At 61.0% G+C, this 920,630-nt stretch carries 811 protein-coding genes, 16 tRNA genes, 9 pseudogenes and 3 riboswitches (1 of these 839 running past the window's edge); of the genes and pseudogenes, 369 read left to right on the top strand and 467 right to left on the bottom strand.

Annotated features, from left to right (window positions below; translation table 11 throughout):
- Positions 1-9 precede the first annotated feature (9 nt).
- The 3 genes from C4J92_RS14310 to C4J92_RS14325 all read right to left on the bottom strand — a co-directional run bounded on the left by C4J92_RS14310 (position 10) and on the right by C4J92_RS14325 (position 2,917).
- On the bottom strand, positions 10-927 hold the full coding sequence (locus tag C4J92_RS14310; protein WP_124404316.1) for an ADP-ribosylglycohydrolase family protein: 918 nt from the start codon (positions 925-927) through the stop codon (positions 10-12).
- Positions 928-960: 33 nt separating this feature from the next.
- A complete protein-coding gene (locus tag C4J92_RS14315) occupies positions 961-1,944 on the bottom strand; it encodes a GlxA family transcriptional regulator (RefSeq protein ID WP_124405809.1) in 984 nt (327 codons plus the stop codon).
- A gap of 364 nt (positions 1,945-2,308) precedes the next feature.
- Entirely contained in the window at positions 2,309-2,917 is a 609-nt protein-coding gene (locus C4J92_RS14325) for a LysE family translocator (RefSeq protein WP_124367178.1), read from the bottom strand.
- Between the two features lie 155 nt (positions 2,918-3,072).
- Between C4J92_RS14325 and C4J92_RS14330 the strand changes: the two genes are divergently transcribed.
- Positions 3,073-3,390 (top strand): hypothetical protein, encoded by a 318-nt coding sequence (locus C4J92_RS14330; RefSeq protein WP_372238348.1) that lies wholly within the window; start codon positions 3,073-3,075, stop codon positions 3,388-3,390.
- Positions 3,391-3,430: 40 nt separating this feature from the next.
- Here the strand turns inward: C4J92_RS14330 and C4J92_RS14335 are convergent, their stop codons facing one another.
- The 7 genes from C4J92_RS14335 to C4J92_RS14365 all read right to left on the bottom strand — a co-directional run bounded on the left by C4J92_RS14335 (position 3,431) and on the right by C4J92_RS14365 (position 10,313).
- The gene (locus C4J92_RS14335) at positions 3,431-3,628 is read right to left on the bottom strand and encodes a hypothetical protein (protein ID WP_124363016.1); all 198 of its coding nucleotides are present in this window, start codon (positions 3,626-3,628) and stop codon (positions 3,431-3,433) included.
- Between the two features lie 130 nt (positions 3,629-3,758).
- Complete coding sequence (gene mug / locus C4J92_RS14340; RefSeq protein WP_124404318.1) at positions 3,759-4,268, bottom strand: G/U mismatch-specific DNA glycosylase; 510 nt, start codon at positions 4,266-4,268, stop codon at positions 3,759-3,761.
- A 44-nt stretch (positions 4,269-4,312) separates the two neighbouring features.
- Positions 4,313-5,434 (bottom strand): SMP-30/gluconolactonase/LRE family protein, encoded by a 1,122-nt coding sequence (locus C4J92_RS14345; RefSeq protein ID WP_124404319.1) that lies wholly within the window; start codon positions 5,432-5,434, stop codon positions 4,313-4,315.
- 171 nt (positions 5,435-5,605) lie between these two features.
- Positions 5,606-6,175, bottom strand: a complete 570-nt coding sequence (locus tag C4J92_RS14350) for a DJ-1/PfpI family protein (protein ID WP_124404320.1) — start codon at positions 6,173-6,175, stop codon at positions 5,606-5,608.
- Positions 6,176-6,349: 174 nt separating this feature from the next.
- The gene (locus C4J92_RS14355; protein WP_124404321.1) at positions 6,350-7,102 is read right to left on the bottom strand and encodes a hypothetical protein; all 753 of its coding nucleotides are present in this window, start codon (positions 7,100-7,102) and stop codon (positions 6,350-6,352) included.
- A gap of 278 nt (positions 7,103-7,380) precedes the next feature.
- Complete coding sequence (locus C4J92_RS14360) at positions 7,381-8,655, bottom strand: PD-(D/E)XK nuclease family protein (protein ID WP_124404322.1); 1,275 nt, start codon at positions 8,653-8,655, stop codon at positions 7,381-7,383.
- A 449-nt stretch (positions 8,656-9,104) separates the two neighbouring features.
- Positions 9,105-10,313: a hypothetical protein gene (locus tag C4J92_RS14365; protein ID WP_124404323.1), complete on the bottom strand. Its 1,209-nt coding sequence runs from the start codon at positions 10,311-10,313 to the stop codon at positions 9,105-9,107.
- A gap of 716 nt (positions 10,314-11,029) precedes the next feature.
- Between C4J92_RS14365 and C4J92_RS14370 the strand changes: the two genes are divergently transcribed.
- Both C4J92_RS14370 and C4J92_RS14375 read left to right on the top strand, forming a co-directional pair.
- On the top strand, positions 11,030-11,479 hold the full coding sequence (locus C4J92_RS14370) for a hypothetical protein (RefSeq protein ID WP_124404324.1): 450 nt from the start codon (positions 11,030-11,032) through the stop codon (positions 11,477-11,479).
- Positions 11,480-11,546: 67 nt separating this feature from the next.
- Positions 11,547-12,362: a hypothetical protein gene (locus tag C4J92_RS14375; protein ID WP_124404325.1), complete on the top strand. Its 816-nt coding sequence runs from the start codon at positions 11,547-11,549 to the stop codon at positions 12,360-12,362.
- A gap of 275 nt (positions 12,363-12,637) precedes the next feature.
- Here the strand turns inward: C4J92_RS14375 and C4J92_RS14380 are convergent.
- Both C4J92_RS14380 and C4J92_RS14385 read right to left on the bottom strand, forming a co-directional pair.
- Positions 12,638-12,711 (bottom strand) — tRNA-Cys (locus C4J92_RS14380).
- Between the two features lie 213 nt (positions 12,712-12,924).
- Complete coding sequence (locus C4J92_RS14385) at positions 12,925-15,204, bottom strand: acylase (protein WP_124404326.1); 2,280 nt, start codon at positions 15,202-15,204, stop codon at positions 12,925-12,927.
- A gap of 236 nt (positions 15,205-15,440) precedes the next feature.
- On the opposite strand from C4J92_RS14385, the gene C4J92_RS14390 reads away from it, so the two are divergent.
- The gene (locus tag C4J92_RS14390) at positions 15,441-15,821 is read left to right on the top strand and encodes a fe2+ zn2+ uptake regulation protein (protein ID WP_124404327.1); all 381 of its coding nucleotides are present in this window, start codon (positions 15,441-15,443) and stop codon (positions 15,819-15,821) included.
- A 13-nt stretch (positions 15,822-15,834) separates the two neighbouring features.
- Here C4J92_RS14390 and C4J92_RS14395 read toward each other — a convergent pair whose 3' ends face one another.
- Complete coding sequence (locus C4J92_RS14395; RefSeq protein WP_124363023.1) at positions 15,835-16,029, bottom strand: hypothetical protein; 195 nt, start codon at positions 16,027-16,029, stop codon at positions 15,835-15,837.
- A gap of 173 nt (positions 16,030-16,202) precedes the next feature.
- Between C4J92_RS14395 and C4J92_RS27230 the strand changes: the two genes are divergently transcribed.
- Entirely contained in the window at positions 16,203-16,337 is a 135-nt protein-coding gene (locus tag C4J92_RS27230; protein WP_256657411.1) for a hypothetical protein, read from the top strand.
- Between the two features lie 48 nt (positions 16,338-16,385).
- Here C4J92_RS27230 and C4J92_RS14400 read toward each other — a convergent pair whose 3' ends face one another.
- Genes C4J92_RS14400 through C4J92_RS14420 form a run of 5 tightly spaced genes read right to left on the bottom strand, consistent with a single transcriptional unit; the run spans position 16,386 to position 20,801 of the window.
- Positions 16,386-17,156, bottom strand: coding sequence for an ABC transporter permease (locus C4J92_RS14400; RefSeq protein WP_124404328.1), 771 nt, complete (start codon positions 17,154-17,156; stop codon positions 16,386-16,388).
- Positions 17,153-18,352, bottom strand: a complete 1,200-nt coding sequence (locus C4J92_RS14405) for an ABC transporter substrate-binding protein (RefSeq protein WP_124404329.1) — start codon at positions 18,350-18,352, stop codon at positions 17,153-17,155. Before C4J92_RS14405 ends, C4J92_RS14400 begins: the two co-directional genes overlap by 4 nt.
- Positions 18,339-19,142, bottom strand: coding sequence for an ABC transporter ATP-binding protein (locus C4J92_RS14410; protein ID WP_124404330.1), 804 nt, complete (start codon positions 19,140-19,142; stop codon positions 18,339-18,341). Before C4J92_RS14410 ends, C4J92_RS14405 begins: the two co-directional genes overlap by 14 nt.
- Positions 19,139-20,200 (bottom strand): acyl-CoA dehydrogenase family protein, encoded by a 1,062-nt coding sequence (locus C4J92_RS14415; protein WP_124370846.1) that lies wholly within the window; start codon positions 20,198-20,200, stop codon positions 19,139-19,141. The genes C4J92_RS14410 and C4J92_RS14415 overlap by 4 nt, the downstream gene beginning before the upstream one ends.
- Before the next feature lie 40 nt (positions 20,201-20,240).
- Positions 20,241-20,801, bottom strand: a complete 561-nt coding sequence (locus tag C4J92_RS14420) for a carboxymuconolactone decarboxylase family protein (RefSeq protein ID WP_124367191.1) — start codon at positions 20,799-20,801, stop codon at positions 20,241-20,243.
- Positions 20,802-20,903: 102 nt separating this feature from the next.
- Here C4J92_RS14420 and C4J92_RS14425 point away from each other — a divergent pair, with 102 nt between their 5' ends.
- From C4J92_RS14425 to C4J92_RS14535, 22 genes are all read left to right on the top strand, one after another.
- Entirely contained in the window at positions 20,904-21,806 is a 903-nt protein-coding gene (locus C4J92_RS14425) for an AraC family transcriptional regulator (RefSeq protein WP_124404331.1), read from the top strand.
- 1,036 nt (positions 21,807-22,842) lie between these two features.
- Positions 22,843-24,837, top strand: a complete 1,995-nt coding sequence (locus tag C4J92_RS14430; protein ID WP_124367195.1) for a methyl-accepting chemotaxis protein — start codon at positions 22,843-22,845, stop codon at positions 24,835-24,837.
- Between the two features lie 88 nt (positions 24,838-24,925).
- Positions 24,926-25,390, top strand: a complete 465-nt coding sequence (locus C4J92_RS14435) for an SRPBCC family protein (RefSeq protein ID WP_124404332.1) — start codon at positions 24,926-24,928, stop codon at positions 25,388-25,390.
- A 78-nt stretch (positions 25,391-25,468) separates the two neighbouring features.
- A complete protein-coding gene (locus C4J92_RS14440) occupies positions 25,469-26,470 on the top strand; it encodes an alpha/beta fold hydrolase (RefSeq protein ID WP_124404333.1) in 1,002 nt (333 codons plus the stop codon).
- Between the two features lie 20 nt (positions 26,471-26,490).
- On the top strand, positions 26,491-27,444 hold the full coding sequence (locus C4J92_RS14445) for a D-2-hydroxyacid dehydrogenase family protein (protein WP_124404334.1): 954 nt from the start codon (positions 26,491-26,493) through the stop codon (positions 27,442-27,444).
- A 467-nt stretch (positions 27,445-27,911) separates the two neighbouring features.
- Complete coding sequence (glgA, locus tag C4J92_RS14455) at positions 27,912-29,468, top strand: glycogen synthase GlgA (RefSeq protein WP_124404335.1); 1,557 nt, start codon at positions 27,912-27,914, stop codon at positions 29,466-29,468.
- Between the two features lie 19 nt (positions 29,469-29,487).
- The gene (gene treZ / locus C4J92_RS14460) at positions 29,488-31,233 is read left to right on the top strand and encodes a malto-oligosyltrehalose trehalohydrolase (protein WP_124404336.1); all 1,746 of its coding nucleotides are present in this window, start codon (positions 29,488-29,490) and stop codon (positions 31,231-31,233) included.
- On the top strand, positions 31,230-33,314 hold the full coding sequence (gene malQ, locus C4J92_RS14465) for a 4-alpha-glucanotransferase (protein ID WP_124404337.1): 2,085 nt from the start codon (positions 31,230-31,232) through the stop codon (positions 33,312-33,314). The genes treZ and malQ overlap by 4 nt, the downstream gene beginning before the upstream one ends.
- Positions 33,311-36,061 carry a malto-oligosyltrehalose synthase gene (locus C4J92_RS14470; RefSeq protein ID WP_124404338.1) on the top strand — a complete coding sequence of 917 codons (2,751 nt, stop codon included), beginning with the start codon at positions 33,311-33,313 and terminating at the stop codon, positions 36,059-36,061. The genes malQ and C4J92_RS14470 overlap by 4 nt, the downstream gene beginning before the upstream one ends.
- Before the next feature lie 23 nt (positions 36,062-36,084).
- Positions 36,085-36,354 carry a DUF2934 domain-containing protein gene (locus tag C4J92_RS14475; protein WP_124363040.1) on the top strand — a complete coding sequence of 90 codons (270 nt, stop codon included), beginning with the start codon at positions 36,085-36,087 and terminating at the stop codon, positions 36,352-36,354.
- A gap of 122 nt (positions 36,355-36,476) precedes the next feature.
- Complete coding sequence (gene glgX, locus C4J92_RS14480) at positions 36,477-38,636, top strand: glycogen debranching protein GlgX (protein WP_124404339.1); 2,160 nt, start codon at positions 36,477-36,479, stop codon at positions 38,634-38,636.
- A 1-nt stretch (position 38,637) separates the two neighbouring features.
- The gene (locus tag C4J92_RS14485) at positions 38,638-39,636 is read left to right on the top strand and encodes an acyl-CoA dehydrogenase family protein (RefSeq protein ID WP_124404340.1); all 999 of its coding nucleotides are present in this window, start codon (positions 38,638-38,640) and stop codon (positions 39,634-39,636) included.
- Positions 39,633-40,391, top strand: a complete 759-nt coding sequence (locus C4J92_RS14490) for a PIG-L deacetylase family protein (RefSeq protein WP_124404341.1) — start codon at positions 39,633-39,635, stop codon at positions 40,389-40,391. The genes C4J92_RS14485 and C4J92_RS14490 overlap by 4 nt, the downstream gene beginning before the upstream one ends.
- Positions 40,388-40,987, top strand: a complete 600-nt coding sequence (locus tag C4J92_RS14495) for an SAM-dependent methyltransferase (RefSeq protein WP_124404342.1) — start codon at positions 40,388-40,390, stop codon at positions 40,985-40,987. The genes C4J92_RS14490 and C4J92_RS14495 overlap by 4 nt, the downstream gene beginning before the upstream one ends.
- Complete coding sequence (locus C4J92_RS14500; RefSeq protein ID WP_124404343.1) at positions 40,984-41,643, top strand: glycosyltransferase family 2 protein; 660 nt, start codon at positions 40,984-40,986, stop codon at positions 41,641-41,643. Before C4J92_RS14495 ends, C4J92_RS14500 begins: the two co-directional genes overlap by 4 nt.
- A gap of 127 nt (positions 41,644-41,770) precedes the next feature.
- Positions 41,771-42,532 carry a PIG-L deacetylase family protein gene (locus tag C4J92_RS14505; RefSeq protein WP_124404344.1) on the top strand — a complete coding sequence of 254 codons (762 nt, stop codon included), beginning with the start codon at positions 41,771-41,773 and terminating at the stop codon, positions 42,530-42,532.
- A gap of 158 nt (positions 42,533-42,690) precedes the next feature.
- Entirely contained in the window at positions 42,691-44,847 is a 2,157-nt protein-coding gene (locus tag C4J92_RS14510) for a TonB-dependent siderophore receptor (RefSeq protein ID WP_124404345.1), read from the top strand.
- Positions 44,848-45,819: 972 nt separating this feature from the next.
- A complete protein-coding gene (locus tag C4J92_RS27530; RefSeq protein WP_256657503.1) occupies positions 45,820-46,512 on the top strand; it encodes a methyl-accepting chemotaxis protein in 693 nt (230 codons plus the stop codon).
- Between the two features lie 395 nt (positions 46,513-46,907).
- A complete protein-coding gene (locus C4J92_RS14520) occupies positions 46,908-47,147 on the top strand; it encodes a hypothetical protein (protein WP_124363049.1) in 240 nt (79 codons plus the stop codon).
- 160 nt (positions 47,148-47,307) lie between these two features.
- Positions 47,308-48,453, top strand: a complete 1,146-nt coding sequence (locus C4J92_RS14525) for a sensor histidine kinase (protein ID WP_124404347.1) — start codon at positions 47,308-47,310, stop codon at positions 48,451-48,453.
- Positions 48,454-48,490: 37 nt separating this feature from the next.
- Positions 48,491-48,721 carry a DUF6429 family protein gene (locus tag C4J92_RS14530; RefSeq protein ID WP_124404348.1) on the top strand — a complete coding sequence of 77 codons (231 nt, stop codon included), beginning with the start codon at positions 48,491-48,493 and terminating at the stop codon, positions 48,719-48,721.
- 106 nt (positions 48,722-48,827) lie between these two features.
- A complete protein-coding gene (locus tag C4J92_RS14535) occupies positions 48,828-49,448 on the top strand; it encodes a LysE family translocator (protein ID WP_124404349.1) in 621 nt (206 codons plus the stop codon).
- 36 nt (positions 49,449-49,484) lie between these two features.
- Here C4J92_RS14535 and C4J92_RS14540 read toward each other — a convergent pair whose 3' ends face one another.
- The 5 genes from C4J92_RS14540 to C4J92_RS14565 all read right to left on the bottom strand — a co-directional run bounded on the left by C4J92_RS14540 (position 49,485) and on the right by C4J92_RS14565 (position 53,550).
- Entirely contained in the window at positions 49,485-50,699 is a 1,215-nt protein-coding gene (locus C4J92_RS14540) for an aldose 1-epimerase family protein (protein ID WP_124404350.1), read from the bottom strand.
- A gap of 367 nt (positions 50,700-51,066) precedes the next feature.
- Positions 51,067-51,504, bottom strand: a complete 438-nt coding sequence (locus C4J92_RS14550) for a GNAT family N-acetyltransferase (protein ID WP_372238349.1) — start codon at positions 51,502-51,504, stop codon at positions 51,067-51,069.
- A 167-nt stretch (positions 51,505-51,671) separates the two neighbouring features.
- Positions 51,672-52,202 carry a hypothetical protein gene (locus C4J92_RS14555; RefSeq protein ID WP_124404352.1) on the bottom strand — a complete coding sequence of 177 codons (531 nt, stop codon included), beginning with the start codon at positions 52,200-52,202 and terminating at the stop codon, positions 51,672-51,674.
- Positions 52,203-52,490: 288 nt separating this feature from the next.
- The gene (locus C4J92_RS14560) at positions 52,491-53,012 is read right to left on the bottom strand and encodes a DUF2846 domain-containing protein (RefSeq protein WP_124404353.1); all 522 of its coding nucleotides are present in this window, start codon (positions 53,010-53,012) and stop codon (positions 52,491-52,493) included.
- Between the two features lie 64 nt (positions 53,013-53,076).
- Entirely contained in the window at positions 53,077-53,550 is a 474-nt protein-coding gene (locus C4J92_RS14565) for a hypothetical protein (protein WP_256657412.1), read from the bottom strand.
- A gap of 724 nt (positions 53,551-54,274) precedes the next feature.
- Here C4J92_RS14565 and C4J92_RS14570 point away from each other — a divergent pair.
- Positions 54,275-54,508, top strand: coding sequence for a DUF6124 family protein (locus C4J92_RS14570; RefSeq protein ID WP_124363059.1), 234 nt, complete (start codon positions 54,275-54,277; stop codon positions 54,506-54,508).
- Between the two features lie 163 nt (positions 54,509-54,671).
- Here the strand turns inward: C4J92_RS14570 and C4J92_RS14575 are convergent, their stop codons facing one another.
- Complete coding sequence (locus tag C4J92_RS14575) at positions 54,672-55,472, bottom strand: GNAT family N-acetyltransferase (RefSeq protein ID WP_124404355.1); 801 nt, start codon at positions 55,470-55,472, stop codon at positions 54,672-54,674.
- 312 nt (positions 55,473-55,784) lie between these two features.
- Positions 55,785-56,993 (bottom strand): MFS transporter, encoded by a 1,209-nt coding sequence (locus tag C4J92_RS14580; RefSeq protein ID WP_124404356.1) that lies wholly within the window; start codon positions 56,991-56,993, stop codon positions 55,785-55,787.
- 134 nt (positions 56,994-57,127) lie between these two features.
- Here C4J92_RS14580 and C4J92_RS14585 point away from each other — a divergent pair, with 134 nt between their 5' ends.
- A complete protein-coding gene (locus C4J92_RS14585) occupies positions 57,128-57,709 on the top strand; it encodes a TetR/AcrR family transcriptional regulator (RefSeq protein ID WP_124370878.1) in 582 nt (193 codons plus the stop codon).
- A gap of 430 nt (positions 57,710-58,139) precedes the next feature.
- On the top strand, positions 58,140-58,478 hold the full coding sequence (locus tag C4J92_RS14595; protein ID WP_124404357.1) for a hypothetical protein: 339 nt from the start codon (positions 58,140-58,142) through the stop codon (positions 58,476-58,478).
- A 51-nt stretch (positions 58,479-58,529) separates the two neighbouring features.
- Here the strand turns inward: C4J92_RS14595 and C4J92_RS14600 are convergent, their stop codons facing one another.
- Entirely contained in the window at positions 58,530-59,423 is an 894-nt protein-coding gene (locus C4J92_RS14600; protein WP_124404358.1) for a LysR substrate-binding domain-containing protein, read from the bottom strand.
- A 95-nt stretch (positions 59,424-59,518) separates the two neighbouring features.
- Between C4J92_RS14600 and C4J92_RS14605 the strand changes: the two genes are divergently transcribed.
- The 4 genes from C4J92_RS14605 (at position 59,519) to C4J92_RS14620 (ending at position 64,061) form a co-directional block, all read left to right on the top strand.
- Entirely contained in the window at positions 59,519-60,697 is a 1,179-nt protein-coding gene (locus C4J92_RS14605) for an MFS transporter (protein ID WP_124404359.1), read from the top strand.
- A 44-nt stretch (positions 60,698-60,741) separates the two neighbouring features.
- Positions 60,742-61,224: a VOC family protein gene (locus C4J92_RS14610; RefSeq protein WP_124404360.1), complete on the top strand. Its 483-nt coding sequence runs from the start codon at positions 60,742-60,744 to the stop codon at positions 61,222-61,224.
- 297 nt (positions 61,225-61,521) lie between these two features.
- Positions 61,522-62,898 carry a cystathionine beta-synthase gene (locus C4J92_RS14615; RefSeq protein ID WP_124404361.1) on the top strand — a complete coding sequence of 459 codons (1,377 nt, stop codon included), beginning with the start codon at positions 61,522-61,524 and terminating at the stop codon, positions 62,896-62,898.
- Positions 62,895-64,061, top strand: coding sequence for a cystathionine gamma-synthase (locus C4J92_RS14620; RefSeq protein ID WP_124404362.1), 1,167 nt, complete (start codon positions 62,895-62,897; stop codon positions 64,059-64,061). The genes C4J92_RS14615 and C4J92_RS14620 overlap by 4 nt, the downstream gene beginning before the upstream one ends.
- Before the next feature lie 315 nt (positions 64,062-64,376).
- Here C4J92_RS14620 and C4J92_RS14625 read toward each other — a convergent pair whose 3' ends face one another.
- Positions 64,377-66,578, bottom strand: coding sequence for an OsmC domain/YcaO domain-containing protein (locus C4J92_RS14625; protein WP_124404363.1), 2,202 nt, complete (start codon positions 66,576-66,578; stop codon positions 64,377-64,379).
- 145 nt (positions 66,579-66,723) lie between these two features.
- A complete protein-coding gene (locus tag C4J92_RS14630; RefSeq protein WP_124404364.1) occupies positions 66,724-70,227 on the bottom strand; it encodes an AAA domain-containing protein in 3,504 nt (1,167 codons plus the stop codon).
- Positions 70,228-70,420: 193 nt separating this feature from the next.
- Here C4J92_RS14630 and C4J92_RS14635 point away from each other — a divergent pair, with 193 nt between their 5' ends.
- Complete coding sequence (locus C4J92_RS14635; RefSeq protein ID WP_124404365.1) at positions 70,421-70,975, top strand: cysteine hydrolase family protein; 555 nt, start codon at positions 70,421-70,423, stop codon at positions 70,973-70,975.
- A gap of 168 nt (positions 70,976-71,143) precedes the next feature.
- Here C4J92_RS14635 and C4J92_RS14640 read toward each other — a convergent pair whose 3' ends face one another.
- From C4J92_RS14640 to uvsE, 3 genes are read right to left on the bottom strand one after another with little or no spacing between them, the layout of a single operon-like run.
- Positions 71,144-71,509: a hypothetical protein gene (locus C4J92_RS14640; RefSeq protein ID WP_124404366.1), complete on the bottom strand. Its 366-nt coding sequence runs from the start codon at positions 71,507-71,509 to the stop codon at positions 71,144-71,146.
- Positions 71,506-71,985 (bottom strand): ATP-binding protein, encoded by a 480-nt coding sequence (locus C4J92_RS14645; RefSeq protein WP_124404367.1) that lies wholly within the window; start codon positions 71,983-71,985, stop codon positions 71,506-71,508. Before C4J92_RS14645 ends, C4J92_RS14640 begins: the two co-directional genes overlap by 4 nt.
- 39 nt (positions 71,986-72,024) lie before the next feature.
- Positions 72,025-73,053 carry a UV DNA damage repair endonuclease UvsE gene (uvsE, locus tag C4J92_RS14650; protein ID WP_124404368.1) on the bottom strand — a complete coding sequence of 343 codons (1,029 nt, stop codon included), beginning with the start codon at positions 73,051-73,053 and terminating at the stop codon, positions 72,025-72,027.
- A 204-nt stretch (positions 73,054-73,257) separates the two neighbouring features.
- Here uvsE and C4J92_RS14655 point away from each other — a divergent pair, with 204 nt between their 5' ends.
- Both C4J92_RS14655 and C4J92_RS14660 read left to right on the top strand, forming a co-directional pair.
- Positions 73,258-73,680 carry a DUF2231 domain-containing protein gene (locus C4J92_RS14655; RefSeq protein ID WP_124404369.1) on the top strand — a complete coding sequence of 141 codons (423 nt, stop codon included), beginning with the start codon at positions 73,258-73,260 and terminating at the stop codon, positions 73,678-73,680.
- Positions 73,677-74,969: a sorbosone dehydrogenase family protein gene (locus C4J92_RS14660; protein WP_124404370.1), complete on the top strand. Its 1,293-nt coding sequence runs from the start codon at positions 73,677-73,679 to the stop codon at positions 74,967-74,969. The genes C4J92_RS14655 and C4J92_RS14660 overlap by 4 nt, the downstream gene beginning before the upstream one ends.
- A gap of 42 nt (positions 74,970-75,011) precedes the next feature.
- On the opposite strand, the gene C4J92_RS14665 is transcribed toward C4J92_RS14660, so the two are convergent.
- From C4J92_RS14665 to C4J92_RS14675, 3 genes are all read right to left on the bottom strand, one after another.
- Positions 75,012-76,415: an MFS transporter gene (locus C4J92_RS14665; protein WP_124404371.1), complete on the bottom strand. Its 1,404-nt coding sequence runs from the start codon at positions 76,413-76,415 to the stop codon at positions 75,012-75,014.
- Between the two features lie 142 nt (positions 76,416-76,557).
- Positions 76,558-77,088 (bottom strand): GNAT family N-acetyltransferase, encoded by a 531-nt coding sequence (locus C4J92_RS14670; RefSeq protein ID WP_124404372.1) that lies wholly within the window; start codon positions 77,086-77,088, stop codon positions 76,558-76,560.
- 594 nt (positions 77,089-77,682) lie between these two features.
- The gene (locus tag C4J92_RS14675; RefSeq protein ID WP_124404373.1) at positions 77,683-78,984 is read right to left on the bottom strand and encodes an IS4 family transposase; all 1,302 of its coding nucleotides are present in this window, start codon (positions 78,982-78,984) and stop codon (positions 77,683-77,685) included.
- A 560-nt stretch (positions 78,985-79,544) separates the two neighbouring features.
- Between C4J92_RS14675 and proP the strand changes: the two genes are divergently transcribed.
- Together proP and C4J92_RS14685 are read left to right on the top strand one after the other, a co-directional pair.
- The gene (gene proP / locus C4J92_RS14680) at positions 79,545-81,047 is read left to right on the top strand and encodes a glycine betaine/L-proline transporter ProP (RefSeq protein WP_124367236.1); all 1,503 of its coding nucleotides are present in this window, start codon (positions 79,545-79,547) and stop codon (positions 81,045-81,047) included.
- Between the two features lie 51 nt (positions 81,048-81,098).
- Positions 81,099-81,605: a GAF domain-containing protein gene (locus C4J92_RS14685; protein WP_124404374.1), complete on the top strand. Its 507-nt coding sequence runs from the start codon at positions 81,099-81,101 to the stop codon at positions 81,603-81,605.
- On the opposite strand, the gene C4J92_RS14690 is transcribed toward C4J92_RS14685, so the two are convergent.
- Positions 81,580-82,503: an AraC family transcriptional regulator gene (locus tag C4J92_RS14690; RefSeq protein ID WP_124404375.1), complete on the bottom strand. Its 924-nt coding sequence runs from the start codon at positions 82,501-82,503 to the stop codon at positions 81,580-81,582. The genes C4J92_RS14685 and C4J92_RS14690 overlap by 26 nt on opposite strands.
- A 175-nt stretch (positions 82,504-82,678) precedes the next feature.
- On the opposite strand from C4J92_RS14690, the gene C4J92_RS14695 reads away from it, so the two are divergent.
- Both C4J92_RS14695 and C4J92_RS14700 read left to right on the top strand, forming a co-directional pair.
- Positions 82,679-83,701 (top strand): alpha/beta hydrolase, encoded by a 1,023-nt coding sequence (locus C4J92_RS14695; protein ID WP_124404376.1) that lies wholly within the window; start codon positions 82,679-82,681, stop codon positions 83,699-83,701.
- Positions 83,701-84,888, top strand: a complete 1,188-nt coding sequence (locus C4J92_RS14700; RefSeq protein ID WP_124404377.1) for an MFS transporter — start codon at positions 83,701-83,703, stop codon at positions 84,886-84,888. Before C4J92_RS14695 ends, C4J92_RS14700 begins: the two co-directional genes overlap by 1 nt.
- Here C4J92_RS14700 and C4J92_RS14705 read toward each other — a convergent pair.
- Positions 84,881-85,702: a helix-turn-helix domain-containing protein gene (locus C4J92_RS14705; RefSeq protein ID WP_124363083.1), complete on the bottom strand. Its 822-nt coding sequence runs from the start codon at positions 85,700-85,702 to the stop codon at positions 84,881-84,883. The genes C4J92_RS14700 and C4J92_RS14705 overlap by 8 nt on opposite strands.
- A 97-nt stretch (positions 85,703-85,799) precedes the next feature.
- On the opposite strand from C4J92_RS14705, the gene C4J92_RS14710 reads away from it, so the two are divergent.
- On the top strand, positions 85,800-87,011 hold the full coding sequence (locus C4J92_RS14710; RefSeq protein WP_124404378.1) for an MFS transporter: 1,212 nt from the start codon (positions 85,800-85,802) through the stop codon (positions 87,009-87,011).
- A gap of 138 nt (positions 87,012-87,149) precedes the next feature.
- Here the strand turns inward: C4J92_RS14710 and C4J92_RS14715 are convergent, their stop codons facing one another.
- Positions 87,150-87,458, bottom strand: coding sequence for a DUF2834 domain-containing protein (locus tag C4J92_RS14715; RefSeq protein ID WP_124404379.1), 309 nt, complete (start codon positions 87,456-87,458; stop codon positions 87,150-87,152).
- Between the two features lie 121 nt (positions 87,459-87,579).
- Between C4J92_RS14715 and C4J92_RS14720 the strand changes: the two genes are divergently transcribed.
- From C4J92_RS14720 to C4J92_RS14725, 3 genes and pseudogenes are all read left to right on the top strand, one after another.
- Positions 87,580-89,289, top strand: a complete 1,710-nt coding sequence (locus tag C4J92_RS14720; RefSeq protein WP_124404380.1) for an amidase — start codon at positions 87,580-87,582, stop codon at positions 89,287-89,289.
- Between the two features lie 71 nt (positions 89,290-89,360).
- Positions 89,361-89,456: pseudogene (locus C4J92_RS27535) on the top strand (N-acetyltransferase); the annotation flags it as partial.
- A 187-nt stretch (positions 89,457-89,643) separates the two neighbouring features.
- The gene (locus C4J92_RS14725) at positions 89,644-90,075 is read left to right on the top strand and encodes a nuclear transport factor 2 family protein (protein WP_124367244.1); all 432 of its coding nucleotides are present in this window, start codon (positions 89,644-89,646) and stop codon (positions 90,073-90,075) included.
- A 29-nt stretch (positions 90,076-90,104) separates the two neighbouring features.
- Here the strand turns inward: C4J92_RS14725 and C4J92_RS14730 are convergent, their stop codons facing one another.
- Positions 90,105-91,430 (bottom strand): PLP-dependent aminotransferase family protein, encoded by a 1,326-nt coding sequence (locus C4J92_RS14730; RefSeq protein ID WP_124404381.1) that lies wholly within the window; start codon positions 91,428-91,430, stop codon positions 90,105-90,107.
- Positions 91,431-91,520: 90 nt separating this feature from the next.
- Between C4J92_RS14730 and C4J92_RS14735 the strand changes: the two genes are divergently transcribed.
- Positions 91,521-92,411, top strand: a complete 891-nt coding sequence (locus C4J92_RS14735; protein ID WP_124404382.1) for a DMT family transporter — start codon at positions 91,521-91,523, stop codon at positions 92,409-92,411.
- Positions 92,412-92,517: 106 nt separating this feature from the next.
- Positions 92,518-93,405, top strand: coding sequence for a YghX family hydrolase (gene yghX, locus C4J92_RS14740; protein ID WP_124404383.1), 888 nt, complete (start codon positions 92,518-92,520; stop codon positions 93,403-93,405).
- Positions 93,406-93,568: 163 nt separating this feature from the next.
- On the opposite strand, the gene C4J92_RS14745 is transcribed toward yghX, so the two are convergent.
- Entirely contained in the window at positions 93,569-94,441 is an 873-nt protein-coding gene (locus C4J92_RS14745; RefSeq protein WP_124404384.1) for a LysR family transcriptional regulator, read from the bottom strand.
- Positions 94,442-94,573: 132 nt separating this feature from the next.
- On the opposite strand from C4J92_RS14745, the gene ampC reads away from it, so the two are divergent.
- Positions 94,574-95,728, top strand: a complete 1,155-nt coding sequence (gene ampC, locus C4J92_RS14750) for a class C beta-lactamase (protein ID WP_124404385.1) — start codon at positions 94,574-94,576, stop codon at positions 95,726-95,728.
- A 130-nt stretch (positions 95,729-95,858) separates the two neighbouring features.
- Entirely contained in the window at positions 95,859-97,682 is a 1,824-nt protein-coding gene (locus C4J92_RS14755; RefSeq protein WP_124404386.1) for a serine hydrolase, read from the top strand.
- A gap of 205 nt (positions 97,683-97,887) precedes the next feature.
- On the opposite strand, the gene C4J92_RS14760 is transcribed toward C4J92_RS14755, so the two are convergent.
- Together C4J92_RS14760 and C4J92_RS14765 are read right to left on the bottom strand one after the other, a co-directional pair.
- Positions 97,888-99,165: an ATP-binding protein gene (locus tag C4J92_RS14760; RefSeq protein ID WP_124404387.1), complete on the bottom strand. Its 1,278-nt coding sequence runs from the start codon at positions 99,163-99,165 to the stop codon at positions 97,888-97,890.
- A complete protein-coding gene (locus tag C4J92_RS14765; RefSeq protein ID WP_124404388.1) occupies positions 99,166-99,873 on the bottom strand; it encodes a response regulator in 708 nt (235 codons plus the stop codon).
- Between the two features lie 156 nt (positions 99,874-100,029).
- Here C4J92_RS14765 and C4J92_RS14770 point away from each other — a divergent pair, with 156 nt between their 5' ends.
- Positions 100,030-101,232 (top strand): MFS transporter, encoded by a 1,203-nt coding sequence (locus C4J92_RS14770; protein ID WP_124404389.1) that lies wholly within the window; start codon positions 100,030-100,032, stop codon positions 101,230-101,232.
- On the opposite strand, the gene C4J92_RS14775 is transcribed toward C4J92_RS14770, so the two are convergent.
- A complete protein-coding gene (locus tag C4J92_RS14775) occupies positions 101,188-101,790 on the bottom strand; it encodes a tRNA-(ms[2]io[6]A)-hydroxylase (RefSeq protein ID WP_124404390.1) in 603 nt (200 codons plus the stop codon). The two genes, C4J92_RS14770 and C4J92_RS14775, sit on opposite strands and share 45 nt — an antisense overlap.
- A gap of 146 nt (positions 101,791-101,936) precedes the next feature.
- Here C4J92_RS14775 and C4J92_RS14780 point away from each other — a divergent pair, with 146 nt between their 5' ends.
- On the top strand, positions 101,937-102,800 hold the full coding sequence (locus C4J92_RS14780) for a universal stress protein (protein ID WP_124404391.1): 864 nt from the start codon (positions 101,937-101,939) through the stop codon (positions 102,798-102,800).
- A gap of 160 nt (positions 102,801-102,960) precedes the next feature.
- Here the strand turns inward: C4J92_RS14780 and C4J92_RS14785 are convergent, their stop codons facing one another.
- On the bottom strand, positions 102,961-103,431 hold the full coding sequence (locus C4J92_RS14785) for a DUF1289 domain-containing protein (protein WP_124404392.1): 471 nt from the start codon (positions 103,429-103,431) through the stop codon (positions 102,961-102,963).
- A gap of 396 nt (positions 103,432-103,827) precedes the next feature.
- Between C4J92_RS14785 and acnB the strand changes: the two genes are divergently transcribed.
- Entirely contained in the window at positions 103,828-106,437 is a 2,610-nt protein-coding gene (acnB, locus tag C4J92_RS14790) for a bifunctional aconitate hydratase 2/2-methylisocitrate dehydratase (RefSeq protein ID WP_124372434.1), read from the top strand.
- Positions 106,438-107,264: 827 nt separating this feature from the next.
- On the opposite strand, the gene C4J92_RS14795 is transcribed toward acnB, so the two are convergent.
- On the bottom strand, positions 107,265-108,542 hold the full coding sequence (locus tag C4J92_RS14795; protein WP_124363099.1) for a serine/threonine transporter: 1,278 nt from the start codon (positions 108,540-108,542) through the stop codon (positions 107,265-107,267).
- Positions 108,543-108,809: 267 nt separating this feature from the next.
- Here C4J92_RS14795 and C4J92_RS14800 point away from each other — a divergent pair, with 267 nt between their 5' ends.
- The 5 genes from C4J92_RS14800 to C4J92_RS14820 all read left to right on the top strand — a co-directional run bounded on the left by C4J92_RS14800 (position 108,810) and on the right by C4J92_RS14820 (position 113,783).
- Positions 108,810-109,763, top strand: a complete 954-nt coding sequence (locus tag C4J92_RS14800; protein ID WP_124370916.1) for a 2-hydroxyacid dehydrogenase — start codon at positions 108,810-108,812, stop codon at positions 109,761-109,763.
- A gap of 171 nt (positions 109,764-109,934) precedes the next feature.
- Positions 109,935-111,002 (top strand): phosphotransferase family protein, encoded by a 1,068-nt coding sequence (locus C4J92_RS14805; RefSeq protein ID WP_124404393.1) that lies wholly within the window; start codon positions 109,935-109,937, stop codon positions 111,000-111,002.
- 22 nt (positions 111,003-111,024) lie between these two features.
- Positions 111,025-111,792 carry an SDR family oxidoreductase gene (locus tag C4J92_RS14810; RefSeq protein WP_124404394.1) on the top strand — a complete coding sequence of 256 codons (768 nt, stop codon included), beginning with the start codon at positions 111,025-111,027 and terminating at the stop codon, positions 111,790-111,792.
- 69 nt (positions 111,793-111,861) lie between these two features.
- On the top strand, positions 111,862-113,295 hold the full coding sequence (locus C4J92_RS14815; protein WP_124404395.1) for a PLP-dependent aminotransferase family protein: 1,434 nt from the start codon (positions 111,862-111,864) through the stop codon (positions 113,293-113,295).
- 83 nt (positions 113,296-113,378) lie between these two features.
- Positions 113,379-113,783: a cupin domain-containing protein gene (locus tag C4J92_RS14820; RefSeq protein ID WP_124404396.1), complete on the top strand. Its 405-nt coding sequence runs from the start codon at positions 113,379-113,381 to the stop codon at positions 113,781-113,783.
- A gap of 141 nt (positions 113,784-113,924) precedes the next feature.
- Here the strand turns inward: C4J92_RS14820 and pepN are convergent, their stop codons facing one another.
- The 6 genes from pepN to C4J92_RS14850 are packed head-to-tail and all read right to left on the bottom strand — an operon-like array spanning position 113,925 to position 120,425.
- Entirely contained in the window at positions 113,925-116,582 is a 2,658-nt protein-coding gene (gene pepN, locus C4J92_RS14825; RefSeq protein WP_124404397.1) for an aminopeptidase N, read from the bottom strand.
- A 13-nt stretch (positions 116,583-116,595) separates the two neighbouring features.
- Positions 116,596-117,426 carry a DUF2797 domain-containing protein gene (locus tag C4J92_RS14830; RefSeq protein WP_164487563.1) on the bottom strand — a complete coding sequence of 277 codons (831 nt, stop codon included), beginning with the start codon at positions 117,424-117,426 and terminating at the stop codon, positions 116,596-116,598.
- A complete protein-coding gene (locus C4J92_RS14835) occupies positions 117,423-117,683 on the bottom strand; it encodes a YeaC family protein (protein ID WP_124367263.1) in 261 nt (86 codons plus the stop codon). The genes C4J92_RS14830 and C4J92_RS14835 overlap by 4 nt, the downstream gene beginning before the upstream one ends.
- 14 nt (positions 117,684-117,697) lie before the next feature.
- Positions 117,698-118,567, bottom strand: coding sequence for a rhomboid family intramembrane serine protease (locus tag C4J92_RS14840; RefSeq protein ID WP_124404399.1), 870 nt, complete (start codon positions 118,565-118,567; stop codon positions 117,698-117,700).
- Complete coding sequence (locus C4J92_RS14845; protein ID WP_164487564.1) at positions 118,564-119,538, bottom strand: metallophosphoesterase; 975 nt, start codon at positions 119,536-119,538, stop codon at positions 118,564-118,566. The genes C4J92_RS14840 and C4J92_RS14845 overlap by 4 nt, the downstream gene beginning before the upstream one ends.
- On the bottom strand, positions 119,535-120,425 hold the full coding sequence (locus C4J92_RS14850; RefSeq protein ID WP_057725186.1) for an NAD(+) kinase: 891 nt from the start codon (positions 120,423-120,425) through the stop codon (positions 119,535-119,537). Before C4J92_RS14850 ends, C4J92_RS14845 begins: the two co-directional genes overlap by 4 nt.
- Before the next feature lie 167 nt (positions 120,426-120,592).
- Here C4J92_RS14850 and C4J92_RS14855 point away from each other — a divergent pair, with 167 nt between their 5' ends.
- Complete coding sequence (locus C4J92_RS14855; protein ID WP_124404401.1) at positions 120,593-121,540, top strand: DUF1853 family protein; 948 nt, start codon at positions 120,593-120,595, stop codon at positions 121,538-121,540.
- Positions 121,541-121,654: 114 nt separating this feature from the next.
- On the opposite strand, the gene C4J92_RS14860 is transcribed toward C4J92_RS14855, so the two are convergent.
- The 4 genes from C4J92_RS14860 to cobW are packed head-to-tail and all read right to left on the bottom strand — an operon-like array spanning position 121,655 to position 128,135.
- Positions 121,655-122,257, bottom strand: a complete 603-nt coding sequence (locus C4J92_RS14860; protein WP_124405811.1) for a VWA domain-containing protein — start codon at positions 122,255-122,257, stop codon at positions 121,655-121,657.
- A 53-nt stretch (positions 122,258-122,310) separates the two neighbouring features.
- Positions 122,311-123,309, bottom strand: a complete 999-nt coding sequence (locus C4J92_RS14865) for an ATP-binding protein (protein ID WP_124404402.1) — start codon at positions 123,307-123,309, stop codon at positions 122,311-122,313.
- Positions 123,309-127,070 (bottom strand): cobaltochelatase subunit CobN, encoded by a 3,762-nt coding sequence (gene cobN, locus C4J92_RS14870; protein WP_124404403.1) that lies wholly within the window; start codon positions 127,068-127,070, stop codon positions 123,309-123,311. Before cobN ends, C4J92_RS14865 begins: the two co-directional genes overlap by 1 nt.
- A 3-nt stretch (positions 127,071-127,073) precedes the next feature.
- Positions 127,074-128,135, bottom strand: a complete 1,062-nt coding sequence (gene cobW, locus C4J92_RS14875; RefSeq protein WP_124404404.1) for a cobalamin biosynthesis protein CobW — start codon at positions 128,133-128,135, stop codon at positions 127,074-127,076.
- Positions 128,136-128,227: 92 nt separating this feature from the next.
- A riboswitch (cobalamin riboswitch) is annotated at positions 128,228-128,428 on the bottom strand.
- Between the two features lie 42 nt (positions 128,429-128,470).
- A riboswitch (cobalamin riboswitch) is annotated at positions 128,471-128,686 on the top strand.
- 96 nt (positions 128,687-128,782) lie between these two features.
- Here cobW and C4J92_RS14880 point away from each other — a divergent pair.
- The 4 genes from C4J92_RS14880 to cobM all read left to right on the top strand — a co-directional run bounded on the left by C4J92_RS14880 (position 128,783) and on the right by cobM (position 130,896).
- Entirely contained in the window at positions 128,783-128,971 is a 189-nt protein-coding gene (locus tag C4J92_RS14880) for a CbtB-domain containing protein (RefSeq protein WP_027606475.1), read from the top strand.
- Between the two features lie 11 nt (positions 128,972-128,982).
- Positions 128,983-129,687, top strand: a complete 705-nt coding sequence (locus tag C4J92_RS14885; protein ID WP_124404405.1) for a CbtA family protein — start codon at positions 128,983-128,985, stop codon at positions 129,685-129,687.
- Positions 129,684-130,076, top strand: coding sequence for a cobalamin biosynthesis protein (locus tag C4J92_RS14890; RefSeq protein ID WP_124404406.1), 393 nt, complete (start codon positions 129,684-129,686; stop codon positions 130,074-130,076). Before C4J92_RS14885 ends, C4J92_RS14890 begins: the two co-directional genes overlap by 4 nt.
- A 70-nt stretch (positions 130,077-130,146) precedes the next feature.
- Positions 130,147-130,896, top strand: coding sequence for a precorrin-4 C(11)-methyltransferase (gene cobM, locus C4J92_RS14895; protein WP_124404407.1), 750 nt, complete (start codon positions 130,147-130,149; stop codon positions 130,894-130,896).
- Positions 130,897-131,804: 908 nt separating this feature from the next.
- On the opposite strand, the gene nfuA is transcribed toward cobM, so the two are convergent.
- Positions 131,805-132,389, bottom strand: coding sequence for a Fe-S biogenesis protein NfuA (nfuA, locus tag C4J92_RS14900; RefSeq protein WP_017528557.1), 585 nt, complete (start codon positions 132,387-132,389; stop codon positions 131,805-131,807).
- Between the two features lie 59 nt (positions 132,390-132,448).
- Positions 132,449-132,643 carry a hypothetical protein gene (locus C4J92_RS14905; protein WP_124404408.1) on the bottom strand — a complete coding sequence of 65 codons (195 nt, stop codon included), beginning with the start codon at positions 132,641-132,643 and terminating at the stop codon, positions 132,449-132,451.
- A 93-nt stretch (positions 132,644-132,736) separates the two neighbouring features.
- Between C4J92_RS14905 and metH the strand changes: the two genes are divergently transcribed.
- The 4 genes from metH (at position 132,737) to C4J92_RS14925 (ending at position 139,369) form a co-directional block, all read left to right on the top strand.
- Positions 132,737-136,447 carry a methionine synthase gene (metH, locus tag C4J92_RS14910; protein WP_124404409.1) on the top strand — a complete coding sequence of 1,237 codons (3,711 nt, stop codon included), beginning with the start codon at positions 132,737-132,739 and terminating at the stop codon, positions 136,445-136,447.
- 181 nt (positions 136,448-136,628) lie between these two features.
- Positions 136,629-136,844, top strand: coding sequence for a DUF2970 domain-containing protein (locus C4J92_RS14915; protein WP_124367274.1), 216 nt, complete (start codon positions 136,629-136,631; stop codon positions 136,842-136,844).
- A gap of 388 nt (positions 136,845-137,232) precedes the next feature.
- Positions 137,233-138,891, top strand: a complete 1,659-nt coding sequence (locus C4J92_RS14920; protein WP_124404410.1) for a nitrite/sulfite reductase — start codon at positions 137,233-137,235, stop codon at positions 138,889-138,891.
- Positions 138,875-139,369 (top strand): DUF934 domain-containing protein, encoded by a 495-nt coding sequence (locus C4J92_RS14925; RefSeq protein ID WP_124370931.1) that lies wholly within the window; start codon positions 138,875-138,877, stop codon positions 139,367-139,369. The genes C4J92_RS14920 and C4J92_RS14925 overlap by 17 nt, the downstream gene beginning before the upstream one ends.
- Positions 139,370-139,665: 296 nt before the next feature.
- Here C4J92_RS14925 and C4J92_RS14930 read toward each other — a convergent pair whose 3' ends face one another.
- A complete protein-coding gene (locus C4J92_RS14930; RefSeq protein WP_124404411.1) occupies positions 139,666-140,070 on the bottom strand; it encodes a MerR family transcriptional regulator in 405 nt (134 codons plus the stop codon).
- Positions 140,071-140,141: 71 nt separating this feature from the next.
- On the opposite strand from C4J92_RS14930, the gene C4J92_RS14935 reads away from it, so the two are divergent.
- Together C4J92_RS14935 and poxB are read left to right on the top strand one after the other, a co-directional pair.
- Entirely contained in the window at positions 140,142-141,374 is a 1,233-nt protein-coding gene (locus tag C4J92_RS14935) for an NADH:flavin oxidoreductase/NADH oxidase family protein (RefSeq protein WP_124363124.1), read from the top strand.
- Between the two features lie 77 nt (positions 141,375-141,451).
- The gene (gene poxB, locus C4J92_RS14940) at positions 141,452-143,176 is read left to right on the top strand and encodes a ubiquinone-dependent pyruvate dehydrogenase (RefSeq protein WP_124363125.1); all 1,725 of its coding nucleotides are present in this window, start codon (positions 141,452-141,454) and stop codon (positions 143,174-143,176) included.
- A 51-nt stretch (positions 143,177-143,227) separates the two neighbouring features.
- Here the strand turns inward: poxB and C4J92_RS14945 are convergent, their stop codons facing one another.
- A complete protein-coding gene (locus C4J92_RS14945; protein WP_124404412.1) occupies positions 143,228-143,785 on the bottom strand; it encodes an NADPH-dependent FMN reductase in 558 nt (185 codons plus the stop codon).
- A 225-nt stretch (positions 143,786-144,010) separates the two neighbouring features.
- On the opposite strand from C4J92_RS14945, the gene C4J92_RS14950 reads away from it, so the two are divergent.
- Positions 144,011-144,247 (top strand): hypothetical protein, encoded by a 237-nt coding sequence (locus tag C4J92_RS14950; protein WP_124370935.1) that lies wholly within the window; start codon positions 144,011-144,013, stop codon positions 144,245-144,247.
- A 49-nt stretch (positions 144,248-144,296) separates the two neighbouring features.
- Here C4J92_RS14950 and C4J92_RS14955 read toward each other — a convergent pair whose 3' ends face one another.
- Positions 144,297-144,635 carry a hypothetical protein gene (locus C4J92_RS14955; protein ID WP_124404413.1) on the bottom strand — a complete coding sequence of 113 codons (339 nt, stop codon included), beginning with the start codon at positions 144,633-144,635 and terminating at the stop codon, positions 144,297-144,299.
- Between the two features lie 183 nt (positions 144,636-144,818).
- Here C4J92_RS14955 and C4J92_RS14960 point away from each other — a divergent pair, with 183 nt between their 5' ends.
- On the top strand, positions 144,819-145,727 hold the full coding sequence (locus C4J92_RS14960; RefSeq protein ID WP_124404414.1) for a LysR substrate-binding domain-containing protein: 909 nt from the start codon (positions 144,819-144,821) through the stop codon (positions 145,725-145,727).
- Positions 145,728-145,752: 25 nt separating this feature from the next.
- On the opposite strand, the gene C4J92_RS14965 is transcribed toward C4J92_RS14960, so the two are convergent.
- A complete protein-coding gene (locus C4J92_RS14965; RefSeq protein WP_124404415.1) occupies positions 145,753-146,334 on the bottom strand; it encodes a GNAT family N-acetyltransferase in 582 nt (193 codons plus the stop codon).
- A gap of 8 nt (positions 146,335-146,342) precedes the next feature.
- A complete protein-coding gene (locus C4J92_RS14970; RefSeq protein ID WP_124404416.1) occupies positions 146,343-148,598 on the bottom strand; it encodes an Orn/Lys/Arg decarboxylase N-terminal domain-containing protein in 2,256 nt (751 codons plus the stop codon).
- Between the two features lie 197 nt (positions 148,599-148,795).
- Here C4J92_RS14970 and pnuC point away from each other — a divergent pair, with 197 nt between their 5' ends.
- The gene (gene pnuC, locus C4J92_RS14975; RefSeq protein WP_124404417.1) at positions 148,796-149,359 is read left to right on the top strand and encodes a nicotinamide riboside transporter PnuC; all 564 of its coding nucleotides are present in this window, start codon (positions 148,796-148,798) and stop codon (positions 149,357-149,359) included.
- Positions 149,356-149,892, top strand: coding sequence for an AAA family ATPase (locus tag C4J92_RS14980; RefSeq protein ID WP_124405812.1), 537 nt, complete (start codon positions 149,356-149,358; stop codon positions 149,890-149,892). Before pnuC ends, C4J92_RS14980 begins: the two co-directional genes overlap by 4 nt.
- On the opposite strand, the gene xth is transcribed toward C4J92_RS14980, so the two are convergent.
- The 11 genes from xth to C4J92_RS15035 form a co-directional block, all read right to left on the bottom strand.
- Entirely contained in the window at positions 149,889-150,683 is a 795-nt protein-coding gene (gene xth / locus C4J92_RS14985; protein WP_124404418.1) for an exodeoxyribonuclease III, read from the bottom strand. The genes C4J92_RS14980 and xth overlap by 4 nt on opposite strands.
- A gap of 76 nt (positions 150,684-150,759) precedes the next feature.
- Positions 150,760-152,484 carry a gamma-glutamyltransferase gene (ggt, locus tag C4J92_RS14990; protein ID WP_124404419.1) on the bottom strand — a complete coding sequence of 575 codons (1,725 nt, stop codon included), beginning with the start codon at positions 152,482-152,484 and terminating at the stop codon, positions 150,760-150,762.
- Positions 152,485-152,590: 106 nt separating this feature from the next.
- Positions 152,591-155,314, bottom strand: coding sequence for a cystathionine beta-lyase (gene metC, locus C4J92_RS14995; RefSeq protein ID WP_124404420.1), 2,724 nt, complete (start codon positions 155,312-155,314; stop codon positions 152,591-152,593).
- 57 nt (positions 155,315-155,371) lie between these two features.
- Positions 155,372-155,965, bottom strand: coding sequence for a cysteine dioxygenase (locus C4J92_RS15000; protein ID WP_124404421.1), 594 nt, complete (start codon positions 155,963-155,965; stop codon positions 155,372-155,374).
- 16 nt (positions 155,966-155,981) lie between these two features.
- Positions 155,982-156,806: an amino acid ABC transporter ATP-binding protein gene (locus C4J92_RS15005; RefSeq protein WP_124404422.1), complete on the bottom strand. Its 825-nt coding sequence runs from the start codon at positions 156,804-156,806 to the stop codon at positions 155,982-155,984.
- Positions 156,793-157,476 carry an amino acid ABC transporter permease gene (locus tag C4J92_RS15010; protein WP_124363138.1) on the bottom strand — a complete coding sequence of 228 codons (684 nt, stop codon included), beginning with the start codon at positions 157,474-157,476 and terminating at the stop codon, positions 156,793-156,795. Before C4J92_RS15010 ends, C4J92_RS15005 begins: the two co-directional genes overlap by 14 nt.
- Positions 157,466-158,191, bottom strand: coding sequence for an amino acid ABC transporter permease (locus tag C4J92_RS15015; RefSeq protein WP_124404423.1), 726 nt, complete (start codon positions 158,189-158,191; stop codon positions 157,466-157,468). The genes C4J92_RS15010 and C4J92_RS15015 overlap by 11 nt, the downstream gene beginning before the upstream one ends.
- Positions 158,188-159,390, bottom strand: a complete 1,203-nt coding sequence (locus C4J92_RS15020) for an aminotransferase class I/II-fold pyridoxal phosphate-dependent enzyme (RefSeq protein ID WP_124404424.1) — start codon at positions 159,388-159,390, stop codon at positions 158,188-158,190. Before C4J92_RS15020 ends, C4J92_RS15015 begins: the two co-directional genes overlap by 4 nt.
- A complete protein-coding gene (locus C4J92_RS15025) occupies positions 159,387-160,808 on the bottom strand; it encodes an FAD-binding oxidoreductase (protein WP_124404425.1) in 1,422 nt (473 codons plus the stop codon). Before C4J92_RS15025 ends, C4J92_RS15020 begins: the two co-directional genes overlap by 4 nt.
- A complete protein-coding gene (locus C4J92_RS15030; RefSeq protein WP_124404426.1) occupies positions 160,801-161,607 on the bottom strand; it encodes a transporter substrate-binding domain-containing protein in 807 nt (268 codons plus the stop codon). Before C4J92_RS15030 ends, C4J92_RS15025 begins: the two co-directional genes overlap by 8 nt.
- Before the next feature lies 1 nt (position 161,608).
- Positions 161,609-162,430, bottom strand: coding sequence for a transporter substrate-binding domain-containing protein (locus tag C4J92_RS15035; protein ID WP_124404427.1), 822 nt, complete (start codon positions 162,428-162,430; stop codon positions 161,609-161,611).
- Positions 162,431-162,673: 243 nt separating this feature from the next.
- Between C4J92_RS15035 and C4J92_RS15040 the strand changes: the two genes are divergently transcribed.
- From C4J92_RS15040 to C4J92_RS15050, 3 genes are all read left to right on the top strand, one after another.
- Complete coding sequence (locus tag C4J92_RS15040; protein ID WP_124363144.1) at positions 162,674-163,525, top strand: LysR substrate-binding domain-containing protein; 852 nt, start codon at positions 162,674-162,676, stop codon at positions 163,523-163,525.
- A gap of 78 nt (positions 163,526-163,603) precedes the next feature.
- On the top strand, positions 163,604-164,749 hold the full coding sequence (locus C4J92_RS15045; RefSeq protein ID WP_124404428.1) for a MalY/PatB family protein: 1,146 nt from the start codon (positions 163,604-163,606) through the stop codon (positions 164,747-164,749).
- 295 nt (positions 164,750-165,044) lie between these two features.
- Positions 165,045-165,518 (top strand): hypothetical protein, encoded by a 474-nt coding sequence (locus C4J92_RS15050; RefSeq protein WP_124404429.1) that lies wholly within the window; start codon positions 165,045-165,047, stop codon positions 165,516-165,518.
- Positions 165,519-165,538: 20 nt separating this feature from the next.
- Here C4J92_RS15050 and C4J92_RS15055 read toward each other — a convergent pair whose 3' ends face one another.
- Positions 165,539-165,754 (bottom strand): molybdopterin-binding protein, encoded by a 216-nt coding sequence (locus tag C4J92_RS15055; protein WP_003173733.1) that lies wholly within the window; start codon positions 165,752-165,754, stop codon positions 165,539-165,541.
- A gap of 315 nt (positions 165,755-166,069) precedes the next feature.
- On the opposite strand from C4J92_RS15055, the gene C4J92_RS15060 reads away from it, so the two are divergent.
- The 8 genes from C4J92_RS15060 to C4J92_RS15095 all read left to right on the top strand — a co-directional run bounded on the left by C4J92_RS15060 (position 166,070) and on the right by C4J92_RS15095 (position 173,459).
- On the top strand, positions 166,070-167,026 hold the full coding sequence (locus C4J92_RS15060) for an aliphatic sulfonate ABC transporter substrate-binding protein (protein WP_124404430.1): 957 nt from the start codon (positions 166,070-166,072) through the stop codon (positions 167,024-167,026).
- A gap of 10 nt (positions 167,027-167,036) precedes the next feature.
- Positions 167,037-167,858, top strand: a complete 822-nt coding sequence (locus C4J92_RS15065; protein ID WP_124404431.1) for an ABC transporter permease — start codon at positions 167,037-167,039, stop codon at positions 167,856-167,858.
- Positions 167,855-168,571 carry an ABC transporter ATP-binding protein gene (locus tag C4J92_RS15070; protein ID WP_124404432.1) on the top strand — a complete coding sequence of 239 codons (717 nt, stop codon included), beginning with the start codon at positions 167,855-167,857 and terminating at the stop codon, positions 168,569-168,571. The genes C4J92_RS15065 and C4J92_RS15070 overlap by 4 nt, the downstream gene beginning before the upstream one ends.
- Before the next feature lie 225 nt (positions 168,572-168,796).
- Positions 168,797-170,047, top strand: a complete 1,251-nt coding sequence (locus C4J92_RS15075) for a ribonucleotide-diphosphate reductase subunit beta (RefSeq protein ID WP_124367292.1) — start codon at positions 168,797-168,799, stop codon at positions 170,045-170,047.
- 131 nt (positions 170,048-170,178) lie between these two features.
- Entirely contained in the window at positions 170,179-170,667 is a 489-nt protein-coding gene (locus C4J92_RS15080; protein ID WP_124404433.1) for a DUF1289 domain-containing protein, read from the top strand.
- A gap of 49 nt (positions 170,668-170,716) precedes the next feature.
- Positions 170,717-171,637 carry a class I SAM-dependent methyltransferase gene (locus C4J92_RS15085; protein WP_124404434.1) on the top strand — a complete coding sequence of 307 codons (921 nt, stop codon included), beginning with the start codon at positions 170,717-170,719 and terminating at the stop codon, positions 171,635-171,637.
- A gap of 148 nt (positions 171,638-171,785) precedes the next feature.
- On the top strand, positions 171,786-172,502 hold the full coding sequence (pcsA, locus tag C4J92_RS15090; protein WP_124363153.1) for a phosphatidylcholine synthase: 717 nt from the start codon (positions 171,786-171,788) through the stop codon (positions 172,500-172,502).
- A gap of 177 nt (positions 172,503-172,679) precedes the next feature.
- A complete protein-coding gene (locus C4J92_RS15095) occupies positions 172,680-173,459 on the top strand; it encodes a TSUP family transporter (RefSeq protein WP_124404435.1) in 780 nt (259 codons plus the stop codon).
- Here the strand turns inward: C4J92_RS15095 and nudC are convergent.
- On the bottom strand, positions 173,427-174,260 hold the full coding sequence (gene nudC / locus C4J92_RS15100; RefSeq protein ID WP_124370951.1) for an NAD(+) diphosphatase: 834 nt from the start codon (positions 174,258-174,260) through the stop codon (positions 173,427-173,429). The genes C4J92_RS15095 and nudC overlap by 33 nt on opposite strands.
- Before the next feature lie 5 nt (positions 174,261-174,265).
- Positions 174,266-175,078, bottom strand: a complete 813-nt coding sequence (locus tag C4J92_RS15105) for a crotonase/enoyl-CoA hydratase family protein (RefSeq protein WP_124404436.1) — start codon at positions 175,076-175,078, stop codon at positions 174,266-174,268.
- Between the two features lie 159 nt (positions 175,079-175,237).
- Between C4J92_RS15105 and C4J92_RS15110 the strand changes: the two genes are divergently transcribed.
- The 3 genes from C4J92_RS15110 to C4J92_RS15120 all read left to right on the top strand — a co-directional run bounded on the left by C4J92_RS15110 (position 175,238) and on the right by C4J92_RS15120 (position 177,562).
- Positions 175,238-175,792: a UPF0149 family protein gene (locus tag C4J92_RS15110; protein WP_124404437.1), complete on the top strand. Its 555-nt coding sequence runs from the start codon at positions 175,238-175,240 to the stop codon at positions 175,790-175,792.
- 91 nt (positions 175,793-175,883) lie between these two features.
- The gene (locus C4J92_RS15115; RefSeq protein ID WP_124404438.1) at positions 175,884-177,140 is read left to right on the top strand and encodes a 3-phosphoshikimate 1-carboxyvinyltransferase; all 1,257 of its coding nucleotides are present in this window, start codon (positions 175,884-175,886) and stop codon (positions 177,138-177,140) included.
- Positions 177,141-177,172: 32 nt separating this feature from the next.
- Positions 177,173-177,562: a hypothetical protein gene (locus tag C4J92_RS15120; protein WP_124404439.1), complete on the top strand. Its 390-nt coding sequence runs from the start codon at positions 177,173-177,175 to the stop codon at positions 177,560-177,562.
- A 1-nt stretch (position 177,563) separates the two neighbouring features.
- Here the strand turns inward: C4J92_RS15120 and C4J92_RS15125 are convergent, their stop codons facing one another.
- Complete coding sequence (locus C4J92_RS15125) at positions 177,564-178,163, bottom strand: NAD(P)H-dependent oxidoreductase (RefSeq protein WP_124404440.1); 600 nt, start codon at positions 178,161-178,163, stop codon at positions 177,564-177,566.
- Positions 178,164-178,235: 72 nt separating this feature from the next.
- Here C4J92_RS15125 and C4J92_RS15130 point away from each other — a divergent pair, with 72 nt between their 5' ends.
- Positions 178,236-178,856 (top strand): TetR/AcrR family transcriptional regulator, encoded by a 621-nt coding sequence (locus C4J92_RS15130; protein ID WP_124404441.1) that lies wholly within the window; start codon positions 178,236-178,238, stop codon positions 178,854-178,856.
- A 118-nt stretch (positions 178,857-178,974) separates the two neighbouring features.
- Here the strand turns inward: C4J92_RS15130 and C4J92_RS15135 are convergent, their stop codons facing one another.
- Positions 178,975-179,646 (bottom strand): GNAT family N-acetyltransferase, encoded by a 672-nt coding sequence (locus C4J92_RS15135; RefSeq protein ID WP_124404442.1) that lies wholly within the window; start codon positions 179,644-179,646, stop codon positions 178,975-178,977.
- 176 nt (positions 179,647-179,822) lie between these two features.
- On the opposite strand from C4J92_RS15135, the gene C4J92_RS15140 reads away from it, so the two are divergent.
- The gene (locus tag C4J92_RS15140) at positions 179,823-180,674 is read left to right on the top strand and encodes a CAP domain-containing protein (RefSeq protein ID WP_124404443.1); all 852 of its coding nucleotides are present in this window, start codon (positions 179,823-179,825) and stop codon (positions 180,672-180,674) included.
- A gap of 172 nt (positions 180,675-180,846) precedes the next feature.
- Positions 180,847-183,051: a GAF domain-containing protein gene (locus tag C4J92_RS15145; RefSeq protein WP_124404444.1), complete on the top strand. Its 2,205-nt coding sequence runs from the start codon at positions 180,847-180,849 to the stop codon at positions 183,049-183,051.
- Here C4J92_RS15145 and C4J92_RS15150 read toward each other — a convergent pair.
- From C4J92_RS15150 to C4J92_RS15165, 4 genes and pseudogenes are all read right to left on the bottom strand, one after another.
- Positions 183,030-184,156 (bottom strand): annotated as a pseudogene (locus C4J92_RS15150) (diguanylate cyclase). The gene C4J92_RS15145 and the pseudogene C4J92_RS15150 overlap by 22 nt on opposite strands.
- 90 nt (positions 184,157-184,246) lie before the next feature.
- Positions 184,247-186,484 carry a 1,4-alpha-glucan branching protein GlgB gene (glgB, locus tag C4J92_RS15155; RefSeq protein WP_124404445.1) on the bottom strand — a complete coding sequence of 746 codons (2,238 nt, stop codon included), beginning with the start codon at positions 186,482-186,484 and terminating at the stop codon, positions 184,247-184,249.
- Complete coding sequence (gene treS / locus C4J92_RS15160) at positions 186,481-189,828, bottom strand: maltose alpha-D-glucosyltransferase (protein WP_124404446.1); 3,348 nt, start codon at positions 189,826-189,828, stop codon at positions 186,481-186,483. The genes glgB and treS overlap by 4 nt, the downstream gene beginning before the upstream one ends.
- A gap of 157 nt (positions 189,829-189,985) precedes the next feature.
- Positions 189,986-191,974 carry an alpha-1,4-glucan--maltose-1-phosphate maltosyltransferase gene (locus C4J92_RS15165; protein WP_124404447.1) on the bottom strand — a complete coding sequence of 663 codons (1,989 nt, stop codon included), beginning with the start codon at positions 191,972-191,974 and terminating at the stop codon, positions 189,986-189,988.
- Positions 191,975-192,179: 205 nt separating this feature from the next.
- Here C4J92_RS15165 and C4J92_RS26990 point away from each other — a divergent pair, with 205 nt between their 5' ends.
- On the top strand, positions 192,180-192,356 hold the full coding sequence (locus tag C4J92_RS26990; protein ID WP_164487537.1) for a hypothetical protein: 177 nt from the start codon (positions 192,180-192,182) through the stop codon (positions 192,354-192,356).
- Here C4J92_RS26990 and C4J92_RS15170 read toward each other — a convergent pair.
- Complete coding sequence (locus tag C4J92_RS15170) at positions 192,334-192,825, bottom strand: MgtC/SapB family protein (protein WP_124404448.1); 492 nt, start codon at positions 192,823-192,825, stop codon at positions 192,334-192,336. The genes C4J92_RS26990 and C4J92_RS15170 overlap by 23 nt on opposite strands.
- A gap of 123 nt (positions 192,826-192,948) precedes the next feature.
- Here C4J92_RS15170 and C4J92_RS15175 point away from each other — a divergent pair, with 123 nt between their 5' ends.
- Positions 192,949-193,188, top strand: a complete 240-nt coding sequence (locus tag C4J92_RS15175) for a DUF3203 family protein (protein ID WP_124404449.1) — start codon at positions 192,949-192,951, stop codon at positions 193,186-193,188.
- A gap of 242 nt (positions 193,189-193,430) precedes the next feature.
- The gene (gene mapR, locus C4J92_RS15180) at positions 193,431-194,840 is read left to right on the top strand and encodes a GntR family transcriptional regulator MpaR (RefSeq protein WP_124404450.1); all 1,410 of its coding nucleotides are present in this window, start codon (positions 193,431-193,433) and stop codon (positions 194,838-194,840) included.
- A gap of 26 nt (positions 194,841-194,866) precedes the next feature.
- Here mapR and C4J92_RS15185 read toward each other — a convergent pair whose 3' ends face one another.
- Together C4J92_RS15185 and glsB are read right to left on the bottom strand one after the other, a co-directional pair.
- Positions 194,867-195,613: an SDR family oxidoreductase gene (locus C4J92_RS15185; protein WP_124363173.1), complete on the bottom strand. Its 747-nt coding sequence runs from the start codon at positions 195,611-195,613 to the stop codon at positions 194,867-194,869.
- 120 nt (positions 195,614-195,733) lie between these two features.
- Positions 195,734-196,642: a glutaminase B gene (gene glsB / locus C4J92_RS15190; RefSeq protein WP_124365164.1), complete on the bottom strand. Its 909-nt coding sequence runs from the start codon at positions 196,640-196,642 to the stop codon at positions 195,734-195,736.
- A 331-nt stretch (positions 196,643-196,973) separates the two neighbouring features.
- On the opposite strand from glsB, the gene C4J92_RS15195 reads away from it, so the two are divergent.
- Positions 196,974-198,056, top strand: coding sequence for an LLM class flavin-dependent oxidoreductase (locus C4J92_RS15195; protein ID WP_124404451.1), 1,083 nt, complete (start codon positions 196,974-196,976; stop codon positions 198,054-198,056).
- A gap of 54 nt (positions 198,057-198,110) precedes the next feature.
- Here C4J92_RS15195 and uvrA read toward each other — a convergent pair whose 3' ends face one another.
- The 7 genes from uvrA to C4J92_RS15230 all read right to left on the bottom strand — a co-directional run bounded on the left by uvrA (position 198,111) and on the right by C4J92_RS15230 (position 209,774).
- Entirely contained in the window at positions 198,111-200,636 is a 2,526-nt protein-coding gene (gene uvrA / locus C4J92_RS15200; RefSeq protein ID WP_124404452.1) for an excinuclease ABC subunit UvrA, read from the bottom strand.
- Positions 200,633-202,345, bottom strand: a complete 1,713-nt coding sequence (locus C4J92_RS15205) for an ATP-binding protein (protein ID WP_124404453.1) — start codon at positions 202,343-202,345, stop codon at positions 200,633-200,635. The genes uvrA and C4J92_RS15205 overlap by 4 nt, the downstream gene beginning before the upstream one ends.
- Before the next feature lie 100 nt (positions 202,346-202,445).
- Positions 202,446-205,517, bottom strand: coding sequence for an error-prone DNA polymerase (locus tag C4J92_RS15210; RefSeq protein ID WP_124404454.1), 3,072 nt, complete (start codon positions 205,515-205,517; stop codon positions 202,446-202,448).
- Between the two features lie 136 nt (positions 205,518-205,653).
- A complete protein-coding gene (locus C4J92_RS15215) occupies positions 205,654-207,069 on the bottom strand; it encodes a DNA polymerase Y family protein (RefSeq protein WP_124404455.1) in 1,416 nt (471 codons plus the stop codon).
- A gap of 7 nt (positions 207,070-207,076) precedes the next feature.
- Entirely contained in the window at positions 207,077-207,691 is a 615-nt protein-coding gene (gene imuA, locus C4J92_RS15220) for a translesion DNA synthesis-associated protein ImuA (protein WP_124404456.1), read from the bottom strand.
- Complete coding sequence (gene lexA, locus C4J92_RS15225) at positions 207,691-208,308, bottom strand: transcriptional repressor LexA (RefSeq protein WP_124370974.1); 618 nt, start codon at positions 208,306-208,308, stop codon at positions 207,691-207,693. Before lexA ends, imuA begins: the two co-directional genes overlap by 1 nt.
- Positions 208,309-209,186: 878 nt before the next feature.
- Positions 209,187-209,774: an NUDIX domain-containing protein gene (locus C4J92_RS15230; protein WP_124367319.1), complete on the bottom strand. Its 588-nt coding sequence runs from the start codon at positions 209,772-209,774 to the stop codon at positions 209,187-209,189.
- 183 nt (positions 209,775-209,957) lie between these two features.
- Between C4J92_RS15230 and C4J92_RS15235 the strand changes: the two genes are divergently transcribed.
- Positions 209,958-210,884: an alpha/beta hydrolase gene (locus C4J92_RS15235; protein ID WP_124404457.1), complete on the top strand. Its 927-nt coding sequence runs from the start codon at positions 209,958-209,960 to the stop codon at positions 210,882-210,884.
- 195 nt (positions 210,885-211,079) lie between these two features.
- Here the strand turns inward: C4J92_RS15235 and C4J92_RS15240 are convergent, their stop codons facing one another.
- The 4 genes from C4J92_RS15240 to C4J92_RS15255 all read right to left on the bottom strand — a co-directional run bounded on the left by C4J92_RS15240 (position 211,080) and on the right by C4J92_RS15255 (position 213,699).
- Positions 211,080-212,237 (bottom strand): alpha-hydroxy acid oxidase, encoded by a 1,158-nt coding sequence (locus tag C4J92_RS15240; RefSeq protein WP_124404458.1) that lies wholly within the window; start codon positions 212,235-212,237, stop codon positions 211,080-211,082.
- Between the two features lie 84 nt (positions 212,238-212,321).
- Positions 212,322-213,059 (bottom strand): DUF72 domain-containing protein, encoded by a 738-nt coding sequence (locus C4J92_RS15245; protein WP_124404459.1) that lies wholly within the window; start codon positions 213,057-213,059, stop codon positions 212,322-212,324.
- Positions 213,056-213,487 (bottom strand): DNA methylase, encoded by a 432-nt coding sequence (locus C4J92_RS15250; protein ID WP_124370978.1) that lies wholly within the window; start codon positions 213,485-213,487, stop codon positions 213,056-213,058. Before C4J92_RS15250 ends, C4J92_RS15245 begins: the two co-directional genes overlap by 4 nt.
- A 2-nt stretch (positions 213,488-213,489) precedes the next feature.
- Positions 213,490-213,699: a hypothetical protein gene (locus tag C4J92_RS15255; protein WP_124404460.1), complete on the bottom strand. Its 210-nt coding sequence runs from the start codon at positions 213,697-213,699 to the stop codon at positions 213,490-213,492.
- Between the two features lie 194 nt (positions 213,700-213,893).
- Between C4J92_RS15255 and C4J92_RS15260 the strand changes: the two genes are divergently transcribed.
- Together C4J92_RS15260 and C4J92_RS15265 are read left to right on the top strand one after the other, a co-directional pair.
- On the top strand, positions 213,894-214,397 hold the full coding sequence (locus tag C4J92_RS15260; RefSeq protein ID WP_124363187.1) for a DUF4142 domain-containing protein: 504 nt from the start codon (positions 213,894-213,896) through the stop codon (positions 214,395-214,397).
- A 30-nt stretch (positions 214,398-214,427) separates the two neighbouring features.
- Positions 214,428-214,988, top strand: a complete 561-nt coding sequence (locus tag C4J92_RS15265; RefSeq protein ID WP_124404461.1) for a type 1 glutamine amidotransferase domain-containing protein — start codon at positions 214,428-214,430, stop codon at positions 214,986-214,988.
- Positions 214,989-215,051: 63 nt separating this feature from the next.
- Here the strand turns inward: C4J92_RS15265 and C4J92_RS15270 are convergent, their stop codons facing one another.
- A complete protein-coding gene (locus tag C4J92_RS15270; RefSeq protein WP_124363189.1) occupies positions 215,052-215,258 on the bottom strand; it encodes a hypothetical protein in 207 nt (68 codons plus the stop codon).
- Between the two features lie 279 nt (positions 215,259-215,537).
- Here C4J92_RS15270 and C4J92_RS15275 point away from each other — a divergent pair, with 279 nt between their 5' ends.
- On the top strand, positions 215,538-216,014 hold the full coding sequence (locus tag C4J92_RS15275; RefSeq protein WP_124370981.1) for a hemerythrin domain-containing protein: 477 nt from the start codon (positions 215,538-215,540) through the stop codon (positions 216,012-216,014).
- Between the two features lie 82 nt (positions 216,015-216,096).
- Here the strand turns inward: C4J92_RS15275 and C4J92_RS27540 are convergent.
- A pseudogene (locus C4J92_RS27540) lies at positions 216,097-216,186 on the bottom strand (DUF2946 domain-containing protein); the annotation flags it as partial.
- Between the two features lie 209 nt (positions 216,187-216,395).
- On the opposite strand from C4J92_RS27540, the gene C4J92_RS15285 reads away from it, so the two are divergent.
- From C4J92_RS15285 to C4J92_RS15295, 3 genes are all read left to right on the top strand, one after another.
- Positions 216,396-217,004 carry an SCO family protein gene (locus tag C4J92_RS15285; RefSeq protein ID WP_124370982.1) on the top strand — a complete coding sequence of 203 codons (609 nt, stop codon included), beginning with the start codon at positions 216,396-216,398 and terminating at the stop codon, positions 217,002-217,004.
- On the top strand, positions 217,004-217,486 hold the full coding sequence (locus tag C4J92_RS15290) for a copper chaperone PCu(A)C (protein WP_124363192.1): 483 nt from the start codon (positions 217,004-217,006) through the stop codon (positions 217,484-217,486). Before C4J92_RS15285 ends, C4J92_RS15290 begins: the two co-directional genes overlap by 1 nt.
- A 197-nt stretch (positions 217,487-217,683) precedes the next feature.
- Entirely contained in the window at positions 217,684-218,202 is a 519-nt protein-coding gene (locus tag C4J92_RS15295) for an HIT family protein (protein ID WP_124404462.1), read from the top strand.
- 113 nt (positions 218,203-218,315) lie between these two features.
- Here the strand turns inward: C4J92_RS15295 and C4J92_RS15300 are convergent, their stop codons facing one another.
- Entirely contained in the window at positions 218,316-218,828 is a 513-nt protein-coding gene (locus C4J92_RS15300) for a GNAT family N-acetyltransferase (RefSeq protein ID WP_124404463.1), read from the bottom strand.
- 175 nt (positions 218,829-219,003) lie between these two features.
- Between C4J92_RS15300 and C4J92_RS15305 the strand changes: the two genes are divergently transcribed.
- Positions 219,004-219,339 carry a hypothetical protein gene (locus C4J92_RS15305; RefSeq protein WP_124404464.1) on the top strand — a complete coding sequence of 112 codons (336 nt, stop codon included), beginning with the start codon at positions 219,004-219,006 and terminating at the stop codon, positions 219,337-219,339.
- Here C4J92_RS15305 and C4J92_RS15310 read toward each other — a convergent pair.
- Entirely contained in the window at positions 219,329-220,942 is a 1,614-nt protein-coding gene (locus C4J92_RS15310) for a hybrid sensor histidine kinase/response regulator (protein WP_124404465.1), read from the bottom strand. The two genes, C4J92_RS15305 and C4J92_RS15310, sit on opposite strands and share 11 nt — an antisense overlap.
- Positions 220,943-221,026: 84 nt before the next feature.
- On the opposite strand from C4J92_RS15310, the gene C4J92_RS15315 reads away from it, so the two are divergent.
- From C4J92_RS15315 to argE, 5 genes are all read left to right on the top strand, one after another.
- Entirely contained in the window at positions 221,027-221,629 is a 603-nt protein-coding gene (locus tag C4J92_RS15315) for a response regulator transcription factor (RefSeq protein WP_124404466.1), read from the top strand.
- Between the two features lie 121 nt (positions 221,630-221,750).
- The gene (locus tag C4J92_RS15320; RefSeq protein WP_124404467.1) at positions 221,751-223,040 is read left to right on the top strand and encodes an NAD(P)/FAD-dependent oxidoreductase; all 1,290 of its coding nucleotides are present in this window, start codon (positions 221,751-221,753) and stop codon (positions 223,038-223,040) included.
- A 22-nt stretch (positions 223,041-223,062) separates the two neighbouring features.
- On the top strand, positions 223,063-223,473 hold the full coding sequence (locus C4J92_RS15325) for a RidA family protein (protein WP_124404468.1): 411 nt from the start codon (positions 223,063-223,065) through the stop codon (positions 223,471-223,473).
- A gap of 11 nt (positions 223,474-223,484) precedes the next feature.
- Positions 223,485-224,162 (top strand): DUF1028 domain-containing protein, encoded by a 678-nt coding sequence (locus C4J92_RS15330; RefSeq protein WP_124404469.1) that lies wholly within the window; start codon positions 223,485-223,487, stop codon positions 224,160-224,162.
- Complete coding sequence (argE, locus tag C4J92_RS15335) at positions 224,159-225,304, top strand: acetylornithine deacetylase (RefSeq protein ID WP_124404470.1); 1,146 nt, start codon at positions 224,159-224,161, stop codon at positions 225,302-225,304. The genes C4J92_RS15330 and argE overlap by 4 nt, the downstream gene beginning before the upstream one ends.
- A 120-nt stretch (positions 225,305-225,424) precedes the next feature.
- Here the strand turns inward: argE and C4J92_RS15340 are convergent, their stop codons facing one another.
- A complete protein-coding gene (locus C4J92_RS15340) occupies positions 225,425-226,336 on the bottom strand; it encodes a LysR substrate-binding domain-containing protein (RefSeq protein WP_124404471.1) in 912 nt (303 codons plus the stop codon).
- A 250-nt stretch (positions 226,337-226,586) separates the two neighbouring features.
- On the opposite strand from C4J92_RS15340, the gene C4J92_RS15345 reads away from it, so the two are divergent.
- Entirely contained in the window at positions 226,587-228,002 is a 1,416-nt protein-coding gene (locus C4J92_RS15345) for a cytosine permease (RefSeq protein WP_124404472.1), read from the top strand.
- 196 nt (positions 228,003-228,198) lie between these two features.
- Here the strand turns inward: C4J92_RS15345 and C4J92_RS15350 are convergent, their stop codons facing one another.
- On the bottom strand, positions 228,199-229,410 hold the full coding sequence (locus C4J92_RS15350; RefSeq protein WP_124404473.1) for a YgcG family protein: 1,212 nt from the start codon (positions 229,408-229,410) through the stop codon (positions 228,199-228,201).
- Between the two features lie 131 nt (positions 229,411-229,541).
- On the opposite strand from C4J92_RS15350, the gene C4J92_RS15355 reads away from it, so the two are divergent.
- Both C4J92_RS15355 and C4J92_RS15360 read left to right on the top strand, forming a co-directional pair.
- Positions 229,542-230,357, top strand: a complete 816-nt coding sequence (locus C4J92_RS15355; RefSeq protein WP_124404474.1) for an alpha/beta fold hydrolase — start codon at positions 229,542-229,544, stop codon at positions 230,355-230,357.
- The gene (locus C4J92_RS15360; protein ID WP_124405813.1) at positions 230,347-231,507 is read left to right on the top strand and encodes a PAS domain-containing sensor histidine kinase; all 1,161 of its coding nucleotides are present in this window, start codon (positions 230,347-230,349) and stop codon (positions 231,505-231,507) included. Before C4J92_RS15355 ends, C4J92_RS15360 begins: the two co-directional genes overlap by 11 nt.
- On the opposite strand, the gene dapF is transcribed toward C4J92_RS15360, so the two are convergent.
- Complete coding sequence (dapF, locus tag C4J92_RS15365) at positions 231,467-232,282, bottom strand: diaminopimelate epimerase (protein ID WP_124404475.1); 816 nt, start codon at positions 232,280-232,282, stop codon at positions 231,467-231,469. The genes C4J92_RS15360 and dapF overlap by 41 nt on opposite strands.
- Positions 232,283-232,348: 66 nt before the next feature.
- Here dapF and C4J92_RS15370 point away from each other — a divergent pair, with 66 nt between their 5' ends.
- Positions 232,349-232,957 (top strand): AAA family ATPase, encoded by a 609-nt coding sequence (locus tag C4J92_RS15370; protein WP_124404476.1) that lies wholly within the window; start codon positions 232,349-232,351, stop codon positions 232,955-232,957.
- A 13-nt stretch (positions 232,958-232,970) separates the two neighbouring features.
- On the opposite strand, the gene C4J92_RS15375 is transcribed toward C4J92_RS15370, so the two are convergent.
- The 3 genes from C4J92_RS15375 to C4J92_RS15385 are packed head-to-tail and all read right to left on the bottom strand — an operon-like array spanning position 232,971 to position 235,231.
- Positions 232,971-233,387, bottom strand: a complete 417-nt coding sequence (locus C4J92_RS15375) for an SRPBCC family protein (protein WP_124404477.1) — start codon at positions 233,385-233,387, stop codon at positions 232,971-232,973.
- Positions 233,388-233,412: 25 nt separating this feature from the next.
- The gene (locus C4J92_RS15380; RefSeq protein WP_124404478.1) at positions 233,413-234,210 is read right to left on the bottom strand and encodes an SDR family NAD(P)-dependent oxidoreductase; all 798 of its coding nucleotides are present in this window, start codon (positions 234,208-234,210) and stop codon (positions 233,413-233,415) included.
- Positions 234,211-234,226: 16 nt separating this feature from the next.
- Positions 234,227-235,231 carry an aldo/keto reductase gene (locus C4J92_RS15385; RefSeq protein WP_124404479.1) on the bottom strand — a complete coding sequence of 335 codons (1,005 nt, stop codon included), beginning with the start codon at positions 235,229-235,231 and terminating at the stop codon, positions 234,227-234,229.
- A 112-nt stretch (positions 235,232-235,343) separates the two neighbouring features.
- On the opposite strand from C4J92_RS15385, the gene C4J92_RS15390 reads away from it, so the two are divergent.
- Positions 235,344-236,237, top strand: a complete 894-nt coding sequence (locus C4J92_RS15390; protein ID WP_124404480.1) for a LysR substrate-binding domain-containing protein — start codon at positions 235,344-235,346, stop codon at positions 236,235-236,237.
- A 192-nt stretch (positions 236,238-236,429) separates the two neighbouring features.
- Complete coding sequence (locus C4J92_RS15395) at positions 236,430-238,592, top strand: TonB-dependent siderophore receptor (RefSeq protein WP_124404481.1); 2,163 nt, start codon at positions 236,430-236,432, stop codon at positions 238,590-238,592.
- Between the two features lie 3 nt (positions 238,593-238,595).
- Here the strand turns inward: C4J92_RS15395 and C4J92_RS15400 are convergent, their stop codons facing one another.
- The 4 genes and pseudogenes from C4J92_RS15400 to C4J92_RS15420 all read right to left on the bottom strand — a co-directional run bounded on the left by C4J92_RS15400 (position 238,596) and on the right by C4J92_RS15420 (position 242,936).
- The gene (locus tag C4J92_RS15400) at positions 238,596-239,033 is read right to left on the bottom strand and encodes a carboxymuconolactone decarboxylase family protein (protein ID WP_124363208.1); all 438 of its coding nucleotides are present in this window, start codon (positions 239,031-239,033) and stop codon (positions 238,596-238,598) included.
- 94 nt (positions 239,034-239,127) lie between these two features.
- Positions 239,128-240,573 carry a mechanosensitive ion channel family protein gene (locus tag C4J92_RS15405; RefSeq protein ID WP_124404482.1) on the bottom strand — a complete coding sequence of 482 codons (1,446 nt, stop codon included), beginning with the start codon at positions 240,571-240,573 and terminating at the stop codon, positions 239,128-239,130.
- A 215-nt stretch (positions 240,574-240,788) separates the two neighbouring features.
- Positions 240,789-241,655: a pirin family protein gene (locus C4J92_RS15415; protein WP_124404484.1), complete on the bottom strand. Its 867-nt coding sequence runs from the start codon at positions 241,653-241,655 to the stop codon at positions 240,789-240,791.
- Between the two features lie 76 nt (positions 241,656-241,731).
- Positions 241,732-242,936: pseudogene (locus tag C4J92_RS15420) on the bottom strand (multidrug effflux MFS transporter).
- A 100-nt stretch (positions 242,937-243,036) separates the two neighbouring features.
- On the opposite strand from C4J92_RS15420, the gene C4J92_RS15425 reads away from it, so the two are divergent.
- The 5 genes from C4J92_RS15425 (at position 243,037) to C4J92_RS15445 (ending at position 253,168) form a co-directional block, all read left to right on the top strand.
- Positions 243,037-244,143, top strand: a complete 1,107-nt coding sequence (locus tag C4J92_RS15425; RefSeq protein ID WP_124404485.1) for an efflux RND transporter periplasmic adaptor subunit — start codon at positions 243,037-243,039, stop codon at positions 244,141-244,143.
- Between the two features lie 2 nt (positions 244,144-244,145).
- Entirely contained in the window at positions 244,146-247,220 is a 3,075-nt protein-coding gene (locus C4J92_RS15430; RefSeq protein ID WP_124404486.1) for an efflux RND transporter permease subunit, read from the top strand.
- Positions 247,221-247,366: 146 nt separating this feature from the next.
- Positions 247,367-252,181: an RHS repeat-associated core domain-containing protein gene (locus C4J92_RS15435; protein ID WP_124405814.1), complete on the top strand. Its 4,815-nt coding sequence runs from the start codon at positions 247,367-247,369 to the stop codon at positions 252,179-252,181.
- Positions 252,181-252,597, top strand: a complete 417-nt coding sequence (locus tag C4J92_RS15440) for a hypothetical protein (RefSeq protein WP_164487538.1) — start codon at positions 252,181-252,183, stop codon at positions 252,595-252,597. The genes C4J92_RS15435 and C4J92_RS15440 overlap by 1 nt, the downstream gene beginning before the upstream one ends.
- A 151-nt stretch (positions 252,598-252,748) precedes the next feature.
- Positions 252,749-253,168 carry a hypothetical protein gene (locus C4J92_RS15445; RefSeq protein WP_124404488.1) on the top strand — a complete coding sequence of 140 codons (420 nt, stop codon included), beginning with the start codon at positions 252,749-252,751 and terminating at the stop codon, positions 253,166-253,168.
- An 87-nt stretch (positions 253,169-253,255) separates the two neighbouring features.
- Here C4J92_RS15445 and C4J92_RS15450 read toward each other — a convergent pair whose 3' ends face one another.
- Entirely contained in the window at positions 253,256-253,912 is a 657-nt protein-coding gene (locus C4J92_RS15450) for a hypothetical protein (RefSeq protein ID WP_124404489.1), read from the bottom strand.
- A gap of 406 nt (positions 253,913-254,318) precedes the next feature.
- Between C4J92_RS15450 and C4J92_RS15455 the strand changes: the two genes are divergently transcribed.
- A complete protein-coding gene (locus C4J92_RS15455; RefSeq protein WP_124404490.1) occupies positions 254,319-254,735 on the top strand; it encodes a hypothetical protein in 417 nt (138 codons plus the stop codon).
- A gap of 179 nt (positions 254,736-254,914) precedes the next feature.
- On the opposite strand, the gene C4J92_RS15460 is transcribed toward C4J92_RS15455, so the two are convergent.
- From C4J92_RS15460 to C4J92_RS15470, 3 genes are all read right to left on the bottom strand, one after another.
- Positions 254,915-256,144 (bottom strand): M20/M25/M40 family metallo-hydrolase, encoded by a 1,230-nt coding sequence (locus tag C4J92_RS15460; RefSeq protein WP_124404491.1) that lies wholly within the window; start codon positions 256,142-256,144, stop codon positions 254,915-254,917.
- A gap of 48 nt (positions 256,145-256,192) precedes the next feature.
- Positions 256,193-257,251, bottom strand: a complete 1,059-nt coding sequence (locus tag C4J92_RS15465) for a diguanylate cyclase (protein ID WP_124404492.1) — start codon at positions 257,249-257,251, stop codon at positions 256,193-256,195.
- A gap of 80 nt (positions 257,252-257,331) precedes the next feature.
- A complete protein-coding gene (locus C4J92_RS15470; protein WP_124404493.1) occupies positions 257,332-257,964 on the bottom strand; it encodes a LysE family translocator in 633 nt (210 codons plus the stop codon).
- A 156-nt stretch (positions 257,965-258,120) separates the two neighbouring features.
- Between C4J92_RS15470 and C4J92_RS15475 the strand changes: the two genes are divergently transcribed.
- The gene (locus C4J92_RS15475) at positions 258,121-259,533 is read left to right on the top strand and encodes a PLP-dependent aminotransferase family protein (protein ID WP_124404494.1); all 1,413 of its coding nucleotides are present in this window, start codon (positions 258,121-258,123) and stop codon (positions 259,531-259,533) included.
- A gap of 12 nt (positions 259,534-259,545) precedes the next feature.
- Here the strand turns inward: C4J92_RS15475 and C4J92_RS15480 are convergent, their stop codons facing one another.
- Positions 259,546-260,016, bottom strand: a complete 471-nt coding sequence (locus C4J92_RS15480) for an Lrp/AsnC family transcriptional regulator (RefSeq protein ID WP_124367355.1) — start codon at positions 260,014-260,016, stop codon at positions 259,546-259,548.
- Positions 260,017-260,139: 123 nt separating this feature from the next.
- Here C4J92_RS15480 and C4J92_RS15485 point away from each other — a divergent pair, with 123 nt between their 5' ends.
- Positions 260,140-261,381, top strand: a complete 1,242-nt coding sequence (locus C4J92_RS15485) for a methionine gamma-lyase (RefSeq protein ID WP_124404495.1) — start codon at positions 260,140-260,142, stop codon at positions 261,379-261,381.
- Positions 261,382-261,423: 42 nt separating this feature from the next.
- Here C4J92_RS15485 and aqpZ read toward each other — a convergent pair whose 3' ends face one another.
- The 13 genes from aqpZ to C4J92_RS15550 all read right to left on the bottom strand — a co-directional run bounded on the left by aqpZ (position 261,424) and on the right by C4J92_RS15550 (position 277,851).
- The gene (gene aqpZ / locus C4J92_RS15490) at positions 261,424-262,128 is read right to left on the bottom strand and encodes an aquaporin Z (protein WP_124404496.1); all 705 of its coding nucleotides are present in this window, start codon (positions 262,126-262,128) and stop codon (positions 261,424-261,426) included.
- Between the two features lie 308 nt (positions 262,129-262,436).
- Positions 262,437-263,621: a sugar transporter gene (locus C4J92_RS15495; RefSeq protein ID WP_124371024.1), complete on the bottom strand. Its 1,185-nt coding sequence runs from the start codon at positions 263,619-263,621 to the stop codon at positions 262,437-262,439.
- Positions 263,622-263,743: 122 nt separating this feature from the next.
- A complete protein-coding gene (locus C4J92_RS15500) occupies positions 263,744-264,037 on the bottom strand; it encodes a type 1 fimbrial protein (RefSeq protein WP_305955136.1) in 294 nt (97 codons plus the stop codon).
- Between the two features lie 134 nt (positions 264,038-264,171).
- The gene (locus tag C4J92_RS15505; protein ID WP_124404498.1) at positions 264,172-264,573 is read right to left on the bottom strand and encodes a response regulator; all 402 of its coding nucleotides are present in this window, start codon (positions 264,571-264,573) and stop codon (positions 264,172-264,174) included.
- Entirely contained in the window at positions 264,570-265,787 is a 1,218-nt protein-coding gene (locus C4J92_RS15510) for an EAL domain-containing protein (RefSeq protein ID WP_164487539.1), read from the bottom strand. Before C4J92_RS15510 ends, C4J92_RS15505 begins: the two co-directional genes overlap by 4 nt.
- A gap of 9 nt (positions 265,788-265,796) precedes the next feature.
- Positions 265,797-266,897, bottom strand: coding sequence for a fimbrial protein (locus C4J92_RS15515; RefSeq protein ID WP_124404499.1), 1,101 nt, complete (start codon positions 266,895-266,897; stop codon positions 265,797-265,799).
- Positions 266,897-269,494, bottom strand: coding sequence for a fimbria/pilus outer membrane usher protein (locus C4J92_RS15520; RefSeq protein WP_256657414.1), 2,598 nt, complete (start codon positions 269,492-269,494; stop codon positions 266,897-266,899). Before C4J92_RS15520 ends, C4J92_RS15515 begins: the two co-directional genes overlap by 1 nt.
- A 34-nt stretch (positions 269,495-269,528) precedes the next feature.
- Positions 269,529-270,269, bottom strand: coding sequence for a fimbria/pilus periplasmic chaperone (locus C4J92_RS15525; protein ID WP_124404500.1), 741 nt, complete (start codon positions 270,267-270,269; stop codon positions 269,529-269,531).
- A gap of 61 nt (positions 270,270-270,330) precedes the next feature.
- Positions 270,331-270,876 (bottom strand): fimbrial protein, encoded by a 546-nt coding sequence (locus C4J92_RS15530; RefSeq protein ID WP_124404501.1) that lies wholly within the window; start codon positions 270,874-270,876, stop codon positions 270,331-270,333.
- 255 nt (positions 270,877-271,131) lie between these two features.
- Positions 271,132-274,767, bottom strand: coding sequence for a transporter substrate-binding domain-containing protein (locus C4J92_RS15535; protein ID WP_124404502.1), 3,636 nt, complete (start codon positions 274,765-274,767; stop codon positions 271,132-271,134).
- Entirely contained in the window at positions 274,767-275,393 is a 627-nt protein-coding gene (locus C4J92_RS15540; RefSeq protein ID WP_124404503.1) for a response regulator transcription factor, read from the bottom strand. Before C4J92_RS15540 ends, C4J92_RS15535 begins: the two co-directional genes overlap by 1 nt.
- Before the next feature lie 130 nt (positions 275,394-275,523).
- The gene (locus tag C4J92_RS15545) at positions 275,524-276,732 is read right to left on the bottom strand and encodes an EAL domain-containing protein (RefSeq protein ID WP_124404504.1); all 1,209 of its coding nucleotides are present in this window, start codon (positions 276,730-276,732) and stop codon (positions 275,524-275,526) included.
- 120 nt (positions 276,733-276,852) lie between these two features.
- Positions 276,853-277,851 carry a bile acid:sodium symporter family protein gene (locus tag C4J92_RS15550; RefSeq protein ID WP_124371025.1) on the bottom strand — a complete coding sequence of 333 codons (999 nt, stop codon included), beginning with the start codon at positions 277,849-277,851 and terminating at the stop codon, positions 276,853-276,855.
- An 85-nt stretch (positions 277,852-277,936) separates the two neighbouring features.
- Between C4J92_RS15550 and C4J92_RS15555 the strand changes: the two genes are divergently transcribed.
- Positions 277,937-278,725 carry a helix-turn-helix domain-containing protein gene (locus C4J92_RS15555; protein WP_124367360.1) on the top strand — a complete coding sequence of 263 codons (789 nt, stop codon included), beginning with the start codon at positions 277,937-277,939 and terminating at the stop codon, positions 278,723-278,725.
- A 109-nt stretch (positions 278,726-278,834) separates the two neighbouring features.
- Positions 278,835-279,266 carry a hypothetical protein gene (locus tag C4J92_RS15560; RefSeq protein ID WP_124404505.1) on the top strand — a complete coding sequence of 144 codons (432 nt, stop codon included), beginning with the start codon at positions 278,835-278,837 and terminating at the stop codon, positions 279,264-279,266.
- Positions 279,267-279,387: 121 nt separating this feature from the next.
- On the opposite strand, the gene C4J92_RS15565 is transcribed toward C4J92_RS15560, so the two are convergent.
- The 12 genes from C4J92_RS15565 to C4J92_RS15620 all read right to left on the bottom strand — a co-directional run bounded on the left by C4J92_RS15565 (position 279,388) and on the right by C4J92_RS15620 (position 291,157).
- Positions 279,388-280,632, bottom strand: a complete 1,245-nt coding sequence (locus C4J92_RS15565; RefSeq protein WP_124404506.1) for a zinc-dependent alcohol dehydrogenase — start codon at positions 280,630-280,632, stop codon at positions 279,388-279,390.
- 60 nt (positions 280,633-280,692) lie between these two features.
- Positions 280,693-281,832, bottom strand: coding sequence for a carboxylate-amine ligase (locus C4J92_RS15570; RefSeq protein ID WP_124404507.1), 1,140 nt, complete (start codon positions 281,830-281,832; stop codon positions 280,693-280,695).
- A 6-nt stretch (positions 281,833-281,838) separates the two neighbouring features.
- Positions 281,839-282,783 carry a class I SAM-dependent methyltransferase gene (locus tag C4J92_RS15575; protein WP_124404508.1) on the bottom strand — a complete coding sequence of 315 codons (945 nt, stop codon included), beginning with the start codon at positions 282,781-282,783 and terminating at the stop codon, positions 281,839-281,841.
- 10 nt (positions 282,784-282,793) lie between these two features.
- Positions 282,794-284,173, bottom strand: coding sequence for an iron-containing redox enzyme family protein (locus C4J92_RS15580; protein WP_124404509.1), 1,380 nt, complete (start codon positions 284,171-284,173; stop codon positions 282,794-282,796).
- A gap of 202 nt (positions 284,174-284,375) precedes the next feature.
- Positions 284,376-284,651, bottom strand: coding sequence for a type II toxin-antitoxin system RelE/ParE family toxin (locus C4J92_RS15585; RefSeq protein WP_124404510.1), 276 nt, complete (start codon positions 284,649-284,651; stop codon positions 284,376-284,378).
- Positions 284,651-284,845, bottom strand: coding sequence for a stability determinant (locus C4J92_RS15590; protein WP_124404511.1), 195 nt, complete (start codon positions 284,843-284,845; stop codon positions 284,651-284,653). Before C4J92_RS15590 ends, C4J92_RS15585 begins: the two co-directional genes overlap by 1 nt.
- 259 nt (positions 284,846-285,104) lie before the next feature.
- Positions 285,105-286,847, bottom strand: coding sequence for an ABC transporter substrate-binding protein (locus C4J92_RS15595; RefSeq protein ID WP_124363236.1), 1,743 nt, complete (start codon positions 286,845-286,847; stop codon positions 285,105-285,107).
- A gap of 160 nt (positions 286,848-287,007) precedes the next feature.
- Positions 287,008-287,280, bottom strand: coding sequence for a DUF2160 domain-containing protein (locus C4J92_RS15600; protein ID WP_124363237.1), 273 nt, complete (start codon positions 287,278-287,280; stop codon positions 287,008-287,010).
- An 11-nt stretch (positions 287,281-287,291) separates the two neighbouring features.
- The gene (locus tag C4J92_RS15605; RefSeq protein WP_003232361.1) at positions 287,292-288,092 is read right to left on the bottom strand and encodes a carbohydrate ABC transporter permease; all 801 of its coding nucleotides are present in this window, start codon (positions 288,090-288,092) and stop codon (positions 287,292-287,294) included.
- A 10-nt stretch (positions 288,093-288,102) separates the two neighbouring features.
- Positions 288,103-288,969 carry a carbohydrate ABC transporter permease gene (locus tag C4J92_RS15610; RefSeq protein ID WP_124363238.1) on the bottom strand — a complete coding sequence of 289 codons (867 nt, stop codon included), beginning with the start codon at positions 288,967-288,969 and terminating at the stop codon, positions 288,103-288,105.
- Positions 288,966-290,063, bottom strand: a complete 1,098-nt coding sequence (locus C4J92_RS15615; RefSeq protein WP_124404512.1) for an ABC transporter ATP-binding protein — start codon at positions 290,061-290,063, stop codon at positions 288,966-288,968. Before C4J92_RS15615 ends, C4J92_RS15610 begins: the two co-directional genes overlap by 4 nt.
- On the bottom strand, positions 290,063-291,157 hold the full coding sequence (locus C4J92_RS15620; RefSeq protein ID WP_124404513.1) for an ABC transporter ATP-binding protein: 1,095 nt from the start codon (positions 291,155-291,157) through the stop codon (positions 290,063-290,065). Before C4J92_RS15620 ends, C4J92_RS15615 begins: the two co-directional genes overlap by 1 nt.
- Positions 291,158-291,494: 337 nt before the next feature.
- Between C4J92_RS15620 and C4J92_RS15625 the strand changes: the two genes are divergently transcribed.
- A complete protein-coding gene (locus tag C4J92_RS15625) occupies positions 291,495-293,312 on the top strand; it encodes a sigma-54-dependent Fis family transcriptional regulator (protein WP_124404514.1) in 1,818 nt (605 codons plus the stop codon).
- Between the two features lie 29 nt (positions 293,313-293,341).
- Here the strand turns inward: C4J92_RS15625 and C4J92_RS15630 are convergent, their stop codons facing one another.
- The 3 genes from C4J92_RS15630 to C4J92_RS15640 all read right to left on the bottom strand — a co-directional run bounded on the left by C4J92_RS15630 (position 293,342) and on the right by C4J92_RS15640 (position 296,687).
- Positions 293,342-295,459 carry a TonB-dependent receptor domain-containing protein gene (locus C4J92_RS15630; RefSeq protein WP_124404515.1) on the bottom strand — a complete coding sequence of 706 codons (2,118 nt, stop codon included), beginning with the start codon at positions 295,457-295,459 and terminating at the stop codon, positions 293,342-293,344.
- 82 nt (positions 295,460-295,541) lie between these two features.
- Positions 295,542-295,823 carry a hypothetical protein gene (locus C4J92_RS15635; protein ID WP_124404516.1) on the bottom strand — a complete coding sequence of 94 codons (282 nt, stop codon included), beginning with the start codon at positions 295,821-295,823 and terminating at the stop codon, positions 295,542-295,544.
- A gap of 123 nt (positions 295,824-295,946) precedes the next feature.
- Positions 295,947-296,687, bottom strand: a complete 741-nt coding sequence (locus C4J92_RS15640; RefSeq protein ID WP_124371034.1) for a hypothetical protein — start codon at positions 296,685-296,687, stop codon at positions 295,947-295,949.
- A 215-nt stretch (positions 296,688-296,902) separates the two neighbouring features.
- Between C4J92_RS15640 and C4J92_RS27240 the strand changes: the two genes are divergently transcribed.
- Positions 296,903-297,037 (top strand): hypothetical protein, encoded by a 135-nt coding sequence (locus C4J92_RS27240; RefSeq protein WP_256657416.1) that lies wholly within the window; start codon positions 296,903-296,905, stop codon positions 297,035-297,037.
- Positions 297,038-297,045: 8 nt separating this feature from the next.
- Here C4J92_RS27240 and C4J92_RS15645 read toward each other — a convergent pair whose 3' ends face one another.
- Entirely contained in the window at positions 297,046-297,966 is a 921-nt protein-coding gene (locus C4J92_RS15645) for a LysR family transcriptional regulator (RefSeq protein ID WP_124404517.1), read from the bottom strand.
- Positions 297,967-298,050: 84 nt separating this feature from the next.
- Between C4J92_RS15645 and C4J92_RS15650 the strand changes: the two genes are divergently transcribed.
- From C4J92_RS15650 to C4J92_RS15680, 6 genes are all read left to right on the top strand, one after another.
- Positions 298,051-298,854, top strand: a complete 804-nt coding sequence (locus C4J92_RS15650) for an NAD(P)H-dependent oxidoreductase (RefSeq protein ID WP_124404518.1) — start codon at positions 298,051-298,053, stop codon at positions 298,852-298,854.
- 899 nt (positions 298,855-299,753) lie between these two features.
- The gene (locus C4J92_RS15660) at positions 299,754-301,469 is read left to right on the top strand and encodes a carbamoyltransferase N-terminal domain-containing protein (protein ID WP_124404519.1); all 1,716 of its coding nucleotides are present in this window, start codon (positions 299,754-299,756) and stop codon (positions 301,467-301,469) included.
- A gap of 75 nt (positions 301,470-301,544) precedes the next feature.
- The gene (locus C4J92_RS15665; RefSeq protein WP_124404520.1) at positions 301,545-302,720 is read left to right on the top strand and encodes an MFS transporter; all 1,176 of its coding nucleotides are present in this window, start codon (positions 301,545-301,547) and stop codon (positions 302,718-302,720) included.
- Positions 302,686-303,393 carry an HAD family phosphatase gene (locus tag C4J92_RS15670; RefSeq protein WP_256657417.1) on the top strand — a complete coding sequence of 236 codons (708 nt, stop codon included), beginning with the start codon at positions 302,686-302,688 and terminating at the stop codon, positions 303,391-303,393. The genes C4J92_RS15665 and C4J92_RS15670 overlap by 35 nt, the downstream gene beginning before the upstream one ends.
- Positions 303,393-304,022 carry a YdcF family protein gene (locus C4J92_RS15675; RefSeq protein WP_124404521.1) on the top strand — a complete coding sequence of 210 codons (630 nt, stop codon included), beginning with the start codon at positions 303,393-303,395 and terminating at the stop codon, positions 304,020-304,022. Before C4J92_RS15670 ends, C4J92_RS15675 begins: the two co-directional genes overlap by 1 nt.
- Before the next feature lie 25 nt (positions 304,023-304,047).
- On the top strand, positions 304,048-304,335 hold the full coding sequence (locus C4J92_RS15680; protein WP_164487540.1) for a hypothetical protein: 288 nt from the start codon (positions 304,048-304,050) through the stop codon (positions 304,333-304,335).
- Positions 304,336-304,339: 4 nt separating this feature from the next.
- Here C4J92_RS15680 and C4J92_RS15685 read toward each other — a convergent pair.
- Positions 304,340-304,430, bottom strand: a tRNA-Ser gene (locus tag C4J92_RS15685).
- A gap of 152 nt (positions 304,431-304,582) precedes the next feature.
- On the opposite strand from C4J92_RS15685, the gene C4J92_RS15690 reads away from it, so the two are divergent.
- Positions 304,583-305,254 carry a Bax inhibitor-1/YccA family protein gene (locus C4J92_RS15690; protein ID WP_053256786.1) on the top strand — a complete coding sequence of 224 codons (672 nt, stop codon included), beginning with the start codon at positions 304,583-304,585 and terminating at the stop codon, positions 305,252-305,254.
- A gap of 71 nt (positions 305,255-305,325) precedes the next feature.
- On the opposite strand, the gene murB is transcribed toward C4J92_RS15690, so the two are convergent.
- From murB to C4J92_RS15730, 8 genes are all read right to left on the bottom strand, one after another.
- Positions 305,326-306,345: a UDP-N-acetylmuramate dehydrogenase gene (gene murB / locus C4J92_RS15695; RefSeq protein ID WP_124404522.1), complete on the bottom strand. Its 1,020-nt coding sequence runs from the start codon at positions 306,343-306,345 to the stop codon at positions 305,326-305,328.
- Positions 306,342-306,806: a low molecular weight protein-tyrosine-phosphatase gene (locus tag C4J92_RS15700; protein WP_124404523.1), complete on the bottom strand. Its 465-nt coding sequence runs from the start codon at positions 306,804-306,806 to the stop codon at positions 306,342-306,344. Before C4J92_RS15700 ends, murB begins: the two co-directional genes overlap by 4 nt.
- On the bottom strand, positions 306,806-307,570 hold the full coding sequence (kdsB, locus tag C4J92_RS15705; RefSeq protein WP_124404524.1) for a 3-deoxy-manno-octulosonate cytidylyltransferase: 765 nt from the start codon (positions 307,568-307,570) through the stop codon (positions 306,806-306,808). The genes C4J92_RS15700 and kdsB overlap by 1 nt, the downstream gene beginning before the upstream one ends.
- Positions 307,567-307,752, bottom strand: a complete 186-nt coding sequence (locus tag C4J92_RS15710) for a Trm112 family protein (protein ID WP_003174668.1) — start codon at positions 307,750-307,752, stop codon at positions 307,567-307,569. Before C4J92_RS15710 ends, kdsB begins: the two co-directional genes overlap by 4 nt.
- 23 nt (positions 307,753-307,775) lie before the next feature.
- Positions 307,776-308,786: a tetraacyldisaccharide 4'-kinase gene (lpxK, locus tag C4J92_RS15715; protein ID WP_124404525.1), complete on the bottom strand. Its 1,011-nt coding sequence runs from the start codon at positions 308,784-308,786 to the stop codon at positions 307,776-307,778.
- A complete protein-coding gene (locus tag C4J92_RS15720; protein WP_124404526.1) occupies positions 308,786-309,214 on the bottom strand; it encodes a biopolymer transporter ExbD in 429 nt (142 codons plus the stop codon). Before C4J92_RS15720 ends, lpxK begins: the two co-directional genes overlap by 1 nt.
- A complete protein-coding gene (locus C4J92_RS15725; RefSeq protein ID WP_122676958.1) occupies positions 309,211-309,846 on the bottom strand; it encodes a MotA/TolQ/ExbB proton channel family protein in 636 nt (211 codons plus the stop codon). Before C4J92_RS15725 ends, C4J92_RS15720 begins: the two co-directional genes overlap by 4 nt.
- A 109-nt stretch (positions 309,847-309,955) precedes the next feature.
- Positions 309,956-312,181: a DNA internalization-related competence protein ComEC/Rec2 gene (locus C4J92_RS15730; RefSeq protein WP_124404527.1), complete on the bottom strand. Its 2,226-nt coding sequence runs from the start codon at positions 312,179-312,181 to the stop codon at positions 309,956-309,958.
- 135 nt (positions 312,182-312,316) lie between these two features.
- Here C4J92_RS15730 and C4J92_RS15735 point away from each other — a divergent pair, with 135 nt between their 5' ends.
- Positions 312,317-312,832 (top strand): DUF2062 domain-containing protein, encoded by a 516-nt coding sequence (locus C4J92_RS15735; RefSeq protein ID WP_124363258.1) that lies wholly within the window; start codon positions 312,317-312,319, stop codon positions 312,830-312,832.
- 3 nt (positions 312,833-312,835) lie between these two features.
- Here C4J92_RS15735 and C4J92_RS15740 read toward each other — a convergent pair whose 3' ends face one another.
- Together C4J92_RS15740 and C4J92_RS15745 are read right to left on the bottom strand one after the other, a co-directional pair.
- The gene (locus C4J92_RS15740) at positions 312,836-314,194 is read right to left on the bottom strand and encodes a sensor histidine kinase (RefSeq protein WP_124404528.1); all 1,359 of its coding nucleotides are present in this window, start codon (positions 314,192-314,194) and stop codon (positions 312,836-312,838) included.
- Positions 314,181-314,909: a response regulator transcription factor gene (locus C4J92_RS15745; RefSeq protein ID WP_124404529.1), complete on the bottom strand. Its 729-nt coding sequence runs from the start codon at positions 314,907-314,909 to the stop codon at positions 314,181-314,183. Before C4J92_RS15745 ends, C4J92_RS15740 begins: the two co-directional genes overlap by 14 nt.
- A gap of 205 nt (positions 314,910-315,114) precedes the next feature.
- Here C4J92_RS15745 and C4J92_RS15750 point away from each other — a divergent pair, with 205 nt between their 5' ends.
- From C4J92_RS15750 to C4J92_RS15765, 4 genes are all read left to right on the top strand, one after another.
- Entirely contained in the window at positions 315,115-317,868 is a 2,754-nt protein-coding gene (locus C4J92_RS15750) for a response regulator (RefSeq protein ID WP_124371047.1), read from the top strand.
- 159 nt (positions 317,869-318,027) lie between these two features.
- The gene (locus C4J92_RS15755; RefSeq protein ID WP_124404530.1) at positions 318,028-319,017 is read left to right on the top strand and encodes a 2-hydroxyacid dehydrogenase; all 990 of its coding nucleotides are present in this window, start codon (positions 318,028-318,030) and stop codon (positions 319,015-319,017) included.
- A gap of 71 nt (positions 319,018-319,088) precedes the next feature.
- On the top strand, positions 319,089-319,529 hold the full coding sequence (locus tag C4J92_RS15760) for a hypothetical protein (RefSeq protein ID WP_124371049.1): 441 nt from the start codon (positions 319,089-319,091) through the stop codon (positions 319,527-319,529).
- Positions 319,526-319,930 (top strand): META domain-containing protein, encoded by a 405-nt coding sequence (locus tag C4J92_RS15765; RefSeq protein ID WP_124404531.1) that lies wholly within the window; start codon positions 319,526-319,528, stop codon positions 319,928-319,930. The genes C4J92_RS15760 and C4J92_RS15765 overlap by 4 nt, the downstream gene beginning before the upstream one ends.
- Before the next feature lie 140 nt (positions 319,931-320,070).
- Here C4J92_RS15765 and C4J92_RS15770 read toward each other — a convergent pair whose 3' ends face one another.
- The gene (locus tag C4J92_RS15770) at positions 320,071-320,532 is read right to left on the bottom strand and encodes a TlpA disulfide reductase family protein (protein WP_124363264.1); all 462 of its coding nucleotides are present in this window, start codon (positions 320,530-320,532) and stop codon (positions 320,071-320,073) included.
- Positions 320,533-320,647: 115 nt separating this feature from the next.
- On the opposite strand from C4J92_RS15770, the gene arsC reads away from it, so the two are divergent.
- The 3 genes from arsC to C4J92_RS15785 are packed head-to-tail and all read left to right on the top strand — an operon-like array spanning position 320,648 to position 322,003.
- Positions 320,648-321,001 (top strand): arsenate reductase (glutaredoxin), encoded by a 354-nt coding sequence (gene arsC / locus C4J92_RS15775; RefSeq protein WP_124404532.1) that lies wholly within the window; start codon positions 320,648-320,650, stop codon positions 320,999-321,001.
- Positions 320,998-321,612, top strand: coding sequence for an NAD(P)H:quinone oxidoreductase (gene wrbA, locus C4J92_RS15780; protein ID WP_124367392.1), 615 nt, complete (start codon positions 320,998-321,000; stop codon positions 321,610-321,612). The genes arsC and wrbA overlap by 4 nt, the downstream gene beginning before the upstream one ends.
- Entirely contained in the window at positions 321,596-322,003 is a 408-nt protein-coding gene (locus C4J92_RS15785) for a DUF2069 domain-containing protein (RefSeq protein ID WP_124367393.1), read from the top strand. The genes wrbA and C4J92_RS15785 overlap by 17 nt, the downstream gene beginning before the upstream one ends.
- A gap of 62 nt (positions 322,004-322,065) precedes the next feature.
- Here C4J92_RS15785 and C4J92_RS15790 read toward each other — a convergent pair whose 3' ends face one another.
- Positions 322,066-322,737, bottom strand: a complete 672-nt coding sequence (locus tag C4J92_RS15790; protein ID WP_124363268.1) for a DNA-3-methyladenine glycosylase I — start codon at positions 322,735-322,737, stop codon at positions 322,066-322,068.
- Between the two features lie 67 nt (positions 322,738-322,804).
- Positions 322,805-323,629, bottom strand: a complete 825-nt coding sequence (ttcA, locus tag C4J92_RS15795; RefSeq protein ID WP_124363269.1) for a tRNA 2-thiocytidine(32) synthetase TtcA — start codon at positions 323,627-323,629, stop codon at positions 322,805-322,807.
- 295 nt (positions 323,630-323,924) lie between these two features.
- On the opposite strand from ttcA, the gene C4J92_RS15800 reads away from it, so the two are divergent.
- Entirely contained in the window at positions 323,925-324,527 is a 603-nt protein-coding gene (locus C4J92_RS15800; protein ID WP_124371051.1) for a Yip1 family protein, read from the top strand.
- Between the two features lie 128 nt (positions 324,528-324,655).
- Positions 324,656-325,150, top strand: a complete 495-nt coding sequence (locus tag C4J92_RS15805; RefSeq protein ID WP_124363271.1) for a SprT family zinc-dependent metalloprotease — start codon at positions 324,656-324,658, stop codon at positions 325,148-325,150.
- Between the two features lie 93 nt (positions 325,151-325,243).
- Here C4J92_RS15805 and C4J92_RS15810 read toward each other — a convergent pair whose 3' ends face one another.
- Positions 325,244-326,419 carry a CaiB/BaiF CoA-transferase family protein gene (locus C4J92_RS15810; RefSeq protein ID WP_124404533.1) on the bottom strand — a complete coding sequence of 392 codons (1,176 nt, stop codon included), beginning with the start codon at positions 326,417-326,419 and terminating at the stop codon, positions 325,244-325,246.
- Between the two features lie 159 nt (positions 326,420-326,578).
- On the opposite strand from C4J92_RS15810, the gene tusD reads away from it, so the two are divergent.
- The 6 genes from tusD (at position 326,579) to C4J92_RS15840 (ending at position 330,015) form a co-directional block, all read left to right on the top strand.
- Positions 326,579-326,971, top strand: a complete 393-nt coding sequence (gene tusD, locus C4J92_RS15815) for a sulfurtransferase complex subunit TusD (RefSeq protein ID WP_124404534.1) — start codon at positions 326,579-326,581, stop codon at positions 326,969-326,971.
- 1 nt (position 326,972) lies between these two features.
- A complete protein-coding gene (tusC, locus tag C4J92_RS15820) occupies positions 326,973-327,323 on the top strand; it encodes a sulfurtransferase complex subunit TusC (protein ID WP_124404535.1) in 351 nt (116 codons plus the stop codon).
- Positions 327,323-327,601 carry a sulfurtransferase complex subunit TusB gene (tusB, locus tag C4J92_RS15825; protein WP_124363275.1) on the top strand — a complete coding sequence of 93 codons (279 nt, stop codon included), beginning with the start codon at positions 327,323-327,325 and terminating at the stop codon, positions 327,599-327,601. The genes tusC and tusB overlap by 1 nt, the downstream gene beginning before the upstream one ends.
- On the top strand, positions 327,598-327,933 hold the full coding sequence (locus C4J92_RS15830; RefSeq protein WP_124404536.1) for a TusE/DsrC/DsvC family sulfur relay protein: 336 nt from the start codon (positions 327,598-327,600) through the stop codon (positions 327,931-327,933). The genes tusB and C4J92_RS15830 overlap by 4 nt, the downstream gene beginning before the upstream one ends.
- Positions 327,930-328,931: a glycosyl transferase family protein gene (locus C4J92_RS15835; protein WP_124404537.1), complete on the top strand. Its 1,002-nt coding sequence runs from the start codon at positions 327,930-327,932 to the stop codon at positions 328,929-328,931. The genes C4J92_RS15830 and C4J92_RS15835 overlap by 4 nt, the downstream gene beginning before the upstream one ends.
- 88 nt (positions 328,932-329,019) lie before the next feature.
- Complete coding sequence (locus C4J92_RS15840) at positions 329,020-330,015, top strand: glutathione S-transferase family protein (protein WP_124404538.1); 996 nt, start codon at positions 329,020-329,022, stop codon at positions 330,013-330,015.
- Between the two features lie 114 nt (positions 330,016-330,129).
- Here C4J92_RS15840 and cysG read toward each other — a convergent pair whose 3' ends face one another.
- The 6 genes from cysG to C4J92_RS15870 are packed head-to-tail and all read right to left on the bottom strand — an operon-like array spanning position 330,130 to position 337,632.
- Positions 330,130-331,524: a siroheme synthase CysG gene (gene cysG / locus C4J92_RS15845; protein WP_124404539.1), complete on the bottom strand. Its 1,395-nt coding sequence runs from the start codon at positions 331,522-331,524 to the stop codon at positions 330,130-330,132.
- A complete protein-coding gene (gene serS, locus C4J92_RS15850) occupies positions 331,525-332,805 on the bottom strand; it encodes a serine--tRNA ligase (RefSeq protein ID WP_124363280.1) in 1,281 nt (426 codons plus the stop codon).
- 16 nt (positions 332,806-332,821) lie between these two features.
- Positions 332,822-333,196, bottom strand: coding sequence for a fluoride efflux transporter CrcB (crcB, locus tag C4J92_RS15855; RefSeq protein ID WP_124363281.1), 375 nt, complete (start codon positions 333,194-333,196; stop codon positions 332,822-332,824).
- Positions 333,193-334,518, bottom strand: coding sequence for a replication-associated recombination protein A (locus tag C4J92_RS15860; RefSeq protein ID WP_124404540.1), 1,326 nt, complete (start codon positions 334,516-334,518; stop codon positions 333,193-333,195). Before C4J92_RS15860 ends, crcB begins: the two co-directional genes overlap by 4 nt.
- Before the next feature lie 27 nt (positions 334,519-334,545).
- On the bottom strand, positions 334,546-335,169 hold the full coding sequence (lolA, locus tag C4J92_RS15865; RefSeq protein ID WP_124363283.1) for an outer membrane lipoprotein chaperone LolA: 624 nt from the start codon (positions 335,167-335,169) through the stop codon (positions 334,546-334,548).
- Positions 335,170-335,223: 54 nt separating this feature from the next.
- Positions 335,224-337,632 (bottom strand): DNA translocase FtsK, encoded by a 2,409-nt coding sequence (locus tag C4J92_RS15870; protein ID WP_124363284.1) that lies wholly within the window; start codon positions 337,630-337,632, stop codon positions 335,224-335,226.
- A 498-nt stretch (positions 337,633-338,130) separates the two neighbouring features.
- Here C4J92_RS15870 and aat point away from each other — a divergent pair, with 498 nt between their 5' ends.
- From aat to infA, 3 genes are all read left to right on the top strand, one after another.
- Positions 338,131-338,811: a leucyl/phenylalanyl-tRNA--protein transferase gene (gene aat, locus C4J92_RS15875; protein WP_124404541.1), complete on the top strand. Its 681-nt coding sequence runs from the start codon at positions 338,131-338,133 to the stop codon at positions 338,809-338,811.
- Positions 338,812-338,867: 56 nt separating this feature from the next.
- On the top strand, positions 338,868-339,575 hold the full coding sequence (locus C4J92_RS15880) for an arginyltransferase (RefSeq protein WP_124404542.1): 708 nt from the start codon (positions 338,868-338,870) through the stop codon (positions 339,573-339,575).
- 100 nt (positions 339,576-339,675) lie between these two features.
- Entirely contained in the window at positions 339,676-339,894 is a 219-nt protein-coding gene (gene infA / locus C4J92_RS15885; protein WP_002553999.1) for a translation initiation factor IF-1, read from the top strand.
- Positions 339,895-340,135: 241 nt separating this feature from the next.
- Here infA and clpA read toward each other — a convergent pair whose 3' ends face one another.
- Complete coding sequence (gene clpA, locus C4J92_RS15890; protein ID WP_124367408.1) at positions 340,136-342,406, bottom strand: ATP-dependent Clp protease ATP-binding subunit ClpA; 2,271 nt, start codon at positions 342,404-342,406, stop codon at positions 340,136-340,138.
- Between the two features lie 29 nt (positions 342,407-342,435).
- Positions 342,436-342,804 carry an ATP-dependent Clp protease adapter ClpS gene (gene clpS, locus C4J92_RS15895; protein ID WP_005789091.1) on the bottom strand — a complete coding sequence of 123 codons (369 nt, stop codon included), beginning with the start codon at positions 342,802-342,804 and terminating at the stop codon, positions 342,436-342,438.
- A 224-nt stretch (positions 342,805-343,028) separates the two neighbouring features.
- Between clpS and cspD the strand changes: the two genes are divergently transcribed.
- Positions 343,029-343,310: a cold shock domain-containing protein CspD gene (cspD, locus tag C4J92_RS15900; RefSeq protein ID WP_124404543.1), complete on the top strand. Its 282-nt coding sequence runs from the start codon at positions 343,029-343,031 to the stop codon at positions 343,308-343,310.
- A gap of 70 nt (positions 343,311-343,380) precedes the next feature.
- Here cspD and icd read toward each other — a convergent pair whose 3' ends face one another.
- On the bottom strand, positions 343,381-344,637 hold the full coding sequence (gene icd / locus C4J92_RS15905; protein WP_124363290.1) for an NADP-dependent isocitrate dehydrogenase: 1,257 nt from the start codon (positions 344,635-344,637) through the stop codon (positions 343,381-343,383).
- A gap of 494 nt (positions 344,638-345,131) precedes the next feature.
- Here icd and C4J92_RS15910 point away from each other — a divergent pair, with 494 nt between their 5' ends.
- From C4J92_RS15910 to nuoN, 22 genes are all read left to right on the top strand, one after another.
- A complete protein-coding gene (locus tag C4J92_RS15910) occupies positions 345,132-347,357 on the top strand; it encodes an NADP-dependent isocitrate dehydrogenase (RefSeq protein WP_124371065.1) in 2,226 nt (741 codons plus the stop codon).
- Between the two features lie 222 nt (positions 347,358-347,579).
- The gene (locus tag C4J92_RS15915) at positions 347,580-348,026 is read left to right on the top strand and encodes an NUDIX hydrolase (RefSeq protein ID WP_124363292.1); all 447 of its coding nucleotides are present in this window, start codon (positions 347,580-347,582) and stop codon (positions 348,024-348,026) included.
- 59 nt (positions 348,027-348,085) lie between these two features.
- Positions 348,086-349,210 carry a tRNA 2-thiouridine(34) synthase MnmA gene (mnmA, locus tag C4J92_RS15920; RefSeq protein WP_124404544.1) on the top strand — a complete coding sequence of 375 codons (1,125 nt, stop codon included), beginning with the start codon at positions 348,086-348,088 and terminating at the stop codon, positions 349,208-349,210.
- The gene (gene hflD, locus C4J92_RS15925; RefSeq protein ID WP_017137510.1) at positions 349,207-349,830 is read left to right on the top strand and encodes a high frequency lysogenization protein HflD; all 624 of its coding nucleotides are present in this window, start codon (positions 349,207-349,209) and stop codon (positions 349,828-349,830) included. The genes mnmA and hflD overlap by 4 nt, the downstream gene beginning before the upstream one ends.
- Positions 349,831-349,955: 125 nt before the next feature.
- Entirely contained in the window at positions 349,956-351,326 is a 1,371-nt protein-coding gene (purB, locus tag C4J92_RS15930) for an adenylosuccinate lyase (protein ID WP_124363294.1), read from the top strand.
- A gap of 84 nt (positions 351,327-351,410) precedes the next feature.
- On the top strand, positions 351,411-352,577 hold the full coding sequence (locus C4J92_RS15935) for a cupin domain-containing protein (RefSeq protein ID WP_124404545.1): 1,167 nt from the start codon (positions 351,411-351,413) through the stop codon (positions 352,575-352,577).
- Entirely contained in the window at positions 352,570-352,992 is a 423-nt protein-coding gene (locus C4J92_RS15940; RefSeq protein WP_124363296.1) for a GNAT family N-acetyltransferase, read from the top strand. Before C4J92_RS15935 ends, C4J92_RS15940 begins: the two co-directional genes overlap by 8 nt.
- Before the next feature lie 218 nt (positions 352,993-353,210).
- Complete coding sequence (locus C4J92_RS15945) at positions 353,211-353,948, top strand: secretin N-terminal domain-containing protein (protein ID WP_124404546.1); 738 nt, start codon at positions 353,211-353,213, stop codon at positions 353,946-353,948.
- Positions 353,949-354,125: 177 nt separating this feature from the next.
- The gene (gene aceA / locus C4J92_RS15950) at positions 354,126-355,451 is read left to right on the top strand and encodes an isocitrate lyase (protein ID WP_124404547.1); all 1,326 of its coding nucleotides are present in this window, start codon (positions 354,126-354,128) and stop codon (positions 355,449-355,451) included.
- 1,109 nt (positions 355,452-356,560) lie between these two features.
- Entirely contained in the window at positions 356,561-356,974 is a 414-nt protein-coding gene (locus tag C4J92_RS15960; RefSeq protein WP_003192109.1) for an NADH-quinone oxidoreductase subunit A, read from the top strand.
- Positions 356,975-356,984: 10 nt separating this feature from the next.
- Positions 356,985-357,659, top strand: a complete 675-nt coding sequence (locus tag C4J92_RS15965; RefSeq protein ID WP_124367418.1) for an NADH-quinone oxidoreductase subunit B family protein — start codon at positions 356,985-356,987, stop codon at positions 357,657-357,659.
- Positions 357,660-357,730: 71 nt separating this feature from the next.
- Entirely contained in the window at positions 357,731-359,515 is a 1,785-nt protein-coding gene (gene nuoC / locus C4J92_RS15970; RefSeq protein ID WP_124367419.1) for an NADH-quinone oxidoreductase subunit C/D, read from the top strand.
- Positions 359,516-359,517: 2 nt separating this feature from the next.
- Positions 359,518-360,015, top strand: coding sequence for an NADH-quinone oxidoreductase subunit NuoE (gene nuoE, locus C4J92_RS15975; RefSeq protein WP_124404548.1), 498 nt, complete (start codon positions 359,518-359,520; stop codon positions 360,013-360,015).
- Positions 360,012-361,370, top strand: coding sequence for an NADH-quinone oxidoreductase subunit NuoF (gene nuoF, locus C4J92_RS15980; protein WP_057024316.1), 1,359 nt, complete (start codon positions 360,012-360,014; stop codon positions 361,368-361,370). The genes nuoE and nuoF overlap by 4 nt, the downstream gene beginning before the upstream one ends.
- A gap of 136 nt (positions 361,371-361,506) precedes the next feature.
- Positions 361,507-364,221, top strand: a complete 2,715-nt coding sequence (nuoG, locus tag C4J92_RS15985; protein WP_124371076.1) for an NADH-quinone oxidoreductase subunit NuoG — start codon at positions 361,507-361,509, stop codon at positions 364,219-364,221.
- Positions 364,218-365,225 (top strand): NADH-quinone oxidoreductase subunit NuoH, encoded by a 1,008-nt coding sequence (gene nuoH, locus C4J92_RS15990; RefSeq protein ID WP_003174724.1) that lies wholly within the window; start codon positions 364,218-364,220, stop codon positions 365,223-365,225. Before nuoG ends, nuoH begins: the two co-directional genes overlap by 4 nt.
- An 11-nt stretch (positions 365,226-365,236) precedes the next feature.
- Positions 365,237-365,785, top strand: coding sequence for an NADH-quinone oxidoreductase subunit NuoI (gene nuoI, locus C4J92_RS15995; RefSeq protein WP_003174725.1), 549 nt, complete (start codon positions 365,237-365,239; stop codon positions 365,783-365,785).
- 9 nt (positions 365,786-365,794) lie between these two features.
- Positions 365,795-366,298, top strand: coding sequence for an NADH-quinone oxidoreductase subunit J (gene nuoJ, locus C4J92_RS16000; protein ID WP_065884950.1), 504 nt, complete (start codon positions 365,795-365,797; stop codon positions 366,296-366,298).
- Between the two features lie 2 nt (positions 366,299-366,300).
- Positions 366,301-366,609, top strand: a complete 309-nt coding sequence (nuoK, locus tag C4J92_RS16005) for an NADH-quinone oxidoreductase subunit NuoK (RefSeq protein WP_003174727.1) — start codon at positions 366,301-366,303, stop codon at positions 366,607-366,609.
- The gene (gene nuoL / locus C4J92_RS16010; protein WP_124404549.1) at positions 366,606-368,459 is read left to right on the top strand and encodes an NADH-quinone oxidoreductase subunit L; all 1,854 of its coding nucleotides are present in this window, start codon (positions 366,606-366,608) and stop codon (positions 368,457-368,459) included. The genes nuoK and nuoL overlap by 4 nt, the downstream gene beginning before the upstream one ends.
- Positions 368,460-368,514: 55 nt before the next feature.
- A complete protein-coding gene (gene nuoM, locus C4J92_RS16015) occupies positions 368,515-370,047 on the top strand; it encodes an NADH-quinone oxidoreductase subunit M (RefSeq protein WP_025858974.1) in 1,533 nt (510 codons plus the stop codon).
- A gap of 7 nt (positions 370,048-370,054) precedes the next feature.
- Positions 370,055-371,518, top strand: a complete 1,464-nt coding sequence (nuoN, locus tag C4J92_RS16020) for an NADH-quinone oxidoreductase subunit NuoN (protein ID WP_124367423.1) — start codon at positions 370,055-370,057, stop codon at positions 371,516-371,518.
- Positions 371,519-371,964: 446 nt separating this feature from the next.
- Here nuoN and C4J92_RS16025 read toward each other — a convergent pair whose 3' ends face one another.
- On the bottom strand, positions 371,965-372,717 hold the full coding sequence (locus tag C4J92_RS16025) for an outer membrane beta-barrel protein (protein ID WP_124405819.1): 753 nt from the start codon (positions 372,715-372,717) through the stop codon (positions 371,965-371,967).
- A 252-nt stretch (positions 372,718-372,969) separates the two neighbouring features.
- Between C4J92_RS16025 and C4J92_RS16030 the strand changes: the two genes are divergently transcribed.
- Positions 372,970-373,206: a DUF6555 family protein gene (locus C4J92_RS16030; protein ID WP_124363304.1), complete on the top strand. Its 237-nt coding sequence runs from the start codon at positions 372,970-372,972 to the stop codon at positions 373,204-373,206.
- Positions 373,207-373,248: 42 nt separating this feature from the next.
- Here C4J92_RS16030 and C4J92_RS16035 read toward each other — a convergent pair whose 3' ends face one another.
- Together C4J92_RS16035 and C4J92_RS16040 are read right to left on the bottom strand one after the other, a co-directional pair.
- The gene (locus tag C4J92_RS16035) at positions 373,249-373,446 is read right to left on the bottom strand and encodes a DUF6021 family protein (RefSeq protein ID WP_124367427.1); all 198 of its coding nucleotides are present in this window, start codon (positions 373,444-373,446) and stop codon (positions 373,249-373,251) included.
- Positions 373,447-373,460: 14 nt separating this feature from the next.
- Positions 373,461-373,640 carry a hypothetical protein gene (locus tag C4J92_RS16040; protein ID WP_124404550.1) on the bottom strand — a complete coding sequence of 60 codons (180 nt, stop codon included), beginning with the start codon at positions 373,638-373,640 and terminating at the stop codon, positions 373,461-373,463.
- A 113-nt stretch (positions 373,641-373,753) separates the two neighbouring features.
- Here C4J92_RS16040 and C4J92_RS16045 point away from each other — a divergent pair, with 113 nt between their 5' ends.
- The gene (locus C4J92_RS16045; protein WP_124404551.1) at positions 373,754-374,263 is read left to right on the top strand and encodes a DUF3087 family protein; all 510 of its coding nucleotides are present in this window, start codon (positions 373,754-373,756) and stop codon (positions 374,261-374,263) included.
- Here C4J92_RS16045 and C4J92_RS16050 read toward each other — a convergent pair.
- The 3 genes from C4J92_RS16050 to C4J92_RS16060 form a co-directional block, all read right to left on the bottom strand.
- Complete coding sequence (locus tag C4J92_RS16050) at positions 374,258-375,631, bottom strand: MFS transporter (RefSeq protein WP_124363308.1); 1,374 nt, start codon at positions 375,629-375,631, stop codon at positions 374,258-374,260. The two genes, C4J92_RS16045 and C4J92_RS16050, sit on opposite strands and share 6 nt — an antisense overlap.
- Positions 375,632-375,748: 117 nt before the next feature.
- Complete coding sequence (locus C4J92_RS16055; protein ID WP_124404552.1) at positions 375,749-376,138, bottom strand: hypothetical protein; 390 nt, start codon at positions 376,136-376,138, stop codon at positions 375,749-375,751.
- Positions 376,139-376,224: 86 nt separating this feature from the next.
- Positions 376,225-377,106, bottom strand: a complete 882-nt coding sequence (locus C4J92_RS16060; RefSeq protein WP_124404553.1) for a Dyp-type peroxidase — start codon at positions 377,104-377,106, stop codon at positions 376,225-376,227.
- A gap of 138 nt (positions 377,107-377,244) precedes the next feature.
- On the opposite strand from C4J92_RS16060, the gene C4J92_RS16065 reads away from it, so the two are divergent.
- The gene (locus tag C4J92_RS16065; RefSeq protein ID WP_124404554.1) at positions 377,245-378,861 is read left to right on the top strand and encodes an NADP-dependent glyceraldehyde-3-phosphate dehydrogenase; all 1,617 of its coding nucleotides are present in this window, start codon (positions 377,245-377,247) and stop codon (positions 378,859-378,861) included.
- Positions 378,862-379,014: 153 nt separating this feature from the next.
- The gene (locus C4J92_RS16070; protein WP_124363311.1) at positions 379,015-380,076 is read left to right on the top strand and encodes an FUSC family protein; all 1,062 of its coding nucleotides are present in this window, start codon (positions 379,015-379,017) and stop codon (positions 380,074-380,076) included.
- A 166-nt stretch (positions 380,077-380,242) separates the two neighbouring features.
- Here C4J92_RS16070 and C4J92_RS16075 read toward each other — a convergent pair whose 3' ends face one another.
- Complete coding sequence (locus C4J92_RS16075; protein ID WP_124367434.1) at positions 380,243-380,995, bottom strand: TetR/AcrR family transcriptional regulator; 753 nt, start codon at positions 380,993-380,995, stop codon at positions 380,243-380,245.
- 352 nt (positions 380,996-381,347) lie between these two features.
- Between C4J92_RS16075 and C4J92_RS16080 the strand changes: the two genes are divergently transcribed.
- From C4J92_RS16080 to C4J92_RS16095, 4 genes are read left to right on the top strand one after another with little or no spacing between them, the layout of a single operon-like run.
- Entirely contained in the window at positions 381,348-382,055 is a 708-nt protein-coding gene (locus C4J92_RS16080) for an ABC transporter ATP-binding protein (protein WP_124367435.1), read from the top strand.
- Positions 382,052-383,251 (top strand): ABC transporter permease, encoded by a 1,200-nt coding sequence (locus tag C4J92_RS16085; RefSeq protein ID WP_124404555.1) that lies wholly within the window; start codon positions 382,052-382,054, stop codon positions 383,249-383,251. The genes C4J92_RS16080 and C4J92_RS16085 overlap by 4 nt, the downstream gene beginning before the upstream one ends.
- The gene (locus C4J92_RS16090) at positions 383,244-384,722 is read left to right on the top strand and encodes a TolC family protein (protein ID WP_124404556.1); all 1,479 of its coding nucleotides are present in this window, start codon (positions 383,244-383,246) and stop codon (positions 384,720-384,722) included. Before C4J92_RS16085 ends, C4J92_RS16090 begins: the two co-directional genes overlap by 8 nt.
- Complete coding sequence (locus C4J92_RS16095) at positions 384,712-385,956, top strand: efflux RND transporter periplasmic adaptor subunit (protein ID WP_124404557.1); 1,245 nt, start codon at positions 384,712-384,714, stop codon at positions 385,954-385,956. The genes C4J92_RS16090 and C4J92_RS16095 overlap by 11 nt, the downstream gene beginning before the upstream one ends.
- A gap of 392 nt (positions 385,957-386,348) precedes the next feature.
- Here C4J92_RS16095 and C4J92_RS16100 read toward each other — a convergent pair whose 3' ends face one another.
- From C4J92_RS16100 to C4J92_RS16155, 12 genes are all read right to left on the bottom strand, one after another.
- Entirely contained in the window at positions 386,349-387,743 is a 1,395-nt protein-coding gene (locus tag C4J92_RS16100; protein ID WP_124404558.1) for an FAD/NAD(P)-binding protein, read from the bottom strand.
- Positions 387,744-387,755: 12 nt separating this feature from the next.
- A complete protein-coding gene (locus tag C4J92_RS16105; protein WP_124404559.1) occupies positions 387,756-388,523 on the bottom strand; it encodes an ABC transporter ATP-binding protein in 768 nt (255 codons plus the stop codon).
- A gap of 3 nt (positions 388,524-388,526) precedes the next feature.
- Positions 388,527-389,867, bottom strand: a complete 1,341-nt coding sequence (locus C4J92_RS16110) for an ABC transporter substrate-binding protein (RefSeq protein WP_124404560.1) — start codon at positions 389,865-389,867, stop codon at positions 388,527-388,529.
- Between the two features lie 21 nt (positions 389,868-389,888).
- A complete protein-coding gene (locus C4J92_RS16115) occupies positions 389,889-390,938 on the bottom strand; it encodes a branched-chain amino acid ABC transporter permease (protein ID WP_124404561.1) in 1,050 nt (349 codons plus the stop codon).
- Between the two features lie 4 nt (positions 390,939-390,942).
- Positions 390,943-391,824: a branched-chain amino acid ABC transporter permease gene (locus C4J92_RS16120; RefSeq protein ID WP_124404562.1), complete on the bottom strand. Its 882-nt coding sequence runs from the start codon at positions 391,822-391,824 to the stop codon at positions 390,943-390,945.
- Entirely contained in the window at positions 391,824-392,594 is a 771-nt protein-coding gene (locus tag C4J92_RS16125; protein ID WP_124371091.1) for an ABC transporter ATP-binding protein, read from the bottom strand. Before C4J92_RS16125 ends, C4J92_RS16120 begins: the two co-directional genes overlap by 1 nt.
- Entirely contained in the window at positions 392,591-393,439 is an 849-nt protein-coding gene (locus tag C4J92_RS16130) for an AMP-binding protein (protein ID WP_177413185.1), read from the bottom strand. Before C4J92_RS16130 ends, C4J92_RS16125 begins: the two co-directional genes overlap by 4 nt.
- 107 nt (positions 393,440-393,546) lie before the next feature.
- Positions 393,547-394,983 (bottom strand): LLM class flavin-dependent oxidoreductase, encoded by a 1,437-nt coding sequence (locus C4J92_RS16135; protein ID WP_124404564.1) that lies wholly within the window; start codon positions 394,981-394,983, stop codon positions 393,547-393,549.
- Entirely contained in the window at positions 394,983-395,309 is a 327-nt protein-coding gene (locus tag C4J92_RS16140) for an acyl-CoA dehydrogenase (protein ID WP_124367447.1), read from the bottom strand. The genes C4J92_RS16135 and C4J92_RS16140 overlap by 1 nt, the downstream gene beginning before the upstream one ends.
- A 12-nt stretch (positions 395,310-395,321) precedes the next feature.
- The gene (locus C4J92_RS16145; protein ID WP_124404565.1) at positions 395,322-396,518 is read right to left on the bottom strand and encodes an SfnB family sulfur acquisition oxidoreductase; all 1,197 of its coding nucleotides are present in this window, start codon (positions 396,516-396,518) and stop codon (positions 395,322-395,324) included.
- A gap of 299 nt (positions 396,519-396,817) precedes the next feature.
- Complete coding sequence (locus tag C4J92_RS16150) at positions 396,818-397,168, bottom strand: hypothetical protein (RefSeq protein ID WP_124404566.1); 351 nt, start codon at positions 397,166-397,168, stop codon at positions 396,818-396,820.
- A gap of 186 nt (positions 397,169-397,354) precedes the next feature.
- Positions 397,355-397,918, bottom strand: a complete 564-nt coding sequence (locus tag C4J92_RS16155; RefSeq protein ID WP_124404567.1) for a helix-turn-helix domain-containing protein — start codon at positions 397,916-397,918, stop codon at positions 397,355-397,357.
- Between the two features lie 92 nt (positions 397,919-398,010).
- Between C4J92_RS16155 and C4J92_RS16160 the strand changes: the two genes are divergently transcribed.
- The 7 genes from C4J92_RS16160 (at position 398,011) to C4J92_RS16190 (ending at position 405,223) form a co-directional block, all read left to right on the top strand.
- Positions 398,011-398,940 carry a DMT family transporter gene (locus tag C4J92_RS16160; RefSeq protein WP_124404568.1) on the top strand — a complete coding sequence of 310 codons (930 nt, stop codon included), beginning with the start codon at positions 398,011-398,013 and terminating at the stop codon, positions 398,938-398,940.
- 240 nt (positions 398,941-399,180) lie between these two features.
- Positions 399,181-402,105, top strand: coding sequence for a monovalent cation/H+ antiporter subunit A (locus C4J92_RS16165; RefSeq protein WP_124371099.1), 2,925 nt, complete (start codon positions 399,181-399,183; stop codon positions 402,103-402,105).
- Positions 402,105-402,449, top strand: a complete 345-nt coding sequence (locus tag C4J92_RS16170; protein WP_124363330.1) for a Na+/H+ antiporter subunit C — start codon at positions 402,105-402,107, stop codon at positions 402,447-402,449. The genes C4J92_RS16165 and C4J92_RS16170 overlap by 1 nt, the downstream gene beginning before the upstream one ends.
- Positions 402,446-404,128 carry a monovalent cation/H+ antiporter subunit D gene (locus tag C4J92_RS16175; RefSeq protein WP_124404569.1) on the top strand — a complete coding sequence of 561 codons (1,683 nt, stop codon included), beginning with the start codon at positions 402,446-402,448 and terminating at the stop codon, positions 404,126-404,128. Before C4J92_RS16170 ends, C4J92_RS16175 begins: the two co-directional genes overlap by 4 nt.
- Positions 404,125-404,613 (top strand): Na+/H+ antiporter subunit E, encoded by a 489-nt coding sequence (locus C4J92_RS16180; protein ID WP_124367454.1) that lies wholly within the window; start codon positions 404,125-404,127, stop codon positions 404,611-404,613. The genes C4J92_RS16175 and C4J92_RS16180 overlap by 4 nt, the downstream gene beginning before the upstream one ends.
- Positions 404,610-404,888 carry a K+/H+ antiporter subunit F gene (locus tag C4J92_RS16185; RefSeq protein ID WP_005789171.1) on the top strand — a complete coding sequence of 93 codons (279 nt, stop codon included), beginning with the start codon at positions 404,610-404,612 and terminating at the stop codon, positions 404,886-404,888. Before C4J92_RS16180 ends, C4J92_RS16185 begins: the two co-directional genes overlap by 4 nt.
- Positions 404,885-405,223, top strand: a complete 339-nt coding sequence (locus C4J92_RS16190; RefSeq protein WP_124363333.1) for a Na+/H+ antiporter subunit G — start codon at positions 404,885-404,887, stop codon at positions 405,221-405,223. Before C4J92_RS16185 ends, C4J92_RS16190 begins: the two co-directional genes overlap by 4 nt.
- 77 nt (positions 405,224-405,300) lie before the next feature.
- On the opposite strand, the gene C4J92_RS16195 is transcribed toward C4J92_RS16190, so the two are convergent.
- Together C4J92_RS16195 and C4J92_RS16200 are read right to left on the bottom strand one after the other, a co-directional pair.
- Positions 405,301-406,419 (bottom strand): acyl-CoA dehydrogenase family protein, encoded by a 1,119-nt coding sequence (locus C4J92_RS16195; protein ID WP_124404570.1) that lies wholly within the window; start codon positions 406,417-406,419, stop codon positions 405,301-405,303.
- Between the two features lie 63 nt (positions 406,420-406,482).
- On the bottom strand, positions 406,483-407,244 hold the full coding sequence (locus C4J92_RS16200) for a GNAT family N-acetyltransferase (RefSeq protein WP_124404571.1): 762 nt from the start codon (positions 407,242-407,244) through the stop codon (positions 406,483-406,485).
- Positions 407,245-407,609: 365 nt separating this feature from the next.
- On the opposite strand from C4J92_RS16200, the gene C4J92_RS16205 reads away from it, so the two are divergent.
- On the top strand, positions 407,610-407,939 hold the full coding sequence (locus tag C4J92_RS16205; protein WP_124367459.1) for a helix-turn-helix domain-containing protein: 330 nt from the start codon (positions 407,610-407,612) through the stop codon (positions 407,937-407,939).
- Between the two features lie 79 nt (positions 407,940-408,018).
- On the opposite strand, the gene C4J92_RS16210 is transcribed toward C4J92_RS16205, so the two are convergent.
- From C4J92_RS16210 to C4J92_RS16220, 3 genes are all read right to left on the bottom strand, one after another.
- Positions 408,019-408,345 carry a nuclear transport factor 2 family protein gene (locus C4J92_RS16210; protein ID WP_124404572.1) on the bottom strand — a complete coding sequence of 109 codons (327 nt, stop codon included), beginning with the start codon at positions 408,343-408,345 and terminating at the stop codon, positions 408,019-408,021.
- Between the two features lie 292 nt (positions 408,346-408,637).
- Complete coding sequence (cysS, locus tag C4J92_RS16215; protein ID WP_124404573.1) at positions 408,638-410,026, bottom strand: cysteine--tRNA ligase; 1,389 nt, start codon at positions 410,024-410,026, stop codon at positions 408,638-408,640.
- A gap of 18 nt (positions 410,027-410,044) precedes the next feature.
- Positions 410,045-411,745 (bottom strand): glutamine--tRNA ligase/YqeY domain fusion protein, encoded by a 1,701-nt coding sequence (locus tag C4J92_RS16220; RefSeq protein WP_124404574.1) that lies wholly within the window; start codon positions 411,743-411,745, stop codon positions 410,045-410,047.
- Between the two features lie 248 nt (positions 411,746-411,993).
- On the opposite strand from C4J92_RS16220, the gene C4J92_RS16225 reads away from it, so the two are divergent.
- Positions 411,994-412,500: a peptidylprolyl isomerase gene (locus tag C4J92_RS16225; RefSeq protein WP_065877469.1), complete on the top strand. Its 507-nt coding sequence runs from the start codon at positions 411,994-411,996 to the stop codon at positions 412,498-412,500.
- Positions 412,497-413,246: a UDP-2,3-diacylglucosamine diphosphatase gene (gene lpxH / locus C4J92_RS16230; RefSeq protein WP_124404575.1), complete on the top strand. Its 750-nt coding sequence runs from the start codon at positions 412,497-412,499 to the stop codon at positions 413,244-413,246. The genes C4J92_RS16225 and lpxH overlap by 4 nt, the downstream gene beginning before the upstream one ends.
- A gap of 154 nt (positions 413,247-413,400) precedes the next feature.
- On the opposite strand, the gene C4J92_RS16235 is transcribed toward lpxH, so the two are convergent.
- The 7 genes from C4J92_RS16235 to C4J92_RS16265 all read right to left on the bottom strand — a co-directional run bounded on the left by C4J92_RS16235 (position 413,401) and on the right by C4J92_RS16265 (position 424,431).
- Positions 413,401-414,930: a DHA2 family efflux MFS transporter permease subunit gene (locus C4J92_RS16235; RefSeq protein ID WP_124404576.1), complete on the bottom strand. Its 1,530-nt coding sequence runs from the start codon at positions 414,928-414,930 to the stop codon at positions 413,401-413,403.
- Entirely contained in the window at positions 414,930-416,129 is a 1,200-nt protein-coding gene (locus tag C4J92_RS16240; protein ID WP_124404577.1) for an efflux RND transporter periplasmic adaptor subunit, read from the bottom strand. The genes C4J92_RS16235 and C4J92_RS16240 overlap by 1 nt, the downstream gene beginning before the upstream one ends.
- Before the next feature lie 15 nt (positions 416,130-416,144).
- Positions 416,145-417,596, bottom strand: coding sequence for an efflux transporter outer membrane subunit (locus C4J92_RS16245; RefSeq protein ID WP_124404578.1), 1,452 nt, complete (start codon positions 417,594-417,596; stop codon positions 416,145-416,147).
- A complete protein-coding gene (locus C4J92_RS16250; RefSeq protein ID WP_124371113.1) occupies positions 417,596-418,066 on the bottom strand; it encodes a MarR family winged helix-turn-helix transcriptional regulator in 471 nt (156 codons plus the stop codon). Before C4J92_RS16250 ends, C4J92_RS16245 begins: the two co-directional genes overlap by 1 nt.
- Before the next feature lie 236 nt (positions 418,067-418,302).
- Positions 418,303-421,989: a translocation/assembly module TamB domain-containing protein gene (locus C4J92_RS16255; protein WP_124404579.1), complete on the bottom strand. Its 3,687-nt coding sequence runs from the start codon at positions 421,987-421,989 to the stop codon at positions 418,303-418,305.
- Positions 421,989-423,716, bottom strand: coding sequence for an autotransporter assembly complex family protein (locus tag C4J92_RS16260; RefSeq protein WP_124404580.1), 1,728 nt, complete (start codon positions 423,714-423,716; stop codon positions 421,989-421,991). Before C4J92_RS16260 ends, C4J92_RS16255 begins: the two co-directional genes overlap by 1 nt.
- 64 nt (positions 423,717-423,780) lie before the next feature.
- Positions 423,781-424,431 carry an N-acetyltransferase gene (locus C4J92_RS16265; RefSeq protein WP_124404581.1) on the bottom strand — a complete coding sequence of 217 codons (651 nt, stop codon included), beginning with the start codon at positions 424,429-424,431 and terminating at the stop codon, positions 423,781-423,783.
- A gap of 169 nt (positions 424,432-424,600) precedes the next feature.
- On the opposite strand from C4J92_RS16265, the gene xthA reads away from it, so the two are divergent.
- Together xthA and C4J92_RS16275 are read left to right on the top strand one after the other, a co-directional pair.
- Positions 424,601-425,413: an exodeoxyribonuclease III gene (xthA, locus tag C4J92_RS16270; RefSeq protein WP_124363347.1), complete on the top strand. Its 813-nt coding sequence runs from the start codon at positions 424,601-424,603 to the stop codon at positions 425,411-425,413.
- Between the two features lie 487 nt (positions 425,414-425,900).
- Positions 425,901-427,232 (top strand): substrate-binding domain-containing protein, encoded by a 1,332-nt coding sequence (locus C4J92_RS16275; RefSeq protein ID WP_124404582.1) that lies wholly within the window; start codon positions 425,901-425,903, stop codon positions 427,230-427,232.
- Positions 427,233-427,355: 123 nt separating this feature from the next.
- On the opposite strand, the gene C4J92_RS16280 is transcribed toward C4J92_RS16275, so the two are convergent.
- Entirely contained in the window at positions 427,356-428,585 is a 1,230-nt protein-coding gene (locus tag C4J92_RS16280; protein WP_124404583.1) for an acyl-CoA dehydrogenase, read from the bottom strand.
- A 151-nt stretch (positions 428,586-428,736) separates the two neighbouring features.
- Between C4J92_RS16280 and C4J92_RS16285 the strand changes: the two genes are divergently transcribed.
- The 3 genes from C4J92_RS16285 to C4J92_RS16295 all read left to right on the top strand — a co-directional run bounded on the left by C4J92_RS16285 (position 428,737) and on the right by C4J92_RS16295 (position 431,094).
- Positions 428,737-429,672, top strand: a complete 936-nt coding sequence (locus C4J92_RS16285; protein ID WP_124404584.1) for a LysR family transcriptional regulator — start codon at positions 428,737-428,739, stop codon at positions 429,670-429,672.
- A gap of 113 nt (positions 429,673-429,785) precedes the next feature.
- Positions 429,786-430,178 (top strand): MerR family DNA-binding transcriptional regulator, encoded by a 393-nt coding sequence (locus C4J92_RS16290; RefSeq protein WP_124363351.1) that lies wholly within the window; start codon positions 429,786-429,788, stop codon positions 430,176-430,178.
- Between the two features lie 16 nt (positions 430,179-430,194).
- Positions 430,195-431,094, top strand: a complete 900-nt coding sequence (locus C4J92_RS16295; RefSeq protein WP_124404585.1) for a hydroxymethylglutaryl-CoA lyase — start codon at positions 430,195-430,197, stop codon at positions 431,092-431,094.
- Between the two features lie 675 nt (positions 431,095-431,769).
- On the opposite strand, the gene C4J92_RS16300 is transcribed toward C4J92_RS16295, so the two are convergent.
- Positions 431,770-433,401: an AMP-binding protein gene (locus tag C4J92_RS16300; RefSeq protein ID WP_124404586.1), complete on the bottom strand. Its 1,632-nt coding sequence runs from the start codon at positions 433,399-433,401 to the stop codon at positions 431,770-431,772.
- 150 nt (positions 433,402-433,551) lie between these two features.
- Here C4J92_RS16300 and C4J92_RS16305 point away from each other — a divergent pair, with 150 nt between their 5' ends.
- The 4 genes from C4J92_RS16305 (at position 433,552) to C4J92_RS16320 (ending at position 439,287) form a co-directional block, all read left to right on the top strand.
- Positions 433,552-434,715 carry an isovaleryl-CoA dehydrogenase gene (locus tag C4J92_RS16305; RefSeq protein ID WP_124404587.1) on the top strand — a complete coding sequence of 388 codons (1,164 nt, stop codon included), beginning with the start codon at positions 433,552-433,554 and terminating at the stop codon, positions 434,713-434,715.
- A gap of 105 nt (positions 434,716-434,820) precedes the next feature.
- Positions 434,821-436,425, top strand: a complete 1,605-nt coding sequence (locus C4J92_RS16310; protein ID WP_124404588.1) for a carboxyl transferase domain-containing protein — start codon at positions 434,821-434,823, stop codon at positions 436,423-436,425.
- A 133-nt stretch (positions 436,426-436,558) separates the two neighbouring features.
- Positions 436,559-437,365, top strand: coding sequence for a gamma-carboxygeranoyl-CoA hydratase (locus tag C4J92_RS16315; protein ID WP_124371123.1), 807 nt, complete (start codon positions 436,559-436,561; stop codon positions 437,363-437,365).
- Positions 437,362-439,287, top strand: coding sequence for an acetyl/propionyl/methylcrotonyl-CoA carboxylase subunit alpha (locus C4J92_RS16320; protein ID WP_124404589.1), 1,926 nt, complete (start codon positions 437,362-437,364; stop codon positions 439,285-439,287). Before C4J92_RS16315 ends, C4J92_RS16320 begins: the two co-directional genes overlap by 4 nt.
- Here C4J92_RS16320 and C4J92_RS16325 read toward each other — a convergent pair.
- On the bottom strand, positions 439,284-439,919 hold the full coding sequence (locus C4J92_RS16325) for a LexA family transcriptional regulator (protein WP_124368983.1): 636 nt from the start codon (positions 439,917-439,919) through the stop codon (positions 439,284-439,286). The two genes, C4J92_RS16320 and C4J92_RS16325, sit on opposite strands and share 4 nt — an antisense overlap.
- Before the next feature lie 129 nt (positions 439,920-440,048).
- On the opposite strand from C4J92_RS16325, the gene C4J92_RS16330 reads away from it, so the two are divergent.
- The gene (locus C4J92_RS16330; protein WP_124404590.1) at positions 440,049-440,399 is read left to right on the top strand and encodes a DUF6124 family protein; all 351 of its coding nucleotides are present in this window, start codon (positions 440,049-440,051) and stop codon (positions 440,397-440,399) included.
- Positions 440,400-440,863: 464 nt separating this feature from the next.
- On the top strand, positions 440,864-442,015 hold the full coding sequence (locus C4J92_RS16335) for a M14-type cytosolic carboxypeptidase (protein ID WP_124404591.1): 1,152 nt from the start codon (positions 440,864-440,866) through the stop codon (positions 442,013-442,015).
- Between the two features lie 7 nt (positions 442,016-442,022).
- On the opposite strand, the gene C4J92_RS16340 is transcribed toward C4J92_RS16335, so the two are convergent.
- Together C4J92_RS16340 and C4J92_RS16345 are read right to left on the bottom strand one after the other, a co-directional pair.
- Entirely contained in the window at positions 442,023-442,562 is a 540-nt protein-coding gene (locus tag C4J92_RS16340) for a cytochrome b (RefSeq protein ID WP_124404592.1), read from the bottom strand.
- On the bottom strand, positions 442,559-443,641 hold the full coding sequence (locus C4J92_RS16345; RefSeq protein WP_124404593.1) for a catalase family peroxidase: 1,083 nt from the start codon (positions 443,639-443,641) through the stop codon (positions 442,559-442,561). Before C4J92_RS16345 ends, C4J92_RS16340 begins: the two co-directional genes overlap by 4 nt.
- Before the next feature lie 168 nt (positions 443,642-443,809).
- Here C4J92_RS16345 and C4J92_RS16350 point away from each other — a divergent pair, with 168 nt between their 5' ends.
- From C4J92_RS16350 to C4J92_RS16365, 4 genes are all read left to right on the top strand, one after another.
- Positions 443,810-444,316: an RNA polymerase sigma factor gene (locus tag C4J92_RS16350; protein WP_124404594.1), complete on the top strand. Its 507-nt coding sequence runs from the start codon at positions 443,810-443,812 to the stop codon at positions 444,314-444,316.
- Positions 444,313-445,050 (top strand): anti-sigma factor, encoded by a 738-nt coding sequence (locus C4J92_RS16355; protein ID WP_124404595.1) that lies wholly within the window; start codon positions 444,313-444,315, stop codon positions 445,048-445,050. The genes C4J92_RS16350 and C4J92_RS16355 overlap by 4 nt, the downstream gene beginning before the upstream one ends.
- A 98-nt stretch (positions 445,051-445,148) precedes the next feature.
- Positions 445,149-446,243, top strand: a complete 1,095-nt coding sequence (gene zapE, locus C4J92_RS16360; RefSeq protein WP_124404596.1) for a cell division protein ZapE — start codon at positions 445,149-445,151, stop codon at positions 446,241-446,243.
- 40 nt (positions 446,244-446,283) lie between these two features.
- Positions 446,284-447,585 carry a protein kinase gene (locus C4J92_RS16365; RefSeq protein ID WP_124405820.1) on the top strand — a complete coding sequence of 434 codons (1,302 nt, stop codon included), beginning with the start codon at positions 446,284-446,286 and terminating at the stop codon, positions 447,583-447,585.
- Between the two features lie 136 nt (positions 447,586-447,721).
- On the opposite strand, the gene C4J92_RS16370 is transcribed toward C4J92_RS16365, so the two are convergent.
- Together C4J92_RS16370 and C4J92_RS16375 are read right to left on the bottom strand one after the other, a co-directional pair.
- On the bottom strand, positions 447,722-448,429 hold the full coding sequence (locus tag C4J92_RS16370) for a YebC/PmpR family DNA-binding transcriptional regulator (RefSeq protein ID WP_124367488.1): 708 nt from the start codon (positions 448,427-448,429) through the stop codon (positions 447,722-447,724).
- Positions 448,430-448,528: 99 nt separating this feature from the next.
- On the bottom strand, positions 448,529-449,386 hold the full coding sequence (locus C4J92_RS16375) for a LysR substrate-binding domain-containing protein (protein WP_124404597.1): 858 nt from the start codon (positions 449,384-449,386) through the stop codon (positions 448,529-448,531).
- 111 nt (positions 449,387-449,497) lie between these two features.
- Between C4J92_RS16375 and C4J92_RS16380 the strand changes: the two genes are divergently transcribed.
- The 3 genes from C4J92_RS16380 (at position 449,498) to C4J92_RS16390 (ending at position 452,129) form a co-directional block, all read left to right on the top strand.
- On the top strand, positions 449,498-450,607 hold the full coding sequence (locus C4J92_RS16380; protein WP_124404598.1) for a 2-aminoethylphosphonate--pyruvate transaminase: 1,110 nt from the start codon (positions 449,498-449,500) through the stop codon (positions 450,605-450,607).
- 28 nt (positions 450,608-450,635) lie between these two features.
- Positions 450,636-451,463: a phosphonoacetaldehyde hydrolase gene (gene phnX / locus C4J92_RS16385; protein WP_124404599.1), complete on the top strand. Its 828-nt coding sequence runs from the start codon at positions 450,636-450,638 to the stop codon at positions 451,461-451,463.
- 111 nt (positions 451,464-451,574) lie between these two features.
- A complete protein-coding gene (locus tag C4J92_RS16390) occupies positions 451,575-452,129 on the top strand; it encodes a cytochrome b (RefSeq protein WP_124371133.1) in 555 nt (184 codons plus the stop codon).
- A gap of 1 nt (position 452,130) precedes the next feature.
- Here the strand turns inward: C4J92_RS16390 and C4J92_RS16395 are convergent, their stop codons facing one another.
- Positions 452,131-453,021, bottom strand: coding sequence for a 1-aminocyclopropane-1-carboxylate deaminase/D-cysteine desulfhydrase (locus C4J92_RS16395; protein ID WP_124404600.1), 891 nt, complete (start codon positions 453,019-453,021; stop codon positions 452,131-452,133).
- A 68-nt stretch (positions 453,022-453,089) separates the two neighbouring features.
- On the bottom strand, positions 453,090-455,129 hold the full coding sequence (locus C4J92_RS16400) for an NADPH-dependent 2,4-dienoyl-CoA reductase (RefSeq protein WP_124404601.1): 2,040 nt from the start codon (positions 455,127-455,129) through the stop codon (positions 453,090-453,092).
- Positions 455,130-455,340: 211 nt separating this feature from the next.
- Between C4J92_RS16400 and C4J92_RS16405 the strand changes: the two genes are divergently transcribed.
- From C4J92_RS16405 to C4J92_RS16415, 3 genes are all read left to right on the top strand, one after another.
- Positions 455,341-456,471 carry a carbon-nitrogen hydrolase family protein gene (locus tag C4J92_RS16405; protein ID WP_124404602.1) on the top strand — a complete coding sequence of 377 codons (1,131 nt, stop codon included), beginning with the start codon at positions 455,341-455,343 and terminating at the stop codon, positions 456,469-456,471.
- Between the two features lie 4 nt (positions 456,472-456,475).
- On the top strand, positions 456,476-457,510 hold the full coding sequence (locus tag C4J92_RS16410) for an AraC family transcriptional regulator (RefSeq protein ID WP_124404603.1): 1,035 nt from the start codon (positions 456,476-456,478) through the stop codon (positions 457,508-457,510).
- 332 nt (positions 457,511-457,842) lie between these two features.
- A complete protein-coding gene (locus tag C4J92_RS16415; protein WP_124404604.1) occupies positions 457,843-458,850 on the top strand; it encodes a pyruvate dehydrogenase in 1,008 nt (335 codons plus the stop codon).
- Positions 458,851-458,879: 29 nt separating this feature from the next.
- Here the strand turns inward: C4J92_RS16415 and C4J92_RS16420 are convergent, their stop codons facing one another.
- A complete protein-coding gene (locus C4J92_RS16420) occupies positions 458,880-459,350 on the bottom strand; it encodes a MarR family winged helix-turn-helix transcriptional regulator (RefSeq protein ID WP_124404605.1) in 471 nt (156 codons plus the stop codon).
- 145 nt (positions 459,351-459,495) lie between these two features.
- On the opposite strand from C4J92_RS16420, the gene aceE reads away from it, so the two are divergent.
- Positions 459,496-462,156, top strand: coding sequence for a pyruvate dehydrogenase (acetyl-transferring), homodimeric type (aceE, locus tag C4J92_RS16425; protein WP_124404606.1), 2,661 nt, complete (start codon positions 459,496-459,498; stop codon positions 462,154-462,156).
- Position 462,157: 1 nt separating this feature from the next.
- Here the strand turns inward: aceE and C4J92_RS16430 are convergent, their stop codons facing one another.
- Positions 462,158-462,982, bottom strand: a complete 825-nt coding sequence (locus C4J92_RS16430; protein WP_124404607.1) for a DUF2242 domain-containing protein — start codon at positions 462,980-462,982, stop codon at positions 462,158-462,160.
- Positions 462,983-463,215: 233 nt separating this feature from the next.
- On the opposite strand from C4J92_RS16430, the gene nhaA reads away from it, so the two are divergent.
- A complete protein-coding gene (gene nhaA / locus C4J92_RS16435) occupies positions 463,216-464,559 on the top strand; it encodes a Na+/H+ antiporter NhaA (RefSeq protein ID WP_124404608.1) in 1,344 nt (447 codons plus the stop codon).
- An 81-nt stretch (positions 464,560-464,640) separates the two neighbouring features.
- Here the strand turns inward: nhaA and C4J92_RS16440 are convergent, their stop codons facing one another.
- The 10 genes from C4J92_RS16440 to C4J92_RS16485 all read right to left on the bottom strand — a co-directional run bounded on the left by C4J92_RS16440 (position 464,641) and on the right by C4J92_RS16485 (position 474,067).
- Entirely contained in the window at positions 464,641-466,515 is a 1,875-nt protein-coding gene (locus C4J92_RS16440) for a SurA N-terminal domain-containing protein (protein ID WP_124404609.1), read from the bottom strand.
- 231 nt (positions 466,516-466,746) lie between these two features.
- Positions 466,747-467,019 carry an HU family DNA-binding protein gene (locus C4J92_RS16445; RefSeq protein WP_003174819.1) on the bottom strand — a complete coding sequence of 91 codons (273 nt, stop codon included), beginning with the start codon at positions 467,017-467,019 and terminating at the stop codon, positions 466,747-466,749.
- A 149-nt stretch (positions 467,020-467,168) separates the two neighbouring features.
- On the bottom strand, positions 467,169-469,565 hold the full coding sequence (lon, locus tag C4J92_RS16450; protein ID WP_124363385.1) for an endopeptidase La: 2,397 nt from the start codon (positions 469,563-469,565) through the stop codon (positions 467,169-467,171).
- 190 nt (positions 469,566-469,755) lie between these two features.
- The gene (gene clpX, locus C4J92_RS16455) at positions 469,756-471,039 is read right to left on the bottom strand and encodes an ATP-dependent Clp protease ATP-binding subunit ClpX (protein ID WP_010209414.1); all 1,284 of its coding nucleotides are present in this window, start codon (positions 471,037-471,039) and stop codon (positions 469,756-469,758) included.
- Positions 471,040-471,151: 112 nt separating this feature from the next.
- A complete protein-coding gene (gene clpP, locus C4J92_RS16460; RefSeq protein WP_003174822.1) occupies positions 471,152-471,787 on the bottom strand; it encodes an ATP-dependent Clp endopeptidase proteolytic subunit ClpP in 636 nt (211 codons plus the stop codon).
- Between the two features lie 91 nt (positions 471,788-471,878).
- Entirely contained in the window at positions 471,879-473,189 is a 1,311-nt protein-coding gene (tig, locus tag C4J92_RS16465) for a trigger factor (protein ID WP_124363387.1), read from the bottom strand.
- 400 nt (positions 473,190-473,589) lie between these two features.
- Positions 473,590-473,665: transfer RNA gene (locus C4J92_RS16470), tRNA-His, on the bottom strand.
- 77 nt (positions 473,666-473,742) lie between these two features.
- Positions 473,743-473,827, bottom strand: a tRNA-Leu gene (locus C4J92_RS16475).
- A 55-nt stretch (positions 473,828-473,882) separates the two neighbouring features.
- A tRNA-His gene (locus tag C4J92_RS16480) sits at positions 473,883-473,958 on the bottom strand.
- 32 nt (positions 473,959-473,990) lie between these two features.
- A tRNA-Arg gene (locus C4J92_RS16485) sits at positions 473,991-474,067 on the bottom strand.
- 274 nt (positions 474,068-474,341) lie between these two features.
- On the opposite strand from C4J92_RS16485, the gene folD reads away from it, so the two are divergent.
- Together folD and pbpG are read left to right on the top strand one after the other, a co-directional pair.
- Positions 474,342-475,196: a bifunctional methylenetetrahydrofolate dehydrogenase/methenyltetrahydrofolate cyclohydrolase FolD gene (folD, locus tag C4J92_RS16490; protein ID WP_124371143.1), complete on the top strand. Its 855-nt coding sequence runs from the start codon at positions 474,342-474,344 to the stop codon at positions 475,194-475,196.
- 207 nt (positions 475,197-475,403) lie between these two features.
- Entirely contained in the window at positions 475,404-476,327 is a 924-nt protein-coding gene (gene pbpG / locus C4J92_RS16495; protein ID WP_124363392.1) for a D-alanyl-D-alanine endopeptidase, read from the top strand.
- 127 nt (positions 476,328-476,454) lie between these two features.
- Here the strand turns inward: pbpG and C4J92_RS16500 are convergent, their stop codons facing one another.
- Positions 476,455-477,117, bottom strand: coding sequence for a peptidase C39 family protein (locus tag C4J92_RS16500; protein ID WP_124404610.1), 663 nt, complete (start codon positions 477,115-477,117; stop codon positions 476,455-476,457).
- 213 nt (positions 477,118-477,330) lie between these two features.
- Here C4J92_RS16500 and C4J92_RS26995 point away from each other — a divergent pair, with 213 nt between their 5' ends.
- Positions 477,331-477,492 carry a hypothetical protein gene (locus tag C4J92_RS26995; RefSeq protein ID WP_164487541.1) on the top strand — a complete coding sequence of 54 codons (162 nt, stop codon included), beginning with the start codon at positions 477,331-477,333 and terminating at the stop codon, positions 477,490-477,492.
- On the opposite strand, the gene C4J92_RS16505 is transcribed toward C4J92_RS26995, so the two are convergent.
- Complete coding sequence (locus C4J92_RS16505) at positions 477,489-477,899, bottom strand: hypothetical protein (RefSeq protein WP_124371145.1); 411 nt, start codon at positions 477,897-477,899, stop codon at positions 477,489-477,491. The two genes, C4J92_RS26995 and C4J92_RS16505, sit on opposite strands and share 4 nt — an antisense overlap.
- Positions 477,900-478,105: 206 nt before the next feature.
- Between C4J92_RS16505 and C4J92_RS16510 the strand changes: the two genes are divergently transcribed.
- The 4 genes from C4J92_RS16510 (at position 478,106) to C4J92_RS16525 (ending at position 484,562) form a co-directional block, all read left to right on the top strand.
- Positions 478,106-481,327 carry an efflux RND transporter permease subunit gene (locus tag C4J92_RS16510; RefSeq protein WP_124404611.1) on the top strand — a complete coding sequence of 1,074 codons (3,222 nt, stop codon included), beginning with the start codon at positions 478,106-478,108 and terminating at the stop codon, positions 481,325-481,327.
- Positions 481,317-482,486, top strand: a complete 1,170-nt coding sequence (locus C4J92_RS16515) for an efflux RND transporter periplasmic adaptor subunit (RefSeq protein ID WP_124404612.1) — start codon at positions 481,317-481,319, stop codon at positions 482,484-482,486. The genes C4J92_RS16510 and C4J92_RS16515 overlap by 11 nt, the downstream gene beginning before the upstream one ends.
- Positions 482,470-483,888, top strand: coding sequence for an efflux transporter outer membrane subunit (locus C4J92_RS16520; RefSeq protein ID WP_124404613.1), 1,419 nt, complete (start codon positions 482,470-482,472; stop codon positions 483,886-483,888). Before C4J92_RS16515 ends, C4J92_RS16520 begins: the two co-directional genes overlap by 17 nt.
- Before the next feature lie 215 nt (positions 483,889-484,103).
- Entirely contained in the window at positions 484,104-484,562 is a 459-nt protein-coding gene (locus C4J92_RS16525) for a transposase (RefSeq protein ID WP_124404614.1), read from the top strand.
- 130 nt (positions 484,563-484,692) lie between these two features.
- On the opposite strand, the gene C4J92_RS16530 is transcribed toward C4J92_RS16525, so the two are convergent.
- Complete coding sequence (locus C4J92_RS16530) at positions 484,693-485,961, bottom strand: Zn-dependent hydrolase (RefSeq protein WP_124404615.1); 1,269 nt, start codon at positions 485,959-485,961, stop codon at positions 484,693-484,695.
- A 165-nt stretch (positions 485,962-486,126) separates the two neighbouring features.
- Positions 486,127-487,614, bottom strand: coding sequence for an NCS1 family nucleobase:cation symporter-1 (locus tag C4J92_RS16535; protein WP_124404616.1), 1,488 nt, complete (start codon positions 487,612-487,614; stop codon positions 486,127-486,129).
- Between the two features lie 602 nt (positions 487,615-488,216).
- Here C4J92_RS16535 and hydA point away from each other — a divergent pair.
- From hydA to preA, 3 genes are all read left to right on the top strand, one after another.
- On the top strand, positions 488,217-489,656 hold the full coding sequence (hydA, locus tag C4J92_RS16540; RefSeq protein WP_124404617.1) for a dihydropyrimidinase: 1,440 nt from the start codon (positions 488,217-488,219) through the stop codon (positions 489,654-489,656).
- Positions 489,657-489,804: 148 nt separating this feature from the next.
- The gene (locus tag C4J92_RS16545) at positions 489,805-491,172 is read left to right on the top strand and encodes an NAD(P)-dependent oxidoreductase (RefSeq protein ID WP_124404618.1); all 1,368 of its coding nucleotides are present in this window, start codon (positions 489,805-489,807) and stop codon (positions 491,170-491,172) included.
- Positions 491,172-492,446: an NAD-dependent dihydropyrimidine dehydrogenase subunit PreA gene (preA, locus tag C4J92_RS16550; RefSeq protein WP_124404619.1), complete on the top strand. Its 1,275-nt coding sequence runs from the start codon at positions 491,172-491,174 to the stop codon at positions 492,444-492,446. The genes C4J92_RS16545 and preA overlap by 1 nt, the downstream gene beginning before the upstream one ends.
- Before the next feature lie 111 nt (positions 492,447-492,557).
- Here the strand turns inward: preA and C4J92_RS16555 are convergent, their stop codons facing one another.
- Positions 492,558-493,178: a TetR/AcrR family transcriptional regulator gene (locus tag C4J92_RS16555; protein ID WP_124367514.1), complete on the bottom strand. Its 621-nt coding sequence runs from the start codon at positions 493,176-493,178 to the stop codon at positions 492,558-492,560.
- 116 nt (positions 493,179-493,294) lie between these two features.
- Between C4J92_RS16555 and copC the strand changes: the two genes are divergently transcribed.
- The 9 genes from copC (at position 493,295) to C4J92_RS16600 (ending at position 501,961) form a co-directional block, all read left to right on the top strand.
- Complete coding sequence (gene copC, locus C4J92_RS16560; RefSeq protein ID WP_124404620.1) at positions 493,295-493,660, top strand: copper homeostasis periplasmic binding protein CopC; 366 nt, start codon at positions 493,295-493,297, stop codon at positions 493,658-493,660.
- A gap of 3 nt (positions 493,661-493,663) precedes the next feature.
- A complete protein-coding gene (copD, locus tag C4J92_RS16565; RefSeq protein WP_124404621.1) occupies positions 493,664-494,521 on the top strand; it encodes a copper homeostasis membrane protein CopD in 858 nt (285 codons plus the stop codon).
- 273 nt (positions 494,522-494,794) lie between these two features.
- Positions 494,795-496,057, top strand: a complete 1,263-nt coding sequence (locus C4J92_RS16570; protein WP_124404622.1) for an OprD family porin — start codon at positions 494,795-494,797, stop codon at positions 496,055-496,057.
- Between the two features lie 226 nt (positions 496,058-496,283).
- Positions 496,284-497,099, top strand: coding sequence for an NAD(P)-dependent oxidoreductase (locus tag C4J92_RS16575; RefSeq protein ID WP_124404623.1), 816 nt, complete (start codon positions 496,284-496,286; stop codon positions 497,097-497,099).
- Between the two features lie 30 nt (positions 497,100-497,129).
- Entirely contained in the window at positions 497,130-498,005 is an 876-nt protein-coding gene (locus C4J92_RS16580) for an SMP-30/gluconolactonase/LRE family protein (RefSeq protein WP_124404624.1), read from the top strand.
- Positions 498,006-498,056: 51 nt separating this feature from the next.
- Entirely contained in the window at positions 498,057-499,019 is a 963-nt protein-coding gene (locus C4J92_RS16585) for a TRAP transporter substrate-binding protein (protein ID WP_124404625.1), read from the top strand.
- A gap of 75 nt (positions 499,020-499,094) precedes the next feature.
- Entirely contained in the window at positions 499,095-499,622 is a 528-nt protein-coding gene (locus C4J92_RS16590; protein ID WP_124367519.1) for a TRAP transporter small permease, read from the top strand.
- Position 499,623: 1 nt separating this feature from the next.
- Entirely contained in the window at positions 499,624-500,904 is a 1,281-nt protein-coding gene (locus tag C4J92_RS16595; protein ID WP_124363412.1) for a TRAP transporter large permease, read from the top strand.
- Positions 500,905-501,067: 163 nt separating this feature from the next.
- Positions 501,068-501,961, top strand: a complete 894-nt coding sequence (locus C4J92_RS16600) for an aldose 1-epimerase (RefSeq protein ID WP_124404626.1) — start codon at positions 501,068-501,070, stop codon at positions 501,959-501,961.
- 62 nt (positions 501,962-502,023) lie between these two features.
- Here the strand turns inward: C4J92_RS16600 and C4J92_RS16605 are convergent, their stop codons facing one another.
- From C4J92_RS16605 to C4J92_RS16625, 5 genes are all read right to left on the bottom strand, one after another.
- Positions 502,024-503,169 carry an HlyD family secretion protein gene (locus C4J92_RS16605; protein ID WP_124404627.1) on the bottom strand — a complete coding sequence of 382 codons (1,146 nt, stop codon included), beginning with the start codon at positions 503,167-503,169 and terminating at the stop codon, positions 502,024-502,026.
- On the bottom strand, positions 503,166-504,812 hold the full coding sequence (locus C4J92_RS16610; protein WP_124404628.1) for an MFS transporter: 1,647 nt from the start codon (positions 504,810-504,812) through the stop codon (positions 503,166-503,168). The genes C4J92_RS16605 and C4J92_RS16610 overlap by 4 nt, the downstream gene beginning before the upstream one ends.
- Before the next feature lie 109 nt (positions 504,813-504,921).
- Positions 504,922-505,725: a sulfite exporter TauE/SafE family protein gene (locus tag C4J92_RS16615; protein ID WP_124404629.1), complete on the bottom strand. Its 804-nt coding sequence runs from the start codon at positions 505,723-505,725 to the stop codon at positions 504,922-504,924.
- Complete coding sequence (locus tag C4J92_RS16620; protein WP_124404630.1) at positions 505,726-506,970, bottom strand: FAD/NAD(P)-binding oxidoreductase; 1,245 nt, start codon at positions 506,968-506,970, stop codon at positions 505,726-505,728.
- Between the two features lie 51 nt (positions 506,971-507,021).
- Entirely contained in the window at positions 507,022-507,357 is a 336-nt protein-coding gene (locus C4J92_RS16625) for a helix-turn-helix transcriptional regulator (protein WP_005789341.1), read from the bottom strand.
- A gap of 94 nt (positions 507,358-507,451) precedes the next feature.
- On the opposite strand from C4J92_RS16625, the gene C4J92_RS16630 reads away from it, so the two are divergent.
- Positions 507,452-508,315 (top strand): MBL fold metallo-hydrolase, encoded by an 864-nt coding sequence (locus tag C4J92_RS16630; RefSeq protein WP_124404631.1) that lies wholly within the window; start codon positions 507,452-507,454, stop codon positions 508,313-508,315.
- Positions 508,316-508,435: 120 nt separating this feature from the next.
- Here C4J92_RS16630 and bkdR read toward each other — a convergent pair whose 3' ends face one another.
- Complete coding sequence (gene bkdR / locus C4J92_RS16635; RefSeq protein ID WP_124371169.1) at positions 508,436-508,924, bottom strand: Bkd operon transcriptional regulator BkdR; 489 nt, start codon at positions 508,922-508,924, stop codon at positions 508,436-508,438.
- A gap of 194 nt (positions 508,925-509,118) precedes the next feature.
- Between bkdR and C4J92_RS16640 the strand changes: the two genes are divergently transcribed.
- From C4J92_RS16640 to C4J92_RS16660, 5 genes are all read left to right on the top strand, one after another.
- Complete coding sequence (locus C4J92_RS16640; RefSeq protein ID WP_124367525.1) at positions 509,119-510,354, top strand: 3-methyl-2-oxobutanoate dehydrogenase (2-methylpropanoyl-transferring) subunit alpha; 1,236 nt, start codon at positions 509,119-509,121, stop codon at positions 510,352-510,354.
- A 1-nt stretch (position 510,355) separates the two neighbouring features.
- Positions 510,356-511,414, top strand: coding sequence for an alpha-ketoacid dehydrogenase subunit beta (locus C4J92_RS16645; protein WP_124363420.1), 1,059 nt, complete (start codon positions 510,356-510,358; stop codon positions 511,412-511,414).
- Complete coding sequence (locus tag C4J92_RS16650) at positions 511,415-512,686, top strand: dihydrolipoamide acetyltransferase family protein (RefSeq protein WP_124404632.1); 1,272 nt, start codon at positions 511,415-511,417, stop codon at positions 512,684-512,686.
- A gap of 4 nt (positions 512,687-512,690) precedes the next feature.
- A complete protein-coding gene (lpdA, locus tag C4J92_RS16655) occupies positions 512,691-514,070 on the top strand; it encodes a dihydrolipoyl dehydrogenase (protein ID WP_124404633.1) in 1,380 nt (459 codons plus the stop codon).
- A gap of 201 nt (positions 514,071-514,271) precedes the next feature.
- A complete protein-coding gene (locus tag C4J92_RS16660; RefSeq protein ID WP_124404634.1) occupies positions 514,272-515,291 on the top strand; it encodes a branched-chain amino acid aminotransferase in 1,020 nt (339 codons plus the stop codon).
- Between the two features lie 129 nt (positions 515,292-515,420).
- On the opposite strand, the gene C4J92_RS16665 is transcribed toward C4J92_RS16660, so the two are convergent.
- The 5 genes from C4J92_RS16665 to C4J92_RS16690 all read right to left on the bottom strand — a co-directional run bounded on the left by C4J92_RS16665 (position 515,421) and on the right by C4J92_RS16690 (position 521,167).
- The gene (locus tag C4J92_RS16665) at positions 515,421-516,311 is read right to left on the bottom strand and encodes a GNAT family acetyltransferase (protein WP_124404635.1); all 891 of its coding nucleotides are present in this window, start codon (positions 516,309-516,311) and stop codon (positions 515,421-515,423) included.
- A gap of 692 nt (positions 516,312-517,003) precedes the next feature.
- Positions 517,004-517,837 (bottom strand): TIGR03915 family putative DNA repair protein, encoded by an 834-nt coding sequence (locus C4J92_RS16675; protein WP_124404636.1) that lies wholly within the window; start codon positions 517,835-517,837, stop codon positions 517,004-517,006.
- The gene (locus C4J92_RS16680) at positions 517,834-519,054 is read right to left on the bottom strand and encodes a putative DNA modification/repair radical SAM protein (RefSeq protein ID WP_124371175.1); all 1,221 of its coding nucleotides are present in this window, start codon (positions 519,052-519,054) and stop codon (positions 517,834-517,836) included. The genes C4J92_RS16675 and C4J92_RS16680 overlap by 4 nt, the downstream gene beginning before the upstream one ends.
- Before the next feature lie 172 nt (positions 519,055-519,226).
- Positions 519,227-520,564 carry a lysine N(6)-hydroxylase/L-ornithine N(5)-oxygenase family protein gene (locus tag C4J92_RS16685; RefSeq protein ID WP_124404637.1) on the bottom strand — a complete coding sequence of 446 codons (1,338 nt, stop codon included), beginning with the start codon at positions 520,562-520,564 and terminating at the stop codon, positions 519,227-519,229.
- A gap of 120 nt (positions 520,565-520,684) precedes the next feature.
- On the bottom strand, positions 520,685-521,167 hold the full coding sequence (locus tag C4J92_RS16690) for a sigma-70 family RNA polymerase sigma factor (RefSeq protein WP_124363428.1): 483 nt from the start codon (positions 521,165-521,167) through the stop codon (positions 520,685-520,687).
- Positions 521,168-521,423: 256 nt separating this feature from the next.
- Here C4J92_RS16690 and C4J92_RS16695 point away from each other — a divergent pair, with 256 nt between their 5' ends.
- From C4J92_RS16695 to C4J92_RS16760, 14 genes and pseudogenes are all read left to right on the top strand, one after another.
- Positions 521,424-522,593 carry an efflux RND transporter periplasmic adaptor subunit gene (locus C4J92_RS16695; protein WP_124404638.1) on the top strand — a complete coding sequence of 390 codons (1,170 nt, stop codon included), beginning with the start codon at positions 521,424-521,426 and terminating at the stop codon, positions 522,591-522,593.
- Position 522,594: 1 nt separating this feature from the next.
- Positions 522,595-524,567 (top strand): annotated as a pseudogene (locus C4J92_RS16700) (MacB family efflux pump subunit).
- Positions 524,560-525,972, top strand: a complete 1,413-nt coding sequence (locus C4J92_RS16705) for an efflux transporter outer membrane subunit (RefSeq protein WP_124404639.1) — start codon at positions 524,560-524,562, stop codon at positions 525,970-525,972. The pseudogene C4J92_RS16700 and the gene C4J92_RS16705 overlap by 8 nt, the downstream one beginning before the upstream one ends.
- Positions 525,973-526,080: 108 nt before the next feature.
- The gene (locus C4J92_RS16710; protein ID WP_124404640.1) at positions 526,081-526,836 is read left to right on the top strand and encodes an alpha/beta fold hydrolase; all 756 of its coding nucleotides are present in this window, start codon (positions 526,081-526,083) and stop codon (positions 526,834-526,836) included.
- Positions 526,837-526,944: 108 nt separating this feature from the next.
- Positions 526,945-527,712 carry a FadR/GntR family transcriptional regulator gene (locus tag C4J92_RS16715; RefSeq protein ID WP_124367538.1) on the top strand — a complete coding sequence of 256 codons (768 nt, stop codon included), beginning with the start codon at positions 526,945-526,947 and terminating at the stop codon, positions 527,710-527,712.
- A gap of 228 nt (positions 527,713-527,940) precedes the next feature.
- Positions 527,941-529,143 (top strand): ABC transporter substrate-binding protein, encoded by a 1,203-nt coding sequence (locus tag C4J92_RS16720; protein ID WP_124404641.1) that lies wholly within the window; start codon positions 527,941-527,943, stop codon positions 529,141-529,143.
- Between the two features lie 41 nt (positions 529,144-529,184).
- On the top strand, positions 529,185-530,045 hold the full coding sequence (locus C4J92_RS16725) for a branched-chain amino acid ABC transporter permease (protein WP_124404642.1): 861 nt from the start codon (positions 529,185-529,187) through the stop codon (positions 530,043-530,045).
- Between the two features lies 1 nt (position 530,046).
- Positions 530,047-531,057, top strand: coding sequence for a branched-chain amino acid ABC transporter permease (locus tag C4J92_RS16730; protein ID WP_124404643.1), 1,011 nt, complete (start codon positions 530,047-530,049; stop codon positions 531,055-531,057).
- A complete protein-coding gene (locus C4J92_RS16735; RefSeq protein ID WP_124404644.1) occupies positions 531,054-531,803 on the top strand; it encodes an ABC transporter ATP-binding protein in 750 nt (249 codons plus the stop codon). The genes C4J92_RS16730 and C4J92_RS16735 overlap by 4 nt, the downstream gene beginning before the upstream one ends.
- Positions 531,803-532,498 (top strand): ABC transporter ATP-binding protein, encoded by a 696-nt coding sequence (locus tag C4J92_RS16740; protein ID WP_124404645.1) that lies wholly within the window; start codon positions 531,803-531,805, stop codon positions 532,496-532,498. Before C4J92_RS16735 ends, C4J92_RS16740 begins: the two co-directional genes overlap by 1 nt.
- A 13-nt stretch (positions 532,499-532,511) precedes the next feature.
- Positions 532,512-533,780, top strand: a complete 1,269-nt coding sequence (locus C4J92_RS16745; RefSeq protein ID WP_124363439.1) for a Zn-dependent hydrolase — start codon at positions 532,512-532,514, stop codon at positions 533,778-533,780.
- Complete coding sequence (locus tag C4J92_RS16750; RefSeq protein WP_124404646.1) at positions 533,777-535,183, top strand: amidase; 1,407 nt, start codon at positions 533,777-533,779, stop codon at positions 535,181-535,183. Before C4J92_RS16745 ends, C4J92_RS16750 begins: the two co-directional genes overlap by 4 nt.
- A 156-nt stretch (positions 535,184-535,339) precedes the next feature.
- The gene (locus C4J92_RS16755) at positions 535,340-536,203 is read left to right on the top strand and encodes a LysR family transcriptional regulator (protein ID WP_124404647.1); all 864 of its coding nucleotides are present in this window, start codon (positions 535,340-535,342) and stop codon (positions 536,201-536,203) included.
- A 58-nt stretch (positions 536,204-536,261) separates the two neighbouring features.
- Positions 536,262-537,266 carry a LacI family DNA-binding transcriptional regulator gene (locus C4J92_RS16760; RefSeq protein WP_124404648.1) on the top strand — a complete coding sequence of 335 codons (1,005 nt, stop codon included), beginning with the start codon at positions 536,262-536,264 and terminating at the stop codon, positions 537,264-537,266.
- Here the strand turns inward: C4J92_RS16760 and C4J92_RS16765 are convergent.
- From C4J92_RS16765 to C4J92_RS16810, 10 genes are all read right to left on the bottom strand, one after another.
- Positions 537,263-537,988 (bottom strand): SDR family oxidoreductase, encoded by a 726-nt coding sequence (locus C4J92_RS16765; protein WP_124404649.1) that lies wholly within the window; start codon positions 537,986-537,988, stop codon positions 537,263-537,265. The genes C4J92_RS16760 and C4J92_RS16765 overlap by 4 nt on opposite strands.
- Positions 537,989-538,295: 307 nt before the next feature.
- Positions 538,296-539,828: an FGGY-family carbohydrate kinase gene (locus tag C4J92_RS16770; protein ID WP_124404650.1), complete on the bottom strand. Its 1,533-nt coding sequence runs from the start codon at positions 539,826-539,828 to the stop codon at positions 538,296-538,298.
- A 2-nt stretch (positions 539,829-539,830) separates the two neighbouring features.
- Complete coding sequence (locus tag C4J92_RS16775) at positions 539,831-540,910, bottom strand: alcohol dehydrogenase catalytic domain-containing protein (RefSeq protein WP_124404651.1); 1,080 nt, start codon at positions 540,908-540,910, stop codon at positions 539,831-539,833.
- A gap of 26 nt (positions 540,911-540,936) precedes the next feature.
- Positions 540,937-541,929, bottom strand: coding sequence for an ABC transporter permease (locus tag C4J92_RS16780; RefSeq protein WP_124363446.1), 993 nt, complete (start codon positions 541,927-541,929; stop codon positions 540,937-540,939).
- Positions 541,895-543,403 (bottom strand): sugar ABC transporter ATP-binding protein, encoded by a 1,509-nt coding sequence (locus C4J92_RS16785; protein ID WP_124404652.1) that lies wholly within the window; start codon positions 543,401-543,403, stop codon positions 541,895-541,897. Before C4J92_RS16785 ends, C4J92_RS16780 begins: the two co-directional genes overlap by 35 nt.
- Before the next feature lie 63 nt (positions 543,404-543,466).
- The gene (locus tag C4J92_RS16790) at positions 543,467-544,390 is read right to left on the bottom strand and encodes a substrate-binding domain-containing protein (protein WP_124404653.1); all 924 of its coding nucleotides are present in this window, start codon (positions 544,388-544,390) and stop codon (positions 543,467-543,469) included.
- Between the two features lie 333 nt (positions 544,391-544,723).
- A complete protein-coding gene (locus tag C4J92_RS16795; RefSeq protein WP_124404654.1) occupies positions 544,724-546,166 on the bottom strand; it encodes a hypothetical protein in 1,443 nt (480 codons plus the stop codon).
- 149 nt (positions 546,167-546,315) lie between these two features.
- Positions 546,316-547,380, bottom strand: coding sequence for a lipocalin-like domain-containing protein (locus tag C4J92_RS16800; protein WP_124404655.1), 1,065 nt, complete (start codon positions 547,378-547,380; stop codon positions 546,316-546,318).
- Positions 547,370-549,832 carry an ABC transporter permease gene (locus tag C4J92_RS16805; RefSeq protein ID WP_124404656.1) on the bottom strand — a complete coding sequence of 821 codons (2,463 nt, stop codon included), beginning with the start codon at positions 549,830-549,832 and terminating at the stop codon, positions 547,370-547,372. Before C4J92_RS16805 ends, C4J92_RS16800 begins: the two co-directional genes overlap by 11 nt.
- Before the next feature lies 1 nt (position 549,833).
- Positions 549,834-550,502: an ABC transporter ATP-binding protein gene (locus C4J92_RS16810; RefSeq protein WP_124404657.1), complete on the bottom strand. Its 669-nt coding sequence runs from the start codon at positions 550,500-550,502 to the stop codon at positions 549,834-549,836.
- 280 nt (positions 550,503-550,782) lie between these two features.
- Between C4J92_RS16810 and C4J92_RS16815 the strand changes: the two genes are divergently transcribed.
- From C4J92_RS16815 to C4J92_RS16835, 5 genes are all read left to right on the top strand, one after another.
- A complete protein-coding gene (locus C4J92_RS16815) occupies positions 550,783-551,460 on the top strand; it encodes a histidine phosphatase family protein (RefSeq protein WP_177413202.1) in 678 nt (225 codons plus the stop codon).
- A 187-nt stretch (positions 551,461-551,647) separates the two neighbouring features.
- Complete coding sequence (gene arnT / locus C4J92_RS16820; RefSeq protein ID WP_124404659.1) at positions 551,648-553,303, top strand: lipid IV(A) 4-amino-4-deoxy-L-arabinosyltransferase; 1,656 nt, start codon at positions 551,648-551,650, stop codon at positions 553,301-553,303.
- A 21-nt stretch (positions 553,304-553,324) separates the two neighbouring features.
- On the top strand, positions 553,325-554,842 hold the full coding sequence (locus C4J92_RS16825; RefSeq protein WP_124404660.1) for a glycosyltransferase family 39 protein: 1,518 nt from the start codon (positions 553,325-553,327) through the stop codon (positions 554,840-554,842).
- 599 nt (positions 554,843-555,441) lie between these two features.
- Entirely contained in the window at positions 555,442-555,747 is a 306-nt protein-coding gene (locus C4J92_RS16830; RefSeq protein ID WP_124371198.1) for a DUF6124 family protein, read from the top strand.
- Between the two features lie 707 nt (positions 555,748-556,454).
- The gene (locus C4J92_RS16835; RefSeq protein ID WP_124371199.1) at positions 556,455-556,763 is read left to right on the top strand and encodes a DUF6124 family protein; all 309 of its coding nucleotides are present in this window, start codon (positions 556,455-556,457) and stop codon (positions 556,761-556,763) included.
- Positions 556,764-556,915: 152 nt separating this feature from the next.
- Here the strand turns inward: C4J92_RS16835 and C4J92_RS16840 are convergent, their stop codons facing one another.
- The 10 genes from C4J92_RS16840 to C4J92_RS16885 form a co-directional block, all read right to left on the bottom strand.
- The gene (locus tag C4J92_RS16840) at positions 556,916-557,830 is read right to left on the bottom strand and encodes a hypothetical protein (RefSeq protein WP_256657418.1); all 915 of its coding nucleotides are present in this window, start codon (positions 557,828-557,830) and stop codon (positions 556,916-556,918) included.
- A gap of 78 nt (positions 557,831-557,908) precedes the next feature.
- Positions 557,909-558,856: a type III secretion protein gene (locus C4J92_RS16845; protein WP_177413186.1), complete on the bottom strand. Its 948-nt coding sequence runs from the start codon at positions 558,854-558,856 to the stop codon at positions 557,909-557,911.
- A 555-nt stretch (positions 558,857-559,411) separates the two neighbouring features.
- On the bottom strand, positions 559,412-560,344 hold the full coding sequence (locus C4J92_RS16850) for a pyridoxamine 5'-phosphate oxidase family protein (protein ID WP_124404661.1): 933 nt from the start codon (positions 560,342-560,344) through the stop codon (positions 559,412-559,414).
- A gap of 80 nt (positions 560,345-560,424) precedes the next feature.
- The gene (locus C4J92_RS16855) at positions 560,425-561,309 is read right to left on the bottom strand and encodes a LysR substrate-binding domain-containing protein (protein ID WP_124404662.1); all 885 of its coding nucleotides are present in this window, start codon (positions 561,307-561,309) and stop codon (positions 560,425-560,427) included.
- The gene (locus C4J92_RS16860; protein WP_124404663.1) at positions 561,309-562,229 is read right to left on the bottom strand and encodes a LysR family transcriptional regulator; all 921 of its coding nucleotides are present in this window, start codon (positions 562,227-562,229) and stop codon (positions 561,309-561,311) included. Before C4J92_RS16860 ends, C4J92_RS16855 begins: the two co-directional genes overlap by 1 nt.
- A 16-nt stretch (positions 562,230-562,245) precedes the next feature.
- The gene (locus C4J92_RS16865) at positions 562,246-562,872 is read right to left on the bottom strand and encodes a glutathione S-transferase family protein (protein ID WP_124404664.1); all 627 of its coding nucleotides are present in this window, start codon (positions 562,870-562,872) and stop codon (positions 562,246-562,248) included.
- Between the two features lie 141 nt (positions 562,873-563,013).
- Positions 563,014-564,261 (bottom strand): ATP-grasp domain-containing protein, encoded by a 1,248-nt coding sequence (locus C4J92_RS16870; RefSeq protein WP_124371205.1) that lies wholly within the window; start codon positions 564,259-564,261, stop codon positions 563,014-563,016.
- Entirely contained in the window at positions 564,258-565,175 is a 918-nt protein-coding gene (locus C4J92_RS16875; protein WP_164487542.1) for a DMT family transporter, read from the bottom strand. Before C4J92_RS16875 ends, C4J92_RS16870 begins: the two co-directional genes overlap by 4 nt.
- A 19-nt stretch (positions 565,176-565,194) precedes the next feature.
- Positions 565,195-565,755 (bottom strand): phosphoribosyltransferase family protein, encoded by a 561-nt coding sequence (locus C4J92_RS16880; RefSeq protein ID WP_124404665.1) that lies wholly within the window; start codon positions 565,753-565,755, stop codon positions 565,195-565,197.
- A complete protein-coding gene (locus C4J92_RS16885) occupies positions 565,733-566,704 on the bottom strand; it encodes a cysteine synthase family protein (protein ID WP_124404666.1) in 972 nt (323 codons plus the stop codon). The genes C4J92_RS16880 and C4J92_RS16885 overlap by 23 nt, the downstream gene beginning before the upstream one ends.
- 489 nt (positions 566,705-567,193) lie before the next feature.
- On the opposite strand from C4J92_RS16885, the gene C4J92_RS16890 reads away from it, so the two are divergent.
- The 4 genes and pseudogenes from C4J92_RS16890 to C4J92_RS27245 all read left to right on the top strand — a co-directional run.
- A complete protein-coding gene (locus C4J92_RS16890) occupies positions 567,194-568,270 on the top strand; it encodes an aldo/keto reductase (RefSeq protein WP_124371208.1) in 1,077 nt (358 codons plus the stop codon).
- 70 nt (positions 568,271-568,340) lie between these two features.
- On the top strand, positions 568,341-568,577 hold the full coding sequence (locus C4J92_RS16895) for a hypothetical protein (protein ID WP_124363466.1): 237 nt from the start codon (positions 568,341-568,343) through the stop codon (positions 568,575-568,577).
- Between the two features lie 39 nt (positions 568,578-568,616).
- Positions 568,617-569,447, top strand: coding sequence for a 5'-nucleotidase, lipoprotein e(P4) family (locus tag C4J92_RS16900; RefSeq protein ID WP_124404667.1), 831 nt, complete (start codon positions 568,617-568,619; stop codon positions 569,445-569,447).
- Between the two features lie 156 nt (positions 569,448-569,603).
- A pseudogene (locus C4J92_RS27245) lies at positions 569,604-569,717 on the top strand (NAD synthetase); the annotation flags it as partial.
- Positions 569,718-569,920: 203 nt separating this feature from the next.
- On the opposite strand, the gene C4J92_RS16910 reads toward C4J92_RS27245, so the two are convergent.
- A complete protein-coding gene (locus C4J92_RS16910) occupies positions 569,921-570,211 on the bottom strand; it encodes a hypothetical protein (RefSeq protein WP_124404668.1) in 291 nt (96 codons plus the stop codon).
- A 315-nt stretch (positions 570,212-570,526) separates the two neighbouring features.
- On the opposite strand from C4J92_RS16910, the gene C4J92_RS16915 reads away from it, so the two are divergent.
- Both C4J92_RS16915 and C4J92_RS16920 read left to right on the top strand, forming a co-directional pair.
- A complete protein-coding gene (locus C4J92_RS16915; protein ID WP_124404669.1) occupies positions 570,527-571,084 on the top strand; it encodes a helix-turn-helix domain-containing protein in 558 nt (185 codons plus the stop codon).
- A gap of 85 nt (positions 571,085-571,169) precedes the next feature.
- Positions 571,170-571,742 carry an HD family hydrolase gene (locus C4J92_RS16920; protein ID WP_124404670.1) on the top strand — a complete coding sequence of 191 codons (573 nt, stop codon included), beginning with the start codon at positions 571,170-571,172 and terminating at the stop codon, positions 571,740-571,742.
- Between the two features lie 6 nt (positions 571,743-571,748).
- Here C4J92_RS16920 and C4J92_RS16925 read toward each other — a convergent pair whose 3' ends face one another.
- The 17 genes from C4J92_RS16925 to C4J92_RS17005 form a co-directional block, all read right to left on the bottom strand.
- The gene (locus C4J92_RS16925; protein WP_124404671.1) at positions 571,749-572,171 is read right to left on the bottom strand and encodes a RidA family protein; all 423 of its coding nucleotides are present in this window, start codon (positions 572,169-572,171) and stop codon (positions 571,749-571,751) included.
- Positions 572,172-572,182: 11 nt separating this feature from the next.
- Complete coding sequence (locus C4J92_RS16930; RefSeq protein WP_124404672.1) at positions 572,183-573,766, bottom strand: FAD-dependent oxidoreductase; 1,584 nt, start codon at positions 573,764-573,766, stop codon at positions 572,183-572,185.
- Positions 573,767-573,777: 11 nt separating this feature from the next.
- Positions 573,778-574,701, bottom strand: coding sequence for an ABC transporter substrate-binding protein (locus C4J92_RS16935; protein ID WP_124404673.1), 924 nt, complete (start codon positions 574,699-574,701; stop codon positions 573,778-573,780).
- Between the two features lie 18 nt (positions 574,702-574,719).
- The gene (locus tag C4J92_RS16940) at positions 574,720-575,493 is read right to left on the bottom strand and encodes an amino acid ABC transporter ATP-binding protein (protein WP_124404674.1); all 774 of its coding nucleotides are present in this window, start codon (positions 575,491-575,493) and stop codon (positions 574,720-574,722) included.
- Positions 575,486-576,457 (bottom strand): amino acid ABC transporter permease, encoded by a 972-nt coding sequence (locus tag C4J92_RS16945; RefSeq protein WP_124404675.1) that lies wholly within the window; start codon positions 576,455-576,457, stop codon positions 575,486-575,488. The genes C4J92_RS16940 and C4J92_RS16945 overlap by 8 nt, the downstream gene beginning before the upstream one ends.
- Before the next feature lie 19 nt (positions 576,458-576,476).
- Entirely contained in the window at positions 576,477-578,870 is a 2,394-nt protein-coding gene (locus C4J92_RS16950; protein WP_124404676.1) for a TonB-dependent siderophore receptor, read from the bottom strand.
- Positions 578,871-579,342: 472 nt separating this feature from the next.
- Positions 579,343-581,469: a type II secretion system secretin GspD gene (gene gspD, locus C4J92_RS16955; protein ID WP_124405824.1), complete on the bottom strand. Its 2,127-nt coding sequence runs from the start codon at positions 581,467-581,469 to the stop codon at positions 579,343-579,345.
- A 5-nt stretch (positions 581,470-581,474) separates the two neighbouring features.
- Positions 581,475-581,975, bottom strand: coding sequence for a general secretion pathway protein GspN (locus tag C4J92_RS16960; RefSeq protein ID WP_124404677.1), 501 nt, complete (start codon positions 581,973-581,975; stop codon positions 581,475-581,477).
- Entirely contained in the window at positions 581,972-582,574 is a 603-nt protein-coding gene (gspM, locus tag C4J92_RS16965; protein WP_124404678.1) for a type II secretion system protein GspM, read from the bottom strand. The genes C4J92_RS16960 and gspM overlap by 4 nt, the downstream gene beginning before the upstream one ends.
- Positions 582,549-583,541, bottom strand: a complete 993-nt coding sequence (locus C4J92_RS16970) for a type II secretion system protein GspL (protein WP_124404679.1) — start codon at positions 583,539-583,541, stop codon at positions 582,549-582,551. The genes gspM and C4J92_RS16970 overlap by 26 nt, the downstream gene beginning before the upstream one ends.
- A complete protein-coding gene (locus tag C4J92_RS16975) occupies positions 583,538-584,239 on the bottom strand; it encodes a general secretion pathway protein GspK (protein WP_124404680.1) in 702 nt (233 codons plus the stop codon). The genes C4J92_RS16970 and C4J92_RS16975 overlap by 4 nt, the downstream gene beginning before the upstream one ends.
- Entirely contained in the window at positions 584,236-584,844 is a 609-nt protein-coding gene (locus tag C4J92_RS16980) for a prepilin-type N-terminal cleavage/methylation domain-containing protein (protein ID WP_124367578.1), read from the bottom strand. Before C4J92_RS16980 ends, C4J92_RS16975 begins: the two co-directional genes overlap by 4 nt.
- The gene (locus C4J92_RS16985; RefSeq protein ID WP_124363481.1) at positions 584,841-585,173 is read right to left on the bottom strand and encodes a type II secretion system protein; all 333 of its coding nucleotides are present in this window, start codon (positions 585,171-585,173) and stop codon (positions 584,841-584,843) included. The genes C4J92_RS16980 and C4J92_RS16985 overlap by 4 nt, the downstream gene beginning before the upstream one ends.
- Positions 585,170-585,595 carry a GspH/FimT family pseudopilin gene (locus tag C4J92_RS16990; protein WP_124404681.1) on the bottom strand — a complete coding sequence of 142 codons (426 nt, stop codon included), beginning with the start codon at positions 585,593-585,595 and terminating at the stop codon, positions 585,170-585,172. The genes C4J92_RS16985 and C4J92_RS16990 overlap by 4 nt, the downstream gene beginning before the upstream one ends.
- Before the next feature lie 7 nt (positions 585,596-585,602).
- Positions 585,603-586,013 (bottom strand): type II secretion system major pseudopilin GspG, encoded by a 411-nt coding sequence (gspG, locus tag C4J92_RS16995; RefSeq protein ID WP_124404682.1) that lies wholly within the window; start codon positions 586,011-586,013, stop codon positions 585,603-585,605.
- A gap of 19 nt (positions 586,014-586,032) precedes the next feature.
- Complete coding sequence (gspF, locus tag C4J92_RS17000; RefSeq protein WP_124404683.1) at positions 586,033-587,229, bottom strand: type II secretion system inner membrane protein GspF; 1,197 nt, start codon at positions 587,227-587,229, stop codon at positions 586,033-586,035.
- Positions 587,226-588,893: a GspE/PulE family protein gene (locus C4J92_RS17005; protein ID WP_124404684.1), complete on the bottom strand. Its 1,668-nt coding sequence runs from the start codon at positions 588,891-588,893 to the stop codon at positions 587,226-587,228. Before C4J92_RS17005 ends, gspF begins: the two co-directional genes overlap by 4 nt.
- A 663-nt stretch (positions 588,894-589,556) precedes the next feature.
- Here C4J92_RS17005 and C4J92_RS17010 point away from each other — a divergent pair.
- From C4J92_RS17010 to C4J92_RS17050, 9 genes are all read left to right on the top strand, one after another.
- Complete coding sequence (locus C4J92_RS17010; protein ID WP_124404685.1) at positions 589,557-589,892, top strand: hypothetical protein; 336 nt, start codon at positions 589,557-589,559, stop codon at positions 589,890-589,892.
- A 178-nt stretch (positions 589,893-590,070) separates the two neighbouring features.
- Entirely contained in the window at positions 590,071-590,928 is an 858-nt protein-coding gene (locus C4J92_RS17015) for a hypothetical protein (RefSeq protein WP_124404686.1), read from the top strand.
- Positions 590,929-590,930: 2 nt separating this feature from the next.
- A complete protein-coding gene (locus C4J92_RS17020) occupies positions 590,931-594,506 on the top strand; it encodes a hypothetical protein (protein ID WP_124404687.1) in 3,576 nt (1,191 codons plus the stop codon).
- Positions 594,503-595,861, top strand: a complete 1,359-nt coding sequence (locus C4J92_RS17025; RefSeq protein ID WP_124404688.1) for a hypothetical protein — start codon at positions 594,503-594,505, stop codon at positions 595,859-595,861. The genes C4J92_RS17020 and C4J92_RS17025 overlap by 4 nt, the downstream gene beginning before the upstream one ends.
- A gap of 16 nt (positions 595,862-595,877) precedes the next feature.
- A complete protein-coding gene (locus C4J92_RS17030; RefSeq protein ID WP_124404689.1) occupies positions 595,878-602,081 on the top strand; it encodes a hypothetical protein in 6,204 nt (2,067 codons plus the stop codon).
- Positions 602,075-606,289 carry a hypothetical protein gene (locus C4J92_RS17035; protein WP_124404690.1) on the top strand — a complete coding sequence of 1,405 codons (4,215 nt, stop codon included), beginning with the start codon at positions 602,075-602,077 and terminating at the stop codon, positions 606,287-606,289. The genes C4J92_RS17030 and C4J92_RS17035 overlap by 7 nt, the downstream gene beginning before the upstream one ends.
- 69 nt (positions 606,290-606,358) lie before the next feature.
- Positions 606,359-606,790, top strand: a complete 432-nt coding sequence (locus C4J92_RS17040) for a hypothetical protein (protein ID WP_256657419.1) — start codon at positions 606,359-606,361, stop codon at positions 606,788-606,790.
- A complete protein-coding gene (locus C4J92_RS17045) occupies positions 606,766-607,779 on the top strand; it encodes a DegT/DnrJ/EryC1/StrS family aminotransferase (RefSeq protein ID WP_256657420.1) in 1,014 nt (337 codons plus the stop codon). The genes C4J92_RS17040 and C4J92_RS17045 overlap by 25 nt, the downstream gene beginning before the upstream one ends.
- Complete coding sequence (locus tag C4J92_RS17050; protein ID WP_124404691.1) at positions 607,776-608,999, top strand: hypothetical protein; 1,224 nt, start codon at positions 607,776-607,778, stop codon at positions 608,997-608,999. The genes C4J92_RS17045 and C4J92_RS17050 overlap by 4 nt, the downstream gene beginning before the upstream one ends.
- Positions 609,000-609,562: 563 nt before the next feature.
- Here the strand turns inward: C4J92_RS17050 and C4J92_RS17060 are convergent.
- From C4J92_RS17060 to thrS, 9 genes are all read right to left on the bottom strand, one after another.
- Positions 609,563-609,639 (bottom strand) — tRNA-Pro (locus tag C4J92_RS17060).
- Positions 609,640-609,729: 90 nt separating this feature from the next.
- Complete coding sequence (locus C4J92_RS17065; protein WP_003219935.1) at positions 609,730-610,086, bottom strand: MerR family transcriptional regulator; 357 nt, start codon at positions 610,084-610,086, stop codon at positions 609,730-609,732.
- Positions 610,067-610,369, bottom strand: a complete 303-nt coding sequence (gene ihfA / locus C4J92_RS17070) for an integration host factor subunit alpha (protein WP_002553164.1) — start codon at positions 610,367-610,369, stop codon at positions 610,067-610,069. The genes C4J92_RS17065 and ihfA overlap by 20 nt, the downstream gene beginning before the upstream one ends.
- Positions 610,370-610,372: 3 nt before the next feature.
- On the bottom strand, positions 610,373-612,751 hold the full coding sequence (gene pheT, locus C4J92_RS17075) for a phenylalanine--tRNA ligase subunit beta (RefSeq protein ID WP_124404692.1): 2,379 nt from the start codon (positions 612,749-612,751) through the stop codon (positions 610,373-610,375).
- Positions 612,752-612,777: 26 nt separating this feature from the next.
- Positions 612,778-613,794 (bottom strand): phenylalanine--tRNA ligase subunit alpha, encoded by a 1,017-nt coding sequence (gene pheS, locus C4J92_RS17080; protein ID WP_034099107.1) that lies wholly within the window; start codon positions 613,792-613,794, stop codon positions 612,778-612,780.
- A 109-nt stretch (positions 613,795-613,903) separates the two neighbouring features.
- Entirely contained in the window at positions 613,904-614,260 is a 357-nt protein-coding gene (gene rplT / locus C4J92_RS17085; protein ID WP_005789679.1) for a 50S ribosomal protein L20, read from the bottom strand.
- 29 nt (positions 614,261-614,289) lie between these two features.
- The gene (rpmI, locus tag C4J92_RS17090; RefSeq protein ID WP_002553160.1) at positions 614,290-614,484 is read right to left on the bottom strand and encodes a 50S ribosomal protein L35; all 195 of its coding nucleotides are present in this window, start codon (positions 614,482-614,484) and stop codon (positions 614,290-614,292) included.
- A 60-nt stretch (positions 614,485-614,544) separates the two neighbouring features.
- A complete protein-coding gene (gene infC / locus C4J92_RS17095; protein WP_015884933.1) occupies positions 614,545-615,096 on the bottom strand; it encodes a translation initiation factor IF-3 in 552 nt (183 codons plus the stop codon).
- Entirely contained in the window at positions 615,096-617,018 is a 1,923-nt protein-coding gene (thrS, locus tag C4J92_RS17100; RefSeq protein WP_124367643.1) for a threonine--tRNA ligase, read from the bottom strand. Before thrS ends, infC begins: the two co-directional genes overlap by 1 nt.
- A 365-nt stretch (positions 617,019-617,383) precedes the next feature.
- On the opposite strand from thrS, the gene C4J92_RS17105 reads away from it, so the two are divergent.
- Both C4J92_RS17105 and C4J92_RS17110 read left to right on the top strand, forming a co-directional pair.
- The gene (locus C4J92_RS17105; RefSeq protein WP_124367644.1) at positions 617,384-617,698 is read left to right on the top strand and encodes a hypothetical protein; all 315 of its coding nucleotides are present in this window, start codon (positions 617,384-617,386) and stop codon (positions 617,696-617,698) included.
- Between the two features lie 289 nt (positions 617,699-617,987).
- Positions 617,988-618,200 (top strand): cold-shock protein, encoded by a 213-nt coding sequence (locus C4J92_RS17110; protein WP_003234260.1) that lies wholly within the window; start codon positions 617,988-617,990, stop codon positions 618,198-618,200.
- 72 nt (positions 618,201-618,272) lie between these two features.
- Here C4J92_RS17110 and C4J92_RS17115 read toward each other — a convergent pair whose 3' ends face one another.
- The gene (locus tag C4J92_RS17115) at positions 618,273-618,593 is read right to left on the bottom strand and encodes an I78 family peptidase inhibitor (RefSeq protein WP_124363571.1); all 321 of its coding nucleotides are present in this window, start codon (positions 618,591-618,593) and stop codon (positions 618,273-618,275) included.
- 144 nt (positions 618,594-618,737) lie between these two features.
- Positions 618,738-619,043: a hypothetical protein gene (locus tag C4J92_RS17120; protein ID WP_124404693.1), complete on the bottom strand. Its 306-nt coding sequence runs from the start codon at positions 619,041-619,043 to the stop codon at positions 618,738-618,740.
- Positions 619,044-619,199: 156 nt separating this feature from the next.
- Between C4J92_RS17120 and C4J92_RS17125 the strand changes: the two genes are divergently transcribed.
- Positions 619,200-619,406: a hypothetical protein gene (locus C4J92_RS17125; protein WP_124363573.1), complete on the top strand. Its 207-nt coding sequence runs from the start codon at positions 619,200-619,202 to the stop codon at positions 619,404-619,406.
- Between the two features lie 33 nt (positions 619,407-619,439).
- Here C4J92_RS17125 and C4J92_RS17130 read toward each other — a convergent pair whose 3' ends face one another.
- From C4J92_RS17130 to C4J92_RS17160, 7 genes are read right to left on the bottom strand one after another with little or no spacing between them, the layout of a single operon-like run.
- Positions 619,440-620,468: a nucleoside hydrolase gene (locus C4J92_RS17130; protein ID WP_124367647.1), complete on the bottom strand. Its 1,029-nt coding sequence runs from the start codon at positions 620,466-620,468 to the stop codon at positions 619,440-619,442.
- A 26-nt stretch (positions 620,469-620,494) separates the two neighbouring features.
- The gene (rbsD, locus tag C4J92_RS17135) at positions 620,495-620,899 is read right to left on the bottom strand and encodes a D-ribose pyranase (protein ID WP_124363575.1); all 405 of its coding nucleotides are present in this window, start codon (positions 620,897-620,899) and stop codon (positions 620,495-620,497) included.
- Entirely contained in the window at positions 620,896-621,813 is a 918-nt protein-coding gene (rbsK, locus tag C4J92_RS17140; RefSeq protein WP_124404694.1) for a ribokinase, read from the bottom strand. The genes rbsD and rbsK overlap by 4 nt, the downstream gene beginning before the upstream one ends.
- 24 nt (positions 621,814-621,837) lie before the next feature.
- Positions 621,838-622,860, bottom strand: coding sequence for a LacI family DNA-binding transcriptional regulator (locus tag C4J92_RS17145; RefSeq protein WP_124404695.1), 1,023 nt, complete (start codon positions 622,858-622,860; stop codon positions 621,838-621,840).
- A 3-nt stretch (positions 622,861-622,863) separates the two neighbouring features.
- The gene (locus C4J92_RS17150; protein ID WP_003174987.1) at positions 622,864-623,841 is read right to left on the bottom strand and encodes an ABC transporter permease; all 978 of its coding nucleotides are present in this window, start codon (positions 623,839-623,841) and stop codon (positions 622,864-622,866) included.
- On the bottom strand, positions 623,838-625,391 hold the full coding sequence (locus C4J92_RS17155) for a sugar ABC transporter ATP-binding protein (RefSeq protein ID WP_124404696.1): 1,554 nt from the start codon (positions 625,389-625,391) through the stop codon (positions 623,838-623,840). Before C4J92_RS17155 ends, C4J92_RS17150 begins: the two co-directional genes overlap by 4 nt.
- A 57-nt stretch (positions 625,392-625,448) precedes the next feature.
- Complete coding sequence (locus tag C4J92_RS17160; protein ID WP_124404697.1) at positions 625,449-626,408, bottom strand: sugar ABC transporter substrate-binding protein; 960 nt, start codon at positions 626,406-626,408, stop codon at positions 625,449-625,451.
- 450 nt (positions 626,409-626,858) lie between these two features.
- Here C4J92_RS17160 and C4J92_RS17165 point away from each other — a divergent pair, with 450 nt between their 5' ends.
- The 3 genes from C4J92_RS17165 to C4J92_RS17175 all read left to right on the top strand — a co-directional run bounded on the left by C4J92_RS17165 (position 626,859) and on the right by C4J92_RS17175 (position 629,058).
- Complete coding sequence (locus C4J92_RS17165; RefSeq protein ID WP_124404698.1) at positions 626,859-627,947, top strand: asparaginase; 1,089 nt, start codon at positions 626,859-626,861, stop codon at positions 627,945-627,947.
- 165 nt (positions 627,948-628,112) lie between these two features.
- Complete coding sequence (locus tag C4J92_RS17170; protein ID WP_124404699.1) at positions 628,113-628,364, top strand: DUF1654 domain-containing protein; 252 nt, start codon at positions 628,113-628,115, stop codon at positions 628,362-628,364.
- A 4-nt stretch (positions 628,365-628,368) separates the two neighbouring features.
- Positions 628,369-629,058 carry an endonuclease gene (locus C4J92_RS17175; RefSeq protein WP_124404700.1) on the top strand — a complete coding sequence of 230 codons (690 nt, stop codon included), beginning with the start codon at positions 628,369-628,371 and terminating at the stop codon, positions 629,056-629,058.
- A gap of 30 nt (positions 629,059-629,088) precedes the next feature.
- On the opposite strand, the gene C4J92_RS17180 is transcribed toward C4J92_RS17175, so the two are convergent.
- The gene (locus tag C4J92_RS17180; RefSeq protein ID WP_124368997.1) at positions 629,089-629,454 is read right to left on the bottom strand and encodes an SPOR domain-containing protein; all 366 of its coding nucleotides are present in this window, start codon (positions 629,452-629,454) and stop codon (positions 629,089-629,091) included.
- A gap of 260 nt (positions 629,455-629,714) precedes the next feature.
- Between C4J92_RS17180 and csrA (C4J92_RS17185) the strand changes: the two genes are divergently transcribed.
- Together csrA (C4J92_RS17185) and C4J92_RS17190 are read left to right on the top strand one after the other, a co-directional pair.
- Positions 629,715-629,909: a carbon storage regulator CsrA gene (gene csrA / locus C4J92_RS17185; RefSeq protein WP_003192511.1), complete on the top strand. Its 195-nt coding sequence runs from the start codon at positions 629,715-629,717 to the stop codon at positions 629,907-629,909.
- A gap of 207 nt (positions 629,910-630,116) precedes the next feature.
- Positions 630,117-630,380: a hypothetical protein gene (locus C4J92_RS17190; RefSeq protein WP_124404701.1), complete on the top strand. Its 264-nt coding sequence runs from the start codon at positions 630,117-630,119 to the stop codon at positions 630,378-630,380.
- Here the strand turns inward: C4J92_RS17190 and C4J92_RS17195 are convergent.
- Positions 630,362-631,057 (bottom strand): HAD family hydrolase, encoded by a 696-nt coding sequence (locus C4J92_RS17195; protein ID WP_124405826.1) that lies wholly within the window; start codon positions 631,055-631,057, stop codon positions 630,362-630,364. The two genes, C4J92_RS17190 and C4J92_RS17195, sit on opposite strands and share 19 nt — an antisense overlap.
- 201 nt (positions 631,058-631,258) lie before the next feature.
- Here C4J92_RS17195 and C4J92_RS17200 point away from each other — a divergent pair, with 201 nt between their 5' ends.
- Genes C4J92_RS17200 through C4J92_RS17210 form a run of 3 tightly spaced genes read left to right on the top strand, consistent with a single transcriptional unit; the run spans position 631,259 to position 633,630 of the window.
- A complete protein-coding gene (locus tag C4J92_RS17200; protein WP_124367656.1) occupies positions 631,259-631,519 on the top strand; it encodes a DUF2790 domain-containing protein in 261 nt (86 codons plus the stop codon).
- 42 nt (positions 631,520-631,561) lie between these two features.
- On the top strand, positions 631,562-632,233 hold the full coding sequence (locus C4J92_RS17205) for a heavy metal response regulator transcription factor (protein WP_124367657.1): 672 nt from the start codon (positions 631,562-631,564) through the stop codon (positions 632,231-632,233).
- The gene (locus tag C4J92_RS17210) at positions 632,230-633,630 is read left to right on the top strand and encodes a heavy metal sensor histidine kinase (RefSeq protein WP_124404702.1); all 1,401 of its coding nucleotides are present in this window, start codon (positions 632,230-632,232) and stop codon (positions 633,628-633,630) included. Before C4J92_RS17205 ends, C4J92_RS17210 begins: the two co-directional genes overlap by 4 nt.
- A gap of 12 nt (positions 633,631-633,642) precedes the next feature.
- On the opposite strand, the gene C4J92_RS17215 is transcribed toward C4J92_RS17210, so the two are convergent.
- The 4 genes from C4J92_RS17215 to C4J92_RS17230 all read right to left on the bottom strand — a co-directional run bounded on the left by C4J92_RS17215 (position 633,643) and on the right by C4J92_RS17230 (position 636,454).
- Complete coding sequence (locus tag C4J92_RS17215; RefSeq protein ID WP_124404703.1) at positions 633,643-634,089, bottom strand: anti-virulence regulator CigR family protein; 447 nt, start codon at positions 634,087-634,089, stop codon at positions 633,643-633,645.
- Between the two features lie 64 nt (positions 634,090-634,153).
- The gene (gene pcp, locus C4J92_RS17220; protein WP_124404704.1) at positions 634,154-634,783 is read right to left on the bottom strand and encodes a pyroglutamyl-peptidase I; all 630 of its coding nucleotides are present in this window, start codon (positions 634,781-634,783) and stop codon (positions 634,154-634,156) included.
- Between the two features lie 7 nt (positions 634,784-634,790).
- Positions 634,791-635,741 carry a DUF979 domain-containing protein gene (locus tag C4J92_RS17225; protein ID WP_124404705.1) on the bottom strand — a complete coding sequence of 317 codons (951 nt, stop codon included), beginning with the start codon at positions 635,739-635,741 and terminating at the stop codon, positions 634,791-634,793.
- On the bottom strand, positions 635,738-636,454 hold the full coding sequence (locus tag C4J92_RS17230; RefSeq protein ID WP_124404706.1) for a DUF969 domain-containing protein: 717 nt from the start codon (positions 636,452-636,454) through the stop codon (positions 635,738-635,740). Before C4J92_RS17230 ends, C4J92_RS17225 begins: the two co-directional genes overlap by 4 nt.
- A 574-nt stretch (positions 636,455-637,028) precedes the next feature.
- Here C4J92_RS17230 and C4J92_RS17235 point away from each other — a divergent pair.
- From C4J92_RS17235 to C4J92_RS17255, 5 genes are all read left to right on the top strand, one after another.
- Entirely contained in the window at positions 637,029-637,316 is a 288-nt protein-coding gene (locus C4J92_RS17235; RefSeq protein WP_124367663.1) for a type II toxin-antitoxin system Phd/YefM family antitoxin, read from the top strand.
- Positions 637,306-637,593 carry a type II toxin-antitoxin system RelE/ParE family toxin gene (locus C4J92_RS17240; protein ID WP_124404707.1) on the top strand — a complete coding sequence of 96 codons (288 nt, stop codon included), beginning with the start codon at positions 637,306-637,308 and terminating at the stop codon, positions 637,591-637,593. Before C4J92_RS17235 ends, C4J92_RS17240 begins: the two co-directional genes overlap by 11 nt.
- Before the next feature lie 237 nt (positions 637,594-637,830).
- Positions 637,831-638,787 (top strand): site-specific integrase, encoded by a 957-nt coding sequence (locus C4J92_RS17245; protein WP_124404708.1) that lies wholly within the window; start codon positions 637,831-637,833, stop codon positions 638,785-638,787.
- Positions 638,788-639,376: 589 nt separating this feature from the next.
- Positions 639,377-640,087, top strand: a complete 711-nt coding sequence (locus C4J92_RS17250; protein ID WP_124404709.1) for a hypothetical protein — start codon at positions 639,377-639,379, stop codon at positions 640,085-640,087.
- Between the two features lie 96 nt (positions 640,088-640,183).
- Positions 640,184-640,858, top strand: a complete 675-nt coding sequence (locus C4J92_RS17255; protein WP_124404710.1) for a hypothetical protein — start codon at positions 640,184-640,186, stop codon at positions 640,856-640,858.
- A 486-nt stretch (positions 640,859-641,344) separates the two neighbouring features.
- On the opposite strand, the gene C4J92_RS17260 is transcribed toward C4J92_RS17255, so the two are convergent.
- On the bottom strand, positions 641,345-641,653 hold the full coding sequence (locus C4J92_RS17260) for a hypothetical protein (protein ID WP_124404711.1): 309 nt from the start codon (positions 641,651-641,653) through the stop codon (positions 641,345-641,347).
- Positions 641,654-641,710: 57 nt separating this feature from the next.
- A complete protein-coding gene (locus C4J92_RS17265; RefSeq protein WP_122683193.1) occupies positions 641,711-642,031 on the bottom strand; it encodes a hypothetical protein in 321 nt (106 codons plus the stop codon).
- Between the two features lie 131 nt (positions 642,032-642,162).
- On the opposite strand from C4J92_RS17265, the gene C4J92_RS17270 reads away from it, so the two are divergent.
- The 4 genes from C4J92_RS17270 (at position 642,163) to C4J92_RS17285 (ending at position 644,450) form a co-directional block, all read left to right on the top strand.
- Positions 642,163-642,363: a helix-turn-helix domain-containing protein gene (locus C4J92_RS17270; RefSeq protein ID WP_241088507.1), complete on the top strand. Its 201-nt coding sequence runs from the start codon at positions 642,163-642,165 to the stop codon at positions 642,361-642,363.
- 49 nt (positions 642,364-642,412) lie between these two features.
- Positions 642,413-642,628: a hypothetical protein gene (locus C4J92_RS17275; RefSeq protein ID WP_122683194.1), complete on the top strand. Its 216-nt coding sequence runs from the start codon at positions 642,413-642,415 to the stop codon at positions 642,626-642,628.
- 133 nt (positions 642,629-642,761) lie between these two features.
- Entirely contained in the window at positions 642,762-643,388 is a 627-nt protein-coding gene (locus tag C4J92_RS17280) for a recombinase family protein (protein ID WP_124404712.1), read from the top strand.
- Between the two features lie 102 nt (positions 643,389-643,490).
- Entirely contained in the window at positions 643,491-644,450 is a 960-nt protein-coding gene (locus C4J92_RS17285) for a hypothetical protein (RefSeq protein ID WP_124404713.1), read from the top strand.
- A gap of 106 nt (positions 644,451-644,556) precedes the next feature.
- On the opposite strand, the gene C4J92_RS17290 is transcribed toward C4J92_RS17285, so the two are convergent.
- Complete coding sequence (locus C4J92_RS17290; protein ID WP_124404714.1) at positions 644,557-644,994, bottom strand: hypothetical protein; 438 nt, start codon at positions 644,992-644,994, stop codon at positions 644,557-644,559.
- 105 nt (positions 644,995-645,099) lie between these two features.
- Between C4J92_RS17290 and C4J92_RS17295 the strand changes: the two genes are divergently transcribed.
- Positions 645,100-645,789: a hypothetical protein gene (locus C4J92_RS17295; protein WP_124404715.1), complete on the top strand. Its 690-nt coding sequence runs from the start codon at positions 645,100-645,102 to the stop codon at positions 645,787-645,789.
- Positions 645,790-645,926: 137 nt separating this feature from the next.
- Positions 645,927-646,412 carry a hypothetical protein gene (locus tag C4J92_RS17300; RefSeq protein WP_124404716.1) on the top strand — a complete coding sequence of 162 codons (486 nt, stop codon included), beginning with the start codon at positions 645,927-645,929 and terminating at the stop codon, positions 646,410-646,412.
- A 339-nt stretch (positions 646,413-646,751) separates the two neighbouring features.
- Here the strand turns inward: C4J92_RS17300 and C4J92_RS17305 are convergent, their stop codons facing one another.
- Both C4J92_RS17305 and C4J92_RS17310 read right to left on the bottom strand, forming a co-directional pair.
- The gene (locus C4J92_RS17305; RefSeq protein ID WP_124404717.1) at positions 646,752-647,531 is read right to left on the bottom strand and encodes a hypothetical protein; all 780 of its coding nucleotides are present in this window, start codon (positions 647,529-647,531) and stop codon (positions 646,752-646,754) included.
- Between the two features lie 265 nt (positions 647,532-647,796).
- Positions 647,797-647,873, bottom strand: a tRNA-Val gene (locus tag C4J92_RS17310).
- Between the two features lie 184 nt (positions 647,874-648,057).
- Between C4J92_RS17310 and C4J92_RS17315 the strand changes: the two are divergent.
- Positions 648,058-649,340, top strand: a pseudogene (locus C4J92_RS17315) (NAD(P)/FAD-dependent oxidoreductase).
- A 158-nt stretch (positions 649,341-649,498) separates the two neighbouring features.
- Here C4J92_RS17315 and C4J92_RS17320 read toward each other — a convergent pair.
- The 19 genes from C4J92_RS17320 to leuC all read right to left on the bottom strand — a co-directional run bounded on the left by C4J92_RS17320 (position 649,499) and on the right by leuC (position 668,419).
- A tRNA-Asp gene (locus C4J92_RS17320) sits at positions 649,499-649,575 on the bottom strand.
- A gap of 106 nt (positions 649,576-649,681) precedes the next feature.
- Positions 649,682-649,758 (bottom strand) — tRNA-Asp (locus tag C4J92_RS17325).
- A gap of 56 nt (positions 649,759-649,814) precedes the next feature.
- Positions 649,815-649,890: transfer RNA gene (locus C4J92_RS17330), tRNA-Val, on the bottom strand.
- Between the two features lie 100 nt (positions 649,891-649,990).
- A complete protein-coding gene (locus tag C4J92_RS17335; RefSeq protein WP_124367667.1) occupies positions 649,991-650,755 on the bottom strand; it encodes an SDR family oxidoreductase in 765 nt (254 codons plus the stop codon).
- An 11-nt stretch (positions 650,756-650,766) separates the two neighbouring features.
- Positions 650,767-651,978 (bottom strand): O-succinylhomoserine sulfhydrylase, encoded by a 1,212-nt coding sequence (locus tag C4J92_RS17340; RefSeq protein WP_124363593.1) that lies wholly within the window; start codon positions 651,976-651,978, stop codon positions 650,767-650,769.
- Positions 651,979-652,044: 66 nt separating this feature from the next.
- Positions 652,045-653,550 (bottom strand): amidophosphoribosyltransferase, encoded by a 1,506-nt coding sequence (gene purF, locus C4J92_RS17345; protein WP_124363594.1) that lies wholly within the window; start codon positions 653,548-653,550, stop codon positions 652,045-652,047.
- Positions 653,551-653,590: 40 nt separating this feature from the next.
- A complete protein-coding gene (locus C4J92_RS17350) occupies positions 653,591-654,148 on the bottom strand; it encodes a CvpA family protein (RefSeq protein ID WP_003192538.1) in 558 nt (185 codons plus the stop codon).
- 248 nt (positions 654,149-654,396) lie between these two features.
- Positions 654,397-655,056: an SPOR domain-containing protein gene (locus C4J92_RS17355; protein WP_124404718.1), complete on the bottom strand. Its 660-nt coding sequence runs from the start codon at positions 655,054-655,056 to the stop codon at positions 654,397-654,399.
- Complete coding sequence (gene folC / locus C4J92_RS17360) at positions 655,040-656,347, bottom strand: bifunctional tetrahydrofolate synthase/dihydrofolate synthase (protein WP_124404719.1); 1,308 nt, start codon at positions 656,345-656,347, stop codon at positions 655,040-655,042. The genes C4J92_RS17355 and folC overlap by 17 nt, the downstream gene beginning before the upstream one ends.
- Positions 656,344-657,264 (bottom strand): acetyl-CoA carboxylase, carboxyltransferase subunit beta, encoded by a 921-nt coding sequence (gene accD / locus C4J92_RS17365; RefSeq protein ID WP_005789754.1) that lies wholly within the window; start codon positions 657,262-657,264, stop codon positions 656,344-656,346. The genes folC and accD overlap by 4 nt, the downstream gene beginning before the upstream one ends.
- 245 nt (positions 657,265-657,509) lie before the next feature.
- Positions 657,510-658,142 (bottom strand): phosphoribosylanthranilate isomerase, encoded by a 633-nt coding sequence (locus tag C4J92_RS17370; RefSeq protein WP_124404720.1) that lies wholly within the window; start codon positions 658,140-658,142, stop codon positions 657,510-657,512.
- A 64-nt stretch (positions 658,143-658,206) separates the two neighbouring features.
- A complete protein-coding gene (gene truA, locus C4J92_RS17375) occupies positions 658,207-659,031 on the bottom strand; it encodes a tRNA pseudouridine(38-40) synthase TruA (RefSeq protein WP_124405827.1) in 825 nt (274 codons plus the stop codon).
- Between the two features lie 166 nt (positions 659,032-659,197).
- Entirely contained in the window at positions 659,198-661,723 is a 2,526-nt protein-coding gene (locus C4J92_RS17380; protein ID WP_124404721.1) for a FimV/HubP family polar landmark protein, read from the bottom strand.
- A 161-nt stretch (positions 661,724-661,884) separates the two neighbouring features.
- Positions 661,885-662,895: an aspartate-semialdehyde dehydrogenase gene (locus C4J92_RS17385; protein ID WP_124404722.1), complete on the bottom strand. Its 1,011-nt coding sequence runs from the start codon at positions 662,893-662,895 to the stop codon at positions 661,885-661,887.
- Positions 662,896-663,138: 243 nt separating this feature from the next.
- Positions 663,139-664,251: an aspartate-semialdehyde dehydrogenase gene (gene asd, locus C4J92_RS17390; protein ID WP_124363600.1), complete on the bottom strand. Its 1,113-nt coding sequence runs from the start codon at positions 664,249-664,251 to the stop codon at positions 663,139-663,141.
- 64 nt (positions 664,252-664,315) lie between these two features.
- Positions 664,316-665,398: a 3-isopropylmalate dehydrogenase gene (leuB, locus tag C4J92_RS17395; RefSeq protein WP_124404723.1), complete on the bottom strand. Its 1,083-nt coding sequence runs from the start codon at positions 665,396-665,398 to the stop codon at positions 664,316-664,318.
- A gap of 53 nt (positions 665,399-665,451) precedes the next feature.
- Positions 665,452-666,216, bottom strand: coding sequence for a class I SAM-dependent methyltransferase (locus C4J92_RS17400; RefSeq protein ID WP_124404724.1), 765 nt, complete (start codon positions 666,214-666,216; stop codon positions 665,452-665,454).
- Between the two features lie 131 nt (positions 666,217-666,347).
- The gene (leuD, locus tag C4J92_RS17405; RefSeq protein ID WP_124371258.1) at positions 666,348-666,989 is read right to left on the bottom strand and encodes a 3-isopropylmalate dehydratase small subunit; all 642 of its coding nucleotides are present in this window, start codon (positions 666,987-666,989) and stop codon (positions 666,348-666,350) included.
- A gap of 11 nt (positions 666,990-667,000) precedes the next feature.
- Positions 667,001-668,419, bottom strand: coding sequence for a 3-isopropylmalate dehydratase large subunit (gene leuC, locus C4J92_RS17410; RefSeq protein ID WP_124404725.1), 1,419 nt, complete (start codon positions 668,417-668,419; stop codon positions 667,001-667,003).
- A 140-nt stretch (positions 668,420-668,559) separates the two neighbouring features.
- Between leuC and C4J92_RS17415 the strand changes: the two genes are divergently transcribed.
- A complete protein-coding gene (locus C4J92_RS17415) occupies positions 668,560-669,450 on the top strand; it encodes a LysR family transcriptional regulator (RefSeq protein ID WP_124404726.1) in 891 nt (296 codons plus the stop codon).
- Between the two features lie 67 nt (positions 669,451-669,517).
- On the top strand, positions 669,518-672,796 hold the full coding sequence (locus tag C4J92_RS17420; RefSeq protein WP_124404727.1) for a PAS domain S-box protein: 3,279 nt from the start codon (positions 669,518-669,520) through the stop codon (positions 672,794-672,796).
- A 65-nt stretch (positions 672,797-672,861) separates the two neighbouring features.
- Here C4J92_RS17420 and C4J92_RS27000 read toward each other — a convergent pair whose 3' ends face one another.
- The 12 genes from C4J92_RS27000 to uvrB all read right to left on the bottom strand — a co-directional run bounded on the left by C4J92_RS27000 (position 672,862) and on the right by uvrB (position 682,740).
- Positions 672,862-673,608, bottom strand: coding sequence for a hypothetical protein (locus C4J92_RS27000; RefSeq protein ID WP_372238398.1), 747 nt, complete (start codon positions 673,606-673,608; stop codon positions 672,862-672,864).
- A 292-nt stretch (positions 673,609-673,900) separates the two neighbouring features.
- Entirely contained in the window at positions 673,901-674,956 is a 1,056-nt protein-coding gene (locus C4J92_RS17430; protein ID WP_124404728.1) for a hypothetical protein, read from the bottom strand.
- Positions 674,957-675,340: 384 nt separating this feature from the next.
- Complete coding sequence (locus C4J92_RS17435; protein ID WP_124363608.1) at positions 675,341-676,300, bottom strand: tRNA-dihydrouridine synthase; 960 nt, start codon at positions 676,298-676,300, stop codon at positions 675,341-675,343.
- 55 nt (positions 676,301-676,355) lie between these two features.
- Positions 676,356-676,790, bottom strand: coding sequence for a thioesterase family protein (locus C4J92_RS17440; RefSeq protein WP_124363609.1), 435 nt, complete (start codon positions 676,788-676,790; stop codon positions 676,356-676,358).
- A 39-nt stretch (positions 676,791-676,829) separates the two neighbouring features.
- A complete protein-coding gene (locus C4J92_RS17445; protein WP_124404729.1) occupies positions 676,830-677,663 on the bottom strand; it encodes an alpha/beta hydrolase in 834 nt (277 codons plus the stop codon).
- A 14-nt stretch (positions 677,664-677,677) separates the two neighbouring features.
- Positions 677,678-678,217 carry a TetR/AcrR family transcriptional regulator gene (locus C4J92_RS17450; protein WP_124404730.1) on the bottom strand — a complete coding sequence of 180 codons (540 nt, stop codon included), beginning with the start codon at positions 678,215-678,217 and terminating at the stop codon, positions 677,678-677,680.
- Between the two features lie 182 nt (positions 678,218-678,399).
- Positions 678,400-678,475, bottom strand: a tRNA-Glu gene (locus tag C4J92_RS17455).
- A gap of 78 nt (positions 678,476-678,553) precedes the next feature.
- Positions 678,554-678,629 (bottom strand) — tRNA-Ala (locus C4J92_RS17460).
- 49 nt (positions 678,630-678,678) lie between these two features.
- Positions 678,679-678,754 (bottom strand) — tRNA-Glu (locus tag C4J92_RS17465).
- 78 nt (positions 678,755-678,832) lie between these two features.
- Positions 678,833-678,908, bottom strand: a tRNA-Ala gene (locus tag C4J92_RS17470).
- Between the two features lie 147 nt (positions 678,909-679,055).
- A complete protein-coding gene (gltX, locus tag C4J92_RS17475; protein WP_124404731.1) occupies positions 679,056-680,537 on the bottom strand; it encodes a glutamate--tRNA ligase in 1,482 nt (493 codons plus the stop codon).
- 187 nt (positions 680,538-680,724) lie between these two features.
- Positions 680,725-682,740 carry an excinuclease ABC subunit UvrB gene (uvrB, locus tag C4J92_RS17480; protein ID WP_124371268.1) on the bottom strand — a complete coding sequence of 672 codons (2,016 nt, stop codon included), beginning with the start codon at positions 682,738-682,740 and terminating at the stop codon, positions 680,725-680,727.
- A gap of 342 nt (positions 682,741-683,082) precedes the next feature.
- Here uvrB and C4J92_RS17485 point away from each other — a divergent pair, with 342 nt between their 5' ends.
- Positions 683,083-684,279, top strand: coding sequence for an amino acid aminotransferase (locus C4J92_RS17485; RefSeq protein WP_124404732.1), 1,197 nt, complete (start codon positions 683,083-683,085; stop codon positions 684,277-684,279).
- Positions 684,280-684,381: 102 nt separating this feature from the next.
- Positions 684,382-684,591 (top strand): hypothetical protein, encoded by a 210-nt coding sequence (locus tag C4J92_RS17490; protein ID WP_124404733.1) that lies wholly within the window; start codon positions 684,382-684,384, stop codon positions 684,589-684,591.
- Between the two features lie 169 nt (positions 684,592-684,760).
- Here the strand turns inward: C4J92_RS17490 and C4J92_RS17495 are convergent, their stop codons facing one another.
- Positions 684,761-685,633, bottom strand: coding sequence for a LysR family transcriptional regulator (locus C4J92_RS17495; RefSeq protein WP_124404734.1), 873 nt, complete (start codon positions 685,631-685,633; stop codon positions 684,761-684,763).
- A 105-nt stretch (positions 685,634-685,738) separates the two neighbouring features.
- Between C4J92_RS17495 and C4J92_RS17500 the strand changes: the two genes are divergently transcribed.
- A complete protein-coding gene (locus C4J92_RS17500; RefSeq protein WP_124404735.1) occupies positions 685,739-687,130 on the top strand; it encodes an aldehyde dehydrogenase family protein in 1,392 nt (463 codons plus the stop codon).
- A 548-nt stretch (positions 687,131-687,678) separates the two neighbouring features.
- On the opposite strand, the gene C4J92_RS17505 is transcribed toward C4J92_RS17500, so the two are convergent.
- Both C4J92_RS17505 and C4J92_RS17510 read right to left on the bottom strand, forming a co-directional pair.
- Positions 687,679-687,981, bottom strand: coding sequence for a protealysin inhibitor emfourin (locus C4J92_RS17505; protein ID WP_124371273.1), 303 nt, complete (start codon positions 687,979-687,981; stop codon positions 687,679-687,681).
- A gap of 28 nt (positions 687,982-688,009) precedes the next feature.
- Positions 688,010-689,071: a M4 family metallopeptidase gene (locus C4J92_RS17510; RefSeq protein ID WP_124404736.1), complete on the bottom strand. Its 1,062-nt coding sequence runs from the start codon at positions 689,069-689,071 to the stop codon at positions 688,010-688,012.
- A gap of 135 nt (positions 689,072-689,206) precedes the next feature.
- Here C4J92_RS17510 and C4J92_RS17515 point away from each other — a divergent pair, with 135 nt between their 5' ends.
- The 4 genes from C4J92_RS17515 to C4J92_RS17530 all read left to right on the top strand — a co-directional run bounded on the left by C4J92_RS17515 (position 689,207) and on the right by C4J92_RS17530 (position 693,252).
- Positions 689,207-690,133, top strand: a complete 927-nt coding sequence (locus C4J92_RS17515) for a DNA/RNA non-specific endonuclease (RefSeq protein ID WP_124404737.1) — start codon at positions 689,207-689,209, stop codon at positions 690,131-690,133.
- A 37-nt stretch (positions 690,134-690,170) separates the two neighbouring features.
- Positions 690,171-690,365, top strand: a riboswitch (cobalamin riboswitch).
- A 114-nt stretch (positions 690,366-690,479) separates the two neighbouring features.
- On the top strand, positions 690,480-691,490 hold the full coding sequence (locus tag C4J92_RS17520; RefSeq protein ID WP_124404738.1) for an ABC transporter substrate-binding protein: 1,011 nt from the start codon (positions 690,480-690,482) through the stop codon (positions 691,488-691,490).
- On the top strand, positions 691,487-692,491 hold the full coding sequence (locus tag C4J92_RS17525) for an iron ABC transporter permease (RefSeq protein WP_124367693.1): 1,005 nt from the start codon (positions 691,487-691,489) through the stop codon (positions 692,489-692,491). The genes C4J92_RS17520 and C4J92_RS17525 overlap by 4 nt, the downstream gene beginning before the upstream one ends.
- Positions 692,488-693,252 (top strand): ABC transporter ATP-binding protein, encoded by a 765-nt coding sequence (locus tag C4J92_RS17530; RefSeq protein ID WP_124404739.1) that lies wholly within the window; start codon positions 692,488-692,490, stop codon positions 693,250-693,252. Before C4J92_RS17525 ends, C4J92_RS17530 begins: the two co-directional genes overlap by 4 nt.
- On the opposite strand, the gene C4J92_RS17535 is transcribed toward C4J92_RS17530, so the two are convergent.
- The 3 genes from C4J92_RS17535 to C4J92_RS17545 form a co-directional block, all read right to left on the bottom strand.
- A complete protein-coding gene (locus C4J92_RS17535; protein ID WP_256657504.1) occupies positions 693,244-697,083 on the bottom strand; it encodes a response regulator in 3,840 nt (1,279 codons plus the stop codon). The two genes, C4J92_RS17530 and C4J92_RS17535, sit on opposite strands and share 9 nt — an antisense overlap.
- 93 nt (positions 697,084-697,176) lie before the next feature.
- Positions 697,177-698,142: an alpha/beta hydrolase fold domain-containing protein gene (locus C4J92_RS17540; RefSeq protein ID WP_124404741.1), complete on the bottom strand. Its 966-nt coding sequence runs from the start codon at positions 698,140-698,142 to the stop codon at positions 697,177-697,179.
- Positions 698,142-698,582, bottom strand: a complete 441-nt coding sequence (locus tag C4J92_RS17545; RefSeq protein ID WP_124404742.1) for a TspO/MBR family protein — start codon at positions 698,580-698,582, stop codon at positions 698,142-698,144. Before C4J92_RS17545 ends, C4J92_RS17540 begins: the two co-directional genes overlap by 1 nt.
- A 196-nt stretch (positions 698,583-698,778) precedes the next feature.
- Between C4J92_RS17545 and chrA the strand changes: the two genes are divergently transcribed.
- Positions 698,779-699,978 (top strand): chromate efflux transporter, encoded by a 1,200-nt coding sequence (gene chrA / locus C4J92_RS17550; RefSeq protein ID WP_124404743.1) that lies wholly within the window; start codon positions 698,779-698,781, stop codon positions 699,976-699,978.
- Here the strand turns inward: chrA and C4J92_RS17555 are convergent.
- Positions 699,967-700,539, bottom strand: a complete 573-nt coding sequence (locus C4J92_RS17555) for a nucleotidyltransferase family protein (protein ID WP_124404744.1) — start codon at positions 700,537-700,539, stop codon at positions 699,967-699,969. The two genes, chrA and C4J92_RS17555, sit on opposite strands and share 12 nt — an antisense overlap.
- A 419-nt stretch (positions 700,540-700,958) precedes the next feature.
- On the opposite strand from C4J92_RS17555, the gene C4J92_RS17560 reads away from it, so the two are divergent.
- Complete coding sequence (locus C4J92_RS17560) at positions 700,959-701,189, top strand: DUF6124 family protein (RefSeq protein ID WP_124404745.1); 231 nt, start codon at positions 700,959-700,961, stop codon at positions 701,187-701,189.
- A 487-nt stretch (positions 701,190-701,676) separates the two neighbouring features.
- A complete protein-coding gene (locus tag C4J92_RS17565; protein ID WP_124404746.1) occupies positions 701,677-702,738 on the top strand; it encodes a hypothetical protein in 1,062 nt (353 codons plus the stop codon).
- Between the two features lie 249 nt (positions 702,739-702,987).
- Here C4J92_RS17565 and C4J92_RS17570 read toward each other — a convergent pair whose 3' ends face one another.
- Genes C4J92_RS17570 through C4J92_RS17580 form a run of 3 tightly spaced genes read right to left on the bottom strand, consistent with a single transcriptional unit; the run spans position 702,988 to position 706,468 of the window.
- Positions 702,988-704,817, bottom strand: coding sequence for a DUF3732 domain-containing protein (locus tag C4J92_RS17570; protein ID WP_124404747.1), 1,830 nt, complete (start codon positions 704,815-704,817; stop codon positions 702,988-702,990).
- On the bottom strand, positions 704,814-705,269 hold the full coding sequence (locus C4J92_RS17575) for a three component ABC system middle component (RefSeq protein WP_124404748.1): 456 nt from the start codon (positions 705,267-705,269) through the stop codon (positions 704,814-704,816). Before C4J92_RS17575 ends, C4J92_RS17570 begins: the two co-directional genes overlap by 4 nt.
- A complete protein-coding gene (locus C4J92_RS17580; RefSeq protein WP_124404749.1) occupies positions 705,266-706,468 on the bottom strand; it encodes a hypothetical protein in 1,203 nt (400 codons plus the stop codon). The genes C4J92_RS17575 and C4J92_RS17580 overlap by 4 nt, the downstream gene beginning before the upstream one ends.
- Positions 706,469-707,203: 735 nt before the next feature.
- Between C4J92_RS17580 and C4J92_RS17585 the strand changes: the two genes are divergently transcribed.
- Positions 707,204-707,641 (top strand): VOC family protein, encoded by a 438-nt coding sequence (locus C4J92_RS17585; protein WP_124404750.1) that lies wholly within the window; start codon positions 707,204-707,206, stop codon positions 707,639-707,641.
- Between the two features lie 81 nt (positions 707,642-707,722).
- Here the strand turns inward: C4J92_RS17585 and C4J92_RS17590 are convergent, their stop codons facing one another.
- Positions 707,723-708,637 carry a LysR family transcriptional regulator gene (locus C4J92_RS17590; RefSeq protein WP_124404751.1) on the bottom strand — a complete coding sequence of 305 codons (915 nt, stop codon included), beginning with the start codon at positions 708,635-708,637 and terminating at the stop codon, positions 707,723-707,725.
- Between the two features lie 140 nt (positions 708,638-708,777).
- Here C4J92_RS17590 and C4J92_RS17595 point away from each other — a divergent pair, with 140 nt between their 5' ends.
- Both C4J92_RS17595 and C4J92_RS17600 read left to right on the top strand, forming a co-directional pair.
- Positions 708,778-709,173 (top strand): RidA family protein, encoded by a 396-nt coding sequence (locus tag C4J92_RS17595; protein ID WP_124404752.1) that lies wholly within the window; start codon positions 708,778-708,780, stop codon positions 709,171-709,173.
- A 124-nt stretch (positions 709,174-709,297) separates the two neighbouring features.
- Positions 709,298-710,221: an alpha/beta fold hydrolase gene (locus C4J92_RS17600; RefSeq protein ID WP_124404753.1), complete on the top strand. Its 924-nt coding sequence runs from the start codon at positions 709,298-709,300 to the stop codon at positions 710,219-710,221.
- A 242-nt stretch (positions 710,222-710,463) separates the two neighbouring features.
- On the opposite strand, the gene C4J92_RS17605 is transcribed toward C4J92_RS17600, so the two are convergent.
- Positions 710,464-711,507: a DUF4062 domain-containing protein gene (locus C4J92_RS17605; RefSeq protein WP_124404754.1), complete on the bottom strand. Its 1,044-nt coding sequence runs from the start codon at positions 711,505-711,507 to the stop codon at positions 710,464-710,466.
- Between the two features lie 331 nt (positions 711,508-711,838).
- On the opposite strand from C4J92_RS17605, the gene C4J92_RS17610 reads away from it, so the two are divergent.
- Complete coding sequence (locus tag C4J92_RS17610) at positions 711,839-713,056, top strand: hypothetical protein (protein ID WP_124404755.1); 1,218 nt, start codon at positions 711,839-711,841, stop codon at positions 713,054-713,056.
- 528 nt (positions 713,057-713,584) lie between these two features.
- Here the strand turns inward: C4J92_RS17610 and C4J92_RS17615 are convergent.
- Positions 713,585-714,391 (bottom strand): DUF6602 domain-containing protein, encoded by an 807-nt coding sequence (locus C4J92_RS17615; RefSeq protein WP_124404756.1) that lies wholly within the window; start codon positions 714,389-714,391, stop codon positions 713,585-713,587.
- A 194-nt stretch (positions 714,392-714,585) separates the two neighbouring features.
- Between C4J92_RS17615 and C4J92_RS17620 the strand changes: the two genes are divergently transcribed.
- Positions 714,586-715,341, top strand: a complete 756-nt coding sequence (locus C4J92_RS17620; protein WP_124404757.1) for a hypothetical protein — start codon at positions 714,586-714,588, stop codon at positions 715,339-715,341.
- Between the two features lie 209 nt (positions 715,342-715,550).
- Here the strand turns inward: C4J92_RS17620 and C4J92_RS17625 are convergent, their stop codons facing one another.
- Positions 715,551-716,660 carry a hypothetical protein gene (locus tag C4J92_RS17625; protein WP_124404758.1) on the bottom strand — a complete coding sequence of 370 codons (1,110 nt, stop codon included), beginning with the start codon at positions 716,658-716,660 and terminating at the stop codon, positions 715,551-715,553.
- A gap of 401 nt (positions 716,661-717,061) precedes the next feature.
- Positions 717,062-717,313, bottom strand: coding sequence for a DUF2513 domain-containing protein (locus C4J92_RS17630; protein WP_256657505.1), 252 nt, complete (start codon positions 717,311-717,313; stop codon positions 717,062-717,064).
- Between the two features lie 1,008 nt (positions 717,314-718,321).
- Between C4J92_RS17630 and C4J92_RS17635 the strand changes: the two genes are divergently transcribed.
- Complete coding sequence (locus tag C4J92_RS17635; RefSeq protein WP_124404759.1) at positions 718,322-718,621, top strand: hypothetical protein; 300 nt, start codon at positions 718,322-718,324, stop codon at positions 718,619-718,621.
- Here C4J92_RS17635 and C4J92_RS17640 read toward each other — a convergent pair.
- From C4J92_RS17640 to C4J92_RS17660, 5 genes are all read right to left on the bottom strand, one after another.
- Positions 718,615-718,980 carry a hypothetical protein gene (locus C4J92_RS17640; RefSeq protein ID WP_124404760.1) on the bottom strand — a complete coding sequence of 122 codons (366 nt, stop codon included), beginning with the start codon at positions 718,978-718,980 and terminating at the stop codon, positions 718,615-718,617. The genes C4J92_RS17635 and C4J92_RS17640 overlap by 7 nt on opposite strands.
- A 528-nt stretch (positions 718,981-719,508) precedes the next feature.
- Positions 719,509-719,964, bottom strand: coding sequence for a thiol-disulfide oxidoreductase DCC family protein (locus tag C4J92_RS17645; RefSeq protein ID WP_124404761.1), 456 nt, complete (start codon positions 719,962-719,964; stop codon positions 719,509-719,511).
- 24 nt (positions 719,965-719,988) lie between these two features.
- A complete protein-coding gene (locus C4J92_RS17650) occupies positions 719,989-720,660 on the bottom strand; it encodes an aspartate/glutamate racemase family protein (RefSeq protein ID WP_124404762.1) in 672 nt (223 codons plus the stop codon).
- A gap of 264 nt (positions 720,661-720,924) precedes the next feature.
- Complete coding sequence (locus C4J92_RS27250) at positions 720,925-721,227, bottom strand: hypothetical protein (protein WP_256657422.1); 303 nt, start codon at positions 721,225-721,227, stop codon at positions 720,925-720,927.
- A 515-nt stretch (positions 721,228-721,742) separates the two neighbouring features.
- Positions 721,743-722,570 (bottom strand): pentapeptide repeat-containing protein, encoded by an 828-nt coding sequence (locus C4J92_RS17660; protein ID WP_124404763.1) that lies wholly within the window; start codon positions 722,568-722,570, stop codon positions 721,743-721,745.
- A 300-nt stretch (positions 722,571-722,870) separates the two neighbouring features.
- Here C4J92_RS17660 and C4J92_RS17665 point away from each other — a divergent pair, with 300 nt between their 5' ends.
- From C4J92_RS17665 to C4J92_RS17685, 4 genes are all read left to right on the top strand, one after another.
- On the top strand, positions 722,871-724,001 hold the full coding sequence (locus C4J92_RS17665; protein WP_124404764.1) for an XRE family transcriptional regulator: 1,131 nt from the start codon (positions 722,871-722,873) through the stop codon (positions 723,999-724,001).
- Positions 723,991-724,599, top strand: coding sequence for a hypothetical protein (locus C4J92_RS17670; protein WP_124404765.1), 609 nt, complete (start codon positions 723,991-723,993; stop codon positions 724,597-724,599). Before C4J92_RS17665 ends, C4J92_RS17670 begins: the two co-directional genes overlap by 11 nt.
- Positions 724,600-725,212: 613 nt before the next feature.
- A complete protein-coding gene (locus C4J92_RS17680; RefSeq protein ID WP_124404766.1) occupies positions 725,213-725,878 on the top strand; it encodes a hypothetical protein in 666 nt (221 codons plus the stop codon).
- Between the two features lie 231 nt (positions 725,879-726,109).
- Positions 726,110-726,832, top strand: a complete 723-nt coding sequence (locus C4J92_RS17685) for a hypothetical protein (RefSeq protein ID WP_124404767.1) — start codon at positions 726,110-726,112, stop codon at positions 726,830-726,832.
- Positions 726,833-726,893: 61 nt separating this feature from the next.
- On the opposite strand, the gene C4J92_RS17690 is transcribed toward C4J92_RS17685, so the two are convergent.
- The 3 genes from C4J92_RS17690 to C4J92_RS17700 form a co-directional block, all read right to left on the bottom strand.
- Positions 726,894-727,127: a hypothetical protein gene (locus C4J92_RS17690; RefSeq protein ID WP_124367724.1), complete on the bottom strand. Its 234-nt coding sequence runs from the start codon at positions 727,125-727,127 to the stop codon at positions 726,894-726,896.
- A gap of 148 nt (positions 727,128-727,275) precedes the next feature.
- Positions 727,276-727,992: a hypothetical protein gene (locus tag C4J92_RS17695; protein ID WP_124404768.1), complete on the bottom strand. Its 717-nt coding sequence runs from the start codon at positions 727,990-727,992 to the stop codon at positions 727,276-727,278.
- 135 nt (positions 727,993-728,127) lie between these two features.
- Positions 728,128-729,582, bottom strand: coding sequence for an MFS transporter (locus C4J92_RS17700; RefSeq protein ID WP_124404769.1), 1,455 nt, complete (start codon positions 729,580-729,582; stop codon positions 728,128-728,130).
- 133 nt (positions 729,583-729,715) lie between these two features.
- On the opposite strand from C4J92_RS17700, the gene C4J92_RS17705 reads away from it, so the two are divergent.
- A complete protein-coding gene (locus C4J92_RS17705; protein ID WP_124404770.1) occupies positions 729,716-731,482 on the top strand; it encodes a S8/S53 family peptidase in 1,767 nt (588 codons plus the stop codon).
- 79 nt (positions 731,483-731,561) lie between these two features.
- Here the strand turns inward: C4J92_RS17705 and C4J92_RS17710 are convergent, their stop codons facing one another.
- From C4J92_RS17710 to C4J92_RS17745, 8 genes and pseudogenes are all read right to left on the bottom strand, one after another.
- Positions 731,562-732,968 (bottom strand): amino acid permease, encoded by a 1,407-nt coding sequence (locus tag C4J92_RS17710; RefSeq protein ID WP_124367728.1) that lies wholly within the window; start codon positions 732,966-732,968, stop codon positions 731,562-731,564.
- Positions 732,969-733,148: 180 nt separating this feature from the next.
- On the bottom strand, positions 733,149-735,743 hold the full coding sequence (locus C4J92_RS17715) for a hypothetical protein (RefSeq protein WP_124404771.1): 2,595 nt from the start codon (positions 735,741-735,743) through the stop codon (positions 733,149-733,151).
- Between the two features lie 44 nt (positions 735,744-735,787).
- A complete protein-coding gene (locus tag C4J92_RS17720; RefSeq protein WP_124404772.1) occupies positions 735,788-736,189 on the bottom strand; it encodes a hypothetical protein in 402 nt (133 codons plus the stop codon).
- A 160-nt stretch (positions 736,190-736,349) separates the two neighbouring features.
- Positions 736,350-738,084 (bottom strand): annotated as a pseudogene (locus C4J92_RS17725) (OPT family oligopeptide transporter).
- A gap of 84 nt (positions 738,085-738,168) precedes the next feature.
- Positions 738,169-738,795: a glutathione S-transferase family protein gene (locus C4J92_RS17730; protein ID WP_124404773.1), complete on the bottom strand. Its 627-nt coding sequence runs from the start codon at positions 738,793-738,795 to the stop codon at positions 738,169-738,171.
- A gap of 67 nt (positions 738,796-738,862) precedes the next feature.
- A complete protein-coding gene (locus tag C4J92_RS17735) occupies positions 738,863-740,920 on the bottom strand; it encodes a methyl-accepting chemotaxis protein (RefSeq protein WP_124404774.1) in 2,058 nt (685 codons plus the stop codon).
- Between the two features lie 240 nt (positions 740,921-741,160).
- The gene (locus tag C4J92_RS17740) at positions 741,161-741,856 is read right to left on the bottom strand and encodes a tRNA (adenine(22)-N(1))-methyltransferase TrmK (RefSeq protein WP_124404775.1); all 696 of its coding nucleotides are present in this window, start codon (positions 741,854-741,856) and stop codon (positions 741,161-741,163) included.
- A gap of 13 nt (positions 741,857-741,869) precedes the next feature.
- Entirely contained in the window at positions 741,870-742,580 is a 711-nt protein-coding gene (locus C4J92_RS17745; protein ID WP_124367735.1) for a FadR/GntR family transcriptional regulator, read from the bottom strand.
- A 336-nt stretch (positions 742,581-742,916) separates the two neighbouring features.
- On the opposite strand from C4J92_RS17745, the gene C4J92_RS17750 reads away from it, so the two are divergent.
- The 4 genes from C4J92_RS17750 to C4J92_RS17765 all read left to right on the top strand — a co-directional run bounded on the left by C4J92_RS17750 (position 742,917) and on the right by C4J92_RS17765 (position 747,232).
- Positions 742,917-744,278, top strand: a complete 1,362-nt coding sequence (locus C4J92_RS17750) for an MFS transporter (RefSeq protein WP_124404776.1) — start codon at positions 742,917-742,919, stop codon at positions 744,276-744,278.
- Between the two features lie 18 nt (positions 744,279-744,296).
- Positions 744,297-745,622, top strand: coding sequence for a glucarate dehydratase (gudD, locus tag C4J92_RS17755; protein ID WP_124404777.1), 1,326 nt, complete (start codon positions 744,297-744,299; stop codon positions 745,620-745,622).
- Positions 745,623-745,900: 278 nt separating this feature from the next.
- Positions 745,901-746,929, top strand: coding sequence for an alpha/beta fold hydrolase (locus C4J92_RS17760; protein WP_124404778.1), 1,029 nt, complete (start codon positions 745,901-745,903; stop codon positions 746,927-746,929).
- Between the two features lie 132 nt (positions 746,930-747,061).
- Positions 747,062-747,232, top strand: a complete 171-nt coding sequence (locus C4J92_RS17765; protein ID WP_124404779.1) for a DUF2986 domain-containing protein — start codon at positions 747,062-747,064, stop codon at positions 747,230-747,232.
- On the opposite strand, the gene C4J92_RS17770 is transcribed toward C4J92_RS17765, so the two are convergent.
- The 5 genes from C4J92_RS17770 to C4J92_RS17790 form a co-directional block, all read right to left on the bottom strand.
- Positions 747,204-748,199 (bottom strand): GlxA family transcriptional regulator, encoded by a 996-nt coding sequence (locus C4J92_RS17770; RefSeq protein WP_124404780.1) that lies wholly within the window; start codon positions 748,197-748,199, stop codon positions 747,204-747,206. The genes C4J92_RS17765 and C4J92_RS17770 overlap by 29 nt on opposite strands.
- Before the next feature lie 4 nt (positions 748,200-748,203).
- Complete coding sequence (locus C4J92_RS17775) at positions 748,204-748,746, bottom strand: cysteine hydrolase family protein (RefSeq protein WP_124404781.1); 543 nt, start codon at positions 748,744-748,746, stop codon at positions 748,204-748,206.
- Positions 748,747-748,909: 163 nt separating this feature from the next.
- On the bottom strand, positions 748,910-750,121 hold the full coding sequence (locus C4J92_RS17780; protein WP_124404782.1) for a YeeE/YedE family protein: 1,212 nt from the start codon (positions 750,119-750,121) through the stop codon (positions 748,910-748,912).
- A gap of 138 nt (positions 750,122-750,259) precedes the next feature.
- Positions 750,260-750,335: transfer RNA gene (locus tag C4J92_RS17785), tRNA-Asn, on the bottom strand.
- Between the two features lie 54 nt (positions 750,336-750,389).
- Entirely contained in the window at positions 750,390-751,292 is a 903-nt protein-coding gene (locus C4J92_RS17790) for a LysR family transcriptional regulator (RefSeq protein WP_124404783.1), read from the bottom strand.
- Between the two features lie 98 nt (positions 751,293-751,390).
- Between C4J92_RS17790 and lldD the strand changes: the two genes are divergently transcribed.
- Entirely contained in the window at positions 751,391-752,545 is a 1,155-nt protein-coding gene (gene lldD / locus C4J92_RS17795; RefSeq protein ID WP_124367756.1) for an FMN-dependent L-lactate dehydrogenase LldD, read from the top strand.
- A 286-nt stretch (positions 752,546-752,831) separates the two neighbouring features.
- Entirely contained in the window at positions 752,832-753,758 is a 927-nt protein-coding gene (locus C4J92_RS17800; RefSeq protein WP_124404784.1) for a GGDEF domain-containing protein, read from the top strand.
- A gap of 21 nt (positions 753,759-753,779) precedes the next feature.
- Here C4J92_RS17800 and C4J92_RS17805 read toward each other — a convergent pair whose 3' ends face one another.
- The 6 genes from C4J92_RS17805 to C4J92_RS17830 form a co-directional block, all read right to left on the bottom strand.
- Positions 753,780-754,553, bottom strand: coding sequence for a TenA family transcriptional regulator (locus C4J92_RS17805; RefSeq protein WP_372238399.1), 774 nt, complete (start codon positions 754,551-754,553; stop codon positions 753,780-753,782).
- A 76-nt stretch (positions 754,554-754,629) separates the two neighbouring features.
- Positions 754,630-757,092, bottom strand: coding sequence for an EAL domain-containing protein (locus tag C4J92_RS17810; RefSeq protein WP_124404785.1), 2,463 nt, complete (start codon positions 757,090-757,092; stop codon positions 754,630-754,632).
- A gap of 71 nt (positions 757,093-757,163) precedes the next feature.
- On the bottom strand, positions 757,164-758,981 hold the full coding sequence (locus tag C4J92_RS17815) for an ABC transporter ATP-binding protein (RefSeq protein WP_124404786.1): 1,818 nt from the start codon (positions 758,979-758,981) through the stop codon (positions 757,164-757,166).
- Positions 758,974-759,576: a DsbA family protein gene (locus C4J92_RS17820; RefSeq protein ID WP_177413203.1), complete on the bottom strand. Its 603-nt coding sequence runs from the start codon at positions 759,574-759,576 to the stop codon at positions 758,974-758,976. Before C4J92_RS17820 ends, C4J92_RS17815 begins: the two co-directional genes overlap by 8 nt.
- Positions 759,577-759,612: 36 nt before the next feature.
- The gene (locus C4J92_RS17825) at positions 759,613-760,554 is read right to left on the bottom strand and encodes a rhodanese-related sulfurtransferase (protein ID WP_124367761.1); all 942 of its coding nucleotides are present in this window, start codon (positions 760,552-760,554) and stop codon (positions 759,613-759,615) included.
- A 155-nt stretch (positions 760,555-760,709) separates the two neighbouring features.
- Complete coding sequence (locus tag C4J92_RS17830) at positions 760,710-763,616, bottom strand: RHS repeat-associated core domain-containing protein (RefSeq protein WP_124404788.1); 2,907 nt, start codon at positions 763,614-763,616, stop codon at positions 760,710-760,712.
- Positions 763,617-763,809: 193 nt separating this feature from the next.
- On the opposite strand from C4J92_RS17830, the gene C4J92_RS17835 reads away from it, so the two are divergent.
- The 3 genes from C4J92_RS17835 to C4J92_RS17845 are packed head-to-tail and all read left to right on the top strand — an operon-like array spanning position 763,810 to position 776,032.
- Positions 763,810-766,638, top strand: coding sequence for a Tc toxin subunit A (locus C4J92_RS17835; protein ID WP_124404789.1), 2,829 nt, complete (start codon positions 763,810-763,812; stop codon positions 766,636-766,638).
- A 2-nt stretch (positions 766,639-766,640) separates the two neighbouring features.
- Complete coding sequence (locus C4J92_RS17840) at positions 766,641-771,452, top strand: neuraminidase-like domain-containing protein (protein ID WP_124404790.1); 4,812 nt, start codon at positions 766,641-766,643, stop codon at positions 771,450-771,452.
- On the top strand, positions 771,449-776,032 hold the full coding sequence (locus C4J92_RS17845) for a SpvB/TcaC N-terminal domain-containing protein (RefSeq protein WP_124404791.1): 4,584 nt from the start codon (positions 771,449-771,451) through the stop codon (positions 776,030-776,032). Before C4J92_RS17840 ends, C4J92_RS17845 begins: the two co-directional genes overlap by 4 nt.
- 73 nt (positions 776,033-776,105) lie before the next feature.
- Here the strand turns inward: C4J92_RS17845 and C4J92_RS17850 are convergent, their stop codons facing one another.
- The 3 genes from C4J92_RS17850 to C4J92_RS17860 all read right to left on the bottom strand — a co-directional run bounded on the left by C4J92_RS17850 (position 776,106) and on the right by C4J92_RS17860 (position 780,050).
- Positions 776,106-779,093: an RHS repeat-associated core domain-containing protein gene (locus C4J92_RS17850; protein ID WP_124404792.1), complete on the bottom strand. Its 2,988-nt coding sequence runs from the start codon at positions 779,091-779,093 to the stop codon at positions 776,106-776,108.
- Between the two features lie 138 nt (positions 779,094-779,231).
- Entirely contained in the window at positions 779,232-779,525 is a 294-nt protein-coding gene (locus tag C4J92_RS17855) for a BolA family transcriptional regulator (RefSeq protein ID WP_124404793.1), read from the bottom strand.
- 6 nt (positions 779,526-779,531) lie between these two features.
- Positions 779,532-780,050, bottom strand: a complete 519-nt coding sequence (locus C4J92_RS17860) for a DUF2059 domain-containing protein (protein ID WP_003236690.1) — start codon at positions 780,048-780,050, stop codon at positions 779,532-779,534.
- 192 nt (positions 780,051-780,242) lie between these two features.
- Here C4J92_RS17860 and C4J92_RS17865 point away from each other — a divergent pair, with 192 nt between their 5' ends.
- On the top strand, positions 780,243-781,631 hold the full coding sequence (locus C4J92_RS17865) for a class II fumarate hydratase (RefSeq protein ID WP_124404794.1): 1,389 nt from the start codon (positions 780,243-780,245) through the stop codon (positions 781,629-781,631).
- Between the two features lie 114 nt (positions 781,632-781,745).
- Here the strand turns inward: C4J92_RS17865 and C4J92_RS17870 are convergent, their stop codons facing one another.
- From C4J92_RS17870 to pap, 14 genes and pseudogenes are all read right to left on the bottom strand, one after another.
- Complete coding sequence (locus C4J92_RS17870) at positions 781,746-782,702, bottom strand: DMT family transporter (protein ID WP_124404795.1); 957 nt, start codon at positions 782,700-782,702, stop codon at positions 781,746-781,748.
- A 75-nt stretch (positions 782,703-782,777) separates the two neighbouring features.
- Positions 782,778-783,734, bottom strand: coding sequence for a fimbrial protein (locus C4J92_RS17875; RefSeq protein WP_124404796.1), 957 nt, complete (start codon positions 783,732-783,734; stop codon positions 782,778-782,780).
- Between the two features lie 168 nt (positions 783,735-783,902).
- Positions 783,903-784,871: a fimbrial protein gene (locus tag C4J92_RS17880; RefSeq protein ID WP_124404797.1), complete on the bottom strand. Its 969-nt coding sequence runs from the start codon at positions 784,869-784,871 to the stop codon at positions 783,903-783,905.
- 38 nt (positions 784,872-784,909) lie between these two features.
- The gene (locus C4J92_RS17885) at positions 784,910-785,446 is read right to left on the bottom strand and encodes a fimbrial protein (protein ID WP_124404798.1); all 537 of its coding nucleotides are present in this window, start codon (positions 785,444-785,446) and stop codon (positions 784,910-784,912) included.
- An 11-nt stretch (positions 785,447-785,457) separates the two neighbouring features.
- A complete protein-coding gene (locus C4J92_RS17890) occupies positions 785,458-785,937 on the bottom strand; it encodes a fimbrial protein (protein ID WP_124367773.1) in 480 nt (159 codons plus the stop codon).
- Between the two features lie 43 nt (positions 785,938-785,980).
- A complete protein-coding gene (locus tag C4J92_RS17895; protein ID WP_124404799.1) occupies positions 785,981-786,463 on the bottom strand; it encodes a fimbrial protein in 483 nt (160 codons plus the stop codon).
- A 10-nt stretch (positions 786,464-786,473) separates the two neighbouring features.
- Complete coding sequence (locus tag C4J92_RS17900) at positions 786,474-787,055, bottom strand: fimbrial protein (protein WP_124371352.1); 582 nt, start codon at positions 787,053-787,055, stop codon at positions 786,474-786,476.
- 17 nt (positions 787,056-787,072) lie between these two features.
- Complete coding sequence (locus C4J92_RS17905; protein ID WP_124404800.1) at positions 787,073-787,834, bottom strand: fimbria/pilus periplasmic chaperone; 762 nt, start codon at positions 787,832-787,834, stop codon at positions 787,073-787,075.
- Complete coding sequence (locus tag C4J92_RS17910) at positions 787,831-790,434, bottom strand: outer membrane usher protein (protein WP_164487544.1); 2,604 nt, start codon at positions 790,432-790,434, stop codon at positions 787,831-787,833. Before C4J92_RS17910 ends, C4J92_RS17905 begins: the two co-directional genes overlap by 4 nt.
- A gap of 20 nt (positions 790,435-790,454) precedes the next feature.
- A complete protein-coding gene (locus C4J92_RS17915; protein ID WP_124404801.1) occupies positions 790,455-791,015 on the bottom strand; it encodes a fimbrial protein in 561 nt (186 codons plus the stop codon).
- A gap of 51 nt (positions 791,016-791,066) precedes the next feature.
- The gene (locus tag C4J92_RS17920) at positions 791,067-791,588 is read right to left on the bottom strand and encodes a fimbrial protein (RefSeq protein WP_124367778.1); all 522 of its coding nucleotides are present in this window, start codon (positions 791,586-791,588) and stop codon (positions 791,067-791,069) included.
- A gap of 443 nt (positions 791,589-792,031) precedes the next feature.
- Positions 792,032-792,307 (bottom strand): annotated as a pseudogene (locus tag C4J92_RS17925) (TSUP family transporter); the annotation flags it as partial.
- Between the two features lie 319 nt (positions 792,308-792,626).
- Positions 792,627-793,811 (bottom strand): thiolase family protein, encoded by a 1,185-nt coding sequence (locus C4J92_RS17930; RefSeq protein ID WP_124404802.1) that lies wholly within the window; start codon positions 793,809-793,811, stop codon positions 792,627-792,629.
- 434 nt (positions 793,812-794,245) lie between these two features.
- Positions 794,246-795,760, bottom strand: a complete 1,515-nt coding sequence (gene pap, locus C4J92_RS17935; protein WP_124363694.1) for a polyphosphate:AMP phosphotransferase — start codon at positions 795,758-795,760, stop codon at positions 794,246-794,248.
- Between the two features lie 166 nt (positions 795,761-795,926).
- Here pap and mnmC point away from each other — a divergent pair, with 166 nt between their 5' ends.
- From mnmC to C4J92_RS17960, 5 genes are all read left to right on the top strand, one after another.
- Complete coding sequence (gene mnmC / locus C4J92_RS17940) at positions 795,927-797,918, top strand: bifunctional tRNA (5-methylaminomethyl-2-thiouridine)(34)-methyltransferase MnmD/FAD-dependent 5-carboxymethylaminomethyl-2-thiouridine(34) oxidoreductase MnmC (RefSeq protein WP_124404803.1); 1,992 nt, start codon at positions 795,927-795,929, stop codon at positions 797,916-797,918.
- A gap of 161 nt (positions 797,919-798,079) precedes the next feature.
- Positions 798,080-799,852, top strand: a complete 1,773-nt coding sequence (locus C4J92_RS17945) for an N-acetylglutaminylglutamine amidotransferase (protein WP_124404804.1) — start codon at positions 798,080-798,082, stop codon at positions 799,850-799,852.
- Positions 799,853-799,855: 3 nt separating this feature from the next.
- Positions 799,856-801,601: an N-acetylglutaminylglutamine synthetase gene (gene ngg / locus C4J92_RS17950; protein ID WP_124404805.1), complete on the top strand. Its 1,746-nt coding sequence runs from the start codon at positions 799,856-799,858 to the stop codon at positions 801,599-801,601.
- A gap of 136 nt (positions 801,602-801,737) precedes the next feature.
- A complete protein-coding gene (locus tag C4J92_RS17955) occupies positions 801,738-802,937 on the top strand; it encodes an osmoprotectant NAGGN system M42 family peptidase (protein ID WP_124404806.1) in 1,200 nt (399 codons plus the stop codon).
- A 59-nt stretch (positions 802,938-802,996) separates the two neighbouring features.
- The gene (locus C4J92_RS17960; RefSeq protein ID WP_003236706.1) at positions 802,997-803,224 is read left to right on the top strand and encodes a YheU family protein; all 228 of its coding nucleotides are present in this window, start codon (positions 802,997-802,999) and stop codon (positions 803,222-803,224) included.
- A gap of 8 nt (positions 803,225-803,232) precedes the next feature.
- Here C4J92_RS17960 and csrA (C4J92_RS17965) read toward each other — a convergent pair whose 3' ends face one another.
- Both csrA (C4J92_RS17965) and C4J92_RS17970 read right to left on the bottom strand, forming a co-directional pair.
- Positions 803,233-803,436 (bottom strand): carbon storage regulator CsrA, encoded by a 204-nt coding sequence (gene csrA / locus C4J92_RS17965; RefSeq protein ID WP_124404807.1) that lies wholly within the window; start codon positions 803,434-803,436, stop codon positions 803,233-803,235.
- A 127-nt stretch (positions 803,437-803,563) separates the two neighbouring features.
- Positions 803,564-804,379, bottom strand: coding sequence for an SDR family oxidoreductase (locus C4J92_RS17970; RefSeq protein WP_124404808.1), 816 nt, complete (start codon positions 804,377-804,379; stop codon positions 803,564-803,566).
- A gap of 329 nt (positions 804,380-804,708) precedes the next feature.
- Between C4J92_RS17970 and C4J92_RS17975 the strand changes: the two genes are divergently transcribed.
- Positions 804,709-804,861 (top strand): DUF3309 family protein, encoded by a 153-nt coding sequence (locus tag C4J92_RS17975; protein ID WP_003192767.1) that lies wholly within the window; start codon positions 804,709-804,711, stop codon positions 804,859-804,861.
- A gap of 61 nt (positions 804,862-804,922) precedes the next feature.
- Here the strand turns inward: C4J92_RS17975 and C4J92_RS17980 are convergent, their stop codons facing one another.
- The 4 genes from C4J92_RS17980 to C4J92_RS17995 all read right to left on the bottom strand — a co-directional run bounded on the left by C4J92_RS17980 (position 804,923) and on the right by C4J92_RS17995 (position 808,766).
- Positions 804,923-807,010 (bottom strand): LTA synthase family protein, encoded by a 2,088-nt coding sequence (locus C4J92_RS17980; protein ID WP_124404809.1) that lies wholly within the window; start codon positions 807,008-807,010, stop codon positions 804,923-804,925.
- Positions 807,011-807,419: 409 nt separating this feature from the next.
- Positions 807,420-807,611, bottom strand: a complete 192-nt coding sequence (locus tag C4J92_RS17985; RefSeq protein ID WP_003172956.1) for a PLDc N-terminal domain-containing protein — start codon at positions 807,609-807,611, stop codon at positions 807,420-807,422.
- A gap of 67 nt (positions 807,612-807,678) precedes the next feature.
- Positions 807,679-808,209 carry a hypothetical protein gene (locus C4J92_RS17990; protein WP_124404810.1) on the bottom strand — a complete coding sequence of 177 codons (531 nt, stop codon included), beginning with the start codon at positions 808,207-808,209 and terminating at the stop codon, positions 807,679-807,681.
- A gap of 41 nt (positions 808,210-808,250) precedes the next feature.
- Positions 808,251-808,766 carry an ankyrin repeat domain-containing protein gene (locus C4J92_RS17995; protein ID WP_124404811.1) on the bottom strand — a complete coding sequence of 172 codons (516 nt, stop codon included), beginning with the start codon at positions 808,764-808,766 and terminating at the stop codon, positions 808,251-808,253.
- A gap of 429 nt (positions 808,767-809,195) precedes the next feature.
- On the opposite strand from C4J92_RS17995, the gene C4J92_RS18000 reads away from it, so the two are divergent.
- Positions 809,196-809,474 (top strand): DUF3509 domain-containing protein, encoded by a 279-nt coding sequence (locus C4J92_RS18000; RefSeq protein WP_003172952.1) that lies wholly within the window; start codon positions 809,196-809,198, stop codon positions 809,472-809,474.
- A 60-nt stretch (positions 809,475-809,534) separates the two neighbouring features.
- Here the strand turns inward: C4J92_RS18000 and C4J92_RS18005 are convergent, their stop codons facing one another.
- The 4 genes from C4J92_RS18005 to aroC form a co-directional block, all read right to left on the bottom strand.
- Positions 809,535-809,804, bottom strand: a complete 270-nt coding sequence (locus tag C4J92_RS18005) for a response regulator transcription factor (RefSeq protein ID WP_124404812.1) — start codon at positions 809,802-809,804, stop codon at positions 809,535-809,537.
- Positions 809,805-810,014: 210 nt separating this feature from the next.
- A complete protein-coding gene (locus tag C4J92_RS18010) occupies positions 810,015-810,545 on the bottom strand; it encodes an acireductone dioxygenase (protein WP_124404813.1) in 531 nt (176 codons plus the stop codon).
- Positions 810,542-811,702 carry an MFS transporter gene (locus tag C4J92_RS18015; protein ID WP_124404814.1) on the bottom strand — a complete coding sequence of 387 codons (1,161 nt, stop codon included), beginning with the start codon at positions 811,700-811,702 and terminating at the stop codon, positions 810,542-810,544. The genes C4J92_RS18010 and C4J92_RS18015 overlap by 4 nt, the downstream gene beginning before the upstream one ends.
- 10 nt (positions 811,703-811,712) lie before the next feature.
- Positions 811,713-812,804 carry a chorismate synthase gene (gene aroC / locus C4J92_RS18020; RefSeq protein WP_124404815.1) on the bottom strand — a complete coding sequence of 364 codons (1,092 nt, stop codon included), beginning with the start codon at positions 812,802-812,804 and terminating at the stop codon, positions 811,713-811,715.
- Between the two features lie 143 nt (positions 812,805-812,947).
- On the opposite strand from aroC, the gene C4J92_RS18025 reads away from it, so the two are divergent.
- Both C4J92_RS18025 and C4J92_RS18030 read left to right on the top strand, forming a co-directional pair.
- A complete protein-coding gene (locus C4J92_RS18025) occupies positions 812,948-813,910 on the top strand; it encodes an alpha/beta hydrolase (RefSeq protein ID WP_124404816.1) in 963 nt (320 codons plus the stop codon).
- Between the two features lie 99 nt (positions 813,911-814,009).
- Positions 814,010-814,813 (top strand): hypothetical protein, encoded by an 804-nt coding sequence (locus C4J92_RS18030; RefSeq protein WP_124404817.1) that lies wholly within the window; start codon positions 814,010-814,012, stop codon positions 814,811-814,813.
- Between the two features lie 471 nt (positions 814,814-815,284).
- Here the strand turns inward: C4J92_RS18030 and prmB are convergent, their stop codons facing one another.
- Complete coding sequence (prmB, locus tag C4J92_RS18035; protein WP_124404818.1) at positions 815,285-816,193, bottom strand: 50S ribosomal protein L3 N(5)-glutamine methyltransferase; 909 nt, start codon at positions 816,191-816,193, stop codon at positions 815,285-815,287.
- A gap of 239 nt (positions 816,194-816,432) precedes the next feature.
- Between prmB and C4J92_RS18040 the strand changes: the two genes are divergently transcribed.
- From C4J92_RS18040 to C4J92_RS18060, 5 genes are all read left to right on the top strand, one after another.
- The gene (locus tag C4J92_RS18040) at positions 816,433-817,023 is read left to right on the top strand and encodes a cysteine hydrolase family protein (protein WP_124363712.1); all 591 of its coding nucleotides are present in this window, start codon (positions 816,433-816,435) and stop codon (positions 817,021-817,023) included.
- A gap of 141 nt (positions 817,024-817,164) precedes the next feature.
- On the top strand, positions 817,165-817,485 hold the full coding sequence (locus C4J92_RS18045; RefSeq protein ID WP_124404819.1) for a hypothetical protein: 321 nt from the start codon (positions 817,165-817,167) through the stop codon (positions 817,483-817,485).
- A gap of 75 nt (positions 817,486-817,560) precedes the next feature.
- The gene (locus C4J92_RS18050) at positions 817,561-818,118 is read left to right on the top strand and encodes a Smr/MutS family protein (protein WP_003175227.1); all 558 of its coding nucleotides are present in this window, start codon (positions 817,561-817,563) and stop codon (positions 818,116-818,118) included.
- Between the two features lie 78 nt (positions 818,119-818,196).
- Positions 818,197-818,742: a GTP cyclohydrolase I FolE gene (gene folE, locus C4J92_RS18055; protein ID WP_124363714.1), complete on the top strand. Its 546-nt coding sequence runs from the start codon at positions 818,197-818,199 to the stop codon at positions 818,740-818,742.
- Positions 818,743-818,843: 101 nt separating this feature from the next.
- Entirely contained in the window at positions 818,844-819,215 is a 372-nt protein-coding gene (locus tag C4J92_RS18060) for a glutathione S-transferase N-terminal domain-containing protein (RefSeq protein ID WP_124363715.1), read from the top strand.
- 465 nt (positions 819,216-819,680) lie between these two features.
- On the opposite strand, the gene C4J92_RS18065 is transcribed toward C4J92_RS18060, so the two are convergent.
- Genes C4J92_RS18065 through C4J92_RS18075 form a run of 3 tightly spaced genes read right to left on the bottom strand, consistent with a single transcriptional unit; the run spans position 819,681 to position 822,617 of the window.
- Complete coding sequence (locus C4J92_RS18065; RefSeq protein ID WP_124404820.1) at positions 819,681-820,001, bottom strand: hypothetical protein; 321 nt, start codon at positions 819,999-820,001, stop codon at positions 819,681-819,683.
- Positions 819,998-821,323, bottom strand: a complete 1,326-nt coding sequence (locus C4J92_RS18070) for an acyclic terpene utilization AtuA family protein (protein WP_124404821.1) — start codon at positions 821,321-821,323, stop codon at positions 819,998-820,000. The genes C4J92_RS18065 and C4J92_RS18070 overlap by 4 nt, the downstream gene beginning before the upstream one ends.
- A gap of 1 nt (position 821,324) precedes the next feature.
- Positions 821,325-822,617, bottom strand: coding sequence for a CitMHS family transporter (locus C4J92_RS18075; RefSeq protein ID WP_124404822.1), 1,293 nt, complete (start codon positions 822,615-822,617; stop codon positions 821,325-821,327).
- Positions 822,618-822,743: 126 nt separating this feature from the next.
- Between C4J92_RS18075 and C4J92_RS18080 the strand changes: the two genes are divergently transcribed.
- Positions 822,744-823,640 (top strand): LysR family transcriptional regulator, encoded by an 897-nt coding sequence (locus tag C4J92_RS18080; protein WP_124404823.1) that lies wholly within the window; start codon positions 822,744-822,746, stop codon positions 823,638-823,640.
- Positions 823,641-823,806: 166 nt separating this feature from the next.
- Here C4J92_RS18080 and C4J92_RS18085 read toward each other — a convergent pair whose 3' ends face one another.
- Positions 823,807-824,409, bottom strand: a complete 603-nt coding sequence (locus C4J92_RS18085; RefSeq protein ID WP_124363720.1) for a glutathione S-transferase family protein — start codon at positions 824,407-824,409, stop codon at positions 823,807-823,809.
- 335 nt (positions 824,410-824,744) lie between these two features.
- On the opposite strand from C4J92_RS18085, the gene C4J92_RS18090 reads away from it, so the two are divergent.
- Both C4J92_RS18090 and C4J92_RS18095 read left to right on the top strand, forming a co-directional pair.
- A complete protein-coding gene (locus C4J92_RS18090) occupies positions 824,745-826,064 on the top strand; it encodes an NCS2 family permease (RefSeq protein ID WP_256657506.1) in 1,320 nt (439 codons plus the stop codon).
- Between the two features lie 64 nt (positions 826,065-826,128).
- Positions 826,129-826,770, top strand: a complete 642-nt coding sequence (locus C4J92_RS18095) for a LysE family translocator (protein WP_124404825.1) — start codon at positions 826,129-826,131, stop codon at positions 826,768-826,770.
- An 80-nt stretch (positions 826,771-826,850) separates the two neighbouring features.
- Here the strand turns inward: C4J92_RS18095 and uraH are convergent, their stop codons facing one another.
- Positions 826,851-827,204 (bottom strand): hydroxyisourate hydrolase, encoded by a 354-nt coding sequence (gene uraH, locus C4J92_RS18100; RefSeq protein ID WP_124404826.1) that lies wholly within the window; start codon positions 827,202-827,204, stop codon positions 826,851-826,853.
- A gap of 439 nt (positions 827,205-827,643) precedes the next feature.
- Here uraH and puuE point away from each other — a divergent pair, with 439 nt between their 5' ends.
- The 7 genes from puuE to C4J92_RS18140 all read left to right on the top strand — a co-directional run bounded on the left by puuE (position 827,644) and on the right by C4J92_RS18140 (position 834,578).
- Positions 827,644-828,570, top strand: coding sequence for an allantoinase PuuE (puuE, locus tag C4J92_RS18110; protein ID WP_124404827.1), 927 nt, complete (start codon positions 827,644-827,646; stop codon positions 828,568-828,570).
- Entirely contained in the window at positions 828,567-829,082 is a 516-nt protein-coding gene (gene uraD / locus C4J92_RS18115; RefSeq protein ID WP_124404828.1) for a 2-oxo-4-hydroxy-4-carboxy-5-ureidoimidazoline decarboxylase, read from the top strand. The genes puuE and uraD overlap by 4 nt, the downstream gene beginning before the upstream one ends.
- 41 nt (positions 829,083-829,123) lie before the next feature.
- Entirely contained in the window at positions 829,124-830,119 is a 996-nt protein-coding gene (alc, locus tag C4J92_RS18120) for an allantoicase (RefSeq protein ID WP_124363726.1), read from the top strand.
- 83 nt (positions 830,120-830,202) lie between these two features.
- The gene (locus tag C4J92_RS18125; RefSeq protein WP_124363727.1) at positions 830,203-830,706 is read left to right on the top strand and encodes an ureidoglycolate lyase; all 504 of its coding nucleotides are present in this window, start codon (positions 830,203-830,205) and stop codon (positions 830,704-830,706) included.
- A gap of 51 nt (positions 830,707-830,757) precedes the next feature.
- Positions 830,758-832,041: a urate hydroxylase PuuD gene (locus C4J92_RS18130; RefSeq protein WP_124404829.1), complete on the top strand. Its 1,284-nt coding sequence runs from the start codon at positions 830,758-830,760 to the stop codon at positions 832,039-832,041.
- A 175-nt stretch (positions 832,042-832,216) separates the two neighbouring features.
- Positions 832,217-833,563: a nucleobase:cation symporter-2 family protein gene (locus C4J92_RS18135; protein WP_124404830.1), complete on the top strand. Its 1,347-nt coding sequence runs from the start codon at positions 832,217-832,219 to the stop codon at positions 833,561-833,563.
- Positions 833,564-833,792: 229 nt separating this feature from the next.
- Positions 833,793-834,578 carry an outer membrane protein OmpK gene (locus tag C4J92_RS18140; RefSeq protein WP_124404831.1) on the top strand — a complete coding sequence of 262 codons (786 nt, stop codon included), beginning with the start codon at positions 833,793-833,795 and terminating at the stop codon, positions 834,576-834,578.
- Between the two features lie 109 nt (positions 834,579-834,687).
- On the opposite strand, the gene C4J92_RS18145 is transcribed toward C4J92_RS18140, so the two are convergent.
- Together C4J92_RS18145 and C4J92_RS18150 are read right to left on the bottom strand one after the other, a co-directional pair.
- Positions 834,688-835,818, bottom strand: a complete 1,131-nt coding sequence (locus C4J92_RS18145; protein WP_124371385.1) for a patatin-like phospholipase family protein — start codon at positions 835,816-835,818, stop codon at positions 834,688-834,690.
- Between the two features lie 29 nt (positions 835,819-835,847).
- The gene (locus C4J92_RS18150) at positions 835,848-836,783 is read right to left on the bottom strand and encodes a lipid A biosynthesis lauroyl acyltransferase (protein ID WP_124371386.1); all 936 of its coding nucleotides are present in this window, start codon (positions 836,781-836,783) and stop codon (positions 835,848-835,850) included.
- A gap of 118 nt (positions 836,784-836,901) precedes the next feature.
- Here C4J92_RS18150 and minC point away from each other — a divergent pair, with 118 nt between their 5' ends.
- The 7 genes from minC to C4J92_RS18180 all read left to right on the top strand — a co-directional run bounded on the left by minC (position 836,902) and on the right by C4J92_RS18180 (position 843,846).
- Complete coding sequence (gene minC, locus C4J92_RS18155; protein WP_124363733.1) at positions 836,902-837,639, top strand: septum site-determining protein MinC; 738 nt, start codon at positions 836,902-836,904, stop codon at positions 837,637-837,639.
- Positions 837,640-837,838: 199 nt separating this feature from the next.
- The gene (gene minD / locus C4J92_RS18160; protein WP_124363734.1) at positions 837,839-838,651 is read left to right on the top strand and encodes a septum site-determining protein MinD; all 813 of its coding nucleotides are present in this window, start codon (positions 837,839-837,841) and stop codon (positions 838,649-838,651) included.
- Positions 838,652-838,654: 3 nt separating this feature from the next.
- Positions 838,655-838,909 (top strand): cell division topological specificity factor MinE, encoded by a 255-nt coding sequence (gene minE, locus C4J92_RS18165; protein ID WP_003175252.1) that lies wholly within the window; start codon positions 838,655-838,657, stop codon positions 838,907-838,909.
- Between the two features lie 201 nt (positions 838,910-839,110).
- Positions 839,111-839,746, top strand: coding sequence for an RluA family pseudouridine synthase (locus tag C4J92_RS18170; protein WP_124367815.1), 636 nt, complete (start codon positions 839,111-839,113; stop codon positions 839,744-839,746).
- Between the two features lie 181 nt (positions 839,747-839,927).
- A complete protein-coding gene (locus C4J92_RS18175; RefSeq protein ID WP_124404832.1) occupies positions 839,928-841,217 on the top strand; it encodes a M18 family aminopeptidase in 1,290 nt (429 codons plus the stop codon).
- A 217-nt stretch (positions 841,218-841,434) separates the two neighbouring features.
- A complete protein-coding gene (locus C4J92_RS27005) occupies positions 841,435-841,602 on the top strand; it encodes a hypothetical protein (RefSeq protein ID WP_164485221.1) in 168 nt (55 codons plus the stop codon).
- Positions 841,603-841,674: 72 nt separating this feature from the next.
- Positions 841,675-843,846 carry a mechanosensitive ion channel family protein gene (locus C4J92_RS18180; RefSeq protein WP_124371388.1) on the top strand — a complete coding sequence of 724 codons (2,172 nt, stop codon included), beginning with the start codon at positions 841,675-841,677 and terminating at the stop codon, positions 843,844-843,846.
- 106 nt (positions 843,847-843,952) lie between these two features.
- On the opposite strand, the gene C4J92_RS18185 is transcribed toward C4J92_RS18180, so the two are convergent.
- The 5 genes from C4J92_RS18185 to C4J92_RS18205 form a co-directional block, all read right to left on the bottom strand.
- Positions 843,953-844,174 carry an MbtH family protein gene (locus C4J92_RS18185; protein WP_057721389.1) on the bottom strand — a complete coding sequence of 74 codons (222 nt, stop codon included), beginning with the start codon at positions 844,172-844,174 and terminating at the stop codon, positions 843,953-843,955.
- A gap of 82 nt (positions 844,175-844,256) precedes the next feature.
- On the bottom strand, positions 844,257-845,657 hold the full coding sequence (locus C4J92_RS18190; RefSeq protein ID WP_124404833.1) for an aspartate aminotransferase family protein: 1,401 nt from the start codon (positions 845,655-845,657) through the stop codon (positions 844,257-844,259).
- Positions 845,658-845,901: 244 nt separating this feature from the next.
- Complete coding sequence (locus C4J92_RS18195; protein ID WP_124404834.1) at positions 845,902-846,669, bottom strand: N-acetylmuramoyl-L-alanine amidase; 768 nt, start codon at positions 846,667-846,669, stop codon at positions 845,902-845,904.
- A gap of 120 nt (positions 846,670-846,789) precedes the next feature.
- On the bottom strand, positions 846,790-848,109 hold the full coding sequence (locus C4J92_RS18200; RefSeq protein WP_124371391.1) for an ATP-binding protein: 1,320 nt from the start codon (positions 848,107-848,109) through the stop codon (positions 846,790-846,792).
- Complete coding sequence (locus C4J92_RS18205; RefSeq protein WP_124404835.1) at positions 848,109-848,789, bottom strand: response regulator; 681 nt, start codon at positions 848,787-848,789, stop codon at positions 848,109-848,111. The genes C4J92_RS18200 and C4J92_RS18205 overlap by 1 nt, the downstream gene beginning before the upstream one ends.
- 176 nt (positions 848,790-848,965) lie before the next feature.
- Here C4J92_RS18205 and dsbD point away from each other — a divergent pair, with 176 nt between their 5' ends.
- The 3 genes from dsbD to dsbG are packed head-to-tail and all read left to right on the top strand — an operon-like array spanning position 848,966 to position 852,275.
- Entirely contained in the window at positions 848,966-850,693 is a 1,728-nt protein-coding gene (gene dsbD / locus C4J92_RS18210; RefSeq protein ID WP_124404836.1) for a protein-disulfide reductase DsbD, read from the top strand.
- Complete coding sequence (locus C4J92_RS18215) at positions 850,693-851,538, top strand: TlpA disulfide reductase family protein (protein ID WP_124371394.1); 846 nt, start codon at positions 850,693-850,695, stop codon at positions 851,536-851,538. The genes dsbD and C4J92_RS18215 overlap by 1 nt, the downstream gene beginning before the upstream one ends.
- Positions 851,514-852,275: a thiol:disulfide interchange protein DsbG gene (gene dsbG / locus C4J92_RS18220; protein ID WP_124367825.1), complete on the top strand. Its 762-nt coding sequence runs from the start codon at positions 851,514-851,516 to the stop codon at positions 852,273-852,275. The genes C4J92_RS18215 and dsbG overlap by 25 nt, the downstream gene beginning before the upstream one ends.
- A 66-nt stretch (positions 852,276-852,341) precedes the next feature.
- On the opposite strand, the gene C4J92_RS18225 is transcribed toward dsbG, so the two are convergent.
- The 4 genes from C4J92_RS18225 to C4J92_RS18245 all read right to left on the bottom strand — a co-directional run bounded on the left by C4J92_RS18225 (position 852,342) and on the right by C4J92_RS18245 (position 871,860).
- Positions 852,342-855,056 (bottom strand): hypothetical protein, encoded by a 2,715-nt coding sequence (locus tag C4J92_RS18225; protein WP_124404837.1) that lies wholly within the window; start codon positions 855,054-855,056, stop codon positions 852,342-852,344.
- 376 nt (positions 855,057-855,432) lie between these two features.
- On the bottom strand, positions 855,433-858,006 hold the full coding sequence (locus C4J92_RS18235; protein ID WP_124404838.1) for a hypothetical protein: 2,574 nt from the start codon (positions 858,004-858,006) through the stop codon (positions 855,433-855,435).
- 153 nt (positions 858,007-858,159) lie between these two features.
- On the bottom strand, positions 858,160-871,056 hold the full coding sequence (locus C4J92_RS18240; protein WP_124404839.1) for a non-ribosomal peptide synthetase: 12,897 nt from the start codon (positions 871,054-871,056) through the stop codon (positions 858,160-858,162).
- A gap of 51 nt (positions 871,057-871,107) precedes the next feature.
- Complete coding sequence (locus C4J92_RS18245) at positions 871,108-871,860, bottom strand: thioesterase II family protein (protein ID WP_124404840.1); 753 nt, start codon at positions 871,858-871,860, stop codon at positions 871,108-871,110.
- Positions 871,861-872,161: 301 nt separating this feature from the next.
- On the opposite strand from C4J92_RS18245, the gene C4J92_RS18250 reads away from it, so the two are divergent.
- Positions 872,162-872,713: an RNA polymerase factor sigma-70 gene (locus C4J92_RS18250; protein ID WP_124363749.1), complete on the top strand. Its 552-nt coding sequence runs from the start codon at positions 872,162-872,164 to the stop codon at positions 872,711-872,713.
- Positions 872,714-873,327: 614 nt separating this feature from the next.
- Here C4J92_RS18250 and C4J92_RS18260 read toward each other — a convergent pair.
- Together C4J92_RS18260 and C4J92_RS18265 are read right to left on the bottom strand one after the other, a co-directional pair.
- A complete protein-coding gene (locus C4J92_RS18260) occupies positions 873,328-874,116 on the bottom strand; it encodes an ABC transporter substrate-binding protein (RefSeq protein WP_124404841.1) in 789 nt (262 codons plus the stop codon).
- A 90-nt stretch (positions 874,117-874,206) separates the two neighbouring features.
- Complete coding sequence (locus C4J92_RS18265) at positions 874,207-874,830, bottom strand: TetR/AcrR family transcriptional regulator (protein ID WP_124404842.1); 624 nt, start codon at positions 874,828-874,830, stop codon at positions 874,207-874,209.
- A 186-nt stretch (positions 874,831-875,016) separates the two neighbouring features.
- On the opposite strand from C4J92_RS18265, the gene C4J92_RS18270 reads away from it, so the two are divergent.
- Both C4J92_RS18270 and C4J92_RS18275 read left to right on the top strand, forming a co-directional pair.
- Complete coding sequence (locus C4J92_RS18270) at positions 875,017-875,559, top strand: exonuclease domain-containing protein (RefSeq protein WP_057700884.1); 543 nt, start codon at positions 875,017-875,019, stop codon at positions 875,557-875,559.
- Between the two features lie 200 nt (positions 875,560-875,759).
- Positions 875,760-876,041: a pyrimidine/purine nucleoside phosphorylase gene (locus C4J92_RS18275; protein ID WP_124404843.1), complete on the top strand. Its 282-nt coding sequence runs from the start codon at positions 875,760-875,762 to the stop codon at positions 876,039-876,041.
- Between the two features lie 49 nt (positions 876,042-876,090).
- Here the strand turns inward: C4J92_RS18275 and C4J92_RS18280 are convergent, their stop codons facing one another.
- On the bottom strand, positions 876,091-876,894 hold the full coding sequence (locus tag C4J92_RS18280) for an MOSC domain-containing protein (protein ID WP_124404844.1): 804 nt from the start codon (positions 876,892-876,894) through the stop codon (positions 876,091-876,093).
- A gap of 40 nt (positions 876,895-876,934) precedes the next feature.
- Positions 876,935-877,870, bottom strand: coding sequence for a chemotaxis protein CheV (locus C4J92_RS18285; protein ID WP_124367833.1), 936 nt, complete (start codon positions 877,868-877,870; stop codon positions 876,935-876,937).
- A gap of 549 nt (positions 877,871-878,419) precedes the next feature.
- Between C4J92_RS18285 and C4J92_RS18290 the strand changes: the two genes are divergently transcribed.
- The 3 genes from C4J92_RS18290 to C4J92_RS18300 all read left to right on the top strand — a co-directional run bounded on the left by C4J92_RS18290 (position 878,420) and on the right by C4J92_RS18300 (position 880,742).
- Complete coding sequence (locus C4J92_RS18290) at positions 878,420-878,869, top strand: hypothetical protein (RefSeq protein ID WP_177413187.1); 450 nt, start codon at positions 878,420-878,422, stop codon at positions 878,867-878,869.
- Positions 878,870-879,192: 323 nt separating this feature from the next.
- Positions 879,193-880,086 carry a sensor histidine kinase gene (locus C4J92_RS18295; protein WP_124405830.1) on the top strand — a complete coding sequence of 298 codons (894 nt, stop codon included), beginning with the start codon at positions 879,193-879,195 and terminating at the stop codon, positions 880,084-880,086.
- Positions 880,083-880,742, top strand: a complete 660-nt coding sequence (locus C4J92_RS18300; protein ID WP_124404846.1) for a response regulator transcription factor — start codon at positions 880,083-880,085, stop codon at positions 880,740-880,742. The genes C4J92_RS18295 and C4J92_RS18300 overlap by 4 nt, the downstream gene beginning before the upstream one ends.
- On the opposite strand, the gene yegS is transcribed toward C4J92_RS18300, so the two are convergent.
- The 44 genes from yegS to fliS all read right to left on the bottom strand — a co-directional run.
- Positions 880,701-881,621: a lipid kinase YegS gene (gene yegS, locus C4J92_RS18305; RefSeq protein ID WP_124404847.1), complete on the bottom strand. Its 921-nt coding sequence runs from the start codon at positions 881,619-881,621 to the stop codon at positions 880,701-880,703. The two genes, C4J92_RS18300 and yegS, sit on opposite strands and share 42 nt — an antisense overlap.
- A gap of 226 nt (positions 881,622-881,847) precedes the next feature.
- On the bottom strand, positions 881,848-883,179 hold the full coding sequence (locus C4J92_RS18310; protein ID WP_124403898.1) for an IS110 family transposase: 1,332 nt from the start codon (positions 883,177-883,179) through the stop codon (positions 881,848-881,850).
- 278 nt (positions 883,180-883,457) lie between these two features.
- On the bottom strand, positions 883,458-883,850 hold the full coding sequence (locus C4J92_RS18315) for a DUF2802 domain-containing protein (RefSeq protein WP_124363758.1): 393 nt from the start codon (positions 883,848-883,850) through the stop codon (positions 883,458-883,460).
- Positions 883,851-884,333, bottom strand: a complete 483-nt coding sequence (locus tag C4J92_RS18320) for a chemotaxis protein CheW (protein ID WP_124363759.1) — start codon at positions 884,331-884,333, stop codon at positions 883,851-883,853.
- A 79-nt stretch (positions 884,334-884,412) separates the two neighbouring features.
- Positions 884,413-885,204, bottom strand: a complete 792-nt coding sequence (locus C4J92_RS18325) for a CheW domain-containing protein (protein ID WP_124371405.1) — start codon at positions 885,202-885,204, stop codon at positions 884,413-884,415.
- Complete coding sequence (locus C4J92_RS18330) at positions 885,204-885,992, bottom strand: ParA family protein (protein ID WP_124371406.1); 789 nt, start codon at positions 885,990-885,992, stop codon at positions 885,204-885,206. Before C4J92_RS18330 ends, C4J92_RS18325 begins: the two co-directional genes overlap by 1 nt.
- Before the next feature lie 50 nt (positions 885,993-886,042).
- Positions 886,043-886,930: a flagellar motor protein MotD gene (motD, locus tag C4J92_RS18335; protein ID WP_124363762.1), complete on the bottom strand. Its 888-nt coding sequence runs from the start codon at positions 886,928-886,930 to the stop codon at positions 886,043-886,045.
- 187 nt (positions 886,931-887,117) lie between these two features.
- Positions 887,118-887,858, bottom strand: coding sequence for a flagellar motor protein (locus tag C4J92_RS18340; protein WP_124363763.1), 741 nt, complete (start codon positions 887,856-887,858; stop codon positions 887,118-887,120).
- Positions 887,858-888,985 carry a chemotaxis response regulator protein-glutamate methylesterase gene (locus C4J92_RS18345; RefSeq protein ID WP_124404848.1) on the bottom strand — a complete coding sequence of 376 codons (1,128 nt, stop codon included), beginning with the start codon at positions 888,983-888,985 and terminating at the stop codon, positions 887,858-887,860. Before C4J92_RS18345 ends, C4J92_RS18340 begins: the two co-directional genes overlap by 1 nt.
- Positions 888,986-889,033: 48 nt before the next feature.
- Positions 889,034-891,253, bottom strand: coding sequence for a chemotaxis protein CheA (locus tag C4J92_RS18350; protein ID WP_124404849.1), 2,220 nt, complete (start codon positions 891,251-891,253; stop codon positions 889,034-889,036).
- A gap of 11 nt (positions 891,254-891,264) precedes the next feature.
- A complete protein-coding gene (locus tag C4J92_RS18355) occupies positions 891,265-892,053 on the bottom strand; it encodes a protein phosphatase CheZ (protein WP_124363766.1) in 789 nt (262 codons plus the stop codon).
- Positions 892,054-892,071: 18 nt separating this feature from the next.
- Positions 892,072-892,446, bottom strand: a complete 375-nt coding sequence (locus C4J92_RS18360) for a chemotaxis response regulator CheY (RefSeq protein WP_005790040.1) — start codon at positions 892,444-892,446, stop codon at positions 892,072-892,074.
- Positions 892,447-892,613: 167 nt separating this feature from the next.
- Positions 892,614-893,354, bottom strand: coding sequence for an RNA polymerase sigma factor FliA (gene fliA, locus C4J92_RS18365; protein ID WP_124359259.1), 741 nt, complete (start codon positions 893,352-893,354; stop codon positions 892,614-892,616).
- On the bottom strand, positions 893,351-894,184 hold the full coding sequence (gene fleN / locus C4J92_RS18370) for a flagellar synthesis regulator FleN (protein WP_003192912.1): 834 nt from the start codon (positions 894,182-894,184) through the stop codon (positions 893,351-893,353). Before fleN ends, fliA begins: the two co-directional genes overlap by 4 nt.
- A 105-nt stretch (positions 894,185-894,289) precedes the next feature.
- Positions 894,290-895,606 carry a flagellar biosynthesis protein FlhF gene (flhF, locus tag C4J92_RS18375; protein ID WP_124363767.1) on the bottom strand — a complete coding sequence of 439 codons (1,317 nt, stop codon included), beginning with the start codon at positions 895,604-895,606 and terminating at the stop codon, positions 894,290-894,292.
- Positions 895,607-895,618: 12 nt separating this feature from the next.
- Complete coding sequence (gene flhA / locus C4J92_RS18380) at positions 895,619-897,733, bottom strand: flagellar biosynthesis protein FlhA (RefSeq protein ID WP_124405831.1); 2,115 nt, start codon at positions 897,731-897,733, stop codon at positions 895,619-895,621.
- 542 nt (positions 897,734-898,275) lie between these two features.
- Positions 898,276-898,521, bottom strand: coding sequence for a cold-shock protein (locus C4J92_RS18385; protein ID WP_124404850.1), 246 nt, complete (start codon positions 898,519-898,521; stop codon positions 898,276-898,278).
- Between the two features lie 228 nt (positions 898,522-898,749).
- Positions 898,750-898,953, bottom strand: coding sequence for a cold-shock protein (locus tag C4J92_RS18390; RefSeq protein WP_124404851.1), 204 nt, complete (start codon positions 898,951-898,953; stop codon positions 898,750-898,752).
- A 17-nt stretch (positions 898,954-898,970) separates the two neighbouring features.
- Positions 898,971-899,183 (bottom strand): hypothetical protein, encoded by a 213-nt coding sequence (locus C4J92_RS18395; protein WP_256657507.1) that lies wholly within the window; start codon positions 899,181-899,183, stop codon positions 898,971-898,973.
- 217 nt (positions 899,184-899,400) lie between these two features.
- Positions 899,401-899,745: an FKBP-type peptidyl-prolyl cis-trans isomerase gene (locus tag C4J92_RS18400; protein ID WP_124404852.1), complete on the bottom strand. Its 345-nt coding sequence runs from the start codon at positions 899,743-899,745 to the stop codon at positions 899,401-899,403.
- Between the two features lie 88 nt (positions 899,746-899,833).
- Positions 899,834-900,043, bottom strand: coding sequence for a cold shock domain-containing protein (locus C4J92_RS18405; protein ID WP_124404853.1), 210 nt, complete (start codon positions 900,041-900,043; stop codon positions 899,834-899,836).
- Positions 900,044-900,236: 193 nt separating this feature from the next.
- Positions 900,237-901,373 (bottom strand): flagellar biosynthesis protein FlhB, encoded by a 1,137-nt coding sequence (flhB, locus tag C4J92_RS18410; RefSeq protein ID WP_124363769.1) that lies wholly within the window; start codon positions 901,371-901,373, stop codon positions 900,237-900,239.
- Positions 901,374-901,376: 3 nt separating this feature from the next.
- The gene (gene fliR / locus C4J92_RS18415; RefSeq protein WP_124363770.1) at positions 901,377-902,162 is read right to left on the bottom strand and encodes a flagellar biosynthetic protein FliR; all 786 of its coding nucleotides are present in this window, start codon (positions 902,160-902,162) and stop codon (positions 901,377-901,379) included.
- A 4-nt stretch (positions 902,163-902,166) separates the two neighbouring features.
- Complete coding sequence (fliQ, locus tag C4J92_RS18420) at positions 902,167-902,436, bottom strand: flagellar biosynthesis protein FliQ (RefSeq protein WP_057721355.1); 270 nt, start codon at positions 902,434-902,436, stop codon at positions 902,167-902,169.
- Between the two features lie 4 nt (positions 902,437-902,440).
- The gene (gene fliP / locus C4J92_RS18425; RefSeq protein ID WP_124363771.1) at positions 902,441-903,184 is read right to left on the bottom strand and encodes a flagellar type III secretion system pore protein FliP; all 744 of its coding nucleotides are present in this window, start codon (positions 903,182-903,184) and stop codon (positions 902,441-902,443) included.
- Complete coding sequence (gene fliO / locus C4J92_RS18430; RefSeq protein ID WP_124367841.1) at positions 903,184-903,618, bottom strand: flagellar biosynthetic protein FliO; 435 nt, start codon at positions 903,616-903,618, stop codon at positions 903,184-903,186. The genes fliP and fliO overlap by 1 nt, the downstream gene beginning before the upstream one ends.
- A gap of 1 nt (position 903,619) precedes the next feature.
- A complete protein-coding gene (gene fliN, locus C4J92_RS18435; protein ID WP_124371416.1) occupies positions 903,620-904,087 on the bottom strand; it encodes a flagellar motor switch protein FliN in 468 nt (155 codons plus the stop codon).
- A gap of 43 nt (positions 904,088-904,130) precedes the next feature.
- Positions 904,131-905,099 carry a flagellar motor switch protein FliM gene (gene fliM / locus C4J92_RS18440; protein WP_124363773.1) on the bottom strand — a complete coding sequence of 323 codons (969 nt, stop codon included), beginning with the start codon at positions 905,097-905,099 and terminating at the stop codon, positions 904,131-904,133.
- A 9-nt stretch (positions 905,100-905,108) separates the two neighbouring features.
- Entirely contained in the window at positions 905,109-905,609 is a 501-nt protein-coding gene (gene fliL / locus C4J92_RS18445) for a flagellar basal body-associated protein FliL (protein ID WP_124363774.1), read from the bottom strand.
- A 211-nt stretch (positions 905,610-905,820) separates the two neighbouring features.
- The gene (locus tag C4J92_RS18450) at positions 905,821-907,107 is read right to left on the bottom strand and encodes a flagellar hook-length control protein FliK (protein ID WP_124404854.1); all 1,287 of its coding nucleotides are present in this window, start codon (positions 907,105-907,107) and stop codon (positions 905,821-905,823) included.
- Positions 907,108-907,211: 104 nt separating this feature from the next.
- Positions 907,212-907,556, bottom strand: coding sequence for an Hpt domain-containing protein (locus tag C4J92_RS18455; protein ID WP_124367843.1), 345 nt, complete (start codon positions 907,554-907,556; stop codon positions 907,212-907,214).
- 30 nt (positions 907,557-907,586) lie between these two features.
- On the bottom strand, positions 907,587-909,305 hold the full coding sequence (locus C4J92_RS18460; protein WP_124404855.1) for a fused response regulator/phosphatase: 1,719 nt from the start codon (positions 909,303-909,305) through the stop codon (positions 907,587-907,589).
- Complete coding sequence (locus C4J92_RS18465) at positions 909,302-909,607, bottom strand: STAS domain-containing protein (RefSeq protein WP_124404856.1); 306 nt, start codon at positions 909,605-909,607, stop codon at positions 909,302-909,304. The genes C4J92_RS18460 and C4J92_RS18465 overlap by 4 nt, the downstream gene beginning before the upstream one ends.
- A gap of 108 nt (positions 909,608-909,715) precedes the next feature.
- Positions 909,716-910,165 carry a flagellar export protein FliJ gene (gene fliJ, locus C4J92_RS18470; RefSeq protein WP_124363779.1) on the bottom strand — a complete coding sequence of 150 codons (450 nt, stop codon included), beginning with the start codon at positions 910,163-910,165 and terminating at the stop codon, positions 909,716-909,718.
- Between the two features lie 3 nt (positions 910,166-910,168).
- Positions 910,169-911,527, bottom strand: coding sequence for a flagellar protein export ATPase FliI (gene fliI, locus C4J92_RS18475; RefSeq protein WP_124363780.1), 1,359 nt, complete (start codon positions 911,525-911,527; stop codon positions 910,169-910,171).
- Entirely contained in the window at positions 911,517-912,281 is a 765-nt protein-coding gene (fliH, locus tag C4J92_RS18480; RefSeq protein ID WP_124404857.1) for a flagellar assembly protein FliH, read from the bottom strand. Before fliH ends, fliI begins: the two co-directional genes overlap by 11 nt.
- Positions 912,282-912,291: 10 nt before the next feature.
- A complete protein-coding gene (gene fliG / locus C4J92_RS18485; protein ID WP_057721344.1) occupies positions 912,292-913,308 on the bottom strand; it encodes a flagellar motor switch protein FliG in 1,017 nt (338 codons plus the stop codon).
- Positions 913,301-915,076: a flagellar basal-body MS-ring/collar protein FliF gene (gene fliF, locus C4J92_RS18490; RefSeq protein ID WP_124404858.1), complete on the bottom strand. Its 1,776-nt coding sequence runs from the start codon at positions 915,074-915,076 to the stop codon at positions 913,301-913,303. Before fliF ends, fliG begins: the two co-directional genes overlap by 8 nt.
- Before the next feature lie 16 nt (positions 915,077-915,092).
- Entirely contained in the window at positions 915,093-915,422 is a 330-nt protein-coding gene (gene fliE / locus C4J92_RS18495) for a flagellar hook-basal body complex protein FliE (RefSeq protein ID WP_017134937.1), read from the bottom strand.
- A 130-nt stretch (positions 915,423-915,552) separates the two neighbouring features.
- Complete coding sequence (locus C4J92_RS18500) at positions 915,553-916,929, bottom strand: sigma-54 dependent transcriptional regulator (RefSeq protein ID WP_124404859.1); 1,377 nt, start codon at positions 916,927-916,929, stop codon at positions 915,553-915,555.
- Between the two features lie 7 nt (positions 916,930-916,936).
- A complete protein-coding gene (locus C4J92_RS18505; protein WP_124369003.1) occupies positions 916,937-918,148 on the bottom strand; it encodes a PAS domain-containing sensor histidine kinase in 1,212 nt (403 codons plus the stop codon).
- A 110-nt stretch (positions 918,149-918,258) separates the two neighbouring features.
- A complete protein-coding gene (locus C4J92_RS18510) occupies positions 918,259-919,734 on the bottom strand; it encodes a sigma-54 dependent transcriptional regulator (protein ID WP_124404860.1) in 1,476 nt (491 codons plus the stop codon).
- Positions 919,735-919,904: 170 nt separating this feature from the next.
- The gene (gene fliT / locus C4J92_RS18515; protein WP_124367849.1) at positions 919,905-920,201 is read right to left on the bottom strand and encodes a flagellar protein FliT; all 297 of its coding nucleotides are present in this window, start codon (positions 920,199-920,201) and stop codon (positions 919,905-919,907) included.
- A gap of 25 nt (positions 920,202-920,226) precedes the next feature.
- On the bottom strand, positions 920,227-920,630 hold the 3' portion of the coding sequence (gene fliS, locus C4J92_RS18520) for a flagellar export chaperone FliS (protein WP_124367850.1). 1 nt of this gene lie beyond the right edge of the window; only the last 404 of its 405 coding nucleotides appear in the window; its start codon straddles the right edge of the window (only 2 of its three bases are visible, at positions 920,629-920,630); its stop codon occupies positions 920,227-920,229.

A 920,630-nucleotide genomic window follows, 5' to 3' on the forward strand; every position in this document is an offset into this window, starting at 1 on the left:
TCTGTGGTTTTAAAACGATCGATTAGGAGAGGCAGCAAATAAGCCATCGGCGATCTCTTGGATGTCGTCGCGCAGGTAGAGCTTATTCAGCCAGCCGATTGGGATAGCCTGGACGCCATAATACGCACCGGCCAACTGCCCCACGATGGCGCCGGTGGTATCGGCGTCGTCCCCCAGGTTTGCCGCTGCGAGCACCGCTTCGGCGAAACTCGCGGTGTGGTCGAAACACCAGAAAGCCGCTTCTAGCGAGGCGACTGCGTAACCGGACCCCACGATGTATGCTTTTGCCTTATCGCGATAATCACCCCGAGCGATTCCCATGACCTTGGGTGCAGTCAATCCGGTGCCTGCGAGACGCAACACCTCGTTCTTCGACACACCACTCAAGGCATTGCCGATGGCCTCAGCGAGCAACAGGCTGCAGTCGATCGCCTCTTGGGCTGCGTGAGTGGTACGCGAACTGAGCGCGCTGAATCGACGGATGTCCGCCCGGTCTGGAAAGTAAAACAGCACTATGGGCGCGAGTCGCATCATCGAACCATTGCCGGCCGAATACGGGTCCGTAGACCCGGCGAAAGCCTCGCCATCGGCCTCAAATAAGGCCAGCGCTTCGCGAACGGTCATGCCGATGTCGAAGCATTCACCGGTCGCGCTCAAGTAGCCCCACTTCCACCAGTTCAGATAACGCCCCATTTGATCCGCCGCATCAAAACCGCCCTTGCGCAGCAAGCTTTCCGCCAGGCAAAGCGCCATGGAGGTGTCGTCAGTCCACTGGCCGGGCTGGAGGTTGAAAGGTCCGCCGCCTACCATATCGGTGACGGGCGAAAAGGTACCGCGAGGCATGAACTCAACCGAGGTGCCCACTGCGTCGCCACAGGCCAATCCAAGCAAGCTGCCGCGATAACGATCCAAAAGCGTGATGTCCATGACACTCCTTGAGAGAACCTTGCAACGCCCATGCTACTTGACCAGCCGCTTCTCCTTGGAGGGGCGATATCCGAAATACGCGCTGTAACACTTGCTGAAATGACTCGGCGACACGAACCCGCACGCCACCAGCACATCGACTTGCGACAGCTCGGTGTGCTGCAACAGGCGCCGCGCTTCGGTGACGCGCAATTCCATGTAATAGCGTTGCGGCGTGGTGCCCAGTTGTTCCTTGAACAGGCGCTCCAGCTGGCGGCGCGAGCGGCCGGCGTAAACGGCGAGCTGGTCGAGTTCCAGGGGTTCTTCGAGGTTGGCGTCCATCAACTTGACCACTTCGCGCAGCGGTGCGCTGACGCAGACGTTTTCGGTCGGTTTGATACGCCGGTAGCGCGACTCTTCGAAGGCGAGGATGTCTTCGATGCCTTCGACCAGCGCCTTGCCGTGCAGGCTCTTGATCCAGTCCAGGGCCATATGGAAGGCGCCCGACGGGCTGGAAGCGGTCAGGCGGTCGCGGTCGATCACATAGGGTTCGCTGGTCACCTGCGCCGCCTTGGACACCTCCGCGAGTGCCGGGCGATGCTCCGGGTGGATGGCGCAGCGGTAGCCCTGTAACAATCCGGCGCGGCCGAGGAACCACGAACCGTTCCACAAACCGGCAAGCCCGATGCCGTGTTCGGCGGCGGCGCGCAGGATCTGAATGAAGTCTTCACTGGCCTTGAGTTCGGTGCGAAACCCGCCACAGATCACCAGCAGGTCCAGCTCCGCCAGCACGGCCTGTTCCAGGCGCGCATCGGGGCGGATGACCAGCCCAAGGTCGCTGATAACCTCACGCTCGTCCCAACCGAACGTGCGCGTCGCGAACAGCTCGGGGCGCAGCAGGTTGGCGGTGACCAGGGTGTCGAGGGTTTGGGTGAAGGCAGGCAGGGAGAAGTGTTCGAGCAACAAAAAGCCGATGCGGGTGACCGCAGCCGGCTGCCGGGGGTTGTCATTGAGGTAGCGCAGGTTCTTGCCCTTCATGCCACCGCTGAACTGGCGTCTTTCCATCGAGGGTTGGCCCACTCTTCTTGTTGATGCAATGGGCGCTATCTTAGGGGCAAATGGGGTACCTGTCTCAATCCATGCCGCTGATCTTTAAAAACCGTGGGGCTTTCAAACCCCCCGGTTCAGCCGCTGCGACGCAATCTGATACGGTTTTTTGCGCGCCATCTGGGTCTGTATCGAAAACCGTCCGAGGCGGACAATGGCGCCACCCCGACATTCCTGTCGCCCCCCCTTCCCTTCGGAGGCCTTATGACCAAGATGGCTATTTTCCTGTTCGGTTTTCTGGTGCTGACCATCGGCATCGGCTTGCTGGCGACCATCTCGCCGGTCTAGTGCGCTGTCACCCGACAACGAGCATCGGATACAACGACAGCACCAACAGACCCGCCATCGTCCAATTGAACACCTTCAACCAGCGCGGTTCGCGCAATACGCTGCGCAAGCCGCTGCCGCAGCCGACCCACACACACACACTGGGCAAGTTGACCACGGCAAACACCAGCGCAATCACCAGCACATTGGTCACGTAACCCTCGGCCGGTGTGTAGGTAGTGATCGCGCCCAGCGCCATGATCCACGCTTTGGGGTTGACCCACTGGAAGGCCGCCGCGCCGAGAAAAGTCATCGGCTTGCCCTGTTCGTCAGTGCTGTCCGCCATACCGCCAGCGTTGGCGATCTTCCAGGCCAGGTACAGCAGATAAGCAGCACCGACATAGCGCAACAGCGTGTACGCCCAGGGGAACAGCTTGAACACTTCGCCCAGGCCCAACCCCACGCAAATCACCAGCACCATGAAGCCAATACTGATACCCAGTGCATGAGGCATCGAACGCCGGAAGCCGAAATTCACGCCGGAGGCCAGCAACATGGTGTTGTTGGGGCCCGGCGTGATCGAGGAGACGAAGGCGAACAGCACAAAGGCTGACAGAAGGCTGGTAGACATGAACATGGCGCGGCATCCAAGCGGGTTGATGTCCTGCGACAGTAGAGGGTTGCGCAGTTTATCGCCCCATACAGCTGGTGTTGGATCGAGGAATACACTTTGATGACATGGGTTTCACAAAGCTTTCACAGACGCAGGCCTAAGGTTAACCCAGCTCCTACATGAACACCCTTTTAGCCCGCTCCCCCATCGCGGGCTTTTCTTTGCCTACGAATAATGCGGTGGACACGGTGATAGAGAATCTGGACGGCCCCCGGACCGCGCAGCAGGAATTGTTCTACGACCTTGAAGATGCCAGCGCTGTCATCGGCTGGTCGGTGGTTGAGCTGACGGCCCTGGCAGCCGCCGACAACGCCCGTGATCAGGCGCCAATGCTTAAGAAGGTATGCGCGCTGTTAGCCGTCCAGCAGCAACGTATTGAAGCCTACGCACAGGAAGTCAAAGCGCAGCGGATCAGCAGAGCCGAAGCGGCTGGTTGAGGCCAGCCGCCAGTCCGGGTTCAGAAACTTAAATCAACCGCTAGTTATCCGGATGTTCACTCGCCACCGAATCGGCCGCATCTACATCGGACATATCCTCCTCCAGAGGCGCCTCGTCGTCCGGCGGCAACGGAATGCCATCTTCGTCGCGCTTCGGATCGTGCCCGGTTTCGTTGTCCGTGCTGCGGGTCACTGCCTGCTGGGAAAGGTTTCCTGGGGCATTTTCATTGATGTGCATGCTGGCTCTCCGTTCAAAAACGCTCGGGATATCCGCGCTTAATATTCAGAGACGGGATGGCAGGCAGAGTGCCGGCTGTTAGACGAATGGTGGTCGGCTCAGCATTCCGGGAGTAGGCGCAAACACGTCCTTAGCTGCATGCGACCTGCCTGAGCTGCCGGTAGGCAACCACCAGTTGCTCCAGGCTGAACGCCAGGTTTCTCCCACTGGGATTGGGCAAGACCCATACGGCGGCATTGCCGAACGTCCTGCTCTGCAGCCCCCACTCCACCTGGCGCTGCCCGGATAACGCCGCATACGCCGCCTTGCCGAGAAACGCCACATAGCGCGGTGCATAACGAGCGATCTTCTGTTCGAAAGCCACGGCCGCTGCGATGAACTCCTGCCTGGACAATTGATCGGCGCGTGCCGTTGGCCGTTCGACCACGGCGGTCAGTCCGCACTGGTACTGAAGCAGGGTGCGATCACTTTGCGCAGGCACTTGCCCAGGCGTAAACCCGGCCAGATGCAGCGTGCGCCAGAAGCGATTGCCTCGGCCCGCAAAGTGATGGCCTTGGGCGGCAGCGGTCATGCCGGGGTTGATTCCGCAAAACACCACCGCCAACTGCTCGGCCAATATGTCTTCCAGGCCTTCATTCACCGCAATGACCCTTATTCGGAGCTATCGCCAGACGACCATCGAGTTTACAGCGCAAACGTAGCCCCGCGAGTATTCACAAACAGCGAGTAGATCGAGTGACTACTGGCCATGAACAGCCGATTCCCCTCACGTCCCCCAAAGCACACATTCGGGCAGCGCTCTGGCAGCGAAATGTGCCCGATGGCCTTGCCCTGCGGGTTGAACACGCGCACGCCATCGAGCTTTTCCAGGTCAGCCTTGGGATCCCCATTGCCTCCCCAGCCGCACCACAGATTGCCCGCCTCATCGCATTTGATGCCGTCGATTGCGGCATAGTCCAGCCCCTCGATGTGCTTGCGGCGTTCGCCCAGTGTGCCGTCTTCCTTCACGGCAATCGCCCAGATCAGGCGATTAGGCTTGGCGCGACCCTCGACGACGTACAGGGTTTTTTCATCGGGAGAAAAGCACAGGCCGTTGGGGCCATTGAGGTCGTCTATCACCCGCGTGACGGCTTGGCTCTCGCCATCGATGCGGTACACGGCGTGGGGTTGGGTCGGGGTGATTTTGTGCCCTTCGTAGTTGTTGCCGGTCTGGAATGGCGGGTCAGTGAACCAGATCGAGCCGTCACTCTTGCAGACGATGTCGTTGGGCGAATTGAAGCGCTTGCCGTCGAAGCTGTCGGCCAGCACGGTGATCGTGCCATTGTATTCGGTGCGCGTAATGCGGCGGCCTTCGCTGGTGGTGGTCGAGCCTTCGCAGACGATCAGACGCCCCTGGCGATCCCGGCACATGCCATTGGAGAAATTCGAATGTTCGCGGTACACAGTGAAGGTGTCGCTGATTTCGTCCCAGCGCATGATGCGATTATTGGGAATGTCGCTGACCAACAAATAGCGGCCATCACCGACCCACACCGGCCCTTCGGCCCAGCGCATACCGGTGGCGAGCTTTTCAACACTGGCGTTGAATACGCGTAGCTCGAGAAAACTGTCGTCGAGGATGTGAACCAGTGGATCAGGGTAACGCTGACTTAAGGGTTCGGCGGCCTCGGAGAATCGGCTCAGCGCGGCGCCGCCGACGGTGGCGAGCGTGGCGGAAACAGCGAGGGATTTTTTCAGAAAGCTGCGGCGGGTATTGCCTTTTGCTCCGGTAAGGGTTTCAGGCGTGGCGGACAAGGTTGAGTCCATGAGTGGTCTCCGTCGTTTTATTTTTGTTGGAGACTAAGTAATACCTTGTGGTAGGACATCGTACAAGTGATTGTTGCTTGAGCGCTGACGTAGGCGGGTTTACCTTGAGCTTAACGCGCAAGCGTTATATATCCTGCCCTCGCTGCGGATGGAGGGACACGCCTGACGCAGTCATCGATGTTCCGCTGCCAACATTGATCTGAATTGAGAGATGATCTCGGAAGAGAGCCCGGCAGCTTCGAACACTGCGCAAGTGAAGCTAACGGGTGCAGGGCCTGGAGCAGTTATGATGCAGTCTGCAACCACCGCCGCTGGACTGCTTCGATAGAGCGCGCGCCCCTCGTAACCTACGGCATTCTGTTGCAAAAAGTCAGCGCTGTTCGAGGTATGAGGAACGGTGTCGAGAAGGCCGGCCCTGGCAAGTGCCAGCGTTCCTCCACAGATACCGGCAATTATCGCTCCACTTGAACGACTAGCATGGAGAAACTCTCGAATATCAGGTGCTTCTGCACCTTCCCAAATCGTTCCTCCAATCACGACAACAACGTCCGGTTTCCAATCCAGACAGTGCTGCAAACTGCCATCGACCGTTACAGCCAATCCACCCTGCGAGCGAAACTGCCCCATAGCAGAAGCGAAAAACCTGACATCGATCCCGTAAAATGGAGACGCGGTTCCCGCGATGAAAGCGTATTCCCAGTCCGCAAAACCGGGCGTCAGTATCAATCCCACACGTGCCATCAGTTAGAATCCTCCATGAATGCCGATAACATACGGCGACCACATACATACATCAAGGGGTGCTCTCGGCCAGAAGCCGCCCCTCGTAGTAGCCGAAAATCGGCGAAAAGAGAACGGTCTCACAGTCAATGGAAGACCGTCTTAGGACTTGGTAGTCTCTGCGAAACTGAGGCCCTATTTACTTCCAGAATCCGAGATCAAAGCGCAGTAGATTTCGCTTTTGCTGAAAATGAAAACGTGGGGAAAATTGCCCAACGATGGCTCAAAATCACGAAGCACTGCTTCGTAATCTGATTTTTTATCAATCTGAGGCGGTTGTAATCCAAAATAAAACTGACGAAATCGGTCCTCGTCGGTATAAACAAGTAAAGCGGTTTTGTCTGGATAAGCAATTTTTGCTTTTTTCTTCAGAATTATTTTTAGCTGCTCAATCTTTCTATCATGCTTCTCCTGGGCTGTCTCGCTGACCATAATTGCAACGCCAGGATTCCTCGAAAGTTCTTTAAGTTGGTCAGCATCTTCTTTACCCTGAAGCGTAGTCACTTCGAGATAACATATATCCGACTGATTTGATCCCTCTCCCGTGTATTTAACTGTTGCATCGTGCTGCTGATTACCGTCGATCCACTGGATGACGACATTTTTTGGAGATGTGAAGTACAGTTTCGCGAAGTGAGCGATGGGGTACAGCTCATCGTGTACGTCTCGCAGCAGACCTATCCTCTGTGGGTGTTGCGGCTGCGCTGACGTGTCCCAAGTGAGTGTATCGAACAGCGCCTGAATTGCGGCCGCATGATTATAGTACCCATCAGCCGTCGTAGGCTGTCCCGCGGCTTTTTCGATAATCAATCTGTCCTCATTCCAATCAAGCGACAAAGGCTCGTGGACCGTTACTAACAATGATTGTGGATCGCTCGGTTCTTTCATATAGCTCTTAACTCCCTGTTTGATTGATTGCGTACCCATTTCGGAACAGCTGTGACGTCGCGCTAGCATGATTATGCACGTGCCCCCAGATAAACGTTACAGTGGCACACTGAACTGCCACGTGCTAGCCGAGGCGGTTGCCTGTGTATGGACCCGATGCTGACCCTACCCTTTGATCTCACAGGGTAGGCATCTGCCTAGTCTGAGAAGGCGCGATGGGGCGAACGCCATCAGCCACGAAAGACTGCTTTCGACCCATAGCTGCCGTTGGCTAAGGGTCAGATGTCCTTGAGCAAGCCGCGTAGGACTTGGAGTTGTGCAGAGGCGTCTTCAACAGCTTTGACGCGCGGGAGGCTTGCGCCCTTTCGGATCGTGATATTCCCATCGTCTCGCCGAGGTTGGCGAATGTAATTTCGAGCACGCTCCAGCTTGGCTATATTCAGCAGCTGAGTTCGATATTCTGCTTTCACACAGCTTAACGATAAGAACGTTGTGACACGAAAGTGCTCACCGTCTTGTCGGACGCTGATCGCGGCAGCCCAAAAAGTGCCTAGATCTGGGTCTAGTAAGCGCTCGAACTCCTTGAGGCTGAAATATGTAACTACTCGACGAGGGTCGGCAGTTAGATGACTAAACTGGGCACGCAAGACATGATAGAACTTGGCGAACTTGCGTTCTTTGAGACATCTGTCCCAGACCTGAGGGCGCCGACTATAAAGTTGAAACAGCCGGATATTTGCTTTGGCATCGTTCCCCGAGCTCACTCCATTGAGGAGTGCGGCTAGGTCCTTAGCTCGGGATCGGGGTGCATTGGGCGTCAGGATCTCGTGCAGCGCGTCCAAAACTTCTCCATGCCGGCTCGCTACCGTTGTCACGATAGTACCTACGGCGGTGCCCTCGGCTAGGTCATCTTCCTCCTGAACCGCAGAACGAAACTGCGCCATGGTAGCTTTGACATGTGGTGCGACCCAAGTCAGCTGCTCAACCTGCGTTATAAACTCCGTCAGCCAAGTGTAATTAACCGGCACCCAATGACCATCCTCTGGCTCATGGTCATTACTGTCTAAATAAAGATGGATCCCACGAAAGCTCGGGAATAGTTTGCGAAGCGCTTTGTAATAAGTTTTGGTTTGGTCCTTGCTTTCGAAATGGCCAAATTTGTTTTCGATGGCGACATACAACTTTGCAGCTGGGTCGACCGCTAGGACGTCTACGTACCGCCTCTCTCCAGGTAATCCTAGCTCGGCTTCCGTAATGACGACGATGGATGAAAATGCCAAGGTATGAATATTCGCCGCAGCAAGAAACCGCCGGTCATTAAGACTAAGGTTCACCTTCTCGGCAGACAAGCCGGCCCGGGTCAGCATCGATTTGATCGCTTGGTCTCCTAACCCGTGACCTTGCGTTGGGTCAATCAGCCAAGCCAAAAATCGGGAGATGTTCACTTCTTTTGGGTAACAAATTTGAAGTGGTTCGCTGTGTGTAGAGAGTGCGAGCATGCGCTGCACATCGGAATCGGCGAAGAGGGCATCAACAAGGGAATCCAAGGACATGGCGTTTCTTTAGACGGTAAAATGGGGCCTTGCAGCGTACACGCCATGGTGCTGATTGGTAAGCGGCTGTGCCCGCTGTCGGTGTAGCCACGTACCTCCATTCTTTTCGGTGCTGTCGGCGCGATTGATGTACTGGTCGGCTCAGGCAGCTAACGCCCTACGGCAGCCCCAGATAAAATGTCGACCGTTAGCGTCAGCTATCGGCCAATGGTGTTGAAAAAACCGGTCATCCAAAACTGCATGATCATTGACCGGTGAAAACGCCATTTTTACACGCTGCTACGTGAAATCTGCGACTGGAAACCTCTGCTAAAAATAAAGATTTCAATCTCGGACGCATACTTTTCTGCTACGGAAACCATGGCCGACTTTTTCAACAAAATCGGCCAAAAACAGACGCTTACGAGCGTCCATTTTCGACCCAAACCTGGCCCATATGCTTCTCAGCCCTACAGAGAAACGCGCTTACCCATGTACGTCAGACCTTCTGGCGAGCCGACAACTTTGAGTGCATTTTTGTAGCCATAGAACTGGCCTGGCTGCTTTCCATCAGGAATCCCGTCAAGACCATTAACTACTGCGGTGTTGCCACCGAACGACAAGAATCGGGGGGCATAAGGCGATGCCCCGTCTGATACATAAAGTATCGGACTTGGAATTTCGCGAGGTTGGCACCAAGAATAATATGAGTGAACAACGCCAGCTAGTACCTCACTGGCTGGGTCGTTCCTTGAGAAGAGGACAACGTACGGGCGCCAACTGCTCTCATGTTCACAAGAAACACCAAGTGAGAAGTTACGCTCTGCTAGCTCGCCAATTAGATGTAGCAAAACTTTCGCTGTATGCTCATCCAGCTTTTCTGGGAAGGAAGCCATTTTAGCATTGTCGTCTATCCATAAAGGCCACCCGCAACCATAGACCAGTTGATATGCCGCCTCTTTTACCGAGTAGAACGGAATGGCATCAAAGTTCTTTGATTGGGTTACCTGTCTGCGCGACTTGGCATTTTCAAAAGCGCTCGTTTCTAGAGATATTGCCCAGTCAGACCGTTGCAGCTCTGACTGAATCTCGAGGTCAAAAGCATTCAGAATTGCCGAAACCCAGCATCTGGACTCTGTGCATAGCGATACAGGAAGATTTCTTTCTCGCAAATCCAGTGAGCGGAACCCTTCAAAGATTTCGTCTAACCCTAGCGCCTTAACCCCGTCGTAAACCAGGGTTTCCTGAACTGATTCTGCCTGTGTTTCTACCAAGATCAGGCCCGGCAACTTTCGTGTACTCATTTCCTCAAACAGTAATGTAAGGGCTGGAACTATAGAGTGTCGTTGATTGCCAGTGAACACCACAGGGCCGTTCTCTGAGTACTCAAGGCCAAGCTGGTACAGAGCACTCAATGCTGCTTGATGGTTATCGCTTCGCCCAAGAATCGACCAGAACGGTGCGTTCTTTTCCAGTCCCAACCGTCGAGAGATATTTTCAACATCGGTAAGTGAGCGAAATCCGCGAGATACCGCCACGGCGTGCTGGCATACCTTGAGTGGATACTCAGTACCAAAAACCAGCTGGGAGTTTTTTTGGAGACGCTTGGCGTCACGCTTCAATGCCGAGACGTTACGAACAACGGACGCAGTAAGACTGCGAATTAGAGAAAACGCCATTTTTTAGCCTTTGATGCCTACTTGGGCACCTTACGGTCAGAAAAATCGGCCCGCATAGAAATGGGAATTTCATACAGGGGCCATTAGTACAAAAGTGCGTCCCTCTCAGGTTTCAATGCGCCGCACCAGCGCAGTCGTGACGGTAGCTCAAAACTTTCTCAATTTGCAAGGTAAAGCCATGCGTGAGAGTCACCTTCGGATTTTGACGGCTTTTGGTGACCGCTCTTGGCCGATTTCTGCCTTTCGCCGCCGTCAGCTTTGGGTCCAGACCGCTGGCCTACCCGACTGGCCTCTTCTCACTCTCACATTGGAAATGTGTTATTAGGCACGTCAGCGCTGGTGGGAGACCGAAGACATGGAAATCATTTGCTGAATCGTGCCAGCAACCTCTGCGCATCGACAGGCGGTCATCTTTCTACCGAAACGAGCCGGGCATAGTGGTGCCGACGGGCAATGGCGAAAAAATTGGTAACTCAACCTATGCACTATGACTATGGTGATAGCCGGTAGCGGCCCCCAGGACCACTGCGCAAGCTATTGAAATTTAAGGGTTGCAGGCTGGATATGTGTTAGTTCCTGTAGGTTGTGAAATCTTTATTCATCCGACGTATTAAAAACAGCAACCCTTGGCTTAAAGAATTCTGGTTACCTGCCGCTATAAAGGTTGAGTCTTGCTGTTTTTCTATACAAGACGACGCGGAAGGACAAGAGTTATAGTGACTATCAAAATTAAAGGGATATTTATGAGATTCGCTAAACTGTTCGGGACAGCAACTTTATTCGCCTCTATGATTGCATCTGCCCAAGCAGGCACAATCGTCACCGTGAAGGTGAAGAACTCTACGACCGGTCCAGCCGCGTACACTTTCGAGTACTTCTCTGGGAGTGTAGCGCCCGCCCCAAGTACGATTCTGCCTTCTGCAACGACGACATTTGCCCTGACCAGTGTCGCGGATACGGTTTCAGGAATGCGATTCGTCTATACTTCAGGTAATAAGAAATGTCGTTTTGCAGCAAGCCACCAGGTCAATCCAACGACTAAAGCCCCTAGCTGGACTAAAATGGGCAGTAGCACTGGTTCCGATAACGCTACTTGCAACGCCAATATCACAGCAATTCAATCGGCGCCTCCCTATAACTACACTGTCGAATTTGAAATCAAATAATCCGACATTTGTATAGGCACCCTAGCTGAAGATAGCTCTCGAGCTCTTCAGCACATGGAGTATTACCATGGATATTTCGATCAAATCGTATCAAGCAAGTACACAGGCAAAGGCTTCTACACAAGAGAAGCTTCCTTCTTCCAACCCTGTAAATTTACCTTCAGGGTATGCCGCCCCCAAAACGACCGAGACCGTCACAATCTCCGATTCTGCACGGGCACTGTACGCATTAAGTAACGCTGATGACAAACAAGCCTCTATGTCCAATAGGGATTTAAAAGGACAATATGCAAAAGGTCAGAGCGATATGTACAATTTCGGGCAGCGGATTGCTGGTGGGAATCTTAATAATGAGGATCTACTTCCCAAAACAGACGACCCTGTCCGTTTGGCGTTAGGTCAGCAGTCACTGGATTACGCAGTTGGACTGTCTAAGCTCCCCCCAGAAAGACTTCCAAACCCATTTGAAGGTATGGCCCGAAACGGGCTAAGCAATATAGTTTATGATGATTCAGGAACCTATACGGATGCAGAACGATATGCCGCTTATGGGGAGCTTAGTAAGCAGGATGAAACATATTTTTCCAAGTTGTACGCCAATATAACGAACGGCGGTGACAACAGTGAAATCTTCAAAGGCATCATGGACTATTTCGATGATCTTCCAGGGGTCGAGAAAGCGGCATACCCTGATGGCTTTAGGGACAGTATAAAAAATCTTTACCAAGAGCAGTTAGGACAATCGGGGCCGCTCGCCCTGCTCAGGCAATCGACTGAAAACGACTCTGATAAATTGTCCCCGAGCTTCTTCAACAAGGAACAATCACCGGAGCAGATGTTACGAGCCGTCTTAGAAAAAGCGATTGCTCGTTCGACGGTCTGACCCGTCCAAAGCAACCAATGTGTCGTTGCACGGATCAATGACGGAGCGTTTTTACACACTCTGGGTCGAAAGCCGTCTTTCGTAAATGTCGGCTAATGGCCGCTTTTGGCCGAAAGCTACCTTCGCCACAGACCTCTCGATCACCGCCCCCACTCAGTTCGTGACGGTGATCGTCGCAGCCCTTCTCCTGCCCAGCACTACCTTTCAGCGGATAGATAACCAAATCCCACCCAATAAAAAACCCCGTAGACGTTAATCTACGGGGTTTCCAAGAGTGGAGGCCGAGGTCGGAATCGAACCGGCGTAGGCGGATTTGCAATCCGCTGCATAACCATTTTGCTACTCGGCCTCAAACGATCAATGCCTGTGTTGCCGGCATTCATCGCATACAAACTTGAGTGGGCTATGTGAAGCGCGCCTCTACTCTAACTCATTGAATACATTGAAGTTTTTAATGCTTCATTGCGTTCGATGGGCGCCATTATGTACTCATTTGCTTTTGCCTGCAACCCCTTGATTTCAAAAATATTTCGCATTGGCATCAAGGGGTTGCGTGCCTGCCCTACTCCTGGATGCGTTGCTCCTGGTAGTGCGGGTCGGCCTTGATCTGGGCGTCGGTGAATGGCAGTGGGCGCAGGGTTTTCTCGGAGAATGCCTGGGTCTGGTCCTTGGAGTAGTTTGACTCGGGATTGCTGGACTCGGAGAACGCCAGTACGCCTACCGCCTGGGGCCCTTTGTCGTCGAAGGTGACGATTTGCAGATAGCTGGTGCCGCTGACGACTTCGCGTTTGCCGTCGGCGCGGGGTACGGTTTGCATGGCGTTGTAGATGCCCAACTCCTGCGGGCCACCGTGGATCGGGGTTTGGCCGGAGACTTGGATGTCACCCCAACGGCTCAGACCGAGTTTGCCGACTGCGGTGCTTGAGGCCAGCATGGCTTCGCGCAGGGCTTTGGCCACGGGCGCGCGGTCAATGGCCAGGCCGCTGGGGGTGGTCAGCGGGTGGGCCGGGTCGAAGGCGACACGCCAGGCATCGGGTATTTGCTGCAGGTGTTCCACCAGGTTGATGAAGTGCACCAGGCCCAGGCCACTGTCGAGGTTGGCGCGTTGGTCCCAGGTTTTCAGGCTGGTGCACAGCGGCTGCAGCGCGACGGCATCGTTGCCCAGCTGTTTGGCGCAGAACTGCAGCAGGTCAGGCATGACTTGCCCGGCAAGGTACACCTCGTTGTCCATGACCATGTTTTGCAGGGCGCTGACGGTGATGGGTTGTTTCTCCAGGGATTGCAGGCGCTGCAGGGCGAATCGGGCGCGGGGGCCGAGGCCGATGTTGTCCTGGCTGATCACCGGGGAGAAGCCGGTAAGCGGCGCCTTGGGGTTGACCATCCACGCAGAATCGTTGGAATGCTGCACATAGTCCGTGCGTTGCAGTTGCGGCAATTGGGCTGCGGCGAAAATGCCGGCCTGGGCGGCCTGTGGGTCGATGTCCCAGGCGCAGGCGCTGCGGCTGCCGTCGAGCATGATCATTTGCAGGCCGGCGCGCGGGTCGCTGCATTGCGCCAGTTTGGCCGCGCTGACGTTGGGCACCACCGACAGGTTCATGTACAGGCTCTGGCCCTGATCATCGGCGGCCAGGGTGTTGACCCAGGGGATGCCTTGCAGGGTGTGCACCGAAGTTTGCAGTTCTGCGAGGCTACCGGCGCGGTTCATGGCGTACCACTGCTGCAGCACGCGGTCGTTGCCGAGGTTGGCGTCGCGCAGGCTGAAGGCGTAATGGTTGTCCCAATCCAGCTTGCCGGGCCACTGCACCACCGGGCCGAACTGCGAGCTGTAGACCGTATGGGTGACGTCCTTGACGCTGCCATCGGCCTGCTTGACCTGCAGCGTCAGCGTGGTTTTATCCAGGGGCACGGACTTGCCATCGAGCAGGTAGCGGGTGGCGTCCTTGGGGTCGAGCGTCAGGCGATACAGGGTGAAATGCTTGGAGGTGTCCACCGTATGGGTCCAGGCCACGTGCTGGTTGAAGCCAATGTTCACCACCGGCAACCCTGGCAGCGCTGCGCCCATCACATCCAGTTGGCCGGGGATCGTCAGGTGCATCTCGTAAAAACGCATGCCGCCCACCCACGGGAAATGCGGGTTGGCCAGTAACATGCCACGCCCATTGAAGGAGCGATCGCGGCCCACCGCCACGGCGTTACTGCCCCGGTCGAGGGTGAAGCGCTGTTGATTGGCAGCGGCCACTTCGAACGCCTTGGCGTCGGGCTGCACGGCGGCGGTGGCCTGGGGTGGCGTCGCGCCCACCAAGGCTTCGGCGAATTGGCCGACACCGCCTTCTACCAGCAGCCTACGGGTCAACTTGATCAGGTCTTCCTTGACCAGCGGACGCACCCACGCCGCCTGACACTGCGCCGGCGCGCCCTGCTCTTTCAGATAACGGTTGTAACCGGCCACATAGCCTTCGATACGCTGGCGGATCTGCGGCGTTTGCGCCTTCCAGAACGCCTCCACCGCGTCCGGTGTGTTGAGCCAGGTAAAGAACACATCGCTGGCGAGGTTGTTGCGTTCCTCCAAGGTTGCCTGCTCGGGGCCGAAGAACCGGGCGCGCTGGCCATTCACCGTGATCACTTCATTGGCCAGCAGGCACAGGTTGTCCTGGGCATACGCATAGCCGATGCCGAAACCCAGGCCGCGCTCATCATTGGCGCGGATATGCGGCACGCCGTAGGTGGTACGCCGAATCTCTGTGGACGCCTGCGCCACCGGCTCCCGCGCCGATGCCGCCAGGCTCATTCCCAGCAACAGCCCTGCCACGCATACCCTGGACAACCCGTTGAAAATAATCACGCCGACTCCACAGTCAAATTGAACACCCTCGGTAGGGACAACTCCCCCACCGTAAGGACGCAGCCAACCGAAAATAATTTAATGGCGTGGGCGGTTTATTCCGGGCGCTCGCACTGTGACAAACCCGATATCGACAAAATTTCTACATCCTGCACTTCATGATTTTGCGCGTTCGTTCGTCTTAATGAATAAGAGCACCATCATTTTCCTGATCAGGCTCTGATAAGGAGTTTTGCATGTACAACCCGCAAGTGCCCACGGATGGACATTCATCGACCGCCGAGGCCAATGTCGGCAACCCCCCCCCTGGGTTCGGCAAAACGCCCGAACAGCAGGGCAACCAGCGTATTCGCCATTTGCTCAAATGCTTCGGTCTGCGCACCAGCCTGATCCGGCTGAAGGTCATCGACGCCCTGCTCACCGCTGCCGGCAACCAGCGCACCCTCGGCGTGCGCGGCGTGCACAGCCATTTGCTGGAGCTGGGCATCCCGTTGTCATTTCTCAGTGTGCGCGAGGTGCTCAAGCGCTTGTGCAGCGAGGGCGTGATCACCCTCAATGCCGACAAGAGCTACAGCCTCCACGAAGAGGCCGCCAAAGTGCTCGAGGGACGCGCCTGAAATCACGCGCGCATCAGAAGTGTGGCTTGACCTTGCGACGCATGATGCCGTTGATCACGACCACCACCACGGCAATCGCAATGGCCAGGTACTGGAAGGTTTTTTCGCTGATGGCGCCAATGTTCTGCAGGTAGGACAGGCCGAACATCGAGGCCAGCACGGCCAGGGCAATCAGAATCGAGTATTTCAAGCGTTGTTTCTGGGTCATGACGAGTTCCTGAACCTTAAAGAATGTATCCACTGTGTATCGCCGCAGATGCCAAGCACATACCCGAAAACGGGGATGGACGCAGGGCGGCAAGGTCTCATGTTACAGGCGATGAAAAGCTTTGGCTCGTTCCGCGCCCGATTGACCTTGTGAGCCCCTGGAGGATTGCCCAAATGCTGCGTCGCATCACCCTGCTGATTCCCTTGCTGATCATGTTGACCCTGAGCGGCTGTTTCTTTTTCCCACGAGGTGGCGGCGGCTGGCATGACCATCGCTACGGCGGCGGCCCAGGCTACGAGCACCGCTGAATGAACGAGCGTCTCGCTGCCGGCGAGACGCTCACCCTGGAAAAACCGCTACCCGCCATGCACCCAGCGCTGATGCAGCCACCGCGCCAACGCATCCAGCGCAAACCCCAGCAGCCCGATCAGCAACACCATCGCCATCAGTTCCGAATACGCCAGCCGGTCACGGGTATCGAGGATGTAATACCCCAGCCCCGCACTGACCCCAAGCATCTCGCACGGCACCAGCACAATCCACAGAATGCCGATGGCCAGGCGCACGCCCGTCAACACATGCCCCACCACGCCCGGAATGACCACCCGGCGCAAAGTCTCCCAGCGCGTCGCGCTCAAGCTCTTGCTCAATTGCAGCCAGCGCGGGTCGAGCTGGCGCACCCCCGCCGCCGTGTTGAGCATGATCGGCCACACGGCGGCGAACGCCAGCAGGAAATAGATCGGTTGGTCCCCCACCCCCATCAGCATCACCACGATCGGCATCCACGATAAAGGCGAGATCATCCGCAAAAACTGGAAGGCCGGCGTGGTCGCCGCCTCCAGCTTGCGCGAACTGCCTACCAATAAGCCCAGCGGCACTCCCACCAGCAAGGCCAGGAACAGCCCGACGAAGATGCGCTTGAGGCTCACCGCGATGTGCACATACACCTCACCGCGGCCGAGCAATTCCCACAGGCTGCTGAAGGTCGCCGCCAGGGAAAAGCGCGCCGACAGCCCGTCCGCCACGCCAAACAGTTTTACCCCCAGCCACCACAACACCAACAATCCGGCCAGGCCGCCGAACCCGAGCACCCAGCCCGGCCACGCGCCGGTTTTTCCGTTGTTCAAACGCCAATCTCCTCATGCCGCGCGTAACCGTCGGGCAAGCCGAAGGTCTGCATGCCGCCGACGGCCTCGATGGCGTTGCGCACAAAGCGGTCGTCCACCAGGTCCTTGGCAACGAACGCCGGGTCGAGGTCGGCGAGGAATCGCTTGTCGCCTTCGATCAAGGTGTCTTTGAGGCGGCGCACCAGTTCTTCGGTGTAGCTGGGGAATGGGTAAGGTTGGAAGTCGATGCGGTGTTCGTCCCAGTTGGCGTGCTGGATCGCGCCATCGGCCAGGTACCCGGCGCGATCGGCGGCGGCAGGCGCGAGCACCTTGCTCAATACCGGTTCGGCATGCGGCGTGTAGCGGTTCGGGCCGTCCTTGGACAGCAGCTTCACCGCCTCTTCGCGATGGTCACGGGTCCAGACCTGGGCCTTAACGATGGCGTTCACCACTTTCTGCGACCATTCAGGACGGTTGGTCAGGTCATGTTCGTGCATGAACACCACGCAGCAGGCATGGTTGCGCCATATGTCGCCGGTAAAGCGCTGCACCCGGCCGACCTTGAGGTTCTCGGCCAGGGCGTTGAACGGCTCGGCGACGATGTAACCGTCGATGCGCTTGCTGGCCAATGCCGGCGGCATGTCCGACGGCGGCAGCACGATCAGGTTGACTTCATTGGCGCCAATCGCACCGCCCGCCGCGCGTGCCACCGGCGTCAGCCCGTTATCGCGGAACAACTGCTGCACCACCACGTTATGAATCGAATACCAGAACGGAATCGCCACCGACTTGCCGCCCAGCTGCTTCACGTCGGTGATCCCCGGCGCCACGGTCAGGCCAGACCCGCCGACGTGGTTCCATGCCACCACTTTGGCTGGCACCTTGCTGGCATAGCGCGCCCACACGGTCATGGGCGACAACAGGTGAATCACGTTGACCTGCCCCGAGATGAACGCTTCGATCACCTGGGCCCAGCTGCGCAGCAACACCGGGCGTTCAGCCTTGATGCCTTCGGCTTCGAACAGCCCATTATTGTGCGCGACCAACAGTGGCGTGGCGTCGGTGATCGGCAGGTAGCCGATGCGCACCGGCGCGTCGGGCTCACTGGCGGCGCGCGCCTGCAGGCTGCTCAGCAGCGGCAAGGCACCGGCAGCGCTGAGCACCGCCGAGAGTTTGAGAAAGTCGCGACGCGAGTGGGTCAGGTCATCCAGACACATGGCTAAGCTCCAGCAGATCAAGGGGGTTGGGTTGAGGGCGGCTCGCCTGCCGCAGGGTTTTAAGAATGTCGATGCGCAGCGCGCCAATGGCTTCGACCTGGTCCTCACGCGGTTGCGGCAAGTCGATTTGCCACTCGCCCAACGTGCGCGCGGGGCGGTTCCCCAGCAGCAGGATGCGGTCAGACAACAGCAAGGCTTCGTCGATGTCGTGGGTGATCAGCACAGCCGCCGAGCCCTGTTCGCGATTGACCTTGAGCAACAGGTGCTGCATGTCCGCGCGGGTCACTTCATCGAGGGCGCCGAAGGGCTCGTCGAGCAGCAACACCTGTGGCTGGCGGGCCAGGCAGCGGGCCAATGCGGTGCGCTGGGCCATGCCGCCGGACAGCTGCGCGGGAAATTGGTGACGGGCGTGTTCCAGGCCGACAGCGGCAATCGCATGCTCCACACGCTGGCGGCGCTGTTCATTGCCCAGGTGCGGTTGCCGGGCGAAATCCAGGCCGAAGGCGACGTTCTTTTCCAGGTTCAGCCACGGCAGCAGGCTCGGGTCCTGAAACGCCACCGCCACCCGAGGATGCGGGCCATTCAAAGGCTCCCCCAGTACGTGTACGCTGCCGCCCTGGGGCGCCTGCAAACCGGCCAGCACACGTAACAGACTGGACTTGCCCACCCCGCTGGGGCCGAGGATCGACACCACTTCGCCGGGCTGCAACTGCAGGTCGAAGCCTTCCAACACCAGGCCACTGGCATACCCTAAACAAACGCCCTGCGCCGTCAATACCGCCGGGCTCATAGGTTGGCCTGGCGGTGCAATTCGGTGCGCAATTGCACCAAGCTGGGCGTGACGATGGGCACAAACGCCGATTCCCGCCAGCGCCGGGCAAAGCCGCTGCCATGGGCGGTGAGATAGGCCTTGCCGCCGCTGGCCTGCAATTCCAGCTGCACAGCGCTGGCGGCGGTTTCCGCCAGGGCGATGCGCAGCTTGAACAACGGCACCGGTTCAGCGGCGAACCGCCCGGCCAGCAGGCCGTTCTTGAGTTCGTTGACCAGGTGATCGAGGGTCACGCGCAGCGCTTCGAGTTCTTCGCGCAATACGGTGCGCGAAGCGCCCAAATGATGAGCCACCTCCGCCAGGGAGCGGCGCGCCAGCCCGATCGACAGGCCGCATTGCAAACCCAGGAACGCCGGGCGCACGGCGGGCAGGAACTGGCGCGCGTCCTCATGCAATAACCAGTCGCGGCTCAGCTCCACGCCTTCCAGGCCGAGGGCGGCGGTATTGCTCGACTGCAGCCCGAGCAACTCCAGGTCGCGGGAGCGCTGCAAGCCGGCCACCGAATCTGGAATCGCCAGGATAAACGGCGCGCCGCCAGCCGCGTGTTCAACGGCCGCAGCGGCGACGAAGCCGCTCTTGCGCAGGTTGGTCACCCAATGCAGGCGACCGTTGAGGGTCCAGCCGTGGTCGTTGGGTTCGGCGCTGATCTGCAGCGTCTCGATGCCGGACAGGAACTTCATCGCATTCGACAGCCCGGTGGCACCGGCCAGCTTGCCGCTGAGCAAGTCCGGCAGCAGTTGCTCGCGCAGCGGCGCGTTAGGGCTCTGCAGCAGGTATTCGATAAACGAGCGTTGGCCCCAGCAGACGAACGCGGCCGCCAGGGAATGGCTGGCGATATTGGCGATGGCCTCCACGGCCCCGGCCACGTCGCCGCCGAGGCCACCCAAGGCTTTGGGCACGCCGACGCGCAACACATTGGCCTCTGCCAGCCGTGGCAGCACTTCCTGTGGATCGCAACTGCCCACATCCAGGGCCTGCGCTTGAACATCGAGCCAACGGCTCAAGATTGGGTCAAGCATGTACGTTTCTCCTTGTTCCTACAGGTGGACCATCGCCGGTTCAGCTTGCCGGTTTTTCCCAACGGTATTGCGCCAGCTCCGGGTTCAGCGGCGTGCGCGCAAACACATTAGCGAAATTGCACAGCGTCGCCAGGCTGACGCCCAGGATCACTTCCAGCGCATGCCCGTCGCTGTAGCCGGCGGCGCGGAACGCGTCATAGCCTGCATCGCTGACATCGCCACGGGTAGCGATCACTTCACGGGTGAACGCAGCGAGTGTCTCATAGCGCGCATTGGGCAACTCACCGCGCTGGCGCAGCGCGTCAATCACGTCTTCGGGCAGCTTGGCTTTGTTACGCGCGACGGCGGTGTGCCCGGCCACACAAAAATCGCAACCGTGCTGGGTGGCAGCGATCAGTTGCACCACTTCGCGGTCAGCCAGGCTCAGTTCCGACTTGGCATTCAGGCCGGAAACGGTGATGTAGGTTTCCAACGCGGCCGGAGCATTGGCCAGCACGGCGAGCAGATTGGGAATGAACCCCGAGCCTTTCAGCGCGTTTTCCAGAAAGGGCCTGGCGGCTTGCGGCGCGGTTTCAGGGGTGAGCAGCGGTACGCGGGACATGGAGTGGTCTCCTCATGGGTGAATGACTCCAGTCTGTTGGTTATAAAAAAACCGCTCAATAGGCTAAAGTAGCGATTACTTGCTCTAGAGTCTTTTCATTAGATGAATTCGTCCAGCGCACTCGTCGATTGGTTATTAGACAGCCTCGAACTCAACACTAGCCTGTTCCACGTCGGCCGCTACTGCGGCGACTGGCACGCGAGCACCCATGGGCTGGCCAGGGCGAGTTTTCATCTGATTGTGCAAGGCGAATGCTGGCTGCACATCCACGGCCAGCCGGCGCAGTACCTGAACAACGGCGATGCGGTATTCCTGCTGCGCGACCTGGAATATCGGCTGTCCGGTGCAGACACTGCGCAGGGCGCGCAGGAATGCCCGCGCCGCCCGATGCTGGCGCTCGACCGCCACGCCACGGACGGGGTGGGCCTGGTCTGCGGCTTCTTTCATTTCCAGTCCGGGCTGTCGGCGATGATCGTCGACAACCTGCCCGCCTGGATCATCCTGCGCGCTGGCGACCCGTCGTTGACTGCCGCGCGCAATCTGTTCGAACTGATCCTGCAAGAGTGCGAGCGCCAACCGGCGCCCTCCTCGGCCTTGCTCGAACGCCTATGTCATTTGCTGTTTCTGTATGTGCTGCGTCAACAAGTGCTCGACAACACCGAATTGGGCGGGCTGGCGGCACTCGCTCGGCACCCGGCATTTTCCAATTTGTTGGAACAGCTGATTGCACGTCCGGCCGAAAACTGGACGCTGGAAAGCATGGCCGCCTGCACCGGGCTGTCACGCTCGGCGTTTTTCAAACGTTTCAATGAACTGTGCGGACAATCGCCGGGCCAAGTGTTGTTGATGATGCGCATGCGCCACGCCTGCCAGTTGTTCAAGGCAGACCAGACCGTGGCGGATGTATCGCTGGCGGTGGGCTATCAATCGGTGGCGGCGTTTACCCGCGCCTTTCATAAAGTCACCGGGCAACAACCGGGCGCCTACCGCCGCGCGCAAAGCTAGCGCCGCAATCCATTACCCGGCGCGGCGCACAGACGCCATGGTCGGCCTCCACCTGCCTGAGTGGATGAGGTCAAACTGTGGGAGGGGGCTTGCTCCCGATGGCGGCCTGACAGCCGACCAGGATGCTGGATCAAAGCGAGTACATATCCGTTGCTGCGGTAACGGCGGCTTAGGGTTCCGCCCTTACGGCGGGTCACTTTGGAAAAGAGCCCCAAAGTAACCAAAGGGCTCTTGCCCCACCACTCGGCACCTCGCCTAGGCTCGGTGTGCCCGTAATCCGACAGTGATTTGGGGCGCCTAGATCAAGAGCAAGATCAAGGGCGGCTCGCTCCGCATCGTGGTTACCGTTGGCTGCTACAAAGTTGTGTAGATACCTATGGCTATCGGGGGCAAGCCCTAATGCCCGTCAGTTAAGCGTACACCACCGTCTGTAGGAGCGAGCTTGCTCGCGAAAAACGTCAACGATAACGCGTGCTTCCTGAATAAACGCGGTGCCTGTGAGTTTTTCGCGAGCAAGGGCTAGCCGCCCGCCTCGCTCCTACATAAAGCCTTAACTGACTGGCATTAGAGCAAGCCCCCTCTTATCAAACTTAAAATAACTCGCTGATTTTAAAGGATTAATTTTTCAGTTAAAAACTGAAATTTCACATTCAAAGATCGTTCCCACGCTCCTGCGTGGGATTGCATCCCGTGACGCTCCGCGTCACCTGTGCGCAATCGCCGAAACTTGCAGCGCTTGGCGGGACGCGGAGCGTCCCAGGAGGCATTCCCACGCAGAGCGCGGGAACGATCACCTCAGCGCCAAGAATATTTGTAGGCGCCCCCAGTTTGCTGCGCGACAGCGCTACGTCGAAGAGGTAGTGGGGCCTCCCACATTTGAGTGATGGCCATGCTCCAGATCTGACCTGGCGGCGCCGCTCGACGACGTCGGCACTTTCTTGCACACACCTACCTAAAGCTCCTACCGTCCAAGCCGATAGCCATACGAAGCTCTAACAAAGCCGCGCCGACAATAACGCTTCGTAAGGACGATCCCATGCCCCCACTGCGCTCCATTCAAGCTCGCTATACCCTGTTCCTGGTGCTGTTCGTCCTGGTGTTATTGGTGTTGACTGTCGTGGGTATCGGCCAGTTGGTCGCACCCAAGCTGCAATACACCGAAGAACAGGTGGTACTCAATCGCATCGGCGAAGTGGCCGAACAGATCCAGGGCGAACTGAACAAGGTTCAGGCCCAGCAGCGCACCATCACTCAAACGATTCCGCTGCTCGACAGCGACGCCATCGACAAGGTCCTGCCCGGCCTGGTGGATCAATACGGCGAGCTGAAAGTATTCGGCGGCGGTATCTGGCCGCTGCCCAACCAGCGCACGCCTGGGCGCAACAAACACAGCACGTTCTGGCACCGTGACGCGTCGGGCAAGTTGGCGGTCAACACCTTCTGGAACAGTGACCCCGCGCCCAACTATTACGACCAGAGCTGGTACAAGGGCGGCCTCGCCTCGCCCCGTGGCCAATGCGCCTGGGCCGCCGCCTACAAGGACGACGCCAGCCAGGAGCCGCGCACCAACTGCGCCATGGCGATCCAGCGTGACGGCGCCGCCTATGGCGTGGCGACCATCGACGTGACCCTGGGCTTCTTCAATGACCTGGTGGCCAGCAAGGAAAAAGACATCGGCGGGCAAATGCTGATCGTCGAAGGCGACGGCAAGATCATCAGCAACAGCTCGCGCATCAGCAGCCCGGTGGTGTTGAAGAACATCAGCGAACTGACCGGCACCTCGGCCTTTGCCGCCCAGGTCAGCAAAGCCCTGGCCCATCGTGACCAAGCCTTGCAACGCAGCGAGTTCGACAACCAGGGCGTGGCCAGCACGTTCTACATGCGTCCGATCGAGGGCACCCCGTGGTTCCTGGCGACCGCCCTGCCCACCTCGCTGATCACCGCCCAGCGCAATGACGTGCTCGGCAGCCTGGCGTTGCTGCAAATCCCGATGGTGATCCTGCTGGTGCTGCTCGCGGCGTATGCCATTCGCCAGCTGGTACAGCGCATGAAAGCGCTCAAGGGCAATATCGACGCGCTGTCCGCTGGCGACGCCGACCTCACGCGACGCATCACCATCCGCGCCGAAGACGAACTGGGCGCCATCGGTCACTCGGTGAACCACTTTATCGTCTACCTGCAAAACATGATCGGCGAAGTGACCCAAGCCACCGGCGCCATGGCCTCGGGTCTTGCGCAGCTGCAGCAGACCTCGGCTCACACCAACCAGATCCTGGTGCGCCACGCTTCAGAAACCGACCAGACGGTGACCGCCATCACCGAAATGAGCTCCACCGCCGACACCGTCGCGCAAAACGCCGCTGAAACCGCAGCGTTCACCCAGCGCGCCAACGAACACGCCGACCGTTCCCGGGTGGTGGTGGGCGAAGCGTCCACCAGTGTCAGCGCCTTGATCGGTGAGGTCGCCAGCGCGACCCACACCGTTGAGAACATGCGCCAGGACGCCGCACGCATCACCGAAACCCTCGGCGTGATCGGCGCCATCGCCGGCCAGACCAACCTGCTGGCGCTCAACGCCGCGATTGAAGCGGCGCGGGCCGGCGAACAAGGCCGCGGTTTTGCCGTAGTGGCCGATGAAGTACGCGCACTCGCCGCACGCACCCAGGCCAGCACCTCGCAGATCAACGAGATGCTGGCGCGCTTGACCACCGGAGTAAGCTCATCGGTTACCGCCATGGAAAACACCCAGGCCAGTTGCCAGTCGGCGGCGGATGCCACCGCGCGGGTGAACAGCGGGCTCGATGAAATGGCCGGTTCGGTCAGCCATATCAACAACCTCAGCACCCAGATCGCGACGGCCGCCGAGCAACAGAGCGCCGTGACCGAAGAGATCAACCGCAGCATGGTACAGATCCGACATATGGTAGAAGAGCTGGTCGAAAGCGGCCATGCCACTGAAACCAATACCCACAGCCTGCTGGAAGCGAATGGCCGGGTGATTGCCTTGATGGGGCGCTTCAAAGTGCGTTGATCCACGCCTGAATACTCCCGTGCAAAGCGCGGGAGTCGGACTATTCTCACAGCTCCTGGTTTAAAACCCGCCACACAGGAGGTGTGTCATGCACGCTATCGAGCATCCGATCCGCGTGGAGCGAATCAGCCAGGAACGGTTCATCCACGCCCCTGTCGAGGCCGTCTACGACTACGTGACCCAACCGGACCACTGGCACGAATGGCACCCCTCCTCCCTCAGCGCCGACACCGGCACCCACGGCTCCCTGCCGACCGGTACGCGGTTTACCGAAATCATCGACCTGCTGGGCATCCGCGTGCCGCTGAGCTACCGCGTACACATCGCCCGCTGCCCGTACGAGTTCATGACCGTGTTCACCTCAGTGGTGGTCGACGGTTCCCTGCATTATTGCCTGCAAGCACAGCCTGGCGGCACGTTGTTCACGCGTGTGCTGACCTATGAGACCGAACTGCGACTGGTGACCTTGCATGAGCGCATGATCGAGCTCTCGCGTATCGCGCTGGACCGGCTCAAGCATCGGTTGGAACACGTCAGCGGCTTGGCGCAGTAACCCTGCAGCGGGTGTGTTAATCCCCCGTTAATCTCTCCCAAACAGCATCCGGAGCATCTTTTCCCGGAGTTGATGCCCATGCCTTCCATCCGTGACTTATGCGTCGCCGGCCTGCTTACCGCCAGCGCCGCACCTGTGTTCGCCGCCACCTACGGCCCTGAACTCCAGGGCTTCCAGTACCCCTACCCGGTTGAACGCTTCAACTTCGAGTCCCAAGGTAAAAGCCTGCAGATGGGCTATATGGACGTCCCGGCCAAAGGTAAAGCCAACGGCCGCAGCGTGGTGCTGATGCACGGCAAGAACTTCTGCGGCGCCACCTGGGAAGACTCGATCAAAGCCTTGAGCGACGCGGGTTACCGGGTGATCGCGCCGGACCAGATCGGCTTTTGCACCTCCAGCAAGCCCGAACATTACCAATACAGCTTCCAGCAACTGGCGCTCAACACCCACCAGTTACTGGAAAAGCTCGGCATTCAAAAAGCCACGCTGCTCGGCCACTCCACCGGCGGTATGCTTGCCACGCGCTATGCCTTGATATACCCCGAACAAACCGAACAACTGGCACTGGTCAACCCCATCGGCCTGGAAGACTGGAAGGCCTTGGGCGTGCCGCACCAAAGCGTTGACCAGTGGTATCAGCGCGAGTTGAAACTGAACGCAGACGGCGTGCGCAAGTACGAGCGCGACACCTATTACGTGGGCCGCTGGAAGCCCGAATACGAGCGCTGGGTGGACATGCTCGTCGGCCTCAACCAAGGACCGGGGCATACCTTGGTGGCCTGGAACTCGGCGTTGATTTACGACATGATCTTCACCCAACCGGTGTACTACGAGTTCAAGAACGTGCAAGCGCCGACCCTGCTGTTGATCGGCACCAGCGACACCACCGCCATCGGCAAAGACCTGGCGCCACCGGACGTGAAAGCCAAGGTCGGCAACTACCAGGTGCTGGGCAAGCAGGTGGCCAAGCTGATTCCCCATGCGACCCTGGTGGAGTTCGAAGGCTTGGGCCATGCGCCGCAGATGGAAGAACCGGCGCGGTTTCATCAAGCGCTGTTGCAGGGTTTGAAGGCCCTTTAACCTGAGTGAGGCACGCGTGCATGTCGCTACAGATCGCAGTCATTGATGATTGGCAGCAAGTGGCTAGCAGCGTGGTGGATTGGTCGGTGCTGGATCCCTTGGGCCAGGTGCATTTTCTCCATGACTACCCCGCCGATACGGCCACGATGGTCGAGCGTCTGCTGACGTTCGACGTCATCTGCGTGATGCGCGAGCGCTCCCCCTTCGACCAGGCCTTACTGCAAGGGCTGCCCAGGCTCAAATTGCTGGTGACCGGTGGCATGCGCAACGCCGCCATCGACATCGCCGCCGCCAAGGCATTGGGTATCCAGGTGTGCGGCACCGACAGCTATAAGCAGGCCGCGCCGGAGCTGACCTGGGCGCTGATCATGGCCTCGACACGCAACCTGCTGGCCGAAGCCAATTCCCTGCGCGCAGGCGGTTGGCAAGTCGGCCTGGGCGGCGACCTGTATGGCAAGACCTTGGGCATCCTCGGGCTGGGCAGCATCGGGCAAAAAGTCGCACAGTTCGCCCAGGTCTTCGGCATGCGCGTGATCGCCTGGAGCGAAAACCTCACGCCGCAACGGGCAGCCGAGTCCGGCGTGACCTGGGTGAGCAAGCGCGAGCTGTTCGAACAGGCTGACATTCTGACCATTCACTTGGTACTCAGCGAACGCAGTCGCGGTCTGGTCGATGCGCAGGCGTTGAGCTGGATGAAACCCAGTGCCCGGCTGGTCAACACGGCACGCGGGCCGATTGTGGATGAACAGGCGCTGGTTGAGGCATTGAGCAGCGGGCGACTGGCCGGCGCGGCGCTGGACGTATATAGCCAGGAGCCACTACCGTTTGAACATCCCTTCCGCTCGCTGCCAAACGTGCTGGCAACGCCCCATGTCGGTTACGTGAGCGAACAGAACTACCATCAGTTCTATCAGCAGATGATCGAAGACATCCAGGCCTGGACGAACGGCGCACCCATTCGGGTGCTCGGCTGACGCACCATTTCAGTGCGGGCGCCCACTTGTGGCGAGGGAGCTTGCTCCCGCTGGGGCGCGCAGCGCCCCCAAAATAAGGGAGCGCTGCGCACTCCAGCGGGAGCAAGCTCCCTCGCCACACTGTTTAAGCCTGCTTAACCTTATAAGTTTTTGTCCTACAATTTCCCCGAATAAACCCTATGGATGCTGGAATCTGTCCTAGACTGATGACCGATGGGTCCGTTCCAAAACAAAAACCCCGCAAAAAATCGAAACTTTCGAACTCTGCCGCAGGTCCAGTTTTAGGTAAGGCGAACGTATCCGGTTCAGGCCGCATGCCCGCCCATCCAAACTTTTTTAGCTAACCGTGCAACTGGCATACGCCTTGCCAGTTTGTATTGCGCTTGTGCGCCTGGCCGCAGGATGCGGTCACTCGGAGCCAATGGCAGCGGGCCATTAGCCGACCAACGAAACAAGGGGAGTGCATTATGATCAGTGCCGCAGTAGTAACTCAGGGAGAGCGTTTTAGTCAGCCGGCAGGGGGGCCTACATCGTTGGCCGACCTGCCCAACACTGTGCGGCCGATCGTGAGTAAGAATCCGAATCGAAAGAAAGTGCTGTTTGTCACCTCCGAGTTTGCCGACCTGGTGAAGACCGGTGGCCTGGGCGACGTCTCCGCCGCCCTGCCCCGCGCCATGGCGCACCTGCACGATGTGCGGGTACTGATTCCCGGTTACCCGCAGGTGATGGAGAGCGACAACCCGATCCATATCGTCGGTGAGCTGGGCGGCCACGCGGCGCTGCCACCATGCAAGATCGGGCGCATGGACCTCAAGGATGGCCTGGTCATCTATGTACTGATCTGCCCTGAGCTGTACGAGCGCGAAGGCACGCCCTACGGCGCCAACAATGGCCGCGACTGGCCGGACAACCACATCCGCTTCGCCCGCCTGGGCCTGGCCGCCGCCGACATGGCCGCCAACCTGGCGCAGATTCACTGGTGCCCGGACCTGGTGCACGCCCACGACTGGCCCGCTGGCCTGGCCCCGGCGTATATGCACTGGCGTGGTTCACGCACACCGACCCTGTTCACCATTCATAACCTCGCCTACCAGGGCGTGGTGAGCCTGGGCTGCACCCCCGAACTGGGCATTCCACCGCACGCCCTGCAACAGGAAGGCATGGAGTTCTACGGCAAGATGTCGTTCCTCAAGGCCGGCATGGCCTACTCCAGCCACATCACCACGGTCAGCGCCACCTATGCCGAGGAAATCACCACGCCGGAATTCGGCTGTGGCCTCGATGGCTTCCTGGCCAGCAAAACCCAGCAAGGCCTGCTCAGCGGGATTCCCAACGGCATCGACGAAAGCTGGGAAACGTCGACCGACCCCCATCTGACCCATAACTTCAATATTGGTGACTGGGAAGGCAAGGCCATCAACGCCGCCCAAGTGCGCGAGCTGTTCGGCCTGCACGACTCCACCGGCCCGTTGTTCGCCGTGGTGTCGCGCCTGGTCTACCAGAAAGGCCTGGACCTTACCGAAGCGGTCGCCAGCTTCATCGTTGAAAACGGTGGCCAGATCGCAATCATCGGGCGTGGCGAGCCGGAAGAAGAACAGGCCATGCGTGAGCTGGCGCTGCGCTTCCCAGGCCAGGTTGGCGTGCGCATCGGCTTCAACGAGACCGACGCCCGCCGCATGTTCGCCGGCAGCGACTTCCTGCTGATGCCATCGCGCTATGAGCCCTGCGGCCTGAGCCAGATGTATGCCCAGCGTTTCGGCTCTTTGCCGGTAGCGCGCAACACTGGCGGCCTGGCCGACACCATTGAAGACGGCGTCACCGGATTCCTGTTCAACGAATCCACCGTCGGCAGCTACAAAGCAGCCTTGGAGCGCGCGTTTAAAGTGTTTTCTTTCCCAGGCCTGCTCAACGCCATGCGCAGCCGCGCCATGACCCAACCCTTTAACTGGTCACAGGCGGTGGAACCCTACGCCGAGCTGTACGAACAACTGGTGGTTAAAGCACTGGGGAAATCGACTAAATAATCAAGAGAGGTCTTCATAGATGCCGTTACGGACTCTGGAAACCTGGCCCCACGGCGCACTGATGCTGGACGCGCAACATACGCGTTTTGCCTTGTGGGCGCCAGACGCGTTTTATGTCAGCGTTGAATTGCAGGACGGGAAATCCATCGCCATGCTGCCCCAGGCAGATGGCTGGTTCGAAGTAGAAGTGGCCTGCCCTGCCGGAACGCTTTACCGCTTCAATATCGACGGCGAACGGGATGTTCCCGACCCTGCCTCCAGGGCCCAGGCGCTGGATGTGCACGGTTGGAGCCGCGTCGTCGACCCGCTCGCGTATGAGTGGCGGCACAGCCACTGGCAAGGCCGCCCCTGGCACGAAGCAGTCATCTACGAACTGCACGTCGGCGCAATGGGCGGTTACGCCGAAGTCGAGAAGCAGCTGCCGCGCCTGGCCGAGCTGGGTGTAACCGCCATCGAACTGATGCCCCTGGCGCAATTCCCCGGTGAGCGCAACTGGGGCTACGACGGCGTACTGCCTTACGCACCCCACTCTACCTATGGCACACCCGAACAACTCAAGCACTTGATCGACAGTGCCCACGGGCATGGCCTGGCGGTGATCCTCGACGTGGTCTACAACCACTTCGGCCCGGATGGCAATTACCTGGGCCAGTACGCCAAGGGCTTCTTCCAGGAAGACGTGCACACCCCATGGGGTGCGGGGATTGATTTCGAGCGCCGTGAAGTACGGGATTTCTTCCTCGATAACGCATTGATGTGGCTGCTTGAATACCGCTTCGACGGCCTGCGCCTGGATGCGGTACACGCCATCGACAACCCCGGGTTCCTGCTGGAACTGGCGCAACGGGTGCGCCAGCAGGTCGACACCGGCCGCCACGTGTGGCTGATGCTGGAAAACGAGCTGAACCAGGCCAGCTTGCTCAAACAGGATTTCGACGCGCAATGGAACGATGACTTCCATAACGTGCTGCACGTACTGCTCACCGGCGAAACCGATGCCTATTACAGCGACTTCGCCGAGCAGCCCACCGCCAAACTGGCACGCTGCCTGGGTGAAGGCTTTATCTACCAGGGCCAGCCCACCCGCCACGGCCATGCACGCGGCGAACCCAGCGCGGGGCTGCCGCCGACCGCCTTCGTGGCGTTCCTGCAGAACCACGACCAGATTGGCAACCGCGCCCTGGGCGAACGCTTGCACCAACTGTGCCCGCCCCAGGCGTTGAAGGCGGCGACCGCGCTGTTGCTGCTGTCGCCGATGATCCCGCTGATGTTCATGGGCGATGAAGTCAATGCCGCGCAGCCGTTCCTGTTCTTCACCGATCATCACGGTGAGCTGGCGCAGGCCGTCCGTGAGGGCCGACGTAACGAGTTCGCCGATTTCGCCGCGTTTCATGACCCCGAGCAGCGCGAACGGATTCCCGATCCCAACGCAGTGACGACCTTCCTGCAATCGAAGCCGTCCCTGGTCGAAAACGAGCATGCCCAGCTCTATCGCCACTTGCTGGGCCTGCGCCATCAATATGTGGTGCCCCATCTGCCCGGCAGTGTGGCCATGGGTGCGCAGGTGCTGGCGGACAGCGCCGTGACTGCGCGCTGGCGCCTGGGCGATGGCAGCGTGTTGCAAATCGACCTGAACCTGAGCGCCGAGCCTATCGACCAGCCCGCCTCGCCACATGTGATCTTTCAAACGCCTGTCGAGCCCGTGGCGCACCTGCCGCCCCTCAGCGCACGCGTGTCCTTATTCCCCGTCGGAGAAGAGTTTTGAGCGAAGCGAACCTGGAACTACTCGCCAGCCGCGCGGGCCTGGCCGTCGATTGGATCGATGCCAACGGTCGCCCGCAACATGTGCAGCCCGACGCCCTGCGCGCCGTGCTCAAAGGGCTGGGGCACCCGGCCGATACCGAGGCCGAGATCGACGCCAGCCTGCGAGAACTGGAGCAGGCCCAGCAGGACAAGCATCTGCCGCCGCTGCTGACCGTCGACAGCGGTGAAGGCCTGGACCTGGCGCGCTTCTTTGCACCCGACACGCCGTGCCGCGTCCATCTGGAAAACGGTGAAACCCTGGAGCTGCGTCTGGACGGTGATGCCGTGCTGCCTGGCGTCATCGCCGTGGGCTACCACCTAGCGCATATCGACGGCCAGACGTTTACCCTCGCGGTTGCACCCGCCCGATGCTATAGCGTGGCCGAAGCGGTCGACACCAACCCCGCCCGCGCCTGGGGCCTGAGCGCCCAGCTCTACTCGTTGCGCCGCCTGGGCGACGGCGGTTTTGGCGACACCCTGGCCCTGGAGCACCTGGCCCGCTCAGCCGCCGAGCGCGGGGCCGACGCCCTGGCGATCAGCCCGATGCATGCCATGTTCAGCGCCGACGCCGAGCGCTACAGCCCCTATTCGCCTTCCAGCCGGCTGTTTCTCAACAGCCTGTATGCCTCGCCGGCCTGCATTTTGGGCGAACGTGAAGTGCGTAATGCCATCGAAACCGCAGGCCTCGCCGAGGAGCTGCATGAGCTGGAACAGCTCACGCTGATCGACTGGCCCGCCGCCGCCAAGGCCAAGCAACGTCTGCTGCGCGCCCTGTATGAAGATTTCCGCCACGGTCACCATCCGCAACACGCCGATTTCCAGAGCTTCCGACAGACTGGCGGCGAAGCCCTGGAAAACCACTGCCGTTTCGAAGCGGTACAAGCGTTGCGCGCCGCCGCCGGCGAAGAACTCGATTGGCGCCACTGGCCGCAAGACTGGCGTACACCGCAGAGCCCGGCGCTGGTGCAGTTCGCCGAGGAGCACCGCGAGGAGATCGGCTATTTCGCCTTCACCCAATGGCTGATCGCGCGCAGCCTGCAACGTGCGCAACAGGCGGCGCGTGGCAGCGGCATGGGTATCGGCCTGATCGCCGACCTGGCGGTGGGCGCGGACGGTGCCGGCAGCCAGGCCTGGAGTCGCCAGGACGAATTGCTCGCCGACCTGACCGTCGGCGCGCCACCGGACATTCTCAACCGTGCGGGCCAGGGCTGGGGCATTTCTGCGTTTTCCCCCGAGGGCCTCAAACGCAACGGTTTCCGCGCTTTCATTGAAATGCTGCGGGCCAATTTCGCCCATGCAGGCGGCCTGCGTATCGACCATGTGATGGGCCTGCAACGCCTGTGGGTCATCCCGAACGGCGCATCGCCGCGCGAAGGCGCCTACCTTTATTACCCGGTGGACGACATGCTGCGCCTGTTGGCCCTGGAATCCCATCGTCACCAGGCCATTGTGCTCGGTGAAGACCTGGGCACCGTGCCCGACGGCCTGCGCGAAAAACTCAGCAGCCGGGCGATCCTCGGCATGCGCGTGTTGTTGTTCGAGCAAAACCACGAAGGCCAGTTCAGGCCTATCCTCGACTGGCCCGACAACGCCCTGGCCACCACCAGCACCCACGACTTGCCGACCCTCAACGGCTGGTGGCACAGCCGCGACATCGAATGGAATATCCAGCTGGGCCTGATCGACGCGCCAACCGTAGACCAGTGGAGCGAACACCGCCTGCGCGAACGGCAGGCCCTGCGTCAGGCCTTGAGCCAGGACCCGCAGAACTTCGTCGATGAAATCCGCAACGACACCGACCACATGATCGATGCCAGCGTGCGCTACCTCGGCCACACCCGTGCACCGCTGGTGTTGCTGCCGCTGGAGGATGCGCTGGGCATGGAGGAACAACCCAACCTGCCCGGCACCACCGACACCCACCCCAATTGGCGCCGCCGCCTGCCAGGCGAAGCGTCCAGCCTGCTCGACAATGCCGGCGCCGCGCGCCGCCTCGAGCTGCTGGCCGTCGCGCGCAACCAAGCTTATGAGCGTGACCGATGAAAGCACTGCCCTTGCGCGCTACCCAGCGCCTGCAATTTCATAAAGGCTTCACCCTGGATGACGCGGTGCCATTGGTGCCGTATTTTGCCCGACTGGGCATCAGCCACCTGTATGCCTCGCCCCTGCTCAAAGCCCGTGCCGGTTCGATGCACGGCTACGACGTGGTCGACCCTACCCGCGTCAACCCGGAACTGGGCGGCGAGGCGGCGTTGCAGCGCCTGGTGGCCGCGTTGCGCGAACACGATATGGGCCTGATCCTCGACATCGTCTCCAACCATATGGCCGTCGGTGGCGCCGACAACCCCTGGTGGCTGGACCTGCTGGAATGGGGGCGCTTGAGCCCCTACAGCGAATTCTTCGATATTCAATGGCACTCCCCGGACCCGCTGCTCAAGGGCCAATTGCTGATGCCGTTCCTTGGCAGCGATTACGGCGAAGCGTTGCAGAGCGGCAGCCTGGTGCTGAAGTTTGACGCGGCGCAGGGTGCGTTTTACGTCGAGCACTACGAACACCGTTTCCCGATCTGCCCACGGGATTACGCCCTGGTGCTTGGCGGCGACGAGGGGCTCAAGCCCTTGGCCGATCGCTTCGCCACCCTGGCTTATCAGGATGACGCCTACGCCGAAGCCGCCCTGCTCAAACAGGCCTTGGCCGAGCGCGCCAGCGAACTGCTGCCCGCCATCGAACAGCGCCTCGCCGCGTTCGACGGGCGTACACCGGAAGGCTTTGCGCGCCTGCATCAACTGCTGGAACAACAAAGCTACCGCCTGGCCAGTTGGCGCACGGCGGCGGACGACATCAACTGGCGCCGTTTCTTCGATGTGAACGAGCTGGGCGGCCTGCGCGTGGAGCGCACGGCGGTGTTCGAGGCCACCCACGGCAAGATTTTCGAGTTGATCAGCGCAGGCTTGATCGATGGCCTGCGCATCGACCACATCGACGGGCTGGCCGACCCACGCGGTTACTGCCGCAAGCTGCGGCGCCGGGTGGATGCACTGTCGCCACAGCGGCATTTGCCGATCTTCGTGGAGAAGATCCTCGGCGAAGGCGAGACCCTGCGCGAAGACTGGCAAGTGGACGGCACCACCGGCTACGAATTCATGAACCAACTGTCGTTGCTGCAACACCATCCGGACGGTTTCACGCCGCTGGCCGAGTTGTGGTCACGCCACAGCGAACGGCCTTCGGCATTTATCGAAGAAGCCCGGCTGGCGCGCCAGCAGATTCTCAATGGCTCGTTGGGCGGCGATTTCGAAAGCGTGGCCCAGGCGCTGCTGCAAGTGGCGCGTGACGACGTAATGACCCGCGACCTGACCCTGGGCGCGATCCGTCGCGCCTTGCAGGAACTGATCGTGCACTTCCCGGTGTACCGCACCTATATCAGCGCACGCGGGCGCAGCGCGGCTGACGACAAGGTGTTCCAGCAGGCCATGGACGGCGCGCGCAGCACCCTGAGCGAAGGTGACTGGCCGGTGCTCGATCACCTGGAAAAATGGCTGGGTGGGCAACCCTGGCGCAATCGCCCGCTGGGCCGCGAGCGCAAGATGCTCAAGCATGCCTGCGTGCGCTTCCAGCAACTGACCTCGCCCGCCGCCGCCAAGGCCGTGGAAGACACGGCGTTCTACCGTTCGGCGGTGCTGTTGTCGCGTAACGATGTGGGCTTCAGCACCGAGCAGTTCAGCGCGCCGTTGGCCGATTTTCACGCGGTCAACCAGCAGCGGCTGCAGTGCTTCCCGCACAACCTGCTGGCCACCGCCACCCACGACCATAAACGCGGCGAAGATACCCGCGCCCGTCTGGCGGTGCTGAGCGAGTGCGCTTCCTGGTATGCCGAGCAGGTCGAACACTGGCGCAGCCTGGCCGCACCGCTGCGCGACAGCGCCGACAGCCCCTCGGCAGGCGATGAACTGATTCTGTATCAGGTGCTGCTCGGCAGCTGGCCGCTGGAGCCGAACCCCGACCTCGAGGCCTATCAGCAACGCCTGTGGCAATGGCAACAGAAAGCCCTGCGCGAAGCCAAGCTGCAGAGCAGTTGGAGCGCGCCCAACGAGGCCTACGAACAGGGCGTCGAAGCGTTCCTGAAGCGCGTTTTGCTCAGTGAGGCCGGCGCCCCGCTGCGCAGCGCCCTTACCGCTGCGGCCGAGGCGATTGCACCCGCTGGTGCCTTGAACGGGCTGGCGCAGTCTTTGCTTCACCTGAGCGTGCCGGGCGTGCCGGACGTCTATCAAGGCGATGAGTTCTGGGACTTCAGCCTGGTAGACCCGGACAACCGCCGCCCGGTGGACTTCCAGGCGCGGCAACGCGCGTTGGAGGCGCCAGTGGACACCGTTGAACTGTTGGCCAACTGGCGCGACGGGCGTATCAAACAGGCGTTGATCGCGCAGGTACTGACCTTGCGCAAGGCTAACCTCGAGCTGTTCAGCGACGGTGCTTACACCGCCCTGGAGGTGGTTGGGCAACAGGCCGAGCACGTCGTCGCCTTCTGCCGCGAACACCAAGGCAACCATGTGCTGGTGGTGGTGCCACGCTGGCCCCGGCGCCTGCTCGAAAATGCGCTGCAGCCGTTGATTCCTGCGCAGGTTTGGGGCGATACGCGGGTGAAATTACCGTTCGCCGCCGCAACGCAAAACTGGAAGGGACTTTTTCAGACGAGCGTAGTCACACCAGACAAGGAGCTGTTGATCAGCGCTGCCCTGGGGGATTTCCCGGTCAATGTCTTTATCAATTCCGATAGTCAAGAAAGCTGAACATTTTCTCTGAGGAGTGTGTGATGAGTAATGAAGACAAACGCATCCGCGAACTAGCGCATCAGATCTGGGAGTCCGAAGGCAAGCCTCACGGTGAAGATGCCCGTCACTGGGAGATGGCGCGCAAGCTGGCCGAAGCCGAGGCGCTGACGCCAAGCAAGCCCAAGCCGGCCGCCAAGCCGAAGACTGCCCCGAAGGCAGCGGCCAAAGCCAAGCCGGCTGAGCCTGCCGCCGCCAAACCGGCGCCAAAAAAGCCCGCTGCGCCGAAAAAGCCCAAACCTCCCGCTCATTGATCGCCGCGCCCCCTGACTGCATTGCCGTCAGGGGAGCCTTTATCTCTTTACGTCATGCGCTGAATAACTGTCAGTACGGCCGCGTTCGGCCCGAAAAAAAGAACCCCTGCAGGAGCAACACCATGAGCAAGCCCGAAAAAGCCTCAACGACGCCGGACCACGAGCCGTCGCGGATTCGTGAAGGTTTGCCCTTCCCTCTTGGCGCCACCTGGGACGGCCTGGGCGTTAACTTCGCGCTGTTTTCGGCCAACGCCACCAAGGTCGAACTGTGCCTGTTCGATGATGCTGGCGAGGTGGAACTGGAGCGCATCGAACTGCCCGAATACACCGACGAGATCTTCCACGGCTACCTGCCCGACGCCCACCCCGGGCTGATCTACGGCTACCGTGTGTATGGTCCCTACGACCCGGCAAACGGCCATCGTTTCAACCACAACAAATTGCTGATCGACCCCTACGCCAAGCAACTGGTGGGCGAACTCAAATGGTCTGAAGCGCTGTTCGGCTACACCATCGGCCACCCCGACGACGACCTCAGCTTCGACGAGCGCGACAGTGCGCCCTTCGTGCCTAAATGCAAGGTCATCGACCCGGCGCACACCTGGGGCAATGACCAGCCGGTGCGCGTGCCGTGGGACCGCACCATTATTTACGAGACCCACCTGCGCGGCATCAGCATGCGCCACCCTTCGGTCGGCGAATCCGTGCGCGGTACCTGCGCCGGGCTGATGGAAGATGACGTGCTCAAGCACATCCGCCAGTTGGGGGTTTCTTCGGTCGAGCTGTTGCCGGTCCACGCCTTCGTCAACGACCAGCATTTGCTGGAAAAAGGCATGACCAACTACTGGGGCTACAACAGCATCGCGTTTTTTGCGCCCGACCCGCGCTATCTGGCCAGCGGCAAGATCGCCGAGTTCAAGGAAATGGTCGCGCACCTGCATGAGCAGAAGCTCGAAGTGATCCTCGATGTGGTTTACAACCACACCGCCGAAGGCAACGAGCGCGGCCCTACCCTGTCGATGCGCGGCATCGACAATGCTTCGTACTACCGGTTGATGCCCGATGACAAGCGCTTCTACATCAATGATTCCGGCACCGGCAACACCCTGGACCTGAGTCACCCCTGCGTGCTGCAGATGGTCACCGACTCCTTGCGTTACTGGGCCACCGAGATGCACGTCGACGGCTTCCGCTTCGACCTTGCGACGATTCTGGGGCGCTACCGCGACGGCTTTGACGAACGTCACAGCTTCCTCGTGGCATGCCGCCAGGACCCGATCCTGCGCCAGCTCAAATTGATCGCCGAACCCTGGGACTGCGGGCCCGGCGGCTATCAAGTGGGCAATTTCCCACCTGGCTGGGCAGAATGGAACGACCGTTTCCGCGACACCGTGCGTGCGTTCTGGAAAGGCGACGACGGCCAGCTGGCGGACTTCGCCGGGCGCATGACGGCCTCGGGCGAGATGTTCAACCACCGTGGGCGCCGGCCTTACAGCTCGGTAAACTTCATCACCGCCCACGACGGGTTCACCCTGCACGACCTGGTGTCGTACAACGACAAGCACAACGAAGCCAACGACGAAAACAACCAGGACGGCAGCAACAACAACCTGTCGTGGAACCATGGCGTCGAAGGCCCTACCGACGATCCGGAAATCAACGAACTGCGCCTGCGCCAGATGCGCAACTTCTTCGCCACCCTGCTGCTGGCACAAGGCACGCCGATGATTGTGGCCGGTGATGAATTCGCCCGCACCCAGCACGGCAACAACAATGCCTACTGCCAGGACAGCGAAATCGGTTGGGTCAACTGGGATCTGGACGACGACGGCAAGGCGCTGCTCAAGTTCGTCAAACGCCTGATCAAGTTGCGCCTGGCGTACCCGATCCTGCGTCGTGGGCGCTTCCTGGTCGGCGACTACAACGAAGACATCGGCGTCAAAGACGTCACCTGGCTGGCGCCGGATGGCAATGAAATGACCACTGAGCAGTGGGAAGACAGCAACGGTCGTTGCCTCGGCATGCTGATGGATGGCCGCGCCCAGGAGACCGGGATTCGTCGTGCCGGCGCCGATGCCACTCTGTTGCTGGTGGTGAATGCCCATCACGATATGGTCAATTTCCGCCTGCCACCGGTGCCCCAGGGCGAGTTCTGGAATTGCCTGCTCGATACCAACGACCCTGCGGTGCGTGGCCAGGAGCGCTTTGACTTCGAACACGAGTACGCCGCGACCGGCCGCTCGCTGCTACTGTTTGAGCTTCACCACGACGACGAGGTGTGAGATGGCGTTGCACGGATTCCTTTCCGGCTACCGGGGCTATGCGGACACGCAAGCCCTGGGTAAGGCCTTGAAGGACCTTCAGGAAGAAGGCCTGGACCAACTGCCGTTGCCCGGCAGCGGCCAGACGCTTACGCGCTACAGCGGGCTGGCGCAAGTCGCCGGCCATGACCTGCGCCTGTGCAAGCTGTTCGAAGGCCACACCGATGCGCTGGCGATCATTGCTGAACTCGACAGCCCGCTGCCGCCCTTGGGCAGCACCTGGGGGATGTGGGCCGCCGAGCCGCCGAGCGCCAAGGTGCGCGTGCGGCGCGACGGCCAGCGCTTGATCGTCGACGGGCGTAAAGCCTGGTGTTCAGGCGCGTCCGTGGTTTCGCACGGGTTGTTGACCGCGTGGGACGAGGAGGATCGTCAGCAACTGGTGGCCGTGGAAATGGATCAGCCGGGCGTTACGGTAACGGATGAAGGTTGGGATGCGGTGGGCATGGCCGCCACCGGAAGTGTCGAGATCGTCTTCAGCGAGGCCAGGGGCCTCGCAGTCGGCGGGCCGGGCGACTATCTGGCGCGCCCGGGGTTCTGGCACGGCGGCATTGGCATTGCGGCGTGCTGGTATGGCGCGGCGCAGCGCCTGGCCGAAGTGCTGCGCGAGCAGTGCAGCAAGCACCCTGAGCCGCATGCCCTGGCCCACCTCGGCGCGGTGGACAGTGCATTGAACAGCGCAGCCTGCGTGCTGCGCGCCAGTGCCGAGCAGATCGACCGGGCACCGACCGCCGATGCCCGGTTGCTGGCCCAGCAAGTGCGCGCGTGCGTCGAGGAAACCGTCGAGCAGGTGATCCAGCATGTCGGCCGTGGCGTAGGCGCGGGGCCTTACTGCAAGGACCCGCACTTCGCCCAATTGATGGCGGACTTGCCGGTGTATGTGCGCCAAAGCCACGCCGAACGCGACTTGGCCGCCCTGGGCATGCAGGTCGCCGGCGAACCTTCAGGGAGGTGGCAGTTATGAAACCCAACCCGATTGTCGGCCAAGGCACCTCCCTGCATTACTGGCAAACCTCGTCGCGCCTGGCTGAACTGCCGCACATCAGCGTTGAGCAACTGGTACCGGAGGGGCACCGTGCCGTCATCATTGCCCCGCACCCGGACGATGAAGTGCTCGGCTGCGGCGGTTTGCTGCAAGGCCTGGCCGACCTGGGCCGGCCCATTCAGTTGATCTCGGTCACCGACGGCAGCGCCAGTCATCCAGGCTCGCAACGCTGGCCGGTGCAACGCCTGAGCGTGGTGCGCCCCCAGGAGTCGGCCCAGGCCCTGCATCGCCTGGGCTTGCCGATGCACAGTCTGAAGTGGCTGCGCGCCGGGTTCACCGACAGCAAAGTTGCCGAGCGCGAGGAAGAACTGGCCGTATTCATCCAGCGCTACCTCAAACCCGACGACGTGGTATTCGCCACCTGGCGCGAAGACGGTCATTGCGACCATGAGGCTGTCGGCCGCGCCAGTGCGAAAGCCGCCCAGGCCGTGGGCGCCACCTTGTACGAACTGCCCGTGTGGACCTGGCACTGGGCGACCGCCGAAGACGGCATGGTGCCGTGGCACCGTGCGCGCAAGATCCCTTTGACGCCCGAGAGGGTGGCGCGCAAACGCCATGCCATCCACGCCTTCGCCAGCCAGCTGGAGGGCGACCCCCAGATCGGCCTGCCCCCCGTGCTGGCGCCCTATGTGGTGGAGCGCTTGCTGCAACCTTTTGAAGTGGTGTTCGTTTGAGTGTGACAACCCCCTATTTCGACCAGATGTTCGCCGGCAACGACGACCCCTGGGCATTTCGCCAACGTTGGTACGAACGGCGCAAGCGCGCCATGACCCTGGCGGTACTGACCCGCGCGCGCTATGCCTCGATCTTCGAACCCGGCTGTGCGAACGGCGAGTTGAGTGCCGAGCTGGCGGCGCGCTGTGATCGCTTGCTGTGCTGTGACACGGCGAGCGCTGCGGTGACGCTGGCCAAGAAGCGGCTCGCAGGGTTTTCCAACGTACAGGTGGAGCAGTGCCGGTTGCCCGAACAGTGGCCATCGGGGCAATTCGAGCTGATCGTGCTAAGTGAGCTGTGTTACTACCTTGACGCCGCTGATCTCGAGCGCCTGATTGACCGCTGCCTCGACACCTTGACGGATGACGGCCAGCTGCTGGCGTGCCATTGGCGCCCGCCCATTGAAGGCTGCCCGCAAACTGCCGAACAGGTCCACGCCTTGCTCCAGCAGCGGCTGGGCCTGCATTCGGTCGTGCGTCACCATGAAGAAGATTTCCTGCTCGACCTGTGGGGTCGCGACGGCGCCTCGGTCGCCAGCCTTGAGGGCCTGCGATGATCGGCATTCTGATTCCAGTGCATAACGAAGAAGCGTTGCTGGGCGAGTGCCTGAGGGCTGCACAAATAGCCGCGCGTCATTCGGATCTGCACGGCGAAGCGGTACAGATCCTGGTGGTGCTCGATAGCTGCAGCGACGGCAGTGAAGCCATTGCCCGCGCGCACGGGGTGCACAGCCTGGCGGTGCAGGCACGGAATGTCGGGCATGCCCGAGGGGTTGGCGCGCAACATCTGCTGAGCCTGGGCGCGCGCTGGATCGCCTGCACCGACGCCGACAGCCTCGTGGCTCCGGACTGGCTGGTGGCGCAACTGGCGCTGGGCTGCGACGCCGTGTGCGGCACCGTGACCGTGGACGCCTGGAGTGCAGACTTCGACGCAGCGGCGCAGATTCGCTACCACCAGGCTTACCAGGCCCGCGACGGGCATCGGCATATCCACGGCGCCAACCTGGGGGTAAGCGCCAGCGCCTATCTGCAGGCAGGTGGTTTTGAACCCCTGGCATGCCATGAAGATGTGCAGTTGGTGCGCAACCTGGAACGTTGCGGTGCTTCCATCGCCTGGAGCCACAGCCCGCAAGTGATCACCAGCGCACGCCTGGAGTGTCGCGCCCAGGGTGGTTTCGGTGACTATTTGAAGAGCCTGATGCAGGTTTCGTAAAAAGAACCCCATTTCTTGTCTATGCTTATAACCCATCGCACAGCGCTCCAGGATCGGAGCGCCGCGCACTCACCGCAGCGGAGCCTGGGGTGAACACACGCTTGAACCGACAAGGATGTGACACCCCATGAAAACCGCCTCGTTAAGCGAGGGCCGTCGCGGCCCCGCGCAAATCTGGAACAGCGCGCCGCAGTTGGCGCATATCCCCGCTATCTCGCTGACCAGCCTGGTACCGCCCGGCGCCCGGGTGGTGGTGATTGCCCCTCACCCCGGCGATGAAGTGCTCGCCTGCGGGGGCCTGCTGCAGCTGCTCAGCACCCGCGCGCACCCGTTGAAATTAATTTCCATCACCGATGGCAGCGCCAGCCACCCTGGCTCCCAGATCTGGTCGGCCAACCGCCTTAGCGCGGTGCGCCCCCAGGAAAGCGCCGAGGCCCTGCGCCGCTTGGGCGTGCCACTGCACAGCCTGAAATGGATTCGTGGCGGCTTTCGCGATAACGCCCTGGCCAGCCATGAACAGCCGATCAGCCAGTTCATCGCCCGCTACCTGCAGCCAGGTGATGTGGTGTTCACCACCTGGCGCCATGATGGCAACGATGACCACGAAGCCGTCGGCCGTGCCAGCGCCGAGGCGTGCAAACTGGTGGGCGCGCAACTCTATGAATTGCCGATGTGGGCCTGGCATTGGCCGGCACGCGAAGGCTCGGTGATCCCTTGGCAGCGCGCGCGCAAGTTGTGCCTCGACACTTGGAGCGTGGCGCACAAGCTGCACGCCGTGCACGCCTACGCCAGCCAGCTGATGGGCGACCCCGCGATCGGCCTTGCGCCAATGCTTGCCCAGGTGCTGCTGGAGCGCATGCGCGAGCCCTACGAAATTGTGTTCATCTAGGCAAAGGTGGCAAAACGCCGGTGCCCAGCGCATGAAAATTTCGTTAACTGATTCATCTCGTAGGCTTTTTCCCACAGGCTCAATCTGCCACACTGATGCGAATAATTATCAACAGATTTATTATTCGCTAAGGATGGCGTTCCGGGAGAGCTACATTCATGTCTGTGCGACACCACGGCGGCAAAGGGTTTTCACCGAGTTCGATAGCAATTGCTATCTGCCTGACCACCACCCAGGCGACCTTCGCGGCCGAAGCCGACGCCCCGCCCACTACCATTGAGCTCGGCGCTACCGAGGTTTCGGGGCACCAACTTGGCGAAACCACTGAAGGCAGCGAGTCGTACACCACCGGTTCAATGAAAACCGCAACCAAACTACCCCTGACCCTGCGTGAAACCCCACAGGCCGTCACCGTGATTACCCGTCAGCGCATGGATGACCAGGCGATGACCAGCATCAATGATGTGGTCAACGCCACGCCAGGACTGTTCCTCAACTACTCCAGCGGCCCCGGCCGGCAGGGCTACACCGCGCGTGGTTTCAACGTCGACAACCTCATGTACGACGGCATTCCCAGTGGTTATGACGGCGTTAACGTCGGTGCCCAGCCGAACCTGGCGATGTTCGATCGCGTCGAGGTGGTTCGCGGTGCCACTGGCCTGGTTACCGGCGCCGGTAACCCCTCGGCGGCGATCAACCTGATTCGCAAGCGGCCCCTGGCCGAGCAGAAGGTCACCTTGACTGGCGCCGCTGGCAGTTGGGACGACTACCGCGGCGAACTCGACGCTTCCAGCCCGCTCAATGACAGCGGCACCTGGCGTGGCCGAGTGGTCACCTCTTATCGCGACGCCAACAGTTTCATCGACAAGGCCGAGCAGGATCACGGCTTGTTCTACGCCGTGACCGAAGCCGACCTGAGCGAAGACACCCGCCTGACCCTCGGCTACTCCAACCAGAAAGACAAGACCAACTACTTCTGGGGCTCGTCGATGATCGGCCTGGATGGCCATCACCTCGACCTGTCGCGTTCGTACAATCCCGGCACCGACTGGGAGAACAAAGACCAGGAAATCAACACCGTCTTCGTCGAACTGCGCCAGCAACTGGCCAATGATTGGGCACTGCACGTCAACGCCAACTACGCCGTACAAGACGCATTGTTCTCCGGTTCCTACCAGTCGCGCTGGACCGACAATACCCTGGCCCGCACCGTGTACCAGTCCGCCGCCGATGAAAAGCAGGCCGGGTTCGACGCCTTTGCCAGCGGCCCGTTCCAGGCGTTCGGGCGCACCCATGAGCTGGTCGTGGGCACCAGCAAGCGCATCTACGACCTGACCACCCGCAACTACAGCCCGTACGATCTGAATTGGCCGATCAACGCCGGCAAACCGAACTTTACCCACACCAACAACCAGCGCGATGTCACCACTCAGGACGGTGTGTACGTCACCACCCGCCTGAGCCTGGCCGACCCGCTCAAGCTGATCCTCGGCGGGCGCCTGGACTGGTACGACTACGACAACCGTGATGGCGACGGCGACTATAAAGTCACCCGTAACCTCACCCGCTACGCGGGCCTGATCTACGATCTGGACGACCAGCACTCGGTGTATGCCAGCTACAGCGACATCTTCACGCCGCAACGTGAAAAAAGCACCGGCGCCACCCCGCTCAAGCCCATCGTCGGCAAAAACTATGAGGTCGGCATCAAGGGCGAATACCTGGGCGGCGCGCTGAATGCCAGCGTGGCGCTGTTCCGTGTCGACCAGGAAAACCGCGCCGTGCAGATCGTCGTGCCGGACTGCCCGCAGGCCTCCTGCTACCAGGCCTCGGGCGAGATTCGCAGCCAGGGTATCGACTTCGAACTGCAGGGCGCCTTGACCGAGAACTGGCAGGTCGGCGGTGGCTACACCTATGCGCGCACCCACACCATCAAGGACGCCGCCAACCCGCAGAAGGTCAACAAGCAGTTCGACACCGACACCCCGGAGCACCTGTTCAAGGTCACCACCCGCTACAACTTCCAGGGCCCGCTGGAAAAACTCCGCGTGGGCGGCAACATCTCCTGGCAGAGCCGCATGTACAACGACATCCAGCTGGCGGACGGCAGCACCTATCGGCTCAAACAAGGCGGCTACGCCGTCACCGACCTGATGGCCGGCTACCGGGTCAACCAGAATCTGGACCTGCAGCTCAACGCCAACAATATCTTTGATCGTCACTACTACCAGTCCATCTCCGAAGCCGTTACCTACGGCGGCGATTCCTACGGCAGCCCCCGCAACATGATGCTGACGGCCAAGTACAGCTTCTGATCGTCATCCGCGGCTGCCCGCTCGGGCGGCCGTGCTTAAAGTCCCCCAACGGCCTGCCGATAACCGTCTGTCGGATCTTGTCCGGCCCCCTTCGCCACACCTGCTTTTCCTGCGGCCAGCGTGGCACGCCGCATGCTTGGTTCCTGGCCAAACCACATGGAGTACACGTGAATGCTCAACCGCACACGCTTTATGGAGCACTACCGCAAGGCCGACCGCATCATGCTGGCGTTGATCTGGCTGATGTTCCTGTTCTCCTTGGGCCTGGCGTTCTGGCATGACACCTTCACCCAGGCGCTGATCGTCGGGGGCGGCACCGGCGTGGTGCTGACCGCGCTCTACCGCGCCATTGGCGGCACCCGTGTGATGCGGTGTGTGCTCGGTGCCGGCCTGATGGTGATGGCAGCCTTGCACATCAATCAGGCGCAGGGGGTGATCGAAGCGCACTTCGGTATTTTCGCGCTGCTGGCGGTGCTGACGTTCTACCGTGACTGGCTGCCGATCCTGGTGGCGGCGCTGACCATCGCCGTGCATCACCTGGTATTCCATGCCCTGCAGCATCAAGGCCTGCCCGTGTTTGTGATGGCGCATCACGGCGGCTGGACAATGATTTTCGTGCACGCGTTCTACGTGGTGATGGAAACGGTCGCCCTGCTCTACCTCGCCGTGCACAGCCACGCCGAGGCGGTCGAAAGCCAGGAAATGCTCGAAAAAATGCTCGCTGTCACCTCGCAATTCGAAGCCGACACCGCCAGGGGTGAAGACAAGGTGCGGGTGTCCCTCGCCAAGCGCTTCGACCACTTCCTGCAGCAACTCACCCACCTGATCGACGGCGTCGCACGCGACTCCCATGGCCTCGGCCAACTCGGCCAGGAACTGGCCACGGCCAGCGGCACCCTGGAAACGGGCGCGCGGCATCAACTGGCACAGATCAATGAGATGACCGGCTCGATGCAGCGCATGGAAGACTCCATGGGCCACATCACCCTGCACGTCGAACAAGCCGTGGAACACGCCGGCCAAGCCAGCCGGCAGATCGTGCGCGGCCAGGAAAGCGTCGGCCGCGCCCAGCATGAAATCACCCAACTGGCCTCGCGCATCAATGGCACGCAATCCACCGTACAGTCGTTGGCGGTGCAGGCTGAGCAAATCGGTTCGGTGCTGGAGGTGATCAGCAGCATCGCCAACCAGACCAACCTGCTCGCCCTCAATGCCGCCATCGAAGCCGCCCGCGCTGGCGAGCAAGGCCGCGGCTTTGCGGTGGTCGCCGACGAAGTGCGCAGCCTGGCCCAACGCACCGCCCTCTCCACCCAGGAAATCAAGACCATCATCGAAGGCCTGCAGCAAGGCAGCCGCCAGGCCGTCGAGGCCATGCACGACAGCCGCCAGGGTGTGGAGCGGTGCGTGGAAGACAGCCAGATGGCCGTCGACATGCTGCGCGCCGTGGGCGAAGACATCGCGCATATCGACCAACTCAACGGCCGCATCGTCACCACCACCCGCGAACAGACCTCGGCGAACCTGGAAATTGTCGAACGCCTGCAATCGGTGCAGCACATCGCGCAAAACACCGCCGACGACGTGGAAACCCTGGCCCGCAGCAGCGAACGCCTGCCACCAATCGCCGTGCGCCTGGATGCGCTGGGGCGCAGGTTTCATCCGTGATTCATGCCACCGCGGCAGCAGCCGAAGCCTCTCTATCTGATGCCCCCGCGACCTAAATGTGGGAGGGGCTTGCTCTAATGCCCGCCAGTTAAGGCTTTTTGTAGGAGCGAGCTTGCTCGCGAAGAACTCAGTAGCACCACGTTTATCCAGTATGAACGCGTTGCCTGGAAGTTTTTCGCGAGCAAGCTCGCTCCTACAGTGAACCACTTTTGCGATTAGGCTTGCCCCCGATGGCGGCCTGCGCTAGGGCGAACAACGGTACCTGTGGAACTGCAAGTCATCGCCTCCCGCTCGCGCACTACGAAACTCCTGAACCTTCCGCCGGTCGATGCTTTCAAGAGGCCGACAGTGCCTCGGGTGCTTTGTGTGTGTAGTGAATGCCTGCGGAGACGGCCATGAAAGAAGCCATTAGCGATTTGCCCGGCCCTATAAAACGACAGGCTGACCGAATTTTGCGTGAGATCGAACTGGCAGGGTCGATGATCCTGGCTGTCAAAAGCGGTGCCAAAGCCCAGGGGTTCGTGCTGGGCATCACCTGCTGTGAAGGGCTGACGTCGGAGCGCTGCGAGCAGTTGGCGAGCCATTTCGACAGCGTGGTGGAACAGAGGCTGAGGGCCCTGACATTGGGGCTGTAGGGTCAGGCGCATGAGCGCTGTGCGCGCGTAGATTGGATCCATGGCAGCCCCGGCACCGGCCGCGCTTTAAAAGCGGCGAACAACCTCCTACACTGCCGGGAATTTCCCTTCATCTGCGCAGCCTCGCTCTTCTGCCCGACTCGCATCAGGATTTACAGACATGCGCCTGCCCGATTTCATCCTGGAAAACCTCGAGCCAATCCTGCAAGCCTGGGAAGATTTCGCCAGAACCATCGAGACACCGGGCGAGGAACTCGACAGTGTCGGGCTGCGCGACCATGCCGAGCAGATGTTGCGGGCCATCGTCAGCGACCTGCGAACCAAGCAGACCCGCCAGGAACAAATAGCCAAGGCTCAGGGCCAGGCGCCGACGGACGACCAGGAAACCGCGGCGGAAACCCATGCCATGACGCGGCTGATGGCGGGTTTCACCATCGATCAGATGGTCTCGGAATACCGCGCGCTGCGCACCAGCGTCGTCAGCCAGTGGATGCGCCAGATCAAGGACGGCACCCCGATCAATGTCGACGACATGACCCGCTTCCACGAAGCCATCGATCAGGCCCTGGCCGAGTCCGTCGCCAGCTACTCCCGCGCGGTCGAGGCGTCACGCAATATGTTCCTGGGCATCCTTGGCCACGACTTGCGCACCCCGCTCGGCGCGATCCTGCTGGGGTCCGACGTGCTACGCCGCTCACAGGACGCCGGCGCCCGCGCGACCAAAATCGCCAACCAGATCTACACCAGCGTACGCCGCGCGAGCCAGATCGTCGGCGACCTGCTCGACCTGACCCGCTGCCAGATGGGGCCGGGCATCCCGGTCAAAACCGCCGATATCGACCTTTCACCGCTGTGCCAACGCGTCATAGAAGAAATCCGCACCTTTCATCCTGAAGCTATCGTGATGTTCGACGCCAAAACGCCGGTTGCTGGGCAATTCGACGGCCCGCGCATGGAGCAGGTCTTCTCGAACATCGTCAGCAACGCGGTGCAGCATGGGGACACCACCCGGCCGATCCAAGTCGAGCTGGGCATACGCGAGGACTTCGCGGTCTTCACCGTGCACAACAGCGGTGAAGCGATCCCCGAGGACGTCCTCCCGTTCATCTTCAACCCCATGGGCCGCTTCTCCCAGCGTACCGCGATCAATCACGGCCCCACGGAGGGGTTGGGTTTGGGCCTGTTCATTGCCTCGGAAATCGTGGCGTCTCATGGTGGGGCGATTGAGGTGAGTTCTGATACGGAACAGGGGACGGTGTTTAGCGTGCGAGTGCCGATTGATAAGCCAGAGAACAGCGTTGCTTGAAACGAGCCGCGCCCGATTCACGAGAGAGATAACCACTATGGAATACGACGAAAAGCTGATAGAGGAAGCCGTGCTGGCCCTGCTGACAGTCTTCAGCACCGATGACGGAAACTCCTGGAAGGGGCATGATTTCCAGATAATGAACCGATTACATGAACAGGGTTTTATCGAAAACCCGGTAAACAAGAACAAATCGGTCTGGTTGACGACACAAGGGCTGGAGCGCGGTCGGGAGCTGGCTGATCGGCTGTTTGGGACGAGGGCTTAGGTCAAGGACAGCCTGTACCTTAGTCGACATAACTCGGCCGTGATTGCCGCACCGCCCCCACTCCCCTTATCCTCGACGCTCCCGTCCGACCGAATCCGGAGCCGCCATGGACCTCGCCACCCTCGCCCTCTTCCTGCCCGCCTGCTTCGCCCTGAACATGGCTCCCGGCCCCAATAACCTGCTGTCGGTGAGCAACGCCACCCGCTACGGCTACCGCACCTCCTGCCTCGCCGGTCTCGGCCGCTTGCTGGCCTTCGCCGGCATGATCGCCCTCGCCTCCGCCGGGCTGGCGGTGGTGCTGCAAACCTCGGAGTTGTTGTTCTATGGGATCAAGCTGCTTGGTGCGGCGTATCTGTTTTACCTGGCCTACCAACTGTGGCGCGCCGACCCGCACACGGAGGCGCAAACTGCCACGAACAACGTGGGCTTATGGGCCTTGGCGCGTCAGGAGTTTCTGGTGGCGGCGGGCAATCCGAAAGCCATCCTGATCTTTACCGCCTTCCTCCCGCAGTTCGTGGTGCCCGGCCAACCCGTCACTGCGCAATTCGCCCTGCTGGGCGCGATGTTCCTCGCGCTGGAATGGATCGCCATCAGCGCCTACGCCTATATGGGCCTGCATATGCGCCGCTGGTTTGCCGAGCCGAGGGGTAAGCGGATCTTCAATCGGTGCTGCGCGGGATTGTTGTCGGCGGCCGCAACGGTGTTGTTGACGGCACGCCGGGCGTAACTCCCGCGCCGGCCTGTGGAAGCGGTGGAGGCGCCCTTACTGCTTGGTCAAATCAACCAACGGCGTCTGCCGCACCTCAGTCTCGCGCCCGGCCTGAATCTCGCTGACCTGCTTCAAGGCCTTGTCCACAGCTGCCTTATCCGCCAACAAGCTGTAGCTGATGCGGAACTGCTTGTGTTCCTTGGGCCCAATGGTGGGTACCAGGTTCAGTGGCCGCTGATAACGGCGGTTGTAGGAAAAACTCGTCCCCGGCTCCAGCCCCGTGACATAGCCCTGCCCTTGAGTATCGGTGTTCTTCCACAGGGAAAACACCGGCAGCGTCTGCGTATTGAAACCGACTGACACGCCCAGGCTGCCAGCTTTGTTATGCAGCACGGTCAAAATATCGCCCTTGGCATCGGCATAGGGCACCACGTTGTAAACCGTTTCGTCGTAGTCCTTGGTGGGCGCGCGGTAGGTTTGCCAGTCGGCCAATTCGCCCTTGGCCTTGTCGTTAAACGGCGACACCTGCTTCACCGGTGCGGCAAAACGCGCGCCCTGCTCCAGGAACGGGGTGCTGAAGTTACTGTGATACAGCGCCTGGTATTCCTTCGGATAGTCGCCGTTGTTGGTCAGGGTGTCGTTGAGAGCAAACACTACACTGCCGGGCTCGGTGACCAGTTCGGTCGCCACGGAAAAATCGACCTTCTTGAACGCTTGCTCTTTCAGTTCGCCGCGCAGGGTGATGGCGTACGGCGGCTTTTCATCGATGTGCAGGGTGACTTTGTTCGCAGGGATATTCGCGGCCCTGCCATGCAGCGTCAGCAATTCGCCGTTGTCGATGCCAGGGTGACCGACCCATTCATAGCCGCAACGGGTGACCAGCTCATTGAAACCTTCCAACCAGCCCAGCCCGCCGCGACCATTGAGCTCGATGAAGGAAGGATTGACCACCTCCTTGACCGGCGAATCCCACCCCATGCGCACATCGCCGACCGAAGCCTGCAACACGTTCATACCGCGAGTCGGCACCACCGAAAGCTTCATCGTGCCGTTATCGATATCGACAATGCTCACCCCCTCCTGCCGACCGCCGTGCAGAGTGCGCAGGGTAACGCTGAAGGGTTTGTCGGTTTGCACACCGAGTTGCTGGCTGGTGACCTGCCAGTTCTGCGCGGCTTTGTCGGTGTCGAGGAGCACATAGTCCCAGGCCATGGCGTGGGAGGCGGCGGAGAGTGCGGTGAGGGCGACAGCGAATCTGAGTGGGGTCATGGCGGTAGCCTTTCTTGGAGTTGTGGCATTTTTATAGACTCGATTAAACGTTTCAGCAAGCATAAAAGGCGGTATTACGTGGGCAAGTGCCAAAAACGGGTTGCGGGAAGTTGGAAAATCGACTCGGTGCCAGCGCAGGCAGATGCGATCGAAGAATGGTGGTGAAATCGTTCTGGATTATGTCGATCACAACGAGGCTGGGATAGCGTTCAAAAACCTGCTTTACATGATTAATGAGCCACCGCTCATTGTTTCTGAAGAATGCACAAAGATATTGGCCCGAATCGCGAAGACCCTGGAGATGCCGTTTACCGGGGACGAAAGCAGCCGCCTATGAGGGGCAGCTATCGGCCGATACCCGACAAATTCAAAGGTTTGTGATCTGCACGAAATGGCTCGCATGAGTGTCTTCCGTTCGAATAAAGCCGCAGCTCAGGTAAAAAATGTCCCCCTCGATAGTGTCGGTATAGAGGCGCACACGTTCAAAATGCAATGCGGCGTGAGCAAGCAATGCGCTAACCAATCTGCGGCCGACCTGTTGCCCGCGTGACGCAGGCGCCACGTACATGCGTCGCAGCCTTCCTGTACGGTCATAGGTGAACGGATCAACAGATAGACCTCCAATGCCTACAAGCTGCTGGTTCAGATACGCTGCCATAAGGCATTCGCCAGGCGCATCGAAGCGATTGGTGCCTGACTCCCAGTCTGTAGTCAGTCGGGTGAGAAACCTGAAGCCTTCTGCAACTGCCGCTTTTTCCAGGTCGAGGATTTGGGGCGGCAGATGGGTGATCCGTTGAATCTCCATTGAGGTCAATCCTCTCTGATCGGGGGCGAGCCCGGCTTTTCACCAAGCCCCTAGGCGCGGTTGCCGATTTTCCTTTACACCCTAATGAGGAACTCATACACCCTAAACGGCCGCTGCAGCATGTGTCCAACTGTCCGTCGTATTCCTTCAACTCGATCAAGGGCTAATTAGTAAGTGCAAACCTTAGCTTCGCGGCCTCCAACAGCTGTGCGGCTTATTTCTCCAGAATCTTCATTTTTGGTGATTTTTTCAATTGTGATGTAACACAGCCCTGAGTTAGATTCATAGTCAGCGCCGGCCTCAGGTAAAAAGTGCACACTTGTAAAACATTGATACCTCCCGCTTGCTGGTGTACCTGCATACACTAGAGTTATCGGCTTGCCCGGCTCAATATATACTTCTGAGCTATTCTTAATCCCGTCACTACCCGGTATTCCCAGCATGCGATCATTGAACGTCCGATCATTTGCAATAGCAAATGATCTTGAGTTCACCATTCCAACGCCGGGAAGTTCCCAGTCGACACAGGTGCTACCTGGAACCAGGCGTACAGTTTGATTGGTGATAACTCTGAGCCTGCTTGATGTAGGACTAGGCGGCTCAATATATGCAGTCGTAAAAGATTTTAGGTTATCTATCGTAGAACAACCTGACAACATTAAAACGGGTACAAATATTAAGTATTTTAAATATTTCATACTTTAAATTCTCCATAAGCTCTGCGTGATTTTTAGAGACTTCAACTCTTGCACAATATGCAGTTAAGAGACCTTCCTATCTGGTCTGCTCAGACGCCTTCTTGCTCTTGAAAATCGGTTACACAAGGCGGCCCTATACGCCCTTTCGGATCGCAGCTTTAAGGCTCACGAGCGCTTGAAGTGGGTAGTCTATCCATACTGGTTTCCCTGCTCGCCCTCATACTGGATTAGCCCAACGTTGACGGCTGGGCTTGTGATGGACTTGGCCGGGGCATGAGGTACGCGTGGTTACGGTGCAGTCGCCGGCAACTCCTGGCACCATTTGATAGAACGCAGCGCTTCCTCAGCAGGCACAAGCGCATAGCGTGAGTAAAACATTGTTCCACCGAAACGACCCTCGTCGATTTCGCCCAAGGTCTGTCCGTCCTTGTAAGCAGATGTGCTGAGTTGGTCTGCGATGTAATACACCTTTCCATTCTCGACGGTGATATCGAAACGCTTGTTAACCATACCGCTTATTATGGGTGGCGAGGTGGAGGCGACGCTGTGCTTGCCGGCAGGAATGTCGGCTTTGAAAAAACTACCGGAGGGCAAGCTGCCAATAGCGCGACCATCGACCAGAATGGTCGGAGCGACCCCGTTACCGATGCTGGCGGAAGTGCGATAGAAGTAAACCGTGGCCTCGTCCGGACGGGGTTGTGCCGGTGATGTGAAGAATGGCTGGCCCGTCAGGTCTGGACCGCTGATGCAGCCGGTCAGTGAGGCCAGGCCTACGAACAGGCTGGCCCAGAGTAGCGTAGAGCGCTTCATAGCATGAAACTCCTTGAACTGGGATCAATGGGCGCGGGTTCGATGACTGTCACCGTTACCGGATTCAGATCGTGCACAGCCCTTTACCGAAGTCAGTGGCATCAGAACTCGGCCAAGGCGCAAAACCGCTCTTTGCCGTCACATTCAAGATGTTCCGATCCTTGAGCATCGGGTACTTGCGCTTCAGCTCCTGCACAGTGCTCTCGGCATTGTTCACGTTGGCTAGGCAAAAGCGCAGGGCATCGGCGCGCAGATCGCCGATATAGAGGGTTTCCCCGGCCTTCACCGAGAAAACCGCAGGCACAGGACGCGGCATCGATCGGCCCGCGTAATACACGTAATGCCACTGCGTGTACTCATACTCACCAGGCGGCACTTCATACATGAAGTAGTGGCCCAGCACATGGGGTGATGGCTGATCATCTTCATTGCCTAGCGTCGTCAGCCGTAATGCAGTGCCGGGTGCCCCCTGTTGGTTGATCTCAACCACCAGCCCATGCGGCTGCATCATCACATAGCTCTCACCAATCGAACCCACGATGATTGCCTTACTCGGGTCCGGTGCGTGCTTGCCGTCGTAGCGTGACGTAGCGCACCCGGACAGAAGGGTCACGCAAAGTGCGACTGCGGCCCAGACAAGATGTTTACTGCTGACTTTCCCTAGCATTGGTCTTTTTCCGATCAGTAATCTTGCAGTTCGTAGATCCCAGCCGAGCGAACTAAAAGTTCGCACACCTGGTGCCTCGTTGCCGGCTCGGCTGGACCTATTGTCCAGCTACCCGCACCTTGATAACAACCCGCTGTTGACCAATCACCCAAGTTATGGGGCCATTGTCTTCGACCCGCATTCGCCGCAGGGCTTGTATTAAAGGGGCTGCAATGGGTCAGGCGTGGTGTTGAGCACCGCATCTTTCGCCGCAATTCGCAGCGCCTGAAGGCAAAATCCGATTCCCTCGTCGCGGCTTGCTCCATTGCCTACGCGTGCGTCAGAATCCGCCGGCTTGTGCGCTAGAGAGGCTGTCTCTAAGGTGGCTCGGTCGCTGAATTGTTCAGTGATCGGGTTTAGTAGCCTGAGGGTTTATCCAAACAATGTGCACAAGCTTCATCGATCAGACATTGCGTCTGTGTTTGATGGTGGCTGTGCGCAGGGCACCTTCGGGTGCGCCGGCTTTGTTTGGATTCCCCGGTCTACTAACCTGCGCATAGCCGCCACCCTTATGTTTAGTAGCTAAAGGATGGTGGCCCTAAACAGGAATTCAAACATGCTCAAATCAGATTCAAGTGCCCTCTTCGATGTTGACCCCAACGCCAGCAACGAAAGCCTCATCACCAACAGCTACGAAACCTTCACAAGCGTCAGCACCCTGCTGCTCGATCTGTCCGAAGACCTCAACGGCAAACACCGCGACGTCGCCTTGGCCATCCACCAACTGAGCGAAATGGGCGTACTCCTCACCGCCAGACTCCTTGACCGCGAAGTGCCCTGCCCTGGCTGATGATCAGCTTCTCAACTCATTAGACCGATGACTCGCCGCGTCGTCGCAAGCTACATACAACGACTCGGCGATTTGGCTTTTGATGGCCTTGGTGGATTCCAGCCTCGGCACAACCCCCTCTGCGATGACGAGAGCGGCGCCTGCTTTCGGCCAAGAACAGACTTCAGCTATCTACCAGGCGATATAGCGCTTGAGCGTGGGATGTCGCTAGCCCTGTACGCTGCAAATTTCGGCGACTTTGCGAGCTGGGAAGCGCGGTTGCGGCGATCACAAGACTGCCGTGTTTTTTTGCTTGCTCTATCCGATGAGATATCAGGGCTCCATGGTAGCCCTGGCCTCTTGCATTTTTTCGGGTGGCAGCCGTCCCAAGGTAGGCAACTCCATTGCAGGCCAGGTACATCAACGCTCCTGCCACGACCTTTCCATCAGCTTTAAGGACGTAGATTTTCAGACGTTCATTTGACATCAGTCCTGCGAACGAAGCCTGGCTCAACTGAAGATGCTCTGGCTTGGTATGAAATCCACTCGCATGCACCGCTGCGAACTCAGGAAACGTTTGTGAGGTGGCTTCTTCGATTTCGAATGAGTGGTGATTCAAGACCACATTTTCGATGGTGCACGCGAGTTGCAGATGCGTCCACCCCCTCAGACGCTCCAGCTGCTTCTCACCCATCAAAGCGTACTGTTCCAAAGTCGGGGCCTTCCCGATAAGAGGCGTTACTGTCGAATACTCTGCTGATTCCTTGAGCAAGCTCAATAGTGACTTGGGGCTGTCGGTACTATCGCCGTAGATGCGATTGAGCATCGGGCTAGGTGATGCCTTCACCTGAAAGCATGGAAAAGCTTCGTTGAAAAACACACGAGCACCAAAAGGGTTTCCACTTATCCGAGACAAACTCTCGACGCGGGCACACAAATACTCGCTTTCTGCGGCCTCAATCGCATGAGCCATTCCGACATTCATGTGCATAGTCCTTATTGCGCGATATCCCAGAAGGGTAACGGCAAATTCAACAATACACACCTCCAAACACACTGCTGGTAGATAACCTGCTCCGGTGTCCCTTGGGGATCGATAACTGGCTGTCGCGAAGGGCAGCTATCGGCCAAAAGCGGTCATCCAAAATGCTAATACACAGAAAGCAGCGACTCTAACTCCGCGCAGCGTTCAAGCTGCAAGAGCCGACTCTTCGCTCTGAGTTAACGAAAAGCCACTCTCACAAGTGGCTTTTCTTTCTGCAGATTACTCTGAGCAGGGCGCGTCACAGCAGGGACTTCATACCGAGTACGATGCCGCAAGCGACTGCTCTCGCATCCGTCGATACCCCCAAATAGTTACTAGCAATACAGCGGCTCCGGCTGCCAGAGCAACGCTAAACCCATACCGAGCACCTTCCATATCCACGAGTTGGCCCGACGCCGCAGCACCCATCGCCACCCCAACATTCAAGCCTGCCAGTAGCCAGGTCATGCCTTCGGTCAATTGTCGTTCCGGCACAGTTCGCTCAACCAAGGACATTGCCACAATCATGGTGGGCGCAAAGAATAACCCGGCCACCAACACTGCTCCCGAGAGGCTGGCAATGTTACCAGCCATCAACAAGGGCAGTGTCGTTGCGGCAGTTGCAAGGCCACCCAACAGCAGGAGTTTGTGCAACGGCGTTTTCAGTTTTAGCGCACCGAACAACAAGCCCGCGGCGCACGAGCCGATGGCGTAACAGGACAACACGATACTGGCCGCCGCCGGACTGCCCATTTGTTCAGCGAACGCGACACTCACGATATCGACCGTTCCAACGATGACGCCCATCGCGACCATCAGCAATGTTAATAGCCGGACGTCCGCCAGACGAAAAATCGAGGTTGTTCGCGTGCTCTTTTCTTCAGCGGATTCTACTGGCGGTTCGGTGGATACTTGTGCTGCCAAAGCAAGTGCGCCAATCGCCAGCAGTACAACTGCCGCTAACGGTCCTGCCTGGGGGAAGACGGCCACACTCAAACCAACAGAAATCGGGGGGCCTGCAATAAATGTCACTTCGTCCAGCACGGTTTCGAATGAATAAGCTGTTTGCAGGTGCGGCTTGCCCCTGTAGATCGCAGTCCAGCGAGCGCGGACCATGGCCGACATGCTCGGCATGAAGCCTGCTAACACAGCGGCCACGACCAAAGTCCAATCGGGCGTATGCCAGTAAGTACAGGCAAGCATTAAAAGAATACCCAAAACGCTGATACCAGCAGACAAGGGCAGTACCCTGCGCTGACCGTATCGATCCACCATGCGTGAAACTTGCGGTGACATCAATGCATACGTCAGGACGAAGGTGGCAGAAACCGCGCCTGCCAGTGCGTAGCTGCCCCGCAACTGCGAAAGCATGGTGATGATGCCGATACCTGTCATGGGGAGCGGTAAACGGGCGAGGAGGCCTGCCAGGGAGAATCCCTTGGTGCCGGGGGCTTGGAACAGTATTCGGTACGGATTGGCCATGCTCGATACTCCTTATCGAATGAGTTCAGCTTGTCGGGGCGTCGCTGAACTGGGAATATACATTCATTACGTATGATTAAAATCCTATAATCATACGCAGTGAATGTAAATAGCTTGTTGGTCTGGGAGATATCATGGTTCGACGTACACGCGCTGGTATGGAAGAAACACGTGCCACGTTGCTGAAGACCGCGCGCCAGGTTTTCAGCGAACATGGCTATGCCGAAACGTCCATGGATGATTTGACAGCGCTGGCTGGCCTGACGAGGGGCGCGCTTTACCATCATTTCGGCGACAAGAAAGGTTTACTCACGGCCGTGGTCGCTCAAATTGATGCGGAGATGGACACGCGGCTACAAGTGATTTCGGACAGTACGGACAACGCATGGGAGGCTTTCAGGGACCGCTGTCGCATGTACCTGGAAATGGCACAGGAGCCTGAAATACAGCGCATCGTATTGCGGGATGCGCGCGCTGTTCTGGGTAGCTCCCCACCAGAAGCGCATCAGCACTGTGCAGCCTCCCTACAAAAGATGCTTGAGCAACTGATGCTGCAAGAGACGGTTGTACAAACCGATCCCGAAGCATTGGCAATGCTGATCCATGGTGCCTTGTGCGAAGCAGCATTCTGGATCGCAGAAGCTGAGCCAGGTTCAGGCAGGCTGTTGCAGGCCCTGGGGGCACTTGAGCTTCTGCTTAAGGGCGTCCGTAGCTGAAATCAGGAGCATAGGGGGGCGGAGCCAGTGTGGCTAATACAGTGCGGTTGATAATGGGGCGCTCTTCCCAGACGACGAATTCTTCATGGAGTTTTCGTGGTGGAGCAAAAAGAAGGGCGTAATCATTGCATCAGCATCACACCGAAGTGGCCTAACACCGATACTATCTACAGATCTGCCGAGAAGCTGGCTCGGCTTGCCAAAGTTTTCGAAATGCCCTTGAGCTGGAGGGCATGAGGTCTGATCGGAGAGTAGAACAGGACGCGCCATTGTCGGAGCGGATGTCAAACCGCTGACCATTCTGTGCCTCTCGGCGCCGCAAGCCCTGCGTGGCCGACTAATACATGCAGCAACTGCGACCTCTTATCATGCAAATGCATTCCTGAAATGGCCTGAAAACCCGCCGCACTGGAATGGTGGTCATACAAGTATGAAGCAGGCCAAGACCATGAGCGAAGCGTGGTCCCGCTGGCCAGTGCTTGCTACCTCATTGAATCGAATGGCAGAACAAACCTTTAATGAGGCGACAAGCGACTTTCGGAATCAGCATGAGCATGGCCATCCTCGCTCAATCGCGTTAGGACACATCAATGTGGTCAGGCGAATCGAAATCAACGGGCGGGTCGGCTGGTCGTTCGGGCAACAGGAGCCAATGCAACTGAGTGAGCTACTGCCTATTTTTGAACAGGAACATGGCTACGCCATGGCCGCGTTCATAGCGTATCTGGAGATGGTCAAGGAGCAACACACTGCCTATGATTTGCTTTAATGCAGATGATGACTGACCGCTCCTTGCCGAAACCCGCCAGTCACTCCCCCCTCACACCCAACCCCACCCCACCAAAAAATCCACAAACGCCCTAACCCTCGCCGGCATCGCCGCCCCACCCACAAACACCGCATGAATCGGTTCCACATCGCCCGGGTTATACGCTTCCAGCAACGGCACCAACTCCCCCCGCTCCAGATCCTGCGCCACACTAAACGCCCCCACCCGCGCAATCCCCGCGCCCAACTTAGCCAACTGCGCCAACGCCTCTCCACTGTTCCCCTCAATCGTCCCCGTCACTTTCAACGAAAAATCCCGGCCATCCATCCGAAACGGCCAGTCCGGCGCCGCTCTGCGGAAGTTGAAGCGCAGGCAGTTGTGCTCAAGTAAATCCTGCGGCGTCACCGGGGTGCCGTGGCGGGCCAGGTAGTCGGGTGAGGCGACGATGACCTGGCCGGTGGAGCCGATATGACGGGCGGTCAGGGGGCTGTCGGCCAGGTGGCCGAAGCGGATGGCGACGTCGGCCTGGCCGGCGAGGATATCCACGAGTTCATCGCCGAGCATCAGGTCGACCACGATGGCGGGATAGCGGGCGCTGAAGGCGGCGATCAGCGGCACGACGGTCAGGCGGCCGTGGGCCAGGGCTGCGCTGACTCTGAGGCGTCCGCGGGGGGCGCCCTGGTCGGTGATGGCGTCTTCGACTTCGGCCATGTCGGCCAGGATCCGCCGGGCGCCGCGCAGGTAGGCTTCGCCTTCGGCGGTGAAGGTGATGGCGCGGGTGGTGCGCAGCAATAGCCGCGTGCCGATGCGCCGCTCGGTGCGGGTGATGATGCGGCTGATGGACGACGGCGTCAGCCCCAGGGCGCGCGCGGCGCCGGACAGGCTGCCGTGCTCGGCGACCATGACGAACACTTCCATCTCTCCCGAGCGGCCGCCGATGTCCATTTGTGCCTCCTGCGCAAAGGTGTAGTTCCCAACCAAGGGCTACTACTGCAAAAGGCTGGATTGTAGCATTCGGCACACAGATGAGGAGTCACTCCATGCGTATCAATCCACCCCTTGTAGCCTTGTCCATCGGTGCCTTTGGCATCGGGGTCACGGAGTTTGCCCCCATGGGCATGTTGCCCGGTATTGCCGCCGACCTTGGCGTATCCATCCCCGCCGCCGGGCTGTTGGTGAGTGCCTATGCCATCGGCGTGCTGATCGGCGCGCCGATCATGACGCTCGCGACGGCCAGGGTACCGCGCCGGTATCTGTTGATCGGGCTGATGGCGATTTTCACCTTGGGTAATCTGCTGTCGGCGCTGGCAACCAATTACCACACCTTGATGATCGCCAGGCTGGTGACGTCGCTGAACCACGGGGCGTTTTTCGGTATCGGTTCGATTGTGGCGGCCAGTGTGGTCGCGCCGGAGAAGCGCGCGGGGGCAGTTGCCGCGATGTTTTTGGGGCTGACATTGGCGACCATTGGCGGCGTGCCATTGGCCACCTGGTTTGGCGAGAACTTTGGTTGGCGCACGGCGTTCTGGGGCATCAGCGGGCTGGGCGCGGTAGTGATGGCCGCGCTGTGGTGGGCACTGCCGAATGCACCCGCGCCGAAGGGTGGCAGCCTGATGGCGGAAATCCGCGTACTCGGTCGCGGGCCGGTGCTGGCAGCCTTGGCGCTGACCGTGGTGGGCTCCAGTGCAATGTTTACGGTTTTCACTTACATCGCGCCGATTTTGCGCGATGTCACCCATGCGTCGACCAACTTCGTCACCGGCATGCTGGTGCTGTTCGGTATCGGGCTGACCCTGGGCAACGTGTGGGGTGGCAAGTCGGCGGACCGTTCAGTAGACCGTACGTTGATTACCTCGCTGGTGGTGTTGATCGCCGTGCTGCTGGCCTTCTCGGTGCTGATGCAATGGCCGCTGCCCGCCGCGCTGTCGATCCTGCTGTGGGGCGCCGCGAGTTTTGCCCTGGTACCGCCGTTGCAGATGCGCGTGATGGAAGCCGCCAAAGATGCGCCTAACCTGGCCTCGGCGATGAACATCGGCGCGTTCAATTTCGGTAATGCCATCGGCGCGGTGCTGGGCGGTGCGGTGATCAATGCCGGGTTGGGCTACCCCGCCGTTTCCCTGGCAGGCGCACTGATGGCTGGCCTGGGTTTGTTGATGGTGCTGGGGTTGGGCTGGCGTTCGCGGCGTGCGGGTGCTTGTGGTAAAGACGCCCTGGCGTAGCGATCGTCTAGACTCCAGGCACCTTTCAACCCGAGGAGCCTGCAATGAACAACAAAAATACCATCTGCCTCTGGTACAACGGCGATGCGCTGGAGGCGGCGACCTTCTACGCCCAGACGTTTCCGGATAGCGAAGTGAAGGCGGTGCACTACGCGCCTGGCGACTACCCGGCCGGTAAGCAGGGCGCTGAATTGACCGTGGAATTCAGCGTGCTGGGCATCCCGTGTCTGGGCCTGAATGGCGGCCCCATGTTCAAGCACAGTGAAGCGTTTTCCTTCCAGGTGGCGACCGATGACCAGGAGGAAACTGACCGGTTGTGGAACGCCATTGTCGGCAATGGCGGCCAGGAAAGCGCTTGTGGCTGGTGCAAGGACAAATGGGGCCTGTCGTGGCAGATCTCGCCACGGGTGTTGGTGGATGCGGTGACCAGCAAGGACCCGGCGCTCGCCAAGCGAGCCTTTGACGCGATGATGACCATGCGCAAAATTGACATTGCCACTATCGAAGCCGCCATTGCCGGGCGCTGATGGGGTGTGTGAATGTGGGAGCGCACGAGCTTAGCGAGGCCGCGATAGCGCTGGGTCAGGTGGTTTATAGGCCAGCAGTACCGCCGTCTTCGTAGCCTCGCTGGGGCTCGACAACTCCCACATTTGATCTGTGTTGCCTGCGGGTGCTGTGCCCGCCATCCCCCCCCTCACCCTCCATGCGCCAAAAAAAGTCATGCATCGGACCGCCTGGTTGCGAGCCTGGCGATAGCGGCCTATGTTTCAAGCCATGCTGTTGCTGTCCCCCACCCTACGCCCATTCCGTAACCAGGTGACGACATGCCCACCCTATCCCGCCCCGCCGTACTTGAACTGATCGGTAACACGCCGCTGGTCAAGGTCAGCCGCTTCGACACTGGCCCTTGCACCCTGTTTCTCAAGCTTGAATCGCAAAACCCCGGCGGTTCCATCAAGGACCGCATCGGCCTGGCGATGATCGACGCCGCCGAGCGCGACGGCCGCCTGCGCCCTGGTGGCACGATTATCGAGGCCACCGCCGGCAACACTGGCCTGGGCCTGGCACTGGTTGGCCGGGCCAAAGGCTACCGGGTGGTGCTGGTGGTACCGGACAAGATGTCCACGGAAAAAGTGCTGCACCTCAAGGCCATGGGCGCTGAGGTGCACATCACTCGCTCCGATGTGGGCAAGGGCCATCCCGAGTATTACCAGGACGTGGCCGCGCGCCTGGCCAAGGACATTCCGGGTTCGTTCTTCGCTGACCAATTCAACAACCCGGCCAACCCCTTGGCCCATGAAACCAGCACCGCGCCGGAGATCTGGGCGCAAACCCAGCATGATGTCGATGCGATTGTGGTGGGCGTCGGCTCGGCCGGCACCCTCACCGGCTTGACCCGTTTCTTCAAGCGCGTGCAGCCCGAACTGGCCATGGTGCTGGCCGATCCGGTGGGTTCGGTGATGGCCGAGTACAGCCGCAGCGGTCGGCTTGAAACCCCTGGTTCCTGGGCCGTGGAAGGCATCGGCGAGGACTTCATTCCGTCGATTGCCGACCTGTCCAGCGTGCGCCACGCCTACTCCATCAGCGATGAAGAAAGCTTCGACCATGCCCGCCAACTGCTCAAGGCCGAAGGCATTCTTGGCGGCTCGTCCACCGGCACCCTGCTCGCCGCCGCGCTGCGCTATTGCCGCGAGCAGACCGAGCCCAAACGCGTGGTCACCTTCGTGTGCGACACCGGCACGCGCTACCTGTCCAAGGTCTACAACGACCAATGGATGAACGACGCCGGTCTGTTGCAGTACAAGCACTACGGCGACCTGCGCGACCTGATCGCCCGTCGCTTCGAAGATGGCCGGGTAATCAGCGTGAGCCCCGACGACACCCTGCTCACTGCTTTCCAGCGCATGCGCCTGGCGGATGTCTCGCAACTGCCGGTGCTGGTGGACGGCAAGCAACTGGCGGGCGTCATCGATGAGTCCGACCTGCTGCTGGGCCTGCACCAGGACGCCACGCATTTTTCCATGAGTGTGGCCAGCGCCATGACCCGCACCCCGCACACCCTGGCCCCCAGCGCCAGCCTGGCTGAACTGCAGGCGGAGCTGGATCGCGGCCTGGTCGCCATCATTGCCGACGCCTCGGGCTTCCATGGCCTGATCACCCGCGTCGATCTGCTCAACCACCTACGGAGATCCCTTGCATGAGCCAGCCCGATAAAAGCGCGTTCGCCACCCGTGTGATCCACGCCGGACAGTCCCCCGACCCAACCACGGGCGCGCTGATGCCGCCGATCTACGCCAACTCCACCTACCTGCAAGACAGCCCCGGCGTGCACAAGGGCTTTGACTACGGCCGCTCCCATAACCCCACGCGCTTTGCCCTGGAACGTTGCGTTGCCGACCTTGAAGGCGGCACTCAGGCCTTCGCGTTTGCCTCGGGGCTGGCGGCGATTTCCACGGTGCTCGAATTGCTCGATGCCGGCGCGCATATCGTTTCCGGCAACGACCTGTACGGCGGCACCTTCCGCCTGTTCGACAAGGTGCGTCAGCGCAGCGCCGGGCATACGTTCAGCTATGTAGACCTGAGTGATCTATCGGCGTTTGAAGCGGCGCTGCGGGACGACACGCGCATGGTCTGGGTCGAAACGCCCAGCAACCCGTTGCTGAGCCTGACCGACCTCAGCGCCATCGCCCGCCTCTGCCGCGACCGCGGCATTCTCTGCGTGGCCGACAACACCTTCGCCAGCCCGTGGATCCAGCGCCCGTTGGAGCTGGGGTGCGACATCGTGGTGCACTCCACCACCAAGTACCTGAACGGCCACTCGGACGTGATCGGCGGCATCGCCATCGTCGGCGACAACCCTGAACTGGCCGAGCGACTGGGTTTCCTGCAGAACTCGGTGGGCGCCATCGCCGGCCCCTTCGACGCTTTCCTGACCCTGCGCGGTGTGAAAACCCTGGCCCTGCGCATGGAGCGCCATTGCCGCAACGCGCTGGAACTGGCGACCTGGCTGGAGCAGCAACCGCAGGTGTCGCGGGTGTATTACCCGGGCCTGAAATCCCACCCACAGCACGAACTGGCCCAACGGCAGATGCGCGGATTTGGCGGGATGATTTCAGTGGACTTGAATAGCGACCTGGCAGGCGCCACGCGCTTCCTGGAAAGCGTGAAGATCTTCGCCCTGGCCGAGAGCCTGGGTGGCGTGGAGAGTCTGATCGAACACCCGGCGATCATGACCCACGCCAGCATCCCGGCAGCAACGCGGGCGCAGCTGGGGATTGGGGATGGGTTGGTGCGGTTGTCGGTGGGCGTTGAAGATGTGGAGGACTTGCGCGCGGATCTGGCCCAAGCCCTGGCCCGCATCTAAAGTCAGAAATCGATCAAATGTGGGAGGGGGCTTGCTCCCGATGGCAGTCTGTCAGTCACTGGATTAGGTGACTGAACCACCGCCATCGGGGGCAAGCCCTAATGCCAGTCAGTTAAGGCTTTTTGTAGGAGCGAGGCGGGCGGCTAACCCTTGCTCGCGAAAAACTCACAGGCACCGCGTTTATTCAGGAAGCACGCGTTATCGTTGACGTTTTTCGCGAGCAAGCTCGCTCCTACAGGCGGTGGTGTACGCTTAACTGACTGGCATTAGGGCAAGCCCCCTCCCACATTTTGCTCCTCATACATCAGATAGCTATCAATGTGCCGAGGCAGCGTTTGCCCTTGCCGCGTGCAACTTCTTATAGCTCTCGATCAAGCGCAAATGCCGGTCCAGCCCTTCGAGCTTCATGCTGGTCGGCGTCAGCCCATAAAACCGCACGCTGCCGTTGACCGAGCCAATCACCGCGTCCATGCGTTCGTTACCGAACATGCGGCGGAAGTTGGCTTCGTAGTCGGCCAGCTCCAGATCTTCGTCCAGTTCCATCTCCAGCACCGCATTCACCGCCTGGTAGAACAACCCGCGTTCGACGGTGTTGTCGTTGTACTGCAGGAACATTTCCACGCACTCCTTGGCTTCCTCATGCTGCTGCAACGCGAGGAAGATCAGCAGCTTCAGCTCCAGAATGGTCAGTTGGCCCCACGCGGTATTGTCGTCGAACTCGATGCCGATCAGCGTGGTGATGTCGGTGTAGTCGTCCAGCTCGCTTTCGATTAAACGTTCGACCAGCGCGTGCAACTGCGCTTCGTCCAGGCGGTGCAGGTTGAGGATGTCTTCACGGAAAAACAGCGCCTTGTTGGTGTTGTCCCAGATCAGGTCGTCCACCGGGTAGATTTCCGAGTAGTCCGGCACCAGGATGCGGCAGGCGGTGGCGCCCAGGTGCTCATAAACCGCCATGTACGACTCTTTGCCCATGCCTTCCAGAATACCGAACAACGTCGCGGCTTCCTGGGCGTTGGAGTCTTCGCCGTGGCCGGAGAAGTCCCATTCGACGAATTCATAATCGGACTGGGCGCTGAAGAAGCGCCACGACACCACGCCGCTGGAGTCGATAAAGTGCTCGACGAAGTTGTTCGGCTCGGTCACCGCCTGGGCTTCGAAGGTCGGCTGCGGCAGGTCGTTCAAGCCTTCGAAGCTGCGGCCTTGCAGCAGTTCGGTGAGGCTGCGCTCCAGCGCCACTTCCATGCTTGGGTGCGCGCCGAACGAGGCGAATACGCCGCCGGTGCGCGGGTTCATCAGGGTCACGCACATCACCGGGAATTCACCGCCCAGGGACGCATCCTTGACCAGCACCGGGAAGCCCTGGGCTTCCAGGCCTTCGATACCGGCCACAATGCTGGGGTATTTGGCCAGCACCTCGGCCGGTACATCCGGCAGCGCAAATTCGCCTTCAATGATCTCGCGCTTCACCGCCCGCTCGAAAATCTCCGACAGGCACTGCACCTGGGCTTCGGCCAGGGTGTTGCCGGCGCTCATGCCGTTGCTCAGGTAGAGGTTTTCGATCAGGTTGGAGGGGAAATACACCACCTCGCCATCGGACTGGCGCACGAACGGCAGCGAGACGATGCCCCGCGCTTCGTTGCCCGAGTTGGTGTCGAACAGGTGCGAACCGCGCAGCTCGCCGTCGCGGTTGTAGACCTTCAGGCAGTAGGCGTCGAGGATTTCACGCGGCAACTCATCGTCCGGGCCCGGCTGGAACCAGCGCTCATCCGGATAATGCACAAAGGGCGCGTTGGCCAGTTCCTCACCCCAGAACTGGTCGTTGTAGAAGAAGTTGCAGTTGAGCCGCTCGATGAACTCGCCCAACGCCGACGCCAGCGCGCCTTCCTTGGTCGCGCCCTTGCCGTTGGTAAAACACATCGGCGAGTGGGCATCGCGGATATGCAGCGACCAGACGTTGGGCACGATATTGCGCCACGAGGCGATCTCGATCTTCATGCCCAGGCCCGCCAGGATCGCGGACATGTTGGCGATGGTCTGCTCCAGCGGCAGGTCCTTGCCGGCGATGTAGGTGCCTGCTTCCGAAGTCGAGTTGGGCATCAACAGCGCCTGGGCGTCGGCGTCGAGATTGTCCACCTCCTCGATTACGAACTCGGGCCCGGCCTGCACCACTTTCTTTACGGTGCAACGGTCGATGGAGCGCAGGATGCCCTGACGGTCCTTGTCCGAGATATCCGCCGGCAGTTCGACCTGGATCTTGAAGATCTGGTTGTAGCGGTTTTCCGGGTCGACGATGTTGTTCTGCGACAGGCGAATATTCTCCGTGGGAATATTGCGCGTGGCGCAGTACAACTTCACAAAGTACGCCGCACACAACGCCGACGAAGCCAGGAAGTAATCGAATGGCCCCGGCGCCGAACCGTCACCTTTGTAGCGAATCGGCTGGTCGGCAATCACCGTGAAATCATCGAACTTGGCTTCAAGCCGAAGGTTGTCGAGAAAGTTGACCTTAATTTCCATGCGGGCACACCAGAATAACGGGCTAAACAAAATGGCCGCCATTATGAAGATTTTCGTCGGGAAGTCTCAGGGTTTTGCGTGTGGGCTGCTGATCGGTATCGCTATGCCAGCAGCGCTTGAGCCGCTGGCATAACGTGATGGCCGGTCAGAGTTCGCGCGAAATCAGGCGTTGCGCCAGGCTGGTTCGATTGATCGCCAACTCGCTGCTGACGTCCGGCCCGCGATAGACCATGGACGTTTCATGGCGCACATAATCGCCCGAACGCGCCGCGCTCAGCCAATTGAACGAGCCCACGCACAACAGCGCTTCATCGGCCATCACCAGCTTGCTGTGCACCTTGTTGACCACACGCACCTGCACGGCGTGGTTCTTCAAAGTGGCCAGCGCATCCTTGAATTCGGCGACTTTGCCGGGGTCACCGTCGGACTTGCTGCGACCGATGCCAGTGTTGAAGTGCAAATCGGTATACACCGTGACCGGCACCCCGCGCTGCACGGTGCCGCACATGGCCTCAAGGGCGCCGCTTTCGCGCATCCCCCTCAGGCGCACCCAGGGCGTCACGATCTGCACCTGCTGCTGCGCCGTCTCCAGGGTCTGCAACAGGAACTGATCATGTTCGGCAAACTCATGCAGGTGGCTCAACCCGGTGCGCGCCGTCAGCAAATCCGCCCGAGGTTGGAAGTCAAACGTGAGCGCATTGTCCGCGCTGTTCAACAAGTACTGCGCCAGCCTGCCACGCGGCTTGCTGGCGGGGATCTGGCTGAACAGGTCCATATCGCCGAACACCAGAAAACTGTCTTTGGCGCGGGAAACCGCCACGTTCAACATGCTGTCCCTACGGTCGATAAACGCACCGTCGGCATGCTTGGAATACACCGCAGAAAAAATCACCACCGGTCGTTCGGCGCCCTGGAAAGAGTGCACGGTGCCAACGGTCATTTCACCGTCGCCTTTGCCGGTACGGATACCCAGGGCGGTGCATGCCTCGGTAATGGCCTGGGTCTGCGCGCCAAAGGGGGTGATCACCCCGAGGATTTCCCAGAGCTCCTTGTCATAGCGCTGGGTCAGCTGCTGTTCATTGGCCTTGATCCAGGCAGCGATGGTCTGAGCTTCGAGCAGGTTATGGCGGCTGCCGCCCTGCTTCTGCTGGCCCAATCCGTCGATATGCAGGTAACCCAGGCCCGGCAGGCCACCCTGCGGTTTGGCGCCGCGTCGCGGTTGCAGCTTGCCTTTGTAGCAGAGCGCATTGCAGTAATCGATGATCGAGTCATAGCAACGGCGGTGTTCATACAGATAAAGGCCGCGGGCCAGGTCGCGGTCGTAGTGGTAGCGGCTGGTGGACTGCGCAATCGCCATGACGCTGCCACTGGCGGCACTGCGCCCGCTCTCACAGAAGGCTTCATACTCATCGTCCACACGGCTGCGTGACAGCAGGCCGGCAGCGAGCAGGTTGCCGATATCCACCGACGGCGGCACCGACCAAATGGGTTCGATTTGTTGCGTGTCGCCAATCACCAACGCTTGCCGCGCCAGGGCGAACGACGGCGCCGCCACTTCAGGCAGCACCTGGCCCGCCTCGTCTACGATCAGCAGGTCGATGAAATTCAACGCGTAATCGGCGACATAACCATTGCCGTCATGGCGACTGCACGACAGCTCGGCCGGCAAGCGGTAGAACGTCGCCACCACGCAAGGCGTGAGCTTCATCCAGCGGCGCCAGTTTTTTTCCAGGGTCTTGCGGCCGTTTTTTTTGCGGCTTTTAAGGATCAGTGGCAGCTCATCGGCGACTTCCAACAGCCAGCGGCCCTCCCAATAATGCGTGGTCAGCAGGAACGTCTCGAAGCGCAGCGAGGTGTCAGCCCAACGGTCGCAGTCCTCCAGCGTCACCTCGGCGGCGGGCTTGCCGACGGCATTGGGTAACCGACCAATCACCGCCTGCCAGTTCAACAGCTCACGTTGCTCATTGCGCCGCAAGTGCTCCACACGCTCACGCTGGGTTTCAAGGATTTTCAGGCTTTGAGCGGTGTGCGCCACGGCGGCCGTCAGCAGGCGCTCTATCTCATGCACATCGTTGGCGCTCTGCAGCTGTGCATCAGTTTCATCGATGTGCAGTTTGGCCAAGCGCAGGCGCTTGGCGGCAATCGGGCCGAACCAGCCGAACAGCGTGTAAATCAATGACTCATGGGCCAGGTAGTGCTTGAAATCTTTCAGGCGTGCCTTGGCGTTTGCCAACTGATCGGACTGCGCCCGACATTGCCCTTCAAGCGCCGCAATTGCCGTGTATGGATTATCGCCGAGCAAGGCCTTCATCGCGTCGCGCGCGGCGTTCAATCTTGCCCAGCCCTTCTCGATATCGCCCAGTTGCTGCTGGCGCAGTTGAATCAGAGCCTGCAGCTTGTCGACGGTGCCCTTGAGCGTGGGCTGCGACGGCCCGGGAAAGGCGATGGCGGCATGCTCCAGATAAGCCTGCTGCGCTTTATCCAGATAGGCCTGCGTCTCCAGCTCCAGGTAAAAGCTTTTGGTCTGATAGGTGCGGGCCATCTCCGCTTCCGCAGCGGCCTTTGGAAAGTAAGCGCCAAAGCTGTTGATATCCGGAAGCCAGCGCCCAGCAAAGGGGCCGGTGCCTGCCGAGAAGTCCTTGCCAAATGCCTTGATGATGTTGGTGACCGCCTGATTGTTCGTAGAACTGGCGACAATTACCGGCGGCTCGCCGCCCTCGGCAGCGGCCTTGGCCCAAAGCGAGGCGACGACCGACAAGAGCAACGTGGTCTTACCGGTACCCGGCGGCCCGTTGACCGCCAGGATATCCCCGGCGTTACCCGCCAGCAGGTGCGCGAGGCTGTCGCGTTGGGCAGGCGCCAGCGCGTATTCGTCGCCGGCATGCCCTCCTCGCCCGGCGAACAGGCTGTTGGCGGCCAGGCACGGCTCATCGGGCATGCGCTCGCGTTGTGCGAACCGCTCGAACAACGGCGCATCCGGTTTGCCAAGGCGCAAATGATCGTACAGCGCCACGATATTGCGGCTGAAACCTTCGGCTTTCTGTTCCTTGAACACATAGCAATAGTTGACCGGATCAAAACCGTCGTCCACGCCGTTCCAGGCGTTGCAGACCGTCTGGAACATCGTCTTGCAATAGCGCAGGTAGGTGATCCACTGCTCGCGGTAGTGCTCCGGCTGCACCTCTGTGCCGGCGGGTGGCGGCTCGAACTGCGGCGCATCTTGTGCGGTTAGAAACGTATCCAGGTCATGCTGGGCGCCGATGGTGAAGTTGTCACGATCCAACGGCTCCAGAATATCGCGCGGCACCAGCGTAGGCCCGGTCGGATAGATCAGCCCGTCGCGGGTGACCGACACACGGCAAATGATCGGCGTGATGAACGCCGGCAGCCCGTTGCGCGCCTGGCGGTGCTCCTGGCGTGAGGCGTACACGAACGGGCGTAGCGTGACCTCCACCTGGAGCAGTTGTGCCGGTTCGTCGGCGAATAGGCTCTCCACTTGCTCAACCGGCAAACAACCGGCGGCTAATGCAGCCAGGGGCACGGCAGCGTAGGTTTTGACGTGGTTCGGGGATAACGCACCATTGCCGTTTTCCGCGTCGGCCAGCGAGGTGCGCCAGTAGTTGGCGAGTTTCAGAGAATAATCGTTCATCGTCCTGATTCAATGCAGACCGTGACTCACTGTTACGGTCGGTGGGTGGGGATGTGGACCGAGGGTAACGGTTCAGGGAGCAGGTGGGCAATCACCTGGGTTTAAAAGCAAACGGCGCAGGCTTTGATGAATTGCTGTTTGAATACAGGCTCTGGCTGCTATGTTTCACGCCTAACACGCAAAAGGACAGCTCATGGAACCGTTAGCGATAAATGCGACGCTGGTGATCATCGACATGCAAAAAGGCATGGGCGACCCTACTCTTGGTCGACGCAACAACCCAGACGCCGAACTGCGCGTCCAGCAGCTTCTTACCGCGTGGCGACAGGCGCAACGTCCAATTATTCATATGCGGCATATCTCTCGTTCCCCTGGCTCGGTGTTCTGGCCTGGTCAACCCGGCTGCGAATTCCAGGACGCGCTGCAGCCCCTCGCCCATGAACAAGTGATGGAAAAAAACGTCCCGGATGCGTTCACCGCTACGGGGCTTGAGCGCTGGCTGCATACGCGCTCGATCAGGCAAGTGGTGATCGTTGGCGTCATTACCAACAACTCCGTCGAGGCAACGGCCCGCTCGGCTGGCAATCTGGGCTTTGACGTGATCGTGGTCGCGGACGCCTGCTTCACCTTCGACCAGACTGATCTGTCGGGCCGGCTATGGCCTGCGGAAGACGTGCATGCGCTGTCGTTGAGTAACCTGGCGATGGACTATGCCAGGGTAGTTGAGACCCAAGCACTGCTGGGCTGAGCGCTTGTTCGGACGCGCATTTGATTGATTCCTTTCCGATCACAACGGTCACTGTGGCGAGGGAGCTTGCTCCCGCTGGACTGCGCAGCAGGCCCATTCTTTTAAAGCGAAGAGCTGGGCCGCTTCGCGCCCCAGCGGGAGCAAGCTCCCTCGCCACAGGTTATGGGTTTATTGCCGCTGCGAGGCCATCCAGTCAAGGAATGCATCAAGACGCAGCAGGAACGCTTCACCCTCGGCGCTTGGGTTTCTGGCCTCAAACAGGAAGTAGGCGATTTGGGTAATCATGGTCGGATAACGCTGCCGGAACAGTGCTACATGCTCCTCCAGTGTCTGCGGCCACATCGTGGCTTCTGCTGACCGCAGCGTATGCGTGGAGCGGATCAACTTGCTCGCAGCTTCGCCCTGCAAACACAGGCGCTGCGAGGTGTTCTCGGCTTGCGCAATGTCTGTTCGATAGTGGTTCAGCACATCCATCAGTAAAGGCTCGAAGTTAGACTGCGCAGGCGCGGCGCCCACAGGTGGTTCAGCACTCATAAACTATGCACCTCGATCACCAGGCCTTCCTCTTCGCTCGGCACACGAAAGTGGCGGGTAATCAGGTCGAATTCGGCATCGGTGGCGGCGAAATCATGCTCGCCGCTGGCGTTGCGTGCGTGCAGTCGAGTCCGGCAGGTGGCGTCATCCAGCTCCAGGTAATGCAGGCAATGCGGTGCCTGGGCGGCCTGCGCCAGGGTGAGCAGCCATTCGCGATTGGCCAGGGTGTTGGCCGGAAAATCCAGCACCACATTGACGCCCGACTTCAGCAGATCGATCACCAGCGGCTCCACGACACCGCGGATCTGCCGGGCACAGGCCAGGTAATCGGCGATGGTCTTGATCTGACCGGGATACAGCGTGGCGAGCCAATGGTCTTCGCTGAGCAAGATGGCAGCGTGATCGCTGGCAAGACTGCTGGCGAGCGTAGACTTGCCGGACGCAATCTTGCCGCAGAGCAGATGCAGGGTAGCCATGGGACGGTTCCTTTGTGGGGCCGCAAAGCATGCCATGTTTCAGGCGGATCGGTGCTGCCAATACGTATAGAACGCCAGGGCGGCGATGTTCTTGTCCTTGGCTTCGAGCATGATGTCGAAGCGATCCAGAAACTGCAGGGCATAGTCGTTGGTCCAGCGGTTCCACATCTGCGCGCTGTGGGCGTAGAGGTCGCGCTTGGACACCACCTTCAGCAAGGCCGCCATTTCCAGTTTGTGCTCGGCGTCAAAACCCAGTGCCTGCAGGCTTTCCGGGGGCTGGGAGTAATGCATCGTGGGCCGCACGCCGCGCCAGCTGTCGATGACTTGGGCGACGCGCGGGGAATCGGGGTCGATGTAGTGGTCTTCGTTGATCCAGCAATGGTGAATGTCCAGTACCACCGGCGCCAGGTCGGCGACTTGCAGGCAATGGTCCAGGCCGTAGGTTTTCTCGTCATTCTCGAAGGTGATGCAGTTGCGCGCCACTTCGGACAGGCGCGGCCACACCGCCCGCGTGCCCTCGACACCCAGGCGCCCGGCGATATGCACGTTGCACTTGAGGTCCTGGAAGCGCCGGCCGTAACCCATCATGCGGATCATGTCGGCGTGGTATTCGAATTCGGCCAGGCTGTTCTCCACCACGCCGGGGTTTTCCGAGGCCAGCACACAGTACTGGCCGGGATGAAACGACAGGCGGATATTCGACGCCCGCGCCAGCTCGCCGATGGCGGCAAACCCTTCCTGCAATTGGCGCTGGATCGCCGGGTCCTGATACACAGCGGCAACGTCGGGGTGGCTGTAGAACGGCAACAGGTCACTGCTCAGGCGCAGCATGCGCAGGGTCGGCGGCAACTCGGCGACGTACGCCAGCAGGCGCAATTGGGCGGCGAGGTTGTGGGTGACTACCTCGACCAGTTTATCCCGCGCCACCTTGGGCTCGACGCTGTTCATCCAGCGCAACGTGGTGGTACGCGGGTTGAACGGGCCTTCGATCAGCTTCAAGGCACTGGCCGAAGGCAGTCGTTCGGGATGCTTGTACTGGCATGCAAAGCCGATGCGCGGGTGGGTCATGGGAACGCCTGTAATAAGCAATGAAGGTTAGAGGCTTAGGTGAATCCGGCGGCCAAGGGTTCGAAAAACATCCGGACACGAACCTTCGGTGAACTTTCTCACAAACAGCGCGTTCCTTTCCTATGCAAAGCCTATGTGCAAAACCTATGCAAAGTCATCGCACGCCTAGCCAGGCGTGCCGAACGATAAGGAGCTGCATCCCCCATGACTACCCTTCCCGCCTACCGCTGCACGCCAGGCCCGCTGCATGCGACCTTGCTCGCCGGCAGCGTGCCGCTGTTCCTCGGCGCCACGCTCAGTGACATTGCCTACGGCCAGACCTACCAGATTCAGTGGGCCAATTTCGCCTCCTGGCTGATCGCCGGTGCGTTGGTGTTCAGTGGGTTTGCCCTGTTATTCGCCCTGGTCAATCTGCTGCGCGCCGAACGCAAGGCCGGGCGCCCTGCCGCTTACTTTCTGGTGTTGTTGGCCGCTTGGATGTTGGGGCTGATCAACGCCTTCCAGCATGCCAAGGATGCCTACGCCATGATGCCGACCGGCCTGGTGCTGTCAGTGATCGTCACGCTGCTGGCGATGGTGGCGACGTGGATCGGCCTGACTAACCTGCGTTCGGGAGCTGCCCAATGAAAACCACCCACACCTTGACCCTGTTAAGCGCAGCGTTGCTGCTGGCCGCGTGCGGCGGCGAAGGCGACAAGACTCAGGTCCACGGCCCCGACCCCAAGTTACCGGCCCAACAAAGCAGCCTGCTGCCGAGCATGAAGATCGCCGAGCCCGTCGCCTGGGGCGACCAGAAACCCAAGGTACCCGAGGGCTACAGCATCACGGCGATCGCCACCGACCTCGCCATCCCGCGCCAGACCCTGGTCCTGCCCAACGGCGATATCCTCGTCGCCGAAGGCCGTGGCGGCAGCGCGGCCAAGCTCAAGCCCAAGGACGTGATCGCCAGCCTGATCAAGGCCGAGGGCAATACCAAGGTCAAGAGCGGCAACCGCATCACGCTGTTGCGCGATGCCGATGGTGACGGCACTTATGAACTCAAGACCGTGTTCGCCGACAACCTCAACGCGCCCTATGGCCTGGCTTACGCCGATGGGAAAGTCTACGTGGCCAACCAGGACGCGCTGGTGCGCTTCGACTATGCCGACGGCCAGACCAAAGCCAGCGGCGCCCCGACCAAGGTCACCGACCTGCCGGCGCAGATCAATCACCACTGGACCAAATCCCTGGCGGTGAGCGAGGACGGGCGCCAGCTCTATGTCGGGATCGGCTCCAACAGCAACATCACCGAGCGCGGCATGGAAGTGGAAATCGACCGGGCGATGGTCTGGCAGATCGATGCCGCGACCGGTGCGCACAAGCCCTACGCCACCGGCCTGCGCAACCCCACGGCGCTGACTATCCAACCGGGTTCGGGGCAGTTGTGGACGGTGGTCAACGAGCGTGATGAACTGGGCCCGGACCTGGTGCCGGATTACCTCAGCTCGGTGCGTGAAGGCGCCTTCTACGGCTGGCCTTATAGCTACTGGGGCCAGAACGTCGACCCGCGTGCGCAACCGCAGAACCCGGCCAAAGTGGCTGCGGCGATCAAGCCGGATTACAGCCTGGGCTCGCACGTTGCGGCACTCGGTGTGGATTTCTCCATCCCGGCCATGGGCGAAAAATTCGCCGACGGCGTGTTCGTTGGCGAACACGGCAGTTGGAACCGCGATAATCCGGTGGGCTACAAGGTGATCTTCGTACCGTTCAGCAACGGCAAACCGGCTGGCGAGCCTGTGGACTTCGCCACCGGTTTTCGCGGAGAGGATGGCAAGACCCGTGGTCGCCCGGTCGGTGTGACGGTGGACCCGAAAGGTGCGCTGATCATTGCCGATGACTTGGCCAACACGGTATGGCGGGTAACGCGTAATCGATAAACCGACACGGCCGGAGCGGCTTGCCCGCTCCGGCACCCTCACTCAGAGGTCGGTGATTTCCTTATGGCGCGGCACCAGCGTCTTCATCACGCTCCACGCCACCAGGTACGCCAGGGCACAGATCGCAAACATGATCATGTAGCCGGTGTGGATGTCGTTGATGGACTTGTAGTAATCGAACACCCAGCCGCCGATCTTGGTCATCACCACCCCGCCCAGGCCCCCGGCCATGCCGCCGATACCGACCACCGAAGCGACGGTTTTCTGCGGGAACATGTCGGAGACCGTGGTGAAGATATTGCACGACCACGCCTGGTGTGCCGAGGCGCCCACGCCGATCAGCAATACCGGGACCCAAAAGCTGATGTAGCCCAACGGCTGCGCGAGCAGCACCACCAGCGGGAACAGCGCGATCACCAGCATGGCTTTCATGCGGCCATCGTAGGGCGCGTCGCCCCGTGCCATGAAGTAACTGGGAAACCAGCCACCCCCGATACTGCCGACCATGGTCATGCTGTACAGCACGGCCAGCGGCATCACGATATCAGCGCCCTTCATGCCGTATTGCGCCGACAGGTAAGTCGGCAGCCAGAACAGGAAGAACCACCAGACGCCGTCCGTCATGAACTTGCCGAAAGCGAAGGCCCAGGTCTGGCGATAAGTCAGCAACTTGAACCACGAGACTTTCTTCGGCGTTGCGCCCGCAGCCAGTGGCGTGAAGGGTTGTACGGTCTGGTCGCTGCGGATGTAGGCCAGTTCTTCGGCCGACAGACGTTTTTGCTGCTCAGGTTTTTCGTACACGGCGGCCCACACGGCCACCCACACGAAGCCCAGCATGCCGATGACCATGAAAGCCGCTTCCCAGCCCCACATCCCGGCGATCAATGGCACACAGATGGGCGCCAATATCGCGCCTACGTTGGCGCCCGAATTGAAGATCCCGGTGGCGAAGGAACGCTCTTTCTTGGGGAAGTACTCGGCCGTGGCCTTGATCGCGATGGGAAAGTTGCCCGCCTCGCCAATCGCCAGCACCGCGCGTGACAGCATGAAACCGGCAATCGACACCGGAATCACCGCCAGCCCGACGGCAGTGCTGAGCGCCGCAAGGCCCTCGCCCATCTGCACCGAGAAGGCATGCATGATCGCGCCGGTGGACCAGATGCCAATCGCCACGACGTAGGCGGCCTTGGTGCCGATCTTGTCGACAAACCGCCCGGCAAACAGCATGGAAATCGCATAGACGAACTGGAACACCGCCGCGATGTTGGCGTAATCGGTGTTGCTCCAGCCAAATTGCGTGGACAACTGCGGCGCCAGCAGGCTGAGCACCTGGCGGTCGAGGTAGTTGACGGTAGTGGCGAAAAACAGCATCGCGCAGATCGTCCAGCGATAGCTGCCGACCGCCTGGCCGACACGATGGGCACTGATGGGCTCGTTCAGATTCATGGCATCACTTTTTATTTTTGTTAGGTAGGACATATGTAACGTCATATGTCGTCGTACAACTGTGGCTTTTATATCGGGCTGCCTGGGCAGTGTCAATCTGAAAGATTGCTATGAACGAGGATTTACAGGGGTGTGAAAACTGTCAGGCTGATGCGGTTGTAGGATGACAAACGCGCATTACCCGGCTGGGTGCTTGGCCGGGCACATCATCGAGCAGGCCGAATGGCTGCATGCCGATCTTCTCCAACACGCGGATCGACGCGGCATGCTCCGGTCGTACCAACCCGAAAACCTCCGGCAAGCCCAATGTTTCGAATGCCAGCACCAAGGCATCGCGCCCCACCTCGGTGGCATAGCCCTGCCCCCAGGCTTCGACGGCGAAGCGATAGCCGAGGTTGATGCGCGGCACTGTCAGGTAGTTGAGCGGCGCAATGCCGCCAAAGCCGATGACGTGTTCGGGGGCCTCACGCCGCGCAATCGCCCACCAGCCGTAGCCCAGGGCAGACCATTGGTCGAGCCAGCGCTCCAGCAGGCGCTGCGCATCATCAACACTGGCCATGGGGCCGGCAGGGTTGAACAGGTTGGTCTGGGGGTCGCTGTAGATGGCGAATAATCGCCGCACGTCAGCAGGCTGTGGTTGGCGGTAGATGAGGCGTGAATGGATGTTTGGCATACAGATGGCGTCCCTAATGGCGGCATAACGCTGCGAGCCCAGTTTAACCAACAGATAGTGCGCTGAAATGCCAACAATGTGGGAGGGGGCTTGCCCTAATGCCAGTCAGTTAAGGTTTTTTGTAGGAGCGAGGCGGGCGGCTAGCCCTTGCTCGCGAAGAACTCAGGGCCTCCGCGTTTATTCAGAATGAACGCGTTGCCTGGGCGTTTTTCGCGAGCAAGCTCGCTCCTACAGTGGACCACTTTCGCTTAACTGACTGGCATTAGGGCTTGCCCCCGATAGCCATAGGTATCTACACAACTTTGTAGCAGCCTACGCTAACCACGATGCGAAGCGAGTCGCTCTTGATCTTGCTTTTGATCTAGGCGCCCCGTTAAACCACGCTGGCCGGAATTCGACAGTGATTTGGGGGGTAAACCGGCAGGGATGCCGGTTTAGCCGCCCCGCGCCATGGATGGCGCGTGGCGGCGGCCCCCCAAATCAATGTCGGATTGCGGGCACACCGAGCCTAGGCGAGGTGCCGAGTGGTGGGGCAAGAGCGTTTTGCTTACTTTTGCGCTTTTCAAAAGTGAGACGCCGTAAGGGCCAGCCCTTTCAAGGTCTTTTGATTTTAGCGGCTTTGAGCACCCGATCCGTCGACACATGGGCATTCGCGGCTTTGCCTTCCAGCCATTCCTTGGGTTTAGGCACCTTCGGCCCCCGTTTGCTCTTGACGACCGCTTTGGGCTGGATATTTCGAGCAAGGGCAAGCAGGTATTGAGCCAGCCCCGCTGCGGGGATAGGGATGGATAAATATTCTGGCAAGGCTATTTGCATCCCCTCGTAACCGCTGCGTACCTGCACCGTCAGGTGAAAAATCGATGCTTCCCAGTCGTCGGGCAGAGTTTGGCGATGAGCTTGTTCGACGCTGCGTTTGAGCACGGCCAGAACGTTGTAAGCCAACACGGCCGATGCAAATCCCAACAGGGCTGCCTTAGGATTGCCCAAGGTTTCGATTTCACTGTCCAACACCGCTTCCAGGCGCTGGAACATCCCTTCGATGCTCCAGCGACGGCGGTACAAATCGGCGATTTGCTCAGCACTGATAGAGTCGGGCAAGTTGCTCCAGAACAGCAGCGTAGCGTCGCCGGATTCGGTGGGGTTTTGCAGGTTCAGTTCGACTCGCCGCCACTGTCGTCCACCTTTTACTTCGATGATTTGCTCGCGCACGCTGCCTGCCGCGACCGCAACAGGCAGCTGCCAGTCGCTTTCCTTAAGCAGGCGTGGATGTTTGCTCTGTTCGCGAATGATGAACGAGGCCCCGGTATCTTCGCAGGCCTGCATGACCGGGAGCGTGCAGTAGAGTCGATCAGCCATCCACAGTTGCCCCGCGCTGGCCTTTTCCAGCAACGGCAGCACGCTGACGCGTTCGCTGGCATAGGCATCTTCACAAGGCTGAAGATCAACGACCTGGTCCAGATCGGGGTCGTAAACCACAACGGAAAAACCAGGCCGGGCGGCGCCTCGTTCACGGCGCAAAGCGCCCAGACGCTTTTCGCTGGAAGGCAGGTGGTTACCGTCAACGACCCGTAGTTGCCAACCAGGCAAAATGGCTGTGTGCCCCAGTTCTTTTATCGTCGGTGCCAAACGCTCTGCGCTACCGGTGACCAGGGCGCGCAGTAGCGCAGGCTCTGTACGACTGACCTTGTCATACAGCGCCGCCAAGCTGACAGGAAGATCTTCCATCTGTCGCGCGGCGGCATGCAGCGAAGGTCGCAAACCCAATGAAACAAGGGACATCAGTTCAACGATGGTTGAAAACAAAAGCTCTCGTGGGTACTGCCGCTGACGGTGCTCTTCGAACACCTGGTCGACCCATTCAGCAGGAACAGCCTGCTCCAATATCACTCTGGTCATGACACTGGCCGGTGCTTTTTCTCAAACCGCGCTAGAACCTCTGCCCACATCGCTTTCGTCACCCTGATCGGAGTTTTGCGGGATTTTATCAAAGACCTTGAAAGGGCTGGCCGTAAGGGCGGAACCCTAAGCCGCCGTTACCGCAGCAACGGATATGTACTCGCCTTGATCCAACATCCTGGTCGGCTGTCAGGCCGCCATCGGGGGCAAGTCGAATAGTCGCACCGCCCCTCCCACATTTGGATCGCGCGGCATCAGTCAGATAGCTATAGGCCGCCAGGTCGCCACGGGAGCAAGCTCCCTCGCCACAGGTTCAAGGCTACGCCAGAGCTGTGTAGATACCTATGCCCGATAGCGGTGGGCCAGTCAGCAAATTCGCAGCTGAACCACCGCTATCGGGAGCAAGCCCCCTCCCACAGACCTCACACCAACGATATTTCCGCTAATGCGAGAAAAAATGCCCCAATGGGTGAATTATTTAGTGTCCGCTTGTATCTGAAGTGACAGAGCGGTGCCATCGCTGCGATGGCACCTCCTGTTCAGCTTCTAGAGTGGCCCGCATGAAATTACGTAAGAAACGCGTCAAACCCATCGGTTTGAACGACATCACCATTGTCGACGACAACAAGATGCGCAAGGCGATCACCGCCGCCGCACTGGGCAACGCCATGGAATGGTTCGACTTTGGCGTCTATGGGTTTGTCGCTTATGTGCTGGGCAAGGTGTTCTTCCCTGACGCGTCCCCCAGCGTACAAATGATCGCGGCGCTGGCCACCTTCTCGGTGCCCTTCCTGATTCGTCCACTGGGCGGTCTGTTCTTCGGCGCCCTGGGTGACAAGTACGGACGACAGAAAGTCCTCGCCGCCACCATCGTGATCATGTCCCTGAGCACCTTCGCCATCGGCCTGATTCCGGGGTACGCGTCCATTGGCATCTGGGCACCGATCCTGTTGCTGTTGTGCAAAATGGCCCAGGGTTTCTCGGTGGGCGGCGAGTACACCGGCGCGTCGATTTTCGTCGCCGAATACGCCCCGGACCGCAAGCGCGGGTTCCTCGGCAGTTGGTTGGACTTCGGCTCGATTGCCGGCTTCGTGCTGGGCGCCGGCGTGGTGGTATTGATTTCCACCGTGCTCGGCGAGGCGGATTTCGAGGCCTGGGGCTGGCGCTTGCCGTTTTTCCTGGCCCTGCCCCTGGGCATCATCGGCCTGTACCTGCGCCACGCGCTGGAAGAGACTCCGGCGTTCCAGCAACACGTCGAAAAACTCGAACAGGGTGACCGCGAAGGCCTCAGCCATGGCCCCAAGGTGTCCTTCAAAGAGATCGCCACCAAGCATTGGCGGAGCCTGCTGACCTGCATTGGTATCGTCGCGGCCACCAACGTGACCTACTACATGCTGCTCACCTACATGCCCAGCTACCTGTCGCACAACCTGCATTACGCCGAAAACAGCGGTGTGCTGATCATCATCGCGATCATGGTCGGCATGCTGTTCGTGCAGCCGTTCATTGGCTTCGTCAGCGACAAGATCGGCCGCAAGCCCTTCATCATTGCCGGCAGCATCGGCTTGCTGTTCCTGTCGATCCCGGCGTTCATGCTGATTACCAGCGGCAAGACCGGGCTGATCTTCAGCGGCCTGCTGATTCTGGCAATTGTGCTTAACTTCTTTATCGGCGTGATGGCATCAACGCTGCCGGCGATGTTCCCCACTCACCTGCGCTACAGCGCCCTGGCCAGTGCCTTCAACGTCTCGGTATTGATCGCCGGTATCACGCCAACAGCAGTGGCCTGGCTGGTAGAAAGCACCAATGACCTGTACATGCCGGCTTACTACCTGATGGTGTTCGCCGTGGTCGGTCTGGTCACGGGCCTGACCATGAAGGAAACTGCCAATAAACCACTGCGAGGGGCGGCCCCGGCGGCCTCCGACATGGAAGAAGCCAAGGAACTGTTGCAGGAGCACCATGACAATATCGAGCAGAAGATCGAAGACATCGATGCTGAGATTGCGGCGCTCCAAGCCAAGCGCGAAAACCTGGTGCAACAGCATCCACGGATCAATTAGAACCTGGCTGTGCGTGGTCGCTGCTTGCGGCCACGCCATTGGAGCGTTCACATGATTCCAAGCGTCACCTCTGCCCAATCGCTGCTGAGCGCCGACGAACGCGCGGCCATCGCAGAAATCGAAGCGACCACCAACATCCTTAAACTGGTTACCCGCCTGACCGGCATGCGCTTCGCCGGCATCGCCAAATTCACCGACCTGGAGTGGGTGGTCTGCTCGGCCTACGACCCCATGCAGATGGGCATCCATGTCGACGACGTGCTCGACCTGGAAACCACCCTGTGCAGTGAGTTTTGCGTCGATCCCCAAGCCTTGTTCGTCCCGCAGATCAGCCTCGACGGCCGCTTTGCCGCACGCCCGGTGGTCAAGCAATACGCCATCGAGAGCTATGCCGGCGCGCCGATCTTCCTGCCCGACGGGCGCCTGTTCGGCGCACTGTGCGCGCTGGATTCGCGCGCCATGCTGTTCGACGACCCCAACCTGCCGGAAACCCTGAGCCTGTTCGCACGACTGATCGGGTGCATCTTCTACGCTAACTTGACTCCGTCAGATCAGTAACACCTGCCCTGCCCCGCAGCGCGGCCATGTCGCGCTTGGGCGGTACGCCGAACAGGCGGCTGTACTCACGGCTGAACTGCGACGGGCTTTCATAACCGACTTTGAACGCGGCACTGGACACGTCCTGGTGCTCGTTCAACATCAAGCGCCTGGCCTCGTTCAAGCGCAGCCATTTCTGATACTGCAACGGACTCATCGAGGTCAGTTGGCGGAAGTGATGGTGAAAGGTTGCCGCGCTCATTTGCACGCGTGCGGCCAACTCTTCCACGCGCAGAGCGCTGTCGAAATTCAATTTCAGCCAATCGATGGCCTTGGCGATCCGATACCCCTGCCCGTCCACTGAACAGATCTGGCGCAGTCGGCCGGCCTGGTCGCTCTTCAATAACCGGTAGTGAATCTCGCGCTGGATCAACGGCGCCAGCACCGGGATTGCGTCAGGTTCATCCAGCAATGCCACCAGGCGCGCGAATGCTGCCAGCATGCCATCCGTCACCCGGCCGATGCCAACCCCCTTCATCATCGCGCGCTCACGGGTTGGCGGCAGGCCGCCCTGGGCGATCAGCTCGGCCAGCATGCGCAGGTCCAGCTTGAACATCAGCCCCAGGCACGGTTGCTCGGGGCTGGCGACCAGCACTTCGGAGTTGGCCGGAATATCCAGCGAGGTCACCAGAAATCGCGAGGTGTCGTAGGGATAGCCCTCACCGCCGACCCACAACCGCTTCTCGCCCTGTACCACCAGCACGATGCTCGGTTCGACCATACACACCACCGGCGCGGCCGGCTGTTCACGCCGATAGAACCCCAGGCCCGGGATCGGCATGGGGAAGTCGCCGGGCGCCGGGACGCGCGAGCCGATGGCCTGGATCAGCGCGTCCAGCGGCGATTGATGGATCGTCATAGGGCCCTTCCACTGCTTCACTGAATGTCTTGGCAGGACTTTACCCGCGCCAGCCCCAGGCGTCGCCGCCAAACCGTGAAACTCAGAGAATTGGGCAAGTAATCCACTCAAATGCACTACAGAAGCCCGGCCGCCATTGGGAAAATGCTCGGACACTTCGCAAGGAACATCCCCTATGAAACGCCTCTTGCTCGCGCTGGGTTTGCTGGTGACCTCCCTTTCTTCATTAGGAGCCGACATGTCCAACGGTGCTGATAACTTCTACACAAGCGACACGGTGACGGCTGAGAACGTAACCTTCAACAATCAGTACGGCATGCCGGTCGCGGGCACGCTGTTCATGCCGAAAAAGCTGGCCGCAGGTGCCAGGAACGCGGCCATTGTGGTCGGTCACCCCATGGGCGCCGTCAGGCAACAAAGCGCCAACCTCTATGCCACCAAAATGGCCGAACAGGGCTTCGTCACGCTGTCCCTGGATCTGTCGTTCTGGGGCGAAAGCGCCGGCACGCCGCGCAACGCGGTGCTGCCCGACCTCTACACCGAAGACTTCAGCGCCGCCGTGGACTTCCTCGGCACCCGCCCCCAGGTCGATCGTGAACGCATCGGTGCCATCGGCGTGTGTGGCAGCGGCAGTTTCGTGATCAGCGCGGCGAAGATCGATCCGCGCATCAAGGCGATAGCGACCGTCAGCATGTACGACATGGGCGCTGCCAACCGCAACGGCCTCAAGCACGGCGTGACGCTGCAACAGCGCCAGCAGGTGTTGCGCCAGGCAGCCAACCAGCGCTATGTCGAGTTCCAGGGCGGCGAGACCGTCTACACCGGCGGCACGCCCCAGACCCTCACCGGCGACGCGGTGGGCGATGAGTTCTACGATTTCTACCGCACCCCGCGCGGCGAAGTCACCCCGCCAGGCGCTTCCAAGCTGACCACCACCCGGCCGACGTTGACCAGCAACGTGAAGTTCATGAACTTCTATCCGTTCAACGACATCGAGACGATCTCCCCACGCCCGCTGCTGCTGATTGCCGGGGCCGACGCGCACTCCCGTGAATTCAGCGAAGACGCCTTCCAGCGCGCCGCCGAGCCCAAGCAATTGCTGATCATCCCGAACGCGGGGCACGTCGATCTCTACGACCGGGTCAACCTGATCCCGTTCGCCAAACTCACCACCTTCTTCCAGAGCTATTTGAAGTGATGTCTGCTACATCCCAACCCCAACGCTGGGGCGCCGTGCTGGCGATGTCGCTGGCGGCGTTCGCGCTGGTCGCTTCCGAATTCATGCCGGTGAGCCTGCTGACACCCCTGGCCGCCGACCTGCACATCACTGAAGGCCAGGCTGGCCAGGGCATTTCGGTGTCCGGGGTGTTTGCCCTGCTCACCAGCCTGGTGATCGCCGCGATCGCCGCGCGGGTGGATCGCAAGCGCCTGCTGATAGCGCTGACACTGCTGATGATCGTCTCCGGCAGCGTGGTGGCGTTCGCCCCGAACTACCTGGTGTTCATGCTCGGTCGTGCATTGATCGGCGTGGCGATTGGCGGCTTCTGGTCACTGTCGGCGGCCACGGCGATGCGTCTGGTGCCGCAGGCCCAGGTGCCGCGTGCCCTGGCCATCGTCAACGGTGGCAACGCACTGGCGACGGTGATTGCGGCGCCGCTGGGCAGCTTTCTGGGCGGCATCATCGGCTGGCGTGGCGCGTTTTTCTGTGTGGTGCCGGTGGCCGTGATTGCACTGGTGTGGCTGCTGGTGAGCCTGCCTGCGCTGAAGAACAAGGCCGAGGCGAAAGCCGACAATGTCCTGAGCCTGATGAAAAACCCCACCGTAGCCCTGGGGATGGTGGCCGTCAGCGTGTTCTTCATGGGCCAGTTCATGCTGTTCACCTACCTGCGGCCGTTCCTGGAAAGCGTGACCCGGGTTGACGTCTCCACGCTGTCGTTGATGCTGCTGGTGCTCGGCCTGGCGGGCCTGGCCGGGACGTTCCTAATTGAACGCTTCCTGAAGCACCACCTGTACCCGACGCTGATTGCCATCCCGCTGATCATGGCAGGCATCGCCCTTGCACTGGTGGCGTTCGGCAGTTCCACCCTCATGACCAGCGTGTTGCTGGGCAGCTGGGGCTTGGTGGCGACCGCCGCGCCGGTGGGCTGGTGGACGTGGTTATCGAGAACCACACCTGACAACGCCGAGGCCGGCGGTGGCTTGATGGTCGCCATCATTCAATTGGCGATTGCCGCAGGCGCCACGGTCGGCGGCGTGGCGTTCGACCTGAGCGGTTACCAGGCGACCTTCGAACTGAGCGCGGCCTTGCTGGTGGTCGCCACCGTGCTGGCCTACGTGGCGTCACGCCGCCCGCGGCCTGCCCGCGTTATCAGCAGCGCTAGCTGAAAAACTGACTCGGCGTCTTGCCGAACTGTTTCTTGAACATGCTGGTAAAGGCGCTGGGGCTTTCGTAACCCAACTCAAGGGCCACATCGATAATTTTCTCGCCCACCGCGATACGCTCCAGCGCCAACAGCAAACGGGCCTGTTGGCGCCACTGGCCGAAGGTCATGCCGGTTTCGCGGCGGAACAGGCGTTGAATGGTTTTTTGATCCAGGTCCAGGCGCTGGCTCCAATCGGCGACGGTGGACGCATCGCCCGGGTCTTGCTGCAGCGTCAGGCAGATGTGATTGATGCGCGGGTCGGCGGGCTGAGGAAGCGACAACGGCAGCGCGGGCAAGATAGCCAGCTCATCGAGGATCAGGCGCATGATCCTGGCGTCGCGCGAATCCTCGGCAAAGGGCGGTTTCAAGCTGACCGAGACTTTGATCAATTCACTCAGCAGCGGCGAGACCGTCACCGTCTTCGGCTCGGTCGGCAGGTCCGGAAAGCTGTCCGGGCGCACGAATACGCTGCGCATTTTCAAGGTGCCCACGCAACGCAGCGCATGCACCTGGCCACAGGGCATCCAGAACCCGCGATTGGGCGGCACGGTCCACTGGTTCAACGCCGAATACACCACCATCACGCCGCCAATGGCGTAGAGCAGTTGATGCTTGTTGTGGCTGTGCTCGGGAATCACCCAGTTTTCCGGGTAGTCAGTGGCCGAGCTGATGACGGCCCAATCGCCTTCATCGATCTCTTGGAGGAATTTGTCGAGGGATTTGATGATTTCGCCCTTTTTGCGATGAATTACGCCCGAATTGCGCGAGACAGGCATTTGCGTCGACTCTAGCATGGCTCCCGAAATAATTAGAAATGGGCCGCCCGCTCAAGTAGTGTCGGCCCCTGTTCGCTGCCTTGTATGGAATGCCTGCATGTCGACCCTCACCGCGACACCCGCCGCTGCCACCGCGACGCCCCAGGTCAGCCCTTTGGTCATGCGCGTGCTCGGCGCCTGCGCCCTGGCGCATCTGATCAACGACCTGATCCAGGCCGTGCTGCCGTCGATCTACCCAATGCTCAAGGCCAACTACGGCCTGACGTTTACCCAGGTCGGTCTGATCACCCTGACTTTCCAACTCACCGCATCGCTGCTGCAGCCCTGGATCGGCTACCACACCGACCGTCATCCCAAGCCATGGCTGCTGCCGGCGGGCATGGTCTGCACCTTGATCGGTATTCTGATGCTGGCGTTTGTCGGCAGCTTCCCGCTGATTTTGCTGGCGGCGGGGCTGGTGGGTGTCGGCTCGTCGACGTTCCACCCGGAAACGTCCCGCGTGGCACGCCTGGCCTCGGGCGGCCGCTATGGCCTGGCGCAATCGACGTTCCAGGTCGGCGGTAACACCGGCAGCGCCTTCGGCCCACTGCTGGCAGCGGCTATCATCATTCCCTACGGCCAGAGCCATATCGCCTGGTTCGGCCTGTTCGCGGTGTTCGCGATCCTGGTGCTGTACGGCTTGAGCCGCTGGTATCGCCACCACCTCAACCTGTTCAAGCTCAAGCAAGGCAGCAAGCCGACCCACGGTTTGTCCAAAGGCCGGGTGACCTTTGCCCTGGTGGTGCTGGCGCTGCTGGTGTTCTCCAAATATTGGTACATGACCAGCCTGACCAGCTACTTCACGTTCTACCTGATCGAAAAATTCCAGCTGTCGGTCGCCAGCTCCCAGATGTACCTGTTCCTGTTCCTCGGCGCGGTGGCCGTGGGCACCTTCGCCGGCGGGCCGATCGGCGACAAGATCGGGCGCAAGACAGTCATCTGGTTTTCGATTCTCGGCGCCGCCCCGTTCACCCTCGCCCTGCCCTATGTCGACCTGTTCTGGACCGCCGTACTCAGCGTGGTCATTGGTTTCATCATCGCCTCGGCGTTCTCGGCCATCGTGGTGTTCGCCCAGGAACTGGTGCCGGGCAATGTCGGCATGATCGCCGGGATCTTCTTCGGCCTGATGTTCGGCTTCAGCGGGATCGGCGCAGCACTGCTGGGCTTGCTCGCCGATAGCCACGGCATCGAATACGTCTACAAGATCTGCTCGTTCCTGCCGTTGGCGGGCATCCTGACGATATTGTTGCCGTCGACCAAAGGGGTGTGAGGCTGCCGCTGTCCAGGCGGGAGACGCTTAAACAATGTGGGAGGGGGCTTGCTCCCGATAGCGGTATGTCAGTTATAGAGGATGTGACTGAACCACCGCCATCGGGGGCAAGCCCCCTCCCACATTGGTATTTTGTCGTCAGGTGCGTCGCGTGAACCCATTGACGACGATATACAGCAGCGGCCCTATCGACACGAACACCGCCGTCAGCAGGAAATAGGGGATCAACGACGCCACAGAGCGCCCCCGCCCCCGCGCATCCCGGTACATCCACACACACGCCAGTATCGCCATCAGGTACAGGTCAATCACCACCTGCGCCGTATCTGGCCGTGACAACAATTGCTGCCCAAACGCAATGAGCGATTGCTCGGCCGTCAACAGGGTCGCCACGGTATACAGCGAAAACCCGAGCAAACCGGCCAGGGCGATATAGGGTCTGGGCATGTTCTCCTCCTTGGAGTGCAATATGGATCATCAAGCCGCTTACCTTAGCAGCAAGCTGGCACTGGGAAATATCTGTACGTAGACTGCCGCCATACCCCCACTTGAAGGCGGCGAAAAAAACCTGATGCAAGTTACCGAAGTCTCCATTGCCCAATTGCGCGCTGCGCTTGAATCCGGCCAGACCAGCGCCGTTGAACTGGTGCAGGCCTACCTGGCGCGGATCGACGCCTATGACGGCCCGCAGACCGCCACCGCGCTGAATTCGGTGGTGGTGCGCAACCCCGACGCCTTGCAAGAAGCCCAAGCGTCGGATGCGCGCCGGGCAAAAGGCCAGACCCTGGGGCCGCTGGATGGCATTCCCTATACCGCCAAGGACAGTTACCTGGTCAAGGGCCTCACCGCCGCGTCCGGCAGCCCGGCGTTCGCCAAGCTGGTGGCCCAGCGGGATGCCTTCACCATCGAGCGTTTGCGCGCTGGCGGGGCCATCTGCCTGGGCAAGACCAACATGCCGCCCATGGCCAACGGTGGCATGCAACGCGGCGTCTATGGCCGCGCTGAAAGCCCGTACAACGCCGATTACCTCACCGCACCGTTCGCCTCGGGTTCGTCCAACGGCGCCGGCACGGCCACGGCGGCAAGTTTTGCCGCGTTTGGCCTGGCCGAAGAAACCTGGTCGAGCGGTCGCGGCCCGGCCTCCAACAACGGTTTGTGTGCGTACACGCCGTCGCGTGGGGTGATTTCGGTACGCGGCAACTGGCCGCTGACGCCGACCATGGACGTGGTGGTGCCCTTTGCGCGCACCATGGCCGACCTGCTGGAAGTGCTCGACGTGGTGGTCGCCGAAGACCCGCACACCCGTGGCGACCTGTGGCGCCTGCAACCCTGGGTGCCGATCCCCTGCGTCAGTTCGGTGCGCCCGGCGTCCTACGCCGAACTGGCGGTGGGCAGCGCGGCCCTGGCCGGCAAACGCTTCGGCGTGCCGCGCATGTACATCAACGCCGACCCTGAGGCCGGCACCAGTGAGAAACCCGGGATTGGCGGACCGACCGGGCAGAAAATCCACACCCGCGCCTCAGTGATCGAGCTGTGGCAAGCCGCACGTCACGCCCTGGAAGCCACAGGCGCCGAGGTCATCGAAGTGGATTTCCCACTGGTGTCCAATTGCGAAGGCGACCGCCCCGGCGCGCCCACAGTGTTCAACCGTGGCCTGGTGTCCCGGCAATTCCTCCACGATGAGCTGTGGGAACTGTCGGCCTGGGCGTTCGATGACTTTTTGCGCGCCAACGGCGACCCGGCGTTGAACCGCCTGGCCGATGTCGATGGGCCGAAGATCTTCCCCCACGACCCCGGCACCCTGCCCAACCGCGAAGACGACCTGGCCGCCGGCATGGACGAATACGTGCGCATGGCCCAGCGCGGCATCACGCCGTGGAACGAGATCAGCAGCTTGCCCGACGGCTTGCGCGGCCTCGAGCAAACCCGCCGGCTGGACCTGGAAGACTGGATGGACCGCCTGGGGCTCGACGCGGTGCTGTTCCCCACCGTGGCCGACGTGGGCCCGGCCGATGCCGATGTCAACGAGACCTCCGCCGATATCGCCTGGAGCAATGGCGTGTGGGTGGCCAACGGCAACCTCGCCATTCGCCACCTTGGCGTGCCTACGGTCACCGTGCCGATGGGCGTGATGGCCGATATCGGCATGCCGGTCGGGCTGACATTTGCCGGGCGGGCGTATGACGATTCGGCTCTGTTGCGCTTGGCGTCAGCGTACGAAGCCACCGGCAGCAAACGCATGATTCCACCGCGCACGCCACCGTTGTCAGCCGGCTGATCACCGCCCCATGTGGGTGTGGACTTGCCCTAATGCTGGTCACTTAAGAAGTAGCAAGAGCGAGAACTAACTTGTGGCGAGGGAGCTTGCTCCCGCTGGGGCGCGAAGCGGCCCCAAACAATGGGACTGCTGCGCAGTCCAGCGGGAGCAAGCTCCCTCGCCACAGGTTCGGTGTCGCCTTAACTGACTGGCATTAGGGCTTGCCTCCTCCTACAGGTTCAGCCGAGTTCCACATCGGTAGACAAGTAATTTCAGAATATTTCAAGAACCCCCTTTCCTTCCCCTGCCAATTTATTGCATGGTTGTACGACGACATACCTCATCGTCGATCCCCAACAACAATAAGGAATCCCCATGCAAAATCTCAAAGTGCTGATCGCTTTCCTGTGCCTGTTCTCCGGCTACGTCGCGGCCGCACCGGCGCCCGCCGAGAAGGAAGTAGCCCAGGCGGTCGACCAACTGACCCAGGCTATGTTGCACCTGGACCTCAAGCAACTGCATGCGCTGACCGCAGACACCCTCACCTACGGCCATTCCAGCGGCAAGGTGCAGAACAAGGCGCAGTTCATCGAAGACCTGGAAACTCACAAGAGCGCGTTCAAGACCCTGGAAATGCAAAACCAGAGCATCACCCTCAATGGCGATACCGCTCTGGTGCGCAACCACTTTCACGCCCTGGCGGTGAACAGTGGCGTCGAAGTGCCGACCGATATCGATAACTTCCAGGTCTGGCAGAAACAGAAAGGCCAATGGCTGTTGATCGGTCGCCAGGCCTACAAATACTGACCCTTGCCGGTGAGCCGCTCAGCCACGGCTCACCATTGCACTACTTTGCGCACCTTGAGCAACGCCTCACGCAGCGCCGTCATCGACACCGACCCCAACGCCAGGCGCAGCGCATGGGGCACATGGGCCGAGACGGCAAACGGCTCGGCGGTAGAAACGCCAATACCCTCGCGCTGCAAGGTCATGGCCACCTGATCGGCGCGGGCATCTTCGGCCAGCGGCAGCCACAAAAAATACGATGATGGATGGCTGATATAGCTCAGCCCCGCCAGCACTTGCGCAGCCAAACCTTGCCGCGCCTGGGCATCTGCGCGTTTTTGCGCCTCCAACTGCGCGACGGTGCCATCTTCGATCCAGGCCACGGCGATCGCACTCATCACCCCCGGCACGTTCCAGGTGGTGGCCATGACGGTGCGCTCCAATACCTTGACCCAAGCCAGGGGCGCCGCGATAAAACCGACGCGCAAGCCGGTGGCGACACTTTTGGAAAACCCACCCACGTAGACAGTGCATTCAGGCGCCAGGGTCGCCAGCGGCGGCGGCGCCTGTTCGGCCAGGAAGGCGTAGGCGGCGTCCTCGATGATCATCAAGTGGTGCTCTCGCGCTATCGCCACCAAGCGCTCACGCTGCGCCAGGCTCATCACCCAGCCCAGCGGGTTATGCAGGGTGGGCATGCTGTAGACCGCGCGCACCGGCCGCTTGCGGCACAGGGCCTGCAGGTGATCGAGGTCCGGGCCGGTGGCGCTGGCCGGGATCGCGACGATTTCCAGGTGCAGGGTCTCGGCCAATACCTTGAAGCCCGAATAGGTCAATGCGTCGACGGCGATCACATCGCCAGGTTTGAGCAGCGCCATCAGGGTTACCGCCAGGCCGTGCTGGGCACCGCTGACCAGCAATACCTGTTCGGCCTGCACCGCCAGCCCGCGCTGCAACAGGTGCTGCGCGACCGCCGCGCGTTCATGCAAGCGGCCGGCATGGGGCTGGTAACGCAACAGCGCTTCCAAGTCGCCGGATAACGCCAACTGGCGCAATGCGCCACGCAAAAGCTCGGCCTGGCCGGGCAATGACGGGTAGTTGAAATTCAAATCGAGCATGCCTGCCGCAACGGGCATCTGCCCACTGCCCTGGCCCGGCGGTAACGCCAGTTCGCGCACAAAAGTGCCACGCCCGGTTTCACCACTGACCAGCCCCATCGCCTCCAACTCGGCGTACACGCGGCTCGCGGTGACCAGCGCCAGGCCATGCTCGGCGGCGAGTTGGCGGTGCGTGGGCAGGCGCGTGCCGGGCGGCATTTTGCCCGCACGGATGGCCTCGGCGAAGGTATCGACCAGCGATTTGTAGCGGGCGCGCGGCATTGGCGATGTATCCATGACAATTTTTTGATTGCATCAATCTTCAGCCCTAGGATGCCGGGTACGCAACTTCCCTTTTTCGGACATACCCCTATGGAACGCACCTCGGCTTTCGGCACCCTGGACAGCAGCACCCAAGGCTGGATCAACGGTTTTATTGGCGTGGTGATCTTCAGCGGTTCGTTGCCGGCCACGCGCCTGGCGGTGATGGAATTCGACCCGGTGTTCTTGACCATGATCCGCGCGACGCTCGCGGCCATCCTGGGGCTGTGCCTGTTGCGGTGGTTCCGCGAAAAACGCCCCACCCGCCCGCAATGGGCGCCCTTGGCTATCGTCGCGTTCGGCGTGGTGATCGGTTTCCCGCTGCTCACGGCGCTGGCGCTGCAATACGTGACCTCCGCGCACTCCATTGTGTTTATCGGCCTGCTGCCGCTGGCGACGGCGATCTTCGGCGTACTGCGCGGCGGCGAGCGGCCGCGACCGGTGTTCTGGTTGTTTTCGGGGCTGGGCAGTGCGCTGGTGATGGCTTACGCGTTCGCCCAGGGCCTGAGCGCCGCGCCCGCCGGGGACCTGCTGATGCTGTTGGCGGTGCTGGTCTGCGGCCTGGGCTATGCCGAAGGCGCCAAGCTGTCGCGCAGCCTGGGCGGCTGGCAGGTGATTTGCTGGGCCCTGGTAATGTCGCTGCCCGTCGTCGCGCCGTTGAGCTGGCTGCTGGCGCCCACGTCGTTCACCGGCATCAGCCTGCCGGCCTGGCTGAGCCTGGGTTACGTCGCAGTGTTCAGCATGTTGATCGGCTTTGTGTTCTGGTATCGCGGCCTGGCCCAGGGTGGCATCGCTGCGGTCGGCCAGTTGCAGTTGCTGCAACCGTTCTTTGGTTTGGCGCTGGCGGCGGGCCTGCTGCATGAGCAGGTCAGCCTGGGCATGCTGCTGGTCACGGTGGCGGTGATCGGCTGCGTGGCTGGCGCGAAGCGCTTCGCGCGCTAGCGCTAGGGACCAGGGGCTGCTAAACAGAAATGGCGTCCGCGCCCGTGGCCGCACGGGTTGATCCTGGTCTACATTTGACGGCAACCGCTAATCGAGGACTGCACCGATGACTCGTCTCACCGCCAAAGACTTCGCTCCCGAACTGCTGGAACTCTACGATGGCTACGCCCACGGCACGCTGAACCGCCGCGAATTTCTCGACCGCGCCGCGCTGTTTACTTTCGGCGGCCTGACCGCCTCGGCCCTGCTCGCCGCCCTGAGCCCCAACTACGCACTCGCCGAACAGGTGAAATTCACCGACCCCGCTATCGTTGCCGACTACGTCACTTACCCGTCACCCAAGGGTAACGGCACGGTGCGTGGCTACCTGGTGCGCCCGGCCAAGGCCGCCGGCAAACTGCCTGCGGTGGTGGTCGTGCATGAGAACCGTGGCCTCAACCCGTATATCGAAGACGTGGCGCGGCGCCTGGCCAAAGCCGGCTTTATCGCCCTGGCGCCCGATGGCCTGACCTCGGTGGGCGGCTACCCCGGCAACGATGAAAAAGGCGTGGCCCTGCAGCAGACCGTCGACCCCACCAAGCTGATGAACGACTTTTTCGCGGCCATTGAGTGGCTGATGCACCACGACAGCAGCACCGGCAAAGTCGGCATCACCGGTTTCTGCTATGGCGGCGGCGTAACCAATGCGGCGGCGGTGGCCTACCCGGAACTGGCGGCGGCAGTATCGTTCTACGGGCGTCAACCCGAGGCCAAGGACGTACCCCGCATCAAGGCACCGATCATGCTGCATTACGGAAAGCTGGATGCGCGCATCAACGAAGGTTGGCCGGCCTACGAGCAGGCGCTGAAAGCCGCCGGTACAACGTATGAGGCATTTATCTACCCGGGAGCCAACCACGGCTTTCACAACGATTCGACGCCGCGTTATGACGAGGCAGCAGCGAACCTGGCGTGGGAGCGCACCCTGGGATGGTTCCGCAAATACCTTGCTTAGACACAAGCAAGCCCTAAGGCTTTGTGTAGGAGCGAGCTTGCTCGCGAAGAATTCAGGGCCTGCGCGTTCATCCAGAATGAACGCGTTGCCCGGGCGTTTTTCGCGAGCAAGCTCGCTCCTACAATCAACCCCTTTCGCTTAGTTGATTGGTATTAGGCCAACATCAGCCAGCACTCGCCTGCAACCACCCCTTGAACGCCAGCATCGCTGGCGTCTCGGCCCGCGACTGCAAGCGCGTCAGCCAGTAACTGCCGGTGGTTATCCCCACCGCGAACGGCTGGCGAATCACGTCACTCTCCAATTGCCGCGAAAACATCATCGCCGGCGCCAGTGCCACGCCGACGCCCTGCAGCGCCGCCTCCATCATCGCCAGCGACGAATCGAACACGATGCTGCGCGGTACCAGGGTGTCGGCCGGCAGCCCGGCGGCCTGGAACCACAGGCTCCATTCATCGGCGCGGTAAGAGCGCAGCAAGGTGTGTTTCAACAGGTCGGCCGGCGTGTGCAGCTGTTCGGCCAGGTGCGGCACGCAGAGCACGCTGAGCGGGGCTTCCAGCAGTTGGCAGGCCTCGGTGCCGTGCCAGGCGCCGGCACCAAAACGGATCGCGTAATCCAGGCCTTCGGCGGCTACATCGACGCGGTTGTTGTGAGTGGACAGGCGCAGGTCGATAAACGGGTAGCGGCTCTGGAAGTCCGCCAGGCGCGGCAGCAGCCAGCCCACGGCAAAGGTACCCACCGCGCCTACCGTCAGCACTTCGCGGTAATGCCCGGCCTCGAACTGGCCGAGGGTCAGGGCAATCCGGTCGAACGACTCGCGCAGCACCGGCAACAGGGTTTCGCCCTCTCGGGTGAGCATCAACCCGCGTGGCAGGCGTTTGAACAGTGTGACATTGAGTTGCGCCTCCAGGCTTTTTACCTGATGGCTGACCGCCGCCTGAGTCACGCATAACTCGATGGCCGCGCGGGTGAAGCTCAGGTGCCGGGCGGAAGCCTCGAAGGCGCGCAGGGCATTGAGGGGCAGATGGGAACGCAGCATGCTTGACCCTAGATTTACTAATGGCTCGTGCAAGATATCATCGTTTGTATCGGCGACTATTAACGCCTAGATTGGCGGCGCCCGCGCAGGCCCTCAGCCTTAGTCAATCCGTTACAGGGAAGCGAAAATAACATGCAAGAAAAATCCTGTTTTAGCCTACGAATCCTAATGATTTCAGCGTCTCTGCTGGTTGCTACTCCGTGCCTGGCTGCGCTCGACCTGCGCGAAGTGGTGGACAGTCACGTCAAGCCACTGATGCAGCAACAGGGCATCGTCGGGCTGTCGGTAGCCGTGGTGAAGGATGGTCAGGCGCAATACTTTAACTACGGCGTGGCGTCCAGGGAAGGCAAGCAGCCCGTCACGCAAGACACCCTTTTCGAAGTCGGCTCAGTGTCCAAGACCTTCACTTCAACCCTCGGGGGCTATGCCCAGGCCAGCGGCAAGTTGAAGCTGTCGGACCGCGCCAGCCAGCACTGGGCCGAACTGGCCGGCAGCGCATTCGATCACATCAGCCTGTTGCAACTGGCGACCTACACCGCAGGCGGCCTGCCGCTGCAGTTCCCAGGTGCGGCCGACAGCGCCGCGACCATGCTCGATTACTACAGGCATTGGCAACCCACCGACACCCCCGGTACGCGACGCCTCTACTCCAACCCGAGCATCGGCCTGTTCGGCTACCTCGCGGCGAAAAGCCTGGGCCAGCCGTTCAATGTCGCCATGGAGCAGACCTTGCTGCCGGCGCTGGGCTTGAAGAACACCTACCTCAACGTGCCCGCCGACAAGCTGGGCCGCTACGCCCAAGGCTACGATAAGCAGGACAAACCCGTGCGCGTGGGCCCAGGCGCACTCGACAGCGAAGCCTACGGCATCAAGACCAGCACCCAGGACCTGGCGCGCTACGTGATGCTCAACCTGCACCCCGAAACCTTGAGCGCGCCGCTGCAACAGGCGATCGCCACCACACACAGCGGTTACTACAGCGTCGACGGCATGACCCAGGGCCTGGGTTGGGAATACTACCCCTACCCCATCACCCAGCAGGCCTTGATAGAGGGCAACTCAACGCCGATGGCGATGGAGCCGCACGCGGTCAGTTGGTTGAAACCGGCGCAGGCGCAACCGAGCAACGTGCTCTACAACAAAACCGGCTCGACCAATGGTTTCGGCGCCTACGTGGCGTATGTACCCAGCAGGGATATTGGCGTGGTGATCCTGGCCAACAGGAACTACCCGAATGCCGAACGGGTGAAAGTGGCGCATGCGATCTTGAGTGCCCTGGATAACTGACTTGACACATAACCCTATGGTCGAGGCCGGCGTTAACAGTCTTTGACAGTTTCCCGACAAAGCACTCAAAGATTGCGTGCCGCCACGGCCCTAGCATTCGAGCATCCAAACCACCATCCGGGTGCTCTTCATGTTTCGCACGTTACGCGGTATCCCGCTGCTCGGTTGCCTGTTGGGCACGCTCGGTTGCCAGGGGCAACCGCCCGCCCCGCCGTCGATTCAAAAAGGCGATTACGGCGCGATCATCCGCTACCTGCAAAGCCGTATACCCCGTGAGATGGCCCGGGACAATGTGGCGGGCTTGTCGATTGCCCTGGTCAGTGGCCAGGAACTGATCTGGGCCCGTGGCTTCGGCCTGGCAGACAAGGCCCGAGGGGTGCCGGTCACCCCTAACACGGCATTTCGCGCCGGGGGCATCTCCACGTTGCTCACCGCCACGGCGGCCTTGCAACTGGTGGAACAACAGCGCCTGGCGCTGGATGCGCCGCTTCAGCAAACCTTGCGCGAGTTCCACGTACGCTCGCGGTTTCACAGCGATCAGGCCGAGGCGGACCAAGCGATTACCTTGCGCCGCTTGCTCAGCCATCAATCCGGCTTGCCCAGCGAGCATTTGCGCGACCTGCGCAGTAACTACGCCATGGGCCAGATGCCGCAACGCGTTTCGGGCGTGTGGCTGAGCAGCCCACCGGGCTCCCAGGTGGCGTACTCCAATCTGAGCTACGCCCTGGTGGGGGCGGCCATCGAGCGCAGCACCGGCAAAAGCTTCGAGGCCCAACTGCAAGGCAGTCTGCTCAAACCCCTGGAGATGAACCAGTCAAGCTTCATCGGCACCGGCACGCAATTGAGCTACCGCGCCCGCGGCTACGAAGAGGGCAAGGCCAGCAACGACGCGCAAGTCCGCGACCTCGCCGCCGCCAGCCTGTGGGCCAGCCCCAGAGACCTCAGCCATTACGTACACATGCTGTTCGCCAAAGGCGTCTATAAAGGCAATCGTATACTGGACAGCGCTTCGATCGATGAGATGTTCACCCAGCAGAACACCGGCAATGCCCTGGACTTCGATTGCCAGATGGGCCTCGGCTGGTTTCTGGCGCCGTGCGGGGATGATCCGGTTGGCCCCGGCATCCGGGCCTATCAGCACAGCGGCGGCGGCGATGATTTCGCCGCGCAGTTGAGCATCCTCCCGGATCAGCAGTTGGCCGTGATCATCATGGCCAATGACAGCAATGCCGAACAGCTGGTGGTGACGTTGTCCACCGACACCCTGCGCCTGATGCTCCAGGCGCAGACCGGCAAGGCGGTCTGTGCCGACGACTGCCAGGCCCCGAGCCACGGCCTCAAGCTGCGCCAGGTGCCAGCTGCGGTCGACCGCAAGCGTCTGGCCGGGTTCTACGCGACCTCATGGGGCGTGTTCCGTCTTAAGGATGATCACGGGCGCTTATCCGGCGAACTGGCCGGGTGCGATTTCGAGCTGATGCGCGACGATCAAGGCTGGCTGCGCGCGCAGAAAAGAATCCTCGGCTTCTGGCTGAAAGACCTTGGCGAACTGGGCCGCGTGCAATTGGACGTGGTAAGGGTACAGGGCCGGCAGATCCTCACCGCCCGCAGCCACGGCCAGCGCGTTGCCGTGGGCGAACGCATCGAGCCGCCGCCACTGCCCCTGGCGTGGGCAGACACCGTCGGCACTTACCAGGTGCTCAATACCCACGAGCCCGATGCGCCATTGAGCGGCGTCAGCGTGCGCCTGGAGCAAGGCTTCCTGGTGATTCGCGGCCAACTGCACGATGAACCGCTGACCGACTACATCCTGCTGCCCGTCGATAACGCCCACGCGGTCGTGGCCGGCAGTGGCTATGGCCTGGGCGATACCGTTAGCCGCCAGGTCAATGGCCTGAGCGCTTCGGGCTACGCCTTTAAACGTCTGCACTCGCCCCTCGACACGTTGAATTTTTAACCTGGGCGAGCAATCCGGGCTCACTGTAGGAGCGAGCTTGCTCGCGAAAAACGCCCAGGCAACGCGTTCATTCTGGATAAACGCGGGGGGCCTGAATGCTTCGCGAGCAAGGGCTAGCCGCCCGCCTCGCTCCTACAAAAAGCCCTAACTGACAGGCATTAGGGCAAGCCCTCTCCCACATTGGCTTGTCGTTGTTTACGGATACTTACTCGGCATACGCCCACGTCATCCGAAACGACGCCCCACCCCACTCCGAGTCCAGCACCTGCACCTGTCCGCCATGCCATTGGCTGACCCGCTGGACCAGCGCCAAGCCCAGGCCGAAGCCGCCGGTACGGCGGTCGCGGCTTGAATCCAGGCGCATGAAGGGTTCAAAGATTTTGGCGCGGCCCTCCACCGGAATACCGGGACCATCGTCGCTGACCTGCAGTTCGTAACCGCTGCCGAACGTGATCAACGACACTTCAACCCGCCGGTCGGCATAACGAATGGCGTTGCGCAGCAGGTTGATCACCGCGCGCGCCATGAATCGTGGCTCGATGCGAATCACATCGACCTCACAGGTACGCAGCGACAACTGCACACCTGCGGCCTCGGCCTCCAGCGCCACGCTGCCGATCACGCTGTCCAGCCAGCTGTGGGCCTCGATACTTTCGCGGGTGACCTGGGTCGCGCCGCGCTCCAGGCTGGCGTAGGTCAACAGCTCGGAGACCATTTCTTCCAGCTCGCCAAGGTCGGCGTACATATCGGCGATCAGTTCGCGGCTTTGGCGCGGATCGGCCTGCTGCTTGAGTTGATCAAGCTCGAAGGACAAGCGCGCAATAGGCGTGCGCAGCTCGTGGGATACCGCGTTGGTCAGTTCGCGCTGGTTGGCGATCAGGCTTTCGATGCGCTCGGCCATCTGGTTGAAGTGCCCGGCCAGCGCACGCACGGTGGAGCGACGCGGCAACAGGATGCGCGAGCCGAGGTCGTTGTCGCCAAAGCGCTGCGCCGCCAGGCGGATGTGCTCCAGGTCGCGCCAGTGCGGGCGCACCCAGAAGTACAACACGATGGCCAGGCTCACGCCCAGGAGCCCGTAGGCCCACAGGTACAACCATTTCGGTTCTTCCGGCAATTGGATTTCGAGCAACTGTGGGCCGTCGTCGATGGGCGCGAGGAACTTCATGAAGTCCTCGCGCACCACTACTTGGCCGGCCGCCAGCAGTGCCTGTTCGCGCGCGCTCAGGTGCTGGCTGTCGCGCTGCACCAGTTGCAGGCGCAGCCCGTAATGCGGTTGCAGCTGATCCAGACGCGCCTGGCGCGCCTCGCCCTGCACTGGCCGCAGTTGTTCCACCAGGGCCCACGCCGGACCGCGCAGGGCCTCGCGATTATAGGTTTCATTGGACTCGGGCATGTACGCGTCCAGGCCATAGTTGACCAACCAGATCGCACCGGCCAAGCCAAGCGCGAGGATCAGGTACAAGCGCAGATACAGGCGCAGCATCTACAGCTCCCAGGCGAACGGATTGAACAGGTAGCCCTTGCCCCAGATGGTCTTGATGCACACCGGCTCGCGCGGGTTGTCATTGAGCTTGCCGCGCAGTTTGCTGATGTACACATCGACGCTGCGGTTCAGGCCATCGAATGCAATGCCGCGCATGCGATTGAGGATGTCGTCGCGCGAAAGGATGGTTCCCGAGCTGCTCGCCAGCAACCAGAGCAATTCGAACTCCATGGTGGTGAGGTCGATTTTTTCATCGCCCAGGCTGACCACCCGGCAACTGCGGTCGATCGACAACCGGCCGAATTCCAGGTAATCGCGTACCGTCGTCTCGGGTACTTGCCGACGTTGCAGTGCACGCAGGCGCGCCAGCAACACCGGCGGCTTGATGGGTTTGATCACATAGTCATCGGCACCGGACTCCAGGCCCAGGATATGGTCCAGGTCATCTTCCTTGGCGGTGAGGATCACAATCGGTGTGTCGGACACCGCGCGAATCTCGCGACACACATGCAGGCCGCTCTGGCCCGGCAACATCAAGTCGAGCACGACCATTTTCGGTTTGAACGCCAGGAAGGCCGCCAAGGCTAAATCGCCCCGGTGCACCGCTTGCACCTCGAAACCATGTTGCGACAGAAAATGCGCGATCAGCCCTGCCAGCTTCTCATCGTCCTCGACGAGCAGGACTTTGCCCAGACCCAGGTTTTCCATAAGTTCTCAGTGTAGGAACGCCGATTGAAAGGCTGGCAGTATAGGTGGCAAGCTGCCCAACGGGAGCCGCCGCACGCAGGGTGCCAGCAAGCTTCATGTTTTTAAGAGTTTTTAACAAATAGCCTGCACTCTTTTACGCCATTCACAGGGAGTTATATGCGCAAGGATTACCTGGCGTTCTTCGTTTCACTGTTCCTGTCGCGGCTGGCGGACCAGATTCTGCTGTTCATCGTGCCGCTGATCGTGTTCCAGACCACCCAGAGTGTGTCTTGGGCGGGCCTGGCGTTCTTTGTCGAGTCACTGCCGCGCTACCTGGCCTTTCCGGTGTGCGGCGCGTTGTGCGACAGGTTTTCACCCGTACGCATCCTGCATGTCAGCCAAGTGTATCGGGCGTTGGCCTGCGTGGTAGCGGTGGCGCTGTACGGGCTGTTCGATGGTATCCAATGGCTGGTGATCCTGTCGGCGTTGTGCGGGGTATTGACCACCCAGGGCATCATGGCGCGGGAAGTGCTGATGCCGCATATTTTCCAGCATTACACCTACACCAAGACGTTGTCTTATTCGCAGATCGCCGACCAGAGCGGCCTGGTACTCGGGCCATTGGTGGCGGCGCTGATGCTGGAAATCTGGGCGTGGCCTTGGGTGGTGCTGGGCATCGCCGCACTGTTTGTGCTGGCGGACCTGGCGATGTTGACATGGCAGCGCAACACCCGCGTGAACCTGCAGCCCCATGCGCCGCAGCACCCGGGCCTCTGGCTGCAGCCGCTGCGCACCGCTTTGGGCCACATCCGCAACCGGGTGGAGTTGAAGCGCATCATTACCCTGGCCATTGGTGTGAACCTGATCGTCGGCGTGACGCTGGCCACGTCGGCGGCCCTGGTCACCGGGCAATACGCGGCGGACAAGGACGCCTACGCCCTGCTGCAAGCCGCTGGCGCGGTGGTCACCCTGGTAATTCTGTTTTACCTCGCGCGCTCGACCCTGGCGCTGAAGGTGCTCGGCGGGCTGTCGTATTCGATGATTGCCGTGGGCGCACTGATCACCGCCCTCAGCCCCGGCGTGTGGGTGTACGCCGTGGGCTTCCTGCTGGTGAGCGGTTTCGACAAGATGTTCAACGTGTACATGCGCAGCACCCGTCAGCGGGTGATTCCGGTGCAGGATTTCGGCAAAACGGTGGGAGTGATCACCCTGCTCAACAACCTCGCCCAGCCCTTGGCGGGCTTGCTGATTGCGGTGCTGGCAGCGCCGCTTGGCACGCAAACGGTGATCCTGCTGCTGACCGGGATCAGCGCCGTGATCGGCGTAGCCGTGGCCTCAGGCTGGCACGCCACTGTGAAAGCGGAACTCGACGTCGGCTGACTCGATCAACGCCTGCTCGGCCGCCCTCACCCGCTCGATCACCTGGGCGATGTCCTTGGCGTCACCGTACTGGTAGGCCAGTTTCAAATAACCCTGGAAGTGCCGCGCTTCGCTTTTGAGCAAACCGAAGTAGAACTTGCCGAGTTCTTCGTCCAAATGCGGCACCAGCGCCTCGAAACGCTCGCAACTGCGCGCTTCGATAAAGGCCCCCACCACCAGGGTATCCACCAGTTTGACCGGCTCATGGTTGCGCACCACCTTGCGCAAACCCGAGGCGTAGCGGCCGGCGGACAATTGGCGCAGTTCAACCTTGCGCTTTTTCATCAGGCGCATGACCTGCTCGTGGTGCACCAGCTCTTCACGGGCCAGGCGCGACATCATATTGATCAGGTCGATGTGGCCGTGATACTTGGCGATCAGGCTCAGGGCGGTGCTGGCGGCTTTGAATTCGCAGTTCTTGTGGTCGATCAGCAGGGTGTCCTGGTCGGCCAGCGCGGCCTGGACCCAGGCGTCGGGGGTGCGGCAACCGAGGAATTCGTGGATTTCGGGCAGGATCATCGGGCTCACGGGCAAAGGATCACAAAAGGGCGCCGATTATACCGACCACGCCGCAGACCACCAGCCATGGGCCTTGATGTACATCAAGATGACGGCACGCGTGCAGCAACTATAGTTGTTGCAGGCCCACTCCTGGAGAACCGACCATGCAAGCCATCCGCAGCATCCTGGTGGTCATCGAGCCCGAGCATCCCGAAAGCCTGGCCCTCAAGCGCGCGAAGCTGATCGCCGGGGTCACCGGCGCGCACCTGCATTTGCTCGTCTGTGATAGAAAGCATGAGCATTCGGCGCTGCTGAGCCTGCTCAAATCCGGCCTGCAGGAGGACGGGTACAGCGTCACGACCGAACAGGCGTGGAACGACAGCCTGCATGAAACCATCGTCGACGTGCAGCAGGCCGAGGGCTGCGGCCTGGTGATCAAGCAGCACTTTGCCGACAGCCCGCTGAAAAAAGCCCTGCTGACCCCGGCAGACTGGAAACTGTTGCGCTATTGCCCGACGCCCGTGCTGCTGGTCAAGACCGCCACGCCCTGGGCCGGCGGCGTGATTCTGGCGGCCGTCGACGTGGGCAATACCGACAGCGAACACCGCTCGCTGCATAACTCCATCATCGACCACGGTTTTGATATCGCCAGTTTGGCCAAGGCGCAGTTGCATGTGATCAGCGCGCATCCCTCGCCGATGCTCTCCGCTGCGGACCCGACGTTTCAACTGCGGGAAACCATCGAGGCGCGTTATCGCGAGCAGTGCCAGGCCTTCCAGGCCGAATTCGATGTGGATGATGCACACCTGCATATCAAGGAAGGCCCGGCGGATGTGCTGATTCCCCATATTGCCCACCAGTTGCAGGCGGCGCTGACGATTATCGGCACCGTGGCGCGCACTGGAATTTCCGGGGCGTTGATCGGCAATACGGCGGAGGTGGTGCTGGATGCGGTGGAAAGCGATGTGCTGGTGCTCAAGCCGCAGACGCTGATGGACCATTTGGAAGAACTCGCCACCCAAGCCTGAAGCAATGAAGATCAAATGTGGGAGGGGGCTTGCCTCAAGGCTTTTCTGTAGGAGCGAGCTTGCTCGCGAAGAACTCAGGCCCCCCGCGTTTATTCAGAATAAATGCGTTGCCTGGGCGTTTTTCGCGAGCAAGCTCGCTCCTACAGGGGCTCCTGTACCGTCAGGTAGATAGCGCATCCTTCAGGAAACCCGGTGCGATATAGCGCTGGTAATGCGCCTCGGACAAGATAAAGAATTCCCGATCAATCGCATCGCGCAGGTCTGGCAAGGGCCAGTCGCGAAACTCCGGCAGCAGCACCATGCCGTAGGCCTCCAGGTTATTGATCACCCGCGCCCCACGCGCAATCAACTGATAGGCCCAGCAATACTCGGACTGGTGCGGCACGAAGCGAATCTTGCGCTGTTCCAACTGCCCGCGCAGGGTCTTGGGGTCGAAAACCTCGACTTTGCCGGCCATTACCTGCACCAGCAATTGCTCGAGCCTGAGCCAGACCGCACGCTTTTCTTCTTCGTTATAGCCATTCCACTGGATCACTTCGTGGTGAAAGCGCTTGCAGCCGCGACACACGAGATCGCCGTAGACCGTGGAGCACAGGCCGACGCAGGGGGTCTTGATGGTTTGGTTGGACATGGGCGAAAACACGCAGATCAGCGAAACAGTGCGCCATGTTAGCCCTTTGTCTAAGGTTGATCACCCTGCAAACTTGGTGACGCAACTTACCTTTAGATTTTTTTTGCCGTAGAATCACCCGGCCTTGTAAGGCGCCAATAATCCGCTGGAAGCTGTTTTCAAAGCGTCACGAGCACAGTCGTTCCTTCAGAACGGTGTTGGCGCAGGTTTGACCCCGGTAGGTCAACACTTGCGCCGACCCTCATCAGCTCCGTTCTGCAGGCGTAAAACTTTGAAAGCAGCTTCTGTAAGGACGGTCGGCAGCGCTGGCTTTGCGGCCCAAAAAGCCCCCGAGCGCACGCGTGCCGGTCATTCCTGGATGAGCGTCCCGTGGGACCACTGATGAGGGTAATAACTGTGCTTGAAGCCTACCGCAAACATATCGAAGAGCGTGCCGCCCTGGGTATCGTGCCCCAGCCGCTTAACGCCGAACAAACCGCAGGCCTGGTCGAGCTGCTGAAAAATCCTCCGGCTGGCGAAGAAGAATTCCTCGTTGACCTGATCACCAACCGCATTCCACCAGGCGTTGACGAAGCTGCCTACGTCAAGGCCGGCTTCCTGTCCGCGTTGGCCAAGGGCGAAGCCACCTCCCCCCTGATCGACAAGAAGCGCGCTGTTGAACTGCTTGGCACCATGCAAGGCGGCTACAACATCGTGACGTTGGTCGAGCTGCTGGACGACGCCACGCTGGCGCCTGTCGCGGCCGCCCAACTCAAGCACACCCTGCTGATGTTCGATGCGTTCCACGACGTGGCGGAAAAAGCCCGCAACGGCAACGAGCACGCCAAAGGCGTGATCCAGTCCTGGGCCGACGGCGAATGGTTCCGCAACCGTCCGACCCTGGCCGACAAGATCAGCCTGCGCGTGTTCAAGGTCACCGGCGAAACCAACACCGACGACCTGTCCCCTGCCCCGGACGCCTGGTCGCGCCCTGACATCCCGCTGCACGCCCTGGCCATGCTGAAAATGGCCCGTGAAGGCATCGTGCCGGACGAGCAAGGCAAGACCGGCCCGATGAAGCAGATCGAAGAAATGCGCGGCCAAGGCTTCCCGATCGCCTACGTCGGCGACGTGGTCGGCACCGGCTCGTCGCGTAAATCGGCAACCAACTCCGTGCTGTGGTTCTTCGGCGACGACGTTCCCTTTGTTCCGAACAAGCGCGCCGGCGGTTTCTGCTTCGGCAGCAAAATCGCTCCGATCTTCTACAACACCATGGAAGATGCGGGCGCACTGCCGATCGAGTTCGACGTCACCAACATGCACATGGGCGACGTGATCGACCTGTACCCGCATGCTGGCAAAGTCTGCAAACACGGCACCGATGAAGTCATCACCACCTTCGAAATGAAGACTCCGGTGCTGTTGGACGAAGTACGCGCCGGCGGCCGTATTCCGCTGATCATCGGTCGCGGCCTGACCGACAAGGCCCGTGCCGAACTGGGCCTGGGCCCTACCGACCTGTTCAAGCTGCCTGAAGCGCCTGTCGACACCGGCAAGGGCTTCACCCTGGCGCAGAAAATGGTCGGCAAGGCGTGCGGCCTGCCGGAAGGCAAAGGCGTGCGCCCTGGCACCTACTGCGAACCGAAGATGACCACCGTCGGTTCCCAGGACACCACCGGTCCAATGACCCGTGATGAACTCAAAGACCTGGCGTGCCTGGGCTTCTCGACCGACCTGGTGATGCAGTCGTTCTGCCACACCGCGGCCTATCCAAAGCCGATCGACGTGACCACCCACCACACCCTGCCTGACTTCATCATGACCCGTGGCGGTGTATCGCTGCGTCCAGGCGACGGCATCATCCACAGCTGGCTGAACCGCATGCTGCTGCCGGACACCGTCGGTACCGGTGGTGACTCCCACACCCGCTTCCCGATGGGCATCTCGTTCCCGGCCGGCTCCGGTCTGGTCGCGTTCGCCGCTGCCACCGGCGTGATGCCGCTGGACATGCCGGAATCGATCCTGGTGCGCTTCAAAGGCAAGATGAAGCCTGGCATCACCCTGCGTGACCTGGTGCATGCCATTCCTTACTACGCGATCCAGGCTGGCCTGCTGACCGTAGAGAAGAAAGGCAAGAAAAACGCCTTCTCCGGCCGCATCCTGGAAATCGAAGGCCTGAACGACCTGACGCTGGAACAGGCTTTCGAGCTGTCCGACGCCTCGGCTGAACGTTCGGCTGCCGGTTGCACCATCAAGCTGTCCAAGGACTCCGTCACCGAGTACCTGAACTCCAACATCACCTTGCTGCGCTGGATGATCGGCGAAGGCTACGGCGATCCACGCACCCTGGAACGTCGTGCCCAAGCGATGGAAGCCTGGGTTGCCAACCCGGAGCTGATGGAAGCCGATGCCGACGCCGAATACGCCGAAATCATCGAGATCGACCTGTCGGAAATCAACGAGCCGATCCTCTGCGCACCGAACGACCCGGACGATGCCCGTCTGCTGTCGAGCGTTGCCGGTGAAAAGATCGACGAAGTGTTCATCGGTTCGTGCATGACCAACATCGGTCACTTCCGCGCTGCCGGTAAGCTGCTGGAGCAGGTCAAGGGCCAGTTGCCGACCCGTCTGTGGCTGTCGCCGCCGACCAAGATGGACGCCCACCAGCTGACCGAAGAAGGCTACTACGGCATCTACGGCAAGGCTGGCGCGCGCATGGAAATGCCGGGCTGCTCGCTGTGCATGGGTAACCAGGCACGTGTAGAGCCGAATTCGACCGTCGTGTCGACCTCGACCCGTAACTTCCCGAACCGTCTGGGCGACGGCGCCAACGTCTACCTGGCTTCGGCCGAGCTGGCGGCAGTTGCCTCTACCCTGGGTCGCCTGCCGACCGTCGAGGAGTACATGGGTTACGCGGCGAAACTGGACACCATGGCCAGTGACGTCTACCGCTACCTGAACTTCGACCAGATCGCCGAGTTCCGCAAGATCGCGGCAAGCGCCAACATCCCGGTGATTCAAGCTTAACGGTGTGTTGATGTGACAGGCGCCGCGTATCGCAAGGTACGCGGCGTTTTTTATGCCTGGAATACAAACAAATGTGGGAGGGGGCTTGCTCCCGATAGCGGTGGTTCAGTCAATTCATAGGTGACTGACATACCGCCATCGGGGGCAAGCCCCCTCCCACATTTGGTTCTGGGACAGCCTTGGAGATTGTGTCAGACCTTAAGCCATCAGCGAGTCAACCAGAGCAGAGATCGCCACCTGGAGATACGCGGCGTTCTTATGCCTGGAATACAATCCCAACACCACCACCAAACACATGTGGGAGGCCCCACTACCTCTTCGACGTAGCGCTGTCGCGCAGCAAACTGGGGGGCGCCTACAAATATTCTTGGCGCTGAGGTGATCGTTCCCGCGCTCTGCGTGGGAATGCCTCCTGGGACGCTCCGCGTCCCGCCAAGCGCTGCAAGTTTCGGCGGTTGCGCACAGGTGACGCGGAGCGTCACGGGCTGCAATCCCACGCAGGAGCGTGGGAACGATCTTTGAAACTGGACACCATGGCCAGTGACGTCTACCGCTACCTGAACTTCGACCAGATCGCCGAGTTCCGCAAGATCGCGGCAAGCGCCAACATTCCGGTGATTCAAGCTTAACGGTGTGTTGATGTGATAGGCGCCGCGTATCGCAAGGTACGCGGCGTTTTTTATGCCTGGAATACAAACAAATGTGGGAGGGGGCTTGCTCCCGATAGCAGTGGTTCAGTCAATTCATAGGTGACTGATATACCGCCATCGGGAGCAAGCCCCCTCCCACATTTGGTTCTGGGACAGCCTTGGAGATTGTGTCAGACCTTAAGCCATCAGCGAATACACCAACGCAGTAATCGCCACCAACCCCACCGCCGTGACAAACACATTCGACGCCTGCCCCCGGTACTTGGCCATGGCCGGCACTTTGCGGATGGCGTACATCGGCATCAGGAACAGGATCGATGCAATGACCGGCCCACCCAGGGTCTCGATCATGCCGAGGATGCTTGGGTTAAGCGTGGCGACGACCCAGCACACCACCAGCATGAAGGCGGCGGTCATGCGGTCCAGAGATTTGGCTGCCGGGCGGCGGCCGGTCTTCAGCACCAGGCCCTTGAGACCCTCGCTGGCACCGATGTAGTGGCCCAGGAACGACTTGGCAATCGCCACGAATGCAATCAACGGCGCGGCGAAGGCAATGGTCGGGTTGTCAAAGTGGTTGGCCAGGTACGACAGGATCGACAGGTTCTGCGCTTTCGCCTCGGCCAACTGCGCCGGTGACAGGGTCAGTACGCAGCTGAACACGAAGAACAGCACCATCACCACCATCAACAGGTGCGCGCGGGACAGGATCTGCGAGCTGCGCTCGTCGGCGTGTGCCCCATACTGACGTTTCTGATCTACCGCGAAGGCCGAGATGATCGGCGAGTGGTTGAACGAGAACACCATCACCGGAATCGCCAGCCACAAGGTGTTGAGCAAGGCCGACGGCGCCGGAATCTCACGGGCGGTACTCAGGATGCCGCCCGTCCAATGCGGCACCAGGTACACGGCGAGGAACAGCAAGGCAACGATAAACGGATATACCATCAGGCTCATGGCCTTGACGATCACCTTTTCGCCGCAACGCACCACCGCCAGCAAGCCCAGAATCAGCACAAACGCCAGGACCGCCCGAGGCGGCGGCATGATGTGCAGTTGGTGTTCCATGAAGCTGCTGACGGTGTTGGTCAAGGCCACGCTGTAGATCAACAGGATCGGGAAGATCGCAAAGAAGTACAGCAAGGTGATCAACGCGCCGGCTTTAATGCCGAAATGCTCTTCGACCACATCGGTAATGTCGGAGCCTTCCCGGCCGGAGAGTACGAAACGCGTCAGCCCACGGTGGGCAAAGAACGTCATTGGAAAGGCCAGCAGCGCCAGGATCACCAGCGGCCAGAAGCCCCCCAGGCCCGCGTTGATCGGCAAGAACAAAGTACCGGCGCCGATGGCGGTGCCGAACAGCCCAAGCATCCAGGTGGTGTCCTGGCGGCTCCAGCTTGTAAGCGTTGCAGGTGTCGTTGCATAGCGTTCGTCGACGCTATTGGCCTGATCATTCATCCGGTCGGATCTCCGCATTCACACGGCCGGGACGAGTCAGAAAAACCTGACAGGCAGCGCCCCGACCTCAACAGGGGCGCGATTGTCCGGGATTCTCGTGCATAAGCAAAGACTTAGCTGAGGAATGGTCAGGCGGTGCAGGCCGCCGCCCGGTGATACACAGCGCTCCCGGCTTCTTCGCAAGCAAGCTCGCTCCTACAGTGACCTACGTTCCGTCTTACAAATCCCGCATACTCATGCGCTCAAGCACTTCAGGAAGAACCTTGCATGACTACCACTGTTCTGGTCCTGGTTGAGACCATCAACGAATACCTGCAAATCATCGAGAGCAATGATTTCCATGTGATCCTGGCGCCGACGCCTGTCGAGCGCGCCCAGGCGATCAAGGCCCACGGCGGGCAGATCAAGGCCGTGCTCACCCGTGGCCCGCTGGGGCTGTATGCCGAGGAAATCGCCGCGCTGCCGCTGCTGGAGATCATCTGCGTGATCGGTGCCGGCTACGAGCATGTAGACCTGCAGGCCGCCGCCAACCGTGGGATTGTGGTGACTAACGGCGCCGGGGTGAATGCGCCGTCGGTGGCTGACCATGCCATGGCCTTGCTGCTGTCGCTGGTGCGCGGTATCCCCCAGACTGACGCCGCCGTGCGCCGCAGTGAATGGCCGAAGGTGATGCGCCCTTCTCTGGGCGGCAAACAATTGGGGATTCTCGGGCTGGGCGCCGTAGGCCTGGAGATCGCCAAGCGCGCGTCCCTGGGGTTTGGCATGGAGGTCAGCTACCACAACCGCCAACCCCGCGATGACGTGGATTACACCTACTGCTCAACCGCCGTGGAATTGGCGCGCACCTCGGATTTCCTGATCCTGGCCACGCCCGGTGGCGCCGGCACTCGCCACCTGATCGATCGCCACGCCCTCGACGCCCTGGGGCCGAACGGCTATCTGGTCAATATCGGTCGTGGCAGCGTGGTGGTCACCGCCGACCTGGTGGCTGCGCTGGAACAACGACGTATCGGCGGCGCCGCGCTGGACGTCTTCGACGACGAACCCAAGGTGCCCGACGCGCTCAAGCGCCTGAACAATACCGTGCTGACCTCCCATGTAGCCGGCCTGTCGCCCGAAGCCACCCACGACACCGTGCAACGGGTCGCCGACAACCTAGTGGAATATTTTGCCGGTCGCCCTGTACTGACCCCCGTGACGCTCCCGTCGCGCAACCCGTAGCGAATACCCGCGGCGGGGCCCGTGCCGCCCTGGTGATTTGCGTGGATCAGGCCCGCTGATCATTCCCCAACACGCTAACCTATTAAGCCGCCCCGACCTTGTCGCTGGGCGGTGACGCGCATTAGATTAGCCAATAGTCCAAGGCCTTTAAAATAAGCAGAAGGGATAAGCATGGCGCTTAACGACCAATCGACCCAGATTCGCCCCGGCGAAGAACTTGATGCCGGCCTGATCGATCCCTACCTCAAGGCCCATATTCCCGGCCTGCACGGCACGCTCAAGATCAGCCAGTTTCCCGGCGGCGCCTCCAACCTGACCTACCTGCTGGAATACCCGGACCGGGAATTTGTGTTGCGTCGCCCGCCATTCGGCCACAAGGCCAAGTCCGCCCACGACATGGGGCGTGAATACCGCATTCTCAACCAGCTCAAGGATGGCTTTCCGTATTGCCCCAAGGCCTACGTGCATTGCACCGATGAAACGGTGATCGGCGCTGAGTTCTATGTCATGGAACGGGTCAATGGGATTATTTTGCGCTCCGATCTGCCGGCCGAACTGGGCCTGGACGCGAGCCGAACCGAAGCGTTGTGCAAAAGCTTTATCGACAAATTCGTCGAACTGCATCAGGTCGACTACACCGCCTGCGGCCTGGCCGACCTGGGCAAGCCCCAAGGCTACGTGGAACGCCAGATCCGCGGCTGGAGCGAGCGCTACGAAAAAGCCCTGACCCCCGATGCCCCGCGCTGGGAAACCGTGCGCGCCTGGCTCAACGATAAAATGCCGGCCGACCACCCGACCTCCAGCATCGTGCACAACGACTATCGCTTCGACAACGTGATTCTCGACCCGCGCAACCCGATGCAGATCATCGGCGTGCTCGACTGGGAGCTGACCACCCTCGGCGACCCGTTGATGGACCTGGGCAACACCCTCGCCTACTGGATCGAAGCGGCAGACCCGGCGCCCGTGCAACTGATGCGTCGCCAGCCAAGCAATGCGCCCGGCATGCTCACCCGCCGCGAGTTCGTCGACTACTACGCCGAACGCTCGGGCATCCAGATCGACAATTTCGACTTCTACTACACCTACGGCCTGTTCCGCCTGGCCGGCATCGTGCAGCAGATCTACTACCGCTTCTTCCATGGCCAGACTCAGGACAAACGTTTTGCCCAGTTCATCCACATGAACAAGCTGCTGGAACAGATGAGCCTGGCGGTCATCGGCAAATCCGCCCTCTGATAACAATCATAAGGAACCCTTCATGTCCAAGACCCACCTGTTCGACCTCGACGGCAAGATCGCTTTCGTTTCCGGCGCCAGCCGTGGCATCGGCGAGGCCATCGCCAAGCTGCTGGCCCAGCAAGGCGCCCATGTGATTGTCTCCAGCCGCAAACTCGAAGGCTGCCAGCACGTTGCCGACGCGATCATCGCCGACGGCGGCAAGGCCACTGCGGTGGCCTGCCATATCGGTGAAATGGAGCAGATCACCCAAGTGTTCGCCAGTATCCGTGAACAGTTCGGCCGCCTGGACATCCTGGTCAACAACGCCGCGACCAACCCACAGTTCTGCAACGTGCTGGACACTGACCTCGGCGCGTTCCAGAAGACCGTCGACGTGAACATCCGTGGCTACTTCTTCATGTCGGTGGAAGCCGGCAAGCTGATGCGCGACAACGGCGGTGGCAGCATCATCAACGTCGCCTCGATCAACGGCATTTCCCCAGGTGTATTCCAGGGCATTTATTCGGTGACCAAGGCCGCCGTGATCAACATGACCAAAGTTTTCGCCAAGGAATGCGCCGAATTCGGCATTCGTTGCAACGCGCTGCTGCCAGGCTTGACCGACACCAAGTTCGCCTCGGCGCTGGTCAAGAACGACGCGATCCTGAAGATGGCCCTGGCGCAGATCCCGCTCAAGCGCGTGGCCGACCCAAGCGAAATGGCCGGCGCGGTGCTGTTCCTGGCCAGCGATGCGTCGAGCTACACCACCGGTGTGTCGTTGAATGTGGACGGTGGTTTCCTGTCCTGAGGCCGCCGGGTTTCTTCCGATCGATTTGCGCGTAACCTTGGCGCAGATCGATCTGTCCCAGGATGAAACATGGAACTGCACCTCGTCATCAATGGCCGCAAGGACCTGGCGGCCCAGCTTTACCAGCAACTGCGTGAGGCCATCGCCACCGGGCGGCTGGCAGCCGGCGCGCAATTGCCGCCCAGCCGGCTGCTCGCCGAGCAATTGGGCGTATCACGCAAAACGGTCTCGGATACCTACGCCACCTTGACGTATGAAGGCCTGCTGGTCGGCAGGATTGGCCGAGGCACCTTCGTCAACGCCTGGGCCCCGCAGCCCGACCGTGTACAGACCGCCACCGACCTGGCCTGCGCCGCCAACCTGGGCAAATGGGCGGCGCTGCCCTCGCCTATGCACCACCCCGCCAGCGGCGACATCCTGCGCTACGAATTCATCGGCGGGGCAACCACGCGCAGTCAGTTCCCCCAGGAAGAATGGCGGCGCTGCACCCAGGATGCGTTACGCCGTATCGCCAAGAACAGCGGTTTCTATAGCCAACCGGAGGGCTTACCGGCACTGCGCGAGGCCATCGCCGGGCATATCGCGTTTTCACGCGGGGTGAAATGCCGCGCCAGTGACATCGTGGTCACCAATGGCGCGCAACAGGCGCTGGACCTGATCGCCCGCGTGGTCCTCGAGCCAGGCAGCATCGTCGCCATGGAAGACCCTGGCTACAGCCCGGCGCGCCAGTTGTTCGTGGCGATGGGGGCGAAGGTCGCCAGCGTTCCGGTCGATGCACAGGGCATTCAGGTTGACCAGATCCCCGAGGGCACGCGGCTCGTCTACGTGACGCCGTCCCACCAGTTTCCCCTCGGCATGCCCATGAGCCTGGCGCGGCGCAAAGCCTTGCTGGACCGCGCGATCGAACTTGGCGCGATCATCATCGAAGACGACTACGACAGTGAGTTCCGCTACCAGGGCCGCCCCACCGACTCCCTGCAAAGCCTGGACACGCGAGGCGTGGTGACCTACGTCGGGACCTTTTCGAAAACCCTGCTACCCGAGTTGCGCCTGGGCTACGCGGTGCTGCCGCCGGCGATCCATGGCGCGGTCCTCAAGGCCAAGCAATTGACCGACCAGCACAGCTCCACCCTGCCGCAATGGGCGCTGGCCAAGTTCATCAGCGAAGGCTATCTGCTCAAGCATATCCGCCGCTGCCACAGCGTGTATGCGGGGCGACGCGAACGGATCCTGCAACGCCTGGCGGGCGACCTGTCGCCCTGGTTCGAAGCGGTGCCGACGGTGGCCGGGTTCCACTTGGCGGCACTGTGCAAGGTGGCGGTGGACATCCCGCTGTTGATGCAGCTGGCGCGTAAGGTGGAGGTGGGTTTGTACCCCCTGGATGGTTTTTTCCACGACGTTGCGCCACGCGCGGGGCTGATTCTCGGCTTCGGTGCCATCGAAACCCTCGATATCGACCCGGCGCTGGATAGGGTGCGCGACATCCTGTTGCGGATTGGCTAGGGGGTTTTCCGGCGGATTGGTCATTGGTCGACCCTGCCCCCGGGCGTAGGGTGAACAGGTCTCCAACCCCGTGGAACCCCATCATGAAACGACTGCTCGCCACCGCTGCCATACTTGCCTCGCTCACGGCCTACGGCCACGAGCCGGTGTACAACCAGGAAACCCTCAAGGTGCTGCAAGCGCACGCCTTGACCAACGTACCCGGCAAAAAAACCATCATGCTCACCGTCGATTACGCCCCCGGCCAGGCCACCGTGCCCCACAGCCACACCGGCACTGCCGTGGCTTATGTGCTGGAAGGCGCAATCACTTCACGGGTCAACGATGAGAAAGCCGTGACCTACAAGGCCGGCGAGTCGTTCTACGAGCCCGCCGGTTCACGGCACTTCGAATCGAGCAACGCCAGCCAGACCCAGCCTGCCAAGCTGCTGGTGGTGATGGTGCTGGACGACAAGGCCGAGGTGCTGACGCCGCTGGCCCCAATGTAGGAGCGAGCTTGCTCGCGAAGAACTCAGGGCCCCCGCGTTTATTCAGAATGAACGCGTTGCCTGGGCGTTTTTCGCGAGCAAGCTCGCTCCTACAGGGGACCACTTTCGAATAGTGTGATTCAGTAAGACAGCCTTTGCGCGTCAGGCAAGGCTCTTGCTGACGACCTCGAACACATCGCTGGACAGCTCGCCCGAGCCCAGGATGCGTTCCAGTTCCGCCTTCATCAGCGCTTGCCGTGCGGCGTCGTATTTACGCCAGCGCGTCAACGGTGCCAACTGGCGCGACGCAATCTGTGGGTTCAGCGTGTTGAGCTGGATCACCAGGTCCGCCAGGAAGCGGTAGCCCGAACCATCCGCCGCGTGGAAGTTGATCAGGTTCTGCCCGGCAAATGCGCCAATGAGGGCGCGCACTTTGTTCGGGTTCTTGATGGTGAACGCCGGGTGTTCCATCAACGCCTTGACCCGCGCCAGCCCGCCCGGCAGGGTGCTGCCGGCCTGTACGCTGAACCATTGGTCCATGACCAGCGGGTTGTCCTTGAAGTTCTCGGCAAACACCGCCAGCGCCTGGGCCTTTTCCGCTTCGAATGGCGAGTTCACCAACACGGCCAGGGCCGTCAGGCGCTCGGTCATGTTGTCGCTGGTGTCGAATTGGTCCAGGGTCGCGGCCAGCACTTCTGGCTTGCCGCTGAGCATCAGGTAGGACAGCGCGATGTTTTGCAGGGCGCGCCGGGCAAAGTGCTCGGCCTCTGCCACGTAGGGCGTTTTCCGGGACAGGTCACGGTTGGCCTGATAGCGCAGCCACAGCCCTTCGAACAGGTTGTCGGCCAGTTGCTTACGGGCAAATTCGCGGGCGGCGTGGATCGCATCGACATCCGCCACTTCACTGATTTCGGCCAGGTAGGCTTCGCTCGGCAACGAGAGCATTTCGGCGACCATGGCCTGGTCCAGGCGTTCGTCGCTCAATACCGTGCGCAACGCGTCGATCAGGCGTTGATCGAGCTTCAGCGGCTGCCCCGCCTGATGCTGGCCGATCAGTTCCTGCAACACCTGCACCGACAACTGCTGGCCGGCGTCCCAGCGGTTGAAGCCGTCGCTGTCGTGCTGCATCAGGAACATCAATTGGTCGCGGTCATACGGGAAGCTCAGTTTCACCGGTGCCGAGAAGCCACGCAGCAGTGAAGGCAACGGTTTTTGCGCAACATCAACGAAGGTGAAGGTCTGCTCGGCTTCGGTGACCGAGATCACGCGGGAGGTAGCGCCGGCCGTGGCTTCACCGTCCAGACGCAAGGCGATAGCGGCGCCGTTGCCGTCCAGCAGGCCCAGCTCGACCGGGATCACGAACGGCAGTTTTTCCACCTTGTCCGGGGTTGGCGGGCAGCTCTGGCGGAAGGTCAGGCTGTAGGTCTTGGCCGCCGCGTCAAAGGACTCGCTCACCGCCAGGCGCGGCGTGCCGGCCTGGCTGTACCAGCGCTTGAACTGGCTGAGGTCGACGCCGTTGGCATCTTCCATGGCCTTGATGAAGTCGTCACAGGTCACGGCTTGGCCATCGTGGCGCTCGAAATACAGGTCGCTGCCTTTGCGAAAGCCTTCGGCGCCGAGCAAGGTGTGGAGCATGCCGACTACTTCCGAACCCTTTTCGTACACGGTCAGGGTGTAGAAATTGGAGATCTCGATAAAGCTGTCCGGGCGCACCGCGTGGGCCATGGGGCCGGCGTCTTCGGCGAACTGGTGGGTACGCAGGTACGCCACATCCTGGATGCGTTTGACCGTGGCCGAGTTCATGTCGGCGGAAAAGCCCGAGTCACGGAACACGGTGAAGCCTTCCTTGAGCGACAGCTGGAACCAGTCGCGGCAGGTCACGCGGTTGCCCGACCAGTTGTGGAAGTATTCGTGGGCGACGATGGCTTCGACACGCTGGTGGGCGGCATCGGTAGCGGTTTCGGCACGGGCCAGCACGGCGCTGGAGTTGAAGATATTGAGGCCCTTGTTCTCCATGGCGCCCATGTTGAAGTCGTTGACCGCCACGATCATGAAGATGTCGAGGTCGTACTCGCGGCCGTAGGTCTGTTCATCCCAGCGCATGGATTTTTTCAGGCTGGTCATGGCGTGCTGGCACTTGTCGATGTTTTCCGGCTCGACGTAGATGCGCAGCGCAACTTCGCGCTGGGTCATGGTGGTGAAGCTGTCTTCGACACACCACAGGTCACCGGCCACCAGGGCAAACAGGTAGGCCGGCTTCTTGAACGGGTCTTCCCAGGTTGCCCAGTGCCGCCCGTCTTCGCCGGGGCCGCTGGCAATCGGGTTGCCGTTGGACAGCAGCACCGGGTAGCGATGCTGCTCGGCGATCACCGTGGTGGTGAACACGCTCATCACGTCCGGACGGTCGAGGTAGTACGTGATCTTGCGGAAGCCTTCGGCCTCGCACTGGGTGCAGAACATGCCACCGGATTTGTACAGGCCTTCGAGGGCGGTGTTGGTTTCCGGATGAATCTTGACCGTGGTGTCGAGGGTGAAGGTTTCGCTCGTTGGCTGCAGCGTCAGGTGGCTGTCGGTCAACTGGTAGTCAGCAGCCGTCAGCGCCTGATCGGCCAGGTTGACGTTCAGCAGCTCCAGTTGCTGGCCGTCCAGCACCAACGGCGGCAGCCCGGCGCCGCGCTCGGGGTTGCGGCGCATCACCAGCTGCGCGTGGACCAGGCTGTGGTCCTCGAACAACTCGAAGGTCAGGTGCGTCTCGTCGATCAGGTAGTCCGGCGCCTGATAGTCCTTCAGGTAGATCATCTTCGGTTGTTCGGTGCGCATGGGTGGCATCCTTCTACTGATGCACGGCGAGCTGGTAGGCCGTGTATTTACGAATATTGATCACGCCGGTATCGAAGATCAGGTATTGGCCCTTGATCCCCAGCAGCGTGCCTTCGGCAATCGGATTCTTGTCCAGGTTGAAACTGACGATCTTGGCCGGGTACTGCTGCACCGGGTAACGGATCTCGATCGGCTCGATGTCGGCAATGGTTTGGATGGCCTGTAGGCCAAAGCGTTCCTGCAACCCCAGCAAGCCTTCGGCGCAGGAGGCGAACAATTCATCGCGTACCTGCCTGAGGTCCACCGATTGCGCATCGCCCTTGAGCAGCGCGCGCCAGTTGGTTTTGTCGGCCACCTGGCTGCGAAACAGATCTTCGACAAAGCCCGATTGCTGGCGGGTGGCCACGCGCATGATCGGCAGCGCCTGGCTGGCGCCCTGGTCGAGCCAGCGGGTCGGCAACTGCGTGGCGCGGGTGATGCCGACCTTGATCCCCGACGAGTTGGCCAGGTAGACCACGTGGTCGGTCATGCAGAAGGTTTCACCCCAACTCGGATCGCGGCAGGTGCCAGCGTCGTAATGGCAACGCTCGGGACTCATGATGCACAGGTCACACTGGGCCAGCTTGGTCATGCATGGGTAGCAATAACCCTGGCTGAAGCTGTTTTTGGTCTTGCGCCCGCAATGGCTGCAATGAATGGCACCAAGGTATTCCAGGCGAATATAGGTGCCGATCAACGGGTTGACCGCAACCTCGGTGTCGCCAAGACGAAACGCGTATTGAACGGTCGGCTCACCGAGTTTCGCCGACATTTTGCTGACTGCACCGCGACCGATTTCAATCAATGGATCGCATCCGACTTGAACAGGATGTTCGGCACCGGTGCCGATTTCGACGCGCACTCCTGCGGGCCCATATAGCCGGTGCGCTGGTCTTCAGGCAGGTTCTGCAGTTCCCAGGCAATCACCGCTTGCAGCGACAGCTCGCGCTGTTCGGCGGTGAGCTTGCGGCCGTCGGACCACTTGCCGATTTCCACGGCGAGCTTGAGGCTCTCGTAGATGTCCGGGGTGATGTTTTCGATCATTTCAGCAAAAGAGGACATAAGGCTCTTCCTTATCAAATAGACGATTTGCGACGGTTGTACAGCCCGCCCAGCAAACCGGTCAGGCAACCGATAACCAAGCCGCCCACATGGGCCGCGTTGGCGATTTCGCCGAAGCCGATCATCGAGACCAGCCCCGACAGGCAGAGCACCAGCCACACCAGCATCATCACCAGCACCCCACGGGGCAGGCGATACGCCGGGTTGGGCGAGAGTAGTTGAAAGATCCAGCAATGTCCCAGCAGGCCATACAACACGCCGGACAAACCGCCAAACAGGCCCGGGCCGCCGTACGCATACTGCGCGTAATTGGAGACCAGGCTGAACAACAGGGTCAGGCCCAGGAGGTTGATGCTGCCCTGGCGCGCTTCGATGCGCCGGCCCAGCTCCCAGTACCACATGCCATTCATGGCCAGGTGCAGGATGCCGAAGTGAATCAGCATTGGCGTGACCAACCGCCACCACTGCCCGGAGACCAGGCTGTCGGCCAGCGGTGTGAACTGGATGTATTCGCCCAGCACCCGGAACGGCAGAAAGGTCAGCCAGGCCATGGTCTGCAGGTTTTCGCCAAGCAGCGTCACCGCACCCACGATGAGGCTGGCCAGCAGCACCAACGCCGTGACCGGGCTATGGCGGACCTGCTGGACAAAACTTGGCCGCGCCACAGGCGCCTGTTCGGGAATGTCCAGTTGCTGGTCCGGGTCACCGGCGGGAAAGCGTTGGTACAACACGCGCACATCGTCGCTGATGCTCTCGGGCACCCACAGCACTTGTTCGCCGGCTTCCTCGCTGACGCGATGAGGCACCTGCATGCGTTGCAGCAACTTGACGAAACCGCCCAGGTCGACGCTCAGGGGCAGGCGCAATACAGCCACGGTACTCATTGACTAACCTCAGGTCGCTCAACCTCGACCCAGACGAATTTATGCGGATCCAGTTGGGTTTCCTGGTCCAGGCGATACGCCACCAGCTTGCCGTACAGCACCGCGCTGTAGTCCAGGCAGGCCAGGTTCGGGCGGATCGGTGCCGGTTTGCCGCTGCGCCAGTAATGGCCGACGAACAACAGCGGCTCGTCGACGCCATAGCGCAGCAGGGAATTTTTTTCAGTGGAGGACAATGGCGTGCGCGCCACCGGCTCGGGCAGGGCATCGGGCTGGAACACGATGTCGCCGTAGGTTTTCGGGTCGTCTTCCCAGAATTTGGTACGAAAGAACGAGCGCGTCAGGCCATCGCCACCGGTCAGGGTGAGCCCGTGGGGCAAGCGCATGTCGGTGCCGCGCAACAGGCGATCGAACGCGTTGCAGGCGAAACTGCCCGGTACGGCGGCGGCCTGCAGGAAGTGCTGATCGATGCAGCCATCCGGGAACGTGGCGCGCAGCGGCTGGATGAACCCCTCATCCCAGCACGCATGCACCACCCGGAAACGCCCGGCGTCGACAAACAGCGGCATGTCGTAGAACCAGCCGAGGAAGTCGTGCCAGTCGGCCGGGTGCTGTTCGAACTGGGTCAGGGTTTCCTGGATCAGCCGCGCATGGCGCGGGGTGTGCTCGCGCACGAACTGCTTGCCACTGCCGGGCGGTGCCGGCGTGGTCCAACCCAGCGCGTTGAACTCATGGTTGCCCATGATGCACAGCGCCTGGCCGGCCTCGGTCATGTCGTGGACGATATGCAGCGCTTCGCGGATGCGCGGGCCACGGTCGATGATATCGCCGAGAAACACCGCCATGCGCGACGGATGGCGCCAGGTGCCGCCCTGCTTGTGGTAGCCCATCTGGTCGAGCAAGTGCTCCAGCGTGTGGGCGCAACCGTGCACGTCACCAATCAGGTCGTAGCTACGCGCGGGATCGAGCATCAGTCGCCTCCGCCCCCCAAGCGGCTGCCCCAGCCCAACTTGGTGCGGCACACTTCGTAGTAGTTGTGGTCCAGCGGGTGGATCAAGCGCAACTTCTGTGCCTTCTTGCTCACGGTAATGGTGTCGCCGGGAGCGCAAGTGAAATGGTTCTGCCCGTCACAGGACACTTGTGGGTAGATTTGCATATCTTTGGACACCACGATCTTCAGCTCACTGTTGCCATCGACCACAATCGGCCGACTCGACAACATATGGGGGTACATCGGCACGATCACAATGGCATCGAGCTTGGGGTGCATGATCGGGCCACCGGCCGACAGCGCGTACGCGGTCGAGCCGGTCGGCGTGGCGACGATCAGGCCGTCGGCCTTCTGGCTGCATACGAACTGGCCGTCGATATACAGCTCGAACTCGATCATCCGCGTGGATTTGCCCGGATGCAGCACCACGTCATTGAGCGCATCGCCCTGGCCAATGGCTTCGCCGTGGCGGCGTACTTCGGCCTGCAGCAGGAAGCGGTTTTCCACCAGGTAATGGCCGTCGAGCACCTTGGCCACTTCGACTTCCAGCTCATCCGGACGGATATCGGTGAGAAATCCCAGGCTGCCACGGTTGATCCCCAGCACCGGCACGTTATGCCGCGCCAGCGCCCGGGCTGCACCAAGCAGGCTGCCGTCGCCGCCGACCACAATGACCATGTCGCACACTTCGCCGAGCATTTTGCGCGAAGAAGTCTGCAGGCCGTGGCCCGGCAGGATTTCGCCGATGGTGTCTTCGAGGATCACATGCAGGTGGCGTTCCAGCAGGAATTTTTTCAGCCGGCGGACGGTGTCCAACACCTGGGTACTGCCCAGGCGACCGATAATGCCGATATTGCGAAATTGCTCCATGGGGCTCCTGCGGGCATAGGGGTGTGGCAAAAAGAAAGGATTATGGGCGAAAGGCCGGCTCAGGCAAAATCCTTTGTCGCCGCCGCGCCTTGATGACAATGGTTCTCAGGCGGTTCCCAGGCGGTTCTCAGCCACATGCACGCAACGTAAGAGGCTATGCTCGCACCATGACTCTGTTCCCCGACTTGCACGCCCTGCCCCGCCAACTGCGACACCCCGAAGTGCGCGACCTGGCGTGGGTGATGCTGGCGCCACCGATGCTCGCACACACGCCATGGCCGCAGCGCCATCCGCTGGCGGGCAGTGACTGGGTACAGGCGCCGCAGTTGCTCGAAGCCTGGTTGCGTGCGCTCGATCAGGACAGCAGCGCGCTGCAGCATTGGCTGAGCCTGGCGCGCACCCGGCGTCTGGGCCTTTATTACGAGCGCCTGTGGCAGTTCGCCGTGCAACATGCGCCGGGCGTGGAGCTGCTGGCGGCCAACCTGCCGATCCGCCGCGCCGGGCACACCCTGGGCGAGTTGGACATGCTGCTGCGCGACCGCGATGGCGTGCATCACCTGGAATTGGCGATCAAGCTGTATCTGGGCCCGCAGGCTGGCAACGGCCGCGACACCGCGCAGTGGCTGGGCCCGGGCTGCCATGACCGGCTCGACCGCAAACTGGCGCACCTGGCCCAGCATCAACTGCCGATTTCGGCGCGCCCGGAGAGCCGCGAAGCCCTGGCGGCGCTGGATATCCAGCAGTTCGATGCGCACCTGTGGCTGGGCGGGTATCTGCTGTATCCGTGGCCGGGCCAGGCCGAATCACCCCATGGCGCCCATCCGCAGCACTTGCGTGGACGGTGGTTGCATCAGCGGGATTGGCCGGACTTTGTCAGCGCGAGCGCGGCAGGCCGCTGGCGACCCTTGCCTCGGCATGCCTGGCTGGCGCCGGCGCATTACCTGGCAAGCGAGGTGTGGAGCGAGGAACAGATGCAGGGTTGGCTGGCAGACCTGGACCCGATGGCGCCGGCGCAGTTGTTGGTGCGGCTGGTGCAAAATGGTGAGGATTGGGAGGAAGCCGAGCGGCTGTTTCTGGTGGCGGATCTTTGGCCGAATGTGCCGGGGGCTGGCTGATAGAGCGTGGGGGTCTGCGAGTGCCTCATCGGGGGCAAGCCCCCTCCCACACTTGAACTGTGAACACAGTCAAATGTGGGAGGGGGCTTGCCCCCGATAGCGGCGGTGCCGGCACTACAGTTCATCGATATGCCGATAATCCAGTTGCAACCCGGCAGCCAACTCCTGCGCCCGCCCCAGCCTGATCGGCCCGCGCTCGATGTCCACCAGTAACCCCGGACACGCCAACTGCGCCAACCCATCGATCGCCTTGAGCCGCCCATCCGTCATCACCAGCACCCGCTGCTGCTCCGCCGGGTAACGCTTACGCCGCGCCACCAACCAATGGGCCGCCTCGCTCAAGGCTGCCAGCAACGGCGTACCACCACCGGCGCCTAGCTGTTCCAGCCAATCCGCCAAGCCTTTCGAGGCCTTCAAGCCCTGCACCTGCCACTGCGGCGACTGCCCGCTGGCGGTCAACAACGCCAGGCGCGCCCGTTGCCGGTAGGCGTCATCGAACAGCTGCGCCAACAGGCCCTTGGCATCGCTCAATGCCCGATGCCGTCGGGTGGAGGCTGAGGCGTCGACAATCACCAGCCACAGCTCATGGGCCGAACGGTTGCGCACCTGCCAGCGCACATCTTCACGGCGTTGCGGCCTGCCACCGAGCAAGGTGCCCGGCCAATCGATCTGGCCCTGCCCTGCGCTGCGCGCCTTGCCCTGCTTGCCATTGTCCAGTCGCCCCGCCTTGGGCCGGGCATCCGCCCCCGCGTCAGGTCGGGGGCGAATGCCTAGGGCTTTTTTGGCCAGGTGGGCACATCGCGACGGGAACCGGTGGCCAGGGCCGGCGCAGGCATGTCGCCCCATTGGCCTTGGCCCGGCGAGGTGTCCGAGGGTTGCGGCGACTGCCCTGGATTCGGCGGGCTGGCCGGTGGCGACTGTTCCTGGCGCCGGTGACGCAAGGCAAATTCCGCGACCGCTTCAATGTCTTCTTCGGCAATCCTGTCAGCGCCCCGCCACGCGGCATGGGCGCGGGCGCCCCGCAGCCAGACCAGGTCGGCGCGCAAACCGTCGACGCCTGCGGCAAAGCAACGTTCGGTAATCTGCGCCAAGGCGTGATCATCCAGCTCAATACCGTCCAGCCGCGCCCGCGCCTGGGTGCAGCGCTCGCGCAGCGCCGCCTGCGGCTCATGCCACTGCTGACAGAACGCAGCGGGATCACGGTCGAAATCCAGGCGACGACGAATAATCTGCCCACGCTCGGTGGGCAGCGTTTGCCCGCTCAACGCCACGTTGAAACCAAAGCGGTCGAGTAGTTGTGGACGCAACTCACCCTCCTCCGGGTTCATCGTGCCGATCAGCACAAACCGCGCCGAGTGCCGATGGGAGATGCCATCACGCTCGATCAGATTGGTGCCGCTGGCGGCCACGTCCAGCAACAGATCGACCAGGTGATCGGGCAACAGATTGACTTCATCGACATACAACACGCCGCCATCGGCCTTGGCCAGCACGCCGGGGGAAAACTGTGCGCGGCCCTCGCCGAGCGCGGCGTCCAGGTCCAGGGTGCCCACCAGGCGCTCCTCGGTAGCGCCCAGGGGCAAGGTGACAAACTGCCCACTGGCGAGCAGGTCCGCCAGGCCACGGGCCAGGGTGGACTTGGCCATGCCGCGCGGGCCTTCGATCAGCACACCGCCGATTTGAGGATCGATCGCGGTCAGGCACAGCGCCAGTTTCAGCGCGTCGGCACCGACCACGGCGGCCAGCGGGAAATGGGGAATATCGGTCATCAGTGGTCTTCTTCTATATCCAGCAACAGGTTTTCCAACGCTTCGCGGTAGGCGCCCGGCGCTTGCCACAGGCCGCGCTGCTGGGCTTCGAGCAGGCGCTCGGCCATGTCGCGCAGGGCGTCGGGGTTGTGTTGTTGCACAAAGGCGCGGGTATCGGGGTCGAGCAGATAGGCGTCGGCGAGCAACGCGTACTGGTGGTCGTCGATCAGCGCCGTGGTGGCGTCGAAGGCGAACAGGTTGTCCACGGTCGCGGCCATTTCAAATGCACCTTTGTAGCCGTGACGCTTCACGCCTTCGATCCACTTGGGGTTGGCCGCGCGGGAGCGAATGACTCGGTTGAGCTCTTCCTTCAAGGTGCGGATCTTCGGCAGGTCCGGCTGGCTGTGGTCGCCATGGTAGCTGGCGGCCTTGGCGCCGCTCAGGGTTTCCACAGCGGCGAGCATGCCGCCCTGGAATTGATAGTAATCGTTGGAGTCGAGCACATCGTGTTCGCGGTTGTCCTGGTTCTGCAACACCGCCTGCACCTGCCCCAAGCGCTGGGCGAACTGCTCACGGGCAGCGGTGCCTTCGTCAGCACCGCCATAGGCGTAGCCGCCCCAGTTCAGGTAGACCTCGGCCAAGTCTTCGCGACTTTGCCACAGGCGGCCGTCGATCGCGCCCTGCACGCCCGCACCATAAGCCCCCGGCTTGGCGCCGAAAATGCGCCAACCGGCCTGTTTCGCCGCAGCCTCTTCATCCAGGCCCGATTCGCGCAGCGCCTCGCGCTCACTGCGCACCTTGGCAGCCAGCGGGTTCATGTCGTCCGGCTCGTCCAGGGCAGCGACCGCTTGCACCGCCGCATCGAACAGGCGGATCAGGTTGGCGAACGCATCGCGAAAAAAGCCGGACACGCGCAACGTCACGTCGACGCGGGGACGATCCAACAGGCTGATCGGCAGGATCTCGAAGTCATCCACACGCTGGCTGCCGGTGGCCCACACCGGCCGCACGCCCATCAGCGCCATGGCCTGGGCGATATCGTCGCCGCCGGTGCGCATGGTGGCCGTGCCCCACACCGACAGGCCCAGCTGGCGCAGATGGTCGCCGTGGTCCTGCAGATGCCGCTCGAGCAGCAGGTTGGCCGACTGGAAACCGATGCGCCAGGCCGTGGTGGTCGGCAGGTTGCGCACGTCCACCGTGAAGAAATTGCGCCCCGTGGGCAGCACATCCAGGCGCCCGCGACTCGGCGCGCCGCTGGGGCCGGCCGGCACGAAGCGACCGCTCAAGGCGTCCAGCAGGCCGCGCATTTCTGCCGGACCGCAGGCGTCCAGACGCGGCGCCACGACCACGCGCAGGCTTTCGACAACGGCCTTCACGTCCTCCCAGCCAGGTTTCTCCAACTCTTCCAGCGGCCCTTCCAGCGCCTGCTCGATCAAGCGCGCCGCGTACAGCTCCAGACGCTCGCGGGTGTCGCCGGCGGTGCGCCACACCTGCGCGTCGAGGTTGCGCAACACCTCGGGCCGACGCCCGGTCCACGGCTCGGCGAGCGCGCAGTCCAGGGGGTCGAAGCCCAGGTCGAACGCCTTGGCCAGCACCCGCAGCAGGCTCGATTGCGCGCCACGGCCATCGCCCCGAGGGATGCGCAACAAGGCCAGCAAGGTATCGATGCGCAAGCGCCCCGCCGGCGACTCGCCAAAGATATGCAGGCCGTCGCGAATCTGCGATTCCTTCAAGTCACACAGGTAGGTGTCCAGGCGCGGTAACCAACTGTCGGCATCCGCATTGCAGTCCAGCTCAAGCTCCTGGTCGATATGGGTTTCGCGCACCAGCTTGAGAATGTCTTTCTGCAGTTCCAGCGCGCGTCGTGGGTCGAGCAACTGCGCTTCATAATATTCGTCGGCCAGCAGCTCCAGGTTGCGCAGCGGGCCGTAGGTTTCGGCGCGGGTCAGGGGCGGCATCAAATGGTCGATGATCACCGCCTGGGTGCGACGCTTGGCCTGGGCGCCCTCGCCGGGGTCGTTGACGATAAACGGGTAGATATTCGGCAGTGGGCCGAGCAGCACGTCCGGCCAGCAGTTCTCCGACAGGCCCACGCCCTTGCCCGGCAGCCATTCGAGGTTGCCGTGCTTGCCCACGTGAATCAGCGCATGGGCGCCGTAGGTATGGCGCAGCCAGAAATAGAACGCCAGATAGCCGTGGGGCGGCACCAGGTCGGGGTCGTGATACACCGCACTCGGGTCGACCTGGTAACCGCGCGCCGGCTGGATGCCCACAAAGGTTTGATCCAGGCGCAGGCCGGCGATCATCAGGCGACCGTCGCGGCACATCGGGTCCTGATGGGGCGCGCCCCAGCGTTCCAGCACCGCCTCGCGATTGGCTTCGGGCAGGCGTTGAAACATCGCCGCGTAGTCGTCCAGCGCAAGGCTCTGATGACACGGGCGCAGGTCGAGGCTGTCGAGGTCGTTGGTGACGCCGCCCAGCAACGCATGGATCAAGGCCGTGCCGCTGTCCGGCAAGGTGGCAGGCACCGGATACCCTTCGGCGTGCAGCGCGCGCAGGATATTCAGCGCCGCCGCCGGCGTATCCAGGCCCACGCCATTGCCGATACGGCCGTCGCGGGTTGGATAATTGGCCAGGATCAAGGCTACGCGCTTGTGCTCATTCGGCACCCGCGCCAGCTCGATCCAGCGGCGCGCCAGTTCGGCGACAAAGTCCATGCGTTCAGGCGCGGCGCGGTAGCACACCACGTCCGACTGGCTGCGCTCACTGCGCCAGGCCAGGTCCTTGAAGCTGATCGGCCGGCTGATGATGCGCCCGTCCAGCTCCGGCAAGGCGATGTGCATCGCCAGGTCGCGAGGGCCCAGGCCTTGTTCGCTGGCCTGCCAGCCGGGCTGGTTGTCCTGGGCGCAGATCGCCTGGATCACCGGGATATTGCGGCGAAACGGGCGCAGATGCGGCGCTTCGGGGCTCGATTGAGCAAAGCCGGTGGTGTTGAGGATTACCGCCGCCTGCACCTCATCCAACAGGTCTTCGACCACCGCCAGGCAACCGGGCTCTTTCAGACTGGCCACTGCGATCGGTAAGGGGTTAAGGCCCGCCGCCTGCAGGCGCTGGCAGAACACATCGATAAACCCGGTATTGGCGGCCTGCAAGTGCGAGCGGTAGAACAGCACCGCCGCCACCGGAAAACCAGCCTGCCACTGCGCCTGCCAATCGGCCAGGTGGGCGTTGGCGGTATGCGGGTGGTAGATCGAGGTGCGCGGCAAGCTCTGCGGCTCAGCCCAGGCATAGTCGCGCCCCAGATAGCCGGTGGCCAGGCAGCGAAAAAAATCCAGCGCGTTACCCAGGCCCCCCTGGCGCAGGAACTGCCACAGCCGGTCACGCTCGGGCGCCTCCACGGTGCTCAAGCCGCTGAGTTCCGGGTCTGGGCGATCATCCCCCGGTACCAGGATCAGCGTGACGCCACGCTCCGCCAACGCCACCAGCCGCTCGACGCCATAGCGCCAGTAACCGATGCCGCCATGCAGCGAAATCAGGATGACCTTGGCGTGGCGCAGCACTTCATCGACGTACAGGTCGACCGAGGCATGGTTCTGCACCTGCATCGGGTTGGCCAGGCGCAGGCTGGGGTAATCCTCGGGCAACTGCCGGGCCGCCTCGGCAAGCAGCGCCAGGCTGGAATCGCCGCTGCACAGGATCACCAACTCGGCAGGGGTTTGGCCAAGATCGGCGATGTTGTCGTCCGCGACGAAGCCACCGGGCTGGGTCCTGAGCAGGTGCATGGGTCAGGCGCTGAGGGCGGCGCGCAGTTGCGCGTCAAGGCCTGCCGCGTCAAGCGCCTGGCCGATCAGCACCAGGCGTGTGGTGCGTGCCTCATCGGCGCCCCAGGCACGGTCGAAATGCTTGTCGAAACGTGTGCCCACGCCCTGGATCAGCAGGCGCATCGGTTTGTTCGGAATGGCGGCGAAGCCCTTGACGCGCAGGATGCCGTGCTGCACCACCAATTGGGTCAGGGCGTCGAGCAGCAGGGCTTCGTCGGCTGGCGGCAGGTCAATGGAGATGGAGTCGAACGCATCGTGGTCGTGATCGTCCTCACCGTCATGATGATGGTCGTGATGGCTATGGCGCGCGTCGATATGTTCCTCGGAGCCGGCACCCAGACCGATCAACACGTCCAGTGGTACGCGACCGCTGCTGGCTTCGATGACTTTCACCGCCGGCGGCAACTCCTCGGCCACTTCCAGGCGCACGCGGGCCAGGTCTTCGGCGCTGATCAGGTCGGCCTTGTTGAGGATCACCAGGTCGGCGCTGGCCAGTTGGTCGGCGAACAGCTCGTGCAGGGGCGATTCGTGGTCCAGGTTTGGGTCGAGCTTGCGCTGGGCGTCGACCTGGTCCGGGAACGCGGCGAAGGTGCCGGCGGCCACGGCCGGGCTGTCGACCACGGTGATCACCGCGTCCACGGTGCAGGCATTGCGGATTTCCGGCCATTGGAAGGCCTGGACCAGCGGCTTGGGCAGGGCCAGGCCCGAGGTTTCGATGAGGATATGGTCGAGGTCGCCACGCCGGGCCACCAGTTCGCGCATCACCGGGAAGAACTCCTCCTGCACGGTGCAGCACAGGCAGCCATTGGCCAGCTCGTACACGCGGCCGTTGGCTTCTTCTTCGGTGCAACCGATGGAGCACTGCTTGAGGATGTCCCCGTCAATGCCCAGCTCGCCGAATTCATTGACGATCACCGCAATGCGACGGCCCTGGGCGTTGTCGAGCATATGGCGCAGCAGCGTGGTTTTGCCCGAGCCGAGGAAACCGGTAACGATGGTGACGGGGAGTTTGGCCAGTGTTTTCATCGGATGCCCTTTGGGGCGGGCATACGGGACGAGAAGCCCTGCGACGGCGCGCAGCAGCGGATTTCGTCACCGGATCACCCCGCCCGGTTGAATTGAAAAATCGGTTGCGAGGCAGGTCTCCTGGCTTGGGGCTTGCGGGTCTTGCGACCGGCGCTGACTGCGCCTTCCCGCCGGATCGGCAGTGGCGTGGCAGTCAGTAGAACCCTTCACAGTTGCGGGGGCAGCCGCGGCTTGAACCGCGTTCCCTTCTTAGCTTCGGCCTGGGCCGAAGAACCTCGAAGGTGCAAGGCTACAGGGGCTCGCAGCATTTGACTACCGTCCCCGGCCCATGCTCTCCTACCCACCTTGTTTCGGGTGCCCTTCACAGGGTGAAACGGGAAACCGGTGCGCCATAGAGCTATGGCAAGTCCGGTGCTGCCCCCGCAACGGTAAGCGAGCGAAGCGTCAAATCCACTGTGCCGACAAGCATGGGAAGGTGATGCTTTCAGACTGACTCTTTCAAGAGCCATCCCTCGCAAGCCCGGAGACCGGCCCGAAAAAATCAGATAACAAACCCGCGGTGGGCGGGCGCTGTTCGAAACCCTGTGTGCCTGGCTCGCGGGGTTTTCATGCGCTCGTTTCACCCTGACACCCAGAAGGGACGCGCCATGTCGATCATCAGCAGCACCTCGCACACCGCCAGCAGCTCCGCCACCCTGAGCCAACGCCTGACCGCCGCCATCGGCGCGTCGATCCTCGGCGCGTGCCTGGTGTATTTCGCCGGTTTCTCGCACATCGAAGCCGTGCACAACGCGGCTCACGATACCCGCCACAGCGCCGCGTTCCCGTGCCACTGAGACCTGCAGACATGATCAAGCGTATTGCCCAAACCGCAGGTTTTACAGGCCTGCTGGCCGCCCTGCTGCTGACCCTGCTGCAAAGCTTCTGGGTCGCCCCGCTGATTCTGCAGGCGGAAACCTTTGAAAACGCCCCGGCAGCCACCGAACCGGCGCATGAACATGCCGCAGGCGCCGCCGCCCACACCCACGATGCCGAAGCCTGGGAGCCGGAAGACGGCTGGCAGCGCGTGCTGTCCACCACCGGTGGCAACCTGGTAGTTGCCGTCGGGTTCGCCCTGATGCTGGCCGGCCTCTACACGCTGCGCGCACCGACCCGCACGGCCCAAGGCCTGCTGTGGGGTCTGGCCGGTTACGCGACCTTCGTGCTGGCGCCGACCCTGGGCCTGCCGCCAGAGCTGCCGGGCACCGCTGCCGCTGACCTGGCCCAACGCCAGATCTGGTGGGTCGGTACTGCCGCCTCTACCGCCACCGGTATTGCGCTGATCGTGTTCGGCCGCAACTGGCTGCTCAAAGTGCTGGGCGTGGCGATCCTGGCCGTGCCGCATGTGGTCGGTGCGCCGCAACCGCAAGTGCATTCGATGCTCGCGCCAGAAGCCCTGGAGGCCCAGTTCAAGATCGCGTCGCAGCTGACCAACGTGGCGTTCTGGCTGGCACTGGGCCTGATCAGCGCCTGGCTGTTCCGCCGCAACCGCGACGATCAATACTCGGCATGACCCTGGTGGTCGGCCTGGGCTGCCAGCGCGGTTGTGATCTTCACACTCTGCTGAGCCTCTTTGACACCGCCCTCGCCGAGGGCGGGATTGAACGCCAAAGCATTACCGCACTGGCAAGTATCGACCTCAAGCGCGAGGAACCGGGGCTGCTCGCCCTGTCCAGATTGCTGGGCTTGCCGTTGCAGTGTTTCAGCGCTGAACAACTGGCCGTCTATGAAGATCGGCTGAGCCATAAATCGGTCGTTGCCTTTACGCATACCGGCTGCCATGGGGTCGCCGAAAGCGCTGCCCTGGCCCTCGCCGAACATCTTGCCAACGCCCCCGCCCGCCTGCTGATCACCCGCCAAAAAAACGCCCAGGCCACCTTTGCATTGGCCTGCACCGGCTAAAACCTCGATAATCGTCCGTTCCGATCATGAGCAATCTTCATGCTCGCCCGTTTTTCGACAGGAATCCCCCATGACCGTCTACTTCATCGGCGCCGGCCCCGGCGATCCGGAACTGATTACCGTCAAAGGCCAGCGGCTGATTCGCAGTTGCCCGGTGATCATTTACGCGGGCTCGCTGGTGCCAACGGCGGTGCTGGAAGGTCATAACGCTGAACACGTGGTCAACAGCGCTGAACTGCACCTGGAGCAGATCATCGATTTGATCAAGGTCGCCCATGCAAATGGCCAGGATGTGGCACGCGTGCACTCCGGCGATCCGAGCCTGTACGGCGCGATTGGCGAGCAGATTCGTTACTTGCGCGAGCTGGGCATACCGTTCCAGATCATTCCTGGCGTCACCGCAGTAGCGGCGTGTGCAGCGCTGCTTGAGACCGAGCTGACCCTGCCGGACATCGCCCAAAGCGTAATCCTGACGCGCTACGCCGATAAAACCAGCATGCCGGCGGGCGAAGACTTCGACAGCATGGCGCGACACGGCACGACCATGGCGATTCACCTGGGGGTCAACCACCTGGAAAAGATCGTCGCGGAACTGTTGCCGCATTACGGCGCGGACTGCCCGATTGCCGTGGTGCATCGGGCGACGTGGCCGGATCAGGATTGGGCAGTTGGCACGCTTGAGGATATTGTGGCCAAGGTTGAGGTAAAAGGTTTCCGGCGTACCGCGCTGATCCTGGTGGGCCGCGTGCTAACCAATGACAGCTTCAGCGAGTCATCGCTTTACCGTGCCGGCCATGCCCATCTCTATCGCCCCGGATAAACACCGCAAACACTGTGGGAGGGGGCTTGCTCCCGATAGCGCCGATTCAGTCAATGAGGTGTCAACTGACCCACCGCTATCGGGGCATAGGTATCTACACAACTTTGTAGCAGCCAACAGTAACCACGATGCGAAGCGAGCCGCTCTTGATCTTGCTCTTGATCTTAAGCGCCCCGTTAAACCACGCTGGCCGGAATTCGACAGTGACTTGGGGGGTAAACCGGCAGGGATGCCGGTTTAGCCGCCCCGCGCCATGGATGGCGCGTGGCGGCGGCCCCCCAAATCACTGTCGGATTACGGGCACACCGAGCCTAAGCGAGGTGCCGAGTGGTGGGGCAAGAGCGTTTTGCTTACTTTTGCGCTTTTCAAAAGTGAGACGCCGTAAGGGCGGAACCCATAGCAGCCGTTACCGCAGCAACGGATATGTACTCGCCCTGATCCAGCATCCTGGTCGGCTGTCAGGCCGCCATCGGGAGCAAGCCCCCTCCCACATTTGGATCGCGCGGCATCAGTCAGATAGCTATAGGCCTCCAGGTCGCCACGGGAGCAAGCTCCCTCGCCACAGGTTCAGGGCTACGCCAAAGTTGTGTAGATACCTATGGCTATCGGGGGCAAGCCCTAATGCCAGTCAGTTAAGGCTTTTTGTAGGAGCGAGGCGGGCGGCTAGCCCTTGCTCGCGAAAAACTCACAGGCACCGCGTTTATTCAGGAAGCACGCGTTATCGTTGACGTTTTTCGCGAGCAAGCTCGCTCCTACAGACGGCGTGTACGCTTAACTGACTGGCATTAGGGCAAGCCCACTCCTACAGTTAATGTTCTGCGCCAGCAATGTCGCGCAACTCGTTGAAAAAGGAAATAAAAAACGGCGCTCACGGGGCGCCGTTTTTATGCTCGCAGTGAACACCTTACTCAGTAGTAGGCGTTTTCTTTCTGCGTGTGGTCGGTCACGTCGCGTACGCCCTTGAGCTCTGGAATACGCTCCAGCAGGGTGCGCTCGATGCCTTCGCGCAGGGTCACATCCGCTTGGCCACAACCCTGGCAGCCGCCGCCGAATTTCAATACGGCGATGCCGTCCTCAACCACATCGATCAAGCTGACCTGACCGCCGTGGCTGGCCAGCCCCGGGTTGATCTCGGTCTGCAGGTAATAGTTGATGCGCTCGTTGACCGGGCTGTCGGCGTTGACGTTCGGCACCTTGGCGTTCGGCGCCTTGATGGTCAACTGGCCGCCCATACGGTCGGTGGCGTAGTCGACTACGGCGTCGTCGAGGAAAGCTTCGCTGAAGCTGTCGATATACGCGGTGAAGCTTTTCAGCCCCAGGGCGGTGTCTTCAGGTTTCTCTTCCCCAGGCTTGCAGTAGGCAATGCATGTCTCGGCGTACTGGGTGCCGGGCTGGGTGATAAAGACGCGGATGCCGATGCCTGGGGTGTTCTGCTTGGACAGCAGGTCAGCCAGGTAATCGTGGGCGGCGTCGGTAATGGTTATGGCAGTCATGGAAACTCCTCACAGGCTTGCCGGCAGTTTACGCCAAATCATTACAGAGGTACAAAGTCCTAGTATTTTTGTCGGGATAAAGTTAACCGTTGGTCGCCATCGAACCAGCCTTTGAGCAGGCGGTTGCCTTCGAAAAACCGCTCCAGCGCCATGCCCCCCATCACCAGCACCGCGCGCCCGTACCGAAAATCAACATCGCCCGCCCCCCCTCCCAGTACATTCACATAAAGCTGGGACCTTCGTGGACGCAACATGAGCGATATTCATGCAAAACCCGGGCATGCTCCAAAAGCGCACAGGTTTGCTATGATCCACGCCCTCCGTAATGCCTGACTTAGAGTAGTCCCATGTCCGATCGTAGCGCTCGTCTGCAAGCCCTCCACCAAGCCCTCAAGGAACGCATCCTGATCCTTGACGGTGGCATGGGCACGATGATCCAGAGCTATAAGCTTGAGGAACAGGACTACCGTGGCAAACGCTTCGCCGACTGGCCAAGCGATGTCAAGGGCAATAATGACTTGCTGGTGCTCACCCGCCCTGACGTGATTGGCGGAATTGAAAAGGCCTACCTGGATGCCGGTGCCGACATCCTTGAAACCAACACCTTCAACGCCACGCGCATTTCCATGGCCGACTACGGCATGGAAGAGCTGGCTTACGAGTTAAACGTGGAAGGCGCGCGCCTGGCGCGTAAAGTGGCCGACGCCAAGACCCTCGAGAACCCGGCCAAGCCGCGCTTCGTCGCCGGCGTTCTCGGCCCCACCAGCCGCACCTGCTCGCTGTCGCCGGACGTGAACAACCCCGGCTACCGCAACGTGACCTTCGATCAATTGGTGGAAAACTACACCGAGGCCACCAAGGGCCTGATCGAAGGCGGCGCCGACCTGATCCTGATCGAAACGATCTTCGACACCCTCAACGCCAAAGCCGCGATCTTCGCGGTGCAAGGGGTGTTCGAGGAACTGGGCGTAGAGCTGCCGATCATGATTTCCGGCACCATCACCGATGCCTCCGGGCGCACCTTGTCCGGCCAGACTACCGAAGCATTCTGGAACTCCGTGGCCCACGCCAAGCCCATCTCGGTCGGCCTGAACTGCGCGCTCGGCGCCAGCGAACTGCGGCCGTACCTGGAAGAATTGTCGAACAAGGCCAATACCCACGTTTCCGCGCACCCTAACGCCGGCCTGCCCAACGAGTTCGGCGAGTACGACGAACTGCCCTCGGAAACGGCCAAGGTCATCGAAGAGTTCGCCCAGAGCGGCTTTCTCAACATCGTCGGCGGCTGCTGCGGCACCACGCCGGGGCATATCGAAGCCATTGCCAAGGCCGTGGCCGGTTATGCGCCGCGCTCGATCCCGGACATTCCCAAGGCCTGCCGCCTGTCCGGCCTGGAGCCGTTCACCATCGATCGCAGCTCGTTGTTCGTCAACGTCGGCGAGCGCACCAACATCACCGGTTCCGCCAAGTTCGCCCGGCTGATCCGTGAAGACAACTACACCGAAGCCCTGGAAGTCGCCCTGCAGCAGGTGGAAGCCGGCGCCCAGGTGATCGACATCAACATGGACGAGGGCATGCTCGATTCGAAGAAGGCCATGGTGACCTTCCTCAATCTGATCGCCGGCGAACCGGACATCTCCCGCGTGCCGATCATGATCGACTCCTCCAAGTGGGAAGTGATCGAAGCCGGCCTCAAGTGCATCCAGGGCAAGGGCATCGTCAACTCCATCAGCATGAAGGAAGGCGTGGAGCAGTTCATTCACCACGCCAAGCTGTGCAAGCGCTATGGCGCAGCCGTGGTGGTGATGGCGTTCGACGAAGCCGGCCAGGCCGACACCGAAGCGCGCAAGAAGGAAATCTGCAAGCGCTCCTATGACATCCTGGTCAATGAAGTGGGCTTCCCGCCGGAAGACATCATCTTCGACCCGAACATCTTCGCGGTCGCCACCGGCATCGAAGAGCACAACAACTACGCCGTCGACTTCATCAATGCTTGCGCCTACATCCGCGACGAGTTGCCCTACGCGCTGACCTCCGGTGGCGTGTCCAACGTGTCGTTTTCGTTCCGTGGCAACAACCCGGTGCGCGAGGCGATCCACTCGGTGTTCCTGCTGTATGCAATCCGCAACGGGCTGACCATGGGTATCGTCAACGCCGGCCAACTGGAGATCTACGACCAGATCCCGGCCGAGCTGCGCGATGCGGTGGAAGACGTGGTGCTCAACCGCACCCCGGACGGCACCGACGCCCTGCTCGCCATCGCCGACAAGTACAAGGGCGACGGCAGCGTCAAGGAAGCCGAGACCGAAGAGTGGCGTGGCTGGCCGGTGAACAAGCGCCTGGAACACGCGCTGGTCAAGGGCATTACCACGCACATTGTCGAAGACACCGAAGAGTCGCGACTGTCGTTCGCGCGCCCGATCGAGGTGATCGAAGGCCCGCTGATGTCCGGGATGAACATCGTCGGTGACCTGTTCGGCGCCGGCAAAATGTTCCTGCCCCAAGTGGTCAAATCCGCCCGTGTGATGAAGCAGGCCGTGGCCCATCTGATTCCCTTTATCGAGCTGGAAAAGGGCGACAAGCCCGAGGCCAAGGGCAAGATCCTGATGGCCACGGTCAAAGGCGACGTGCACGACATCGGCAAGAACATCGTCGGCGTGGTGCTGGGGTGCAACGGCTATGACATCGTCGACCTCGGCGTGATGGTCCCGGCGGAAAAGATCCTGCAGGTGGCCAAGGAACAGAAGTGCGACATCATCGGCCTGTCCGGCTTGATCACCCCGTCCCTGGACGAGATGGTGCATGTGGCCCGCGAGATGCAGCGCCAGGACTTCCACCTGCCGCTGATGATCGGTGGCGCAACTACCTCCAAGGCGCACACGGCGGTGAAGATCGAGCCCAAGTACAGCAATGACGCGGTGATCTACGTGACCGACGCCTCGCGTGCCGTGGGCGTGGCCACGCAGTTACTGTCCAAGGAATTGAAAGCCGGTTTCGTCGAGAAAACCCGCCTGGAATACATCGACGTACGCGAGCGCACCGCCAACCGCAGCGCCCGCACCGAACGCCTGAGCTACCCGGCGGCGATTGCCAAGAAGCCGCAGTTCGACTGGAGCACCTACACCCCGGTCAAGCCGACTTTTACCGGCACCAGGGTGCTGGAGGATATAGACCTCAACGTGCTGGCCGAGTACATCGACTGGACGCCGTTCTTCATTTCCTGGGACCTGGCCGGCAAATTCCCACGCATCCTCACCGATGAAGTGGTGGGTGAAGCGGCCACCGCGCTGTATGCCGATGCCCGGGAAATGCTCAGGAAGTTGATCGATGAAAAACTCATCAGCGCCCGCGCGGTGTTCGGCTTCTGGCCGACCAACCAGGTGCAGGACGATGACCTGGAAGTCTATGGCGAAGACGGCCAGCCGATCGCGCGGCTGCACCACCTGCGCCAGCAGATCATCAAGACCGACGGCAAGCCGAATTTCTCCCTGGCCGACTTTGTCGCGCCCAAGGACAGCGGCGTGACCGACTACATCGGTGGCTTCATCACCACCGCCGGCATCGGCGCCGAAGAGGTCGCCAAGGCCTATCAGGACGCCGGCGACGACTACAACTCGATCATGGTCAAGGCCCTCGCCGACCGCCTGGCCGAAGCCTGCGCCGAGTGGCTGCACCAGCAAGTGCGTAAAGAACACTGGGGCTACGCCAAGGACGAACAGCTGGACAACGATGCGCTGATCAAGGAGCAATACAGCGGCATCCGCCCTGCCCCAGGCTACCCGGCGTGCCCGGACCACACCGAGAAAGCCCAGTTGTTCCAACTGCTCGACCCCGAGGCCCGGGAAATGCAGGCCGGCCGCAGCGGTGTGTTCCTTACCGAGCACTATGCGATGTTCCCGGCGGCAGCCGTCAGCGGCTGGTACTTCGCCCACCCGCAGGCGCAGTACTTTGCTGTGGGTAAGATCGACAAGGACCAGGTGCTGAGCTACACCGCGCGCAAGGGCCAGGACCTGAGCGTGACCGAGCGCTGGCTGGCGCCGAACCTGGGCTACGACAACTGATAGGCTCTTGCACCCGTGCAGGGGCTTGTCGAGCCCCTGCACGGGCGTTTCGGTCTACAACCCAAACGGGTAAGCACCGGTAATCGTGTAGGTGGTAGTTAGCTATATGAGCCGCCATGGCGCGGGGGCTCGGCTATGCTTTGTCGTACCTCACTCAGTCGCACCTCATTGCGAGGAATCCATGGACGACCCACAGCACAAACCGCCCACGTTCTGGCAGATGCTCCACAGCGTCATGGCCGCCGCCTTTGGCGTGCAAAGCGGCAAGAACCGCGCCCGCGACTTCACTCACGGCAAGCCGAGCCACTTCGTGATAATGGGTATTGTATTCACGGCAGTGTTTGCGCTGACGCTGTTTGGCATTGTCAAGCTGGTGCTGCACCTGGCCGGGGTATGAAGCCGGCCGAGGCGGCAAGGACTGCAAGCTGAAGGGATGACTTACTGGTGGCTGACCCAGAACACAGCGGTGCCCACCACAAGGATGATCAGGAACAGAATCGCCCAGGCATCCACGGTGCTGTCGGGTTTACGTATCTTTGTCGAATTGCTCATCGCATCGCCTCTTGTCGGTTTTATAGGTGATTGCCCTAAGACTCGACACCAGTAAAGACCAGACTTGCCCCTATGACAAATGTGGATATCGCAATAACTCTTCCCATTAGTCATTTTGGTTATGTGCATATACTCAAACATCACTTTTGCGCATAAACGCAAACTGGTATCGTGCGCCGGCTCCGTTGGGAGTGCGCGGCCGTGCGCGCAGATTTGCCGAGAACAGGACCTATATGTACGTATACGACGAATACGACCAGCGCATCATCGAGGACCGCGTCAAGCAGTTCCGTGATCAGACCCGACGCTACTTAGCAGGTGAACTGAGCGAAGAAGAGTTCCGCCCTCTGCGCCTGCAAAATGGCCTTTATGTTCAGCGCTTTGCGCCGATGCTGCGGGTGGCTGTGCCCTATGGCCAGCTGACCTCGCGCCAGACGCGCATGATGGCCAAGATCGCCCGCGACTTCGACAAAGGCTACGCCCACATCAGTACCCGCCAGAACGTGCAGTTCAACTGGCCGGCCCTGGAGGACGTGCCGGACATCCTCGCTGAACTGGCGACCGTGCAGATGCACGCCATTCAGACCAGCGGTAACTGCCTGCGTAACGTGACCACCGACCAATTCGCCGGCGTCGCCTTCGATGAAGTGATCGATCCGCGTCCCTGGTGTGAAATCGTGCGTCAATGGACCACCTTCCATCCCGAATTTGCCTACCTGCCGCGCAAGTTCAAGATCGCCATCAATGGCTCGACGTCGGACCGCGCCGCCATCGAAGTCCACGACATCGGCCTGGAGCCGGTGCACAACGCCGCCGGCGAGCTGGGTTTCCGGGTGTTGGTGGGTGGCGGCCTGGGGCGTACCCCGGTGGTCGGCGCCTTTATCAACGAGTTCCTGCCGTGGCAGGACCTGCTGAGCTACCTCGACGCGATCCTGCGGGTTTACAACCGTTATGGTCGCCGCGACAACAAGTACAAGGCCCGGATCAAGATCCTGGTCAAGGCGCTGACCCCTGAGGTGTTCGCGCAGAAAGTCGACGCCGAAATGGAACACCTGCGCGGCGGCCAGACGACCTTGACCGAAGCCGAAGTGCAGCGCGTGGCCAAGCACTTCGTTGATCCCGAGTACAAGGCCCTGACAAATCAGGACGCCGAGCTCGCGGCATTCGACCAGCAGCATCCGGGCTTCGCCCGCTGGCGCACGCGCAATACCCTGGCGCATAAACAACCGGGCTATGTGGCGGTGACCCTGTCGCTCAAACCCACCGGCGTGGCACCGGGCGACATCACCGACAAGCAGCTGGACGCCGTCGCCGACCTGGCCGACCGCTACAGCTTCGGCCAGCTGCGCACCTCCCACGAGCAGAACATCATTCTCGCGGACGTCGAGCAGAGCCAACTGTTCACCCTGTGGGGCGAACTGCGCGAAGGCGGTTTTGCCACGCCGAACATCGGCCTGTTGACCGACATTATCTGCTGCCCGGGCGGCGACTTCTGCTCCCTGGCCAACGCCAAGTCGATCCCGATCGCCGAATCGATCCAGCGCCGTTTCGATGACCTGGACTACCTGTTCGACATCGGCGAGCTGGACCTGAACATCTCCGGGTGCATGAACGCCTGCGGCCACCACCACGTCGGCCACATCGGCATCCTGGGCGTGGACAAGAAAGGCGAAGAATTCTACCAAGTGTCCCTGGGTGGCAGCGCCAGCCGCGAGGCGAGCCTGGGCAAGATCCTCGGCCCGTCCTTCGCCCAGGAAGCCATGCCCGAGGTGATCGGCAAGCTGATCGACGTGTACATCGAACAGCGCACCGAAGATGAGCGTTTCATCGACACCTACCAGCGCATCGGCATTGACCTGTTCAAGGAGCGCGTCTATGCAGCGAATCATTAAGCACAACGAAGTCGTCGACGAAACCTGGCACCTGCTGCCCAAGGATGCGAGCTTCGACGGCATTTCCAACTGCGACGACCTGATCGTCCCATTGGCGCTGTGGCGCGAACACGGCCACGCCCTGAAGGCCCGCGACGGCGGCCTGGGCGTGTGGCTGGACGCCGATGAAGAAGCCGAAGAGATCGGTGATGACGTGGAGCATTTCCAGGTCATCGCCCTGAACTTCCCGGCCTTCACCGACGGACGCAACTACTCCAACGCCCGCCTGCTGCGTGAGCGCTATGGCTACAAGGGCGAACTGCGGGCGATTGGCGACGTGCTGCGCGACCAACTGTTCTACCTGCGCCGCTGCGGCTTCGATGCCTTCGCCTTGCGCCCCGACAAAGACCCGTACGAAGCGCTGGAAAGCCTTAAAGACTTTTCGGTGACGTACCAGGCTGCAACGGATGAGCCGCTACCGCTATTCCGGCGCCGCTGAGTAAAAAATGTGGGAGGGGGTTTGCTCCTGATTGCGGTGGGTCAGCCAGCTTAGGTGGGACTGACACACCGCGATCGGGAGCAAGCCCCCTCCCACATTTGGATCTGCGTACATCCGGCAGATTTTGCGGCGGGCGCACAACGTCGGAATAGATAGCAACCCACATATAGCCAGGCGAACACGGTAAAACATGTGGGAGGGGGCTCGCTCCCGATGGCGGTGGGTCAGCCAACTCAGGGGTACTGACACACCGCCATCGGGAGCAAGCCCCCTCCCACATCGGCTATTCAGCGACTTCAAGATTGCAGTTTAATCGACGCCAGCACTTGCTTCTGCCCCATGGAGCACGGCACATCGTCTGGCTGCGCTCGCACCGCATCAATCACGCCTAATAATTGCGCCCTGCTGTGAGCCAACTGCGCCTGCATCACCTCGATCTGGGCCACTTTGCGCTCCAACGCCTCGATCAACTCATCGCGCTTGTGCTCCCCCGGCGCCGGCATCAACGCCTTGAGCTCCTGCAGGGTAAACCCGGCCTGTTGCGCGCTCTGGATCAATTGCAGCGTCTGCAGCGCCTCGGGTGCATAACGCCGATACCCATTGGCTTGGCGTCCCACCTGGCTGATCAAGCCTTCGGCCTCGTAAAAGCGGATACGCGACGCCGCCAACCCGCTCTGTTTTGCCAGCTCACCAATATTCATCAAAACGCCCGCTTGACATTAAAGTTAACTTTAAGCTTAGCCTGAGGCCTCCCCCGCTCAGGAGTCAATCCATGTCACCCTTTGAAGCCTTGCAACTGCCCAACGGCCAGGTTATTTCCAACCGCATTGCCAAAGCGGCGATGGAAGAAAACATGGCCGATTTCAATCAGGCGCCCTCCCGTGAATTGAAGCAGCTGTACACGACCTGGGCCGAGGGTGAACCCGGCTTGCTGCTCACCGGCAACGTCATGATCGACCGCCGTGCCCTCACCGGCCCAGGCGGTGTTGCCCTGGAAGACGAGCAGCACCTGGACAGCTTTCGCGAGTGGGCCGATGTGGCACGGAGCAAGGCTGTGCACTTCTGGATGCAGCTCAGCCACCCAGGACGCCAGACCATGGCCAACCTGGGCCAGCAAGCGCTGGCACCCTCGGCCATCGCCTTGGACCTCGGCGGCTTTTCGAAGCTGTTCGCCCAACCCAGGGCCATGACCGAAGACGACATTCAAGACGTAATCAAACGCTTCGCCACCAGTGCCCGCCTGGCCGAGAAAGCAGGATTTACCGGTGTGCAGGTCCATGGCGCCCATGGCTACTTGCTCAGCCAATTCCTGTCGCCCTTGACCAACCAACGCACCGACCGTTGGGGCGGCCCACTGGAAAACCGCGCGCGCCTGCTGCTGGAAGTGATCCGCGCCGTGCGCGCCAGCGTCAGCCCGGCATTTTGCGTGGCGGTCAAACTCAATTCGGCCGACTTCCAGCGCGGCGGCTTCGATGAGGCCGATGCGCGTGCGGTGGTCGAGATGCTCAACGCATTGCCGATCGACTTGCTCGAATTATCCGGCGGCAGCTACGAGGCACCCGCAATGCAAGGCGACGCTCGCGATGGCCGCACACTGGCCCGCGAAGCCTACTTCCTGGAATTCGCCAAAGACCTGGCAACCATCGCCCGGATGCCGGTAATGGTCACCGGCGGCATCCGTCGCCTGGCCATCGTGCAGCACGTACTGGACAGCGGCATCGCCATGGCCGGCATCGCCACCGCCCTGACCCTGGAACCGCAACTGATCAAACACTGGCGCGACGGTCGCGAGCTCAATCCGCAGCTCAAACCGATCACTTGGCAGCGCAAGACACTGGCGGCCCTTGCGCTGGTGGCCGTGGTGCGCCACCAGATGCGCCGCCTGAGCCGCGGCCGCCTGCCCAGCCTCAACGTCATTCCCTGGTGGGCGCTGGTGCGTGACCAATGGTTCCTCGCCCGCCGCACCCGCCAATACCGCGCGGCCATGACGCAATCTTCACATTAGAGGCGGAGCATTCGCCGTGATCGAACTGTCCTCTACTGATCAGCAGTTATTCACCTCACTGACGATTGGAGTTCTTCATGGCGAAAATCAACCTGGCCCAGCAGTTGGCAACCACCCTTGAACAGGCGGGTATCAAGCGCATCTGGGGCCTGACCGGCGACAGCCTCAATGGCCTCACCGACGCCTTGCGCAGCATGGACAGCATCGAGTGGATGCATGTGCGCCACGAAGAAGTGGCCGCGTTCGCCGCCGGTGCCGAAGCCGCTGCCACCGGTGAGCTGACGGTGTGCGCCGGCAGTTGCGGGCCGGGTAACCTGCACTTGATCAATGGGCTGTTCGATTGCCATCGCAACCATGTGCCGGTACTGGCGATTGCCGCGCAAATTCCGTCCTCGGAGATCGGCCTGAACTACTTCCAGGAAACCCATCCCCAGGAGCTGTTCAAGGAGTGCAGCCATTTCATCGAACTGGTGAGCAACCCCGAGCAGATGCCCCAGGTGCTGCATCGCGCCATGCGTTCGGCGATCCTCAATCGCGGCGTGGCGGTGGTGGTGATCCCCGGGGATGTCTCGCTGCTGGAAGTGGAGGACAAGCTCAAGCCCTGGCCGGCACTGCATGCACCGCGCACCTTGCCGGCAGAGGCCGATCTGCAGCGGCTGAGCGAGATCCTCCAACGCAGTGAAAAAGTCACCCTGCTGTGCGGCAGCGGTTGCGCCGGCGCCCATGACCAAGTGGTCGCGCTGGCCGATGCCCTCGGCGCGCCGGTGGTGCACGCGCTGCGCGGCAAGGAGCATGTGGAGTGGGACAACCCGTTCGACGTCGGCATGACCGGCCTGATCGGGTTCAGCTCCGGTTACCACGCCATGCTCGATTGCGACACCCTGATCATGCTCGGCACCGACTTCCCCTACCGCCAGTTCTACCCGACCGACGCGACGATCGTTCAGGTCGACCGCGACCCCCAGGCCCTGGGACGACGCACGACCCTGGACCTGGGCATCGCCGCCGATGTCAGTGAAACCCTCGATGCGTTGCTGCCACGCCTGACCCGCAAGACGGATCGCAGCTTTCTCGAAACCTCGTTGAAGCATTACGAAAAAGCCCGTCAGGGTCTGGATGACCTGGCGCAACCGTCCAAGGCGGATCGGCCGATCCACCCTCAATACGTCGCACGTTTGCTCAGCGAGCTGGCCGATGACGACGCGATCTTCACCGCCGATGTCGGCTCACCGACCGTATGGGCCGCGCGCTATTTGAAAATGAACGGCAAGCGCCGGCTGATCGGCTCGTTCAACCACGGTTCGATGGCCAACGCCATGCCCCAGGCCATCGGCGCACAGGCGGCATTCCCTGGGCGCCAGGTGATCTCGATGTCTGGCGACGGCGGTTTCACCATGTTGATGGGGGATTTCATTTCTCTGGCGCAATTGAACCTGCCAGTGAAACTGATCGTGTTCAATAACGCGTCACTGGGTTTCGTCGCGATGGAGATGAAGGCCGCAGGCTACCTGGACACAGGAACCGAGCTGAAAAACCCGGACTTCGCGGCCATGTCCAACGCCATGGGCATCCTGGGGATCCGTGTGGAGCAATCCGAAGACCTGGAACCGGCCCTGCGCCGCGCCCTGGCCCACGACGGCCCGGTGCTGGTGGATGTGGTCACCGCGACTCAAGAGCTGGTGATGCCGCCAAGCATCAAGCTGGAACAGGCCAAGGGGTTCAGCCTGTATATGCTCAAGGCCGTGATGAGCGGGCGTGGCGATGAAGTGATCGAGCTGGCACGCACCAACTGGCTGCGATGATGCCCTGTGGGAGGGAGCTTGCTCCCTCCCACATCAGCACGCCTTGTCAATTCAGCCCTTTTGTTTTTCGACCCACTGGCCGAACGCATCGATAAATGCCTGCAGGAACGGCCTGGTCTTCTCCGACAGCTTGCCCGCCTCGTCGAACACACTGCCCGCGCCGCCCAGGTAGGCTTCCGGCGTTTGCATGCACCACACATCCAGAAACACCAAAGACTGACGCAGGTGATGGTTGGCCCCAAAGCCACCCATGGCGCCCGGCGACACGCTGATGATCGCCCCTGGCTTGCCGCCCCAGGCGCTTTGCCCATAAGGGCGAGAGCCTACGTCAATGGCATTCTTCAACGGCGCGGGCACGGAACGGTTGTATTCCGGGGTCACGAACAGCACTGCGTCGGATGAACTCACCTGTTTGCGGAAAGTACTGTAGGCTTCCGGCGCTGCCGCACCTTCAATGTCCTCGTTGTAGAGCGGCAGATCGCCGATCTCGACAATATTCAACCTGAGGTTGGCGGGGGCCAGTTCGGCCAATGCCAGGGCGACCTTGCGGTTGATCGACTCTTTTCTCAGGCTGCCAACCAGGACGGCAATCGTGTAGACCTTGCTCATTGAGGTTTCCCGACGTGTGACTAAAGGAGCGAGTAGTTATAAAGGCTTCGCGGCGCGTGCACCAGAGTGTTTTACGAATGCCAAGAAGTCGCCACGCACGCGCCCGCGTAGGAAACATCTGAAACTTTAAACGAATAGTATTTTTTTCTTATAGGTAAACTACCCCGCTCACTGACGGTCTACAGAACCGCAAATCGAGTGTTTATCTCCAGAGGTTCTAAACAGATGGCAGCAGTATTAGTCGGACAGTTTCATGCCAGAGACGCGGAAGGCCGCGTCTATTCAGTGCATGAGTTCCAGGAATCCAACCCGGCGCACGGCGACCTGGCTGGCTCGGCGTCTACCACCTCCTACAAGCTGGCCATTGGCGACCGTGTAGAAAAACTGGAAGGTGATGAGTTCAAATTGATCCAGTCGGGCACGATTATCGTGCGCGAATCCAAAACCACCAGCGTGTCATAAGATTTCGCCCTGTCCACCTGCCCAGTCCCGGCGACTGGGCTGGGGATGCTTACGGACTGCGGATTTCCGTTACTTCAATGCCCTGCTCGCCTTGCTTGAGCGTCACCAGCAACTGCCCCCTCTCCCCCTCCACCGCATACATCGAACGCTTGTAGCCCGACCGATCGTAAGCGGGATACGCCTCCACCTGCCTGATCAACGTCATACCGAGCACCGCGCCCACCTGCTCGCCCACCTGTTCCTGGGAACGGATAAACGCTTCGAGTGCGAGGTTTTCCGGCGCGTATTCATCGTGATTATTGAAGAAGTAAGCCGCCAGGCACCCCACGGTCACCAGGACCAGGAGTTGCTTGGCCGTTACCCCGAAAAGCGTCGAGGGTAGAGGCATTTTGAGACCAGACCTGTTTTTGTTGTAAGTACCGGGTACCCGGCATTGGTCGTTGCTGATCAGACGCCTCATTCTAGTGAGGTCCTGGCTTAACGCCATAGGCAGGGGCGACCCGTGCAGTCTTTTTTGCGCACGGGGACCTGCGCCATTGAATCCCCACCCCACTGCACATAGACTCCGGCCATGCGTTTACGTCATATCGAAGTGATTCAGGCCATCTTGCAGACCGGACACCTCGGCACGGCCGCCGAGTGGTTGCAACTCTCCGTGGGCGAGGTAGACGCCACGCTCAAGGATGCCGAACTGCAACTGGGCTTCATGCTGTTTGCCAGTGTTCGCGGGCGCCTGCAAGCCACCCGCGAAACCCTGGAACTGCAAGCGCAAATCGCCCCCCTGTACGACGCGCTTGAGCCAATACAGCGCCTGGCCAGCCGCTTGAAACACCATCACGCGCCGACCTTGCGCGTGCTGTGCACCCCGCCGCTGGCCAACCAATTACTGCCCCAGAGCATCGCCCTGCTGCGCCGACGGTTCCAGGATACGCCGTGCGACCTGTCGAGCCAGCCGACCCGGGAGATCGTCAGGCGCCTGTTGCTGCATGAGACCGATGTGGGCCTGAGCCTGCATGACCCGGAACACCCACACATTCAGAGTCGCGTGCTGGCCCAAGGCAAACTCCAATTGCTCGCCCCCCATGGCTGGCTGAAACCCAAGCAGAAGTACATTGCGCTGCAGGATCTGGCGGGACAGTCGATGATTGGTTTGGAAGGCCACGACCCGCTGAGTCGTCTGCTGGACGCCAAGCTGCAAGCCCTGCGCCCGCTGCCCGTGGTGCAGACGCGGGTACAGACGTACCAGATGATGCGCAGCATGGTCGAGGCGGGAGAAGGCCTGGCGGTGGTCGACCCGTTCACCGCCTTTGGTGCGCGGGACGCGGGGCTGGATGTGTGCCCGATATCACCCCCGATCAGCGTCAACCTGTATGCATTGGCCCTGCAGGACGGGGCCGCTTCACCGGCCCTGAATGCACTGCTGGAGATCGTCATGCAAAAGGCCGAGAACCTGCTGTCCAACGATACCAAGCCCCTGTAGACGCGAGCTGACGTGCTACACCGTCTCAGATCGATTCGACTTCGCTCTTGAACAGCCGATACCAGAAAATCGCCACTTCGCGGGTTTGCGGGTCGATGCCGCGATAGCGCAGTTGATCGATACCCCCCATCACGTACCCGCTACGTTCATACAGGCGACAGGCACCGAGGTTGTTGTTCTGGGTTTCCAGCATCATGCCCGGCAGGTTCTTCTTGCGTGCCCAGAACTGCGCCACGTCCAACAGCGCCTTGGCGACACCGTGACGCCGCGCAGGCAGCGCCACCGCCAACTCGTCGACATGGGCAAAACCGTTCCAGTTGGTACTGATCACGACGTGGCCCACCGCGCGATCATCCAGATAGGCCATGAAGACCGCGCTGTCGGCCGCATTGCGAAAGCTGGCGAATTCTTCAGGGTCGATGCCGTAACACTTGCGGTACGGCAGGATGCGCTCCACCGGCCATTGATCGACCCGCTTGCCCATCTGCGGCACACCATAGGCGCCGACCTCAAAACTGAAGTCATTGCCCCATACATAAGCGTCGAAGCCTTCGTCGGCGACTCGCACACTGAGCCCTGGATACTTCGGGTTCATGACAGCTTGCATAACGTTCCTTAACCTTTGATGCAATCGACGGTGTAACAACGACCACTGCCGTCATCTTCGTGTTGCAACCCATGCACATCGGCGACAAAACCGGGAAAACTGCTATCGAACGTCCGGGCAAACGCCAGATAGTCGATGATCGAACGGGTTGACTCGGTAAAGCGCTCGCCCGGCATGATCAGCGGGATACCCGGCGGATACGGCACCAGCATCACGGCTGCGATGCGTCCTGGCAAGGCGTCGATGGATACCGCTTCCACTTCGCCCCTGACCAACTGGTCGTAGGCATCGGCCGGCTTCATCGCAATCTCCGGCAACACCGTATACATGCGCTTCAGATGCCTGGCCGTCGCGTTGCTGCGATAACAACTGTGCAACTGGTCGCACAGGTCGCGCAACCCCAAGCCCTGATAACGTATCGGCCCCTGGGCATATACCGAGGGCAGGCAACTGGCCAGGCTGGTATTGGCATCATAGCTGCGTTTGAATTCCAGCAACTCGGTGAGCAAGGTACTCCATTTGCCTTTGGTGATGCCCATGGAAAACAGCACGAGGAAAGAATACAGCCCGGTCTTTTCCACCACCAGGCCGCGCTCCCAGAGAAACTTGCTGACCACGGCGGCGGGAATCCCGCGATCGCTCAAGGCGCCGCCGGCGGTGAGGCCGGGCATTACCAGGGTGACTTTGATCGGGTCCAGCAGCACATAATCTTCAGCCACGTCGCCAAAACCATGCCAGTCATCCTGAGGGTGCAGCAGCCAGTCCGCAGTGACGACCCGGTCGATGCCGGCCACCGAGGGCGGCTGCCAGATCGAAAACCACCAGTCATCAGCGGCGATATGCTGACGCAGGTTGGCCAGCGCACGGCGGAAACTCAGGGCCTCATCGAACATTTCCTGCAACAGCGAGCGACCCGCCGGGCCTTCCATCATCGCCGACGCCACGTCCAGGGAGGCGATGATGCTGTATTGCGGCGAGGTGGAAATATGCATCATGAACGCTTCGTTGAAGCGGTCACGGTCCAGTTGCCGCGCTCCGCCGTCCTGTACGTGAATCATCGATGCCTGGCTGAAGGCCGCCAGCAGCTTGTGGGTAGAGTGCGTGGTAAACACCAGCGGGCTGTCCGGCGTGCGCGAGGTACCCATGCCGTAGCGCCCGGCGAAAAACTCGTGGAACGCCGCGTAGGCATACCAGGCCTCATCGAAGTGCAGCACCTCGACGCTGTTACCCAGTTGCTGCTTGATCAGCTCGGCGTTGTAGCACAGGCCGTCGTAGGTGGAATTGGTGACCACCGCCAGCTTTACCTTCGCCGGGCGTCCATGGGTCAGCGGGCTGGCGTCGATCTTGGCGCGGATCGAGTCGGCGCTGAATTCGCTCAAGGGGATGGGGCCGATGATCCCCAGCTCGTTGCGCTCCGGGCACAGGTACAAGGGGATCGCGCCGGTCATGATGATCGAATGCAGTACCGACTTGTGGCAATTGCGGTCGACCAGGACCAGGTCATCACGACCGACCATCGAGTGCCAGACGATCTTGTTGGCGGTAGAGGTGCCGTTGATCACGAAAAACGTGTGGTCAGCGCCAAAATTGCGCGCCGCGCGGGCTTCGGCTTCCGCCAGCGGCCCGGTGTGATCGAGCAGCGAACCCAGCTCGGGGACCGAGACAGACAAGTCCGAACGTAACGTATTTTCCCCGAAGAACTGATGAAACGCCTGCCCCACCGGGCTTTTGCGATACGCCACGCCACCGCCGTGGCCGGGGGTGTGCCAGGAGTAATTGGAGTCGGCGGTGTGTTGCACCAGGGCCTTGAAGAACGGCGGCAACAAACCATCGAGGTAGGCGCGCGCCGCACGCGCGACCTGGCGCGCGAGAAACGGTACGGTGTCTTCGAACAGATACAGGATGCCGCGCAACTGGTTGAGTTCGCTCATGGCATCCGCCGGGGCGTTTTCCAGGGTGACTTGCTCGCCCAGCGCGAAGATCGGCAGGTTGGGCGCCCTCACCCGCGCCAGGCGGATCAGCTCGACCATGTTTTGCAGCAAATGGGTATTTTCCCCGGCGCCCTCGGCGGCGATCAGCATGCAGGCAAGGCCGTGGTGGGTAGCCGCCACCAGTCGCCCTTCGGCGTAGTCCACGGCGGAAAAGATACTGAAGCCCTCCTGCTCCAACTCCCTGGCGATGCCTCGAACCCGATCACCGGCAACGGTGTCGGCCTTGATGTCGCGGTGCACGATAAGGACGGGAAACTTCAGGTCTTTGTACATGGGCGCTCCTACTCCTGAGGGCTTGCACTCAGGGTAGAAGCTGGAAGCGAAAGTGGCGAATGAAGATTTTCACAGACAATGAAGATCAATTGGGGGAGAGGGGTTGCCGCCCATTGCCACATTTGCCCTCTGCTGTTTGAGGATGGATGACCTGTAGGTACAATCAGCGCCCTCTTCCACTCTCCCAAGGAACCGCCATGTCCGGGCTTGAACTGTTCGCCGCCGTCCTGGGGGTGATCGCTGTGTGGCTGACGGTCAAGCAAAACCCCTGGTGCTGGCCTATCGGCCTGGTGATGGTGTTGCTCTACACCTGGGTGTTCTTTGACGTGAAGCTGTATTCCGACATGCTGCTGCAGGGGGTCTACGCCGTGCTGCAAGTCTACGGCTGGTGGCAATGGACCCGTGCCGGCGCGGTCAAGCAAGGCCGTCAGGTCAGCAGCCTGGGCTGGCCGGCCATCTTGACTGCCCTGGCCGTCGGCGCGGTGTTCAGCCTGTTGCTCGGCGCCGCCATGGCCCACTGGACCGACGCCGCCCAACCCTGGCTCGACGCGGCCCTGACGGGTTTCAGCCTGGTAGCGCAGTTGTGGATGGCGCAAAAACGCGTGCAGTGCTGGCCGCTGTGGATCGTGGTGGATGTGATTTTCGTCGGGCTATTCCTCTACAAAGGTCTCTACCTCACCGCCGCGCTCTACGCGCTGTTCACCGTAATCGCCGTGCAGGGCTGGCGTGAATGGCGCGCCGACCCGGCGTTGCACGCATGAAAGTGGTGGTGCTGGCGGGCCCTGAATCCAGCGGCAAAAGTTGGCTGGCGGCTGAGCTGCACGCGCACTTCGGCGGGCTGATGGTGGGTGAATACGTGCGTTATTTCATCGACCATCACCAGCGCGATACCTGCCTGGCGGATATCCCGGCGATCGCCCAGGGCCAGTTGGCCTGGGAAGACGCTGCCCGCGCAGCACAGCCTGATTTGCTGATCCTCGACACCCACCTGCTGACCAACACACTCTGGAGCCAGACCCTGTTCGGCGACTGCCCCAGCTGGCTCGACAGCGAACTGCTGGCCCGTCACTACGACCTGCATCTGCTGTTGTCGCCCGAAGACGTGGAATGGAGCGCCGACGGCCAGCGCTGCCAACCCGACCTGGCCGACCGCCGAGCGTTCTTCCAGGCCGGCCTGGACTGGCTGCACGCGCACCACCAGCCTGTGGTGGTGATCCGGGGAGACTGGCAAGCGCGCCGGAACGCCGCGTTTGCCGCGGTCGAGCGCTTGCTCGGGGCGATAACGGTCGGTTAACGCTTTTTGCGCGTGCCGAGCTGAATCCAGGTCGGCGCGTGGTCGCTGGCATGCGCCTCGTTACGCACCCAGGCATCGACGCCCGCGTCCTTGAGGTAGGGCTTGAGCGCCGGGTTGAGCAACAGGTGGTCGATGCGCAGGCCGGAATTTTTCTGCCAGTGCTGGCGGAAATAGTCCCAGAACGTATACACCCGCTCTTCGGGGTACAAATGACGCACTGAGTCGGTCCAGCCCTGGTCAAGCAGGCGTTGATAGCAGGCGCGGCTCTCGGGTTGCAACAGCGCATCCTTGAGCCAGGAGCGCGGGTTATAGATATCCAGGTCAGTGGGCACCACATTGAAATCCCCGGCCAGCACCACCGGGTGATCACTGGCTTGCAACGCCTGGGCATAGTCGATCAGGCGTTCGAACCAGGCCAGCTTGTAGTCGAATTTAGGCCCGGGTTGCGGGTTGCCGTTGGGCAGGTACAAACAGCCGACCAACACGCCGTGCACGGCCGCCTCGATATAGCGGCTTTGCTGGTCGCCCTCGTCACCGGGCAGGCCCCGCCGGCTTTCCAGCGGCTGCGCGTCCTTGGCCAGAATCGCCACACCGTTCCATGAGGCCTGGCCCAGGCAGATCGCGCCGTAGCCAGCCGCTTCGAAATCAGCATAGGGAAACAGGCTTTCCGGCGCCTTGAGTTCTTGCAGGCAGACGATGTCCGGCTGCTCGCGGTCCAGCCATTGCAGCAGGTTGGGCAGACGGGCACGAATACCGTTGATGTTGAAGGTGGCGATTTTCAGCGCTTTCATGGGGTGGGGTCCTTTCGGGGCTCTTGGGATAGAGCCCCGAAATGCCGCAGATGTTCCATGCGCGAGCGAGTCGGCGTCAGTAACCCAACGACAGGCCGGTGTTGCGACGCGGGTCATTCGCGCCATAGAAGCGGTTGTTGCCCACCGGCTTGCCACCCAGCGCCGGCGCGCCCACCAGGATCGCTGCCAGGTGGTTGGCGTCCTGGGGACCGGCGAATTTATGCCCCCAGCTCTCGAGGATCTTCTGGGTGTCCGGGCTGACCGCGAAGGTTTCAAGGTTGGTGGTCTGCGGCATCCACTGCTGGTGGAAGCGCGGCGCATCCACGGCCTCCTGGATGTTCATCTTATAGTCGATGACATTGAGGATGGTCAGCAAGGTCGCGGTAATAATGCGGCTGCCGCCTGGCGTGCCCACCACCATCACCGTCTTGCCATCCTTGGTCACGATAGTCGGGCTCATCGACGACAGCGGCGCCTTGCCCGGCGCAATGGCGTTGGCTTCACCCTGGACCAGGCCGTACATGTTCGGCACGCCGACCTTGACGGTGAAGTCGTCCATTTCATCGTTGAGGATCACCCCGGTCTTGCTCGCCATCACGCCCGCGCCAAACCAGTCATTGAGGGTGTAGGTGACGGAAACGGCGTTGCCCCAAGTGTCGACGATGGAATAGTGAGTGGTGTTGTTGCCTTCATGGGGCGACACGCCCGGCTTGATCGCCTGGGAGTCCCCGGCCTTGTGTGGCTCGATCGCGTCGCGCAGTTTCGCCGCGTAATTTTTATCCAGCAGATGCGCAATCGGGTTCTTCACGAAATCCGGGTCGCCGAGGTAGCTGTTGCGGTCTACATAGGCGTGGCGCATCGCTTCGATCTGGTAGTGCAAGCCCTGCGCCGAGTGGTACCCCAGGTCTGCCATCGGGTAGCCTTCGAGGATGTTCATGATCTGGCAGATCACCACGCCGCCGGAGCTCGGCGGCGGCGCCGAGACCACATGGTAGCCACGATAATCGCACTCGATAGGCGCCAATTCGCGAGTCTTGTAGGTATCCAGGTCAGCCTGGGTGATCAGGCCCTTGCCGGCCTGGCTGGAATCCACCACTGCCTTGGCGACCCAGCCTTTGTAGAAGCCATCGCTGCCCTTGGCGGAAATTTCCTTGAGGGTCCTGGCCAGGTCCTTCTGCACCAGTTTTTGACCGACCTGCATCGGTTGGCCGTTATGCAGGAAGATCCCGCGCAGGTCCTGGTCTTTCTCGAACTCGGCGGTGGCGGTGTGCAGCAGGTCGACATCGCCCTGCTCCAGGGCAAAGCCGTTCTCCGCCAGTTTGATCGCCGGCGCGATCACCTGGGCGCGCTTGAGGGTGCCGTACTTGCTCAGCGCCAACTCCATGCCCGAGACAGTGCCAGGTACACCGACGGCCAGGTGGCCCTTGGCGCTCAGGCCTTCGACGACATTGCCGTCTTTGTCCAGGTACATATCGGCCGTGGCCGCCAGCGGGGCTTTTTCGCGAAAGTCGAGAAAGGTCTTGCGCCCGTCCGCCAGCTGCACGGTCATGAAACCGCCGCCGCCCAGGTTGCCCGCCGCCGGGTACACCACCGCCAGCGCATAACCCACGGCCACCGCCGCATCCACCGCGTTACCGCCGGCCTTGAGCACCTCCACGCCGACCTGAGTGGCCAGATGCTGGGCGGTGACCACCATGCCATTTTCACCGGCCACCGGGGCCTGGGAAGCGGCGTGCACGCCACTGACCGTCAACACCAGGGCAGTGGCAATCACGGTGCGGCTGAAGGGTTGGTATTTCATCCATGGCTACTCTATTTATTGAGATGCACCAAAATAGCCCTTCCCTTATTCAATCCCCAGCGCGATGGCGTTTTTGTTACAGAAGCTGTCGGTGATGGAACGCACGTCAAGCCGGTGAGCCTTCAAGCCGTTCACCGGCCCGTGCAAAGCCGCGCTGCAGATCTTCAAGCAATGCCGCGACATCTTCCAAGCCGATATGCAGCCGCACCACCGGGTTCAACCCACGGTCGGTGGCACTGTCGCGGTCCTGGGTGTCGGCCACGGTGACCAGGCTTTCATAGCCGCCCCACGAGGCGCCCAGGCCAAACAGCTGCAAGCCATCGATAAAACGTTCGAGGTAGCCGATGTCAGCCTTCGCCAGCTCAAACGATAACAAGCCGTTATTGCCGGTGAAGTCCCGGCGCCACAAGGCGTGCCCAGGATGGGTGGGGAGCGCCGGATGGAACACCCGCTTGACCTGCGGTTGCGCCTGCAACCACTGGGCAATGTGCAAGGCCTGGCGTTCATGCACATCCAGGCGCGACGCCAGGGTGCGCGCGCCGCGCAGGATCAGGTAGGCATCGTCGGCGCTCACCGCATTGCCGAAGGTATCGCTCATCCTGCCCAGCGCCGGCCAGGCGGCGGCGGTGGTGCACACGCTGCCCATCATCACGTCGCTGTGGCCGCCGAGGTATTTGGTCAGGGCCATGATGGAAATATCCGCGCCAAGTGCCAGGGGCCGGTACAGGTAGCCCGAGCCCCAGGTATTGTCGACCGCCAGCAGAATCCCGCGTGGCTTGCACAGCGCGGCAATCGCCGGCAGATCGCACAGCTCATACAACAGCGAACCCGGCACTTCGGCGTAGACCAGCCGGGTGTTGGCCTGCAGCTGGTGTTCCAGGCCCTGGCCATCGGCGGGAAAATAGCTCACCTCAATGCCGAACGGCTGGAGAAATTCACGGGCCAGCTTGCGCACCGGTGAATACACCGCGTCGGTGATCAACACATGGTCGCCGGGGCGCAGGTAGGCCAGAAACACCTGGGCCGCCGCTGCCAGGCCGGTGCCATACAGCCGGGTGCGATAGCCGCCTTCCAGCTCGGTGACCAGGTCTTCCAGGGCATGGGCCGTCGGGTTGCCCCGCGCGCCGTAACTCAGCACCCGCTCGCTGTCCCGCCGGGCCCGGGCGTCGCGCATCTGCGCCAGGTTGTCGAACAGCACCGTACTCAGGCGCGTGATCGGCACATTGACCGCGCGGCCGCCGTGGCCCCTTTCAGTCCGAGCGGCGTGAATCAACCGCGTACGCACCCGCGACACCGGCGCCAACGGCTTGAGGCTGGCGATCTCCGCCGCGCTCATCTGCGCCAGCAGGCCGATTTCCCAGGCCAGGTACTGGCGCGCCGCGTCCTTGTTACCGCTGTGACGGTCATGGGTGAAGAACAGAAAGTCGATGCACTGCGCGTCGGGCGGCGAGTGCGGGTCTGCATCCACCGGCAGGCCGGCCGCGACCCAGGCCGCGAAACCACCCTCGAGCAGGCGTACCGCGCGCCCCTGCGCGGCAAAGGCCGCCAATGCGGGATCGTCCGCCACCAGCACCTGGGGCCGATGCCCCGCCGTGAGTCGCGGACGAATCGACCAGCGCGAGCCGGCGATATGCCCCTTGCGATACGCCATGCTGGGGCGCAGGTCGACCAGGTCCACCTCGTTCAATTCCAGCGCCAGGGCTGCGGCGCTGATCAACGGCAGCGGTTCGTACGCCACCGGCTGCACTGTCGGCAACGCCAGGCCACTGTCGATGCCGCCGCTCAACACGTAGGCTTGATGCCCCATCTGGCGCAGCCAACTGGCGACGATCGGCGCGCGTACGTCCTCGCTGTCCAGCACGACCACCCGCGCCTGACGCACGCCGATGTAGAGGTCGGTGGCCTGGATCAACTGCCCGCCCGGGGTATGTTGCGCACCCGGCAGGCTGCCGGCGGCGAATTCTTCGAAGGTACGCACATCACACAGGAACAGGCTGCGCTGGCTGTCGTCGGCCCACTGGCGCACCTGATCCGCCGAAACCTGTTCCACACCTGCCCGCTCAGCCAGCTGCCATGCGGCCTGGCGCTGGCGATCCAGCTGCGGGCTGGCGGGATCGGCATAGCGTCGCGTGCTGCCGTGCTCCAGCGGCAAGTCTTCCAGGTGCCAGCCCTGGGTGCCGTTTTCCAGGGCGTAGATCGGATTCTTCAAGCCGAGGTTGATCAGGGTCTGCGCGCCGATAATGCTGCGGGTGCGACCGGCGCAGTTAATGACGATGGGGGTGGTGTCGTCCGGCACCAGGTCATGCACGCGATAGCCCAGCTCGCCGTTGGGGCAGCAGATGGAACCGGGAATCGTCATCTTGCGGTACTCCTCGAACGGTCGCCCGTCCAGCAGCACCAGCGGTTCGCCCCGCGCCTGCCACTCGGCCAATTGCCGCGCGGTGATGTGGGGCGTATGGCTGGCCGCTTCGACCAATTCGCCGAAGGCCTTGGACGGTACATGCACCCCGGCAAACAACTGCAAGCCCGCCGCCTGCCAGCCGTCCGCCCCGCGCTCCAGCACATTCACACGGCTGTAGCCCAGCGCCTGCAACCGCGTGGCCACGGCTGCCGCGACCTCACCGCCGTCCTGGTCGTAGATCACCAGGCGCACCTGGGGGTTGGGCGCCAGGCGGCGTACTTCCAGCTCCAGGCGGCTATAGGGCAGGTTCACCCCGTGAAACAGGTGGGCCTCGCCGTATTGCCCGAGTTCGCGCACGTCGAATACCGCAATTTCCTGCCCGTCGAACAGCCACTGCTGCAGTTGATGCGGGGTGATGGTCTGGCTCATGGAAGTCCCAACAATTAAAAGAAAAGTGACTGCGACGCCCCTCCCACAGGGGAACGATCAGTAGGCGCGAATCGACGGTGCCATCTGCGAGGCGTTGTAGTTGAGGATGCGGCCGTCCGCTTCCACGCCGTAACGGCCGTTCAACGATTCCAAGGGCAGGCCGTAGAGGTGGAAATGCAACGTCGCCTGTTCGCCTTCAACCTTTATGCCGTGCAGGTCTTCGCCGAGGAACGAGATCGAGGTGCCTGGCTGCACGATCACTTCCTGTTCCAGGGTCAGGGTGGTGAAGCCCGGTTCGCGGCCCGCGTCGCTGCGCCTATAGACGTAGTTGATTTCCTGGCCTTCAATCGCGGTGATGATCGCCCACGTCTCGTGGTTGTGCGGGATCGTGCTTTTGCCCGGCAACAGCGAGTTGAGGTACAGCGTCGGGGTGTCGCCGTCATCGTTGAGGCGATAACGGAACGCCGTGCTGCCCTGCCCCGGCACCGGTGCGGGGAATTGGTCGAAGTTGAACAGGTCGCGACGTTCGGCCAGGCGTTCCAGCAGGCCAACGATCTGCACCAGCGCTGCGCGGTCTACGCCACGCTGGTTGATCACACGGACCTGTTGCAAAAACGCTTTGATGACGGCGGCACGGTTTTCGGTACTCATGACGAATTTCCTCAGGTCAGACAGACAGGCTGTAGCGGCTCAAATTGGCCAGCAGGTACGGGTCGTGGGCAATCGGGCCACGGCGCCCCGCGTCGCCCAGGGCATGGCGCAGGAACGTCTGGGTGCGCTCGTTGGCCGGGTTCTGGAAGATGTGTGCGGCGCTGCCATGCTCGACAATCATCCCGTGTTCGGTGAAGTACACGACATCGCTGATCTCTTCGGCGAAGCGCATTTCGTGGGTGACCAGCACGCACGTCATGCCCTCTTCGGTGAGTTCGCGGATCACCGTCAGCACTTCGCCGACGGTTTCCGGGTCGAGCGCCGAGGTCACTTCATCGAACAGGATCAGCTCCGGGCGCATCGCCAGGGCGCGCGCAATCGCCACGCGCTGTTGCTGGCCGCCGGACAATTGGCCGGGGTAGGCATCGGCCTTGTGCTCCATGCGCACTTTGGCCAGCAGCGCCCGCGCGTCTTTTTCCGCCTCGGCGCGGTTGCGCCCGAGCACCTTGCGCGGCGCGATCACCAGGTTTTCCAGCACCGACAGGTGCGGAAACAGGTTGTACTGCTGGAACACAAAGCCGACGCGCTTGCGCAGCTCGATGCGCTGGGCTTCCTGGGCCAGGGTGTCGACCTGGGTCTGGCCCACGCGGATGCTGCCGCGCTGGGGCTGCAGCAGCCCGGTGATGCAGCGCAGGATCGTGGACTTGCCCGAGCCCGACGGGCCGATGATCGACACCGCCTGGCCGCGCAGCACCTCAAGATCGATGCCCTTGAGCACCGGGTTGGCGCCGAACGACAGGTGCACATCCCGCAGGCTCACCAAGGGTTCAATAGAAGGCATAACGGCGCTCCAGGTGTTGGGTGAGACGGGAGATCGGGTAGCAATAGGCGAAGAACAGCACCAACAGGCTCAGGTAGATCACCACCGTGAAGCCGGTCATGTTCACCGTGTTGCTGGCGATCTGCGCGGTATCGATCACGTCATGCACGCCCACCAGCGAGGCCAGCGCGGTGCCCATGGTGACCACGGCATAAAGGTTCATCCAGGGCGGCAACATGCGCTTGAAGCACTGCGGCAGGATGATCGAGCGGAACAACTGGCCACGGGTGAAGGCCAGCGAGCGCGCAGCTTCCCACTGGGTGCTGGGGATCGAACCGATGGCGCCGCGAAAGATCTCCGCCACGTTGGCGCTGGCCGGCAGCGCCAGGCCGAGGGTGACCTTGACCCAATCGGGGAACGACACGTAGCTGTTGCCAATGTGGATTTCGAACGGAAACACGTAGGTGGTGAAATAGATCAGCACCAGCCACGGCGCATTGCGAAACACCTGCACCCACAGCCGTGCGACAAACCCCAGGGGCGACAGCGCCAGTGCGCCAATCAACAGGCCCAGCACCGAGCCGATGGCAATCGCCAGCAGGCTGATCAGAATGTTCTGGCCGAAACCGGCCAGCAGCGCCGGCGACCATTGCAGCAAGGCCGACAGCACCGCAAATGAATCAGTGGCCATAGCCGGGCATCCTCAGGCGCGCTTCGAGCCAGCGCCCCACACAATTGACGATAAAGCTCAGCAGGCCGAAAAAGCCGAGGATCAGGATCATCAGCTCCAGCACGTTGTCGCTCTGGGTCCAGATCATGATCGCCGCGTAGGTGATGTCGCCCACCGCGATGGCCGAGGCCACGGCAGTCATCTTCACCAGGTCGATCAGGTTGTTGATCAGCGACGGCAAGGCAAAGCGCAGCGCCAGCGGCAGTTGCACATTCCACAGCAGTTGGCGGCGGCTGAAGGCCAGGGAACTGGCGGCCTCCAGCGTCACCGCGGGCACCGCCTCGATGCCGGCGCGCAAGGCCTCGGCATGGAACGCGCCCTTGTGCAGGGAAATCACGATCACCACCCAGGCGAACGGCGTCAGCGGGTTGGCCGCGCCGACCGCCTGGGTCAGCAGCATGTTCAGCACCAGGAACGCGCAGTACAGCTGCACCAGGGTGGGCGTATTGCGTGTGACTTCGATAAATACCCGCGCAGGCCTGGCCAACCACGGGTTGCCCGAGGTGAGCATCGCCGCCAGGCCGATGCCCGCCAGCAGACTGCCGATGACCGTGAACAGGCACAGCAAACCCGTGGTCAACGCCCCCTGGACCAGGGAGCCGCGCTGGTAGGCATCGAGCAGAAAGCTGTAGTTCAGGCCAATACCGGCGGCCCAGTGCACGAACACTTCCATCATCGCAACTGCTCGCAGGCGTTGGCGATACGCCGTCCGGCCTCGACAACGCTGTCGGTCGCCGTGGCAATGGACAGGCGAAACCACGGCGACAGGCCATAGGCGCTGCCCGCCACCGCCGCCACGCCCTGTTCCAGCAGCCAGGCGACCACATCAGCGTCGTCGTCCAGGCGCAGGCCATCCGGGCGCAAGCGTCCCAGCAGCCCGGCGCAGCGCACAAACACGAAGAAACCGCCTTGGGGCTCGAGCACGTCAAGGCCGTCGACCTGCCTCAACGCCTGGACCAGCCTGTCCCGACGCACTTGATAAGTGGCGACCTGTTCCGCGAGAAAATCCAGTCCGCCGGAATACGCCGCCAACGCGGCGGCCTGGCCCACCGATGACGCACCGGAGGTGGATTGCGACTGCACCACCGTCATGGCGTCGGTGAGCGTTTGCGGTCCGGCGCCGAAGCCGATACGCCAGCCAGTCATGGCGTAGGTCTTGGACACGCCGCCCACCAGCAGGCAACGCGTCTGCAGGTCCGGGGCGACATTCAACAGGCTCTGCGCCGGGCGGCCGTCGAAACGAATATGTTCATACAGTTCATCCAGCAGGATCAGCACTTGGGGATGGCGGCGCAACACCTCGGCCAGCGCCGTCAGCTCGGCCTGGCTGTACACCGCGCCACTGGGGTTGCCCGGACTGTTGAGAATCAACCAGCGCGTGCGCGGGGTGAGATGCTGTTCCAGTTGGGCCGGCAGCAACTTGCAGCCTTGCTCCAGGCCGCATTCGATCAACACCGGCTCGCCGCCGTTGAAACGCACGCTGTCCGGGAACGACGGCCAGTAAGGCGTCGGCACCAGCACCTCGTCGCCATCATCCAGCGTGGCGGCGAAGGCATTGAAGATGATCTGCTTGGCGCCATTGGCGATCACGATGCCGGCCAGCGGGTAGTCCAGGCGGTTTTCAGCAGCGAGCTTGCGCTGTACCGCCAGCCGCAACGCCTTCACCCCCGGCGTCGGCGTGTACTTGGTCGCGCCGGCGGCGATGGCGGCATAGGCGGCCTGCTTGACCGGCTCCGGGGTGTCGAAATCCGGCTCGCCGGTGGTGAGATCGAGAATGTCGCGCCCAGCCTCGCGCAACTCGGTGGCGCGGGATTTGGCGGCGGCGTTGGCGGACAGCGACACCCGCTGCACGCGCCGAGACAGGCGTACGCTCATGGCTGCACCTCGAGAACTTTTCCGGGATTGAGCAGGTTGTGCGGGTCGAGCGCCTGCTTGATGCGGCGCATCAGGTCCAGCTCTACCGCGCTTTTGTAGCGCCCCAGCAAGCCGACCTTACGCTGGCCGATGCCATGCTCGGCGCTGATCGAGCCGCCGTGGGCGTGGGCGCTGTCGTGCACCAGGGCGCTCAATTGCGCGTAGTGCGCCATGTGCGCCTCCACCGTCGAACCCAGCGGATGCGCCACGTTGTAATGCAGGTTGCCGTCGCCCAGATGGCCGAAGGTGAAGTGGCGCACGCCGGGAAAGTGCTGCTGCAACAAGGCATCGGTCTGGGCCACGAACGCCACCACCTGGGAAATCGGCACCGAGATATCGTGCTTCATGTTGCGCCCGGCGCGTTTCTGCGCCTCGCTCATGTTTTCGCGCAGCAACCATAGGGCCTGGCTCTGCGCCAGGCTCTCGGCGATCAGCGCATCACTGATCAATCGCTGTTCGAAGGCCTCCCCCAAGACGTGTTCGAAGGCTTCGCGGGCATGGCTTTCGCCGTGGTTGTCGGACAGTTCGATCAGGGCGAACCAGGGTTGGCGCGCGCTCTTGAACGGCTGCGGGCCTTGGGGGAACTGCTCGCGCAGCAGCGCTAGGCAATCGGCAGAGAGCAATTCGAAGGCAGTCAGGTTCGCGCCGAAGCCGGCACGGGCATGGGACAGGAAGGCGACGGCCTGGGCCAGTTCATCGAACGCCAGCAGCGCCGTGGCCTGGGCCAAGGGCTGCGGGAACAGCTTCAAGGTGGCGGCGGTGATAATGCCAAGGGTGCCCTCGCTGCCGATGTAGAGGTCGCGCAGGTCGTAGCCGGTGTTGTCCTTGCGCAAACCGCGCAGGCCATGCCAGATCTCGCCTTCGGCCGTCACCACTTCCAGCCCCAGGGTCAGCTCGCGGGTATTGCCGTAGCGCAGCACCGCCGTGCCACCGGCATTGGTGCCGAGGTTGCCACCGAGGGTGCAACTGCCTTCGGCGCCCAGGCTCAGGGGAAACAGGCGGCCGGCCGCACGCGCCGTGGCCTGGACGTCGTGCAGGATGCAGCCGGCTTCCACGGTCAGGGTGTCGTTGTCGGTATCGACATCGCGCACGCGGTTCATCCGGTCCAGCAACAGCAATACCGAGCGCCCGCTGGCATCCGGCGTGGCGCCGGCCATCAGCCCTGTGTTACCGCCCTGCACCACAATCGGCGCCTTCAATGCCACGCAGGCACGCACCACCGCCGCCACTTCTTCAGTGTTGGCCGGGTGCACCGCCGCGACGACCTGGCCGGTGTAGCGCCCCTGCTTGTCGGTCAGGTACTGCGCCGCCTGCGCGCTGCTCTGCACATGGGCGTTGCCGAGCAGTTGCTGCAGGGTGGCGAACAGCGCATCACTCATGGCTGTACTGCTCGTGCAAATCGCGCAGGGCCTGGGACGGCGCCATGCCGGTGCGCTCGCCCAGGGCAATCAGGAAGCCGCTTTTATGCCAGCCCTTCACGATGGCATCGAGCCGGGCCTGGGTGTCGTGCTCGCCCTTGCGAATCCAGATCACCGAGTTGGAGGGAATCAGGTCACCCGGCAGCGGTATCTCATAACCGGCCCACTCGGCGTCGCCGAGCAAGGCGTGCATGGTCGGGCTGACGTGCACTGCCGCCACGCACCCATTGCCGCGCAACGACAGCAGCGATTCGGACTGGCTGCGGAACGCCTTGATCTGCGCGCCGTAGGTGTCTTGCAACGGCTTGATGAAGTTGCTGCCCTGGGACACGCACACAGGCTTGTCCTTGAGGTCGGCCCACTGCTTGATGCCCGCACCTTTGCGAATCAACGCCGCGCCGCCGACTTCTTCGTACGGCGTGGGCACGTAGTCGAGGATCTCGGCGCGCTCTTCGGTGAACTGCATATTGGCGATCAGAATGTCGACCTTGCCCTGCTGCAGGAACTGCACACGATTGGGCGCCAGCACCGAAACGGTCTTGGCCTCGACGCCCAGCGCCTGGCCGACGGCCTTGGCCAGTTCGACGTTGTAACCCAGGTGCTCGCCGGTCTTGGGGTCGAGGGTGCCGAACGGCGGGCCGCTGAGGATCACCCCGACGCTGATGGCGTGGCGCTGGCCGATCTTGTCGAGGGTGGCGTCGGCATGGGCCACGCCTGCGCACAGGGCCAGGCCGAGCGCGAGGAGGCTTTTGAACGGCATGTCAGGCCCCCTTGAACTGTTGCTGCAACTCCACCAGCGCCGGCGAGGCCGGGCTGATGCGGTTGCGGGTCTGGGCTTCAATCAGCCAGCCGATGCCGTGCAGTCGCTTGATGATCGGGTCGAGCCTGGCCTGGGTGTCGCTTTCGCCGCGACGGGTCCAGATCACCGATGGCGCCGGGTTGAGTTCCGGGCCGATGACGCGGTAGTCCTGCCATTCGGCGCTGTCGTTGATCAGCGGGTTGATCAGGGTGGCGTCATGCACCGCCGCGACGCAGTTGTTACCGCGCAGGGCCAGCAGCGATTCGGAGGAGCTTTTGAACGCCTTGATCTGCGCGCCGGATTCGGTCAGAGGCTTGACGTAGCTGCTGCCCTGGGAGGTGCACACCGGCTGGTCCTTGAGGTCTTCCCAGCGCGCGATCTTGCTGCTCTTGAGTACGGCTGCGGCGCCGCCGACGCGGTAGAACGGAGTAGGCACAAACCCGAGGATTTCGCCGCGCTCGGCGGTCCATTCCATGTTCGCGATCAGCAGATCAACCTTGCCCTGCTGCAGGAACTGCACACGGTTGGCGGGCAGTACCGGCACCAGTTGCACCTGGGCCTGAAGCTGGCGGCCCAATTCGTTGGCCAGGTCCACGTTCAAGCCCTTGGGCTGTTGCGTCGTCGGGTCGATGCTGCCGAACGGCCCGCCGGACAACAGCACGCCCACCACCAGCACATGGCGCTGCTTGATCTTGTCCAGGGTCGCATCGGCCTGCGCCGCCACGCTGGCGCCCAGGGCGATCATCGACCCGAGAGCCACCGGCAACCATTTCTTCAACTTCATTGGATTTCCCCTGGCGAATGATCGGCGTAGCCCCGACCTGATGGAGGGGCATGCTAGGGAGAGTGGGCGGGCAACGGAAATGCAAATATCTCATATCGTTATAACTTTCCTTTGAGGCGCCACCTTCGATTGCGCAATAAGCCATGCTTTGCTGGACTGAATAAAAACAGGCTTCCCCCAAACATAAAAAAATGTAATGTTTAACTTCACACCGTTGATATAAAACCGCCTCCGGAACCGGCCATGTCGACCCTCGACCTAGAACTGTTGCGCACCTTTATCGCCGTGGTCGATCACCACAGCTTCGCCGAAGCCGGCCTGCACCTTGCCCGCACCCAATCTTCCGTGACCCAGCATATGCAGCGCCTGGAGCAGCAGGTGGGGGTCAGCCTGTTCGAGAAGCGCGGGCGGCAAAAGCAACTGACCGAGCCCGGCCTGCAGTTGCTGCGCCATGCGCGCCAGATGCTGTCGTTGAATGACGAGGTGCTGAATTCCCTGCGTGAAAGCAGCCTGAGCGGCGTGTTGCGTATCGGCTCGCCGCACGACATTGCCGATACCATCCTGCCGCCGATCCTCAGCCACATCGCCCGCTCGGCGCCGCGCCTGCGCCTGGAAATCGATGTGGGGCGCAGCCCGTTCCTGATGGACGACCTGCACCGAGGCAAGGTCGACATGGTCATTTCCACCCGCTCCGACCCCACCCTGGAAGGGTTTGCCTTGCGCACCTCGCCGGTCTGGTGGATTTGCTCGGCGCAGTACATTCACCAGCCCAGCGAGCCGTTGCCATTGATTCTGGTGGATGAGCCGAGCATTTACCGGCGCTATGCGCTGGAGGCGCTGGAGCGGGCCAATATTGCCTGGCGCCAGGCGTACCTGGCGTCGAACCTGATCGGGATCAAGGCGGCGACCCGTGCCGGGCTGGGGGTGACGCCGCGCAGCATGGAGATGCTTGGCCCGGACATGCGCGTATTGGGCGAAACGGACGGGCTGCCGCGCCTGCCGGAGGTGACGTATTACCTCTGGATCCGCCCGAACACGGCCAACCCGATTGCCAGGAAAGCCTATGACTTGATTCGTGGGAGCCAGGGCTTGTAAACACGCTGCTGGCAACTGGATGTTATCCCGTTAGAATCACCGCCCTATCCTGCCCGCCTTCCTGATACGAGCCCCTCCATGAGCTTTGATTTCGACACGATCCACCCACGCCTCGGCACCGGCAGCACCAAGTGGAACCGCTACCCGCAAGACGTCTTGCCGATGTGGATCGCCGACATGGACATCGCCGCCCCACCCGCCATCCTTCAGGCGTTGCATGCGCGCCTCGACCAGCAGGTGCTCGGCTACAGCGTCGCTGGCCCGGATGTGCGCGAGGCGATCATCGCCGACCTGTGGGCCAAGTACGCCTGGCGCGTGCAACCGGATGAACTGCTGTTCCTGCCGGGCGTCGAGCCGGGTTTCAATATGGCCTTGCACGCGTTTGTCCAGCCAGGCCAGCCGGTGGTGCTGCAAACCCCCAACTACCGGCCGATTCGCCTGGCGCCCGGGCACTGGAATTTGCCACGCATCGAAGTAGCGTTCGAGTGGATCGAGGGCGAATACCGCACGCCCCTGCCGGCGCTGCGCCAGGCAGTGAGCGGCGCCGGTGCGCTGCTGTTGAGCAACCCGCACAACCCCATCGGCAAAGTCTTCCCTCATGCAGAACTGCTGGCCGTGGCCAATGCCTGCCTGGAAAGCGGTGCGCTGATCATCTCCGATGAAATCCACGCCGAACTGTGCTTTGACGGCCGTCGGCATATCCCGATTGCCAGCCTCAGCGAAGAGATTGCCCAGCGCACCATCACGCTGATGTCGGCGAGCAAGGCCTATAACGTGGCCGGCCTGAAGACCTGTTTCGCCGTGGTGCAGAATGCCGAAATCCGCGAGCGTTTCAACCAGGCCCGTTGCGGCATGGTCGACAGCGTCAGCCCCCTGGGCCTGGAAGCTACCCGCGCCGCCTACAGCCAATGCGGCGCCTGGCTCGACGCGCTGAAGCACTACCTGCAAGCCAACCGTGATTACCTGCTCGATGCCGTGCACACCCGCCTGCCCGGCGTGGTGATGCATGCACCACAAGGCACCTTCCTGGCCTGGCTCGATTGCAGCGCCCTGGGCCTGGAAGACCCGCAGCAGTTCTTCCTGGAACAGGCCAAGGTCGGGTTGAGCGCCGGCATTGAGTTCGGCGATGACAGCCGGCAGTTCGTTCGCCTGAACTTCGGCTGCCCACGGTCGATGCTGGAAGAAGGCCTGCAGCGCATGGAACGCAGCCTGAAAAACCGCTGAATGGGCTGGAACCGCGAAAGGCTTTTTCAGCACTCAAGGGAATTCCCTTGTGCGGCTGAACCTTCCCGGAGCTTTGCGCCCTATGCTGTCGACACGCCCTGCAACCAACGGCCCTGTGCAATTCACAGAATCATTCAAGCCGAACCCGTCACCGCGCGAACCTGCACCGACGGGCTCGGCTCTAAAGGCCGCTGCCTCCTCCGCATCGCATCGATTGATGCGCTTTGTGGGGCTGAAACATCCTCTGGCTAACCCACCCGGCACGCGTTCAGACATCAAGACTGTGGAGGTTGAAATGGGCCGGTCAGTCTCTTTGAATGGAGGCCACGACCCGCTCGCTACCCGCGGGTTGTCGGACTGCTCGGCGCTGGCAGTGCTCACCGGCTGGAACGGATCCACCTACCAGAATCGCACCTTGATGCATCTTACCGGCAGCAATCTGGAACTGGGCCTGAATCCGGGAAATAGCGATACTCGAGCATTGATGCACAGATTGCAGGCATCGCTGGACAAGAACAGTCATGTGATCCTGGTAGCCGGGGTGAATTCAAGTTCCCTGCAAGGCATGGCAACGACCATCGGGCAAACCCTGCACGGCGAGCAGCCGCTACGGGAGCTGCTCGACGGCCGCTCAGGCGCGGCAGTGACCCTGGCCAGTTCCACCGGCATCACTATCAATGCCGATGGCACCTTCAAATTGCTCGACGGACCCGGTAAAGGGGTACTCAGTCGCGAAGACGTCGCCAGCGTGTTTGATCGCGTCGATTGAAAGCGCCCGCCTGAGGCTTTTTAAAGCTTGGCGATCGACACTTCGGTGGATTTCACAAAGGCAATCACTTCACTGCCCACCTTCAACTCCAGGTCACGCACCGAGCGGGTGGTGATCACCGAAGTGACGATGCCGGACGCGGTTTGCACGTCGATCTCCGACACCACTTCACCCAGCAGGATTTCCTTGATCACGCCCTTGAACTGGTTGCGCACATTGATCGCTTTAATGGTCATGTCGGCTTTCCTTTTGGCTGTTGAGTCAATCCGCACGAATGCGCAGGCACTCAAAATGCGCTTTCGGAAAGAACAATAAAAGGAATATATAACTCTTTATTTATTCGATATAGATATATACAAACTGTTGCCCAGCCAACAGCACTTCAACAATCTGTCTGCATCCGCCACAGCCTCCACTCGGCACACACGCGCAAACACGCGTCAACGCAGATGGCACAGAGACTGCATATTCCTGAAAAGCATGATGAAATATGCAAACTAATTTTCTGAATATAAGAAAACTCTAAACGCCCACGTGCCCGGAGCTGTTCCATGAAACCCTTCGCCCAACGCTTACTTGGCGCATGCGCCCTCGCCTTGTGCCTGCAACCGCTGGCCCAGGCCGCCGACACCGATCCGGCAAAAGTCAATCTCGACTACGCCTACTACTCGCCCGTCAGCCTGGTGCTCAAGCATTTTGGTTGGCTTGAACAAGCCTTGCCGAATTCCAAGGTAGGCTGGGTATTGAGCCAGGGCAGTAACCGTTCGCTGGAATACCTCAACAGCGGCGGCGTGGATTTCGCCTCTTCCGCCAGTTTGTCCGCGGTGCTGAGCCGGGCCAACGGCAGCCCGATCAAATCGGTGTATGTGTACAGCCGCGCCGAGTGGACGGCCCTGGTGGTGCGCAAGGATTCGCCTTTCAACAGCGTCACCGACCTCAAGGGCAAGAAAATCGCCGCTACCAAAGGCACCGACCCCTACCTGTTCACCCTGCGCAGCCTGCAACAGGCCGGGCTGAACAAGGACGATGTGGAACTGGTGCACCTGCAGCATCCGGACGGCCGCACCGCCCTGGAAAAAGGTGACGTTGACGCCTGGGCCGGCCTCGACCCGCATATGGCCGCCAGCCAAATCCAAGCCGGTTCGCGCCTGCTGTATCGCAACAAGGACTTCAACAGCTACGGCGTGGTCAGCGTCACCGAGCAGTTCGCCAAGGCGCATCCGCAGACCATCACCACGGTACTGGGCGCCTATGAAAAGGCCCGGGACTGGGCGATAAAGCACCCGGATGAGTTCGCCAAGCTGCTCGCCGATGAATCCGGCCTGCCGTTGGAAGTGGCCAAGTTGCAGCTGTCGCGTACCGACCTGAGCACGCCGTTCTTGAGCAGCAAGGATGTGCTCGCCTCCAAGGCCGCCGCGCCGATCCTGGTGTCCGAAGAGCTGGTGCGCAAAGGGGTGAACGTGGACCAGGTGATCGACCAGTTGCTCGACACCTCGTTCGGCCGCTAAGGAGCGCGTGATGACCAGCAAAACCCAAGCCCTGCCACTCGCCCCGCCACGGCCGATCAAGCGCAGCGCCTGGCCGCAACGGCTCAAGGGCCTGGTGGTGCCAGTACTGATCCTGCTGGTGCTGGAGGCGGTGGTGCGCGTGGGCTGGCTGCCGTCGTACCAGATGCCGGCGCCCAGCGAGATCGCCGTGACCCTGGCGGACCTCGCCGAAGGCGCCCTGTGGAAACACATCAGCGCCAGCCTGGTGCGGGTGCTGCTGGGTTTTGCCATTGGTGCGAGCCTGGCCTTGGTATTCGCCGCCTGGGTGGGCTTGAGCCGCGAAGCCGAGGCCTATCTGGAGCCGACCTTCGCCGGGTTGCGCTCGATTCCGAGCCTGGCCTGGGTGCCATTGCTGCTGCTGTGGCTGGGCATCGACGAGACCTCCAAGATCGTGCTGATCGCGATTGGCGCGTTCTTCCCGGTGTACCTCAATGGCGTTGCGGCCATCCGCGATATCGATCGCAAGCTGGTGGAAGTCGGGCAAATGTATGGGTTCAATCGGCGCCGCCTGGTACGTCGCATTCTCTTACCGGCGGCCCTGCCCGGCCTGTTTACCGGCTTGCGCAGCGGCCTGAGCCTGGCCTGGATGTTTCTGGTGGCGGCCGAGTTGATCGCGGCCACCAAAGGGCTGGGTTACCTGCTCAGCGATGGGCGGGAAACCTCGCGGCCGGATATCGTGCTGGCGGCGATCATCGTGCTGGCGCTGCTCGGCAAGGTCAGCGATGGCCTGCTTGCGGCACTGGAAAAGCGCTGCCTGGCCTGGCGCGACACCTTCCAGGGAGCCGGACAATGAGTGTGCAACCGCTGCTGAACATTCACGTTGTGCGCAAAAGCTTCGACAGCGCCACCGTCTTGAACGATGTGCGCCTGGCCTTGCAACCGCGCGAAGCCGTGAGCCTGCTGGGCCCCAGCGGGTGCGGCAAAAGCACCTTGTTGCGCATTGTCGCGGGACTGGACAACGACTATCAGGGCGAACTGCGCAGCCCCAACGGCGAGGTGGCCTTCGTGTTCCAGGAACCACGGTTGATGCCCTGGCTTACGGTGGAGCAAAACATCGGATTCAGCGCGGACAATCACTACGACAAGGCCTGGGTCACGCAGTTGATCGAAGAAGTCGGCCTCACGGGTTTTGCCCAGGCGCTGCCCAAGGCGTTGTCCGGCGGCATGGCGCAACGGGTCGCGATCGCACGTGGCCTGTATTCACGGCCGCAGGTGTTGCTGCTGGATGAACCGTTCAGCGCCGTGGATGCGTTCACGCGCATGAAGCTGCAGGACCTGCTGCTGCAACTGGCCGAACACCATGCCATCGCCTTGCTGCTGGTGACCCATGATGTGGACGAGGCGCTGTACCTCAGCGACCGGGTATTGGTGATGGGCAATCGGCCCAGCAGCATTCGCCAGGTGCTGGCGGTGGATTTGCCGCACCCGCGGGACCGGCGCGATCCGTCGCTGGCTCGGCTCAAGGCGCTGTGCCTGACCGAGCTGCAACACGCCCACGTCATCTGAGTTTTCCCTTCCAGCGGTCAACGCCCAGGCTCCGACTTGCGCGTTGACCATCGCCGCCACACACCATATAGTGTGCCCACAAACAGAACGGACCACTATATAGTGTGCAGCCTCGGTAATTTCCGACCACACTATGCGCCGTATTTCAATGCCTTGAAGCCTGCAAACCGCATATTTTTGGACGGTTCCACGCACCGTCAAAACAGATCAGGAAGGAGTATTTCGATGCTGAGTTGGGATGAAGTCGACAGCGAAGACAGCGTTGCCCCCGTGATCAAAGGCGCCAACGCCGGCCACGCCACCGAAGCCAACATGGACCGCCTCGACGGTGCCGGCGCTGCTGCCGCCATCGAAGCCCGCGCCGTCACCGCCAATGACTCCGCCGCCATCGTGCGCGCCAAGGCCGCCCTGGACAAACTCGACGTCGCCGAAGGCCTCGCCGAACTCGAAGGCGCCTCCGCCCGCGTCGCCGTTGACGAAAAACGCATGATCAACTGCCGCGCCGACCTCAACCAACTCGTGCCTTTCAAGTACGACTGGGCCTGGCAGAAATACCTCGACGGCTGCGCCAACCACTGGATGCCGCAAGAGGTCAACATGACCGCCGACATCGCCCTGTGGAAAGACCCCGAAGGCCTGACCGACGACGAACGCCGCATCGTCATGCGCAACCTCGGCTTCTTCTCCACCGCCGACTCCCTGGTTGCGAACAACCTGGTGCTGGCCGTATACCGCCTGATCACCAACCCGGAGTGCCGCCAGTACATCCTGCGCCAGGCCTTCGAAGAAGCGATCCACACCCACGCCTACCAGTACTGCATCGAATCGTTGGCCATGGATGAAGGCGAGATCTTCAACATGTACCACGAGATTCCATCGGTGGCCAAAAAGGCCGCCTGGGGCCTGAAATACACCCGTTCGATCTCCGATCCGAAGTTCGAAACCGGCACCGTCGACACCGACAAGGAACTGCTGCGCAACCTGGTCGCCTACTACTGCGTGCTGGAAGGCATCTTCTTCTATTGCGGCTTCACCCAGATCCTTTCCATGGGCCGCCGCAACAAAATGACCGGTGTGGCCGAGCAGTTCCAGTACATCCTGCGCGACGAGTCGATGCACCTGAACTTCGGTATCGATGTGATCAACCAGATCAAAATCGAAAACCCGCACCTGTGGGATGCCGAGATGAAGGAAGAAGCGACCCAGATGATTTTGCAGGGGACCCAGCTGGAGATCGAATATGCGCGCGATACCATGCCGCGTGGCGTGCTCGGCATGAATGCGGCGATGATGGAGGATTACCTCAAGTTCATCGCTAACCGTCGTTTGTCGCAGATTGGGTTGAAGGAAGAGTATCCAGGGACGACGAATCCGTTTCCGTGGATGAGCGAGATCATGGACTTGAAGAAAGAGAAGAATTTCTTTGAGACCCGTGTGATCGAGTATCAGACCGGCGGCGCGTTGAGCTGGGATTGATTTAACAGCACAGATCCAACATGTGGGAGGGGGCTTGCTCCCGATAGCGGTGTATCAGTCACAGCTGCTTTAACTGAACCACTGCTATCGGGAGCAAGCCCCCTCCCACATTGAGAACGAAATTGCCCTTTATGCCCAACCAAACCATCAAGACGCCCTGTGTAGGCCTGTGTTCCACCGTCTACGGTGACCTGGTCTGTCGGGGCTGCAAGCGTTACCACCACGAAGTGATCCAGTGGAACGGCTATAACGCCGAGGAAAAACACGCGGTGTGGCTGCGCCTCGAGCAGTTGTTGGTGCAGGTCATGGCCAGCAAGCTGGAAGTCTTCGACCCGCAGCGTCTGCGCCAACAACTGGAAGACCGCAAGATTCGCTTCATGCCGCAACAGTCGCCGTATTGCTGGGCATACCAGCTGATTGCGCGGGGTGCGCGGGTGATGTCGAAGCTGGACGCCTATGGGTTGGCGTTGCTGCCGGAGTTTCGTGAACGTAGCCTCACGGACCTGCGCGATGCGATTGACCGGGAGTTTTTCCTGTTGTCCGAGGCGCATTACGAGCGCTATATCGCGCCGGTTTTTCTGCGCGATTCCTTTGGTCCAGCCCTGATCGCCACGCTCTGATGCGCATTTGTGTTTAAAATGCCGCCCGCTCAACGACTGACGCTCAACGATGACCCCAGACGCACTCTCTACCCTGCACGCCCATCTGCTCACCGCCCTGGCCGGCGCTCCGGCTGAAACCCGGCGCCTGTTTCACGGCCGTGGCCGCTGCTGGCCGGGCCTTGAGCAGGTGACGGTGGACTGGCTGCAAGGCGTGGTGCTGGTAGCGCTGTTCAAGGAAACCGAGCATCTGCAGGCCTTGAAGCAGCAGTTGTTGCAGATCGACTGGGCCGGCTTCGGCGCCCATACCGTGGCGCTGCAACACCGCTACCTGCCGCAAAGCGCCACCGAGTGGCTGGTGGGCGAGGCAATCGATGAGCTGACCATCACCGAAGGCGGCCTGCGTTACCTGATCGACCTGGGTAAAAAGCAGAACAGCGGCCTGTTCCTCGACATGCGTTACGGGCGCAACTGGGTGCGCGAGCAAGCCAGGGGCCAGCGCGTGCTTAATCTGTTTGCCTACACCTGCGGATTCTCCGTGGCCGCGATCGAAGGCGGCGCCGACCACGTGGTGAACCTGGACATGGCCCGTGGCGCCCTGAGCCGTGGCCGTGACAACCATCGTCTGAATGGGCACGACTTGAGCAAAGTAAGCTTTCTGGGCCACGACCTGTTCAAGTCCTGGGCCAAAGTCACCAACAGCGGCCCCTATGACCTGGTGATCATCGACCCGCCCTCCTTTCAGAAAGGCAGCTTTCTGTTGACCAAGGATTACCAGCGCGTACTGCGCCGCCTGCCGGATTTGCTCACGGCCCAGGGCACGGTGCTGGCGTGCATGAACGATCCGGCCTTTGGCGAAGACTTCCTGATCGACGGCGTCACCCGCGAGGCACCGGGCCTGCGCTTTGTAGAACGCCTGGCAAACCCACCGGAATTCCCGGATATCGACCCGCAAAGCGGGTTGAAGGCGCTGGTGTTTCGCCAAGGCTGATGCCGAAAAGTCCTACGCTTGCTACGCTAAGCCATACGCCGGGCGGTGAACCTTATCCCTGCCTTCCCGGTCGATACCTGCATTCCCCGGCCAGACTCGACAGCGTTACGCTGTCGGCTGCCCCGTTTGACCCTTTGGAGAACCGCCCGTGATATCGACCCTGCATGTAGCCAGAATCAAAGCCTGGGGCGCCCACGGCTTTACCGCCACCGGTGTGGTACTGGCATTCCTGGCCACCCTGGCGCTGCTGGAAAACTCCCCCAAGGCCTGCTTGCTGTGGCTGGGCCTGGCATTGGTGGTGGATGGCGTCGACGGCTCCCTGGCGCGACGGGTCAATGTCAGCACGGTATTGCCCAGCTTTGACGGCTCGGTATTGGACCTGGTGATCGATTACCTCACCTACGTATTCATCCCCGCGCTGTTTATCTACCGCTATATCGACCTGCCGGACTTCACCCACCTGTTTGCGGTGTCGGTGATCCTGGTGTCGTCGCTGTTCTGCTTCTGCAACGTCAACATGAAGAGCAAGGACAACTATTTCGTCGGCTTCCCGGCGGCATGGAACGTGGTGGCCTTGTGTGTATACATCATCCAGCCCGACGCCTGGATCACCTTGCTCACTGTAATCGGCCTGGCGCTGCTGACCGTGACGCCGATGAAGTTCCTGCACCCGTTCCGGGTCAAGCGGTTCATGCCGATCAATATCGCGGTAACCACGATCTGGCTGCTATGCAGCTTCCTGATGGTGGTGGATTATCCGAACACCAACCCGTGGACGTTCGGGTTATGGTCGCTGATGTCGGCGTACTTCCTGGGTATTTGCATCTGGCGTACGGCGCTGGAGTGGATGGGCACCCATAAATAGCCAGGCGAACACAGTAAAATGTGGGAGGGGGCTTGCTCCCGATAGCGGAGGATCAGTCAGCTTATTTGTCACTGACAGACCGCCATCGGGAGCAAGCCCCCTCCCACATTTGGTTATGCCCACATCCGGCAGGTAAGATGGCGGGCCTGCGTGCCCACCCAACAATAAGCCCTGCCCATGCCCTTAGAACTCAGCGTTGACCTGACCACCCTCGCCATTCTCGCCGTCGTGGCTTTTATCGCCGGTTTCATCGACGCCATCGCCGGCGGGGGTGGCTTGCTTACCACCCCTGCCCTGTTGACTGCCGGCATGCCGCCGCACCTGGTGCTGGGCACCAATAAACTCAGTTCCACCTTTGGCTCGGCCACCGCCAGCTTCACGTTCTACCGCCGCAAGCTGTTCCACCCGCGCCAGTGGGTGCATGCCATCGTCGGTACCTTGATCGGCGCGCTGACCGGCGCTGTGGTCGCGCACTATTTGCCCGCCGAGACCCTGAACAAGATGCTGCCGGTGATCGTGTTCGCCTGCGGGGTGTACCTGCTGTTCGGCGGCACGCCCAAGGCACCGCTGGACGCCGAGGCGCCGATCAAGAAGAAATGGCAGGCTACCCAGGGCTTCGGCCTGGGCTTCTACGACGGCGTGGCCGGGCCCGGGACCGGTGCGTTCTGGACCGTGAGCACCATGCTGCTGCACCCGATCGACCTGGTGAAGGCCAGCGGCGTGGCGCGCAGCATGAACTTCGTCAGCAATGCGGCGGCGCTGACGGTGTTTATCATCAACGGCTCGGTGGACTGGGTGGTCGGCCTGGCGATGGGCGTCTCGGTGATGGGCGGCGCGTTCTTTGGCGCGCGCAGCGCAATCAGCGGCGGCGCCAAGTTCATTCGCCCGGTATTCATCACCGTGGTGCTCGGCCTGACGGTGCGCCTAGCCTGGCAGCACTGGTTCAGCGTGGCCTAAGCGACGGGCCACATACAGGTCGATCAGGTAACGCGCAATCGAGCGTGACGCCGGCAGCGGCGGCAGGTCGTGGATGTTGAACCACTGCGCATCTTCGATCTCGTCGGCCTGGGGCACGATGTCGCCACCGGCATACTCGGCATGGAAACCCAGCATCATCGAATGCGGGAACGGCCAGCACTGGCTGCCCATGTATTGCAGGTTCTTCACCTCGAGCTGCACTTCTTCGCGCACTTCGCGGATCAAACAGTCTTCGGCCGACTCACCCGGCTCGGCAAAGCCGGCCAGGGTGCTGTAGACACCGGTGACAAAGCGTGGCGAGCGCGCTAGCAGTACCTCATCGCCCCGGGTCACCAGCACGATCATGCTCGGCGAAATTCGCGGATAGCTGCGCAGGTCGCAGGGTTGGCAGTACATCGCGCGCTCCCGTGGCACCTGGACCATGGCCTGGCCGCAACTGCCGCAGAACCGATGCTCGCGCGCCCAGGTGCCAATCTGCGCGGCATAGCCCAGCACTTTGTACAGGGTGTGATCGCCTTGCAGCATAAAGCCGCGCAGGCCTTGCCAGCTGCAACCCGGTACTTCTCCTGCACTGTCGAGTTCCAGCAGGTACACCGGCTCGCCATCGAGGTGGCCGATGCCGTGTTCGGCAAACACCGACAGGTCCTGGCGCTTGAGCCACTCCCGAGGGAACAGAGGCCCATTGGCATCCTGCAAAAAGCCGTCGCGGCTGCGGGCGACGGCCCAGCCGCCTGCGGCGTCATTGTCCAGCAGCGTTGTGGTAATCCAGCCTGGGGTCATATTGATCAATCCAAGAATTCGGGTGCCTGCTTGCTCATATGGGCGGCGATGGCCACGCGCAGGTCGTTGGATTGCAACATAGCCGAGTTCCAGGTGGCAACGTATTCCAAGCCGTCGTTGAGGGTATGGTCGCGCATATAGCTGATCATGGCCTTGGTACCGGCCACGGCAATCGGCGACTTGGCGGCGATTTCATGGGCAATGGCCATGACCCCGGCCAACAGGCTTTGCTGGTCGGCAAACACGCGATTGACCAGGCCGATGCTGCGCGCCTCCTCGGCTCCGAACTGACGACCGGTGTAGGCCAGTTCGCGCAACATACCGTCGCCGACGATGCGGGGCAGGCGTTGCAAGGTGCCGACGTCGGCGGCCATGCCCATGTCGATTTCCTTGATCGAGAACTGCGCGTCCTCGGCGGCGTAGCGCATGTCGCAGGCGCTGATCAGGTCAATGGCGCCGCCGATGCAGTAGCCGTGGATCGCGGCCAGTACCGGCTTGCGGCAGTTGTCGACCGCATTGAACGAGGCTTGCAGCCCGAGGATCTTGCGCCGCAGCAGACGCGCATTGCGGCCCACATCCTTGCCCAACTCATTGGCCACCGAGGCCAGCAGCATCAGGTCGATACCGGAAGAAAAATGCTTGCCGGCACCACTGAGCACCACGGCACGCACAGCATCGGTGTCGTCGACCCATTGGAAGATCTCGATGATTTCGCTCCAGAACGCCGCGTTCATCGCGTTGATCTTTTCCGGGCGATTGATCTGCACATGGGCAACGTTGCCGCTGAGTTCCACAACGAACGCTTGGTATTCGGACATGGCCGTGATCCCTGACTGGCGAGTGATAAGGCCCGAACTATAACAAGGGCAGGCAACGGCGCATCGGCCAAAAGCGGGACTGGCAAAAAACCTTGCCAGGCGCCATCCTTGGCGCTTTAAGCCGCCCCTGTGGCGTTCGACGTTTGAAGGATATGCCCCATGCACGCCCAGCCGCTCACTCCCGCCGATTTCGACCTGATTGAAGAAACCCTGCTCAAGTACGGCGACGACCATTCGGTGCTCAACGTCGCCGAACTCGACGGCTACTTCACCGCGCTGGTATCGAGCCCGACGCAGGTGGATATCGCCGAGTGGTTTCCGGCCATCTGGGGTGGGCAGAACCCGGACTGGGAAAGCCCCGAAGAGGCCGGGCAGGTCCTGGACCTGTGTGTACGCCACTTCAATACGCTGGCGGCGCAACTGGCCGGCAATTCCAAGGCGTTCAAGGCGCTGTTCGACGAGAAAGAACACCAGGGCCAGGTTGTGACCCTCGCCGAAGAATGGTGCTTCGGCTATATCCGTGGCGCGGCCATCGGCAACTGGCCGCCGCTGCCCGCCGAACTGGCCACTCAGTTCGAGAGAATCTCCTGGTGCGCCGAGCAGGATAATTTCGAATTGCCGGCGGACCTGGATGTGCAGGCCCATCAGCAGCGGGTCAGCGAAATCGAACCGGCGGCGCGGGCGCTGCACGATTACTGGCTGAGCAAGCGCTAAATCTCGACAAGCACCGCACCTTTGGCCGATTATTCGGGTCCGCCCCGTCGGCCACTCCATGCCACCTCGCCTTGATCAGGAGCCTTGTCCCTTGAGTTCGCAGAAAACCGTGACCGTTACCCCGCCCAACTTTCCTCTCAATGGCAAGGTCGCGCCCCCCGGCTCCAAATCCATAACCAACCGCGCCCTGCTGCTGGCGGCCCTGGCCAAGGGCACCAGCCGCTTGAGCGGCGCCCTCAAGAGCGACGACACCCGTCACATGTCGGTGGCCCTGCGGCAGATGGGCGTGACCATCGACGAGCCGGACGACACCACCTTCGTGGTCACCGGCCAGGGCAAACTGCAATTGCCGGCGCAACCGCTGTTCCTCGGCAATGCCGGCACCGCCATGCGCTTTCTCACCGCTGCCGTGGCGACCGTGCACGGCACCGTGGTGCTGGACGGCGACGAGTACATGCAAAAGCGCCCGATCGGGCCGCTGCTCGCCACCCTCGGCCAGAACGGCATCCAGGTCGACAGCCCGACCGGCTGCCCACCGGTGACCGTGCACGGCGTGGGCAAGGTCCAGGCCAAGCGTTTCGAGATCGATGGCGGCCTGTCCAGCCAGTATGTCTCGGCGCTGCTGATGCTCGCGGCATGCGGCGAAGCACCGATTGAAGTCGCCCTGACCGGCAAGGACATCGGCGCCCGTGGCTATGTGGACCTGACGCTGGACTGCATGCGTGCCTTCGGCGCCCAGGTGGAAGCCGTCGACGACACCACCTGGCGCGTGGCCCCGACCGGTTACACCGCCCATGATTACCTGATCGAACCCGACGCCTCCGCAGCCACCTACCTGTGGGCCGCAGAGGTATTGACCGGCGGCCGTATCGACATCGGTGTCGCCGCCGAGGCGTTCACCCAGCCGGACGCCAAGGCCCAGGCGGTGATCGCCCAGTTCCCGAACATGCAGGCAACGGTGGTGGGCTCGCAAATGCAGGACGCCATCCCGACCCTGGCGGTGCTCGCCGCGTTCAACAATACCCCGGTGCGTTTCACGGAACTGGCCAACCTGCGCGTCAAGGAATGTGACCGCGTGCAGGCGCTGCACGATGGCCTCAACGCAATCCGGCCGGGCCTGGCGACCATCGAGGGCGACGATCTGCTGGTTGCGGCTGACCCAGCCCTGGCCGGCACGTCCTGCAACGCCTTGATCGATACCCACGCCGACCATCGCATCGCCATGTGCTTTGCCCTGGCCGGGCTGAAAGTCGCGGGCATTCGCATCCAGGACCCGGACTGCGTGGCCAAGACCTACCCTGGGTACTGGAAAGCCCTGGGCAGCCTTGGCGTAACGCTAAGCTACTAAGACAACAGCGCAGGTTCAGGGAGGGCACGCACATGACCATTCGCCAACCCTGCCCGCCCGGCGTCTGTGACTGCGAGCGCGAACGTTTGCTGAACGCGCCCGAGCCCGACCTACGCATTCTCAACCTGACACGCCAGGAAGAAAAACGCCTACTCGAGCGCCTGGAGAACCTCAAGAGTCTGCAGGACCTCGAGCATCTGCAGCAGCGGATGTTCGAACAGTTGGGCATCCGCCTGCATATCGCGCCGGGCCACACCGAGGTCAAGAGCATGCGCGGCATCCAGATCGTCATCGACGAGCTGCCCGGCCTGTGTCGCAAGACTCGCCAGTCGATTCCAGCGGCGATCCGTCGTGGCCTGGAGAAGCAGCCGGAGATTGCCTACCGCTTGCTGGATGCACACGACCTGTTTCGCGACGCTTGAATCACCCCGCTACCGTCTCGCGCACAAACAGCGTCTGCCCTGTCTCCCTGGCCTTGCGCAGATGCGCCTCGGCACTGTCGCTTTCCGATTCCAGCAGCAACTGCGAGGTCAGCACCTGCGCTCCGCAGTAGTCGAAGATCCCGTAATCGATCTGCGTGCGCATGGCCTGGGCATAACCGTGCCGGTCGAAGGCATCGGCATCGGCAGCCCCCAGGGCCAGCAGGTGCACCTGCAAGTGCCGCAACTTCTTGGTCACCGGTGTATCGGGGCCGTAATCGATCGCCCAGCCGTTCACGAAGACACGGTCGATCCAGCCCTTGAGCAACGCCGGCATGGACCACCAGTAGATCGGGAACACCACGACCAATGCGTCGGCGCGCTCGATGCGGGCCTGTTCGGCGAGGACATCCGCCGGCGGCGCGGCGTGGCTGCGGTGTACCCGGTGGTCGGCGGCGGTGTAGCGCGGGTCGAAGCCTTCGGCCGCGAGGTCGGCGATTTCAAAGGTGTGCCCGGAGGCGCTCAAACCGCCACCCACGTGCGCGGCCACGCTGTGGGTCAGGGATTGGCTGTCGTGATGAGCCACAACGATGAGTGCATGCATGACATTGACTCCTTTTCGGCTTAAGCTACTTTTAGTAAGTTACCGACCTTAAGTTACTTTTGGTATATAAGCATGTCAAGCGAACAATCCCCTGCCCCGCGCCGGCGTCTTTCCCGCGAAGAACGTCTGCAACAGTTATTGGAAACCGCCTGGCAACTGGTGCGCGAGGAAGGCACCGACGCCCTGACCCTGGGCCGTCTGGCCGAGCTGGCCGGAGTAACCAAACCGGTGGTGTACGATCATTTCGTCACGCGTTCGGGCCTGTTGGCCGCGCTGTATGAGGATTTCGATGGGCGCCAGAACCAGGTGTTTGTCGACGCCATCGAGGCCAGCAGCGCGACGCTTGAAGCGCGTGCGTGGGTGATTGCCTCGTCCTATGTGGATTGCGTGTTGCTGCAGGGCCGCGAGATTCCGGGGGTGACGGCGGCGCTCAGTGGCTCGCCGGAGCTGGAGGCGCTCAAGCGCAAGTACGAGGCCATCTTCCTCGACAAATGCCGCGATGCCCTGGCGCCCTTCGCGCCGGGTGGCACGCTTTCCCAAGCAGGCCTGCGCGCCATGCTGGGCGCGGCCGAAGCCTTGTCCCATGCCGCAGCCAGCGCGGAAATCAGCCGCGAAGAAGCGCAGCAGGAACTGCTGGCGATCATCCTGGCGATGGTCAAGCGCGGCGCATGTGGGAGTGGTTCAGTCAATTAATAGGTGAGTGATACACCGCAATCGGGGGCAAGCCCCCTCCCACACTTTGAACTGTGAATACTTTCAAATGTGGGAGGGGGCTTGCCCCCGATTGCAGTGGTGCAGTCACTGTGGGTGCTCAGCCCAAGCGTGCTTCCACAAACCGCTGCACCTTGCGCGTCAATTGATCCAGGTGCCGGTCGCGCTGCTTTTCCGCGTCCATCATCGCGCGCTTCCCGTGCTTTTGCAGCAGGTAGGTATGGATCTGCCGCACTTCCAGTGAGCTGTAGATAGCAGCTACGTCGAGCACGCCCATCAACCCATCGGTGCCGTAGTCCCGCGTATTCATCAGCACTTGGGTGCCACGCGCGCCGCGCACCTGGAAGCCCATCGCTTCGAATGCCGGGACCTTCTCCACCGAGCACGCCAGCTCCCCATGGGGATAGCGTGCCAACACGTCACCCAGCATGGCCCGGGCCACGCCTTGGCGCCTGAACCCCGAGTGCACGGCCATAAAGGCCACGCCACAGGCCTGAGGGTCGTGCTTCACCGGGAGGTACAGGCAAAACCCAATGACGGTCTCCTCCTGCATCGCCACGACCAGCTCAACGCTGATGCCCTTCGATCCATCCAGCGCCTCCAAGTACAGGTGCACCTCAAACCCGATGGCGTACTGGTAAATGTTGTAGAGCAGGTTGCTGGGCGCCAGTGCCACGCTGCTGATGTCGGTGAGGTTGTCGACCACCAACTGCAGGATCTGGCTGTTGACCGGTTCGGGGCACGGCGTGGTGTAGCGGGTAAGGCTGAACATGCAAATTCCTGGGGTTTCACGTCAAGGCAGCGGCGATTGTACCTGTTGCACGCCGTGAAGCCTCGGCCCTCAACAGCCGGCACTCAAGCATTGAACAAAAAAAGTTCGGACCAACGGGTGCATGCACGCACCTGGATCGCGCATCATGGGCACTTTCAAGCTCAAGGGTAACGTCCATGCGCGTTCTGTCATTGATGATGGGTCTTACGACGCTGGCCGCCAGTACGGTGTTCTGCGCCAGCGCGATGGCGAATGAAGAAAGTCAGTTGGTGCAACAGATCAACCAGTACCGCAGCCAGGTGCAGCGCTGCGGCGACCAGGGTTCCCAGGAATTGCCACCGCTGAACAGTGATACACGGCTGGTGCTGCCGGCCACCAATGTCGGCGATTTGCAGCAGTCGCTGGCGCGGGCCGCGTACCCCATGGTCAACGTGCAGGCCATCAGCCTGTCCGGGCCCAGGGATGCCGAGGCCGCCATGAAAGCGGTGCGTGAAAGCTTCTGTCGCGTGGTACTCGACCCGCAATTCGTCGACATCGGCGTGAGCAACAGCGGCCAGGACTGGCGCATCGTGCTCGCCCGCCCGCTGCTGACCAGCGGCCTGGGCGACTGGCAGACCGAAGGCCGCAAACTGCTCGACCTGATCAACGCCGCCCGCTCCCAGCCGCGCCAGTGCGGCACCCAGGCGTTCACCGCGACCACGCCGCTGTCGTGGAACGACGACCTGGCCGGTGCCGCCAACAGCCATACCCGCAACATGGCCAACGGCAACTTTTTCGATCACCTCGACCACGACGGCCGTACCCCCGGCGACCGCGCCGAGCTTGCCGGGTATATCGCAAAAAACATCGGCGAAAACATCGCCGCCGGCCTCGATACCCCACGCAAGGTGCTCGACGGTTGGCTCGCCAGCCCCGGCCATTGCGCCAACCTGATGAACCCGCAATTTCGTGAATTGGGCGCAGCCTATGCAATGGACCCGAAAAGCGATGCGGGCATCTACTGGACGGGGCTGTTCGGCGCGCAATAACGGTGGGCGCAGGCCCAAGCCTGCGACGCCTCGCCCCACCAAATGGGCAATGAAATCAAAGTGCTATCTAGGAGATAATCGCGCTGAACTGATCCAGGTCAGGCCGGTCTGTTGCTAGTCGGTCTGACCTCTTCAAGGCTTAACAACGCGTAGCGAGCAAGGTGTGAACCCAATGATGAATTGGCTGCAAGGCAGCAGCGTAATGGCAGAGCGGGTTCGTCGGCATGATTGGGCCAGTACGCCCCTGGGGCCGGTTGAACACTGGCCGGACGTGTTGAAGACAACCGTTGCGCTGTGCTTTGCCTCCAGCTTTCCCCAAGCCATCGTCTGGGGGCCTCAATTGATCACCCTCCACAACGATGCATTCGTGCCGATCCTGGGCAACAAGCCCGACGCCCTGGGCCGTCCGTTCAACGAGGTGTGGCACGAGGCATGGGATGACATCCGCCCTATCGCCGACACCGCGTTCGCCGGGCAGGCCACCTATATCGAAAACTTTCCGCTGTTGGTCCAGCGTAACGAGGCACCTGAACAAGCGTATTTCACCTTTTGCTACAGCCCGATCCGTGATGCAAAAGGCGCGGTAGTGGGGTTGCTCGATACCGTGACCGAAACCACCGCCACGGTCTTTCTCACCCGGCGCCTGGCCGTGCTGGACGCCATCGGGCACAGCGTCGCCACGGCTACCGACCCCGAAGCGATCATGATGTCGACCACCCGCCTGCTGGCCGAACACCTGCAAGTGTCGATTTGCGCCTACGCCGACATGGAAGACGACCAAGACGGCTTTACCATTCGCGGCGACTGGTCGGCCCAAGGCTCGCCGAGCATCATCGGCCATTACAGCCTGGCTGCGTTCGGTGAGCGCGCGGTGGCCTGCCTGCGCGCCGGCGAGCCCCTGGTGATCGGCAATAACCTGCTCGAGTTGCCGGCCCATGAAGCCGCGAACTTCCAGGCACTCGGTGTAACGGCGACCATTTGTATGCCGTTGATCAAAGACGGCCGCCTCACCGCGCTGATGGCCGTGCATGACAAACAGCCCCGCCACTGGTCCTCCTATGACCTGGCGCTGTTGGGCGAAGTCACCGAACGTTCCTGGGCGCATATCGAGCGCGTACGCGCCGATGCTGTGGTGCGTGAGGGCCTGGCGGCCTATACCGAACTCAATGCAACCCTGGAACAGCGCGTCGAAGAACGCACCCGCGCCCTCGCCCAGGCCGAAGCCGCGTTGCGCCAGTCGCAAAAGCTCGAGGCCATCGGCCAACTCACTGGCGGCGTCGCCCATGATTTCAATAACCTGCTGACGATCATTCGTTCATCCGTGGATTTCCTGCGCCAACCGGGGCTCTCGGAAGAACGCCGGCAACGCTATATGGGCGCGGTGTCCGATACCGTCGAGCGAGCCAGCAAGCTCACCAGCCAACTGCTCGCCTTCGCCCGCCGTCAGCCGTTGAATCCGCAGGTGTTCGATGTCAGCCAACGGGTGCGCAACATTGGCGACATGCTCGAGAGCGTCACCGGCGCACGCATTCATGTACAGGTGCAATTGCCCGAGCAGCCCTGCTATGCGCGCATCGATTCCAGTCAGTTCGAAACCGCCCTGATCAACATCGCCCTCAATGCCCGCGACGCCATGGACGGCCAGGGCAGCCTGACCATCAAGGTCGCCGCCCAGCAGCCGCTGCCGCGCATCCGCGGGGATGCCGAGTCGCGCCTGCCCTACATCGCTATTTCCCTGGCCGACACGGGCGTGGGCATTGCCGGCGATACCGTCGAACGCATTTTCGAGCCGTTCTTCACCACCAAGGCCGTCGGCAAGGGCACCGGCCTGGGCTTGTCGCAGGTGTTCGGGTTTGCCAAGCAATCGGGCGGCAATATCGATGTGGCCAGCACCCTGGGGCAAGGCACGGTGTTCACCCTGTACCTGCCCGAGGTGGAAGGCGAAGCCGCGCCCCGGCAGGACGCAGAGCAAGACCTTCCACCGCCGCTGGACCTGGCCCAACGGCATGTACTGATCGTGGAGGACAACCTGGAGGTGGGACGCTTCGCCAGCCAGATCCTCAAGGATCTGGGTTACCAGACCACCTGGGCCACCAACGCCGAACAGGCGCTGACGCTGGCCGGCAACGATGCCGGGGCCTTCGACGCGGTGTTCTCGGATGTGGTGATGCCTGGGATGACCGGCGTCGCCATGGCCAAACTGATGCGCCAGCGCCGGGCGGACCTGCCGGTGGTGCTGGTCTCGGGTTACAGCGAAGAACTGGCGGACAGTGGCTATGAAGGCTTTGAATTCCTCGCCAAACCCTACTCCGCCGAACAGGTTGCGCGCGCGTTGGCCAAGGCCATGGCCAAGGATCAGCCCGCCACGGCCACCTGATTGCGGCCCAGCGCCTTGGCCCGGTACAGCGCCTTGTCGGCGCTGTCCATCAAGCCATACAAGTCCAGCGCCTGGGTATGGGTCGACGCCAGGCCCAGGCTGGCACTCAACCCCTGCACCGGGTCGGCCCGCAAATCGCCAATGGCCTGGACCAGTTGCTCGGCGATGCTGCGCGCGGTCTCCAGGGAGGTATTGGGCAGCAATATCGCGAACTCTTCGCCACCCAGGCGGCCGTACACATCGACCTGGCGAAACGAGGCGCTGATCACGCTGCCAATCTGGCGCAACACCTGATCACCGGCCTGGTGACCGTAGGTGTCATTGATGTTTTTGAAGTGATCCATGTCCAGCATCAGCACACACAGCGGCTGCTGCTCACGACGGCACTGGGCATAGAGCGCCTGGGCCTGTTCGAAAAAGGCCCGACGGTTCATCAACCCGGTCAGCTCATCGGTCTGGGAGGCGTGGGTGGAAATGGTGTGGGCGCGCTCCATTTGCCGGGTCAGGCGAAAAGCTTTTTCCAGGGCGTCGGAGAGTTTGTGCGTGGCGGCCACCACAAAGGACGAGAACACCAATACCGCCAGCGCCACACCCACCTGCATCGGCGATGGCTGGAACAGCAGCCACAGGGCACAGGGCAACAGCACCAGGCCCATGGACCCCAGCGACATGTAGCGATACGCCGAATAGCAGGACACCGCGCCGACCGACATGCCCACGGCGAACAGCATGACCAGCACCTGAGACACGCGGTCATCCACCGGCATCACCGCCAGCGCCCCGCCCCCCAGATGCCCGCCGACAGCATCAGTGTCACCCAGTAACGCCGCTCCCACCGCGCCGGCGTGCGCTCGCTGTCGGGGCAGCGGAACCATTCAAGGAACAGCTGCAGGCGCAGCAGTGAGGAACCGGCCAGCAGCACCAGCCATATCAGGATCAGCTGCTGATCGAAGCGCTCCCAACACAGCCAGCACAGCATGAGGGCAGCCAGGTAGCTGCCAAACAGCGCCGGGAACGACTGGCGAAACAGCTGGTGCAAACGGTCGGTGCGCACCTGCTGTTCGATAACACGGTCCGGGTCTTGCCCAAGCCCATGGCTATTCATGCGATTCGCCTGTCTGAGTGCTACGACAAAGGTGCCATTGTGGCACCCTGCCAGTAGCCCGGACAACCGCATCCGTCGCGCCAGGCGCGTTTAACTCTCCTGTGGTCGCAGAATCAACACACCCAAGGGTGGCAGGTTCAGCGACAGCGACACCGGCTGACCGTGGCGGGGTTCATCCAGGGTCTGTACCGCACCACCATTACCGTAGTTGGACCCGGCATACATGTCGGCGTCACTGTTGATCACTTCGCTCCAGCGTCCGGCGAAAGGCACGCCAACCGCGTAGGCCTCACGCGGCACCGGGGTGAAGTTGGCGACGACCAGCACTGGCTTGCCGTCCTTGCTCCAGCGCAGCCAGGCATAGACGCTGTTGATCGCATCGTCGCCAATCAGCCATTGGAACCCCTGGGGCGCGTCATCCTGCTCGTGCAGCGCCGGTTCCTCGCGGTACAGGCGGTTCAAGTCGCCCACCAGCTTTTGCACCCCACGGTGCTCGGGGTATTGCAACAGGTACCAGTCCAGTTGCTGGTCATGGTTCCACTCGCGCCACTGGCCGAACTCGCAGCCCATGAACAGCAGCTTCTTGCCGGGGTGCATCCACATGAAACTCAGGTAGGCACGCAGGTTGGCGAATTTCTGCCAGCGGTCGCCGGGCATCTTGTCGATGAGCGAGTGCTTGCCGTGCACCACTTCGTCGTGGGAAATCGGCAGGATAAACCGCTCGGACCAGGCATACACCAGGCCGAAACTCAGCTCGTTGTGGTGATGGGCGCGGTACACCGGATCTTGCTGGATGTAATGCAGCGAGTCGTGCATCCAGCCCATGTTCCATTTGTAGTTGAAACCCAGGCCACCTTGCTGGGTGCTCTGGCTCACCCCCGGCCATGCGGTGGATTCCTCGGCGATCACCAGGGCACCCGGCGCCTCCAGCGCCACCACGTCGTTCAAGTGGCGCAGGAAATCGATGGCTTCCAGGTTCTCGCGGCCACCGTGACGGTTGGGCACCCACTCACCGGCTTTGCGCGAATAGTCGCGATACAGCATCGAGGCCACCGCATCCACGCGCAGGCCGTCGACGTGGAAGTGCTTGAGCCAATGCAATGCCGAGGCGAGCATGAAACCGTGCACCTCGGTGCGGCCCAGGTTGTAGATCAGCGTGTCCCAGTCCTGATGGAAACCTTCCAGCGGGTTGGCGTACTCGTACAGCGCGGTGCCGTCGAATTGCGCCAGGCCGTGGGTGTCGGTCGGAAAATGCGCCGGCACCCAGTCGAGAATCACGCCGATGTCCGCCTGGTGACAGGCATTGACGAAATACGCGAAATCTTCCGGCGAGCCAAAGCGTGCGCTTGGTGCGAACTGGGACAAGGCCTGATAGCCCCACGAACCGCCGAAGGGATGCTCCATGATCGGCATCAGCTCGATATGGGTAAAGCCCAATTGCTGCACATAGGGAATCAGCCGCTCGGACAGTTCGCGCCAGCCATACTGGCGTGACACTTCCCCGGCCTCGTCCAGCTCGCATTGCCAGGACCCCACGTGCAACTCGTAGATCGACAGCGGCGCGGTGGATTTCTGTTTGTCACCTCTAGCCTGCATCCACTCGTGGTCCTGCCAGTCCACCTGCAACGGCGCGGCGACCTTCGAGGCGGTGTCCGGCGGCAGCTGGGTGGCCAGGGCCATCGGGTCGGCCTTGAGCGGCAAAATGCCGTGGGCACCGAGAATCTCGTACTTGTAGGCCGCCCCCGGTTGCAGGCGCGGGATGAAAATCTCCCACACGCCCGACGGATGGCGCAGGCGCATCGGATGCCGGCGACCGTCCCAGATGTTGAAGTCACCGACCACCGAGACCCGTCGGGCATTCGGCGCCCACACGGCGAAACGTACGCCCTGCACGCCGTCGACCGTGGTCACTTGGGCGCCCAGGCAACTGCCCAGGTCGCGGTGGTTGCCTTCGGCAAACAGGTACAGGTCCATTTCACCGAGCAGCAACTGGTTGAAGCTGTACGGGTCTTCAGTGATCTGCTCGCCGCCGGCCCACTGGATCTTGAGCAGGTAGGCCTGGCGCGTGCTGAAGTGCCCGACGAACAGCCCCGGCACCTGGCTGGCGTCGAGGCTGCCGATCGGCTCGCCACTGTCACGTGCCAGTACCTGGACGCTCAAGGCTTCGGGCAGGAACGCGCGGATAAATTGCCCGCCCTGCTCATCATCATGCGGCCCAAGGATCGAGAATGGATCGTGGTGCTCGGCGCGTACCAGCGCCTCGACGTCCTTGGACGCCGGCATTGCAGTCAACTTGGGCTGCAGCGGTTCTCTATGCGTAAAACTCATGACGTCTCCCCACCGCGTGCAGTTTTCGATTCAGGTGTAAGCCCGCTGAGCAAACCGTGCAACCCTTGCAAGGGCACCGGCAACCAGCTCGGGCGATTTTCCGCTTCGTAGGCCACTTCATACGCGGCCTTCTCCAGGCTGAACAATGTCAGCGCGGCGTCCTGGCCGTTGGCATCCTGCCAGTCATGCGCCAGTGTAGCCGTCGCCGCCTGATAGGCCTGGGTAAATGCCTGGCGGGCTTCACTCAGGTAACGCTCGGTCACGCGACGACGCGCGGCGTCGGCTTCCGACGAATGATCAACCCCTTGCACATTCAGGGCCATGGCCGCTGCGTAATCGAAGGAGCGCAACACCCCACTCACGTCCTTGTAGGGGCTGTGCTTGCCGCGCCGTTCATGCAGCGGCCGCGCCGGTTCGCCTTCAAAATCGATCAAATAGGCATCGCCCTTGACCACCAGTACCTGGCCCAGGTGCAAGTCACCGTGGACGCGAATCCGCAACCCGCCCAGCGTGGCTTTCGCCAGCGCCTGGACATGGCTGCCGATGGCTTTTTTCTGCGCCAGTAATTCACTGACCAGCGCCTGATCGGCGGGGTTCAACTGGCTTTGATTTACTTTGAGCAACTGCAGGGCCCGCTCGATCTGCGCCCCCACATCCTTGGCCCAGGCCTGGGTGTCCTTGACCGAAGTGACTTCTGGTTTGAAGTCCTTGTTCTGGGTAGGCGCGCCCAACACTACGTGCATCTCGCCTAGACGCTGGCCGAGCAGGCCGGCAAAGTCGGCCAGTTCGCCCAGGGCATTGTAATGCTGCTCCTGTTCGGAAATCGCCTCGGCCAGTTCGTCACGAATGGCGCGTTCGAGGTTGTTCTGGGTCCAGCTCCAGGCGTCGCCCTGGTTGCTCAGGTAGCCCTGGGCGATCATCAGCAGGTTGTCCTGGCCCTGGGCGTCGCGCCGGCTCATCGAGCCCATCAACGGCGAAATGTTCGGGTATTCGGCTGCGGTCAGGTAGGCGCTCATTTCCAGTTCCGGGTGCACCCCGGCACTGACTTTGCGGATCAGCTTGAGCACCAGGCTCTCGCCAACCACCACCGAACTGTTGGACTGCTCGGCAGACAAGTAGCGCACCGCTGATTCATCGGTCAGTTGCAAGGCTGCCAGGTGCGGCGTGGCTTCGAAGCGCAGGTCACCCTCGCTGCTATTGAGCACGGTACCGGCCTGCAGGCTCTGGATCACGCTGCGCACAAAATGCTCGAGGCTGAACGCGTCGGTGACCAGCCCTACCTGACGGCTGCGCCGTACCCGGGCCATTGCCAATTGCTGCGGCAAGGCGCTGGTGAGCTGGTCTTCGCCAAGGAAGCCGAACGGCAGCTGATAACGGCTGGTCTGGCCCGCGCTGGTGACGTCGATCTCGCTGAGCAGCACCGGGTGCTGGGCGTCGCCGAAGCGCACGCCGTAGGCGATATGCACGCTGTCGATGGTGGCGTCCTTACCGGCGAACCAGCGGCGCTTGGGCAGCCAGGCCGGCAACGAAGTGTGCTCCAGGGTGGTGCGGCAGGGTTCTTCCAGTAACTCTTCCATACGTTTTTTCAACACCAATGTCGTGAAGTCAGGGATGCTCTGGGCCGGTTCCACATGCCAGCTCGGCATCTGGTTTTCCGCCGCCAGCACGAACCAATAAAAGCCATAGGGCGCCAGGGTCAGCAGGAAATTCAGTTGGCCGATGGGCGGGAACGCGTTACCGCCGAGCATCTCCACCGGCACCATGCCGGCGAACGCCGACAGGTCCAGCTCCGCCGCCTGGGCACTGCGCGAGACGTTGGCCACGCACAGGATGGTTTCAGTGCGGCCGTCCTCCCCGGTGTATTCACGGGTATAGGCCAGGATGCGGCGATTGCTCGGCGACAGCATTTTCAGGCTGCCACGGCCAAACGCCTTGGATTGCTTGCGCACCGCCAGCATGCGCCGCGTCCAGTTCAGCAGTGAATGCGGGTCCTGGGCCTGGGTTTCGACGTTGACCGACTGATAGCCGTATTGCGCGTCCATGATCGGCGGCAGCACCAGGCTGGCCGGGTCGGCGCGGGAGAAACCGCCATTGCGGTCGATGGACCATTGCATCGGCGTACGCACGCCATCGCGGTCGCCCAGGTAAATGTTGTCGCCCATGCCGATTTCGTCGCCGTAGTAGAGGGTCGGCGTGCCGGGCATCGACAGCAACAGGCTGTTGAGCAGTTCCACGCGGCGCCGGTCGCGCTCCACCAACGGCGCCAGGCGCCGGCGAATGCCCAGGTTGATGCGCGCGCGACGGTCCGCGGCATAATAGTTCCACAGGTAGTCGCGCTCTTTGTCGGTGACCATCTCCAGGGTCAGTTCATCGTGGTTGCGCAGGAAAATCGCCCACTGGCAATTGGCTGGAATCTCCGGGGTCTGGCGCAGGATGTCGGTAATCGGAAAGCGATCTTCCTGGGCCAGGGCCATGTACATGCGCGGCATCAACGGGAAGTGGAAGGCCATATGGCATTCATCGCCGTCGTCGCCCTTCCTGTCACCGAAATAGAGTTGGGTGTCTTCGGGCCATTGGTTGGCTTCGGCCAGCAGCATGCGGTCTGGGTAATTCGCGTCGATTTCGGCGCGGATCTGCTTGAGCACCCCGTGGGTTTCGGCGAGGTTCTCGTTGTTGGTGCCGTCCCGCTCGATCAGATAGGGAATCGCATCCAGGCGCAGGCCGTCGATGCCCAGGTCGAGCCAATAGCGCATCACCGACAGCACGGCCTTCATGACTTGCGGGTTGTCGAAGTTAAGGTCGGGCTGGTGCGAATAGAAACGGTGCCAGAAGTACTGGCCGGCCACCGGGTCCCAGGTCCAGTTGGACTTCTCGGTGTCGAGGAAGATGATCCGCGTACCGTCGTATTTCTGGTCGTCATCCGACCACACGTAGAAGTCCCGCGCCGCCGAACCCGGTTTGGCCTTGCGGGCGCGCTGGAACCAGGGGTGCTGGTCGGACGTGTGGTTAATCACCAGTTCAGTGATCACCCGCAGCCCACGCTTGTGGGCCTCGGCTATGAAGCGCTTGGCGTCGGCCATGGTCCCGTAGTCGCTGTGTACGCCACGGTACTCGGCGATGTCGTAGCCGTCATCGCGGCGTGGCGAGGGATAGAACGGCAGCAGCCAGATAGTGTTTACGCCGAGGTCGGCAATGTAGTCGAGCTTGGCGATCAGCCCCGGAAAGTCGCCGATGCCGTCGTTGTTGGAGTCGAAATAGGATTTGACATGCACCTGGTAAATCACCGCGTCCTTGTACCAGAGCGGGTCTTTGATAAAGGTGGCAGCCTTGGGTTTTTTCGCCATTGGAAACTCCTGGAACTGGATAATTCTTGCGGGCTGAAACCGGGTCAATGTGGGAGGGGGCTTGCTCCCGATAGCGGTGAGTCAGTCACCTGATTTATCAACTGAAGCTCTGCTATCGGGAGCAAGCCCCCTCCCACATTTGAATCTCCATACAGCTTTAAGAAGGGGTAATCCGCCAGATCCCGAACGGCATCTGCGGCTCCAGCCGAGTCCATTGGGTCTTGCCATACCAGGTCCAGCGATGGCCGTTCATCAAGTCTTCACCCTGGGTCTGGGCGTCGTCCGGCAAGCCCATCTCCCATAGCGGCAACTCGAAGTGCGCTTCCTGGGCGTTGTGCGGGTCGAGGTTGATGGCCACCAGCACGAAATTGCTGCCGTCCTCGCTGCGCTTGCCGAAGTACAGGATGTTGTCGTTCCAGGCGTTGTACAGCTTGAGCCCCAGGTGCGTCTGCAACGCCGGGTTTTGCCGGCGGATGCGATTGAGCTGGGCGATCTCGGCAATGATGTTGCCGGGCGCAGTGAAGTCGCGCGGGCGGATCTCGTATTTCTCCGAGTCCAGGTATTCCTCTTTACCCGGCACCGGCGCGGACTCGCACAATTCGAACCCGGAGTACATGCCCCACAGGCCCGAACCCATGGTGGCCAGCGCGGCGCGGATCAGGAACCCTGGGCGGCCGGACTCGTGCAGGAAGCCAGGGTTGATGTCCGGCGTATTGACGAAGAAATTCGGCCGGTAGCATTCGCGCCACGGCGACTGGTTCAACTCGGTGAAATACTCACTCAGTTCGGCCTTGGTATTGCGCCAGGTGAAATAGGTGTAGCTCTGGGAATAACCGACTTTACCCAAGCGCGCCATCATTGCCGGGGTGGTAAAGGCTTCGGCCAGGAAGATCACTTCCGGGTATTTGGCCCGCACGTCGCTGATCAACCATTGCCAGAACGGCAGCGGCTTGGTGTGCGGGTTGTCCACGCGGAAGGTCTTCACGCCCTCTTCCACCCAGCCCACCACGACGTCGCGCAGTTCGGTCCACAGGCCGGGAATCGCATCCGCCGCGTAAAAGTCGACGTTGACGATATCCTGATACTTTTTCGGTGGGTTTTCCGCGTATTTGATCGTGCCGTCCGGGCGCCAGTTGAACCAGCCCGGATGCTGCTTGAGCCACGGGTGGTCCTGGGAGCACTGGATGGCGAAGTCGAGTGCGATTTCCAGGCCGTGGTCGGCAGCGGCCTTGACCAGACGGCGGAAATCCTCGCGGCTGCCCAGTTGCGGGTGGATCGCCTCGTGCCCGCCTTCTTCGCTGCCGATTGCGTAGGGGCTGCCGGGATCATCGGGACCGGCGTTCAGGGAATTGTTCTTGCCCTTGCGATGGCTGCGGCCGATGGGATGGATCGGCGGGAAGTACAGCACGTCAAAGCCCATGTCATGGATCATCGACAAGCGTGAATGCACATCGTTGAAGGTGCCATGGCGGGCCGGATCGTCGGTGATCGAGCGGGGAAACAGCTCGTACCAGCTGGCGAACTGGGCACGCTCGCGCTCCACGTCGATCGGGTACACGCGACTGATGCTCAAATAGGCGCGGTGGTCGGCCTGGGTCATCAGGTGTGCACTGTCTTCGTGCAGGAACTGCGCGACCTGCTCGGTTTCCAGCAGGCCGGAGAGTTCGTGATGCAGCAGCATCAAGCGGTCGCGCAGTTCGTTGTCACTGCGTTCGGCGGCCTGCAGCACCAGGCTGCGGCCTTCCTGCAGCTCCAGGCTGACCGGCACCCCGGCTTCGTGCTTTTTGCGCAATTCATAGCAGAAGCTGGCGAAGGTATCGATCCAGGCCTCGATGCAGTATTCATGGGGCCCCTGGGTGGTGACGGTGAATGCACCTTCCCAGCCGTTGTTGCCCACATCGCTCATGACCACGCTGTGCCAGTTTTCCTGCCCGCGCGGGCGCCAGCGCACCAGCACCGCCAGCTTGTCATGGCCATCGGCGAACACTTTACTGGTCACGTTGACGCGCTGGCCAACGACCGCCTTGACGGCAAACTCGCCACCATCGATCACCGGCATGGTGCTCTCAATGGCAATTCTGGGTAATAGCAGCGCCTGGGACAACGGCAATAAAGACTCTTCTGGAACCAGTGTTTCAGCAGTCATCGAGCATATTCCCCTTACGCCCTGTGGACGCTCTGTGCTTGATCCGAATTCTTGAGATGGCGGCGCGCTCGCTGAGCAGGCCCGTATTAGGTCCGAGCCTGGGCTTCGGGCAAAAGTTCAGGTGAATATGCCGCCACCCGGCGGGGAATCAATTCCCACCAATGGCTGTCCACCCATAGAGCAAAGCACAAAGGAGGCCACACCGATGAATATCCCCATCCCGGCTGAAACCCCGGACCCGAACATCGACAACCCGACGCTGCCCCCCACGGAGCCTGAACCGATTCCTGAAAAAGAACCGCCGGAGAACGAGCCGCCACCGGTGCAGGAACCGCCGACCACGATGCCGCCTGTGATCGTCAGTCCTTCTCGAAACGCTTGACGATTTTCGGCATCACGCTGAACACCGCCAGGGCCAGCAAGGTACTGAGTACCGCTGTCGATTCCCGGCCCAGACCAGCCGAGACCCCAATCGCAGCGGTCATCCACAAACCGGCGGCGGTGGTCAGGCCCCTGACGTGGCCGGCGTCCTCATCCTTGCCCTTGATGATGGTGCCGGCCCCCAGGAAACCAATCCCGGCAATCACGCCCTGCACCACCCGGCTCATGGCATCGGCCTGGTTGCCGGACATCTGCGGCACCATCACGAACAGCGCCGCGCCCAGCGCCACCAGCATATGGGTGCGCACCCCGGCGGCCTTGCCCTTGCTCTCCCGTTCAAACCCGAGGATGCCGCCGAGGAGTGCCGCCATCAGCAGGCGCACGGTCATCTGGGTGAGCTGCCTGGCGTCGCCGATATCGGCAAATTCAGCCTGCAGTGTTTGCCATGCTTCATGCAACCAAGCGTCCATGAATGCCCTCCTGTGTTTTTTATAGGTAAAGCATGGACAGCGGCGACCGCCAGTCAGTTGCGCGGAACCTGCATACAACCGCAACGCCCTAACCTTTATTGCCCATGAACTAAGGAGACCGGCATGTCCCTACGTATCGAAGATCAGCTGTGCTATTTCACGCTCGGTGACAATGCTCAGGAACACAGCGTGCCTGCGACCCGAGTCAATATCGCGACCGACACCGAAAAATCCATGTCGTACGTAGAATTGGCGGCCGAGCGGATCTACATCACCGAAGCCGAGGCCGACGCCCTGACCGTTGCGGGCGCTCATGATGGGCGCCAGCATGTGAAGGCTGATGAACCTGGCTCGGTGATTTAACTGAGCTGTGCAGTACCTGTGGGAGGGGGCTTGCTCCCGATGGCGGAGGGTCAGTTACCTGATGTATCAACTGACCCAGCGCTATCGGGAGCAAGCCCCCTCCCACATTTTGAGTCGGTTTCGTCAGTGAGCGCTCGGCAAGTCGAGCCATCTGATCCGCTTTTTGTCGCACTACTTGATTCTGTTATGCAAACAGAGGGTGCGGGTATAGTCCCCGGGGGAAATCAGCACCCAAGGCCCCCATGAAACGCTACGAAAAATTCGCCGAAGACATCGCAGAACTGATCCGCTCCGGCGTGCTCGGCCCCGGCCAGCGTGTGCCTTCGGTGCGTTACGCCAGCCAGACTTACGGTGTCAGCCCGTCCACGGTGTTCCAGGCCTACTACCTGCTGGAGCGCCGTGGCCTGATCCGCGCCCGACCGCGCTCCGGCTACTTCGTCAATACCCATGCGCCCAGCCCGTTTTCCGAGCCGGTGGTGAGCGCGCAGGTGCACGAGAGCACCGAAGTCGATGTGAGTGAGCTGGTGTTTTCGGTGCTGGATTCGATCAAAGACCCGAACACCGTGCCCTTCGGTTCGGCCTTCCCCAGCCCGATGCTGTTCCCGTTGCCGCGCCTGGCCCGCTCCCTGGCCAGTGCCAGCCGTGCGATGGACCCGCGCCTGGTGGTCACCGACATGTCCCCCGGCAACCCGCAACTGCGCCGTCAGATTGCGCTGCGCTACATGGTCGGCGGGCTGATGCTGCCCATGGAGGAACTGCTGATCACCAACGGCGCCCTGGAAGCGCTGAACCTGTGCCTGCAGGCCGTCACCGAGCCGGGCGACCTGGTGGCGATTGAAGCCCCGGCGTTTTATGCCTGCCTGCAAGTGCTCGAGCGCCTGAAGCTCAAAGCTGTGGAAATTCCGGTGCACCCGCGCGACGGCATCGACCTTGACGCCCTGGCGCAGAGCCTTGCGCGTTACCCGATCAAAGCCTGCTGGAGCATGACCAGCTTCCAGAACCCCATGGGCGCCACGGTGCCGGCAGAAAAAAAGCGCGCCTTGGTCGAGCTACTGCGCAGCCACCAGGTGCCACTGATCGAAGATGACGTGTATGCCGAGCTGTATTACGGGCAGCATGCGCCGAAACCGGCCAAGGCTTTCGATACCGAGGGGCTGGTGCTGCACTGCGGCTCCTTTGCCAAGAGCCTGGCGCCGGGTTATCGCGTTGGCTGGGTGGCGGCTGGTCGCTTCGCGCAGAAGGTCGAGCGCTTGAAACTGATGACATCGCTGTGCCCGTCGATGCCGGCCCAGGCCGCGATTGCCGATTACCTGCAACACGGCGGCTATGACCGGCACCTGCGCAAACTGCGCTATGCCCTGGAAGAGCAGCAAAGCGCGATGCTCGCGGCGATCGGCCGTTACTTCCCGGCGCAGACCCGGGTCAGCCAACCGGCCGGCGGGTATTTCCTGTGGCTGGAATTGCCGGAGCATACCGATTCATTGAAGTTGTTTCAGATGGCCCTGGCGCAAGGCATCAGCATCGCACCAGGGCCGATATTCTCGGCAACCCGGCGCTTTCGCAACTGCATCCGGTTGAACTACGGCAGCCCGTGGACCGAAGCGTCGGAGCAGGCGATGGAGACCCTGGGCCGGATCGTACGCTCGTTTTGAGTAGCGCGAGTACAGGCACCGTGTAATCAGCGACCGCCGCCCAAGTCGATAAACGTGCCGGTAGCATACGAGGCCTTGTCCGAAAGCAACCAGATAATCGCCTCTGCCACTTCATCCGGGCGCCCGCCACGGGCCATGGGAATGCCGGACTCCAGCTTGCTGACCCGGTCCGGGTCGCCACTGAGGGCGTGGAAGTCGGTGAAGATATAGCCGGGGCGCACCGCGTTGACACGAATGCCCTCGCCCGCGACTTCCTTGGACAGGCCGAGGGTGAAGGTGTCGAGCGCGCCCTTGGACGCGGCATAGTCGACGTATTCCCCCGGCGAGCCCAGGCGCGCCGCCACCGACGAGACGTTGACGATACTGCCGCCCTGCCCGCCATGCCTGGGCGACATGCGCAGCAGCGCATGTTTGGCGCAGAGGATCGGGCCCAGTACGTTGGTCTTGAGGATTTTCAGGATGCGGAATTCGGACATTTCATCGACCCGCGACTTATGGCCGACGGTGCCCGCGTTATTCACCAGCGCCGTGACGCGGCCCAGCTCGGTATCGACACGGTTGAACAGGGCGATCACTTCATCTTCGTTACTGACGTCCGCGCGTACCGCAATCGCCTGTGCGCCAAGGCCGCGCACCTGTTCCAGTACACGCTGGGCGGCGTTTTCGTCGGACTGATAGTTGATGCAGATGCGATAGCCCTGGCGAGCGGCCAGCAAGGCTGTTTCGGCGCCAATCCCGCGACTGCCTCCGGTAATGATGACGACTCTGTCCATGTGCAGTCTCCTGACTCAACCTGATGTTTGGGGTTGAGTTGAAGAATACCCGTCACGCAGGGCTTTTGTCAGGCGCGTGCGCGTGTTGGGATCGTTCCCACGAGAAACGTGGCAACGATATTAAAACACCGACCACCCAATCCGCTCACTCAACAACTCCAACGCCTTCATCCCCGCCAGTGAATTCCCCGCCGCGTTCAATTCCGGCGACCAGACGCACACCGTAAACTGCCCCGGCACCACCGCGACAATCCCGCCGCCTACCCCGCTCTTGCCCGGTAGCCCGACCCGATAGGCAAAATTGCCCGCCTCGTCATACAGCCCGCTGGTGGCCATGATCGAGTTCACCTGCTTGGTCTGGCGCGCCGTCAGAATCTGCTCGCCACTGTGGGCGCTCACGCCCTCGTTGGCCAGGAAGCTGAACGCCCTGGCCAGGTCCAGGCAGCTCATTTGCAACGCGCAGTAATTGAAGTAGCTGTGCAGCACCGCGTCCACATCGTTGTGGAAGTTACCAAAAGCCTTCATCAGGTAGGCCATGGCCGCGTTGCGCGCGCCGTGCTGCGCTTCCGAATCGGCGACGACGCTGTTGACCAGAATCTGCGGGTTACCCGACAGGCGTCGTACGAAATCGCGCATCGACAAAATCGGCACGGCGAAGCGCGATTGGTTGATGTCGCAGATCACCAGCGCGCCGGCGTTGATAAACGGATTGCGCGGGCGGCCGCGTTCGAACTCCAGCTGCACCATGGAGTTGAACGGTTGCCCCGACGGTTCGTGGCCCAGGCGCTCCCAGATGGTTTCGCCGCCGTGGTCGATCGCCTGCACCAGGCTGAACACCTTGGAAATGCTCTGCACCGAGAACAGCGTGTCGGCATCACCGGCGCAATAGGCCGCGCCGTCGTTGCCGTAGACCGCGATGCCCAACTGGTTGGCGGGCACGTCGGCCAGCGCGGGGATGTAATCGGCGACTTTGCCGAGGCCGATCAGTGGGCGCACTTCGTCGAGGATCGACTCCAGCAGCGCCTGCATGTCTTGTCCTGTCATCTTCTTTGGATCAGTGGTGAGCGAGGCGCGGAGGATACTTCAATGAGCGCGATAGCCCCACACAATCTCCACGACCCGCTCGGCAATCATCCGGTAAATCAGTATCAGCAACTCGCAGCGCCAAGTGAAAGCGTACGCAGGACGGCCGGATAAATGCATTCTACTGATAATAATAAAAACTATAATTCCATAATTTAATAATTAGGTTAGAACTAATCGGCCTTTTACAGACGCGCCCGTGCGCCCTACTTTCACACTACGGACCGACCCCCTGCCCGGCGGAGGCTTGTTTATCGACTTTAACAAGGACCTGACCATGAGCATCGAATTCATCGGCTACATCGGCGGCCACCACGCCTCCGAGATCCACCCGCGCAGCGGCCCGACGCTGCAGCCGGACTACGTTGAGCGCGTGGCGCGCGCCCATGAAGAGGCCGGCTTCGACCGCGCCCTGGTGGCGTTCCACTCCACCAGCCCGGACAGCACGCTGATTGCCGCCCATGCTGCCAGCGTGACTCAGCGCCTGAAATTCCTGATCGCCCACCGCCCAGGCTTTGCCCAACCCACCTTGGCCGCGCGCCAGTTCGCCACGCTGGATGTGTTCAATGGCGGGCGTACCGCCGTGCATATCATCACCGGCGGCGACGACCGCGAACTGCGCGCCGATGGCAGCCATATCGGCAAGGACGAGCGCTACGCGCGCACCGACGAATATTTGAGCGTGGTGCGCCAGGAATGGACGAGCGACAAGCCCTTCGACTTCGCCGGCACCTACTATCAGGTCGAAGGCGCGCACTCCACGGTGAAGTCGCCGCAGCAGCCGCATATCCCGTTGTACTTCGGCGGTTCGTCGGCGGCGGCGATCGCGGTGGCGGGCAAGCATGCGGATGTGTATGCGCTGTGGGGCGAAACCTATGAGCAAGTGCGCGAGGTCGTGACCCAGGTGCGTGCCGAAGGGGCCCGGCATGGGCGTACGATTCGCTTCAGCTTGTCATTGCGCCCGATCCTGGCCGAGACCGAGGAACTGGCGTGGCAGCGGGCAGACACTATTTTGCAGCAAGCCACGGCGCTGGCCGAACAGAGCGGCTTTGTGCGGCGCGAACCGCCCAATGAGGGCTCGCGCCGGTTGCTGGCGGCGGCGGCGCAAGGCTCGCGCCTGGATAAACGCCTGTGGACCGGGATTGCCGCCTTGCTCGGCGCACAGGGCAATTCCACCGCGCTGGTGGGCACGGCCGAGCAAGTCGCGCAGGCGCTGCTCGATTACTACGATCTGGGTATCACCACATTCCTGATTCGTGGGTTCGATCCGCTCAATGATGCGATCGACTACGGCAAGGCGCTGATACCGCTGACCCGCCAGTTGGTCGCGGAACGCGAGCGGGCCAGGCAAGTCGCTTGAGAACAGGTGGGAGGACGCTCGCGCCTCCCACCTTTCTGGCGACTAACCTGGCGACTAACTCAATCTCAATTCCCGCGCCAGGAACGGCGCCGTGCGGCTGGTTTTGCTGCTGGCAACTTTTTGCGGCGTACCACTGGCAACCACCTTGCCGCCCGCGTCCCCGGCACCCGGGCCGATGTCGATCACCCAGTCACTCTGCGCCACCACGCGCATCTCATGCTCGACCACTACGACCGTATGCCCCGCCTCGACCAATTGGTTGAGCTGGCTGAGCAAGCGGTCGACGTCCCTGGGGTGCAGGCCGGTGGTGGGTTCGTCCAGTACGTACAACGTGGCGCCCCGCGCATTGCGTTGCAGCTCGGTCGCCAGCTTGATGCGCTGCGCTTCACCGCCCGACAACTCGGTGGCCGGTTGGCCCAGGCGTAGATAGCCCAGGCCGATATCGCGCAGCACCTGCAGAGCGCGCAGCACGCCCGGTTGTTCGGCAAATACGTCGACGGCCTGCTCCACCGTCAACCCCAGCACTTGGGCGATGTTCAAGCCTTGCCATGTGATCGCCAGGGTCTCGGGGTTGTAGCGCGCACCGTGGCAGGTCGGGCATGGCGCATACACGCTGGGCATGAACAGCAATTCGACGCTGACAAAGCCCTCGCCTTCGCAGTTCGGGCAACGGCCCTTGGCCACGTTGAAGGAGAACTGCCCCGCATCGTAACCGCGCTTCTTCGCGGCTGGCGTGGCGGCGAACAGTTTGCGCACGTTGTCGAACAGCCCGGTATAGGTCGCCAGGTTGGAACGCGGCGTACGGCCGATGGGTTTCTGGTCCACCTGCACCAGACGGCGGATATGCTCCAGCCCGGCGCTGATACGGCCCTCGCTGGCGGAAGGCGCAGCGTCTTCCAGGCTGGGCTCCTCGACGTTTTCCAACACGCGTCCGAGGCCGCTGCTGACCAGTTCCAACAGCGCCTGGCTGACCAGGCTGGACTTGCCCGAACCGGAAATCCCGGTCACTGCCGTGAAGCAGCCCAGCGGGAAATCCACCGCAAGATTCTTCAGGTTATTGCGCGTCACACCTTGCAGCTTCAGCCAGCCGCTGGGTTGACGCCGCGCCGGGTTCGCCGGGCGCGGCTCGGCAAACAGGTATTCGCGGGTCTGCGACGCGGCAATATCCGCCAACCCCGCCGGCGGGCCGCTGTACAGCACTTGCCCGCCGTGTTCGCCAGCGGCCGGGCCGACATCGATCAGCCAGTCGGCGCGGCGCATGGTTTCCAGGTCATGCTCCACCACAAACAGCGAATTGCCGGCCGCTTTCAGCCGCGCCAGTGCGCTGAACAAAGCCTCGCCGTCAGCCGGATGCAAGCCTGCGGACGGCTCGTCGAGCACGTAGATCACGCCGAACAACTGCGAGCCCAGTTGCGTGGCCAGGCGCAAGCGCTGCAATTCTCCGGACGACAGCGTCGGCGTGCTGCGCTCCAGGGCCAGATAACCCAGCCCCAGCTCGATCAACGTACTGACGCGTTCGAGCAGGTCCGCAGCGATCCGTTGGGCCGCCAGGCGTTTTTCCACTGACAACTTCATCTTGTCCTGCCCCGCCGCCACCGGCCGCAGCAACTCGGCCAGGCGGGTCAGGGACAGTTGCGACAGCTCACCGATATCCACCCCGGCAAACTTCACCGACAGCGCCGCCTTGGTCAGGCGCTTGCCCTCGCACAACGGGCAGGCGCTGCCTTGCATGAACTGCGACACGCGCTTCTTCATCAGCGCACTTTGGGTGTGGGCGAAGGTGTGCAGGATGTAGCGCCGCGCACCGCTGAAGGTGCCCTGGTAACTGGGCTCCAGCTTGCGTTTCAAGGCATCGCGGGTCTGCGCCGGGGTGAAGCCGGCGTACACCGGTACGGTGGGAGTTTCTTCGGTGAACAGGATCCAGTCGCGCTGTTTTTTCGGCAGGTCGCGCCACGGAATATCCACGTCGTAGCCCAGGGTCACGAGGATGTCGCGCAGGTTTTGCCCTTGCCAGGCCAGCGGCCAGGCTGCCACCGCGCGCTGGCGAATGGTCAGCGACGGGTCGGGCACCATCAGCGCTTCGGTCACTTCATACACGCGGCCCAGGCCATGACATTGCGGGCACGCGCCCTGGGGCAGGTTCGGCGAAAAGTCCTCGGCATACAGCATCGCCTGCCCCGGCGGGTAGCTGCCGGCGCGGGAATACAGCATGCGAATCAGGCTCGACAAGGTAGTCACACTGCCCACCGATGAACGCGCACTCGGCGTGCCACGCTGCTGTTGCAGGGCCACGGCGGGTGGCAAGCCTTCGATGCTGTCGACATCCGGCACGCCGACCTGGTCGATCAAGCGCCGCGCATAGGGCGCCACCGACTCGAAATAGCGGCGCTGGGCCTCGGCGTAGACGGTTGAAAACGCCAGGGACGATTTGCCGGAACCGGACACGCCAGTGAACACCACCAGGGCATCCCGGGGAATATCCACATCGACGTTACGCAAGTTGTGTTCGCGGGCGCCGCGCACCCGCACGAAGCCGGTGTGCTGGGCGGTCGGTGCAGGGATGTTGCGTTGTGAAGTCATGGACAACCTTGTCTGGCGGTGAGAACGCTGCGCACCCGTTGTGTGAGGGCATCGGGACTGTAGGGCTTGCTCAGCAGGTGAATATCAGCGCTCAGCAGATGATTGGAGGAAAGAATGTCGCGGGTGTGGCCGGAGGTGAACAACACCGGGATCGGCGGCACCTGCTCACGCGCCCAGTTGGCCAGGTCGATGCTCTTGATGCGGCCGGGCATCACCACGTCGGTAAAAATCAATTCCGGCTGCAGGCCGGCCTGGAGCTTGGCCATGGCCTGGTCGCCGTCTTCGGCCGTCAGCACCGTGTAGCCCGATTGCTGCAGCAGCTCCACCACGGCCAGGCGCACGCCTTCATTGTCTTCCACCACCAGGATGGTTTCCTGGCCGGTGCAAGGGCTCTGCTGGCCAATGTCCGGCTCCAGATGCTCCGGTTCCAGGCTGCGCGGGAAATACATCTGCACCACCGAACCTTTGTTCTCCTCGCTGCTGATGTCGACATGCCCGCCGCTTTGCCGGACAAAGCCAAACACCATGCTCAGCCCCAGGCCAGTGCCCTGCCCTTCGCGCTTGGTGGTGAAAAACGGCTCAAACGCACGCTTGAGCACGGTCGGCGGCATTCCAGTGCCCGTGTCGGTGACAGCCAGGCGCACGTACTCGCCGGGCTTGATGCTTTTGCCCGCGCATTCGGCCGGGTTGAGAATGATGTTTTCGCCGGTGATACGAATCACGCCCTCGCCGTGCATGGCATCGCGGGCATTGATCGCCAGGTTGAGCAGCGCGTTTTCCAGCTGGTTGCGGTCGACGTTGATGCACCAGGAGTCCTGCGGCAATTGCACGTCGATATGAATGGTTTCGCCCAGCGCGCGCTGCAGCAGTTCACCGAGACCGGCGTAGATACGTTGCGGGTTGTACACCGCCGGCGACAAGGGCTGACGCCGGGCAAACGCCAGCAGTTGCGAGGACAGGGTGGCCCCGCGTTCCACCGCGGCAATCGCGGCAGAAACACGCCGCTGCACCTGCGCGTTGTCCGGCTCATGGCGGGCCAGCAGGTGCAGGTTGCCGGCGATCACTTGCAGCAGGTTGTTGAAGTCGTGGGCCACGCCGCCGGTCAGGCCGCCAATCGCTTCCAGCTTCTGCGACTGGCGCAACTGCTCTTCTGCGGCGGAACGCGCCTGCACTTCGGCGGCTACGCGCTGCTCCAGATTGTGGGTCAGCTCCTGGCGCACGCGCTCGGACTGCACCAGTTCAGTGGTCTCAACCACGATCGCCAGCACCCCGGCCGGCTGCTGGTTGTCCCCGGCCACGGGGCTGTAATAGAGGTCCATCCACAAGGTTTCCGGCTTGCCGTTGCGCGACAACACCAGTTCCTTGTTGTTGAACGACAAAGTGCCGCCCGCCAGGCATGTATCCACTACATGCCGGTTGAACTCGGCCACTTCCGGCCACCCCAGTTCCACCGGCGTGCCCAGCAAGTACGGATGGCGTCCACCGGCGAACTTCGAGTAGCTGTCGTTATAGATCATGTAACCCGCCCGCCCCCACAACATCACCATGGGTACGGGCGAGGCGAGCATCATCTGCACGGTGCATGCCAGGCTGGTGGACCAGCGATCAATCGGGCCGAGGTCGGTGGTTGACCAGTCAAACCCGCGAATCCGCTGGGCCATTTCACCGGACCAGCCTTCACAGCCGTGGGGGTTGGATAAGAATTGCATGTTCGGGCTCTGGGCAGTGAGAGGACAGTCGCAAGTTTTGGAGCGCAGCGGCGACGGATGGTTTCATCTTGTCCAACTTAGGCCGAAGAAACCACTGGCCTCAGTGAAAATCCCGGCTGCGCACCACTATGCCTTCCAGCAGCGGCGTCAGGTCGGTCAGGCGCCCAGCGATCAAATGCCGCACCTCGCCCACCGCCTCCCAGCGCCCGTCCACCTTGAGCAGGCGCGACCCGACCAGGGCCTGGCGCTGACGTTCGGCCAGGTCGCGCCAGACCACCACATTGAGGTTGCCGAATTCATCTTCCAGGGTGACAAAGGTCACGCCGCTGGCGGTGCCCGGGCGTTGGCGCCCGGTGACCAGCCCGGCGACGCTGACATTGCGCCCATGCTCCACGGTCAAAAGCTCCCGGGAACTGCGACAGCGGCGCCTGCGCAGTTCCGCGCGCAGCAGCGTCAGGGGATGCGGCCCAAGCGTGGTGCCGAGCGTGGCGTAATCAGCGTGCAAGTCCTCGCCGACCGTGGGCTGGGGCAACGCCACCGGCGCTTCATCGGGGCTCGGCAGGCCGGCAAACAGGCCCAGTTGCGTGTGCACGCCGGCCACTTCCCAGCGCGCCTGGTGGCGGTTACCGGCTAAAGCGCGCAAGGCGCCGGCATCCGCCAGCAGCGCTTGGGCGCGCGCATCCAGGCCGGCGCGGGCGTCAAGGTCGGCGATGTCGCTGAAGGCGCGGCGCTGGCGCACGGCCTCGATGCGCCGGCCATCCTCTTCGCGAAACCCGCTGATCATGCGCAGGCCCATGCGGATTGCCGGCTGCTGGCCGTCGATGGGTTCCAGGCTGCAATCCCAGTCACTGGCCTGCACGTCTACCGGACGGATCTGCAGGCGATGCCGGCGCGCGTCCTGCAGGATCTGGTCCGGGCTGTAGAAGCCCATCGGCCAGCTGTTGATCAGCGCGCAGGCAAAGGCCGCCGGCTCATGGCATTTGAGCCAGCTACTGGCGTAGGTCAGCAAGGCAAAGCTGGCCGCGTGGGACTCGGGAAAACCATAGCTGCCAAAACCTTTGATCTGCTCGAAAATCTGCGCGGCAAAGGCCTCGGTGTAGCCGTTTTTCAGCATGCCCTCGCGCAGGCGCTGTTGATGCGGTTCCAGGCCGCCGTGACGTTTCCAGGCGGCCATGGAGCGGCGCAACTGGTCGGCCTCGCCAGGGCTGTAGTCGGCGGCGACCATGGCGATCTGCATCACCTGTTCCTGGAACAAGGGGATGCCCAGGGTGCGTTCCAGCACTTCTTTCAATGCCGGTGACGGATAAGTGGTGGGCTCCTCCTTGTTTCTGCGACGCAAATACGGGTGCACCATGCCGCCCTGGATCGGCCCCGGCCGCACGATGGCAACTTCGATCACCAGGTCATAGAAGGTTTGCGGCTTGAGCCTGGGCAGCATCGACATCTGCGCCCGCGATTCGATCTGGAACACGCCGATGGTGTCGGCCTTGCTGATCATCGCGTAGGTGGCCGCATCCTCCTTGGGAATGCCTGCCAGGCTCAAGTCCAGGTTGCGATGGCGGCGCAGCAGATCGAAACAGCGGCGGATCGCGCTGAGCATGCCCAGGGCGAGGATATCGACCTTGAGCAGGCCGACGGCGTCGAGGTCGTCCTTGTCCCACTGAATGATGGTGCGCTCGGCCATGGCGGCGTTCTCCACCGGCACCAGGGTGTCCAGCGGGTGTTCGGAAATCACGAAGCCGCCGGGATGCTGGGACAAATGCCGGGGAAAGCCGATCAACTGCTGGGTCAAGGTCAATACGCGGCGCAGCAGTGGGCTGTCCGGGTCGAAGCCGCTTTCACGCAGGCGCTCCAACGGCGGCGCGTCGTCACTCCAACGCCCGCAGCACTCGGCCAACGCGTTGACCTGGTCCGCTGGCAGGCCGAGGGCCTTGGCCACATCCCGCACCGCGCCGGTCGCGTGGTAACTGCTGACCACCGCCGTCAACGCCGCGCGCGTGCGGCCATAACGCTGGAACACGTACTGCAGCACTTCTTCGCGGCGCTCGTGCTCAAAATCCACATCGATATCCGGTGGTTCGTTGCGTTCCCTGGACAGGAAACGTTCGAACAGCACGTTGCTCAGGCTCGGGTTGATTTCGGTGATACCCAGGGCAAAACACACCGCCGAGTTGGCCGCCGAGCCACGGCCCTGGCACAGGATCGAGCGGCTGCGGGCAAAGCGCACAATGTCGTGCACCGTGAGGAAATAGCTTTCGTAGCCCAACTCGCTGATCAGCTCCAGCTCGGTGTTGATCTGCTTCAGGGTCTTGGCATCGATGCCGTCGGGCCAGCGCTGGGCGATGCCTTCCTTGGTGAGGGTGCGCAGCCAGGATTCGGCGTCATGGCCGGCGGGCACCAGCTCGCGTGGATAGTGGTAACGCAACTGGCCGAGGTCGAAGCTGCAGCGCCGCGCGATGACGAGGGTTTCATCGAGCAAGGCTTGCGGGTACAGCGCGGCCAGGGCGTCGAGGCTGCGCAGGTGCCGCTCGCCATTGGGATGCAGATGCAGGCCGGCTTCGGCCACCGGTACGTGATGGCGGATGGCGGTCATGGTGTCTTGCAGGGCGCGGCGCCCGCGCGCATGCATGTGCACATCACCGCAGGCGACGGCCGGGATTTTCAGGCTGGCCGCCAGCTGCAGGCGTTGCTCCAGATGCCGTGCATCGTCCTGCCCGCAGTGCAAGTGCACGGCCAGCCACAAGCGCTCGGCGAAGGTACGGCGCAGCCACTGGATGCTGGCCTGGGTGTCGCTGTCCTGCGCCACCCACAACGCCAGCAGGCCGGGCAGCGGTTGCTCGAAGTCTTCCTGCAGCAGGCGATAGCTGCCCTTTTCGGCGCGGCGGCGGGCCAGGGTGATCAAGCGGCACAGGTGCTGGTAACCGCTCAGGTTTTCCACCAGTAGCACCAGCTTCGGCCCGTTCTCGATGCGCACTTCGCTGCCGATAATCAGCGGCAACTCCAGCGCCTTCGCCGCCTGCCAGGCGCGCACGATGCCCGACAGGGTGCATTCGTCGGTGATCGCCAGGGCGCTGTAGCCTTGGCGTTTAGCCCGCTCGAAGAGTTCCAGCGCGCTGGAGGCACCGCGCTGGAAGCTGAAGTTGGACAGGCAATGCAGTTCGGCGTAATTCATGCCTGCCCCGCCCCTGTAGGAGCGAGCTTGCTCGCGAAAAACCCAAGGGCATCGCATTCATTCTGGTGCCGCGCGTTATCGTTAACCACCTTCGCGAGCAAGCTTGCTCCTACAGAGGGTGGCGACCTATGGGCTTTCATGCAAACCAGCCTTGCAGCCACAGGCCATCCTGTTGCCCCACCGTGCGGTAGGCCCAGCCTTGCTGGCCGGTGCGGGTCTGGATGAGGTAATAGTCGCGGCGGATATCGGCGCCATCCCACCAGCCGGATTCGATGCGTTCCGGCCCCATCAAAATCTGTACGCCCTGCTCGGCCAGCAAGGTCGGTTGGTTCAACAACCAGCCAGGGCGCCGGACTTTGTTCAAGCTCGGGCATGGGTGGCTGTCGACGGCGGCTTGCCAGGCGCATTCAGGGCGATGGTCGGCGTGAAAACGCAGGCCCTGCACCGCCTCATCGCCCAGGCGCGCGCGCAGGCGTTCGCGCAATTGCTCCCAGGGCAAGGACTGTTGCGGACGGTCGTCGAACAGGTCCTGGCGCTGCGGCACGAATACCGGCAAGTCCTGGGCCACCAGGCGAAACCCGCGCACCGGCGCAGTGACCTGCACCTGTTCCAATCGCCCTCGGGCCAGTTCGAACAGCATCAAAGGCTCGCGCTCGGCGCTCAGCAGGCCGACCTTGATCACACTGTCCGCTGCCTGGGCATGTTCCAGGTGCAGGTCGAAACGCTGCACGCCGCTGTCTCGCCCGCACAGGAAGGCGGCCAGGTCGGCGGTCAGACGGCGCAAGGGAAACAGCAGCGCCTGGTGGGATTGCACATCGAAATTCAACTCGATGCGTACATCGAACTGGTCCGGCGGCTGATAGAATCCCAGGGCCAACGGCCGCTGCCCGCTCAGGGCGTCGAGGTGCTTGAGCAGGCTGGCGTCAAAGCGCCGCGCCAGGGTGTGCCGGGGCAGCGCCTGCACTTGGGCCAACGTGCGCAGGCCCATGCGCGACAACGCGGTGGCGGCCTGCGGTTCAATTCCGGCGCGGTCGACCGGCAATGGCGCCAGGGCCTGCATCAAGGCGCTGTCGTCGGCCACCGCCAGGCCATCGTAACGGTTGGCCAACACCCGGGCCGCCGCCGGGTTGGGCGCGGCGACGATGCGGTGACGAAAGCCCAGCTCGGTCAACTCTTTGCGCAAGCGCGCCTCGAACTGCGGCCAGGGCCCGAACAGGCCCAGGCTCGACTCGATCTCGAACAGCAAGGCGCGTGGGTAATACACGCTGACCTGGGAACTGAAGCGGTAGGCCCAGGCGGCGAGAAACTGCTGCCAGCGCTCGATTTCCAGCGGGTCGTACTCGGCACAGGCGAAGGTCTTGGTCAGCGCATGCGCCGCCGTCAGCGACTGGCCGGGGCGCAACCCCAGGGCGCGGGCGGCGGCATTGACGGTTTGCAGCACGCGCCGCTGCGGCGTACCGGCCAGCAGTGCCAGCGGTTGGTCGGGCTCGGGATGGGCACGCAGCACCCCGTCCAGCGCCAATTGCGGGAAGACAATACAGACCCAGCGCATGGCAACCTCAATGCCCCGCCAGGGCAATCGGCGCCGGGTGGGCCAGGCCGCCCCGGCATTTGAGCACGCGCACTTGCGCAGGCCTTGCCTCGACCGCCAGACGCAAGGCGGCCGGCGATGGGTTGATCGCTTCACTCAAGGCGCGCCAGGCAAACGCCAGGGTCTGCCCGGTTTCCGCAGCCACCTGCAAACGGCGCAAGGCACGGTCATCGGCCTTGCGCGGCCAACACAACACCGCACCACAACTGCCGGAGCGCAGGCATTGCTCCACCGCCCACAGCGCGTCGCGCTCCTGGGCCTGGATCACCGCGAGCTGGCGCACATCCACCCCGGCGTTCTGCCAGGCATGGGGATACGGCGTGTAGGGCGGTGCCACCAGCACAATACGTTCGCCCATCGCCGACAAGCGCGCCAGGGTCGGCAGCACCAGTTGCAGCTCGCCCACGCCGTCCCTGGCCGTCAGGATTTCACTCAAGGCCGCCTCCGGCCAGCCGCCGCTGGGCAGCACCGCATCCAGCGCCGCAAGCCCGGTGGGATGCACACTGGCCGGTGGCGCGGCGGGCCGGCCCTTCCAGACTCGTCCGCCATTGAACAGCGAGTCCAGGGCAACTACGGCGCCCATCAGCCTTGCCTCACCAGGCCGCAGAACACCCCTTCGATGGCCAGGTCCTGATCGGCCCCGACTACGATGGGTTGATACGCCGGGTTGCGCGGCAACAGGCGCACCTTGTCGCCATGGCGCTCGAAACGCTTGATGGTGACTTCACCGTCCAGGCGCGCCACCACAATTTGCCCGTTCAAGGCCTCGGCACTGCGCCGCACGCCCACCAGGTCACCATCGAGAATGCCGTCTTCGATCATCGAATCGCCCTGCACGCGCAGCAGGTAGTCCGGGGTCCTGGCGAAGGTGGCGGGGTCGAGCTGCAGGCGATTGTGCACTTCGGCATCCGCGCCGATGGGCAGGCCTGCAGCCACACGGCCGAGCACCGGGATGTCCAGCCATTCCGGGCGCGGCGGTTGGTTGAGCAGGCGAATACCCCGGGCCTGGTTGGGGTTGACCTCGATAAAGCCGGCTTCGGTCAGGGCCACTACATGCTTGCGGGCGACGCTGCGCGAGGCAAAGCCGAACGCCTCGGCGATCTCGGCGAGGCTCGGGGGCTGACCTTGCTGCGCGATGCGCTCGCGGATGAAGGTCAGGATGGCGGTACGGCGGGGGGTCAGGGTCGTCATGGAGTACATTTGTACTCTTGTGGGAAATTTCTGACAATAGCCGTCAGTCGGCGATACGCCTCGGTCAAATGTGGGAGGGGGCTTGCCCTAATGCCAGTCAGTTAAGCGTACACCGCCGTCTGTAGGAGCGAGTTTGCTCGCGAAAAACGTCAACGATAACGCGTGCTTTCTGAATGAACGCGGTGCCTGTGAGTTTTTCGCGAGCAAGGGCTAGCCGCCCGCCTCGCTCCTACAAAAAGCCTTAACTGACTGGCATTAGGGCTTGCCCCCGATGACCATAGGTATCTACACAACTTTGGAGCAGCCAACAGTAACCACGATGCGAAGCGAGTCGCTCTTGATCTTGCTTTTGATCTAGGCGCCCCGTTAAACCACGCTGGCCGGAATCCGATAGTGATTTGGGGGGTAAACCGGCAGGGATGCCGGTTTAGCCGCCCCGCGCCATGGATGGCGCGTGGCGGCGGCCCCCCAAATCGCTGTCGGATTACGGGCACACCGAGCCTAAGCGAGGTGCCGAGTGGTGGGGCAAGAGCGTTTTGCTTACTTTTGCGCTTTTCAAAAGTGAGACGCCGTAAGGGCGGAACCCATAGCAGCCGTTACCGCAGCAACGGATATGTACTCGCCCTGATCCAGCATCCTGGTCGGCTGTCAGGCCGCCATCGGGAGCAAGCCCCCTCCTACATTTGGATCGCGCGGCATCAGTCAGATAGCTATAGGCCGCCAGGTCGCCACGGGAGCAAGCTCCCTCGCCACAGGTTCAGGGCTACGCCAAAGTTGTGTAGATACCTATGCCCCGATGACAGCGTATCAGTCAACTTATTGGTAACTGGCACACCGCCATCGGGAGCAAGCCCTCTCCCACCTTTTGATCTTCATGCTCGATCGAGCTACCACCGCTCTTTCAACATGCGCAGTTCCAAATGCTGCAGCAGCATGATGGTCTTGCCATCCACGATTTCCCCACTGGCCACCATCTCCAGCGCCTGCTCGAACCCCAGTTCCAGCACTTCGATATCCTCGCCCTCCTCCGCCAGGCCGCCGCCAGCCCCAACCCGGTCGCCCGGTTGGTATTCACCAATAAAAAAGTGAATCCGCTCGGTCACCGACCCCGGGCTCATGAACGCCGCATAGATTTTCTCGACATGCCCCACGCGGTAGCCGGTTTCTTCCTCGGCCTCCAGGCGAATGCGCTCTTCGGGGCTGGCGTTGTCGAGCAACCCGGCCGCCGCTTCGATCAGGTAGCCGGCGTAATCGTTGACAAACGTGGGCATGCGGAACTGGCGGATCAGCAGCACCGTGCGCTGCTCGCGGTTGTACAACAGGATGGTCGCACCGTTGCCCCGGTCGTACACCTCGCGGGTCTGGGCTTGCCAACTGCCGTCACGGCGGCGCAGCTCGAAGCTGTATTTCTTCAGGAGGTACCAGTTGTCCGAAAGGGTTTCTTCGGCGGTGATGCGCACGGGGCTGTTGTCCATGGTCGGGCCTTTGCTCAAAGAAACGGAGCATCGCGTGCAGGTCATGCAGCGTCAAGCCGGTCGCCCCGCTACATCGCTGCAACACTTTGCAAGCAATCCTGGGTCACGGCCGTCGCATTAATTTCTCCCCCTCCCGGCTCATCTGGTACAACCCGTGCTTCGCCCCTTTGTAATGGAACCTTCATGTCATCTCGTTCTATGCCCCGCCGGGGCCTGCGCTGGCTGGCGCTGCTGTGCATGGCCGTGTTGATCGTCGGCCTGCCGGTGGGCTGCGCCGTGCTGCAACACAAGGAGCGCGAGCTGGTGTTTCGCATCGAGCCGGGCACCGCAGGCTGGTACACCGGGCTGCCCAATGCCGTCCAGGAGTTCGATATCAAGCCCGCCACCTTCAAAGCCGGCCAGAATATTCATGGCTGGTGGTACCCGGCCGCGCAGAAAGATGCTCCCGCCATTCTCTACCTGCACGGCGTACGCTGGAACCTCACCGGCCAGCTGTTTCGCATCGAACAATTGCATGCCATGGGCTTTTCGGTGTTGGCCATCGACTATCGCGGTTTTGGCAAAAGCCAGGGCGACCTGCCTTCGGAAACCACGGTATATGAAGACGCACGCATCGCCTGGGAGCGCTTCCAGACCTTGCAACCCGACCCCGGAAAACGCCTGCTCTACGGGCATTCCCTGGGTGGCGCAGTGGCCATCGACCTCGCCGCAGAGCTGAGCAAACAGGTACCGCTGCCGGTGCGCGGGCTGGTGATCGAATCCACGTTCACTTCCCTGGGAGATGTTGCCACGGCGGTTGCCAATACCTCGTTGCCGGTACGCTGGTTGCTCTCGCAGAAATTCGACTCCATCGACAAGATGGCCGATATCCATATGCCCTTATTGGTGGTGCATGGCCTCGATGACCGCTACGTGCCACCGCGTTTCAGCCAGCAATTATTTGAAGCCGCCCAGGAGCCCAAGCGGCTGTTACTGGTGCCGGGTGCCAGTCATAACAACAGCATGAGCCTGGCCGGGCGCGATTATGGCCAGGCGCTGCACAAGCTGATGCAAACGAGCATGCCTTCACCGCTGGTCACGCACTCCACAGGCCGCGTGGGCGACTCATAAATGCGCTTTTCGGCACTGGGTTCGCTCAGGCCTGTCAAGCGCAAACCCTGGCCATATTGGCCCCCATTGAAAGTTGATCAAATATTGACCGCAGGTTAAATCGCCAACGCTGCCGGGCCCTTGCAAAGTTATCCACAGAGATACCCACGGTTTTCGTGGACAACTCTTTTTACTTTTTCAGGTTTTTTTTGCGCATCACGCGCCGTCAGGAAACGTGCCAGGCAGCAAGATCTCGCGATTCACCTCGCGTATATCGTTATAGCCACACAGTGCCATCGACACATCCAACTCACGGGCGATGATCTCGAGCGCTTTTGTCACGCCCGCTTCGCCCATCGCCCCCAAGCCATACAGGTGCGGGCGCCCGATCATGGTGCCCTTGGCGCCCAGCGCCATGGCCTTGAGTACATCCTGGCCGGAGCGGATACCCCCGTCGAGCCACACTTCAATCCGCTTGCCCACCGCCTCGACAATCGCCGGCAGCTGGCTGATGCTCGACGGCGCGCCATCCAGCTGGCGGCCGCCGTGGTTGCTGACCACCAACGCATCGGCGCCGGTATTGGCCGCCAGGCGCGCGTCCTCCACATCGAGGATGCCCTTGATGATCAGCTTGCCGCCCCAGCACTTTTTGATCCACTCCACATCGTCCCAGCTCAGGCGCGGGTCGAACTGCTGGGCGGTCCACGCCGACAGCGAACGCATATCGGCCACCCCCGTCACATGCCCGACGATATTGCCGAAGCCCCGTCGCTGGGTGCCCAGCATGCCCATCACCCAGCGCGGCTTGGTCATCATGTTGAGGATGTTCGGCAGGGTCAGCCTGGGCGGCGCGGACAGGCCGTTGATCAGATCCTTGTGGCGCTGCCCGAGGATCTGCAGGTCCAGCGTCAACACCAACGCATCAACGCCAGCCGCCTTGGCCCGTTCGATCAAACGCTCGATAAACCCACGGTCGCGCATCACATACAACTGGAACCAGAAGGGCTGGCCGACGTGCTCGGCAATGTCTTCCAGTGAACAGATGCTCATGGTCGACAAGGTATAGCGCAGGCCAAACGCCGCAGCGGCGCGGGCGGTGAGAATCTCGCCATCGGCGTGCTGCATGCCCGCCAGGCCGGTGGGTGCCAGCGCCACTGGCATGGCCATGTCCTGGCCAATCATGCTGGCGCGAATCGAACGCTCATCGATATTGCGCGCCACGCGTTGACGGAACTTGATCCGGGCAAAGTCGCTTTCATTGGCTCGGTAAGTGCTCTCAGTCCAGGAGCCGGAATCGGCGTAGTCGTAGAACATCCGCGGGACACGTTTTTGCGCAAGCTTGCGTAAGTCTTCGATGGTTGTGATCAACGACATCGGGTCACCTCTCCCTGGACTGTGAACAGACTGCACTGAAAACAAAGAGTACCCGGCCCTCGCCCAGCTAACCAGCCGTTGCGTTTATAAGCCTTGCCGAGTGTCGAGGTGCGGGTAGACGTCGAGCAGGTCGAGGGCATCGGCGACCGCATGGCCGCTGGCGGTATTGTCGAAAATGCACCAGGTGGGAATGCCCTCTTCAATCGACTGGCGCAGCAACCGCGCATACGCCTGCACCCGCTCGTGCCCATAGGCGCTGTGATAAATCCGCGGCGAGCCATGCAGACGCCAATAACGCACGCCGTGCCAGGCATCACCGGCAGCGATCACCGCAGGGTCGGCGCTGACCCAACCGATTTCGAGCGACTGCAACAAAGCCCCAGCCGCTAGCCAACTGGCATGGCGCGGTTCCAGCACCACGGTACCGGCAAACCGTTGGCGCAGCGCCTCGAAAAAAGCGCCGGCAACCAGCGGCTCATACCTCAGGGACGGCGGCAGCTGCACCAACAGGCAACCCAGCTTCTCGTCCAGTTGCAGGCATTGCACGAGAAACTCGTCCAAGGCGGTACCGCACTCCTGCAAGCGCAGTTCGTGGGTGATCCGCTTGGGCACCTTGACGGAAAAACGGAAACCCGCAGGCACCGACTCACGCCAACGCTCATAGGTTTTTGCCAGGTGAGGTCGATAAAACGAACTGTTGATTTCCACCGCGTTGAAACGCGAGGCATAGCGCTGTAAATGCGTGCCCTGCTCAGCGAACGCCGGCCAATGCTCGCGAGGCAAGCTCCAGCCGGCGCAGCCCACGTACAGAGGTGCTGTCAAAACAACACCGTGGCGGCATCGCGCATGAAAATCTCGATGGTCTTGGGGCCGACACCCTCGAACTCACCCAGGCGTTTTTCGAACGCCTGGCGGTTATCGCTGGCCTCGAGCATGCGGGTGATCTTGCCGCTGTACTCGGCGTTGAGCTTCGCACTCAGGTCCAACAGGCGTTGCGCCGTGGTTTCGTCGTAGCGCACGTAATGCGCGCGCCCCAACATCGCCACCAGCTCCCGCGATGTGCAGTGCTGCAATTTGCGCGGGGTGTCGCGGCCCTCCTCTTCAACGATCACCTTGTAGGCTTGCGCGGCAATGGGCGCCTGAATGCGCTTGCCCATTAGGAAACTGGCGATAAACCACTTGAACAGGCCGGTGTCATCGCCGGGCTTGAGCGCGATGCCCAACTCGGCCGCGCTGATGGAACGGGCCATGCTCACTGCCCCTTGCTGAGCTTCTCGTTGATCGCATCCGTCTGACGCTCGATGTCCTTGATCGAGGTTGGCGTCACGACCTTGTCGATGGTTTCGGTCTTGGGATTCGGACGTTCCAGGGTCTGCCCCTTGGTGCCGTCGGCATGGCCTTTTTGCGCGTCTTCGGAACTGATGGGTGCGGGGGTTTTATCGGCGGGCGTGTGATCGGTCACAGTGCTATCTCCTGGTAAACGGCCACCCACAGCGGCAGCCTTATGCAGCAGAACCCTGGGAATTTGGATTAGTTCAAGGAAATTGCCCGCTTGGCCGTTGGGTCAATTCACGCAAAAAAAATTTAAACCTTTTGCGCAGGGCGCGGCTCAACACTGATGTAACGGCATCACGCCATTTCCCAAGGAGAGACACCATGACGACTCGACTGATGAAACAAATGGGCCTGACATTCGCGCTGGTTGCGGGCTCGATTTCCACCGCGATGGCCGCCACGTCCAACGACTTTGTCGACAATGCCGCCGAGGGTGGTATCACCGAAGTGGAAGCCGGCAAGCTGGCCCTGGAAAAAAGCAGCTCGGCAGACGTGAAAACTTTTGCCCAACATATGATTACTGACCACACCAAGGCCAATCAGGAACTGATGGCCCTGGCGAAAAAACTCGACATCGAAGTACCGGATGACGCCGCCCTGACCGACAAGGCGAAGAAAGCCATCCTGGAAATGCGCGATGAATCGTTCGACAAGGCGTACGCCAACAACCAAGTCGACGCCCATCAAAAAACCGTCGACCTGTTCAAGAAGGAAGCTGAGTCCTCGGACAATGCCGAGTTGAAGGCCTTCGCCACCAAGACTCTGCCAACCCTGGAAGCACACCTGAAAATGGCCAAGGAGCTGCAAGCCAAACACGCCCATTAATCCTTCCATGACCCAAGGAGACACTCGACCATGAGTTCGCAACTCAACGGCAAGCACATCCTCGTCATCACCTCCAACACCGGCATCGAGCGTGACGAACTGCTCAAGCCCCTGCAAACCCTGCGTAGCTACGGCGCGACGGTAACGCACGCTTCCAGCAAAGGCGGCACCACCCAGACCTTTGTCGGCGATACGGAAAAGGACCAGACCGTGGAATCCGACGTGCAACTGTCGGACGTGGTCGGCGGCAACTTCGATGCGCTGGTTATTCCCGGCGGCACCGTGAATGCCGACACCCTGCGCCAGGACGCCGCCGCGCTGCGCTTGATCAATGAGTTCGCCCAGGCCGGCAAGACCATCGCGGCGATCTGCCACGGCCCGTGGGCGTTGATCGACGCCGGCGTGGTCAAAGGCAAGACCCTCACCGCGTATAAAAGCGTGCGTATCGACCTGGAAAACGCCGGTGCCGCCAGCGTGGTGGATGCCCAGGTGCAGGAATGCAAAGCCAATGGCTGGACCTTGATCACTTCGCGCACGCCGGACGATCTGCCGGCGTTCAATGAAGCGATTGCCAAGGCAGTCGCGGGCTGATCTTTAGGCCGCAACCAAAACAGGCGCCCCATGGGGCGCCTGTTTTTTTATCGCTGAATGCTTTTAGTTTTTGCGCTCTTGCGCCATCTCACGCTTGGGCCCGAACATCGCCCAGGCGATCAGCCCCAGCAGCGGTACGAAGACCAGCACCACCACCCACAACCCCTTGGTTTCCCAGCCCCCAGTGCTGCGCAATACGATATTGATCGCCCACAGTTCTAACAGCAGCAGAATCACCGCCAGTACGATCCAGATATAGTTTATTTCCATGCTTCACCTCCTGATGTCTAAGGCTTAGGTCAAGCAGAAGCGCCAAGGGTTCCATTGGATTTTTTTAACCGGCACCTGGACCGACGCGGTAAATGTGCGTTGTGCAATCCCGGCAACGACCGATCATGCAAGCTGCACGACAGCGAAACGCTAGCTGGACGCTATCCATTTGATTTTCAAGATAATTTTTTATACTTAAAAGTTGGTACGCGTCATGCAATCTTCTGACTCACGAGGCGTGCGTTTCGACATGCCCGACTACTACCCGTGAGGTTCCACATGAATGCCATCGACCTTCTCAAAGCCGACCATGAACGCGTCAAGACCCTGCTGACCCAACTGAGCGAATCCACCGAGCGCGGGGTGAAAAAACGCACCGAATTGCTGGCCAAGCTGGAGATGGAAATTACCCTGCATACCAAGCTGGAAGAAGAAATCCTCTACCCGGCTTTCAGGGAAGCCGGCGGCAAGGAACAGGACATCATGTATCACGAAGCCAAGGAGGAGCACCGCACTGTCGATTCACTGGTGCTGCCTGACCTGAAGCAAACCGATCCGTCTTCCACCGAGTTTTCCGGCCGCGTCAAAGTGGTCAAGGAGCTGCTGGAACACCATATCGAAGAAGAAGAAACCGAGATGTTTCCCCAGGCCAAGAAACTGTTGGGCAAGGCGAAGCTGGACGAGCTGGGCGCGCAAATGGAAGCGATGAAAGCAACTTACAAGAAGTCTCTGGCGAGTAAGCCATTGGCCGCGTGATGCTCTGTTTTCAAGCCCTTCCCTGATTTTGCGGTAGCGACAGGCCTGCTCACAGGCCCTGTCGCGTTCCATCGCGACTGAAAATCATGAATATGCTCGCGACAGTGACAGCGCTGCACACCGGGCAGGCAAAGTAGTTCGGGATGTTACTGGAACACCGGTCAGCCAAGCCTTAATCGGAAACCGAGACGCCCCTTTTCATGCGCCGCCGCTACCACCGAACCCGCAAAAGGACGCAGCGCAATGCTGCCCTGTGGCAGAACGTCGCAGATTACGCGCGGTGGCCAAGGTTGGTAGACTCTGCACCCTTCTCGTTACTCCTTTTCAAAGCCGGGTGGGCCGCTGCACAGCCATTCAGGCGTTTCACAGGACGCACAGTTGATGAGTACGTTATTCACCCGCCGCAAAGTGCTGACCGGCATGGGCCTGTTAGGCCTGGGCAGCCTGCTGGGCGGCTGTGACTACAGCCCCAAGCTGAATTTCAAGTACGGCAAGGACCTCAGTGACAAGATCATGGGGCGCACCTTCAAGCTCAAGAACACCGCCGGCGAAACCGTCACCCTCAGCTCGTACCGTGGCCTGATGCCCGTGGTGTTCTTCGGCTTCACCCAATGCCCGGCGGTCTGCCCGACCACCCTGGCACGCGCCGCCCAGGCCAAGAAGCTGATGGGCCGCGACGGTGAAATCATGCAAGTGGTGTTCATCACCCTGGACCCCGAGCGCGACACCCCCGAGATTCTCGACAAATACGTCAAGGCCTTCGATCCAAGCTTCGAAGCCCTCTACGGCACCCCGCAGGAAATCGCCGTGGCCGCCAAGGAGTTCGGGATCTTTTATGAAAAGATCCCCGCCGGCGACACCTACACCCTGTCCCACACCGCCACCAGCTTCGTGTTCGACACCCGTGGCAACCTGCGCCTTGGCTTGCAGGCGTCCCTTACCGCTAAAGAGTGCGCAGAAGACCTGCTCACCGTCATGGAGGTCTGCTAATGACTGCCGTTCAACACCTCAAGCGTCTCACCCTCGGCCTCACCCTGCTCGGCCTCGCCGCCCACGCCAGCGCCCAGGTGCAAGTGACCGACGCCTGGGTCCGCGCCACCGTGCCGGGCCAGCCCTCCAGCGGCGCGTTCATGACCGTCACCGCCGACAGTGACAGCCAGTTGCTGCGCGTAGCGTCGCCCGTGGCCAAGGACGTGCAGATCCATGAAATGAGCATGAAGGACGACGTAATGCGCATGGGCCCGGTGGACTCGGTGGCGCTGCCCGCCGGCAAGGCCGTAACCCTCGACCCGAATGGCTACCACGTGATGCTGATGGGCCTGACCGGGCAGATCAAGGAAGGCGACCAGGTGCCGCTGACCCTGACGGTAAAAGATGCCAAGGGCGCTGAGCAAAGCATCGAAGTAAAGGCTGCTGCGCGGGGTGTTGACGGAATGGACCATAGCCAGATGGACCACAGCAAGATGCATTGAGGCTCGAACCCGGTCAGAAATGTGAGAGAGGCGGTGCGACGATTCGACTTGCCCCCGATGGCGGTGGGTCAGTCACAGATGCAGTGACTGATACTTGCTCATCGGGGGCAAGCCCCCTCCCACATTTGGATTGCGGCGTATCAGTTACATAGCCGTAGATTGTCAGGTTACCCACGGATTCGGAACCTCGCGCGCCCATGCAAATCGACCCCGCCTTCATCCTGCACCAGACCGAATACTGGCTGCTCAACCATCATCAGTCTTCAAAACTGCCGGGCTACCTGATGCTGGGCGCCAAGGCACCGATTGCTTCCCTGGCTGACATGCCCGACGCCGCACTGGCCGAACTGGGCGGTCTGCTTGCCCGAACCCAACGGATAATGGAAACGCAGCTGCAGCCCAAGTGGCTCTACATCAGCCGCTACGGGCATATGCCGGGATTCGCGCTGCACTTTCATTTCATCCCCGTCTATGACTGGGTAGAGCAAGCGTTCTGGCAGGACGAACGCTATCGCACGCTGCACAATTTCGGCTCGCAAGCACAGGCCAAAACCCTGACCGACGGGGCTGAGCTGACGCTGTTTGTATGGCGTGAATTTGGCGAGAGTGATGCGCCGCCGCTGATTCAAGGGCCCGGAGTGGAGCAGGTGATTGAGCGATTGCGCACTGGTTTCAAAGATCGTTCCCACGCTCCCGCGTGGGAATACAGCCCGTGACGCTCTGCGTCACCTGAGCGCAGTGGCTGGCAGGACGCGGAGCGTCCCGGAAGGCATTCCCACGCAGAGCATGGGAACGATCACGGCTATGGGGTAATCGACGGAGCAGGCGATTACGTGACAAGGCACTCGCTTTGGTCGCCTGCCGCACCGGAATTCTGCGCAAGCTTTTTCACCATCGGCACACACGCCAACACCAGTCCCGCTGGCGAGCGATACACCGCCTGCTCATGCCCCACATACCCGCACGCTCTATAAAAGCTCACCGCATTCAACGTCGAGTCAAGCACCACCTCTGCAACCGCCCGCTGCCGCGCAACGTCTTCCAGGTGATCAAGCATCGCCTTGCCATAACCGCGCCCGGTGAATGCGGACCGTACGAACAACGCCCCGATTTCATTGTTGGCCAGGTCAAGCATGCCCGTGACGACGGCTTCACCGTTCACCCACCCCATGTAGAACAGTTTTTCCATCAGGATGCTGTAACCGTCGCTTGCGCGGCCTCGGGTCCAGAGCGACATTTGCTCAGCGCTGTAGGCGCCAATGCACTGACTGCGGATGGCCTCGCGACGAATCTCAAACGCCCTGTCAGCGTCTTCTGGTGTGGCTCGTTTTATCTCCAGCACAGCGCTCCCCTTCTCCAGGATTCAAACTGCCATTAGCCCATTTGTGCTAATCGACCCACATCTCCCCCAGCGCTATATTCCTCGCCACTTCCAACGCCCAACCAACACCACGCATTCAGCGCGTGAAGCGCCGTTGCGCATTGGAAAAACCATAACAACCCAAGGAAGAAGCACCATGAAACTCCATTCCCTCGTTACTCGTCTCGCCCTGCTTGGCGCACTGATCATCGGCGTCGCCGGTTGCAGCAATATCAAACCCACCGAAGACCATCTCAAGACGCTGTCGGAGACCAACTTGGGTGAACCCGTGAAGCGTATTGCCAATGTGCGCAGCGACTCCATGACAACCTATTACATCGCGAGCACCGCGTCCGGTGACTATAACTGCGTGCTCTCAACCGGCGTGGGTGGCGCACTGCATGCAGTCGGCAGCTTTGGCCTGATAAAGCCTGCCGCTTTCTGCCAACCCAAAGGGGCACGTGGCAATGGGTTGACGCCATTTATGCAGTAATTTGTTCCCGACTGAGCTCACGCAGGGTGCCACGCAATTGCGCAGGTCGCACCGGTTTGGACAGGATCGCGATCTGACGATCGTGCAACGCGGCCTGGATTTTCTCCACGTCGTGCCCGGTGAGGATCAGCGCCGGCACCGCCCAACCGCGTTGCCGGCGCAGATGGTCGATGCATTCGATGCCGGTAGCATGATTGCCCAGGTCGTAGTCGGCGACGATGATGTCGCAGTCGCTGACCAGGTCATGCCCTGATGACTCTGCCTGCACCTGGCAGCCCCAGCGCTCCAGCAAGGCCTGGGTAGCGAGCAGTACGTTGTGGTCATCTTCCACCAGACAGACTTTCAAACCCGTCAACAGCCCGGCCTGGCGTGCCTCATCGCGCGGTGCCGGCTGACGTGGCGCGGAGGCTGGCGTCAGGCCGTACAGGCTGACCGAAGTGCCATGTCCCACCCGCGAGCGCAGACTTACCTGCAGGTCCATCAAGCGTCCCAGGCGCTTGACGATCGACAGCCCCAGGCCCACGCCTTCGACGTCTTTGTCGCGCACGTGGCGTACCCGATAAAATTCTTCGAAGACCTTTGACAGATGCTCCTCGGCAATTCCCCGCCCACGGTCATGAATCTCCACCGCCAAGCCACCGCCACGCCTGCGTACGCCAATCAACACCGGCCGTTGCGCACCGTATTTGAAGCAATTGGACAGCACGTTTTGCACCATGGTCGCCAACAACGCCGGATCCACCTGCACCCAGTGCGCGCACGGGCGCAACTGCAAGTGCACCCCGGCCCAGCGCGCCGCTTCGGCGTTCTGGCGCACCAGGTCAGCAAGGAACTCCCCCAGATCGATCACCTGGTACTTGGGCAGCAGCCGACCGTTATCGAGGGTGTAGAGGTCAAGAATCGAGCGGAACAGTTGCGACACGTTGAGCAACGAACGGTCGATATTGTCCACCAATCGCCGCTCTTCATCGCCCAGCCGGGCTTCGCGCAGGCAGGCGGTGAACAGGCCGATGGAGTGGATCGGCTGACGCAGGTCATGACTGGCCTGGGCCAGGAAGCGGGATTTTTCCAGGTTGGCGGCGATGGCTTCTTCGGAGGCCTTGCGCGTGCGCTCCAGCAGTATGTGCGCGTAGACCGGGATCACCGTGCTGGTGATCATCAGCATCAGCACCATGAACGGCTGCGCCTGCCACCACGGCGTAAGCCGGTACACCACCAGCAGCGCCAGCAACGCCAGCCCGGTGGCAATCGCCAGGTAACGCGAGCCGTAACGCATGCCATTGCCCAAGTTGACCCACACCATCACCGCATACAGCGGCAACGCCGCTTCACCACCCACTACCAGGCCGAATGAGGTACCAGTGTAATCATGCAGCATGCCGAAAATCCGCCGCGCCGGGTAATGCCCCGGCCAGCGCGCAATCACTTGGCGCAGAGCGATGGACGCGAGCAGGAACACGAAAATGTACAGAATCACCGGCAGATAGGTGTCCAGCGAATGCCCGGGCAAAAAACCCAGCACGCCGATATACACAATGGCGATCGCGGCCACCATGATGCGCAGGTTGGCCTGGTCGAGTTCGGAGTTGGTCTCAAGACTCATAGTCATATCCTTGACATGCCCTTTGCGGGCGCGGTGGTAAAGTAACATGCCTCAGCACAGCCATGCCCCAGGAAGGAGCCCATCATGACCGGCCGGATCATCATCGCCGACGACCATCCGATGTTTCGCGAAGGCATGGCGCGTACCGTACAGCGCCTGCTACCCGAGGCCGTGGTACAGGAAGCCGGCACCCTGGATGACGTGCATGGATTACTGCTTGACCCCAACGACATCGACACGCTGATCCTCGACCTGCGCTTCCCCGGGCTGACTTGCATGAGCCAGCTCGCCGACCTGCGCCGACAACTGCGGCGCACCACGCTGGTGGTCGTATCGATGGTGGATGACCCGGCGCTGATCGAACAGGTGATGAACCTGGGCGTTGACGGTTTTATCGGCAAGAACATCGCCCCCAACGAGATCGGCCAGGCGCTGTTGGCGATCCGTGAAGGTGAAGTTTTGGTCAAGTTCGCCCCCTCGGGCCTGTTGCCCCTCGACATCCACACGCTTACCGCCCGTCAGCGAGAAGTGCTGCGCCTGATCGCCCAAGGCAAGACCAACAAGGAAATCGCCAAGGCCCTGGCGATCTCGCCGTTTACCGTGCGCATTCATGTGTCGTCGTTGCTGCGCAGTTTGAAGGTGCCGTCGCGGGCTGCGGCGGCGGTGAAATATTACGGCGAACTCTGACGCTGCATCCGATATTTATGCTCACTCCCAAGCTTAATAATATTTTATTAAAAACCACCCTCCCCCTAGCCTTGAAGTCATGCCCACGTTGAATCCAACTGCATGACGCAAGGACAGACACATGACTCAAGCAATAACAAAAACCGACACCCTGGTGGTCGGCGCCGGCCAGGCCGGCGTGGCCATGAGCGAGCATTTGAGCAAGCACGGCGTGCCGCACCTGGTGCTGGAGCGCAGTCGTATCGCCGAGCGCTGGCGCACCGGGCGCTGGGATTCACTGGTGGCCAACGGGCCGGCCTGGCATGACCGTTTTCCCGGCCTGCAATTCGATGATGTGGCGCCCGATGGCTTTGCGCCGAAGGAGCGCGTGGCGGATTACTTTGAAGCCTATGCGCGCAAGTTCAATGCGCCGATTCGTACGGGCGTGGAGGTGACGTCGGTGGTGCGCAATGAAGGCCGTCCAGGCTTTACCGTACACACTAGCCAAGGCGTGATCGAAGCCAACCGCGTCGTGGCCGCCACCGGGCCGTTTCAGAAGCCGGTGATTCCGGCGATTGCACCGACAGATACCGCGCTGCATCAGCTACATTCCGCCGATTATCGCAACCCGGCGCTACTGCCGGCGGGCGCCGTGCTAGTGGTGGGTGCGGGCTCTTCCGGCGTACAAATTGCCGATGAACTGCAACGTTCCGGTAGTCAGGTGTACCTGTCGGTCGGCGCCCATGACCGTCCGCCTCGCGCTTATCGCAACCGGGATTTCTGCTGGTGGCTGGGGGTGCTGGGCGAGTGGGACCAGGCCGCGATGAAACCCGGCCGCGAGCACGTGACCATCGCGGTGAGCGGCGCCCACGGCGGCAAGACCATCGACTTTCGGGAACTGGCCCAGCACGGCATGACCCTGGTCGGCCTTACCCAAGGGTTTAACGGCAGCGTCGCCACGTTCCAACCGAACCTGATAGAGAATCTGGCCCGTGGCGATGAAAACTACCTGGCCCTGCTGGATGCGGCCGATGCCTACATAGAGCGCAACGGCCTCGACCTGCCGCTTGAGCCCGAAGCCCGCCGCCTATTCCCGGACGCCGACTGCATCAAGCATCCGATCCTGGAACTAGACCTTGCCCAGGCCGGCATCACTTCGATTATCTGGGCCACCGGGTTTGCCGTGGACTACAGCTGGCTCAAGGTCGACGCATTCGACGCAGCCGGCAAGCCCCGGCACCAGCGCGGCGTAGCCAGCGAAGCCGGGATTTATTTCCTGGGGTTGCCGTGGCAGTCGCGCCGTGGCTCGTCGTTTATCTGGGGCGTATGGCACGACGCCAAGTACGTGGCCGACCATATCGCCATTCAGCGTCAATACCTTGAGTACCGCGAAGCCGCCCCGCTGGCTCGCCCCTCCCCTGTCAGCGCCTGATCCCTTTGCCGGAGTTTTTTTGATGCCTACTCATACTCGCATCCGCATGTTCAACACCCAGGAAACCTACCCCAACCAAAGCCTGGACAACGACCTGTGCCAAGCCGTACGTGCCGGTAATACCGTGTATGTGCGCGGCCAGGTGGGCACCGATTTCGACGGCAACCTGATCGGCCTGGGCGACCCGCGTGCCCAGGCCGAACAAGCCATGCGCAACGTCAAGCAACTGCTTGAGGAAGCGGGCTCCGATCTGTCGCATATCGTCAAGACCACCACTTACCTGATCGACCCGCGCTATCGCGAACCGGTGTATCAGGAAGTCGGCAAGTGGCTCAAGGGCGTGTTCCCGATCTCCACCGGGCTGGTGGTTTCAGCGCTGGGCCAGCCGCAGTGGCTGATGGAAATCGATGTGATCGCGGTTATTCCAGAGTAAGGAGACTAGCCATGACCTTTTCAATCGTGGGTCGCTGCGCGGAGACCGGCCAGCTGGGCATCGCCATCAGCTCCTCGAGCATCGCCGTGGGCGCCCGTTGCCCATGGCTGCGGCCGGGTGTAGGTGCGGTCGCCACCCAGAACATCACGCTGCCGGCCCTTGGCCCGGAAGTGCTCGACTGCCTGGAGCAAGGCCTCACGCCGGCGGATGCCGTCGACACAGCCCTGACGCGCAACGGCTACAGCCAATACCGCCAATTGACCGCAATCGATCACCTGGGCCGCAGCGTGCATTTCAGCGGCAGCGAAACCCTGGGCACCCACAATGCCGTGTCGGGCGAGCAATGCGTGGCGGCGGGGAATATGCTCGCCGACCGAGGGGTGATCGAGGCAATGGTCAGCGCCTTCGAACACGGCGAAGGCCAGTTGGCAGACCGCTTGCTCGCGGCGATGCATGCCGCCATCGCTGCCGGTGGCGAAGCCGGCCCGGTGCATTCCGCCGCGCTGGTGGTGGTGGGTGAGCTGACCTGGCCGATCATCAACCTGCGCGTGGACTGGGCCGATGAAGCCCCCATCGGCCAGTTGCAAACACTGTGGGACGCCTACCGTCCGCAAGTGCAGGACTACATCGACCGCGCCCTCGCCCCGGATCGCTCCCCAGGCTATGGCGTGGCCGGAGACGAGCGATGAGCCGCAGCCGCGAGTTGCTGCAGACGCTGGTGGGGTTCGATACCACCAGCCGCGAGTCCAACCTGCAGTTGATCGAGTTCGTGCGCGACTACCTGGAGGGGCTCGGCGTGTCCAGCGAGCTGATCTACAACGCGTCGCGCAGCAAGGCTAACCTGTTTGCCAGCATCGGCCCGGTGGAATTGCCCGGCATTGTGTTGTCGGGGCATACCGATGTGGTGCCGGTGGATGGGCAGCCCTGGACGCTGCCGCCGTTTCAACTGACCGAGCTCGACGGCAAGCTGTACGGGCGTGGCACCGCCGACATGAAAGGCTACATCGCCTGCGTGCTGGCGCTGGTGCCGGAGTTGGTCAAGGCGCGGTTGCGCCTGCCGGTACACATCGCCCTGTCGTATGACGAAGAAGTCGGCTGCCTCGGGGTACGCTCGCTGCTCGACGTGTTGGCGCAACGTCCGGTGAAGCCGATGCTGTGCATTATTGGCGAGCCGACCGAGCTCAAACCTGTGCTTGGCCATAAGGGCAAGCTGGCGATGCGCTGCGATGTACAGGGCGAGGCGTGCCACTCGGCGTATGCACCGTCCGGGGTGAATGCGATCGAGCACGCCGCCGAGTTGATCGGCGAACTGGGGCGCATTGGCCAACGCTTGCGTGCGCACCAGGACCCTCGCTTCGATCCGCCGTTCAGCACCGTGCAAACCGGCGTGATCAGCGGCGGCAAGGCCCTGAATATCGTGCCCGCCGACTGCCGGTTTGATTTCGAAGTACGCGCCCTGCCCTCGACGGATCCGGCTGAAGTGGCGCACGAACTGCACACCTACGCCATGCAGCAAGTACTGCCGCGCATGCAGGCCGTGAGCAAGCAGAGTTCGATTCGGTTCACCGCGTTGTCGGCTTACCCGGGCTTGGTCACCGATGAGCACAGCCAGGCCGCGCAATTGATTGCGTCGTTTTGCGGCTCCAGTGCGTTTGGCACCGTGGCGTTTGGCACTGAGGGCGGGCTGTTTGATGCGGTGGGTATTCCCACCGTGGTGTGCGGGCCAGGCAGCATGGACCAGGGGCACAAGCCGGATGAGTTTGTGAGCGTGGAACAGCTGGCAGACTGTGATGCCCTGTTACAGCGGATGCTGGACTCGCTACGCATCTGAAATACACCACAAATCAAATGTGGGAGGGGGCTTGCCCCCGATTGCGGTGTATCAGTCAACTCATCTGTAGCTGACCCACAGTAATCGGGGGCAAGCCCCCTCCCACATTTTGTTCTGTGTTCAGCCGAGCAATCGCGCCAGCTCTTCACGGCAGTAATCAACGAACAGTTGCACCGGCTTGGTCAGCGGTGCGCGCTTGAGCCACACCGCCGACAATCCCGAGCCTGTGACGGTTTCCGCCAGCGGGATACACACCACCTTCTGCCCATCATAGGTGTACTCGCTGAACGGCTTGGTCACCAGGATCGAAAACCCGAACCCGCGCCCCACCATGCCCCGCACCATCTCGATCGACGGCGAGCTGAACACGATATTCGGCGTCAACCCACGCTCGTCAAAGATGCTCACGAAGTAGGTCCGGCTCGGCAGCACATCCAGCAGAATCATCGGCTCGAGCACCAGGTCGACCAACGACACCTTGGCCTGCCGTGCAAAACGGTGATCGGACGGTAACAACGCGTATGGCTGCTGCGGCGGCATCAAGGGCGTGGTTTCGATGGCGCCGCCCAGGTCGTGCTCAAACAGCATTGCCACATCGATGGTGCCCGCTGTCAGCGCCTGCACCAGCTCCTGCTGCTCGCCGTCACGCAGGCGGATTTCCACCCCCGGCCAGCGTGTCTTGAACCCGGCGATCAGGCGCGGCAGGTACAACGGCGCCACGGTCTCAAAGCAGCCGATATCGATCTGCCCGGCCACCACATCATTGTCGGCCAAGGCGTTCTGTTCGAACTCATGGGCCACCCGCAGCAGCTCCAGCGCCTTGCGATAGAACCGCGCGCCGCTGGGGGTCAGCGACACACCCTGGGCGTGATGGCGGATAAACAACTGCACACCAAAACTGTCTTCCAACTGCTTGATGGCGGTGGACACCGACGGCTGGGCGATATACAGCTTGCGCGACGCCTCGGCGACGCTGCCGCATTCGGCGGTGGTGACGAAATATCTGAGTTGGCGCAGGTTGTAGGCAGCCATCGGGGCCTCCGAAAACGGGGGTTTTCGCCCCAAAAATGTGCAAGAAAAACCGGCTTTTTTCATCGATTCAAGCCCATGCAACATACCGGAGCAAAAACTGCCGCGAGATACTTTTTTTAAGGTCTATAGCAACAAACTTACTAATTTACCTGCCCGTGCCCATTGCAGATGATCACTCCAACAACAAAGCGCCGCCGTTGCTGCGCACAGCGAAGTACGTCCACGTACTCACCTTGCCTTGGAGCTCGTCATGGTTACCACTGCAACATCCTCCGCCCCGCTTATCGAAAAACACACGATTGGATACGTGCCCCCGGAAGATCGCCATGGAAAGGTAAGAGACCTGTTCACCCTGTGGTTCGGCGGTAACATCGCGCCGCTGCCGATCGTCACCGGCGCATTGGGGGTGCAGTTGTTCCACCTCAACCTGGTATGGGGCATCGTCGCCATCCTGGTCGGCCATCTGGTCGGCGGTGTGTTGATGGCACTGCACTCGGCCCAGGGCCCGCAAATGGGCATTCCGCAAATGATCCAGAGCCGTGCCCAGTTCGGCTCCCTCGGCGCGTTGCTGGTGGTGGTGATTGCCGGCGTGATGTACATCGGCTTTTTCGCCTCCAACATCGTGCTGGCCGGCAAATCCCTGCATGGCGTGGTCGATGCGGTACCGGTGCCCGTCGGCATCGTGATCGGCGCCATCGGTTCGGGCATCATCGGCATCATCGGCTATCGCTTCATTCATGTGCTCAACCGCATCGGCACCTGGGTACTTGGCGCCGGCATCGTGCTGGGCTTCGGCTACATCTTCACCCATGTGCAGACCACGGATTTCCTGACCCGCGGCAGCTTCAACATTTCCGGTTGGCTGGCCACCGTTTCCCTCGCCGCGCTGTGGCAGATCGCCTTTGCGCCGTACGTTTCGGATTATTCCCGCTACCTGCCCGCCGATGTACCCGTCGCATCCACCTTCTGGACCACCTACCTGGGCTCCGTACTGGGGTCGAGCCTGGCCTTCATCTTCGGCGCCGTCGCCGTGCTCGCCACCCCGGTGGGCATGGACACCATGGACGCCGTCAAACTCGCCACCGGCGCCATTGGCCCGCTGATGCTGGTGCTGTTCCTGCTCAGCGTGATCAGCCATAACGCCCTCAACCTGTACGGCGCGGTGCTGTCGATCATCACCCTGGTGCAGACCTTCGCCTACCGCTGGATCCCTACGGCGAAAAGCCGCGCGGTGATCTCGGTAGTGGTGCTGGCCGCCTGCGCGATTGCGGCGGTATTCGCCTCCAAGGATTTCATCGGTCACTTCGTCGACATGGTGCTGGTACTGCTGGTGGTCCTGGTGCCGTGGACAGCGATCAACCTGATCGACTTCTACGCGATCCACAAAGGCCAATATGACATCGCCTCGATCTTTCGCGTGGATGGCGGGATCTACGGCAAGTACAACCCACAGGCGCTGCTGGCGTATGCGGTGGGGATCGCGGTGCAGATTCCGTTCATGAATACGCCGCTGTACGTCGGGCCGATTTCCGAACACATCAACGGCGCGGATCTGTCCTGGGTGGTGGGGTTGATGGTGACATCGCCGTTGTACTTCTGGTTGGCGAGCCGGGACAGTGCGTATAAGCGCCGGATGGAGGGGGGCAAGTTGGCGGCGGGGGTCTGATACAAACGCTCGGTTGCGCCCCTGGCTAAGGCCCGTATGTCGAACTCGATCAAAAACTGTGGGAGGGGGCTTGCTCCCGATAGCGGTGGATCATTCAGCACATCAGTGCCTGATCCTCTGCTATCGGGAGCAAGCCCCCTCCCACATTGAATCTTCATACATCAGGCAGACCTGACCGCCATCTCAGCGGCGTAGGCTACCAGCTCCCCGACGCCCCACCGCCGCCACTGGAACCCCCACCACCGGACGAGCTGCTACTGGAATTGGAACTGGAACTTGAACCGCTGGAACTCGAACCCGACCCACCGCCAGACCCCGACCCCGAGCCCTCGCCGACCTTGCCGAAAATAATCAGCGCCACGAACGAAGCGATAGGAAACGCCAGCAGCCAACCGTCGCGACCATCATCCAGCATCCACCCGGCCACCCCATAGACGGCGACCGCCGCCAGCAGCCGCACGACAAAACCTGTGCGGCTGGTCTTCCAGGTGTGCCTCATGATCATCAACAGCAGCAGATACAGCCCCAGCACCGCCAACACAGCCAGCGGCCACGCCAGCCAATGGATAAAACTGACGTTCACATACTGATCCGCCACCCCCAACGCGGCGCTGTAGACGAGTAACCCGACCACGCCGTAAAACAGCGGCCGTAGCTGCCACAACGCGCCGAAGGTGGCGCCGCCAATCAACAGGGTCAGCGGTATTACAAACAGAAACATCGGCCATTCCCGACCACCGCCCAGCAGCGCCAGCAATAACGTGGCCGCCACGGCGACGATCAAGGCCTTGCGCCAATGCACCTTGCCGGCGGCGAGCAGCACCCCAATGAGGCCGCCCAGGACAAACGCCGCCAGTACCGCGATGAGTTGCGGATTGATCCCAGGCCCGGCCACTTTGGGCAGGTCGCCGCCGTCCACCAGCACGGTCAGGGCGTCCACACCCTGTTGAACGCCGCCGGCAAAGTCGCCCTGGCGAAATGCCGGGGTGATGTGCTCTTCGATGATGCGATGGGCCAGCAGGTCGGTGACCGTACCTTCCAGGCCATAGCCCACCTCAATGCGCACCGTACGGTCCTCCTTGGCCACCACCAGCAGGATGCCGTCGTCGACGTCCTTGCGCCCCAGCTTCCAGGCGCGGAACAGTTGGTTGGCGTAGTCTTCGATGCCGGTGTCGCCGGTGCTGGGCACCAGCAATACGGCAAGCTGTGCGCCTTTGCGCTGCTCAAGGTCGGCCAGTTGCTGCTTGAGGCGCAGGACGCTGCCCGCGTCGAGGGTATTGGTCAGGTCTATGACCCGTTGATCCAGCGCAACGCCGATAGGCGATGTGTCGGCCTGGGCGGTCATCCACAGACTGGCAAGCACCAGCACCAGCACACTCATGACGGATTGCCGCAGAATCAGCATCATCTATTGTTACCTGAAGTTTCTTCCTGAAGGCGCCGACTTTACCTTATCTACGCGCAAACGCGTGACCCAGGCCCTGCGACTCTCTAAACTGCCGCCACGCTATATAGCAACAAGCCATCTACGAGAACGCCATGGATCTACGTCACCGCAACAACGTCAATGTGCTGGGCTGCGGCGCTGCGACCCTGGTGTTTTCCCACGGCTTCGGCTGCAACCAGGCGATGTGGAATTACCTGGCACCGCATTTTCTCGAACGCTTTCGCGTAGTGCTGTACGACTTGGTCGGCGCCGGCCTGTCGGACCTTGGCGCCTTCGACAAAGCCAAGTACGGCACTCTGGAAGGTTACGCCCGCGACCTCGACGAGTTGATCGACGCCTACGCCGAAGGCCCGGTGATTCTGGTGGGGCACTCGGTCAGCGCCATGATCGGCACCCTCGCTGACCGTCTCGCGCCGGGGCGGGTCGCGGCGCACGTGATGATTGGCCCATCGCCGCGCTATATCGACGCCGAGGGTTATGTCGGCGGTTTCAAGCGCGACGACATCGAAGACCTGCTCGACACCCTCGACAGCAACTACCTCGGCTGGTCCAGCAGCATGGCCCCGGTGATCATGGGCGCCCCTGGGCAACCCGAGCTGAGCACCGCCCTGACCGAGAGTTTCTGCCGCACCGAACCCGACATCGCCAAGCAATTTGCCCGGGTGACCTTTCTCTCGGACAACCGCGACGATGTGATCGGCCTGACCACGCCGGTATTGATCCTGCAGTCGAGCGACGACTTGATCGCCCCCGTGGCCGTCGGCGAATACCTGCACACAGTGCTGCCCAACAGCACCTATCGCCTGGTAGACAACATCGGCCATTGCCCGCACATGAGTGCGCCCCAGGCGTGCGCGGCGGCGATGGATGAGTTCCTGGCGCCGTGGGCCAACGTCAGTGCCGGCTGAGTCGCTATTCGACAGCGCCGCCTGCGCCCTGGCGGTGACCCAGCAAGACGGCACGATTCTGCACGCCAACCAGCGCTTGGGTGAGTGGCTCGGGCTCAGCGCGGCCCAGCTGCGCGGCCAACGTTTTCAAGACCTGCTGACCATGGGCGGGCGGATTTTCTACCAGACCCACCTGGCGCCGATGCTGCGCATGCATGGCAGCGTCAACGAGGTGAAGCTCGACATTCGCCATCGTGACGGGCACAAAGTCACCGTGCTGCTCAATGCCAGCCAACGCCAGCAGGCCGAGGGCGTGGTGTATGACCTGGCGCTGTTCGGCACCACCGACCGCGACAAGTACGAGCGCGAGCTGCTCAACGCACGCAAGCTTGCCGAAGCGCTGCTTCAGGAAAAAACCGCCGCCGAACAGGCACTGCACCAGGCCCAGGCCGAATTGAGCCAAGCCTATGCCATCGCCCAGCAACGTGCGTTGTTCGCCGAACAGATGGTGGCGATTGTCAGCCACGACTTGAAAAACCCCCTCGCCGCGATCCGCATGGCGTCGGATTTTCTTCGACGCGGCGAGCGCACACCTAAGGAGCATCAGTTGCTCGGGCATATCGACCAGTCATCCGAACGCGCCCAGCGCATGATCGCCGACCTGCTGGACTTCACCCAGGCCCGGGTCGGCCAGGGCATCAGCATCCGGGCGCAGCCACTGGATTTGCACCGGGTGATTCATCACGCCGTGGACGAACTGCGCGTAGCCTTCCCCAGGGCCACGCTGGTGCATCGGGCCGAGGGTCATGGCGACGCGTGCCTGGATGCCGACCGTGTGCAGCAGATGGTCGGCAACCTCGTCGCCAACAGCGTGGCCTATGGTGACCTGCAACAGCCGATCACCGTCATCTCGCGCCTGGGTGCCAGGGGCGGTGAGGTTGCGGTGCACAACTACGGCGCGGCGATTCCCCAAGCGTTGCTGGCCGGGCTGTTCGAACCCATGACCCGAGGCACCCACCAGGGCAGCGATGTGCGCAGCGTGGGTTTGGGCCTGTACATCGTGCGCGAACTGGCCAGGGTGCATGGCGGCGATGTGGCGGTGAACTCCTGCGCGACGCGCGGCACCACGTTCAGCGTGACGTTCCAGGTAGGTACGCCGCACCCTGCATGATCGGCTCGACGCTGCCCGTCAACACCACCCCGCCCTGCCCGTCCCATTGCACCGTCAGGGTTCCGCCATCGCATTCGACCTCCACTTTGTCATCCAGCAGCCCGCGTCGAACGCCGTTGACCACCGCCGCGCAGCAACATGACCCGGAACCCAGCGGCACGCCGCCGCCACGTTCCCAGATCCGCAGGCGGATACGGTTACGCTCGAGCACCTGCACGAAATGCACATTGGTCCTGGCCGGGAACAGCGGGTGATATTCCAGGACCGGGCCCAGCGCTTCGACATCCACCGCAGCGATGTCTTCCACGAAGAACGTACAGTGCGGATTGCCCATGCCGCAGGCGGCCGGTTCACCGTCGATGGGCAGCACGCGGGTGTCCATCGCCCGCGCCAGCGGCACCGCCTCCCACGCCAACGATGGCTCGCCCATGTCCACCGACACCCGCTGCCCGTCCACGCGTACGCAGGTGAGCAGTCCACGGTCGGTACGCAGTACCACGGCATGGGTGCCGGCCTCATGCATCAAGCGGTCGGCCACGCCTCGTGTGGCGCTGCCACAGGTTTGCAGCGGCGTGCCGTCGCAGTTCCAGAACTGAATGCGGGCGGCGGCGTCGTCACAGTCGAGCATGACCGCGAGTTGATTGAAACCGATCCCGGTGTGCCGGTCGCCCAGGCGTCGGGCGATCTGCGCCGTGATAGGGTTATCCTGGCCACGGCGGTCGATGATGATGAAGTCGTCGCCGTGGGCGTGCATCTTGACGAAGGGCAAGGTCATGAACGGTCCTGTAGTCGAACGAAACAGCCCCACTCTAACACCCCCGTAGCAGCGAGGAGATCAACCATGCTTATCGTATTCAGCGGCCTGCCCGGCACCGGCAAGACCACAATTGCCCGGGAACTGGCCCGCCAGATGGGCGCGGTGTACCTGCGCATCGACGTGATCGAACAAGCGCTGCGGGAGGCTGGTGTGCTGGCGGGGGATGTGGGTGCCAGCGGTTATGGCGTGGCGAATGCGTTGGCACTGAGTAATGTGCGCCTGGGGCAACGAGTGATCGCTGACTGTGTGAACCCGGTGAGGGAGAGCCGCGAAGCTTGGCGAGGCGTAGCGCGGGCGGCGGGCGTTGAGCTGGTCGATATCCAGGTGATTTGTTCTGATCAGCAGGAGCATCGGCGCAGGGTCGAGAGCCGTGAAAGCGATATTCCAGGGTTGCTGCCGCCGACTTGGCAGTCGGTGTTGACACATGAATACGAAGCCTGGGATGAGCCGCCGTTCCTGCTCGATACAGCGCGGCTCACACCCGCACAGGCCATCGCGTCGGCCCACGCACTGCTTGATCGTCCCCACGCTCCGCGTGGGCATGCAGCCCGTGACGCTCTGCGTCACCTGCGCAACGGGACGCGGAGCGTCCCAGCAGGCATTCCCACGCGGGAGCGTGGGAACGAGCCCTGACAGAGGGTTGGTGTCAGTCGGGGAAGTTGGCGCGCAACGCTTCCAGGCCATCGCTGTACACGCCGGCAAACAGCTCCTCCACCGCTGCATCCGTGGTGCCCTCAGCCGGCGTGAACACGCCGGACCAGGTTACTTTGGCAGACGATGCGGTCAGCGCTTCAACCTGCACGGTCGCCAAGTAAGCGCTCACCGGAAACGGCGACTGCTCAATGGTGTAGCTGTAGGTGCGCGCCACGTTGTCGAAGGTCTGCAACCGCTCGACAATCTGGCCGCCATCGGCAGCATGCAGGTGACGCACGCGGCCACCGTCGCTCGGCTCGCTTTTGGCGATGAAGGGCAGCCAGTCAGGCAGGCTGTTGAAGCCACCGATGAGTTTCCAGACCTGGTCAGCCGACGCAGGGATTTCGATCACAGAAGACGCTGTTGCCACGATAAATACTCCAGAGCGTTAAAAATCAGATCGCCATGCTGTCGACAACACCACCGTCGACCCGCAACGCGGCGCCGGTCGTGGCAGACGACAGCGGTGAAGCAATGTACGCCACCAGGTTGGCCACTTCATCCACATTCGCCGCGCGCTGGATGATCGACGTCGGCCGCGCGTTGCGCACGAACACATCGGCCTCGTCCCGCGCGGTGCGCCCGGATTGTTGCGTGGCGTCGTTGAGCATGTGCTCGAGGCCATCGGTGAACGTCGGCCCCGGCAGGATCGCGTTGACCGTCACACCGGTACCTGCCAGGCGCTTGGCCAGGCCATGGGACACCGCCAGATTGGCGCTTTTGGTCACCCCATAATTGATCATGTCTGCCGGGGTCGCCACGCCGGATTCAGACGACACAAAGATCACCCGCCCCCAGCCCTGCTCGACCATGCCCGGTACGTAATGCCGCGCCAGGCGCACGCCGGAGATCACGTTGACTTCATAGAAGCGCGTCCATTCACTGTCCGGTGCCTCGAAGAAATCCACATCATTGAAGATGCCCAGGTTGTTGACCAGGATATCGGCGCGGGGTTCGGCGGCGAACAGTGTCTCGGCGCCTTCGACCGTGCCCAGGTCGGCCACGCACCCGCGCAGATCGGCGCCTGGCACCGCCTGGCGGATGCTCGCCAGTGCAGCGTCGACCTTGCCGCTGTCACGCCCGATCACCACCACGGTGGCACCGGATTGCGCCAGGGCCTGACTGATGCCCAGGCCGATCCCGGCCGTGCTGCCGCTGACGATGGCTACTTTGCCGCTCACATCGATTTTCATGGTTGAACTCCTGAAGTTAAAGCGGCAGAGGCGCGCGAGGCGAGATCAACTGCGCATCGCGCAACGCCTGCCAGAAGGCTGCTGGAATCTGCTCTGACAACGCCGCCACGTCTTCGGCAATACGCCCCGGACGACTGGCACCGGGAATCACCGCGGCCACGGCCGGGTGGGCCAGGGAAAACTGTAGCGCAGCGGCCTTGACGCTGACGCCAAACGCTTGGGCGATCGCCTTGATCTGCTCGACTTTGCCGATGATCGCCGGGCTGGCCTGCTGGTATTCAAAGTGCGCGCCGCCGGCAAGGATGCCGGAGCTGTAGGGGCCACCGACCACGATCTCAACGTGCTGTGCGAGGGCCGCGTCCATCAGGCGCTGCAAGGCACGCTCGTGGTCGAGCAGGGTGTAGCGGCCGGCCAGCAGAAAGCCGTCGGGTTGGGCTTCGGCCAGGTCCAGCGTCAGCTCGCACGGTTCGACGCGGTTCACACCCAGGCCCCAGGCCTTGATCACGCCTTCTTCGCGCAAGCGCGTCAGCACCTTGAACGCGCCGGTACGCGCCTGGTTGAAGTACTCCAGCCACTGATCGCCGTAGAAATCCTGGGCAATGTCGTGAATCCACACGATGTCCAGGCGGTCGGTGCGCAGGCGCTCAAGGCTGTCTTCGATCGAGCGCAAGGTGGCGTCGGCGCTGTAGTCATTGAGCATTTTGTTCGGACGGCCGTGCTCGAACACACCGCTTTTCTCGCCCAGGTCACGGGCACTTTCTTCGACCTCGTCGAGAATCACCCGGCCGACCTTGGTGCTGAGCACATAGTCGTCGCGGTTGTAATGGGACAAGGCCTGGCCCAGGCGGATTTCCGACAACCCCGAACCGTAGAACGGCGCGGTATCGAAATAACGCACGCCGTGATTCCAGGCGGCCTCGACGGTGGCCTGGGCTTCTTCTTCAGGAATGGCGCGGAACATATTGCCCAGCGGTGCGGTGCCAAAGCCCAGTACGCCGGGCAGTTTGTCTTTCAAGCTCATGGTGGTTCCTCAATCGGTTCAGGGTCGCGATGACCGTTGAGCAGATCCTAGATTGCCTGGATCGGACCGTCCAAGACATACTACGACCAACTTGAGTCCCGATAGGTCTTACATGATTGATCTACGCCAACTGCGCTACTTCGAAGTGGTCGCCGAAGAACAACACGTCGGCCGTGCGGCCGAGCGCCTGCACATCTCCCAGTCACCGTTGAGCCGGCAGATCGCCCAGCTTGAAGAGCGCCTGGGCCTGACGCTGTTCGAACGCAGCCAGCAACGCATCCGCCTGACCCGCGACGGCCAGACCTTCCTCGCCGAAACCAAGGCGCTGCTGACCCACGCCAACCGCCTGGAGTCCCTGGGCAAGCGCCTGGGCCGCGGTGAAGAAGGCGGTTTGTGCATCGGCTATATCGAGAACGCCATGCACGCCGGGGTATTGCCCACTGCCCTGCGCGTGCTGCGCGATGACCGGCCTAACGTGCATATCAAGCTGTATAACCTGCCCTCCCTTGAACAGTTGGAAGGCCTGCGCCAGCGCAGCCTGGACATTGCCCTGGTGGGCGAACCACCAGCGGCCGACGACCCGGACCTGACCGCCCGCCAGGTGCTCGATGAACCCATGCTGCTGGCCTTGCCCGAACATCACCCGCTGACGCAGCAACACGAGCTGCTGCCCGAACACCTGGCCGATCAACAATGGATCGGCGTACAGCGCAAACCCGGCGCCAGCCCGGCCGACGACTTCGTCGCCGCGTGCATCCGTGCCGGTTTCACTCCACAGATCCCCATGGAAGCCAGCGAGCCCTTCACCGCATTGGGCCTGGTGGCCTCCGGACTGGGCGTGGCCATGGTCCAAAAAGGCCTGAGCCGCAACGCACCACCCGGCGTGGTGTTGCGCGAGCTGCCCTGGCTGAGCTACACCACCCCGCTGTGGGCGGCCTGGCACCGGATCAACCTGCGGCCGTTGGTGGAGACGTTTCGCAAAGTGCTGACCGAACCCCAAGGCTGACGCGATCCAAACTGTGGGAGGGGGCTTGCTCCCGATAGCGGTGGGTCAGTCAGCTCATCTATGGCTGATATACCGCAATCGGGAGCAAGCCCCCTCCCACAGTTTGACCGAGTCCATACTGGCATCTTGTAAAGTCCCGCACTTCCCCCTAGCTTATGCGCCCCCCCGCCCAGCGCTTTAAGGCCTTGCCCCATGGTTTTGCGTTTTCTTCCCGTCGTCACTTCACGTTTCGCCCTTGGCCTGTTGTTCAGTGGTGGCATCGGTCACAGCCTGGCGGCGCAGGTTGAGCTGCCGGCGGTGCAGATCCAGGGCCAGGATGAGTCCGGCTATCGCACGCAAACCGCCGCGGTCGGTGGCTTCGATGAGGCGCCCCTGCTCGATACGCCCGCCTCGATCAGCGTGATCAACGCCGCGCTGATCAAGGACCAGCAGGCCCGCCTGCTCAGTGAGGTGCTGCGCAATGACGCCTCGGTGGGCGACAGCTACGCGCCGATCGGCTACTACGAAAACTTCGTGGTGCGCGGCTTCTCGCTGAATGCGGCGAGCAGTTACAAGATCAATGGGCGCACCATCACCGGCGAGCAGAACGTCGCCCTGGAAAACAAGCAACAGGTGGAAGTGCTCAAGGGCCTGGCCGGCTTGCAAAGCGGCATTTCCGAGCCCAGCGGGGTGATCAACTACGTGACCAAGCGCCCCGAAGACGTGCGTTCGGTGACGGTGTCCAGCGATGAGCGCGGCAGCGGTTATGTGGCCACCGATGTCGGCGGCTGGTTCGGCAGTGAGCAGCAGTTCGGCCTGCGCGCCAACGTCGCCCACGAGGATCTGAATTCGTACGTGGAGCATGCCAACGGCCAGCGCGATTTTGTGTCCCTGGCCTTCGACTGGAACATCAGCCCGGATGCCGTGCTGCAACTGGATGCTGAATACCAGAACAAACAGCAGCGCTCGGTGCCGGGTTATCAATTGTTGGGCGGTACCGAGGTACCCCACGACGCCTCGCCGAAAAAACTGCTCGGCCACCAGACCGGTTCCAGACAAGTGGGCATCGACTCACTGAACCTCAACGGCAAATTCGAATATCGTTTCAGCGATCAGTGGAAAGGCAACATCAGCGCGGCGCGCAGCAAGGTGGTGATTGACGATTACAGCTCATTTGCGTGGGGCTGCTACGGCTCGGCCAGCTGCAGCTCGGCAAGCGTGCCGAACTACTTCAGCCCCGAAGGCAACTACGACGTCTACGACTACCGCAGCCCCGACGATACGCGGCGCGACGATGAAGTCCAAGCCGCCATGACCGGCCTGTTCGACACCGCAGGCATAGGCCATGAACTGATCTTCGGCACCAGCGCGTTTCGCCGGGTGATCGACAAGCGCAAGTCGGTCAATGAGCCCATTGGCACCGCCAATATCGACGCAGATGCGCCGAGCTTCCCGCCGACTGACAAACCGTTGAACGACAGCCACCGCAACCTCGACAGCCGCCAGTACGGCCTGTTCGTCACCGACCGCATTCGCTTCAACGAGCAATGGCAAACCATCCTCGGCGGCCGCGAAGTACGCCTGGACGAAACAGCCTTCGACGGCGTCACCGGCAACCAGGCCCGCCACACCCAACAGTATGTGTTCCTGCCGCAGGCTTCGTTGATCTACAAACCGATTGAAAACATCTCGCTGTACACCAGCTATAGCAAAGGGCTGTCCCTGGGCGGCACCGCGCCCTGGTTTGCGAACAACGCCGATGAAACCCTGGCGCCCACCACCTCGCGGCAAATCGAAGCCGGGGTGAAATACGACTGGCGCCGCATCAGCTTCGCCGCCGCCGTGTTCCAGACACGCCAGGCCTATCAGTACGCGAAGCCCGAAGACGGCGGGTTCAACTATGTGCAACAAGGCGAGCAGAAAAACACCGGGATCGAAGTGTCGGCCAATGGCTGGGCCACCGAGCGCCTGCAGGTTTCCACCAGCGTCGCGGCGATCCGGGCGCGAGTGAACGGCAGCGGCACGCCGGCATACGAAGAGCACCAGGCGATCAACGTGCCCAAGCTGCGCGCCAGTGTGTATGCCGACTATGCATTGCCATGGGTCAACGGCCTGGCGGTGCTCGGCGGTGTGCAATACAGCGCCAAGAAGTACGCCAACCGCAACGGCACTGTGGACGTGGGCGATTATGCGGTGGTCAATATTGGCAGCCGCTATACCACCCGGGTCGATGGCTATGAAACGGTGTTTCGCCTGAGCGTCGACAACCTGTTCGACAAGCGCTACTGGCGCGACGCGGGCGAATACATGGGCGATGACTACCTGTTCCAAGGCGCGCCGCTGACGGCGCGCCTGAGTGCCTCGGTGAATTTCTAAGGGTTACTTGGGCATCTTGCGAAAGCCAACGGCCAGGCGATTCCAACTGTTGATGGTGGCGATCGCCACGCTCAGGTCAACCTGTTCCTGCGGGCTGAATTCGGCGGCCAGTGCGTTGAAGTCTGCGTCCGGGGCGTGGGTCTGGCTGAGCAGGGTCAGGCTTTCGGCCCAGGCCAGGGCGGCGCGTTCACGCGGGGTAAAGAACGGGGTTTCACGCCAGGCCGACAGGGTGTACAGACGGCGCTCGGTTTCGCCGCCCTTGCGTGCATCGGCAGTGTGCATGTCGAGGCAGAATGCGCAGCCGTTGATCTGCGAGACGCGCAGGCGCACCAGTTCCAGCAGCGGCAGTTCGATGGAGAGTTTGCCGACCGCCGCCTCGAGGGCAAGCATGGCTTTCATGGCGTCGGGGGAAGCGGTGTAGAAATCGGTACGGGTTTGCATGGTGGAACTCCAGAACGGTGGGGATTGGTGAGCAGATTAGTCACCTGGGCGTTCTGGAGAAATAGCCAATCCGGGCGAAGAACAGGTGACCAATCTACAGGCCACGGTTCTTCAACCACTGCAGGAAGCCCTTCTTCACCGGCACCACCGGCGCGTCCTCGGTCAGCGCCTGGGCGGCATGCACGCGGAAATCCAACAGCGCCTTCATGGCTTCGCCGATGTCATGCCGTGCATCCAGGCAGGGCTTGAGGTATTCGTTTTCGATGCGGTACAGGGTGCAATAAGTCTTGGCGGTGAAGTCCGCCAGCGTGGCCTGGTCGGACAAGATGCCGGACTCGCCGATCACCTCCCCCGGCCCCATGCGCCCGGCTTCGAACTTATGGCCACCCTTGAGCAACATCACCGAAACCACACCGGATTCAATGATGAACAAATGGTCGCTGACCTCCCCCGCCGGCAGGATCATGTCGCCGGCGCGGTAGGTGTGCAGGGTCATGTTCTGGCTGAAGGTGTCTTTTTCCTCCTGGCGCAACGTGGAAAAGATCGACGAACGCTCAAGCAAGGCCCGCGCGCCGGAGACCGTGGCGGGCGTGCTGCCTTCGGTGGCAGACAACAGGCCCACACCCGCCGCCTGCAAGTGCCGGAATGCCAGGTCGTAAAGCTGATTGCGCACTTCGCGCTTGAGGCCCATGGCCGGCACGAAGCCGCTGATTTCATACTCCACGCCGCCACTGGCCGATGCCTTGAACGCCACGCTGGGCGCCGGCTTGGCCAGCAGCGCCCGGCAGCCCTGCATCGCCCGCTCGAGGGCCTCGATCACCGTTTGTGGGCGCGCATGGGGGCTCACTTGCAGGCTGACCGCCAGGCCGAACATGTCCGCCGGGCGCGAGAAGTTGATGATCTTGGCCTTGGCCGCCAAGGAATTGGGGATGACTGCCAGGCTGCCCTGGGACGTCTGCAACCGCGTGGCGCGCCAGTCGATATCGGTGACGCGGCCTTCGGTGCCGTCAATGGAGATCCAGTCGTCGATCTGGTAAGGCTTGGTGGTGTTGAGGACGATCCCGGAAAACACGTCGCTCAGGGTGCTTTGCAGCGCCAGGCCGACGATGATCGCCACGGCGCCGGAGGTAGCGAGCACGCCCTTGACCGGTAGGTCGAGCACGTAAGCCATGGCGGCGATGATCGCGATCAGGAAAATCACGGCGCCCATCAGGTCCTGCAACAACCGCCCGGTATGGCCGACCCGCTGCATCATCACCGCGCCGAGCAATACTGTGAGGGTGCGCGCGGCGAACAGCCACCAGCCGATCTGCAACGCGGTGGCCGCCAGGTGCAGGGTGGTGTCATCGGCGTAGGGCGCCGCTTGCATGGGGTTCATGCCGTCGTTGAACAACACTGCGCTGAACACCGCAAAGATGACCAGCCGCGCCGCGAGTTTCCAGTTGGCGAGCGTGGGCGAGATAAGGCGCCACACGGCAATGTCGATAAGGATCAGCGCCACGGCGCACAACATCGGGTGATCAGCGATAAATGAGGGCATCCAGGCGACTCCAGGGCGAATGCCGAGAAGATCGCATGAAATGGCGATGGCGGGTATAGCGCAGGAAAAAATGTGGGAGGGGCAAGCCCTGATGCCAGTCAGTCAGGCTTTTTGTAGGAGCGAGCTTGCTCGCGAAGAACTCAGGGCCCCCGCGTTTATCCAGAATGAACGCGTTGCCTGGACGTTTTTCGCGAGCAAGCTCGCTCCTACAAGCATCAACCCTGCATCCACCCGAACTTGCCCGACTGGAAGTCAGCAAAAGCCTGGTGGATTTCCTGCTCAGTGTTCATCACGAACGGACCGTGGCCGACGATGGGCTCGTCGATCGGCTCGCCGCTGAGCAACAGCACCTTGGCGTCGTCATTGGACTCCAGGGTGAGCCGGTCACCGTCACGCTCAAACAACGCCAGTTGCCCTCGGCGCGCGACTTCCTCGCCATTGATCAACACCGTTCCGCTCAGAATCACCAGCGCGGTGTTACGCCCGGCGTGCAGGTCCAGCGTAACGGCCTTACCGGCCTTCAGGCGCAAGTCCCACAGGTCAATCGGCGTAAAGGTACGCGCAGGCCCCTGAGTGCCGGCGAACTCACCGGCGATCAAGCGCAGTTGCCCCGCGTCGCCCGGCAGCGGCAACACCGGAATGTCGCCATCCACGATAGTCTGGTAACCGGCGTCGGCCATTTTGTCCTTGGCGGGCAGGTTGACCCACAGTTGCACCATCTCCAGCGCCCCGCCTGCGCGCGCGAAAGCTTCGGAGTGGAACTCTTCATGGAGAATGCCTTTGGCGGCTGTCATCCATTGCACGTCGCCCGGGCCAATTTTGCCACCGGCACCGGTAGAGTCGCGGTGTTCGACTTCGCCGTCATAGACGATGGTCACCGTTTCAAAGCCGCGATGGGGGTGCTGGCCGACACCGCGACGGGCGTCGGTGGGCGTGAAATCGACCGGGCCGGCGTGGTCCAGCAGTAGGAATGGGCTGATGTGTTTGCCCATCGTGTCGTAGGAAAACAGCGTACGCACCGGAAAGCCGTCGCCGACCCAATGGGCGCGGGGGCTGGTGTAGATACCGATCAGTTTTTTCATGGTGTACCTCCAAAGTGCCTACACCATAAGTCTCCCAACCGTTGAACACTAGGCGGCGAACGCGGCTTTGAGCGTTCTATGTATAGGACAATACCTTGGGCGTGCGCTGGCGCAAGAGGTGGAACGCGACGAAGGCCGCGACGGCAAAAACGGCTTGAATAACGATCATCGGCGTCGCGCTGCCATCACGTAAATGGCTCAACAGCACGCCGCTGCAGGTGGCGCCGAACATCTGCGCAAAGCCCATCAGGCCTGCGGCCAGCCCGGCGCGATGGGCGTTGGGCATCACCCCGCCCGTGACCGCACCGGGCAGCACCAGCCCGCCCCAAGCGTGGCCAGGGCAATGGGCAGGTCCAGGCCCACCACCGAGAGCCCGAACAGCGCATAAATCACCAGTGCCAACACCCCGCCGGCGGCCACCAGCGTCACGCCCATCGTCACAATCCGCTGCGGTCCCAGGCGCAAGATGTTGCGCCGGGTATAGGTGGAACCGACGATCAGCATCGACACGATCAGGCCAAAATTGATGCCGTACTCCAGGCTGCTCAACCCCAGCAGGTTGATGAACACCGCCGACGAACCGGCAATCACCGCAAACATCGCACCGTAGGTACAAGCCAGCGCCACCGCATAGGCGCGGTACTGGCGGCCCTTGAGCAAATCCAGGTATTGCCCGCCAAGGGTGCGCCAATGTGCGGCCTTGGGATCGAGGTGAGGGTTGCTCTCGCGAAAGAACGCCACCGCCAGCAGCCACACGACGCTGCCGATGACCACAGCGAGCACGATGGGCGCGTGCCAACCGAACAGTTTGATCAGCAAGCCGCCCGCCATCGGCGCCACGACAATGGCATAGAGCATGCCGATCATGGTCAGCGCCAGGGCCGGGCCCGCCTCGGTTTTCCACACATCGCGTAACACGGTGCGCGCCAGCACCAACGCGGCGCATGCCCCCAGGCCCTGCAGCACGCGGGCGGCGATAAATTGCTGAATGTCCGTCACCAGCAGCATCGACAGCGTCGCCAGCACGTACAGCGTGAGGCCACCGATCAATACCGGGCGGCGGCCGATACGGTCCGACAGCGGCCCGAACAGCAACTGCCCCAGGCCGAACGCGGCCACAAATGCCGACAGTGCCATCAACGCCGAGCCTGGCGGCGCCGCCAATGCCTGCTCGATGGCGCCCAGGCCCGGGATGATCAATTGCGTTGAGACTTCACCCAGCGCCGTCAGGGCAACCAGTAAGAACAACAAGCGGCGCGAAGGTGCCGGGGCGTTTGCCATGGGGAATGTCCGGGGGCTGGATTAATTTATATTTCGACCATAATATGAGCGAAAAATTATGTCCATAATTTTTTGCCCTATGGTCACCCTGGAGTCCGTCATGTCGCCCTTTCCGCTTCGCCTCTTAACGCCTCTGGCTCTGTTGATGGTCCTCAGTGGCTGCAACAGCAAGGCCGACAGCGCCGCTCAAACCTCCCCGCCGCGTCCGGTACTGGCCGTCAAGGTCGAGGCTGGCGGCACCCAGCAAAGCGCGTACACCGGTGTGGTTGCCGCCCGCACCGAAAGCAACCTGGGCTTTCGGGTCAGCGGCAAGGTGATCGAACGCAAGGTCGATCCCGGCCAGCACGTCTCTCGGGGCGAAACCCTGCTGGTGCTGGATATCGGCGATTTCGAACTGGCGTTGCGCTCGGCAAAAAACCGCGTCAACGCCGCCCAGGCGCAACTGCGCCAGCGCCGCGACGACGAAAACCGCTACCAGCGCCTGGCCAGTACCGGCGCGGTGTCGCGGCAGATTTTCGACCAGTCGGCGACCAACCTGCGCGTCGCCGAAGCGGAACTGGCGGCGGCGCAATCGGATGCCAGCCAGATCGAAAACCGGCGTACTTATAGCGTGCTCAAGGCCGATGGCGACGGCGTCATCACTGACGTCCTGGCGGATCGCGGCCAGGTGGTGGCCGAAGGACAGATCGTCGCGCGCCTGGCCCATGACGGCGCCCGCGAAGCCATCGTCAACCTGCCGGAACAGCAGCGCGCCCAGGCCGCGCAAAACGCCCTGGCCTTCCCCTTCGGCGCCCCGGACCAAGCCGTCACCGCTACCCTGCGCGAGCTGTCCGCCAGCGCCGACCCCACCACCCGCACCTACCGCGCGCGCTATGTGCTGCACGGCCCGCTCGAACGTTTCGCCCTCGGTTCCACCATCACCGTGCGCCTGCAAGGCAACGGCCAGGCCCAGCAAACCCGCGTGCCCATCGGTGCGTTGCAGGATGCGGGGCAAGGCACCGGCGTATGGCTGATCGGTGAAGACAACCGGATCAGCTTCGCCCCGGTGAAAGTCGCCAGTCTCGGCCAGGAAGAGGCCCTGCTCGACAGCGGCGTCACGCCCGGCCAAACCATCGTCGCCCTCGGCGCGCACCTGCTGCACAGCGGTGACAAGGTACGCCTGCTGCCCGCCCAGGCACTGGCCCTCAACCGCCAACAGGACCAATGAGCATGCGTGGAATCAACCTTTCGGAACTGGCGGTCAAGCACCGCGCCGTCACGCTGTTCCTGATCATCGCGATTATTGCTGCCGGGATCTTCTCGTTCGGCAAACTGGGGCGCGCCGAAGACCCCTCGTTTACGGTCAAGGTCATGACCATCACCGCCGCCTGGCCCGGCGCCACTGCCGAAGAAATGCAGGAACAAGTGGCCGACCGCCTGGAAAAGCGCCTGCAGGAACTGGACTACTACGACCGCGTCGAGACCATCGCCCAACCGGGTTTCGTTTCGATGCGCATGACCTTCCTTGAATCCACGCGCCCGAGCGAGATACAGGAGCTGTTCTACCAGACCCGTAAAAAACTCAGCGACGAAGCCGCAAGACTGCCCAAGGGTGTGATCGGGCCGTTTTTCAACGATGAGTATTCGGATGTCTACTTTGCGCTGTACGCCCTGGAGGCCGAACACCTGCCCCATCGCCAGCAGGTGCAAATGGCCGAAACGCTGCGCCAGGGCCTGCTCAACCTGCCGGGGGTGAAGAAGGTCAATATCCTCGGCGAACAGGCCCAGCGCGTGTTTGTCGAGTTTTCCTACGAGCGCCTGGCGACCCTGGGCATCAAGCCCGAACAGATCTTCGCCGCCCTCGCCGCACAAAACGCCGTGGCGCCCTCGGGCTTCGTCGAAACCGCCGGTGCCCGCGCCTACATCCGCATCGATGGCGCCTTCGACAGCCTGGCGCTGATCGAGAACGTGCCGGTGCAAGCCAATGGCCGCGTGCTGCGCATCGCCGATGTGGCCACCGTCAGGCGTGGCTATGAAGACCCGCCCAGCTACCGCATTCGCCACCAGGGCGACCCGGCGCTGATGCTCGGGGTGATCATGCAGAAGCATTGGAACGGCCTGGAACTGGACAAAAGCCTGCAGGCCCAGGAAGCCCGAATCCAGGCCGACCTGCCCCTGGGGGTGAATTTTGCCAAGGTGTCCGACCAGGCGAAAAACATCAGCCTGGCGGTGAACGAGTTCATGCTCAAGTTCTTCGTCGCCCTGGCGGTTGTGATGCTGATCAGCCTGTTGGCCCTGGGCTTTCGCGTGGGGTTGGTGGTGGCGGCGGCCGTGCCGCTGACGCTGTCGATCGTGTTCGTGATCATGCTCGTCACCGGCCGTGAATTCGACCGCGTCACCCTCGGTGCCCTGATCATTTCCCTGGGCCTGCTGGTGGACGACGCCATCATCGCCATCGAGATGATGGTGGTGAAACTCGAAGAAGGCTTTGACCGCATCCATGCGGCCACCTATGCCTGGAGCTCCACGGCGGCGCCGATGTTGACCGGCACGCTGGTGACGATCATCGGCTTTTTACCGGTGGGGTTCGCGCGATCCGGTGCGGGCGAGTACGCCGGGAATATCTTCTGGATCGTAGGCTTTGCCTTGATTTCATCCTGGTTGGTGGCGGTGGTGTTTACGCCGTATCTGGGCGTGAAGCTGCTGCCGCAGATCAAGCCAGTGCCCGGCGGGCATGATGCGATTTACGCCGGGCGCTATTACCAGAAACTGCGCAGCGTGGTGGAGGCCTGTGTGCGTGGGCGCTGGCTGGTGACCGGGCTGGTGGTGGCGGCGTTTGTGCTGTGCGGCCTGGGGATGGCGGTGGTGAAGAAACAATTCTTCCCTGATTCCGACCGTTCCGAGCTGATTCTGGAGGTGTACATGCCGCCCGGCAGTGCATTCAAAAGCACCGAAGCAGTGGCGGCGCAGGTGGAAAAAGCCCTGTTGCAGGAACCGCAGACGAGCCTGGTCGACACCTATGTAGGCGGCGGCGCACCGCGCTTTTTCCTGTCGTTGAACCCTGAGCTGCCGGACCCGGCGTTCGCCAAGCTGATCGTGCAAACCCCGGATTCCCACGCTCGCGATGCCTTGAAAGTGCGCATGCGCGAGCGCATCGCTGCCGGCGAGTTTCCAGCGGCGCGGGTGCGCGTCACGCAATTGGTGTTCGGCCCGCCGGTGCCATTCCCCGTGGTGTTCCGTGTGTCCGGGCCGGACCTGGACACGCTGCGTGGGCTGTCCGAACAGGTGCGCCAAGTGGTGGCCGGCAACAAACTGACCCGCGACGCCTTCCTCGAATGGGGCGAGCGCGCCAGCGGTTACCGCCTGGTGCTGGACCAGGATCGCCTGCGCCTGCTGGGTTTCACCCCCGACGAGGTCAAGTCCCAGCTAAACGCCCTGCTCAGCGGCAACCCGATCACCGAAGTGCGTGAAGGCAACCGCACTGTGTCCGTGGTGGCCCGCGCCCAGGGCAGCCAACGCGAAGACCTCGGCAACCTCAATAACATGACCCTGACCAACAGCGCCGGCACGTCGGTGCCGCTGGCCCAGGTCGGGCATTTCCAGGCGGTGATGGAAGAACCGATCCTCAAGCGCCGCAACCGCGCCACCACCGTGGAAGTGCGCGCCGACATCATCGACGGCGTACAACCGCCCGATGTGGAAATGTCCGTGTACAAAGACCTGCAGCCGCTGATCGCCAAGCTGCCCACTGGCTACCGGATCGACATCGGCGGCCCGGTTGAAGAAAGCGCCAAGGCCAACGTCGCCCTGGCGGCGCTGTTCCCGATCATGATCCTGCTGACCCTCACGGTGATCATGTTCCAGGTGCGCTCCTTCGGCGTGATGCTGATGGTCTTCGCCACCGCGCCGCTGGGCCTGATTGGCGCGGTGCCGACCTTGTTGCTGTTCAACCAGCCGTTCGGGTTCAACGCGATCCTCGGGCTGATCGGCATCGGCGGCATTCTGATGCGCAATACGCTGATCTTTACCGACCAGATTCGCCAGAACCAGGACCACGGCATGCCGATACGCGAGGCCATCGTCGAAGCCACCGTGCGCCGAGCGCGACCGGTGATTTTAACCGCGCTGGCGGCGGCGCTGGCGTTCATTCCGCTGACCCTGTCGGTGTTCTGGTCGTCCCTGGCCTATGTACTGATCGGCGGGGTGCTGGTGGGCACGGTGTTGACGCTGCTGTTCCTGCCGGCGCTGTGCAGCCTGGTGCTGCGCGACAGGGTTGCTGAAACTTCCCACGTAACCGCCGGATAAGCTCTACTCCCCTGCCCTGAAAACCTCTGCAAAGTCCTTCGCCTGATTAAACAGTGCGAGGGAGTGCAGATGGTTTTTTTCGTTAGGGCCCTGTTTAACGGGGCCATCGCTTGAACCCGGCTATTGGCAGACTGGCCCTGACGCCCATGCATGTGAAGAAGCTCGACATTGAGAGCGTCTTCCGTGACTTTCGCGATTGCCTGAATACATTTGACGAATGGGCTTCGAGTTTCTGGAGCGTCTCGGCGCTGGATGTCGAACAGGTATTCAAGGTTGGGGATGACGTAACGTTGGTGGCCCCCATCAACCGTTCGATCTTCCCCAGCAGCACCGTCGCGACATGCCAAGCCACGGGTACCTTGACCCTGGCGCATATGTTCCAGAGCACGCGCTTCGTGCCTATCGGCAACACGCCGGTGATGCTACAACGCGTCGACCCAAACGGCAGCCCGTTGGGCGAGCCCATCCACAAGACCATCGGCCCAAGCGGCATCCTCGAAGTTTCCGAGTGTGATCGCAACCAGCGCTACCGGGTCAGCTTTTATCCCAACGTTTCCCAGGATCACGTCAAGGCACTGTACGCGTCCTACCAGTCGGTGATCGCGGAGTTGGAAACGCGGCTGCGCAAAGAGTGGACCGGTACCTTTGAGGCACAGTGGAAAAACTACACAGACGTTAGCCCCCTCGACCGACGACGGCTGCTGGAAACGGCGTTTCTCAGTGGCATGGGCAAAGCGCTTTATAGCCTGTGGGACAACATTACCGAGCTGTACGACCTGCTGGCGGACCTCAAGCCCGACAGCGAAAAGTTATTGCAGTACCTCTCTCAAACCGAACTCGATGAGCTGCTGAAGCTGGGCAAGGAGACGCTTGCCCAGGGGCTGCTCGTGCTCAGTGATGAGCCACTGTTGTTTATCCATTTGTCGGCGATGGTCAGCTGGATGCGCATGCTGCCGCCGCCGGAGATGACTGAACTATGGAGCGAAATCACTGGTGAGGTGCTGATCAACCTGCTGCTGATTCGCGTGTTAGGGGCGATGGGGTTGGCGGTGCGGTTGGGCCCCCAGGTGCTCAGTCACGTTAGATCCGGGCGGGCGCGGGCGTTGTTGGAGTTGCTGGCCAAGCAGGTGGTGGGGCCTGGGCTGGAAGCGCATGTGGAAGCGGCCAAGCCGTTGCTACTGAACAGTGCGGCGACGGCTATCAAGGCGGTGCCGGTAGCGCCGTTGAAGGCGGGTGACACGCTGGTTTCGAACCCGGTGCCAGCGGTGCGCAGCAAGACCCAGCGTACGGCGTTGGTGCGGCAGGAGGCGGTGGATGATGCGCCTGCCGTGGCTTCGAACCCGAAGGGTGATGCGGCGGCCTCTGCGGATAAAACCGTTACGAACGGCTGCCCGGTGTCGATGGTCACCGGCGAGGAACTGCTGACGCTCACCGATGGCGCGCTGGATGGGGTCTTGCCGTTCGAGTGGACGCGCTTGTATCGCAGCAGTGCGGTGGAAGTGGATTGTGGGCTGGGGTTTGGTTGGAGTCATGCGCTGGCGCAGCGGCTTGTGGTGTCAGGCGATTCGGTGGTGTGGACGGACCACGAAAATCGCGCGACCACCCTGCCCTTACCGACGGTTTCTCGGCCGGCGATTACCAACAGCCTGGCGGAAGCGGCGATTTATTTGGGGTCGTTGCCTGGTGAACTGGTGCTGGCCCAGGGTTCGCGGTTCTACCACTTTCGCGACGGTGTACTGACGACAATCAGCGATGCGTATGACAACCGGTTGTTGGTTGTTCGGGATCGGTTGGGACGGATTGAGCGGCTGGATAACGGCGTGGGCCGTTCGCTTCTGTTGCGTTATGAATTCGACCGCATCGTGGCGGTGGACTACCAGGTTCATCGCGCCAAGGGGCATGAACCGTTCGTTTGGGTGACCGAGCAGAACGTCGTTTCCTACGCCTATGACGGCGCTGGACGACTGGTGTCGGCGACCAATGCTGTCGGTGAATGCGAGCGTTATCGGTACGACGAGCAGCACGTCATTCTTGAGCGCCAGCTGGCTGGTGGGGCGAGTTTCTTCTGGGAATGGGAACGCGCTGGCAAGGCGGCGCGCTGTGTCCGGCATTGGGCCAGTTTCTCGCAGATGGACACGCGGTATGCCTGGGGCGATGACGGGCGCGTCACCGTGCACAACGCCGACGGCAGCCAGGAAGTTTACGTACATGACCAGCGGGCGCGGCTGGTACAGCGCATCGATCCCGACGGCGCTCAACACTTCAAATCCTACGATGACAAGGGCCGCCTGACCGTCGAGCAGGACCCGCTGGGTGCGGTGACGGCCTATCAATACGACGACGCCGGACGCTTGGTCGCGCTGTTTCCGGGGGATGATGAGCCGACGTCCTACGAGCATGACAACGGTTTCGTACGGGTTATGCGCCGTGGCGAAGCGGTCTGGAAATACGAGCGCAATGACAAGGGCGATGTCATTCGCCAGATCGATCCGGATGGCAACGCGACTGACTACAGCTACGACAAGCAAGGGCAACTGACCGGGGTTTGGTATCCGGATCACAGCTGCCATCGGTTGGTGTGGAACGAGCGTGGGCAGCTCGTTGAAGAGCAGCTACCGAATGGTGGGATCAAGCGCTATCGCTATGACGACCTGGGCCGGCAGGTTGCGCGTGAGGATGAACAGGGCGCGCTGACTCAGTATCAGTGGGACGCTGTAGGACGCCTGCTGAAACTGACCCAACCCGACGGTACCTACCGAGAATTCAGCTACAATCCCTACGGAAAAATCACCGCCGAACGCGACGAGCTGGGCCACGTCACCCGCTACGAATACGCCGACGGCCTGCACCTGATCAGCCGCCGCATCAATGCCGACGGCACCCAGGTCAAGTACCGCTACGACAACGCCCGCTTGCTGCTGACCGCCATCGAAAACGAAGTCGGCGAAACCTACCAGCTCGACTACCACCCCAACGGCCTGATCCAACAGGAAACCGGTTTTGACGGCCAACGCACCGCCTACGCCTACGACCTCAACGGCAACCTGCTGGAGAAAACGGAACACGGCGACGACGGCAGTCAGTTAGTTACCCGCTACGAACGCGACCACGCTGGCCGCCTCGTAAGAAAAACCCTGCCCGACGGCAGCGTTGTTGACTATGCCTACGACCGCCAAGGCAACCTCCTCAGCGTCGACGACGGCCACTGGTTCCTGGCCTACGAATACGACCGCCAAAACCGCCTCACCGCCGAACACCAGGGCTGGGGCACTTTGCGCTACGGCTACGACGCCTGCGGCCAACTTCAGCATTTACGCCTACCGGACAACAACCGCCTCACCTTCAACCACGACAAAGGCGGCCACCTCGCCACCGTCGAACTGAACGGTGCGTTGCTGACTTCCCACCTGTTCAAAGCCGGTCGCGAACACCAACGCCAACAAGGCCAACTGCTCAGCCACTACCACTACGACGAGCAAAACCGGCTACATACCCACGCCGTCACCCAGCAGGAAAACCACCTCTACCAACGCCACTACGACTACGACAAAACCGGCAACCTCACCCGCCTGCACGACACCCGCAAAGGCGAACACCTTTACCGCTACGACCCGCTCCACCGCCTGACCCGCGCCGATCACTCGCAAGACGTACAAGAACGCTTCGGCCACAACCCGGCCGGCAACCTGCTCATGCAAGACAGGCCAGGGCCGGACATCGTCGCGGGTAATCGGCTGGTGATCCAAGGCGATCACCATTACGACTATGACGCCTTCGGCAACCTGATATGCGAACGACGCGGCAAGGGTCATTCACTCGTTACCGAGTACCGCTACGACTGTCAGCACCGGCTGATCGGCATCACAAAGCCCAATGGCCAAACCGCCAGTTATCGCTACGATCCGTTTGGGCGGCGTATCAGCAAAACCGTCGACGGCATCACCACGGAGTTCTTCTGGCAAAGCGACAAAGTAGTCGCCGAGCATCACGCGGATCGTCATCGCAGCTACCTCTACGAACCCGACAGCTTCCGCCCATTGGCACTACTGGAAGGCTTCGGCCCAGAAGAAACCAAGCCTTACCACTACCAACTCGACCACCTCGGCACACCGCAAGAACTCACCACGCCTGAAGGCGAAATCGTCTGGTCCGCCCACTACCGCGCCTACGGCGAAATCAGCCGCCTCGACGTCGGCAAAGTCGACAACCCGCTACGTTTCCAGGGCCAATACTTCGACCCGGAAAGCGGCCTCCACTACAACCGCCATCGCTACTACAATCCGGATATTGGTAGTTACCTGACGCCTGATCCGGTGAAGCTGGCCGGTGGGATCAATACGTACCAGTACGTGCCCAATCCGACAGGTTGGGTAGACCCGCTAGGCTTGAATTCATGTCCCGCCAGTGATGGATGCAAATCCATCAACGGCTTAGAAGATCCTATAAAAAAGGCTAAGGTCGACGGGAGCCAACCAACACTACCCAAGGCAAATGAACGAAGAGCACGCATCGAAGCCTTGACCGAGGAAAACGCAAAACGGCGCGTGCTGGAACTTGAAGAGAAATATGACATGCACACAGTGACCAAACACGGACCTGAGATCACCGATACGGCGTTGAGACAAAGAGCTATTGACGGCACAGATCCCATCACCGGTTTGCCAAAACCGGATGGAAAAGGCAATTTAAGCTCTCAATTTCATAGTTGGAAAATGCAGCTAAGCGCTTTGAACAAGGCATTGACACGTACGTCTCTTGGACTCGATCCGTTCAATGGTCAAGACCACAACAAAAACCCCATACTCAGGCTGGAGCTAACTGGATCGGGAAGAGGATACAGACCTAACAAAAAAGATACAGAAAACCCACATCTGAACGAAAATATGAATTGGTTTGAAGTAAAGTTTGATAAAAACAATAGAAATCGACCATTCACCGCATTTCCTACCGAGAAGAAATAATGTTGAAAGACCCGTTTCTAAATGAGCCGTTTGCCCCAAGCCTAATGTGGTTTATCGGGGTATTTGATATTTACGACCGCGAGCAAGAGGTCGGTATAGAGCTCAGTAAATATGACCCAAATAACAAGTCGGACAGAGAAAAACTAATAAAGCGTTACGCATTGAATTTAAGCTACCTATCATATAGACATAAATACGCGTTAATTGAAAACTTAAAAGACAAGCTGAATGACGAAACTTACAACTTCCATAGCTTATTTGAGATAAGCGAAGACGACACAGGGTCGTGGCCAAGAGCCGAATGGTATGAACTGGACAACCCAAAAGATTTTCTAAGAGAGATTTATCTTCTAGCTAAAGATGTGTGGAAAGACGACCTTCAAAAAGCAAGCTGCGAAGACCAGTCGACCTGGTAGAAACGCCGACACTTTTCCGGAAAAAAATCAACCTCCTCTGGCGAGTGAGATAGCGCGTCCGCTACAAAAAATTCGCCAGCCAAAGTCCCGTGCTTATAGCACTAAGCGCGCACCAAACAAACCCGTAAACTTTCCAACGAATAAATAAAAAATGCTATTTCACCCATATTCGGACACTATCCATTTCGACGCCAGCCTTTACTATTTTGTGGGAATTTTTGATATTTATGACAGGGAGGAAACCAAAGGGGAAGAGCTCGCTTGCTTCAACCCTAATGACCGTAAAGATAGAGAAACCCTCATAGCAAAGTACTGCCTAGATCCATACAAAAAACTATCCTATCGACACAGGTATAAATTAATAGAAAACTTATCTATCGCATTAAACACCCAAAACTTCAACTTCCATTCTTATTTTGAGGATGACCCAGATAAGTGCTCTACTATGGCTTGGGACGAAACGGAAATAGCCGACCCACGTGGTTTCTTCGCCGACATCTATCGCCTAGCCAACGAGGCCTGGAGAGACGATCTCGAAAAAGCCGGCCTTGAAGATCAATCAACTTGGTAAACCTAACACCGCTCTGCAAGACAACGCCCTATCTTGCAGTGTGCAAACTTACCTGCTCTCGGCTGCGAGGAACGCCAGGGATAACAATTAATCTGAAGTGCTTGCAACCAATACACTTAGAGTATTCTTCTTTGGATTCCACACAGTTAGGCACCAAATGCCCCACCACTCCAGTCCCCACTCGAAATACTCACCCCAAGGCCGCTCCATTTGCAGACTGCCATCTGGTAATCGCCCCCATTTTTCCTCATACGCATCCACCCAATTTATGACCACTACGTCGGCCTGTACCTCAATACCGAGCAATTGCAACCACTCACAATATAGAGACTGAGCCTCACTCTCGCCTCTTTTAAACCGAGCGCTATAAGGTGGATGGCAAAAAGCACTATAGAGCACAGTAGAATCGAATTGGTTTTTTTGCATAACCGTCAGGTTTTGGACTTCAGCTAAGGTCAACGGCGTAGCCTCCGCACGTTCCACATCCCAATCCCAATCTGGAATCGGAGCATATTGAGAAGGAAGATAGTCGCCTAACTCGGCCAGTTCTGGCGTTTTGTATGCCGCACCCTGATAGTAATCCATACCTAATAAAGCCTGCCGATGGATATGCTCATCAACAACAGTGTTGGGCTTTGGAGAAAAGACTACAAATTCAAACACACAACCTGCGGTGCGCATGCGTTTACGTAAAGAGGTGGTTCGCTCGTGCTCAACAACAGTTAAAAGAAACGGAGATTGCATTTTTATCCTTACGATGACTGCGATCGGTGGTCTCGCATTAAAACATGTTATACCTCAGATTAAATGCGCAATGTCTTGCGCACATACCTGTAACGCACGCCGTCAGTGCGTTTTACCGATTTGTAGCTAAATGCATCTAACCGCTAAGCATCGATAATTCAGATCCCCCCTAATGCAAGAAGCCTCCGACAACAAAATCCAGCCAATAAAATCGAAAAATCCTACAACGTGCTCTCAAGAATCGAACAATGCTTTGCTTACGCTGGGCCGCGAAGCTGCCCGAATCAAGGTGATGCGGTATTTCAGGTAGTTTAGAACTAATATATAAAAATCTGAATAACGTGGAAGTCAGATTCGACAAAGAGGACAATTTGCCCATTCACTGCATTTCCGTACTGAGGTCACAATGTTGAAATCGCCATTTGGAAATATGCCTTTTACGCCCACGATCTCTTATATTTTGGCGGCACTATCAATATACGACCTAGAGGACACCAAAGGCGAAGCGCTCTGGAGATATAATCCTAACGACACCAAAGAGCGAGAAATAATAATAAAGGACTTTATTCTTAAAGACCTTATGTACCTTACTTACAAGCATCGCTTCATATTAATAACAATGCTTCAAGCCGCTTTAAAAAAACCTGAATTTGACTTTGCCAAAGAATTCGAAAGCGATTACGACGAATATATAACAATGGCCTGGGACGAAACCGAAATAGCCGATTCCCGAGGTTTCTTCGCTGACATCTACCGACTCGCCAACGAGGTCTGGAAAGACGACCTTCAAAAAGCCAGCCGCGAAGACCAGTCAACTTGGTAAACACACCGCCGCTCTCACTCAAAGCCCACCACCCTGTGGCGAGCGAGCTTGCTCGCGCTGGGCCGCGAAGCGGCCCCAGTCCGGTTGATGAGTCTCTTCAGGTAGATAACCAATACCGGATTTGGGGCTGCTCCGCAGCCCAGCGGGAGCAAGCTCCCTCACCACAAGTGCACGCCCATTCAGCGCTTGGAAAGCTCCATAATCATCCGACTCAACAAATAAACCCGAGGCACCACGCTCTCCACCTCGGCATATTCCTCCGGCGTGTGAATATTCCCGCCCACTATCCCAAACCCATCCAGCGTCGGCGTCCCTACCCCGGCCGACAAGCTTGCGTCCGCCGCGCCGCCGCTGCCTTCGATGGTCAGGGTTTTGCCCAGTTCGCCGTAGATGCCTTGGGCAATCGCGACCAGTTTGTCTGACTCCGCCGTCTGCGGCATCGGTGGCAAGCCGCGTTGCAGGCTGGTCTTCACTTCGGTGTCCGGGATCAGTTTGTTCGCGGAGACCCGCGCCAGGTCCTTCTCGATGCGGTCGAACTCTTCCGGCAGCGCGGCGCGTACGTCGGCCTTGGCGGTGGCTTGGTCGGGGATGACGTTGGTGCGGTCGCCGGCCTTGAGTACGGTGAAGTTGATGGTGGTTTTTTTCTCGGCGTCGCCCAGCTTGCCCAGTTGCAGGATCTGGTGTGCGGCTTCCATAGCGGCGTTGCGCCCCAGTTCAGGTGCGACGCCGGCGTGGGCGGCTTTGCCTTTGACTTCAACCACCGCGGTGGCGCTGCCTTTGCGCCAGACCACCAGGCCGTCGGCTGGGCGGCCGGGTTCCAGGTTGAGGGTTACGTCGTGGCCCTTGGCGGTGGTGCGGATCAGTTCGGAGGCGGCGTCGGAGCCGGTTTCTTCGCTGGCGTCGAGCAGGAAGGTGATTTGTGCATAGTCCTTGAAACCTTGGTTTTTCAGGACTTTCAATGCGTAGATGCCGGCGACGATGCCGCCTTTGTCGTCCATCACGCCGGGGCCATAGGCGCGGCCGTCCTTGATGTGGAACGGGCGTTCGGCGGCCGAGCCTTCCTTGAACACGGTGTCCATGTGTGCCATCAGCAGGATTTTGGCCTTGCCGGAGCCCTTGAGGGTGGCGATCACATGGCTGTTGTTGGCGGCTTTGTCCGGCACCAGCTCGATGCTGAAACCCAGCTGTTTCAATTCATCCACGGCGATGTCGCGCACTTGGGTCAGGCCGGGCTCGTAGCCGGAGCCGGAGTCAATATTCACCAGGCGCTCCAGCAGTTTCAGGGCCTCGGCCTTGTACTGTTCGGCGTCCGCCTGGATCGGCTTGTGGGGTTCGGCGCTGTAGGCCGGCATGGCGAAGGACAAGGCCAGGGTGGCGGCCAGCAGGGTACGGGGGAAGGTGAAGAGCATGGACCGATCCTTGTTTTTTGTTGGGGGGGCCCGCCACACCCTACCCCACTAAACGGACCGCAACCAAGCCCCCTGCAGCGAGCTGACCCGATTGCGCCCGCTGCTTTTGGCTTCGTACAAGGCCTGGTCGGCATCGTTGAGCCAACTGGTAGCGTCGGCGTGGCTCGGCTGGTACGGCGCCAGGCCGATACTCAGGCTGGCGCGCAAAGTCGGGTCCTGGGCGTAGGCCAAGGCGTTGAAACGATCACGCAAGGCGTCCATCACTTCAGTGGCACGGTTGAGCGGCATGTCCGGCAGGATCACGCAGAACTCATCGCCGCCGTAGCGTCCGGCAAGGTCGGTGGCGCGCAGGTTCTGGCGCAATACCCGGCTCAACTGGCGCAGGACGATATCGCCGGTGACATGGCCATAGGTGTCGTTGATGATTTTGAAGTGGTCGATATCGATCAGCGCGATGGCCGCACCGGCCTGGCCGCGGCGGCAACGTTGGAACTCGATTTCCAGGTGGTCCTTCCAGGCGCCATGGTTGAGCAGGCCCGACAGGCTGTCAGTGCGGCTCAGGGCCAGCAGTTCGCGCTTGTGCCGCGCAAGGGTCAGGGCCTGGCGGTAGCAGATCCAACCCAGGGCCAGGGGATACAGCGTCAGGATCGGCAGGCAGGCATACAGCTGGGCCTGGGTGGTGACGCCGATGAACGCGGGCGCGACTATCAGCAGCGCCATGGCGATGCCCAGCGCCTGGGCTACCCACCCCGCCAGCAGGAAGCGCGGACCGCCGATGGCGACGTTGTTCATGCTCATCATCGACAAAGTAGTCACGCTGGGCAGCGGGTTGAAGTGCATCGCGCCGACCCAGAAGCCGCCGCAGAAGGAATCGAACAGCAGGTTGCGGCGCTCACTGCGCAGGGTGTGAGCGGCACGCAACGACGCTTGGAACGCCAGGTGCGGCCAGATAAACGCGTTGATCAGCATCCAGGCCCACACCCATGGGGACGGGTTCAGCGGATACATGCCGAACGCCACGCAAACAAAGCCGAGCGCCAGCCCCAGGAGGCGCGATTTGTACAAGCGCGAAGCGAGCGGAAGTCCATTTCCTCCGACGGCTGCCATGATGGGGGGTAATCCTGGGTGAATGCCTGGAGTCTATCAGGGCGACGGCAAATCGCCACTACTGCTTACAGGCGAATACTTCAGTACGAAAACCCGCGTGCCAGCATCAATGCCACGCCGAGCAACATTATTGCCGTGATCCGCTGCAACATCACGCGCCGCTTGGGGTTTTCCAGCAGGTGTTTGATGCGCTGGCCGAAATAGCAGTACAGGCAACCACTGGCAAATTGCAGCAACAGGAAGGTCAAGCCGAGGATCGCGATATCCGCCGCCGAGCTGTGCTCCCCGGCCCCGGCGAACTGCGGGAAGACGGCGCTGAACATGATGATGGTCTTGGGGTTGGAAAAGCCGGTCAGCAAGCCCTTGCCGAACAGGCTGCGCGAGCCCTCCACGGCGCCGGCCTTGTCGATCGACACGCCGCTGCTGGTCCACTGCTTGTAGGCCAAGTAAAGAATGTAGGCCACGCCGACAAACTGGATGGCCTGGGTAATCGCGAGGTTGCCCTTGATCAGCTCGGAAAAGCCCACGGCAAAGATCAGGATCGAAATCAGGTACGACACACTGGCGCCTATCTGCGCCGGGATCGAACTGCGCAGGCCGTCCTTCAAGCCCAGGCTCAACAACAGCAGGGTCATGGGGCCGGGACTGAAGGTCATGGTCGCGCAAAACAGCAGGAAGTAGAGAAACGAAGACAGCGTTAACGCACTTGTCATGGTCAGGGACCTTGAATGGATAGACCGGCAACAACGGTCAATTGCTGGCGAGATGGCGCGCAGTCTAGGGGAACGGCATTGCACCAGGCAGGTGAAGTGATGCCTAATCGGGCCTGACTTCACCGGTAAAAGTACCGGTAAACAAAAGGACGCTTCATGTTGGTATCCGCCATCGCCTTCGTGGAAGGCACACCCAAGGTCCAGCAGATCGTGGAGGCCTTCAGCCAGGCCATCGAGGCCGGTGAATGGGCGCCCGGCAGCAAGTTGCCGTCGGTGCGGGCGTTGACCGAAATCCTCGGTGTCAGCAAATTCACCCTCAATGAGGCCCTGGACCGCCTGCGCGGGCGCAACCTGCTCACCTCCCGCCAGGGCCGTGGCTATTTCGTGGCGATGGACAATGCGCGCCCGGCGTCGGTGACCTGGGTCGACCTGCTGCCCCAGGACCTGCTCAGCGTGTTGCGCCGCCCCTTGGCCACCGCCAGTGGCGAGCTGCGCCCCGGCGGCGGGCACTTGCCGGAAGCATGGTTGAACGGCGAAGCGATCCGCCAGGCCATGCGCAGCGTGGTGCGCGCGCCGTCGCTGCGCATCGCCGGGCTCGGCACGCCGGCCGGGCTGTTGCCGTTGCGCCAGGCGCTGCAACAGAAACTGCACGGCGAAGGCCTGTCGGTGCCGGTGGAACAGATCATCACCACGCCCAACACCGTGCAAGGCCTGGACATGCTCATGCGCTTGCTGGCGCGTCCCGGCGACACGGTGCTGCTGGACGCGCCGTGCTACTTCAACTTCCACGCCAACCTGGCCCTGCACGGGGTCAAGGTGGTGACCCTGGAACGTCGCCCCGACGGCTTCGACTTCACCGCCCTGGAACACCTGCTGGCCGAACACCGGCCCAGCCTGTACCTGACCACCAGCGTCTTGCATAACCCCACCGGCCATTCCTTCAGCCCCAGCCAGGCGTTTCGCCTGCTGCAACTGACCCAGCAATACCACTGCCATATCGTCGAGGATGACCTCTACGGCGACCTGCACCCCAACCCACCGCCACGCCTGGCCGCCGTCGCCGGGCTGGATCAGGTCACCTACCTGTCGGGGTTCTCCAAGATCCTCAGCGCCAACGCCCGGGTCAGTTACGTGGTAGCCGCGCCACAACTGGCCGCCAACCTGACCAATATGAAGTTGATGAGCGGCGGCGTGACCTCGGAGCTGTTCGAGCAGATCGTGTACCGCATGCTCAGTGAGGGCAGCTATGCCAAGCACCGCAAGCGTATGGTCCAGCGCCTGATGGAAGCCGGTGGGCGCGTCGAACAGTGGCTCAAGCGCTGCGGTTGCGAACTGCCGATGGCGTTTGAAGGCGGCATGTTTATCTGGGCGCGCCTGCCGCCCGGCGTCAACGGCGAGCTGCTGGCCCAGGAAGCCTTGAAGCGCAGCATGGTGCTGGCGCCCGGCACACTGTTCGGCTACGACCCGGCGCATCGCGACCTGATGCGGTTCAATGTGGCCCACAGTGATGAGCCGCGGGTGCAGCGGGTATTCGAGGCGTTGTTGGTGCAGGCGGTACGGGCGGCTTGAATGGCGGTGCCGTCACCCCGGCAACGGCATCACCCGCAACGGCCGCACCGACTTGTAGGAAAAGCTCGAATAGATTTCTTTCACACAGGGCAGGGTCTGCAGAACTTCCCTGGCGAATTCGCCAAACGACTCCAGGTCCTTAGCCACCACTTCCAGCAGGAAGTCATAGCGCCCCGACACGTTATGGCAGGCCACAATCTCCGGAATCGCCAACAGCCGCTGCTCGAACGCCCGGGCGATTTCCTGAGTGTGGCTTTCCATCATGATGCTGACGAAGGCGGTCACCCCATAGCCCAGGGCCTTGGGGGACAGGATCGCCTGGTAACCGCTGATCACCCCGCTCTCTTCCAGGTTGCGCACCCTCCGCCAGCACGGCGATGTGGTCAGGGCAACGCGCTCGGCCAGTTCGGCCACGGTCAGGCGGGCGTTGCCCTGCAACGCGTTTAACAGGGCTTTATCGGTGCGGTCCAGGCTGACAGGCATAACGTGCCTCTATTCATTGTTTTTAGCGGGTTTTCATCCAGGAACGCCAGCGTTTCGAGCCATTTTTGCAACGTTCAACTGTGGTTATGAGCATAGCATTGTAGGAAATAAGGAGCGCCCGACATGAACAATAAACACCCTGCGTTCGGTTTTTCTACCCGCGCCATTCACCACGGTTACGACCCCAAGGACCATCACGGCGCCCTGGTACCGCCGATCTACCTGTCGGCCACTTTCGCTTTTCCGACCGCCGAGTACGGCGCGGCCTGCTTTGCCGGGGAGGCCAGCGGCCACTTCTATACGCGTATTTCGAATCCGACCCTGGCCCTGCTGGAGTCGCGCATGGCCGCCCTGGAAAACGGCGAGGCGGCCGTGGCGTTCAGTTCCGGGATGGGCGCGATTGCTGCGACGTTCTGGACCCTGCTGCGCCCAGGCGACGAGGTAATCGTCAGCCAGACGCTGTACGGCTGCACCTTCGCCCTGCTGCATGGCATCGGCGAATTCGGCATCAAGGTGCGCCATGTCGACCTCACCGACCTGGCCGCCCTGCAAGCGGCACTCGGCCCCGCGACCCGCATGATCTACTGCGAGACCCCGGCCAATCCCACCCTGCGCCTGGTGGACATCGCCGCCGTGGCCCGGCTCGCCCACCAACAACCGAATGTCACCGTGGTAGTCGATAACACCTATTGCACGCCCTACCTGCAACGGCCCCTGGAACTGGGCGCCGATGTGGTGGTGCACTCGGCCACCAAGTACCTCAGCGGGCATGGCGATATCACCGCTGGCATTGCGGTGAGCCGTCACGCAATAGCGCAACGCATCCGCCTGCACGGGCTCAAGGACTTGACCGGCGCGGTAATGTCCCCGCAGGACGCCGCCTTGCTGATGCGCGGCCTCAAGACCCTCGCCCTGCGCATGGACCGCCATTGCAGCAACGCCCAGGCGGTGGCCGAAGCCCTACAGGCGCATCCCGCCGTGCAGTGGGTGACCTACCCTGGGCTGGCGTCTTTCCCACAATACGAACTGGCTGCGCGGCAAATGAAGCAATCCGGCGGCATGATTGCCTTCGAGCTCAAAGGCGGGATCGATACCGGGCGGCGCTTCATGAACGCGCTCAAGCTGTTTACCCGCGCGGTCAGCCTGGGCGACGCCGAATCACTGGCCCAGCACCCGGCCAGCATGACCCACTCCACCTACACCCCCGAGGAACGAGCGCAACACGGCATCAGCGAAGGCCTGGTGCGCTTGTCGGTGGGGCTTGAGGACGTCGCCGACCTGTTGGCGGATGTGCAACAGGCACTGGGCAAGTGTGCCCGTGCGGTTGCGCGTCCAACGTTGCTGGCCGCGCACGCGGGGAAATAACCGTCGGGCTGTGGTAACGGGCTATAAGGAGCCCCAGGTGCATCAAGCCGGATCGCGGTCATCCAACGCACGCGCCGCCAACGCACCCATCACCCCGCCTGCGATTGGCGCCAGCCAGAACAACCAGAGCTGTGACAGGTAGTGCGCCCCGGCAAACAACGCCGGCCCCGTGCTTCGCGCGGGGTTGACCGACGTGTTGGTCACCGGGATCAGCACCAGGTGAATCAGGGTCAGCGCCAGGCCGATGGCGATGGGTGCAAAGCCGGCAACCGCGCCCGGCGCCGTGACGCGCATGATGATCAACACAAAAAAGAACGTGGCGATCAGCTCGGCCAATGCAGCGGACTTCATGTCGAAGTGGCCGGGACTCAGGGGGCCATAACCGTTGGCGGCAAAACCGCCGAGTTCGAAACCGGGCTGGCCGTTGGCGATCAAGTACAGTGCTGCGGCCGCCAGAATTGCGCCAATCACCTGCGCCGCGATGTAAGGCAACACATCAGCACCGCACACCCTACGCCCCGCCCATAAGCCAATGGTCACCGCCGGGTTGAAATGCCCGCCGGAAATACCGCCCACTGCATAGGCCATGGTCAATACCGTAAGACCAAACGCCAGCGACACTCCTGCAAAACCAATACCCAACTCTGGAAACGCCGCCGCCAGAATGGCACTGCCACATCCGCCGAAGGTCAGCCAGAAAGTACCCAGAAGCTCTGCGATCAAACGCTTTTGCACACTCGACTCCATTGCAGTTCATGCCGTCACACGGGGGGTGGGCGGTCCCGCATGACGGTAGCAATGGACATCGATGAACCCTGTAGGAATTGTCCGGTTTTGTGTGGGAGGGGGCTTGCCCTAATGCCAGTCAGTTAAGCGTACACCACCGTCTGTAGGAGCGAGCTTGCTCGCGAAAAACTCACAGGCACCGCGTTTATTCAGGAAGCACGCGTTATCGTTGACGTTTTTCGCGAGCAAGGGCTAGCCGCCCGCCTCGCTCCTACAAAAAGCCTTGACTGACTGGCGTTAGCCCCGGGGCCGCCCTCTATTTTTCCCGTTCAGCTCTGCACCACCCCCGTCCCAAACCGCCGAATCGCCAGGCAATACCCCACCAACCCCAGCGCCGCCAGCAACCCGCCCGCCGCGCCGATCCAGGCGAAGCCGAAGTGGCTGCCGACCCAGCTGCCCATCAGCGCGCCGCCGCCGATGCCGATGTTGTAGATGCCGGAAAACATCGCCATCGCCACATCCGTGGCGTCCGGCGCGAGCACCAGTACCTTGGACTGCATCGCCAGGCCGAAGCCCATGATCGCCATGCCCCAGAACACGCTCAGCACCACCAGGTAGGATTGGGCGCCGCTCAACGGCAGCATCAGCGCCAGGCAGGCCGCGAGCAGGAACACGCAGCTGATCACGAACACGTGCGGATTGAACCGATGCACCAGGCTGAACAGCAGCGAGCCGATGATACCGGCGCCGCCGAACACCAGCAGGATCAGGGTGACCGCACTGCCGCCCAGGCCGGCGACACCTTCGACGAAGGGTTCGATGTAGCTGTAGGCGGTGAACTGTGCGGTGACGGTCATCGCGGTCAGCACGTAGAGCGCCACCAGTGCCGGGCGTTTAAACAGCAACGGCAGGCTGCGCAGGGAGCCGGAGTTCTGGCTCGGCAGCGGCGGCAAGGTGCGCGCCAGCCAGAACACCAGTGCGGCCGCAAACGCGGCGATCACCAGGAAGGTGGTGCGCCAGCCCATGGCTTCGCCGAGCAGGCGGCCAAGGGGAATGCCCAGCACCATCGCCAGGGAGGTGCCGGTGGCGAGCAGGCCAAGGGCTTGCACCTGCTTGCCCACCGGTGCCAGGCGCACCGCCAGGGACGCGGTGATCGACCAGAACAACGCATGGGCCAGGGCGATACCGATGCGGCTGACCATCAGCAGGCCGAAGCTGGTCGCCACGCTGGACAGGATATGACTGGCGATAAACAAGCCAAACAACACGATCAGCAATTTGCGCCGCTCGACGTTACGCGTGAGCAGCATCACCGGCAACGATGTCAGCGACACGATCCACGCGTAAATAGTGAGCATCAGGCCGACGCTGGCCACGGGCATATCGAAGCTGGCGCCGATAGCGCTGAGCAGGCCGACCGGCACGAATTCGGTGGTATTGAACACAAACGCGGCCAGCGCCAGGGCGATGACCGGTTGCCAATTGGCTTGAGGGGTTGCGGCTGAAAGGCTCATTGACGGGCGAGGTACTCTGACAGTGATCAAACGGCCGCGCAGGACACGCGGGGCCGTTGAGCATTCTATAGGTTTCCTGCGGTGCTGTTGGCGCCGATCCTGCCCGGTTATCGCGTGAAGGTTCAGGGCGACGTCAGGGTGATCACATAAGCGCCGGATTGAATCGGCATGCCGAGCGAGTCGACCAGTTGATACTGCTGATCGTAATAGCGCCCGACACGGGCCTGCGACACCAGCCGCGCACTGGCTGCGTCGATGCCGGCCACCGTGGCGACTTTGCGCACGTCGATGTGCGTGTCATGACTGGCAGTGGTGCATCCGGTCAACTCCATCGAAGCGCTACTGCGCGCATTTGTCGCACAGGGTCCATCGACCAGGCTGCCGCTGAACGAGATCACGCCCTGGGATGCCGCCATGCACGTCCCTGTCCAAAGGGCAACGAATCCTGCAATCACTGATAAACGTTTTACGTTCATACCGACGCTCCTTCTGGGTTATTGAGAAGGTAGTCGTCATTTTTGGTACGGACTTGAGGTATTTCTGTTTTTGTTTAAGAAAACACCGGCAGACGCAATGGATCAGCTCTGCGTAGTAACGCTCTGACGGGTCCTCCTTCAGGCCATAGCGCCGGGGTGCAAACGGTGCGCTCCCGGGCCTCGGCGCTCAATATCGCAAGGCGACATACAGGCATGTCGTAGATCAGTACGTGCACCCTTGAGGGTAGGTCCCGCAAAAAGTCGTGCAGGTCGAAGCGCTCCCTGATCACCAACTGGGCATTGACCAACAGCAGATCGAAGCCTCGCTCGCCATACCCGAGTAGATCCAGCATTTGTTCCAGGCTCGATACTGGCGCAATGGCGTAATAGCCTTGGTGATTGATATCCCGCTCCAGACGCAGCCGACGTATGTGCTGAGCGTCGGCGATCATGATGCGCAGCGCTTTATTGATCACAGGTCGCCACCGTTGAACTGACTGGAAGGTGCGTTGCGCTGTAACCAGCGCAGCAAGTCATCCCCTTTCATAGGTCGGGCGAACCAATACCCCTGGCCCAAGGTGCATCCCAATTGGAGCAGCGCCTGGTGTTGTTCAAGCGTTTCGATACCTTCAACCACCACTGACATGCCCAACGTTTTTCCCAAGGCCAGGGTGCTGCCGATGACCGCCCGGCAGCGCGGTTCTTGCAGTAGGCCACGCACAAACTCGGCGTCGAGCTTGATCTCGTTGAAAGGCAACTGGCAAAGGCGCTGCAACGAGGAAAATCCGGCACCGAAGTCATCGATGGACAATCGACAACCCATCATGCGCAGGCGCACCAGGTTTTCCAGAGAAACCGCAGGCACTTCCAGCAGGCCGCTTTCCGTGAGTTCGAACGTAATGCCAAACCCCAATGCCTGGAAGTCGGCCAGGACATCTTTGATCAAAACGATTAAACCCGCATCGGCTAATTGGCCGGCTTGCAGGTTAAACGCCAGGCCCAAATTCACCCCCATCCCCTTGACCTGCCGCTGCAGCGTCAATGCCTGCCGCATCAAGGCCAATAGTAAGGCGTCCATCAGGCCCGCGCGCTCGATCGCCGGCAGAAATACCGCAGGCGATAGAACGCCTTTGAAGGGATGGTTCCACCGCGCAAGCACTTCCACACCTTGAAGCGCGCCGGTCTGCAAGTCGAATTTGGGCTGGTAATAGGCCTCCAGTTGCTGATCGGCCATGGCGTTACGCATCTGTTGCTCATCAGCTGTATCCAGGCCCGTCGCGGGTTCGCCTGGAACCGGGCCTTGTCTCAACGCGAGCTCAAGCAACGGTTGCAGCGTCTCCTTCAGCAGCGGCTTACCGACATCGCCCAACATGTTCACGCCCAACAGCGCGCCCATTTGCCGCACCGCAAGGCGCACATCGCCAGGTAAGCCACTGCTGACGATAATCGCGCCCACCTGCCCGGCGGCACTGATGCGCTGGATGAACTCCAACCCATCCATGCCATCCATTTGCAGATCGCACACCACGACGTCCACATAGCCTGCACATTGAAGGACGGCCAGGGCCTCGCTACCGCTGGAGGCTTGCAGCACCTCCTGACACCCCAACTGCTTGAGCAGGCTGACGGCCATGGAGCGTTGGAAAAGGTGGTCTTCAAGCACCAATACCCGAATAGGCAGAAAGGTCATGGCAAGCGCTCAGTAATAATCGATGGTGAACGTGGCGGTGGCGTTTGCCGGGCCGGCGCTGATGCTGTCTTCGGTCTGGATGTAGCGCGCCTTGAGCGGGATGGAATAACTGGCACCTTCCTCGGCTCGGGGAGTAATGCCACTGGCGCGCAAGGTGGCCAACGGCAAAGGGGTGCCATGACTGTCGGCGATCTGTACGCCCACGCCAGTTGCAGCCGGCGCATCGCCCCCCGCACTGGCGTTAAGTTTGAAGATGCCCAGCACCGGGTTGATGGCTGCCACAGTCGGGTCTATGCGCACGCGCAAAGTGTTGTTCTTGCGCGATTCCAGGTTGTTCGAGGTACCGTCGCTCAGCCAGCGCGGACCAGTGCCCTGGTAATAGCCGTTGAAGGCCGGACAGTTGTTCAGCGCGATGGAAAAATCCTTCCACGGAGTAAAAGTGTTCCTGCCGCTGAACTCGTTGGTCAAATGCGTCCCCATCGGCACACTGACGTCCGGTGTCGAACAAGTGCGCGAGACGATATTGATGTTGCCGGAAAAGTTGACCTGTTGAAACTCGACGGTATTGCTGGTGATGAAGCTTTGCGCCATGGTTGGCAATAATGCGCCTTGGATCGTGCCCGCGCTTACCTCTCCGATCTTGATGAACGACATGTCAAACACCAACGTGGGACCGATATTCCAGTTACATCCGGCGGTCCCATTGCCACAGTTGGTGCCGAACCCGGAAAACGGTAACGTGCTGCCGGAATACCAGAGTGCAACGCCAATGCCCTTGACCCCGGTCTCATAGACTTTCCCCCCGTGGGGCGTGCCGGTCCAGTTGGCCAGGGGCAGCGGCGTGGAGGCTAACGAACGCCTGGTCTCAATACTGTAATTGCCTGCCGAGCATCCCACCGTCAACCCACTGACAGGGGTGAAGGTTTGCCGATAAATCTCCGCCCCCAGCGGCACATCGCGTCCCACGGTCAGATTCCCGCCCAACAGCGGTTGGGTACGCACCATCTTCATTGAGCCGGCGTTGATATTGCAGTCAGCGAACGCTGCCCCCGCCGCCAGCCACAACCCTGCCACCAGCGCACCTGTTTTCAACCGTTGCATGGCTTTCATCACAATGTCTCCTGTGCGCTGTTCACAGAAGCAACGCGTTTATCGAATTGAACCATCGAGCACACAACGTCCACTTGGCGCAGTTGTTTGCCATCACTTTTCCCTGGCGGCAACGCCAATGCACATTGCTGCCCGGCTTGCGGCCCCCAACTGATCAACAGCCGGCGCGCGTCGTCCTTGACCCGTGCGTAGAGCTGGCCGCCCTGCCCGACCACGCCGACCGATACGCCACGATCATCATCAACCGTGGCGCCAAACGGCAGCGCACCGCCATCGGCCAAGGTCACGTTGAGCAACACGGCCTGGCCGTTACTGGTGCCGTACTTGAGCGCCACCACCGCCCCGGCGCGTGGCGCGACCTGCTGGCTGGTTTCGGTCAGTTCCACATCCAGCGAGGTGCCCAGTGGGTCGATCGCCACCTCGTTCAACTCATAAGGACGCAAATAAGGCACCACGGCATTACCGCGAGCGTCGAGCTTCAAGCCAGGAAATCCGACGACTTTGGCACCTTCGGCCCCCGGCGCACTGACAACCGCCAGGGTTTCGCCGCGATAAGGCGTGAAGGTTACGCCCGCAGGATGAGCGACCACGCTGCCGCTGGCATTCACGGACAGGCTGTCATAGCCTTCGCCGCGACTGACCGTGGCACCGACGATTGCCTTTGGCCCGATGTACTGGCCATTGACCGAGGTGCTATTGGCCCCAGTGGCGCCCTCATGACCACCGGTCAGGCTGTATTGATACTGACGGTCTTCACCGGCCGTACCACTGAGGGTCGCTTGCTGACTGTATTGACCTTGGGTATCGCGCATGACTCGCGCCGATAGCTGTGGCTGGTTGGACGACTTGCCAAACTCCAGCGGCATACTCACCGTAAACAACACGCTGCTGTCCATTTCGCCCAGCCCCACACGGCTGCGATTGGCGCTGATCCCATAACTGACCTGGCGGACTTGTTTGTTGTAGCTGAACTGGTACTGCACGTCCCGTCCGGATTGGTTCCAGTAGTTCTGAGTGAAGCCACTGAACGCCACTTGTCCCCAGTCGCCCAGACTCTGGTTGGCGGTCAGCGACAGGCGACTGCGCGGCCGCCCATACGACGCCGTGTCGAGCCCGTTGCGTTCGGCATCGAGCAGTTGCATGGCGTTACTGAAATCCAGATAGTCCTGTGTGGAAAAGCGAGTAGCGGCTACAGCAAAGTTGCTGCCGGTGCTGAGAATGTTTTTGCTGTAGCTCACGCGGGCGCTCTGACCGTTGGCCTGGCCACCCTTGAGCCGGGTCTGTGCCCGGGTCAGGTCAACGGCCACGGCACCCAGCGGGGTGCTGAAAGCCAGGCCGCCCAGTACGGAACGGTAATCGTCACTGCCCTGGACACCGCCATAACCCGTAAAAATATTGGTCAGGCCCAACTGATAGGTGCCTTGCACAAGCTTGGCCTGGCGGTCGAGGTAGTTACTGCGGGTCTCACCCGCCGTCACGCTGAAACGCGATGTGCCCGGACGCAAGAGTTGCGCAGTCGCCGCGTAAGGCACGACAAAGCGCTGCTCGCTGCCGTCCGCTTCGTACACGGTGACCTCAAGGTCACCGCCGTAACCGGTGGAATACAGGTCGTCAATCACGAACGCGCCCGGTGCCACCGTGGTTTCGTACAACAGATTGCCGGCCTGGCGCACCGCGACCCTGGCCCCGGTCCGGGCGATGCCGCGGATAACCGGCGCGTAACCGCGTTGGGATTCCGGCAACATGCGGTCGTCGGTACCCAGTTGCACACCACGGTAGGCCAACGTGTCAAAGATCTCGCCGCTGGTGTTCGCTTCCCCCACGGTCAATTGGCTTTTCAAGCGGGTCACATCGCGCTGGGCGTAGGTGTTGAGCGTCTGGTAAACCTGGCCCGTATCCTTCTGCCAGTTCATCGAGCCGTTATGGCGCAGGCGCCAGTCACCCAGGTTCAAACCCGCGTTGAGGCCCAGGTAGGCCGAGTCGTAATTGCCGAAATCGGTTTTATTGTGGTTGGCATTGAAGGTGTAACTCAGGGTTGCAGCAGTCACGCCGCGGTCCCACAGTTCGGGGCTCACATAGCCCCGGGCGTCGCGACGCAGGGCGATCTGCGGGAGGCTGATATCCAACTGCTGGTTGGCAGGGGAAAACGTCGCCGTCGCCCCTTCGATCAACTGCCCAAGCGCAAGACACGTAGCGCCGCTTTCCAGTTCGGACGTGGCCTGTACCGATAATTTGTGCATGTCCACACCGATCAGCTCAAGCAAGCTGCGGGTGATGCACACCACAGGCTGGCTGCCGTCCGATTCGGCATTGATGCGAATGTCCTGGCGACTGACCAAGGTGCCGTTGACCGCCACGTCCGCACGATACTGACCCGGCAACACCGGATTACCTTTTTCGTATTGGGTCAGGTCAAGGCTACGCGAGTCTTCCGGCAGGAAGGCATCGTTGAATTGCACCTCTTCGGCCCATGCCAATGGCGCAGTCAAGACACCGGGCAGCAAAGCCAGGGCCTTGAACATCAGCGCTGTTACAGAATTCAAGGCAAAGCGAGGGCAAGCCTGGCAGCCGTGGCCCAGACGTTGGAAAGTCGTCATAAATTACTCGTGCGCAGGCGCGTTCGCGTGAAGGTCAGGGCGTGAGCGGTTGCTTGATCGGCATCAGCGCGCCGTAATCATTGATGGCGTTGAATTCCACCTGAGCAGAAGCGGCCGGCGGCGACTGGAGCGCTGGCAGGGCGAACACTTTGGTTTCACCGGGGCCGACCATGCCGTTTTCACTCTCGTAACGCTGGTTGCCGCTCGCCAATGCCAGCTCAACCTGGGAAACGTGGTAGGCCGTCGGGTTGAACGCTTGCAACGCATACCCCTGGCCTTGCTTGATCACCGTCCACTGCAGCAGGGTCGGGGCATCGACCGGCGCACCGGGCAAGCCGTCGGGACGGTAAAAAATCTTGATGCGCGAGCGAAACGCCATTTGCAGCACATTGAGATCCGATGCACCTGCTGCCTTGGGTGGGATTTCGAGCACGTTGAGCCAGAACACCGACTCCCGGTTACCCGGCAGCGGTGCGCCGGTAAACATCAGGCGCAGGCTTTGCCCTTTGCTCGGATCGATTCGCGATACGGGGGGCGAGAGCACAAACGGTGCCTTCGAACTGGTCGGGCTGGACCGCAGATCACCGGTATCAACCCAGGCTTGTACGAGCGCCGGTTTCATACCGTTGTTATTGAGCTTGACGGTGATTTCTTTCTGGCTCGCCGGGTACACCAAGCGGGTCCCGGTAATCACCACACCGGCCATTGCCTGGGAACAGGCCAATGCCGCCAGCACCAGCGAAACGCCACAACGTAGGTTTTTAAAACAGAACATAACTCACCTCATCAGCCGAATATCGGCGCGCCTGAACTCGGCGCGCAGATAGGCGAACGGCTTACTGATAGTCGACGTTGTAGGTCACGGAACTGATCACGGTACCTGGCGTGGTAGCGCCGGTGGCCAGGTATTGCACGGCATATGGCATGTTGGCTGCGCCCGTACCGTCAATAGTGTTGCGCGTAGTCTGGGTGAGCTGGTTGGTGTTGCCGGCCTGAATAACCGCGCCGCCCTGGGCATCGACCAATTGCAGCTGTACGTTGGTTGCAGTGCCGGTCATGTTGTTCAGATTGCCGGTCACCGGGTCCACAGTGGCGCCGGAGTTGAAGAAAGCAGCGGCGGTAGCGGCGGTGCCCACGCAGTTGCTCAGTTGGATATTGAAACCCGTACGACCTTCGGCCTGGCCCGCCGCCGTCAGCAGACCGGTAGAAATGGTCGGCAGTGTCACGGTGGCCACGGCCGGGGTAACCACGCCGTCCACAGCGATTGTGCAGGTCTGGTTGACCAGTTCACCGTTGAAGTTAATGGTGCCGTCAGCAGCGCTGGCGAACTGGGCAGCAGCTGCGCTGAACAGGGCGACGAGGGTAAGTGCTTGAACTTTCATGGTACTGCTCCAAAGGGAAGGTTATGAACACCGTCGCCAAGTCTGGTTGGACTGCCAGGCGCCTTAGCGACTGTGCAACACACTCAACGGCTGTCTTGTGCGACAGGTGCATCTTCCGCGTATCAGCACACCCCACCTGTAGTACCGATCCCTTGGACACGTAGGAAATTTCCCACGCCAAAAAACCACCCCAAGCTGGTTCGTCCATAAAAAAACCGCATCGAGGGATGCGGTCTTTTCGGCCTGGCACGTTCTTCAGCCCAGATAGGCGTCCAGGCGTTGCTCCAGCCCTTCCATGGCTTGCTGCAAAGCATCCACTGCCTCGGTCAGCACTGCGGAATTCAGGCCTTTGCAGGCTATTTCCAATACCTCGCAGCAGTCGACCAACCAGTGCGCCTGGATAATCTTCGCACCGCCCTTGACGCGATGTGCCAGATCGCTCAAACCGATCAGGTCATGCTGGGTAAACAACTGGATCAACCGGGTCATATCCTGGGCATTGCTGGTCGCCAGATCCTGCAGCAGGCTGCGCACGCCAGCAGCGTCACCCCGGCTGAGTTGTTCAAGACTGGTCACGTCTATACCCTCGATGGTCGCAGTGGCGCACTGCTCTGCCGGTACCGCAGCGGCGGGCACCCGTGATGCCAACCGTGCGTTGAGGTCATTGAGGCTGATGGGCTTGAACAGGCAGTCATCCATCCCGGCCTCCAGGCAACGGTCTTTCTCCTCAGGTTGAGCGTTGGCGGTCAACCCGAGAATCATCGCCGGGGCAAGCCCCCTGCTACGCTCTTCATCACGAATGGCGCGGGCCAGTTCATAGCCATTCATGATCGGCATGCTGCAATCGGTAATCACCACATCAAAATGCTGGTGACGCCAGGCCCGCAGCCCATGGGCGCCGTCTTCAGCATCGCTCACGCGATGTCCGAGGTAGCTCAATTGCTGGGATAACAACAACCGATTGGCCGGGTAATCGTCGATCACCAACACGCTCAGCGCCTGGGTCGGCGCCGATGACAATGTGCGAGGAGGCGAAGGTTCGTCGACCGGCACCAGCGTTGGCAGACCGACACGCACCTCTACCTGGGTACCCTGCGTCAGCTCACTGCTCAAGGTCAGGCTGCCCCCCATCATCTCGCAGAGCGTACGGCTGATCACCAAACCCAGTCCCGAACCACTGCGAGCTGACTGTCCTTGGTCCGAGGCCTGGCTGAATGGGTGGAACAAGCGCTGCTGGTCATCGATGGAAATGCCGCTGCCCGTGTCCTCTACGCGCAGGCACAGTGCGAGACGCTCGTCGTTGAGGCTTGGCTCGGCGCTGACCTGTAAACGCACATGGCCTTGCGCGGTAAACTTGATCGCGTTGCTCAGCAGGTTCGAAACGATCTGCTTGAACCGCAGCGGGTCTACCAGTACCTGGCGGTTAAGTCTGGTGTCCAGATCAAGAATCAGGCGCAGTTGCTTTTGCCGCGCCAGCCCTTCGAAGATGCGCGCTACCGACTCCACCAACTCCAGCAGGTTGGCTCGCTGCGGGGCCAGGGACAGGCGGCCTGATTCGATGCGGGCGATATCGAGGATATCGCCGATCAGGTCCAGTAGTCCGCGAGCGGCGCCGGAGGCGACCTCGATGGAGACACGGTCCATATAGCCCTGATCGGCTTTTTTTTGTGCCAGTTCCAACATGCCGATGACGGCGTTCATCGGCGTGCGGATTTCATGGCTCATGGTCGCCAGGAACGTGGTCTTGGCACGATTGGCATCGTCTGCATGCTCCTTCGCTTCCCGCAGGGCTTGCAGCAGGTGCTGGCGCTCGCTGATATCGATCCAGCCACCGATCATGCCGCTGACCTCGCCATTGCTGCCCCGGTACGGCAGCATCCAGTGGTAGATCGTCAGCAATTGATCGGGCCCCATGGTCAGGCTACGGTCCTGTACGCGGGGCATGCCATCTTCCATGGCTTGCAGATATTCTTCATGGTAGGCCGCCGCCTCTTTTGGGTCACTGAGGACGCCGTCCACCACCGTCTTACCAATGACAGCCTCGCGATCCACGCCAAAGACGCTCAGATAACCGCTGTTACACAGCACCAACCGCGCGTGACGATCACGCACATAAATAGGATGGGGCGTGCCATCGATCAGTACACGCATGAATTCCAACTGGTCATTGAGCGCTATTTCAGCCTGCCTGCGCGTGTGTATCAGCCGCCGCAAGTAAGCAATCCAAACCACGGCCGCGAGCAACAGCAACGCCGCCAGGGCGAACGCCTGGAGAATCACTGTACGGTTGCGCAGCCAATAACTGTCATCTACCGCGATTTCGCTGCGCCACCGGTTTGTGACCTCATCGAGCTCTTCAGGCGGGATGCTGAGCAGGGCTTTCTCCAGGATCGAATACAATTCCAAGGCGCCGCGCGGGGTGGCGAACGCCGTGCGAGCCAGTTGCGTACCCACGGTGCTGATAATGCGCAGTTGATCGCGGTATTGGCGGGAAATCATGTATCGAGCAATGATCAGCGAATTGATCGCAGCCTCCGCTTGTCCATTGGCCACCAGCGCCATCGCGTCCTGGGCGTTGCGTGCATCCACTATCTGCACCTTGGGGTATTGCTCGATGAGCAGGTCGCGCACGGGGTTGCCGTGGATCACCGCCAGCCGTTTGCCCGCCATGTCATCCAGGGTGCCCGGGCTGGAAGAATCAATGGCACTGACCAGCACGTAGGGGGTGTTCAAGTACGGCCGGGTAAAACGCAGCAAACCCTCGCGCTCGGTACTCGGCGTCAAGGTGATCAGCAGGTCGGCCTCGTTATCACGAACGCTGTCGAGCATATTTGCCACCGAATACGCGCGCCGTACTTCGAACTTCAAGCCGGTACGCAGCGATACCTTGGCCAGGACGTCCGCGCTGATTCCGCGGAACTCGCCCTGTTCATTGAAAAACGACAGCGGTAGATAACTGTCGTCCACCACGACACGCAATACCGGGTGCGCGCCCATCCAGCGTTGTTCGCCAGCACTGAAATGCAAGACAGCACGCCCGGGCATGCTGGCACCACCGGCACTCCACCGGCGCAGAATATTCATACGCTCACTGATCGGAATCGCCGCCAATGCGGTATTGAGGATGCGTAGCAAGCGTGTGCCCGTCTGCGGTACGGCAAACGCAAAGTTGCTGGCTTCGATCTGGGAAAAATCCGCCAGTTGCACGTTATTGAGGTAGTTTTTGCTGATCAGGAAATTTGCGCTGATGGCATCGCCCAAATACACGTCGGCGTTCCCGAAGGCCACTGCACCAATTGCGCTCAGGGTCGAGGGAAACAACTGCAAGGTGGCCTTGGGGTAAAACGCTTTGACGGCCTCGGGTGACAGGTAGTGATACAACATCGCGATTTTCTTGCCGGCCAGGTCCGGCATCAGTGCGCTGCTGTCGCCCAGTCGGGTGACCAGCGTCGGCATGTCCTCGGCATAGGCCGTCGACAACAGCAGCCCGGCATCGGCGGCTTCATATCCATTGGCGACCCCTAGGAAGTCTACTTCGCCACGCTTGAGCGCCTCGATCACCTCGGCGCGGGAGGCGAATCGGCGCACCTGCACCCGAACACGCAACAGCTCGCTCAGCAACTGCGCATAGTCAGCCGTCATGCCTTCATAATCGCGGTCATTACTGGCCATGCCCAGGGGTGCATAGTCCGGCGCGGAATCCCCCAGGATCAGCACATCCTTGCCACGCAACCAGCTCCAGTCAGCCTCGGCGAGCGCTGCACTGTAGCCATCGACATGGGAACGTCCCAGCACCTGGAAAGTATCTGCCCGCAATTCCGCCAGCACCGTGCCGTTCAGGGTCATGCCCAATGCCGCTGCGGCGATCCATGTACGCAAGTCAGTACTCATCAAACCAGATTATTGCGTTTGGCAAAATCAGCGAGGTATACCACTGATTTAACGTTGAGCTTTTCGATCAAACGCGTTTTGTAAGTGCTGATGGTCTTGTTACTGAGCAGCATCGAATCGCCGATTTCTTTGTTGCTCAGGCCCTGGGACAAGCGTTGCAGGATCGTCAGTTCACGATCGGAAAGGCTTTGGATCAACTCCAGATCGGTGACTTCGCTATCGCTGCGACGCACTGAGCTGCCTGCCAGGTTCGGGAAGAAGGTATAGCCCCCCATCACTGCCTTGATGGCCTTGTTCAATTCATCCAGATCGTTGGTCTTGGAGAGATAGCCGGCGGCACCCGCCTTCATGCAGCGCATCGAATAGAACAGCGGCGACTGCGAGGTCAGTACCAGGATCTTGCACTTGAGGCCCAGCGCGCAGATACGCGCGATCACCTCCAGCCCATCCAGCTTCGGCATGGCAATATCCAGCACGATCAGATCCGGCTCGAATTCACGCGCCATCTGCACCGCGTCCGCCCCATTGTCCGCTTCGGCCACAACGTCAAAATGCTCCTGCTTCAACAGCATTTTGACCGATGAGCGAATGAACGGATGATCGTCCACAACTAGCGCTTTAAACATAACTACCTCTGGAAGACACACCGGCGAAGCCGATGACACATATGTCCGTCGCGTAAGTGGGACCGCTGTTCGGTGATACGCCGTTCAAACTACACGAGCGTGGTTCAAGTGTAGGAAGTATCTCGGGATATCAGGAGAAATCGCTTTGCGTACGCTGGCTGGCAAAGTGCGCTTCAAGCCACGGCAGCAGTCGATACCCTGCCATCGGCCGCGCCAGGTAAAACCCCTGACCGATCTCGCAGCCCAGGGCCAGCACACCTTCATGACTGCGCTGGGTGCCAATTCCCTCGATCACCAGGCTCATGTCCAGCGAACGCGCGAGTGCCAGGGTGCTGGCAACCATGGCCCGACTGTGAGGTTCGTCGACATGACGAACGAACGCACCGTCGAGCTTGAGTTGATTGAATGGAAGCTGGCAAAGCAGTTTGAGCGATGAAAAGCCCGTGCCGAAGTCATCGATGGACAGGCTGCAGCCCAACAGGCGCAGGCGCAACAAGTTTTCCTGAAGGCGCGGTGAGAGGTCCAGCAAGCCGTTTTCCGCCAACTCGAACAGCAACGTGGTGCCGGGAAACCCGTGGCGGAGCAAAGCCTGCTGGATATGCAGCAGCAATTGGTCGTCGAGCAATTGCGAGGCATGCAGGTTGAAGGCCAGTTCGAGCTGGATCTGTTGACGGCGCAGCATGCCGAGAAGGTTAAGACCTTGCTCCAGAAGTTGCTTGAACATCGGGTCGATCAGGTCGTAGGCCAAGACAGCCGCCAGAAACTGCGCGGGCAACAATACGCCTCTGGTGGGATGCTCCCAGCGCACCAACGCTTCCACGCCGGCCAGTTGCCCGGTACCTAGCATGAATTTGGGCTGGTACCAGGCGCGAAACTCCCCCAGCGCCAGGCCCTGATGGATCTCCTGCTCACTGGGCAACGCCCTGGGTACTGGTAGGCGCACCGGCGGCAGGCGCCGTCGCCAAGAACGGTGCAGTAAATGGCGCAGGGCACGCAATTGAAGGGGCTGGCTCAACACGCCAAGCATCTGCAGGCCCGAGAGAGAACGCATTTGGGCGAGTGCGCGTCGCAGCTCCGGGCGCAGCTCGCTGCATAAAGCTACCGCCTGTACCAGCCCTGCCTGCCTGGCGCAACGCAGGAACTCCAGGCAGTCCAGGCTCCTGTCGGCCAGATCACAGAGCACAACATCAACGCCCCCGCACGCGTGCAACTGCGCCATGGCTTGTTTGGCATTACTGGCCTGGCGTACCTCCTGCAAGCCCAACCGATCAAGCATCTTGACCAGCACGCTGCGTTGAAATCGTTGGCTTTCCAGAACCAGTACGCGGGGATGGGCCATTTTTAATCAACCACCTGGCAGAAGCGAAGGCGGTCATAGTGGCGGGAAGCCATTTGAATCAGTGAGGGAAGCGTCCCACCACCTTGTAGGAAATTTCCCAGAGCTATGCATAAAGCTGACTCACGGATCCACCTGCCTCATCAACTCAGGAATGCTTTCCGGTCGATTTGCATAGCGCTGGGCCAACGCCGCGCACACCATCAATTGGATCTGGTGAAACAGCATCAGCGGCAGGATCAGCACGCCCATGGTCGCCCCGGCGAACAGCACCTGGGCCATGGGCACGCCGGTGGCCAGGCTTTTCTTCGAACCGCAGAACAGGATGGTGATGCGGTCTTCCTGGTTAAAGCCGAACGCCTTGCCCAGCAGCGCGGAGGCCACCAGCACCAGGGCCAGCAACACGCAGCACGCCACCACCAGCCCGCCCAGTTCCCACAGCGGAATCTGGTGCCAGATGCCTTCGTTGACCGCTTCGCTGAAGGCGCCGTACACCACCAGCAAGATCGAGCCCTGGTCGACGAATTTGAGCCAGGCTTTATTGCGGCCCACCCAGTCGCCGATCCAGCGCCGAGCGATTTGGCCGGCGACGAACGGCAGCAGCAACTGCACGCTGATCTTCAGGATCGCGTCGACGGTGGAGCCGCCATCGCCGTGCACATCAAGCAGCAGGGTCACCAGCAACGGCGTCAAGAAGATCCCGAACAGGCTCGAGGCCGCCGCGCTGCAGATCGCCGCCGGGATGTTGCCGCGCGCCAGGGAGGTGAAGGCAATCGCCGATTGCACGGTGGCCGGCAGCGCGCAGAGATAAAGCATGCCCATGTACAGCTCGTTGCCGATCAGCGGTGACAGCAGCGGCTTGAGCGCCAGGCCGAGCAGTGGAAACAGCACGAAGGTCAGGCTGAACACCAGCAGGTGCAGACGCCAGTGCCCGGCCCCGGCGACGATGGCCTGGCGTGACAGCTTGGCACCGTGGAGGAAAAACAGCAGCGCGATGGCGAGGTTGGTGACCCAGCCGAAGGCCACGGCGGTCTGGCCGCTGGCCGGCAGCAAGGAGGCGAGGATCACCGTGGCGATCAGCGTCAGGGTGAAGTTGTCGGGCAGGAAACGTGGACGGGTCATAAGCAAATCTTCCAGGGGTTGCCAAGAGCATCTTGGCGACTCTAACGTAACGACCTGTTACCGACTAACGCCAATGAGCCAGTAAATGCCGCCTAAAGGACACGAAAAAACCGTCCGCCGCAGCGTACCCGGGCTGTCCAGCCTGCCACGACCGGTGTATGGGCGCACCGAATCCTTGCCCAACCGCGCACTGACGCGGCGGCACAGCCATCCCTGGGTGCAGTTGTCGTATGCGATTTCCGGGGTGCTGGAGATTCAGACCAGCGCCGGCCGCTTCGTTGCGCCACCGCAGCGTGCGGTGTGGATTCCGGCGGGCATGCCCCATCGCGTTTATAGCTCGCCCCATACGGAAATGCGCAGCCTTTACCTCGATTGCCGCGTGACCGCCTGGGCAGCCGAGCGCTGCCAGGTGCTGGCGGTGAGCAATTTGTTGCGCGAATTGATCCGCAGCTTCAGCGAACTGCCCGTGGAATATGCCGAGGATGGCCCCGACGGCCGCCTGGCCCAAGTGGTGTTGGACCAGCTCGCTGCAGCACCCCATGTGGATTTGATGCTGCCCTTGCCCCATGACCCGCGCCTGCGCCAGATTTACCGCAGCCTGAACCTGCATCCGGAACAGCAGACCACCCTGGGCGAGTGGAGCCGCAAGCTGGGGGTGAGCGAAAAGACCCTCAGCCGTTTGTTTGTGCGCGACACAGGGCTGACGTTTCGCGCGTGGCGCCAACGCCTGCGACTGTTGAGCGCCCTGCCCGCCCTGGAGCAAGGTGAACGGGTGACGGATGTGGCGTTGGGCTGTGGTTATGAATCGACGTCGGCGTTCATCAACGCGTTTCGCCAGCAGTTCGAGGCCACGCCCGGTGAATTTTTTCGCTGAGCGTTGTCCAGTTAACCAAGCGCCACGTTCAAATAATCCCCAAACACGCGCTCGGCTGGTATTGTGCCGCGCTTTGAAAGACCGCTACCGACTTGCGAGGAAATGGACGTTGAACACTGACGAAAAAATGACCGGGGACCTGTTCGAGGTTGATAAGCGCCTGTCACTCAAGCCCGTGGTGGACTTCAACGCCTACCTGCGCAGCGCTTTCGGCGACGGCCCGTGCACCTGCATCCGCTGCAGCGCCAGCGGCGGCGATGAGACCGGTTACGCGTTTCAGCACACCTTCAATTTCGACGGCAAGCCCACGCACCGCCGCTTCGCCTCCACGGCGGGCAGCGATGTGGTGATGGTGCTGAAGAAAGCCTGGTTGTCCTACACCAAAGCGGAGTTGCCGCTCAGCGGCGTGCTGGTGCTGGAGACGGTGAAGGAATTTGTCGAGCCACAGTTGCACAAGCGCGTGGCGCCACTGCTGCTGGCCAGCGGATTGGTCAAGGACCTGGATGGCCAATTGCACATTCAGCCACAGGCTTTGACTTGAGTTCACATTAAATGTGGGAGGGGGCTTGCCCCCGATGGCGGTGTGTCAGCTACCTATTACTTAGCTGGCCCACCGCTATCGGGAGCAAGCCCCCTCCCACATGGGTTGTGCATTCGGCAGGTTAAAAACCGGGAACGCCTTGCATGCGGGTCTCAGGCGTCAGTTCTTCCAACGGCTCGGTCAGCGGCCGATCGCTGCCCCCCGGCACCAGAATCACTTTGCGGCACTCGTCCTCGCACTTATCGAACAGCTCATAGCCGCGCGCCGCCTGTTCCAGCGATAGCCGGTGGGTGATGATCGCTTCCGGATTCAGGTGGCCCAGTTCGATGTGCTCCAGCAGCTCCGGCAGGAAGCGCTGCACGTGGGTCTGGCCCATCTTGAAGGTCAGGCCCTTGTCGAACGCGTCGCCAAACATGAAGCCGTGAATAAAGCCGGCATACACCCCGGCCACGCTGACCACGCCACCGCGGCGCACGGCGGCGATGCATTGGCGCAGGGCCTTGCCGCTGCTGCCTTCGATCTTCAAGGTGGTGAGGATCGTTTCGGTGGTGCTGCCCTTGGCTTCGAAACCCACCGCATCCACTACGCCATCGACACCGCGCATGCCGGCGGTCTGGCGGATGATGGTGTCAGCGGGGTCATCATCCTCTTCGAAGTTGATCGGGATCACGCCGTACATCTTTTGCGCGTAGGCCAATCGATAGGGATGGTCGTCGACCATGAAAATCTGTTCGGCGCCGAGCATCTGCGCGCACGCCGCGCTGAGCAAGCCCACCGGGCCAGCACCATAGATCGCCACGCTCGAGCCTTTGCCGATACCGGCGTTGGTCACCGCCTGCCAGGCGGTGGGCAGGATGTCGGAAAGGAACAACACCTTTTCATCCGCCAGCACACCGGGCACCTTGAACGGCCCGGCGTTGGCCTTGGGCACGCGCACCAGCTCGGCCTGGCCACCGGGAATGCCGCCATACAGGCGGCTATAGCCGAACAGCGCGGCCCCCGGCGGGATCGCCTTTTTATTCAGGATTGCACCGCGCCCGTCGTTGGTGGTTTCGCAGGCGGCGTATTGCTGCAGCTGGCAGAAAAAACAGTCGCCACAGGCAATCACGAAGGGAATCACCACGCGGTCACCGCGCTGCACCGCCGTCACGGCCGGGCCGGTTTCTTCGACGATGCCCATGAACTCGTGCCCGAAGATATCGCCATGCTCCACGGTCGGGATCTTGCCTCGGTACAGGTGCAAATCCGAACCGCAGATCGCCGTGGCGGTGACGCGCAAAATGATGTCGTCGGGTTGTTCAATGATCGGGTCAGGTACCGTATCGACCTGGACTTTGTGGGCGCCTTGGTAGGTCATCGCGCGCATGCTCTGCTCTCCTGTGGTTGGGCTTATTAGTTAAGGGCGCATGCAGTGCCCAGTGTTCCCTCAACCTGCTGCGGCAACCGATAAATGGTCGCCGCGACTCTGGGCAAGCAGCCCATCTACCACGCGGCGCAGGCCGCCCGACGCATCGACACCCGCGCTGCGCGCCTGCGCGTACCAATGCAGCTGCTCGGTTGCACTGTTACCGCGCCGCAGTAACCTATGCAGGCTGTCGAAGAGCTGGCCTTCACCCAAGGCGTCGGCCGTGTCGGCGAACCTCTGGCAAGCACGTTGCAACCACTGGTGCGCGCTGCAAAGGGCGCCTGAGGCGTCCAGCGCAAAGGTGCCGGCTGCGCCAAAGCGCTTGGCTTGCCAGCGGTTTTCCTTGAGCAGCCAACGCGTCTCGGAGGTGAAGCCCGCACCGGGCTGCCGCATCGCGCAGGCATGGCTGACCATCACCCGAAATAACGTCGCCAGGGCCAGGCCATCTTCCAGCCGCGGGCATGCATCGGTCATGCGCAGTTCAAGGGTGGGATAGCGAGCCGCCGGGCGAATGCCCCACCAGCCGTTGCCATCGGCTTCGATCGCGCCCATGCGCTGCAACATTGCCAAGTAGCGCTGGTACTCGTCCCAGTCGGCAAAATGCTCCGGCACACCCATGCGCGGCCACTCATCGCAAGCGGCCTGGCGGTAGCTCATGAAGCCCGTGGGCGCGCCGTTCCAGAAGGGTGAGGAGCAGCTGAACAACAGCAGTAACGGCAGCCAGGGCGACACCTCGTTCATCACCGCGATGCGGTCGACCCGTGCCGGGACCTCGACATGCACGTGCAAGCCACACAACACACTGCGCCGCGCCACGTACTGCACGTCCTCGAATAACTGCCGGAAATGCCCGTGGTCGGTGGGCCGTTGCTCACGCCAATCGGCCAAGGGATGGCTGCCCGCGCACACCACGCCCAGGCCGAAGTTGGCCAAGGCCCGCGCCAGGTCGCGGCGCACCGTTGCTAAGTAGTGGGCCGCCTCCTCGCCGCAGTGAAACACTGGTGAGGCGGCCTCTATCTGGCCCTGGAACATTTCATGGGTGAAGCCCTCGCCGATAGCCTCCCGGCAGGCCGCGATTACGGTTGCCGAGGGTGCGGCGAGCATCTGGCGCGTGTGCAGGTCAGTGATGAAATACTCCTCTTCGATACCGAAGGTGAGCATGAGCGTTCAGCGCAGGCGCGTAACGGTGAGTGCAACCACAGCGATCCGCTCGACGCGTTCATAACCGGGTTTATCGAGTTCTTCGCCGAACACGTCGGGGTCCAGTTCACGGTAGGTCCAGCCATAGGCGTCGCTGGTCAGCAGCGGCTTGACCGCCTCCAGAAACGCATCGCCGCCCGCCACCATGGCCACGCCGGTATACAACACCAGGCTGCCGCCAATGGCGAGGCGCGGGAGCGATTCGCTGACGATGCGCACGGACAGCTGTTCGCCCAACGCGCCACCACCGTGGCGATAGGCGCGCTGGCGGTCGTCATTCATATACGGCGGGTTGGCGACGATCAGGTCGAATTCGCCGTCGACGCTGGTCAGCACATCACTCTGGTATACACTGACATTCGCCAGGCCGGCCAGCTCGGCATTCACCGCAGTCAAGCGCAGCGCACGGGGATTGATATCCACCGCCAGCACCTCGGCGTCGTGCCGCGCATGGGCGATGACCAGCGCGCCGACCCCCGCCCCGCAACCGATGTCCACCGCACGCTTGAGCGGTTCAAAACGCTGCTGCAGATGGGCTTGGATAACCTGGGCGAATCGATAGCTGTCGGGGCCGAAAAACACCGCGTCCGCCTCGACGGTGGGAAACGGCGAATGGGCAAACAACAGGTCATCCAGGCTCGACCAGCGCACACTGCTGCGCCACAGCGCGTCGTGTTTTTCGATCACCTCGGCCTGCTGCAACTCGTCACGAAATGCCTCGGGCAACAGCTCGTTGTCGAACGGCATCGACCAGCCGAATACGTCACGCATACTCATCGCCAAGGGCGTGCCAAGGCGCCGGTACACGCGCTCGTGGGTCAGCGGTGTCGGCGTGATAAAACGGTAACCGCTCTCCTTCAAACCTCGGCCGAGGTGCAGCAGGGCGCGGTCAGCCAGTTGTTGTGCAGACATGGATGTTTCCTTAGCGCAGGCGTGCGCGCAGTTGGATAAAGCGGCGGGTGGCGTACAACCCGGCGGGACTGCAGTGGCGTCGCGCTGACATCCACGGGATCAGCGCGGTGAGCTGCTGGTCATCGGGCAAGTTCCATAACGAATCCACCAGGGCCTGGGTGTCAGGATCCGCAGGGCGATGCTGCTCGCGGGAGAAACGGCTGCCACGGCCCGGCCGAACCGGCGGCACGCGCTGGCTGCTGATCCAGTCACCGGCGATCCAGTCGTGCAGCACCTGTTTTTCATACCCGCTGAACACGCCGAACATCGCCGCCCCTGCCCCCTCGATCAACTGCCAGAAACGGCTCTCGGCGGGGTCCTGGTTGCGCTTGATCCAGCCCTTTTCTTCCATCGCCCGGAGAAAGTCTCCGATCTGGCCGGGCTTGGCCAGCCATTGGTTGACGGTCTTGCCTTCGAAGCGGCAGTAGTCCGAATGCATGTGCTGGCCAAAGGTGCGCTTGCGTTCGAGCATGGCCACCACTTCTTCCTGCAGATCGAAATCTGCGATGACCGCCGTGGTGCCTGGGCCGAGATCGTTGAGGCGATACCCGGCCGCGACGCGACGGTAGAACGCCTCCCTGCCCTCGCCCAGCGGCAGCAGGTTCAACACCGATTGCGCGGCTTTGCTGGCGTGGCCGCTGCTGGCGTTGTCGATGGTCACGTGGAGCGTGAAGTAATAGGGGTCGATGCCCAGCTCACTGAGTTCGTATGACGTAATCAGCAGGTGCAGTGGCAACTGCTCGTAACCCAGGTTGTAACCGATGACTTCCGGCAAGAACTCGTCGGCGCACAGGCCCAGGGCCAACTGCAGGGCGCCTTGCAAATAGTGGCCGTCCTCAAGCCCCGCCTCGCTGTCGGCATCGTGCTCACTGAGCAGCTTGCGATAGATCACCACGTGGTTCTGTGCGGCTTCGCCGTCGCCCAACTCTTCAAGGTAGGTGGTCAGCAGGCCGTCGAAGCGCTGGTCCTGCCAATAGCGCAGCAGGCCGTAGAGCCAGGCGCCGTCGACCTGTTTGGTCGGAGCAACCCGCTGCAGCACATACAACGCGTGCGCCTTGTTCTGGAAATAGCGACGCGGCCGGCCCTGCTGGCGTTGCTCCAGATACTCGGCATAGGCCTGGGCCACGACGGCGCAACGCTGTTCGACCCAGGCCAGCAACTGCTCGGGCACGTCGGGCAGGTCGCAAGCGGTGTCTTCTACGTGCGCCAGCTGATCCTGCAGGTACTCACGCGCCAATACCGCCGCGCCTGGAGCTTCGCCATACAGCTGTTGATACACCCGTTGATGCCGGCCACGGGCCGAGTCGGTGAGAGAGGCCGGTTGGCCCGACAGCGCAGTGAGGAGTGTCATGGTGGCAGTTTCCGCAAAGTCCGTTACAACGGGCCACCCGGCAAGGCGGCCCCGCAAAAGCGCTTCAAACCACACGCTTATGGAATGCAGAGCATCGGAATGTGCAGAAAATTCAAATGAGGTTGTAAAAGGGGGGATAAGCGGTCGCGATGTCCGGGCTGGCGGCGCCTCTTACAGATGAAATTTGAGGTGCCGCAGAGCGTCAGGGGTATTCCTGCCGGGCGTGCAAAACGTTGACGATCTCGATCCGCTCTGCGGTCACTCGATACACCAACACATAATTCGGGTGAACGACGACCTCGCGAGTCCCCGGCACACGACCGTTTGGATACAAGTAAGGATGTTCTGTCAGTGGTAAAGGCGCACCTTCAAGCCGAATCTTGAGGCGTCGTGCAGCACCAGGATTTTGTGCTGCGATAAAAGTCACGATTTCAATCAGGTCGCTGATGGCTTCATCAAGCCAAACAACGGACAGCATCAGGCTTTAGCCCTCTGTTGACGCTCCGCTTCCTGAATGATCGCTTCAACCCTCGCCATGACTTCATCATGGGGCACACCGGGGCCAGGATTGGTCAGGCTTTTTTCGACTTTTTTACGAAACCAGAGATCATGGCTACTCGCCTGCTCTTCAGTTTCAAACTCCGAAACAATTGGGGAAAGTGGAACTGCCATCAGGTCACCTCCTGGATGAATGCTCAGCAGTTTAGCCGCAACCCTGGAAGCTGTCTTGAACCACCAGATGAAATGCAGGTGAGCTTACCCGCAAGATGAAAAATGGCACACACGGCTCCGTTCTGACCCAAGTGATGTGGGAGGGGCTTGCCCCCGATAGCGGTGGATCAGTGAATGCATTGATCACTGACAAACCGCTATCGGGGGCAAGCCCCCTCCCACACTGGTACTCAGCGCATCCAGGGTTTTCGAAGCCCTGTTACTTACGCGCCGCCTCCCACTGCTTGAGCAGGTCGTTGTAGTTCACGGTCTCGCCTTTAGGCTTCTCGTTCGCCAGTTTCGGCTTCGGCGCGCCTGGCTGGTCGAACCAGTATTGCGCGTCACGCTCGGGGTTCATTTTCGGGCCGCACACCGGTTGCACCTTGGAGCGCTCCAGGCGCGTCATGATCGCGTCCTGTTCCTTGGCCAGGTTGTCCAGGGCCTGTTGCGGGGTTTTCTCGCCGCTGGCGGCGGCCGCGATGTTGCTCCACCACAGTTGCGCCAGGCGTGGGTAGTCCGGCACGTTGGTGCCGGTCGGCGACCACTCGGTGCGGGCCGGGCTGCGGTAGAACTCCACCAGGCCACCGAGTTTGGGGGCCATGTCGGTCATGGCCTGGGAGTTGATATCGGACTCACGAATCGGCGTCAGGCCGACGATGGTTTTCTTCAGCGACACGGTTTTCGAGGTCACGAACTGCGCGTAGAGCCAGGCCGCGAGTTTCTGTTTTTCCGGCGTCGACTTGAGGAAGGTCCAGGATCCTACGTCCTGATAGCCCTTTTTCATGCCCTTTTCCCAGTAAGGTCCGACCGGTGACGGCGCCATGCGCCATTTCGGCGTACCGTCGGCATTCACCACCGGCAAGCCCGGCTTGACCATGTCGGCGGTAAACGCGGTGTACCAGAAGATTTGTTGGGCGATGTTGCCCTGGGATGGCACCGGGCCGGATTCGGAGAAGGTCATGCCCGCCGCTTCCGGTGGCGCGTAGGCTTTCATCCAGTCCACGTATTTCTGCGTGGCAAATACCGCGGCCGGGCCGTTGGTGTCACCGCCACGGGTGACGCTGGAGCCCACTGGGTGGCAGTCCTCCACGCGAATGCCCCACTCGTCCACCGGCAAGCCGTTGGGCAAGCCCTTGTCGCCGCCACCGGCCATGGAGAACCAGGCATCGGTGAAGCGCCAGCCCAGGGATGGGTCTTTCTTGCCGTAGTCCATGTGCCCGTAAATGCGCTTGCCGTCGATTTCCTTGACGTCTTCGCTGAAGAATTTGGCGATGTCTTCATAGGCCGACCAGTTCACCGGCACGCCGAGGTCATAGCCGTACTTTTCCTTGAACTTGGCTTTCAGCTCCGGGCGCTCGAACCAGTCGGCGCGGAACCAGTAAAGGTTGGCGAACTGCTGGTCGGGCAACTGGTAGATTTTGCCGTCCGGGGCGGTGGTGAAGGACAGGCCGATAAAGTCCTTGAGGTCCAGGGTCGGCGAGGTGAAGTCCTTGCCTTCGTTGGCCATCAGGTCGGTGATGGACTCGGTTTTGCCGTAGCGAAAGTGCGTACCGATCAGGTCCGAGTCGTTGACCCAGCCGTCATAGATATTCTTGTCGGACTGCATCTGGGTTTGCAGCTTTTCCACCACGTCGCCTTCCTGCAGCAGGTCGTGGGTCAGCTTGATCCCGGTGATTTCGCTGAAGGCCTTGGCCAGCACCTTGGATTCATACTCGTGGGTGGTGAGGGTTTCCGACACCACGTTGATCTTCATCCCACGGAACGGCTCCGAGGCCTTGATAAACCACTTCAACTCCTCCAATTGCTGTTCGGCCGTGAGGGTGGACGGCTTGAACTCGCTGCCGATCCATTTTTTCGCGGCATCTTCATACGCATCGGCCCAGGCCGTAGCGCTCAAACCACTGAGGGCCAGTACGGCGGCCAATGAAATGCTATGTCGCAGCTTATTGTTTTTATTCAACATAGAGACCTCCTGGTTATTTTCAGACGGGACTCGCAGACACCCCTCTCTTGTAGGAGCGAGCTTGCTCGCGAAAAACTCAAAGACACCGCGGGCTACCAGGAACACCACGTTATCGTTGACGATTTTCGCGAGCAAGCCCGCTCCTACAGGGTGTGCACACCTAGCCCCAGCGCATCACACTCAACAGCCACACCAGGGACAGCGCAGTCGCCACCCAGATGCTCCAGCCGGTGGCGCCGATTACCAGCAAATGCAGGTAGGCGCTGCCGAGAAGACCGATAAACAAGCGATCACCACGGGTGGTGCTGATCGGCAGAAAACCACGCCGAGGGATACTCGGCGCGCGCAACTCCCAGGTGGTCATGCCCGCCAGAATCAGCGCGATACCGCCAAAGAACAGTGCAGTCGGGGTGGTCCAGGCCATCCATTCCATCATCGATTCCTCTAGACCCGGCCCAGGGCAAAGCCCTTGGCCACGTGGTTACGAACAAACCAGATCACCAGCATGCCCGGCAGGATGGTCAACACCCCCGCCGCCGCCAGCACGCCCCAGTCGATACCCGAGGCCGACACCGTGCGGGTCATCACCGCTGCGATGGGCTTGGCATTGACCGAGGTCAAAGTGCGCGCCAGCAATAGTTCGACCCAGGAAAACATGAAGCAGAAAAACGCCGTAACGCCGATACCGGAGCCAATCAACGGGATAAAAATCTTCACGAAGAACTTGGGGAACGAGTAGCCGTCGATGTAGGCGGTTTCGTCGATTTCCTTGGGCACCCCGGACATGAAACCTTCCAGGATCCACACCGCCAACGGCACGTTGAACAAACAATGCGCAAGCGCCACCGCGATGTGCGTATCAAACAGGCCGATGGACGAATACAGCTGGAAAAACGGCAGCAGAAACACCGCCGGTGGCGCCATGCGGTTGGTCAGCAGCCAGAAGAACAGGTGCTTGTCGCCCAGGAAACGGTAGCGCGAAAACGCGTAGGCTGCCGGCAATGCCACGCTCAGGGAAATCACCGTGTTCAAGCTCACGTAGTACAGCGAGTTGAGGTAGCCGGTGTACCAACTGGGGTCGGTGAAGATCACCTTGTAGTTGGCCAGGGTGAAATCCTGCGGAAACAGGGTCAAGCCGCCGAGGATTTCGGTGTTGCTCTTGAACGACATGTTCAGCAGCCAGTAGATCGGCACCAGCAGGAACAGGATGTAGATCAAAAGCGGTATAAGCTTGCGCTTGCTCATGTTGGCGGCCTCAGCGGTTGGCGTCGGAGTGGGTCATGGCGGTATAGAACAGCCAGGACACCAACAGGATGATCAGGAAGTACACCAGCGAAAACGCCGCCGCCGGGCCGAGATCGAATTGGCCTACGGCCATCTGGGTCAAGGTCTGACTCAGAAAGGTAGTGGCATTGCCCGGCCCGCCCCCGGTGAGTACGAACGGCTCGGTGTAGATCATGAAACTGTCCATGAAGCGCAGCATCACCGCGATCAACAGCACGCTTTTCATCTTGGGCAACTGGATGTGTCGGAAAACCGCCCAGGCCGACGCCCGATCAATGCGCGCAGCCTGGTAGTACACGTCCGGGATCGCCCGCAGCCCCGAATAGCACAGCAACGCCACCAGGGAAGTCCAGTGCCACACGTCCATCACCAGCACGGTGACCCAGGCATCCATGGTGTTCGCCGCATAGTTATAGCTGATACCCATGGCGTTGAGGCTGTAACCGAGCAGGCCGATATCGGCGCGACCGAAAATCTGCCAGATGGTGCCGACCACGTTCCACGGAATCAGCAAGGGAATCGCCAGCACGATCAACACCAGCGACGACCAGCGCCCCTTGGTCGGCATGGTCAGGGCGATGGCGATGCCCAGGGGGATTTCGATCAGCAGCACACAGGCCGAATAGATGAACTGGCGCAGCAGCGAGTCATGCAGGCGCGGGTCGAGCAGCACCTGTTTGTACCAGTCGGCGCCGACGAAGTAGCGGCTGGACTGGTCGAAAATATCCTGCACCGAGTAGTTGACCACGGTCATCATCGGGATCACGGCACTGAACGCCACCAGCAGAAACACCGGCAACACCAGCCACCAGGCCTTGTTGTTCTGCACCTTGTTCATGGCAGCTCCTCCAGCAGGTAATCGTCGGCATAGAGCATCAGCCATTGCGCCGGGAAGCTGATGCAGGCGCGGCCTTCGGGCACCGGTTTGTCTTCGGCCAGGCGCACTTTGAGGGTGGCGCCGTCGAGGTTGAGGGTCATGATTTTGTAGGTACCAAGGTCTTCCAGGTGTGTGACTTCGGCCTGCAAGGCGTCAGGGTTATGCTCGTCCCACACATGGATGAATTCCGGGCGAATACCCACTTGGAGCTTTTTGTAGTCGGTGGCAGCGAGGCGCTGCTGCAACGCTTCGGACAACGGCAACGACGTGTTGGCAAACCGCACTCCGCCGGCCTCGGCCTGTACCTTGATCAGATTCATCCCAGGGCTGCCGATGAAATAACCGACAAAGGTGTGGCTTGGCCGCTCGAACAACTCGCGCGGCGTGCCGAACTGCACGATCTGGCCGCCGTACATCACGGCGATCTTATCGGCGAAGGTGGATGCCTCGAGCTGGTCGTGGGTGACGTAGACCATGGTGATGTTGAACTGCTCGTGAATCTGCTTGAGCTTGCGCCGCAGTTTCCACTTCAGGTGCGGGTCGATCACTGTCAGCGGTTCATCGAACAGGATCGCCGACACGTCGTCGCGCACCAGGCCACGGCCCATGGAGACTTTCTGTTTTTCGTCGGCGGTGAGGTTGCGGGCTTTTTTGCTCAGCAGGTTCTGCAGGTCGAGAACCTCGGCAATTTCCTGCACCTTGCTGTGAATTTTCGCCTCGGCCATGCCTTGGTTGCGCAAGGGAAACGCCAGGTTATCGAACACCGTCATGGTGTCGTACACCACCGGGAACTGAAACACCTGGGCGATATTGCGCTTTTCCGGGGTGAGGTCGTTGACCACTTGGGTATCGAACAACACCTGGCCCTCGGACGGGCTGAGCAGGCCGGAAATGATGTTGAGCAAGGTCGACTTGCCGCAGCCCGACGGCCCGAGCAAGGCGTAGGCTCCGCCCTGCTCCCACACATGGTTCATTTCCCGGATGGCGTAATCCTCAGGGCCGCTCGGGGTCGCGCTGTAGCTGTGCGCCAGGTTCTGCAAATGGATCTCGGCCATCAGGCAACCCTCGCGACACGGCGCCCGGGGGCCTGGACCAAACGTCCCTGGCCATCGAACACAAACAGTTTATGGGTGGGGATGTACACGCGTATCGGCGCATCGACGTCGTACTCGTGCACCCCCGGCAGGTGCAACACCAGCAGGAAGTGTTCGCTGCGCACATGCAGGAAGGTTTCCGAACCGCTGATCTCGGCGACTTCCACGGTCACCGCCAGCTCCAGGTCATCGTCGTTGCTCGGCACCAGGCTGATATGGCTGGGGCGCACGCCAAAGCGGAACTCACCTTCGCCGATGGGGCGCAGGTCGACATTGAGCGGGAAATGCACGAAGTTGGCGAAACTCACTTCGTTGCCACTGATGCGCCCCGGCATCAGGTTGATCGGCGGCTCGGAAAACAACTCGGCAGCCAATACGCTTTGCGGCTGGTGATAGACCTCGGCGGCCTTGCCGCTCTGGATCACCCGGCCTTCATGCAGGATGGTGGTGGTACCGCCCAGCGCCAGCGCTTCGTTCGGCTCGGTGGTGGCGTAGATGGCGATGGTGTGGCGCGCCTTGAACAGTTCGCGCATTTCCTGGCGCAGTTCTTCGCGCAACTTGTAATCCAGGTTGACCAACGGCTCATCGAACAGGATCAGCTCGGCGTCCTTCACCAACGCCCGGGCCATGGCCGTACGCTGCTGCTGGCCACCGGACAGTTCCAGCGGATGGCGCTGCAGGAATTTCTCGATGCGCAGCATCCGCGCCGTTTCCAGCACCTTGCTCTGGATCAGCTCGTTGGACACACCGGCCTGGCGCAAAGGCGAGGCGATGTTCTCGAACACGGTCATGGTCGGGTAGTTGATGAACTGCTGATACACCATCGACACGTTGCGCAGGCGCACCGGTTTTTGCGTGACATCCACACCGTTCATCAGGATGCGACCGCTGTCGGGCTTGTCCAGACCGGCCATCAGGCGCATCAAACTGGTCTTGCCGGACAGGGTGCGACCGAGCAACACGTTGAAGGAGCCCGCCTCGAAGCGCAGGTTTACGTCGTCGATCCAGGTTTGACCTTCGACAACGCGGGAGACATGTTCCAGGGTCAATGACATGACACGACCTTTTTATTATTGGAATGAATCTGGCCAGTTATCAGAGCGAGTTTCGTGCCAGAAATGGCAGGTGGTTGATGCATAAGGAAATGGGTCAATCTGGATGTTCAGGAATGAACACCCTGGCTGAACAAATGAACACTGAGGGGGTTGACAATGAACAGTTCTGAACAACACTGATCAGACTGTGGGAGGGGGCTTGCTCCCGATAGCGGTATATCAGTAAAAGAAATGCTGACTGACACACCGCTATCGGGAGCAAGCCCCCTCCCACATGGGTCTGGTTACATCCGTTAGATTGTGCACACTCAATAACAATAAAAATGAAGGTCAATACATGGCCGAACCACTGACTCACGACACCATCATCCAGGACTCCTGGCGCCGTTGCCGCGCGTTCGGCCTGGATCACCAGAGCGTCCCCAGCTTCGACCAACTGCCCGCCGAGGGCATTCGGCAGTTGTTGGAGAGTCAGCATTCACTGGTGCAGACCACCCATCAGGAAGTGCTGCCCTACTACGAGAACATCCTGAGCAATTCCAACTGCCTGATCATGCTGGCCGATAACCAGGGCCAGGTCCTGACGTCGTGGGGCACCCAGCGCTTTATCGAGCCCGGGCTGGCCCGTGGTTTCAGCGCGGGCGCCAGCTGGATGGAACACGCCAGCGGCACCAACGCCATCGGCACCGCGTTGGCCTGTGCCCAGGCCGTGCATATCGAGCACGACGAGCACTTCCTGAAGGCCAACCGCTTCATGACCGGTTCGGCGGCGCCGATTTTCGACGCGCAACGCGAGATCATTGCGGTGCTGGACGTCTCCAGCGACAGCTACCTGCCGCCCTCCCACACCCTGGGCATGGTCAAGATGATGAGCCAGACCGTGGAAAACCGGCTGATCCTCAACCTGTTTCGCGGCGAGCATTTCCAGCTGACGTTCAACACCGGCCTGAGCAACCTCGACAGCCAGTGGGCGGGCCTGCTGATCTTTGATGAAAGCGGCCAGGTGCTGTCGGCCAACCGGCGCGCGGATAACCTGTTGGGGATCAGCTTGTCGAGGGTGATGATCGACAGCTTGTTCAAGGTGTCGCTGCTGGAGTTGTTGAATCAGCCGGAGGGGCTGGCGTTTTCCCTGCAAGCAGCGGGACGCAATCGCTTCCAATGCCTGCTCAAGCGCCCCAGGCAGACGCCGGTACAGGCGCGGGTGTTCAATGAGCCGGCGCCGTCGAAGCCGAGCGCCGTGAGCCTCACCACCCTGCATTTTGGCGACGCACGCGTGGAGAAAGCCGTGCGCCAGGCCGAGCGCCTGCTGGAGAAGGATATTCCGTTGTTGATCCACGGCGAGACCGGCGTGGGCAAAGAGGTATTCGTCAAAGCCCTGCACCAGGCCAGTTCCCGTAGCCGCCAGGCATTGATCGCGGTGAACTGTGCGGCGATTCCGGCTGAGCTGGTGGAATCGGAACTGTTCGGCTATGAAAAAGGCGCGTTCACCGGCGCCAATCAGAAAGGCAGCATTGGGCTGATCCGCAAGGCCGACAAGGGCACGCTGTTTCTCGATGAGATCGGCGATATGCCTCTTCCCACCCAGGCGCGACTGTTGCGGGTACTGCAGGAGCGCTGCGTGCAACCGGTGGGCAGCAGTGAGGTGTTCCCGGTGGACTTGCGCATCATCTCGGCGACCAACCGCGCGCTACGGGAACTGGTGCAAGCCGGGCGTTTTCGGGAGGATTTGTATTACCGCATTGGTGGCCTGACCCTGGAACTGCCGCCGTTGCGCGAGCGCAGCGACAAGCAGGCGTTGTTCCAGCAACTGTGGCAGCGACACCGCGACTCCACGCAGTGGGCCGGCCTGAGTGCCGAGGTGCTGAAGCTGTTCGAACAGCATCCATGGCCGGGCAACCTGCGCCAGGTCAGCAGTGTGTTGCAGGTGGCATTAGCGATGGCTGAGGAACAGCCGATCCGCCCGGAGCATCTGCCCGATGACTTTTTTGTGGATTTGCAGGGGCCGATACCGCAGCCCGCCAGCGAGCGACTGGATGACAGCATCGACCTGACGCAACGCTTGAAGGCGGCAGGCGGCAACATTTCGCACCTCGCCCGCGAACTCGGGGTGAGCCGCAATACCCTGTACAAGCGCCTGCGCCAGAACGAAGGCTGAGCGGGCGCGTCAGTCAGCCAGATGCCGCTTCAGCGCCAACGCCACGACACGCCGGTGTAGAGGCCCCGGCCATCGGCCGGTGTGGAGCGTGCGACATCCAGGCCTTTGTCGTCATAGCCTGGCGTGACGGTATTGGCATAACGCCGGTTGGTCAGGTTGCGCAGGTCGACCCAGGCCTGCCAGTCCTGCTTGGGCGCGTCAAAGCCAAACGTGGCGCCCAGGGTGGTGTAGGCCGCGGCGTAGTAAGAGTTGGCGTAGTCCACCGCCACCCGCGAGGCATGCTCGGTGTTGAGGCTGGTGTAGAAACCGCTCGGATGGCTGTAGCGCAACTGCGCCTGATAATAATGCTTGGGAATGCCCGGCAAGGTGTTGTCACCGAAACGCTCGTCATCGCGGTAGTGGAAATCGCTGAAGGTGTAGGCTTGGCGCAGCGCAAGCTGGCCGTTGCGACCGCCCTCCCACAGCGGGCTGAGCAGGCTCAGTTCCACGCCCTGATGCACGGTGGGGCTGGCGTTGGCTTCGGCGACGATGGCATTGCTGGTTGCGGTCTGGGCCTGGGTTTCCACGGTCAATAGCTCGTGGCGCACTTCAGAGCGGTAGAGCGCCAGGTCCCACTGGCCAAGCCAGGCCTCACCGCGGCCACCGACTTCCAGCGTCGTCGCCGTCTGGTTGCGCAACTTCACGCCTTCGCGCTGCAAGCCGGTGGCCGCGCCACTGCCGGTACCAAAATATTTGTTGGAACCCCAGATCATCGACCAGGCGTGCGGCGGCTCCACCGAGCGGCTCAGGTTGGTGTACACCTGCAATTGCGGGGTGAAGTCATAGCGCAGGCCAATGCGTGGCGCGTAGTCCCAATCGTGCTGGCTGGTCGGGGCCTGGCCGTCTGGATAGGTGACCTGGGTTTCGCGGCGGGTATAAATCGCGGCCAGGCCGCTGGTCAGCCATAGGTCAGGCACCAGCTCCAGTTCGTTGCCGATATGCAGCACGGTGTCGGAACCCAAGTAGGTGTAGTCACGGGTCTTGGTGCCCGGAGCGTAGCCGGCCGTATTGCCCGCCGGGATGCGCACGTACTCCGAGGCGCCATTGTTCGGCATCGCCTGGGTGGTGCGCAGGCCGAGCGTGGTGTGGCTGTCGTGGCCGAACAGGCTGTCCTGGCGAATGTAATTGAGGGTGCCGCTGATGTCGGTGTAGGCGACTTTCAGGCGGTTGGTGCCTTCGCGCAGGTCCATCGGGTAGTCGTGATAAGCCAGGCCGACTTCGACGCGCGAAGCGTCATCCAATTGCAAGGTGGTCTTGTTGGCGATCCAGGTGGAACCTGGTTGCAAACGCTTGGAATCGCGGGCGGCGTTGAGGCTGTTGGCGGCACGCGGGTCATGGCTGATCTGGTAACGCGTGAGCTTGCCCGGCGTGTCGTTGGTGGTTTCGCGGTAGCGAAAATAGAAGCGCGTTTCCAGGTCCGGGTTGAAGCGATAGCCAAAGTTGGCCGCGATGCCCTTGCCGGTGCCGGCGCTCTGGTGTTGGTAACCGTCGGACGCAGAATCAGTGAGGCTGATGTAGTAATCGGCATCCCCGAGCACCTGGCCGGAACTGATCTCGCGCTGGGCGTAACCACGGCTGCCCGCTTCATAGCGCAGTTGCAGTTTGGGCGCGTCAAGACCGGTGCGGCTGACATAGTTGACCGCGCCGCCCAGGGCCAACGCGCCCCGGTCGAAGCCATTGGCGCCGCGCAGCACTTCTACCCGGCTTTGCCAAAGCGGGTCCTTGAGCTCATAGGGCGTACCGCCGGGGCCGGTGAGCGGCAGGCCGTCGAACATTTCGTACAGCCCGGAAGCATGGGCACCGGGGCTGCGGTTCAAGCCCGAACCGCGAATGGACAACTTGACCCCTTCATTGTTCGCCGCCTTGGCGTACACCCCGGCCTGGTACTTGAAGACATCCTCATTGGAGCTCACCCGGCCCTGTTGCACACTGTCCATGTCGATAAAATTAGTGCCGCCGGGCACGCTTTTGAGCTGTGCCTGGGCGATTTCTCCAGCGCTGGCTTCAGACGCAGTGACTTCGACCGGCGCCAATTGCAGGTCTTCGGCCTGTACCTGCGAACTGAGGGTCAGGGCGGTGAACAGTAGCGCAGGGTGTCGCAACAGCATGGGGCAGGTCCTTGGAATACGGGGGCGTGGACGGCAGCGCCGGCACGCGAACAGTCATGGGAAGACGCCCACATCCGTCAGGTCACGTGCGCTCCTGATTGCCCGGCAACTCCAGCGTCTGCATCAAGTCGTCAGCATCCGAGCCGATGGGGAATCTGAAACCATACATTTCATCGGTGGCCAGGATCTCGGCAAGCATGTCGCGCAGCTGCATCTCCGTAGGCGAGCCGCGCAGCAGTTTGTGCGCGGGTAACAACACTTCCGAAGCGACTCCTTGAGCGCTTGCGGCGTCGATCACAGCAAACAGGATAAATCGCAGGCGGATTTCGCGATCAGTAGGCCAAACCGTTTTTCGCTTACCCAAGGTAGGCACTCATGTTTAAGAAAAGTCCGAGGCTAGGGCTGACCGGGGCGTGGTTCAAGCGGTCCAGGGCATGAAAGGCAGTTTCCTACAGAGGAAAGGGAAACACCGCACCCAATGGCCCTGTCACTGCACAGGCAGGAAATTCATCAGCAACAGACTTTGCGCATAATTGAGGCCGATGCGTCGGTAGCGCTCATCGAGTATCTGGGTCAGCAGATCCAAGCGCGCGACGATCTTGCCGAATTCGACGGCGAAACTGAGGTTGCTGCCCTCCTCCGATATTTCATTGGAAAACAGCAGCAACACGCCATTGGCGTCCTGGCGCTGGCCGAGCAACCAGGTGGCTTTCTCGATATTCCGTGCGGCGTTGCTGACAAACTGCGGGTTGATCGAGTCGGTCACATAAAATTGCGTGCGCCCGCCGTGTGCGGTCACCAGCATGCTGCCGATTGCGTAGATGAACGCCCCCACCCGATCACCCCGAAACTCCGGGCTCAGGGAGTAACTCAAGGCCGCCAGATCACGACGTTCCCCCAGCGCAGGCAATGGCTGACGGTTTTCGATAGCCTGGCGAATAGTGCGCGCAGCAGTTACCGCATCCGGATAACCGGACTGGCGCCACTGGCTGGGGTTACGCAGGTAAAGCTTGCTCATCAGCAGATAAAGGCTTTGCAGGTTGTCGCGCATGCCCAGGGTGGCCATGCGATCAACGCTGGTTTGAAAAAACTCATCGGGCTTGCCATCGCTGAACTGCCTGGCAATGTCGCGCCCCTGTTGCTGGCTGCAACCGACGGCACACAGCGCCAGTATCGCAACCAGCCACCGCGGCCATCGGGTGATAAAAACAGTTAGCGTTCGATGCATCGGTACCGGGTCTGTGGCTGTTAGCCACCCGCAGGATATGGGTGGCTGGGACAGAGGTAGATCAGGAGAATGGAAAAAAGTGCAGCCCTGGGGGCCAGATAAGCATCGGACTACAGGCCCGGCCTTCAACTATTAAACGTGTAGAAAATTTGAATTAGCGAGTTGCCCCCTCGGTCAAGAATTATGAACACAGTAAATCTGACGAGGTAACAGCAATGACTATCCAGGCAGAGACACTCGTAGAACTGACCGAAGCGCTGAAAAAGCGCGGCCTGAATCTGGTTTCAGATGTGCACTTCACCCGCGCGCCCTATCGGCATAATCACCGCTGGATCTGCACGGTCGAGTAACGACCCCATCAAACCTCGGGGTCGGGAGCCGCTTGCAACGTCGAGGCAATCAGATCGCGCAGCCACCGATGGGCGGGATCGCGGTGTAGCCGCTCGGGCCATAACATGAGCATTTCAAAACCCGGAATGGCCAGTGGAGGTGCCTGCACGTGCAGCGCTGGCTCATCCCGCATCAGCCTTTCCGGCACCACCGCAACCAGGTCGCTGTGCACCAGTGCCGAGACGAGCGAGTTGAAATTGGACACTGACAATACGACGCGTCGCTCCAGCCCTTTAGCGGCCAGCGCGTGGTCGGTACTCCCAACGAACCCGGCGCCATTGGGTGACATCACGGCGTGTTCAAGGCCGCAGAACGCTTTGAGCGATAGCTTGGCTGTCAACGCAGGATGGCCGCGCCGCCCGGCCAGCACATAGCGTTCGTGAACCAGAGACCGCTGGCGCAGTTTTGGCGGCGCATCATCGCGAGTGTGCAAGGCCAGATCGAGCTGACCGCTTTCCAGATCCTTAGCGAGGCTGACGGGATGCTTGTTCAGCAATGCCAAGCGGGTATTCGGAGCCAGGCGCCTGAGCAGGGCCAGTGACGGCCAGACCAAAGCCGTCGCGGCGTAATCACTGGCCGCCACCTTCCATGTCTGATCAGACAGCGCGGGCTCAAACGTGCCGCCAGGACTCAGCGCGCCTTCCAATGCGACCAACGCGTCACGCAGCGGCCCGCGCAATTCACGGGCACGCTCGGTAGGCGACATTCCTCGGGGGCCGGGCAGCAACAATGGATCGTCGAGAAGTTCTCGCAGCCGACCCAGTTGCAGGCTGACGGTCGATTGCGCGAGATTGAGCAAGCGCGCTGCCCGTGTCACGTTTTGCTCAGACAACAGCGCATCCAGCGTGACCAGCAAATTGAGATCCAGACGTCGCAAGGTATTGTGCATGTAAATACCATATGTTTCGGAAATTCATTTCTATCATACCGCGTGGGTCGCTACGGTGAGGTATACATCCACTCGGAGCCCACTATGAAGCTGCTACTGATCTACGCCCATCCTGAACCTCGCTCACTCAATGGCGCTCTCAGGGATTTCGCGATCGCCCACCTGAAAGCCGCAGGCCATGAGATCAAGGTCTCCGATCTATACGCCATGCGTTGGAAAGCGCCCATCGATACGGACGACGCCCCAGGCTATGACGACGCAAACCCCTTCAATCCGGCCATGGAATCGCAACGTGTATTTGCCGCCGGCACCCAACCGGCAGACATCGAGCAAGAGCAGGCCAAACTGCGATGGGCGGACGCCGTGATCTTTCAATTTCCATTGTGGTGGTTCTCGATGCCCGCGATCCTCAAGGGCTGGGTCGAACGCGTCTACGCCTATGGATTTGCCTACGGTGTCGGCGAACATAACGAAAGCCACTGGGGCGACCGCTACGGGGAAGGCAGCATGGCTGGAAAGCGCGCGATGCTGGTGGTCAGCATGGGCGGTTGGGAGTCCCACTACGGTGGTCGAGGGGTGAACGGTGCGCTGGATGACCTGCTATTCCCTATCCAGCATGGGGTGCTCTTCTATCCCGGGTTCACCGTTGTGCCGCCCTTCCCCATCTATAAGACCAGCAAGATGGACGCCGCTCGGTTCGAACAGCTATGCACGGCCTATGCTGCTCGGTTGGACAACCTGTTCGATGATCAGCCGTTGCCATTTCGTCGCCAGAATGCCGGTGACTATGACATTCCAGCATTGACACTCAAACCGCATCTTGCGCCTGGCCGTCAGGATCTGGGCATTCATATCGATATCGATGGGGGCGTCACATCAGGAGGCTAGCCGTTCACTGGCGTACGGTGAGGGTTGCGAGGACAATTCAGACACTAGGCAATACCGGTGATCAGCAGCGCGATCGCAGCCAACTCCGGCGCGGCGACGGACTACGTCTTTCTGGCCTACCCCGGTCCGCCCATACACTGCGCAGTACTGCAGAGCAATGCTCCGGCGTGCTTCACAAGGCTTCGCCACTCATCACTCGAGATGAGGTCGGCTCGCTCCATGGCGTCAGCCCGCCGCAGCAATTCGAAGTATTTAACTTCCGCGTCCATTCGATTTCCGCCCAGTGCAGAGAGCTCGCGCCATGCTGTTAGGGTCAGTCTTCGCTGCGCCTCTCTCATGGGAGCCTCTATCTCGATTGCTGGTGAATTCAGCATAGCCGCGGTGGCGAGTCTCAGATCTGGCTTTAGACCAATGGAGCAGCTAAACAGGCGGTGGAGGCCGTGCCCGACGGCAACTACCTTCGAAGCGGTAGGTAGGTCGACTCATGGCTCTGCACAGCGAAAAGCAAGACTTGAATGAGGTTGGTAATAACGTACGTGGTGCTCTTTTTCCTAATAGGTGAAAACGCTGGGCACATCAAGCAGGGTTTGGCGGGATTGAGTCCGAGCGTCTCGCGTTGGCAAAGCTCATATTCAGCATGTACAACTACAAGAATTTAACTGAGTTCTCGGACAATCAATATTTATAACCAAAATCCATGCAAAATTTTTCTTTACGAAAAATCTTCATACGGGTGTCACAATCCACTGCTACGCTGTTTGTGTCAGAGGGCAGGATCGCCCACTTGGGAGCTATTAAACGGCCCACTGGACGCCAGGGAATATTCTGAGGACAGAATTATGGGCGGTACTGATGCAGTGATCTCTGATAATCACTGAACTGCAAAACATGGAGTTGTTATGATAGTTTTAGGAATTACTAACAATGATTTATCAGGTGCTTGCTTGGTCCGCGACGACCGAATCCTCTCGGCGGTGAGTGAAGAACGTTTTACCCGCATCAAAGATGACAAAGTCTGGCCTGCGCATTCTATTTCATTTGTACTAGGCGAAGCGGGTATAAGTTTAGAGGACGTAGACTATGTCGCCTATGGCTGGAACGCAGGCTTCACAGCTGAAAAGCACTTACCTTTATATTTCGATCGAATTGTAGATGAAGTTAAGAACAACCCTAATGGGCTACCTCTTTTTCGAAAACGTATTACTGACGAAATCACCAACGACAAAGAAAAAAGAGCTGAGTTCGATAAGTTTATCTCAGATAACGCGCTGTCCGCATACTACATAGATCACCATGAATGTCACGCCTTGGGTGCTTACGTATGCTCCCCCTTTGATGAAGCTTTAACCTTAACATGTGATGGGCGAGGTGATTTTCAATCACTGACGCTAACACATTACACACCCAACGAAACCACGGTATTACAGCGTGAAACAAGCGTTGATAGCTTGGGGTACTTTTACGGACGCATCACCCATCTGCTAGGTTACAAACCTAATCGTCATGAAGGCAAGATCACAGGCTTAGCTGCATTCGGCGATCCTGAGAAATTGCTTGGCGTAATGCAACAAATGATTAACGTGGAGGATGGGCGAATTAGAGCCAAATGCGGAGATCTTTTCCTGCCTTCATATAATGGTTATAGCGAAACATTACAAACTTTACTGGCCAAGGAAAAACCGGAAGATATCGCAGCCGCCGTTCAACGCCATGTCGAAGATATGCTAGTTAAAGTCGTAACTTACCATTTAGAAAAGATAGGGAGTAGTAACCTTTGCTTGGCGGGTGGTGTATTTGGCAACGTGAAGCTTAACCAGCGGTTACGAGAAATCCCTAACGTGCGTAACGTTTATGTGCTGCCATGCATGGGAGACGGCGGCCTGGCATTGGCTGCTGCAGTGGGGGCTGCTTACTTAGAAAAGGGCACACGATTCAAAAACCCGGCGATGACGCTGGGCCCAGCGGCACGTAGTGTTTCACAAAACATAAACCTGATAAATCGTGACTACCCTGAATTGGGTTATCACAATCCGACTAATATCATTGAAACGCTCGTAGATGCTTTAATGGAAAACCAAGTTCTAGGAATGTTCAAAGGAAAAATGGAATTTGGCCCGAGGTCGTTATGCAACAGGAGTATCGTTTACCATGCCAAAGATGCTGATGTGAACGACTGGCTCAACAAACGGATGCACCGAACTGAGTTTATGCCGTTTGGCCCGGTGACAGCTGTCGAGCAGGCCGCCGAATGCTATATCGACTGGTCCGAAGAGCATATTGCCGCTGATACCATGACGATGACATATGATTGCCATCCGCAGTTTATCGAGGCCAGCCCTGCTGTCGTGCATATTGACGGTACTGCTAGACCACAGGTAATTCGTCCTGAAGCGGATGGTTTTATGCACAAGCTTCTAAATGCCTGGCACTCTCGAACAGGGCAATCTGCTTTGATAAACACTTCCTTCAATCGTCATGAAGAGCCGATTGTATGCTCTTCACAAGATGCCTTGGCTGCCCTTAAAGACGGTATGGTCGATTTGGTAGTTATGAGCGAGTCGTTAATCATATGGCGTAAAAACAAGAACAGTTTCGCATTACAACGCTTTGAGTAAAACCGATGCGCTTAGGGGCTTCCTGAAGCCCCTTTTTTTCAAGATTGGTGTTCAACTGTTTTATTTGGTGACCCGATGTACATGATATTTTTTGGTTTTTTTGCAGCCGAGGGAATTATTTATCCATTCTGGCCAACTTGGCTAGATACTTTAGGATTTGGCGCCAGTCAGATAGGTTTGCTGATCGCGGCAGCTTATTGGCCTCAAATGGTAACAGGGGTGTTAATTACTTACGTCGCAGACTGGCGCGTAGATCAAATTTACCTGGCGGCACTATTAAGTTTTTCAGCAGCCATTAGTACCCTGCTTTTTTATTTTCTGCCCCCCTCTCTATTCACTTTTATCGCGCTAAGCATTTCGTTCGGCGGACTATGGATGGTCGTGCTGCCTCTGTCCGAGTCGTATCTGCTCAAACGGGACAAACAGTCCATCCAAAATTACGGCTGGGTAAGAGCGGTTGGCTCTTCAGCCTTTATTTTAACGTCGACACTTGGTGGTGTTTTTTTTACTATTTATGGACTTTCCTGGGTACCTGTCATCGTTGCCGCAAGCATGACTTTTACAGCGCTAAGTTGCTTATGGTTGAGACACCGAGTTCCAAATATAAACTTCTCTGACAATACTCAAATCGTTAAAAAACCAGATTGGAGACGGCTATTCGAAAACAAAATACTGCTACTTGCAATCGCCTCTGCCAGTATAATTCAATTAAGCCACACACTATATTTTGCAACAGCCTCAATAAATTGGGGAATCAAAGGCTACTCATCAACTACAATTGGATTATTTTGGTCAGTCGCTGTGATTGCTGAAATTACATACTTTGCGTTCTCAAATAAAATTTTAAACTTTTTCTCTCCGCTATCCATTGTAGTTCTGTCCAGTATATGTGCATCCCTTCGCTGGGCGTTTTTCTCTAATAGCGATGCCCTATCACTAATCATTATAGGGCAATGCATGCACGCGCTGAGTTTTGCTGCTTATCACACGGCGATTATGCGCTTTATCCGAGATCACGCTCCGCAAGACATACAGACTTTAACGCAGGGATTCTATTATTCTTTCGCAGTAGCAATACCGATGGGGGTGGCCACGCCTTTTTCCGGCTACCTTTACGAGATAATACCCAATGGCTCTTTTTATGTAATGGCCATTATAGCCTTACTCGGCGCGCTGCTAGCTTTAATCGCTCATCAAAAAATGCGGAACTCTAAACATGATGACACACACGTTTACAGCGGTCTGTTTTGATATGGACGGTGTTCTTATTCAGTCACGGCAGGTTATTGAGCATGCCTGGACGAGCGTGGCACGGGAATACGGAATTGAAATTGGCCAAGATTTTATCCATGAACACATCCATGGCCGACCAGGGGAGTATACGCTTCACGCACTCTTTCCTAACTTTAATCAGCCCACCCGCAGCATTATCAAAAAACAAGTAGATGCTGCTGAAGAGGTAGCAGTCTGTTTGTTGGTACCTGGGGTGAGAGAGCTAATTTCTCAATTGCGGGAACGCTCAGTTCCGTTGGCATTGGTGACTAGTAGTTGGCCCGCTCGTATCGCCTACGTGCTCGAACAACATGGCTTGGAAACTAGCTTTGACTGTAGAGTCTCACGCGAGGACGTCAGCAATGGCAAGCCAGCTCCTGATTGTTATCAGCTAGCGGCTCGAAAACTAAACACCCCCATAAATGAGTGCCTGATCTTCGAAGACTCCGTAAGCGGTGTGCAGTCGGCGGTAAGCAGTGGCGCATGGTGTATCGGTATCGGCAATGACGTTTCGCTAAGCAACTACGGCGCTAAGGCTGTGTATACCGACTTTAACACTCTGCCAACAATCGAACGTTTGACACCAACCTCCCTTTTTAATGATAAATTCTTGATTCTCGGCAACCATAGCTCTAGGGGATTACCTTCTTAATGACATCAACACTAAAGTACGCCGCTATTCTTTGGGAGTTCTTATCTGAAGGAAGTCAGCATGAGAACTGTGATTTGTTAGTAGTCTGTGGATCGTATGATCTTCGTGTCTGCGATTACGCTTGCGAATTGCTTCGCAAGGGAGTAGCTGGACATTTATTGTTCACAGGAAATACCGGCAACTGGACTAGACATTTATGGGACAAGACTGAAGCCGAAATTTTTGCTCAGCGCGCGCTAGATCTCGGAGTTTTACATGAGCAATTCAGCTTAGAAAAACGAGCCACTAACTTTGCTGAAAATATTGCCTTTACCAAAGAAATGTTTCCACAAATAAAGAGCGCTACTTTTCTTACCAAGCCAAACTCAATCCGCCGAGTAAGGTTGACTTTACCTATCCAGTGGGCGGGCCTTGACGCTTGGGTTGATGCGCCGAGGTATTGTTTCCCTGAGCAAGTTTCCAATCAGGTGGGGGTGCTCGGATTAATCGATGAAATGGTGGGAGATATACAGCGTATTATGCTGTATCCAAAAAAGGGATTTCAGATCGAAGAAGAATTACCGAAAAAAGTCCTAGCGGCCTGGAAGTACTTAATTGAGCAGGGATTTAAAAACCACCTTATTGGTTAGTATGACGGAATAGAAGAGGTAGGCCATGGCAGCAGTACCGCAGAAAGATCGCTTGACCAAGTCTGCCAGGACGCGCGTGGCGAATGCCGAAGAGGAATTGAGGCTCAGGGTTAGCCCAGGCACCCGGCAGGCCCTGGCCACTCTGATGGAATGGTCAGGCATTACTGAGCAGAGCGAGGCGATGACGCTGATGATTCATCACCTTCATGCGCTGGGCTCAGCTAAGTGCCTGCCACCCTTGAATCCGTCGCGCCACGAAATTGCGCCTGACCCCAGAAACGCAAAAGCCCCGCAGTGCGGGACTTTCGTGTGAATCTTGGCGGGAAACCAGGGATTCGAACCCTGGGAACGCTATTAACGTTCGCCGGTTTTCAAGACCGGTGCATTCAACCACTCTGCCAATTTCCCTTGTGCGTTACAGGATCATAGTAGCTCATCCTGCCTCAGCGGGCGCAATAATACCCGAATGAAACACACTGTCAAACTCTCTGCATAGCTTGTTACAGAGCGTCTGTTATGATCTTTGCGACTGAACGTTTCAAAACTGAAGGAGAGTCGCCATGCGCGAACAGAATTACGCAGTGAATGGCAACGCGCAGGCTGAGCAGCTTGAAGTCAGCCGCGTCTTGCGCAATACGTACGGCCTGCTCGCCCTTACCCTCGCATTCAGCGGCGTGATGGCTTATGTGGCCCAGCAGATGCGCGTCGGTTATCCCAATATCTTTGTCGTGTTGATCGGCTTCTATGGTCTGTTCTTCCTGACCAACAAGCTGCGTGACTCGGCCTGGGGCCTGGTATCGGCCTTTGCCTTGACCGGTTTCATGGGCTTTATCCTGGGCCCGATCCTTAACCGTTACCTCGGCATGGCCGGCGGCGCGGAAGTGGTCAGTTCGGCATTTGCCATGACCGCACTGGTGTTTGGTGGCCTGTCGGCGTACGTGCTGATCAGCCGTAAGGACATGAGCTTCCTGGGCGGCTTCATCACCGCGGGCTTCTTCGTGTTGCTGGCGGCAGTGGTAGCCGGCATGTTCTTCCAGATCAGCGGCCTGCAACTGGCGATCAGCGCAGGTTTCGTGCTGTTCTCTTCGGTGTGCATCCTGTTCCAGACCAGCGCCATCATCCATGGTGGCGAGCGTAATTACATCATGGCGACCATCAGCCTGTATGTGTCGATCTACAATCTGTTTATCAGCCTGTTGCAGATCTTCGGCATCATGAGCCGTGACGACTGATTGTTAACGCTATAAAAAATGCCCCGTATCGCGAGATACGGGGCATTTTCATTTCCGGGGCCCAAGGACGATCAGTACTGGTTAGGTTCCATCTCCAGCTCCACCCCGAAGCGCTCGACAATATCCTGCTGGATACGCAGCGCCAGGTTGGCAATCTCACGCCCGGTGGCCGAGCCATAGTTCACCAGCACCAGCGCTTGCAATGCATGCACGCCAGCATCGCCCTCACGAAAGCCCTTCCAACCCGCCTTTTCGATCAGCCAACCGGCAGCGAGCTTCGTTTGTCCGCCTGCCTGAGGGTAGGCCACCAAGTCCGGATACTGGCTTTTCAGCTCAGTAGCCAAGGCCTGGGGCACCAGCGGGTTCTTGAAGAAACTGCCGGCATTGCCAAGCTGCGCCGGGTCGGGCAATTTTTCGCGGCGAATGCTGCAAATCGCCCGGCTTACATCCATCGGCGTGGCGTCGGTAATCCCCTGCCCGGCCAGACGTTGCTGCACCGGGCCGTAGTCGAGTTTCAGGTGACTGGCGCGGCTCAGGGCAAAGCGTACCCGCAGGATCAACCAACGGCCGACTTCATGCTTGAACAAGCTGTCGCGGTAGGCAAACCGGCACTCCTGCAGGCTGAAATCCCGCAGTTCACCGGTCTGACGATCCAGCGCAGTGAGGCCGGCGAATACATCCTTGATCTCCACGCCGTAGGCACCGATGTTTTGCATTGGCGCCGCACCGACCGTGCCGGGGATCAGGCTGAGGTTTTCCAGGCCGCAGAAACCCTGCTCCAGGGTCCACAACACAAAGGGATGCCAGGCTTCGCCCGCTTCGGCTTCGACCACCACCTGCACGCCATCATCGTGCAGCACGCGAATGCCTTGGGCGGCCATACGCAACACCAGGGCAGGCACGTCCTGGGTCAGCAGCAGGTTGCTGCCGCCCCCGATCACCAGCAGCGGCACACTGTGCGCCTCGGCGTAGGCCAGGGCTTCCCGCACGTCGGCATCACTGCGGGCCTCGGCAAATAGCTGGGCGCGCACGTCGATGCCAAAGCTGTTGAACGGCTTGAGCGATACCTGCGCCAGTACTTGCAAGGTCATAACCGCCCCTTCAATTCGATCACCAATAAATCACAGGCGCGCTCGATCAGGTCCAGGACCCGCTCAAAACCTTGTTCGCCTTCATAATAAGGGTCTGGCACCTCGTCCACTTCACCGCCAAAGCGGCGCAGGAATATATCCAACTGCGCCTTACCCTGTGCAGGCTGCATGGCTTTGAGGTGGCGCAGGTTGCTGTGGTCCATGGCCAGGATCAGGTCATAACGCGCAAAGTCGGCGCGGCAGACCTGTTGGGCACGCTGGGATGACAAGTCATAGCCCCGCACCAGCGCCGCACGTTGGCTGCGCTGGTCCGGCGGGTTGCCGATATGCCATTGCCCAGTCCCCGCTGACGCCACCTCAACCTGGCCGGACAACCCTGCTTCGCGCAACTTATGGCGCAAAACGCCTTCGGCGGTGGGCGAGCGGCAGATATTGCCCAGGCAGACAAACAGGACCTCCATCAAGCCCCCAGCAGGCGACGGACGCGCTCGAGGTCTTCCTGGGTATCGACGCCTGCAGGCGGCGCTTCCAGCGCATCGCCCACGTGGATGCGCACGCCGTGCCACAGGGCCCGCAGCTGCTCCAGGGACTCGGTGTTCTCCAACCAGCAAGGGCCCCAGCTGACGAAGTCATGCAGGAAACCGGCGCGATAGGCATAAATGCCGATATGGCGGCGGTACGGCACACCTTGCGGCAGTGCGTCGGGGTTGCTGGCGAAGGCATCCCGCGCCCAGGGCAGGATCGAGCGGCTGAATGTCAGGGCCAGGCCGTTGATATCGCTGACGACCTTCACAACGTTGGGGTTGAACAAGGTTTCGCTGTCTTCGATCGGTTCGGCCAGGGTGGCCATGCGCGCTTCGCCATGGGCCGCCAGATTGGCGGCGACCTGGTCGATGACGCTTGGCGGGATCAACGGCTCGTCGCCTTGCACGTTCACCACGATGGCGTCCGGCCCCAGGCCCAGTTGCGTGGCCACTTCGGCCAGGCGGTCGGTGCCGGAATTATGGTCTTCGCGGGTCAGCACCGCCTCGGCGCCGAAACCTTTGCAGGCTTCGATGATGCGCGGATCGTCGGTCGCCACCACCACCCGTTCAGCGCTGCTTTTACAGGCCTGTTCCCATACCAGCTGGATCATCGGCTTGGCACCGATCATTTGCAGCGGCTTGCCCGGCAGGCGGGTCGACGCATAGCGCGAGGGAATCACCACGGTAAAGGCGGTAGTCATTTATCCAGGCGCTCATCGGTCGTCAGGGTGCGGGCTTCGCTTTCCAGCATCACCGGAATGCCGTCACGGATAGGGTAAGCCAGGCCGGCGCCTTTGCTGATCAGCTCGGTTTTGTCGGCGCTGAGCTTGAGCGGGCCTTTGCAGATCGGGCAAGCAAGGATGTCGAGCAGTTTGGTGTCCATGAGTAGTTCCTGGAAATAAGCGGTTAAGGCAAAAGACGGTTGGGCAGCAAGCGCATCAACTGCGTGTCGAACCAGGCGACAAACGCTGGCGACGGCAGCGCATCCACCGCAAGGTACCACCAGTCGGGCCGGGCGAAGGCGCGGCACTTCACCGCGTCTTTTTCGGTCATGACCACCGGCAATGGCGGCGTGAAATCCAGCACCTCGGCGCTGTAGGGCGCGTGGTCGGCAAACGCATGGGGGATCGGCTGCCAGTGTAGCGTTTCAAGGGTATTGAAGAAACGTTGCGGATTGCCGATACCGGCAACCGCGTGTACCGGTTGGCCTACCGGAAAGTAGCTGACCGGCTGCCGCTCGCCGCTGTGCAGGTTGACCAGCGCCGAGGGTTGCAGGCGGAAGGCAAAGCCGTCTTCGCGGTCCGAGGCGGCGCCGTTATAGAGCAGCGCATCAACGCTCTGCAGGCGCTCAACCGGCTCACGCAACGGCCCGGCCGGCAGACAGCGGCGATTGCCCAGGCCACGGGCGGCATCGATCAATACCAGCTCGAGATCACGGGCCAGACGATAGTGCTGCAAGCCGTCGTCGGAAAGGATCAGGTCGAGGGTTTCGCTGGCCAACAGCGCTTTCACCGCACGACTGCGATCCGGATCGATCATCAACGGTACACCGCAGCGCTGCACGATCAGCAACGGTTCGTCGCCGGCCACTTCGGCACTGTGGCTGGCCTCGACCCGCCACGGCAACTGTGGCGGCTTGGCGCCATACCCACGACTGACCACGCCTACGCGCAACCCACTGCGCCGACAGTGCTCGATCATCCACAGGATCAGCGGCGTCTTGCCAGTCCCGCCTACGGTGATATTACCCACGACCACAACGGGCACCGGCGACTGGTAGACAGCGCCCTCACCCGCCAGGAAGCGCGCGCGCTTGCGCTGCACCACCCGGCGATACAGGCACTCCAGCGGCTTTAACAGCACGAGGGCCGGATGCCCGTCGTACCAGGCCTTGAGCAAACGATCGGACATGGCCATCAGGGTGCGCTCGCCGCCTCGACGGTGGTCATGCGCAGATGACTGAAACCAAGCTTGCCGGCAGCGTCCATCGCGGTAATCACTGCCTGGTGCTGGGTTTTGCCGTCGGCGCTGATCGACAGTGGCATGCTGGTGTCGCCCCCGGACTCCTTCTGCAAGGCCTCCATCAAGCTGGTCAGGTCGTTTTTCTCCAGCAACTGGTTATTTACCGAAAACACGCCATCGGCGCTGATGGCGATATCCAGTTGCTTGACCTGCTGGTCTTCGGCCGGGGAGCCGCTCACGGCTTCGGGCAAGTCGACGCGCAGCTGGGTTTCCCGGGTGAACGTGGTGGTAACGACGAAGAACAGCAGCAGGATAAACACCACGTCAATCAGCGACGCGAGGTTGATATCGACATTTTCCCGTTGCTTGCGGCGAAATTTCACGCTTTGCCCTCGACCAGGTCCACATCACGGTCGCCCTGCACCACCTCCACCAGCTTGATGGCTTCCTGTTCCATGCCGACCACCAGTTCATCGATGCGCCGTTGCAAAAAGCGATGGAAGAACACCGACGGGATACCCACCATCAGGCCCGCAGCCGTGGTGATCAGCGCTTTGGAAATACCACCGGCCAGCACCGCAGCGTTGGTGGTCATGCCCGAGCCCATGAACGAGCTGAAGATGTCGATCATGCCCAGTACCGTGCCCAGCAAGCCGAGCAGCGGCGCCATGGCGGCGATGGTGCCGAGGGCGTTGATGTAGCGCTCCAGCTCATGGATCACTCGCGCTGCGGCTTCCTCGATGCACTCTTTCATGATCTCGCGACCATGCTTGGAGTTGGCCAGGCCGGCGGCGAGGATTTCACCCAGTGGCGAATTGGCGCGCAGTTCCTTGAGCTTCTGCTTGTCGAGCTGCTTGTTCTTGATCCAGCCCCAGACTTGCCCCAGCAGATGCTCGGGGGTAACGCGACTGGCACGCAGGGTCCACAGGCGTTCGGCGACGATGCCGAGTGCGGCAATGGAACTCATGATGATCGGCAACATCATCCAGCCGCCGGATTTGACCAATTCCCACACAGTGAATGCCCCCTCGAAAAAGTGCGCCACTTTATCATATAGGTTCAGCAGCGGGGTTCGTTGGCCGCAGACCGGACTGTCGCAGCCCGCGGTGTTTGGTAACGCCGGATTACGGTAACGGTTCGCGCCAGAACCGGCGTTGACTGCGCGCAACAACAGCGGGTTGGAACGCGCCCAACTGAAGACGCACGGCACCTTGCTCGGCGCTGTCGTATAGCCGACTGCCCAGGGCCCGATAGCGTTCTACCACTTGAGAATGAGGATGACCAAAGGCATTGCCCCGGCCTCTGGAGATCAGCACCGATCCAGGCGCAAGCCGTTGCACAAAGGGCCTGGATGACGAGTTGCGGCTACCATGATGGGGCGCCTGCAGCCAATCGGTGGGCACCGCCAACGGTGTGTCAAGCAGTGCGCGCTCCGCCGCACGGTCGATATCTCCGGTGAGCAGCAGCCGCTCACCGCTGGCCTGCACCTGCAATACACAGGATTTGGCGTTGCCACCGAGGGCGTCAGACCACTGCCATAACACGAACGACACACCATCCCAGTCCCATCGTTCGCCACTGACACAAGGCTCGGTCCCCAGAAACGCCGGCAACCCTTCGGTTTCACCGCCAACCACACGCCGGATGGGCAGCCCACGGGCGACAGCTGCAGCGCCACCGGCATGATCGGCGTCGGCATGGCTCAGTAGCAACATGTCCAACCGCTCTACGCCGAACTTTTTCAACGACGGCAGAACCACACGCGCGCCCAGGTCGACTGTCCCCGAACGCGGCCCCGCATCGTAAAGCAACGCATGGTTGCGAGTGCGCAAGATCAATGCCTGCCCCTGGCCGACATCCAGTTGCACCACTGTCACCTGCCCATGGGGTACCGATTCCTTGGGTGGAAACACCGCCAACAGCAGCATGGGCCAGCCCAGCAACCGAAATGGCACCCCCTTGGGCAGCAGCAGCAACACCGCGCCCGCCAGACTGACCAGCCAATAAACCAGCGGCACCTCGGCCGGAGTCCAGGCCGGCAACTGCCCGGCCAGTAGGGCCAGCACTTTGAACCATCCCTCCAGCGCCCCGCTGGCCAACCAGAGCAAACCGTCACCGACCACCGGTAGCCACAGCAGCGCCGTGCCCAGCAGCGCCAATGGCAACACCACCAGACTGATCCACGGCACAGCGAATAAATTGGCCACAGGCGCGGTGAGGCTGATGGGTAAACCCAGCACCAGCAGGACCGGAAACAAACCGATGGCAATCAACCACTGTGGACGCGTCCAGGCCTGCCAGACACTCCAGGGCCCGAGCCGCCCGCCGAACGTCAGCACCAGGATCGCAACCGCCGCAAAGGACAACCAGAAACCCGGTTGCAAGCTGGCCAGGGGCTCAAGCAGCAGCACAGCGTTGAAGGCCAGCAGCAACGGCCACCACACGCCCAAATGCCGAAAGCGCAGCCGCCATAGCAATACCAGGCCCACCATCACGCAGGCCCGCTGCACCGGCACGCCGAAACCCGCCAGCAGGCCATAACCCAGCGCTGCCATAAAGGCCAGGCCGCAGGCCCACGGCAGCCATGGCAGGTTGCGTGGCCAGCAACCGTAACGCGCCATCCCGGCCACCAGTGCGTAGATCAGCCCGGCCAGCAAACCAATGTGTTGGCCGGAAATGACCAACAGGTGCACGGTGCCGGTGTCTTGCAACACCTGCCATTGCTCCGTGCGCAGCCCGGAACCATCACCCAGCACCAACGCCGCCACGGCGGCTTCATGGGTTTGCGCATCCGCAGCCATCAGGCGCTGGCGCAGGCTGTCGCGCAGAGCGTTGCGGGCTGGCGCGAGGCGCTCACCGTCTTTCACCGAGCCCGTGGCGCCGATGCGTTGCGCCAGCAGCCAGGCCTCGTGGTCGAAACCGTGAAAATTGAGCAGGCCGGACGGCCGCTTGAGGGTGACAGCCAGGCGCCAGCGTTCTCCACTGCGCACCGGCGGACCACCGTGCCAGGACACCCGGATGCGCTTGGGTAGCCGGGCTTTGCGCGACCGGCTGTCGGCCAGGTCAAAACGCACGCTGGTGTCGGTCTGCTGAGGCAAGCCGACCACACGCCCTTCCACCCATCGCGTTTCGCCGTCCAGCGTTGGTCGCAATCGATCATCCAGTGCCCACTGCGCGCTGATGCACGCCCAGCTCAAGCCCAGCAGGAAAAACGCCAGCGGATAGGTACGAAACGGCACTAACATCAATGCCAGCACCAGCATGGCCAGCAGCCATCCGGTGGGCGGCAACACCGGTAGAAAACGCAGGGTCAGCAGCCCCAGCGCAAGCGCGAACATCCCTGTCCTCATGAATCATTCCTTATAATGATCCACTCAGTCTTAGCCGGCGTTCCCAGGGGCGCCTTTGATGTTTTGTCACAAAGTCTGAATTTTCTGTTTATAGAATACGCGCATACTTGCCCCTCGAACTGACCTGGACCCCTTATGCCCCGGCGCTTATTCAAACGGTACATGCCCGACCCCAGCAGTATCAGGGAACACAAGTCATTACAGTTTCTTGGCACCCTGCTGCATGACCCGAACCTCTGGCACCTCAACCGGCACTCGGTGGCCCGCGCCATGGCCGTGGGTCTGTTTGCCGCGTTTATCCCCATTCCCTTGCAGATGCTGCTGGCCGCGATCCTGGCGATCGTGGTGCGCGGCAACATGCCGATTGCCGTCAGCCTGGTGTGGCTGACCAACCCGATCACGATGCCGGTGGTGTTTGTCTGCACCTATATGACCGGTGCCTGGTTGATGAACGTGCCGCCACGCAGCCTCCCCGATAATCTCACCTGGGAATGGATCAGCGGCGAATTGAGTACGATGTGGCAACCATTCCTGCTGGGCTCGGTGGTATCCGGGTTGGTGTTGGGCGCATTGGCCTATTGCCTGACCATGGGCTATTGGCGCTGGTGGGTCGCGCACCAGTGGAAGAAACGCAAACTGCGCCGCCGCTGATGGCTAACGGGCAGGCAAACGCAGATGTACACGCAGGCCCTGCCCGGTATTTTCCGCCCAGATACGCCCGCCCTGGCGCTGCACCGCGTTGCGCGCAATGCTCAAGCCCAGGCCGAAGCCACCATCACCGGGCCGTGAACCGTCCAACCGGATGAAGGGCGCGAAGATACGCTCCAGGTCGGCTTCATCGATGCCGCCCCCCTGATCCTCCAGCCAGACATGCCAGTGCTCGCCTTCGCGCGCGCCGTCCAATGTCACCCGGCCCTGGCCTGGTGAGTGGCGTATTGCGTTACGCAGGATGTTTTCCAGGGCCTGGGCCAGTGCATTGAGATTGCCTCGCACCCAGCACTCAGCTGGCAACAGGCAGGGTAAACGCGATGCCGGCCAATGGCTTTCGAAACACGCGTTCTCCCGCAGCATGTCCCACAGCGCCGGCAGCTGAATGTCCTCCTGGGGCAGTGGTGCCCGGTCGCTGTCGAGCCAGGCCAGTTGCAGGCTGTCTTCCACCAGGCGCTGCATGGCGTCGATCTCCCGGTTCAGGCGTTCACGCAACCGCGCCAGGTCCTGTTCGCTGTCGCAGGCCACGCGCAAGCGGCTCAGGGGCGTGCGCAACTCATGGGACATGTCCCGCAGCAGCTGTTGCTGCAACTGCACCGTGCCCTGCAAGCGCTCGGACATCTGGTCGAAGGCGCGCCCCAATTCACCCAACTCGTCCTGGCGGCTGGTCGCGTCACGGGACATTCGCGCAGTCAATTGGTCCGCACGCCAGGCATTGGCCTGCGCACGCAGTTGATTGAGGGGCATGATCAGCAATCGATACAGGCCGATACACAGCAATAAGGTAAACAACCCGGGAATCAGGCCGTTGGTGATGACCCGCCAGAACAGTTGATAACGCCCCGGCATAAAGCGCTTGGGCAATTCGATCACCAGTGACCCCGCATCGGGGTCGACCGGGAAGGCGATTTTCAACCAGGGCAGGCCTTTGGCATGGCGGCTCACCGGCCAGTCCAGTCCGCGCAAGAAGGTCAGGCGCTGGCTTTGTTTGTCGCTCAACGGTGCGCTGCCAAGGGATTGCAAGTCATTGCCGATGACGCCCAGCCACGTGGTTTCACGCTCAGCCATATGCTGCAACCACGCATCCACACCGGCACTGCCCTGGGTGCTCCAGGCCAACTCGGCGCCGGCTGCATAGCCGCGGAGCGTGTCGCGGGCTTCGTCAGTGAGGTAGGCACTTTGCTGTTCCATGTAGCGGCCCCAAGACCAACTGAGCCAGATCATCAGCAAACAAAACGCGATCAGCAGGCACGCCAGCTTCCAGAACAACGAATGCCTGCCCGGCAACCGCTCAAAGCCCTTCATCGTGACCGCTCAACACATATCCCTTGCCCCACACCGTGCGCACTTCGCGCTCGGTGTAGCCGATCGCCTTGAGCTTGCGGCGAATCTGGCTCACATGCATGTCGAGACTGCGGTCGTGTGGGGCATAACCGCGCTGCAGCACGTGCTGATAAAGGAAGGCTTTGCTGAGTACCTCTTCGGCGTTGCGGTGCAAGGTTTCCAGCAGGCGGTACTCACTGCGTGTCAGGCCGGCCCAGTGCGTGTGGTAGACGACATCGCACAGCCCCTCGTCAAACCGCAGGACCTGCGCATCATCGCGCAGGGGCGCAAGGCCCGGCGGCGGGCGACGGTCCAGGGCCACCCGGCGCAGGATGGCTTCGATGCGCACCCGCAGTTCGATCATGCTGAACGGCTTGGGCAGGTAATCGTCGGCGCCCAGGCGAAAGCCGCTGACACGGTCGGCTTCCGCGCCCAGGGCCGACATCAGGATCACCGGTATGGCATGACTCTGGCGCAGATGCGTAAGGACTGACAGCCCGTCCAGCCCTGGCAGCAGAACGTCCATCAGCACCAGGTCGAATGCTTGGTCGCGGGCCAGTTGCAGGCCTTGCTGGCCAGTGCGGCACCAGGTTACCTCGAAGCCACAGCGGCCCAGATGTTCATGGACGTAGGCGCCCAGCACGGGGTCATCCTCGATGGTCAGGATACTGGGTAGGCCAACGGCTGCGGGATTCATTAGCGTCTGCAAGTCATTCTCAATGACTGATTATTCAAGATTAAAGTGTTACAGGCAATCGCCGACCGCTACCGAATGGCCCGAAGATTGCCGTGTGTCATTAATTTACAAGATTCCTGGCGGCGCAAATGGCTACACTGCGCAGGTAGCGCGGGCCGGACGCCCGTGTGGAAGATTGATATCAATGTGGTAGCAGGAGAGTGGCGTGCTTAGAAGAATGGGGATAAAAGGCCGCGTACTGTTGCTGACGTTATTGCCGACCAGCCTGATGGCGTTGCTGTTGGGGGGTTATTTCACCTGGATGCAGCTCTCCGAACTGCAGACTCAGTTGCTGCAACGCGGTGAGATGATCGCCGAGCAGTTGGCGCCGCTGGTTGCGCCCGCCCTGAGCAGCAAGAACACTGACCTGCTGGAACGCATCGCGACCCAATCCCTGGAACAACCGGACGTGCGCGCGGTGTCGTTCCTGGCACCGGACCGCTCCTCCCTGGCCCATGCCGGCCCGACCATGCTCAATCAACCGCCCACCGGCAACAGTTCGCACCTGCTGCAGCGTACCGGCAACGATGCGACCCGTTACCTGATGCCAGTGTTTGGCCGTCATCGCAACCTCGCCGGCGAGCTGATTCCGGATGAGTCCGACCGCCTGTTGGGCTGGGTCGAGGTGGAACTGTCCCACAACGGCATGTTGCTGCGCGGTTATCGCAGCCTGTTCGCCAGCCTGCTGCTGATCGCCATCGGCTTGATCTGCACAGCGGCACTGGCCCTGCGCATCAGCCGCACCATCAATTCGCCGATCGGCCTGATCAAGCAAGCGGTGGCCCAGCTTAAAGACGGCAACCTGGAAACCCGCCTGCCGCCCTTGGGCAGCCAGGAGCTGGATCAGTTGGCGTCGGGCATCAATCGCATGGCCGAAACCCTGCAAAACGCCCAGGAAGAACTGCAACACAGCATCGACCAGGCCACCGAAGATGTGCGCCAGAACCTGGAAACCATCGAGATCCAGAACATCGAGCTGGACCTGGCCCGCAAGGAAGCCCTGGAAGCCAGCCGGATCAAATCGGAGTTCCTGGCCAATATGAGCCATGAAATCCGCACGCCGCTCAACGGCATCCTCGGCTTCACCCACCTGCTGCAAAAAAGCGAGCTGTCGCCACGTCAGCTGGATTACCTGGGCACTATCGAAAAATCCGCCGACAACCTGTTGGGCATCATCAACGAGATTCTCGACTTCTCCAAGATCGAGGCCGGCAAGCTGGTGCTCGACAGCGTGCCCTTCAACCTGCGCGACCTGCTGCAGGACACCCTGACCATCCTCGCCCCGGCCGCCCACGCCAAACAGCTCGAACTGGTCAGCCTGGTCTACCGCGACACGCCGCTGGCGCTGGTGGGCGACCCGCTGCGCCTCAAGCAGATCCTGACCAACCTGATCAGCAACGCGATCAAGTTCACCCGCGAAGGCACCATCGTGGCCCGGGCGATGATCGAGGATGAGCAGGAAGACAGCGTACAACTGCGCATCAGCGTGCAGGACACCGGCATCGGCCTGTCCAACCAGGATGTGCGCGCACTGTTCCAGGCCTTCAGCCAGGCGGACAATTCGCTGTCGCGCCAGCCAGGTGGCACCGGCTTGGGCCTGGTGATTTCCAAGCGCCTGATCGAACAGATGGGTGGCGAAATCGGCGTCGACAGCACACCGGGCGAAGGCTCGGAGTTCTGGATCAGCCTGAACCTGCCCAAGACCCGCGACGACATCGAAGACCTGCCCAGCGCGCCGCTGCTCGGTCGCCGCGTGGCCGTGCTGGAGAACCACGAGCTGGCGCGCCAGGCCTTGCAACACCAGTTGGAAGACTGCGGCCTGGAAGTCACGCTGTTCAATACCCTGGAGAGCCTGACCAACGGCATTACCAGCGCCCATCAGACCGAACAGGCGATCAACCTGGCGGTGCTCGGCGTCACCGCCAATGACATCCCGCCCGAGCGCCTCAACCAGCACTTGTGGGACCTCGAACACCTGGGCTGCAAGGTGCTGGTGCTGTGCCCGACCACCGAGCAAATGTTGTTCAACCAATCGGTGCCCAACCCCAACAGCCAGTTGCAGGCCAAGCCAGCCTGTACGCGCAAGCTGCGCCGCTCCCTGGCCGACCTGATCAGCCCGCGCCCCTCGCGCAGCGAGCCGGGTGAGCCGTTGTCCAGCCGTGCGCCGCGGGTGCTGTGCGTGGACGATAACCCGGCGAACCTGTTGCTGGTGCAAACCCTGCTCGAAGACATGGGCGCCAAGGTCCATGCCGTAGAAAGCGGCTTCGCTGCCATTGACGCCGTGAAGCAGGAAACGTTCGACCTGGTGCTGATGGACGTGCAGATGCCCGGCATGGACGGGCGCCAGAGTACCGAAGCGATTCGCCAATGGGAGAGCGAACGCCATGGCACGCCGCTGCCGGTGGTCGCCCTCACCGCCCATGCCATGGCCAACGAGAAACGTGCCCTTCTGCAAAGCGGCATGGACGATTACCTGACCAAGCCCATCAGCGAGCGGCAGCTGGCCCAGGTGGTGCTGAAATGGACCGGCCTGGCCCTGCGCAACCAGGGGCCCGAGCGCGTCCCCGAAGGCCTTGGCCCAGGCGTGCAACTGCTGGTGCTGGACCATGAGGAAGGCCTGCGTCTGGCCGCCAACAAGGCGGACCTGGCGGCCGACATGCTCGCCATGCTGCTGGCCTCCCTGGAAGCCGATCGCCTGGCGATTACGGTCGCCCGCGAAGCCAATGACAACCATGCCCTGATCGAGCGCGTCCACCGCCTGCATGGCGCCACCCGCTACTGCGGCGTGCCGCAATTGCGCGCAGCCTGCCAACGCGCCGAAACCCTGCTCAAGCAGGACGACGCCAAGGCCATGGCCGCGCTGGATGAACTGGACATGGCGATTGCGCGGCTGGCCAGTGAAGCGCGGGTCAGCGCCTGACCCGATTTCATGGACGACGCCAATCAAATGTGGGAGGGGGCTTGCCCCCGATGGCGATGTGTCAGTCGAAATATGTGTCACTGATACACCGCTATCGGGGGCAAGCCCCCTCCCACATTCAGCTCGCATTTCAATTCGTAAATTGCAGGGAGCCTTTTAATGCGCGTGATTCTTTTCAGCAGCCAGGCCTACGACCGCGAGAGTTTTCTCGGTGAGCCAAGCCCTCAGGGCATCGAGCTGCAATTCCAACCCGCCCGCCTCAACCTCGACACCGTCGCCCTGGCCGAACGGCACGAGGTGGTCTGCGCGTTTATCAACGATGACCTCAGCGCCCCGGTGCTCGAGCAACTGGCCAGTGGCGGTACGCGCCTGATTGCGCTGCGCTCGGCCGGCTACAACCATGTCGACCTGCACGCCGCCAAGCGCCTGGGCCTGAGCGTGGTGCGCGTACCGGCCTACTCGCCCCACGCCGTGGCCGAACATGCCGTGGCCCTGATCCTTGCCCTGAACCGGCGCCTGCACCGCGCCTACAACCGCACCCGCGATGGCGATTTCAGCTTGCACGGGCTCACCGGTTTCGATCTGGTCGGCAAAACCGTCGGCGTGGTCGGCACCGGTCAGATCGGCGCCACCTTCGCCAGGATCATGGTCGGTTTCGGCTGCCAGTTGCTGGCCTACGACCCCTTCCCCAACCCTCAGGTGCAAGCCATGGGCGCGCGCTACGTGAGCCTGCCCGAATTGCTCGCCGAGGCGCAGATCATCAGCCTGCATTGCCCGCTGACCGCCGAGAGTAAACACCTGATCGACACCCGCACCCTGGCACACATGCAACCGGGTGCCATGCTGATCAATACCGGTCGCGGCGGCCTGGTCGACACGCCGGCACTGGTCGAGGCGCTCAAGAACGGCCAACTCGGTTACCTGGGGCTGGATGTCTATGAGGAAGAGGCGCAGCTGTTTTTCGAGGACCGCTCGGACCTGCCCCTGCAAGACGATGTGCTCGCCCGCCTGCTGACCTTTCCCAATGTGATCATCACTGCCCACCAGGCCTTCCTGACCCGCGAGGCGCTGGCGGCGATTGCCGGCACGACGCTGGCCAATATTGCGGCGTGGGCCGATGGCCGCGCGCAGAACCTCGTCGAGGGATGATCAGTGGTCACATACCGGGCTCATGATGAGCCGGCACCCGTGATAGGATGCCGCGCCTATTTGGAGGATCCATGGCCGAACACGATTTCCGCTTCAGCTTGCTGAGCCCGCAACACACCCTGATCGAATGCCGCGCCCTGGTGCCGGGCCGTTATCAAGTCACCGGCAACGGTGGTTCGATCAAGCATGGCGACGTGCTGATCGTCACCCTGCGCGGCAGCAAAACCCTGTCGATGCGCCTGACCGTGGAAGGTGACGCGCGCTACTCCATCCGCCCGGCGGGCCAATGGGTCGCCATGGCCCTGGGGCCGAAATTCGGCGAATTGGAGATTCACACCTGGAAGGTCAATTGCGACAGCTGCGACAGCGTGCTGGAGTTTGAATTCGCGGTGGAAACCAAGCTGACCAAAGAACCGCTGCAGCCGGCCGCCAACGCACGTATCAAAGAACTCGGCTGGGCCAGCGAAGGCGACCAGCACCGCTGCCCGAAATGCCAGCGGGCCGCACAATGAAGGGCCTGCTGCTGCTCGCCGCCGTGGGCGCGGCTCTGGGTGGCTGCGCTGGCGATGCGGTCAAGCTCAAGCAGGATCACAGCTATGTGGTGGAGTGGATAGGCGAACGGCCCTTGATGGACTACGCGCACCTGACCGTCACCCTCGGTGCCGATGGCCGCGCCTATGGCAATGGCGGCTGCAACCACTGGTTTGCGCCGTACACCCTCGAAGGCGACAAGCTCGCCTTCGGCCCGATCGGCAGCACCCGCAAAATGTGCGCCGAGGCGTTGATGGAACAGGAGCACCGCTTCTTCCAGGCCCTGCAAGGCGTGCAGCGCTGGGACATCTCGCCGATCGAACAGACCCGCTTCTGGCCGGCCGAAGGCAAGCCGATCCGCCTGTGGCTTGAAGAAGGCTGACGGCAACGATCTCTGACCTGATGAGGTCAAAATGTGGGAGGGGGCTTGCCCCCGATAGCGGTGTATCAGCTAGCAATTATCAAGCTGACCCACCGCAATCGGGAGCAAGCCCCCTCCCACATTGGCTCTGAGTTGTTGCTTTAACCGCGCAGGGCCTTGAGCTTGGCCAACACCCCTTGCGCCGTCTGCTCACCCATCAGTTGTTCGCGCACCTTGCCTTTGTCATCGATGATATAGGTCACCGGCAGCGCCTCGCTGCGTGGAATATCGAAGATCCCTTCCGGGTTCTGCGCCAGCACGGTGAACTTGATACCCAGCTTGTCGCTGGCGGCTTTGAGCTCCTCACCCTGCACATTGTCGAAATTGACCCCGAACACGCCCACGTTCTGCGCTTTGAGTTGCTCGGCCAAGGCGTTGAGCTCGGGGATTTCCGTGCGGCACGGGCCACACCATTCAGCCCAGTAATTGACCACCAGCCACTGCTTGTCCAGGCGTTCGGCCGGTATTTTCTGGCCATACTGGTCAACGCCGTAATCGTTACCGCAGCCACTGAGCAGCAGGGTTGTGATGATCGCCAATGCACCGATCAGTCGCCTAGTCATGGGGTAATCCTTCGTAAAAATGAACGTTGGCTGCGGCCTGTCGCCTCTTACGGTTTAAGGACGGCCCGCAGCGCAGGTAGAATACCCGCCACCTTACGCAAGATGCGACCCGCACATGACCGATCTGACGCTTTATCACAACCCGCGCTGCTCGAAATCCCGCGGTGCGCTGGAACTGCTGGAAGCCCGCGGCCTCACGCCTACCGTGGTGCGCTACCTGGAAACCCCGCTGAACGCGGCGCAAATACAGGCGCTGCTGATCAAACTTGGCCTAAGCGCCCGCCAATTGTTGCGCAGCGGCGAAGAGGAATACAAAAGCCTTAACCTGGCCGACGCCAGTCTCAGCGAAGCGCAGTTGATCGCCGCCATCGCCGAACACCCCAAGCTGATGGAACGTCCCATCCTGGAAACCGCCGATAAAGCCATCATTGGCCGTCCGCCGGAAAACGTACTGGAGCTGCTGCCGTGACTACCCCCTATGTGCTGGTGTTGTATTACAGCCGCAATGGCTCGGTCAGCGAAATGGCCCGGCAGATTGCCCGGGGTATCGAGCAAGGCGGCATGGAAGCCCGGCTGCGCACCGTGCCGGCGATCTCTACCGAGTGCGAAGCCGTGGCGCCGAGTATTCCGGACGAAGGCGCGCTGTATGCCAGCCTGGATGATCTGAAAAACTGCTCGGGTCTGGCCCTCGGCAGCCCGACGCGTTTTGGCAACATGGCCGCGCCGCTCAAGTACTTCCTCGATGGCACCAGCAACCTGTGGCTCACCGGCGCCCTGGTCGGCAAACCCGCTGGCGTGTTCACCTCCACCGCCAGCCTGCACGGCGGCCAGGAAACCACGCTGATGTCGATGCTGCTGCCGCTGTTGCACCACGGCATGCTGATCACCGGCCTGCCCTACAGCGAGCAGGCGCTGCTCGACACCCAGGGCGGCGGTACGCCGTATGGCGCCAGCCACCATGCCGGGCCTGATGGCAAGCGCATGCTCGACCCCCATGAAATCACCCTGTGCCGCGCCCTGGGCCTGCGCCTGGCAAAAACCGCCACACTGCTGGAGAACGGCCGTGGCCAGGCAGCCTAAGGTGCTGCCGCCCCAGGCGTGGCTGGAGCCGCGGGTCAAGCTCGCGCGCGCATTGAGCCTTCTGGCGTTTTTTGGCCTGGTGGGCTTGTTGTGCGTGTACTACCTGTTCGTCGCCGACCTGCACGGCGCGCGTCCGTGGGTGATCCTGCTGATCGAGCTGGTGCCGCTGCTGGTGCTGGCGCCAGGCATGATCCTGGGCAGCGCACGCGGGCATTCGTGGATGTGCTTTGTGGTGAACTTGTATTTCATCAAGGGCGCGCTGGCAGCGTATGACCCGAACCGCCAAGGGTTCGGGGTGCTTGAGATGGTGGCGAGCCTGGCGCTGTTTTGTACGGCGTTGCTGTATGTGCGCTGGCGGCACCAGTTGAATCGGCGGTTGGCGCCAGCCTGATACAGCAAGGCCTGGGACGCAGAGCGTCCTGGGCAGCATTCCCACGCAGAGCGTGGGAACGATCAATGGTTGACGGTGTAAGCCAGCATCATCGACAACTGGCACATCGGCCGCCCACTTTCGGCATGCCACTGGTTGAAAGCGCCCTGCACCGTCGCCAGGTCGCGCAGGCTGGTGGGCACCTTGTCGACGATCTTCTGCGCATTCAACGCCGCCACCACGTCATAGCTCGGCACGAACGTATCCTTGCCCACCATGCGCAAAAAGCGCGGTGCCGACAGGCCGCCCAACTGGTGACCGTGCTTGCTCAGGTACTTCCATAGCCCAACGATATCGGTGACCGGCCACTCGGCGATAAACGCGCCGAAGCTGCCCTTCTCCTGGGTGATATCCAGGATCATCTGTGCATTGCGCGGCACGCTCTTGAGCTTGCCCAGGTGACGGATAATGCGGGCGTCCTGCATCAGGCGCTCCAAATGCTCGGCGCCCATCAGCACGACTTTTTCCGGGTCGAAGCCGAAGAACACCTGTTCGAACGCCGGCCACTTGGCGTCCACCACGCTGTGCTTCAAGCCGGCACGGAACACGCGCAGCGCCAGGGTCGACAGGTAGCGGTCAGCGCTGATCCTGCGCAATTGCGCCGGGGTCTTGGGTACCGGCAGATGGGCTTCCAACTGGGCCGCTGAACCAAAACGGTTCAGACAATATTCGTGCAGCCACTTGTAATCGCGCATGCCCTCTCCTGGCAGGTGAAATGAAAACGGCGCCCGTGAGCGCCGTCTTTCAGAGCGTTGTAGAGCGTCAGAGGTTCACTACATTGACGAAACGCGACGCGGCGGTTTCATCGATTTTCAGGCTGGTGAAGTCGAACAGGTTGCGGTCGGCCAATTGCGACGGGATCACATTCTGCAGGCTGCGGAAGATGCTTTCGGTGCGGCCCGGCGTCTTGCGTTCCCACTCCAGCAGCATGTCCTTGACCACCTGGCGCTGCAGGTTTTCCTGGGAGCCGCACAGGTTGCACGGAATGATCGGAAATTGCTTGAAGTCGGCATACGCCTGGATGTCTTTCTCGTTGCAATACGCCAGCGGGCGGATCACCACGTTGCGCCCGTCATCGGCACGCAGCTTGGGCGGCATGGCCTTGAGCGAACCGTTGAAGAACATGTTGAGGAAGAAGGTTTCGACGATATCGTCGCGATGATGTCCCAGGGCCATCTTGGTCGCGCCGATCTCATCGGCAAAGGTATAGAGCGTGCCCCGCCGCAGGCGCGAGCACAGCGAGCAGGTGGTCTTGCCTTCGGGGATCAACTGCTTGACCACCGAATAAGTGTCTTTCTCGACGATGTGGTACTCGACGCCCAGTTCCTTGAGATAGGCCGGCAGCACATGCTCGGGAAAGCCTGGCTGTTTCTGGTCCATGTTGACGGCGACGATCTCGAACTTGATCGGCGCGACCTTCTGCAGGTGCAGCAGCACATCGAGCAGGGTGTAGCTGTCTTTGCCGCCGGAAAGGCAGACCATGACCTTGTCGCCCTCCTCGATCATGTTGAAATCGGCGACCGCTTCACCGGCCAGGCGACGCAGGCGTTTTTGCAGTTTGTTCTGGTTGACCGTAAGAGTGCCCATGGCGCTTGGATCCGCTGCAAGTGTGTGACGAAAAGCGGGGTATTTTAGCGACCTGAGCGCCTCGGATTCAATGTGGGAGCAAGCCCCTCCCACCTTGAATCCATTGCCCGCTACAGACCGTGCCGCGATTAGTACCTATGTTTACAGCGCGATTTACTCTAAAGGCCCTACAGTTTTCCAGGTCATCACTTCCTATACTGCGACTAGAGGTCGCACGACTATCCGGACCTTGCAGGCCATTTGGCCGGTAGCGCTCCGCTGGGGGGCGATGGTAATAACGACAGGAGTGACTGGCATGATCCATCACGTCGTGGGGCTGTTTACCCATCCCGATCAGGAATGGCGGGAAATTCGTGGCGATAAAGAAGAAAGCATCAGCCACATGTACCTCACCCATACCCTGGTTCTCGCGGCGATTCCCGCCGTCTCTGCATTTATCGGCACCACCCAGGTCGGCTGGGTCATCGGCAACCGCGCACCGGTCATGCTGACCCAGGAAAGCGCGCTGTGGATGACCCTGATGTCCTACGCTGCAATGCTCGGCGGCGTGGCGGTGATGGGCGCGTTCATTCACTGGATGGCCCGCACCTACGACGCCAACCCCAGCATGGCGCGTTGCGTGGCTTTTGCCACCTACACGGCAACCCCTCTGTTTATTGGCGGGCTGGCGGCGCTGTATCCGCACATGTGGCTGGGCATGGTCGTGGGCACGGCGGCGATCTGCTACACGGTATACCTGCTGTATGTGGGGCTGCCGACCTTCATGAGTATCGACCCGGATGAAGGCTTCCTGTTTTCCAGCTCGGTACTGGCTGTAGGATTGGTGGTACTGGTGGCGATCATGGCGTTTACCGTGATCGTCTGGGGCCTGGGCGTTGGGCCGATCTACACCAGTTAAGCCTTTTTTACCGCAGGCAAAGCCACCGCAAGGTGGCTTTGTGCGTTATGCATGACCATTCGGCGCCTGACAGATTCGGAAACACCCTGCTTTGCGGCATACTGGACGTCTCTGGAGATATGTACAGCATGCCCGAGCAACTCAATACCCGCGTCGAAGATTGTTTCCTGCAAGCCGAATCCTTTTTCAAACGAAGCTTCAAACGCCCCAAGGTCAGCCTCAAGCTGCGGGGCCAGAAAGCCGGTGTCGCGCATTTGCACGAAAACCTGCTGCGCTTCAACCCTCAGCTTTACCGTGAAAACAGCCAACATTTCCTCAAACAAACCGTGGCCCACGAAGTGGCGCACCTGATCGCCCACCAACTGTTTGGCGAGCGCATCCAGCCCCATGGTGAGGAATGGCAGTTGATCATGCGTGGGGTTTACGAACTGCCGCCGGACCGTTGCCACACCTATGAAGTCAAGCGGCGCCAGGTGACGCGCTATATCTACCGGTGCCCATGTGCCAACAGCGACTTCCCGTTTTCGCCGCAGCGCCATGGGCTGGTAGGCCAGGGGCGGCGGTATTTGTGTCGGCGCTGTCGGCAGACTCTGGTATTTACTGGGGAAACTCGGGTGGAATGAGGGCCTCATCGGGAGCAAGCCCCCTCCCACACTTTGATTTGTGAATACATTCAAAATGTGGGAGGGGGCTTGCTCCCGATGGCATCAGAACAGTCACCCCACAACCTTGGCCTGGCGCAATTCCTCTATCCGCTGAGCACTGAACCCCAATTCCCCCAGGACTTCATCACTGTGCGCACCAACAGCCGCGCCAATATGCCGTGGCGCCGGCAACCCCTCGGAAAACTTCAGTGGGCAGGCGATCTGCGCCTGGGTCGAGCCATCGCCCCTGGGCACCTGGCTGATCAGCCCGCGCGCCTGCAGCTGCGGATGCGCTACCGCTTCACTCAAGTTCAACACCGGTTCCACGCACGCATCCACTCCAGCAAACAACGCGCACACTTCATCAAAGCTGCGCTTTTCGAACTCCACCTGCAGCGCCTGCTTGAGGGCCGGTTGTTGCTCAGGCTTGAGGCTGTGCAGCGCCAGCTCCGGTCGCCCCAGCGCTTCGCACAATTGCTGCATGAAGGCCGGTTCCAGGCCGCCCACCGACATCCAGCGCCCATCACGGGTGCGGTAGTAATCGTAAAAACTGCCGCCATTGAGCACATGGTTTTCCCACGCCGGTTCCACCCCGCAGGCCAGGTAACCCGCACCGGCCATGGCGTTCAGGCTGAACGCGCAGTCGGTCATGCTCACATCCAGGTACTGGCCGACGCCGCTCTGCTGCCGCGAGATGACCGCCGCGAGCAAGCCCACCACCGCATGCAACGACCCGCCGCCGATATCCGCCAATTGCACCCCCAACGGCAACGGCCCACTGTCGCGCCGCCCGGTGTGGCTGGCCACGCCGGCCACGGCCAGGTAGTTGATATCGTGGCCGGCGCGATCCCTGTAAGGGCCGGTCTGGCCGTAGCCGGTGATCGACACGTAGATCAGCCTCGGGTTGATCGCGTTCAAGGCCGCATACCCCAGGCCCAGGCGCTCCATCACGCCGGGGCGAAATTGTTCGATGAGGATATCGGTGCCCTTGACCAGCTCGAACACGATCTGCAGCGCCTCGGCCCGCTTGAGGTCCAGCGCCAGGCTGCGCTTGTTGCGATTGAGGTAGGCATGGCTCGCCGAGGTGCCCTGATCATGGGGCGGCAACACGCGCAACAAATCCATGCGCGTCGGCGATTCGATGCGCAGCACCTCGGCGCCCATGTCCGCCAGCATCAGTGAGGCGAATGGGCCTGGCAACAGGGTGGAAAAATCCAGCACTTTGAGGGACGCCAAGGGGCCTGACATACAAACTCCGTTTCCGATTCAACGGTTCACAGCGTAGTCAGCCTTGAGCGTCGACGGCAATCGTCAGAACGATCAACCCCCCTGACCGTTTTGATCACGGCGGGCTTTTTCGTCGCCACGGCTTTATCATTGGCCCACGTTTTGTTGGCAGAGTGTTCCATGAAGTTCGCGATTGCAGTGTTCAGCGCCGCCCACGCGCCCTCCTCGCGCCGCGCCCTGTTGTTCGCCCGGGCGGCCCTGGCCGGCGGGCATGAGATTGTGCGGCTATTTTTTTACCAGGATGGCGTGTACAGCGCGTCCAATAACATCGTCGCGCCTCAGGACGAGCAAGACATCGCGCGCCAATGGCGCGAGTTCGTCAGCGCCCACCAGCTCGACGGCGTCGTGTGCATCGCCGCAGCCCTGCGCCGTGGCGTGCTCAACGCCGAGGAAGCCACGCGCTATCAACGCAGCGCGGTGAACCTGGAGGCGCCCTGGGCGCTGTCGGGCCTGGGGCAACTGCATGACGCGATCCAGGACGCCGACCGCCTGATCTGTTTTGGAGGTTCATGACATGGCCAAGTCATTGCTGGTGATCAGCCGCCAGGCGCCGTGGTCCGGCCCCAGTGCGCGGGAAGCGCTGGATATCGTGCTGGCCGGTGGCGCGTTCGATCTACCGATCGGCCTGCTGTTTCTGGACGACGGCGTGTTCCAGCTTGCACCGCACCAGGACGCCAAGGCCGTGCAGCAAAAGGATTTGAGCGCCAACCTGCAAGCCCTGGGCCTGTTCGGCATCGATGACGTGTTCGCCTGCAGCCACAGCCTGGCCGAACGCGGGCTGGGTGTGCCGGCCAGCACGCAGCCTTTGGACCCTGCCGCCATTTCCCAACTGATTGACCGTTACGACCAGGTGATTACCCTCTGATGTCGACTCTACACGTGGTATCCCACTCCCCCTTTACCGACAGCCGTCTCGACAGCTGTCTGCGCGTCTGTGCCAGCGCGGATGCGATCCTGCTGTGCGGCGACGGCGCCTACGGCCTGCGCCACCCGGCCCTGCACACCAAAGGCGTGAAGGTGTTCGTGCTGGCTGAAGACATGCAGGCGCGCAACCTGCCGTTGCCGGACTGGGCCGACAGCGTGGACTATCCGGGTTTCGTGCAGTTGTCGATCGACTATGACAAGGTCAACACCTGGTTATGAATACGCTGACCGTAGGCACGCGCACCCTCGAACTGGACAAGGACGGCTACCTGGTCGACCTCGACGCGTGGTCTGCCGAGATTGCCAACGCCCTGGCCGCCGCAGAATCGCTGGAACTGACCCCGGACCATTGGGAAGTCCTCGAACTGCTGCGCGGCTTTTACAAGGAGTATCAGCTGTCGCCGGCCACGCGCCCGCTGATCAAGTACGCCGCCTTGAAGCTCGGCCCGGACAAGGGCAACAGCCTGCACCTCAACAAACTGTTCAATGGCACTCCCGCCAAACTTGCCGCCAAGCTGGCGGGCCTGCCCAGGCCGACGAATTGCTTATGACCGACTTTGCCCCACTGACCCTCTCAACGCCTGAAGAGCACCCTTTTGCGCAGTTCGTGCGCATCCTCGGCAAAGGCAAGCGCGGCGCGCGCAACCTCACCCGTGAGGAAGCGCGGGAAGCCATGGGCATGCTGCTCGACGAAAAAGTCGAAGACACCCAACTGGGCGCCTTTCTCATGCTGTTGCGTCACAAGGAAGAAAGCCCGGAAGAGCTCGCAGGTTTCACCGAAGCGGTGCGCGAGCGCTTGAACCCGCCCGCCTTGAAGGTGGATATCGACTGGCCGACCTACGCCGGTAAAAAGCGCCACTTGCCGTGGTTCCTGCTGGCGGCCAAATGCCTGGCGCAAAACGGCGTGCGCATCCTCATGCACGGCGGCGGCGCGCATACGGCGGGCCGCCTGTACACCGAGCAATTGCTGGAGCAGTTGCAGATACCGCTGTGCCGCAATTGGCAGCAGGTCGAGGCGGCGTATGAACAAGGCAACCTGGCGTTTATCCCGCTGGGCGACTGGGCGCCTCAGTTGCAGCGCATGATCGACCTGCGCAACACCCTGGGCCTGCGCTCGCCGATCCATTCCCTGGCACGCTTGCTTAACCCACTGAATGCCCGTTGCGGCCTGCAAAGCATCTTCCATCCGGGTTACCAGGGCGTGCACCGCGATGCCAGTGGCTTGCTGGGCGACAACGTGATTGTGGTCAAGGGCGATGGCGGCGAAGTGGAAATCAACCCCGACACCCTCAGCCATTTGTACGGCACCACCGGTGGCCTGAGCTGGGACGAAGAATGGCCCGCCCTCTCCGCCCAGCGCCACGTCAAACCCGCGACCCTGGAGCCTGAGCATCTCAAAGCCCTGTGGCGTGGCGAGGTCGAAGACAGCTACCCGCAACTGGCGCTGATCGCGACCATGGCACTGGCCTTGCGCGGCCTCGGACGCACCCGCGAGCAGGCATTTGAACTGGCCCAACAGTATTGGGACGCGCGAGACAAATCGATTTAATCGATCATTCACCTCGGGTCTTTGCGCTTTTAGTTCGAACTCATCCCTTTAGACTGGGCTCCAACGCTTATTAGCCAAGGAGCCAGTCATGGGTTTGCTGATCGAAGGACACTGGAAAGACCAATGGTACGAAAGTAGCGCAGACGGCGCGTTCCAGCGCGAACAGGCGCAACGCCGCAATTGGGTGACCGCCGACGGCCAGCCCGGCCCGAGTGGCGAAGGCGGCTTCAAGGCCGAGGCAGGTCGCTATCACCTCTACGTCTCCCTCGCCTGCCCCTGGGCCCACCGCACCTTGATCCTGCGCAAGCTCAAGGGCCTGGAAAGCCTGATCGACGTCTCGGTTGTCAGTTGGTTGATGCTGGAAAATGGCTGGACCTTCGACAAGGCCCACGGCTCCAGCGGCGACGCGCTCGACGGTTTCGACTTCATGCACCAGCGCTACACCGCTGATACCGCTGACTACACCGGGCGTGTCACGGTGCCGGTGTTATGGGACAAGCAGCTCAAACGCATCGTCAGCAATGAGTCGGCGGAAATCATCCGCATGTTCAATAGCGCATTTGATGAGCTGACCGGTAATACCCTGGATTTCTATCCCGACGCACTGCGCCCGACCATCGATGCGCTGAACGAACGCATCTACCCGGCCGTGAACAACGGCGTGTACCGCGCCGGGTTCGCCACCTCGCAGCAGGCCTATGAAGGTGCGTTCGATGACGTGTTTGCCGAGCTGGACCATTTGGAACGCCACCTGGGCGAGCACCGCTACCTGGCCGGCGAGTACCTGACCGAGGCGGATGTGCGACTGTTCACCACGCTGATTCGTTTTGATGCGGTGTATTACAGCCACTTCAAATGCAACCTGCGGCGGATTGCCGATTATCCGAACTTGTCCAATTGGTTGCGGGAGATGTATCAGTGGCCGGGGGTGGCCGAGACGGTGGATTTTGAGCACATCAAGGGGCATTACTACGCCAGCCACCGCACCATCAACCCGACGGGGATTGTGCCGAAGGGGCCGCTGCAAGAATTTGACAACAGCCATGATCGGGCGCGACTTTCAGGTAAAGGTGTCTTTAGCTGATCTGGAATATCGGTCGTATTTGATGGCCTCATCGGGAGCAAGCCCCCTCCCACATTTTAGTCTGTGAACACAGTCAAAATGTGGGAGGGGGCTTGCTCCCGATGCTTTTGAGGTTCAGACCTGAGACTGGGCGCCTTCGAACCACTTCAGCTTCTCGCGCAACACCACCACCTCACCCACAATCACCAGCGTCGGCGCATGCACTTCATGCTCCGCCACCATGCGCGGCAAGTCGGCCAGGGTGCCGGTAAAGACGCGCTGGTTGGCGGTGGTGCCCTGCTGAATCAACGCCGCCGGCGTATCCGCCGCGCGCCCGTGCTTGATCAATTGCTCGCAGATGATCGGCAAGCCAATCAAGCCCATGTAGAACACCAGGGTTTGTGACGGCCCCACCAGGTCCTGCCAGGGCAGGTCCGAGGTGCCATTCTTCAGGTGCCCGGTGATAAAACGCACCGACTGCGCGTAGTCACGGTGCGTCAACGGAATGCCCGCATAGGCCGCGCAACCGCTGGCCGCCGTGATCCCCGGAACCACCTGGAACGGGATGCCATGGGCCGCCAATTCCTCGATCTCTTCACCGCCACGCCCGAAAATGAACGGATCACCGCCCTTGAGGCGCAGCACGCGCTTGCCTTGCTTGGCCAGGTCCACCAGTTGCTGGTTGATCTGGTCCTGCGGCACGGCATGGTCGGCGCGACGCTTGCCGACGTACACGCGCTCGGCATCCCGGCGGCACAGTTCCAGGATCGCCGGTGCCACCAACCGGTCATACAACACCACGTCGGCTTGCTGCATCAGGCGCAAGGCGCGGAAGGTCAGCAGGTCCGGGTCGCCCGGGCCTGCTCCCACCAGGTACACCTCACCCGGCGCGTAAGGCGGCGCGCCATTGACCTTCTCGATCAACAGGCGCTCAGCCTCATCGCCCTGCCCGGCCAGTTGCCGGTCGGCAATCGGGCCCTGGAACACTTCTTCCCAGAACGCCCGTCGCTGCTGCACATCCGGGTACAAACCTTTGACCTGGGCACGAAAACGCGCCGCCAACCCGGCCAACTGGCCATAGGTGGACGGAATCCAGGTTTCCAGCTTGGCGCGGATCAAGCGCGCCAGTACCGGCGCATCGCCGCCACTGGACACCGCGATCACCAACGGCGAACGGTCGACGATCGCCGGGAAGATCACGCTGCACAGGGCCGGCGCATCCACCACATTGACCGGTACACAGCGCCGCTTGGCATCACTGGACACTTGCGCGTTCAGTGGCTCGTCGTCGGTGGCCGCGATGATCAGTACGCAACCGTCGAGGTCCGTCTCCTGATAACCGCGCAACATCAGGTCCCCGCCACTGCCCAGCACCAGTTCACGCAACTGGTCTTCGATCTGGGGAGCAACCACCCGCAGCAACGCCCCGGCATCGGCCAGCAGCCGGGATTTGCGCAAGGCAATCTCCCCGCCGCCGACGACCAGCACACGACTGCCGCGCAGGTTATGAAACAGCGGCAGAAATTCCATTTAGCCGATGACCTCGACGCCCGCCATGTAGGGCTTGAGCACCTCAGGCACACGAATCGAACCGTCGGCCTGCTGGTAGTTTTCCAGCACTGCCACCAGCGTACGGCCTACCGCCAGGCCCGAACCGTTGAGGGTGTGCACCAGTTCCGGCTTGCCGGTTTCCGGGTTGCGGAAACGCGCCTGCATGCGTCGGGCCTGGAAATCGCCGCAGTTGGAGCACGACGAAATCTCGCGGTACTTGTCCTGGCTCGGCACCCACACTTCGAGGTCGTAGGTCTTTACGGCGCTGAAACCCATGTCGCCGGTGCACAACGCCAGTACGCGATACGGCAGTTCCAGCAACTGCAGGACGCGCTCGGCGTTGGCCGTCAGGCCTTCCAACGCTTCCATCGATTTGGACGGCTCGACCACCTGGACCATCTCGACCTTGTCGAACTGGTGCTGGCGGATCATGCCACGGGTGTCGCGCCCCGAGGCGCCGGCTTCACTGCGGAAGCACGGGCTGTGGGCGACAAACTTGAGCGGCAGTTGCTTGGCATCGAGAATTTCGCCAGCGACGATATTGGTCAGCGACACTTCCGCAGTCGGGATCAGATACAAGTCGGCTTCGCCGTCGCGGCTGATCTTGAACAGGTCTTCCTCGAATTTCGGCAACTGGCTGGTACCCATCAACGCCGGCGCTTGCACCAGGTACGGGGTGTAAGCCTCTTCGTAACCGTGCTCGGCGGTGTGCAGGTTGATCATGAACTGCGCCAGGGCACGATGCATGCGCGCAATCGGGCCACGCAACAGGGCGAAACGCGCGCCGGACATTTTCGCGGCGGTTTCGAAATCCAGGCCGCCGGTCAATTCGCCCAGAGCAACGTGGTCTTTGATATCGAAATCGAAGGCTTTGGGCGTGCCCCAGCGGCGCACTTCAACGTTGCCGTCTTCGTCCGCGCCAATCGGCACGGATTCGTGGGGCAGGTTGGGGATGCCCAGCAGGATCGAATCCAGCTCGGACTGAATTTTGTCCAGCTCGGCTTTGCCGTCGGACAGCTCGGTACCCATACGCTCGACGTCCGCCATCAACGGCGCGATGTCTTCGCCGCGCTGCTTGGCCTGACCGATGGACTTGGAACGCGCATTCCGCTCAGCCTGCAGTGCTTCGGTGCGGGTCTGGACGGTCTTGCGCTGTTCTTCCAGCGCTTCGATGCGCGCAACATCCAAGGCAAAGCCACGGGATGCCAGGCGGTCCGCTACGTCCTGAAGGTTGCTACGTAACAGTTTGGAATCGAGCATGTCGGTCTCTCGTTTATCAAAGTTTGGTCAAGGACAGGCCGGCCCAGGTGGCGAGCAGCCCGCCGAATACGCTGATAGCTGCATAGCCAATCGCTAGCAGCACTTGCCCGCTTTCCAGCAGGCGTACGGTATCCAGTGAAAATGATGAAAAGGTCGTCAGGCCGCCAAGGAAGCCAACCATCAGTCCGGCGCGCACCTCAATCGGTACTTCGGGACGCACCAGGAACAGGCCGTATAAAACACCGATCAACAGGCAGCCCACGATATTAACGGCCAGCGTCGCGGTATAGAAGTGCTTGGGCCAATTCGCGTTGATCCAGTTACCCGTCGCAAAGCGCAGCAGTGTACCCGCGATACCGCCCGCCGAGACGGCGACCACTAAAGGAATCATGATTTTCTCCGCTGCCTGGGACTTAAACGATCGAGTGCGGCCAGATGGTTGAGCTTTTCACCGATCTTCAGCTCCAGGCCACGGGGCACCGGCTGATAGAGCGGCAACGGCTCCAGCTCATCGGGAAAGTAGTCTTCACCGGCCGCGTAAGCGTCCGGCTCATCATGGGCATAGCGGTACTCGTCACCGTAACCCAGCTGTTTCATCAACTTGGTCGGTGCGTTGCGCAAGTGCATCGGCACTTCGAGCGAACCATGTTCGGCCGCCGCGCGCAGCGCCGACTTGAAGCCCATGTACACCGCGTTACTTTTGGGCGCGCATGCCAGGTAGGTAATGGCCTGGGCCACCGCCAGCTCGCCTTCCGGGCTGCCGAGGCGCTCTTGCACGTCCCAGGCGGCCAGGCACAGGCTCAGGGCGCGCGGGTCGGCATTACCGATGTCTTCGCTGGCCATGCGCACCACGCGGCGCGCCAGGTACAACGGGTCGCAACCGCCGTCGATCATGCGCGCAAACCAGTAGAGCGCGCCGTCCGGGTTGGAGCCACGGACGGATTTGTGCAGCGCCGAGATCTGGTCGTAGAACGCTTCGCCGCCCTTATCGAAACGCCGGCGTGTGTCACCCAGCAGGCTTTGCAGCAGGTCGACGCCAATCTCGCCGCCATCTTCGGCAAGGTCCGAGGCGTTTTCCAGCAGGTTGAGAAACCGCCGGCCATCGCCATCGGCGGCGGTGAGCAGGATCTTGAAGCCCTCTTCACTGACGCTCAGCCGGCGCTTGCCAAGCCCCTTGTCTTCGGTCAAGGCGCGCTGCAACAGCTTCTGCATCGCCGCCTCGTCCAGGCTCTTGAGCACGTAGACGCGCGCCCGCGAGAGCAGCGCGTTATTCAATTCGAACGAAGGGTTCTCGGTGGTGGCGCCGATAAAGATCAGCGTGCCGTCTTCGACGTACGGCAGGAACGCATCCTGCTGGGACTTGTTGAAGCGATGCACTTCGTCGACGAACAGGATGGTGCGCTTGCCGTATTGCCCGGCCTGCTGCTTGGCGATTTCCACCGCCTGACGGATCTCCTTGACCCCGGCCAGCACGGCGGAGACCGTTTCGAAGTGCGCATCCGAGACCTTGGCCAGCAGCCGCGCCAGGGTGGTTTTACCCACTCCCGGCGGCCCCCAGAAAATCATCGAGTGCAGCGCACCCTGCTCCAGGGCTTCACGCAAGGGCTTGCCGCGCGCGAGCAGGTGTTCCTGACCGACGTACTCATCCAGGTTGGTCGAGCGCAGGCGCGCGGCCAGAGGCTGGGCAATCGGGTCACTTCGAAACAGATCCATGGGCAGCGTTTGAAACCTCTGGGGAGTTTATTCCTGGATCACGTCGGCACCCTTGGGGATGTCGAACTTGAACTTGGAGGCGGGCACCGGCTGGTTGGCCTTGACCCCGGAGAACAGGATATCGGTGCGCTGGCCGACGCTGTCGATCAGGCGCATGTTATTGATCACACCGTTGCCGAACGACAGTTGCAGGCTGTCAAACAGCGTGTCCTTGGATTTGGGCTTGAGGGTGAATTCGATCACGTTGCTGGTTTGCTTGGAGGTGATATCGAAACTGTCGTTGATCTTCGATACATCGCCCGACAGCAGCAGCGCTGGCGTCTGGTTCAGCCGTGGGTCGAGCTTCTTGATAGTCGCCTGCTCCAGGTCCGGGTCCCACAGCGTGACTTTCTGGCCGTCGGAAACGATGGTCTGTTCGGCCTTGCCTTCGGTATGCCAGTAGAACAGGCCGGGACGCTGCACGGCCATTTCGCCCGCGGTTTCCTGCAACTGGGTGCCACCGGCGTCCAGGGTCAGTTGGGAAAAGCGCGCGGTCAGGGTCTGGGATTTGTCCAGCAGGTTCTTCAGGCTGGCCACCGAAGCCGGGTCAGCGTGAGCCGAAGCGGCGGTCAGGGCAAGTACCGGCAACAACAGCATGCGGATAATGCGCATGGGAATCCTCATTGAGTAATCAGGGCGCGCCGCGTGCTGCCACGCGGCGCGGGATCAGTCGCGCATCTGCCCGGGGGCGATGATTTCACGCGAGCCGTTGGTGTTCATTGCGGTGACGACGCCAGCGTTTTCCATGGCTTCGATCATGCGGGCAGCGCGGTTGTAGCCAATCTTCAGCTTGCGTTGCACCGCAGAAATCGAGGCGCGACGGCTTTCCAGCACGAACGCCACGGCCTCGTCGTACAGCGCGTCGGTTTCGGCGTCATCGTCGCCACCGCCGCTGCCGCCGTCGAAGCCGCTACCGGCCTCTTCAACGCCGGCGAGGATCTCGTCGTTATATTCAGGTGCACCACGCAGTTTCCAGGCTTCCACCACGCGATGCACTTCATCGTCGGACACGAAGGCACCGTGCACACGGATCGGCAAGCTGGTGCCGGGCGGCATGTAGAGCATGTCACCGTGGCCCAGCAGTTGCTCGGCGCCGCCCTGGTCGATGATGGTCCGCGAGTCGATCTTGCTCGACACCTGGAACGCCATGCGCGTAGGGATGTTGGCCTTGATCAGGCCGGTGATCACATCCACCGACGGCCGCTGGGTTGCGAGGATCAAGTGGATCCCGGCCGCACGGGCCTTCTGGGCAATACGCGCGATCAGTTCTTCGACCTTCTTGCCGACGATCATCATCATGTCGGCGAATTCGTCGACCACCACCACGATGGTCGGCAACTTGGTCAACAGCGGCGCTTCGTCGTGAATGTTCTCGCGCTTGTACAGCGGGTCGGTCAGCGGTGTGCCGGCGTCCTGGGCTTCCTTGACCTTGGCATTGAAGCCAGACAGGTTACGCACGCCCATCTTCGCCATCAGCTTGTAGCGACGCTCCATCTCGGCGACGCTCCAGCGCAGGGCGTTGGCGGCGTCCTTCATGTCGGTGACCACCGGGCACAGCAGGTGCGGAATGCCTTCATAGATAGACAATTCCAACATCTTCGGGTCGATCATGATCAGCTTGGCGTCGTCCGGGCCGGATTTGAACAGGATCGATAGGATCATTGCGTTCACGCCCACCGACTTACCGGAACCGGTGGTACCGGCCACCAGCAGGTGCGGCATTTTCGCCAGATCGGTGATCACCGGCTTGCCGCCGATGTCATGGCCGAGGGCCAAGGTGACCGGCGATTTGAAATTGTCATATTCCGGGGTCGACAGCACCTCGGAGAACCGCACGATCTGGCGGTCTTCGTTGGGAATCTCAATGCCCACGGTGGTTTTGCCGGGAATCACTTCCACCACGCGCACGCTGGTCACGGCCAGGGAACGGGCCAGGTCTTTGGCCAGGTTGGAAATACGGCTGACCTTGACGCCCGCAGCCGGCTGGATTTCGTAACGGGTAATCACTGGGCCTGGGTGAATCGAGTCCACCGACACTTCGACCCCGAATTCCTTGAGCTTGATTTCCAGCAGGTGGCCAACGGCCGCCAGGGATTCGGGCGAGTAGTTGAGCTGTTTCTTTTCCGCCGGGTCGAGAATCGAGATCGGCGGCAAGGTGCCTTCGACGGCGCTGTCGATGAACAGCGGGGCCTGCTTTTCTTTCTGCACGCGATGGCTTGGCTCAGGCGCCTTGGGCGGCGCGGGAGCGATCACCGGCGGCACCTGCTTTTCGCGGTCCGACATGTGCTTGCTCAGGGCCTGTTCGCGCTCGATCAGGCGCTCCTTGACCTTGGCCTGCTCGCGGCGGTCCGGCGTGCTGGGGGCCACCACTTCGTTGACGCGGGTGTCCACTTCGCGCAGCTGCGCAACCATTTGCTTGCGCTCGACACGCGCCGCCCACCAGCGGTTGGCGGCCCCCTGGAACAACTCAAACAGATCGAGGGTGATCTTGCCGGTCACGTCCATCACCTTGAACCATGACAGGTCGGTGAACACCGTAAGGCCGAACAGAAACAGCGCGATGAACATCAGGGTGCTGCCCTGGATATTCAGGGTGCGGCGCGCCAGGTCGCCCAGGCTTTCGCCCAGCGCCCCGCCCGCGCCCGCCGGCAGACCGGTGGGCGCGTGGAAATGGATATGCGCCAGGGCGGCGCCGGACAACACCAGAAACACCAGCCCGATCAGGCGCCAGGAGAACAGCCAGCCGCTCCACTGCCACGGCTCATGCCGCTGGCGGAAGATCTGCCAGGTCTTGATCGCCAGCAGCAGCGGGAAGATGTACGCGAAATAACCGAGAATCATGAACAGGATATCGGCGCTGTAGGAACCCACGGGGCCACCGAAATTCTGCACGTCGTCGATTTTGCTGTTATGGCTCCAGCCAGGATCGTCCTTGCCATAGGTGAGCAAGGCCATCATCAGGAACAGGCACAGCGCGCCGATAGCGATCAGCGCACCTTCCTTGAGTCGGTAATGCAGGTGCTGACGCCAGGCCGGCACGACTGCTGCTTTGGGTGTTGCGGCGGATTTCTTCAAAACGGGTCTTTTCCTGCGCCTTTTAGCGCGTCCATCTGTTGAATGACTGCACACGACTGCTCTGTCCCGAGCAGCTGAAAAATGACGAATGTTGCTGAATCTACTTTTAACACTGCCAAACCCATAGGCGAAATGGCGATAACGCCACGATCGCCGCATTGTACGGGTTTGCGTGCGCGATGCCACGCACTTGCCCATCACCCGGCAGCGTGAACCCTCCAGGTGTTGCAGCCTGCTCAATTTGAGCATGCATTGTCTTTGCTGACAAAGGCTTATGCGCTGTATTTAGCAAACCAGACAAGCTTGGCAAAGTGCCTGCACTGGCCAGACCCGATTACGACCGCGCCTTATGCACAGAGTTGCAGAAACACCCTTACACGCTAATCCGCGCCGGAAACCTATTCGGGCTGGCCCCGTGGCGCTGTGTCGACAATAATCACCGCTTGGGGCAGGCCCAACCACCTGCCACTCCCCTCCCCTTCCGTAAGCCTGGATGCCATGCTGACCTGGTTACAACGCGACACCCTCACATTCCCGCCACTGGCCAAGGCCATGCGCGAACCCAACGGCCTGCTTGCCGCCGGCGGCGACCTCTCAGCCGATCGGTTGATCCAGGCCTATCGTCACGGCTGCTTCCCCTGGTTCTCCGAAGGCCAGCCGATTCTCTGGTGGTCGCCGGACCCACGCACAGTGATATTCCCCGACGAGCTGCATGTCTCGCGCAGCCTCGGCAAATTATTGCGCCAACAGCGCTATCGCGTGACCTTCGACCAGGACTTCGCTGCGGTTATTCAAGGCTGTGCGGCGCCACGCGCCTATGCCGATGGCACCTGGATTACGCAAGGCATCCAGAGCGCCTACCTGGAGCTGCATCAGCGTGGCTACGCCCACTCGGTGGAGGTGTGGGACCAGGGGGAACTGGTCGGAGGCCTTTACGGCCTGGCGATGGGCCAATTGTTTTTTGGTGAATCGATGTTCAGCCGCGCCGACAACGCCTCCAAATTCGGCTTCGCCACGCTGACCCGGCAATTGCAGGCCTGGGGCTTTGTGCTGATTGACTGCCAGATGCCCAACGACCACCTGCACAGCCTGGGCGCGCGTGCCATACCGCGCAGTGAGTTCGCGCAGTGGCTGCGCAATCATCTGGACGTGCCCAGCTCTGGGCCGTGGGTTTCTTAGGCGCCATTCGCGTACCTGGCTTACACTTATTTCAAAGCTTATCCCGAGGGTTGATCATGACCGAGCTGGCGCGCTTGAAGTTCTATGCCACTCAAGCCCACTCTTGCAGCTATCTGCCCGACGAGCAGGCCACTACGCTGTTCCTCGATCCCAGCCAACCGATGGACGTGCATGTGTACGCCGACCTGTCGGAGATGGGCTTTCGGCGCAGCGGCGATCACCTGTACCGACCTCACTGCCAAAATTGCAACGCTTGCGTGCCAGCGCGGATTCCGGTGGCGCAATTTGTGCCGGATCGCAACCAGAAACGCATTCTCAAGCGCAACGCCGACCTGACGGTAGATGCGGTTAAACCGCAGTACAGCGAAGAATACTTCGATCTTTATCAACGCTATATCGAACAGCGCCACGCCGACGGCGATATGTTCCCGCCCAGCCGCGATCAATTCTCCACCTTCCTGGTGCGCGACCTGCCTTTTTCGCGCTTCTACGAATTCCGCCTCGACGGACGGCTGGTGGCGGTGGCGGTCACCGACCTGCTGCCCAACGGCCTGTCGGCGGTGTACACCTTCTATGAACCCGCCGAAGAGCGCCGCAGCCTGGGACGCTTTGCCATTCTCTGGCAGATAGGTGAAGCACTGCGCCTGGAACTGGAGGCGGTGTACCTTGGATACTGGATCAAGAACTGCAAAAAGATGAACTACAAGACCCAATATCGGCCCATTGAGCTGCTGATTAATCAAAGATGGGTAACGCTTAACTAGAACCCCTTGGCTTGAACACCCTTTTTCGGGCACAATGCACGCCGCTTTTGCCTGGCGCAGTTGCACCGGGCCATTCACTGGATACCGAGGGCTTTACTGCATGTCGAAAGAAGACAGCTTCGAAATGGAAGGCACTGTCGTCGACACCCTGCCCAACACCATGTTTCGTGTGGAGTTGGAAAATGGGCACGTCGTAACCGCGCATATCTCCGGCAAGATGCGCAAGAACTACATTCGTATTCTTACCGGTGACAAAGTGCGCGTCGAGCTGACGCCCTATGACTTGAGCAAAGGGCGCATCACTTACCGCGCTCGCTAAGCAAGTCAATACAAAACGCCCGGTTCTGCCGGGCGTTTTTGTGTGCGTGGGATTTATTGGCCACCCAAAACCAATGTGGGAGGGGGCTTGCTCCCGATAGCGGTGGTTCAGCCGGTGCATTTGTGACTGATACACCGCTATCGGGAGCAAGCCCCCTCCCACATTGGAACTTCATCGTTTTGGTAATGGCATTCCAGCAAAAAGGCGCCTTTCGGCGCCTTTGTGTTATTGCAGTGAACGATCAGGCCATTTCAGCGGTGGTTTCGAAGTCGAAGGTCAGCTCGCCGTCCTTCAGATCGATGTGCACCACGCCACCATGGTCGGAAAGCTCGCCGAACAGGATCTCTTCGGCCAGCGGCCGCTTGATCTTGTCCTGGATCAGACGCGCCATCGGGCGAGCGCCCATTGCCGCGTCGTAGCCGCCTTCCGCAATCCAGCTGCGCGCTGCCTCCGTCACATCCAGTTGCACGCGCTTGTCTTCCAACTGCGCCTGAAGCTCGGTGAGGAACTTGTCCACCACGCTTTTGATGACCTCATGGCTGAGGCGACCAAATTGGATAATGGTGTCCAGGCGGTTGCGGAACTCCGGCGTGAAGCTCTTCTTGATCACTTCCATCGCATCGGAGGAGTGATCCTGATGCGTAAAGCCGATCGACGCCCGCGCAGCGGTTTCAGCGCCGGCGTTGGTGGTCATGATCACGATCACGTTGCGGAAATCCGCCTTGCGCCCGTTGTTGTCGGTCAGGGTCCCGTGGTCCATCACCTGCAACAGCAGGTTGAAGACTTCCGGATGCGCCTTCTCGATTTCATCGAGCAGCAATACGCAATGCGGCTGCTTGGTGATCGCCTCGGTCAACAGGCCGCCCTGGTCGAAGCCGACATAACCCGGAGGCGCACCGATCAGGCGCGACACGGTGTGACGCTCCATGTATTCGGACATGTCGAAGCGCACCAGCTCGATCCCCATGGCTTTGGCCAATTGGCGCGCCGCCTCGGTTTTGCCGACACCGGTCGGGCCGGCGAACAGGAACGAGCCCACCGGCTTGTCCGGCGACTTGAGGCCCGCGCGCGACAGCTTGATCGCGGTGGACAACGCATCGATGGCCGCGTCCTGGCCAAACACGGTCAGCTTGAGGTCACGTTCCAGGTTACGCAGCAGCTCTTTATCGGAGCTGTTGACGTGTTTAGGCGGAATACGCGCGATCTTCGCCACGATATCCTCGACCTGAGGCACGTCGATGCGCTTCACACGTTTCTCGACCGGCTGCAGACGCTGGTAGGCCCCCGCCTCGTCGATCACATCGATCGCCTTGTCCGGCATGTGCCGGTCATTGATGTAGCGCGACGCCAGCTCAGCCGCCGCACGCAAGGCCTCATCGGTGTACTCGATGCCATGATGCGCTTCAAACCGGCCCTTGAGCCCGCGCAGGATGCCGATGGTGTCTTCAACCGAAGGCTCGGACACGTCGACTTTCTGGAAACGACGCGCCAGGGCACGGTCTTTTTCGAAGATCCCGCGGAATTCCTGGAACGTGGTCGAGCCAATGCAGCGGATATCACCCGACGACAGCAGCGGCTTGAGCAGGTTGGACGCGTCCATCACCCCGCCCGACGCGGCGCCGGCACCAATGATGGTGTGGATTTCGTCGATGAACAGAATCGCCTGCGGGCGTTTTTTCAGCTCGCCGAGCAGCGCCTTGAAGCGCTTCTCGAAATCGCCACGGTACTTGGTCCCGGCGAGCAACGCGCCCAGGTCCAGGGAGTAGACGACGCTGTTGGCCAGCAGGTCCGGCACCTGATTGTCGACGATACGCTTGGCCAGGCCCTCGGCGATCGCGGTTTTCCCCACGCCCGCTTCACCCACCAGCAACGGGTTGTTCTTGCGACGGCGCGCGAGGATCTGCGCTACACGTTCAACCTCGAGCTCACGCCCCACCAGCGGATCGATCCGCCCCTGGCGCGCCAACTCATTGAGATTGCTGGCATAGGCATCCAGCGGGTTGCTTGAAGAAGAAGACTCACCGCCCTCGTCGTCCTGCATATCCTGCTCACCCTCGGAATGATCGCCGTGCCCAGGCACCTTGGAGATACCGTGGGCGATGTAGTTAACGACATCAATACGGGCAACGCTCTGCTGCTTGAGCAGAAATACGGCCTGGCTTTCCTGTTCGCTGAAAATCGCCACCAGCACGTTGGCGCCCGTGACTTCACGCTTACCGGAGCTCTGTACGTGGAATACAGCACGCTGCAATACCCGCTGGAAGCCCAGGGTCGGCTGGGTCTCACGGTCCTCGTCATGCACGGGGATCAGTGGCGTGGTGGAGTCGATAAACTCCTGCAGATCATGCTTGAGTTTGTCGAGGTTGGCGCCGCACGCACGTAGAACGGTGGCGGCAGCTTCGTTATCCAAAAGTGCCAGCAGCAGGTGCTCGACGGTCATGAATTCATGACGCTTCGAACGAGCCTCCTTGAAGGCAAGATTGAGGGTGACTTCGAGCTCGCGGTTTAACATAGCTTCACCTCATACCCAAGTGGTCGGCGTTAACCGTCCTTCTCGATTTCACAGAGTAGCGGATGCTGGCTTTCCCTGGCGTACTGGTTGACCTGCATGGCCTTTGTCTCGGCGATGTCGCGGGTAAACACTCCACATACTGCCCGTCCTTCTGTGTGAACGGCCAGCATTACCTTGGTCGCCAACTCGCGGTTCAGGTTAAAAAACACCTCGAGCACTTCGACCACGAAATCCATCGGTGTGTAGTCATCATTGAACAAAACCACCTTGTACATCGGCGGCGCCTGTAAAGCAGGCTTGGCCTCCTGAACAGCAATGCCTGCAGAACCGTCGTCGTCATGTTCCTGATCCGGGCGATCCTGATTGAATGTTAGTCGAATCTGGCTATTTGCATGCATGGAAAGAAAGGTTCGTCAGTGGTTCAAATACAGTGGTGGGGGCGAGCTGTCAGATTTTCAACTCTGACCCCTCGGTCGCCTTGACTATCGGCAAATCGGTGTTACAACCAATAGAGCCCACAGTGGGTAAAAAAGGTCCGCGCAGTCAACCTTATTTATTCGGGTTAGGACGGATAGACAGGATGATACTCCAGTGATGGAGTCTGGTGCAGAGGGATAAGGGAATGGCTAGTGGTAAGGTCAAGTGGTTTAACAATGCCAAGGGTTACGGTTTCATTAACGAAGACGGCAAGACTGGCGACCTTTTTGCGCATTACTCAGCAATCAAGATGGATGGCTACAGGACGCTGAAGGCGGGCCAGCTGGTTTCCTTTGAGATTATCCAGGGACCCAAAGGCTTGCATGCAGTGGGTATCGAGGACGTGAAGGCCGATAAAGCGGCAGAGCAAAGCTCCAGCAGCGACAGCTCAGCCAGCGCACATGCATCTTCAACGCAAACTGCGTAGATCCTGCGCCGGAACCGAACCAAAACGGGCCATCCTGAAATTGGCAGGGTGGCCCGTTTTGTGTGACTGCTTACATATGCTTGATCAGCGCATCACCAAAGCCCGACGACGACACAAGCGTAGCGCCCTCCATCAGGCGCTCGAAATCATACGTCACAGTCTTCGCCGAAATCGCGCCGTTGGTGCCCTTGATGATCAAATCGGCCGCCTCTACCCAGCCCATGTGCCGCAGCATCATTTCCGCCGAAAGAATCAATGAGCCCGGGTTGACCTGATCCTTGCCCGCGTACTTCGGTGCCGTGCCGTGGGTGGCTTCGAACATGGCCACGGTGTCGGACAGGTTGGCACCCGGCGCAATACCGATGCCGCCCACTTCCGCCGCCAGGGCGTCAGACAGGTAGTCGCCGTTCAGGTTAAGCGTCGCAATCACGTCATATTCAGCCGGGCGCAGCAGGATCTGCTGGAGCATGGCATCGGCAATCGCATCCTTGACCACCACGTTCTTGCCGGTCTTCGGGTTCTTGAACTGCATCCACGGCCCGCCATCGAGCAGGGTCGCGCCGAACTCCTCGGCCGCCACTTCGTAAGCCCATTCCTTGAAGGCACCTTCGGTGAACTTCATGATGTTGCCTTTGTGGACGATGGTCAGCGAATCGCGGTCGTTATCCACCACATATTGCAGGGCCTTGCGCGCCAGGCGCTTGGTGCCTTCCAGCGATACCGGCTTGATACCAATGCCGCAATCCTGGTCGAAGCGGATCTTGGTGACGCCCATTTCCTCCTTGAGGAACTTGATCACCTTGATCGCCTCAGGCGAACCGGCCTTCCACTCGATGCCGGCGTAAATATCCTCGGAGTTCTCACGGAAGATGGTCATGTCCACATCCCCCGGCTTCTTGACCGGGCTGGGCACGCCTTCGAACCAGCGCACCGGGCGCAGGCATACATAGAGGTCGAGTTGCTGGCGCAGGGCCACGTTCAGCGAACGGATGCCGCCGCCGACCGGGGTGGTCAGCGGGCCCTTGATGGACACCACGTAATCCTTGACCGCATCCAGGGTTTCCTGAGGCAGCCAGGTGTCCTGGTCGTAGACTTGGGTGGCCTTCTCGCCGGCGTACACCTCCATCCACGAGATTTTGCGCTTGCCGCCGTAGGCCTTTTCAACAGCTGCGTCGACCACCTTGATCATCACCGGGCTGATGTCGACGCCAATACCGTCACCTTCGATATAGGGGATGATCGGTTGGTCAGGAACATTGAGAGAATGGTCTGCATTGACGGTGATTTTGTCGCCGACTGCCGGAACCTGAATCTTCTTGTATCCCATGCTGAACTCCATCTATGGATTGAACATCTGGCTGCGTTCGAGCCTACTCCAGATAAATGGCGACTGAAACCTTGCGCCATGCTCATTTGCATCGAAAACAGCATAAATTGTCGCCTACAAGCCTGAAAGCAAAGGCAAAATCGCCAATCTTGAGCATTCCGTGCGACTTTAGCCGCACAGGCGCTGCCTGCGACCTTTAGACCAATGGACGACCCACCTTTTGTATGAAGGCTCAGCGTAAGCATAGCGACCTATGTATAATGCCGCCGCTGACCAAAGAGTCACGACGGTTGACCGCTCTAGACAGTAGCCTTCAGCCAGAAAGCAGGACTATTACAATAGTCCAAACGCTTGACGCTCGACTGATGCAACCCAACATCACCGCGAAGAAACCTCGACATTTCGCTCATGGATGACTTTGAACGAACGCGCTCCACCCGGCGCATCTCGAGTTTCTGCGCACGCTTTCAGCAAAGAAGAGAGTTAATCCGAATATGCCCACCCGCTCGAAGATCATCTACACCTTCACCGACGAAGCCCCAGCCCTCGCCACCTATTCACTGCTGCCTATCGTAGAGGCCTTCACCGCTTCCGCTGATATTGCCGTGGAAACCCGCGACATTTCCCTCGCCGGGCGCATCCTCGCAAGCTTCCCCGAGCAACTGGGCGACAAGGCTATCCCGGACCACCTCGCCGAACTGGGCGACCTGGCCGTTACGCCTGAAGCCAACATCATCAAGCTGCCTAACATCAGCGCCTCGACCCCGCAGCTGCAAGCCGCGATCAAGGAACTGCAGGCCCAGGGCTACGCCCTGCCGGACTACCCGGAAACCGTAACCACCGACGCGGAAAAAGAAACCCGTGCCCGTTACGACAAGGTCAAGGGCAGCGCCGTGAACCCGGTCCTGCGCGAAGGCAACTCCGACCGCCGCGCACCGCTGTCGGTCAAGAACTACGCACGCAAGCATCCCCACAAGATGGGCGCCTGGTCTGCCGACTCCAAATCGCACATTGCCCACATGAGCAATGGCGACTTCTACGGCAGCGAAAAAGCCGTACAGATCGAAACCGCTGACGCTGTCAAAATCGAGCTGATCGCTCAAGACGGCACCGCCACCGTCCTGAAAGAAAAGACCTCGGTACAGGCTGGCGAGATCATCGACACCGCCGTACTGAGCAAGAAAGCCCTGCGCGCGTTCATCGCCGCCGAGATAGAAGACGCCAAGAAACAAGGTGTGCTGCTGTCGGTTCACTTGAAAGCGACCATGATGAAGGTCTCCGACCCGATCATGTTCGGCCAGATCGTTGCCGAGTTCTATAAAGACGCCCTGGCCAAGCACGCGACCGTGCTGGAACAGATCGGCTTCAACCTGAACAACGGCATCGGCGACCTGTACGCCCGCATCAAGGCCCTGCCTGCCGAGCAACAGGCGCAGATCGAAGCGGACATCCAGGCGGTCTATGCCGCTCGCCCTTCGCTGGCGATGGTCAACTCCGACAAAGGCATCACCAACCTGCACGTGCCGAGCGACGTGATCGTCGACGCCTCGATGCCAGCCATGATCCGTGACTCCGGCAAGATGTGGGGCACCGACGGCCAACTGCACGACACCAAGGCCGTGATCCCGGATCGCTGCTACGCCACCATCTACCAGGCGGTGATCGAAGACTGCAAGGCCAATGGCGCCTTCGATCCCACCACCATGGGCAGCGTGCCAAACGTTGGCCTGATGGCGAAGAAAGCCGAAGAGTACGGCTCCCACGACAAGACCTTCCAGATCAAGGCTGACGGCGTAGTCCGCGTCACCGACAGCAAGGGCAACCTGCTGATGGAACAGAACGTCGAAGCCGGCGATATCTTCCGCATGTGCCAGACCAAAGACGCGCCGATCCAGGACTGGGTCAAGCTCGCCGTCAACCGCGCACGCGCCAGCAACACCCCGGCCATTTTCTGGCTGGACCCGCAGCGCGCTCACGATGGCGTGGTGGTCGAGAAAGTTCAGGCTTACCTCAAAGACCACAACACCGAAGGCCTGGACATCCGCATCATGGCCCCGGTCGACGCGATGAAGTTCACCCTGGAACGCACCCGCAAGGGCCTGGACACCATCTCGGTGACCGGTAACGTACTGCGCGACTATCTGACCGACCTTTTCCCGATCATGGAGCTGGGCACCAGCGCCAAGATGCTGTCGATCGTGCCGCTGATGAACGGCGGCGGCCTGTTCGAAACCGGCGCCGGCGGTTCGGCACCGAAACACGTGCAGCAGCTGCTGGAAGAAAACTTCCTGCGCTGGGATTCCCTGGGCGAGTTCCTGGCCCTGGCCGCGTCCCTCGAGCACCTGGGCGTGACGTACAACAATCCGAAAGCCCTGGTCCTGTCCAAGACCCTGGACCAGGCCACCGGCCAGTTCCTCGACAACAACAAGTCGCCATCGCGCAAAGTCGGCAACATCGACAACCGCGGCAGCCACTTCTACCTGGCGCTGTACTGGGCCCAGGCCCTGGCCGCCCAGACCGAAGACACGGCACTGCAAGCGCAGTTCGGCGAACTGGCCAAGACCCTGGCCGCGAACGAAGCAACCATCGTTGCCGAGCTCAACGCCGTACAGGGCAAGCCAGTGGATATCGGCGGCTACTACGCACCGAACCCGGAGCTGACCAGCAAGGCCATGCGTCCAAGCAACACGCTGAATGCGGCGATTGCCAAGTTGAAGTAAGGTTGTAAGGATGCAAAGAAGCCCCGGCCCTGCGCCGGGGTTTCTGTTTCCAGCGTTCAACTGACGAAACCGAATCCAAATGTGGGAGGGGGCTTGCTCCCGATAGCAGTGTGTCAGCCAGTACATTGGGGCTGACACGCCGCTATCGGGAGCAAGCCCCCTCCCACACTGACCGCAATTCTGCTTGAAGAGCGCGTTGTATCCTGAATCCAGAGGCATCCCATGACCTGGCTCCCCCACATCACCGTCGCCACGATCGTTGAAGACAATGGCCGTTTCCTGATGGTCGAGGAACTCAAGGGCGGTCGCGCCGTGCTCAATCAGCCGGCCGGCCACCTGGACCCGAACGAAACCCTGACCGAAGCCGCGGTGCGCGAAACCCTCGAGGAGACCGGCTGGGACGTCGAAGCCACCGGCATCGTCGGCATCTACCTGTACACAGCCCCGAGCAATGGAGTGACCTATCAACGGGTCTGCTTTATCGCCAAGGCCCTGAAACACCACCCGGAGTACCAACTCGACGAAGGCATCCTGCGCGCCCGCTGGCTGACCCGTGACGAACTGATGGAACTGCGCGACGACTGGCGCAGCGAGCTGATCATCCGCTGTATCGATGATTATCTGGCCGGCCAGCGTCACAGCCTGGAATTGATCCGCCCTTCTCTTTAGCCTTGCGGGCCCAGGCCTGCTAGAATCGCGTCCTTTTTCAAGACACCCGTTGAAACCCTATGCGTGATCCAGCCCCTTCTGACACACAAAAGAAGCGCGTCATCGTCGGCATGTCCGGCGGCGTGGATTCTTCCGTTTCCGCCGTTCTGCTCATGGAGCAGGGTTATGAGGTGGAAGGCCTGTTCATGAAGAACTGGGAAGAAGACGATGGAACGGAATACTGCACCGCCATGGACGACCTCGCGGACGCCCAGGCCGTGTGCGACAAGATCGGTATCAAGCTGCACACCGCCAACTTCGCCGCCGAGTACTGGGACAATGTGTTCGAGCACTTCCTCGCCGAATACAAGGCCGGGCGCACGCCGAACCCGGACATCCTGTGTAACCGTGAAATCAAGTTCAAGGCGTTCCTCGACTACGCCATGATGCTCGGCGCCGATCTGATTGCCACCGGCCACTACGTGCGCCGCCGCGATATCGATGGCCGTACCGAACTGCTCAAGGGCCTGGACCCGAACAAGGACCAGAGCTACTTCCTGCACGCCGTGGGCGGTGAACAGATCGCCAAGACCCTGTTCCCGGTGGGCGAGCTGGAAAAGCCCGAAGTGCGCAGGATCGCCGAGCAACACGGCCTGGCCACCGCCAAGAAGAAGGATTCCACCGGAATCTGCTTTATCGGCGAACGCCGCTTCAGCGACTTCCTCAAGCAATACCTGCCGGCACAACCGGGCGAGATCAAGACCACCGATGGTGAAGTGATCGGCCGCCACCACGGCCTGATGTACCACACCATTGGTCAGCGCCAGGGCCTGGGCATCGGCGGCTTGAAAGATGCCGGCGAAGAGCCGTGGTACGTGCTGGTCAAGGACCTGGAAAACAACGTGCTGATCGTCGGCCAAGGCAATGAGCACCCCTTGCTGTTCTCCGGCGCCCTGCTCGCTTCAGACATCTATTGGGTCAACCCGATCGACCTGAGCACCCCGCGCCGCCTGACCGCCAAAGTGCGCTATCGCCAGAGCGACCAGCCCTGCACCCTGGAAAAAACCGCTACCGGCTACCGGGCCACCTTCGATGACCCGCAGCGCGCAGTTACCCCAGGCCAATCCGTGGTGTTCTATGACGGCGAAGTCTGCCTGGGCGGCGGCGTGATTGAAGTTGCGCAAGCCTGGAGCAACCCGGCATGAGCCCGACCCAGGAGCAATTGACCGCGCTGGGCGGGGTTTTCCTTGCGGCGGTGCTGGTGGACAAGATCGCCAAGACCGGCCAGGTCACCGAGGCGGGCTTGACCTGCATGCTCGGCAGCCTGCTGATCCGCGACCCCAAGGACACCCTGGAAGTCTACGGTGGCGACGACCTGGCGCTGCGTGAAGGTTACCGCGCCCTGATCGGCGCCCTGGAACGCGACCCCAGCACCCTGCAGCGCGAACCCTTGCGCTACGCCCTGTCGATGCTCGGCCTGGAGCGTCAATTGGCCAAGCGCGACGACCTGCTGGAAACCATTGGCAAGCGCCTGCCGCAGATCCAGTCCCAGGTGGAGCACTTCGGCCCGGCTCACGAGAACGTGATCGCCGCCTGTGGCGCGCTGTACCAGGACACCTTGAGCACCTTGCGCCAGCGCATCCAGGTGCACGGCGACATGCGCAACCTGCAGCAACCGAACAACGCCTCGAAAATCCGCGCCCTGCTTCTGGCGGGTATTCGTTCGGCGCGGTTGTGGCGCCAGTTGGGTGGCCATCGCTGGCAACTGGTGATCAGCCGACGCAAATTGCTCAAAGAGCTTTACCCGTTGATGCGCAACGAATAAGTCGCACCAGCAGACTTTTTTCAAGCTGTTACGCGTAATACGCCGGTCAGTTGGCGACGGACCGGCGAATGTTTTCATGTATGATACGCGCCCCATTTCGTTGCCCGACTGTCCGAGAACACCCCATGCAGCTTTCTTCGCTCACTGCGGTTTCCCCTGTTGACGGCCGCTACGCCGGCAAAACCCAGGCCCTGCGCCCTATTTTCAGCGAGTACGGCCTGATCCGTGCCCGTGTCCTGGTTGAAGTGCGCTGGCTCCAGCGCCTGGCCGCTCACCCCGCCATCAGCGAAGTGCCGGCGTTTTCCGCCGAGGCCAACGCTGTCTTGAACACCCTGGCGGAAAACTTCTCCCTGGAGCACGCCGAGCGTGTGAAAGAGATCGAGCGCACCACCAACCACGACGTCAAAGCCATCGAGTACCTGCTCAAGGAGCAGGCGGCCAAGCTGCCGGAACTGGCCCAGGTCAGCGAGTTCATCCACTTTGCCTGCACCAGCGAGGACATCAACAACCTGTCCCACGCGCTGATGCTGCGCGAAGGCCGTGATGAGGTGATGCTGCCGCTGATGCGCCAGACCGCCGAGGCCATCCGCGAGCTGGCGATCCGTTTCGCCGCCGTGCCGATGCTCTCGCGCACCCACGGCCAGCCGGCCTCGCCGACCACCCTGGGCAAAGAACTGGCCAACGTGGTGTACCGCCTGGAGCGCCAGATCGCTCAAGTCGCCGCCGTGCCATTACTGGGCAAGATCAACGGTGCCGTGGGCAACTACAACGCCCACCTGTCGGCCTACCCCGAGATCGACTGGGAAGCCAACGCCCGCGCCTTCATCGAAGACGAGCTGGGCCTGGGCTTCAACCCCTACACCACGCAGATCGAACCCCACGACTACATTGCCGAGCTGTTCGACGCAATCGCGCGCTTCAACACCATCCTGATCGACTTCGATCGCGATATCTGGGGCTACATCTCCCTGGGCTACTTCAAGCAGCGCACCATTGCCGGTGAAATCGGTTCGTCGACCATGCCGCACAAGGTCAACCCGATCGACTTCGAAAATTCCGAAGGCAACCTGGGCATCGCCAACGCCCTGTTCCAGCACCTGGCCAGCAAGCTGCCGATCTCGCGCTGGCAGCGCGACCTGACCGACTCCACCGTACTGCGCAACCTCGGCGTGGGCTTTGCTCACAGCGTGATCGCGTACGAAGCCAGCCTCAAAGGCATCAGCAAGCTGGAACTCAACGAGCAGAAAATCGCCGCTGACCTGGATGCCTGCTGGGAAGTGCTGGCCGAGCCGATCCAGACCGTGATGCGCCGCTACAACATCGAAAACCCCTACGAGAAGCTCAAAGAGTTGACGCGCGGCAAGGGGATCACCTCCGATGCGCTGCAAACTTTCATCGATGGACTGGACATGCCAGCCGCTGCCAAGGCCGAGCTGAAATTGCTCACCCCGGCCAACTACATCGGTAACGCTGTAGAGCAAGCCAAGCGCATCTGACCGTCGCACGACCCTTTGAGACGCCCGGCCGCGCCGGGCGTTTTTATTCCTGTCTTAAAAGTGCTTTTTTTCAATAGGTTACACATGAATCCTGATATCCCTCTTCAACTTCTGGGCGGCATCACGGCACGGGAATTCCTGCGCGACTACTGGCAGAAAAAACCGCTGTTGATCCGCCAGGCCATCCCTGATTTCGAAAGCCCGATCGACGCCGACGAACTGGCCGGCCTGGCGCTGGAAGAGGAAGTCGAATCGCGCCTGGTGATCAAACACGGCGAGCGTCCGTGGGAACTGCGTCGCGGCCCGTTCGCCGAAGACGCCTTCGGCACCCTGCCCGAGCGCGAGTGGACGCTGCTGGTGCAGGCGGTCGACCAGTTCGTGCCGGAAGTTGCCGAATTGCTCGAGCATTTCCGCTTCCTGCCAAGCTGGCGCATCGACGATGTGATGATCAGCTTTGCGGCGCCGGGTGGCAGCGTCGGTCCGCACTTCGACAACTACGATGTGTTCCTGCTGCAAGCCCAGGGCAAGCGCAATTGGAAGATCGGCCAGATGTGCAGTTCTGAAAGCGCGCTGCTGCAGCACGCCGACCTGCGCATCCTCGCCGAATTCGAAGAAAGTGCCGAATGGGTGCTCGAGCCGGGCGACATGCTGTACCTGCCGCCGCGCCTGGCGCACTTCGGCATCGCCGAAGACGACTGCATGACTTACTCGGTGGGCTTTCGCGCCCCAAGCGCCGCCGAAGTGCTGACCCACTTCACCGACTTCCTCAGCCAGTACCTGACCGACGAAGAGCGCTACACCGACGCCGACGCCCAACCGGTCAGCGACCCGCACCAGATCCAGAGCGACGCCCTGGACCGCCTCAAGAGCCTGTTGGCCGAGCACATGAGCGACGAGCGCATGCTGCTGACCTGGTTCGGCCAGTTCATGACCGAACCGCGCTACCCGGAGCTGGTGGCGGGTGAAGAGTTGGGCGAGGACGATTTCATCAGCAGCCTGCAAGACGGCGCGATCCTGGTACGCAACCCGAGCGCGCGCATGGCCTGGTCGGAAGTGGACGACGATGTGCTGCTGTTCGCCAGCGGCCAGAGCCGTTACCTGCCGGGCAAACTGCGCGAACTGTTGAAACTGGTGTGCTCGGCAGACGCCCTGCACAACGAAAATCTGGGCGTTTGGCTGGCGGACGAAGACGGTCGCGACCTGCTGTGCGAACTGGTCAAGCAAGGCAGCCTGGGGTTTGCGGATGAATAAGATTCACGTAAGTGTCGCGGACTGGCGAAAGGATATCGACGAGATTCGGCGCATTCGTGAAGCGGTATTTATCGCTGAACAATCGGTTCCACCTGAACTGGAGTGGGATGCGGACGACGCCGGTGCGATGCATTTCCTGGCATTCGAAGGCGACTTTCCGATTGGCACCGCTCGCTTGCTGCCCAGCGGCGAGATCGGACGCGTATCGGTGCTCAAGGACTGGCGCGGGCTTAAAGTCGGCGACAAGCTGATGGAAGCGGTGATCGGCCAAGCCGAGAAGCGTGGCCAGACCCGGCAGTTCCTCAGTGCGCAGGTGTACGCGGCGCCGTTCTACGAGCGGCTGGGTTTCAAGATTGTCAGTGATGAGTTTCTTGAAGTCGGGATTCCGCATGTGGATATGGTGCGCGAGGGCTGAGCCGAGACCGCAGCGCTGCTATCGGGGGCAAGCCCCCTCCCACACTTGATTGGGTTCACAGGTCAAAATGTGGGAGGGGGCTTGCCCCCGATGGCTATTTCAGCAACACCCCAAATGCCCTGCCTTGCCAGGGCATTTTGCCGTCTAGTATTCAACTTGCGACCCGCCAGGCCGACAAACTGGCACTATCCAGCTTTTGACTCGCAGAGATAACGGACATGTCCCTACGCACCCTGCTCACCGCCCTCCTCCTGGCCGCCAGCGCATCGGCCATGGCCGACACCGAAGTGATCAACCTGAGCAACCGCAGCAGCGCCGACCTGCTGCCCGTGGCGCAGAACTTCATCGGCAAGGACGGCACCGTGAGTGCCTACGGCAATCAACTGATCATTAACGCCGCCCCCGGCAAGATCCAGGACCTGCGCACCCTGCTCTCTCAACTCGACACCCCTGCCAAGCGCCTGCTGATCACCGTCGACACCAACGAAAACAATCAGCAGAACAGCGGCGACAGCCAGACCCGCATCATCAGCTACGGCACTACCAGCCGCGATGGCGGCATCCAGCAGATCCAGGCCAGCGAAGGCGTACCCGCGCTGATCCAGGTCGGCCAGAGCGTACCGCTGACCACCACCCAGCAGGACAGCTACGGGCGCCTGCAGAACCAGACCCAGTATCGCAACGTTACCCAGGGTTTCTACGTGACCGCCAGCGTCACCGGCGAGACCGTTCACCTCGCCATCAGCACCAACCGTGACCGCATGAGCCAGGAACGTCCCGATGTAGTGAACGTGCAAAGTACCGACACAAGCGTCAGCGGGCGCCTGGGCGAGTGGATCTCCCTGGCCGGCGTCAACCGCGAAACCCAAGCCGACAAATCCTCTACAACCCGCAGCTACTCTACTCAGGGCCGCGATGACCTGACTTTGCGGGTCAAGGTCGACACGCTGAACTGAAGCACCAAAAACTGACCGCCGAGTCGTCCCGGAACAAATATGTAGTGCCTGAAAAAAAGCACTACAAAACATTTGACGCCCTCAAAAAGGCTGTGCATGATGGCCTCGCTCCCGCTTATCAGGGGCCCTGGCAAGGGCCTTCGAACCCTACAAGACGCGACGACGAGGTTTATCTACATGGCACTGACACGTGAACAGCAAATTGCAGCCCTTGAGAAAGACTGGGCTGAAAACCCACGCTGGAAAGGCGTAACCCGCGCTTATTCCGCTGCTGACGTCGTCCGCCTGCGTGGCTCGGTCCAACCCGAGCACACCTTTGCAAAACTCGGCGCCGAGAAGCTGTGGAACCTGGTCACCCAAGGCGCCAAGCCGTCCTTCCGTCCCGACAAAGATTTCGTCAACTGCATGGGCGCCCTCACTGGCGGCCAGGCAGTGCAACAGGTAAAAGCCGGTATCCAGGCGATCTACCTGTCCGGCTGGCAAGTGGCAGCGGATAACAACTCCGCTGAATCCATGTACCCCGACCAATCGCTGTACCCGGTGGACTCGGTGCCAACCGTGGTCAAGCGCATCAACAACGCGTTCCGTCGCGCCGACCAGATCCAGTGGAAAGCCGGTAAGGGCCCGGGCGACCAAGGCTACATCGACTACTTCGCGCCGATCGTGGCTGACGCTGAAGCCGGTTTCGGTGGCGTACTCAACGCCTACGAACTGATGAAGAGCATGATCGAGGCGGGCGCTGCCGGCGTGCACTTCGAAGACCAGCTGGCTTCGGTGAAAAAATGCGGCCACATGGGCGGCAAGGTACTGGTCCCGACTCAGGAAGCCGTACAGAAGCTGACCGCTGCCCGCCTGGCCGCTGACGTTGCCGGTACGCCGACCATCATCCTGGCGCGCACCGATGCCAACGCCGCCGACCTGCTGACTTCGGACTGCGACCCGCACGACCAACCGTTCGTGACGGGCGAGCGCACCCAGGAAGGTTTCTACAAAGTACGCGCCGGCCTCGACCAGGCTATCGCCCGTGGCCTGGCCTACGCACCGTATGCCGACCTGATCTGGTGCGAAACCGCCAAGCCGGACCTGGACGAAGCCCGCCGCTTCGCCGAAGCGATCAAGAAGGAATACCCGGACCAGTTGCTGTCCTACAACTGCTCGCCTTCCTTCAACTGGAAGAAGAACCTGGACGACGCAACCATCGCCAAGTTCCAGCGTGAACTGTCGGCCATGGGCTACAAGCACCAGTTCATCACCCTGGCCGGCATTCACAACATGTGGCACAGCATGTTCAACCTGGCGCACGACTACGCCCGCAACGACATGACCGCCTACGTGAAGCTGCAGGAGCAGGAGTTCGCTGACGCCGCCAAAGGCTACACCTTTGTGGCGCACCAGCAGGAAGTGGGCACCGGCTACTTCGACGACATGACCACCGTGATCCAGGGCGGCACCTCGTCCGTGACCGCGCTGACCGGTTCGACCGAAGAAGAGCAGTTCCACTGAGTGACTGAGTACACGGCCATTGCGGCCCCAGGGAAGACCTAACCGCAGTGCCGCACAACATCACGCCCCGACTGGTTCGGGGCGTTTTTTTGTTTCAGTCACACCCCAGATCAACTGTGGGAGGCCCCACTACCTCTTCGACGTAGCGCTGTCGCGCAGCAAACTGGGGGCGCCTACAAATATTCTTGGCGCTGAGGTGATCGTTCCCGCGCTCTGCGTGGGAATGCCTCCTGGGACGCTCCGCGTCCCGCCAAGCGCTGCAAGTTTCGGCGATTGCGCACAGGTGACGCGGAGCGTCACGGGCTGCAATCCCACGCAGGAGCGTGGGAACGATCTTTGAATGTGAAATTTCAGTTTTTAACTGAAAAATTAATCCTTTAAAATCAGCGAGTTATTTTAAGTTTGATAAGAGGGGGCTTGCTCCCGATTGCTGAGTGTCAGTCAGCACATCTGTTGCTGATCCACCGCCATCGGGGGCAAGCCCTGATGCCAGTCAGTTAAGGCTTTTGTAGGAGCGAGGCGGGCGGCTAGCCCTTGCTCGCGAAAAACTCACAGGCACCGCGTTCATTCAGAAAGCACGCGTTATCGTTGACGTTTTTCGCGAGCAAGCTCGCTCCTACAGACGGTGGTGTACGCTTTAGCTGACTTGCGTTAGGGCAAGCCCCCTCCCACATTGAATGCAATCAGCCTGAAGATTTTGTGCAAAACCTTGATCCAGAGCGGTATTCGCTGCAGATAAATCGGTTACAAAATCCGTTCCATCAACCGGCGACAATCACACAAGTAACGGCAACTTCCCCCGCCACACGAGAAACATTCGCTTAAACCCTGCGCAAACAATATTCATTATCATTTAAACCATGAAAACTTTCTTACCGGTCAAACAAAACGCAATTGTTCAAAAGCCCGCTAATGCCCATGCTGCAAGGGCTACAGCCCCACAAAGGTGCACTATGTGCTTATTCCATCGAATAATTTCGCCACAGGAATTTTACTTGCCAGGTGTTTAGCCATAAAATCACCGCGATTGATTGCAGTGCGACATATCGTCACTGCATCGTTACTTTTTCGAGCTCAGAGACCTTTGCTCTCTGTTAAGGATTTCCAGCATGACCGACGCGACAGGACTCATGGCCCACAACTGGGGCTTTGCCATTTTCCTCCTCGGTGTTGTAGGCCTTTGCGCTTTCATGCTCGGCGTCTCCAGCCTCCTCGGGTCAAAAGCCTGGGGCCGCAGCAAAAACGAACCGTTCGAGTCCGGCATGCTACCTACAGGTGGCGCCCGCTTGCGGCTCTCAGCCAAATTCTATCTGGTCGCGATGCTCTTCGTGATCTTCGATATCGAAGCCCTCTTTCTCTTTGCCTGGTCTGTGTCCGTCCGCGAAAGCGGCTGGACCGGATTCGTCGAAGCTCTCGTTTTCATAGCAATTCTGTTGGCAGGTCTTGTCTACCTGTTCCGAGTGGGCGCCCTTGACTGGGCTCCGGAAGCTCGTCGCAAGCGGCAAGCGAAGCTGAAACAATGAGGCTTTGGCGATGCAATACAATCTCACCAGGATCAACCCGGACGCTCCTAACGAGCAGTACCCCATCGGCGAACGCGAAACCGTTTCCGACCCGTTAGAAGACCAAGTCCACAAAAACATCTACATGGGCAAGCTGGAAGACGTGCTGAACGGCGCGGTCAACTGGGGGCGTAAAAACTCCCTGTGGCCGTACAACTTCGGCCTTTCGTGCTGCTACGTGGAAATGACCACCGCCTTCACGGCGCCCCACGACATCGCGCGCTTTGGCGCCGAAGTCATCCGGGCATCACCGCGCCAGGCGGATTTCATGGTTATCGCCGGTACGCCGTTCCTGAAAATGGCCCCCATTATCCAGCGCCTGTATGAACAGATGCTGGAACCCAAATGGGTCATTTCCATGGGCGCCTGTGCCAATTCCGGCGGTATGTACGACATCTATTCCGTAGTGCAGGGGGTCGACAAGTTCCTCCCCGTGGATGTCTACGTGCCCGGCTGCCCGCCCCGTCCCGAAGCTTTCCTGCAAGGCTTGATGCTGTTGCAGGAATCGATTGGCAAGGAGCGTCGCCCGCTTTCCTGGGTCGTCGGTGATCAAGGCGTGTACCGCGCCGAGATGCCGTCCCAAAAGGAACAGCGCCGCGAACAGCGAATCGCAGTCACCAACCTGCGCAGCCCCGACGAAGTCTGATCCAGCCCGCTTCTTTTATAGAACGAAAACCTGGCTTCATTCTTTACGTTGACCGAAAGCGATAAAAAACCATGACTACAGGCAGTGCTCTGTACATCCCGCCTTATAAGGCAAACGACCAGGACGTGGTCGTCGAACTGAACAACCGTTTTGGCGCCGAGGCGTTCACCGCCCAGGAGACCCGCACCGGCATGCCCGTGCTGTGGGTTGCCCGCGCCAGGCTCATCGAAGTCCTGACCTTCCTGCGCAACCTGCCCAAGCCCTACGTCATGCTCTATGACCTGCATGGCGTGGACGAGCGTCTGCGCACCAAGCGCCAGGGGTTGCCGAGCGGCGCCGATTTCACCGTGTTCTACCACTTGATGTCGCTGGAACGTAACAGCGACGTGATGCTCAAGGTTGCCCTGTCTGAAAGCGACCTGAGCGTACCGACCGTCACCGGAATCTGGCCGAACGCCAACTGGTACGAGCGTGAAGTCTGGGACATGTTCGGCATCGACTTCCCGGGGCACCCGCACCTGACCCGCATCATGATGCCACCGACCTGGGTAGGTCACCCGCTGCGCAAGGACTTCCCGGCGCGCGCCACCGAGTTCGACCCTTTCAGCCTCACCCTGGCCAAGCAACAGCTTGAGGAAGAAGCTGCGCGCTTCAACCCGGAAGACTGGGGCATGAAGCGCTCCGGCACCAACGAGGACTACATGTTCCTTAACCTGGGCCCGAACCACCCTTCGGCCCACGGTGCCTTCCGTATTATCCTGCAGTTGGACGGTGAAGAAATCGTCGACTGCGTACCGGACATCGGCTACCACCACCGTGGTGCCGAGAAGATGGGCGAGCGCCAGTCGTGGCACAGCTACATTCCGTACACCGACCGCATCGACTACCTCGGCGGCGTGATGAACAACCTGCCGTACGTGCTCTCGGTCGAGAAGCTGGCCGGTATCAAGGTGCCCGACCGCGTCGACACCATCCGCATCATGATGGCCGAGTTCTTCCGCATCACCAGCCACCTGCTGTTCCTGGGTACCTATATCCAGGACGTGGGCGCCATGACGCCAGTGTTCTTCACCTTTACCGACCGCCAAAAAGCCTACACCGTGATCGAAGCGATCACCGGTTTCCGGCTGCACCCTGCCTGGTACCGCATCGGCGGCGTTGCGCACGACCTCCCGCGCGGCTGGGAACGCCTGGTCAAGGAATTCATCGACTGGATGCCCAAGCGCCTGGACGAATACCAGAAAGCCGCCTTGGACAACAGCATTCTCAAGGGTCGTACCATCGGCGTCGCCCAGTACAACACCAAGGAAGCGCTGGAATGGGGCGTCACGGGCCCAAGCCTGCGCGCGACCGGCCTGGACTTCGACTTGCGCAAGGCGCGCCCTTACTCCGGCTACGAAAACTTTGAGTTTGAAGTGCCGCTGGCGGCCAACGGCGATGCCTACGACCGTTGCATCGTGCGCGTCGAAGAAATGCGCCAGAGCCTGAAGATCATCGAGCAGTGCATGCGCAACATGCCGGCCGGCCCGTATAAGGCGGATCACCCGCTGACCACGCCGCCGCCCAAAGAGCGCACGCTGCAGCACATCGAAACCCTGATCACGCACTTCCTGCAAGTCTCGTGGGGCCCGGTGATGCCGGCCAACGAGTCCTTCCAGATGATTGAAGCGACCAAGGGCATCAACAGTTATTACCTGACGAGCGATGGCGGCACCATGAGCTACCGCACCCGGATTCGTACTCCAAGCTTCCCGCACTTGCAGCAGATCCCTTCGGTGATCAAAGGCGAGATGGTCGCGGACTTGATTGCGTACCTGGGTAGTATCGATTTCGTTATGGCCGACGTGGACCGCTAAGCATGAACAGCACGCTTATCCAGACAGACCGTTTCACCTTGAGTGAAACCGAGCGCTCGGCCATTGAGCACGAGCTGCATCACTACGAAGACCCGCGCGCGGCGTCGATCGAAGCCTTGAAGATCGTCCAGAAGGAACGTGGCTGGGTGCCGGACGGCGCCCTCTACGCCATCGGCGAGATCCTCGGCATCCCGGCCAGCGACGTTGAAGGGGTGGCGACGTTCTACAGCCAGATCTTCCGCCGGCCGGTCGGCCGCCACATCATTCGCGTGTGCGACAGCATGGTGTGCTACATCGGTGGCCACGAGTCCGTGGTCAGCGAAATCCAGGCCAAGCTGGGCATCGGCCTGGGCCAGACCACCGCCGACGGCCGCTTCACGCTGCTGCCGGTGTGCTGCCTGGGCAACTGCGACAAGGCGCCGGCGTTGATGATCGACGACGACACATTCGGTGACGTGCAGCCTGCTGGCGTGACCCAATTGCTCGAGGGCTACCCATGACCCTGACATCTTTCGGCCCGGCCAACCTGATCAAGCGTTCGGCCGAGACCCACCCGCTGACCTGGCGCCTGCGTGACGACGGCGAGCCCGTGTGGCTCGACGAGTACCAGGCCAAGAACGGCTATGCAGCCGCGCGCAAAGCCTTCGCCGACATGGCCCAGGACGACATCGTCCAGACCGTGAAAGACGCCGGCCTCAAAGGCCGTGGCGGCGCAGGTTTTCCCACGGGCGTGAAGTGGGGCCTGATGCCCAAAGACGAATCCATCAACATCCGCTATCTGCTGTGCAACGCGGATGAAATGGAGCCCAACACCTGGAAAGACCGCATGCTGATGGAGCAACTGCCCCATCTGCTGATCGAAGGCATGCTGATCAGTGCCCGCGCGCTGAAAACCTACCGTGGCTATATCTTCCTGCGCGGTGAATACACCACCGCCGCCAAGCACCTCAACCGTGCCGTGGCCGAAGCCAAGGCGGCGGGCCTGCTGGGCAAGAACATCCTCGGTTCGGGTTTTGACTTCGAGCTGTTCGTGCACACCGGCGCCGGGCGTTATATCTGCGGTGAAGAAACCGCACTGATCAACTCCCTCGAAGGCCGCCGCGCCAACCCGCGCTCCAAGCCGCCCTTCCCTGCCGCCGTGGGCGTGTGGGGCAAGCCAACCTGCGTGAACAACGTCGAGACCCTGTGCAACGTGCCGGCGATCATCGCCGACGGCGTCGACTGGTACAAATCGTTGGCCCGCGAAGGCAGTGAAGACATGGGCACCAAGCTCATGGGCTTCTCCGGCAAGGTCAAGAACCCGGGCCTGTGGGAACTGCCGTTCGGCGTGACCGCGCGCGAGCTGTTCGAGGACTACGCCGGCGGCATGCGCGATGGCTACACCTTGAAAGCCTGGCAGCCAGGCGGCGCCGGCACCGGTTTCCTGCTGCCCGAGCACCTCGACGCACAGATGTATGCCGGCGGCATCGGCAAGGTGGGCACCCGCATGGGTACCGGCCTGGCAATGGCGGTGGACAACACGGTGAACATGGTCTCGCTGCTGCGCAACATGGAGCAGTTCTTTGCCCGTGAATCCTGCGGCTTCTGCACCCCGTGCCGTGACGGTCTGCCGTGGAGCGTCAAGCTGCTGATGGCCCTGGAAAACGGTGAAGGCCGCGAGGGTGACATCGAAACGCTGCTCGGGCTGGTCGGTTTCCTCGGCCCAGGCAAGACCTTCTGTGCTCACGCACCGGGCGCCGTGGAGCCGTTGGGCAGCGCAATCAAATACTTCCGCCCTGAATTCGAGGCCGGCATCGCGCCAACCCGCGCGGGCGAACTCACTCAGGTGGTATCACCGACCATGGTCGGTGCGTAACGCTTAAAAAAGCGAAGGGTTCGTGCCCTTCGCTTTTCTCATGTGCGGACGCCTTGATGGCTGTGTAGATGCACATGAATAACAAGATTCCATTAGCCACGCCCGCTGACAACGGGCCAACGAAGAACTTTGAACCATGGCCACTATCCACGTAGACGGCAAAGCGCTCGAAGTCGATGGGGCAGACAACCTGTTACAGGCATGTCTGTCACTCGGCCTCGACATCCCGTATTTCTGCTGGCACCCCGCGCTCGGTAGCGTCGGTGCCTGTCGCCAGTGCGCGGTCAAGCAGTACACCGACGAAAACGACACCCGTGGTCGTATCGTCATGTCCTGCATGACCCCAGCCACCGACAACACCTGGATTTCCATCGACGATGATGAGTCCAAGGCGTTCCGCGCCAGTGTCGTCGAATGGCTGATGACCAACCACCCCCACGACTGCCCGGTCTGTGAGGAAGGCGGACACTGCCACCTGCAAGACATGACGGTGATGACCGGCCACAACGAGCGCCGCTATCGCTTCACCAAGCGTACCCACCAGAACCAGGACCTCGGCCCGTTCATCTCCCACGAAATGAACCGCTGCATCGCCTGCTACCGTTGCGTGCGTTTCTATAAGGACTACGCCGGCGGCACCGACCTCGGCGTATTCGGCGCCCATGACAACGTGTACTTCGGTCGTGTTGAAGACGGCGTGCTCGAAAGCGAATTCTCCGGCAACCTCACCGAGGTCTGCCCGACCGGTGTGTTCACCGACAAGACCCACTCCGAGCGCTACAACCGCAAGTGGGACATGCAATTCGCCCCGAGCATCTGCCATGGCTGCTCCAGCGGTTGCAACATCTCGCCGGGCGAGCGCTACGGTGAACTGCGTCGTATCGAAAACCGCTTCAACGGCTCGGTCAACCAGTACTTCCTGTGTGACCGTGGCCGCTTCGGCTATGGCTACGTCAACCGCGAAGACCGCCCGCGCCAGCCACTGCTGGCCGATGGCGCCAAGCTGAGCCTGGACGCGGCGCTGGATAAAGCCGCCGACCTGCTGCGTGGCCGTAATATCGTCGGTATCGGTTCGCCGCGCGCCAGCCTCGAAAGCAACTTCGCACTGCGCGAACTGGTCGGCGCCGAGCACTTCTACAGCGGTATCGAAGCCGGCGAGCTGGAGCGCATCCGCCTGGTCCTGCAAGTGCTGAACGACAGCCCGCTGCCGGTGCCGAACATGCGCGACATCGAAGATCACGATGCAATCTTCGTGCTCGGTGAAGACCTGACCCAGACCGCCGCGCGTATCGCGCTGTCGCTGCGCCAGTCGGTCAAAGGCAAGGCCGAAGCCATGGCCGACGCCATGCGCGTGCAGCCTTGGCTCGACGCCGCAGTGAAAAACATCGGCCAGCACGCGCTGAACCCGCTGTTTATCGCCTCCCTGGCTGAAACCAAGCTCGACGACATCGCCGAAGAATGCGTCCACGCCGCACCGGACGACCTGGCGCGCATCGGTTTCGCCGTGGCCCACGCCCTTGACGCCAGCGCGCCTGCCGTCGACGGCCTGGACGCTGAAGCCGTGGCACTGGCCCAGCGCATCGCCGACGCCCTGCTGGCGGCCAAACGCCCATTGATCATCGCCGGCACCTCGCTGGGTTCCAAGGCGCTGATCGAAGCCGCCGCCAACATCGCCAAGGCCTTGAAACTGCGCGACAAGAACGGTTCCATCAGCCTGGTGGTACCGGAAGCCAACAGCCTCGGCCTGGCCATGCTCGGTGGCGAATCCCTGGACGCCGCCCTGCAGGCGGTGACCGACGGCAACGCCGACGCCATCGTGGTTCTGGAAAACGACCTGTACACCCGCACCGACGCGGCCAAGGTTGACGCTGCGCTCAACGCCGCCAAGGTGCTGATCGTGGCCGACCACCAGAAGACCGCCACCAGCGAGCGTGCCGACCTGGTGCTGCCAGCGGCCACCTTCGCCGAAGGCGACGGTACCCTGGTCAGCCAGGAAGGCCGCGCCCAGCGCTTCTTCCAGGTGTTCGATCCGAAGTACATGGACGCCAGCATCCTGGTTCACGAAGGCTGGCGCTGGCTGCATGCCCTGCGCGCAACCCTGCTGAACCAGCCGATCGACTGGACCCAGCTCGACCACGTCACCGCCGCTACCGCTGCAAGCGCACCGCAGCTGGCGCGGATTGTCGATGCTGCCCCGTCCGCCTCGTTCCGCATCAAGGGCCTGAAACTGGCCCGTGAACCGCTGCGTTATTCCGGTCGTACCGCCATGCGCGCTGACATCAGCGTGCATGAACCGCGGACCCCGCAAGACATCGACACCGCGTTCGCCTTCTCCATGGAAGGCTATTCGGGTTCGGCCGAACCACGTCAGCAGGTGCCGTTCGCCTGGTCGCCGGGCTGGAACTCGCCGCAGGCCTGGAACAAGTTCCAGGACGAAGTCGGTGGGCATATCCGCGCTGGCGACCCGGGCACCCGCCTGATCGAAAGCACCGGTGACTCGCTGAACTGGTTCGCTGCCGTACCGCGTCCGTTCAACCCGGCCCCGGGTACCTGGCAGGTGGTGCCGTTCTTCCACCTGTTCGGCAGCGAAGAGACTTCTTCCAAGGCCGCGCCGGTTCAAGAACGCATTCCAACCGCCTACGTGGCCCTGGCCAAATCCGAAGCCGACCGCCTGGGCGTCAACGACGGTGCCCTGCTCAGCCTGAACGTGGCCGGCCAGACCTTGCGTCTGCCGCTGCGCATCAACGAAGAGCTGGGTGCCGGCCTGGTTGCACTGCCTAAAGGCATCGCCGGTATTCCTCCAGCGATCTTTGGCCAAACCGTTGACGGTCTGCAGGAGGCAGCGCAATGACCTGGTTCACCCCTGAAGTGATCGACGTGATCATCTCGGTCGTCAAGGCCATCGTGATCCTGTTGGCCGTGGTCGTCGCGGGCGCCCTGCTCAGCTTCGTCGAACGTCGCCTGCTGGGCTGGTGGCAGGACCGTTACGGTCCGAACCGCGTTGGCCCGTTCGGCATGTTCCAGATCGCTGCCGACATGCTGAAGATGTTCTTCAAGGAAGACTGGACCCCGCCGTTTGCCGACAAGGTGATTTTCACCCTGGCACCGGTCGTGGCCATGAGCGCCTTGCTGATCGCCTTTGCGATCATCCCGATCACCCCGACCTGGGGCGTGGCCGACCTGAACATCGGCTTGCTGTTCTTCTTCGCCATGGCTGGCCTGTCGGTGTACGCGGTGCTGTTCGCCGGTTGGTCGAGCAACAACAAGTTCGCCCTGCTGGGCAGCTTGCGTGCCTCGGCGCAGACCGTCTCCTATGAAGTGTTCATGGGGTTGGCGCTGATGGGCATCGTGGTGCAGGTTGGTTCGTTCAACATGCGCGATATCGTCGAGTACCAGGCCCAGAACCTGTGGTTCATCATTCCGCAGTTCTTTGGCTTCTGCACCTTCTTCATCGCCGGCGTGGCCGTGACTCACCGTCACCCCTTCGACCAGCCGGAAGCGGAGCAGGAACTGGCCGACGGTTACCACATTGAATATGCCGGCATGAAATGGGGCATGTTCTTCGTCGGTGAGTACATCGGCATCATCTTGATCTCGGCCCTGCTGGTCACGCTGTTCTTCGGCGGCTGGCACGGTCCGTTCGGCATCCTGCCGCAGTTGGCCTTCTTCTGGTTCTTCTTGAAGACCGCGTTCTTCATCATGCTGTTCATCCTGCTGCGCGCCTCGATTCCGCGCCCGCGCTATGACCAGGTGATGGATTTCAGCTGGAGATTCTGCCTGCCGCTGACCCTGATCAATTTGCTGGTGACGGCCGCCGTCGTGTTGTTGAACACGCCAGCAGCCGCGGTTCAGTGAGGATTTGACCCATGTTCAAATATATTGGCGACATCGTTAAGGGTACCGGTACCCAGTTGCGAAGCCTGGTGATGGTGTTCGGTCACGGCTTTCGCAAACGCGACACCCTGCAATACCCGGAAGAAGCGGTATACCTGCCGCCGCGCTATCGCGGCCGCATCGTGCTCACCCGCGACCCGGATGGCGAAGAGCGTTGCGTAGCCTGCAACCTGTGCGCCGTGGCGTGCCCGGTGGGTTGTATCTCCCTGCAGAAAGCTGAAACCGAAGACGGTCGCTGGTACCCGGACTTCTTCCGTATCAACTTCTCGCGCTGCATTTTCTGCGGCCTCTGCGAGGAAGCTTGCCCGACCACCGCGATCCAGCTCACGCCGGATTTCGAGATGGCCGAGTTCAAACGTCAGGACCTGGTGTACGAGAAAGAAGATCTTTTGATTTCCGGTCCCGGTAAAAACCCTGATTACAACTTCTATCGTGTTGCAGGTATGGCCGTTGCCGGTAAGCCCAAGGGCGCCGCACAAAACGAAGCCGAGCCGATCAACGTGAAGAGCTTGCTGCCTTAAGGAAGAAAGATGGAATTCGCTTTCTATTTCGCATCGGGTATTGCAGTGGTGTCCACGCTTCGCGTGATCACCAACACCAACCCCGTGCACGCCCTGCTCTACCTGATCATTTCGCTGATCGCCGTGGCCATGACCTTTTTCGCCCTCGGCGCACCGTTCGCCGGTGTGCTGGAAGTGATCGCCTACGCCGGCGCCATCATGGTGCTGTTCGTGTTTGTGGTGATGATGCTCAACCTCGGGCCGGCCTCGGTCGCCCAGGAACGCGTCTGGCTCAAGCCCGGCATCTGGCTCGGCCCGGTTGTGCTGGCAGCGCTGCTGCTGGGTGAACTGCTGTATGTGCTGTTCGCTCACCAGAGCGGCCAGGCCATCGGCCACACCACCGTAGACGCGAAAGCCGTGGGCGTCAGCCTGTTCGGCCCGTACCTGCTGGTAGTCGAACTGGCGTCGATGCTGCTGCTCGCCGCAGCCATCACCGCCTTCCACTTGGGCCGCAACGAAGCCAAGGAGCAATGACGATGCCTGCTATCCCTTTGGAGCATGGTCTGGCGGTCGCCGGCATCCTGTTCTGCCTTGGCCTGGTCGGCCTGATGGTTCGCCGTAACATTCTGTTCGTGTTGATGAGCCTGGAAATCATGATGAACGCTGCCGCACTGGCGTTCATCGTGGCGGGTGCGCGTTGGGGCCAGCCGGATGGACAAGTCATGTTCATCCTGGTGATCAGCCTGGCAGCCGCCGAGGCCAGTATCGGCCTGGCGATCCTGCTGCAACTGTATCGTCGCTTCCACACGCTTGATATCGACGCTGCCAGTGAGATGCGCGGATGAACATGATCTTTCTGACTTTCGTATTTCCCCTGATCGGTTTCCTGCTGCTGTCGTTCTCTCGCGGACGCTGGTCGGAAAACCTCTCGGCCCTGATCGGCGTGGGCTCGATTGGCCTGTCGGCCATTGTGGCCGCCTACGTCATCTGGCAATTCAACGTGGCGCCGCCGGAAGGCGGTCACTACACCCTGGTGCTGTGGCAGTGGATGTCGGTGGAAGGCTTCAAGCCCAACTTCGCCCTCTACGTCGACGGCCTGTCGATCACCATGCTCGGCGTGGTGGTGGGTGTAGGCTTTCTGATCCACCTGTTCGCGTCCTGGTACATGCGCGGTGAAGCGGGCTACTCGCGCTTTTTCTCGTACACCAACCTGTTCATCGCCAGCATGCTGTTCCTGGTGCTCGGCGATAACCTGTTGTTCCTGTACTTCGGCTGGGAAGGCGTGGGCCTGTGCTCGTACCTGTTGATCGGTTTCTACTACAGCAACCGCAACAACGGTAACGCAGCACTCAAGGCGTTTATCGTCACGCGGATCGGCGATGTGTTCATGGCGATTGGCCTGTTCATCCTGTTCCAACAGGTGGGCACGCTGAACATCCAGGAACTGCTGGTGCTGGCACCGCAGAAATTCCAGGTCGGCGATTTCTGGATCACCCTGGCCACCCTGATGCTGCTGGGCGGCGCCGTGGGTAAATCCGCGCAACTGCCGCTGCAAACCTGGCTGGCGGACGCGATGGCCGGTCCTACCCCGGTGTCGGCATTGATCCACGCCGCGACCATGGTGACCGCCGGTGTCTACCTGATCGCGCGTACCCACGGCCTGTTCACCCTGGCGCCGGACATCCTGCATCTGGTAGGCATCGTCGGCGGCGTGACCCTGGTACTGGCCGGTTTCGCCGCGCTGGTGCAGACCGACATCAAGCGCATCCTCGCCTACTCGACCATGAGCCAGATCGGCTACATGTTCCTGGCCCTGGGCGTCGGCGCCTGGGACGCGGCGATCTTCCACCTGATGACCCACGCCTTCTTCAAGGCCCTGCTGTTCCTGGCCTCCGGTGCGGTGATCGTTGCCTGCCACCACGAGCAGAACATCTTCAAGATGGGCGGCCTGTGGAAGAAACTGCCGTTGGCTTACGCCAGCTTCATCGTCGGTGGCGCCGCGTTGGCCGCCTTGCCGCTGGTGACCGCCGGTTTCTACTCCAAAGACGAAATCCTCTGGGAAGCCTTTGCCAGCGGTAACCAGAACCTGCTGTACGCGGGCCTGGTGGGTGCGTTCATGACCTCGCTTTACACCTTCCGCCTGATCTTCATCACCTTCCACGGTGAAGCCAAGACCGAAGCGCACGCAGGCCACGGCATCTCCCACTGGTTGCCACTGTCGGTGCTGATCATCCTGTCGACCTTCATCGGCGCCCTGATCACCCCGCCACTGGCCGGTGTACTGCCGGAAAGCGTCGGCCATGCCGGCGGCGAAGCCAAGCACAGCCTGGAAATCGCCTCCGGCGCCATTGCCATCGCCGGTATCCTGCTGGCGGCCCTGCTGTTCCTCGGCAAGCGTCGCTTCGTCAGCGCCGTGGCCAACAGCGGTATCGGCCGCTTCCTGTCGGCCTGGTGGTTCGCTGCCTGGGGCTTCGATTGGATCTACGACAAACTGTTCGTCAAACCTTACCTTGCGATCAGCCACGTGCTGCGCAAAGACCCGCTCGACCAGACCATCGGTTTGATCCCGCGCGCCGCCAAGGCCGGTCACACCGCCTTGAGCCGCAGCGAGACCGGCCAGTTGCGTTGGTATGCGGCGTCCATGGCAGTGGGTGCCGTGCTGGTGATCGGCGCCATCGTCGTGGTAGCGGTCTGACTATGTTTAAGTGCACTGCGTACTTTGCGAACTTGCGAAAGGAAACGAGCCCGTCATGATTCTGCCCTGGCTAATCCTGATCCCCTTTATCGGCGGCCTGCTCTGCTGGATGGGTGAACGCTTCGGCGCCACCCTCCCCCGCTGGATTGCGTTGCTGACCATGTCCCTGGAACTCGCGCTCGGCCTCTGGCTGTGGGCCCATGGCGACTATTCATTCGCCCCCGCTCCGGGTGTCGATCCGACCTTCGCGCTTGAATTCAAGCACGTATGGATCCAGCGCTTCGGCATCAACGTGCACCTGGCCCTCGACGGCCTGTCGCTGTTGATGATCCTGCTGACCGGCCTGCTGGGTATCCTCTCGGTACTCTGCTCCTGGAAAGAGATCCAGCGTCACGTGGGCTTCTTCCACCTGAACCTGATGTGGATCCTGGGCGGCGTTGTCGGCGTGTTCCTGGCGCTGGACCTGTTCATGTTCTTCTTCTTCTGGGAAATGATGCTGGTGCCGATGTACTTCCTCATCGCGCTCTGGGGTCACAGTTCTTCGGACGGCAAGAAAACCCGGATCTACGCGGCGACCAAGTTCTTCATCTTCACCCAGGCTTCCGGCCTGATCATGTTGGTGGCGATCCTGGGCCTGGTACTGGTCAACTTCAACAACACCGGCGTGATTACCTTCAACTACGCCGACCTGTTGAAAACCAAGATGTCCCTGACCACCGAGTACGTGCTGATGCTGGGCTTCTTCATCGCCTTCGCGGTGAAGCTGCCGGTGGTGCCGTTCCACTCCTGGTTGCCTGACGCCCACGCCCAGGCGCCGACCGCCGGCTCCGTGGACCTGGCCGGTATCCTGCTGAAAACCGCTGCCTACGGCCTGCTGCGTTTCGCCCTGCCGCTGTTCCCGAATGCCTCGGCCGAGTTCGCGCCGATCGCCATGACCCTGGGTCTGATCGGGATCTTCTACGGTGCGTTCCTGGCCTTCGCGCAAACCGACATCAAGCGCCTGATCGCCTTCTCGTCCGTTTCCCACATGGGTTTCGTACTGATCGGCATCTACTCCGGCAGCCAACTGGCGCTGCAGGGCGCGGTGATCCAGATGTTGGCCCACGGTGTCTCGGCCGCTGCACTCTTTATCCTGAGTGGCCAGCTGTATGAGCGCCTGCACACCCGTGACATGCGTGAAATGGGTGGGGTGTGGTCGCGCATCGCGTACCTGCCGGCAATCAGCCTGTTCTTCGCCGCCGCATCGCTGGGCTTGCCGGGTACAGGTAACTTCATCGGCGAGTTCCTGATCCTGATGGGTGCCTTCGTGCAGACGCCGTGGATCAGCGCCATTGCTACCTCCGGCCTGGTGTTCGGTTCGGTCTACTCGCTGATCATGATCCACCGCGCCTACTTCGGCCCGGCCAAGTCCGACACCGTCCTGCAAGGGATGGATGCGCGCGAACTGATCATGGTGCTCGGCCTGGCGGTACTGCTGATCTACATCGGCGTATACCCACAGCCGTTCCTGGACACTTCTGCCGCAACGATGCATGGCGTGCAGCAGTGGTTCGGCACCGCCTTCTCTCAACTCGCTTCGGCCCGGTAAGAGCGCTATGGAATTCACGATCCAACACTTTATCGCGCTTGCGCCGCTGCTGATCACCAGCCTCACCATCGTGGTGGTGATGCTGGCGATCGCCTGGCGCCGCAATCATTCGCAAACGTTCCTGCTGTCCTGCGCCGGGTTGAACCTGGCCCTGCTGTCGATCATCCCGGCCCTCAAGGTCGCGCCACTGGCGGTCACGCCATTGATGATGGTCGATGACTTCGCGCTGCTGTATATCGCGCTGATCCTGGTCGCGACCCTGGCCTGCGTCACCCTCGCCCACGCCTACCTCGGCGAAGGCGGCACCGGCTACCCAGGCAACAAGGAAGAGCTGTACCTGCTGATCCTGCTGGCTGCGGCCGGCGGTATCGTGCTGGTCAGCGCGCAGCACCTGGCCGGCTTGTTCATCGGCCTGGAATTGCTGTCGATCCCGACCTACGGCCTGGTGGCCTACGCCTTCTTCAACAAGCGCTCCCTGGAAGCTGGCATCAAGTACATGGTGCTGTCGGCCGCCGGTTCCGCGTTCCTGTTGTTCGGCATGGCGCTGCTCTACGCCGAAGCCGGCAGCTTGAGCTTCACCGGTATCGGCCACGCCCTGGCCGCCACCAACAGCCCTGCGCCGATTGCCCAACTGGGCCTGGCGATGATGCTGATCGGCCTGGCGTTCAAGCTCTCCTTGGTGCCGTTCCACCTGTGGACCCCGGACGTGTACGAAGGCGCCCCGGCGCCTGTGGCCGCGTTCCTGGCCACTGCGTCGAAAGTGGCCGTGTTTGCGGTGATGGTGCGTCTGTTCCAGATCTCGCCTGCGGCCAATACCGGCGTGCTGAGCAATGTACTGACTGTGATCGCCATTGCGTCGATCCTGTTCGGCAACCTGCTGGCGCTGACCCAGAACAACCTCAAGCGTCTGCTCGGTTACTCGTCCATCGCTCACTTCGGCTACCTGCTGATCGCCCTGGTGGCGAGCAAAGGCCTGGCCGTGGAAGCCATTGGCGTGTACCTGGTCACCTACGTGATCACCAGCCTTGGCGCATTCGGTGTGATTACGCTGATGTCCTCGCCGTACAAAGGCCGTGACGCTGACGCCCTGTACGAATACCGCGGCCTGTTCTGGCGCCGTCCGTACCTGACCGCCGTACTCACCGTGATGATGCTGTCCCTGGCGGGCATCCCGCTGACCGCCGGCTTTATCGGCAAGTTCTACATCGTCGCCACCGGCGTCGAGGCCCACCAGTGGTGGTTGGTCGCATCCCTGGTCCTGGGCAGCGCCATCGGCGTGTTCTACTACCTGCGCGTGATGGTCACTCTGTACCTGATCGAGCCGAACCTGCGCCGGGTGGATGCCGAGCTGCATTGGGAACAGAAGGCCGGCGGCGTGATGCTGCTGGCCATCGCCCTGCTCGCCTTCTTCCTGGGCGTGTACCCGCAACCGTTGCTGACGTTGGTGCAGCATGCGGTGCTGGGGGTTTGACCGCTTAGGTTGATGCAGTAAAAAGAACGGCGCCTTCGGGCGCCGTTTTTGCGTTTCAGGGGGAACACATTAGAGATGCAGTGCAACCACTATCGTCTTCGCGGGCAAGCCCACTCCCACATTTGGAATGCATTCCCCTAGGGGGGGGTGGGCTTGCCCTGCTAATGCCAGTCAGTTAAGGCTTTTGTAGGAGCTAGCTTGCTCGCGAAAAACTCACAGCCACCGCGTTCATTTTATGATCGTTCCCACGCTCTGCGTGGGAATGCCACCCGGGACGCTCCGCGTCCTGCTTTAAGCGCAAGATCCGGCACTTGCGCAAGGGTGACGCGGAGCGTCCCGGGATGCATTCCCACGCGGAGCGGGGGAACGATCAACTGGGCTGATCTGAAACAGCTGCAAAAAAAACGCCCCGAATGTTCGGGGCGTTTTTTTACAGGACTACAGCATCAGAACGCGATACCGACCTTGAAGCCATACTCATCACGCTTGAGCTTGGTGTTGTCGGCCACATAGGAGTCGTCATCGAGCTTATACTCGGTGCGGGTGTAGTAAAGGCCCGCCATTACCGGCAGGTTGCCTTTCTGGTTCATCAGCAGGCTGACTTCGGCATAAGGGTTGGTGCGGTCCTTGAGGTCGACGCTGTCGCTGCCGACGCCATCCACCTTGAGCTTGGCGCGGCCATCGATGGTATGACGGGCGCCGGCTTCAACGCGCAGGGTCATGTCATCGAACTGGTGGTTGTAGCCCAGGGCCGCCTTGGCGAACGGCGACTTGTTGGTGAGCTTCATGTCGTAGCCATTGGTGTCCGGCTCATAACGGGTCCAGGTGTAGCCACCGCCGACGATTACATCGACAAAGTTGCGCGCATCCAGCGCGGCACGCCAGCCGAGGTCGAGGTCGGCCTGGCCTTCCTTGAGTTTGTTGTCGCTCTTCTCACCGTACTTGGCTTCAATACCGGCCTGGTAGATAAAGCCGGATTCAGCGGTGAGCTTGTTGCCGAAGTTATAGAACAGGCCCGCTTCGGGCATGTGCTCCTTGTCGCTGTCGCTACCGCCTTCGAGTTTGAAGTCGTTATAGCTGCCGAGGATCCCGAAGGTGGAAATCGGGTCGGTGGACGGCGCCGCGAACACCACGGTTGGCGCGGCCACCAGGGCCAGCAACGAGGTGTTCTTGAGAAATTTTCCGAATAGTTTGGACATCATTTACATCTCCATTTTTGAGTGGGCAAAGTATTCAGGAATCGGTTCGAACCTCGGCGCTTACAAAAAGTTCGAACGGATTTGCACCAAAATGGACAAAAAACGGTTCAGCGAAGGCTCTAGTTCAATACTCTTCGCTATCGGGCCGGCCCCGGTGTTCAAGTCCCCGCGCAAGTGCCGCTGCGAATTGTGATTTTGAATGAACCTTTCCGCGCGCCTACCTATCCATCTATAACAAGACAGGGAGGCAACATGAGTACCGCTAAGATCTACACCATCCACTATCAACTGCACGGTAAACCCAAGTCTTTCGTGGTACGCGCCGAGGTGATGAACAGCACCGAAGCCTGGCATTGGGCGGCCGTCGATGCCGACATCGCGCACGTCAGCCGCATCGGCCGCGTGGGGCACGAACAGGTGAAGAAAACCACCCGGCCCTGGGCTGAAAAGTACGGCATCACTGACGTGAGCTGGAACCCTCCAAAATAAACCCCTCCAAATAAACAAGCCCCGCAAATTGCGGGGCTTGGTTCACTTTTTCAAGTCGCCCAGCGGATCGTAGGGCGGCTTTTTTTCCGGCTGCTCTTTTTGCTTGTCCAGCGGCGCGATGGCCGGGCCGACGGGGTCGACCTGCGGGTCAGCCAAGTCGGGCGAGTCGGGATCGAAACCCAACTCATCGTTACCGCTGGCGTGTTCATCGGAACGCGGGCCGTTCGGGGGATTACTCATGAAGACCTCCTTGCTTACAGCGGGCGGGCTTTGTCGTGAAGGTTTTCCAGGTCTTGTTCGACCCGCTCCACGTCGTCGTTGTCTTGACGTTCCGCCGGGTCATTGGGGCGCAGTGCATCGTTATCGCGCTCCTCTTCACCGGGCGTGCGATCAGGATCGGGCGTGCCAGGCGGCGGTTGCTTGTGTTCGGACATGATGGCTTTCCTCATGGGGACTTCACGGATTTAGAGAAACCCCTCGTGGCCATCGTTCAACTTGATTGCTTCAAGCATGAGAAGATGCCCTCCCGTGCTGGAGGCCCGACCCGATGTTCGAACTCAAACCTTGTGACCCCGCTGTCTACCGGCAGCAGACCCGCCGCAGCACGCTGATCGTCGCTGTGGTGTTCCTGGCCCTGGCGATGCTGCTGTCGAGCCTGGCGGTGATGCTGTTCGGTGAACCGGGCGGTGATAACTTACGCTTCAATGTCGGCGGGGTATTTGCCGGGGTATTGATCACCGTCGCCCTGGTGCGTGGCTCGTTCTGGAACCAAGCGTGGTTGGCGCCGGCGGTATACGGCTGGCAGCTCAAGCGTAGCCTGATGAGCGTGACCAATGTGATGCATAAGGTCAGCGAACGAGTCCAGGCCAATGACCCCAGCGCGATCAAGCTGCTGCGCTTCTACCACCTGGGCCTGACGCAGATGCATGCCCTGGATGCCAACTCCAGCGCCCAGGCGCAACTGGCCGGTGAGATCGACGCGCATGCGGCGAAAATGCAAGCACTGGGCATCGATACCGAACAAACCCGCCTCGATCCGGCGTGGCTACAGCTATAAAGGCTGATCCGTACGTTTATAGGGCAATAAACGCAGGCCGCTGGCCACGGCCCCGGCCAGCGCGAACACGCACCCCAGCCACAGTGCGTATTGCGGGCCACTGTCCACGAACAGATGAAAGCACAACGCTACCAACGATGCGCCCAACGTCTGCCCCAGCAGCCGCGAGATCGCCACGATGCCACTGGCCCCGCCGCTGCGAGCCAACGGTGCGCTGGTCATCAAGGCCTTGAGGTTGGGCGACTGGAAAAAGCCGAAACCGGCGCCGCAGAGGGCCATGCGCCAGCCGATCTCGAAGGCCGAGGCGTCAGTGCCCAAGGTGGCCAACGCGGCCATGCCGACGCTGAGCATCAACAAGCCAATGCCGCACAGCAGGCCCAGTGACACGCGATCGGCCAGGCGCCCTGCGATCAAGGCCATGACCGCCACCACGGCCGGCCACGGTGTCATCAGAAAACCAGTTTCCACTTGGCTGTGGCCCAGCGTCGTTTGCAACAGAAACGGCAGCGCCACAAACGCCAGCCCCTGGGCACTGAAGGCACAGATCGCCGTCAACGAAGACAATGCAAACACCGGGCGCTTGAACAAATCCACCGCCAGCATCGGCGCCGGGTGCCCGGCCTCGCGGCGCAGCAGCAACGCGCCGAACACCAGCGCCAGCGCGATCAGCCCCAGGGTCAGCGCGCCCTGTGCACCATGCACGGCGGCGCCCAGTCCCAAGACCAGCAAAGCGAACAAGCCTGCGCACAACAGCGCCGCCAAGCGGTCGAAAGCGTGACCCATGATTGGCAGCACGGGTAACGATCGCAGGCCCAGGCCGAGGGCCAGCAGCCCCAACGGCACATTGATCAGGTACAGCCAGTGCCAGGTGGCGACCGAAAGGATCGCCGACGCCGCGGTGGGGCCCAAGGTGAACGCCAGCCCCACCACCAGCGAGTTATAGCCCAGGCCGCGCCCGAGCATGTTTGCGGGGTAGATATGCCGCAGCAACGCGGTGTTGACGCTCATCAGCGCCGCCGCCCCCAGGCCTTGCGCCACCCGTGCGGCGGTCAGGGTCAGCAGCGAATCGGCCAGCCCGCACAACAACGATGAAACAATGAACAGCAGCAATCCGCCCAGGTACACGCGGCGATGCCCCAATACATCGCTCAGCGCCGCGAACGGCAGCACCGTCGCGACAATCGCCAACTGGTAGGCGTTGACCACCCAGATCACCGACGCCGAGTCAGTGCCAATACCCTCCGCCAGCGTCGGCAAGGCGGTATTGACGATGGCGGTGTCGAGGGTCGCCATGCCGATCCCCAAGGACAGGGCAATCACTGCCGGCAAGCGTTTATTGAGGGGCAGCCCATCGGCAACAGAAGACATGAACGATCCGCACGGGTGGCAAGGGCGCCTAGATTACGACCAGTGCGGTTTTTTTTCAGCGGTCATTGGCGTGGCTGTCAATTTTTTCATGTTCGCCGAGGCCTGGCCTGGCCCGGGTCAATAGGTGATTTGGACGGTGGTAACGGACGGGCTCATGCAGCGATTACAGGCTAACTGGTCAGCCGCCATCTGCGGATTCCAGGGGCCGATCACGCCGTCGCGCTTGCCGTTGTCATCCACTGAATCCAGCGCCTTCAGGACGTTGTCACGTTTGAGTACTTCGCGGGCAAGTTGGGTTTCATTGTCTTTTTGCGCGTCGCCCGTCAGCGAACGTCCCGCCACTTCACGGATTTTGTCCGTGGTTGCATTCGGAGTCGTCGGGTGTTTGAACGCCTGGAAGTTGTCACCAAACGCCTTGGCCAGATCCGAATCCGACATCTTCGAATACTGGTTGGGGGACGGACGTGCCGGCGCGGCGTGCGACACGGAAATGCTTGAGATCAGCATGATTAAGTGCTCCTGGAAGTTTGCCGAGGTCGCTGTTCTGTGGCCAGCGACCATCGGTCAGTTCCAAGGCTTCAGGGGGCAAGCTGTCACCTGTGGATCGGCGTAGCCGGGGTAATCGCGCTCAGGTCTAAATGCCCCTGTTTCAACGGCGGGCACCAATAGTAGCCGCCGGTCAACGGTGTGCTGATGCGATACAAACCATCGACAATCCCGTCTTCCAGGCCACTCATGCGGCGCAGTTGCGCTTCGAATGCATCGAAGGAATGCCCGAACGCGAGAAACATCAGCCCCGCCTGGCCGTTCTCGGCCCATGGCATCGACCGACGCACCACGAAGGCCTCCGGAGTGAAGCTTTCCTGGGCGGTGCGCTTGGTGTGGGCAAATTCGGGGGCGTCATCGAGCTCTTCGTTGTCGCCATGGCGGCGGCCGATGATGTGGTCGCGCTCCTGGGCCGGCAGCGCGGCGAAACCGTCGAGGTCGTGCTGCCATTGCTGGATAGCGGCGAAGCTGGCGCCGCTGTCCGTCAGAGCCGCTTCAACGGCCGCGTCGTCGTGGGGATTCTCGGTGCCGTCTTCGTAGTCGGTCAGGTCGAAACCGGTCTTGTAGCGAAAGCCTTCGGTCATTTGTACCAGGCGCAACGCCGGCGCCAGGGCTTTTTCGAACGCGCGGCTGCGCAGCAACAATTCTCCCCGGTCCACGCCATGCAGCCATACCCACAGGGCCTGCTGAGTGGAGGGGTTATGCGCGCCCGGGCCGCTGAGGGCCGGGAAGCTACGCAACCCTTCGACGCGTGCACCCAATGCGTTTACCAGCGGCTCACCGAAACCGACCACCGCCGCGGAATCCGTCAACTGCACCAGTGCGTCCAGCGCAGCGGGCAAGGCGTCCAGGGACTCAATGGCAAAAAACAGATGGCGTGCCTGCAACGGCACCGGTGCGGCAAGAATGCCCGGCTGGTACTGACTCATGTGAACTCCTTCAAGAAAGCCGCGCAGTTTATCCCGAAGCACCCGGAATGCGCAGGGGAAAGCGCGCAAGCCTTGCCATAGAGCCCTGGTATAGGTGACTCTCTAGTCATGTTTTGCAACTATTCCAGGGGTAGCGCCATGACCACCAGTAACCTGCTCGCCCAGTTGTTTCCCGCCTCCACCACCGACATTCCCGAGCCATTTCGCCTGGGCGCGCCGATTGAACAGCGTGATTACCTGGTCGACGGCCAGTTGCGGGTGTGGAATGGCCCGTTGGCGCGCATCCAAAGCCCGGTGCAACTTGGCGATGAACGCGTGCACATCGGCAGCACCCCGCTGCTGGACGCCGAGACCGCCCTCACCGCCCTCGACGCAGCCGTACGCGCGTATGACCGGGGCCAGGGTGAATGGCCGACCCTGCGCGTGGCCGACCGCATCCAGCATGTGGAAGCCTTCCTGCGGCGCATGCGCGAACAGCGCGACGCGGTGGTTAAGCTGCTGATGTGGGAGATCGGCAAGAACCTCAAGGACTCGCAGAAAGAGTTCGACCGCACCTGTGACTACATCACCGACACCATCAACGCCCTCAAGGAACTCGACCGGCGCAGCAGCCGCTTCGAACTGGAACAGGACACCCTGGGGCAAATCCGCCGCGTACCGCTGGGCGTGGCGCTGTGCATGGGGCCTTATAACTACCCGCTCAACGAGACCTTCACCACGCTGATCCCGGCGCTGATCATGGGCAATACCGTGGTGTTCAAGCCGGCCAAGCTCGGCGTGCTGTTGATCCGCCCGTTGCTGGAAGCATTCCGCGACAGCTTCCCGGCCGGGGTGATCAACGTGATCTACGGCAGCGGCCGCGAAACCGTCAGCGCGCTGATGGCCAGCGGCAAGATCGATATCTTTGCGTTTATCGGCACCAATAAGGCCGCCAGCGACCTGAAAAAACTGCATCCAAAACCCCACCGCCTGCGCGCCGCATTGGGCCTGGATGCGAAAAACCCCGGCATCGTGTTGCCCGAGGTCGACCTTGATAACGCGGTCAGCGAAGCGCTCACCGGCTCGCTGTCGTTCAACGGCCAGCGATGCACCGCGTTGAAAATCCTGTTTGTGCACGCGGATGTGGTCGATAGCTTTATCGAGAAGTTCAACGCCAAGCTAGCGACGCTCAAGCCCGGTATGCCGTGGGAGGATGGCGTGGCGCTGACGCCGTTGCCGGAAGTGGGCAAGGTTGATTACCTCAACGAACTGGTAGCCGACGCGGCGCGGCACGGCGCCAAGGTTGTCAACGCCGAAGGTGGCAGCAGCCGTGGGTCGTTCTTCTACCCGGCGGTGCTGTACCCGGTGAACCCGCAGATGCGCGTGTACCACGAAGAACAGTTCGGCCCGGTGGTACCGATCGTGCCCTACCGTGACCTCGAGACGGTGATCGACTACGTACTGGACTCGGATTTCGGCCAGCAGTTGAGCATTTTCGGTACCAACCCCGTCGAGGTCGGACGCCTGGTAGATACCTTCGCCAACCAGGTCGGCCGGATCAATATCAACGCTCAGTGCCAACGCGGGCCGGACACCTTCCCCTTCAACGGGCGCAAGAACTCGGCCGAGGGCACGTTGTCGGTACATGACGCATTGCGCGTGTTCTCGATCCGCACCTTGGTGGCGACCAAGTTCCAGGAGAGCAACAAGGCGTTGCTCAGCGATATCCTGCGCAACCGTGACTCGAGCTTCATCAGCACCGACTACATTTTCTAAGCACAACGCCGATCTGAATGTGGGAGGGGGCTTGCCCCCGATGGCGGTGGATCAGTAAAGAGTCTGTTAGCTGACACACCGTCATCGGGGGCAAGCCCCCTCCCACATTGTTTGACCGAGTTTACCCTGATGGATGAGGCCCCTTTACTACCGATGAACCTGCCTATGCTCGCCCGGCGCCTGCTGCGCCCCGTGCTCGACCCGTACCGGCGCTATCGCCATGCCAAGCTGATCCACGCGGTACGCGTGTCCATCGGCTTGCTGGCGACGATCCTGCTGACCACCGGCATCAACCTGCCCCATGGTGAGTGGGCGTCGGTGACCATGCTGATTGTGATCGGCGGGTTGCAGCACCATGGCAATATCGGCAAGAAAGCCGTGGAACGCGCCTACGGTACGTTGATCGGGGCCAGCGTCGGCTTGTTGGTGGTGGTGCAACATGCCTGGCTGGGTATGCCACTGCTCACCTACTTATTGATGTCGGCGGTGTGCGGGTTCTTTTCCTACCACGCCATCGGCAAGGGCGGCTATATCGCGTTGCTGTCGGCGATCACGGTGTTTATCGTGGCCGGGCACGGCGACAACCCGATCTCGGATGGGTTGTGGCGCACCGTCGACATCCTGATCGGCATCGCGCTGGCCCTGGCGTTTTCCTTCGCCCTGCCGCTGTACGCGGTGTACTCGTGGCGCTACAACCTGGCCAGTGCCTTGCGCGATTGTGCAGCGATCTACAGCCGGATCATCAATGGCCAATCGGTCACCGATGACGAACACCTCAAACTGCTCAACCGCTTGAACGCGGCCATGCTGCAGCTGCGCTCGCTGATGCCGTCGGTGTCCAAGGAAGTGCGGATTTCCATGACCGAGCTGGATAAACTCCAGCGGCACCTGCGCATGTGCATCAGCACCCTGGAGATTCTTGGCAATACCCGACCGGACCCGCGTGATGAGCAAGCTACCGCGCGGATGCGCGTGATGCTCAAGGCCGAGCATCGGCAGATTCGGGTGCAGTTGGTGGGAATGGCACGGGCGTTGAAATCGGGCGTTACGGAGCGTCTGCAACGCCCCCATACCGCCAGCGGCACCCAAACCACACTCGATGCACCCGTATACAGTGCGCTGGATGGTTATCGATTGTTGACCGTACAACTGGCGGATAACGTGGATCAGATGCGCCAGCGGCTGGCGAAAAGTGCCCCTCGCTGGAAAATCTAGAGAAGGCCGTTGCGTAAATTTGCTCGCATTAACGCATTCACACTTTCTCTTACATATTTTTCACGTTTTATTCACAAGCCGAGACGTAGTGTGAAGCCTCATCCGTTACAAACGTTGCATATCAAGCCCGCCGCCCCAGCGGGCTTTTTTTTGCCCTGGATTTGACCTAGCGCGCAACCTTGCCGGCAGGCGTTGTTGCCTGCTCACGAATCGCCCGCTGGGTCTCCAGCACTTTGGCCAAGGCCGTTTCGGCCTCAGCGCTCTGCTGCGGCACACGAATGGCCGCCGACACCAGCGTAATCAGCTTGGCCATCACTTCGGCATCCGTCGCCGGGCGCCCGAGGCTCATGGAGTTCATCAGCAGGCGCAATTCAGTGCCGGCCATCACCCCGGAAATCGCCTTGAGCGCAAATTGCAGGCGCACGCCCAGTTCATTGCGTGGCAAATCCGGCAATGCCAGGGCGAACGCCTCGAAGAAACGCTGGAACACCGGCTGGTAATGCACCTTGAGGTATTCCTGGATAAACGGCGAGGTGTCGCTGTACACCCGACCGAGAAAACGGATGAAGGAACGCCCTTCCCCACTGGCTGGATCGCTGCGTTCCAGGCCCATGGCCGGGGCGAACAGCACGCCGAGCAGTGTGTCGCAGTCCAGCGGGCCATCGGACTCGGCCTCGCAACGCGCCAGCAATTCCAGGCGCTGCTCGTTGAGCGGCTCAAGGCGCTGCATCAGCAGGGTTTTCATCAGGGAGTCCTTGTCCCCGAAGTGATAGTTCACCGCAGCCAGGTTGACCTGGGCGCGCTCGGTAATCTGCCGTAATAAAACCGCGTCATATCCGTACTTAATAAAGAGCGCCTCTGTCGCATCCAGCAGTCGAGTCTTGGTAATGTTTGGAGCGCTGAGCTTCTTCGCGGCCATAAGGGTTCCACGGGGGAAATATTGTTTTAAAAAATAATTTGATTTTTTATACCGGGGCCTTCGTTCGAAAGCAAGTAATGACACGGTGCCATATGAGCAAAAGCCTTGCATGCGCGAATATTCATGGCCGCCAACGGATTTTCAACCCTTCGCGAGGCCTGCGCAGACGTCGTCTCAACGCAACAAACCGCTCTACATCCACAGCTGGCGAAGCGGATTGAACGCGGTTACTATTCAAACAATTTTTTAAAAACAAGAAATTAAACTAGTCGGTGACGGCATCGGCAGCCCCGCAAACTTGTTACAAAGATTTGCAGGGCCACCCAAGACCGTCGAGACTGCAGGCGTAGTCATGATGACCGAGACCCCCGCGCACCCCAGCTTGATTTCCCTGCAAGGCATCGGCAAAAGCTATCAGCTTGCCGGGCAACAGCTGTCGATTCTGAATGACGTGTGCCTGTCCATCGCCAGCGGTGACAGCTGCGGCATCCTCGGCGCATCCGGCTCCGGCAAAAGCACCCTGCTCAATATCCTCGGCCTGTTGGACTTGCCCAACTGTGGCCAGTACCACTTCGCCGGCCATGACATTTTCAACGCCACGGCGGATGAACTGGCGGCGATCCGTAACCAGCAGATCGGTTTCGTGTTCCAGAGCTTCAACCTGCTGCCGCGCCTCAGCGCCCTCGACAACGTCGCGCTCCCCCTCAGTTATCGTGGCGTATCTCGCCATGAATCGGTGGAGCAGGCCTTGCGCATGCTCGAGCAAGTCGGCCTGGCCGAGCGCGCCCACCATCGCCCCGCCGACCTCTCCGGTGGTCAACGCCAGCGCGTCGCCATCGCGCGGGCGCTGGTCGGCAAGCCCTCGGTCATCCTCGCCGACGAACCCACCGGCAACCTCGACAGCAGCACCGCCCAAGACATCATGGACCTGCTCCTCACCCTCAATCGCGAGCAACAGGTAACGCTGATCATCGTCACCCACGACGCGCAGATCGCCGAGCGGCTGGAGCGCAAGATCCGGGTGCGCAACGGCGTAGTGCACGAGGACCAGCGCCGATGAGCCTGCGGGTCGAGCAGAGCCTGAGCCAACTGCTGCATGAAGCGTTCATCAGCCTGCGCACCCTGGGCAAACGCTCGGTGCTGGCCCTGCTGGGTATCGTGATCGGCAGCTCATCGGTGGTGGCGTTGATCAATATCGGCCATAACGCCGCGATGGACGCCGCGATGATTTTCAAGGACATGGGCACCGACACCCTGGTCGTCCAGTTCCCGCCCAAAGGCACCAGCAACGTAGCGATGCGCAGCCAGATTGACCTGGAACAGGTACGCCAGGCTGTGCCGGGCATCGCCCATATCGGCGCGCTCAGTCTGTTCAGCGGGCCCATCGTGTTCCATGGCCGCAGCGCCAATGCCAACTTCGTCGGCAGCACCTCGGATGTGCAGGCCGCCATGCGCCTGGCGCTGCGCGAGGGGCGTTTCCTGTCCGCCTTCGATGCCAATGAAACCTATGGGGTGATCGGTGACCAGGTCGCCCAGACGCTCGGCGCACCCGGTGAGCCGCTCAAACTGGGCGACCGCGTGCGCATCAACGACTACCTGTTCCTGATCATCGGCATCCTGCACAACCAGCCCCACGCGATGCTGATGCCGGTGCAAGCCAATGAATCGCTGTTCATTCCCGCCGAGGGCATGCGGCGTATCCTCGCCAGCCCGCAGATAAGCAATGTGATCATCCGCGCCCAGCCTGGACAAGACATGGAACGTGTGGCGCGGGACGCCGCCGCCGCGCTGCAACCGCAATTGACCGAGCACACGGTCGATATCACCGTGCCCCAGCAAATGATCGATGGCATGACCCGCCAAAGCCGCACCTTCGCCTATCTGCTGTTGGCCCTCGGCGCGATTTCGCTGGTGGGCGGCGGTGTCGGGGTGATGAATGTGATGCTGATGAACGTTTCAGAACGGCGCCGTGAGATCGGCATCCGTATGGCCCTGGGCGCGCGCCAGCGGGATATCCGTAACCTGTTCCTGCTCGAAGCCGTCACCTTGACCGCCGTTGGCGCGTTGTGCGGCGCGGTACTGGGCATGACCGCCGCCTGGTTCTACGCGTGGCTGTCGGGCTGGGCATTTTCCCTGGCGGTGGCCGCCCTGCCCCTGGGCGTCGGCAGTACGTTGCTGGTGGGTCTGTTCTTTGGCATCTACCCGGCGGTCTCGGCCTCACGGCTGCAACCGGTGGAGGCCTTGCGCGATGAATAAAGGACTACTGCTGCTGGCGCTGGTCAGCCTGCCCGGCATGGCGGCCGACATGGTCGTCAAACCCTCGGCGCCCAGCAGCACCCGCAGCGGCTATGACCGCGGCATATCGCTGAACGCCCAGGTGACGACCTTGACCCTGGGCGACGCCGTGTACCTGGGCCTGCGCAACAACCCGGCGATCCGCAGCGCTTACCTGCAGCGGGTTGCGCAGAAGTTCGACCTGCGGGTCGCCGAAGACGTGTTCAACCCCAAGCTCACTCTCAACAGTTATTACCGTGGCACACGCGGTTCCCAGGACAGCGCGCGCAACGCCAACCTCGCACCGTCCACCAGCCTGCTCGGCGAATACGGCACCCGTTTGAGCATGGCCTGGACCCAGCAATTGAACAACGCCGACCGTGCCGGTCGTTACCGCAGCGACGGCCTTGACCTGGCCGTCATCCAGCCGCTGATGCGCGGCGCCGGCTGGGACGCCACCACGGCGCCGCTACGCCTGTCGCGCTTGGCGGAGCAGGCCAACCGTCTCAATCTCAAAGCCACCGTGGCGCAAACCATCAGCCAGATCATCGCGACCTACCGCGAGCTGCTGCGGGCCCAGGAACAACAGGTGATCGTCCAGGATGCGCTCAAGCGTTCCAACACCCTGCTGGAGGTGAACAAGGCATTGATCAGCGCCGGGCGCATGGCCGAGTTCGAGATCGTGCAGACCGAAGCCGACATCGCCACCCAGCAATTGGGCGTCGAAGAAGCGCAGAACCAACTCGATACCAGTCGCCTGGCCCTGCTGCGCCTGCTGGCCCTGGACCTGTCCACGCCGATTCGCGCCACCGAAGCCCTGGAGGCCAGGCCCATGGAAATCGACAGGCGCCAGGCGTTCAACCTCGCGCAAACCCAGCAACCGGAATACCTCGCCGCCCTGCTGGGCAGCCAGCAAGCCGACCTGAACCTGGTGATCGCCAAGGACTCCGGGCGTTGGCAAGTTGACCTGGTGGCCGGTGCGAATCAGGTGCGCGACGCCTACGATAACGATAACGGCCGTACCAATAACCGCACCTGGGACAGCTACGCCGGGGTACAGGTGCAGATCCCCATCGGTGACATCAGCACGCGCCAGGCAGAAGTACGCGCGCGGGTGAATGTCGAGGACCAGGAAATCCGCATCACCGACGCCCGCCAGGAACTGGAACGCAACGTCAATGACGTGGTGCGCGACCTCGGCACCCGTTGGCGCCAATATGAAATCTCCCAGCGCGCCGTGGAGCTGTCGCGGCGCAAGATCGAGATCGAACGGGAAAAACTCAGCGCCGGGCGCTCCACCAACTTTCAGGTGCTGAGCTTCGAGACTGACCTGCGCAACGCCGAAAACGCGCGCCTCAATGCGCTGATCGCTTATTTGAACGCTCAGACCCAGCTTGACTTGACGCTGGGCATGACCCTGGAAAGCTGGGAAATCGCCCTCAATGACTACTAATCGCAAACGCCTGCTGGGTGCTGGGTTGATCGTGCTGCTGGTAGCAGTGGGGCTCGCCCTGCGCAGCCCGGCCGAAGGGCCGGCCACCCGTGAACAATGGCTGGCGGTGAAACCCGACCCGCTGGTGCACCAGATCGGCCTGGTGGGCAAGATCGAGCCCGACACCACCGTTACGCTCACCGCGCCATTCGACGGCAATGTCTTGGCCAACCTGGTCGAGCAAGGCCAACGCGTCGAGGCCGGCCAAGTGCTGTTGCGCATGGACCCGGCCACCTTAGAAGTGCAACTGCGCGAAGCCCTCTCGGCCCAGCTCAAGGCCCGGCGCACCGTGCAGGAAATGCAGGACTGGGACAGCAGCGCCGCCGTCAGCCGTGCCCGGCGCAGCCTGCGCACCGCAGAAATGACTGCCGGCAATACCCAGCGCAAACTCACTGAAAGCGAAAACCTGTTCAAGCGCGGCATCATCCCGCGCAACGAGCTCGACGACCTCAAGCAACAGACCCAGCAGCAACAGCTGGACCTGACAGCGGCGCGCAGTGAACTGCAACAGGCGCTGGAGCAGGGCAAGGGCGTATACCGGCAGATCGCCGATATGGAGCTGACCAACGCCACGGTCAAATATGACGCCCTGCACACCCTGCTCGAAGGCAAGGAGGTCAAGGCGCCCTTCTCCGGCATCGTAGTGCCCGCGCCCGGCAATAGCACGTCGTCCCAGGGCGGCAGCACTAACACCGCACCGGTACAAGCCGGCAGCAAGGTCAGCCAGGGCCAGGTGTTGTTCGGCCTGGCCAATATCGAGCGTTTGAAAATCGTCGCCAAGGTCTCTGAACTGGACATCAACCAACTGCATCAAGGGCAGGCGGTGGAAGTCATGGGCGATGGGTTTGACGGTGAGCGCCTGACGGGCTCGGTGAGCGTGGTCAGTGGCCTGGCGATCGCCAACGACAGCCAGGGCAGCGCGCAGTTTGCGGTGACCTTGTCGATCCCCAGGCTCACGCCGCAGCAATTGCAGCGGGTGCGGCTGGGGATGAGCGCGCGGTTGACCATTGTGACTTACAACAATGCGCAGGCGATTGTGGTGCCGAGCGAGGCGATCCAGGCGGACATGACCGTGGAATACCGCGAGGCGATGGATAAACCGGTGGAGCGGGTGAAGGTGACGACCGGGCAATCGACGCCCCAGGGCGTTGAAGTGTTTGGCCTCAAGCCCGGACTGGTAAAGACCTCAAGATAAACGCAGATCCAAATGTGGGAGGGGGCTTGCTCCCGATGGCGGTGAATCAGTCACACATGCTTTAACTGACCCTCCGCCATCGGGAGCAAGCCCCCTCTTATCAAACTTAAAACAACTCGCTGATTTTAAAGGATTAATTTTTCAGTTAAAAACTGAAATTTCACATTCAAAGATCGTTCCCACGCTCCTGCGTGGGATTGCAGCCCGTGACGCTCCGCGTCACCTGTGCGCAATCGCCGAAACTTTCAGCGCTTGGCGGGACGCGGAGCGTCCCAGGAGGCATTCCCACGCAGAGCGCGGGAACGATCACCTCAGCGCCAAGAATATTTGTAGGCGCCCCCAGTTTGCTGCGCGACAGCGCTACGTCGAAGAGGTAGTGGGGCCTCCCACATTTAAATTTGTGTGAGCCTGGCGGCCAGTGCTTTGGCCTGAATCGCCACATCGGTCACCGCCGTACTCTCCCACCACATCCCGCGCAACGGCGGGCCCATAGCGAACAGCCGCCCGCTCACCTGGCCCTGAGCATCGAGCACTGCACCGCTGGCATCCGCCGCAATCCCCAGCGCCAACGGCCCCGGCCGGATCAACCCGCGCTTGAGCAGTTGTTGCGGCAACGGCCTGGCCACGCGGCGCCAGTCGTATTCGATGCCGCTGGAGTTGATCAGCGCCGCTCCGTGCACCTGGGTGAGCGCCTGCTCACCGCGATGGCGCAGGCGAATCGCCACACCGCTGGCCGAAGGTACCAGCCCCTTGAACGACGCCGCGTGAATCTGCAGGCGTCCTTCTGCATGCAAGCGTTCCACCAACTGCGCACTCAACGGCGGCGAACGGTGGTGATGGCTTTCCCACCACGGCCGCACATGCCGCACGAACTGGCGTTTTTCGCGGTCGCTGGCCTGGCTCCACAACCTTGCGATGTGCACCCGCACCGTGTCCAGCGGCGCCTGCCAATCGATGTCCCGGTCCAGCGCGATACGGCATTGACGTCGCACTTCGCGCAACAGTTGCAGAGGGCTGCGCAGCGCGGGATCAGCGCCAAGAAAGTCGTCCCAGCTCGGCGGCTGGCGGCGCACATGGGGCAACAGACCGTGACGCGAAAACACCTTGATCGGGCCGCGATGCCCGGCCTGTTCCAGGGACACCACGGCATCCACCATGGTCAGCCCGGAGCCGATGATCAGCACGGTCGCATGCGGGTCGAGCCGGGTCATCGCCGATACGTCCCAGGGGTCCAGCGCCGCAGCGTTCAAGCCGCTGGATTCAGTCTGCGGCGTGCGTGCCGCCGGGAACATGCCGGTGGCCAATACCGCAAAGGTGCCACGCAGGCGTTCGCCGTTATCCAGGGACACCAAGGTGCCGGCAGCCTCAACCTGTAAGTCGACCACCTCTGCACGGACATGCTCGACCGTGGAAGCCGACAGCGCCTTGGCCTCAGCCAGGCGCTGCTGCGCGTACAGGCCAAAAATCCCGCGGGGCGGGAACAGCTCGCTGATGGGCACCGGCTGCTGCGCCGCCTGCGGCCACCCCCCGGCGTCGATGTAGGCGGTGAGCCATTGGGTCAGGTCATCGGCATTGTCCGGGTCGACACTCATGCGCGCCGCATTGCCGTTCAAGGTGTGGCCCAGTTCGACCGCACTGTAGGCCTCGCCCCGCCCCAGTTCCGCGCGCGGCTCAATCACCAGGATGCGCCGCCGGCCTGGCAGGCGCAGCAATTGCACCGCCAGCATCGTACCGCTCAGGCCGCCGCCGACGATCAGTACATCAGCGTTGCGGATGGATTCACTCATGCACGTTCGCCCTTAGCGTTTACCCAGATAAATGTCATGCAAATCACCCCGTGCCAACAGCTCGGCGGCACTGCCACTCAACACTACCCGCCCAGTATCCAACACGTACCCGTGGGACGCATAGGTGAGCGCGACGTTGATGTTCTGCTCGGCGATCAGAAAGCTCACCTGCTCGTCGCGGTTGAGCTGCGCAATGATCGCGAAGATCTCCTGCACGATCATCGGTGCCAACCCCATCGACGGCTCGTCGAGCAGCACCAACGCAGGACGGGTCATCAACGCCCGGCCAATGGCGACCATCTGCTGCTCGCCCCCGGAGGTCAGCCCGGCGCGGGTGTGGCGCTTGGTCTTGAGCCTGGGGAACCAGGTATAGATGCGCTCCAGGTCGCTGGCCAGTTCCTTGCGACTCAAGCGCCGCACGAAGCCGCCGCTGCGCAGGTTGTCTTCCACCGTGAGCTGGCCGAACACATGGCGGCCTTCCAGCACATGCACCATGCCCTGGCGCACGCGCTGGCTGGGGTCCACACCCGCCAGGTCGCGGCCGGCGTATTCGATCCGGCCACGGCTGACGTCGGCGCGCTCGGCCCGCACCAACCCGGAAATGGCCTTGAGGGTGGTGCTCTTGCCGGCGCCATTGGCGCCGAGCAACGCCACGATGGCGCCCTTGGGCACACTCAGCGACACCCCGGCCACCGCCAGGATCGCACCGTCATAGATCACCTCGATGTCGTCGACCGTCAGCAACGCCGGGCGCCCTGGCTCGATGGCAGGCTGATTCATGGTTTATTCATCCCCAGTGCAGGTGCGTGGCGTCAGGTGTTTTTCCTTGGCGAACGCGGCGGATTTTTCATCGATCAGCGGACGCAACAGCGCACGGTCGGCGGCGATCCAGTCGCTGATCAGCGCCCAGTTGGCACCGTCCCACTGCTGCACCCGCGCCGAGCCGCCGCCCTCGTGGTCGCGGCAGGACAGCTTGAGGTTCTGCATCAGGCCCAGGTAGCCCATGTCTTTGAGGCGCGCATCGTCGATATTCAGGTGTTCCAGGCCCCAGCGGCCTTCTTCGCCATTGAGCGGGCGCTTGCCGAAGCGGGCCTGGCCCGTGCGGATCGCCTCCACCGCCACAGCGGCGTTCACCAGGCCTGAGTTGTAGTAAACACTGCCGAAGTTTTTCAGGTCCTTGAGGTCGCTGTGGCCCTTGTCGAGAACGTATTGCTTGAGGCGTTTGTGGATCTCGAAATCGCTGCCTGCCGGGTACGGCGTGAGCGCCAGGTAGCCTTTGGCGGCGACGCCGGCGGGCAGCACGTCTTCGCTGGAACTGGCCCAGATATCGCCGATGATATGGTCGACCGGGAAGCCGAAGCGCGCCGCCGTCTTCACCGCCACCGGGGTCGACACGCCCCAGGTGCGCAGGAATACCCAATCCGGATTGGCCTGGCGGACCTGGCGCCATTGCGCCGACTGCTCGTTGCCGGGGTCGGCCACCGGGATCTGGATATTTTCAAAACCGTACTTTTCGGCAAGCAGCTTCAATGGGCCGAGGGTTTCGCGACCGTAGGCCGAGTCGTGATACACCGTGGCGATCTTCTTGCCCTTGAGTTTGTCGAAGCCGCCTTCGCGCTCGGCGATGTAGTTCACCAGGGTCGAGGCCTCGCTGTAGAAGGTCAGCATCACCGGGAAGTTGTAGGGAAACACCGTGCCGTCGGTGGCTTCGGTGCGCCCGTAACCCAAGGTGATCAGCGGGATCTTGTCCACTTCCGCCCGTTCGCTGAGGGCGTAGGCCGCCGGCGCGCCGTTGGGCTGGTACACCGCGACGGGCGCGCCGTCCAGGCCATTCTTGAAGCGCTCGTAGCACTCGATGCCCTTCTCCGCCGTCCATTCGGTCTCGCACTCCTGCCACACCAGCTTCACGCCGTTGATGCCGCCTTCGACTTCATTGATATAGCGCAGGTAGTCGATCATCCCGGCCCACACCTGCACGCCGCTGGAGGCATAGGCGCCGACCCGGTAGGTGGCCAGGGGAATGAATTGCTGGTCGGGCGAAGCCGAGGCCTGGGGCACAGCGCCAGCCAAGGCCGCCAGCGCGAATGCGGTGCCGACCAGGGAACGTTTCAGGGATGCACGCATGGAGATTCTCTTGAGGGAAGGTTAGAAGCGCAGCGGCCAGTGCCGCAGACGCTCACGCAGGTTGTGCAACAGGCGAATCAGGCCCTCGGGCTCCTTGATCAGGAACACGATGATCAACACGCCAAAGATGATTTTCTGCAGGTTCTGCAACTGCCCCGCATCCACCGCGCCGCCGAACAGCGCCTGCCCGGCGTGGCTGAGCAGGATCGGCAGCAAGCTGATAAAGGCCGCGCCGACGAAGTTGCCGGCGATGCTGCCCATGCCACCGATAATGATGATGAACAGGATCTGGAACGAGCGGTTGATATCAAAGCTGCTGGCACTGGCCGTGCCCAGGTAGGCGAAAGCCCACAGCGCACCGGCTATTCCCAGGTAGAACGAGCTGACCGCGAACGCCAGGCGCTTGTAGCGCACCACCGGAATGCCGACCACGGCAGCAGCAGTGTCCATGTCGCGGATCGCCATCCAGTTGCGCCCCACCTGGCTGCGCACCAGGTTGACGGCGGTCCAGGTCAACAGCAGCACCGTGACCAGGGTCAGCCAGTAGCGGCCCAACGGGGTATTGAGGTCGTGGTCGAACAGCGTCAGCTGCGGGGCGGAAATGGTCCCGGAAGAGCCGTAGTTATAGAACCAGGGGAATTTGACGAACAACCATTCAAGGAAAAACTGCGCCGCCAACGTCGTCACCATCAGGTAAAAGCCCTTGATCCGCGAGCTGGGCAGGCCGAACAACAGGCCCACCAGCGCGCTGATAATCCCGCCGCCGAGCAACGCCACCGGCAAGCCCAACTCCGGCAGGCGCAGCAGAAAACCGTAGGTGGCGAAGGCCCCGACCGCCATGAAGCCCGCCGCGCCGACCGATGTCTGCCCGGTGTAACCGGTGAGCAGGTTCAGGCCCAGCCCGGCCAGCGACAGCACCAGGAAGGGCACCAGAATCGCATTGAGCCAATAATCATTGCCCCACAGCGGTACCGCGATAAACGCCAGCGCCAGCCAGGCGAACAGGCCCCAGGGCAAGCGACGCGGCACCAGCAGCAGCGGCGCGGTGGGTTGTGCAACAGAAGTCGACATGGCTTCAGACTCGCTCGATGGCGCGCTCGCCAAACAGGCCGGCGGGACGGATATACAAAAAGGCCAGGGCCACGACATAGGCGAACCACGGCGTGATGCCGCCGCCGATCCACGGGCCGATATACACCTCGGCGAGGTTCTCCGATGCGCCGACAATCAGCCCGCCGACAATCGCTCCGCCAATCGAGGTGAAGCCGCCGATGATCAGCACCGGCAAGGCCTTGAGCACCACCAGCGACAAGGAGAACTGCACGCCCTGGCGCGCGCCCCACAACAGCCCGGCCACCAGCCCGACGATGCCGGCCACTGCCCAGACGATCTGCCAGATGCGGTTGAGGTTGATGCCAATGGACAGCGCCGCCGTGGTGTCATCCGCCACCGCGCGCAACGACACACCGATACGGGTCTTGTTGAACAGCAGCGCGAGCACCGTCACCAGCACCACGGCAGTGGCCGCAGCGATCAGGTCGAACTGGCTGAGCATCAGCGGCCCGACGAACAGCGGCACGTCGTCGATGCCCAGGTCCAGCGCGCGCACCTGCGAGCCCATCAAGCCTTGCGCCAGGCCCTCGATAATGAACGACAGGCCGAGGGTGGCCATGAACAGGGTGATCTGCGAACGGTTCACCAGCGGCCGCAGCACCAGGCGTTCGATGAGCAAGGCGCCGACGACCATCACGATCACCGTCAGCAGCAACGCCAGGGCAAACGGTACGCCCTGATCATGCAGGCTGACGAATGTCAGCGCGGCAAACAGCAGCATCGCGCCCTGGGCAAAGTTGAACACGCCGCTGGCCTTGTAGATCAGCACGAAGCCGATGGCGACCAGCGAATACAAGGTGCCGGCGAGCAGGCCGCCGAGCAGGGTTTCGAAGAAGAAGGTCATCAATGTGTCACTCCCAGGTAGGCCGCAATCACCTCGGGATTGGCCTGCACCTCGGCGGGTGTGCCGTCGCCGACCTTGCGCCCGTAATCGAGCACCACCACATGGTCGGACAGGCCCATCACCACGCCCATGTCGTGCTCGATCAACACCACGGTGGTGCCCAGGTCGCGGTTCACGTCGGCGACGAAGCGCGCCATTTCCTGTTTTTCCTCGGCGTTCATCCCGGCCATGGGCTCATCCAGCAACAACAGACTGGGCCCGGCTATCAACGCCCGGCCCAGTTCCACGCGCTTTTGCAAGCCATAGGACAGGTTGCCCACCAGCACCTCGCGATGGGCTTGCAACTCCAGGAAGTCCAGGATGCCCTGGGCGCGCTCACGGAACGCTTCGGCTTCGCGCCGCGCGCGGGGCAAGCCGAGGGCCTGTTCGATGAAGGTGCTGCGCATATGCCGCGACAGGCCGGTGAGAAGGTTGTCCAGCACGCTCATTTTCTTGAACAGCGCATTGTTCTGGAACGTACGGCCAATGCCTCTGCGCGCAGCGCTCAGCGGGTCGATGCGATGCAAGCGTTGCGCTTCGAACAGGATCTCGCCGGCATCGAAGCGATACACACCATTGAGCACGTTAAGCAGCGAGCTTTTGCCGGCGCCGTTAGGGCCGATCAACGCGCAGATCTCACCGCGCCGCACCTCGAAAGACAACGCGTTGATGGCCTTGACGCCTTTGAACGACAGCGAAATATCACGCACCTGGAGAATGGCCTGGCTCATGCAATGTCCCGTTTGAATTCGGCCAGCCAGGTAGGCTCGGCAGTGGCTTTAAGCGGTTGCCAGATATAGCCCAGGCGCTGGAAGCCCAGCAGCGTGCGCACACGATTCTTCAGCAACCGGCGCAGGCCGCTTTGCGGATGGGCGATGGCCCAGTCACACAGGCGTCGGCGCCAGGTGCCGCGTGGGGCAAGGCGGTTTTCGATGTCGTCGGCCAGGTGCTGCAAGCGTTCGGGCGACAGCAGCAGACCGGTGGGGGCGACTTCGCTGCGATCGCGCCGCGCCGAGGCCAGGGTCTCCGGGAAGGCCAGGCCGTGGCCGCTGTTCAGCCATTGTTCCAACACCACGGCGAGGCCACCTTGCCAGTGGGTGCCCTCCTCGCTCCACAGCAGGGTTTCGCCGGTGGGGTGCCACCAGCGGCTGATGCGTTGCGCGGGATCTACGGGGCCAAGCAACTGGGCGAAGTCCAACCGTTGGGTGAACTCCCAATCGGGTTGGCGACCCTGCACGTAGGCGTGGCTGGGGCGAATGCGCCACAGCTGTTGCTGCAAGGCCTGGGGCTCGAGGCTGTCGGCCAGCGTCAGCACCTGCCCGCCCACCGACTGGGCGGCCAGCGCCAGCAACAATAGGTTCGGCTCAAATGCGCCGCTGAGTGCCAGCCGCGACTGTTCGCTGAAGCCCTGCTGGCGTAAACCGTCAGCCACGCGTTCGACGTCGCGCAACGCGTCGATCCAGCGCCAGGCATGCCATTGACCCTGGCGCTTGTGGCGCAGGGCGATGTGCAACGGCGTGAGCTGTGCCCAGTGGTGCAGGCGTTCCAGGGCGGCTTTGGGTTCGGGCACGCTCATAGGGGTGATGCTCCTATTAGGGGTGGGCGTGCGGTGGTCCGCTGGCTGGGCTATATCAGGCGACGACATTCAACTGTGGGAGGGGGCTTGCCCCCGATGGCGGTGTGTCAGGCACCGATCAATTGCTGTCCCTCCGCTATCGGGGGCAAGCCCCCTCCCACAGGGGTTTTGTGTGAAGTTGATAAATTGCGGTAGCTGGCGCCCGGATGGTCCGACCCGAGCCGCGCTCCTTCGCCAAACAACTTCTCGCGCAAGGTGCCCTGGGCGTATTCGGTCTTGTACACCCCGCGCTTCTGCAACTCCGGCACCAACAAATCCACCGCGTCGATGAAGGTTTCGTGGGTCAGCGCATAGGCCAGGTTGAAGCCGTCCACATCGGTCTCTTCCACCCATTCCTGGAGCAGGTCCGCGACCGTCTGCGGCCCGCCGACAAACAGCGGGCCAAAGCCGCCGATACCGACCCAGTCGGCCAGTTCATTCGGCGTCCAGACTTTGTTCGGGTCCGCTGTGGAGAAGGCTTCCACCGCCGACTGGATGGCGTTGGTATGCACATGCTTGAGCGGCTCATCGGGCCTGAACCGGCTGAAATCGATACCGGTCCAGCCAGAGATCAGCGCCATCGCGCCTTCGTAGCTGACATAGGACTTGTAGTCGTCGAACTTGGACTTGGCCTGCGCATCAGTCTCGCCGACGATCACCGTCTGCAGGTTGAAGATCAGGATTTTGCGAGGATCACGCCCGGCCTCGGCGGCGCGCCGGCGAATATCGGCCACGGTCTTTTTCAGCAGCACCTTGGACGGCGCGGCCACGAATACGCACTCGGCCTGTTCGGCGGCAAACTGCTTGCCACGGCTGGATGCCCCGGCCTGGTAAAGCACTGGCGTGCGTTGCGGCGACGGCTCGCACAGGTGAATGCCGGGTACCTGGAAGTGTTTGCCGACGTGGCGGATTTCGTGGATTTTGCTCGGGTCGCTGAAAATCCGGCGTTCGCGGTCACGCAGCACTGCGCCCTCTTCCCAGCTGCCTTCCCAGAGCTTGTAGCAAACCTCCAGGTACTCCTCGGCATAGTCGTAGCGCGCATCGTGTTCGGTCTGGGCCTTCTGGCCGAGGTTCTTGGCACCGCTTTCCAGGTAGGACGTGACGATATTCCAACCGACGCGCCCCTTGGTCAGGTGATCGAGGGTGGAGAGCCTGCGTGCAAACGGATACGGATGTTCGAAGGACAGTGAGGCGGTCAGGCCGAACCCCAGGTGCTCGGTGACCAGCGCCATCGGCGTGATCAGCGATAACGGATCATTGACCGGCACCTGCGCCGCCTGGCGAATCGCCGCGTCGCCGTTGCCGTTGTACACGTCATAGATGCCCAGCACGTCGGCGATAAACAGGCCGTCGAACTTGCCGCGCTCAAGGATCTTCGCCAGGTCGGTCCAGTATTCCAGGTCTTTGTATTGCCACGAGCGGTCGCGCGGGTGCGCCCACAGGCCGGGGGATTGGTGGCCGACACAGTTCATGTCGAAGGCATTCAAGCGGATTTCACGGGACATCAAAGCACTCCGTTGAGGTGGTAGTTGCCGACAATCTGGTATTTCCAACGCAGCGGGTCATCGAGTGTGGGTGGCAGCGCGGTGCGTTGGCCGGTCAGTTCGAATTCGGCATTACTGGCGACGATGAGGGCTTCGGCAGCCGCGATTTGCGCTTCGGCCAAGGCGACCGGGCTCGGATGGGTTTCGGCGCGTTCAAACAAAGCGGCGGCCACGTCGACGCGGATCTGCAAATCACCGAAGCGGCTGATCACGTAAGGGTCATCACTTTTTGCGACAAAACGTCGGGTGCTTTCCAGCAGTTGGCGCGCCTGATTCAGTGCGGTCATGGGCAGGGTTCCTCAGTTCCAGGCGTGGCGCGCAGGCCTCACGCCGTTGAGCACGAAGTTACCGATCAGGTGGTATTTCCAGCGGGCCGGGTCGTGCAGGGTGTGGGTGCGCGCATTGCGCCAGAAGCGGTCGAGGTTGTGCTTGCCGGTCACCGAGCGGGTGCCGGCCAGTTCGAACAGCTTGCTGCTGGCGAGCAAGGCGGTTTCCGCCGACAGCACTTTGGCTTGGGCGACGACCAACGAGGCGTGGGCCACGCTGTCTTCGCTCGGCTCGGCCAGCGCCTGGTCCACCGCCTTGCCGGCTTTGGCGAGAATAGCTTCGGTGCCGTGCACGCGCCATTCCAGGTCGCCGATCACAGCAATAGTGAACGGGTCTTGCCAGCCGTGTTCCTGCTGGCTGTCGATCCACGGCCGCGCCTGGCGTGCAAAGATCTTGGCGTGTTCGAGGGCACCGAGGGCGATGCCGGTGTCGACGGCAGCCTGGATGATCTGGGAGATCGGGCCATTGGCGGTGGGGTGGTCGAAGGCCAGGTGAGCAGGTATGACCGCGCTGAGCGGCACGCTGACGCCGTCAAGGGTCACGCCACCGCTGGCGGTGGTGCGCTGGCCGAAACCGTCCCAGCTGTCGATCACGCTGAGGCCGGACGCATCGCGTTCGACGAAGGCAATAAACGCCTGGCCGTGTTCGTTGTTGCCGACGGTGGGCACGATATGGGCGAACAGCGCGCCGGTGCAGTAGAACTTTTCGCCGTTGATTTGCGCGTTGTCACCGTGAAAGCGGATCTGCGTGTCGAAAGTACCGGCGTTTTTACTCTTGGCTTCGGAGAAGGCGTTACCGAACCGGTAGCCCGCCAGGACCTTGCCGAAGTAGTAAAGTTTTTGTTCCTCGGTCGCGGTTTGCAGAAGGATATCCACCACGCCCAGATGGTTCTGCGGGATCTGCCCCAGGGACGGGTCGGCGGCGGAGATCAACTTGATCACTTCGGCCACCGTCACATAGGACACCCCGGCGCCGCCGTAGGCCTTGGGAATGGTGATGCCCCACAGGCCGCTGGCGGAAAACTCGTCGAGTTCGGCAACGGGCAGGCGGCGGTCACGGTCACGCGCGCTGGCGTCGACGGCAAAACGTTCGGCCAGGCGCGTGGCGATCTCGATGGCCTCCGCGTCCGAGCGAATGATGTGGGCAGGGTGTTGAGGGTGGGCTGACATGGGCCGACTCCAGGCTCCGAGGGGATAACGGAGTGGTTGCAGGAGTCGTGCCTGAACATAATTTTGAATAAATTCAAAGAGTTACAATCTTAAAAAAATAAGACCACGCACAGTAAATCAGCAAACTGTTTGTTCTCTGTTGTTCAGCGAACAGTGTGAGTTAATCCAGAAATCTGGCGACCGCTATAGGATAGGCATCCCAAAACAGGGAATAAGGGCCGGACGCACGAGCAGGAAGACCCCAGCATGGGGGAGATGCCAAAACTACAGCAGGAGTCTTGCCTAAAACCAAACGACTTTCACTCGCTCGGATAGCCTATTACTTTGTAATGAACTTTTGTGGAGTGAAATAATGGTTTGCCATCTAACTCCACAACATATAACGCAGTGACCTCAGGACAGCGAAAAACCTGCGGATACATTTTGGCAATGTACTGTTTGACTTCTGTCACTTCAATAAAACCAGAAAGCACACCATCACCATAGACTCTCCACTTAATAGTTTGCCCAGATGCCATATCCTTGTAGGGATTTATAATCAAAACCCCCTTACCATCCACTATATCTTGAAAATGAATAACACCATTATGCAGCGGCTCGATAGAAGGTGCTGAAACCATTTTATCCGATTCAGTATGTATGCTGTTCATCAGACTATCTCCGTATGCTTAGTTATGTAGTAACTCTAAGAATGCTCGGCAGAGACAAAACATGTAGTTTTGTAAAAAAACACCGAATCTATATGAGGACTACCCAGTCAACATAAGCTTTTGCTACCGGCTTGACACCTGTGAACATTGACAGTTGACAGTGCAGTAACCGTCTTAAAGTTAAATCTAAAGCACCACGTTGCGTACGAAACGAGCTGCCATGACGCCATCATTGCGATAAGCGTGGGCCTGACGGCTGGCAAACATGTAGAACTCACCAGCCACGACATGTGTCTCCTGGCCGTCCAATAGCAAGGTCAGGCAGCCTTCGAATACAAACAGCTGCACGCTCCAGCCTTCCGGGTCCGGCTCGGGACTGTAGCGGTCTCCCGGCTCCAGACGCATCTCCCACAATTCCACTTCGCGCCGGGCGGTGGCCTTGGCGAGCAGCACGGCCTTGCTGCCGGGGATCTCACCGGCCCAGGCCAGCTCATTGATGCGGCTGTGGTCGGGAGCATCCGGGGCCTGGATCAGGTCGCTGAACGCTACCTCCAGCGCTTCGGCCACGCGGTCGAGGGTGGAGAGGCTGACATTCTTCTCCCCCGCCTCGATCGCCACCAGCATGCGCCGGCTGACCCCGGATCTTTCCGAAAGCGCGGTTTGGCTGAGGTCGGCGGCATGGCGCAGGCGACGCACGTTCTGGCTGACGTGTTGCAGGACCGAAGCCCGTTGCGGATTTTCTTTGTGCACTATATTGCTCAATGGGTGGGTGTGCGCAGTATACTGCCCAGCGTGCGGCGCATTGTGCGGTCCGTGCCCTTCCCTTGCAAGACCGAGCCGCCATGACTGCCCCGAACTCTCCTTCGCGTTTCAATCGCTTCAGCAAAGCCGAATGCATCCTGGTGGTGATCACCATGATCTGGGGCGCCACCTTCTTGCTTGTGCAGCATGCCATGGCCGTCAGCGGGCCGATGTTTTTCGTCGGCCTGCGGTTTGCGGCGGCGGCCATTGTGGTCGGCCTTTTTTCCTTGCGTACTTTGCGCGACCTGACCCTGTTCGAGTTGAAAGCCGGGGTGTTCATCGGCGTGGCGATCATGTTCGGCTACGGCTTGCAGACCATTGGCCTGCAGACGATCCTGAGCAGCCAGTCGGCGTTCATCACTGCGCTCTATGTACCGTTCGTGCCGTTGCTTCAGTGGCTGGTGCTGGGCCGTCGGCCTGGGCTGATGCCGAGCCTCGGCATCATGCTGGCGTTTGCCGGGTTGATGCTGTTGACCGGCCCGGCCGGTGCGTCGTTGAATTTCAGTTCCGGTGAAATCGCCACGCTGATCGGCGCCGTGGCGATTGCCGCCGAAATCATTCTGATCAGCGCGTATGCCGGGCAAGTGGACGTGCGTCGGGTGACCGTGGTGCAACTGGCCACGGCGTCGCTGTTGTCGTTCCTGATGGTGGTGCCGATGGGCGAGGCGTTGCCGGGCTTTTCCTGGCTGCTGTTGTTCAGTGCGGTGGGCCTGGGCTTGACCAGCGCGGTGATCCAGGTGGCGATGAACTGGGCGCAGCAAAGTGTTTCGCCGACCCGCGCCACCTTGATCTATGCCGGCGAGCCGGTGTGGGCGGGCGTGGTGGGACGGCTTGCCGGCGAGCGCTTCCCGCCGATTGCGATGGTGGGCGCGGCGTTGATTGTGCTGGCGGTGATTGTGAGTGAGATGAAAACCAAGGGGCAGAAGGCGCTCGAACTTCGAGCTGAGGTCGAGCAGGAACAACAGGGTTAAGCCTTGATGATCGTTCCCACGCTCCGCGTGGTAACGCCGACCTGGACGCTCCGCGTCCACATTGAGGACTGCGTCAGGGTGACGCGGAGCGCCTCGGGATGCATTCCCACGCGGAGCGTGGGAACGATCATCTTGTAGCTGCTTTCTACTGCTATTGTAGGATCCTGCCACACCTTGCCGTTTGGTGATCGAGAAAGCGGCACGTATGATGCATCCCAAACTCCCGCAGATTAGAAGCCTATGTCCCTGATAGTTCTACTGCTTCTGCCATTCGTTGGCAGCTGTCTGGCGGCCTTGCTGCCGCACAACGCACGCAACACCGAGTCCTTGCTGGCCGGCCTGGTGGCCTTGGTCGGCACCGTACAAGTCGCCATGCTTTACCCCCAGATCGCCCACGGTGGCGTGATCCGTGAAGAATTCATGTGGTTGCCCAGCCTCGGGCTGAATTTCGTGCTGCGCCTGGATGGCTTCGCCTGGCTGTTCTCAATGCTGGTGCTGGGCATCGGTGCGCTGGTGTCGCTGTATGCGCGTTACTACATGTCGCCGGACGACCCGGTGCCGCGTTTCTTCGCATTTTTCCTGGCTTTCATGGGCGCCATGCTCGGCCTGGTGATTTCCGGCAACCTGATTCAGATCGTGTTTTTCTGGGAACTGACCAGCCTGTTCTCGTTCCTGTTGATCGGTTACTGGCATCACCGCGCGGATGCCAGGCGCGGTGCCTACATGGCGTTGATGGTCACCGGCGCGGGCGGCCTGTGCCTGTTGGCGGGCGTGATGTTGCTGGGGCATATCGTCGGCAGCTATGACCTGGACCAGGTACTGGCGGCGGGCGAGCAGATTCGCGCGCACTCGCTGTACCCGGCGATGCTGGCCCTGGTGCTGATCGGCGCCTTGAGCAAAAGCGCGCAGTTCCCCTTCCACTTCTGGCTGCCCCACGCCATGGCGGCGCCAACGCCGGTGTCGGCCTACCTGCATTCGGCCACGATGGTGAAGGCCGGCGTGTTCCTGCTGGCCCGCCTGTGGCCGTCGCTGTCGGGCAGCGAAGAATGGTTCTGGATCGTCGGCGGCGCCGGCGCCATCACCCTCCTCCTCGGCGCTTACTGCGCCATGTTTCAAAACGATCTCAAGGGCCTGCTGGCCTACTCCACCATCAGTCACCTGGGGCTGATCACCTTGCTGCTGGGCCTCAATAGCCCGCTGGCGGCTGTCGCGGCAGTGTTCCACATCCTCAACCACGCCACATTCAAGGCCTCGCTGTTCATGGCGGCGGGCATCATCGACCACGAAAGCGGCACGCGGGATATCCGCAAGCTCAGTGGGCTGGTGCGCCTGATCCCGTTCACCGCGACCCTGGCGATGGTGGCCAGCGCCTCGATGGCCGGCGTGCCATTGCTCAATGGCTTCTTGTCCAAGGAAATGTTCTTCGCCGAAACGGTGTTTATCTCGGCGACAAAATGGGTGGAAATCACGCTGCCGTTGATCGCGACCATCGCCGGCACCTTCAGCGTGGCCTATGCGTTGCGGTTTACCGTGGATGTGTTCTTCGGTCCGCCTGCCACCGACTTGCCCCACACGCCCCACGAACCCCCGCGCTGGATGCGCGCGCCGGTTGAACTGTTGGTGTTCACCTGCCTGCTGGTGGGGATATTCCCGGCCCAGATGGTCGGTTCGATCCTCGCCGCCGCCGCGTTGCCCGTGGTGGGCGGCGTGCTGCCCGAGTACAGCCTGGCGATCTGGCACGGCTGGAACGCACCGTTGATCATGAGCCTGGTGGCCATGTGCGGCGGAGTGGTGCTGTACCTGATGCTGCGCAAACAACTCAAGCGTGGCCGCTTCGCCTACCCGCCCCTGGTCGGCTATTTCAACGGCAAGCGCGGCTTTGAGCGCTGCCTGGTGCTGATGATGCGCGGCGTGCGTCGCCTGGAAAAACGCATCAGCACCAAGCGCCTGCAAACCCAGTTGTTCCTGCTGGTGATCGTCGCGGTGATCGGCGCCATGATCCCCATGTTCAACAGCGGCCTGAGCTGGGGCGACCGGCCGAAAATCCCCGGTTCCATCGTGTTCGTCACCCTGTGGTTGCTGGCGATTGCCTGCGCGCTGGGCGCCGCCTGGCAGGCCAAGTACCACCGGCTGGCGGCCCTGACCATGGTCAGCGTATGCGGCCTGATGACCTGCATTACCTTTGTGTGGTTCTCGGCGCCGGACCTGGCGCTGACCCAACTGGTGGTGGAAGTGGTGACCACCGTGCTGATCCTGCTCGGCCTGCGCTGGCTGCCACGGCGGATCGAAGAAGTCTCGCCGCTGCCCAGCTCGCTGCGCAAGGCGCGTATCCGGCGCCTGCGCGACTTTCTGCTGTCTACCGTGGTGGGCGGCGGCATGGCGCTGCTGTCTTACGCGATGCTGACCCGCCAGACGCCCAACGATATCTCCTCGTTCTACCTCAGCCGCGCCCTGCCCGAGGGCGGCGGCAGCAATGTGGTGAACGTGATGCTGGTGGACTTCCGCGGCTTCGACACCCTTGGCGAGATCACCGTGCTCGGCGCAGTGGCGCTGACCGTGTACGCGCTGCTGCGGCGCTTCCGCCCGTCGAAAGAAAGCATGGAGCTGCCGCCTCAACAGCGCCAGCTCGCGCCCGATGTCGCCACCGACCTGGTCAACCCGCGCCAGGCCAGCGACACCGCCCTGGGCTTCATGATGGTGCCGGCGGTGCTGGTGCGCCTGCTGTTGCCGATCGCGCTGGTGGTGTCGTTCTACCTGTTCATGCGCGGCCATAACCAACCGGGCGGCGGCTTTGTCGCGGGGTTGGTGATGTCGGTGGCGTTCATCCTGCAATACATGGTGGCCGGTACCCAGTGGGTCGAGGCGCAGATGAGCCTGCGGCCGATGCGCTGGATGGGCTTCGGCCTGCTGTCGGCGACCCTCACCGGGCTTGGTGCGTTGTTCGCCGGGTACCCGTTCCTCACCACCCATACCTGGCACCTGAGCGTGCCGGTGCTGGGCGATATCCATGTCGCCAGCGCGTTGTTTTTCGACGTCGGCGTCTACGCCATGGTCGTCGGCTCGACCCTGCTGATGCTCACCGCCCTCGGTCACCAATCGGTGCGCGCGCACAAACCGAGCAACCAGCTCAAAGCCGTCGCCAACCCACAAGGAGCTGCCGCCTGATGGAAGAAGTCATTGCAATTGCCATTGGGGTGCTGGCAGCCTCCGGCGTCTGGTTGATCCTGCGGCCACGGACATTCCAGGTGGTGATGGGCCTGTGCCTGTTGTCCTACGGCGTCAACCTGTTCATTTTCAGCATGGGCAGCCTGTTTATCGGCAAGGAGCCGATCATCAAGGACGGCGTGCCCCAGGACCTGCTCAACTACACCGACCCCCTGCCCCAGGCGCTGGTGCTCACGGCCATCGTGATCAGCTTCGCCATGACCGCGTTGTTCCTGGTGGTGCTGCTGGCCTCCCGGGGCCTGACCGGTACCGACCATGTGGATGGCCGGGAGCCCAAGGCATGAATTGGGTCAATCAACTGATCGTTGCGCCGATCCTGCTGCCCTTGCTGACCGCCGCGCTGATGCTGATGCTCGGCGAGAAACGCCGCCCGCTGAAGGCAAAAATCAACCTGGTCTCGAGCATGCTCGGGCTGGGCATCGCCGTGCTGCTGTTGTACTGGACGCAAAAAGGCGGCCCCGGCTCGATCGGCGTGTACCTGCCGGGCAACTGGCAAGTGCCGTTCGGCATCGTGCTGGTGGTGGACCAACTGTCGGCGCTGATGCTGGTGTTGACCGGGATTATCGGCGTGAGCGCGCTGCTGTTCGCCATGGCCCGTTGGGACCGTGCCGGCACCAGTTTCCATGCGCTGTTCCAGGTGCAGATGATGGGCCTGTACGGCGCCTTCCTCACCGCTGACCTGTTCAATCTGTTCGTGTTCTTCGAGGTGCTGCTGGCGGCGTCCTACGGCTTGATGCTGCACGGTTCCGGCCGCGCGCGGGTGTCGTCGGGGCTGCATTACATCGCGATCAACCTGCTGGCGTCGTCGCTGTTTCTGATCGGCGCGGCGATGATCTACGGGGTCACCGGCACGCTGAACTTCGCTGACCTGGCGCTGAAAATCCCGCTGGTGCCGGAGGCCGATCGCGGCCTGCTGCACGCTGGTGCGGCGATCCTGGCCACCGCATTCCTGGCCAAGGCCGGTATGTGGCCGCTGAACTTCTGGCTGGCCCCGGCCTACTCCTCGGCCAGCGCGCCGGTGGCGGCGATGTTCGCGATCATGACCAAAGTGGGCGTGTACACCGTGCTGCGCTTGTGGACGCTGCTGTTCTCCGGCCAGGCCGGCGCTTCGGCGTTGTTTGGCGGTGACTGGCTGGTGTACGGCGGCATGGCCACGATTGTCTGCGCGGCACTGGCAATGCTCGCGGCGCAGCGCCTGGAACGCATGGCGAGCCTGAGTATTCTGGTCTCGGCCGGCATCCTGCTGTCGGCGGTGGGCTTTGCCCAGCCGAGCCTGACGGCGGGTGCGCTGTTTTATCTGGTCAGCTCCACCCTGGCGCTGAGCGCGCTGTTCCTGCTGGCTGAATTGATCGAACGCTCGCGCTCGGCCAATGACCTGCCGCTGGACGAAGAGATCGATGCACTGCCCAAGGCCATGGAATCCCTGCATCCACGGCCCGGCGTCAACCTCGACGATGAACAGAAAGCCGTGGTCGGCCAGGTGATTCCCTGGACCATGGCGTTCCTGGGGTTGAGTTTTGTCGCCTGCGCGCTGCTGATCATTGGCATGCCGCCGCTGTCCGGGTTTATCGGCAAGCTCAGTTTGTTAAGCGCACTGGTCAATCCGCTGGGCCTGGGCAATGCGCTGGATGAACCCATTCGCCCGGCGGCCTGGGGCCTGGTGGCGCTGTTGATCCTGTCGGGCCTGGCCTCGCTGATCGCCTTCGCACGGCTCGGCATCCAGCGCTTCTGGACCCCCGAAGAGCGCCCATCGCCCCTGCTGCGCCGCTACGAATGTATACCGATCTTCCTGCTGCTGGGCCTGAGCATTGCGCTGACCTTCAAGGCCGAGCCCCTGATGCGCTACACCCTGGCCACCGCCAACAGCCTGAATAACCCTGAGCATTACGTAATGGCAGTGATGGCGACGCGTCCGGTGCCCAGCCCTGAAGCCAAGGCCGCCGCCCTGGAGGTGCAGCCATGAAACGCCTGTTTCCCGCGCCGTGGCTGTCGCTGGCGTTATTGGGCTTATGGCTGGTGCTGAACCTGTCCATCAGCCCCGGCAACCTGCTGCTCGGTGCGCTGCTGGGCGTGCTTGCGCCGTTGATGATGGCGCCACTGCGCCCGCAACCGATCAGCCTGCGCCGTCCCGGCGTGATCCTGCGCCTGTTCCTGCTGGTGGGCCGCGACGTGATTGTCTCCAACCTGCAAGTGGCCTGGGGCGTACTGACGTGCGGTTCACGCCCGCCGCGTTCGCGCTTTATCAAGATCCCGCTGGACCTGCGCAGCCCCAACGGCCTCGCGGCGCTGTCGATGATCACCACGGTGATCCCCGGCACCATCTGGTCCGAACTGGCGCTGGACCGCAGCATCCTGCTCTTGCACGTGTTCGACCTGGACGAGGAAGCGCCTTTTATCGCGCACTTCAAAGCCACCTATGAGCGGCCCCTGATGGAGATCTTCGAATGAGCGCCCTGCTCTCCAATGCGATCCTGTTCAGCCTGTTCCTGTTCAGCCTGGCGATGGTGCTGACCTTGATCCGCCTGTTCAAAGGCCCCTCGGCCCAAGACCGGGTACTGGCGCTGGATTACCTGTACATCCTGGCGATGCTGATGATGCTGGTGCTGGGCATTCGCTATGCCAGTGACACCTACTTTGAAGCGGCGCTGTTGATCGCACTGTTCGGCTTCGTCGGCTCGTTCGCCCTGGCCAAATTCCTGCTGCGTGGGGAGGTGATTGAATGATGCCGTTGTGGATGGAAATCGTCGTGGCGATACTGCTGGTGCTCAGTAGCGTGTTCGCGTTGATCGGAGCGATTGGCTTGCTGAGGATGAAAGACTTCTTCCAGCGCATGCACCCGCCAGCCCTGGCCTCGACGATTGGGGCGTGGTGCGTGGCCTTGGCCTCGATCATCTACTTTTCGGTGCTCAAGTCCGGGCCGGTGTTGCACGGCTGGTTGATCCCTATTCTGTTGTCGATCACCGTGCCGGTGACCACCTTGCTGCTGGCCCGCACCGCGTTGTTCCGCAAGCGCATGGCCGGTGATGACGTACCCGCCGAAGTCAGCAGCCGCCGCTGATTTAAAATGTGGGAGGGGGCTTGCTCCCTCCCACATTTGGTTTTGTGCCAGGCGAAAGATCTGACCCCCCAACCTTTTTAGCCCAGTTGCTCACATAGAAATGCGCTGCTGGCGACCCTGGAAGTCGGGTGGAACGCCAACACACGCGTTGCCACCAGCAGATAGGCGACCTCTTCCGACGACATGAACGCCATGCCGCCCATGAGCTCGAAAGCGCGCGTGCCGATACGATTGACCGCTTCCTGCACCGAGAAACGTGTGGCCTGTGCACGTGCCAGGTCGGCGCGCCAGAAGCGGTTTTCGTCTATCGAAGTAGCCAACCCCTGCAACGCCATCGTCGCCCCTTGCAGATCGATCAGCAACAGCGCCCGGTCTTCCGGCGAACCTTTACCCGCCGTCAAAGCACGCGAGGCCAACGCGGACGCCATGCCCAGGTAGGACGCCGCAGCCAGCAACTGGAACCAGATCGCAAACAAGTGGTTACCCATTCCCTGTTGATCCTCATCGAGTTGCTCATCCACGGTTTTGCTGAAATGCATCATGGACTCGGGAACCACCAGGTTATTGAAGATGACCTCATGGCTGTCCGCCGCTTGCAGATGGGGAACGCCCCAGAACTTCTTACGCTCGATGCGTGGATCACCCGCCAACCCCGCGCCGATGCCAAGATGCGTGCAGCCTTCTGGATCGATGTAATTGACGCCAAACGTGATCACGTCGAAGTGATGGGTCATCGTGCAGGGTTTCTTACTGCCATTCACGACATAGCCGTCGGCGGTTTTTTCCACGGTCATGGTCGAGGCCAGAATATCCGAATGCGCACGCCCTTCGGCGAACCCGGACGCCACCAACAAGTCGTTGTGTGCAACCAGGCTCAACAACTTCTCAAGATCAGGAAAGAAATAACTGGCTGCCATCATGCCGGCGATGGTGTGGTGGTGCATGGTCATCATCACCGCCAGTGAAGGGCAATGTGCGCCGACCCACGTGTGCAACTGCGCCAATTGGCGTGCACTGACACCCCCACCACCCAGCGCCTCGGCAATGGCAAGCCCAGGCCGGCCAACGGTGCGAAACAGATCAGCCAGTCGTTGGGACGAACCCTGTTCCAGTTCCAAAAGCGATGCGGACTCAAGAAAGGCTGCCAATTGCGGTAGCAGTTCAAATGCAGTGGTTCGTTCTTCTGTCAACAACATAGCGTTAACCCCTTCGATGGTTCATGCAGTATCCCGATTCACACTAACGGAGTGCCGGCTTATTTACTTCACGTAATGGCGCGCATAGCGCTGATCTATATTCGATAACGGCATCAACACAAAGAAGTCAGCCGAATGAAAATCACAGTCCCAGGCCGGTTCGCCACATACCCAGGCACCACCGCGCAAATAACCTTTTAATAAGGGTGGCATGGGCACAGGTTTTTCATCTTTAACGTCATGAAGTGCAAAGGGTATATGAGGGGTAACACGGTATTCAGACGGCGCGAATTGTTTGGGTTTAATTGCACGATAAATGGCCGACGCTTGGTAACCGCCATCGGCCAAACTGACGCTGGCGCACCCCATTAAATAATCACATCCTTTACGTTGCATGTAGGCTATCAAGCCCGACCACAGCATCATGATCACGCTGCCGCTGCGGTAGTCAGGGTGCACGCAGGCATGCCCCACTTCGGTAATACGTGCGCGCAAATGATCCAATCGGCTCAGGTCGAACTCCTTCTCCGAGTAGTATCCCAGGTGTCGGGCTGCCGTAGGACTCATTAAACGATAGGTACCGACCACACAGCCAGTCGTGATGTCCCGTACTATAAGATGGTCACAATAATCATCAAACTCATCGGCATTCAAACCCTGCGCGTTCATAAGTGCCGTCGCCTGAAAAGTTTCATTGAACACTTTATAACGAAGGGCTTGTACTTCTCGCAGTTGCTCTGACGTACTGGCGAGGCCGACGATCAACTTACCGCCATGTGGCGGCAAGCCTGAACCCGCGTCTCTGGTTTCTGTAAGCATTTGCATATAGTTTCCCTTCTTACAACGACAGTAATAAACAAAACATTAGCTGCCCTGCTTGAGGGGAGACTGTAAGGAAACTCTGAAACCTCGGGTTAATTCGGCAAGACTATAATCAAAGCGAAAGTCAACATTTTGACCGCCAGTCAGTTCCGACAGTGTTTAGGGTGTTGCTTGGAAAATGGCTGCACACCCTTCGGCGATTGCTGTAAATTCATCGACCGCGTTTCGCGGCCCGGTTAAACTCCGAGCGCACAACGCCCGCACCTGGGTAGCGGGCGTTTTTTACGCCTGATGTAAAATGTGCAATCGATGCCAAGCGATGGATCGCATTCGTGCCGCCCATTTTGCCACCTTCCAGGAATCGAGCGATGAGCAACGCCTACACCCCCGCCACCGCCGCAGCCGACGTCGAAACCACCCTCGCCTGGCTCGGCGGGCGCTGGAAGCTGATCATCCTGTTCCACTTGTTCGGTGGCCAGGTACAGCGCTATTCCGACCTGGAGCGGCTGATCCCGGATATCTCGCAGAAGATGCTCGCCCAACAACTGCGCCAGCTCGAAGCCGACGGCCTGGTGCACCGCACGGTCTACCCGGTAGTCCCGCCCAAGGTCGAATACCGCATGACCGAATGGGGCCAGAGCCTGTGCCCGGTGCTCGATGGCCTGCTCAAATGGCAGGCGGTCAAGCCGGCGATTTAGACCGTGGGCACGGTACCGCCGTCGATCACGTACTCGGTACCGCTGATTGTAGTGACCGCGCAACCCGCAGCGGTCGAACTCATACCAGAATTTCCAATACAGCGATCCTGTCGCCTTCCAGGCCGAAGACATACCGCAAGTCCAGCGGGCTTCCAGGAAAGTCGCCGACCAGATGGCTGGTGACCACGGTTTTGTCGCCCTGTACTTCACAGGCGAAGGGTTCGCTGATGTAGGTGTACTTGTCGGCGGTGCCGTCCTTCCAGGCCTGGATAGCTGGCAACCCAATATAAGTATGGCCCTCATCCTTCACCACCGCGTCGGCGGTGAAACATTCGCTGAAATCGCCTGTTTTGGCGGCGTCGGCGGCAAAGTAACGGGCGATGGCTGGGGCAAGCGCGAGGGTCATGGTGGGTATTCCTGAGGATTGGATAGGACCCCAGCATAGAAAACCGGCGCGGCTCGCCACAAGAACGCACGAAAAGGTAATGGGCTTACTGCAAAGTAAGTATGAAGCCGGCCCAAGCATCAAAGCCTGCTCAAACAATTGGTTTGTTGATCGTTCCCACGCTCTGCGTGGGAATGCCGCCTGGGGCGCTGCGCGTCCCCATGCGTACGGGTGACGCAGAGCGTCACGGGATGCATTCCCACGCGGAGCTTGGGAACGATCGCCCCGAACCAGTCGGGGCGTTTATCAACGGTCAGGCCTGATCAGCCAACCGCCAAGTAGTCCCACCCTTCCCGTCTTCCAACACCACACCCATCGCGGTCAGTTGGTCGCGGATACGGTCGGATTCCGCCCAGTCTTTATTAGTACGAGCCGCCAGACGCGCCTGGATCAACGCATCCACCTCAGCCGCATCCACACGCCCTTCGGCGCCGGCTTGCAGGAAGTCATCAGCCTCCATCTGCAACACGCCCAGCACGCTCGCCAGTTCTTTCAGACGAGCCGCCAAACCCGCCGCCGCGTCGACATCAGTCTCACGCAAGCGGTTGATCTCACGCACCATCTCGAACAGCACCGCACAGGCTTCCGGCGTGCCGAAGTCGTCGTTCATCACTTCGGTAAACCGTGCCACAAACGCTTCGCCGCCGGCGGGGGCCACGGCAGGCAAGCCTTTCAACGCATGGTAGAACCGCTCCAAGGCGCCCTTGGCGTCCTTGAGGTTGTCTTCCGAGTAGTTGATGGCGCTGCGGTAGTGGCTGGACACCAGCAAATAACGCACAACCTCCGGGTGGTACTTTTCCAGCACGTCGCGGATGGTGAAGAAGTTGTTCAAGGACTTGGACATCTTCTCGCCATTGATGCGGATCATGCCGCAGTGCATCCAGGCATTGGCGTAAGTCTTGCCGGTGGCCGCTTCGCTCTGGGCGATTTCGTTTTCGTGGTGCGGGAACTCCAGGTCGCTGCCGCCGCCATGAATGTCGAAGGTCTCGCCCAGGCAGCAGGTGGACATCACCGAGCATTCGATGTGCCAGCCCGGACGCCCGGCGCCCCACGGCGACACCCAGCTCGGCTCGCCGGGCTTGGTGGCTTTCCACAGCACGAAGTCGAGCGGGTCCTGCTTGGCCTCGTCGACTTCGATGCGCGCGCCGATGCGCAGGTCTTCGATTTTCTTGCGCGACAGCTTGCCGTAGCCCATGAACTTGGCGACGCGGTAGTACACGTCGCCGTTGCCCGGGGCGTAGGCGTAACCCTTGTCGATCAGGGTCTGGATCATCGCGTGCATGCCAGGGATGTGGTCCGTGGCGCGCGGTTCCATGTCCGGCTTGAGGATATTGAGGCGCGCCTCGTCCTCATGCATGGCGGCGATCATGCGCTCGGTCAGCGCGTCGAACGCCTCGCCGTTTTCATTGGCGCGGTTGATGATCTTGTCGTCGATGTCGGTGATGTTGCGCACATAGGTCAAGTCGTAGCCGCTGAAACGCAACCAGCGGGTCACCAGGTCGAAGGCAACCATGCTGCGGCCGTGGCCGATGTGGCAGTAGTCGTACACGGTCATGCCGCACACGTACATGCGCACCTTGTTGCCATCCAGCGGCTTGAAGACTTCTTTGGTCTTGCTGAGTGTGTTGTAGATCGTTAGCACAACGGCTTCCTTAGAGAATCACTGGCCCCACGAATCACGCAAGGTCACGGTACGGTTGAATACCGGATGACCAGGTTTGGAGTCCTTGATATCCGCGCAGAAGTAACCTTCGCGCTCGAACTGGAACCGGTCTTCCGGCTGTGCGTCGCCAAGCGATGGCTCGGCGCGACAACCCGTGAGGACTTGCAGCGAATCTGGGTTGATGTTGTCGAGGAAGCTTGCGCTGTCTTCGGCTTTCTCAGGGTTCGGCGAACGGAACAGCCGATCGTACAGGCGCACTTCGCATTCGATGCTGGCAGCGGCCGGGACCCAGTGGACCACGCCCTTGACCTTGCGGCCTTCGGGGTTCTTGCCCAGGGTGTTCGGGTCGTACGAGCAGCGCAGTTCGACGATGTTGCCATCGGCGTCCTTGATGGTTTCATCGGCACGGATCACGTAGCTGCCGCGCAGGCGCACTTCGCCGTTGGGTTCCAGGCGCTTGTAGCCCTTTGGCGGCTCTTCCATGAAGTCATCACGGTCGATGTAGATTTCACGGGCGAACGGCAACTTGCGCACGCCCAGCTCTTCTTTCTGCGGATGACGCGGCAGTTCGAGGTTTTCGACCTGGTCTTGCGGATAGTTGGTGATCACGACCTTCAACGGACGCAACACGCACATGGCACGCGGGGCATTGGCGTCGAGGTCCTGGCGGATGCTGAACTCGAGCATGCCGAAGTCAACCACACCGTCGGAACGGTTGGTGCCGACCATCTCGCAGAAATTGCGGATCGACGCCGGGGTGTAGCCGCGACGGCGGAAGCCCGACAACGTCGACATGCGCGGGTCGTCCCAGCCAAATACGTGCTTTTCATCCACCAGTTGCTTGAGCTTGCGCTTGCTGGTGATGGTGTAGTTCAGGTTCAGGCGGCTGAACTCGTACTGGCGCGGCTGTGCCGGCACCGGCAGGTTGCCCAGGAACCACTCGTACAGCGGACGGTGGCTTTCGAACTCCAGGGTGCAGATGGAGTGAGTGATGCCTTCGATGGCGTCCGACTGACCGTGGGTGAAGTCATAGTTGGGATAGATGCACCACTTGTCACCGGTCTGGTGGTGGTGGGCATGGCGGATGCGGTACATGATCGGGTCGCGCAGGTTCATGTTCGGCGAGGCCATGTCGATCTTGGCGCGCAGCACGCGGGCGCCGTCCGGGAACTCACCGGCGCGCATGCGGGCAAACCAGTCGAGGTTCTCTTCTACCGAACGGTCGCGGAACGGGCTGTTCTTGCCCGGCTCGGTCAGGGTGCCGCGGTATTCCTTGGCCTGCTCCGGGCTCAGGTCGTCGACGTAGGCCTTGCCGGCCTTGATCAGCTCGACGGCCCAGTCGTGCAACTGGTCGAAATATTGCGAGGCATAGCGCACTTCACCAGACCATTGGAAACCCAGCCACTTCACGTCGCTTTCGATGGCGTCGATGTATTCCTGGTCTTCCTTGGCCGGGTTGGTGTCGTCGAAACGCAGGTGCGTGACGCCGCCGAATTCCTGGGCCAGGCCGAAGTTCACACAGATCGACTTGGCGTGACCGATGTGCAGGTAGCCGTTGGGCTCTGGCGGGAAACGGGTGACGATCTGCGTGTGCTTGCCCGAATCCAGGTCCGCCTGGATGATCGGGCGCAGGAAATTGACCGGGACGGCAGGTCCGGCCTTGGAATTCGAGGTAGGGTCGACAGTGGGCTTGCTCATAGGATCCTTGAACAGACAGGTTCGTGGCCGGGTGAGGCCAGATAAAACAAAGGGCTTATCATAGCCGAACCTGTCAACCGCCTGACAGAGCGCGGTCAAAAACTGCTGCTTTAATTGCCTTGGCGGTAAAAAACCACCTCGAAATTCCTGCAGGGCACGCTAAACTGCGCGACTTGGCCGCCGTTTAGCCAGGCAGGTAAAGCGTTTATTCGCCCAACCCCACGAATTCCCTGAAAAGAGTAGTGAACATGACTCAAGTCAAACTGACCACCAACCACGGTGACATCGTCATCGAGCTGAACGCCGAGAAAGCGCCGATCACCGTCGCCAACTTCATCGAGTACGTCAAAGCCGGCCACTACGAAAACACCGTTTTCCACCGTGTCATCGGCAACTTCATGATCCAGGGCGGCGGTTTCGAGCCCGGCATGAAAGAGAAGAAAGACAAGCGTCCAAGCATCCAGAACGAAGCGGACAACGGCCTTTCCAACGACAAGTACACCGTCGCCATGGCCCGTACCATGGAGCCGCATTCGGCCTCCGCGCAGTTCTTCATCAACGTGGCCGACAACGCCTTCCTCAACCACAGCGGCAAGAACGTGCAGGGTTGGGGTTACGCGGTGTTCGGTAAAGTCACCGCAGGCACCGACGTTGTCGACAAGATCAAAGGCGTGTCCACCACCTCCAAGGCCGGCCACCAGGACGTTCCAGCCGAAGACGTGATCGTCGAGAAAGCCGAGATCATCGAAGCGTGATATTGCTGATTTCAGATTTGCATCTGGAAGAGGAGCGCCCGGACATCACCCGGGCGTTTCTGGATCTGCTCCACGGCCGCGCCCGTGGCGCCCAGGCGTTGTACATTCTGGGCGACTTCTTCGAAGCCTGGATTGGCGACGATGGGATGACACCGTTCCAACGCTCGATCTGCGCCGCACTGCGCGAACTGAGCGACAGCGGCACCCCGATTTTCATCATGCACGGCAACCGCGATTTCCTGATCGGCAAGGCGTTCTGCAAAGCGGCAGGCGCAACGCTGCTCAAGGACCCGAGTGTCGTGCAGCTCGCCGGCGAACCCGTGCTGCTGATGCACGGCGACAGCCTTTGCACCCGCGACCTCGGCTATATGAAGCTGCGGCGCATTCTGCGCAACCCGCTGGTGCTGTTCATCCTGCGCCACCTGCCCCTGCGCACCCGCCACCGGCTGGCGCGCAAGCTGCGCAGTGAAAGCAGCGCCCAGGTACGGATGAAGGCCAACGACATTGTCGACGTCACGCCGGAAGAAGTGCCACGGGTCATGCAACACTTTGGCGTGCGCACCCTCGTTCACGGCCACACCCACCGCCCCGCCATTCATAAGCTGCAGATTGGTGACCAGGCGGCCAGGCGCATTGTGCTGGGGGATTGGGACAAGCAAGGGTGGGCGTTGCAGGTGGATGAGCAAGGCTTTCAACTGGCGGCGTTTGACTTCGTCAATCCGCAGTTGGCATTGCCTGGCGCATGATCCTCAAACACCACTGATCCCATGTGAACAGAGATCAAAATGTGGGAGGGGGCTTGCTCCCGATAGCAGTGAGTCAGTCAGCCAATCTGTAACTGACCCACCGCAATCGGGAGCAAGCCCCCTCCCACATTGGCTTGCATTTCACTCTTGAAGGTCAGTGCCCGGACGCCTCCGGCCCGGCCTTGGCGCCAAATGGCGGCTTAGCCAGCCACACCAACAGCATCAACCCCACGAAGACCCACCCCATCAACGTAAAATAATCCACGGTAGACATCATGTACGCCTGGCTGGTGAGAATCTGGTCCAGTTGCGCATAGGCCTTGTGCCCTGCCCCACCCAGCGCCTGCACGGCATCGCGCGTGGTCGAGTCATAGACGGTCATGTTCTCGCTCATGTAGGCATGGTGCTGGTCGGCGCGGCGAATCCAGATCCAGGTGGTGAGCGACGCCGCGAAGCTGCCGCCCAGGGTCCGCAGGAAGGTCGCCAGACCGGCGCCGTCGGCAATCTGCTGCGGCGGCAGGTCGGACATCAGGATGCTCAAGGTCGGCATGAAGAACAGCGCCACGCCGATACCCATGAACAACTGCACCAGGGCGATGTGCTGGAAATCCACCTCGTTGGTGAAGCTCGCACGCATGAAACAGCTCAAGCCCATCGCCAGGAATGACAGCCCCGCCAGCAGACGCAGGTCGAACTTGTGCGCGTACTTGCCCACGAACGGCGACATCAGCACCGGCAGAATACCGATCGGCGCCACCGCCAAGCCGGCCCAGGTGGCGGTGTAGCCCATCTGGGTCTGCAGCCATTGCGGCAGGATCAGGTTGATGCCGAAGAAACCCGCATAGCCGCCGACCAACACAATGGTGCCGATACGGAAGTTGCGGTAGGCAAACAAGCGCAGGTTGACCACCGGGTGCTTGTCGGTCATTTCCCAGATGACGAACACCGCCAGGGCGATCACCGAAATGGCCGCACCGATGATGATGAAATTGGACTCGAACCAATCCAGGTCATTGCCCTTGTCGAGGATGATCTGCAAGGCGCCGACCCCGACGATCAGGCTGAGCAGCCCGACGTAATCCATCGGTTGGTGGCTGGTCTGCACCGGGCGTTTCTTGAGCTGCGCACGCACCACCATCACCGCAAAGATGCCGATGGGCACGTTGATGAAGAAGATCCACGGCCAACTGTAGCTGTCGGTGATCCAGCCGCCGAGGATCGGCCCGGCAATCGGCGCCACCACCGTGACCATCGCCAGCAGTGCCAGGGCCATGCCGCGCTTGGCCGGCGGGTACACCGCAATCAGCAAGGTTTGCGTCATCGGGTACAGCGGCCCGGCGACCAGGCCCTGCAGCACGCGAAAGCCGATCAACTCGGGCATCGAGGTGGAAATACCGCACAGGAACGACGCCAGCACGAACAGGATAGTCGCCCACAGAAACAGCTTCACTTCGCCGAAGCGCCGGCTCAACCAGCCGGTGAGCGGCAAGGCAATGGCGTTGCTCACCGCAAACGAGGTAATGACCCAGGTGCCCTGCTCCGAACTCACGCCCAGGTTGCCGGAAATGGTCGGCAACGCCACGTTGGCGATGGTGGTGTCGAGCACCTGCATGAAGGTCGCCAGCGACAGCCCGATAGTGGCCATTACCAGGCTGGGCGGCGTGAACGAGGCGTTATTGCTCATCAGCGTTGCGCAGCCTTGGGAGCGGCGACGCTGTTGTCATGGATCAACTGGTTGATCATGGCATCGGCTTCGGCCAATTGGCGGTCATACACGTTGGTGGTGAACGAGGCCTTCTGCGGCGCCTGTTGCGCCAGCACCGGGCCGCTCTGGTCATGCAGGTCCACGTTGACCACGGTACTCAAGCCGACCCGCAACGGGTGCTTGGCCAGCTCTTCGGCGTTGATATGGATGCGCACCGGCACCCGCTGCACGATCTTGATCCAGTTGCCGGTGGCGTTCTGCGCGGGCAACAAGGCAAACGCGCTGCCCGTGCCGGCGCCCAGGCTGTCGACGGTGCCGCTGTACTTCACATCGCTGCCGTAAATGTCCGATTCGATATCCACCGGCTGGCCGATGCGCATATCACGCAGCTGGGTTTCCTTGAAGTTGGCATCGATCCACAGCTGGTCCAGCGGAATCACCGCCATCAGCGCGGTACCCGGTTGCACGCGCTGGCCCAGTTGCACGGTGCGCTTGGCCACATAGCCGGTGACCGGGGCAATCAAGGTGCTGCGGGCGTTGGCCAGGTAAGCCTGGCGCAGTTGCGCGGCGGCGGCCTGCACATCCGGGTGGGACGAAATCACCGTGTCATCCACCAGGGCATTGCTGGTTTTGAGTTGCTGCTCAAGGTTGGTCAAGGCGTTCTTGGCGGCGGTCAGGCTGTCACGGGCGTGGGACAGCTCCTCCTGGGAGATCGCCCCGCCCTGGGCCAGGGTCTTACGCCGGTTGTAGTTGTCCTGGGCGGTCTGCACGTCCGCTTTCTGCGCGTTGACCTGGGCTTTCATCCCATCGACATTGCTGTACAAGCCGCGGACCTGGCGCACGGTGCGGGCCAGGTTGGCCTGGGCACTTTGCAGGCCGACGGCGGCGTCGTTGGGATCGAAGTTGACCAACACCTGGCCTTCGTGGACCAGGTCGCCATCATCGGCGCCGATGCTGACCACCGTGCCGGTGACCAGCGGGGTGATTTCCACCACGTTGCCATTCACGTAGGCGTCATCGGTGCTTTCGTTGAAGCGCCCGTAGAGCTCGTACCAGGCCCAGACGCCGACGACACCGAGGATGACGATCAGCGCCAGGCCGATCAGCATGACTTTGCGTTTGCGCGGGTTGTTGTCTTTGGTTTGTTCGGGTGCAGTGTTGCTGTCGGCAGTGGCCATGACAAATACCTCAAATTATTCCGTGCGGTTGGCTGGGGTGGTCGCGGCCACGTTGCTGGCGTTGAACCCACCACCCAGTGCCTGCATCAATTGAATCGACAGATCGATCTGCGCAGCATTCAAGGTCGCCAACTGACGCTGGGCCTGCAGCAATTGCTGCTCGATGCTGAGCACATCCAGATAGTTACCGATGCCGGAGCTGTAGCGTTGCACCCCGGTGTCATAAGACTGCTGGGCGATATCGGCGGCGTGTTGCTGCGCCTGGATCTGCCGCCCGGTATCGCGCAGTTGCGACAAGGTGCTGCCGATGTCGCCCAGGGCTTGCACCAGGGTTTTGTTGTACTGGGCCACGGCCAGGTCGTAATCGGCGTCGCGGGCGTCGAGGTCGGCGCGCAGGCGGCCACCGTCGAAGATCGGCAGCGATATCGTCGGCGCGATATTGAAGAAGCGGCTGGCCGAACCGAACATGGCGTCGCCCAACAACGATTCGGCGCCGGCGCTCGCGCTCAGGTTGAGGTTGGGGTAGAAACGGGTCTTGCTGGCGGCGATGTCCTTGCTCGCAGCTTCCACCCGCCAGCGCGCGGCGACCAGGTCCGGGCGCCGGCCAAGCAGCTCGGCGGGCAACACCGACGGCACGGCGACCGCCGTGGGTTTCAATACATTCGGGCGCGCCAGTTCGTTGCCACGGTCCGGGCCTTTACCGAGCAGCACGGCCAGGGCGATCTTGGCGCTTTGCAGTTGTTTTTCCGCATCGATCAACTGCGACTGGGAGCTGGCTTCCAGGCTTTCGGTTTGCTGGTATTGGTATTCGCTGTCGATGCCGGAACTCAGGCGACGCTTGCTCAGGTCGAGCATCTGGCGGGTGCGCTTGAGGTCGTCGGCAGCCAGGTCACGCACGATATGCGCCTGGCCCAGATCGCTGTAGGCCTTGGCCACGTTGGCGGCCAGGGTCAGGCGCGCGGCCTGCTGGTCGACTTCGGCGGCGCGAGCCTGGCCAAGGGCGGCTTCCCAGGCGGCGCGCTGGCCGCCCCACAGGTCGAAGTTGTAATTGAAGCTGGCGCCGATGTTGCGCACCGTCGAATAGGCATCGCCCTCCCCGCGCGGGTCCTGGTCCTTGGCCAGCCGCGAACGGCTGACACCGGCGCTGGCATCCAGGGTAGGCATGCGCGCGGCGTTGGCGGCATAGGCCGCAGCTTCGGCCTGGTGCGCACGGGCACTGGCGACCTGCATATCGGGGCTGTATTGCAGGGCTTCCTGGATCAGGCCGTCGAGCTGTGGGTCGCCGAGGCTTTTCCACCAGTCGGCGGCCGGCCAGGCGGCGCTGGACAGGCTGACACCGCTCAGGGATTTGCCGGTTTGCAAGCTATTGGCGTCGAGGCGTTTGCCTTGGGTGTCAAGGCCGCTGTAGTTGGCACAACCGGCCAACGTCATCGCCATCAGCACCAGGCTGAATGCGCGTGTGTTCATCATTGTCCTACCCGCTGAAGGGTGATGGGATCACCCGCAGCTATCAGAATTTTCTTGAGGATCCGCTCCAGGGTTTCCAGCTCGCCCGCCTCAAGCACACCGGCCAGTTGGTTGAGGGCCTGGGCACCGATCTGCGGCAGCATGTCTGCCAGGCGCTGGCCGTCGGCGGTGAGCACCAACTGCACCTGGCGGCGGTCCAGGTCGGAACGCTTGCGACTGAGCAGCTTTTTCTGCTCCAGCCGGTCGAGCATGCGCGTCATCGAGCCGCTGTCCAGGGACAGGTTGCGACACAGCTCGGCCGGCGTGTCGACGCCGAACTGGGCCATGATGATCAACACCTTGAACTGCGCGGCGGTAATGCCGTGAGGTTCCATATGGGTGTCGATGATGCGGTCCTTGAGGATCGCAGCGCGGCCCAGCAACAGCCCGAGGTGGCAGTTGTGGAAGTTTTCAGGGGTGAAATGCGGCATCGGAAGTCACCTTATTACTGCCTAGGCAGTGAATGTGTGACGAGATATTACTGCTTAGGCAGCGAATGTCAAATGGAATAGTTAGGTTGCTTGGTAATCACATGAAAACTTGAGTGAAATACATACCAATGTGGGAGGGGGCTTGCTCCCGATAGCGGTGGGTCAGGTACAGATTAGCTGCCTGACACACTGCTATCGGGAGCAAGCCCCCTCCCACATTTTTGACCGCGTGATGCTTAGAAATCGCGCTTGTAGAAGATGTCCAGCGAACTGGCCACCCCAGTTGCGACTTCCAGGTACACCTTCTTGCTCAGCAGGTAGCGCAGCGCGATGGTATTGGCCGGTTCGAACACCCCAACCCCGTAACGCAGGCTGAGTTTTTCGTTGATCTTGCCGCTGGCCACCACCGCCGTGCTGTTGCCGCTGCCTTGGGTATCCAGGTCGAAATCCTGGATGCCCAACTTGGTGGCGATGTCCGAGGTCACCCCGGCGCTGCCCATCAGGCCCAGGCCCAGGGCGGCTTCGGCGAGCATGTTGTTGTCTTCACCGTTGTTGGTACGCGAACGCCCCAGCACCAGGTAGGACAGCGCGTCTTCCTGGGCCATGGCGGGCTCGGAGAAGATCTGCGTGGTCGGCTGCTCGGCACTGCCGCTCAACCGAATGCCGGCGGTGACCGTGCGGGAAGACTCGGTGGTCACGCGTACCGCCTCGATATCCAGGAACGGCTGATCCAACGGCCCGGCGAACAACAGGCGCGCACGGCGCACATTCAGGCGCTGGCCGTAGGCCCGGTAACGGCCATCGTTGAGCCACAGTTCGCCACGGGTGTCCATGTTGTCGCCGATATGCACATGGCCTTGCACTTTGGCGGTGAGGCCGAAGCCGGCGAAGTTGAGTTGGTCTTCGCCCACTTCCACGTCGATATCCATGGCCATCGCCATCGGCGGCTTGCCCTCTTCGGTCTGGCTGCCGACGATCACCGTGTCATCGGACACCTTGACCGTCGACGGCGGCAGCTCGCGCACGGTGATATCGCCGCGCGGGATGTGCACCTTGCCGGCAATCGCCAGCTTGTCGTCCTTGAGGCTGATCTTCAGGTCGGGCGCCACTTCCAGTACGGCATAGGGCTCGACCGTCACCGGCAGTTGCGAACCCTTGAGGCTCAGGTCCACCACCAGGGCGCGGCCCCAGTCGATCTGGCCCTTGAGGCTGCCCTGCCCGGCCTTGCCACTGCGCCAGGCGCCATTGAGCTGTACGCTTTCGCCGGCAATCAGCGCCTGCACGTTCAGGCCTTCCAGGCTCACCGGCAGTTCAGGCCCGGAGATTTCGCCATCGACAAGATTCACGCTGCCGTTGACCTGGGGTGCGAGCAAGCCGCCGGAAATACGCCCGTTGCCATTGAGCTTGCCGCTGAGTTTTTCCACCATCGGCACGAACGGCCGTGCCACCGCCAGGTCCAGCCCGGTGAGGCTGAAATTGCCGGTGATCGGCTTGTTGGCCGGCAGCGGATTGATCTGCGCCTGCAACAGCAACTCGCCGAGCTTGCCGCCACGGAAGTTCAACTGAGTGTCGATGCGCTTGGGGTTGAGGGTGGTTTCCAGCTTGAGGGTGTCGTACGGGAAATCCAGCCACTGATTCTTGTCCTTGACGCGCAGGGTGCCGCCACCGGCGTCCACCGACACCACGCCTTTGGGGCCGCTGGCCGGCAGATCGAGTTGCACGTCGGCATTGAGCCTGCCCTGCCAGGCGAAGTCTTTGGGCAAAAAGGCCGCGAGGCTGTCGAGGGGGAATTGCTTGAGGTGGTAACGCAGCTTCGGCTCGGGCATCAGGCGCTGGTCTTCGCCGCACAGGCTGGCGCCACCGGACACCCAGCAATGGGCGGCAAAGGTCAGCTTGCCATCGGCCAGGCGCTCGATTTTCGCCGGGGCTTGCAGCCTCCAGTCCTGGCCACCCGCTTGCACGTCACCACTGGCCAGGCGCCCGCGCCAGTTGCCTTTATCGAGGTTGCCGTCCAGGGCCAGGGCCAGCTTGAGCAAAGGACCGGCCAGGTCCAGCTGGACCTTCTGGCTCTTGATATCACCCTGGGCGCTGGCGGTGAGCGTACCGACCTGGGTCTCGCCGCTCTGGATGCCGCTGCCCTTGAGGTCGATCCTGGCGCGCTGGGCGCTGTCCAGTGTCGCGTCGAGGCTGAGGTTTTGCAGGCGATTGTCGGCCAATGCCAGTTGCTGGCCCTTGAGGTTGAGCTTGCCTTGCGGCGCTTTCAGAGTGCCGTTGACATCGACGCGGCCGTTAATCTGCCCACGCAGTTGCGGCCAGAGCTGGGCCAGGCGGGCCAGCTTGATGTCGATCTGCCCGGCCAGGCGTTGCTGCAGGCTGCCGCTGCCGTTGATGCGGTTGTCGCCCAGGCGGATGTCCAGGTTGGCGAGGGTCCATTGTTCGCCCGCGCCTTCGGCCTTGGCGGCCAGCACGGCGGTTTGCCCGCGCAGATGGCCCTTGAGGTCAAGGTCGGCGTTAAGCTTGAGTTGCCCGTTGTTGAATTCGCCCTTGCTGCGCAGCGGCCCGGCCAGGGTACCGGGCAATTCGGCGACCCAATAGGCCGGGTTCAACGCGGTCAAATCCAACGCGGTGTCCCAGGCGATGCCGTCCGCGAACTGTACGTTCAAACGCCCTTCGGCCTTGCCCTGGCCGGCTGTCAACTTGAGCTCGGGCAGGAAGATTTGCTTGAGGTCACCACTGAACGGTGTAACCACGTTGAACTTGCCCGCCGGGCCGTCGAGATCGGCCTTGAGGTTGCCCAGGTAGTTGCCGTCTTTATAGGAAACTTCACCGTTGAAGGTGCGCAAGGTCACCTGCGGTTCGTCGATCAGCGGGTACAAACGATGCCAGGGGAAGTCCAGCCAGGCGACCTTGGCATCGGCGCTGAAACCTTGTTGCCAGTCCAGATTGGCGCTGAGCTTGAGGCTTTGCTGGTCGCCGGCTGTCAGGTCCAGGCCGGCGATCTGTGCGCCCTTGGCGTCGACCTTGCCTTGCAGCAGCAGGTCCACCGGGCCTTTTTCCGCCGGTAGCAGCGCTTTGCCCAACAGTTGGTAACCGTTTTTCAGGTCGCCCTTGGCGCTCAGGTCCAATTGATTGAGTTGCAGGGTGTCGGGCAGGTCGGCGCTGGGTTTGAAGGCGTCTGCGGTGATGCGCAATTGCGCCGGCAGATTGTCCACCAGCGGCTGCAACTCGCCACTGAGCTTGGCCGGCAGATAGCCGCTGCTGTCGGCGTCGAGCTTGAGTGTCTTGAGCAAGTCGCCATCGACCTTGAGGGCCACCATCCACGGTGCGCCGCCCGGCGCGTAAGGCAGGCTGAGATTACCGCTGGCCGTCAAAGGCCAGTCGCCGACAGGTTGCAGCAGGCCGGCGAGGTCCAGCACCAAGCCGTCCCGTTGCAGGTGCACGGCGTCGATCTGCATACCTGCGGAGGTCCAGTGCGCCGCCAGTTGCAGGCCCTTGAGTTCTTCACTGCCGTTGAACAACAGGCTACCGACGCGAACGTCGCCCAACTGGATGGCCAGCGGCAGCTTCAGGTCGGGCAACGCGATGGGCCCGCTGCTGCTCGCTTCGGCGCTTGGGGGAAATTGCAGGCTGACCCGCTCCACATCCAGGCGATCGATACACAGAGTCATACGCAACAGGCAGTCCGGCGACCACTCAAACGTGGGCGCATCAAGCTCGACGCGGCTGCTGTCTTGCTGCCATAGCAGGTGATCGGCGCTCCACTGTCCGCCCAGGCGCCCCTGGAAGTTTTCCAGGCTCAAACCCGGCACCTGGCCCAGTGCCCAGCGACTGCCCGCCTGGGTTCCGAGTACCGACCACAGCGCCAACACCGCCACCGCGAGGATGGCCATCAGGACCAGCCCGGCTATTTTCAAACCACGCATCACAGCTCAGGCCCCATGGAAAAGTGCAATCGAATGCCGCCCGGGTCTTCCAGGGCATGGGCCAGGTCGAGGCGGATCGGGCCAACCGGCGAAACCCAGCGCACGCCCACACCGACACCGGTTTTCAGGCTGGGCATTTCCAGGGTATTGAACGAGTTGCCCTGGTCGATAAAGGTAGCGATCCGCCATTTGTCGGCGATGGAATATTGATACTCGGCACTCAGCGCCACCATATAGCGGCCGCCGATGCGGTCACCGCGATCGTTCTCCGGTGACAGGGTCTGGTATTCATAGCCGCGCACGCTTTGGTCGCCACCGGCAAAGAAGCGCAGCGAAGGCGGCACCGACTTATAGCCGTTGGTGGCACTGCCGCCCACTTGCGCGCGGCCCAGGAACCGATGGTTATCCCACAAGGTGGTCAAGCCCTTGATCGTGGCGGTGCCGTACAGCAGATTGGTGTCGGAACCGAGCCCTTCCTTGGCGACCTTGCTGTCGAACATCAGGCGATAACCGTTGTGCGGATCGATGCGGTTGTCGCTGCGCAGGTAGGAGTAGCTGATCCCCGGCATCACCAGGTTGCTCAGGCCCGAGTCATTGCCCAGGCGGTATTCTTCGCGCTGGTATTTGAGCGAGATAACCCGTGTCCAGCCGCTGGGCAATTTACTGTGCCATTCGGGCCCGACGGTGAGCAGCTTGCTCAGGGTGTCGGTGTTGGCCAGCTCTTCATTCTGGTAACCGCCGGCGAAGCGCAGTTTGTCGGTGAGCGGTGGGTCGAGCGGAACGTCATACCACAGGCCGACGTTCTGGCGTGGCGCCGAAAGCTCGGCCTCCCAGCCATAACTGTGGCCCTGGGGATTGACCCAGTGGCGCGTCCAGTTGGCCTTGCCGCGCGGGCCGACGTCCGTCGAGAAACCCAGGCCCAGGCCCATCGTGCGTGGCTTGCGCGTGTCCAGTTGCACGGCCACCGGAATCACGTCGTTGGTCGAGGCCGTGGGGCTGGCGTCCACGCGCACGCTGTCGAAGAAGCCACTGCCTTGCAGGTTCTGGTTGAGTTCGGCGATCAGTTCGGAGTCGTAAGGGGTGCCACTTTCAAAGGGCACCATGCGTTGCAGCAGTTCTTCATCGAATGGAGTGTCGCCGCTAAAGCTGACCTTGCCCATGCTGTAGCGCGGGCCGCTGTCGTAAACCAGCTCGATATCGGCGACGCCCGCCTGGGGATCGACGGAGAGTGTCTGACGCGTAAAGCGCCCGCTGAAAAAGCCGTAGCGCGATGCCTGGTTCTGGATCAGACGCTTGGCATCATCGTAATGGCCGTGGTTGAGCACCGCGCCGGGCTTGAGATCGTCACTGGCGGGCACGCGAAAGCCCTTGAGGCTCGCCGCCGGGCCGTCGACCCGCAGGGTGACGTTGCGCAAATGCACGGGCTCGCCGGGGTCGATGGTGAGGATCAGGCGCGGGTTCTTGCCGCCCTGCACATCGCTGGCGATCTGTGGCTGATAGAAGCCCAGGGCCTGGGCCGCTTTGCGCGCCTGCTCCTCGGCGCCACGGCTGAACCGCAGCAGCGCTTCTTCATCACGATCGCCCACGCCGCCGATGTAGCCTTCGATGTTGGCTTTCAGCGCGTCGTTAGAGGGCTTGATCCGCACGTCCAATTCGCTTTGCGCCCATGCGCCGCAGCTTGTGAACAGCAGGATCAAGCCGCTGGTAAATCTTCCTGGAAACTTCATAGGCGCGGATGCTACACGAGCGAGAGAGGAACTTTGAACCCGGATTTGTCTGAATAATTCTGTCTCAAGTCGCTGCAGCACTTAACGGCTGGGGGTTGGGATGGAAAAACACATGCTCCAGCACAGGTCCTACGGCAATTTCACCGATTTCCTCATAGCCCTGGCGCTTATAGAACTCCAGGTAACGGGAATTGCCCGTGTCGAGCACCACGCCCGATGAATGCGGGTCTTCGGCGCACCAATTGTGAACCGCTTCAAGCAATTGTTCGCCGTAGTGGTGGCCCTGCAACTGCGGGTGAATGCCCAGCAATGGCAACACATGCACCGACTCGGTGGGCAGGCACGCCAGGACGGCCTGATGGTATTCAAGGTAACGCCGCGTGCCGCGTACCCCGGTGCTCAGCCACATGCGGATTTGCCAGGCCCAGCTCTCGGTGATGCCCAGGCGCCGTTGCGGCGGGGCGATCAGGGCAACGCCGACCAGACGGTCGTTGACGAACAGGCCAATGGCCGGAAGCTTCTGGAAGAAATGTTGCTTGACCAGCTCGCGCACGGTGGCGCGTACCCGCTGTTCATAACCGGGGCGCTCGGCTTCGAAGATGTAGGCGAAGGTCGGTTCGTGACGGTAGGCCTGGTACAGCAGGGAACGCGCTTCGCGGGAATAGCCGCTATTGAGCACACGGATTTCGGCAGCGGCCGTCGAAGTATCAGGCATAACAGTCAATCTCCTGGGCGCCACTCAAAAAGGTGGCGTTCTTATGGGTACGAACCTGCGCAGCGCCAGTCGTTCCCAGACATTAGCAGCGCATTCGTCCTACCGCCACGCTGGCCGCAGTCCGACTTGTCGGCTAGCATCGCCCTTTTGCCAGACTGGACTGCCGACCATGAAAATCGTCTCCTTCAACATCAACGGGCTGCGCGCCCGCCCTCATCAGCTGGCGGCGCTGATTGAAAAGCATCAACCGGATGTGATCGGCCTGCAGGAAACCAAGGTCCACGATGACCAGTTCCCGCTGGCCGAAGTCCAGGCGCTGGGCTATCACGTTTATTACCATGGCCAGAAAGGCCATTACGGCGTGGCCCTGCTCTCGCGCAAAGAGGCGTTGAGCCTGCACAAAGGTTTTGCCAGCGATGAAGAAGACGCCCAGCGCCGTTTCATCTGGGGCACCTTCGCCGACGAGAACGGGCACCCGGTCACTGTCATGAACGGCTACTTCCCCCAAGGCGAAAGCCGCGACCACCCGACCAAATTCCCGGCCAAGCAGCGCTTCTACGAAGACCTGCAACAGCTGTTGGAAAGCCAGTTCAGCAACGATCAGGCCCTGGTGGTGATGGGCGACGTGAATATTTCCCCGCAGGACTGCGACATCGGCATCGGCGCCGACAATGCCAAACGCTGGCTGAAAACCGGCAAGTGCAGCTTCCTGCCGGAAGAGCGCGAATGGATGGCCCGCCTGAAAAACTGGGGCCTGGTGGACAGCTTCCGGCACTTGAATCCTGAGGTGACCGACCGCTTCAGCTGGTTCGATTACCGCAGCCGTGGCTTTGAGGATGAGCCCAAGCGTGGGCTGCGCATCGACGTGATCATGGCGTCCACCGGCCTGGTGCCTCGGCTCAAGGACGCGGGAGTGGATTACGATTTGCGCGCGTTGGAAAAACCGTCGGACCATGCGCCGATCTGGTTGGAGCTGAGCTGATTCCGCTGACTCTACCCGGTCAATGTGGGAGGGGGCTTGCTCCCGATAGTGGTGTGTCAGTCAGCTGATCTGTAGCTGATACACCGCCATCGGGAGCAAGCCCCCTCTTATCAAACTTAAAATAACTCGCTGATTTTAAAGGATTAATTTTTCAGTTAAAAACTGAAATTTCACATTCAAAGATCGTTCCCACGCTCCTGCGTGGGATTGCAGCCCGTGACGCTCCGCGTCACCTGTGCGCAATCGCCGAAACTTGCAGCGCTTGGCGGGACGCGGAGCGTCCCAGGAGGCATTCCCACGCAGAGCGCGGGAACGATCACCTCAGCGCCAAGAATATTTGTAGGCGCCCCCAGTTTGCTGCGCGACAGCGCTACGTCGAAGAGGTAGTGGGGCCTCCCACATTTTGACTTGTGGCGTGACGGTCACATTACTGCAATCCCACTGACTTAATCTCGCGGCACTCCCTTTGGCTGACGAAGGTGTCGGCATGCTGCTGCGCGTTCTATTACTGCTGGCCCTTTTCCCTTTCTTCGCGGTGTCCGCCCCGCTGCCCCTGCCTGATCAAGGCCCGGCATTGCGTATCCAGGGCTCCAACACCATTGGCGCGGGTTTGGTCCCGGCATTGGTCAGGGGCTTGATGGAGCAGCAGGGTTTGCAAGGTGTGCACAGCGAACCCGCCGAGAGCGCCAATGAACAGCGTGTGATCGGCAAAACCCGTGAGGGCAAGACCGTGAGGGTCGACGTCGCCGCCCATGGTTCCAGCACCGGGTTTGCCGCGCTGAAAAACCACAGCGCCGACCTGGCCGCCTCGTCCCGCCCGATCAAGGACAGCGAACGGCTAGACCTCGCGCCCCTCGGCGACCTGAAAAGCCCCACCGCCGAACACGTGATTGCCATTGATGGCCTTGCGATCATCCTTAACCCGCGTAATCCGCTGAACAGCCTCAACACCGAGCAACTGGCGCAGATTTTCAATGGCGAGATCAGCACCTGGGAAACGCTCGGCGGCAGTGGCGCAGCTATTCATCTGTACGCGCGGGACGATCAGTCCGGCACCTATGACACCTTCAAGGAGCTGGTGCTGAACCGACGCGGAAAACCGCTGGCCGCGTCAGCCCAGCGTTTCGAGTCCAGTGAAGCGCTGTCCGATGCGGTCAGCCAGGACCCCCAAGGCATCGGTTTTATCGGCCTGCCCTACGTGCGCCAAGCCAAGGCCGTGGCGATTGTCGATGGCGACTCGCAACCGATGCCGGCGCTGAACAGCTTGATCGCCACCGAGGATTACCCGCTGTCACGGCGCCTGTACTTTTATCTGCCGCCGGCGACGCGTAATCCTTGGGCCAAAGCCTTGGTGGACTTTGCCCAGAGCGATCAGGGCCAGGCGATCGTGGCGGCCAACGGCTTTGTCGCCCAGCACGTGCAGGCGATTGGCGTAGCCCCACGGGCCTCGATGCCCGAGGCGTATCAGGCGATTGCGCGCAGCGCCCAGCGTTTGACGGTAAATTTCCGTTTCGAGGAAGGCAGCGCCAGCCTGGACAACAAGGCGCGCCAGGATGTGCAGCGGGTGGTGGCGTATCTGCAAAGCCACGGCAAACTGCACAAGCAAGTGACGCTGGTGGGCTTTGGCGATGCCAAGAATGATCCGCAGCGGGCGGCCCTGCTGTCCAAATTGCGGGCCATGGCGGTGCGCAGGGAGCTGGTGAAAAGCGGCGTGGTACTGCGCGATATTCGCGGGTTTGGCGCGCAGATGCCGGTGGCGGCAAATACTGAGGATGAGGGGCGGATCAAGAATCGGCGGGTGGAGGTTTGGGTGTACTGAGGGCTGTTGGATTTTCAGTGGCTGAACTGGCCTCATCGGGGGCAAGCCCCCTCCCACACTTAGATTTGTGAATACAGTCAAAATGTGGGAGGGGGCTTGCTCCCGATGGCAGGCGACGCGGTGTTACTGCCCGCCGCGCATCAGCTCCTTGGGCACATACTTGCCAATCTCGAACTTGCCGATCGCCGCACGGTGCACTTCGTCCGGGCCGTCGGCCAGGCGCAGGGTGCGTTGCATGGCGTACATATAGGCCAACGGGAAGTCGTTGGAAACGCCGGCGCCGCCGTGAATCTGGATCGCACGGTCGATCACCTTCAGTGCCACGTTCGGCGCGACCACCTTGATCTGGGCGATTTCGCTTTTGGCGACTTTATTCCCCACGGTGTCCATCATGTACGCCGCTTTCAAGGTCAGCAGCCGCGCCATATCAATCTCCATGCGCGAGTCGGCGATCTTGTCGATATTGCCCCCCAGGCGCGCCAGCGGCTTGCCGAACGCGCTGCGGCTGACCGAGCGCTTGCACATCAATTCCAACGCGCGCTCAGCCATGCCGATCGAGCGCATGCAGTGGTGGATACGGCCAGGGCCGAGGCGGCCCTGGGCGATCTCAAACCCACGGCCTTCACCCAGCAGTACGTTTTCGTACGGCACGCGCACGTTGTCGAACAGCACTTCGGCGTGGCCGTGGGGCGCGTCGTCGTAACCGAATACCGGCAGCGGGCGCAGGATTTTTACGCCGGGAGTGTCCACCGGCACCAGAATCATCGAATGCTGCTGGTGGCGTGGCGCATCCGGGTTGCTCAGGCCCATGAAGATCAGGATCTTGCAGCGCGGGTCGCAGGCGCCGGAGGTCCACCACTTCTTGCCGTTGATCACCCATTCATCGCCCTGGCGTTCAGCGCGGGCGGCCATGTTGGTGGCGTCTGAGGAGGCCACGTCCGGTTCGGTCATGGCGAAGGCGGAACGAATCTCACCGCGCAGCAGCGGTTCAAGCCAGCGTTGTTTCTGCTCTTCATTGGCGTAGCGCACCAGCACTTCCATGTTGCCGGTGTCGGGGGCGGAGCAGTTGAACGGTTCCGGACCCAACAGCGAGCGGCCCATGATTTCGGCCAGCGGCGCATATTCGAGGTTGCTCAGGCCGGCGCCCAGCTCGGATTCCGGCAGGAACAGGTTCCACAACCCCTCGGCTTTAGCCTTGGCCTTGAGTTCTTCCATGATCGCGGTGGGCTGCCAGCGGTCACCTTCGCTGACCTGGCGTTCGAACACCGGCTCGGCCGGGTAGACGTAAGCGTCCATGAATGCGCTGACGCGTTCACGCAGTTCCTGAACCTTGGGCGAATAGGCGAAATCCATGAGCAGCTCCCTTCTCTGAGAGGTTGTTTAAGTCATGCAATCGATGCTAGAACAGCGCTGATAATTTACCTAGCCTATTCTCGGCGTGTATTAACATTCATCACCGATATATGATCGGCGTATGAATACCTAACAATAAGAGTGCAACGACATGAATCTGAGCAAGGTCGACCTCAACCTCTTTATCGTCTTCGACGCGATCTATACCGAAGCCAACCTGACCCGCGCCGGGCAGATTGTCGGCATCACCCAGCCGGCGGTGTCCAACGCCCTGGCACGCCTGCGCGAGACCTTCAACGACCCGCTGTTCGTGCGCACCGCCCAGGGCATGGTGCCCACACCGATGGCACAGAACATCATCGGCCCGGTGCGTAATGCGTTGTCGTTGCTGCGGGTTTCAGTGCAGGAAAGCCGGATTTTCAATCCGCAACAGGCGGCCAAGACCTACCGCATCAGCATGACCGACCTGACCGAAGCGGTCATTCTGCCAGCACTGTTCCAGCGCCTGCGCCGCCTGGCGCCGACGGTGGTCATCGAGAGCTTTTTGTCCAAACGCCGCGAAACCACCAAGGAGCTGGCCGCCGGACGCCTGGACTTTGCCGTGGATGCGCCGCTCAACACCGACCCGCAGGTGCGTCATGTCAAGCTGATGGAAGACCGCTACGTATGCGCCATGCGCAAGGGCCATCCGATGGCAGGCAAGGACAAATTCAGCCTGGATGACTACCTGTCCCTGACCCATATCCATATTTCCAGCCGCCGCAACGGCCTGGGCCATGTCGACCTGGCCCTGGGCAAGATGGGCATCCAGCGCAAGATCGCCCTGCGCTCCCAGCACTACCTGATGGCGTCGCAGGTATTGCAGCAGACCGACATGGTCATGACCGTACCTGAACGCTTCGCCCGCCGCCATGAACTGCACTGGTTCAACCTGCCGGTCAATGATGTGCCAGCGGTGGAAACCCACCTGTATTGGCACGAAAGCACCGACCAGGACCCGGCCAACCGCTGGATGCGCGAGCAGATGATCGAGTTGTGCCAGCAGGTAACGGCCCACGAAAAAAAGCTGGATAAACAACAAGCCTGAGGTGAAGGAGTTCCCCTGTGGGAGGGGCTTGCCCCCGATGGGCTGCGCAGCAGTCCTTGACGTTTACGTCAACCTGCAATTAGCTTAGCGCCAAGACCTTCCTGAGCACCGCCATGAGCACCACCTACAGCATCTCCGACCTTGCCCGCGAGCTGGATATCACCACCCGCGCCATTCGCTTCTATGAGGAACAAGGCCTGCTGGCCCCGGAACGTCGGGGCCAGGAGCGTATCTACTCGGCGCGGGACAAGGTCAGCCTCAAGCTGATTCTGCGCGGCAAGCGCATCGGCTTCTCCCTGGCTGAATGCCGCGAGCTGATCGAACTCTATGACCCCACCAGCGGCAACCACATCCAACTCAACAGCATGCTCGCAAAAATCGCTGAACGCCGCGAGCAGCTCGAGCAACAGTTGCTGGATATCGAACAGATGAAGCTGGAACTGGACACCGCCGAAGAGCGCTGCACCCAGGCACTGGCAACTACCATGAGCCAGGCCGGCCATTGATCAGAAGGTAACCGTCATGTCCCTCCCCTTACACGTACGCCTGGTGGAAGTCGGCCCGCGCGACGGTTTGCAGAACGAAGCCCAGCCGATCAGCGTGGCCGACAAGGTGCGGTTGGTGGACGCCTTGAGCGGCGCTGGCTTGAGCTATATCGAGGTCGGCAGTTTCGTGTCGCCCAAATGGGTGCCGCAGATGGCCGGCTCCGCCGAGGTGTTCGCGCAGATCCAGCGCAAGCCTGGCGTGACCTACGGTGCGCTGGCGCCGAACCTGCGCGGCTTTGAAGATGCGCTGGCGGCTGGGGTCAAGGAAGTCGCGGTATTTGCGGCGGCGTCCGAAGCGTTTTCCCAACGCAATATCAACTGCTCCATCAGCGAGAGCCTGGAGCGGTTTGCACCGATCATGGCCGCGGCCCGGCAGCATGGGGTCAGCGTGCGCGGGTATGTGTCGTGTGTGTTGGGTTGCCCCTATGAAGGCGAAATCGCCGCGCAGCAGGTCGCGGCGGTCGCCCGCGAACTCTATGCCATGGGCTGCTATGAAGTGTCCCTGGGCGACACCATCGGCACCGGCACGGCCGGCGCGACACGGCGGCTGTTCGAGGTGGTCGGTGCACAGGTACCGCGTGACAAGCTCGCAGGGCATTTTCATGACACCTACGGCCAGGCGATCGCCAATATCTACGCCAGCCTGCTGGAAGGTATTCAGGTATTCGACAGCTCTATCGCGGGCCTTGGCGGCTGCCCTTATGCCAAGGGCGCGAGCGGTAACGTCGCCACCGAAGATGTGGTGTACCTGCTCAATGGGCTGGGGATCGACACGGGTATCGACCTGGAACGCTTGATTGACGCCGGCCAGCACATCAGCCAGGTGCTGGGACGGGCGAGCGGGTCACGGGTGGCGAAGGCGCGTAACGCCGGTTGAGTAGCACGGATGTGACAATGTGTTACCGCACGCCGACACAGCGGGTAACGAGGGAACAGAATCCGTCGCGTTTTTTGAAAGATATGACGTGCTAAAAAATCAACTGCTTGATTTTAAAGGAATTTAAAAAGTTGGCACGGCTTCTGCTATCTCTACTGCATAACAAAAATAAAAAGCGCCAAACCTAATAAAAATAAGACGAAACGACTCTGACATAACAAAAACAACACGGCAGAGACGCAGCTAACAGATTTTTTTGGAGAAGATGTGCTTCGCAGGGTACGGCATGCCGAAACCCGCAACCGGTCAGAGAAAAATAAAACTACCTCAGGTAGCTGCCCACTGGTTGGATCGTTTACGAAGAAGCAGATCAGCGTTCAAAAAAATACGTTTGCTCTTGACCCCGGATGGGGGTCGCCAAAACAGCGGTAAAGGGTAACGGTTGCCAAAAACAACAATAGACCGCCCCTCAATAATAAAAAAAGAGCACGCAACGATAAATTAAAGGGGACCTTCGGGTCCCCTTTGTGCTTTCTGGCTGATCGTTCCCACGCTCTGCGTGGGTACGCTTCCTGTGACGCTCCGCGTCGCGCCAGCCGCCGCACGTTTCGGCTACTGCGCTAAGGTGACGCAGAGCGTCAGGGGCTGCATTCCCACGCAGAGCGTGGGAACGATCTAGCGTGTTTGCAGCTCTTCAATCGAGATTTCGCGCATGCGGAATTTCTGGATCTTGCCCGTCACCGTCATTGGAAACGCGTCTACGAACTTGAAGTGCCTGGGCATCTTGAAGTGCGCGATGCGGCCCTTGCACCAGGTTTGCAGTTCCAGTTCGCTCGCCACATGGCCTGGGTGAAGTTTGATCCAGGCGACAATTTCCTCACCATAGCGCTCATCGGGAATACCGATGACCTGCACATCGGCCACTGCCGGATGGGTGAAGAAAAACTCCTCAAGCTCGCGTGGATACACGTTCTCGCCACCGCGAATGATCATGTCCTTGTTGCGCCCGGCGATGCACACATAGCCATGCTCGTCCATGGTCGCCAGGTCACCGGTGTGCATCCAGCCCTCCGCGTCGATAGCATCGCGGGTGCCCTCGGGGTTGTTCCAGTAGCCGAGCATTACGCTGTAGCCGCGCGTGCACAGTTCGCCTGTCTCACCGCGTGGCACCGTGTTGCCGTCAGCGTCGATGATCTTGTTTTCCAGCTGCGGCTGGGTGCGGCCCACGGTGGTCACGCGGCGTTCCAGGTCGTCATCGGCGCCGGTCTGCAACGACACCGGGCTGGTTTCGGTCATGCCATAGGCGATCTGCACTTCACTCATGTGCAACTGGCCAATGACGCGGCGCATCACCTCGATCGGGCAGGTCGACCCGGCCATGATCCCGGTACGCAGGCTGGATAAGTCGAATTCGCCAAGGCGCGGGTGATCGAGCAGCGCAATGAACATGGTCGGCACGCCATACAAGCCCGTGGCGCGTTCTTCGGCGACGGCGGTAAGCGTGAGCAGTGGGTCGAAGCCGTCATTGGGGTAGATCATGGTGGTGCCGTGGGTGATGCAGCCAAGGTTACCCATCACCATGCCGAAGCAATGGTAAAGCGGCACCGGGATCACCAGGCGGTCGTGCGCCGTAAGGCCAAGGCTTTGGCCGACCATGTAGCCGTTATTGAGAATGTTGTGGTGACTGAGGGTAGCGCCCTTGGGGAAACCGGTGGTGCCGGAGGTGTACTGGATATTGACCGGTTGGTCGGCGTGCAGGCCGGCTTGGCGAGCGTGCAGTTGTTCAGGCGCAACCTGCGCCGCCAACGCCGACAAGTGTGACCAAGGCAGAAATCCTGCGGGCGGGTCGGGGTCGAGACTGACGATGGCGCGCAGGTCGGGCTGGAGCGCTTGCAGCATGGCGTGGTAATCGGAGGTCTTGAACGAACCGGCGCACACCAGCCACGCGCAGCCGGATTGCTTGAGCACATATTCCAATTCACTGCTGCGGTACGCCGGGTTGATATTGACCAGGATCACCCCGAGCTTGGCGCTTGCCACCTGGCAGATCAGCCATTCGGCGCAGTTGGGCGCCCAGATACCCAGGCGGTCGCCGACCTGCATCCCCAGGGCCATGAACGCGCGGGCATGCACGTCCACCGTCTCGGCCAGTTGCTGCCAGGTGTAGCGGCAATCCTGATGACGCACCACCAGCGCTTCACCCTCGGGATAGCGTGCGACAGTCCGATCAAAGGCCTGGCCAATGGTCTCGGCCAGCAAGGTCTTGTCCTGGGAGCCACGGCTGTAGCTCAGGTTCGGTTGATCCATAACGGCCCCTGTTGTCTTTTTTGTAGGTTGACGTAAACGTAAACTACGATTGACAGCGCCCCAACGCAAGCTTACGTTAACGTAAAGGTGAGCGCCCTCCTCCGCGCCTCGCCGACACAACAACAAAAGCTCACATTAAGGTGCCTGTCCATGAGTTACCCGTCCCTGAACTTCGCCCTCGGTGAGACCATCGACATGCTGCGCGACCAGGTGCAGGCCTTTGTGGCCAAGGAAATTGCTCCCCGCGCTGCCCAGATCGACATCGACAACCTGTTCCCCGCCGACCTGTGGCACAAGTTCGGCGATATGGGCCTGCTGGGCATCACCGTGCCGGAAGAGTACGGCGGTGCCGGCCTGGGTTACCTGGCGCACGTGGTAAGCATGGAAGAAATCAGCCGTGGCTCGGCCTCGGTGGCGTTGTCGTATGGCGCTCACTCCAACCTGTGCGTCAACCAGATCAACCGCAACGGCAGCCACGAACAAAAACTCAAGTACCTGCCCAAGCTGATCAGCGGCGAGCACATCGGCGCGCTGGCCATGAGCGAGCCGAACGCCGGCTCCGACGTGGTCTCGATGAAACTGCGCGCCGACAAGCAGGGTGACGCTTACGTGCTCAACGGCAGCAAGACCTGGATCACCAACGGTCCCGATGCCCACACCTACGTGATCTACGCCAAGACCGACCTGGAAAAGGGTGCCCACGGCATCACCGCGTTCATCGTCGAGCGTGACTGGAAAGGCTTCAGCCGCAGCAACAAGTTCGACAAGCTGGGCATGCGCGGCTCCAACACCTGCGAGCTGTTTTTCGATGACGTGCACGTCCCCGAGGAAAATATCCTCGGCGTGCTCAACGGCGGCGTCAAAGTGCTGATGAGCGGCCTCGACTACGAGCGCGTGGTGCTCTCCGGCGGCCCCACCGGCATCATGCAGGCCTGCATGGACCTGATCGTGCCCTACATCCACGACCGCAAGCAGTTCGGCCAGAGCATCGGCGAATTCCAGCTGATCCAGGGCAAGGTCGCCGATATGTACACCCAGCTCAACGCCAGCCGCGCCTACCTTTACGCGGTGGCCCAGGCCTGCGAGCGCGGTGAAACCACGCGCAAGGATGCGGCCGGGGTGATCCTCTACAGCGCCGAGCGCGCCACGCAAATGGCCCTTGATGCGATCCAGATCCTGGGCGGCAACGGCTACATCAATGAATTCCCCGCCGGGCGCCTGCTGCGAGACGCCAAGCTGTACGAAATCGGCGCCGGCACCAGTGAGATTCGACGGATGTTGATCGGTCGCGAACTGTTCAACGAGACGAAATAAATTTCGTCAGCGGCAAGTGACAAGCTTCAAGTGGCAAGAGGACGGTGCTCTTGCTTCTAACTTGTAGCTTGTGGCTCGAAACTTAAAGCTGCTACGGAGTAGCCCATGCTTCTACACACCCAGCTCAACCCACGCTCGGCGGAATTTATCGCCAACAGCGCGGCGATGCGCCAACAGGTCGACGCGCTGCACAACCTGCTCGCCCAGGTCCAACAAGGCGGCGGCGCCAAGGCCCAGGAACGCCACACCTCACGCGGCAAGCTGCTGCCGCGCGAGCGCATCGATCGCTTGCTCGACCCGGGCTCGCCGTTCCTCGAACTGAGCCAGTTGGCCGCCCATCAGGTGTATGGCGAAGACGTGCCGGCCGCCGGCGTCATTGCCGGCATCGGCCGCGTGGAAGGCGTCGAATGCATGATCGTCGCCAATGATGCCACCGTCAAAGGCGGCTCCTATTACCCGCTGACCGTCAAAAAACACCTGCGCGCCCAGACCATCGCCGAGCAGAACCGCCTGCCGTGCATTTACCTGGTGGACTCCGGCGGAGCCAACCTGCCGCGCCAGGACGAAGTGTTCCCGGACCGCGAGCACTTCGGGCGAATCTTCTTCAACCAGGCCAATATGAGCGCCCAGGGCATCCCGCAGATTGCTGTGGTGATGGGCTCGTGCACGGCCGGTGGCGCGTATGTGCCGGCCATGGCCGACGAAGCGATCATGGTGCGCCAGCAGGCGACCATCTTCCTCGCCGGCCCGCCGCTGGTGAAGGCCGCTACCGGCGAGGTGGTCAGCGCCGAAGACCTCGGCGGTGCCGATGTGCACTGCAGGATTTCCGGCGTGGCCGACCACTATGCCGACAACGATGAACACGCCCTGGCCCTGGCCCGTCGCAGCGTGGCCAACCTCAATTGGCGCAAGCTGGGCGAGTTGCGCCAACGTCCGCCAGTGGCGCCGCTGTACAGCAGCGAAGAGCTTTACGGCGTGATCCCGGCCGATGCCAAGCAGCCGTTCGACGTGCGCGAAGTGATCGCCCGGCTGGTGGACGGTTCGGTATTCGATGAGTTCAAGGCGCTGTTCGGCACCACCCTGGTGTGCGGCTTTGCGCATGTGCACGGCTACCCGATTGCGATCCTGGCGAACAACGGGATTCTGTTCGCCGAGGCCGCGCAGAAAGGCGCGCACTTTATCGAGCTGGCCTGCCAACGCGGCATTCCACTGCTGTTCCTGCAGAACATCACCGGCTTCATGGTCGGCCAGAAGTACGAAGCCGGCGGTATCGCCAAGCATGGCGCCAAGTTGGTCACGGCGGTGGCCTGTGCCAAGGTGCCGAAGTTCACAGTGATAATCGGCGGCAGTTTCGGCGCCGGTAACTACGGCATGTGCGGTCGCGCCTATGACCCACGTTTCCTGTGGATGTGGCCCAACGCACGCATCGGCGTGATGGGCGCCGAACAGGCGGCGGGCGTGCTGGTGCAGGTCAAGCGCGAGCAGGCAGAGCGCGCAGGCTTGGCATTCAGTGCCAGCGATGAAGCGGCGATCAAGCAGCCGATCCTCGACCAGTATGAAACTCAGGGCCACCCCTATTATTCCAGCGCACGCTTGTGGGATGACGGCGTCATCGATCCGCTGCAGACCCGCGACGTGCTGGCCCTGGCGTTGTCCGCCGCGCTGAATGCCCCTATCGAGCCGAGCCGCTTCGGCGTGTTCCGCATGTAACCTGTAGGAGCGAGCTCGCTCGCGAAAAACGTCCAGTCAACGCGTGCATCCTGGATACCCGCGTTATCGTTGACGACCTTCGCGAGCAAGCTCGCTCCTACAGGAGGCCTCTCATTTTCATGGAGCTTCTTGCATGAGCGATTTCAACACCCTCGAACTGATCACCGACAGCCGTGGCTTCGCCACGCTGTGGCTCAGTCGTGAAGCCAAGAACAACGCGTTCAACGCCCAGATGATCCGCGAACTGATCATCGCCCTCGACCAGGTACAGGCCGACCCGGCCCTGCGCTTTCTGGTCCTGCGCGGGCGCGGCAAACACTTCAGCGCCGGCGCCGACCTGGCCTGGATGCAGCAGTCGGCCGAGCTGGATTACCACACCAACCTGGACGACGCCCGTGAGCTGGCCGAGCTGATGTACAACCTGGCCAAGCTTAAAATCCCTACGCTGGCGGTGGTGCAGGGCGCGGCCTACGGCGGCGCGCTGGGCTTGATCAGTTGCTGCGACATGGCAATTGGCGCCGATGACGCGCAGTTCTGTCTGTCGGAAGTGCGTATCGGCCTGGCGCCAGCGGTGATCAGCCCGTTCGTGGTGCAGGCCATCGGTGAACGTGCGGCCCGCCGCTATGCCTTGACGGCCGAGCGGTTTGGCGGCCAGCGCGCGCGCGACATCGGCCTGTTGGCGGAAAGCTACCCGGCCGACACGTTGGACCAGCGCGTGGATGAGTGGGTCGCCAACCTGCTGCAAAACAGCCCGGCGGCGATGCGCGCCAGCAAAGACCTGTTGCGTGAAGTGGGCAATGGCGCCCTCACCCCGGCGCTGCGCCGCTACTGTGAAAACGCCATCGCGCGTATCCGGGTAAGTGTCGAGGGCCAGGAAGGCTTGCGCGCCTTTCTGCAAAAACGCACGCCAAGCTGGCAATCCAGGGAGCCGCGCCCATGAGCACACTCACTACCGTGCTGGTCGCCAACCGGGGCGAAATCGCTTGCCGGGTCATGCGCACCGCCAAGGCGATGGGGCTGACCACCGTGGCCGTGCACAGCGCAATCGACCGCGATGCCCGGCACAGCCGCGAAGCGGATATTCGCGTCGACCTGGGCGGCAGCAAGGCCACTGACAGTTACCTGCAAATCGACAAACTGATCGCCGCCGCCCACGCCAGCGGCGCCCAGGCGATTCATCCGGGCTACGGCTTCCTCTCGGAAAACGCCGGGTTCGCCCGGGCCATCGAGGCAGCGGGCTTGATCTTCCTCGGCCCGCCCGCCTCGGCGATCGACGCCATGGGCAGCAAGTCGGCGGCCAAGGCGCTGATGGAAACCGCTGGCGTGCCGCTGGTGCCGGGTTATCACGGTGAGGCCCAGGACCTGGAGACCTTCCGCGAGGCCTGTGCGCGCATCGGTTACCCCGTGCTGCTCAAAGCTACGGCCGGCGGTGGCGGCAAAGGGATGAAGGTGGTCGAGGATGTCAGCCAGTTGGCGCAAGCCCTGGCCTCGGCCCAGCGTGAGGCCGTGTCGTCATTTGGCAACGGGCAGATGCTAGTGGAGAAATACCTGCTGCAACCGCGCCATGTGGAAATTCAGGTGTTTGCCGATCAACACGGCAACTGCCTGTACCTCAATGAGCGCGATTGCTCGATCCAGCGGCGTCATCAAAAGGTCGTGGAAGAAGCCCCCGCGCCGGGGCTCGGCAGCGAACAGCGCAAGGCCATGGGCGAAGCGGCGGTCCGCGCGGCGCAGGCGATTGGCTATGTGGGCGCGGGGACGGTGGAGTTTCTGCTGGATGCGCGCGGCGAGTTTTTCTTCATGGAGATGAACACGCGCCTGCAAGTGGAGCACCCGGTCACCGAGGCGATTACCGGCCTTGACCTGGTGGCCTGGCAGATTCGCGTGGCCCAGGGCGAGGTGCTGCCGATCACTCAAGCTCAGGTACCGCTGATGGGGCATGCGATCGAGGTGCGGCTGTATGCCGAAGACCCGGCCAATGACTTCCTGCCCGCAACCGGACGATTGGCGGTGTACCGCGAGCCCAACCCCGGTCCGGGTCGGCGCGTGGACAGCGGCGTCGAGCAAGGCGACAGCGTTTCGCCCTTCTACGACCCGATGCTCGGCAAGTTGATTGCCTGGGGCGAGGACCGTGAGCAGGCGCGGCTGCGCTTGCTGAGCATGCTCGACGAATGTGCGGTGGGCGGGCTCAAGACCAACCTGGGCTTTCTGCGGCGCATCATTGGTCATCCGGCCTTTGCCGCGGCTGAGCTGGATACCGGATTCATTCCACGCTATCAGCATGAACTGCTGCCAGCGGCCGGCGCGCTGGACGATGAGTTCTGGCAGGCAGCGGGGTCGGCTTTCATGCAGAGCCTGCCGGCCGGTGACGGGCCGTGGGCAGACACCCGGTGCTTTCGTGCGGGGCTGCCGGCGCAGGTCTCACTGCATCTGAGCTGTAACGGGCAGGATCGCCTGGTCACACTGGCCGGGCAATCGTCGCAGCTCACCGGCGAGCAACTGGTGATCGAACACCAGGGCGTGCACCGCTCCCACCTGGCCGTGCGCGATGAAGGCACGGTGTATCTGCGCTGGGACGGCGAGATGCAGGCGGTCAGCCTGTTCGACCCGATTGCGGCGGCCGAGGCCAGCCACTCCCCTCAAGGCGGCCTCACCGCGCCCATGAACGGCAGCATCGTGCGCGTGCTGGTAGATGTCGGTCAACGCGTCGAAGCCGGCGCGCAACTGGTGGTACTGGAAGCAATGAAGATGGAACACAGCATCCGCGCACCTGAGGCGGGTGTGATCAAGGCGCTGTTTTGCCAGGAAGGCGAGATGGTCGCCGAAGGCAGTGCGCTGGTGGAGCTGGAAACGGCGGACTAGAACTTCGCCGTGGCTTGCACGACGACGCCAAGGATGCGGCACTCGTCGGTGAACAGCAGCTTGGGATAGGTGGGATTGAGCGGCGCCAGGTAAAGCTGGCCGCTGTCTGCCTGCAACTGGCGAAAGGTCGCCTGAGGGTTGTCGAGCCATTGCGCAACCACCAGTTTACCGGGCTCGGCTTCAATAGCCGGGTCGACCAGGATCAGCATGCCTGCGCTGATGCTCAGACCACTGGGCGCGGTCATGGCGTCGCCGACCACCGGCAGCCAGAAGGCGTCGCCGTGGGCATGGTAATCCGTCAATTCGAAACGTGCCGGCCCATAGCTGGCGCGTTCTTCGCGCAGCTCGCACACGCCGTTCCAATCGCTGACCGGGTAGCGAAAGTACGGGTTGTGGTGGTGCTCCAGTGCCGCCTTGGTGTCCGCCCTCTCGCGAATCTCCAGCGCGACCTCCAGGTAGCCCAGCCCCAGTTCCGCCAGTACCCGGTTCATGTCCGCCAGGCTCGGCACGCGGCGCTTGTTGAGCCAGTGGCCGACGCCGCCCTGGGACATGCCCAGGCGCTCCGCCAGTTCATCCTGCGTGACCTTGCGGTCTTTCATGTTGGCTCGCACCAACGCTATCCAGTTATCCATGGCGCTGACAATACGTTGCGTATTTTCCAGGGCAATAAACAGTTTGTAGTAATCCATAAAACGACATAAATACGATACGTACTATCATCGACATAAGGTTTTCGACACCCACCTGGAGTACCGCCTCTTATGACGACGAGCCCGTATCATCTGCCTGAAACACCCGAACACACTGACCTGCATGACATGCGCGGCAGCGGCGCTGCCCAGCGCGCGCTGGACTATTACTTGAAAGAAGATATGTCTGCGCGAGACGTGGACGAGGCCTTTTTCACCATCAAGCCAGGCATCAGCCAGGAAGAAGCGCTGGTGCATGCCTCTGACCTGCTGCGCAGTGCTGCGGCAACGGCCTACGAATCGGCGAGCAGCCATCAAGGCAATCATCGCGACCTGGCGTTTTCGGTGGTTTACTTGATTGATATGGCGAAAGCGATGGTGGAGCGGTCGTTGCGAGCGACTGAGGCGCAGGCGAACATTTAAAGGACGTGCACGAAAAAATTTCTATCGAGCGGATAAAAACATTTGACTTGCAAATGATAATGATTATTATTGGACCCAGCTGATCGCGAGATCAGTCGATAGACCAAGAGACCTTAGGTCGGACTCTTGGAATATCTCCTCATCAGGCTAATCACGGTTTTTGACCCGGCTCTTGGCCGGGTCTTTTTTTTGCCAGTTTTTCCTGGCGTGGCTTCAGGCTAATGAAGACTGTGTGCTGCTTGATGGCGCGCATGGTAGCAAAAGCCCATCGCGAAAAGAAAGGCGCAGCACCGCTCTAGCCCGGATCTTTGCGATTTAGCGCTTGAGAATCAATCTCACAAACCCTAAGCTGCGGCGGCGTCACGGATGACGCCCCCCTCCCCCGTGCAACAATTTTGCTTCCAGAATGTACCTACCGCCTGTGTAAGATAGCCGCCACATCCTCATATTCAGGCAACCAGACTATGACCGTGGCCTTGACCTCCATCAAGATCAGCACTGCTTTCGACAGCGGCAATATCCAGGTCCTGGATGCCAGCGATGCCTACCAGCTATTGCTGGCCATCAAGCCCGACACTCGTAGCCAGCACTACCAGTGGTTCCACTTCAAGGCCGAAGGCATGCACGTGGGCCACACTCACACGTTTCGCCTGAGCAACGCGGGCCGCTCGTCTTACAAGCATGCCTGGAGCGGCTATAACGCCGTGGCGTCCTATGACCATGTCAATTGGTTCCGCGTGCCGTCGCGCTTTGACGGCGAAATCCTGCATATCAGCCTCCAGACCCGGGAAAAACACGCGTGGTTCGCCTACTTCGAGCCTTATAGCCGCGAACGCCACGACTGGTTGATCGAGCAGGCCCTGAAGTACGCTGGCGTCAAGCTATTGGCCACCGGCAAGAGTGTCGAGGGGCGCGATATCCAACTGCTGCGCCGTGGCAAAGGCGGCGAAGGTCGCCGCAAGGTCTGGATCATCGCCCAGCAACATCCCGGCGAACACATGGCCGAATGGTTCATGGAAGGCGTCATCGAACGCCTGCAACAGGAAGGTGACGCCGAGCTGAAAAAGCTTCTGGCGGTGGCCGACCTGTACCTGGTGCCGAACATGAACCCCGATGGCGCGTTCCATGGCCACCTGCGTACCAACGCCATGGGCCAGGACCTCAACCGCGCCTGGCAGAGCGCCAGCCAGGAGCTCAGCCCGGAAGTGCTGTTCGTGCAACAGCAGATGGAAAAACACGGTGTCGACCTGTTCCTCGATATCCATGGCGACGAAGAAATCCCCTACGTCTTCACCGCCGGCTGCGAAGGCAATCCCGGTTACAGCCCGCGTATCGAAGCCTTGGAAAACCGTTTCCGCAGCCACCTGAGCCACCTGACCCGTGACTTTCAGACCACCCACGGCTACACCCGCGACCTACCCGGCGAAGCCAATATGACCCTGGCCTGCAATGCGGTGGGTGAGAAATACGACTGCCTGTCACTGACCCTGGAGATGCCCTTCAAGGACAATGACGACGCACCCAACCCGAAAACCGGTTGGTCCGGCGATCGCTCCAAGCAGCTGGGCAAGGATGTGTTGAGCAGCGTGGCCGATATCATCGGCCACGTGCGTTAACGCTCGGTCAGTGTTTGGTGCCGGTCATGCTTTGCAGCACGCCGTCACGGCGGATCAACCCATGAAACAGCGCGGCCGCCAAATGCACCAGCACCGTCAGGAACAACAGGTAGGCGAGATAACCGTGGGCCTTGCGTAATAGCGCAAACAACGGCGCATTCGCCGAGACCAGTGCCGGCAGTTGCACGGCACTGCTGAGCATCACCGGGTCGCCGGCGGCCGAAATCATTGCCCAGCCCAGCAACGGCAACACCAGCATCAACCCGTACAAAACCACGTGAGAAGCCTTGGCCGCCAACACTTGCCACAGCGGCAAGTCCGCCGGCAGCGGCGGTTGGCGCGTGGAAAAACGCACCACCAGCCGCACGATGACCAGCGCCAGAATGGCGATCCCCAGCGGCTTGTGCAGGTGAATCAACCACTCGTGGCGCTCGGAAACCGACGCCGCCAGCCCCGCGCCGATAAACAGCATGGCGATGATCATCAGCGCCATCAGCCAGTGCAGCAAACGCGCCAACGGGGCGAAAAACCTTGGTTGAACATTCATGGCTTCGACTCCTGGGAGGCACTGTGCAACGGGCCGACTTCACCGGCACGCCGCAGGTAGGAACTGGCATAGGCGGCTGAACGTGCAGCCAGCAGCGGGTCATTGGAGGCCTCGATACCGCTGGGCAGGATCAGCGGGTCGAAGTTGATATCGCGGCAATCGCCGTCGGCTTGTGGCTGGCTGCTCTGCAACACCAGGGTGCCGGCATTGAGCACTTTGTGTTCACCGGTCCAGGTCTTGCTGGCGTCATCCAGCGGGTCGCCGGGGTTGGCCAGTACCATGTTCAATTGCCACTGCAGCGGCCCGGCAGCCAGGCGCTGCACCAGGTCTTTTTCCAGGAAGTCGCCGCCCTCGGGCGCGGTATCTCCGGCGGCGTCGCGGCTCTGTGGCACCACGGCCCAGCGCACGGCCTGGCGCTTGCCGTCGGCGCTCACCAGGTAAAACGCGTTGATGCCGTTGTAGGTTTCGGTCGCGTAACTGGCCGATGGCTTGGCGGTTTTAACCCACGCCAGGAACGCTGCGGTCTCCGGGTGTGCGGCAAAAAACGCCGGCATGCTCGAAGGGTTCGGCTTGCCGGTGGCGGGGTCCGGCGCGCCGGCCTTGAGCAATTGGTAGAACGCCTCGGGCGTGCCCACCGGGAACACCGGCATGCTGTTCATCCCGGTGCGCCACTGCTGGCCGTTGGCCTGGCTGAATTGCACGGCAAAACTGCGGATCGGCACGCTGCTGTCCGGTGCATAAGGGTTGCCGCTGGGCAAGGCAAACCGCCCGATCACCGGGGTTTTCGCCTCGTTGAACAGCTGGGCGCTGGAGTAGGCGCGCACCTCGGGACTGCTCTGGAAGTACCCGGCCACGCACACGCCCTTGGCATGGTTACGCCGAAACCCCGGGTGCACACCGTTATTGGTTTCCAGGGCATTGACCAGGGTTTTTGGCCGCAGGCGTTGTGGGTCGAGGGTGCCGTTGACGTAGGCAAATGCCCCGGCAACAACAGCAACCACGGCGCCAATACCTGCAAGCCGCGCGATCAGGCTCGCAGTGCTCAACGCAGGACGAGGCGGTGAAGAGTGATCTACCATGCATGAACTCCAGGGCCAGAGGCCTTAGGGGGTAAAACATAAGGTCGGAACACTAAAGACGCACGCCAACAGGCTCTATTCCCTGGCCGCGTTTATTTTTCAACCCATGGAATAACCTTGAGCGCCGGACGTCTCCCTAGTCCCAGCGTAGCGACCAGCCAGCTCCCCATGCATGAACTCGACGAACAGTTACGTGAACTCATCCCCAGGCTGCGGCGCTTTGCCGTGTCCCTGACCCGTAACGCCAGCAGCGCCGACGACCTGGTGCAGGCCACCCTGGAACGGGCGATCATCGCGTGGGCCGACAAACGCATCGAAGGCGACCTGCGCGCGTGGCTGTTTTCGATCCTCTACCGGCAATTCCTCGATGCCCACCGGCGCAGCCGCCGCTACGCCCGCATGCTCGAATTCTTCACCGGCCGCGACGATGCGCAGCCCTCGGTGGAGCGTACGGTGATGGCCCAATTCACCCTGCAAGCCTTCGACCGGCTCACTACCGAGCAACGCGCCCTGCTGCTGTGGGTATCGGTCGAAGGCTTGAGCTACAAGGAAGTCGCCGAAATACTCGACGTGCCCATCGGTACGGTGATGTCGCGCCTGTCCCGCGCCCGCCAGGCCCTGCGTCAACTCAGCGATGGCGAAATTGCTAGCCCTTCCCTGCGGATACTCAAATGATCAGCCTGCCCCCCAGCGAACGCGACTTACACGCCTACGTCGATCACCAATTGCTCGACAGTGATCGCCGGGCACTTGAAACCTGGCTGGCGAGCCACCCCGATGTGGCCGCCCAGGTGCATGCGTGGCAACAGGATGCGCAATTATTGCGCGCCTCTTTAAGCGGTGCCCTGCAACAGCCGGGTAACCCGGCATTGGACCCGGCGCTGATTCGCCAGCGCATCAAGCGCCAGTCCCGCCGCCACCTCGCCACTGCCGCGCTGCTGCTGATTGCCGTCAGCCTCGGCGGGATGGGCGGCTGGCACGCCCGCGACGTCGCCCAGCCAGCGCTGCTGCCGATGGCCGATGCCATGCAGGCGTATCGCTTGTTTGCCCAGGACGGCATCATGCCCGCCGACTACAGCGCCCAGGATCGCAACACGATGCAAGCCTGGCTCGACCGCTATTTCAACCAGGCCCATCGCTTGCCCGACTTGAGCCAGGCGGGGTTCACCCCGGTCAGCGGGCGCCTGCTCACCACCGACCAAGGCGCGGCAGCCATGGTGTTGTACGAAGACGCGCAAGGACGGCGTATCAGCTTCTACATTCGTCCGCCAGGCCCGAACAACGGCTTCCTGCCCCGTGGCAGTCGCAGCGCCGACGGTTTGCAGGCCGACTACTGGTCGGGCGGCGGGTACAACTATGCGATGGTCAGCCCGGTGGATCAGGCCGCTGCGCCGCAAATCAGGTTCTAGACGCCCATGTCCGGGCGGCTATGCACCGCCTTCTCTATTGGTCAAATCGCATCAGGCGCCCTAAAGTAAGCGACCTACGCAACAACGAGTGAGCTGTATTGGCCGTGCTTTCCCTGATCCGCCGCCTGTTGGGCAACACCCATCGCGTTTCGCACGCCTCGCCTGTTCCGGCGTTTTTCCACGACAAGGCCCGGCAACAGGGCTACACCCTCAGTGCCGGCCAGGTGCAGGCAATTGCAGCCATGGCCCGCGAGGCCCAGCACCTGCTCGATGGCCGACCCACGCGCAGCCTGTACCTGCACGGCCCGGTAGGGCGTGGCAAAAGCTGGCTGCTCGACGGTTTTTTCCAGGCGCTGCCAATTACCGCCAAGCAGCGCGTGCACTTCCACGACTTTTTTGCCGAACTGCACCGGGGCATGTTCCGGCACCGCGAGCGGAACGACGCGCTGGCCGTCACCCTCGACGAACTGCTGGCGGGCTGCCGCGTGCTGTGTTTCGACGAGTTCCATGTGCACGATATCGGCGATGCCATGCTTATCAGCCGCTTGTTCCAGGCCTTGTTCCGGCGCGGTGTGCTGGTACTGGTGACCTCCAACTATGCGCCCGAGGGCCTGCTGCCCAATCCGCTGTACCACCAGCGCTTCAAGCCGGTGATCGATCTGATCGCTGCGCGCATGGACGTGCTGGAAGTCAGCGCTCCCGAGGATTTTCGCCGCCTGCCCCAAGCGCATGCCGAGCAGCGCTTCAGCACTGGCCAGTACGTCTGGCCCGGCAGCGTGGCGCAACGTGCGGCGCTTGGCCTGCCCGCCGCCGATAGCCCGGCGCTGCCCTTGGTCGTCGGCAACCGGCAGTTACAGTGCCGCTGGCGTGAAGCACGAAGCATCGCCTTCACCTTCAACGATCTGTGCGAACAGCTCACCGCCGTGATGGATTACCTGCTGCTGTGCCAGGACTTCGATCACTGGGTCATCGACGGCCTGCCCCGCCTCGCCGACTGCCCGATTGCCGTGCAGCAACGCTTCATCAACCTGATTGACGTGCTCTACGACCGCGACAAACAGCTGATCCTGATCGGTGAACACCCCCTGGAGCACGCCTTGAGTGGCGAGGCCATCGACCTTGCCCGCACCGCCAGCCGCCTGGGGCAATTGCACGTGAGCAGCGTGCAACCGGCGCCCGACCCGGTATCATGAGCGCCTTTTCACGCCACCTTGCCGAGTGACCGCGCCGTTGATCAATACCCTCGCCCAACTCAAGGCCGGCCAATTGGCCGGTGCGACACGCCTGGACCTGGCCTGCGGGCTGACTGAATTTCCCCGGGAAATCTTCGAACTGGCCGACTCGCTGGAAATCCTCAACCTCACGGGCAACGCCTTGAGCAGCCTGCCCGACGACCTGCACCGCCTCAAACACCTGCGCGTGCTGTTCTGCTCGGATAACGCTTTCACCGAACTGCCGGCATGCCTGGGCCAGTGCGCCGCGCTGAGCATGATCGGCTTCAAGGCCAACCAGATCCGCCACGTGCCCGCCGCCGCCCTGCCGCCGCAGTTGCGCTGGCTGATCCTCACCGACAACTGCATCAGCCAGCTGCCCGACGAACTCGGCCAGCGCCCGCTGCTGCAAAAGCTGATGCTGGCCGGCAACCAACTGACGCACTTGCCGCCCAGCCTGGCCCAATGCGAAAACCTCGAGCTGATCCGCATCGCGTCGAACCGCCTGACGCACCTGCCGCACTGGCTGCTGACGCTGCCCAGCCTGACGTGGCTGGCCTATGCCGGCAACCCGGTGGAAATGGCCGTGAACGTGGCCGGCGACGACGAGACAGCGAATATTCCCTGGGCCGAACTGGAACTGGGTGACGTACTCGGCGAAGGCGCCTCGGGGATTATCCGCAAGGCCTTGTGGAAGCCCCGCGCGTTACCCGTCGCGGTCAAACTGTATAAAGGCACGATCACCAGCGACGGTTCGCCGCTACACGAAATGCAAGCGTGCATAGCCGCCGGGCTGCACCCCAACCTGATCAGGGTGCAGGGGCGCATCGTCGACCACCCCGGCGATCAGGCCGCGTTGGTGATGGACCTGATCGATCCGAGCTACCGCAACCTCGCGGCGTTACCGAGCCTGGCGTCCTGCACGCGGGATATCTACGAACCGAGCCTGCGCCTGAGCCTCGACGTGGCGCTGCGCATGGCCCGCGACATCGCCTCGGTGGCGGCGCACCTGCACCGGCACGGCATTACCCATGGCGACCTGTACGGCCACAATATTTTGTGGAACAGCGCGGGCGAGTGTTTATTGGGGGATTTCGGCGCGGCGTCGTTTCATGCCACGGCGGACACCCTCGAAACCAGGGCGTTGCAGCGCATTGAGGTACGCGCGTTCGGGGTGTTGTTGGGGGAGTTGCTGGAGCGGGTTGATACGAAGATCGCTGCCGAACTGGAACAGCTGCAAACACGCTGCTGCCAGCCCGATGTGCTGGCGCGCCCAAGCTTCGAAGATATCGAAGCCGTACTGCAATCTTTCCAACACCACTAACCCAATGTGGGAGGGGCGGTGCGACGATTCGACTTGCCCCCGATGGCGGAGTATCAGCCACGCTGTCCGTGTCTGACCCACTGCTATCGGGGGCAAGCCCCCTCCCACATTTTGACCCCATGCATCCAGATAAGAATCAGCCCGCCAGACCGACGAACATATCCTGCACATCATCGTGGTTGTCCAGGCCTTCCAGGAAGGCTTCGACTTCCGCCATCTGCTCCTCGCTCAAGCCGGTCACCGGGTTCTTCGAGATGTAGCCCAACTTGGCCGACAACACAGTGAACCCCTGCTCCGGCAAGGCTTTCTGCACCGCATCCAGGTCGGTGGTTTCGGTGATGAACAGGCTGGTGCCAGCTTCTTCGCCGTCTTCGAAATCCTGGGCGCCGGCTTCGATGGCGGCCATTTCCGGGTCAGCGTCCGGGGTGTCCGGCGATGCTTCGATCAGGCCGACGTGGTTGAAGTCCCAGGCCACCGAGCCGGAAGCGCCCAGTTGCCCCTTGCGGAACGCCACGCGGATTTCCGCCACGGTGCGGTTGATGTTGTCGGTGACGCACTCGACGATCAACGGCACCTGGTGCGGGGCGAAACCTTCGTAGGTCACGCGGTGGTACTGCACGGTTTCACCGAGCAGACCGGCGCCCTTCTTGATTGCGCGGTCCAGGGTTTCCTTGGGCATCGAGGCCTTCTTGGCCTGCTCCACCACCAACCGCAGGTGGGCGTTGGTCGAGGTGTCCGCACCGTTGCGGGCGGCGATGGTGATTTCTTTCACCAGCTTGCCGAAAATCTTGCCCTTGGCATTGGCTGCCGCTTCTTTATGTTTGACTTTCCACTGTGCGCCCATGACTCACTCTCTACTATCCATGGCGCCGAAACGTCTACTGGCCGGCGCTTTGGGGGCAGAGTTTATAGCGCAGCCACGCATCGTTCCACCAAAAAACCCTCAAGGCGCCAATTCGAAAAACGCCTGGATCAAGCGCAGCGACCGGCGCCGCTCCAGGCAGCCGAGACTGTGCCGGTTCAGCAGGCCATCGCCGAGGATCGGCACGGCGTGTACGCGCGGGTCCTGGCTGACCTCCATCGACGACACCACCCCCACGCCCAGCTCGGCGGCAACCGCTTCGGTCACCGCTTCCCGGCTGTCGAGTTCCAGCAGCACCCTGGGCCGCACATGGGCGGCCAGGCACGCGTCGTCAAAGGTACGCCGAGTGATGGAGCTGGGCTCGCGCAGCACCATGATCACCTCGTTCAACTGCGCCAGTTCAATGCCCTCGGCCTGCGCCGCCCACGGATGCGCGGCCGGCACCAGCGCGCAGATACGCGACTCGCCCAAGGGTTGCAGGTGCAGGCCATTGCGCGGTTCCACTTCGGTCAGCACCGCCACGTCTGCATGCTCCGACAACAAGGCCGCGAGGGTTTCCTGGGCATTGCCCAGGCGCAGGTTCACCGTTATCCCCGGATAGCAGGCCCGCAAGCGGGCGATCATCGGCATCACCAGATGCGGGCCGTCCGCCGCCACTTCCAGGCGGCCGGTGAGCAATTGGCGGTTGGCTTCAAGCATGGCCTGCGCCTCGTCGACCAGACCGAAGATCGCGCGGGTAATCGCCGCCAGGCGCGCGCCCTCTTCGGTCAACTCCACCCGCCGCGCGGTGCGGCGCAGCAAGGGAATCTGGTAGTGCTCTTCCAGGGCTTTGATATGCCCGGTCACCGCCGGCTGGCTGATGAACAGCCGAGCTGCCGCCCGGGTAAAACTGCCCTCGCGGGCCACGGCATCGAATGCGCGCAGTTGGAACAGGTTCATAGCTATCGGCCTCACTGATAGCTCGCATAACAACAAACAATTTGATTGATGACAAGCCAAACTGCAATTTAGGCGCCGTAGAGTCGACCCGTTGTTTTACGAGGAGCCAAGATGAGCACCGCCACGCCAATCCTGCTGACCCCCGGCCCCCTGACCACGTCAAACCGCACCCGTCAGGCGATGATGGTGGACTGGGGTTCATGGGATGAGCGTTTCAACCAACTCACCGCCAGCGTGTGCGAGCAATTGCTGGCGATCATCCAGGGTGCCGAGCGTCATCATTGCGTGCCGTTGCAAGGCAGCGGCACCTTCGCCGTCGAAGCCGCCATCGGTACCCTGGTGCCGCGCAACGGCAAGGTGCTGGTGCTGGTCAATGGCGCCTACGGCAAGCGTCTGGCGAAGATCTGTGAAGTGCTTGGCCGTGCATTCAGCACCTTTGAAACCCAGGAGGACGAACCCACCGCCGCCGCCGATGTGGACCGCCTGCTGCACGCCGACACCGCCATCACCCATGTCGCGCTGATCCACTGCGAAACCAGCACCGGCATCCTCAACCCGCTGGCGCAGATCGCCGAGGTGGTCAAACGCCACGGCAAGCGCCTGATCATCGACGCCATGAGCTCCTTCGGCGCATTGCCGATCGACGCCCGCGAAGTGCCGTTCGACGCGCTGATCGCTGCCTCCGGCAAATGCCTGGAAGGCGTGCCGGGCATGGGGTTTGTCTTCGTCGAAAAAACTGCGCTGGCCGCCAGCCGAGGCAACTGTCACTCCCTGGCGATGGACCTGTTCGACCAGCATCACTACATGGCCCAGACCGGCCAGTGGCGCTTCACCCCGCCCACCCACGTGGTCGCTGCCCTGCACGAAGCGCTGCTGCAATACCACGAAGAAGGCGGCCTGCCCGCCCGCTATCAACGCTACGCCGCTAACTGCCAGACACTGCTGGACGGCATGGCCGAACTGCACCTGCGCAGCTTCCTGCCAGCAGCGATCCAGGCACCGATCATCGTCACCTTCCACGCACCGAAGGACCCGCGCTACCAGTTCAGGGAGTTCTACGAACGGGTCAAGGCCAAGGGTTTCCTCCTGTATCCGGGCAAATTGACCCAGGTCGAGACCTTCCGCGTGGGCTGCATCGGCCAGGTCGATGCCGCAGGCATGCAGGCCGCCGTCAACGCCATTGCCCAAGTGCTGCAAGACATGGACGTGCTGGACATCTAATTTCCCCTTTACCGACAGGATCTGCACCATGAACTATCAAAACCCCACCACCCTCCAGGCCGTCATCCTCGATTGGGCCGGCACCGTGGTCGACTTCGGCTCGTTTGCGCCCACGCAGATTTTCGTCGAGGCCTTCGCCGAGTTCGGCGTACAGGTTTCCATCGAAGAAGCCCGTGGCCCGATGGGCATGGGCAAGTGGGACCACATCCGCACGCTCTGCAACCAGCCGCAGGTTGCCGAACGCTACCGCCAGGCGTTCGGCCGCACGCCCACCGACGCCGACGTAACGGCCATTTACCAGCGTTTCATGCCGTTGCAGATCGAGAAAATCGCCGAACACTCGGCGCTGATCCCCGGCGCCCTCGATACCCTCGCCGGGCTGCGCGCGCAAGGTATCAAGATAGGATCCTGCTCCGGCTACCCCAGGCAAGTGATGGACAAGGTGGTCGCCCTGGCTGCCAGCAACGGTTATGTCGCCGACCACGTGGTCGCCACCGACGAAGTCCCCAATGGCCGCCCGTGGCCGGCCCAGGCCCTGGCCAATGTGATCGCGCTGGGCATTGACGATGTGGCGGCGTGCGTGAAGGTCGACGACACCGTGCCGGGCATACTGGAAGGCCGCCGCGCAGGCATGTGGACCGTGGCGCTGACCTGCTCCGGCAACGCCCTGGGCCTGACCTACGAGCAATTTCGTGGGTTGGACAGCGTCACACTGGCCAGCGAGCGCCAGCGAATCGAAGCGCTGTTCGAAGGCTCACGCCCGCACTACCAGGTGGACACCATTACCGAGCTGCCCCAGGTGATCGCCGATATCAATGCGCGCTTGGCGCGTGGGGAAATGCCGCAAAGCGACTGACAGAGGTCAAGGCAACCGCATTCGCAACGGGCGAAGCGCTTGAAACAGGCATACAGTTACCCTACTCCGTCAAAGAACGGAGGCATGCCCTGACAAGTGAGGAACCCAGTAATGCCGTGGAAAAATTCCGATACACGCTACAGCACCATGTCGATTGCGTTGCACTGGTTGATGGTGGTGCTGCTGGCGGTGGTTTACGCCTGCATTGAACTGCGCGGGCAGTTCCCCAAAGGCAGCGGCGCACGCACGCTGATTGTAGAAATGCACTTCATGCTTGGCCTCAGCGTGTTCGTGCTGGTGTGGTTGCGCCTGTTCGCGCGCAGCCTGGGCGTTGCACCGAAAATACTGCCGCAGCCGCCGCAATGGCAGAGCCTGCTGGCAACCCTGATGCACGCTGCGCTGTACGCCCTGATGATCGGCATGCCGATTGCCGGTTGGCTGATCGTCAGTGCCGAGGGGCATTCGGTGATGTTCTATGGGATGGAATTACCGCCGCTGATTGGCGAGAACAAGGCATTGGCCAAGCAGATCGAAGGCTGGCATGTGTGGTTCGGCAAGGCGGGCTATTGGCTGATCGGGCTGCATGCATTGGCGGGGATCTTTCATCATTATGTGCTGCGCGATAACACGGCACTGCGCATGATGCCGGGCCGCAGCGTTCGCTGAGCTAGGCGTTGAAGCCTCGGCGGCCTTGCAAGCCGCCAGTGTGAATGAAGATCAACCGAGTGCCGGCCGCAAACCGTCCGGCGTCGATCTGCTGCTTCAGCGCCAGCAGCGCCTTGCCGGTGTAGAGCGGCTCCAGGGGTATGCCACACGCCTGTTGCGTGCTGTCGATGAATTCGAGCAATAGCGGGTCGACGCTGGCAAAGCCGCCACGGCTGGCGTCAAGCAAGTGGTAGCCGTGCTGCACGATGGCATTGACGTTCTGCGCCACGCCGTGATCAGCCGGCACCGCCATCGCCCCGTACACCGCATGCGCGCCCGCCTCGGCCAGCGCCAGGCCGGCCAGGGTGGTGCCAGTGCCGGCCGCCAGCCACCAGGCGTCGTAGTCGGCCCAGCCCAGGTTCGCCAATTGCGCCCGCGCCTGTTCGAGCAATACCGCGCAACCCAACGCTCCAGTCAATCCGCCACCGCCTTCGGGCACCGGGTACAAATGCGGATACTGCTCATGCCAAGGCAACCAGAACCCCGGCGCATGCCGCTCGCGATAACCGCCATAGCCCAGCCAATGCAGGTGCATGCCGAAGGCTTTCAGGTCGAGCACGGTGGGGGTGTCTTGGGCATGGCCGCGCAACAGGCCGACGGTGGCGAAGCCAAAGCGCTTGCCCGCCGCCGCCAGTGCGTGCAGATGGTTGGAGTAGGCCCCGCCGAGGCTGATGATGCCGCTGGCGCCGGCCTGTTGCGCCTGGGCCAGGTGGCCGCTGAGCTTGAACCATTTGTTGCCGCTGATCAGCGGGTCGATACGGTCCAGGCGCAGTACGGCCAACTCGACGCCCTGCAGCCAGTCCAGTCGCACGGGTTCAAGGGGAGCCTGGGGGAGCCAGTCGAAAGGACCCATGAGGGCGCATCTGCCTGAAAAAAGAGCGGCAGTCTACCACCGCTCCTGTGCTTCACAGCGTCTGTGCTTCAAAGCTCGGCGGCGAGACGCGAGCCCTGGTTGATGGCGCGCTTGGCGTCCAGTTCGACCGCCACATCGGCACCGCCAATCAGGTGCACATGCTGCCCGGCGGCGACCAGGCCGTCGTGCAGTTCGCGCAGCGGGTCCTGGCCGGCGCAGATGACGATGTTGTCCACCGCCAGCACCTGGGGCTCGCCCTCGGCGCCGATGCGGATGTGCAGGCCGTCATCATCGATCTTCAGGTATTCGACGCTGTTGAGCATCTGCACCTGTTTGTTTTTCAAGCCGGTGCGGTGGATCCAGCCGGTGGTCTTGCCCAGGCCGTCGCCGACCTTGGACGCCTTGCGTTGCAGCAGGAATACCTCACGCGCCGGTGCATGCCGCTCGGGCTTGATCCCGGCGACACCGCCACGGGCCTCAAGCTGGGTGTCGATGCCCCACTCCTTCCAGAACGCTTCACGGTCCAGGCTGGTAGACACGCCCTGATGCACCAGGAATTCCGACACGTCGAACCCGATGCCGCCAGCGCCGATCACCGCCACACGCTTGCCCACCGGCTTGCGCTCGAGGATCACATCCAGATAACTCAGCACCTTGGCGTGTTCCACACCGGGGATCGCCGGGGTACGCGGCGCGATACCGGTGGCGAGGATCACCTCGTCATAACCGCCCGCCACCAGTTGCGCCACGTCGACACGGGTGTTGAGGCACAGCTCGACATGGGTGGTCTGCAATTTGCGCTTGAAGTAACGCAGGGTTTCAAAGAACTCTTCCTTGCCCGGCACACGCTTGGCGATGTTGAACTGGCCGCCGATCTCGCTGGCGGAATCGAACAGCGTCACCTGGTGGCCGCGCTCGGCGGCCACCGTTGCCGCCGCCAGGCCTGCGGGGCCGGCACCGACTACCGCGATTTTCTTGATCTGCTTGACCGGCAGGTAATTAAGCTCGGTTTCATAGCACGCCCGCGGGTTGACCAGGCAAGTGGTCAGCTTGCCGCCGAAGGTGTGGTCCAGGCACGCCTGGTTGCAGCCGATGCAGGTGTTGATCTCGTCGGCGCGCCCGGCCGCGGCCTTGTTGACGAACTCCGGGTCGGCAAGAAACGGCCGCGCCATGGAGACCATGTCGGCATCGCCTTCGGCGAGGATCTGCTCGGCGACTTCGGGGGTGTTGATGCGGTTGGTGGTGATCAACGGGATCTGTACCGCCCCGCGCAATTTGGCGGTGACCTTGCTGAACGCCCCGCGCGGCACCTTGGTGGCGATGGTCGGAATGCGCGCTTCATGCCAGCCGATGCCGGTGTTGATCAGGGTCGCACCGGCCTGCTCGATGGCCTTGGCCAGCTGCACGACTTCGTCCCAGACGCTGCCGCCCTCGACCAGGTCGAGCATCGACAGGCGGAAGATAATGATGAAATTCGGGCCTACCGCTTCACGCACCCGGCGCACGATTTCCACGGCCAGGCGCATGCGGTTTTCAAAGCTGCCGCCCCAACGGTCGGTGCGGTGGTTGGTGTGGGCGGCGAGGAACTGGTTAATGAAGTAGCCTTCAGAACCCATGATTTCCACGCCGTCGTACTCGGCGACCTGGGCCAGCAGCGAGCAGGTGACGAAATCCTGGATCTGCTTCTCGATGCCCTCCTCGTCCAGCTCCTTGGGCTTGAACGGGTTGATCGGCGCCTGGATCGCGCTCGGCGCCACTTGCTTGGGGCTGTAGGCATAACGCCCGGCATGCAGAATCTGCATGCAGATCTTGCCACCGGCGTCGTGCACGGCCTGGGTGACGATCTTGTGTTTTTGCGCTTCTTCGTCGGTGGTCAGCTTGGCCGCACCGGCATACACGCCGCCTTCATCGTTCGGGCCGATGCCGCCGGTCACCATCAGGCCGACGCCGCCACGGGCACGCTCGGCGAAGTAAGCCGCCATGCGCTCGAAACCGCCGGGCTTTTCTTCCAGGCCAGTGTGCATGGAGCCCATCAGGGTGCGGTTGCGCAGGGTGGTAAAACCCAGGTCCAACGGGGCCAGCAAATGCGGGTAGGCAGCAGCGGTCATGGTACAGCTCCACAACGGATCATCACGGGACGTGGAGGGCTCGAATGGCACCCCATCGGTTTATGTCCCACAGACTAAGAGTCGATCACCTACCGCTCAATGACTGAAACTGACAAGTTATTGATCCAAATGCACAGCACCCCTTGGCAAGCCAGGCCATGGGCCCTACCCTAGTCGCGAACCCTGCCCCCGGTGTGTTGTCTGTTGCCCCATGCGTAAATTACTCGTGTTCACCGTCTCCATGGCCCTGGTTGCCGCCCTTGCCGCGTATCTGGTCTGGACCCAGGAGCGCCCCGTGGGGCATTACCTGTCAGACCTGCGCATCACCCTCGCCGTCAACGAAGGCCAGCCGGCCGAGCGTGGCAACCTGCTGGGCATCCAGCCGGAGCTGTTCCCTGCCGACTACCAGAGCCTGGAACGCCTGCACTTGAAGCTCTCGGCCTATCTGCAAAAGGCCCGTGAGCTGGGCTTGATCAACGACAAGACCATCGTGGTGCTGCCCGAGCACATCGGCACCTGGCTGATGCTGGGCGGCGAGAAAAACGAGCTGTACCAGGCGCCTCATCTCAGGGACGCGATGAACTGGTTGTCGATCAGCAACCCGGTGCAGTTCATGCGCGCCTGGATCAGCGCCACCGGCGAGAACCGCATGGACGATGCGTATTTGCGCATGAAAGCGCCGGGCATGGCGCGCGATTACCAAGTGCTGTTTGGCGGCTTGGCCAAGGAGTTCGGCGTGACCCTGGTGGCCGGCTCCATCGCCCTGCCCAACCCGAGTGTCAGCCTGGGGCAACTGCAGGTCGGCCACGGCGCGCTGTACAACGTCAGCCTGGTGTTTGCCGCCGATGGTTTGCCCCTGGGCCAGCCGCAACGTCAGCTGTACCCGATCTACGACGAACGCGGCTTTATCGAGCCGGGCGATGAAAACATCGTCAGCGTGGTCGACACCCCGGCCGGGCGCCTGGGCATCCTGATCGGCAGCGACAGCTGGTACCCGGATAACTACCGCAAGCTCAACGATCAAGGCGCCCAATTGATTGCAGTGCCGGCCTACGTGACCGGGCGCGACACCTGGGACCGCCCGTGGCGCGGCTTTAAGAGCGTGTCGACGCCTTCGGAAGTCAGCCTCAAGCCCGAAGAAACCAGTGAGGGCGAAGCCTGGCGCCGCCTGACTTTGATCAGCCAGCCACCGATCAGCCAAGCCACGGCGGGCATGAGCGTGTTCTTGCGTGGGCAGTTCTGGGACCTGGGCAGCGCCGGGCAAAGCTTCCTCAGCCGCAACGGGCAACTGTTCGCCGATGGCGATGCCCGTGGTGCGCGCCTGCTGAATATTTGGCTGTAACCGCGTGAAGCCGGTGCGCCTGGGGGATTTGTCGGTGGGCTTCGTGCACACCCTGGCCGATGCCGTGCACAGCCACGGCTTGGACCCGCAACCGCTGCTGCTGCAATACGGCCTGGACCCCGCCCGCCTGGCCGAAGCGGGCGCGCGTTTGTCGATACCGCGCTATATGCGCCTGGGCCATGCGGCCATCCAACTGACCGGCGATGCGGGGCTGGGCCTGCGCATGGGCCAGCTCAGCCGCCTGAGCCAGGCCGGACTCGCCGGTGTCACCGCGGCCCAGGCACCGAATGTGCGCGAAGCCGCGCGTACGCTGACGCGTTTCGAACCCTTGTATGGCTCCAACTACCGTGGGCAATCGAGTTTTCATGAGGACGCCGAAGGCGCCTGGCTGCGGTTCTATTCGATCAGCCCCTACAACGCCTACAACCGCTTTGTGGTGGACTCGATCATCGCCGGCTGGCTGCATCAACTGTCGAGCCTGGCGCAACAAAGGGTGCAGGCCCAGCGCATCGAAATCGAGTTCGACGCTCCCGAGTACAGTGAGCGGTATGACGTGCTGGGGGCCGCACCGGTGCAGTTCGGTGCCGAGAACAATCAACTGCGCCTCAGCCAACCCACCCTCGCCCTGCGCAACCCGCACCACTGCCCGAGTACCTGGCAGCTGCTGCTGCAACTGTGTGAGCGGGAACTGGAGCAACTGACCCGCACCCGCAGCCTGCGCGAGCGCATTACCCGGTTGCTCGGGCCGATGCTCAATGGCGGCCGGGAACCCGACCTGGAAGAAGTGGCGGCACGCTTGAAGCTGCCTACCTGGACACTGCGCCGCAAACTGGCCGATGAGGGCACCCAGTTCCGTGCGATTCTCAACGACACCCGCCGCGATCTGGCCATGACCTACATTCGCGATACGGAACTGGCTTTCGGCGAGATCGCCTACTTGCTCGGTTTCGCCTCAGCCCAAGCCTTCCAACGCGCCTTCAGGCGCTGGAACAACCAGACCCCAGGGGAATTTCGCCGCAGTCAGCGGCATTCCGCCTGAAGTCGGGCTTACAGCTCGGTGGCATCGTCGACCGGATCCAGCGGGTCGAATTCGAATGCCTGGTACTCCAATAGTTCTTCCTGGTAATCGTCCATGGGGGACTCCTTGTTGAGTTAAACGCGGCCGCACGATTAATGACCTGCACGATCAGCCTAAAGTGCCGTCATGACGAAAAAATGTCTGTGCCATGACGCTCCTGCACTCAAAAATTAAACGTGTCGGCGGCGGACAGATTTAGCGGATTAGCGCTGGCGCGCAATTGCAATCATTGCAATTGCAATTACAAGTCGAATTCCATTAGGGTAGGCCCTCTGTTGTCAGGAGCCACGCCCATGCCCGCCTCTACCGCGAATGCAGCGCAATTGTGCATCGACGCACTCACCCCCTGCGCGCACGCGCGCAACTCGCCGCTGTACACGGTCATGACCATGGCCAACACCTTGGAATCGAGCCGCCAAGCCTGGGTGATTCGCGGGCAGTCACGTAGCCGGCGCGTGGGCAGCTGGCCCACTTGGTTTGCGCGCAACACCGGCGAAAAACCGCTGCTCTACCTGCACAGCGTGACGTCGTCCGCGCAACTGTGCGCATTGTCAGACCAGACCGCCCAGCGCGGCATCTTGTGCAACGACAGCGAAACCCAGCCATCGCCTTGGCCGAAGGGCGCGCAGCCGTCGTTGCCATTGTGGCTGTCGGCCAATCCACGCTGCACGCCCTACGACCCCGCCTCAGGCGAAGAAGCACAGGCGATCGTGCTGGCGGGGTTGCGCACGTTATACGTCGATGGCTCGCCGGGGTTTTATTACCTGGCGTTGCATGACCAAGAAAGTGCCATCGCACCGCAGGCGCTGGACCGTGAAGGCACGGTCAAGGGCATGTACTCCGTGCGGCGACCGTGCGCAGGGGCGGCAGTGCGCCTGCTCGGTGCCGGGCAGGCACTGGAGGAAGTCATGCACGCCGCGCAGTTGCTGGAAGATGAATGGGGCATTGCGGCGCACGTCTGGAGTTGCCCCAGTTACACCCGGTTGGCCCGCGAAGCGGCGGCCGCTGAGCGCTGGAACCGCCTGCATCCGCATGCGCCCAGGCGTAGCTGCCATCTGCGCGACTGCCTGGCGGGGAGCCGGGCCCCGGTGGTTGCCGTCACCGGCTACCCGCAGGCAGTTGTCGATCAGTTGGCGGCGCATGTGGATACACGCTTCGTGGCGCTGGGCGCAGGCTCAGTGCAGGCGGCAGCACCGAATCGGTATTGGATTGCGGTGTTGGCGCTCAAAGCGTTGGCCGATGAGGGGCATCTGGACACACAAAGGGTGGAAAACGCTCTGCAGCGCTATCACTTGAAATGACCAGGAATGCAGCCGTTCCCTTCACCTCATCAGGTTTTGCGCCGGCCTCGGGTTTGCACAGCGGCACCCATCGCCAATCCCGCCGTACGCTCCAGCGCATCGGCAAAGGCCTGGCGATGCTCGGGCTCGATCTGCGACAGGAACAGCTCGTCCACGGTGCTTTCGTAGATTTTCCACATTTTTTTGCGCAGGGTGCGGCCCGCCTCGGTGATCGAGGCAAACGCCGCCCGGCCATCACCGTCGGAACGCGAGCGCACCACCAGGCCGTCTTTCTCCAGACGATCAACCAGACGCGTGAGGTTGTAACGCTCGATGGCCAGTACATCGGCCAGTTCATGCATACGGCGAGTGCCCTCAGGACCGCTCTCCAGTCCCCACAACGCGTCGTACCAGGCATACGGCGGCAGTTGCGCCTCGGCCAACCGGCGCTCGATCTCACGGATGACCGTCCTGTGAGCCCTGACAAAACGGAACCATACATCAGGCTCTTTCGACGACATGCAACACCATCCGGGGAATTTCAAGAAGGTTGCAATAGTAGCTCATCCCGGGCTAAATTCGGACATGTCGTTGCAATTGCAACTATAAATGCGCCACGCCCACAAGGCGTTCGCCGCCTGGAATCCGCTTACCCTGGAGCCTCATATGAACCCGAATAACGCCGCGTCCCTGGACAACGATCCGCAGGAAACCCGCGAGTGGCTGGACTCCATCGAATCGGTGCTGTCGGCCGAAGGTCGCCCCCGCGCCCACTACCTGATCGATCAGTTGCTGGATTTCGACGTCGCGCGCCACGGCGATTTTTACGGACGGGTGACCACCCCATACGTGAATACCATTGCCGTCGATCGCCAGCTGCCCTACCCCGGCAATCTGGAAATCGAACGCCGGACCAACGCATTTATCCGCTGGAATGCCATGGCGATGGTATTGCGTGCAGGCAAACACTCCGGGGTGGGTGGGCATATCGCGACCTATGCGTCAGCCGCCGTGCTGTACGACGTAGGCTTCGACCATTTCTTCCGAGGCCGAACTGACACGTTCGACGGCGACCTGGTGTACATCCAGGGCCATTCCTCCCCTGGCATCTATGGCCGCGCATATCTGGAAGGCCGTATCAACGAAGCCCAACTGGATAACTTTCGCCGCGAGGCCGGCGGCGAAGGCCTCTCGTCATACCCTCACCCACGGCTGATGCCGGACTTCTGGCAATTCCCTACGGTTTCCATGGGGCTCGGGCCGATCACTGCCGCGTATCAGGCGCGCTTTATGCGTTACCTGGAGTTTCGTGATCTCAAGCCACACCAGGGGCGCAAGGTCTGGGCGTTCCTGGGCGATGGCGAAATGGATCAGCCGGAATCCCTGGCCGCCATTTCCGTCGCGGGCCGTGAAAAACTCGACAACCTGATCTTTGTGGTCAACTGCAACCTGCAGCGCCTTGACGGCCCGGTGCGCGGTAATGCCAAGGTGATCCAGGAGTTCGAGAGCCTGTACCGCGCCGCCGGTTGGAATGTGATCAAGGTAATCTGGGGCGGTGGCTGGGATGCGCTGCTGGAAAAGGACCACAGCGGCCTGCTGCGCCAACGCATGATGGAATGCGTGGACGGCGACTATCAGAATTACAAATCCCAGAATGGCGCCTACGTACGCGAACATTTCTTCGGTAAATATCCGGAGCTGCTGGCACTGGTTGCAGATATGTCCGACGACGATATCTGGAAACTCTCACGGGGCGGGCATGACCCGGACAAGGTCTACAACGCCTACGCCGCCGCCGTGCGGCACAAGGGCCAGCCTACGGTAATCCTGGCCAAGACCGTAAAAGGCTTCGGCATGGGCGAAGCCGGCGAAGGCCAGAACATCAACCATCAATTGAAAAAGATGGGGGCCGACGCGGTGAAAGCCTTCCGCGACCGCTTCGGGCTGGAAGTGGCCGATGACCAGCTCGACGAAATCCCCTACCTCAAACCCGCCGCCGACAGTGTCGAAGCCCGCTACTTTGCCGCCCGACGCCAGGCCTTGGGCGGCTATGTGCCCGCTCGGCATAGCAGCGTCGCGCCGTTGACGATCCCGCCGCTGTCCGCATTCGCCACTCAACTCAAGGACACCGGCGAGCGCGCAATTTCCACCACCATGGCGTTCGTGCGCATCCTCGGCACGCTGCTCAAGGACCCACATCTGAGCAAGCTGATTGTCCCCATCGTGCCGGATGAGTCGCGCACCTTCGGCATGGAAAGCCTGTTCCGACAGATCGGCATCCACTCCGCCGTCGGCCAGCTGTACACCCCGCAGGACGCTGGGCAACTGAGCTACTACAAAGAGAGCAAGGACGGACAGATCATGCAGGAAGGCCTGAATGAATCGGGTGCCATTTCCTCGTGGATCGCGGCGAGTACGTCCTACAGCAACCACGGCCTGATGACCGTGCCTTTCTATATTTTCTATTCGATGTTCGGCTTCCAGCGCGTCGGCGACCTGGCCTGGGCGGCCGGTGATGCGCGGGCCCGCGGTTTTCTGCTGGGCGCCACGGCCGGGCGCACTACCCTGATGGGCGAAGGCTTGCAACATGACGACGGGCACAGCCATATCCTGGCGTCAGTGATTCCGTGCTGCGTGGCCTATGATCCGACCTTTGCCTACGAACTGGCGGTGATCATTCGCGAGGGCATGCGCCGTATGTATGTCGAGCAGGAGGACATCTACTACTACATCACCCTGCTCAATGAAAACTACCCGCACCCGGCGATCCCCGAAGGCGTGGAGGATGGCATTCTCAAAGGTATGTACCCGTTGAGCACACACCCCGACGCAAAAGTGCAATTGATGGGCAGCGGTTCGATTTTGCGCGAAGTGATTGCCGCAGCGGCCCTGCTTGAGCAGGATTTTGCCGTGCAAAGTGATGTATGGAGCGCCACCAGCCTGACCGAGCTGCGCCGTGACGGGCACGCAACGGAGCGCTGGAACCTGCTGCATCCGGAGGGTGAGCCACGCCTGAGCTACGTGGAACAGTGCCTCGTCGGTCAAACCGGGCCGGTGGTGGTGGCAACGGACTACATGAAATTATTCGCAGACCAGATCCGCCCTTTCGTACACAACCGCCGCTTCGTGGCGTTGGGAACCGATGGTTTCGGGCAGTCGGATACGCGGGAAGCGTTGCGCGAGTTTTTTGAAGTGGATCGACACTTCATCGTGCTGGCTGCTCTGAAGGCACTGGCAGATGACGGCGTGATAGGCCGTGACAAAGTCGTGGAGGCCATCAGCCGCTACGGGATCAATGCCGACAAGGCAGACCCCGTAGCGGTGTGAGTCACTGCGCAGGCGTTGGCAGGGGTGGAATCGCCTCCGTCGGCGCTGGCAGGTTCGGGTTGGTCGGCGCCGGCGCGGGTTCTGCTGCCGGGGCTGGAGCGGTGTCCGGTACGGGCTCCGGCGCTACGCTTGGCGCGATCGGCGCGGCCTCGGCTGGCGGTGCGAGCGGTTGCGCAGCGGCAGGCGTTGCAGGTGTCTCCTGGGGCGCCTCGACCTTCTCAGCGGCCGGTGCGGCCTTGGGTTCAGGCATGCCAAGCTCATCCTTGGGTTTTTCGGGGATGTGCGCAGCCTGCTTCACTTCCTGGGGCAGGAACACATCCACCAACGCAAAGTAACGCTCATAGAACTTGGGCGCCGAAACGGTCTCGCTCGCCACCTTGACCATCGAGTCATCGGTGGAGCCGATCGGCATCGACACCGAACCCAGTACCCCTACCCCGAGACTCGCGGAGTTGTTGACCTTCTTCAGCGCATAGCGATCCTGCAAGGCGTTGGCAAACATCGTCGAATGATTGCTGCCTTTGCCATCCGCGGCACACACCACGTTGAAGCTGATCTGCAGGTGGCTTTCGCCGGTCTGCTGGAAACTCTTGTTACCGGCCACCAGCTTCGGGTCGCTGCTGGTGATGATATAGCCCTGGCTCAGCAGGGCGCGGCGCGCGGCTTCACAGGCCGCTACATCGCTCACCGGGTAGTCGCGGGAAAACGTACCGGAATCGTCGAAATTCTCATGTTCGTAAATAGCGGTCTTGGGCGACGAGCAACCCGCCACGCCCGCCAGCACCAGCGCCAACCCTAGGTTTCGCAAGTGAAATGATGTCGACATCGAAAATCCTGAGAAAAACAGTCCGGGCGGTATTGTGCAACAGAACGAGGCGTTGGCGCGCGCATTCCTGTCGGTAAAACGTCACAGGCTTTTGGGACCGGTGCCGCTGACTATGACAAGTTTGTTTACAACTTATTCCCCAACTTCCTATTATCGCGCTGGGTGCGCTGCTGCATACGGCACAGCGCAGGTTAAAGGATAAGCGTTGGTCGGGCCGCCAATGGAGATTTGTCGTGCCTGATAAACACCCCGCCATCCCTCGCTCCCAGCGTTTGACCGAGGGCGCACTGTCGGCCCTTGAGCGCTTTTCACGGATTGAAGCCGTCAGCGGCATTGTTCTGCTGCTGGCTGCCATCGTCGCATTGATCTGGGCCAACAGCCCGGCGGCCGACACCTATGAGCACTTCTGGAACACGCCGATCACCCTTGGGTTGGGCGAATACAGCGTGTCGCGCTCCCTGCATTTCCTGGTCAACGACGGCCTGATGACCATCTTCTTCCTGGTGGTGGGCGCCGAGATCCGTCAGGAAATCAAGGACGGCGCGCTCGCCAACCTCAAGCTGGCCACGCTGCCATTGGGCGCTGCGCTGGGCGGCGTACTGATGCCGGCGCTCATTTACACCCTGCTCAACCACGGCACCGCCGCCGCCAGTGGCTGGGCCGTGCCCACCGCGACGGACATCGCCTTTGCCGTCGGCGTGCTGGCACTGTTGGGCAAGTCGATCCCCAGCGGCGTGCGTATTTTGCTGCTGGCCCTGGCGATTATCGATGACATCGTGGCGATCCTGATCATTGCCGTTTTCTTCACCGCCAGCCTCGATTACATGGGGCTGGTGATTGCCGTCGCCGGGCTGGCGCTGGTGCTGGTTTTCCAGCGCATGGGCATCGGCAAGGCCGCGATCTACCTATTGCCTGGGGCGATTGTGTGGTTCGGCCTGCTCAAGACCGGCGTTCACCCGACGCTCGCCGGCGTGATCCTGGGGTTGATGACGCCGGTCAACTCCAAGCCCACCACCGAGCGCCCGCTGGACACCATAGGCCGCACGCTTAATGAATTGATGGAGCGCTTTTCCCAGTCGCCTGAAGGCCCAGGGCACGTTACCCAGCCGTTGAAGCAATTGCGCGAAGCACAGCGGGAAATATTACCGCCAGTGCAGCGGGTGCAATCGGCGCTGCACCCGTGGGTGGCGTTCGGCGTGATGCCGTTGTTTGCCCTGGCCAACGCGGGTGTCAGCCTGAGCGGCTTCAACCTGGACGATCCCCTGCCCCACGGTGTGTTCATGGGCGTCATCTTCGCCCTGGTGCTGGGCAAACCCATCGGCGTGATGCTGGCGAGCTTCACGCTGGTCAAGCTCAACCTCTGCAAGCTGCCGGACGGCGTTACCTGGACAGGTGTGGGCCTGGTGGGTCTGCTGGCGGGGATTGGTTTCACCATGTCGATCTTCATCTCTTCCCTGGCCTTCTCCGACCCGGCTTTGCTGGCGGCGGCCAAGCTGAGCGTATTGACGGCCTCGACCCTGGCGGCGGTCATCGGCCTGAGCTGGGGCAAGCTCAAGTTCTCGGGCAAGCGGACTTGAGAAAGAAGCGTCGCGGGCTTTAACAAGCGCAAAAAAAGACCCCGGCCTTTTCAGGACGGGGTCTTTTCATTCAAGCCGGCATCAGAACTTCTTGATGTCTGCCTGGGTTTCCAGCTGCTTGCGGTAGGCCGCAAAATCCTGCTGGCCAATACGCGAAGCGAGGGCGCGGCGGTATTGCGCCTTTTCTTCGTCCGTAGGCGCAGCAGCTTCGTTGACGCCATTCAAGCGCACGATCACCTGGCTGCCATCGCGCAGGCTGACGGTGGTGAAGGTCGGCTTGTCCTTGCCTGCAGGCTTGGGCATGCGGAACAGCGCTTGCAGCACGGCAGGGTCGACAGCTTCCTGGCCACGGGTAGCGGCTTCAGTCACCTTCCAGGCCTGGCCGTCAATCGGCTGGCTCAGGGCGATCTTGCCATCACGCAGGCCGGCGATCAGCTCGTCGGCATGGGCTTTGGCGGCAGCGCTTGCACGCTCCTTGGTCATCTGTGCGCGAATCGCCGTGGCAACCTTTTCCAGCGGAATCTGGGCAGGCTTGAGGTGCTCTTTGGCGCGCAGCACGATGATGGTTTCCGGGTCGAGCTCGATGGCGCTGCTGTTGGCACCCTCATCCAGCACTTCCGGGCTGAACGCTGCGGTGACCACGGCACGGTTGGCCGCGACGCCTTCGCCACCTTCACGGCCGAACGGCGCGGAAGTGTGTACGGTCAGCTTAAGATCGGACGCCGGCTGGGCCAGGTCGGACGCTTCGAACGCCGCATCTTCCAATTGCTTGGTCGCTTCGACAAACCGCTGTTCAACCTGCTGGGTCTTGAGCTCACGGGTCAGCTTGTCTTTCAGGCTGGCGAACGATGGCACCTCGGGTGCTTCAACGCCCAGCAGCTTGATCAAGTGCCAACCGAAGGACGTGCGCACCGGCACCGACACCTGGTCCTGCTTGAGGCCGTACAGCGCCGTCTCGAAGTCTGGATCGTAGACGCCAGGACCGGCAAACCCGAGATCGCCGCCATTGCTGGCCGAACCCGGATCCTGGGAGAACTCCTTGGCCAGGGCGTCAAACTGCTCGCCCTTGGCCAGGCGCGCCTGGATGTCTTCGATCTTGGCCTTGGCTTGCGCCTCGGTGACCTTGTCGTTGACCTCGATCAGAATGTGCGCGGCACGACGCTGTTCAGCGAGGTTGGCGGTTTCTTTCTCGTAGGCAGCCTGCAGTTCATCGTCCTTGACGGTGACCTGGTCGAAGAACGACGACTTCTTCAGCTCCAGGTAGTCGATGACCACCTGGTCCGGGGTCATGAACTCCTTGGCGTGCTGGTCGTAGTAAGCCTTGACTTCGTCATCGGTGAGTTTCACCGCTGCCGGGTCAGCTTTAACGTTGACGGTGGCGAAATCGCGGGTCTGTTTTTCCAGACGGGCAAATGCCAGCACCTCGGCATCGGTCACGAAACCACTGCCAGCAATACCTGCGCGAACCTGGCCGATCAGCATTTCCTGGGTCAGCATCTGACGGAATTGCAGGCGGGTATAGCCCAGTTGGCGGACCACCTGGTCAAAGCGTTCGGCGTTGAACTTGCCGTCCACCTGGAACTCCGGCGTCTGCAGGATCACCTGGTCCAAGGCCGCTTCCGAGAAACCGAACTTGGCATCAGCAGCGCCTTGCAGCAGCAGCTTGCGATCGATCAGGCCCTTGAGGGCCGCGTCGCGCAGCAGTTTTTCGTCCAACAGGGAAGCATCGAAATCCTTGCCCAGTTGTTGCATCAGCTGGCGCCGTTGCATATCGACGGCCTGGCTCAATTCGGTCTGGGTGATTTCCTCACCGTTGACCTTGGCCACGTCCTGCTTGTTATTACCCGAAGCCTGGAAAATAGCCTCGATACCGGTGAACGCCATCAATGCGACGATGATCCCGATAATGGTCTTGGCAATCCAGCCTTGTGAATTGTCCCTGATATTTTGCAGCATGCGTCCCCCAGAAACGGTTGAACATCAAAAATAGGCAACCGTGGAGCGTGGGTAGAATCCGGATAGAAGAAAGGCGCATCCGAGGATGCGCCTTCTCGTAACTGGCGGAGCGGACGGGGGTTTTAACTCTGACCCCCGGCGTGGCGACCCAATGGATACGTGGGTCAGCTACCGCTCCGCTGCCAGGCCAGACCTGCGTCCGACCCGGGTAAGCAAAGGCTTGATCGAAGCTTAGTTAACGGCTTCTTTCAGGGCTTTACCGGCTTTGAAACCTGGTTTCTTGGCAGCAGCGATTTGCAGTGCTTTGCCGGTCTGTGGGTTACGGCCAGTGCGAGCTGGGCGGTCAGTCACAGAGAAAGTACCGAAGCCTACCAGTACCACGGAGTCGCCGGCCTTCAGAGCGCCAGTGACGGATTCGATTACTGCGTCCAGCGCACGGCCGGCAGCAGCTTTCGGGATATCAGCGGATGCAGCGATAGCATCAATCAGTTCCGACTTGTTCACTCTAAGTCCCCTTATATATCTATGAGTATGATTCTAAGTTTTTTGGTAAAAAGCAAAAACCAGTGCTGAATGGCCTACAGACACTTAAGAGCCGCTTTATAACAAGGGCTCTAAAAAGCTGTCAAGGAAGCCCCCCAGGCTTCAACACCTTAATGCGTGCTAATTCTTTCCTTGGAATCCGACTCGCGCTTTTCGTCCTTCGCGACAATCTCCGGAGCCACATCCGGCAAGGGCTCCGGCGCGTATTGCAGCGCAATTTGCAGGACTTCGTCAATCCATTTAACCGGTTTAATCTGAAGATCCTGCTTGATATTGTCAGGAATTTCCTTCAAGTCGCGAACATTCTCTTCGGGAATGATCACGGTCTTGATTCCACCCCGGTGTGCAGCGAGTAATTTCTCTTTCAGCCCACCGATGGCCAATACCTGGCCGCGCAGGGTAATTTCCCCGGTCATCGCCACATCGGCGCGCACCGGAATACCGGTCAATGCCGACACCAGCGCCGTGCACATGCCTACACCGGCGCTCGGGCCGTCCTTCGGCGTAGCGCCTTCCGGCATGTGAATATGGGTGTCGTGCTTCTCGTGGAAGTCCAGGGGAATACCCAGGCTCCTGGCGCGACTGCGCACCACGGTCTGCGCGGCGGTGATCGATTCGACCATCACATCGCCGAGAGAGCCGGTCTTGATCAACTGGCCCTTGCCCGGGATCACGGCAGCTTCGATGGTCAGCAACTCGCCGCCCACCTGGGTCCATGCCAGGCCAGTCACCTGCCCTACTTGGTCCTGCTGCTCGGCCAAGCCGTAGCGGAATTTACGCACACCCAGGAAATGCTCCAGCGCGTCGGCCGTCACCTTCACCGAGAAGCGTTTTTCCAGCGAATGTTCCTTGACTGCCTTGCGGCAGATTTTCGCGATCTGACGCTCGAGACCCCGTACACCGGCCTCGCGGGTGTAATAGCGCACGATGTCACGAATGGCTTCAACGTCAAACTCGATCTCGCCTTTCTTCAGGCCGTTGGCCGCAGTCTGCTTGGGCGCGAGGTATTTGACGGCGATGTTGATCTTCTCGTCTTCGGTGTAACCCGGCAGACGAATCACCTCCATCCGGTCCAGCAATGCTGGCGGAATGTTCATGGAGTTGGAGGTGCACAGGAACATGACGTCAGACAGGTCGTAGTCGACTTCCAGGTAATGGTCGTTGAAGTTGTGGTTCTGCTCGGGATCGAGCACTTCCAGCAACGCCGACGCCGGATCGCCACGCATGTCGCTGCCCATCTTGTCGATTTCATCGAGCAGGAACAGCGGGTTGCGCACGCCCACTTTTGTCATCTTTTGAATCAATCTTCCTGGCATCGAACCGATGTAAGTCCGGCGATGGCCACGAATTTCCGCTTCATCACGCACGCCGCCGAGGGCCATGCGCACGAACTTGCGGTTGGTCGCACTGGCAATCGACTCGGCCAGCGAGGTTTTACCCACCCCAGGCGGACCGACCAGGCACAACACCGGGCCGCGAATTTTCTTCACGCGCTTTTGTACCGCGAGGTATTCAAGGATACGTTCCTTGACCTCTTCAAGGCCGTAGTGGTCGGCATCGAGGATTTCTTCGGCGCGGGCCAGGTCCAGGCGTACCTTGGTCTGAGCCTTCCACGGCACCTGCACCAGCCAATCGATGTAGGAACGAACCACAGTGGCTTCGGCCGACATCGGCGACATTTGCTTGAGCTTGTTCAGCTCGGCCGTGGCCTTGGTCAGCGCGTCTTTCGGCAGGCCGGCGGCATCGATACGCTTTTTCAGCTCTTCGATTTCGTTATGGCCTTCCTCGCCGTCGCCGAGTTCTTTCTGAATGGCCTTCATCTGCTCATTCAGGTAGTACTCGCGCTGGCTGCGCTCCATTTGTTTCTTCACGCGGCCGCGGATGCGCTTCTCAACCTGCAGCAGGTCGATTTCGCCATCCAGCAGCGCCAGCACATGTTCGACACGGGCCGACAGATCGATGATTTCGAGAATGTCCTGCTTCTGCTCGATCTTCAGCGCCATGTGCGCGGCCATGGTGTCGACCAGGCGACTTGGCTCATCGATGCTGTTGAGCGACGAGAGGACTTCAGCCGGGACTTTCTTGCCCAGTTGCACATACTGCTCGAACTGCGACAGCAGACTGCGCACGAACACTTCGGATTCACGTTCAGGGGCTTCGACTTCGTCGATCAGCGCCACTTCGGCGCGCAGGTGGCCGTCCACCTCCATGAAACGTTCGACTGCGCCGCGCTGTTCGCCTTCCACCAGTACCTTGACGGTACCGTCAGGCAGCTTGAGCAATTGCAGGACAGTCGCAACGGTGCCGACCCGATACAGGGCGTCTTCGCCTGGATCATCATCAGCAGGATTCTTCTGGGCCAACAGCAGGATCTGCTTGTCGCCCGTCATCGCGGCCTCGAGGGCTTCGATAGACTTCTCGCGCCCCACGAACAGCGGGATAACCATGTGCGGATAGACGACGACATCACGCAACGGCAGGAGAGGCAATTCGATGGTTGTCTTCATGATTTCGCCTCTATGACAGTTGAAAAATAAGCTTGAAACCAAGATGGGGGTTGCTTGCAAAAAAAACAAGCGCAATGCCAGCACTTAAACGCATGAATAAACGCGATTTAATCTACCACCACGCAAAAACACCCGAAAAAAACAAGGGGCCCCGAAAGGCCCCTTGCTTGTACTACCACTGCAAAGACGCTTACGCGTCAGGTGCAGCCTTGGCAGCCGGCTCACTGTTTTCGTAGATATACAGTGGCTTGGACTTGCCTTCGATAACGCTTTCGTCGATCACCACCTTACTCACCTCGGACTGCGAGGGGATTTCGTACATGGTGTCGAGCAACACGCCTTCGAGGATCGAACGCAGACCACGTGCACCGGTCTTGCGCTCCAATGCCCGCTTGGCCACTGATTTGAGCGCGTCGGTACGGAACTCGAGGTCCACACCTTCCATCTCGAACAGCTTGGCGTATTGCTTGGTCAGGGCGTTTTTCGGCTCGGTGAGGATCTGAATCAAAGCCGCCTCATCCAGCTCGTCCAACGTCGCCAGGACCGGCAGACGACCGACGAATTCCGGGATCAGGCCGAACTTGACCAGATCGTCAGGTTCGACTTCACGCAGGGACTCGCCTACCTTCTTGCCTTCTTCCTTGCTACGCACTTCCGCGCTGAAACCGATGCCGCCACGGGTGGAACGCTGCTGAATAACCTTTTCCAGCCCGGAGAACGCACCGCCACAGATAAACAGGATGTTACGCGTATCGACCTGCAGGAATTCCTGCTGCGGGTGCTTACGGCCGCCCTGGGGCGGTACCGAAGCGACCGTGCCTTCGATCAGCTTCAACAGTGCTTGCTGCACGCCTTCACCGGAAACATCCCGAGTGATGGACGGGTTGTCCGACTTGCGCGAGATCTTGTCGATTTCGTCGATGTAGACAATACCCATCTGGGCCTTCTCTACGTCGTAGTCGCACTTCTGCAGCAGTTTCTGAATGATGTTCTCGACATCTTCACCCACGTAGCCAGCCTCGGTGAGGGTGGTGGCGTCGGCAATGGTGAACGGAACGTTCAGCAGGCGAGCGAGGGTTTCCGCAAGCAGGGTTTTACCCGAGCCTGTAGGACCGATCAGCAGGATGTTACTCTTGCCGAGTTCGACTTCGTCGCCTTTCTTGTCACGCTGGTTCAAGCGCTTGTAGTGGTTGTACACCGCTACGGCCAGAACCTTCTTTGCACGCTCCTGACCAATCACGTACTGGTCAAGGATGCCGCTGATTTCTTTAGGCGATGGGAGTTTGTGCGCACTGCTCTCGGCCTGGGCTTCCTGCACCTCCTCGCGGATGATGTCATTGCACAGGTCGACGCATTCGTCGCAGATAAACACCGAGGGGCCGGCAATCAATTTGCGTACTTCATGCTGGCTTTTGCCACAGAAGGAGCAATAGAGCAGCTTGCCGTTGTCCTCGCCGTTGCGGGTGTCAGTCATTCGTTCGATCCAAATCCGATAGGCTTGCAACACAAGATGAAGGCTTATGCGGGCTTTTTCAAGCCCGCCAGTGGTCGGACATGCCGATCAGCCCTATTTTGAGCGGCTTATATTAAGCGGGGCGCTTTTCGATCACTGCGTCGATCAACCCGTACTCACGGGCGGCTTCAGCGCTCATGAAGTTGTCACGGTTGGTATCACGCTCGATTTCTTCAAGTGTGTGCCCGCTGTGCTTGGCCATCAGCGTGTTGAGGCGCTCACGAATGAAGAGGATTTCCTTGGCATGGATTTCGATGTCCGATGCCTGGCCCTGGAAACCACCCAGTGGCTGGTGAATCATCACGCGTGAGTTCGGCAGGCAGTAACGCTTGCCCTCGGCGCCGGCAGTCAGCAGGAATGCACCCATGCTGCAGGCCTGGCCAATGCAGGTAGTCGACACGTTCGGCTTGATGAACTGCATGGTGTCGTAGATCGACATGCCCGCAGTCACCGAACCGCCCGGCGAGTTGATGTAGAGATGGATGTCCTTGTCCGGGTTTTCCGCTTCAAGGAACAGCAGTTGCGCACAGATCAGGTTGGCCATGTAGTCCTCTACCGGGCCAACCAGAAAGATCACTCGCTCCTTGAGCAGGCGCGAGTAGATGTCGTAGGCGCGTTCACCACGAGCGGACTGCTCGACAACCATCGGGACCAGGCCGCCAGCGGCCTGGATATCAGAGTTCTGCTGAATATAGGAATTACGGAACATGCTCTGCAGTTACTCCCAAATAGTCATGTCTTGAAAACGCATAAGCCAGCGCGAGGCTGGCTTATGGTTGAATTTCCAACGAGTTGGACAATCAGTCGGCTTGTGCTGCTTCCGCCGGTTTGACTGCTTCTTCGTAAGAGACCGCTTTATCGGTCACCTTAGCCTTCTGCAGAACAGTATCCACAACTTGTTCTTCCAGCACAACCGAACGTACTTCGTTCAGCTGCTGGTCGTTCTTGTAGTACCAGGACACGACCTGCTCAGGTTCCTGGTAGGCCGACGCCATTTCCTGGATCATTTCGCGAACACGGTCTTCGTCTGGCTTGAGGTCGAACTGCTTGACCACTTCAGCCACGATCAGGCCCAGCACGACGCGGCGCTTGGCTTGCTCTTCGAACAGCTCGGCCGGCAGTTGGTCAGGCTTGATGTTGCCACCAAACTGCTGAACCGCTTGTACGCGCAGGCGATCCACTTCGTTGGACAGCAGGGCCTTGGGCACTTCGATCGGGTTGGCGGCCAGCAGACCGTCCATGACCTGATTCTTGACCTTGGACTTGATCGCCTGACGCAGCTCACGCTCCATGTTCTTGCGAACTTCGGTGCGGAAGCCTTCGATACCGGTTTCCTTGATGCCGAATTGCGCGAAGAACTCTTCGTTCAGCTCTGGCAGCTTAGGCTCGGAAACGCTGTTGACGGTCACGGTGAACTCGGCGGCTTTGCCGGCCAGGTCCAGGTTCTGGTAGTCAGCAGGGAATTCCAGGTTCAGAACACGTTCTTCGCCGGCTTTGGCGCCAACCAGGCCGTCTTCGAAGCCAGGGATCATGCGGTTGGAACCCAGCACCAGCTGAGTGCCCTTGGCGGAGCCACCAGCAAATACTTCGCCGTCGACCTTGCCAACGAAATCGATGTTCAGTTGGTCTTCGTTCTGGGCGGCACGCTCGACCACTTCGAAACGAGTGTTCTGCTTGCGCAGGATTTCGAGCATGTTGTCCAGGTCCGAATCAGCCACTTCGGCGCTCAGGCGCTCGATAGCGATACCGTCGAAGCCCGCTACTTCGAATTCCGGGAACACTTCGAATACGGCTACGTATTCCAGGTCCTTGCCGGCTTCCAGGGACTTGGGCTCGATCGACGGCGAGCCAGCCGGGTTCAGCTTTTGCTCGACAACGGCTTCGTAGAAGGAAGCCTGGATCACGTCACCTACAGCTTCCTGGCGCGCATCGGCACCAAAACGACGCTTGATTTCGCTCATTGGCACTTTGCCTGGACGGAAACCAGCGATCTTGGCCTTTTGGGCAGTCTGCTGCAGACGCTTGTTGACCGCAGTCTCGATACGCTCTGCCGGCACGGTGATGCTCAGGCGGCGCTCGAGAGCAGTAGTATTTTCAACAGAAACTTGCATGGATATTCCTCGTTGCACAGACATTAGCCGGCCATTTCCGACCCCAATCAAGGGCATGCATTCTAGTGGGTCAAACTCAAGAAGTCACCCTACTGAAAATACACCCGGAAACCGCCGGCAATTTATCGGTACGAAGGCACTGAAGTACCTCGCCCCGGTGACAAATACAGCCAATTGCGCCAGGGCTCTGCGCCGCCCCTCTATATATAGAAGAAGCTGCCATCCATCTCCCTGACGGCCCGCCCCGCGAACGGAGCGGACAGGCAACGCGGCATCATCGAGACACACAAATACGACGAATCGCGCTGCCGATGCGGCCCAGTACCTGCGACCGCCGAGATAATCAAACCGCCAAAACCAAAAAAGGCGCCAGACTGTTAAATCTGGCGCCTTTCGAATATGGGGTGGACGAAGGGGATCGAACCCTCGACAACGGGAGTCACAATCCCGTGCTCTACCAACTGAGCTACGCCCACCATATTGCGTTAACAAAGAAACCAAACCACTTCTTTGTTGAACCCTGCCCCGCCTGACGGCCGAGCAACGTTTTATTTGGTGCGGATGAAGAGACTCGAACTCTTACGCCTCGCGGCGCTGGAACCTAAATCCAGTGTGTCTACCAATTCCACCACATCCGCGCTTGAAGCTCTTAAAGCAAAGGCGCCAGACGATTAATCTGGCGCCTTTCAAATATGGGGTGGACGAAGGGGATCGAACCCTCGACAACGGGAGTCACAATCCCGTGCTCTACCAACTGAGCTACGCCCACCATCTAACGCTACTTGTGCCAAAGCTGCCTAATGGCGCACCCGGCAGGACTCGAACCTGCGACCATCCGCTTAGAAGGCGGATGCTCTATCCAGCTGAGCTACGGGCGCCTGATTAATCTGTACTCTTGGAGGATTACAAACTAAGTGTTTCCAGCCTTGCAGGACAACAATTCTGCTCGACCTTCTAACCAGTGCTAGGCTGTGCCCGACAAGTGCGACGAATAGTATAGAGGGTCCCGAAACCCGTCAAATCTTTTTTGAAAAAAACTGATTTTATTTAAGGGGTTAGGGCAATTTGCAGACCAAGCGCCTTTGCCCTCGCGCCCTGGCGTGCGAGAATGCGCGCACTTTTCTTCCCCCTCTCGATGGTTAATCACGCGTAATGACTGCACAACTTATCGACGGCAAATCAATCGCCGCCAGCCTGCGCCAGCAGATCGCCAAACGCGTCACCGAGCGTCGCCAGCAAGGCCTGCGCACGCCTGGCCTCGCGGTGATCCTGGTCGGCAGCGATCCTGCCTCTCAGGTTTATGTCTCGCACAAGCGTAAAGACTGTGAAGAGGTCGGCTTTATCTCCAAAGCCTATGACTTGCCTTCGGAGACCACTCAACAGGCCCTGACCGACCTGATTGACAGCCTCAACGATGACCCGAACATGGACGGCATCCTGCTCCAGCTGCCGCTGCCCGAGCACCTGGACGCCTCCAAACTGCTGGAACGCATCCGCCCGGACAAAGACGTCGATGGCTTCCACCCTTATAACGTCGGCCGCCTGGCCCAGCGCATCCCACTGCTGCGCCCCTGCACGCCCAAAGGCATCATGACTCTGCTGGAAAGCACCGGGGTCGATCTGTATGGGCTTGACGCGGTTGTGGTTGGCGCCTCGAATATCGTCGGCCGCCCCATGGCCATGGAATTGTTGCTGGCCGGCTGCACCGTGACCGTCACCCACCGCTTCACCAAGGACCTCGCCGGCCATGTGGGCCGCGCTGATCTGGTGGTGGTCGCCGCAGGCAAGCCGGGCCTGGTCAAGGGTGAGTGGATCAAAGAAGGCGCAATCGTGATCGACGTCGGCATCAACCGCCAGGATGACGGCAAGCTGGTGGGCGACGTGGTGTACGAGACCGCCCTGCCCCGCGCAGGCTGGATCACCCCGGTTCCCGGCGGCGTAGGCCCGATGACCCGGGCGTGCCTGCTGGAAAATACGCTGTATGCAGCAGAAACCCTGCACAGTTGATAACCAGGCGTACTGAAAAAGCCCTGCCTTATCGCGGGGCTTTTTATTGCCCGAAAAAAACCTGTTTATTCATAGTTTTTAAGTACTTTCGTCCGGTTCTGGAAGAACATTCGACAGTTTCTGATCCATACTCCTAAAATGTAACGCCATTTGTCACCAAACCCGTTCCCAAACGGTATTTCCTTACTTTTTAGCGAGTTCATCCGCGTGAAAATTCGTCTTTCCATTGTCAGCCTATTTTTTGCACTGACGGGCACCTTCGCAAACGCTGCCGAAACCACCTTGGCCCCGCGTGACGCCTCCAAACTGCAAATCGCCTCCGGCAGCGCCATGCTCGTGGATTTGCAGACCAACAAGGTCATCTATTCCAGCAACCCCGATGTGGTGGTCCCCATCGCTTCCGTGAGCAAGCTGATGACCGGCCTGATCGTGCTGGAAGCCAAGCAGGACATGGATGAATACATCGACATCAACATCACCGACACACCAGAGATGAAGGGCGTGTTCTCCCGGGTGAAGATCGGTAGCCAAATGCCGCGCAAGGAAATGCTGCTGATCGCGCTGATGTCCTCGGAAAACCGCGCCGCCGCGAGCCTGGCCCACCATTATCCGGGCGGTTACGCGGCGTTCATTGCCGCGATGAACGCCAAGGCCAAGGCGCTGGGCATGACCAGTACCCATTACGTGGAACCTACGGGCCTGTCGATCCATAACGTGTCGACCGCCCGCGACCTGAGCAAGCTGCTGGCCTACGCACGCAAGTTTCCGATGTTGAGCCAGCTGAGTACCACCAAGGAAAAAACCGTGGCGTTCCGCAAGCCCAACTACACCCTGGGCTTCTCCAACACCGACCACCTGATCAACCGGGCCAACTGGGACATCAAGCTGACCAAGACCGGTTTTACCAACCAGGCCGGGCATTGCCTGGTGCTGGTGACCAGCATGGGTAACCGCCCGGTGTCGCTGGTGATCCTGGATGCTTTCGGCAAATTCACCCACTTCGCCGATGCCAGCCGTATTCGCAGCTGGGTCGAGACCGGCAAGGGCGGCGCGGTGCCGGATGTGGCGTTGCGCTACAAGGCTGACAAGAACCTGAAGAACCGTGCGGGTGTGACAGAAGTCCGCCGTTAAAAAGAACACTGCAGAACCCATGTGGGAGGGGGCTTGCTCCCGATAGCGGTGGATCAGTCACTGATACTGTGAATGACACACTGCCATCGGGAGCAAGTCGAATCGTCGCACCGCCCCTCCCACATTTTTATTTGTGTTCCGCCAGCACCTTGAGTGCTTGGGCCGCCGACTGCTCCTGCCCGGACTGGGCGGTCGCATTCGCCGCCTCGCGCCAACGCTGCGCGTCCACACTCGCCGGCAACTGGCTCGGACGCTGGGTAAGAATCGCCCAATTCCCCGCGCTCTTCCACGCCGACTCAAAGTCGCTGAAGCCCATCATCAATCGCCGCTCCCTGCCGGAACGCAACAGCACCGTGCTCTTTTGCTGGTTGAATCCCACCACCACGACATAGCGCGGGTCGGACCAGAAGCTTGAGTTGATCCGCGCCATCACCGGGTAACCCGCCGCCACCTGCGCCAGCACCGCGGTCAGCCTGGCCTCCAGTGGATACACCATCAACCCGTACTCGCGCGCCAGCTTCTGCATGTTGCGCTCAAGGTCCGCTTCGGCGCCTGGCAAGTGCAGCGGCTTATCCAGCAACCCCGGTGTCATGACAATGCCTTGTTGCGACAGCATGCTGGCCAGAGCCGTAGGACCGCTCTGATAAGCCTCGCTGCGAAAGGTCGGTACGCCGTTGAGTTCAACCCGCTCCGGCAGGCCGGGGAGTTTCGAAGGATGGCTGGAACAGGCCGTCAGCCCCAGGGCGCAGGCCAGCAGGATGGATGCTTTAAGGTTCGACCGTAAGCGCAATTTTTTACTCTCTTGATCAACTGCCGGTGAGGGCTCCGATCATAGGACGCTCTTGGGCGGGGGTATAGCCTTCAGCGTCGGTAAAACGCCGGCGATAGAGCAAACGAGTTGGACAGACACGACCATTGGTCAATAGCAGGCAACCACCGGGTAGCTAGACTGTCCATTGGGAAGACTGTGTATAGACCCCGGACGGGGCGAAGGGAGGCCTGAATGAGCCTTGCAACGACGATTTTCATGCTGATCTGCGGTTGGCTGGCGGTGGCCGCCGCCATGTTGTGGGGGGTCATGCGCGTGACCCGCCGCCATCATCACCCCCACGTCAAACCCACTGCGCCCGCCAAGCCGAGCAAGACGACGGCGCATCACGCCTAGCCGGGCATGCAGGTAAAGTCTTGCGTGGCGGCAACCTCTTTGCCATGCCCATCCTTGAGCGCTGCGCGCACCGTGGTCCCGAGGCTCGACTCCTCCAGAGTGTAATGCTCACCCGCCTTGAAATGCCTGTACTCGACCCGGCCCTGGCAGTCCTGCTGGTTGTCGTCGCCGGGCTCTTCTTCAAACAACGTCACGTCCAGTCGATGGTCCCCAGGGCTCACTTCAAAGTAGCGCCCGTCATCCACGCGCTGACCGTCGACGCGCTCGGCCAACAGGTCATTCGGTGCTTCTTCTTTCAAGCCGATCCAGGCTTCGCTCGGGTCGGCCTGGGGTATCGGGCCAGCACACGCCGACAACACCAAGGCGGCAGCCAGGGCGGGAATCAACAACAGGGTTTTCGGTGACATGGCAGGGCTCCAAAGCACATCAGTAAAAAAGGCGTATCCGATGGCTGACAAGCTTGAAGAGCTGCCGTTTGTAGAACAAATGAATACACATGAAAGGATCTTCAGCCGTTACCTAAATCTTCCTTCACCTGGCTGAAAGGTGCGTGTTAGGTGGGTCGGGCAAGACTGCCGGGGTTTGCAATCCTGCTTTTCTCGGAGACTCACGCATGCTCGGGCTGGTAAAGACCGCACTGCACAAGCCGTACACCTTCATCGTGTTGGCCATATTCATCTGCATCATCGGGCCGATGGCGGCCCTGCGTACGCCCACGGATGTGTTCCCCGATATCGGCATTCCGGTGGTCGCCGTGGTCTGGCAGTACAACGGCCTGTCGCCGGACGCCATGGCCGGGCGGGTGATCTACACCTACGAACGCTCCCTGAGCACTACCGTCAACGACATCGAACATATCGAATCCCAATCCCTGCCCGGCATGGGCATCGTCAAAATCTTCTTCCAACCCGGCGTGGATATCCGCACCGCCAACGCCCAGGTCACGGCGGTGTCCCAGACCGTGCTCAAACAGATGCCACCGGGCATTACGCCGCCGCTGATCCTCAACTACAGCGCGTCCACCGTACCGATCCTGCAAATGGCGTTCTCCAGCCCGAGCCTGTCGGAAGCCAAAATCCGCGACCTGGTGCAGAACAATATCCGCCTGCCGCTGAGCGCCCTGCCCGGCCTGGCGATGCCCACGCCGATGGGCGGCAAGCAGCGCCAGATCACCCTCGACCTCGACCCCCAGGCCCTGGCCGCCAAAGGTTTGTCGGCCCAGGACGTCGGCAATGCCCTGGCGCTGCAGAACCAGATCATCCCGGTGGGCACCGCCAAGCTCGGCCGCAACGAATACACGATTCTGCTGAACAACAGCCCCAAGGCCATCGATGAGCTCAATGACTTGCCGATCAAGAATGTCGACGGCGCGATCATCACCATCGGTCAGGTCGCTCATGTGCGGGATGGCTCGCCACCGCAGACCAACATCGTGCGCGTCGACGGCCACCGCGCCGTGCTGATGCCGGCGTTGAAGAACGGCAGTATTTCCACTCTGTCGATCATCGACGGCATCCGCCAGATGCTGCCGCGCATCAACGAAACCCTGCCGCCGTCGCTGAAGACCTCACTGCTGGGCGATGCCTCGGTGTTCGTCAAGCAGTCGGTGGGCAGCGTGGCCCAGGAAGGCATCATCGCCGCCCTGCTGACCAGTGCGATGATCCTGCTGTTTCTCGGCAGCTGGCGCTCGACGCTGATCATCGCCGCGTCGATTCCCCTGGCGGTGCTGTCGGCCATCGCGCTGTTGGCGGTCAGCGGGCAAACCCTGAATGTGATGACCCTGGGCGGCCTGGCCCTGGCGGTGGGCATTCTGGTGGACGACGCCACGGTGACCATCGAAAACATCAACTGGCACCTGGAACAAGGCAAGGCGGTGAAGACGGCGATCCTCGACGGCGCCGCGCAAATCGTCGGCCCGGCGTTCGTCTCGCTGCTGTGCATCTGCATCGTGTTTGTGCCGATGTTCTTGCTGCAAGGCATCGCCGGGTATCTGTTCCGGCCGATGGCGCTGGCGGTAATTTTTGCCATGGCCAGTTCATTCATTCTCTCGCGCACCCTGGTGCCGACACTGGCGATGTACCTGCTCAAGCCGCACACGCCGGAGCAAGGTGCAGGGCATCATCCGGAAGATGAATTCATCAATCACCATGAAGGTGATCAGCACAAGAAACCGCGCAATCGAGTGCTGCAAGCGGTGCTGAATTTCCAGCAGGGATTCGAGCGGCATTTCTCGAACATCCGTGACACTTACCACGGCCTGCTGCTGCTCGCGCTGGGCGCGCGAAAGCGCTTTATCGTCGGTTTTCTCGCCTGCGTGCTGGCCTCGTTCGTGTTGCTGCCGAGCCTGGGCCAGGATTTTTTCCCGGCGACCGATGCCGGTGCGCTGGCACTGCATGTGCGCCTGCCGCTGGGTACGCGCATCGAGGAAAGCGCCGCTGCGTTCGACCGCATCGAAGCGCGGATTCGCGAAGTGATCCCGGCCCAAGAGCTGGACACCATCGTCGACAACATCGGCATCCCCCTCAGCGGCATCGACATGGCCTACAGCAGCAGCGGCACCATCGGCCCGCAGGACGGCGATATTCAGGTCACGCTGAAAAAGGACCACGCGCCCACCGCCGACTACGTCAAGAGACTGCGTGAAGCCCTGCCGCAAAGCTTCCCAGGCAGCCACTTTGCGTTTCTGCCGGCGGACATCAGCAGCCAGATCCTCAACTTCGGCGCGCCGGCACCGCTGGACGTCAAAATCTCCGGGCGCAGCGATGCCGAAAACCGCGCCTATGCCGTAGCGCTCGAACGGCGCCTGCAACACGTGCCCGGCATCGCCGACCTGCGCATTCAGCAATCCACCGGTTATCCGTCGCTGCAGGTGAATGTGGACCGCCTGCGCGCCAATGGCCTGGGCATCACCGAGAAAGACGTGACCAACAGCATGGTCGCCTCCCTCGCCGGCAGTTCCCAGGTGGCGCCGACGTTCTGGCTGAACCCGGCCAATGGCGTGTCCTATTCGATCGTGGCCGCAACGCCGCAATACCGCCTCGACAGCCTGCCTGCGCTGGAGGCGCTGCCGGTGACCGGTGCCGACGGCCAGTCACAAATCCTCGGCGGCGTGGCGAGTATCTCGCGGGTACAAAGCCCGGCGGTGGTCACGCACTACAACATCGAGCCCACCCTGGACCTGTATGCCAACGTGCAGGGCCGCGACCTCGGCGGCGTCGCGCGTGATGTGCAAAAAGTGCTGGATGACACCGCGTCCATGCGCCCCAAAGGCGCGACGATCAGCCTGCACGGGCAGATCGATGCGCTGCACGAGGCGTTCAGCGGGTTGAGCTTCGGCCTGCTCGGCGCGGTGGTGCTGATCTACTTGCTGATCGTGGTCAATTTCCAGTCCTGGGCCGACCCTTTCGTGATCATCACCGCGTTGCCCGCCGCACTGGCGGGGATCGTGTGGATGCTGTTTCTCAGCGGCACCTCGTTATCGGTGCCGGCCCTCACCGGCGCGATCCTGTGCATGGGCGTGGCCACCGCCAACTCGATCCTGGTGGTGAGCTTCTGCCGCGAACGCCTGGCCGAACACGGCGATGCCTTGAAAGCCGCCATGGAAGCCGGTTACACGCGCTTTCGCCCGGTGTGCATGACCGCCCTGGCGATGATCATCGGCATGCTGCCCCTGGCGCTTTCCGAGGAGCAGAACGCGCCGCTGGGCCGCGCGGTGATCGGCGGCTTGATCTTCGCCACCATCGCCACCTTGTTGTTTGTTCCCGTGGTTTTCAGCCTGGTCCACGGCCGTCACCCTACCCGCGCAACTGCTGGAGAAATGCCCCATGTCGTCTGATCACAAACCCTCGCGCAAGCGTCTGATGCTCCTGGGTGTGGGCGGCCTGACCGTGGCCGCCCTGTTGGTCGCCAACGGCTTGCACGCGCGTGCGCTGCATGAACAGTCGGTCACCGCCTGGACTGAAACAGCGGCCATCCCCCAGGTGCTGGTGTTCCAACCCAAACAGAATGCCGCGGGCGATACCCTGCGCTTACCCGCGCACTTGGAGGCCTGGAGCAAAGCGCCGATCCATGCGCGGGTCAGCGGCTACCTGAAAGACTGGAAGGTCGACATCGGCAGCCAGGTCAAGGCTGGGCAAATTCTCGCGCAAATCGACAGCCCGGACCTGGACCAGCAACTGGCGCAAACCCACGCCCACCTGGTTCAGGAACAGGCGAATGCGCGCCTTGCCGCCACCACCGCAACGCGCTGGCAAAACCTGTTGGCCAGTCATTCGGTGTCACGCCAGGAAGCCGATGAAAAAACCTCGAACGCCGCCGCTGCCAAAGCCAATGCCCAGGCTGCCGCCGCCGACTATGCGCGGTTGTGTGCGCTGGAAAGCTACAAGACGATCCGTGCGCCGTTCGCCGGCACCATCACCGCGCGCAACACCGATATCGGCCAGTTGATCAAGGCCGACACCGACAGCGATCCGGAACTGTTCAGCATCGCCGACACCCACCAACTGCGCCTGTACGTGCCGGTGCCACAGAACTACGCGGCGGTGATCCGCCCTGGTCTGGAAGCCGAGCTGAGCGTGCCCGAACATCCGGGCGAACACTTCAAGGCGCACCTGATCGGCGACTCCACCGCCATCGACCGGCGCTCCGGCACCCTGCTCGCGCAGTTCGTCGCCGACAACCCGAACGGTGAGCTGTTGCCCGGCGATTACGCCGAAGCCACCCTGCCGATTCCGGCGGACACCCACGGCGTGAGCATCCCGGCCAGCGCCTTGATCTTCCGTGCACAGGGCACCCAGGTCGCGGTGCTGGATCCGCACAACCATGTGCACCTGCAAGACATTCATATCGGCCTGGACCTGGGCGAACGCCTGGTGATCGACCAGGGCCTGAAACCCGCCGACCGCATCATCGACAACCCGCCCGACGCCCTGCGCGAAGGCGACCCGGTACAACTGGCCGACGCCACAGGGGGTGCCCATGCGCCCAAGGCTTAAACCTTTTGCGGCCTGCCTGCTGCTGGCGTTGCAAGGCTGCTCATTGGAGCCCAACTACCAGGTGCCGTCGGTTGACCTGCCAGCGGGTTACCGCGAACACACCAGCGATGGCCCGTGGCACAGCGCGCAGCCGTCCGATCAACTGATGCCGCAGTGGTGGAAACTGTACAACGACCCAACGCTCAATGAGCTGCAACAGCAACTGCTCAAGGCCAACCCGGACCTGGCCGCGGCGCTGGCGCATTTCGATGCGTCCCAGGCGTATGCCAGTCAATTGCATGCCGGGCTTTTCCCACAGATCAGCGCCAGCGCGCAGCCGTTGCGCCAGCGGCAATCGGATTCCAGACCGTTGCGCGGCACGACACAGCCGTCGGTGTACAACAGCGACACCGCCGGGTTTTCGTTGAGTTACGACCTGGACCTATGGGGCAAAATCCGCAACCAGGTCGCGGCCGGCGACGCTCAGGCCCAGGCTTCCGGCGATGACCTGGCAGTGGCGCGGTTGAGCCTGCAACGCCAGTTGGCGACGCTGTATGTGCAGCTCAACGGGCTGGATGCGCAGAGCCGGATTCTCGCCCACTCGCTGGAGGACTTCAGCCAGGCGCTGCAACTCACTCGCAGCCGTTATGAGGGCCAGATCGCGTCGGAACTGGACCTGACCCGCGCGCAGAGTCAACTGGCCGAGGCCAAGGCGCAACTGGATGACGTGCGCGGGCAGCGCAACCTGACCGAGCATGCCATCGGCGAACTGGTCGGCGCGGCGGCCAGCGATTTCTCCTTGCCGCCGAGCCCGCAGTTGATTGCCTTGCCCGGCATTCCCTCACAGCTGCCGAGCCACCTGCTGCAACGTCGCCCGGATATCGCGGCGGCGGAACGGCGCGTGTTTGCGGCCAATGCCAACATTGGCGTGGCCAAGGCGGCCTGGTATCCGGACTTCAGCCTGACCGGATTGATCGGCGGCCAGACCCAGGGCGTGGGCAACCTGCTTACGGCGGGCAATCGGTATTGGGCGCTGGGGCCGTTGATGAACCTGCCGATCTTTGATGGCGGCCGCTTGAGTGCCAACGAACGCCAGGCCAAGGCCGAGTTTGAAGAAGCGTCGGCGCAATACCGCAGCCAGGTGCTGAAGGCCGTGCGCGAGGTCGAAGATAACTTGGCGCAACTGCGGGATTTGCAGCAGGAGGCGCAGGATGAACAAGCGGCGGCGGATGCGGCGCAGCACACGCAAGTATTGGCGATGAACAGCTATCAGGCCGGAGCCGTGAGTTATCTGGATGTGGTCACCGCGCAAACGGCGGCGTTACAGGCGCAGAGGACGTTGCAGGCGGTGCAGACGCGGCAGTTGCAAGCAAGTGTGGGCTTGGTTACGGCGCTGGGGGGTGGCTGGAAACTGGGTGGCTGACATGGTGTTGCAGCGTCAGCTCCGGCCTCATCGGGGGCAAGCCCCCTCCCACATTGGTTTTGCGCCAGACACACAATGTATGAACAACGCCGGCCCCCTGTGGGAGGGGGCTTGCCCCCGATAGCGCCCTTCCAGACACATCCTGCCAAAAGCCTGTCCATCAACTCCCGCTCTCCGATCTAGCCTCTCTGAACACATCTTGAGAGGGCCAAGGAATGGCAGATTTACCCGCTTCACATCGCCTGCGCATCGGACGCTTCAGCGAACCAAACCGCATCTACCTCGTCACCACCAATACTCACGAACGCCTACCGATATTCAACAGTTTTCACCTTGGCCGCTTGGTGGTCTGGCAGTTTCGGCTAGCCCAATACCAAGGGCTGGCGAACTCTCTAGCTTGGGTGATCATGCCGGACCATTTTCACTGGCTGCTTGAGCTGAAAAAAGGCTCGCTGGCGGATTTGATGCGCCAGGTGAAATCCAAGAGCACGCGGTCCGTCAACGGCGCGACTGGCCGCAAAGGCCGGCTCTGGCAGGAAAGCTTCCACGACCGGGCACTGCGCAAAGAAGATGACCTTGTAAAAATGGCCCGGTACGTAGTGGCCAACCCATTGCGAGCAGGTCTGGTCGAGCGAATTGGCGACTACCCATTGTGGGATGCCATCTGGGTCTGACGCCTGGCAACATTTTCTGAAACAACACAGTCAAATGTGGGAGGGGGCTTGCCCCCGATGGCGGTGTATCAGTCACCAAACTTATTCACTGACCCACCGCCATCGGGAGCAAGCCCCCTCCCACATTTTTTTAACCGCATTTCAGGCCCGAAGCGGCCAGCATCGCGCGCAACAGCACCGCACACCCCGCTGCCAGATCATCCGGCGCGGCGTTCTCGATTTCGTTATGGCTGATGCCACCCTCACACGGCACGAAGATCATTCCCGCCGGGCCCAGTTCGGCGAGGAAAATCGCGTCGTGCCCGGCCCCGCTGACGATGTCCATGTTCGACAAGCCCAAGCCATTCGCCGCATCGCGCACGGCGTCTACGCAGCCTTTGTCGAAGTACAGCGGCGGGAAGTCGGCGGTGGGTTCCAGCTCGAAACTCAACCCATGTTTGGCGCAGGTCTCATCAATCACCGTGCGCACCTGGGCAATCATCGAATCCAGCCGCGCCGGCTCCAAGTGACGAAAATCCAGGGTCATGCGCACTTCACCGGGAATCACATTGCGCGAACCGGGATACGCCTGCAGGCAACCCACGGTCCCACAGGCGTGCGGCTGATGCCCCAGCGCCGCCGCATTCACCGCAGCCACCACCGCTGCCGCGCCGACCAGGGCGTCCTTGCGCAAGTGCATCGGCGTAGGCCCCGCGTGTGCTTCGACGCCGCGCAGTTTCAGGTCGAACCATTTCTGCCCGAGTGCGCCGAGCACCACGCCGATGGTCTTTTTCTCATCCTCCAGGATCGGCCCCTGTTCGATATGCGCTTCGAAGTACGCCCCGACCTTGTGCCCGCTCACCGGCCGCGTACCCGCATAGCCGATAGCATTCAACGCATCGCCCACGCTGACGCCGTCCGCATCGACCTTGGCCAAGGTCTCGGCCAGGGTGAATTTCTCGGCGAACACGCCGGAGCCCATCATGCAGGGTGGAAAGCGCGAGCCTTCTTCGTTGGTCCACACCACCACCTCCAGCGGCGCTTCGGTTTCGAGCTTGAGGTCGTTGAGGGTACGCAGGACTTCCACTCCGGCCAGCACGCCGAAGCAACCGTCGAACTTGCCGCCCGTGGGCTGGGTGTCGACGTGGCTGCCGGTCATCACCGGCGGCAGGTCAGGATTGCGCCCGGGACGCCGGGCGAAAATATTGCCGATGCCGTCGACGGTCACCGTACACCCGGCCTGCTCGCACCACTGCACGAACAGGTCGCGGGCCTTGCGGTCGAGGTCGGTGAGGGCCAGCCGGCACACCCCACCTTTTGGGGTGGCTCCGAGTTTGGCCAGGTCCATCAGCGACTGCCACAAGCGGTCGCGGTTGATGTGCTGATGGGATGATTGCAGGACGTCGAGGGCAGCGTTCATGGGGATCTCCTCAGGCTGTAAGCTCTTATGAATTGACGCGATTCCAACAGTCAAAAAGTGGCCAAATGTGGGAGGGGGCTTGCCCCCGATAGCGGTGGTTCAGTTACAGGTGAGTTGATTGACACACTGCAATCGGGGGCAAGCCCCCTCCCACATTGACTGTGTTCACAAGGATGATTTGGCGGGCATCCGGGTGATTGCGCGCCTGGCATTGAGGCCGTAATACAACACCCCGCCCAATGCCGAACCGGTAAACCAGCCGTAGCTGTAGAACCAACTGAATGCATCGCTACCCAGGGACAGCAAGGTCAGCACCACCGGCACGCCAAAGGCGACGAAGCCGCTCCAGTTCCACGCCGGGTACACGTCGTCGCGGTACAGACCGGCCAGGTCCAGCTGCTGTCTGCGGGTGATGAAGTAGTCCACCACCATGATCCCGGCGATCGGCCCCAACAGGCTGGAGTAGCCGAGCAGCCAGTTGGAATACACCGTTTCCAGGCTGACATCGGACACGATCAGCCCGAGTTTTTTCAGCAGCTCATGGGCCATCAACGCCAGCCCCACCACCCCGGTAAGAATCACCGCCGTGGTGCGGTTGATCAGCTTGGGCGCGATGTTCTGGAAGTCGTTGGTCGGCGAGACAATGTTCGCCGCCGTGTTGGTGGACAAGGTGGCGATGATGATCAGCGCCATGGCGATGGCGACCCACACCGGGCTCTGGATATGGCCAATCAGGGTGACCGGGTCGGACACGCTGACCCCCACCAGTTTCACCGAGGCCGCAGTCATGATCACGCCAAGCGCAGCGAACAGGAACATGGTCAGCGGCAGGCCGAAAATCTGCCCAAGGATCTGGTCCTTCTGGCTTTTGGCATAGCGGCTGAAGTCCGGGATATTCAGCGACAAGGTGGCCCAGAACCCGACCATGGCAGTCAGGCCCGCCATGAAATAACCCGTCAGGCTCGCCCCTTCGGGACGCTTGGGCGGAATCGCCATCAGCTCACTGATCGACACATTCGGCATCGCCCACACCAGCAAGCCAATGCCCACAGCGACCAGCAACGGCGCCGAGAGGGTTTCCAGGCGCTTGATCGACTCGGCGCCGCGCAGCACCACCCACAAATTCAGGCACCAGAAAATCATGAAACCGATCACTTCCCCGGTGCCGCCAAGGGATTTCCAGCCCTCGAAAATCGAGCCCAGGAACAAGTGAATCGCCAGGCCGCCAAACATCGTCTGGATGCCAAACCAGCCACACGCCACCAGCGCCCGAATCAGGCATGGCACGTTGGAGCCGAGGATGCCGAACGATGAGCGCAACAGCACCGGAAACGGGATGCCGTATTTCGTACCGGGAAACGCATTGAGTGTGAGGGGGATGAGCACCACGATGTTGGCCAGCAAAATCGCCATCAGCGCCTCGCCCACCGACAACCCGAAGTACGCGGTGAGCACGCCGCCCAACGTGTAGGTAGGCACACAAATCGACATGCCGACCCACAGCGCAGTGATGTGCCATTTGTTCCAGGTGCGTTCGTGCACCTTGGTCGGTGCCATGTCGTGGTTGTAGCGAGGGCTGTCGAGGACGTCGGGGCCGGCGTCGAGTTCGTACAGGCCGTTACGTTCGATGACTTGCGATCTGTTCTGTTGCATGGCCGCTCCACGGTTTTTTTAAAATTATTCTTGCTCACCTGCACGGTTAAGGCAGGTGGCCGGAGTACCTCGTCGACAACATGACATCTCGGGCCCGGCCAGCCGCCACTGCACTCAATAACCGTGCCGACCACCGCCTCCCGACCCACACTGCATCTATAACTGGCTGATGTTTATCAGCTTTATCCGGTTGACCGATTGCATCTTCGGAACTTGCCCTGGAACTCGGGGTGAATAGCAAGGAAGTTGTCCGAACCTTCAGGACTCAATCTGGTGCAACACAATTATTTTTATTTCCCGGCCCCGTCAAGCGCCATCGTTCAACCGGCTGATTTGCAATAAGAAATGTTGTTCAAATCGACAACCTGTCAAGTGCGTCAAAATGGTATAGCGCTGCATCATTTTGGTGATTTTTGATTTTTAATCTTATAAATCAAATAGTTATAGTAGTTATAAGCTTAATAAAAATATTCTTGCTCAATCGAAAAACTCGGGCTAGTTTCTATTCCTGTCACCGATGACAGGAACCAACCAGTTATCGGCGAGCCGTATTACAACACTTAGAACTGGCACAAGCCGGTCAAGCCTGTGAGGAACTCGACATGTCGCTGTTGATCCGTGGCGCTACCGTTATTACCCATGATGAAAGTTACCGCGCCGATGTGTTATGCGCAGGCGGTCTGATTCGTGCTATCGGCACGGACCTGGATATTCCCGCCGGCACTGAAACACTCGATGGCAGCGGCCAATACTTGATGCCCGGCGGTATTGATCCCCATACCCATATGCAACTTCCGTTCATGGGCACCGTGGCCAGTGAAGACTTTTTCAGTGGCACGGCGGCGGGGCTGGCCGGTGGCACCACGTCGATCATCGACTTCGTGATCCCCAACCCGCAGCAGTCGTTGATGGAGGCGTTCCACCAGTGGCGCGGCTGGGCCGAGAAATCGGCGTCCGACTACGGCTTTCATGTGGCGATCACCTGGTGGAGCGAACAGGTCCGCGAGGAAATGGCCGAGCTGGTCAGCCATCACGGCATCAACAGCTTCAAGCATTTCATGGCCTACAAGAACGCGATCATGGCGGCCGACGACACCCTGGTGACCAGTTTCGAACGCTGCCTCGAACTGGGCGCGGTGCCCACGGTGCATGCGGAAAACGGCGAGCTGGTCTATCACCTGCAACGCAAGCTGATGGCCCAGGGCATCACCGGGCCGGAAGCGCATCCGCTGTCGCGCCCTTCCCAGGTGGAAGGCGAAGCGGCCAGCCGTGCAATCCGCATCGCCGAGACCATCGGCACGCCGTTGTACCTGGTGCACGTTTCCACCCAAGAGGCGCTGGACGAAATCACCTATGCCCGGGGCAAGGGCCAGGCGGTCTACGGGGAAGTGCTCGCTGGCCACCTGCTGCTGGACGACAGCGTCTATCAACACCCCGACTGGCAGACCGCCGCCGGCTACGTGATGAGCCCACCGTTCCGCCCGCGTGGGCACCAGGAGGCGCTGTGGCACGGTTTGCAATCGGGCAACCTGCACACCACCGCCACCGACCACTGCTGCTTCTGCGCCGAGCAAAAGGCCGCCGGGCGTGACGACTTCAGCAAGATCCCCAACGGCACCGCCGGTATCGAAGACCGCATGGCGCTGCTGTGGCACGAGGGCGTCAACACCGGGCGCCTGTCGATGCAGGCTTTCGTCGCGCTGACCTCCACCAACACCGCAAAGATCTTCAACCTCTACCCGCGCAAAGGCGCGATTCGCGTCGGCGCCGATGCCGACCTGGTGCTGTGGGACCCGGAGGGCACGCGCACCATTTCCGCCAAGACCCACCATCAGCAAGTCGATTTCAACATCTTCGAAGGCAAGACCGTACGCGGCGTGCCGAGCCACACCATCAGCCAGGGCAAGCTGGTCTGGGCCGATGGCGACCTGCGCGCCGAGCGTGGCGCCGGGCGGTATGTGCAGCGGCCGGCGTATCCGGCGGTGTTCGAACAGTTGCGCAAGCGGGCGGAGCATTCCAGGTCCTTTGCTGTGAAACGCTGAGACCGCCATCGGGGGCAAGCCCCCTCCCACACTGGATCTATGTGAACCCGATCAAATGTGGGAGGGGGCTTGCCCCCGATAGCGGCCAGTACAGGCAACAAAAATGCCCACTTAGAGGCAATCCAAAAAAAACCGTGAGGCCACCACCGTGATCCAGACCCTGACCCACCTCCCCCATCCCCATGAAGACGGGCCCACCCTCGCCAGCCATTTCACCGACCTGGCACCGCCCCTCAATGCCCGCCAGGCCCAGCTGGAAGCCTCGCGCTGCCTGTATTGCTACGACGCCCCGTGCGTGAACGCGTGCCCCAGCGAAATCGACATCCCCTCGTTCATCCGCAATATCCACACCGACAACGTCCAGGGCGCAGCGCAGAAAATCCTCTCGGCCAACATCCTCGGCGGCAGTTGCGCTCGAGTCTGTCCCACGGAAATCCTCTGCCAGCAAGCGTGCGTGCGTAACAACGCCGCAGAATGCGCCCCGGTGCTGATCGGCCTGTTGCAACGCTATGCCATCGACAACGCACACTTCAGCCAGCACCCGTTCCAGCGCGCCGCGCCCACCGGCAAACGCATCGCGGTGGTCGGCGCCGGGCCGGCGGGCCTGGCGTGCGCCCACCGCGCGGCCCTGCACGGGTATGACGTGGTGGTCTTCGAAGCCCGGGAAAAAGCCGGCGGCTTGAATGAATACGGAATCGCCAAGTACAAACTGGTGGACGACTTCGCCCAGAAGGAACTGGATTTCCTCCTGCAGATCGGCGGCATCGAGATCCGTCACGGCCAGCGCCTGGGCGACAACCTCACCCTGAGCGAGCTGCACGCGCAATTTGACGCGGTGTTTCTCGGCCTCGGCCTGGCGGCCAGCAAACGCCTCGGCCTGCCCGACGAAGACGCCCCCGGCCTGCTCGCCGCCACCGACTACATCCGCGAACTGCGCCAGGCCGATGACCTCACCCAACTGCCGCTGGCCGACCGCTGCATCGTGCTCGGCGCCGGCAACACCGCCATCGACATGGCCGTGCAAATGGCGCGCCTCGGTGCGCGCGATGTGAACCTGGTGTACCGCCGTGGCCTGGATGACATGGGCGCGACCCACCATGAGCAAGACATCGCCAAGGCCAACCAGGTTCGCCTGCTGACCTGGGCCCAGCCCGAGCAGGTGCTGCTCGATGACCAGGGGCATGTACGCGGTATGCGCTTCGCTCGTACGCGCATGGAGGACGGTCGCCTGCACCCCACCGGAGAAACCTTCGAATTGGCCGCAGACGCGATCTTCAAGGCCATCGGCCAGGGTTTTGACAACGACGCGCTGCACGACCCGCTGGCTCAGCAGCTGCATCGCGTGGGCGAACGCATCTTCGTCGACGAGCAACTGCGCACCAGTATTCCCGGGGTGTATGCCGGCGGCGACTGCGTCAGCCTCGGCCAGGACCTCACCGTGCAGGCAGTGCAACACGGCAAGCTGGCCGCCGAGGCCATGCACGCTCGACTCATGCTCAACGTGGAGGCCGCGTAATGGCTGATCTGTCGATTGTGTTCGCCGGCATCAAAGCGCCCAACCCGTTCTGGCTGGCCTCCGCACCGCCCACCGACAAGGCCTACAACGTGGTGCGCGCGTTCGAGGCCGGCTGGGGCGGCGTGGTGTGGAAAACCCTGGGGGAAGACCCGGCGGCGGTCAACGTGTCGTCGCGCTATTCGGCTCACTACGGGGCGAATCGCGAAGTGCTGGGTATCAATAATATCGAGCTGATCACCGACCGCTCCCTGGAGATCAACCTGCGCGAAATCACCCAGGTGAAAAAGGACTGGCCGGACCGCGCATTGATTGTGTCGCTGATGGTGCCCTGTGTTGAAGAATCCTGGAAAAACATCCTGCCGCAGGTGGAAGCCACCGGCTGCGACGGTATCGAGCTGAATTTCGGCTGCCCCCACGGCATGCCCGAACGCGGCATGGGCGCGGCGGTCGGCCAGGTGCCTGAGTACGTGGAGCAGGTGACGCGCTGGTGCAAGACGTATTGCTCACTGCCGGTGATCGTCAAGCTCACGCCCAACATCACCGATATTCGCGTGGCCGCGCGGGCGGCCTATCGCGGCGGCGCGGATGCGGTGTCGTTGATCAACACCATCAACTCCATCACCAGCGTCGACCTGGAACGCATGGTCGCCCTGCCGATGGTCGGCAGCCAGAGTACCCACGGCGGCTACTGCGGCTCGGCGGTGAAGCCGATTGCGCTGAACATGGTCGCCGAAATCGCCCGCGACCCGCAGACCCAGGGCTTGCCCATCTGCGGTATCGGCGGCATCGGCAACTGGCGTGACGCCGCTGAATTCATAGCCCTGGGCTGCGGCGCGGTGCAGGTGTGCACGGCGGCGATGCTGCATGGGTTTCGCATCGTCGAAGAGATGAAGGACGGCCTGTCGCGGTGGATGGACACTCAGGGTTACCAGAGCTTGCAGGAATTTTCCGGGCGCGCGGTGGGCAACACCACGGACTGGAAGTACCTGGACATCAACTACCAGGTGATCGCCAAGATCGACCAGGCGGCGTGTATCGGCTGTGGGCGTTGCCATATCGCCTGTGAGGACACCTCGCACCAGGCCATCGCCAGCTTGAAGCAGGCGGATGGTACGCATAAATATGAGGTGATCGATGACGAGTGCGTGGGCTGCAATTTGTGCCAGATTACCTGCCCGGTGGCCGATTGTATCGAGATGGTGCCGATTGACACGGGCAAGCCGTTTTTGAATTGGACCCAGGATCCGAGGAATCCTTATCGGGAGGCTGTGTAGGTTTGTAGACCGCTATCGGGGGCAAGCCCCCTCCCACATTTGATTGGGTTCACACAGCCAAGTGTGGGAGGGGGCTTGCTCCCGATGGGGCCCTCAACCTCACCACACTATTCAAGGCTCCAACCCAATCCCGCGCAATATCACCCCGGTCACCGTCTGTATCGCCCGCTCAAACTGCATATCCGACAACGGCTGGTGATCATTCAAAATGTTCACCTGATGATCGAAGTCGGCATAGTGCTGGGTCGACGCCCAGATCATGTACAGCAGGCTCGACGGCTCTACCGGCAGGATGCGTTTGTCTTCCACCCAATGGCGAATTTTCGCTTCCTTCATCTTGGCCCAGTCGTACAGGCTTTCATCCAGCGCCTCACCCAGGGTAGGCGCACCGTGGATGATTTCATTGGCCCAGACTTTCGAGCCATACGGCCGTGTGCGCGAGCGCTGCATCTTGGCGCGGATGTAGCTGCTGAGCACCACCCGTGGGTCATCGAAAGTCTCGAAGCTCAGGGCGTCCTGTTTCCACAGGTCCAGCAGGTCGAACAGCACCGCGCTGTACAGATCGCTCTTGGTGGTGAAGTAGTAATGCAGGTTCGAGCGCGGCAGTTGTGCCTCTTTGGCGATGTCGGCCATGGCGGTGCTGCCATAGCCTTTTTCAGCGAAGACTTTCTCTGCGGCCAGCAGGATTTTCTCGACGTTGATCCGCCGAATTCCGATCTTGTGATTGCCCATAAGGGCTCCCTGACAACAACACGACCTAGAGACTACCATCCGCTCTAGATCGGGGCGACACGCCGAACCGAAACTTCGTACACTGCTCGCTTCCATCCTCTGATTGGTATTGAACAATGTTGATCAAGAAGTCCCTGACCATCATCGCCCTGCTCGCCTCCCTGCTGGGCGCGTCTGCAGCCTTTGCCCACGCGCACCTGAAAAGCGCCACGCCAGCGGCAGACAGCAGCGTAGCCGCACCGACAGACCTGCGCCTGACCTTCAGCGAAGGCGTCGAAGCGACGTTCACCAAGGTGTCCCTGAGCAAGGACGGCACGGAAATCGCGATCAAGGGCCTGGAAACCCCGGACACCGACAAAAAAACCCTGGTGGTCACCCCTGCCGCTCCGCTGGCGGCCGGTACTTACAAGGTTGAGTGGCACGCGGTGTCCGTCGACACCCACAAGAGCGAAGGCACTTACAGCTTCAAGGTTGGCCAATAATCCATGGCGACCCTGCTGGTGCTGTGCCGTTTTGTGCATTTTATCGTGGTGCTGCTGCTGTTCGGGGCCTGTGTGTTCAGGCCTCTGTTGCTCGGTACGGCTGCGCAACCGGCACTCGACCGGCGCCTGCTGCGCTTGACCCGAGGCCTGGCCTGGCTGGGGTTGGGCTCCGGGGTCGCGTGGCTGTTGCTGATCACCGCGAGCATGGCTGGCGGGTGGGACGCCGCACTGCAACCGGCCACGGTGATGTTGGTGTTGGGCAGCACCTTTTTCGGGCAGGTCTGGGTCTGGCACCTGCTGCTCAACTTGCTGCTGGTGATCGTATTGATCAAGCCGTGGCCGGCCTTGCGTCTGCCGCTGATTGCGCTGGTGCTGGCGACCCTGGCTCCGGTGGGCCACGGCGCCATGCTCGATGGCCTCAGCGGGCGACTGCTGATCCTCAACCAAGTGGTGCACTTGGCGTGCGTCGGTGCCTGGCTGGGCGGCTTGCTGCTTTTGGTGCTGATCCTCAAACAACCGCAGCCGCTGACCCTGCAGCCGATCCTGCGGCGCTTCAGTGGCGTGGGCTATGGCCTGGTTGCCGGCCTGCTGGTGACCGGTTTGGTCAACGTGCGCGTGCTCACCGGGCAACTGTGGCCTACCCCGCCGTTTGAAGGGTTTGCCTTGATTCTGCTGATCAAGGTGCTGCTGGTAGCGGGCATGTTGGTGCTGGCCTTGCTGAACCGATTGCGCGTGGAACAGTGCGAACAGCGGGTGGGCAGCTTGAAGGCCAGTGTCCTGCTGGAATGGCTATTGGGTATTGCAGCAGTGGCAGCGGTTTCCCTGCTGGGCACCCTGCCGCCAATGGTCATGGCCGGCTGAAATTCCGCCATTCTTATGATTGGTCACCAATCAAATGTGGGAGGGGGCTTGCTCCCGATGGCGGTGTGGCAGTCAACTTATGTGTAGCTGACCCACCGCTATCGGGAGCAAGCCCCCTCCCACATTTGACCGTGTCCACATTTAGCTAGGCTGAACAAGTCATCCTATAACTTCTGCTTGACACTCCTTTAAAACCCCGTAAATATCCCGCCCAACGTTGTACGACAACGTATGACGAATAATAAAAACAACAAAAGAAAAGGGAGCCTCACTGTGAGTCAATTCGCCCGTCATTTGTCCTCGCGTCTCGGTTTGATCAGCCTCGGCAGCCTCGCATTCACCTTACCCCTCACGGCCCACGCCGATGGGTTTGTCGACGATGCCAAGGCCACGCTCAACCTGCGCAACGCCTACTTCAACCGCAATTTCACCAACCCAGCCAATCCCCAGGGCAAGGCCGAAGAGTGGACGCAGAACTTCATCCTGGATGCCAAATCCGGCTACACCCGTGGCACCGTGGGTTTCGGCATTGATGTCCTGGGCCTGTACTCGCAAAAGCTCGATGGCGGCAAAGGCACCGCTGGCACCCAATTGCTGCCGGTGCATGACGATGGGCGCCCGGCCGATAATTTCGGGCGCCTGGGCGTGGCGTTGAAAACCAAGTTATCGAAAACAGAGTTGAAGGTCGGCGAATGGATGCCGGTGCTGCCGATCCTGCGCTCCGATGACGGCCGCTCCCTGCCCCAGACCTTCCGCGGCGGCCAGGTGACGTCCAACGAGATCGCCGGCCTGACGCTCTACGGCGGCCAGTTTCGCGGCAACAGCCCGCGCAACGACGCGAGCATGGAAGACATGTTCATGAACGGCAAAGCCGCGTTCACCTCCGACCGGTTCAACTTCGGCGGCGGCGAATACACGTTCAATGACAAGCGCACCCAGGTCGGCCTGTGGTACGCCGAACTCACCGATATCTACCAGCAGCAGTACCTCAACCTCACCCACAGCCAGCCGGTGGGCGACTGGACCCTGGGCGCCAACCTCGGCTTCTTCAATGGCAAGGAAGACGGCAGCGCCCTGGCCGGCGACCTTGATAACAAGACCGCGTTCGCCCTGCTGTCGGCCAAGTACAACGGCAACACCTTCTATGTGGGCCTGCAGAAACTCACCGGCGACAGTGTATGGATGCGGGTCAACGGCACCAGCGGCGGCACGCTGGCCAACGACAGCTATAACTCCAGCTATGACAACGCCAAGGAAAAATCCTGGCAGCTGCGCCATGACTTCAACTTCGTGGTGCTTGGCATTCCTGGCTTGACCATGATGAACCGCTACATCAGCGGCAGTAACGTGCACACCGGGGCAATCACCGACGGCAAGGAATGGGGCCGCGAGTCGGAACTGGCCTACACCGTGCAGAGTGGTGCGCTGAAGGACTTGAACGTCAGATGGCGTAACTCGACCATGCGTCGGGATTTCAGCAATAACGAGTTTGATGAGAACCGGATCTTTGTCAGCTATCCAATCTCACTGCTTTAAAAGTGGTTGGCGATCTAAAAACCACTGCAAAACCAATGTGGGAGGGGGCTTGCCCCCGATGAGGGAGTGTCTGTGAATACATTTCTCACTGGGCCACCGCTATCGGGAGCAAGCCCCCTCCCACATTTGAATCTCACTCGTCTGGAAGAACGTTGACAACCTGGGGATCCCTAACAATACTTCGGCACAGTCATACGACAACCTACAACAAAAAATTGGACTTCCCATGACCACCACCACCCCCGCTCCTTTCAACCGCATCCTGCTTACCGGTGCCGCCGGCGGCCTGGGTAAAGTGCTGCGCGAGCGCATGCGTCCCTACGCCCAGGTGCTGCGCCTGTCAGACATCGCTGATATGGCCCCCGCCGCCGCCCATGAAGAAGTACAAACCTGCGATCTTTCCGACAAACAAGCCGTGCACCAACTGGTGGAAGGCGTCGATGCGATCCTGCACTTTGGCGGCGTGTCGGTGGAGCGCCCTTTCGAGGAAGTGCTCGGCGCCAATATCAGCGGCGTTTTCCACATCTACGAAGCCGCGCGCCGTCATGGTGTGAAGCGCGTGATCTTCGCCAGCTCCAACCATGTGATCGGCTTCTACCCACAGGACGAAAAGCTCGACGCCCACTCACCGCGCCGCCCGGACAGCTACTACGGCCTGTCCAAGTCCTATGGCGAAGACATGGCGAGTTTCTACTTCGACCGCTACGGCATCGAGACCGTGAGCATCCGTATCGGCTCCTCGTTCCCGGAACCGCAGAACCGTCGGATGATGCACACCTGGCTGAGCTTCGACGACCTGACCCAACTGCTCGAACGCGCGCTGTACACGCCGAACGTCGGCCATACCGTGGTCTATGGCATGTCCAATAACCAGGACACCTGGTGGGACAACCGCTACGCCGCGCACCTGGGTTTTGCGCCCAAGGACAGCTCCGAAGTGTTCCGCGCCCAGGTCGAGGCCCAGCCGCCGGTGGCTGACAATGACCCGGCCAAGCTCTATCAGGGCGGCGCGTTCTGCGCAGCAGGACCGTTCGGTGACTGAGTTCACAGCAACCCAAGGGAATGAGTGGCCATGAGTGCAGAATTGATTGTCGACGCCCGCAACGCCGTGGGCGAATGCCCGGTGTGGGTGCCCGAAGAAAACGCCCTGTACTGGGTGGATATTCCCAACGGTCGCCTGCAGCGCTGGGACGCGGCCACAGGCTTCGTCGCAACCTGGCAGGCCCCGCAGGTGCTCGCCTGTATTGCTCGCACCGATAAAGGCAACTGGGTCGCCGGCATGCAGAGCGGTTTTTTCCAACTGACCCCGCGCAGCGATGGCAGCCTCGAGACCATGCCGCTGGCCGGCGTCGAACACCCACGCCCGGACATGCGCCTGAACGACGGTCGTTGCGATCGCCAGGGCCGCTTCTGGGCCGGCAGCATGGTGCTGGACATGAGCCTGAACGCCGCCGAGGGCATTCTTTATCGCTACGCGTCAGGTGCGGCGCCCCATGCACAGCTGGACGGTTTCATCACTCTCAACGGCCTGGCGTTCAGCCCCGACGGCCGCACGATGTATGCCTCCGATTCTCACCCGTTGGTACAGCAAATCTGGGCCTTCGACTACGACATCGAGACCGGCACGCCGTCCAACCGCCGCGTGTTCGTCGACATGCATCACCACCTCGGTCGGCCCGATGGCGCAGCGGTAGACGCCGACGGCTGCTACTGGATCTGCGCCAACGACGCCGGGTTGGTGCACCGCTTCACCCCGGACGGCCGCCTCGACCAGTCGCTGCCCGTACCGGTAAAAAAACCCACCATGTGCGCCTTTGGCGGCAGTCGCCTGGACACCCTGTACGTCACCTCCATCCGTGACGACGCGAGTGAACAATCGCTGTCCGGCGGCGTGTTTGCCCTCAACCCTGGCGTGCAGGGACTGCCCGAACCCAGCTTCATCCTCTAGCTGCATCGCTGTGCCTTGAATACAACAATAACAAGACAGGAATGACCGACCATGGACTTCAAACGCACCTTGCTCGCCGCCACACTCGTGGCCCTCAGCAGCGCTGCCCACGCGCTGGAAATCAAGTTCGCCGACATCCACCCCGCCGGCTACCCTACCGTTGTTGCCGAAGAAAACATGGGCAAGGCCCTGACCAAGGAAAGTAACGGCGAACTGACCTTCAAGTACTTCCCCGGCGGCGTGCTGGGCTCGGAAAAGGAAGTGGTCGAACAGGCCCAGGTCGGCGCCGTGCAGATGACCCGCGTCAGCCTTGGCATCGTCGGCCCGGTGGTGCCGGACGTCAACGTGTTCAACCTGCCCTTCGTGTTCCGCGACCAGGCGCACATGCGCAAGGTCATCGACGGCGAGATTGGTGACGAGATTCTGGCCAAGATCACCGATTCCGAGTTCGGCCTGGTCGCCCTGGCCTGGATGGACGGCGGCACGCGCAATCTCTACACCAAGAAGCCGGTGCGCAAGATCGAAGACCTCAAGGGCATGAAAATTCGCGTCCAGGGCAACCCGCTGTTCATCGACGCCTTCAATGCGATGGGCGCCAACGGCATTGCCATGGACACCGGCGAGATCTTCAGCGCATTGCAGACCGGTGTGATCGACGGCGCGGAAAACAACCCGCCGACGCTGCTCGAGCACAACCATTTCCAGAACGCCAAGTACTACACCCTCACCGAGCATTTGATTTTGCCCGAGCCCATCGTGATGTCGAAGATCACCTGGAACAAGCTCAGCCCCGCGCAGCAGGACATGGTCAAGAAAGCCGCCAAGGCCGCCCAGGCTGACGAGCGCGTGCTGTGGGATGCCAAGTCCGCCAGCAGTGAGGAAAAACTCAAGAAGGCCGGGGTCGAGTTCATCACCGTCGACAAGAAACCCTTCTATGACGCCACCGCACAGGTTCGCGCCAAGTACGGCGCGCCTTACGCCGACATCATCAAGCGTATCGACGCCGTTCAATAACGCCCTCCTTCCTGACAAGGCCCGGCGCGGTCCGCTGCTCTCTTGCAGCGGCCGCGCCCGGTTACGGTGAACGCCATGAAGAATCTACTGCTGCGCATCAACGACCGCATCTACATGACCTGCATCTGGGTCGCCGGCCTCTCGGTGCTCGGGGTCGCACTGATCATTCCGTGGGGCATTTTCGCCCGCTATATCCTCGGCACCGGCTCAAGCTGGCCGGAGCCCACCGCCATCCTTCTGATGCTGGTCTTTACCTTTATCGGCGCTGCCGCCAGCTACCGCGCCGGTGCGCATATGTCGGTGGCCATGGTCACAGACCGCCTGCCGCCCGCCCAACGCCGCATCGTCGGCATTGTTTCGCAACTGCTCATGGGCACCATCTGCCTGTTCATGACGATCTGGGGCGCCAAGCTGTGCCTGTCCACCTGGAACCAGTTCATGAGCGCCATCCCGACGCTGCGGGTCGGCATCACCTACATGCCGATTCCGATTGGCGGTTTGCTGACCTTGATATTCGTGGTGGAAAAACTGCTGCTGGGCGACCAGAGCAACCGGCGCGTGGTGCGCTTCGACCTGGTTGAAGAAAGCGAAGGGGCCGCCTGATATGGACGCGTTTATTCTGTTGGGCAGCTTTATCGCCTTGATCCTGATCGGCATGCCGGTGGCCTATGCCCTGGGCTTGTCGGCACTGATCGGCGCATGGTGGATCGACATTCCGTTCCAGGCCCTGATGATTCAGGTGGCGGGCGGGGTCAACAAGTTTTCGCTGATGGCGATTCCGTTCTTCGTCCTGGCCGGCGCGATCATGGCCGAGGGCGGCATGTCGCGGCGGCTGGTGGCGTTTGCCGGGGTGCTGGTGGGCTTCGTGCGCGGCGGGCTGTCGCTGGTCAACATCATGGCCTCGACGTTTTTCGGCGCGATCTCTGGCTCGTCGGTGGCCGACACCGCGTCGGTCGGCTCGGTATTGATTCCGGAGATGGAACGCCGCGGCTATCCGCGCGAGTTTGCCACTGCGGTGACGGTCAGCGGCTCGGTGCAGGCGTTGCTGACGCCGCCCAGCCATAACTCGGTGCTCTACTCCCTGGCGGCAGGCGGCACGGTCTCGATCGCCTCGCTGTTCATGGCCGGTGTAGTGCCAGGCCTGTTGATGAGCGCGTGCCTGATGGTGCTGTGCCTGATCTTCGCGAGAAAGCGCGATTACCCCAAAGGCGAAGTCATCCCCTTGAAGCAGGCGCTGAAGATCGCCGCCGACGCGCTCTGGGGCCTGATGGCCATGGTGATCATCCTCGGCGGCATCCTGTCGGGTATCTTCACCGCCACCGAGTCGGCCGCGATTGCAGTGCTGTGGGCGTTCTTCGTGACCATGTTCATCTACCGCGACTACAAATGGAGTGAGCTGCCCAAGCTGATGCACCGCACGGTGCGCACCATTTCCATCGTGATGATCCTGATCGCCTTCGCCGCCAGCTTCGGCTACATCATGACCCTGATGCAGATCCCGGCGAAGATCACCACGCTGTTCCTGACCCTGTCGGACAACCGTTACGTGATCCTGATGTGCATCAACGTGATGCTGCTGTTGCTCGGCACGGTGATGGACATGGCGCCGCTGATCCTGATCCTCACACCGATCCTGTTGCCGGTGATCCTCGGCATCGGCGTCGACCCGGTGCACTTCGGCATGATCATGCTGGTGAATCTGGGGATCGGCCTGATCACCCCGCCGGTGGGCGCGGTGCTGTTCGTAGGCGCGGCGGTGGGCAAGGTCAGCATTGAGAAGACCGTGAAGGCGCTGCTGCCGTTTTATGCGGTGCTGTTCCTGGTGCTGATGGCGGTGACCTACATTCCGGCATTGTCGTTGTGGCTGCCGAGCGTGGTGCTGTAACCCCAATTTCAAGAACAAAGAAGCTTGAATGTGGGAGGGGGCTTGCTCCCGATTGCAGTGGGTCAGTCTGAGCATCTTTGACTGAAACACCGCGATCGGGAGCAAGCCCCCTCCCACATTTTGAGCAGCGCTGTGTTTACCATTTCCATAAGGCAGGTCAATTGTGATTGAGCTTTCGGACCCCTTCACCCATCTGGTGCTCGCCCCGGCCATCGGCGGCGCCATTGTGAACTGGACGGTACGCGCCACCGGCCAACCGCTGTTGCGGCACAGTGATGAGCATGCAATCAATACCGGTCTACCGGGCAAGCTGGGCTGCTATCCGTTGGTGCCCTGGTCCAACCGCATTGCCCACGGCGGTTTCGCCAACCCCGACGGCTGGCTCGCGCTCAAGCCCAACAGCCTCACCGATCCGCTGCCGATTCACGGCTCGGCCTGGCAGCAGGCGTGGCAGGTGGTCAGCCAGTCGGCGGATGAGGTGCTGCTGGAAGTGCTCTGTGACACACCGTTCGCCTATCGCGCCGAGCAGCGTATCCGCTTGGACGGTGGGGTGCTGAGGATCGAGTTGCGGGTCACGCATCTGGCCGAAACCGCCGCATGGCATGGCGTGGGCCTGCACCCGTACTTTCCGAGGCGGCCGGGTACGCGGTTGCAGGCCACGGCGGCGCAGGTGTGGCTGAGCGACGCGGCCAAGCTGCCGACGGAGTTGGCGCCGGTGCCGCAAGAATGGGATTTCAGGCAAACCCAAACCCTGCCGGAAGGCCTGGTGGACAATGGATTCTGCGAGTGGGATGGGTACTGCTTGATCGAACAGCCGGAGCTTGGATATACCCTCGAATGCCAGGCCACCGGCGCGGATTACTTCCTGCTGTACTGCCCGCCGGGGCTGGAATTTTTCTGCATCGAGCCAGTGAGCCATCCGGTCAATGCCCATCACTTGCCGGGCAGGCCGGGCCTGAAACTGCTGGAGCAAGGCCAGTCAACCCAACTCTATTTCAACCTGAAATACAGTCCAAATGTGGGAGGGGGCTTGCTCCCGATAGCTGTGGGTCAGTAAAAAACTGCTGACTGATACACCGCAATCGGGAGCAAGCCCCCTCCCACATTGACCGAGTTCCTTCAGGGCGGGCTGTTTTTAAGCCTTCCTGCCGTGTCGATACTCACCACCACCGACAACCCCGGCCGCAGCCGCTCGCTCTCGGCCTGGTCGGGGTCGACCGTGATCCGCACCGGCACACGCTGGGCGATTTTCACGAAGTTGCCGGTGGCGTTGTCTGCCTGCAACAGGCTGAACTCCGACCCGGTCGCCGGGGAAATATGCTGCACCGTGCCGTGAAACTTGCGGTGGTTCAGCGCGTCCACGGTGAAGGTCACCGGCTGGCCGACCTGCACATTATCCATCTGGGTTTCTTTCATATTGGCGATCACCCACAACTGCTTGGGCACCAGCGCCATCAACTGCGCGCCGGAGTTGACGTAGGCCCCCAGGCGCACGCCAATCTGCCCCAGTTGGCCGTCCCGTGGCGCAGTGATGCGGGTGTTGGACAGGTCGATCCGCGCCAATTCCACCGCCGCCTCCGCGCTGGCCACTGCCGCTTCCAGGGAGCCGCGATTGACGATCACCGTCTGCAGGTCCTGTCGGGCGATCTCCAGGCTGGCCTGGGCCTGGGCCACGGCGGCGATAGTCTGAGCATTGGCGGCGCGGGTCACGTCCAGTTCGCGCCTGGACACCGAGCCGTCGCTGATCAATTCCTCGTTGCGGCGCAAGTCTGCGGTGCTTTTGCGCGCCTGGGCCTGGCTGTCGACCAGGGCGGCCTGGCGCAATTTGATGGTCGCTTCGGCGCTGTTGCGTTGCTGCACCACATTGGCCAACGACGCTTTCTGCACCGCCAGTTGCGCCAGAGCCTGGTCCAAGCGTTGCTTGTAGATACGGTCGTCGAGGCGCACCAGCAGGTCGCCCGCCTTCACATACTGAAAGTCCTGCACCGGCACTTCGAAGACATAGCCGCTGAGCTGTGGGCCGATAATCGTCACCTGCCCGCGCACCAAGGCATTCTCAGTGGTTTCCACCGCGCTGCTGAACGGCGGCAGTTGCCAGGCATACAGCACGATCAGCACGCCGACGATGGCAATCGCGGCAAAGCCCAGGGACGAAAGGATGCGCACCCGCAACGAGCGCGGTTCGGTCACCGCAGCGCCCGGCGGCGTGGTGCCCTCGGGGGTGGAGGCGATCGCATTGGTAGTGGTGGTCGTGGGTTCGGTCATGAAGAGGCGCCGACAGGTTGAACGGGAGGGGTTGCCGCTTTGGTGGTGCTCATCAGCCACAGGCTGCGGATAAAGATCCAGATCATGGTCAGGATCGCGATGATCGCGATCAGCATGAACACATCGTTGTAAGCCATCACGTTCGCCTCACGGGTGGCCGCCGTGGCCAGGCTGCGGATGCCCATGAGGTTGCGCAACTCCGGGTCGGCGACGATACCGCCATAAGCCGAGCCACCACTTTGCACCCGCGCCGCTACACGGGGGTCAAGCAGGGTCAGGTGCTCGGTGATCAGGCTTGAATGATATTTCTCGCGCACGATCTGGAAGGTGCCGAGCAACGCAGCGCCGATCAGGCCGCCGAGGTTCTGGCAAATCCCGAACATCACCGAAAAACTCACCAGGTTGCGCGGGTTGGTCAACACGTTCTTGGTGCCCAGCACCATGGTCGGCCCGAGAAAGAAGGTACCGCCAAAGCCTAGCAGGAACTGGCTGATATACAGGTTCTGCGGCCGAGTGAGGTTGCTGGAAAAACTGTCCATCACCGACCCGGTCGCCATCAGCGCCAGGGAAATCACCAGCGGCATCAACAAGTGCGCCGGGTTGATCGTCAAGGCGCTGACCACCAGCCCGGCAACCGCCCCGGCCAGCATCACCACGTACAGCGTATGCATCTGCTGGTAACTCATGTTCAGCATCTGCATAAAGCCTACCGCGCCGGTGGATTGTTCGGACAGCACCATGCGAATCAGGATCACCGCCAATGCCAGGCGAATCATCGTGCCGCTGCCCAGCCAGCGAGTCATCAGCAAGGGGTTGGCGCGGTTATGCTCAATGGCCAGTCCAGCCATGATCAATACCAACGAACAGGCCGAGGCGATGCCGATCCACGGTGCTTCCAGCCACCAGTCGATACGCCCCAGGGACAATACCGCGCAGAGCAAGGCGACGCCGCTGGCCAGGATCGCGAAGGTGAGGAAATCGAGTTTTTCAAAGGTCTTGAAGCGGTCGCCGGGCGGCAGCTTGAGCAGGAACACACAGCCCAGGCAAATCAACGCCAGGCCCAGTTCGAACAGGTACAAGCCACGCCATTCGGCGATCTGCAGCAAGTCCTCGGAGAACAGCCGCGCCAGGGGCAACGCCAGCTGCGCCGTGCCCAGGCCCAGCACCAGGGCTTTCAAGCGCCATTTGGCCGGGAACGCCTGAATCATGTAGTACAAGCCCAATGAACTCAGCGCCGCCCCCACCATGCCATGGGCCGCGCGCACGGCGATGGCCGAATTGAGATCGTTGACGAACAAATGGCCGAAGGTCACCAGCGCATACAGCACCAGGAACACTTCGGTAAACGCGCGCAGGCCGAACTGCTGGCGAAACTTCACCAGCAGCAGGTTCATGCACACGTTGGTCATTACATAGGCGGCGGGCAGCCAGGCCATTTCCGCCGTGGTCGCGCCCAGGGCGCCTTGCAGGTATTGCAGGTTGGCGATGACCAGCGCGTTGCCCAACCCGCCGGTGATTGCCACCAGTACGCCGACCAGCGCAAACAGCCAGCGCTTGTGAGTGGGGTGCAACGGCGTCGACGGCGAGCCGGGCAGGCTCGGCCGTTCGTGAGGTTGCCAGGCGTGTGGGGTGTATTTATCCATTCGGTGACCTTGATGAACCGACGCGCAAGGCCGGTGAAACCATGACTCAGAGAACAGTAAACCTGAGCGGGGTTCATTTTGTCACTTTTGAGCGCATAACTGAGGGTCCCTAAAAAGCCTTGAGCAGCATGCCTGCGGCCACAATCACACACAGGCTGGCGAAGCCCACCTGCAGCGCACGCGCAGGCATTACCGAGCACAAGCGGCGCCCGGCCAACATGCCGACGATACTCGCGCCGATAAAGGCCCAGCCTACCGGCTCGATGCTCACCCCGGCGTGAAAGGCCCCCACCACGCCGATCAACGACAGCAGGCTGACGACCATCAACGAGGTGGCGACAATCCCGCGCATCTGCACATCGGTGAGTTGCTTGAACGCCGGCACGATCAGGAAACCGCCGCCCACGCCGAGCAGCCCCGACACGGCGCCCGTGACCGCACCCAGCGCCGCCAGGGTCGCACTGCACTTGGCGGTCCAGGCCAGGCGCCCGGTCTGCTGGTTGAGCATGCAGTTCTTCTGGCCCCAGGAGGCCGCGCCGTGGTCACTCGGCCCGGCCTCGACCTTTTCGCGCCGCAACATGCGCCAGGCCACCAGCACCATCAACGCGCTGAACAGGCTCATCAGCACCGGCTCCGACAGTTGATGGGCGACGAACACCCCCAGCGGCGAAAACAGCGCGCCCAGCAATGCGATCAATAGCGCCGCGCGGTAACGCACCAGGCCGTGGCGCAGGCCGTCAATCGCGCCGACCGCCGCCGCCGCGCCCACCGCGAGCAATGACACCGGCGCGGCCTGGGTCATGGTCAGCCCCAATCCCAGCACCAATGCCGGCACCCCGAGGATGCCGCCGCCCGCACCGGTCAGGCCCATAACCAGGCCCATCAATACACCCAACACACTCGCCAGCAGCATTCAGTCCACCTTGCTCAGGCGGGTCAGCCACTCGCGGCCCTTGAGCATGCCGTTCCAGTAGAACCACGGCAGCAGCGTGGCCTTGAGGAACCACATCGAGCGGCGCGCCTGGGTCGGGTCGAGGGGAAAAGTCGGCAGCAGCTTGCCGCCATAACCGAACTCGGCCAGCACCACTTTGCCCTTCTCCACCGTCAACGGGCAGGAGCCATAACCGTCGTACTTGAGCGGCAGTGGCGCCTGCTTGCGCAGGGCCAGCAGGTTCTCGGCAACCACCACGATTTGCTTGCGCACCGCCGCAGCGGTCTTGGCGTTGGTGGTGCCGCACACATCGCCGAGGCCGAAGATATGCAGGTAACGCAGGTGTTGCAGGCTGTGGGGGTTGACTTCGCACCAGCCCCCGGCGTCGGCCAGCGGGCTCTGGCGGATAAAATCCGGGGAGACTTGCGGCGGCACCACATGCAGCAGGTCGAAGGCTTTTTCGACGACACTGAAGTTGCCTTCGGCGTCCTTTACTTCAAACCAGGCCTTGCCCGCCGGGCCATCGACCTTGATCAGGTTGGCATTGAACGCCAGGCGTGCGTTGTATTTCTCGACGTATTTCATCAACGGCGGCACAAAGGCCGGCACGCCGAACAGCGCGGCACCGGCCAGGTTGAATTCCACCTCGATGTTTTTCAGGACGCCCTGCCTGAGCCAATGATCGCAGGACAGGTACATGGCCTTCTGCGGCGCACCGGCGCATTTGATCGGCATGGCCGGCTGGGTGAAAAGCGCCTTGCCGCCCTTGAGTTGCTGCACCAGTTGCCAGGTGTAGGCGGCATGCTCGTAGCTGTAGTTGGAGGTGACGCCATGGCGGCCGAGGGTATCTTGCAGGCCTTCGATTTTTTCCCAGGCCAGGCGCAGGCCGGGGCAGACGATCAGGTGGTTCCAGCTGACGCGCTGGCCATTGTCGAGCACCAGGCTCTGCTCGTCAGGCAGCAACTGGCTGACCGCGGCCTGGATCCAGGTGACGCCGTTGGGCAGTACGTCGGCCAGCGGGCGCCGGGTCTTTTGCAGGTTATAGGCGCCGCCGCCGACCAGGGTCCAGGCGGGTTGATAGCAATGGAAGTCGTTGGGTTCGATCAGGGTGATGTTCAGTTGCGGGTCGCGCTTGAGCAGGCTGGCCAGCAGGCCGATGCCTGCGGAGCCGCCGCCGATGACTACGATATCGCCACTGATGGTAGGTCCCCAGTGTTGTTCGGTCATTGTCTGCTGCCTTTTTGAGTCAGTGCACACAAGGGTCGCTGCCGGATGGCGTCACGCCCAGCTTTTTATGACCGCGCCGCAGTACAGGCCGGACAGGGTCTTCATCACTTGAATCACTTCGTGGCTGGCCAATCCGTAGAAGATGTATTTGCCTTCCCGACGGGTGGCAACCAACCCTTCGTCCCGCAGGATGCCCAACTGTTGTGACAGCGTGGGCTGGCGTACGCCGGTCAGCGCTTCCAGCTCGCCGACGTTGCGCTCGCCCTGGGTCAACTGGCACAGGATCAACAGGCGGTCTTCGTTGGCCAGCGCCTTGAGCAAGGAACAGGCCTTGGACGCCGATGCACGCAACTGGGCGACTTCGCCCTCACTCAACGTAGATTCCATTTGCCTCGGCTCCTTTATCTCACTTAAGCTCAAAACATTATGTGTAAACGTAAACTGATTGTAACTACTTTTTTCCGCATCGGGGACAGCCGCCATGCCAGCGTTGATTCAAGCCTTTCTGGACGAGGCATCGTCGACCTATACCTACGTCGTCTACGAAGCGGACGGCGGTGCCTGCGCGATCGTCGACTCGGTGCTCAACTACGACCCGGCTTCCGGGCGCACCGAGACCACCCAGGCCGACCAGGTGATTGCCTTTGTCCAAGCGCATGGCCTCAAGGTGCAATGGCTGCTGGAAACCCATGCCCATGCCGACCACCTGTCCGCCGCGCCTTACCTGCGACGCACCCTGGGCGGCAAGATTGCCATCGGCCAGTCCATCAGCCAGGTGCAGGGCGTGTTCAAGCACCTGTTCAACCTGGAACCGGAGTTTCGCGTCGATGGCTCGCAGTTCGACCATTTGTTTGCGCCGGATGAGATCTTTCATATCGGCGGCCTGCAGGCCCAGGCGCTGCATGTGCCCGGGCATACCCCGGCGGATATGGCTTACCTGATCGACGGTCGCTTGATCCTGGTGGGCGACACCCTGTTCATGCCCGACGTCGGCACCGCGCGCTGCGACTTCCCCGGCGGCGATGCGCGGCAGTTGTACGCGTCGATGCGCAAGTTGCTGGCCTTTCCTTCGGATACCAAACTGTATGTGTGCCACGACTACCCACCCGAGGGCCGTGAGGCCAAGTGCCTGACCACGGTGGCGGAACAACGGGCGGGGAACATCCATGTGCATGACGGGGTGGATGAAGCGGCGTTTGTAGCGATGCGCACCGCCCGTGATGCCGGGCTGGGAATGCCGACGCTGTTGTTGCCGGCGATCCAGGTGAACGTGCGGGCGGGGAATATGCCACCGGCGGAAGAAAACGGCGTGACGTACCTGAAGATTCCCCTCAATCAGCTTTGAAATGCGGTTAAAAATGTGGGAGGGGGCTTGCTCCCGATGTCGGTGGGTCAGCTACAGATAAGTTGACTGTCACACCGCTATCGGGGGCAAGCCCCCTCCCACATTTCGACCTGCGGTGTGTCAGGAACCTAGGCTGATGCCGTTGGCCGGTAACGGCAGTGCGGTTTTGTAGCGCACTTGCTTCAAGGCAAAGCTGGAACGGATGTTCGCCACACCCGGCACCTTGGTCAGAAAGTCCATCATGAAGCGCTCCAGGGCCTGGATCGTCGGCACCAGCACCCGAATCAGATAATCCGGGTCGCCGGCCATCAGGTAACACTCCATCACTTCCGGCCGGTCGGAGATCGCCCCCTCGAACTGCTGCAACGCCAGTTCATTCTGCTTTTCCAGGCTGACATGGATGAACACATTCACGTGCAGCCCCAGCAGGTCGGCGTCCAGCAGCGTGACCTGCTCGCGAATCAAGCCCAACTCCTCCATCGCCTTGACCCGGTTGAAGCACGGCGTGGGCGACAGGTTGACCGAGCGGGCCAGGTCGGCGTTGGTGATGCGCGCGTTCTCCTGCAGGGCGTTGAGAATGCCGATATCGGTACGGTCCAGTTTGCGCATGAGACAAAATCACCTGTTTATTATGTTTATGCAGATTTTTTATCCGCAAATGTTCCTGAGCGCAACGAAACACAGATAAATATTCTTCTACGCCACGCCTATGATTGTTGTAGGACAAGATTTCTTCTACCCGAAGACTGACTGTCAGCTAGCGCGCCCACTACAAGAAATTCACAAGATCGAGCGTAGAAGCCATGACCCAGCCGTACGAACCGCTGCGCCTGCACGTCCCTGAACCCTCGGGCCGTCCAGGCTGCAAGACCGACTTCACCTACCTGCGCCTGACCGACGCCGGCCTGGTGCGCAAACCCGCCATCGACGTAGAACCGGCCGACACCGCCGACCTGGCCAAGGGCCTGATCCGCGTGCTCGACGACCAGGGCCAGGCCCTGGGGCCGTGGGCCGAGGGTGTCAGCGCCGACATCATGCGCAAAGGCATGCGCGCGATGCTCAAGACGCGCATCTTCGACAACCGCATGGTGGTCGCCCAGCGCCAGAAAAAAATGTCGTTCTACATGCAGAGCCTAGGCGAAGAAGCCATTGGCAGCGCCCAGGCCCTGGCCTTGAACATTGACGACATGTGTTTCCCCACCTACCGCCAGCAAAGCATCCTGATGGCTCGCGATGTGCCGCTGGTCGACCTGATCTGCCAACTGCTGTCCAACGAGCGCGACCCGCTCAAGGGCCGCCAGCTGCCGATCATGTACTCGGTCAGGGACGCCGGCTTCTTCACCATTTCCGGCAACCTCGCCACCCAGTTCGTACAGGGCGTGGGCTGGGGCATGGCCTCGGCGATCAAGGGCGATACCAAGATCGCCTCGGCCTGGATCGGCGACGGCGCCACGGCTGAATCGGACTTCCACACCGCCCTCACCTTCGCCCATGTCTACCGCGCCCCGGTGATCCTCAACGTGGTGAATAACCAATGGGCCATCTCGACCTTTCAGGCCATCGCCGGTGGTGAAGCCACTACCTTCGCCGGACGCGGCGTGGGTTGCGGCATCGCTTCGCTGCGGGTCGACGGCAACGACTTCATTGCGGTGTACGCCGCGTCTGCCTGGGCCGCCGAGCGTGCGCGCCGTAACCTGGGGCCGAGCCTGATCGAGTGGGTCACTTACCGCGCCGGCCCGCACTCGACCTCCGATGATCCGTCCAAGTACCGCCCCGCTGATGACTGGAGCCACTTCCCATTGGGCGACCCGATTGCCCGTCTCAAGCAGCACCTGATCCGGATTGGCCAGTGGTCCGAAGAGGAACACGCGGCGGTCAGTGCCGAACTTGAAGCCGAAGTCATCGCCGCGCAAAAACAGGCCGAACAGTACGGCACCCTCGCCGGCGGCCAGATTCCAAGCGCCGCGACCATGTTCGAAGACGTTTATAAAGAGATGCCGGAGCACTTGAAGCGCCAGCGTCAAGAGCTGGGGGTCTGACATGAACGATCACAACAACAGCATCGAACTGGAAACCGCCATGACCACCACCACCATGACCATGATCCAGGCCCTGCGCTCGGCCATGGATGTGATGCTTGAACGTGACGACAATGTGGTGGTGTTCGGCCAGGACGTCGGTTACTTCGGCGGCGTGTTCCGTTGCACCGAAGGCCTGCAGACCAAGTACGGCAGCTCACGGGTATTCGACGCGCCGATTTCCGAAAGCGGCATCATCGGCGTGGCGGTGGGCATGGGCGCCTACGGCCTGCGCCCGGTCGCGGAAATCCAGTTCGCCGACTACGTCTACCCCGCCACCGACCAGATCATCTCCGAGGCCGCGCGCCTGCGTTATCGCTCGGCCGGCCAGTTCACCGCGCCCTTGACCATGCGCATGCCATGCGGCGGCGGCATCTACGGCGGCCAGACCCACAGCCAGAGTATCGAAGCGGTGTTCACCCAGGTCTGCGGCCTGCGTACCGTTATGCCGTCCAACCCTTACGATGCCAAGGGCCTGCTGATCGCCTCCATCGAAAACGATGACCCGGTGATCTTCCTTGAACCCAAGCGCCTGTATAACGGCCCGTTCGATGGCCACCACGACCGCCCGGTGACGCCGTGGTCGAAACACCCGCAAGCGCAAGTGCCGGACGGTTACTACACCGTGCCGCTGGACGTGGCCGCCATCGTGCGTCCGGGTTCGGCCGTGACCGTGCTGACCTACGGCACCACCGTGTACGTGTCGCAAGTCGCCGCCGAAGAAACCGGCATCGACGCCGAAGTCATCGACCTGCGCAGCCTGTGGCCGCTGGACCTGGAAACCATCGTCAACTCGGTGAAAAAGACCGGCCGTTGCGTCGTGGTGCACGAAGCCACGCGCACCTGCGGGTTTGGCGCCGAGCTGGTGGCGCTGGTGCAGGAACATTGCTTCCACCACCTGGAAGCGCCGATCGAGCGCGTCACCGGCTGGGACACCCCCTACCCGCACGCGCAGGAGTGGGCGTATTTCCCAGGCCCGTCCCGAGTGGGCGCGGCGTTGAAACGGGTCATGGAGGTCTGAATGGGCACGCACGTAATCAAGATGCCGGACATCGGCGAAGGCATCGCGGAAGTTGAACTGTCACAGTGGCATGTCAAGGTCGGCGACATGGTCGTCGAAGACCAGGTGCTGGCGGATGTGATGACCGACAAGGCGATGGTGGATATTCCCTCGCCGGTCCACGGCAAGGTGATTTCCCTCGGCGGTGAGCCAGGTGAAGTCATGGCGGTGGGCAGTATTTTGATCAGCATTGAAGTCGAAGGCGCCGGTAACGCCAAGGAAGCGCCAGCCGTGGCCGCTCCGGTGGAAAAAGCCGCGCAGGTGGTGGAAAGCACGCCGGCACCGGTTGAACGCCAGCCTGCGCCTGTCGCGGCCCAGGCCCAGGCCCACGCATCGGTAGCGATAGCGCGTGATGCCAATGAACGCCCGCTGGCCTCCCCCGCCGTGCGCAAGCGTGCGTTGGATGCGGGTATTGCGTTGCGTCTGGTGCAGGGCACAGGCCCGGCCGGGCGGATTCTGCATGAAGACCTCGACGCCTACCTTCAGCAAGGCACGAGCAACACCGCGACCGCCGCCAACCCTTACGCCGAACGCAACGACGAGCATCAGATTCCGGTGATCGGCATGCGCCGCAAGATCGCCCAGCGCATGCAGGACGCCACCCGCCGCGCCGCGCATTTCAGCTATGTGGAAGAAATCGACGTCACGGCGCTGGACGAGCTGCGCGTGCACCTCAATGAAAAACACGGCACCACCCGCGGCAAGCTGACCCTGTTGCCGTTCATCGTGCGCGCCATGGTGGTGGCACTGCGCGATTTTCCCCAGATCAACGCGCGCTACGACGACGAAGCCCAAGTCATCACCCGCCTTGGGGCGGTGCATGTGGGCGTCGCCACCCAGAGCGACGTCGGCCTGATGGTGCCGGTGGTGCGCCACGCCGAAGCCCGCAGCCTGTGGGGCAATGCCGAAGAAATCGCACGCCTGGCCACGGCTGCGCGCACTGGCAAGGCCAGCCGCGACGAGCTGTCGGGCTCGACTATCACCCTGACCAGCCTCGGCGCGCTGGGCGGGATTGTCAGCACGCCGGTACTGAACCTGCCGGAAGTCGCCATCGTCGGCGTCAACCGCATCGTCGAGCGGCCCATGGTGATCAAGGGCCAGATCGTGGTGCGCAAGATGATGAACCTCTCCAGCTCGTTCGATCACCGCGTGGTCGATGGCATGGACGCGGCGCAATTCATCCAGGCCATTCGCAGCCTGCTCGAACAACCCGCCAGCCTGTTCCTGGAGTAAGGGCATGACTCAGACATTACACACCACCCTGCTGATTATCGGCGGCGGCCCGGGCGGTTATGTGGCCGCGATTCGCGCCGGCCAACTGGGCATCCCGACCATTCTGGTGGAAGGCCAGGCGTTGGGCGGTACCTGCCTGAACATCGGCTGCATTCCGTCCAAAGCCTTGATCCACGTGGCCGAACAGTTCCAGCAAAGCGTTCACCACAGCCAGGGCTCGCCCCTGGGCATCGAAATGGATGTGCCCACCCTGGACATCCGCAAAAGCGTGGAATGGAAAGACGGTATCGTCGACCGCCTGACCACCGGCGTCGCCGCGCTGCTGAAAAAACACAAGGTGCAGGTGATCCATGGCTGGGCCAAGGTGGTGGACGGCAAGACTGTCGACGTGGGCGACCAGCGCATTCAGTGCGAGCACCTGCTGCTGGCCACCGGTTCGAAAAGCGTCGAGCTGCCGATGCTGCCGCTGGGCGGGCCGGTCATCTCGTCCACCGAAGCCCTGGCCCCGACCCGCATACCGAAGCGGCTGATCGTGGTGGGTGGCGGTTATATCGGCCTGGAGCTGGGAATTGCCTACCGCAAGCTCGGTGCCGAGGTCAGTGTGGTCGAGGCTCAGGAGCGCATCCTGCCGGCCTACGACGCCGAGCTGACCCAACCGGTCGGCGAGTCGCTCAAACGATTGGGCATCAAGCTATACCTCCAGCACAGCGTCACTGGCTTTACCGACAACCGCCTGCAAGTGCGCGACCCGAATGGCGACACGCTGGCGTTGGAGACCGACCAGGTGCTGGTGGCCGTGGGTCGCAAACCCAACACCCAGGGCTGGAACCTCGAAGCGCTGAACCTGGCGATGAACGGCGCGGCGATCAAGATCGACAGCCGTTGCCAGACCAGCATGCGCAACGTCTGGGCCATCGGCGACCTGAGCGGCGAGCCGATGCTGGCGCACCGCGCCATGGCCCAGGGCGAAATGGTTGCCGAACTGATCAGCGGCAAACCCCGCGAATTCAACCCGGCGGCGATCCCGGCCGTATGCTTTACCGACCCGGAACTGGTGGTGGTCGGCAAGACGCCTGATGAAGCCAAGGCGGCGGGTGTTGAGTGCATCGTGTCGAGCTTCCCCTTCGCCGCCAACGGCCGGGCCATGACCCTGGAGTCGAACACCGGCTTCGTGCGGGTGGTGGCGCGGCGTGACAATCATTTGATTGTGGGCTGGCAGGCGGTGGGCGCTGGCGTGTCCGAGCTGTCCACGGCGTTCGGCCTGAGCCTGGAAATGGGCGCGCGCCTGGAAGATGTGGCCGGCACCATCCATGCCCATCCGACCTTGGGTGAGGCGGTGCAGGAAGCGGCGTTGCGCGCCTTGGGCCACGCGTTGCATCTGTAGAACCGTGGCGAGGCCATCGGGGGCAAGCCCCCTCCCACATTTGGAATGCGTTCCCCTGTGGGAGGGGGCTTGCCCCCGATAGCAATGGATCAGCCAACAGAGATGTCGAATGGTCCATCCGCCCGCTCCCACACCAGCCAAGAATGCAGTATTGTTGCGCCATCCAGAAAAAAATCCGACTTGACCAAGATAGAGGGTGTCATGGGTAACGAGAGCATCAATTGGGACACGCTGGGTTTTGACTACATCAAGACCGACAAGCGGTTTCTCCAGGTCTGGAAAAACGGCGAATGGCAAGACGGCAGCCTGACCGACGACAATGTGCTGCACATCAGCGAGGGCTCCACCGCCCTGCACTACGGCCAACAGTGCTTTGAAGGCCTCAAGGCCTACCGCTGCAAGGACGGCTCGATCAACCTGTTCCGTCCGGACCAGAACGCCGCGCGCATGCAGCGTAGCTGTGCCCGCCTGCTGATGCCGCATGTGACGACCGATGCGTTCATCGACGCCTGCAAACAAGTGGTCAAGGCCAACGAGCGCTTCATCCCGCCTTACGGCAGCGGCGGCGCGCTGTACCTGCGCCCGTTCGTGATCGGCACCGGTGACAACATCGGTGTGCGCACTGCGCCGGAGTTCATCTTCTCGGTGTTCTGCATCCCGGTCGGCGCCTATTTCAAAGGCGGCCTGGTGCCCCACAACTTCCAGATCTCCACCTTCGACCGCGCCGCGCCACAAGGCACCGGTGCCGCGAAAGTCGGCGGTAACTATGCCGCCAGCCTGATGCCAGGTTCGGAAGCGAAAAAATCCGGCTTCGCCGACGCGATCTACCTGGACCCGATGACCCATTCGAAAATCGAAGAAGTCGGCTCGGCCAACTTTTTCGGCATCACCCATGACAACCAGTTCATCACACCGAAGTCGCCTTCGGTACTGCCGGGCATCACCCGCCTGTCGCTGATCGAACTGGCCCAGAGCCGCCTGGGCCTTACCGTGGTCGAGGGCGAAGTGTTCATCGACAAGCTGGATCAATTCAAAGAAGCCGGCGCCTGCGGTACCGCTGCGGTGATCTCGCCGATCGGCGGCATCCAGTACAACGGCAAACTGCACGTGTTCCACAGCGAGACCGAAGTGGGCCCAGTTACCCAGAAGCTCTACAAAGAGCTGACGGGCGTGCAGACCGGTGATGTTGAAGCGCCAGCGGGTTGGATCGTCAAGGTCTAATAGCCACAACGCAAAACCCAATGTGGGAGGGGGCTTGCTCCCGATGGCGGTGTATCAGTCAACATCTTCGGTGACTGACACATTGCTATCGGGAGCAAGCCCCCTCCCACATTTTGATTACCGGTATTTTCAAGATTGGGGGATGTTACTGGCAATCTTCTTGCCCATGCTGATCCTCTGTTCCACCCCATACCCCAACGCCTCGTAAAACCCCGCCACCGCGTCATTGCCGCTGGTGATCTGCAGGTTGATCTTCATGCAACCCAGCGCCGTCAATGCCTGTTCCGCGTGACGCACCAACGATGATCCCAGGCCGTGGCGACGATAGTCGGCGTGCACCGCCACCGAATACAGCCAGCCACGATGGCCGTCGTACCCGGCGAGGATCGTGCCGATCACGGTTTTTTTATCGGTGGCGACAAAGAACAATCCGTCATTGACCGCCAGTTTCTTATCGATCGCCAGGGTCGGCAGGTTATGCGCGGTGTCATAGCCGAACGCTTCCTGCCATAACGCTACCACCTGCGCACGGTGCTGGCGGTCGCGATACGGGCCGATGGGATGCCGAGACAGCAGCGCCTTTTCCATGACCAGCGTGCGCTCGTTGCCGTGGTAGACATCGCGCACAGTATGAAAACCCAGCTTGCTATAGAACGGCTCGGCGGTCAGCGAAGACGGCACGCTCAACACACTCACACCGGCTTCACGGGCGCGCAGTTCGATCTCGATCATCAGCAGCCGGCCAATGCCCTGCCCTTGCAGCACCGGATTGACGAACACCGAGCGCACCACATTGGCGTCCAGGGCCGCCGTGGCGACGATCACATCGGCTTTTACCGCCACCAGCACCACACGACGCTTGAGCAGTTCCAGCACCGCCTCGGGTGTGAAATTGCTCGCCACGCGAGCGATCACATCCGCCGGGTAATCCCGTGCATTACTGCCGTGCAAGGCGGCGAGGATGACCTGGCTGATGCCCTCGGCATCTGAGGCTTGGGCAGTACGAACGACGGTAGACATGCTTGCTCCTGGCAGACGGCGCTATAACGAGCACCACAATACCAATGTGAGAGGGCCATGCCCTAACGCCAGTCGGTTAAGGCGACACCGAACCTGTGGCGAGGGAGCTTGCTCCCGTGGCAGCCTGGCGGCCTATAGCTATCTGACTGATGCCGCGCGATCCAAATGTGGGAGGGGGCTTGCTCCCGATGGCGGCCTCAGGGCCGACCAGGATGCTGGATCAGAGCGAGTACATATCCGTTGCTGCGGTAACGGCGGCTTAGGGTTCCGCCCTGACGGCGGGTCACTTTGGAAAAGAGCCCCAAAGTAACCAAAGGGCTCTTGCCCCACCACTCGGCACCTCGCCCCGGCTCGGTGTGCCCGTAATCCGACAGTGATTTGGGGGGCCGCCGCCACGCGCCATCCATGGCGCGGGGCGGCTAAACCGGCATCCCTGCCGGTTTACCCCCCAAATCACTATCGGATTCCGGCCAGCGTGGTTTAACGGGGCGCCTAAGATCAAAAGCAAAAGCAAGAGCAAGAGCAAAAGCAAAAGCGGCTCGCTTCGCATCGTGGTTACCGTAGGCTGCTGCTATAAAATTGTGTAGATACCTATGGCCATCGGGGGCAAGCTCTAATGCCAGTCAGTTAAGAAGTAGCAGGTTCGGTGTCGCCTTAACTGACTGGCATTAGGGCAAGCCCCCCCACATTTTCTAACCGTGCCCACTTGAAATACGTTTGCCCGGCTTGGCACCAACCAGCTTGGCCTGCCCATCTTTCTGCTTGCCCGTACGCGCCTCGCTGATCAGCCCCGGAATCAACTTGCCCTCCGGCAGGTTCTTCCAGAACCGGCTCGGCAAATGCCCTTCCATCACCTTGGGGTTCAACCGCGCCGGGTTGAAGATGTGGCTGTAATAGGTCAACCACATGGCGCTGTGCGGGTCCTCGACATTCTGCGCCAGTTGCTGCCAAGCCTCGGGGCACTGGCGTTGGTGAATCAATTGCTCGCCATCGTAATACACGCCGTCCAGGGGCGTTGCGATCATCCAGCGATGCCGGCCCATGCGTCCGACAAAATGCTGGCTGGCGCTTTGCAGAATATCGTGGGCCGGTTCGTGCCAGGCCACGTACTCCGGCAGCTCCGGCCCTGCCCCCGGCGGCAATGCGATAAACCGCACAAACGCGTGCAAGTGGTGGGCTTCACGGCTGACCTGCTTGATGCGTCGCTGCAACTCGCTGCCCAACTTGTCACCGGCCAGCATCGCCGTGCGATCGCCATGGCTGACCCGCCATAACACCTCGTACAGCAAGCTCCAGCGCTGGTCGCCGTGGTAGCAGGCGGCCGATTCCAGCAGGTGCAACAACGCCTTGGGAATGCGCGCTTGGAACGGGCCAGGCCCAGGCGGAATCGGCTCGTCGGTGGCAAACAGATCCGCCACCTCGGCCTCGCCCCAACTCACCTGGCTGGGGTCGACCTGATGGCTGAGCAGCCAACGCGCCTGTTCGCGCCAGGTGCTGAACAGGTTGTCGCATTCCAGGCTGATCATCCCCACAACCCCATCTGTTGCGGTTGCGGGCGATCACGCAGCTGCTCGCGCAGCAAAACGCTGGTGGTGTCCGCTTGTTGGGGGTGGTAATCGCTGGTGATGAAAAACGGCTTGGCCTTGGCCAGTACGCAACGCATGCGCGCCAGGTCTTCGAAGCGGATCTTGCGTTCGCGGCGCAGGTCGACCAGGCGCTGGGTGGTGCGCAGGCCAATGCCGGGGATGCGCGCGATCAAGGTCGGTTCGGCGCGATTCAGGTCCAGGGGGAACACCTCACGATGTTCCAGGGCCCAGGCCAGCTTGGGGTCGATATCCAAAGCCAGGTGGCCGGGGCCTTCGAACAGCTCGTTGGCGCTGAAACCGTAGCTGCGCAATAGAAAATCGGCCTGGTACAAACGATGCTCGCGCATCAGCGGCGGCGCGGCCAGGGGCACGCTTTTCGGGCTGTTGGGGATGGGACTGAAGGCCGAGTAATACACGCGGCGCAGCTTGTAATTGCCATACAGGGCTTCGGCACCGTGCAGGATGGTGCTGTCGTCGGTGTCGTCGGCGCCGACGATCATCTGCGTGCTCTGCCCGGCCGGGGCGAAGCGCGGCGCGCGGGGTTCGTTGAGCACGGTCTGCTCACCGGTGTAGATGGTTTGCATGGCCTGCTTGATCGAGACGATCTGCTTTTCAGGCGCCAGGGTTTGCAGGCTGGCATCGGTGGGCAGTTCGATATTCACACTCAGGCGGTCGGCATAACGCCCGGCCTCGGCGATCAGCGCCGGGTCGGCTTCGGGAATGGTCTTGAGGTGGATGTAGCCGCGAAAGTCGTGCTCTTCGCGCAACAGCCTGGCGACCCGCACCAATTGTTCCATGGTGTAGTCGGCCGAACGGATGATGCCGGAACTGAGAAACAGGCCGCTGACGCAATTGCGTTTGTAGAAGTCCAGGGTCAGGGTGACCACCTCCTCCGGGCTGAACCGCGCACGGGGCACGTCGCTGGAACGGCGGTTGACGCAATACTGGCAGTCGTAGAGACAGAAGTTGGTGAGCAACACCTTGAGCAGCGACACGCAACGCCCGTCAGGCGTATAGCTGTGGCAAATCCCCATGCCATCGGTGGAACCCAGCCCCGCCTTGCCTTCGGAGCTGCGCTTGGGTGCGCCACTGCTGGCGCATGACGCGTCGTACTTGGCGGCGTCGGCGAGGATGCTGAGTTTTTCGATCAACTGCATGGAGAGCTACCGATACTGGTTTTTTGTACAGTATCAGCAGCAACCCCCTGTCACAAGTGCCGTCTGTAGGAGCGAGCTTGCTCGCGAAGAACGCAAGGGCGCCGCGTTGATTCAGAAGAGGCACGTTATCGTTGACGTTTTTCGCGAGCAAGCTCGCTCCTACAAGGTCAGATCAGCTCGCCGTCGCCAACAACAGGTCCTGCACCGAACGCGCTGAATCATGGCTGCGGTCATTGGCATACAACGACGCCGCAATCTCATCCGCGCGAATCGGCAGCACCGACAGCAACGTATCGCTCAAGCCATGGCTGGCCTGGCTGAACCCCTGGATATAGATACCCGCCTTGCAGCGCTCATCGGTGACGATACGGTAGTCGCGGGCCACTTCGAAGTCGCCCATGTAGGCGTGCAGCGGCGCGAGCAGTTCGCGGTGCATCTGGCGCTCGTAGCCGGTGGCGAGGATCACCGCGTCGTAGTGGCCGACGCTGGTTTCGCCGCTGGCGTTGTTGCGCAGCACCAGTTCGATGCCGAGCGGTCCGGGGGTGGCCTTTTCGACGACGGTCATGGTGCGGAACGCCTGACGTGCGATGCCGGAGACTTTCTGCCGATAGAAAATGCCGTAGATACGTTCGATCAGGTCCAGGTCCACCACCGAGTAGTTGGTGTTCTGGTACTCGGCAACCAGCCGCTCACGCTCGGCGCCGACTTGCTGGAACACCAGGTCTGTAAAGGCCGGCGAGAACACTTCGTTGACGAACGGGCTGTCGTCGGCGGGTTTGAGCGCCGAGCCGCGCAGGATCAAGTCGACCTGCACCGAGGGGAAGCTGTCGTTGAGGTCGATAAAGGCTTCGGCCGCGCTCTGGCCGCCGCCAATCACCGCAATGCGCATGGCCTTGCCGTCGACACAGGGCTGGCTCGCCATGCGCTCCAGGTACTGGGAATGGTGGAACACCCGGCTGTCGCCCTTGAGCGCCTTGAACGCTTCGGGAATACGCGGCGTGCCACCGGCGCTGACCACCACCGCACGCGTGGTGCGCACATGCTGTTCACCCTGGGCGTCACGGGAAATCACGCGCAGCGCTTCCACCTGCTGCTGGTGCAGGATCGGCTCGATGGCCAGCACTTCTTCGCCGTAGCGGGCCTGGGCCTGGAATTGCCCGGCGACCCAGCGCAGGTAGTCGTTGTACTCCATGCGGCACGGGTAGAACGTGCCCAGGTTGATAAAGTCCACCAGGCGGTCGTGGGCCTTCAGGTAATTGACGAAGGAATACGGGCTGGTGGGGTTGCGCAGGGTCACCAGGTCCTTGAGGAAGGAAATCTGCAGTTCGCTCTGGGTCACCAGGGTATTGCCGTGCCAGCGGTAGTCGGCTTGTTTGTCGAGGAACAGCACGTCCAGTTTGCCCTGGGCCTTTTCACGCTCCTGCAGGGCGATGGCCAGCGCCAGGTTCGAAGGGCCGAAGCCGATACCGATCAGGTCGTGAACCGCGGGCGAAGCAATTGCCTGTGTCATTCCAGTGTCCTCTGGATAAGCCCCTTGGCGGTTGGGGCGGGAATACCTTCATGGCCTGCACAACAGGCCGTGTGTTGATAGGAAACGAGGACAGTGAAATAAAATTTAACTAATGCCGCTTCAGTGGGCTTCCCACTCACGCATGCGTGACCGGCAGTGCTTCATGGCATTGACGATGTGCTTTTCCACCAGGCTGCGGGAAATGCTCAGGCGCTCGGCGATTTGCAGATGGGACAGGCCGTCGAGTTTGCGCAGCAGGAAACTGTCGCGACAGGCCGCCGGCAGCTCGGCCAGGGCGCGCTCGAGCAGCTCCAGGCGCTGGCCCTGGTCGTGGCTGGCGTGGGGTGAACACGGGGCGAAGCGTTCTTCGCTGTCCAACACCTCCAGCGGCTCGACCTGGCGCAGGGCGTTGCGCCGATGGCCGTCAATCACCAGGTTCAACGCGGTGCGATACAGGAACGCGCGCGGCTGTTCGATCGGGGTGTCACTGGAACGCTCCAGCACCCGCACATACGCGTCATGCACCACATCCTCGGCCACCTGACGGTTGCCCAGCTTGGCGTTGAGGAAACACACCAGCTCACGATAGTAGTTTTCCAACATGACTCCTGGCCCCGTGGCCGTGGTGCTAACGATGCCAGTCCGTGTAGGAACAGGCCCATCGATGATGGCAGTTTGAGTAGGTGCAATTTATAGTAATTCTCATCTACTTTTAAAGAAGTCTCGCATCAACGGCCGATTTTTTTCGCCGCGCGAGCTGTAACCGCGCGTGTAACCGCCTAAATCCTGCGGCATTTTCTTCGTTTAACTGTCAGCTCTGCGCGACTGCGCCCCGATCTTTCCTGGCTGGAACCTACGCATGAAACGCCCTCGACCTGCCCGACGCGCCCTGCTTGTGGTGGCGTGCCTGATTCCCCTCGTTGCGTTTGCCACCTGGCAAGGCCTGGCGCCGGGTCGCGACACCCTGGCCACCGTCACCGTCACCCGTGGCGATATCGAAAACAGCGTCACGGCCCTGGGCACCCTGCAACCGCGGCGTTATGTAGATGTGGGCGCCCAGGCTTCCGGGCAGATCCAGAAGATCCACGTCGAAGCCGGCGACCAGGTCAAGGAGGGCCAATTGCTGGTAGAGATCGACCCCTCGACGCAAAAGGCCAAGCTCGATGCCAGCCGCTACGCCATCGAAAACCTTGAGGCGCAGTTGCAGGAGCAGCAGGCCCAGCATGCATTGGCGCGCCAGAAGTACCAGCGCCAGCAACGCCTGAGCGCCGGCAACGCCACGCGCGAAGAGGATGTACAAACCGCCAGGGCCGAACTGAGCGCGACCCAGGCACGGGTCGAGATGTTCCAGGCGCAGATCCGCCAGGCGCGGGCCAGCCTGCGCAGCGATGAAGCGGAACTGGGCTACACGCGTATCTATGCGCCGATGGCCGGTACCGTGGTCGCGGTGGATGCGCGGGTCGGCCAGACGCTCAACGCGCAACAACAAACCCCGCTGATCCTGCGCATCGCCAGGTTGTCGCCGATGACCGTGTGGGCCGAAGTCTCCGAGGCGGATATCGGCCATGTCAAACCCGGTATGAGCGCGTACTTCACCACCTTGAGCGGCGGCAGCCGGCGTTGGACCAGCACAGTGCGCCAGATCCTGCCGATTCCGCCCAAACCCTTGAACGAAACCCAGGGCAGCGGCAGCCCGAGCAGCGCCAGTAAAAGTGGCAGCGGCCGCGTGGTGCTGTACACGGTGCTGCTGGACGTGGACAACGCCGATAACGCGCTGATGGCGGAAATGACCACCCAGGTGTTTTTCGTCGCAAACCAGGTCAAGGACGCCCTCACCGTACCGGTCGCCGCGCTGCAAGGCACGCCCAACGCGGATACGCAAATCGCCCGGGTGGTGGCGAAGAACGGCAGCATCGAGCAGCGCACGGTGCGCCTGGGTGTCAGCGACCGCCTGCGCGTCCAGGTGCTGGATGGCCTCAGCGAAGGCGATCACCTGTTGATCGGCCCGGCCGACAGCAGCGGGGGTTGAATTGACCACGCCCCTGATCGAACTCAAGCACATCCGCAAATCCTACGGCGGCGGCGACAGCCCGCAGGTCGACGTGCTGCGTGGCATCGACCTGGCGATCCATGCCGGGGAGTTCGTCGCCATCGTCGGCGCGTCCGGCTCCGGCAAGTCCACATTGATGAATATCCTCGGTTGCCTCGACCGCCCGAGCGACGGTGACTACCTGTTCGCCGGTGAAAACGTTGCCCACCTGGGCAGCGACGAACTGGCCTGGCTGCGCCGCGAAGCCTTCGGTTTCGTGTTCCAGGGCTACCACTTGATCCCGTCGGCATCGGCCCAGGAAAACGTCGAGATGCCGGCGATCTATGCCGGCATCAGTGCCAGCGAACGGCACGCCCGCGCCACCGCCCTGCTCACCCGCCTGGGCCTGGCCGACCGCACCGGCAACCGTCCGCACCAGCTCTCCGGCGGCCAGCAGCAGCGGGTGTCCATCGCGCGCGCGCTGATGAACGGCGGGCATATCATCCTCGCCGACGAACCCACCGGCGCCCTCGACAGCCACAGCGGCGCCGAAGTGATGAGCCTGCTCGACGAACTGGCGAGCCAGGGCCATGTGGTCATCCTGATCACCCATGACCGCGAAGTGGCCGCACGGGCCAACCGCATCATCGAGATTCGCGACGGCCTGATCATCAGCGACTCGGCCGGCGTCCAGGCCTGCGTGCCTGCCGAAGCGGACAGCACAGCGCTGCAAGCCGTGGACCTGCGCCAGCGCCTGGTCGACGGCGCCGAACACAACGGCGCCTGGAAGGCCGAACTGCTCGACGCATTGCAAGCGGCCTGGCGCGTGATGTGGATCAACCGTTTTCGCACCGCGCTGACCCTGCTCGGAATCATTATTGGCGTGGCCTCGGTGGTGGTCATGCTGGCCGTGGGTGAAGGCAGCAAGCGCCAGGTCATGGCGCAGATGGGCGCGTTCGGCTCGAACATCCTGTATGTCAGTGGTTCGTCACCCAACCCGCGTACGCCCCTGGGCATCATCACCCCCAGGATGTGGCCGCCCTGGCCACCCTGCCCCAGGTAAAACGGATCATGCCGGTCAACGGCGCCGAAGCCGGCGTGCGTTTCGGCAACATCGACTACATCGCCTATGTCGGCGGCAACGACACCCAGTTTCCGAGCATCTTCAACTGGCCGGTGGTCGAAGGCAGCTACTTTACCGAAGCCGACGAACGCAACGCCGCCACCGTCGCGGTGATCGGCGCCCGGGTGCGTGACAAGCTGTTCAAAGGCCGGGGCAACCCCATCGGCCAGTACATCCTGATCGAAAACGTGCCGTTCCAGGTGGTGGGCGTGCTCCAGGAAAAAGGCTCCAGCTCGGGCAACAAAGACAGTGATGACCGCATTGCCATCCCCTACTCCGCCGCCAGCATCCGCCTGTTCGGCAGCTATAACCCGGAGTACGTGGTGATTGCCGCCGCTGACGCCACCCGGGTGAACGCCGCCGAGCAGGCCATCGACCAGTTGCTCAAGCGCCTGCACCAGGGCAAGGACGATTATCACCTGACCAACAACGCCGCGATGATCCAGGCCGAGGCGCGCACGGCCAACACACTGTCGTTGATGCTCGGCTCGATTGCGGCGATTTCCCTGTTGGTGGGCGGCATCGGCGTAATGAACATCATGCTGATGACCGTGCGTGAACGTACCCGCGAAATCGGCATCCGCATGGCCACCGGTGCCCGTCAGCGCGACATCCTGCGCCAGTTTCTCACCGAGGCAGTGATGCTCTCGGTGGTCGGCGGGCTGTTGGGTATCGCCTTGGCGTTGCTGGTGGGTGGCGTGCTGGTACTGGCCGAGGTGGCGGTGCAGTTTTCCCTGATGGCGGTGCTTGGCGCCTTTGGCTGCGCGCTGGTCACCGGTGTCGTATTCGGCTTTATGCCGGCCCGTAAAGCTGCCCGGCTCGATCCGGTTAAGGCGTTGACCAGTGAATAAACGACCCCTCGCACCGCCGCTGGCGCTGCTCAGCCTGTGCCTGTTGCTCAATGCCTGTGCGGGTAATGCGCCCGCCGTCGACAGCGGCATCGCGCCGCCCGCCGCCTGGCAATACGCCGAGCGCGCGGCCAACCAAGCCGCCAACCAGAGCTGGTGGACGCAATTTGGCAGCCCCTCGCTCAACCGCCTGATCGACCAGGCGCGCCGTGACAGTTTCGACGTTTCCGCCGCCATGGCCCGCGTGCGCCAGGCGCAGGCAACGGCGGTGATCGCCGGCGCGCCGCTGCTGCCCGAGGTCAAGTTCAACCTCACCGCCAGCCGTGAAAAGCTGCTGCGCGGCAGCGGCAACTCGGACCTGAACGCCACCGAGAGCAACAGAACCGTCAGCAGCTATGACGCCAACCTCACGGCCAGCTACGAACTCGACTTCTGGGGCGGCCGCGCCGCCGCACGGGACAGTGCACTGCAGAGCCTGCAGGCCAGCCAGTTCGACCAGGCCAACGTCGAGCTGACCCTGCTCAGCAACGTGGCCGACCGCTACGCGCAAACCCTGGCCGCGCGCCAGCGTATGCAGATCGCCGAGCTGAACCTGGCGAATGCGCGCAATGTGCTGAAGCTGGTGCAAACCCGCTACGACGCCGGTTCCGCCACAGCCCTGGAGCTGGCGCAACAGAAAAGCCTGGTGGCCAGCCAGCAACGGCAACTGCCGCTGATCGAGCAGTTGGCCGAAGATTCGCGGATCACCCTGGCCGCGTTGCTCGGCCAGCCCGTGCAGGCGCTGGCGCTGGGCAACGAGGCGTTCCAGGCCCTGACCTGGCCAAGCATCGGGCCCGGCGTGCCGAGCCAGTTATTGAGCCGGCGCCCCGACCTGGCCCAGGCCGAGGCACAGCTGGCGGCGGCGAGCGCCGATGTGCGCGTGGCCCGTGCGGCGATGTTGCCTGCCGTTACCCTGGGCGCGACCCTGGGTTCGGGCGCGTACAAGGCCGACGACATCCTGCGCAGCCCGTTCTACACCCTGACCTCGGGCCTGGTGGCGCCGATCTTCAACAACGGTCGTTTAAGCGCGGAACGCGACAAGGCCCGTGCGCGCCAGGATGAGCTGCTGCACACCTACCGAGGGGCGATCATTAACGGCTTTGCCGACGTGGAAAAAGCCCTCAGCAGCATCACCCGCCTTGACCAGCAACGCCAATGGCAAGCCGAGGAGTTGCAACAGGCACAGACCGCGTTCCAGATCGCAGAAAGCCGTTACCAGGCCGGTGCCGAGGATTTGCTCACGGTGCTGGAAACCCAACGCACCTTGTACGCGGCCCAGGACTTGAACGTGCAACTGCGACTGTCGCGCTTGCAGGCCAGCATCGCGTTGTATAAAGCGCTGGGCGGTGGCTGGAGTAGCGGCAACTGAAAAACGAAACTCCAGTTTCGTACACAAACCGTTTAATCGCCTTACATTATTAGACCCAAGGTCCTTGGTAAAAAAGCCGCCTTCACACGGCTCTTCCAGGACCTTTTAATGAAACCCAGCGTTGTTGGAAAATGCCTGGTTTGCCTCGGCGCCTGGCTGATCGCCCACCTGGCCCTGGCCGACCCCTTGATCACGCCCACCGCCATTGACTGGTTACTGGATTGCCCCTTCCCGGCGTTTGAACGGCTCGACCCCGAAGTTCTCGCGCGCACCCAATGCGGCCAGGTGACGGTGCCCCGCGACCATGCCGCACCCGGCCGCGGGCGCCTGCGCTTGAGCGTGACACGCGTCGGCGCACGCGACCCGCTCAACCGTGAGGGCATGGTGTTTATCCAGTCCGGCGACCCGCGTGCAGCTAAAAACGCCACCTTCGCCCTGCATCTGGTCGGCCGCTGGGAGTCTTATGCCACCCAGGCTTACCGCACGTTGGTCGACCGCTACGACGTGATCGAACTGAGCCCCCGCGACCTGCAACAGGACGCCGCCGTCGAACAGGCGGCGCGGGATATGGAGTATGTCCGTGTGCAACTGGGCGAGGCCCAACTCAACTACGTCGGCAATGCCGACGCGGCGCGACTGGGCAACCGCTATGCCACGCTGTTTCCCGAACGCATTGCGCGCATGGTGCTGGTCAACGCCGGGCGCGGCGAACCCGTGGCTTCCGGCGTCGAGCTGCTGCTGCTCAAGGAACCCGCCCAGTCAGGCGGTGACGGCTGTGTCAGCCGCTGGCTCGGTGATTTTCTGGTTTTCGGCAAACAGCCACCGGCGAACACACGCTGCCTCGACCGTGGCGGCTGGGACTGACCCTTGCGTTTACGACCTATCGACACCAGAAACGACACCCTGCGTTGACGCTGCGGCCCGATCGTTATTAAGTGCTATTTATCCGCATTAATACGATAAATCGAAACCATGCTGAGCCGTCCGCTACGCCGCAAACGCCAGAAGCTGTCCGATGTGATCGTCGAGTCGGTCAAGCGCTCCATCGTCACCGACGCCTTGAAGCCCGGCGACCGCTTGCCCACCGAACGCGAGCTGATGGAAAGCTTCCAGTGCTCCAAGGGCTCGGCCCGTGAAGCGCTCAAGGCGCTGGAAGTCGAAGGCCTGGTGAGTACGCGCACCGGCCCCAGTGGCGGCGCCTACCTGAACCAGGCCGGCACCGAACCCGCCAGCCGCGCACTGCGCAACTACCTGCACTTCCAGCACCTGGACGGCGAGCAGGTGTACCAACTGCGCAAGGTCATCGAAGTGGAGCTGGCGCTGTCGGTGCTCGGGCGCTTGAGCGAGAGCGACTACCAGGCCTTGCAGGACAACGTGGATTTTTGCAGCGCCCCCGAAGACAGCGAAGCCGGCCAGCGCGAACAGCGTCTGGCGGAACTGGAATTTCACAACCTGCTGGCCAAGGCCTGCCCCAACCCGCTGCTCGGTTTCATGGCGCAGTTCCTCAACGACCTGCTGCGCGACCTGGTGGTGCTGAAAAAAGCCTACAAGCCCAAGCGCAAGCAGTTCGATGCGGCCAACCTCGACTACCACAAGCAATTGCTGATCGCCTTTCGCGCCGGGGATGAAAGCGCGGTGCGCAGCTTGATGCATGAACACATGTGCGATGCCGAACACCACATGACTGCGCTGGAAGGCCAGGTCAGCCCGCACTTCCTGCTGGAGTTCGATCACTCTTAAGCACACCGACAATCCAATGTGGGAGGGGGCTTGCCCCCGATAGCGGTGGATCAGCCACCTGATGCAGTGCCTGACACTCAGTCATCGGGGGCAAGCCCCCTCCCACAGGGGGTTTGCATTCCAATCGTCGGATCGCCTCACCTCAATAAAAAACGCCTGCCCACAGGCCCTTGCTCCACCGTATCGCCCTTGCCGCTCCTGCCAATAACTAAACCAGGGAGTCACCCCATGCAGCGTCGTACGTTATTGAAAGCCAGTCTCACCTTCGCCTCCGCCCTCAGCCTCCCGCTGAGCGTGCGTTCGGCATTCGCCGCCGAGCCCTTTACCTTTTACGGCCTCAAGTCCATGTCTGGCGCCTTTGCCAGCTATGGCAAGTTTGCCGACATGGGTTCGCGCCTGGCGGTGGAGCAGCACCCGCAAGTGCTCGGCCGCCCGTTGAACTACAAGGTCATCGACACCGAGGGCAATGCCGGCAAGGCGGTGCGCAAGGTGCAGGAAGCGATCCAGCAGGACGGCGCGCGGTTCTTCCAGGGCTGCACGCTGTCCTCGTCGGCCCTGGCAGTGGCCAAGGAAGTCGACAAGGTCGGCGGCGTGTTCATGACCCCGGTGGGCGCTGATGAAGTCACCGGCAAGGACTGCAACAAGGCCACGTTTCGCTGGTCGGTGCCCACCTACGGCGCCATCCGCGAAACCCTGGTGCCGCTGATCAAGCTGCTGCCGGACGCCAAGCGCTGGTACACCATCACCCCGCAATACGTGTTCGGTGAAGCCTTGCTCGAAGGCGCGAAAAACGTACTCAAGGAACATGGCCTGGAACACGTCGGCAACAGCTACCACTCCTTGCAGGAACAGGAATTCTCCGGCTACCTGACCAACGCCATCTCCACCAAACCCGATGTGCTGGTGCTGCTGAATTTCGGCAGCCAGTCGTCCAACACCCTGCGCCAGGCGGTGAATTTCGGCATCAAGGAACGCATGAAGGTGCTGCTGGTATGGTCCGCCGGCCTCGATCAGTTCCAGGAACTGGGCAGCGATATTCTCGAAGGCGTGTACCTCGGCGCGCAGTACTGGCACCAGGTCGATACGCCGCTCAACCGCGAGCTGGTCAAGCTGACCCAGGCCAAATACGGCATCAACCCCACCTACCCGCTCGCCGCCGACTACATCAGCACCAAGGTGATGCTCGAGACCATCATCGCTACCGGCAGCTTCGACGGGCCGACCGTGGCCAAGGCCCTGCAGGGCCTGAGTTATGAAGGCCCGACCGGCAAGGAATCGATCCGCGCCGGCGACCATCAGGTGATCAAGGACTACTACCTGCTGATCGGCAAGGCCGCCGCCGATATGGCCGACAAGGACGACCTGGCCAAGGTGCTCAGCGCCGGCCAGTCCTTCCCGCCGGTGGAAGCCACGGGCTGCACGCTCGCCTGAGTTCCTGACTATCGCACCGGCTTCCTGCTGAGGGCTCGCGCATGCTTAATCTTTACCTGTTCCAGATACTCAACGGCCTCGGGTTGGGAATGATCTACTTCCTGATCGCGGTCGGGCTGACGATCATTTTCGGCCTGCTCAACTTCGTCAATTTCGCCCACGGCGCGTTCTTCCTGCTGGGCGCCTATATCTGCTACACCGCCGTCAGCCTCACCGGCAGCTTCTGGCTGGCGCTGCTGATCGCGCCGCTGGTGGTGGCCGCGCTGGCGTGGGTGATCGAGCGCGTGCTGATCCAGCGTATCTACCACTTGCCGCACATGTTCCAGATCCTGGTAACACTGGGCATCGCGTTGATCATCCAGGAAGCCAGCGTGATGATCTGGGGCCCGGTGGGCAAGAGCGTCGCGGTGCCGGAACTGCTGCGCGGCGTGCTGGTGGTGGGCGATTTCGTCTACCCCTACTACCGCCTGTTCCTCATCGTGTTTTCCGCGGTGGTGGGCCTGGCCCTGTGGCTGCTGCTGGAACGCACGCGCTTCGGCGCGCTGGTACGCGCCGGCAGTGAGAGCACCGAGACCGTATCGCTGCTGGGCACCAATATCTTCCGTTTGTTCTCCATGACCTTCGCCCTTGGTGTTGGCCTGGCCGGCATGGCCGGTGTGCTGTTCGCGCCGTTGCGCGGTGCGCAGCCGTTCGTGGGCCCGGAGATTCTCGGCATCGCCTTCGTGGTGGTGGTGATCGGCGGCATGGGTTCGTTCAGCGGTGCGCTGGTCGGCGGTTTGCTGGTGGGCGTGGTGCAAAGCCTGATGACCACACTCTGGCCCCAGGGCGCGAGCCTGATGATCTACGGCGCGATGGCCGTGGTGATTCTGGTACGCCCCTACGGCCTGTTCGGGAGAGCCTGACATGAGCGAGAAAAATCCCCTGCCGTTTGCCAAGACGCAATCGCGCGCCATGTTGCTGTGGGTCGTGGCGGTGCTGATCGGCCTGCCGTTGGTTTTGCCCTCGGCCACCCTGGCCAGCGAAATCCTGATCTTCGCCATGGCCGCCCTGGCCTGCAACCTGTTGCTGGGCTACACCGGGCTGTTGTCGTTCGGCCAAGGCATTTTCTTTGGTGCCGGTGCGTATTGCGCGGCGTTGCTGATGATCCACCTGCAATGGGGCCTGTTCACGGCGTTGCTCGGTGCAGCCGTCGTCGGTGGTTTCCTGGCGTTGCTGGTGGGCGCCCTGGCGATCCGCCGCACCGGCATCTACTTCGTGATGCTCACGTTGGCGTTCAGCCAGATGGCTTACTTTGTCGCCTACACCTTGAGTGACTGGACCGGCGGCGACAACGGCCTGCTCAGCGTGCCGCGCCCGGAGATTCGTATCGGTGACACGGTGCTGTTGTCGCTGGCCGATGCACGCGCCTTCTACGGCTTTGTCGCGGTGCTGTTCCTGCTGATCTTTATCGGCGCGCGCCGGGTGATCGCCTCGCCGTTCGGCAGCACCTTGATGGCGATCCGCGAAAACGAAACCCGCGCTTCGGCTATCGGCTACGACACGCGGCATTTCAAGATCCTGGTGTTTGTGTTGTCGGGCGCGGTCACCGGCATCGCCGGGGCGTTGTACGCGATGCTGCTGCACTTTGTGCCGCTGTCGAACATCGACCTGATGATGTCCGAGAACATCCTGATCATGACCATCGTCGGCGGCACCGGCTCGCTGTTCGGCTCGTTGCTGGGTGCCGGTTCCATCGTGCTGCTGGGCGATTTCCTCTCCGACCTTTGGCCCCGCTGGTTGATGCTGCTGGGGGTGATCCTGATCGTGGTGGTGGTCTTCATGCGCGGCGGTCTGTGGGGCGGTCTGGTGTCGCTGTTCGAGAAGGTGCGCGGCAGCCGCAAAACCGCTGTCGTCGCCAAGGAGGAAGGGCTATGAGCATCCTGCTGCAAACCCAAGACCTGGAACTGGCCTACGGCGCGTTCCGTGCGGTCAATGGCGTCAACCTCAGGGTCGAGGCCGGCACCATCCACACCATCATCGGCCCCAACGGCGCGGGCAAGACCAGCCTGTTCCACTGCCTCACCGGTGAGCGCCAGGCCACCGCCGGTGCGATCCACTTCGACGGCAGGAACCTGATGCGCAAACCGGCCCACGCCCGCGTCGGCCTGGGCATGGCGCGCTCGTTCCAGCTCACCAGCCTGTTCCAGAACCTCAGCGTGCGCGAAAACCTGCGCCTGGCGGCCCAGGGCCGTGACGGTGCGCGCGCCCTGAACTTCTGGCGCCGCGTGGACAGCAAGCGCGAACACCTGGAGATGGCCGACCAGGTGCTGGAGCGCCTGCAACTCACCGCCCGCGCCGACACCCTGGCCGGCGAGTTGTCCCACGGCCAGCAGCGGGTGCTGGAAGTGGGCATGTCGATCTGCTCCAGGCCCAAACTGTTGATGCTCGATGAGCCCACCTCGGGCATGGGCATCGATGACATTCCGATCATGACCCAACTGATCAGCGATCTGGGCCGCGACCACACAGTGCTGCTGATCGAACACAACATGAGCATCGTCATGTCCATCAGCCAACGCATCACCGTGATGAGCCACGGGCAGATCCTGGTGGAAGGCACGCCGGAATTCGTGCGCGCCGATGAACGTGTGCGCAGTGCTTATCTTGGGGAGGCTGCCTGATGCTGATCGTCGAGAATATCCATTCCTACTACGACAAGAGCCACGTGCTCGAAGGCGTGTCATTGACCGTCAACCCCGGCGAACTGGTGACACTGCTCGGGCGCAACGGCGCCGGCAAGACCACGACCTTGCGCAGCATCCTCGGCATCATCTGCCCGCGCCAGGGCCAGATTCACTTCAACGGGCAGGCGCTGGTGGGCCAGAAGATTTTTCAAATCGCCCGCCAGGGCCTGGCGCTGGTGCCGGAGAACCGTGGGATTTTCCGCCTGCTCAGCGTCGAGGAAAACCTGCGCATCGCCGTCCGCAAGAGCAGCCGCTGGCAGCTGGAGGATGTGTACGGCATGTTCCCGCGCCTCAAGGAACGGCGCAAGAACGCCGGGCATGCACTCTCCGGCGGCGAGCAACAGATGCTCGCCATCGCCCGCGCGCTGCTCAACGATCCCAAGCTGCTGATCCTCGATGAACCTACCGAAGGCCTGGCCCCGGTGATCGTCGACGAACTGGTGAAGATACTGCGCAAGGTCAAGGACGACGGCCTGCCTGTGCTGCTGGTGGAACAGAACCTGATGGTCTGCGACAAGCTCGCCGACCGCCATTACGTACTCGAACAGGGCCGCGTGGTGTACGAAGGCAGCGCCGCAGATTTTCGCGCCGACCCGACCATCAAGAACCGCTACCTGGCCCTGAGTGCCTGACCGGAGAATGCCCATGAACAGCTTTGCGCAACCGCTAACCAGCAACGCCCCGCTGATCGATCGCGACCGCCTGTGGCAATCCTTGATGGACCTGGCCCGGCTTGGCGCCACGGCCAAAGGCGGCGTGTGCCGCCTGGCCCTGACCGACCTGGACCGCCAGGCCCGTGACCTGTTCGTGCAGTGGTGCGAAGCCGCCGGCTGCAGCGTGACTGTGGACGCCATCGGCAATATTTTTGCCCGCCGCGCAGGGCGCAATCCCGCCCTGCCCCCGGTGATGACCGGCAGCCACATCGACACCCAGCCCACCGGCGGCAAGTTCGATGGCTGCTACGGGGTGATGGCCGGCCTGGAAGTGATCCGCACCCTGAACGACCTGCAGATCGAAACCGAAGCGCCCATCGAAGTGGTGGTGTGGACCAATGAAGAAGGCTCGCGCTTCCCGCCGTGCATGATGGGCTCCGGGGTATTCGCCGGTAAGTTCGACCTGCAGGACACTCTCGACAAACAGGACGAACATGGCCTGTCGGTGGGCGCAGAGTTGCAGCGCATCGGTTATGCCGGCTCCCGCCCTGTACTGGGCCATCCGGTGGGCGCGTATTTCGAGGCGCATATCGAACAGGGCCCGGTGCTGGAGGACCAGGCCACCACCATCGGCGTGGTGATGGGCTGCCTGGGCCAGAAATGGTTCGACCTGACCCTTACCGGCGTCGAAGCCCATGCCGGGCCGACGCCGATGCACCTGCGCAAGGACGCCCTGGTGGGCGCCGCCGAGGTGGTCAGCGCGGTCAACCGCATCGCCCATCAGCAGCAGCCTCACGCCTGCGGCACCGTCGGTTGCCTGAGCCTGCACCCCGGCTCACGCAATGTGATTCCCGGCCAGGTGCACATGACCCTCGACCTGCGCCACCTGCATGCGGACAAGCTGCACGCCATGGTCGACGAAGTGCGCGGCGTGATCGAAGCCAGCGCCGCCCGGCACGGCTTGACGTTCGAACTGACCCCCACCGCCGACTTCCCGCCCCTGGACTTCAACCCCACCTGCGTGAACGCCGTGCGCGACGGCGCGAAGGCCTTGGGCTTGAGCCATATGGATATCGTCAGCGGCGCCGGGCACGACGCGATCTTCGTCGCCGAACTGGGCCCGGCCGGGATGATCTTTGTGCCGTGTGAAGGCGGCATCAGCCACAACGAAATCGAAAACGCCGCGCCGGATGACCTGGCGGCGGGTTGCGCGGTACTGCTGCGCGCCATGGTCAATGCCGCACAGGGAGCCCAGCCATGAGCGAGATCGGCCAACTGACGGCGGTGCAACTGCTGCAGCATTTTCGGGACAGGAGCTTGTCGCCGGTGGAGGTCACCGAGGATGCGCTGTTGCGTATCGAGCGCTATAACCCGCTGGTGAATGCCTACTGCCATGTGGACCCGCAAGGTGCGTTGAATGCGGCACGCGCCGCCGAGCAACGCTGGCTCAAAGGCCAGCCCTGCGGGGCGCTGGATGGCGTGCCGGCCTCGATCAAGGATTTGACCCTGACGGTCGGCATGCCCACCCGCAAGGGGTCGCGCACCACGTCCGCCGATGGGCCGTGGGACGTCGATGCGCCCTTCACCGCCTTCATGCGCAAGGCCGGCGCGGTGCTGCTGGGCAAGACCACCACCCCGGAGTTCGGCTGGAAAGGCGTCACCGACAACCCGCTGTACGGCATCACGCGCAACCCCTGGGACACGCGCACCACGGCGGGCGGTTCATCCGGCGGCGCCGGCGCGGCAGCGGCGCTGAACCTCGGCGTGCTGCACCAGGGCAGCGACGCGGGCGGCTCGATCCGGATTCCCTGTGCCTTCACCGGCACCTTCGGCATCAAGCCGACCTTTGGCTATGTGCCGCAATGGCCGGCAAGCTCAATGACGATCCTGTCGCACCTGGGCCCGATGACGCGCACCGTGGAAGACAGCGTGCTGATGCTGCAGGCCGTGGCGCAGCCGGACGCGCGGGACGGGCTGATCGGTGCGCCGAGGACCACGCCGTGGCTGACGCCCGGTGCCGATCTGAAGGGACTGCGCATCGCCTACAGCCCGACCTTTGGTTACGTGGATGTCGACCCGCAGGTGGCCAGGGTGGTCGCCGCAGCGGTCGATGGCCTGGTGCAGTTGGGCGCCCATGTCGAACAGATCGACCCCGGTTTCAGCGACCCGTTGGAGGTGTTCAGCACCTTGTGGGCCGCCGGCGCTGCGCGCCTGACTCGCAGCATGAGCGAGGCACAGAAGCAGCTGCTGGATCCCGGTTTGCTGCGCATTGCGCAACGAGGCGAACGCTTGAGCCTGGATGATTTCAATGCGGCCCTGGAAGCCCGTGCGGCGCTGGTCGCGCGGATGGCGGCGTTCCATGAGCACTACGACGTACTGGTGTCACCGATGATGCCGATCACCGCGTTCGAGGCCGGGCACACCGTCCCGCCGGGTTCGGGGCTGGAGGAATGGACGCAGTGGACGCCGTTCACCTACCCCTTCAACCTCACCCAGCAACCGGCCGCGTCGGTGCCGTGCGGGCTGGCGGCGAATGGGCTGCCGGTGGGGCTGCATGTGGTGGGTGCGCGGTTTGCCGATGAGCAGGTGTTGAGGGTGTGCCAGGCGTACGCCAAGGCATTCCCCACCCAACACCTGCAAGCCCCGCTCACCGGAACACTCTAGATCCAAATGTGGGAGGGGGCTTGCCCCCGATAGCAGTGGTTCAGTCAATTAATCTGTCACTGATCCACCGCCATCGGGGGCAAGCCCCCTCCCACATTTTTGACCGCATTCCAGTCTCTAACCTCTACAATGCCCCATTCATTTGTGGGGGGCTTCATGGACATCGAACTGGCACGCACCTTCCTCGAAATCACCCGCTGCGGCAGCCTGGCCGCGGCGGCGGAGAAATTGCACGTCACCCAGACCGCCATTACCGCACGGGTGAAAAACCTGGAAAACCAGCTGGGCAGTACGCTGTTCGTGCGCAATCGCGCCGGGGCCAGGCTGACCGCCGATGGCGAGGCCTTCGTGGTGTACGCCAACCAGTTGCTGCAAACCTGGGAAGCGGCACGCCGTGACCTGCCGTTACCCGATGGCTATCGCAATGTGCTGCATATCGGTGGCGAAGTCAGCCTGTGCAACCCGTTGATGCTCGGCTGGGCCAAGGCGCTGCGCGAGCGGATACCGGGGCACGCGCTGCGCACTGAAGTGCGTGAAGGCGAGTACCTGTTGCGCCAGTTGGAACTGGGGGTGCTCGACGCCGCGCTGGTGTTCCAGCCGCAGTACTGGCCGGGCTTGCAGGTGGAGCAGGTGCTGGAAGAAAAACTGATCCTGGTGCAACTGGCGAGCAAGCCCGAGCCCTACGTGTATATCGATTGGGGCCCAGGCTTTCGCCAGCAGCACGACGCCGCCCTGCCCGACCGGGCGCGCGCGGCGGTGAGTTTCAACCTGGGGCCGCTGGCGTTGCAGTACATCCTGGAGAACGGCGGCGCCGGGTACTTCCGCACGCGGGTCGTGCAGAGTTACCTGGACAGCGGCGTGATGCAGCGCGTGGCCAAGGCGCCGGAGTTCAGTTTTCCGACTTACTTGGTGTACTCGCGGGCACGGGATTCGGCGGTGCTGCAGCAGGCGTTGGCGTTGTTGCGCGAGGTGGTCAAGGCCGAAGGTGATTGGTCGCAACGCTGGGACCCGCTGATTTGAATCACCCTGTACCTGCGCCCATGCTAGCCTGCGGGTGTTTCCTCTCGCAGCCTTACCGATGAACAAGAAAAAGTCCGTCACCATCAGCGACATCGCCAAACGGGTGGGCATGACCACCATCACCGTGTCCCGGGCGCTGAGCAAACCTGACCTGGTCAAACCCGCCACCCTGGCGCGCATTCTGGAAGTGGCGCGCGAGCTCGATTACGTGCCCAACGCCTTCGCGCGCGGGCTCAAGCGCAGTGAGAGCCTGATTATCGGCGTGATCACCGCGTCGGTGGACAACCCGTTCTACAGCGAGATGATCAAGGCGATTTCCCGCGAAGCGAAAAAACACGGCTACACCATCATGCTGGTGGACACCGATGAGCTGGAAGAACTGGAAAGCAAGGCCGTCGATACCCTGCTGGGGTATCGCGTGGCGGGGATCATCCTGTCGCCGGTCTCCGATGAGCCGAGCTACCAGCCCGACTATCTCGAGCGCCTGGGCAACGGCAAGACGCCGGTGGTGCTGCTTGACCGCACGCTGCATGACAGCCCATTCAGCCGCGTGGTGCTCGACAACTACCACAGCGGCATCCAGGCCGCACAGTACCTGCTGCGCCAGACCCCGGACCTCAAGCGCCTGCTGGTGCTGACCGGCCCCGAGCACTCGCGCATCACCGTGGAGCGCCTCAAGGGCCTGCGCGAAGTGCTCGCCGGACATCCCCAGGTGCAGGTCGAAGTGCAGGCCGGGGACTACACGTTGATGCCGGCTTACCTGCACACCCTCGACTACCTCGCCGAGCATTCGGCGCCGGACGCGATCATGGGGTTCAACCAGTTGATCACCCTCGGCGCCCTGCGTGCGCTGCGCATGCACAACATCGCCCACGACAGCCTGACCATCTGCGGCATCGACCGCCTGCCCTTCGCCGACATTTTCGGTGTGCCCATCGCCTGTGTGGCCCACGACGCATCCCTGGCTGGCAGCAGCGCGGTGCGCCTGCTGCTCGATCGCCTGCAAGACCCGCACAAACCACGGGACAAGGTGGTTATCGCCGGGCAGCTGGAGAACGGCTAGCGGCTGGTATAGCCGCCATCGATGGGCAGGCTCACGCCGCTGATCATGCTGGCGGCATCGCTGAGCAGGAACAGCACGGGCAACGCCACTTCCACGGTTTGCGCAAAACGGCCCAGGGGAATGGCGGCCAGCGCCGGATCGCGCTTGGCCGGATCCGACCAGGCCATGGTCGCCATCGGCGTGAGCGTGACGGTGGGGTTGACGCTGTTGACGCGAATGCCGAAGCGGCCCCATTCAGCGCACTGCACGCGGGTGATCGCATCCAGCGCGGCCTTGGAGGCGCAGTAGCCGAGGTGATCATCCAAGGCCACCAGCGAGGCCTGGCTGGACACGTTGACGATACTGCCGGCGATGCTCGCCTCGATCATCCTCGCCGCGACACGGCTGGCCACCTGCGCAGCGGCGCGGGCGTTGACGTTCATCACCTGGTCGAAGGCCTCGGCACTGATGGAAACGGCGGGCTCCAGGCGTGAAATGCCGGCGCAGTTGACCAGGCCGTGCAGGGGCGGCAGGCCTTGCAATGCTTTATCGAGGGTCGCGCTGTCGGCGATATCCAGGCTCAGGGTATGGCAGCCTAATTCGGCCAGGGCTTGAACGTCGCGGCCCAGGGCGAATACTTCAGCGCCGCTGAGGATGAGCTGCCGGGCGATCTCACGACCGATGCCACTGCTGGCGCCGGTGACGAGGATGCGGTGACGGGTGAAGTCAAAGCTGGCCTGCATAAATGAATTCCCAAAATAATGAAGAGCCCCTGTGGGAGGGGGCTTGCTCCCGATGAGGGCGTGTCAGCCAATGCAGCTGTGACTGACCCACCGCCATCGGGGGCAAGCCCCCTCCCACATTTGGATGGTGTTGAATCAGGTGGGGCCGAGGTGCAAAGCTGGCCTGCATAAATGAAATTCCGAAAACAACGAAGATCCCCTGTGGGAGGGGGCTTGCTCCCGATGAGGGCGTGTCAGTTAATGCAGCTGTGACTGACCCACCGCTATCGGGAGCAAGCCCCCTCCCACATTTTTGGGCGGTGTTGGCTCAGGTGGCTTGCAGGTTGTGCATGATCGGTTTCAGGGCCGGGTAAAGTTTCAGATATTCGGAAAACCCCTGGTCGTAGATCACGACGTTCTCGCGCTTGGGCTGTGCGCGCAGCGTCAACTGCACCCAGCCCTTATCCATCTGCCCATCACTGACCATCCCCACCGTATGCGCCGCCAACAATGCAGCCCCGAGCGCTGCTTCGACTTCCTGCACAAGGGTGTACACCGGGTAGCGCGTCACATCCGCGATGATCTGCATCCACAGATCCGAATGGCTCGCACCGCCCACTACGATCAAACGCGGGTCAAGGGAATGCGCGCCCTGGGTGCCGGCTTCGATGTTGTGGCGCAGGGCAAAACTCACCCCTTCGAGCACGGCGCGGTACAGGTGCAGGCGCGTGTGATACAGGTTCAACCCGACAAAACTGCCACTGGCGCGGTCATCCCATACCGGGCTGCGCTCCCCCATCAGGTACGGCAGGAACAACAAGCCCTCGCTGCCCGCCGGGATCGTCATCGCGCCCTGTTCCAGCAGCGCCAGGCTGTCCTGGCCGGTGGCCAGGGCCTGTTGCTCCTCGGCCTGGCAGAACTGCTCGCGAAACCAGCTGACCGACGCCCCGGCGGTGATCGCGCCGCCGAAGATGTACAGGTCGCGATGGCCGTTATAGACGTGAGGCATGCTCACCAACCCGTGGTGCGCGTCGACCTGCTGGTTGAGGTAGCCCCAGCACATGCTGGTGCCGATCATCGCCACATGGTTACCCGGTTGGGTGACGCCTGCGGCCAGGGTCGCCATGGCCGCATCCACGCCACCAGCGAGCACCGGCGTGCCTGCCTGCAAGCCCAGACGAACGGCCCGGTCTTCAAGCAGACCGCCCACCACTTCACCGGAATACACCAACCGTTCCGGCATCATCGATTGCGGGATGCCCAGCGCGTCGAGCATCTCGCCCGACCAACTGCGCGCAGCCACATCGTAGACACCGCCGATATTGCCGGCGCTGCTGTGGTCCACCGCCAGCGCGCCGGTCAGGCACCAGTTGATGTAGCTGTTGGGCGGCAGCAAATAGCGCGTATTGGCCCACACCTCAGGCCGATGCTGCTTGAGCCAGAGCATCTTGGTGAAGCCGTAGTAACTGTCCACCGAATTCCCGGTGATCGCGAACAGCCGCTCCAGGTCCATATGTTCACGCACCCACTGCACCTGCTCGCCGGCGCGCCGGTCCATCCAGATCAGGCACGGGTGCAACGGGGTGATCTGCGCATCCACCGCAATCCCGGAACCGCCATACAGGCTACTGATGCACAGCGCTTTTACCTGCGCCTTCTCCACACCGGCCTTGACCATGCACTGCGCCACGCACGCCTCGACCGCCGCCAACCAGACCTGCGGCCATTGCTCGGCCCAGCGCACTTTCGGGGTATCCACGCGATACCCGTGGCTGTGCTGGGCGATGAGCGTGCCGTGGGCATCCACCAGCAGCGCCTTGGTGCTCTGGGTTCCGATATCGACCCCGATCACGTAGTCCATGGTCAGAGCACCGGCTTCAACAAGACCTTGATCGACTTCGTGGAATTGGCCAGCTCAAAGGCTTCGGCAAAGTCATCCAGCGGGAAGTCATGGGTCACGATGCCTTGGGACGTGACCAGGCCGCGCTCGAACAGGTCGATGGCGATCGGGTAGCAATACGGGCCGAGGTGGGCGCCGCGTACGTCCAGCTCCTTGCGGTCGCCGATGATCGACCAGTCCACGCTGGTCTCGGCGCCGAACACGCTGAACTCGACGAAACGCCCCAGCTTGCGGATCAGGTCCAGGCCCTGGGTGACGCCGGCCGGTACGCCGGTGGTCTCGATGTACACGTCGCAGCCGTATTTATCAGTAAGGCCGTTGATGATCTCGCGGGCGTTGTCGCGGGACGGATTGATCACCACATCGGCACCGAACTTCTTCGCCAACTCCAGGCGCTCGTCGACCATGTCGATCACCACCAGTTTCTTCGGCGTCTTCAGCGCCGCCACCTGCACCATGCACAGGCCCAGGGTACCGGCGCCGGCAATCACCACCACGTCATCGAGCTGGATATCGCCACGGTTGACCGTGTGGATCGAGCAGGCCATCGGCTCGACCAGCGCCGAGTCTTCCAGCGACACCGACTCGGGAATCCGGTGCACGATGGCAGTCTTGGGAATGCGCATGTACTGCGCCATGCCGCCCTCGGCGACTTCACGCTGGAAGCCGAAGATGTTGTGCACTTCGCACATCCAGTATTTGCCCGACTTGCAGAAACGGCACTTGGCGCACGGCACGATCTGCTCGGCGATCACCTTGTCACCCACCGCCACTTCGAAGTGTTCCTCGGCGCCCTCGCCCGCCTCCACCACATAGCCGAAAAACTCGTGGCCCGGCACCACCGGCGCCTTGACCCACGGGTTGTCGCCGCCCCAGAACATCGCCGCGCCGGAGTGGCACTTGCAGTCGCTGGCGCAGATGCCGCACGCGGCGATACGGATCACCAGTTCATTGGCGCGCGCCTGGGGTTTGCCGATGCGCTCCAGGCGGTAGTCTTTCGGGCCGTGGCAGACGACGGCTTGCATCTCGGTGTGCTTGTCCATGGTGTTCGTCCTGTGTGGATCAGTGTTTATCGATGGCGCTGACGGCTGATAAAGATCGCCAGCAAAATGATTGCGCCCTTGATCACGCTCTGCACGTAAGGCGAGACGCCGAGCATGTTCAGGCCGTTGTTCAAAACGCCGAGCAGCATGGCGCCGAGCAACGTGCCGACGATCACCCCGCGCCCACCGGCAATCGATGCCCCGCCCAGTACCACGGCGGCAATCGCATCCAGCTCGAACGACACGCCGGCATTCGGCTGGCCGCTCATCAAGCGCGACGTCAGCACCAGCCCGGCAATCGCGGCGGTGAGGCCGCTGATGCCGTACACCAGCAACTTGAAGCGCGCCGCCCGCACCCCGGACAAGCGCACCGCCTCTTCATTGCCGCCGATGGCGTAGATGTAGCGACCGATGCGTGTGTGCTGCAGCAGCACATAAGCCGCCAGGTAGGTGAGCAGCATGATCAGGATCGGCACCTGGATGCCCCACACGCTGGCACGGCCGAAGAAGGCGAACCACTCCGGCAGACCGGAAATCGGGTAGCCGTCGGTGTACATCAGCCCGAACCCACGGGCGATGCCCATGGTCGCCAGGGTCACGATGATCGGCGGCATATGCAGGTAGGCCACGAACAGGCCGTTGCCGATGCCGAACGCCACCCCCACCAGCATCCCCGCGCCGATGGCCAGGCCCGGCGGCACACCCGCGACCATCAAGCCGGCCGTGAGCGTGCCGGACAACGCCATCACCGGCCCCACTGACAGATCGATGCCGCCGGTGAGAATCACGCAGGTCATGCCCACCGCGATAATCGCGTTGATCGACACCTGGCGGGCGATGTTCGACAGGTTGCTGGCGGTGAGAAAGGTGTCGCTGGCCAGGATCATCACCAGGGTCACCACCACCAGCCCGACGAAGGGATAAAACGCCGGCGAGCGCAGCAGCCGCGCCAGGTTCAGGCGCAACCGGCCGCTGCCTGCAAGGTTAATGGACGTATTCACTGGAGCCCCCTGTTGCATGGCGCATGACCTCTTGAGGATTGACGGCGGACGCTTCCAGCACCTTGACGATCGCGCCCTTGTGGAACACCGCGACGCGGTCGCACATGCCGATGACTTCCGGCAGTTCGGAGGAAATCATGATGATCGCGTAGCCCTGTTCGGTGAGGCTGCGCATCAGCGCATAGATCTGCGCCTTGGCCCCCACATCGATGCCACGGGTGGGTTCGTCGAACACCAGCACGTCGCAGTGGTGGTTGATCCAGCGGGCGATCACGACTTTCTGCTGGTTGCCGCCGCTGAGGTTGAACACTCGGCTTTCAGCGCTGGGCGCCTTGATCGACAGCTGGCGCATCAGGGCTTCGACGCTGGCGCATTCCCTGGCCTTGTCGATCAGGCCCGTGGCGTTCTGGTATTTGGGCAGGTTATTCAGCGAGATATTTTCGCGAATGCTGAAGTCAGTGATCAGCCCTTCGCTCTTGCGGCTCTCCGGCAGCAGGCCGATGCCATGGGCAAGTGCCTGGGCCGGGTCGTCGAGGCTGACCTTTGCGCCGCGCAGCCAAACGTCTTTGCTCACCGAGGGCAGCGCGCCCATCATGCCCAGGGCCAGCTCGGTGCGGCCGGAACCGACGAGGCCGGCAAAGCCGAGGATTTCACCCTGGTGCAGGTTGAAGCGGTTATGCGGGCCATTACGCACCAGCTGGATGTCCTTGACCTCCAGCAGCAAAGGCCCGCGTTCGGTAGTGGGTTTGGGTGGGAAACTGCAGGCCAGGCGGCGGCCGACCATCATTTCGACCAAGCGGTCGATATCGCTGTCGGCCACATCGGTGACGCCCACGTTAGCGCCGTCGCGCAGCACGCTGATGCGGTCGCACACCTGGAAAATTTCTTCCAGATGGTGCGAGATAAAGATCACCGCCACGCCCTGGCGCTTGAGCTCGCGCATGATCTCGAACAGCAGCTCGGCTTCGCTGGGGGTCAGCGTCGCGGTGGGTTCATCGAGCACCAGCAAGCGCGCGTCCAGGGCCAGAGCCTTGGCGATTTCGACGAACTGCTGCTCGGCCACGCTCAGGTGCTTGACCGCGCAATCGAGGTTGATCGACACACCCAGGCGCTTGAACAGCGCCTCGCAAGCCTCACGCATGTCGCGCTTGCGCAACAGGCCGAAGCGGTTGCTCAGCTCATGGCCGAGAAAGATGTTTTCCACCGCCGTGAGGTAGGGAATCAGGCTGAACTCCTGGAACACGATGCCGATGCCGGCGGCAATCGCGTCCCGGTAGGTCGCAAATTGCCGGGCCTGGCCGTCGATCAGGATCTGCCCTTCGTCCTGATGCTCGACGCCGCCGAGGATTTTCATCAGGGTGGATTTGCCCGCGCCATTTTCCCCGAGCAACGCGTGGATTTCGCCGCGCTCCACTTGCAGGTTGATGGACGTGAGGGCTTGTACCCCCGGGTAACGCTTACAGATATTTTCCAGCTTCAGAAGACTGCTCATACCGCCGACCTCGCATTCAGAAGGACAACCCGCGCCCCACGGCGGGCGTGGGGCGCGGGCGATTTACCAGCTGAAGTCCTTGGCCTTGGCCTGGTCGATCAAGGTGATGTCCACCGGCAGCGTGGCGGGCACTTGCGCGCCCCACTTCCTGGCCAGGGCAATGCCCAGGGCAAGGCGGATCTGGTCGCGGGGGTACTGGGCCGAGGTGGCGATGAACTTGCTGCCGGGTTTCTGGATCGCCTTGATCGCTTCCGGCGCGCCGTCGACGCTGACCAGCTTCACATCCAGGCCGCTGGCCTCGATGGCCGACAGCGCACCAAGGGAGCCATTGTCGTTCACGCTGAAAATGCCCTTGAGGGTGGGCTGGGCCTGCAACATGTTTTCGGTGACGGTCAGCGCCTGGTCACGTTCCTGCTTGCCGTTCTGGATGCTGACAATCTTGATTTGCGGGTGCTTGGCCACCGCCTCCTTGCAACCGCGCACACGTTCCAGGATCGGCACCACGGCGATGCCGTCGAGGATGGCGATGTTGCCTTTGTCACCGATATTTTTGGCCAGGTATTCGCAGGCCTGGAAACCGGCGTCGTAGTTTTTCGAACCGACGAAGGAATCCAGCGGGCCATCGGCCTGGGCGTCTACCGCCACCACGACCACACCGGCGGCATGGGCGGACTTGACCGCCGATTGCACGCCCACCGAGTCGGTCGGGTTGATCAGCAGGATATCGATGCCTTTTTGCAGCATGTCTTCGACATCGCTGACTTGCTTGGACACGTCATGGCGGGCGTCGGTGATGATCAGTGTCGCACCGATGCTCGCGCCGGCTTCTTCCAGGGCGTTTTTCATGGTGACGAAATAAGGATTGTTGATTTCCTGGAACGAGGCGCCGATGCGGATCGGTTTGGCGGCGTCGGCAAAAACGGCGGAAACGCTGCCCAGGGTGATGCTGGCAGCCAGTAAACACAGGGTTTTCGGGAGCATTTTCATGGCGTGGGTCTCTGTTTTGTTTTTATTTTTAGAGCAAATGTTATCGTTAACATTTTGTCAGAAGCTAGCAAGTAAATTGGACCTGCGCAAGCCTCCGCTGGTCGGTCGCGGTCAAAAAATGTGGGAGGGGCTGATCGTTCCCACGCTCTGCGTGGGAATGCCTTCTGCGACGCTCCGCGTCGCGCCAACCGCTGCACGTTTCGGCTACCGCGCACAGGTGACGCAGAGCGTCACGGGCTGCATTCCCACGCGGGAGCGTGGGAACGATCTATACACACGAAGCAAAAAAGGGGCAGCCCCTGGAGGCTGCCCCTTCTGTTTCACATCACGCTGTCACGGGATGATGGTCTGGGTGCAGATATGCCCCAGGCTGACGTATTGCTTGTTATCACCGCCAACGCCCACGCCGGGGAACTCGGCCAGTTCGATGCGCCAGCCACCCTCGTTGTAGGTGGTTCTCCACCGGTACGGCACACCGGTGCTGCTGTCGTTGATCACCGTGGTGTAATCACCGAAGCAGGTGCCGATATTGGCCGTGGCCGTGGACGCACCGGCGCTGTTGGTGGTCGCCGGGTAGTCGACCCAGTGGAAGTTCAGGTCAACGAAGTGGTTGTCCACGCGCAGCACCGGGGTGACGCCCAGCAACGGCGCGCCGGTGGAGTCCGACCACTGGGTCGACCAATTCAACTGCCGCGCGGTTTGGGTGGCCAGCGGAGCCTCGCTGACCGGCACCCGCACGATGTTGTCACCCTTCACATCAAACGTCTTCAGGCTCGGCGTGGAACCCAGGCTCAACTGGTAGTACTTGCTCGGGTCCTGCGCCACCGCCGGGTTGGCCCGCACACGCACCTTCACCGTGGTGCCCGGCGCGACGCTCGGGTAGGTCGAGGTGGAACCCGCCGGCACGGTGATCCAATTGGCACCATCAAAGCGATCGAAGATCCACTGCTCACGGCTGCCGTTCTCGTCGCCCGCCAGGTACATGCTCACGCTTTGGCCACGGACCGCCTTGAAGTCGAAATAATCGACGTCGCCGGCATTGTCGAGGTTACCGCTGAGCTTGTTCATCGAGTCCGGCAAGACGAACGCGGTTTGCGCGCTGTCGTTGGGCTCAAACGCGTCGACGTTGCTGTCCACCGCCACGCCGAAACTGAACTGCGCGTTATCGGCGACATTGGCCACCATGTACCAGTAGTAGTCACCGGCCGGCAGTACACCGTTGAGGTATTCATCGGCATTGCCCGCGGCATCCGAAGTCCCTACCACACTCAGGTTGCCCTGGCCGTCGTCCTGAAACAGGGTCAGCGCCATATCCGCGCCTGCGCTCTGGTTGACCAGCTGTACCTGCACTCGCGCGTTCTGCGCCAGGTTGAAGTGGTAGGCAAATTCGTTACCGGCCTGCACTCCATCGACGGTGTAGAGCGTGTTGATATCCAGGGTTGGGAACAGCGGCTCAAATGCTGCAACCGCCGCGTTTTTCAGCTCGCTTTGCGCCGGTTTCTTCAGCTCACCGACCACGCTGTCGAACGGCGCGGACTTGAGGGCTTTGGTCACTGCCTTGGATTGGCCGGACTTGGCCACCGACAGTTTCTTTTTGAGTTGCGGCGAGACCTGCGAGGCGTCCAGCTTGCCGCCGGACTTGAGCGCTTTGTTCGCGGCCTGCTTGACCGCTTCGGCACTGAGTGTCCGAGGCGCTTGATCAGCGAGGGAGAAGGCCGAGACGAAGCAGGAGGCCATCACGGCCGCACTTAGCATAAGGGCTTTTTTCGATTTCATTTTTTTATCCATCCATAGTTAAAAAATTGAAGCTCAGGTGAGCGGTGACATCCGGTCACCTGGGATGGACTGTAGGACAACACTGTTTATATGTACAGTATTTTCTCAATTTTTTGTCGGTCATGTCGGAGCAAGCCCGATGAAAAATCCTAGTACCCGGTCATCTCCAAATACCCCACCCCACCGTCGAACTTCACCGGCCCTTCCCAATAGGGAATTCCCAGGTTCATCCACGCCTTCGGGTTGACGGCTTCGGTAGTGATATCCAGGTGTTTGCCGGGAATTTTCAACGACCAGCGTGTGGGGATATTGCGCCCCTCGATCTGGGTGGTGGTCAGCGGCGCCAGTTGGATATCGGCGTTGTGCAAGGTTTCGGTGCGGCCTTGTGCGTCGATCCAGGTGCCGGTGAGGTAGCCGCCACCGTCCTTCTGCCGCACGCGAAACAGCATCAGGTGTTCGCCTCGATCCAGGTGCAGGGAGAACCAGTCCCAACCGGTCTGGTTCGCGGCCAGTGGTTGGCTGCTCCATTCGCGGTCGAGCCAGGCGGGGCCGCTGACCTGGTAGGTCTGCCCGTCGATGCTGAGGCTGCCGTTGGCGCTGAAGAACGGCTGGCTGTAGTAGTAGGACGCCTGGCCCTGGTCGGATTTGCGGCTGTAGCCGTTGTCGCCTTGCAGCACCAGCGGGCGGCTGGAGGTCAGCTGCAGGTCGTAGGCGAACTGCGCGCCATGGGCCTTGAGTTGCATGGCGGCCAAGGGGTTGGCGGCGCCAGGGCGGGTGGCGAAGGTCCAATCGTCGATCCAGGCGCTGAAGGGCTGCGCCTGCGCCCCGGCCTGGCCGACGCCGCCGCGGGCGAAGCGCTCGGCGGCGTAGTGCCGGGTGGTGGAGGTGACGGCGGCATGGCCGAGCCAGATCGTGGGGTCGCGCCAGCCCGCTTGCGTCGGCCCCGCTTTCACGGCATTGCGAAACAGCGTCCATTGCACGCCGAAGGCATTGCCCTGGGCGTCCTTGAGGTTGGCGGTGACGTACCACCATTCAATGCGAAAGCCCGGATGGGGGCCGTGGTCCTCGGGGAAGCTGAAGACTTTGCCGGGCACCACTTGGACGAAATCTGCCGCATCGCTGCCCAGGCCTGCGAAGCTCTCCTGGGGCGCCGGCGCCTGGTCGCAGGCGCTCAGCAGCAGCAACACCGCCCACCCCAACGCTTTAATCTTCATGGGCAAAGGTCCTCAACAAATCCGCCGGGCGGCTGCGATACAGCTGCCACAACGGCCAGGCCGAGGCGAGCAAGGTGGCAAGCATCGCCAGCCCCATCAATTGCGCCAACTGCCACGGGAACACCTGCAATGGCAGGCGCCAGCCAAAGGCTTGCACGTTGATCACCGCATCCAGGCACCACGCCAGCAGCAGCCCCAACGGCAACGCCAGCACCAGGGTGAGTACTGCCAGCAGCCAGGTCTGGCCGAGGTTGAGCAGCATCAGTTGGCGGCGCGTCACCCCCAGGGCCCACAGCGGCGCGAGTTGGCCGAGGCGGCTCTGGCTCTGGGTCAGCAGGCTGATGAACAGCGCCACACCGGCCACGCCGAGGGTCAGGCTGTTCAACGCGGCGGTAGCGGCGAAGGTGCGTTCGAAGACCTGGCTCGACCAGCCCTTGAGTTGCTGTTGATCGACGATGCGGCTGTCTTCCAGGGCGAATTCACGCTGCACTTCACGTATCAGCGGCTGCACGTCCTGGGGCGCCACGCGCAGGTTGAAACGCACCGGTGACAGGCTCGGCCAATGCGCCAACAGGTGCTTGGCGTTGACCAGCAGATGGCCCTTGGGGTTGCCGTAATCGGCGTAGATCCCGACGATTTCCGGCGCCCACGGGCCCTGGGGCGTGGGGACTTGTACCGTGTCGCCCAGCCGTACGTTCAAGCGTCGCGCCAATTGCTCGCTGAGCATCACGCTGTCGTCCTGCAGCAAGCGGTCCCAGGGCGTACTCGCTGCCTCCAGCAACGGCCAGTGCTGGCGATAGGTGGGGTCGTCAACCACGCCAAACACCTCCGCCGGCCAGCCTTGCAGTTGCACCGCGACCTGCCAGCTGGGCAGCACCGCCCGCACCAGCGGCTGTTGCGCCAGCCACGCCTGCAGGTGCTGCGCCTGGGCCGGATTTTGCGGGTTGAGGTACAGCTCGGCGGTAAGGCGCTGTTCCAGCCAATTGTTGAACGTGCTGCGAAAACCCGAGGTCATCGAGCCTGCACCGATGTTCGCCGCCAGGGCCAACAGCAACGCCATCAATGCCAGGCTCAAGGCCGGCAGTTGCTGGCGGCAATCGGCCAGGAACCATTGGCCCAGCACCGAACGGCTGCGCCCCAGCACGCCCTTCAACAGCGCATTGAGCAGTACCGGCAAGCCGAGTGCGGCGCCCAGCAGCAAGGCCGCCATCAGTACGAACCCGGCGGCCAGGCTGTTGCCCCAGACCAACGCCAGCAAGGCGATGAGCAGGGCCGCAGCCGCCACCCAGCCCTGGCGTCGCAACCAACGCCCGTGGGCCTCATGCCAGGCCTGGGCGTTGGCCAGCGCCAGCAGCGGCAAGCGTGCCGCACGCCACAGGCTGCTGGCCCCGGCGAGCAACGCACCGAGCAGGCTCAAGCCCAGGCCGGCCAGCCACCACCACGGGCTCAAGCTCAGTTGGCCGGCGACTTCGGCACCGTACAGGCCGCGCAAGCTGGCCGCGACATCCGGCAGCAACAGGCTGGCGAGCAGGTAACCGCTGGCCACGCCGAGCACGCCGCCGAGCAACGCGAGGAACCCCAGCTCAACGCCCAGGCTCAGGATCAGCATGCGTGCGCTGACCCCGCAGGCGCGCAGGGTGCGCAGCAGGCCCCGGCGTTGTTCCAGGGCCAGGCCGATGGCCGCGTGCACGATGAACAGCCCCACCACAAAGGACAGAAAGCCCAAGGCGTCGAGGTTCAGGTGAAAGCTTTCGGTGAGGCGCGAGAGGTTATTGTCGTCGCCCTGCTTGAGTTGCAGCCCGGCGGGCGGCGTGGGATGAGCGGCGGCGAAGCGGTTGTCCAGGAGCAGGCGCGACAGCCGCCCGTGCATGTCGAGCAAGGGCTGGGCAAAGCCGATGTCGGTGAGCAACATGCCGGGGGCCATGTCCGGCTGCGCCTGTAACGGCGGCAGGCGTTGCCCGTTAGCCGTCAGTGGTTGTTCGCCTGGGCGCAAGCCAAGGTCCTGCAAGGTCTGCGCGGCAATCCAGGTACGCCCCGGCGCCTCGAAAAATGCGAGCATCTGTGCCTGGCTCAAGCGTTGCCCCGCCACGCTGCCGCTACCGGGCAACGACACCGGCTCGATGCCCATCAACTGCAGGCGCTGTTCTTCATGCCCTTTGAGCACTATTCGCCCCTGCACCACCGGTGACACCGGCCAGCCGGCGCGGCGCAGTTCGGCGAACAATGCTTGCGGGAAGCCAGCGCTGTCCGGCGCGCTCAAGCTGGCTTGCGGTGCGCCGCCGATCAACTGGCTGGCGCGCGCATAGCCGTCCCGCGCCTGGCTGTTGAGGGCCTGCACCCCGGTCAATAACGCGGTGGCCAGCCACAGGCCGGTCAGCACGCTGAAAAACTGCACGGGGTGGCGCCGCCAATGGCTCAACAGCGCCCGCAGCGCCCAATGGAACACCGCCATCTCAGCGCGGGTCCATCGGCACGACGCGGCCGTGGTGCAGCACCACCTGCCGATCCAGGCGCGCGGCGAGACGCGGGCTGTGCGTGACCATCAACAGGCTGGTGGGGCTGTCGCGCAGCAGGTCGAGCAGCAGTTGCAGCACCTCGTCGCTGGTAGTTTCGTCGAGGTTGCCGGTGGGCTCGTCGGCCAAGAGCAGGCCGGGGCGCGACGCCAGTGCGCGCCCCACTGCCACCCGCTGTTGCTGGCCGCCGGAGAGCTGCTCCGGATAACGTTTGAGCAGGTCGCCCAGCCCCAGACGCTCGACTAACTGCGCCTGCCATTGCGGATCGAAACGCCCGGCCAGGCGCGCCTGGAACGCCAGGTTGTCCTCGACGCGCAAACTGCCGATCAGGTTGAACTGCTGGAACACCAGGCCGATTTCGGTGCGTCGCCAATGGGCCAGTTGCCCTTCGTTGAGGCGATCGAGGCGCTGGCCGCCGATCAGGATACTGCCGCCATCCACGCGGTCGAGCCCGGCCACCAGGTGCAGCAACGTGCTTTTGCCACTGCCCGACTCGCCCATCAGCGCCAGGCTGCTGCGCGCCCCCAGGTGCAGATCGACGCCTGCCAGAACGGCCAGCGGGCCTTGAGGGGTGGCGTAATGTTTAACAACACCTTCTACCTGCAACATCACCAACACTCGGGTTAAGGACTGCAAACGAGAATAACGGCTGCCGCGCGTTTCTACGCAATTTTTTCACATTGATTTCACCGCGCGCCCACCCCCGACACTTTAAATTCCCACCCACGCCTCATTAACCGGACACTTCAAAGTTGCCCAAAGCAGTGTTTCTTAATATCCATATGTTCAGCTAAAAGACAGCAGCCCTATGACAGGCTTTTGCTCCACTAAGGGCATCTGCCGTATTAGTTGCGTCTGTCTTTTAACAACAAAACATTCATTCGTGTCCATGGTGAACAACGTGGCAGACATCACCCTGACCAAACCCCCACGGGCGAGGTTAAAGCGCCTGAAGAAATTCCGCGTGCCAGTAGCAAGTATCATTGTGTTCGCACTGCTTTTGACCGGTTTTGTATTCTGGCCACGGTCACCGGAAGATCTGGGCATCGGCAACCGCCTGGTTACCTCCGGGGTGCTGGCCAGCTGGCGCAACGGCGACCTGGTCGTGCTGGTGCGCCACGAAGAGCGCTGCGACCGCTCGCACAATCCCTGCTACGGGCCCGCCGACGGCCTGACGGTCAATGGCACGCAACGCGCGGCCGACCTGGGCATAGCCTTTGAAACACTGGGCATGGAGCGCACCGACGTGCTCAGCAGCCCCACCACGCGCACCGCGCAGACATCACTGTTCATGTTCGGCAAGACCGAGCTGTCCCCCGGCCCCCTCGCCATCTGCGGTAATGCCATGGGCGAAGAAATCCTCAGCCATAAACAGGCGGATCGCAACCTGATGCTGATCACCCATAGCGCCTGCATGAGTGATTTCCAGGAGGCACTCGGCTACCCCCATGCGCAAGCCGCCGAGTATGGCAGCGCACTCTTCGTACAGGTATTGCCCAACGGCACACTCAAAGCAATCGGCACGATGAAAATCCAAGAATGGGCAGCGGCGCTCAAACAACTTTAAATACACTTTTTTACATATTGCCCAGTAGTGCGTTCAGCAAGACGACAGCCTGCGTCTGGCATTTTAAGTGCGCCTGTTAGTTCAGGACGCCCTAACTTCCCAATGAATTAGTGACCCTCTTAATGCCTGACGTCTTTAGCTGTTCAAACTTCGCACGCACGACTGAATGCCATGGCGTGACACGGTCATGAGCCGATTGCAGCCCTTGCCGGTGTTCTTGCTTGGCCTGGTCATTTTCTTCGTGCTGCCGTTGGGTTTGCACGGCTTATGGATCCCGGATGAAACCCGCTATGCCCAGGTCAGCCAGGAAATGCTGATGAGCGGCAACTGGGTGGCGCCGCACTTCATGGGGGTGCGTTATTTCGAGAAGCCAGCCGCGGGTTATTGGCTGATTGCCCTGGGCCAGGCGGTGTTTGGCGAGAACCTGTTCGGCGTGCGTATCGCCTCGGTCCTGACCACGGCGCTGAGTGTGCTGCTGGCCTACGTGATTGCCCGCCGCCTGTGGAACGAGCCGCGTAAAAGCTTCGCCTGCGCCCTGCTGTACATGAGCTTCGGCCTGGTGGCCGGGCAAGCGGGCTATTCCAACCTTGATCCGCAATTCACCTTCTGGGTCAACCTGAGCCTGGTCGCCCTCTGGTTTGCGCTCGACAGCGCCACGTCACGTGCCCGCCTGGGTGCCTGGGCCTTACTGGGGCTGGCCTGCGGCGTGGGCTTCATGACCAAGGGCTTTCTGGCGTGGCTGCTGCCGGTGCTGATCGCCGTGCCGTACCTGATGTGGCAGCGACGCGTCGGCGAGTTGCTGCGGTACGGGCCTTTGGCGATCCTGGTCGCGGTGCTGGTCTGCTTGCCGTGGGTATTGGCGATCCATGGGCAGGAACCGGATTACTGGCGCTTCTTCTTCTGGCATGAACACATCCGCCGCTTCGCCTCGGACACGGCGCAGCATGCGCGGCCGTTCTGGTTTTTCCTGCCGATCATGGTGGTGGCATGCCTGCCCTGGTCAGCCCTGTTGCCCGTCACCCTGTTCAAGGCCTGGAAAGACAAGCGCCAGCCCGCGATTACCTTTCTCGCCCTGTGGCTGTTGCTGCCCCTGGGGTTTTTCAGCCTGAGCAGCGGCAAGCTGCCGACCTACATCATGCCGTGCCTGTTACCTTTGGCGCTGCTGATGGGCCATGCCTTGATCGACCTGATCAACCAACACAAGCCCCGTGCGATCTTCATCAACGGCGCGCTCAACTTCATCCTCGGCATGGCGGCCATGGTGGCGCTGATTTACCTGCAGATCGCCAACCCGATCTACAGCAACAGCCACGCCGAGATGTTCAGCCTGTCCCTGACCTTTATCGTGCTGCTCGGCTGGATCCTGGCCAACCTGCTGCAAGCGATGCGCCCATTGACCTTATGGGCGACGCCGGCCCTGGGTATCGGTCTGCTGGTGGCGCTGCTGCCGGCGGGCATGCCGCACACCATCGCGGCGAACGAAATGCCCGACCAGTTCGTGCTTGAGCATCTGGATGAACTGCAACACACCCATGCTTTGCTGAGCAACGAACTGGGCTCGGCGTCTGCCCTGGCGTGGCGCCTGCGCCGGCCGGACGTGGCGTTCTACAACACCGCGGGCGAACTGCGCTACGGCCTGGACTACCCGGATTCGCAGGCGCGCAAGGTCACCCTGGACAGCGTTCAGTCGTGGTTGGCCGAGGCCCGCCGCCAGGGTTCGGTCGGCGTGCTGATGCGCGTCATGAGCACCAGCGAACACCTTGAGGAAGGCCAACTGCCGCCCGGTGGCAAGCGCTACCGCAAGGGCGACCTGGTGCTGACGATTTATCCCCGACAACCTTGATCGCCTCACAGGAAAGAGCCCATGCGCTTGTGGAAAACCGAACGCGGCGCCCTGGCTTTACTGCTGGGTATCTCGGCCTTGCTCCTGCTGCTGGGCCTGGGCAGTCGCGAATTGTGGGGGCCGGAGACGCGCTGGGCGAACATCGCCCTGCAGATGCTGCAAAGCGGTGACTACTTCGATCCGTACCTGAAGGGCACGCCCTATTACGACAAACCCCTGCCCTCCTACTGGCTGATCACCGGCTTCGCCAACCTGATGGGCGGCCTTGGCCCGTGGTCACTGCGCCTGTCCTCGGTGATCGCGGCCTGGCTGAGCATCTGGCTGGTGTACCTGATCGGCGAACAGCTGTTTCGCAAAGGCACCGGGCTGATCGCCGGCTGGATGCTCGCCACCACCTTCTACTTCCTGTTCTGGGCTCGCGTGGCCACCGCCGATGTGCTGACCGTGTGCGGCGTGCTGGCGGCGGTCTGGTGGTACTGGCGCGAGCCGGATGACACCCGGCTAGGCCGCTATAGCGTATTCTTCCTGCTGCTGGCGGCCACATCGCTGTTCAAGGGCCTGATCGGGTTCGTGCTGCCGGGGCTCGCGCTGTTGCCGCACCTGCTCAGCGAACACCGCTACAAACGCCACCTCAACCTGCGGCTGGTACTGGCCCTGCTCATCGCCGGCGCGTTCTACGCCATTCCCTTCGGACTGTCCCACCTCTACGGCGCCCCCACCTACGGCGAAAGCGGCCTGGAACTGGTGTTTCGCGAAAACGTGGTGCGTTTCTTCGACCCCTTCGACCATATGGGCCCGATCTACACCTACCTGATCTACCTGCCGGCCTACACCCTGCCGTGGGCGCCATGCTGGATGCTCGGCGCGTGGCTCGCCCTGCGCCACTGGCACCGCACGCCGCCCAACGTCCGCTGGCTGGTGTGGAGCCTGGGCCTGTTATTCATATTCTTCACCGCCAGCGGCAGCCGACGCAGTTACTACGTACTGCCTCTGGTGCCCTTCGCCCAATTACTCGCGGCCTGGTGGCTGAGCGAACACCTGCGTCAACACCCGGCCCGTTGGCCGCGCTGGCAAACAGGCTTCGGCATCGCCGCCGGCCTGCTGCTGTTGGTGCTGGGCGTGATCTATCCCTGGACCACCGGCAACGGCGGCGTGATCCGCTTCGCCGGGGACGTCCAAGCCCAGGCGCTGAAAAGCGCACCCTGGAACCAATGGCAACTGGTACTGGTGGAAGTCGACAACAAGTTACCCATGTACCTGCAGAACGGCAGCAAACCGTTCTACTACGTGAACGAAACCCAGGACTTCCCGCGCCAGGGCGATAGCGCCGCGTTCATGGCCTGGCTGGAAAAAACCAGCGGCCAGGGGTTCGACCCGCAGCACACGATTATCGTCGCGCAGTACTCCAGGGAAGATCCCGCGCCGCTGGCGTTTCTGGGGGCGGATCATCAGGTGGTCACGACGCAACCGGATAATGGGGAGCGGTTGTTTCAGAAGCGGTCGGGGGGAAGTGTGGCGTTTGTTCCCGAAGGGCATTGAGACGCGGGCAATGCATAAGCGAGCACGGCCACTGTTGAGTCACACAATAGCTGGCGTTTCGTCATGTTTAACAAAGACCGGGCCGCTTCGCGCCCCAGCGGGAGCAAGCTCCCTCGCCACAGGGGACCGAGAGGTGTCAGGGCTGCCTGCGATCGTTCCCACGCTCCGCGCGGGAATGCAGCCCGTGACGCTCTGCGTCACCTGTAGGCAGTAGCGGTTGGCGAGACGCGGAGCGTCCCAGGAAGCGTTACCACGCAGAGCGTGGGAACGATCCCCTGTCGTTCACCCGCTGAAACATTTTCAAAGGGCCAGCAAGCCACATCTCTTTAAATTGCAGGACGTTTCCGAGACAATCCTCGCCGCCTTGTGCCGGTTGGAATCGGTGGCTAGTCTGCGGCCTGTCACTGCTCATCAGTGATCGGGTTTAGTCGCTCGGATTCCAGTTGTGCGCAAGCTGTCACCATGTTCATGGTGGCTGTGCGCAGGGCACCTTAGGGTGCGCCGGGTCCAACTGGCCGGTCGACTAACCTGCGTACAGCCGCCACCCTCCGTTTAGTCGCGAAGGGTGTGGCTCCTTACCTTCCAGTTGGAGTTACACCATGAACAAAGTCCTCCCCGATCCACCCTTCGATCCCGCCAAAGACCGTGCCGCGTTCAACCGGGCCATCGACCATTACCTGCCCACCCAAGGATTCCACAGCGTCAACGAAGATTTGAGCTTCGAAGATGCGCTGCTCTATACCGCCAGCTTGCTCGACAGCGCTTCGGCGACGGCGTTGGATTGCGGGGAGTTGCTGAGCAGCCCTGAGCGGGCGAAGATCCTGGCGGTATGGCATTTGCTGGAGATTGCCAAAACAACCGTGGACCGCTCTATCGAGTGCATGAAGCCTTCGAAAACGGCCTGATATGCAATATTTTCGTCGGCTGTCAGGCCGCCATCGGGGGCAAGCCCCAATGCCAGTCAGTTAAGGCTTTTTTGTAGGAGCGAGCTTGCTCGCGAAGAACTCAGGGACCCCGCGTTTATTCAAAATGAACGCGTTGCCTGGCCGTTTTTCGCGAGCAAGCTCGCTCCTACAGTGGCATTGGGGCAAGTCCCCACAGTTGGATCGTGGAGTCTCAGTTGGATACCCGGCGGTTATCAAGCCCACCCGCCAAGGCGATCGTTCCCATGCTCCGCGTGGGAAAGCAGCCCGTGACGCTCTGCGTCACCTGTGTCCAGTAGCGGTTGGCGGGACGCGAAGCGTCCCAGGAAGCGTTACCACGCAGAGCGTGGGAACGATCCCCTGTCGTTCACCCGCTGAAACATTTTCAAAGGGCCAGCAAGCCACATCTCTTTAAATTGCAGGACGTTTCCGAGACAATCCCCGCCGCCTTGTGCCGGTTGGAATCGGTGGCTAGTCTGCGGCCTGTCACTGCTCATCAGTGATCGGGTTTAGTCGCTCGAATCTTCCAACACGGCATGGCCCTCCATGAGTTTTATGGTGGCTGTGCGTAGGGCACCTCTGGGTGCGCCGGATATTTCGTGTTGGGCCGGTCGACTAACCTGCGTACAGCCGCCACCCTCGTTTAGTCGCGACGGGTGTCGACTCCTCATCCAACACGGAGTTACACCATGAACAAAGTCCTCCCCGATCCACCCTTCGATCCCGCTAAAGATCGTGCCGCGTTCAACCGGGCCATCGACCATTACCTGCCCACCCAAGGATTCCACAGCGTCAACGAAGATTTGAGCTTCGAAGATGCGCTGCTCTACACCGCCAGCTTGCTCGACAGCGCTTCGGCGACGGCGTTGGATTGCGGGGAGTTGCTGAGCAGCCCTGAGCGGGCGAAGATCCTGGCGGTGTGGCATTTGCTGGAGATTGCCAAAACAACCGTGGACCGCTCCATCGAATGTATGAGGCCGTTGAAGACAACCTCATAAAATGTGGCGAGGGAGCGTGCTCCCTCGCCACAGCTCAGCGCTGTTTCTTGCATTGACTGGCTTTGCTGCCGCGAGAAAAAAGGGTCGCACAGGTGAATCTGTATACCGCGTTGGGCGATGCGTGGGGCGAGCCACCGAGCCTGGCGGCCGCGCTAGAGCAACTTCAGGCCGATATAGGAATAGCCGTTCCAGTCGCGTCCCTTCAGTTGCTGTTTGTCCCCATAACTATCCAAAAAGCCGTCGATCACTGCCATTGAATGACGCAAGTCGGCTATCGTGCCGCTGGCTCCGTTGAGGAAGTCCTGAACAGTTGCGGGGGCAACGAAGTTCTTTAACCCCAGGCGACGCAACGCCTGCCCCGGATACTCGCCATCATTCAAACTGCGCATCGCGGCGGCAAAGCTCTGATTGGCCGTGCCGTCGTTATTTTCGAGATACGCGCGCTTGGCGCTGACGGCATATAAGAACTGCGCATTGACCAGTACATCATTGGGTCGGTCGGCGCCGAAGTTCGCGCCGGCCCGGGCCTGGTGCAACTCATCACGGGTGATGTCCAGCTTGAACCCATCACGCATGACGATACGGTAGCCGGCGTCGGTGGCGTGGACGGACGTGTAAATACCGTGAGGGTTGTGACCGAATCTCATCATGGCAGCTTTAATGGCGGATATCGTCACGCAGTTGCCTTCCTGCAACTGATAGAAGTCCTTGAAAATATCAGCAGGTTTGACGCCCCTATTCGTCGACGTTCCCTTCAGGAAGTCGTGGCGATTATCGACGGGCCGTTCATTCACTGAGTCGTTATCATAAGGTAGATTATCCATCGGGTCAGGCGAGGGTTTCACGTCAACTTGTGTTTTAAATCGCGCTGACAGCAGTACTAATAAACGCCCTAACTCCGTGACCAGCCCACTTAACTGTTCAGCCGCTGCGGCGCGTGCAACTTCAATCGAGGAACCTGGAGAAATGACGGCGGCACTTGCCTCGGCAAAACCAGGCGCAGCATAACTAACGCTAGGCACTAACATCTTCAGCCACTCACATAATTGACTTAAAAAAAGGCGCACGAAACTTGAGCGCCATAATTACCATGGCCCACTGTTCTAATGACAATAAGCAGATTCAGTACGCTGTACTTATCCCACTCAATCGCGAAGCGTTACAACCTTCAACGACGGCGAAACGGGCTGGTTGTATAACTGCCCCTCCATGCCCCCATCAAAGAGCGCACCATTCTTGTGTCGCTCGCCCTTGTCCAATGGCACCCCGACGCGCGCGCCCAGTGCACTGGCATCGATGATCTGCATATGTTCTTTGAGGCCCAGGTACGACAACGCCGCGCCGCCGCCGATGCCCTGTCCCGCTGCCGCCAGCACCCCCGGATAAGTACGGTGGGCGTGGTAAGCGCTGTCCTTGCCATAAATGCTGTAGAACGGGTCCGTTGCATTGTTGCGCGCCTGCTCCAGGTGCTGACGCTTGCTCATTACCCCAAACAGAAATTGTGCATCCTTGACCATGCCTTCATCGCCGCCACTGAATTTCGCCGCCTTGGCCGCCAGTTGCAGCTCTTCACCGGTGATATGCAGCTTGAAGCCGTCTTTCATCGTGACGTTATAGCCATCCCCACTCTTGACGACTTGCGTGAACACCCCGGTTGGACTCTGCCCGAAGGTGGCCATGGCCACCTTGATCGCCGCCACGTGTTCTTCTCTGCCCGTGGTGCCCTGGTAGGGAAAGTTCTCATAGGTGGCGCGCAGCCCGTTGCGGATATCGTCGGGTTTTTGCCCTGGGGCTTTTTCAGACAAAAACGTGTTCGACGGCTCGCTGTTGTTATCGGAAAACATTTCAATAAGTTCAGTATCGAAAGCGTTTCGGCTACTGGCCAGATCTGACCGATTCATGAACGGTGCCAGTTGTTCTTTCCATCGGCTTCTACTGGGCTGCGCGGCATCGGGGATCGGCGCGATATCGACCGGCGGCCTGGGAATAAACGGTTTGGGTATTACGGTCACGGGTGGCTGTGGGGTGGGAGGCAAACTTCCCTCGTTTATCCACGTTTTAAGTGTTGTTACCAGCGTCGTGAGTAAGTTCAACAGCTCAGCTGTTCCTCGATCATTACCGCTCGACTGGACAGTTCGACCCAGTGCAGGGTGTGCCGGCACTTTTCCGAAACGATTGAATCGGTCGGAAGTTGAAGGGCCCTGTGTGTTTTCAACTTGCGCAGACGTTGCATAGGCGCAATAAGCCTGTCGAGTGTCAGACGTGTTAAGCGTGACCATCTTGTATAGCCTCATTTAGCAAAGGATGGGAATCGCACCAGGCAACTCACACTGCGATTCAGGAAACATTACTTGCCAACCGACACCGTCGGTCATTGATGCAACAAGTCCTCATGCGTGGCAAGCCAGTGGGAAAGGTTCCTGATATCAGAGGCGTAACAGGTAACAACGTCCTTCTATTTCAGCTGATTTCCATCGGAAAATTCCTTAACCTCAGCGTTTTCATCCGAACAATCCTCAGCGTAATTCTAGCTGCCGCAAGCGATTTGATGGCGGTGCATCAGCCACAAATGAGCCAGCTGAACCGCCGCCATCGGGGGCAAGCCCCCTCCCACATTTGACCTCCAGCGCCGGGCAGACCGCGCCTGGCTACCAGCTTCCCATCGCCAGGCTATAGGGCGAAAATTCGACGAACTGCCAACGCAAGGCCAATGCTGCCGGACGGCGGACCACCTGTTCCACCGTCACCGTCCATAACCGCTGCGCCCCTTCGAACTCGGCCACTTGCGCCCCGCTGAGGATCAGCGAAGTACGCCCGGCCACTTGCAGCACGTCCCCCGATTCAAAATCGATGAACAACAACCCCGCCACCGGGTTGGCTTGCAGATTGCCGAGGGTGTTGAAGAACAGGTTGCCGGCAAAATCCGGAATGGTCAGCACATTGCCCTCGACCCGCACAAAACCGGTGCTGCCGCCGCGATGGGAAACATCCACCGAGCGCTCGCCGTGCAGGTCGACATAACTGGCGACGAAGAAGGTGTCGGCATTGCGGATCATTGTGTGTGCGACTCCATCCAGGCTGTCGCTGCGCTCAGCCACGCTGCCAGGTTTGCGCGCAATGGTATCGACAGGTCGCAGTTGGATGTATTTGGGACAGTTGCCGAAGCTCTGCACCACGTCCACCACAAAGCCGTCGTGATCCAGCGCGCCGATGCGCCCATTCATGCGATTGCGACGGCGGGTGTTCAAGTCGATACCGAGCACGCCGACGGCCGCGCCGACCGCTAGCCCCGCCCGGGCGGGGTCGCCTTTGCAGGGCAGGCTGTCAATCTGCAACCGCTGCGGGTCAGGCGAATGCGCGAATCCTGGCGCGCCTTCGAGCATCGTCGCCCATGGGATGCCGTGTTCATCCACCACGCCCAGCATCAGGTAAGGCAGCAAGGGAAAGAAATCGCGATGCTGCTCCGGCAGATGATCGCGTATCACCTTGGGGCCGATCACGGCCATGCGTTCGGCCACGCCGGCACTTTCCTGCAGTTGCCTTTCGCCGCTATGCCAGGGGGATGCGTCGATCGCGTTCATGGCGTTCACCTCTCGTTGTGATAGCTGAATGCTGCGCCTGACCTGTCGCCGAGAGAATGACCACCCCAGGCAATCCACTGTTACGCCAACTGAAACGCCGGGTGCTCGCGCAAGGCCGCTACACAGTCATCGACAAAACTGCGCACGCGCATGGACGCATGGCGACCTTCGCGATACACCACCTGCACCGGTACCGCAGGCAATTCAAAGCCAGGCAATACGCGACGCAGCCGGCCGCTCAGCAAGTGCTCGTGCACCGGGTAGCTCAGGCAACGCAGCAGCCCTGCCCCCGTTAAGGCCGCATTGATGGAACCCTGCACCGTGGCGCAGCGCAGCCGTGTGCGGGCCTTGAGCTGATAGTGCGCGAAGTCCCACTGCACCGGGTCGGTATTGGCGATCAAATAATGCTGCTTGAGGGCGGCGGGATGCTGCGGCTCTCCGTGGGTGGCAAGATAGCCGGGGCTGGCGCAGAGGATATGCCGTACGTGCCCCACCGGCCGTGCGATCAATGACGAGCTGGGCAACTCTCCGACCAGCACCGCCACGTCCAGCCCTTCTTCGTGCAGGTTCGGGTAGTAGTCGTGGTAGTGGGCGACCACACGCACCTGCGGGTAACGGTCCATATACGCGGCCAGTACCGGCGCCATCACATAGCGGCTGAACAGCAACGGCAAGAATACCCGCAGATTGCCCTGAGCCTGGCTGTGCAAACCTTTGGCCGAGGCTTCAGCCGCCTCCACCGCCGCCAGCAGCCGCACACAGTCGGCCATATAGGCATCGCCCGCGTCGGTCAGGCTGACCCCACGGGTACTGCGCTGCAACAACGTTACGCGCAAACGCGCTTCCAGACGTGCAATCGCCCGCACCAGGGTCGGGCCGGAGGCCTGCGCCACGCGCGCCGCCGCCGCCAGGCTCGGTTGCCCGGCCAGCGCCGCGAACAACTGCATATCGCGATAACGTTCCATCAGTCGCGCGGCTTAATCAGCGGTTTCAGGGCCACGTCATGCCCCAGCCGATCGGCAAGGAAATCGACGAAGGTGTGGACCTTGGCCGGCACTCGCCCGTTGTTCTGGAATACCACCTGCACCGGCAGCGCTGCCGGCTCGAAATCCTGCAGCACAAGCTCCAGCTCACCCGCCGCCACCGCCGCCGCCACTTGATAGGACAGCACCCGCGTCATGCCCCAGCCCAGGCGCGCCAGGTTGATCGCGGCGTTGTTCGCGGTGACCACCAGGCGCGGTTCGATAGCTACCGTCAGCGCCTGGCCGGCGTCGACAAACGCCCATTCATCCAGGCGTTGGCTGGCGGATGAGGCCACGATCTTCGCTTGACGCAAATGTTCAGGCCGTTGGGGTCGCCCATGCTGGTCGAGGTAAGCGGGCGACGCGCACACCACCCGGCGCACTTCGCCGACCTTGATCGCCTGCTGCCCCGGCTCGGGCAGATGACCGATGCGCACGGCCACGTCGACGCCTTCGTCGCTCATATTGACCACACGGTCGACCAGCAGCGCATTGATGTTTACTTGGGGAAAGCGGTCGAGATAATCGCCCAGCGTCGGCGCCACGAACAGCTCGCCGAACAGCACCGGGGCGGTCACGTTCAGTTGCCCGCAGGGGATGGAATAACTGCCCGCTGCCGCTTCCTCGGCCTCGTCCAGCTCGGCGAGGATGCGCCGACAGTCTTCCAGGTAACGCTGCCCGGCTTCGGTCAAGTGCAGGCTGCGGGTGGTGCGCGCCAGCAGCTGGGTGCCGATGCGTTGTTCCATGGCGGCAATCGCCCGGGTCACGCTGGGCGGCGAGGTGTTCAGACGCCGTGCGGCGGCGGCAAAGCCGCCCTCGTCGGCCACCGCGAGGAACACCTGCATTTCATGAAAACGGTCCATCGACGCCCCTTGCTGGTTACTCTGATTGCAGACCCGCCGCCGTGCGCGGCATGCCGACGAAACCCGGCAGTGCTTCAATGCTGGCCAGCCAGGCGCGCACCTGAGGATAGTCGGCCAGCGACACATTGCCTTCCGGCGCATGGGCCGTATAGGTGTAGAACGCGATATCGGCAATGCTCGGCGAATCGCCGGCCAGGAAGCGGCTCTCACCCAGTTGCTGCTCCATCACGTTCAGCAGTGCATGGGCGCGGTTGATGGCGACGTCCGCATCCACGTCGGCGCCAAACACCGTGGCCAACCGCGCAGTGGCAGGCCCGGCATGCAACTGACCGGCCGCCGCCGAGAGCCAACGCTGCACCCGTGCCTGCCCGACCGGATCAGCGGGCAACCACTGGCCGTTGCCATAGGTGGTAGCCAGGTAGACCAGGATGGCATTGGAGTCCGCCAGTATCGTCCCGCCATCGTCGATCACCGGCACTTGGCCGAAGCGGTTAAGGGTGGCGATGAATTCGGGCGTTTTATGGGCGCCTTGCTTGAGGTCCACCAGGATAAATTCCATCGGCAGGCCCAGCAGGGACAGCATCAGCTCGGCCCGATGGGAGTGGCCGGACAAGGGGAAACCATACAGTTTGATTGCGGGCATGACGGACTCCAGAGCTTTGTCGACCGGATATCGTGTCGATGGCTGCAATCTTCTTATGTACCAGCCGTCAGCGGAATTACCAGATTGTACAATCCAGCATTTCAGATAATGAAACAATAACGCGATTCCGCGCTGACGCTGCTAGCCGGCAGTCAGATAAGCTCCCTGGAATTCGAGTGCGCGAATCCTGCGGTAATCCGCCTCGATCACCACTGGGTCGGTATGAACCAAATACACTGTGCCCGGCTGACTGAATACATCCTGGGTCACGCCGATCGGCTGGCCGTTCTCAACGTAAAACACTGCCTCGAAAAACGACTCGAGCTTGAGCAGTTGTTGCAAAAAACCATCCTTTTCGAAGCTGCCTTCTGAGCGGTTGATCAAGCAAACGTTGTAGGCATGTTGCAGGCGCCGATAATCAACCTTCCGTGCCAACCGCTGCCGAAAGACCTCCGGCTGCAGGAGGGATAAAACCACAGCGTCGATCTGTCCAAGGCCAGTGGTTTTCCTTGAGACGTCTGGTCGAAGAATGCCGTCGGTGCGGGCGGCAATTTCCACTAATTTCGGCCCGTCTTCAGTGAACATGACCTCCGCATGGCTAGGACCGTTTTGAATGCCGAGACACCGCACTACTGCTCGTGTGTAGTCGACAAGCACTGGATAAATCGGCGAATCGGACCCCATCAGTTCATCGATGTCGTAGAGAATGCCACCGCTCGGCGTTCGCTGCTTTTGGTAACGTACGACTTCAGTAACAAGCTGTTGTCCGTTGAGGGAGACCATATTCACCACATACTCCAGCCCCGCCAGGTATTCCTGAATAAGAACTTGGGTGTTAGGAATATCCAACTTATTGGTCGTCCCCAACAGACGCTCCACAGCAGCCTTGCAGGCGTGCCTATCTTCACAGATAAACACACCATCGGCGCCTGCGCTTTCGAGGGGTTTGATGACCACCGGATAACGTCCGTGCTCATCGATCCAATGTTGAGCAGCCTCCCAACAACCAGCCATGAACTGCCGTGCAGCCGGAATCTGCGCCTGGGTTATGCACTGGATCATTTCGTACTTGTTTCGACGCGCGTTGGTTTTGTCGAAATGATTGCGATAAGGCAGTTGCAATCGCTCATTCAGATAGTCAGCCAGGAGCACACCCGTTTCTGCGCCTGCAAGAATGAACTGCGGTTTGAAGCGTTGGACTTCCGCCAAAGTCGTTGCAAAATCACGATTGACGATCATCTGCTCATAGAGCGCGCAGTCAAAACCCTTGTAATAGTAACTGTCCAGCGTTTCTGATGAAGCCACATGCACCAGTACACAGCCTTCGTCCTTCAATCGCTTCGCCAAGAACTTCCCGGATGAAAACCCATCGACCATGACGACTCTCATACAACCTCCCTTTTCAATGCATGCAACGCCCTGCCCAACAGCAAAAAAACAATCACAGTAACCGCTGCAACGCTGGCAAAGGAGAATTCAACTCTCGCATCCATGTACTGCAGCAACAAGACAAATACAGGAAGCGTCAGCAATACCAGGGAAACGTGAATAGGCGCGAGGTAATAGATAGTTTTCTGGATCAGGTAAATAGGCAGCAAATGCCCTAACACCACCAGCACCGCCATAGGCGGAATCAACTCACGATCGAGTAAAAAACTGCCCCCCGTGGCAGGAATTGCAACGGCACAAACGCCAACCATTGCGATATTCCTAATACCCAGAATCTCGTAGACAGACCATTGGCGAGCGAACATTTCCTTGGAGAAAACCGTGTACATGACCGTGCCCAACGCGCACGCCAATACGCTAGCAATACCCAGGACTCGCTGCCCGCCGGTGGTGGTGACTACACCACTGTCCCCCATAAAGGAATTAAACAACATGATCGCTACCGAGATGAGTACCAGCCATGAAACCAGCGCATCCGCGAGAGCAACCTTGACGCTACGTTTGTTAAGCAACGAAATAACCAATGTGAGTGCAGGACCACAGGCTACCGAGGCAACCCCAACTACTGCAGGTTCGAGATAACGCAGCGCGTAGAACAGCCCTCCCCAATTGAGTAGAACCGCAAGATTGACCATCACAACCAATGGCCATTGGGCTCTTAATTTGGAGCACAGCGAACGCATATTTCGAAAGAACGCCCAAGCACCAAAAAAACAGGTTGATGTGATAAAACAATAAAAGATAACGTTCAGCGTACTGATCGATTGGGTGATCAACGCAACGTAGACGTCGAACGCTGCACTGATCAAGCAAAATACCAAGCCGATGATCAATCCGGTTCGTTGCATTAACATTTAGCGCGCTCGATGGTTTTCATTCAATGCTCACCCCATTCTCGCTAACCGCCACTTTCATAATTGTTTTAACGGCAAGCCCCGTCGTTCTCCTTACATTATCAGCCCCACCGTTTCCAACCTTCTCTACGGCGCATACGATATCTACCAACTCACCCCCAGCTGCTTTTACAGCTTCGACCAATGCAATGACCGCACCACCAGAACTTAATGTGTCATCAATAATGATGACTCGATCACCTGCCTCAACTCCATTAAGATAGAGCTGCCCGTGAAAGTATTCCGACTCAATAGCAACTACCTGCTCATTGAAACCATCAAGACTATAGGAATACCACCTCGCTACGGCTAAGGGAATGCCTGTTAACAGAGAGACGGTGGTTGCCAATGCCACACCCTTATCCTCCTCTGTGACAATTTTCGAAACATCATGACTCATTACCTTGATTACTTTATGAGCAACCTCCATTAGAACTTCTGGTCGCAATGCAGGTATCTGATCAGTAAACTCATTCACGGTGGTGAGTGATTTACCTGACCATACGACGTTGGCTTTTCTATAAATCTCTTCCAGCAACATGGTTCACCTCACTGTACTCAGGATAAAGCCCATCCCAACGGCTCGCATACTTCCACGAACTATCAAAAAACACGGTAACTATGGTCTTGTTTTTGAGCGTTCGAACCAGCTCATCACACATCAACAGATTAGCGCCACAGGTTGGTCCGATGGGGATCTTTTCTGTCCTAATGAAGTGTTTCATCCGAGACCACGCGTCAGAGCCATCAATCAGTCTTACCTCATCAACTAAATCGGGATTGGTATTAGGCGACATTACCCCCGCGCCCAACCCCATTAAATTGTGGGGACGATGATTGAACGGCAGCTTATTTCTCTGCGAGAACAAAGGCGCCGAACTACTAACTTCCAACGCTATCGTTTTAATTTCGCCGTACGCTTGCTTTAATACCTCAGCAATACCAGAGAATGTGCCCCCTGTGCCGATTGAACATACAAAAAGATCGGGCACGATCTTGTGCACACCCAACTGCCTAACTATTTCACTGCCACATATCCTCCAACCGTCTTTATTCAGCAAACAATTCGACTGATCCAGATAATAGCTATTCTCAGACGAGTTTTCCGACAAGTATTTTTTCGCGTGGAACACTGAACCCGACAAAAACAATTCTTTTGGAGTTTCCACTATTTCAGCATTATAAGAGCGTATTTGCGTTTTTCGCTCCTCAGTCATACCCTCAGACATAAATATCTTTACCTTATAGCCTTTCACTCTGCCGATCCAAGCCAGTGCAGCGCCTCCATTTCCAGTAGAGCAGTCAACCAGCGTCATACCCGGCGTAATAAGTCGAGCCTCTTCCAGCCGGCTTACAATATTTAAATACGTTCGATCCTTATGGCTTCCGGAAGGGTTCAGAAACTCGCATTTGGAAAAGACCCTATTCCCATTTTGGGAAAGCGACGCCAGTTCGACTAGCGGCGTGTTGCCAATATCTTTCAGCTCCATCTCCAAACCCCTGAACACGTTGCGGTAGCCTCAAACGCTAGCAAATCATTTGAAGAAATAATAGCTAGCAAAACGGATAGGTAGGCACAGGTAAAACACCCATCTATTCGCCCGAAGAAATATATGTAAGAACTTTCCGCCAGTACGCCAAAAAACTACGTTTGGGATTAATTATTAATACACACCAAGGAACTTTCCTACAGTACTTTTAACTTACAAGCGCATTCCTCAAACCGCTCCTGCAAAATCCGATGACTGCCCGAGAACCACCGCCGGTACATCAACAGCACTACCCCTACCGTGCCCAACACTGACGCTGCCGCAAAAAACAATCACGAGTCGAACCGCGCCAGTCCTCATGCCGGGGAGGCGTTGGGATTCCTGATTGCCTCACCAACAACCTGTGGCGCGAAGTTTTCATGAAAAAATTCAAACTATCGCCACCCTCATCGTTCACACCTTCACGTGCAACGTAAAGTAGGAGGCAACATGCAATACCGACAACTGGGTCATTCCGGCCTGCTGGTCTCGGAAATCATTCTGGGCACCGTGCCGTTTGGCGGTCGCGCCGAGTTCGAGAAATGCGGTGCGGTGGACGTGCCCCAGGCCAGGCGTATGTTCGATATCGCGTTCGATGCCGGGGTGAACATGATCGACACCGCCGACCTTTACTCCCATGGCCTGGCCGAGGAAGTGGTCGGTAAGGCCCTGGGCGACAAGCGCAACGACATCCTGCTGGCAACCAAGGGCCGCAGCCCGGTGGACCAGAACCCGAACAATTCCGGCTCATCGCGCTATCACTTGATTCGCGCCTGTGAAGCCAGCTTGAAGCGCCTGGGCACCGACCATATCGACTTGTACCAACTGCACAACTGGGACGGCCTGACGCCCATCGAAGAGACGCTCGAGGCGCTGCGCCTATTGGTCGGTTCGGGCAAGATCCGCTACTTCGGCACCAGCAACTTCACCGCCTGGCAGATGATGAAAACCCTGGGCAAGGCCGAGTTGCATGGCATGCTCAAGCCGATCACCCAGCAGATCTATTACACCCCCGAATCCCGCGAGGCCGAGTACGAGCTGCTGCCGCTGGCATTGGACCAGCAGGTCGGGACGCTGGTGTGGGGGCCGATGGGTGAAGGCCTGCTGACCGGCTCGACCCGGCGCGGGCATAAACCCCCGGCCAATACCCGCCAGGGCAGCGACTGGCCGGAACCCTACGTGCACGACCAGGAACGCGCGCTGGACATCATCGAAACCCTGGCTGCCGTGGGCGATGAACACGGGGTCTCGGTGGCGCGCACTTGCCTGGCATGGCTCAAGGATCGCCCGGGGATCACCTCGCTGATCGTCGGCGCCCGTACCGAGGCGCATCTGCGCGACAACCTTGCCGCCACCGAGCTGAAGCTGACCGAGGAGCAATCCTCACGCATCGAGGCCGTGACGCGTCGCCAGCCGCTGTATCCGTACTGGCACCGGTTTACCGCAGGGATCGATCGCTTCGATCCGGCGGAGCAGCCGTTCCTTGCCGAGCATCAAAAAACCATGGATGCGCGCAAGGACAAATAACCTTCGGCGACACAGCCGTCCAACAGGTGGGAGGGGCCTGTGCCCTCTCACCTTGATCAAGGAGATCGCTTTGATCGCGCAAATCATGATCGCCGCCCTCGGCGTCGTCGCTATCTGGTTCAGCCAAAGCAAACGCCTGCACGTACGCCGCTACGCCTGCCTGTTCGGCATGGCCGGCCAGCCGTTCTGGTTCTGGTCGTCGATCAATGCCGAGCAATGGGGCATCGTGCTGCTCAGTTGTTTCTATACGGTGGCCTGGGCCAAGGGCATCAAGACCCATTGGATTGATCGCAAGGCCGATGGGTAGCGCTTATGATTGAGCCTACCCACCGCTGAGAGCCTTTCAATGCGCAACCTGATTTTCGCCAGCGCCTGCCTTTTATCCATTGCCCTCACCGGCTGCCAGCAAACCCCACCGGCCAACGACCAGCTCGACGCCGTGCTCTGGACACAAACCTCCATCGAGCACGAGTTGATCTACCGCCAGCTGTTCGCCAACGCGACCCGCCAACTCGATACAGCCCTGGCCGATCCCACCTGGGACGCCCTGCCCTTGCCTGCCCGGGATTTGAAAGGATTGCCCCCGGCCGTGGTGGTCGATATCGACGAAACCCTGCTGGACAACCTGCCGCTCAATGCCCGTGACATTATCCATAACCAGGTCTATTCCTATGACCGCTGGAACACCTGGGTCGATCAAGCCAAGGCCCAGGCGCTGCCCGGGTCGGTGGCGTTCCTGCAGGCGGCCCGGCAAAAAGGCATCGAGGTCTATTACCTCACCAACCGCGAACACAGCCAGGTCGCGGCCACAGCGAGAAACCTGCGCTTGCGTGGTTTTCCGATCGAGCGCGACGAACAGATCCTGGCCGCCAGCACCCCCATCGGCCATTGCGAAAGCGCCGGCTACGGCAAGACCTGCCGCCGCCAATGGGTCGCCAGCCACGCGCGCGTGCTGCTGATGGCCGGCGATTCCCTGGGGGATTTCGTACAGGCCGAGCACAACACCCTGGCGGCCCAGCGCAAGGCCGTCGAACCCTATATGAACTGGCTGGGGCAGCGCTGGTTTCTGCTGCCCAATCCGACTTACGGCAACTGGTACAGCGCGCCGTATGGGGATAATGAGACATTGCCATTCGAGCAAAAGCGCAGGTTTAAACAGCAGGCGTTGCAGTTGTAGGAATAGGTGGTCAGTTCAAATTCCTGAACCATCGGCGTACTCACAAGACGGCAAAGCGAGATTGGGAAGCGCCTGTCTGTAGGTGGCGAAACATCCGACATTAATTTGCGCCAACGCATCTCTACCCTTTCGACTCCCACAAACAAGAGTTAAGGAATGACGGCCAGTCTGTTCAAGGATGGATTCCCTTCAACCCGCCAACGGATCGAACGCAGTATCGACCTACGTCGGTTGTTCTTTGCCATCGACAGCGACCCGGCGCTGATTGGGCGCCACAAATATGCAACTGGCTACCGCCAACCCTATACGAGAGTCGCCAGCCGCAGCGTTAGGTCTTACCGGTAGCGCAGTGTCTGGGAAGTAAAGACACTGGCAAGTGGTATCTACGAGGAAGTCATCCAATAAACAACTTCGGTAACACTGCGCAGCTGCCTTGATGTGAGTGACCTGGACGCTCAAGGCTCCCGGAGGTCTTAGCGACAAGCTCCCTTAGCTTTTTCATTTTTTGATAGTGCGCTGGAGATCCATGCAACACCAAGCGTCATAGCAATCAGAAAAGCTTCAACAATAGCGAGCCAGCCCAAGGTCATCCAATACTGCTTTGGTTGCTCCAAAAGCGTGTAAGTGGTCGAAGGCCCTACGCGGCTGAAAGCCACAATCACACCGCGAATTAAACCATCAACTATTTGATAGCCTAAAAGCCCTACAACAACGATCAGAACCGCTGTGATGCACCAGAACGATCGACTGTCTGAACGGTTCATAGAGCTTCTCCAAAAATCCAGGACACATTTTGCCTGGATGGGCTGAAGGTTTTGCCACTGAGTGGCATCAATTTCATCACGGTGAACGTAGCCCGTGATTTAACCTTGATGTCGCTCAGCTTCAAACACATATCAACGGGCATGCTGGCTCCTTATCCTCATGTGCGTCAGGAGTGACGTGGGGCGCATTGTTCCTGAACCGGCGACGTAATCACAAGACGGCAAAACGAGATCGGGACCTGGTTCTCTCAATTTGCACAACCGCCCCCTACTCATCACACTCATCATCCCCACCACCGATTTCAGGAACCACAGATGCCTCATTCCTTGCTCAAGCCTGCCTTGCCCGGCGTTGCGCTGCGGCGATGGCGTTTGCTGCATCGCATCAAGCAAAGCCATGCGGCACAGTTGTTCAACGTCACGCAATCGACTATTTCGCGCTGGGAAAGTGGCGTGCAAGCGATGGATCCGGCTGGGCACCAGCAGCTTGAGCAGTTGTTGGCAGCCCGGCTTGATGCAGCCGCCGATCAGGCATTGGCCCGGCTGGTCAGTGAGAGCTCGCAAGCCATGCACCTGGTGTGCGACCTGACTCACCGCTTGCTCGCGTGCTCGCCCTCCCGCGCACGCCAATTCGGCAGCCCGCTTGCCGACCTTATTGGCCAGTCGCTGTGGCGCTTCGCAACGCCGCAAATCCAGCTGATCGAAGCCAGCCTGGAGCACACCGGCTGGCGCGAAAGCCAGGCACCACCGGCCCTTGAGTTCACCACGGGAAGCAATGATTCCCACCTCGTGCCCATACGCCCTAGCCTGTGTCGCTGGACACGTATGACCCTGAGCGATGGCAGCGCAGCACGTCTGGTCGAAACACTCTGAAGCCCACCGCGCATACTTTATGCGTGGACGATCTGCGCTCCCGCACCTAGGCTTACCTGCATAACCGACCTTGCGGGGCAGCATCATGGACATGGAAACAATCAAAGGCCGCCTCGACTTTCTGCGCGAAGCCGAGAAACTCAAGGACGTGCTCAGAAGCGCCCACACCGCTTCGGGACGCACGGAAAGTACCGCCGAACACACTTGGCGCCTGTGCCTGATGGCAATGGTGTTCGCCGATCAATTGCCCGGCCTGGACCTGCTTAAAATCCTCAAGATGTGCGTGATCCATGACTTGGGCGAAGCCATTAACGGCGACATTCCAGCAGTCAGCCAGGCGGCGTTTCCCAACAAGGGCGAGCAGGAGCGGCGCGACCTGCTGCAGTTGACCCAAGCCCTGGATGGGCCCCTGAAAAGCCAGATCCTGACGTTGTGGGATGACTACGAGAACGCACTGTCGCCGGAAGCCAAAGCCGTCAAGGCGATGGACAAGCTGGAGACCCTGCTGCAGCACACCCAGGGCCTCAACCCGCCGGATTTCAATTACGCTTTCAACCTGGCATACGGCAAGAAACATACGGATGCCGAGCCCTTATTCGAGGCGCTGCGTGCGCTGATCGACCGCGCTACCCAGGAACGCCTCGACGCCGCGCAGTGACTGACATCACCCGGCCCTGGCCGCCACCGCCTCCACTTCCACCAACGCCCCCGGCAGGGGCAGCGCCACCACCTGCAACGCGGTGCGCGCCGGTTTGTTCGGTTGTTCGGGGGTGCCGAAGAACTGCGTGTAACCACGCTGCAGCCCGGCGAAATCCAGCTTGCCGTCGATTTGCGCAGCGCCGACCAGAAACACCCGCAACTGCACGATATCGCCCAGGTCCAGGTCCTGCTGCTGAAGGATTTTGCGCAGTTTGTTGAACACCGAAACCGTCTGCACTTCAGTGTTGCCGTAAACCCCGGGGACGTTCGGGTCGGCCAGGTCCGGCAAGATGCCGCTGACGAAGATCAGGCTGGCCGAGGCCGGTACGGTCACGGTTTGCGAGATGGGGAAATCGCCGACGCTGGTGCGTTGGATACTGTCGCTCATGGTGTTGCTCCTCAAGAGGCGGCCACGGCCGCGATCTGTCGTTGTTGGGTGACGCGCTCGGCCAGTTGCGCAACCACATGCCGCGCCGAATTGGCCGCCGATTCCTGCCAGATGCCCACGCCGCTTTGCACCAGGCCGTCGCCGGCGAAGTACACGCGGCCGTGGGCCTGTTCCAGCAGCGCGCTGGCATCGGCCGGGAAGTGTTCGCGTTGCAGCCACGGGCCTTCGCTGTAGGGGATCTGCTCCCAGGACACCGCCAACGGATGGCGCAGGTGCCTGGAATAACCGGGGTGCAGCAGTTCCACGGCGTGCCGGGAGGTGGCGTATTGCGCGTCGAACGGCTGCGCGCCGAACACGTCGGCGCCCTCCCCGGTGACGTAACCGGCCACCAGCACGCCTTCGCGGGTATTGAGGTCGTTGCTCGGGTACCACAGCAGGCGCGCCGGGTGTTCGACCCAGGACAGGCCGCCATAAGTGCGGTAATCGGTTTCCCAGAAGCGCGGCGATTGCCATGCCACTTTGGTTGCCTGGTCGCTGCGGGTGCTGAGCAAGGCCGCCTTGATCGGGTCGCTGAAGTCGGTGTCAAGTTTGGCCAGCAACGGCAGCGGCAAGGTGGACACCAGGTAATCGGCGCGCACCACCTGTTCACGGCCGCTGCGCTGGTCGTGATAGGTCACCGCGACGCCGTCTTCCAACTGGCGAATCTGCCGTACCTGTGCGCCCAGCTGCACCTGCTCGCGCAGGCGCCGGTAGAACGCCTCGGTGATCCGGTCCATACCGCCCACCGGCTGGAACATGGTTGCCGAAAACTCCGGGAATTCGGTGTGCAGCAGCGCGCCCCACAGCTCTGGATGCAGCAGGCGTTCAAGGTCGAGCGGCCGCGCGCTGGCCGGCAGTGCGCCGGGGTGCGCAGGCGATTCCAGGTGGCCGGAACGCAAGCTGCCCTCGTACGCCAGCGCTTGGGAAAGGTCGCCATACACCTGCAGGAACGCGAGCAGTCGCGTGCGTTCATCAAGGGTCAAGACATCGTCAAGCGCATCACGCTGCACCGCCTTGGCGAGCAAGCCGGACAGATGCCCGCGAGCATCGTTGACCGCCTGGCCGACGGTGAACGCCGGTTGCTGCAGGTCGGGCCGCACCTGGGCGCCATGGCTGCTGTTGACCAGCACTTCCAGGTGCACGCCCAACTCGCTGCAATAGTCGAGGATCGTGCGATGCTGGCTGGGGATACGCGCAGGGCCGGCGTTGAAATACTGGCCCGGATCGAACGCCACGGTTTGCGAGCGGCCATCCTTGTAGTCCACGCGGTCGCCGTTGCGCAGGGTCCAAGTGCGCCCACCCACGCGGTCGCGCGCCTCCAGCACCTGCACGGTGAACCCGGCCCGGCTCAGTTCCAGCGCGGCGACCAGCCCGGCAATCCCGGCGCCCAGCACCAGCACGCGGGTGCCCTGCCCCAGGCCGTCCCTGAGTTTCAGCGGTTGCGGGCGCCGGTGTGAAGACGGTCCCAGGCCCAATGCGGCCAGCGCATCCTTGACCGCCTTTTCGCCGCCGACTGCAGCAATGCTGGACAGCGCTTCACGTCGTGTCAGTGTCATGTTCGCGACTCCTAATCCGGTAGGCCCGGTGGGTTGATCAACGATGCATCGACGCGCTCCACATCCAGCCCCCAGCGCTGCAGCACCTGCGCGTATTGCCCTCCGGCAATCGCACCTTCCAGGGCGGTGTGGATCGGCTTGACCAGGCCGTTGTCCTTGCGCGTGGTCACGGCGATATCCGCCTGCAACGGCCAGCCGCCGTTGACGGTGCCGACGCGCTTGATACCGCCGGTGATTGCCGCCGAATAGGCGTACACCGAGTTGGGCCCGAACAACGCATCGCTGCGCCCCGACTGCACCGCCAGCTGCGCGGCGGCCTGGTCGTCGAAGTACTGCAACAGCGCAGGCTTGAGGCCGGCCTTTTCATTGGCCTCGTTCCACGCCAGCAAGACTTTTTCCTGATTGGTCCCGGAGCCGACGATGATCTTCAGCCCGGCAATGTCGGCGGCCTGTTTGATCTCGCTGATCGGGCTGGTGCTCTTCACGTAAAACCCGAGCACGTCCTGTCGATAGGTGGCGAAGTCAAAGCGCTTCTTGCGCGCCTCGGTCACGGTGACGTTGCTGATCACCGCGTCGTACTTACCCGAACTGACGCCCAGGGGCCAGTCCTCCCAGCTGGTCTGCACCACGTTCAGTTGCAGGCCGAGGCTGTCGGCGACCAACTGCGCGGTGTCGGCTTCACTGCCGATGGTGGTCTTGTCATCGCTGGCCAGCAGCGCCAATGGCGGCCCCGCCACACCGGACACGGCCACGGTGAACTTGCCCGCCTGGGCGAACTTGAAGCCCGGCGGGATTTGCGCGATGGCCGCCTCGTTACGTGGCGCATGAATGCGCGGGCGGTCGGGGCTGAGGTCGACCTGCTGCACAGCGAACGCGTGTTGTGCGGTGCCAATGGCAAGCGCCAGCACGGCCACGCGCAGGGGATGGTTAAACATGGGCAGTCACTCCTTGAACTAAAGCACCTTGCCGAGAAAGGCCTGGGTGCGGGGATGTCGGGGTTGGCGCAAGATCTGTTCGGGCGGGCCTTCTTCGATCAACTGGCCGTCGCAGAGAAACACCACATGGTCGGCCACCTCGCGGGCAAAGCCGATTTCGTGGGTGACGATCACCAGGGTCACGCCCAATCGGGTCAGGCCCTTGATCACGTCGAGCACTTCGCCCACCAGTTCCGGGTCGAGGGCCGAGGTGGGTTCGTCGAACAACAACACCTTGGGGTCCAGCGCCAGGGCACGCGCAATGGCGACGCGCTGTTGCTGGCCGCCGGAGAGCTGGCGCGGGTAGGCCTCGAGCTTGTCCGCCAGGCCGACCTTGGTCAGCAGTTCGGCGGCTTTGCCCTGGGCTTCGGCCCTGCTCCAGCGCTTGTGGGCCAACGGCGCTTCGGCAACGTTTTCCCAGGCGGTGAGGTGCGGGAACAGGTTGAAGTTCTGGAACACGAAGCCCACGTCGATGCGCCGCTTGAGAATTTCGCGCTCCTTGAGCTCGTAGAGCAGGTCACCCTTGCGCCGATAGCCGACGTACTCACCGTCGATGGTGATATGCCCGCTGTCGATCTTTTCCAGGTGATTGATGGTGCGCAGCAAGGTGGATTTGCCCGAGCCGGACGGCCCGAGGATCACTGTGACTTTGCCCGGATCGATCGTCAGGTCGATGTTATCGAGCACCTGCTGGTTGCCGAACCGCTTGCCTACGCCTTGGATCTGGATGCGTCCTGCGCGTGCTTCAGCCATGGGATTTCTCCTTGAGCCAAAAGCGCAGGCGTTGCAGCGGTGTCGGCGGCAGCACGCGCGCGGTGCCACGGGCGAAATGGCGCTCGACGTAATATTGGGCGCTGGTCAGCACCGTGGTGATGATCAGGTACCACACCGTCGCCACGATCAGCAGCGGGATCACCGCCTGGGTGCGGTTGTAGATGACCTGCACGGTGTAGAACAGCTCCGGCAGGGCCAGCACGTAGACAATGGACGTGCCCTTGACCAGGCCGATGATCTCGTTGAAACCCGACGGCAGAATCGAGCGCAAGGCCTGGGGCAAAATGATCCGGAAAATCCGCCGCGAGGCCGGCAGCCCCAATGCCGCCGCCGCTTCATGCTGGCCGGCATCCACTCCGATCAGGCCGCCGCGGATGATCTCCGCCGCGTACGCCGCCTGCATCAGGCTCAAGCCCAGCACCGCCACGGTGAACTGGCTGAGCACATCCACGGTGGACCATTGCGCGAACACCTGCTCGGTGAACGGCACGCCGATCACGATGTGGTCGTACAGGTAGGCAAAGTTGTAGAGGATGATCAGCACCAGCAGCGCCGGCATCGAGCGGAAGAACCAGATATAACCCCAGGCCAACGCCGCCAGCAGCGGCGAGCCCGACAACCGCGCCAGGGCCAGCGCGGTGCCGAGAATGACGCTGAACAGCGTGCTCAGCAGTGTCAGCAACAGGGTCTGCCCCAGGCCGCGCAGCACCGACGGCGAGAAGAACCACTGGCCGAACACGCCCCACTCCCAACGCGGGTTGGTCGCCAGGGAGTGCATGATGGCGAGCAGCACCAGCGCGGCAAAGATCGACCCGGCCCAGCGCCACGGATGCCGGGCCGGCACCACCTGCAGGGCCTTGATCGGCGTGGAGGCGCGGCGCGTGCGGATCGGGTAATGGTTGACCTCATCGATCAGGTCGTAGGGTTTGGCGACAATGGGCATGTTCTATTCCTCGCAGGTCTCAGAAGGCATAAGTCAGCCGGGTGTAGTAGTACCCGCCGGTAAAACCATAGGGCGAATAGGTGCCGTAGCTGGCGAGCATGGTGCTGCTCGGCACGCCTTGTTTCTTGGGGTAAATGTCGAAGAGGTTCTTGGCGCCGATGGCCAGGTTGAGGTCTTTGGTGAGGTTGTAGCCAAGGTCGAGGTCGGTGATCCATTTGGCGCTGTAGACGCGGTCCAGGTCGCGATTGGCCGATGCGTTGACTTCCTTGTAGGCGCCGTAGCGCGTCAGGGCCAGGTTGAGGTTCACGCGCCCGATGCTCCAGTCACCGCCGAGGATCAGCTTGGTGTTGGGTTGCACGTCGGTGATCAGGTTGCGCGCCTCGCGGTCCATCAGCTCGTAGGAGGTGCCGAGGATAGTGGTCGACTCTTTGTAATTGAGGATCTTGGTCTGGTTCCAGTTGAACGCGGCCGTCCACTTCACGGCACCGAACGCGCCCAGGTCGTGGTTGTAGCTGCTGACCAGGTCCAGGCCCTTGGTGCGGGTGTCGGCACCGTTGATGAAGTACTGGCCGCCGGAGGTGGAGTTGACGCCGTTGTTCTGCAACACCTGGGTGACTTCCGGCCCGAGCAAGGTGCCGGTGAGGGTGATGCGGTCGCGCAGGTTGATCACGTAGGCATCGGCGGTGAAGCTCAGGCGGTCGGTGGGGGTGAGGGTGAAACCGAGGCTGAAGTTGGTGGAGCGTTCGGGCTTGAGGTCCTCGGCGCCCAACGCCTTGGCCGCCGCCGAACCGACTGGCAATACGCCGTAGTTGATCGACTGGTATACCCCGTCGACCACGCCATAGGTGGTCGAGCGTGCACTGAACAGGCTGTTGGCCAGGGACGGCGCACGGAAGCCATTGCTCACCGTGGCACGCACCGCGAATTGCGGCGTGAAGTCATAACGCGTGGTCAGTTTGCCGCTGCGAGTAGCGCCCACGCCCTGGTTGTAATGCTCATAGCGCACGGCGGTGCCCACGTACCAGTCCGGCAGCGGGTTGAAGCCCGCATCCACGTAACCGGCGACGCTGTTGCGCGAGGCGGTGCTTTCTTCGTCCGGGGAAATGCCATTGGTGACCTGGGCCCCGGACGACGCGCAATTGCCCGGTGCCACGCAGTAGCCGCCGTTGGCATAGGACGCGTAGTCACCGGCCTGCACCTCATAGGTATCGCGCCGATGCTCGAGGCCATAGGACAGGTCCAGCGGCTTTTGCAGGCCGATATCGAAGCCGCGCTTGAAGTCCAGGTTGGTGGTCAGCTCGGTGGAAATCCAGGTGCCGGAGGTGAAGCTGTTCGGCGTGGCCTCGCCCAGGGACGGGTTCTGGTTATGGGTGGTGCCCTGCTCCGCTTCGTTGCGCCCGTAGGTGGTGGACAGGTCCCAGTCCCACTCGCCCACGATGCCTTTGCCGCCGAAGGCGGCCTGGAAATCGTCTTCGTCGATGTACCAGGTGGGCGTGTAGCCGGCCGGATAACCGTTGGGCCCGGTGGTGATGGTGTTGGTGATGGTCGGCAGGCGAAAGTTCTGACCCTGCTCGGCCTTGCGCCGTGAGTAAGTGGTGAAGGAGTACAGGCTCAGGCTGTCGTCGATCGGCAGTTCGGCGTTGTAGCCCAGGGTCAGCAGGTTGGTCTTGGGCGTGCCGTAGCCGCCGTAGGTGGACTTGCCGGCCAGGCCGTAGGCTTGTTCATAGCTGTAGCCGTTGGCGCTGGCCTTGTTGTCGTCATTCTGGCTGCGCGCATCCAGGGCCAGTTGCACGATGCCGCCGTCGCCGATTTCAAAGCCTTTGTTGAGGCTTTGCTGCACGGTCTGCTTCTTGCCGTCATAGCCAAGGCCGGCGTTGGTCACCGAGGTGCCGCTGGTGTCGGCCTTGAGGATCACATTGATCACCCCGGCGATAGCGTCGGAACCGTACTGGGCGGCGGCGCCGTCGCGCAGCACTTCCACATGGTCGATGGCGCTGATGGGGATCAGGTCCAGGTCGGCCGGTGCGGCGCCGGTGTTGATGCCGTTGATGTTCAGGGTGGCGCTGGTATGGCGCCGCTTGCCATTGACCAGTACCAGCACCTCGGCGGCGCTCAAGCCACGCAAGTTGGGCGCGCGGGCAATGCCGCTGGCGTCCCAGCCGGTTTTTTCCGGTAGCGTCAGCGATGGAATCAGCGCACTGAGCGCTTCCATCAAACCGGGTTTACCGGTGCTTTGCAGTTGTTTGGCGCTGACCACATCGATAGGCACCGGGCTGCTGGTGACCGTGCGTTGCTCGGCGCCACGGTTACCGGTGACGACCACGGTGGACAGGGTGCTGTCGCCCTGGGCCTGGGCCGCGGCGGCCAGCAAGGACAAGGTCAAGGCTGCGGTGGGGGGTAGAACATGCTTCATCGCTGATCCCGGTTTTTCAAATCGCAGGGTCGGGCAGGCACGCGCCAGACGCGGCATGGCCGGTGTTCAAGGTGTGGGTGCGGTTTGAATTAGGTGTGGGGCGAGCGAGGGGCTTGAAGGGGCAACATACGTTGAACTCCGTTCCAACGATTCTGCTGCCGGGGATTACCCGGTCAGGTGCGCAGAATCTGAATCACGCTGGGTACCATCCGGGGTCTGGGGTAGGCTGTTGAGTCCAAACATAACGGAATGAATTTCAAAAATATAATGCTATTTGGGCATAAGCTAATATTTGTTAATTTCATTATATACAAATATCTTTATTCATATAAATAATACTTTAGCCACATGGAGATCCAAATGTGGGAGGGGGCTTGCCCCCGATAGCTGAGTGTCAGTCACTGCATCCACAGCTGACCCACCGCTATCGGGGGCAAGCCCCCTCCCACACTTTTACTCTGTGCAGCCAAGTTCACCGAACAGGCCGCAACAGCTGCATCTGCTGGCGGTAATCATCCGTCACCTGCCGCGCCTGGCTGCTGCTGGTAATCACCCTTGGGGTAATCAGCACGATCAACTCGGTGCGGTCCTTGGATTTGCTGGTGTTGCCAAACAACCAGCGCAGGCCGGGAATCTTGCCCAGGTACGGCACGGCGCTGACGCTCTCGGCGTTGTCCTGCTTGATCAGCCCACCCAACAACACCGTCTGCCCGCTTTGCACGGCGACCTGGGTCGACACCGAGCGCGTGGAAATCCGTGGATTGACCGGCGTTTCACTGTCGCTGCCCGCGCTCTGTGCATCGCTGACCTGCTGCTGGATATCCATGTACACCAGGCCGCCCGGATTGATGCGCGGCACCACGTCGAGGATCACGCCGGTCTGCACGTATTCGACGCTGCTCAAGGTGGTATCGGCGTCACCTGTGTTGACGGTGGTCTGGCTGATGGGAATGTTGTCACCCACCTGAATCTGCGCCGGCTGGTTGTTCATCACCACCAGCGACGGCGCCGACAGCACTTGGGTGCGGCCGTTGGTTTCCAGGGCGTGCAATGCCACTTGCAGGTTGGAGCTGACGAAGGAATAGAACAACGAATCCGCCGCCCCCAGCCCTGCCCCGCCACCGCCCAATGCGCCTTGGCTACCGGAGGCGTTGGCCACCGTGGTGCTGGTGGAGTTGCCGGCCAGGCGGCCGAGGTACCACTGCACGCCAAGGTCGAGTTCGCCGGTCAGTTTGACTTCGAGAATGCGCGTCTCGATCTGCACTTGCAGCGGTGGGTTGTCGAGGCGCTTGATCGCCGCTTCGATTTCTTTCCATTGCGCCGGACGCGTGCGCACCAGCAGTTGGTTGCTGCTTTTTTGTGCGGTGATACGGGTGCCGGTTTCGAGGTCGCTGATGGGCGCCGCCGGGGTGTCCTCGCTGCTCTCCTGCGTAGGTTCCTCGGCGGCGGGCGCGGGGGTGTTGGCCTGCAGCCCTGCGCTGGTGGACGAGGACAGCGTGGTGGTGCGCAACCCCGGCGCGACCTTGGCCGGGGTGTCGTCCTTGATCGCGCCATTGCCGTAGATCTGCCGCAGGTATCTGGCCAGGTCCGCAGCCTTCATGTTGCGCACGTCGTACACGTACATCTGCGGCTCATTGCCGCCGCCCTCGTCGATGGTGCGAATCCAGTCGCCCACTTCGCTGAGGTACTGGGGCTGGGAAGAAATCGCCACCACCGAGTTGGTGCGCTCCACCGGCAAGAACCGCAGCATGCCTGCCAGGGGCGTGCCGCTGTCGGCGCCGAACATGGCTTGCAGCTCGGGCATCAGCTCGGCCACCGAGGCACGTTGCAGACCGAACACGCCCACCGACATGCCCTTGAGCCAGTCCACATCGAAGGTGTCGATGGTGTCCTGGTAGTTGGCCAGTTCTTCCGGGGTGCCGGCCAGGCTCAGCACATTGCGCGCTGGGTCCACCAACAGGAAGGCGTTCTCCCGGGCGAAGGGCTTAAGCAGTTTCTGCATCTCGGTGGCGGAGATATAGCGCAGCGAAAACAGGCGTGCCGAGAGGCCGCTGGCGGGCTGCGTGACGCGCATCTGCGGCACCAGCTTGCCGGCCACCGCCTGATTGGCCGGCAGGATCACATAGCGGTTGCCCTGGCGGATCATGGCGTTATCGGTCCAGGACAACAGGGTTTCGAGGATCGACAGCGCCTGCTGCTTGTCCACCGGCCTGGAGGTGGAGAAGCTGACAGTGCCCTTCACGCCCTGAGCGATGCTGTAGTTTTCGTGCAGCAGGTCGCCCATTACGCTGTTGATCACCGCTTCGATGGGCTGGTCCTGAAAGTTGAACACGATGTCGCCGCCCGCCTCCTTCACCGCAGGCGTTGATGCAGGCGCGCGCAGGAACTGCTGGTTGCCGCGAATCAACTGGCGCGGCGCGGGTGACTGCGCCTCGGGCGGTGGGTTTGGCAGCGCCGGCGCTTCGCTGGGCGGGCGTTGCGAACCGGTGCCCTGCAGGGCTTCGTGGAGCAATTCTTTATCCGGGTCGAGGCGGTCGGGCAACGCACCGCAGCCGCCGAGGGCGACGGTGGTGGCCAGGCAAAACAACGGGGTGCGCATATCAATCAAGGGAGGGGCTCGCGAGAAGGAGAAATCGAGGGCAACCGCTTGCCGTATAGGCTCAGGGTCTGGGTGCGTCCGTCCAGGGCGAAGCGGGCCGATTGCGGGGTGAGGTGTTCCAGGCGCCAGCCGTTGGGCAGGCTTTGGCCCAGGCGCACCGTCAGGGGTGGGCCGTCGGCTTGTTTAAGCATGGCCATTTGCAGGTTGCCGGTGATCATGATGCCGCTGAGGCTCAGGTTGGACAGGTTGGTGACCCGCGCTTTGCCCGCCACGCGGTCAGGGCTGCGATCCGGGCTGAACAGCGGCGCCTGCCAAGTGCCGGCAAGGTCGGCCAGGGCCACCGTGGGCGGCGCCTGCAGGTTGACGGCGGGCTGCGCCGGCGCAGGCTCCTCGGGCAACCACTGCGGTTCATCGCCGATGCTGCTGAGGATCACCGCCATCAACAGCCCCAATAACCCGGCCAGGCCGAGCAAGCCCCACTCCAAGGGGCGCAGTGTGCCGTTCATGGTGCCACCCGCGCCGGTTGCAAGTAGCCACGCACCAGCAGGTTGACCACCAACTTGCCCGCCCCGCCCCGTGCGGGTGCTTCGCGACTGCGACGGATGCGCAGCTCATCGACGAACAGATACGGCGGCTGATACTCCAGCGCATGCAGGATCGCGGTCAACGGTTCGATGGCGCACTCAAGGGTCAGGCTGACCTTGACCTGGCGATACGGCTCGCCAGCGTCTTGCCCGGCGGTGATGGGCTTGCGCTGGGTCAGGCTGCAACCGCCGCCACGGCCGGCCTGGCTGGCGATCAGGTCGGCGAGGCGCTGCATCAGGTCGGCGGCGACCACGTCGGGGTCATCCCCGGGCAACAGGCTGGCGCTGCTGGCCGGATCCTGCCGCGCCTGCTCAAGCTGCTGGCGCAGCGCATCGCCCTGGCGCAACAGGCTGGCATAGCGTTGCTGCTGTTCGCGAAGCTGTTCGGCGTGGGCGCCCATGCTGCGCAGCGGCCCGGCGAACCAGCTGTCGATCAACAGCCAGTAGGCCGCGCCCAGCACAGCGGCCAGCACCAGCAAGGCGGCCCCGCGACGTTCACGGGGTGTGAGGGGTCGGCGCATCGGCAGCCTCCTGGCGCAAGTGGGCACGCAAGGCAAACTGATCCTTGCCGGTGCGCGCATCGGGTTGAATCACCCCTTCGAACTGGGCGTTTTCCAAACGCTGGCAGCCTTTGATCCGGGTGATCAGGCCGCTGGCCTTGGCGCTTTGGCCGGCGATGGAAATCTCACCGTCCTTGACGTCCAATTGCTCGAGCCAGGTGTCGGCCGGCAGGCAGCGGGTCAAGTCATTCAGCAGCCCGGCCAAGGGCGGCTGCGCCAGTTTGCGCCGCGTGAGGTACTGCGCCGCGCCCTGGGTATTGAGCAGTTGCTGGCGCAGGGCATGCACCTGGGCCACCTGGGCTTTTTGTTGCTGGACGCTGTGCTGCATGGCATCGAGGACGCGCTGGCGGTCGTTGAGCCACAACAGCATCGCCGCGATCAGCAAGGCGCCGCACAGCCACGGCAGGCTGCGTTGCAAGCCTAAGCCCTGTGCGCGTTGACGCGGGCGCAGGCCAGCGGGCAACAGGTCGATGCCCATGCCTGCCACATCCACCCGATGAGGCCGCAGGCCCAGGGTGGCGCAGTCGGCGAGAATCTGGTCCAGGCGTTCGCGCAGGATCGCTACCAGCGTCACCTCAAGGTGCGTAGCGGTGCGCTGTTCCTGGCGCACGACGAAGTACAACTGCTCGGCATCGAACGGTGTGTAGCGGTCCAGTTCATACCCCACCACATTGGCCAGGTTGCGCGCCGCGGCCAGGGGCAGGTGCACGGTTTGCCGCAGCACGTCGTCAGGGCCGAGCATCAGCACTTGGCGCGCTTGGCCCAGTTCGAGCGGCGCGCTCAGCGGCCAGTGATGGATGCGCTCCGGCGGCTCCTTGAGTGCCAGCCAGCCCGGCACACAGCCGCGCAACTCGGTGAGCCACAGGCGCCAGGCCTGTTGGGCCAGGCTGCCGCGCCAATGGCGGGCGATAGGTTCGAGTCGATTCATTCTTGCCACCGCAGCACCCGATAGGGCTGTGCGCTGTCCTCCGCTGGGCTCAGTGAAACGGTAATGCGCACGCGCGCCTGGTAACCGCCGGGGCGCTCGGCGCGGCTGTCGATTTCCACGACTTGGCCGGGGTCGGCGCCCTCGGCGTTGCGGCTTGGCAGGTTGAGCGCCTTGCGCATCAAGGGGCTGGCGAACGCCGGATCGGGTCGATCCAGGTCGCTCCACAAGGTGATTTCGGGCAGCAATTGGCTGTAGAGCGCCTGGGTCATGCCCGGCAGCTGGCGCACTTCTTCGAGCACCCGAAACGGCGCCAGGCCTTGTGTACGCCGGGCCTCGAGTGCCTTGACCCATTGCTGCGCCTGGACCGGCGTGGCGCCGCAGGCCAGGGCCAGGCGCGTGAGGTCATCGGCCGAGGCGTTGATCAGGTACAACTTGCCGCGCTCGCTGCGCAGGCTGACCTGCAGCCGCGCACCGTCAAAGCCCAGCGCCATAGCGCGCCCATCGGCCACCCAGTGCGGCTGCGCCATGACCATGGCGATGCCGGCCTGGGCCGCCAATTGCGTCTGGGTGTGCTGTTTGAGCCACAGGGCCTGGCGGTTTTGCAACTGCACCCAACCGGCCAGGCCGCCGAGCAACACGCTGAGCAATGCCAGCACCCAGAGCACCAGCAGCAACGCCGCACCGCGCTGGCGCTTCATTCTTCCAGGCTCCCACTGGACAGGTTCAGGCGCAGCGCGATCACTTGGGTGACCCACGGCACCGGCCCGTTGACGTTGGCCACGATGCGCACCGCATACGGCAAGCGCCTCGGCCAGGGCCAGTCAGCGACCCAGCCGGTCGGCTGGCCCAGGGGCGACAGGCCGCGGTAGCTGAACTGCAGCTGCTCGACGTGGTTGAGCAGCACCTGCGGTTCAACACGGGCGGGATTGATGTGGGATTCCAGCTGCGCGAACTGCACCTGCAGCGCCTGATCGACCCGCTGCAGGGTAAAGCGCTGGATGCCGCCGCCGAGCACACCGGGTAAGGTCGACACAAACTGCAGGCGCTCGGCCGTGCCGCTGAAAAAGCCCTCGGCCTGGCTGTCGTCTTCCGTCACATCCAGGGGCAGCGCCTCGCTGATGGCGGTGCGCAGGAACTGCTGGGCGGCACGCATTTCGTCCAGGCTGACGGTGTAGCGCTGGGCCTTGGTCACCGCACGATTGGCGCCCAGCAAGGCGCCGCCGACCAGCACCAGCAGCACCGCGAGCAAGCTGAGTACCACGAGAATTTCCAGCAAGGTGAAGCCCTGCTCGCGGCGCTTCACAGGCGCGCCTTCAAGGTACTGAAATGCGCCTGGTGCGGGCCTTCGCTGACGGTCAGGTCGAGGCGATACAGCTGCGGCTGCTGGCGGCTGAGGGTCAGTTGCCAGTGGATGCCATCCAGTTCGCCCTGGCGCACACCGCTGTCGAGGCGGCCGGCGGTTTCCTGATCAAGCACCGTGAGCGCCGCATGGGCCAGCCGATCACTGCGCGCCACCTGCGCCAGGGAACGCGCGCTCTGGCCGAAGGCGACCAGCAACACGCTGCTGCACACCGCCAGCAGGGTCAGGGCGGCGAGCATTTCGAGCAGGGTGAAACCGGCCTGGCGCTTCATGGCAACGCCTTGGACTGCACGCTGCCGGTCAGCCAGCCGATGTCGATACGCCAGCGCCGGGTGCCGCTGACCAACAACAGGTTGCCGCCGGTGGAACTGCCGTCAGGGTAGAACTCAACCGCCGAGCCGGCCTGCTCGGCGGTGTGCATGCTCAGTTGCAGCGCTTGCGGCCAGTGCAGCGGTGGCCGGCCAGGCACGCTGAACGCACGGTTGGGCAGATCGAATTCGGTACGCGCCGCCTGGCCGCTGATAATCGCCCCGGCGCGTGTAGCGCGCAGCGCCTCGACCATCTGCCCGACCACCCGACGCTCCTTGGCCGCTTGCAGGCCCTGGCGCAGCCCGACGCTGAGCAAGCCGGCAGCGAGGCTGATCAGCAGGACCACCACCAGCATTTCCAGCAGGGTAAATCCACGCTGGGCCATGGGCCGGTTATTCCCAATTGCCCAGGTCGGCACTGTAGCCCTCGCCGCCAGGTTGGCCGTCCTGGCCGTAGAAGATCAAGTCAAAGGCGCCATGCTCACCGGGAAAGCGATAGCCGAACGCGTGGCCGAACGGGTCTTTCAATTCCGACGGCTTGGCGTAGGGCCCGGCCCAACCGGAAGCCGTCGCGGGCTTCTCCACCAGTTGTCGCAGGCTGGTGGGCGGCGAGCCGACGTCCAGCGCGTAGCTGTCGATCTTCATGCTCAAGCCGGCGAGTTGGGCCTTGCCCGCGCCGTACTTGCCCTTGTCCACATTGCCGCCGACCTGGCGTACCACGATGGTCGCGACAATGCCCAGCAGCACGATCACGGCGAGCATTTCCAGCAGGGTAAAACCGCTTTGGCGGCGTCGGGCATTCATCGTTACAGCTCCTTGAGGTTCATATATGGCTGGTGAGGCTCATCAGCGGCAGCATGATCGCGAGCATGATCACCGCCACCAGCACCGCCATCACCACGGTCAGGGTGGGCACCAGTGCGGCGAGCAATCGGTCGATGCCGCGCTTGGCCTCGACGTCGAAAATATCGGCGACCTTGAGCAGCATGCTGTCCAGTTCACCGGCCTGTTCACCGACCTCGATCATTTGCAGCGCCAGTTCGGGCAGCAAGGGTTGGCCGCCAAACGCCTGGCCGAGGCTGCCACCGGCTTTCACCGATTCGGCGGCCATCGCCACCTGCGCCTGCAGCGCTCGGTTGCTGCAGACCTGCCGGGCAATCACCAGCGCCGGCAGCAGCGCCACGCCATTGCTGAGCAAGGTGCCCAGGGTGCGCGTCAGCCGTGCCGCTTCGACCCGTTGCAGCAGCGGGCCGAGCACGCGCAGGCCGAGCACGCGGCGGTCACAGCGCTCGCGGCGGCGCGGGTCGCGCAGGCCGATGACCACCGCCCACAGCAGGGCAATCAATCCGGCCAGCACCAGCAGCCCGTAGGCGCCGAGAAACTCGCCAAGCCCCAGGATCACTTCGGTGATCAGCGGGATCGGCACGCCCAGGTCCTGGAAAATCGGCACGAATTGCGGCACCACGTACGCCAGCAACAGCGCCAGCGAACCCAACACGCCCACCACCAGGAACGCTGGGTAGATCAGCGCGTTGATCACCTCGCCACGCAGGCGCTGGCTGCGCTCCAGGTAGTCGCTGAGCTGGCGCAGGGTGCGCTCCAGCGCGCCGCCCGCCTCACCGGCGCGCACCATGCTCAGGTACAGCGGCGAGAAGCTGCCGCCCTCCTGTTCCAGCGCGGCCGATAACGGTTTGCCGGCCTTGACCTCGTCGCGGATGCGTTCGATCAAACCGCGCACCTGGGGCGAGCCGGGCTGTTTGAGCAGCAGGCCGAGGCAGCGTTCCAGGGGCTGGCCGGCGCCGAGCAAGGTCGCCAGTTGTTGCGTAAAGCTGACCAGGCCCGCGCCTTTCAATGCCCCGCGCACCGGGCTCAACAGGGGCCGGCCCGCTGTCTCGATCTGCAACAGCAGCAGGCCGCGCTTGTGCAATGCGGCGACGGCAGCGGCCTGGTCCTTGGCTTGCAGGGTGCCGTTGTGGGCGACACCCTGGCTGTCGAGCGCACGAAACTTGAACAGCGTCACGCGGGTTCCCCACGGGTGACGCGCAGCACTTCTTCCAGGCTCGTGACGCCGGCCAGCGCCTGGCGCAAGCCCTCTTCATACAAGGTGCGCAGGCCTGCGCGGCGAGCGGCCTGCTCAAGGGTGGCGGCGTCGGCGTGGCGCATCAACAGGTCGCGCACTTCATCGTTCATCACCAGCAACTCGGTGAGGGCGCTGCGGCCATGGTAGTCGCCGTGGTAGAGCAGGATCGGGCGCTGGTCGGTCAGACGGTCCAGGCCGTGTTCTTCGATCAACGCGGCTGGCGCTTCGAACGCCACGCGGGTGGCCGGGTCCAGGCGGCGCACCAGGCGCTGGGCGAGGATGCCGCTGACGGTCGAGGCGATCAGGTAGCTTTCGACGCCCATGTCCAGCAGCCGCGTGATGCTGGCGGCGGCGCTGTTGGTGTGCAGAGTGGACAGCACCAGATGGCCGGTGAGCGCGGACTGGATGGCGATGCGGCAGGTTTCCAGGTCACGGATTTCGCCGATCATGATCACGTCCGGGTCCTGACGCACGATGGAGCGCAGCACACCGGCAAAGTCCAGGCCGATGGCCGGTTTTACCTGGATCTGGTTGATGCCTTCGAGCTGGTATTCGACCGGGTCTTCGACGCTGATGATCTTGCGCTCAGGGGTGTTGAGGCGCGACAACGCGGTGTAGAGGGTGGTGGTCTTGCCGGAACCGGTCGGCCCGGTCACCAGCAGAATGCCGTGGGGCCGTTCCAACAGTTCAAGAAAAGTGGCCAGGCGCTGACCATCGAAGCCCAGGCTGGGAAAATCGAACTGCACGGTCTGCCGGTCGAGCAAGCGCATCACCACCGATTCGCCGAAAGCGGTGGGCACCGTGGACACGCGCAAATCCAGTTCCTTGCCCTGGATGCGCAGCATGATGCGGCCGTCCTGGGGCAGGCGGCGCTCGGCAATGTCCAGGCGCGCCATGATCTTCACCCGGGAAATCACCGCCGCCGAGGAGCTGGCCGGCGGCGCCTCGGCGTCGTGCAGCACGCCGTCGATGCGGTAGCGCACCTTGAGCTGGTGTTCGAAGGGTTCGATGTGAATATCCGAGGCGCGCTGCTCCACGGCGCGCTGCAGGATCAGGTTGACCAGGCGAATCACTGGCGCTTCGGAGGCCATGTCCTTGAGGTGCTCGATATCTTCCAGCGCACCGCCCTGCTCGCCCAGGTTCTCCACCAGCGTGCCCATGGCGGATCGGCCCTGGCCGTAGTAACGCTCGATCAGGCTGTCGACTTCCGTGCGCGGGCCGATGGCCAGCCAGATCGGCACCTGGCAGGCATAGGCCAGGGCCTGGAATGGATACAGCTGGGCCGGGTTGGCCGCGAGTACGCGCAACCCGCCATCGGCCCAACCGATGGGCACCAGCTGGTAGTGGCGCATGAAGCGCTCGGTCAGCGCGGGCATAGGGTCGAGCAACGGCGGCGCCGCCTCGGCGTGCACCAGCGGCGCATCGAGCAAGGCGGCCCAGGCGCGGGCCAGTTCGATTTCGCTGACCAACCCCAGGCGCGTGAGCAGACCGAGCAGGTCGCTACCCTCGGTGGATAAGCGTCTGGCGCGGTCCAGGTCGACGGTCTTCAGCCCTGCATGCGCCATCAACCATGCGCACACCTGCTCGGTGTGCGGGACAGGCATCTGGCAGGCATTGATGGGGGCTGACGACATAATGAAATGATATCTGATAGGGCGAGAAGTATGGCTATTTGGAACTACCGAACAATGCCATTAGTTCGCCATAGCCCTGCCGGGAGTTAGCCGGGGGTATCGACTGGAAGTTATAGCGCTAGTTCCTGTGCGAGGGAAATATAAATACAAAACATTGCTGAATGCACTGATTTAGAGCGTTAACAGCCAATTGCCACTAGTTGCACATAGCCATATGACTTAATTATTCACACACTTCCCCTTAAATAACCGGCGAGGAAAAACAGGCAAGCGTTTTACTCCGGCACTACGCGAGAAGGTGTTTCGCAGGGAGGGAATTTTTACCCTCTCTTCCATAGCCAATACCGCTTTTTCCCATGGGCGGGCCCCGGGGAGCTGATCGAACGACTATTTCGGCCTAACGATGCTTATAAAACGCTATTAGAGGCATTTAGCCACACCCTACCCCATTGCAAAAAGCCATCTGATTACAGTCAGTTGGACGTTAAGCAAGCCACGCGCTCGTCGCAAAACTGGCGAAAAAATGCACCAAATTCTGTTTACGCCCTGCCTTTACAGGCGAAGAAGCACGCCTAGACTCTCACTCGATTCAGCTCCCTGGATCATGACCAACACTGGAAAAGGATATTCAAAATGAACGCCTTCACTTCGGTAAATACCGTCACCACGCCCCTCACCATCAACTGCAACTCCGTGACCACGTATAACGGCGATCCCAACGAAACCACCAAGGTCACGTTCAACTACCAGAACAACCTGCTGTGGGCTACCCAAGTCAATAACACTGCCTCAACGCAAATTCTCTCCGCCGACGCCCCTGCCGGACCGGTGATCCTGCGCGCGGGCGCCAAGGTGACGCTGCAAAACGTCGGCGCGGGGTTCAGCATCCTGTTCACTGGCGTCATCGTCGACAGCGGTTCCGAGACGCCTTTCACCAGCACCAACATCGGTACATTCAGCCTTTCCTGATCCATACGGGTTCTTTAGCCAGACCCCATCCTTGAAGCCGGCGGACGCGCACGTACGCCGGTTTCATTAACGCAGTACGGGACATGGACGGTACCCTCGCGTGACAAAGCATCGGATGCTTTATACCCGGGTTTGCTGGTTAACACTGGGCGCGATTCTGGCAACCATCCTGTGGGTAATGGCGACCGGCAGACATGCGCCGACGGCTTTGCCTGACGGGTTCAGCCACACTTTTTCCAGCGTCGAGTACGCCTCCCTGACCTCGGGCTGCGCCGACCTCGTTCCCGCTCCTTCCGCCTCTTCGGCGAACCCGGCACCCTGCCTGCCAGGGCCGATACTGCTGCCCGGCATGAACGTCAGCCGTCAGGTCGGCCCGGTGCTGTTCGTACTGGTCGTCGATAGTCGCGAGGCCCGGGTGAACGCCGAGCTGTCCATGGGCGGCGCTGGCCTGACCGGGTTGAGCATGACGGCCGACACACCCACTGCCACCTTTGACCTGGCCAGCGATGGGCAACGGATACGTGGCAGCCTGGGCGCATTTTTCTGTGCCCCTCCGAACACTTCGCATGTGCTCGCCGACTTCAATATCGAAGGCACGCACGAGGACAACAAGGACAGCGCGCAAGCCTATCGCGGCGACCTTATCCGCTGGCAGAGCCCAACCACCAGCGTGATTGCCCACTACCGCCAACCCTTGTTGCCGGACCTGCAAGTGACCGTGGAACTGCTTGATCCCTACAAACCCGACAGCAGCAACGCGTTGACGGCCCAAGTGAGCTTCTACTACGCCACGAACCTGATCGACCGCTACACCGTCATGGCCACCGCCACCCCCGTGACCCTGCGCAAATCCAGCGTCGGGCCGGTGCATATCCAGGGAGGGGCCTTGTCGTTTCGTCCCGCCACCCAGGAACAGCGGGGGCAGCTCAGCCTCGATGGCACTTTCCAGTCCGGCCATAACCTGCCCAACCACTACGCCGGCAGCATCGCCGACTGGTCGTGGATTCGTGGCCGTGCCGACAATTGCAGGGGATAGACATGACCAGCCGCGCCACCACCCCATCCGACTATCAGCAAATTGCCAACAGCGCGGCCTATGCGCTGCCCAATGACAGTGGTTATGGCTGGCGCGGCTACGTGATGCCCCAAGGCACCCTACCCGCCGATTTGCCGGCCAGCCTGAGCCCTGCCGATGCGTTCGATAAGCAAGCCGGCCATTACCTGTTCGCCCCCAGCGAGCCGGTCAGCCTAAGCAGCGACCCGTCGGCGTTTGTCACCGCCCTCTATGCCTTTCTGTTTGCCGTCGAGCAGCGCAACTTCGTCGGCAGGGCGCTGCTCTGGTTGCCGGGCAGCAACCTGCCGGCGCCCAAACGCTTCAACGACTATGGGTTGCGCATCAGCCTGGGGACGTCCTGCCAAGTGCAGAACAACCTCAACATAAAGCTCGGCGATCGCCTGACCTTCTTCATCAACTTCGGCACCTTCGTCAGATACGATGCCGACCTCAACGCGTTGCGCCTGAAGTCCAGTACCGGGATCAGCATGGGCTTCAACGACAAACTGCAGGCAGACAGCGGCCTGCAACTGACTCCCCCGCTGCAGCCGTTGGCCTATATACCGCTGGACGGTAGCCAGGCCGCAAGCCTGGTTTATGCCCTGACCTACAACCCCGTGGCTGCGCTGCGGTATTTCCAGACCGGCTTTGCCTATGTGGTCAACACCGGGAACGGCAACACCCTGCTCAACTACCCGGTGTTCAACCCGATCGGCATGTCGGCCACGTTGAACATGGGCGGTGTCCTCGACCCGCTGGACCGGCTGAACCAGCACATCAGTGCGACGCAACTGGCCGCCGGGTTGATCCGAACCGGCCTAACCTTCGCCGCTGCCGGCAGCACTTCGCTGCCCAGTCAATGGCGCAGCACTGCCGGCAACCCCATCAATCTGGTCCCGCTCAATGGCCTCGATGCCAATGGCTGGCCCCTGCCCCACGCGGCCAGCCTGGTGTTCTGCGATGATGGTGCGAGCTACAGCCTCACCCTGAGCGGTGACTATGGCTTGAGTGTGCCGACCCTTCCCGCCGCCGTCGGGCAATCGCTGTTGTGCGGCATCTTCGGTACCGAATGGCTGAGCTTTTCCAATTACAATCCCGCGGCCAGCCCCACCGAAAATGACCGCATACGCCTGCTCGCCGCTCAATCGGCGTATGCACCCATCTTTCCATTCCCGACCAGCAGCCTGGTGTCCCCCACCAGCGGCGCGGTCACCGCCCTGCTGACCGGCGACTACCGGACCTCCTGGAGCAGCCTGATTGCCGGCGCCTCTATCCCGGCCTACAGCGCACAGCCCGACGGCAGCCCGCTTTATGGCCAGGCCGCGGCCGCTGGCGACACCGTGATGCTGGCCCCCGCCGCGCCACGCACACCGCTCCCGCAAACCCCAGGCTTCGCCTTCCCGCTGGTGCCGTATGCCGGCATGCCCAATACAACGGGCGTCAACCTGACCCAGTTCGAGAGCGAGATTCTTGCCGCCTCGCGCAAGAGCCTGATCAGCGCCGCCACCCTGCCGGGCAGGCGGACCGCACGGCTCAAACGCCTGCAACGGGGCCCGGCTGGCGCGGCCGAAAAACCCGACCGGGCGACCACACCGCAAGGCTTGCTGGTGGACCTGGACCCGGACGGTATCGGCTACCGCAAAGTGCTGCTGGCACGCTCGAAATCTGCCGAGAGCATGCTGGATTTTGCCTTCGAACAGCCCACCGAGGCGCTGCACGAGGCGCTGCAAACCAATCAGTTATTTCTCGTCGGCGTCAACCCGCAACCTTTTTTCACCCAGGGCGCAACGTTCAGCAACCACCTGGAGATCGCCGGCTGGCACTTCATCGCCAATATCGGTGCCGGCGTGCAAACCACCAGCTACCGCAATGTGCTGATCATGAAATATTGCAGTGGCAGCCTGAAAGAGCGCATCGACAATCCCAACCGCTGGACCCTGCCCGAGACGTTCTCGAAAACCGCAGACCTGGTGCCGGGGCTTGAGACCCTGGCCTACACCGGTTTGTCCCAGTGGCTGCAGGACTTCATCAGCGCCGCCGAGCTCAAGGCCGCCGCCACACCGGACAGCCTCTATGCGGACTTCGTCGCCCAGGTCAACGACCCCGAATGGAAAGGCTTTATGGTGCTCAATGCCGACCTGCCCTTGGACAGCCTCCCCGAGCAATTGGCCGGGATCGCCGCCGGCATCGATTACAGCCGCTTTCTCGCCCACCACTTCGGCGCCAGCGTCAGTCGCATCAGCCATCAGGACGACACCTTGGATATCCAGGGCATTTCCAACCTCTTCGGACTGATCGACTATCAGAATCCGGCTTATGAACAGGCCCGGGCCAACGGCGCGGACGCCGACATGCCCATCGCCCTGGCCACGACCGAAGGTTATGCCTTCAGCGTCCTCCAGCTCCAGGCACTGTTTCGTCAGTCCAGGCTGGTGACCTTCAACAGTCGTATCCAACTGAGCCTGGACCGTCTGTTCGGTTCAGCGATCCAGGCCACACGACGCGCCGAAGATCCGAGTGCCGTAAATGCCATGGTCCTCGACGGCAGCGCCCTGCAACAAAACGACACCACCACCTATGTCTTCGAACAAAGCCAGAGCTACCTGTTCAACCTGGACAGCAACGTGCTGCCGGCCGCATCCGTCAATCGCATCCAGTTCAACACCCTGGGCAGCCCGGACAGCGGCGTCACCACCGCCAGTCGTTTCCTGTTGTGGGGCAAGCTGGACTTCGCCCTGCTCGAGACCTCCTCCGGGCCATTCGACCTGTTGTCCTTTGGCAGCGAAGACGGGAGTGCGAGCAACGAGGGCCTGGCTTATACCAACCTGCAGATCGGCATGAGTTTTCCCAGCGCCACACCCAACGCCGTGAGCTTCAGCTTCAATCCCGGCAACCTGGGATTCGATCCGGTCACCAGCCAGGTTCGCGGCAAAAGCCTCTACAAAGGTTTGACCCTGCAGCTCAAGCAATTCATCCAGGCGCCGGAACAGAAGAAACCCGCGGACTACGGTTTTCTCCCGGTCCTGCCGGAGAACCTGTCGCTCAAGCCTATGTCCGGAGCCTGGTCGGGCATTGTCTACAAAGTCACCATGGGATCGCCCGGCGCCCTGGTCTCGGGCGCTGGTTTCGAGTCCGACCTGTTGGTTGCCTGGTCGCCCGACAGCCAGAGCACCGACGCCAACCCCATGCTCTTCGTTGGCTTGAGCCTGCCGGGCGCCGCGCCATCCGCCAGCGTGTTTTCCCTGCAGGGAATCATCAAGGTGTCCACCGGACCGATCAAACTGCTCTACCAGACCATCCCGGGGCAGCCCGATCCGCAGGCGAAATTCTTCAACCTGCAACTGACCGATATCGGCATCAAGATCCTCGGCATCGCCAAGTTGCCCCCGGGGGCGACCCTGCAGTTTTTCCTGTTTGGCGACCCTCGGTCCTCCGGCAGCCTGGGCTGGTATGCCGCCTACGTCAAAGATCCGGACAGCGACACCGAACGCCTGCTGGCCCTGACGCCGGATACGTCCACGCATCCGGCACTGACCGGGCCATCGGAGATCGCCTCATGACGCGCGTCCTGTACTGGAACATAGAGAGCTTCGGCTATAACAAGATCCGCCCCTTGAGCACCAAGCGGAACCGCGCCGGGGCGTTCATTCCCGACCTGAACGCTGCGGACCGACTGGCGCTGATCCTGGCCCATATCACCGCCTTCAACCCGGACATCTTCGTGGTGGTAGAGACCGCCAGCGGCCCGAGCCACGGCCCGGGCTCACTGATTTCCCCAACCGGCGGCTGGCAAGGTTGCGTGGAGCTGTTGTTGCGCATCCGCAACCTGACCGGGCTTACCTGGAACCTGGTGCCGCCCCTGGTGGTCGGCCAGGCCGGGCGAGCCGAGGGCGTCGCGGTGTTCTACAAACCGGTGATCCCGGCGGGCCCCGGCGTGGCGGCCGGCAGACGCTTGTTCACCGGCCCCAACGCCTGGTCACCGGCGGGCAATGGCATCAGCTTCAACCCCACCGTTTTGCCCGCGCCCGCCGCCGGCAACTACCCGCCGCTGCAGTCCAACGCTTGTTTTACCGTCGCCGGTCGCGCTATTCCCCCTACCGCCCTGAACCCCGGCAACCTGTCCGAAAGCCGGTGCGCGGCGCGGGTCGATTTCGTCGATAACCTCGGCGCGCCCCTCAACTATGGCGGCCTGCGCGAACCCTATATGGTGACGTTCTGTGAAACCGTCGACGGCCCGCCCGTGGTGGTGCAGCGCAACCTCACGCTGTTTGCCATCCATTCGCCGCCGCAGTACGTGGCGGCCAATGCCTACCTCAACGGTCTGGCCAACGTGCGTGACATCAGCGCCGCCCTGGGCGCGTTGGAAACCCGGATCATCACCGGTGATTTCAATGTCAACCTGCTGAGCCAGACCGGCAATGATCCACTGCGCTACGCCCCGCTCACAGGCCTGGGTTACGCCCTGCAACTGCAGCCACCGGCTGCGGCCCCGCCTCCGGCCCTGGATGCCTACATGGGCTATTTCGCCACCCACCTCAAGAGCAAGAAATCGACGATCTTCTGGTCGACCAACGTGGGCGCCGTGCCTTATCCGGGTTACCGCTACATCGGCTCGTCGAGCAGCAGCAACCTGTATTCGATCGACAACATCCTGGTACGTGGCGGCGCGGCCGGGAACTTCACCATCGCCAACACCGTGGTCGGCACGCCGCTGAATGTGGTCAACCCCGCGCCTGGCGGTGCGCCCGTGGGCATGGTGGCGATCGCCAGCGATTTCCAGGCGCCTCCGCTCGGCTGGCCGCTATCACCGGCGCCGGCATTCGCCGCTGGCGACCGGCAACGTTTTCGTGGCTGGCGAAACATGGGGCACATCCGCTCCACCAGCGATCACCTGGCCCTGTTCGTGACGGTCTGATTCAAGGAGAAGACAGATGGCCAACAACCCACTGAGCAACCTCGCCGCGGCACTGACTCGCGATGCCGGCGCCCCGATCCTCCTCACCCGTGACTACCTGATCGCAGGCCTGGCGGATGCCGGGGTCAGCGTTTCCGACAGCCTGGACAGCGACCTCAACGCGGCCTTCCAATCGTCTGTCGCCGGGTTGTCGATCAGCCTGACCGCGCAAAGCGTGCAACCGCTGAACCCGACCAGCCAGACGTTCAAGGTCACGGGCGTCAGTGCGCGGTTTCTGCAACAGGACGTGCAGCAGGGGCTGGTGCTGACCTTCGGCCTGAGGGGCATCGACGGCGCGCAGGCCCTGAGCCTGGAGATCGTCACCACGCCGGCCAGTTGGAGCTGGTCCGATCTGTCGAGTTTTGCCACCGGGATTCCCTTCAAGTGGGCCGTGATCAGCAACGCGGTGTTCACCTTCAATGACAACCTGGGTCCTTGCCAGGGTTTTGCCGCCAACCTGACGCCGCCCGCCCAGCTCAGCAATGCGGTCGCGGTGGTGCAGGGCCTGGGCTTTCCAACCCTGGCCCTGCCCTTCAGCGGCAGCATGGATTTCGCCAAGGTCGACGGGATCGATATCTTCATGCCGACCACGACCCTGCAGGCGCCTTTCCTCGGCGCGGACAGCGGCCTGAAACTGATGTACCTGAGTGTCGATGCACCGGTTTTCGGGTTGATCATCGGCCCACCGGAACTGCAGGACGGCGACGACCCGGCGCAAGCCTTCTACGACCAGCAGGTCAGCCTGTATCTGGGCCTCGACCTGAGCCTGACGGACCAGCGCGGTCAATCCATCGACTACCAGATGCGCGCCCTGGCCCAGATCAACAATGGCAACGCGTTCAATTTCTACCTCGGTCACAGCGACGACGGCAGCGCCCTGTTGACCCCGGCCACGGTCATCGGCCTGCTGGACAACAAAGGCAGTTTTTTCACGGGAACGCCACCGGTCCTGCAGCAGTTTCTCTCCGGGATCGGCCTGCGCAGCCTCAGCCTCAGCGGCACCACCAGCCCCAGCCTGGCCTTGAGCAGCGCCAGCGTGACCTTGGGCGCAGACCCGACGGTGATCAATGTCGAGCACCCTTGGGTCCCCTTGCAGGACCCGACCAACCAGTTGGTTTTCGGCGTCACCGATTTCGAGTTGGTATGGGGCATCAACTATCTTCCCCAGGGCAGTGCCTATAGTTTTCTGTTCCAGACCCAGTTCCTGTTGTTGCCCGAGGTGTTCAAGGGCAAGACCACCGGCGAAAACGGCCTGTTCTTCGTCCAATTCAATTCCGACCTCCAGTTGCTTGCACGTTTCGACGGTACCGCCAATCTCAACGACCTGATTGCCGCGCTCACCCTGGGTTTGATCCGCATTCCCGAAAGCTTCGTCGATGCCTCGCTGTCCGACGTAGGCCTGAGCCTTGACGTGGGCGCCAAGAGCTACGCCTTCAACGCCGGCTTCGAACTGGACCTGAACCTGTTCACGCTCGACGGCCTGCCGATACTCTCGGTCACCGACGGTCAGCTTTATATCAAGGCCACCACCCCCACCAGTGCCAGCGGTGTCGCCAATACCGCGCCGGTCACCACTTACCAGGCAGGCATCGGCGGACTGGTTGGCATCGGGCCGTATTTCGCCAACGCCAGCATCGACTATGACGGCACCGAGTCCCCAGCCACCTGGACCGTCGCCGCACGACTGGCGCAACCGGTGGATGTGCAACAGCTGGTCAGCCAATTCCTCAGCTTCGGTGGCGCCTTCACATTCCCCGACTTCCTGCCCGGCACCCTGCTGGTCGACACGCTTGAGGTGGACGCCACTCTTGCCACCGGTGCGACGCCGATCGACCGCTACACCGTCGCCGGTAGCCTGCGCTGGACCTTCAACCTGGGCCAGGCCTTCAGCGTCGACACCATGGCCACCCTGAGCCTGAGCTACGACGCCAGCAAACCCGCCCAGCAGCAGTACAGTGGCAGCGCCACTACGCTGTGGGATTTCAGCTTCCTCAACGACAGCGTGCTGCTGGGCTATAGCTTTGCACCCGACAATCAGGGCAGCAATGCCCAATTGAGCCTGTCCTGGGAAGGCTTGACGGCGATTTATCAGGTCGACAAAAAAACCCTGACCTTCACCCTGAAAAACTGGAGCCTGGGGCGTCTGATCCAGAAACTCATGCAGTCCCTGGGCGACCCCTACTTCACGCTGGACTCACCCTGGGACGTGCTCAACCAGGTTTCCCTCGACGGCCTGTCGCTGGTCATCAGCCTGGAAACCAGCAACGGCAGCACGCCGACCATCGCCGCCAAATACACCCTGGCGAGCAAGATCGACCTGGGCTTCATGAGCATCGACGGCCTGGTGTTCGAGCGCAAGAAGGTCGACGGCGTTGACAAAATCACCCTGGGCATCGACGGCTCCTCGGTGTTCAAAGGCAACAACCCCGAGGAACAACAGGACTGGAGCAACCTGCTCGATCCCCAGAAAGGTCAGCCCGTGGACAAGCTGCCTTCGGTTCCGGGCCAAGGTACGGACTATTTCAGCCTACCGTTGCTGGTACTTGGCCAACGCGTGGCCATCAGTGGCTACGACAGCTTCGCCAATACCAAAGCGGTGATCGACGCCTTGAAAGCGGTGCCTTCAACCACCGGTTCCAGCAACCCGCTGAACCCTGGCGACAGCGGTACCAAGGGCACGCCGTACTACAACCGCAACAGCGACTGGCTGATCGCCGGGCAACTGTTGCTGCTCAAGACCGGCAAGGACTGGACCGTCGACCTGATGCTGGTATTCAACGACCCCAACCTCTACGGCCTGCGCCTGGCCCTTGCCGGAGAGAAGGCCAAGGCGCTGGGTAATCTGGTGCTCGACATCCTCTACAAGAAAATCACCGACGATGTGGGCGTCTACCAGATCGAATGGACCTTTCCCGACAGCATCCGCAACCTGAACTTCGGTGCGGTATCGATCGTGCTGCCGGAGATCGGAGTGAAGATCTATACCAATGGCGATTTTTTCATCGACATCGGCTTCCCCTACAATCTCGACTTCAGCCGCTCGTTCTCGATTAGCGCGATCGTCTACGGCGTGCCAGTGCTGGGTGCCGGTGGTTTCTACCTGGGCAAGCTCTCGTCGGTCACCGCGACCCAGGTACCGAAGACCACCCAGGGCACTTTCGACCCGGTGATTGTCTTCGGCCTGGGCCTGCAACTGGGCCTGGGCTACAACTTCGTCAAAGGGCCGCTCAAGGCCGGCTTCGCGCTGACGGTATTCGGCATCCTGGAGGGCACTATCGCCGCCTTTCACGCCTATCGCCCGTCCACCGCGCTGGTCACGGCCAACAGCAGTGTGCAGGACGACTACTACTTCAAGATCCAGGGCACAGTCGGGGTCATCGGCCTGCTCTACGGCAGCATCGACTTCGCGATTATTTCGGCGGCGGTCAACGTGCGCATCACCCTGTCGCTCTCGCTGACGTACGAGAGCTACATGCCAATTCCTATCGCGGCCCGAGCCACAGTGGAAGTCAGCGTCAAGGTCAAGATCGACCTGGGATTGTTCAGTTTCAGCATCAGCTTTTCATTCCATGCCGACGTCTCGGCGCGCTTCGAGATCAATGCCCTCAACAGCGGCCCGGCTCCCTGGGCCGAGCCAACCGCGTTGCTGGCTCGCCAGGCTCGGCATCTGCAGCTCGCCGGCCAGCGACGGGCCGTCACACCCAAGGCAATGTCGGTGTCGCGCAGTGCAACCAAGCCGGCATTGAACCTGTACGCGACGCCGCAATTCACCGTGATGTGCAACGAAGGCGTGAACAGCTACAGCGGCCAGCAAGGTGCTTTCGTGTTCCTGTTGACCATGGACGCACCGTCCCCGACGCAACAGACACGGCAGGCGGTTGGCTCCAGCAGTTTCGAGCGTTTGTGCGCCGATTACCTGCCGTGGCTGATCGGCACCCTGGGCTCAGCCAGAAGCGAGCAGGACACCCTGGCCGACATCCTCGGCACGTTGGTGGACAAGGCCCTGCTGGAGGTGGATATCGAACGCCTTGCCGACCTGGCCAACCCGCCGTTCGGCATCAGCGAGTTGTTGACGTTCCTGTCGTCCTTCGACGTCAGCATCACGTTGCCCGACGCTGCCAACCAGGCGCAGATCAAGCAGGTGCTGGAGGCCGGCTCGGTGCTGTTCCCGGTCTTCGACGGCCTTTCCCTGAACGTCCCCCTGGCGAACGCCGGTAGCGCGACCCTGGACTTTCTCCAGTACGTGGGCACCAACAGCACCTATCGCAGCAACGTCGCGCAGTTATTCAAGGAACTGGCGGCCGTTGTCACGGCCAAGGATGAGCGCAGCGCGCCGCCGCTGCGCGCTGCAGACGATGCCAATGAATCGATGGCGGCCGTGATTTTTACCGATGCCTTCATGGTTATCGGCCGGCAACTGTTGCAGGTCGCCCTCAATGCCTTTGACGACTACGCCTATGCCACGGCCAACGGCAACTCCATCGAGCAGATTCTGCAATGGACCAATGAAGCACGTGGCAACAGCCTGACCCTCGACGATATTGTCCGGCCCAATGCCGAAGTCGCCTTGACCGGTGGGCTGACTCTGAACATCCCCCTGCCCGCCTATACCCTGCAAAGCAGCGACACCCTGGCAAGCGTCGCACGGGCCTGGTCCGACAGCGCCGTGCCAGCCCGCTGGACGACCACTGCGGCGGGTTTGATCCTGGCCAACGGCAACTCGACGGTGATTGCCGCCGGTCAACTCATCAGCCTGATGGTGGGCGACGACATTCACCAATACACCACGGGCCCCGGAGAAACGTTCAACAGCCTGGCCAGGGCCCTGGGAATCGACCTGCCCGCACTGGCCAGGGACAGCGCGCTCTACATCATGGCCGACCTGCTGTTGCCAGGCCAACCGTTGCTGCTGCCGAGCCTGGCGTACCAGACCGCCACCGGCGACAGCCTGAACAGCAGCGGCGCACGCTTTGGCGTGAGTGCCATGGCCCTGTTCAGCGATCCGCTGTCCGGCAACGTCAGTGTCGGACCGCTATTTGCCACGCAACAGATCACCCTGACAGCCCTCGACAGCCTCTTTACCCAAGACCTGTGGGCCGTGGTGGTGGGCACCGATCAACTGGCCCAATTGGCCGGCATGCTTTCACGCTTTTTGGCCTATGGCCTGCGCCTGCCGTCAAACCCGGCGGGCATGGGCGGCCTGAGCCTGGGCGCGCAATTTCTCTACCCAAACAACCAGAGCGCCTATGGTCTCTATCAACTGACCGGCCAGCAGTTCCCCACGCCAACCGACCAGATGCCCGGGACTGACTTCCCCATCAGCCTGAGCCGGGACGCCAGCAGCCATGGTGTCGACTTGTCGTTCGTAACGATCGCCGGCGGCAGCAGCGGCTCAATGAACCTGAACGAGGCCTACAGCAACCTTTGCGTGGTACTGGCCTACGCGCAACACGGCAAGTTCCAGCCGGCACCGAGCATCAGCCTGCTGCCGACCGTTGCCCGCAGCCCGAAAGACTATGCGGTTAAAAGCATCTCCCTGTGGTCGACCGCTGACCTGCAGCAGTTGCGTGACCTCTGCCAGCCGAACCTGCGTGCCTCAACCGAAGAGGCGCCCAGCGTGCAACCGATACTCTGGTCCCTGCCGGATGGCCTGGTCCGACTGAGCAACCAGCGGGTGGGCTGTCTCGCCCCGCAACTGCCTGATCTCTCGCAGCAACTGCCCTACCTGCCGGCCTTCACCCCCTGGGAAGTTTCAACCGACCCCGCGACCCTCGAAACCACTCGCCGCGAAATAGCCTCCTACAGCTACGCGACCCGGGTTGACTTCACCATCAAGCGGCTGCCCCAGGCCCAGCCCGGCGTCATTGCCAGCGATGGCAGCAGCCTGGCGTATACCTACCAACTGCTCGGCCCTTCGGCCACCGATGCGCAATTACTGGAGCGCCTGTTGAGCGCGGTGAGCGAGCTGGGTACGTCGATCATCAGCGGCCAGTTCCTGCTGATGCCCCAGGGCAATGCCAAGGCCAGCAACCTGCTGAGTCAGGCACAGAGCGACTTCCTCGCGTTCCTGACGCAGACCAACCTGTCGACCGAAACCAACCCGCCACCCGACTTGATGACCCCGCGCACGGCCGACGACGCGGGGCCGCGCGGCATCCTCAATCCCCCCAGGAAGTGGTAAAACTGCTCTGGGAACTGTCTACCGTCCGTTCGGGCGGCTACTACTTGAGCTATTACGACGTAATCGCCGCCAGCGGCTTGCCCGATGGGATTTTCGACGACAGTGGCACGGCGACCCTGACCCTGGTAATGACCTATCCACGGGGTGCCCTGCTAGGCCGCCTGTGCAACTTCATCAATGCCTTTGTCACCACCGATACGGTGATCCAGCAAGGCAGCCACATGGCCCTGCGCTCGGCCAGCACCGCCGGCGTCAGCCAGCCGACCCGCGCCAGTGACAGCCTGGAAAGCCTGGCGACGTTCTACGGTATCGGCTCCGGCCGCATTGCCGAACTCAATCCGGGCGCGACACTGACCACGAACGCACAAGTACCCATAGACGGCATCATTCACTTGGTGACGCCGGCCGACGCCAGCGCAGGCAATGGCGTGCCCGCGGCAATCCTCGACAATCTGGCCCGCTACTACTCGGTGGGGGCACTGCAACCGGTCAGCGCCGCGCAGATCGCGGCCCTCAACCCCGGCGTCAGCGCCGCCAGCAGCGTGGCGCTGTTCATCCCGGCGCTGGTCTATGTCGTTGACGGCAGCCTTGCACCGGGCAACAGCCTGCGGTCCCTGGCCGACTACTACGGGCTCGATCTTGATGCACTGGCGGTCGGCGCCGAGCGGGTAGTCGGGCTGCTGGTCAGCGGCAGTGCGTTGACGCTGGATACCCGGACCTTCGATTTGCAAGCGGTGTTCAACCAAGGCAATGCCGCTTTCAGTGTCCTGCGTGACAACCCGCCACCGGTGGATTCCCCGAGTGTGGACCCGGACGGTTATGCCAGTGCCTACCTGTACAACCTTTACTCGGTGCTGAGTGCAGGCATCGACGGCTCGCCCTGGTACAGCGCCAGTGACCTGGCCCTGCCCTTCGGGCCACAGCGGCCGGACATCGGGGCGGATGAACTTGAGGCGCAAATCCATCATCGAGCCATGCGCAACCCGCAGAGCCGACGCGAGGCCCTCAACGCCCTGGCCGAGGACAGCCAGTACTTCTATCAGCAAACCCTTGGCTTGGCCCGCCGCGCCACCAGCAATGCCGCCCCGCAGCCGGTGGCCCCTGGCCTGCCGTCCGCTTCCGACAACCCCTATCGAGGTGTGGGCAGCTTCGCCCAGGTGAACCTCTCCTGGCTGGACATCTTTGGCAACATCACCGTGACGCCCTTCCAGCAGCCACCGCCCGGCTACAGTGGCAGCCTCAACCATCCTCCGCTGCCGTTGCGCTACAACGATCGCCTGATCGCCCTGTCGGCCTGGCCCAACACCCGCGCCTTCTACACCTATGAAGCCGCTGCCGGCGGCGTGCAACTGGTTATCCACCTGAGCCTCGACACCTCCAGCTACGACCCGGCCGGCGGCGGCGACATCAAGGTCCAGGCCGGTAAGGATCTGGAGATGTTCAGCCTGATCTACTACCAACTGAACCAGTCCTACCAGGACTTGAACCTGCCCTGGTGCAACGGCCGCGCGGTCAGCGTGGAACTGGTCAACAGCCTGTTCGCCCAGCCGCTGAGCCAGCTCGACGTCAGCCAGTCGCAGCCGTTGCTGGACTACATCAACGGGGTGATTCTGTACCTCGGGCAATTGATCCAGGGCGCCACTGCAGCACCACCCGCTACCGTGCGCCTGTGCCTGGCGGTGGATATCGATAGCCTCGCGCCCGGCTCGATCCTGCCCCTGAGCCTGACCCTCAGCCTGCGGCGGGTCTCGACCCTGGTGGCGCCGGATGTCGCCGGCCTGGCAGGCGGCGTGACAGTGACCAGTACGCTGCTGCCGGTCCCCGATCCAGTGACCGCCAGCACCAGTGGATATAGCGTGTTCGCCGCAGCCTTCGAGGCGCTGTTCCTGCGCCCCGGCGCCTGGCTGACACGGGTCGGCAGCGGCACCGCAGACCCCGGCAGCACGCCGGACGGACGCAGCCAGACGCTATGGGCCGTCCGTTTCGCCGAGCAGGAGGGCGCGACAGGTATTCGCTACCGCATCGATCCGGTCCCAGGCTACTTCGCAGCCCGGCCGATCGCTAACAGCCTGACCTCCGACAGCGTGCAGATCTACCCCACCTACCGGCCGGACCAACCGTTCCCTGGCGATGACCTGGCGACACTCAACCTCACGGGCGTCGATCAGAACCTCTGGTTCGAAACAGCCCTCAAGGCCATCGACGGCTTCCTGTCACCGACCTATGCCCCCTCGGTGTTCCTGCTCGACACCCTGCTCGGCAGCAAGGACCCGCTCAAGGACGGTTATCTCGGCAAAATCCTCAGCGCCAAGCAGGTACTGGCTGACGATATCGCGTCCACCCTGGAACCGGTGCTATCGGCAGGTCCGCAAGACGGCGCAACCCTGGCCGCAGCGGCTGAAAAACTGCGCCAGAGCTTGCTCAACCAGCTGTACTCGGCCTACAGCACCACCGCTATCGTCGGCTTCAGCGTGCAAGGCAGCGCCACCGACCAAACGTTGTCGCTGTACGGCCAGCCGACCGCATCGGGTACCCCTCAGTCAACGCCCGGCACAGAGAACGACAACTACGCCTTCGGCAGCGGCCGTATTCGCTTGCAGGCTTCGGTTGGCGAAAGCGCCCTTGCGTTTGTGTTCAATTCCCGCAACGAGGCAGCAAGGAGCTATGTACCACTGGAGCTGGCGTTGCAGGTCAGTCACCTGGAACACGACGTGCGCAGCGTCCCGGGGATCAGCGGCTACACCCAGTCGAACTGGATCTCATTGATCGGCGGGCCGTTGCTGATCCCCTTGGCCGGAGGGCAGACCATGAACCTGCCGGTGCTGCTGCGAGCCTTGCCTGAACCCCCGACGGTCCAGCGCCAGACAGCGACAGCCTGGGCACAGCCGGCGCAAAGTGCTTCGGACCTGAGCAAGTGGACTTATGCCTTTGACTCCCTGGTCCGGGGTGCCGCCCAGGACAGCCTCAACGTCGCCATAGCCCTGAACACCCCGACAGCCAACGGCGCGTTGCGCAGCACCGGTAAAAGCCTGGTCGCGGCGTTGGCCCAGTTCGTCACTGTTTACCCGAGCATCGAAGTGGCCATGCAGCAAAACCTCACCGGGATCAATGTCAGCCAGCCGACCGAGCTGCAAATCGCTGCGGCCCAGCATGCAGTGGCGGCCTTCGTGTACATCGTCCAGGAGGTCACCGATGCCTACCATGCCTGGGCCAGTCCGATTCGCAGTAAAACCGCGTTTGTGCCTCCCCAAGCCCTTACCTGCGCCTTCAGCCAGGTGCTCACTTGGGTGATGGTCGACGGGCGAAAGGCGGCCGAGACCCTACTGCTGGACATGACCATCAACGATGTGGCGGCCAGCTACGATCCAGGTACCGGCCGAATCAGCGCCACCCTGACGCAATGGGGCGAGGTCAGCCTGCCGGCGCCACGGGTGGAAATAGATCCGACGCAGTACGAGGCGGTGGGTGTCATCGATCCGGACATCCCCGGGGCGGTTGCCTACCGTTATCGCCTCAAGAACGTCGTGCCGGCAAAATGGCTCGATTATGCGCAAGCGCTGCTGGTCAACGAGCGCCGCACCAGCCTGCCGGCCCTCAATGTGTTCGATCATCAGGACGCGTGGGCTTCGCTGTCGGTGGAGCGCAACCGCATCCTGTTCCCCGCCGCGCAGATCGGCACCTTGCACACCAACCCGGTGTTCCGCTTCTCCACACCGGTCGTGCGTTTTGTCGACAGCATCAGCCCTCACATCATCCAGGACAGCTTTTCCCTGGACAGCCTGCCAGTGGCGAAGGCGAGTCTGGAGGATTACTTGAATGTGTTTTTTGCCGCCCTGGGTTCAGGCAGCAACGGCACCACGGTCCAGGTGGGCATGGAGGGGCGCTACAGCTACGACATCACCGGGCAGGGAGTCGTCGCGCGCACCGTGCTGCCGGCCGCGCTGATGTTGCCGGTGAGCACTTCGCTGAACACCCCGCCCGCCTTCATCAACACGTTCAGCCAGGCCATCGATCGCTGGCGCCTGGCCGAAAAAGTCACTGTCCAGGGCAACGCCCGGGTCGAGCTGACCCTGCGCGCATTCAGCGCCGACGATCCGACCCAACTGGCACAGGGAGCATTGCCCTCAGACAACCAGCCGCCGTTGCTGAGCATCGAAAATCTCTGGATATCGGCCAACAAGGTTCCCCCGGAACAAGGAGGTCTATGAGGCAAAAACGCACTGAGTACGGTGGAAGACATTGACAGGCTTAAACTCAAACATATTGGAGTACACCTTATGAACGGACACACCAATCCCTCCTTTGCCGAAGCTACGCCATTGGGCGCGTCTGACGTGCAATTCATCAATGACCTGCATGAGCTACTGGAGCGCCATGGCAACCTGGATCGCTTCGGACTCTGCCTGCTGCATGATCACTTCGCGGTGGCCGAGGACGAGATTCTCCTTGAGTGCAACGATCACGATGCCCGCACCTTGCACCTGGATGTGGTCAAGCGTGCGACCCTGGCGCAAAGCAAGTTCACCAGTTGGCGCATTGGCGGGTCCCGGGCCGAAGCCTTGACCGCGTGCGCCATGGACAAGTGCAAGGTTGAAGCCCTGACCGCCTGCGCCATGGACAAGTGCAAGGTTGAAGCCCTGACCGCCTGCGCCATGGACAAGTGCAAGGTTGAGGCCCTGACCGCGTGCGCCATGGACAAATGCAAGTAGCGCCCAGCACTGCCGATGGTCAGTGGCGGGCACGGGAAGCCGACAGGCTCCCGTGCTCGTCCTGGCTCGCACAGTTTTACGCCCGCCGTCACGCAGCCCTGGTAGGCAGCGGCACCGCAGCGCTGGAACTGGCGCTACGGCAATTGGGTGTCACGACCGAGTGGCGGGTGGCGGTTCCGGCGGCTACCTGTCATCAGGTGGTAGCGGCTGTTCTCAATACCGGCGCGGTCCCGGTCATCATTGAAAACGGTGCTGAGTTACTGCTCAGCAGCGCCGCCTTGGAATGTCATAAAAACAGCCTGGATGCAGTAATCGCCGTTCATCAATACGGTTTGCCTTGCGATATTCCAGCCCTGCGCCGACAACTGGGCCCGCAGATGCCAATCATCGAAGACAGCGCTGGCGCCTGGGACCTCAATCGACCTGGCGCGTCACGGGTGGTGACTTCCCTGGGACGCGGAAAGCCGCTGGATATCGGCGGTGGCGGCGCAGTGTTCGGCGACACCCCAGTGGATGCCGATATCGATGTCTGGTCGCCAGGCCAACGTTCGCGACCACGCCCGGCGTCGAGCCCGCCCTTGTCGGTCCATGCCCTGCCTGCCCTGATGCAGGCCGTCGCAACGGCCCAGGCGCGAACCCAAAGACTGCGGCTGCAGGTGCCCGGATTATTGGTGCGGTTGCGTCAATATGGTCTGGATCCCTGGATCACCCAAGCCCCATCGGCACCCAGCTGGCAATTCATTCCGATCCGCACCCGCGACGGCCGGGTCTTCGAACACCTTCGCTACAGCCCTTATGCCGATCTCCTCGGCGTCTGTGCCCCAGCCCCGCGACCACTGAGGGAATTACCCATGCTTGGCACTCGCGCAGAGGTAGCCCAGGGGCCACGGCCCACCTTGGACCTGCACCGCAACTGGATACTGCTCGACCCCCTGGCTGCCCTCGAGCATCCGCAGCAGCTGGCGGCCTGGGCCGCAGACCTGCCATGAGTCCGCGCACCCATGACCTGGCCCAGCCTTTCACTATCGACCCAAGAGTGCAGCACCTTGCGGACTACGCCGACAGTGGCCAGGCGTTAATCGAAGAACAGCTGCTGGGGGTGGCCGACGCCCGTGTCTTGTTCGCCAACTATGCAGCGATTCGGGCCGACTTCGGCACGCTTTGGGGATCGTCTACGGACACGTCCTCGCACATCGAGATCGACCATTGGCTGCTGGACAACGCAGCCTTTATCTCCAGCAGCCAAGCTGCAGCGCAAGGCATCAACACCCCGATCGCCCTCGACGGCCGCCGCACGCCGGCTTGGCGCCCGCCCCGCTATGGCAGGGCCGCGGTGCTTTGTTTACCCTCCAGCGATCAGGTGCTATTCGACGTCAAAGGCCTCGGTGTCCCCCCGGATGAAGCCCCTGTGCTTCCCCATTCCAACGGTTTGCTGACCCTGGCCGAAGCCCTGCATGAAGTGCTGATGGAACACCTGGTGTTGGCGGCCATGACTCATGCAAAAGAGGCGATCACTCCGCTGCCGACCTATGCCGTTATTGACCTGGGCTTCGACGCCTTGTGGCATGACGGTCGACCATCCGAACCCGCCGTCCTGTTATTGCGCCGCCCCTGCACCCGCCCGCGCTGCCAGTGGCAACGTTACTGGCAAGGGCCCGAGCTGGCGGGCGCCTTGATGCAGGCCGAACTGCGTCTCAGGCGTTATGGCCTGACAGCCAGCAGCTGTGGCGCTGTGCGTTTTCACGTCAGCCATGAGAATGGGAAACTGCAGGTGCAGCGCGACGGCGCAACACTTAAGGTCAGCAACCAGGTGACGGAGCGATTGGATCAACTGCTGGCGAACAACCAAGGCAAGTCGCTGGTGATCGACGGCGTTAATGTACAACTTGCCGGGAAGTCCAGCGTCGAGCCCCTGCAGTTGCAGATCATGGACTTTGGCCGCTATCGTTTTGCCGAGCGCTTTGACCATCACCTGTACGCCTGGATCGACGCTGACTACCAGAACCTCAATGGGCTGTACATGGCGCCCGACCACCTGCAATACATTCAGCCAGACCCGCTACTGAGCCTGGCAAAGACCGTCGAAGGAACTGCTTTCACCGCCCTTCAACAACAACTTCGAGACTTCCGCCAAAAGCCCGGGGTCGATGAGTTATGCCAGGCTGTACGCGCCGTTCTGGAAGAAGCCTGCCGTCCTTTGCGTTCCTGAACTGACAGCAGAAAGAGGTAAGGCAGGACATTCCAGGCCTGCTGACCAGGCAGGTCGCATTCAGCGGAGTAATGAGATGGTCATGAACCTGGCGTCGAGGCCATCCAGCTAGAACGTCCTGCCTATTGCGTCAAGTGGCGAACAGATCAGCAAGCGCCAGGCGGAATGCCGTCTTTGTTGAAGTCCTTCAAGCGCTCACGCTCTTGCTCAGTGGAGTGCGCAGGGGTTTCCTGCTCGGGCTCTTTCTTCTTTTCTTCAGTCATCGCCATATCCTCTGGGTGGTAGCTGTTTCGGCACCTAGTGGAATCAGCAGTTCAAATCAATCCACTCCACCACCCAGGCATGGCCCGGCAAGGACTTCCCGTGGGCATAGAGGCCACAGGTCAGCTATCCCGCCGATTTTGAGACTGCTGGGCTAGAGGGCCCTCAATAGATTGAGGGTTCATTCTTCTGACTGAAGTCTAGATTGCCCATGTGTGCGCAGGTTTTACGCGGGTTTCGCGCAGGCACAAAAAAGCCGATCTAGCTGATCGGCTTAAGCGTCTGATTTTGATCAGGAATAATGGTCGGGACGGAGTGATTCGAACACTCGACCCCTAGCACCCCATGCTAGTGCGCTACCGGACTGCGCTACGCCCCGACTAGGCGTGTTACTGGGTTTGCTTCTTAACGAAGCGAACCGGAATATACCGCAAGCTTTTGAAATGTGGAAGTATTTTTAAAGCCTGGATCACTTCTTCAGCACCACCAGCACATCTTCGAGTTCGGAGATCATCTGGCGGATCATTTGCTTGTATTGGGTGGTGTCGTCTTTGGCTTCATCACCGGACATGCGCTGGCGTGCGCCGCTGATGGTGAACCCCTGGTCGTACAGCAACGCACGGATCTGCCGGATCATCAGCACATCCTGGCGCTGATAATACCGGCGGTTCCCAGTGCGTTTGACGGGGTTGAGTTGAGGAAACTCCTGCTCCCAGTAGCGCAGCACGTGCGGTTTTACCGCACACAGCTCGCTGACTTCACCGATGGTGAAGTAGCGTTTGCCCGGGATGACGGGTAGTTCGTCGTTATGACTTGGTTCCAGCATAAGCCTCAACTCGGGCCTTCAACTTCTGCCCTGGACGAAAGGTGACCACACGGCGAGCCGTGATCGGGATTTCTTCTCCCGTTTTTGGATTGCGGCCAGGCCGCTGGCGTTTGTCCCGCAGGTCAAAGTTGCCGAAACCGGACAATTTGACCTGTTCGTTGTCTTCCAGAGCGTGCCTGATCTCTTCAAAAAACAGCTCGACCAATTCCTTGGCCTCGCGCTTGTTCAGACCCAACTCTTCGTACAGACGTTCCGCCATCTCAGCTTTCGTCAAAGCCCCCATACGTCACTTCCTTAACGTGGCGTTCAACCTTTGTTCGAGCGAGGTGAGGATATTTTGTGTCGTGGTATTCACCTCATCGTCATTAAGAGTGCGCGATGGATGCTGCCAGGTCAAGCCAACCGCAAGGCTTTTTCTATGCGGATCAATGCCTTTACCCTGATAGACGTCAAATAGCCTGAGGTCTGTCAGCCATTCCCCTGCATTTTCTCGGATTACATCCAGAACAGCCGTGGCGGCGACTTCACGATCGGCGATCAGGGCCAGGTCGCGACGCACTTCTGGGAAGCGCGAAAGCTCGCTGAATTTGGGCATTTTGCCCGACGCAACTTCAGCCAGGACCAGCTCGAAAACGAAGACTGGACGATCCAGGCCCAGGGTTTTCGACAGTTCCGGGTGAATGGCACCGACAAAGCCGACCAAACGCCCTTCGCGCTCGATACGCGCCGTCTGGCCTGGGTGCAGCGCAGGGTGTTTGCCTGGCAGGAACGTGAAGGCGTCCAGCGCACCGGCGAAGCCCAGCACCGCTTCCACGTCAGCCTTGACGTCAAAGAAGTCCACGGCATCGCGGCCTTGTGCCCAGCCTTCCGGCAGGCGGCTACCGCAGACCACACCGGCCAGCATCGGCTCTTGCTTCAAGCCATCGAGCTGACCGACAAAGCGCAGGCCGCTTTCGAACATACGCACGCGGTCTTGCTGGCGGTTCAGGTTATGGGACAACGCCTTGATCAACCCTGGCCACAGCGACGAGCGCATGGCCGCCATGTCGTTGGAAATGGGGTTGGCCAGCAACAGCGGCTCGACACCTGGGTTGAACAGCTCGAACTGCTTTGGATCGATGAAGCTGTAAGTCACCGCTTCCTGATAACCACGCGCAACCAGCAGGCGACGCAGTTCAGGCAGGTGGGCACGCGCCTCGGCCTTGGGTTGCGGTGCCAGGCGTGCTTGCGGATAGCGAACCGGCAGACGGTTGTAGCCGTACAGGCGGGCCAGTTCTTCGATCAGGTCGACTTCCAGGCTGATATCGAAGCGATGGCTTGGCACTTCAACGTGCCACTGCCCTTCCCCACCCGCAGAAATGGCGAGGCCGAGGGCCGATAGCAGCTGCTCAATCTCGGCTGGCTCGATCACCAGGCCGAGCATTTGCTCAACGCTTTTGGCGCGCAGCGTGATTGGCGCAACGGACGGCAGGTACTGTTCGCTGACAGTCTCGGTGATCGGGCCGGCTTCGCCACCGGTGATTTCCAGCAGCAGGCCAGTGGCACGCTCCATGGCTTCGCGGGCCAGCTTCCAGTCCACGCCACGCTCATAGCGGTGCGACGCATCGGTGTGCAGGCCGTATGAACGGGCCTTGCCGGCGATGGCGATCTGGTCGAAGAACGCGCTCTCAAGGAAAACGTCGCGAGTGGTCGCCGATACGCCGCTGTGCTCGCCACCCATTACGCCGGCAATCGCCAAGGCACGGGAGTGGTCGGCGATGACCAGTGTGTCGGCGCGCAGGCTGACTTCCTGGCCGTCAAGCAGTACCAGCTTCTCGCCTTCCTTTGCCATGCGCACGCGGATGCCGCCATTGATTTCGGCGAGGTCAAATGCGTGCAGCGGTTGGCCCAGCTCCAACATCACATAATTGGTGATATCGACGGCCGCATCGATGCTGCGCACGTCAGCGCGGCGCAGGCGCTCGACCATCCACAGCGGGGTTGGCCTGGACAGGTCGACGTTACGGATCACGCGCCCCAGGTAACGTGGGCAGGCGTTTGGCGCCAGCACTTCAATCGAGCGCACTTCGTCGTGCACGGCAGGCACGCTGGCAACCACCGGGCGGGTAACAGGCACGTTGTACAGCGCGCCCACTTCACGGGCCAGGCCGGCCAGGGACAGGCAATCGCCACGGTTCGGGGTCAGGTCGACCTCGATGCTGGCGTCTTCCAGCTCCAGGTAAACACGGATGTCCTGGCCCACTGGCGCGTCGCCCGGCAGTTCCATCAAGCCGTCGTTGCCCTCGCCTACCTGCAGCTCGGCCTGGGAGCACAGCATGCCGTTGGACTCGACACCGCGCAGCTTGGCCTTCTTGATCTTGAAGTCGCCCGGCAGTTCGGCACCGATCATCGCGAACGGAATCTTCAGGCCCGGGCGCACATTAGGCGCTCCGCACACGACCTGGAAGGTTTCGGCGCCATTGCTAACCTGGCACACCCGCAATTTGTCGGCATCCGGGTGCTGCTCGGTGCTCAGCACCTCGCCCACTACCACGCCGCTGAATACACCGGCGGCCGGGGTAACGCTATCGACCTCAAGACCGGCCATCGACAGACGAGCAACCAGCTCGTCGCGATCTACCTGCGGGCTTACCCAGCCACGCAGCCATTGTTCACTGAATTTCATCCTGCTCTCCTAAAGATTCGTTACGACTAGCGAAATTGCGCGAGGAACCGCAAGTCGTTGTCGAAGAACAGACGCAAGTCGTTCACGCCGTAACGCAGCATGGCCAGACGCTCAACGCCCATGCCGAAGGCAAAGCCCGAAAACTCTTCCGGGTCGATCCCGGACATGCGCAGCACGTTAGGGTGGACCATGCCGCAGCCCATCACTTCCAGCCAGCCGGTCTGCTTGCACACGCGACAGCCTTTACCGCTGCACATCACGCATTCCATATCGACTTCAGCGGACGGCTCGGTGAACGGGAAGAAGGATGGACGGAAACGCACCGCCAGCTCTTTCTCGAAGAACACCCGAAGGAACTCTTCGATGGTGCCTTTGAGGTCGGCGAAATTGATATCGCGATCAACCAGCAGGCCTTCGACCTGGTGGAACATCGGCGAATGGGTAATATCAGAGTCGCTACGGTACACGCGGCCTGGGCAGACGATGCGGATCGGCGGCTTGTTCGCTTCCATGGTGCGGACCTGTACCGGCGAGGTATGGGTGCGCAGCAACATGTTCGCGTTGAAATAAAAGGTGTCGTGCATCGACCGGGCCGGGTGATGGCCTGGGATGTTGAGCGCCTCGAAGTTGTGATAGTCGTCTTCGACCTCAGGGCCTTCGGCAATGCCGTAGCCAATGTGGGTGAAGAACTGTTCGATACGTTCCAGAGTCCGGGTGATCGGATGCAGACCGCCCGAGGCCTGGCCACGGCCAGGCAAGGTCACGTCAATGGACTCGGCGGCGAGCTTGGCCGCAAGATCGGCCTCCTCGAGCGACGCCTTGCGCGCATTGAGAACCTCGGTGACGCGCTCCTTGGCAACGTTGATCAGCGCACCGACCTGCGGGCGCTCTTCAGCCGGCAAATTCCCCAGGGTCTTCATCACCTGAGTCAATTCACCCTTTTTACCAAGGTAGTGAACCCGGATTTGCTCCAGGGCATTGATATCTTCAGCGCTTTGCACAGCCTCAAGAGCTTGAGCGACGAGCGCGTCCAGGTTTTCCATGTACAGACTCCAGATACAAAATAGGGGAAGAGCTTGAAGGCTCTTCCCCTATTTATGACGTTTACCACCTTGGGCTACAGGAGCAACCCAGGGTGACTGTCGGGGGTACTTAAGCCAAGGAGGCTTTAGCTTTCTCGACAATCGCAGCAAACACCGCTTTTTCGTTCACGGCCAGTTCAGCCAGAACCTTACGGTCGATTTCGATGGACGCTTTTTTCAGGCCAGCGATGAAACGGCTGTAGGACAGACCGTTAACACGTGCACCAGCATTGATACGAGCGATCCACAGGGCGCGGAACTGACGTTTTTTCTGACGACGGTCACGGTAGGCGTATTGGCCTGCCTTGATTACCGCTTGTTTGGCAACACGGAATACGCGTGAACGCGCGCCGTAGTAGCCTTTAGCAAGTTTCAGAATTTTTTTGTGACGCTTACGGGCAATGACGCCACGCTTTACACGAGCCATGAGTTACTTCCTCTATTCTTGATCCAAAATTAACGAAGGCGCAGCATGCGCTCGACTTTTGCCACGTCAGACGGATGCAGCAAGCTGCTACCGCGCAGTTGACGCTTACGCTTGGTCGACATTTTGGTCAGAATGTGGCTCTTGAAAGCGTGCTTGTGCTTGATACCGTTAGCAGTTTTCAGAAACCGCTTAGCAGCACCACTTTTAGTCTTCATCTTTGGCATGTTCGGATACTCCGCATTCAGTTGATAAACATAATCAGAAGGCCTGCCGTGCCCTGTTGATTACTTCTTCTTTTTCGGGGCGATGACCATGATCAGCTGGCGTCCTTCCATCTTAGGATGCTGTTCGACCGAACCGTACTCGAGCAGGTCAGCTTCAACCCGCTTGAGGAGTTCCATCCCCAGCTCCTGGTGGGCCATCTCACGGCCGCGGAATCGCAAGGATACCTTGGCCCTGTCCCCATCACTCAGGAAACGTACCAGGTTGCGCAGTTTTACCTGGTAATCCCCTTCCTCCGTCCCTGGACGAAACTTGATTTCTTTTACTTGAATCTGCTTCTGGTTCTTCTTCGCTGCGGCAACCTGTTTCTTCTTCTCGAAGATCGACTTGCCGTAGTCCATCACCCGGCAAACGGGTGGGATTGCATCGGCGGAAATTTCCACCAGGTCCAGCTTGGACTCTTCTGCAATACGAAGCGCTTCATCAATCGAGACGATGCCAATCTGCTCGCCATCAGCGCCAATTAACCGAACCTCGCGTGCCGAGATATTCTCGTTGATCGGGGCTTTCGGTGCAGCTCGTTTATCTTGTCTCATTTCACGCTTAATAATAATTACTCCGAATCTGGGCGACCACGCCGGGAAACCGCTTGCGCGAGGAACTCAGCGAACTGGGCGACGGGCATCGAGCCCAGGTCAGCACCTTCACGAGTACGCACAGCGACAGTCTGCATCTCGACTTCCCGATCTCCGATAACCAAAAGATAGGGAACCTTGAGCAAAGTATGCTCGCGGATTTTAAAGCCGATCTTTTCATTTCTCAAGTCGGACTTGGCACGAAATCCGCTTTCGTTGAGTGTTTTTTCAACTTCAGCGGCAAAATCTGCCTGTTTATCAGTGATATTCATGATCACTGCCTGAGTCGGAGCCAGCCACGCCGGGAATGCACCCTCGTAGTGCTCGATCAGGATCCCGACGAACCGTTCGAACGAACCGAGGATCGCCCGGTGCAGCATAACCGGGTGTTTACGGCTGTTGTCTTCGGAGACGTATTCGGCTCCCAGACGGATCGGCAGGTTAAAATCGAGCTGCAGGGTACCACACTGCCAGACGCGGCCAAGGCAATCTTTCAGCGAGAACTCGATCTTGGGACCGTAGAACGCGCCCTCCCCCGGCTGCAAGTCGTACGCAAGGCCCGCGCTGTCGAGTGCGGCGGCCAGTGCAGCTTCGGCGCGATCCCAGAGCTCGTCGGAGCCGACGCGCTTTTCCGGACGAGTGGACAGCTTCATCTCGACCTCGGTGAAACCGAAATCGCGGTAAACGTCCATGGTCAACTTGATGAACGCGGCGGATTCAGCCTGCATCTGCTCTTCGGTGCAGAAGATATGGGCGTCGTCCTGGGTGAAGCCGCGCACACGCATGATGCCGTGCAACGCACCCGATGGCTCGTTACGGTGGCAGGCACCGAATTCGGCCAGGCGCATCGGCAACTCGCGGTAGCTCTTCAAGCCCTGGTTGAACACCTGCACGTGGCACGGGCAGTTCATCGGCTTGATGGCGTAGTCGCGGTTTTCCGACTGGGTGGTGAACATATTGTCGGCGTAGTTGGCCCAGTGCCCGGATTTCTCCCACAGGCTGCGATCAACCACCTGCGGGGTCTTGATCTCGAGGTAACCGTTTTCACGCTGAACCTTGCGCATGTACTGCTCGAGCACCTGGTAGAGCGTCCAGCCGTTCGGATGCCAGAACACCATGCCCGGCGCTTCTTCCTGGAGATGGAACAGGTTCAGGCGCTTGCCGATCTTGCGATGGTCGCGCTTCTCGGCTTCTTCGATACGCTGGATATAGGCAGCCAGCTGCTTCTTGTCAGCCCAGGCGGTACCGTAGATCCGTTGCAACTGCTCGTTCTTCGCGTCGCCGCGCCAGTAGGCGCCAGACAATTTGGTCAGCTTGAACGACTTGAGGAAGCGCGTGTTCGGCACGTGCGGGCCACGGCACATGTCGACGTATTCTTCGTGGTAGTACAGGCCCATGGCCTGCTCGTCCGGCATGTCTTCCACCAGGCGCAGCTTGTAGTCTTCGCCACGGGCGGTGAACACATCAATCACTTCGGCACGCGGGGTGACTTTCTTGATGACGTCGTAATCTTTTTCGATCAACGCGTGCATGCGCTGCTCGATCGCCGCCAGGTCGTCCGGTGTAAAAGGACGCTCATAAGCGATGTCGTAATAGAAGCCTTCGTCGATGACCGGGCCGATCACCATTTTCGCAGTGGGGTACAGCTGCTTGACCGCATGGCCAATCAGGTGCGCGCAAGAGTGGCGAATGATCTCCAACCCCTCTTGATCCTTGGGCGTGATGATCTGCAGGCTGGCATCGGCGGTGATCAGGTCGCTGGCGTCAACCAGCTTGCCATCAACCTTGCCGGCCACGGTGGCCTTGGCCAGGCCGGCACCAATGGATGCGGCGACTTCGGCTACGGAAACCGGATGATCGAACGAACGTTGACTGCCGTCGGGTAGAGTAATAGTTGGCATGGCGCCTCCTCTCCTAGTGGTGACCCCTACCAAAGGTCACGTGGGTTGGGATGAGCCAGTACAAGATCCAACACCAGGCCGCTCAATACTGAACGCCTGCCTTACAGCGGCAGGAGCCTTTCGGCCAACCGATAATCGAACCAGAGTGACTGGAGTGAACAAAAAAGAGCTGGCAAGGCGGCACAGGGCGCACCTGGAAAAAGCCAAGCCCAGGATACTAGCACAGATGAACGGTCATCGCGCCGACACGAACTGCGGTAAAAGTAAATTCCATGCCTTATGGCCGCAAAAGTGAACTTGAGCTGTACGCCACGCCTCAAACACCCCGAGAATCGCCGTTCGTCCTCGACCCAAAGGAGCATCCCATGATGCGTTTTACCTCGACACTCGCCCTCGCCGCTTCCCTGGCATTCCTTTCGCTTGGCGCGCAAGCCGCAGCACCATCGAACTGGCCGGAAGGCGCCCGTGACGCCTTCGTCAAAGACTGCAGCGCTGCGGCCAGCCAGAACGTGGACGTCAAAACTGCCAAAGATCATTGTGAATGTGGCGCCGACAAGATCAACGCCGAATTGAGCACTGCAGAAATCAAAGAATTGATGACCAACCAGAACGCTAGCCCGGAGCTTAAAAACAAAGCGGTCGCGGCTATTTCGTCCTGCAAAGTGGTCAAGAAAAAGTAAGAACGCTCACTGATCGGGCGTCTTTTTTGCCAGAAAAACAGCTTGAAAACGGCTGTTTCTCACAAATTACGCAGCTTTTACGGCTTTTTTTAACAGCTGATATTTCGCTCCAAAGCCCCGTAGAACGGGGCTTTCAGCCAAAACAGGCACGCAACGCAACGCGATTGATTAGCAAACAATGCCTTGGGGGGGCTCCCAAGCCGAACATTTCGACTATGATAGCCCTGTGTGCCCAGTTGGCCTGAGCAGCACAGCACTACTGAAAATATATGTTTCTTGGAGATACACCATGTCTAATCGCCAAACCGGCACCGTTAAATGGTTCAACGATGAAAAAGGCTTCGGCTTCATCACTCCTCAAGGTGGCGGTGACGACCTGTTCGTACACTTCAAAGCTATCGAAAGCGACGGTTTCAAAAGCCTGAAAGAAGGCCAAACCGTTTCCTTCGTGGCTGAGAAAGGCCAAAAGGGTATGCAAGCTGCACAAGTTCGCGGCGAGTAATTCTCCGCTGAGCTAAAAAAACCCCGTCCATGTGACGGGGTTTTTTATGGATGCTGCAAAAGCCAGTGGCTATCAGCCGCAATTGACCCGCGTGATCACCAGGTTATCGTCGGTGTTCAGGTTCAGGCGGTCGGAGCGATACTCCAGCGTGATCATGTCGTTGGGTTTGAGGATGCGTGCGTTCTGCGCACCGGCACGCGTACGCGCCTGCTCCAGCAGTTGAGGCGAGGCTTTCTGGCCGATCGTGAACTCGGCAGCCTTCGACTCACAGCGGCTATGACCAGCATCGGTCACGGTGGCATCTTTGCCTGGCTCAGAGGCACCCGGGGTGCTGCAACCCGCCAACGCGAGCGCTGCCAACAAAGTACCGAATGATGCGAGCTTCCAAGGCATGAAGCCTCCTATGATAAAAAATGGACAGAGATCGTGCGACAGCGAGTGAGCAGATTGGTTTCAAGACGTTAACGTCTGACGAGCAAGTCTGCCTGAGTCACGCCCAGCAAGCGCCCCGTCAATCGTGACTAGATATGAATATGTTCAGTAGATATCGATGTAGTCAGACGACGGCGTTGGCCAATTCTGCTTGAGCGCGTTGAAAATCTGCATCACCCAGACTTCATCGTTCGCGGCCACGTTACCCACATAACCGGAACCCTTTGCCCAGGTCTCCAGGCGAAACAGCAAACCACCTATATCAGCGCCCCCGACCACGCCTGAAGAAATGTAGGCGATACCCGCCTTGCTGACCCGCAGCTGGGTGTGCTCATCGTCACTGGCGCTGGCCAGCAGTTGGCGCACAGCGGCCAGCGTAAGACTCTCGGGGTTATTCAAATCGATCTGCACGCAGTGTTTCCCGGCCAATAAACAGGCGGACAGTGTCGCACACCCCCTTCCTCATGCCTAAGTAGCAGTGCCAACTTGCGCGCAAAATGGTTAACTGCGCCCGCTGCAGCCACACGCCAGCGCATTGCCCAGCACCTACAGACCGCGAGATTTCCCATGACCACCGTAACGCTCCAAGCCGATATCAAAGCCAAATGGCCCCAAGGGCAAAGCTCCTACAGCCCCGGGAGTCCGGAGGAATTGGCGATCATCGGTATCGACCTGCTGGTCAAGGAGCTCGGCACCAAGGGCGCGCAAGCATTCATCAGCCAGGTATTCGAGAAATACCCTGCCGACCACATGGGCGCACCCGAGCGCGAATAAGAACCGGCCGGCGAACGCCGACCGGTAAGGGGTTTACTTCAAACGCGCCAGGCGCTCGGTCAGCAGATCGAAGAAGCCCTGGGCGTCGCCGTTTTCGACCCAGAACGCATTCTTGTCCTGCTTCAGGCCGTCGTACCAATCGACAATGGTCTGACCGAAGGTCGGGCCTTCCCGGCTGTCGACGACCACATTTACCTGGCGACCGCTGAACAGCGACGGCTTGAGCAGGTAGGCGACCACCGTGGCGTCATGCACCGGCCCGCCAGGAATGCCGTAGTGTTCCATATCGCCTTTGACGTATTCGTTAAGAATATTGCTCACAACCTTGCTTGCGTTGTTGTTCAGGTCGGCAATTTTCTTCAGGCGAGCCTCGCTGGTCAGCACCTTATGGGTCACGTCCAACGGCAGATAGGTCAACTTCACGCCGCTTTTAAGCACGATCTCAGCGGCCACCGGGTCGGCGAACAGGTTGAATTCGGCCACCGGCGTGATATTGCCGCCATTGAAGTGCGCACCGCCCATCACCACCACTTCCTTGATGCCCTGGGTGATTTCTGGTGCCTGGGTTAATGCCAGGGCCAGGTTGGTCTGCGGGCCGAGCATGGCAATAGTGATGCTGTGGGGCTTGGCGGCCGTCAGGGTCTTGATCAGGTAATCCACGGCGTTGCCGTCCGCCAGGCCTTGTTTCGGCTCGTGCACGGTGACGCCGGAAATCCCTTCCTTGCCATGGATATTCTCGGCATAGATCGGCTTGCGCAGCAGCGGTGCCGGAGCCCCCGCGTATACCGGGATGTCCTCGCGCCCTGCCCACTCGCGCGCCAGGCGCGCATTGCGCGAGGTTTTGTCCAGGCGCACGTTGCCGGCCACGGTCGTCAGCGCGCGGATGCTCAGCTCTTCCGGCGACGCCATGGCGAACAGCAAGGCAACCACGTCATCGGCACCTGGGTCGGTATCGATGATCAGGTCGATTTTTTCTGCCGCCTGGGCGCTTGCAGCTGTGAGTGCGGACAAAAGCAGAACACTCCGAAACAGGTTTTTCAGGGATGGAAGACCACGTTGCATAAAACACTCCTTGTCGTAGGGGGACTCTAGAAGGTTACGCCGGAGACCAGCGCGATATTGCAGTACGGTTGACATTCGCCGGTGCGCACCACGGCGCGCGCCTTGCCACTCAGTTGCTTGAACGCGTCATGGCTGAGCAGGCGTCGTTCGCCCAGCGCAGCCTGTGCGGTCAGCGCATTGAGCTCGGTCAGCGCCGGCGGCTGCTTGAGCAGGATTTCTTCAGCCAGCACGTGGCTTTCCACCTGCATTTCGCTGAGCACAACGCGCAGGGTGCTGATGAAATCCGGGATGCCCTGGGTCAGTGCCAGGTCGATCAACTCGACGCCAGGTGGCACCGGCAGGCCGGCATCACCTATGACCAGGATGTCGCCGTGCCCCAGTGACGCGATCACGCGCGACAGGGCGATATTGAGCAGAGGGGTCTTTTTCATGAGGGCACAAAACCTTGTACGTCGTGCAGGGTAGGAATAGAAGGTTGGGCGCCGGCACGGGTCACCGACAACGCTGCCGCAACCTGGCCAAACCGGATCGCCTCGGCTTCGCTCTTGCCTGCGGCCAATGCCGCAGCAAAGCCACCTACGAAGGTATCGCCGGCAGCCGTGGTGTCCACCGCCGTGACCTTGGGCGCGACCAAGTGTTCGAAGCTGTTGCCATCGGCAAACAGTGCGCCCTGGGCGCCCAGGGTGATGATGACTTTAGCGGCGCCGGCCTTGATCAGCGCGGTAGCCGCGAGCTTGGCGCTGTCGAGCGAATCGACCGTCACGCCGCTCAAGGCGCTGGCTTCACTTTCGTTGGGGATCAGGTAGTCAATCGAGGCATACCACTCGGCCGGCAAGGGCCCACTGGCCGGCGCCGGGTTGAGGATCACCGTCTTGCCCAGCTCGCGGCCGCGCTTGAGCGTATGCCCGACGGTTTCCATCGGTACTTCAAGCTGGCAGATGATCACGTCGGCGGCCTGCAGCACCGCGTCGCAGGCCGTCATCGAGTCGGGCGTCAACTCACCGTTACTGCCCGCCACAATCACAATCGCGTTCTGGCTGCTGTCATCTACCACGATCAGCGCGACACCACTGGAGCCTTCCACGGTGCTGACGGCCTGACAATCGATACCTTCGATCACCAGCGCATCACGCAGTTGGCCGCCGTAGGCATCGGTGCCGACGCAACCGATCATCGCCACATTCGCCCCCAGGCGCGCCAAGGCCACGGCCTGGTTGGCGCCCTTGCCACCGGGTACGGTGGAAAACGTCTGGCCGATCAGTGTTTCACCGGCACGCGGCAAGCGACTGGCGCGGGTGACCAGGTCCATGTTCAAGCTGCCTACTACCACTACTTTTGCTGGCATACATCAGTACTCATCAATTCTGGTTCAGCGGTATTGGGCGAACACACCGGCCAACGGCGCCGTCGACTCACGCAAGACAATACTCGGCGTCACGATGCGTTGATCGATCGGGCGTTGGGGTGTCGCTATACGTCGCAATAATAATTCAGCCGCTGTCTCGCCCAGTTGCAGGATCGACTGCCCGACCGTGGTCAGCGCCGGATAAACATACCGGCCCATTTGAATGTCATCGAAACCAATCACCGACAGCTCGCCCGGCACGCGGATATTCTGCTCTGCCGCAGCGCGCAACACGCCGAAGCCGATCATGTCGTTGCAGGCAAAAATCGCACTGGGGGGCTGCTGCGCAAGCAATTGCACTGCGGCGGCATAACCACCGGTGCTGGTAAAATCACTTTCCCGGATGCGCTCAGCCGCTATTTCAACCCCCGCTTCGCGCAACGCACGCCAATACCCTGCCAGACGCATTTGCGCCACGCGAGTATGGGCCGGGCCGGCGATGCAGGCGATGTCGCGATGGCCCAATTCAAGCAAGTGCCGGGTCGCCAGGTAAGCCCCCTCTTCATGATCGATGCGCACCAGGTCGACGTCGATACCGTCCAGTGCCCGGTCGACTATCACCATGGGCGTGCGCACCGCACTCAAGCCAGCGGCGAGGCCACTGTCATCGCCGCCCACCGAGGTTACGATCAAGCCGTCGACGCGTTTCTCCAGCAGCACGCGCAAATAGCTGCGCTGCTTTTCGGCGTTGTCGTCGGAGTTGCAGAGAATCACGCAGTAGCCGTTGCGCTCGCAATAGTCCTCAATGCCCCGGGCCAGTTCGGCGAAATACGGGTTGAGGCTGTTGGGCACCAGCAGCCCGATCGTCGCCGTGGTCTTGGCCTTGAGTGAGCGCGCGACCGCACTCGGCACGTAGTCCAACTGCTTGATCGCCGCCTCGACCTTGATGCGCACCGGCTCGCTGACCGGGCGCGTTTTGTTCACCACATGGGACACCGTGGTGTAGGAAATCCCCGCCAGCGCTGCCACATCCTTGATCGTTGCCATGGTTCAGCCCCGCCGACTGGCGCGCTGGCTGCGGTAAGTATCAAGGACCACGGCGATCACGATCACCGCACCGGTAATGATGCGTTTGGTCGGTTCTGTCGCGCCGATCTGTGCCAGGCCCGCAGCCAATACCGAAATAATCAGCACACCAAAAAAGGTACTGATGACCGAACCGCGCCCGCCCATCAGGCTGGTACCGCCGATCACCACAGCAGCGATCACTTGCAGTTCCAGGCCCGAGCCGGCATTCGGATCCGCCGCTTCCAGACGCGAAATCTGGAACAGCGCGGCCACGCCGGCCAACAGACCCATCAGGCTGAACACCAGGATCTTGTAGGGCTTGGGGTTGATGCCGGCCAGTCGCACCGCTTCTTCATTGGTGCCGATACCGATCAGGTAGCGACCAAACACGGTGCGGGTCAGCACCAACTGGGCGGCGATGATCACCAGCAACGCAATGATGAACGACGGCGAGATCCCGAACGCAATCGGGTTGGACAGCCAGGCAAACGAGTCACCGATATACGCGGTGCGCGAGCCGGTCATCTGGTATGCCACGCCCCGGGCCATCTCCAGCACGCCGAGGGACACGATAAAGGACGGGATCCGCCAGGCCACGGTGATGGAACCGGTGAGTGTGCCGGCCAATGCGGCGCAGCCCATGCCCAGCACGGCGGCCGGCAATACGCTCCAGCCCCAGCTCAGAATTGCCACGCTGACCGCCGACGCCGCCAACGCCAGTACCGAGCCCACCGACAGGTCGATGCCACCGATGATCAGGATGAAGGTCATGCCCACCGCCAGCACCATCAGGTCCGGAATCTGGTTGGCCAGGGTGCTGAACGTGTCGTAGGACAGGAAGTGATCGCTGAGCACCGAGAACAGCGCAATCATCGCCAGCAGCGCACCTGCCAGCCCCAGGTAGGTACCCAGGCCGTAGAAGTTGCCGCCAGTCTTACCGGGGGAAGTGGTTGTTTTCATGGGGTATTCCTAGGCGCTGCATCGTTGAGCAGCGCATCACGTTTCTGATAGCCGGCAAAGGCGGCGGCGAGCAATTCGTCCTGGGTCCAGCTGTCGCGCTCGAAGGTCTCGATCAGGCGCCCGGCGGACAATACGCCGATGCGGTCACAGATCAGCATCAGCTCGCGCAGGTCACTGGAGACCACGACCAGCGCTTTGCCCTGGCGCGTCAACTCGCCGAGCAAGGCGTAAATGTCGAACTTGGCACCGACGTCGATGCCTCGGGTGGGCTCATCGAACAGCATCACCGAACAATCACGCTCCAGCCAGCGGCCAATCACCACCTTCTGCTGGTTACCGCCCGACAGTTCGGAAACCAACTGCGCCGGGCTGGAACTGCGGATACGCATGGCGTCGATCTGGCGCTTGGCCAGGGCGGTTTCATCGCGGCTGTTCACCAGCCCGCCAGCGGAGATTTCCGGCATGTTGCCCAGAGCGATGTTGGCGCTGATCGACTGGGTCAGCAGCAGGCCTTCACCCTTGCGATCCTCGGTGATCAGGGCAATGCCATGACCGACCGCATCGACCGGTGAGCGAATGCTCACTACATTGGCCTGCGGCCCCAGCGCCACGGTGCCGCTGTCGGCCGGGTCGGCGCCGAAAATCAGGCGCAGCAACTCGGTACGACCGGCGCCGATCAGGCCGGAAATACCGTAGATTTCACCGGCGCGCACCTGGAACGACACGTCACGGACCTTGTCCGAGCGCGTCAGGCCTGTGACCGTCAGGGCCGGTCCGCCGATAGTCCGCGGGCCCAGGTCGATATGCTCGCCCAACTCGCGCCCCACCATCAGCGTCACCAATTGTTCGCTGTTGTAATTGGCCATCGGCTCGACACACACCAGCTTGCCATCGCGCAATACCGCAATGCGCTGGGCCACACGGGCCAACTCTTCCAGCCGGTGCGAAATATAAATAATCGCCACGCCTCGGGCCTGCAGGCGAGTGATTTGTTCGAACAGCATCTCGACTTCACGGGCAGTGAGCATCGCCGTAGGTTCGTCGAGAATCAGTACGTGGCAGTCGCCGATCAGGTTGCGGGCAATCTCGACCATTTGTTGATGGCCGATGCCCAGGCTGCCGACCAGCGTGTCCGGGTCGATGGCGTCCAGGCCGACCTGGGCCATGGCTTCGGTCGCGGCTTTGCGCAGCTGTTTGCGGCTGATCCAGCCACCACGGCTGGGCAGGTTATGCAGGAACAGGTTTTCAGCCACCGTCAGCGTCGGCAGCAGGTTGAGTTCCTGCATGACCATGCGCACACCCAACGCTTCGGCCTGGGTGCGGCTGCCGGGGTGATAGGCCTGGCCATTGAACTGCATGTTCCCGGTGGTTGGCGTGACCAACCCGCCGATGATCTTCGACAAGGTGCTTTTGCCAGCGCCGTTTTCACCGGTCAGTGCCAGCACTTCACCGCGATTGAGCGTGAGCGTGATGTCGGACAGAACCGGTTGGGCATAGGTCTTACCGATACCGCTGACCGAGAGGACAGCGTTCGGGGCGGAAGATGACATAGGAAAATCTCCAGGCGCCCGCTCAGGACGAGCGGGCGCTGTTGGCTACTGCCGGGATTACTTCTTGAGGACGAGCTCGACCGGGGTTTCGATCACACCGTCGGTGGCGTCGACCTTCTCGCCCTTGACCAGCTTGAGCGCGTTCTGGATGCCGAACACGGCTTGCTGGGCAGCGGCCTGGTCGGCGGTCGCCAGTACGCGACCGTCCTGCAGCATCGGCTTGATGGCTTCGATGTTGTCATAGCCCACCACCAGCACTTTACCGGCCTTGCCTGCCGCACGTACGGCGGAGACCGCACCCAGGGCCATGTTGTCGTTACCGGCCAGCAGTGCCTTGAGGTCCGGGTATTCGCTCAGCATCGCCGATGCGACTTTCTGGCCCTGGTCGATTTCCCAGTTACCGGATTGGGTGGAGACGATCTTCATGCCTGCAGCATCCATCGCATCCTTGAAGCCTGCGGTGCGCTGCTGGGCGTTGGTGGTGGTCGGTACGCCTTCGATGATACCGACCTTGTCGCCTGCGGCCAGTTGCTTGGCCAGGTAGTCACCCACCAGCTTGGAGCCTTTGCGGTTGTCCGGGCCGACGAAGGGAATATCGAGTTTTTTGCTTTTCAGCACGTCCGGGTCCAGACGGTTGTCGATGTTGACCACCTTGATGCCGGCATTCGAGGCTTTCTTCAGCACGGTGACCAGCGCTTTGGAGTCGGCGGGAGCAATGACAATGGCGTTGACCTTGGCCAGAATCATCTGGTTGACGATATCGATCTGCGCGCTGGTGTCGGTTTCGTTCTTGATGCCGTTGGTGATCATGTCGAAGTCGGCGGCGTGGGATTTCTGGTAATCCTTGGCGCCCTCTTGCATGGTCACGAAAAATTCGTTGGCAAGGGACTTCATCACCAGGCCAACCTTGGGTTTGGCGGCGGCGTCGTCAGCGAAAGCAGAAGAGAGAGGCAGGGCAGCGGATGCGGCGGCAAGCACAGCGACAGCGAGAAGACGTCCTGCAAATGGCAGCTTCATGGGTGTACTCCGATCTTATGATTATTGTGAGCAACGCTCGCGTCGAAGAAACATCTCGCAAACGTTTGCGTTGTCAGAACTATGAGAACCTTGTAGAGATTTGTCAACGGCAGTCGTTCACCTTTCCTCCTGAACCCACCCTGCCCTTTTCCTGTGAGTTGAAAAGACAGGCGCAACGACGATCTCATACATGACCTGCGCCAATCCGAGCTGGCTTTCGGACAACCGAACAGCGAAGCGCCTTCCGTTCGGAAAGCCGGACGGCGTCGCGTCAGCCCAGACTGAAAGCCCCGTTTAAATTGTTTTAAATCAATAGTTTATTTTATCTCCCCGAGCATGATTGGCTTGGTACAAATCCTGCTCTTTCTCAGCACCTCGAGGCGTTCAGAGTCGCCCGGGTGTTCTGGATGAACCTGCTACCGCACTCATCAAAAACCAGAGAGAAAAATAATGAAATCTGCATTGAAGACCTTTGTTCCTGGGGCGCTGGCCCTCCTGCTGTTGTTCCCCGTTGCCGCTCAGGCAAAAGAAGTCGACACCAAGACCAAGCTTTCCGACGTGGTGATCCTCGCCACTGGCGGCACCATTGCCGGGGCTGGCGCCAGTGCGGCCAACAGCGCCACTTACCAGGCCGCCAAAGTCGGCATCGAACAATTGATCGCGGGTGTTCCTGAGCTTAGCCAGATCGCCAATGTACGCGGCGAACAAGTGATGCAAATTGCTTCGGAAAGCATCAACAACGACAACCTGCTGCAACTGGGTCGCCGCGTCGCCGAATTGGCTGACGACAAGGATGTGGATGGCATCGTGATCACCCACGGTACCGACACCCTTGAAGAAACCGCCTACTTCCTCAACCTGGTTGAAAAAACCGACAAGCCTATCGTCGTAGTCGGTTCCATGCGCCCTGGTACCGCCATGTCGGCAGACGGCATGCTCAACCTGTACAACGCCGTTGCCGTCGCAGGCAGCAAGGACGCACGGGGCAAAGGCGTGCTGGTGACCATGAACGACGAGATCCAGTCGGGTCGCGACGTGAGCAAGATGATCAATATCAAGACCGAGGCTTTCAAGAGCCCATGGGGCCCGCTGGGCATGGTCGTTGAAGGCAAATCCTACTGGTTCCGCCTGCCGGCCAAGCGTCACACCATGGATTCGGAATTCGACATCAAGACCATCAAGAGCCTGCCCGACGTCGAAATTGCCTACGGCTACGGCAACGTGAGCGACACTGCCTACAAGGCCCTGGCCCAAGCCGGCGCCAAGGCGATCATCCATGCCGGCACCGGCAATGGTTCGGTCTCGTCCAAGGTCGTTCCCGCGCTGGTGGAATTGCGCAAGCAAGGCGTGCAGATCATTCGCTCTTCCCACGTCAACGCTGGCGGCATGGTGCTGCGTAACGCCGAGCAACCCGACGACAAATACGACTGGGTCGCCGCCCTTGACCTGAACCCGCAGAAAGCGCGCATTCTCGCGATGGTCGCCCTGACCAAGACACAGGACAGCAAAGAGCTGCAACGGATGTTCTGGGAGTATTGATTCCAGGCTTTATCTGTAGGAGCGAGTTCGCTCCTACAGTTCCTCGCAAAAAATCCCAGCAAATTTCCAAATTCGCTGTCAGACGGAGTTCTTTGAATTTAAGCAGTTGCGAAATTACCTACAGTTAAATACTGTATGTGCGTACAGCTTACTAAGGAATAATCCGTGGCAAAGCCCTCCTCCGCAGCACCCGCACCGCCAGATGCCTACCAGCGCCTGGCTATTCGCGTCCAAAAAATCATCAATTCGACCAACGCGCAGAAGGCCAAGGCGGCGCTGATCTTCCGCCTGCCGGATGAGCCCGAGGACGAATGGGCGCGCCTGCTTGAAGAGATTGCGGAAAACGACAACGTCACCCTCGCCTACAGGGATGACGGCGGCGTGCAGATTTTCTGGGTTGTGCCGAAGGAAGATTGATTGAATGAGTGTCCGTTTTTTTGCTGTGTGCTGCCTGTTGTTTGCTGTCACCGCCAACGCCCAAGCCCCCCGCACTTTCAGTGAAGCCAAAAAAATCGCCTGGAAGCTCTACGCTCCGCAGTCCACCGAGTTCTACTGCGGCTGCAAATACACCGGTAACCGTATAGACCTGAAAGCCTGTGGCTACATCCCGCGCAAGAACGCCAACCGCGCCGCACGCATCGAGTGGGAACACATCGTGCCCGCCTGGCAGATCGGCCATCAACGTCAGTGCTGGCAAAATGGCGGGCGTAAAAACTGCACGCGCCATGACGACGTGTTCAAGCGCGCCGAAGCGGACCTGCATAACCTGGTGCCGAGCATCGGCGAGGTGAATGGCGACCGGAACAACTTCAGCTTCGGCTGGCTGCCGGTGCAAAGAGGGCAATACGGTTCATGCCTGACGCAAGTGGACTTCAAGGCCAAGAAGGTCATGCCGCGTCCGTCCATCCGCGGAATGATCGCGCGCACCTATTTTTATATGAGCAAGCAATACGGCCTGCGCCTGTCGAAACAGGATCGCCAGCTGTATGAAGCCTGGAACAAGACCTACCCGGTGCAAGCCTGGGAGCGCCAGCGCAACCAGACGGTGGGCTGTGTGATGGGCCGTGGCAACGAGTTCGTCGGCCCGGTGAACCTGAAGGCCTGTGGCTGAAGGTGGGCGCAAACCCGCCCACCCGGCTTGTTACTGGGTGACCTTGTGTTCGATGACCTCTGACACGGTGTCGTTTTTCTTGGCCCGCGCCATCTTTTCATTGAGCAGGGTCTGCTTGGCCTCAGCCTCGGCCTTGCTCGCAAACGGGCCCAGCAGGACCTGATCCTTGCCGTCGACCTTGACGATATAAAAATTGAAACCATGCTCCAGCAACCAGGCGGTCAGGTCCGTGATCGCCTGCAGCTTGTGATCCGGCGGGCCCACCCATACATCCCATTCTTGAGCGGCAATCGCACCGGTTTGTGGCTGGCTTTGGGTCACGACAGGCTTGGCCTTGGGCGCATCGACAGGTTTACCTTCGCCGCATCCGGCCAACGCCAACACCGCAATTGCCATCGCTACTTTACGCACTGCCCTGCTCCTTTGAAGATAAAGAGGCGACTTTACCATTCACTGTCTATTCTGGCCGTCATAAACATTGGCTTAAACAATGCGAATGATGTATCGCGACCTGTATGATGCCGCCATGGGAATTAATGTCGCCTCTATGCGTCCTAAAAGAGGCAGTCACAGGGAAGCGCTTCGCAGTAAGCTACGCACATCCGACACCTGCCCTGTCTGAACATGTGTCCTTAAAAGTAATCAAGGAGAAGTCCATGCTTATACTCACCCGCAAAGTTGGTGAAAGCATAAACATCGGTGATGACATTACGATCACCATCCTGGGCGTTAGCGGCCAGCAAGTACGAATCGGCATCAACGCCCCCAAGGATGTTGCCGTGCACCGCGAGGAAATTTATCAGCGCATCCAGGCCGGCCTCACTGCGCCGGACAAAAACCAGACGCCTTGAAGCACCTCCAGTAGCCAGCCTTTTGCTTCACCGTAACGGCTGGCGAAAACCTGATTGACCCGTCCGCTTTTTTTCATCCGAGCTGTGCGCCTCGTACACAGGCCTGCGCTGCAAGATGAAACTGCCATGATCCCCGGAACTTGTTGCATCATTTGCAGCCAAATCCCACGTCATCCTGCGGTCCGAGTGCATTTCAGGAGCACGTCGATGAGGCCAACCGTTACACAGCCCATGGTTACCCTGTCCTGGACGATCACCTTGCTGATAGGGCTGGTCTTTCTGGCGCTCGGGTATGGCCTGCGTTTGGAAGCCGAGGCGGCCGTCGACGCCGCAGACCATTCCTGGCTGGACCTCGCCTTACTCTTGTGCGCCTACCTGTTTGCGTTCTGTCTCAAGCCGATTCAGAAGACTATTTTGCGTAAGCTGTGCCAGCGCGAGGCGCATCGCGCCCATCAAAAAACCGCACGCTGACTGTCTATCTTTTCTCGCAGCGTCAGCAGGCCATCCGCTTCTCGCACCACTTGCAACCCCTCATATCCCTCGATACAGGCATGTTCAGTCGCCATGGGCGCCAGGTGCGTCGAGGTCACGACCATCACGTCCGCTCCCGCCGCTTCTGCTGCTCGAATGCCTACTGTCGCATCCTCGAACACCAGGCAATCCTGCACCGGCACGCCCAGGCGCTGGGCGCCAAGCACGTAACACGCAGGATCCGGCTTGCCGCTGGCGACATCTTCGGCCGTCACCATTACCGCCGGCATGGGAATACCGGCCGCTTGCATTCGGCGCAACGCCAGTGCCTTGGGCGCAGACGTGACGAGTGCCCACTGATCGGCCGGCAAGCGGTTCAGGAACGCGACCGCACCGGCAAGCGCCACGACACCCTCGACGTCGCTCAATTCAGCCTCGGTAATCCACGCCGCCTCCGCCTCGGGATCCACACCCGGCAACGCCTGACGCGTGATCGTATCAATCGCGCGGGCGCCATGAATGGTCGTCAGGAAAGCCTGCACATCCAGCCCATGGCGTTCAGCCCAGCGGCTCCATACACGCTCGGCAGCGGCGATGGAGTTGAGCAGGGTGCCGTCCATATCGAACAGGAAGGCACGGTAACGCTGACTGAATACGGCTGGATTTCGACTGGACACTACGCGGCTTCTCCATGGGTTCAAGCAATGATCGACCCACGCAATCTACGGTTCACCTCGGCACTTGTAAACGCTGCGAGGCGCCAGCGTTAAACGTTGAATGACGAACTTGTCATCATCCTGTTGGTTAGCTGTTCGGGTCGCCTGGTTACTGTGAACTCACTGCCAACCCCGGCAGCCACTTTAAACAGAGATCTCGCCATGAAACGCTTTGCCCTCGCCTTTGCTGCGTTGCTCGCCACCGGCTCGGTATTCGCTGCCGACACCGCTTCAACCGCGCCCGTGATCCATGATCAGACCGGCTTCTTCGTTCACCTGGACGTCGCCAAGGTGCTGTCCAGTACCGACTCCTACGGCCAATGCGGTATCGTCCCGGCACAACTGCGCTACCTGGACCACCAGGACCGTGAGCATGTGCTGGACTACCGCGTGCAGGGCACCGGTTGCGCCAGTGACAATTGATCAGGCTAAACTTGCGCAACCCATCGAACCAGGGCTTTTCCCATGAACATCCTCGTAGTCGAAGACGAACCCAAGGCCGGCAATTACCTGCTCAATGGCCTGCAGGAGTTGGGTTACAGCGTGAGCCTGGCCCGCGATGGCGTGGACGGTTTGCACCAGGCCCTGGAAACGCCGTTCGACGTGATCGTGCTCGACGTGATGATGCCGAAGATGGATGGCTGGGAAGTGCTGCGCCGCCTGCGCAAGGAAGCCGACACGCCGGTACTGTTTCTCACCGCCCGCGATGACATCGCCGACCGCATCAAAGGCCTGGAACTGGGCGCCGACGACTACCTGATCAAGCCCTTCTCCTTCGCCGAGCTGGTCGCACGCCTGCGCACCCTGACCCGACGTGGCCCGACGCGAGAAGAAGAACACCTGCACATCGCCGACCTGCAAATCGATGTGCTCAAGCGCCGCGTCACCCGCGCCGGCACGCGCATCACCCTGACCAATAAAGAGTTCGCCCTGCTGCACCTGTTCGCCACTCACCAGGACCAGGTGCTGTCACGCTCGCTGATTGCCTCGCGGGTATGGGACATGAATTTTGACAGTGACACCAATGTGGTCGACGTGGCCGTGCGGCGCCTGCGCTTGAAAATCGACGACCCGTTCCAACTCAAGTTGATCCACAGCGTGCGGGGCATCGGCTACCGCTTCGATACCCAGCCATGAGCCGCGCTCGCCATTACTCGCTGACCCTGCGCCTGGCGCTGATCTTCGCCTTGCTCGCCTTCGCCTTGCTGGCCACCTTGGGCGTGGCCCTGTACCGCGAGCTGGAACGCGAACTGGTGCGCCGCGACGACACCGCGCTGATATCCCGGGTGGATCAGTTGCGCAACCTGCTTAACGACAGCAATACCCTGGGCCTGATCCAGACAAAGCCCGAGTTGTTCCAGAACATGCTGGGCAACCGCGAATCCGTATTGAGCATCGGCGCCCCCGGCCAACAACCGTTGCTGTTGGTGAACCCGGCGAATATCGAGCTGCCTCCGGTCAAACCGGTGCCCAGGGATCACGTACTGGCGCTGAGCGATGTGCAACATCTGCCGGGGCTTAACGGCATTCCTTTTTCAACCGTGGCCGCGACCATCGACTCCGGCGATCTGGGCAGCCTGCAAGTCACCAGCGGCCGCCTGATGACCGAGCGCACCGCCGTACTCGCCAGCTATCGGTTGAGCGTGTATATCCTGGCGAGCATCGCTGCGATCATCCTCGCATTGGCCGGTTACCTGCTGGTGCATCGCGGCTTGCTGCCCTTGCGCCGCCTCGCCCGCCACGCGCAAGGGATCGGCGTCGGCAACCTGGCCGAGCGCCTCGACGGCCAGGGCGCACCCAAAGAATTGCTGCCGATGATCGAGTCGTTCAATACCATGCTTGAACGCTTGTCCAAGGGCTTTGTGCAATTGGGCCAGGTGTCCACCGACATGGCGCATGAACTGCGCACGCCGATCAATAATCTGCTCGGCGAAACCCAGGTTGCCCTGCAACAGCTGCGCAGTATTGAAAGCTACCAGCAGCTGCTGGCCTCCAATGTCGAAGAACTCGAACGCCTGGCGCGGATGCTCGACAACATGCTGTTTCTGGCGCGCACCGACCCCGCCAGCGCGTTGCGCCAACGCCAGGCACTGGACGCTGCGGATGAAGTGGAACGCATCGCGGATTATTTCGAAGGGTTGGCCGCTGACGCGGGCATGCACATCGTGGTCGAGGGCGACGGCGTGATCTGGGCGGAGCCGATGCTCCTGCGGCGTGCCCTGGCCAACCTGTGCGCCAATGCCATCAAGTATGGCTCGCCGGGATCGGAGTTGCGCATCCAGGCTATTGCAAATGACGAGGGCGTCAACCTGAGGGTCAGTAACCAGGGTGAAACCATTCCCGCCGAGCACCTACCGCGGTTGTTCGAACGGTTTTACCGGGTGGATGAATCCCGCGAGCGGTCCTCCCAGTCCAATGGGCTGGGGCTGTCGATCGTGGCAACCATCATGCAATTGCACAACGGGCGGTATGGCGTCAGCAGTGAAGACGGCGTGACGCGGTTCGAGCTGTTTTTTCCCGCACGGGAAGCGTGAGGCACCGCCCAGTCAATCAAAAGCCCCGTTGAGCACTTCGTAGATGATACCGGTGGCGATGGTTACCAATATCAGGTCGGTGCCGGCTTGCTGCCACTCATACCCGTCGTAGTGAGGCAGGCGTCCCGCCAAACGACCATCGAGTTTCTTGGCGATACCGGGCGGCAGCGGTTTGCCGCGCGCCAGATTCTTCTGAATACCCGGAGGCAGCGCAGGCCCAGGGCTCCAGTAATCGCGGTTACCGCCCACCAGGCTCAGCACACTGCCCCGATCAACGCTGGGGCCGTGACTACCCGCCGAACCTTTGCCACCAGGCTTGCCGTGGCCCTGCCCCGCCTGGTTATTCCCTTTGTTATTGCCCTGGCCTTTGCCATTGCCGGGATCAGCCAAGGCAATACTGCTGCCTGCAAACAATGCGAGCGACAACACTACGGACACACACTTCGGGCACTTGATCATGATGTAGTTTTTCCAGGGGGATACCTGATCAACTGTAGTCGAGGTTATGCCACCGGGCACGGCATCAGCTCACCCGCCCGCCTGTTTCCACAATATCCACCTGAGTCTGCCAGGCCGCCGCGACCGCCAGGCGCAAGCCTTCCACCAACATCGGCAGCGCCATCGACGGCTCACCCGACCCAGGCAGGCCCGGCACATGGATAAACCCACTGCGCACCGCTGAACCCACCAGCGCATGCTGCAATCGATAAAACACCTGATTACACACGAACGTGCCCGCCGTCTGCGAAACCGAGGCGGCAATACCCGCGTCTCGCACCGCTCTGACCATGCCCTTGATCGGCAATGTCGAGAAGTAAGCGGCCGGCCCCCCCTCTACCACCGCAGTGTCAATCGGCTGGGCGCCCAGGTTGTCCGGGATGCGTGCGTCATTGACGTTGATCGCGACCCGCTCGATCGAAATGTCACTGCGCCCAGGGCCCAAGCCTGTGGCGATGACCATCACCGGATGTAATTCGTCGATCAACGCCATCAAGGTGTCGGCAGCCGTGGCAAAGGCGCAGGGCAATCGGCGTGCGACGATCCGCACGTCATCGCCCAGTTGCACGCCCTCCAGCTGGCGCACCGCTTCCCAGGATGGGTTGACGTCGTCGTGATCGAAAGGCTCGAAGCCTGTCAGCAATAAGGTGTTCATCCTGGCCTCACATCAACAGATAAAGCAGCACAATATTGACCACCAGCATCATCAATGCGGTGGGCAATTGGGCCTTGATCACCGCGTTCTTGTCCGGCAGCTCAAGCAACGCGGCCGGCACGATATTGAAGTTGGCCGCCATCGGCGTCATCAGCGTACCGCAGTAGCCGGAAAACATGCCGATCGCCGCCATTACCGCCGGGTTGCCGCCGTAGATCCCCACCAGCACCGGCACACCGACGCCGCCGGTCATCACCGGAAAGGCTGCAAAGCCGTTGCCCATGATCACAGTAAACAAGGCCATGCCCAACACATACACCATGACCGCCACCAACTTGAAATCCAGGTTGATGTAAGTGGTAGTGACATGAGCAACCGCCGTGCCCACCCCGGCTTCATTGAACAACAGCCCGAGCATTGCCAGCATCTGCGGCAGCACCATGGCCCAGCCAAGGGCTTCGGTCAGGCGACGCGATTCGCGCAAGGCTTGCACCGGCGTATCGCGGGTCAGCCAGCAGGCCAGGCCGAGGGCGATCAGGCAGCCGATGCCGAGCGAGACGAAGGTGGTGTTCTTCGGATCGAGTAGCGGTACACCGCCAATTTCGGTGTGCTTGAGCAATACCGAGCCAATCACCGTGGTCAGCGGAATCGCCAGCGCGGGGATAAACAGCTTGTGACCCAGGCGACCGGCACTGGCACGGGAAGCCTTGACGTGCAATTCGGCGTGCTGGCCACGGCCAACGCCGCCCAGGCCCGCAATCAATGCCATCACCACAACGCCGACACCTACGACCACCGAGGGCAGCCGCTCCCCCACAAGGAACGGAATGGCAAACAGCAGCCAGAACAGCGCGCTGGACCAACGCTTGGGGTGGGTGCGATCCAACACGATCATGCCGGCAGTGATCAGCAACAGCACCCCGGCCAGCCAGTACAGGTATTGAATGGAAATAATCATTGGGCAGCCTCCACCGACGGGGCGGCGGCGGTCATCTCACGGGTCAACCTGCGATCGAACCGATGCAGCCGGATGGCGTGAATGATAAAGGCACAGATCGCCGTCGGGATGCCCCACACTGCAATGTGCAGCGGATCTACATCAATTCCCGAGCCGAGCAGGAAGGTATGCATCAACGCGATCGCACCAAAGGCGACGAAGATGTCCTCGCCAAAAAACAACCCTACGTTGTCGGTGGCGGCGCACATGGCCAATACCTTGTGACGCTGCTTGTCCGGCAGCTTGCCATAGCGTTTTTCCGCCGCACCTTCGGCCATCGGCGCCAGCAATGGCCGTACCATCTGCGGATGCCCGCCCAGGCTGGTCAGCCCCATGGCCGCAGTCGTTTCACGTACGAACAGATAGATGATCAGCAAACGCCCGACCGTCGCGCGCTCGAAGCGGGCGATCCAGTTCTGCGCATGCAGGCGCAGGCCATGACGCTCCAACAGGCCAATCACCGCCAACGGTAATAACAGGATCAATTGCAACGCACGGGTTTGAAGGAAGCCATCACCCATGGTTGCGAGAATTTTTTCCAGCGGGAAATGGGCGGCGAGCCCGGTCGCGATAGCGGCGGCGGTCACCACCAGCAACGGATTGAAGCGCAATACAAAGCCGACCACGATGACAAGTACGCCGATCAACGGCCATAAGTTCACAACAGTTTGCATGGCGGAGAGGTCCTTTAGTGCGCGCTGCGGCGCCATTACAGCAGGATGTGAGCAAAGGGCTCACAGCATGAAAGTGGCGTGCAGTCGGCTCGGTTTTTTTATTGTTGACCCGGAAGGTCGAGCAGTGGCGGCAACTTTGCTGCCTTGAGGTGGGAGGTGTCCAACAAGAAAAACTGTTGCTGCAGACCAATAAATTTTGTCGATATTGGCAGCGCTGGCCCCGGCAACTGGAGAGAATCGGGATTGGCCCTATACTCAGCCATGATGGTCCTGCGGATCATCCACGGTGCGATTGCCGACAATGAGGGCTCCAGCTATGTATGCCGGTCACATGAGCAGTATGGCGACAGCAATTGGCGAAATACGTTGCCAGATGGTGGTCCAGATTATTTGCCTGCTGTCGGTGGCTACGCTTTTCTGTTGATCGAGACGCGTAGCCCTCGAGTGCGCCGCCAGGTGTCACTTTGGCAAGGTATTGCCCGAAGTCCAGACCGTCCAGCAGAGCTTGGACTCCGAGCGTTTGCAGCTTACGCATAAAAAGACCAGAATAACGACCTGTAAAGGAGTCTTATTTATGCAAAACATCCTGGCTGATGTAGCCGTCAGCGTATCCGAACTCAAGAAGAACCCTTCCTCCGTCTTGAGCGGCGCCAACGGCTTGCCTGTGGCTGTGCTGAACCACAATCGCGTTGTGGGTTACATGGTCCCTGCCAACGTTTACGAAGCAATGGTCGAACGCCTGGACGAACTGGAATTAGTCCAACTGGTAAAAGCTCGGCTCGACGCCAACGAAACACCGGTTCAAGTATCGCTCGACGATCTTATTGGCGAGGCCGAGGCAGATATCGCCAATGGCCAATGAGTACAACGTCGAGTGGGATCCGAAGGCGCTGAAAGAACTGCGAAAGCTCGATGGTACAGTCCGCCTGCAGTTTTTGAAAAAACTCCAGGAACGGCAGACCGGACCGCGCGTGCCAGGTGATGCGCTTCACGGCATGAAGGATTGCTACAAAATCAAATTGCGCGGCGCGGGCTACCGACTGGTGTACCGGGTCGAAGATGAGCGAATTGTCATCCTCGTGTTAGCCGTCGGTAAACGTGAGCGCAGTTCGGTGTATGAGCAGGCGGGGAGACGATAGATGCGTGCAATACGTCTGCTCCTTTTGCAAAAGTTTTGCAAATCGCAGAAAGCAAAAAAGGGGTCACCGTTTCCGATGACCCCTCTAGACCGCCCAGCAGAGCGGATTTTGTTTGGTAGGCGCGATTGGACTCGAACCAACGACCCCCACCATGTCAAGGTCTGCTAGGAGCAGGCTCCTAGCCCTGGTGCTCTTGGACTTCACAGAACGCCCATTCACATCTATGAGGCGTCAACAATGGCAAATTTCCGCTTACTCCCGTCCGGCAACTGGAATGCTCAGGTGCGGGTTAAAGGCAAATCTCCCCAGTCGAAAACCTTCAGCACCAAGGTCGAAGCAGAGTCATGGGCGAAACAAATCGAAGCTGTGACATTGGATCGCAAGCACCACACCATCTATACGCTCGGGATGATTTACTGCGAAACCATGCTCAAGGGTAAAGGCAGCTACAACCACGCCCTAAAGATCGTTGAGCACCTAGGCAGGCATTTCACCCAGCCTATTCATGAAGTCACGCCGCAGATGATCAATGACTTCAAGATCATGCGACTGAAGAAGGTCAAGCCGTCCACGTGCAGGACGCAGCTCGCATTTATGTCCCGCTTCTACCGATTCGCCAAACGAGGGTTGTTGATCGACATTCATAATCCTGTCAGTGACATTGCACTTCCCAAACCTGACCGGTCTTCAGACAAGGTGGTACGTGCAAGCGAGCTTGAGCGATTACTGGCGAAGCTTTCTCCAACAATGAAGCTCATCGTTGAACTGGCATATGAGACTGCCATGCGGCGCTCTGAAATCCTGAAACTGACCAAAGACTGCCTGCATCTCAAGGATCGCATTGCCGATGTGATCGATGGGAAGAACGGCACACGGTCCGTCCCCCTCACCCACCGAGCCGTCGAGATTCTTGAACTCGCCCAACTGTGTGCCACTGTTGAACGCTACCCACACGGCATACTCTTCAATGTCACTCCACACGCAGTATCACAGGCTGTGCGTCTGGCACGTGTAAAGGCTGGACTTGATAGCAGCGTCAGGCTGCACCAACTCAGGCACACGCGCATCACCAACGTGGCGAAGAAAGGATTCAACAATGCTCAGATCATGATCGTCTCAGGACACAGGGATACTCGGTCCGTCGCACGATATTCTCACTTGAACGTCAGAGATGTGCTGCACCTTATTGATTAAGTAGCCACATGGGCTGCCAGCCTCGATTACCTAAAGGATTGGCGGCCTCGAAACTCATTAGAAACCATCGATAAACCCAAACATAACCCGCACTGAATTCGTCACGCTCTTAGTATCAACTGGTCGTTCCGTCCAGTATTTATGGGCTTACATGGCTGTCTGAACTAAGCCGGGCGCTTTCTCTCCCACCAGAAACCAGTTTCTGACGGACTGGATTTAGAGAAGGTCAAACCTAGGTAGTACGACACGCCTACATCATTCCACTGGCACGCGCAGCAACTATCGCTTGACAACTTAGGGCAGTTTGAGAGACAATTCGTAAATCAGACAAACATGCCGAATACATCTAGCGCCCATTCAGTGCCAGATGATCGGTATTGCTTTGTCTGCAAACTGGCTGACCACCACCGACGGTCAATGCAACCATGAGAAATAGCCATGACCATTGCAATGAAAGCAAAACCAACCTCGAGGTCGACGACATCCGAAAGCTGAGTTCATTTACTCCTCTATAGAGAGAAATGCTGTCGATGATGCCGACCAACGTGTCGGTTTTTTTTCGCCAAAAATTCAAACTATGGAGGTATCAATGAACCAATATTTCATGCATGACCGTGTTAGGACCATCTACGTACTGCCACAATTGGCAGGCGTCCGCCTCGACTACACCCTCGGGGAAGAACTGCCGCTGTTCGGAGCACCTAAGGATAATAAGAAGTTGACCTATGGCGTCGGCTATAACAGTCGGGATCGACGTAAGGCTATGGGTATGCCCTACTTCAAGACAGGCAAGGGCACCCCACACAAAACTTGGTCCAACATGATGCGGCGCTCTTACGGCCCCAAGAAGGCCGCTGCCTATGAAGGGTGCAGTGTCTGCATCAAGTGGCATGACTATCAGGAGTTTGCCGCGTGGTACTCCATGCAGCCCTACGCGTTCGAGGCTGACGCCGAGCTGGACAAAGACATTTTGGACCCGCTGAACACAACGTACTCACCCGAGCACTGCACGGTAGTCCCAAAGAGCCTCAACCTGATTTTCAAGGGTTCTCGAAAACTGCGAGCAAGACTCCCGCGTGGCATATACGTCCACTCCAGCGGATCAGGCTTTGTTGCCCGGATTTCAAGGTATGGCAGTGCGAAAGACCTTGGCCACTTCGATACCCCTATTGCGGCCTTCGAAGCTTACAAGCAGGCAAGACAATCGTATGGACAAGAGTTGGCCGAATTCTATGACGGACTGATTGACGAGAGAGTCATTAGCAGACTGAAGAACCTGTCGGCCCACATCCGCGACTGATTTACCCCCAAGTACCACCGCAGGTCTACGCCTGCGGCAACCACTACTAACGAGGCACATGCCTATGAAGAATTGAATTGAACAGGAGAACGACCCATGCAACACATCGCACGTATGCGCACGCACAACATCGACGGATTCATTGTTGACCCAGCCACAGGCCAAGTGCTGGGAAGCTACACCACCCATTCCCTAGCCCTAGCCCCAGCTCCCTACGATTACCCATCGCCCCAGGCCTGCAAGACCTCAGCGGTATACCTGAACTTTGAGCTTGATCCGGCGCCACGCTCCGACGTTACCGAAGCTCAAGTGGAAGGTTTGCCAGATGGCGTGATTGACCTTGACGCCCAACGAGCTAAACGCGGGCCAAAGCCCAAAGTGAAATCCAACCGGATCGCCAGCTTGTTAAAGGTAGCCCACACTGAACATCGTGGATGGATGGACGATTTTGTCTTTGGTGGGTGCGCTACAGTAGGTCTTGTCAGTAACGGCAAACTGAACGTGAGCCCATCACACGTACTACGGACTTGCCTGCTGGATGAGATAAGTGTTGAGGTTGTGAAGCGCGTGATTCGCCTTGAAGGATTGCGCACCATAAGCGACCAACAAGCACGTAGAGTCTGTCAGTGTGCCCGACTAGCCATTGGCGGAATGGAACTCTATCTTGAACGCAATCCGAATGTACTCCAGCAGCTCCAGTACGAAGTTGATTTTGCAGAGTCGTATGATGCTGATAGTGCGGATGTCCTGCAAGAATTGGCTGGTTTTTAATTACGCTCGGATAAGAGAGAGAAGCGAACGACCTTTGGAAGAGGATTTCACGACGAGGGATTTACGCTCGGATATAATAGAAGGCGAAACATTCGCACATTGAATGGACTACCTCCAGTCGGTACGACTGAGATTGATACCTCTCGAACGTCCGTTCAAAGCTGATCCACTTGAAAAGTATCCAGAATAAAAAATAGATAATACCAAGCAACTTAAAAGAGAGATGACTACTGACAGGCAAGCCTGTCGTATCAACCTTGAACACCTACGGTGCTCTTTCTGCACCAACAAAAGAAGATCAAGCGAAGAGCTGGGTTTGTGTAATCTTTTTCGTTACTGAAGTACATAGGAAGGAACGTCGGCGGTCACGCCGCAGCTGAGCACTGTTGAAAACTGACGTTTTCGGTACATACCCTTTGCTGCGAACACACTTCAGCGGAGCTGGGAAGGTATCATGCTCAAAGCTCCGCTTTATGTGCTTAACAGTTACCGCAGGTAGAAGTAGAGGAACACAACAACCAGAATCACAAATACCACCCGCCCTTGATAGACATCAGAGTTCAATTGGTCATTCTTGATCTGTTGGTAAGTACTTGCATCACTCAAGCCTTGGGTCTTGTAGTGCATAATCTGATTGATTTGCTTGTCGAGCCTCCTATTGTGTGCATCATTGCTCCGCATGGTGACGCCCCAGATGAAGAGCCACAACCCGCAAGTGGGGATACACATCAGCAGGTGTAGGATGTGATTAGTTTTCTTTTTCTGCGTTGCCAGTACAAACAGCTTTTCGTTCATGCCTCGCCCTAACTCGGTCAGTGGTTGGTGTGCCTATCGGCTCATTGAGTATAAAAATCAACGTAGCCAACCATTCGCTGTCATGGCGGTTTTCCCGCTGGGTAGCTGGATCAGTGCAGACTTGTCGCCGTCCTTGGGGCCTTCAATGAACTTGACCTTGGTCGCTGTTGAGATCGTTCGGCACTTCCCCGAGCCGATCAAGCGTTCAGCCTCATCTTCGTCCTGATCAAGCGACGCCTCCACCATCTTTGTCCAGTCACCGGCCTTGTAACAAACCATCGAACCAGCAACGAGCGTTCGCTTTGGGTAGGTGTCAGCCACGGCGGCGGTAGATGCGAGAAGTGATAGCAGGCATAGCAAGCGAGAGTTGGTGTTCATCAAGTGATTCCTTTGATTGTTAGAGCGTTAATTCACAGTATATTGTGAAGACCTGCTGATGCTCAACCACGACAGTGCCCGCTCACTAGCGTGGAGTGATTGCATTGGAGATCGGGGTGGCCTTTGGGCGTGTGCTACGACAGAAAAGACGCGAAGCGGGCGTTACCCAAGAACAGTTGGCACTGGAAGCCGACGTGCAACGGAATTACGTCAGTCTGATCGAGAGGGGCGTCAATCAACCTACGATTGCTGTCTTATTCAAGCTAGCCAGTGCTTTGAAGTGCAGCCCGTCCACGCTGATTCTCCTAGTGGAGGAGGAATTGGGACAATAGGGAGCAACTGGTTTTGAAAATCTCTGATTAACACTCAAGGATGACCGTCATGCCAGACAACACAGATGCCCACATAGCCACAGCGGACGTGCTAACCCTTCTGCTGCAAAACCAATACGCGTTAGCCGCTGCAATTGAAGAAGTAGCTCTATGGGCTAGAGCCAATGGTTCAATCGAAGCCCATGATCACGCCGTCGCCGCGCTGGAGACCCTTGATACGAACGCATCCGCCATCACAGCTGGAATTCTCAAACTACGGCAATGACCGCTATCAAAGAAGTAGACGTAACTGGTAGTTCGATAGCCACTCGCCTATCACTATCAAATACCTATTGCAGATAGACATAAGATTCAATTATCATTTATCTATCTAATCTAAGATCAAAGGATAGTCCACCTTGAATGCTCACCTCTACCTTCGTGCATCAACGAAAGACCAAGACGCCAACCGTGCAAAAGTCGCCCTGGAGTTGTTCGCTGTCGAAAAGGGTTTGAGTACCGTTGGCGTGTATGCGGAGAACATCAGTGGGACCAAGCTCAACCGTCCTGAGTTGCTTTCCTTGCTCGATACGGCCGAGAGTGGAGACGTGCTATTGGTTGAGTCTGTAGACCGCCTGAGTCGCCTCTCACAGACTGACTGGGACACGCTCAAGGCTACTATCAAGGCCAAGGGATTGCGTCTGGTTGTAGCTGATCTGCCTACCAGTCACATGCTGGTTGAAGCCAAAGGAATCACCGGGCAAATCATGGACGTGATCAACAACATGCTGATCGATCTGATGGCAACCATGGCACGACTGGATCAAGAGAAACGTGTGGAACGCATCAAGCAAGGACTGGAGAACAAGCGTGCCGCTAATCCTGAGTGGAAGCCAACAGGTAAAGGCAGGAACGCTGCCAAGTGGGCTGAGGTACAGGCGCTGATGCGGAAGCATCCAACAATGTCTGCTGATCAAATTGCCAAGCTGGCTGACTGTGGCGTTGCCACCGTTTACCGGATAAAGCGAGAAACGGAAGTCGCATGAATGGACCAGCTTGAAGGGCGGACTAATTCAGCCGCATGTATGATAGAAGCACTTCGATTTAACTTTTGAGTGAATCCAGAATTGCATGAGGCCGTTAGTGCTATGACCGGACAACCACACCAAGCGTCAACAGGCGGGATTTCCGCAGAGCTCGGCTATTACCCGATACATTGCGACATGGAAACGAATCAGTTTTCCATTCTGACTCTCTCAGGGCATGAAGCGAAAGTAGCCGCAATCATCGGAGACGTAAACGTCATCAAGGACTGGCTCTATCCGGGAGCACAACAGCAACGGGACATAATGAGCGGACATATCCGGTCACTGCCCTATAGTGCTCGCATCTTCGGACTACCCAAGACGCATGTCCTGACACTGCACAGAAGCGAGAGTAAAGACGATATCGATTTCGTCGTCTGGTGCCTGTCCTTCTTCACTGGCATGCGCCTAACGACAACAGAGGCAGGCTTTCTTGACGCAACCCCTATCAAACCAGGGAAGCTCGTTGACTTCTCCCTTCGCCGCTGCACCGTAACCGACGCTATCCAATTGGCACTCGATTTCCTAGAACTGGAGCGTGGCGATCCGTCGGCACTCAAGAGGGTTACTGCGGTCATCCACGCATTGTTCTTAGCACAATATCCCCAGAATCTTCCCTTTGAGCAGTTTCAGTATCTCTACATGGCATTAGATGCCTGTTTCAGACTGGTGGCAGTCAAGGAAGGACCGAAATTCAATCAGCCTCATGCCGGGCGAATCCAGTGGATGTGTGAAAAATTCGACATCCCCGTACCCAAATGGGCAGAGAGCACCATAGCTGATCCCTCATCCCTATCAATCGTTCGTAACAATACCATCCACGAAGCTATATTTTTTAATGAGCCACTTGGATTTTCGATTTACGGCGGTAACAAGCCTGATGTGAATCCCTGCAACGTTCCGCTGCAAATGCAGGCATTAGTTTGTCGGCTTCTGGTTGCCATTCTTGGAAGGGCAGATGTCAGCTATGTCAAATCCGCAGTCAATACCCGAATGATACATAGCCTTGAGTTAAATGCTTGAGTCACGGTGGCATCTCTTGACTTGGCCACCAGTCAAACAATGCTGAAGTCAGCCCAATGTCAGGATGATTCCGCACGCTCACATCGGACAAAGGTACTCCGCGATTTCAGGCAGGAAGGCGAGGCATGCAGCCTTGGCAGTAATAGGAAGCCCCCACTTTAGCCGCTATGAAAGCTGCCAGCCCTGCGAAGAGTAAAACGTTGCGTATGTGGCCGTACCACTTGCCCCACCACAATAGCCGCTGACATTCGTCTAAATGGTTTTTCTTCTCAGATTTGCTCGCGGCAGCTAGCTTGGCGTTCTCGTGGAACACCCTTACGACAATGTTCATCCGCATGAATCCAAGTGCCGCGCTCGCAGCGAAGATCAACATACAGCCAATCATCGCCGTGCTGCGATTCAATCCGATCGGACTGTATACGTTGTTTTGTGCAAGGTACGCGCAGATAGCCACTGTGGCACCCAACAGGAACTGGTCGAGCTTAGTGGACTCTTCCACTGCCTTGAGCGATATCTGGTCTGCAATGTGAAGCTCTGAGGTCATATTTGATTCCTTCGGTGGCAGGAGTATTTCTTTGAGGACGACGAGAAAAAGCTTCAACATTCTAAGCAGTGATACGCTTCCTGACCCAAAGAACGGAGCTGGTGCATGACAACCACATGGAAGCTGAGGCAACTTCAGGAATGGATTGAGACAACTCGGCCTGAGGATAGCCAGACCGCCGAGATACCGAAGTCGCTTAGCCGCTCAGCCCTGATCGTCCAATACCACGCTCGACTGGCAAGGGACGCATTCGCAGAGTTTAAGCAGCCGGATGACAACAACTACAAAATGTTTGTTGCCATGATGAGCTTTGAGCCTGATTTCAGTAGGGCAGCTCTCGCTCATGAAGCAAACATCATTGCCACGATCCACACCGTGCGAAACTACGCTGACATTTTTGCCCAGCTAGCAAATACATTGGCTATGCCAATACCTTTACCTGAGCGCGATTCCACCTTCGGCAGGGTTGCAGACAAGCTGCCGGAATCAGCTCTGAAGCAAGGTATGCTGGCGCTGAATTCATCTTACTGGTTTCGCTACCTTGCAGCGTTTAGCAACATCTCTAAGCACCGTCGTCTGTTAGAGAGTAAACCAAGCGTGTCCTTTGAAGAGGGAGTGAGTGGCCTACGAGTAGAGAAATTCTCGTATACGTTCAGTTCGAAGGAACCGGAGATGGAGTTCCCACGCTGCTGGGGACACGATTTGCTTGAAGAAACGTATAGCGTGTATCGCCGGATTCTGGAGCTAGGTCAGGAGTTGAACGAACACGTCTGCCCCGACTGCGAGGCGAATTAACCGCCATTTACATCTAGGGCGGGCAGTTGGAAACTGCCACAAGCTTCTTCTCAGTCTTGCACCTTTCGAATACACGTCGTGCGTCACAGCCCCTCCCCCTCGGCTCTGCCAGCATCTAGCACAAGGATAAGAATGCAATGCAAACCAGTGAAATCATCAGCACCGCAGGCCTGCTTCTCACCGCTTTAGTAGCAGTCGGTGGGTGGTTTTGGCAACGCTGGCAGGAACGTACAAGCGTTCGCGTGGCTATCGTTGCTGAAGTGTTGGCACTAAGGAAAATTGCCGTAGAACGAGGCTACTACGCAGGTCTAACCGAAATGGGAAACCAGTTACTCGAAACGCCTGAAGAAGAACGCTCAGAAGCCTCATTGCAGGTACGAATCCCACAGCACTATTGCAGGGTCTACGTCGCCAATCTTGGGAAACTTGGCTACCTCGCGCCAAAGGATGCTCAGTTGGTTGTTAGCTTCTATCAGTACGTCGATAGCGTCGTACAGGACGTCATAGAGGGCGGAATCATCTACGAAGGTACGGATGACCCAGAAGCCTTCACAGAGGCCGCAAACGTCCTTCAATTCGCGTTAGACGCAGCACAGCAACTGGCTGACAGACATGCGAACTAATAAGCGGCTCCAGAACGTGAGCAGTAACGCTCGTAGGAGCGAGTGCGGGCCATTATCAGGGTCCCGATACTCGCCTTCAAAGTCTCGTTCTGAAGCTCGTAGAGCTTCAGAGCCACCCAACTTATTTCTATTTCCCGCAGATTGCCATTTGACCTACTCGTGGCGTGCTTAGCGCCTCTCGTACTCAAACCTAACCCACTATCAGCCCCTATTATTTTCCCTTACGTAATACTGGAAACGCCAGCAGACGCCGCTTTATTTTTTGCGGGGAATTTGGCAAACCATACAGCCCCACCCTTTTTCCGGCGGAGAAATAGGATTCCAGGAAAGCGGTTTTCCCTATTTCTCTATTTTACTTGCGGTTTCCGAGCCTGACGGGATCATCGTATACCCCCAGTCAAAATGATGCAGTTGCCCGCAGCTCCAGCACGCCTTCCTGTCGTTCACTTCGAGATGCTCTATCGCCATTGGACTCTTGCATTTCATGCAAGGCGCGATACACAGGTTCGATGGCTCGATTATGTACGTGTCTTCGTCTTCACACCTAACGAGGTGTTTATTGCAGCACCATGGGCATTCGACCGTGGCACTGGCTTCAACCTGAGATTGGCTTGCGTACATGTCTTTTCCGCAAACACCGCAAGTGAACGTATCGATTTTGTTTATCGACAACACCACCGTTGCTGACGCAACACGTTCGATCTCGTTCAGAAATCCTTGAACAACGGCCGGAGTTAACTTCAGATTCCGTGTATCAGCAAGGGCGGGCGCGTGCAGGAAACTGCTTAACTTCTGGTAATGCTTGTTGAGCCACTCGACCGAAAACATCTTGTAGTCGCCAATGGGGAATGAAACGCCGTCCGGGCCAGTAAACGCGATTGACATGTCCAGATCGGCTTTTGGCTCAAAGCTGCGAAGCATCTTCAATGCTTTGTCTGGTTGCCATTTTCGGAAGATGGAAGGAGGCAATTTAGGGCCAACTTGCCCAAGCTTCTGATAGACAATACGTTCAAGTGCCAGCCGCATCTCAAGGCAAGCGTGGCGTAATGAATTCTCGTCTCCTGCGTCGATGAAAATCTTTGCTCGTGCAAGGAAATCGTCAATATCGAAAATGCCCATGGCCGTCCATACCTGAAGGAGGTGCGAGTGGAGCTTACCTATTTACAGTAGCTGGCTGCCAAATCACTGGCTTAATCAGGGACCAGTGATTTACCACCGTACTCCGCCCCAACCTCTTTCATACTTGCAACCTGAATCGCCGTGCACATTGCTCAGTGTGAACGAACGCGATATTTTGTGAACGTTCTGCATGAATTCCAGGCAACAAAAAAGGGCTCACCTTTCGGTGAGCCCTTCTAGACCGCCCAGCAGAGCGGATTTTGTTTGGTAGGCGCGATTGGACTCGAACCAACGACCCCCACCATGTCAAGGTGGTGCTCTAACCAACTGAGCTACGTGCCTGCTGTGAGGCGGCATTCTACGGAATTCCGTAGGGGTGTCAACATCTTTTTTGCAGCTAAGCCTATGAATATGCGAATTTTTTATTCGCGGGCGACGCGCCCGCGATTTACGGGTGGCTGGCAGGCAATTTTCAACTCAGGTAGGATCGCCGCACTCGTAAAAAATATAAAACAGAGGTTCCAGGATGGCGAACACCCCCTACCCCCAGTCCTATTACGCCGCCTCCGCGAACGCGGTTCCGCCGCGTCCGGTGCTGCAAGGTGAGATCGAAACCGATGTCTGTGTGATCGGTGCCGGTTATACCGGCCTGTCCAGCGCGCTGTTTCTGCTCGAGAACGGTTTTCGCGTGACGGTGCTGGAAGCCGCCAAGGTAGGTTTTGGTGCGTCCGGCCGTAATGGCGGGCAGATCGTCAATAGCTACAGCCGCGACATCGATGTCATCGAGCGCAGCGTCGGGCCCAAGCAGGCGCAGTTGCTGGGTGAGATGGCATTCGAGGGCGGCAGGATCATTCGTGAGCGCGTGGCCAAGTATCAGATCCAGTGCGACTTGAAGGACGGCGGTGTGTTCGCCGCCCTTAACAGCAAGCACATGGGCCACCTGGAATCACAGAAGCGCCTGTGGGAACGCTACGGCCATACACAACTGGAACTGCTGGACGAGCGCCGTATCCGCGAAGTAGTGGCTTGTGACAACTATGTAGGCGGCCTGCTGGACATGAGCGGCGGGCATATTCACCCGCTCAACTTGGCCTTGGGTGAGGCGGCAGCCGTTGAGTCCCTCGGTGGCACAATCTATGAGCAATCGGCAGCGGTGCGCATTGAGCGTGGCGCCAATCCGGTGGTGCATACCGCCGAAGGTAAAGTTAGAGCCAAGTTCATCATCGTCGCGGGGAATGCCTACCTGGGCAACCTGGTGCCGGAGCTGGCGGCGAAATCAATGCCGTGCGGCACCCAAGTGATCACTACCGCCCCTTGGGCGATGAATTGGCCAGGACGTTGCTGCCGCAAGACTACTGTGTCGAAGACTGTAACTACCTGCTCGATTATTACCGCCTCACCAGCGACAAACGCCTGATTTTCGGCGGCGGCGTGGTGTATGGCGCGCGGGACCCGGCGAATATCGAAGCGATCATCCGGCCAAAAATGCTCAAGGCCTTTCCACAGCTCAAGGACGTAAAGATCGACTACGCCTGGACCGGCAATTTCCTGCTGACCTTGTCGCGCTTACCCCAGGTGGGCCGCCTCGGCGATAACATCTATTACTCTCAGGGCTGCAGCGGCCATGGCGTGACCTATACGCATCTGGCGGGCAAGGTATTGGCCGAAGCCCTGAGAGGCCAGGCAGAACGCTTCGATGCGTTTGCCGACCTGCCTCACTACCCCTTCCCCGGCGGACAGCTCTTGCGCACGCCGTTTGCCGCAATGGGCGCGTGGTATTACGGGCTGCGGGATAAGCTGGGCTTTTGACGCACAACGGGGAGCCGGTTCGCCGGCTCCTTGCCTGGAAAGCCAAATCGCAGACACAAAAAACCCCGGTCTTTCGACCAGGGTCTTTGCTATCGGATCAAAGTCAGCCAATGGCTTTCTTTGTGCTTCAAGGCGTTCAGCGGGCCTTGAGGCAGATATGGCGCAGCGGACGGGACTCGAACCCGCGACCCCCGGCGTGACAGGCCGGTATTCTAACCGACTGAACTACCGCTGCGTATCGCTTGGCTGACTGAGGCTAAACCCCTCAATCACCTTTAAACATCTGACTGATCAGCTTTCGCTGTTCAATCTCAAGCCCGACACATCGGACCTGGAAAATATGGCGCAGCGGACGGGACTCGAACCCGCGACCCCCGGCGTGACAGGCCGGTATTCTAACCGACTGAACTACCGCTGCGCGTCGGTGCAACCTTTAACGTTGCGTCTTGCCACAAGGGCAAAACTCTCAAGAAGTGGTGGGTGATGACGGGATCGAACCGCCGACCCTCTGCTTGTAAGGCAGATGCTCTCCCAGCTGAGCTAATCACCCTTTGCTTCGTTGAGGCCGCGAAATTTACGCAGGTAGCGGACCTAAGTCAATAGCCCGCTTGAAGTTTTTCTGAAAAAGACAAAAATGCTTCAAGACCGCCCTACTCGCTGTAAATCATCTTCTTGCTCATGCCACCGTCCACCACGAACTCCTGCCCGGTGACAAACCCGGCCTGGCGCGACAGTAACCACGCCACCATGGCTGCTACGTCCTCCACCGTGCCTACCCGGCCCGCCGGATGCTGAGCGTGATCGGCATCGGTGAGCGGCTCGGCACGCCGCGCAGCGGGATCACGCGCATCGATCCAGCCAGGGCTGACCGCATTGACCCGCACTTCCGGGCCCAGGCTCATCGCCAACGCGTGAGTCAGCGCCAGCAGGCCACCCTTGCTCGCCGCATACGCTTCGGTGTCCGGCTCCGATTGGCGCGCCCGTGTCGAGGCCAGGTTGACGATAGCGCCACCGTGGGCGCGCAGGTACGGCGCGCAGTGCTTGGCCAGCAGCATCGGCCCACTGAGGTTCACCGCCAGTACGCGGTTCCAGTACGCCAGGTCGAGGCTTTCCAGGGTGATATTGCGCGGATCGGCCACCGCCGCATTGCACACCAACGCATCCAGGCGCCCAAATTGCCCCAATACCTCAGCGACACCTTGAGCCACTTGCTTCTCGTCGGCCACGTCCATGCTGATAAACCAGGCATTCTCGCCCAGCACCTTGGACACCTTGGAGCCGCGCTCGCGGTCCAGGTCGGTCAACACCACCTGCCAGCCTTCGCTGATCAGCCACGCCGCAATCCCGAGGCCAATGCCCCGCGCTGCGCCGGTCACCAACGCAACGCGCCCGTTACTGGCCGTTGCGGCCTCCATGGACCACTCGATCACAAGGCCGCCAGCCCGCGGGCCAGGTCGGCCTGCAAGTCAGCCACATCCTCCAGCCCGACCGCGATGCGAATCAGACTGTCACGGATGCCTGCCGCTTCGCGCTCCTGCGGCGCCAGGCGCCCATGGGAGGTGGTGCTCGGGTGCGTGATGGTGGTTTTGCTGTCACCCAGGTTAGCGGTGATCGAGATCAGGCGCGTGGCATCAATAAAGCGCCAGGCGCCTTCTTTGCCACCCTTCACTTCGAAACTCACTACCGCGCCGAACCCGCGCTGCTGGCGCTGCGCCAATGCGTGCTGCGGGTGGCTCTTGAGGCCGGCGTAATGCACTTTCTCGATCCCGTCCTGCTGCTCCAGCCACTCGGCCAGCGCCTGGGCGTTGGCGCAATGGGCCTTCATGCGCAGGCTGAGGGTTTCCAGGCCTTTGAGGAAAATCCACGCGTTGAACGGGCTCAGGGTCGGCCCGGCGGTGCGCAGGAAGCCCACCACTTCCTTCATCTGCTCGCTGCGACCGGCCACCACACCGCCCATGCAACGGCCCTGGCCGTCGATGAACTTGGTGGCCGAATGCACCACGATGTCCGCGCCCAACTTCAACGGCTGTTGCAGAGCCGGGGTGCAGAAGCAGTTGTCGACAACCAGCATCGCGCCCTTGGCGTGCGCCACTTCGGCCAGCGCGGCGATATCCACCAGTTCAGCCAGCGGGTTGGACGGCGACTCAACGAACAGCAGCTTGGTATTGGCCTTGATCGCCGCCTCCCAGCCAGACAGATCCGCCAGGGGCACGTAGTCCACTTCGATACCGAAGCGCTTGAAATACTTCTCGAACAGGCTGATGGTCGAACCGAACACGCTGCGCGATACCAGCACATGGTCGCCAGCGCTGCACAGGCTCATCACCACCGCCAGGATCGCAGCCATGCCGGTCGCCGTGGCCACCGCCTGCTCAGCCCCCTCCAGGGCGGCGATACGCTCTTCGAACGCACGCACGGTCGGGTTGGTGTAGCGCGAGTAGACGTTGCCCGGCACTTCACCGGCAAAACGCGCAGCAGCGTCGGCCGCCGTGCGGAATACATAACTGGAGGTGAAGAACATCGGATCACCGTGCTCCCCTTCCGGGGTACGGTGCTGGCCGGCGCGCACAGCCAGGGTATCGAAAGCTACGCCATCGAGGTCGCTGTCCAAACGACCGGCATCCCATTCCTGACTCATGCTGCGACTCCTTACTCGAATTCTTTATTTAAGATACAAAACCGGCCCCTCAGGGCCGGTGTTCACTCAGTTGTTGTACAGATCGATGATCGCGCTGACCGCCTGGGTCTTGATCTTCGACGAGTCGTTGCGCGCCTGCTCGATCTTGTTCAGGTAGGCCTCATCGACGTCACCGGTCACGTACTTGCCGTCGAACACGGCGCAGTCGAACTGGTCAATCTTGATCTTGCCGCCGCCGACCGCTTCGATCAGGTCAGGCAGGTCCTGGTAGATCAACCAGTCGGCACCGATCAGGTCGGCCACGTCCTGGGTCGAACGATTGTGGGCGATCAGTTCGTGGGCGCTCGGCATGTCGATACCGTACACGTTCGGGTAGCGCACGGCAGGCGCGGCAGAACAGAAGTACACGTTCTTCGCACCGGCTTCACGGGCCATCTGGATGATCTGCTTGCACGTGGTGCCGCGCACGATGGAGTCATCCACCAGCATCACGTTCTTGCCACGAAACTCCAACTCGATGGCGTTGAGCTTCTGGCGCACCGACTTCTTGCGTGCCGCCTGGCCGGGCATGATGAAGGTACGGCCGATGTAGCGGTTCTTGACGAAGCCTTCGCGGAACTTGACGCCCAGGTGGTTGGCCAGTTCCAGCGCGGCGGTACGGCTGGTGTCCGGGATCGGGATCACCACGTCGATGTCGTGCTCGGGACGCTCGCGCAGGATCTTCTCGGCCAGCTTCTCACCCATGCGCAGGCGCGCCTTGTACACCGAAACGCCGTCGATGATCGAATCCGGACGCGCCAGATAGACGTGTTCGAAGATGCACGGGGTAAGTTTCGGCGCAACGGCGCACTGGCGGGTGTGCAGCTTGCCGTCTTCGGTGATGTACACCGCTTCGCCCGGCGCCAGGTCGCGAATCAGGGTGAAGCCCAGTACATCCAGGGACACGCTTTCGGAGGCGATCATGTACTCGACGCCTTCGTCGGTGTGGCGCTGGCCGAACACGATCGGGCGGATGCCGTGCGGGTCACGGAACCCGACGATGCCATAACCGGTGATCATCGCCACGACGGCATAACCACCCACGCAACGGTTATGCACGTCGATTACGGCGGCAAACACGTCTTCTTCGGTGGGCTGCAGCTTGCCGCGCTGGGCCAGCTCATGGGCGAACACGTTGAGCAGCACTTCCGAGTCGGAGCTGGTGTTGACGTGGCGCAGGTCAGATTCGTAGATCTCCTTGGCCAGTTGCTCAACGTTGGTCAGGTTACCGTTGTGCGCCAGGGTAATGCCGTAAGGCGAGTTGACGTAGAACGGCTGAGCTTCGGCCGACGTCGAGCTACCGGCGGTTGGGTAACGCACATGGCCAATGCCCATGTGACCGACCAGGCGCTGCATGTGACGCTGATGGAACACGTCGCGCACCAGGCCATTGTCCTTGCGCAGGAATAACCGGCCGTCGTGGCTGGTCACAATACCGGCAGCGTCCTGGCCGCGGTGCTGGAGGACGGTTAGCGCGTCATACAGCGCCTGATTGACGTTCGACTTACCGACGATACCGACGATGCCACACATGCGACGCAACCCCTACTTAATGGATCTTGACTGAACACTCTTACTGAGGCGTTTTGGCCGGCAAGAGATGTTCCTTGAACGGAAGATCAGCGGGTACGCTGATTCCGCTGGCCAGCCACTGACTGCTCCACCCCAATATGAGGTTCTTGGACCAGTCTGCAACCAATAGAAATTTTGGCACGAGCACCGACTCCTGCCACCACGAATCCTGCTGTACCGGCCCCAGGCTCAACAGCCCGACCGCCACGACCACCAGCAACGCGCCGCGCGCGGCGCCGAAGGCCATGCCGAGAAATCGATCGGTCCCGGAAAGGCCGGTGACACGTATCAACTCGCCAATAAGATAATTGACCATTGCCCCCACCAGCAGCGTGGCGATGAACATGATGGCGCAGCCCGCGATGACGCGAGCCGAGGGTGTCTCTATGTACCCGGCCAGGTAGACCGACAGTGAACCACCGAACATCCAGGCTACGACTCCTGCGATGATCCAGGTCAGCAACGACAGTGCTTCTTTTACGAAGCCGCGGCTCAGACTGATCAAAGCGGAGATGGCGACGATTGCAACGATCGCCCAATCAACCCAGGTAAATGGCACAGTGCAGCCTACGTACGGATAAGGCGGCGCATTTTAGCAGAGCGCCGGGCTATCGGTAAGCGGTGATTGCGGGTGCCTTGCAAATCAATAGATTGGGCAGTGCGAATGGTATTTCAAGACCGCTGAAAACCAATGTGGGAGGGGGCTTGCCCCCGATGGCGGTGGTTCAGTGCCAGATGTACTGGCTGACCCACCGCTATCGGGAGGATAGCCCCCTCCCACACTTGACTGCATTTCAAGTCTCGAAATCAGCCGCGCTCAGGCTGAAAACGAGTGACGAAACCCTTGAGGTTCTGCTGACGGTCCAGTAGATCCCGCAGGCGATCCGCTTCGGCGCGCTCGATCAGCGGCCCGATAAACACGCGGTTCTTGCCGTCGGCGCTGCGGATGTAGGCGTTGTACCCTTGGGCGCGCAGCTTTTTCTGCAAGGCGTCGGCGCCTTCGCGGTTGCCCAGGCTGGCCACTTGAATCGACCAGCTGATCGGCAAGCCATTCGGGTCGATACGGCTCTGGCCTACGTCCGGCTTGCCCGGCGCGGCAGGCTGTGGCGCTACCGGTTTGGGCGCAGGCGCTGGCGTCGCGGGCTTGGCGGCAACAGCCGGAGCGGGTGCCGGCTTGACCACCGGCACGCTTGGCTGCACCGGCATGGACGGCGCCTGTTGCGCGGCGACCTCTTCGTCGCTCGGCACCGGCTCTTCTTCAGGCAGCGCCTGCGGCTCAGGCACCACCACCGGCTCGACCTGGACCTGAGGCACCACCGGTGCCTGGGGCGCAGCCGGAGCCTCGACGAGCACTTGGCGCTGCTCGTCCTGACGGGAAAACAGCATCGGCAAAAAAATCACCGCCAACGCCACCAACACCAGGGCTCCGACCATTCGCTGCTTGTATGCGCTATCCAGTAATGCCATGTGCAGCTTCCTCCGTGGAGCGCCGGGCCAGCCATTCGAGCGCCTCGGCAACACAATAAAATGATCCGAACAACAGAACCTCGTCCTCGGCCGTCGCCACCGCACACTGCGCCTCGAGGGCCGCGGTGATGCTTGCATACGACGTCACCGACGCACCAAGGTTCTGCAAGGCAGTTTCCAGCTCAACTGCCGGACGGCTACGTGGCGTATCCAGCGGCGCGACGGCCCAGGACTGAACCCCGCTCAGCAACGGCGCAAGCACGCCGTCGAGATCCTTGTCGGCCAGCAGGCCAAACACCGCCAGGCGGCGGCCGGACGGCGGCGTGCGCGCCAAGCGCTGCGCCAGATACTCAGCGGCGTGAGGGTTATGGCCCACATCCAGCAGCAGGTTCAGGCGCTTGCCCTGCCACTCCACGGCACGTCGATCCAGACGCCCTACTATGCGCGTTGCCAGCAGGGTTGCGGCTATTTGCCCGGCATTCCACGGCAGATCCAGCAGCAGATAGGCTTGCAGCGCCAGCGCGGCATTCTCCATCGGCAGGTTCAGCAGCGGCAAATCGCGTAACACTACCGGCTGGCCCCGCGCATCGCGCCCGGACCATTGCCAATGCTGATCGCCGATCTCCAGATTGAAGTCGCGCCCGCGTAGGAAGAACGGGCAGTCGAGCTCACGCACCTTGTCCAGCAAGGGTTGCGGCGGGTCAAGATCGCCGCACAAGGCAGGCTTGCCCTGGCGAAAGATCCCGGCCTTTTCGTATGCCACGGATTCACGGGTGTCACCCAGGTAATCGACATGGTCGACGCCGATACTGGTGACCAGCGCCATGTCCGCATCCACCACGTTGACCGTGTCCAGACGCCCGCCAAGGCCCACTTCCAAGACGACGACATCGAGTTGCGCACGCTCGAACAGCCACAACGCCGCCAGGGTGCCCATCTCGAAATAAGTCAGGGAAATCTCGCCACGCCCTGCATCGAGGGCGGCGAAGGCTTCGCAGAGCTGCTCGTCGGTCGCTTCGCGGCCATTGAGCTGCACCCGCTCGTTGTAACGCAGCAGGTGCGGCGAGCTGTAGACGCCGACGTTCAGCCCTTGGGCCTGCAGCAGCGCCGCGACAAAGGCACAGGTGGAGCCTTTGCCGTTGGTGCCGGTGACCGTGATCACACGCGGTGCCGGCCGCCCCAACCCAAGGCGGGCCGCTACCTGTTGCGAGCGCTCCAGGCCCATGTCGATGGCGGACGGATGCAACTGCTCAAGGTAGGCGAGCCATTCGCCCAGGGTACGTTGGGTCATAGGTTTGCTGGCACCGGTGGCACGACGATCGGCTCGACCTTAGGGGCGACGTAGACCGGCGTCGGCAGCCCCATCATTTGCGCCAGCAGGTTACCCAGGCGTGGGCGCAGCTCACCGCGCGGGATGATCAGGTCGATGGCGCCGTGTTCCAGCAGGAACTCGCTGCGCTGGAAACCTTCCGGCAATTTTTCACGCACGGTCTGCTCGATGACGCGCGGGCCGGCAAAGCCGATCAGGGCTTTTGGCTCACCGACGATCACATCGCCGAGCATCGCCAGGCTGGCGGAAACGCCGCCGTAGACCGGGTCGGTCAGTACCGAGATGAACGGAATGCCTTCTTCGCGCAGACGCGCCAGTACCGCCGAGGTCTTGGCCATTTGCATCAGGGAAATCAACGCTTCCTGCATACGCGCGCCACCGGAGGCGGCGAAGCAGATCATCGGGCAGCGGTTTTCCAGGGCATAGTTGGCGGCGCGCACGAAACGCTCGCCGACGATGGCACCCATGGAGCCGCCCATGAAGGAGAACTCGAACGCCGAAACCACCACCGGCATGCCCAGCAGCTTACCGCTGACGGAGATCAGCGCGTCTTTCTCGCCGGTCTGCTTCTGCGCACCGACCAGACGGTCCTTGTACTTCTTGCTGTCGCGGAACTTGAGGCGGTCGACCGGCTCCAGGTCAGCGCCCAGCTCGTTGCGGCCGTCGGCGTCGAGGAAGATGTCGATACGGGCGCGTGCGCCAATACGCATGTGGTGGTTGCACTTGGGGCAAACGTCCAAGGTCTTTTCCAGCTCCGGGCGGTACAGCACCGCGTCGCAGGATGGGCACTTGTGCCACAGACCTTCAGGAACCGAGCTTTTCTTCACCTCGGAACGCATGATCGAAGGGATCAGTTTGTCTACTAACCAGTTGCTCATGCTTTCTTTCTCCAGTACCGGTGGCTTGAACACAGCCCCGCGTATGCCCTTGAGCTAAATTCATATGTGGCGATGAGGCCGGCGGGACGGGGTCAGAGGTTCGACCAGCCATTTCCCGCCTGCATCCTCAGCCTTCCAGACAACCTGCCAGCGCAGGGTTGCCACTTCGTTTCCGGGCCTCCCGCAGGCGGCGCCGGTGCTGTTTTACACAGTGGTAGTTATGGACGGCGGCAGACTGCCAGCCGTCACATCGCACCGCTGCTGTTGCGCACGGCCCGCAGGAATGCACGAATCTTGTGGTGATCCTTGATGCCCTTGCCCTGCTCCACCCCGCCGCTGACATCCACGGCATACGGCCGGACCTGTTCGATGGCCGCGCCGACATTCATCGGGTTGAGCCCACCGGCGAGGATGACCGGCTTGCTCAGGCCCGCCGGGATCAGCGACCAGTCGAAGGCTTCTCCGGTACCGCCGGGAACACCTTCGACGTAGGTGTCCAGCAGAATCCCGCGCGCGCCCGCATAGGCGGCACAGGCGGCGGCGATATCATCGCCGGCCTTGACGCGTAACGCCTTGATATAGGGGCGCTGATAGCTGTCGCATTCGTCCGGGGTTTCGTCGCCATGAAACTGCAGCATGTCCAGCGGCACGGCATCCAGGGTTTCATTGAGTTCACAACGGCTGGCGTTAACGAACAAACCCACGGTGGTCACGAACGGCGGCAGCGCGGCGATGATGGCCCGCGCCTGCAACACATTCACCGCCCGCGGGCTCTTGGCATAAAACACCAGGCCAATGGCATCCGCCCCCGCCTCGACCGCCGCCAACGCGTCTTCGATGCGGGTAATCCCGCAAATCTTGCTGCGAACGGCTGACATATCGTAGAAACCTCAGGGATTGAACCGAGAAAGTCCCGGATGGTAACAAAAGCTTTTCCAGGCGTCAGCCGCCAAGTTCACTGAAACCTGTGAGGAAGTGTGGCCCGATAAAACGCTCTGGCAGCTCGAACTCGTCGCGGTACTCCACCTGCACCAGATACAGGCCGAACGGATGGGCCGTAACCCCACCGGTGCGGCGGATGCGGCTTTGCAGCACTTCCCTGGCCCATTCCACCGGGCGCTCGCCGGTGCCGATGGTCATCAGTACGCCCGCAATGTTGCGCACCATATGGTGCAGGAACGCCCCGGCACGGATATCCAGCACAATCATCTTGCCATGCCGGGTCACGCGCAGATGGTGGACTTCCTTGATCGGCGACTTGGCTTGGCATTGGCCGGCACGGAACGCGCTGAAATCATGCACACCCACCAGATGCTGCGCGGCCTCGGCCATGCGCTCGGCATCCAGCGGGCGATGGTTCCAGGTGATTTCCTGGTTCAGGTGCGCCGGGCGAATCTGATCGTTGTAGATCACATAGCGGTAGCGTCGGGCGATGGCCTTGAAGCGCGCATGAAAATGCGCCGGCATCACCTTGGCCCAGGTGACGCTGACGTCGTGGGGCAGATTGATATTGGCGCCCATCACCCACGCCTTCATCGAGCGTTCGGCCTGGGTGTCGAAATGCACCACCTGGCCGCAGGCATGCACGCCGGCGTCGGTACGCCCGGCACACATCAGCGACACCGGCGAGTCAGCGACTTTCGACAAAGCGTTTTCCAGGGTTTCCTGCACCGTCAGCACGCCGGAGGCCTGGCGCTGCCAGCCGCGATAGCGCGAGCCTTTGTATTCCACGCCGAGGGCGATGCGGTGAAAGCCTGCGGCCGCCATTTCGGCGGCCGCGTTATCTATATTTGCCAAGAACTGAGAGCCTGATGAGTTGCGCGAAGACGGGGATTATAAAGGCGCCGGCTGCGCGACGGGCGCTTTTGTTGGGGACGCCGCACCAACGGTGGCAGGGAGCAAGCCCTCTCCCCCATTGGGCGCGTATCAGCCGTCAGATTCGGCCGAGCATTTCCTTGGCCTCGCCACGCTGGGTCTCGTTGCCCTCGGTCAGCACTTCGGAAAGGATGTCCTTGGCGCCATCGGCATCGCCCATGTCGATATACGCCTGGGCCAGGTCCAGCTTGGTGGCGACTTCATCGGAGCCCGACAGGAAGTCGAACTCGGGCTCGTCGTCACCGAGCGCCGCATCTTCAGCCGTGAAGGACGGCTCGATGGAGGGATGCTCCAGGCTCTGGGACAGACGGTCCAACTCGGCGTTGACGTCGTCCAGTTCCGAAGCGAAGGCATCGGACTTGGCCGTCGATTCGGGCTCGTCCGCCAGGGAGAGGTCGAAATCTTCCGGCAAATCGAAGTCATCCAGCGCTGCCGGGGTCAAGGTCGGCGGCTCGGCGGCCGGTACGTCCTTCATTTGCTCTTCGAGCCCGGACAGGAAGTCGTCATCGGACTGCGCGGACGCCGGTGCATCCAATTGCAGGTCCAGGTCGAAATCAGACAGGTCATCTGCGCTGGCGTTGGCGGCCGTCTGCTGCTCAAGGAGCGCCTCGAAAGACTGATCACCCTTGACCTCTGCCGGCGATGCCGCCTCCAGGTCGTCCAGGCTCAGGTCGAAATCGGTATCCAAAGGCTCTGGCTGCGGCGCAGCCGGCTTGTCTTCCAGCAGGTCCTTGACGTACTGGGCGTCCAGGGCGGCGGCGGCCACTGCGGCGCTCACACCTGCTGCCAACACCGCCATGGCCGGGAAGCGACCTTTGAGCTGCTCGACCTGGGCGTGGTTTTCACCCGTGGCCACCAGCTGACGCTCCTGGCTGACAAAACCGTCCTTGTCATTCTGCAGGCCGTAGACTTCCATCAGTTTCAAACGCAGGTCACTGCGCTTGGGCTCCTGCTTGATCGCTTGCTCAAGCACATCCGCCGCCTGGTTCAGGTGGCCCCGGTCGATATGGGACTGGGCTTGGGAGAGCGCGTCGCTGGAAGTCGGGGCGACGGCAGCCGCCAACGGCGCCAGCACGGAGGCGACGGTGGGAACAGCAGGCTCAACCACCGGAACGGGTGCAGGCGCGGGGGCCCGCGTGACGCTCGGCGGCGGCACTTCCAGGCCTTCGAAACTGTCGGGTGGCAGGTCGCGATCGATATTCGACGTAAACTCCGGCTCTTCCGCCAGCGCGCGCGCCATGCGCAGGTGCTTTTCTTCTTCAAGACGGGCGTTGCGATGGCGCACCCACAGCAGCAGGAGCAGCAAGGCCAGAATCACGGCCGCGCCACCGAGCACACCGAGCACCACAGGGTTGGTCAGGAGCTCATTGAATTTGCCTTCGGTGGTTGCAGGCGCGGCAACCGGTTTGGTCGGCTCGGGAGCAGGTGTCGCTACCGGGGCTGCCGGGGCTGGCGCCGGTTCACCGGCCAACTGCGCAGGCGCTGCCGCCGCTGCCGCCGCTGCGGGCACAGCCACATCACCCTTCTCGGCCTGCAGACGGGCCAACTGATCATTCTTCAGTTGAATCAGTTTTTGCAGCTTGTCCAACTGGCTTTGCAGATCTGCCGCGCGGCTTTTGAGCTCTTCATTGTCACGACGGGTGGTGTCCAACTGTTCTTGGGTCATCGCCAGCTTGTCGTTCAACGCGCGGCTATCACCGGCCTTGCCTGCTGCACCTTTTTTGGCGGACTCGGCCGACACCAGGCTCAAGTTGTCCTTGGCGCTGGTGCTCGACGGTGCATTGCCAGTCTCGGTGCGCTTGGTAGCATCCAGCTGGGCCTTGCCCGCCACTTGCTGGGCGGCGGTGCGACGGCCCTGACGCCAGGCAGCGTTCTGCGCCGTCACTTCGGCGATCGCTTGCGGCTGCCCCAGCGCGGTGCTTTGCACGGTGTCCGGCAGGCGCAGGACCTGGCCGGTTTTCAGGCGGTTGATGTTGCCGTTGATAAACGCATTCGGGTTGAGCGCCTGAATGGCCAGCATCGTCTGCTGCACAGAGCCACCATTGCGGTTTTTCTCGGCAATTTCCCACAAAGTATCGCGAGCAGTGGTGGTATGTTGCGCTGGCTTGCTGACGGCGGTCGCGGTACTGGCCGGCGCACTCAAGCGCGGCGCTGGCGCACTGGCAGCCGGGGTCGATTGGTCGAATTTGGCGGGATCGAGCAGCACGCTGTAGTCACGCATGAGTCGGCCGTTCGGCCACTGCACCTGCAACAGGAAGCGCACATAGGAATCAGGCAACGGTTTGCTGGAGGTGACACGCACCACGCTGCGGCCGTTGGGATTGACCACCGGCGTGAAGGTGAGGTCGTCGAGAAAGGCCTGGCGATCGACACCGGCGTCGACGAATGCCTGGGACGAGGCCAGGCTCGGGGTGATCTCGGACGCCGTAAGGCCGCCGACGTCGAGCAACTCGATTTCCACCGACAGCGGCTGGTTCAACTTCGACTTGAGGGTCATCTCCCCAAGTTGCAGCGCCTGCGCCATACCGGAGGACAGCGCCGAGGCGGCCGCTATTGCTAACACCAGTTTGCGAACTTGAACCATAGCCTCATCCTTTGTCTGAACACTCCCCGACTTTCGAGAAGGTTGGTAACCGCTGCCATTAGGCATGGCGAGCCGATAGGTCACCGACGCGCTTGTGTTCCGCTTTTGGCCAAGCATAGCGCTTGGTGAGAATCAATCTACAAATTGGCGCCAAGTATCTTTTACGCAAGGTCTTTTATCAACAACCGCGCCAGCTGCACGGCATTGAGCGCAGCGCCTTTGCGTACGTTATCTGACGTCAGCCACACATTTAGTTCCGCCGGGTCATCCACACCTGCGCGCACTCGTCCTACATAAACAACGTCCTGCCCCACCGCATCGCCCACTGCCGTTGGGTAATCGCCCGCCTCGACCAGCTCGATACCCGGCGCCGCATCGAGTACACGGTTCACCTCAACCAAATCGGCCGGCGCCCCCAATTGCAGCGACACAGTCAGGCTATCGCCAAAAAACACCGGGGCTTGAACGCAGGTTGCGGAAATCTTCAGCAACGGAGTTTCCAGCACGGCCCGCAGTTCATGTACGAGACGTTTCTCCAGGGCTGTATGACCTTGGGCGTCTGGCGTGCCCACTTGTGCCAGCAGGTTGAAGGCTACTTGCCGATCAAAGAAGGTCGGCTCCAATGGGCGTACATTCAATAGCTCGGCTGTCTGGCGGGCCAACTCGCTGACGGCTTCGCGGCCCAGGGCCGACACGGCCAGGTTGGCGGTGACACTCACGCGCTGGATATCCAGCAGACCGCGCAACGGCGCCAGCAGCACCGCCAGGTTGGTGGCGGACGGGCTCGGGCTGGCGATTTGAAAGGGTTTTTTCAAGCCCTTGAGCACGTGGGCGTTGGCTTCCGGCACCACGGGCGGCGCCTGTTCGGCAGGCAATGCGCCAGACAGGTCGATCACCGAGCAACCGGCGGCGATGGCACGTGGGGCGAAGCTCAGGGTCACCGCCGGGCCGGCCGCGAAAAAGGCCAACTGCGCCTTGCTGAAGTCGAACTCATCGACTTCCTTGACCCGCACGTTCTTGCCCCGGAACGGTACCGATGCACCGGCGGAGTTGTTGCCGGCCAGCAAATACAGGGTGCCTACCGGGAAGTCCAGCTCTTCGAGAATCTGCACCAGGGTTTCGCCAACGGTACCGGTGGCGCCGATCACGGCGATTTCAAAGGTCTGGGTCATGGGGCTGCCTCGGGCATTGCGGGGGGAGCGGCACTTTACCGGGTGGTTGGGGGTGAGGCAATTGGGGTGGAGCTGATGGCCCCATCGGGAGCAAGCCCCCTCCCACACTTGAATGTGCTCACAGGCCAAAATGTGGGAGGGGCGGTGCGACGATTCGACTTGCTCCCGATAGCGTCCGAAAGAACAATAAAAAAACCCCGCGCCTGTCACCAGAACGCGGGGCTCTTCAAAGCCTGCAAGCGATCAACGCTCCAGCAGAATCCGCAGCATGCGACGCAACGGCTCAGCCGCGCCCCACAACAGCTGGTCGCCCACGGTGAACGCGCCGAGGAACTGGCTGCCCATGTTCAGCTTGCGCAAACGGCCTACCGGCACATTCAGGGTGCCGGTGACCTTGGTTGGGCTCAGCTCCTGCATGCTGATCTCACGGTTGTTCGGCACCAGCTTGACCCAGGGGTTGTGCTGGCTGATCAGCCCTTCGATATCGGCAATCGGCACATCTTTGTTCAGCTTGATGGTCAACGCCTGGCTATGGCAGCGCATGGCGCCGATGCGTACGCAGATGCCGTCCACCGGGATCGGGTTCTTGAAGCGCCCGAGGATCTTGTTGGTCTCGGCCTGGGCCTTCCACTCTTCGCGGCTCTGACCGTTCGGCAGTTCCTTGTCGATCCAAGGGATCAGACTGCCGGCCAACGGCACGCCGAAGTTTTCGGTCGGATAGGCGTCGCTGCGCATGGCTTCGGCCACGCGGCGGTCGATATCGAGGATCGCACTGGCCGGGTCGGCCAATTGATCGGCCACCGCTGCGTGGGTTGCGCCCATCTGTTTGATCAGCTCACGCATGTTCTGTGCACCGGCGCCGGAGGCCGCCTGGTAGGTCATGGCGCTCATCCACTCGACCAGGCCGGCTTCGAACAAGCCACCCAGGCCCATCAGCATCAGGCTGACGGTGCAATTGCCGCCAACATAGTTCCGGGTGCCGGCATCCAGTTGCTGGTCGATGACCTTGCGGTTGACCGGGTCGAGGATGATCACTGCATCGTCCTGCATGCGCAGGCTCGACGCGGCGTCGATCCAGTAGCCCTGCCAGCCGGCTTCGCGCAGCTTGGGGAAGACTTCGCTGGTGTAGTCGCCGCCCTGGCACGTCAGGATCACATCGAGGGTCTTCAGCTCTTCAATGCTATAGGCGTCTTTGAGCGGGGCAATGTCCTTGCCCACGGACGGCCCTTGGCCACCTACGTTCGAAGTGGTGAAAAACACCGGCTCGATAAGATCGAAATCCTGCTCTTCCAGCATCCGCTGCATGAGCACGGAACCGACCATACCGCGCCAACCGATCAGACCTACACGTTTCATCGCAACTACACCTTGTTAAAAAGTGGGCCGCCTTGCAGCGATAACTGCAAGCGGGCCCGAGAGATTACAGATTCCGCAGCGCGGCGACTACAGCGTCGCCCATTTCTTGCGTGCCTACCCGGGTACAGCCCTGCGACCAGATGTCGCCGGTGCGCAAACCCTGGTCGAGCACCAGGCTCACGGCCTTCTCGATCGCGTCGGCCGCGTCAACCAGGTTGAAGCTGTAACGCAGCATCATCGACACCGACAAAATGGTCGCCAGCGGGTTGGCGATACCTTGGCCGGCAATGTCCGGCGCCGAGCCGTGGCAAGGCTCGTACATGCCCTTGTTGTTGGTATCCAGGGACGCCGACGGCAGCATGCCGATGGAACCGGTGAGCATCGAGGCCTGGTCGGAGAGGATGTCGCCGAACAGGTTGTCGGTGACGATCACGTCGAACTGCTTCGGCGCACGCACCAGTTGCATGGCGGCGTTGTCGACGTACATGTGGCTCAGTTCGACGTCCGGGTAGTCCTTGGCGACTTCTTCAACGATTTCGCGCCACAGTTGGCTGGAGGCCAATACGTTGGCCTTGTCCACCGAGCAGACCTTCTTGCCGCGCACGCGGGCCATGTCGAAACCGACGCGGGCGATACGGCGAATTTCGCTCTCGCTGTACGGCAGGGTGTCATAGGCCTGGCGCTCGCCGTTCGTAAGCTCGCGCACCCCGCGTGGCGAGCCGAAATAGATACCGCCGGTCAGCTCACGCACGATCAGGATGTCCAGGCCGGCGACCACTTCCGGCTTGAGGCTCGACGCCTCGGCCAACTGCGGGTAAAGAATCGCCGGACGCAGGTTGCCGAACAGGCCCAGTTGCGCGCGGATTTTCAACAGGCCGCGCTCAGGGCGAATATCACGCTCGATCTTGTCCCACTTCGGCCCGCCCACGGCGCCGAGCAGCACGGCGTCGGCGGCGCGGGCGCGTTCCAGGGTCTCGTCGGCCAGGGGCACGCCGTGCTTGTCGATGGCCGCGCCGCCGATCACGTCGTGGCTCAGCTCGAAGCCCAGGCTGTACTTGCTGTTGGCGAGTTCCAGGACCTTGACCGCTTCGGCCATGATTTCCGGACCGATACCGTCGCCAGGGAGAATCAGAATCTGCTTGCTCATGGGTTCCTCATTTCATCGAGCGACCTGCCCATGGGCAGGTCGGGAAAAATCAATCAGCGTTCGGCCCACACCACCAGCACGTCGGTGCTGAAGGTGCCGTCGGCTTGAATTTCGTAATAATCGCGCACTTCCTGGCCCATCGCCTGTTGCAACTCCAGGATCGCCGCGCGCAAGGCCAGCGGGGTGCGCATGCGCTCGACCCACGAGGTGTATTCCAGGCGCAGGCGTTGGCGGCTGCTGTTGCGTACATGCAAACCGGCTTCGCTGAGCTGGCGCATCCACTCGGCGGCAGAATAATCGCGCACATGGCTGGTGTCGCGCAGCACTTCGACGGTTTGCAGGTAAGTGTCCAGCAACGGGCTGCCCGGTGACAACACATCCACGAACGCCGCTACGCCACCGGCTTTGAGCACCCGACGCACTTCGCGCAGGGCCAGGCCGAGGTCGCTCCAGTGGTGGGCGGAGTAGCGGCTGAACACGAAGTCGAATTCGCCATCGGCAAACGGCAGGCGTTCAGCCGCGCCGTTAACCGTGCTGATATTGGTCAATCCGCGATCTTGCGCAGCGGCGGCGACCACATCAAGCATCTGCTGGGACAAGTCGTAGGCCACCACTTCCTTGACCAGCGGGGCAACCTGGAAACTCACATGCCCGGCACCGCAGCCCAGGTCCAGCAGTCGCGCCGCGCCCTGCCCGGCCAGTTCGGCCTGGAGCAGCGCGAATTCGGTGCCCTGGGCGTGCACGGCACTGCTCAGGTAGGCCGAGGCTTGCTCGCCGAATTGTTTTTGCACGACTTGGGTGTGGGCGGTGCTGGTCATGAGGGCTTTCCTTGGGTTTTGTGGTGTTGACACTGGCCTCATCGGGAGCAAGCCCCCTTCCACATTTGAAGGTATTCACAATTCAAAGTGTGGGAGGGGGCTTGCTCCCGATGGCGGCGGTCCTGCCTACATCAATCGCGAAACAACCAGGGCTGGCTAGCCCGATGCTTTGCTTCAAACGCAGCAATCGCGTCGCCGTCCTGCAAAGTCAGGCCGATATCGTCCAGGCCATTGATCAGGCAGTGCTTGCGAAAGGCATCCACCTCGAAGTGATACACCTTGCCGTCCGGACGGGTCACGGTCTGCGCGGCCAGGTCCACGGTCAGTTGGTAGCCCACATTGGCTTCCACTTGCTGAAACAGCTCATCCACTTCGGCGTCGCTCAGGATGATCGGCAGCAAGCCGTTCTTGAAGCTGTTGTTGAAGAAGATGTCGGCGTAGCTCGGCGCGATGATGCTGCGAAAGCCGTATTCTTCCAGGGCCCACGGCGCGTGTTCACGGCTGGAGCCGCAACCGAAGTTTTCCCGCGCCAGCAACACGCTGGCGCCCTGGTAACGCTCGGCGTTGAGCACGAAATCCTTGTTCAGCGGGCGCTTTGAGTTGTCCTGATAGGCGTAACCCACGTCCAGGTAGCGCCATTCGTCGAACAGGTTGGGGCCAAACCCGGTGCGCTTGATCGACTTCAAGAACTGCTTGGGGATGATCTGGTCGGTGTCCACGTTGGCACGGTCCAACGGCGCTACCAGACCGGTATGCTGGGTAAAAGCTCTCATCGGGTTTTCCTTTAGATCAATTCGCGAACGTCGATGAAACGACCGTTGACGGCAGCGGCGGCAGCCATGGCCGGGCTGACCAGGTGGGTACGGCCACCGGCGCCCTGACGCCCTTCGAAGTTACGGTTGGAGGTCGATGCGCAATGCTCGCCGGATTCCAACCGGTCCGGGTTCATCGCCAGGCACATGGAGCAGCCCGGCTCACGCCATTCGAAACCGGCTTCGAGGAAGATTTTGTCCAGGCCCTCGGCTTCGGCCTGGGCTTTGACCAGCCCCGAGCCGGGAACCACGATGGCTTGCTTGATGGTCGAGGCCACTTTGCGGCCTTTGGCGATCACGGCGGCAGCGCGCAGGTCTTCGATCCGCGAGTTGGTGCAGGAGCCGATGAACACGCGATCCAGCTGGATATCGGTAATCGCCTGGTTGGCCTTCAGGCCCATGTACTTGAGGGCGCGCTCGATGGAGCCGCGCTTGACCAGGTCGGTTTCCTGGGCCGGGTCCGGCACGTTCTGGTCGACGGCCAGCACCATTTCCGGCGATGTGCCCCAGCTGACTTGCGGTTTGATCTGGGTTGCGTCGAGCTCGACCACAGTGTCGAACACCGCATCGGCGTCGGACACCAGGTCTTTCCAGGCGTGCACCGCTGCGTCCCAATCAGCGCCTTTCGGTGCGAATGGGCGGCCCTTGACGTATTCGATGGTTTTTTCGTCCGCTGCCACCATACCTACGCGGGCACCGGCTTCGATGGACATGTTGCAGATGGTCATGCGGCCTTCGATGGACAGGTCACGAATGGCACTGCCGGCGAACTCGATGGCATGCCCGTTACCGCCGGCGGTGCCGATCTTGCCGATCACCGCCAGCACGATGTCCTTGGCGGTCACGCCGAATGGCAAGGTGCCTTCGACGCGTACCAGCATGTTCTTCATCTTTTTGGCGACCAGGCACTGGGTGGCGAACACATGCTCCACCTCGGATGTGCCGATGCCATGGGCCAATGCGCCGAACGCACCGTGGGTCGACGTGTGCGAGTCACCGCAGACCACCGTCATGCCCGGCAAGGTCGCGCCCTGCTCCGGGCCGATCACATGGACGATACCTTGACGCACGTCATTCATCTTGAATTCGGTGATGCCATATTCGTCGCAATAGTCGTCGAGGGTCTGCACTTGCAAGCGCGACACGGTGTCGACAATGGCGTCGATCCCGCCCTTGCGCTCCGGGGTGGTCGGCACGTTGTGGTCTGGCGTGGCGATGATGGAGTCGACGCGCCATGGCTTGCGCCCGGCCAGCCGCAGGCCTTCGAACGCTTGGGGCGAGGTCACTTCATGGATGATGTGACGGTCGATGTAGATCAGCGACGACCCATCATCGCGCCGTTTCACTTCATGGGAATCCCAAAGCTTGTCGTAAAGCGTTTTGCCGGCCATCAGTCGGTCCTCATCAGCGGTGTTTCTATGCGCCGGGCTTTTCTATAACCCTTTGGCTTGTGAGGCTGATGGTATGGCGCTAGATTAAATAACTCAAATTCATATTTTTCATGCTTTGGATTACCAACTGGAATACCACCATGGACTTGGCCAACCTCAACGCCTTTATCGCTATCGCCGAGACCGGCAGCTTCTCCGGCGCCGGTGAGCGCCTGCACCTGACCCAACCAGCCATCAGCAAACGCATCGCCGGCCTGGAGCAACAATTAAAGGTGCGCCTGTTCGATCGCCTGGGCCGTGAAGTGGGCTTGACCGAAGCCGGGCGAGCTTTGCTGCCGCGTGCTTATCAGATCCTGAACGTGCTGGACGACACCCGTCGCGCCCTGACCAACCTCACCCGAGAAGTCAGCGGGCGCCTCACCCTGGCGACCAGCCACCATATCGGCCTGCATCGCCTGCCGCCGGTCCTGCGTACCTTCACTCGGCAGTACCCGAACGTGGCGCTGGATATTCAATTCCTCGATTCAGAAGTGGCCTACGAAGAAATCCTCCACGGTCGCGCCGAAGTGGCAGTGATCACCCTGGCGCCCGAGCCGCATAACCTGGTGCGCGCGACGCCGGTATGGGACGACCCGCTGGATTTCGTGGTGGCCCCCGAACACAGCCTGATCAGCAACGGTTCCGTCAGCCTGGCCGATATCGCCGGGCACCCTGCGGTGTTTCCCGGCGGGAACACCTTTACCCACCATATTGTCAGCCGTCTATTCGAGGCCCAGGGGCTGACGCCGAACATCGCCATGAGCACCAACTACCTGGAGACGATCAAAATGATGGTGTCCATCGGCCTGGCCTGGAGCGTGTTGCCACGCACCATGCTCGACGCCCAGGTGGCAAGTATCGCTTTGCCGGGCATACAGCTCAGTCGCCAGCTAGGCTATATCGTGCACACCGAAAGGACGCTGTCGAACGCTGCGCGGGCGTTCATGAGCCTGTTGGATGCACAGGTCGATCTGCCAGGGATACCGGCATGACATTGTGCGGCCTCGGGTTTCAGGCAAAACCGCGCTGTCTTCCCATCGAGCCAAGGCCCTTTGAATAATGCCCAACCCCGTTGATTCCGTGCCACCCCTGCCCCGCATCTACGCCCTGGACCCTCAAGAGGCGGAACAACGCTGGGACAGCGCCCCGCAACTGCTGTCGGCGCTCAATGCCGCGCGGCTGGGCGCGTGGTGCTGGGAAATCGAAACGGGGAACATCAGTTGGTCTCGAGGCACTCAGGCATTGTTTGGCTACGACCCGCGCCAGCCGCTGCCCAACGACCTCAATTACCTCGACCTGCTGGCACCGGAAGACCGTGCCCGCGTGGTACGGGCGTTTCACGCGGTGCTGGCCGGCGAACCGGTCGAACAGGCCATGCATCACCGCATCCAGTGGCCCGATGGCAGCCTGCACTGGCTGGAAATCAATGGCAGCCTGGTGCCGGACAAAAACGGCAGGCGCCGGATGATCGGGGTGATCCGCGAGATCACTCACCAGCGTGAGCGGGAACAGGCGCTCAGCCACTCTGAAAAGCGCTTCGCCACGCTCTTCCACCTGTGCCCGAACATGGTGCTGCTGACGCGTCAGGCCGACGGCCTGATCAGCGAGGCCAACCAGCATTTCGAAATGCTGTTCGGCTGGCCGGTGGCTCACGCCATCGGCCGCACCACCCTGGAGCTGGGCCTGTGGCGTGACCCGGAGCAGCGTGCACACCTGGTCAAGGCCACCCAGCGCAAAGGTGAATCCATCACCATGGAAGTGCAGTTCTGCGCCAGCAACGGGCAGATCCACGATGGCACGCTCAGCGCGCAAAAGGTCGAACTGGACGGCGAGGCCTATCTGATCAGCACTTTCCTCGACACCACCGAGCGCAAAAACGCCGAGCAAGCGCTGAAAGACAGTCAGGAACGCCTGGATCTGGCGCTGGACTCGGCACAGCTGGGCACCTGGGACTGGCACATTCCCACCGGCATGCTCTACGGCTCGGCCCGCGCCGCCCAACTCCACGGCCTGCCGTGCGAACCCTTCCACGAATCCTTCGATGCATTTTTTGAAGGCATGTCCGATGAGGACCGCGAGGGCATGCGCCATGCCTACCGCAACCTGCGTGAAGGCCCGGGCGACAATTACCAGCTGACCTATCGCGTGCCGGTCGAGGACGGCAGCTCGCGCTATCTGGAAAGCCGCGCACGCCTGTATCGCGATGAATCCGGCAAGCCCCTGCGCATGGCCGGGACTTTGCTCGATATCACCGATCAGGTGGAGCGCGAACAACGCCTGAGCGCTTCCGAGGAGAAATTCGCCAGCCTGTTCCAGGCCAGCCCCGATCCAATCTGCGTCACCTGCCTGGACAGCGGCGCGTTTATCGAGATCAACCCGGCGTTCACCCAGACCTTTGGCTGGACCGCCGCCGAAGTGTTCGACAAAAGCGCCGAGCAGATCGGCTTGTGGGATGAATCAAGCAAGCGCCTGCAACGCATCGAGCGGGTGATTCGCGAGCAGTCATTGAGCAATGTGGCCATCGTTGTGCATGCCAAGAACGGCCAGAGCCTGACCTGCGTGATTTCCAGCCGCCTGGTCAAGGTCAATGAGCAGCCGTGTATCGTCACCACCCTGCGCGACATCACCCAGCAGCAACGCTCGGAGGCGGCGCTCAAGGCCAGTGAGGAGAAGTTCGCCAAGGCCTTCCATTCCAGCCCCGACGCGATTTCGATCACCGAGCGCGACACGGGACGATATGTGGAGGTCAATGACGGGTTTTGCCGCCTGACCGGCTATCGCGCCGAAGAAGCCATCGGCCTCACCCTGTACCAGATTGGCATCTGGGCCGATGAAAACCAGCGTACCGCGCTGTTGGCCGAGCTGCAGATCAAGGGGCGCATCCATCATCTGGAAATGCTGTGGCACAACAAACTGGGCGAGGTGCTGGCGGTAGAGGTATCGGTCGAGCCGATTACTCTGAATGAAACGCCGTGCCTGCTACTGACCGCACGTGACGTGAGCCTGCTGAAAAACGCCCAGGCACAGATCCGCCACCTGGCCTATCACGACCCGCTGACCAACCTGCCCAACCGTGCGCTGCTGATGGACCGCCTGAGCCAGCAGATCGCCCTGCTCAAGCGCCATAACCTGCGCGGCGCCTTGCTGTTTCTCGACCTCGACCATTTCAAGCATATCAACGACTCCCTCGGCCACCCGGTGGGCGACACCGTACTGAAAATCGTCACCGCACGCCTGGAAGCCAGTGTGCGCATGGAAGATACGGTGGCGCGCCTGGGCGGTGATGAGTTCGTCGTGCTGCTCAGCGGCCTGGAGGGCTCACGCACGCAAGTCAGCGGCCAGGTGCAGGAACTGGCCGATACCCTGCGCGAATTGCTCTCTGAACCGATGTTCCTCGACGGCCACCGCCTGCAAGTAACGCCAAGCATCGGCGTGGCGTTGATCCCCGACCATGGCACCACGCCCGCCGATTTGCTCAAGCGCGCCGACATCGCCCTGTACCGCGCCAAAGATTCCGGGCGCAACACCATTCAGATGTTCCACAACAGCATGCAGAAAACCGCCAGCGAGCGCCTGCGCATGGAAACCGACCTGCGCCTGGCCTTGTCCCGCGGCGAATTCAGCGTGCACTACCAGCCCCAGGTGGATGCGCGCGGCAACAAGATTGTCGGTGCCGAGGCCCTGGTGCGCTGGCAGCATCCCCAACTGGGTGCGCAGTCGCCGGCCGAATTTATCAAGGTGCTGGAGGACAGCGGCTTGATCCTGGAGGTCGGCACCTGGATCCTCGACGAAGCGTGCAGCGCATTTGCGCAGTTGATTGCCGACGGCTTGGTGGACCCGCTGAATTTCAGCCTGTGCGTGAATATCAGCCCCCGGCAGTTTCGCCAGAACGACTTCGTGGAACGGGTCGAACGCAGCCTCACGCAGCACCAACTGCCCTACAGCTTGCTGAAGCTGGAAATCACTGAAGGCATCGTGATCCAGAACCTGGACGATACGGTGTTGAAAATGCGTCGCCTGAAAAAACTCGGCATCAGCTTTGCGATGGATGACTTTGGTACGGGCTACTCATCCCTGACTTACCTCAAGCGCCTGCCGGTGGATGCGTTGAAAATCGACCAGTCGTTCGTGCGCGACGCGACGCACGATCCCAATGACGCTGAGATCATCCGCGCCATTGTCGCCATGGCTCGCAGCTTGAATCTGGAGGTGATCGCCGAAGGCGTGGAAACTACGGAGCAACTGGCGTTCCTGCAAAAGCTCGGCTGCCATTTGTACCAGGGGTATTTGCATAGTCGGCCATTGCCGATAGAGGGGTTCAGGCAGTTGTTGAAATAGATGTTTTTGAAACCCAGCATTGAAACAAATGCAGCCTGGGTTATCCCTGCCCAGGTGCATCATGGTCACATCAGTGCGACGGCATGACCATGCGTCGGGACTCGTCCCTGTTTCCCCCATAACTCCTCGCGGCCGTTGATGACGGCCACCGAATGCCCGGTCCGGTTGCACATGCCTATCTGCCCTTGGGCAAGCTCACGTACCGACACTCTTTTCATGTGGCCTTTCAACCCAAGGCGTAGAAAGCCTTCTCCCGGACCGCTCTCATCCTCTCCATCGTTCAGACTGCGGATCGCGGCCTGAAAACTGCGACCGGCCGTACGATCGTTGTTTTCCATCTGCGCACGCTTGGCGCTGACGGCGAACAGAAACTGCGCATCCTTCAGCATGCCGGTGTCGGGCCCGCTGAACTTGGCGCCCCGGGCGCCCTCCGCCAGCTCGCGGTCGGTCAACGTGAGCCGAAAGCCATCACGCATAAGCACCTGATAACCGTCGTTCGTCCTGCTCACCTCCTTGAAAATATCCGTGGGGCTTTGACCGAATCGATACATCGCAGCCTTGATAGCCGACACTGTTACACAATTGCCATCCGGGCCCTGGCGGAAGCCACTCCAGATATTGTCCGGCTTCGCACCGCCGCGCTTGTTCGACAAACCCGGAATGTTCGCTGCGGCATCAGGCCTGGGTAATACCGGTTGAGGTGTTACCTGCGGAATAAGCGGGGGTAAAGGATTAGTGTCAGGAACATGCTTGTCTTTTTTATCAGCTACGAGAGCGAGCAGCTGAGTAAAGAAGGAATTAAAGAAAGCCATGACTGCATTGACCAATGGCAAGTCAATCCCGACATTTGGCAAACTTTGCGATCTATCACCATATGCCATGACAGGCATTGCCCTGACCGACTCGCGACCGACATTGGGCCTGATCGTAGTTTCATTACTTGCAGTGAGTGCATCGATTGACAGGGACGGCCTTACATCAATGACCCGCGCAATATTATTAATTGGAAAGAGTGACATAGAGTTCTCCACACAGGCATCTCCTCGAAACGAACTTTCGAAAAGATGCCTGCACTTATAAAAGATTGAAACGCGACAGCTATCGTTAGAACCTGGAACTTAGCCGATGATTAAAGCGTCCATGCCTGCCAGCGTCGACAGGACCTGGACTGGTCAGATCCGGGGCGGGAGTGTCGGGCAAAGGCGTCGGTTTTGTATCCGGCAGCACCTGGGGTTGAGGCTTGATATCCATCGGCACGTTCGGCCTCGGAATGTTGCCCGGAAACACCGCTGGCTGGGGCTGGGCGTCTGGCAGTATGGGTGGCTGAGGCCGCGTATCCGTGGAAACCCTCGGTATCGGCAGTCGGTCCGGCGACACCTTTCCATCCGGGCAGTGGCAATGATTAAGGACCACATTCACCTGAACGTTTGTCTTGGGGTCATTGTTCACGCTTATCTCGGGCTTGGGCACCGTTGGCGGAAATGGCGAGGGGCGCGGCTTATTTCCGTCGGGCACGATGACCGAAACATCAGCAGGTTGCGGCAGCACTCGCACCGTGGCGGCGTCCGGCTTGACCAGCTCCTTGCGGCTATCCGGCAGCACCGGCAACTTGCCTGCGTCCGGCTTGACCAGCTCCTTGCGGGCATCCGGCAGCACCGGCAACTTGCCTGCGTCCGGCTTGATCAACTCCTTGGGGGCAACCGGCAGCACCGGCAACTTGCCTGCATCCGGCTTGATCAGCTCCTTGGGGGCATCCGGCAGCACCGGCAACTTGCCTGCGTCCGGCTTGATCAGCTCCTTGGGGGCATCCGGCAGCACCGGCAACTTGCCTGCGTCCGGCTTGACGAGCTCCTTGGTGTCCGGCGCAACCGGTTGTTTGTCCGGATCGGGCTTAATCGTAGTCTTGCCTGAAAATATGTCGCGCATGGTCCTGAAGATGCCTTCCAGCATATCGAACAGTTGCCGCAAAGCAGTCTCGGGGGTCAGCGCCGTATTGCGCAAACCTTGAGTATCATCAAGACGCAATGACGTCTGAAGCACTGTTGCGCCAGGGGTCTGAGCGTTCGGCTTTACAATAAGCTTATTGTTCGAAACTGTTGGCTGATCAAGGCCAGATGTATCGCCCCTTACCAAAGGCGGAGTGTGAATCGACATAGACATTCGCAAGTTCCTTTATTCCATACAACCTGACCGGTTAATGGCCAGAGGGAGTGATAGTTTTAAGACTGAATAACCACAGCGCTGTTTCGCAGTCCCCCCATTCGTGGGGAGTTAGGCTATCGAGTTCCGAAATTCGCAGTTCATATAAGGAAACCAAAGCGCATCATCAGACTTTGCCTCATGGACAATTTCCGCCAAGCCTTGATTCATGGCTTATTTGAGGTTCAAGTGTGGTCACACGCGCTAATACTCGGTAGGCAAGTCACTCATCGATAACATTTCGCGCATCTCCCCGTCGGTGGTTTGTGTTAATTCGCCGACAAAAAAAGGCGCCTGCAGTGGCGCCTTCTTTAGATGGATATAAGCAGTGGTCGTTGACTGGCGTCAGGCAGCCAGTGGATGAGGCATCCCCAACAGGCGACTGACCTGCTCCAGGTCGGTCTCGCGGCGCATCGCCGTAAACAGCTGCACCGCCTCAGGGTAGTTGCGCGTCAGCATCGCCAGCCATTGCTTCAAGCGGCCGGGCGCCTGGCGCTCAGTCAATTGCGCCACCGATTGGGTCCAGAACTCCTGGAGCATCGGCTGCATTTCGGCCCAGGTCATTTCCACCACCTCTTGCCCTGCGCGCGCCGCCGCGATCTGCCGCGCCAGGTCAGGGCGCGCCACCAGGCCACGGCCCAGCATGATGTCTTCGGCGCCGCTGACTTCGCGGCAACGCTGCCAATCTTCGACGCTCCAGATGTCACCATTGGCAAACACCGGCACCTTGACCACTTCCTGCACCCGCGGGATCCACTCCCAATGGGCCGGCGGCTTGTAGCCATCGGTCTTGGTACGCGCATGCACCACGATATGCGCGGCGCCGCCTTCGGCCAGCGCCGTGGCGCAGACCAGCGCGCCATCCGGGCTGTCGAAGCCCAGGCGCATTTTGGCGGTGACCGGGATATGGGCCGGCACCGCACGGCGCACATGCTCGACGATCCGGTTGAGCAGCTCCGGCTCCTTGAGCAGCACGGCACCGCCTCGGGACTTGTTGACGGTCTTGGCCGGGCAGCCGAAGTTGAGGTCGATCACCTGCGACCCCAACTCGCAGGCCAGGGCGGCGTTTTCCGCCAGGCATACCGGGTCAGACCCCAGCAACTGCACGCGCAGCGGCACGCCCGCCGCAGTCTGGGCGCCGTGCAGCAGCTCCGGGGCGAGCTTGTGGAAATAGGCAGGGGTGAGCAAGCGGTCGTTGACGCGGATGAATTCGGTCACGCACCAGTCGATACCGCCCACGCGGGTCAGCACGTCCCGCAGGATGTTGTCGACCAACCCCTCCATGGGCGCCAAAGCAATTTGCATGGAAAACACTCAACAAAAATCGTGGCGCAGTTTACTGGGTTTCCCGCAACAACCGTTAACCCCCTGTCAGCGCAGGCCCATAGCCCTCGATAAACTCGACGGGCATGCGCTTGGGCCTGCCGCTGGACAGCTCGATGCACACGAAGGTGGTTTGCGCGCGCAGCAAGGTGGCGCCGTCACGCGGACGCACCAGCTGGAAACGCCGCGTCATCTTCAGACGCTGGTCCCAATCGACGATCCACGTGGCCAGTTGCAGTTCATCGCCTTCGTAGCCGGCCGCCAGGTAGTCGATCTCATGACGCACCACGGCCATGGCACGGTCCAGGCGCCGATACTCGGTGAGGTCCAGCCCCAGGCGCTGGGAATGGCGCCAGGCGCAACGCTCCAGCCAGGACACGTACACCGCGTTATTGGCGTGCCCCAGTCCGTCGATGTCCTCAGGGGCGACCTGCAGATCGATGATAAACGGCGTTGCCAAATCCCAGCCCATGCCTTGCTCCAGTCGATTGATGTCGGCGGGCGCAGTGTATCAGGCGGTTTGGCGCGCCTGTACATGGCAGCTCGCCAACAGGGCAAGTACGCCTTCGATCACGCGCGGGTCCGCGAGGACCTTCTGATGCCCGCCCTGCTCCAGGCGCAGCAGGCGGCTGTCGAACCAGGCCTCGTGAATGGCTTGAGAGGCTTTGACCGGGACGAACGTATCGTCTTCGGCATGCACGATCAGGCCGGGAAGATTCATGTGGTAATGGGCGACATCCAAGTGCTTGAGCGGCATGCCGAAAGACAGCTCCACCGCGTGGATAAACGCTGAACGCGCGCGCGGCGGCAAACCCACCATTCGCGTGAAACCGCGCAGCGCATCGAGGAACCGCGACGGCGCAGCGATGCTCACTAACGCCTGCGTGCGCAGCCCCAGTTGCACCGCCAGCATCGCGCTGGCGCCGCCCATCGAGTGGCCGACCACCGCATGCAGCGCAGGCAACTCAGCCGCCGCCTCGAGCATGGCACGGGCGAACAACAGCACGTTTGCTTCGCGCCCCGGCGAATGACCATGGGCCGGGCCGTCCAGCGCAATCACCGAATAGCCGTTCTCTACCAATGCCGTAATCAGGCTGGCGAACTGCGTAGGCCGCCCTTCCCAACCGTGCATCAGCAACACCGCCGGCCCCTGCCCCCAGCGCAGCGCCGACAGGCCGAAACGCAAGGTGATGCGCTCCGCTTGCGCCAGCAACGGCAGCTCCCACGCTCGCGGCGGCAGCTCGCGCGGCGTCATGAAGGTGCGACGCATCCTGTTGGCCGCCACTTGCGGTGCAAGTCGGCCGACAGTGCCGTTGAAGCCACGAACCCAGGTCAAGTCGCCCATGCGGTGAACCCTCTTCAGCGTACCGCCGACTTGGCGGCGCGCAGCACACGATCGGACAGCTCGCCGGGGCCGAGGGCCCGCGCCAGTGTCAGGCCGCCGATCATCAGCGCCATGTCGGCCAGCGCCTTGTCGGTGTCTTCCGGGCTGGCCGCCAGTTGGGCCGCCATCAGCTCGCAGTGTTCGCTCAAGGCCTGGCGGAATTCGTCCGGCAAACGGCCCATCTCGCCGACGGTCGCCGGCAGCGGGCACGCCTGGGCGGTGGAATCGCGGTGTTTGCGCGACAAGTAAAATGCCGCCACCAGGCTTCGGCGCTCTTCGCCGGTGAGTGTTGAGTCGATGTCTTCGATCGCCGCGCGGCGCCTGGCCAGCAACTGGGTGAACGCCTCCAGCATCAGCGCGTCCTTGCTTTCAAAGTGCGCGTAAAAACCACCGACCGTCAGCCCCGCCGCCCCCATGACTTCGCCGACGCTCGGCTCAGCCGGGCCACGCTGCACCAATGCCGCGCTGGCAGCCTGCAATATGCGTTCGCGAGTTTGCGCTTTCTTGTCGCTCATCAAAGCCTCCGTCTGTCATGGGTTGAATATTATTACCATAATAATATTGCGCAAGCGAGAAGCGTGACCACTGGTCAGAACGCAAAAAAGGAAGTAAGGAGAGAGTTGGCCAAACGCCAGACAAACAAAAGGGCCATTCAATAATTGAATGACCCTTAAAAATCCCGCAGAGCGGGTAATCGTGGCGTCCCCTAGGGGACTCGAACCCCTGTTACCGCCGTGAAAGGGCGGTGTCCTAGGCCACTAGACGAAGGGGACACAAACCTTCTGTACAGTGATCGGTGCTTGGACCGATCGATTCAAGGACGGTGTGGCCGGAACCTTGAACCTGTAAATTGGTGGAGCTAAACGGGATCGAACCGTTGACCTCTTGCATGCCATGCAAGCGCTCTCCCAGCTGAGCTATAGCCCCGATTTTTCGCCTGGCGGCGCAGCAGACCTTTCGAACTGCTTGTTGAAACTGGCGTCCCCTAGGGGACTCGAACCCCTGTTACCGCCGTGAAAGGGCGGTGTCCTAGGCCACTAGACGAAGGGGACAAAACCTTCTGTACAACTGATCGGCGCTGAGTGCCGATCGATTCAAGGACGGTGTGGCCAGACCTTGAACCTGTAAATTGGTGGAGCTAAACGGGATCGAACCGTTGACCTCTTGCATGCCATGCAAGCGCTCTCCCAGCTGAGCTATAGCCCCTCATCGGTGAGGACGGGGCGAATCTTAATGGCGGTTTCGAAACGTGTCAAATTTATTTTCAACAATTTTCAAAATTTTTTGCCGGGATAACAATCACTTACCGACGAAACCCCGAAAAACCGGGGTTTCGTCCCTGCAGCCGCCTGCTTAAGCGATAGCGCCCAGCAGTTTTTCCCACTCTTTGTTTTCTTTCTTTGAAACACCACCAAGCAAATCAAGGGCTTGGCGCAGACGGAAACGCGTGAGGTCCGGGCCGAGGATTTCCATCGCGTCGAGCACCGACACCGAACTGGCCTGCCCGGTAATCGCGGCAAACATCAGCGGCATGGCATCGCGCAATTTCAATTCCAAGGACTCGACCACCGCCTGGATCGTCGCGGTGATCGCATCCTTCTCCCACTGGCGCAGACTTTCGAGCTTCCACAGGATCAACTGCATCAGCTGGCGTACTTGGTCACCCGAGAGCTTTTTCGATTCGAACAGCTTGACGTCCGGGTTCACGCCACCGGCGAAGAAGAAGCTGGCCAACGGCGCAATCTGGCTGAATGTTTCCACCCTGCCCTGCACCAGCGGCGCGATCTTCATCATGTACTCGGGGTTGAGCGCCCATTGCTGCACGCGGCTGGCAAACTCTTCCACCGGCAGGTCACGCAGCCACTGGCCGTTGAGCCACGACAGCTTCTCGATATCGAAAATCGGCCCGCCCAGGGAGACGCGGGACAGGTCGAAATTATCGACCATTTCCTGCAGCGAGAACTTCTCGCGCTCATCCGGCATGGACCAGCCCATGCGCCCCAGATAGTTGAGCATCGCCTCGGGCATGAAGCCCATGCGCTCGTAGAAGGTCACCGACGTCGGGTTCTTGCGCTTGGACAGCTTGCTCTTGTCCGGGTTACGCAGCAGCGGCATGTAGCACAACTGCGGCTGTTCCCACGCGAAGTATTCGTAAAGCAGGATCAGCTTCGGCGCCGACGGCAGCCATTCTTCGCCGCGCAGCACGTGGGTGATGCCCATCAGGTGATCGTCGACCACGTTGGCGAGGAAGTACGTCGGCAGGCCGTCGGTTTTCATCAGCACCTGCATGTCCATGCGATCCCACGGGATTTCGACATCACCGCGCAGCATGTCCGGCACCACGCATACGCCTTCGCTCGGCACTTTCATGCGGATCACATGGGGCTCGCCGGCGGCCAGGCGCGCGGCCACTTCTTCTTTCGATAGCAGCAATGCGCGGCCGTCGTAGCGCGGCGTCTCGCCACGGGCCTGTTGCTCGGCGCGCATCTGGTCGAGTTCTTCGGCGGTGCAGAAGCAGGGGAACGCATGGCCCATGTCCACCAGCTGCTGGGTGTACTTTTTATAGATGTCGCTGCGCTCGCTCTGGCGATACGGGCCATGAGGGCCGCCGACGTCCGGGCCTTCGGCCCAGGTGATACCCAGCCAGCGCAGCGCATCGAAAATCTGCTGCTCCGACTCGCGGGTGGAGCGCAGTTGATCGGTGTCTTCGATCCGCAGGATGAATTCACCGCCGTGCTGCTTGGCAAAGCAGTAGTTGAACAAGGCGATGTAAGCAGTGCCGACGTGGGGATCCCCAGTAGGCGATGGCGCAATGCGCGTGCGGACGGTGGTCATGGCAGGTCTCGAATGGGCGATATAACTGAAAATTGAAACAAGGGGCGAATGGTAACAGCCTGGGTGATTTCTGGAAAACCGAGGTGCGGCTCATCGGGGGCAAGCCCCCTCCCACACTTGGACTTGCGAACGCCCTCACATGTGGGAGGGGGCTTGCTCCCGATGAGGCCGGCACAGTCACCGCCAATCAAACCGCCAGCAACCGCTCGCGCAACTTGCCAATCTCATCGCGCGTCTGCGCCGCGGCCTCGAACTCAAGATCCCGCGCCAACTGATACATCTTCTCTTCCAACTGGCGAATCCGCTTGGTGATCTCACTCGGCGAGCGCAGTTCGTTCTCATACTTGGCGCTTTCTTCGGCGGCCTTGGCCATGCCCTTGCGCTTCTTGCTGCGCGAGCCGGGCACGGTGGCGCCTTCCATGATGTCGGCGACATCCTTGAACACGCCTTTGGGCGTGATGCCATGCTCCAGGTTGAACGCGATCTGCTTCTCGCGACGGCGATCGGTCTCGCCAATCGCCCGCTCCATCGACCCGGTGATGCGGTCCGCATACAGGATCGCCCGGCCATTGAGGTTACGCGCCGCACGGCCGATGGTCTGAATCAGCGAGCGCTCGGAGCGCAGGAAACCTTCCTTGTCCGCGTCCAGAATCGCCACCAGCGACACCTCCGGCATGTCCAGGCCTTCGCGCAGCAGGTTGATGCCCACCAGCACATCGAAAGTACCCAGGCGCAGGTCCCGAATGATTTCCACACGCTCCACGGTGTCGATGTCCGAGTGCAGGTAGCGCACGCGCACGCCGTGGTCGGCCAGGTAATCGGTCAAGTCTTCGGACATGCGTTTGGTCAACGTGGTGACCAGCACGCGCTCTTCCAGGGCCACGCGTTTGTTGATCTCCGACAACAGGTCGTCGACCTGGGTCAGCGCCGGGCGGATTTCGATTTGCGGGTCCACCAGGCCAGTAGGTCGCACCAACTGCTCGATCACTCGGCCAGCATGTTCGGCCTCGTAGTTGCCAGGCGTGGCGGACACGAAGATAGTCTGCGGGCTGATGGCTTCCCATTCGTCAAAGCGCATCGGCCGGTTGTCCAGCGCCGACGGCAGACGGAAGCCGTATTCCACCAGGGTTTCCTTGCGGGAGCGGTCGCCCTTATACATCGCGCCCACTTGCGGCACGCTGACGTGGGACTCGTCGATCACCAGCAAAGCGTCCGGCGGCAGGTAATCATAGAGGGTCGGCGGCGGCGCACCGGACTCGCGGCCCGACAGGTAGCGCGAGTAGTTTTCGATGCCGTTGCAGTAACCCAGCTCGAGGATCATCTCCAGGTCGAAGCGGGTGCGCTGCTCCAGGCGCTGGGCTTCCACCAGCTTGTTGTTGGCGCGCAGGTATTCCAGGCGCTCGGCCAACTCGACCTTGATGCCCTCGATGGCGCCCATCAGGGTTTCACGCGGGGTCACGTAGTGGCTTTTCGGGTAGAAGGTGAAGCGCGGCAGTTTGCGGATCACCTCGCCGGTCAACGGGTCGAAGGCCGACAGGCTTTCGACTTCATCGTCGAACAGCTCGATGCGGATCGCTTCCAGGTCGGATTCTGCCGGGTAGATATCGATCACATCGCCGCGCACGCGGAATGTGGCGCGGGCAAAGTCCATGTCGTTGCGGGTGTACTGCAGGCTCGTCAGGCGCCGCAGCAGTTCGCGCTGGTCGAGTTTGTCGCCACGGTCGACGTGCAGCACCATTTTCAAATAGGTTTCCGGACTGCCCAGGCCGTAAATGCACGACACCGTGGTGACGATGATCGCATCCTTGCGTTCCAGCAGGGCCTTGGTCGCCGACAGCCGCATTTGCTCGATATGGTCGTTGATCGACGCATCCTTCTCGATAAACGTATCGGAGGACGGCACATACGCTTCCGGCTGATAGTAGTCGTAGTAGGAAACGAAATATTCGACCGCGTTGTTCGGGAAGAACGCTTTGAACTCACCGTACAACTGTGCGGCGAGGGTCTTGTTCGGTGCCAGCACCAGGGTCGGGCGCTGCACCTGCGCGATCACATTGGCGATGCTGAAAGTCTTGCCTGAACCGGTCACCCCGAGCAACGTCTGATGCGCCAGGCCGGCCTCGATACCTTCGACCATCTGGCGAATGGCTTCCGGCTGATCGCCGGCGGGTTCAAAACGGGTGACGAGCTGGAAATCCGACATAACGTACCTCGTGTGGTCACCCCAGACTCAACACCGCCAGGGACGAAATAGCTCAGCAACCCGCGAATAGTCATCGCAGGCTGCAGGAAAAAACCATGATAGCCGTAGTAGTGGTGACGAATGTGACGGGTTTCAAGGTAATCGCCCTACCTTCGTCCGGGATCAATATTGCAATAAGACTAACGGTCGGCAAATAAACCGAAAAACTTGGCCGAAAAGCCATTTCGGCTGTCGCCCTCTGCAGTGATGGCCTCTATACTAGCTCCCCGTTTGTGCACCGCTCTAGTGCATCCGGCTGGAGCGCGACACGTCCCTCCCTTCCCCCATAGAGCTGCCGCAAAAATGAGCCTGTTCTCCGCTGTCGAAATGGCACCACGCGATCCAATCCTGGGCCTCAACGAAGCATTCAACGCTGATACACGAACCACCAAGGTCAACCTTGGCGTGGGCGTTTACTGCGACGAGGAGGGGAAGATTCCACTCTTGCGTGCCGTTGCCGAAGCGGAAGCCATTCGTGTGGCGCAACATGCTGCCCGTGGCTACTTGCCGATCGACGGGATCGCCGCCTACGACAAGGCCGTGCAAACCCTGCTGTTCGGTGCCGAGTCGCCGCTGCTCAGCGCTGGCCGCGTGGTCACTGTGCAAGCCGTCGGCGGGACCGGGGCGCTGAAAATCGGCGCCGACTTCCTCAAGCAGCTGCTGCCCGACGCCGTCGTCGCCATCAGCGACCCGAGCTGGGAAAACCACCGCGCGCTGTTCGAAACCGCCGGTTTCCCGGTGCAGAACTACCGCTATTACGACGCCGCCACCCACGACGTCAACCGTGCCGGCCTGCTCGACGACCTCAACGCTCTGCCGCCGCAGTCCATCGTGGTGCTGCATGCCTGCTGCCATAACCCGACCGGCGTCGACCTGAGCCCGGCCGACTGGCAGAAGGTGCTGGACGTGATCAAGGCCCGCAACCTGGTGCCGTTCCTCGACATGGCCTACCAGGGCTTTGGCGACGGCATCCACGAAGACGCCGCCGCCGTGCGCCTGTTCGCCGAATCGGGCCTGACCTTTTTCGTGTCCAGCTCGTTCTCCAAGTCGTTCTCCCTGTATGGCGAACGCGTGGGCGCCTTGTCCATAGTCAGCGAATCCAAGGAAGAAAGCGCGCGCATCCTGTCCCAGGTCAAGCGTGTGATCCGTACCAACTATTCCAACCCGCCAACCCATGGCGCGGCGATCGTTGCAGCGGTACTGAACAACCCTGAGCTGCGCGCCCAGTGGGAAGCCGAACTTGCCGAAATGCGCCTGCGCATCCGCGGCATGCGCGAGCAGATGGTGGCCGAGCTGGCCAAGGCGGCTCCCGGCCACGACTTCAGCTTCGTTGGGCGCCAACGCGGGATGTTTTCCTACTCCGGCCTGAGCGTCGAGCAAGTCACCCGCTTGCGCAGCGAGTTCGGCATCTATGCCTTGGATACCGGGCGTATCTGTGTGGCGGCGTTGAACCAGTCCAACATTGGGGCTGTGACCAACGCGATCGTTCAGGTGCTGTAAATCTGCCAGCGTTATACGCAGGGGGGAAGCCAATGGCTTCCCCCTTTTTGCTGGCGAACCCACTAGACTGGACGCCAACTGCCCTTTTGCTGCGAGAACCCTATGAGAGACGACGACCTGGACCTGCGCGCCGACCGCGACGAACTGGACCACTTCACCCCACGTGCGCCCCAAGCCAAGCGCCAGAAAAGCCTGGTGCTGCAAGTGGCGCTGGGTGTGTTCCTCGGTGGCCTGGCGTTGTGGCTGGTGCAATTGGGCGCGACGGCGATCATGGCCAAGCTGGCCATGGGCACCTTCCAGTTCGGCGGCTGATGAAGGTCACACTGTGGGAGGGGGCTTGCTCCCGATGTTGTAGGAGCGAGCTTGCTCGCGAAAAACTCACAGCCACCGCGTTTATCCAGGAATTACGCGTTATCGTTGAAGTTTTTCGCGAGCAAGCTCGCTCCTACAAGATTAGGGCCTGCCCCCTCCCACATTGGATTCAGGCTGCTACTAACCCGCGCTTCTCCAACAGCTTTACGAAGCTGTTCAAACTCTGCGACACCGTGCCCCTTCGCCAGATCAGCCAGGTGTTCAACATGCGGTAGCTGTCGGCCAGTGGCCACACGCTCACCGCCGCAAACCCCGGCATGCTTTCCAGCATGCTGCGCGGCATCAACGCCAGCCCTGCCCCGGCGCTGACGCACGCCAGCATGCCGTGGTAAGACTCGATCTCGAAGATCTTGCCCGGCACCGCGCCATCCTGTGAGAACCAACGCTCGAAGTGATGCCGGTAGGAGCAGTTCGAGCGGAAGGTGTAGATATTCTCGCCATTCACCTCCCGCCCCCGCGTGATGGGTGCATGGTGCAGCGGTGCGATCACCACCATTTCTTCCTCGAACACCGCAACGCCCTCCAGGGTGGAGTGCAGCACCGGGCCATCGACAAAAGCCGCCGTCAGCCGCCCGGACAACACGCCTTCGATCATCGTGCCCGACGGTCCTGTGCTCAGGTCCAGCTCGACCTTGGTGTGTTTCTGGTTATACGCCGCCAGCAACGCGGGAATACGCACCGCCGCCGTGCTTTCCAGCGAGCCCAGGGCAAACGCGCCTTGGGGCTCCTCCCCCGCCACCGTTGCGCGGGCTTCTTGTACCAGATCGAGAATACGCCGCGCATAGCCGAGGAAATTCCACCCGGCCGGTGACAGGCGCAGGCGGCTCTTCTCGCGGATGAACAACTCAACGCCCAGATCCTGCTCCAGTTGCTTGATGCGGGTGGTCAGGTTTGACGGTACCCGATGGATCAACTGCGCGGCGGCGCTGATGCTGCCTTGCTCGGCAACGGCCTTGAAGATTTCCAACTGCACCAGATCCAATTCATTCTCCAATCGTGAACGTATTGCTTAATATTATTCAGTTTCCAGAAAAGGTACAGCGCCGTACGCTGAGCTTCATTCCAATCATCCCAGCAGGACGGTGCCATGAACGCTATTTCTCACCAGACCCACGCCTTGTCGATCAACCCGGCCAACGGTGAAACCGTTGCCAGCTACGCGTACGAAAGCCAATCGCAGCTGGATGCCGCCCTCAACCGCTCCACTGCGGCCTTCCGCACCTGGCGCCGCCAATCCGTCAGCCAGCGCGCTGAATTGCTGCTGGCCCTGGCCAGCGCCCTGCGTGACCAGGCCGAAGCCATGGCACAGATGATCACCCTGGAAATGGGCAAACCGATTGCCCAGGCCCGCGCCGAAATCGAGAAGTGCGCCCAGCTCAGCGAGTGGTATGCGCAGCACGGCCCCGCCATGCTCGCCCCGGAGCCAACCCTGGTCGACAACGGCACCGCCCACATCGAATACCGCCCGCTGGGCCCGATCCTCGCCGTGATGCCGTGGAACTTCCCGGTGTGGCAAGTGCTGCGCGGCGCCATCCCGACCCTGCTGGCCGGCAACACCTACGTGCTCAAGCATGCGCCGAACGTGATGGGCAGCGCCTACCTGATCCAGCAGGCGTTCCAAAAGGCCGGCTTCGCTGAAGGCCTGTTCGAGGTCATCAACGTCACGACCGAGGGTGTGTCCAGCGCCATCGCCGACCCACGCATTGCCGCCGTCACCCTCACCGGCAGCGTGCGCGCCGGTATCGCCATCGGCTCCCAGGCCGGTGCGGCACTGAAGAAATGCGTGCTGGAACTGGGCGGCTCCGACCCGTTCATCGTGCTCAACGACGCCGACCTCGACGCAGCCGTACAGGCCGCGCTGATCGGCCGTTTCCAGAACAGCGGCCAAGTCTGCGCCGCCGCCAAGCGCCTGATCATCGAAGAAGGCGTAGTCAACGCCTTTACCGCCAAGTTCCTCGAAGCCAGCCGCAACCTGGTGATGGGCGACCCGACCTCGCCGGCCACCTACATCGGCCCCATGGCGCGCTTCGATTTGCGCGATGAACTGCACGGCCAGGTCCAGGCCACCGTCGAAGAAGGCGCGACCCTGTTGCTCGGCGGCAACAAAGTGGCCGGCGCCGGCAACTATTACGAGCCCACCGTACTGGCTGACGTCACCGACCAGATGACCTCGTTCAAACAGGAACTGTTCGGCCCCGTCGCGTCGATCATCACCGCACGCGACGCTGACCATGCAGTGGCACTGGCCAACGACAGCGAATTCGGCCTGACCGCGAGTATCTTCACCCGCGACCCGGCGAAGGCACGGGACATCGCCAACCAACTGGAAACCGGTGGGATCTTCGTTAACGCGTTCAGCGTCTCCGACCCTCGGGTGGCCTTTGGTGGCGTGAAGAAAAGCGGGTTCGGGCGCGAACTGTCGCACTTTGGCGTGCGCGAATTCTGTAATGCGCAGACGGTGTGGCTCGACCGCAAATAAACAGCCCTGGCTTCAACACACATCAAATGTGGGAGGGGGCTTGCCCCCGATGGCGGCCTGACAGCCGACCAAGCTGTTGGGTCAGAGCGAGTACATATCCGTTGCTGCGGTAACGGCTGCTATGGGTTCCGCCCTTACGGCGTCTCACTTTTGAAAAGCGCAAAAGTAAGCAAAACGCTCTTGCCCCACCACTCGGCACCTCGCTTAGGCTCGGTGTGCCCGCAATCCGACAGTGATTTGGGGGGCCGCCGCCACGCGCCATCCATGGCGCGGGGCGGCTAAACCGGCATCCCTGCCGGTTTACCCCCCAAATCACTGTCGAATTCCGGCCAGCGTGGTTTAACGGGGCGCCTAGATCAAGAGCAAGATCAAGAGCGGCTCGCTTCGCATCGTGGTTAGCGTAGGCTGCTACAAAGTTGTGTAGATACCTATGCCCCGATAGCGGTGGATCAGCCAAGCATCTGTCACTGACACACCGCGTCGGGGGCAAGCCCCCTCCCACATTTGGATCCAGGCAGCCCTGAAGGGCCGTATCAGACTTTAAGCAATCAGCGAATATGCCGCCGCACGCACTGCACCAACCCGTCCAGCGCCTGCGACTTCACCGGCGCCAATACGCACACCGTGTGTTCACGCTCACCTTCACTCACGGTGAGCGTGTAATGCACCTGCCCCGGGTTGTCGGAGGAAGGTTGGGTGCTTTGCGGCAACTGGAAAAACTCCGATTTCTCGATCAATTGCCGCAACTCCCGCTGGTCCTGCTCGGGTAACTTGTCCAGCTCGACACTGCGCGGCTGGGCCAGGCCCGGAAAAAACGCCGGGCCGCCGTTTTCCTTGATCGAGATGCGCATGGCTGTTCCTCACCGCTCTGGCGGATTGTCAGACGTTAATGCCCACTGCTTTCCAACCTTCCTTGACGGCCTTCTGCTCATCCTTGCTCGCGCCGTAGAGACGCCCGGCCACATCGTAAGTGATACGTGCAAAACGCAGAAACCCTGAGTTGGGTCGCAACCGCGCGTCGCGCAAAGCGTCGTACCAGATGCGCCCGGCACGCTCCCAGGCAAAGCCGCCGATCCGGGTGGCAACCTGATAGAACGCATGGTTGGGAATACCGGAATTGATATGCACGCCACCATTGTCGTCATAGGTGTGCACAAAATCATCCATGTGTCCCGGCTGCGGGTCCTTGCCCAGCAACTTGTCGTCAAACGCGGTGCCGGGGGCCTTCATCGAGCGCAGGGCGGTGCCTTTGATCTTTTTCGTGAACAGCCCCTTGCCGATCAGCCAGTCGGCGTCTTCGGCCTTCTGCTGCAGCGCGTACTGCTTGATCAATGAGCCGAACACGTCCGACAGCGACTCGTTCAACGCACCGGACTGGTTGAAGTACATCAGTTTGGCTTCATCCTCGGTGACCCCATGGGCCAATTCATGGCCGATCACATCGAGTGCCACGGTGAAGCGGTTGAACAGCTGCTGGTCGCCATCGCCAAAGACCATCTGGGTCGAATTCCAGAACGCATTGTTGTAGTCCTGGCCGAAGTGCACGGTGGCATCCAGCGCCATGCCGGCATCGTCGATGGAATTGCGGTCGAAGACCTGCTCGAAAAAGTCGAAGGTCGCGCCCAGGCCATCGTAGGCCTCGTCCACCGCCGCATCACCGCTGGCGGGTTGCCCTTCGCTGCGGATCAACTTGCCCGGCAGGCTGTCGGTGTTGTCGGCGCTGTAGATCGAGCGCTGTTTCTCGGCACCCGCCACCAGCGCCATGCGGGCGGGGCCTCTGGCGGGTACGGCGACCATGCGCAACGAGCGGAACGTGCTGTCCTTGGCGCGCGTACGCAGCGCCACCTCGCGTTGGGCTTTATCGCCGTGGCGTGCAATCTGGTCGAGCATGTACGGCGGGATCAGGCAGAAAATCGGGTTGCGCGATTGGCGAACACACATAAGCTGGCTCCTTTTTGGCGTGTGGTGAACGTCCGGTTAACGACTTCAGGATAGACCGGAGTCTGCCGCCTGGGCCAAATTGTCATGAAATCATGTTGCAGTCGTGTTTATCCGATCCTCACCAGGAAGCCTTCCATGCCCGCACGTAACGTCAAAATCGACCTGGCCTACCGCCCAAGGCTTGCCGACCTTCGCCCCTTGGTCACGCCCACACCCTCCCTGCTGGAAGCCAGGGCCGCCGCGCCACGCGTCAGCGCAGCCAAAGACCTGCAAGACCGGCGCGGCTATGCCGAGGATTTTCTCGGCAGCTTCGCCGTGCCCTGGCCCACGCTGGACCCGACCCTGGCAAGCGACGCCCAGTCCCGCCTGGACTACATGCACTTTTCCATCAGCATGTCGCGGTCCCGACGTCTGGCGCTGTATGTCGGCGTCAACATCGACGGCGCCAAGCACGTCGATATCGTGCGCAGCAACGACACCTGGGCCTACGATGGCCGCCTGCCCATCGACGCCCAGGTGGGCGAAGACCTCTACGCCGGCAACGGCCTTGACCGTGGCCACCTGGTGCGGCGCCAGGACCCCAACTGGGGCGCCGACGCAAACACCGCCAACGGCGATACCTTCCATTTCACCAACTGCTCGCCGCAGATGAGCGGCTTCAACCAGAAGACCTGGCTGGAACTGGAGGACTACATTCTCGACAACACCCAGCGCTGGAAAGCCCGCGCCAGCGTATTTACCGGCCCGGTATTCGCCGACGACGACCGCCTGTACCGGGGCGTGAAAATCCCCAAGGCGTTCTGGAAAGTCGTGGCCTACCTCGGCGACGACGGCAAACCTTCCGCCAGCGCCTATATGATCGACCAGAGCCGCGAGCTGGGCCAACTGGACCTGGTCTTCGGCCCGCTCAGAACCTACCAGCGCAGTGTGATCCAGATCGAGCAGTTGACCGGCATCCGCTTCGGCAACCTGGCCGACTACGACGGTTTCAGCAATGAAGAGCGCGCCACGGGAACGCGGATCGAAGCGCTGATCCGAGGGCCTGGGGACATTCGCCTGTAACCGGCGTCACTTCCACCTCCCTCTCGTGGGCCGAATCAACTACCATAGCGCCGCCGGTTCCCCCACGGGACTAATAGGGAATTCGAAACGCCGCCCGCGACGTCAATCGAAACTGCCCCCGCAACTGTAGGTGCCGAGCCTGCTCCCCACTGCCACTGGACGTTGTCCGGGAAGGCCGGAGCCGGGCGATGACGCATCAGTCAGGAGACCTGCCGGCCCAGTGACTCACTAACCGGCGGGGTGTCCGGGAAGGCCATCCTTGCCCTGCCCGGCCGGCAGCGTTCGTGGGTGTATTTCCGTACCGTACCTGCCCTGCTTCACCGACGGTTCAAACGGAGATTGCCCCATGCTGCCACGCGTTACGGCCCTGATCATCGGCCTGGGTTGCTGCGCCCTGGCCCACGCCGCGCCTACCCACTACCCGCTGACCCTGGAAAACTGCGGCATCCCCGTCACGTTCCAGCAGGCGCCCGCGCGCAGCGTGACCATCGGCCAGGCCGCCACCGAGATGCTGTATGCGTTGGGCGTGGCCGATAAAGTGGTCGGCACCTCGCTGTGGTTCAACACCGTATTGGCGCAGTACCAGGCGCAGGACGCGCGCATCGAGCGCCTGGCCAATAACGAACCGAGCTTCGAAGCAGTGATCGCCAAGCGCCCGCAACTGGTGGCCGCCGAGCTGGAATGGGTGGTCGGGCCCCAAGGCGTGGTGGGCACCCGCGAGCAGTTTCAGGAACTGAACATCCCGACCTACTTGCTGCCCTCCGACTGCGAAGACAAAGACAACCGGGTGGGCGCCGACGGCACGCGACTGCAGCCGTTTCGCATCGAGACGATCTACAAGAGCCTCAGCCAATTGGCCGAGATCTTCGACGTACAGGCGCGCGGCCAGCAACTGACCGATGAACTCAAGGCGCGCCTGGCCACGTCCATCGCCACCGTGCAGCGCAAAGGCTTGAAGCAAGCCAGCGCGCTGGTGTGGTTCTCCAGCGCCGAAATGGCCAGCGACCCCTACGTGGCCGGCCATAAAGGTGTACCCGAATTCATGCTGCACACCCTCGGCCTGCGCAACGTGGTGCAGTCCGATGAAGAATGGCCCGCCGTCGGCTGGGAAACGCTCGCCAAGGCCAACCCCACCTTCCTGGTGATCGCACGCATGGACCGACGCCGCTATCCCGCCGACGACCATGAAAAGAAGCTGGCCTTCCTGCGCAGCGACCCCGTGACCCGCAACATGGACGCGGTGAAACACAACCGCATCATCATCCTCGACGCCCTGGCGCTGCAGGCCAGCCTGCGCACATTCGACGGCCTCGACCAACTGGCTGCGGCCATCGACGGCTACGACCTGGCGCAATGATACGGACCCTGCTCGCCCTCACACTGCTGCTGATCGCCCTGCTCGCTGGCGTGGCCATCGGCGAAACCGCCATCTCGCCGCAGGTGGTGCTCCAGGTGCTCGCCAACAAACTCTGGGCGGCCGGCTACGCACTCGACCCCATCGATGAAGGCGTGGTGTGGAACTACCGCCTGACCCGTGCCCTGGTGGCCGGCGCCTGCGGTGCGGGCCTGGCAACGTGCGGGGTGATCCTGCAATCGTTGCTGCGCAACCCGCTGGCCGATCCGTATCTGTTGGGCATCAGCGCCGGCGCTTCGACCGGTGCGGTGCTGATCGCGTTGATCGGGGTGGGCGGCGGATTGATTTCGCTGTCGGCGGGCGCATTCGTCGGCGCCATGGCCGCGTTCGCCCTTGTGATTCTGCTGGCGCGGGCCAGCGGCTCGTCCAGCGGCACCGGGCAGATCATCCTCGCGGGTATCGCCGGCTCGCAGCTGTTCAATGCGCTCACCGCGTTCCTGATCACCAAATCCGCCAGCTCCGAACAGGCGCGGGGCATCATGTTCTGGCTGCTCGGCAACCTCAGCGGCGTGCGTTGGCCATCGGTATGGCTGGCGGTGCCGGTGGCGGTCGTGGGGCTGGTGGTGTGCCTGTGGCACCGTCGCGCACTGGATGCGTTTACCTTCGGCACGGATTCGGCGGCCGCCCTCGGCATTCCGGTGCGGCGTGTGCAGTTCGTGCTGGTGGGCTGCGCGGCGGTGGTGACGGCGGTGATGGTGTCGATTGTCGGCTCCATCGGTTTTGTCGGGCTGGTGATCCCCCATGCCGCACGCTTGATCCTCGGCACCGGGCACTCCCGTCTGCTGCCCGCGAGTGCTCTGGGCGGCGCGTTGTTCCTGATCGCCGCCGATGTGCTGTCGCGCACCCTGATCAAAGGCCAGGTGATTCCGGTGGGGGTGGTCACCGCGCTGGTCGGCGCGCCGGTGTTTGCGCTGATCCTGATCGGTCGGAGGAATGCGCGATGAGTGTGTTGAGCTGCAGTGGGCTCGGCTTCAAGGTGCGCGAGGCCGAGTTGCTGTGCGACATCCACCTTGAAGTTGCGGCGGGTGAAACCCTGGGTATCGTCGGGCCGAACGGGTCGGGCAAATCGACCTTGCTCAAGTTGCTCGCGGGGTTGCGTACGCCGGCCAGCGGTGAGGTGCGCCTGGGCGACAAGCGTTTAGGCGATTTGTCGCGCCGCGCCATCGCGCAGCACGTGGCCGTGGTGGAACAACAGGCCGATACCGACGACGCCATCCGCGTGTTCGATGCGGTCGCCCTGGGCCGCACGCCGTGGCTGTCGGCATTGAGCCCGTGGTCGAGCGAAGATGACACCATCGTGCGCCAGGCCCTGCACGACGTGGACGCCACACACCTGAGCCATCGCGCCTGGCGCAGCCTCTCCGGCGGCGAACGCCAACGCGTGCATATCGCCCGCGCACTGGCGCAGCGCCCGCAGATTCTGCTGCTGGACGAGCCGACCAACCACTTGGACATCCAGCACCAACTGACGATTCTCAAAGGCGTGCAGGCGCTTCCGGTCACCACCTTGATTGCCCTGCACGACCTCAACCAGGCGCTGACCTGTGATCGCCTGGCCGTGCTCGACCATGGGCGGCTGGTGGCGCTGGGTAAACCGCTGGAGGTACTGACCCCGCAACGGTTGCAGGCCACCTTCGGCGTGCAGGCGCATTACCTGACCGACCCGTTCGACGGCGCGCAGATTCTACGCTTGCGCTCAGCCTGAGCCCGCAGGTGTCGAACAGGCCCTGCGCAGGATCAGCAACAGTTGATGAATGGAATACGGCTTGTGCAGCAGGTCGAAACCGTGGGTGCCTTGTTGCGCCAGCACATGGCTGTAGCCACTGGTGAGCACGATGGGCAAGGCGGGCCACAGCCGTTGGATTTCCTTGGCCAGCTCGAGCCCGTTCATGCCGGGCATCATCACATCGGAAAACACCACGTCGAACGCGTCGGCCTCATCGGACAACAATTTGAGGGCCTGCTCGGCATTCATCGCCCAGGTCGCCTGAAAGCCCAGTTCCTCCAAGGCCTGGGTGGCAAAGGTGCCCACTTCGACGTTGTCTTCCACTACCAGCACGTGGGTGCCACGGCCCTCGGTCATCGGCGCCGCCTCGAGCTCCACCTCCGGTTCCCGCGGCTGCGCAATGACTTTGGGCAGGTACAACGTAAACGTCGAACCTCGACCGAATTCGGTGCTGACCCGCACTTCGCCGCCCGACTGTTTGGCAAAGCCGAACACCTGGCTAAGGCCAAGCCCGGTGCCCTGCCCGACGTTCTTGGTGGTGAAAAACGGCTCGAATATGCGCTCCAGATGCTCAGGGCGTATGCCGCTGCCGGTGTCGCTCACCGCGATCGCCACAAACGCCCCCGGCACCGCAGGCTGGCCGCGCAGGGCCGGGAGGGTGTCGACCGAGGCGACCGCGATGGTCAGGGTACCCACGCCTTTCATCGCATCACGGGCATTGACCACCACATTGACCAGCGCCGAATCGAACTGGCTGGAGTCGGCATAAACGAAACAATCGTAGGGCGCCAGCTCAGTGATGACGCGGATATGGGCACCACACAGCGATTCGATCATTTCCACCAGCGAGGTCACGCTGTGGCTGACGTCGAACGCCTGCGGCTTCAAGGCCTGGCGACGGGCGAACGCGAGTAACTGCCCGGTGAGACGCGCCGCTCGGTTGACCGTGTCGGAAATCGCCGCCAGATAACGGCTGCGCCGCGCTTCGGGCAGTTCCGGGCGCTCCAGCAGGTCGAGCGAAGAGCGAATCACCGTCAGCAGGTTATTGAAGTCATGGGCCACGCCGCCGGTGAGTTGGCCCAGGGCTTCGAGTTTTTGCGCCTGGCGCAGTTGTTCTTCGGCCTTGCTGCGCTCTTCCATGGCCTCGGTGATGCGCTGTTCGAGGGTTTCATTGAGCGCCTGCATGCCCAGCTCGACCCGTTTCTGATCGGTGATGTCCTGCACCAAACCGAACATTTTCAGGGTGCGCCCGTGGGCATCGAGTTGCGGCATGCTGCGCACCAGGATCCAGCGCACCTGCTGGTCATCAACGCGGCGGATGCGGCACTGGAAATCCCAGCTGCTGCCCTGGGTCACCGCGCGCGTGAACGTCGCCTCGACCGCGTCGCGGTCTGCGGGCAGCACATGTTCCAGGAAGGTCTGCATGCCCCAGTGCGGCACCCGCTCGTGGTAACCGAAAATCTGGTCATGCCGCTCGGCGCGCACCGTGCTGTCGGTGACGATATCCAGTTCCCACTCACCGATCTGCCCGGCGTCGATCGCCAGGCGCAGCCGCGCTTCGCTTTCGCGCAACGTCGCCACGCGGCGGTTGCGGGCGCGCTCCAGATGGGAGGTGACGCGGGAGACCAGCTCGCGCGCCGAAAACGGTTTGATCAGGTAGTCATCGGCGCCGGCGGCCAGGCCCTCGGCGCGGGCTTCTTCACCTGCACGGGCCGACAGCAGAATCACCGGCGTCGTCTGCAAGCGCGGGTCTTCACGCACGGCGCGCAACAGGCCAAAGCCATCGAGCACCGGCATCATCACGTCGGTCAAGATCAGTTGCGGCGGGTTTTCGCGGGCCGCCTGCAGCGCGGCCTGCCCATCGGTCACGGTTTCTACGTCCAGGCCGGCGGCGTACAGCAGGCGCGCGACGTAAGCGCGCATATCGGCGTTATCGTCCGCCAGCAACACGTGGCCCTGGAAGGACTCGGCCTCAGGCTCAGGGTGTGTCTGGGCCACGTCAACCAGCGCTGATGCATCCGGCAACCAGCCAAGCGCCTCCTCCACGTAGGCACTCACATTGGTGGTAGAACCGTACTGCAACGCCTCGGTATGCAGCGGCTTGGGGACATGCCGGCTGCCCAGCGGCAGCCGGATGCTGAACGTCGTGCCGACCCCCACCTCACTGCTCACTTCCAGCGTGCCGCCCTGCAGCCTGACCAGTTCATCCACCAGCGCAAGGCCGATACCCGAGCCTTCAAACGAGCGCCCCGCAGGGTTTTCGATCTGGTGGAAGCGCTCGAACAAACGCGGCAGTTCATGGGCCGCGATGCCGGTGCCGGTGTCACTCACGCACACCTGCGCAGCGCTGCCATCGGCGCTGGGCGCAATGCTGACGCGGATGTGCCCGGCCAGGGTGAATTTGAAGGCGTTGGAGATCAGGTTCAGCACCACCTTTTCCCACATGTCGCGGTCGACGTAGGCCGCCTCGGGCAAGGGCGTGGTGTCGATGAGCAACGCCAGGCCGGCGCGCTCGCAGGCCGATCGGAAGTTGGAGGCCAGGTCAGCGGTGAGTGCCGGCAAGTCCACCGGCGCATAGGTCGCCTGGGCGCGGCCGGCCTCGATGCGGGAAAACTCCAGCAGCGAGTTGACCAGTTTGAGCAGGCGCTGGCCGTTGCGATAAGCCAGCGTGACCCGCTCACGCTCATCCTCGGGCAGCGTATCGCCCAGGGCCAGCGACTCTTCCAGCGGCCCGAGCATCAAGGTCAGGGGCGTGCGAAATTCATGGCTGATGTTGGTGAAAAAGGTGGTCTTGGCCTGGTCGATAGCCGCCAGGGCGTCGGCACGCTGGCGCTCATACTCGCGCGCGCGCACGGTGGCCAATGCCGCCGAGAGCGCTGCCCCCAGCAGTTCGTAGAGCCCTCGGTAAATATCGTTCATCGGCAAGCGGGGTGACGCGCCGGCCACCAGAATCAACGGGGTCTGTGCGTCGTCCGGCACCACCAGCGGCAACACAAAGGCGGTCAGGGACGGCTCCGGGTAGGGCCCGCAGGCCACGCCGGCAAACAGCGCCTCGATGTTGTCCACCTGCAGCGTGCGCTTTTGCTCGCACGCGGCGCCCAACGGCCAGGGCGTGGCGTCGGCCGCGTCGATCCAGGCCGGTGATGCGGCGGTGTTAGCGGCGATACCGCTGTGTTGTGCCAGGCGGTAACCCTTGCCTTGGGCGTCCCACTCATAAAACAGCAGGAACGGAATATCGAAGTTGAACTCCGCCAGCGTCCGCACCGTCAACGCGATCAGTTTGGGCAAGTCATCGGCGACCGCCAACTGCCCGGTCAGATCGCGCAACGCACGGGTGCGCCGCTCGGCGAGGATGGTCACCGTGGTTTCCGTCACCGGGTGAAACAGCCCGCCGATGCCGCCGGTTTCATCACGAATGGGCGAAATGGAAAAGGTGAAGAAGGTCTCTTCCAGGTAACCGTTGCGCGTGAGGAACATGCGCTGGTTTTCCAGGAAACTGGTTTGCCCCTCCAGCGCCTCGGTGAAGGGACCGCCGATGGCCGGCCACGCACTGGCCCAGGTCACGTGGTAACCCTCGCCCAAAGCGCGCGGATGCGACTCGCCGCACACCACCTTGTAGCCGTCGTTGTAGATCTGGGTGTTCTCCGGGCCCCAGATGATATTGATCGGGAAATTGGACGCCAGGCACAGGCTGACGGTGGTGCGCAGGCTCTGGGGCCAGGATTCGATCGGCCCCAGCGGGGTTGCCGACCAATCTTTGGACTGGATCAGGGAGGCCTGTTCGCCACCGCCCGACAAGAAGGAATGCATAATCACGGGTTTGGACCACCAACAGATTTAGGCGATTGCAAAGGCATGTATCTGTCACTGTGACCACCGCCGAATAAAAACCTCCCATTGAACTCATTCAGGGCCAGGGTCGAAGGCGTTGCAGGGCGTCGAGAGTTGCGGGGTGTGCAGACGCGCCGTTATCCAGCCACGGCTGTACACCAACACCCTGTCTGCCATCGCCACGGGAAAATGAATAAACCCATGGGCCGACTCCGGCAACAGATGCGCCTCCACCTGACTCCAGCGCTCGGCGATCAGCAGCGTGTCGTCCTTGAGCGGGTCCAGTTCGCCCACGAACATCAACGCTGGCGGCATGCCGGCGAAGTCACCATACAAGGGTGACAGGGGCGGCTGTCGACGCTCGTCGTCGCTGATCCCCGGCGTGAGCAAGCGCAGCGCCGTGACCATTCCCGGCCCATCGAGCAACAGCGTTTGCGGCCCGGCGTTGCGCACACTCGGCGTGCCGGTCAAGTCATACACCCCGTAGTACAACACCGCGCCATGGACACGTTGGAGCAGCAGCGGCCATTGCTTCAACGCCAGCAACGTCGCCGCCGCCAGATGCCCGCCGGCTGATTCGCCGACAAAAAACACCGGCAGGCCGGCAAACTCCGCACAGTCCGCCAACAGCCAGCGCGCAGCGGCCAGGCAGTCTTCCAGCAACCCTTCCACCGGCGTGTTGACCGCCAGCCGATAGTCCACCGACACCACCGCCACGTCGCACGCGCGCACCATGCCGAGGTTGAGGTCGTCATTCATCTGCGCATTGCCGATCACCCAGCCGCCGCCGTGGATATCCAGCACCACGCCCTTGGGTGCACCGGCGGGCCGCAGGATGCGCACCGGCACGGCGCCGATAAGCCGGATTTCCACCACCGGCGGTTTCTGGAACCTTTGCCGGGTGCGCAGCAGTGCCTGGATCACACGCGGCGTGACGCGGTTGCGGATCTTGAAGCGCGGCAGCCACGCAAGCGTGCGATTGAAGCGGCGCATCTGGGCCAGTTCGGTCTCGCTGGCGGGCCAGTGTTGGTAAGCCATCAACGGTTATTCCGCAGGATCGAGAAGTTCAACGCCGCCGCTACGCACAGCCAGGCCAGGTACGGAAACAGGATCAGGCCGGTAACCAGGTCCAGACGCACTGCCAGCACCACCATCGCCGCCACGGTCAGCCACAGCAGCACAATGATCACCATCCCGGCGAGCAAGCGATGCGCGCCGAAGAACACCGGCGTCCACAGCGTATTCAACGCAATCTGCGCGGCCCACAGCGCCAACACCATCTCGCTGCCCGGGATCAGGCTCAAGCGGTAACCGGCCCAGGCCAGCAGCAGGTAGATAATCGTCCACGCCACCGGGAACAACCAGTTGGGCGGAGTGAAGCTGGGTTTGACCAGGGATTCGTACCAGGCGCCGGGTTTGAAAATCACACCGGTACTGGCGGCGGCGGCGCAGGCGAGCAGGAAGATGAAGAAGGTCATGGTCGGTCCTTGAGGTTAAAGGGTTGGAAGGCAAGGCTATGCTTTAAATGACTCAAATCGGCGCCGATAAATTCAATGTGCACGGCAAAAATGACAGGCAGGCCGTCTCTTCTACGCGTCATGAAAAATCGGTAAGGTGCCCCACCAGCCCACATCGATTTGCCGGGTTCTGCACACGTCATCAGAGAGCCTCACCTTGCCCGCTACCCTTGCCGATCACCGCAGCAGCCTTGGGTCAGTGTTCCTGATCTTCCTGCGCCTGGGCCTGACCTCCTTCGGCGGGCCGATTGCGCACCTGGGTTATTTCCGCGAGGAATTCGTCACCCGCAGGCGCTGGCTCAGCGAACGCAGCTATGCCGAACTGGTCGCCCTGTGCCAGTTCCTGCCCGGCCCGGCCAGCAGCCAGGTCGGCATCGCATTGGGCCTGTCACGCGCAGGTTACGCCGGTGCCGTGGCGGCCTGGGCCGGGTTCACCTTGCCGTCGGCCATCGCGCTGATCCTGTTTGCCCTGGGCCTGTCTTACTATGGCAGCGCCCTGCCCGCCGGCGCGCTGCATGGCCTCAAGGTTGTCGCCGTGGCGGTGGTGGCCCAAGCCGTGTGGGGCATGGCGCGCACCCTGTGCCGGGGCTGGGTGCGGATAATATTGATGCTGGGCGCCGCCGGTTGGGTACTGCTGCAGTCGTCTGCCTGGAACCCGGTGGCAGTGATCGTCGTGGCTGGGGTGGTCGGCCTGCTGCTGTTCAAGCCCGCGCCCCGTGCCGAGCCCGACGCATTGCCCATCGCCATCAGCCGCCGTGCCGCAACGCTGTGGCTGGCGCTGTTCCTGCTGTTGCTGGTGGGCTTGCCGCTGCTGGCCGACTGGGCGGGCGACCCCACGCTGGCGCTGGTGGACGCCTTCTACCGCACCGGCTCACTGGTGTTTGGCGGCGGCCACGTGGTGCTGCCGTTGCTGCAAGCCCAGGTAGTGCCCAGCCAATGGGTGAGCAATGACGTTTTCCTCGCCGGCTACGGCGCCGCCCAAGCCGTGCCCGGCCCGCTGTTCACCTTCGCGGCCTTTCTCGGCGCCTCGATGACCCACGCCCCTACCGGCTGGCTGGGCGGCCTGATCGGCCTGCTGGCGATCTTCGCGCCGTCATTTTTGCTGATCTTCGGCGCGCTGCCCTTCTGGGCCAGCCTGCGCCACAGCCCCCGCACCCAGGCCGCGCTGGCCGGCGTGAACGCGGCGGTGGTGGGTTTGTTACTGGCGGCGTTGTACCGGCCCGTATGGACCAGCGCGATTTTCAGCGTTGACGACCTGGCCCTGGCATTGCTCGCCTTGGCGGCACTGATGCTGATGAAGTTGCCGCCGTGGCTGGTGGTGATCGGGTGCAGCTTGCTCGGCGGTTTATTCGGCTGACCCCGGCGGCACAATCCTGAGCCAAGGCCAGCGTTCCTGATAACTCCTGGCCTTGCGCAAAAACAGCTCGGGCTCTGCATGCAGCGGGTTGATGCGCAGCACGCCCTGTTCCACATCCGCCAAGCCATACGGCGCATACACCTCACCCGTGGCAATATCCAAGGCAATGCACGTACCCGCCACCAGATAACGGTCCACCCCTTGCCTGGCCGAGTGCAACTGAGGATACGGCCGGCCAAAGCGCTGCCCATACCACAGATGAACCCGCGCCTGGTTCTTCACCTCCACATTAACCCCCAAGTCCCGGAACAACGACTCGGCCCTGCGGATCACCGCATCCTCAGCCTCGTAGGACAAGTCCGGGTCGAAGTAGAAAACGTCATAGTCCTTCACCCCAGCATCAACCGGCCGACTCGCCTGATGATTCCACACCGCTTGGAACAGACAGCCCGCCGTGAGCATGCACTGCTCCAGCCCGAGCGACGGCAAACGCGCGGTGATTTCAGCGTTGACGGGGTTGGCCATGGCCAGTTTGAGCAAGGTGTCGACGGTCAATGTCATGGGGTCCCTGGGTGGTCAATTCGGTGCGCAGAGACTCTACAACAGCGCAGTGAAGGATTTGGTGAGGCGCTGAATTTTTTTGTGGGTTCGAAGGGATACAGCGTTCGCTACCCTGCGGCACCTTGCTCCCTTGCCTACGCTTGCGTCAGAATCCGCCGGCTTGTGCGCTGGGGTGGCCGTATTTAAGGTGGCTCGGTCGCTGAATCTCTCGGCGATCGGGTTTAGTAGCCCACGGTTTAACCTAACAAGTGCACACGCTCCCTCCATCAGACTTCCCGTCTGTGCTTGATGGTGGCTGTGCGTAGGGCGCCCTCGGGCGCGCCGGTTTTGTTAGGTTTCACCGGTCTACTAACCTGCGTACAGCTACCGCCTTATTGTTTAGTAGCGATGAGGTCGTGGCCCAAGCAAGGAACTTAACAATGGCTACCGATTCAACCGCGCTCTTTAGCGTCCCCCCCCACGCCAGCAATGAAACCCTCATCACCAACAGCTACGAAACCTTCACCAGCGTCAGCACCCTGCTGCTCGACCTGTCCGAAAACCTCCACGGCAAACACCGCGACGTCGCGCTGGCGATTCATCAATTGAGTGAACTGGGCGTACTGCTCACCGGCAAATTGCTTGACCGTGAGGCGCCGTGTACGGGTTGATTGACAGCATTTAACTCAAAAAGCCTGATTAATCGCTGAGTTGTTGCAGGCTGTATACAACAGCTCGGCGATTTGCTTTTTGATGGGTTTGGTGGAGGGCCAGCGGCAATGCAAAATGAAGAGCTATGCTGCGAGGAGCAGACGTTTAGTAGCATGCCGCTAGCGGATCCTGAAGACAGAGGGACCCGATTAAATAGCTATGGTTGGATCGAATGAGTCGGTGGCAGCTTTCGGCCCAAAGCACCCAATCGCGTGGCGGTCCCTATCGCTCAAACTCATGTTAACGAAATCTACATCTCACAGTAGCCAGTTGATGGCGTTAGGGCAATTGTGCGTCACTGCACCGACACACTGTTCCAGTGAAATATCAAGAATTTGTGTACTCAACAGAGAACAATAAACTCTTATAAGTTAACGCGAAACGAAGCTAGCACCTGCGCCGCTTGAGATTGGCAAGTATTCTACAGTCGAGGAATATTACTTACAGGTGTACAATGACCGTCAAATTCAAAAAAACAATTTGAGAGGAAGCATGACACTCAATGAGGATAAGAAAGAAAGTCTTAGATTTCTAAGAAAGGCTGAAAAATACGGATTGAAACTTGCAGAATTGATTCCTGGACTGGACAAACCTGCGACCATCATAAAGCACTTACGTGAATTTCATGAAGAGCAAAAAAAGATTCGCATAAGCCGTTACTGCAGGGCGTTAGTCAATTGTATATCGACGACAGACTATGCTGCTGCCAATGAGTTAGCCACAGATATTGAGTTCGCCGATTTACTGCAGGCATGTGTGAATGATAGCGATAGCAATAAAGCTGAGGCATATGCGCAATTAACGATTACGTTAAAATTTGGATCTTTGGAGAAAGAGTACCGCCGTCACTTCATGCTTTCGCTCAAGCAGCTTGCTCATGAAGACCTAGAACTATTAAGGCTCGCACACATAGCGACTAAAAATGAGTTGATCCCTAAGCATGGATATGGGGTTTTGTCCCAAAGTGACATATTCAACAACCAAAAACTTGGGGTGATTAGATCGCTGTCGATTGAGACTCTACGCCAACTGGGGCTAATAAAATCTGAAGGCATTACAGAGCTAGGAAAGCTATTTATAAAATCTGTGTATAGCAGAGAGCTTTGTGATCATCATGAAGATTTCAAGATATGGCAAAGCCCTCCAATAATCATTTTGACTGGGGAAAAGAAAGACACTCATAACGATAACGTGATCGACAACTTTAAATGTCTGCGGGTTCGTTGTGTTACTGTATCTATACTCAGCTTCCCCAAAGGAATCGAGCAGAACCGGCCTTATAAAGCGATAATTTTCGCAGGTGATTACGAAGGACTCACTTCTAGCAAACAGAGAGAATTAGTAGCTTTTACTGTCTCAACCCCTCACCAATGCATAAACTTAGGCTACAAGCTATCAACCACCTCTGAAGGGATGTGTTCTCGCCATATCGATTTTAGTGATACACAGACGGTGGCGGAGAAAGTTAAAAAAGTCGCCAGCATCTTGGGATTTATCGTTGATTTATAAATATGGTTTAATCAGTGAACTTGATCTCTCCGCTATGCTTGATTAATTTATTCGGCGTAATTAATGACTGCTTTGGGTCGTTTTCTGCCTATCGTGACGGGCAGAAAAACGGCCATAGTAGCGGTCAGCCGCACCCTCAGAGGGTGACGAGATGAATGGGCTTTGCGAGGCCGAGCCCTCTACCCGAGCCACTGCAATCGTAGTTCAAGAGGCTATTTAGCCTATAACGAAAGTGATACGCCGCTATTTTTAGTCGAGAATCAGACCATAATCGCCGCGCAATTCTTTATCTACCAAATGAAACCGGTCCAACGCTAAGCGTTTCCAATGTGTTTCCTTGATATGCTCAAGCAGTATTATCTGAAACCCACCCTCTTCGTCCATCAGTTTGACAAAAGAATTCATCTCAATCAACGCAGCATCAAGACTGATAATGTCATCAGTCGGCTCTCCCTCGTTTGAGAAATAAGGAGTGCTAGGCTGATCCAAAACCATGAATGAAGGCATCCATGTTACTTTGTGGCGCTTAGCAACTTGGTGGATCGCGAAAAAATAAGCTAGGTGTAGATACAGATAGTTTGATGCACTGCCGATGTCAGGCATTTTCTCTATTGAAGATAAATCCTCAGAAAACAGATGAATCAAGCGTTCTTTTTCACTAAATCGAGCCGTGAAATTATCGTACCCCTTAAGCTTCAGCCTCTTGAGCGTATCATTAATAAATCCATTAAGTTTCTGTTCGGCTAACTCCACTTTGAGATTATCTTCTTCAATCACACTTTTAAGCTGATCAACCTTGGTCTGAAACTCTTCAGGATCGTAAGTAAACGCATGATTGTCTGAGTCACTGAAAAGCTGGATCTTTGTATCAAGCCTGCCTATATATTTGTAGTATTCTTTAGGACTGGAACGAGTTTTCTGATTTTTTTGCAGCGTAACCAAATCTTCTTCGAGCTTGGAAATTTCTTTAATGTTTTCTGATATTAAATCTTTGACTTCCGCTAAAAATGGAGCTTGGCTCTTGCTTTTGAGAGCAGCACGAATTCGAAAAAGTTGCGTTTGAAGATGATGTATCAGGCTATTAGCCATTTCCGATGGAAATATCAATTCAGGATGTTCGTTAAAGAACTCGACTGGGCGTAATGCATCCTCTGCTTGTTTAGCAGAGTTAGAAAACTCTAGTTTCTTATCAGCAAACGCCTCATATTTTCTGTTTTTTGAGCGAAGGGCAAATATTTTTCTCTCAAGCGCCTCCGCCTCGCCCTTCCCAGGTAAAGCTATATCCGAATCGATTACAAGCTCTTTCAGTTTTTTCAAAAGCGTGTCGACGTCGGCTGGAACACTCTCGATAATGCCCAGCGCAGCAGCCTCTCGGCCGAGACTTTGCAAATCGTCCGAAAACGCTAGTTTATTTTTTTCAAAAATCTCTCTTTTACGTTCAATTGCAACTTGTTTCTGCTCCAACTCGAGCAACTTTGTTTTTGCGGTAGATGTTTTGGCGTTCTCAACGCCCAACGCCATTCTAAAAGTTCGCTCAATAGACTCTTGGTATCGTCCGTCAGCCGGTCGAATGTACAGATATTCAGGAGCAATAATAGCGTTCTGATCTTGGTAGCTGTGGGGGAGAAAGCTACGAAAGGAAACCTTAGAGCCGGTCCGAATATGTCTACCGCCGTAGGGAATCTTTAGTTCAGAATCGATACCAAACGCATCGTTTAGAATCTTCTTAAGATTATCAATTTTAATGTTAAACATTGGCGTTTCCGGAATGATGCCATCCTCGGAGAAGTAAGCCTGAGAGGTTTCTGTATTTTCCTCAGAAGGCCGCCCAATCAAAATCTGACGCCCGTTGATATTAATCCTAAGACCATACCAGGTGACCTTGGAGTCGATATTGGTTTTTGATATTCCTTTCGTCGCGCTGGCGAGGAGGCAATAGTCAATAATATAAAGTATCGATGACTTGCCTTTTCCAGAGTCACCAGTGATCACATTGATCCTATTCTCAAGAAATTCTAAATTCCTCAGAATTCCATTTTTTTGCCATAAAACAATGTTTTGTATTTGAATACTGCTCATAGAACAATCCTAAAATTCTGATATAGCTCAGTGCCATTTTCTTCTAATACTTTTGCCAACCTCGGAGCAGCAAGAAAAATCTCGGCTCCGAGCTGCCCAACCGATTTTGAATTTGCAGAGGTAAAAATCTCAGAATTGAGAGACAGGGTTTTCTCGTCAAACTTTGCGATACCCATCTCGCACGCCAGCAATATTGTATTCACAGACGTAGCTGATAAATCTAAGAAGTAGTTACTCAGTGCAGAGAACTCTTTGGGAAAAGAAAGCACCAGATCACGGCTGCTTATATACACTACGTTTTTATTTCGCAAAATCGAGCGAATACGCTTATTAAAGATTAACGGCAAGATCAAAAGCGAATTGGGAAGTTCGATCGTCCGATTTGGCATGCTTGCCAAGGTTGCCTGGAAGGCCAAAATCCCGAGTACTTCGTTCATTACAAGCGGATTCATTTTTGGTAAAGCTCCTGCCAATCAATCTTCCATCCAATCGATGGGGTATCAGACAGCTTAATGAATTTTCCTCGACTGAACCCGTCTGGAAGAGCGATACTTTTTATCTTTAACTCTTTGCCCAACGTTTTTTCATAGCAGGCTTGCGCGGCTAAGTGCGGCTGAGAACCAACTTGGGAAAATGCCCCATGCGCTTGCTTATGTATATGTCTCCAGCTTATCTCGCACTGTTGCTCCAATCGGACATTATCCTGATAGGTGAAGTCACCTTCTTTCTTCAATTCACCTATCAATTCCTCAGTTGCGAGCATCTCAATTCCGTGTTCAATCGCATCAGCATTAGTCTTACCAATATCTAACAACTGAGTACTGAAAATACTCCCTAAAAACGAAAGACTCTCCAAGCTCCGAAAGTGATAATATTTGTCATAGTAGCGATCGTAATCGACCTCATTGCTCCTCGACAATCTCAAAATTCTGTCAAAACCCATCTGCACTCGGAATAGTTGATAGGTGATCAACACCTTCGCTCCCGACGTAATGGTTTCCACTTTGAACTCTTTATAGGCTCCAATAACAAATTTTCGAGTATCATCTAATTTACTATCTGGCACTGCCAAATAGGATAGCTTTGTATTTATCTGATGTGTGACGCTTCCACTGTCAGTGTGAAAACTGAAGCGCTCCAGCAGAAAATTTACTTCTTCAGATTTGGCCGTGGCGAGGGCTTTTACATATTTGAAAATAGGGTTTTCTGGATCGGTTGGCGCTTTTAACGCCTCAGCCGCCTGAATATCTTTAAAAATATCCAAAATCGCATCAATTACTTTTTCCTTGTTCTCCTTTGCAGACTTCAGAAGAACAATAAGATTTTGATTGTTGAGCTTTTTGTTTGAGTATATTTGGAACTCAACCTTTTTTCCGGACGGCAACTCCGGCACCGACTTCCACCAGTTATACAAGGTCTTCCAAAGATCGATGTCCCTCTCGGTTATATTCCCCCCTGAAAGACTATGCTTCACCTGAATCAGGCATAGCTCTTCAGTGATACTCTCGGTATGAACGTCATCAAACACCTCCAGCCCAATTTTTTCCCCTGGCTTTAAGCCCAGCAGAATATTAACAAGCACGAGATCCTGATACTCGAAACCTAAAGCGCTTTTATCCGCCGCTGTTTGTTCTAAATGCCCCATACGCACCTACCGGAATCCATAGTTCCGAGAAAAAGTTCTTTGCTCAGGAGAAAACCTGAGAGGGAGTCTATCCGACAGCCGTCATCAACTGGCAACCAAGCCTCAATTACGGCTGTAGTGCAATTTCCAGCGGCACGTGTGGATTGGTTTGTGCTTGACTCATGCGTCATGCATGGATAGACCTCCTGGAGTGATACTAGTAACTGCTGTAAAGCCGAAAGGCGTGAGTGGCATATTGCCACACCTCTGACGGTAAGGGCCACTGCAATGCTCCTCCCTCGGTTTTGTAACCGGCTTTCGACACCTTCATCGGCCGGCGCAGCTCATCAAGGTGACACATTCCGCCCCATTACATGACTGATATGATGTAATCAATCCAGCATCAGAAACATTTAACAGCTTAAACAATTTACCCTTCTGTTCACATGGCTAGGCCGAATGGTCTGTAGCGCAAACCATGCAGCATGCCTCCATCGCCCGTCTCGCCTCATCATACTGGCCGCTTTACTCCAAGTGACAGCTGCCGAGAAAAGCTAGCCGCTAAATAGCCTCCCAATTTCGTAGATAGTGACTACTTTTGACTGATTGCTGCCTGTCGCCAAGGGCTGCAATCGGCGAGAATCAGCCACTCAACGCATCTCGATAATTCCCATCCGACCGTACATCATCACGCTCACTTTGATTCCTTCGCGGTGCAGAACATGCCGCCCGCATATAAGTCTTTGAAATGGAAGTCATCTCATGTTCGAACGCAACAAACTGGTTCCGGAAATTATGGTCACCCACCTCGAAAGCAGCCTCGCTTTCTGGGTTTCTTGCCTTGGGCTCACAGTAGCCTATCAGCGCCCGGAAGATGGTTTCGCCTACCTTGATTTGAATGGTGCTCAAGTAATGCTTGAGCAGGTTGATTCGCAGGCAGGTCAATGGCTGACTGCGCCGTTGACCAAGCCGTTTGGAAGAGGAATCAACCTACAGATTGATGTTGATGCCGTTGCCCCCATCTTGCGAAAACTTGATCAGGCTGGATTTCCACTCTTTCGAGAATGCAAGGACACCTGGTATCGGGCTGACAATGTAGAAGTAGGCCAGCGCGAATTCATCGTCCAGGATCCCGACGGTTATCTCATCAGGTTGGTAGAACGGCTGGGTGAGAGACCGGCTTGCTCAATCTGCGTTTGAATCTGAACCACGCCGACCATCAGCGATCGGCCAATTACAGACGTTTAGAGCATCTAGCCCTGAAACGGTTTTACACCTGTTTCACCTAACCACCGGCGCATGCTCGGCCATCAATTCTATCACCCAGTCGATAAACACCCGCACCTTGGCGCTGACATGCCGATTTGGCGGGAATGCCAGGTACATCGGCATTGGCGCCATGTGCCAGTCCTCGAACAGCGGCAGCAACTCGCCGCTGACCAGGTGCGGTTTGGCCATGTACTGCGGTAGCCAAAGCATGCCCAGACCCGCCAGGCCGGCGGCCAGGTACGCATTGCCGTCGTCGACCGTCAGTTGCGGGCGCCCCTGGATCTCGATGCGTTCCTCACCACGCTGCATCGCGTAGGGCAAGGATTTGCCTGTGCGAAACCAGAGGAAGCCAACGGTACTGTGCCTGCCCTCCTCCAGCTCACGGGGGTGCGCTGGCGTACCGAAGCGCTGCAGATAGCCGGGCGCGGCATAAATGCCGATGTGCAGATCGCCCACATGCCTTGCCATCAGCGACTGATCGACGATTTCGCCGCCGCGCACCACGCAGTCGACGTTTTCGCCAATGATGTCGACAATCCGATCGCTCACGCCCAGGGTCAGCTGGATTTCCGGGTAGCGGGCAAAGAACCCCGGCAAGGCGGGTATCAGCAGCATTCGCGCAAACGGGCTGGGCACATCCACCCGCAGGCGCCCGCGTGGTGTCATCGATGCGCTGGACAGGCTGGTCTCGGCGTCGTCCATATCGACCAGTAGCCGGATGACGCGCTCGTAGTAGGCCGCGCCATCGGCGGTGACGTTGACCTTGCGTGTGGTGCGGTTGAGCAAGCGCACGCGCAGCCTCGCTTCCAGTTGCTGGACGAGCTGCGTCACGGTGGTCTTGCTCATGTGCAGGGTGGCTGCCGCCTTGGTGAAGCTGCCGGTTTCCACCACTCGGGCAAAGGCCTGCATTGCATCGAAACGGTCCATTTCACGCCTCACTGGGGTCTGGATAGTTTGGATTCTACAAACAGTCATGACCAGCGTTGCGCGTTTATTCAGGTCGCCCGTCTTTTTACACTGACTCCATCGTAAACAGCGGGCCACGTCGGCCCCGAAGGAGAGATGCAATGACCAGCAAACGTGATGTGGTTTTCCCGCCTGACCGCCATGCACTGTACGAGCTCCACCGCTACTCACCGGCGATTCGCTCAAACGGTTTTCTGTTCGTATCCGGTCAAGTCGGCAGCCGCAAGGATGGCTCGGCCGAGCCGGACCTCGCGACACAGGTTCGCCTGGCCTTCACCAACCTCAACGCAATCCTGACCGAGGCCGGCAGTAGTTTCGAGGATGTGGTCGACACGACCATCTTCATGGTCGACCCCGACTCGACATTTGAAACGATCTGGGAAGTAGTGGCCGAGTACTGGGGCGAAGCGCCCTATCCGACGGCGACCGCTATTGGCGTGACCTGGTTGTCCGGTTTTGATTTCGAGATCAAGGTGATTGCCAAACTGTCCCAATGAACTCGGCTCAGTCCTTTTCCGGCCGTCTAACGCAGCCATCTTGTTTTTTCTGGGGGGACGCTGGTGTAATTGGCACCCGTGAAATTGTAAAAGTCATTTCGCATTGCGCGAAAAGGAGAACGCCATGCGTGCAGAAATGATTCTTGCCGGGATCGGCGCCACGTTGGCGCTGTTGTCTGCATCGCCAGCCCAGCCTGCACCCTTGCCGTCAGAAACTGTCAACCAGGGTGTTATCTCGGTGCGGGTACAAGGCTCGGGGACAGATATCATCCTGATTCCAGGATTTGCCTCGTCCCGCGACGTATGGGCTGATTTGGCCTCCAGACTACGACAGAGCCATCGGCTCCACCTTGTACAGGTAGCTGGCTTTGCCGGCTCGCCTGCCGTGTCCGACCCAGAAGGGAAAGTAGTCGCGCCGACGGTCGAGGCAATCGCTGAATACATCCGCAGCCAGCGCCTCGAGGCGCCGGTCATCATCGGTCATTCGTTGGGTGGTGAGGTGGCACTGATGCTGGGTGCTCGTCATCCCGATCAAGTGGGACGCCTGATGATTGTCGATGCGATGCCCTTTTATACATTGCTGTTCGATCCCTTCGCGACCCGTGAAACGGCGACCCCGCAGGCGGCTGCGATGCGCGATGCAATGTTGACCGCAACCCCTGAGCAGGCGCAAACCCTGCAGCAGGCCTCCATCGCCCGTCTGGCCAAAACTGAAGCGGTCAGGCCAGCCTTGGTCGCTGCGGGGATGAACTCGGACCGAAGGACTATGGCCAATGCCATGTATGAGCTGATGGTCACTGACCTGCGACCTGAGCTTGGACGCATCAAGGTGCCTGTCGAGGTCGTCTATGCCTATGACCCGCTTTACGGCATAGAGGCGTCCCACATTGATGCTATGTTCCGTAACGCCTATGTCTCGACCCCAACTATCAGCTTCAGGCGTATTGACGGCAGTTTTCACTTCATCATGCTGGATCAGCCAGAACTGTTCGCCGACGCTGTCATCGAGTTCCTGAGTCCAGGAACGGCGGCGGAACTGCTAGAGTGATGAATTGCCCTGATGATCGGTAAGTGGTACGGCGAAGCGACCACCCTCCCCAGGTTGAGGTCTTCAACATTCATGCGCCCAGCACTTCATTTAGCGAGCCCTATGCATATTGCGGAGCCTTTGCAGCGCTCAAGGCTGACAACCGAATCTTCAAGCTAGAAGAACTGCCAAGCTGAGACACGAAGGGGTCGAAGGGTTCATTGTTGCTTATCCCCTCCCGCCTGCTGGCCAAGCTCAATTCTTTAGGAAAGCTTGCGCCCGATACGGAACAAAGCGTCTTCCAGCCACTGGTTGAAAACGCCCTGTGACGCTGGAATCAGCAGTTTTCTTTCCTCAATGTTTTTCTCACTGCGGTGCGGCATGGACATCGACGATGCAGGGGGGGTTGGCGGCTCTGCGTAGACTTGGTGAGAAACTCCGTAGATCCCCAGCTGGAACCAGCCTCCCTTACCTCGGCTAATCAAACTAAAAGCTTCTTCCGCAAAGCGTTTTAGCCGGCTGGGCGAGATGTAATAGGAAGCAAAATATTCGCCGCCCTTTCCTGGGGCTGCCAGAGGAATAGAGAGCCAGCTCATCCCATTATCGTGATGCCGCCAAGAGGCCTCCTCGGCATCTAAGCCGGTGATGTCTCCCTCGTTAAATGACTTGTAACCACCCTTGATAGAAACCAAGCCCGCCTTAGAAAGCTTGAGGAAGAATTCATCATGCTGGGTGTGCATGGAACGCAACGTACCCGAGAGAATGGGCTGCGGCAGAAACACGAGCTCTAGGCGATCTTCACGAGGCCGGCTATTCCAATTTCGGCTGTTGCTACGATTCTGCAGATGCTGAACGAACTCCTGTTCGGAAATGGCGCTGCGACTGGCTGCAAGTTGGCTTAGCCCTTGGATGATTTTGTCTGAGAGATCGCGATCACCTGTGAAGGTGGAACGGAAAAGGCCGTCGACATAATCGGAAACCTCCCAGTGAAAGCGCTTTTGATCATCCTCGACCGGAACCTCTTCCAGAAAAGCCAGAATGGGTTTATTGGCAGCTTTTGCGCGATGGAACTCCTGCTGAGTGACGGACTCACCTGTGTGGGTTTTGAAGCCGAAGTCCCCGCCAAGAATCAGCACCACTACGTCGGCCTGGTCAACCTCAGTCATGCATGCGACTTCAGAGGAATAGGGTCTTGCACCAAAATCCTCACACATCACGGGAGTGTGCCCCAACAGAGAAACTGCTTTTTTGGCGGCCGCACGATAGTGCTCAAAATTACGTACTACAGAGCTGATAAACACGTTCATAGCAGTCCCCATCACTAATAGGCCACATCCGTTTCGCCTCATCATACCGGCCGCTTTACTCAAAGTGACAACTGCCGAAAAAAGCTTGCCGCTGAATAGCCCCCGATTTCGTAAATACTGACTGCTTTTGACTGATTGCTGCCTCTCGCCAAGGGCTGCAATCGGCCAAAGGCGGACGTTCTGTTTAAATCCAGTTTTTGCTCTCGGAAGTCATTGTTGGGGGGGGGCGATCAACATGAGCGAGTTTTCAAAGACCGTAACGGCATTTAGCCAGCTCATGAGCATCTGACTGTGCCAGAATCTGCGCTTGCCTCAACGCCCAAGGAAAGGTATGAGTTTTTTCGACCGTTTGTTCGCGTTCCGACAGAACGAATTTCGGACACCCCTTGAGGATTTTCTCACCGAACTCTTCGCCGAGTGGCTACGTCAAGTGACGCTCGCTGGTCGAGTCACAGAGGTGCTGACTGACCTCTTCAAACTGGCACCGACCCAACTTGGAGAATTGAATAATCTCAATTCAATTGTCTGGGAGACTCAGCACGTCATCGGCCCAGGCGACCACGGGGCGGAGGGTAAACGCCCAGACCTGATTGGACGATGCTCTAATTTCTTCCTAATCATCGAGAGCAAAATCGCAGCTGGATTTACCGAATACCAAGATGAGCTGGGGCGAGTGGATCAATTGTCCATGTACCAGTCATACCGTAGAAGTCGGAAGGAGACGTTTGGCGGCCTTGTCCTGATTACACACTCTACTTTGCCTCCATCGGACTGGACCCATCAGACGTTGTACTGGCGTGCTATTGAAAAGTACTTACGCGCTTTTACGGACGATAACTCGTCGACTAGCGCATTGAATTACCTCACTAAACAATTGAAAAAGTTCCTTGGAGACAACGGTATGAACGGAACCCGTATCGATCTGGCGGATATTACCGCCTACCCCGCCTATCAAAGACTCACACAAGGGTTGTCAGGGCTGGGTAGAGTTGCGGATAACTGCCTTAGAATCGCGCTTCAGGGGACAAGTCTTGAGAAACTCCGAACTCCTCGTGGGGGTAGTGGTGGAGACTTCATCTGGCCTACTTTTTGTGGCTTGACGCTCACCAATGACGGATTCAAATGTCGTGAAGCTCAACTCATTTTGTGGAGTGGCACCCTTACCGGAAAAGTTTATGAGTACATTGGGCCGTTTACGGACGGAATCCCGGATCTCTCTGTCGGTATTGGCTTATGGTTCAATGAGGAAGTCCAGCAAGAGGCTCGTAGCTACCTGTTAGCGTTGTGCGAAAAGCTCAACAGTCAGGAGAAAGGGGCGTGGGTACTGGACATCCACTCTCGTGATGGTAGGGGGCCGATTATCTTGCTTTCGACTCGTCGATCCCTCATTGATTTGCATGTTCAAGCTGCCGGCTGCGACCTAGACGATATCGCCAGTGAGTTCTTCTCAACCCACAGCAATTCACTTCTAGTTGAGCTTTCAGCGCCACTCCTGGAAGCCGGAAAGAGCGCTGACCAGTTTCTGTTTGAAATGGTAACGGCTGAATGATTCCCCTTGATTTTTAGACGCGAAATGGCTGCTCCCGGCCAGTTCTGCCTGTCCTGACCGGCAGAAGCCGGCCATGTCCGGACATTCGTGGCAGGCATAAAATCGCCAGTGTGACAGGCTTCGGTTGCTGATCCCTGCCCTGAAAAATGGCGAGCGCGTATCGGAGTTGCACCCAATACGTCGCAGAGCCACAGCTATCGCATTTCATGTCGCAGAAAATTGAGCACCTGCGACAGGCTCACGCAACACCGCAAAACTTCACCCAGCGGTGCGAGCGAATCGTCGCATAACTTAGGGATAACGCGACAAATAAGCTAGCAGCGAAGAGCAGCTATTGGCTCAAAGCTGAGAAATCAGGGCAGCCCTGATAAAATAAAATTATTCTGTCCGATCACATCAGAGCCATATGCTGCAAAAGCGGATTACCTAGTCTATAAATAATTTTTTCTCTTTTTCTCGTCTTGGTTATATATCCGGCTAGAACGGTGAGCGGAGTCTAAAGGTGTTAAAGCGATCGCGAAATCATGCTCATGCCGTCGCCCAGCTCATGTATTCATTAAGGTGTGCTCCTATGTCAATGAATGAGTAGTCGCGTTCCCCTAGCGTGTAATATGCGTTCTGCACCAGACTGTAGTAAATGTCCGACAGCGGAGTGTGGCTTCGGATAAACATCGGAAAGTAACCGTCGGCTCTTTGGCTTTTACCACCTTCAGAATCAAACGGCGGCTCCAAATGGAGGGTACCGCCAAGCCAGTCATTAGCAGCTGAATCTGACGGGTGGCATCGGAGAATCACGCCGTCCATTGGAGCGAGTTCAGGTCTCGAATGCTGGAAAAATGTGCTTTCGATGGAGCTGTGTCTCTGCTCTGTGCGATAACCCAATAGGGTTATTTGAGGCGCGCCCCACTCGCCAGGAGAAAACTCTTTGATCTGTTTGGTAAGCGCAGTAATTTTTATAGCGTTCTCGATGCTTTTCTTTATATCTCTTGAAGTTAAATTTGTTTTCAGCTCATAGACATGAACAACTGAATTTAGCATTACGAGAGCAGACCCATCGCTGTTCTCTGAAAGAAGGGGGTAGCGAGCATCGATCACGATGACATCTAGCTGGGGTGACAAATCCCCGTTCGGAGTGATGAAGTGGCCTGAAACAGCACGTAAGGTAGTTGGCAAGTAGCGTTGCAGAAAGCTGATAAACGGTAGTTCACCATTCCGGCCAACTGTTTGTGAGTTGGTAGAGGAAGCAAGTGCACGCTCGACACTCAGCAAAATTGCCGCTTCCTCCTGCGCCATTATTGGATTTGGCGAACCGTGATGGTGCTTATAGTTTTTCATTCAGTAGAGGCGCTCCTGCGAGGATTAGTCCAAGATAGACAGCATTATCTTATCAGGACTGAATGTCTAATTCCTGGAAGGAGGAGGTAGGCTTCGATCCTTAAAGGGTTAGCGCTTGGTGGCCCATTTCATAGTGATTTAGACCAGCGCAATCAGTCCGATTTCATCACGCCGCTGATGAGGGAGAGGAAAATTTGGAAATCGTGATCCCCTGTACGAAATGCGCGCTCGCCACTCAAGTGGAGGGTGGTGGCTTTGGTCCTGATGGCGTCGTGCTTCGAAGCAGGACAGTACTCGTTCAGGAGCATAATCTCTACCGAGCGGCTTGTCCGGAGGGGCACCAGCTTGTGGCGATCTTAGATAACCTTCCTTTCGAACTGCTTTTTGAAAGCGGTTTAGAAGCACTGGTGGACGGCTATCTACGAGAGTCAGTAAGCAGTTTTGCGGCCGCATTAGAGCGGCTATACGAATTTTCCATTCGTGTACAGCTTACGTCAGAAAAAATCGACCTAAATGACCTGGAAGCTATGTGGAAGTCTGTCGCGGCCCAGTCGGAACGTCAGCTTGGGATGTATATCGGTATAAGAACTTTTAAAGACGGCAAGCAGCCGGCTTTACTGCCCCAACCGTTATCAAAACTCCGCAACTCCGTCATCCACAAAGGATACTTTCCCAGTAGCAAAGAAGCTTCCGATTTTGGCGAGGCCGTCTTTAAGCTGATTTTGGATGAAGTGCGGCGTTTAGACGAGGGCTTCAAAGAGGCGGTAGGAGTTCAGATATGTACGCATCGAGAGAAGGCACTGCGATTGCTGAATAAGGATGATGAACCGTATTTTTTTGGCTTCGGATTGGCGGTGGCAAATAGAGAAGATAGGCCGTTCTCAGATGTTGTAATCAAAGCGCAACGGTCTATGCGGAGACGATGTGAAGGTGAAGCACCGCCCGCTTGAGATTAGCGATATCGGATGCTGTCCATATATTGCAGTCATGAGCTTTATCCCGAGAATGTGAGTTAAGGGAGGATGCTTGGGTTTTTTGGGAAAATAGATCAAGTTTAGCTAGTAGGGTTGGCGACCGTCATATTGTTAAGTTGTAGAAAGTGCAGTACCACACTTTACCTTAATTTAATGGTATTATGCGCGGTCTATGTTTGAGTCGTTTAATCATCAATTTGCTCAACCGTTTGGTAGCCTGGACTGAGTGCTGAAAAGTACTTAGAGAGCTCTAGGTTTTGCGTTATAAAAATCGCCTTTGCTTTCTCTTCGCCCTCTATCACCTTAAGCATTTGATTGTATTGATCAGCGCTCGCGGAGCGTTTGATTATTTCCAATGCGAAAGTGTCATCTGAAAACTCCATAATGGTGTGTCTGCACGAGACTAGGGAATTGTATGGAGGGCCATTTTCAAATGCTTGCTTCAGTTGCTTGCGGAAGTGGTTTTTTCTATTAAGATGAAAGTAGCAGGCCGCAATCTGGAGCTCGATTTCCGCATTGGGGCAACCTAGTTTTTCGGCTTTCTTATAAGTTTTTAGACTTTTCTTATATTCTCCCCTGTCTTTGTATTCTGCGGCTAACGAGTATAGTTCGCTGGATGATACGCAGCGCTCTTTTCGCAAAGTTTCTGTAAGCTTAAGGAATAGTAGGTATAGGGGGTAGTAAGCATGAATCAAGTAAGCGCAGTTTGAGATTACAGGCTTAAATTTGCTCGGGGACGACTCTAGGGAATAGGCATTTATTAGATTTCGAATATCCTCAATCAAAACTATTTCTTTTGGTGAGGCGAACTCGCTTAAGTTAAAGATCTTATCAATTTGCTCTATTGCAGATGCGGACTGTTTTCTAAGAGCTTCATCTATTGGGAAAAGTAATTTTGAGATTTTTTGGTCGTTTAGAAGGTCTTTTTCGAAGCATTTGTTTTGTACTCCGAGATACATTTCTCTACGCCGGAGCTTGCCTCCGGTGATCGAATGCTGGAAGGAGCCCGCTGAATTGTAAGGATTTTCTTGAATAAGGATACAAAACAGAAAGAATAGGTCTTGCCTGAGTTTTCTCAAGTCCCGCACTATCAAAAGTCGAAGCTTGCTCTTCCTCTTTGCTTGAGGTATTACGTTGAAAACTATGTAGAATATCAGTGCTGAGAACAACGATAGACTCAGCTGATACCAGAAGCCGTTATCTTTTACCCAGGCTTGCATGACTTCTGTTGCTATAATTATTTTTTCTGATATATACGAAAAGAATAACGTTAAACTCTCTTTTAGTTTGTCCACCTATGAGTCTCGATGTTCTGAATGCCGTATTTTTCGGATATGCTAGGGTGGTCGCTTTTTTCTCTTTCGCATGTTCACCAAAAGTGGATTGAGGTATCGAGAGTTCAGCTACGGAACATTATCAGAAAAATTGCAGGATGCGTTGTCCTCATGAGGCGTAGTTAACGGTAATTGATCACCATTCATTTTGTAGACCATGCAGGTAATCGCTTATGACCGATTTCTATCTATCGCGCCGAGATTAATGAATTGAAAACTGGGCGTTAGCTGCTAGCAGCGCATTTTGTCGGCGCGAACCCTAGCTGTAAAGAAGCTCAGAAGGTGCGTGCGGGGCCTCTCGGTCTGTTGATTGAATATCGTCGTGCTGTGCGCTGTGAGCTAGCTAGTATATACAAATCTGCTCATTGCAGATCAATCCCCAGCCGATCCTTGAGCACTTGCTTGCCGTATGCTTTGCCTATTTCCAGCATCACCGCCAAGCTTACCCCGCCAGCTTTCTCTGCTCCAGCTTTTGTCAGACGCCATACCTCCCGATCCCGTATGGTATCGAGGAATTCGTGGCCTCTGATCGTCAGTCGTTTTGGCCTCCAATCGAAGTCGCTCATTGAGCAAAGATCTTGCGCCACAATTAATCCCGCTTCATGCAGCAGCATCACGTGGTAGGAAGTCTCCTCCTTGCTGTGGCTTTCAATGGCGAGGTCAATCTAAGAGTCAGGGGTTTTGCCGCTGGCTTCGATGGCCAGCAGAATTTCTGCGCACCAAGTCTTTGTCGAGCTTCATCGAAGGTGTCCATTCCTACGGTGATAAAGGACATTATCACATTAATTATAAGGGCATCTGACCTGGTAAAGACAGAGCTCAGCACCCAGCTAAAAACCTGCTCGAAGGGACGGTCAGCTCAATCCACGGTACGCCCGAGGAGATGCTGGGTCGCCGGGATGACGAATACTTGCGCGTCCAGACTGTGGTTATGGAACAGTAGCCCAAGCGTATTACCTGGGCTAAGCTGAGGTGGCAAGCAGCTGAAACTGATGCAAGCTTCAGTTTTTGCTGAGTGCTCAAATGAGTACCTTTTTTATAGTTGTAGCTAGAAGTCTTGCGGTCTTTAATGGGCTAGAGTCGAATGGTTCGATTCCCGTCTCGTTCTCCTCCTGGATTATCTTCAGGCCAGTGAAGACGCCAGCATTATTCGCCATGATGCCTAAACGGCCGAAGTTTCCTACTGCTTGGTTACAAAAACTCGGACATCTGCTGTCAAACCCGCGTCCGCGCGAGCGAAGTTGGCCTTGCCACCTCGCTTGATTGTCAATGCATTCGGGTGGAGATCGATTTCTTCGTCGTAGCGACCAGGTTTTGAATCCGGGCGTGAGAGTCATAGCAAACCGACCCCGCCCCTCTGCCGCAAGCGCTAAGGATATCGCTCTGCCAATATCAGAGCTTGACCCTGGCTCGGTGCACCTGATTGGCTCCTTGTGGCCGTTAGCTGTCAGTCACTCCATAGTCCGCACACCCCCACGAACTACGCCGCAACTGCTGATCGCCCCTCCCCTTGCTCCGGCGCATGGCTCACCACCACTGAGGCAGTTGCACTCCCGAAACTGGGAACGACCCACTGCGCCAGTAAGTCTACCCATATCTCCCCATCGGTAAGGTACAGCGCAATGGACAAGACCATCACCCTGGATCAACTGGCTACCACTGACCTTCGATCTATCAACGAGATATGGCTCGGCGGGGCTCACAGGCCGCTATGTCTATGGCGGGGCGAGCAAGTCTTCACCCATGAAATGCTCAGCGAGGGCACCCACGATCAGAATGTCCGGCGTCTGTGCTTGCAGTTGGTCAACGCTGACGATCAAGGTGAAGTCGCCAGCGTGGAGTCGATCGCCCGCCAACGGCTGGAAAAAATAGGGAAGAACGGCGAGTTCTATCCGGCTGAGGAAGCGGACACTCATCAATAGTCGCCCCGCTTTCCCAGGCTCAGACGCCAATTCCCACCATGTTGGAGACGGCACTCCTCCTCGGAATCGAATCCTACGCAGCGGTGCAGTAACGGCAGATCCACACCGGCATCGCTCAGCGCGGTGCCTGTCAGTTCACGCATTCGCTGGTCTTCTCCCTTCGTCAGGGCTTGCTCCTTGCTTGTTCGGGTATCGAATACCCAGATCACTCGCAGGCTTTGGGGGAAAGCGGCGTAGTTCACTTCATGGGTCAGCCATTCAAAGCCGGGGATTTCAGCCTTGGCGGTTTCACAGGCTTCGGTCAGGGCCGCAACCAGGCGACGTTCGATACCTGCGCTGTCGCGTTTGGTGGAGGGCATTGCGGGCTCCGGTGGGAAAGCGAAAGATGAACCAATAAAAATATTACAGAGTGGCTTTATGCGATCTAGTCTCTATCAGGCAAAACAGCAGCTCATAGGGACGGTAAACAGTACTCATCGCTTAACTAATCGAGGGATCGAACATGTTGAAGTCACTCAATATCATGGCAACTGCATTGGTGTTGGCCGGAATAATCTCCACCAGTGCTTACGCAGCCGACACACCAAAAGCTGAAGCGGCGGCGCGCGGTCAGAGTATCGGCACCGCAACAGTTGCAGCGAATGCTCCAATGCCATGCCCACCTGCAAATCGAGGGGCCAGCGCGACGGGAACCGCGCCTGGCACTGATCATGCCGCCTGCACAGCCGCCAAGAATAATGCGAGACAGGCATTGCGCGCCCGAGTGCCTCAAACCTGCGCGGCTTACATTTCGTCAACCAGACCCTGCGAAGTCGTTAACTAACGCACCTTGGGTTCAGCTTGAAAAGTCCGCCGCAGAACCTGCGGCGGTCACCAAAATCGCAGGTTCAGCAGGCGCCTCCCTTCAAAAAACGTTGTTCATGATCGGGGGCGGGCAACAGGCAGGTGTCATATTTTCCGAAGAGTCGATAGCGGTTTAAAGCAATGCGATCGTAAACCCAATCCCGAATTGGACGTGGGATGCCACGCAACAGCCCCAGTGGGCGCCAGCCGGCAGGCAGTTGGGCAATGATTTCGAAAACGGCATCTGAGCGCACCCAATAGTGCTGGTCGCGAATTACCGCCATGGTATCGAACTGATCCAACGGCAGCCCTGCCCAGGCGAGCAGGGCCTGGCCCTCTGGCGACTGTACAGCCGCCAATCGCACGCGCCGTTGACGATCATGGCGAATCAAGAACCGAGCCCAGCCATTGCACAGCTTGCACACGCCGTCGAAGAGCACCACGGTCTCGCCTGGTTTGAGGAATGGCGCGGGTGAGGGGCGGGTTTGGGAGGCAGGCATGAGCATGGGTCCAATCGGGCCGGGTTATCTCGGATCATACCCGCGTCTGGCACTATTCAGTACCGCGTCCAGTGCAGCTTGTAGCCCCTTTACTGCAGGGGTTAGTGGCGCTGGGCCCGCCGTCACCAACGAAGCTGCGCCGCTCATGGATGCTTGCCCCAACGCCACAATCGATGCGCCTGCCGCATAGGCGCGGTCAGCAGCCTGCGCGATGGTGGCCAGGTAACCGTCGATGTCGCCAGCCTTGAACAGCGCCCAGGCACCAGGCACCCACTGCACCTCGACCGATGCCGTGGTGTGCTGCGCAGCTTGGGAAAACAGACGGGAGGTGGGGTCGAGGGTGGTGTTAACTGCGCACAACACCACAACCTTCCTGCCGCCATGAACGGCCGCCAATGCCAGGGCTTCGTCCGCTCTCAAAATCGGCACCTGGGCGTGTGCGCTGATAGTTTCAATCGCCGGGCCGAGCGTCGAACAGGTGAGCACAACGGCGTCGCAGTGCTGGGCAAGTGAAGCAAGCGCCAGGCTCGTTTCATAGGCTATGTCAGCGGTCAGTTTGCCAGCGTGTTCGGCCGCCGCCAGCAGGTCGGCCCGGACTTCGTGGTGCAGTATATTCGGGCCGATACCCAGCGTTTTCGCGGCAGCGTCAAACACCGCAATATTGCTCTGGGCGGTATGAAGGCAGGTAATCCGCATGGCTCAGGCTCTCAGTAACACAAAAGGTCAGTGGTTCTCACGTGTATCGCCCCAGAAACCCTACAATTTCCTGGACCGCCGGTATGTCCGGGGCACTTCGCAACAGCACATCGTTCGCACACCAGGGATAGGGCAACATGCTCGTCCATTGAAAGATCGAATTACCCGGCTCACTGGGTAGGGATCTCATTTCTTCAATCGTTATGGTGAGCTTCGAGATCAGCTCAGCGTCATCTCGACAAACCCATTCATAATCGCCGAAACCTATCCGCACTGCCCCGGTGGTTTTGTCGACATACACACGAGCCAACCGCAACGGAATACGACGACGTTGCCTGGCGGTGTCCCCAAACAAAACGTATAGATATTTTCATAGCGTTGCGCGAACTGACTTACCAAAGTGGCGGATAGACCATCCAAGCCTTTCACCATTGAAGGGAAGGATATTTCGTCGGTTTTAACATTCATCACAAGTTCTGCATCGGCAGCGAATGCACGACGCAGGAGATGCGGCCGGTTGCCATCTTTGGCAAGAATGTAAGTCTCGATAGCGTGAGTGAGCGACATCACTTGGATTCCATAAAGCGAAGATTGAGGGCATCACGAGCGTACGCCCGCGTCACGATCGCACAACTAACAACACTCCTGCCCATACCAATGACATCAATACTGCGCTCCTCAGCAGCAACGAGATCGAGATTCAAACCGCTATCGGTGGAACAAGCGCAAGGCCAGCAAAATCCATACAACGGACATCATCGTCTTCAAAAAGCAACGAAGCTTCTTCTTCCCAAAATGAAGTGGTGTCGGCCATGGAGCGGCCTAATAGGGCCGACCGACCACCACCCAGTTGTCCGTCACCTCACCTAGTCAAATCCAAGGCAAAGGTCTATCCACATCAGATGATCCAGCCGGCTTTCATTCCCTCGGAGGTAGCTTCTTCTGCGGCACGAGGAGCTAGGCAGTCGCCAAACCGCAAAACTCGAGTACCATAGTTAATAGCAGCCAACCTGCTCCGCCCCACGAAACAGTGAGTTAAAGCCAGGCGCTGAAGGATTCATCAGAAGTTTATGTTTTACGATTCAGATCTCATCGTCTGGCAACCATGGAATAGCCCCTTTCTGGCCAACGTCCCAATTGTGATAAAGAATTTCGCCGCTCACGAACGCCCCCTTAGCCCCAGTAAATATGCACTGGTTGATATTTGCATTGCGTAGGTCAGCTCCGTCGACTTTAGCTCCCAAAAAACGGGCTCCTCGAAGATAGGCACCACGAAGATCCACGCCTCTCAAATCTGCATAGCTGAAGTCAGTTTCCCAGCCATAGGCACCTGGTTGAATTACAGGATCTGCGGTAATCGAATAAAACTTCGCATTTCTGAAGTTCGAGTGACTCGCCTTTTGAACATCCTGGAACCATTGATAGTGTATGAGGCTCCCAGGCGCCTGTAGATAGCTGAAGTCAGGTACTTTTTTGCGTTCGAGAACACGCCCAATTCTGCTAAATAGCAACGAACTGAAATGGAAACCACTGAAGTCCACGCCTCGTTTTTCCGCAGCTAGTGCAAGAGGAACCTGGTCACGGAGGCACTCAACAAGCGCGTCAAATTGTAGTAAAAATCGGGCTCGACGAAAACCTCCTTCATAGGGTTGTCGCCACAAGCCTTGAGAAAAACCATGCGCTGCATATCTCGAAATCAACCGATCTTGAGCGACAATTTTCTTGTATGTCACACCGTATTCTTTAGCAAGAATACGCAGGCAGATGTCTCGGTTGGCGGGGCCCGGGCTGATCAACTGAGCACGAATTGCTCTGTCCAATGCAGAGCGACAACCACTACGCAGCTCGTGAAGCAGAACAGCTGCATCTGACTTGAAAGCAGCAAGCGAAGGGGTATCAGGGAAGTTCATAGCCTAGCCTCTCACGATCAACGCTAAGCCCTAGTATCAGCTGACCATTCAAGGTGGCAGAGGGAGGAAGTTGTAACGACGGTGCAGAGGCTTTTCCAAGCTAGGGCTGAACGCCACCGTCAATGGCGCAAACGCATATTGGAAAAAAAATGAGTCACCGTCAAGCCTCGCATCACTCTCAAGGATTTGGGCCAGATACAAGACTGCCCCCCTTGCGTAGCCGAAATTCTACGGCGTTTTCGCAACAAAAACCGACTATGATGTCTCGGTGCATAGCCTAACAGGACGTCAAAAAAGCACATGAATCTCCAGGCCCTTGGTAATAAGCTGGAACGCTACCGTATCCAACTTCAGCGATCCGTTGACGAAGTCGCAGCCTTCACTGCCATCAACGTTGAGCGCCTGAGTAGTATCGAGAAAGGTGAGTTGGAGCCCACCGGAGACGAGGTGCTCATCCTCGCAGACTACTATCGATGCGATTTCAAATTCTTCATCTCGAACGAGCAAGTCGCTCCGTTCGAACAAACTGAAACGCTCTACCGGGCGCATGGCCGTGAGTTCTCGAAAGAGGATCGCTCTGCCATTCAAGAGTTTCTATACCTCTGCGAAACCGAAGAATTTTTAACCCAAGAGCTCCATGGTGCTGCCAGCACATTTGACTACACGCCACGAGGTAATTACTTCCTTGCTCATGCCGAAGGTGCGGCGAAGGCATTTCGTCAGCAAATGGGTCATTCCGACAGAGAGGTGCCCCGCGACATCTACTCCGAGTTTCGCTCAGTAGGCGTGCATGTTTTCAGACGAAAGCTAGCCAACTCCAAAATTTCAGGCCTGTTTGTAATGCACCCTGTCGCTGGTAAATGCATTTTAGTCAACTACGCCGAGGATGTTTACCGACAGCGATTCAGTGCGGCGCACGAGATGGCTCATTGCATTTTTGACAGTGAAGAAGGGGCAAGCGTAACCATCCCGGGAGACAAGGACATCCGGGAGGTGCGGGCGAATAGGTTCGCCTCCTGTTACCTCATACCTCCAGAAACGCTCAGTTTGCTTCCTGACCCAACTATCTGGTCTGAGGAGGTCGCTCAAGAGTGGGCAAATAAGTTTAGAGTTAGCTGTGAAGCCTTAGGAATCGCCTTGAAGACCTCGAAGCGAGCCGACCTTGAAACGAGTCGGCGTATCCGAGGTTACCGTGTCACTCGACAATCCAAGATAGACCCCGAACTACCCGAGAGCCTTACCCCCCAACAACGCTCCAGAAAAGCTGCGCTTCTCGAACGCGGGCTGTCCGATCATTACGTGCGGCTATGTCTCGATGCGCATAGCCAAGGCATCATCAGCCTCGGCAGACTCGCCGAAGCTCTTCTTTGCGGCTACGGCGAGCTGACGGCACTTACTTCCCTATATGGAAGGACAATACATGGCTATTGATCCATCAAAATTCCACAAGATCAATGTGGCCGACACCTGCTCGGTGTGGAACATTTTGTCTTCGCGCCGGCTGTATGCGGCTGCTCAAGAAGCCAAATGCGAGTTCTGCATGACGGGTTTTGTCCTTTACGAATGCTTGGTCAAACCTCGCACCGCCCCCACTGAAGCCGACCTAGAGTTGAAAGAGCGCCTCAAGCAAGAGCAAACCAAGGGTAAATTTACTTCTCACTCCTGCAGCATTGACGATCTCCAAGCCATTGCAAACCTTGAAAGCCGAAAAAAACTAGGTAAGGGCGAGCTATCATCAATCGCTTTTGCAAGCAGGATTCGTCAAGCCTTCATCACTGATGATCGCAAAGCCAGAGCGCTTTCAGAAAGCGTTGCTCAAGCGATAACGCAGACAACTCCTCATATGCATTCTTGGCTCATTTTCACCAATGTCCTTACAGATGCGGATCACCAGTTGGTTATTTCTCAACATATCGCAATGGGGGGCTCGCTAGCTACGCATCTGGTGACGGCCTATGGCATGGCGCTACAGTGCCGGCTGAACATCCAAGCGCCGAGTAAGGCCACTGACTTCGAAGCTGGGCTTTGAAAAAAGTATCGGGCCCTGCTTGCCACAAAGCCAGTCGAACGAATCATTAAGACTTTTCTGACTATCCTTATAGTGCTCCTATGACCCATCTGCTCTTTGGCTTTGACCTCAAACGCGTCTCGCAAAAACTACATAACAGGGAAAGCCGGCATCAATTTTCCACATATAGGAAACACCACGAGTGGGCGGCAATTCCTACCCTATTTCGATTGGAATCCGGCATGACCAAGGCTCATTGGCAGACATTCATTACCCTGACACTGCCTACTTTGGTGACCTCGGCATCATTGACGTCACTGATCAGCTATGCGAGGTAACGTTTGCAAATGGTATGCGCGTCATTAGCATCAGAAATCCACGGTTAGAGCCCGCCAGCGCCGCCACACTTGATAACCCCTGGTTTCAGGATTACTGCTTCGGACATCCGACGGTCTTGTGAAAAATTTCAGAAACAGGCGAAATCGCTTTTACTGATCCCCATTTTATACTTGGCGGCCAGCCATCTGCATTCTGCCTGCCTAACATCCCGACAGATTTGACCGCGCTAAGTCACCAGAGGGCCGGAGTAAGACCGAAACAACAGGCGAATCGCTAATCAACGTTAGGGGCTAGGATGAACAACACAAAAACGGTGCAACTCTGCGTTTTATGCGGAGAGCGGGAAGCCACGAAAGGAGAAGGTGATCACTTGCCGCCTCAGTGCATTTACCCTAAGCCAAGGCCCTTGGGTATTCCGTGGAATAAAGTTCCCGCATGCACACCTTGCAACAACGCAGGCAGCCTCGACGATGAGCAGTTCAAGCTGATCATCGGCATCAGTACGGGTGAGTTCAGGGAAAATCAACAACCGGTGATTGACTCTCTCGCTGCCACTATCGCCAAAAATATGAGGCTAGCCAGACAGGTGTTGACCAAGTACCAGCGCAGCTACGGTTACCGCTTTGGAAATGCCGTAGCGGAACCACTGGTCGCCGTTCCGTTTGACGGCGAGTCCTACCGCCGGGTCATTCAGCGCATCGTCAGAGGATTGTCTTGGCAGCGAAGCGGCCAGATCTTAAGGCTTGACGCAGAGATTCAAGTTATTTCTGCGCAGCTCATTGATCCGGAGCTCGCGGAGCCGATCAGGTTTCTGCTTTCTCGTGCAGAGCGCGTAGAGCTCAATGACGCAACGTTCGTATACAAATACATACTGGAAGATGATGGCAGTAGCTTCTGGGGCCTCCAGTTCTTCGATAAGCACTTCGTCTTCGCTCTGGTGTCTCCACACGCAGAACCCTAAGGGTCCCCTCCCACATTTAGGTCGTGGAGTATCAGTTAGAGAGGCTTCGGCTCCTGAGCCATCATAGCTTCAGGGCCATGCCGAAGTCGTGTAGATACCTATGCTAGCTTGGGCGCAGCAGCACACGCCTGGATCGGGATCCCCATAGACCGCTACCCAATCAAACACCGCCTTGCCCAGACGGGGAAATGGGCGTTTTATTATGATTTTTACTGAGGCTTACAGCAGCCAATGACCGCCGAAATCGAAAAATACCTGCAGATCAACGCCGAGATCGAGCGAGCTTATAAACAAACAGTGCGCAGCAACCGCAAGCAGAGTCAGGCCGGCAAGGACGCTCGGCTCGAGAGAGGTTACTTCTGGTTCGCCCTGGTCGGGCCGTCGATTCTGTCGATACCGCTGACCATCATTGGCAAGTGGACGCAAGCCTATTGGCTGTACAACGTGAGTTGGGGGTTGATCGCGATATCTTACTTGGCGATGTTTTTCTACCCACTGCTGGGGGTTTTGCTCTACCGCCACTCGCTGATAAAGATCTTCACCGCGCCGTTCGCCAATCTGCTGGAGTGGAACGTCAAAACCCTTATGCAAGTGGAGGCACGTTATTTACCGGAACTGGCAGCCCTCTCGCGCGAGACACTGAAGCTCGGTGCGCTGGAACTTAAAAGCGAACGCGACAGTCTGGAAAGACGCACGCATATGGTGACGGGCGCGCTGGAAAAGGTCGGTATTCTCCCAGGTTTATTGGCGCTCGCTGTAGCCCTTTCAAGCCTGAATACTATGCTGGCCAGCATCGGCTTTACTGCGCATACGGAATGGTTATTGGCGATAGCAGCGACAAATACCTTTTTCTTCGTACTGTGCTGCTATGTGCAATTCATGATTGTGCGCTACGAGCGCATGATCGCCCTCACCGAGCTGGCCGTGGACTGTAAGGATTGGCAAACAACGTGAGCGTTGCCTTGAACCGGGCCCTGATGGCGAACACACAAACGGCATCAGAATCGACTCACCCTCAGCCCTTCAACTCACTGGCCCGATTGCTCGCCGCATCATCGTAAGCCACATACAGCGACTCGGCGATTTGGCTCTTGATAGCCTTGCTGGACTCCAGGCCCAACACAAAACCCTCGGCTTTGCCGCCGGCGCGGTTGAGTTCTTCGTGGGTGGCAGCGCCGGTGATGGCGTCGAGGAGTTTGGCAGCAACGGGGCCGACGCCTTTGGGCAGGGAGATTTGGTCGATGGACATGGCGGTACCTTTAAAAAATGAACGGTAGCGCATAGATCACTGCCGGGATGGGCATGGTAGACCAGCTGGCAAGGAAAGGGGCTACTTTGCGCCGAAAGTGGCTAAATACCTGCCCCGCTCGCTGAGCCTCACACAACCCGTTGCGCCGTTAGTACGCCTGCCCCGCCCGCCGCGCATACATCGCCTGCTCCGTCTCCGCCGTGGCCCGCTCACCTTTGTAGGTCAGTTGAATGATAAAGAACCGTTCTCTGCCACCCTTCACATCCGAGGGGTCATAGGTTCTGAACAACGGCGCCAGATCAATGGTCTTGGCGAAATTTTCGTTGGTCAGGCTGTAGTAGCCCATGCCGCTGCCGGACCAGGGCGAGCCGGCGTCTGTCATGTCGATGGCGGCGTTGCGGAAGGTCACCGCGGCCGCTTTCAAATCAGCGGAGCCATTGAGCAGTTCGGTGAGCCGCTTGATATTCGCGTCGCTCAGCTGACCGGCCTTGTCGATGACTTTCAGGCGGCCATCGGCTTCGACGGTAAAACCATAATCGGTTCTGGCCAGGTCGGGGGCGGTGCTCTTAAGGGTGGATGCGAACGCGGTGAAGGCGCTTTTGAGCACCGCCTGGGCACTATGGAAGCGGTCGACGAAGCGAGGAAATTCCGGTGATTCGGAGCGGCCGACCCACACGTCGGTCACCTGCGGTGGCTCGCTCGCAGTTTGGGCGGCTTCGCTGGGATGATAGATCGCCGCCGGCCCGGCATTTGCCAAGGGTTGCTTGGCCGCCTCCGGCAGTACCGGGGGCGTCAGTTTCTGCTCGGAAGGCGCAAGTCGGGTATTGGCAGGGGCTATAGCGGAAGCGCTGACGGAGAGTGTCATTTCAATCTGTCCATGATTGGCGGGTTCATGGAGGTTATCGACGTGAAAGGCTCGATCTTTAGACCCGCTCGGGACGTAAACAACCGTCGTTGCACCTTGAGCACCAACGGCCTGGGCGCGCCCACCTGCCTGCCCTCAATCAGCCGCCTGCGACAACGGTCGCGCCACCTGCTCCAACGCCTTGCGCTCGGCCGCCACGCCCCAAATCGCCTGCACCAGGGCAGCCGCACACATCAACGCCGCCCCGATCAGATACCCTACGAACAAACTCCCGCGCTGTTGCGTCTGTATCAACTGCCCAAACAAGGTCGGCCCAATGATCCCGCCCAGCCCCGTGCCGAACGCATAGAACACTGCAATTGCCAGCGCGCGTATCTCCAGCGGAAAGGTCTCGGCCACGGTCAGGTACGCCGAACTCGCCGCTGCCGAGGCGAAGAAGAAGATCACCATCCAGGCCACGGCTTGCTGGGTCACGTCGAACCAGCCTTGCTGGAACGCGTAGCCACTGAGCGCCAGCAACACGCCGGAGGTGGCGTAGGTGAAGCTGATCATGACGCGCCGGCCGACCACGTCAAACAACCGCCCCAGCAGCAGCGGCCCGCAGAAGTTGCCGAGGGCGAGCGGCAAGACGTACCAGCCGACGCGCTCGGCGGGCACGTCATAGAAGTCGGTGAGCACCAGCGCGTAGGTGAAGAAGATCGCGTTGTAGAAGAAGGCCTGGGCAGTGAGCAGTGTCATGCCGACCAGGGCGCGACGGCGAAAGCTGACGAACAGGGTGTGGAAAATCTCCGCCAGCGGTGTGTGGTCGCGCGCGTGCAGCCGCAACGGCGGTGCGGTCACTGGGGCCAGTGCGTGGCCTTGTTCGCGCAGGCGCGCTTCGATGCCTTCGACGATGCGCTGCGCTTCGTCGTGCTGGCCATGGATCAACAACCAGCGCGGGCTTTCCGGCAGCCACAGGCGCATCACCAGGATGATCAGGCCCAGCGCGGCACCGATGCCGAAGCACAGGCGCCAGCCGAGGTCGCCACCCACGACCTGCGGGTCGAGCAACACGATGGCGCCACCGGCCCCCAGGGCTGCGCCCAGCCAGAAGGTGCCGTTGATGGTCAGGTCGACCCAGCCGCGATAGCGCGCCGGGGTGAATTCCTGGATGGTCGAGTTGATTGCGGTGTATTCGCCACCGATGCCCATGCCGGTCAGGAAGCGGAACAGCAGGAAGGTTTCCAGGTTGAAGGAGAACGCTGTGGCTGCGGTGGCGCCCACGTAGAGCCACAGGGTGATGAAGAACAGTTTGCGTCGCCCCAGACGGTCGGTTAGCCAGCCGAACAGCAGCGCACCCAGCACGGCGCCAGCGATGTAGACGCCACCGGCAAGGCCAATGTCGACGTTGCTGAAGTTCAGGCCGGTGCTGCTTTTCAGCGCGCCGGACACCGAGCCGGCCAAGGTCACTTCCAGGCCGTCGAGCAACCAGGTGATCCCGAGGGCGAACACCAGCAAGGTGTGGAAGCGGCCCCAGGGCAAGCGGTCCAGGCGCGCGGGCAGGTCGGTCTCGAACAGCGTGCCAGGGGTGTTTGAGTGTGGCTGGGTCATTGTCACATCCGTCCATGTGCACTGCCTCGTCCAGTTAGGAGTGAGGCTGTGGCAAGGGAGTTCAACGTGGTCGCGCTGAACGAACGGCGGGTGGGTGGAGTCGCAGTATCAGGCCCCGGCAAGGAACCCACTGATGCCCCTGAATAACGCTGCCCTCGCGATGCTGCTCACCCTGGTCGCCAGCACGCCGGCCATGGCCCAGGAGCCGCTGCGACTGGAAAACCTGAAACGCTGCGGCGACCTGCTGCAAAGCCGGGAGCAGGATTGGTGCCTGAGTGCGCGCGGGCTGGGTGAAGCAACGCCGCAGGTGAAACTGGCGGGCAAGGCGCTGCCGGCGCAAGCCCTCCAGCGTGACGGCGACCAGTTGCGCCTGCGCCTGGACAGCACGCACTACCAGAGCGGCCCGCTGTGGCTCGAAGACGGCCCGCGCGCCAGCAACGCGGCCTGGCTGACCCTGCGCAATAGCCATGTGGTCGCCGCCGGGCCCAGCGAAGTGGCGAAGAACATGGACGGCCTGACCACCTATGTCGACCTGGTCAGCGTGCTGATCGAGGAAGACCATGATGGCCGCCAGGAAGCCGAGCGCCTCGCGCGCAAATACGGCGCGAGCGTGGTCGGCAGTATTGCGCCGCTGAACCTGTTCCAACTGCGCCTGCCGGCCACCGACCTGCTGCAGCGCGACGCCTTGGTGCTACGCCTGGGCAGCGAGACCAGCGTGGATGCGGTGGTGATCGAAGAATCCGCCGCCGAAGAAACCGAGCACGCCGCCACGCGCCACGAAAAACCGCAGAAGCCATCGCCCGACTCCGATGAATGGGCCGCCAACCGCTTTCTCGATGCGGTGGCTTATTATCAGCGGCGCATTCCGGGCCAACACACACCTATCACGCCGCAACCGGTGCGCATCGGCCTGATCGAGCGCGGCGTGGATTTCGACACCGCAGATTTCGCTGACTACCTCGGCGCCTGCGCCCCCAGGCGTACCTGCGTCTACGCCCGCGATACGGGTGCGGCGAGCAGCCATGGCACCACCGTCGCCGGTATCCTCGCGGCAGGCTGGGACAACGGCGGCAACACCGGCTTTTTGCGTGGGCTGGACCAGGCCAGCGGTGGCTTCGACGTGATTGTCGAGCGCAACTCCGATGCCGGCATCACGGCCAACATCGCCGCCTCGGTCAACCTCGTGGAGGACGGAGTGCGCGTACTCAACTGGAGCTGGGGCATTCATCGCGTCGGAACCAAGGACGTCAACGGCAATGACGTCGACTCGCTGGTACGCTCCGGGATCGCCATGAGCGGCTACGAAGAACTGCTCGAAGAGTTCTTTCTGTGGCTGCGCAAGGAGCATCCCGACGTGATCGTAGTGAACTCCGCCGGTAACGGTTCGGCATTCTCCGGCAGCGACGAGTACCGCCTGCCCTCCTCCTTCATCACCGAGCAGCTGCTGGTGGTGGGCGGACACCAGCGTAACGCGCGCAGCGATGTTGCCGTCGATGACCCGGCCTACGCCCTCACGCGCAGTTCCTCGAACGTGGACATGCGCGTCGACATCACCGCTGCCGCCTGCGCCCACGCGTCCACGACCGACGCCGGCCAGGAAGGCGCCGTGCATTGCGGCACCTCCTACGCCACGCCGATGGTCGCAGGCTTGCTGGCGGCGATGCTGTCGATCAACCCGCAACTGCAACCCGAACAGCTGCGCATGCTGTTGCGCCGCAGCGCCATGGCGATCGGCGAGAACCACGACTTCGAACGCAGCGACGCCCAGGATCTCACCGCGCCGATCCTTCCGTCCGAGCGCAACTACCAGCTTAACGACAAGGATGTCGGGCGCTCGGCTCGGTTGGATATGCAGAAGGCGCTGGACCTGGCGGTGCAAAGCCGGACGCGGGTGCGCTGAACCGCACCTGATCGTTCCCACGCTCTGCGTGGGAATGCCTCCTGGGACGCTCCGCGTCCCACCTACTGCGCACAGATGATCAGGAATGCTCCAGCGCCACCGGTTTGACCGCCTGCCCCTGCTGACGCGAAGTGACCAGGCCGATAAACGAGATCACCAGGGCCAGGCCAATCGTCGAGGACACTTCGGTGCGGTGTTCCGGCGTCACCATCATCACGGCCAGCGCCGCGCAGATGAACACGATGACCAGATAAGTCAGCCAGGGAAACAGCCACATGCGAAAGGTCAGCTCGACGTTCTGCTTGAGCAGCAGCCGACGCATGCGCAGTTGCGAGATGGCGATGACCAGATACACCAGCAACGCGATGGCACCGGAACTGGCCAGCAGAAACTGGAACAGGCCAGCGGGCATGAAGTAACTCAGCAGCGTCACTCCCGCACCCAGGATGGTGCTGGCGATCACCGCCGCCCTGGGCACGCCCGCCGCTGAAGTGCGTTTGAGGGCGCGTGGCGCATCGCCGCGTTTACCCAGGGAGAACAGCATGCGCGAGGAGATGTAGATCGAGGAGTTCATGCAACTGGCCACGGCGATCAACACCACCAGGTCGACCATGAACTTGGCGTTGGGAATGTTCATCAACTCCAGCGCACGCTGGTAAGAGCCCACGGATGCCAGCAGGGGATCGTTCCACGGCACCACGGAAATAACGATCGAGATCGACAACAGATAAAACACGCCGATGCGCCAGATCACCGAGCGGGTTGCCTTGGCGATGTTCTGCGCCGGGTTGCTCGATTCGGCCGCGGCGATAGTCACCGCCTCGGTACCGATGAAGCTGAACATGATGGTGATGAACGCCCCCACCACGGCCGACAGGCCATTGGGTGCAAAGCCGCCGTGCTCTTGCATCAAGCGGCTCAAGCCGCTGGCTTCACGATCCGGAATCCAGCCCATCAGCACGCTGAACCCCAGGCCGATGAAACCGACGATGGCGATGACCTTGGCCATCGCGAACCAGAACTCGAACTCGCCATATTTGGCAACGCTGAACAGGTTGGTGATCACCAGCAAAATGATCGACAACAACGCAAACAACCATGCATCGACCTGAGGAAACCACTGATTGAGCACATGCCCGGCAGCCAGCGCCTCGATCGGAATCACCAACACCCAGAACCACCAATACAACCAGCCGATGGTGAAGCCTGCCCAACGGCCAATGGCCTGGTCGGCATAGGTGGAAAACGAGCCGGTGTCGGGGCGCGCCACCGCCATCTCCCCGAGCATGCGCATCACCAGCACCACCAGCAGGCCGGAGCACAGATAAGCCAGCAACACCGCCGGCCCCGCCGCCGCGATGGCATGCCCGGAACCGACAAACAACCCCGCGCCGATGATGCCTGCGATGGACAACATGGTGACGTGGCGCGGCTTGAAACCCTGCGCCAGCTGAGCGTTGGAATCGTTGGAGTTGAGACTATTCATTGTTTTTGTGGTTCTCGGGCGACCAATACCCCTCACCTTAAGTGCGCAGGACAAAGCCAAAGTAGCCTGAGCGCGGCATCATCATGTCTGATCTCGACATCGGCCAAGCGACTGCAACGTTTGAGGGCACAGCATGCGCACCGGGCAATCAATGGGGACGCATGATTGCCCGACAGCCCATCACGCTGCTGTACTGGACTTGAATAGCTCGCTCACGAGGTCAGTTGCCGCCCCATGCCCGAAGACATCAGCGGAATCACGCTGGGAAGGATCCAGTGTGCCTTCGGCTCTGATACTTTGCCCGGTATAAACCAACGTTCCTTCCAGCACTTCGACCGCGCTGTGATAACCCAAGCCGACCAAAAATGCACCCGCCCCTGCCGCACGCGCATAGCGCTGGTCCTGCTCGGCCGGCGCCAAGACCGACATAGGCATGATGGTGCCAGCGTCTTGAGCGCGCGGACCATCGGGCAGCGCACCCACGTATTGATCGTGTGCGCTTACGCCGCGCAGCATGTCCCAAGCCTGTAAAATCTCGGCCGGCGACGCTGACATATGCCCGACAAGCGGCTCGGTCGTTTCTTTGACACGGGCCGTCCCAATGTCAAAAACCGCCCAGCGATTGTCAGGAATACGTTCAGATGCGGGGACATTGAGTGCCTTATCCGCTTCCAGCCCGCTGTTATGTACGCCTGCTCGAAAAGGCATGTCGGCCGGCGAATTGAACGAACGGACCTTTCGTTCAGCGCGTTTATCCGGGCCGACAACCGCAGAGCCGCCTTGCTCACGCAAGCGCTGGATGGCGACAGTATCCGGCACCTCCAGCCCCTGGGCTTTGAGCAGATGGTTGAGGGCTGTCATCAGCCCCTCGTCTGCATTGGCGGGGGTGGTGTAAAACCCGCCGATATCGCCCATCAGTGCGATAACCACCGCTCTATCGGTGGCGCTCGCAGCCACGCCGCCCGTTGCCGCCTGCGCGCCTGCGGCTCGCGCCAATGCTGCAAGCAAGTCATCCGTCGTTTTTCCAGCCAGCAGCCGTCCTTCCCCCAACAAATGAGCACCCATCATTTTCTGATGTTCTGCGCTCAGGTTCGAGACCACGCGATGCAACACCTTGGCTGCCGCCGCAAGCTCTCCGGTCAGGATGTCACTGGGCTTGTAAAGCACGTTTCTCGCCGCGACGGTCTGTGCGAAGGCCAACTCTCTGGTGGTTGCCCGGGAAGCCAGTCGCGCCGGGTCGCCATGGGTGATTTGCAGGTGAGCGGCGTCCTTGGCCTTAAGCACATCATTAAAGGCAGCGGCGTCTTTCGCGGCATTTTCCAGGGCGTGATAATTCATGAAAAGCTTATCGCCAATATGCTCGAACCCGGGTCTACCCGAAAAATCCTCAAGCAATTTATTCTGGACCTTCGGATGCGTCAGCGCGTATGAAATTTCATCCATCGAGTGCCCGCCATCCACGTAAATGAACAGCAAGGCCTGGATGGCCAAATAGGTTTCAAGGTCGTCAGGGTGTGTATCGGCATGCACCGCTTTGCAAGCACGTACCGCCCCCTGTTCAATCACGATTGAACCCGACGGCCCGTTGACGTAAGTCCCTGTGCCTTTTTCAAAAAGCGTCTTCATATAAGAACCGGGTTGGGACGCATCAGGATGTTCAGGATCCTGCATCTCAAGCCTGTCGGGGCAACGGGTGCTGGCGCTGGCTAACAACTGGTTCTTGTAGTCATTTTCATACGTAATATTAAAAGGTTCGTTCAGGCGCAAATCCCTGGGCGCCGCGTCGATGTTTCGCAAAATACCGACGTTATAACTGTCTGCCTGCCTGAACAGGTTGCCTTCTCGGGCATTGAGTTCTATACGGCCCTTGCCCGGTGCCCTGATGGGATCAAACACACCGTCCCAATGACCTGCCGGGAGTTTTGCCTCGGCATCCGGTTCATTTTTCAGCGCGTAGCTCAAATATCGGTGTTTGTAGATATCAAACAAGGCCGCTCTGGCCTCGGGTGAAATATGCAAGGTTTCCAAGGTTTTCTCGGCACGCGTGTAGAAACCCTGAAGCTGATCCAAACCGACGATGCGGGTGTCGAAACTTTGATTTTTCCAAGCGGCCTGATATTTCTCGAACAACGGTGCGCTGACATAGTTGTCCTTGATGTAATTCACTTGGTTGTTTGAGATAGCGCAGAAGGTTTTATAAATGTCCGGCGAGCGGAAGTAATCCTGCAACGCATGTTTGGCATAGTAGCTTTCGAATGCACGCCGTACCGGGTCGTTGACCATTTTCAGCTTCATCGCACCGTCAGCAGCTTGCGCTGAGCCGTTGACGACCAGCTTGACCAGCTCTGCTTTACGCTGATCAGGATCGTGGATACTGCGCAGTCGAGTGAGAATTTTCTGAGTTTGGGTTTCAGTCGGCCCCGCCATCCTGAACCTGTTCAACCCCAGGCTCAGCGCACCATCCTTGATTAACGCCTTGCCCGGCAAGATACGGTCCTGAGAGTATTTTTCAACGATATCACTGGTGATAACGGCGTTATAAATGGCGCCATTTCTGATTTGCGCGGGCTGCGTGTCGCCGTAGAGAAAACTGACCGGGCGCGCCTGCCCCTCAGCGTTGAGCGTGACTGTGGGCACTGCGTTCGACTGCAATTCAATTGGCTTGTTTTTCAGGTAATCGAAGTTCTTCACAAACTCGACATTCTTCAAGTTGCTGTCAGGGTCAGACGCTAGTTCGGCCGACGCTCTTAAAACGGTAGTATTGTTAATCGGCACAGTGTTCACTCCCATTGGATAAGATAACTAACGTCGGACGATGCTTACTTGAAAATGCCGTGCAGCGATATCATCAGCCTGAAAAACCCATCCAACGCCCCCTGCAGATGTGTGGCTGAACCACTACACATATCATCCAGCAAAGCCTTGACTTCGTAACCACGTAGACCTTTACCCAACACGGCCTGGCCCGTGACCACCGATGGCAATGGGTGTTGCAGTGCAAGCAGCAGTTTTTCCGCATGAGTATTCAGCGTGGCGCCGTTCAAGGTAGTTAACTCACTCCACATCCACACCCTGTGATGATCAGCAGTCAGCATGATCGGGCTGATAGTTTTAAAGTTAAGTACGATCGACGAGTGACGATCAAAGTGCCCTATTTTTTCTTGGGGCACGCCAAAATCCAATAAAGTCTCGCGCAGTATTTTCGATATATCAGAATTCACAGCCTATGCCCTCAAGCGTCAGCCACTGTGCCTCAAGCGGTTATAACCGACCTTCCTGAATTATCCAGATGCCCCCTTTCAATGCATGTAAGAGGGGCGGACTATGAGTGGCGAACGTCCACGAACAGTTCCACCTGGCGACTCACGCACCGTTCGTGCGTTAACCCGCCTGCATCATCATCTGCCACAAGGAAGCCCCGACGCCGGTGATGCTCTCGCCGGCGATAAGCCCGGCCGCTGCGGTAATCGCAAAACGCTCGGTAAGGCTTGGCCAACGGCAGCTGATCACCCAGGTCACCACCGCCCCCAACGCCATCATCAGCGACACGGAGGCCGGCAATACAAACGCCAGTCCCAATGCCGCAGCGCTGGGCAGATAGCGGGCACGATCGACAGGCAACATGCTGTCGAGCACACCCAGCACTGCACCGATCAAGGCCGCGATGGCAATCGCCCAGCGAATGCTCGGCGACAGTGAGTCCAGCCCGTGGGTCAGGGTTTGCGCCACGGCTTTCCAGGTGGCCACGGCCGGGGCCGGCCATTGCTCGGTGAGCAGCATGCTCTGGGGGTCGGGGATCAGTGCCAGGTAGGCGAATACGCCGACGATGCTGCCGACGAAAATCCCCAGGATTTGCGCGATAACCTGCTTGTGTGGCGTGGCGCCAATCGCCTTGCCCACCTTGAAGTCGTTCATCAAGTCCGTGCATTGCCCGGCCGAACCGCCGGCCGTGTTGGCGCTCATCAGGTTGATCGGCACCTGCCCCGGGCGCGACGATGCCGAAGCTCAGTTGGGACAACTGACCGATTGCGCCAATCGGCGGTATACCAGTGGCCCCCACCACCCGCGCCGCCACGGCAGCCAGGCAGATTGCCAGGGGAATGGTCAACAGCGCCATCCACAGGTTGATACCGAACAACAGCGCCTGCAGGCTCACCACCAAGCCGATCGCCAGGATGAAGCCGGCGGCGGGGCCCGGCTTGGGCAGCGTCCACGGCGTGCCGCCGCCAGCCTTGGTGGAGCGGTGCAGCGCCCACAAGCGAATCGCCAATGACGCCAGAGTGGAACACACCATCAGGCTCACCCCTGGCCACAGCAGCCATTCCACCAGCGCGGCAAATTGTGGGCCGCTGCTGCCCGCCGGAATGTTCACCAGCCCTTGCGCCAACAGCCATGGCCCCAGCCCGCCCCAGGCCAGCACGGCGCCGAGCAGCAAGGTCAGGCCGACGCGAATGCCGATGATGCCGCCGAACCCCAGTAACAGCAGCGAAGGGTCTGCGCTAAACGTCAGTCGCTCAAGCTGTGCGGTCGGCGACCAGCGCGGCAGCGCCCACAGGAAGGTATCCACCCACTTGACCAGCCCCGACAAAATGGCGGCGCTGAGCAGCACTTTCAAGCGTGTCGCGGCTTCGCGCCCGTGGTTGTAGATATGCAGCAAGGTCTCCAGGGTGGCCATGCCTTCGGGAAACTTCAACGCCTTGTCATTGAGCAATGAGGGCCGCAGGTACCACGCGATCCAGATGCCCAGGAAGCTCACCGAAAACACCCAGGCGATCATCGGGATTGCCTCCAGCTGGTTGCCCGTGAGCAAGGTGTAGGCCGGGATGGGCGCGACCAGCCCGCCGGAAATGATCGACGCGGCCGCCGAGGCGACGGTTTGGTTGATGTTGCTTTCGTGCAGCGTCCACGGCACCGCCGCAGCAGAGCGTTTGGCCAGGCCCTGCCAGACCGCATAGCCAATCAGCAACGCGATGATCGACATGTTGAACGACCAGCCGATCTTCAGGCCCGCGTACACATTGGACGGGGTCAGCAGGATACCGAGCAGGATCCCGGTGATGACTGCCCGCAGGCTGAGTTCGCGTTCTACGGGTTGGGTTGACGAGATGGGATGCATGCAGATTCCTTTCGACCAGAAGACAGCGCCACTGGTTAAGTGAGCGCTGCCTGGCGCAAAGGTTCAGCGGTCCTTCATGCGCCTCTATTTGGCGAACGCATACTCACCGCCCTGCTCCACCGCCTTGCGATAAGCCGGTCGTTGCTGGAGCTTGTCTACCCATGCCGCCAGGTTCGGGTACGCCTGCAGCTTGCCCTGCGCCTTGGCAATCTCGCCGATAAAGCTCATCTGGATGTCCGCACCGGTCAGTTCGTTACCCACCAGGTACGGGGTTTGCCCGAGCACGTCATTCAGGTAGCCGAGGTAGTTGGCCAGCTCTGATTCAATGCGCGGATGCAGCGGCGCGCCGGCTCCACCCAGGCGCCCGACGTAGAGGTTGAGCATCAACGGCAGCATGGCCGAGCCCTCGGCGAAATGCAGCCACTGCACGTATTGGTCGTAGCTGGCGCTGGCCGGATCGGGCTGCAGTTGGCCGTTGCCGTGGCGGCGGATCAGGTAGTCGATGATCGCGGCCGATTCAATCAGTACACGGGAGCCGTCCTCGATCACCGGCGATTTGCCCAGCGGGTGAATGGCCTTGAGCTCGGGTGGCGCGAGGTTGGTTTTCGGGTCGCGCTGGTAGCGCTTGATCTCGTAGGGCAGGCCCAGCTCTTCGAGCAACCAGAGGATGCGCTGGGAGCGCGAATTGTTGAGGTGGTGAACGGTAATCATAGGGGGCAGCTCCGTTAGGGTTAAGGAGAAGACTACGCGACAGCGGCAGAGTGCCCTGAATGGGCGCTCAGTCCAATCGAAACCGCGCCGTGTTAGCACTCAACGCCCGGCTGCCCTTGCTCAGACTGTCGGCGGCCTGATTGACCGCCCGCGCGCCGTCGAGCAAGCGCCCGGCCGCCTGGTCCACCTGCTGGATATTGCCGCTCACCTCGTCGGCCGTCGTGGCCTGTTCTTCCACGGCGGCGGCGATTTGCGCCAGGGTGTCGGTGACATTCTGCACGGCACCGGCGATTTCGCCGAGGCGCGTGCCCAGGCCGGTGACGGATTCGGCGTCACTGAGCGCCTGGTTGCAGGCGGCGCCCATCAGGCTGACGGCCTGGCTGACCGTGGCGCGCAGGCTGTCCACGGTGCTGGCGATCTGCGCGGTGGACGCCTGGGTGCGTTGCGACAGGCTGCGCACCTCATCGGCGACCACGGCAAATCCGCGGCCTTGCTCGCCGGCGCGGGCGGCTTCGATGGCGGCATTGAGGGCCAGCAGGTTGGTCTGCTCGGCGATCCCGCGAATGGTGTCGACCACCGATTGAATCTGCTGGCCCTGCTGGCTGACTTGTTCCAGGGCATTGGCGGTGTCGGTCAGACGCTGGTTGAGTTGCTGGATGCTGGCCGTGGTGCGCTGGCTGTCGCGGCTGCTGTCCTCGGCGATACGCCGGGTCTGCTGGGCGCTGTCGGCAGCCTGCTCGCAACTTTTGGCGACCCCCAGGGAGGTGGCGGCCAATTGGGTGGCGGCTGCGGCAATCTGGCTGATCTGGTGTTGCTGGTCTTCGACTTCGGTGAGGGTGCTGCCCGATTGCGCGTTGAGAGTGAGCACGGTGGCGCCCAGCTGCTGGGTTTCATGATTGACGCCGAGCAGGCTGGCGCGCAGTTGCACCACGGCGACGTTGAGCGCCGTGCTGATGGCGGCCAGTTCGTCGCGCCCCTCCACCGCCACTTCGACGCGCAGGTTGCCGTCGCGCAAGGACTCGGCCAGCGTCGTGATGCCGCTGGCGCTGCGGCGGATCGACGCTTGCAGGCAGACGAACAGGTACAACGCCGCCAGCGCCAGCAGGCTGAACGTCGCCGCCACGGGGATGAAGTGCTGCAGCGAGCGCTCACGGTAGTAACTCAAGCGCGCGTCGAGCGAATGCAGCGACTGGCTGCGCAACGCGCCCAAGGCCGCGAGCATGGCGTCAACGCTTTGGTCGAACGCGGCGGTGTCGAGCTTGATGGTGCCGTCGAAGACGCCCTCGTCCAGAGTCTTCAGCTCGCTGTCCAGGCGTTGCAGGCTGGTTTCGTACTGCACCGTCCAGGGCTCGAGGCCTGGGTATTGCCTGGCTTTGAGCGCGCCGGCTGCCTTGACCAATTGGTCGCGCGCATCACCGATGCGGCCGCGCAGGTCGCGCATCTGCAAACGGCTTTGCAGGGTGAACTGGCCCGAGGCGATCGAGGATTGGCCGACGCTGGCCGTGCGCCCGATACGCTCGATCAGGTCCGGGGTGTGCTGGCTGGAAATCTGCATCAGCAGGTAGGTTTCCAGCCACGGATCGAGGATCAGGCCGGCGTCCAGGGTGATCTGTTCGCGCAGCGATTGCATCCCGGTCAGGGCCGCGGTGAAGCGGTCATAGCCATCCGGCCACCAGCCGACGGTGCGCAGGGCCTGGGTGTCCATGCCCTTGACCGCTGCCTGCAAGGTGTCGAAGCGCGCCAGGGTATCGGCGCTGGCGTTATGGTTTCTGAGCGCGTCGCCCAGGGTTTGCAGGCCTTGTTGGATCACTGGGCTGCCAGCGTCGACCTTGTCCATTGCGGCCTGGGCGGCAGGGGTTGGCGTATGCAGGATGTCCAGGGCTTTCCAGCGGGCGGCCAGGTTGCGTTGGGCGGTCAGTTGCACATCGAGCGAGTCCAGCGCCAACAGTTGGCGCACACCGGACTGTTCGCTGGAGATCACCGCGAGTTTGTCGCGGTAATCCTGGCCGATCATCCACAGGCTCCCGGCCAGCGGCAGCATGAACAGGAAGAACAGCACCTGAAACTTGCGCGCGAAACCGAACCGTCCAAGCAGGCGGATACCCGGTGATAAAAGTCTTTGCATGCCCTGCAACTCCCCTGAACAAACTCAAGCTTCACAGCGTGTGAAATAACTAACGGCAAAATGCCATGTCATTGATTAGCAAGATATGGGCCGCAGGTTGAAACCTTGGCGATAGGCGTGATGGCACCGTGAAACCGGCCGGCGGTGCGCGAAAATGGGGCAAAAGCACTCAGTGGTGGGCACGCTCTGTAACCGCCGGGGACAAAAGTTTCGGGGGCGCTACGCTGTTCGCGGCGGCGTTCAGCCCAGCACATGGGTAATCCATTGGATTTGCTGGGCAATTTCTTGCCGTTTTGCTTGCGGCACCGACTGCCTGGCCCTCTCGAAACCGGCAAGCGTCTTGTGTTTCTCGCGCAGCAGGCGTTGCCATTTCGCCACGAACATCGGGGTGCGCGCCTGCAGGTGCAGCGGCCCGAAGTACAGCTGCTCATCGGTATAGTTCACCGGCCCGCTACGTTCGGCGACGATGATTTCGTAGTAGAAGCGGTTCTCATGCAGCAGCTCCTCGTGCAGGATTCGGTAGTCGTTGTCCATTAACCAGTGGCGCAACGGTTGCTCGCCGCCGTTGGGTTGCAGGATCAGGCGTTCCTGGCCGCTCAACCGCGCTTTACCGCTGTCGAGGATGTGGCGGATCGTCTCGCCGCCCATGCCGCACAGGCTGACAGCGGTGATAGCGTCGTCCGGCTCGATGGCTGCCAGACCATCGGCCCGGCGTACGCAGATGCACTGCTCCAGGTCGTTGGCGCACACGGTGCGCTGGGCCGCGCGAAAGGGCGTGGCCGCGACCTCTCCCGCCACGGCCCCGGTAATGACGCCACGACGCATCAGCGCCACCGGCAGGTAAGCATGGTCCGAGCCGATATCAGCCAGGCGCGCGCCGACCGGCACCCATGCCGCCACGCGCTCCAGGCGCATGGACAATGTGTGTTCGTTCAACAGGGATTCCTTGTCATTCGCCGGAAAATCGATCCCGGCTATTGGTCAAATGCAGCACCATCGCCGCCCGCGCGGCATCCGGATCCTGGCGCTTGAGCGCATTGAAGATCGCCTCATGCTCCAGGTTCGCCAGTTGCCCCAGCTTGGCAAAATCCGCGCCGCCCCGCTCGGCGCCCAACACCAGGGCGCGGGGGATCATCGCGGTGCCCAGGTGCTGCATGATTTCGCTGAAAAACGTGTTGCCGGTGGCCTCGGCGATCAGTTGGTGAAAGCGCTTGTCTTCTTCCACGCAGCTGTCGTTGTTGGCCAGGGAGGCCTGGTAGTCGTCCAGCGCCTGACGCATGTGCGCCAGTTGCTCGTCGGTACGGCGCAGCGCGGCCAGCGCCACGGCTTGCACTTCCAGGCCCAGGCGCAGCTCCAGCATGTTGCGCACGCTGGCGACCGTGTCCACATGCAGGCGCAAGCCTTGCTGAGGGTGTTGCGCCAGCACGAAGGTGCCGATGCCATGGCGCGTCTCCACCAGGCCAGAGGCTTGCAGCTTGGAGATGGCTTCGCGCACCACCGTACGGCTGACCCCGTGCTCAAGCACGATGGTGGATTCGGACGGCAGTTTTTCACCGGGTTTGAGCTGCCCGAGCAGGATGCGCTGGGTCAGTGCGTCGACCACACCCTGGGCCAGGTTGGTGGAGCGTTTGCGCACAGCGGGGGCGTTTTCAATGGGCATTGCGAGGGTCCACGGGGTTGGGCTGGTGGGAGCTTAACACTGGGCTCAGGCGCGGCGCTGGGTTGATTCGTGAAACGATTGACTTGTATGACAACCAACCTGAAACACTTCAGTGCCATTCCTGCATTGGGGATTTTTCGCCGGGGTACCGGCGGCTATAAGGCTTAAAAAACCCATTAAAAACCTGATAAATAACCAAAAGAACGCCTGCTCGCCGCTTTTATAAGAATAAATACAGATCCCAACGCATTGCGGTTTTCAAAAAACAACTTGTATGATGTCTGGCAACAAGACACGCAAACCCGCATAAAAACAAATCAGGGGGAGTTTTGAATTGTGAACAATTCAAGCCATGCATCTGCCACACCAGAAACTGATTCGGTGCTCACCCGCGCCGTGAGCAAAGTGAAGGGCCACGTGCTCCCACTGTTCGTGATCATGTTCATCCTCAACTACATCGACCGGGTCAACATCGGCTTCGTGCGCACGCATATGGAGCACGACCTGGGCATCGGCGCGGCGGCCTATGGCTTCGGTGCCGGGCTGTTCTTCATCGGCTACGCGATCTTCGAAGTGCCGTCGAACATGCTGCTGCAAAAAGTCGGCGCGCGCATCTGGCTGACCCGCATCATGTTCACCTGGGGCATCGTCGCCACGATGATGGCGTTCATCCAGAACGAAACCCACTTCTACATCCTGCGCTTTTTGCTGGGCGTGGCTGAAGCGGGCTTCTTCCCCGGCGTGATCTACTACTTCACCCGCTGGTTGCCAGGCGTGGAGCGCGGCAAAGCCATTGCGATTTTCCTCAGTGGCTCGGCGGTTGCGTCACTGATCTCCGGCCCGCTGTCGGGTGCGCTGTTGCAGATCGAAGGCTTGGGCTTTCACGGCTGGCAATGGATGTTCGCCATCGAAGGCCTGGCCTCGGTGGCGCTGGGCTTCTTCGTCTGGTTCTGGCTGGACTCCAAGCCCCATGACGCCAAGTGGCTGAGCCGCGAAGAACAGGACGCACTGGTGGGCGCCATCGATCAGGAACAGCGTGATCGCGAAGCCCTGACCACGGTCAAACCGACCATCGGCAAACTGCTCAAGGACCGTCAGATCATGCTGTTCTGCGCCTTGTATTTCTGCATCCAACTGACGATCTATGCGGCGACGTTCTGGCTGCCGAGCATCATCAAGAAAATGGGTGACCTGAGCGATGTGCAGGTCGGGTTCTTCAACTCGATTCCCTGGCTGATCTCGATCATCGCCATGTACGCTTTCGCATCGCTGTCGGGCAAGTTCAAATTCCAGCAGGCCTGGGTCGCGGCAGCCTTGTTGATCGCGGCAGCCGGGATGTTCATGTCCACCACTGGCGGGCCGATCTTCGCCTTCGTGGCCATCTGCTTTGCGGCCATCGGTTTCAAATCCGCTTCTTCGCTGTTCTGGCCGATCCCACAGGGCTACCTCGACGTGCGCATCGCCGCCGCGGTGATCGCGCTGATCAACTCCATCGGCAACCTGGGTGGCTTTGTCGCACCGACCACTTTTGGCTTCCTGGAACAAACCACCGGCTCGATCCAGGGCGGGCTTTACGGCCTGGCCGGCACCTCTGTGCTCGCGGCCATCCTGGTGTTTTTCGCCAAGACGTCACCGTCTGCCGGCTTGATGTCGCCCAGCGTTGCGCCCACCGGCGCCGCCGTCAGCAAATCTATTTGAGCGTATAAGGACTTTGCCATGAACACGCCTGTTGTCACCCATTTCCAAGTCATCCCGGTCGCCGGCCACGACAGCATGCTGCTGAATCTCAGCGGCGCCCACGGCCCTTATTTCACCCGCAATATCGTCATTCTCAAGGACAGTTGCGGCAACACCGGCGTAGGCGAAGTGCCCGGTGGCGAGCGCATCCGTGAAACCCTGGAAGACGCGCGCGGCCTGGTGATCGGCCAGCCCATCGGGCAATACCAGCGCATCCTCAATCAAATGCGCACCACCTTTGCCTCACGGGACGCGGCCGGTCGTGGGCTGCAAACCTTTGATCTGCGTATCACCATTCACGCCGTTACCGCGATGGAGGCTGCCCTGCTCGACTTGCTCGGGCAATTCCTCGAAGTACCGGTGGCGGCCCTGCTCGGAGAGGGCCAGCAACGCGATGCGGTGAAAATGCTCGGTTATCTGTTCTACGTCGGTGACCGCAGCGCAACGGACCTGGCCTATCGCAACGAGGCCGACGCCGACGACGACTGGTTCCGCCTGCGCCACGAGAAAGCCCTGACCGCCGACGCCGTGGTACGCCTGGCCGAAGCCGCCAAAGCCAAATACGGCTTCAACGACTTCAAGCTCAAGGGCGGCGTGCTGAGTGGCGATGCAGAAATCGAAGCCGTTACGGCCCTGGCCGAACGCTTCCCCGATGCGCGCATCACCCTCGACCCAAACGGCGCCTGGTCACTCAAGGAAGCGATCCGCCTGTGCCGTGACCAGCATCACGTACTCGCCTATGCCGAAGACCCCTGCGGTGCGGAAAACGGTTACTCGGGCCGCGAAGTCATGGCCGAATTCCGCCGCGCCACGGGCCTGAAAACCGCCACCAACATGATCGCCACCGACTGGCGTGAAATGGGCCATGCGATCCAGCTGCAATCGGTGGACATTCCCCTCGCCGACCCGCACTTCTGGACGATGCAGGGCTCGGTGCGGGTGGCGCAACTGTGCAACGAGTGGGGCCTGACCTGGGGCTCGCACTCCAACAACCATTTCGACATTTCCCTGGCCATGTTCACCCAGGTGGCGGCCGCCGCACCCGGCGAGATCACCGCCATCGACACCCACTGGATCTGGCAGGACGGCCAGCGCCTGACCAAGGCGCCCCTGCAGATTGAAGGCGGCTACGTAAAAGTGCCGACCAAGCCTGGCCTCGGGGTGGAAATCGACATGGATGCCGTGGCCAAGGCCCATGAGTTATACAAAGGCATGGGATTGGGCGCGCGGGACGACAGCGTGGCGATGCAGTACCTGATTCCAGGTTGGAGCTTCAACAACAAGCGACCTTGCCTGGTGCGGTGAGGCGTGGAGCCCTGATCTTTAGCTGATACAGCACAAATCCAATGTGGGAGGGGGCTTGCTCCCGATGGCGGTCTATCAGTTAAAAAATGGCTGACTGACACACCGCCATCGGGAGCAAGCCCCCTCCCACATTTGGATCAGCGCAGCGTCGCTCCCGGCGCGCTATTGCTACCCAACAGGATGATCCGTAAAGCGTTCGGCGGTAAAAGGTCTGCGCGCCTACCAAAACTGCCTGTTCCAGTTCATGCTGCGCCCTCACTTCAAGGACGATAAAAACAGTGAAAACCGCCCTCGCCGCCCTGTTCCTGATTTGCCTGACCGGCCACGCATTCGCCAACGACTACCCTGTCGGCTTCAAAACCGCCACGCTGTCAGATGTACACAACCTGCGCCCGCTGGAATTAGTGGTCTGGTATCCCGCGATAACCGAAGCCACGCCACGGCTGATCCGAGACGACATGGTTTTCTACGGCACCCTCGCCGTACCCGACGCACCGCCGGCCAACGGCGAACACCCGCTGGTGGTGCTTTCCCACGGCTATCGTGGCAATTGGGGCAATCAGGCGTGGCTGGGCAGTGCGTTGGCCCGTCAGGGTTATATCGTGGCGACGGTCAACCATCCGGGCAGCACTACCAAAGATCGCAGCCCCGCCGCAGCCGCACGATTGTGGCAGCGGCCCGAAGACCTGAGTCGTGCCATTGACTCGGTGCTTGCGCAGCCCAAGCAGTTCGGCGCCGTGGCGCAAAGCCGCATTGCACTGGCAGGTCACTCCCTCGGCGGCTGGACCGTGCTGGAAAGCGCCGGTGCGCGTTTTGATCCCGCGCGCTTTGCCAAGGATTGCGGCGTCCATCCACAACTGAGCAGTTGCAGCGTCTACCAGCAAATGAACCCCGCCGGTACTCCGGCTGGCGAGGCTCAATTGGCTGCTGACTTGAGCGACAAGCGCGTCACTGCGGTGGTGTCCCTGGACATTGGCCTGTCGCGCGGTTTTACCGATGCAAGCCTGGCCGCGCTGCCCGTGCCGGTACTGGTAATCGCCGCTGGCGTGCCGTCCGTAGAATTGCCTGCGCAACTGGAGTCCGCCGACCTGGCCAAGCGGCTCCCCAAGGCGTCAACGCAGTACGTGGAAATCAGCGATGCGAGCCACTTCAGCTTTATGGCGCAGTGCAAACCCGGCGCAGCGGCAATGCTCGACGAGGATGCGCCCGGCGACGGCATCATTTGCCAGGATGGCGCGGGCGGGCGGCCTCGGGCGGCGATCCAGCAGCAGGTGGTCACGCTGATCAGCAAGTTCCTCGCACATTAATCTGTGGCGAAGGCGCTTGCTCCATCGCCGCAGGTACAGCGCATCCTTGACGGGTATGCCTTTCAATCCAGGACCACGGCCACAGTTTTCAAACTGGTATCATCCGCGCCCTCCCCCATCAGGCCAACACACATGAACCGCCAGAAAAAACTCAAGCAGCTCTTCAAGGCCAAGGCCAAAAAGGCCAGTGCCAAACTGGCGCCGAAGAGCAAAGATACATACGTCAGCAAGGCGGATCGTTTAAAGCTGGCGACCGAGACCGGCCAGGAGTCGGTTACGCCCCCTGAGACGCTGGCTGAATAAAGCGCATCGTTGAAGGCGTGCCCGTTTCATATTTGCCCCAGATACGCCGCAGGTGGCGCGCCGAACCAAAGCCTGCGCGCTCGGCGACGGTTTCGATGTCCAGGCTCGACTCCACCAGCAGCTCGCGAGCCACGGCCAGGCGCAGACGGTGCAGGTAATCCAACGGGCTGATGCCGACATGCTCGTGGAACAGGCGCGCCAGATGGCGGCTGCCGGTGCAGGCCAGGTCCGCCATGCGGGTGACGGTCCAGGTGTCGCAGGGGGCGGCGGCAATGGCGTCTTGTACACGATGGACCGCCGGGTGCAGGTGATTACGACCGGCTATCCACGGCGATAACTGCGGGTCGGTGCCGCTGCGGCGCAGGTACACCACCATGTCCCGTGCGACGGCGCACGCCAGCCTTGGCCCGGCACGCTCGGCGACCAGGTGCAGCATCATATCGATACCGGCGGTGATCCCGGCGCTGCAGCTTACCCGACCGTCGGTGACGTACAGCCGGTTTTCCAAGACCCGGGCTTTGGGCGCGAGGGCCTGGAGGGTGGCGCACAGCGTGTGGTGCGTGGTGCATTGGCGCCCGTCGAGCAGCCCGGCGCGGGCGGCAGTCAGCGCACCGGCGCACACGCATATCAAGCGCTCGGCTGAGGGTGCAAACACCGTCTGCAACCATTGCACCAGGCTGTCGCTGGCGGATTCGAAGGCCTGCTGGCGTGCTTTGTCCACCTTCATGCTGGAGCCGACCAATACCACCAGGGTGCCCGGCGCCAAGCGGGTCGGCAAGGGCGCCAGGCCGGTTAACGGCAAACCGATGGAGCTGTGCAGGGATTCCACCGGGCTGACGTACTGCAGCTCGAAATCCACCGCCGCCGGGTCGTCGGCCTGCGCGGCCAGGCGCAGCACTTCGGCGGGCCCCGCCAGGTCGAGCATCAGCACATTGGGCAACAGCACGAACAGCACCGGCACGCTCATGGATTCACCCCGCCAATGCCTGGGCGACGGTGACGATGCGCGCAAACCGATCCTCCAGCACCAGTTCCGTACGCTCGCGAATCTCCGCCGAGGTATACACCCGGCCGCTGCGTGCGTGGGTCATCGGGAAGGTCAGCGTAGCCTCGCTGACGAAGTCGACGCTAAACCCGCTGTCCGAAGCCTGCCGCGTGGTGGTTTCACAGCACTGTTCGGTACGAATGCCGCTGATGATCAAGGTGGTGGCGCCCATCTGCGTGAGGCGTGCGGCCAGCGACGTACCGGCAAAGGCGCTGTGGTAGTGCTTATGAATGACCAGCTGCGGATCGATCGATAACTCGCTCAATGTCTTGACGTTACCCGATGCCATCGAAAAGTGCCCTTGGTCTTCCACATGAAAGACTTGTACCACCGGGATGCCCTGCTGAACACAGCCGTCGATGAGGGCCTGCTGGTTTGCCAGGTAATCCGGCAGGTCGTTTTCGGACCAGTAGGGTGAATGACGGAAGGAATGCTGGGCATCAATCACGATCAGGGCTTTGCGGTTCATGGCGGGTCCTTTTGGCTTATGTATGGAGGCAGTGCTGCAAGCCATGGTAAAGACCCTGCCGGATGCACAACAGGCGCAAGGCGGACCGGTTCAGGACGGATTCGGACATGCCAGTGGATGCCATGGCCGGCAGCTGCCAGCCAGGCGACGATGAACCGCTCGTTCAGCAACCACTCAAGGCGACCTGAGGCCGTTCGCCGGCGAAGAAAAACGGTCGCAGGCGTACGCCCACGCTATTGCCGATAAACGCGGCCACCAGCCACAGCCAACCATGAAGGCTCCCCGAGGCAATGCCACTGAAGTAGGCGCCAATGTTGCAGCCGTACGCCAGGCGCGAACCATACCCGAGCAGCAAGCCGCCGATGACCGCCGCGATCAACGAGCGCGCCGGGATCTTCAAGCTCGGCGCGAAACGCCCGGCCAGGCCGGCGGCCAACAGCGCGCCAAGAATAATGCCGATGTCCATGACGCTGGTGATGTCTTCCCAAACCGGTGCGGCCAGGGCCTTGGCATTGCCCGGCACCTGCCAGAACGCCCAACTGGCCACGTCCACCCCCAGCCCGCTCGCCATCTTGGCGCCCCACAGCGCGAACGCTGAAGTAATGCCCCATGGCCGCCCGGCCAAAGCCAGCGTGGCGTAGTTGAGCAAGGCCAAGCCAATCGCCCCCCACACCAACGGCCACGGCCCGCGCAGGAAGCGACGCAGCCCCTGATGTTCGCTGGTCACGCCAGCTTCAAGCTGACCGTGGCGGCCCTTCTCCAGGCGCACGGTCACCAGCGCAATGAGCGCGAACACAGCCAGGCTCAGGAGCAACGCCGGCAGTACGCCGAAGCTTTTGACGATTGAAACGGGCGGGAACGACGGCAAGGCAAACCACCAGTCGACGTGGTGCGTAGCGATCAACGATCCGCAGATAAAGAACAACAGAGTCACCAGCATGCGCGCATTACCGCCACCCACGGTGAACAGGGTGCCCGACGCGCAACCGCCGCCCAGTTGCATGCCGATGCCGAAGATAAATGCGCCGAATACCACCGACACCCCGGCCGGCGCCACCAGCCCGACCACCGGCTGACCGAACAAGCTGCCCGCGCCCAGCGCCGGGAAGAACAACAACACCGCCACCGCCAGCATCACCATCTGCGCGCGCAAGCCGGCGCCGCGCCGATCATTGATAAACACGCGCCAGGCCGAGGTAAAACCAAAGGCGGCGTGGTACAGCGTCAAGCCCAATGCGGCGCCGACGACCAGCAACAACACCTGGCGCACACCCACTGTGCTTTGCAGGAATACGGCACCCGCCATCAGGACGATAAAGGCCACCAATGGCGCGAACGGCTTGCGCGCCGGGGTCAGGGAAAGGGAAGTGCTCATGGGGACCTCAATGTGTTTGAAGCTGGCCAGTATAGACCCAGAGCGATGGCGGACAGGCGCGGTCGTTCAGGTACGCGCTGTTGCCGGGTCAAATTTCAAGCAAAAAAAAGCCTGCATCTCTGCAGGCTTTTCTCTATCTGGCTCCACGACCTGGACTCGAACCAGGGACCCAATGATTAACAGTCATTTGCTCTACCAACTGAGCTATCGCGGAATGCGCCGTATGTTACTGATTAAAAAGAAGAAGTCAAGCCTCCTCTGACGTGTGTCACGACGTGGCAGGATGACCAGTCGAAACCGCCTGCTCCCTGGCCAGTTCCAGCCATGCGCGCGCAGCGGGTGGCAAGTGGGCGCTGGCGCGCCAGGCCAGGGCGATATGCCAGTCGGTGTGGGGCTCGTCCAAGGGGATCAATGCGATGCCGGCGTGTTGGTGTGTGCGCGCCAGCATCCGTGGCAGGAAGGCGACGCCCAGACCGGCGGTGACCAGGTCGACGATAAAGTCGATCTGCCCGCTACGAGCCGTCACCTTTGGCACTACGCCCTTGCGTTCGCAGGCGGCGAGGATTTTCGCGTTGAGGGCGAAACCGGCTTCGAACAGGATGAACGGCGAGTCTGCCAGGTCGGTGAAGTCGATGCGTTCGCGGCGCGCCAATGGGTGGCTGACAGGCAATACGGCGATCAGCGGTTCGTTGCGTACAGGCTGGTAGTCGAAGCCTTCATCCACCGGCAGCAGCAGGGCCGCCAGGTCGACCTCCCCGGCTTCCAGGCATTCGCGCAGTTTTTTGCTGCCGTATTCGGTGAGTTCGATGTCGATGTCGGGGTAGCGCGTGCGGTAGGTGGCGAACATTGTCGCAAACAGTACGCCGCAACCTACCGGTGGCAGGCCGATGCGCAGCACGCCGCGCTTGAGACCGCGCAGGTCGTTGATCTCCACCACCAGGTCATTGTGTTCGGCAAGCAGCACCAGGGCGCGGCGATAGGTAATTTCGCCGGCGGCGGTGAGTTCGTTCTTGTGGCCAAGACGATTGAGCAGCGGTGTGCCCAACTCCTCTTCGAGGGTCTTGACCGCCTTGCTGACCGTGGACTGGGTCAGGGATACCACCTCGGCCGCCTGGGAAAAACCACCCTGGCGCACCACTTCGACAAACGCTCGCAGGGTTCGCAGGTTCATCAGTATTCCTTTTGCGACTGGATTGCAGCGATAAAAGTTGTTTTTATCATGCCAGAACTTTGCTTATCGTGGGCACTTTGCCGAGTGGAACCCATGCCATGATTATTTCGTCCGCCTCCGATTACCGTGCTGCCGCCAAGCGCAAGTTACCGCGCTTTCTGTTCGACTATATCGATGGCGGCGCCTACGCCGAACACACCCTGCGCGCCAATAGTTCGGACCTGGCAGAGATCAGCCTGCGCCAGCGCATCTTGCGCAATGTCGACAACCTGAGTTTGAAGACGTCGCTATTTGGCCAGGAGCTGGCCATGCCGGTCATTCTCAGCCCGGTCGGCTTGACGGGCATGTATGCACGACGTGGTGAAGTGCAAGCGGCCAAGGCGGCGGCGAACGCCGGTGTGCCCTTCTGCCTGTCGACGGTGTCGGTATGCCCGATCGAGGAAGTCGCCTCGCAAAGCCCGCAGTCGATCTGGTTCCAGCTGTATGTGCTCAAGGATCGCGGCTTCATGCGCAATGCCCTGGAGCGGGCGCAGGCGGCAGGCGTGACGACACTGGTGTTCACCGTTGACATGCCGACCCCTGGCGCGCGTTACCGTGATGCGCACTCGGGCATGTCCGGGCCGTATGCGGCGCAACGGCGAATATTGCAGGCCGTGACCAAGCCGCAATGGGCGTTCGATGTGGGCTTGATGGGCCGCCCCCACGACCTCGGCAATATTTCCAGGTATCTGGGCAAACCCACGCACCTGGAAGACTACATCGGCTGGCTGGCCACCAACTTCGACCCGTCGATCAGCTGGAAAGACCTGGAGTGGATCCGCGACTTCTGGAAGGGCCCGATGATCATCAAAGGCATCCTGGACCCGCAGGACGCCAAGGATGCCGTAAGTTTCGGCGCCGACGGCATCGTGGTCTCCAACCATGGCGGCCGCCAGCTCGATGGCGTGCTGTCTACCGCCAAGGCGTTGCCGCCGATTGCCGAGGCCGTTGGCGATGACCTCACCGTGCTGGTGGATTCCGGCATTCGTTCCGGACTCGACGTGGTGCGCATGCTCGCGCTCGGCGCCAAGGCCTGCCTGCTGGGGCGCTCCGCAGTGTATGCGCTGGCCGCCGATGGTCAGCATGGCGTGGAAAACCTGCTGGATATTTTCGCCAAGGAAATGCGCGTCGCCATGACGCTGACAGGGGTCACTTCCATCGCGCAGATTGACCGTTCTACGTTGGTAACCCCCTCTTCAAACATTCAATATTAGTCAGAGAAATGGCGCGACTGTTTGTCGACGGTTTTCATGAAAAACCAGTTCATTGATTTATATAGGTATTTATTAATTCAAACGATTGGCACGAATCTGGCTCTAACCCACTCACGCAGGTCAAGCGATGACAAGACGTGTGGCAGTGCCCTGGGCTTATAACCCGGCGTAAAGCGGTCTAAACTGTTTCCAATGTTTTACGGAACTGAAGGAACAGTAAGACGCTTGGCACTTGCCACTCTCATCCCGCCTGTAAGACAGTCATGTGCTTAGAGGCCGCCTACGTATGAAAACACCGACCCAGACCAACGCAATTGACTTTGACAGTGCCAAATTGCAACGCCTGGGGTTTGGTCAGCCGTCCCTTCGCCCCCATCGCCCCGCCACCCTCGGTCAGCTTCGCCAGCAACTGAACCAGCAATTGCAGACCAGCCTGGAACCGGAACGCATCCTCGGCTTGTTCTTCCGTGAAGTGCAACGCCTGGTGCCGCTGGACGCCCTGCAATACCGCTACGCGATCAGCGACCTGCGCCTGGAGTTCGGCCATCGCGGCCATCATTCGATGAGCTACACCTTGAGCCATGAGGGCGAACACTTGGGCGAACTGGTGTTCCGTCGCAACCAACGCTTCCTCGAAGAGGAACTGGGCCAGCTCGAGTCTCTGCTCGCAACGTTGCTTTACCCAATGCGCAACGCCCTGCTCTACCGCGCCGCCACCCGCAGTGCCCTGCGCGATCCTTTGACCGAAACCGGCAACCGTGTGGCCATGGACCAGACCTTGCAACGGGAAATTGACATGGCTCGGCGCCATATGCACCCGCTGTCCCTGTTGATGCTGGACATCGATCACTTCAAGAAGATCAATGACACCCATGGTCATGCCGCCGGCGACAGCGTATTGCGCGCCGTGGCCGCAGCGATCAAAAGCCAGTTGCGCAACGTGGACATGGTGTTTCGATTCGGCGGGGAAGAATTTCTGATCCTGCTCTCCAACACCGGGCGCGATGCGGCGCGAATGGTCGGCGAGCGCCTGCGCCAGGCGGCACAAGCCCATGATTACTGGGTGGAGGGTACGCAGGTCGACTTGACGGTAAGCCTCGGCTGTTCGACGTTATTGGCGGCCGAGTCGGCGGAAAGCCTGCTGCGCCGGGCCGACAATGCCTTGTACGTGGCCAAGCGCGAAGGCCGCAACCGCTTGGCAATGGCGGGGTAGAACCCCGCCATCACGGGTGCATCACGCCTCGCTGGCGACGCGCGCCTGGCGCTCACGAACGAGTACGGGCGCCTTTTCTTTCTCTTGTTCCAGGCGCATGCAGCTTTCCAGGAACAGGTACATATAGTCGTAGCTCTTGCACACCGCCTGGCGCAACTCCACCTGCAGAGCCGAGCTCGGGTTCGTGCCGGCCAGGGTGCAGATGATTTCCAGGGCTTCCCAAGGGTGCGCGTCATCATACTGGGCGTGCATCTTCAGCCACTTCATCGCGCGTTTGCGTTCTTCCTCCGGGAAGGCGGCAGCATACACGCCAGTGGAACAGACCACGGCAGACCACTCCCCGGTGGCGCCCTCGATGGCATAGTTGGTGGCGGCAATCGCAACGATCAACGAATCCGCCGAACTGGTGTGCCAGCACCAATGACTCAATGCGTGCAACTCCGGTGGCACGTCCTGTGCCTGCAGCTCTTCGAGACTAACGCCGTGGGCACGCGCCCAATGCACCCAATAATCGGCGTGGTTCAATTCCACGCGGATATTGCGCATCAGCCAGCGTCGCGCCATGTCCTCCCCCGGATGGCGGGCAAACTTGGTCTTGGTGAGGTTCTGTGCCATGTACAAGGCGAACTGCTCCACCACGGGCCAGCCACCGATCAGGTAGTGGCGCATGGTCTTGGCGCTGAGCGTGTTATCGCGCATGCGTTGGTACAGTTCGTGTTCGACAACCCGACGCTTGCTCTCGCTACAGTCCTGGATCAATTGCTGCGCCCAGGCGGGGTAACTCGAGGCTTCCATAAGCGGGCCGGTTCTGTTGAAGGTGTCGATCACTGTAGGGCTCCTTTTTAAGTGTGATGTACAGACCAGCAAAGTTTCAGCGGAATGTGCCGGGCGCCTTGAATAACAGGGGCTGCGGCCGCGCAGGTCGGCACTGCAGGCTATCGAAGGTAAACAATTGCGGACGTTCAATCAGATAGCCCTGAGCGTAGTCCACGCCTATCTCAAGTAATGCCTGTTCGATCTGCGACGTTTCAACAAATTCGGCGATAGTGCGCTTACCCATCACATGGCCTATGTGATTGATCACTTCGACCATGGCGCGGTTAATCGGGTCGTCCAGCATATCCTTTACGAAACTTCCATCGATCTTCAGGAAGTCTACAGGTAAATGTTTGAGATAGGCGAACGAGGACATTCCGGCACAAAAGTCATCCAGGGAAAAGTGGCAACCTAACGCTTTGAGTTCATTAATAAAACGAATGGCACTGCCTAAATTGGCGATAGCGCTTGTCTCGGTTATTTCAAAACAAATCATTTCCGGAGGGATGTTGTAAGTGCCGAATTTCTCACGTAAAAAACCAAGAAAATCGTCATCGCCAATGGTTATTCCTGACAGATTAATCGCACACATGGCCATAGGTCGGCCCGGACGCTCGTGCATGCAACGCGCGATGATCTTGAAGACGTTCTCCACCACCCACCGGTCCAGGGAAGTCATCAAGCCGTAACGCTCGGCCGCCGGAATAAAACTGTCGGGCAGAATGATTCGCCCCGCCTCGTCGTGCAGCCGCAGGAGAATTTCGATGTGCCCATTGCCCGCTTCGGTATGGCCCAGAGGCGAGATTTCCTGGGAGTACAGGCAAAAACGATTCTCTTCCAACGCCATGTGCAAGCGCTGTACCCAGGCCATTTCGCCAAAGCGCAGGGACAGCTCCGAGTCATCGGCGTGATACACCTGCACTCGGTTACGCCCCTTTTCCTTGGCCATGTAGCACGCCATATCGGCGGCGCGCAGGGACGTTTCCAGGGTGGTCGGGGTGTGTGAGATATGCACCAGGCCGATGCTGACGGTGGTCATGAACGGCCGGCCCTTCCACACGAAATGCAGGTTCTGCACGGTATGACGCAGGCTCTCGGCGATCTTCTCGGCCACTGGCGCCGGGCAGTTCTCCAGGAGGATGCCGAACTCATCGCCGCCCAGCCGCGCCAGGGTATCGCCTTCGCGCAAGTCCGATTGCAGCAGCGCGCAAATGTGCCGCAGCAACTCGTCACCCGCAGCGTGGCCGCAGGTGTCATTGACCAGCTTGAACTGGTCCAGGTCGAGAAACATCAAGGCATGGCGGCCGTTTTGCTGGCGTGTCACCTGCTGCAGTACCTGCTCCAGGCGGTATTCGAATTCACGCCGGTTGGCCAGGCCAGTCAAGGCATCGTGGGTCGCCTGCCAGGAAAGATTGGCGATGTACTGGCGCTCCTGGGTCATGTCATGCAGCACCAGCACCGCGCCACTGACCTTGCCGGCGCTGCGAATCGGCGCGCCCACCAGGGTCACGGAAACGGTGCTGCCGTCCAGGCGCTGGATCAACTTGGAATGTTCACTGCCGCCACTGAGTTCGCCCTTGATGATGTGCTCGATCAGGGTGAAGCCGTCCGGCTCGGCGTTTTCATCCAGCAACTTGAACAACGCCGCCAGCGGCAGGCCCTGGGCCTGGGCCGACTGCCAGTGGGTCAGCGCTTCGGCGGCGGGATTCATGTAGGCAATCGCACCGTCCACGTCGGTGGTGATGACACCGTCGCCAATCGACTCCAGGGTAATCTGCGCCCGCTCCTTCTCCGCCTGCAGGGCATCGGCAAACGCATGACGCTGGGCCAGCAACTTATGCGTGCGCAGCAGCGCCAGCACGATCAGCCCCAGGGCCGTGGCCAAATTGGTGATCAACAACAGGCGCAGGATCATCCGCGACCCTTCACCCAGGGCATCACTGAACGCCTTGGCTGCCGGTGTCACACCTTCGTTGATGGCCGTGATGCGCGCCTTCCACAGGCGCACATCGTCAGCATTGACCCGATCGGCAGCAACGGCGTCATGCATTGCCTGGGCGAGGTCGTCCAGCTGCAACAAGTAGCCGTCGCCCACCGTCCAGAGCTCGATGGCTTTTTCCAGGTAACTGAAATGGCGGAAGTTGAGGTACAGCCAGATCAGGCTGGAGACGTCGTCCGGGTGGTTGCCACCCTTGATGATGCCCTGGCGTGCGGCGGGGATATCCGGGGTGGGACGGTCCAGCGCAACGCGCAATTCATGCCCGCCCTGGGGCACGGCAATCGCTTGCTGATATTTGAGGTAAGTGGCGGCTTCGCGGTTATCGGCGTAAAGGGTCAGGTAGTAGATGGCGTCCTTCTGGCCCTTGGACCACAGACTTTCGCCAGCCACATAGCCACGCACCGCCGAGAGCACGTAGAGACTGACGCAGCCTAACAATGCCTGGAACAGCACGACGGCAATGAAGGGCCAGACAATGCCCAGCAACCGTGGCGTTCCGAGAGTCCGCTTTTGCTTCATGAAGTCCCTTGCACATGCACAGCTCAATACGCACGCGAAAATCCGCTCCCGATCGCACAACCTAAGCCAAATCAGCGCACTTGTTGCAAGTGTCCATACAATTTGGCGTACAGCCCCCCGTCGGCAATCAATTGCTGATGTTCGCCATCCTCGGCGATACGCCCGCCATCGAACACCAACACCCGATCCGCCTGTTTCACCGCTGAAAGGCGGTGGGCGATGATCAGTGTAGTACGCCCGCTGAGAAACCGCGCCAGTGCCTGGTGCAGGTTGTACTCGGTGGCCGCGTCCAGCGCCGAGGTGGCTTCATCCAGAATCACCACCTTGGGCTCGGCCAGCACCATGCGCGCGATGGCCAGGCGTTGCCGCTGGCCACCGGAAAAGCGCACGCCAGAGCGACCCACTATGCTGTCCAGGCCTAACGGCAATGCCTTGACGGTAGCCTCCAACTGGGCGATTTCCAGTGCCTGCCAGCACGCCTGATCCGTACGCTCGCGGCCCATTGTCAGGTTGGCGCGCACGGTATCGTTGAACAGTGCCGGGTGTTGCAGCACCACCGCGACGTTTTCGCGAATGGTCGCCAGGCCGATGTCCTGCTGGGTCGCGCCGCCAAAACGGATGCTGCCGGCCTGGGGTGTGTAGAGGCCCAGCAACAGTTGTACCAGGGTACTTTTGCCGCCGCCGCTGGCGCCGACAATCGCCACCTTCTCCCCCGGTGCGATGGCCAGGTTCAATTGGTCGAGCACCAGGTCATCGCCGTAGCCGAAGTCCAGGCCGCGCACGTCGATGCCAACGGTTGCACGCCCGGTGAACGGATCGCTACCCCCGGCGTACTGCGGCTCGTCGGCGCGGGCCAGCAGCTCGTTGATGCGGGTCAATGCGCCGCCTGCCGCGTAGTAGGCATATTGCAGGTTCAGCAATTGCTCCACCGGGCCGATCATGAACCACAGGTAGCTGAACACCGCCAGCATCTGGCCGATGGACAGGTCGGAAAACAGCACGGTGAGCATCGCCGCTGCGCGAAAAATGTCGATGCCGAACTGGAACAGCAAGCCACTGGCACGGCTGGACGCGTCGGTCTTCCATTGCGAGTGAATGGCGTAGTCGCGCACTTCCTGGGCACGCTGGCCCAGGCGCCCGAGGAAAAAGCCCTGGCGGTTGCCGGCGCGCACTTCCTGGATGGCGTCCAGGGTTTCGGTCAGCGCCTGGGTGAAGCGCGAGGTGCTGTCGTTTTCCAGTTTCTTCAAGTGTTTGACGCGCTTGCCCAACTGCACCGTGGCGTAGATCACCAGCGGGTTGAACAGCAGGATCAGCAGCGCCAGTTGCCAGTGCATCCACACCAGGATGGCCGAGGTGCCAACCAGGGTCAGCATCGCCACCAGAAAGCGGCTGAGGGTTTCGCCGACGAATTTGTCCAGTGTGTCCAGGTCGGTGACCAAGTGGGTGGTCACCGTGCCGCTGCCCAGGCTTTCGTATTCGCCGAGGGAGATGCGCTTGAGCCGCTCGATCAGCCGCACGCGGATGCGGTAGACGATGTCCTTGGCCAGTCGCGCAAACAGCCGCGCCTGCACCACGTTGAACACCAGTGCGCCGCAGCGCAGGACCAGGGTCACCCCCAGCATCAGGCCGATATAGCCGGCGGCCTGCTGCCAGCCCAGCGGCAAGGCGTGGTTCATCACCTTGAGCGCGGCATCGCCACGGCCCAACAGCACTTCGTCGACCAACAGCGGTAACAGCAGCGGGATGGGTACGCTGCACAAGGTCGCGAGCACGGCCACGCTGTTGGCGATCCACAGGGATTTCCTGTGGCGCAGGGCCAGGCGGCGAATTTCCGCCCAGGTCAGGCGGTCGGTGCGCTTGGGTTCAGGCGTGTCGGGCTGATCATGCACAGGTGGCGCGCTCCAGCCATCGCCCCAGCAATGGCGACAATTCGGACAACGGCTGGTAGCCATTGGTCAGCAGCGCCAACTGGCCATTGCGCTCGGCCAGCAAGGTCGGGAAGCCCGCGATGCCCAGGTCCTGTACCCAGGTGAAATCGGCGGCCGTGGCCGCGTGCTGTTCGGCGCGGTCGAACTCGCCGGCAAACTCGATACGCGGAATACCGGCCTGCTCGGCCAGTTCCACCAGCACATGGGCAGAGGTGACGTCACGGCCTTCTACATAGAACGCGTGCTGGATCAGCCCAAGCAGCTTCCAGGCGCAATCGGGCGCCAGGCTGCGCGCCGTGACGATGGCGCGGCACGCAGGCTCGGTGTCATAGACAAATCCATCGGGCAGCGCGCCTTCGCGCCTGAACGGCTGGCCGGTGGCGTCAGTCACCGCCTGCCAGTGCTCGAGGATATAGCGCCGGGTGTTCGGCTCCAGCGCCGCGCCGCTGCCGGTGCGCAAGCCGCCCACCACCAGGTGCAACTCCACACCGCCCGCCCGGGCCTGCTCAACCAGCGCCTGCGCCACCGGGGCAAAGCCCCAGCACCAGGAACACATCGGGTCCATCACATAGAGCAGGCGCGCGGGCATGGTTCAAGCCTCGGAAGGGGTTTGCTTGTAGTTGAAGCCAATCGGGTGCGGCATATTGCGGGCCTTGGCCAGTTCGATCTGCTTTTGCCGGTCGATGGCGCTGCGACGGGTTTTCTCCGGCAGCTTATCCCAGCAATGCGGGCAACTGATGCCGGCCACGTAGTGCTCGGACGCGCGGTCTTCGACGCTGACCGGTGTGCGGCAGGCATGACATTGATCGTAGTCGCCTTCGCTCAAGTCGTGGCGCACCGTCACACGATTGTCGAAAACAAAGCAGTCGCCCTGCCACTTGGTCTCTTCCTGCGGCACCTCTTCGAGGTATTTGAGGATGCCGCCCTTGAGATGATAGACCTCGTCAAAGCCCTCACTGAGCATATAGCTCGAGGCTTTCTCGCAGCGAATGCCACCGGTGCAGAACATGGCGACTTTCTTGTGCCTGGCCGGGTCGAAGTTGGCTTTGATGTAGTCGGGGAATTCGCGAAAACTGGTGGTTTTCGGGTCGATCGCGCCTTCAAAGGTGCCAATCGACACTTCGTAGTCGTTGCGGGTGTCGATCAACAGCACTTCGGGATCGCTGATCAGCGCGTTCCAGTCCTTTGGGTCGACGTAGGTGCCGACCTGTTTATTCGGGTCGACGCCGTCGACGCCAAGGGTCACGATTTCTTTCTTGAGCTTGACCTTGGTGCGGTAGAACGGCTGCTCGTCGCAGTACGACTCTTTGTGGTCGATGTCGTCCATGCGTGGGTCGTTCTTCAGCCAGGCCATCAGGCCATCGATGCCTTCGCGGCTGCCGGAAACGGTGCCGTTGATGCCTTCTTCGGCGATCAGCAACGTGCCCTTGATGCCGTTGTCGACCATCGCCTGCAACAGTGGCTCGCGCAGGGCAACGTAATCTTCAAGGGTGACGAACTTGTACAGTGCCGCCACGACGATAGGTTGGGTCATGGGTGTTCTCTCCAGGTGGCTACCCTCGTAAAGGGTGAACCGGATAAAAAAACGCGCCGGCCAGGCGGCGCGGCGCGCATTCTAGCAAAACCACGCCGCCGCCGCATCGACACACAGCCGCTGATATTGCCTCGACATCCTGGCGGCGATCGACTTCAGCGGTGTGGGTTGCGTACGCCCTCCACTCGGTACTTCTGGCCGCCGAGGTGCTTGAACATCAAACGATAGGCACTGCGACCACGAGAAGCGGCGTAACCGTGCAAGTCAGCAGACCACAGTTGATCTCTGTGGAGATGCCAATGAACCGCGCCAAAACGCCCTTCCTGCAAATGACTGAGGGTCAGGGCGATACTGCGGTCCTCGCGGCTCGACGAACTGATATCTCCAAGCACCTCGGTATTGATCTGCATCCGTGGAGCAGCGCCTCTTATCGCCCTCGGCACCCTCATCGGCAGTTGGGCCTGCGCTTGCCGACCACCGCGTGCGCGACTGGAACCGGCAACCTGTGTCGTCGCCCCCACCTCGAACGTGCTTGCGCCCGCCTGCTGACCACTCGCGGCAGCGGACTCACGCCCTGGTCTTCGCAGCAGTGCCGCGCCATAGCCCATGCGTTTCAACTCAGGCATCGGGTTACGACTGTCCATCAGTACGCCCTCGACGCCCCCCGATTCACCCACAGGCCCCGCATAGCCATAGATGGCCCCTTCCGATGCATGGAGGTAAAGGGACATGCCTCCCTCAGCAGGGCGGCGCGCATAGGCAAAATTCACCAGCCGCTCCGTTTCTTCGTGACTCAACCGCGCCTGCTGCGCCAACTTGATCGCCAGCTCTGAAATATCCCTGGCGAATTGTTCTTCCACTTGTTCGGCGGCCCTTGCCACGGCCTGCGGTTGCATTTGCAGATAGGCATTCAGGCGACTGGTACCAAACAGTACACCGCCCACCAGAGCCCCGATGGAAGCCCCCACCGTCGCATTCCCAAGCAGCGCCCCCACGCCCAGGCCCAGCAAGACCAAAAGCAGGAGGATTACAGTACCGCCCTGTATTTGGGTATTTTCCACATCGGCCGGCAGCAGCCCCATTGAATCAACGAGTGTGATCGGGTTGTTGAACGCCATGAGATAGGGATTCAACTCTGCCCCGTCCCCCAGGGGGTCGGGGTTTATCCAGCGCTGTAACCAAGGGGCGTAGTAGCGGAAACCGTAGTAATACAAGCCGCTGCTGTCACGCTCTTTGCCTGAATATCGGCGCGTCTTGCAGCGACCCTCCACCTCGCTGCGCGATGCCCACCACGCCGTCCCTCCATAGGGAAAATAACTCTCCTGGCTCAATAACTCTGCCTGTTCGCCCAACTCCAGCCCATGACTCGATTGCTGATCCGTCAGGCAAAAGCGCAGGGTTGCATCGGCTGCTCCCTCGTCGAGCCCCTGCTCCCATTGCACGACCTCAACCGTGCACCGCGCCACTTCAAGACGCACAACATTCAGCCGGCGCAACGGTCGATGGCGAATTTCCAGGCCTGGCAGGTAATACACACGCGCCGTCTGCCGACTGCCGGCGACCTGCTGGTGCGTGAGCTTGAGCGCACGCTGGCCGTCGCCTGCGTACACATAGGCCTCCTCATCCGGGTCCCCCTCCTCTCGCAGAATCGTCGTGACCTTGGTCAACTGATTACGCACGTTCCACGCCATCGGCAGGCCACGCCCCAGCTGTTGCTGATTGCCATTGGCATCAAAACCCTGCGCCCACTCGTCAACCGGATGCTCGCTCGACAACGCACGATTACTGCCAGTTGCGACCTGCATGTCGCGGGTATAGCCGACACCACTGGACGGCACATGGCGCAGCCGGGTCAGGTTGCCCCCCTCGTCATAGGCATAGTGCTGGGTATAGTTGCGCCATAAACCGGCGTCGGTCGAACCGAACGAAATACGCGCGGGCAGTGCCGGGCCGATGGCGGCGGCAGTACTTTCCCGGCCTGTGGCCTGGGTCAGTTGGTACAGCGAGTTGTACTCATAGCGACAGGAGGCATCTACTTGCGTGTTGTGGCTCCACCTGGTCGGTTGTGCCTGATCCTGCAGGCTTGAAACATTTCCCACGGGATCATAGTCGTAGCTCAAATCCTGTAGCGGCGCCGCCCGCTCGTTTTTGCGGTACGCCATCAGCCGGTGCATACGGCCATCCTCGGCCCGATAGGTGGCCAGGCTACTCACGCCATTGCCCAGCAGGGCCGTCTCCACCTGGCCGGCGGCAGTGTAGACGTAGCCCTCTACCACGGTCTTGCGCGTACCACTCTTCAAGGTGAGGTGAATATTTTTCGCCTGCCCGTCCAGCCCATAGGCGAACTGTCGGGCATTGCCCTTGGCGTCGAGCTGTTCCACCGTGGCGCCCAGGGCGTCGAACGCCCAGCGTGTGGTGTAAAGCTCAGGTTGCAGTTGCTGGTCCTGATCGGCCGGGGCAAGCGGCCAGTCAACAGTGCCCGGGGCCTCGCGAAACCGCCGGGTTTGGCGCAGCACCTGCCCGGTCATCCCATAGGCGTCGAACACCTGCGTGCCCGCCGGGTCGGCATGGCGTACCAGGCGGCCACTGCGGTTAAGTGCGCGGTGCTCAGGCGTTGGCGCGGCATACACCAGGCGTTCGACACACCGGAGTCGCGCTTCGTCGGCAGTTTGTTCGAACACCGCCACCGGACGCTGCAAGGTGTCGTAGTCGTGGCGCTGATAGGCACCGCGGCCGTCCCAGGCATGCAACAGCTGTCCCGAGGGCGCCGCCAGCATCAGCCGCATGCCGGCGTCCACATCGTTGCTGCGGATCAAGCTACCAGACAGGCTGTACACCGAAGCCTGATTCGCCGCAGTCAACGGTTCGCGCAATTTAAGGGTAGAAAGGCGCGGGTCCCACTGCTCAAGCAAAAGGCCGCTGGCCCCATAGACTTGACGCCTGACACGGGCCGTCGGCGCAGCCTGGGAGGTCGCGCACAGATAAGCGACGCTGCGCACGGTCAATCCGCGGGGGTCGAAGGCCGCAAGCGAGGGCGTGTTTCGATGAAGTGAAGCAGACATGATCACATGACCTGAATTGCACAATGGTCAGCAAAGCCTAGGGTTCATGCCTGCACAGAGGTGGTATCGGTGTATGGATGCCGCAACCGGCGGGGGCCGACGCAGCCTGTAAATAGCTATGCCTGGCCCCGCTGACCTGCGTGATAGCGTTTTTCATTGCCCGCCGGACCCATCGGCGGGCGTGAAGGAACGTATGAATATGCAAGCCGACAGCAGCTCCTTGCTCGCTCAACTGATTGATCACGCACACCCTCCCGCCCCCGGTCGGGACGATTTCAACACCGCGCTGCAGCGCCTCGACATTCATTCGGTATTCGACATTGTGCGCCTCAGCGAAAAGGCCTTCGCAGAGCAACTGGCCACCTGCAACGATGACGATGCCCACGCGATATACCGCAAGGCCAAGAGCGCTGCAGCGCAACTGGAAAGGTTGTTTCGCGAACAGCAGGTCTCGTCGCAGTGCCCTACCCTGCGCGCTAAACGCGATGTCGCCGCCGATACCGATGCCACCTACCAGGCCTTGTTCAACGAAAATCGCGAACAGTTCTGCGCCAACGCGTCCATTGCCGCGGTCGATTCTCCGGCTGCCTACCTGCGCGCGCTTTATCTGTTCGCCCTGCAACTGGAACAGAATGCCAAGGGGGCCGACGTGCTCAAGCTGTCCGCCCGGCGTGCAGACCTCGAGGACCTGTTGATCGACCAACACAGCGTTACGGGCCAGGTGCCCATGTTGTCGATCATCAATCAGACCTTGCTCAGCAATATCGCCGACGCCGACGACGCCTACTCGCTGCTGAGCAACACCTGGTACCCGTTTTCACTGCCGTATCATTTCCACCACCAGCAATGCCGGCTGGGCTTGTCGGGCGACAAGCCGATGTTGGGTGAGTTGAACTATCGCATCAGTCGCCAGTTGCCCCTGGCGGGAGCAACCAGCACTTACGGGCAAGTCGTTACCCGCAACAATGAGGTGCAATGCCTGTTATCCGGGCTGAGCCCTGAACAACAGGCGCTGCTGAAAAGAGACTGGGTAACGGCGCAGGGCGCGCCAACCTTCTATCGCACGTACTTCAACTGGACGGCTGAAAAGGGGCCGGAAGACGTCACTGATTTCCTGCAGCATACGCAACTGGATGCCGAACAACTTCAAGCGCTGCTGGCACAGCAGACACAAGCACCGCGCCAATCGCCAAATTGCAAACAGCCCACCGGCCTCACTTACGGTGCCTGTTACATCAACGGCGCGCTTGCATCTGCCCCCACACTCGCGATCAGCCTGAACAAAGACGCCCCCGCCAAGCTGGTCAACGTGAGCCTTGAACGCTTCGACAGGCTGCAACGGATGATTCGCCTGCAGCGCTGGCTCGGCCTGCCTTTCGCGCAACTGGACACGTTGCTGGTCAGCGCGATGCGCTGCGAAGGCGCCAGCAACCGCGCGCTGCTGATCACCCATAACACCCTTCGGGCGCTGGGGGTCTTTTGCTATCTGAGCAAGCGCTACAGCCTGCAAGCCGAAGAGTTTGCCGCCTGGCTCCATCAGTTGCCCGTTCACGGTTCGGGTGAGCGCGTGTCGTTGTTCGATCAGGTGTTCAACCGCGTGGGTTCGGCCCTGCCTGCGCTGTGTCTGGACGAGCAGGCATTCGACGCAACCACCCGCCAACAACTCTGCGCCGCGCTGGGCCTGCAAGACACCCAGGACTCGCTGCAACTGCTGATCGCCGATGAGCCCGAAACCCGCACGGTCGAGACCGTCAGCGCACTCTATCGGCAAGCGCGAATCGCTCGGCTGTTCGGCTTGTCGGTCATGGAATGCCAGCAACTGCTGCAGTTGCCCGGCACGACGGCCTTTCTTACGCAACTGCGTCACCCAACGCTCAGACGCAAGCCGAAGGGCGCGGCTGACTTTCTCGATATGCTCATGCACCTGGAATGGGCCAGCCGTTGGCTCAAGGAGAGTGGCAACAGCCTGTCACTGTTGAGGCACCAGCTATTGCTCGATCAGCAGGTCCAGGACCCGACCATCAACCTGCTGTTGAAAGAGTTCGCGGCCTATGATCAGGCTTCTCTCTCCAAACAGCTGAACCTGCTTGAACTTCCCCAGCAACCCGCTGATGAAGCCGTTCGCTTGCCCGCCGTGGACTGGGAAGCCCTGGCCCAGCAAATACTGCAACGGATGCGCTCAAACACGAGCATTGAGGAGGCGGTCGAGGAAGCGCTGTCCGCCATTGCCATCAGCACGGACACTAATCGCACAACCTACTATATCGAGAGAGCCAAACCCAAGCTTCGTACCCTGATGGAGACGGTGCGTAATGAGTTCTGGGCGCTGTATCTGCGCCTCAAAGAGATCATCCGCGCCGTACCCCGGCTGCCAGGCGATGCCAATGGTCATCAAAAATATGACCATCACAGCCATTTCCTGCGCCTGCACGCGCCTGCAGCCCCACCCCTGCAAACCCTCGGCTATCTGATATTGCTGCTCCCCCACGCCGTCGATGTTCTGCAATTGCCGCTCAGCCGCCAGGCGCTTGATCAGTTTCTGATAAACCCGCACTGGCTGGACAGTGGCTATCAAGCGTCTTCGGTCCTTGAACTGAACCCGCACACCCTCTACCTCATTCAGCAGTTCAACCATTGCATCGAGCGTTTTGGCCTGACGGAAGGACAAATTCTCGATTACTTCGAACAGGCCAACGCGCAGCCCAATCGCGCGGCACAACACAACACTGAAGAAACCAGCGAGCATCTCGCCCGACTTTTTGGCTGGAGTGCCAGCGAAATAACCGTCTTCAGCAGCCAACTGAACCCTCCACGCATTACCTCCATGGATCGCCTGGACTGGCTGCTGCGCTGCCGCCAAGCCAGCACTGCAACCGGCCTGTCGGCCACCCTGCTGATTGCAGCCAGCCAACTTGAAACCAACTCGACGTTCGCTCAATGGAAGGCCGTCGGTGAGGCGCTCACGAGTGCCCATGCCTCTCCCGTCAACACGCCTTTTCCTACCGACCTGCTCAAGGACTGATCATGTCTCACTCGCTTGACCAACAGCTTAATGAAAGCCTGCGCGACGCCATGCTCGCGTACTACCTCACCCATAAAGTGCCTGATGCGCTTAAGGCAACCATCGGCAATGCCGATGACCTTTATGCGTATTGGCTACTCGACGTACAAGTCAGCCAAGCCGTGCCGACCAGCCCGGTAGCCTGCGCCATTTCCAGCCTGCAGCAATACATCAGCCGTATTGAACTGGGCCTGGAGCCGGGCTATGCCCATCAGGGCATGACCGCGCAACAAAACAAGATCTGGCGCGAACAGTTGCACACCTACCCGCTGTGGAGTGCCAGTCAGCAATTGCACTACCACCCGGCCAACTATCTGGACCCGACGTTACGACGGAACAGGACCGACAATTTTCACCAGTTGCAAAACGACCTCAGCCAATACCGAATTCAAGCGGACACCGTCGCCACGGCGGTTCAGCAGTATCTGGCCAGGTTCGAGGAAACCGCCAACATACGCACACTCAACGGCTATATAGACGCCGACTTGAACAACCTGCACAGCGGCACCTATTACTTCGTCGGTAAATCCACCTCCGAGAACACCTATTACTGGCGCTCGCTGGACCTGTCCAGGCGCTCAGGCGCGATGCTCTTGCAGGACGCCTGGTCAGACTGGAAAAAAATCAACCTGTCGGTCTCCGACGCCACCGCCGAGCAAAGTATCCGGCCGGTGTACTTCAATAGCCGGCTATTTTTCATCTGGGCCGAGTGCATCAAACCCACCCCGTCCAGTTCGTTTAAGCCGGCGCGATCGGATTCGGAGGAAAAGGAAGATCTGGCCGATTGGATCAACACCCACTACGTCAAATTCCGGCTCAATTTTTCGTATAAGAAGCATGACGGCAGTTGGAGCGTGCCTCAGGCGTGCATTGAGCAATATTGCGCCACCGAAGACGTTAACGCATCCAGTTCGGAGCTGCTCAAAGGCATTACGCAAACGGTGGCAATCGTCGACAGCAAGAGCACGCCCGTGCTTTTTTTAAGTGTGCTCGCTACCAGCCGTAAAGATCCTAAACAGCAGGATAATTTCATTGGCAGGTTTTTCCAGGCCGTCCATATCGACCAGTCCTTCACTATCACCACCGTCGCCGATGGCGGCAGCCCCGGACGCTATAGCGTGCTGCCCGGCTCAGCGCTGGCCGAAGAAATAAACCGGCTGATGGAACCCTTCGACCCGTCCCAGAAGACCGAAGTACAGGCCATACTCAAGGGTGAGCTGCAGAGCACTAACGGGTATTACAGCGAATTGCTGCCTGACAGCGCCCGGCAATTTCTCACGCTCTTCGCTCACAAGAACCAGGGCAACCTGCAGTTTAAAATAGCGCCCAAAGCCGACTACGAGATTACTATCGCGTCGCAAATGATTTTCGAAGAAAACGACCATTGGAATTTTGAAAAAAAACAGACAAACATAAAAAACACCGATACCACTGACGTTTCTTTCGATTCAAACACTCAGGAACTTGTGTTCTCTTCTACTCTCAGTGGCCGTTTCCAGCACCAGTACGCCGTCATCTTAGATAAACAGCAGGATGTCACTATCAAGCTGATGACCCATGATGCGCTGGATGACCCCAAAGCCACTCAACTTAAACTGAGCAAGGGCTCTATGATCAGCGGTGCCTCCACACAGCAGAGAACTGAGTACTGCGCACTGTATTTAAAAAATTCGACCACCCATGAGGAATTCCCTAACGCTGTAAGTGATGCTGACGGCGCACTGTTTACCCATCGAACAGACGCGCAAAACAACCTTTTGCTGGACGGTAACTATGTCGACAAAAACGCTTTCGTAAATTTATACACACACAAACAGTTCCATATCAACCTCGACCGTTATCACGTCTATACCAGTCCAGAGGATAATAAAAACAAGCTGCATTCGGAAAACACACTGATAGTCCGAAAGGCAAACGTGACCACGCCCAACTTACGCGCCTATAAACACGTCATCATGAGTGCGAACTTCAAAGACTACCCATTCACCGAAAACATCACTGCCAACTCCCATCGCATCATCAGTTTCCAGGACACCGCTCACGAAAGCCTCACCGGGTCCAGTCCCGAATTGCCTGACGGGCATCGGGTCACGACGCGCATTCCGGTGACGCAGGCGCAGATGAAGTCCGGTTTCACCCTGCTACATGGGGTGGTGACGCTTGAGCCTGGCGAAGGCGGCGCGAAAATCCTCGGCTATGCATTGAATACGGCAACCCTGACGCTGACCACACCTGTTTCTGACCCCACGCTCAACCCGCAACTGGCGCCGACGATCAAAAGACTCGAATCGGGCGAACTCGGCACCGCTGAATTCATCGACTTTTCCAACAATTCGGCAAGCCTGCCTGCCGACATGCCCGCCACCCTGCGCATGAATACCTGTATTGCCGCCAAGCTGGTCCAGGCGGCCAATGTCAGCCTTGACCATTTGTTCTCGTTAACGCCAGAAACCTGGAAAGAGCCGCCACTCACACCTGGCGGCACAGCAGAAGACATCGACTTCACGGGTGCTAACGGCAAGTACTTCTGGGAGCTGTTCCTGTACGCGCCCTGGCTGATAGCCCATCGCCTGAATCAGGAGCAACGCTATGCCGAAGCGCAAGCCTGGCTCGGCTACCTGTTCGACCCTGGGCGCGTCGCCGATGCGTCCAGCAAACGGCCTGCCTTTTGGGGTATGCGCGAACTGGCCCGTGAAGAACGGCTGCCCGGCTACACCAGCCACGATCCCCACGAACTGGCGATACGCTCACCCGTGCATTTTCGCAAGGCGCTCTACCTGTTTTACCTGGACATTCTGCTCAATCGCGGCGATGCAGACTATCGCCAGCTCACCCCGGACAGCCTGACCCAAGCCAAACTCTGGTACACCCGAGCCCAGCATTTCCTTGGCCCACGCCCCAGGGTCAGCATCACTGAACCGTGGGCGCAGATCACCCTTGGCGCGCTGGCCACGCAGGGCTCTGAGGCCCTGGCCAAACTTGAGCAAACCAACCCGACCATCGACGTCAACCTGTCGGTCGAAGGCGATGCACTGCCTTGGCTCACGGACACCGATAATCTGCGCCTGCCTTTCAACGCCGAACTGGTGGCGCGCTGGGACAAGCTCGAAAGCCGTCTGCATAATCTGCGGCACAATCTGGACATCACCGGTAAACCCTTGCACCTGCCGCTCTACGGGGCGCCGCTGTCGCCTCTCAAACTGCTGGCCGCCCAAGGCCAAGGGGCCTTCGGCGAAAGTGGTGCCGCGCCGTTCGTCGACGCGCACGTCGGCCATTATCGCTTCCAGGTCATGTCGGGCCACGCGCTCACGGCCGCCGAAGCGGTGATTCAATTCGGCAGTACGGTGCTGACCCTGATTGAACGCAAGGAACAGGCGGAATATCTGGAGTTACAGCAACAACAGGCGTGGGACCTGGCCAATATCGTCGTGACCCAGCAAACCCAGGCGTTGCAGATCGACGCAAGGAACCGCCAGGCACTCGACGCCAGCCGACGCATGATCGAGTCGCGGATGCACTACTACGCACACCAGCTCACCGAAGGCATCAGCCCCGGCGAATCCCAGGCAGGCTTGCTCTACCTGATCAGCACCGGGTTCGACACCGCCGCTTGCGCCGCCGCCGCCGCGGCCGGCGTCGCGATGGTGGCACCGAATATCTTCGGTACCAGTGTCGGCGGCTCGCGTTGGGAAGGCCCGTTCTATGCTGCCCAAGCCATCGCCCAAGGCGTTGCCACGGCGCTGCGCGGCACCGCCGCAGACTTGGATCGTTCCGAGCAATTCAACCGCCGGGCGCAAGAGTGGGCCCATGCCCAGGAGCAGGCCCGACTCGAACTGGCCCAGGTCGATGCCCAATTACAGGCCTATGCCGAGCAGGAAAAAGCCACGCGCCTGCAATTGCGCCTGGCCCAGACCTCCCTGGCCCAAGCCTGGTCGAACTATCAATTGTTGGCCAAGCGCTTTTCCAAGGCACAGCTGTATGACTGGCTCAACGCTCAGTTGAGCACGTTCTATTACCAAGTCTATGACCTTAGCCTTTCCCTGTGCCGCAGCGCCCAGGCGTGCTGGCAGTACGAGATAGCGGACTATGCGCGCACGTTTATCCAGCCTGGCGCCTGGAACAACAACTACCGAGGCTATCTGGCGGGTGAAGCCCTGAAGCTGTCGGTGTTGAACATGAACGCGGCCTATTTGAACCATAACGTGCGGGATCTGGAGATCGTCAAGACCATTTCCCTGCGCCACCGCCTGCACGAGTGCGAGCTCTCCCCCCCCGCAACCGACACCTCCCAGACGCCGCCTCCCACGACTGAAGAGAAGTGGACTGCTCATAAACGACAACTGGTCACTAAAGGCACGCTGTGCTTCAAATTACCCGCGGCACTGTTCGAAGAGGATTACCCCGGGCACATCCTGCGACGGATCAAGGGCATCAGCGTATCGTTGCCCGCGACCCTGGGCCCCTATGAAGACATCAAGGCGATACTGACCCAGACCCGCAACCAAATCGAACTGCCCACCGGCGAGCAGCGCACGGACCGGCGTGCCCATCAGCAAATCGCACTGTCCACCGGGCTGGATGACAACGGCCTGTTCACCCTCACGTTCGACAGCAACGAGCGTTACTTGCCGTTCGAATACACGGGGGCCATCTCCGACTGGACCCTGCAATTCCCCAACCCGAGCGGGCAAAAAGCCGTCCTGGAATCCATCAACGATATTGTCATTCACCTGCGCTACACCGCCAGGGCAGCTGCCAGTAGGGGTCAGGCATGAGCGACGACACTTCCCTGCTACAGGTCAATACCCCGGCCCTGCCCAAAGGCGGTGCGGCCATCCAGGGCACCGGCAAGGGCTGGGGCGATATCGGCTCCAGCGGTACGGCAAGCTTTGAAATTGCCTTGCCGATTTCGCCCGGGCGTGGCTACGCGCCGGCCATGTCGCTGACCTACCACAGCGGCGCCGGTAACGGCCCCTTCGGCCTGGGCTGGGGGGTGCCCCAGCCTGCCGTCAGCCGGCGCACCTCCCATGGCGTGCCTGGCTACACGATGCACGATGTGCTGGTGGGCCCCGACGCGCAAATCTGGCTACCGGAACGCGACGCCGAGGGCGCGATCATCAGCAGCAGCCACGCGGCATTCAATGGTTTGCCACTGCCCATCGCGTATACGGTCACCCGCCACTTCCCCAGGGTCGAGGGCCGCTTCGACCGTATCGAACATTGGCAATCGGCAACCGACACGGCCGGCTTCTGGTTGATACAGGGTGCCGATGGCAGCCAGCACTTTTACGGAAAAACCGCGCTGGCCCGGATTGCCGATCCGGACCAGCCGCACCATGTGGCGCAGTGGTTGTTGCAGGAAAGCCTGAACGCCCACGGCGAGCACATTTATTATCACTACACGAAAGAAACCGACACCGCGCGCTACCCCAGGGACTGCCGCGCCCGGCATTACCTGCAAAGCGTCTGCTACGGCAACTTCACCGCCAGGGAGCAGGAGCAGCTTTACCTCTGGCAGACCGACGATGAACCGGACGTGGGCTGGCACTTTCAATTGCTCTTCGATTATGGCGAACGCGCCCTCGAACTGGATATGCGCCCGACGTATCGGAAAATCCAGGACTGGCCGGCACGCCCCGACCCCTGCTCGGATTTTGCCTTCGGCTTCGAGTTACGCACCCTGCGCCGCTGCAGCCAGATCCTGATGTTTCACCACTTCCCCAAAGAAACGCAAATGGGTGCCGACCCGGTGCTGGTCCAGCGCCTGCTGCTGGAATACCGCCTCTCCTCGCAAGTCAGCCTGTTGAGCGCGGTGCATGAGCAAGCCTTCAACAGCGCGGGCAACAGCGTGAGCCGCCCGCCGCTGGAGTGCCTTTATGAGTCGAGCCAGCTCAAGGTTGACCCTGGCCGCTACCAGGCATTCGCTGCATTGCCCAAGCCGCATGGCGGCGCTCGTTATCAACTGGTGGATCTGTATGGCGAAGGCCTGCCCGGTGTGTTGTACCGCGCAGACAAATGTTGGTATTACCATGAACCGCTCAGGCCGCAACACCCGCGCACCCGCGACGAGGTGACCTACGGCGCGGCCGTAGAGTTGACGCGACTGCCGGTGGCCGACAGCACCCGGCCCATCCACCAGGCGCTGGCCGATGTGACCGGCGACGGGCGTTTGGACTGGCTGGTGGCGGGCCCCGGGATGAACGGCTTTTTCAGCCTGGACGAACAGCGCAACTGGTCAGCCTATACGCCGTTCGATGCATTCCCGTCGGAATTCTTCCACCCGCAGGGCACGCTCGCTGACTTGATGGGGGCAGGCCGTCATGATTTTGCGATGATCGGTCCGCGTAGCGTGCGCCTGTATGAACATCGCCGGGCATCCGGCTTCGCACCCGCCACCGAGGTGCCGCATGGGCCCGACGATGGCTTGCCGGTCATTTCCTCCTCGCCCAACGAACTGGTGGCGTTCAGCGATGTACTCGCCACCGGCCAACAGCATCTGGTGCGTATCCGGCATAACGAAGTGAAATGTTGGCCGAACCTGGGTCGCGGCCGTTTTGGCCGGGGGTTCGTATTGGCCACGCTGCCGTTGCGTTATCAAACGTTCAACGCGGCGCATGTACTGCTCGTCGACCTCAATGGCGGTGGCGCGGCAGACCTGCTGTATTTGAGCGCCGCTCACCTGAGTATTTTCCTCAACAAAGGCGGCAACGGCTTCGAGACACAAGCGATCAACGTCCCGTGGCCAGAGGGCGTGCAGTATGACGACCACTGCCAGGTCAGCGTTATCGACGTGCTCGGTCTGGGCTGTCCGAGCCTGATCCTGACCGCTGCCCACCAGACCTCCATCCACTGGCGCTATGACTTTTTCAGCCACAAGCCCTGGCTCCTCAGGCGCACCGATAACAACATGGGCGCCCAGGCGTTGATCAACTATCGCAGCAGTGCCCAGGAGTGGCTGGACGAAAAACGCGAGCTGCATGCCACGGGTCAGCCTGCAATCAGCCGGTTACCCTTTGCGCTGCTGCTGGTCAGCCAACAAAACCAACGGGACGAGATCACCGGCAACCAACTGACCCAGCGCGTGAGCTATCGCCAGGCGTATTACGACCGCCTGGATCGCGAGTTCCGTGGCTTCGGGCTGGTGCTGCAAACCGACACCGAACGCCGCAAGGACGCACGCAACCCGCCAGGTTCCAGCGCAGCCTTGCGCAGCAAAACCTGGTTTCATACCGGTCGCTCCCTTGACATGCCCACCCTCGACCAAAGCCCTCATGACCCGCAAGCCAAGACCCTCGGGCGCACGCTGGTAAGCCGCTACAGGGCGACGGCCCAGGCAGGGCCACTGGATCATCACGACGACTTGATCAGCGATCCTGCGCCGGCGCTGGCACGCGAGGCGGCCCGTGCACTGAGTGGCAGTGTGCTGCGGGTCGAGGTGATGGCGGCGGACCCGGCGCACGCCGCCGTACCCTACTCGGTCAAACACCAGCGGTATCTGGTCCGCGAACTGGCGCCGGCCAGTGCCCATACGCCCTACGCCCGGTTGCTGCCATTAGCCCTGGAGTCGATCAGCTATCAATATGAAGGCGTGGCAGACGATCCCCTCTGCCAGCACCAGATCAACCTGCGCTGGGACGCCTATGGTTACCTGGTGCATGGCGTGACCCTGCATTATGCGCGCCGTACCACCGCCAGCGATCCGCCACCCGCCGTGCTGGTGAATGAGCACCAACAACGCTGGTGGCGCGATACCCATGACAGCGCGCAACAGTTCTATTACCTGAGCGAAACGCTGGCACAGCCGATTCACCTGGACGGCGCACAGCAGTGGCGCCTGGCCTTGCCCTACCGCCAACGAAACAACGCCCTGGTGCTCGGCAAAGCGCCGGCGCCTGGCGGGCTGGCCCCCGCGCGCATCACCTATGAACGGTTCATCGACACTCGCGACGGGCCATTGGCCGCAGGGGCTTTGCGCACACTGAGCGGCTTGTCGGTGCAGCGCTACCGGCAGGCCGGTGGCTTAGGTAAAACCCTGGACCCCGGCGTCGCCACAGCCCAGGCACTGACCGATTACCTGGAAACCGCCGAGCTGGATGACCAGGCCTTGAAGGTTTACAACGACATCCCGGCCATGCCCAACCAACCCACGGTGGACCTGGTGCAAACGCTCACCGAGAGTGGCTATCGCACCATGGCGATGTTTTTTCTGTTCGACGGCGAGGCGCCGCCCGCGCAAAACCGCCTGTGGTCGATTTGCCGCCACTTTCCCCGTTATGACAAGCCCAGCCGGTTTTGTCGGTTGAGGGCGCTGCGGGCCACCAAGGCCCACGGCCAAACGACCCTTCAATACGACGCCTACACCCTGCAAACCCTGCGGGTGAAAGCCCCCGACGATTGCGTGACCGTAGCCGAATACGACTATCGATTGCTGCTGCCGACAAAAATCGTCGACCCAAACGGCACGGTTCAAGAGGCGCTTTATGACGGTTTTGGACAGTTGCTTGCCAGCAGCTTTCACGGCCATGAACAAAGCCTCAGGGTGGGCTTCGCCGCGCTGGACAGCTACCGTCCGCTCAAGCATGTAACGCCTGGGTCTGCCATCGAACAGGCGCAAAGCGTGTTGCAAGACATGGCCAGCGCGCACTGCTACGCCCCATTCAGTTGGATGGGCAGCATCGACCCGGCCCAGGTCAAGCCCGAGTGGATTACCAAAGGCTACCTGCTCCCCGGCGGGCATATCCGCATGAGCGCGCGATTGCGCCTGAGTGACGGTCGTCAAACGCTCAGCGACAGCGAAGTACAACTCAAGGCGTTGATCGATGCGGCCAGCCGGACGCCGGTACATGGGCTCGTGCTGCAAGCCGACCGCTACCCCGGCGATGCCGAGCGACAGGTGCGCATGACCTTGACCTGCTGGGATGGCTTCGGCCGTTCATTGCAGACCAAGCAGAAGACCGAACCAGGCCCGGCCCATGCGGTCGACGAGAAGGGCGACCTGTTGGTCGACAAGCTGGCGGATGCATCCGGCATCTTGAAGCAGCAGCTGCGCCAAGTGCATGCCGACCCCCGCTGGCGCGTCAGCGAACGTGTCGAATACAACAACAAGGGCTTGGTCATACGCCTCTACCGCGCCTACTTCGCCAACAGCCACGCCTACGTCAATGACCACTCCATGCGCGAGCTGGGCCACAGCGACCGGCAATTGTATGACCCTCTCGGTCGCCCGACACAGACACTCACCGCAGGAGGATTCATGCGGCGTACCACCTATTGGGCCTGGTACACCGTCAATGAGGATGAAAACGACACCTACGACGAGCTGCACCCCGCCCAGGTACTGACTGACAACCCCTGAGGGCTGTCTATATGTAAACAACTTTTGGTAACACGCAAACATGGGCCGCCGCGACGGCCCATCCTTGTGCTTGTCAGGATCGCCGGGCTGCGCTCCAGTTCGAGGCAAGGGTTGTGTACCCGCGCCTGGCATACACTACGAAAAAGCCGCGCCATTCGGTCAGTGCTGCAATCAGGCCGCGGGCCACCCTCACTATCGTGCGAGTGCTCCCGCTTTGCGCAGCCTGGGGCAGGCCCGTGAGCGCAACGGCCAACGCCTCAATCCCGGTCGCGGCCCAGTACGTCCACACCTGATTGAACATTCTGCTCAGCCCGCCGTGCATCAGCGCCGCAGGGTCCGGCGCCTGCACGGTCAGGCCATGGGGATCGTGGGCGGCCGTGGGGTGACCGCTACGAATCATCGCTCCCATCGCCCCATCGTAGGCTTCAACTGCGGGGGACACATTGGGTTGCATCAGCGCAGGCACTTCGCCGCCGTACACCGCGTTGGCGACGGTGGCGACCGCGTACGCTGCCGTCGCGCCGGCGGTGCGGCCGAGCCTGGCCCGCAGGGGCGTGCTGCCCCAGGATGACCCGCTGCCGTGACCACGCATGATCTGCTGCACCAGTTCCCTGGAGAGCGAGCGAACATGCCCGCTCAACCGTTGCACCGCTATGGGGTCCCACTGTTCCTCGGTTTGAACGCTCAGCGTGTCAACCTGGACGGCATATGCAGCGCCCACAAGGCTTGCCGAAATAGCACCGAACTGTGGCGCCAGGCGGGTCCAGTTACCGGCGATACCGGTGCTCATATGGAACGTGGCCAGGGCATCCAGCGCGACGACGCTATAGCGCAAGGCCTGATTGCGTTCCGGCGTGGGCTGGAGAGTGCTGAATACCGCCAGGTCGACGCCCGTCACGACGGCATTGGCGATATAGGTAGATAAACCATCGCGAATCGCGGCCGACGAGGCCGCTTGTATCCTCGAGCGCATAATCCACCCTATATTCGCCAGCCTGCGGCTGATGGAAAGCCGGCGTATTTGTTTGTCCCGGGGCGCCTCCAAAGCCGGGGTTGCGGCCAGCCCTTGCGCATCGTCCCTGGTGACCGGGTTACCGCCAACCATCGCGTACAGGTTCAAGCCATCGGCATCGCCGGTCGGGTCCGGGCTGATCCAGCGGCATAACCACGGCGCGTAGTACCTGTAGCCGTAGTAAGACAGCCCGCTGGCATCGCGCTCCTTGCCTGAATAACGGATGAACCGGTAACTCGCCTCGCTGGCGTTTTTCGCCGCCCACCACGCGGTCCCACCATAGGGGTAATAACTTTCCTGGCTGAGCAGTTGCGCCTGCTCGCCCAGTTCCAGGCTGCTGCTGCCCAAGTGGTCCGACAAGCCGTAACGGATCTGCGCATCCTGGCGCCCTCCCGAAGGGTGGCGATCCCAAAGCAGGACACGGACGGTGGTGGTTCCGGCATCGAGGTTGAGGACATTCAGTTGCTCCCCCGTTGCGCTGTCATGGCGAATTTCCAGTCCCGGCAAGTAGCGCACCTCGGCGGTGTGCATCACGCCCCGGGCCTGGGCGACCCGGCGTTTGAGGATGCGCTGGCCGGTGGCATCGTAGGCGTAGCGTTCTTCATCGTCGTTGCCGCCCGCGCGTCGTACCTGCGTGAGGCGCACCAGTTGATTGCGCACATCCCAGCCCATCGGATGGTCGCCTGCCAACGCCTGCAGGTTGCCGTTGCGGTCAAAGCCCTGGCCCAACCCCGGCGCGCTGTTGCCATCGGCCTGGGGCAGAAAATGATTGCTGCCTGCGGCCACGCTCATCTGCCGCGTGAAGCCCGTGCCGCTGCTGGGCACATGTTGCAACGTGAGCACGTTGCCGGCGGCGTCATAGCTGAACCGCTGGGTGTAGCGACGCCATACGCTGTCGTCAGTCGAGCCAAACGCTACCCTGGCCGGTAACGCCGAACCTCCCGGGTTACCGGCGGTTTCGCGGCCGGTGGCCTTGGTCAGTTGCGACAACGTGTCGTACTCATAAACGCTGGCCGAACCGACTTGGGTGTTGCTGGACCATTGCGTCGGCTGGGCAAGGTCGTCGATCCGCACGACGTTGCCAACGCCGTCATAGGCGTAGCGCAAGTCTTGCAGCGCCACACCCGGTTGTGCGGGCAGATGGGCAGTCATTTGCCGCAAGCGACCATCGAACTCACGGTAGTGCATGGCCCGCACAACGCCATTGCCGGCGCGCTCGCCAAGCACCTGGCCGGCGGCGTTGTAGCGGCGCTCGCCCAGCACCTGCGTACGCATGCCGCCTCTGGGCGTCACAGCGATGCTCGCCGGTTGGCCGTCAATGCCGTAGCCGTAGTCGAAGCGATTGCCCTTGGCGTCCGTGTGATGCAACCGCTCACCCAGGGCGTTAAACCCAACGGATGTCTGGAACGTCTCGGCCTCCAGGCGCCGCTCGCGTTGTGCAGCGGGCTGCGGCCAATCCAGCGCGGCACCCGCCAGCCGGAAGCGTCGGGTTTGCTGCGCAACCTGCGCGTGCAGCCCATACGCCTCGTGGAACAATGAGCCGCCGCCGTCATCGTGGCGAATCACCCGGCCACAGCGGTTGCGTGCGGCCTCTTCAGCCGAGGATAAAGCATAGGCAAGACGCTCGACGCACCGCGCTTGCTCATCAATGGCCGCCTGCTCGAACACGGCGACCGGACGCAGATACTGATCGTAGCGATGAGCCTGGTGCGCGCCCCGCCCATCCCATTCTTCCAGTAAATGCCCGGCCTCCCCCAGCAGCGTCAGCCGCCAGCCGGCATCCACGCTGTCGGTGCGCAACGCTTGTCCGCCAAGGCTATAGACCGTGCGTTGATTGGGCGCAGTGTCCGGCTGTGCGCGGGCCAACTGCAACAAACGCGGGTCCCATTGTTCAATCATCAAGCCCGTACTGCCAAACACCTGGCGATGAACGCGCACCTGCGCTTCAACCTCTGCACTTGCGCGGTGGTAGTTGATGTTACGAACAATTAACCCACGCGGGTCGACTGCGGCCAGGGACGGCGTGTTTCGATGGATGGAATCAGGCATGACCTCAAGACCTTATTGCTGAATAAGTAGTCCTGAAAGCCTAGGGATGCGGGGGTGGAGCAAGGTGGTGCTGGAGGATGTTTTGTGTATCCGGGTACTGGCATCGCCCCGACCCGCTCGCGCGGGTCGAGGCTGCGCTCAATGCCCGCCGGCGCAGGTCGGCGAAGCCGGCGCTGCGTCGATGTTCGCCCATTCTTCAGGCGTATAGGTATGCAGCGCCAGCGCATGAAACTCGGTCATCAGGTCACCCAGGCTGGCGTAGACCTTCTGGTGGCGCTTGACGCGGTTGAGCCCCTCGAATTGCTGGCTGACCAGCACGGCCTTGAAGTGGGTCTGCAACCCACGGCTGTGCATGTGGCTCTCATCCAGCACACTCAAGTGTTGCGGGTTCAGGGCGGCGAGTGCCGTTTCGATACGCTGTTGCATGGTCATTCCTGCTTACTTCTTCTTGGCCGGTGCGGCGGCTTTTGGCGTCAGCTCGTTGGTCATGTCTTCCAACAGCTTGTTAACCACCGGCACGGCGCTTTCCAGCTTGGCCTGGGTCATCTGGGCCGATTGCTGGGTCAGTTGCGGCATTTTTTCCAGGACTTTCTTGCCCAGTGGCGACTGGTAGAAAGCAACCAGGTCCTTGAGCTCCGATTCGCTGAAGTTGGTGGTGTAGAGCTTGACCATGTCCGGCTTCAGCTTCGGCCAGCCGATAGCCTGGTCCAGGGCGGCATTGGCCTTGGCCTGGTAGCTGTCGAGGACCGACTGCTTGGCGGCAGGCGCCTTGGTCTGTTCGAAACGCTGGGCGAACATTTGTTGCACTTGCATGTATACCGGGGTACCCAGCTTGTCAGCGTGGGCCAGGGTAAGGAAGGCTTCGGCACTGGCGTTGTGGCTGGCGGTATCGGCAAAAACCTGGCCGCTGGCGCAAACCAGAGCAACCGCGGTACAGATGGCACGAAGACGAGTCATCGAGTTTCCTTTCTAGCAGGCGAGGTAAAACCCCAAGGGCGACCATTCTGCGCCTAAAAAACCTCGCGGCTCAACCCCAGGCCTTGTCGGGCCTGGTTTTGCGGGGGGCAAATCCGATGAAGCGTGTTTTTTGGAACCCCCTGGGCCGATCACAGCCTAAACTGCGCAAACGAACCTGAAGGAGTGTGCCCGATGAGCCGTATCGAAACCGACAGCCTGGGAGACGTCCACGTCCCGGATGAAGCTTACTGGGGCGCCCAGACCCAACGTTCGCTGGTGAACTTCGCCATCGGCGAACAGCGCATGCCGCTGGCGGTGCTGCACGCCCTGGCCCTGATCAAGAAGGCCGCCGCACGGGTCAACGACCGTAACGGCGACTTGCCCGCCGACATCGCCCGCCTGATCGAACAGGCCGCCGACGAAGTGCTGGACGGCCAGCACGACGACCAGTTCCCACTGGTGGTGTGGCAGACCGGCAGCGGCACCCAGAGCAACATGAACGCCAACGAAGTGATCGCCGGCCGCGCCAATGAACTGGCCGGCAACAACCGCGGCGGCAAAAGCCCGGTGCACCCCAACGACCATGTAAACCGCTCACAGAGCTCCAATGACTGCTTCCCCACGGCCATGAGCATCGCCACCGTCAAGGCGGTTCACGAGCAGTTGCTGCCGGCCATCACGGTGTTGTCCGGTGGGCTGGCGGAATTGGCGGCGCGGCATATGAAGCTGGTCAAGACCGGCCGCACCCACATGATGGACGCAACACCGATCACCTTCGGCCAGGAAGTCTCGGCGTTTATCGCGCAGCTGGACTATGCCGAACGCGCCATCCGCAGCGCCCTGCCCGCCGTGTGCGAGCTGGCCCAGGGCGGCACCGCCGTCGGCACCGGGCTCAATTCGCCCCACGGCTTTGGCGAGGCGATTGCCGCCGAGCTGGCGGCGTTATCGGGCTTGCCGTTCGTCACAGCACCGAACAAATTCGCCGCCCTCTCCGGCCATGAACCGCTGGTGACCTTGCACGGCGCGCTGAAAACCCTCGCCGTGGCGCTGATGAAACTGGCCAACGACCTGCGCCTGCTGGGCTCCGGCCCTCGCGCCGGGCTGGCCGAAGTCAAATTACCAGCCAACGAACCGGGCAGCTCGATCATGCCCGGCAAGGTCAACCCCACCCAGTGCGAAGCGCTGTCGATGCTGGCCTGCCAGGTGCTGGGCAATGACGTGACCATTGGCATCGCCGCAAGCCAAGGGCACCTGCAGTTGAACGTGTACAAACCGGTGATCATCCACAACCTGCTGGAATCGATCCGCCTGCTGGCCGATGGCTGCAACAACTTCCAGGAACACTGCATCGCCGGCCTCGAACCGGACGCCGAACAGATGGCCGAACACCTGGAACGCGGGCTGATGCTGGTGACCGCGCTGAACCCGCATATCGGCTATGACAAATCCGCGCAGATCGCCAAGAAGGCCTATGCCGAAGGGCTGACACTGCGCGAAGCGGCGCTGGCGCTGGGCTATCTGACCGATGAGCAGTTCGACCAGTGGGTACGCCCGGAAAATATGCTGGAAGCCGGGCACTAAGCGCCAAAGGCAAATGTGGGAGGGGGCTTGCTCCCGATGGCGGTGGTTCAGTCAGTCATCTGTCATTGATACACCGCTATCGGGAGCAAGCCCCCTCCCACATTTGGAGCAAAATCATGAAGCCATGCGCAATCGCCGGGCCCTGAGCCCGGCCATCAATGACGGCGCCAACGCCACCATCGCCGAGCCGATCACCACCACCAGCGCGCCAAAATACCCCAAGGCATTGATCGCTTCGGCCTGCACGAAATCCGGCCACAACCACGCCGCCAACGCCACCGCCACAAAGGTCACCAGCGGCGTCAGCGCCAGGGTTGCACTCACCCGCGAGGCTTCCCAGTGGGCCAGCGCCTCGGCAAATGCGCCGTACGCCACCAGGGTGTTCATGCAGCACGCCAGCAGCAGCCAACCCTGCAGCGGGCTCAGTTGCAGCGCCTCCAGCGGGTGCGCCCAGGGTGTCAGCAACACGGCGCACGACAGGTAGATCACCATCATCACCTGCAGCGAATTCCACACGGTCAACAACTGTTTCTGGCCCAGGGCGTAAAACACCCAGATGCTGGTCGCCAGCAGCACCGTCAGTACCCCGGCGGTGTAGCTGCCCATCGAGGTGAGCAGTTCCAGCAGGCGCTGGTTGAAGAACAGCCCGAAGCCAACGATCAATATCACCAGCCCCGCGCCCTGCCCCAGGCTGAAACGCTCCTTGAACACAAACACACTGGCAACCATCAGAAAAATCGGCCCCATCTGCACCACCAGTTGCGCGGTACCGGGGCTGAGCATTTTCAGGCCGACCAGATACAACACGTAGTTGCCGACCAGCCCGCACACCGCCATCGCCACCAGCCAGCCGCCCTTGGGGCCGAGCACCTTGCGACTGGGCAAACGCCTGGTCGCTGCGAGGTAAACAAACAAGCAACTGCCGGCCACCATCAGGCGAAACCAGGTGACGGTGATCGGGTCCATCACCTGCAAGACCTGTTTGAGCTTGATCGGCAGAATGCCCCAGAGCAGCGCGGTCAACAGGGTCAGGAAAAAACCGTAGACCCAGCGGCCGGAAGAAATGTGCATGAGTGCCCCAGATGCCAGAGGAAGTGGAACCGGCATTCTAGGGGCATGCGATGCGCTTTGGGTATCACGCTGTGTTCATGGCACGCCCATCACCAGTACCCCGCTGCCGCTGATGGGGCCGGCGGCCGGCAATGAACCCGCTCGGCGTACCAGGGAAAACGTCACGTCGTCGGCGCCCGTGCTGTTAGTAATGCGGGTCAGGAACGAACCGTTCACAGCCACCGCTGCGCCGCCACGAACAAGCGCCGTGCCCACATCCCCATTGGTCATCATCAGCAGGCGTGAATCGAACGAAGAGCGGGTGCCCTTGTAAGTAATGGTGATGGGTGTATTGATCCCGCCATCCGGGCACGAATAGGTCAGCCTGCGGTTGCTGACGATGGCGGATGTCAGCGGGTCGGTGCCGATGGCCCGCTGGTGCACGTTGCCGAAGTTGATCTCGATGGGGTAGTTGTTATTGATCGTGCAGGTAGACGGGGAAACGGTGAAATTGTTGGCCGCGGTATACCGGACGGTGAGCTGCGGCCGCGTGCCGTCGTAGTTGTTCGAACTGGTGAGACGCAAAAGACCAAGGTCGTCGCCAATTCGCACATCGAACGGGTTGGAGGGATAGTTACGTAGCAGAATATAGGGGGTGACATTGATCAGATGAACGCTCCCGTTGTTGGGGATGGTGACGATGCCGATACCCGACGGCACCGGCGTGTTGAGGAAAGCGCCATTGATGCGTAACCCGGTTCCTTCGCCTACGAATTTCGGGCCCGGCGTCCAGGCGGTGCCTACCGCACTCCCAGTTGTCCAATAGTCCGCGTGCCAGGCGGGGCCGCCGCTATAGGTGAATCGACATTCCAGCCTGGCGCCTTCCAGCATGATCCTGCTGCGGTCGGCACTCAGGGTGACGGTAACGGGGACCTGCAGGTTCGGGTTGCCATTTTGCCAGGGGCCGCCATTGACACGACAATCGACAGCATGCGCGGTCGTGGTTACACCCGTCAGAACGAGAAGCACCAAGGCTCCAGATAGTCGTTGCATCTTGAACTCCATCAAACATCTGAAATGAGAGCACGCCCCTGTAAGTGCGGGCTTGCTCGCGAATGCGGTGGGTCAGTCAGGTGGTTATCAACTGACACACCGTATTCGCGAAGAAGCTCGCGCCTGCGTGTAAAGATGCATCCGCTCCAAGGCAGATTGGCTTACGCATCAGGGCACGCCCATGACAAGTACACCGCTCCCGCTCAGGGCCCCTGCGGCCGGCAGGGACCCAGTGCGCCGAACGAGCGAAAACGTCACATCGTCCCCGCCTACGCTATTGGTGATCTGGGTGCGGAACGAACCGTTCACAGGCACCGCTGAGCCCGCGCGAATCAGCGCCGTGCCCACGTCTGGATTGGTCATCAGCAGCAGCCGTGGGTCGAACGAAGACGGACTGCCTTTGTAGGTGATGGTGATGGGTGTATTGATCCCGCCATCGGGGCATGAATAGGTGAGCCTGCGGTTGCTGACGATGGAGGACGTCAGCGGGTCCGTGCCGATGGCCCGCTGATGCACGTTGCCGAAATCGATCTCGATGGGCGCGTTGTTGTTGATCGTGCAGGTTGAGGGGGACACGGAAAAGTTATTCGCCGCAAGGTACGTGAGCGCAAGCACCGTGCTGGTGCCGTTGTAGTTGTTTGTCTGGCGCAGGCGCAGCACGCCCAGGTTATCCCCTATCCGCACGTCGACAGGGTTCGTCGGGTTGTTGCGTATCAGGATGTAGGGCGTGACGTCGATGGGGACGCCCACACCGTTGTTGGGCATGACCGCCAACTGGATGTCATACGGCACCGGGGTATTGAGGTAAGCACCGTTGATGCGCAAGCCGGTGCCAAGCTGAGTGAATTTGGCGCCGGGCGTCCACGGAGGCCCGGCCTGTGTGGCGGTCCGCCAAAAGTCCATGAACGTGGGGAAAGACTGGCCCAGGGTGAATCGGCATTCCAACCGAGCTCCTTCGAGGTAGATACGCGAGTTATCCGAACCCGGTTGCACCATGACGGGCACCTGCAAGTTCAGCGTACCGCCTGCACCCACATTCACCCACCTGCCACCATTCACACGGCAATCGGCGGCTGTCACAGCGGTACTCACACCGGTCGATACCAGAAGCACGGTGGCGCCAAATAATCGTTTCATCTTGAGCTCTCATTCCTCTGCCCTACCCAGGCCCAGCGCTATGGATAGTCCAACGTGAACGTTGAGGTCACCGTGTATGCACCGTGCCCGATGGTCTGATCCGCGAGGGCGGTCGGCTCGCCCTGCACATACGCCTTGAGCTCGATGGCATTGCTGCCGTCGCTCAACACCTGTCTGTCGCTGACGGCATTCAGGGGCAAGGGTTTATCGCTTAAGGTCTCGATGCCGACGCCAATGCCAGAAGCGCCGCTGCCACCGTCCAGCGCGAGCAAGCCGGGAAGTTCTGTGTTTTCCCTACCGCCGAAGGTGATGGTCACCGAGTTGCCGATCGTGGTGTCGCAGTCTTCCAGGTGCAGCTTGAAACGCTTACCCACCGAGCGCGTGTTGATATAGAGGTGTTTGCTGGTCAGGTCCCAGAGTTCCAGCGTAATTGCCTCGTCGCCAGGGCGCAGGGTGCACGCCTCTTCGACCAGGTTGCCTTTGAAACGCAGATTGTCCGCCGCGTGCCCCATGGGCATCAGGCCGCAGATGAGCAGGAGTGCCAGGCCGTGCTTGTGAACCCGTTGATATCGCATCGATTCAGCTCCTACTGGTATTCGGCCAACAACGTGGCCACCGCCGTGAAACTGGCGGGAGGCAGCGTCGCGCCGGGCTGTTGCACCGGCACCACCTCCAATGTCGGCGGTGACGACAGGGTGATATCCAGCGGCGTATTGAGTGAAAATGGCAGGTCATTCTGAAAAACCCGAATGCCCAGCGCCGGCACGCTGGTCTGCACCGCTGCACCATCAAACGCCGTGGGGGTGCCGTTGACGCTCAGTTTCAGCGCCCACGGCAGCGTGTCGGTGCCGCAGTTGATCGCGTAGCCGACGCCCCTGCGATACCTCACGCCGTCGACGCGTTTTACCCCGACATCGCCAAAGTCGACTTCAATGGTGTTGCCCGTATCGATGGTGCAGGGCGGCGGCTCATTCAACGTGCCGCTGAACGTCACGTTGGCGGACGCGCCACTGCACAGGCCGATGGCCCACAGGGCGAGCAACGCTCGCGGCTGCCAAGCTGTCATGGGTCTTTCCTTTTCTTGTTAGTGGCCGTGTTATCGGTAGTCGTCATTGGTAATCGACCACCAGGGTCGCGGCGGCATCGAAGGTTCCGCCGGTCAGCTGGCTGCCCGCACGTTTGACCGGCACCGCCTGTACCACGGGGAAATTGGGGTAGGTAAAATTCACTGCCGTATTCAGCGGCCAGTCCGCGCCATTCACAAACAGCCTGACCCCAAGATCGGCCTTGCGGGTCGAGAGCACGCGACTGTCAAACGACGCCACCGTGCCCTTGAGTTCCAGGGTCAGCGCATTGCTGAACGGCGAATCACAGGTGACGGTATACGGCACATCGCGACGGTAGTTGACCCCGTCGACCCGTGACGTCTGCAGGTCATTGCCAAACGGCACGTCAAGCGTGCTGCCACCGTTGATGACGCACGGCGGAGGCGCAATGATCACCGCGCGAATGGTCAAGCTGGTCTCGGCCTGCACGCCCTGGCAGACCGCCAGCAACACGCCGCCGGCGATCAAACCGATTGATTTAGCCATCGCTGCACCCTTATTCATAATTGAGCCTGACTTCCACGACGGCCCTGAATGCCCCGCTGGTCAACGGCGCAGCGGTGCGCGTGGGCCGCACATTCCAGGTCTGGGTATTGCGGCCCACGGGCAAAAACAGCGGCTGACCGCGTGTGCCCAGTTGCACGTCCCGGCCGAGGGCATCGGTCAACTGCAGGCCCATGCCGGTGACGCCCTGCACTTTGACCAGCCGTGGATCGTCGGCATCGGCCGGCGCCTCGAACAGCACCGACAGCACCGGTTGGTAGGCGCTCCAGGTCAGGTTCCCGGTACGCTCATTGCGTATGCGGCCGGCGGTGCGCAGACAATCGGTGAACCGCAGCTGAAAGGCCTTGGCGGTCGCCTGGTCACCGGGGCGTTGCAACTGGCTGGTCGACACCGCGTCCAGATCGACGGTCTGGTGCAGGGAGCTCATTTCCAGGCTGCAAGGCGACTCATGCATGGAGCCGAGCACATTGAGCATGCCGCTCATGCCTTCGATATCCTCCTCATCCGCAGCCTGTGCCCCCATCGCCATGACCCATAACAGGCCGCCCAGGACCTTCACTTTTTGCGACTTCATGACGTTCTCCAGCAGCATTACTCGTTCGCCGGCGCGGCCTGGGGGTTCACTTTGCAAGTGTCGCCCGTGCAACTGAAGGCCAGCACCGGGCGCCCGCCATAATCGTTTACATAGGCCAGATAAGGGCTTGCCCCCAGGGCCTTGGCCGTGGCGCCCAGGGTCAACGCACCCTTGGGTGGCACCATCAGCGGCGTGAAGCCCGGCACGGTTTTGCCATCCTTGCTGCTGCGCGCATCCACCAGGGTCACGTAATACGGCGTCGGGTTGTTCACCCGGTATTGATCGCCTTCACGGGTCAGGGTCAGCTTCTCCTGCCAGGGGTTGGACAGGTCCTGCTGGCTCGGCGCAATGGCTTGCGGCCGGTAGAACAACTTGATGCGGGTTTGCAGGGCAATCTGCAGGGTGTTGGACTTATCACTGCGCGGTGGGATCTCCCGCAGGTTGAAGTAGTACACCGTCTCCCGGTCCTGCGGCAGCGCCTTGGCCGCCGGCAACGCCTGGACTTTCACCTGGCTCTGTTTGCCCGGCTCCAAGCGTTGCACCGGTGGCAGCACGATCAACGGCGTGGTGATTTTCTGACCGGCTTCATCCTCGATCCAGCCCTGGGCCAGGTACGGCAGTTGGGTATTGTTGTTGGTGATGTTCACGCTGGTGGCGTCTTTGCCACCGTCGAAAATCACTCGGGTACGGTCCAGGCCCACCGCCGCGTTGGCGCTCTGGCTCAAGCCCAGGGCCAACAGCGCAAAGGCCGGGAAGGTGGAACGTGTGGTCGGTCTCATGAGGCTGTGTTCTCCGTATCGGTAGGCTTGCCGGTCAGCCCGGCGGGCTCGGGCAAGGTTGGGTCAGCGGCTACCACCTGGCAGCGCAATTGCAGGGCGTCGGTCAAGCCATCGGCGGGCAAGGTGGCGGGCAGCGTGAGCAGGCAGCGCTCGTCGCCGCCCCAACTGACAGACATCTGCTCGCCAGCCTGGATGCCGCTCAGGTAGACGTGGCCGCCGTCATTCACAATGCCGGTGTCTTGTTGCTTGAGGTTCTTCACCGTCGCGCCGAAGGGCGGCGAACTGCCATCCGCCAGGCGCAGCACCGCCATGGCTTTTTCGCCGGCGATCACGTCCAGCGAGCGATAACCGATCGCGCCTTCGGTGAGCGTCAGTTGCGTGACCGACTGAGTGGCTTCGACGTTGCTCGGCAGGCGCTCCAGATCGACACTGGCGGCGGTACGCTGATAACTGCTGATATCCGAGATCACGGCCTTGCCGAAGGCATTGCTGCGCGTCGGCGCGCCATAACCGCGTACGGGCACATCGGGCACTCCGGTGGTGTCGACCATCAGGCGGGTGCCGCCGGTACTGGTGGTGCGATGGAGCGCGGCACCGTAGGCCGTGACCGTGGCACCGCCGCGCGCAGAGACACTGAGGCTGCCGGAACCGCCCTGCTGCCTGCCGGCGCTCACATCGATGTCGGCGTGGTCGCCCATATGGCTCAGGTAACCGCTGGCGGAGGTGTCGCTCGCGCTGAGCTGATAGCTGTTGCGCTCATCGAGGCGGTCGCTGTAGCGCGTGGCAACATTGTTGTTGCCGGCGGCTCGACTGGCATCCAGCGAGAGCGTACCGGTACGCCCCAACGGCAGGCTGACCGTCAGCGCCATGCCGTTATCCTTATAGTTATATTCCTGGGTACGGTACATGTTCAGGGACAGGCTCATGTTCTTGACCGTGCCCACATTGAAGTAGCGCGACAGCGACAGATTCCAGCGCTGCGTGTCCGGCCGGTCCCAGTAGGTTTGCTTGTTGTAACTGGCGTAGACGGTGGCGCCCAGGTCACGAAACTGCTTGTTGACCGTCACCGTATACAGCGCCTTGTTGCCGCCGATCGGCTTCCACCCCTCATTGGCGTCCCGATAATCCCCTCGCCCGCCGAGTTCGCCGTTCAGCCCGTAATACCGGGCGTCCAGGTATTCACTCATGCTCAGGAAGTTCTTCTCGGAAAAGCGGTAGCCGGCGAACGTCACCTGGCTGTCGTACTGTTCGAAATTCTTGGAATATTGAAGGCGGTAGGATTTACCCGAGAGCGTCTCGTTCCACACGCTGGCATGGGACTGCGTGACATCCAGCGAGACGGCGCCGAACGCCAGCAAGTCGCGGCCCGCGCCCACGGATAACGCCCGATAGTTGTTATCGGTGATCCCCCCACCGAACAACGACCAGCCATTGCTCACGCCCCAGGAAAACTCTCCGGTGCCGAAGACGTTGCCATCGGAGCCGTTCTGCAGATTGGACGGTCGCCCGCTCGCCAGCTTGTAGCGGACCTGGCCTGGGCGCGTCAGGTAAGGCACACCGGCCGTGTTGAGCTGGAAGGTCTGCACTGAACCGTCCTGTTCTTCCACGCGCACATCCAGCTTGCCGGTCACCGCATCATTGAGGTCCTGAATGCGAAAAGGACCGGCCGCGACCAGGGTCTCGTAGAGCACACGCCCCTGCTGGCTGATGATGACTTTTGCATTGGTCTTGGCCACCCCGACCACTTCCGGCGCGTAACCGCGCAAGTTGGGGGGCAGCTGGCTCTGATCCGAGTTGAGCGAAGCGCCGGTGAAGCGGAAGCTGTCGAACAGGTCCGAATACAGGTAGCTCTCCCCCACCACCAGGCGCGCCTGCAGCGCAGGAATGGCGCGATACGCGTAGTAGCGGCTCCACTCCAGCTTCTGCGGCCCGGCCGCTTCCTGCCGGCCGCTCTCCACGCGCCCTTGCCAATCGGCCCTGAGGCGCCAGGCGCCGGCATTGGCCCCGACGGTGCCGTTGCCACTGAGGTTTTTGCGCTGGCCGTCATTCTTCTGGTAGTTGGACTGCGCCGTCAGGCTGTAGTCCACCAGTAGCCCCGGCACCCCCTCGTCCCAGCGCGAAGGTGGGTCCCAATTGATGGCGTTGTACTCAAGGTAAGCCTGGGGCAGGTTGATGCTCAGGCTCGAGGTGGCCAGGTCGCCACTGACTTCCATGCCCGGCAGGCTGGTGATATCCAGGCACTCGCCGTCCTTCCACCAGGTCAGTTTGTCGGCTTCGGAGGCTTTCAGGCCCAGTTGCTCGACCAGACTGTGCGACAAACAGGCCTGGCTGCCCTTGGGGTCGTTATCGGGGGGATAGAACGCCACCGATTGTTCAGGAATAGGCTGGGCGTTCAGTTGCACAGCCATTGTATAAGTGCCTGGCAGAATGAAGCCGCTGCGCGCAAATCGAGACAAGTCGATATTAGTGCGATCACCCAGATCGAGAACGTCGGTATTGAACTCGATATCGCCAGCGCCCATTGCAGTGCCCGCCAGTGACATCAACCCGCCCAACAGTCCGGGACGGAGCGTATTTTTGATTTTCGACGTATTCAACATGCAAGCCTGTCCATCACTGTTCAAAAGTATTCCAACTTGAACCGCACCGCGGCACTGTGAGCACCGACTGCCAATGGCAAGCCGTTGCCGACCAGGAAAAACCGGTAGTTGAGTGTCATGTCGCCCTCCGCCAGCGGCACCGGCGCCATGCGTTGCCCCGGACGGCTTTCCTCGCCGGCAGCGTCCACGATGTGCAGGGCAACCCCCTGCGACTCGCCAAAGACCGCGAAGGAAAGCCCTGCCCTGTCGGTGGGGCCATCGAACGTCACGCGCATGTGCTCCCAGTCCGGCAGGGTTGCACCTGGGCGCGACGGGTCGGGGCGGGTCAACGAGCAATTGACCAGACGCAACTGGAAGGGATGGTCTTCGCCCCGCGTGTTGCGCAAGAGCCGGCCAACCGGTTCGGGCGGCATCTCGATGGTTTGATCGATACTGGCCAATTCCAGCCCGCAGGCGGAATCGATCACTTCTCCTCCCAGCTGCACGACCCCATCGCCTTGCGCAGACGCCTGGGCAACCGCGCAAGGGCTGATGAACGTCGTCAATGAAGAGGCGATAGCCAGACGTAGGAATGTGTTCACCTGGATCTCCCGTCAGCGTTCCCCCGCCACACCGGGTGGCGGGGGCACGACTTACTGATAAGCCAAGGTGAAATTGGTGACCGCGCTGAAGTCGCCAGGCACGATCGGGGCGGTGGCGGCGCCTTGTACATAAGCACCGAATTCCAGGGTGTTATCCCCAGCGGCGATGATTTGCGGGGCGGTAGGTACGCCCAACTCAACCGGGGCGCCGCCATGGGTCATCATGATGCCCACGCCGCCAGCACCGCCGACCGTACCGATCGCACCCGGCACAGCGCCGGATGGCGCGCCGGTGAAGGTGGTGGTGACGGTATTGTCAGTGAGGCCCGTCAGATCGCAACCTTCCAGTTCGATCAGCACGCGCCGGGCCTCCGACTTGCCCCCCGATTGCAACTGATGCTTGGCAATCGCCCCCAGGCGAACAGTTTGATCAACGGAGTCAGGCTTGATAGAGCAAGCGCCCGAATGGACCGACCCCAGAAACGTAACCGTTCCATCTGCCGCGTGCGCCATAGACACCGAACCCGCCAGCAGACCGACAGACAACAGCACAGCTTTCATTTTGGTTTTCATCTACAGATTCCCACTTAACAAGTGTCATTAAGAAGCCCTGTCACCGTTAGGCACAGGGCTGGTTAAAAAGCGGTTTCACCCATGCATTGAGGGGGAGTGTTCCTGAGCTGCTTTTCCAACTTTTTGTATTGCATTCAGGACCACACTCAACGCCGGGCAAGTGTCCGCTTCACACTTGAAGAAGTAAGCCAGCTGTTTCGTTTAACCATGTAGCCTTTGATATCAAGGCCTGCAGGAAAATTATGGCACTTTGCCAAAACTTTGAAATTGACTGAAGGAATGGGACTACACGCGAGTTAATGAGAATAGCTTAGAGCAGGACATAGCCGTAAGAATAGGGCTACACGCACTAAACAAACAACAAACTTTATTGGGGATTTGCAACCGAAGAATTTAGCTGCGGAGCGAGGGGTCTGTCCGAACGGATAGGTGATGGCGACGGGCTACGAACCGAGAGCCAGCCCCATTCTGCCTATTAAAAATATCAGCAGAATCAAAAAAAACACCCTGATAAACCTGCTGCCATATCTCAGCGCCAGGAAAACTCCGGTCAGGGAACCTGCAATATTACACAGGGCTACCACTCCACCTATTGCCCATAATACGTTGCCGGATGGCACAAAAAATATAAGGGCCGCGCTGAAAGTTCCTAAGTTAACCAGCTTTGCAGAAGCGGAGGCGTTTAGAAAATCAAAACCGAAACACTTAACGAATACAAAGAGTAATAGGCTAGAGCATGTATGAGCAGTTTCGGAAAATGGGTGGAATTAGCGGATATGAATTCAGTGAGTTACCACCCATAAAGAACTATTTCATCTGGAATAAACACGTCAAGTTTCATCCTGCAAAAGACACATTCGCAGCCTTGCTGACGGAACAGTTTAAAAAACTTTGATCTTTTCGATGCAGGATGGCTTGCGTGCAACGCTTGTTCATTCTTGATCCAACATTCTGTGTCGGCTGTCGGGCCGCCATCGGGGGCAAGCCCCCTCCCACATTTGGAGCGCGGGGTGCCAGGGCTCCTGCCTTTGACGGAGCCTAGCGCACGGCTTCAAACAACCCGGTTGCCCCCATCCCGCCACCTACGCACATGGTGACGATGCCATAGCGCAAATCACGCCGTTGCAGCTCCCGCACCAGGTGCCCCACTTGCCGCGAGCCGGTCATGCCGAAGGGATGGCCGATGGCGATGGAGCCGCCGTTGACGTTGTAGCGGGCATTGTCGATTTCCAGGCGATTACGGGCGTACAGGCACTGTGAGGCAAACGCTTCATTGAGTTCCCACAGGTCGATATCCGCCACCTGCAAGCCTTTGGCCTTGAGCAGTTTAGGCACCGAGAACACCGGGCCGATGCCCATTTCGTTCGGCTCGCAACCGGCCACGGTAAACCCGCGAAAGAACGCCTTGGGCTTGAGCCCCAGCGCCAGGGCTTTTTCCAGGCTCATCACCAGGGTCATCGAGGCGCCGTCGGACAGCTGCGACGAGTTACCCGCCGTCACCGAACCGTCTTCGGCAAACACCGGCTTCAGGCCACTGAGGCTGGCCAGTGTGGTGTCGGGGCGATTGCAGTCGTCGCGGTCGACCACGCCATCGAGTACCTGCACCTGGCCGGTGTGCTTGTCTTCGACGCTGTACTTGACCGCCATCGGCACGATTTCATCGTCGAACAGGCCATCAGCCTGGGCCTGTGCCGTGCGCTGCTGGCTTTGCAGGGCGTACAGGTCCTGGTCCTCGCGGCTGACCTGGTAGCGCCGCGCAACGATTTCGGCGGTCTGGCCCATGGGCAAGTAGATACCGGGCACCTGCTCTTTGAGCAGCGGGTTGATCAGGTGATCGGTGTTGACGCTCTTCATGGTCAGGCTGATGGATTCCACGCCGCCGGCGACGATGATGTCGCTGCAACCCGAGGCAATCTGGTTGGCCGCGATCGCAATGGCCTGCAAGCCCGAGGAACAGAAACGGTTGAGCGTCATGCCCGCCGTGCCGGTGCCCAGCTGTGACAGCACCGCCACGTTACGCCCGATGTTGTAGCCCTGGGCGCCTTCGTTGGAGCCGGCGCCGACGATGCAATCCTCCACCGTCGCCGGGTCGATGCCATTGCGGCTCAACAGCGCGTTGACGCAATGGGCCGCCATGTCATCAGGGCGAGTCTGGTTGAACTTGCCGCGAAAAGACTTGGCCAGGCCGGTTCGCACGCTGTCGACGATCACTACTTCACGCATGGGGCTACCTCGAACTTGTGGTTGTGGATCGAGGATAGAGCCGGGCCCTGGGCAGGCGCGATGATCATTCACTGCATGGATGCAAAAGCATGAGGCCGGGATGCGGTCTACCTGATGTGTGGAGATCACATGTGGGAGGGGCGGTGCGACGATTCGACTTGCTCCCGATGGCGCTGTTTCAGTTAGTAAATTCGCAGCTGACCCACCGCTATCGGGGGCAAGCCCCCTCCCACATTTGATTTGCGTTGTCAGGGATCACGCGCCAGGCAATGCCAGCTGCGGGTTGCCGAAGTGCGGCCACTGGCTTGAGTGAATGAGGTCAAACTGTGGGAGGGGGCTTGCTCCCGATGGCGGTGGGTCAGTCAGCACATTCGAAGCTGCCCCACCGCCATCGGGAGCAAGCCCCCTCCCACATTATTGAGCTGGGCAGACCGTTATTTCTTTTTCTTCTTGTCGTGCTTGTCGCTCTTGGCAAACGCGTCTTCCAGCGCGCGGTTGAGGGTACGCAGCACCTTGATCCGCGCCCAGCGTTTGTCGTTGGCTTCCACCAGGGTCCAGGGCGCGATTTCAGTGCTGGTGCGGTCGACCATGTCGCCCACCGCCGCACGGTAGTCATCCCACTTGTCGCGGTTGCGCCAGTCGTCTTCGGTGATCTTGAAGCGCTTGAAGGGAATCTCTTCGCGGGCCTGGAAACGCTCCAGCTGGGTGTCCTTGTCGATGGCCAGCCAGAACTTGACCACGATCACCCCGGCATTGCGCAACTGCTCTTCGAAATCATTGATCTCGCCATAGGCGCGCATCCAATCGGTCGGGGTGCAGAAGCCTTCGATGCGTTCCACCAGCACCCGGCCATACCAGGAGCGGTCGAACACGGTGAACATGCCCCGCGCCGGGATCTTCTGCCAGAACCGCCACAGGTAGGGCTGGGCGCGCTCGTCTTCGCTGGGCGCGGCAATCGGCACGATATGGTACTGGCGCGGGTCCAGCGCGGCCGCCACTCGGCGGATCGCCCCGCCCTTGCCGGCCGCGTCGTTGCCCTCGAACACACTCACCAGGGCGTGCTTGCGCATGCGTTTGTCGCGCATCAGACCGGAGAAGCGTGCCTGCTCGGTAATCAGCTGTTCTTCGTAATCGTCCTTGTCCAGACGCAGGCTCAGGTCGAGGCTGTCGAGCAGGCTCTTCTGGTCCACCGACGCGATCAACGGCGCCGGGTTCATGCCGCTGGCCTTGCCCTTGGGCAGTTTCAAGGCATTCTGCAGGCCCTCGAGCAGAATCTTGCCCACGGTGAGCCCACGGTAACGGGGGTCGACCCCTTCGATCACATGCCACGGCGCATAGTCGCGGCTGGTACGGCGCAGTACCCGTTCGCCGAAATGCACGAATTTGTCGTAGGTCTCGGACTGCTGCCAGTCCAGCGGGCTGATGCGCCAACTGTGCAGCGGGTCATCGGCCAGCGCCTTGAGCCGCGCCTTCATCTGTTTCTTGGACAGGTGAAACCAGAACTTGAAGATCAGCGCACCTTCATCGCACAGCATCTTCTCCAGGCGCTCGGCCCCGGCGATGGCCTGGTCGAGACGGGCGTCCTTGATCTGGTCGTGAACGCGGCTTTGCAGCATCTGGCTGTACCAGTTGCCGAAGAAAATCCCCATGCGCCCCTTGGCCGGCAATTGCCGCCAGTAGCGCCAGGCCGGTGGGCGCGCCAGTTCCTCGTCGGTCTGCTGGTCGAAGGTGCGCACTTCGATCAGGCGCGGGTCCATCCACTCGTTGAGCAACTTGACCGTCTCGCCCTTGCCCGCGCCCTCGATACCGTTGATCAGGATGATCACCGGGAAGCGCTTCTGCTGTTGCAGCTCGTACTGCACTTCCAGCAGGGCTTCGCGCAGGGCCGGCACTGCGGCCTCAAAGGTGTCTTTGTCGATGGCGTGACCGATTTCGGCGGATTCGAACATGGGCAGCTCCGTTTCAAGATGGCTCAAGACTAGCGGATTGGGCAGCGGCACGCGGCAGGAAATTCCACCGAGGCTTGCCATGGCTCAATTCATGGCTCAATTCATGGCGTGTCGATCGGCTAGAATGGCCGCCTGTGTTTGCCCGCTGTCTGTTTATGAGCCGCCCATGACCCCCATCGCCCACGCCCAGCTCGACTGGGACGACCACGGCCGCCCGCATTCGCGGATGTTCGACGACGTGTATTTCTCCACTCAGTCGGGCCTTGAAGAAACCCGCTATGTGTTCCTGCAACAGAACCGTTTGCAGGAGCGCTTCGCCGCCTTGCCGGCGGGCGGGCGGCTGGTCATCGGCGAGACCGGCTTCGGCACGGGCTTGAATTTTTTGTGCGCCTGGCAGCTGTTCGACCAACACGCGGTGGCCGGGGCACGCCTGCATTTTGTCAGCGTGGAGAAATACCCGCTGAGTCATGCCGACCTGCAACGCGCCCTGAGCCTGTGGCCGGAGCTGGCACCTTATGCCGAGCAATTACTGGCGCAATACATCGCCATCCATCCAGGCTTCCAGCAGTTGGTGCTGGACCACGGCCGCGTGACCCTGACGCTGTTGATCGGCGATGCCCTGGAGCAATTGCCGCAACTGGATGCGCAGGTCGATGCCTGGTTTCTCGACGGCTTCGCCCCGGCGAAAAATCCTGACATGTGGACCGCCGAGCTGTTCGCCGAACTGGCGCGCCTGGCGGCACCGGGCTCGACCATCAGCACCTTCACCAGCACCGGTTGGGTACGGCGGCTGATCAACGCCGCCGGGTTCAAGATGAAACGCACGCCGGGCATCGGCCATAAGTGGGAGATCCTGCGCGGGGAGTTTCTCGGTTGGCCCGAGCACACACCGCGTCCCGCCACTGGCGCGCCGTGGTTCGCCCGGCCGGCGCCCGAGCCGGGCGAACGCCGGGCCCTGGTGATCGGCGGTGGGCTGGCTGGTTGCTGCACCGCAGCCAGCCTGGCGGCGCGAGGCTGGCAGGTGTGCCTGCTGGAGCGTCATGCGGCCCTGGCACAGGAAGCCTCGGGCAATCCGCAGGGCGTGCTGTACCTGAAACTGTCGGCCCACGGCACGGCGCTGTCGCAGTTGATTGTCAGCGGCTTCGGCTACACCCGTCGGCTGCTGGAGCATTTGCAGCGCGGGGTGGACTGGGACGCCTGCGGTGTACTGCAACTGGCGTTCAATCCCAAGGAAGCCGAACGCCAGGCCCAACTGGCCGAGGCCTTCGCGCCGGACCTGCTGCACCGCGTGGATGCGGCCCAGGCCCAAGCCCACGCGGGGATACCGCTGGAGATGGGCGGGCTGTTTTTCCCCGAAGGCGGCTGGGTCAATCCGCCCGCCTTGTGCGCGTGGCAGGCGCGGCATCCCGGCGTGGAGGTGCGCGTGCATCAGGAGGCGCTCACCTTGCACCGCGTCGACGGCCAATGGCAGGCCCGCAACGGTGACACGCTGGTCGCCAGCGCGCCCGTGGTGGTGCTTGCCGGCGCCGCCGAGATCAAGCGCTTTCCCTTCAGCGCCGCGCTGCCGCTCAAGCGCATTCGCGGGCAAATCACGAGCCTTGCGCAAACCGTCGAAAGCCGAGCGTTGAGCACGGTGGTGTGCGGGCAAGGCTATGTCGCGCCGGCACGTTTGGGCGAACACACCCTGGGCGCCAGTTTCGACTTCAAGAGCGAGGACCTCACGCCTACCCTCGCTGAACACGCCGATAACCTGACGCTGCTGCGGGAAATTTCCCCGGCCCTGTTGCACGCCTTGCACGCCGACACCCAGCCGCTTGAAACCCTGGAGGGCCGAGCGGCCTTCCGCTGCACCAGTCCCGACTATCTACCCATTGTCGGCCCGCTGGCCGATGCGAGCGCATTTGCCGAGGCGTATGGCGTATTGGCCAAGGACGCCCGCCAGGTACCCGATACGCCGTGCCCGTGGCTGGACGGTGTGTACATCAACAGCGGCCATGGTTCTCGCGGCCTGATCACCGCGCCTTTATCGGCGCAACTGCTGGCGGCGTGGCTGGATAACGAACCGCTGCCGTTGCCCGTCAGCGTTGCCCAGGCCTGTCATCCCAATCGGTTTGCCTTGCGCGAATTGATTCGCGGCAAAGCGCGACCAGCCCGCTGAGCGTGAAACGGCGAAAGCGGCGGTGCCATTAGCCAAAGTCCACTTATAACTTATCGTTCTAAAACTCCCGGGTTGTGCCTGGGGTCAGTTTCTGGGTAAGCGCCCTTTTGGTGCGTATTGAGTATTGACCCCTCCCCAACGGAAAAACCGGTAAGGAACTTATGTGTGGATTAGCTGGCGAGTTACGCTTTGATCATCAACCTGCCGACCTGGCAGCCGTGGAACGCATCACGCATCACCTCGCCCCTCGTGGCCCCGACGCCTGGGGTTTTCATGCCCAAGGGCCGATTGCCCTGGGCCATCGCCGCCTGAAAATCATGGACCTGTCGGACGGCTCCGCCCAACCGATGGTCGACGCCCAACTGGGCCTGTCCCTGGCATTCAACGGCGCGATTTACAACTTCCCGGAACTGCGCCAAGAGCTGGAAGCCTTGGGCTATGCCTTCTATTCCGGCGGCGACACCGAAGTGCTGCTCAAGGGCTATCACGCCTGGGGCGAAGCGCTGTTGCCCAAACTCAATGGCATGTTTGCCTTTGCCATCTGGGAGCGCGATGCCCAGCGTCTGTTCATCGCCCGCGACCGCCTCGGCGTAAAGCCCCTGTACTTATCGCGCACCGGCCAGCGCCTGCGCTTTGCCTCGGCGTTGCCGGCGTTGCTCAAGGGCGGCGATATCAACCCGATTCTCGACCCGGTCGCACTCAACCATTACCTCAATTTTCACGCCGTGGTGCCTGCGCCGCGCACGCTGCTGGCGGGCATTGAAAAGCTGCCGCCAGCGAGCTGGATGCGCATCGAGGCAAACGGCAAGACCGAACAGCAAACCTGGTGGACCCTGCCCTATGGTCCCCGTGATGACGAAAAAAACCTGAGCCTGGAAGACTGGACCGACCGCGTGCTCGACAGCACCCGCGAAGCCGTGGCCATCCGTCAACGCGCGGCGGTTGACGTCGGCGTGCTGCTCTCCGGTGGCGTCGACTCGAGCATGCTGGTCGGCCTGCTGCGCGAAGTGGGCGTCGAAGACTTGTCGACCTTCTCCATCGGTTTTGAAGACGCCGGCGGCGAGCGCGGCGACGAGTTCCAGTATTCGGACTTGATCGCCAAGCACTACGGCACCCGTCACCACCAATTGCGCATCGCCGAAAGCGAGATCATCGAGCAACTGCCAGCGGCCTTCCGCGCCATGAGCGAGCCGATGGTCAGCCACGACTGCATCGCCTTCTATCTGCTCTCGCGGGAGGTGGCCAAGCATTGCAAGGTGGTACAGAGCGGCCAGGGCGCCGACGAATTGTTCGCCGGTTACCACTGGTACCCGCAGGTGGACGGCGCCAGCGACCCGTATGCGGCGTACCGCGAGGCATTTTTCGACCGCAGTTACGACGACTATGCCGCCACCGTCGCGCCGAAATGGCTGACCGCCAACGACGCCGCCGGGGACTTCGTGCGCGAACATTTCGCGATGCCGGGCGCGGACGCTGCGGTAGACAAGGCCCTGCGCCTGGACAGCACGGTGATGCTGGTGGACGACCCGGTCAAACGCGTCGACAACATGACCATGGCCTGGGGCCTGGAAGCGCGTACGCCGTTTCTCGACTACCGCCTGGTGGAACTCTCGGCCCGCGTGCCGGGCAAGTTCAAATTGCCCGACGGCGGCAAGCAGGTGCTCAAGGAGGCCGCGCGCCGCGTGATCCCCAGCGAAGTCATCGACCGCAAGAAAGGCTACTTCCCGGTGCCAGGCCTCAAGCATTTACAGGGCGATACCCTCAACTGGGTACGCGAGCTGTTGCTGGACCCCAGCCAGGACCGTGGCCTGTTCAACCCCGCCATGCTTGACCGCTTGCTGACGGACCCACAGGGCCAATTGACCCCGTTGCGTGGCTCCAAGCTGTGGCAACTGGCGGCGTTGAACCTGTGGCTCAGCGAACAAGGAATCTGATTGATGAAACCTAACGCTGCGGCATATAGCCAACGCTTGCTCAAGGGCCAGGCGCCGACCTATGAGCGCCTGCAGGCCCGGCTTGCCGAAGACGGCAGCGCCCAAGGCCCCGACCCGATTGCCGTGCACTGCGGCTGGGGCCGCTTGTTGATTGGGCATACCTTTCCCGACCCCGCCAGCCTTGCCCAGGAGCTGCTCAACGAGCAACCCGGCGAGCGTGACATCGCGCTGTATGTAGCCGCACCCCAGCAAATCCTGGGGATCGATCCGCAGCAGCTGTTCCTCGACCCTTCCGACACCCTGCGCCTGTGGTTCAGCGATTACCGCCCGGCCACGCGGGTGTTTCGCGGCTTTCGTATCCGTCGGGTACAAAGCGAGGCCGACTGGCAGGCGGTGAACTTGCTGTATCAGGGACGCGGCATGCTGCCCATCGACCCTGAACGCCTGACCCCGCGCCATCAAGGTGGCCCGGTGTACTGGCTGGCAGAAGACGAAGACAGCGGCGCGATCATCGGCAGCGTGATGGGCCTGAACCACCAGAAGGCCTTTCACGACCCGGAAAACGGTTGCAGCCTGTGGTGCCTGGCGGTAGACCCGCAATGCACGCGCCCCGGTGTGGGTGAAGTGCTGGTGCGCCACTTGGTGGAACACTTTATGAGTCGTGGCTTGAGCTACCTGGACCTGTCGGTGCTGCACGATAATCGCCAGGCCAAGAGCCTCTACGCCAAGCTCGGTTTCCGCGCGCTGACCACCTTTGCGATCAAGCACAAGAACGGCATCAACCAGCCGCTGTTTCTCGGCCCCGGGCCACAGGCGGGGTTCAATCCTTATGCGCGCATCATTGTCGAAGAAGCCCATCGGCGCGGTATCGATGTGCACGTGGACGATGCCGATGCCGGGCTGTTCACCCTCAGCCACGGCGGGCGCCGGGTGCGCTGCCGAGAGTCGTTGAGCGACCTGACCAGCGCCATCAGCATGACCTTGTGCCAGGACAAGAGCCTGACTCACAAAGTGCTCAAGGCCGCCGGTTTGCAGCTGCCTTCACAACAGTTGGCCGGCAGCGCCGATGACAACCTGGAATTTCTCGACGAACATCAACGCATCGTGGTCAAGCCGCTGGATGGCGAGCAGGGCCAGGGCGTGGCAGTGGACCTGCGGACTATCGAGGAAGTACAAGCGGCGATTGAAGCGGCGCGCCAGTTCGACAGCCGGGTGCTGCTCGAAAGCTTCCACGAAGGCCTTGACCTGCGCATCCTGGTGATCGGTTTTGAAGTGGTCGCCGCCGCGATTCGTCGCCCGGCCGAAGTGATAGGCGATGGTCAGCATTCGATCCGTGCCTTGATCGAAGCCCAGAGCCGGCGGCGCCAGGCCGCTACCGACGGCGAAAGCAAGATCCCGCTGGACGCGGAAACCGAGCGCACCCTGAAAGCCGCCGGGTATGACTACCACAGCGTCCTGCCGCGCGGCGTGCAACTGGCCGTGCGTCGCACCGCCAACCTGCACACCGGCGGCTGCCTGGAAGACGTCACGGCGATCCTGCACCCGACCCTGGTGGACGCCGCCGTGCGCGCCGCCCGGGCGCTGGATATTCCCATGGTCGGCCTGGACCTGCTGGTGCCTGCAGCGGATCAACCCGACTACGTGTTCATTGAAGCCAATGAACGGGCCGGATTGGCCAATCATGAACCGCAACCAACCGCTGAGAAGTTTGTGGATTTGTTGTTTCCACATAGTCAGCCGGCCACCTGACCTCTGATCGTTCCCACGCTCCGCGTGGGAATGCCTCAAGGGACGCTCCGCGTCCGTTGTTGTGACGCGCAGCGTCACGGGCTGCATTCCCACGCAGAGCGTGGGAACGATCGCCCTCAACCCATCAGGAGTTTCCATGACCCGAACCATTCCCGAACCGGATCTCGCCTACCTGCAGAAAGTCCTGCTGGAAATGCTCGCCATTCCCAGCCCCACTGGGTTTACCGACACCATCGTGCGCTACGTCGCCGAACGCCTGGAAGAACTCGGCATCCCGTTTGAAATGACCCGGCGCGGCACGATTCGCGCCACCCTCAAGGGCCAGAAGAACAGCCCTGACCGCGCCGTCTCCGCGCACCTGGACACCATCGGCGCCGCCGTACGGGCGATCAAGGACAATGGCCGCCTGACGCTGGCGCCGGTCGGCTGCTGGTCGAGCCGTTTTGCCGAAGGCAGCCGCGTCAGCCTGTTCACCGACAACGGCGTGATTCGCGGCAGCGTGTTGCCATTGATGGCCTCCGGGCATGCATTCAACACCGCCGTGGATGAAATGCCGGTGAGCTGGGACCACGTCGAATTGCGCCTGGACGCCTACTGCGCGACCCGCGCCGACTGCGACTCCCTGGGGATCAGCATCGGTGACTACGTGGCGTTCGACCCACTGCCGGAGTTCACTGAAAGCGGTCACATCAGCGCGCGTCACCTGGACGACAAAGCCGGCGTCGCCGCCCTGCTCGCCGCGCTCAAGGCGATCATCGACAGCGGCGAACCCTTGCTCATCGATTGCCACCCGCTGTTCACCATCACCGAGGAAACCGGCAGCGGCGCGGCCGCCGCCCTGCCCTGGGATGTCAGTGAGTTCGTCGGTATCGATATCGCCCCGGTCGCCCCCGGCCAGCACTCCAGCGAACACGCGGTGAGCGTGGCGATGCAGGATTCCGGTGGGCCGTATGACTATCACCTGTCACGGCACTTGCTGCGCCTGGCGGCGGATAACGATCTGCCGGTGCGCCGTGACCTGTTCCGTTATTACTTCAGTGATGCGCATTCGGCGGTGACTGCCGGGCATGACATCCGCACCGCGTTACTCGCATTCGGTTGCGATGCCACCCACGGTTACGAGCGCACCCATATCGACAGCCTGGCGGCCCTCAGTCGGCTGCTCGGCGCCTACATCCTCAGCCCACCGGTCTTTGCCAGCGATGCGCAACCGGCCCAGGGCTCCCTGGACCGCTTCAGCCATCAGATCGAGCATGAGACGCACATGGAGAGCGATACCCGCGTGCCGTCGGTGGACAGCCTGGTCGGCCAGAAGTCCGACGTCGACAACAGCTGATACTGGCAACAAAAGTCCCGGCGCAGTAGCATCGTCGGGACCTGACACCTGAGGCTTGTATGCTGATTCCCTACGACGCGCTTGAAGTCGACACCCTGACCCGCCTCATCGAAGATTTCGTCACCCGCGATGGCACCGACAATGGCGACGACACACCGCTGGAAACCCGCGTATTGCGCGTACGCCAAGCACTGACCAAGGGCCAGGCGCTGATCGTGTTCGATCCGGACAGCGAACAATGCCAGTTGATGCTCAAGCACGACGTGCCCAAGCACCTGTTTGACTGACGGCGAGGCTAAGGGGCAGGTACCGGCACCGGATGAGTGGCGCTGGCCTGGCGTTCGAGGATTTTGCGGTAGACCTCAGCGCGATGCACGCTGATCCCTACGGGCGCTTCGATGCCAAATTTCACCTGGCGCCCGTTGATTTCGAGGATGTGCAAGACGATGTCATCGCCGATGGCGATGGTTTCGCCTACAACACGGCTTAAGACCAGCATGGCGGGTGTCCTTTTCGAGTGTCTGGCCCCCGACCTTGCTCGCTTGAAGCGTAACCAGCAATGGCACGCGGCCAAATCAGGCGTCACCTACATGGAGAGGTAATTTACCTGACAGACCGCATCCAGATCAGGCTCTGGTAGCCTGCGCCTTGGCGCGCATTTTATCGGCCATCAGCGTCATCTCGTCATACAGCAACTGCGGGTTTTTCTGCTTGAGCGTCCACGCCATCCGCCCCTGCTCGTGGGGCAGAATCATGAACTCGCCGGCAGCCACGCGTTGATAAATGTAGTCGGCGATCTGCGTCGCCGAGATCGGTGAACTCTCGAGCAACTTGCCCACCTGGGCCTTCATCGCCGGGGTCGGCCCACGGAACGAATCGAGCAGATTGGTCTGGAAAAACGACGGGCATACCACATGCACACCGATTTCCTGCTGCTTGAGTTCCACCAGCAGACTTTCCGACAGCGCCACCACACCGGCCTTGGCCACGTTGTAGTTGCTCATGGCAGGCCCCTGCATCAGCGCGGCCATCGAGGCGATGTTGATGATGCGCCCCTTGCTCTTTTCCAGCAGCGGCAGGAACGCCTTGCAGCCCTTGACCACGCCCATCAGGTTGATTGCGATCTGCCAGTCCCAGTCTTCAAGAGATAACTCGGCAAAGAACCCACCGGACGCCACGCCGGCGTTATTGACGATGATATCGATGCCGCCAAGCTTCACCTCGCAGGCCTGGGCGAACGCGGTGAGCTGGCTGTAATCACGCACATCGCAGCGCTGGGTGAAACCATCGCCACCGGCCTCGCGCACCAGCCTGAGGGTTTCCTGCAAGCCAGTTTCGCTGACATCCGACAAGGCCAGCTGCCAACCCTCGCGGGCCCAGCGCAGAGCGATTTCACGACCCAGGCCGGACCCGGCGCCAGTGATCATCATGCGGTTTTGCATAGGAAGTAGCCTTGTGGTTCACCAGAGGAGTGACCGGCAGTGTAGCGAAGGTTTTTGCCGCGCCCACGCACCATCAGAGTGATGAATGCCCCAGGCAAACCGCGGGCCCGGTCGGATGCGTGCGCATAGCCTAAGTTCAATCTTTTTCAACTAAGTTGATGTATTTGCGCAGGTGTTAAAAGAAATAAGCGAGCAACCAAATTGCTTTAAAAAAATACGGAATTTTCTGTGAAGTGACAGAGTCGGAGTTGTTAAGCCGTCCATAATCAAGTGGACGAGACTCCCGCTGAATAACCGGTCTTTACGCAAGGCCTATAAGGAATAAAACCATGAGCCTGATCCTGATCATTATCCTGATTCTACTGTTGGTCGGCGGCCTGCCAGTGTTCCCGCACTCGCGTAACTGGGGTTATGGCCCGTCGGGTATCCTGGGCGTAGTGCTGGTCGTTCTGCTGGTGCTGTTGTTACTCGGCAAGATATAAAAGCTGCGTACGCAGATAAAAAAAGAGGCCTCGATTGAGGCCTCTTTTTTTTGCCGATGCGTTAGTCCGGCTTACCGTCTACGACGCCTGCGGTGTTATCCAGCAGGCTCTTGGTGGCGGTTTGCAGGAACGACTCGAGTTTCTGCTTCAGCGCCGCTTCGTCGGGCGATTCGGCGATTACTTTGCCGGTCGGGTTGGCGCCCAGTTCGTATTGCCACAGTTTGGGTGGCATTTCCTTGGGCAAGACCAGCACGCGGTCAGCCGTGAGCAGGGCGACGGTCTGGTCGCTGCCCGACGGTTTGATCACGCCGAAGCCTTTGTCGCCTTCCGGCAGGTTGAGCAGGTCGCGGCCCCAGCACTGGTGCAGGGTGTCACCGCCCAGGCGCCCCATGATGGTCGGGACGATATCGATCTGTGTGCCCACGGTGTGGTCACGCTCGCCGAACTTTTCCTGCATGCCCGGCGCGATCATCAGCATCGGTACATTGAAACGGCCCAAGTCCATCTCGGTAATCTGCTGCTCGTTACCGAAGCCGTGGTCACCCACCACCACGAACAGGGTTTCCTTGAAGTACGGCTCCTTGCGGGCCTTCTCGAAGAACTGGCCCAACGCCCAGTCGGAGTAGCGCATGGCGGTCAAATGCTCGTTGAGGCTGCCACGGTCAGTGACTTTCTCGACCGGCAATGGCGTCGGCAACGCGTACGGGGTGTGGTTGGACAGGGTTTGCAGCAGCGCGTAGAACGGCTTGCCGCCTTCGCGGGCTTTCAGTTCTTCCAGGCCACGGTTGAACATGTCCTGGTCGGACACGCCCCAGGTCGGGTCGGAAAACACCGGGTTGACGAAGTCATTGCGGCCAATGAAGTTGGTCATGCCCTGGTTGCTGAAAAAGCCCGACTGGTTGTCCCAGGCGAAGTCGCCGTTGTAGACATACACATCGTCGAAATCACGCGCGCTGAGCAACTGCGGCAGGCCCGACAGCTTGTGGCTGCCTTCGGGGGTCTGCATCAGGTATTCGAAGCCCGGCAGGTTCGGGAAGCAGGCCATGGTGGCGAACATACCCTGGTGGGTGTGGGTACCGTTGGAGAAGAAGCGATCGAACAGCAGGCCTTCCTTGGACAACTTGTCGAAGTACGGCGTGATGTTGCCTGGACGGCCCAGGGCGCCCACCGAGTGACCGGCGAAGCTTTCCATCAGGATCACTACCACGTTCTTGATCGGCAGGGTCTTCTCGGCCGGCGGCGTGAAATCACGGCGCACGGCAGCGGTGTCGGTATCCACCAGTTTTTCGCTCGGCAGTACCAGCATGTCCCGCACGGTCTGGGTGGCCAGCGGTTGCTCCAGGGTGGCCTTCCAGATGTTGGAGCGATCTTCGGAGAAGCGCGACTTGGCCGCAGCGATCAGCGACAGCGTGCCATTGAGGCCAAGCTGGTTGGCGAAGTTCGAATCAGTGGTGTAGACATCCCCCCAACGCAGCGGCGGACCCTGGCGCAGGGTGCCGCGGATGGCGACCACCGCGACCAGCAGGCACACCACGAACACCGCAATGCGGCTGTACCACGGCGCCACCGGGCGCGTGCCGATGCTGCCGCCACTGAACGGGCCACGCGGGCGCGTTGCGCGGTCGGCGCCCTTGAAGGCCATGCTCAGGATCAGCGTGCCCACGGCCCAGGCCAACAGGTAACGCACCACCGGGAACCCGTACCAGAGCATGCTCATCACGGTTTTCGGGTCTTCCTTCACATACTGGAAGACCAGCCCGTTGAGGCGCTGGTGGAACTCACGGTAGAAGTCCATCTCCATCAGGCCCAGGAACAGCGCAATGCTGGACGCGACGGTCAACCACAAGCGGAAGAACCCACGCGCCGCCATGGCCCGTACGCTGAACAACGCCAGCAACAGCGGGATCAGCAGGTACATCACCAGGCGGATATCCAGGCGCAGGCCATTGGCGAACGCTTCCAGGAAGGTCGAGGCCGGTGTATCGAGGATCATCTCGCGGTTGTAGACCAGCAACGCCAGGCGCAGCAGGGAGAACATCACCATCATGACCAGTGCGCAAAGCAGCGTGTACGCCAGATGGGATTTGACGGTCGGTTGCAGCAGGCGATTTGAAGCGCGCGGCTGATTCAGGGCGTCCGGGTTTGCCATGTCGTTTTAGGACCCATTGGAAGTTGAAGTTGCGAAATAATGCAGTGGCGTCCGTCCCTCGCCCAGGCTGGCCGGGGTGGGCGGTTAACGCGGTGGGGCAAATGGTGCCCGATCAACGGCATCAACGCTATAAATTACTGAACGAGCGCCGCCGCCGTGCCTTTATGGGCACTCGGGGATAGAGCCTTGGCAGCGGAATAAAGCGGGCGAATTGTCTTGGATGGGATGTGAAAATTTCGTGCAGCGAATATTTCGACACACAAATCTATCAAACATACCGGAGGCAAATGTGGGAGGGGGCTTGCCCCCGATGGCGGTGGGTCAGCACTGTATCCGTTGCTGACTCACCGCTATCGGGGGCAAGCCCCCTCCCACATTGGCGGTGCCCACTCCAGAAGGAGCGGGTTGCTTAGATCCGCACGTTACCGCGCGGCCCGGCGATCGCCCAGATGATCAGGCCCAGTACCGGCAGCAGCAGGATCAGCAAAATCCACAGCACCTTGGCGCCCGTGCTCGCGCCGCTTTTGAACACGTTGATGATCGCCCAGATATCCAGCGCGAGGATGATCAGGCCAATCAGGCCGTTGAAAGTGGAACCCATGGTGTCGCTCCTAAGTGAGGGCATGCCCTTGTAGGATAGTCAGCCCTGGCCGGGGTTCCGTTTTATTTCAGACGTGTACGGCAATCTTCAGGGCTTCCAGCGACGGTTCGGCCTGGATGCCGACCTCGGCGCACAGCTCCAGCACGCGCGGCAGGTCATTGCCGAACACCAGCACGGCCTGGATGTGGTCATCGAGCAACTGGCTGAAGTTGAGCAGCACATAGCCGCCGTCTTCCGGGCTCAGGGCGCTCATTTGGATCTGGATGCGGTTGAGGGCCGTCAGGTCTTCGGTCTTCGCCAGTTGCTTGGGCTTGAGGTTGAATGCCACGCCCGGACCAAACGAGGCGACGATCTGGGCAAACAGGTCGGCGTAGCTGTCGGCCTGGAACAGTACGGTGTCCGGCAGGCTGCCGATGACCACCCACTCCCCCAGCGGAATCGGGAAGGTATCGTCGTAGTTGATATCCGGATTGGCCGCCAGAAAAGCCACAGGGTCCGCGTAGGCCTGGGCTGCTTCGTCGGCGATACGCACCACCTCGTCCTCGGCCATGACGCCGGCGCTGATTTTGCTGATGAGTTCGACGAGAGCGGTTTTCATGGGGTGGTCCTGTGACGGGCGGGTTTTCGAGGGCGCGTAGCCTACACCAGTTTTTGCAACAACGCCGCCGTATCCACGGCCCCCATGGTCTGCGCCGCAGCCAGCGCTGTCGCGCCCTGGGCGTCGGTAGCCTTGGGATTGGCCCCCTGGCCGAGCAGGTATTCAAGCATTTCGACGCGGTTGAACATGGCCGCCATCATCAGTGCCGTGCGCCCATCCGAAGAAGCCGCTTCAACCGGGGTTCCGCCCTCGATCAGTGCCTTGACCACGGGCAGGTTGCCCTTAAAGGCCGCACCGGCAATCGGCAGTTGGTTCTTATCGTTGGCAATCAACGGATCGGCCTTGAACTCCAGCAACACTTTTACCGCCTCGGCATGGCCGTGGTAGGCCGCAAGCATCAGCAACGTGTCACCGTTGTGATTCCGAAAGTTGGCCGGCAAGCCTTTGGTCAATAGCGCTGCGAGCATGGCGGCGTCGCCTTTGCGAGCGACGTCGAAGACTTGCTCGGCGAATTCGGCGGCTTCGTCTTCGGTCATCTGTTTGGGCTGAGTCGACATGTAGGGCTCCTGTGTGATGCTGTATATGGCGCCCAGTGTCGCGATGGAGTTCCCTGCTGTCATGGCTTTTTTGTCAAAAATGCCGATAGGCACAATCAATAGTGAACGTGGTGCCAGCCCTCCTTTAGCTGTACACGCGGAATTTAAACTGTGTCGTCTCCCGATTAGCGCCTGGGCCTGAATGGAATTTATCCGCGAAACCCACGGTCATAATCGGTAGGGAAAATGCATTGCGCGTGAAAAGTAACCGGTTGGATAACGCAAAATGCAGGATGCACGATAGCCCTTCATGCAAATTGCACGAAAACGAAAATCCTGAAAAATTACAAGGCGCTGATTTATAAGGATTTTTTAAATAGATCAATACTGGCACAATCACTGCACCTATCACTCCATGCTTGCCCACTTGAGCCAATGGAGCTGATAGACATGAGCCTGATCCAAGATAAATTCGCTTCGGTATTTTCCAACTACGACGTCACCACCCAGCCACGTCCGGACGGCGGCATCCTGTTGACCCTGCGCAACAGCGAAGGCAAGCAGGTGAAACGCTCGATCTCGTATCAGCAGTTGCACACCGCCGACCAACTCACTTGGGTGATCAGCGCGATCCGCCGCGACCTGGCCGAACAAGCCAGTGAACTGCCGCAAATTTCGATGCTGCAAAGCCAGAACCGCTTTGCCTTGCCGACCTACCACTCGGCATAAGCTTCACCCAGCTACAAAGGGCTGCGACGCCGTTGAGCGTCGCGGCCCTTTTTTATGCCGTCAGCACAGGCCCTGGCGCGCCGCCTCATTCATCGCCTGCACGCGGTTATTCACATCGAGCTTGCCGTAGATATTGCGCAGATGGAATTTGACCGTGGCCTCCGAGGTGCAGCGAATCCTGCTCATCTCCCAAATGGTCTTACCTTCGGAGGCCCACCGCAGGATCTGCAGCTCCGTCTTGGTCAGGGGCTTGCCGAGTAAACTCAAGCGTCTTCTGATAACCGTCGGCAAAACTTCCAACGGCTGAGATAACTCCTCGGGGCGATTCATTACTTTCTCCTTTTTTTTATATGCTGATGCGCTGTCACCCTTCGGATTCTTCCTATAGACAGCGACATAAACATTGAACGAGGAGAGAGTTACATAACTGGCGAAATGAGAGAGCAAGGCCGAGGATAAACAGCCAAGCCCTACATGTATTTAGGCTTCTTCCCACAGCACATTCCAACTTGCCGAGGTTGAACATTTAAAAAACTTGTTTTAGTCGTCCAGCTTGGCAAACTCACGAGCGATGTCATTACCGGTCAAGGTCGGCACCGAACCCTCTGCAGTATTGAACATATGCAGCGCGACAAAATGCGGGTTCTCGCCCATGTCGAACCAATGGGGCATGCCGGCGGGCACGATCAGCAGGTCGTTCTTCTCACACCGCACGCCGTAGACATAATCGCCAATGCGCAACGAGAACAATCCCTGGCCCGCGATGAAGCCGTGCGCTTGATCTTCACGGCAGGTGTGCTCGCTCAGGCGCTCGGCCGGCAGCGCGTCTTTATGGGGATGATCACCGGTCACCCTGATCACCTTGACGTGGGCGTAGCCAAGCGCCTCGATCTGCGACTGATACGCCGCAATCATCTGCGCCTCGCTGGCGCCCTTTTCCAGCGCGCCGGGCTGCCAGCGCTCAAAGCGCACGCCTTTTTCGGCCAGGGTCGACTGAATGTCGTCGAAGTGGGTCAGCACTTTGTTCGGGGTGTCGGGTGTAGTGAGGGGGTAGACAGCGACATAGCTCATTGCACGGCTCCTTGGTTCGGCTCTTGCAATCGAAGGCCAATGATAACGGCGGCAGCCAGGGCCGCGATGCTGGCGATACTGAAGGTGAGGGTCGGGCCCAGCAGGTTCCAGCTATAACCGGCATACAGCGCGCCCAGCGCACCGCCGGTGCCGGCCAGCGCGGCGTAAAGCGCCTGGCCCTGGCCTTGCTGGCGATCGCCGAAACTGCGCTGCACGAAGGCAATGGCCGCCGCGTGGAAACTGCCGAATGTGGCGGCATGCAGCACCTGCGCCAGCAGCAGCACCCAGAAAAATTCGGCAAACGCACCGAGCAGCAACCAGCGCAGTGCCGCCAGCAGGAAACTGGCCAGCAGCACCCGGCGCACGGAAAAGCGCGTCAGGATGCGACTCATGCCCAGGAACATCAACACCTCCGCCACCACCCCGAGCGCCCACAGCAGGCCGATCACGCCACGGCTGTAGCCCAGGTGTTCCAGGTGCAGCGTGAGGAAGGTGTAATACGGGCCATGACTCAGCTGCATCAACGCCACACAGGCATAGAAGGCCAGCACGCCGGGACTGCGCAATTGGCGGATAAACCCGTCACCGGCCAGGCGCTTGCCGTGGCTGGCGGGCTGCGCGTTCGGCACCCACAGGCTGGCGCCGATGATGCCGGCCATGATCACCACGACCACCACCGGGTAGATATCCACGCTCAGCCAGTCGAACAGGCGGCCCATGATCACGACGGTGAGGATAAAGCCAATGGAGCCCCACAAGCGTATCTGGCTATAGCGCGAGGTTTGCTGTTGCAGGTGAGCCAGGGTGATCACTTCGAACTGCGGCAGTACCGCGTGCCAGAAGAACGCGTGCAAGGCCATGACCAGGGCCAGCCAGGCGTAAGTTTTGCTGACGAAAATCAGCGAAAAACTCAACAGCGTGCACACCGCGCCAAAGCGCACGATGGCCAGGCGTCGCCCGGTGTAATCGCCCAGCCAGCCCCAGAGATTGGGCGCCACGCACCGCATCAGCATGGGGATGGCCACCAGCTCGCCGATACGCGCGCTGGAAAAGCCCAGGTGATCGAAGTACAACGCCAGGAATGGCGCCGTCGCCCCGAGCAGGGCGAAGTAGAACAGGTAAAAGCTGGAGAGGCGCCAATAAGGGAGGGCTGTCACCTTCAGCCCTTCACAGCTGGCCCAGTATCGGCGTACTCACCTGCACATCAGCGTTTTGCCCGCGGTTGCGCAGCAGGTGGTCCATCAACACGATGGCCATCATGGCTTCGGCAATCGGCGTGGCGCGAATGCCGACGCACGGGTCGTGGCGGCCTTTGGTGATCACGTCCACCGGGTTGCCATGCACATCAATCGAGCGGCCCGGCGTGGTGATGCTCGACGTGGCCTTGAGCGCCAGGTGCGCCACGATCGGCTGGCCCGAGGAGATACCGCCGAGGATGCCGCCGGCGTTGTTGCTGAGGAAACCCTGCGGGGTCATCTCATCGCGATGCTCAGTGCCGCGTTGGGCCACACAGGCGAAACCGGCGCCGATTTCCACACCCTTGACCGCATTGATGCTCATCAGCGCATGGGCCAGTTCGGCGTCGAGACGGTCGAAGATCGGCTCGCCCAGGCCCGGCTTCACGCCTTCGGCCACCACGGTGATCTTGGCACCGACCGAATCCTGATCGCGGCGCAACTGGTCCATGTAGGCTTCCAGTTCTGGCACCTTGTCCGGGTCGGGGCAGAAGAAGGCGTTGTCTTCGACGCTGTCCCAGGTCTTGAACGGGATTTCAATCGGGCCGAGCTGGCTCATATAGCCACGGATGACGATGCCCTGGGTTGCCAGGTATTTCTTGGCGATGGCACCGGCCGCCACGCGCATCGCGGTTTCGCGCGCCGAGCTGCGACCGCCGCCACGGTAGTCGCGTTCGCCGTATTTGTGATGGTAGGTGTAGTCGGCGTGGGCCGGGCGGAACAGGTCCTTGATCGCCGAGTAGTCCTTGGACTTCTGGTCGGTATTGCGGATCAGCAGGCCGATGGCGCAGCCGGTGGTGCGGCCTTCGAACACACCGGAGAGGATCTCGACTTCATCGGGTTCCTGGCGCTGGGTGGTGTGACGGCTGGTGCCGGGCTTGCGGCGGTCCAGGTCACGCTGCAGGTCTTCCAGCGACAGCTCGAGGCCGGGCGGGCAGCCGTCGACAATGGCGACCAACGCCGGGCCATGGCTTTCGCCCGCGGTGGTGACAGTGAACAGCTTGCCGAAGGTATTGCCGGACATGCAGGGCGCTCCGTGAAGTCAGTTGAAACAAGTCAACCGTAATAACTTAAGGCGGCCAGTATACGCAGGCTAACCCACTAGTTCATCCTCGAAACCTTACCGGTAGACGTTGGTCCAACCGGCACCTCTCCAATGATGGCGCGATGATGCTGCGAGTTTTGCTGTTCACCCTCACCTTGTTTACCGTCGCGGCCCAGGCCGCCTCCCCTGTCGTACTGCAACGGCCGATCAGCCTGGACACCGGCAGCGGTGAGCTGTTCGGCTCGCTGCTGCTGCCGCAGTCCGAGCAACCCGTGCCGGTGGTGCTGATCATCGCCGGCTCAGGCCCCACCGACCGCAACGGCAACAGCGCCGATGGCGCGCGCAACGACAGCCTCAAGCGCCTGGCCTGGGTGCTGGCCCGGCACAATATCGCCAGCGTGCGCTATGACAAACGCGGCGTGGCCGCCAGCCTTGCCGCGACCCCTGACGAGCGCAACCTGACCCTCGACGCCTACGTGTCCGACGCCGTGGCCTGGGGCAAGTTGCTCAAGGCCGACAAGCGCATGGGCCCGCTGATCGTGCTGGGCCACAGTGAGGGCGCGCTGGTCGCCGCCCTCGCCGCGCCGCAATTGAGTCCGGCCGGGGTGATTTCCCTGTCCGGCAGCGCCCGCCCGGTCGATCAAGTCATTCGCCAGCAACTGGCCGATCACCTGCCCCCGGCCCTGCTGCTGCGCAGTAACGAAATTCTCGACCACCTCAAGGCCGGCCAGGTGGACGCCGATGTGCCGCGCCCGCTGGAAGGTATTTTCCGACCCAGCGTGCAGCCTTATCTGATCAGCCTGTTCCGCGCCGATCCGTCGGCGGCCTTTGCACGGCTGACCATGCCTGCCCTGATCATTCAGGGCACCAACGACATCCAGGTCGGCGTCGGCGATGCCCAGCAGTTGAAAAAGGCCAAGCCGGACGCGCAACTGACCGTGATCGAAGGCATGAACCATGTCATGCGCATCGTGCCCAACAACGTCCAGCAGCAACTGGCGTCCTACAACGACCCGAAATTGCCCCTCGCCGCCGAACTGGGCGAGCGGATAGTGCGCTTTATCGACGGACTTACCTCTGGTTAAGCGGCAATTGGCCTCCAGTCCTGAAGAAAGCGGCCGATAAGCCCAGAGTCGACCGTAAAAAGACGGTCGGCTCGCAGGGTTTGGACAGGATCGCGCCGCATGACAACCACTGAAGCAACCCCAGAAACCACCGCCGATACCCCGGCAGAAACCGAGGCCGCCGCAGCAGCGGCGCTGCCCTGGGCGGACGTGCACGCCGAACATTTCAAGATGCTGCGCCTCGCCCCGCTGGCCACCGACCGTGCGACCGGCGCGCGGCCATTGCGCTTTGTGCAGTTCGGTTATGCCGAGCGCCATGACTCGCATCACAGCCTGTTGCGCATGGTCATCCAATTGCCCGGCCAGCGCGTACGCCGCGAGCAGAACCAGCTGGATATCTGGGTAGATCACGATAAACATCGCGTGCACTTCGGCCCGGGTAACAGCCTGGAAATCGAACCGGTCAACCGCGGTCTTGGCCGTTTCCTGGTCGCCCAGGCCGCTGCCTGGGCCAAGAAGAAATGGTCACACTACCGCGTCGACGGCGTGGACCTGGCCAACAAGGACGCGCTCAACGAAGCCACGCGCCTGCGCCGCGATCACTTCCTGCGCATCCAGGGTTTTGACGTGGCCTACGCCGACGTGCAACACCTCAAGGGTAACGTGCAGCCGGGCAAGGTCAGCGACGTGCTGGACAGTTGGAACACCGAGAAGGTGCAATTCGTCGAAATCCTCGAAGCCGCGCAGATGCTGCAACAGGCCGAGCACAACCTGGCCGAGCACGAAGTGAGACTGCGCAAGGAAGAGGAAAAGGTCACCAAGTTCAAGCGCGAGGACAGCGGGTTGCGCTTTACCATCACCTGCCTGGTGGCGTTTACGGTGTTTCAGGCGGGACTTCTGATTTGGATTGCCACTCACCGTTAACAGGTTGGAATGCCACCAATGTGGGAGGGGGCTTGCTCCCGATGGCGGCCTGACAGCCGACCAGGATGCTGGATCAGGGCGAGTACATATCCGTTGCTGCGGTAACGGCTGCTATGGGTTCCGCCCTTACGGCGTCTCACTTTTGAAAAGCGCAAAAGTAAGCAAAACGCTCTTGCCCCACCACTCGGCACCTCGCTTAGGCTCGGTGTGCCCGTAATCCGACAGCGATTTGGGGGGCCGCCGCCACGCGCCATCCATGGCGCGGGGCGGCTAAACCGGCATCCCTGCCGGTTTACCCCCCAAATCACTGTCGAATTCCGGCCAGCGTGGTTTAACGGGGCGCTTAAGATCAAGAGCAAGATCAAGAGCGGCTCGCTTCGCATCGTGGTTACTGTTGGCTGCTACAAAGTTGTGTAGATACCTATGCTCATCGGGGGCAAGCCCCCTCCCACATTGACCGTGTTTCTTCAGTTAGATCCTATCGGTGAAGATTGCTTGATGCGCCCTGCACTGCTCAGCCGTGAGCATGAACACCCCATGCCCACCGCGCTGGAAGTCCAGCCAGGCAAAGTCCACTTCCGGGTACAGCGCTTCGACGTGTACCTGGCTGTTGCCCACTTCGACAATCAGCAGACCCTTCTCGGTCAGGTGGTCCGCCGCTTCGGCCAGCATCCGCCGTACCAGATTCAAGCCATCATCGCCGCAGGCCAGGCCCAGCTCGGGTTCGTGCTGGTATTCATCCGGCATGTCGGCGAAATCTTCGGCATCCACGTAAGGCGGGTTCGACACGATCAAATCGAAGCGTTGCCCCGGCAGGCCCTCGAAGCCGTCGCCCTGCACCGTATACACGCGCTCATCGACGCCATGCCGCTCGATGTTCTGGTTGGCCACTTCCAGGGCTTCGAAGGACAAGTCGCCCAGTACCACCTCGGCGTCCGGGAACTCGTAGGCACAAGCAATGCCGATGCAACCGGAGCCGCTGCACAGGTCCAGAATGCGCGCCGGCGGCTGGGCCAGCCAGGGCTCAAAACGGTTTTCGATCAGCTCGCCAATCGGCGAGCGCGGAATCAGCACGCGTTCATCGACAATGAACGACATGCCGCAGAACCAGGCTTCTTTCAGCAAGTAGGCGGTGGGAATACGCTCATGGATGCGACGATGCAGTAAACGCTGCACATGGGAGATTTCCTCTTCTTCCAGATTGCAGTCCAGGTAGCTGTCGGCAATTTCCCACGGCAGATGCAGGGCGCCGAGCACCAGTTGCCGGGCTTCGTCCCAGGCATTGTCGGTGCCGTGGCCAAAAAACAGGTCTTCCCCATGGAAACGGCTGACAGCCCAACGGATATGGTCGCGCAAAGTGCGCAGGCGAGAAGTGATCACGGGGGCAGACTCCTGGAAAAAACGACTGGCGATTCTAACAGCGTTCACCTGTACCGACGATGTACGAAACGCCTTTGGCATACGTCGGATTTCATCCAAATTGCCACCATTGGCTTAAACAACTCACCCCCTTGACAGGGCTGCACGTCAACAACGGCGCACCTTACGATGGTAGCGATTCACAGAACCGCTCAGCCAGTGGACAATGTCACAAAAGCCCCCCTGACAGGAGCCCCAGAATGTCCGTTCCAAAGACGATGTTTCAACTCAGCGGTCGTGGTTACGCAGCTGCCAACCTTGCCCATGCGACGCTCGTGATCATCGACGCCCAGAAGGAGTACCTCAGCGGCCCACTCGCCCTCTCGGGCATGGACGCGGCGGTCGGAAACATCAAGCAACTGGTGGCCGCTGCGCGCAACGCCGGGCGGCCGATCGTGCATGTGCGTCACCTGGGTACCGTGGGCGGCCTGTTCGATCCGCAAGGTGAGCGCGGCGAATTCATCCCCGGCCTGGAACCTGAAGGCGACGAAACCATCATCGGCAAGTTGCTGCCCAGCGCCTTCCACGGCACCGGCCTGGAAAAACACCTGCAGGACTTGGGTTCGCTGGACCTGATCGTCTGCGGTTTCATGAGCCACTCCAGCGTCAGCACCACGGTGCGCGCCGCCAAGAACCTCGGCTTTCGCTGCACCCTGGTGGAAGATGCCTGCGCCACCCGCGACTTGCCCTACAAAGGCGGCGTGCTCAGCGCCGAGCATGTGCAGCAAACCGAAATGGCCATCATGGCTGACAACTTCGCCACCTTGGCATTGACCAAAGACCTCATCTGATCGCCCCTGTAATGAGCGGTGCGCCCGGTTGATTGCCCCGCTCATCCGCAAAGCGGGTTCATTTCGCGCATTTACCCCGGGCACAGGAACAACCTGTGTATCTTCCGGTCGAAGGGCCGATACCCTGGAGGAAAGGTCGGAATGAAGATATCCGATGGATTTGATGCTCGTCGCTTGCGTCCCAAGGGCCCAAGCAACTGGCGTCTGCGCGTGGTGGCGGGCATTGCCGCGCTGCTGGCGATTGTAGGTGTGGCGTTGGCGGGCGCGGGTGGCGCCGGCCTGTTTGGGCATTCGCCGGCACTCGGCGAGCTGAATGCCAGCCCTGGCGGCTCGGCGATCCTGCTGGGCATCGGCCTGCTGGTGGTGTGGTTGGGCGTGTGGTTGTGGCGCCGCAGCCGGCGCAGAATGCGCCAGCCGCTGTCGTTGAACATCGCTTCGCACCTGATGAAAAAACACGACTGATGGCGCTTGGATAGCATTTGCTGCGCCCTGTCCGCCGCGATTTAGGTAAACTGCCCGCCCTTCGCGGAGGCTGACATGCAAGACGACGATTTTTCCCTGTTCAAGAACGAGCTGCGCGGCGTCAAGCCGATCAAGCACGACCGCGCCGACACCGGCAAACCCAAGGCTGATCGGGCGCAGATTGCCAAGCTGCGCCAGGCCGCGACCGTGCGCACCGATGCCACCACCGTGGATGGCTTGTCGGACCAGTTCGTGATCGACGTAGGCCCCGAAGATGAGCTGATGTGGGCGCGTGATGGGGTACAGGAAAGCCAGATGCGCAAGCTCAAGGCCGGCCAGATCCCGTTCGAAGGCAGCCTCGACCTGCACGGCATGACCGTGGAAAAAGCCCGCGAAACACTGTGGGCCTTCCTTGCCGAAGCCACCAAGTTCGAAATCCGCTGCGTGCGCGTCACCCATGGCAAGGCCGTGCGGCTGGACGGCAAGCGGCCGATGATCAAGAGCCACGTCAACACCTGGCTGCGCCAGCACGCCCAGGTCCTTGGCTTTACCTCGTGCCAGGCCCGCCACGGCGGCGCCGGCGCGGTGTATGTAATGCTCAAGCGCACCATGATGGAAGGGCGCGACGAGTAACAAGTGCCATCGTCAGGCTTGCAGCGATGTGTCCGCCCCCGTAACCTTGCGCTTTGCGAAAATCCCACAGGTAGTTTCATGTCCCTGGAACAGAATTACACAGAGATTCTCGGCCAACTCGGCGAGGATATCTCCCGTGAGGGCCTGCTCGACACGCCAAAGCGTGCCGCCAAGGCGATGCAGTACCTCTGCCGCGGTTACGAACAGACGTTGGAAGAAGTCACCAACGGTGCCTTGTTCAGCTCCGACAACAGCGAAATGGTGCTGGTCAAGGACATCGAGTTGTACTCGCTGTGCGAACACCACCTGCTGCCGTTTATCGGCAAGGCCCATGTTGCCTACATCCCGAGCGGCAAAGTGTTGGGGCTGTCGAAGGTCGCGCGGATCGTCGACATGTATGCGCGTCGCCTGCAGATCCAGGAAAACCTCAGCCGCCAGATCGCTGACGCGGTGCTGCAAGTGACCGGCGCCCTGGGCGTGGCGGTGGTGATCGAAGCCAAGCACATGTGCATGATGATGCGCGGTGTGGAAAAACAGAACTCGTCGATGATCACGTCAGTGATGCTCGGTGAGTTCCGCGAAAACGCGGCCACCCGCAGCGAATTTCTCAGCCTGATCAAGTAAGTGGCTGTGTAGGAAAAGCCGGCGTTCATCGCCGGTTTTTTTTCGCCTGCAGAATTCAGGTAAGCTGCGACCCCTTCTTCATGGGCAAGAGGCTTTCAGCCATGTTCGTCAAAGCACTTCGAGTGGGCCTCGGCCAGATCATCATCGCCGGCGACTTCCTGACCCGTCCGCGCAAAAAGCAGCGCCCGGCCGAACAACAGGCCAAGGTCAACGCAGCCGCCAAGGACCTGACCCTGTATCAGTTCCACGCCTGCCCTTTCTGCGTGAAAACCCGCCGCACCCTGCATCGCCTGAATGTGCCGGTAGCACTCAAGGACGCGAAGAACAACGAGCACGACCGCCAGACCTTGCTGGAGCAAGGCGGCAAGATCAAAGTGCCGTGCCTGCGCATCGAGGAAAACGGCCAGACCACCTGGATGTATGACTCCAAGGTCATCATTGACTACCTGGACAAACGCTTCGCCGCGATCTGACAGACCCGTGCGATCCAATGTGGGAGAGGGCTTGCTCCCGATGGCGGTGTGCCAGTCAGCAATTTTTCAACTGACCGATCGCAATCGGGGGCAAGCCCCCTCCCACATTGGACCTGCGGCGCTTGGGCCGGATCATCCGGCACCCAGGACCAGAAAAGCCTGTTTCCCGGCATCTCCTGAAGAAACCGGCTCAACCTGTGGGAGGGGGCTTGCTCCCGATGGCGGTGTGCCAGTCAGCATTTTTTTGACTGACCGACCGCTATCGGGAGCAAGCCCCCTCCCACATTGGACCTGCGGCGCTTGGGCTGGATCATCCGGCACCCAGGACCAAAAAAGCCTGTTTCCCGGCATCTCCTGAAGAAACCGGCTCAACCTGTGGGAGGGGGCTTGCTCCCGATGGCGGTGTGCCAGTCAGCATTTTTTTTAACTGACCGACCGCTATCGGGGGCAAGCCCCCTCCCACATTTAGTTTGGTGCTGACATATCCAGGTCCAGCAGCGCCGAGCCCAGGCACTTGCCGTGGGCATCCAGTGCCAGTGAACGCGTGACGCCGCCGCGCAGGATGCCCGGCAGCACGAAGTTCAGCGCCTGTACGTTAGGTAATTCATAACGGCGCACCGGCGCAGCACCGGGCTCCAGCAGGTCTGCGAAAAATTCGGCGACGCGCTCGGCGGTCAGCTGTTCACACAGCAACGGGTAATCCTCGGCGCGATAAGCAATGATCGAGATGTTCGACGTGTCGCCCTTATCCCCGGTGCGGGAATGGGCCAGTGAATGCAACTTCATGCTTCTATCCTCGGTTTGACCCTGTCACGAGGCAGCAGCAACGACGCCACCGCCACCACCTGGCGCACGCTCTTGCTCGCTCCGCCACCGCCAGCGGGGCCGTTGGTGTAGAGGGTTTCCACTTCATTGCCGATGCGCACGGCGTCGCTGCGTTCTTCACACCGGGCGGCGACCCGCAGGCGCACTTCCCAAGGCTCGGCATTGCTGCGCGGGCCATGCAAGGCATCCATGCCGATCAACTCGGCGCGCACTTCCTGCATCTTCACACCGGTCAGTTCCAGACGCTTGAGCACCACCTCGCGCGCCAGTTGCGCCCGTGCGACAGCGCCCGGGCCGCCGTAGGACATCTGCCCCTCACCGATCCAACCGTCAAGGTAACCGACGCTGACTTTCAATTGTTCGGGCCGCGCCCGCCCTGTGGCGCCGTGGGCACGCACCCGATCAACGCCCTCCTCGACAAACCCCACCTGTGAAAAATCGGCCGTGACGTCCGGGGTCAAATACGCTTGCGGGTCGTGCACTTCGTAGATCAGTTGTTCGCTGCAGGTGGCGCGGCTGACCTGCCCTCCAGAGCCCGCGACCTTGGTGATCAAGGCAGTGCCGTCGGCATCGATCTCGGCCAACGGAAAGCCCAGGCGTGCCAAGTCATCCACATCCTTGAAGCCTGGGTCCGCAAAATAACCGCCGCTGACCTGCCCGGCACATTCGAGCAAGTGCCCGACCAGGGTGCCCTTGCCCAGGCGCTGCCAATCGTCGGCGGCCCAGCCGAATTCGAACATCTGCGGCGCGAGAAACAATGACGGGTCGGCCACACGCCCCGTAATCACCACATCGGCATCGGCGCGCAGGGCTTCTAGGATGCCGTCCACGCCCAGGTAGGCATTCGCCGAAATCAGCCGCTCACCCAGCGTGCCCAGGGTCTGGCCGTTGTCCAGCAACTGCTCGGGCTGCAATGCGGCCAACACGTCATCGCCGACCACGGCCACTACCTTGAGGTTCGCCCCCAGTTCACGGGCGATGCGCCGCACTTCGACGGCGGCCGACACTGGGTTGGCCGCGCCCATATTAGTGATCACGCGCAAACGGCGGCGGCCCTCATGCAACCCGACAAAGGGCAGCACCCGGCGCATGCGCTCACTCAACAAAGGGTCATAGCCGCCTGCCGGATCGCTGATGCGCGCCTGTTGGGCCAGGGCGATGGTGCGTTCGGCCAGGCATTCGAACACCAGGTAATCCAGGTCGCCCTGTTCGGCCAGTTCCACGGCGGGTTCGATACGGTCACCGGAGTAGCCGGCACCGGCGCCGATGCGCAAGGTTTTCATCTCAGATAACTCCCAGGAGCAGCGCGGTCAGGGTCATCAACACCGACGCGGCGAACAGAAAAGGAATGGTGAAGCGCTGGTGATCCGCCAGCTCGATCTTGCACAGGCCCACCAACAGGAAAGTCGCGGGGGTCAACGGGCTGACCGGAAAGCCCGTGGTGTGCACCCCCAGTAACGAGGCCTGGGCCACTTGCAGCGGGTCGACACCCAGCGCCTTGCCAACTTCGGCAATCACCGGCATCACGCCGAAATAGTAGGAATCGGGGTCGAACAGCATGCTCAACGGCATGGAAATGAAGCCCACCACCGCCGGGATCAACTTGCCATGACCCGCGGGAATCTGCGCCACCGCCACTTCGGCAATCGCCTTGAGCATGCCGGTGCCTTGCATGATGCCGGTGAACACGCCGGCGGCAAGCAGGATGCTGGCCATGGTCAGGGCGGTTTTCGCATGGGCGTCGATACGGGCGCGCTGGGCGTCGACGTTGGGGTAGTTGATACACAGCGCCATCACGGTGCCGAGCATGAACATTACCACTGGGTCGACCCAGCCGGCGATCATCACCACCATCACCAGCACGGTGAGGATCAGGTTGACCCAGAACAGCCGTGGCCGACGCAACTGGATATCGGCGTCACTGAGCACCCGTTGCGGCACCGCGTCCACGCTGGAGCCGGCCCCCAGGCCCAGGCGTTTTTCTTCACGGTGGCCCAGCCACCAGGCGCAGGCGAACACAAAGATCAGCCCGACGATCTGCACTGGAATCAACGGTTGGAACAGGTCCGCCACCGGCACATGCAGGGCGGCCGACGAGCGCAGCACCGGGCCGGTCCACGGCAGGAAATTGACCCCGGCCGCCATGGCACAGAGACACGCCAGAATGCGTTTGTCGATGCCCAGCCGCGTATACAGCGGCAGCATCGCCGGCACCGTCACCAGGAAGGTCACCGCGCCGGACCCGTCCAGGTGCACCAGCAGCGCCAGGGTCGCAGTACCGACGACAATTCGCGTAGGACGAGTCCCGACCGTACGCAGAATCCGCTCAATGATCGGGTCAAGCATGCCGGCATCGGTCATGATCCCGAAAAACAGAATGGCGAACACAAACATGCCCACCACGGGGGCGACGTTCTTGATGCCGGTGATGATGAAGGCACTGGTTTGCAGACCGAAGCCACCGAGCAACGCGGCAATGATCGGCAGGGCGATCAGCGCCACCAGCGGCGAGAGGCGCTTGCTCATGACGGCAGCAAGCAGACACAGAATGGTAATGACACCCAGGGTAGCGAGCATGGGTTACTCCAGAGCGGCCTTGATGGGCCGGTTATTGTTTTCCCTGGAGTATTGGAATCAGGTTAGGCTTTGTAAATTGGAATATTCAGACACCGGTGTTCGGAAAAACAAAATGAAGCCGCCCGTATGAAAAACAGCATCCAACACATCCAGGCATTCCTCGCCGTTGCTCGCACGGGCAGCTTTACCAAGGCCGCCAGCGAGCTGAACCTGTCCCCCTCGGCGCTGACCGTGCAGGTGCAACAACTGGAAGAGTGGCTGGGCGTCGCCCTGCTCGACCGCAGCCCGCGCCATGTGGCTATCACCGCCGCCGGCCATGACGCGCGTGGCCCCATGGAAAAACTGCTGCTGGACCTGGACAACATCGTCACCGGCTCGCGCGATCTCGCGGCCCTGCGCCGCGGCGTCGTGACCATCGCCGCCCTGCCCTCGGTGTGCGCCGGCAGCCTGCCGCCGGTGTTGCGCCTGTTTCGTGAACGCTTCGCCGGGATCGAAGTACGCCTGCATGACCTGGTGGCCCACCGCATCCAGGCCCAGGTGCGTTCCGGCGAGGTGGACTTCGGTATCGGCGTGCGCGCGCGCCTGAGCCACGGCCTGGACTTCGTGCCGGTCCTCAATGACCGGCTCTGCGCGTTCGTGCCGCTGGGTCACGCCCTCGCCCACCATCGGCAGCTGACCCTGGCACAACTGGCGGACCAGCCGATCATTCTCACCGGCCGCGACAGCAGCGTGCGCGAACAGGTGGATGCGTTGTTCGATGAAACGCGGCTGACGCTCAATGCGGGCATGGAGGCCAACTACATGTCCACGGTGCTGGCGCTGGTGCGCCAGGGATTGGGGATCAGCGTGCTGCCGGAGTCGGCGGCGGACAGCCTGGAGGGGTTGAAGCGGATCCACATCGACCATCCCGGGGTGAACAGGGAGATCGGGTTGATCAGTCGCAGTGGGATGACATTGAGCCCGGCGGCGCAGCGCTGCTTTGAACTGCTCAACGCAGAGTTATCTGACACACCACCGGACTAAATGTGGGAGGGGGGCAAGGCTTTTTGTAGGAGCGAGCTTGCTCGCGAAGAACTCAGGGCCACCGCGTTTATCCAGAATGAACGCGTTGCCCGGGCGTTTTTCGCGAGCAAGGGCTAGCCGCCCGCCTCGCTCCTACAGTGAGCCCATCCCACCTTCGGAAGGTGGCTCAGCCCAGCATCGCCACATGGTTTGGATGACTGGCCACGCGCTGCAACCATGCCTGCACCGCCGGATAAGGCGCCAGGTCAAAGCCCCCTTCATGGGCCACATGGGTGTAGGCATACAACGCGATATCGGCAATCGAATACTGCTCGCCCACCAGATACGGCGTGGCTTGCAGCTGACGTTCCATGACCTTCAGTGCCTTGTAACCGCCCTTGTGGCTGGTCTTGTATTCTTCGAGGCGATCCTGCGGCATGTTCAGGTAGAACTGAATAAACCGCGCCACCGCAATATACGGCTCGTGGCTGTATTGCTCGAAGAACTGCCACTGCAACACCTGGGTGCGCAAGCGCGGCTCACTGGGTAAAAACTCGCTGCCATCGGCGAGGAAGTTGAGGATCGCGTTGGACTCCCACAGGCAGGTACCGTCTTCCAGTTCCAGCACCGGGATCTTGCCGTTGGGGTTCTTGGCAAGAAATTCAGGGGTTTGGGTGTCACCCTTGAGAATATCGATATCGATCCATTGGTACGGGATGCCCAACAGGCTGAGCATCAATTTGACCTTGTAGCAATTGCCCGATCTGTAATCGCCATAAACCTTGTACATGGGCTCCCCTTATGCCGCTTCGCGCGCTCTGAGCGAACGCTTGCGCCATCAAAGTGCGGGTATCGACGGATTGTTTCAAGGCGTGCGGCAGAATAAATCCGGCCGCACGCTCTGGAAGCAGCCTTTCATCCCTTTCCGCCGAGATAATCGAAAACATTATTTGCTTTATTTGTATACAAAAGCATAATTCGCTTCGTGCGAGTTCCTGACCTAACAGTCAACAAAACCCGCCAGTACCTCAAAGCGCTGTTGCCCACTCATGTGACCGGCGCTGGAAATAACAATAAAACGATTGAGGAGTACTCGCTGTGGATAGCCGCAAAACCGAAGCCCCTATGTTGGATCTCGCCGCGCCCCAAGGCGGCTGGCTGGAACGCCTGTTCAAACTGCGTTTGCATGGCACCACAGTGAAGACCGAGCTGATCGCCGGCCTCACGACGTTCATCACCATGGCCTACATCATCTTCGTCAACCCCAACATCATGGCCGACGCCGGCATCGATCACGGCGCGGCCTTCGTCGCCACCTGCATCGCCGCCGCGCTGGGTTGCCTGTTGATGGGCCTGTACGCCAACTGGCCGGTGGGCCTGGCGCCGGGCATGGGCTTGAACGCGTTTTTCACCTACACCGTGGTCGGCACCATGGGCTACCACTGGGAAACCGCGCTGGGTGCGGTGTTTATCTCGGGCGTGCTGTTCATGGGCCTCACCTTGTCCCGCGTGCGCGAATGGCTGCTCAACAGCATTCCGGTGAGCCTGCGCCACGCCATGGGCGCGGGTGTCGGCTTGTTTCTCGGGGTGATCGGCCTGAAAACCGCCGGCATCATCGTCGACAGCCCCGCCACGCTGATCAAGCTCGGCTCGCTGCACGAGTCCGCGCCGCTGCTGGCGGCGGTGTGCTTCCTGCTGATTGCGATCCTCAGCTACCACCGCGTGTTCGGCGCGATCCTCATCAGCATTATCGCCGTGACCCTGGCCGGCTGGGGCCTGGGCCTGGTGCACTACAACGGCATTCTCTCCACCCCGCCGAGCCTGGCGCCGACCTGGATGGCCATGGACGTCAAGGGTGTGTTCAATGTCAGCATGATCAGCGTGGTATTTGCCTTTCTTTTTGTACACATGTTCGACACTGCCGGTACACTGATGGGCGTTGCGCAACGTGCCGGGCTGGTCAATGCCGACGGCAAGATCGATAACCTGTCCCGTGCGCTGAAAGCCGACAGCGCCTCCAGCGTGTTCGGGGCCATGGTCGGCGTGCCGCCCGTGACCAGCTACGTGGAAAGCGCCGCCGGGGTGGCTGCTGGCGGGCGCACCGGGCTGACGGCGGTGACGGTGGGTATTTTGTTCGTGGCGGCGATGTTTTTTGCGCCGCTGGCGGGCATGATTCCAGCCTATGCCACGGCGGGCGCGTTGATTTACGTGGCGATGCTGATGATGGCGAGCATGGCGCATATCAATTGGGACGAGGCCACCGACAGCATTCCGGCCATCGTCACGGCGATCATGATGCCGCTGACCTTCTCGGTGGCCGACGGCATTGCGCTGGGCTTTATCACCTATGTCGCGCTGAAGGCCGGCACCGGTAAGCACAAGGAAATTTCCGTCAGCCTGTGGGTGCTGTGCGTGATTTTTATCGCCAAGTTCGCCTTCCTGTAAGGCCCCGCGGCTGCACCGCGCCTCACCCCGTCGGGTGGGGCTTTTGTACGATTGGAGGACTGCAATGAACCTGGAAACCTGGCTGCTGTTCAGCGGCGCGGCGCTGGTGGTGATCCTGATCCCTGGCCCTCTTTCCCTGCTGATGATCAGCAACAGCTTGAACTACGGCCTGCGCCGTTCGTATCCTGCGTTCCTGGGCGGGGTATTTGCCTCGATCTGCCTGCTGAGCGCCTCGGCCTTGGGCCTGGGCGCGCTGTTGCTGGCGTCCGAGCAAGTGTTCAGCGCGCTGAAAATCGTCGGCGCGATGTACTTGTTTTACCTGGCCTGGCAGAGCTGGCAACAATCACGTCGGCCGGCCGAGGGCGCTGATGTGCCACAGGTGGCGTCGACCCCACGTTTTCGCGTGCTGTTCGGTCGCGCCTTTGTGCTGGGGGCCAGCAACCCCAAGGACATTCTGTTCTTTGCCGCCTTCCTGCCGCAATTTCTCAGCGCGGATCAGGCATTCCTGCCGCAGCTGTTGACCATGATCGCCACCTGGACCGTGCTCGACCTGCTGTGCAAGCTTGGTTACGGCCTGGGTGCACAGAGCGCCGCGCGGTATTTGCGTAGCGGCTCGGGCCAGAGCTGGTTCAACCGCATCAGCGCCGCCTTGTTCGGCTGCGCTGGCCTGGCCTCGCTGATCAAGGCTCGAGCGCCACTGGGTTGAAGGCACAGCCGAAAAAAAGCCCGCAGTGTGGGCGGGCAAAAAACCAACGAAGAGCTTGGGGGTATGAAGCGAGGTGACGCTCAGCTACCGCGATAGGTCGAATAGCTGTAAGGCGAAATCAGTAACGGGACATGGTAGTGATCCTGCTCGGCGCTGATGCCGAACCGCAGCACTACCACATCGAGGAAAGCCGGCTCAGGCAACTGCACGCCACGGGCGCGGTAATAGTCGCCGGCGCTGAACTGCAATTGATAGACACCGCTGCGGTAGTCGTCGCCCTGCAGCAACGGTGCGTCGCAACGACCGTCTTGGTTGGTCACGGCGGTGGCGACCAGCGTTAGTTGCGCGCCCTCGACGCGGTACAGCTCAACCTTGATTGTGCTGCCGGGGCAGCCGTGCGCGGCGTCCAAAACGTGTGTGGTCAAACGTCCCATGGCGTTTATGCGCCTCCCGAAGTCAGTCATAAAGAACCCGCACTCTTTCAGAGCATCGAAAAAGCCGGCGATAGCCGATTAAGACATTTTTCAAAAAAATTGTACACAATAAATTCAACAGACTTTAAACCTCTGTAAGAGCGAGCTTGCTCGCGAAAAAGCTCAGCGCCAACGCGAACTTCCCGTTAGAAAATTGGCGCACTCAGGCTTTTCGCGAGCAAGCTCGCTCCTACAGTGAATTTTTTTGTGGTTAGCTGACCGGTTAGGCAAGTTTCTTGCAGCGGCCCTGCAAAGATACCTGCAGAAAAAATGCAGAAATGCAGGCTTACAAAGTGAGCAATAAGTTGTATACAATCACTCATCGCTGTGACGCCACCCAGTCTTTCCGCTGCCCGGTCGCCACACACACTTGCTACCACGAACAAGAAGGAAGACTGCAGTGAGCGCTGACTACCCACGCGACCTGATCGGTTACGGCAGTAACCCTCCTCACCCCCACTGGCCGGGCAATGCACGCATCGCGCTGTCGTTCGTACTCAATTACGAAGAAGGCGGCGAGCGCAATATCCTGCATGGCGATAAAGAGTCCGAAGCCTTCCTCTCGGAAATGGTCTCGGCGCAACCGCTGCAGGGCGCGCGCAACATGAGCATGGAGTCGCTGTACGAATACGGCAGCCGTGCCGGGGTGTGGCGCATCCTCAAGCTGTTCAAGGAATTCGACATCCCGCTGACCATCTTCGCCGTGGCCATGGCCGCCCAGCGCCATCCGGACGTGATCCGCGCCATGGTTGCCGCCGGCCACGAGATCTGCAGCCACGGCTACCGCTGGATCGACTACCAGTACATGGACGAGGCCCAGGAACGCGAGCATATGCTCGAAGCGATCCGTATCCTCACCGAGCTGACCGGTGAACGCCCGCTGGGCTGGTACACCGGCCGCACCGGCCCCAACACGCGGCGCCTGGTGATGGAGGAAGGCGGCTTCCTGTATGACTGCGACACCTACGACGACGACCTGCCCTACTGGGAACCCAACACGCCCACCGGCAAGCCGCACCTGGTCATCCCTTACACCCTGGACACCAACGACATGCGCTTCACCCAGGTGCAGGGTTTCAACAAGGGCGACGACTTTTTCGAATACCTCAAGGACGCCTTCGACGTGCTCTATGCCGAAGGGGCCGAGGCGCCGAAGATGCTGTCCATCGGCCTGCACTGCCGCCTGATCGGGCGCCCGGCGCGCCTGGCTTCGTTGAAGCGCTTTATCGAGTACGCCAAAAGCCACGAACAGGTGTGGTTCACCCGCCGCGTCGACATCGCCCGGCACTGGCAGCACACCCACCCCTGCACGGGAGCGGCGAAATGACTGCGTTCAAAACCCTTGAACCGTCGAGCCTGAGCCGCGATGAATTTGTCGCCGCCTTCGCCGATATCTACGAACACTCGCCATGGGTGGCCGAAAAGGCCTTCGACCTGGGCCAGGATGCGTCGATCGACCAGATCGAAACCCTGCACCAGCGCATGAGCGATATCCTGTTGAGCGCCGATCATGCCAGCCAGTTGGCACTGATCAACGCTCACCCGGACCTGGCCGGCAAAGCCGCCGTCCAGGGCCAGCTTACCGCCGCCAGCACTGGAGAACAGGCTGGCGCCGGTATACACCAATGCACGGCCGAAGAGTTCTCGCGCTTCACCGAGCTGAACGAGGCCTACAAGGCCAAGTTCAAGTTTCCCTTCATCATGGCGGTAAAAGGCAGCAACCGGCACCAGATCCTGGCCGCGTTCGAAACGCGCATTCACAACTCGGTTGAAGCCGAGTTCAACTGCGCGCTGGCTGAGATCAACAAGATCGCGTTGTTCCGATTACTGACCCTCTAAACGACCATCCCCAGCCACTCTATTCAAGGCAGACAAGAAGAATGAAAGCGCAACCCGTACCTTTCGAGAAGTTCGTCAACCTCGCCGACGCCCGCCTGGGCACCAAGATCATCGAAGTCACCGATGACTGGTTCGCCGACGCCAACCGCCTGTTCCAGCCGACCCCGGCCGTGTGGAAGGAGGGCGTTTTCGATGACAACGGCAAGTGGATGGACGGCTGGGAGTCACGCCGCAAGCGCTTCGAAGGCTACGACAGCGCGGTGATCCGCCTGGGCGTGCCGGGCTCGATCAAGGGCGTGGACATCGATACCTCATTCTTCACCGGCAACTACCCGCCGTCGGCCTCCCTGGAAGCCTGCTTCCTCGCCTCGGGCGAGCCGGATGCCAACACCCAGTGGGTGGAAGTGCTGTCGGCCGTCGAGCTGCAAGGCAACAGCCACCATTACCACGAGATCCACAACGCGCAGGCGTTCAGCCACCTGCGGTTCAACATCTACCCGGATGGCGGCGTGGCCCGTCTGCGCGTGTACGGTGTGCCGTTCCGCGACTGGTCTGCGGTGGGCGACAACGAACAGGTCGACCTGGCCGCCGCGCTTAATGGCGGGCGTGCCCTGGCCTGCTCCGATGAACACTTCGGGCGCATGAGCAACATCCTCAACCCAGGCCGTGGCATCAACATGGGCGATGGCTGGGAAACCGCACGTCGCCGTACGCCGGGCAATGACTGGGTGATCGTCGCCCTGGGCCACCCTGGCGAGATCGAGAAAATCATCGTCGACACCCTGCACTTCAAGGGCAACTACCCGGACACCTGCTCGATCCAGGGCGCGTTCGTCAAGGGCGGCACCGACAGCCAGATCGAGACCCAATCGCTGTTCTGGCGTGAACTGCTGCCGGCACAGAAACTGGAAATGCACGCCGAACACACCTTCGCCGAGCAGATCAAGGCGCTGGGGCCGATTACCCACATTCGCCTGAATGTATTCCCGGATGGGGGCGTGAGTCGCCTGCGGGTGTTGGGCAAGGTAGCCAAATAAGCGAACCAAGAGCGGACGCAGAGCGTCCAGGGCAGCGTTCCCACGCAGAGCGTGGGAACGATCCAACTGAAAAGAAGACAGCCATGCGCACACTGACGATCGAACCCCTGACCAAAGAAGCCTTCGCCCCCTTCGGAGACGTTATCGAAACCGATGGCAGCGATCACTTCATGATCAACAACGGGTCGACCATGCGCTTTCACAAACTGGCGACGGTCGAAACAGCACAGCCTGAAGACCACGCCATCATCAGCATCTTCCGCGCCGACGCGCAGGACATGCCGCTGACCGTGTGCATGCTGGAGCGACACCCGCTGGGCAGCCAGGCCTTCATTCCGCTGCTCGGCAACCCCTTTCTGATCGTGGTCGCGCCACTTGGCGATGCACCTGTATCAGGCTTGGTCCGCGCCTTCGTCACCAACGGCAGGCAGGGCATCAATTACCATCGCGGCGTCTGGCACCACCCGGTGCTGACGATCGAAAAGCGGGATGACTTCCTGGTGGTTGATCGCAGTGGCACAGGCAATAACTGCGATGAGCATTTTTTCAAAGAGGATGAGCGGTTGATCCTCGCCCCCCACCAATAAGAGAAGGTCTGATCACCCGACAACAAGGGCGACAGGCGAGAGGTAAAGACTGTGGAAGCACATTTGATGGAATGGCTGAACCTGAGCGTGCGCTGGGTTCACATGATCACCGGCGTCGCCTGGATCGGCGCTTCTTTCTACTTCGTCTGGCTGGAAAACAACCTCAATCGCGTCAACCCCAAGAGCGGCCTGGCCGGTGACTTGTGGGCGATCCACGGTGGCGGTATCTACCACCTGGAAAAATACAAACTGGCCCCGCCGACCATGCCGGACAACCTGCACTGGTTCAAATGGGAAGCCTATTTCACCTGGATGTCGGGCATTGCGCTGCTGTGCGTGGTGTTCTACTGGAATCCAACCCTGTACCTGCTGGCCCCCGGCAGCAGCCTGAGCGGCACCGAAGGCGTCTTGCTGGGCATCGGCTCACTGTTCGTCGGCTGGTTCGTCTACTCCTTTCTCTGCGACTCGGCCCTGGGCAAACGCCCTGCCCTGCTCGGCTTGATCCTGTTCGTGCTGTTGATTGCAGCGGCCTACGGCTTCAGCAAGGTGTTCAGCGGCCGTGGCGCCTACCTGCATGTGGGTGCGGTGATCGGCACGATCATGGTCGGCAACGTGTTCCGCATCATCATGCCCGCCCAGCGCGCACTGGTGGCGGCCATCGCCGAGAACCGCACCCCCGACCCGGCGCTGCCGGCCAAGGGTTTGCTGCGCTCACGGCACAACAACTACTTCACCTTGCCGGTGCTGTTCATCATGATCAGCAACCACTTCCCGAGCACCTATGGCAGCCACTACAACTGGCTGATCCTGGCCGGGATCGCGGTGGCGGCAGTGTTGGTGCGGCACTACTTCAACACCCGGCATAACAGCCAGAAGTATGCCTGGACCTTGCCGGTGGGTGCGCTCGCGATGATCAGCCTGGCCTACGTGACCGGGCCCACGCCGGCGCCGGAAGTGGCCAAGGCACCGGCGGCGATCGAGTACCAACCGTTGCCGGAAACCGCCCTGGGCGGCGGCGTGAAACCGGCTGCGCCTGCAGCCCCGGCAGCTGAACCGGCACCTGCCCAGGCCACCACCGACTTTGGCCAGGTGCACCATGTGATCGAGCAGCGTTGCACCGTCTGCCATTCGGCCAAGCCCACCAGCCCGCTGTTCAGCACCGCACCGGCCGGGGTGATGTTCGACACGCCGGCGCAGATCCAGCAACAGGCGGCGCGCATTCAAGCACAAGCCGTGGCCAGCCAGATCATGCCGCTGGGCAATATCACCCAGATGACCCAGCAGGAGCGGGATCTGATTGGCACCTGGATCAACCAGGGGGCGCGTACCAACTGATTGATTCATGGAGATCCAATGTGGGAGGGGGCTTGCTCCCGATGGCGGTGGCTCAGTCACAGATACTTTGAATGACACACCGCTATCGGGAGCAAGCCCCCTCCCACAGGTGGACTGCCGTGTTTTGAAGATCGCGTTCCACACAACACAAAAATAAAAAGATCCGAGGTGTTGCATGTCCCAGTTAGAAACGCAGAACCCTGCCGCACCCGCCATGGTGCGGCTGCCCCTCTTGCAACTGATTCTGGTAGGCCTGCAACACGTCTTGCTGATGTACGGCGGTGCTGTCGCCGTGCCCCTGATCATTGGCCAGGCCGCAGGCTTGAGCCGTGAAGAAATCGCCTTCCTGATCAACGCAGACCTGTTGGTCGCCGGTATCGCCACGGTGGTGCAGTCGTTCGGCATCGGCCCGGTGGGTATTCGCATGCCGGTGATGATGGGCGCCAGTTTCGCCGCCGTCGGCAGCATGGTCGCCATGGCCGGCATGCCCGGTATCGGCTTGCAGGGGATCTTCGGTGCGACCATCGCCGCCGGGTTCTTCGGCATGCTCATCGCGCCGTTCATGTCCAAGGTCGTACGTTTTTTCCCGCCGCTGGTGACCGGTACCGTGATTACCGCCATCGGCCTTTCGCTGTTTCCCGTGGCCGTGAACTGGGCCGGTGGCGGCAGCGCCGCCGCGACGTTCGGCTCGCCGGTGTACCTGGCGGTCGCTGCGCTGGTGCTGGCGACCATCCTGTTGATCAACCGTTTCATGCGCGGTTTCTGGGTGAACATCTCGGTACTGATCGGCATGGCGCTGGGCTACGCCTTGTGCGGCACGCTCGGCATGGTCGACCTCAACGGCCTGGCCCAGGCGCCGTGGGTGCAAGTGGTGACGCCGCTGCACTTCGGCATGCCCAAGTTCGAGTTGGCGCCGATCCTGTCGATGTGCCTGGTGGTGGTGATCATCTTTGTCGAATCCACCGGGATGTTCCTCGCCCTGGGCAAGATCACCGGCCAGGACGTCACGCCGAAGATGCTGCGTCGCGGTTTGCTGTGTGATGCCGGCGCGTCATTCTTTGCCGGGTTCTTCAACACCTTCACCCACTCCTCGTTCGCGCAGAATATCGGCTTGGTGCAGATGACCGGCGTGCGTTGCCGCTCGGTCACGATCATGGCCGGAGCGTTTCTGATTGTGCTGAGCCTGTTGCCCAAGGCCGCCTACCTGGTCGCGTCGATCCCACCGGCGGTGCTGGGCGGCGCGGCGATCGCCATGTTCGGCATGGTCGCGGCGACCGGCATCAAGATCCTGCAGGAAGCCGACATCGCCGACCGGCGCAACCAGTTGCTGGTGGCGGTGAGCATCGGCATGGGCTTGATCCCGGTGGTGCGTCCGGAGTTCTTCGCGCAATTGCCAATGTGGATGAGCCCGATAACCCACAGTGGCATCGCCATGGCCACCCTGAGCGCGTTGTCGTTGAACATACTGTTCAACATTCTCGGCGGTGCTGAACGCCCCGCCGTCGAGCACGCCCACCCCTGACGCACGCCCCACCTTCGCCCTGTGTGCGCTGTAACGGCGCACTTGAGCCCGGACGTGGGAGCCAGTATTCTCCGCGCCCGCTTGAATCGACGGTTTTTTCACCGCCTTGGCGCGGCTTTTGCTATAGCCATAAAGTTGACCAATCAGACGAGTTCTTCAGCAGATCCAAAGGCGCCACACCAGAGCGCCAGATTAGAAAAAACATAAAACTTTAACTCGGGAGCACCGAATGAAACCTATGTTCAAAGGCCTGATGCTGGCGGGATCCCTGCTGGCCGGTGGCCAAGCCGTGGCCGGTGATTTGCTGCTGTGGCAGAACAACAGCCTGACGTATCTATGGGGCAAAAGCTTTACCGTCAACCCGCAGATCCAGCAAACCGTCACGTTCGAACATGCCGACGCGTGGAAGTACGGCGACAACTTCTTCTTCCTTGACCGCATCTTTTACAACGGCAAGGAAGACGGCAACGTCGGTCCGAATACTTACTACGGCGAGTTCAGCCCACGTTTGTCGTTCGGCAAGATTCTGGATAAGGACCTGTCATTCGGCCCGATCAAAGATGTATTGCTGGCCTTCACTTACGAGTTCGGCGAAGGCGATAACGAGTCGTACCTGCTGGGCCCGGCGATTGACTTTAATATTCCGGGGTTCGACTACTTCCAGTTGAACTTCTACCAGCGCCAGACCGAAGGCAATCGCCCCGGCGACGGCGTGTGGCAGATCACGCCGGTGTGGTCGTACACCCTTCCTGTGGGCAACTCCGATGTGTTGATCGACGGCTTCATGGACTGGGTGGTGGATAACGACAAGAACGCCCGTGGCACCTATCACGCCAACCTGCACTTCAACCCGCAGGTCAAATACGACCTGGGCAAGGCGCTGCATTGGGGCGACAAGCAGTTGTATGTGGGGTTTGAATACGACTACTGGAAAAACAAGTACGGGATCGAAGATTCGGGGGCGTTCAAGACGACTCAGGACACCGCAAGCTTCCTGGTCAAGTATCACTTCTGATTGAACACCGCATAACCAATGTGGGAGGGGGCTTGCTCCCGATAGCAGTGTGTCAGTCAACCTATCAGTGACTGAACCACCGCTATCGGGAGCAAGCCCCCTCCCACATTTAGATAAGTGGTAGGCCTAAGAACCGGGTGATCTCCTCGCGCTTGGCCAACGCATCTTGGCGCCCCAACTCGATCAACTCGCTGCAATAGCCCGCCTCGAACAGCAAGTAACTCAACACCCCTGCCCCACTGGTCTTGGTCGCCCCTGGCCCGCGCAAAAACAAGCGCAACGCCGCCGGTAATTCCTGCCGATGCCGGGCCGCGATTTCGTCGATCGGCTGGCTGGGCGCAATCACCAGCACCTCCACGGCCGCCACTCCGGGCGAGACATGGCTGAATTGGTTCAGGCGTTCCAGCAACTCGATATCACTTTCCAGGCTGTCAATGAACGTGCTGTTGAGCATGTGCCCGCCGATCTGCGCCAGCGTCGGTTCCTGGCCGGTGTAGGTGCGTTGCATCGAGGGTTCATTGCCGCGCGGGTTACCGCTGACGCCCACCACCAGCACGCGACTCGCGCCCAGGTGCAGGGCCGGGCTGATCGGGGCCGACTGGCGAACGGCGCCATCACCGAAGTATTCCTGGTCGAGCTTCACCGGGGCGAACAGCAAGGGAATCGCCGAACTGGCCAGCAAGTGTTCCACCGTGAGTGGCGTCGGCACACCAATGCGCCGATGGCGCAGCCAGGGTTCGATGGTGCCGCCGCCTTGATAGAAGGTCACCGCCTGCCCGGATTCATAGCCGAATGCGGTGACCGCCACGGCGTGCAGATGCCGGTGCCGGATGGCGTCGTCAATACCCGCCAGGTGCAGTTTGTCCTGCAGCAGATCGCGCAGCGGTGAGCTGTCGAGCAACGCCACCGGGAGCTGCCTGCCCAGGCCCAACAGGCTATGAATCAGGAAGCGACTGGCCTGGCGGACCACGCCCGGCCAGTCGCTGCGTAGCACCAGGTGACTGCGAAAGCCTTGCCAGAATGCGGTGAGGCGCTGCACAGCGGCGGTGAAGTCCGTCGCGCCACTGGCCAGGGTGACCGCATTGATCGCCCCGGCCGACGTGCCGACGATCACCGGAAACGGATTCGGCGCCCCCGGCGGCAGCAATTCGGCAATCGCCGCCAACACACCCACCTGATACGCCGCTCGCGCCCCGCCGCCGGAAAGAATCAAGCCTGTGACCGGTTCAGCTGGGCGCATTGCGTCACTCCATATGGGAAAGGTAAGTCTTACCGGCGGCGTTTTTCGTACAGCTTGGGTTCACCCGGTGGCCGGCTCTTGAAGCGGCGGTGGGTCCACAGGTATTGCTCGGGACAGTCGCGCACCGAGGCCTCGACCCACTGGTTGATGCGCAGGCAGTCGATTTCGTCAGTCTCGCCGGGGAAATCCGTCAAGGGTGCATGAATCACCAGTCGGTAGCCGCTGCCATCGGCCAGGCGCTCCTGGGTGAACGGCACCACCAGGGCTTTGCCCAGGCGCGCGAACTTGCTGGTGGCCGTGACAGTGGCGGCCTGGATGCCGAACAGCGGCACGAAGATACTTTGCTTGGCGCCGTAGTCCTGGTCCGGCGCGTACCAGATCGCCCGGCCGGCGCGCAGCAGCTTGAGCATGCCGCGCACGTCGTCGCGCTCCACCGCCAGGGAATCGAGGTTGTGGCGCTCCCGGCCACGGCGCTGGATAAAGTCGAACAGCGGGTTGCCGTGCTCGCGGTACATGCCGTCGATGGTGTGCTTTTGCCCGAGCAGGGCAGCGCCGATTTCCAGGGTGGTGAAGTGCAAGGCCATCAGGATCACACCCTTGCCGTCCAATTGCGCCTGCTTGAGATGCTCCAACCCTTGCACATGGGCCAGGCGCGCCAGGCGCGGTTTGGGCCACCACCAACTCATGGCCATCTCGAAGAAGGCGATACCGGTGGAGGCGAAATTTTCCTTGAGCAGGCGTTTGCGCTCCTTGGCGGATTTTTCCGGGAAGCACAACTCCAGGTTGCGCGCGGCGATGCGGCGGCGCTCACCGGCCACGCGATACATGCCCGCGCCCAGCAGGCGACCAATGGTCAGCAGCACACGGTACGGCAGTTGGGTGACCAGCCACAGCAGGCCCAGCCCCAGCCATAATGGCCAAAAACGCGGGTGAAGAAATACAGCTCGAAAACGCGGGCGATCCATTACAGATTCCGGTAAAGACAAGGGCCGCGCATTCTACAACGGTTCGACTCGGCTTGCGGCGGGTGAGTGTTCTCGTTATAAGTCTCGACACTTTTCGTGACAAGCCGCTTTGCCGACCATGAGCCAAACCGAACCGCTAGACCAAGATCCCGTGTTCCAGCTGAAAGGCAGCATGCTCGCCATTACCGTGCTGGAACTGGCCCGCAATGACCTCGACGCCCTGGACCGCCAACTGGCCGCCAAGGTCGCCCTGGCGCCAAATTTCTTCAACAATGCCCCGCTGGTACTGGCCTTGGACAAGCTGCCGGCCGGCCAAGGCGTCATCGACCTGCCCGGGCTGATGCGCGTGTGCCGCTCCCACGGCCTGCGGACCCTGGCGATTCGCGCCAGCCGTATCGAAGACATTGCCGCGGCCATCGCCATTGAACTGCCAGTATTGCCGCCGTCCGGCGCGCGCGAGCGTCCGCTCGAACCATTGGTCGGTGAACAGAAGAAAAAACCGGAAAAACCACCGGAACCCACGATCCGGCCGACCAAGATCATCACCTCGCCCGTGCGCGGCGGGCAGCAGATTTACGCCCAGGGCGGCGACCTGGTGGTGGTTTCCTCGGTCAGCCCCGGCGCGGAACTTCTTGCCGATGGCAATATCCATGTATACGGCCCGATGCGCGGACGTGCCCTGGCCGGCATCAAGGGTGATACCAAGGCGCGGATTTTCTGCCAGCAGTTGACCGCTGAGCTGGTTTCCATCGCGGGTCAGTACAAGGTGTCCGAAGACTTGCGCCGTGATCCGCTTTGGGGGGCTTCGGTACAGGTCAACCTGTCGGGCGATGTGTTGAACATCATCCGTCTTTAACGGATACTGCCGCATTTTCCAAGCATCTCTAGGCTCTGATAGCAAAGCGAAACCGGCAATACTTGCGTAGGACTATTTGAAGTTGGCGTTTTCCCCGGAAAAATCCTGGCTTCTTCCTACAAAGGCTGTCCGCCTGCAGCGAGTTTCAAGAGATGTTTTTCAGGGACCAAAAGTCCTTTTTCCTTAGGGGTGAAACACCTTGGCCAAGATTCTCGTGGTTACATCCGGCAAGGGTGGTGTGGGTAAGACCACCACCAGCGCCGCTATCGGTACCGGCCTCGCTCTGCGCGGCCACAAGACAGTCATCGTCGACTTCGACGTAGGTTTGCGTAACCTCGACCTGATCATGGGCTGCGAACGCCGCGTGGTATACGACTTCGTCAACGTGGTGAACGGCGAAGCCAACCTGCAACAGGCCCTGATCAAGGACAAGCGCCTTGAGAACCTGTATGTGCTGGCCGCCAGCCAGACCCGTGACAAAGACGCGCTGACCAAGGAAGGCGTAGGCAAAGTCCTCGCCGAACTGAAAGAAACCTTCGAATACGTGGTATGCGACTCCCCGGCCGGCATCGAAACCGGTGCTCACCTGGCGATGTACTTCGCCGATGAAGCCATCGTGGTGACCAACCCGGAAGTGTCCTCGGTACGTGACTCCGACCGCATGCTCGGCCTGCTGGCCAGCAAGTCCCAGCGCGCCGAAAAAGGCGAAGAGCCGATCAAGGAACACCTGCTGCTGACCCGCTACAACCCTGAGCGCGTCAGCAACGGCGAAATGCTCGGCGTTGAAGACGTCAAGGACATCCTCGCGGTGACCCTGCTCGGTGTGATCCCGGAATCCCAGGCCGTGCTGAAAGCTTCCAACCAGGGCGTGCCGGTGATTCTCGACGACCAGAGCGACGCCGGCCAGGCGTACAGCGATGCTGTGGACCGCCTGCTGGGCAAGACCGTGGAACACCGCTTCCTCGATGTCAAGAAGAAGGGATTCTTCGAGCGTATCTTTGGAGGCAATTGAACAATGAAATTTCTCGACTTCTTTCGCGCCAACAAAAAGCCAAGTACCGCGTCGGTCGCGAAAGAGCGTCTACAGATCATCGTGGCGCACGAACGCGGCCAACGCAGCACCCCGGATTACCTGCCAGCCTTGCAGAAGGAACTGGTCGAGGTGATCCGCAAGTACGTCAATATCGGCAACGATGACGTGCATGTCGCCCTGGAAAATGACGGCAGCTGCTCGATTCTGGAACTCAATATCACCCTGCCTGATCGTTGATCGAACAGGCGGCCGCCACGGCGGCTCCGCGACCTGGCCCCTGCACCCTGTAGGAGCGAGCTTGCTCGCGAAGAACCTGAGGCCACCGCGTTTCGCCTGAATGAACGCGGTGCCGTCGAGTTTTTCGCGAGCAAGCTCGCTCCTACAAGGTGAGGGGGCAGTCAGTGGAGCCGCCGTTGGCGTTTGTTACGAGGCTGTTTAATGCCGCTGTCCAACATCCATATCCTGCATCAGGACGACGCTGTCCTGGTGGTGAACAAGCCGACCCTGCTGCTCTCGGTGCCCGGCCGCGCCGACGACAACAAGGACTGCCTGATCACCCGCCTGCAGGAAAACGGCTACCCCGAAGCCCGCATTGTCCATCGCTTGGACTGGGAAACCTCGGGCATCATCCTGCTGGCGCGGGACGCTGATACCCACCGCGAACTGTCCCGCCAGTTTCACGACCGCGAAACAGAAAAGGCCTACACCGCCTTGGCTTGGGGCCAGCCGGAACTGGACAGCGGCAGCATTGACCTGCCCTTGCGCTATGACCCGCCGACCAAGCCGCGCCATGTGGTCGACCATGAATTCGGCAAGCACGCGCTGACTTTCTGGAAGGTGCTGGAACGTTGCGGCGACTGGTGCCGCGTCGAACTGACGCCGATCACCGGGCGCTCGCACCAATTGCGCGTACACATGTTGTCCATTGGCCACCCGCTGCTCGGCGATGGCCTGTATGCCCACGAACAGGCCCTCGCCGCCTGGCCGCGCCTGTGCCTGCACGCGAGCATGCTGAGCTTCACTCACCCGCAAAGCCACGAGCGCTTGCGCTTCGAGTGCCCGGCGCCGTTCTAAGCTGCAAATACAGTCAATGTGGGAGGGGGCTTGCTCCCGATGGCGGAGTGTCAGTCACTGAATCTGTGACTGACCCACTGCCATCGGGAGCAAGCCCCCTCCCACATTAGTTCTGCATCAGTTCTCGCCACCGAGTCAAACCAATACGGTAAACTCCGCGCATTGCTGTCTGGAGCTATTTATGCGCGAAGCGTTGAATCAAGGCCTGATCGACTTCCTCAAGGCCTCCCCTACTCCTTTTCATGCCACTGCCGCCCTCGCCCAGCGCCTGGAAGCGGCCGGTTACCAGCGTCTCGATGAACGTGACACCTGGGCCACCGAAGCCAACGGTCGCTATTACGTGACCCGTAACGATTCCTCGATTATCGCCTTCAAACTGGGCCGCCATTCGCCGCTGCAAGACGGCATCCGAATGGTCGGCGCCCATACCGACAGCCCGTGCCTGCGGGTCAAGCCCCAGCCCGAGCTGCAACGCCAGGGTTTCTGGCAGTTGGGCGTGGAAGTCTACGGCGGCGCCTTGCTGGCCCCGTGGTTCGACCGCGACCTGTCCCTGGCCGGCCGCGTCACGTTCCGCCGCGATGGCAAGGTCGAAAGCCAACTGATCGACTTCAAGCTGCCGATCGCCATCATTCCCAACCTGGCCATTCACCTGAACCGTGAAGCCAACCAGGGCTGGGCGATCAATGCCCAGACCGAACTGCCGCCGATCCTCGCGCAGTTCGCCGGTGATGAGCGCGTGGACTTTCGCGCCGTGCTCACCGAACAATTGGCTCGCGAGCATGGGCTGAACGCCGATGTGGTACTCGACTACGAGCTGAGCTTCTACGACACCCAAGGCGCTGCGGTGATTGGTCTCAATGGCGACTTCATTGCCGGTGCGCGCCTGGACAACCTGCTGTCGTGCTACGCCGGGTTGCAAGCCCTGCTCACCAGCGACACCGAGGAAACCTGCGTGCTGGTGTGCAACGACCATGAAGAAGTCGGCTCCTGCTCGGCTTGCGGCGCCGATGGCCCGATGCTCGAACAGACCCTGCGTCGCCTGCTGCCAGAAGGTGAAGAATTCGTACGCACCATTCAGAAATCCCTGTTGGTGTCTGCAGACAACGCCCATGGCGTGCACCCGAACTACGCTGAAAAACACGACGCCAACCACGGTCCCAAGCTCAACGCCGGCCCGGTGATCAAGGTCAACAGCAACCAGCGCTACGCGACCAACAGCGAAACCGCCGGGTTCTTCCGCCACCTGTGCATGGCCCAGGAAGTGCCGGTGCAGAGCTTTGTGGTGCGCAGCGATATGGGCTGCGGTTCGACGATCGGGCCGATCACCGCCAGCCACCTGGGTGTGCGCACCGTGGACATCGGCCTGCCGACGTTTGCCATGCATTCCATCCGCGAGCTGTGTGGTAGCCATGACCTGGCGCATCTGGTGAAGGTATTGGGCGCGTTCTACGCCAGCCGCGACCTGCCCTGATTTGCCAAGCTGACTCGGTCAAAAATGTGGGAGGGGGCTTGCCCCCGATGGCAGAGTGTCAGTCAAAGTATCTGTTGACTGACCCACCGCTATCGGGAGCAAGCCCCCTCCCACATTGGTTATGCGTGCACCTGATCCATATCACCTGCATTTCCCCCGATCCGACCTAGACTTGTCAGAACTCCCACTCCGACAAGGCCGTCGCCTGATGATCTCCATGTCCTCTTTCCACGCCATGCTTATCCCGATCATGATCGGCATGCTCCTGCTCGCCGTCGGCTTCAACTTTCGCGACAAACCCCTTGGCGTGTTCGGCATGTGGGTCGGCATGCTGCTGATCCTGGGCACCGTGGTGTACAAGATCCTCGCCAAACTGGCGGAATAACAAATGCGCTCGCATCTGGCATAGCGGCCTCGTACACTCGGCCAATTCGTCGTTTTCAAGGTTGACTGCCTCGTGCTTTCCCGTCTGTTTGCCCTGCCCTGCTACCTGCTCATCGCCCTGCTCACGCTGCTGCCTATCACCTGCGCCCAAGCCGTGGGTCTGCCCGGAATGCTGGGCAGTTCCAACAAAGCCCAACCCCAGGCCGAGGTGCCTTTGGGGCAGTCGCTGGACGAGGTGATCAAGACCCTGGAGAACGATCAGCAGCGCACCCAGTTGCTGAGCGACTTGAAGAAACTGCGCGCCGCCACGCAAAAAGCCCAACCGGCGGCCGAACTCGGTGTGCTCGGCCTGATCGGCAGCACGCTGTCGGGCTTTGAACAGCAGTTCTCCGGCGCCGACAGCCCGCTGGGCCGCTGGTCCAATGAAGTCGACCTGGCCAGGGACGAACTCAGCGCGCTGATGCTGCCGGCCACTGAATGGCTGCCGATCATCTTTGGTTTTGCGGTGATCCTGGCAGTCTGGAGCCTGCTGGCCGCCGCGCTGATCTGGCTCAGTCACCGCGTGCGCGAACGTTTCGGCCTGCCTGAAGAGCTTCCGCAACACCCGCGCACCTGGGACATGCTGCGCTTCGCCCTGCGCAAACTCGGCCCGTGGTTGATCGCCCTGGTGATCACGGTTTACCTGAGCTACGCCTTGCCCTCGTCCCTGGGCAAATCCCTGGCGATGGTGCTGGCTTACGCCCTGGTCGTCGGCACCTGTTTCTCGGCGATCTGCGTGATTGCGTTTTCCCTGCTGGACGGCCCGCACCGCCACCGCGCCCTGTATATCCTGCGCCATCAGGCCTTTCGCCCGCTGTGGTGGATCGGCAGTTTCGCCGCCTTTGGCGAAGCCTTGAGCGACCCGCGACTGGTCACGGCGCTCGGCCAGCACCTGGCTCATACGGCCGCAACCGTGGCCAATGTGATGGCGGCGCTGTCCACTGGCGTGTTTATCCTGCGCTTCCGTCGGCCGATCGCTCACCTGATCCGTAACCAACCACTGTCGCGCCGCCTGACGCGTCGCGCCCTCACCGATACCCTGTCGATCATCGGCACTTTCTGGTACTTGCCGGCATTGTTGCTGGTGGGCATTTCGCTGTTCGCCACCTTCCTGTCCGCCGGCGACACCAGCACCGCCCTGCGCCAGTCGCTGCTGTGCACGGTGTTGCTGGTGTTGTGCATGGTGATCAACGGGCTGGTGCGGCGCCACGCCCTCAAGCCGCAACGCGGGCACAAGCGCCATGCGCTGTACTCCGACCGCCTGAAAAGCTTCGTCTACACCCTGGCGCACCTGGCGGTGTGGCTGGTGTTTATCGAACTGGGCCTGCGCGTGTGGGGTCTGTCGCTGATTCGCTTTACCGAAGGCGACGGCCATGAAATCAGCGTCAAGCTGTTCAGCCTCGGCGGGACTTTACTGTTTGCCTGGCTGATCTGGATTCTCAGCGACACCGCGATCCATCACGCCCTGACCCGTTCACGCAAAGGCCTGGCCAATGCGCGTGCGCAAACCATGATGCCGTTGATCCGCAACGTGCTGTTCGTGACTATTTTTATCATCGCCGCCATCGTCGCCCTGGCGAACATGGGCATGAACGTCACGCCACTGCTGGCCGGGGCCGGTGTGATCGGCCTGGCGATCGGTTTCGGTGCGCAGTCGCTGGTGGCCGACCTGATCACCGGCCTGTTCATCATCATCGAAGACTCCCTGGCCATCGATGACTACGTGGACGTCGGCGGCCACCTCGGCACCGTCGAAGGGCTGACCATCCGCACCGTGCGCCTGCGCGATATCGACGGCATCGTGCACACCATTCCCTTCAGCGAGATCAAGAGCATCAAGAACTACTCGCGGGAATTCGGCTACGCGATCTTCCGCGTGGCGATCCCCTACAACATGGAAATCGACGACGCGATCAAGCTGATGCGCGATGTCGGCCACGCCATGCGCAATGACCCACTGCAACGCCGCAATATCTGGTCGCCGCTGGAGATTCAGGGCGTGGAGAGTTTTGAATCGGGCAGCGCGATCCTGCGCGCACGGTTCAAGACGGCGCCGATCAAGCAGTGGGAAGTGTCGCGGGCGTTCAACCTGTCACTCAAGCGGCATCTGGATGAAGCCGGGCTGGACTTGGCGACACCGCGCTTGAGTGTGCAGGTGGTGACGGGAGGATTGGAGAAAGACAAACCGCAGGACGGTACAAATTAACTGTGGGAGGGGGCTTGCTCCCGATGGCAGTGGGTCAGTCAACAAATACAGTGACTGACACTCCGCCATCGGGGGCAAGCCCCCTCCCACATTTGAAGCGCGGCGCTTACGCGAGTGCAGCGCCATCCATCTTCTGGCGCAAGCTCAGCGGACGCATATCCGTCCAGTTCTCTTCGATATAGGCCAGGCACTCTTTCTTCATGCCGCTCTTGCCCACGGTTCGCCAGCCTTCCGGCACGGCCTTGTAGTCGGGCCAGATCGAATACTGTTCTTCGTGGTTGACCACTACCTGAAACAGGATGTCGTCGCGGTCAAATACTGAGGTCATTGCGGTTCTCCGTCGCTCAAAGGCTGGCCGCGCACCATGCGCAGCGCTGATATCTCTAGAAACGTTTCAGGGGCCGGGAAAATTAGAGGCTGGCGAGCGCCGCCGCCACGGCGCGCCCGAAGATCTCGGCGACCCGGTCGATCTCGGCGGCGGTGATCACCAGCGGTGGAAGGAAACGCACCACGCCGCCATGCCGCCCGCCCAGCTCCAGGATCAGACCACGCTTGAGGCATTCACGTTGTACCAACGGCGCGAGCTGACGATGCACCGGTGGGTGGCCTTGGATATCGCGCACGCCATCCGGGTCAACCAGCTCCACGCCGAGCATCAGCCCACGCCCGCGAATATCTCCCAGGTGCGGGAAGTCGCGCTGCAGCAGACGCAGATGTTCACTCAGGCGCTCGCCCATCGCCGCCGCATGCGTGGCCAGGTCGTGCTCCTTGAGGTAGCGCATCACCGCCGAACCCGCCGCCATTGCCATCTGATTGCCACGGAAGGTCCCGGCATGGGCGCCCGGCAACCAGGTGTCGAGCCAGTCGCGGTACACCACCACCGCCAGCGGCAGGCTGCCACCAATGGCTTTGGACATCACCACCACGTCGGGAATGATGCCCGCGTGTTCGAAGGCAAACATTTTGCCGGTGCGGCCAAAGCCACTCTGGATCTCATCGACGATCAGCGCGACGCCCGCCTGTTCGGTGATACGTCGCAGGCCGCGCAGCCAGTCGAGATCGGCCGGGACCACGCCGCCCTCACCCTGCACCACTTCGACAATCACCGCTGCCGGCGGCAACACGCCGGCTTCGGGATCGTTGAGCAGGTTTTCCAGGTAATGCAGGTTGACCCGCACGCCCTGCGCGCCACCCAGGCCGAACGGGCAGCGGTAGTCGTAGGGGAACGGCAGAAATTGCACGCCGTTGCCAAGCAATGCACCCAGCGGCTTCTTCGGCCCGAGGCTGCCCATCAGGCTCAACGCGCCCTGGCTCATGCCGTGATAACCGCCCTGGAACGACAACACCGTACTGCGCCCGGTGGCAGTGCGTACCAGCTTCAAGGCCGCTTCCACCGCATCGGTGCCGGTGGGGCCGCAGAACTGGATTTTCGCTTCGCGCGCCAGTTCCGGCGGCAGCAGGCCGAACAAATCCTGCACGAACTGATCCTTGACCGGCGTGGTCAGGTCCAGGGTGTGCAACGGCAACTCATCGCTCAACACTTGTTGAATGGCCTGGATCACCACCGGGTGGTTATGGCCGAGCGCCAGGGTGCCCGCGCCGGCCAGGCAGTCAATGAAACTGCGGCCTTCCACATCTTCGACATAGATACCCTTGGCCCGCTTGAGCGCCAGGGGGATGCGCCGCGGGTAGCTGCGGGCATTGGACTCCTGCTGGCGCTGTCGAGCCAGCAACGGGCTGTCGTCGAATTGGTAGAGCGTTTCGCTGACGTGCACAGGCGCGGCTTCGATGGGGCTGGTGGCGACTGACATCTCTCGATCCCTCAATACACGGGTGATGGTGGTCATCCGTGGGGGCAGGGCATGCGCACGGACTTCATGTTCTGAAGACGCATCAGGTGCGGGGGGATTTAGGGACCTGGTCGGATTTACAGATGTATGCAGATCCAATGTGGGAGGGGGCTTGCTCCCGATGGCGGTGTGTCAGGCAGCCAATGGTTAGCTGACACACCGCTATCGGGAGCAAGCCCCCTCCCACATTTGAAGGTGTTCCGATTTAAAGCCCGCGATATTTTTCATTCAGCGCGTACAGGATCGCGCAGGTCTCGGCATCCAGAAGCCCACCGTAATCCCGCGCCCGAAAGTGCATTTGAAACGCCCGGGTCCGCTGTTCAAAGGCTTGGCGGTTCCACGCCGGTTTGTACCCATACCGCTGAAAGGCCCGCTCTACCTCCACCTCCGGCGGTAACCCCAGGCAAAACCGGCGTTGGTACATCGCTCGGGTTGCCTCGTCAAACCAGGCGCCTACTCCGGCCTCATACAGGCAGCGCCAAGGCAGCTCGGGCCCTGGGTCGCTTTTGCGCCAGTACGCCACATCCGAATGCCCGAGAATATCCAGCGGTCCGATCCGCGGATAACGCTCCAGAATATCGCGCACCAGCGTAATCAAAACCTCCACCTGTTGCTCGCGATACGCCGGGAAGGTGAACACGCCTTTGTCATCGCGCGCCAGGTTGACGATTTCGATGCCAATCGCGCGACTGTTGAGGTTATCCCGCCCATCCCAATGGCTCGCCCCGGCATGCCAGGCGCGCTTGTCCTCGGGCACCAGGCGAAACACGCGCAGTTCTTCATAACCGGCGGCGCGGTAGGCCGGTTCGTCAGGATCGGGCAGCAGATAGTGAGCGCTGACCCCGTTCTGGGTCAGGGTGCGCAAGGACGAGACAAAGGGCGCCGCGGTGTAATGCAAGAGTATTTGCCCCACCGGCTCGCCGTTACGCTCGTTGAAGTCCCTGGCAGTGAAACTGGTATCGATGACCAACATAAGATCCGTCCTTTTCAGTACGGGCCGAATCATTCGGCCCTTTCAAGCGCAAAAAAATTACCGCCATCCTGAAGGCGTGAGCTTCAAGCGGGCGGTAACTATTTGGCACTTGCAGAAAAGTCAGCGTCGCAGCGGCATGCCCAATTCAACCCGCAGGCCATCCGCCTGGCTGTCGAACGTCAACGAGCAAGCGCAGCGCTGGACGATCGCTTGAACGATCGCCAAGCCCAGGCCACAGCCTTCGCTGCTGCCGTTGCGCCAGAAGCGCTGGGTGAGGTATTGCAGGTCTTCGCTGGATATCTGCGGGCCATGGTCACGCACGCGGAATATCACCTTGTCAGCGCTGGACGACACCTTCAGCTCCACCCGGGTATCGGCCGGAGTATGGCGCAGAGCGTTGTCCAGCAAGTTGCGCAAGGCCGCGACGGCCAGGCCAACGGGCATGTCCACCGGGGTGGCGGCAAGGCTGTCCGCCAGGACCAGGTCGATGCGCGAATTGTCCCCGGCGTTGGCGTCCTGGATCGCCAGCCTGGCAACGTCCTCGGCGCTGGACTGCAACCCGTCATCGAACGACAAGCTGCCCTCGACCCGCGCCAGCAGCAACAGTTGCTCCAGGGTGCGATGCAAGCGGTCGGCGCCTTCCTCGGCGTGGGCCAGGGACTGGTCACGGGCCGCGCCTTCGGTCATGCGGGCCACTTGCAGGTGGGTCTTGATCGCGGTCAACGGGCTGCGCAGTTCATGGGCGGCGTCGCCGGTCAGGCGGCGTTCGCGCTCGATGGTCTTGGCGATGCGTTGCAACAGTTGGTTCTGGGTGTCGAGCAACGGCTTGAGTTCACTGGGCAGCGGGTGGATCTGCAGCGGTTCGAGCGAGTCGGCGCTGCGGCGCATCAAGGCGTCCCGCATGCGATTGAGCGGCACCAGACTCTGGCCGATGCCCAGCCACAGCAAGCACAGGCACCCCAACAAGGCCACGCCGACCGGCACTGAGGCCGCCAGCAGGATCGACAGGTTCAGCGCCTCACGCTCCACCTGACGGTCGGCCGTGGTGATCAGCAAGTCGCCACGGGACAGGGTGAAACTGCGCCAGCCCACGCCATCGATCATCTGGTCGCGAAAACCGCTCTTGCGCGACTCCAGCCCCTCATCCGGCGTGGTATGGCTGCGCGCCAGGATTTCGCCATGCAGGGAACTGACCTGGCAGGCCATGCCCCCCGGTACATTGAGTTGTTCGGTGCGCAAATGGGTGCCGGCACCGACGCTGGCCAGGCCCGGCATCTGTTCGGTCAGCCCGGCCACCATACGCGCCGAGGCGACCAGGCGCTGGTCGAGGGAAAACATCATCTGGTTGCGCAGGTCGTTGAGCATCCAGGCCGCCGCCAGGGCCCAGATCAACACAAACGCGGCGCCGAGCTTGAACGTCAGGCGCAGGCGCAGGCTCATCACGAAACATCCTCTCCCGCATCGGCCGGGCCCAGGCGATAGCCGAGGCCGCGCACGGTCTCGACGATGCCATTGCCCAATTTGCGCCGCAGGTGGTGGATATGCACATTGAGCGCGTTGCTTTCCAGTTCGTCGTTGAACCCGTAGACGCTGTCCTTGAGCTGCTCGCTGGAGAGCACACGGCCCTTGTTGTGCAGCAGGGCCTGCAACAGCGCTTGTTCACGACGCGACAGGTCCACCGGCTGGCCGCCCAGGAAAGTCTCGCGGCTGCTGGGGTCATACGCCAGGCGGCCATGTTCGATCAGGTTGACACTGCGCCCCGCCACGCGGCGCAGCAGGGTTTGCAGGCGGGCGGCGAGCTCGCGCAGGTCGAAGGGCTTGAGCAGGTAGTCATCGGCCCCCGCCTGCAGGCCGTCGACGCGGTTGGTCACCGAGTCACGCGCGGTGAGGATCAGCACCGGAATTTCCAGGCCCTGACTGCGCTGTTGTTGCAGCAGTTTCAGGCCGTCCTCGTCGGGCAGGCCAAGGTCGAGCACCATGATGTCGAAGGTCGCCGCCCTGAGCATCGCCCTGGCCGCCGCCGCTGTGCCCACGCGTTCGACCGTGAAACCCTGGGCGGTGAGGCCGGCCACGATGCCGCTGGCGATCAGTTCGTCGTCTTCACAGACCAGTACGTGCATGCTGAACCCTTCATGAAAGATGCGGGTGATTAGAAAAGGCACGGATTAAGCGCGCATTATGCCGCGAACTTCGCAACACCATAGAATCTCTACACTCTAGAATAGCGCCTGGTTAATCATCGGTTAATCAACGCCACACATTGTGTGTCTCACTTGTATCGAACTAAGGCTGGACCATGCGGCATCTATTGACCTTTCTGCTGGTGTTGTTCGCGGGGCTGGCCCAGGCCGCGCCGGGCAACCCTTTCGAGACCAAACCTGATTTCCTGCCGGTGGGCAAAGCGTTCACCTTTACCTCCGAACGTCTTGAAAGCGGCGAGACCCAGCTGTACTGGCAGATTGCCGACGGTTACTACCTGTACCAGCAGCGCATGAAATTCGACGGCCTGGCCGAGAAGCCTGTGTTGCCCCAGGGCGAAGCCCATAGCGACGAGTTCTTCGGCGAACAGCAAGTGTATCGCCAGGGCCTGGAAGTGAAGATCCCGGCCGGCGCCACCGGCCAGGTCAAGCTGGGCTGGCAGGGCTGCGCCGATGCCGGCCTGTGCTATCCGCCGCAATCGATCACCGTGGACCTGGGCGGCAACCCGGCAGTCGCCGCCACCGCCGAGGCCCAGGACCAGAGCCTGGCCAGCGGCCTGCAACAGCGCAGCCTGGGCTGGAGCCTGTTGATCTTTTTCGGCCTGGGCCTGTTGTTGGCGTTTGCGCCCTGCTCGCTGCCGATGCTGCCGATCCTCGCCGGGCTGGTGGTGGGCAGCGGTGCCAGCCCGCGTCGCGGCTTTGCCTTGGCCAGCAGCTACGTGGTGTGCATGGCCCTGGTGTATGCCGCGCTGGGCGTGATGGCCGCGTTGCTCGGCGGCAATCTTGCCGCACTGCTGCAAACCCCGTGGATCCTCGGCAGTTTCGCCGCGTTGTTCGTGCTCCTTGCCCTGCCGATGTTCGGCTTCTTTGAACTGCAACTGCCGGCCTTCCTGCGCGATCGCCTGGACCATGTCAGCCGCAAGCAAAGCGGTGGCAGCCTGGTCGGTGCCGGCATTCTCGGCGCGTTGTCCGGCCTGCTGGTGGGCCCGTGCATGACCGCCCCCCTGGCCGGCGCCTTGCTGTATATCGCCCAGAGCGGCAATGCGCTGCACGGTGGCCTGATCCTGTTTGCCATGGGTATCGGCATCGGCATTCCGCTGTTGCTGCTGGTTACCGTGGGCAACCGGTTCCTGCCCAAGCCGGGCACCTGGATGAACGTGCTCAAGGGCATCTTCGGCTTCCTGTTTCTCGGCACCGCCGTACTGATGATCCGCCCGGTGGTCGACGCAAGCCTGTGGATCGGCCTGTGGGGCGCGCTGGCGCTGGTCATGGCCTATTGTGGCTGGGCCCTGGCCCGTGAATACGGCCTGGCCGCCAAGGTGTGTGGCGCCGGTTCCCTGCTGCTGGGACTGTGGGGCGCGATATTGGTAGTGGGCGCGGCGGGTGGCAGCGATGAGCTGTGGCAACCGCTGAAGGTCTACAGCGGCGCGCAGGTCGCGACCACCGCGAGCGCGCACGATGCGTTCGTGACCATCAACGACCCCGCCGCCCTGCAAAGCCAGCTCGACAGCGCCAAGGCCCAGGGCCAATGGGTGCTGGTGGATTACTACGCCGACTGGTGCGTGTCGTGCAAGATCATGGAAAAACAGGTGTTCGGTAGACCTGAAGTGATGGATGCCTTGAAAGACGTGCGCCTGCTGCGCCTGGACGTTACCGCCGACAACGCCGCCAGCCGCGAACTGCTTGGCCGTTACAAAGTCCCTGGGCCACCGAGCTTCGTGTGGATCGGCCCGGACGGTGAAGAACGTCGTGCCCAGCGCATCACCGGCGAAGTGGATGCCGCCGCCTTCCTGCAACGCTGGACGCAAACCCGAGACGCGCGCTGATGCTGACCCTCACCATCGGCACCTTCGCCATCGCCTTGAATCATATCCTGCTGATCAGCGCGCTGATTCTTGCCACCCTGGTGGGCTGGCGCGTGGCCAAACGTGGCGGTGAAAACCCCGAATCGGTGCTGTTCAGCCTGTTCCTGCTCGGCATGCTGACCGCGCGCGTCAGCTTTGTACTGATGTACTGGAGCGATTACCGCAACGACTGGCTGCAGATGGTCGACCTGCGCGACGGCGGCTTTCTCGCCTGGCCCGGCGTTATCGCCTTGGTGCTGGGAGCGCTGGCCTACGGCTGGCGGCGCCCGGCCCTGCGCAAGCCGCTGAGTGCCGGGGTAATCAGCGGCCTGGTGTTCTGGGGCATGGCCAGCCTGTCCCTGCATCTTTACGACAAGGGCTCGCAACTGCCGGACATCACCTTGCGCGATGCCAATGGCAATGTAGTGCAACTGGCTGATTACAAAGGCGGCCCGCTGGTGATCAACCTCTGGGCCACCTGGTGCCCGCCGTGCCGTCGGGAAATGCCGGTGCTGGAACGCGCGCAGCACCAACGCCCGGACGTCACCTTCCTGTTCGTCAACCAGGCCGAGAGCATGCAAAGCGTCAGCACGTACCTGGCCACTCAGGGCCTGAACCTGGATAACGTGCTGTTCGACGCCAGCGGGCGCCTCGGCCAGGCCGTGGGTTCCATGGCCCTGCCCACCACCCTGTTCTACACAGCCGACGGGCGCCTGATCAACAGTCACCTGGGTGAACTGTCCCAAGCCAGCCTGGCCCGTGCCATGGAACCCTTCGACACCGCCCCACAAAGGAAACCCACATGCCTCGCCTCCGCCACCTGCTGACCCTGCTGCCTTTGACGCTCGCCGCCACCCTGGCCCAGGCCGAAGACTGGCCGGCCCCGATCAAACAGATCGAAGCCAAGGGCGCTAAAATCCTCGGCAAATTCGACGCCCCCAGCGGCCTCACCGGCTACGCCGCGCAGTACCAGAACCGCGGTATGGCGCTGTACCTGACCGCCGACGGCAAAAGCGTGATCGCCGGCAACCTGTACGACGCCCAGGGCAACGACCTGAGCAGCGCGCCCCTGGAAAAACTGGTGTACGCACCGATGTCCAAGGAAGTCTGGGCCAAGATGGAAAAGAGCAGTTGGATCCAGGACGGCGACGTCAATGCACCGCGCACCGTCTACCTGTTCAGCGACCCCAACTGCCCGTACTGCAACATGTTCTGGGAACAAGCCCGCCCTTGGGTAAAAGCCGGCAAGGTGCAGTTGCGCCACATCATGGTCGGCATCATCCGCGAAGACAGCCCAGGCAAATCCGCCGCGCTGTTAGCCGCCAAAGACCCGCAAAAAGCCCTGGAAGAACACGAAGGCGCCGGCAAGGGCAGCAAGTTGCAGGCACTGGCCAAAATCCCGGCGGATATCGAGGCCAAGCTCGATGCCAATATGAAGTTGATGGAGGAACTGGAGTTGTCGGCGACGCCGGCGATTTTCTATCTGGATGACAAGGGGGGCTTGCAGCAACAGCAAGGGGCGCCGTCGCCGGAGAAGTTGGTGAAGATACTCGGGCCGAAGTAAGGTAAGCAGGAACGTATGAAAAAAACGCCCACGTATCAACATGGGCGCTTTTGCTACAGGAAGTGGCTACAACCAGAATGTAAAGAAGTCCCAGAACATAAAGTCGCCGGAGCTGATGTCTATCCTCCCAATAGTTGAACTCCCCGTTGCCGAGAAATCTACCCAACCATTCATAGGGCTTCCATTGAGGTTAACCGCGCCCAAGTAACCACCTTCCGGACTATAGAACGTGATCATTATAGGATAGTGTTTCCATGTGTAAGCAAATCTCACTCGTTTACAGTTGAAGGTTAAGGTCAAGCGCAGAAGTTGCGGTGAAATTGCCTGCCCTGCGCCGTAAGCAGTAACCAGTGCCTGGCCTTCCAACATTCCGGGGGTCGATGAATATGAAGCGATGCCCGCTTGTCCAGGGCCTGAAATAAAGGCAATGGTCATCGTTGGAATACTAATGCTCTGTCCGGCAGAGATCAGTTTGGTGGCCAGCCCTGTGAAGTTTTCGTAACGCATTTCAGGTGGTGTGACTACGGTCAACACGCGCGGTGGACACACCACATTCTCAGTCAAACCGTCAGTCGACACGCTCCATGTGAAGGTCATGGAGGACTGATCCTGCGCCTTTACCAACTCGGATCGCAGTACAGTTGCCGCCACCTCGGACGCTGCCGCTTCTTCTGCAGCTGTAATCGTTCGAGCCGCATAAACAACAAAACTGTAGGGAGCGCCGCTCCTATCGATTCCGGTCGCCCGAAGCCAGCACTTGTGTCCTGCTCGCAAAAACCACATCCAATCTATGAAGGCGTCGGCATTCCCGGCGAATGTTCGCGTATCCACAATGCCATTTTGCGTTCTGGGAGGCGTAGCCTGCCGCACGTTTGGCGTTTCCAGGCGCACAGGAAGGCTGATGCTCAAATTCAACGGCGGCGATGTCTGCACCTTACAGGCGGTGGTGACCGTATAAGTGATCTCCACCACCTTACCCATACTCTCGATTACGGCTTCCGGCGGCAACAACCAGATCACCGCGTCCGTCGTGCTGCCAGGTTTGGAGGGCAATAACCAGCATGTATCGTCCGGTCGTTTCCAGCAGACACTGATGGAGTGCTTGGAGTTGCTGCCGGCGTATTTCACTTCGACATGTACGCCATTGCGCCCGTTGTAAGCGGTCAAGTTGGTAAGCACCGCTTCCGTCACTGTTGGCTCAACCAGCACCAGAGCTTCCTGCTCGATCTTGAACGTCTGGGCAGGGAATTCGAACGCGCTTGCCAAATCACACGCCTCACAAAAACTCATCGCAAAGTGCAGTTCGAACGTGCTGCAATCAGCCAATTCTTGCAGCGCGGCCCTGGCGATAGCTGCTACCACACCATTCGCCTTCCAGGCATCCGTCATTGGTACCCGTTCCAGAATATCGAAGCGGTAAACACTGCCATCTTCATACTTGCCCACAAACCACATCCAGCAATAACTCGAACACAAGCTGTAGGCCGGCACCGGCACGATCACAGTGGCGTCCTCTTTGAACGTCGTGAGGCAAAGGGTTGTTCCAGTAGCTTCCTCTATCAGCGCATGGGGAAATGTTGGGGTAAGGACGTTGATCGCGCGTACAGGTGAAGACTGTTCATTGTCGTTGAAGCCAAGGGTATAGCTAAGCGTCATAGGCTTGGTGAAAAAACACGCCACCACACAGGCCGGCAATTTGATAGTGGGCAGAACCCCGCTCTGCTCAACCGTTACCTGACCAAGCAGCTTCTTGGGATAACCGGGCCCGCTGACATAAAACGTCACCTCGTCGCCTTTATAAGTGTCAAGGCCGGGAACGGTGACCTCGCCTCCCTCTCGAGTGTTCTCGGGGTTAAGGCACCACTCATCGTTGTATTGCACGGACTGCCTCAGATGGGGAGGTGGCAGGTCCAAACCTGGCGCCACGATCAACGCAGCGGTGCGGCGACGCTGAACTTCGAGCGCATTTCGCGGTAGGCGCGTTTCAAGATGCGGGTCGACATCAGCAGGGGGTTCGGCCGGCAGACCGCTGGTGATCCAGGCAGACTGGAGCGTAATGGATCTCCACGGTTTACGCCGTGCCAGCCAGCCCCGTGCAATTTCGGGGCGCAGTGCATTACCGCTGGCGACCTCCTGTTCAGTCAACACATGGTCGTAAAGTACAGTATAGAACGCATGCGGAGGAGCATCTTGCTCAGTGACCGCTGTGCAGTAAACCTTATCGCCCGCCTTCGCAAGAGGATGGAGCGGCACGAGAACCGTCTCATTCCCTTCATGGTCGTTCATGTCATAGGTAGGCGTGTTATGCAGGACTTTTTCGTGAAGCAGTCGAGGCGCGAGCTCTTCACTTTCACTTGCCGGGTAGAACGATATGCCCACTTCCTTGACCAGAGAAGCCGCGAGCTGGCCTTGTGACCTGCCTGTGTATGAAATACTGGCAGTGAACCCCATAAGGCTCGTCAAGTAGCGCAAGGGAATTTCAATCTTCCTGGCCCCTGTCTCACCGCTCGAATCCACCAGATTCTCAAGTACAAGTTCAGGCGCCTCCTTTGCGCTGACCGTGACGGTGATGTCTGACCCGTCCATACGTGAATCCACGGTCAGATAGGAGCCTCTCATTGCGGAGGGAACCACGATCCCGTCGGCCTCGCTGGAAATCAAAGGGGCGTTGACTTCCAAAGCATCAGGCTTAGCCGTTTTCGGTTTAGGGCTCCGTGGTTTTGGCGTGCTGTCAGCGTTCAGTGAGGTTTCAGGGGTTTCAGCGGGTGTTTGCTTGGCCATGATGAGAATTCCGTACTCAAGGTGTTTTTATCCCTGGCCAACTTGTCCGGCCAAGGTGCGCCCCTTTAGTTAGTCTTTTTTTCATGCCTGCGCCTACTGTCAGAATTGACAGTTCTGACCAAAAGCACTGGATTCAGGACGGCGACATCAACGCGCCGCACATCGTCTACCTGTCCAGCACCCCCACTGCCCCACCCTGGAAGAACACGAAGCCGCCGGCAAGGGCAGCAAGTTGCAGGCACTGGCTTGCAGCAACAACAAGGGCCGCCGTCGCCGGAGAAGTTGGTGAAGATACTGGGGCAGAAGTAAGGTAAGCAGGAACGTACGAAAAAAAACGCCCACGTATCAGCATGGGCGCTTTTGCTACAGGAAGTGACTATAACCAGAATGTAAAGAAGTCCCAATACATCCAGTCGCCTGCGCTGATGTCTATCCTCCCAATAGTTGAACTCCCCGTTGCCGAGAAATCTACCCAACCATTCATAGGGCTTCCATTGAGGTTAACCGCGCCCAAGTAACCACCTTCCGGACTATAGAACGTGATCATTATAGGATAGTGTTTCCATGTGTAAGCAAATCTCACTCGTTTACAGTTGAAGGTTAAGGTCAAGCGCAGAAGTTGCGGTGAAATTGCCTGCCCTGCGCCGTAAGCAGTAACCAGTGCCTGGCCTTCCAACATTCCGGGGGTCGATGAATATGAAGCGATGCCCGCTTGTCCAGGGCCTGAAATAAAGGCAATGGTCATCGTTGGAATACTAATGCTCTGTCCGGCAGAGATCAGTTTGGTGGCCAGCCCTGTGAAGTTTTCGTAACGCATTTCAGGTGGTGTGACTACGGTCAACACGCGCGGTGGACACACCACATTCTCAGTCAAACCGTCAGTCGACACGCTCCATGTGAAGGTCATGGAGGACTGATCCTGCGCCTTTACCAACTCGGATCGCAGTACAGTTGCCGCCACCTCGGACGCTGCCGCTTCTTCTGCAGCTGTAATCGTTCGAGCCGCATAAACAACAAAACTGTAGGGAGCGCCGCTCCTATCGATTCCGGTCGCCCGAAGCCAGCACTTGTGTCCTGCTCGCAAAAACCACATCCAATCTATGAAGGCGTCGGCATTCCCGGCGAATGTTCGCGTATCCACAATGCCATTTTGCGTTCTGGGAGGCGTAGCCTGCCGCACGTTTGGCGTTTCCAGGCGCACAGGAAGGCTGATGCTCAAATTCAACGGCGGCGATGTCTGCACCTTACAGGCGGTGGTGACCGTATAAGTGATCTCCACCACCTTACCCATACTCTCGATTACGGCTTCCGGCGGCAACAACCAGATCACCGCGTCCGTCGTGCTGCCAGGTTTGGAGGGCAATAACCAGCATGTATCGTCCGGTCGTTTCCAGCAGACACTGATGGAGTGCTTGGAGTTGCTGCCGGCGTATTTCACTTCGACGTGTACGCCGTCGCGCCCATTGTAAGCGGTCAAGTTGGTAAGCACCGCTTCCGTCACTGTTGGCTCAACCAGCACCAGAGCTTCCTGTTCGATGCTGAAGGTCCGGACAGGAAACTCGATGGCCGTGCCCAGGTCGCACAGCCCATTGAAATTCGCCGCAAAATGCAGTTCAAACTCACTGCAATCGGCCAATTTTTGCAGCTTGGTCCTGGCTATCGGTGTATCGACTCCGTCGCGTAACCAAGCGGTAGTAAGCGGCTCTCCTTCCAATATATAAAACTGATAAGCGTCGCCGGCCTCAAGTGTGCCGGTTACCCACATCCAGCAGCAGTCCTGCTCCATGGCGTAATGCCAGATGGGCACTATCGCCGTTGCGTCATCACCAAAAGTATTGAGGTCCACCCGGTTGCCAGTGGCCTGTTCAATGCCCGGTTTTGGCAAGTCCATGATGCCCAGCACCTTCACTCGGCGCTCGGGTGAGGACCAATGGCTGCCATCGCAGCGCGTGACGTTGTAGGTCAACGTAATGGCTTGCTCAAAATTGGCGCGGATCACTGAGGGCGGTACCGCAAACACCAGGCTGCTTTCACTTTCAACCGGTTGGCGACATTCCAGTTCGACTGTGCCTGGCCCTGGGGTGCCGGTAAGTGTCGGGCAAACCGTGTCGCCGCTGCACATGCCCTCATAAGCCACCGCGATATGCGCACCGTTCACCGTGTTTATCGGGTTGACCACCCAGCCGTCGAACTCGGTGTGTACAGCTTCCTTGAGCTCAGGGGGCGACAGCTCCAAGTGAGGCTCGGTGAGCAACGTCAACAAAAGCGAGCGGAACGATCTATAGGGAGTAGCCCGGCTGAAGCGCACGGACGCCACAAGATACAGCTCGCTGTCATGTTTAAGTTGCTGGAGCAACTCCCGAGGTAATACTCGACGCCACCCAAGGCGTACGTCTTCGTCGGTAACCGGTTCATCTTCGAATGGGTAGAGTCGGGCCTTGGAGCCATCCGGATAGATGCCGCCTATATAGCAGTTGATCGTTTGGATTGTGCCGGCAAATGCCCAGGGTGGAATGTAAAGAATCGGATCTTTACAGCACAACAAAGAAAGATCCAGTTTGCCATCGATCGCTTCGAGAATTTGCGCCTGAGGCAAGTTCGAAGGCAGACTGATCCGTACCTCACCTTGTAAAGAGGTTTGACTCTCATCGTTTCTAGTGACGGTGTACGTAAACAACGCGAAATTGTCCAACCACAAGGCTATGTATTCAGAAGGAATATGAAAGTTGATACAGCCTGCGTCGTCGCCATGCTGGGGCTCTATCGGCGGATAAGAGCTGCTTGCCAACGGCCAGTTCAGAGTAATGAGGTCATTTGCCTGCATATCGTCGTAGCAGACGCTGACGTTGCCTCCGTTCAACAGTTTGAGTGAATCGACACTGCCATTTTCGTCAGCCTCATGCAGCTTTGGCTTGGGCAGGTCAAGGGCATCCGGGAATGACTTGGACATGGTGAACGTTCCTTTTCAACAGATTGGGAATGCCGAAGCCCAGGTGTTGGCCTGATCAGCATCGCCCTATCACACTTTAAAAAGACAGGCGTTCCTACTGTCAAAATTCACAGTTCTGCTGGACAGCCTAGGCGTTTCAGACCAACGGCCGCCTCACAACCCCTCCAACTCCGCCATCAAATCACTCAACCGATCCACCTTCTCGGCACTGATCTCATTCCCCGCCAACCCCTCGATATACTCGGCCAGCTCTGCCACCGTGCTGCATTCGAACATCGCCCGCAGCGGCACATCCCGCTGCAGCGTCTTCTGCACCCGTGAAGCGATCTGTGTCGCCAGCAGCGAGTGTCCGCCCAGCTCGAAGAAGTTGTCCTGCACCCCTACCCGTTCGACCTTGAGCACTTCGGCCCAGATCGCGGCCAGGGTGGTTTCCAGTTCATTGCGCGGTGCCAGGTAATCCTGGCTGTGCAACTGGCCGATCTCCAGGGCCGGTAGCGCCTTGCGGTCGAGTTTGCCGTTGGCGTTGAGCGGCAGGCGTTCGAGCCACAGCCAGTGCAGCGGCACCATGTATTCCGGCAGTTCGGCGCGCAGGCGTTGCTTGATACGGTCCAGGCGTTCGCTTGGGCTGAGCGTTTCATCAACCGGCACCAGGTAGCCCACCAGGTGCTTGCCGTTGACGCCCTCCTGGACACCGACCGCCGCATCACGCACCTCGGGTTGTTCGTGCAGGCGCGCTTCGATTTCACCCAGTTCGATGCGGTAGCCGCGAATCTTCACCTGGTGGTCAACCCGCCCGACATACTCCAATACGCCGTCACTGCGTCGCCGTGCCAAATCGCCGGTGCGGTACAGCCGCTCGCCCGGTGCGCCGAACGGGTTCGGCACAAACACTGGTGCGGTGCGCAGCGGTTCGCTGACGTAACCACGACCGACCCCGATACCGGCCACGCACAGTTCACCGACGGCGCCTTGGGGCACCAATTCCAGTGCGCGGTCCAACAGGTACAAGCGGTTGTTGTCGGTGGGCATGCCAATCGGCAGATAGCTGCCCCGTGTCGAGGCCAGGTCGACACGGTAGAACGCCACATCGTCCGAGCATTCCGCCGGGCCGTATGCGTTGACCAGGCCGATGTGCGGGTAGCGCAACAGCCACTGGTGCGCCAGCTCCGGCGGCATCGCTTCCCCGGTCGGCAGCATCCAGCGCAGGCCGTCGAGGCGGATAGCGTCCTGGGCGAGCATGCCCTGGATCAGTGACGGCACGCTTTCCAGCACAGTAATGCCCTGTGCCTGGACATGGGCCAGCAAGCCCTGGGGATCATGGGCAAGGGTGTTGGGCACGATGTCTACCCGCGCGCCGAACAGCGGCGCGGCGAGGAATTGCCACACGGAAATATCGAAACTTTGCGAGGCCGTCTGCGCGATTACATCCGTCTCGCTCAGTTGCAGGTAGGGCACCTTGCTCAACTGGTTATTGAGCATGCCGCGCTGCTCGACCATCACGCCTTTGGGCAAGCCGGTGGAACCCGAGGTATAGATCACATAGGCGAGGTTGTCCGGAGCGCTATAGACACCGGGATTCTCGCCACGAGCCGGTACTTCCTCCCACACCAGCAATTGGCAGTCGAAGCCTTCGAGCAGTTCGATGGCCTGTTCCCGGCAGGCTTCGCTGCACACCAGCAACGGCGTGCGGCTCAGGTCGATGATGCGGCTCAGGCGCTGGCTCGGCAGGCCCGGGTCAAGCGGCAAGTAGCCGGCACCGGCCTTGAAGCTGCCGATGATCATGCCCAGCAGCTCCAGATTACGCTCGGCCAGCAACGCCACTGGCTGGTCCGGGCCGACACCCGCCGCCATCAGCGCATGCCCCAGGCCGTTACTGCGCCGGTTCAACTCTTCATAGCTCCATTGCCGGTCTAGACAGCTGGCGGCGATACGCTGCGGATGCTGCGCCACCTGCTCCTCGAACAGTTCGATATAGCTGCGCTGCAGCGGGTAGTCGTGTTCGCTCTGGTTGCAGCCGTGCACCAGGAATTCACGTTCCTGCTCGCCAATCAGCGCCAGCTCGGCCATGTCGCCATGGAAGCCCTGCACCAGCGCCAGCAGCAGGCGCTTGAACTCGCCGAGCATGCCTTGCACGGTGCTTTCATCGAAGTAGCGCTGGTCGTAGGACAGGTGCAGGCCAAGATCATCGCCGGGGTAGCACACGGCGGTCAGCGGGAAGTTGGTGTGGGTGCGGCCGGAGTCCGAGGTAGCCTTCAGGCTTTGCGCGTGGCTCAGCACCGAGCTTTCCACCGGGGCGTTTTCGAACACGAACAGGCTGTCGAACAGCGGCTGGCCCTTGGGCAGTTCGCTGAGTTCCTGAATCGTTACCAAGGGCAAATATTCGTACTCGCGCAATTGCATGTTGCTGTCGAGCAGGCCGCTCAGCCAGTCGCGCACGCTGCAACGCTGGTCGTCTGCCGGCAGTTTTACCCGCAGGGCGATGCTGTTGATGAACAGGCCGACGGTGCGTTGCATCTCGGGCATCTGCACCGGACGCCCGGCCACGGTGACGCCGAACAGCACGTCACGCTCGCCGCTCAAGCGCCGCAGTACCAAGGCCCAGGCCGCCTGGGCGAAGGTGTTGACCGTCAATTGATGGGCCTGGGCCAGCTCGCGTAATTGCGCGCCATCACGGGCGTCCAGGCGGGTATGACAATCGCCGACCACCATGCCGCCGCTGTGGCCTGCGTGTTCGCGCAGGAAAGGCCGGTCGCTCGGGATCGGTGTGGTGCGCTCGAACCCTTGCAGGTTGTGCTGCCACCATTGGCGCGCTTCGTCCAGGTCCTGGCGTTGCAGCCAGGCGATGTAGTCGCGGTAACGCGGCGGCGTCGCCAGTTGCGCATCGCGACCTTCGCCCAGGGCCCTGTAGATTTCGAAAAAATCATTCATCAAAAGCGAACGGCACCAGGCATCGATGAGGATGTGGTGATTGCTCATCATGAACCAGTAGCGCGTCTCGCCCACGCGGATCAGGCGCAGGTGGAACGGCGCCTGGTTGAGCAGATCGAAACCGGCTTCGCGTTCGGCCTTGAGCAAGGCTTGCAGACGCGGTTCGTGCTCGTGCTCGGGATCGGCGCTCCAGTCCAGGTATTCGATCGGCGTGTTGCCCGGCTTGTGGATCACTTGCAGCATGTCTTCGCCGACGTTCCAGCAGAACGAGGCGCGCAAGGCTTCGTGGCGGGCGATCACCCGTTGCCACGCCTCGGCGAAACGCTCGGGGTCCAGGGCGCTGTCGATGCGGTAGCGGTCCTGCATGTAATACAGGCCGGTGCCCGGTTCCAGCAGGGTGTGCAGCAGCAGACCCTCCTGCATCGGGGTCAGCGGGTAGACGTCTTCGATGGCGCTGGCGGGTACTGGCAAGCTGTCCAGTTGCGCCTGGGTCAGCTGGGCCAGCGGGAAGTCGGACGGTGTGAAGCCGCCAGCATCGTCTTCGAGACAATGGGCGATCAGGCTGTGCAGCTCGGCCAGATACGCCTCGGCCAGTGCGCGGATCGTCTGCTGATCGTGGCGTTCGCGGCTGAAGGTCCAGCGCAGCACCAGTTCGCCGCCGTACACCTGGCTGTCGACACTCAGCTCGTTGGGCAGCGGTGCGTCCGGATCGTGCGCGAGCCCGGCGGATTCATCCAGCGGATGGAACAGCGCATCGGCGCCGAAGCTCTGGTCGAACTGGCCGAGGTAATTGAAGGTGATCGCGGCGCTCGGCAGCGCCGCCAGGGCGCCTTTGCACAGGTCGTCCGCCAGGTAGCGCAGCACGCCGTAGCCCAGGCCTTTATGCGGCACGCCGCGCAGTTGCTCCTTGATGGCCTTGATCGAATCGCCCGGTTGCGCTTGCGGGGTCAGGCGCAGCGGATAAGCACTGGTGAACCAGCCGACGCTGCGGGTCAGGTCGATGTCATCGAACAGGTTTTCACGGCCGTGGCCTTCCAGCTGGATCAGCGCCGAATCATGGCCGCTCCAGCGGCACAGCACGCGGGCCAGGGCGGTCAGCAGCAGGTCGTTGACCTGGGTGCGATAGGCGCTTGGTGCGTGTTGCAGCAATTGCCGGGTGCGTTCGGCATCCAGGCGCACGCTGACCGTCTGCGCGTCACGGTTGCGCCGTGCACCTTGCGGGCGAGCCACCGGCAACGCCAGCGCCGGGCCCGCCAACTGCGCTTGCCACAGGCTCAGTTCTTCGCGCAGGGATTCGCTGTGGGCATAGGCCTGCAAACGCGCCGCCCACTCGCGCAACGCGCTGGTCTTGGCCGGCAGGCTGACGGACTGGCCATCGCTCAGTTGGCGATAAACATTTTGCAGGTCCTCGAGCAACACGCGCCATGACACGCCGTCCACCACCAGGTGATGAATGACGATCAGCAGGCGCTGCTGGCCTTGGGAGCCGTCCACCAGCAAGGCACGCAGCAGCGGGCCGTGTTCCAGGTCGAGGCTGCGCTGGGTGTCGGTGAACAGCGCGGTGCAGTCGGCCATGTCGCGCACTTGCGCCTGCATCAGTACGCCGCCTTCGGGCACGGCCAGGTGTTCGGCGTGCCATTGGGCGTCGCGGCGGGTGAAGCTCAGGCGCAGCGCATCGTGATGCTCCAGCACCGCCAGCAGGGCCTGCTCCAGGCGGCGCGGGTCGAGCAGTTGCAGCGGCTTGAGCAGCAGCGCCTGGTTCCAGTGCTGACGCGCCGGAATATCGGTGTCGAAGAACCACTGCTGGATCGGCGTAAGACCCGAGGCTCCGGTGAGTACACCTTGCTCGGCGCTGACCTGCTCGGCGCGCGTGGCAACGGCGGCCAGGCTTTGCACGGTCTGGTGCTGGAACAGGTCACGCGGGCTGAAATGAATGCCCGCCTGCCGCGCACGGCTGACCACCTGGATCGACAGGATGGAATCGCCGCCCAGCTCAAAGAAGTTATCGTCCAGGCCGACTTGCTGCAGGTTCAACACCGCGCACCAGATCGCTGCCAGGCTTTGCTCCAGTGCGTTGCGTGGCGCCACGTAGTGTTGACGATTCGCCTCGGGGTCAGGCGTGGGCAAGGCACGCCGGTCGAGCTTGCCGTTGGCGGTCAGCGGCATGCTGTCGAGCACCATCACATGGGCGGGCACCATGTAGTCCGGCAGTTGCGCCTTGAGCCGGGCCTTCACCGCGTCACGCAACGCGCCGTGCTCAGCGTCGCTGACCAGATACGCCACCAGCTGTTTGCCACTCGGCGAATCCATCGCCAGCACCACTGCTTCACGCACGGCGTCATGTTCCAACAGGCGGGTTTCAATCTCGCCCAACTCAATGCGGAACCCGCGAATCTTCACTTGATGGTCGATACGCCCCAAGTATTCCACCAACCCATCGGCACGTTGGCGCACCAGGTCGCCGGTGCGGTACAGACGCCCGCCATTCGCCGCGAACGGGTCGGCGACAAAGCGCTCCGCCGTCATCCCCGGACGCTGGTGATACCCCTGGGCCAGGCCTGCCCCGCCGACATACAACTCACCGCTTGCGCCTTGCGGCACCAGGGCCAGGTCGGCGTCGAGAATGTAGGCCACGCGTGCGCCGATGATGCTGCCAATCGGCACGCTGGCGGCGCCCTCTTCCAGTTGCTCCGGCGCCAGGCAGGCCAGTGGCATCACCACGGTTTCGGTCGGGCCATAGGCGTTGAAGAACACCTGTGGCTGGAAGGCGCTGCGAATGCGCTGCAGGTGTTCGCCGGTCAAGGCTTCACCGCCGGTGATGCACATGCGCACCGGCAGGGTCTGCTGTTGCGTGGCCAGCCATTGCGCCAACTGGCTGCCGTAGCTGGGCGTAAACCCGAGGATGCTGATGCGGTGGGTGCGGATCAGCGCGCAGATTTCCTCGGCATCCCACTGGCCCTGGGCACGCAAAACCACCTGAGCACCACTGAGCAACGGCACCAGCAAGCGCTCGGTGGCGGCGTCGAAGTTGATCGAATAAAAGTGCAGTTCGCAGTCGTCCGGGCGCATGCCGAAACGCTCGATCACCGCCTGGCAATGCATGGCGATTTCGCCATGGCACACCACCACGCCTTTGGGCTTGCCGGTGGAACCTGAGGTGTAGATCAGGTACGCCGGGTGTTGCGCCAGGCTGATCATCGGCAGCTCGCCGGCCGGGTAGTTGCTCAGCAGCGGCAGGTCGTGTTCCAGGCACCAGGTCGCGACGCTCGCCGGCAACGGGCCGAGGGCTTCGAACATCGGCGCATCGCTGAGCAGCAGGCCGATGCCGCTGTCTTCGATCATGTAATGCAGGCGGTCCAGCGGGTATTCCGGGTCCAGCGGCACGTAGGCGCCGCCGGCCTTGAGGATCGCCAGCAGGCCGATGACCATTTCCAGCGAACGCGGCAGCGCCAGGCCGACGCGCACCTGCGGGCCAACGCCGCGCTCGCGCAGCATCCAGGCCAGGCGATTGGCGCGGGCGTCAAGCTCGGCGTAAGTGAGCGTCACCCCGGCAAAGGTCAGCGCCGGCGCATCGGCACGCTTGCGCGCCTGCTCACTGAACAGTGGGTGAATGCACTGGTCGAGCCGATGCTCACCGGCTTCCACCCCGAGGCTGTCCTGCACTGCGCGCTGCTCGGTGGCGCTGAGCAGGGGCAATTCGCTGAGGCGTTGCTGCGGATCGTCGATCAACGCTTCCAGCAGGTTGCGCCAATGCTCAGCCATGCGGGCAATGCGCGGTTCATCGAACAAATCGGTGCTGTAGGTCAGGCAGCAGCCCAGGCGATGGTCGAGGTCGGTGACTTCCAGGTTGAGGTCGAACTTGGTGGCGCGGGCATCGTTGGCCAGGTACTCGACGCTCATGCCGGCCAGTTGGCGGCGTTGCTGGAACTCCCAGCGCTGCACGTTGCACATCACTTGGAACAGCGGGTTATACGCCGCGCTGCGCGGCGGTTGCAGCGCCTCCACCAGATGGTCGAACGGCAGGTCCTGATGGGACTGGCCTTCGATCACGGTGTGACGCACCTGCTCGAACAGCTGCGCGACACTCATCTGCCCATCGAGTTGGCAGCGCAACACCTGGGTATTGAGGAACGCACCGATCAGCCCTTCGCTTTCCGGGCGGATCCGATTGGCCACCGGCGCGCCGATGCGCAGGTCGGTCTGGCCGCTGTAGCGGTAGAGCAATACGGCCAGAGTGGCGGTCATGGTCATGAACAGGGTCAGGCCATGCTCGGCGTTGAACGCGCGAACACGGGCGGCCAGCGCGTCGCTCAGGTCGAAGCGGTACAGCTCGCCCCGGTGACTCTGCACCGCCGGGCGCGGGCGGTCGCCAGGCAGTTCCAGCAGCGGATGTTCGCTGCCCAGTTGCGCGGTCCAGTAATCCAGCTGGCGTTGACGCTCGCCCGCTTCCAACCACTGGCGCTGCCACACGCTGTAGTCCAGGTATTGCACCGGCAGCGGCGCCAGCGGTGAGTCGCGCTCGTCGATAAAGGCTTCGTAGAGCGCGCTGAGTTCACGGGCAAAGATGTCCATGGCCCAGCCTTCGGTGACGATATGGTGCAGGGTCAGCACCAGGTAATGCTCCTGCTCACCGGCCTTGACCAGGCAAGCGCGAAGCAACGGCCCGGTTTCCAGGTTGAACGGCGTATGCGCTTCCTGATCCGCCAGTTGTTGCAGGCGCTGCTGGCGCTCGGTTTCAGTCAGCGCCGAGACGTCCTGCCAGTCCATGCGCAGGCCGGTCTGTGGCGAGACTTTCTGACAGGCCACGCCATCGACGCTCGGGAAGGTGGTACGCAGGGTTTCGTGACGCATGATCAAGGCCTGCAACGCCGCCTCGAAACGCCCCACATCCAGCACCCCGCGCAAGCGCGCCATGCCGCCAACGTTATAAGCCGGGCTGTCCGGTTCCATCTGCCAGAGGAACCACATGCGCTGCTGGGAATAGGACAGCGGCACGGGTTGGCTGCGGTCGACCTTGGCGATTGCAGTCTGTTGGTTGCGTTGGCCCGAGGCTTGGATCAGGCCCACTTGCGCGGCGAAGTCGCCCAGCTCGCTGGCGTCAAACAAGGTGCGCAACGGCAGTTCGACGTCACAGGCCTGGCGGGTGCGGGAGATGATTTGCGTGGCCAGCAACGAGTGGCCGCCAAGCGCGAAAAAGTCATCGCGCAGGCCGATCCGTGGCAGGCCGAGCACTTCGCGCCAGATCGCGGCAATTTGCTGCTGCAGCGGCGTTTCCGGTTCGACGTGTTCGCGGGTTTGCCACACCGGTTCAGGCAGTGCACGGCGGTCGAGTTTGCCACTGGGACTCAAGGGCATCGCATCCAGGCGCATCAGGTAGGCAGGCACCATGTACTCGGGCAGGTCAACGGCCAGGGCGGCTTTCACTGCCTGTGCATCCAGTTCGGCCGGGCCGGTGTAGTAACCGATCAACTGGCCGTCCCGCACCTGCACCACGGCGTGGGCGATGCCGTCCAACGCCAACAGGCGCGCTTCGATTTCCTGCGGTTCCACCCGAAAGCCGCGCAGCTTGACCTGCTGATCGAGACGGCCGAGGTATTCAAGCACGCCGTCGACACTCCAGCGCGCACGGTCACCGGTGCGATACAGACGCGCCCCGGCTGCGCCCAGCGGGTCGGCGACAAAGCGTTCGGCGGTGAGCCCTGCACGACCGAGGTAACCGCGCGCCAGGCCGATGCCGCCGATGCACAGTTCACCCGGCACACCGGCCGGCAGCGGGTTGAGCTGGTCGTCGAGCACCCGGCAGATCACATTGCCCAGTGGCCGGCCTATCGGCGAGCGCTCGCCATCCTCCACGGCGCAGTGCCAATGGGTGACGTTGATCGCGGTTTCGGTCGGGCCATAACGGTTGTGCAGTTCCACCGCCGGCAGGCGTGCCAGGACGCGGTTGCGCAACTGCGCGGGCAAGGCTTCACCGCCGGAGAACAGCCGGCGCAGGCTGGTGCATTCGGCCACCAGCGGTTCATCGATAAACAACTGCAACAGCGGCGGCACGAAGTGCAGCGTGGTCACGCCATGTTCCTGCACCAGTTGCGCGATGCGATGAGGGTCACGGTGCTCGCCAGGGCCGGCCAGTACCAGACGGCACCCTGTGATCAGCGGCCAGAAGCACTCCCACACCGACACGTCGAAACTGATCGGCGCCTTTTGCATCAGCACGTCGCTGGCGTCCAACGTGTAAGTGGCCTGCATCCACTGCAAGCGCTCGGCCAGCGCCGCATGGGTATTGCCCACGCCCTTGGGCTGGCCGGTGGAGCCGGAGGTGTAGATCACGTAGGCGAGGTTGTCGCCGTGCAAGTGCAGGCCCGGTGGCTGGGTCGGCCAGCGGTCCAGGTGCAGGCTGTCCATGGCAATCACGCACACGCCTGCCACCGTCGGCAATTGTTCCAGCAGTGCGGTTTGGGTCAACAGCAAGTGCACGCCGCTGTCCTCGAGCATGTAGGCCAGGCGCTCGGTGGGGTAATCCGGGTCCAGCGGCACATAGGCGCCGCCGGCCTTGAGGATCGCCAGCAGGCCGATCAGCAACTGCGGCGAACGCTCGGCGGCGATGCCCACGCAGACGTCCGGGCCGACGCCCTTGTCGCGCAGGTAATGCGCCAGCCGGTTGGCCTGGGTATGCAACTGGGCGAAGCTCAGGCTGCCCGCTTGCCAGACCAGCGCGGTGGCATCCGAGGTGTGCTGGTTGAGCAGCTCGGGCAACCACTGCCGGGCCGGCGCGCAGGGTGCCTGGCTCCACGCCTGTTGCTCATCCTCTGCGGTCAGTTTCAGCTCGCCCACAGCTTGCTGCGGTTGTTCGCAGACCGCTTGCAGCAGGTGGATGTAATGCTCGGCCAGGCGCTGCACGGTTGCCGTCTCGAACAGCTCATCGGCGTAGTCAAAGGCCAGGCTCAAGCGCCCGGTGCGGTCTTCTTCGCTGTGCAGTTGCAGGTCGAACTTGGCTTCACGGCTGTGCCACGGCAGTTCCTCGGCGAGCAGCCCCGGCAGGCGGCGCAGGGCGCTGAGGTCACGTTGCTGGTGGTTGAACATGACTTGGAACAGGCCCTGTTCCCGCGCCTGGGGGAAGGCCTCCAAGAGTTGTTCGAACGGCAGGTCCTGATGCGCCTGGGCGTCCATTGCCGCCTGGCGTGTCGCGGCCAACAGCTGGTTGAAAGGCTGGCGCCCGTCGAGCTCGGCACGCAATACCAGGGTGTTGATGAAGAACCCGACCAGCCCTTGGGTTTCCTGGCGTGAGCGATTGGCATTGGGCACGCCGATGCGGATATCGCGCTGGCCGCTGTAGCGATACAACAGCGTCTGGAACGCGGCCAGCAGCAGCATGAATGGGGTGGCTTCATGGGCCTGTGCGGTCTGGCGAATCGCGTCACTGAGCTTGGCGCTCAGGCGTACGGTATGGCGCGAGGCGCTGTTCAGACGCTGCGCCGAGCGCGGGTGGTCAGTGGCCAGGTCGAGCGTCGGGTGATCGCCCTCAAGCGTTGCCTGCCAGTACGCCAGTTGCCGCTGGCCTTCACCTGCGGCCAGCCATTGGCGCTGCCAACTGCCGTAGTCGGCGTATTGCAGGCTCAGTGGCGGCAGCTCCAGGAGTTGGCCCTGGGACGCGGCCGCGTAGAGACGGGAGAACTCGTCAATCAGAATAGTCAGCGACCAGCCATCGGCGATGATGTGGTGCAGGGTGACCAGCAACTGGTGGTCTTCTTCATCCAGGCGCACCAGGGTCACCCGCAGCAGCGGGCCTTTTTCCAGGTCGAACGAAGTACGTGCCTGGTCTTCACGGATTTGCTGCGCACGGGCTTCGCGCTCGGCGCCGGGCAGGTCGCTGAGGTCGATGGTGTGCAGGTCGAACACCGCACTGGACTCGATGCGCTGGAACCCTTCGCCGTCACGCTCATAGAAACGCGTGCGCAGGGCTTCGTGGCGCTGAACCAGGTGCTGGAAGCTTGAGAGCAGCGCGTCTTCATCCAACGCGCCGCGCAGGCGCAGGGCGCCGGGGATGGTGTAGGCGCTGCTGTCAGGGTCCAGCTGCCAGGTGATCCACAAGCGGTTCTGGGCCAGGGATTGCGGCAGCTCGTGCTGGCGCGACAGCGCAGCCATTGCGCCTTGTGCAACGCCGCCGGCCTGCTGCACCTGCGCGACGCTGGCGGCGAAGCCTTGCAGGGTGGGCGCCTCGAACAGCAGGCGCAGGTTCAGCTCCAGGCCCAGGGTTTCACGCAGGCGCGCGACCACCTGGGTGGCACTGATGGAGTTGCCGCCGAGCAGGAAAAAATGATCGTCGGCGGCAACCGTGGCCACTTGCAGCTGCTCACACCAGATCGCGGCAATCTGCTGTTGCAGGGCCGACGCCAGCGCGACCTCACTCGCCGGCGCTTGCACCTCGGGGAACTGCGCATAGCGGTCGAGGCTGCCATCGGCATGGCGCAGCGCACACGCCGCCCGTTGCACTTTGCCGCTGGAGGTTTTCGGCAGCGCGCCAGGGTTGAGCAGCACCACCACGCTAGGCGCCTCTTGGTAAGCCTCGGCCACCGCTTGGCGAATCGCCTTGATCAGCGCTTCGGGCGGCAGGATTTTCTGCACGCTGCGGCTGATTTCCGCAGCGATGCCGATACCTTCCAGGCCCTGATCATTCACCGCAAAGGCCGCCACCCGGCCTTTGCGCACCACCTCGACCTCACGTTCGATGGTTTGCTCGATGTCCTGTGGATACAGGTTGTGCCCGCGCACGATCAGCAGGTCTTTCAAGCGCCCGGTGATGTACACCTCGCCGTCACGGATAAATCCCAGGTCGCCGGTGCGCAGCCAGGTCCGGCCGGCGTGCTGGACGAATGTCTTGGCGGTGGCTTCAGGGTTGCGCCAGTAACCCTGGGCGATGCTCGGGCCGCTCGTCCAGAGTTCGCCCACGCAATTGTCGGCCAACTCGCTCAGCGTGTGGGGATCGGCGATCAGCACGGCGTGGTCCGGCTGCGGGGTGCCGCAACTCATGACGGCCCTGCCCTGCCCCGGCGCGGCGCGGTTGGCGGCCAGCGCGTGCTCATCGACGTGCAGCGCAGGGATGCCTTGGCCACGGGTGCCGCCCGCGACGAACAGGGTCGCCTCGGCCAGCCCGTAGGAAGCAAAGAAATTGCTTGAGGTGAAACCGCAGGCGGAGAACTTGTCGGCAAAACGTTCCAGGGTGTCCAGGCGGATCGGTTCGGAACCGGAATAGGCCACGCGCCACTGGCTCAGGTCCAGGCGTTCCAGGGCCGACTCGCTGACCCGTTCGCTGCACAGGCGGTAGGCGAAATCCGGGCCGCCGCTGATGGTGCCGCCGTATTCGCTGATCGCTTCCAGCCAGCGCAACGGCCGCGCCAGGAAGTAGGCCGGCGACATCAACACGCACGGCACGCCGCTGAAGATCGGCTGCAACAGGCCGCCGATCAGGCCCATGTCGTGGTAGAGCGGCAGCCAACTGACGATGACATCGTGCGGGTTGAGGTCGATGCCAAAGCCGCGACGGATCAGCACTTCGTTAGCCACCAGGTTGCCGTGGCTGACTTGCACGCCCTTGGGCAGCGCGGTGGAGCCGGAAGTGTATTGCAGGAAGGCGATGTCGTCGGGTTGCAACTCGGGGGCAACCCAGTGATCGGCCAGCTGTGCGTCGAGGGTGTCTACGCTCAAGACCGGTGGTGCGTGGTCAATCTGCGCCAGGCTTTCGCCGAGGCTGGCGATGGTCAGCAGCAGGCGCGGCTCGGCGTCGCTGATGATCGACAGCAAGCGCTCCTGGTGATGCCGCCTGGTGGATTCCGGCGGGTAGGCCGGTACCGCGATTACCCCGGCGTACAGGCAGCCGAAGAACGCCGCGACATAGTCCGGGCCGCTGGGGAACAACAGCACTGCGCGCTCGCCCATCGCGACGTCGGCTTGCAAGGCGGCGGCGATGGTGCGGGCGCGTTGGTCCAGGTCACGGTAGCTGAGCACCACGCTGTGCTCGGCGGACTCGGCCAGAAAGCGCAGGGCTATCTGGTCCGGCGTCTGCGCGGCACGGCGTTGGAGGGACTGGACCAGGGTGCGGGGAAGTTCGAAGGCGTCCATCATGGGGTTCCTGCCTGAAATCGGCTTACGGGAAAGTCGGGAAGTCGGTGAGATTCAGCCGGCGGCCAGTTGCCGCGCCGCGCCAAGGCGCCAGCGGGCCAGGTGCTCGTCGGCATAGCGGCGCACACAGCGCAGCACGGCGCTTTCGTGCTGCACGAGGAAGAAGTGGTGACCGTCGAACATGTCGAGGGAAAAGCCGCTGGCGGCCTCGAGCTGCCAGTCGAGCAATTGGTCGGCGCGCACGCTGTCCTGCTTGCCGCCGAACACATGGATCGGCACGCCCAGGGGCTCGCGCTCGCCATAGGTGAAGCTGCCGCACAGCAGGAAATCGGCGCGCAGGATCGGCAGCATCAACTCCATCAATTCAGGATTGGCCAACGCGGCGTCGCAGGTGCCCTGCAGTTCGCGCAAGCGGGCGATCAGTTGTTCGTCGGTCTTTTCGATGGCGTATTCGCTGACATCGCGCCGCGCCGGGCCGGCGGTGCCGGAGGCGAACAACGCCAGCGGCGCCGGCACATTGCGCGCGTTCAATGCGTGGGCCAGTTCGAACGCCAGCAGGCCGCCGAGGCTGTGGCCGAACAACGCATAGGGGCCATTGAGGTCGCGGCTGATTTCAGTCGCGAGCTGGGCAGCCAAGGCCTTGATATCGCGCTGCAGCGGCTCGCCCATGCGCATGCCACGCCCCGGCAATTCCAGTGGGCACACCTGCAACCAATCCGGCAGCACGCGGCGCCAACGTGCGTAGACCGAGGCGCTCGCGCCGGAATGGGGCAGGCAGAACAGGCGCAGCGGCGTTGGCGTACTCATCACCCGAGGACTCCAAGCTGAAACACGCTGTGTGCACGATAAAAACCCATTTCGCCCTCCTGCGGGTGCTGATCCTTGGCCGTTTGTTTACAGGCCTGTCACCCAGAAGAACGGACGGCCCCGGCAAATAATTAGTCGCCGGGGGCGAGCGAGACGCGGTTCACACCTTACCGGAAGGCATAAGATTAGTTCGCCTTCTCATTTGACAATCATTATCATTCAGCATAATTTGTTGCCCGATGTGTAGGAGGCCTCAGCAAGGACGCCCTCCCCTAACCTCTTTTGCAACCAGGTGATTTCCATGACGGAACCAGTATCCACAGGCAGGTGCGACTCACCACTTCTCCAGGCGTTCGTCGACAATCGACTGATCCTGGTGAAGATCGCGGCACGTATTACCGGCTGTCGTTCCCGTGCCGAGGATGTGGTGCAGGACGCTTATTTTCGGCTGCAGTCGGCCCCGACGATCACCTCTTCGTTCAAGGCCCAACTGAGTTATCTGTTTCAGATCGTGCGCAACCTGGCGATCGATCACTACCGCAAGCAGGCCCTGGAGCTCAAGTATTCCGGGACCGAAGAGGAAGGCTTGAACGTGGTGATTCACGGCGCTTCACCGGAAACTTCCCATATCAATTTCAACACCCTGGAAAACATCGCCGACGCCCTGACCGAGCTGCCGCAGCGCACCCGCTACGCCTTCGAGATGTACCGCCTGCACGGCGTACCGCAGAAGGATATCGCCAAGGAACTCGGGGTTTCGCCGACCTTGGTGAACTTCATGATCCGCGATGCGCTGGTGCACTGCCGCAAGGTGTCGGGCAACCACAGCGATACGTTTGCGCGCAGGGTCTGAAAAACACATGTGGGAGGGGGCTTGCCCCCGATGAGCATAGGTATCTACACAATTTTGGCGCGGCCCTGAACCTGCGGCGGCCCAGGAGCCGAAGCCTCTCTAACTGATACCCCGCGACCTAAATGTGGGGGCTTGCTCCCGATGGCGGCCTGACAGCCGACCAGGATGCTGGATCAGGGCGAGTACATATCCGTTACTGCGGTAACGGCGGCTTAGGGTTCCGCCCTGACGGCGGGTCACTTTGGAAAAGAGCCCCAAAGTAACCAAAGGGCTCTTGCCCCACCACTCGGCACCTCGCCCAGGCTCGGTGTGCCCGTAATCCGACAGTGATTTGGGGGGCCGCCGCCACGCGCCATCCATGGCGCGGGGCGGCTAAACCGGCATCCCTGCCGGTTTACCCCCCAAATCACTGTCGAATTCCAGCCAGCGTGGTTTAACGGGGCGCCTAGATCAAGAGCAAGATCAAGAGCGGCTCGCTTCGCATCGTGGTTACTTAAGCTGCTACAAAGTTGTGTAGATACCTATGCCCCGATGAGGGAGTGTCAGTAAACACATCTGTTACTGACCCACCGCCATCGGGAGCAAGCCCCCTCCCACATTGATCTCCTGCGCTCTCAGGGTAGTGGCGTTACATCGATGCGATACGGCTCGAAGATCTTGAGCATCTGGCCATTATCCCGCAGCTGCTTGAGCAACCCGGCAAACGCGGGCCCGGTGATCGGGGCTTTGGGCCGTAGCAACGCGTAATGGTGATAGACCTGGTCGATGCGCTCCGACACCAGGAATGTCCCCGCCATCTCGGTATTGCGCACCATGAAGTCACTCAGGTACGAACGGGTGACCAAGGCGATATCAGCACGCCTGCGGGCGACCATCAGCAAGTTGCTGTCATGGGAGTACGTCAACGTTGCGTTGAAGTGCTCGGCCAGGTACTTGGGGTCGGGGTTGAAGTTCGCGAAGGCGTAGTGATAGCCGCTGAACACCGCCAGGCGTTTGCCGGCAAGGTCGCTGAAATAGCTTTGGTCGCGACCGGGCTCACGCTCGGCGACGAAGATTTCAGCGTCTTCCAGGCCCATGTCGACGCTGGTATGGGCCACGTCTTTCCAGCCCCAGGACGGGTTTTCAAAGATCGCCATGTCGACCCGGCCTTGCTCGAAATCGCGAAAACGCCTGGGAATCGAAGTGGGCACCAGCACAAACTGATAGTCGCTTTGCACGGCGTTCAGCGCTTCGACCAATTGCGGCAGCAATCCGGTATCGGCGCCTTGCTCAGGGCGTACGGTATACGGCGGAAAATGCGCCGCGCCGATCCTCACCAACTGCGCGGCGCTGGCCTGCGTCCACCCTGCGGTACCCAATGCCCAAAATGTCAGTCCTGCAGCCAGCCGCCATGGCGAAAACATCTAGGCACACACCGTGAATTCTATGATGGCGATAAGCTAGGCGTTTTTCCCTGGGGAGACAATGTTCACCCGCAAATTAATAGCCGCACTTCAGTCCGCCTTGAGCACCATCAACAGCGCTTCGTCGGCCAGCTCTTCGAGGGTCAGGCTGCCTTGGGTGCGAAACCACGTGGTGGTCCAGGATAACGCGCCGGTCAGGAAGCGCCGGGTGATGAACACGTTGCCCCTGATATAACCGGCGGCCTTGGCTTCGCCCAGTACCTGCAGCCAAATGTCCTCATACACATCACGCAGGGCCAGTACCTGGGCCTGGCCGTCGGCAGACAACGAACGCCATTCGTACACCAGCACCGCCATCGCCTCACCGCTGCCGCCCATGATCGACTGCAATTCGCAGCGGATCAGCGCCAACACGCGCTCGCGCACCGTGCTCGCTGCTTCCAGCGCAGCCCGCACCATCGCGGTGTTGTAGAGGATGGTTTCTTCCATCACTGCGCGCAGGATCTCGTCCTTGCTCTTGAAGTGATGAAAGATGCTGCCGGACTGAATGCCCACCGCACTGGCCAGGTCGCGCACGGTGGTGCGCTCGAAGCCCTTGTTGCGAAACAGGTGCGCCGCGGTTTGCAGCAACTTGCCCCGGGCACTCTCGGGGTCGGTCAATTGTCCAGCGTCGACCAGGGTGCGCATCACCCGCAGGGCTTGGGGGTCGTCCATGCTGCTGTCCCTCATGTCTACTATCGTCTTGGGCGGCAATTTAGGCCGTGACCGCCACCCAAGCAAGCGCTTGGGCAAAACTTGTGTACGGGTTTACAAACCAGGCGAATCAGCCCCCTGGGCGGAACTACAAGGCCCGGCTACGCTCTATCCCCATCAGGACAGGAACAGTACGGGAACCTGCGCATGCCTCATTGGCTGATTATTGACCTTGAAGCCACCACGGATGACGGCGGCTGGCCCGTGACGGAGATGGAAGTCATCGAAATCGGCGCAAGCCTGGTCAACCGCCAGGGCCGCGAGCTGGATCACTTCCAGCGCTTCGTGCGCCCCCTGCGGCGGCCGCTGCTGACGCCTTTTTGCCGCCAATTGACCCATATCACCCAGGCCAATATCGACGCGGCAACGCCGATCACCGAGGTGTGGCCGCTGTTCGAGCGCTGGCTGGGCCAGCATCAGGCACGCCTGGAAGGCTGGGCCAGCTGGGGCGACTACGATCGCGTGCAACTCGAGCTGGAATGGCAACGCCATGGCCTGGCCAGCGCGCTCGGCCAGACGCCCCATGTCAACCTCAAGCAACGGTTCGCCAAGGCCCGGCGGCTGGACAAGCCCTTGGGGCTTAATGGCGCGCTGCAATTGGCGGGGATGCAGTTCAACGGCCAGCAGCATCGGGCGCTGGAGGATGCGCGCAACACCGCACGCCTGTTGCCGCTGATTTTGCCGGTCTAGGCAGCTCTGAAAGGCTTGGGCATACTGATCAACCTTTTTGCCTTAATGCTGCCCACCTGTAGGAGCGAGCTTGCTCGCGAAGATCGCCACCGATAACGCAGCGCATCTGGTTTAACGAGGTGCTCTCAGGTTTTTCGCGAGCAAGCTCGCTCCTACAGTGGTTGGCGTAAGTTCTGACCCTTTTTTCCGAGGATTCACTCATGTTCAAAGTCAATGAATACTTCGACGGCACCGTCAAGTCGATCGCTTTCGGCACCGCGCAAGGCCCAGCGACCATCGGCGTGATGGCCCCGGGTGAATACGAGTTCGGCACCGACCAGCGTGAAATCATGCACGTCGTTTCCGGCGCGCTGATCGTCAAACTGCCTGACGCCGAGTGGGAAACCTTCGCCGCCGGCAGCCAGTTCAACGTCCCGGCCAACAGCAAATTCCAGTTGAAGGTTGGCGTAGACACCGCTTACCTGTGCGAATACCGCAGCTGAGCCTGACTCGGCGCAAAAAAATGCCCGTCTCCTGCGAGACGGGCATTTTTTATTCCAGCACCGTTACCGGCATCCCGACTTCCAACTGGCCAACCCCATCGTTGACCAGGTTCTGACCGAACATCGGGCCCTTCTCGGTGCTGCGATAGGCCTGCAGGGTGGCGAACGGCTCGCGGTCCGGGCTGCGCTCACCGGTCTGGGGGTCGACGGTGGTGAGAATGCAGCGTGAACAGGGCTTGACCACGCGAAACTCCACATCGCCGATGCGCAAGCGTTTCCAGCCATCCTCGGCAAAGGCCTCGCCTCCGTCGATCACCAGGTTGGGACGAAAGCGCAGCATTTCCATCGGCCGGCCAACATGCGCGCACAAATCGTCCAGGGAAGCCTGGCCGATCAGCAGCAAGGGGTAGCCGTCGGCAAACCCCACTTGATCGTCATCCCGGCCAAAACCAGCCTGGGTCGAGCGTGCACGCTCCAGGGGCATATGCACCAGGCGCGTGGGCTTGCCGATGAAGGCGCTGACCCAGGCCGCCGCCGTATCGCCCGCGTCGGGCACGCGCAGGGTGTCGTGCCAGATGATCACACCGCGCAATGCATCGGCGCCGGGCAATGCCACGTCCAGCGTCCCATAGCCAGGCGAGCTCAAGGTCAGGCCGCCCGCCGCGTTCCACAGCGCCGTCAACTGGCTCATCTTCGCCACGGCGCGTTGCGTAAGGAAGCGCCCGCTGGCTTCGTCCACCAGCATCCAGCGTCGATCCCCTGCCAGCCCGAGCTTGTCCAAGCCACTCTGCTGCAAGGCCTCGGCCTTACCGGATTTCAAGGGGTAACGGTACAACGCGCTGAGACGGAGCATGAGCCTGCATTCCTGGGGAACAAAGTCGCATACCCTAGTGTCACGCGGGCACTTCGTCCAGCATCAGTCGTTGACGCACCACATCCACCAGCTTGTCCGGCTGGAATTTGGAGAGGAAATTGTCGCAGCCGACCTTCTTGACCATCGAGTCATTGAAGCTCCCCGACAGCGAGGTGTGCAGCACCACGTAGAGGCCACGCAGGCGCGGGTCGTTGCGAATTTCGGTGGTGAGGCGGTAGCCGTCCATCTCGGGCATTTCGGCGTCGGTGAAGATCATCAGCAGCTTGTCGGTCATCACCTGGCCGCTGTCGGCCCAGGCCTTGAGCATGTTCAGCGCCTTGAGGCCGTCGCTGGCGATGTGCATCTTCACGCCCAACTGGCCCAGGGTGTCCTTCAACTGCGACAGCGCTACGTTGGAGTCGTCCACCAGCAACACTTCACGGCCACGGGCGCGTTCCAGCACTGGGTCCTCGAGTTTTTCCCGGGAGACCTTGGCGTTATAAGGCACGATTTCCGCCAGGACTTTTTCCACGTCGATGATTTCCACCAACTGGTCATCGACCTTGCTGATGGCGGTGAGATAGTGCTGGCGCCCCGCGCTGGCCGGCGGCGGCAGGATGGCTTCCCAATTCATGTTGACGATGCGGTCGACGCCGCCCACCAGGAACGCCTGCACCGAACGGTTGTACTCGGTGACGATAATGGTGCTGTTGGGCCCTGGCACCAGGGGGCGCATGCCGATGGCCTGGGACAAGTCGATCACCGGCAACGTCTGGCCACGCAGGTTGACCACGCCGCAGACAAACGGATGGCGCTGGGGCATCAGGGTCAACTTGGGCAGTTGCAGCACTTCCTGCACCTTGAACACGTTGATCGCGAACAGCTGCCGCCCGAACAGGCGGAACATGAGAATCTCCAGGCGATTCTCACCCACCAATTGCGTGCGTTGATCTACCGTGTCGAGAATGCCGGCCATTAAGAGCTCCTGATGTGCACATGGGTTGCGCGCTGAGAGGGTGTGCAGTTCGTATAGGCAAGTTATCGGCGGCAATCGCCAGACCTTGACCCCGGTAAAATGCCATGTAAATACATTGATGTCACACTGACATCATGCTTTACTGCATCAGCCCTGTCCTCGGGCTGTGTGGGCCTTGCACGACACTCCAATCGGCGTGCGGTTCCATGACGTAGGGGATTCCCCTATGCGCAATCAGGCCCGACCTGATATTCGCGATATCTAATAGCCATTAATGTGACGCCATTCTCATTGCATGAATGGAGTCAGGCTTTTGTTTGCCATCCCACGCCCTAGGCCCATGGGCCTTCCAGGCACTCACGTATCGGCAACTGAAGTCGTGTCATCCCGCTCAACTGGGACTACGCACGACGTTCGTGAGCATTTCAATAAATGTCTTACTGGAATATCGGAATCAGCCTACAAGCTACAATCATATTTCAGCGCTAGTTTTAAGCCATTCACCCGGTGCGACATCTCGTCACCCGAGCTTGAGTTGCGGAGACATGCATGATGAATAGCGCGAAAGAATGGCAAACGGCACTTCCCGAGTTTCTGCTGGAGGCCGAAATGCTGCTGATCAAGTCCCAAGAGTGCTTGAGCCACCTGCATTTGATCCGCAATGACAGCGACGCCATCGACTGCATGAAAACCAGCCTCGCCAAACTGGCCGAAAAAGCCGACACCTTGGCGCTGCAAGCGATCAGCGAGTTCTCGCGGCACCTGCAGGACCTCATTGCCAACGCCGAAAACCCGATGCAACTGCATGACCAGGCACTGGATGCGTTACATGACTGCCTCACGCTGCTGGCCTGGCAACTGGAGCTGATCGACACGCGCACCGGCGAGTTGGCCCTGGACGAGACCGAGCAAACGTCGTTGATCGCGACGGTTACCTTGCAGATTCCGCAAAAGGATTTCCGGCATAAACCACAGCAGCGGTTGCATCATGCGTCCTGAGTCCCAAGCATGTCACCGATGATAGCTGACCTGCCTAAAAACGACAGATAACGGCGAGAAAGGCAGAAATATCAATTAGCCATCTACGCAATAACTATACAAACCAACTTTACTAATACAACTTTTTCAACTCTGGGATTACCCCCCAGAGTATTTGCGCGGGCCATAAACCAATCAGGCGACCAACGGTAACAGGGGTGGTACTATGCCCCCACTCGAAGTGACTCAACTTCATCATGGTTAAACACGATTCGGCAGCGTATTCCAAACAGAGCCCGGCCAACCGGTCTCCCCGCAGCGAACCCTCAGTGGCTTCATCCGCTATGTACGCCAACCTCAAGCCCCTTTTCTCAAGGTCTGTGTCGCGCAGCAACGCACGCCGCATCGTCCTTGCGCTGTGCCTGTGTTCGTTGTCGGTCAGCGTGTGGGCCTACGCGCATGCTTCGCCCTGGTCGCTGCTGATCCTGCTGGTCAACCTGGCCACGCTGGCGGTGGTGGGCCTGCACCAATGGCGTTCACGCAAATCCATCAAGTTCCAGCCCCAGGAATTGGCCGACCGGCTGTTGCAGGTCCAGGAAAACGAACGCCATCGCCTCAGCCGCGAACTGCACGACGATATCGGCCAACTGCTGACCGCCGCCAAGCTGCAAAGCGAATGGCTGCAGCGTCGCCTGCCGCCAGAGCTGCACGAGCACTGCATGGTGCTGTGCAATACCCTCGACGAAACCCTGGCCAAAGTGCGCGACGTGTCCGCCATTCTCAACCCGCGCCAGTTGGCCAGCCTTGGCCTGGAAGCCAGCTTGCGCGCACACCTGCTCAAGACCCTGGAGAACACCTCGGTGTGCTGGAGCCTGGAATGCCAGCAACGCCTGACCGGTATTCCTGAAGAAATGGCCGTGGCGGCGTTTCGCATCACCCAGGAAGCCGTGACCAACATGCTCCGTCACGCCCAGGCACACAACCTGCGGGTGTGCCTGCGGCGCCTGCCCGAAGGCTTGTCGCTGATGATCTGCGATGACGGCCAGGGCTTTTCGCCGGCTACCGACCCAGGCCTTGCGGGCCAACGCGGCATGGCCGGCATGGCCGAGCGGATAGACCAGCTGGGCGGCACCTTGTCGGTCAGCAGTCAGCCAGGCCAAGGCACGCGGATCGACGCGCTCTTCCCCTGGGCGCCCCGCGCCCTCGAACGGGCCAGTTCCCCTAAGGGTTTCGAGTGACCTGCAATTTACTCCTGGTGGATGACCACGCGCTGATTCGCGCAGGCGTGCGTGCGCTGATCCTGGACATGCCCGGCTACGACGTGATCGGCGAAGCCAGCGATGGCGCGCAAGTGCTCGCGCAATTTCGCGCCCTGCAGCCGGATATCGTGCTGCTGGACCTGTCGATGAAACACACCAGCGGCCTGGATGCCTTGCGGGAACTCAAGGGCGCCTATCCCCTGAGCAAAGTGCTGATCCTGTCGATGCACACCGACCCCGACCTGATCATGCGCGCGCTGGAATCAGGTGCCCACGGCTACCTGCTCAAGGACATGACCGCCAACGAGCTGGAGCACGCCCTGCATGCCTTGCGCAACAACGAGCGCTACCTGAGCCCGGCCATCGCCCACACCGTGATCAATCAAGCACTGATCCGCAGCAACGGCCCTGCGACGCCCGCGCCCCATAGCCACAACCTGACGGCGCGCCAGTTGGAAATCCTGCGCCTGATCGTGCGCGGCAAGTCCACCCGGGAAATCGCCCACGGCCTGGGCCTGAGCATCAAGACGGTAGAAGCGCATCGCTCGCAGATCATGAAGCGCCTGCAGATTTTCGACGTGGCGGGCCTGGTGTTATTCGCGGTGCGTGAGCAGATCATCAGCCTGGACGACTAGGGGCGAACCCAGCGGCAGGTGCACGCGCAGGGCCTTGGGCAAGGCCTCGAAATGCAGATCATCGCCTTCCAGCGGCTCGCCATCGAGGTTGATGTACAAGCCCTGCGCCACCTTGATATTGACCCACGGCAGGCGTGCCCGCACGAACATGGTGTCAAGGCCCCAGCCGTTGCTCATCAATTCGCGCAAGGTGCCGACCACCTCCTGGGGCGCCGGCAGGATGCTGATGTCCAGCAGGCCATCATCGGCCAGCGCCTCCGGGCACAGCACATGCCCGCCCCCGGCCTGGCGCCCGTTGCCGATCCCCAGCGCGAGCAGCTCGCCTTTCCAATGGAAATCCGGGCCTTCCAGCTCACCGTAGGCAGCCTTCAACTCACTGAAACGCGACAAACCGGTGAACAGGTAGGCGGCACCGCCGAGGATTTTCTTCAGGTCTTCGGAGGTATTGGCGGTGACCTGGCTACCGAAACCGCCGGTGGCCATGTTCAAGAATATCTGCCCGCCGACCTGGCCCAGGTCAATCGCTCTCGGTTCAACATCCAGCAACGCCAGCGCACCAGCCGGCTCCAACGGCACGCCGGCGGCCTTGGCGAAGTCATTGGCGGTGCCCAGCGGCATCAGCACCAGGCTGGCATCGGAATTGGCGTAAGCCATGGCTTCGGCCACATCACGCAGAGTGCCGTCGCCACCGCCGGCGATGATGTGGGTGTAACCGTCGGCCAGGGCTTCATTGACCAGGCGCTGGGCATCGCCACCTTCCCAGGTCACCCGCACTGCCAGCTCCCAACCCTGCTCACGCCGGGCCAACACGGCCGCGCGCACGTCCTCGTTGAGGGCTTGTTTGCCGTGGAGGATCAACAGGGCTCTGGCGGTGGTCATTTGGGGAACTCTCCTGGGTCAAGGTGCTTGCAGGATGTTGACCCTTGGGGATGAGGAAAAGTCTGTGGCTGGACAAATTTGGCAGATGGATGGAGATCAAAATGTGGGAGGGGGCTTGCTCCCGATAGCGGTGGGTCAGCTCTAGTTAAGCTGACTGATACACCGCCATCGGGAGCAAGCCCCCTCTTATCAAACAAAAAATAACTCATTGTTTTTGCTCTTAATTTCAAGCCGCTTTAACCAACTGCATTCCCAACTTACGCGCCTTGCGCTCCAAGGCGCGCATCTGCCGGTCACGGCTTTTTTCTTCAAACTCCTCGATTCCTTTTTCAACGTACGGTTGACCTTTAGTCAGCATCGCGTAAATCAGCCGGGCCAGTTGATGCGCTGTCGCCTTGATTGCGCAGCAGGTATCCATTCGGGTTAGGCGCGCCCGATGGCTTGCTCCGATAAAGCTTTTATCATTGCGTGCGATAGAAGCGGCTTGCTTTAAAGCCTGTGCAGCTCGGTTAATCACTTTTAGAGATTTTCCGGGCAAGGGTTTTCCTCCCGAAATTCGCGTTGGCGGCGCGAGGCCCAGCCAGGAACAGAAGTGCTGTGAGGTCGGAAACCGTGACAAGTCCGATCCCAATTCGCTAGCCAAAACTAAAGCCGTATCGATGCCGATGGTAGGAATTGCGGTTAAATCCACCCCCATCACCTTATTCAGCGCTCGGTGCAGGGTCAATTGCTGCTCAGTGGAGCGGTGTGGGTTGCGCAGCGTTTTAGCTGGGAGCACGACCTCGTCTTGAAGAACAGGCAACCGTTCAAGTGCAAAGGCGATGGCTTGGTCGCATTCACCAATCTGTTTTTCAAGGAAGTCGTAAGCCGCCAGTTCCTGACTCAGTGCATGCAAATGCTCAGCTCGCCAGTTACCCCGCAAACTTCGGGCGACAGTGGCCTGGTCGGCTTTGACGCGCTTGTCTCTGAGCATGGCAAGTACTTCGGGATCACGTTCTCCATTAACGATTGCCCGCAAAATACTCATGCCTGTCACCCCGGCAATGTTGCTGATGACTTGAGCCAGTTGGATGTTCATCTGGACCAAAGCCTTTTGCATCCGGTTAAGGGCCTTGGCTTGGTCACGGACCTTATTGCCACGCTGACGGACCAGTGAGCGCAATGAACACACATCGTCCGAGGGTCGAAAAGCACCTCGCAGCAGACCGTGCGTCATGAGCTGAAGGATCCACTGACAATCCAGTACGTCGGACTTGCGACCGGTTATTTGCCGAGTCGCACGGGAATTCACGAGATAGACTTCAAACCCTCGTCTATCGAGTATTTCAAAGAGCGGGATCCAATAAACTCCAGTCGCCTCCATCGCCACCACCTTGACGCCCATGGATTCAAACCAATCGGCCATGGCATGCAAATCATCGGTGAAGGTTGAAAACCGCTTGACCGGATCATCGCATTTGGTCGGATCAACAGCGGCCAAATGCTCACTGCCGCCCACATCAACGGCAGCGCAGTCCGGATGGATAACCTCAAAACGCTTTTGGTTCTTGCGCGTCATGACAATTCCTCGCAGGATTGAACGACGCGGGCGGGGTACACGGTGGCGAGCGGATTCACTCTCTTATACGTGGTCACAGCTTTGCTGTGCCGACAATGACTCCACGCCGATACCGTGCAGGCCACTCTCCCACTCGGGTGCTGTCACACCAGTGTTGGCTACGGCCTTTGCCCCGCACGCGTTCTTCAACCTTACGATGAACCAGTTTGATGCGCGACAGCGCTACGTCGAAGACTTAGTGGGACCTCCCACATTGAATCCAGCAAGCCCGGCGCTGATCAGCTCTTATGCAACTTGCTCATCAACTGCGCCTCGGCCTGGGTCAACCCGCACGACTGGGTCAGCTCATCCACCGTCGCGCCCATGCCCACCAGCTTGGCCGCCTGGGCGAACGACAGGTTCGCGGGATCACGCTGTTCCAACTGCACCAACTTGTCCGGCAACGGCCCGAGAATCGCGCGCAGTTCATGCACTTCATCCCCCACCCGCACCGCACTCTGCTGGAAATGATCGACACGCTTGACCAGCTCCAGAATGCGCCGGTCACGCACCGCATCGCGCTCGGCCTGTTGCAAGGCCAACTCCCGTTGCTGGCGCACATAGCGCAGCACAAACGCCAAAGTCCCGGCCCACAACAGGGCCAGGACGATCACCGCCGCCTCAAGGAACAATCAGATGCTCTCCAGGTCCGACCACTCTTCTTCGCTCATCATTTTGTCCAGCTCAACCAGAATCAACAGCTCGTTGTTCTTGTTGCACACGCCCTGGATAAACTTGGCGGATTCTTCGTTGCCCACGTTCGGCGCGGTTTCCACTTCCGATTGGCGCAGGTAGACCACTTCGGCCACGCTGTCGACCATGATCCCGACCACTTGCTTGTCGGCTTCGATGATGACGATGCGCGTGTTGTCGTTGACATCGGTCGGCGCCAGGCCGAAGCGTTGGCGCGTATCGATCACCGTCACCACGTTGCCGCGCAGGTTGATGATGCCCAGCACATAGCTCGGCGCACCCGGTACCGGAGCGATCTCGGTGTAGCGCAGCACTTCCTGCACGCGCATCACGTTAATGCCGTAGGACTCGTTGTCCAGTTTGAAGGTCACCCATTGCAGGATCGGATCATCCAAACCTTGTGCGGACGCTGACTTGTTCATGCTTCTGACCCCTTCAAATGCCGCTATCGACGGCGTGTGTGCTAATGGGCCGCGCAACCGCACGACCTTTATTGTTCAATCAACTGCGTTTGTTCTGCGCCATTTCCTTGACCGCGCCACTGGCGATCAACTCTGCCAGTTCGGCGACGTCGAGCAACGCGCACATGTGTTCGATCACGGTGCCCGCCAGCCACGGCCGTTGGCCACGGTGGCTGCGCCATTTGATTTCGTTCGGGTCCAGGCGCAACGAGCGGCTGACTTGATGCACCGCCAGCCCCCACTCGTAGCCCTGCACCGAGATCACATACTGCAGGCCCTGGCGGAAGTCGTCGCGGTAGCGGTCGGGCATTACCCAGCGCGCGGTGTCCAGCACCTTGAGATTGCCGGCCTGGCTGGGCAGGATGCCGAGGAACCACTCCGGTTGCCCGAACAACGGCGTCAGCTCCTGGCCTTCCAGGGAATAGATCGAGCCCAGGCACACCAGCGGCACCGCCAGGGTCAACCCGGCGACGTCGAACAGCAGGCATTCGAACGGCTCGGCGGCCCACGACGGGCGACCATCGCCGGTCACCGGCGGCGGCGTGATGCTCGGCGGCAGGTGCACTTCCACGATCGGCTCTACCACCACCGGCGCCACCACCTCAGGCGTGATTGGCACCACCAGCGGCGTCGCTTCGACGTGTGCATCGCGGGCCTGCTCCTCAAGCACCGCCAACTGAAACTCATCCAGCGCAGCGTCAGGCTCGACGGCCGGCTCCAGCACCAGGATCGGTTCCGGCAGCTCCTCGGCGGTCGCCTCTTGCAGCAAGGCATCCAGGTAGGATTCCAGTGCCAGTTGCGGCCGGGTCTTGAAGTCCAGGGGACGGTTCATCAGGCCACCTGCGCCACAAGCTGCTGGGACAGCAGGTGCTTGAGCAACGCCCGATAAGCCAGCACGCCACGGCTCTTGCCGTCGAATTGCGACGGCGTGAGCCCGGCGCGGCTGGCGTCACGCAGGCGCGTGTCCACCGGGATGTAGCCGTTCCAGATGGTGTCCGGATAGGCATCGCGCAGTACGCGCAGGGTGCCGAGGGAGGCCTGGGTACGCCGGTCGAACAAGGTCGGCACGATGCTGTACGGCAACGCCTGCTTGCGCGAACGGTTGATCATCGCCAGGGTGCTGACCATGCGCTCCAGGCCTTTGACGGCCAGGTGTTCGGTCTGTACCGGGATCACCAACTGCTGGCTGGCCGCCAAGGCGTTGACCATCAGCACGCCGAGCAAGGGCGGGCTGTCGATGATCGCGTAGTCGAAGTCCTGCCACAGTTGCGCCAGGGTCTTGGCGATCACCAGGCCCAGGCCGCTCTGGCCCGGCGACTGGCGCTCAAGGGTGGCCAGGGCGGTGCTGGACGGCAATAGCGAAATACTGTCGCTGCTGGTGGGCAGCAGCAGTTGCCCAGGCAAATCGCCGGGCACGCTGCCTTTGTGCAGGAACAGGTCGTAGCAGCTGTGTTCCAGCGCATCCGGGTCGTAACCGAAATAGCTGGTCATGGAGCCGTGGGGGTCCAGGTCGACCACGACCACGCGCTTGCCTGCCTCGGCCAGCAAGCCGGCTAACGCGATGGACGTGGTGGTCTTGCCGACTCCACCCTTTTGATTGGCAACTGCCCAGACTCTCATTCGGTTGATTCCTCCCGGTGGGCACACGCGCGACCGAGACATTGCATAGGTTAGTGAGCCGGTGACGGAGAATTGACGGAGCTGGCCCGCACCAGCGGCTTTGCAGGGGCCGGTGCAGTTTGTGTGCCAGCGCGCCTCAACGCCGCATCCGGTGTTGCATTCGCCGTGCCGGTGCCGGTCAGGCTGCGGCGTACATCCAGGTTGCGCGACACCACCAGCACCACCCGCCGGTTGCGCGCACGGCCTTCAAGCGTGGCGTTATTGGCCACCGGCTGGAATTCACCGTAGCCCACCGACGCCAGGCGCTGGGGGTTCACGCCCTGCATCGCGAGCATGCGCACGATGCTTGCCGCCCGGGCCGAAGACAGTTCCCAGTTGGTCGGGTACTGCGCCGTACTGATCGGCAGGTTGTCGGTAAAGCCTTCGACGTGGATCGGGTTTTCAAACGGCTTGAGGATCGCTGCCACCTTGTCGATGATGGTGAAGGCCTGGTCGCTCGGCAGCGCATCGGCGCTGGCGAACAACAGGCTGGAGTTCAGCTCGATCTCCACCCATAGCTCATTGCCGCGTACGGTCATCTGGTTGGAGCTGATCAGGTCGCCAAATGCGGCGCTGATATCGTCGGCAATGCTCTTGAGCGGGTCGCTGGTGCCGCCGACACCGGCGGCGGTTTCATCGCTGTCGTTGACCAGCGGCTTGGCCGGGGTCACCGTCTTGGGTCGTTCATCGCCTATAGGGATAGGCTTGAGCGCGCGATCGGAGTCGGAAAACACCCCGATCAACGCTTCGGAAATAACCTTGTACTTGCCTTCGTTCACCGACGAGATCGAGTACATCACCACGAAAAACGCAAACAGCAAGGTGATGAAGTCCGCGTAGGACACCAGCCAGCGTTCATGGTTGACGTGCTCTTCAGGCTCGCGACGGCGACGGCTCACAGGCACTTTCCTCTCTGACCAACAGCGAACACTTCATTGTGGCGAGCGAGCTTGCTCGCGCTGGGGCGCGAAGCGGCCCTGAACCCAGACGCTGCGACCTGTCTGAAAGACCGTGTTGCCTGGAGTGGGGCTGCTTCGCAGCCCAGCGCGAGCAAGCTCGCTCGCCACATGCCCATGCCCATATGCATCAATCCATGAAGCCCTGGAGCTTCAATTCGATGGAGCGCGGGTTTTCGCCCTCGGCGATCGACAGGATGCCTTCGAGCAACATCTCGCGGTAACGGGACTGGCGCATGGCAATCGACTTGAGCTTGCTCGCCACCGGCAACAACACCAGGTTGGCGCTCGCCACACCGTAGATGGTGGCGACAAATGCCACAGCAATGCCGCTGCCCAGTTGCGAAGGGTCGGCCAGGTTGCCCATCACGTGGATCAGGCCCATTACCGCACCGATGATGCCGATGGTCGGCGCGTAGCCGCCCATGCTTTCAAAGACTTTGGCCGCGTTGATGTCGCGGCTTTCCTGGGTGTAGAAATCCACCTCGAGGATGCTGCGGATCGCCTCCGGCTCGGCGCCATCCACCAGCAGTTGCAGGCCTTTGCGGGCGTAGCTGTCGGGCTCGGCATCGGCCACGCTTTCCAGGCCCAGCAGGCCTTCCTTGCGGGCGGTGAGGCTCCAGTTGACCACGCGGTCGATGCCGCCTGGCAAGTCGACCCGTGGCGGGAAAATGATCCAAATCAGGATCTGCATGGCGCGCTTGAACGAGCTCACCGGCGCCTGCAACAACGCCGCGCCCACGGTGCCGCCGATCACGATCAGCGCCGCCGGGCCGTTGGCCAGGGCGCCAAGGTGGCCGCCTTCAAGGTAGTTGCCGCCGATAATGGCGACAAACGCCAGGGTGATGCCGATCAGGCTCAAGACATCCATCAGAGGCAGGCCTCCACCAGATGCTTGCCGATGTCGTCCAGGCTGTAGACCGCATCGGCCAGGTCAGCCTTGACGATCGCCATGGGCATGCCGTAGATCACGCAACTGGCTTCGTCCTGGGCCCAGATTGCACTGCCGCCCTGCTTGAGCAGGCGCGCGCCCTCACGGCCATCGGCGCCCATGCCGGTGAGCACCACCGCCAGAACTTTGTCACCGTAGGACTTGGCCGCCGAACCGAAGGTGATATCCACGCACGGCTTGTAGTTGAGGCGCTCGTCGCCCGGCAGGATTTTGATCGCGCCACGGCCATCCACCATCATCTGCTTGCCACCCGGGGCCAGCAGCGCCAGGCCAGGGCGCAGGATATCGCCATCCTCGGCTTCCTTGACGCTGATGCGGCACAGCTTGTCCAGGCGCTCGGCAAAGGCCTTGGTGAACGCGGCGGGCATGTGCTGGATCAACACGATCGGCGCCGGGAAGTTGGCCGGCAGTTGGGTCAATACACGCTGCAAGGCCACCGGCCCGCCCGTGGACGTACCGATCGCCACCAGTTTGTAGGCCTTGCGCTTGGGCGCGGGCGAATGGGCGCTTGATGCAGCCGTGCGGGTAGGCGCTGCCGGCGCGGGCCGAGCGACGGGTGCGGGCGCCGGGCGGCTGAACGATGCTGTCGGCGCGGCCACGGGTGCAGGCGCAGGAGTCGGCGCGGGCGCGCTGAACAGACTGCGGCGGTTACTGCGCGAAATGCTGTGCACCTTCTCGCACAGCATCTGCTTGACCTTATCGGGGTTACGCGAGATGTCTTCGAAATTCTTCGGCAGGAAATCCACCGCGCCGGCATCCAGCGCATCCAGGGTGACCCGGGCGCCTTCATGGGTCAGCGAGGAGAACATCAACACCGGTGTCGGGCAGCGTTGCATGATGTGACGCACGGCCGTGATGCCGTCCATCATCGGCATTTCGTAGTCCATGGTGATCACGTCCGGCTTCAACGCAATGGCCTGATCGATCGCCTCTTTGCCGTTGGTGGCCGTGCCGACTACCTGAATCGTTGGATCGGCGGAAAGAATCTCCGAGACGCGGCGGCGGAAGAAACCCGAATCGTCCACCACCAGGACCTTGACTACCATAAACACTCCGTTAGACGGGGCGGGCGCTACCGCCCTGCCCCGCCAGAATCAAATACGCCGTGCGGCGTAACGCTTGAGCATGCTCGGAACATCGAGAATCAACGCGATGCGACCGTCACCGGTGATGGTCGCGCCGGACATGCCCGGGGTCCCCTGCAGCATTTTGCCCAGCGGCTTGATGACCACTTCTTCCTGGCCCACCAGTTGGTCGACCACAAAGCCGATGCGCTGGGTGCCCACCGACAGAATCACCACATGGCCTTCGCGCTGCTCTTCATGCTTGGCCGATGCCACCAGCCAGCGCTTGAGGTAGAACAGCGGCAGGGCCTTGTCACGCACGATCACCACTTCCTGGCCGTCCACCACGTTGGTGCGCGACAGGTCGAGGTGGAAGATCTCGTTGACGTTGACCAGCGGGAAGGCGAAGGCCTGGTTGCCCAGCATCACCATCAAGGTTGGCATGATCGCCAGGGTCAACGGCACCTTGATGACGATTTTCGAGCCCTGGCCCTTGGTCGAGTAGATATTGATCGAGCCATTGAGCTGGCTGATCTTGGTCTTCACCACGTCCATGCCGACGCCACGGCCGGACACGTCGGATATCTCGGTCTTGGTCGAGAAGCCGGGGGCGAAGATCAGGTTGTAGCATTCGGTGTCGGTGAGGCGGTCGGCGGCGTCCTTGTCCATCACGCCGCGCTTGACTGCGATATTGCGCAAAATGGCCGGGTCCATGCCTTTGCCGTCATCGGTGATCGACAGCAGGATATGGTCGCCCTCTTGCTCCGCCGCCAGGATCACCTTGCCGCCCCGCGATTTGCCCGAGGCTTCGCGTTCTTCCGGGGTTTCCACGCCGTGGTCGACGGCGTTGCGCACCAAGTGGACCAGCGGGTCGGCCAGGGCCTCGACGAGGTTCTTGTCGAGGTCGGTTTCTTCGCCCACCAGTTCCAGGTTGATTTCTTTCTTGAGCTGGCGCGCCAGGTCGCGCACCAGGCGCGGGAAACGGCCGAAGACTTTCTTGATCGGCTGCATCCGCGTTTTCATCACGGCGGTTTGCAGGTCGGCGGTGACCACATCGAGGTTCGACACGGCCTTCTGCATGGCTTCATCGCCACTGTTCAGGCCCAGGCGCACCAGGCGGTTACGCACCAGCACCAGCTCGCCGACCATATTCATGATGTCGTCCAGGCGCGCAGTGTCTACGCGCACCGTGGTTTCGGCTTCAGTGGCAGGTTTATCGGCAACCGGCGCAGCGGCAGGACGCGCCGGAGCTGGCGCGGCAGCCGGTGCAGGCGCGGGCTTGGCGACCGGCGCTGCGGCTTTGGCGGCGGCAACCGGTGCGGCTGTAGCGACCGCTGCGGCGGCGGCCGGAGCCGGGGCCACTTCGGTGAACTTGCCTTTGCCGTGCAACTCGTCCAGCAAAGCCTCGAACTCGTTATCCGAAATCAGCCCGTCACCGGCAGGTGCTGCACTGGCCGCCGGAGCGACGGAGGCAGTGGCAGTGGCAGTGGCAGCGACCTGCGGCAAGGCTTCGGCGACGAACGTGCCTTTGCCGTGCAGTTGGTCGAGCAACGCCTCGAATTCGTCGTCGGTAATATCGGTACTGGCGTTGGCCGCCGGTGCCGCTGGCGCAGCCGCCGGTGCCACGGCGTCGGCCGCGAACTGGCCCTTGCCATGCAACTGATCGAGCAGGGATTCGAATTCTGCGTCGGTAATGTCTTCGCTGGTCGGCGTGGCAATCGGCGCCGTTGCAGCCGGTGCTTCAGCCTCGGCCTTGACCGCATTGAGCGAGTCGAGCAGTTGCTCGAACTCGCTGTCGGTCACATCCGCCTCGGCTTCCACCACTGGCTCAGGCACGGCTTGCACAGCCGGTGCTTGCGCAGCCGGTTCGGCCAGGCGCGCCAGGGCGGCCAGCAGTTCCGGAGTGGCGGCGGTGACCGGTGCACGTTCACGCACCTGGCTGAACATGGCGTTGACCGCATCCAGTGCTTCGAGAATCACGTCCATTAATTCCGAGTCAACCTGACGCTCACCCTTGCGCAGGATGTCGAACACGTTCTCGGCGATGTGACAGCACTCCACCAGCTCATGGAGCTGGAGGAAGCCGGCGCCCCCTTTTACAGTGTGAAAACCGCGAAAAATTGCATTGAGCAGGTTCGCATCATCTGGACGGCTTTCCAGCTCGACCAGTTGTTCGGACAGTTGCTCTAAAATTTCGCCGGCCTCTACAAGGAAATCCTGAAGGATTTCTTCATCGGCGCCGAAGCTCATGTGGGTGCTCCTTAGAAGCCTAAACTGGACAGCAAATCGTCTACGTCATCTTGACCGGATACGACGTCTTCACGTTTATCGGCATGAATCTGCGGACCTTCACCCTTGGCGAGGTGTTTTTGTGGATCTTTTTCCGAGAGGATCGCTTCGCGGTCATGTTCGATGCCGGCAAAACGGTCGACCTGGCCGGCCATCAGCACCAGTTTGAGCAGGTTGCTTTCCACTTCGGTGACCAGTTGGGTCACACGCTTGATCACTTGACCGGTGAGGTCCTGGTAATCCTGGGCGAGCAGAATGTCGTTGAGGTTGCCGGCCACCGTGCGGTTTTCCTGTTCGCTGCGCGACAGAAAACCGTCGACCCGACGCGCCAGTTCACGGAACTCTTCAGCCCCCACTTCGCGGCGCATGAAGCGGCCCCAGTCAACGCTCAGGGCCTGGGCTTCGCTGGCCATGCCGTTGACCAAAGGCGTGGCGTTTTCCACCAGGTCCATGGTGCGGTTGGCCGCTGCCTCGGTCAGCCTGACCACATAGGACAGGCGTTCGGTGGCATCGGTGATCTGGGAAATTTCTTCGGCCTGGGGCATGCGCGGGTCAATCTGGAAATTGACGATCGCACTGTGCAGCTCACGCGTGAGCTTGCCCACTTCCTGGTACAGGCCGCGGTCACGGGTCTGGTTAAGCTCATGGATCAACTGCACCGCATCGCCGAACTGGCCCTTTTCAAGGCATTCGACCAACTGGTGAGCATGTTTTTTCAGGGTCGACTCAAAATCGCCCTGTGACGTTTCGTTATGGTCCATAGCTCCCCCGTGGCAGCATCAATGGCCGATGCGTTCGAAGATTTTTTCGATCTTCTCTTTCAAGGCCAGGGCAGTGAATGGCTTGACCACATAGCCGTTTACCCCGGCTTGGGCGGCTTCGATGATCTGTTCACGCTTGGCTTCGGCGGTCACCATCAACACCGGCAGGCTGCGCAGTTTTTCATCGGCGCGCACATGGCGCAGCAAGTCGATACCGGTCATGCCGGGCATGTTCCAGTCGGTTACCAGAAAGTCGATGCTCCCGCTGTTGAGGATCGGAATCGCCGTAATGCCGTCGTCCGCCTCGACCGTGTTAGTGAACCCAAGGTCACGCAACAGGTTTTTTATGATCCGCCGCATCGTTGAGAAGTCATCAACGATGAGGATTTTCATGTTCTTGTCCAATTCGACCTCCAAGCAGTCTTAAACGCGCCCAGCACCTGGACGCGCCACTTCAATCAACAGGCGTTACACAAAAAGGACTGCCCAGGGCACCACGGAGCGAACCCGCGAAGGCCGAAGCCTTCGCGGTAGCGTCTGCAGTGTCCCCACACTGCCTGTCAGCGCGCGCGCCACTCTCCCAACCGCCCCCGCAAGCGGGCCGCGCACTGGCTATGCAACTGGCTGACACGCGATTCGCTGACCCCCAGGACCTCACCGATTTCCTTGAGGTTCAGCTCCTCGTCGTAGTACAGCGCCAACACCAGGCGCTCGCGCTCCGGCAAATTGGCAATGGCCTCCGCCAGCGCTCCCTGGAAACGTTCATCTTCCAGATCGCGCGACGGCTCCATATGCGCGCTCGCGCCGTCCTCGTGCAGCCCTTCGTGTTCGCCGTCCTGCAACAGGTCGTCGAAACTGAACAGGCGGCTGCCCAAGGTATCGTTCAAAATCCCGTAATAATCGTCGAGACTCAATTGGAGTTCGGCCGCAACTTCATGATCTTTAGCGTCACGACCGGTTTTTGCTTCAATTGCACGAATTGCGTCACTGACCATGCGCGTATTGCGGTGTACCGAACGCGGCGCCCAATCCCCTTTACGCACTTCATCGAGCATCGCGCCACGGATACGGATCCCCGCATACGTCTCGAAGCTCGCGCCCTTGCTCGCGTCGTATTTGGTCGACACTTCAAGCAGGCCGATCATCCCGGCCTGGATCAGGTCTTCCACCTGCACGCTGGCGGGCAGGCGCGCCAGCAGGTGATAGGCGATGCGCTTGACCAGTGGCGCATAGCGCTCGATCAACTCGCCCTGGCTGTCACGGGCCGACTTTTTGTAAAGGTTGTAGCCGCTGGATGTCATAGCACAGGTCCCGCGCTCGTCTGATGCACCAATCGTTCGACAAAAAACTCCAGATGCCCCCGAGGGTTGGCAGGCAACGGCCAGGTATCGACCTTCTGGGCTATCGCCTTGAACGCCAGTGCGCACTTGGAACGAGGGAACGCTTCGTAGACCGCACGCTGCTTTTGCACGGCCTTGCGCACACACTCGTCATAGGGAACTGCGCCAACGTATTGTAAGGCGACATCGAGGAAACGATCCGTGACCTTGGTCAACTTGGCGAACAGGTTGCGCCCTTCCTGCGGACTCTGGGCCATGTTGGCCAGCACGCGGAAGCGGTTCATGCCGTAATCACGGTTAAGCAGTTTGATCAGGGCGTAGGCGTCGGTGATCGAAGTGGGCTCGTCGCAGACCACCAGCAGCACTTCTTGCGCGGCGCGTACGAAGCTGACCACCGACTCGCCGATCCCGGCGGCGGTGTCGATCACCAGCACGTCGAGGTTGTCGCCGATATCGCTGAAGGCCTGGATCAGGCCGGCATGCTGCGCCGGGCTCAGGTGCACCATGCTTTGGGTGCCCGAGGCGGCCGGCACGATGCGGATACCACCGGGGCCCTGGAGCAGCACATCGCGCAGCTCACAGCGGCCTTCGATCACATCGGCGAGCGTGTGTTTGGGTGTCAGCCCCAGCAGAACGTCCACGTTTGCCAGGCCCAGGTCAGCATCCAGCAGCATGACGCGACGGCCAAGCTCTGCCAGGGCCAGGGACAAATTCACTGACACGTTAGTTTTGCCGACGCCACCTTTGCCGCCGGTCACCGCGATCACCTGTACGGGATGCATGCTGCCCATTTTATTTCTTTACCTTGTCTTGCTTAGACGCAGGCTACATGGCTTGGTCGCGTGTATCGCTTGCAGACCATCGATGTAGGTACATTTCACGGTGTTCATCCTGCCTTATCCCACCCGCTTTGCCGGGTTGTGATAAAGGTCGGCGAACATGTCGGCCATCGCTTCCTCGCTAGGCTCGTCTTGCATTTGCACACTGACAGCACGGCTGACCAACTGATGACGGCGCGGCAGATGCAAATCATCCGGGATCCGCGGCCCGTCGGTCAGGTAGGCGACCGGTAATTCATGACTGATCGCCAGGCTCAGCACTTCGCCGAGGCTGGCGGTTTCATCCAGTTTGGTCAGGATGCAACCGGCCAGGCCGCAGCGTTTGTAGCTGTGATAGGCAGCGGTAAGAACCTGTTTCTGGCTGGTGGTTGCAAGCACCAGGTAATTTTTCGACTTGATGCCGCGTCCGGCCAGGCTTTCAAGCTGCATGCGCAGGGCCGGGTCGCTGGCTTGCAGGCCGGCGGTATCGATCAACACCACGCGCTTGCGCAGCAGCGGGTCGAGGGCATTGGCCAGGGACTGGCCCGGGTCGACGTGGGTGACCGGCACATTGAGGATACGGCCCAGGGTCTTGAGCTGTTCCTGGGCGCCGATGCGGTAGCTGTCCATGCTCACCAGCGCGATATTCGACGCGCCGTACTTGAGCACATAACGCGCGGCCAGCTTGGCCAGGGTGGTGGTCTTGCCCATGCCGGCGGGGCCGACCATGGCGATCACACCGCCTTCTTCCAGGGGTTCGATTTCCGGGGTGGCGATCATCCGCGCCAGGTGCGCCAGCAGCATGCGCCAGGCTTGGCGCGGCTCTTCGACTTCGGCGGTCAGCGCCAGCAGGTCGCGGGACAACGGCCCGGACAGGCCGATGCGCTGCAGCCGGCGCCACAGGTTGGCTTGTTGCGGCTTGCTGCCTTGCAGTTGGCTCCAGGCCAGCGAGCCCAGCTGCACTTCGAGCAGCTCGCGCAGGCCGTTGAGTTCAAAGCGCATCGAATCGAACACACGCTGGTCGACTGCGGCGGCAGGGGCTGGCGCTGCAGGACGTGGCGGCTCGACAAACGTAGGTTCCACCAGCGGCTCGGCGGCGGTCAGTGGCAGGCCGGCGAACAATTGGCGGTTGGTGGTGGCGTCGCTGTCACCGCGCATGCTCAGTTCGGCCTGGGCCGAGACGATGCGCGAAGCGGTCTTGCGCAGCTCGTCTTCGAGCTCCATGTTCGGCACACGCGGAGCCAGGGCCTGAGGCGTGTAATCCAGGGCAGCCGTCAGCTCGACACCGCCAGCGATACGACGGTTACCGATAATCGCGGCATCGGCGCCCAGCTCATCGCGGACCAACTTCATGGCCTGACGCATATCGGCGGCGAAAAAACGCTTTACTTGCATAACCCACTACCCTCAGCCGTTGGGCCCTACTGTCGCGACGATAGTCACTTGCTTATTGTCAGGAATTTCCTGGTAAGCCAACACGTGCAAATTCGGTACTGCCAGGCGCCCGAAGCGCGACAACATCGCGCGGACCGGACCGGCCACCAGCAGAATCACCGGCTGGCCCTGCATTTCCTGGCGCTGCGCGGCTTCGATCAACGAACGCTGCAGCTTTTCAGCCATGCTTGGCTCCAGCAGGACGCCCTCTTCCTGGCCTTGCCCTGCCTTCTGAATACTATTGAGCAATATCTGTTCCAACCTTGGCTCCAAGGTGATAACAGGCAGCTCAGGCTCAACGCCTACAATGCTTTGCACGATGGCGCGGGACAAACCGACCCGTACCGCCGCCACCAGAGCGGCAGTATCTTGACTCTTGGCGGCATTGTTGGCGATGGCCTCGGCGATGCTGCGAATATCGCGCACGGGCACCTGTTCGGCGAGCAAGGCCTGCAACACTTTGAGCAACTGCGACAGCGACAGCACGCCCGGCACCAGCTCTTCGGCCAGTTTTGGCGAGGCTTTGGCCAGCAGGCCCATCAATTGCTGGACTTCCTCGTGGCCGATCAGCTCGTGGGAGTGCTTGTAGAGAATCTGGTTGAGGTGGGTAGCGACCACGGTACTGGCGTCCACCACGGTATAACCGAGGGACTGCGCCTGGCTGCGCTGGCTGACTTCGATCCACACCGCTTCCAGGCCGAAAGCCGGATCTTTGGCGGTGATGCCGTTGAGCGAACCGAACACTTGCCCTGGGTTGATCGCCAGTTCCCGGTCCGGGTAGATCTCGGCTTCGGCCAGGATCACGCCCATCAAGGTCAGGCGGTAGGCGCTGGGGGCCAGGTCGAGGTTGTCGCGGATATGCACGGTGGGCATCAAAAAGCCCAGGTCCTGGGACAGCTTCTTGCGTACACCCTTGATCCGCGCCAGCAGTTGGCCGCCCTGGTTGCGGTCCACCAACGGGATCAGGCGGTAACCGACTTCCAGGCCGATCATGTCGATCGGGGTCACGTCGTCCCAGCCCAGTTCCTTGGTTTCCTGGGCGCGGGCCGGGGACGGCAGCAATTCCTGTTGGCGGGCGACTTCCTGCAGGGCCTGAACCTTGACCGCATTCTGTTTCTTCCAGAACAGGTAGGCCGCGCCGCCGGCCATGGCCGCCATGCTCAGGAACGAAACGTGGGGCATGCCCGGCACGATGCCCATGACGGCCATGATACCGGCGGCCACGGCCAGCGCCTTGGGCGAAGCGAACATCTGCCGGCTGATCTGCTTGCCCATGTCTTCGGAGCCCGACGCACGGGTCACCATGATCGCAGCAGCTGTGGATAACAACAGTGATGGCAATTGCGCCACTAAACCGTCACCGATGGTCAGCAAGGCGTAGACCTTGCCCGCATCGCCGAAGGTCATGCCGTGCTGGAAAATACCCACGGCTATGCCGCCGATCAGGTTGATGAACAGGATCAGCAGGCCGGCGATGGCGTCACCGCGCACAAACTTACTGGCGCCGTCCATGGAGCCGTAGAACTCGGCTTCCTGGGCCACTTCCAGGCGACGGCTCTTGGCCTGGTTCTGGTCGATAAGGCCGGCATTGAGGTCGGCGTCGATAGCCATCTGCTTACCGGGCATCGCATCCAGGGTAAACCGCGCGCTCACCTCGGAAATCCGCCCGGCGCCCTTGGTGACCACCACGAAGTTGATGATCATCAGGATCGCGAACACCACAATACCGACCACGTAGTTACCGCCGATCACCACTTCACCGAAGGCCTGGATCACCTTACCGGCGGCGGCGTGACCGTCCTGGCCGTGGAGCATCACCACGCGGGTGGACGCCACGTTCAGCGCCAGGCGCAGCAGGGTCGCCACCAGCAGGATGGTCGGGAACACGGCGAAATCCAGCGGTCGCAGGGCGTACACACACACCAGCAGCACCACCACCGACAGGGCGATGTTGAAGGTGAAAAACACGTCGAGCAGGAACGGCGGCATCGGCAACATCATCATTGCCAGCATCACCAGCAACAACAACGGCACGCCCAGGTTGCCCCGCGACAGGTCAGTCAGGGTGCCACGGGCCGTGCTGAGCATTTGAGAGCGATCTACCACCGGTCTTCCTCGTGTCCTTGAAGCAAAGTTTTGACGCTGGGGGGCGTCCTGCAGGCGGTATTGCAAGAAGCCTTCCAACTTTGCTTTTGGGCCCGGGATGACCTTGAAAGCGACGCAGCCTACGGGTGTAAGTCAGGTCAAATGTGGGAGGCCCCACTACCTCTTCGACGTAGCGCTGTCGCGCAGCAAACTGGGGGCGCCTACAAATATTCTTGGCGCTGAGGTGATCGTTCCCGCGCTCTGCGTGGGAATGCCTCCTGGGACGCTCCGCGTCCCGCCAAGCGCTGCAAGTTTCGGCGATTGCGCACAGGTGACGCGGAGCGTCACGGGCTGCGATCCCACGCAGGAGCGTGGGAACGATCTTTGAATGTGAAATTTCAGTTTTTAACTGAAAAATTAATCCTTTAAAATCAGCGAGTTATTTTAAGTTTGATAAGAGGGGGCTTGCCCCCCTCCCACATTTGGATGTGTGTGTACACACCGCTGCAAACGCTGCGCCCCGTACCAAGCCTCTGTTTTCCCGTTCAACTCCACCGCCAGCGATGCTCATCAAACACAGTATGCTGACAGGCCGATTCGACATGTATGGCTCTCGAGCCCTTGGCGCTTTGGACCACGTCATAGCTGACCTTCTGGCCTGGCACAAGGACCTTGAACGGGCCGCCTGGAATATCGACATAGTGGACAAATACCTCTGCGCCTGCGTCATCGGGCATTATCCCGCCACATCCCATTTCATAGTTGAACCACTTGACCACTCCCGTAGCCATCACTGCCCTCCTTGATTCGCTCAACGAATTCAATGTGCAACGCCCATTTATCCAAGCGCTGAAGCGCCAGGCTCGCCGCTGGCAAAGCGACGCAGCCTACCGGGTGTGGCTCAGGTCAAATGTGGGAGGGACTTGCTCCCGATGGCGGTGTGTCAGGCGCGGAATAGGTGACTGACACGCCGCTATCGGGGGCAAGCCCCCTCCCACATTTGCACCCGGAGTAGTCTTTTAAAGAGGCCGTATATTCTCGGCCTGAGGACCCTTTGGTCCTTGTGCTAGGTCATATTCAACTTTTTGATTTTCTTGCAGGCTTTTATACCCTCCCGTCTGAATTCCCGAGTAATGAGCAAAAACATCCGCGCTTCCATCATCCGGTGTAATAAAACCAAAGCCCTTCTCCGCGTTAAACCATTTCACAGTGCCAGTTGCCATTGCCGTTCTCCATACACTTATGGACCCGTCCCGGTATCGTTACGCGCGCTGACGGGGAGCGCATAAACGCCCTGGGGTTTATGGATCATTTGAAACGTTAACTTCTTACCAATCGACAGTGCAGCCCCCCGCCAATCGCTCCAATCGATAAAGACGCAGTCATGCCCGTCATCCAGCGCAATCAGCCACTTGCCCCTGGCCAGCTCACGTTTGACTGTACCCGTCGTCACTTTCAATACCGTTCTCCCTGCATCTCGTTTACAGCCTGCGCGCAGTGCCTGGTGCAATAGAACCGCGAGACGCTGGCGCTGGCTACTGTCAAAGTTGACAGGTAGGCACTGGGTTGCGACGGACGGTATTGGTTTGGCTTGCGAGGGCCGCGCAGAGGCGCAAATCAATATCGAATGGTTACTGGCGGGCGTCTCAATAACATCCTCGATTCGCTTTTTAGACGGAAAGCAACTCAATTTCGAATACAAGAACTGCATTCGGCGGGATGATTCCCCCTGCGCCCCTTGAACCATAACCAAGTTGAGGCGGGACCGTCAGCCTGCGTTTTCCCCCAACTCTCATTCCCTGCACGCCTTCATCCCATCCGCTTATGACTTGCCCCGCCCCCAGCTTGAAACTAAATGGGTCATTGCGATCGCGACTTGAATCGAAAATTTTGCCATCGACTGCCAGCCAACCAACGTAATGCACCCGAACTTGCTGGCCCGCTATTGCTTCCGGTCTTTCACCTACTATCAGATCCTCGTACTGCAGACCGCTGGAAGTGGTTATTACGCTCATTTCATGCTCCTTAAATCTGGGCTTTCCCACATAGTTGGTGGAAAACGGTAAAAATCAACCGCGCATGCTTTGCGCAGTGCCTGATGCGTCAAAGCACCCATACCTCATCGGCCTGCAAGCCTTTCTGACCTACCTTGACTTCGTATTCGACCCGTTGCCCTGTTGAAAGGCTCGGTATGTCTTGGTTTTTGATGGAAGAAAGCTGGAAGAAAATGTCAGGCACTCCGCTCGAGTGCGCGATAAATCCACTGCCTTCGTCAACAGAGAAGCACTTCACCGTACCGGTACTTTTTGCCATGGTCCTTCTCCCGACACCTGGTGAGCAGGCCGCATAAAACCCACAGCCTTACGCGCCCATCACACCGCAAAGGCGTAATGGCGGCTACTGTCAAAGTTGACAGGTAAGCGCTGGTTTTCGACAGACGGTATAGGCATGAATGGAAGAAAAGCTCGCCTGCGCGGGCTTGATCGCGGCATAGGCATCACCTACCTCAAGAATCGCGACGCAAATCCGGCGGGATCGGCAGGTCCTTGAGCGGATCGGGCCGCTTGCCCTTGCCCGCCCGGTACTGGCGGATCTGGTAGACGTAGGCCAATACCTGCGCCACGGCCAGGTACAGCCCGGCGGGGATTTCCTGGTCGAGGTCGGTGGAATAGAAGATCGACCGCGCCAGCGCCGGTGATTCCAGCAGCAGAATGTCGTTGGCCACGGCGATCTCACGAATCTTGAGCGCGGTAAAGTCGCTGCCCTTGGCCAGCAACATCGGCGCGCCGCCCTTCTCCGGGTCGTACTTGAGGGCGACGGCGTAGTGGGTCGGGTTGGTGATGATCACATCGGCGTCGGGCACCGAGGCCATCATCTTGCGCTGGGACATTTCGCGCTGCAGTTGGCGGATGCGTTGCTTGACCTCCGGGCGCCCCTCCTGGTCCTTGTGTTCGTCACGCACTTCCTGCTTGGTCATCAGCAGTTTCTTGTGGCTTTCCCACAGCTGGATCGGCGCGTCCACCGCCGCGATGATGATCAGCCCGGCGGACATCCACAACGCGCTCCAACCCACCACTTGCAGGCTGTGGATGATCGCCGACTCCAGCGGTTCGTGGGCGATGCGCAGCAAGTCGTCGATGTCGGACGACAACACTGACAACGCCACGAACAGAATCAGGATGAATTTGGCCAAGGCCTTGAGCAGCTCCACCAGGGCCTTGGTGGAAAACATGCGCTTGAGCCCGGCCGCCGGGTTCATGCGGCTGAACTTGGGCGCCATGCTGCTGGCGGCAAACAGCCAGCCGCCGAGGGCGACCGGGCCGATCAGCGCGGCGAGCAGCAAGGTGATCAGGATCGGTTGCACCGCCAGCAGCGCGATCTTGCCCGAATGCAGCAGGTAGAGCCCCATGGAATCCGGGTTGAGCAACACCTCGCGGGGCAAGGTGAAGTTGTGCTTCATCAGCTCCAGCAGGTCCAGCGCCAGGCCACCGCCGTAGATCAGCAGGGCGCCGGCACCGGCCATCATGGTCGCAACGGTATTGAGCTCCTTGGAGCGTGCGATCTCGCCCTTTTCCCTGGAGTCCTTTTTACGTTTCTCCGTGGGGTCTTCTGTCTTGTCCTGACCACTCTCGCTCTCGGCCATGGCTCAGCGCGCCCGTGCCAGGTCACGTAAGAACTGCAAGGCGTCGGTCGCCAGCGGTTGATACTGATTGAGAATGTCAGCCAGGCCGACCCAGAAAATCCCCATGCCCAACACCAGGGTCAAGGGGAAACCAATCGAGAAGATGTTCAGCTGCGGCGCCGCGCGAGTCATCACGCCAAACGCGATGTTGACCACCAGCAACGCCGTGATCGCCGGCAACACCAGCAGCAAGGACGCGCCCAGCACCCAGCCGAGGCGCCCCACCAGTTCCCAGAAGTGGTTGACCACCAACCCCGAGCCCACCGGCAAGGTGGTGAAGCTTTCGGTCATCACCTCGAACGCCACCAGATGGCCGTTCATGGCCAGGAACAGCAAGGTCACAAGCATAGTCAGGAATTGCCCGATCACCGCCGCCGACACACCGTTGGTGGGGTCGACCATGGACGCGAAACCCATGCCCATCTGCACCGAGATGATTTGCCCGGCGACCACAAACGCCTGGAAGAACAGGCTCAGGGAAAAGCCCAGCATGGCGCCGATCAGGACCTGTTCGGCGATCAGCATCAACGCGCTGAGGTCGAGGGCGTTGACCGGCGGCATCGGCGGCAAGCCGGGCACGATCACCACGGTGATCGCGACCGCGAAATACAGGCGCACACGCCGTGGTACCAGGGTGGTGCCGAACACCGGCATGGCCATCAACATGGCCGTGACGCGAAACAGCGGCAGGATGAACGAGGCCACCCAAGTGCTGATCTGGGTGTCGGTCAAGGCCAGTAACGATTGCATCGGCTCAGCCGATCAACTGCGGAATACTGCCGTACAGCTGCAGGATGTATTCCATGAAGGTTTGCACCAGCCACGGGCCGGCGACGATCAGGGTGATCAGCATCACCAGCAGGCGCGGCAGGAAGCTCAGGGTCTGTTCGTTGATCTGGGTGGCGGCCTGGAACATCGCCACCAGCAGGCCGACCAGCAGGCTCGGCACCACCAGCACGGCGACCATCAGGGTGGTCAGCCACAGCGCTTCGCGAAACAGGTCGACGGCAACTTCTGGGGTCATCGCGCTATACCCCTCCGAAACTGCCGGCCAGGGTGCCGATAATCAGCGCCCAGCCGTCCACCAGCACAAACAGCATGATCTTGAACGGCAACGAAATGATCAGCGGCGAGAGCATCATCATCCCCATCGCCATCAGCACGCTCGCCACCACCAGGTCGATGATCAGGAACGGGATGAAAATCATGAAGCCGATCTGGAACGCGGTCTTCAATTCCGAGGTGACGAAGGCCGGCACCAGGATGGTCAGCGGGGCCTGGTCCGGCGTGGCGATGTCGGTGCGCTTGGACAGGCGCATGAACAGCTCGAGGTCGCTGGAGCGGGTCTGCGACAGCATGAAGTCCTTGATCGGACCCTGGGCCTTGTCGATCGCGTCCTGGGCGGTCATTTTCTCCGCCAGGTAGGGTTGCAGGGCTTGCTGGTTCACCTTGTCGAATACCGGCGCCATGATGAACAGCGTCAAAAACAACGCCATGCCGGTGAGGATCTGGTTCGACGGCGTCTGTTGCAGGCCCAGGGCCTGGCGCAGGATCGAGAACACGATGATGATCCGCGTGAAGCTGGTCATCAGCATGACGAACGCCGGGATAAAACTCAGCGCGGTCATGATCAGCAGGATCTGCAGGCTGACCGAGTATTCCTGCGCGCCGGCCGCATTGGTGCCCAGGGTGATCGCCGGGATCGACAACGGGTCGGCGCCCAGGGCCATCGGCGCGGCCAGCAACAGCATGAGCGTCAGGAACACGCGCATTACTTCTTATCCTTCTGATCCTTGCCCAGCAATTCCATCAGGCGCTGGGCGAATTCTGGCGTGGCGGCCTCGGTCTTGGCCGCGTCCACCGGTGTCTTGAGTACGTGCAACGGGGTAATGCGGCCGGGGGTGAGGCCGAGCAGGATCTGCTCCTCGCCGACCTGCACCAGCACCAGCCGATCGCGCGGGCCGAGGGCACGCGAGCCGATCAGCTCGATGACCTGGGCGTTGCCCGGGCCGATACGCTGCACGCGGCGCATCAGCCAGGCCAGCACGAAAATCAGGCCGACCACCAGCAACAGGCCGAGCATCAGTTGCGTCAACTGCCCGCCGACGCTGCCGACCGCAGGTGCCGCAGCCGCTTGCGCGATCGGCTCAGCCGCCAGGGCGCCCAATGGCAGCGCCAGCAACAGTCCCGCCATGCTGTACTTCATTTCAGCGCAACTTCTTGATGCGTTCGCTCGGGCTGATCACGTCCGTCAGGCGAATGCCGAACTTCTCGTTGACCACCACCACCTCGCCATGGGCGATCAGCGTGCCGTTGACCAGCACGTCCAGCGGCTCGCCGGCCAGGCGGTCAAGCTCGATCACCGAGCCCTGGTTGAGCTGCAGCAGGTTGCGGATGTTGATTTCGGTGCTGCCCACTTCCATGGAAATCGACACCGGAATGTCCAGGATCACGTCCAGGTTGGGGCCGTCGAGGGTCACCGGTTCGTTGTTTTTCGGCACGCTGCCGAATTCTTCCATCGGCAGGCGTTTGCCGGCCGGCGCGGAGGCAGCGTCGGCGGCCAGCAGCGCGTCGATGTCGTCCTGGCCGACATCGCCGGTTTCTTCCAGGGCCGCAGCCCACTCGTCAGCCAGGGCCTGGTCTTCGGCGGAAGTGTTTTCGTGTTCGGTAGCCATTACATGTCCTCGGCGCAGCAAACAATCATGAATAGGGGGTTCATCAGCGGCGATTGATCGGCTCAATCACCTGCAACGCCAGGTTGCCCTTGTGGGAACCGAGCTTGACCTTGAACGACGGCACACCATTGGCGCGCATGATCAGTTCTTCCGGCAGTTCGACGGGGATCACGTCACCCGGCTGCATGTGCAGAATGTCGCGCAGGCGCAACTGGCGACGGGCCACGGTGGCGCTCAGGGGCACGTCGACGTCGAGCAGGTCTTCGCGCAGGGCCTTGACCCAGCGTTCGTCCTGGTCGTCGAGGTCGGACTGGAAACCGGCGTCGAGCATTTCGCGTACCGGCTCGATCATCGAGTACGGCATGGTCACGTGCAGGTCGCCGCCACCGCCATCGAGTTCGATGTGGAACGTCGACACCACAATGGCTTCGCTCGGCCCGACGATGTTGGCCATGGCCGGGTTCACTTCCGAGTTGATGTACTCGAAATTGACTTCCATGATCGCCTGCCAGGCTTCCTTTAAGTCAATGAAGGCCTGCTCCAGCACCATGCGCACCACGCGCAGTTCGGTGGGCGTGAATTCACGGCCTTCGATCTTGGCGTGACGGCCGTCGCCACCGAAGAAGTTGTCCACCAGCTTGAATACCAGCTTGGCGTCGAGGATGAACAGCGCGGTGCCGCGCAACGGCTTGATCTTGACCAGGTTGAGGCTGGTGGGCACGTACAGCGAGTGCACGTATTCACCGAACTTCATCACCTGCACGCCGCCCACCGCCACGTCCGCCGAACGGCGCAGCATGTTGAACATGCTGATACGGGTGTATCGGGCGAAACGTTCGTTGATCATTTCCAGGGTCGGCATGCGTCCACGGACGATGCGATCCTGAGTGGTCAGGTCGTAACTTTTGACGCTGCCGGGTTCGGCAGCCATTTCGGTCTGTACCAGACCATCGTCGACGCCATGCAACAGCGCGTCGATTTCATCCTGGGACAGCAGGTCTTGCACGGCCATGTCGTGGTCCTACTGCAATACGAAGTTAGTGAAGAGCGCCTGCTCGACCACGACTTTGCCGAGCTCTTTCTGGGCCACTTCCTGCACGCTGGCAGTGACCTTCTGGCGCAGCATTTCCTGGCCCACCGCAGTGGCCAGGCTGTCGAAGCTCTGCCCGGAAAACAGCATCACCAGGTTGTTGCGGATCACCGGCATGTGCACCTTGAGCGCGTCCAGGTCCGCCTGGTTGCGCGCCAGCAAGGTGATGCTCACCTGCAAGTAGCGTTGGCGACCGTTCTGGTTGTAGTTGGCGACAAACGCCGGCAGCATCGGCTCGAAGATTGCCGGTTGCTTGACGTTAGTGGCGGCGTCGGCGGCGGGGGCCGGCTTGCTGGCACTGCTGTGCATGATGTACCAGGTGCCACCCACCGAGGCGCCAATGGCCAGGAGCAGGCCCAGCACAATCAGCAGGATCAGCTTGAGCTTGCCTTTGCCTGCGGGGGGAGTTGCTGCGTCGTCGCTCTTCGCCATGCCAATAATCCGTCACTATTCTGGGATTCATAGATCTACGGAAAGGCAAGAGCAAGTGTTATGCCAGAGTTGTCTGGCACCAGGGCAACACCAATCAAATGTGGGAGGGGGCTTGCTCCCGATTGCAGTGTGTCATTCAACAAATCTGTTGCTGATACACCGCAATCGGGAGCAAGCCCCCTCCCACATTTTGATCTCTGTTCGGCTTGGGTCAGGCGTAGTAGTCGACGGCGCTGGAGCCGATCACACTGCTCACCACCGGCGCGACGGCGGCCGCCACTTCGCTAGAGTCGGCAACGTCGCCAGCGCTACTGCGGCCGCCACTCACGCCCCGCGCCTGGCTCTGCTGTTGCTGCTGCTCCTGCCCGCGAGACTGGTCGGACACATTCACGTCCACCTGCCCCATGCCTTGCTGGGCGAACATCTCGCGCAGGCGCCCGGACTGGCTTTCCAGCGCTTCACGGACCACCGCATGGCCGCTCATGAAGCTCACTTGGGCCTGCTGGTCGGGCGTCATGTTGACCTTGATGTCCAGGCGCCCCAGTTCGGCCGGCTGCAGCTGGATTTCGGCCGACTTGAGGTTGGCGCTGGAGAGGTACATCACGCGGTTGACCACTTCTTCGGTCCAGCCGCTCTGGTGCATGGCCAGCGGGGCGTTGGTTACCGGCGGCAAGGCGTTGGCGGTTTTCGGCGTGGCGGCCTGGGTCAGCGCGGCAAGGCGGTTGGCGAAGTCATCCACGCGGGTGTCGCTGCTGGCGTCCTTGAGGTCCTTGAGGCCGTCATCGATCAGCGCGCCGAAGGCTTTGTCGCCGCCCTGGCCGGTGCTGTCCTTGGTGGCTTGTTGATCGACCATGGTGGCCAGGCCTGCCGCGAAGTTCTGCGCGGCGGTCGGTTGATCCAGGGGCGTGGCTGGCGCAGTTTTCTGTGGCGCCTGGCTGCTGGCCGATACATGACCACCCTGCTCCATCGCCAAGCGTACGGCGGGCATCGCATCCAGGGGGTCGGCTTCGGGGTCGAAGGCCGGTGACTTGGCCTGGTCGCTCACGGCAACGGGGGCGGCGGCGACCGGCTGGGGCTTGTCATCTTCCACGGCCGCCGTCGGCGCTGGCGTTTCCACCGGCACGGCAACGGGGGTGACCGTGGCGATCAGCGCGGGGTCGACCGGCGGATCGGCCGGCGGCTGTTGCGCCAGGGACGGGTCGACGGCTGTGTCGGCGGCGTCCTCGTCGGCCTTGGCCGGCTTGGCAGGCAAGGGATTGCCGCTATCGGCAACCGCCGGCGTGCTGGCTGCAGATTGATCGCCGGCTGCCGTCGGCGCCGACTTGCCTGGGGCGTCGGCGGTTTTCAAGGCAGGTTTGGCGCCTTGGTTGGCGAACACTTGAGCGAAGCCAGGGCCCTTGTCCCGTGGGTCCGCAGCCGCTGCCACAGGGGTGGCGGCAGGCGCTTGAGGCTTGGCCGCGGGGGCAGCCTGAAGGAGCGAATTAGGGGCGACTGGCATAGATAAAGGTCTCCACTGCATGGGGGTCGGGGATGCAGTATCCAGAGATAGAGCAAGAGTCGGGCCAAGTCGCCCTGGGCAGCTAAATCGCGGTTTGAAGTGCTTCAGAGACTGAAGCGCTGCCGCTCCGACTCATACAGCGGCCGAACCAGGGCAAACTCATGATCGATCTGATCGACCAGGGCCCCGAGGTCCGCCGTCGTCCCAACGGACTCCACTTCCAGGCGCTGACACAACTGCGCCAGTCGCACCGCCCCAAGGTTGCCGCTGCTGCCCTTGAAGCTATGGGCGATGCGCCCCAGCGCCTTGGCGTCATCACGCGCCTTGCGCAAGGCGGTGACGCGCTCTTCGGAGTCATGAAGGAAGGTCTCCAGCAACCGTGGGTACTCGTCCTCCATCACCTCCTGCAAGCCCGACAGCACGTCGGGGTCCAGATGAATCTCAGCCACTTGCTCGCTCCTTGATCAAGAATCGGCGGATTATGCCAGAGCCTTCCAGCAAAACTCCACGCAGACACTGCGCCCGCCATCGGACCAGCGTACCGCGCTGCTCAGTTGACGCACCAGGCTCAAGCCGCGGCCAGACAGGCGGTCAGCATCCAGCGGCCGCGCCAGCACCTCATCAACATCGAAGCCAGGCCCGCTGTCCTCGACACGCAACGTCATCTTGCCGCCCTTTGCAGTCGGGGACACCTGCACATGTATCCGTATATGGCCGCTGTTCAATTGCGCCAGCCGCTCGTTGCGCAGACGGTAGTACTGCGCAAACCCTTCGACATCTTGCTTGAGCTGTGAATCCAGCCCCAGTACCCCATGTTCGAGGGCATTGGCATACAACTCGGCCATCACCGTGTAGAGCGCACCGCTCTGCTCACGCAGGCCGTGGACCTCCAACAGTAATTGCAGCAGATAGGGCAATGGGTTGTAGCGCCTGAGGGTCTGCGCGCGAAATTCAAAACTCACCGACCAATTCAGCGGGCACGACTGGCCACTGTCGGAATACATAGGTTCGGCCACGCGCAGCGGTTGGCCGGACAGCAAGGTGATTTCAACCATGCTGACGTCGTCCCGTGCCTCACCGCGAAAGGCCGCCAGCGCCTGCTCGATATCCTCGAACAAGCGGTCGGGCTCGCGGTTGGCGGCAAACACCTGCTGCAAACGCTCGGCGCCGAACAACTGGTCATTGGCGTCGGCGGTGTCCAGCACCCCATCGGAGAGCAGGAACACTCGGTCGCCCAGGGCCATGGGCCAGACTTCGGTGCTGTCATCGAACGCCTGGGCCGACAGCACGCCCAACGGCAGATGCCGCGACATCAACGGCGTGCGCTTGCCGGTAGCGACCTCATGCACATAGCCCTCGGGCATGCCGCCGTTCCACACCTCCACCACGCGCCGCTCGGTGCTCAGGCACAACAGTGTGGCGCAGCAGAACATGTCCACCGGCAGGATGCGCTTGAGCTTGGCGTTCATCTCACGCAGGGTCTGCGTCAGCCCATAGCCCTTGGCGGTCATGCCATAGAACACTTCGGCCAGGGGCATGGCACCGATGGCCGCCGGCAGGCCGTGGCCGGTGAAATCGCCGAGCAACACGTGCATGTCGCCGGACGGCGTATAGGCCGCCAGCAACAGGTCCCCGTTGAACAGTGCATAGGGCGATTGCAGGTAGCGGATATTCGGCGCCGCGTTGATGCAACCCGAATGCGCGACCTTGTCGAACACGGCCTTGGCGGTGCGCTGCTCATGTAACAAGTAATCGTTGTGACGGGCGATCTGGTCACGCTGCTGCAGCACCGTGGCTTGCAGCCGCCGCAGGCGGTCCATGGCGTTGATCTTGGCGGCCAGAATCAACTGGTTATAAGGCTTGGGCAGGAAATCGTCGCCGCCGGCGTCCAGACACTCGGCCAGTGCGGCGCTTTCGCGCAGCGAGGTCAGGAAGATGATGGGGACCAACTGCTCGCCCGCCAATTGCTTGATCCAGCGCGCGGCGAGAAAACCATCCATCACCGGCATCATCGCGTCCATCAACACCAACTGCGGGCGCTCGCGCGCAAACACTTCAACGGCTTGCTCGCCATTGGTCGCGGTGAGCACATGGTGACCCTGACGCCGCACGATGGTCGACAACAACAGCAAGTCGGCGGCACTGTCTTCGGCAATCAGGATGGTCAGCGGCTCGGATAAGGGCGCCAGGACTCTCACGAGATATCGAAAAGCTTGTAGAAATTGGAAATGGCGAGGATTTTGCGCACGTCCATGTTGCTGTTGATCACGCGCACGTCTGAGTTATCGCCACCGGCATGGTCCCGCAGCAGCAGAAGCATGCCCAGGGCCGAGCTGTCCATATACGTGGTTTCTTTCAGGTCCACGACGTACGACTCAGGCACCTTATAGAACCGCTCGTAGGCATCACGAAATGCCTGGTGGCTGCCGAAATCGAATCGGCCCTTGATCGTGATCGTCAACTTCTTCCCATCCAGGGATACATCTGGCTCGATCGACATGTGACTGCTTCCTTGTCATTGGCACTAGACACAAGGTGTAGCAGGCGAATTCGATCTGAGCAACACAGTAGTTCAAATGTGGGAGCGGCAAGCCCCCTCCCACATTGGTTAGAACTGTTCCTGGCGGGGCAGGCGCTGGGACAGCTCATCCAGCAGCTTTTGCTCACGCTTATCCTCAAGGGCCCGCGCTTCGTCGAGATAGCGCTGTACCAATTTGCGCAAACCTTCGACGCGGGCGAACGCCGCTTGCCAGCTTTCGCGCGCCTTATCGAGGTTGTTCTGGTGCCAGGCCAGGCTCTGGCGCTGTTGGCCGACGGCGGTTTCCAGTTGGTTGAGAAAGCCCTGGTACCCCATCAGCCATTGGCCCGACACGCCCTTGCTGCCGCGCTCGATCCACTGTTGCTGATACTCGAGGCGAAAGCGCTCGAGGTCGCCCAGCTTGCTTTCCGCCAGGCGCACCTGGCCCTGGAAATAGCCCAGGCGCTGCACAGCGGTCTTTTCGGCCTTTTCGGCCATTTCCACCACCGGGGCCAGGCGCGCGGCGCGGCTGTTGGCCATGGCTTAGCCGCCTGGCGCGGGGGCGAAGATGGACTGCAGATGCGCTTCGCTTTCGCCCATGCTGATCTTGTCGTTCAGCCCCTGGCGCAGGTAGGTCACCAACTGCGGTTGCAGCGCAATGGCCAGGTCGGTCTCGCGATCGCCGCCGGCCACGTAGGCGCCAACGCTGATCAGGTCGCGGCTCTGCTGATAACGCGACCACAGCTGCTTGAAGTATTGCGCGCGGGCCATGTGCTCCGGCGTCACCACCGCCGGCATCACCCGGCTGATGGACGCCTCGATGTCGATGGCCGGGTAGTGCCCTTCTTCGGCCAGGCGCCGCGACAGCACGATGTGCCCGTCGAGCACACCCCGCGCCGAGTCGGCAATCGGGTCCTGCTGGTCATCGCCTTCGGACAACACGGTGTAGAACGCGGTGATCGAGCCCCCGCCGGCCTCGGCATTACCGGCCCGCTCCACCAGCTTGGGCAGCTTGGCGAACACCGACGGCGGATAGCCCTTGGTCGCCGGCGGCTCGCCGATGGCCAGGGCGATCTCGCGCTGGGCCTGGGCGAAACGGGTGAGCGAGTCCATCAGCAACAGGACATTCTTGCCCTTGTCGCGAAAATATTCGGCGATGCGCGTGCAGTACATCGCCGCACGCAAGCGCATCAGCGGCGCGTCATCCGCCGGGGAGGCGACGACCACCGAACGCTTGAGCCCTTCTTCACCAAGACTGTGCTCGATGAATTCCTTGACCTCACGGCCGCGCTCGCCGATCAGCCCGACCACGATGATGTCGGCCTCGGTAAAGCGCGTCATCATGCCCAGCAACACCGATTTACCCACACCGGTACCGGCGAACAGGCCCAGGCGCTGGCCGCGACCGACCGTCAATAAACCGTTGATGCTGCGTATACCCACGTCCAGCGGCACGCTGATGGGGTTACGGTTGAGCGGGTTGATGGTGGGGCCGTCCATCGGCACCCAGTCCTCGGCTTTCATGCCGCCCTTGCCATCCAGCGCGCGACCGGCGCCGTCGAGTACGCGGCCGAGCATGCTCATGCCCATCGGCAGGCGTCCGGTGTCGGCCAGCGGCACTACGCGGGCACCGGGGGCGATACCGGCGAGGCTGCCCACCGGCATCAGGAAAATCTTGTTGCCGGAAAAACCCATCACTTCGGCTTCGACCTGCACCGGGTGGTAGCTGTCGTCGTTGATCACCATGCAGCGGCTGCCCATGGCGGCACGCAAGCCCTCGGCTTCAAGGGTCAGGCCGACCATGCGCAACAGGCGCCCTTCAAGGATCGGCTGGCCGGGCAACTCGGTGGCCTCGGCGTAGCTGCCCAGGCGCTTGGCGAAGCTGGTGCGGTCAAGGCGCATCGGTGGCGTCCAGGTCAACGCTCAGGTCAGGCTCGGCCGGGTGCAGCACCTGCTCATGCAACTGGTCGAGCAATTTGGTCATGATCTGGCTGATGCGGGTTTCCACCGTGGCATCGATGCGGCTGTGCTCGGTCTCGACGCGGCAGCCGCCAGGCTGCAACGCCGCGTCCTCGACGATGCGCCAGGTTTCTTCATGGCGCTCGCGCAAGGCTTTGACCTGCTCGAAATCCTGCGGGTTGATGTACAGCCGCACGTTGCCGACACCCAGGGGCAGCAGCTTGAGGGCCTCGCGCATCACGCTTTCGATCTGGCTGGAATCCAGCACCAGTTCACGCTGGATCACTTGGCGTGCGATGTGCTGCACCAGGCCGACCATGGATTTTTCCAGCTGCGCGTCCTGTTCGGCGATGGGGTCGAACAGGTTGCCCATCAAGCGCTCCAGGCTGGCCAATTGGCCACTGAGGGCTTCTTCGGCTTCCTGGCGAACTTTCAGGGTGCTGCTGCGAAAGCCGTCTTTTTCACCGGCCGCGAAGCCTTCGTTGTAAGCCTCCTGGCGGATGGCTTCCAACTCTTCAAGGGTCAGCGGCTGGACTTCTTCCAGCGGCACTTCTTCCATCTGTGCCGGCGGTTCCTCCACCGGCTCAGGTTCTGGCTCCGGCACATGGGGGTCGAAGCTGGGCAACGACCAGATGTCGAACCCGCCGACATCCCGCGCGCGAATCAGGTCGCTGGGCGTCTCATCTTTGTTCGACATGCGGGGCGCCTTAAATCATTTCTTCGCCGCCCTTCCCGCCGAGAACGATTTCTCCGGCTTCGGCCATACGGCGGGCAATGGTGAGGATCTCTTTCTGCGCGGTTTCCACGTCGCTGACGCGTACCGGGCCCTTGGCTTCCAGGTCGTCGCGCAACAGTTCGGAGGCACGCTTGGACATGTTCTTGAAGATCTTTTCCTTGACGCCCTCGTCCGAGCCCTTGAGGGCCAGCACCAGCACGTCGGACGACACTTCGCGCAGCAACGCCTGGATGCCACGGTCGTCGACATCGGCGAGGTTGTTGAACACGAACATCAGGTCTTCGATCTGGCCGGACAGGGTGTCGTCGATCTCGCGGATCGAGTCCATCAACTGGCCTTCGACCGAGCTGTCGAGGAAGTTCATGATGTCGGCTGCACGCTTGATCCCGCCCAGGGTGGTGCGCGAGGCGTTCGAGTTGCCCGAGAACTGTTTCTCGAGAATCGTGTTGAGTTCTTTCAGTGCCGCCGGCTGCACGGTGTTGAGCGACGACACGCGCAGGATGATGTCCAGGCGCACTTTATGGTCGAAGTGGCCAAGCACTTCGCCGGCCTGGTCCGGGTCCAGATAGGCCACGACAATGGCCTGGATCTGCGGGTGCTCGTAGCGAATCACGTCGGCGACCGCGCGCGGCTCCATCCACTTCAGGCTGTCGAGGCCACTGGTGTTGCCGCCCAGCAGGATGCGGTCGATCAGGCCGTTGGCCTTGTCTTCGCCCAGGGCCGAGGTGAGCATCTTGCGGATATAGCTGTCGGAGCCGACGCCCAGGCTGGTCTGGTCGCCGACGATCTCGACGAACTCGCTCATCACCTGTTCGACTTGCTCGCGGTGCACATTGCGCATCTGCGCCATGGCCACGCCGACGCGCTGGACCTCTTTGGGGCCCATGTGGCGCAGTACTTGGGCGGCGTCGGTCTCGCCCAACGACAGTAGCAGCACGGCGGCTTTGTCGACCCGGGAGAGCTTGGCAACAGCGACTCGATCATTCATCAGCGTTAATCCACTCTTTCACGACCTGGGCCACACGGCCCGGGTCTTCTGCCACCAGACTCTTGATTGCGTTCAACTGAGCGTCATAGCCTTCGCTCGGGCTTGGCAACAGGATGCTTTGCGGGCCGCCCAGGCTGACGCGGTCGTTGGCCAGTTCGCCATCCAGTCCGCCCATGCCACCCAGTTCGACGTCGCTGCCGGCCAAGGCCAGTTGTTTCTTGCCATGCCCGGTGATGTTGTTGAGCACCGGCCGCAGCACACCAAATACCAGCACCAGGATGAACAACACTCCCAGCACTTGCTTGACGATGTCCCAGAACCACGGCTGGGTGTAGAACGCCGGGTCGGCGATCACTTCGCCGCGCTCGGCGGAGAATGGCATGTTGATTACGCTGACGCTGTCGCCACGGCTGGCGTCGAAGCCGACGGCGTCCTGCACCAGGCGAGTAAAGCGCGCCAATTCGTCGGCGCTCCAGGGTGCGCGGGTAACGGCACCGTCAGCGGCGTTGACCTTGACCTGGTCATCGACCACCACCGACACCGACAGGCGATTGACCTTGCCCTGCTGCTGCTTGGTGTGGCTGATGGAGCGGTCGAGCTCGAAGTTCTTGGTGGACTGGTTACGCTTGTCCGCCGGGTACGGCGCGAGCATCGGCTGGCCGGTAGCCGGGTCCATGATCTGCTGGCCGTTGGCGTCCAGCAGCGGTTGGCCGGCTGCAATCGCGCCAGCGGTGGCAGCGGCGCCACCGGTGGTTTGCGGGGCGGAAGCAGGTGCCGGTGGCTGGTTGCTCAGGGCCCCGGGTACGCCTTGCGGGCCGTTGCTGGCGGTGCGTTGTTCACTGGTGGACTGCTCGCTGCGCAGGGCGGGCTGGTCCGGATTGAATTGCTCGGACGTCGATTCGACGGCGCTGAAGTCCACATCGGCGGACACTTCAGCCTTGTAGCGGTCGTTGCCCAGCACCGGCTGCAGGATGTTATGCACGCGCTGGGTGAGCATGCTTTCCATGCGACGGCTGTAGTCGAACTGCTTGCCGGCCTGGGTCAGCGCGGAGTTTTCGGCCATGTCGGACAGCAGGTTGCCCTTCTGGTCGACCACGGTGATCTGCGACTTGCTCAACTCCGGCACGCTGGTGGCCACCAGGTTGACGATCGCCAATACCTGGCCAGGCTCCAGGGAGCGGCCGGAAAACAGTTCAACCAATACCGAGGCACTCGGCTTGCGTTCGTCACGCACGAACACCGAGCTTTTCGGGATGGCAAGGTGTACGCGGGCACCCTTGACGTTGTTCAGGCTGGAAATGGTTCGCGCCAGTTCGCCTTCCAGGCCACGACGGTAGCGGGTGGCTTCCATGAACTGGCTGGTGCCCAGGCCCTGGTCCTTGTCGAGGATTTCAAAGCCGATATTGCTGTCGGACGGCGTGACGCCGGCGGCCGCCAGTTTCATCCGCGCACGCGCCACATCGTCGGCCTTGACCAGCAAGGCACCGGAGTTGGGCTCCACGGTGTAGGCGATATCGGCGGCGGCGAGGGTTTCCATGATCTGCTTGGAATCCATGCCCGCCAGGCTGCCGTACAGCGGCCGGTAATCAGGCTGCTGCGACCACAACACCACGGCAAAACCAATCGCCACGCTGGCAGCCAGGCCGACCATCAGGCCCACCTGACGCAACATGGTCATTTCCGAGAGGTTTTCCAGGAACGACAGGCCAAACAGCGGCGGCTTGCCGTCTGTCTTGGCGGGTACGTTGTCCACGACTGCTTCTGCCATGACTTAAATCTCGCCCTTAAACCGGCATCTGCATGATGTCTTGGTAAGCCTGAACCAGCTTGTTACGCACTTGGGTCAAGGCCTGGAAGGAAACACTGGCCTTTTGCGAGGCGACCATCACATCGGTGAGGTCCACGCCGCTTTTACCGATCTCGAACGCGGTCGCCAACTGGCTGGACGCCTGCTGGGTATCACTGACTTTATTGATTGCCTGACCGAGCATGTCGGCAAAACTGCTTTGGCCCAATTCCGGCGCTGGCGCGACGGATTTCGGTTGAGCCATGGCATCCATTTGCATGGAGCGCATATCCAACATCAACCGATTGAACTCAATACCCTGGCTCATGACCTTCTCTCTCCGACGACCCGCAATTTTTTGACACTACGCAGCGGTTATCAGGGGAGGTGCAACAAGGGTGCCAGCTTCGTTGCGACTCGTAAGAAAAGCCGACAAACCCTGTCAGCCTAGGCTTTGCTCAGGTGGCGAAAAGATACGCTTCCACATCCATCCCCGCGTCGCGCATCTGCGCCAGCTTGTAGCGCAAGGTGCGCGGGCTGATGCCGAGGCGCTCGGCCGCTTCTTTGCGGCGGCCGCGCTCGGCGCGCAGGGTGTCGATGATCATCTGGAATTCGCGGCGGCGCAGGTCATCGCCCAGGGCGCCGGCCGATTCGGTTTCGGCAAGTACCGGTGCCGGCGCCAGGCTCGGCAACGGCGCCACGCCATTGCCCATGGCCAGGCAGAAATCCTGGGGCTGGATCAAGCCGCCCTGCTGCAGGATCAGCGCGCGCTGGATCGCATTGTCCAGCTCGCGCACATTACCCGGCCAGGGGTAAGCGACCAGGCAGGCCTGGGCCTCGGCCGACAGCCGCGCCTGGGCGTGTTTCATTTTTTTGACGTGGTTGTTCAGCAGGCGCTCGGCCAGGGGAATGATATCGGCCGGGCGTTCGCGCAACGGGCGCCAGGCCAGCGGGAACACCGACAGGCGATAGAACAAGTCTTCGCGAAAGCGCCCCGCCGCCACTTCGCCCGCGAGGTCGCGGTTGGTGGTAGCGACCACGCGGATGTCCAGCTGGATCGGCTTGCGTGCGCCCACCCGCTCTACTTCGCGCTCCTGCAACACGCGCAACAACTTGGCTTGCAGACCCAGGGGCATTTCCGAAATTTCGTCGAGCAGAATGGTGCCGCCGTCGGCCTGTTCGAACTTGCCGGCCTGGGCCGCGATAGCCCCGGTGAACGAGCCCTTCTCATGGCCGAACAGGGTGGCTTCGAGCATGTTGTCCGGGATCGCCGCGCAGTTGATCGCGATAAACGGCTGCTGGGCCCGGCTGGATTGCTGGTGGATATAGCGCGCCAGCACTTCCTTGCCGGTGCCGGACTCGCCGGAAATCAACACCGTGGAATCGCTGCGCGCCACACGGGCCGCCAGTTCCAACAGTTGTGCGCTGGCCGGTTCGAAGGCAATCGGGCCTTCGCCCGCCACCGCCGAGATGACGCCCAGGGCATGCCGGGCGACCAGTTCGATCAAGGCCTTGGGTTCGAACGGCTTGACCAGGTAATCCGCCGCCCCTTGACGCATGGCGTCCACAGCCCGCTCCACGGCGCCATGGGCGGTCATCAGCAGCACCGGCAATTGCGGCTGGCGTGCGCGCAGCAGGCCGAGCAGTTGGTGGCCGTCCATGCCGGGCATGTTCACGTCGCTGACCACCAGGCTGAACGCCTCCTGCTGCACCGCCTCCAAGGCCTCCTCGGCAGAGCCGACCGCGCGGTAGTCATGGCCCGCCAACAGCAGCGTGTCAGCCAATGCTTCACGCAGGGCGCGATCGTCTTCAACCAATAAAACCTTGATAGCCATGATCCTTTTACTCCGCGCTCGCCGCGCTGGAAAACAGCGGCAAGGTCATCAATGCACAGGTGCCGCGCCCCAACCGGGAGCGCAACTGCAATTCTCCCTGATGCGCACGGGCCACTGCCTTGACCACGGTCAGGCCCAGGCCGGTGCCGTTGGTCTTGGTGGTGAAAAAAGGTTCGCCCAGGCGCTGCAGCACGGCCGGTGCGATACCGCTGCCGCTGTCGCTGATGCACAGGCGCAGGGTTTGCTCGCGGCGATACAGGTGCACCTTGAGGCGTGCACCGGGGCCGCTGGCCTGGGTGGCGTTTTCGATCAGGTTGAGCAGCGCGCCGACCAAGGTGTCACGGTTGCACAGCAACTCGCCGTGGTGGCTGTCGCACTGCCAGCGCAGGTTGGCGCCCTGGATATGCGTGGCCGCCGCCGCTTGCAGGGCCTGCATCAAACCGGCCGGGGTCAGGCGGTCGGTCAACGGCAATTCGCCACGGGCAAACACCAGCATGTCGCGCACCTGATGTTCCAGCTCGTGCAGGCGCTCCTTGAGACGCCCGGCAAAACGCTGGTGGGTGGCCGCCGGCAACTGCTCATCAGTCAAATGACTGGCGTAGATCAACGCCGCCGACAACGGCGTGCGGATCTGATGCGCGAGGGACGCGACCATCCGCCCCAACGACGACAACCGCTCATGCCGCGCCAGTTGGTCTTGCAGGTGACGGGTTTCTGTCAAATCGTTGAGCAGCACCAATTGGCCCGGTTCAGCATCCAGGGAGCGGGTGGCGATGGACAGGCGGCGCCCGTCTTTAAGGGACACTTCGTGGCCGTCATCCTCACGCGGCGCGAAGCAGCGGGTGATGACGTGGCGCCACAGCTCGCCTTCCAGCGGCAGGCCGAGCAAGTCGCAGGCCGCCGGGTTGGCTTCGCGCACACGGCCCTGGTCATCAATGACGATCACGCCACCGGGCAACAGCGAAAGCAGATTCTGCAGGCGGTTGGCCAGGCGTTCTTTTTCGGCCAGCTCCTGCATGCGCTGGGCGCTGACCACCGCGAGTTCGCCTTTAAGCTCGGACACCCGGGCTTCAAGCAGACTGTAGGAATCGGTCAGCTGGCTCGACATCTGGTTGAACTGCGAGAACGCCTGTTCAAGACCCTGACGGGTCGGCGGCTCTACAGGCGAAACCAGCCCCTGGATGGCAGGGGCCGGAGATAGTTGGGCGGCGTGGGGCATCATGCTCTCTCGCTTGGCTGACCGTCAGTTAAACGGAACGTTGCGAGGGCTGTAGCAATACCCGTGCCGAAAAAAAACTACCTAAGAATCAACCGGTTGAAAAACAGGCGTCAATCATCCGCCTGTTCATCGCCCTCTTTGCGGCTCATACCGTACTTGCGCATCTTTTCCACCAGGGTGGTGCGACGGATACGCAGGCGCTCGGCGGCACGCGCGACGATGCCGTTGGCGTCGTCCAGGGCCTGCTGGATCAGGCCTTGTTCCAGGTTGCCGAGGTAGTCCTTGAGGTCCAGGCCTTCGGGCGGCAGCATGGCCGATGCACCGAAGTCCGGCGCGTGGCCGTTGATCGCCACGCGCTCTTCCATGTCGCTGCGCAGGCTGTCGACCAACTGCTCGTCTTCATCGTCGACGTAGCGGAATTTCTTCGGCAACTCGACCACGCCGATCACACCGTAGGGGTGCATGATCGCCATGCGTTCCACCAGGTTGGCCAGCTCGCGGACATTGCCCGGCCAGCCGTGGCGGCACAGCGACATGATCGCAGCGGAGTTGAAGCGGATGGAGCCGCGTTTTTCGTGCTCCATGCGCGAGATCAATTCGTTCATCAACAACGGGATGTCTTCCACGCGCTCACGCAGCGGCGCCATCTCGATTGGGAATACGTTGAGGCGGTAATACAAGTCTTCGCGGAAGCTGCCGACCTCGATCATGCTTTCGAGGTTCTTGTGGGTCGCGGCAATGATGCGCACATCCACGCTCTGGGTCTTGTTGCTGCCCACGCGCTCGAAGGTGCGCTCCTGCAACACGCGCAGCAGCTTGACCTGCATTGGCAACGGCATATCGCCGATTTCGTCGAGAAACAGCGTCCCGCCATTGGCCAGTTCGAAGCGCCCGGCACGGCTGGTGATCGCGCCGGTAAAGGCGCCCTTCTCGTGGCCGAACAATTCGCTTTCCAACAGCTCTGCCGGGATGGCCCCGCAGTTGACCGGCACGAACGGCCCGTCGCGACGTTTGGAATGGTAATGCAGGTTGCGCGCGACCACTTCCTTGCCGGTGCCCGACTCGCCCAGGATCAGCACGCTGGCGTCGGTGTCAGCCACTTGCTGCATCATCTGGCGCACGTGCTGGATCGCCCGGCTGGTGCCGACGAGGCTGCGGAACAGGTTGGGTTCACGGTGACGGCCGCGCTCGCGGGCCTGGTCGTACATCTCGCGATAGACCTGGGCGCGGTGCAGGGAGTCGAGCAGCTTGCTGTAGCTGGGGGGCATTTCCAGGGTGGAAAGTACCCGGCGGCGCTGGTCTTCCGGCAGGTCCACGGAAGAAATATCGCCCATCAGCAACACGGGAAGGAACTCATCCCAGGTTGACAGTGTCTTTAACAAGCCCAAAACAGCGCCAGGAGCGTTTACCGTCCCGATCAGTACACAAATGACTTCACGGCTCGACGCCAACGAGCTGACCGCCTGCTGCCAATCATGGCTACCGCAGGGCAAATTTTCTTCACCGAGAAAATTTAAAATCACCGCTAAATCGCGGCGGCGGACGCTATCGTCATCGATCAGCAGAATTTTGGTTTCACGCCACATGCAATAGCAACTTCCCTAGTAAAACTTCCTGCCCCGGAATGAAGGCAATCAAGACGTCTGTAAGACTTATCTTCTACTAGACGTCTGAAATCTGAAAACAGCACTAGTTAAGTCAAAAATGCTGGCACAGTCAAATATATGACGCGCCGTTCGGACCAACCGCGCCCCTATCAGCCGAACAGATGGTAAACCTTTGACGCATTTTTCGCTTGGTTGATCTGCGACATCTCTTCGAATATCGCCTGGCGCTCGCCGGTCGTCACCTCAAGCAACTGCTGGTACACCGCCAACAGTGCCTCCAGCTTCTCCCGCAACGCATTCTCGTCCACAGGCGCTTCGCTGAGCACGTTATCGATCACATTGCGACAGCCCAGGTCCAGCTCGCCAATGGCGTCCCAGTTGCGCGCAGCCAGTGCGTCGACCAAGGCTTCACGGGTTTCATCAATGCGTTGCAGTGCGTGGCTCATGACGTGCTCCTTAAGGCTTCAGGCCTTATTCTGCTACTGCCTGTTGCGCCGCAATGGCGTCCCAGCCTTCTTTTACGGTGATCAGCAAACGAGCCACTTCGTCGATCATGTCGGCGTCGTTATGCAGGTTCGCTTCCATCAAGCGGTTAGTCATATATGCATACAAACTTTCCAACTGCTGAACGTAGGCCGGGTTATCACTCTTTTCTGCATCCAGGCCGTCACGCAGGCCGATCACGATATCAATCGCCTTGCCGAGCATCAGGCCCTTGGCAGCGATGTCGCCACGCGCCAGCGCCCCTTTGGCCTGGGCCATGCGGTCCAGACCGCCTTCCATCAGCATCTGCACCAGGCGATGCGGGCTCGCCTCGGAGATCTGGGCATGGGAATTAACCTTCTGGTATTGGCGAAGGGCTCGCATGGGATTCA

Source organism: Pseudomonas sp. R3-18-08 (genome assembly GCF_003852065.1).
Lineage (GTDB): Bacteria > Pseudomonadota > Gammaproteobacteria > Pseudomonadales > Pseudomonadaceae > Aquipseudomonas.

What these genes read in the sequence shown, in the direction of transcription:
- C4J92_RS17820 (WP_177413203.1), bottom strand. Translation starts at nt 759,576, where the DNA reads ATGTGTTCCTGGTGCTGGGGCTTTGCCCCGGTGGCGCAGGCGCTGGTT.
- C4J92_RS15005 (WP_124404422.1), bottom strand. Translation starts at nt 156,806, where the DNA reads ATGCCTTCTATTGAACCCTTGGTGAGCCTGCGGGATGTGCACCTGTCG.
- C4J92_RS17705 (WP_124404770.1), top strand. Translation starts at nt 729,716, where the DNA reads ATGCCCCTGAATAACGCTGCCCTCGCGATGCTGCTCACCCTGGTCGCC.
- flhA (WP_124405831.1), bottom strand. Translation starts at nt 897,733, where the DNA reads ATGCTCAGCACGGCCCGTGGCACCCTGACTGACCTGTCGCGGGGCAAC.
- C4J92_RS14835 (WP_124367263.1), bottom strand. Translation starts at nt 117,683, where the DNA reads ATGTCCTCTTTTGCTGAAATGATCGAAAACATCACCCCGGACATCTAC.
- C4J92_RS17400 (WP_124404724.1), bottom strand. Translation starts at nt 666,216, where the DNA reads ATGACCAGCACCGCCCACACCCAAGTCGTGCAAAAACAATTCGGCGAG.
- C4J92_RS16330 (WP_124404590.1), top strand. Translation starts at nt 440,049, where the DNA reads ATGACGACGAGCCCGTATCATCTGCCTGAAACACCCGAACACACTGAC.
- C4J92_RS17240 (WP_124404707.1), top strand. Translation starts at nt 637,306, where the DNA reads ATGGCCAATGAGTACAACGTCGAGTGGGATCCGAAGGCGCTGAAAGAA.
- clpA (WP_124367408.1), bottom strand. Translation starts at nt 342,406, where the DNA reads ATGTTAAACCGCGAGCTCGAAGTCACCCTCAATCTTGCCTTCAAGGAG.
- C4J92_RS16675 (WP_124404636.1), bottom strand. Translation starts at nt 517,837, where the DNA reads ATGATCAGCCTGGAATGCGACAACCTGTTCAGCACCTGGCGCGAACAG.
- gudD (WP_124404777.1), top strand. Translation starts at nt 744,297, where the DNA reads ATGAACACGCCTGTTGTCACCCATTTCCAAGTCATCCCGGTCGCCGGC.
- accD (WP_005789754.1), bottom strand. Translation starts at nt 657,264, where the DNA reads ATGAGCAACTGGTTAGTAGACAAACTGATCCCTTCGATCATGCGTTCC.
- C4J92_RS17245 (WP_124404708.1), top strand. Translation starts at nt 637,831, where the DNA reads ATGGCAAATTTCCGCTTACTCCCGTCCGGCAACTGGAATGCTCAGGTG.
- fliT (WP_124367849.1), bottom strand. Translation starts at nt 920,201, where the DNA reads ATGAGCCACGCACTGCAACGCATTGATGAAACCCGTGAAGCCTTGGTC.
- C4J92_RS16380 (WP_124404598.1), top strand. Translation starts at nt 449,498, where the DNA reads ATGAGCACCGCCACGCCAATCCTGCTGACCCCCGGCCCCCTGACCACG.
- C4J92_RS18085 (WP_124363720.1), bottom strand. Translation starts at nt 824,409, where the DNA reads ATGTACAAGGTTTATGGCGATTACAGATCGGGCAATTGCTACAAGGTC.
- C4J92_RS15960 (WP_003192109.1), top strand. Translation starts at nt 356,561, where the DNA reads ATGACCGACGCGACAGGACTCATGGCCCACAACTGGGGCTTTGCCATT.
- C4J92_RS17335 (WP_124367667.1), bottom strand. Translation starts at nt 650,755, where the DNA reads ATGGAGGCCGCAACGGCCAGTAACGGGCGCGTTGCGTTGGTGACCGGC.
- proP (WP_124367236.1), top strand. Translation starts at nt 79,545, where the DNA reads ATGAAATTACGTAAGAAACGCGTCAAACCCATCGGTTTGAACGACATC.
- C4J92_RS14905 (WP_124404408.1), bottom strand. Translation starts at nt 132,643, where the DNA reads ATGTTGCGTCCACGAAGGTCCCAGCTTTATGTGAATGTACTGGGAGGG.
- C4J92_RS15035 (WP_124404427.1), bottom strand. Translation starts at nt 162,430, where the DNA reads ATGAAGTTGAAGAAATGGTTGCCGGTGGCTCTCGGGTCGATGATCGCC.
- C4J92_RS14395 (WP_124363023.1), bottom strand. Translation starts at nt 16,029, where the DNA reads ATGACCCAGAAACAACGCTTGAAATACTCGATTCTGATTGCCCTGGCC.
- C4J92_RS16775 (WP_124404651.1), bottom strand. Translation starts at nt 540,910, where the DNA reads ATGGACAAGCACACCGAGATGCAAGCCGTCGTCTGCCACGGCCCGAAA.
- C4J92_RS15630 (WP_124404515.1), bottom strand. Translation starts at nt 295,459, where the DNA reads ATGCTGTTGCGACACCCTGCGCTACTGTTCACCGCCCTGACCCTCAGT.
- C4J92_RS16260 (WP_124404580.1), bottom strand. Translation starts at nt 423,716, where the DNA reads ATGAAGTTTCCAGGAAGATTTACCAGCGGCTTGATCCTGCTGTTCACA.
- gltX (WP_124404731.1), bottom strand. Translation starts at nt 680,537, where the DNA reads ATGACCACCGTCCGCACGCGCATTGCGCCATCGCCTACTGGGGATCCC.
- thrS (WP_124367643.1), bottom strand. Translation starts at nt 617,018, where the DNA reads ATGCCAACTATTACTCTACCCGACGGCAGTCAACGTTCGTTCGATCAT.
- C4J92_RS17010 (WP_124404685.1), top strand. Translation starts at nt 589,557, where the DNA reads ATGAACGCCTTCACTTCGGTAAATACCGTCACCACGCCCCTCACCATC.
- C4J92_RS17260 (WP_124404711.1), bottom strand. Translation starts at nt 641,653, where the DNA reads ATGAACGAAAAGCTGTTTGTACTGGCAACGCAGAAAAAGAAAACTAAT.
- C4J92_RS16780 (WP_124363446.1), bottom strand. Translation starts at nt 541,929, where the DNA reads ATGCAACAGGGGGCTCCAGTGAATACGTCCATTAACCTTGCAGGCAGC.
- uraH (WP_124404826.1), bottom strand. Translation starts at nt 827,204, where the DNA reads ATGGGACGTTTGACCACACACGTTTTGGACGCCGCGCACGGCTGCCCC.
- fliN (WP_124371416.1), bottom strand. Translation starts at nt 904,087, where the DNA reads ATGGCTACCGAACACGAAAACACTTCCGCCGAAGACCAGGCCCTGGCT.
- C4J92_RS15765 (WP_124404531.1), top strand. Translation starts at nt 319,526, where the DNA reads ATGAAGGGCCTGCTGCTGCTCGCCGCCGTGGGCGCGGCTCTGGGTGGC.
- C4J92_RS17230 (WP_124404706.1), bottom strand. Translation starts at nt 636,454, where the DNA reads ATGCAAACTGTTGTGAACTTATGGCCGTTGATCGGCGTACTTGTCATC.
- fliM (WP_124363773.1), bottom strand. Translation starts at nt 905,099, where the DNA reads ATGGCCGTGCAAGACCTGCTGTCCCAGGATGAAATCGACGCGCTGTTG.
- csrA (WP_003192511.1), top strand. Translation starts at nt 629,715, where the DNA reads ATGCTTATACTCACCCGCAAAGTTGGTGAAAGCATAAACATCGGTGAT.
- C4J92_RS14550 (WP_372238349.1), bottom strand. Translation starts at nt 51,504, where the DNA reads ATGGAGATTCAACGGATCACCCATCTGCCGCCCCAAATCCTCGACCTG.
- C4J92_RS16505 (WP_124371145.1), bottom strand. Translation starts at nt 477,899, where the DNA reads ATGTCACCGAAAACCCTGTTGTTGATTCCCGCCCTGGCTGCCGCCTTG.
- C4J92_RS16920 (WP_124404670.1), top strand. Translation starts at nt 571,170, where the DNA reads ATGGACATGGAAACAATCAAAGGCCGCCTCGACTTTCTGCGCGAAGCC.
- C4J92_RS15175 (WP_124404449.1), top strand. Translation starts at nt 192,949, where the DNA reads ATGTCCCTACGTATCGAAGATCAGCTGTGCTATTTCACGCTCGGTGAC.
- pnuC (WP_124404417.1), top strand. Translation starts at nt 148,796, where the DNA reads ATGTCCGGGCTTGAACTGTTCGCCGCCGTCCTGGGGGTGATCGCTGTG.
- C4J92_RS16390 (WP_124371133.1), top strand. Translation starts at nt 451,575, where the DNA reads ATGCCGTGGAAAAATTCCGATACACGCTACAGCACCATGTCGATTGCG.
- clpX (WP_010209414.1), bottom strand. Translation starts at nt 471,039, where the DNA reads ATGACTGACACCCGCAACGGCGAGGACAACGGCAAGCTGCTCTATTGC.
- C4J92_RS15690 (WP_053256786.1), top strand. Translation starts at nt 304,583, where the DNA reads ATGCGCGAACAGAATTACGCAGTGAATGGCAACGCGCAGGCTGAGCAG.
- C4J92_RS17115 (WP_124363571.1), bottom strand. Translation starts at nt 618,593, where the DNA reads ATGCCTTGGAAGCTCGCATCATTCGGTACTTTGTTGGCAGCGCTCGCG.
- C4J92_RS15425 (WP_124404485.1), top strand. Translation starts at nt 243,037, where the DNA reads ATGTCGCCCTTTCCGCTTCGCCTCTTAACGCCTCTGGCTCTGTTGATG.
- C4J92_RS15700 (WP_124404523.1), bottom strand. Translation starts at nt 306,806, where the DNA reads ATGGAGGTCCTGTTTGTCTGCCTGGGCAATATCTGCCGCTCGCCCACC.
- lldD (WP_124367756.1), top strand. Translation starts at nt 751,391, where the DNA reads ATGATTATTTCGTCCGCCTCCGATTACCGTGCTGCCGCCAAGCGCAAG.
- rplT (WP_005789679.1), bottom strand. Translation starts at nt 614,260, where the DNA reads ATGGCTCGTGTAAAGCGTGGCGTCATTGCCCGTAAGCGTCACAAAAAA.
- C4J92_RS15195 (WP_124404451.1), top strand. Translation starts at nt 196,974, where the DNA reads ATGAGCATCGAATTCATCGGCTACATCGGCGGCCACCACGCCTCCGAG.
- C4J92_RS17440 (WP_124363609.1), bottom strand. Translation starts at nt 676,790, where the DNA reads ATGGGCTGGGATTTGGCAACGCCGTTTATCATCGATCTGCAGGTCGCC.
- C4J92_RS18045 (WP_124404819.1), top strand. Translation starts at nt 817,165, where the DNA reads ATGAAGATATCCGATGGATTTGATGCTCGTCGCTTGCGTCCCAAGGGC.
- alc (WP_124363726.1), top strand. Translation starts at nt 829,124, where the DNA reads ATGAAAGCGCAACCCGTACCTTTCGAGAAGTTCGTCAACCTCGCCGAC.
- C4J92_RS15015 (WP_124404423.1), bottom strand. Translation starts at nt 158,191, where the DNA reads ATGATGGAAGTGTTCGTGCACTGGGCCGCCGGTATTGGCCTGAACTAC.
- C4J92_RS18190 (WP_124404833.1), bottom strand. Translation starts at nt 845,657, where the DNA reads ATGTCAGTCGCCACCAGCCCCATCGAAGCCGCGCCTGTGCACGTCAGC.
- C4J92_RS14715 (WP_124404379.1), bottom strand. Translation starts at nt 87,458, where the DNA reads ATGCCCAGACCCTATATCGCCCTGGCCGGTTTGCTCGGGTTTTCGCTG.
- C4J92_RS15315 (WP_124404466.1), top strand. Translation starts at nt 221,027, where the DNA reads ATGACCGGCCGGATCATCATCGCCGACGACCATCCGATGTTTCGCGAA.
- C4J92_RS16275 (WP_124404582.1), top strand. Translation starts at nt 425,901, where the DNA reads ATGCTGCTGCGCGTTCTATTACTGCTGGCCCTTTTCCCTTTCTTCGCG.
- C4J92_RS17555 (WP_124404744.1), bottom strand. Translation starts at nt 700,539, where the DNA reads ATGACATTGACCGTCGACACCTTGCTCAAACTGGCCATGGCCAACCCC.
- lpdA (WP_124404633.1), top strand. Translation starts at nt 512,691, where the DNA reads ATGACTCAGACATTACACACCACCCTGCTGATTATCGGCGGCGGCCCG.
- C4J92_RS16340 (WP_124404592.1), bottom strand. Translation starts at nt 442,562, where the DNA reads ATGAATGTTCAACCAAGGTTTTTCGCCCCGTTGGCGCGTTTGCTGCAC.
- C4J92_RS16145 (WP_124404565.1), bottom strand. Translation starts at nt 396,518, where the DNA reads ATGTCAGCCCACCCTCAACACCCTGCCCACATCATTCGCTCGGACGCG.
- C4J92_RS16055 (WP_124404552.1), bottom strand. Translation starts at nt 376,138, where the DNA reads ATGCTGATCTCAAGCATTTCCGTGTCGCACGCCGCGCCGGCACGTCCG.
- C4J92_RS17545 (WP_124404742.1), bottom strand. Translation starts at nt 698,582, where the DNA reads ATGACCTTCTTCATCTTCCTGCTCGCCTGCGCCGCCGCCGCCAGTACC.
- pcp (WP_124404704.1), bottom strand. Translation starts at nt 634,783, where the DNA reads ATGAACACCTTATTGCTGACAGGCTTCGAGCCTTTCGATCACGACGAC.
- C4J92_RS17790 (WP_124404783.1), bottom strand. Translation starts at nt 751,292, where the DNA reads ATGAACCTGCGAACCCTGCGAGCGTTTGTCGAAGTGGTGCGCCAGGGT.
- C4J92_RS14945 (WP_124404412.1), bottom strand. Translation starts at nt 143,785, where the DNA reads ATGAGCAAGGTCTACACGATTGCCGTCCTGGTTGGCAGCCTGAGAAAA.
- C4J92_RS15665 (WP_124404520.1), top strand. Translation starts at nt 301,545, where the DNA reads ATGTACATGATATTTTTTGGTTTTTTTGCAGCCGAGGGAATTATTTAT.
- C4J92_RS17540 (WP_124404741.1), bottom strand. Translation starts at nt 698,142, where the DNA reads ATGGCTTACCAACACTGGCCCGCCAGCGAGACCGAACTGGCCCAGATG.
- ihfA (WP_002553164.1), bottom strand. Translation starts at nt 610,369, where the DNA reads ATGGGGGCTTTGACGAAAGCTGAGATGGCGGAACGTCTGTACGAAGAG.
- C4J92_RS16750 (WP_124404646.1), top strand. Translation starts at nt 533,777, where the DNA reads ATGAGCGAGATCGGCCAACTGACGGCGGTGCAACTGCTGCAGCATTTT.
- C4J92_RS16350 (WP_124404594.1), top strand. Translation starts at nt 443,810, where the DNA reads ATGCATGAACTCGACGAACAGTTACGTGAACTCATCCCCAGGCTGCGG.
- C4J92_RS15020 (WP_124404424.1), bottom strand. Translation starts at nt 159,390, where the DNA reads ATGAGCGTACGCCTGTCTCGGCGCGTGCAGCGGGTGTCGCTGTCCGCC.
- C4J92_RS16710 (WP_124404640.1), top strand. Translation starts at nt 526,081, where the DNA reads ATGAAACCCAGCGTTGTTGGAAAATGCCTGGTTTGCCTCGGCGCCTGG.
- C4J92_RS14725 (WP_124367244.1), top strand. Translation starts at nt 89,644, where the DNA reads ATGCAAAATCTCAAAGTGCTGATCGCTTTCCTGTGCCTGTTCTCCGGC.
- C4J92_RS16945 (WP_124404675.1), bottom strand. Translation starts at nt 576,457, where the DNA reads ATGCCCATTGTCGCCAAACCCTACGACCTGATCGATGAGGTCAACCAT.
- C4J92_RS17235 (WP_124367663.1), top strand. Translation starts at nt 637,029, where the DNA reads ATGCAAAACATCCTGGCTGATGTAGCCGTCAGCGTATCCGAACTCAAG.
- C4J92_RS16890 (WP_124371208.1), top strand. Translation starts at nt 567,194, where the DNA reads ATGCAATACCGACAACTGGGTCATTCCGGCCTGCTGGTCTCGGAAATC.
- C4J92_RS14960 (WP_124404414.1), top strand. Translation starts at nt 144,819, where the DNA reads ATGCGTTTACGTCATATCGAAGTGATTCAGGCCATCTTGCAGACCGGA.
- C4J92_RS15430 (WP_124404486.1), top strand. Translation starts at nt 244,146, where the DNA reads ATGCGTGGAATCAACCTTTCGGAACTGGCGGTCAAGCACCGCGCCGTC.
- C4J92_RS27250 (WP_256657422.1), bottom strand. Translation starts at nt 721,227, where the DNA reads ATGTCGCTCACTCACGCTATCGAGACTTACATTCTTGCCAAAGATGGC.
- nuoM (WP_025858974.1), top strand. Translation starts at nt 368,515, where the DNA reads ATGATTCTGCCCTGGCTAATCCTGATCCCCTTTATCGGCGGCCTGCTC.
- C4J92_RS16870 (WP_124371205.1), bottom strand. Translation starts at nt 564,261, where the DNA reads ATGAGAGTCGTCATGGTCGATGGGTTTTCATCCGGGAAGTTCTTGGCG.
- C4J92_RS17995 (WP_124404811.1), bottom strand. Translation starts at nt 808,766, where the DNA reads ATGTCGACTCAGCCCAAACAGATGACCGAAGACGAAGCCGCCGAATTC.
- C4J92_RS14675 (WP_124404373.1), bottom strand. Translation starts at nt 78,984, where the DNA reads ATGACCAGAGTGATATTGGAGCAGGCTGTTCCTGCTGAATGGGTCGAC.
- C4J92_RS17165 (WP_124404698.1), top strand. Translation starts at nt 626,859, where the DNA reads ATGAAATCTGCATTGAAGACCTTTGTTCCTGGGGCGCTGGCCCTCCTG.
- uraD (WP_124404828.1), top strand. Translation starts at nt 828,567, where the DNA reads ATGACTGCGTTCAAAACCCTTGAACCGTCGAGCCTGAGCCGCGATGAA.
- C4J92_RS18270 (WP_057700884.1), top strand. Translation starts at nt 875,017, where the DNA reads ATGCCTCATTGGCTGATTATTGACCTTGAAGCCACCACGGATGACGGC.
- cobW (WP_124404404.1), bottom strand. Translation starts at nt 128,135, where the DNA reads ATGAAAACACTGGCCAAACTCCCCGTCACCATCGTTACCGGTTTCCTC.
- C4J92_RS17225 (WP_124404705.1), bottom strand. Translation starts at nt 635,741, where the DNA reads ATGATTATTTCCATTCAATACCTGTACTGGCTGGCCGGGGTGCTGTTG.
- C4J92_RS18175 (WP_124404832.1), top strand. Translation starts at nt 839,928, where the DNA reads ATGCGCGAAGCGTTGAATCAAGGCCTGATCGACTTCCTCAAGGCCTCC.
- C4J92_RS15210 (WP_124404454.1), bottom strand. Translation starts at nt 205,517, where the DNA reads ATGAATTACGCCGAACTGCATTGCCTGTCCAACTTCAGCTTCCAGCGC.
- C4J92_RS14610 (WP_124404360.1), top strand. Translation starts at nt 60,742, where the DNA reads ATGAACAACAAAAATACCATCTGCCTCTGGTACAACGGCGATGCGCTG.
- C4J92_RS16880 (WP_124404665.1), bottom strand. Translation starts at nt 565,755, where the DNA reads ATGTTGCTGGAAGAGATTTATAGAAAAGCCAACGTCGTATGGTCAGGT.
- C4J92_RS18195 (WP_124404834.1), bottom strand. Translation starts at nt 846,669, where the DNA reads ATGTTGGTCATCGATACCAGTTTCACTGCCAGGGACTTCAACGAGCGT.
- uvrA (WP_124404452.1), bottom strand. Translation starts at nt 200,636, where the DNA reads ATGACTTCACAACGCAACATCCCTGCACCGACCGCCCAGCACACCGGC.
- C4J92_RS16855 (WP_124404662.1), bottom strand. Translation starts at nt 561,309, where the DNA reads ATGGAACGTTATCGCGATATGCAGTTGTTCGCGGCGCTGGCCGGGCAA.
- C4J92_RS15445 (WP_124404488.1), top strand. Translation starts at nt 252,749, where the DNA reads ATGCTATTTCACCCATATTCGGACACTATCCATTTCGACGCCAGCCTT.
- C4J92_RS14315 (WP_124405809.1), bottom strand. Translation starts at nt 1,944, where the DNA reads ATGAAGGGCAAGAACCTGCGCTACCTCAATGACAACCCCCGGCAGCCG.
- C4J92_RS18185 (WP_057721389.1), bottom strand. Translation starts at nt 844,174, where the DNA reads ATGACCTCAGTATTTGACCGCGACGACATCCTGTTTCAGGTAGTGGTC.
- C4J92_RS14815 (WP_124404395.1), top strand. Translation starts at nt 111,862, where the DNA reads ATGGAACTGCACCTCGTCATCAATGGCCGCAAGGACCTGGCGGCCCAG.
- C4J92_RS18095 (WP_124404825.1), top strand. Translation starts at nt 826,129, where the DNA reads ATGAACCTGGAAACCTGGCTGCTGTTCAGCGGCGCGGCGCTGGTGGTG.
- C4J92_RS14855 (WP_124404401.1), top strand. Translation starts at nt 120,593, where the DNA reads ATGACTCTGTTCCCCGACTTGCACGCCCTGCCCCGCCAACTGCGACAC.
- C4J92_RS18400 (WP_124404852.1), bottom strand. Translation starts at nt 899,745, where the DNA reads ATGAGCGTAATAACCACTTCCAGCGGTCTGCAGTACGAGGATCTGATA.
- C4J92_RS14670 (WP_124404372.1), bottom strand. Translation starts at nt 77,088, where the DNA reads ATGCCAAACATCCATTCACGCCTCATCTACCGCCAACCACAGCCTGCT.
- C4J92_RS15260 (WP_124363187.1), top strand. Translation starts at nt 213,894, where the DNA reads ATGACGACTCGACTGATGAAACAAATGGGCCTGACATTCGCGCTGGTT.
- C4J92_RS15135 (WP_124404442.1), bottom strand. Translation starts at nt 179,646, where the DNA reads ATGTTCAGCCTTACCCGCTACACCACGCCGTGCCCCGAACCGGTCAAC.
- C4J92_RS18310 (WP_124403898.1), bottom strand. Translation starts at nt 883,179, where the DNA reads ATGACGCGCAAGAACCAAAAGCGTTTTGAGGTTATCCATCCGGACTGC.
- C4J92_RS17575 (WP_124404748.1), bottom strand. Translation starts at nt 705,269, where the DNA reads ATGAATCCGCTTGTAATGAACGAAGTACTCGGGATTTTGGCCTTCCAG.
- C4J92_RS15575 (WP_124404508.1), bottom strand. Translation starts at nt 282,783, where the DNA reads ATGTCTGCACAACAACTGGCTGACCGCGCCCTGCTGCACCTCGGCCGA.
- C4J92_RS14930 (WP_124404411.1), bottom strand. Translation starts at nt 140,070, where the DNA reads ATGAATATTGGTGAGCTGGCAAAACAGAGCGGGTTGGCGGCGTCGCGT.
- C4J92_RS17645 (WP_124404761.1), bottom strand. Translation starts at nt 719,964, where the DNA reads ATGCCTGCCTCCCAAACCCGCCCCTCACCCGCGCCATTCCTCAAACCA.
- C4J92_RS17955 (WP_124404806.1), top strand. Translation starts at nt 801,738, where the DNA reads ATGACCCGAACCATTCCCGAACCGGATCTCGCCTACCTGCAGAAAGTC.
- C4J92_RS17265 (WP_122683193.1), bottom strand. Translation starts at nt 642,031, where the DNA reads ATGAACACCAACTCTCGCTTGCTATGCCTGCTATCACTTCTCGCATCT.
- C4J92_RS18125 (WP_124363727.1), top strand. Translation starts at nt 830,203, where the DNA reads ATGCGCACACTGACGATCGAACCCCTGACCAAAGAAGCCTTCGCCCCC.
- C4J92_RS17025 (WP_124404688.1), top strand. Translation starts at nt 594,503, where the DNA reads ATGACGCGCGTCCTGTACTGGAACATAGAGAGCTTCGGCTATAACAAG.
- C4J92_RS16305 (WP_124404587.1), top strand. Translation starts at nt 433,552, where the DNA reads ATGAGTTACCCGTCCCTGAACTTCGCCCTCGGTGAGACCATCGACATG.
- C4J92_RS17285 (WP_124404713.1), top strand. Translation starts at nt 643,491, where the DNA reads ATGACCGGACAACCACACCAAGCGTCAACAGGCGGGATTTCCGCAGAG.
- C4J92_RS27005 (WP_164485221.1), top strand. Translation starts at nt 841,435, where the DNA reads ATGTCCTCTTTCCACGCCATGCTTATCCCGATCATGATCGGCATGCTC.
- C4J92_RS14520 (WP_124363049.1), top strand. Translation starts at nt 46,908, where the DNA reads ATGAAAGAAGCCATTAGCGATTTGCCCGGCCCTATAAAACGACAGGCT.
- C4J92_RS17730 (WP_124404773.1), bottom strand. Translation starts at nt 738,795, where the DNA reads ATGATTACCGTTCACCACCTCAACAATTCGCGCTCCCAGCGCATCCTC.
- C4J92_RS14330 (WP_372238348.1), top strand. Translation starts at nt 3,073, where the DNA reads ATGAACACCCTTTTAGCCCGCTCCCCCATCGCGGGCTTTTCTTTGCCT.
- C4J92_RS18405 (WP_124404853.1), bottom strand. Translation starts at nt 900,043, where the DNA reads ATGGCAAAAAGTACCGGTACGGTGAAGTGCTTCTCTGTTGACGAAGGC.
- C4J92_RS15565 (WP_124404506.1), bottom strand. Translation starts at nt 280,632, where the DNA reads ATGCGCGCGATGACCTACCAAGGCGCCCACAAAGTCCAGGTCGATACG.
- C4J92_RS17180 (WP_124368997.1), bottom strand. Translation starts at nt 629,454, where the DNA reads ATGGCAATTGCGGTGTTGGCGTTGGCCGGATGCGGCGAAGGTAAACCT.
- C4J92_RS16420 (WP_124404605.1), bottom strand. Translation starts at nt 459,350, where the DNA reads ATGTCGTCGAAAGAGCCTGATGTATGGTTCCGTTTTGTCAGGGCTCAC.
- gspD (WP_124405824.1), bottom strand. Translation starts at nt 581,469, where the DNA reads ATGCGCACCCCGTTGTTTTGCCTGGCCACCACCGTCGCCCTCGGCGGC.
- C4J92_RS15645 (WP_124404517.1), bottom strand. Translation starts at nt 297,966, where the DNA reads ATGCACAATACCTTGCGACGTCTGGATCTCAATTTGCTGGTCACGCTG.
- C4J92_RS16555 (WP_124367514.1), bottom strand. Translation starts at nt 493,178, where the DNA reads ATGGGCAATCACAAGATCGGAATTCGGCGGATCAACGTCGAGAAAATC.
- C4J92_RS16150 (WP_124404566.1), bottom strand. Translation starts at nt 397,168, where the DNA reads ATGAACAGCATACATACTGAATCGGATAAAATGGTTTCAGCACCTTCT.
- ngg (WP_124404805.1), top strand. Translation starts at nt 799,856, where the DNA reads ATGAAACCTAACGCTGCGGCATATAGCCAACGCTTGCTCAAGGGCCAG.
- C4J92_RS16665 (WP_124404635.1), bottom strand. Translation starts at nt 516,311, where the DNA reads ATGTCTACCGTCGTTCGTACTGCCCAAGCCTCAGATGCCGAGGGCATC.
- C4J92_RS14345 (WP_124404319.1), bottom strand. Translation starts at nt 5,434, where the DNA reads ATGGACTCAACCTTGTCCGCCACGCCTGAAACCCTTACCGGAGCAAAA.
- leuD (WP_124371258.1), bottom strand. Translation starts at nt 666,989, where the DNA reads ATGAGAGCTTTTACCCAGCATACCGGTCTGGTAGCGCCGTTGGACCGT.
- C4J92_RS17810 (WP_124404785.1), bottom strand. Translation starts at nt 757,092, where the DNA reads ATGAAGCAAAAGCGGACTCTCGGAACGCCACGGTTGCTGGGCATTGTC.
- C4J92_RS15570 (WP_124404507.1), bottom strand. Translation starts at nt 281,832, where the DNA reads ATGCTCACCTTCGGTATCGAAGAGGAGTATTTCATCACTGACCTGCAC.
- murB (WP_124404522.1), bottom strand. Translation starts at nt 306,345, where the DNA reads ATGACCTTGCAAGTACTGGCGCAGGTATCGCTCAAGCCGTTCAACAGC.
- purF (WP_124363594.1), bottom strand. Translation starts at nt 653,550, where the DNA reads ATGTGTGGCATCGTCGGTATCGTCGGTAAGTCGAACGTCAATCAGGCG.
- C4J92_RS18510 (WP_124404860.1), bottom strand. Translation starts at nt 919,734, where the DNA reads ATGTGGCGTGAAACCAAAATTCTGCTGATCGATGACGATAGCGTCCGC.
- C4J92_RS16050 (WP_124363308.1), bottom strand. Translation starts at nt 375,631, where the DNA reads ATGTCTTCTGTTGCCGATGGGCTGCCCCTCAATAAACGCTTGCCGGCA.
- C4J92_RS16170 (WP_124363330.1), top strand. Translation starts at nt 402,105, where the DNA reads ATGGAAGAAGTCATTGCAATTGCCATTGGGGTGCTGGCAGCCTCCGGC.
- C4J92_RS16925 (WP_124404671.1), bottom strand. Translation starts at nt 572,171, where the DNA reads ATGAGCGACAGTATCCAACGCACCAGCGTCGGCGATTTCCCCATCTCG.
- C4J92_RS16220 (WP_124404574.1), bottom strand. Translation starts at nt 411,745, where the DNA reads ATGAGCAAGCCCACTGTCGACCCTACCTCGAATTCCAAGGCCGGACCT.
- C4J92_RS14410 (WP_124404330.1), bottom strand. Translation starts at nt 19,142, where the DNA reads ATGAGCCCGGCGGTATTGACGGCGCAGGGCGTTTGTTTAGGGTATGCC.
- C4J92_RS27230 (WP_256657411.1), top strand. Translation starts at nt 16,203, where the DNA reads ATGCTGCGTCGCATCACCCTGCTGATTCCCTTGCTGATCATGTTGACC.
- C4J92_RS16300 (WP_124404586.1), bottom strand. Translation starts at nt 433,401, where the DNA reads ATGGATCAACCGAACCTGAGCTACAGCCGTGGCTCCCAGGACAAGACC.
- C4J92_RS26995 (WP_164487541.1), top strand. Translation starts at nt 477,331, where the DNA reads ATGAGCCTTGCAACGACGATTTTCATGCTGATCTGCGGTTGGCTGGCG.
- C4J92_RS15610 (WP_124363238.1), bottom strand. Translation starts at nt 288,969, where the DNA reads ATGAACAAGGTGCAGAACAACAAGGCCTGGTGGCTGGTGTTGCCGGTG.
- crcB (WP_124363281.1), bottom strand. Translation starts at nt 333,196, where the DNA reads ATGATTCCTTTAGTGGTCGCCGTCTCGGCGGGCGGTATCGCGGGTACA.
- C4J92_RS15250 (WP_124370978.1), bottom strand. Translation starts at nt 213,487, where the DNA reads ATGGCCCGTTCCATCAGCGCGGCCGAGTTGGGCATCGCGCTCAAGCCC.
- phnX (WP_124404599.1), top strand. Translation starts at nt 450,636, where the DNA reads ATGAACTATCAAAACCCCACCACCCTCCAGGCCGTCATCCTCGATTGG.
- flhB (WP_124363769.1), bottom strand. Translation starts at nt 901,373, where the DNA reads ATGGCCGAGAGCGAGAGTGGTCAGGACAAGACAGAAGACCCCACGGAG.
- C4J92_RS17215 (WP_124404703.1), bottom strand. Translation starts at nt 634,089, where the DNA reads ATGATCAAGTGCCCGAAGTGTGTGTCCGTAGTGTTGTCGCTCGCATTG.
- C4J92_RS17445 (WP_124404729.1), bottom strand. Translation starts at nt 677,663, where the DNA reads ATGGGCGACTTGACCTGGGTTCGTGGCTTCAACGGCACTGTCGGCCGA.
- C4J92_RS15215 (WP_124404455.1), bottom strand. Translation starts at nt 207,069, where the DNA reads ATGCGCTGGGTCTGTATTGTCTTCCCGCAATTGGCGCTGGACGGGGTG.
- cysG (WP_124404539.1), bottom strand. Translation starts at nt 331,524, where the DNA reads ATGGAATTTCTGCCGCTGTTTCATAACCTGCGCGGCAGTCGTGTGCTG.
- C4J92_RS14525 (WP_124404347.1), top strand. Translation starts at nt 47,308, where the DNA reads ATGCGCCTGCCCGATTTCATCCTGGAAAACCTCGAGCCAATCCTGCAA.
- C4J92_RS17845 (WP_124404791.1), top strand. Translation starts at nt 771,449, where the DNA reads ATGAGCGACGACACTTCCCTGCTACAGGTCAATACCCCGGCCCTGCCC.
- C4J92_RS14965 (WP_124404415.1), bottom strand. Translation starts at nt 146,334, where the DNA reads ATGCAAGCTGTCATGAACCCGAAGTATCCAGGGCTCAGTGTGCGAGTC.
- C4J92_RS18225 (WP_124404837.1), bottom strand. Translation starts at nt 855,056, where the DNA reads ATGGCCAAGCAAACACCCGCTGAAACCCCTGAAACCTCACTGAACGCT.
- poxB (WP_124363125.1), top strand. Translation starts at nt 141,452, where the DNA reads ATGGCGAAAATCAACCTGGCCCAGCAGTTGGCAACCACCCTTGAACAG.
- C4J92_RS16245 (WP_124404578.1), bottom strand. Translation starts at nt 417,596, where the DNA reads ATGAACACACGCGCATTCAGCCTGGTGCTGATGGCGATGACGTTGGCC.
- C4J92_RS17990 (WP_124404810.1), bottom strand. Translation starts at nt 808,209, where the DNA reads ATGAAAACCGCTCTCGTCGAACTCATCAGCAAAATCAGCGCCGGCGTC.
- C4J92_RS14555 (WP_124404352.1), bottom strand. Translation starts at nt 52,202, where the DNA reads ATGAAATATTTAAAATACTTAATATTTGTACCCGTTTTAATGTTGTCA.
- C4J92_RS16030 (WP_124363304.1), top strand. Translation starts at nt 372,970, where the DNA reads ATGAGTACCGCTAAGATCTACACCATCCACTATCAACTGCACGGTAAA.
- C4J92_RS16760 (WP_124404648.1), top strand. Translation starts at nt 536,262, where the DNA reads ATGAACAAGAAAAAGTCCGTCACCATCAGCGACATCGCCAAACGGGTG.
- C4J92_RS15320 (WP_124404467.1), top strand. Translation starts at nt 221,751, where the DNA reads ATGACTCAAGCAATAACAAAAACCGACACCCTGGTGGTCGGCGCCGGC.
- C4J92_RS14780 (WP_124404391.1), top strand. Translation starts at nt 101,937, where the DNA reads ATGCAAGCCATCCGCAGCATCCTGGTGGTCATCGAGCCCGAGCATCCC.
- C4J92_RS15580 (WP_124404509.1), bottom strand. Translation starts at nt 284,173, where the DNA reads ATGACACTCCTCACTGCGCTGTCGGGCCAACCGGCCTCTCTCACCGAC.
- C4J92_RS18240 (WP_124404839.1), bottom strand. Translation starts at nt 871,056, where the DNA reads ATGATGGACGCCTTCGAACTTCCCCGCACCCTGGTCCAGTCCCTCCAA.
- C4J92_RS17870 (WP_124404795.1), bottom strand. Translation starts at nt 782,702, where the DNA reads ATGCACATTTCTTCCGGCCGCTGGGTCTACGGTTTTTTCCTGACCCTG.
- C4J92_RS18265 (WP_124404842.1), bottom strand. Translation starts at nt 874,830, where the DNA reads ATGGACGACCCCCAAGCCCTGCGGGTGATGCGCACCCTGGTCGACGCT.
- lon (WP_124363385.1), bottom strand. Translation starts at nt 469,565, where the DNA reads ATGAAGACAACCATCGAATTGCCTCTCCTGCCGTTGCGTGATGTCGTC.
- C4J92_RS17110 (WP_003234260.1), top strand. Translation starts at nt 617,988, where the DNA reads ATGTCTAATCGCCAAACCGGCACCGTTAAATGGTTCAACGATGAAAAA.
- C4J92_RS14645 (WP_124404367.1), bottom strand. Translation starts at nt 71,985, where the DNA reads ATGGCTACCCTGCATCTGCTCTGCGGCAAGATTGCGTCCGGCAAGTCT.
- nfuA (WP_017528557.1), bottom strand. Translation starts at nt 132,389, where the DNA reads ATGACTGCCATAACCATTACCGACGCCGCCCACGATTACCTGGCTGAC.
- C4J92_RS17840 (WP_124404790.1), top strand. Translation starts at nt 766,641, where the DNA reads ATGTCTCACTCGCTTGACCAACAGCTTAATGAAAGCCTGCGCGACGCC.
- C4J92_RS15880 (WP_124404542.1), top strand. Translation starts at nt 338,868, where the DNA reads ATGACCGAGCTGGCGCGCTTGAAGTTCTATGCCACTCAAGCCCACTCT.
- C4J92_RS15070 (WP_124404432.1), top strand. Translation starts at nt 167,855, where the DNA reads ATGAGTGTGCAACCGCTGCTGAACATTCACGTTGTGCGCAAAAGCTTC.
- C4J92_RS17505 (WP_124371273.1), bottom strand. Translation starts at nt 687,981, where the DNA reads ATGCGCATCTCGATCAAGGAAAACGGCGGCCCGGCGTTTTTTCCGGGC.
- treZ (WP_124404336.1), top strand. Translation starts at nt 29,488, where the DNA reads ATGCCGTTACGGACTCTGGAAACCTGGCCCCACGGCGCACTGATGCTG.
- C4J92_RS15535 (WP_124404502.1), bottom strand. Translation starts at nt 274,767, where the DNA reads ATGAGTACTGACTTGCGTACATGGATCGCCGCAGCGGCATTGGGCATG.
- C4J92_RS17530 (WP_124404739.1), top strand. Translation starts at nt 692,488, where the DNA reads ATGAGTGTGTTGAGCTGCAGTGGGCTCGGCTTCAAGGTGCGCGAGGCC.
- C4J92_RS18005 (WP_124404812.1), bottom strand. Translation starts at nt 809,804, where the DNA reads ATGAATCGCCCCGAGGAGTTATCTCAGCCGTTGGAAGTTTTGCCGACG.
- C4J92_RS16235 (WP_124404576.1), bottom strand. Translation starts at nt 414,930, where the DNA reads ATGAGCAATAACGCCTCGTTCACGCCGCCCAGCCTGGTAATGGCCACT.
- C4J92_RS16830 (WP_124371198.1), top strand. Translation starts at nt 555,442, where the DNA reads ATGAACAAAGTCCTCCCCGATCCACCCTTCGATCCCGCCAAAGACCGT.
- C4J92_RS15710 (WP_003174668.1), bottom strand. Translation starts at nt 307,752, where the DNA reads ATGGACACCAAACTGCTCGACATCCTTGCTTGCCCGATCTGCAAAGGC.
- C4J92_RS18320 (WP_124363759.1), bottom strand. Translation starts at nt 884,333, where the DNA reads ATGAACAAGTCAGCGTCCGCACAAGGTTTGGATGATCCGATCCTGCAA.
- C4J92_RS15500 (WP_305955136.1), bottom strand. Translation starts at nt 264,037, where the DNA reads ATGGCGGCATCCCAGGGCGTGATCTCGTTCAGCGGCAGCCTGGTCGAT.
- C4J92_RS16615 (WP_124404629.1), bottom strand. Translation starts at nt 505,725, where the DNA reads ATGCTGCTGGCGAGTGTGTTGGGTGTATTGATGGGCCTGGTTATGGGC.
- C4J92_RS15810 (WP_124404533.1), bottom strand. Translation starts at nt 326,419, where the DNA reads ATGTCAGGCCCCTTGGCGTCCCTCAAAGTGCTGGATTTTTCCACCCTG.
- uvrB (WP_124371268.1), bottom strand. Translation starts at nt 682,740, where the DNA reads ATGTCGGATTTCCAGCTCGTCACCCGTTTTGAACCCGCCGGCGATCAG.
- C4J92_RS16135 (WP_124404564.1), bottom strand. Translation starts at nt 394,983, where the DNA reads ATGTCCCGTGAAATCCGCTTGAATGCCTTCGACATGAACTGTGTCGGC.
- C4J92_RS15370 (WP_124404476.1), top strand. Translation starts at nt 232,349, where the DNA reads ATGCTTATCGTATTCAGCGGCCTGCCCGGCACCGGCAAGACCACAATT.
- C4J92_RS15025 (WP_124404425.1), bottom strand. Translation starts at nt 160,808, where the DNA reads ATGAGTGATGCGCTGTTCGCCACCCTGCAGCAACTGCTCGGCAACGCC.
- copD (WP_124404621.1), top strand. Translation starts at nt 493,664, where the DNA reads ATGGCGACCCTGCTGGTGCTGTGCCGTTTTGTGCATTTTATCGTGGTG.
- C4J92_RS16745 (WP_124363439.1), top strand. Translation starts at nt 532,512, where the DNA reads ATGAACAGCTTTGCGCAACCGCTAACCAGCAACGCCCCGCTGATCGAT.
- C4J92_RS15615 (WP_124404512.1), bottom strand. Translation starts at nt 290,063, where the DNA reads ATGGCCGAGATCCATTTGCAGAACCTGGCGCACAGCTACAGCGCGACC.
- C4J92_RS16585 (WP_124404625.1), top strand. Translation starts at nt 498,057, where the DNA reads ATGGACTTCAAACGCACCTTGCTCGCCGCCACACTCGTGGCCCTCAGC.
- xth (WP_124404418.1), bottom strand. Translation starts at nt 150,683, where the DNA reads ATGAAAGCGCTGAAAATCGCCACCTTCAACATCAACGGTATTCGTGCC.
- C4J92_RS17665 (WP_124404764.1), top strand. Translation starts at nt 722,871, where the DNA reads ATGAATCTCCAGGCCCTTGGTAATAAGCTGGAACGCTACCGTATCCAA.
- C4J92_RS14415 (WP_124370846.1), bottom strand. Translation starts at nt 20,200, where the DNA reads ATGCTTGACCCAATCTTGAGCCGTTGGCTCGATGTTCAAGCGCAGGCC.
- C4J92_RS18205 (WP_124404835.1), bottom strand. Translation starts at nt 848,789, where the DNA reads ATGCACGTACTGGTCTGTGAAGACGACGAACTGATCGCCAGCGGCATC.
- C4J92_RS17585 (WP_124404750.1), top strand. Translation starts at nt 707,204, where the DNA reads ATGTTCGAACGCAACAAACTGGTTCCGGAAATTATGGTCACCCACCTC.
- C4J92_RS16645 (WP_124363420.1), top strand. Translation starts at nt 510,356, where the DNA reads ATGAACGATCACAACAACAGCATCGAACTGGAAACCGCCATGACCACC.
- fliQ (WP_057721355.1), bottom strand. Translation starts at nt 902,436, where the DNA reads ATGACCCCAGAAGTTGCCGTCGACCTGTTTCGCGAAGCGCTGTGGCTG.
- nuoI (WP_003174725.1), top strand. Translation starts at nt 365,237, where the DNA reads ATGTTCAAATATATTGGCGACATCGTTAAGGGTACCGGTACCCAGTTG.
- C4J92_RS18250 (WP_124363749.1), top strand. Translation starts at nt 872,162, where the DNA reads ATGACGGAACCAGTATCCACAGGCAGGTGCGACTCACCACTTCTCCAG.
- C4J92_RS16580 (WP_124404624.1), top strand. Translation starts at nt 497,130, where the DNA reads ATGAGTGCAGAATTGATTGTCGACGCCCGCAACGCCGTGGGCGAATGC.
- infA (WP_002553999.1), top strand. Translation starts at nt 339,676, where the DNA reads ATGTCGAAAGAAGACAGCTTCGAAATGGAAGGCACTGTCGTCGACACC.
- C4J92_RS16160 (WP_124404568.1), top strand. Translation starts at nt 398,011, where the DNA reads ATGACTGCCCCGAACTCTCCTTCGCGTTTCAATCGCTTCAGCAAAGCC.
- nuoE (WP_124404548.1), top strand. Translation starts at nt 359,518, where the DNA reads ATGAACAGCACGCTTATCCAGACAGACCGTTTCACCTTGAGTGAAACC.
- C4J92_RS16640 (WP_124367525.1), top strand. Translation starts at nt 509,119, where the DNA reads ATGACCCAGCCGTACGAACCGCTGCGCCTGCACGTCCCTGAACCCTCG.
- rbsK (WP_124404694.1), bottom strand. Translation starts at nt 621,813, where the DNA reads ATGCCAGCAAAAGTAGTGGTAGTAGGCAGCTTGAACATGGACCTGGTC.
- C4J92_RS14765 (WP_124404388.1), bottom strand. Translation starts at nt 99,873, where the DNA reads ATGGAAAACCTGGGTCTGGGCAAAGTCCTGCTCGTCGAGGACGATGAG.
- C4J92_RS16515 (WP_124404612.1), top strand. Translation starts at nt 481,317, where the DNA reads ATGTCGTCTGATCACAAACCCTCGCGCAAGCGTCTGATGCTCCTGGGT.
- C4J92_RS15595 (WP_124363236.1), bottom strand. Translation starts at nt 286,847, where the DNA reads ATGTTGAATAAAAACAATAAGCTGCGACATAGCATTTCATTGGCCGCC.
- kdsB (WP_124404524.1), bottom strand. Translation starts at nt 307,570, where the DNA reads ATGACTACCGCCTTTACCGTGGTGATTCCCTCGCGCTATGCGTCGACC.
- C4J92_RS15450 (WP_124404489.1), bottom strand. Translation starts at nt 253,912, where the DNA reads ATGCAATCTCCGTTTCTTTTAACTGTTGTTGAGCACGAGCGAACCACC.
- C4J92_RS14445 (WP_124404334.1), top strand. Translation starts at nt 26,491, where the DNA reads ATGTCGCTACAGATCGCAGTCATTGATGATTGGCAGCAAGTGGCTAGC.
- C4J92_RS16735 (WP_124404644.1), top strand. Translation starts at nt 531,054, where the DNA reads ATGAGCATCCTGCTGCAAACCCAAGACCTGGAACTGGCCTACGGCGCG.
- metC (WP_124404420.1), bottom strand. Translation starts at nt 155,314, where the DNA reads ATGAGCCAGACCATCACCCCGCATCAACTGCAGCAGTGGCTGTTCGAC.
- C4J92_RS17860 (WP_003236690.1), bottom strand. Translation starts at nt 780,050, where the DNA reads ATGACTCGTCTTCGTGCCATCTGTACCGCGGTTGCTCTGGTTTGCGCC.
- C4J92_RS16785 (WP_124404652.1), bottom strand. Translation starts at nt 543,403, where the DNA reads ATGAGCAGTCTTCTGAAGCTGGAAAATATCTGTAAGCGTTACCCGGGG.
- fliJ (WP_124363779.1), bottom strand. Translation starts at nt 910,165, where the DNA reads ATGGCCAACAGCCGCGCCGCGCGCCTGGCCCCGGTGGTGGAAATGGCC.
- C4J92_RS17880 (WP_124404797.1), bottom strand. Translation starts at nt 784,871, where the DNA reads ATGAAACGATTATTTGGCGCCACCGTGCTTCTGGTATCGACCGGTGTG.
- C4J92_RS18075 (WP_124404822.1), bottom strand. Translation starts at nt 822,617, where the DNA reads ATGCTCGCTACCCTGGGTGTCATTACCATTCTGTGTCTGCTTGCTGCC.
- C4J92_RS17865 (WP_124404794.1), top strand. Translation starts at nt 780,243, where the DNA reads ATGAGCCGTATCGAAACCGACAGCCTGGGAGACGTCCACGTCCCGGAT.
- C4J92_RS17065 (WP_003219935.1), bottom strand. Translation starts at nt 610,086, where the DNA reads ATGCTGGAACCAAGTCATAACGACGAACTACCCGTCATCCCGGGCAAA.
- C4J92_RS17385 (WP_124404722.1), bottom strand. Translation starts at nt 662,895, where the DNA reads ATGACCCAGACCTTTGAAATCGCCGTGATCGGCGCCACCGGTACCGTT.
- arsC (WP_124404532.1), top strand. Translation starts at nt 320,648, where the DNA reads ATGACCGATCTGACGCTTTATCACAACCCGCGCTGCTCGAAATCCCGC.
- C4J92_RS14475 (WP_124363040.1), top strand. Translation starts at nt 36,085, where the DNA reads ATGAGTAATGAAGACAAACGCATCCGCGAACTAGCGCATCAGATCTGG.
- C4J92_RS16100 (WP_124404558.1), bottom strand. Translation starts at nt 387,743, where the DNA reads ATGAGTGAATCCATCCGCAACGCTGATGTACTGATCGTCGGCGGCGGC.
- asd (WP_124363600.1), bottom strand. Translation starts at nt 664,251, where the DNA reads ATGAAACGTGTAGGTCTGATCGGTTGGCGCGGTATGGTCGGTTCCGTG.
- C4J92_RS17700 (WP_124404769.1), bottom strand. Translation starts at nt 729,582, where the DNA reads ATGACCCAGCCACACTCAAACACCCCTGGCACGCTGTTCGAGACCGAC.
- C4J92_RS16860 (WP_124404663.1), bottom strand. Translation starts at nt 562,229, where the DNA reads ATGGACCGTTTTCATGAAATGCAGGTGTTCCTCGCGGTGGCCGACGAG.
- C4J92_RS14970 (WP_124404416.1), bottom strand. Translation starts at nt 148,598, where the DNA reads ATGTACAAAGACCTGAAGTTTCCCGTCCTTATCGTGCACCGCGACATC.
- C4J92_RS17430 (WP_124404728.1), bottom strand. Translation starts at nt 674,956, where the DNA reads ATGTCTATGTCGATTCACACTCCGCCTTTGGTAAGGGGCGATACATCT.
- C4J92_RS17050 (WP_124404691.1), top strand. Translation starts at nt 607,776, where the DNA reads ATGAGTCCGCGCACCCATGACCTGGCCCAGCCTTTCACTATCGACCCA.
- C4J92_RS14365 (WP_124404323.1), bottom strand. Translation starts at nt 10,313, where the DNA reads ATGGCGTTTTCTCTAATTCGCAGTCTTACTGCGTCCGTTGTTCGTAAC.
- C4J92_RS16280 (WP_124404583.1), bottom strand. Translation starts at nt 428,585, where the DNA reads ATGGATTTCGCCTATTCGCCCAAGGTTCAGGAACTGCGTGAACGCGTC.
- C4J92_RS16765 (WP_124404649.1), bottom strand. Translation starts at nt 537,988, where the DNA reads ATGCAGGCCAGCTTTGACTTCACCCGTCACCGCATCCTCGTCACCGGC.
- C4J92_RS16795 (WP_124404654.1), bottom strand. Translation starts at nt 546,166, where the DNA reads ATGAAATCGAAAAAAGCCCTTATGCTAAGTGCGGCCGTGATGGCCTCC.
- C4J92_RS17920 (WP_124367778.1), bottom strand. Translation starts at nt 791,588, where the DNA reads ATGAAAACCAAAATGAAAGCTGTGCTGTTGTCTGTCGGTCTGCTGGCG.
- C4J92_RS14885 (WP_124404405.1), top strand. Translation starts at nt 128,983, where the DNA reads ATGATCAAGCGTATTGCCCAAACCGCAGGTTTTACAGGCCTGCTGGCC.
- C4J92_RS14850 (WP_057725186.1), bottom strand. Translation starts at nt 120,425, where the DNA reads ATGGAGCAATTTCGCAATATCGGCATTATCGGTCGCCTGGGCAGTACC.
- C4J92_RS15170 (WP_124404448.1), bottom strand. Translation starts at nt 192,825, where the DNA reads ATGGACGCTTGGTTGCATGAAGCATGGCAAACACTGCAGGCTGAATTT.
- C4J92_RS14760 (WP_124404387.1), bottom strand. Translation starts at nt 99,165, where the DNA reads ATGCTGCGCCTGTATCTGCGCTTGTACCTGATCCTCGCGCTTGGCTTG.
- C4J92_RS16415 (WP_124404604.1), top strand. Translation starts at nt 457,843, where the DNA reads ATGCCCGCCTCTACCGCGAATGCAGCGCAATTGTGCATCGACGCACTC.
- C4J92_RS17980 (WP_124404809.1), bottom strand. Translation starts at nt 807,010, where the DNA reads ATGGCAAACCCGGACGCCCTGAATCAGCCGCGCGCTTCAAATCGCCTG.
- C4J92_RS18280 (WP_124404844.1), bottom strand. Translation starts at nt 876,894, where the DNA reads ATGCTCCGTCTCAGCGCGTTGTACCGTTACCCCTTGAAATCCGGTAAG.
- C4J92_RS17875 (WP_124404796.1), bottom strand. Translation starts at nt 783,734, where the DNA reads ATGCAACGACTATCTGGAGCCTTGGTGCTTCTCGTTCTGACGGGTGTA.
- C4J92_RS18025 (WP_124404816.1), top strand. Translation starts at nt 812,948, where the DNA reads ATGATGCTGCGAGTTTTGCTGTTCACCCTCACCTTGTTTACCGTCGCG.
- C4J92_RS17205 (WP_124367657.1), top strand. Translation starts at nt 631,562, where the DNA reads ATGAACATCCTCGTAGTCGAAGACGAACCCAAGGCCGGCAATTACCTG.
- nuoH (WP_003174724.1), top strand. Translation starts at nt 364,218, where the DNA reads ATGACCTGGTTCACCCCTGAAGTGATCGACGTGATCATCTCGGTCGTC.
- C4J92_RS17970 (WP_124404808.1), bottom strand. Translation starts at nt 804,379, where the DNA reads ATGCAAAACCGCATGATGATCACTGGCGCCGGGTCCGGCCTGGGTCGT.
- C4J92_RS18385 (WP_124404850.1), bottom strand. Translation starts at nt 898,521, where the DNA reads ATGGCTACGGGAGTGGTCAAGTGGTTCAACTATGAAATGGGATGTGGC.
- C4J92_RS16725 (WP_124404642.1), top strand. Translation starts at nt 529,185, where the DNA reads ATGCTTAATCTTTACCTGTTCCAGATACTCAACGGCCTCGGGTTGGGA.
- C4J92_RS16060 (WP_124404553.1), bottom strand. Translation starts at nt 377,106, where the DNA reads ATGAGTCAGTACCAGCCGGGCATTCTTGCCGCACCGGTGCCGTTGCAG.
- C4J92_RS16025 (WP_124405819.1), bottom strand. Translation starts at nt 372,717, where the DNA reads ATGTCCAAACTATTCGGAAAATTTCTCAAGAACACCTCGTTGCTGGCC.
- C4J92_RS16575 (WP_124404623.1), top strand. Translation starts at nt 496,284, where the DNA reads ATGACCACCACCACCCCCGCTCCTTTCAACCGCATCCTGCTTACCGGT.
- C4J92_RS16865 (WP_124404664.1), bottom strand. Translation starts at nt 562,872, where the DNA reads ATGCCCGCAATCAAACTGTATGGTTTCCCCTTGTCCGGCCACTCCCAT.
- C4J92_RS18145 (WP_124371385.1), bottom strand. Translation starts at nt 835,818, where the DNA reads ATGCGCCCAGCTGAACCGGTCACAGGCTTGATTCTTTCCGGCGGCGGG.
- C4J92_RS15680 (WP_164487540.1), top strand. Translation starts at nt 304,048, where the DNA reads ATGGCAGCAGTACCGCAGAAAGATCGCTTGACCAAGTCTGCCAGGACG.
- csrA (WP_124404807.1), bottom strand. Translation starts at nt 803,436, where the DNA reads ATGCTGGTCTTAAGCCGTGTTGTAGGCGAAACCATCGCCATCGGCGAT.
- tig (WP_124363387.1), bottom strand. Translation starts at nt 473,189, where the DNA reads ATGCAAGTTTCTGTTGAAAATACTACTGCTCTCGAGCGCCGCCTGAGC.
- leuB (WP_124404723.1), bottom strand. Translation starts at nt 665,398, where the DNA reads ATGAGCAAGCAGATTCTGATTCTCCCTGGCGACGGTATCGGTCCGGAA.
- C4J92_RS15380 (WP_124404478.1), bottom strand. Translation starts at nt 234,210, where the DNA reads ATGAAAATCGATGTGAGCGGCAAAGTAGCCATCGTCAGCGGCAGCACG.
- C4J92_RS17150 (WP_003174987.1), bottom strand. Translation starts at nt 623,841, where the DNA reads ATGAAAACAACCACTTCCCCCGGTAAGACTGGCGGCAACTTCTACGGC.
- C4J92_RS16800 (WP_124404655.1), bottom strand. Translation starts at nt 547,380, where the DNA reads ATGAAGATTAAAGCGTTGGGGTGGGCGGTGTTGCTGCTGCTGAGCGCC.
- C4J92_RS16065 (WP_124404554.1), top strand. Translation starts at nt 377,245, where the DNA reads ATGACCACCAGTAACCTGCTCGCCCAGTTGTTTCCCGCCTCCACCACC.
- C4J92_RS14700 (WP_124404377.1), top strand. Translation starts at nt 83,701, where the DNA reads ATGTCTGCTACATCCCAACCCCAACGCTGGGGCGCCGTGCTGGCGATG.
- C4J92_RS17525 (WP_124367693.1), top strand. Translation starts at nt 691,487, where the DNA reads ATGATACGGACCCTGCTCGCCCTCACACTGCTGCTGATCGCCCTGCTC.
- C4J92_RS15130 (WP_124404441.1), top strand. Translation starts at nt 178,236, where the DNA reads ATGTCAAGCGAACAATCCCCTGCCCCGCGCCGGCGTCTTTCCCGCGAA.
- C4J92_RS15590 (WP_124404511.1), bottom strand. Translation starts at nt 284,845, where the DNA reads ATGGCAGTTCCACTTTCCCCAATTGTTTCGGAGTTTGAAACTGAAGAG.
- C4J92_RS17590 (WP_124404751.1), bottom strand. Translation starts at nt 708,637, where the DNA reads ATGGACCGTTTCGATGCAATGCAGGCCTTTGCCCGAGTGGTGGAAACC.
- C4J92_RS16430 (WP_124404607.1), bottom strand. Translation starts at nt 462,982, where the DNA reads ATGTCGACATCATTTCACTTGCGAAACCTAGGGTTGGCGCTGGTGCTG.
- yghX (WP_124404383.1), top strand. Translation starts at nt 92,518, where the DNA reads ATGACTCGTCTCACCGCCAAAGACTTCGCTCCCGAACTGCTGGAACTC.
- C4J92_RS14560 (WP_124404353.1), bottom strand. Translation starts at nt 53,012, where the DNA reads ATGAAGCGCTCTACGCTACTCTGGGCCAGCCTGTTCGTAGGCCTGGCC.
- C4J92_RS14840 (WP_124404399.1), bottom strand. Translation starts at nt 118,567, where the DNA reads ATGAGTACCGTGGCTGTATTGCGCCTGCCCCTGAGCGTCGACCTGGGC.
- C4J92_RS15755 (WP_124404530.1), top strand. Translation starts at nt 318,028, where the DNA reads ATGCGCGTGATTCTTTTCAGCAGCCAGGCCTACGACCGCGAGAGTTTT.
- C4J92_RS15555 (WP_124367360.1), top strand. Translation starts at nt 277,937, where the DNA reads ATGCCGCCTAAAGGACACGAAAAAACCGTCCGCCGCAGCGTACCCGGG.
- C4J92_RS15120 (WP_124404439.1), top strand. Translation starts at nt 177,173, where the DNA reads ATGACCATTCGCCAACCCTGCCCGCCCGGCGTCTGTGACTGCGAGCGC.
- metH (WP_124404409.1), top strand. Translation starts at nt 132,737, where the DNA reads ATGTCCGATCGTAGCGCTCGTCTGCAAGCCCTCCACCAAGCCCTCAAG.
- C4J92_RS17770 (WP_124404780.1), bottom strand. Translation starts at nt 748,199, where the DNA reads ATGAGCGTGCCGGTGCTGTTCGTGCTGTTGCCCAATGTGCTGATGCTC.
- C4J92_RS15585 (WP_124404510.1), bottom strand. Translation starts at nt 284,651, where the DNA reads ATGCTGTCCGTTGTTTGGCTTGATGAAGCCATCAGCGACCTGATTGAA.
- C4J92_RS16605 (WP_124404627.1), bottom strand. Translation starts at nt 503,169, where the DNA reads ATGACCGAACCCACGACCACCACTACCAATGCGATCGCCTCCACCCCC.
- fleN (WP_003192912.1), bottom strand. Translation starts at nt 894,184, where the DNA reads ATGGGCAGCATGCATCCCGTACAGGTGATCGCGGTGACCGGCGGCAAA.
- C4J92_RS16885 (WP_124404666.1), bottom strand. Translation starts at nt 566,704, where the DNA reads ATGGAGCTGAAAGATATTGGCAACACGCCGCTAGTCGAACTGGCGTCG.
- C4J92_RS14635 (WP_124404365.1), top strand. Translation starts at nt 70,421, where the DNA reads ATGGAACCGTTAGCGATAAATGCGACGCTGGTGATCATCGACATGCAA.
- lpxK (WP_124404525.1), bottom strand. Translation starts at nt 308,786, where the DNA reads ATGGCCATGTCCGATCGTTTGCTCAAGGCCTGGTACGACGGGCATCCG.
- C4J92_RS15835 (WP_124404537.1), top strand. Translation starts at nt 327,930, where the DNA reads ATGACCGACTTTGCCCCACTGACCCTCTCAACGCCTGAAGAGCACCCT.
- pheS (WP_034099107.1), bottom strand. Translation starts at nt 613,794, where the DNA reads ATGGAAAACCTGGACGCGCTCGTCGCTCAAGCTCTTGAGGCTGTGCAA.
- C4J92_RS14775 (WP_124404390.1), bottom strand. Translation starts at nt 101,790, where the DNA reads ATGATCCTGCCCGAAATCCACGAATTCCTCGGTTGCCGCACCCCCGAC.
- bkdR (WP_124371169.1), bottom strand. Translation starts at nt 508,924, where the DNA reads ATGCGCAAACTGGACCGTACCGATATCGGCATTCTCAACGCCCTGCAG.
- C4J92_RS17145 (WP_124404695.1), bottom strand. Translation starts at nt 622,860, where the DNA reads ATGGCAACGATCAAGGATGTGGCAGCGCTGGCGGGGATTTCCTACACC.
- C4J92_RS16205 (WP_124367459.1), top strand. Translation starts at nt 407,610, where the DNA reads ATGAGCAACGCCTACACCCCCGCCACCGCCGCAGCCGACGTCGAAACC.
- C4J92_RS14470 (WP_124404338.1), top strand. Translation starts at nt 33,311, where the DNA reads ATGAAAGCACTGCCCTTGCGCGCTACCCAGCGCCTGCAATTTCATAAA.
- C4J92_RS17510 (WP_124404736.1), bottom strand. Translation starts at nt 689,071, where the DNA reads ATGTGTGTTCGCCAATCGCGCAACCCGATTTTCTGCCTGATCCCGCCG.
- C4J92_RS17210 (WP_124404702.1), top strand. Translation starts at nt 632,230, where the DNA reads ATGAGCCGCGCTCGCCATTACTCGCTGACCCTGCGCCTGGCGCTGATC.
- C4J92_RS15640 (WP_124371034.1), bottom strand. Translation starts at nt 296,687, where the DNA reads ATGCATCGAACGCTAACTGTTTTTATCACCCGATGGCCGCGGTGGCTG.
- C4J92_RS15475 (WP_124404494.1), top strand. Translation starts at nt 258,121, where the DNA reads ATGTTGGTATCCGCCATCGCCTTCGTGGAAGGCACACCCAAGGTCCAG.
- C4J92_RS18295 (WP_124405830.1), top strand. Translation starts at nt 879,193, where the DNA reads ATGTACGCCAACCTCAAGCCCCTTTTCTCAAGGTCTGTGTCGCGCAGC.
- C4J92_RS17800 (WP_124404784.1), top strand. Translation starts at nt 752,832, where the DNA reads ATGAAAACACCGACCCAGACCAACGCAATTGACTTTGACAGTGCCAAA.
- C4J92_RS15660 (WP_124404519.1), top strand. Translation starts at nt 299,754, where the DNA reads ATGATAGTTTTAGGAATTACTAACAATGATTTATCAGGTGCTTGCTTG.
- C4J92_RS16590 (WP_124367519.1), top strand. Translation starts at nt 499,095, where the DNA reads ATGAAGAATCTACTGCTGCGCATCAACGACCGCATCTACATGACCTGC.
- C4J92_RS17355 (WP_124404718.1), bottom strand. Translation starts at nt 655,056, where the DNA reads ATGGCATTACTGGATAGCGCATACAAGCAGCGAATGGTCGGAGCCCTG.
- C4J92_RS16970 (WP_124404679.1), bottom strand. Translation starts at nt 583,541, where the DNA reads ATGAATCGACTCGAACCTATCGCCCGCCATTGGCGCGGCAGCCTGGCC.
- C4J92_RS15230 (WP_124367319.1), bottom strand. Translation starts at nt 209,774, where the DNA reads ATGGACAACAGCCCCGTGCGCATCACCGCCGAAGAAACCCTTTCGGAC.
- C4J92_RS14710 (WP_124404378.1), top strand. Translation starts at nt 85,800, where the DNA reads ATGTCGACCCTCACCGCGACACCCGCCGCTGCCACCGCGACGCCCCAG.
- C4J92_RS17635 (WP_124404759.1), top strand. Translation starts at nt 718,322, where the DNA reads ATGGACAAGACCATCACCCTGGATCAACTGGCTACCACTGACCTTCGA.
- C4J92_RS15145 (WP_124404444.1), top strand. Translation starts at nt 180,847, where the DNA reads ATGATGAATTGGCTGCAAGGCAGCAGCGTAATGGCAGAGCGGGTTCGT.
- rpmI (WP_002553160.1), bottom strand. Translation starts at nt 614,484, where the DNA reads ATGCCAAAGATGAAGACTAAAAGTGGTGCTGCTAAGCGGTTTCTGAAA.
- C4J92_RS15675 (WP_124404521.1), top strand. Translation starts at nt 303,393, where the DNA reads ATGACATCAACACTAAAGTACGCCGCTATTCTTTGGGAGTTCTTATCT.
- tusD (WP_124404534.1), top strand. Translation starts at nt 326,579, where the DNA reads ATGAAGTTCGCGATTGCAGTGTTCAGCGCCGCCCACGCGCCCTCCTCG.
- C4J92_RS15060 (WP_124404430.1), top strand. Translation starts at nt 166,070, where the DNA reads ATGAAACCCTTCGCCCAACGCTTACTTGGCGCATGCGCCCTCGCCTTG.
- C4J92_RS16660 (WP_124404634.1), top strand. Translation starts at nt 514,272, where the DNA reads ATGGGTAACGAGAGCATCAATTGGGACACGCTGGGTTTTGACTACATC.
- C4J92_RS14425 (WP_124404331.1), top strand. Translation starts at nt 20,904, where the DNA reads ATGAATTCGTCCAGCGCACTCGTCGATTGGTTATTAGACAGCCTCGAA.
- C4J92_RS16310 (WP_124404588.1), top strand. Translation starts at nt 434,821, where the DNA reads ATGCTTCTACACACCCAGCTCAACCCACGCTCGGCGGAATTTATCGCC.
- C4J92_RS16085 (WP_124404555.1), top strand. Translation starts at nt 382,052, where the DNA reads ATGAGCCTGCGGGTCGAGCAGAGCCTGAGCCAACTGCTGCATGAAGCG.
- gspM (WP_124404678.1), bottom strand. Translation starts at nt 582,574, where the DNA reads ATGCGCCGACCCCTCACACCCCGTGAACGTCGCGGGGCCGCCTTGCTG.
- C4J92_RS16535 (WP_124404616.1), bottom strand. Translation starts at nt 487,614, where the DNA reads ATGCAACAGAACAGATCGCAAGTCATCGAACGTAACGGCCTGTACGAA.
- C4J92_RS16075 (WP_124367434.1), bottom strand. Translation starts at nt 380,995, where the DNA reads ATGGCCGCGAAGAAGCTCAGCGCTCCAAACATTACCAAGACTCGACTG.
- C4J92_RS14360 (WP_124404322.1), bottom strand. Translation starts at nt 8,655, where the DNA reads ATGTCCTTGGATTCCCTTGTTGATGCCCTCTTCGCCGATTCCGATGTG.
- C4J92_RS18090 (WP_256657506.1), top strand. Translation starts at nt 824,745, where the DNA reads ATGTTGGATCTCGCCGCGCCCCAAGGCGGCTGGCTGGAACGCCTGTTC.
- C4J92_RS18065 (WP_124404820.1), bottom strand. Translation starts at nt 820,001, where the DNA reads ATGAAGTTGCATTCACTGGCCCATTCCCGCACCGGGGATAAGGGCGAC.
- C4J92_RS16630 (WP_124404631.1), top strand. Translation starts at nt 507,452, where the DNA reads ATGCCAGCGTTGATTCAAGCCTTTCTGGACGAGGCATCGTCGACCTAT.
- C4J92_RS17535 (WP_256657504.1), bottom strand. Translation starts at nt 697,083, where the DNA reads ATGCATTCCTTCTTGTCGGGCGGTGGCGAACAGGCCTCCCTGATCCAG.
- C4J92_RS17160 (WP_124404697.1), bottom strand. Translation starts at nt 626,408, where the DNA reads ATGAAGCTGCCATTTGCAGGACGTCTTCTCGCTGTCGCTGTGCTTGCC.
- dsbD (WP_124404836.1), top strand. Translation starts at nt 848,966, where the DNA reads ATGCGGCATCTATTGACCTTTCTGCTGGTGTTGTTCGCGGGGCTGGCC.
- C4J92_RS15105 (WP_124404436.1), bottom strand. Translation starts at nt 175,078, where the DNA reads ATGTCCGAATACCAAGCGTTCGTTGTGGAACTCAGCGGCAACGTTGCC.
- nuoL (WP_124404549.1), top strand. Translation starts at nt 366,606, where the DNA reads ATGAACATGATCTTTCTGACTTTCGTATTTCCCCTGATCGGTTTCCTG.
- C4J92_RS15830 (WP_124404536.1), top strand. Translation starts at nt 327,598, where the DNA reads ATGAATACGCTGACCGTAGGCACGCGCACCCTCGAACTGGACAAGGAC.
- C4J92_RS17560 (WP_124404745.1), top strand. Translation starts at nt 700,959, where the DNA reads ATGGCTACCGATTCAACCGCGCTCTTTAGCGTCCCCCCCCACGCCAGC.
- C4J92_RS17780 (WP_124404782.1), bottom strand. Translation starts at nt 750,121, where the DNA reads ATGAGCACTTCCCTTTCCCTGACCCCGGCGCGCAAGCCGTTCGCGCCA.
- C4J92_RS16595 (WP_124363412.1), top strand. Translation starts at nt 499,624, where the DNA reads ATGGACGCGTTTATTCTGTTGGGCAGCTTTATCGCCTTGATCCTGATC.
- C4J92_RS18235 (WP_124404838.1), bottom strand. Translation starts at nt 858,006, where the DNA reads ATGTCCAAGTCATTCCCGGATGCCCTTGACCTGCCCAAGCCAAAGCTG.
- C4J92_RS17960 (WP_003236706.1), top strand. Translation starts at nt 802,997, where the DNA reads ATGCTGATTCCCTACGACGCGCTTGAAGTCGACACCCTGACCCGCCTC.
- C4J92_RS15525 (WP_124404500.1), bottom strand. Translation starts at nt 270,269, where the DNA reads ATGTTCTGTTTTAAAAACCTACGTTGTGGCGTTTCGCTGGTGCTGGCG.
- fliO (WP_124367841.1), bottom strand. Translation starts at nt 903,618, where the DNA reads ATGAAGTACAGCATGGCGGGACTGTTGCTGGCGCTGCCATTGGGCGCC.
- C4J92_RS17275 (WP_122683194.1), top strand. Translation starts at nt 642,413, where the DNA reads ATGCCAGACAACACAGATGCCCACATAGCCACAGCGGACGTGCTAACC.
- C4J92_RS18215 (WP_124371394.1), top strand. Translation starts at nt 850,693, where the DNA reads ATGCTGACCCTCACCATCGGCACCTTCGCCATCGCCTTGAATCATATC.
- C4J92_RS16440 (WP_124404609.1), bottom strand. Translation starts at nt 466,515, where the DNA reads ATGCTGCAAAATATCAGGGACAATTCACAAGGCTGGATTGCCAAGACC.
- C4J92_RS15600 (WP_124363237.1), bottom strand. Translation starts at nt 287,280, where the DNA reads ATGGAATGGATGGCCTGGACCACCCCGACTGCACTGTTCTTTGGCGGT.
- serS (WP_124363280.1), bottom strand. Translation starts at nt 332,805, where the DNA reads ATGCTCGATTCCAAACTGTTACGTAGCAACCTTCAGGACGTAGCGGAC.
- C4J92_RS16395 (WP_124404600.1), bottom strand. Translation starts at nt 453,021, where the DNA reads ATGGGTCCTTTCGACTGGCTCCCCCAGGCTCCCCTTGAACCCGTGCGA.
- C4J92_RS16190 (WP_124363333.1), top strand. Translation starts at nt 404,885, where the DNA reads ATGATGCCGTTGTGGATGGAAATCGTCGTGGCGATACTGCTGGTGCTC.
- pheT (WP_124404692.1), bottom strand. Translation starts at nt 612,751, where the DNA reads ATGAAATTCAGTGAACAATGGCTGCGTGGCTGGGTAAGCCCGCAGGTA.
- fliH (WP_124404857.1), bottom strand. Translation starts at nt 912,281, where the DNA reads ATGTCGAACAAAGATGAGACGCCCAGCGACCTGATTCGCGCGCGGGAT.
- C4J92_RS15495 (WP_124371024.1), bottom strand. Translation starts at nt 263,621, where the DNA reads ATGAGCCTTTCAGCCGCAACCCCTCAAGCCAATTGGCAACCGGTCATC.
- C4J92_RS15465 (WP_124404492.1), bottom strand. Translation starts at nt 257,251, where the DNA reads ATGGCAGCCGTCGGAGGAAATGGACTTCCGCTCGCTTCGCGCTTGTAC.
- C4J92_RS17890 (WP_124367773.1), bottom strand. Translation starts at nt 785,937, where the DNA reads ATGACAGCTTGGCAGCCGCGAGCGTTGCTCGCCCTGTGGGCCATCGGC.
- uvsE (WP_124404368.1), bottom strand. Translation starts at nt 73,053, where the DNA reads ATGACCCACCCGCGCATCGGCTTTGCATGCCAGTACAAGCATCCCGAA.
- C4J92_RS15395 (WP_124404481.1), top strand. Translation starts at nt 236,430, where the DNA reads ATGGTTTTGCGTTTTCTTCCCGTCGTCACTTCACGTTTCGCCCTTGGC.
- mapR (WP_124404450.1), top strand. Translation starts at nt 193,431, where the DNA reads ATGAAACGCTACGAAAAATTCGCCGAAGACATCGCAGAACTGATCCGC.
- C4J92_RS14660 (WP_124404370.1), top strand. Translation starts at nt 73,677, where the DNA reads ATGAAAACCACCCACACCTTGACCCTGTTAAGCGCAGCGTTGCTGCTG.
- C4J92_RS17630 (WP_256657505.1), bottom strand. Translation starts at nt 717,313, where the DNA reads ATGCTGCTGCATGAAGCGGGATTAATTGTGGCGCAAGATCTTTGCTCA.
- C4J92_RS16740 (WP_124404645.1), top strand. Translation starts at nt 531,803, where the DNA reads ATGCTGATCGTCGAGAATATCCATTCCTACTACGACAAGAGCCACGTG.
- minC (WP_124363733.1), top strand. Translation starts at nt 836,902, where the DNA reads ATGAGCCAAACCGAACCGCTAGACCAAGATCCCGTGTTCCAGCTGAAA.
- C4J92_RS16070 (WP_124363311.1), top strand. Translation starts at nt 379,015, where the DNA reads ATGAACCTGCCTATGCTCGCCCGGCGCCTGCTGCGCCCCGTGCTCGAC.
- C4J92_RS15415 (WP_124404484.1), bottom strand. Translation starts at nt 241,655, where the DNA reads ATGAAAAAACTGATCGGTATCTACACCAGCCCCCGCGCCCATTGGGTC.
- ggt (WP_124404419.1), bottom strand. Translation starts at nt 152,484, where the DNA reads ATGAAATACCAACCCTTCAGCCGCACCGTGATTGCCACTGCCCTGGTG.
- C4J92_RS17520 (WP_124404738.1), top strand. Translation starts at nt 690,480, where the DNA reads ATGCTGCCACGCGTTACGGCCCTGATCATCGGCCTGGGTTGCTGCGCC.
- C4J92_RS15075 (WP_124367292.1), top strand. Translation starts at nt 168,797, where the DNA reads ATGCTGAGTTGGGATGAAGTCGACAGCGAAGACAGCGTTGCCCCCGTG.
- C4J92_RS14805 (WP_124404393.1), top strand. Translation starts at nt 109,935, where the DNA reads ATGGCGCTTAACGACCAATCGACCCAGATTCGCCCCGGCGAAGAACTT.
- C4J92_RS16140 (WP_124367447.1), bottom strand. Translation starts at nt 395,309, where the DNA reads ATGACCGCACTGAATCAGGCGCGCCAACTGCTGGAAAGCACCCGACGT.
- C4J92_RS16520 (WP_124404613.1), top strand. Translation starts at nt 482,470, where the DNA reads ATGCGCCCAAGGCTTAAACCTTTTGCGGCCTGCCTGCTGCTGGCGTTG.
- C4J92_RS14785 (WP_124404392.1), bottom strand. Translation starts at nt 103,431, where the DNA reads ATGTCCAACCAAACCATCAAGACCCCCTGCGTCGGCCTGTGCTCCACG.
- C4J92_RS14390 (WP_124404327.1), top strand. Translation starts at nt 15,441, where the DNA reads ATGTACAACCCGCAAGTGCCCACGGATGGACATTCATCGACCGCCGAG.
- glgA (WP_124404335.1), top strand. Translation starts at nt 27,912, where the DNA reads ATGATCAGTGCCGCAGTAGTAACTCAGGGAGAGCGTTTTAGTCAGCCG.
- C4J92_RS18000 (WP_003172952.1), top strand. Translation starts at nt 809,196, where the DNA reads ATGAGCCTGATCCAAGATAAATTCGCTTCGGTATTTTCCAACTACGAC.
- clpP (WP_003174822.1), bottom strand. Translation starts at nt 471,787, where the DNA reads ATGTTCCGTAATTCCTATATTCAGCAGAACTCTGATATCCAGGCCGCT.
- C4J92_RS15330 (WP_124404469.1), top strand. Translation starts at nt 223,485, where the DNA reads ATGACCTTTTCAATCGTGGGTCGCTGCGCGGAGACCGGCCAGCTGGGC.
- C4J92_RS16680 (WP_124371175.1), bottom strand. Translation starts at nt 519,054, where the DNA reads ATGCAGTTGATCGAAAAACTCAGCATCCTCGCCGACGCCGCCAAGTAC.
- C4J92_RS14695 (WP_124404376.1), top strand. Translation starts at nt 82,679, where the DNA reads ATGAAACGCCTCTTGCTCGCGCTGGGTTTGCTGGTGACCTCCCTTTCT.
- C4J92_RS15240 (WP_124404458.1), bottom strand. Translation starts at nt 212,237, where the DNA reads ATGTCGTTGATCACAACCATCGAAGACTTACGCAAGCTTGCGCAAAAA.
- fliI (WP_124363780.1), bottom strand. Translation starts at nt 911,527, where the DNA reads ATGCGCCTTGACCGCACCAGCTTCGCCAAGCGCCTGGGCAGCTACGCC.
- C4J92_RS15550 (WP_124371025.1), bottom strand. Translation starts at nt 277,851, where the DNA reads ATGACCCGTCCACGTTTCCTGCCCGACAACTTCACCCTGACGCTGATC.
- C4J92_RS15040 (WP_124363144.1), top strand. Translation starts at nt 162,674, where the DNA reads ATGTCGACCCTCGACCTAGAACTGTTGCGCACCTTTATCGCCGTGGTC.
- C4J92_RS18170 (WP_124367815.1), top strand. Translation starts at nt 839,111, where the DNA reads ATGCCGCTGTCCAACATCCATATCCTGCATCAGGACGACGCTGTCCTG.
- C4J92_RS17415 (WP_124404726.1), top strand. Translation starts at nt 668,560, where the DNA reads ATGGACTTGGCCAACCTCAACGCCTTTATCGCTATCGCCGAGACCGGC.
- C4J92_RS15205 (WP_124404453.1), bottom strand. Translation starts at nt 202,345, where the DNA reads ATGCAATTCTTATCCAACCCCCACGGCTGTGAAGGCTGGTCCGGTGAA.
- C4J92_RS17850 (WP_124404792.1), bottom strand. Translation starts at nt 779,093, where the DNA reads ATGCCTGATTCCATCCATCGAAACACGCCGTCCCTGGCCGCAGTCGAC.
- C4J92_RS14485 (WP_124404340.1), top strand. Translation starts at nt 38,638, where the DNA reads ATGGCGTTGCACGGATTCCTTTCCGGCTACCGGGGCTATGCGGACACG.
- dsbG (WP_124367825.1), top strand. Translation starts at nt 851,514, where the DNA reads ATGCCTCGCCTCCGCCACCTGCTGACCCTGCTGCCTTTGACGCTCGCC.
- C4J92_RS15515 (WP_124404499.1), bottom strand. Translation starts at nt 266,897, where the DNA reads ATGAAAGCCATGCAACGGTTGAAAACAGGTGCGCTGGTGGCAGGGTTG.
- lexA (WP_124370974.1), bottom strand. Translation starts at nt 208,308, where the DNA reads ATGTACTCCATGACGACCCTGACCCCCCGCCGTACCGCCATCCTGACC.
- C4J92_RS17380 (WP_124404721.1), bottom strand. Translation starts at nt 661,723, where the DNA reads ATGGTTCAAGTTCGCAAACTGGTGTTAGCAATAGCGGCCGCCTCGGCG.
- C4J92_RS17975 (WP_003192767.1), top strand. Translation starts at nt 804,709, where the DNA reads ATGAGCCTGATCCTGATCATTATCCTGATTCTACTGTTGGTCGGCGGC.
- C4J92_RS15620 (WP_124404513.1), bottom strand. Translation starts at nt 291,157, where the DNA reads ATGTCATTGACCCTGGAACATGTCTCCCGCGTTGTCGAAGGTCAAACC.
- C4J92_RS15350 (WP_124404473.1), bottom strand. Translation starts at nt 229,410, where the DNA reads ATGATGCTGATTCTGCGGCAATCCGTCATGAGTGTGCTGGTGCTGGTG.
- aroC (WP_124404815.1), bottom strand. Translation starts at nt 812,804, where the DNA reads ATGTCCGGCAATACCTTCGGCAAGCTGTTCACTGTCACCACCGCGGGC.
- C4J92_RS17660 (WP_124404763.1), bottom strand. Translation starts at nt 722,570, where the DNA reads ATGAACTTCCCTGATACCCCTTCGCTTGCTGCTTTCAAGTCAGATGCA.
- C4J92_RS14690 (WP_124404375.1), bottom strand. Translation starts at nt 82,503, where the DNA reads ATGACGATCCATCAATCGCCGCTGGACGCGCTGATCCAGGCCATCGGC.
- C4J92_RS18450 (WP_124404854.1), bottom strand. Translation starts at nt 907,107, where the DNA reads ATGCCAGTCGCCCCTAATTCGCTCCTTCAGGCTGCCCCCGCGGCCAAG.
- C4J92_RS17255 (WP_124404710.1), top strand. Translation starts at nt 640,184, where the DNA reads ATGCAACACATCGCACGTATGCGCACGCACAACATCGACGGATTCATT.
- C4J92_RS18060 (WP_124363715.1), top strand. Translation starts at nt 818,844, where the DNA reads ATGTTCGTCAAAGCACTTCGAGTGGGCCTCGGCCAGATCATCATCGCC.
- C4J92_RS16040 (WP_124404550.1), bottom strand. Translation starts at nt 373,640, where the DNA reads ATGTCCGAACACAAGCAACCGCCGCCTGGCACGCCCGATCCTGATCGC.
- C4J92_RS15285 (WP_124370982.1), top strand. Translation starts at nt 216,396, where the DNA reads ATGAGTACGTTATTCACCCGCCGCAAAGTGCTGACCGGCATGGGCCTG.
- C4J92_RS15605 (WP_003232361.1), bottom strand. Translation starts at nt 288,092, where the DNA reads ATGAGCAAGCGCAAGCTTATACCGCTTTTGATCTACATCCTGTTCCTG.
- C4J92_RS16825 (WP_124404660.1), top strand. Translation starts at nt 553,325, where the DNA reads ATGCGCTTGTGGAAAACCGAACGCGGCGCCCTGGCTTTACTGCTGGGT.
- argE (WP_124404470.1), top strand. Translation starts at nt 224,159, where the DNA reads ATGAGCCGCAGCCGCGAGTTGCTGCAGACGCTGGTGGGGTTCGATACC.
- dapF (WP_124404475.1), bottom strand. Translation starts at nt 232,282, where the DNA reads ATGACCTTGCCCTTCGTCAAGATGCACGCCCACGGCGACGACTTCATC.
- C4J92_RS18200 (WP_124371391.1), bottom strand. Translation starts at nt 848,109, where the DNA reads ATGAGCCTGCGCCTGCGCCTGACGTTCAAGCTCGGCGCCGCGTTTGTG.
- fliR (WP_124363770.1), bottom strand. Translation starts at nt 902,162, where the DNA reads ATGCAATCGTTACTGGCCTTGACCGACACCCAGATCAGCACTTGGGTG.
- rbsD (WP_124363575.1), bottom strand. Translation starts at nt 620,899, where the DNA reads ATGAAAAAGACCCCTCTGCTCAATATCGCCCTGTCGCGCGTGATCGCG.
- C4J92_RS17835 (WP_124404789.1), top strand. Translation starts at nt 763,810, where the DNA reads ATGAATATGCAAGCCGACAGCAGCTCCTTGCTCGCTCAACTGATTGAT.
- folC (WP_124404719.1), bottom strand. Translation starts at nt 656,347, where the DNA reads ATGACCCAACGTACCCTGGGCGAATGGCTCGCCTACCTTGAGCAGTTG.
- C4J92_RS16345 (WP_124404593.1), bottom strand. Translation starts at nt 443,641, where the DNA reads ATGGTAGATCACTCTTCACCGCCTCGTCCTGCGTTGAGCACTGCGAGC.
- C4J92_RS17435 (WP_124363608.1), bottom strand. Translation starts at nt 676,300, where the DNA reads ATGCAAATTGCTTTGGCGCCCATGGAGGGGTTGGTCGACAACATCCTG.
- C4J92_RS17745 (WP_124367735.1), bottom strand. Translation starts at nt 742,580, where the DNA reads ATGCCCATTGAAAACGCCCCCGCTGTGCGCAAACGCTCCACCAACCTG.
- C4J92_RS16960 (WP_124404677.1), bottom strand. Translation starts at nt 581,975, where the DNA reads ATGAACGGCACACTGCGCCCCTTGGAGTGGGGCTTGCTCGGCCTGGCC.
- C4J92_RS16265 (WP_124404581.1), bottom strand. Translation starts at nt 424,431, where the DNA reads ATGCCTGATACTTCGACGGCCGCTGCCGAAATCCGTGTGCTCAATAGC.
- C4J92_RS15295 (WP_124404462.1), top strand. Translation starts at nt 217,684, where the DNA reads ATGCAAATCGACCCCGCCTTCATCCTGCACCAGACCGAATACTGGCTG.
- C4J92_RS14310 (WP_124404316.1), bottom strand. Translation starts at nt 927, where the DNA reads ATGGACATCACGCTTTTGGATCGTTATCGCGGCAGCTTGCTTGGATTG.
- C4J92_RS17450 (WP_124404730.1), bottom strand. Translation starts at nt 678,217, where the DNA reads ATGAGCGACAAGAAAGCGCAAACTCGCGAACGCATATTGCAGGCTGCC.
- C4J92_RS16325 (WP_124368983.1), bottom strand. Translation starts at nt 439,919, where the DNA reads ATGGATAACTGGATAGCGTTGGTGCGAGCCAACATGAAAGACCGCAAG.
- C4J92_RS16225 (WP_065877469.1), top strand. Translation starts at nt 411,994, where the DNA reads ATGACTCAAGTCAAACTGACCACCAACCACGGTGACATCGTCATCGAG.
- C4J92_RS16110 (WP_124404560.1), bottom strand. Translation starts at nt 389,867, where the DNA reads ATGCGTGCATCCCTGAAACGTTCCCTGGTCGGCACCGCATTCGCGCTG.
- C4J92_RS16405 (WP_124404602.1), top strand. Translation starts at nt 455,341, where the DNA reads ATGCGTAAATTACTCGTGTTCACCGTCTCCATGGCCCTGGTTGCCGCC.
- C4J92_RS14630 (WP_124404364.1), bottom strand. Translation starts at nt 70,227, where the DNA reads ATGAACGATTATTCTCTGAAACTCGCCAACTACTGGCGCACCTCGCTG.
- purB (WP_124363294.1), top strand. Translation starts at nt 349,956, where the DNA reads ATGCAGCTTTCTTCGCTCACTGCGGTTTCCCCTGTTGACGGCCGCTAC.
- nudC (WP_124370951.1), bottom strand. Translation starts at nt 174,260, where the DNA reads ATGACCCCAGGCTGGATTACCACAACGCTGCTGGACAATGACGCCGCA.
- C4J92_RS16295 (WP_124404585.1), top strand. Translation starts at nt 430,195, where the DNA reads ATGTCCCTCCCCTTACACGTACGCCTGGTGGAAGTCGGCCCGCGCGAC.
- C4J92_RS27530 (WP_256657503.1), top strand. Translation starts at nt 45,820, where the DNA reads ATGGGCCACATCACCCTGCACGTCGAACAAGCCGTGGAACACGCCGGC.
- C4J92_RS18285 (WP_124367833.1), bottom strand. Translation starts at nt 877,870, where the DNA reads ATGGCCGGCATTCTCGACACGGTAGATCAACGCACGCAATTGGTGGGT.
- truA (WP_124405827.1), bottom strand. Translation starts at nt 659,031, where the DNA reads ATGGCGGCCGCAGGCTTTCACCGCATCGCCCTCGGCGTGGAATACAAA.
- C4J92_RS17570 (WP_124404747.1), bottom strand. Translation starts at nt 704,817, where the DNA reads ATGAGCAGTATTCAAATACAAAACATTGTTTTATGGCAAAAAAATGGA.
- C4J92_RS17985 (WP_003172956.1), bottom strand. Translation starts at nt 807,611, where the DNA reads ATGGGTTCCACTTTCAACGGCCTGATTGGCCTGATCATCCTCGCGCTG.
- glgB (WP_124404445.1), bottom strand. Translation starts at nt 186,484, where the DNA reads ATGAGTTTTACGCATAGAGAACCGCTGCAGCCCAAGTTGACTGCAATG.
- C4J92_RS14595 (WP_124404357.1), top strand. Translation starts at nt 58,140, where the DNA reads ATGAAGCAGGCCAAGACCATGAGCGAAGCGTGGTCCCGCTGGCCAGTG.
- C4J92_RS16125 (WP_124371091.1), bottom strand. Translation starts at nt 392,594, where the DNA reads ATGAGCCAGGCCATTCTCCAGGTGCGTGATATTTCGCTGTCGTTCAAA.
- C4J92_RS14810 (WP_124404394.1), top strand. Translation starts at nt 111,025, where the DNA reads ATGTCCAAGACCCACCTGTTCGACCTCGACGGCAAGATCGCTTTCGTT.
- C4J92_RS18290 (WP_177413187.1), top strand. Translation starts at nt 878,420, where the DNA reads ATGATGAATAGCGCGAAAGAATGGCAAACGGCACTTCCCGAGTTTCTG.
- C4J92_RS16930 (WP_124404672.1), bottom strand. Translation starts at nt 573,766, where the DNA reads ATGACACTGACACGACGTGAAGCGCTGTCCAGCATTGCTGCAGTCGGC.
- C4J92_RS14865 (WP_124404402.1), bottom strand. Translation starts at nt 123,309, where the DNA reads ATGACCGATATTCCCCATTTCCCGCTGGCCGCCGTGGTCGGTGCCGAC.
- C4J92_RS16120 (WP_124404562.1), bottom strand. Translation starts at nt 391,824, where the DNA reads ATGACCTTCTTCTTCGAAACCCTGCTCGGCGGCCTGCTCGCCGGCACC.
- C4J92_RS17155 (WP_124404696.1), bottom strand. Translation starts at nt 625,391, where the DNA reads ATGTCATCTTCCGCCCCGAACGCTGTCCTCTCGGTCAGCGGTATCGGT.
- C4J92_RS18390 (WP_124404851.1), bottom strand. Translation starts at nt 898,953, where the DNA reads ATGGCAACTGGCACTGTGAAATGGTTTAACGCGGAGAAGGGCTTTGGT.
- C4J92_RS14350 (WP_124404320.1), bottom strand. Translation starts at nt 6,175, where the DNA reads ATGGCACGTGTGGGATTGATACTGACGCCCGGTTTTGCGGACTGGGAA.
- C4J92_RS16510 (WP_124404611.1), top strand. Translation starts at nt 478,106, where the DNA reads ATGCTCGGGCTGGTAAAGACCGCACTGCACAAGCCGTACACCTTCATC.
- C4J92_RS18500 (WP_124404859.1), bottom strand. Translation starts at nt 916,929, where the DNA reads ATGGCTATCAAGGTTTTATTGGTTGAAGACGATCGCGCCCTGCGTGAA.
- C4J92_RS16755 (WP_124404647.1), top strand. Translation starts at nt 535,340, where the DNA reads ATGGACATCGAACTGGCACGCACCTTCCTCGAAATCACCCGCTGCGGC.
- C4J92_RS15110 (WP_124404437.1), top strand. Translation starts at nt 175,238, where the DNA reads ATGCACGCCCAGCCGCTCACTCCCGCCGATTTCGACCTGATTGAAGAA.
- C4J92_RS15390 (WP_124404480.1), top strand. Translation starts at nt 235,344, where the DNA reads ATGATTGATCTACGCCAACTGCGCTACTTCGAAGTGGTCGCCGAAGAA.
- C4J92_RS16810 (WP_124404657.1), bottom strand. Translation starts at nt 550,502, where the DNA reads ATGTTGCAGGTAGAAGGTGTTGTTAAACATTACGCCACCCCTCAAGGC.
- C4J92_RS14605 (WP_124404359.1), top strand. Translation starts at nt 59,519, where the DNA reads ATGCGTATCAATCCACCCCTTGTAGCCTTGTCCATCGGTGCCTTTGGC.
- C4J92_RS14640 (WP_124404366.1), bottom strand. Translation starts at nt 71,509, where the DNA reads ATGAGTGCTGAACCACCTGTGGGCGCCGCGCCTGCGCAGTCTAACTTC.
- C4J92_RS15355 (WP_124404474.1), top strand. Translation starts at nt 229,542, where the DNA reads ATGGATCTACGTCACCGCAACAACGTCAATGTGCTGGGCTGCGGCGCT.
- C4J92_RS16835 (WP_124371199.1), top strand. Translation starts at nt 556,455, where the DNA reads ATGAACAAAGTCCTCCCCGATCCACCCTTCGATCCCGCTAAAGATCGT.
- C4J92_RS15650 (WP_124404518.1), top strand. Translation starts at nt 298,051, where the DNA reads ATGAAGCTGCTACTGATCTACGCCCATCCTGAACCTCGCTCACTCAAT.
- C4J92_RS15340 (WP_124404471.1), bottom strand. Translation starts at nt 226,336, where the DNA reads ATGGCTGCCTACAACCTGCGCCAACTCAGATATTTCGTCACCACCGCC.
- C4J92_RS18140 (WP_124404831.1), top strand. Translation starts at nt 833,793, where the DNA reads ATGAAACCTATGTTCAAAGGCCTGATGCTGGCGGGATCCCTGCTGGCC.
- C4J92_RS17615 (WP_124404756.1), bottom strand. Translation starts at nt 714,391, where the DNA reads ATGAAAAACTATAAGCACCATCACGGTTCGCCAAATCCAATAATGGCG.
- leuC (WP_124404725.1), bottom strand. Translation starts at nt 668,419, where the DNA reads ATGGCCGGCAAAACGCTTTACGACAAGCTTTGGGATTCCCATGAAGTG.
- C4J92_RS15760 (WP_124371049.1), top strand. Translation starts at nt 319,089, where the DNA reads ATGGCCGAACACGATTTCCGCTTCAGCTTGCTGAGCCCGCAACACACC.
- C4J92_RS16255 (WP_124404579.1), bottom strand. Translation starts at nt 421,989, where the DNA reads ATGCGTGGTTTGAAAATAGCCGGGCTGGTCCTGATGGCCATCCTCGCG.
- C4J92_RS17190 (WP_124404701.1), top strand. Translation starts at nt 630,117, where the DNA reads ATGAGGCCAACCGTTACACAGCCCATGGTTACCCTGTCCTGGACGATC.
- C4J92_RS16165 (WP_124371099.1), top strand. Translation starts at nt 399,181, where the DNA reads ATGTCCCTGATAGTTCTACTGCTTCTGCCATTCGTTGGCAGCTGTCTG.
- C4J92_RS14770 (WP_124404389.1), top strand. Translation starts at nt 100,030, where the DNA reads ATGCGCAAGGATTACCTGGCGTTCTTCGTTTCACTGTTCCTGTCGCGG.
- C4J92_RS14755 (WP_124404386.1), top strand. Translation starts at nt 95,859, where the DNA reads ATGTTTCGCACGTTACGCGGTATCCCGCTGCTCGGTTGCCTGTTGGGC.
- C4J92_RS17290 (WP_124404714.1), bottom strand. Translation starts at nt 644,994, where the DNA reads ATGACCTCAGAGCTTCACATTGCAGACCAGATATCGCTCAAGGCAGTG.
- C4J92_RS14585 (WP_124370878.1), top strand. Translation starts at nt 57,128, where the DNA reads ATGGTTCGACGTACACGCGCTGGTATGGAAGAAACACGTGCCACGTTG.
- C4J92_RS15740 (WP_124404528.1), bottom strand. Translation starts at nt 314,194, where the DNA reads ATGAAGGGCTTTGAGCGGTTGCCGGGCAGGCATTCGTTGTTCTGGAAG.
- C4J92_RS18340 (WP_124363763.1), bottom strand. Translation starts at nt 887,858, where the DNA reads ATGGATGTCTTGAGCCTGATCGGCATCACCCTGGCGTTTGTCGCCATT.
- C4J92_RS14335 (WP_124363016.1), bottom strand. Translation starts at nt 3,628, where the DNA reads ATGCACATCAATGAAAATGCCCCAGGAAACCTTTCCCAGCAGGCAGTG.
- C4J92_RS14575 (WP_124404355.1), bottom strand. Translation starts at nt 55,472, where the DNA reads ATGAATGTCGGAATGGCTCATGCGATTGAGGCCGCAGAAAGCGAGTAT.
- C4J92_RS14705 (WP_124363083.1), bottom strand. Translation starts at nt 85,702, where the DNA reads ATGCCTGTCTCGCGCAATTCGGGCGTAATTCATCGCAAAAAGGGCGAA.
- cobN (WP_124404403.1), bottom strand. Translation starts at nt 127,070, where the DNA reads ATGCACCTGCTCAGGACCCAGCCCGGTGGCTTCGTCGCGGACGACAAC.
- C4J92_RS17695 (WP_124404768.1), bottom strand. Translation starts at nt 727,992, where the DNA reads ATGACACTCTCCGTCAGCGCTTCCGCTATAGCCCCTGCCAATACCCGA.
- C4J92_RS16650 (WP_124404632.1), top strand. Translation starts at nt 511,415, where the DNA reads ATGGGCACGCACGTAATCAAGATGCCGGACATCGGCGAAGGCATCGCG.
- C4J92_RS16320 (WP_124404589.1), top strand. Translation starts at nt 437,362, where the DNA reads ATGAGCACACTCACTACCGTGCTGGTCGCCAACCGGGGCGAAATCGCT.
- C4J92_RS15545 (WP_124404504.1), bottom strand. Translation starts at nt 276,732, where the DNA reads ATGGCCCATCCCCGCGTACTGGTTCTGGAAAGCCAACGATTTCAACGC.
- C4J92_RS17015 (WP_124404686.1), top strand. Translation starts at nt 590,071, where the DNA reads ATGGCGACCGGCAGACATGCGCCGACGGCTTTGCCTGACGGGTTCAGC.
- C4J92_RS17735 (WP_124404774.1), bottom strand. Translation starts at nt 740,920, where the DNA reads ATGCAAAGACTTTTATCACCGGGTATCCGCCTGCTTGGACGGTTCGGT.
- C4J92_RS15945 (WP_124404546.1), top strand. Translation starts at nt 353,211, where the DNA reads ATGTCCCTACGCACCCTGCTCACCGCCCTCCTCCTGGCCGCCAGCGCA.
- C4J92_RS15125 (WP_124404440.1), bottom strand. Translation starts at nt 178,163, where the DNA reads ATGCATGCACTCATCGTTGTGGCTCATCACGACAGCCAATCCCTGACC.
- C4J92_RS18355 (WP_124363766.1), bottom strand. Translation starts at nt 892,053, where the DNA reads ATGGACCATAACGAAACGTCACAGGGCGATTTTGAGTCGACCCTGAAA.
- C4J92_RS15055 (WP_003173733.1), bottom strand. Translation starts at nt 165,754, where the DNA reads ATGACCATTAAAGCGATCAATGTGCGCAACCAGTTCAAGGGCGTGATC.
- C4J92_RS15000 (WP_124404421.1), bottom strand. Translation starts at nt 155,965, where the DNA reads ATGAGTACCGAAAACCGTGCCGCCGTCATCAAAGCGTTTTTGCAACAG.
- cspD (WP_124404543.1), top strand. Translation starts at nt 343,029, where the DNA reads ATGGCTAGTGGTAAGGTCAAGTGGTTTAACAATGCCAAGGGTTACGGT.
- C4J92_RS16335 (WP_124404591.1), top strand. Translation starts at nt 440,864, where the DNA reads ATGACCGTGGCCTTGACCTCCATCAAGATCAGCACTGCTTTCGACAGC.
- C4J92_RS16950 (WP_124404676.1), bottom strand. Translation starts at nt 578,870, where the DNA reads ATGAAGCATGTTCTACCCCCCACCGCAGCCTTGACCTTGTCCTTGCTG.
- C4J92_RS17905 (WP_124404800.1), bottom strand. Translation starts at nt 787,834, where the DNA reads ATGAGACCGACCACACGTTCCACCTTCCCGGCCTTTGCGCTGTTGGCC.
- C4J92_RS15140 (WP_124404443.1), top strand. Translation starts at nt 179,823, where the DNA reads ATGCGCGTTCTGTCATTGATGATGGGTCTTACGACGCTGGCCGCCAGT.
- nuoC (WP_124367419.1), top strand. Translation starts at nt 357,731, where the DNA reads ATGACTACAGGCAGTGCTCTGTACATCCCGCCTTATAAGGCAAACGAC.
- C4J92_RS14355 (WP_124404321.1), bottom strand. Translation starts at nt 7,102, where the DNA reads ATGAAAGAACCGAGCGATCCACAATCATTGTTAGTAACGGTCCACGAG.
- C4J92_RS16180 (WP_124367454.1), top strand. Translation starts at nt 404,125, where the DNA reads ATGAAACGCCTGTTTCCCGCGCCGTGGCTGTCGCTGGCGTTATTGGGC.
- C4J92_RS14535 (WP_124404349.1), top strand. Translation starts at nt 48,828, where the DNA reads ATGGACCTCGCCACCCTCGCCCTCTTCCTGCCCGCCTGCTTCGCCCTG.
- nuoN (WP_124367423.1), top strand. Translation starts at nt 370,055, where the DNA reads ATGGAATTCACGATCCAACACTTTATCGCGCTTGCGCCGCTGCTGATC.
- C4J92_RS14955 (WP_124404413.1), bottom strand. Translation starts at nt 144,635, where the DNA reads ATGCCTCTACCCTCGACGCTTTTCGGGGTAACGGCCAAGCAACTCCTG.
- cobM (WP_124404407.1), top strand. Translation starts at nt 130,147, where the DNA reads ATGACCGTCTACTTCATCGGCGCCGGCCCCGGCGATCCGGAACTGATT.
- C4J92_RS14665 (WP_124404371.1), bottom strand. Translation starts at nt 76,415, where the DNA reads ATGAATCTGAACGAGCCCATCAGTGCCCATCGTGTCGGCCAGGCGGTC.
- lolA (WP_124363283.1), bottom strand. Translation starts at nt 335,169, where the DNA reads ATGCGCATTATCCGCATGCTGTTGTTGCCGGTACTTGCCCTGACCGCC.
- C4J92_RS17930 (WP_124404802.1), bottom strand. Translation starts at nt 793,811, where the DNA reads ATGCGTGAAGTAGTGATCGTCGACAGCGTGCGAACCGGCCTGGCCAAG.
- C4J92_RS15290 (WP_124363192.1), top strand. Translation starts at nt 217,004, where the DNA reads ATGACTGCCGTTCAACACCTCAAGCGTCTCACCCTCGGCCTCACCCTG.
- C4J92_RS17775 (WP_124404781.1), bottom strand. Translation starts at nt 748,746, where the DNA reads ATGAACCGCAAAGCCCTGATCGTGATTGATGCCCAGCATTCCTTCCGT.
- fliF (WP_124404858.1), bottom strand. Translation starts at nt 915,076, where the DNA reads ATGGCAGAAGCAGTCGTGGACAACGTACCCGCCAAGACAGACGGCAAG.
- C4J92_RS14530 (WP_124404348.1), top strand. Translation starts at nt 48,491, where the DNA reads ATGGAATACGACGAAAAGCTGATAGAGGAAGCCGTGCTGGCCCTGCTG.
- C4J92_RS16815 (WP_177413202.1), top strand. Translation starts at nt 550,783, where the DNA reads ATGGTGAACAACGTGGCAGACATCACCCTGACCAAACCCCCACGGGCG.
- C4J92_RS16240 (WP_124404577.1), bottom strand. Translation starts at nt 416,129, where the DNA reads ATGGCCACTGCCGACAGCAACACTGCACCCGAACAAACCAAAGACAAC.
- C4J92_RS16370 (WP_124367488.1), bottom strand. Translation starts at nt 448,429, where the DNA reads ATGGGCGCACAGTGGAAAGTCAAACATAAAGAAGCGGCAGCCAATGCC.
- glsB (WP_124365164.1), bottom strand. Translation starts at nt 196,642, where the DNA reads ATGCAGGCGCTGCTGGAGTCGATCCTCGACGAAGTGCGCCCACTGATC.
- C4J92_RS18010 (WP_124404813.1), bottom strand. Translation starts at nt 810,545, where the DNA reads ATGAGCTATGTCGCTGTCTACCCCCTCACTACACCCGACACCCCGAAC.
- C4J92_RS16315 (WP_124371123.1), top strand. Translation starts at nt 436,559, where the DNA reads ATGAGCGATTTCAACACCCTCGAACTGATCACCGACAGCCGTGGCTTC.
- C4J92_RS15480 (WP_124367355.1), bottom strand. Translation starts at nt 260,016, where the DNA reads ATGCCTGTCAGCCTGGACCGCACCGATAAAGCCCTGTTAAACGCGTTG.
- C4J92_RS14430 (WP_124367195.1), top strand. Translation starts at nt 22,843, where the DNA reads ATGCCCCCACTGCGCTCCATTCAAGCTCGCTATACCCTGTTCCTGGTG.
- C4J92_RS16790 (WP_124404653.1), bottom strand. Translation starts at nt 544,390, where the DNA reads ATGAAAATGCTCCCGAAAACCCTGTGTTTACTGGCTGCCAGCATCACC.
- C4J92_RS16375 (WP_124404597.1), bottom strand. Translation starts at nt 449,386, where the DNA reads ATGAACCTGTTCCAACTGCGCGCATTCGATGCCGTGGCCCGCGAGGGC.
- C4J92_RS14325 (WP_124367178.1), bottom strand. Translation starts at nt 2,917, where the DNA reads ATGTTCATGTCTACCAGCCTTCTGTCAGCCTTTGTGCTGTTCGCCTTC.
- C4J92_RS15520 (WP_256657414.1), bottom strand. Translation starts at nt 269,494, where the DNA reads ATGACGACTTTCCAACGTCTGGGCCACGGCTGCCAGGCTTGCCCTCGC.
- C4J92_RS16900 (WP_124404667.1), top strand. Translation starts at nt 568,617, where the DNA reads ATGCGCAACCTGATTTTCGCCAGCGCCTGCCTTTTATCCATTGCCCTC.
- C4J92_RS16690 (WP_124363428.1), bottom strand. Translation starts at nt 521,167, where the DNA reads ATGTTGGAAAACTACTATCGTGAGCTGGTGTGTTTCCTCAACGCCAAG.
- C4J92_RS18325 (WP_124371405.1), bottom strand. Translation starts at nt 885,204, where the DNA reads ATGAACCGTCCCCTGGACTTCAAGACCCGGCCGCAACTGGCACTGGAA.
- C4J92_RS14490 (WP_124404341.1), top strand. Translation starts at nt 39,633, where the DNA reads ATGAAACCCAACCCGATTGTCGGCCAAGGCACCTCCCTGCATTACTGG.
- C4J92_RS15915 (WP_124363292.1), top strand. Translation starts at nt 347,580, where the DNA reads ATGACCTGGCTCCCCCACATCACCGTCGCCACGATCGTTGAAGACAAT.
- C4J92_RS16935 (WP_124404673.1), bottom strand. Translation starts at nt 574,701, where the DNA reads ATGTTTAACCATCCCCTGCGCGTGGCCGTGCTGGCGCTTGCCATTGGC.
- C4J92_RS27240 (WP_256657416.1), top strand. Translation starts at nt 296,903, where the DNA reads ATGACTATCCAGGCAGAGACACTCGTAGAACTGACCGAAGCGCTGAAA.
- treS (WP_124404446.1), bottom strand. Translation starts at nt 189,828, where the DNA reads ATGGCGAAAAAACCCAAGGCTGCCACCTTTATCAAAGACCCGCTCTGG.
- C4J92_RS17175 (WP_124404700.1), top strand. Translation starts at nt 628,369, where the DNA reads ATGAGTGTCCGTTTTTTTGCTGTGTGCTGCCTGTTGTTTGCTGTCACC.
- C4J92_RS16290 (WP_124363351.1), top strand. Translation starts at nt 429,786, where the DNA reads ATGAGCACCACCTACAGCATCTCCGACCTTGCCCGCGAGCTGGATATC.
- C4J92_RS18275 (WP_124404843.1), top strand. Translation starts at nt 875,760, where the DNA reads ATGTTCAAAGTCAATGAATACTTCGACGGCACCGTCAAGTCGATCGCT.
- C4J92_RS15435 (WP_124405814.1), top strand. Translation starts at nt 247,367, where the DNA reads ATGCATGTGAAGAAGCTCGACATTGAGAGCGTCTTCCGTGACTTTCGC.
- C4J92_RS18030 (WP_124404817.1), top strand. Translation starts at nt 814,010, where the DNA reads ATGACAACCACTGAAGCAACCCCAGAAACCACCGCCGATACCCCGGCA.
- C4J92_RS16805 (WP_124404656.1), bottom strand. Translation starts at nt 549,832, where the DNA reads ATGGCGGTGTTCCATTGGGCGCTGCGGGCGCTGTTGAGCCATTGGCGG.
- C4J92_RS17825 (WP_124367761.1), bottom strand. Translation starts at nt 760,554, where the DNA reads ATGACCCAACCTATCGTCGTGGCGGCACTGTACAAGTTCGTCACCCTT.
- aqpZ (WP_124404496.1), bottom strand. Translation starts at nt 262,128, where the DNA reads ATGGAGTCGAGTGTGCAAAAGCGTTTGATCGCAGAGCTTCTGGGTACT.
- C4J92_RS27000 (WP_372238398.1), bottom strand. Translation starts at nt 673,608, where the DNA reads ATGGCTTTCTTTAATTCCTTCTTTACTCAGCTGCTCGCTCTCGTAGCT.
- C4J92_RS16850 (WP_124404661.1), bottom strand. Translation starts at nt 560,344, where the DNA reads ATGAACGCGATCGACGCATCCCCCTGGCATAGCGGCGAAAGGCAACTG.
- C4J92_RS15440 (WP_164487538.1), top strand. Translation starts at nt 252,181, where the DNA reads ATGTTGAAAGACCCGTTTCTAAATGAGCCGTTTGCCCCAAGCCTAATG.
- C4J92_RS17855 (WP_124404793.1), bottom strand. Translation starts at nt 779,525, where the DNA reads ATGACCATGCAACAGCGTATCGAAACGGCACTCGCCGCCCTGAACCCG.
- C4J92_RS15800 (WP_124371051.1), top strand. Translation starts at nt 323,925, where the DNA reads ATGATCCATCACGTCGTGGGGCTGTTTACCCATCCCGATCAGGAATGG.
- C4J92_RS15385 (WP_124404479.1), bottom strand. Translation starts at nt 235,231, where the DNA reads ATGAGCTTGAAAGACAAACTGCCCGGCGTACTGGGCTTTGGCACCGCA.
- C4J92_RS15045 (WP_124404428.1), top strand. Translation starts at nt 163,604, where the DNA reads ATGAGCTTTGATTTCGACACGATCCACCCACGCCTCGGCACCGGCAGC.
- C4J92_RS17685 (WP_124404767.1), top strand. Translation starts at nt 726,110, where the DNA reads ATGACCGCCGAAATCGAAAAATACCTGCAGATCAACGCCGAGATCGAG.
- C4J92_RS15010 (WP_124363138.1), bottom strand. Translation starts at nt 157,476, where the DNA reads ATGGCCACTGATTCATTTGCGGTGCTGTCGGCCTTGCTGCAATGGTCG.
- C4J92_RS18135 (WP_124404830.1), top strand. Translation starts at nt 832,217, where the DNA reads ATGTCCCAGTTAGAAACGCAGAACCCTGCCGCACCCGCCATGGTGCGG.
- C4J92_RS16770 (WP_124404650.1), bottom strand. Translation starts at nt 539,828, where the DNA reads ATGGACTACGTGATCGGGGTCGATATCGGAACCCAGAGCACCAAGGCG.
- C4J92_RS17420 (WP_124404727.1), top strand. Translation starts at nt 669,518, where the DNA reads ATGCCCAACCCCGTTGATTCCGTGCCACCCCTGCCCCGCATCTACGCC.
- C4J92_RS16985 (WP_124363481.1), bottom strand. Translation starts at nt 585,173, where the DNA reads ATGAAGCGCCAGGCCGGTTTCACCCTGCTCGAAATGCTCGCCGCCCTG.
- minE (WP_003175252.1), top strand. Translation starts at nt 838,655, where the DNA reads ATGAAATTTCTCGACTTCTTTCGCGCCAACAAAAAGCCAAGTACCGCG.
- C4J92_RS15050 (WP_124404429.1), top strand. Translation starts at nt 165,045, where the DNA reads ATGGGCCGGTCAGTCTCTTTGAATGGAGGCCACGACCCGCTCGCTACC.
- C4J92_RS17670 (WP_124404765.1), top strand. Translation starts at nt 723,991, where the DNA reads ATGGCTATTGATCCATCAAAATTCCACAAGATCAATGTGGCCGACACC.
- C4J92_RS14980 (WP_124405812.1), top strand. Translation starts at nt 149,356, where the DNA reads ATGAAAGTGGTGGTGCTGGCGGGCCCTGAATCCAGCGGCAAAAGTTGG.
- C4J92_RS17125 (WP_124363573.1), top strand. Translation starts at nt 619,200, where the DNA reads ATGACCACCGTAACGCTCCAAGCCGATATCAAAGCCAAATGGCCCCAA.
- C4J92_RS16730 (WP_124404643.1), top strand. Translation starts at nt 530,047, where the DNA reads ATGAGCGAGAAAAATCCCCTGCCGTTTGCCAAGACGCAATCGCGCGCC.
- C4J92_RS15965 (WP_124367418.1), top strand. Translation starts at nt 356,985, where the DNA reads ATGCAATACAATCTCACCAGGATCAACCCGGACGCTCCTAACGAGCAG.
- C4J92_RS15790 (WP_124363268.1), bottom strand. Translation starts at nt 322,737, where the DNA reads ATGCGCGATTACAAGTGGCTGCACGAATATTGTCTGAACCGTTTTGGT.
- C4J92_RS17500 (WP_124404735.1), top strand. Translation starts at nt 685,739, where the DNA reads ATGAACGCTATTTCTCACCAGACCCACGCCTTGTCGATCAACCCGGCC.
- C4J92_RS16530 (WP_124404615.1), bottom strand. Translation starts at nt 485,961, where the DNA reads ATGAACGCTGCCCTCGACGTCCTGCAATCATCCCATCAGCACATCAAC.
- C4J92_RS17300 (WP_124404716.1), top strand. Translation starts at nt 645,927, where the DNA reads ATGCAAACCAGTGAAATCATCAGCACCGCAGGCCTGCTTCTCACCGCT.
- C4J92_RS17370 (WP_124404720.1), bottom strand. Translation starts at nt 658,142, where the DNA reads ATGTCAGCCGTTCGCAGCAAGATTTGCGGGATTACCCGCATCGAAGAC.
- C4J92_RS14880 (WP_027606475.1), top strand. Translation starts at nt 128,783, where the DNA reads ATGTCGATCATCAGCAGCACCTCGCACACCGCCAGCAGCTCCGCCACC.
- gspG (WP_124404682.1), bottom strand. Translation starts at nt 586,013, where the DNA reads ATGAATGCCCGACGCCGCCAAAGCGGTTTTACCCTGCTGGAAATGCTC.
- C4J92_RS16045 (WP_124404551.1), top strand. Translation starts at nt 373,754, where the DNA reads ATGTTCGAACTCAAACCTTGTGACCCCGCTGTCTACCGGCAGCAGACC.
- C4J92_RS18465 (WP_124404856.1), bottom strand. Translation starts at nt 909,607, where the DNA reads ATGTCGATCGAGCCAGATGTATCCCTGGATGGGAAGAAGTTGACGATC.
- fliA (WP_124359259.1), bottom strand. Translation starts at nt 893,354, where the DNA reads ATGACATCCAGCGGCTACAACCTTTACAAAAAGTCGGCCCGTGACAGC.
- flhF (WP_124363767.1), bottom strand. Translation starts at nt 895,606, where the DNA reads ATGCAAGTAAAGCGTTTTTTCGCCGCCGATATGCGTCAGGCCATGAAG.
- C4J92_RS14820 (WP_124404396.1), top strand. Translation starts at nt 113,379, where the DNA reads ATGAAACGACTGCTCGCCACCGCTGCCATACTTGCCTCGCTCACGGCC.
- C4J92_RS14540 (WP_124404350.1), bottom strand. Translation starts at nt 50,699, where the DNA reads ATGACCCCACTCAGATTCGCTGTCGCCCTCACCGCACTCTCCGCCGCC.
- C4J92_RS16875 (WP_164487542.1), bottom strand. Translation starts at nt 565,175, where the DNA reads ATGTTAATGCAACGAACCGGATTGATCATCGGCTTGGTATTTTGCTTG.
- C4J92_RS17805 (WP_372238399.1), bottom strand. Translation starts at nt 754,553, where the DNA reads ATGGAAGCCTCGAGTTACCCCGCCTGGGCGCAGCAATTGATCCAGGAC.
- C4J92_RS17605 (WP_124404754.1), bottom strand. Translation starts at nt 711,507, where the DNA reads ATGAACGTGTTTATCAGCTCTGTAGTACGTAATTTTGAGCACTATCGT.
- C4J92_RS16610 (WP_124404628.1), bottom strand. Translation starts at nt 504,812, where the DNA reads ATGGATAAATACACCCCACACGCCTGGCAACCTCACGAACGGCCGAGC.
- C4J92_RS18505 (WP_124369003.1), bottom strand. Translation starts at nt 918,148, where the DNA reads ATGCCCCACGCCGCCCAACTATCTCCGGCCCCTGCCATCCAGGGGCTG.
- folD (WP_124371143.1), top strand. Translation starts at nt 474,342, where the DNA reads ATGACTGCACAACTTATCGACGGCAAATCAATCGCCGCCAGCCTGCGC.
- C4J92_RS15085 (WP_124404434.1), top strand. Translation starts at nt 170,717, where the DNA reads ATGACCCCAGACGCACTCTCTACCCTGCACGCCCATCTGCTCACCGCC.
- C4J92_RS17885 (WP_124404798.1), bottom strand. Translation starts at nt 785,446, where the DNA reads ATGCGATATCAACGGGTTCACAAGCACGGCCTGGCACTCCTGCTCATC.
- fliE (WP_017134937.1), bottom strand. Translation starts at nt 915,422, where the DNA reads ATGAGCCAGGGTATTGAGTTCAATCGGTTGATGTTGGATATGCGCTCC.
- C4J92_RS16625 (WP_005789341.1), bottom strand. Translation starts at nt 507,357, where the DNA reads ATGGAATCTACGTTGAGTGAGGGCGAAGTCGCCCAGTTGCGTGCATCG.
- C4J92_RS14935 (WP_124363124.1), top strand. Translation starts at nt 140,142, where the DNA reads ATGTCACCCTTTGAAGCCTTGCAACTGCCCAACGGCCAGGTTATTTCC.
- C4J92_RS17640 (WP_124404760.1), bottom strand. Translation starts at nt 718,980, where the DNA reads ATGCCCTCCACCAAACGCGACAGCGCAGGTATCGAACGTCGCCTGGTT.
- C4J92_RS17600 (WP_124404753.1), top strand. Translation starts at nt 709,298, where the DNA reads ATGCGTGCAGAAATGATTCTTGCCGGGATCGGCGCCACGTTGGCGCTG.
- C4J92_RS18080 (WP_124404823.1), top strand. Translation starts at nt 822,744, where the DNA reads ATGAAAAACAGCATCCAACACATCCAGGCATTCCTCGCCGTTGCTCGC.
- C4J92_RS17595 (WP_124404752.1), top strand. Translation starts at nt 708,778, where the DNA reads ATGACCAGCAAACGTGATGTGGTTTTCCCGCCTGACCGCCATGCACTG.
- C4J92_RS14505 (WP_124404344.1), top strand. Translation starts at nt 41,771, where the DNA reads ATGAAAACCGCCTCGTTAAGCGAGGGCCGTCGCGGCCCCGCGCAAATC.
- C4J92_RS14620 (WP_124404362.1), top strand. Translation starts at nt 62,895, where the DNA reads ATGAGCCAGCCCGATAAAAGCGCGTTCGCCACCCGTGTGATCCACGCC.
- tusC (WP_124404535.1), top strand. Translation starts at nt 326,973, where the DNA reads ATGGCCAAGTCATTGCTGGTGATCAGCCGCCAGGCGCCGTGGTCCGGC.
- preA (WP_124404619.1), top strand. Translation starts at nt 491,172, where the DNA reads ATGGCTGATCTGTCGATTGTGTTCGCCGGCATCAAAGCGCCCAACCCG.
- C4J92_RS14420 (WP_124367191.1), bottom strand. Translation starts at nt 20,801, where the DNA reads ATGTCCCGCGTACCGCTGCTCACCCCTGAAACCGCGCCGCAAGCCGCC.
- C4J92_RS17650 (WP_124404762.1), bottom strand. Translation starts at nt 720,660, where the DNA reads ATGCGGATTACCTGCCTTCATACCGCCCAGAGCAATATTGCGGTGTTT.
- C4J92_RS14405 (WP_124404329.1), bottom strand. Translation starts at nt 18,352, where the DNA reads ATGTGTCTGGATGACCTGACCCACTCGCGTCGCGACTTTCTCAAACTC.
- C4J92_RS18260 (WP_124404841.1), bottom strand. Translation starts at nt 874,116, where the DNA reads ATGTTTTCGCCATGGCGGCTGGCTGCAGGACTGACATTTTGGGCATTG.
- C4J92_RS16685 (WP_124404637.1), bottom strand. Translation starts at nt 520,564, where the DNA reads ATGACACAGGCAATTGCTTCGCCCGCGGTTCACGACCTGATCGGTATC.
- fliL (WP_124363774.1), bottom strand. Translation starts at nt 905,609, where the DNA reads ATGGCGAAGAGCGACGACGCAGCAACTCCCCCCGCAGGCAAAGGCAAG.
- copC (WP_124404620.1), top strand. Translation starts at nt 493,295, where the DNA reads ATGTTGATCAAGAAGTCCCTGACCATCATCGCCCTGCTCGCCTCCCTG.
- nuoG (WP_124371076.1), top strand. Translation starts at nt 361,507, where the DNA reads ATGGCCACTATCCACGTAGACGGCAAAGCGCTCGAAGTCGATGGGGCA.
- C4J92_RS17295 (WP_124404715.1), top strand. Translation starts at nt 645,100, where the DNA reads ATGACAACCACATGGAAGCTGAGGCAACTTCAGGAATGGATTGAGACA.
- C4J92_RS16105 (WP_124404559.1), bottom strand. Translation starts at nt 388,523, where the DNA reads ATGAATCAGCCTGCCATCGAGCCAGGGCGCCCGGCGTTGCTGACGGTC.
- C4J92_RS15080 (WP_124404433.1), top strand. Translation starts at nt 170,179, where the DNA reads ATGCCCAACCAAACCATCAAGACGCCCTGTGTAGGCCTGTGTTCCACC.
- pap (WP_124363694.1), bottom strand. Translation starts at nt 795,760, where the DNA reads ATGTTCGAATCCGCCGAAATCGGTCACGCCATCGACAAAGACACCTTT.
- C4J92_RS17485 (WP_124404732.1), top strand. Translation starts at nt 683,083, where the DNA reads ATGAGCCTGTTCTCCGCTGTCGAAATGGCACCACGCGATCCAATCCTG.
- C4J92_RS16355 (WP_124404595.1), top strand. Translation starts at nt 444,313, where the DNA reads ATGATCAGCCTGCCCCCCAGCGAACGCGACTTACACGCCTACGTCGAT.
- C4J92_RS15840 (WP_124404538.1), top strand. Translation starts at nt 329,020, where the DNA reads ATGGGTTTGCTGATCGAAGGACACTGGAAAGACCAATGGTACGAAAGT.
- icd (WP_124363290.1), bottom strand. Translation starts at nt 344,637, where the DNA reads ATGGGATACAAGAAGATTCAGGTTCCGGCAGTCGGCGACAAAATCACC.
- C4J92_RS18330 (WP_124371406.1), bottom strand. Translation starts at nt 885,992, where the DNA reads ATGAGAGTCTGGGCAGTTGCCAATCAAAAGGGTGGAGTCGGCAAGACC.
- C4J92_RS16975 (WP_124404680.1), bottom strand. Translation starts at nt 584,239, where the DNA reads ATGAAGCGCCAGCGCGGTGCGGCGTTGCTGCTGGTGCTCTGGGTGCTG.
- clpS (WP_005789091.1), bottom strand. Translation starts at nt 342,804, where the DNA reads ATGCATGCAAATAGCCAGATTCGACTAACATTCAATCAGGATCGCCCG.
- C4J92_RS16940 (WP_124404674.1), bottom strand. Translation starts at nt 575,493, where the DNA reads ATGGCTGAAGCACGCGCAGGACGCATCCAGATCCAAGGCGTAGGCAAG.
- imuA (WP_124404456.1), bottom strand. Translation starts at nt 207,691, where the DNA reads ATGGGCGCCGTAGTTGCCCTGGACTCGCTGTTCAATGGCGGACGAGTC.
- C4J92_RS15940 (WP_124363296.1), top strand. Translation starts at nt 352,570, where the DNA reads ATGAATAAGATTCACGTAAGTGTCGCGGACTGGCGAAAGGATATCGAC.
- mnmC (WP_124404803.1), top strand. Translation starts at nt 795,927, where the DNA reads ATGACCCCCATCGCCCACGCCCAGCTCGACTGGGACGACCACGGCCGC.
- C4J92_RS16915 (WP_124404669.1), top strand. Translation starts at nt 570,527, where the DNA reads ATGCCTCATTCCTTGCTCAAGCCTGCCTTGCCCGGCGTTGCGCTGCGG.
- fliP (WP_124363771.1), bottom strand. Translation starts at nt 903,184, where the DNA reads ATGCGCGTGTTCCTGACGCTCATGCTGTTGCTGGCCGCGCCGATGGCC.
- C4J92_RS14685 (WP_124404374.1), top strand. Translation starts at nt 81,099, where the DNA reads ATGATTCCAAGCGTCACCTCTGCCCAATCGCTGCTGAGCGCCGACGAA.
- C4J92_RS14800 (WP_124370916.1), top strand. Translation starts at nt 108,810, where the DNA reads ATGACTACCACTGTTCTGGTCCTGGTTGAGACCATCAACGAATACCTG.
- C4J92_RS17910 (WP_164487544.1), bottom strand. Translation starts at nt 790,434, where the DNA reads ATGTTGAATACGTCGAAAATCAAAAATACGCTCCGTCCCGGACTGTTG.
- C4J92_RS15670 (WP_256657417.1), top strand. Translation starts at nt 302,686, where the DNA reads ATGATGACACACACGTTTACAGCGGTCTGTTTTGATATGGACGGTGTT.
- C4J92_RS15095 (WP_124404435.1), top strand. Translation starts at nt 172,680, where the DNA reads ATGCCCTTAGAACTCAGCGTTGACCTGACCACCCTCGCCATTCTCGCC.
- C4J92_RS14915 (WP_124367274.1), top strand. Translation starts at nt 136,629, where the DNA reads ATGGACGACCCACAGCACAAACCGCCCACGTTCTGGCAGATGCTCCAC.
- pepN (WP_124404397.1), bottom strand. Translation starts at nt 116,582, where the DNA reads ATGCGCACCGAACAACCGAAGATGATCTACCTGAAGGACTATCAGGCG.
- tusB (WP_124363275.1), top strand. Translation starts at nt 327,323, where the DNA reads ATGTCGACTCTACACGTGGTATCCCACTCCCCCTTTACCGACAGCCGT.
- C4J92_RS15325 (WP_124404468.1), top strand. Translation starts at nt 223,063, where the DNA reads ATGCCTACTCATACTCGCATCCGCATGTTCAACACCCAGGAAACCTAC.
- C4J92_RS14625 (WP_124404363.1), bottom strand. Translation starts at nt 66,578, where the DNA reads ATGGAAATTAAGGTCAACTTTCTCGACAACCTTCGGCTTGAAGCCAAG.
- C4J92_RS15165 (WP_124404447.1), bottom strand. Translation starts at nt 191,974, where the DNA reads ATGACTGCTGAAACACTGGTTCCAGAAGAGTCTTTATTGCCGTTGTCC.
- mnmA (WP_124404544.1), top strand. Translation starts at nt 348,086, where the DNA reads ATGCGTGATCCAGCCCCTTCTGACACACAAAAGAAGCGCGTCATCGTC.
- C4J92_RS16720 (WP_124404641.1), top strand. Translation starts at nt 527,941, where the DNA reads ATGCAGCGTCGTACGTTATTGAAAGCCAGTCTCACCTTCGCCTCCGCC.
- ttcA (WP_124363269.1), bottom strand. Translation starts at nt 323,629, where the DNA reads ATGGGCACTCTTACGGTCAACCAGAACAAACTGCAAAAACGCCTGCGT.
- C4J92_RS17710 (WP_124367728.1), bottom strand. Translation starts at nt 732,968, where the DNA reads ATGAATAGTCTCAACTCCAACGATTCCAACGCTCAGCTGGCGCAGGGT.
- fliG (WP_057721344.1), bottom strand. Translation starts at nt 913,308, where the DNA reads ATGAATGATCGAGTCGCTGTTGCCAAGCTCTCCCGGGTCGACAAAGCC.
- arnT (WP_124404659.1), top strand. Translation starts at nt 551,648, where the DNA reads ATGAGCCGATTGCAGCCCTTGCCGGTGTTCTTGCTTGGCCTGGTCATT.
- C4J92_RS14440 (WP_124404333.1), top strand. Translation starts at nt 25,469, where the DNA reads ATGCCTTCCATCCGTGACTTATGCGTCGCCGGCCTGCTTACCGCCAGC.
- C4J92_RS17765 (WP_124404779.1), top strand. Translation starts at nt 747,062, where the DNA reads ATGAACCGCCAGAAAAAACTCAAGCAGCTCTTCAAGGCCAAGGCCAAA.
- C4J92_RS14950 (WP_124370935.1), top strand. Translation starts at nt 144,011, where the DNA reads ATGGCAGCAGTATTAGTCGGACAGTTTCATGCCAGAGACGCGGAAGGC.
- C4J92_RS14745 (WP_124404384.1), bottom strand. Translation starts at nt 94,441, where the DNA reads ATGCTGCGTTCCCATCTGCCCCTCAATGCCCTGCGCGCCTTCGAGGCT.
- C4J92_RS17040 (WP_256657419.1), top strand. Translation starts at nt 606,359, where the DNA reads ATGAACGGACACACCAATCCCTCCTTTGCCGAAGCTACGCCATTGGGC.
- C4J92_RS16185 (WP_005789171.1), top strand. Translation starts at nt 404,610, where the DNA reads ATGAGCGCCCTGCTCTCCAATGCGATCCTGTTCAGCCTGTTCCTGTTC.
- C4J92_RS15540 (WP_124404503.1), bottom strand. Translation starts at nt 275,393, where the DNA reads ATGTTTAAAGCGCTAGTTGTGGACGATCATCCGTTCATTCGCTCATCG.
- C4J92_RS16910 (WP_124404668.1), bottom strand. Translation starts at nt 570,211, where the DNA reads ATGAACCGTTCAGACAGTCGATCGTTCTGGTGCATCACAGCGGTTCTG.
- C4J92_RS15305 (WP_124404464.1), top strand. Translation starts at nt 219,004, where the DNA reads ATGAAACTCCATTCCCTCGTTACTCGTCTCGCCCTGCTTGGCGCACTG.
- C4J92_RS16095 (WP_124404557.1), top strand. Translation starts at nt 384,712, where the DNA reads ATGACTACTAATCGCAAACGCCTGCTGGGTGCTGGGTTGATCGTGCTG.
- C4J92_RS16175 (WP_124404569.1), top strand. Translation starts at nt 402,446, where the DNA reads ATGAATTGGGTCAATCAACTGATCGTTGCGCCGATCCTGCTGCCCTTG.
- C4J92_RS16990 (WP_124404681.1), bottom strand. Translation starts at nt 585,595, where the DNA reads ATGGCCCAGCGTGGATTTACCCTGCTGGAAATGCTGGTGGTGGTCCTG.
- C4J92_RS15805 (WP_124363271.1), top strand. Translation starts at nt 324,656, where the DNA reads ATGCCCGAGCAACTCAATACCCGCGTCGAAGATTGTTTCCTGCAAGCC.
- C4J92_RS26990 (WP_164487537.1), top strand. Translation starts at nt 192,180, where the DNA reads ATGAATATCCCCATCCCGGCTGAAACCCCGGACCCGAACATCGACAAC.
- C4J92_RS17305 (WP_124404717.1), bottom strand. Translation starts at nt 647,531, where the DNA reads ATGGGCATTTTCGATATTGACGATTTCCTTGCACGAGCAAAGATTTTC.
- C4J92_RS15265 (WP_124404461.1), top strand. Translation starts at nt 214,428, where the DNA reads ATGAGTTCGCAACTCAACGGCAAGCACATCCTCGTCATCACCTCCAAC.
- C4J92_RS16130 (WP_177413185.1), bottom strand. Translation starts at nt 393,439, where the DNA reads ATGAGCGTGCCCGAACCCAAAGCCGCCCTGGAACGCCTGCACCACTGG.
- C4J92_RS15030 (WP_124404426.1), bottom strand. Translation starts at nt 161,607, where the DNA reads ATGCCGTTCAAAAGCCTCCTCGCGCTCGGCCTGGCCCTGTGCGCAGGC.
- C4J92_RS15400 (WP_124363208.1), bottom strand. Translation starts at nt 239,033, where the DNA reads ATGCAAACCCGTACCGATTTCTACACCGCTTCCCCCGACGCCATGAAA.
- C4J92_RS15910 (WP_124371065.1), top strand. Translation starts at nt 345,132, where the DNA reads ATGCCCACCCGCTCGAAGATCATCTACACCTTCACCGACGAAGCCCCA.
- C4J92_RS17680 (WP_124404766.1), top strand. Translation starts at nt 725,213, where the DNA reads ATGAACAACACAAAAACGGTGCAACTCTGCGTTTTATGCGGAGAGCGG.
- C4J92_RS15345 (WP_124404472.1), top strand. Translation starts at nt 226,587, where the DNA reads ATGGTTACCACTGCAACATCCTCCGCCCCGCTTATCGAAAAACACACG.
- glgX (WP_124404339.1), top strand. Translation starts at nt 36,477, where the DNA reads ATGAGCAAGCCCGAAAAAGCCTCAACGACGCCGGACCACGAGCCGTCG.
- C4J92_RS16400 (WP_124404601.1), bottom strand. Translation starts at nt 455,129, where the DNA reads ATGACCGCTGCTGCCTACCCGCATTTGCTGGCCCCGTTGGACCTGGGT.
- C4J92_RS17690 (WP_124367724.1), bottom strand. Translation starts at nt 727,127, where the DNA reads ATGTCCATCGACCAAATCTCCCTGCCCAAAGGCGTCGGCCCCGTTGCT.
- C4J92_RS17020 (WP_124404687.1), top strand. Translation starts at nt 590,931, where the DNA reads ATGACCAGCCGCGCCACCACCCCATCCGACTATCAGCAAATTGCCAAC.
- C4J92_RS15275 (WP_124370981.1), top strand. Translation starts at nt 215,538, where the DNA reads ATGAATGCCATCGACCTTCTCAAAGCCGACCATGAACGCGTCAAGACC.
- C4J92_RS17945 (WP_124404804.1), top strand. Translation starts at nt 798,080, where the DNA reads ATGTGTGGATTAGCTGGCGAGTTACGCTTTGATCATCAACCTGCCGAC.
- hflD (WP_017137510.1), top strand. Translation starts at nt 349,207, where the DNA reads ATGAGCCCGACCCAGGAGCAATTGACCGCGCTGGGCGGGGTTTTCCTT.
- C4J92_RS18150 (WP_124371386.1), bottom strand. Translation starts at nt 836,783, where the DNA reads ATGGATCGCCCGCGTTTTCGAGCTGTATTTCTTCACCCGCGTTTTTGG.
- C4J92_RS14730 (WP_124404381.1), bottom strand. Translation starts at nt 91,430, where the DNA reads ATGCCGCGCGCCCGCTACAAATCGCTGGTCGATACCTTCGCCGAGGCC.
- C4J92_RS14435 (WP_124404332.1), top strand. Translation starts at nt 24,926, where the DNA reads ATGCACGCTATCGAGCATCCGATCCGCGTGGAGCGAATCAGCCAGGAA.
- C4J92_RS15235 (WP_124404457.1), top strand. Translation starts at nt 209,958, where the DNA reads ATGTCATCTCGTTCTATGCCCCGCCGGGGCCTGCGCTGGCTGGCGCTG.
- C4J92_RS16195 (WP_124404570.1), bottom strand. Translation starts at nt 406,419, where the DNA reads ATGTTGTTGACAGAAGAACGAACCACTGCATTTGAACTGCTACCGCAA.
- C4J92_RS14925 (WP_124370931.1), top strand. Translation starts at nt 138,875, where the DNA reads ATGCAGCGAATCATTAAGCACAACGAAGTCGTCGACGAAACCTGGCAC.
- C4J92_RS14615 (WP_124404361.1), top strand. Translation starts at nt 61,522, where the DNA reads ATGCCCACCCTATCCCGCCCCGCCGTACTTGAACTGATCGGTAACACG.
- C4J92_RS17610 (WP_124404755.1), top strand. Translation starts at nt 711,839, where the DNA reads ATGAGTTTTTTCGACCGTTTGTTCGCGTTCCGACAGAACGAATTTCGG.
- C4J92_RS15745 (WP_124404529.1), bottom strand. Translation starts at nt 314,909, where the DNA reads ATGAATCCCGCAGCCGTTGGCCTACCCAGTATCCTGACCATCGAGGAT.
- C4J92_RS15510 (WP_164487539.1), bottom strand. Translation starts at nt 265,787, where the DNA reads ATGACCTTTCTGCCTATTCGGGTATTGGTGCTTGAAGACCACCTTTTC.
- C4J92_RS16525 (WP_124404614.1), top strand. Translation starts at nt 484,104, where the DNA reads ATGGCAGATTTACCCGCTTCACATCGCCTGCGCATCGGACGCTTCAGC.
- C4J92_RS15405 (WP_124404482.1), bottom strand. Translation starts at nt 240,573, where the DNA reads ATGCCCTCATTTATCGCTGATCACCCGATGTTGTGCGCCGTGGCGCTG.
- nuoJ (WP_065884950.1), top strand. Translation starts at nt 365,795, where the DNA reads ATGGAATTCGCTTTCTATTTCGCATCGGGTATTGCAGTGGTGTCCACG.
- C4J92_RS15455 (WP_124404490.1), top strand. Translation starts at nt 254,319, where the DNA reads ATGTTGAAATCGCCATTTGGAAATATGCCTTTTACGCCCACGATCTCT.
- yegS (WP_124404847.1), bottom strand. Translation starts at nt 881,621, where the DNA reads ATGACCACCGCCAGAGCCCTGTTGATCCTCCACGGCAAACAAGCCCTC.
- aceE (WP_124404606.1), top strand. Translation starts at nt 459,496, where the DNA reads ATGAACCCGAATAACGCCGCGTCCCTGGACAACGATCCGCAGGAAACC.
- C4J92_RS17250 (WP_124404709.1), top strand. Translation starts at nt 639,377, where the DNA reads ATGAACCAATATTTCATGCATGACCGTGTTAGGACCATCTACGTACTG.
- C4J92_RS16210 (WP_124404572.1), bottom strand. Translation starts at nt 408,345, where the DNA reads ATGACCCTCGCGCTTGCCCCAGCCATCGCCCGTTACTTTGCCGCCGAC.
- C4J92_RS18350 (WP_124404849.1), bottom strand. Translation starts at nt 891,253, where the DNA reads ATGAGCTTCGGCGCCGATGAAGAAATCCTTCAGGATTTCCTTGTAGAG.
- C4J92_RS14375 (WP_124404325.1), top strand. Translation starts at nt 11,547, where the DNA reads ATGGATATTTCGATCAAATCGTATCAAGCAAGTACACAGGCAAAGGCT.
- C4J92_RS14655 (WP_124404369.1), top strand. Translation starts at nt 73,258, where the DNA reads ATGACTACCCTTCCCGCCTACCGCTGCACGCCAGGCCCGCTGCATGCG.
- C4J92_RS15310 (WP_124404465.1), bottom strand. Translation starts at nt 220,942, where the DNA reads ATGAGTCTTGAGACCAACTCCGAACTCGACCAGGCCAACCTGCGCATC.
- C4J92_RS17005 (WP_124404684.1), bottom strand. Translation starts at nt 588,893, where the DNA reads ATGCCTGTCCCGCACACCGAGCAGGTGTGCGCATGGTTGATGGCGCAT.
- C4J92_RS16035 (WP_124367427.1), bottom strand. Translation starts at nt 373,446, where the DNA reads ATGAGTAATCCCCCGAACGGCCCGCGTTCCGATGAACACGCCAGCGGT.
- C4J92_RS16200 (WP_124404571.1), bottom strand. Translation starts at nt 407,244, where the DNA reads ATGCAAATGCTTACAGAAACCAGAGACGCGGGTTCAGGCTTGCCGCCA.
- C4J92_RS17490 (WP_124404733.1), top strand. Translation starts at nt 684,382, where the DNA reads ATGAGAGACGACGACCTGGACCTGCGCGCCGACCGCGACGAACTGGAC.
- C4J92_RS14795 (WP_124363099.1), bottom strand. Translation starts at nt 108,542, where the DNA reads ATGAATGATCAGGCCAATAGCGTCGACGAACGCTATGCAACGACACCT.
- C4J92_RS14510 (WP_124404345.1), top strand. Translation starts at nt 42,691, where the DNA reads ATGTCTGTGCGACACCACGGCGGCAAAGGGTTTTCACCGAGTTCGATA.
- C4J92_RS16080 (WP_124367435.1), top strand. Translation starts at nt 381,348, where the DNA reads ATGATGACCGAGACCCCCGCGCACCCCAGCTTGATTTCCCTGCAAGGC.
- C4J92_RS18345 (WP_124404848.1), bottom strand. Translation starts at nt 888,985, where the DNA reads ATGGTAGTCAAGGTCCTGGTGGTGGACGATTCGGGTTTCTTCCGCCGC.
- C4J92_RS17900 (WP_124371352.1), bottom strand. Translation starts at nt 787,055, where the DNA reads ATGAAGTCGCAAAAAGTGAAGGTCCTGGGCGGCCTGTTATGGGTCATG.
- C4J92_RS18360 (WP_005790040.1), bottom strand. Translation starts at nt 892,446, where the DNA reads ATGAAAATCCTCATCGTTGATGACTTCTCAACGATGCGGCGGATCATA.
- folE (WP_124363714.1), top strand. Translation starts at nt 818,197, where the DNA reads ATGTCCCTGGAACAGAATTACACAGAGATTCTCGGCCAACTCGGCGAG.
- C4J92_RS14735 (WP_124404382.1), top strand. Translation starts at nt 91,521, where the DNA reads ATGGAACGCACCTCGGCTTTCGGCACCCTGGACAGCAGCACCCAAGGC.
- C4J92_RS17830 (WP_124404788.1), bottom strand. Translation starts at nt 763,616, where the DNA reads ATGTCTGCTTCACTTCATCGAAACACGCCCTCGCTTGCGGCCTTCGAC.
- C4J92_RS14580 (WP_124404356.1), bottom strand. Translation starts at nt 56,993, where the DNA reads ATGGCCAATCCGTACCGAATACTGTTCCAAGCCCCCGGCACCAAGGGA.
- C4J92_RS16620 (WP_124404630.1), bottom strand. Translation starts at nt 506,970, where the DNA reads ATGACCGAACAACACTGGGGACCTACCATCAGTGGCGATATCGTAGTC.
- ampC (WP_124404385.1), top strand. Translation starts at nt 94,574, where the DNA reads ATGCAAGAAAAATCCTGTTTTAGCCTACGAATCCTAATGATTTCAGCG.
- C4J92_RS15270 (WP_124363189.1), bottom strand. Translation starts at nt 215,258, where the DNA reads ATGGAAATAAACTATATCTGGATCGTACTGGCGGTGATTCTGCTGCTG.
- xthA (WP_124363347.1), top strand. Translation starts at nt 424,601, where the DNA reads ATGAAAATCGTCTCCTTCAACATCAACGGGCTGCGCGCCCGCCCTCAT.
- C4J92_RS15065 (WP_124404431.1), top strand. Translation starts at nt 167,037, where the DNA reads ATGACCAGCAAAACCCAAGCCCTGCCACTCGCCCCGCCACGGCCGATC.
- C4J92_RS16715 (WP_124367538.1), top strand. Translation starts at nt 526,945, where the DNA reads ATGCTGAGCCGTCCGCTACGCCGCAAACGCCAGAAGCTGTCCGATGTG.
- C4J92_RS17105 (WP_124367644.1), top strand. Translation starts at nt 617,384, where the DNA reads ATGATGCGTTTTACCTCGACACTCGCCCTCGCCGCTTCCCTGGCATTC.
- C4J92_RS18040 (WP_124363712.1), top strand. Translation starts at nt 816,433, where the DNA reads ATGTCCGTTCCAAAGACGATGTTTCAACTCAGCGGTCGTGGTTACGCA.
- C4J92_RS14920 (WP_124404410.1), top strand. Translation starts at nt 137,233, where the DNA reads ATGTACGTATACGACGAATACGACCAGCGCATCATCGAGGACCGCGTC.
- hydA (WP_124404617.1), top strand. Translation starts at nt 488,217, where the DNA reads ATGTCGCTGTTGATCCGTGGCGCTACCGTTATTACCCATGATGAAAGT.
- C4J92_RS16090 (WP_124404556.1), top strand. Translation starts at nt 383,244, where the DNA reads ATGAATAAAGGACTACTGCTGCTGGCGCTGGTCAGCCTGCCCGGCATG.
- C4J92_RS15530 (WP_124404501.1), bottom strand. Translation starts at nt 270,876, where the DNA reads ATGAAAGTTCAAGCACTTACCCTCGTCGCCCTGTTCAGCGCAGCTGCT.
- aceA (WP_124404547.1), top strand. Translation starts at nt 354,126, where the DNA reads ATGGCACTGACACGTGAACAGCAAATTGCAGCCCTTGAGAAAGACTGG.
- aat (WP_124404541.1), top strand. Translation starts at nt 338,131, where the DNA reads ATGCTGACCTGGTTACAACGCGACACCCTCACATTCCCGCCACTGGCC.
- C4J92_RS14600 (WP_124404358.1), bottom strand. Translation starts at nt 59,423, where the DNA reads ATGGACATCGGCGGCCGCTCGGGAGAGATGGAAGTGTTCGTCATGGTC.
- C4J92_RS15730 (WP_124404527.1), bottom strand. Translation starts at nt 312,181, where the DNA reads ATGAGGACAGGGATGTTCGCGCTTGCGCTGGGGCTGCTGACCCTGCGT.
- C4J92_RS18050 (WP_003175227.1), top strand. Translation starts at nt 817,561, where the DNA reads ATGCAAGACGACGATTTTTCCCTGTTCAAGAACGAGCTGCGCGGCGTC.
- C4J92_RS16695 (WP_124404638.1), top strand. Translation starts at nt 521,424, where the DNA reads ATGAAACGCCCTCGACCTGCCCGACGCGCCCTGCTTGTGGTGGCGTGC.
- C4J92_RS15735 (WP_124363258.1), top strand. Translation starts at nt 312,317, where the DNA reads ATGCCCCGGCGCTTATTCAAACGGTACATGCCCGACCCCAGCAGTATC.
- C4J92_RS14570 (WP_124363059.1), top strand. Translation starts at nt 54,275, where the DNA reads ATGCTCAAATCAGATTCAAGTGCCCTCTTCGATGTTGACCCCAACGCC.
- C4J92_RS18070 (WP_124404821.1), bottom strand. Translation starts at nt 821,323, where the DNA reads ATGAAAACCTTGCGCATCGGCGCCGGTGCCGGCTACTCCGGTGACCGT.
- C4J92_RS15460 (WP_124404491.1), bottom strand. Translation starts at nt 256,144, where the DNA reads ATGCTCTTCACCTTCCCCCGTACCCTGCTGGCCGCCACCCTGGCCTTG.
- C4J92_RS15935 (WP_124404545.1), top strand. Translation starts at nt 351,411, where the DNA reads ATGAATCCTGATATCCCTCTTCAACTTCTGGGCGGCATCACGGCACGG.
- C4J92_RS17130 (WP_124367647.1), bottom strand. Translation starts at nt 620,468, where the DNA reads ATGCAACGTGGTCTTCCATCCCTGAAAAACCTGTTTCGGAGTGTTCTG.
- nuoK (WP_003174727.1), top strand. Translation starts at nt 366,301, where the DNA reads ATGCCTGCTATCCCTTTGGAGCATGGTCTGGCGGTCGCCGGCATCCTG.
- C4J92_RS15485 (WP_124404495.1), top strand. Translation starts at nt 260,140, where the DNA reads ATGAACAATAAACACCCTGCGTTCGGTTTTTCTACCCGCGCCATTCAC.
- nuoF (WP_057024316.1), top strand. Translation starts at nt 360,012, where the DNA reads ATGACCCTGACATCTTTCGGCCCGGCCAACCTGATCAAGCGTTCGGCC.
- C4J92_RS17895 (WP_124404799.1), bottom strand. Translation starts at nt 786,463, where the DNA reads ATGGCTAAATCAATCGGTTTGATCGCCGGCGGCGTGTTGCTGGCGGTC.
- C4J92_RS17030 (WP_124404689.1), top strand. Translation starts at nt 595,878, where the DNA reads ATGGCCAACAACCCACTGAGCAACCTCGCCGCGGCACTGACTCGCGAT.
- C4J92_RS16285 (WP_124404584.1), top strand. Translation starts at nt 428,737, where the DNA reads ATGAATCTGAGCAAGGTCGACCTCAACCTCTTTATCGTCTTCGACGCG.
- C4J92_RS18245 (WP_124404840.1), bottom strand. Translation starts at nt 871,860, where the DNA reads ATGAGTACGCCAACGCCGCTGCGCCTGTTCTGCCTGCCCCATTCCGGC.
- C4J92_RS15470 (WP_124404493.1), bottom strand. Translation starts at nt 257,964, where the DNA reads ATGACAAGTGCGTTAACGCTGTCTTCGTTTCTCTACTTCCTGCTGTTT.
- C4J92_RS17340 (WP_124363593.1), bottom strand. Translation starts at nt 651,978, where the DNA reads ATGAGTCAGGAATGGGATGCCGGTCGTTTGGACAGCGACCTCGATGGC.
- C4J92_RS15185 (WP_124363173.1), bottom strand. Translation starts at nt 195,613, where the DNA reads ATGGACAGAGTCGTCATCATTACCGGAGGCAGTCGCGGGATTGGCGCC.
- C4J92_RS16115 (WP_124404561.1), bottom strand. Translation starts at nt 390,938, where the DNA reads ATGTCGACTTCTGTTGCACAACCCACCGCGCCGCTGCTGCTGGTGCCG.
- C4J92_RS15770 (WP_124363264.1), bottom strand. Translation starts at nt 320,532, where the DNA reads ATGACTAGGCGACTGATCGGTGCATTGGCGATCATCACAACCCTGCTG.
- C4J92_RS14890 (WP_124404406.1), top strand. Translation starts at nt 129,684, where the DNA reads ATGACCCTGGTGGTCGGCCTGGGCTGCCAGCGCGGTTGTGATCTTCAC.
- C4J92_RS15860 (WP_124404540.1), bottom strand. Translation starts at nt 334,518, where the DNA reads ATGGATCTGTTTCGAAGTGACCCGATTGCCCAGCCTCTGGCCGCGCGC.
- C4J92_RS15625 (WP_124404514.1), top strand. Translation starts at nt 291,495, where the DNA reads ATGGCCGAACCACTGACTCACGACACCATCATCCAGGACTCCTGGCGC.
- C4J92_RS14500 (WP_124404343.1), top strand. Translation starts at nt 40,984, where the DNA reads ATGATCGGCATTCTGATTCCAGTGCATAACGAAGAAGCGTTGCTGGGC.
- C4J92_RS16250 (WP_124371113.1), bottom strand. Translation starts at nt 418,066, where the DNA reads ATGCCGCATTTCACCCCTGAAAACTTCCACAACTGCCACCTCGGGCTG.
- C4J92_RS17200 (WP_124367656.1), top strand. Translation starts at nt 631,259, where the DNA reads ATGAAACGCTTTGCCCTCGCCTTTGCTGCGTTGCTCGCCACCGGCTCG.
- C4J92_RS17515 (WP_124404737.1), top strand. Translation starts at nt 689,207, where the DNA reads ATGCCCGCACGTAACGTCAAAATCGACCTGGCCTACCGCCCAAGGCTT.